This window comes from Actinoallomurus acanthiterrae (assembly GCF_054775715.1).
Map to the genome: position 1 here is coordinate 1,402,017 of NZ_BAAHCO010000001.1, position 907,208 is coordinate 2,309,224.

The 907,208-nt window shown below is 70.8% G+C and carries 863 protein-coding genes, 3 tRNA genes, 1 other RNA gene, 18 pseudogenes and 2 riboswitches (1 of these 887 only partly in view); of the genes and pseudogenes, 509 read left to right on the plus strand and 376 right to left on the minus strand.

Annotated elements, in window-relative coordinates; all coding sequences use genetic code 11:
• On the plus strand, positions 1-88 hold the 3' portion of the coding sequence (locus tag ACYVF7_RS06990; protein WP_460336599.1) for an ABC transporter ATP-binding protein. Its footprint begins 848 nt before the window's first position; 88 of the gene's 936 nt are visible here — the last part of the coding sequence; the start codon falls outside the window, past its left edge; it ends in the stop codon at positions 86-88.
• Positions 85-651, plus strand: coding sequence for a hypothetical protein (locus ACYVF7_RS06995; protein WP_460336602.1), 567 nt, complete (start codon positions 85-87; stop codon positions 649-651). The genes ACYVF7_RS06990 and ACYVF7_RS06995 overlap by 4 nt, the downstream gene beginning before the upstream one ends.
• A 25-nt stretch (positions 652-676) precedes the next feature.
• On the opposite strand, the gene ACYVF7_RS07000 is transcribed toward ACYVF7_RS06995, so the two are convergent.
• Positions 677-811 carry a hypothetical protein gene (locus ACYVF7_RS07000; RefSeq protein WP_460336605.1) on the minus strand — a complete coding sequence of 45 codons (135 nt, stop codon included), beginning with the start codon at positions 809-811 and terminating at the stop codon, positions 677-679.
• Between the two features lie 271 nt (positions 812-1,082).
• Here ACYVF7_RS07000 and ACYVF7_RS07005 point away from each other — a divergent pair.
• The 4 genes and pseudogenes from ACYVF7_RS07005 to nagA all read left to right on the plus strand — a co-directional run.
• Positions 1,083-1,397, plus strand: a pseudogene (locus ACYVF7_RS07005) (hypothetical protein); the annotation flags it as partial.
• Positions 1,398-1,459: 62 nt separating this feature from the next.
• On the plus strand, positions 1,460-1,657 hold the full coding sequence (locus tag ACYVF7_RS07010; RefSeq protein WP_460336608.1) for a hypothetical protein: 198 nt from the start codon (positions 1,460-1,462) through the stop codon (positions 1,655-1,657).
• A complete protein-coding gene (locus ACYVF7_RS07015; protein ID WP_460336611.1) occupies positions 1,654-2,427 on the plus strand; it encodes an ABC transporter permease in 774 nt (257 codons plus the stop codon). Before ACYVF7_RS07010 ends, ACYVF7_RS07015 begins: the two co-directional genes overlap by 4 nt.
• A 43-nt stretch (positions 2,428-2,470) precedes the next feature.
• Complete coding sequence (gene nagA, locus ACYVF7_RS07020) at positions 2,471-3,625, plus strand: N-acetylglucosamine-6-phosphate deacetylase (RefSeq protein ID WP_460336614.1); 1,155 nt, start codon at positions 2,471-2,473, stop codon at positions 3,623-3,625.
• A gap of 121 nt (positions 3,626-3,746) precedes the next feature.
• Here nagA and ACYVF7_RS07025 read toward each other — a convergent pair whose 3' ends face one another.
• Together ACYVF7_RS07025 and ACYVF7_RS07030 are read right to left on the minus strand one after the other, a co-directional pair.
• Entirely contained in the window at positions 3,747-4,172 is a 426-nt protein-coding gene (locus ACYVF7_RS07025) for a VOC family protein (RefSeq protein WP_460357811.1), read from the minus strand.
• A gap of 81 nt (positions 4,173-4,253) precedes the next feature.
• A complete protein-coding gene (locus ACYVF7_RS07030; protein ID WP_460336617.1) occupies positions 4,254-4,568 on the minus strand; it encodes an ArsR/SmtB family transcription factor in 315 nt (104 codons plus the stop codon).
• 74 nt (positions 4,569-4,642) lie between these two features.
• Here ACYVF7_RS07030 and ACYVF7_RS07035 point away from each other — a divergent pair, with 74 nt between their 5' ends.
• Positions 4,643-5,020 carry a VOC family protein gene (locus ACYVF7_RS07035; RefSeq protein ID WP_460336620.1) on the plus strand — a complete coding sequence of 126 codons (378 nt, stop codon included), beginning with the start codon at positions 4,643-4,645 and terminating at the stop codon, positions 5,018-5,020.
• Here the strand turns inward: ACYVF7_RS07035 and ACYVF7_RS07040 are convergent.
• On the minus strand, positions 4,965-5,888 hold the full coding sequence (locus tag ACYVF7_RS07040) for a helix-turn-helix transcriptional regulator (RefSeq protein WP_460336622.1): 924 nt from the start codon (positions 5,886-5,888) through the stop codon (positions 4,965-4,967). The two genes, ACYVF7_RS07035 and ACYVF7_RS07040, sit on opposite strands and share 56 nt — an antisense overlap.
• Before the next feature lie 148 nt (positions 5,889-6,036).
• Between ACYVF7_RS07040 and ACYVF7_RS07045 the strand changes: the two genes are divergently transcribed.
• Complete coding sequence (locus ACYVF7_RS07045; RefSeq protein WP_460336625.1) at positions 6,037-7,467, plus strand: MFS transporter; 1,431 nt, start codon at positions 6,037-6,039, stop codon at positions 7,465-7,467.
• 35 nt (positions 7,468-7,502) lie between these two features.
• Complete coding sequence (locus ACYVF7_RS07050; protein ID WP_460336628.1) at positions 7,503-8,750, plus strand: SGNH/GDSL hydrolase family protein; 1,248 nt, start codon at positions 7,503-7,505, stop codon at positions 8,748-8,750.
• A gap of 104 nt (positions 8,751-8,854) precedes the next feature.
• On the opposite strand, the gene ACYVF7_RS07055 is transcribed toward ACYVF7_RS07050, so the two are convergent.
• Positions 8,855-9,406 (minus strand): DUF1697 domain-containing protein, encoded by a 552-nt coding sequence (locus ACYVF7_RS07055; protein ID WP_460336631.1) that lies wholly within the window; start codon positions 9,404-9,406, stop codon positions 8,855-8,857.
• Between the two features lie 4 nt (positions 9,407-9,410).
• Positions 9,411-11,255, minus strand: coding sequence for a glutamine--fructose-6-phosphate transaminase (isomerizing) (gene glmS, locus ACYVF7_RS07060; protein ID WP_460336634.1), 1,845 nt, complete (start codon positions 11,253-11,255; stop codon positions 9,411-9,413).
• Positions 11,256-11,367: 112 nt separating this feature from the next.
• On the opposite strand from glmS, the gene coaA reads away from it, so the two are divergent.
• Positions 11,368-12,306: a type I pantothenate kinase gene (coaA, locus tag ACYVF7_RS07065; protein ID WP_460336637.1), complete on the plus strand. Its 939-nt coding sequence runs from the start codon at positions 11,368-11,370 to the stop codon at positions 12,304-12,306.
• A 2-nt stretch (positions 12,307-12,308) separates the two neighbouring features.
• Here the strand turns inward: coaA and ACYVF7_RS07070 are convergent, their stop codons facing one another.
• Positions 12,309-13,691 (minus strand): MFS transporter, encoded by a 1,383-nt coding sequence (locus ACYVF7_RS07070; protein ID WP_460336640.1) that lies wholly within the window; start codon positions 13,689-13,691, stop codon positions 12,309-12,311.
• A gap of 101 nt (positions 13,692-13,792) precedes the next feature.
• Here ACYVF7_RS07070 and ACYVF7_RS07075 point away from each other — a divergent pair, with 101 nt between their 5' ends.
• From ACYVF7_RS07075 to ACYVF7_RS07130, 12 genes are all read left to right on the plus strand, one after another.
• Positions 13,793-14,671: a helix-turn-helix transcriptional regulator gene (locus ACYVF7_RS07075; RefSeq protein ID WP_460336642.1), complete on the plus strand. Its 879-nt coding sequence runs from the start codon at positions 13,793-13,795 to the stop codon at positions 14,669-14,671.
• Between the two features lie 13 nt (positions 14,672-14,684).
• Positions 14,685-15,041 (plus strand): holo-ACP synthase, encoded by a 357-nt coding sequence (locus tag ACYVF7_RS07080; RefSeq protein WP_460336644.1) that lies wholly within the window; start codon positions 14,685-14,687, stop codon positions 15,039-15,041.
• A gap of 13 nt (positions 15,042-15,054) precedes the next feature.
• Positions 15,055-16,551, plus strand: coding sequence for an NAD(P)H-hydrate dehydratase (locus ACYVF7_RS07085; protein WP_460336647.1), 1,497 nt, complete (start codon positions 15,055-15,057; stop codon positions 16,549-16,551).
• 116 nt (positions 16,552-16,667) lie between these two features.
• Entirely contained in the window at positions 16,668-17,813 is a 1,146-nt protein-coding gene (gene alr, locus ACYVF7_RS07090; RefSeq protein ID WP_460336650.1) for an alanine racemase, read from the plus strand.
• Complete coding sequence (locus ACYVF7_RS07095; protein ID WP_460336653.1) at positions 17,810-18,892, plus strand: alpha/beta fold hydrolase; 1,083 nt, start codon at positions 17,810-17,812, stop codon at positions 18,890-18,892. Before alr ends, ACYVF7_RS07095 begins: the two co-directional genes overlap by 4 nt.
• A 29-nt stretch (positions 18,893-18,921) precedes the next feature.
• Positions 18,922-19,344, plus strand: coding sequence for a tRNA (adenosine(37)-N6)-threonylcarbamoyltransferase complex ATPase subunit type 1 TsaE (gene tsaE / locus ACYVF7_RS07100; RefSeq protein WP_460357813.1), 423 nt, complete (start codon positions 18,922-18,924; stop codon positions 19,342-19,344).
• A 139-nt stretch (positions 19,345-19,483) separates the two neighbouring features.
• Positions 19,484-20,212: a hypothetical protein gene (locus ACYVF7_RS07105; protein ID WP_460336656.1), complete on the plus strand. Its 729-nt coding sequence runs from the start codon at positions 19,484-19,486 to the stop codon at positions 20,210-20,212.
• A gap of 299 nt (positions 20,213-20,511) precedes the next feature.
• Complete coding sequence (gene tsaB, locus ACYVF7_RS07110) at positions 20,512-21,174, plus strand: tRNA (adenosine(37)-N6)-threonylcarbamoyltransferase complex dimerization subunit type 1 TsaB (protein WP_460336659.1); 663 nt, start codon at positions 20,512-20,514, stop codon at positions 21,172-21,174.
• A complete protein-coding gene (gene rimI / locus ACYVF7_RS07115; RefSeq protein WP_460336662.1) occupies positions 21,171-21,656 on the plus strand; it encodes a ribosomal protein S18-alanine N-acetyltransferase in 486 nt (161 codons plus the stop codon). Before tsaB ends, rimI begins: the two co-directional genes overlap by 4 nt.
• A complete protein-coding gene (tsaD, locus tag ACYVF7_RS07120; RefSeq protein WP_460336665.1) occupies positions 21,653-22,684 on the plus strand; it encodes a tRNA (adenosine(37)-N6)-threonylcarbamoyltransferase complex transferase subunit TsaD in 1,032 nt (343 codons plus the stop codon). Before rimI ends, tsaD begins: the two co-directional genes overlap by 4 nt.
• A 102-nt stretch (positions 22,685-22,786) precedes the next feature.
• Positions 22,787-23,914: a hypothetical protein gene (locus ACYVF7_RS07125; RefSeq protein WP_460336667.1), complete on the plus strand. Its 1,128-nt coding sequence runs from the start codon at positions 22,787-22,789 to the stop codon at positions 23,912-23,914.
• Positions 23,871-24,698, plus strand: coding sequence for a hypothetical protein (locus ACYVF7_RS07130; protein ID WP_460336671.1), 828 nt, complete (start codon positions 23,871-23,873; stop codon positions 24,696-24,698). Before ACYVF7_RS07125 ends, ACYVF7_RS07130 begins: the two co-directional genes overlap by 44 nt.
• Positions 24,699-24,800: 102 nt before the next feature.
• On the opposite strand, the gene ACYVF7_RS07135 is transcribed toward ACYVF7_RS07130, so the two are convergent.
• The 10 genes from ACYVF7_RS07135 to ACYVF7_RS07180 form a co-directional block, all read right to left on the minus strand.
• Positions 24,801-25,388: a DUF1707 SHOCT-like domain-containing protein gene (locus ACYVF7_RS07135; RefSeq protein WP_460336674.1), complete on the minus strand. Its 588-nt coding sequence runs from the start codon at positions 25,386-25,388 to the stop codon at positions 24,801-24,803.
• A 75-nt stretch (positions 25,389-25,463) separates the two neighbouring features.
• Positions 25,464-26,225 carry an ABC transporter permease gene (locus ACYVF7_RS07140; protein WP_460336676.1) on the minus strand — a complete coding sequence of 254 codons (762 nt, stop codon included), beginning with the start codon at positions 26,223-26,225 and terminating at the stop codon, positions 25,464-25,466.
• Positions 26,222-27,007 carry an ABC transporter ATP-binding protein gene (locus ACYVF7_RS07145; RefSeq protein WP_460336678.1) on the minus strand — a complete coding sequence of 262 codons (786 nt, stop codon included), beginning with the start codon at positions 27,005-27,007 and terminating at the stop codon, positions 26,222-26,224. Before ACYVF7_RS07145 ends, ACYVF7_RS07140 begins: the two co-directional genes overlap by 4 nt.
• A gap of 32 nt (positions 27,008-27,039) precedes the next feature.
• Entirely contained in the window at positions 27,040-27,471 is a 432-nt protein-coding gene (locus tag ACYVF7_RS07150) for an SHOCT-like domain-containing protein (protein ID WP_460336681.1), read from the minus strand.
• 19 nt (positions 27,472-27,490) lie between these two features.
• Positions 27,491-27,751, minus strand: coding sequence for a hypothetical protein (locus ACYVF7_RS07155; RefSeq protein WP_460336684.1), 261 nt, complete (start codon positions 27,749-27,751; stop codon positions 27,491-27,493).
• Positions 27,748-28,110, minus strand: coding sequence for a DUF2089 domain-containing protein (locus tag ACYVF7_RS07160; RefSeq protein WP_460336687.1), 363 nt, complete (start codon positions 28,108-28,110; stop codon positions 27,748-27,750). The genes ACYVF7_RS07155 and ACYVF7_RS07160 overlap by 4 nt, the downstream gene beginning before the upstream one ends.
• 229 nt (positions 28,111-28,339) lie before the next feature.
• Complete coding sequence (locus ACYVF7_RS07165; protein ID WP_460336690.1) at positions 28,340-29,143, minus strand: ABC transporter permease; 804 nt, start codon at positions 29,141-29,143, stop codon at positions 28,340-28,342.
• Entirely contained in the window at positions 29,140-30,114 is a 975-nt protein-coding gene (locus ACYVF7_RS07170; RefSeq protein WP_460336693.1) for an ATP-binding cassette domain-containing protein, read from the minus strand. Before ACYVF7_RS07170 ends, ACYVF7_RS07165 begins: the two co-directional genes overlap by 4 nt.
• A 288-nt stretch (positions 30,115-30,402) precedes the next feature.
• The gene (locus ACYVF7_RS07175) at positions 30,403-31,275 is read right to left on the minus strand and encodes a DUF4097 family beta strand repeat-containing protein (protein WP_460336696.1); all 873 of its coding nucleotides are present in this window, start codon (positions 31,273-31,275) and stop codon (positions 30,403-30,405) included.
• A 68-nt stretch (positions 31,276-31,343) separates the two neighbouring features.
• The gene (locus tag ACYVF7_RS07180; protein WP_460336699.1) at positions 31,344-31,871 is read right to left on the minus strand and encodes a hypothetical protein; all 528 of its coding nucleotides are present in this window, start codon (positions 31,869-31,871) and stop codon (positions 31,344-31,346) included.
• 488 nt (positions 31,872-32,359) lie between these two features.
• On the opposite strand from ACYVF7_RS07180, the gene ACYVF7_RS07185 reads away from it, so the two are divergent.
• Together ACYVF7_RS07185 and ACYVF7_RS07190 are read left to right on the plus strand one after the other, a co-directional pair.
• A complete protein-coding gene (locus tag ACYVF7_RS07185) occupies positions 32,360-32,791 on the plus strand; it encodes an SSI family serine proteinase inhibitor (RefSeq protein ID WP_460336702.1) in 432 nt (143 codons plus the stop codon).
• A 244-nt stretch (positions 32,792-33,035) separates the two neighbouring features.
• Positions 33,036-33,422 (plus strand): hypothetical protein, encoded by a 387-nt coding sequence (locus ACYVF7_RS07190; protein WP_460336704.1) that lies wholly within the window; start codon positions 33,036-33,038, stop codon positions 33,420-33,422.
• Positions 33,423-33,647: 225 nt separating this feature from the next.
• On the opposite strand, the gene ACYVF7_RS07195 is transcribed toward ACYVF7_RS07190, so the two are convergent.
• From ACYVF7_RS07195 to ACYVF7_RS07210, 4 genes are all read right to left on the minus strand, one after another.
• On the minus strand, positions 33,648-34,568 hold the full coding sequence (locus ACYVF7_RS07195; protein ID WP_460336707.1) for a phosphotransferase family protein: 921 nt from the start codon (positions 34,566-34,568) through the stop codon (positions 33,648-33,650).
• A gap of 160 nt (positions 34,569-34,728) precedes the next feature.
• On the minus strand, positions 34,729-35,973 hold the full coding sequence (locus ACYVF7_RS07200) for a hypothetical protein (protein WP_460336710.1): 1,245 nt from the start codon (positions 35,971-35,973) through the stop codon (positions 34,729-34,731).
• A 146-nt stretch (positions 35,974-36,119) separates the two neighbouring features.
• Positions 36,120-36,335, minus strand: a complete 216-nt coding sequence (locus ACYVF7_RS07205; RefSeq protein ID WP_460336712.1) for a TFIIB-type zinc ribbon-containing protein — start codon at positions 36,333-36,335, stop codon at positions 36,120-36,122.
• Positions 36,336-36,675: 340 nt separating this feature from the next.
• Positions 36,676-37,878: a class I SAM-dependent methyltransferase gene (locus ACYVF7_RS07210; protein ID WP_460336714.1), complete on the minus strand. Its 1,203-nt coding sequence runs from the start codon at positions 37,876-37,878 to the stop codon at positions 36,676-36,678.
• 495 nt (positions 37,879-38,373) lie between these two features.
• Between ACYVF7_RS07210 and groES the strand changes: the two genes are divergently transcribed.
• The 3 genes from groES (at position 38,374) to ACYVF7_RS07225 (ending at position 41,249) form a co-directional block, all read left to right on the plus strand.
• The gene (groES, locus tag ACYVF7_RS07215; protein WP_425542373.1) at positions 38,374-38,685 is read left to right on the plus strand and encodes a co-chaperone GroES; all 312 of its coding nucleotides are present in this window, start codon (positions 38,374-38,376) and stop codon (positions 38,683-38,685) included.
• Positions 38,686-38,773: 88 nt separating this feature from the next.
• Positions 38,774-40,396, plus strand: a complete 1,623-nt coding sequence (gene groL, locus ACYVF7_RS07220; protein WP_460336716.1) for a chaperonin GroEL — start codon at positions 38,774-38,776, stop codon at positions 40,394-40,396.
• Positions 40,397-40,661: 265 nt separating this feature from the next.
• Positions 40,662-41,249: a sigma-70 family RNA polymerase sigma factor gene (locus ACYVF7_RS07225; protein WP_252841151.1), complete on the plus strand. Its 588-nt coding sequence runs from the start codon at positions 40,662-40,664 to the stop codon at positions 41,247-41,249.
• Between the two features lie 230 nt (positions 41,250-41,479).
• Here the strand turns inward: ACYVF7_RS07225 and ACYVF7_RS07230 are convergent, their stop codons facing one another.
• Both ACYVF7_RS07230 and ACYVF7_RS07235 read right to left on the minus strand, forming a co-directional pair.
• Positions 41,480-41,941 (minus strand): hypothetical protein, encoded by a 462-nt coding sequence (locus tag ACYVF7_RS07230; protein ID WP_460336719.1) that lies wholly within the window; start codon positions 41,939-41,941, stop codon positions 41,480-41,482.
• 184 nt (positions 41,942-42,125) lie between these two features.
• Complete coding sequence (locus tag ACYVF7_RS07235; protein ID WP_360892247.1) at positions 42,126-42,512, minus strand: DUF5319 domain-containing protein; 387 nt, start codon at positions 42,510-42,512, stop codon at positions 42,126-42,128.
• Positions 42,513-42,643: 131 nt separating this feature from the next.
• Here ACYVF7_RS07235 and guaB point away from each other — a divergent pair.
• The 4 genes and pseudogenes from guaB to ACYVF7_RS07255 all read left to right on the plus strand — a co-directional run bounded on the left by guaB (position 42,644) and on the right by ACYVF7_RS07255 (position 48,624).
• A pseudogene (guaB, locus tag ACYVF7_RS07240) lies at positions 42,644-44,145 on the plus strand (IMP dehydrogenase).
• Positions 44,146-44,203: 58 nt separating this feature from the next.
• Positions 44,204-45,316, plus strand: coding sequence for a GuaB3 family IMP dehydrogenase-related protein (locus tag ACYVF7_RS07245; RefSeq protein ID WP_345429390.1), 1,113 nt, complete (start codon positions 44,204-44,206; stop codon positions 45,314-45,316).
• A gap of 96 nt (positions 45,317-45,412) precedes the next feature.
• Positions 45,413-47,167 (plus strand): glycerol-3-phosphate dehydrogenase, encoded by a 1,755-nt coding sequence (gene glpD / locus ACYVF7_RS07250; protein ID WP_460336723.1) that lies wholly within the window; start codon positions 45,413-45,415, stop codon positions 47,165-47,167.
• A 158-nt stretch (positions 47,168-47,325) separates the two neighbouring features.
• Entirely contained in the window at positions 47,326-48,624 is a 1,299-nt protein-coding gene (locus tag ACYVF7_RS07255) for a phospholipase D-like domain-containing protein (protein WP_460336726.1), read from the plus strand.
• A gap of 346 nt (positions 48,625-48,970) precedes the next feature.
• Here the strand turns inward: ACYVF7_RS07255 and ACYVF7_RS07260 are convergent, their stop codons facing one another.
• Positions 48,971-49,621 (minus strand): TetR family transcriptional regulator, encoded by a 651-nt coding sequence (locus ACYVF7_RS07260; protein ID WP_460336729.1) that lies wholly within the window; start codon positions 49,619-49,621, stop codon positions 48,971-48,973.
• Between the two features lie 201 nt (positions 49,622-49,822).
• On the opposite strand from ACYVF7_RS07260, the gene ACYVF7_RS07265 reads away from it, so the two are divergent.
• Positions 49,823-51,400, plus strand: coding sequence for a succinic semialdehyde dehydrogenase (locus ACYVF7_RS07265; RefSeq protein ID WP_460336732.1), 1,578 nt, complete (start codon positions 49,823-49,825; stop codon positions 51,398-51,400).
• An 8-nt stretch (positions 51,401-51,408) separates the two neighbouring features.
• Positions 51,409-53,130: a GMC oxidoreductase gene (locus tag ACYVF7_RS07270; RefSeq protein ID WP_460336735.1), complete on the plus strand. Its 1,722-nt coding sequence runs from the start codon at positions 51,409-51,411 to the stop codon at positions 53,128-53,130.
• A gap of 8 nt (positions 53,131-53,138) precedes the next feature.
• Here ACYVF7_RS07270 and ACYVF7_RS07275 read toward each other — a convergent pair whose 3' ends face one another.
• Positions 53,139-53,405 (minus strand): type II toxin-antitoxin system VapC family toxin, encoded by a 267-nt coding sequence (locus ACYVF7_RS07275; RefSeq protein ID WP_460357816.1) that lies wholly within the window; start codon positions 53,403-53,405, stop codon positions 53,139-53,141.
• A gap of 77 nt (positions 53,406-53,482) precedes the next feature.
• Between ACYVF7_RS07275 and ACYVF7_RS07280 the strand changes: the two genes are divergently transcribed.
• Both ACYVF7_RS07280 and ACYVF7_RS07285 read left to right on the plus strand, forming a co-directional pair.
• Entirely contained in the window at positions 53,483-53,707 is a 225-nt protein-coding gene (locus tag ACYVF7_RS07280; RefSeq protein ID WP_460336738.1) for a hypothetical protein, read from the plus strand.
• 255 nt (positions 53,708-53,962) lie between these two features.
• Positions 53,963-54,826 carry a hypothetical protein gene (locus ACYVF7_RS07285; RefSeq protein ID WP_460336741.1) on the plus strand — a complete coding sequence of 288 codons (864 nt, stop codon included), beginning with the start codon at positions 53,963-53,965 and terminating at the stop codon, positions 54,824-54,826.
• Here the strand turns inward: ACYVF7_RS07285 and ACYVF7_RS07290 are convergent.
• The 4 genes from ACYVF7_RS07290 to ACYVF7_RS07305 all read right to left on the minus strand — a co-directional run bounded on the left by ACYVF7_RS07290 (position 54,814) and on the right by ACYVF7_RS07305 (position 58,081).
• Positions 54,814-55,518 carry a DNA alkylation repair protein gene (locus tag ACYVF7_RS07290; RefSeq protein WP_460336744.1) on the minus strand — a complete coding sequence of 235 codons (705 nt, stop codon included), beginning with the start codon at positions 55,516-55,518 and terminating at the stop codon, positions 54,814-54,816. The two genes, ACYVF7_RS07285 and ACYVF7_RS07290, sit on opposite strands and share 13 nt — an antisense overlap.
• A gap of 167 nt (positions 55,519-55,685) precedes the next feature.
• Positions 55,686-56,348 carry a hypothetical protein gene (locus ACYVF7_RS07295; RefSeq protein WP_460336747.1) on the minus strand — a complete coding sequence of 221 codons (663 nt, stop codon included), beginning with the start codon at positions 56,346-56,348 and terminating at the stop codon, positions 55,686-55,688.
• Positions 56,345-56,956: a hypothetical protein gene (locus ACYVF7_RS07300; RefSeq protein WP_460336750.1), complete on the minus strand. Its 612-nt coding sequence runs from the start codon at positions 56,954-56,956 to the stop codon at positions 56,345-56,347. The genes ACYVF7_RS07295 and ACYVF7_RS07300 overlap by 4 nt, the downstream gene beginning before the upstream one ends.
• Positions 56,957-57,160: 204 nt before the next feature.
• Positions 57,161-58,081 (minus strand): zinc metalloprotease, encoded by a 921-nt coding sequence (locus ACYVF7_RS07305; RefSeq protein WP_460336753.1) that lies wholly within the window; start codon positions 58,079-58,081, stop codon positions 57,161-57,163.
• A gap of 214 nt (positions 58,082-58,295) precedes the next feature.
• Between ACYVF7_RS07305 and guaA the strand changes: the two genes are divergently transcribed.
• Together guaA and ACYVF7_RS07315 are read left to right on the plus strand one after the other, a co-directional pair.
• Entirely contained in the window at positions 58,296-59,867 is a 1,572-nt protein-coding gene (gene guaA / locus ACYVF7_RS07310; protein WP_460336756.1) for a glutamine-hydrolyzing GMP synthase, read from the plus strand.
• Positions 59,868-60,147: 280 nt separating this feature from the next.
• Positions 60,148-61,689 (plus strand): serine/threonine-protein kinase, encoded by a 1,542-nt coding sequence (locus ACYVF7_RS07315; RefSeq protein WP_460357818.1) that lies wholly within the window; start codon positions 60,148-60,150, stop codon positions 61,687-61,689.
• A gap of 34 nt (positions 61,690-61,723) precedes the next feature.
• Here the strand turns inward: ACYVF7_RS07315 and ACYVF7_RS07320 are convergent, their stop codons facing one another.
• From ACYVF7_RS07320 to ACYVF7_RS07350, 7 genes are all read right to left on the minus strand, one after another.
• A complete protein-coding gene (locus ACYVF7_RS07320; protein ID WP_460336759.1) occupies positions 61,724-62,509 on the minus strand; it encodes a carbon-nitrogen hydrolase family protein in 786 nt (261 codons plus the stop codon).
• Positions 62,510-62,544: 35 nt separating this feature from the next.
• Positions 62,545-63,603, minus strand: a complete 1,059-nt coding sequence (locus tag ACYVF7_RS07325) for an SRPBCC family protein (RefSeq protein WP_460336762.1) — start codon at positions 63,601-63,603, stop codon at positions 62,545-62,547.
• A 217-nt stretch (positions 63,604-63,820) separates the two neighbouring features.
• Positions 63,821-64,666 (minus strand): FAD binding domain-containing protein, encoded by an 846-nt coding sequence (locus tag ACYVF7_RS07330; protein WP_460336765.1) that lies wholly within the window; start codon positions 64,664-64,666, stop codon positions 63,821-63,823.
• 58 nt (positions 64,667-64,724) lie between these two features.
• Positions 64,725-67,190: a xanthine dehydrogenase family protein molybdopterin-binding subunit gene (locus tag ACYVF7_RS07335; protein WP_460336767.1), complete on the minus strand. Its 2,466-nt coding sequence runs from the start codon at positions 67,188-67,190 to the stop codon at positions 64,725-64,727.
• Complete coding sequence (locus tag ACYVF7_RS07340; protein WP_460336770.1) at positions 67,187-67,672, minus strand: (2Fe-2S)-binding protein; 486 nt, start codon at positions 67,670-67,672, stop codon at positions 67,187-67,189. Before ACYVF7_RS07340 ends, ACYVF7_RS07335 begins: the two co-directional genes overlap by 4 nt.
• A gap of 455 nt (positions 67,673-68,127) precedes the next feature.
• On the minus strand, positions 68,128-69,006 hold the full coding sequence (locus ACYVF7_RS07345; RefSeq protein WP_460336773.1) for a hypothetical protein: 879 nt from the start codon (positions 69,004-69,006) through the stop codon (positions 68,128-68,130).
• Positions 69,003-69,563: an RNA polymerase sigma factor gene (locus ACYVF7_RS07350; protein ID WP_460336776.1), complete on the minus strand. Its 561-nt coding sequence runs from the start codon at positions 69,561-69,563 to the stop codon at positions 69,003-69,005. The genes ACYVF7_RS07345 and ACYVF7_RS07350 overlap by 4 nt, the downstream gene beginning before the upstream one ends.
• Positions 69,564-69,939: 376 nt before the next feature.
• On the opposite strand from ACYVF7_RS07350, the gene ACYVF7_RS07355 reads away from it, so the two are divergent.
• Positions 69,940-71,421: a hypothetical protein gene (locus ACYVF7_RS07355; RefSeq protein WP_460336778.1), complete on the plus strand. Its 1,482-nt coding sequence runs from the start codon at positions 69,940-69,942 to the stop codon at positions 71,419-71,421.
• 9 nt (positions 71,422-71,430) lie between these two features.
• Here ACYVF7_RS07355 and ACYVF7_RS07360 read toward each other — a convergent pair whose 3' ends face one another.
• A complete protein-coding gene (locus tag ACYVF7_RS07360; protein ID WP_460336781.1) occupies positions 71,431-72,066 on the minus strand; it encodes a transcriptional regulator in 636 nt (211 codons plus the stop codon).
• Positions 72,063-72,458, minus strand: a complete 396-nt coding sequence (locus ACYVF7_RS07365; RefSeq protein ID WP_460336785.1) for a DNA-binding protein — start codon at positions 72,456-72,458, stop codon at positions 72,063-72,065. The genes ACYVF7_RS07360 and ACYVF7_RS07365 overlap by 4 nt, the downstream gene beginning before the upstream one ends.
• 59 nt (positions 72,459-72,517) lie before the next feature.
• Between ACYVF7_RS07365 and ACYVF7_RS07370 the strand changes: the two genes are divergently transcribed.
• Both ACYVF7_RS07370 and ACYVF7_RS07375 read left to right on the plus strand, forming a co-directional pair.
• Positions 72,518-73,852 carry a PEP/pyruvate-binding domain-containing protein gene (locus tag ACYVF7_RS07370; protein WP_460336788.1) on the plus strand — a complete coding sequence of 445 codons (1,335 nt, stop codon included), beginning with the start codon at positions 72,518-72,520 and terminating at the stop codon, positions 73,850-73,852.
• Positions 73,853-73,912: 60 nt separating this feature from the next.
• Positions 73,913-74,527: a histidine phosphatase family protein gene (locus ACYVF7_RS07375; RefSeq protein WP_460336791.1), complete on the plus strand. Its 615-nt coding sequence runs from the start codon at positions 73,913-73,915 to the stop codon at positions 74,525-74,527.
• 11 nt (positions 74,528-74,538) lie between these two features.
• Here ACYVF7_RS07375 and ACYVF7_RS07380 read toward each other — a convergent pair whose 3' ends face one another.
• Together ACYVF7_RS07380 and ACYVF7_RS07385 are read right to left on the minus strand one after the other, a co-directional pair.
• Complete coding sequence (locus ACYVF7_RS07380) at positions 74,539-75,093, minus strand: flavodoxin family protein (RefSeq protein WP_460336794.1); 555 nt, start codon at positions 75,091-75,093, stop codon at positions 74,539-74,541.
• Positions 75,094-75,177: 84 nt separating this feature from the next.
• Positions 75,178-76,047, minus strand: coding sequence for a LysR family transcriptional regulator (locus ACYVF7_RS07385; protein ID WP_460336797.1), 870 nt, complete (start codon positions 76,045-76,047; stop codon positions 75,178-75,180).
• A 70-nt stretch (positions 76,048-76,117) separates the two neighbouring features.
• Here ACYVF7_RS07385 and ACYVF7_RS07390 point away from each other — a divergent pair, with 70 nt between their 5' ends.
• Both ACYVF7_RS07390 and ACYVF7_RS07395 read left to right on the plus strand, forming a co-directional pair.
• A complete protein-coding gene (locus tag ACYVF7_RS07390) occupies positions 76,118-76,885 on the plus strand; it encodes an SDR family oxidoreductase (protein ID WP_460336800.1) in 768 nt (255 codons plus the stop codon).
• A 138-nt stretch (positions 76,886-77,023) separates the two neighbouring features.
• Positions 77,024-77,935, plus strand: a complete 912-nt coding sequence (locus tag ACYVF7_RS07395) for a GNAT family N-acetyltransferase (RefSeq protein WP_460357820.1) — start codon at positions 77,024-77,026, stop codon at positions 77,933-77,935.
• Positions 77,936-77,948: 13 nt separating this feature from the next.
• Here the strand turns inward: ACYVF7_RS07395 and ACYVF7_RS07400 are convergent, their stop codons facing one another.
• Both ACYVF7_RS07400 and ACYVF7_RS07405 read right to left on the minus strand, forming a co-directional pair.
• The gene (locus ACYVF7_RS07400) at positions 77,949-78,143 is read right to left on the minus strand and encodes a hypothetical protein (RefSeq protein ID WP_460336804.1); all 195 of its coding nucleotides are present in this window, start codon (positions 78,141-78,143) and stop codon (positions 77,949-77,951) included.
• Complete coding sequence (locus tag ACYVF7_RS07405) at positions 78,140-78,427, minus strand: hypothetical protein (protein ID WP_460336807.1); 288 nt, start codon at positions 78,425-78,427, stop codon at positions 78,140-78,142. The genes ACYVF7_RS07400 and ACYVF7_RS07405 overlap by 4 nt, the downstream gene beginning before the upstream one ends.
• Positions 78,428-78,566: 139 nt before the next feature.
• On the opposite strand from ACYVF7_RS07405, the gene ACYVF7_RS07410 reads away from it, so the two are divergent.
• Positions 78,567-79,361 (plus strand): helix-turn-helix domain-containing protein, encoded by a 795-nt coding sequence (locus ACYVF7_RS07410; protein WP_460336810.1) that lies wholly within the window; start codon positions 78,567-78,569, stop codon positions 79,359-79,361.
• Positions 79,349-79,441, plus strand: coding sequence for a DUF397 domain-containing protein (locus ACYVF7_RS07415; protein ID WP_460336813.1), 93 nt, complete (start codon positions 79,349-79,351; stop codon positions 79,439-79,441). The genes ACYVF7_RS07410 and ACYVF7_RS07415 overlap by 13 nt, the downstream gene beginning before the upstream one ends.
• Positions 79,442-79,496: 55 nt before the next feature.
• On the opposite strand, the gene ACYVF7_RS07420 is transcribed toward ACYVF7_RS07415, so the two are convergent.
• Both ACYVF7_RS07420 and ACYVF7_RS07425 read right to left on the minus strand, forming a co-directional pair.
• Positions 79,497-80,087 carry a short chain dehydrogenase gene (locus tag ACYVF7_RS07420; protein ID WP_460336815.1) on the minus strand — a complete coding sequence of 197 codons (591 nt, stop codon included), beginning with the start codon at positions 80,085-80,087 and terminating at the stop codon, positions 79,497-79,499.
• Positions 80,084-81,052 carry an NADP-dependent oxidoreductase gene (locus ACYVF7_RS07425; RefSeq protein ID WP_460336817.1) on the minus strand — a complete coding sequence of 323 codons (969 nt, stop codon included), beginning with the start codon at positions 81,050-81,052 and terminating at the stop codon, positions 80,084-80,086. The genes ACYVF7_RS07420 and ACYVF7_RS07425 overlap by 4 nt, the downstream gene beginning before the upstream one ends.
• Before the next feature lie 170 nt (positions 81,053-81,222).
• Between ACYVF7_RS07425 and ACYVF7_RS07430 the strand changes: the two genes are divergently transcribed.
• Complete coding sequence (locus ACYVF7_RS07430; protein ID WP_460336820.1) at positions 81,223-82,113, plus strand: helix-turn-helix transcriptional regulator; 891 nt, start codon at positions 81,223-81,225, stop codon at positions 82,111-82,113.
• 21 nt (positions 82,114-82,134) lie between these two features.
• Here the strand turns inward: ACYVF7_RS07430 and ACYVF7_RS07435 are convergent, their stop codons facing one another.
• From ACYVF7_RS07435 to ACYVF7_RS07455, 5 genes are all read right to left on the minus strand, one after another.
• Positions 82,135-83,181: a DUF2332 domain-containing protein gene (locus tag ACYVF7_RS07435; protein WP_460336822.1), complete on the minus strand. Its 1,047-nt coding sequence runs from the start codon at positions 83,179-83,181 to the stop codon at positions 82,135-82,137.
• A gap of 66 nt (positions 83,182-83,247) precedes the next feature.
• Positions 83,248-84,027, minus strand: coding sequence for a thioesterase family protein (locus tag ACYVF7_RS07440; protein ID WP_460336825.1), 780 nt, complete (start codon positions 84,025-84,027; stop codon positions 83,248-83,250).
• Between the two features lie 74 nt (positions 84,028-84,101).
• Positions 84,102-84,830, minus strand: a complete 729-nt coding sequence (locus ACYVF7_RS07445; protein ID WP_460336828.1) for a class I SAM-dependent methyltransferase — start codon at positions 84,828-84,830, stop codon at positions 84,102-84,104.
• Positions 84,827-86,047 carry a riboflavin synthase gene (locus tag ACYVF7_RS07450; protein ID WP_460336831.1) on the minus strand — a complete coding sequence of 407 codons (1,221 nt, stop codon included), beginning with the start codon at positions 86,045-86,047 and terminating at the stop codon, positions 84,827-84,829. The genes ACYVF7_RS07445 and ACYVF7_RS07450 overlap by 4 nt, the downstream gene beginning before the upstream one ends.
• 152 nt (positions 86,048-86,199) lie before the next feature.
• A complete protein-coding gene (locus tag ACYVF7_RS07455; RefSeq protein WP_460336834.1) occupies positions 86,200-86,877 on the minus strand; it encodes a TetR-like C-terminal domain-containing protein in 678 nt (225 codons plus the stop codon).
• Between the two features lie 71 nt (positions 86,878-86,948).
• On the opposite strand from ACYVF7_RS07455, the gene ACYVF7_RS07460 reads away from it, so the two are divergent.
• On the plus strand, positions 86,949-88,259 hold the full coding sequence (locus tag ACYVF7_RS07460) for an alpha/beta fold hydrolase (protein WP_460336837.1): 1,311 nt from the start codon (positions 86,949-86,951) through the stop codon (positions 88,257-88,259).
• Positions 88,260-88,266: 7 nt separating this feature from the next.
• Here ACYVF7_RS07460 and ACYVF7_RS07465 read toward each other — a convergent pair whose 3' ends face one another.
• Positions 88,267-89,634 (minus strand): serine hydrolase domain-containing protein, encoded by a 1,368-nt coding sequence (locus ACYVF7_RS07465; RefSeq protein ID WP_460336840.1) that lies wholly within the window; start codon positions 89,632-89,634, stop codon positions 88,267-88,269.
• Between the two features lie 105 nt (positions 89,635-89,739).
• On the opposite strand from ACYVF7_RS07465, the gene ACYVF7_RS07470 reads away from it, so the two are divergent.
• Both ACYVF7_RS07470 and ACYVF7_RS07475 read left to right on the plus strand, forming a co-directional pair.
• Entirely contained in the window at positions 89,740-90,435 is a 696-nt protein-coding gene (locus tag ACYVF7_RS07470; RefSeq protein ID WP_460336843.1) for a TetR/AcrR family transcriptional regulator, read from the plus strand.
• 106 nt (positions 90,436-90,541) lie between these two features.
• Positions 90,542-91,204, plus strand: a complete 663-nt coding sequence (locus ACYVF7_RS07475; protein WP_460336846.1) for a flavin reductase family protein — start codon at positions 90,542-90,544, stop codon at positions 91,202-91,204.
• Here ACYVF7_RS07475 and ACYVF7_RS07480 read toward each other — a convergent pair.
• Positions 91,174-92,061, minus strand: coding sequence for an SDR family oxidoreductase (locus ACYVF7_RS07480; protein ID WP_460336849.1), 888 nt, complete (start codon positions 92,059-92,061; stop codon positions 91,174-91,176). The genes ACYVF7_RS07475 and ACYVF7_RS07480 overlap by 31 nt on opposite strands.
• Before the next feature lie 86 nt (positions 92,062-92,147).
• On the opposite strand from ACYVF7_RS07480, the gene ACYVF7_RS07485 reads away from it, so the two are divergent.
• Positions 92,148-92,780, plus strand: coding sequence for a TetR/AcrR family transcriptional regulator (locus ACYVF7_RS07485; RefSeq protein WP_460336852.1), 633 nt, complete (start codon positions 92,148-92,150; stop codon positions 92,778-92,780).
• 19 nt (positions 92,781-92,799) lie between these two features.
• On the opposite strand, the gene ACYVF7_RS07490 is transcribed toward ACYVF7_RS07485, so the two are convergent.
• Positions 92,800-94,338 carry an alkaline phosphatase D family protein gene (locus tag ACYVF7_RS07490; RefSeq protein ID WP_460336855.1) on the minus strand — a complete coding sequence of 513 codons (1,539 nt, stop codon included), beginning with the start codon at positions 94,336-94,338 and terminating at the stop codon, positions 92,800-92,802.
• Positions 94,339-94,527: 189 nt separating this feature from the next.
• Between ACYVF7_RS07490 and ACYVF7_RS07495 the strand changes: the two genes are divergently transcribed.
• The 6 genes from ACYVF7_RS07495 to ACYVF7_RS07520 all read left to right on the plus strand — a co-directional run bounded on the left by ACYVF7_RS07495 (position 94,528) and on the right by ACYVF7_RS07520 (position 99,334).
• Positions 94,528-95,301 (plus strand): TetR/AcrR family transcriptional regulator, encoded by a 774-nt coding sequence (locus tag ACYVF7_RS07495; protein WP_460336858.1) that lies wholly within the window; start codon positions 94,528-94,530, stop codon positions 95,299-95,301.
• Positions 95,301-96,500, plus strand: a complete 1,200-nt coding sequence (locus ACYVF7_RS07500) for a cytochrome P450 (RefSeq protein WP_460336862.1) — start codon at positions 95,301-95,303, stop codon at positions 96,498-96,500. Before ACYVF7_RS07495 ends, ACYVF7_RS07500 begins: the two co-directional genes overlap by 1 nt.
• 28 nt (positions 96,501-96,528) lie before the next feature.
• Positions 96,529-96,750 carry a ferredoxin gene (locus ACYVF7_RS07505; RefSeq protein WP_460336865.1) on the plus strand — a complete coding sequence of 74 codons (222 nt, stop codon included), beginning with the start codon at positions 96,529-96,531 and terminating at the stop codon, positions 96,748-96,750.
• A 240-nt stretch (positions 96,751-96,990) separates the two neighbouring features.
• Positions 96,991-97,395 carry a cupin domain-containing protein gene (locus ACYVF7_RS07510; protein WP_460336868.1) on the plus strand — a complete coding sequence of 135 codons (405 nt, stop codon included), beginning with the start codon at positions 96,991-96,993 and terminating at the stop codon, positions 97,393-97,395.
• Between the two features lie 65 nt (positions 97,396-97,460).
• Entirely contained in the window at positions 97,461-98,936 is a 1,476-nt protein-coding gene (locus tag ACYVF7_RS07515; protein ID WP_460336871.1) for a hypothetical protein, read from the plus strand.
• A gap of 44 nt (positions 98,937-98,980) precedes the next feature.
• Positions 98,981-99,334 (plus strand): VOC family protein, encoded by a 354-nt coding sequence (locus ACYVF7_RS07520; protein WP_460336874.1) that lies wholly within the window; start codon positions 98,981-98,983, stop codon positions 99,332-99,334.
• Positions 99,335-99,378: 44 nt separating this feature from the next.
• On the opposite strand, the gene ACYVF7_RS07525 is transcribed toward ACYVF7_RS07520, so the two are convergent.
• Both ACYVF7_RS07525 and ACYVF7_RS07530 read right to left on the minus strand, forming a co-directional pair.
• Positions 99,379-99,612, minus strand: a complete 234-nt coding sequence (locus ACYVF7_RS07525) for a hypothetical protein (protein ID WP_460336877.1) — start codon at positions 99,610-99,612, stop codon at positions 99,379-99,381.
• Positions 99,599-100,819: a PspC domain-containing protein gene (locus ACYVF7_RS07530; RefSeq protein WP_460336880.1), complete on the minus strand. Its 1,221-nt coding sequence runs from the start codon at positions 100,817-100,819 to the stop codon at positions 99,599-99,601. The genes ACYVF7_RS07525 and ACYVF7_RS07530 overlap by 14 nt, the downstream gene beginning before the upstream one ends.
• A 120-nt stretch (positions 100,820-100,939) precedes the next feature.
• Here ACYVF7_RS07530 and ACYVF7_RS07535 point away from each other — a divergent pair, with 120 nt between their 5' ends.
• Both ACYVF7_RS07535 and ACYVF7_RS07540 read left to right on the plus strand, forming a co-directional pair.
• The gene (locus ACYVF7_RS07535; protein ID WP_460336883.1) at positions 100,940-102,103 is read left to right on the plus strand and encodes a PspC domain-containing protein; all 1,164 of its coding nucleotides are present in this window, start codon (positions 100,940-100,942) and stop codon (positions 102,101-102,103) included.
• Entirely contained in the window at positions 102,100-102,756 is a 657-nt protein-coding gene (locus ACYVF7_RS07540; protein ID WP_460336886.1) for a LuxR C-terminal-related transcriptional regulator, read from the plus strand. The genes ACYVF7_RS07535 and ACYVF7_RS07540 overlap by 4 nt, the downstream gene beginning before the upstream one ends.
• On the opposite strand, the gene ACYVF7_RS07545 is transcribed toward ACYVF7_RS07540, so the two are convergent.
• A complete protein-coding gene (locus ACYVF7_RS07545) occupies positions 102,753-103,247 on the minus strand; it encodes a beta-class carbonic anhydrase (RefSeq protein WP_460336889.1) in 495 nt (164 codons plus the stop codon). The two genes, ACYVF7_RS07540 and ACYVF7_RS07545, sit on opposite strands and share 4 nt — an antisense overlap.
• 197 nt (positions 103,248-103,444) lie before the next feature.
• On the opposite strand from ACYVF7_RS07545, the gene ACYVF7_RS07550 reads away from it, so the two are divergent.
• Both ACYVF7_RS07550 and ACYVF7_RS07555 read left to right on the plus strand, forming a co-directional pair.
• Positions 103,445-103,729, plus strand: a complete 285-nt coding sequence (locus ACYVF7_RS07550; RefSeq protein WP_460336891.1) for a type II toxin-antitoxin system Phd/YefM family antitoxin — start codon at positions 103,445-103,447, stop codon at positions 103,727-103,729.
• Complete coding sequence (locus tag ACYVF7_RS07555; RefSeq protein ID WP_460336894.1) at positions 103,726-104,118, plus strand: type II toxin-antitoxin system VapC family toxin; 393 nt, start codon at positions 103,726-103,728, stop codon at positions 104,116-104,118. The genes ACYVF7_RS07550 and ACYVF7_RS07555 overlap by 4 nt, the downstream gene beginning before the upstream one ends.
• A gap of 10 nt (positions 104,119-104,128) precedes the next feature.
• Here the strand turns inward: ACYVF7_RS07555 and ACYVF7_RS07560 are convergent, their stop codons facing one another.
• From ACYVF7_RS07560 to ACYVF7_RS07585, 6 genes are all read right to left on the minus strand, one after another.
• Complete coding sequence (locus ACYVF7_RS07560; RefSeq protein ID WP_460336897.1) at positions 104,129-104,566, minus strand: GNAT family N-acetyltransferase; 438 nt, start codon at positions 104,564-104,566, stop codon at positions 104,129-104,131.
• A 105-nt stretch (positions 104,567-104,671) separates the two neighbouring features.
• On the minus strand, positions 104,672-105,043 hold the full coding sequence (locus tag ACYVF7_RS07565; protein WP_460336900.1) for a hypothetical protein: 372 nt from the start codon (positions 105,041-105,043) through the stop codon (positions 104,672-104,674).
• Between the two features lie 113 nt (positions 105,044-105,156).
• On the minus strand, positions 105,157-105,981 hold the full coding sequence (locus ACYVF7_RS07570) for a hypothetical protein (protein ID WP_460336902.1): 825 nt from the start codon (positions 105,979-105,981) through the stop codon (positions 105,157-105,159).
• 85 nt (positions 105,982-106,066) lie between these two features.
• Positions 106,067-106,462, minus strand: a complete 396-nt coding sequence (locus ACYVF7_RS07575; protein WP_460336904.1) for a hypothetical protein — start codon at positions 106,460-106,462, stop codon at positions 106,067-106,069.
• 221 nt (positions 106,463-106,683) lie between these two features.
• Positions 106,684-107,625, minus strand: coding sequence for a nucleoside hydrolase (locus ACYVF7_RS07580; protein ID WP_460336906.1), 942 nt, complete (start codon positions 107,623-107,625; stop codon positions 106,684-106,686).
• A 106-nt stretch (positions 107,626-107,731) separates the two neighbouring features.
• Complete coding sequence (locus ACYVF7_RS07585) at positions 107,732-108,442, minus strand: PIG-L deacetylase family protein (protein ID WP_460336908.1); 711 nt, start codon at positions 108,440-108,442, stop codon at positions 107,732-107,734.
• A gap of 89 nt (positions 108,443-108,531) precedes the next feature.
• Here ACYVF7_RS07585 and dhaK point away from each other — a divergent pair, with 89 nt between their 5' ends.
• From dhaK to ACYVF7_RS07625, 8 genes and pseudogenes are all read left to right on the plus strand, one after another.
• Positions 108,532-109,527: a dihydroxyacetone kinase subunit DhaK gene (gene dhaK, locus ACYVF7_RS07590; protein ID WP_460336910.1), complete on the plus strand. Its 996-nt coding sequence runs from the start codon at positions 108,532-108,534 to the stop codon at positions 109,525-109,527.
• A complete protein-coding gene (dhaL, locus tag ACYVF7_RS07595) occupies positions 109,527-110,138 on the plus strand; it encodes a dihydroxyacetone kinase subunit DhaL (RefSeq protein WP_460336913.1) in 612 nt (203 codons plus the stop codon). Before dhaK ends, dhaL (ACYVF7_RS07595) begins: the two co-directional genes overlap by 1 nt.
• A gap of 210 nt (positions 110,139-110,348) precedes the next feature.
• Positions 110,349-111,518, plus strand: coding sequence for a monodechloroaminopyrrolnitrin synthase PrnB family protein (locus ACYVF7_RS07600; RefSeq protein WP_460336915.1), 1,170 nt, complete (start codon positions 110,349-110,351; stop codon positions 111,516-111,518).
• 79 nt (positions 111,519-111,597) lie between these two features.
• On the plus strand, positions 111,598-112,686 hold the full coding sequence (locus tag ACYVF7_RS07605) for an aminotransferase class V-fold PLP-dependent enzyme (RefSeq protein WP_460336918.1): 1,089 nt from the start codon (positions 111,598-111,600) through the stop codon (positions 112,684-112,686).
• A 79-nt stretch (positions 112,687-112,765) separates the two neighbouring features.
• Positions 112,766-113,185 (plus strand): dihydroxyacetone kinase phosphoryl donor subunit DhaM, encoded by a 420-nt coding sequence (gene dhaM, locus ACYVF7_RS07610; protein WP_460336920.1) that lies wholly within the window; start codon positions 112,766-112,768, stop codon positions 113,183-113,185.
• Positions 113,186-113,313: 128 nt separating this feature from the next.
• Positions 113,314-115,619, plus strand: a pseudogene (gene pcrA / locus ACYVF7_RS07615) (DNA helicase PcrA).
• Positions 115,620-115,717: 98 nt separating this feature from the next.
• The gene (locus ACYVF7_RS07620) at positions 115,718-117,208 is read left to right on the plus strand and encodes a right-handed parallel beta-helix repeat-containing protein (protein ID WP_460336922.1); all 1,491 of its coding nucleotides are present in this window, start codon (positions 115,718-115,720) and stop codon (positions 117,206-117,208) included.
• An 83-nt stretch (positions 117,209-117,291) separates the two neighbouring features.
• Positions 117,292-117,690, plus strand: a complete 399-nt coding sequence (locus tag ACYVF7_RS07625) for a cobalamin B12-binding domain-containing protein (protein ID WP_460336924.1) — start codon at positions 117,292-117,294, stop codon at positions 117,688-117,690.
• Positions 117,691-117,736: 46 nt separating this feature from the next.
• Here the strand turns inward: ACYVF7_RS07625 and ACYVF7_RS07630 are convergent, their stop codons facing one another.
• Entirely contained in the window at positions 117,737-119,125 is a 1,389-nt protein-coding gene (locus ACYVF7_RS07630; protein ID WP_460336927.1) for a glycoside hydrolase family 15 protein, read from the minus strand.
• A 240-nt stretch (positions 119,126-119,365) separates the two neighbouring features.
• Between ACYVF7_RS07630 and sucC the strand changes: the two genes are divergently transcribed.
• The 3 genes from sucC (at position 119,366) to ACYVF7_RS07645 (ending at position 123,215) form a co-directional block, all read left to right on the plus strand.
• Positions 119,366-120,556, plus strand: coding sequence for an ADP-forming succinate--CoA ligase subunit beta (gene sucC, locus ACYVF7_RS07635; RefSeq protein WP_460336929.1), 1,191 nt, complete (start codon positions 119,366-119,368; stop codon positions 120,554-120,556).
• Between the two features lies 1 nt (position 120,557).
• Positions 120,558-121,442: a succinate--CoA ligase subunit alpha gene (sucD, locus tag ACYVF7_RS07640; protein WP_460336932.1), complete on the plus strand. Its 885-nt coding sequence runs from the start codon at positions 120,558-120,560 to the stop codon at positions 121,440-121,442.
• Positions 121,443-121,739: 297 nt separating this feature from the next.
• A complete protein-coding gene (locus ACYVF7_RS07645) occupies positions 121,740-123,215 on the plus strand; it encodes a cell division protein PerM (RefSeq protein ID WP_460336934.1) in 1,476 nt (491 codons plus the stop codon).
• Between the two features lie 196 nt (positions 123,216-123,411).
• Here the strand turns inward: ACYVF7_RS07645 and ACYVF7_RS07650 are convergent, their stop codons facing one another.
• A complete protein-coding gene (locus ACYVF7_RS07650) occupies positions 123,412-123,882 on the minus strand; it encodes a DUF4190 domain-containing protein (RefSeq protein WP_460336937.1) in 471 nt (156 codons plus the stop codon).
• Between the two features lie 100 nt (positions 123,883-123,982).
• Here ACYVF7_RS07650 and purN point away from each other — a divergent pair, with 100 nt between their 5' ends.
• From purN to ACYVF7_RS07670, 4 genes are read left to right on the plus strand one after another with little or no spacing between them, the layout of a single operon-like run.
• Positions 123,983-124,588, plus strand: coding sequence for a phosphoribosylglycinamide formyltransferase (gene purN, locus ACYVF7_RS07655; protein WP_460336940.1), 606 nt, complete (start codon positions 123,983-123,985; stop codon positions 124,586-124,588).
• A complete protein-coding gene (gene purH, locus ACYVF7_RS07660) occupies positions 124,585-126,135 on the plus strand; it encodes a bifunctional phosphoribosylaminoimidazolecarboxamide formyltransferase/IMP cyclohydrolase (RefSeq protein ID WP_460336943.1) in 1,551 nt (516 codons plus the stop codon). The genes purN and purH overlap by 4 nt, the downstream gene beginning before the upstream one ends.
• Before the next feature lie 54 nt (positions 126,136-126,189).
• Positions 126,190-126,378 carry a hypothetical protein gene (locus ACYVF7_RS07665; protein ID WP_460336945.1) on the plus strand — a complete coding sequence of 63 codons (189 nt, stop codon included), beginning with the start codon at positions 126,190-126,192 and terminating at the stop codon, positions 126,376-126,378.
• A gap of 25 nt (positions 126,379-126,403) precedes the next feature.
• On the plus strand, positions 126,404-127,255 hold the full coding sequence (locus ACYVF7_RS07670; RefSeq protein WP_460336948.1) for a bifunctional methylenetetrahydrofolate dehydrogenase/methenyltetrahydrofolate cyclohydrolase: 852 nt from the start codon (positions 126,404-126,406) through the stop codon (positions 127,253-127,255).
• 582 nt (positions 127,256-127,837) lie between these two features.
• Here ACYVF7_RS07670 and ACYVF7_RS07675 read toward each other — a convergent pair.
• A complete protein-coding gene (locus ACYVF7_RS07675; protein WP_460336950.1) occupies positions 127,838-128,554 on the minus strand; it encodes an FHA domain-containing protein in 717 nt (238 codons plus the stop codon).
• 169 nt (positions 128,555-128,723) lie between these two features.
• Between ACYVF7_RS07675 and ACYVF7_RS07680 the strand changes: the two genes are divergently transcribed.
• The 5 genes from ACYVF7_RS07680 (at position 128,724) to ACYVF7_RS07700 (ending at position 134,709) form a co-directional block, all read left to right on the plus strand.
• Positions 128,724-129,845: a citrate/2-methylcitrate synthase gene (locus tag ACYVF7_RS07680; RefSeq protein ID WP_460336953.1), complete on the plus strand. Its 1,122-nt coding sequence runs from the start codon at positions 128,724-128,726 to the stop codon at positions 129,843-129,845.
• 34 nt (positions 129,846-129,879) lie between these two features.
• The gene (locus ACYVF7_RS07685; RefSeq protein ID WP_460336956.1) at positions 129,880-130,284 is read left to right on the plus strand and encodes a DUF3017 domain-containing protein; all 405 of its coding nucleotides are present in this window, start codon (positions 129,880-129,882) and stop codon (positions 130,282-130,284) included.
• Positions 130,285-130,601: 317 nt separating this feature from the next.
• Entirely contained in the window at positions 130,602-132,821 is a 2,220-nt protein-coding gene (locus ACYVF7_RS07690) for an NADP-dependent isocitrate dehydrogenase (RefSeq protein ID WP_460336959.1), read from the plus strand.
• A 348-nt stretch (positions 132,822-133,169) separates the two neighbouring features.
• Positions 133,170-134,159 carry a malate dehydrogenase gene (locus tag ACYVF7_RS07695; RefSeq protein ID WP_460336962.1) on the plus strand — a complete coding sequence of 330 codons (990 nt, stop codon included), beginning with the start codon at positions 133,170-133,172 and terminating at the stop codon, positions 134,157-134,159.
• Positions 134,160-134,406: 247 nt separating this feature from the next.
• Positions 134,407-134,709 carry a hypothetical protein gene (locus ACYVF7_RS07700; protein WP_460336965.1) on the plus strand — a complete coding sequence of 101 codons (303 nt, stop codon included), beginning with the start codon at positions 134,407-134,409 and terminating at the stop codon, positions 134,707-134,709.
• A 369-nt stretch (positions 134,710-135,078) separates the two neighbouring features.
• On the opposite strand, the gene ACYVF7_RS07705 is transcribed toward ACYVF7_RS07700, so the two are convergent.
• Entirely contained in the window at positions 135,079-135,747 is a 669-nt protein-coding gene (locus ACYVF7_RS07705) for a type 1 glutamine amidotransferase domain-containing protein (protein WP_460336968.1), read from the minus strand.
• Positions 135,748-135,854: 107 nt separating this feature from the next.
• Here ACYVF7_RS07705 and ACYVF7_RS07710 point away from each other — a divergent pair, with 107 nt between their 5' ends.
• Positions 135,855-136,715 (plus strand): LysR family transcriptional regulator, encoded by an 861-nt coding sequence (locus tag ACYVF7_RS07710; RefSeq protein ID WP_460336971.1) that lies wholly within the window; start codon positions 135,855-135,857, stop codon positions 136,713-136,715.
• A gap of 190 nt (positions 136,716-136,905) precedes the next feature.
• On the opposite strand, the gene galK is transcribed toward ACYVF7_RS07710, so the two are convergent.
• Positions 136,906-138,015: a galactokinase gene (galK, locus tag ACYVF7_RS07715; RefSeq protein ID WP_460357822.1), complete on the minus strand. Its 1,110-nt coding sequence runs from the start codon at positions 138,013-138,015 to the stop codon at positions 136,906-136,908.
• Positions 138,016-138,026: 11 nt separating this feature from the next.
• On the minus strand, positions 138,027-139,379 hold the full coding sequence (locus ACYVF7_RS07720; RefSeq protein ID WP_460336973.1) for an ROK family protein: 1,353 nt from the start codon (positions 139,377-139,379) through the stop codon (positions 138,027-138,029).
• A 105-nt stretch (positions 139,380-139,484) separates the two neighbouring features.
• Here ACYVF7_RS07720 and ACYVF7_RS07725 point away from each other — a divergent pair, with 105 nt between their 5' ends.
• The 3 genes from ACYVF7_RS07725 to ACYVF7_RS07735 all read left to right on the plus strand — a co-directional run bounded on the left by ACYVF7_RS07725 (position 139,485) and on the right by ACYVF7_RS07735 (position 142,044).
• Complete coding sequence (locus ACYVF7_RS07725; protein WP_460336976.1) at positions 139,485-140,258, plus strand: Gfo/Idh/MocA family protein; 774 nt, start codon at positions 139,485-139,487, stop codon at positions 140,256-140,258.
• Between the two features lie 125 nt (positions 140,259-140,383).
• Complete coding sequence (locus tag ACYVF7_RS07730; RefSeq protein ID WP_460336979.1) at positions 140,384-140,785, plus strand: hypothetical protein; 402 nt, start codon at positions 140,384-140,386, stop codon at positions 140,783-140,785.
• The gene (locus ACYVF7_RS07735; protein WP_460336981.1) at positions 140,782-142,044 is read left to right on the plus strand and encodes an ABC transporter substrate-binding protein; all 1,263 of its coding nucleotides are present in this window, start codon (positions 140,782-140,784) and stop codon (positions 142,042-142,044) included. Before ACYVF7_RS07730 ends, ACYVF7_RS07735 begins: the two co-directional genes overlap by 4 nt.
• A 52-nt stretch (positions 142,045-142,096) precedes the next feature.
• On the opposite strand, the gene galE is transcribed toward ACYVF7_RS07735, so the two are convergent.
• The gene (gene galE, locus ACYVF7_RS07740; protein WP_460336984.1) at positions 142,097-143,044 is read right to left on the minus strand and encodes a UDP-glucose 4-epimerase GalE; all 948 of its coding nucleotides are present in this window, start codon (positions 143,042-143,044) and stop codon (positions 142,097-142,099) included.
• Between the two features lie 98 nt (positions 143,045-143,142).
• On the opposite strand from galE, the gene ACYVF7_RS07745 reads away from it, so the two are divergent.
• Genes ACYVF7_RS07745 through ACYVF7_RS07760 form a run of 4 tightly spaced genes read left to right on the plus strand, consistent with a single transcriptional unit; the run spans position 143,143 to position 147,008 of the window.
• Complete coding sequence (locus tag ACYVF7_RS07745; protein WP_460336987.1) at positions 143,143-144,447, plus strand: hemolysin family protein; 1,305 nt, start codon at positions 143,143-143,145, stop codon at positions 144,445-144,447.
• A 12-nt stretch (positions 144,448-144,459) separates the two neighbouring features.
• Positions 144,460-145,488 (plus strand): tryptophan--tRNA ligase, encoded by a 1,029-nt coding sequence (gene trpS, locus ACYVF7_RS07750; protein WP_460336990.1) that lies wholly within the window; start codon positions 144,460-144,462, stop codon positions 145,486-145,488.
• The gene (locus tag ACYVF7_RS07755) at positions 145,481-146,023 is read left to right on the plus strand and encodes a 2'-5' RNA ligase family protein (RefSeq protein ID WP_460336993.1); all 543 of its coding nucleotides are present in this window, start codon (positions 145,481-145,483) and stop codon (positions 146,021-146,023) included. The genes trpS and ACYVF7_RS07755 overlap by 8 nt, the downstream gene beginning before the upstream one ends.
• A gap of 49 nt (positions 146,024-146,072) precedes the next feature.
• On the plus strand, positions 146,073-147,008 hold the full coding sequence (locus ACYVF7_RS07760) for a YihY/virulence factor BrkB family protein (RefSeq protein ID WP_460336996.1): 936 nt from the start codon (positions 146,073-146,075) through the stop codon (positions 147,006-147,008).
• A gap of 36 nt (positions 147,009-147,044) precedes the next feature.
• Here the strand turns inward: ACYVF7_RS07760 and ACYVF7_RS07765 are convergent, their stop codons facing one another.
• Positions 147,045-148,925, minus strand: coding sequence for a D-alanyl-D-alanine carboxypeptidase family protein (locus ACYVF7_RS07765; protein ID WP_460336999.1), 1,881 nt, complete (start codon positions 148,923-148,925; stop codon positions 147,045-147,047).
• A gap of 373 nt (positions 148,926-149,298) precedes the next feature.
• Between ACYVF7_RS07765 and ACYVF7_RS07770 the strand changes: the two genes are divergently transcribed.
• The 10 genes from ACYVF7_RS07770 to ACYVF7_RS07815 all read left to right on the plus strand — a co-directional run bounded on the left by ACYVF7_RS07770 (position 149,299) and on the right by ACYVF7_RS07815 (position 161,412).
• Entirely contained in the window at positions 149,299-150,912 is a 1,614-nt protein-coding gene (locus ACYVF7_RS07770) for an acyl-CoA mutase large subunit family protein (protein WP_460337002.1), read from the plus strand.
• 78 nt (positions 150,913-150,990) lie between these two features.
• Positions 150,991-151,770 carry a maleylpyruvate isomerase family mycothiol-dependent enzyme gene (locus ACYVF7_RS07775; RefSeq protein ID WP_460337005.1) on the plus strand — a complete coding sequence of 260 codons (780 nt, stop codon included), beginning with the start codon at positions 150,991-150,993 and terminating at the stop codon, positions 151,768-151,770.
• A 268-nt stretch (positions 151,771-152,038) separates the two neighbouring features.
• The gene (locus tag ACYVF7_RS07780; protein ID WP_460337008.1) at positions 152,039-153,205 is read left to right on the plus strand and encodes a glutamate--cysteine ligase; all 1,167 of its coding nucleotides are present in this window, start codon (positions 152,039-152,041) and stop codon (positions 153,203-153,205) included.
• Positions 153,192-154,454: an amidohydrolase gene (locus ACYVF7_RS07785; RefSeq protein ID WP_460337011.1), complete on the plus strand. Its 1,263-nt coding sequence runs from the start codon at positions 153,192-153,194 to the stop codon at positions 154,452-154,454. The genes ACYVF7_RS07780 and ACYVF7_RS07785 overlap by 14 nt, the downstream gene beginning before the upstream one ends.
• Positions 154,455-154,667: 213 nt before the next feature.
• Positions 154,668-155,717 (plus strand): BMP family lipoprotein, encoded by a 1,050-nt coding sequence (locus ACYVF7_RS07790; RefSeq protein ID WP_460337013.1) that lies wholly within the window; start codon positions 154,668-154,670, stop codon positions 155,715-155,717.
• 75 nt (positions 155,718-155,792) lie between these two features.
• On the plus strand, positions 155,793-157,313 hold the full coding sequence (locus ACYVF7_RS07795; RefSeq protein ID WP_460337016.1) for an ABC transporter ATP-binding protein: 1,521 nt from the start codon (positions 155,793-155,795) through the stop codon (positions 157,311-157,313).
• Entirely contained in the window at positions 157,310-158,404 is a 1,095-nt protein-coding gene (locus tag ACYVF7_RS07800; RefSeq protein WP_460337019.1) for an ABC transporter permease, read from the plus strand. Before ACYVF7_RS07795 ends, ACYVF7_RS07800 begins: the two co-directional genes overlap by 4 nt.
• Before the next feature lie 73 nt (positions 158,405-158,477).
• A complete protein-coding gene (locus ACYVF7_RS07805) occupies positions 158,478-159,737 on the plus strand; it encodes an ABC transporter permease (protein WP_460337022.1) in 1,260 nt (419 codons plus the stop codon).
• Positions 159,737-160,135 carry a cytidine deaminase gene (locus tag ACYVF7_RS07810; RefSeq protein ID WP_460337025.1) on the plus strand — a complete coding sequence of 133 codons (399 nt, stop codon included), beginning with the start codon at positions 159,737-159,739 and terminating at the stop codon, positions 160,133-160,135. The genes ACYVF7_RS07805 and ACYVF7_RS07810 overlap by 1 nt, the downstream gene beginning before the upstream one ends.
• Positions 160,132-161,412: a thymidine phosphorylase gene (locus ACYVF7_RS07815; protein ID WP_460337028.1), complete on the plus strand. Its 1,281-nt coding sequence runs from the start codon at positions 160,132-160,134 to the stop codon at positions 161,410-161,412. The genes ACYVF7_RS07810 and ACYVF7_RS07815 overlap by 4 nt, the downstream gene beginning before the upstream one ends.
• A gap of 10 nt (positions 161,413-161,422) precedes the next feature.
• On the opposite strand, the gene ACYVF7_RS07820 is transcribed toward ACYVF7_RS07815, so the two are convergent.
• Positions 161,423-161,713: a DUF4190 domain-containing protein gene (locus ACYVF7_RS07820; RefSeq protein WP_460337030.1), complete on the minus strand. Its 291-nt coding sequence runs from the start codon at positions 161,711-161,713 to the stop codon at positions 161,423-161,425.
• 133 nt (positions 161,714-161,846) lie between these two features.
• Here ACYVF7_RS07820 and ACYVF7_RS07825 point away from each other — a divergent pair, with 133 nt between their 5' ends.
• From ACYVF7_RS07825 to ACYVF7_RS07835, 3 genes are all read left to right on the plus strand, one after another.
• Positions 161,847-163,712, plus strand: coding sequence for a Xaa-Pro dipeptidyl-peptidase (locus ACYVF7_RS07825; protein WP_460337033.1), 1,866 nt, complete (start codon positions 161,847-161,849; stop codon positions 163,710-163,712).
• A gap of 83 nt (positions 163,713-163,795) precedes the next feature.
• A complete protein-coding gene (locus ACYVF7_RS07830) occupies positions 163,796-164,881 on the plus strand; it encodes an adenosine deaminase (protein ID WP_460337036.1) in 1,086 nt (361 codons plus the stop codon).
• Positions 164,863-165,495 (plus strand): hypothetical protein, encoded by a 633-nt coding sequence (locus ACYVF7_RS07835; RefSeq protein ID WP_460337039.1) that lies wholly within the window; start codon positions 164,863-164,865, stop codon positions 165,493-165,495. Before ACYVF7_RS07830 ends, ACYVF7_RS07835 begins: the two co-directional genes overlap by 19 nt.
• A gap of 536 nt (positions 165,496-166,031) precedes the next feature.
• Here the strand turns inward: ACYVF7_RS07835 and ACYVF7_RS07840 are convergent.
• From ACYVF7_RS07840 to ACYVF7_RS07865, 6 genes are all read right to left on the minus strand, one after another.
• Positions 166,032-166,104: transfer RNA gene (locus tag ACYVF7_RS07840), tRNA-Gly, on the minus strand.
• Positions 166,105-166,134: 30 nt separating this feature from the next.
• Positions 166,135-166,776: a response regulator gene (locus ACYVF7_RS07845; RefSeq protein ID WP_460337042.1), complete on the minus strand. Its 642-nt coding sequence runs from the start codon at positions 166,774-166,776 to the stop codon at positions 166,135-166,137.
• A 220-nt stretch (positions 166,777-166,996) separates the two neighbouring features.
• Positions 166,997-168,259 carry a sensor histidine kinase gene (locus ACYVF7_RS07850; RefSeq protein ID WP_460337045.1) on the minus strand — a complete coding sequence of 421 codons (1,263 nt, stop codon included), beginning with the start codon at positions 168,257-168,259 and terminating at the stop codon, positions 166,997-166,999.
• A gap of 266 nt (positions 168,260-168,525) precedes the next feature.
• Positions 168,526-170,175: a phospho-sugar mutase gene (locus ACYVF7_RS07855; RefSeq protein WP_460337048.1), complete on the minus strand. Its 1,650-nt coding sequence runs from the start codon at positions 170,173-170,175 to the stop codon at positions 168,526-168,528.
• A 20-nt stretch (positions 170,176-170,195) separates the two neighbouring features.
• The gene (locus ACYVF7_RS07860; RefSeq protein ID WP_460337050.1) at positions 170,196-170,996 is read right to left on the minus strand and encodes a purine-nucleoside phosphorylase; all 801 of its coding nucleotides are present in this window, start codon (positions 170,994-170,996) and stop codon (positions 170,196-170,198) included.
• A 104-nt stretch (positions 170,997-171,100) separates the two neighbouring features.
• The gene (locus tag ACYVF7_RS07865) at positions 171,101-171,553 is read right to left on the minus strand and encodes a gamma-glutamylcyclotransferase (RefSeq protein WP_460337053.1); all 453 of its coding nucleotides are present in this window, start codon (positions 171,551-171,553) and stop codon (positions 171,101-171,103) included.
• A 70-nt stretch (positions 171,554-171,623) separates the two neighbouring features.
• Between ACYVF7_RS07865 and ACYVF7_RS07870 the strand changes: the two genes are divergently transcribed.
• The 9 genes from ACYVF7_RS07870 (at position 171,624) to ACYVF7_RS07910 (ending at position 183,080) form a co-directional block, all read left to right on the plus strand.
• The gene (locus tag ACYVF7_RS07870; protein ID WP_460337056.1) at positions 171,624-173,009 is read left to right on the plus strand and encodes an NAD(P)H-quinone dehydrogenase; all 1,386 of its coding nucleotides are present in this window, start codon (positions 171,624-171,626) and stop codon (positions 173,007-173,009) included.
• A 309-nt stretch (positions 173,010-173,318) separates the two neighbouring features.
• Complete coding sequence (locus ACYVF7_RS07875; RefSeq protein WP_460337059.1) at positions 173,319-175,190, plus strand: glycoside hydrolase family 127 protein; 1,872 nt, start codon at positions 173,319-173,321, stop codon at positions 175,188-175,190.
• Positions 175,191-175,222: 32 nt separating this feature from the next.
• On the plus strand, positions 175,223-176,902 hold the full coding sequence (locus tag ACYVF7_RS07880) for an ABC transporter substrate-binding protein (protein ID WP_460337062.1): 1,680 nt from the start codon (positions 175,223-175,225) through the stop codon (positions 176,900-176,902).
• Between the two features lie 7 nt (positions 176,903-176,909).
• On the plus strand, positions 176,910-177,866 hold the full coding sequence (locus tag ACYVF7_RS07885) for an ABC transporter permease (RefSeq protein WP_460337065.1): 957 nt from the start codon (positions 176,910-176,912) through the stop codon (positions 177,864-177,866).
• Entirely contained in the window at positions 177,866-178,855 is a 990-nt protein-coding gene (locus ACYVF7_RS07890; protein ID WP_460337068.1) for an ABC transporter permease, read from the plus strand. The genes ACYVF7_RS07885 and ACYVF7_RS07890 overlap by 1 nt, the downstream gene beginning before the upstream one ends.
• Complete coding sequence (locus ACYVF7_RS07895; protein ID WP_460337071.1) at positions 178,852-179,667, plus strand: ABC transporter ATP-binding protein; 816 nt, start codon at positions 178,852-178,854, stop codon at positions 179,665-179,667. Before ACYVF7_RS07890 ends, ACYVF7_RS07895 begins: the two co-directional genes overlap by 4 nt.
• Entirely contained in the window at positions 179,664-180,485 is an 822-nt protein-coding gene (locus ACYVF7_RS07900; RefSeq protein ID WP_460337074.1) for an ATP-binding cassette domain-containing protein, read from the plus strand. The genes ACYVF7_RS07895 and ACYVF7_RS07900 overlap by 4 nt, the downstream gene beginning before the upstream one ends.
• Positions 180,482-181,768: an alpha/beta fold hydrolase gene (locus tag ACYVF7_RS07905; RefSeq protein WP_460337077.1), complete on the plus strand. Its 1,287-nt coding sequence runs from the start codon at positions 180,482-180,484 to the stop codon at positions 181,766-181,768. Before ACYVF7_RS07900 ends, ACYVF7_RS07905 begins: the two co-directional genes overlap by 4 nt.
• Entirely contained in the window at positions 181,761-183,080 is a 1,320-nt protein-coding gene (locus ACYVF7_RS07910; RefSeq protein WP_460337080.1) for an aminopeptidase P family protein, read from the plus strand. Before ACYVF7_RS07905 ends, ACYVF7_RS07910 begins: the two co-directional genes overlap by 8 nt.
• Position 183,081: 1 nt before the next feature.
• On the opposite strand, the gene ACYVF7_RS07915 is transcribed toward ACYVF7_RS07910, so the two are convergent.
• The 10 genes from ACYVF7_RS07915 to ACYVF7_RS07960 all read right to left on the minus strand — a co-directional run bounded on the left by ACYVF7_RS07915 (position 183,082) and on the right by ACYVF7_RS07960 (position 195,033).
• Positions 183,082-183,834 carry a GntR family transcriptional regulator gene (locus ACYVF7_RS07915; protein WP_460337083.1) on the minus strand — a complete coding sequence of 251 codons (753 nt, stop codon included), beginning with the start codon at positions 183,832-183,834 and terminating at the stop codon, positions 183,082-183,084.
• A 20-nt stretch (positions 183,835-183,854) separates the two neighbouring features.
• Entirely contained in the window at positions 183,855-184,655 is an 801-nt protein-coding gene (gene trpA, locus ACYVF7_RS07920) for a tryptophan synthase subunit alpha (RefSeq protein ID WP_460337086.1), read from the minus strand.
• A complete protein-coding gene (trpB, locus tag ACYVF7_RS07925; protein ID WP_460337089.1) occupies positions 184,652-185,869 on the minus strand; it encodes a tryptophan synthase subunit beta in 1,218 nt (405 codons plus the stop codon). The genes trpA and trpB overlap by 4 nt, the downstream gene beginning before the upstream one ends.
• Before the next feature lie 236 nt (positions 185,870-186,105).
• The gene (locus ACYVF7_RS07930) at positions 186,106-186,447 is read right to left on the minus strand and encodes a DUF5313 family protein (RefSeq protein ID WP_460357824.1); all 342 of its coding nucleotides are present in this window, start codon (positions 186,445-186,447) and stop codon (positions 186,106-186,108) included.
• A gap of 12 nt (positions 186,448-186,459) precedes the next feature.
• Positions 186,460-187,806, minus strand: coding sequence for a hypothetical protein (locus ACYVF7_RS07935; RefSeq protein ID WP_460337092.1), 1,347 nt, complete (start codon positions 187,804-187,806; stop codon positions 186,460-186,462).
• Positions 187,807-187,849: 43 nt separating this feature from the next.
• The gene (locus ACYVF7_RS07940; RefSeq protein WP_460337094.1) at positions 187,850-188,980 is read right to left on the minus strand and encodes a hypothetical protein; all 1,131 of its coding nucleotides are present in this window, start codon (positions 188,978-188,980) and stop codon (positions 187,850-187,852) included.
• A complete protein-coding gene (locus ACYVF7_RS07945; RefSeq protein ID WP_460337097.1) occupies positions 188,973-190,097 on the minus strand; it encodes a hypothetical protein in 1,125 nt (374 codons plus the stop codon). The genes ACYVF7_RS07940 and ACYVF7_RS07945 overlap by 8 nt, the downstream gene beginning before the upstream one ends.
• Positions 190,087-191,274 (minus strand): hypothetical protein, encoded by a 1,188-nt coding sequence (locus ACYVF7_RS07950; protein WP_460337098.1) that lies wholly within the window; start codon positions 191,272-191,274, stop codon positions 190,087-190,089. Before ACYVF7_RS07950 ends, ACYVF7_RS07945 begins: the two co-directional genes overlap by 11 nt.
• Positions 191,275-191,351: 77 nt before the next feature.
• Positions 191,352-192,206, minus strand: a complete 855-nt coding sequence (locus tag ACYVF7_RS07955) for a hypothetical protein (RefSeq protein WP_460337101.1) — start codon at positions 192,204-192,206, stop codon at positions 191,352-191,354.
• A gap of 169 nt (positions 192,207-192,375) precedes the next feature.
• Positions 192,376-195,033: an ATP-binding protein gene (locus ACYVF7_RS07960; protein WP_460337104.1), complete on the minus strand. Its 2,658-nt coding sequence runs from the start codon at positions 195,031-195,033 to the stop codon at positions 192,376-192,378.
• Positions 195,034-195,139: 106 nt separating this feature from the next.
• On the opposite strand from ACYVF7_RS07960, the gene ACYVF7_RS07965 reads away from it, so the two are divergent.
• Genes ACYVF7_RS07965 through ACYVF7_RS07975 form a run of 3 tightly spaced genes read left to right on the plus strand, consistent with a single transcriptional unit; the run spans position 195,140 to position 196,657 of the window.
• The gene (locus tag ACYVF7_RS07965) at positions 195,140-195,682 is read left to right on the plus strand and encodes a cysteine dioxygenase family protein (protein ID WP_460337107.1); all 543 of its coding nucleotides are present in this window, start codon (positions 195,140-195,142) and stop codon (positions 195,680-195,682) included.
• A gap of 13 nt (positions 195,683-195,695) precedes the next feature.
• On the plus strand, positions 195,696-196,205 hold the full coding sequence (locus ACYVF7_RS07970) for a pyridoxamine 5'-phosphate oxidase family protein (RefSeq protein ID WP_460337110.1): 510 nt from the start codon (positions 195,696-195,698) through the stop codon (positions 196,203-196,205).
• Between the two features lie 26 nt (positions 196,206-196,231).
• Positions 196,232-196,657: a VOC family protein gene (locus tag ACYVF7_RS07975; RefSeq protein ID WP_460357826.1), complete on the plus strand. Its 426-nt coding sequence runs from the start codon at positions 196,232-196,234 to the stop codon at positions 196,655-196,657.
• 24 nt (positions 196,658-196,681) lie between these two features.
• Here the strand turns inward: ACYVF7_RS07975 and ACYVF7_RS07980 are convergent, their stop codons facing one another.
• Both ACYVF7_RS07980 and ACYVF7_RS07985 read right to left on the minus strand, forming a co-directional pair.
• Positions 196,682-198,442, minus strand: a complete 1,761-nt coding sequence (locus tag ACYVF7_RS07980; protein ID WP_460337113.1) for an acetyl/propionyl/methylcrotonyl-CoA carboxylase subunit alpha — start codon at positions 198,440-198,442, stop codon at positions 196,682-196,684.
• A gap of 131 nt (positions 198,443-198,573) precedes the next feature.
• Complete coding sequence (locus ACYVF7_RS07985) at positions 198,574-199,311, minus strand: class I SAM-dependent methyltransferase (RefSeq protein ID WP_460337116.1); 738 nt, start codon at positions 199,309-199,311, stop codon at positions 198,574-198,576.
• A 127-nt stretch (positions 199,312-199,438) separates the two neighbouring features.
• On the opposite strand from ACYVF7_RS07985, the gene ACYVF7_RS07990 reads away from it, so the two are divergent.
• From ACYVF7_RS07990 to ACYVF7_RS08000, 3 genes are all read left to right on the plus strand, one after another.
• Entirely contained in the window at positions 199,439-200,047 is a 609-nt protein-coding gene (locus tag ACYVF7_RS07990) for a hypothetical protein (RefSeq protein WP_460337119.1), read from the plus strand.
• Between the two features lie 173 nt (positions 200,048-200,220).
• Positions 200,221-201,471, plus strand: coding sequence for an MFS transporter (locus ACYVF7_RS07995; protein WP_460337121.1), 1,251 nt, complete (start codon positions 200,221-200,223; stop codon positions 201,469-201,471).
• A gap of 431 nt (positions 201,472-201,902) precedes the next feature.
• Complete coding sequence (locus tag ACYVF7_RS08000; protein ID WP_460337124.1) at positions 201,903-202,172, plus strand: WXG100 family type VII secretion target; 270 nt, start codon at positions 201,903-201,905, stop codon at positions 202,170-202,172.
• Between the two features lie 133 nt (positions 202,173-202,305).
• On the opposite strand, the gene ACYVF7_RS08005 is transcribed toward ACYVF7_RS08000, so the two are convergent.
• The gene (locus tag ACYVF7_RS08005) at positions 202,306-206,538 is read right to left on the minus strand and encodes an FtsK/SpoIIIE domain-containing protein (RefSeq protein WP_460337127.1); all 4,233 of its coding nucleotides are present in this window, start codon (positions 206,536-206,538) and stop codon (positions 202,306-202,308) included.
• Positions 206,539-206,975: 437 nt separating this feature from the next.
• Between ACYVF7_RS08005 and ACYVF7_RS08010 the strand changes: the two genes are divergently transcribed.
• The 10 genes from ACYVF7_RS08010 to ACYVF7_RS08055 all read left to right on the plus strand — a co-directional run bounded on the left by ACYVF7_RS08010 (position 206,976) and on the right by ACYVF7_RS08055 (position 216,927).
• Positions 206,976-207,839 carry a CpaB family protein gene (locus ACYVF7_RS08010; RefSeq protein ID WP_460337130.1) on the plus strand — a complete coding sequence of 288 codons (864 nt, stop codon included), beginning with the start codon at positions 206,976-206,978 and terminating at the stop codon, positions 207,837-207,839.
• Positions 207,839-208,726 carry a hypothetical protein gene (locus tag ACYVF7_RS08015; RefSeq protein WP_460337133.1) on the plus strand — a complete coding sequence of 296 codons (888 nt, stop codon included), beginning with the start codon at positions 207,839-207,841 and terminating at the stop codon, positions 208,724-208,726. Before ACYVF7_RS08010 ends, ACYVF7_RS08015 begins: the two co-directional genes overlap by 1 nt.
• Positions 208,707-210,008 (plus strand): CpaF family protein, encoded by a 1,302-nt coding sequence (locus ACYVF7_RS08020; RefSeq protein ID WP_460337136.1) that lies wholly within the window; start codon positions 208,707-208,709, stop codon positions 210,006-210,008. The genes ACYVF7_RS08015 and ACYVF7_RS08020 overlap by 20 nt, the downstream gene beginning before the upstream one ends.
• A complete protein-coding gene (locus tag ACYVF7_RS08025) occupies positions 210,005-210,970 on the plus strand; it encodes a type II secretion system F family protein (protein ID WP_460337139.1) in 966 nt (321 codons plus the stop codon). The genes ACYVF7_RS08020 and ACYVF7_RS08025 overlap by 4 nt, the downstream gene beginning before the upstream one ends.
• Positions 210,967-211,881: a type II secretion system F family protein gene (locus ACYVF7_RS08030; RefSeq protein ID WP_460337143.1), complete on the plus strand. Its 915-nt coding sequence runs from the start codon at positions 210,967-210,969 to the stop codon at positions 211,879-211,881. Before ACYVF7_RS08025 ends, ACYVF7_RS08030 begins: the two co-directional genes overlap by 4 nt.
• A 47-nt stretch (positions 211,882-211,928) precedes the next feature.
• On the plus strand, positions 211,929-212,168 hold the full coding sequence (locus ACYVF7_RS08035) for a hypothetical protein (RefSeq protein ID WP_460337146.1): 240 nt from the start codon (positions 211,929-211,931) through the stop codon (positions 212,166-212,168).
• A gap of 78 nt (positions 212,169-212,246) precedes the next feature.
• Entirely contained in the window at positions 212,247-212,705 is a 459-nt protein-coding gene (locus ACYVF7_RS08040; RefSeq protein ID WP_460337149.1) for a TadE/TadG family type IV pilus assembly protein, read from the plus strand.
• Between the two features lie 89 nt (positions 212,706-212,794).
• A complete protein-coding gene (locus ACYVF7_RS08045; protein WP_460337152.1) occupies positions 212,795-213,223 on the plus strand; it encodes a TadE family protein in 429 nt (142 codons plus the stop codon).
• Between the two features lie 17 nt (positions 213,224-213,240).
• On the plus strand, positions 213,241-213,660 hold the full coding sequence (locus ACYVF7_RS08050) for a TadE/TadG family type IV pilus assembly protein (RefSeq protein ID WP_460337155.1): 420 nt from the start codon (positions 213,241-213,243) through the stop codon (positions 213,658-213,660).
• 204 nt (positions 213,661-213,864) lie between these two features.
• The gene (locus ACYVF7_RS08055; protein WP_460337158.1) at positions 213,865-216,927 is read left to right on the plus strand and encodes a hypothetical protein; all 3,063 of its coding nucleotides are present in this window, start codon (positions 213,865-213,867) and stop codon (positions 216,925-216,927) included.
• 124 nt (positions 216,928-217,051) lie between these two features.
• On the opposite strand, the gene ACYVF7_RS08060 is transcribed toward ACYVF7_RS08055, so the two are convergent.
• From ACYVF7_RS08060 to ACYVF7_RS08080, 5 genes are all read right to left on the minus strand, one after another.
• The gene (locus ACYVF7_RS08060) at positions 217,052-218,245 is read right to left on the minus strand and encodes a YncE family protein (protein ID WP_460337160.1); all 1,194 of its coding nucleotides are present in this window, start codon (positions 218,243-218,245) and stop codon (positions 217,052-217,054) included.
• Between the two features lie 45 nt (positions 218,246-218,290).
• Positions 218,291-218,716: a PIN domain-containing protein gene (locus tag ACYVF7_RS08065; RefSeq protein WP_460337163.1), complete on the minus strand. Its 426-nt coding sequence runs from the start codon at positions 218,714-218,716 to the stop codon at positions 218,291-218,293.
• Positions 218,717-218,721: 5 nt separating this feature from the next.
• A complete protein-coding gene (locus ACYVF7_RS08070; protein WP_460337166.1) occupies positions 218,722-219,015 on the minus strand; it encodes a type II toxin-antitoxin system prevent-host-death family antitoxin in 294 nt (97 codons plus the stop codon).
• A gap of 77 nt (positions 219,016-219,092) precedes the next feature.
• Positions 219,093-219,308, minus strand: coding sequence for an acyl-CoA carboxylase subunit epsilon (locus ACYVF7_RS08075; RefSeq protein ID WP_460337169.1), 216 nt, complete (start codon positions 219,306-219,308; stop codon positions 219,093-219,095).
• A 10-nt stretch (positions 219,309-219,318) separates the two neighbouring features.
• Positions 219,319-220,923, minus strand: a complete 1,605-nt coding sequence (locus tag ACYVF7_RS08080) for an acyl-CoA carboxylase subunit beta (protein ID WP_460337172.1) — start codon at positions 220,921-220,923, stop codon at positions 219,319-219,321.
• A 136-nt stretch (positions 220,924-221,059) separates the two neighbouring features.
• On the opposite strand from ACYVF7_RS08080, the gene ACYVF7_RS08085 reads away from it, so the two are divergent.
• The 3 genes from ACYVF7_RS08085 to ACYVF7_RS08095 all read left to right on the plus strand — a co-directional run bounded on the left by ACYVF7_RS08085 (position 221,060) and on the right by ACYVF7_RS08095 (position 225,165).
• Complete coding sequence (locus ACYVF7_RS08085; RefSeq protein ID WP_460357829.1) at positions 221,060-223,636, plus strand: phosphoenolpyruvate carboxylase; 2,577 nt, start codon at positions 221,060-221,062, stop codon at positions 223,634-223,636.
• A 47-nt stretch (positions 223,637-223,683) separates the two neighbouring features.
• Positions 223,684-224,127 (plus strand): GNAT family N-acetyltransferase, encoded by a 444-nt coding sequence (locus ACYVF7_RS08090; RefSeq protein ID WP_460337175.1) that lies wholly within the window; start codon positions 223,684-223,686, stop codon positions 224,125-224,127.
• 72 nt (positions 224,128-224,199) lie between these two features.
• On the plus strand, positions 224,200-225,165 hold the full coding sequence (locus ACYVF7_RS08095) for an NYN domain-containing protein (RefSeq protein WP_460337178.1): 966 nt from the start codon (positions 224,200-224,202) through the stop codon (positions 225,163-225,165).
• A gap of 27 nt (positions 225,166-225,192) precedes the next feature.
• On the opposite strand, the gene ACYVF7_RS08100 is transcribed toward ACYVF7_RS08095, so the two are convergent.
• Positions 225,193-225,660, minus strand: a complete 468-nt coding sequence (locus ACYVF7_RS08100) for a PIN domain-containing protein (RefSeq protein ID WP_460337181.1) — start codon at positions 225,658-225,660, stop codon at positions 225,193-225,195.
• A complete protein-coding gene (locus ACYVF7_RS08105; protein ID WP_460337184.1) occupies positions 225,650-225,919 on the minus strand; it encodes a type II toxin-antitoxin system Phd/YefM family antitoxin in 270 nt (89 codons plus the stop codon). The genes ACYVF7_RS08100 and ACYVF7_RS08105 overlap by 11 nt, the downstream gene beginning before the upstream one ends.
• Before the next feature lie 175 nt (positions 225,920-226,094).
• Between ACYVF7_RS08105 and ACYVF7_RS08110 the strand changes: the two genes are divergently transcribed.
• The 10 genes from ACYVF7_RS08110 to ACYVF7_RS08155 all read left to right on the plus strand — a co-directional run bounded on the left by ACYVF7_RS08110 (position 226,095) and on the right by ACYVF7_RS08155 (position 235,310).
• A complete protein-coding gene (locus ACYVF7_RS08110; protein WP_460337187.1) occupies positions 226,095-226,940 on the plus strand; it encodes a biotin--[acetyl-CoA-carboxylase] ligase in 846 nt (281 codons plus the stop codon).
• Positions 226,941-227,069: 129 nt separating this feature from the next.
• Positions 227,070-227,330 carry a hypothetical protein gene (locus tag ACYVF7_RS08115; RefSeq protein WP_360893109.1) on the plus strand — a complete coding sequence of 87 codons (261 nt, stop codon included), beginning with the start codon at positions 227,070-227,072 and terminating at the stop codon, positions 227,328-227,330.
• 66 nt (positions 227,331-227,396) lie between these two features.
• Positions 227,397-229,943: an FtsK/SpoIIIE domain-containing protein gene (locus ACYVF7_RS08120; protein WP_460337190.1), complete on the plus strand. Its 2,547-nt coding sequence runs from the start codon at positions 227,397-227,399 to the stop codon at positions 229,941-229,943.
• On the plus strand, positions 229,940-230,572 hold the full coding sequence (locus ACYVF7_RS08125; RefSeq protein WP_460337193.1) for a hypothetical protein: 633 nt from the start codon (positions 229,940-229,942) through the stop codon (positions 230,570-230,572). The genes ACYVF7_RS08120 and ACYVF7_RS08125 overlap by 4 nt, the downstream gene beginning before the upstream one ends.
• Positions 230,573-230,621: 49 nt before the next feature.
• Positions 230,622-231,131 carry a PH domain-containing protein gene (locus ACYVF7_RS08130; RefSeq protein ID WP_460337196.1) on the plus strand — a complete coding sequence of 170 codons (510 nt, stop codon included), beginning with the start codon at positions 230,622-230,624 and terminating at the stop codon, positions 231,129-231,131.
• The gene (locus ACYVF7_RS08135; RefSeq protein ID WP_460337199.1) at positions 231,132-231,914 is read left to right on the plus strand and encodes a hypothetical protein; all 783 of its coding nucleotides are present in this window, start codon (positions 231,132-231,134) and stop codon (positions 231,912-231,914) included.
• On the plus strand, positions 231,875-232,111 hold the full coding sequence (locus ACYVF7_RS08140) for an adenylate/guanylate cyclase domain-containing protein (protein WP_460337202.1): 237 nt from the start codon (positions 231,875-231,877) through the stop codon (positions 232,109-232,111). The genes ACYVF7_RS08135 and ACYVF7_RS08140 overlap by 40 nt, the downstream gene beginning before the upstream one ends.
• A gap of 260 nt (positions 232,112-232,371) precedes the next feature.
• Positions 232,372-234,441, plus strand: a complete 2,070-nt coding sequence (locus tag ACYVF7_RS08145) for an RNA degradosome polyphosphate kinase (protein ID WP_460337205.1) — start codon at positions 232,372-232,374, stop codon at positions 234,439-234,441.
• Positions 234,431-234,895, plus strand: a complete 465-nt coding sequence (locus ACYVF7_RS08150) for an NUDIX hydrolase (protein WP_460337208.1) — start codon at positions 234,431-234,433, stop codon at positions 234,893-234,895. Before ACYVF7_RS08145 ends, ACYVF7_RS08150 begins: the two co-directional genes overlap by 11 nt.
• 19 nt (positions 234,896-234,914) lie before the next feature.
• Positions 234,915-235,310, plus strand: coding sequence for a SixA phosphatase family protein (locus ACYVF7_RS08155; protein WP_460357830.1), 396 nt, complete (start codon positions 234,915-234,917; stop codon positions 235,308-235,310).
• Positions 235,311-235,322: 12 nt separating this feature from the next.
• Here the strand turns inward: ACYVF7_RS08155 and ACYVF7_RS08160 are convergent, their stop codons facing one another.
• A complete protein-coding gene (locus tag ACYVF7_RS08160; RefSeq protein WP_460337211.1) occupies positions 235,323-236,456 on the minus strand; it encodes an epoxide hydrolase family protein in 1,134 nt (377 codons plus the stop codon).
• 240 nt (positions 236,457-236,696) lie between these two features.
• Here ACYVF7_RS08160 and ACYVF7_RS08165 point away from each other — a divergent pair, with 240 nt between their 5' ends.
• From ACYVF7_RS08165 to ACYVF7_RS08210, 10 genes are all read left to right on the plus strand, one after another.
• Positions 236,697-237,704 (plus strand): DUF4331 family protein, encoded by a 1,008-nt coding sequence (locus tag ACYVF7_RS08165; protein ID WP_460337214.1) that lies wholly within the window; start codon positions 236,697-236,699, stop codon positions 237,702-237,704.
• 179 nt (positions 237,705-237,883) lie between these two features.
• Complete coding sequence (locus tag ACYVF7_RS08170) at positions 237,884-239,701, plus strand: helix-turn-helix domain-containing protein (protein WP_460337215.1); 1,818 nt, start codon at positions 237,884-237,886, stop codon at positions 239,699-239,701.
• A gap of 455 nt (positions 239,702-240,156) precedes the next feature.
• Positions 240,157-241,491 carry a sensor histidine kinase gene (locus ACYVF7_RS08175; protein ID WP_460337216.1) on the plus strand — a complete coding sequence of 445 codons (1,335 nt, stop codon included), beginning with the start codon at positions 240,157-240,159 and terminating at the stop codon, positions 241,489-241,491.
• A 31-nt stretch (positions 241,492-241,522) separates the two neighbouring features.
• A complete protein-coding gene (locus ACYVF7_RS08180) occupies positions 241,523-241,954 on the plus strand; it encodes a roadblock/LC7 domain-containing protein (RefSeq protein WP_460337219.1) in 432 nt (143 codons plus the stop codon).
• Entirely contained in the window at positions 241,951-242,322 is a 372-nt protein-coding gene (locus ACYVF7_RS08185; RefSeq protein ID WP_460337222.1) for a DUF742 domain-containing protein, read from the plus strand. The genes ACYVF7_RS08180 and ACYVF7_RS08185 overlap by 4 nt, the downstream gene beginning before the upstream one ends.
• The gene (locus tag ACYVF7_RS08190) at positions 242,303-242,884 is read left to right on the plus strand and encodes a GTP-binding protein (protein WP_460337225.1); all 582 of its coding nucleotides are present in this window, start codon (positions 242,303-242,305) and stop codon (positions 242,882-242,884) included. The genes ACYVF7_RS08185 and ACYVF7_RS08190 overlap by 20 nt, the downstream gene beginning before the upstream one ends.
• A gap of 57 nt (positions 242,885-242,941) precedes the next feature.
• A complete protein-coding gene (locus ACYVF7_RS08195; RefSeq protein WP_460337228.1) occupies positions 242,942-243,529 on the plus strand; it encodes a GAF domain-containing protein in 588 nt (195 codons plus the stop codon).
• 305 nt (positions 243,530-243,834) lie between these two features.
• Positions 243,835-245,250: an arabinofuranosidase catalytic domain-containing protein gene (locus tag ACYVF7_RS08200; RefSeq protein WP_460337231.1), complete on the plus strand. Its 1,416-nt coding sequence runs from the start codon at positions 243,835-243,837 to the stop codon at positions 245,248-245,250.
• A 95-nt stretch (positions 245,251-245,345) separates the two neighbouring features.
• Positions 245,346-245,891: an SDR family NAD(P)-dependent oxidoreductase gene (locus tag ACYVF7_RS08205; RefSeq protein WP_460337234.1), complete on the plus strand. Its 546-nt coding sequence runs from the start codon at positions 245,346-245,348 to the stop codon at positions 245,889-245,891.
• Between the two features lie 94 nt (positions 245,892-245,985).
• Positions 245,986-246,135, plus strand: coding sequence for an SDR family oxidoreductase (locus ACYVF7_RS08210; protein WP_460337237.1), 150 nt, complete (start codon positions 245,986-245,988; stop codon positions 246,133-246,135).
• 109 nt (positions 246,136-246,244) lie between these two features.
• On the opposite strand, the gene ACYVF7_RS08215 is transcribed toward ACYVF7_RS08210, so the two are convergent.
• Positions 246,245-247,015 (minus strand): helix-turn-helix domain-containing protein, encoded by a 771-nt coding sequence (locus tag ACYVF7_RS08215; RefSeq protein ID WP_460337240.1) that lies wholly within the window; start codon positions 247,013-247,015, stop codon positions 246,245-246,247.
• A 118-nt stretch (positions 247,016-247,133) separates the two neighbouring features.
• Here ACYVF7_RS08215 and ACYVF7_RS08220 point away from each other — a divergent pair, with 118 nt between their 5' ends.
• Complete coding sequence (locus tag ACYVF7_RS08220) at positions 247,134-247,490, plus strand: VOC family protein (RefSeq protein ID WP_460337243.1); 357 nt, start codon at positions 247,134-247,136, stop codon at positions 247,488-247,490.
• Between the two features lie 70 nt (positions 247,491-247,560).
• On the opposite strand, the gene ACYVF7_RS08225 is transcribed toward ACYVF7_RS08220, so the two are convergent.
• The gene (locus tag ACYVF7_RS08225) at positions 247,561-247,989 is read right to left on the minus strand and encodes a hypothetical protein (RefSeq protein ID WP_460337246.1); all 429 of its coding nucleotides are present in this window, start codon (positions 247,987-247,989) and stop codon (positions 247,561-247,563) included.
• An 80-nt stretch (positions 247,990-248,069) separates the two neighbouring features.
• Positions 248,070-248,777 carry an SDR family NAD(P)-dependent oxidoreductase gene (locus ACYVF7_RS08230; RefSeq protein WP_460337249.1) on the minus strand — a complete coding sequence of 236 codons (708 nt, stop codon included), beginning with the start codon at positions 248,775-248,777 and terminating at the stop codon, positions 248,070-248,072.
• Between the two features lie 102 nt (positions 248,778-248,879).
• On the opposite strand from ACYVF7_RS08230, the gene ACYVF7_RS08235 reads away from it, so the two are divergent.
• The gene (locus ACYVF7_RS08235; RefSeq protein WP_460337253.1) at positions 248,880-249,719 is read left to right on the plus strand and encodes a helix-turn-helix transcriptional regulator; all 840 of its coding nucleotides are present in this window, start codon (positions 248,880-248,882) and stop codon (positions 249,717-249,719) included.
• Positions 249,720-249,915: 196 nt separating this feature from the next.
• On the opposite strand, the gene ACYVF7_RS08240 is transcribed toward ACYVF7_RS08235, so the two are convergent.
• From ACYVF7_RS08240 to ACYVF7_RS08250, 3 genes are all read right to left on the minus strand, one after another.
• Positions 249,916-251,109 (minus strand): DUF2786 domain-containing protein, encoded by a 1,194-nt coding sequence (locus ACYVF7_RS08240; RefSeq protein WP_460337256.1) that lies wholly within the window; start codon positions 251,107-251,109, stop codon positions 249,916-249,918.
• Between the two features lie 93 nt (positions 251,110-251,202).
• Positions 251,203-251,682 carry a bacterioferritin gene (gene bfr, locus ACYVF7_RS08245; protein WP_360893166.1) on the minus strand — a complete coding sequence of 160 codons (480 nt, stop codon included), beginning with the start codon at positions 251,680-251,682 and terminating at the stop codon, positions 251,203-251,205.
• Positions 251,683-251,849: 167 nt separating this feature from the next.
• On the minus strand, positions 251,850-252,047 hold the full coding sequence (locus tag ACYVF7_RS08250; RefSeq protein WP_460337259.1) for a (2Fe-2S)-binding protein: 198 nt from the start codon (positions 252,045-252,047) through the stop codon (positions 251,850-251,852).
• A 161-nt stretch (positions 252,048-252,208) separates the two neighbouring features.
• Here ACYVF7_RS08250 and glgX point away from each other — a divergent pair, with 161 nt between their 5' ends.
• Genes glgX through treZ form a run of 3 tightly spaced genes read left to right on the plus strand, consistent with a single transcriptional unit; the run spans position 252,209 to position 258,289 of the window.
• Entirely contained in the window at positions 252,209-254,302 is a 2,094-nt protein-coding gene (gene glgX, locus ACYVF7_RS08255) for a glycogen debranching protein GlgX (protein WP_460337262.1), read from the plus strand.
• Positions 254,295-256,568 (plus strand): malto-oligosyltrehalose synthase, encoded by a 2,274-nt coding sequence (treY, locus tag ACYVF7_RS08260; protein WP_460337265.1) that lies wholly within the window; start codon positions 254,295-254,297, stop codon positions 256,566-256,568. Before glgX ends, treY begins: the two co-directional genes overlap by 8 nt.
• On the plus strand, positions 256,565-258,289 hold the full coding sequence (treZ, locus tag ACYVF7_RS08265; RefSeq protein WP_460337268.1) for a malto-oligosyltrehalose trehalohydrolase: 1,725 nt from the start codon (positions 256,565-256,567) through the stop codon (positions 258,287-258,289). The genes treY and treZ overlap by 4 nt, the downstream gene beginning before the upstream one ends.
• A gap of 5 nt (positions 258,290-258,294) precedes the next feature.
• Here treZ and ACYVF7_RS08270 read toward each other — a convergent pair whose 3' ends face one another.
• From ACYVF7_RS08270 to ACYVF7_RS08280, 3 genes are all read right to left on the minus strand, one after another.
• A complete protein-coding gene (locus tag ACYVF7_RS08270; RefSeq protein ID WP_460337271.1) occupies positions 258,295-258,774 on the minus strand; it encodes a hypothetical protein in 480 nt (159 codons plus the stop codon).
• 143 nt (positions 258,775-258,917) lie between these two features.
• Positions 258,918-259,577, minus strand: a complete 660-nt coding sequence (locus ACYVF7_RS08275) for a hypothetical protein (RefSeq protein WP_460337273.1) — start codon at positions 259,575-259,577, stop codon at positions 258,918-258,920.
• A 47-nt stretch (positions 259,578-259,624) separates the two neighbouring features.
• Positions 259,625-260,623 carry a GlxA family transcriptional regulator gene (locus tag ACYVF7_RS08280; RefSeq protein ID WP_460337276.1) on the minus strand — a complete coding sequence of 333 codons (999 nt, stop codon included), beginning with the start codon at positions 260,621-260,623 and terminating at the stop codon, positions 259,625-259,627.
• A 100-nt stretch (positions 260,624-260,723) separates the two neighbouring features.
• Between ACYVF7_RS08280 and ACYVF7_RS08285 the strand changes: the two are divergent.
• Positions 260,724-261,652, plus strand: a pseudogene (locus tag ACYVF7_RS08285) (NADP-dependent oxidoreductase).
• A 41-nt stretch (positions 261,653-261,693) separates the two neighbouring features.
• Here ACYVF7_RS08285 and ACYVF7_RS08290 read toward each other — a convergent pair.
• A complete protein-coding gene (locus ACYVF7_RS08290; RefSeq protein ID WP_460337279.1) occupies positions 261,694-262,293 on the minus strand; it encodes a TetR/AcrR family transcriptional regulator in 600 nt (199 codons plus the stop codon).
• Between the two features lie 66 nt (positions 262,294-262,359).
• Here ACYVF7_RS08290 and ACYVF7_RS08295 point away from each other — a divergent pair, with 66 nt between their 5' ends.
• Entirely contained in the window at positions 262,360-263,193 is an 834-nt protein-coding gene (locus ACYVF7_RS08295) for an MBL fold metallo-hydrolase (protein ID WP_460337281.1), read from the plus strand.
• Positions 263,194-263,197: 4 nt separating this feature from the next.
• Here the strand turns inward: ACYVF7_RS08295 and ACYVF7_RS08300 are convergent, their stop codons facing one another.
• Positions 263,198-263,380, minus strand: coding sequence for a nuclear transport factor 2-like protein (locus ACYVF7_RS08300; protein WP_460337284.1), 183 nt, complete (start codon positions 263,378-263,380; stop codon positions 263,198-263,200).
• A 108-nt stretch (positions 263,381-263,488) separates the two neighbouring features.
• Complete coding sequence (locus ACYVF7_RS08305) at positions 263,489-264,745, minus strand: MFS transporter (protein ID WP_460337287.1); 1,257 nt, start codon at positions 264,743-264,745, stop codon at positions 263,489-263,491.
• Between the two features lie 68 nt (positions 264,746-264,813).
• Here ACYVF7_RS08305 and ACYVF7_RS08310 point away from each other — a divergent pair, with 68 nt between their 5' ends.
• The 3 genes from ACYVF7_RS08310 (at position 264,814) to ACYVF7_RS08320 (ending at position 267,497) form a co-directional block, all read left to right on the plus strand.
• Positions 264,814-265,311, plus strand: a complete 498-nt coding sequence (locus ACYVF7_RS08310) for a MarR family winged helix-turn-helix transcriptional regulator (RefSeq protein WP_460337290.1) — start codon at positions 264,814-264,816, stop codon at positions 265,309-265,311.
• 173 nt (positions 265,312-265,484) lie between these two features.
• Entirely contained in the window at positions 265,485-266,156 is a 672-nt protein-coding gene (locus tag ACYVF7_RS08315) for a response regulator transcription factor (RefSeq protein ID WP_141956913.1), read from the plus strand.
• Between the two features lie 60 nt (positions 266,157-266,216).
• Positions 266,217-267,497 (plus strand): sensor histidine kinase, encoded by a 1,281-nt coding sequence (locus ACYVF7_RS08320; protein ID WP_460337293.1) that lies wholly within the window; start codon positions 266,217-266,219, stop codon positions 267,495-267,497.
• Between the two features lie 15 nt (positions 267,498-267,512).
• Here ACYVF7_RS08320 and ACYVF7_RS08325 read toward each other — a convergent pair whose 3' ends face one another.
• Positions 267,513-268,043, minus strand: a complete 531-nt coding sequence (locus tag ACYVF7_RS08325) for a GtrA family protein (protein ID WP_460337296.1) — start codon at positions 268,041-268,043, stop codon at positions 267,513-267,515.
• A 161-nt stretch (positions 268,044-268,204) separates the two neighbouring features.
• Here ACYVF7_RS08325 and ACYVF7_RS08330 point away from each other — a divergent pair, with 161 nt between their 5' ends.
• The 3 genes from ACYVF7_RS08330 to ACYVF7_RS08340 are packed head-to-tail and all read left to right on the plus strand — an operon-like array spanning position 268,205 to position 270,316.
• On the plus strand, positions 268,205-269,356 hold the full coding sequence (locus tag ACYVF7_RS08330; protein WP_460337299.1) for a 5-(carboxyamino)imidazole ribonucleotide synthase: 1,152 nt from the start codon (positions 268,205-268,207) through the stop codon (positions 269,354-269,356).
• Entirely contained in the window at positions 269,353-269,835 is a 483-nt protein-coding gene (purE, locus tag ACYVF7_RS08335) for a 5-(carboxyamino)imidazole ribonucleotide mutase (RefSeq protein ID WP_460337302.1), read from the plus strand. The genes ACYVF7_RS08330 and purE overlap by 4 nt, the downstream gene beginning before the upstream one ends.
• A gap of 46 nt (positions 269,836-269,881) precedes the next feature.
• A complete protein-coding gene (locus tag ACYVF7_RS08340) occupies positions 269,882-270,316 on the plus strand; it encodes a VOC family protein (protein WP_460337305.1) in 435 nt (144 codons plus the stop codon).
• 66 nt (positions 270,317-270,382) lie between these two features.
• On the opposite strand, the gene ACYVF7_RS08345 is transcribed toward ACYVF7_RS08340, so the two are convergent.
• The gene (locus ACYVF7_RS08345) at positions 270,383-271,552 is read right to left on the minus strand and encodes an acyl-CoA dehydrogenase (RefSeq protein WP_460337308.1); all 1,170 of its coding nucleotides are present in this window, start codon (positions 271,550-271,552) and stop codon (positions 270,383-270,385) included.
• Positions 271,553-271,726: 174 nt separating this feature from the next.
• On the opposite strand from ACYVF7_RS08345, the gene ACYVF7_RS08350 reads away from it, so the two are divergent.
• Both ACYVF7_RS08350 and ACYVF7_RS08355 read left to right on the plus strand, forming a co-directional pair.
• Complete coding sequence (locus tag ACYVF7_RS08350) at positions 271,727-272,986, plus strand: UDP-glucose dehydrogenase family protein (RefSeq protein ID WP_460357833.1); 1,260 nt, start codon at positions 271,727-271,729, stop codon at positions 272,984-272,986.
• A 90-nt stretch (positions 272,987-273,076) separates the two neighbouring features.
• Positions 273,077-273,529, plus strand: a complete 453-nt coding sequence (locus tag ACYVF7_RS08355) for a CoA-binding protein (protein ID WP_460337311.1) — start codon at positions 273,077-273,079, stop codon at positions 273,527-273,529.
• On the opposite strand, the gene ACYVF7_RS08360 is transcribed toward ACYVF7_RS08355, so the two are convergent.
• Positions 273,530-273,955, minus strand: a complete 426-nt coding sequence (locus ACYVF7_RS08360) for a nuclear transport factor 2 family protein (protein ID WP_460337314.1) — start codon at positions 273,953-273,955, stop codon at positions 273,530-273,532.
• Positions 273,956-274,083: 128 nt separating this feature from the next.
• Here ACYVF7_RS08360 and ACYVF7_RS08365 point away from each other — a divergent pair, with 128 nt between their 5' ends.
• On the plus strand, positions 274,084-274,884 hold the full coding sequence (locus ACYVF7_RS08365; protein WP_460337317.1) for a TetR/AcrR family transcriptional regulator: 801 nt from the start codon (positions 274,084-274,086) through the stop codon (positions 274,882-274,884).
• Between the two features lie 17 nt (positions 274,885-274,901).
• Here ACYVF7_RS08365 and ACYVF7_RS08370 read toward each other — a convergent pair whose 3' ends face one another.
• The 4 genes from ACYVF7_RS08370 to ACYVF7_RS08385 form a co-directional block, all read right to left on the minus strand.
• Positions 274,902-275,258 carry an STAS domain-containing protein gene (locus tag ACYVF7_RS08370; RefSeq protein WP_460337319.1) on the minus strand — a complete coding sequence of 119 codons (357 nt, stop codon included), beginning with the start codon at positions 275,256-275,258 and terminating at the stop codon, positions 274,902-274,904.
• 34 nt (positions 275,259-275,292) lie between these two features.
• The gene (locus tag ACYVF7_RS08375; protein WP_460337322.1) at positions 275,293-275,496 is read right to left on the minus strand and encodes a hypothetical protein; all 204 of its coding nucleotides are present in this window, start codon (positions 275,494-275,496) and stop codon (positions 275,293-275,295) included.
• Between the two features lie 103 nt (positions 275,497-275,599).
• On the minus strand, positions 275,600-276,337 hold the full coding sequence (locus tag ACYVF7_RS08380; protein ID WP_460337325.1) for a hypothetical protein: 738 nt from the start codon (positions 276,335-276,337) through the stop codon (positions 275,600-275,602).
• A 141-nt stretch (positions 276,338-276,478) separates the two neighbouring features.
• Positions 276,479-278,101, minus strand: a complete 1,623-nt coding sequence (locus tag ACYVF7_RS08385) for an LCP family protein (RefSeq protein ID WP_460337328.1) — start codon at positions 278,099-278,101, stop codon at positions 276,479-276,481.
• 81 nt (positions 278,102-278,182) lie between these two features.
• Between ACYVF7_RS08385 and ACYVF7_RS08390 the strand changes: the two genes are divergently transcribed.
• A complete protein-coding gene (locus ACYVF7_RS08390; RefSeq protein ID WP_460337330.1) occupies positions 278,183-279,199 on the plus strand; it encodes a glycosyltransferase family 2 protein in 1,017 nt (338 codons plus the stop codon).
• On the opposite strand, the gene ispD is transcribed toward ACYVF7_RS08390, so the two are convergent.
• A complete protein-coding gene (gene ispD, locus ACYVF7_RS08395) occupies positions 279,162-279,881 on the minus strand; it encodes a 2-C-methyl-D-erythritol 4-phosphate cytidylyltransferase (RefSeq protein WP_460337333.1) in 720 nt (239 codons plus the stop codon). The two genes, ACYVF7_RS08390 and ispD, sit on opposite strands and share 38 nt — an antisense overlap.
• Before the next feature lie 228 nt (positions 279,882-280,109).
• On the opposite strand from ispD, the gene ACYVF7_RS08400 reads away from it, so the two are divergent.
• From ACYVF7_RS08400 to ACYVF7_RS08425, 6 genes are read left to right on the plus strand one after another with little or no spacing between them, the layout of a single operon-like run.
• Positions 280,110-281,765 (plus strand): CDP-alcohol phosphatidyltransferase family protein, encoded by a 1,656-nt coding sequence (locus ACYVF7_RS08400; protein WP_460337336.1) that lies wholly within the window; start codon positions 280,110-280,112, stop codon positions 281,763-281,765.
• A complete protein-coding gene (locus ACYVF7_RS08405; protein ID WP_460337338.1) occupies positions 281,762-282,457 on the plus strand; it encodes a DUF5941 domain-containing protein in 696 nt (231 codons plus the stop codon). The genes ACYVF7_RS08400 and ACYVF7_RS08405 overlap by 4 nt, the downstream gene beginning before the upstream one ends.
• Positions 282,454-283,185, plus strand: coding sequence for a phosphocholine cytidylyltransferase family protein (locus ACYVF7_RS08410; protein WP_460337341.1), 732 nt, complete (start codon positions 282,454-282,456; stop codon positions 283,183-283,185). The genes ACYVF7_RS08405 and ACYVF7_RS08410 overlap by 4 nt, the downstream gene beginning before the upstream one ends.
• 17 nt (positions 283,186-283,202) lie before the next feature.
• Positions 283,203-284,258 carry an iron-containing alcohol dehydrogenase family protein gene (locus ACYVF7_RS08415; RefSeq protein WP_360897346.1) on the plus strand — a complete coding sequence of 352 codons (1,056 nt, stop codon included), beginning with the start codon at positions 283,203-283,205 and terminating at the stop codon, positions 284,256-284,258.
• On the plus strand, positions 284,236-285,027 hold the full coding sequence (locus tag ACYVF7_RS08420; RefSeq protein ID WP_460337344.1) for a CDP-alcohol phosphatidyltransferase family protein: 792 nt from the start codon (positions 284,236-284,238) through the stop codon (positions 285,025-285,027). The genes ACYVF7_RS08415 and ACYVF7_RS08420 overlap by 23 nt, the downstream gene beginning before the upstream one ends.
• Positions 285,028-285,085: 58 nt before the next feature.
• Entirely contained in the window at positions 285,086-285,919 is an 834-nt protein-coding gene (locus tag ACYVF7_RS08425; RefSeq protein WP_460357836.1) for a glycosyltransferase family 2 protein, read from the plus strand.
• 167 nt (positions 285,920-286,086) lie between these two features.
• Here the strand turns inward: ACYVF7_RS08425 and ACYVF7_RS08430 are convergent, their stop codons facing one another.
• Positions 286,087-288,288: a HelD family protein gene (locus ACYVF7_RS08430; RefSeq protein ID WP_460337346.1), complete on the minus strand. Its 2,202-nt coding sequence runs from the start codon at positions 288,286-288,288 to the stop codon at positions 286,087-286,089.
• 46 nt (positions 288,289-288,334) lie between these two features.
• Here ACYVF7_RS08430 and ACYVF7_RS08435 point away from each other — a divergent pair, with 46 nt between their 5' ends.
• Positions 288,335-290,137: an outer membrane protein assembly factor BamB family protein gene (locus tag ACYVF7_RS08435; protein ID WP_460337349.1), complete on the plus strand. Its 1,803-nt coding sequence runs from the start codon at positions 288,335-288,337 to the stop codon at positions 290,135-290,137.
• Between the two features lie 25 nt (positions 290,138-290,162).
• Here the strand turns inward: ACYVF7_RS08435 and ACYVF7_RS08440 are convergent, their stop codons facing one another.
• From ACYVF7_RS08440 to ACYVF7_RS08450, 3 genes are all read right to left on the minus strand, one after another.
• Positions 290,163-291,284: a glycosyltransferase gene (locus tag ACYVF7_RS08440; protein ID WP_460337352.1), complete on the minus strand. Its 1,122-nt coding sequence runs from the start codon at positions 291,282-291,284 to the stop codon at positions 290,163-290,165.
• A 68-nt stretch (positions 291,285-291,352) separates the two neighbouring features.
• Positions 291,353-292,621: a nucleotide sugar dehydrogenase gene (locus ACYVF7_RS08445; protein WP_460337355.1), complete on the minus strand. Its 1,269-nt coding sequence runs from the start codon at positions 292,619-292,621 to the stop codon at positions 291,353-291,355.
• 13 nt (positions 292,622-292,634) lie between these two features.
• Entirely contained in the window at positions 292,635-294,080 is a 1,446-nt protein-coding gene (locus tag ACYVF7_RS08450) for a glycosyltransferase family 4 protein (RefSeq protein ID WP_460337358.1), read from the minus strand.
• A 50-nt stretch (positions 294,081-294,130) separates the two neighbouring features.
• Here ACYVF7_RS08450 and wecB point away from each other — a divergent pair, with 50 nt between their 5' ends.
• The 3 genes and pseudogenes from wecB (at position 294,131) to ACYVF7_RS08465 (ending at position 298,091) form a co-directional block, all read left to right on the plus strand.
• Positions 294,131-295,198 (plus strand): non-hydrolyzing UDP-N-acetylglucosamine 2-epimerase, encoded by a 1,068-nt coding sequence (wecB, locus tag ACYVF7_RS08455; RefSeq protein WP_460357839.1) that lies wholly within the window; start codon positions 294,131-294,133, stop codon positions 295,196-295,198.
• Complete coding sequence (locus tag ACYVF7_RS08460) at positions 295,191-295,865, plus strand: hypothetical protein (protein ID WP_460337361.1); 675 nt, start codon at positions 295,191-295,193, stop codon at positions 295,863-295,865. The genes wecB and ACYVF7_RS08460 overlap by 8 nt, the downstream gene beginning before the upstream one ends.
• Positions 295,862-298,091, plus strand: a pseudogene (locus ACYVF7_RS08465) (glycosyltransferase). Before ACYVF7_RS08460 ends, ACYVF7_RS08465 begins: the two are co-directional and overlap by 4 nt.
• On the opposite strand, the gene ACYVF7_RS08470 reads toward ACYVF7_RS08465, so the two are convergent.
• From ACYVF7_RS08470 to ACYVF7_RS08480, 3 genes are all read right to left on the minus strand, one after another.
• Positions 298,021-299,127, minus strand: coding sequence for an acyltransferase family protein (locus tag ACYVF7_RS08470; RefSeq protein ID WP_460337363.1), 1,107 nt, complete (start codon positions 299,125-299,127; stop codon positions 298,021-298,023). The pseudogene ACYVF7_RS08465 and the gene ACYVF7_RS08470 sit on opposite strands and share 71 nt — an antisense overlap.
• A 112-nt stretch (positions 299,128-299,239) precedes the next feature.
• A complete protein-coding gene (locus ACYVF7_RS08475; RefSeq protein ID WP_460337366.1) occupies positions 299,240-300,658 on the minus strand; it encodes an LCP family protein in 1,419 nt (472 codons plus the stop codon).
• 43 nt (positions 300,659-300,701) lie between these two features.
• Positions 300,702-301,424, minus strand: a complete 723-nt coding sequence (locus ACYVF7_RS08480; protein ID WP_460337369.1) for a TIGR03089 family protein — start codon at positions 301,422-301,424, stop codon at positions 300,702-300,704.
• 61 nt (positions 301,425-301,485) lie between these two features.
• Between ACYVF7_RS08480 and ACYVF7_RS08485 the strand changes: the two genes are divergently transcribed.
• The 4 genes from ACYVF7_RS08485 to ACYVF7_RS08500 are packed head-to-tail and all read left to right on the plus strand — an operon-like array spanning position 301,486 to position 305,655.
• On the plus strand, positions 301,486-301,779 hold the full coding sequence (locus ACYVF7_RS08485; protein WP_460337372.1) for a hypothetical protein: 294 nt from the start codon (positions 301,486-301,488) through the stop codon (positions 301,777-301,779).
• Entirely contained in the window at positions 301,728-303,524 is a 1,797-nt protein-coding gene (locus ACYVF7_RS08490) for a hypothetical protein (RefSeq protein WP_460337374.1), read from the plus strand. Before ACYVF7_RS08485 ends, ACYVF7_RS08490 begins: the two co-directional genes overlap by 52 nt.
• Before the next feature lie 54 nt (positions 303,525-303,578).
• Entirely contained in the window at positions 303,579-304,475 is an 897-nt protein-coding gene (locus ACYVF7_RS08495) for a glycosyltransferase family 2 protein (RefSeq protein ID WP_460337376.1), read from the plus strand.
• 34 nt (positions 304,476-304,509) lie between these two features.
• Complete coding sequence (locus tag ACYVF7_RS08500; protein WP_460337379.1) at positions 304,510-305,655, plus strand: glycosyltransferase family 4 protein; 1,146 nt, start codon at positions 304,510-304,512, stop codon at positions 305,653-305,655.
• A 1-nt stretch (position 305,656) separates the two neighbouring features.
• Here ACYVF7_RS08500 and trxA read toward each other — a convergent pair.
• A pseudogene (gene trxA / locus ACYVF7_RS08505) lies at positions 305,657-305,996 on the minus strand (thioredoxin).
• Positions 305,997-306,136: 140 nt separating this feature from the next.
• Entirely contained in the window at positions 306,137-307,084 is a 948-nt protein-coding gene (locus ACYVF7_RS08510; RefSeq protein WP_460337382.1) for a lysylphosphatidylglycerol synthase transmembrane domain-containing protein, read from the minus strand.
• An 82-nt stretch (positions 307,085-307,166) separates the two neighbouring features.
• Here ACYVF7_RS08510 and ACYVF7_RS08515 point away from each other — a divergent pair, with 82 nt between their 5' ends.
• The 5 genes from ACYVF7_RS08515 to ACYVF7_RS08535 all read left to right on the plus strand — a co-directional run bounded on the left by ACYVF7_RS08515 (position 307,167) and on the right by ACYVF7_RS08535 (position 313,709).
• On the plus strand, positions 307,167-307,874 hold the full coding sequence (locus tag ACYVF7_RS08515; protein WP_460337385.1) for a class I SAM-dependent methyltransferase: 708 nt from the start codon (positions 307,167-307,169) through the stop codon (positions 307,872-307,874).
• Between the two features lie 99 nt (positions 307,875-307,973).
• On the plus strand, positions 307,974-309,089 hold the full coding sequence (locus tag ACYVF7_RS08520) for a glycosyltransferase family 4 protein (protein WP_460337388.1): 1,116 nt from the start codon (positions 307,974-307,976) through the stop codon (positions 309,087-309,089).
• An 18-nt stretch (positions 309,090-309,107) separates the two neighbouring features.
• Complete coding sequence (gene manB / locus ACYVF7_RS08525) at positions 309,108-310,190, plus strand: mannose-1-phosphate guanylyltransferase (protein ID WP_460337391.1); 1,083 nt, start codon at positions 309,108-309,110, stop codon at positions 310,188-310,190.
• Between the two features lie 11 nt (positions 310,191-310,201).
• Positions 310,202-311,104 carry a DNA-3-methyladenine glycosylase family protein gene (locus tag ACYVF7_RS08530; RefSeq protein ID WP_460337394.1) on the plus strand — a complete coding sequence of 301 codons (903 nt, stop codon included), beginning with the start codon at positions 310,202-310,204 and terminating at the stop codon, positions 311,102-311,104.
• 52 nt (positions 311,105-311,156) lie between these two features.
• Positions 311,157-313,709 (plus strand): bifunctional FO biosynthesis protein CofGH, encoded by a 2,553-nt coding sequence (locus ACYVF7_RS08535; RefSeq protein ID WP_460337396.1) that lies wholly within the window; start codon positions 311,157-311,159, stop codon positions 313,707-313,709.
• Between the two features lie 136 nt (positions 313,710-313,845).
• Here ACYVF7_RS08535 and ACYVF7_RS08540 read toward each other — a convergent pair whose 3' ends face one another.
• Positions 313,846-314,790, minus strand: coding sequence for a C40 family peptidase (locus ACYVF7_RS08540; protein ID WP_460337399.1), 945 nt, complete (start codon positions 314,788-314,790; stop codon positions 313,846-313,848).
• A 256-nt stretch (positions 314,791-315,046) separates the two neighbouring features.
• Between ACYVF7_RS08540 and ACYVF7_RS08545 the strand changes: the two genes are divergently transcribed.
• The 3 genes from ACYVF7_RS08545 (at position 315,047) to ACYVF7_RS08555 (ending at position 317,857) form a co-directional block, all read left to right on the plus strand.
• On the plus strand, positions 315,047-316,024 hold the full coding sequence (locus ACYVF7_RS08545; protein ID WP_460337402.1) for a substrate-binding domain-containing protein: 978 nt from the start codon (positions 315,047-315,049) through the stop codon (positions 316,022-316,024).
• A gap of 154 nt (positions 316,025-316,178) precedes the next feature.
• Positions 316,179-316,616, plus strand: coding sequence for a hypothetical protein (locus ACYVF7_RS08550; RefSeq protein ID WP_460337404.1), 438 nt, complete (start codon positions 316,179-316,181; stop codon positions 316,614-316,616).
• Between the two features lie 200 nt (positions 316,617-316,816).
• Positions 316,817-317,857: a chitinase gene (locus tag ACYVF7_RS08555; protein WP_460337407.1), complete on the plus strand. Its 1,041-nt coding sequence runs from the start codon at positions 316,817-316,819 to the stop codon at positions 317,855-317,857.
• Here the strand turns inward: ACYVF7_RS08555 and ACYVF7_RS08560 are convergent.
• From ACYVF7_RS08560 to cofD, 5 genes are all read right to left on the minus strand, one after another.
• Complete coding sequence (locus tag ACYVF7_RS08560) at positions 317,854-318,615, minus strand: zinc ribbon domain-containing protein (protein WP_460337410.1); 762 nt, start codon at positions 318,613-318,615, stop codon at positions 317,854-317,856. The two genes, ACYVF7_RS08555 and ACYVF7_RS08560, sit on opposite strands and share 4 nt — an antisense overlap.
• Before the next feature lie 177 nt (positions 318,616-318,792).
• Positions 318,793-319,635, minus strand: a complete 843-nt coding sequence (locus ACYVF7_RS08565) for a GntR family transcriptional regulator (protein WP_460337413.1) — start codon at positions 319,633-319,635, stop codon at positions 318,793-318,795.
• Positions 319,636-319,946: 311 nt separating this feature from the next.
• Positions 319,947-320,909, minus strand: coding sequence for a hypothetical protein (locus ACYVF7_RS08570; protein WP_460337416.1), 963 nt, complete (start codon positions 320,907-320,909; stop codon positions 319,947-319,949).
• 225 nt (positions 320,910-321,134) lie between these two features.
• Positions 321,135-322,409 carry a coenzyme F420-0:L-glutamate ligase gene (locus ACYVF7_RS08575; protein WP_460357841.1) on the minus strand — a complete coding sequence of 425 codons (1,275 nt, stop codon included), beginning with the start codon at positions 322,407-322,409 and terminating at the stop codon, positions 321,135-321,137.
• 56 nt (positions 322,410-322,465) lie between these two features.
• On the minus strand, positions 322,466-323,410 hold the full coding sequence (cofD, locus tag ACYVF7_RS08580; RefSeq protein WP_460337419.1) for a 2-phospho-L-lactate transferase: 945 nt from the start codon (positions 323,408-323,410) through the stop codon (positions 322,466-322,468).
• 98 nt (positions 323,411-323,508) lie between these two features.
• On the opposite strand from cofD, the gene ACYVF7_RS08585 reads away from it, so the two are divergent.
• Together ACYVF7_RS08585 and ACYVF7_RS08590 are read left to right on the plus strand one after the other, a co-directional pair.
• Positions 323,509-324,540 (plus strand): hypothetical protein, encoded by a 1,032-nt coding sequence (locus ACYVF7_RS08585; protein ID WP_460337422.1) that lies wholly within the window; start codon positions 323,509-323,511, stop codon positions 324,538-324,540.
• Positions 324,541-324,762: 222 nt separating this feature from the next.
• Positions 324,763-325,029 (plus strand): WhiB family transcriptional regulator, encoded by a 267-nt coding sequence (locus tag ACYVF7_RS08590; RefSeq protein ID WP_360897269.1) that lies wholly within the window; start codon positions 324,763-324,765, stop codon positions 325,027-325,029.
• 205 nt (positions 325,030-325,234) lie between these two features.
• Here the strand turns inward: ACYVF7_RS08590 and ACYVF7_RS08595 are convergent, their stop codons facing one another.
• Positions 325,235-325,621: a metallopeptidase family protein gene (locus ACYVF7_RS08595; protein WP_460357843.1), complete on the minus strand. Its 387-nt coding sequence runs from the start codon at positions 325,619-325,621 to the stop codon at positions 325,235-325,237.
• Between the two features lie 190 nt (positions 325,622-325,811).
• On the opposite strand from ACYVF7_RS08595, the gene ACYVF7_RS08600 reads away from it, so the two are divergent.
• The 5 genes from ACYVF7_RS08600 to ACYVF7_RS08620 all read left to right on the plus strand — a co-directional run bounded on the left by ACYVF7_RS08600 (position 325,812) and on the right by ACYVF7_RS08620 (position 329,880).
• Complete coding sequence (locus ACYVF7_RS08600; protein WP_252841103.1) at positions 325,812-326,174, plus strand: DUF3499 domain-containing protein; 363 nt, start codon at positions 325,812-325,814, stop codon at positions 326,172-326,174.
• Between the two features lie 61 nt (positions 326,175-326,235).
• Positions 326,236-327,591 carry a phosphomannomutase/phosphoglucomutase gene (locus ACYVF7_RS08605; protein ID WP_460337426.1) on the plus strand — a complete coding sequence of 452 codons (1,356 nt, stop codon included), beginning with the start codon at positions 326,236-326,238 and terminating at the stop codon, positions 327,589-327,591.
• Positions 327,588-327,761 (plus strand): Trm112 family protein, encoded by a 174-nt coding sequence (locus tag ACYVF7_RS08610; protein WP_460337428.1) that lies wholly within the window; start codon positions 327,588-327,590, stop codon positions 327,759-327,761. The genes ACYVF7_RS08605 and ACYVF7_RS08610 overlap by 4 nt, the downstream gene beginning before the upstream one ends.
• A 1-nt stretch (position 327,762) precedes the next feature.
• Positions 327,763-328,905 carry an SIS domain-containing protein gene (locus ACYVF7_RS08615; RefSeq protein WP_460337431.1) on the plus strand — a complete coding sequence of 381 codons (1,143 nt, stop codon included), beginning with the start codon at positions 327,763-327,765 and terminating at the stop codon, positions 328,903-328,905.
• 33 nt (positions 328,906-328,938) lie between these two features.
• Positions 328,939-329,880: a cation diffusion facilitator family transporter gene (locus tag ACYVF7_RS08620; protein ID WP_460337434.1), complete on the plus strand. Its 942-nt coding sequence runs from the start codon at positions 328,939-328,941 to the stop codon at positions 329,878-329,880.
• A gap of 37 nt (positions 329,881-329,917) precedes the next feature.
• Here the strand turns inward: ACYVF7_RS08620 and ACYVF7_RS08625 are convergent.
• Together ACYVF7_RS08625 and ACYVF7_RS08630 are read right to left on the minus strand one after the other, a co-directional pair.
• A pseudogene (locus tag ACYVF7_RS08625) lies at positions 329,918-330,570 on the minus strand (response regulator).
• Positions 330,567-331,778, minus strand: coding sequence for a sensor histidine kinase (locus ACYVF7_RS08630; RefSeq protein WP_460337437.1), 1,212 nt, complete (start codon positions 331,776-331,778; stop codon positions 330,567-330,569). Before ACYVF7_RS08630 ends, ACYVF7_RS08625 begins: the two are co-directional and overlap by 4 nt.
• Before the next feature lie 148 nt (positions 331,779-331,926).
• On the opposite strand from ACYVF7_RS08630, the gene ACYVF7_RS08635 reads away from it, so the two are divergent.
• The 5 genes from ACYVF7_RS08635 (at position 331,927) to ACYVF7_RS08655 (ending at position 339,853) form a co-directional block, all read left to right on the plus strand.
• Positions 331,927-332,838, plus strand: coding sequence for an ATP-binding cassette domain-containing protein (locus ACYVF7_RS08635; protein WP_460337439.1), 912 nt, complete (start codon positions 331,927-331,929; stop codon positions 332,836-332,838).
• Entirely contained in the window at positions 332,835-333,698 is an 864-nt protein-coding gene (locus ACYVF7_RS08640) for a hypothetical protein (RefSeq protein WP_460337442.1), read from the plus strand. Before ACYVF7_RS08635 ends, ACYVF7_RS08640 begins: the two co-directional genes overlap by 4 nt.
• Positions 333,699-333,796: 98 nt before the next feature.
• Positions 333,797-334,987 (plus strand): alpha/beta hydrolase family protein, encoded by a 1,191-nt coding sequence (locus tag ACYVF7_RS08645; RefSeq protein WP_460337445.1) that lies wholly within the window; start codon positions 333,797-333,799, stop codon positions 334,985-334,987.
• A gap of 262 nt (positions 334,988-335,249) precedes the next feature.
• Entirely contained in the window at positions 335,250-335,567 is a 318-nt protein-coding gene (locus ACYVF7_RS08650) for a CU044_2847 family protein (RefSeq protein WP_460337448.1), read from the plus strand.
• Positions 335,567-339,853 (plus strand): nSTAND1 domain-containing NTPase, encoded by a 4,287-nt coding sequence (locus ACYVF7_RS08655; RefSeq protein ID WP_460337451.1) that lies wholly within the window; start codon positions 335,567-335,569, stop codon positions 339,851-339,853. Before ACYVF7_RS08650 ends, ACYVF7_RS08655 begins: the two co-directional genes overlap by 1 nt.
• A 22-nt stretch (positions 339,854-339,875) precedes the next feature.
• On the opposite strand, the gene ACYVF7_RS08660 is transcribed toward ACYVF7_RS08655, so the two are convergent.
• The 3 genes from ACYVF7_RS08660 to ACYVF7_RS08670 all read right to left on the minus strand — a co-directional run bounded on the left by ACYVF7_RS08660 (position 339,876) and on the right by ACYVF7_RS08670 (position 343,193).
• Positions 339,876-340,547 carry a response regulator gene (locus ACYVF7_RS08660; protein ID WP_460337454.1) on the minus strand — a complete coding sequence of 224 codons (672 nt, stop codon included), beginning with the start codon at positions 340,545-340,547 and terminating at the stop codon, positions 339,876-339,878.
• Positions 340,544-342,076 (minus strand): sensor histidine kinase, encoded by a 1,533-nt coding sequence (locus tag ACYVF7_RS08665; RefSeq protein WP_460337456.1) that lies wholly within the window; start codon positions 342,074-342,076, stop codon positions 340,544-340,546. The genes ACYVF7_RS08660 and ACYVF7_RS08665 overlap by 4 nt, the downstream gene beginning before the upstream one ends.
• Positions 342,077-342,854: 778 nt before the next feature.
• The gene (locus tag ACYVF7_RS08670; protein ID WP_460337459.1) at positions 342,855-343,193 is read right to left on the minus strand and encodes a MerR family DNA-binding transcriptional regulator; all 339 of its coding nucleotides are present in this window, start codon (positions 343,191-343,193) and stop codon (positions 342,855-342,857) included.
• A gap of 108 nt (positions 343,194-343,301) precedes the next feature.
• Between ACYVF7_RS08670 and ahcY (ACYVF7_RS08675) the strand changes: the two genes are divergently transcribed.
• From ahcY (ACYVF7_RS08675) to ACYVF7_RS08685, 3 genes are read left to right on the plus strand one after another with little or no spacing between them, the layout of a single operon-like run.
• On the plus strand, positions 343,302-344,729 hold the full coding sequence (gene ahcY, locus ACYVF7_RS08675) for an adenosylhomocysteinase (RefSeq protein ID WP_460337461.1): 1,428 nt from the start codon (positions 343,302-343,304) through the stop codon (positions 344,727-344,729).
• 14 nt (positions 344,730-344,743) lie between these two features.
• Positions 344,744-345,997, plus strand: a complete 1,254-nt coding sequence (gene ahcY / locus ACYVF7_RS08680) for an adenosylhomocysteinase (RefSeq protein WP_460337464.1) — start codon at positions 344,744-344,746, stop codon at positions 345,995-345,997.
• A gap of 31 nt (positions 345,998-346,028) precedes the next feature.
• Positions 346,029-346,772: an SDR family NAD(P)-dependent oxidoreductase gene (locus ACYVF7_RS08685; protein WP_460337466.1), complete on the plus strand. Its 744-nt coding sequence runs from the start codon at positions 346,029-346,031 to the stop codon at positions 346,770-346,772.
• 15 nt (positions 346,773-346,787) lie between these two features.
• Here ACYVF7_RS08685 and ACYVF7_RS08690 read toward each other — a convergent pair whose 3' ends face one another.
• Entirely contained in the window at positions 346,788-347,276 is a 489-nt protein-coding gene (locus tag ACYVF7_RS08690) for a hypothetical protein (RefSeq protein WP_460337469.1), read from the minus strand.
• A gap of 271 nt (positions 347,277-347,547) precedes the next feature.
• On the opposite strand from ACYVF7_RS08690, the gene ACYVF7_RS08695 reads away from it, so the two are divergent.
• The 3 genes from ACYVF7_RS08695 to ACYVF7_RS08705 all read left to right on the plus strand — a co-directional run bounded on the left by ACYVF7_RS08695 (position 347,548) and on the right by ACYVF7_RS08705 (position 349,862).
• Positions 347,548-348,108 (plus strand): hypothetical protein, encoded by a 561-nt coding sequence (locus tag ACYVF7_RS08695; RefSeq protein ID WP_460337472.1) that lies wholly within the window; start codon positions 347,548-347,550, stop codon positions 348,106-348,108.
• 44 nt (positions 348,109-348,152) lie between these two features.
• Positions 348,153-348,557 (plus strand): hypothetical protein, encoded by a 405-nt coding sequence (locus ACYVF7_RS08700; RefSeq protein ID WP_460337475.1) that lies wholly within the window; start codon positions 348,153-348,155, stop codon positions 348,555-348,557.
• Between the two features lie 102 nt (positions 348,558-348,659).
• On the plus strand, positions 348,660-349,862 hold the full coding sequence (locus tag ACYVF7_RS08705; RefSeq protein WP_460337478.1) for an acyltransferase family protein: 1,203 nt from the start codon (positions 348,660-348,662) through the stop codon (positions 349,860-349,862).
• Here the strand turns inward: ACYVF7_RS08705 and ACYVF7_RS08710 are convergent, their stop codons facing one another.
• The 3 genes from ACYVF7_RS08710 to ACYVF7_RS08720 are packed head-to-tail and all read right to left on the minus strand — an operon-like array spanning position 349,863 to position 352,416.
• Positions 349,863-350,336 (minus strand): hypothetical protein, encoded by a 474-nt coding sequence (locus ACYVF7_RS08710; protein WP_460337481.1) that lies wholly within the window; start codon positions 350,334-350,336, stop codon positions 349,863-349,865.
• On the minus strand, positions 350,333-351,745 hold the full coding sequence (locus ACYVF7_RS08715) for an ATP-binding protein (RefSeq protein ID WP_460337484.1): 1,413 nt from the start codon (positions 351,743-351,745) through the stop codon (positions 350,333-350,335). Before ACYVF7_RS08715 ends, ACYVF7_RS08710 begins: the two co-directional genes overlap by 4 nt.
• Positions 351,742-352,416: a response regulator gene (locus ACYVF7_RS08720; protein WP_460337488.1), complete on the minus strand. Its 675-nt coding sequence runs from the start codon at positions 352,414-352,416 to the stop codon at positions 351,742-351,744. Before ACYVF7_RS08720 ends, ACYVF7_RS08715 begins: the two co-directional genes overlap by 4 nt.
• On the opposite strand from ACYVF7_RS08720, the gene ACYVF7_RS08725 reads away from it, so the two are divergent.
• Positions 352,397-353,368 (plus strand): SGNH/GDSL hydrolase family protein, encoded by a 972-nt coding sequence (locus tag ACYVF7_RS08725; protein ID WP_460337490.1) that lies wholly within the window; start codon positions 352,397-352,399, stop codon positions 353,366-353,368. The two genes, ACYVF7_RS08720 and ACYVF7_RS08725, sit on opposite strands and share 20 nt — an antisense overlap.
• 16 nt (positions 353,369-353,384) lie before the next feature.
• Here ACYVF7_RS08725 and ACYVF7_RS08730 read toward each other — a convergent pair whose 3' ends face one another.
• Entirely contained in the window at positions 353,385-354,341 is a 957-nt protein-coding gene (locus ACYVF7_RS08730) for an RDD family protein (protein ID WP_460337492.1), read from the minus strand.
• Between the two features lie 68 nt (positions 354,342-354,409).
• On the opposite strand from ACYVF7_RS08730, the gene ACYVF7_RS08735 reads away from it, so the two are divergent.
• Positions 354,410-355,408 carry a stage II sporulation protein M gene (locus tag ACYVF7_RS08735; protein ID WP_460337494.1) on the plus strand — a complete coding sequence of 333 codons (999 nt, stop codon included), beginning with the start codon at positions 354,410-354,412 and terminating at the stop codon, positions 355,406-355,408.
• A gap of 10 nt (positions 355,409-355,418) precedes the next feature.
• Here the strand turns inward: ACYVF7_RS08735 and ACYVF7_RS08740 are convergent, their stop codons facing one another.
• The 6 genes from ACYVF7_RS08740 to ACYVF7_RS08765 all read right to left on the minus strand — a co-directional run bounded on the left by ACYVF7_RS08740 (position 355,419) and on the right by ACYVF7_RS08765 (position 362,061).
• On the minus strand, positions 355,419-355,985 hold the full coding sequence (locus ACYVF7_RS08740) for a Uma2 family endonuclease (protein WP_460337497.1): 567 nt from the start codon (positions 355,983-355,985) through the stop codon (positions 355,419-355,421).
• A gap of 579 nt (positions 355,986-356,564) precedes the next feature.
• Positions 356,565-357,857 carry a DUF58 domain-containing protein gene (locus ACYVF7_RS08745; RefSeq protein WP_460337500.1) on the minus strand — a complete coding sequence of 431 codons (1,293 nt, stop codon included), beginning with the start codon at positions 357,855-357,857 and terminating at the stop codon, positions 356,565-356,567.
• 13 nt (positions 357,858-357,870) lie between these two features.
• Positions 357,871-358,848 (minus strand): AAA family ATPase, encoded by a 978-nt coding sequence (locus ACYVF7_RS08750; RefSeq protein ID WP_460337502.1) that lies wholly within the window; start codon positions 358,846-358,848, stop codon positions 357,871-357,873.
• A complete protein-coding gene (locus tag ACYVF7_RS08755) occupies positions 358,845-360,032 on the minus strand; it encodes a DUF4350 domain-containing protein (protein ID WP_460337504.1) in 1,188 nt (395 codons plus the stop codon). Before ACYVF7_RS08755 ends, ACYVF7_RS08750 begins: the two co-directional genes overlap by 4 nt.
• Positions 360,029-360,682 carry a DUF4129 domain-containing protein gene (locus ACYVF7_RS08760; RefSeq protein ID WP_460337507.1) on the minus strand — a complete coding sequence of 218 codons (654 nt, stop codon included), beginning with the start codon at positions 360,680-360,682 and terminating at the stop codon, positions 360,029-360,031. The genes ACYVF7_RS08755 and ACYVF7_RS08760 overlap by 4 nt, the downstream gene beginning before the upstream one ends.
• The gene (locus ACYVF7_RS08765) at positions 360,679-362,061 is read right to left on the minus strand and encodes a hypothetical protein (protein ID WP_460337510.1); all 1,383 of its coding nucleotides are present in this window, start codon (positions 362,059-362,061) and stop codon (positions 360,679-360,681) included. The genes ACYVF7_RS08760 and ACYVF7_RS08765 overlap by 4 nt, the downstream gene beginning before the upstream one ends.
• Positions 362,062-362,401: 340 nt before the next feature.
• Here ACYVF7_RS08765 and ACYVF7_RS08770 point away from each other — a divergent pair, with 340 nt between their 5' ends.
• From ACYVF7_RS08770 to ACYVF7_RS08805, 8 genes and pseudogenes are all read left to right on the plus strand, one after another.
• Entirely contained in the window at positions 362,402-362,833 is a 432-nt protein-coding gene (locus tag ACYVF7_RS08770) for a hypothetical protein (RefSeq protein WP_460337513.1), read from the plus strand.
• Positions 362,834-363,022: 189 nt separating this feature from the next.
• A pseudogene (mtnA, locus tag ACYVF7_RS08775) lies at positions 363,023-364,035 on the plus strand (S-methyl-5-thioribose-1-phosphate isomerase).
• On the plus strand, positions 364,032-364,709 hold the full coding sequence (mtrA, locus tag ACYVF7_RS08780) for an MtrAB system response regulator MtrA (protein WP_345440511.1): 678 nt from the start codon (positions 364,032-364,034) through the stop codon (positions 364,707-364,709). The pseudogene mtnA and the gene mtrA overlap by 4 nt, the downstream one beginning before the upstream one ends.
• A 28-nt stretch (positions 364,710-364,737) precedes the next feature.
• Positions 364,738-366,387: an MtrAB system histidine kinase MtrB gene (gene mtrB, locus ACYVF7_RS08785; RefSeq protein ID WP_460337518.1), complete on the plus strand. Its 1,650-nt coding sequence runs from the start codon at positions 364,738-364,740 to the stop codon at positions 366,385-366,387.
• Positions 366,384-368,138, plus strand: coding sequence for an LpqB family beta-propeller domain-containing protein (locus tag ACYVF7_RS08790; protein ID WP_460337521.1), 1,755 nt, complete (start codon positions 366,384-366,386; stop codon positions 368,136-368,138). Before mtrB ends, ACYVF7_RS08790 begins: the two co-directional genes overlap by 4 nt.
• A 255-nt stretch (positions 368,139-368,393) precedes the next feature.
• Positions 368,394-369,089, plus strand: coding sequence for a ComF family protein (locus ACYVF7_RS08795; RefSeq protein WP_460337524.1), 696 nt, complete (start codon positions 368,394-368,396; stop codon positions 369,087-369,089).
• A gap of 704 nt (positions 369,090-369,793) precedes the next feature.
• Positions 369,794-370,489: a ribosome hibernation-promoting factor, HPF/YfiA family gene (gene hpf, locus ACYVF7_RS08800; protein ID WP_460337527.1), complete on the plus strand. Its 696-nt coding sequence runs from the start codon at positions 369,794-369,796 to the stop codon at positions 370,487-370,489.
• A gap of 179 nt (positions 370,490-370,668) precedes the next feature.
• Complete coding sequence (locus ACYVF7_RS08805) at positions 370,669-371,370, plus strand: response regulator (protein ID WP_425551308.1); 702 nt, start codon at positions 370,669-370,671, stop codon at positions 371,368-371,370.
• A gap of 235 nt (positions 371,371-371,605) precedes the next feature.
• Here ACYVF7_RS08805 and ACYVF7_RS08810 read toward each other — a convergent pair whose 3' ends face one another.
• Together ACYVF7_RS08810 and ACYVF7_RS08815 are read right to left on the minus strand one after the other, a co-directional pair.
• Positions 371,606-372,850 carry a winged helix-turn-helix domain-containing protein gene (locus ACYVF7_RS08810; protein ID WP_460337532.1) on the minus strand — a complete coding sequence of 415 codons (1,245 nt, stop codon included), beginning with the start codon at positions 372,848-372,850 and terminating at the stop codon, positions 371,606-371,608.
• A gap of 97 nt (positions 372,851-372,947) precedes the next feature.
• The gene (locus tag ACYVF7_RS08815; RefSeq protein ID WP_460337535.1) at positions 372,948-373,259 is read right to left on the minus strand and encodes an HGxxPAAW family protein; all 312 of its coding nucleotides are present in this window, start codon (positions 373,257-373,259) and stop codon (positions 372,948-372,950) included.
• Positions 373,260-373,503: 244 nt separating this feature from the next.
• Between ACYVF7_RS08815 and secA the strand changes: the two genes are divergently transcribed.
• A complete protein-coding gene (gene secA, locus ACYVF7_RS08820) occupies positions 373,504-376,305 on the plus strand; it encodes a preprotein translocase subunit SecA (protein ID WP_460337537.1) in 2,802 nt (933 codons plus the stop codon).
• 68 nt (positions 376,306-376,373) lie between these two features.
• Here the strand turns inward: secA and ACYVF7_RS08825 are convergent, their stop codons facing one another.
• Together ACYVF7_RS08825 and ACYVF7_RS08830 are read right to left on the minus strand one after the other, a co-directional pair.
• Entirely contained in the window at positions 376,374-377,024 is a 651-nt protein-coding gene (locus tag ACYVF7_RS08825; RefSeq protein ID WP_460337540.1) for an Rv3235 family protein, read from the minus strand.
• 223 nt (positions 377,025-377,247) lie between these two features.
• Positions 377,248-378,003 carry a GntR family transcriptional regulator gene (locus ACYVF7_RS08830; protein ID WP_460337543.1) on the minus strand — a complete coding sequence of 252 codons (756 nt, stop codon included), beginning with the start codon at positions 378,001-378,003 and terminating at the stop codon, positions 377,248-377,250.
• Positions 378,004-378,168: 165 nt separating this feature from the next.
• On the opposite strand from ACYVF7_RS08830, the gene ACYVF7_RS08835 reads away from it, so the two are divergent.
• The 3 genes and pseudogenes from ACYVF7_RS08835 (at position 378,169) to ptsP (ending at position 381,147) form a co-directional block, all read left to right on the plus strand.
• On the plus strand, positions 378,169-379,200 hold the full coding sequence (locus ACYVF7_RS08835; RefSeq protein ID WP_460357845.1) for an SIS domain-containing protein: 1,032 nt from the start codon (positions 378,169-378,171) through the stop codon (positions 379,198-379,200).
• 13 nt (positions 379,201-379,213) lie between these two features.
• Complete coding sequence (locus ACYVF7_RS08840) at positions 379,214-379,477, plus strand: HPr family phosphocarrier protein (RefSeq protein WP_460337546.1); 264 nt, start codon at positions 379,214-379,216, stop codon at positions 379,475-379,477.
• Positions 379,470-381,147, plus strand: a pseudogene (gene ptsP, locus ACYVF7_RS08845) (phosphoenolpyruvate--protein phosphotransferase). The gene ACYVF7_RS08840 and the pseudogene ptsP overlap by 8 nt, the downstream one beginning before the upstream one ends.
• 149 nt (positions 381,148-381,296) lie before the next feature.
• Here ptsP and ACYVF7_RS08850 read toward each other — a convergent pair.
• On the minus strand, positions 381,297-382,277 hold the full coding sequence (locus tag ACYVF7_RS08850) for an NADP-dependent oxidoreductase (RefSeq protein ID WP_460337549.1): 981 nt from the start codon (positions 382,275-382,277) through the stop codon (positions 381,297-381,299).
• 113 nt (positions 382,278-382,390) lie between these two features.
• Between ACYVF7_RS08850 and ACYVF7_RS08855 the strand changes: the two genes are divergently transcribed.
• Positions 382,391-382,981: a TetR/AcrR family transcriptional regulator gene (locus tag ACYVF7_RS08855; protein ID WP_460337551.1), complete on the plus strand. Its 591-nt coding sequence runs from the start codon at positions 382,391-382,393 to the stop codon at positions 382,979-382,981.
• Positions 382,982-383,023: 42 nt separating this feature from the next.
• On the opposite strand, the gene ACYVF7_RS08860 is transcribed toward ACYVF7_RS08855, so the two are convergent.
• Both ACYVF7_RS08860 and ACYVF7_RS08865 read right to left on the minus strand, forming a co-directional pair.
• Positions 383,024-383,788 (minus strand): SDR family NAD(P)-dependent oxidoreductase, encoded by a 765-nt coding sequence (locus ACYVF7_RS08860; protein WP_460337554.1) that lies wholly within the window; start codon positions 383,786-383,788, stop codon positions 383,024-383,026.
• A 16-nt stretch (positions 383,789-383,804) separates the two neighbouring features.
• Complete coding sequence (locus tag ACYVF7_RS08865) at positions 383,805-384,479, minus strand: hypothetical protein (RefSeq protein WP_460337556.1); 675 nt, start codon at positions 384,477-384,479, stop codon at positions 383,805-383,807.
• A gap of 86 nt (positions 384,480-384,565) precedes the next feature.
• Here ACYVF7_RS08865 and ACYVF7_RS08870 point away from each other — a divergent pair, with 86 nt between their 5' ends.
• The 4 genes from ACYVF7_RS08870 to ACYVF7_RS08885 all read left to right on the plus strand — a co-directional run bounded on the left by ACYVF7_RS08870 (position 384,566) and on the right by ACYVF7_RS08885 (position 390,284).
• The gene (locus tag ACYVF7_RS08870; protein ID WP_460337559.1) at positions 384,566-385,042 is read left to right on the plus strand and encodes a MarR family winged helix-turn-helix transcriptional regulator; all 477 of its coding nucleotides are present in this window, start codon (positions 384,566-384,568) and stop codon (positions 385,040-385,042) included.
• 171 nt (positions 385,043-385,213) lie between these two features.
• Positions 385,214-386,488, plus strand: a complete 1,275-nt coding sequence (locus ACYVF7_RS08875) for a glycoside hydrolase family 3 protein (RefSeq protein ID WP_460337562.1) — start codon at positions 385,214-385,216, stop codon at positions 386,486-386,488.
• Positions 386,489-386,607: 119 nt separating this feature from the next.
• A complete protein-coding gene (locus ACYVF7_RS08880) occupies positions 386,608-388,437 on the plus strand; it encodes a glycoside hydrolase family 3 protein (protein WP_460337565.1) in 1,830 nt (609 codons plus the stop codon).
• 197 nt (positions 388,438-388,634) lie between these two features.
• Positions 388,635-390,284 carry a hypothetical protein gene (locus ACYVF7_RS08885; RefSeq protein WP_460337568.1) on the plus strand — a complete coding sequence of 550 codons (1,650 nt, stop codon included), beginning with the start codon at positions 388,635-388,637 and terminating at the stop codon, positions 390,282-390,284.
• A 62-nt stretch (positions 390,285-390,346) separates the two neighbouring features.
• On the opposite strand, the gene ACYVF7_RS08890 is transcribed toward ACYVF7_RS08885, so the two are convergent.
• Entirely contained in the window at positions 390,347-391,354 is a 1,008-nt protein-coding gene (locus ACYVF7_RS08890; RefSeq protein WP_460337571.1) for an N-acetylglucosamine kinase, read from the minus strand.
• A gap of 90 nt (positions 391,355-391,444) precedes the next feature.
• On the opposite strand from ACYVF7_RS08890, the gene ACYVF7_RS08895 reads away from it, so the two are divergent.
• The 6 genes from ACYVF7_RS08895 (at position 391,445) to ACYVF7_RS08920 (ending at position 397,936) form a co-directional block, all read left to right on the plus strand.
• Positions 391,445-392,374, plus strand: coding sequence for a MurR/RpiR family transcriptional regulator (locus ACYVF7_RS08895; RefSeq protein ID WP_460337574.1), 930 nt, complete (start codon positions 391,445-391,447; stop codon positions 392,372-392,374).
• Complete coding sequence (gene murQ / locus ACYVF7_RS08900) at positions 392,371-393,294, plus strand: N-acetylmuramic acid 6-phosphate etherase (RefSeq protein WP_460337577.1); 924 nt, start codon at positions 392,371-392,373, stop codon at positions 393,292-393,294. The genes ACYVF7_RS08895 and murQ overlap by 4 nt, the downstream gene beginning before the upstream one ends.
• Before the next feature lie 40 nt (positions 393,295-393,334).
• Entirely contained in the window at positions 393,335-394,600 is a 1,266-nt protein-coding gene (locus ACYVF7_RS08905; protein WP_460337579.1) for an ABC transporter substrate-binding protein, read from the plus strand.
• The gene (locus tag ACYVF7_RS08910; protein ID WP_460337582.1) at positions 394,576-395,529 is read left to right on the plus strand and encodes a carbohydrate ABC transporter permease; all 954 of its coding nucleotides are present in this window, start codon (positions 394,576-394,578) and stop codon (positions 395,527-395,529) included. Before ACYVF7_RS08905 ends, ACYVF7_RS08910 begins: the two co-directional genes overlap by 25 nt.
• Complete coding sequence (locus ACYVF7_RS08915) at positions 395,526-396,419, plus strand: carbohydrate ABC transporter permease (protein WP_460337585.1); 894 nt, start codon at positions 395,526-395,528, stop codon at positions 396,417-396,419. Before ACYVF7_RS08910 ends, ACYVF7_RS08915 begins: the two co-directional genes overlap by 4 nt.
• Positions 396,420-396,547: 128 nt before the next feature.
• Positions 396,548-397,936 (plus strand): serine/threonine-protein kinase, encoded by a 1,389-nt coding sequence (locus ACYVF7_RS08920; protein ID WP_460337588.1) that lies wholly within the window; start codon positions 396,548-396,550, stop codon positions 397,934-397,936.
• 44 nt (positions 397,937-397,980) lie between these two features.
• Here the strand turns inward: ACYVF7_RS08920 and ACYVF7_RS08925 are convergent, their stop codons facing one another.
• The 6 genes from ACYVF7_RS08925 to ACYVF7_RS08950 all read right to left on the minus strand — a co-directional run bounded on the left by ACYVF7_RS08925 (position 397,981) and on the right by ACYVF7_RS08950 (position 402,034).
• The gene (locus ACYVF7_RS08925) at positions 397,981-398,544 is read right to left on the minus strand and encodes a hypothetical protein (protein ID WP_460337591.1); all 564 of its coding nucleotides are present in this window, start codon (positions 398,542-398,544) and stop codon (positions 397,981-397,983) included.
• A 73-nt stretch (positions 398,545-398,617) separates the two neighbouring features.
• Complete coding sequence (locus ACYVF7_RS08930; protein WP_460337594.1) at positions 398,618-399,190, minus strand: copper homeostasis protein CutC; 573 nt, start codon at positions 399,188-399,190, stop codon at positions 398,618-398,620.
• The gene (locus ACYVF7_RS08935; protein ID WP_460337597.1) at positions 399,187-399,354 is read right to left on the minus strand and encodes a copper homeostasis protein CutC; all 168 of its coding nucleotides are present in this window, start codon (positions 399,352-399,354) and stop codon (positions 399,187-399,189) included. The genes ACYVF7_RS08930 and ACYVF7_RS08935 overlap by 4 nt, the downstream gene beginning before the upstream one ends.
• A 33-nt stretch (positions 399,355-399,387) precedes the next feature.
• Positions 399,388-400,848, minus strand: coding sequence for a M81 family metallopeptidase (locus ACYVF7_RS08940; protein ID WP_460337600.1), 1,461 nt, complete (start codon positions 400,846-400,848; stop codon positions 399,388-399,390).
• Between the two features lie 77 nt (positions 400,849-400,925).
• Positions 400,926-401,138 carry a hypothetical protein gene (locus ACYVF7_RS08945; protein ID WP_460337604.1) on the minus strand — a complete coding sequence of 71 codons (213 nt, stop codon included), beginning with the start codon at positions 401,136-401,138 and terminating at the stop codon, positions 400,926-400,928.
• A complete protein-coding gene (locus ACYVF7_RS08950) occupies positions 401,135-402,034 on the minus strand; it encodes an ROK family protein (protein WP_460337607.1) in 900 nt (299 codons plus the stop codon). The genes ACYVF7_RS08945 and ACYVF7_RS08950 overlap by 4 nt, the downstream gene beginning before the upstream one ends.
• A 254-nt stretch (positions 402,035-402,288) precedes the next feature.
• Here ACYVF7_RS08950 and ACYVF7_RS08955 point away from each other — a divergent pair, with 254 nt between their 5' ends.
• The 4 genes from ACYVF7_RS08955 (at position 402,289) to ACYVF7_RS08970 (ending at position 407,899) form a co-directional block, all read left to right on the plus strand.
• A complete protein-coding gene (locus ACYVF7_RS08955) occupies positions 402,289-404,118 on the plus strand; it encodes a peptide ABC transporter substrate-binding protein (protein WP_460337610.1) in 1,830 nt (609 codons plus the stop codon).
• Positions 404,119-404,179: 61 nt separating this feature from the next.
• Positions 404,180-405,133, plus strand: coding sequence for an ABC transporter permease (locus tag ACYVF7_RS08960; RefSeq protein ID WP_460337613.1), 954 nt, complete (start codon positions 404,180-404,182; stop codon positions 405,131-405,133).
• Positions 405,134-405,161: 28 nt separating this feature from the next.
• Positions 405,162-406,061: an ABC transporter permease gene (locus ACYVF7_RS08965; protein WP_460337616.1), complete on the plus strand. Its 900-nt coding sequence runs from the start codon at positions 405,162-405,164 to the stop codon at positions 406,059-406,061.
• A gap of 26 nt (positions 406,062-406,087) precedes the next feature.
• Positions 406,088-407,899, plus strand: coding sequence for an ABC transporter ATP-binding protein (locus ACYVF7_RS08970; RefSeq protein ID WP_460337619.1), 1,812 nt, complete (start codon positions 406,088-406,090; stop codon positions 407,897-407,899).
• 394 nt (positions 407,900-408,293) lie between these two features.
• Here ACYVF7_RS08970 and ACYVF7_RS08975 read toward each other — a convergent pair whose 3' ends face one another.
• Both ACYVF7_RS08975 and ACYVF7_RS08980 read right to left on the minus strand, forming a co-directional pair.
• Entirely contained in the window at positions 408,294-408,656 is a 363-nt protein-coding gene (locus tag ACYVF7_RS08975; RefSeq protein ID WP_460337622.1) for a hypothetical protein, read from the minus strand.
• A gap of 2 nt (positions 408,657-408,658) precedes the next feature.
• Positions 408,659-408,964, minus strand: a complete 306-nt coding sequence (locus tag ACYVF7_RS08980; protein ID WP_460337626.1) for a hypothetical protein — start codon at positions 408,962-408,964, stop codon at positions 408,659-408,661.
• A 118-nt stretch (positions 408,965-409,082) separates the two neighbouring features.
• Here ACYVF7_RS08980 and ACYVF7_RS08985 point away from each other — a divergent pair, with 118 nt between their 5' ends.
• The 5 genes from ACYVF7_RS08985 (at position 409,083) to ACYVF7_RS09005 (ending at position 411,723) form a co-directional block, all read left to right on the plus strand.
• On the plus strand, positions 409,083-409,901 hold the full coding sequence (locus ACYVF7_RS08985) for a helix-turn-helix domain-containing protein (RefSeq protein WP_460337629.1): 819 nt from the start codon (positions 409,083-409,085) through the stop codon (positions 409,899-409,901).
• Positions 409,898-410,053 (plus strand): DUF397 domain-containing protein, encoded by a 156-nt coding sequence (locus tag ACYVF7_RS08990; protein ID WP_460337632.1) that lies wholly within the window; start codon positions 409,898-409,900, stop codon positions 410,051-410,053. The genes ACYVF7_RS08985 and ACYVF7_RS08990 overlap by 4 nt, the downstream gene beginning before the upstream one ends.
• 62 nt (positions 410,054-410,115) lie before the next feature.
• On the plus strand, positions 410,116-410,757 hold the full coding sequence (locus ACYVF7_RS08995; RefSeq protein ID WP_460337635.1) for an HAD family hydrolase: 642 nt from the start codon (positions 410,116-410,118) through the stop codon (positions 410,755-410,757).
• 74 nt (positions 410,758-410,831) lie between these two features.
• A complete protein-coding gene (locus tag ACYVF7_RS09000; RefSeq protein WP_460337638.1) occupies positions 410,832-411,116 on the plus strand; it encodes a hypothetical protein in 285 nt (94 codons plus the stop codon).
• A 100-nt stretch (positions 411,117-411,216) separates the two neighbouring features.
• Positions 411,217-411,723 (plus strand): DUF6912 family protein, encoded by a 507-nt coding sequence (locus tag ACYVF7_RS09005; protein ID WP_460337641.1) that lies wholly within the window; start codon positions 411,217-411,219, stop codon positions 411,721-411,723.
• 60 nt (positions 411,724-411,783) lie between these two features.
• Here the strand turns inward: ACYVF7_RS09005 and ACYVF7_RS09010 are convergent, their stop codons facing one another.
• From ACYVF7_RS09010 to ACYVF7_RS09020, 3 genes are all read right to left on the minus strand, one after another.
• Entirely contained in the window at positions 411,784-412,848 is a 1,065-nt protein-coding gene (locus ACYVF7_RS09010) for an ABC transporter substrate-binding protein (RefSeq protein ID WP_460337644.1), read from the minus strand.
• Between the two features lie 70 nt (positions 412,849-412,918).
• Positions 412,919-413,800, minus strand: a complete 882-nt coding sequence (locus ACYVF7_RS09015; protein ID WP_460337647.1) for an ABC transporter permease — start codon at positions 413,798-413,800, stop codon at positions 412,919-412,921.
• Complete coding sequence (locus ACYVF7_RS09020; protein WP_460337650.1) at positions 413,797-414,618, minus strand: ABC transporter ATP-binding protein; 822 nt, start codon at positions 414,616-414,618, stop codon at positions 413,797-413,799. The genes ACYVF7_RS09015 and ACYVF7_RS09020 overlap by 4 nt, the downstream gene beginning before the upstream one ends.
• A gap of 174 nt (positions 414,619-414,792) precedes the next feature.
• On the opposite strand from ACYVF7_RS09020, the gene ACYVF7_RS09025 reads away from it, so the two are divergent.
• From ACYVF7_RS09025 to ACYVF7_RS09050, 6 genes are all read left to right on the plus strand, one after another.
• A complete protein-coding gene (locus tag ACYVF7_RS09025) occupies positions 414,793-416,466 on the plus strand; it encodes an ATP-binding protein (protein ID WP_460337653.1) in 1,674 nt (557 codons plus the stop codon).
• A complete protein-coding gene (locus tag ACYVF7_RS09030) occupies positions 416,463-417,164 on the plus strand; it encodes a response regulator (RefSeq protein ID WP_460337656.1) in 702 nt (233 codons plus the stop codon). The genes ACYVF7_RS09025 and ACYVF7_RS09030 overlap by 4 nt, the downstream gene beginning before the upstream one ends.
• A 60-nt stretch (positions 417,165-417,224) precedes the next feature.
• Entirely contained in the window at positions 417,225-417,860 is a 636-nt protein-coding gene (locus tag ACYVF7_RS09035; protein ID WP_460337659.1) for an HAD family hydrolase, read from the plus strand.
• A gap of 137 nt (positions 417,861-417,997) precedes the next feature.
• The gene (gene pruA, locus ACYVF7_RS09040) at positions 417,998-419,626 is read left to right on the plus strand and encodes an L-glutamate gamma-semialdehyde dehydrogenase (RefSeq protein ID WP_460337662.1); all 1,629 of its coding nucleotides are present in this window, start codon (positions 417,998-418,000) and stop codon (positions 419,624-419,626) included.
• 123 nt (positions 419,627-419,749) lie between these two features.
• Positions 419,750-420,277, plus strand: a complete 528-nt coding sequence (locus ACYVF7_RS09045) for a hypothetical protein (RefSeq protein ID WP_460337665.1) — start codon at positions 419,750-419,752, stop codon at positions 420,275-420,277.
• An 82-nt stretch (positions 420,278-420,359) separates the two neighbouring features.
• Positions 420,360-421,064: an HAD family hydrolase gene (locus tag ACYVF7_RS09050; RefSeq protein ID WP_460337667.1), complete on the plus strand. Its 705-nt coding sequence runs from the start codon at positions 420,360-420,362 to the stop codon at positions 421,062-421,064.
• A gap of 7 nt (positions 421,065-421,071) precedes the next feature.
• Here ACYVF7_RS09050 and ACYVF7_RS09055 read toward each other — a convergent pair whose 3' ends face one another.
• Complete coding sequence (locus tag ACYVF7_RS09055; protein WP_460337670.1) at positions 421,072-421,629, minus strand: class I SAM-dependent methyltransferase; 558 nt, start codon at positions 421,627-421,629, stop codon at positions 421,072-421,074.
• A 54-nt stretch (positions 421,630-421,683) separates the two neighbouring features.
• Between ACYVF7_RS09055 and ACYVF7_RS09060 the strand changes: the two genes are divergently transcribed.
• The 5 genes from ACYVF7_RS09060 (at position 421,684) to ACYVF7_RS09080 (ending at position 432,853) form a co-directional block, all read left to right on the plus strand.
• A complete protein-coding gene (locus ACYVF7_RS09060; RefSeq protein ID WP_460337674.1) occupies positions 421,684-422,427 on the plus strand; it encodes an AraC family transcriptional regulator in 744 nt (247 codons plus the stop codon).
• 77 nt (positions 422,428-422,504) lie between these two features.
• The gene (locus ACYVF7_RS09065; RefSeq protein ID WP_460337677.1) at positions 422,505-424,460 is read left to right on the plus strand and encodes an acetoacetate--CoA ligase; all 1,956 of its coding nucleotides are present in this window, start codon (positions 422,505-422,507) and stop codon (positions 424,458-424,460) included.
• Between the two features lie 250 nt (positions 424,461-424,710).
• Complete coding sequence (locus tag ACYVF7_RS09070) at positions 424,711-426,564, plus strand: serine/threonine-protein kinase (RefSeq protein WP_460337680.1); 1,854 nt, start codon at positions 424,711-424,713, stop codon at positions 426,562-426,564.
• A 388-nt stretch (positions 426,565-426,952) separates the two neighbouring features.
• Positions 426,953-431,845, plus strand: a complete 4,893-nt coding sequence (locus tag ACYVF7_RS09075; protein WP_460337683.1) for an NAD-glutamate dehydrogenase — start codon at positions 426,953-426,955, stop codon at positions 431,843-431,845.
• A 102-nt stretch (positions 431,846-431,947) separates the two neighbouring features.
• Positions 431,948-432,853, plus strand: a complete 906-nt coding sequence (locus ACYVF7_RS09080; RefSeq protein WP_460337686.1) for a hypothetical protein — start codon at positions 431,948-431,950, stop codon at positions 432,851-432,853.
• Between the two features lie 250 nt (positions 432,854-433,103).
• Here the strand turns inward: ACYVF7_RS09080 and ACYVF7_RS09085 are convergent, their stop codons facing one another.
• Entirely contained in the window at positions 433,104-434,150 is a 1,047-nt protein-coding gene (locus ACYVF7_RS09085; protein ID WP_460337688.1) for a hypothetical protein, read from the minus strand.
• Positions 434,151-434,326: 176 nt separating this feature from the next.
• Between ACYVF7_RS09085 and prfB the strand changes: the two genes are divergently transcribed.
• The gene (gene prfB, locus ACYVF7_RS09090) at positions 434,327-435,448 is read left to right on the plus strand and encodes a peptide chain release factor 2 (protein ID WP_460337691.1); all 1,122 of its coding nucleotides are present in this window, start codon (positions 434,327-434,329) and stop codon (positions 435,446-435,448) included.
• A 92-nt stretch (positions 435,449-435,540) separates the two neighbouring features.
• Here the strand turns inward: prfB and ACYVF7_RS09095 are convergent, their stop codons facing one another.
• On the minus strand, positions 435,541-435,726 hold the full coding sequence (locus ACYVF7_RS09095) for a hypothetical protein (RefSeq protein ID WP_460337694.1): 186 nt from the start codon (positions 435,724-435,726) through the stop codon (positions 435,541-435,543).
• A 269-nt stretch (positions 435,727-435,995) separates the two neighbouring features.
• On the opposite strand from ACYVF7_RS09095, the gene ftsE reads away from it, so the two are divergent.
• The 7 genes from ftsE to ACYVF7_RS09130 all read left to right on the plus strand — a co-directional run bounded on the left by ftsE (position 435,996) and on the right by ACYVF7_RS09130 (position 444,393).
• Positions 435,996-436,694 carry a cell division ATP-binding protein FtsE gene (gene ftsE / locus ACYVF7_RS09100; protein WP_360895488.1) on the plus strand — a complete coding sequence of 233 codons (699 nt, stop codon included), beginning with the start codon at positions 435,996-435,998 and terminating at the stop codon, positions 436,692-436,694.
• A 61-nt stretch (positions 436,695-436,755) separates the two neighbouring features.
• On the plus strand, positions 436,756-437,661 hold the full coding sequence (gene ftsX / locus ACYVF7_RS09105; RefSeq protein WP_460337697.1) for a permease-like cell division protein FtsX: 906 nt from the start codon (positions 436,756-436,758) through the stop codon (positions 437,659-437,661).
• Positions 437,662-437,716: 55 nt separating this feature from the next.
• The gene (locus ACYVF7_RS09110) at positions 437,717-438,877 is read left to right on the plus strand and encodes a S41 family peptidase (protein ID WP_460337700.1); all 1,161 of its coding nucleotides are present in this window, start codon (positions 437,717-437,719) and stop codon (positions 438,875-438,877) included.
• 4 nt (positions 438,878-438,881) lie between these two features.
• A complete protein-coding gene (smpB, locus tag ACYVF7_RS09115) occupies positions 438,882-439,355 on the plus strand; it encodes an SsrA-binding protein SmpB (RefSeq protein WP_460337703.1) in 474 nt (157 codons plus the stop codon).
• Between the two features lie 2 nt (positions 439,356-439,357).
• Entirely contained in the window at positions 439,358-441,226 is a 1,869-nt protein-coding gene (locus tag ACYVF7_RS09120) for a penicillin-binding transpeptidase domain-containing protein (protein ID WP_460337706.1), read from the plus strand.
• Positions 441,227-441,590: 364 nt separating this feature from the next.
• Positions 441,591-441,965: a transfer-messenger RNA gene (gene ssrA, locus ACYVF7_RS09125) on the plus strand.
• Positions 441,966-442,434: 469 nt separating this feature from the next.
• A complete protein-coding gene (locus tag ACYVF7_RS09130; RefSeq protein WP_460337709.1) occupies positions 442,435-444,393 on the plus strand; it encodes a right-handed parallel beta-helix repeat-containing protein in 1,959 nt (652 codons plus the stop codon).
• A 136-nt stretch (positions 444,394-444,529) separates the two neighbouring features.
• Here the strand turns inward: ACYVF7_RS09130 and ACYVF7_RS09135 are convergent, their stop codons facing one another.
• A complete protein-coding gene (locus ACYVF7_RS09135) occupies positions 444,530-444,886 on the minus strand; it encodes a tetratricopeptide repeat protein (protein WP_460337712.1) in 357 nt (118 codons plus the stop codon).
• 211 nt (positions 444,887-445,097) lie between these two features.
• Between ACYVF7_RS09135 and ACYVF7_RS09140 the strand changes: the two genes are divergently transcribed.
• Positions 445,098-445,484 (plus strand): helix-turn-helix domain-containing protein, encoded by a 387-nt coding sequence (locus ACYVF7_RS09140; protein ID WP_460337714.1) that lies wholly within the window; start codon positions 445,098-445,100, stop codon positions 445,482-445,484.
• Positions 445,485-445,529: 45 nt separating this feature from the next.
• Here ACYVF7_RS09140 and ACYVF7_RS09145 read toward each other — a convergent pair whose 3' ends face one another.
• Positions 445,530-446,021: a hypothetical protein gene (locus ACYVF7_RS09145; protein WP_460337718.1), complete on the minus strand. Its 492-nt coding sequence runs from the start codon at positions 446,019-446,021 to the stop codon at positions 445,530-445,532.
• A 121-nt stretch (positions 446,022-446,142) separates the two neighbouring features.
• Between ACYVF7_RS09145 and ACYVF7_RS09150 the strand changes: the two genes are divergently transcribed.
• From ACYVF7_RS09150 to ACYVF7_RS09210, 13 genes are all read left to right on the plus strand, one after another.
• The gene (locus ACYVF7_RS09150; RefSeq protein ID WP_460337721.1) at positions 446,143-447,522 is read left to right on the plus strand and encodes a cryptochrome/photolyase family protein; all 1,380 of its coding nucleotides are present in this window, start codon (positions 446,143-446,145) and stop codon (positions 447,520-447,522) included.
• A 2-nt stretch (positions 447,523-447,524) separates the two neighbouring features.
• Complete coding sequence (locus tag ACYVF7_RS09155; RefSeq protein ID WP_460337724.1) at positions 447,525-449,039, plus strand: SDR family oxidoreductase; 1,515 nt, start codon at positions 447,525-447,527, stop codon at positions 449,037-449,039.
• 52 nt (positions 449,040-449,091) lie between these two features.
• Positions 449,092-449,874, plus strand: coding sequence for an EI24 domain-containing protein (locus ACYVF7_RS09160; protein ID WP_460337727.1), 783 nt, complete (start codon positions 449,092-449,094; stop codon positions 449,872-449,874).
• A gap of 102 nt (positions 449,875-449,976) precedes the next feature.
• On the plus strand, positions 449,977-451,911 hold the full coding sequence (locus ACYVF7_RS09165) for a hypothetical protein (protein WP_460337729.1): 1,935 nt from the start codon (positions 449,977-449,979) through the stop codon (positions 451,909-451,911).
• Positions 451,912-452,055: 144 nt separating this feature from the next.
• The gene (locus tag ACYVF7_RS09170; protein ID WP_460337732.1) at positions 452,056-454,254 is read left to right on the plus strand and encodes an acyl-CoA dehydrogenase; all 2,199 of its coding nucleotides are present in this window, start codon (positions 452,056-452,058) and stop codon (positions 454,252-454,254) included.
• 25 nt (positions 454,255-454,279) lie between these two features.
• Positions 454,280-456,841, plus strand: a complete 2,562-nt coding sequence (locus ACYVF7_RS09175) for an acyl-CoA dehydrogenase (protein WP_460337735.1) — start codon at positions 454,280-454,282, stop codon at positions 456,839-456,841.
• Positions 456,842-457,316: 475 nt separating this feature from the next.
• Positions 457,317-459,320 carry a hypothetical protein gene (locus ACYVF7_RS09180; RefSeq protein ID WP_460337738.1) on the plus strand — a complete coding sequence of 668 codons (2,004 nt, stop codon included), beginning with the start codon at positions 457,317-457,319 and terminating at the stop codon, positions 459,318-459,320.
• Positions 459,320-459,451 (plus strand): hypothetical protein, encoded by a 132-nt coding sequence (locus ACYVF7_RS09185; RefSeq protein ID WP_360895546.1) that lies wholly within the window; start codon positions 459,320-459,322, stop codon positions 459,449-459,451. The genes ACYVF7_RS09180 and ACYVF7_RS09185 overlap by 1 nt, the downstream gene beginning before the upstream one ends.
• Positions 459,452-459,463: 12 nt before the next feature.
• Positions 459,464-460,228 carry a glycosyltransferase gene (locus ACYVF7_RS09190; protein WP_460337741.1) on the plus strand — a complete coding sequence of 255 codons (765 nt, stop codon included), beginning with the start codon at positions 459,464-459,466 and terminating at the stop codon, positions 460,226-460,228.
• Positions 460,225-461,904 (plus strand): glycosyltransferase, encoded by a 1,680-nt coding sequence (locus ACYVF7_RS09195; RefSeq protein ID WP_460337744.1) that lies wholly within the window; start codon positions 460,225-460,227, stop codon positions 461,902-461,904. The genes ACYVF7_RS09190 and ACYVF7_RS09195 overlap by 4 nt, the downstream gene beginning before the upstream one ends.
• A gap of 115 nt (positions 461,905-462,019) precedes the next feature.
• Complete coding sequence (locus ACYVF7_RS09200) at positions 462,020-463,744, plus strand: alpha-(1->3)-arabinofuranosyltransferase domain-containing protein (protein ID WP_460337747.1); 1,725 nt, start codon at positions 462,020-462,022, stop codon at positions 463,742-463,744.
• On the plus strand, positions 463,741-466,251 hold the full coding sequence (locus ACYVF7_RS09205; protein ID WP_460337750.1) for a discoidin domain-containing protein: 2,511 nt from the start codon (positions 463,741-463,743) through the stop codon (positions 466,249-466,251). Before ACYVF7_RS09200 ends, ACYVF7_RS09205 begins: the two co-directional genes overlap by 4 nt.
• Positions 466,252-466,309: 58 nt before the next feature.
• Complete coding sequence (locus tag ACYVF7_RS09210) at positions 466,310-466,471, plus strand: hypothetical protein (RefSeq protein WP_460337753.1); 162 nt, start codon at positions 466,310-466,312, stop codon at positions 466,469-466,471.
• Between the two features lie 9 nt (positions 466,472-466,480).
• On the opposite strand, the gene ACYVF7_RS09215 is transcribed toward ACYVF7_RS09210, so the two are convergent.
• On the minus strand, positions 466,481-467,398 hold the full coding sequence (locus ACYVF7_RS09215) for an MBL fold metallo-hydrolase (RefSeq protein WP_460337756.1): 918 nt from the start codon (positions 467,396-467,398) through the stop codon (positions 466,481-466,483).
• Positions 467,399-467,476: 78 nt separating this feature from the next.
• On the opposite strand from ACYVF7_RS09215, the gene ACYVF7_RS09220 reads away from it, so the two are divergent.
• The gene (locus ACYVF7_RS09220; protein ID WP_460337759.1) at positions 467,477-468,169 is read left to right on the plus strand and encodes a TetR/AcrR family transcriptional regulator; all 693 of its coding nucleotides are present in this window, start codon (positions 467,477-467,479) and stop codon (positions 468,167-468,169) included.
• Here ACYVF7_RS09220 and ACYVF7_RS09225 read toward each other — a convergent pair.
• Positions 468,130-469,191 carry an oxidoreductase gene (locus ACYVF7_RS09225; RefSeq protein WP_460337762.1) on the minus strand — a complete coding sequence of 354 codons (1,062 nt, stop codon included), beginning with the start codon at positions 469,189-469,191 and terminating at the stop codon, positions 468,130-468,132. The genes ACYVF7_RS09220 and ACYVF7_RS09225 overlap by 40 nt on opposite strands.
• A gap of 71 nt (positions 469,192-469,262) precedes the next feature.
• Here ACYVF7_RS09225 and ACYVF7_RS09230 point away from each other — a divergent pair, with 71 nt between their 5' ends.
• Both ACYVF7_RS09230 and ACYVF7_RS09235 read left to right on the plus strand, forming a co-directional pair.
• On the plus strand, positions 469,263-470,156 hold the full coding sequence (locus tag ACYVF7_RS09230) for a sigma-70 family RNA polymerase sigma factor (protein ID WP_460337765.1): 894 nt from the start codon (positions 469,263-469,265) through the stop codon (positions 470,154-470,156).
• An 89-nt stretch (positions 470,157-470,245) separates the two neighbouring features.
• A complete protein-coding gene (locus ACYVF7_RS09235; RefSeq protein ID WP_460337768.1) occupies positions 470,246-470,779 on the plus strand; it encodes a hypothetical protein in 534 nt (177 codons plus the stop codon).
• Positions 470,780-470,967: 188 nt separating this feature from the next.
• Here the strand turns inward: ACYVF7_RS09235 and ACYVF7_RS09240 are convergent, their stop codons facing one another.
• The gene (locus ACYVF7_RS09240; protein ID WP_460337771.1) at positions 470,968-471,954 is read right to left on the minus strand and encodes an alpha/beta fold hydrolase; all 987 of its coding nucleotides are present in this window, start codon (positions 471,952-471,954) and stop codon (positions 470,968-470,970) included.
• 268 nt (positions 471,955-472,222) lie between these two features.
• Between ACYVF7_RS09240 and ACYVF7_RS09245 the strand changes: the two genes are divergently transcribed.
• The 5 genes from ACYVF7_RS09245 to ACYVF7_RS09265 all read left to right on the plus strand — a co-directional run bounded on the left by ACYVF7_RS09245 (position 472,223) and on the right by ACYVF7_RS09265 (position 476,854).
• Positions 472,223-472,807, plus strand: coding sequence for a TetR/AcrR family transcriptional regulator (locus ACYVF7_RS09245; protein ID WP_460337773.1), 585 nt, complete (start codon positions 472,223-472,225; stop codon positions 472,805-472,807).
• Positions 472,808-472,907: 100 nt separating this feature from the next.
• Positions 472,908-474,785, plus strand: coding sequence for a serine/threonine-protein kinase (locus ACYVF7_RS09250; RefSeq protein WP_460337776.1), 1,878 nt, complete (start codon positions 472,908-472,910; stop codon positions 474,783-474,785).
• Between the two features lie 34 nt (positions 474,786-474,819).
• The gene (locus tag ACYVF7_RS09255) at positions 474,820-475,110 is read left to right on the plus strand and encodes an NUDIX hydrolase (protein WP_460337779.1); all 291 of its coding nucleotides are present in this window, start codon (positions 474,820-474,822) and stop codon (positions 475,108-475,110) included.
• A 144-nt stretch (positions 475,111-475,254) separates the two neighbouring features.
• Positions 475,255-475,887 (plus strand): LysE family transporter, encoded by a 633-nt coding sequence (locus ACYVF7_RS09260; RefSeq protein ID WP_460337781.1) that lies wholly within the window; start codon positions 475,255-475,257, stop codon positions 475,885-475,887.
• A gap of 109 nt (positions 475,888-475,996) precedes the next feature.
• Entirely contained in the window at positions 475,997-476,854 is an 858-nt protein-coding gene (locus ACYVF7_RS09265) for a hypothetical protein (protein ID WP_460337784.1), read from the plus strand.
• 200 nt (positions 476,855-477,054) lie between these two features.
• On the opposite strand, the gene ACYVF7_RS09270 is transcribed toward ACYVF7_RS09265, so the two are convergent.
• Entirely contained in the window at positions 477,055-477,438 is a 384-nt protein-coding gene (locus tag ACYVF7_RS09270) for an ATP-binding protein (RefSeq protein WP_460337787.1), read from the minus strand.
• Between the two features lie 126 nt (positions 477,439-477,564).
• Between ACYVF7_RS09270 and ACYVF7_RS09275 the strand changes: the two genes are divergently transcribed.
• From ACYVF7_RS09275 to ACYVF7_RS09285, 3 genes are read left to right on the plus strand one after another with little or no spacing between them, the layout of a single operon-like run.
• The gene (locus tag ACYVF7_RS09275) at positions 477,565-478,389 is read left to right on the plus strand and encodes a helix-turn-helix domain-containing protein (RefSeq protein WP_460337790.1); all 825 of its coding nucleotides are present in this window, start codon (positions 477,565-477,567) and stop codon (positions 478,387-478,389) included.
• A gap of 6 nt (positions 478,390-478,395) precedes the next feature.
• On the plus strand, positions 478,396-478,503 hold the full coding sequence (locus tag ACYVF7_RS09280; RefSeq protein ID WP_460357848.1) for a DUF397 domain-containing protein: 108 nt from the start codon (positions 478,396-478,398) through the stop codon (positions 478,501-478,503).
• Positions 478,504-478,516: 13 nt separating this feature from the next.
• Entirely contained in the window at positions 478,517-478,666 is a 150-nt protein-coding gene (locus tag ACYVF7_RS09285; protein WP_460337793.1) for a DUF397 domain-containing protein, read from the plus strand.
• Positions 478,667-478,669: 3 nt separating this feature from the next.
• Here the strand turns inward: ACYVF7_RS09285 and ACYVF7_RS09290 are convergent, their stop codons facing one another.
• The 8 genes and pseudogenes from ACYVF7_RS09290 to ACYVF7_RS09325 form a co-directional block, all read right to left on the minus strand.
• The gene (locus ACYVF7_RS09290) at positions 478,670-479,863 is read right to left on the minus strand and encodes an ABC transporter permease (protein ID WP_460337796.1); all 1,194 of its coding nucleotides are present in this window, start codon (positions 479,861-479,863) and stop codon (positions 478,670-478,672) included.
• Positions 479,860-480,594, minus strand: coding sequence for an ABC transporter ATP-binding protein (locus tag ACYVF7_RS09295; protein WP_460337799.1), 735 nt, complete (start codon positions 480,592-480,594; stop codon positions 479,860-479,862). Before ACYVF7_RS09295 ends, ACYVF7_RS09290 begins: the two co-directional genes overlap by 4 nt.
• A gap of 204 nt (positions 480,595-480,798) precedes the next feature.
• The gene (locus ACYVF7_RS09300) at positions 480,799-481,881 is read right to left on the minus strand and encodes an efflux RND transporter periplasmic adaptor subunit (protein WP_460337803.1); all 1,083 of its coding nucleotides are present in this window, start codon (positions 481,879-481,881) and stop codon (positions 480,799-480,801) included.
• Positions 481,878-482,372 (minus strand): hypothetical protein, encoded by a 495-nt coding sequence (locus ACYVF7_RS09305; protein ID WP_460337806.1) that lies wholly within the window; start codon positions 482,370-482,372, stop codon positions 481,878-481,880. Before ACYVF7_RS09305 ends, ACYVF7_RS09300 begins: the two co-directional genes overlap by 4 nt.
• Positions 482,373-482,514: 142 nt before the next feature.
• Positions 482,515-483,384, minus strand: a complete 870-nt coding sequence (locus ACYVF7_RS09310; RefSeq protein ID WP_460337808.1) for a hypothetical protein — start codon at positions 483,382-483,384, stop codon at positions 482,515-482,517.
• The gene (locus tag ACYVF7_RS09315; RefSeq protein ID WP_460337811.1) at positions 483,381-483,656 is read right to left on the minus strand and encodes an RNA polymerase sigma factor; all 276 of its coding nucleotides are present in this window, start codon (positions 483,654-483,656) and stop codon (positions 483,381-483,383) included. Before ACYVF7_RS09315 ends, ACYVF7_RS09310 begins: the two co-directional genes overlap by 4 nt.
• 98 nt (positions 483,657-483,754) lie before the next feature.
• A pseudogene (locus ACYVF7_RS09320) lies at positions 483,755-483,937 on the minus strand (RNA polymerase sigma factor); the annotation flags it as partial.
• A gap of 81 nt (positions 483,938-484,018) precedes the next feature.
• Complete coding sequence (locus tag ACYVF7_RS09325) at positions 484,019-484,966, minus strand: NAD-dependent epimerase/dehydratase family protein (protein ID WP_460337814.1); 948 nt, start codon at positions 484,964-484,966, stop codon at positions 484,019-484,021.
• Between the two features lie 87 nt (positions 484,967-485,053).
• On the opposite strand from ACYVF7_RS09325, the gene ACYVF7_RS09330 reads away from it, so the two are divergent.
• Entirely contained in the window at positions 485,054-485,494 is a 441-nt protein-coding gene (locus tag ACYVF7_RS09330) for a MarR family winged helix-turn-helix transcriptional regulator (RefSeq protein ID WP_460337817.1), read from the plus strand.
• Positions 485,495-485,524: 30 nt separating this feature from the next.
• On the opposite strand, the gene ACYVF7_RS09335 is transcribed toward ACYVF7_RS09330, so the two are convergent.
• Together ACYVF7_RS09335 and ACYVF7_RS09340 are read right to left on the minus strand one after the other, a co-directional pair.
• Positions 485,525-486,178, minus strand: a complete 654-nt coding sequence (locus tag ACYVF7_RS09335; protein WP_460337820.1) for a DUF3592 domain-containing protein — start codon at positions 486,176-486,178, stop codon at positions 485,525-485,527.
• A gap of 174 nt (positions 486,179-486,352) precedes the next feature.
• Entirely contained in the window at positions 486,353-486,850 is a 498-nt protein-coding gene (locus tag ACYVF7_RS09340) for a hypothetical protein (RefSeq protein ID WP_460337823.1), read from the minus strand.
• Between the two features lie 160 nt (positions 486,851-487,010).
• Between ACYVF7_RS09340 and ACYVF7_RS09345 the strand changes: the two genes are divergently transcribed.
• Positions 487,011-487,934 carry a LysR family transcriptional regulator gene (locus tag ACYVF7_RS09345; RefSeq protein WP_460337826.1) on the plus strand — a complete coding sequence of 308 codons (924 nt, stop codon included), beginning with the start codon at positions 487,011-487,013 and terminating at the stop codon, positions 487,932-487,934.
• Here the strand turns inward: ACYVF7_RS09345 and ACYVF7_RS09350 are convergent.
• On the minus strand, positions 487,912-489,111 hold the full coding sequence (locus ACYVF7_RS09350; protein WP_460337829.1) for an acyltransferase family protein: 1,200 nt from the start codon (positions 489,109-489,111) through the stop codon (positions 487,912-487,914). The genes ACYVF7_RS09345 and ACYVF7_RS09350 overlap by 23 nt on opposite strands.
• Positions 489,108-489,899: a class I SAM-dependent methyltransferase gene (locus tag ACYVF7_RS09355; RefSeq protein WP_460337832.1), complete on the minus strand. Its 792-nt coding sequence runs from the start codon at positions 489,897-489,899 to the stop codon at positions 489,108-489,110. Before ACYVF7_RS09355 ends, ACYVF7_RS09350 begins: the two co-directional genes overlap by 4 nt.
• A 76-nt stretch (positions 489,900-489,975) precedes the next feature.
• Here ACYVF7_RS09355 and ACYVF7_RS09360 point away from each other — a divergent pair, with 76 nt between their 5' ends.
• Positions 489,976-491,001 carry a PorA family protein gene (locus ACYVF7_RS09360; protein WP_460337835.1) on the plus strand — a complete coding sequence of 342 codons (1,026 nt, stop codon included), beginning with the start codon at positions 489,976-489,978 and terminating at the stop codon, positions 490,999-491,001.
• 20 nt (positions 491,002-491,021) lie between these two features.
• On the opposite strand, the gene ACYVF7_RS09365 is transcribed toward ACYVF7_RS09360, so the two are convergent.
• The 3 genes from ACYVF7_RS09365 to ACYVF7_RS09375 all read right to left on the minus strand — a co-directional run bounded on the left by ACYVF7_RS09365 (position 491,022) and on the right by ACYVF7_RS09375 (position 497,894).
• The gene (locus ACYVF7_RS09365) at positions 491,022-492,386 is read right to left on the minus strand and encodes a M1 family metallopeptidase (protein WP_460337838.1); all 1,365 of its coding nucleotides are present in this window, start codon (positions 492,384-492,386) and stop codon (positions 491,022-491,024) included.
• Positions 492,387-492,450: 64 nt separating this feature from the next.
• Complete coding sequence (locus ACYVF7_RS09370) at positions 492,451-494,925, minus strand: M4 family metallopeptidase (protein ID WP_460337841.1); 2,475 nt, start codon at positions 494,923-494,925, stop codon at positions 492,451-492,453.
• A 221-nt stretch (positions 494,926-495,146) separates the two neighbouring features.
• A complete protein-coding gene (locus ACYVF7_RS09375; protein ID WP_460337844.1) occupies positions 495,147-497,894 on the minus strand; it encodes a helix-turn-helix transcriptional regulator in 2,748 nt (915 codons plus the stop codon).
• A 316-nt stretch (positions 497,895-498,210) separates the two neighbouring features.
• On the opposite strand from ACYVF7_RS09375, the gene ACYVF7_RS09380 reads away from it, so the two are divergent.
• Entirely contained in the window at positions 498,211-499,323 is a 1,113-nt protein-coding gene (locus ACYVF7_RS09380; RefSeq protein ID WP_460337847.1) for an NAD(P)H-dependent flavin oxidoreductase, read from the plus strand.
• Positions 499,324-499,547: 224 nt separating this feature from the next.
• Here the strand turns inward: ACYVF7_RS09380 and add are convergent, their stop codons facing one another.
• Positions 499,548-500,561: an adenosine deaminase gene (gene add / locus ACYVF7_RS09385; RefSeq protein WP_460337850.1), complete on the minus strand. Its 1,014-nt coding sequence runs from the start codon at positions 500,559-500,561 to the stop codon at positions 499,548-499,550.
• A gap of 87 nt (positions 500,562-500,648) precedes the next feature.
• Positions 500,649-501,032 carry a hypothetical protein gene (locus ACYVF7_RS09390; RefSeq protein ID WP_460337853.1) on the minus strand — a complete coding sequence of 128 codons (384 nt, stop codon included), beginning with the start codon at positions 501,030-501,032 and terminating at the stop codon, positions 500,649-500,651.
• Positions 501,033-501,219: 187 nt separating this feature from the next.
• Between ACYVF7_RS09390 and ACYVF7_RS09395 the strand changes: the two genes are divergently transcribed.
• On the plus strand, positions 501,220-501,732 hold the full coding sequence (locus ACYVF7_RS09395) for a GNAT family N-acetyltransferase (RefSeq protein ID WP_460337856.1): 513 nt from the start codon (positions 501,220-501,222) through the stop codon (positions 501,730-501,732).
• Positions 501,733-502,026: 294 nt separating this feature from the next.
• Positions 502,027-502,656, plus strand: a complete 630-nt coding sequence (locus ACYVF7_RS09400; protein WP_460337859.1) for a hypothetical protein — start codon at positions 502,027-502,029, stop codon at positions 502,654-502,656.
• A 325-nt stretch (positions 502,657-502,981) separates the two neighbouring features.
• Here the strand turns inward: ACYVF7_RS09400 and ACYVF7_RS09405 are convergent, their stop codons facing one another.
• From ACYVF7_RS09405 to ACYVF7_RS09430, 6 genes are all read right to left on the minus strand, one after another.
• A complete protein-coding gene (locus ACYVF7_RS09405; RefSeq protein WP_460337861.1) occupies positions 502,982-503,305 on the minus strand; it encodes a cyclic-phosphate processing receiver domain-containing protein in 324 nt (107 codons plus the stop codon).
• Positions 503,306-503,398: 93 nt separating this feature from the next.
• Positions 503,399-503,896 (minus strand): DUF6368 family protein, encoded by a 498-nt coding sequence (locus tag ACYVF7_RS09410; RefSeq protein ID WP_460337864.1) that lies wholly within the window; start codon positions 503,894-503,896, stop codon positions 503,399-503,401.
• The gene (locus ACYVF7_RS09415; protein WP_460337867.1) at positions 503,844-504,314 is read right to left on the minus strand and encodes a DUF5360 family protein; all 471 of its coding nucleotides are present in this window, start codon (positions 504,312-504,314) and stop codon (positions 503,844-503,846) included. Before ACYVF7_RS09415 ends, ACYVF7_RS09410 begins: the two co-directional genes overlap by 53 nt.
• On the minus strand, positions 504,311-504,640 hold the full coding sequence (locus ACYVF7_RS09420; RefSeq protein WP_460337869.1) for a DMT family transporter: 330 nt from the start codon (positions 504,638-504,640) through the stop codon (positions 504,311-504,313). Before ACYVF7_RS09420 ends, ACYVF7_RS09415 begins: the two co-directional genes overlap by 4 nt.
• The gene (locus ACYVF7_RS09425; RefSeq protein WP_460337872.1) at positions 504,640-505,170 is read right to left on the minus strand and encodes a TetR/AcrR family transcriptional regulator; all 531 of its coding nucleotides are present in this window, start codon (positions 505,168-505,170) and stop codon (positions 504,640-504,642) included. Before ACYVF7_RS09425 ends, ACYVF7_RS09420 begins: the two co-directional genes overlap by 1 nt.
• 248 nt (positions 505,171-505,418) lie before the next feature.
• Entirely contained in the window at positions 505,419-505,799 is a 381-nt protein-coding gene (locus tag ACYVF7_RS09430) for an STAS domain-containing protein (protein ID WP_460337875.1), read from the minus strand.
• An 891-nt stretch (positions 505,800-506,690) separates the two neighbouring features.
• Here ACYVF7_RS09430 and ACYVF7_RS09435 point away from each other — a divergent pair.
• On the plus strand, positions 506,691-506,894 hold the full coding sequence (locus ACYVF7_RS09435) for a cold-shock protein (protein ID WP_460337878.1): 204 nt from the start codon (positions 506,691-506,693) through the stop codon (positions 506,892-506,894).
• A 98-nt stretch (positions 506,895-506,992) separates the two neighbouring features.
• Here the strand turns inward: ACYVF7_RS09435 and ACYVF7_RS09440 are convergent, their stop codons facing one another.
• Both ACYVF7_RS09440 and ACYVF7_RS09445 read right to left on the minus strand, forming a co-directional pair.
• Positions 506,993-508,525 carry an OmpA family protein gene (locus ACYVF7_RS09440; protein ID WP_460337881.1) on the minus strand — a complete coding sequence of 511 codons (1,533 nt, stop codon included), beginning with the start codon at positions 508,523-508,525 and terminating at the stop codon, positions 506,993-506,995.
• A 126-nt stretch (positions 508,526-508,651) separates the two neighbouring features.
• The gene (locus ACYVF7_RS09445) at positions 508,652-509,464 is read right to left on the minus strand and encodes a crotonase/enoyl-CoA hydratase family protein (protein ID WP_460337884.1); all 813 of its coding nucleotides are present in this window, start codon (positions 509,462-509,464) and stop codon (positions 508,652-508,654) included.
• 172 nt (positions 509,465-509,636) lie between these two features.
• Here ACYVF7_RS09445 and ACYVF7_RS09450 point away from each other — a divergent pair, with 172 nt between their 5' ends.
• The 7 genes from ACYVF7_RS09450 to ACYVF7_RS09480 all read left to right on the plus strand — a co-directional run bounded on the left by ACYVF7_RS09450 (position 509,637) and on the right by ACYVF7_RS09480 (position 516,858).
• Complete coding sequence (locus ACYVF7_RS09450; RefSeq protein WP_460337887.1) at positions 509,637-511,187, plus strand: acyl-CoA synthetase; 1,551 nt, start codon at positions 509,637-509,639, stop codon at positions 511,185-511,187.
• Between the two features lie 118 nt (positions 511,188-511,305).
• Positions 511,306-512,250, plus strand: coding sequence for a Zn-ribbon domain-containing OB-fold protein (locus ACYVF7_RS09455; RefSeq protein ID WP_460337890.1), 945 nt, complete (start codon positions 511,306-511,308; stop codon positions 512,248-512,250).
• Complete coding sequence (locus ACYVF7_RS09460) at positions 512,247-513,272, plus strand: thiolase domain-containing protein (RefSeq protein WP_460337893.1); 1,026 nt, start codon at positions 512,247-512,249, stop codon at positions 513,270-513,272. The genes ACYVF7_RS09455 and ACYVF7_RS09460 overlap by 4 nt, the downstream gene beginning before the upstream one ends.
• 3 nt (positions 513,273-513,275) lie before the next feature.
• Positions 513,276-514,433 (plus strand): thiolase domain-containing protein, encoded by a 1,158-nt coding sequence (locus ACYVF7_RS09465; RefSeq protein WP_460337896.1) that lies wholly within the window; start codon positions 513,276-513,278, stop codon positions 514,431-514,433.
• Between the two features lie 35 nt (positions 514,434-514,468).
• On the plus strand, positions 514,469-516,061 hold the full coding sequence (locus ACYVF7_RS09470) for an acyl-CoA synthetase (protein ID WP_460337899.1): 1,593 nt from the start codon (positions 514,469-514,471) through the stop codon (positions 516,059-516,061).
• 135 nt (positions 516,062-516,196) lie between these two features.
• Entirely contained in the window at positions 516,197-516,670 is a 474-nt protein-coding gene (locus ACYVF7_RS09475) for a MarR family winged helix-turn-helix transcriptional regulator (RefSeq protein ID WP_460337901.1), read from the plus strand.
• Between the two features lie 53 nt (positions 516,671-516,723).
• A complete protein-coding gene (locus ACYVF7_RS09480; RefSeq protein WP_460337904.1) occupies positions 516,724-516,858 on the plus strand; it encodes a hypothetical protein in 135 nt (44 codons plus the stop codon).
• 27 nt (positions 516,859-516,885) lie between these two features.
• On the opposite strand, the gene ACYVF7_RS09485 is transcribed toward ACYVF7_RS09480, so the two are convergent.
• From ACYVF7_RS09485 to ACYVF7_RS09505, 5 genes are all read right to left on the minus strand, one after another.
• Complete coding sequence (locus tag ACYVF7_RS09485) at positions 516,886-517,125, minus strand: hypothetical protein (RefSeq protein WP_460337907.1); 240 nt, start codon at positions 517,123-517,125, stop codon at positions 516,886-516,888.
• Between the two features lie 85 nt (positions 517,126-517,210).
• Positions 517,211-518,065: a hypothetical protein gene (locus tag ACYVF7_RS09490; protein WP_460337910.1), complete on the minus strand. Its 855-nt coding sequence runs from the start codon at positions 518,063-518,065 to the stop codon at positions 517,211-517,213.
• Between the two features lie 64 nt (positions 518,066-518,129).
• The gene (locus tag ACYVF7_RS09495) at positions 518,130-518,717 is read right to left on the minus strand and encodes a helix-turn-helix domain-containing protein (protein WP_460337913.1); all 588 of its coding nucleotides are present in this window, start codon (positions 518,715-518,717) and stop codon (positions 518,130-518,132) included.
• On the minus strand, positions 518,714-519,424 hold the full coding sequence (locus tag ACYVF7_RS09500) for an alanyl-tRNA editing protein (protein ID WP_460337916.1): 711 nt from the start codon (positions 519,422-519,424) through the stop codon (positions 518,714-518,716). The genes ACYVF7_RS09495 and ACYVF7_RS09500 overlap by 4 nt, the downstream gene beginning before the upstream one ends.
• A 61-nt stretch (positions 519,425-519,485) precedes the next feature.
• On the minus strand, positions 519,486-520,379 hold the full coding sequence (locus ACYVF7_RS09505; protein ID WP_460337919.1) for a LysR family transcriptional regulator: 894 nt from the start codon (positions 520,377-520,379) through the stop codon (positions 519,486-519,488).
• Positions 520,380-520,480: 101 nt separating this feature from the next.
• On the opposite strand from ACYVF7_RS09505, the gene ACYVF7_RS09510 reads away from it, so the two are divergent.
• A complete protein-coding gene (locus tag ACYVF7_RS09510) occupies positions 520,481-521,017 on the plus strand; it encodes a cysteine dioxygenase family protein (RefSeq protein ID WP_460337922.1) in 537 nt (178 codons plus the stop codon).
• Between the two features lie 100 nt (positions 521,018-521,117).
• Positions 521,118-522,239 carry a WD40 repeat domain-containing protein gene (locus ACYVF7_RS09515; protein ID WP_460337925.1) on the plus strand — a complete coding sequence of 374 codons (1,122 nt, stop codon included), beginning with the start codon at positions 521,118-521,120 and terminating at the stop codon, positions 522,237-522,239.
• Here ACYVF7_RS09515 and menC read toward each other — a convergent pair.
• The 5 genes from menC to ACYVF7_RS09540 all read right to left on the minus strand — a co-directional run bounded on the left by menC (position 522,199) and on the right by ACYVF7_RS09540 (position 527,155).
• Positions 522,199-523,305: an o-succinylbenzoate synthase gene (menC, locus tag ACYVF7_RS09520; RefSeq protein ID WP_460337928.1), complete on the minus strand. Its 1,107-nt coding sequence runs from the start codon at positions 523,303-523,305 to the stop codon at positions 522,199-522,201. The genes ACYVF7_RS09515 and menC overlap by 41 nt on opposite strands.
• The gene (locus tag ACYVF7_RS09525) at positions 523,302-524,069 is read right to left on the minus strand and encodes a GNAT family N-acetyltransferase (RefSeq protein ID WP_460337931.1); all 768 of its coding nucleotides are present in this window, start codon (positions 524,067-524,069) and stop codon (positions 523,302-523,304) included. The genes menC and ACYVF7_RS09525 overlap by 4 nt, the downstream gene beginning before the upstream one ends.
• A gap of 49 nt (positions 524,070-524,118) precedes the next feature.
• On the minus strand, positions 524,119-525,216 hold the full coding sequence (locus tag ACYVF7_RS09530; protein ID WP_460337934.1) for an MCE family protein: 1,098 nt from the start codon (positions 525,214-525,216) through the stop codon (positions 524,119-524,121).
• Between the two features lie 234 nt (positions 525,217-525,450).
• Positions 525,451-526,608: a lipid-transfer protein gene (locus ACYVF7_RS09535; RefSeq protein ID WP_460357851.1), complete on the minus strand. Its 1,158-nt coding sequence runs from the start codon at positions 526,606-526,608 to the stop codon at positions 525,451-525,453.
• A gap of 82 nt (positions 526,609-526,690) precedes the next feature.
• Positions 526,691-527,155, minus strand: coding sequence for a Zn-ribbon domain-containing OB-fold protein (locus ACYVF7_RS09540; protein ID WP_460337937.1), 465 nt, complete (start codon positions 527,153-527,155; stop codon positions 526,691-526,693).
• A 353-nt stretch (positions 527,156-527,508) separates the two neighbouring features.
• Between ACYVF7_RS09540 and ACYVF7_RS09545 the strand changes: the two genes are divergently transcribed.
• Entirely contained in the window at positions 527,509-529,497 is a 1,989-nt protein-coding gene (locus tag ACYVF7_RS09545; RefSeq protein WP_460337940.1) for a zinc ribbon domain-containing protein, read from the plus strand.
• Here the strand turns inward: ACYVF7_RS09545 and ACYVF7_RS09550 are convergent.
• Together ACYVF7_RS09550 and ACYVF7_RS09555 are read right to left on the minus strand one after the other, a co-directional pair.
• On the minus strand, positions 529,475-529,693 hold the full coding sequence (locus tag ACYVF7_RS09550) for a hypothetical protein (protein WP_460337943.1): 219 nt from the start codon (positions 529,691-529,693) through the stop codon (positions 529,475-529,477). The genes ACYVF7_RS09545 and ACYVF7_RS09550 overlap by 23 nt on opposite strands.
• Positions 529,694-529,767: 74 nt before the next feature.
• Entirely contained in the window at positions 529,768-530,550 is a 783-nt protein-coding gene (locus ACYVF7_RS09555) for an SDR family oxidoreductase (RefSeq protein WP_460337946.1), read from the minus strand.
• Between the two features lie 95 nt (positions 530,551-530,645).
• Between ACYVF7_RS09555 and ACYVF7_RS09560 the strand changes: the two genes are divergently transcribed.
• From ACYVF7_RS09560 to ACYVF7_RS09570, 3 genes are all read left to right on the plus strand, one after another.
• Complete coding sequence (locus ACYVF7_RS09560) at positions 530,646-531,419, plus strand: SDR family oxidoreductase (protein ID WP_460337949.1); 774 nt, start codon at positions 530,646-530,648, stop codon at positions 531,417-531,419.
• 11 nt (positions 531,420-531,430) lie between these two features.
• Complete coding sequence (locus ACYVF7_RS09565; protein ID WP_460337952.1) at positions 531,431-532,375, plus strand: LLM class F420-dependent oxidoreductase; 945 nt, start codon at positions 531,431-531,433, stop codon at positions 532,373-532,375.
• A gap of 127 nt (positions 532,376-532,502) precedes the next feature.
• Positions 532,503-532,793 (plus strand): iron-sulfur cluster biosynthesis family protein, encoded by a 291-nt coding sequence (locus ACYVF7_RS09570; protein ID WP_460337955.1) that lies wholly within the window; start codon positions 532,503-532,505, stop codon positions 532,791-532,793.
• 134 nt (positions 532,794-532,927) lie between these two features.
• Here the strand turns inward: ACYVF7_RS09570 and ACYVF7_RS09575 are convergent, their stop codons facing one another.
• Entirely contained in the window at positions 532,928-534,025 is a 1,098-nt protein-coding gene (locus ACYVF7_RS09575) for a hypothetical protein (RefSeq protein ID WP_460337958.1), read from the minus strand.
• A pseudogene (locus ACYVF7_RS09580) lies at positions 534,022-535,115 on the minus strand (phosphotransferase family protein). The gene ACYVF7_RS09575 and the pseudogene ACYVF7_RS09580 overlap by 4 nt, the downstream one beginning before the upstream one ends.
• Before the next feature lie 124 nt (positions 535,116-535,239).
• On the opposite strand from ACYVF7_RS09580, the gene ACYVF7_RS09585 reads away from it, so the two are divergent.
• Both ACYVF7_RS09585 and ACYVF7_RS09590 read left to right on the plus strand, forming a co-directional pair.
• A complete protein-coding gene (locus tag ACYVF7_RS09585) occupies positions 535,240-535,881 on the plus strand; it encodes an MBL fold metallo-hydrolase (protein WP_460337961.1) in 642 nt (213 codons plus the stop codon).
• A gap of 110 nt (positions 535,882-535,991) precedes the next feature.
• On the plus strand, positions 535,992-536,171 hold the full coding sequence (locus ACYVF7_RS09590) for a PspC domain-containing protein (protein ID WP_460337964.1): 180 nt from the start codon (positions 535,992-535,994) through the stop codon (positions 536,169-536,171).
• Between the two features lie 7 nt (positions 536,172-536,178).
• Here the strand turns inward: ACYVF7_RS09590 and ACYVF7_RS09595 are convergent, their stop codons facing one another.
• The 3 genes from ACYVF7_RS09595 to ACYVF7_RS09605 all read right to left on the minus strand — a co-directional run bounded on the left by ACYVF7_RS09595 (position 536,179) and on the right by ACYVF7_RS09605 (position 537,935).
• The gene (locus ACYVF7_RS09595) at positions 536,179-536,757 is read right to left on the minus strand and encodes a hypothetical protein (RefSeq protein ID WP_460337967.1); all 579 of its coding nucleotides are present in this window, start codon (positions 536,755-536,757) and stop codon (positions 536,179-536,181) included.
• A gap of 153 nt (positions 536,758-536,910) precedes the next feature.
• Positions 536,911-537,225 carry an L-rhamnose mutarotase gene (locus ACYVF7_RS09600; RefSeq protein WP_460337970.1) on the minus strand — a complete coding sequence of 105 codons (315 nt, stop codon included), beginning with the start codon at positions 537,223-537,225 and terminating at the stop codon, positions 536,911-536,913.
• A 2-nt stretch (positions 537,226-537,227) separates the two neighbouring features.
• Positions 537,228-537,935 (minus strand): FadR/GntR family transcriptional regulator, encoded by a 708-nt coding sequence (locus tag ACYVF7_RS09605; RefSeq protein WP_460337973.1) that lies wholly within the window; start codon positions 537,933-537,935, stop codon positions 537,228-537,230.
• A gap of 189 nt (positions 537,936-538,124) precedes the next feature.
• Here ACYVF7_RS09605 and ACYVF7_RS09610 point away from each other — a divergent pair, with 189 nt between their 5' ends.
• From ACYVF7_RS09610 to ACYVF7_RS09660, 11 genes are all read left to right on the plus strand, one after another.
• Positions 538,125-538,964 (plus strand): fumarylacetoacetate hydrolase family protein, encoded by an 840-nt coding sequence (locus ACYVF7_RS09610; RefSeq protein WP_460337976.1) that lies wholly within the window; start codon positions 538,125-538,127, stop codon positions 538,962-538,964.
• Positions 538,961-540,244, plus strand: coding sequence for an enolase C-terminal domain-like protein (locus ACYVF7_RS09615; protein WP_460337979.1), 1,284 nt, complete (start codon positions 538,961-538,963; stop codon positions 540,242-540,244). Before ACYVF7_RS09610 ends, ACYVF7_RS09615 begins: the two co-directional genes overlap by 4 nt.
• Positions 540,241-540,990, plus strand: coding sequence for an SDR family NAD(P)-dependent oxidoreductase (locus tag ACYVF7_RS09620; RefSeq protein WP_460337982.1), 750 nt, complete (start codon positions 540,241-540,243; stop codon positions 540,988-540,990). The genes ACYVF7_RS09615 and ACYVF7_RS09620 overlap by 4 nt, the downstream gene beginning before the upstream one ends.
• A 7-nt stretch (positions 540,991-540,997) precedes the next feature.
• Positions 540,998-542,050 (plus strand): sugar ABC transporter substrate-binding protein, encoded by a 1,053-nt coding sequence (locus tag ACYVF7_RS09625; RefSeq protein ID WP_460337985.1) that lies wholly within the window; start codon positions 540,998-541,000, stop codon positions 542,048-542,050.
• Positions 542,047-543,564, plus strand: coding sequence for a sugar ABC transporter ATP-binding protein (locus ACYVF7_RS09630; protein ID WP_460337988.1), 1,518 nt, complete (start codon positions 542,047-542,049; stop codon positions 543,562-543,564). The genes ACYVF7_RS09625 and ACYVF7_RS09630 overlap by 4 nt, the downstream gene beginning before the upstream one ends.
• The gene (locus tag ACYVF7_RS09635; protein ID WP_460337991.1) at positions 543,557-544,570 is read left to right on the plus strand and encodes an ABC transporter permease; all 1,014 of its coding nucleotides are present in this window, start codon (positions 543,557-543,559) and stop codon (positions 544,568-544,570) included. Before ACYVF7_RS09630 ends, ACYVF7_RS09635 begins: the two co-directional genes overlap by 8 nt.
• Positions 544,571-544,573: 3 nt before the next feature.
• Positions 544,574-545,491 (plus strand): aldo/keto reductase, encoded by a 918-nt coding sequence (locus ACYVF7_RS09640; protein ID WP_460337994.1) that lies wholly within the window; start codon positions 544,574-544,576, stop codon positions 545,489-545,491.
• Positions 545,492-545,496: 5 nt separating this feature from the next.
• Entirely contained in the window at positions 545,497-546,354 is an 858-nt protein-coding gene (locus ACYVF7_RS09645; RefSeq protein WP_460357853.1) for an amidohydrolase family protein, read from the plus strand.
• A gap of 4 nt (positions 546,355-546,358) precedes the next feature.
• Positions 546,359-547,060: a (Fe-S)-binding protein gene (locus tag ACYVF7_RS09650; RefSeq protein WP_460337997.1), complete on the plus strand. Its 702-nt coding sequence runs from the start codon at positions 546,359-546,361 to the stop codon at positions 547,058-547,060.
• A 115-nt stretch (positions 547,061-547,175) separates the two neighbouring features.
• Entirely contained in the window at positions 547,176-548,588 is a 1,413-nt protein-coding gene (locus tag ACYVF7_RS09655; RefSeq protein WP_460337999.1) for a lactate utilization protein B, read from the plus strand.
• Complete coding sequence (locus tag ACYVF7_RS09660) at positions 548,585-549,211, plus strand: LutC/YkgG family protein (protein WP_460338003.1); 627 nt, start codon at positions 548,585-548,587, stop codon at positions 549,209-549,211. Before ACYVF7_RS09655 ends, ACYVF7_RS09660 begins: the two co-directional genes overlap by 4 nt.
• Positions 549,212-549,347: 136 nt before the next feature.
• Here the strand turns inward: ACYVF7_RS09660 and ACYVF7_RS09665 are convergent, their stop codons facing one another.
• Both ACYVF7_RS09665 and ACYVF7_RS09670 read right to left on the minus strand, forming a co-directional pair.
• Positions 549,348-549,467, minus strand: a complete 120-nt coding sequence (locus ACYVF7_RS09665) for a DUF397 domain-containing protein (RefSeq protein WP_460338006.1) — start codon at positions 549,465-549,467, stop codon at positions 549,348-549,350.
• 3 nt (positions 549,468-549,470) lie between these two features.
• Positions 549,471-550,337, minus strand: a complete 867-nt coding sequence (locus ACYVF7_RS09670; protein ID WP_460338009.1) for a helix-turn-helix domain-containing protein — start codon at positions 550,335-550,337, stop codon at positions 549,471-549,473.
• Positions 550,338-550,452: 115 nt separating this feature from the next.
• Between ACYVF7_RS09670 and ACYVF7_RS09675 the strand changes: the two genes are divergently transcribed.
• The 3 genes from ACYVF7_RS09675 (at position 550,453) to ACYVF7_RS09685 (ending at position 551,531) form a co-directional block, all read left to right on the plus strand.
• Positions 550,453-550,674 carry a hypothetical protein gene (locus tag ACYVF7_RS09675; protein ID WP_460338012.1) on the plus strand — a complete coding sequence of 74 codons (222 nt, stop codon included), beginning with the start codon at positions 550,453-550,455 and terminating at the stop codon, positions 550,672-550,674.
• Complete coding sequence (locus ACYVF7_RS09680) at positions 550,659-551,087, plus strand: ATP-binding protein (RefSeq protein ID WP_460338015.1); 429 nt, start codon at positions 550,659-550,661, stop codon at positions 551,085-551,087. Before ACYVF7_RS09675 ends, ACYVF7_RS09680 begins: the two co-directional genes overlap by 16 nt.
• 270 nt (positions 551,088-551,357) lie before the next feature.
• Positions 551,358-551,531, plus strand: a complete 174-nt coding sequence (locus ACYVF7_RS09685) for a hypothetical protein (RefSeq protein WP_460338018.1) — start codon at positions 551,358-551,360, stop codon at positions 551,529-551,531.
• Positions 551,532-551,666: 135 nt separating this feature from the next.
• Here the strand turns inward: ACYVF7_RS09685 and ACYVF7_RS09690 are convergent, their stop codons facing one another.
• On the minus strand, positions 551,667-553,733 hold the full coding sequence (locus ACYVF7_RS09690; protein ID WP_460338021.1) for a cellulose binding domain-containing protein: 2,067 nt from the start codon (positions 553,731-553,733) through the stop codon (positions 551,667-551,669).
• A gap of 362 nt (positions 553,734-554,095) precedes the next feature.
• On the opposite strand from ACYVF7_RS09690, the gene ACYVF7_RS09695 reads away from it, so the two are divergent.
• A complete protein-coding gene (locus tag ACYVF7_RS09695; protein WP_460338024.1) occupies positions 554,096-555,373 on the plus strand; it encodes an extracellular catalytic domain type 1 short-chain-length polyhydroxyalkanoate depolymerase in 1,278 nt (425 codons plus the stop codon).
• A gap of 67 nt (positions 555,374-555,440) precedes the next feature.
• Here the strand turns inward: ACYVF7_RS09695 and ACYVF7_RS09700 are convergent, their stop codons facing one another.
• A complete protein-coding gene (locus tag ACYVF7_RS09700) occupies positions 555,441-556,223 on the minus strand; it encodes a DUF4253 domain-containing protein (RefSeq protein WP_460338027.1) in 783 nt (260 codons plus the stop codon).
• A 273-nt stretch (positions 556,224-556,496) separates the two neighbouring features.
• Here ACYVF7_RS09700 and ACYVF7_RS09705 point away from each other — a divergent pair, with 273 nt between their 5' ends.
• Complete coding sequence (locus tag ACYVF7_RS09705) at positions 556,497-557,195, plus strand: C39 family peptidase (RefSeq protein WP_460338030.1); 699 nt, start codon at positions 556,497-556,499, stop codon at positions 557,193-557,195.
• A gap of 200 nt (positions 557,196-557,395) precedes the next feature.
• The gene (locus ACYVF7_RS09710; RefSeq protein ID WP_460338033.1) at positions 557,396-558,118 is read left to right on the plus strand and encodes a C39 family peptidase; all 723 of its coding nucleotides are present in this window, start codon (positions 557,396-557,398) and stop codon (positions 558,116-558,118) included.
• Between the two features lie 109 nt (positions 558,119-558,227).
• Here ACYVF7_RS09710 and ACYVF7_RS09715 read toward each other — a convergent pair whose 3' ends face one another.
• A complete protein-coding gene (locus ACYVF7_RS09715; protein ID WP_460338036.1) occupies positions 558,228-558,587 on the minus strand; it encodes a nucleotide pyrophosphohydrolase in 360 nt (119 codons plus the stop codon).
• Positions 558,588-558,797: 210 nt separating this feature from the next.
• On the opposite strand from ACYVF7_RS09715, the gene ACYVF7_RS09720 reads away from it, so the two are divergent.
• Positions 558,798-559,469, plus strand: coding sequence for a GOLPH3/VPS74 family protein (locus ACYVF7_RS09720; RefSeq protein WP_460338038.1), 672 nt, complete (start codon positions 558,798-558,800; stop codon positions 559,467-559,469).
• Positions 559,470-559,755: 286 nt separating this feature from the next.
• Positions 559,756-560,949 (plus strand): TIGR02679 family protein, encoded by a 1,194-nt coding sequence (locus tag ACYVF7_RS09725; protein ID WP_460338040.1) that lies wholly within the window; start codon positions 559,756-559,758, stop codon positions 560,947-560,949.
• Between the two features lie 355 nt (positions 560,950-561,304).
• On the opposite strand, the gene ACYVF7_RS09730 is transcribed toward ACYVF7_RS09725, so the two are convergent.
• Both ACYVF7_RS09730 and lysX read right to left on the minus strand, forming a co-directional pair.
• Positions 561,305-561,973, minus strand: coding sequence for a hypothetical protein (locus ACYVF7_RS09730; RefSeq protein WP_460338042.1), 669 nt, complete (start codon positions 561,971-561,973; stop codon positions 561,305-561,307).
• Between the two features lie 72 nt (positions 561,974-562,045).
• A pseudogene (gene lysX / locus ACYVF7_RS09735) lies at positions 562,046-565,328 on the minus strand (bifunctional lysylphosphatidylglycerol synthetase/lysine--tRNA ligase LysX).
• Between the two features lie 112 nt (positions 565,329-565,440).
• Between lysX and ACYVF7_RS09740 the strand changes: the two are divergent.
• The 3 genes from ACYVF7_RS09740 (at position 565,441) to ACYVF7_RS09750 (ending at position 569,029) form a co-directional block, all read left to right on the plus strand.
• Positions 565,441-566,508 carry a serine/threonine-protein kinase gene (locus tag ACYVF7_RS09740; RefSeq protein WP_460338044.1) on the plus strand — a complete coding sequence of 356 codons (1,068 nt, stop codon included), beginning with the start codon at positions 565,441-565,443 and terminating at the stop codon, positions 566,506-566,508.
• Between the two features lie 52 nt (positions 566,509-566,560).
• Positions 566,561-568,486: a serine/threonine-protein kinase gene (locus ACYVF7_RS09745; RefSeq protein ID WP_460338046.1), complete on the plus strand. Its 1,926-nt coding sequence runs from the start codon at positions 566,561-566,563 to the stop codon at positions 568,484-568,486.
• Positions 568,487-568,597: 111 nt separating this feature from the next.
• A complete protein-coding gene (locus tag ACYVF7_RS09750) occupies positions 568,598-569,029 on the plus strand; it encodes an ATP-binding protein (RefSeq protein ID WP_460338048.1) in 432 nt (143 codons plus the stop codon).
• A 56-nt stretch (positions 569,030-569,085) separates the two neighbouring features.
• Here the strand turns inward: ACYVF7_RS09750 and ACYVF7_RS09755 are convergent, their stop codons facing one another.
• Together ACYVF7_RS09755 and ACYVF7_RS09760 are read right to left on the minus strand one after the other, a co-directional pair.
• Positions 569,086-569,751, minus strand: coding sequence for a response regulator transcription factor (locus tag ACYVF7_RS09755; RefSeq protein ID WP_460338050.1), 666 nt, complete (start codon positions 569,749-569,751; stop codon positions 569,086-569,088).
• Positions 569,748-571,097, minus strand: coding sequence for a sensor histidine kinase (locus ACYVF7_RS09760; RefSeq protein WP_460338052.1), 1,350 nt, complete (start codon positions 571,095-571,097; stop codon positions 569,748-569,750). Before ACYVF7_RS09760 ends, ACYVF7_RS09755 begins: the two co-directional genes overlap by 4 nt.
• Before the next feature lie 306 nt (positions 571,098-571,403).
• Here ACYVF7_RS09760 and ACYVF7_RS09765 point away from each other — a divergent pair, with 306 nt between their 5' ends.
• A complete protein-coding gene (locus ACYVF7_RS09765; protein ID WP_460338054.1) occupies positions 571,404-572,549 on the plus strand; it encodes an alpha/beta hydrolase in 1,146 nt (381 codons plus the stop codon).
• 70 nt (positions 572,550-572,619) lie between these two features.
• Here the strand turns inward: ACYVF7_RS09765 and ACYVF7_RS09770 are convergent, their stop codons facing one another.
• Complete coding sequence (locus ACYVF7_RS09770) at positions 572,620-573,966, minus strand: cytochrome P450 (RefSeq protein ID WP_460338056.1); 1,347 nt, start codon at positions 573,964-573,966, stop codon at positions 572,620-572,622.
• 237 nt (positions 573,967-574,203) lie between these two features.
• Here ACYVF7_RS09770 and ACYVF7_RS09775 point away from each other — a divergent pair, with 237 nt between their 5' ends.
• Both ACYVF7_RS09775 and ACYVF7_RS09780 read left to right on the plus strand, forming a co-directional pair.
• Positions 574,204-575,769, plus strand: a complete 1,566-nt coding sequence (locus tag ACYVF7_RS09775; RefSeq protein WP_460338058.1) for a cellulose binding domain-containing protein — start codon at positions 574,204-574,206, stop codon at positions 575,767-575,769.
• Between the two features lie 137 nt (positions 575,770-575,906).
• Positions 575,907-576,707 (plus strand): DUF427 domain-containing protein, encoded by an 801-nt coding sequence (locus tag ACYVF7_RS09780; protein WP_460338059.1) that lies wholly within the window; start codon positions 575,907-575,909, stop codon positions 576,705-576,707.
• A gap of 99 nt (positions 576,708-576,806) precedes the next feature.
• Here ACYVF7_RS09780 and ACYVF7_RS09785 read toward each other — a convergent pair whose 3' ends face one another.
• The 5 genes from ACYVF7_RS09785 to ACYVF7_RS09805 all read right to left on the minus strand — a co-directional run bounded on the left by ACYVF7_RS09785 (position 576,807) and on the right by ACYVF7_RS09805 (position 581,196).
• Positions 576,807-577,583 (minus strand): DeoR/GlpR family DNA-binding transcription regulator, encoded by a 777-nt coding sequence (locus tag ACYVF7_RS09785; protein WP_460338061.1) that lies wholly within the window; start codon positions 577,581-577,583, stop codon positions 576,807-576,809.
• 170 nt (positions 577,584-577,753) lie between these two features.
• Positions 577,754-578,401 carry a response regulator gene (locus ACYVF7_RS09790; protein WP_460338062.1) on the minus strand — a complete coding sequence of 216 codons (648 nt, stop codon included), beginning with the start codon at positions 578,399-578,401 and terminating at the stop codon, positions 577,754-577,756.
• Entirely contained in the window at positions 578,398-579,096 is a 699-nt protein-coding gene (locus ACYVF7_RS09795) for a sensor histidine kinase (protein WP_460338064.1), read from the minus strand. Before ACYVF7_RS09795 ends, ACYVF7_RS09790 begins: the two co-directional genes overlap by 4 nt.
• A gap of 168 nt (positions 579,097-579,264) precedes the next feature.
• Entirely contained in the window at positions 579,265-579,936 is a 672-nt protein-coding gene (locus tag ACYVF7_RS09800; protein WP_460338066.1) for a response regulator, read from the minus strand.
• Between the two features lie 108 nt (positions 579,937-580,044).
• Positions 580,045-581,196 carry a cytochrome P450 gene (locus ACYVF7_RS09805; RefSeq protein WP_460338068.1) on the minus strand — a complete coding sequence of 384 codons (1,152 nt, stop codon included), beginning with the start codon at positions 581,194-581,196 and terminating at the stop codon, positions 580,045-580,047.
• 170 nt (positions 581,197-581,366) lie between these two features.
• On the opposite strand from ACYVF7_RS09805, the gene ACYVF7_RS09810 reads away from it, so the two are divergent.
• Positions 581,367-581,954 (plus strand): hypothetical protein, encoded by a 588-nt coding sequence (locus ACYVF7_RS09810; RefSeq protein WP_460338070.1) that lies wholly within the window; start codon positions 581,367-581,369, stop codon positions 581,952-581,954.
• 23 nt (positions 581,955-581,977) lie between these two features.
• Complete coding sequence (locus ACYVF7_RS09815; protein ID WP_460338072.1) at positions 581,978-583,219, plus strand: serine hydrolase domain-containing protein; 1,242 nt, start codon at positions 581,978-581,980, stop codon at positions 583,217-583,219.
• 11 nt (positions 583,220-583,230) lie between these two features.
• Here the strand turns inward: ACYVF7_RS09815 and ACYVF7_RS09820 are convergent, their stop codons facing one another.
• Together ACYVF7_RS09820 and ACYVF7_RS09825 are read right to left on the minus strand one after the other, a co-directional pair.
• Positions 583,231-584,382, minus strand: coding sequence for a CaiB/BaiF CoA transferase family protein (locus tag ACYVF7_RS09820; RefSeq protein ID WP_460338074.1), 1,152 nt, complete (start codon positions 584,380-584,382; stop codon positions 583,231-583,233).
• Positions 584,383-584,539: 157 nt separating this feature from the next.
• On the minus strand, positions 584,540-584,689 hold the full coding sequence (locus ACYVF7_RS09825) for a hypothetical protein (RefSeq protein ID WP_345437644.1): 150 nt from the start codon (positions 584,687-584,689) through the stop codon (positions 584,540-584,542).
• A 613-nt stretch (positions 584,690-585,302) separates the two neighbouring features.
• On the opposite strand from ACYVF7_RS09825, the gene ACYVF7_RS09830 reads away from it, so the two are divergent.
• Together ACYVF7_RS09830 and ACYVF7_RS09835 are read left to right on the plus strand one after the other, a co-directional pair.
• Positions 585,303-586,595 carry a sensor histidine kinase gene (locus ACYVF7_RS09830; RefSeq protein ID WP_460338076.1) on the plus strand — a complete coding sequence of 431 codons (1,293 nt, stop codon included), beginning with the start codon at positions 585,303-585,305 and terminating at the stop codon, positions 586,593-586,595.
• Positions 586,592-587,257 carry an HAD family hydrolase gene (locus tag ACYVF7_RS09835; protein WP_460338078.1) on the plus strand — a complete coding sequence of 222 codons (666 nt, stop codon included), beginning with the start codon at positions 586,592-586,594 and terminating at the stop codon, positions 587,255-587,257. Before ACYVF7_RS09830 ends, ACYVF7_RS09835 begins: the two co-directional genes overlap by 4 nt.
• Positions 587,258-587,475: 218 nt before the next feature.
• Here ACYVF7_RS09835 and ACYVF7_RS09840 read toward each other — a convergent pair whose 3' ends face one another.
• Positions 587,476-588,669 (minus strand): ROK family protein, encoded by a 1,194-nt coding sequence (locus ACYVF7_RS09840; protein WP_460338080.1) that lies wholly within the window; start codon positions 588,667-588,669, stop codon positions 587,476-587,478.
• A 64-nt stretch (positions 588,670-588,733) separates the two neighbouring features.
• On the opposite strand from ACYVF7_RS09840, the gene ACYVF7_RS09845 reads away from it, so the two are divergent.
• Positions 588,734-589,948, plus strand: a complete 1,215-nt coding sequence (locus ACYVF7_RS09845) for an MFS transporter (protein ID WP_460338082.1) — start codon at positions 588,734-588,736, stop codon at positions 589,946-589,948.
• An 18-nt stretch (positions 589,949-589,966) separates the two neighbouring features.
• On the opposite strand, the gene ACYVF7_RS09850 is transcribed toward ACYVF7_RS09845, so the two are convergent.
• The 3 genes from ACYVF7_RS09850 to ACYVF7_RS09860 all read right to left on the minus strand — a co-directional run bounded on the left by ACYVF7_RS09850 (position 589,967) and on the right by ACYVF7_RS09860 (position 591,598).
• Entirely contained in the window at positions 589,967-590,131 is a 165-nt protein-coding gene (locus ACYVF7_RS09850; RefSeq protein WP_460338083.1) for a DUF397 domain-containing protein, read from the minus strand.
• Positions 590,110-590,946 carry a helix-turn-helix domain-containing protein gene (locus ACYVF7_RS09855; RefSeq protein WP_460338085.1) on the minus strand — a complete coding sequence of 279 codons (837 nt, stop codon included), beginning with the start codon at positions 590,944-590,946 and terminating at the stop codon, positions 590,110-590,112. Before ACYVF7_RS09855 ends, ACYVF7_RS09850 begins: the two co-directional genes overlap by 22 nt.
• Positions 590,947-591,022: 76 nt before the next feature.
• Positions 591,023-591,598 (minus strand): GNAT family N-acetyltransferase, encoded by a 576-nt coding sequence (locus tag ACYVF7_RS09860; protein WP_460338087.1) that lies wholly within the window; start codon positions 591,596-591,598, stop codon positions 591,023-591,025.
• Positions 591,599-591,646: 48 nt separating this feature from the next.
• Between ACYVF7_RS09860 and ACYVF7_RS09865 the strand changes: the two genes are divergently transcribed.
• Positions 591,647-592,024, plus strand: coding sequence for a phage holin family protein (locus ACYVF7_RS09865; protein WP_460338089.1), 378 nt, complete (start codon positions 591,647-591,649; stop codon positions 592,022-592,024).
• Between the two features lie 18 nt (positions 592,025-592,042).
• On the opposite strand, the gene ACYVF7_RS09870 is transcribed toward ACYVF7_RS09865, so the two are convergent.
• Entirely contained in the window at positions 592,043-592,741 is a 699-nt protein-coding gene (locus ACYVF7_RS09870; protein WP_460338090.1) for a histidine phosphatase family protein, read from the minus strand.
• 351 nt (positions 592,742-593,092) lie between these two features.
• Here ACYVF7_RS09870 and ACYVF7_RS09875 point away from each other — a divergent pair, with 351 nt between their 5' ends.
• Together ACYVF7_RS09875 and ACYVF7_RS09880 are read left to right on the plus strand one after the other, a co-directional pair.
• Positions 593,093-593,797: a pyridoxamine 5'-phosphate oxidase family protein gene (locus tag ACYVF7_RS09875; protein WP_460338092.1), complete on the plus strand. Its 705-nt coding sequence runs from the start codon at positions 593,093-593,095 to the stop codon at positions 593,795-593,797.
• The gene (locus ACYVF7_RS09880) at positions 593,794-594,888 is read left to right on the plus strand and encodes a globin domain-containing protein (RefSeq protein ID WP_460338094.1); all 1,095 of its coding nucleotides are present in this window, start codon (positions 593,794-593,796) and stop codon (positions 594,886-594,888) included. The genes ACYVF7_RS09875 and ACYVF7_RS09880 overlap by 4 nt, the downstream gene beginning before the upstream one ends.
• A gap of 103 nt (positions 594,889-594,991) precedes the next feature.
• Here the strand turns inward: ACYVF7_RS09880 and ACYVF7_RS09885 are convergent, their stop codons facing one another.
• The gene (locus tag ACYVF7_RS09885; protein ID WP_460338096.1) at positions 594,992-596,788 is read right to left on the minus strand and encodes a substrate-binding domain-containing protein; all 1,797 of its coding nucleotides are present in this window, start codon (positions 596,786-596,788) and stop codon (positions 594,992-594,994) included.
• A gap of 247 nt (positions 596,789-597,035) precedes the next feature.
• Here ACYVF7_RS09885 and ACYVF7_RS09890 point away from each other — a divergent pair, with 247 nt between their 5' ends.
• Complete coding sequence (locus tag ACYVF7_RS09890; RefSeq protein WP_460338098.1) at positions 597,036-597,440, plus strand: hypothetical protein; 405 nt, start codon at positions 597,036-597,038, stop codon at positions 597,438-597,440.
• 70 nt (positions 597,441-597,510) lie between these two features.
• On the opposite strand, the gene ACYVF7_RS09895 is transcribed toward ACYVF7_RS09890, so the two are convergent.
• Entirely contained in the window at positions 597,511-598,143 is a 633-nt protein-coding gene (locus tag ACYVF7_RS09895; RefSeq protein WP_460338100.1) for a copper resistance CopC family protein, read from the minus strand.
• Positions 598,144-598,216: 73 nt separating this feature from the next.
• Positions 598,217-598,768, minus strand: a complete 552-nt coding sequence (locus ACYVF7_RS09900) for an MFS transporter (RefSeq protein ID WP_460338101.1) — start codon at positions 598,766-598,768, stop codon at positions 598,217-598,219.
• Between the two features lie 135 nt (positions 598,769-598,903).
• On the opposite strand from ACYVF7_RS09900, the gene ACYVF7_RS09905 reads away from it, so the two are divergent.
• The 7 genes from ACYVF7_RS09905 to ACYVF7_RS09935 all read left to right on the plus strand — a co-directional run bounded on the left by ACYVF7_RS09905 (position 598,904) and on the right by ACYVF7_RS09935 (position 604,829).
• Positions 598,904-599,239 (plus strand): endonuclease/exonuclease/phosphatase family protein, encoded by a 336-nt coding sequence (locus ACYVF7_RS09905; RefSeq protein ID WP_460338103.1) that lies wholly within the window; start codon positions 598,904-598,906, stop codon positions 599,237-599,239.
• Entirely contained in the window at positions 599,236-599,418 is a 183-nt protein-coding gene (locus ACYVF7_RS09910; RefSeq protein WP_460338105.1) for a hypothetical protein, read from the plus strand. Before ACYVF7_RS09905 ends, ACYVF7_RS09910 begins: the two co-directional genes overlap by 4 nt.
• Positions 599,415-600,482 (plus strand): exo-beta-N-acetylmuramidase NamZ family protein, encoded by a 1,068-nt coding sequence (locus ACYVF7_RS09915; RefSeq protein ID WP_460338107.1) that lies wholly within the window; start codon positions 599,415-599,417, stop codon positions 600,480-600,482. The genes ACYVF7_RS09910 and ACYVF7_RS09915 overlap by 4 nt, the downstream gene beginning before the upstream one ends.
• 46 nt (positions 600,483-600,528) lie before the next feature.
• Complete coding sequence (locus ACYVF7_RS09920; protein ID WP_460338109.1) at positions 600,529-602,298, plus strand: serine hydrolase domain-containing protein; 1,770 nt, start codon at positions 600,529-600,531, stop codon at positions 602,296-602,298.
• Between the two features lie 196 nt (positions 602,299-602,494).
• Complete coding sequence (locus ACYVF7_RS09925) at positions 602,495-603,475, plus strand: TerC/Alx family metal homeostasis membrane protein (protein WP_460338111.1); 981 nt, start codon at positions 602,495-602,497, stop codon at positions 603,473-603,475.
• Between the two features lie 45 nt (positions 603,476-603,520).
• Positions 603,521-604,450, plus strand: coding sequence for a diacylglycerol/lipid kinase family protein (locus tag ACYVF7_RS09930; protein WP_460338113.1), 930 nt, complete (start codon positions 603,521-603,523; stop codon positions 604,448-604,450).
• A 94-nt stretch (positions 604,451-604,544) separates the two neighbouring features.
• The gene (locus ACYVF7_RS09935) at positions 604,545-604,829 is read left to right on the plus strand and encodes a hypothetical protein (RefSeq protein ID WP_460338115.1); all 285 of its coding nucleotides are present in this window, start codon (positions 604,545-604,547) and stop codon (positions 604,827-604,829) included.
• An 85-nt stretch (positions 604,830-604,914) separates the two neighbouring features.
• Here ACYVF7_RS09935 and ACYVF7_RS09940 read toward each other — a convergent pair whose 3' ends face one another.
• Positions 604,915-607,263, minus strand: a complete 2,349-nt coding sequence (locus ACYVF7_RS09940; RefSeq protein ID WP_460338117.1) for a Tex family protein — start codon at positions 607,261-607,263, stop codon at positions 604,915-604,917.
• Between the two features lie 176 nt (positions 607,264-607,439).
• On the opposite strand from ACYVF7_RS09940, the gene ACYVF7_RS09945 reads away from it, so the two are divergent.
• Positions 607,440-608,072: a pyridoxamine 5'-phosphate oxidase family protein gene (locus tag ACYVF7_RS09945; RefSeq protein WP_460338119.1), complete on the plus strand. Its 633-nt coding sequence runs from the start codon at positions 607,440-607,442 to the stop codon at positions 608,070-608,072.
• A 71-nt stretch (positions 608,073-608,143) separates the two neighbouring features.
• On the opposite strand, the gene ACYVF7_RS09950 is transcribed toward ACYVF7_RS09945, so the two are convergent.
• The gene (locus ACYVF7_RS09950) at positions 608,144-608,803 is read right to left on the minus strand and encodes an SDR family NAD(P)-dependent oxidoreductase (RefSeq protein WP_460338121.1); all 660 of its coding nucleotides are present in this window, start codon (positions 608,801-608,803) and stop codon (positions 608,144-608,146) included.
• A 168-nt stretch (positions 608,804-608,971) separates the two neighbouring features.
• Here ACYVF7_RS09950 and ACYVF7_RS09955 point away from each other — a divergent pair, with 168 nt between their 5' ends.
• Positions 608,972-609,868, plus strand: coding sequence for a LysR family transcriptional regulator (locus tag ACYVF7_RS09955; protein WP_460338123.1), 897 nt, complete (start codon positions 608,972-608,974; stop codon positions 609,866-609,868).
• 83 nt (positions 609,869-609,951) lie between these two features.
• Here the strand turns inward: ACYVF7_RS09955 and ACYVF7_RS09960 are convergent, their stop codons facing one another.
• On the minus strand, positions 609,952-610,173 hold the full coding sequence (locus ACYVF7_RS09960; RefSeq protein WP_460338125.1) for a DUF2277 domain-containing protein: 222 nt from the start codon (positions 610,171-610,173) through the stop codon (positions 609,952-609,954).
• Positions 610,174-610,269: 96 nt separating this feature from the next.
• On the opposite strand from ACYVF7_RS09960, the gene ACYVF7_RS09965 reads away from it, so the two are divergent.
• The 3 genes from ACYVF7_RS09965 to ACYVF7_RS09975 all read left to right on the plus strand — a co-directional run bounded on the left by ACYVF7_RS09965 (position 610,270) and on the right by ACYVF7_RS09975 (position 614,298).
• Positions 610,270-612,927: an AAA family ATPase gene (locus ACYVF7_RS09965; protein ID WP_460338127.1), complete on the plus strand. Its 2,658-nt coding sequence runs from the start codon at positions 610,270-610,272 to the stop codon at positions 612,925-612,927.
• Between the two features lie 283 nt (positions 612,928-613,210).
• Positions 613,211-613,879 carry a class I SAM-dependent methyltransferase gene (locus tag ACYVF7_RS09970; RefSeq protein WP_460357855.1) on the plus strand — a complete coding sequence of 223 codons (669 nt, stop codon included), beginning with the start codon at positions 613,211-613,213 and terminating at the stop codon, positions 613,877-613,879.
• On the plus strand, positions 613,876-614,298 hold the full coding sequence (locus ACYVF7_RS09975; RefSeq protein ID WP_460338129.1) for a spore germination protein GerW family protein: 423 nt from the start codon (positions 613,876-613,878) through the stop codon (positions 614,296-614,298). The genes ACYVF7_RS09970 and ACYVF7_RS09975 overlap by 4 nt, the downstream gene beginning before the upstream one ends.
• A 203-nt stretch (positions 614,299-614,501) precedes the next feature.
• Here ACYVF7_RS09975 and ACYVF7_RS09980 read toward each other — a convergent pair whose 3' ends face one another.
• Together ACYVF7_RS09980 and ACYVF7_RS09985 are read right to left on the minus strand one after the other, a co-directional pair.
• Positions 614,502-615,239 (minus strand): dienelactone hydrolase family protein, encoded by a 738-nt coding sequence (locus ACYVF7_RS09980; protein WP_460338131.1) that lies wholly within the window; start codon positions 615,237-615,239, stop codon positions 614,502-614,504.
• Positions 615,236-615,853: an ATP-dependent Clp protease proteolytic subunit gene (locus ACYVF7_RS09985; protein WP_460338133.1), complete on the minus strand. Its 618-nt coding sequence runs from the start codon at positions 615,851-615,853 to the stop codon at positions 615,236-615,238. The genes ACYVF7_RS09980 and ACYVF7_RS09985 overlap by 4 nt, the downstream gene beginning before the upstream one ends.
• 89 nt (positions 615,854-615,942) lie before the next feature.
• Here ACYVF7_RS09985 and ACYVF7_RS09990 point away from each other — a divergent pair, with 89 nt between their 5' ends.
• Both ACYVF7_RS09990 and ACYVF7_RS09995 read left to right on the plus strand, forming a co-directional pair.
• Positions 615,943-616,905, plus strand: coding sequence for a LysR family transcriptional regulator (locus ACYVF7_RS09990; RefSeq protein ID WP_460338135.1), 963 nt, complete (start codon positions 615,943-615,945; stop codon positions 616,903-616,905).
• A gap of 342 nt (positions 616,906-617,247) precedes the next feature.
• Positions 617,248-617,889 carry an NAD(P)-dependent oxidoreductase gene (locus ACYVF7_RS09995; protein WP_460338137.1) on the plus strand — a complete coding sequence of 214 codons (642 nt, stop codon included), beginning with the start codon at positions 617,248-617,250 and terminating at the stop codon, positions 617,887-617,889.
• 4 nt (positions 617,890-617,893) lie between these two features.
• On the opposite strand, the gene ACYVF7_RS10000 is transcribed toward ACYVF7_RS09995, so the two are convergent.
• From ACYVF7_RS10000 to ACYVF7_RS10020, 5 genes are all read right to left on the minus strand, one after another.
• Positions 617,894-620,068, minus strand: coding sequence for a xanthine dehydrogenase family protein molybdopterin-binding subunit (locus ACYVF7_RS10000; protein ID WP_460338138.1), 2,175 nt, complete (start codon positions 620,066-620,068; stop codon positions 617,894-617,896).
• Positions 620,065-621,027 carry an FAD binding domain-containing protein gene (locus tag ACYVF7_RS10005; protein WP_460338140.1) on the minus strand — a complete coding sequence of 321 codons (963 nt, stop codon included), beginning with the start codon at positions 621,025-621,027 and terminating at the stop codon, positions 620,065-620,067. Before ACYVF7_RS10005 ends, ACYVF7_RS10000 begins: the two co-directional genes overlap by 4 nt.
• The gene (locus tag ACYVF7_RS10010) at positions 621,027-621,704 is read right to left on the minus strand and encodes a (2Fe-2S)-binding protein (protein WP_460338142.1); all 678 of its coding nucleotides are present in this window, start codon (positions 621,702-621,704) and stop codon (positions 621,027-621,029) included. The genes ACYVF7_RS10005 and ACYVF7_RS10010 overlap by 1 nt, the downstream gene beginning before the upstream one ends.
• A 1-nt stretch (position 621,705) precedes the next feature.
• On the minus strand, positions 621,706-623,742 hold the full coding sequence (locus ACYVF7_RS10015) for an NPCBM/NEW2 domain-containing protein (protein ID WP_460338144.1): 2,037 nt from the start codon (positions 623,740-623,742) through the stop codon (positions 621,706-621,708).
• 172 nt (positions 623,743-623,914) lie between these two features.
• The gene (locus ACYVF7_RS10020; protein ID WP_460338146.1) at positions 623,915-624,550 is read right to left on the minus strand and encodes a TetR/AcrR family transcriptional regulator; all 636 of its coding nucleotides are present in this window, start codon (positions 624,548-624,550) and stop codon (positions 623,915-623,917) included.
• Positions 624,551-624,661: 111 nt separating this feature from the next.
• Between ACYVF7_RS10020 and ACYVF7_RS10025 the strand changes: the two genes are divergently transcribed.
• From ACYVF7_RS10025 to ACYVF7_RS10050, 6 genes are all read left to right on the plus strand, one after another.
• A complete protein-coding gene (locus ACYVF7_RS10025) occupies positions 624,662-626,134 on the plus strand; it encodes an MDR family MFS transporter (protein ID WP_460338147.1) in 1,473 nt (490 codons plus the stop codon).
• Between the two features lie 322 nt (positions 626,135-626,456).
• Positions 626,457-627,386 (plus strand): mycothiol conjugate amidase Mca, encoded by a 930-nt coding sequence (gene mca, locus ACYVF7_RS10030; protein WP_460338149.1) that lies wholly within the window; start codon positions 626,457-626,459, stop codon positions 627,384-627,386.
• Positions 627,387-627,544: 158 nt separating this feature from the next.
• Positions 627,545-629,002: an AlkA N-terminal domain-containing protein gene (locus tag ACYVF7_RS10035; protein WP_460338151.1), complete on the plus strand. Its 1,458-nt coding sequence runs from the start codon at positions 627,545-627,547 to the stop codon at positions 629,000-629,002.
• A gap of 137 nt (positions 629,003-629,139) precedes the next feature.
• Entirely contained in the window at positions 629,140-629,319 is a 180-nt protein-coding gene (locus tag ACYVF7_RS10040; protein WP_460338153.1) for an MGMT family protein, read from the plus strand.
• A 56-nt stretch (positions 629,320-629,375) separates the two neighbouring features.
• Complete coding sequence (locus ACYVF7_RS10045) at positions 629,376-630,617, plus strand: MFS transporter (RefSeq protein ID WP_460338155.1); 1,242 nt, start codon at positions 629,376-629,378, stop codon at positions 630,615-630,617.
• A gap of 74 nt (positions 630,618-630,691) precedes the next feature.
• On the plus strand, positions 630,692-632,086 hold the full coding sequence (locus ACYVF7_RS10050) for a hypothetical protein (RefSeq protein WP_460338158.1): 1,395 nt from the start codon (positions 630,692-630,694) through the stop codon (positions 632,084-632,086).
• 56 nt (positions 632,087-632,142) lie between these two features.
• On the opposite strand, the gene ACYVF7_RS10055 is transcribed toward ACYVF7_RS10050, so the two are convergent.
• Entirely contained in the window at positions 632,143-632,598 is a 456-nt protein-coding gene (locus tag ACYVF7_RS10055) for a hypothetical protein (RefSeq protein WP_460338160.1), read from the minus strand.
• A 113-nt stretch (positions 632,599-632,711) separates the two neighbouring features.
• Between ACYVF7_RS10055 and ACYVF7_RS10060 the strand changes: the two genes are divergently transcribed.
• Together ACYVF7_RS10060 and ACYVF7_RS10065 are read left to right on the plus strand one after the other, a co-directional pair.
• Positions 632,712-633,167 (plus strand): hypothetical protein, encoded by a 456-nt coding sequence (locus ACYVF7_RS10060; protein WP_460338162.1) that lies wholly within the window; start codon positions 632,712-632,714, stop codon positions 633,165-633,167.
• Positions 633,168-633,313: 146 nt separating this feature from the next.
• Complete coding sequence (locus tag ACYVF7_RS10065; protein WP_460338164.1) at positions 633,314-634,126, plus strand: MBL fold metallo-hydrolase; 813 nt, start codon at positions 633,314-633,316, stop codon at positions 634,124-634,126.
• A gap of 11 nt (positions 634,127-634,137) precedes the next feature.
• On the opposite strand, the gene ACYVF7_RS10070 is transcribed toward ACYVF7_RS10065, so the two are convergent.
• Together ACYVF7_RS10070 and ACYVF7_RS10075 are read right to left on the minus strand one after the other, a co-directional pair.
• Positions 634,138-634,827 carry a sodium:calcium antiporter gene (locus tag ACYVF7_RS10070; RefSeq protein ID WP_460338166.1) on the minus strand — a complete coding sequence of 230 codons (690 nt, stop codon included), beginning with the start codon at positions 634,825-634,827 and terminating at the stop codon, positions 634,138-634,140.
• 325 nt (positions 634,828-635,152) lie between these two features.
• Positions 635,153-636,171, minus strand: a pseudogene (locus tag ACYVF7_RS10075) (Ppx/GppA phosphatase family protein).
• Between the two features lie 110 nt (positions 636,172-636,281).
• Here ACYVF7_RS10075 and ACYVF7_RS10080 point away from each other — a divergent pair.
• Positions 636,282-636,665, plus strand: a complete 384-nt coding sequence (locus ACYVF7_RS10080; RefSeq protein WP_460338168.1) for an RNA-binding S4 domain-containing protein — start codon at positions 636,282-636,284, stop codon at positions 636,663-636,665.
• Between the two features lie 397 nt (positions 636,666-637,062).
• On the opposite strand, the gene ACYVF7_RS10085 is transcribed toward ACYVF7_RS10080, so the two are convergent.
• The 4 genes from ACYVF7_RS10085 to dhaL (ACYVF7_RS10100) all read right to left on the minus strand — a co-directional run bounded on the left by ACYVF7_RS10085 (position 637,063) and on the right by dhaL (ACYVF7_RS10100) (position 640,622).
• Positions 637,063-638,454 carry an outer membrane protein assembly factor BamB family protein gene (locus ACYVF7_RS10085; RefSeq protein WP_460338170.1) on the minus strand — a complete coding sequence of 464 codons (1,392 nt, stop codon included), beginning with the start codon at positions 638,452-638,454 and terminating at the stop codon, positions 637,063-637,065.
• Entirely contained in the window at positions 638,451-639,017 is a 567-nt protein-coding gene (locus tag ACYVF7_RS10090; protein ID WP_460338172.1) for a phosphatase PAP2 family protein, read from the minus strand. Before ACYVF7_RS10090 ends, ACYVF7_RS10085 begins: the two co-directional genes overlap by 4 nt.
• 80 nt (positions 639,018-639,097) lie before the next feature.
• The gene (locus ACYVF7_RS10095; RefSeq protein ID WP_460338174.1) at positions 639,098-639,802 is read right to left on the minus strand and encodes a CHAP domain-containing protein; all 705 of its coding nucleotides are present in this window, start codon (positions 639,800-639,802) and stop codon (positions 639,098-639,100) included.
• An 11-nt stretch (positions 639,803-639,813) separates the two neighbouring features.
• A riboswitch (cyclic di-AMP (ydaO/yuaA leader) is annotated at positions 639,814-639,950 on the minus strand.
• 36 nt (positions 639,951-639,986) lie between these two features.
• Entirely contained in the window at positions 639,987-640,622 is a 636-nt protein-coding gene (gene dhaL / locus ACYVF7_RS10100) for a dihydroxyacetone kinase subunit DhaL (protein WP_460338176.1), read from the minus strand.
• A gap of 566 nt (positions 640,623-641,188) precedes the next feature.
• Between dhaL (ACYVF7_RS10100) and ACYVF7_RS10105 the strand changes: the two genes are divergently transcribed.
• On the plus strand, positions 641,189-643,456 hold the full coding sequence (locus ACYVF7_RS10105; RefSeq protein WP_460338177.1) for an ATP-binding protein: 2,268 nt from the start codon (positions 641,189-641,191) through the stop codon (positions 643,454-643,456).
• Between the two features lie 90 nt (positions 643,457-643,546).
• Here the strand turns inward: ACYVF7_RS10105 and ACYVF7_RS10110 are convergent, their stop codons facing one another.
• Positions 643,547-644,308: an IclR family transcriptional regulator gene (locus tag ACYVF7_RS10110; RefSeq protein WP_460338178.1), complete on the minus strand. Its 762-nt coding sequence runs from the start codon at positions 644,306-644,308 to the stop codon at positions 643,547-643,549.
• Between the two features lie 183 nt (positions 644,309-644,491).
• On the opposite strand from ACYVF7_RS10110, the gene ACYVF7_RS10115 reads away from it, so the two are divergent.
• Both ACYVF7_RS10115 and ACYVF7_RS10120 read left to right on the plus strand, forming a co-directional pair.
• On the plus strand, positions 644,492-645,139 hold the full coding sequence (locus ACYVF7_RS10115; protein ID WP_460338180.1) for a hypothetical protein: 648 nt from the start codon (positions 644,492-644,494) through the stop codon (positions 645,137-645,139).
• Positions 645,140-645,299: 160 nt separating this feature from the next.
• Complete coding sequence (locus ACYVF7_RS10120; RefSeq protein WP_460338182.1) at positions 645,300-645,980, plus strand: YcnI family copper-binding membrane protein; 681 nt, start codon at positions 645,300-645,302, stop codon at positions 645,978-645,980.
• Between the two features lie 36 nt (positions 645,981-646,016).
• Here the strand turns inward: ACYVF7_RS10120 and ACYVF7_RS10125 are convergent, their stop codons facing one another.
• A complete protein-coding gene (locus ACYVF7_RS10125) occupies positions 646,017-646,931 on the minus strand; it encodes an aldo/keto reductase (RefSeq protein WP_460338184.1) in 915 nt (304 codons plus the stop codon).
• Positions 646,932-647,059: 128 nt separating this feature from the next.
• Positions 647,060-647,665 (minus strand): TetR/AcrR family transcriptional regulator, encoded by a 606-nt coding sequence (locus ACYVF7_RS10130; protein WP_460338186.1) that lies wholly within the window; start codon positions 647,663-647,665, stop codon positions 647,060-647,062.
• A 112-nt stretch (positions 647,666-647,777) separates the two neighbouring features.
• On the opposite strand from ACYVF7_RS10130, the gene ACYVF7_RS10135 reads away from it, so the two are divergent.
• Positions 647,778-648,239: a cupin domain-containing protein gene (locus ACYVF7_RS10135; RefSeq protein WP_460338188.1), complete on the plus strand. Its 462-nt coding sequence runs from the start codon at positions 647,778-647,780 to the stop codon at positions 648,237-648,239.
• Positions 648,240-648,306: 67 nt separating this feature from the next.
• Positions 648,307-649,089: an alpha/beta fold hydrolase gene (locus ACYVF7_RS10140; RefSeq protein WP_460338190.1), complete on the plus strand. Its 783-nt coding sequence runs from the start codon at positions 648,307-648,309 to the stop codon at positions 649,087-649,089.
• Between the two features lie 45 nt (positions 649,090-649,134).
• Here ACYVF7_RS10140 and ACYVF7_RS10145 read toward each other — a convergent pair whose 3' ends face one another.
• Genes ACYVF7_RS10145 through ACYVF7_RS10165 form a run of 5 tightly spaced genes read right to left on the minus strand, consistent with a single transcriptional unit; the run spans position 649,135 to position 654,070 of the window.
• Positions 649,135-650,940 (minus strand): glycoside hydrolase family 35 protein, encoded by a 1,806-nt coding sequence (locus ACYVF7_RS10145; protein WP_460338192.1) that lies wholly within the window; start codon positions 650,938-650,940, stop codon positions 649,135-649,137.
• Positions 650,937-651,206 (minus strand): hypothetical protein, encoded by a 270-nt coding sequence (locus ACYVF7_RS10150; RefSeq protein WP_460338194.1) that lies wholly within the window; start codon positions 651,204-651,206, stop codon positions 650,937-650,939. The genes ACYVF7_RS10145 and ACYVF7_RS10150 overlap by 4 nt, the downstream gene beginning before the upstream one ends.
• Complete coding sequence (locus tag ACYVF7_RS10155; RefSeq protein ID WP_460338196.1) at positions 651,197-651,808, minus strand: carbohydrate ABC transporter permease; 612 nt, start codon at positions 651,806-651,808, stop codon at positions 651,197-651,199. The genes ACYVF7_RS10150 and ACYVF7_RS10155 overlap by 10 nt, the downstream gene beginning before the upstream one ends.
• Positions 651,805-652,752: a carbohydrate ABC transporter permease gene (locus tag ACYVF7_RS10160; protein WP_460338198.1), complete on the minus strand. Its 948-nt coding sequence runs from the start codon at positions 652,750-652,752 to the stop codon at positions 651,805-651,807. Before ACYVF7_RS10160 ends, ACYVF7_RS10155 begins: the two co-directional genes overlap by 4 nt.
• Positions 652,753-652,771: 19 nt before the next feature.
• Positions 652,772-654,070 carry an ABC transporter substrate-binding protein gene (locus ACYVF7_RS10165; RefSeq protein WP_460338200.1) on the minus strand — a complete coding sequence of 433 codons (1,299 nt, stop codon included), beginning with the start codon at positions 654,068-654,070 and terminating at the stop codon, positions 652,772-652,774.
• Between the two features lie 243 nt (positions 654,071-654,313).
• Between ACYVF7_RS10165 and ACYVF7_RS10170 the strand changes: the two genes are divergently transcribed.
• From ACYVF7_RS10170 to ACYVF7_RS10205, 8 genes are all read left to right on the plus strand, one after another.
• A complete protein-coding gene (locus ACYVF7_RS10170; RefSeq protein WP_460338202.1) occupies positions 654,314-655,351 on the plus strand; it encodes a LacI family DNA-binding transcriptional regulator in 1,038 nt (345 codons plus the stop codon).
• 111 nt (positions 655,352-655,462) lie between these two features.
• Positions 655,463-656,260 carry a CAP domain-containing protein gene (locus tag ACYVF7_RS10175; protein WP_460338204.1) on the plus strand — a complete coding sequence of 266 codons (798 nt, stop codon included), beginning with the start codon at positions 655,463-655,465 and terminating at the stop codon, positions 656,258-656,260.
• Positions 656,261-656,773: 513 nt separating this feature from the next.
• A complete protein-coding gene (locus tag ACYVF7_RS10180; protein WP_460338206.1) occupies positions 656,774-658,387 on the plus strand; it encodes a ricin-type beta-trefoil lectin domain protein in 1,614 nt (537 codons plus the stop codon).
• 106 nt (positions 658,388-658,493) lie between these two features.
• The gene (locus tag ACYVF7_RS10185) at positions 658,494-659,837 is read left to right on the plus strand and encodes a hypothetical protein (RefSeq protein WP_460338208.1); all 1,344 of its coding nucleotides are present in this window, start codon (positions 658,494-658,496) and stop codon (positions 659,835-659,837) included.
• A gap of 152 nt (positions 659,838-659,989) precedes the next feature.
• Positions 659,990-660,910 (plus strand): ricin-type beta-trefoil lectin domain protein, encoded by a 921-nt coding sequence (locus ACYVF7_RS10190; protein ID WP_460338210.1) that lies wholly within the window; start codon positions 659,990-659,992, stop codon positions 660,908-660,910.
• A gap of 110 nt (positions 660,911-661,020) precedes the next feature.
• Positions 661,021-662,727, plus strand: coding sequence for an RICIN domain-containing protein (locus tag ACYVF7_RS10195; RefSeq protein WP_460338212.1), 1,707 nt, complete (start codon positions 661,021-661,023; stop codon positions 662,725-662,727).
• A gap of 323 nt (positions 662,728-663,050) precedes the next feature.
• Complete coding sequence (locus ACYVF7_RS10200) at positions 663,051-664,943, plus strand: alpha-L-fucosidase (protein ID WP_460338214.1); 1,893 nt, start codon at positions 663,051-663,053, stop codon at positions 664,941-664,943.
• Positions 664,944-665,017: 74 nt separating this feature from the next.
• Positions 665,018-666,820 carry an alpha-L-fucosidase gene (locus ACYVF7_RS10205; RefSeq protein ID WP_460338216.1) on the plus strand — a complete coding sequence of 601 codons (1,803 nt, stop codon included), beginning with the start codon at positions 665,018-665,020 and terminating at the stop codon, positions 666,818-666,820.
• A gap of 119 nt (positions 666,821-666,939) precedes the next feature.
• Here ACYVF7_RS10205 and ACYVF7_RS10210 read toward each other — a convergent pair whose 3' ends face one another.
• The 3 genes from ACYVF7_RS10210 to ACYVF7_RS10220 all read right to left on the minus strand — a co-directional run bounded on the left by ACYVF7_RS10210 (position 666,940) and on the right by ACYVF7_RS10220 (position 672,119).
• On the minus strand, positions 666,940-668,412 hold the full coding sequence (locus ACYVF7_RS10210; RefSeq protein WP_460338218.1) for a sigma-70 family RNA polymerase sigma factor: 1,473 nt from the start codon (positions 668,410-668,412) through the stop codon (positions 666,940-666,942).
• A gap of 12 nt (positions 668,413-668,424) precedes the next feature.
• Positions 668,425-670,083 carry an RICIN domain-containing protein gene (locus ACYVF7_RS10215; RefSeq protein ID WP_460338220.1) on the minus strand — a complete coding sequence of 553 codons (1,659 nt, stop codon included), beginning with the start codon at positions 670,081-670,083 and terminating at the stop codon, positions 668,425-668,427.
• A 101-nt stretch (positions 670,084-670,184) separates the two neighbouring features.
• Positions 670,185-672,119, minus strand: a complete 1,935-nt coding sequence (locus ACYVF7_RS10220; RefSeq protein ID WP_460338222.1) for a family 20 glycosylhydrolase — start codon at positions 672,117-672,119, stop codon at positions 670,185-670,187.
• Between the two features lie 292 nt (positions 672,120-672,411).
• Here ACYVF7_RS10220 and ACYVF7_RS10225 point away from each other — a divergent pair, with 292 nt between their 5' ends.
• Entirely contained in the window at positions 672,412-676,368 is a 3,957-nt protein-coding gene (locus ACYVF7_RS10225) for an endo-alpha-N-acetylgalactosaminidase family protein (RefSeq protein WP_460338224.1), read from the plus strand.
• Between the two features lie 190 nt (positions 676,369-676,558).
• On the opposite strand, the gene ACYVF7_RS10230 is transcribed toward ACYVF7_RS10225, so the two are convergent.
• On the minus strand, positions 676,559-678,820 hold the full coding sequence (locus ACYVF7_RS10230) for a M9 family metallopeptidase (protein WP_460338226.1): 2,262 nt from the start codon (positions 678,818-678,820) through the stop codon (positions 676,559-676,561).
• Between the two features lie 194 nt (positions 678,821-679,014).
• The gene (locus ACYVF7_RS10235; RefSeq protein ID WP_460338228.1) at positions 679,015-679,977 is read right to left on the minus strand and encodes a LysR family transcriptional regulator; all 963 of its coding nucleotides are present in this window, start codon (positions 679,975-679,977) and stop codon (positions 679,015-679,017) included.
• A gap of 311 nt (positions 679,978-680,288) precedes the next feature.
• On the opposite strand from ACYVF7_RS10235, the gene ACYVF7_RS10240 reads away from it, so the two are divergent.
• The gene (locus ACYVF7_RS10240; RefSeq protein ID WP_460338230.1) at positions 680,289-681,245 is read left to right on the plus strand and encodes a LysR family transcriptional regulator; all 957 of its coding nucleotides are present in this window, start codon (positions 680,289-680,291) and stop codon (positions 681,243-681,245) included.
• Positions 681,246-681,341: 96 nt separating this feature from the next.
• On the opposite strand, the gene ACYVF7_RS10245 is transcribed toward ACYVF7_RS10240, so the two are convergent.
• Positions 681,342-681,695 carry a CAP domain-containing protein gene (locus tag ACYVF7_RS10245; protein ID WP_460338231.1) on the minus strand — a complete coding sequence of 118 codons (354 nt, stop codon included), beginning with the start codon at positions 681,693-681,695 and terminating at the stop codon, positions 681,342-681,344.
• Positions 681,692-682,930: an RNA polymerase sigma factor gene (locus tag ACYVF7_RS10250; protein WP_460338233.1), complete on the minus strand. Its 1,239-nt coding sequence runs from the start codon at positions 682,928-682,930 to the stop codon at positions 681,692-681,694. The genes ACYVF7_RS10245 and ACYVF7_RS10250 overlap by 4 nt, the downstream gene beginning before the upstream one ends.
• A 704-nt stretch (positions 682,931-683,634) precedes the next feature.
• Here ACYVF7_RS10250 and ACYVF7_RS10255 point away from each other — a divergent pair.
• The 18 genes from ACYVF7_RS10255 to ACYVF7_RS10340 all read left to right on the plus strand — a co-directional run bounded on the left by ACYVF7_RS10255 (position 683,635) and on the right by ACYVF7_RS10340 (position 704,985).
• Positions 683,635-684,495, plus strand: a complete 861-nt coding sequence (locus ACYVF7_RS10255) for an ROK family transcriptional regulator (protein ID WP_460338235.1) — start codon at positions 683,635-683,637, stop codon at positions 684,493-684,495.
• A 41-nt stretch (positions 684,496-684,536) separates the two neighbouring features.
• A complete protein-coding gene (locus ACYVF7_RS10260) occupies positions 684,537-684,806 on the plus strand; it encodes an ROK family protein (protein WP_460338237.1) in 270 nt (89 codons plus the stop codon).
• Positions 684,807-684,819: 13 nt separating this feature from the next.
• Positions 684,820-686,304, plus strand: a complete 1,485-nt coding sequence (locus ACYVF7_RS10265; protein WP_460338239.1) for a sugar ABC transporter ATP-binding protein — start codon at positions 684,820-684,822, stop codon at positions 686,302-686,304.
• Positions 686,301-687,272 (plus strand): ABC transporter permease, encoded by a 972-nt coding sequence (locus ACYVF7_RS10270; RefSeq protein WP_460338242.1) that lies wholly within the window; start codon positions 686,301-686,303, stop codon positions 687,270-687,272. The genes ACYVF7_RS10265 and ACYVF7_RS10270 overlap by 4 nt, the downstream gene beginning before the upstream one ends.
• A gap of 70 nt (positions 687,273-687,342) precedes the next feature.
• Positions 687,343-688,386, plus strand: a complete 1,044-nt coding sequence (locus ACYVF7_RS10275) for a substrate-binding domain-containing protein (protein WP_460338244.1) — start codon at positions 687,343-687,345, stop codon at positions 688,384-688,386.
• Positions 688,386-689,525 (plus strand): Gfo/Idh/MocA family protein, encoded by a 1,140-nt coding sequence (locus ACYVF7_RS10280; protein ID WP_460338246.1) that lies wholly within the window; start codon positions 688,386-688,388, stop codon positions 689,523-689,525. Before ACYVF7_RS10275 ends, ACYVF7_RS10280 begins: the two co-directional genes overlap by 1 nt.
• 44 nt (positions 689,526-689,569) lie before the next feature.
• Entirely contained in the window at positions 689,570-692,758 is a 3,189-nt protein-coding gene (locus ACYVF7_RS10285; RefSeq protein ID WP_460338248.1) for a carbohydrate-binding protein, read from the plus strand.
• Positions 692,755-694,467, plus strand: coding sequence for a ThuA domain-containing protein (locus tag ACYVF7_RS10290; protein WP_460338250.1), 1,713 nt, complete (start codon positions 692,755-692,757; stop codon positions 694,465-694,467). Before ACYVF7_RS10285 ends, ACYVF7_RS10290 begins: the two co-directional genes overlap by 4 nt.
• Before the next feature lie 222 nt (positions 694,468-694,689).
• Positions 694,690-695,700, plus strand: a complete 1,011-nt coding sequence (locus tag ACYVF7_RS10295) for a sugar phosphate isomerase/epimerase family protein (protein WP_460338252.1) — start codon at positions 694,690-694,692, stop codon at positions 695,698-695,700.
• Positions 695,701-695,726: 26 nt separating this feature from the next.
• Positions 695,727-696,881 carry an inositol-3-phosphate synthase gene (locus ACYVF7_RS10300; RefSeq protein WP_460338254.1) on the plus strand — a complete coding sequence of 385 codons (1,155 nt, stop codon included), beginning with the start codon at positions 695,727-695,729 and terminating at the stop codon, positions 696,879-696,881.
• Positions 696,878-697,777, plus strand: coding sequence for an SCO3242 family prenyltransferase (locus ACYVF7_RS10305; RefSeq protein WP_460338256.1), 900 nt, complete (start codon positions 696,878-696,880; stop codon positions 697,775-697,777). The genes ACYVF7_RS10300 and ACYVF7_RS10305 overlap by 4 nt, the downstream gene beginning before the upstream one ends.
• Positions 697,774-698,631, plus strand: a complete 858-nt coding sequence (locus tag ACYVF7_RS10310) for a sugar phosphate isomerase/epimerase family protein (protein ID WP_460338258.1) — start codon at positions 697,774-697,776, stop codon at positions 698,629-698,631. The genes ACYVF7_RS10305 and ACYVF7_RS10310 overlap by 4 nt, the downstream gene beginning before the upstream one ends.
• Entirely contained in the window at positions 698,628-699,242 is a 615-nt protein-coding gene (locus ACYVF7_RS10315) for an EboA domain-containing protein (RefSeq protein WP_460338260.1), read from the plus strand. The genes ACYVF7_RS10310 and ACYVF7_RS10315 overlap by 4 nt, the downstream gene beginning before the upstream one ends.
• Positions 699,243-700,094 carry a TatD family hydrolase gene (locus ACYVF7_RS10320; RefSeq protein ID WP_460338262.1) on the plus strand — a complete coding sequence of 284 codons (852 nt, stop codon included), beginning with the start codon at positions 699,243-699,245 and terminating at the stop codon, positions 700,092-700,094.
• A gap of 1 nt (position 700,095) precedes the next feature.
• Positions 700,096-701,247, plus strand: coding sequence for a metabolite traffic protein EboE (eboE, locus tag ACYVF7_RS10325; protein ID WP_460338264.1), 1,152 nt, complete (start codon positions 700,096-700,098; stop codon positions 701,245-701,247).
• A complete protein-coding gene (locus tag ACYVF7_RS10330; RefSeq protein WP_460338266.1) occupies positions 701,244-702,617 on the plus strand; it encodes an alkaline phosphatase family protein in 1,374 nt (457 codons plus the stop codon). Before eboE ends, ACYVF7_RS10330 begins: the two co-directional genes overlap by 4 nt.
• A 94-nt stretch (positions 702,618-702,711) precedes the next feature.
• The gene (locus ACYVF7_RS10335; RefSeq protein ID WP_460338268.1) at positions 702,712-703,692 is read left to right on the plus strand and encodes a LysR family transcriptional regulator; all 981 of its coding nucleotides are present in this window, start codon (positions 702,712-702,714) and stop codon (positions 703,690-703,692) included.
• Positions 703,693-703,746: 54 nt separating this feature from the next.
• Positions 703,747-704,985 (plus strand): M64 family metallopeptidase, encoded by a 1,239-nt coding sequence (locus ACYVF7_RS10340; protein WP_460338270.1) that lies wholly within the window; start codon positions 703,747-703,749, stop codon positions 704,983-704,985.
• A gap of 95 nt (positions 704,986-705,080) precedes the next feature.
• On the opposite strand, the gene kduD is transcribed toward ACYVF7_RS10340, so the two are convergent.
• The 9 genes from kduD to ACYVF7_RS10385 all read right to left on the minus strand — a co-directional run bounded on the left by kduD (position 705,081) and on the right by ACYVF7_RS10385 (position 715,311).
• Positions 705,081-705,839, minus strand: a complete 759-nt coding sequence (gene kduD, locus ACYVF7_RS10345) for a 2-dehydro-3-deoxy-D-gluconate 5-dehydrogenase KduD (RefSeq protein WP_460338272.1) — start codon at positions 705,837-705,839, stop codon at positions 705,081-705,083.
• The gene (gene kduI / locus ACYVF7_RS10350; RefSeq protein ID WP_460338274.1) at positions 705,836-706,669 is read right to left on the minus strand and encodes a 5-dehydro-4-deoxy-D-glucuronate isomerase; all 834 of its coding nucleotides are present in this window, start codon (positions 706,667-706,669) and stop codon (positions 705,836-705,838) included. Before kduI ends, kduD begins: the two co-directional genes overlap by 4 nt.
• 22 nt (positions 706,670-706,691) lie before the next feature.
• On the minus strand, positions 706,692-707,861 hold the full coding sequence (locus ACYVF7_RS10355; RefSeq protein WP_460338276.1) for a glycoside hydrolase family 88 protein: 1,170 nt from the start codon (positions 707,859-707,861) through the stop codon (positions 706,692-706,694).
• Complete coding sequence (locus tag ACYVF7_RS10360) at positions 707,858-709,330, minus strand: hypothetical protein (protein ID WP_460338278.1); 1,473 nt, start codon at positions 709,328-709,330, stop codon at positions 707,858-707,860. Before ACYVF7_RS10360 ends, ACYVF7_RS10355 begins: the two co-directional genes overlap by 4 nt.
• A gap of 1,189 nt (positions 709,331-710,519) precedes the next feature.
• A complete protein-coding gene (locus tag ACYVF7_RS10365; RefSeq protein ID WP_460338280.1) occupies positions 710,520-711,398 on the minus strand; it encodes a carbohydrate ABC transporter permease in 879 nt (292 codons plus the stop codon).
• Positions 711,395-712,321, minus strand: coding sequence for a carbohydrate ABC transporter permease (locus ACYVF7_RS10370; RefSeq protein ID WP_460338282.1), 927 nt, complete (start codon positions 712,319-712,321; stop codon positions 711,395-711,397). The genes ACYVF7_RS10365 and ACYVF7_RS10370 overlap by 4 nt, the downstream gene beginning before the upstream one ends.
• Positions 712,321-713,601: an ABC transporter substrate-binding protein gene (locus tag ACYVF7_RS10375; RefSeq protein ID WP_460338284.1), complete on the minus strand. Its 1,281-nt coding sequence runs from the start codon at positions 713,599-713,601 to the stop codon at positions 712,321-712,323. The genes ACYVF7_RS10370 and ACYVF7_RS10375 overlap by 1 nt, the downstream gene beginning before the upstream one ends.
• A gap of 2 nt (positions 713,602-713,603) precedes the next feature.
• Complete coding sequence (locus ACYVF7_RS10380; RefSeq protein ID WP_460338286.1) at positions 713,604-714,428, minus strand: IclR family transcriptional regulator; 825 nt, start codon at positions 714,426-714,428, stop codon at positions 713,604-713,606.
• 205 nt (positions 714,429-714,633) lie between these two features.
• Positions 714,634-715,311 (minus strand): TetR/AcrR family transcriptional regulator, encoded by a 678-nt coding sequence (locus ACYVF7_RS10385; protein WP_460338288.1) that lies wholly within the window; start codon positions 715,309-715,311, stop codon positions 714,634-714,636.
• A 93-nt stretch (positions 715,312-715,404) separates the two neighbouring features.
• Here ACYVF7_RS10385 and ACYVF7_RS10390 point away from each other — a divergent pair.
• The 3 genes and pseudogenes from ACYVF7_RS10390 to ACYVF7_RS10400 all read left to right on the plus strand — a co-directional run.
• A pseudogene (locus ACYVF7_RS10390) lies at positions 715,405-715,875 on the plus strand (FAD-dependent monooxygenase); the annotation flags it as partial.
• 130 nt (positions 715,876-716,005) lie between these two features.
• A complete protein-coding gene (locus tag ACYVF7_RS10395; RefSeq protein WP_460338290.1) occupies positions 716,006-716,587 on the plus strand; it encodes an FAD-dependent monooxygenase in 582 nt (193 codons plus the stop codon).
• Between the two features lie 181 nt (positions 716,588-716,768).
• Positions 716,769-717,935 carry a glycosyltransferase family 4 protein gene (locus tag ACYVF7_RS10400; RefSeq protein WP_460338292.1) on the plus strand — a complete coding sequence of 389 codons (1,167 nt, stop codon included), beginning with the start codon at positions 716,769-716,771 and terminating at the stop codon, positions 717,933-717,935.
• Here the strand turns inward: ACYVF7_RS10400 and ACYVF7_RS10405 are convergent.
• On the minus strand, positions 717,892-718,497 hold the full coding sequence (locus tag ACYVF7_RS10405; RefSeq protein WP_460338294.1) for a histidine phosphatase family protein: 606 nt from the start codon (positions 718,495-718,497) through the stop codon (positions 717,892-717,894). The genes ACYVF7_RS10400 and ACYVF7_RS10405 overlap by 44 nt on opposite strands.
• A gap of 201 nt (positions 718,498-718,698) precedes the next feature.
• Here ACYVF7_RS10405 and ACYVF7_RS10410 point away from each other — a divergent pair, with 201 nt between their 5' ends.
• The 4 genes from ACYVF7_RS10410 to ACYVF7_RS10425 all read left to right on the plus strand — a co-directional run bounded on the left by ACYVF7_RS10410 (position 718,699) and on the right by ACYVF7_RS10425 (position 723,552).
• Positions 718,699-718,914: a CbtB domain-containing protein gene (locus ACYVF7_RS10410; RefSeq protein WP_460338296.1), complete on the plus strand. Its 216-nt coding sequence runs from the start codon at positions 718,699-718,701 to the stop codon at positions 718,912-718,914.
• 35 nt (positions 718,915-718,949) lie between these two features.
• On the plus strand, positions 718,950-719,807 hold the full coding sequence (locus ACYVF7_RS10415; protein WP_460338298.1) for a CbtA family protein: 858 nt from the start codon (positions 718,950-718,952) through the stop codon (positions 719,805-719,807).
• 126 nt (positions 719,808-719,933) lie between these two features.
• A riboswitch (cobalamin riboswitch) is annotated at positions 719,934-720,149 on the plus strand.
• 96 nt (positions 720,150-720,245) lie between these two features.
• Positions 720,246-722,489, plus strand: coding sequence for a ribonucleoside-diphosphate reductase subunit alpha (locus ACYVF7_RS10420; protein WP_460338300.1), 2,244 nt, complete (start codon positions 720,246-720,248; stop codon positions 722,487-722,489).
• 64 nt (positions 722,490-722,553) lie between these two features.
• The gene (locus ACYVF7_RS10425) at positions 722,554-723,552 is read left to right on the plus strand and encodes a ribonucleotide-diphosphate reductase subunit beta (protein WP_460338302.1); all 999 of its coding nucleotides are present in this window, start codon (positions 722,554-722,556) and stop codon (positions 723,550-723,552) included.
• Here the strand turns inward: ACYVF7_RS10425 and ACYVF7_RS10430 are convergent.
• From ACYVF7_RS10430 to folE, 6 genes are all read right to left on the minus strand, one after another.
• Positions 723,530-724,360, minus strand: coding sequence for an ABC transporter ATP-binding protein (locus ACYVF7_RS10430; protein ID WP_460338303.1), 831 nt, complete (start codon positions 724,358-724,360; stop codon positions 723,530-723,532). The genes ACYVF7_RS10425 and ACYVF7_RS10430 overlap by 23 nt on opposite strands.
• Before the next feature lie 64 nt (positions 724,361-724,424).
• Positions 724,425-725,510 carry a FecCD family ABC transporter permease gene (locus ACYVF7_RS10435; protein ID WP_460338305.1) on the minus strand — a complete coding sequence of 362 codons (1,086 nt, stop codon included), beginning with the start codon at positions 725,508-725,510 and terminating at the stop codon, positions 724,425-724,427.
• The gene (locus tag ACYVF7_RS10440; protein ID WP_460338307.1) at positions 725,507-726,511 is read right to left on the minus strand and encodes a FecCD family ABC transporter permease; all 1,005 of its coding nucleotides are present in this window, start codon (positions 726,509-726,511) and stop codon (positions 725,507-725,509) included. The genes ACYVF7_RS10435 and ACYVF7_RS10440 overlap by 4 nt, the downstream gene beginning before the upstream one ends.
• Before the next feature lie 35 nt (positions 726,512-726,546).
• Positions 726,547-727,587 carry an ABC transporter substrate-binding protein gene (locus ACYVF7_RS10445; protein WP_460338309.1) on the minus strand — a complete coding sequence of 347 codons (1,041 nt, stop codon included), beginning with the start codon at positions 727,585-727,587 and terminating at the stop codon, positions 726,547-726,549.
• A gap of 179 nt (positions 727,588-727,766) precedes the next feature.
• Positions 727,767-727,997 carry a hypothetical protein gene (locus ACYVF7_RS10450; protein ID WP_460338311.1) on the minus strand — a complete coding sequence of 77 codons (231 nt, stop codon included), beginning with the start codon at positions 727,995-727,997 and terminating at the stop codon, positions 727,767-727,769.
• 250 nt (positions 727,998-728,247) lie between these two features.
• On the minus strand, positions 728,248-728,895 hold the full coding sequence (folE, locus tag ACYVF7_RS10455; RefSeq protein WP_460338313.1) for a GTP cyclohydrolase I FolE: 648 nt from the start codon (positions 728,893-728,895) through the stop codon (positions 728,248-728,250).
• A 116-nt stretch (positions 728,896-729,011) separates the two neighbouring features.
• On the opposite strand from folE, the gene ACYVF7_RS10460 reads away from it, so the two are divergent.
• Positions 729,012-729,758 carry a helix-turn-helix transcriptional regulator gene (locus ACYVF7_RS10460; RefSeq protein WP_460338315.1) on the plus strand — a complete coding sequence of 249 codons (747 nt, stop codon included), beginning with the start codon at positions 729,012-729,014 and terminating at the stop codon, positions 729,756-729,758.
• 1 nt (position 729,759) lies between these two features.
• Here ACYVF7_RS10460 and ACYVF7_RS10465 read toward each other — a convergent pair whose 3' ends face one another.
• Positions 729,760-730,632, minus strand: a complete 873-nt coding sequence (locus tag ACYVF7_RS10465; protein WP_460338317.1) for a sigma-70 family RNA polymerase sigma factor — start codon at positions 730,630-730,632, stop codon at positions 729,760-729,762.
• 73 nt (positions 730,633-730,705) lie between these two features.
• On the opposite strand from ACYVF7_RS10465, the gene ACYVF7_RS10470 reads away from it, so the two are divergent.
• Together ACYVF7_RS10470 and ACYVF7_RS10475 are read left to right on the plus strand one after the other, a co-directional pair.
• Positions 730,706-731,473, plus strand: a complete 768-nt coding sequence (locus ACYVF7_RS10470) for an SDR family oxidoreductase (protein WP_460338319.1) — start codon at positions 730,706-730,708, stop codon at positions 731,471-731,473.
• A gap of 70 nt (positions 731,474-731,543) precedes the next feature.
• Entirely contained in the window at positions 731,544-732,623 is a 1,080-nt protein-coding gene (locus tag ACYVF7_RS10475; RefSeq protein ID WP_460338321.1) for a hypothetical protein, read from the plus strand.
• Here ACYVF7_RS10475 and ACYVF7_RS10480 read toward each other — a convergent pair.
• From ACYVF7_RS10480 to ACYVF7_RS10545, 14 genes are all read right to left on the minus strand, one after another.
• Positions 732,603-735,515, minus strand: a complete 2,913-nt coding sequence (locus tag ACYVF7_RS10480; protein ID WP_460338323.1) for a helix-turn-helix transcriptional regulator — start codon at positions 735,513-735,515, stop codon at positions 732,603-732,605. The two genes, ACYVF7_RS10475 and ACYVF7_RS10480, sit on opposite strands and share 21 nt — an antisense overlap.
• A 183-nt stretch (positions 735,516-735,698) precedes the next feature.
• On the minus strand, positions 735,699-738,608 hold the full coding sequence (locus tag ACYVF7_RS10485; protein WP_460338325.1) for a helix-turn-helix transcriptional regulator: 2,910 nt from the start codon (positions 738,606-738,608) through the stop codon (positions 735,699-735,701).
• Positions 738,609-739,032: 424 nt separating this feature from the next.
• Entirely contained in the window at positions 739,033-740,250 is a 1,218-nt protein-coding gene (locus ACYVF7_RS10490; RefSeq protein WP_460338327.1) for a cytochrome P450, read from the minus strand.
• A 3-nt stretch (positions 740,251-740,253) separates the two neighbouring features.
• A complete protein-coding gene (locus ACYVF7_RS10495) occupies positions 740,254-740,859 on the minus strand; it encodes a flavoprotein (RefSeq protein ID WP_460338329.1) in 606 nt (201 codons plus the stop codon).
• A gap of 81 nt (positions 740,860-740,940) precedes the next feature.
• Complete coding sequence (locus ACYVF7_RS10500; protein WP_460338331.1) at positions 740,941-742,338, minus strand: lanthionine synthetase C family protein; 1,398 nt, start codon at positions 742,336-742,338, stop codon at positions 740,941-740,943.
• Complete coding sequence (locus ACYVF7_RS10505; protein WP_460338333.1) at positions 742,335-744,923, minus strand: M16 family metallopeptidase; 2,589 nt, start codon at positions 744,921-744,923, stop codon at positions 742,335-742,337. The genes ACYVF7_RS10500 and ACYVF7_RS10505 overlap by 4 nt, the downstream gene beginning before the upstream one ends.
• A 5-nt stretch (positions 744,924-744,928) precedes the next feature.
• Complete coding sequence (locus ACYVF7_RS10510) at positions 744,929-745,855, minus strand: phosphotransferase (RefSeq protein ID WP_460338335.1); 927 nt, start codon at positions 745,853-745,855, stop codon at positions 744,929-744,931.
• On the minus strand, positions 745,852-746,811 hold the full coding sequence (locus ACYVF7_RS10515; protein ID WP_460338337.1) for an LLM class flavin-dependent oxidoreductase: 960 nt from the start codon (positions 746,809-746,811) through the stop codon (positions 745,852-745,854). The genes ACYVF7_RS10510 and ACYVF7_RS10515 overlap by 4 nt, the downstream gene beginning before the upstream one ends.
• 90 nt (positions 746,812-746,901) lie before the next feature.
• On the minus strand, positions 746,902-747,048 hold the full coding sequence (locus ACYVF7_RS10520) for an LxmA leader domain family RiPP (RefSeq protein ID WP_460338339.1): 147 nt from the start codon (positions 747,046-747,048) through the stop codon (positions 746,902-746,904).
• Positions 747,049-747,157: 109 nt separating this feature from the next.
• Positions 747,158-747,319 carry an LxmA leader domain family RiPP gene (locus tag ACYVF7_RS10525; RefSeq protein WP_460338341.1) on the minus strand — a complete coding sequence of 54 codons (162 nt, stop codon included), beginning with the start codon at positions 747,317-747,319 and terminating at the stop codon, positions 747,158-747,160.
• Positions 747,320-747,368: 49 nt separating this feature from the next.
• Entirely contained in the window at positions 747,369-747,524 is a 156-nt protein-coding gene (locus tag ACYVF7_RS10530) for an LxmA leader domain family RiPP (RefSeq protein WP_460338343.1), read from the minus strand.
• Positions 747,525-747,685: 161 nt separating this feature from the next.
• The gene (locus ACYVF7_RS10535) at positions 747,686-747,835 is read right to left on the minus strand and encodes an LxmA leader domain family RiPP (RefSeq protein ID WP_460338345.1); all 150 of its coding nucleotides are present in this window, start codon (positions 747,833-747,835) and stop codon (positions 747,686-747,688) included.
• Between the two features lie 84 nt (positions 747,836-747,919).
• The gene (locus ACYVF7_RS10540; RefSeq protein WP_460338347.1) at positions 747,920-748,912 is read right to left on the minus strand and encodes a T3SS effector HopA1 family protein; all 993 of its coding nucleotides are present in this window, start codon (positions 748,910-748,912) and stop codon (positions 747,920-747,922) included.
• Positions 748,909-749,586, minus strand: a complete 678-nt coding sequence (locus ACYVF7_RS10545; RefSeq protein WP_460338348.1) for a hypothetical protein — start codon at positions 749,584-749,586, stop codon at positions 748,909-748,911. The genes ACYVF7_RS10540 and ACYVF7_RS10545 overlap by 4 nt, the downstream gene beginning before the upstream one ends.
• Before the next feature lie 91 nt (positions 749,587-749,677).
• On the opposite strand from ACYVF7_RS10545, the gene ACYVF7_RS10550 reads away from it, so the two are divergent.
• The 9 genes from ACYVF7_RS10550 (at position 749,678) to ACYVF7_RS10590 (ending at position 761,962) form a co-directional block, all read left to right on the plus strand.
• Entirely contained in the window at positions 749,678-750,232 is a 555-nt protein-coding gene (locus ACYVF7_RS10550) for a hypothetical protein (protein ID WP_460338350.1), read from the plus strand.
• A 293-nt stretch (positions 750,233-750,525) separates the two neighbouring features.
• A complete protein-coding gene (locus ACYVF7_RS10555) occupies positions 750,526-752,391 on the plus strand; it encodes an AfsR/SARP family transcriptional regulator (protein WP_460338352.1) in 1,866 nt (621 codons plus the stop codon).
• A gap of 165 nt (positions 752,392-752,556) precedes the next feature.
• Entirely contained in the window at positions 752,557-753,318 is a 762-nt protein-coding gene (locus ACYVF7_RS10560) for a helix-turn-helix transcriptional regulator (RefSeq protein ID WP_460338354.1), read from the plus strand.
• Positions 753,319-753,433: 115 nt separating this feature from the next.
• Positions 753,434-754,204, plus strand: a complete 771-nt coding sequence (locus tag ACYVF7_RS10565; protein ID WP_460338356.1) for a helix-turn-helix transcriptional regulator — start codon at positions 753,434-753,436, stop codon at positions 754,202-754,204.
• A gap of 143 nt (positions 754,205-754,347) precedes the next feature.
• Positions 754,348-755,610: a Vgb family protein gene (locus ACYVF7_RS10570; protein ID WP_460338358.1), complete on the plus strand. Its 1,263-nt coding sequence runs from the start codon at positions 754,348-754,350 to the stop codon at positions 755,608-755,610.
• Between the two features lie 154 nt (positions 755,611-755,764).
• On the plus strand, positions 755,765-755,947 hold the full coding sequence (locus ACYVF7_RS10575) for a hypothetical protein (protein ID WP_460338360.1): 183 nt from the start codon (positions 755,765-755,767) through the stop codon (positions 755,945-755,947).
• A complete protein-coding gene (locus ACYVF7_RS10580) occupies positions 755,941-759,216 on the plus strand; it encodes an AAA family ATPase (protein ID WP_460338362.1) in 3,276 nt (1,091 codons plus the stop codon). Before ACYVF7_RS10575 ends, ACYVF7_RS10580 begins: the two co-directional genes overlap by 7 nt.
• 127 nt (positions 759,217-759,343) lie before the next feature.
• On the plus strand, positions 759,344-760,336 hold the full coding sequence (locus ACYVF7_RS10585) for an aldo/keto reductase (protein WP_460338364.1): 993 nt from the start codon (positions 759,344-759,346) through the stop codon (positions 760,334-760,336).
• Between the two features lie 408 nt (positions 760,337-760,744).
• The gene (locus ACYVF7_RS10590) at positions 760,745-761,962 is read left to right on the plus strand and encodes a branched-chain amino acid ABC transporter substrate-binding protein (RefSeq protein ID WP_460338366.1); all 1,218 of its coding nucleotides are present in this window, start codon (positions 760,745-760,747) and stop codon (positions 761,960-761,962) included.
• 31 nt (positions 761,963-761,993) lie between these two features.
• Here the strand turns inward: ACYVF7_RS10590 and ACYVF7_RS10595 are convergent, their stop codons facing one another.
• Both ACYVF7_RS10595 and ACYVF7_RS10600 read right to left on the minus strand, forming a co-directional pair.
• Positions 761,994-764,324 (minus strand): helix-turn-helix transcriptional regulator, encoded by a 2,331-nt coding sequence (locus tag ACYVF7_RS10595; protein ID WP_460338368.1) that lies wholly within the window; start codon positions 764,322-764,324, stop codon positions 761,994-761,996.
• Positions 764,321-764,728, minus strand: a complete 408-nt coding sequence (locus ACYVF7_RS10600; protein WP_460338370.1) for a nickel-binding protein — start codon at positions 764,726-764,728, stop codon at positions 764,321-764,323. Before ACYVF7_RS10600 ends, ACYVF7_RS10595 begins: the two co-directional genes overlap by 4 nt.
• Before the next feature lie 310 nt (positions 764,729-765,038).
• Between ACYVF7_RS10600 and ACYVF7_RS10605 the strand changes: the two genes are divergently transcribed.
• A complete protein-coding gene (locus tag ACYVF7_RS10605) occupies positions 765,039-765,461 on the plus strand; it encodes a response regulator (RefSeq protein WP_460338372.1) in 423 nt (140 codons plus the stop codon).
• A gap of 141 nt (positions 765,462-765,602) precedes the next feature.
• Here the strand turns inward: ACYVF7_RS10605 and ACYVF7_RS10610 are convergent, their stop codons facing one another.
• Positions 765,603-766,235: a response regulator gene (locus tag ACYVF7_RS10610; RefSeq protein WP_460338374.1), complete on the minus strand. Its 633-nt coding sequence runs from the start codon at positions 766,233-766,235 to the stop codon at positions 765,603-765,605.
• 162 nt (positions 766,236-766,397) lie between these two features.
• On the opposite strand from ACYVF7_RS10610, the gene ACYVF7_RS10615 reads away from it, so the two are divergent.
• A complete protein-coding gene (locus tag ACYVF7_RS10615; RefSeq protein WP_460338376.1) occupies positions 766,398-768,299 on the plus strand; it encodes a CHASE3 domain-containing protein in 1,902 nt (633 codons plus the stop codon).
• Between the two features lie 43 nt (positions 768,300-768,342).
• Here the strand turns inward: ACYVF7_RS10615 and ACYVF7_RS10620 are convergent.
• Positions 768,343-768,414 (minus strand) — tRNA-Arg (locus ACYVF7_RS10620).
• A 211-nt stretch (positions 768,415-768,625) separates the two neighbouring features.
• Between ACYVF7_RS10620 and ACYVF7_RS10625 the strand changes: the two genes are divergently transcribed.
• From ACYVF7_RS10625 to ACYVF7_RS10645, 5 genes are all read left to right on the plus strand, one after another.
• The gene (locus ACYVF7_RS10625; RefSeq protein ID WP_460357857.1) at positions 768,626-769,003 is read left to right on the plus strand and encodes a response regulator transcription factor; all 378 of its coding nucleotides are present in this window, start codon (positions 768,626-768,628) and stop codon (positions 769,001-769,003) included.
• Positions 769,004-769,058: 55 nt separating this feature from the next.
• Positions 769,059-769,790 (plus strand): DALR anticodon-binding domain-containing protein, encoded by a 732-nt coding sequence (locus ACYVF7_RS10630; RefSeq protein WP_460338378.1) that lies wholly within the window; start codon positions 769,059-769,061, stop codon positions 769,788-769,790.
• 21 nt (positions 769,791-769,811) lie between these two features.
• Positions 769,812-771,191, plus strand: a complete 1,380-nt coding sequence (lysA, locus tag ACYVF7_RS10635) for a diaminopimelate decarboxylase (RefSeq protein ID WP_460338380.1) — start codon at positions 769,812-769,814, stop codon at positions 771,189-771,191.
• Positions 771,188-772,498 carry a homoserine dehydrogenase gene (locus ACYVF7_RS10640; protein WP_460338382.1) on the plus strand — a complete coding sequence of 437 codons (1,311 nt, stop codon included), beginning with the start codon at positions 771,188-771,190 and terminating at the stop codon, positions 772,496-772,498. The genes lysA and ACYVF7_RS10640 overlap by 4 nt, the downstream gene beginning before the upstream one ends.
• 170 nt (positions 772,499-772,668) lie before the next feature.
• The gene (locus tag ACYVF7_RS10645; protein ID WP_460338383.1) at positions 772,669-773,994 is read left to right on the plus strand and encodes a hypothetical protein; all 1,326 of its coding nucleotides are present in this window, start codon (positions 772,669-772,671) and stop codon (positions 773,992-773,994) included.
• Here the strand turns inward: ACYVF7_RS10645 and ACYVF7_RS10650 are convergent.
• The 3 genes from ACYVF7_RS10650 to ACYVF7_RS10660 are packed head-to-tail and all read right to left on the minus strand — an operon-like array spanning position 773,927 to position 775,715.
• The gene (locus tag ACYVF7_RS10650; RefSeq protein ID WP_460338385.1) at positions 773,927-774,439 is read right to left on the minus strand and encodes a hypothetical protein; all 513 of its coding nucleotides are present in this window, start codon (positions 774,437-774,439) and stop codon (positions 773,927-773,929) included. The genes ACYVF7_RS10645 and ACYVF7_RS10650 overlap by 68 nt on opposite strands.
• Positions 774,436-775,074 carry a hypothetical protein gene (locus ACYVF7_RS10655; RefSeq protein ID WP_460338387.1) on the minus strand — a complete coding sequence of 213 codons (639 nt, stop codon included), beginning with the start codon at positions 775,072-775,074 and terminating at the stop codon, positions 774,436-774,438. Before ACYVF7_RS10655 ends, ACYVF7_RS10650 begins: the two co-directional genes overlap by 4 nt.
• A complete protein-coding gene (locus ACYVF7_RS10660) occupies positions 775,071-775,715 on the minus strand; it encodes a hypothetical protein (protein WP_460338389.1) in 645 nt (214 codons plus the stop codon). Before ACYVF7_RS10660 ends, ACYVF7_RS10655 begins: the two co-directional genes overlap by 4 nt.
• Positions 775,716-775,824: 109 nt before the next feature.
• Between ACYVF7_RS10660 and thrC the strand changes: the two genes are divergently transcribed.
• From thrC to ACYVF7_RS10690, 6 genes are all read left to right on the plus strand, one after another.
• Positions 775,825-776,865, plus strand: a complete 1,041-nt coding sequence (gene thrC / locus ACYVF7_RS10665; protein WP_460338391.1) for a threonine synthase — start codon at positions 775,825-775,827, stop codon at positions 776,863-776,865.
• Positions 776,862-777,800, plus strand: coding sequence for a homoserine kinase (gene thrB / locus ACYVF7_RS10670; protein ID WP_460338393.1), 939 nt, complete (start codon positions 776,862-776,864; stop codon positions 777,798-777,800). Before thrC ends, thrB begins: the two co-directional genes overlap by 4 nt.
• 336 nt (positions 777,801-778,136) lie before the next feature.
• A complete protein-coding gene (gene rho / locus ACYVF7_RS10675; RefSeq protein ID WP_460338395.1) occupies positions 778,137-780,143 on the plus strand; it encodes a transcription termination factor Rho in 2,007 nt (668 codons plus the stop codon).
• A gap of 162 nt (positions 780,144-780,305) precedes the next feature.
• Positions 780,306-781,601, plus strand: a complete 1,296-nt coding sequence (locus ACYVF7_RS10680) for a sensor histidine kinase (protein WP_460338397.1) — start codon at positions 780,306-780,308, stop codon at positions 781,599-781,601.
• 77 nt (positions 781,602-781,678) lie between these two features.
• A complete protein-coding gene (locus tag ACYVF7_RS10685) occupies positions 781,679-782,326 on the plus strand; it encodes a response regulator transcription factor (protein ID WP_460338399.1) in 648 nt (215 codons plus the stop codon).
• Between the two features lie 80 nt (positions 782,327-782,406).
• Complete coding sequence (locus ACYVF7_RS10690) at positions 782,407-785,277, plus strand: DUF4429 domain-containing protein (RefSeq protein ID WP_460338401.1); 2,871 nt, start codon at positions 782,407-782,409, stop codon at positions 785,275-785,277.
• Between the two features lie 191 nt (positions 785,278-785,468).
• Here ACYVF7_RS10690 and ACYVF7_RS10695 read toward each other — a convergent pair whose 3' ends face one another.
• Positions 785,469-786,116, minus strand: a complete 648-nt coding sequence (locus ACYVF7_RS10695) for a LuxR C-terminal-related transcriptional regulator (RefSeq protein WP_460338403.1) — start codon at positions 786,114-786,116, stop codon at positions 785,469-785,471.
• Between the two features lie 25 nt (positions 786,117-786,141).
• Complete coding sequence (locus tag ACYVF7_RS10700) at positions 786,142-787,404, minus strand: sensor histidine kinase (RefSeq protein WP_460338405.1); 1,263 nt, start codon at positions 787,402-787,404, stop codon at positions 786,142-786,144.
• A 226-nt stretch (positions 787,405-787,630) separates the two neighbouring features.
• Here ACYVF7_RS10700 and ACYVF7_RS10705 point away from each other — a divergent pair, with 226 nt between their 5' ends.
• The 7 genes from ACYVF7_RS10705 (at position 787,631) to ACYVF7_RS10735 (ending at position 792,569) form a co-directional block, all read left to right on the plus strand.
• Positions 787,631-788,665 (plus strand): fatty acid desaturase family protein, encoded by a 1,035-nt coding sequence (locus ACYVF7_RS10705; RefSeq protein WP_460338407.1) that lies wholly within the window; start codon positions 787,631-787,633, stop codon positions 788,663-788,665.
• 130 nt (positions 788,666-788,795) lie between these two features.
• The gene (gene rpmE / locus ACYVF7_RS10710) at positions 788,796-789,023 is read left to right on the plus strand and encodes a 50S ribosomal protein L31 (RefSeq protein WP_345360043.1); all 228 of its coding nucleotides are present in this window, start codon (positions 788,796-788,798) and stop codon (positions 789,021-789,023) included.
• Positions 789,024-789,110: 87 nt separating this feature from the next.
• Positions 789,111-790,166, plus strand: a complete 1,056-nt coding sequence (gene prfA / locus ACYVF7_RS10715; RefSeq protein WP_460338410.1) for a peptide chain release factor 1 — start codon at positions 789,111-789,113, stop codon at positions 790,164-790,166.
• Entirely contained in the window at positions 790,163-791,026 is an 864-nt protein-coding gene (gene prmC, locus ACYVF7_RS10720) for a peptide chain release factor N(5)-glutamine methyltransferase (RefSeq protein ID WP_460338412.1), read from the plus strand. Before prfA ends, prmC begins: the two co-directional genes overlap by 4 nt.
• A gap of 121 nt (positions 791,027-791,147) precedes the next feature.
• On the plus strand, positions 791,148-791,339 hold the full coding sequence (locus ACYVF7_RS10725; protein WP_460338414.1) for a type II toxin-antitoxin system HicA family toxin: 192 nt from the start codon (positions 791,148-791,150) through the stop codon (positions 791,337-791,339).
• Entirely contained in the window at positions 791,339-791,557 is a 219-nt protein-coding gene (locus ACYVF7_RS10730) for a type II toxin-antitoxin system HicB family antitoxin (protein WP_460338416.1), read from the plus strand. The genes ACYVF7_RS10725 and ACYVF7_RS10730 overlap by 1 nt, the downstream gene beginning before the upstream one ends.
• A 67-nt stretch (positions 791,558-791,624) precedes the next feature.
• Positions 791,625-792,569 carry an L-threonylcarbamoyladenylate synthase gene (locus ACYVF7_RS10735; RefSeq protein WP_460338418.1) on the plus strand — a complete coding sequence of 315 codons (945 nt, stop codon included), beginning with the start codon at positions 791,625-791,627 and terminating at the stop codon, positions 792,567-792,569.
• 496 nt (positions 792,570-793,065) lie between these two features.
• On the opposite strand, the gene ACYVF7_RS10740 is transcribed toward ACYVF7_RS10735, so the two are convergent.
• The 5 genes from ACYVF7_RS10740 to ACYVF7_RS10760 form a co-directional block, all read right to left on the minus strand.
• Complete coding sequence (locus ACYVF7_RS10740; RefSeq protein ID WP_460338420.1) at positions 793,066-793,479, minus strand: hypothetical protein; 414 nt, start codon at positions 793,477-793,479, stop codon at positions 793,066-793,068.
• Between the two features lie 16 nt (positions 793,480-793,495).
• On the minus strand, positions 793,496-794,140 hold the full coding sequence (locus tag ACYVF7_RS10745; protein ID WP_460338422.1) for a hypothetical protein: 645 nt from the start codon (positions 794,138-794,140) through the stop codon (positions 793,496-793,498).
• 23 nt (positions 794,141-794,163) lie between these two features.
• Positions 794,164-794,574 carry a hypothetical protein gene (locus tag ACYVF7_RS10750; protein ID WP_460338423.1) on the minus strand — a complete coding sequence of 137 codons (411 nt, stop codon included), beginning with the start codon at positions 794,572-794,574 and terminating at the stop codon, positions 794,164-794,166.
• A 126-nt stretch (positions 794,575-794,700) separates the two neighbouring features.
• Positions 794,701-795,177 carry a hypothetical protein gene (locus tag ACYVF7_RS10755; protein ID WP_460338425.1) on the minus strand — a complete coding sequence of 159 codons (477 nt, stop codon included), beginning with the start codon at positions 795,175-795,177 and terminating at the stop codon, positions 794,701-794,703.
• 242 nt (positions 795,178-795,419) lie between these two features.
• Positions 795,420-795,908, minus strand: coding sequence for a hypothetical protein (locus tag ACYVF7_RS10760; RefSeq protein ID WP_460338427.1), 489 nt, complete (start codon positions 795,906-795,908; stop codon positions 795,420-795,422).
• Positions 795,909-796,116: 208 nt separating this feature from the next.
• Here ACYVF7_RS10760 and ACYVF7_RS10765 point away from each other — a divergent pair, with 208 nt between their 5' ends.
• The 12 genes from ACYVF7_RS10765 to ACYVF7_RS10820 all read left to right on the plus strand — a co-directional run bounded on the left by ACYVF7_RS10765 (position 796,117) and on the right by ACYVF7_RS10820 (position 805,610).
• A complete protein-coding gene (locus ACYVF7_RS10765; protein WP_460338429.1) occupies positions 796,117-797,262 on the plus strand; it encodes a glycosyltransferase family 4 protein in 1,146 nt (381 codons plus the stop codon).
• Between the two features lie 171 nt (positions 797,263-797,433).
• Complete coding sequence (locus ACYVF7_RS10770) at positions 797,434-797,799, plus strand: hypothetical protein (RefSeq protein WP_460338431.1); 366 nt, start codon at positions 797,434-797,436, stop codon at positions 797,797-797,799.
• 60 nt (positions 797,800-797,859) lie between these two features.
• Positions 797,860-798,078, plus strand: a complete 219-nt coding sequence (locus ACYVF7_RS10775; RefSeq protein WP_252778877.1) for a hypothetical protein — start codon at positions 797,860-797,862, stop codon at positions 798,076-798,078.
• Between the two features lie 82 nt (positions 798,079-798,160).
• On the plus strand, positions 798,161-798,949 hold the full coding sequence (atpB, locus tag ACYVF7_RS10780; RefSeq protein WP_460338433.1) for a F0F1 ATP synthase subunit A: 789 nt from the start codon (positions 798,161-798,163) through the stop codon (positions 798,947-798,949).
• 68 nt (positions 798,950-799,017) lie between these two features.
• Positions 799,018-799,266: an ATP synthase F0 subunit C gene (gene atpE / locus ACYVF7_RS10785; RefSeq protein WP_460338436.1), complete on the plus strand. Its 249-nt coding sequence runs from the start codon at positions 799,018-799,020 to the stop codon at positions 799,264-799,266.
• A 35-nt stretch (positions 799,267-799,301) separates the two neighbouring features.
• On the plus strand, positions 799,302-799,862 hold the full coding sequence (locus tag ACYVF7_RS10790; protein ID WP_460357859.1) for a F0F1 ATP synthase subunit B: 561 nt from the start codon (positions 799,302-799,304) through the stop codon (positions 799,860-799,862).
• Positions 799,863-799,865: 3 nt separating this feature from the next.
• Positions 799,866-800,681, plus strand: coding sequence for a F0F1 ATP synthase subunit delta (locus ACYVF7_RS10795; protein WP_460338438.1), 816 nt, complete (start codon positions 799,866-799,868; stop codon positions 800,679-800,681).
• Between the two features lie 37 nt (positions 800,682-800,718).
• Positions 800,719-802,356, plus strand: a complete 1,638-nt coding sequence (atpA, locus tag ACYVF7_RS10800; RefSeq protein ID WP_460338440.1) for a F0F1 ATP synthase subunit alpha — start codon at positions 800,719-800,721, stop codon at positions 802,354-802,356.
• Between the two features lie 3 nt (positions 802,357-802,359).
• A complete protein-coding gene (locus ACYVF7_RS10805; RefSeq protein WP_460338442.1) occupies positions 802,360-803,280 on the plus strand; it encodes a F0F1 ATP synthase subunit gamma in 921 nt (306 codons plus the stop codon).
• Between the two features lie 8 nt (positions 803,281-803,288).
• A complete protein-coding gene (gene atpD / locus ACYVF7_RS10810; protein ID WP_460338443.1) occupies positions 803,289-804,719 on the plus strand; it encodes a F0F1 ATP synthase subunit beta in 1,431 nt (476 codons plus the stop codon).
• Between the two features lie 27 nt (positions 804,720-804,746).
• The gene (locus tag ACYVF7_RS10815) at positions 804,747-805,136 is read left to right on the plus strand and encodes a F0F1 ATP synthase subunit epsilon (protein WP_460338445.1); all 390 of its coding nucleotides are present in this window, start codon (positions 804,747-804,749) and stop codon (positions 805,134-805,136) included.
• 33 nt (positions 805,137-805,169) lie between these two features.
• Entirely contained in the window at positions 805,170-805,610 is a 441-nt protein-coding gene (locus ACYVF7_RS10820; protein WP_460338447.1) for a DUF2550 domain-containing protein, read from the plus strand.
• Positions 805,611-805,708: 98 nt separating this feature from the next.
• Here the strand turns inward: ACYVF7_RS10820 and ACYVF7_RS10825 are convergent, their stop codons facing one another.
• On the minus strand, positions 805,709-806,302 hold the full coding sequence (locus tag ACYVF7_RS10825; protein ID WP_460338449.1) for a cob(I)yrinic acid a,c-diamide adenosyltransferase: 594 nt from the start codon (positions 806,300-806,302) through the stop codon (positions 805,709-805,711).
• Positions 806,303-806,425: 123 nt separating this feature from the next.
• Here ACYVF7_RS10825 and ACYVF7_RS10830 point away from each other — a divergent pair, with 123 nt between their 5' ends.
• Entirely contained in the window at positions 806,426-807,301 is an 876-nt protein-coding gene (locus tag ACYVF7_RS10830) for a phage baseplate protein (protein WP_460338450.1), read from the plus strand.
• A gap of 155 nt (positions 807,302-807,456) precedes the next feature.
• Here the strand turns inward: ACYVF7_RS10830 and ACYVF7_RS10835 are convergent, their stop codons facing one another.
• Entirely contained in the window at positions 807,457-808,956 is a 1,500-nt protein-coding gene (locus ACYVF7_RS10835; RefSeq protein ID WP_460338452.1) for a M20/M25/M40 family metallo-hydrolase, read from the minus strand.
• A gap of 180 nt (positions 808,957-809,136) precedes the next feature.
• Complete coding sequence (locus ACYVF7_RS10840) at positions 809,137-810,612, minus strand: M20/M25/M40 family metallo-hydrolase (RefSeq protein WP_460338454.1); 1,476 nt, start codon at positions 810,610-810,612, stop codon at positions 809,137-809,139.
• A 234-nt stretch (positions 810,613-810,846) separates the two neighbouring features.
• Between ACYVF7_RS10840 and ACYVF7_RS10845 the strand changes: the two genes are divergently transcribed.
• The 5 genes from ACYVF7_RS10845 to manD all read left to right on the plus strand — a co-directional run bounded on the left by ACYVF7_RS10845 (position 810,847) and on the right by manD (position 818,204).
• The gene (locus tag ACYVF7_RS10845) at positions 810,847-812,433 is read left to right on the plus strand and encodes a GMC family oxidoreductase (protein WP_460338455.1); all 1,587 of its coding nucleotides are present in this window, start codon (positions 810,847-810,849) and stop codon (positions 812,431-812,433) included.
• Positions 812,434-813,146: 713 nt separating this feature from the next.
• Entirely contained in the window at positions 813,147-814,574 is a 1,428-nt protein-coding gene (locus tag ACYVF7_RS10850) for an MFS transporter (protein WP_460338457.1), read from the plus strand.
• 47 nt (positions 814,575-814,621) lie between these two features.
• On the plus strand, positions 814,622-816,016 hold the full coding sequence (locus ACYVF7_RS10855) for a mannitol dehydrogenase family protein (protein ID WP_460357861.1): 1,395 nt from the start codon (positions 814,622-814,624) through the stop codon (positions 816,014-816,016).
• The gene (locus ACYVF7_RS10860) at positions 816,013-816,999 is read left to right on the plus strand and encodes a zinc-dependent alcohol dehydrogenase (protein WP_460338459.1); all 987 of its coding nucleotides are present in this window, start codon (positions 816,013-816,015) and stop codon (positions 816,997-816,999) included. Before ACYVF7_RS10855 ends, ACYVF7_RS10860 begins: the two co-directional genes overlap by 4 nt.
• Positions 816,996-818,204, plus strand: a complete 1,209-nt coding sequence (manD, locus tag ACYVF7_RS10865) for a D-mannonate dehydratase ManD (protein ID WP_460338461.1) — start codon at positions 816,996-816,998, stop codon at positions 818,202-818,204. Before ACYVF7_RS10860 ends, manD begins: the two co-directional genes overlap by 4 nt.
• A gap of 97 nt (positions 818,205-818,301) precedes the next feature.
• On the opposite strand, the gene ACYVF7_RS10870 is transcribed toward manD, so the two are convergent.
• The 7 genes from ACYVF7_RS10870 to ACYVF7_RS10900 all read right to left on the minus strand — a co-directional run bounded on the left by ACYVF7_RS10870 (position 818,302) and on the right by ACYVF7_RS10900 (position 824,867).
• On the minus strand, positions 818,302-819,804 hold the full coding sequence (locus tag ACYVF7_RS10870) for an aldehyde dehydrogenase family protein (protein WP_460338463.1): 1,503 nt from the start codon (positions 819,802-819,804) through the stop codon (positions 818,302-818,304).
• Positions 819,805-819,971: 167 nt separating this feature from the next.
• On the minus strand, positions 819,972-820,601 hold the full coding sequence (locus ACYVF7_RS10875; RefSeq protein ID WP_460338465.1) for a response regulator: 630 nt from the start codon (positions 820,599-820,601) through the stop codon (positions 819,972-819,974).
• Positions 820,598-821,758, minus strand: a complete 1,161-nt coding sequence (locus ACYVF7_RS10880) for a sensor histidine kinase (protein ID WP_460338467.1) — start codon at positions 821,756-821,758, stop codon at positions 820,598-820,600. Before ACYVF7_RS10880 ends, ACYVF7_RS10875 begins: the two co-directional genes overlap by 4 nt.
• Positions 821,755-822,567: an ABC transporter permease gene (locus ACYVF7_RS10885; protein WP_460338469.1), complete on the minus strand. Its 813-nt coding sequence runs from the start codon at positions 822,565-822,567 to the stop codon at positions 821,755-821,757. The genes ACYVF7_RS10880 and ACYVF7_RS10885 overlap by 4 nt, the downstream gene beginning before the upstream one ends.
• Positions 822,564-823,409: an ABC transporter ATP-binding protein gene (locus ACYVF7_RS10890; protein ID WP_460338471.1), complete on the minus strand. Its 846-nt coding sequence runs from the start codon at positions 823,407-823,409 to the stop codon at positions 822,564-822,566. Before ACYVF7_RS10890 ends, ACYVF7_RS10885 begins: the two co-directional genes overlap by 4 nt.
• 84 nt (positions 823,410-823,493) lie before the next feature.
• Positions 823,494-824,291 (minus strand): site-2 protease family protein, encoded by a 798-nt coding sequence (locus ACYVF7_RS10895; RefSeq protein ID WP_460338473.1) that lies wholly within the window; start codon positions 824,289-824,291, stop codon positions 823,494-823,496.
• Positions 824,292-824,867 carry a TetR/AcrR family transcriptional regulator gene (locus tag ACYVF7_RS10900; RefSeq protein WP_460338475.1) on the minus strand — a complete coding sequence of 192 codons (576 nt, stop codon included), beginning with the start codon at positions 824,865-824,867 and terminating at the stop codon, positions 824,292-824,294.
• 100 nt (positions 824,868-824,967) lie between these two features.
• Here ACYVF7_RS10900 and ACYVF7_RS10905 point away from each other — a divergent pair, with 100 nt between their 5' ends.
• Positions 824,968-825,846 carry an oxygenase MpaB family protein gene (locus tag ACYVF7_RS10905; protein WP_460338477.1) on the plus strand — a complete coding sequence of 293 codons (879 nt, stop codon included), beginning with the start codon at positions 824,968-824,970 and terminating at the stop codon, positions 825,844-825,846.
• Positions 825,847-825,863: 17 nt separating this feature from the next.
• Entirely contained in the window at positions 825,864-826,655 is a 792-nt protein-coding gene (locus tag ACYVF7_RS10910; RefSeq protein ID WP_460338479.1) for an SDR family NAD(P)-dependent oxidoreductase, read from the plus strand.
• Between the two features lie 8 nt (positions 826,656-826,663).
• On the opposite strand, the gene ACYVF7_RS10915 is transcribed toward ACYVF7_RS10910, so the two are convergent.
• The 3 genes from ACYVF7_RS10915 to ACYVF7_RS10925 are packed head-to-tail and all read right to left on the minus strand — an operon-like array spanning position 826,664 to position 828,742.
• Positions 826,664-827,059: a DUF3224 domain-containing protein gene (locus ACYVF7_RS10915; RefSeq protein ID WP_460338481.1), complete on the minus strand. Its 396-nt coding sequence runs from the start codon at positions 827,057-827,059 to the stop codon at positions 826,664-826,666.
• Positions 827,060-827,106: 47 nt separating this feature from the next.
• Positions 827,107-827,766, minus strand: a complete 660-nt coding sequence (nucS, locus tag ACYVF7_RS10920) for an endonuclease NucS (protein ID WP_360894985.1) — start codon at positions 827,764-827,766, stop codon at positions 827,107-827,109.
• Between the two features lie 52 nt (positions 827,767-827,818).
• Positions 827,819-828,742, minus strand: coding sequence for a DMT family transporter (locus ACYVF7_RS10925; protein ID WP_460338483.1), 924 nt, complete (start codon positions 828,740-828,742; stop codon positions 827,819-827,821).
• An 80-nt stretch (positions 828,743-828,822) separates the two neighbouring features.
• Here ACYVF7_RS10925 and ACYVF7_RS10930 point away from each other — a divergent pair, with 80 nt between their 5' ends.
• Positions 828,823-829,767, plus strand: coding sequence for a LysR family transcriptional regulator (locus ACYVF7_RS10930; protein WP_460338485.1), 945 nt, complete (start codon positions 828,823-828,825; stop codon positions 829,765-829,767).
• 23 nt (positions 829,768-829,790) lie between these two features.
• Here ACYVF7_RS10930 and ACYVF7_RS10935 read toward each other — a convergent pair whose 3' ends face one another.
• Together ACYVF7_RS10935 and ACYVF7_RS10940 are read right to left on the minus strand one after the other, a co-directional pair.
• Entirely contained in the window at positions 829,791-831,005 is a 1,215-nt protein-coding gene (locus tag ACYVF7_RS10935) for an RNA polymerase sigma factor (RefSeq protein ID WP_460338487.1), read from the minus strand.
• Position 831,006: 1 nt separating this feature from the next.
• A complete protein-coding gene (locus ACYVF7_RS10940) occupies positions 831,007-831,351 on the minus strand; it encodes a YciI family protein (protein ID WP_460338489.1) in 345 nt (114 codons plus the stop codon).
• A gap of 193 nt (positions 831,352-831,544) precedes the next feature.
• On the opposite strand from ACYVF7_RS10940, the gene ACYVF7_RS10945 reads away from it, so the two are divergent.
• The gene (locus ACYVF7_RS10945) at positions 831,545-832,435 is read left to right on the plus strand and encodes an intradiol ring-cleavage dioxygenase (protein ID WP_460338491.1); all 891 of its coding nucleotides are present in this window, start codon (positions 831,545-831,547) and stop codon (positions 832,433-832,435) included.
• Positions 832,436-832,516: 81 nt separating this feature from the next.
• Here ACYVF7_RS10945 and ACYVF7_RS10950 read toward each other — a convergent pair whose 3' ends face one another.
• Entirely contained in the window at positions 832,517-833,419 is a 903-nt protein-coding gene (locus ACYVF7_RS10950) for an ArsR/SmtB family transcription factor (RefSeq protein ID WP_460338493.1), read from the minus strand.
• A 284-nt stretch (positions 833,420-833,703) separates the two neighbouring features.
• Positions 833,704-834,336: a hypothetical protein gene (locus tag ACYVF7_RS10955; protein ID WP_460338495.1), complete on the minus strand. Its 633-nt coding sequence runs from the start codon at positions 834,334-834,336 to the stop codon at positions 833,704-833,706.
• A gap of 186 nt (positions 834,337-834,522) precedes the next feature.
• Between ACYVF7_RS10955 and ACYVF7_RS10960 the strand changes: the two genes are divergently transcribed.
• On the plus strand, positions 834,523-835,107 hold the full coding sequence (locus ACYVF7_RS10960; RefSeq protein WP_460338497.1) for a dihydrofolate reductase family protein: 585 nt from the start codon (positions 834,523-834,525) through the stop codon (positions 835,105-835,107).
• 57 nt (positions 835,108-835,164) lie between these two features.
• Here the strand turns inward: ACYVF7_RS10960 and ACYVF7_RS10965 are convergent, their stop codons facing one another.
• On the minus strand, positions 835,165-835,791 hold the full coding sequence (locus tag ACYVF7_RS10965; protein WP_460338499.1) for a LysR substrate-binding domain-containing protein: 627 nt from the start codon (positions 835,789-835,791) through the stop codon (positions 835,165-835,167).
• A 106-nt stretch (positions 835,792-835,897) separates the two neighbouring features.
• Between ACYVF7_RS10965 and ACYVF7_RS10970 the strand changes: the two genes are divergently transcribed.
• Positions 835,898-836,392 carry a pyridoxamine 5'-phosphate oxidase family protein gene (locus tag ACYVF7_RS10970; protein ID WP_460338501.1) on the plus strand — a complete coding sequence of 165 codons (495 nt, stop codon included), beginning with the start codon at positions 835,898-835,900 and terminating at the stop codon, positions 836,390-836,392.
• Positions 836,393-836,419: 27 nt separating this feature from the next.
• Here the strand turns inward: ACYVF7_RS10970 and ACYVF7_RS10975 are convergent, their stop codons facing one another.
• Positions 836,420-837,169 carry an SAM-dependent methyltransferase gene (locus tag ACYVF7_RS10975; RefSeq protein ID WP_460338503.1) on the minus strand — a complete coding sequence of 250 codons (750 nt, stop codon included), beginning with the start codon at positions 837,167-837,169 and terminating at the stop codon, positions 836,420-836,422.
• A 124-nt stretch (positions 837,170-837,293) separates the two neighbouring features.
• Between ACYVF7_RS10975 and ACYVF7_RS10980 the strand changes: the two genes are divergently transcribed.
• Complete coding sequence (locus tag ACYVF7_RS10980; RefSeq protein ID WP_460338505.1) at positions 837,294-837,935, plus strand: hypothetical protein; 642 nt, start codon at positions 837,294-837,296, stop codon at positions 837,933-837,935.
• Complete coding sequence (locus ACYVF7_RS10985; protein WP_460338507.1) at positions 837,928-838,440, plus strand: hypothetical protein; 513 nt, start codon at positions 837,928-837,930, stop codon at positions 838,438-838,440. The genes ACYVF7_RS10980 and ACYVF7_RS10985 overlap by 8 nt, the downstream gene beginning before the upstream one ends.
• 12 nt (positions 838,441-838,452) lie before the next feature.
• On the opposite strand, the gene ACYVF7_RS10990 is transcribed toward ACYVF7_RS10985, so the two are convergent.
• Positions 838,453-838,611 (minus strand): DUF397 domain-containing protein, encoded by a 159-nt coding sequence (locus tag ACYVF7_RS10990; RefSeq protein ID WP_460338509.1) that lies wholly within the window; start codon positions 838,609-838,611, stop codon positions 838,453-838,455.
• Complete coding sequence (locus ACYVF7_RS10995) at positions 838,608-839,462, minus strand: helix-turn-helix domain-containing protein (protein WP_460338511.1); 855 nt, start codon at positions 839,460-839,462, stop codon at positions 838,608-838,610. Before ACYVF7_RS10995 ends, ACYVF7_RS10990 begins: the two co-directional genes overlap by 4 nt.
• Positions 839,463-839,612: 150 nt before the next feature.
• Here ACYVF7_RS10995 and ACYVF7_RS11000 point away from each other — a divergent pair, with 150 nt between their 5' ends.
• Together ACYVF7_RS11000 and ACYVF7_RS11005 are read left to right on the plus strand one after the other, a co-directional pair.
• Positions 839,613-840,002 carry an ATP-binding protein gene (locus tag ACYVF7_RS11000; protein ID WP_460338513.1) on the plus strand — a complete coding sequence of 130 codons (390 nt, stop codon included), beginning with the start codon at positions 839,613-839,615 and terminating at the stop codon, positions 840,000-840,002.
• A gap of 115 nt (positions 840,003-840,117) precedes the next feature.
• Positions 840,118-840,483: a hypothetical protein gene (locus ACYVF7_RS11005; RefSeq protein WP_460338515.1), complete on the plus strand. Its 366-nt coding sequence runs from the start codon at positions 840,118-840,120 to the stop codon at positions 840,481-840,483.
• Positions 840,484-840,549: 66 nt separating this feature from the next.
• Here ACYVF7_RS11005 and ACYVF7_RS11010 read toward each other — a convergent pair whose 3' ends face one another.
• Positions 840,550-841,014 (minus strand): MarR family winged helix-turn-helix transcriptional regulator, encoded by a 465-nt coding sequence (locus ACYVF7_RS11010; RefSeq protein WP_460338517.1) that lies wholly within the window; start codon positions 841,012-841,014, stop codon positions 840,550-840,552.
• Positions 841,011-842,528, minus strand: a complete 1,518-nt coding sequence (locus ACYVF7_RS11015) for an MFS transporter (RefSeq protein ID WP_460338519.1) — start codon at positions 842,526-842,528, stop codon at positions 841,011-841,013. Before ACYVF7_RS11015 ends, ACYVF7_RS11010 begins: the two co-directional genes overlap by 4 nt.
• 77 nt (positions 842,529-842,605) lie before the next feature.
• Here ACYVF7_RS11015 and ACYVF7_RS11020 point away from each other — a divergent pair, with 77 nt between their 5' ends.
• The 4 genes from ACYVF7_RS11020 (at position 842,606) to ACYVF7_RS11035 (ending at position 846,334) form a co-directional block, all read left to right on the plus strand.
• Positions 842,606-844,252: a 3-hydroxybutyryl-CoA dehydrogenase gene (locus ACYVF7_RS11020; RefSeq protein WP_460338521.1), complete on the plus strand. Its 1,647-nt coding sequence runs from the start codon at positions 842,606-842,608 to the stop codon at positions 844,250-844,252.
• Between the two features lie 94 nt (positions 844,253-844,346).
• A complete protein-coding gene (locus ACYVF7_RS11025; RefSeq protein WP_460338523.1) occupies positions 844,347-844,658 on the plus strand; it encodes an ATP/GTP-binding protein in 312 nt (103 codons plus the stop codon).
• Positions 844,659-844,668: 10 nt separating this feature from the next.
• Complete coding sequence (locus ACYVF7_RS11030) at positions 844,669-845,379, plus strand: alpha/beta hydrolase (protein WP_460338525.1); 711 nt, start codon at positions 844,669-844,671, stop codon at positions 845,377-845,379.
• 169 nt (positions 845,380-845,548) lie between these two features.
• A complete protein-coding gene (locus ACYVF7_RS11035; RefSeq protein WP_460338527.1) occupies positions 845,549-846,334 on the plus strand; it encodes an alpha/beta fold hydrolase in 786 nt (261 codons plus the stop codon).
• Between the two features lie 7 nt (positions 846,335-846,341).
• On the opposite strand, the gene ACYVF7_RS11040 is transcribed toward ACYVF7_RS11035, so the two are convergent.
• From ACYVF7_RS11040 to mce, 3 genes are all read right to left on the minus strand, one after another.
• On the minus strand, positions 846,342-847,550 hold the full coding sequence (locus ACYVF7_RS11040; protein ID WP_460338529.1) for an AI-2E family transporter: 1,209 nt from the start codon (positions 847,548-847,550) through the stop codon (positions 846,342-846,344).
• Between the two features lie 181 nt (positions 847,551-847,731).
• Positions 847,732-849,039, minus strand: a complete 1,308-nt coding sequence (locus ACYVF7_RS11045; RefSeq protein ID WP_460338531.1) for a DivIVA domain-containing protein — start codon at positions 849,037-849,039, stop codon at positions 847,732-847,734.
• A 238-nt stretch (positions 849,040-849,277) separates the two neighbouring features.
• Positions 849,278-849,706 carry a methylmalonyl-CoA epimerase gene (gene mce, locus ACYVF7_RS11050; RefSeq protein ID WP_460338533.1) on the minus strand — a complete coding sequence of 143 codons (429 nt, stop codon included), beginning with the start codon at positions 849,704-849,706 and terminating at the stop codon, positions 849,278-849,280.
• Between the two features lie 84 nt (positions 849,707-849,790).
• On the opposite strand from mce, the gene ACYVF7_RS11055 reads away from it, so the two are divergent.
• From ACYVF7_RS11055 to ACYVF7_RS11070, 4 genes are read left to right on the plus strand one after another with little or no spacing between them, the layout of a single operon-like run.
• On the plus strand, positions 849,791-850,969 hold the full coding sequence (locus ACYVF7_RS11055) for an acetyl-CoA C-acetyltransferase (RefSeq protein ID WP_460338535.1): 1,179 nt from the start codon (positions 849,791-849,793) through the stop codon (positions 850,967-850,969).
• 9 nt (positions 850,970-850,978) lie between these two features.
• Positions 850,979-851,935 (plus strand): methylmalonyl Co-A mutase-associated GTPase MeaB, encoded by a 957-nt coding sequence (gene meaB / locus ACYVF7_RS11060; RefSeq protein WP_460338537.1) that lies wholly within the window; start codon positions 850,979-850,981, stop codon positions 851,933-851,935.
• 45 nt (positions 851,936-851,980) lie between these two features.
• The gene (locus tag ACYVF7_RS11065) at positions 851,981-852,247 is read left to right on the plus strand and encodes a type II toxin-antitoxin system VapB family antitoxin (RefSeq protein WP_460338538.1); all 267 of its coding nucleotides are present in this window, start codon (positions 851,981-851,983) and stop codon (positions 852,245-852,247) included.
• A complete protein-coding gene (locus ACYVF7_RS11070) occupies positions 852,231-852,602 on the plus strand; it encodes a PIN domain-containing protein (RefSeq protein WP_460338540.1) in 372 nt (123 codons plus the stop codon). Before ACYVF7_RS11065 ends, ACYVF7_RS11070 begins: the two co-directional genes overlap by 17 nt.
• A 4-nt stretch (positions 852,603-852,606) precedes the next feature.
• Here the strand turns inward: ACYVF7_RS11070 and ACYVF7_RS11075 are convergent, their stop codons facing one another.
• From ACYVF7_RS11075 to ACYVF7_RS11100, 6 genes and pseudogenes are all read right to left on the minus strand, one after another.
• Entirely contained in the window at positions 852,607-854,241 is a 1,635-nt protein-coding gene (locus tag ACYVF7_RS11075; protein ID WP_460338542.1) for a bifunctional lysylphosphatidylglycerol flippase/synthetase MprF, read from the minus strand.
• 145 nt (positions 854,242-854,386) lie between these two features.
• Positions 854,387-855,073 carry a DUF4230 domain-containing protein gene (locus ACYVF7_RS11080; RefSeq protein ID WP_460338543.1) on the minus strand — a complete coding sequence of 229 codons (687 nt, stop codon included), beginning with the start codon at positions 855,071-855,073 and terminating at the stop codon, positions 854,387-854,389.
• 212 nt (positions 855,074-855,285) lie between these two features.
• A complete protein-coding gene (locus ACYVF7_RS11085; RefSeq protein ID WP_460338545.1) occupies positions 855,286-856,059 on the minus strand; it encodes a DUF2127 domain-containing protein in 774 nt (257 codons plus the stop codon).
• An 80-nt stretch (positions 856,060-856,139) separates the two neighbouring features.
• The gene (locus ACYVF7_RS11090; RefSeq protein ID WP_460338547.1) at positions 856,140-857,390 is read right to left on the minus strand and encodes a hypothetical protein; all 1,251 of its coding nucleotides are present in this window, start codon (positions 857,388-857,390) and stop codon (positions 856,140-856,142) included.
• A complete protein-coding gene (locus tag ACYVF7_RS11095) occupies positions 857,383-857,643 on the minus strand; it encodes a hypothetical protein (protein ID WP_460358621.1) in 261 nt (86 codons plus the stop codon). Before ACYVF7_RS11095 ends, ACYVF7_RS11090 begins: the two co-directional genes overlap by 8 nt.
• Before the next feature lie 37 nt (positions 857,644-857,680).
• Positions 857,681-858,067, minus strand: a pseudogene (locus ACYVF7_RS11100) (ATP-binding cassette domain-containing protein); the annotation flags it as partial.
• Positions 858,068-858,322: 255 nt separating this feature from the next.
• On the opposite strand from ACYVF7_RS11100, the gene ACYVF7_RS11105 reads away from it, so the two are divergent.
• From ACYVF7_RS11105 to ACYVF7_RS11125, 5 genes are all read left to right on the plus strand, one after another.
• Positions 858,323-858,829: a MarR family transcriptional regulator gene (locus tag ACYVF7_RS11105; protein ID WP_460338549.1), complete on the plus strand. Its 507-nt coding sequence runs from the start codon at positions 858,323-858,325 to the stop codon at positions 858,827-858,829.
• Positions 858,830-859,024: 195 nt separating this feature from the next.
• Positions 859,025-860,692: an acyl-CoA mutase large subunit family protein gene (locus ACYVF7_RS11110; protein ID WP_460338551.1), complete on the plus strand. Its 1,668-nt coding sequence runs from the start codon at positions 859,025-859,027 to the stop codon at positions 860,690-860,692.
• Positions 860,693-860,951: 259 nt separating this feature from the next.
• On the plus strand, positions 860,952-861,890 hold the full coding sequence (locus tag ACYVF7_RS11115; protein ID WP_460338553.1) for a tetratricopeptide repeat protein: 939 nt from the start codon (positions 860,952-860,954) through the stop codon (positions 861,888-861,890).
• A 20-nt stretch (positions 861,891-861,910) separates the two neighbouring features.
• Complete coding sequence (locus ACYVF7_RS11120; protein WP_460338555.1) at positions 861,911-862,546, plus strand: cytidylate kinase-like family protein; 636 nt, start codon at positions 861,911-861,913, stop codon at positions 862,544-862,546.
• A gap of 74 nt (positions 862,547-862,620) precedes the next feature.
• Complete coding sequence (locus ACYVF7_RS11125; protein ID WP_460338557.1) at positions 862,621-864,012, plus strand: malic enzyme-like NAD(P)-binding protein; 1,392 nt, start codon at positions 862,621-862,623, stop codon at positions 864,010-864,012.
• A gap of 104 nt (positions 864,013-864,116) precedes the next feature.
• Here ACYVF7_RS11125 and ACYVF7_RS11130 read toward each other — a convergent pair whose 3' ends face one another.
• Positions 864,117-864,776, minus strand: a complete 660-nt coding sequence (locus ACYVF7_RS11130) for a hypothetical protein (protein ID WP_460338559.1) — start codon at positions 864,774-864,776, stop codon at positions 864,117-864,119.
• A gap of 126 nt (positions 864,777-864,902) precedes the next feature.
• Here ACYVF7_RS11130 and ACYVF7_RS11135 point away from each other — a divergent pair, with 126 nt between their 5' ends.
• The 6 genes from ACYVF7_RS11135 (at position 864,903) to ACYVF7_RS11160 (ending at position 869,456) form a co-directional block, all read left to right on the plus strand.
• Positions 864,903-865,478, plus strand: a complete 576-nt coding sequence (locus ACYVF7_RS11135; protein WP_460338561.1) for a YqgE/AlgH family protein — start codon at positions 864,903-864,905, stop codon at positions 865,476-865,478.
• A 4-nt stretch (positions 865,479-865,482) separates the two neighbouring features.
• Positions 865,483-865,728 (plus strand): DUF3039 domain-containing protein, encoded by a 246-nt coding sequence (locus tag ACYVF7_RS11140; RefSeq protein WP_460338563.1) that lies wholly within the window; start codon positions 865,483-865,485, stop codon positions 865,726-865,728.
• 130 nt (positions 865,729-865,858) lie between these two features.
• Positions 865,859-866,812 (plus strand): zinc metalloprotease, encoded by a 954-nt coding sequence (locus ACYVF7_RS11145; protein ID WP_460338565.1) that lies wholly within the window; start codon positions 865,859-865,861, stop codon positions 866,810-866,812.
• A 99-nt stretch (positions 866,813-866,911) separates the two neighbouring features.
• Positions 866,912-868,684: a DEAD/DEAH box helicase gene (locus ACYVF7_RS11150; RefSeq protein WP_460338567.1), complete on the plus strand. Its 1,773-nt coding sequence runs from the start codon at positions 866,912-866,914 to the stop codon at positions 868,682-868,684.
• 96 nt (positions 868,685-868,780) lie between these two features.
• Complete coding sequence (locus tag ACYVF7_RS11155; RefSeq protein ID WP_460338569.1) at positions 868,781-869,020, plus strand: AbrB/MazE/SpoVT family DNA-binding domain-containing protein; 240 nt, start codon at positions 868,781-868,783, stop codon at positions 869,018-869,020.
• On the plus strand, positions 869,010-869,456 hold the full coding sequence (locus ACYVF7_RS11160; RefSeq protein WP_460338571.1) for a type II toxin-antitoxin system VapC family toxin: 447 nt from the start codon (positions 869,010-869,012) through the stop codon (positions 869,454-869,456). Before ACYVF7_RS11155 ends, ACYVF7_RS11160 begins: the two co-directional genes overlap by 11 nt.
• A 7-nt stretch (positions 869,457-869,463) precedes the next feature.
• Here the strand turns inward: ACYVF7_RS11160 and ACYVF7_RS11165 are convergent, their stop codons facing one another.
• A complete protein-coding gene (locus tag ACYVF7_RS11165; RefSeq protein WP_460338573.1) occupies positions 869,464-869,985 on the minus strand; it encodes a gluconokinase in 522 nt (173 codons plus the stop codon).
• Between the two features lie 164 nt (positions 869,986-870,149).
• Entirely contained in the window at positions 870,150-870,725 is a 576-nt protein-coding gene (locus ACYVF7_RS11170; RefSeq protein ID WP_460338574.1) for a nicotinamidase, read from the minus strand.
• 191 nt (positions 870,726-870,916) lie between these two features.
• Between ACYVF7_RS11170 and ACYVF7_RS11175 the strand changes: the two genes are divergently transcribed.
• The 4 genes from ACYVF7_RS11175 to ACYVF7_RS11190 all read left to right on the plus strand — a co-directional run bounded on the left by ACYVF7_RS11175 (position 870,917) and on the right by ACYVF7_RS11190 (position 873,839).
• The gene (locus ACYVF7_RS11175) at positions 870,917-871,474 is read left to right on the plus strand and encodes an RNA polymerase sigma factor (RefSeq protein WP_460338576.1); all 558 of its coding nucleotides are present in this window, start codon (positions 870,917-870,919) and stop codon (positions 871,472-871,474) included.
• Complete coding sequence (locus ACYVF7_RS11180; RefSeq protein WP_460338578.1) at positions 871,467-872,399, plus strand: CU044_5270 family protein; 933 nt, start codon at positions 871,467-871,469, stop codon at positions 872,397-872,399. Before ACYVF7_RS11175 ends, ACYVF7_RS11180 begins: the two co-directional genes overlap by 8 nt.
• Before the next feature lie 290 nt (positions 872,400-872,689).
• On the plus strand, positions 872,690-873,148 hold the full coding sequence (locus ACYVF7_RS11185) for a hypothetical protein (protein WP_460338580.1): 459 nt from the start codon (positions 872,690-872,692) through the stop codon (positions 873,146-873,148).
• Between the two features lie 40 nt (positions 873,149-873,188).
• Complete coding sequence (locus ACYVF7_RS11190) at positions 873,189-873,839, plus strand: class I SAM-dependent methyltransferase (RefSeq protein WP_460338582.1); 651 nt, start codon at positions 873,189-873,191, stop codon at positions 873,837-873,839.
• Positions 873,840-873,924: 85 nt separating this feature from the next.
• Here ACYVF7_RS11190 and ACYVF7_RS11195 read toward each other — a convergent pair whose 3' ends face one another.
• Positions 873,925-875,256 (minus strand): nicotinate phosphoribosyltransferase, encoded by a 1,332-nt coding sequence (locus ACYVF7_RS11195; protein ID WP_460338584.1) that lies wholly within the window; start codon positions 875,254-875,256, stop codon positions 873,925-873,927.
• 32 nt (positions 875,257-875,288) lie between these two features.
• On the opposite strand from ACYVF7_RS11195, the gene clpS reads away from it, so the two are divergent.
• The 14 genes and pseudogenes from clpS (at position 875,289) to ACYVF7_RS11265 (ending at position 884,667) form a co-directional block, all read left to right on the plus strand.
• Positions 875,289-875,579 carry an ATP-dependent Clp protease adapter ClpS gene (gene clpS, locus ACYVF7_RS11200; protein WP_252845094.1) on the plus strand — a complete coding sequence of 97 codons (291 nt, stop codon included), beginning with the start codon at positions 875,289-875,291 and terminating at the stop codon, positions 875,577-875,579.
• A gap of 1 nt (position 875,580) precedes the next feature.
• Complete coding sequence (locus ACYVF7_RS11205) at positions 875,581-876,117, plus strand: DUF2017 domain-containing protein (RefSeq protein ID WP_460338586.1); 537 nt, start codon at positions 875,581-875,583, stop codon at positions 876,115-876,117.
• Between the two features lie 325 nt (positions 876,118-876,442).
• Positions 876,443-877,171, plus strand: a pseudogene (locus ACYVF7_RS11210) (anti-sigma factor RsbA family regulatory protein); the annotation flags it as partial.
• Positions 877,172-877,412: 241 nt separating this feature from the next.
• Positions 877,413-877,844, plus strand: a complete 432-nt coding sequence (locus ACYVF7_RS11215) for a M67 family metallopeptidase (RefSeq protein WP_360894822.1) — start codon at positions 877,413-877,415, stop codon at positions 877,842-877,844.
• A gap of 194 nt (positions 877,845-878,038) precedes the next feature.
• Complete coding sequence (locus ACYVF7_RS11220) at positions 878,039-878,311, plus strand: MoaD/ThiS family protein (RefSeq protein ID WP_460338589.1); 273 nt, start codon at positions 878,039-878,041, stop codon at positions 878,309-878,311.
• Between the two features lies 1 nt (position 878,312).
• Complete coding sequence (locus tag ACYVF7_RS11225; protein ID WP_460338591.1) at positions 878,313-879,260, plus strand: PLP-dependent cysteine synthase family protein; 948 nt, start codon at positions 878,313-878,315, stop codon at positions 879,258-879,260.
• Positions 879,261-879,346: 86 nt separating this feature from the next.
• Positions 879,347-879,730 (plus strand): hypothetical protein, encoded by a 384-nt coding sequence (locus tag ACYVF7_RS11230; protein ID WP_460338593.1) that lies wholly within the window; start codon positions 879,347-879,349, stop codon positions 879,728-879,730.
• Positions 879,727-879,918: pseudogene (locus ACYVF7_RS11235) on the plus strand (nucleotidyl transferase AbiEii/AbiGii toxin family protein); the annotation flags it as partial. The gene ACYVF7_RS11230 and the pseudogene ACYVF7_RS11235, both read left to right, overlap by 4 nt.
• A gap of 244 nt (positions 879,919-880,162) precedes the next feature.
• On the plus strand, positions 880,163-880,945 hold the full coding sequence (locus tag ACYVF7_RS11240; RefSeq protein ID WP_460338595.1) for a thioesterase family protein: 783 nt from the start codon (positions 880,163-880,165) through the stop codon (positions 880,943-880,945).
• A gap of 96 nt (positions 880,946-881,041) precedes the next feature.
• Entirely contained in the window at positions 881,042-881,860 is an 819-nt protein-coding gene (murI, locus tag ACYVF7_RS11245) for a glutamate racemase (protein WP_460338597.1), read from the plus strand.
• 11 nt (positions 881,861-881,871) lie between these two features.
• Entirely contained in the window at positions 881,872-882,621 is a 750-nt protein-coding gene (locus tag ACYVF7_RS11250; protein ID WP_460338599.1) for an MBL fold metallo-hydrolase, read from the plus strand.
• A gap of 139 nt (positions 882,622-882,760) precedes the next feature.
• On the plus strand, positions 882,761-883,477 hold the full coding sequence (gene rph, locus ACYVF7_RS11255) for a ribonuclease PH (RefSeq protein ID WP_460338601.1): 717 nt from the start codon (positions 882,761-882,763) through the stop codon (positions 883,475-883,477).
• Positions 883,477-884,061 (plus strand): RdgB/HAM1 family non-canonical purine NTP pyrophosphatase, encoded by a 585-nt coding sequence (gene rdgB, locus ACYVF7_RS11260; protein ID WP_460338603.1) that lies wholly within the window; start codon positions 883,477-883,479, stop codon positions 884,059-884,061. Before rph ends, rdgB begins: the two co-directional genes overlap by 1 nt.
• 165 nt (positions 884,062-884,226) lie before the next feature.
• On the plus strand, positions 884,227-884,667 hold the full coding sequence (locus ACYVF7_RS11265; protein ID WP_460338605.1) for a hypothetical protein: 441 nt from the start codon (positions 884,227-884,229) through the stop codon (positions 884,665-884,667).
• Positions 884,668-884,777: 110 nt separating this feature from the next.
• On the opposite strand, the gene ACYVF7_RS11270 is transcribed toward ACYVF7_RS11265, so the two are convergent.
• From ACYVF7_RS11270 to ACYVF7_RS11280, 3 genes are all read right to left on the minus strand, one after another.
• Positions 884,778-885,098 carry a hypothetical protein gene (locus ACYVF7_RS11270; protein ID WP_460338607.1) on the minus strand — a complete coding sequence of 107 codons (321 nt, stop codon included), beginning with the start codon at positions 885,096-885,098 and terminating at the stop codon, positions 884,778-884,780.
• A 118-nt stretch (positions 885,099-885,216) separates the two neighbouring features.
• Entirely contained in the window at positions 885,217-885,945 is a 729-nt protein-coding gene (locus ACYVF7_RS11275; protein WP_460338609.1) for a maleylpyruvate isomerase family mycothiol-dependent enzyme, read from the minus strand.
• A 23-nt stretch (positions 885,946-885,968) separates the two neighbouring features.
• A complete protein-coding gene (locus tag ACYVF7_RS11280) occupies positions 885,969-887,945 on the minus strand; it encodes a zinc ribbon domain-containing protein (RefSeq protein ID WP_460338611.1) in 1,977 nt (658 codons plus the stop codon).
• 370 nt (positions 887,946-888,315) lie between these two features.
• Between ACYVF7_RS11280 and ACYVF7_RS11285 the strand changes: the two genes are divergently transcribed.
• The 4 genes from ACYVF7_RS11285 to ACYVF7_RS11300 are packed head-to-tail and all read left to right on the plus strand — an operon-like array spanning position 888,316 to position 890,324.
• Positions 888,316-888,786 carry a hypothetical protein gene (locus ACYVF7_RS11285; RefSeq protein WP_460338613.1) on the plus strand — a complete coding sequence of 157 codons (471 nt, stop codon included), beginning with the start codon at positions 888,316-888,318 and terminating at the stop codon, positions 888,784-888,786.
• A gap of 41 nt (positions 888,787-888,827) precedes the next feature.
• A complete protein-coding gene (locus ACYVF7_RS11290) occupies positions 888,828-889,343 on the plus strand; it encodes a SigE family RNA polymerase sigma factor (RefSeq protein ID WP_460338615.1) in 516 nt (171 codons plus the stop codon).
• Positions 889,336-889,794: a hypothetical protein gene (locus ACYVF7_RS11295; protein ID WP_460338617.1), complete on the plus strand. Its 459-nt coding sequence runs from the start codon at positions 889,336-889,338 to the stop codon at positions 889,792-889,794. The genes ACYVF7_RS11290 and ACYVF7_RS11295 overlap by 8 nt, the downstream gene beginning before the upstream one ends.
• Before the next feature lie 17 nt (positions 889,795-889,811).
• Positions 889,812-890,324: a ribosomal protein L7/L12 gene (locus tag ACYVF7_RS11300; RefSeq protein ID WP_460338619.1), complete on the plus strand. Its 513-nt coding sequence runs from the start codon at positions 889,812-889,814 to the stop codon at positions 890,322-890,324.
• A 159-nt stretch (positions 890,325-890,483) separates the two neighbouring features.
• On the opposite strand, the gene ACYVF7_RS11305 is transcribed toward ACYVF7_RS11300, so the two are convergent.
• The 10 genes and pseudogenes from ACYVF7_RS11305 to ACYVF7_RS11350 all read right to left on the minus strand — a co-directional run bounded on the left by ACYVF7_RS11305 (position 890,484) and on the right by ACYVF7_RS11350 (position 898,254).
• Complete coding sequence (locus tag ACYVF7_RS11305) at positions 890,484-891,407, minus strand: anti-sigma factor RsbA family regulatory protein (RefSeq protein ID WP_460338621.1); 924 nt, start codon at positions 891,405-891,407, stop codon at positions 890,484-890,486.
• Complete coding sequence (locus ACYVF7_RS11310) at positions 891,404-892,279, minus strand: MEDS domain-containing protein (RefSeq protein ID WP_460338623.1); 876 nt, start codon at positions 892,277-892,279, stop codon at positions 891,404-891,406. The genes ACYVF7_RS11305 and ACYVF7_RS11310 overlap by 4 nt, the downstream gene beginning before the upstream one ends.
• A gap of 114 nt (positions 892,280-892,393) precedes the next feature.
• The gene (locus tag ACYVF7_RS11315; RefSeq protein WP_460338625.1) at positions 892,394-892,897 is read right to left on the minus strand and encodes a flavin reductase family protein; all 504 of its coding nucleotides are present in this window, start codon (positions 892,895-892,897) and stop codon (positions 892,394-892,396) included.
• Between the two features lie 28 nt (positions 892,898-892,925).
• A complete protein-coding gene (locus ACYVF7_RS11320) occupies positions 892,926-893,396 on the minus strand; it encodes an NADPH-dependent FMN reductase (protein ID WP_460357863.1) in 471 nt (156 codons plus the stop codon).
• Between the two features lie 134 nt (positions 893,397-893,530).
• On the minus strand, positions 893,531-894,637 hold the full coding sequence (locus tag ACYVF7_RS11325; RefSeq protein ID WP_460357866.1) for an LLM class flavin-dependent oxidoreductase: 1,107 nt from the start codon (positions 894,635-894,637) through the stop codon (positions 893,531-893,533).
• Positions 894,631-895,629 carry an ABC transporter substrate-binding protein gene (locus ACYVF7_RS11330; RefSeq protein WP_460338627.1) on the minus strand — a complete coding sequence of 333 codons (999 nt, stop codon included), beginning with the start codon at positions 895,627-895,629 and terminating at the stop codon, positions 894,631-894,633. Before ACYVF7_RS11330 ends, ACYVF7_RS11325 begins: the two co-directional genes overlap by 7 nt.
• Positions 895,626-896,350 (minus strand): annotated as a pseudogene (locus ACYVF7_RS11335) (ABC transporter ATP-binding protein). Before ACYVF7_RS11335 ends, ACYVF7_RS11330 begins: the two are co-directional and overlap by 4 nt.
• Positions 896,323-897,147 (minus strand): ABC transporter permease, encoded by an 825-nt coding sequence (locus ACYVF7_RS11340; RefSeq protein ID WP_460338629.1) that lies wholly within the window; start codon positions 897,145-897,147, stop codon positions 896,323-896,325. The pseudogene ACYVF7_RS11335 and the gene ACYVF7_RS11340 overlap by 28 nt, the downstream one beginning before the upstream one ends.
• Positions 897,148-897,227: 80 nt before the next feature.
• The gene (locus ACYVF7_RS11345; protein WP_433191353.1) at positions 897,228-897,311 is read right to left on the minus strand and encodes a putative leader peptide; all 84 of its coding nucleotides are present in this window, start codon (positions 897,309-897,311) and stop codon (positions 897,228-897,230) included.
• A 31-nt stretch (positions 897,312-897,342) separates the two neighbouring features.
• Entirely contained in the window at positions 897,343-898,254 is a 912-nt protein-coding gene (locus ACYVF7_RS11350) for a LysR family transcriptional regulator (protein ID WP_460338631.1), read from the minus strand.
• Between the two features lie 80 nt (positions 898,255-898,334).
• Here ACYVF7_RS11350 and ACYVF7_RS11355 point away from each other — a divergent pair, with 80 nt between their 5' ends.
• From ACYVF7_RS11355 to ACYVF7_RS11370, 4 genes are all read left to right on the plus strand, one after another.
• The gene (locus ACYVF7_RS11355) at positions 898,335-899,096 is read left to right on the plus strand and encodes an NAD(P)-dependent oxidoreductase (RefSeq protein ID WP_460338633.1); all 762 of its coding nucleotides are present in this window, start codon (positions 898,335-898,337) and stop codon (positions 899,094-899,096) included.
• Positions 899,093-899,488, plus strand: coding sequence for a RidA family protein (locus ACYVF7_RS11360; protein ID WP_460338635.1), 396 nt, complete (start codon positions 899,093-899,095; stop codon positions 899,486-899,488). Before ACYVF7_RS11355 ends, ACYVF7_RS11360 begins: the two co-directional genes overlap by 4 nt.
• A gap of 259 nt (positions 899,489-899,747) precedes the next feature.
• Positions 899,748-900,965, plus strand: a complete 1,218-nt coding sequence (locus ACYVF7_RS11365; protein ID WP_460338637.1) for a S53 family peptidase — start codon at positions 899,748-899,750, stop codon at positions 900,963-900,965.
• A 147-nt stretch (positions 900,966-901,112) separates the two neighbouring features.
• Positions 901,113-901,940, plus strand: coding sequence for an SAM-dependent methyltransferase (locus ACYVF7_RS11370; RefSeq protein ID WP_460338639.1), 828 nt, complete (start codon positions 901,113-901,115; stop codon positions 901,938-901,940).
• Between the two features lie 9 nt (positions 901,941-901,949).
• Here the strand turns inward: ACYVF7_RS11370 and ACYVF7_RS11375 are convergent, their stop codons facing one another.
• The 3 genes from ACYVF7_RS11375 to ACYVF7_RS11385 all read right to left on the minus strand — a co-directional run bounded on the left by ACYVF7_RS11375 (position 901,950) and on the right by ACYVF7_RS11385 (position 905,009).
• Complete coding sequence (locus ACYVF7_RS11375) at positions 901,950-902,726, minus strand: Fpg/Nei family DNA glycosylase (RefSeq protein ID WP_460338641.1); 777 nt, start codon at positions 902,724-902,726, stop codon at positions 901,950-901,952.
• Between the two features lie 322 nt (positions 902,727-903,048).
• Complete coding sequence (locus ACYVF7_RS11380) at positions 903,049-904,326, minus strand: HAMP domain-containing sensor histidine kinase (protein ID WP_460338643.1); 1,278 nt, start codon at positions 904,324-904,326, stop codon at positions 903,049-903,051.
• On the minus strand, positions 904,323-905,009 hold the full coding sequence (locus ACYVF7_RS11385; RefSeq protein WP_460338645.1) for a response regulator transcription factor: 687 nt from the start codon (positions 905,007-905,009) through the stop codon (positions 904,323-904,325). Before ACYVF7_RS11385 ends, ACYVF7_RS11380 begins: the two co-directional genes overlap by 4 nt.
• A 124-nt stretch (positions 905,010-905,133) precedes the next feature.
• On the opposite strand from ACYVF7_RS11385, the gene ACYVF7_RS11390 reads away from it, so the two are divergent.
• Both ACYVF7_RS11390 and ACYVF7_RS11395 read left to right on the plus strand, forming a co-directional pair.
• Complete coding sequence (locus ACYVF7_RS11390; protein ID WP_460338647.1) at positions 905,134-905,655, plus strand: hypothetical protein; 522 nt, start codon at positions 905,134-905,136, stop codon at positions 905,653-905,655.
• A 117-nt stretch (positions 905,656-905,772) separates the two neighbouring features.
• Positions 905,773-906,006 (plus strand): hypothetical protein, encoded by a 234-nt coding sequence (locus ACYVF7_RS11395; RefSeq protein ID WP_460338649.1) that lies wholly within the window; start codon positions 905,773-905,775, stop codon positions 906,004-906,006.
• A 73-nt stretch (positions 906,007-906,079) separates the two neighbouring features.
• Here the strand turns inward: ACYVF7_RS11395 and ACYVF7_RS11400 are convergent.
• From ACYVF7_RS11400 to bcp, 3 genes are all read right to left on the minus strand, one after another.
• Positions 906,080-906,153, minus strand: a tRNA-Leu gene (locus tag ACYVF7_RS11400).
• A complete protein-coding gene (locus tag ACYVF7_RS11405; RefSeq protein WP_460338651.1) occupies positions 906,144-906,644 on the minus strand; it encodes an HNH endonuclease signature motif containing protein in 501 nt (166 codons plus the stop codon). The genes ACYVF7_RS11400 and ACYVF7_RS11405 overlap by 10 nt, the downstream gene beginning before the upstream one ends.
• A 45-nt stretch (positions 906,645-906,689) precedes the next feature.
• Positions 906,690-907,160 (minus strand): thioredoxin-dependent thiol peroxidase, encoded by a 471-nt coding sequence (gene bcp / locus ACYVF7_RS11410; RefSeq protein ID WP_460338653.1) that lies wholly within the window; start codon positions 907,158-907,160, stop codon positions 906,690-906,692.
• Positions 907,161-907,208 lie beyond the last annotated feature (48 nt).

A 907,208-nucleotide genomic window follows, 5' to 3' on the forward strand; every position in this document is an offset into this window, starting at 1 on the left:
GCGGGCGACGCTGGAAGACGTCTACTTCCAACTCACCAGTGGCAAGGCGGAGTTCCGGACCGACGCGGGCCAGGGGGCACAGCGATGACCACGACCAGTGCGCCACCGCTCCCGGCCAGCACGCCCGAGTGGGCACGCTTCACGGCCGTGCTGCGGGCCGAGTGGACCAAGTTTCGCACGATCCGCGGCTGGGTGATCGCCCCGATCATGGCCGCCGTGCTGTGCATCGTGTTCACCTTCTTGGTCGCCAACGGCACCCACACCGACTTCTGCACCGGCGCCGACAACTGCAAGGCCGGCCATGCCTTCGTGCCGACCGGACCGAACGGCCAAGCGGTCGCCGACAGCTACTACACCCTTGGCCAGCGGCTGACCGGCGACGGGACCATCACCACCCAGGTCAGCTCGCTGACCGGCGTCACCTCGACCGCCCCGACCAACGTCGCCCCCTCCCAGGCGCAGCAAACCCGCCCCGGCCTGGCGGCCTGGGCCAAGGCCGGGATCATCCTGCGGCCGAGCACCCGGCAAGGATCCGCCTACGCTGCGGTGATGGCCACCGGCCGCCACGGCGACCGCTTCCAGTACAACTACAGCCACGACAACGCCGGCCCGGATCGGTCTCCACCGACTCGCCGCGCTGGCTGCGCCTGACCCGTACCGGCAACACCCTCACCGGCTACGACTCGACCAACGGCACGACGTGGACCCGGATCGGCACCGCGCATCTGACCGGGCTACCGGTCACCGTCCACGTCGGGCTGTTCGTCACCTCGCCGGTCTCCTTCCAGACATCGGCCAGCGGCTCACGCACCCTTGCCACCGCCACCTTCGACCACACCATCATCGACGGCCACGCCACGCCCGGCGCCTGGCACGGTCAGAGCATCGGAGCCGGCCAGCAGGACTTCTACCCCACGCTGCGAGCCGGCAGCCACCACCGCGCCGGCAGTTCCCTCGTGGTCAGTGGCTCCGGAGACATCGCCCCCGCCGTCGTCCAAGGGCTCCTCGGCGCAGACACGGCTTCCAGCAGCCAGCCCTTCGGGCTCACCGTCGCGCTGATCGTGCTCATCGTGGTGGCGACCATGTTCATCACCGCCGAATACCGCCGCGGCTTGATCCGCATCACCTTTGCGGCCATCCCCAGTCGGCGCCGCGTGCTCGCGGCCAAGGCCGTCGTCATCGCCGCAGTCGCCTTCGTGACCACGGCCGCGGCCGCGGCGGCCGCCGTCCCCCTCGGCGAGCACATCCTGCACGCGAACGGTGCCTACGTCTTCCCGGCCAGCACCCTCACCGTACTGCGCATCATCGCCGGCACCGCAGCCCTCGCCGCCGTCACCGCTGTCGCCGTGCTCGCCATCGGCACCATCACACGCAAGAGCGCCGCCGCGGTCGCCGGGGGCATCGTGGTGTTCGTCCTGCCCTCGATCATTGGCTCGATCAGCTCAGGTGGCGCCGTGCAGTGGCTGTATCGCCTCACCCCGGCCGCCGGCTGTCGGTGCTGCAAGCCCTGCCCCGATCGGCGCAGGTCGACTACCCCTACACCTTCACCAACGGCTACTACCCGCTCGCCCCCTGGGCCGGTCTCGGCGTCCTCACCGCATGGGCAGCGCTCGCCCTCGGCATCGCCGCCGTTCTGCTGCGCCGGAGAGACACATGATCGAAGCGCTACGAGCGGAATGGACCAAGACGCGCACCACAGGCGGCACCGCCTTGCGCCTCACCGGTGCCGTCGCCGTGACCATCGCGGTCAGCGCCGGCATCGCCGCCGCCACCCACGTGTCCGCACAAAGCGGCCAGGAGGATCCCACCAAGCTCGCCCTGGCCGGCATCTACCTTGGCCAAGCAGTCGTCGCCGTATTCGCTGTCCTGACCATCTCCGAGGAATACGACACCGGCATGATCTGCGTCAGCCTCGCCGCCGTGCCGCGCCGCCTCACCCTCTTCGCTGCCAAAGCCGCCACCACGACAGCACTCGCCCTCGCCGCCGGCATCCTCGCCGTCACCGGCTGCATGCTCGTCGGTCGCCTCATGCTGCCAGCCGCCGGCCTCGACCCGGCCCACGGCTACCCCCTCATCTCGATCAGCCACAGCCCGACCCTGCGTGCCGCCTCCGGCAGCGTCTGCTACCTCGCTCTGATCGCCCTGCTTGCCCTCGGCGTCGCCACCGCCATCCGCGACACCGCCCCATCGATCGCCGTCGTGCTCGGCCTGCTCTACCTGCCTCCACTCCTCGCCCAAGCCTTCACCGACCCACTGCGGCGGCACATTGAGCAGATCGCCCCCACGACCGCCGGACTTGCCATCCAAACCACCACCAATCCCCACTCCCAACCCATCGCCCCCTGGGCCGGACTCGGCGTCCTCACCGCATGGGCAACCGCATCGCTTCTGATCGCCGCGCTCCTGCTGCGACGGCGCGACGCATGACCACCGTCAGCGCCCCCACCCCCCGGCGGAATAATGTGCACTTGTGATCACATTTGCGAACGCCCGGGTCGTGACCGTCCGACGTGTTCTGGATCCCGGCTGGCTGACGGTCCAGGACGGGCGGATCCGGGGTGTCGGTGCGGGTGATCCGCCGCCCGGGGACGGGCCGGTGCACGACCTCGGTGGCCGGTACGTCCTGCCCGGGTTCGTCGACCTGCACATGCACGGGGGAGGCGGCGCGCAGATCACCACCGACGACCCGGAGGAGATCCTCGCGGCGGTGGCGTTCCACCGCGCGCACGGGACGACGCGTACGCTGGCCAGCCTGGTCACCGACGAACTCGACCGGATGGCCGCGTCGGTCCGTACGATCGCGGAGATCATCCGGGGCTCCGCCGACCCGTCGATCGTCGGCGTGCACCTGGAAGGGCCGTTCCTCAACCCGGCCAAGCGAGGGTCGCACCATGCGGAGTTCCTGCTGCCTCCGGACGTCACGGCTCTGCGGCACCTGCTGTCCGCCGGCGACGGCACCGTCCGGGTGGTGACGCTCGCGCCGGAACTGCCCGGCGGCATGGACCTGCTGCGCGAGGTCGTCTCGGCGGATGTGATCGCCGCCGTCGGGCACACCACGGCCGACTTCGACCAGGCCCGGCAGGCGTTCGCCTCCGGGGCGCGCATCGCGACGCACCTGTTCAACGCGATGCGCGACTTCCACCACCGCGACCCGGGCCCGGCCGGCGCCGCGCTCGCCGACGACGCCGTCACCTGCGAGCTGATCAATGACGGTTTCCATGTCCACGAGGAGGCGGTCCGCATCGCGGTGGGCGCCGCCGGGCCGGAGCGGATCGCTCTCATCACCGATGCCACTCCCGCCGCCGGGATGACCGATGGCAGTTTCCACCTCGGGCCGGTGCCGGTGTTCGCCCGGGACGGCAAGGTGACGTTGTCCGATGGCACCATCGCGGGCAGCACCCTGACCATGGACGCTGCCGTACGGCATGCGGTGCACTGCGTCGGACTCCCGATCACGACGGCGGCGATCGCCGCGGCGACCACCCCCGCCACCGTGCTCGGCATCGCCGACCGTACGGGCAGCATCCCCCCGGGCAAGGACGCCGACCTCGTGGTCCTCTCGGACCGGCTGCAGGTCGAGACGGTGCTCAAGCGGGGGACGGTCGTCCACGGGGAACTGCGCTGACGCGTCACCTGCGCCATCGGCGAGCGATCGGCGCGCACCGTGGCCACCGGATACGACATACTCGCCGTCCGCTACGAGGCCACCGTCCACCGACCGCGCCGCTTCTTCCCGCAGGCTCGCGTCAGCCGATCTGTTCGGCGAGGGCGACGATGATGCCGGAGGGGCCGCGGAGGTAGCAGAGCCGGAAGATGCTCTCGTACTGCGCCACCTCGCCGAGGAGTTCGGCGCCGTGGGTGCGCAGGCGGGCGATGGTGTCGTCGATGTCGTCGACGGCGAACATGACGCGATGCAGGCCCAGCGTGTTGGGCGGCGGGTTCTCCGGCTCGGCGGCGACCGCCGTAGGAGCGTGGTACTTCGTCAGCTCCAGCTTGCTGTGGCCGTCCGGGGTCCGCATCATCGCGATTTCGCTCCGGAGGCCGTCGAGCCCGACGGTGCGGTCCGCCCAACGGCCTTCGATCTCCGCCTTGCCTTCCAGCTCCATGCCGAGCTCGGTGAAGAACGCCACGGCGGCGTCCAGGTCCTCGACGACGATCGCGACGTTGTCCATCCGCTGAATGGTCATGTCGCCGAGCATAAACAGCGGCGCCGTCGGTCCCGCTGAAGATGGACCACCCCGCCGGGGCGGCGGTCACGGGAATGCTGCGGGCAGGTGGTCGAGGACGGCCTCGAGGAGGCCGGGGAAGCGGGTGTCGAGGTCGTCGCGGCGGAGGGTGACCCAGCGCGTCCTGCCGTCGGCGTGGACGGAGACGACGCCGGCCTCGCGCAGGATCCGCCAGTGGTTGGAGAGTGTCGAGCGGGGGACGTCGAGGCCCTCCGGCCCGCAGGTGATCCGGCCGGCGGCGACGATGCGGCGCACGAGTTCGAGGCGTACCGGGTCGCCCAGCGCGTGCAGCACGGCGGCGAGATCGAGGTCCGCCGGTTTCGGCTGTGGCAGTGCTCGCATCGTGTTCCCCTCCCTGTGTCTATTATGGCGATCGGTTCGATATTTCGGGAAAGTCGAAATGAGGAGGAGACGTCATGCGCGTGCTCGCGACCCTGGCCCGGTTGTACGTCGACGATCTGGACACCGCGCTGCCCGCGCTGACGGAACTGACCGGGCAACGGCCGGGGCTGCGGTTCGCCTACGGGGAACTGGAACTCGCGACCGTCGGGGGCTTCCTGCTCATCGCCGGGACGCCGGAGGCGCTGGCGCCGTACCGGGCCACGCAGAGCACCGTGCTCGTCGACGATCTGGACGCGGCTCGGGAGCTCGCCGGGCGGCACGGCGCGGAGGTGCTCTCCGGGCCGCAACAGGTGCCAACCGGCCGCAACATGACCGTACGCCACAAGGGTGGCGCGATCATCGAGTACGTGGAGCACTCTCCGGAGGCCGCCGAAGCCCGCTCCCGCGGCTGAGCTCGGACCCGCCGGCGGCGGACTCCGCGGTCAGGTCCGCGAGGAGGCGCAGGGCCGCCGCGGATGGGGAGTCCGGTTCGGCGTTCCAGATCATGACGCGCTGGCCCTGGTCGTCCGGGAGCGGCAGGACCTCCTCGGACAGGGTGAGCGTGCCGACCAGCGGGTGGTGGTACTCGCGGATGTTGTGCATGCAGTCGCCGACCGGGTGCGCGGACCACAGCGCGGCGAACTCCGGGCTCTTCATCGCCAGCTCGCCGACCAGCGCGGTCAGCGCCGGGTCGTCCGGGTAACGGCCGGCGGCCAGGCGCAGGTAGGCGGCGGCGTCGCGCGCCTTCTTCCGCCAGTCCGCGTACAGCTCGCGGGTGTGCGGGTCGAGGAACAGCAGCCGCGCCATGTTCGGCCGGTCCGCCGGGCGCTCGGGGGCCTCGACGTCCAGATGCCCGGCGAGCAGCGCGTGGGCCATCCGGTTCCACGCGAGGGCGTCGCCGCAGCGCCCGATGACCATGGCGGGGACGTTCCCGAAGGACTCGATCATCAGCCGTACGCCGGGGCGGACCCGCTCCGGGCGGGGGCGTCGGCGTGCGGCCGGGGTGGGGCGGGCGAGGCCGTGCAGGTACGCGCGTTCGCCCTCGTCGAGGTTCAGCGCCCGGGCGATCGCGTCGAGGACGGCGTCGGAGGCGTTCTGGCTCTGCCCCTGCTCCAGGCGCGTGTAGTAGGCGACGCTGACGCCGGCCAGCTGCGCGAGCTCCTCACGCCGCAGCCCGGGGACGCGGCGCCGGCCGCCGTAGTGGGTGAGCCCGACGTCCTCGGGGCGCAGCCGCGCACGGCGTGACCGCAGGAATTCTCCCAGCTCCGCCCGCTTGTCCATGTCATCCAGTATGTCGCCGCGACCGGCGCGGAGCCTGACCCTGCCAGTGGTACGAACCCGGGGCGTACGCGAGACAGGGGGCTGGGTACGGCTCGCCGCGCGCCGGAGTCTCTTCCCGTACGAAATCCCACTACGGAAAGGGACGGTCATGGCCGTTCTGGAAGAGGTCACCGGGCGGGCCGGAGACCGGACGCGGATGACGGCGCGGCAGCGCGTGGTCCTGGGGCTGCTGCTGGGCGCGCAGTTCATGCTCGCCGTCGACTTCTCGATCCTCAACGTCGCACTGCCGGCCGTCGGCGAGGGCCTGGGGTTCGGGCTGCACGCCCTGCAGTGGGTGGCGAGCGGGTTCGCGCTGCCCGCGGCGGGTCTCACGCTGCTGTCCGGGCGGGTCGCGGACCTGTTCGGACGGCGGCGGATGTTCCTCATCGGGATGGCGCTGCTGGCGGCCGGGTCGCTGGTCGGCGGCCTCGCCGTCTCCCCGGCGATGCTGCTCACCGGCCGGGTGCTGCAGGGCATCGCGACCGCGATCGGTACTCCGGCGGCGCTGTCGCTGCTCACCACGTCCTTCCCGGAGGGGCCGCTGCGCTCCCGGGCGCTCGGCCTGAACGGCGCGCTGATGTCCGCCGGGTTCACCGCCGGCGCGGTCCTGGGCGGCGTGCTCACCGACCTGCTGAGCTGGCGCTGGGCGTTCCTGGTCAACGTGCCGATCGCGGTGCTCATCCTCGCCGTCACGCCGAGACTCGTCGCCGGGGGCCGGGCCGCCGGGGGAACGCGGCTCGACGTCCCGGGCGCGGTCACGGTGACGGGAGGCCTCCTCGCCCTCGTCTACGGCGTCACCGCGGCGGGGGAGCGGGGCTGGACGGCTCCGGTCACACTCATCTCCCTGGCCGCCGCCGCAGCGCTGCTGGTGGCCTTCTGGTTCGCCGAGGCGCGGGCGGCGGCCCCGCTCGTACCGGTACGGATCCTGCGGCGGCGCACGGTGGTGTGGGGCAACGTCGCCGGCCTCATCGCCTTCCTCACCGAGACCTCGCTGGTCTTCCTGATGACGCTGTACCTGCAGGAGGTGCTCCGCTACTCGCCGCTGGTCACCGGGCTCGCGTTCGGCGTCCTCGGCGCGGGCACCGTCACCGGCGGCCTCCTCGGCGCCCGGGTGATCGCCCGGTTCGGGACGTACCGGGTGCTCGTCGGCGCGTTCGTCGTGCAGGCCGCCGCGACCGTGTCACTGGTCGCGCTCGGCGACGCCCACCGCTGGATCCTGCTGTTCCTGGCCGCGACATTCATCGGGGGCGTCGGCAACATGCTGGCGATCGTCGGCTTCATGGTGACCGCCACGTCCGGGCTGCCGGACGACGAGCAGGGGCTGGCCACCGGCCTGGCGACGATGACGCAGCAGATCGGCATCACCATCGGCATTCCGATCATGAGCGCGATCGCCACCGCCCGTACGAGCGTGCTCGGCGGCCCGCACGCTGCGGCGGTCCTCGGCGGAGTACGGCTCGCCGTGCTCGTCAACGCCGCCGTCGTCCTCGCGGGCGCCCTGCTCACGGGCCTGCTCCTGCGCCGCCGCACGGCCTCCTGACCTGCGCATCTCTGGAACGATGAAAGGAAACGACCATGCGATCGCTACGAACGACGCTGTCGGCGCTCGCCCTCGGGCTCCTCGCCCTCCAGCCTGCCGGACGCCCGGCCACCGCGGACGCTCGTGACCCGGGCTGGACGGGTGCCTGGTCGGCCGCACCGCAGCGACCGAGCACGGGGTTCGAACCGAACTGGTCGGAGGCCGGTTTCTCCCGCCAGAGCGTCCGTCAGACCGTGCGTGTCACCACCGGTGGCAAGGCCGTACGGATCCGGCTGTCCAACGCCTACGGCACCTCGCCGGTGACGGTGACGGCCGCGACGATCGCTCGGGCGCGGACCGGCGCGGAGTTGCGGGCCGACTCCGTACGGCGGCTGACGTTCGGCCGTTCGCGGTCGGTCTCGATTCCGGCCGGGCGCGAGGTGCGCAGCGACGCGGTCCCGCTCCGGGTGAGCCCCCTCGAATCGCTCACGATGACGCTGTACTTCGCGGGTACCACCGGTCCGGCGACCTTCCACTCCCAGGCCTATGCCACCACGTACCGGGCGACGGGGGATCACGCGGCCGACCCGACCGCGGCCGCTTTCACCGAGAAGACCCACTCCTGGTACTACCTGTCGGGGATCGAGACGGCCGGCGGACCGGCGCGGCGCGGGGCGATCGTCGCCCTCGGAGACTCGATCACCGACGGCTTCGGCTCCGGTACCGACGCGAACCATCGCTACCCCGACGAGCTCGCGGCCCGGCTCACCGCGCTGGGCCGGAATCAGGCCGTGTTGAACGCCGGGATCGGCGGCAACCTGCTCCTCAACGACTCCGCGTGGTACGGCGAGAGGTCGACGGCGCGCTTCCGCCGGGACGTCCTCGGTCAGCCGGGCGTCGGCACGGTGATCGTGCTGGAAGGCGTCAACGACATCGGTTTCAGCGAGGTCGACAAGCCGACCTACAAGCCGAACCCGCCGGTCTCGGCCGGCGAACTGATCGCGGGCTATCGCGCACTGATCCGGCAGGCGCACGCGCGGCACGTGCGGGTGATCGGGGCCACGCTGCCGCCGATGAAGGGGTCGGACCACTACAGCGCGCGGGCCGAGGACAAGCGGGAACGGGTGAACAGCTGGATCCGGGCATCAGGGGCCTTCGACGCGGTGGCCGACTTCGACCGCGCGCTGGCCGACCCGTCGGACACCCTCATCATCCGGAAGGCGTACGACAGCGGAGACCACCTGCACCCGAACGACGCGGGGTACCACGCGATGGCGCAGGCCATCGACCCGGATCGACTCTGAGCTCGCCCCGGGTACGCGTGGCAAGACCGTGCGGGCGAAGGTCTGCCTGGTGAACAGGATCGGGCAGACGAGCGGCGCCAAGTACTGCAGCCCGACCAAGCCGATCAGGGTGCCCTGACGCCGTCGATCCCGTCCGCCAGCTCCAAGAGCCGGGTGACGGTGTTCCAGTTGCGGACGGTCGCCCGGAGGCCGAGGCGTCTGGCCAGGATCGGCGGGAGCTTCGCCCGGCCGAGGCCGTTCGGGAAGTAAAAATAGAGGTCGTTTTCGCCCAAACCGAGCTCCTCGGGGGCGAACTCCGCCGGATCGAGGGCGCGTAGCCGCTCGTGGTCCGGGGGCCCGGCCAGGAACGCCACGGCGAACTTGGCCGGGTCCCGGACCTCGAGAGGGTTGTTCTCGACGATCGCGCGCAGCTCTCCGGCCGTACGCACCATCACCGGGACCGTACGGCCCACCACCGCGGCGAGCGCGTCCTCGATCGCGGCGGCGACCTCCTCCGCCGGCGCCTCCCGCGCGGTGAACACGGCGTTGCCGCTGTTCAGGTGGGTCTTGATGGAAGTGTGGCCGAGCCCGGCCAGCACGTCCTTGAAGTCGGCCATGGCGACCTTGGTGTCGCGGCCGACATTGACCCCGCGCAGGAGAGCGACGTAGCGCGTCATGGCCCTACTCGACGGTCACGGACTTGGCGAGGTTGCGGGGCTGGTCGACGTCGTGGCCCCGCGCCGTGGCCAGCTCGCAGGCGAACACCTGGAGCGGGATCGTCGCCACGAGCGGCTGCAGGAGCGTCGGGACGGCCGGCACCCGGATGAGCGTGTCGGCGTACGGGGCGACGGTCTCGTCGCCCTCCTCGGCGATGACGATCGTACGGGCCCCGCGGGCGCGGATCTCCTGGATGTTGGAGACGATCTTGTCGTGGAGGATCGGGCGGGCGCGCGGCGGCACGACCACCACCACCGGCAGGTCCTGCTCGATCAGCGCGATCGGGCCGTGCTTCAGCTCACCGGCGGCGAAGCCCTCCGCGTGCATGTACGCGAGCTCCTTGAGCTTCAGCGCGCCTTCCAGGGCCACCGGGAAGCCCACGTGGCGGCCGAGGAACAGCACGCACCGCTCGTTCGCCAGGGAACGGGCCAGCTCACGGACCGGCTCGACCGTGCCGAGGACGGCCTCGACCTTCTCCGGCATGGTGCCGAGCAGCTGGACCATGGCGAAGACCTCGTCGCCCCACTTGGTCCCCCGGACCTGCGCGAGGTACAGCGCGATCAGGTAGACGGCGACGAGCTGGGTGAGGAACGCCTTCGTCGAGGCGACGGCGATCTCCGGGCCGGCGTGGGTGTACAGCACGCCGTCGCACTCACGCGGGATCGTCGAACCGTTGACGTTGCAGATGCCGAGCACGTTGGCGCGCTGCTCGCGGGCGTGGCGCACGGCCATCAGGGTGTCCATCGTCTCGCCGGACTGCGAGATCGCGATCACCAGGGTCGTACGGCTCAGGATCGGGTCGCGGTAGCGGAACTCGCTGGCCAGCTCCACCTCGCACGGGATCTGCGCCCAGTGCTCGATGGCGTACTTGGCGATCATTCCCGCGTGGTACGCCGTGCCGCATGCCACGATGATGATCTTCTCGACGTCGCGCAGCTGCTGGTCGGACAGGCGCATCTCGTCGAGCGTCAGCCGCCCGTCCGCGCCGACGCGGCCCAGCAGGGTGTCGGCGACCGCGCGCGGCTGCTCGGCGATCTCCTTCAGCATGAAGTAGTCGTGGCCGCCCTTCTCGGCGGCGGAGACGTCCCAGTCGACGTGGTACTCCTTCACCTGCGCCGGCGTCCCGGCGAAGTCGGTGACGGTCACCCCGGACGGGCGCAGCTCGACGACCTGGTCCTGGCCGAGCTCGATCGCGTCGCGGGTGTGCGCGATGAAGGCGGCCACGTCGCTGGCGAGGAAGTTCTCCCCGTCGCCGACGCCGACGACCAGCGGGGAGTTGCGGCGCGCGCCCACGACGAGGTCCGGCTCGCCCGCGTGCACCGCGACCAGCGTGAACGCGCCCTCGAGGCGCCCGCAGACCCGCCGCATCGCCTCGGTCAGGCCCGCGCCCTTGGCGACCTCCTCCTCGAGGAGGTGCGCGACGGCCTCGGTGTCGGTGTCGGAGGACAGCTCGTGGCCGCGCTCCTCCAGCTCGATGCGCAGGGCCGCGAAGTTCTCGATGATGCCGTTGTGCACGACCGCGACCGCGCCGGTGCAGTCGATGTGCGGGTGGGCGTTGCGGTCGTTCGGCGGCCCGTGGGTGGCCCAGCGGGTGTGGCCGATGCCCGCGTGGCTCTGCGGTGGCGGGCTGTCGGCGAGCGCCTCGCGCAGGTTCACCAGCTTGCCGGCCCGCTTGGTGACCGTCAGCTTCCCGTCGGCCAGAACGGCCGCGCCGGCCGAGTCGTAGCCTCGGTATTCCAGTCGGGCGAGCCCGTCGACGACCACGTCGAGAGCGGACTGCGAGCCGACGTACCCTACGATTCCGCACATGGGACGCCAGCGTAATGGCTCCAGCTGAGCGACTAGACCAGTGCAGCCGCGAGCGTCCGCATCCGGCAAAGATCACCCGAAGTGCACTTCATGGAACGCTAAGGTTTCGGCCATGATCGCTGATGGGGGCGGCGTGCCCAGCCCCTATGTCGAGTTCGGCCGCGAAGAGTGGCGGGAGCTGCGCGCGGGAATGCCGCTGTCGCTCACACCGAGCGAGCTGGAGGCCATCCGCGGGCTGAGCGACCCCATCGACCTCGGAGAGGTCGAGCAGGTCTATCTGCCGGTGGCCCGGCTCATCGGCCTGTTCCGGGCCGCCGACGGACGCCTGCGGGACGCCGTGGGCGCCTTCCTCGGCGACCCGGTCGAGCCCACCCCGTTCGTCATCGGCATCGCCGGCAGCGTCGCCGTCGGCAAGTCGACCGTGGCGCGCCTGCTGCGGACGCTGCTCGCCCGGGGGCCCGGCGAGCCGGACGTCGAGCTCGTCACCACCGACGGCTTCCTGTACCCGAACGCGACGCTGGCCGAGCGCGGGCTCATGAGCCGCAAGGGCTTCCCGGAGTCGTACGACCGCCGGGCGCTGCTGCGGTTCGTCTCCGCCGTGAAGGCGGGCGCCGCCGAGCTGTCCGTGCCGGTGTACGACCCGCTGTCCTACGACATCGCGCCCGGTGCCCGGCAGGTCGTCCGGCGGCCCGACATCCTCATCGTGGAGGGCCTGAACGTGTTGCAGACCGCCCGGCCGGGCGGTCTCGCGGTGTCGGACCTGTTCGACTTCTCGCTCTACATCGACGCCCGGGTCGACGACATCCGCCGGTGGTACATCGACCGCTTCTTCGACCTGCGGCGCACGGTGTTCACCAACGAGCGGTCCTTCTTCCACCCGTACGCGCAGGTGGACGAGGACGAGGCGGCGGCGTACGCGGAGAAGCTCTGGCGGGACATCAACGAGGTCAACCTCGTGGCCAACATCCTGCCCACCCGCGACCGCGCCACCCTCGTCCTGCACAAGGACCGCGACCACCGGATCCACCGCGTACGCCTCCGCCGCATCTGATTTCAGCGTCGGGGCCGTACGACCAGCAGTGAGCAGCAGGCGCCGAAGATCGCGACCGCCGCCAGTGCGGCGCCCGTCACCGCCAGGGCGTGACCGGTCGGCGGCACCACGCTGAGGAACAGCGTGCCGAACGTCGCGACGCCCACCACCTGACCGAGCTGGCTCATCGTGACGAGCAGGCCGCTGGCGTCCGCCGCGTCCGTGACCGGGACGTCGGCGAGCGCCATCGTCAGCATCGGGCTGAACGCCCCGCCCAGGCCGAGACCGGTCAGGCCCATCGCCACCTCGAGTCCCACCCCGCCGGACTTGAAGGCTCCCAGCCCGACGTAACCGAGGGCCGCCACCAGGAAGGCCGCCGGGATCATCAGGCGGTGCCACCGGGCGGGCACGCGCCGCCAGTACAGGCTGGCCAGCGCGAAGCCTCCCGCGCCGGGGATGAAGGACAGGCCGGCCCGCAGCGGCGTCTCGCTCAGGCCGCCCTGCAGGTGCAGGGCCAGGCTGAACAGGAATCCGCCGAAGGTCGCCATGCACACGAAGATCGCGGCGGCGCCGGGGAGGACGCCGGGCGTGCGCAGCAGCCGGCCCGGGATCAGGGGTGCGGCCACCCGGCGCTGCAGGGCCACGAAGACGCCGAAGAGCACGACGCTGCCGGCCAGCATCAGCCAACCCCACCCGGGCCAGCCCTCCTCGTGCCCGAGAACGAGCGGCACGACAAAGCACACGACCGCCGCGGACAGGCCGATCACGCCGGGGAGGTCCAGGCGGCGTCCCGGCTCACCGGTGTCGCCCGGCAGGACGCGCGGTCCGGCGAGCAGCAGCACGATCCCGATTGGGACGTTGACGAGGAACACCGGGCGCCAGCCGGTGCCGAGGATGTCGGCGCTGACCAGGGCACCGCCGACGACCTGCCCGACGACGGCGCCGCCGGACAGCACCGCCGAGTAGACGCTCAGCGCCCGCGCCCGGGCGGTGCCGGTGAAGCTGCGCTGGATGAGGCTCATCACCTGGGGCACCATGAGCGCGGAGCCCGCGCCCTGGATGAGCCGGAACGCGATCAGCAGGCCGGACGTCCCGGCCAGCCCGCACGCCAGGGACGCGGCGGTGAACACCGCCAGCCCGCCGAGGAAGGCGCGCCGGTGCCCGAGGATGTCACCGAGCCGCGCACCGGTGATGAGCAGCATCGCGTACGCGATGGTGTACCCGGCGATGACGAGCTGCAGGCCCGCGCCGGAGGCGTGCAGGTCGGTACGGATGGTGGGAGCGGCCACGTTGACGACGGTCACGTCGAGGACCGCCATGAACTGGCCGAGCATGATGATCGTTAGTAGCCCGCCGCGGCGGACCGGTGTGGGCGCCGCCGGGGCGTCGAGGGTGATCTGGGCCATGCGTCGAGCCTGCGGGCGGCGCGATACGGGTGGTGAGAGCCCAGTGATACTGGTGGTGACAGCACCTGGCAAGGCCGCCCGGTTTGACCCACCATGGACGGGTGACCGTGACGACCACGCGACGGCGGACCGAGCTGGCAGCCTTCCTGCGCAGCCGCCGGGAGCGCATCACCCCCGCCGAGGTGGGTCTGCCACCCGGTCTGCGCCGCCGTACGCCGGGCCTGCGCCGTGAGGAGGTCGCCCAGCTCGCCGGAGTCGGGGTGACCTGGTACACCTGGCTCGAACAGGGCCGGCCGATCAACGTGAGCGTGCAGATCCTCGACGCGATCGCCCGCACGCTCCGCCTCGACCAGACCGAGCGCGAGCACCTCTACCGACTGGCGGACATCCCCTCGGTGCCCGGCCCGCCGCTCCACGACCGCCTCGAGCCCCAGGTACAGACGGTCCTCGACGGCCTGGTGCCCCTCCCCGCCACGGTGATGACCAGCCGCTACGACGTCCTCGCGTGGAACGCCGCCTACGCGGCGCTCTGGCCGCGGGTGCGGGAGAACGACGCGCCCCGGAACCTCCTGTGGCGGCTGTTCGTGACCCCGGAGTGCTGCAGTCCGATGGTGAACCGCGACGTCGAGTTGCCGCAGATGGTCGCGACGTTCCGAGGGGCGTTCGGCCGGCACCTCGGCGAGCCCTCCTGGACCGAGCTCGTCCAGCGCCTGTCGTCGGCCAGCCCGGAGTTCGCCGAGATGTGGGCCGCGCACGACGTCGCCGTCCCGTCGACGCGCGTGAAGGTCTTCCAGCACGCCTCCGCCGGCGTGATCCGGCTGTCGGTGGTCAACTTCGCCGTCACCGCCACCCCGGAGACGCGGATGGCGGTCTACACGCCGGCCGACGCCGAGAGCCGCGAAGGCATCCAGTGGCTGCTCGACCACCCCGAAGCCCCCGCCGTCGACCACGTCCACGAGCTGACGACCCGCGCGGAGTGATAAACCTGGTCGAGTGATCGTCGGAGTGGGAATCGACGTCGTGGACGTCGCCCGATTCGCCAGGTCGCTGGAGCGCACGCCGAACCTCGCCCTCCGGCTCTTCACCGACCACGAGCGCGAGCTGCCCGTACGGTCCCTGGCCGCGCGGTTCGCCGCCAAGGAGGCCCTGGCCAAGGCGCTCGGAGCGCCGGGCGGCCTCCTGTGGCACGACGCGGAGGTGCGCCGGGCCGAGAACGGCCGCCCCACCCTGCACGTCAAGGGCACCATCGCGGAGGCGGCCCGCCGGCTGGGCATCACCACATGGCATGTGTCGCTCAGCCACGACGGCGGCGTCGCCGTCGCGGTGGTCATGGCCGAGAACGTCCGATGAGGAGGCGAGCGTGATGCGGTACGCGCACGAGGTGGAGAAGGTACGGACCGCCGAGCGAGCGCTGATGGCCCGCCTGCCCGAAGGCACGCTCATGCGGCGCGCCGCGGCCGGCCTGGCCGCGGTCTGCGCCCGGCTCCTCAGCGGCGGGCGCGAGGTCGGGCTGGGGGTCTACGGCGCGCCGATCGTCCTCCTGGTCGGCAGCGGCGACAACGGCGGTGACGCCCTGTACGCGGGCGCGGGCCTGGCCCGGCGCGGCGCGCGGGTCACCGCGATCCTCGCCGGGACCAAGACCCACGAGGGCGGGCTCGCCGCGCTCCGCGCCGCCGGCGGCAGGGCGGTGCCCGCCACGGACGAGGCCGAGGCCGCGGCCGAGATCGACCGCGCCGACCTGATCGTCGACGGCATGCTCGGCATCGGCGGCCGGGGCGGCCTGCGTGAGCCGTACGCCTCCCTGGCCGGACGCGCGGCGGACAGCGGCGCGGTCGTCGTCGCCTGCGACCTGCCCAGCGGCATCGACGCGAGCACCGGCCAGGTCGACGGCGCGGCCGTCAAGGCCGACGTCACCGTGACCTTCGGCACCTACAAGCCAGGGCTGCTCGTCGACCCGGGCGCCCGGCACGCGGGCGTGGTCGAGCTCGTCGACATCGGGCTCGGCCCGTACCTTCCCGACCCGGACGTCTGCGCGCCGCGCGGCGACGACGTCGCGGCCTGGCTGCCCCGGCCGACCCACGAGTCGGACAAGTACCGGCGCGGCGTGGTCGGCGTGCTGGCGGGCGGAGAGGCCTTCACCGGAGCCGCCGTCCTCGCCGTCGGCGGGTCGGTGCACGGTGGCGCCGGCATGGTGCGGTTCGCGTCGTCCGAGCACCCGGTGGAACTCGTCCGGCACCGCTGGCCGGAGGCCGTCACCACCGTCATCGGCGACTCGCTGGACCGGGTCGGGCGCGTGCAGGCGTGGGTGGCCGGGCCCGGGCTCGGCACCGACGAGCGGGCCGAGGCGCTGCTCGCCCAGGTCCTCGCCACGGACCTGCCGGTTCTGGTGGACGCCGACGGGCTCACGATCCTGTCGCGCCGCCGGGACCTGCTGTGGCGGACCCCGCCGACGCTGCTCACCCCGCACGCCGGGGAGCTGGCCCGGCTGCTGGGCACGGACGCCGCCGAGGTCGAGGCGCGGCGGCTGGAGCACGTACGCCGCGCCGCCGAGGAGCTGAACGCCACCGTCCTGCTCAAGGGCTCCACCACGGTCATCGCCGAGGCCGAACGCCCGGTACGGGTGAACCCGACCGGCACGCCCTGGCTGGCCACGGCGGGCACCGGCGACGTCCTGTCCGGCCTCACCGGCGCGCTCCTGGCCGGCGGCCTGCCGGCGATCGACGCGGCGGCGGCCGGAGCGTACCTGCACGGCCTGGCCGCACGGCTGTCCGCCGACCCGAACGGCGACGGCGCCGCGCCGATCAGCGCGTACGACGTCGTCGACGCCCTCCCCGCCGCGTTCCGCACCCTGTCCGCCTGACGTCACCGCGGCCGCGAGAACGGCCGGAACATGCCAGGGCGCGGCCTCGTACGGGTGCCGCGCATCCGGTACGGTCCCGCACGACCGGGCCGCGAGGATGGCCGGAGCTCACGCCGATGGCTGCCACACTGGAACGCATGGTGAACGTCCCCGCGACAGCGTGTGTCGACCTGGCGGCGATCAGGCATAACGTCGGCGTCCTCCGCGAGAAGGCGGCGGGCGCCGAGGTCATGGTGTGCGTCAAGGCCGACGGGTACGGGCACGGCATCGTCCCGGTCACCCGCGCCGCGCTGGCGGGTGGCGCGACCTGGCTGGGCGTGGCCTCGCTGGCCGAGGCGATGACGCTGCGGCGGGCCGGTGTCGACGCGCCGCTGCTGTGCTGGCTGTACGGCCCGGGAGAGCCGTTCGAGGAGCCCATCGGCGCCGGCGTCGACCTGACCGCGAGTTCGGTGGCCCAGGTGGCGGAGATCGCGCAGGCCGCCGTGCGCGCCGGCCGTACGGCGCGGCTGCACCTCAAGGCCGACACCGGGCTGTCCCGCAACGGCGCGACCGCCGCCGAGTGGCCGTCGGTCGTCGACGCCGCGCTCCGCGCCCAGGCCGACGGGCAGGTGCGGGTGGTGGGGCTGTGGTCGCACATGGCGTGCGCGGACGAGCCGGGCCATCCGTCGATCGCCGCGCAACTGAAGATCTTCGCCGAGGCCGTCGAACTGGCCGAGAAGGCCGGCGTACGCCCGGAGCTCCGGCACCTGTCCAACTCCGCGGCGACGCTGACGATCCCGGAGGCGCGCTACGACCTCGTCCGGCCCGGCATCGCCGCGTACGGCCTGACCCCCATCCCGGGCCGTGACTTCGGCCTGCGGCCCGCGATGACCCTCACCGGGCGGCTGATCAACGTCAAACGGGTCCCGCCGGACACCGGCGTCTCGTACGGGCATCGCTACGTCACCGAGCGGGAGACGACGCTCGGGCTCGTCCCCCTGGGATACGCCGACGGGATCCCGCGCAGCGGGACCAACGTCCTGGAGGTCTGGGCGGCGGGACGCCGGCGGCGCATCGCCGGCACGGTCTGCATGGACCAGTTCGTCATCGATGTGGGCGACGACGCGATCGAGGCCGGGGACGAGGTGATCCTCTTCGGCCCGGGCGACCGGGGCGAGCCCACCGCCCAGGACTGGGCCGACCTTCTCGGCACCATCTCGTACGAGATCGTCACCCGCATCGGCGCCCGCATCCCCCGCGTGTACGAAGGATCCCCCGAGTGAACAAGAAGCGCATTGGTCTGATCGGTGCGGCGGTCGGCACGTCCGCCGCGATCGGCGTCGGCGCGGTCGTCGCCGCGCGCAGGTACGCCGTCGGGCGGGCCCGGCTGACCCCGGACCCCGACGCGGGCGAGCCGTTCGGCGAGCTGCGCGGCCGCCCGCTGACGGTCGAGGCGACCGACGGAGTGCCGCTCCACGTCGAGATCGACGGACCGGACGACGCCCCTTTCACGGTCGTCTTCTGCCACGGCTACGCCCTGAACCAGGACTGCTGGCACTACCAGCGCCGTGACCTCGGCCGGGACGGCGACCTGCGGATGGTCTTCTGGGACCAGCGCAGTCACGGCCTGTCCGGGCGCAGCGACCTGACCCACGCCACCGTCGACCAGTGCGGCGCCGACCTGTTCGCCGTGCTGGAGGCCACCGTCGAGCCGGACACGCCGGTGATCCTGGTCGGCCACTCGATGGGCGGCATGACGATCATGGCGCTGGCGGACGCCCACCCGGAGCTGTTCGAGAGCGGCCGGATCGCCGCCGTCGGCCTGATCAACACGTCCTCGGGCGAGCTGGCGGAGCTGACCCTGGGCCTGCCGATGGCGTTCGGGAAGGTGTTCAAGGCGACGCTGCCCCGGGTGACGCGTACCCTCGGCGGCAAGCCCGCCGAGCTCATCGACCGGGGGCGGAAGGTCGGCGCCGACGTGGCGTTCATGGTCACCCGCCGGATCGCCTTCGGCGACAAGAACGTGAGCCCGTCGGTCGTGGACTTCCTCGAGCAGATGATCCGGGCGACGCCGATCGACGTGATCGCGGCGTTCTATCCGACGCTCGCGGCGCACGACAAGCTCGCGGCACTGGAGGTGTTCGCGGACTTGCCCGCGCTGGTGGTCGTCGCCGACGAGGACCGCCTGACGCCCGCCGCGCACGGGAGGGCGATCGCGCAGGTGCTGCACGACGTCGAGCTCGTCGAGGTGGCCGAGGCCGGCCACGTCTCCATGATGGAGCATCCTGAGATCGTCACCCAGGCGCTCGTCCGGCTGATCGACCGTGTGCGCCGTGTCGAGGAAGAGGAGCGGTCGGCGTGAAACCCATCCCGGTTCCCACCGATGAGGCGATGCGCGAGCTGGGCCGCAGGCTGGCCGGCGCGCTGCGCGCCGGAGACCTGGTCGTGCTGTCCGGGCCGCTCGGCGCGGGCAAGACGACGCTGACCCAGGGGCTGGGCGAGGGCCTGAAGGTCCGGGGGCCGATCACCTCACCGACCTTCGTCATCGCCCGGGTGCACCCGTCGCTGGCCGGGGGACCGTCCCTGGTCCACGCCGACGCCTACCGTCTCGGTGGTCTCGACGAGGTCGACGATCTCGACCTCGACCTGCAGGACGCCGTGACCGTCGTCGAGTGGGGCGAGGGCCTGGTCGAGGAGCTGTCCGAGGACCGCCTTGAGGTCGCCATCGAGCGGGGCGACTCGGAGGAGCGCACCGTCCGGATCGTCGGGGTGGGAGCGCGCTGGGCGGACTCACCGATCGATCACGTACTGTGACCGACTCAGTCGATTAACAGAATCTGGCCAGGTTCCTTTCCCACTTGACGCAGACGTTTCAGGGATCTTGCAATACCCTCTCGGATAAATCTCACCTTCCTGGCAGATCAGGACATACAGGTCGAGGGGGAGAGATCCGGTGAGCGGTCATCGTCGTGCCCCCCGCCCGGCCGGACGCAGCAGACGCGTCTGGGCCGTCGCGGGCGCTCTCGCAGTGGTCGTCGCGGTCGGTGCCGTAGCGGCGTTCGCCTTCCTCCGTACGGGCGACAACGCCCGGCACGCGGCGTCGTCGAAGGAGGGAAGCGGGCCGCAGAACTCGCCCATGAGCGCCCCCGGAGGCAACGAACGCGACGTCGTCCCCGACGCCTGCACCGCGCTGAGCCAGAAGGTCGCCGACGACCTCGCCCCGAGCGCCGACCGTACCGAGATGGACCAGGCCAACCAGTCCGACCAGCACAGCGAGTGCGCGTGGAGCCTCTACGGCGACACGGGCCGGCAGTTGACCGTCGAACTGCGCGCCATGAGCGCCCAGGGCAAGAGCAACGCGACCGCCGTCGCGGCCCAGACGTTCGGCGCGGAGTGGGAGTCCGACCGCACGGGCAAGGACCTCGGCGACACCGTCGAGGTACGTGACAGCCGTGGCGTCAGCGGCGTCGGTGAACAGGCGTACGTGGTGTACACCGTGGACAAGGGCGAGGTCGGAGCGGCCGTCGCCAACGCCCGCCTCGCCAACGTCCTCGTCACCGTCCACTACTCCGGCAACGACGGCCAGAACGACGCCGCGAAGCCCCTCCCGTCCTCCGACGCCACGAACGGCGCCCTCTCCGCGGCCCGAGACGTCATCTCCAAGCTCCAGTCCCAGTCCTGACCCGGCCGCCCGGCGCCACTCGGCACGCGCGTCGAGGGCCGTGATCGGTCCTGGCTCGGTCGTACGGTGGCGGTCGGTACGCCCGCCGAACGCCTGACCTGGGCCGTACGGTGGCGGTCGGTGCGTGGGTCGAGGGTGCTGATCGGTCCTGACCTGGCCGTACGGCGGCTCGGTACGCCGGAGATGGCCGTGATCCGTCCTGGCCGGACCGTACAGCGGCCGTCGGTACGCCTGCCGAACGTCCTGACCGGGCCTGACCCGGCCGGACCGGTGCTGTGGGCGCGCTACGCTCATAGGTCGTGCTGGTCTTGGCTTTCGACACCGCTACCGCCGCGGTCACCGTCGCCCTGAGCGAGGGCACCTCCGGCGACGTTCGCCTGCGCGCCGAGTCGAACGCGGTCGACCGGCGGCGGCACGCAGAGGTGCTCGCCCCCGCGATCGCGACCGTGCTCGACGAGGCCGGGGTGACCCGGTCCGACCTGTCGGCCATCGCGGTCGGCGTCGGCCCCGGGCCGTACACCGGGCTCCGTGTCGGTCTGGTGACCGCCCGCGCGCTCGGCGCCGTCCTCGGCATCCCCGTGCACGGCGTCTGCACCCTCGACGTCCTCGCCTGGCAGTCCGGCCGTACGAGCCCCTTCGTCGTGGCCACCGACGCCCGGCGCAAGGAGGTCTACTGGGCGCGCTACGACACCGCCGGCGCCCGCGCCGCCGGGCCCGCCGTCGGCAAGCCCGCCGAGGCGGCCGAGCCGGGCCTGCCCGCGGTCGGGGAGGGCGCGCTGCTCTACGCCGACACGCTCGCCGGGCAGGAGCCCGCGCTGCCGTCCGCGGCCGCGCTCGCCGACCTGGTGATCACCCGGCTGAACGGCGGCGACGGCCCCGCGCTGGTGCCGCCCGTCCCGCTGTACCTCCGCAAGCCCGACGCCCGCGAGCCCGGCCCGCGCAAACGGGTGACGCCGGCATGACGCTGCGCCCGATGACCGCCGACGACCTGCCCGACGTCCTGGCGCTCGAACCCGTCCTGTTCCCCGAGGAGTCCTGGTCCGAGGACGCCTACCGTGAGGAGCTGGCCGACCTGAGCGGCACGCGGCACTACGTCGTGATCGAGGACGAGGACGGGTGCTTCGCCGGCTGGGCGGGCCTGGCCGCCGTCGGTGACCAGGCCGACGTGCTGACCATCGGCGTCCGGCCGGAGTCGCAGGGCCGGGGGTTCGGCACCCGGCTGCTGGCCGCGCTGCTGGGGGAGGCCGCCGCCCGCGGCTGCCCCGAGGTGTTCCTCGACGTGCGCGCCGACAACGACCGGGCGCGGCGGTTGTACGAGCGGTTCGGCTTCACCCAGGTCGGCATTCGCAAGCGCTACTACCAGCCGTCCGGGGTGGACGCGATCGTGATGGTCCGTGACGCGCGGCGGAGCGGAGTGCCCGCCGGACAGGAAGTGGGAAAATGAAGGACGAGCCCCTGGTCCTGGGGATCGAGACGTCCTGCGACGAGACGGGCGTCGGGATCGTACGCGGCCACACGCTGCTCGCCGACGCCATCGCCTCCAGCGTCGACGAGCACGCGAGGTTCGGCGGGGTGGTCCCCGAGGTGGCGTCGCGAGCCCACCTGGAGGCCATGACACCGACCGTCGACCGCGCCCTGGCCGACGCCGGCGTGACCCTGAACGACGTCGACGCGATCGCCGTCACCGCCGGTCCCGGGCTGGCCGGTGCCCTTCTCGTCGGCGTCGCCGCTGCCAAGGCGTACTCCCTCGGCCTCGGCAAGCCGCTGTACGGCGTGAACCACCTCGCCGCCCACGTCGCCGTCGACCAGCTCGAACACGGCGCCCTGCCGAAGCCGTGCGTGGCGCTGCTCGTCTCCGGCGGCCACTCGTCGCTGCTGCTCGTCCCCGACGTCGCCACCGACGTACGCCCGCTCGGCTCCACGGTCGACGACGCCGCCGGCGAGGCGTTCGACAAGGTCGCGCGGGTGCTCGACCTCGGCTTCCCTGGCGGCCCGTACATCGACCGCGCGGCCCGCGAGGGCGACCCCGGCTCGGTGTTCTTCCCGCGCGGCAAGTACGACGACGGCACCTACGACTTCTCCTTCTCCGGCCTCAAGACCGCCGTGGCCCGCTGGGTCGAGGCCCGTGAGCGCGCCGGCGAGCCGGTCCCGGTCGCCGACGTCGCCGCGGCCTTCCAGGAGGCGGTCGTCGACGTGCTGACCAAGAAGGCCATCGCCGCCTGCAAGGACAACGGGGTCTCCCACCTGCTCGTCGGCGGCGGCGTCGCGGCCAACTCCCGGCTCCGCGCGCTCGCCCAGGAGCGCTGCGACGCGGCGGGCATCCGGCTGCGGGTGCCCCGCCCGAAGCTGTGCACCGACAACGGAGCGATGGTCGCGGCACTCGGCTCCGAGCTCGTCGCCTCCGGCCTAACCCCCTCAGACCTCGACCTGCCGGCTGACTCCTCCCTCCCGATCACCCAGGTCATGGCGTAGAACGGGTCTTGCTCGTTCTCAGCAGTTTCGCGATATCCTCAAGTTCCGTTAGCAGCGGAACTGGCTAATTTCCCGAGTATCGACGCAGGGCCGGGGGTCGGCATGGCGTCCAAACAGGGTGCGATCGATCTTGATGATCCGCCGGAGCGCGAGGTCGATGTTCTTCGTCGAACTCTCGCCCTCCTACGTGACCATCTACCACCAGGTTGGTCGGTTAGGGTCAAGGAAGACGCGGTGATCGCTGATCGCCGGATCGATGCCTTCGTGGAGTTGACCGGGCCTGATCAGACGAGAGCCGTCCTCGTGGTCGAGGCGAAGCGGTCCGTCGTGACTCGTGATCTCTCGGGAGTGCTGGAGCAGGTCCAGTCGCACATCCATCACTACGCGGGGGCGGCTGCACCTTTGTTGGCCGCGCGCTACCTTCCGCCCTCGGCGCGGGCATGGCTGGAAGAGCGTGGAGTCTCCTACGTTGATGCGACCGGCAATCTGCGGGTGGTGCTTGAGCGGCCGGCGTTGTTCCTACGAGACGTCGGCGCCGATCGCGACCCCTGGCGAGGTCCGGGCCGCCCGCGGGGAACCTTGCAGGGTCCCCCGGCCGCACGGGTTGTCCGTGCGCTTGTGGACTTCGCCCCGCCGATCAGTGTGCCGGAGCTGGCTCGGCGCTCTGGGGCTTCAACGGGAGCAACTTACCGTGTGGTCGAATTCCTGGAGCGCGAGGCACTCATCGAGCGAACTCCGAGAGGGCCCATCAGCGCGGCACGGTGGCGGGGGCTCATCGAACGGTGGAGTGAAGACTACGGGTTCCAACGCAGCAATACAGTGAGCGCCTATCTCCAGCCGAGAGGCCTGTCTGCTGTTTTGGACAGCTTGACGGCCTCTCAGGAGCTACGATACGTGATCAGCGGATCACTCGCTGCCTATACTTATGCTCCTTATGCTCCTCCGCGCCTGGCCATGATCTATGTGGACGATCCGGACCGGGTCGCGGAGCGACTAGGACTGCGGTCGGTCGACTCCGGGGCCAACACTCTGCTCGCGACAGGTGATTACGGTGTCGTCTTCGACCGGCCTGTGGAAACCGGCGGCTTGAGATTCGTAGCCCCAAGCCAGGCCGCAGTCGATCTCCTCACCGGACCGGGGAGGAGCCCTGCCGAGGCGCATGCCCTCCTCGACTGGATGGAGAAACATGAAAGCGACTGGCGACGTCGACCTTCTGATCGCCGCACGTAGCGCGTTGCTGGACGCCCTTGAGGCACTCCACGACCACCTGTCTTCAGTCATCGTGATCGGTGCACAAGCGGTCTACATGCATACGGGCGCGGCACCGGTCGCGCTGGCAGAGGCGACGAAGGACAGTGACCTGGCTCTGGATGCTCGCGCCCTGATGGATCAGCCGTTGCTCGAAGAGACCATGCGGGCCGCCGGTTTCGAACTCGATCGGCAGCCCGGTACGTGGCTGAACGCGGACGGAGTACCAGTTGACTTAATGGTTCCTGATGCCCTCGCCGGCCAGACTGGTCGACGCGGAGCACGCATTCCACCTCACTCGAAGCACGCGGCTCGTCGGGCAGTCGGGCTGGAAGCAGCCGTCGTCGACTATGCGCCGATGGAAATACGCTCCCTATCATCGGATGATGATCGTGTCTTCGCTGCCAAAGTCGCAGGCCCCGCTGCGCTCCTGGTCGCAAAGCTGCACAAGCTGGGGGAGCGGCAGGGAACACCAGGGCGCTTGGTGGACAAAGACGCCCACGATGTGTATCGGCTCCTGGTCGCCGTACCGACTGCCGATCTCGCTTCAAGGATCGAATACCTGAAGTCGGATGAACTGGCGGGGCCTGTCACCGAGCAGGCCATGGCGTTCTTCGCGGAGCTCTTCGCCGCCGGTAATGACGCTCTGGGCTCGCTCATGGCCGGACGAGCAGAGGAAGGAGTCGGCGAGCCGCTGACCGTCTCGGCGTCTGTTGCGTTCCTCGCTCAAGATCTTCTGGCAGCGATCGGCTGGGCCGTGGGATGAGCGATTACGGATGCCGTCGTTCTGGCGAACGTACAGCACTCCCTCCCTCCCGATCACCCAGGTCATGGCGTAGCGCTGCGTCCGGCTCGTGGCCCTGCCGGGTCACGGGCGCGGTGCCTGCCACCGGGTGTCGATCCGGCCGTGTCGCATTCGGCCTGCCAGGCGGACGTGCAGCGTCTCGGGCGTGTCGTCACCCGAGTCCCTGCTGATCGCTAGCGCGCTGTGCCGTACCGACAGCTCGTTGGCGTCCACCACCATGCCCGGCGCGAGGACCAGCTCCACGTTGCCGCCGCGCACCTTCAGCTCGATGACCAGCTCGGGCCCGCTGCGCACCGCGCTGGTCAGGTCCAGCATCACGTCGCACCACGCGGTGCGCAGCGCCAGCCGGTGCGGCAGCGTCCACCGGCCGTCGCGGCGCACCGAGCCGTGCTTCTCCTTGATGGTGAGCAGCTCGGCGGCCGGCGCGGCCGGCGTGAGGGCGCCGTCGCCGCCCGGCGCCGCGATCAGATCGGCGGTGAGCGGGGTCAGCGCGTCGACGGTGCGGGCGGCCAGCGCCGCGTCCAGCCGCTCGTCGAACTCGGTAGGGTCGAGCCGGCCGTCGGCGACGGCGGCGTGCAGCAGTTCGATGACCCGGTCGCGGTCCGCGTCGGACGCGCGCAGCACGGGTGAGCTGGGCGGATCTTCCGGCATCCGGCCTCCTCGGCGGCGAAGTGGTGGCACCGCGCCACCGAAATTGCTGACTGGTCGGTCTGAGGAGACAGATTCTCAGGCGATTTTACGGCGGTAGGTGGTCATGGCGAGGGCGTACGCGACGATGAGGATGCCGAGGCACCAGGCGAGGGCGGTCCAGACGTCGGTGTGGACCGGCTGTTGCGCGAACAGGCGGCGGATCGTGTTGACGACGGATGTCACGGGTTGGTTGTCGGCGAAGGCGCGCACCGGGCCGGGCATGGTGTGAGTGGGCACGAACGCCGAGCTGATGAAAGGCAGGAAGGTGATCGGGTAGCCGAAGGCGCCCGCGCCGTCCGTGGTCTTGGCGGTCAGGCCGGCGATGACGGCGATCCAGGTCACCGCCAGGGTGTACAGGATGATGATTCCGGCCACCGCGAGCAGTGCCGGCACCCCCGCGCCTGAGCGGAATCCCATGATGAGGGCGACGAGCACGACGATCACGAGCGAGATCAGGCTGGAGACCACTGAGGTCAGCACGTGAGACCACAGCACGCTCGAGCGTGCGATCGGCATGGACTGGAATCGCTCGAAGATTCCGTTCTTCATATCGATGAAGAGCCGGAATGCGGTGTAGGAGGTGCCCATCGCGATCGTCATGAGCAGGATTCCGGGCAGCAGGTAGTTCACATAGTGCTGCGAGCCGGTGTGGATCGCGCCGCCGAACACGTACACGAACAGCAGCATGAGGGCGATCGGCATGATCGCGACGGTGATGATGGTGTCCAGGCTGCGCGTGATGTGGCGCATGGTCCGGCCCGTCAGCAGGGCGGTGTCGCCGAAGAAACGCGTGGTCATCTCTGTTCCTCGGTGGTCCGTGCCGACGTTGGGTCGTCGCCGATGATGGCGAGGAAGACGTCTTCGAGGGTCGGCTGTTTCTCGACGTACTCGACCTTGGCGGGCGGGAGGAGCCGTCTCAGTTCGTCGAGGGTGCCGTTCGCGATGATCCGCCCCTGGTGGAGGATCGCGATCCGGTCGGCGAGATATTCGGCCTCGTCCAGATACTGCGTGGTGAGCAGCACTGTCGTGCCCTGCCCGGCGAGCTCTTTGACGCTGTTCCACACTTCGACGCGAGATTGAGGGTCGAGCCCGGTGGTCGGTTCGTCCAGGAAGATCACCGGCGGACTCCCGACGAGGCTCATGGTGATGTCCAGGCGACGGCGCATGCCCCCGGAATACGTCGACACCCTTCGCCCGGCCGCGTCGGTGAGCTGGAAGCGGGCCAGCAGGTCATCCGCGACCCGGCCGGGGTCCGCCACCCGCCGCAACCGGGCCATCAGCACGAGGTTCTCTCGGCCGGTGAGGATCTCGTCCACGGCCGCGAACTGCCCGGTGAGGCTGATGGACTCCCGGACGTTCGCCGGTTGCGCGGCGACGTCGAAGCCGCCGACGGTGGCCGTCCCCGCGTCGGACCTGAGCAGGGTGGACAGGATTCTCACGACCGTGGTCTTGCCGGCGCCGTTGGAGCCGAGCAGGGCGAAGATGCTGCCCGGCGCCACGGCGAAGTCCACGCCGCGCAGCACGCGCAGTTCCTTGTAGGACTTCTCAAGACCCTGCACGCTGATCGCCTGTGTCGTCATCGGGGATCTCCCTTCGCCGGCCGGTGGCGGTGTCACTCGCAGAACACCTGGATCTTGCTGCCGGGGTCGTCGACGTCGACGATGACGTCGCCGAGGTGCTCGATGAGCTCCTCGATGTGCTGCGGCTTGAGCTCGGCGAGGTCGATCGGCACCCCCGCCTTGTCCAGCTCCGCGTTGGCCTTGGCGAGCGCCTGTGGAGGGATGAGGCTCGCGAGCCGGACCCCGGCGCGCAGCAGCTGTAGCGGGACCCGGACGTTGATCCGGCCCGCCCCGTCGCCGCCGGAGTCGTCCGCCCAGCTCATCACCACGCGCAGGTACTTGGGCCGGCGGTTCGGGCGGGACTCGCCCGCCGGCGGCGACTCGGGCTGTGCTCGTTCGAGGGCCTCGATCAGCCGCTCGGCCTCGTCTGCGGTGATCTTGCCTTCGGTCAACATCTGCAGGATCTGGCGACGCTGCTCGTTCATCGCTGCTCTTTTCTCTGACTCATCTGACGCTTACCAGCACGGCCGTCCGGCCCTGCTCGAACTCGAACCGGGTGCCGGGCAGCGCCCACAGCAGTCGCCCGATGCCGCGCAGCGCGCCCACCGGGCTCACCCGGAAGACGAGACATGCGACCAGCCCGCCCAGCACGGCGAGCAGCAGCAGCGGCGACAGCACCAGCACTACCGGAACGACGGGGACGTACAGCCGCAGCCAGCGGCCATTGCGACGGCGATGGCGTACCGTCACCAGCTGCGGGATCATCGGGACTTCTCCAGCTCGGCCAGGGCCTCCTGGACGCTGATCTCCCCCCGGCGCAGGCGGTCGACGACGTCGGCGCCGGTGGGCGCCGGGTCGATGTCGACGAAGTCGAGCTGCTCGGCGATCCGGTTCAGCCGGGACTTGACCGTCGGGTAGCTCACTCCAAAGACCCGCTCCATCTCCTTGATCGAGCCGTGCGACCGTACGAACGCGGCGACGAACACCTGGTCGTTGACGCTGAGCTGAGCCAGCTGCGGCGGCTCGAACTGCCCCTCGACCGCGACGCCGCTGCCGACCAGGCGGATCCGCTCGACCACGAACGGCCGTCCCTGCGTCAGGTCCGTCAGTTCCTGCCAGTCCACCCTCGGCCCCTCACTCTCGGCGGTATGCCCGTCGTTAAGTTGTATCTTGACTTTCTTAAGCCGTCAACGTGGATGACTTGATTATCTTAATTTGATCTTGAACGATCTGAATCATCTGCTTCGACGTCCGCCAACCGTGTCTCCGGTGTCACAAGCGCCCTCGCCAACACGTCGAAGGCGCCCCTCCGGTGTGGGTAGCCGGACGGGGCGCCTTCGCGTCGCGTGGTGGTCAGGCGCTGACAGCCTTCTTGTAGAGGCGGGTCGCCAGCGGGATGAACACGACCAACATGACGGCGATCCAGAGCAGCGAGACCGGAACGGCGTGCTGGAGGGGCCAGGCGTTCGAGGTCTTCAGCGCGGCGCTGGTGTTGCCGAAGAGTTGGCGTGCGGCCTTGGTAAAGGTGGAGACGGGGTTCCACTCGGCGACGACGCGCAGCACCGTGGGCAGCTTGGAGCTGTCGAGGTAGGCGTTGGAGATGAACATCAGCGGGAACGAGACCATGGTCGCGATGTTGTTGAAGCTCTCCGGCGTACGGAGGGCCAGCGCGACGGTCGCGGTGACCCAGGAGAACGCGTAGGCGAACAGCAGTAGCAGCCCGAACCCCAGAACGGCCTCGAACGGCGAGGTGTGCACCCGCCACCCGACGACCAGCCCCATCCCCGCCATGACGACCAGGCTGGCGACGTTCATCAGCAGGTCGCTGACGGTCTGGCCGATCAGCACCGCGGACGGGGCCATGGGCAGCGAGCGGAACCGGTCGAAGATGCCCTTCTGCAGGTCCAGGGTCAGCGTGTAGCCGGTGGTCTGCGCGCTGATGAGCACGGCTTGGACGAAGATGCCGGGGAGCAGGAACTCCCGGTACGACATCCCCGGGATGTTGATGACGCTGCCGAAGACGTAGGCGAACATCAGCACGAACACGATGGGGAACATGACCGCCGCGCCGAGCAGGTCCGGCGATCGCCGGATCTTCAGGGTGTTGCGCTTGGCGATGGTCCAGCCATCGACGATGGGCATGGTGAGCGCGTTCATCGGGTGGCCTCCTGGACCTGCTCTTCGGCGCCGGACGCGTGGCGCCCGGTCAGGGTGAGGTAGACGTCGTCGAGGGTCGGCCGCCGCAGCCCGGCGTCCCGGACCCGGACTCCCTCCTCGGCCAGCCGGCCGAGGACCTGGCGGAGCGCCTCGGGTCCGTCGGCGACCGGGGCGGTGATGTGCAGCGACTCCGGCACGCTCTGCATGGCGCCGGCGGCGACCCAGGCGAGTGCCTGCCGGGCGGTCTCCAGTTCGGCGGCGCTGGTCACGGTCAGCTCGACGCGGTTGCCGCCGACCTGGTCCTTGAGTTCGTCGGCGGTGCCGCGGGCGATGGCGCGTCCGTGGTCGACCACCATGATGTGGTCGGCGAGGTGGTCGGCCTCTTCCATGTACTGGGTGGTCAGCAGCAGCGTGCTGCCGCCCTTGACGACTTCGGAGATGGTGTCCCACAGCGCGGCGCGGGCGCGGGGGTCCAGGCCTGTGCTGGGTTCGTCCAGGAACAGCACCGGCGGCTCGGCGACCAGGGCGCCGGCGAGGTCGATGCGGCGGCGCATGCCGCCGGAGTAGCCCTTGACCGGGCGGTCGGCGGCGTCGGTGAGGTCGAAGCGTTCGAGCAGCTCGCGGGCGCGGGCCTTGCTGCGCTTGACGCCCAGGTGGTACAGCCGCCCGACCATCTCCAGGTTCTCGGCGCCCGTGAGGTGGTCGTCGACGGCGGCGTACTGGCCGGACAGCCCGATGCGGGAGCGCAGCCGCCGGGCGTCACCGACGACGTCGCATCCGGCGACGGTGGCGTGGCCGCCGTCCGGCGGAAGCAGCGTGGTCAGGACCCGTACCGTCGTGGTCTTGCCGGCGCCGTTCGGGCCGAGCAGGGCGAGCACCGTCCCTTGCGGGACGGAGAAGCTCAGCCCGTCCAGAGCGGTCACCTCGCCGTATCGCTTGACCAGTCCTTCGGCTGTGATCGCGTCGTTCATGAGGGATCTCCTTGCTGGGGTCAGGGGATGGTGCGTCAGGACGCGGTGTGCCGCGCCGATGGCGGCACACCGCCCTGGATGGGAGGGGATCAACGGGGATCGGGGTAACGCCCGGGCCTCTGCCAGGGGAGTACGGGGCGAGGCGAACGGGTGACCGGGCCTCGTGACGCTGCGGGGGTCACGGAATCGGGCGAAAGATCGCAGCCCGGTCAGAAGGTGTGGGGAAGTGGGGCGCGGGCCGGTGCCCGCCGGGGATCAGGTGTCAGATCGGCGTCCCTCTCGTACGGCTCAGTCCTGAAGGGTCGGGGTGGCGCGGCGGATCACGATGTCACCGAGTGAGGTGCGGGCGCGGACCTCCACGGTCCGGTCGGCCTCCCCGGGGCCGTCGGTCGTGTCCAGCATGTTGCGCACGCTTCCGGCGGTGGAGTGCACGTCGAGCCAGGCCGCGGTGCCCTCGCGGACACCGACCTCCAGTTGACCGGCGGAGGTCTGCATGACGACGGTGCCCTGAGAGACCTCACCGATGCGGATCTTGCCCGCTGAGGTCTTCGCCTCGATGTCGGCATGCGCCCGGTCGATCACGATGTCACCACTGGCGGAGCGGATCTGGATGTCACCGGCGGCCTCGCCGACCCAGGTGGCCCCGGAGGAGGTCTTGATCGTCACGGCGCCGTCGGCGTGGCGGAGGCGTACCTCGCCGACACCTGTAGTGATCTTCACGTCGCCCGCCACGCGTCCGGCCGTGACGTCCCCGCCGCCGGTCTTGGCCTGCAGCGTGCGGGCGTCCTCGATCCAGATGCCGCCGGCACCGCTGGAGAGCTCACAGTCGCCGAGCCGTCCTTCGCAGTGGATGCTGCCCAACCCGGATGAGGCGTGCAGGTCAGAGCCTGCGGGGAGCTCGACGTCGACCTGGACGGCGGCGTCCTTGCCGGGGCCAAGGATCATGCTGGCGCGCCTCCTCGGCCCTTTGACCAGCAGCCGTCCGTCGGTGTATTCGACCTTGGTCTCCTCCGCGGCTCGGACGTCGCTCGCCTTCGACGCGTCGGCGGGCCGAACCTCGACGACGGTGTCGGTGCGGTCGGACGCGGTGATGCGGAACTCACCGATGAGGAGAACGTCGACTGTTGCGGAGATCGGCTCCGGGCTGGCGAATGTGGGCATGATGCTGCCTTTCGGGTCGCAGGGTCGATGACCCCGCCGTTGATCGGTGGTGGTGAAGAGGGCCCAGGTCAGCGGGCCCAGCCGGTGTAGCGATTACCGCCGCGCGGAGACGAGCGCCTGCGGACGTCCTGCTCGCGGTCCGTTCGCTCCACGGCCTCGGCGATGGTGCGGACGAGCCAGGCGTTCACCGAGAGCCCTTCGCGGTCGGCGATCTGCTCGGCCCTGGTCTTCAGCTCTTCGGGGAGGCGGAGGCTGATCCGGGAGACGGCGCTGTCCTTGGTGCTGTACGACACCGGTGGAGCGGGCTCCATCTCCGGCGCCGCCGCGACGGCGGTGTCTCCCTCCGTGCCGCCGGGAGGCGGCTCCACGACGAACTCCGGCTCGCCCCTGCGGAGGCGCACGTCCACCGAGCCGGGCGCGAGCTCTCGCGTGATCTCCTCGGCGGCGGTCGACAGTGCCTCCAGCAGGACGAGCCGGACCGCCGACTGCAGGGGCGCGGTGAGGCGCTCGGCGAGCTCGCGGGCCTCATCGCCGCCGGTCTCGGCGGCGACCGCGAGCTCCTGGCGAAGCTGGGCGACGTACGACTCCAAGTGCATGACGTCAGCATGGCACACCATTTGGCGTCATGACAACACCGAAGTGACGTCATCTTGACGTCACGATGGCTCCCATGGTGGTCGCTTGGCGTCACCCGCCGGTCGGCGGCGGGCCGGCGAGGCGATGTGATGTGGCCCACTGATGCGGTTCAATTATTCGGAATATTCTGATTCGCCGCGCGACGAGGACACGTCCCGTTAACCGCAGAAGGGCTGATGGCGGCACAGATGTACGCGCAGGTCAGAACAAGTACATCTTTCAATTGTTCCCCTGTTAGATCGCTGGCCGGGTCCGGACAGGCGTGCGGGGGTTGAATCGCGGATTTCGCCGCCATAACATCCGTGACTGCAAGGACTTCACGACGAAACAAGCTGTCAGAGTCTTTGTGGAAAGGTCCCATCATTAAGGCGAGGGAACGCCCAAAAGGCCGACTCTCGTCACGCCGAAATGGCTGTCGAACACAGCCCGGCCTGGCAAGGAGGTAGGAATGCGCATGCCTGATTCGCTGTGTACCGGAGGACGGCGGTTCGCCGCGGTGACCGCCCTGGGGGCGGCCGCCATGGTCGCCGGCCCCGCCGCGATGGCGGCACCGACCGCGCCGTCGACCTGGCCGCAGGGCGTCTACACCCTGTCCGTCAGCCCGGTCGAGAGTGGAGAAACTGCTCGTACGGCCGTCCTGACCTGCGATCCAGACGGTGGCACCCACCTCGCCCCGTCGGCGGCCTGCGACCAGCTTCGCGGCGTCGAGGGGCGGATCGCCGACCTGCCCGAGGGGACCGGCGCGTGCACGCTGATCTACGCGCCCGTGCGGGTGACCGCGCAGGGCCGGTGGAACGGTAGTTCGCGTCGCTATGCGCGGACGTTCTTCAACCGCTGCGCGGCGATCCGCGCGACGGGAGGCGTCATCTTCGCCTTCTGACGGAGAAATTCCAGGTCGACCGGGATGTCATCCGGTCACTTCACGAGCGTTCCTGGACGTCGGCTCGGGACGGCGGGGTCCCGAGCCGACGGAGCTCCGCGCCAAGCGGTGATATCGCTGAATGGCGATTTCGCCGTACCTCCATCCTGTCTTGTTCTGCATCGCCGAATTCATCGGCGCACGCCACAAAGAGGTGGACATGCGACGCATTTTTCTTTCCATTTGCACGCTATTCGTAACGACGATGACCATGGCCGGTGGCGCGTACGCCGCCACGGAACCGGCCGGGGAGTCGACGCTCGTCACCTACACGCGGACCGGCGGGTTCGCCGGCTTCAGTGACACGGTGACCGTCGACACGGCGGGCGTGGCCCGCGCGTCGTCCAGACCGACGGAGATCACCCTCAGCGCCACCGAGCTCGACGGCCTTCGCGCGAACCTGGACCGGATCCGGACCTGGTGGTCCTCGCCGGCAGGCTGCGACATCGCCGACCACATCGCCTACTCGATCACGTACGGCGAGAATCGGGCGCGCAGGTGCCACGTCGTACCGCGAGACTGGCAGCCCGCCGTCTCCCAGCTCGACGACCTGCTGACGCGGGTCCGGGCGGGACGGTCCACCGGGGCCTGAGCCAGCCAACGGTCACCAGAACGTGGGCGGGTACGGCCGGAGGGGGACGTACTCGCCCATGACCGAGCCCCGCGCCATTCCGGCGCGGGGCTCGGCGCCTGAGAGGGACGCGACGCCGTCCGGACTGAGGACGAGGGAAGACGACGCCCGAGGGCGCCGTGACGTCATCATGACGTCACCTCGCCCCGCGCGAGTCGGTCCCGGTGTGAGACGGAAGCCGGTGGGTCAGAAGCGGGCCGGGGCGCCGAGGTCGGCGAGGGCGTGGTCGAGCAGGTCCTCCAGGGCCGGGATGTCGCGGGCGGCGATCGTCCGGTCGGGCTGCTCGGGGAGCAGGTCGAGGACCGTGCGCAGGTCCCAGTACGGGTCGTGGCGGTAGCCGCCGGACACCTGGTCGAAGCAGGCGGAGAACCGGTCGGCGACCGCGATGTCGTACCGGAGGGCCAGGGCGCGGCGCATGTGGGCGATGTCGATGGCGACCGGGCCGTACGTGGCGGTGGACCAGTCGACGATGCCGGTCAGCCGGCCGCCCGCCCACAGCGTGTTGTCGGGGTGGTAGTCGCGGTGGATGAAATGCGGCACGGCGCCGGGGGTGGGGCCGGCGGCGACGTCCAGCGCGTGTTCCCACAGTGCCGGCCGGCGGGCGTGCCGCGGGGCGAGCCTGATCTCGAGCCGGTTGTACGGGCGGTAGGGCGGCATCGTGGCCGCCCCCGCGACCGTGTGCACGGGGAGCAGCGCGGCCGCCAGCTGGATGAGGTATTCGGGCAGCTCGGTGGGGGAAGGCCGGGGCGGATGGCCGGGCAGCCGGGTGATCAGCAGCGCGGGGACGTCACAGTGGGCGCCGGAGGGGTCCGCGGCGACGAGCGTGGGCGTGGGGATCTCGCACGCGGTGAGCAGGGTCAGCGCCGCGATCTCGACCTCGGGGGAGAAGTCGATGTCGATGACGGGCCAGCCGGACGACGCCCAGCGCCGCAGCACCAGGCGGTGCACGGTGCCCGAGCGGCTCTCCGCCAGCACCGCGTGGTTGACATGGGCCAGGCCGCCGACGATCGGCCGGACCATTTTCACCTCACTGCCGGGCCCCAGGCATTTTTCGATCCAGCGCAGCGTGGCAGCGCTCGGCGGATCGGAGAGCGTGGGGAAGGTCACGGCCCCCATCAAAACGGATTCGGCCGAGGATCGGTAGTGATTTTATCGATGCGAGATAGTGCGAACGGCATGTCCTTGCGGGTCGGCCGTACAAATTGCGGTTAATGGGGGAATGTTGACGAAGTGGCCGCTCTAAGGTGATTTGCGAGCGGCCACCCCATCAGTCCTTGCCGTCGCGTCGCGGCCGGAGCAACGCCTCGGCCAGCGCCAGCATCGTCTCCTCCAGCGTGACGAGCCGCTTCATCAGATCCTCATGGACGGTCGTCACCTGCTTGGTCACGTCGTGCTGCACGCCGGTGACCCGCTGGGTGACGTCGTCGTGCACCCCCACGACCTGGCGCAGGAGATCCTCGCGCAGCATCTCCATGTGCTTGGTCAGGTCGACGCGGGAGGCGTCGATGACCTTCGTCAACGTCTCCTCGGTCTCGTCGCGGTCGGGCCGGGCGCGCAACTCGTCGATCAGCGGGTCGACCGCCTCGGACAGGCGCTTCTCCAACGCGTCGAACCGGTCGGTGGGGTCGATGAACGGGCGGTCGCCGATCGCGGCGATCTTGCGATGCAGCTCGGTGATCTCCAGCGTCACCGGCAGCCGGTCGATCTGCTGGTCGACGCCCTCGACACGGTCGCAGGCCCCGTCGACCTTGGCCTCCAGAGCCTGAAAATGCCCCTCGACCCCGCGCAGCTTGCCGGACAGGCCCTCCAGGCGGCCGTCGATGCCGTCGAGGCGCCCGCCGACGCCCTCGACCCGGCCGTTGACCGCCTCGAGGCCCTGCTCGACGCGCTCGGCCATGTCGCTCAGCGACTGGTCGACCTTGCCGGCCACGCCGTTGATCTCATGCTCGAGCTTCTCGGACCGGTGCCCGAGGTCCGCGAGGGTCTTGTCCAGCCGGTTGAACCGGACCGACGCGGCCTCCATCGTGCCCGCGAGCCGGTCGAGACGCTTGGTCAGGTCGTCCATCTGCTGGGCGGCCTGCAACGTCGCGTCGGTGATGCTCCGGCTGGAGTCGAGCACGGCCTGGATGCGGGCCAGGCCCTCGTCGACGTTCTCGGCGATGACGCCGACGTCGGCCCAGAGAGAGGGCAACTCGGCGACGGGCTTGACCCGCTCGCCCACCGACTCGATGTGCTCGGCCAGCCCCTCGGCCCACTCCGGAGGCTTGCCGAACAGCTCGTCGACCTGCCCGCGGACGGTGTCGAGCTGGGTCGTCAGCCCGGTGAGCTCACGCTCCCGGACCTCGCGGAGCAGCCACTCTATTCCCTCCAACCGCTGGTGGATCTCGTCCAGGAGCTGCCCCGTCGACCGCTGCTCATAGACGTGATCTTGCGCCGCGCGGGCTAGCAATTCTCGCATTCGGTCCGAGACCGGCTGACCCCCTGTCTGCAGGAAGTTGTGATTGGTGTCCACCCGGGTGCTCCTTCGTTTGCCCTGCCGGAAATGGCGGCGGCGTGGATCGCGAGGAGACACTCTATTGAGCGAACCAAGGTCATCGAGCCGAAGAAAAGAAATTCAGGGAAAAGAGATTCTTAGCCGCCTACGGCAAATTGCCCTTTTCAGGCGCGACGGTGCCGGCCCTCGTACGAGAGCCCCGCCGGAGGGCCGCAGACGGCGGCGACCTGCCCGGTGCCGCGCCAGATCAAGCGGTCGAGCTCCCCGCGCCCGAGGAACACCCCGCGACAGCGGGAGCACTCCTCGAACACGATGCCGCCTCGCTGGAAAGTCACCATTCCGGCACCGCACTTCGGACACCGCAGTACGGCGTCGGCCATCGTTCAACCCCCGTGTTCGCCCGCGCCCGCCCGGCGCGCCCCCGTCATCGCGCCCGCGGCGCGGCCTTCCGGTCGCCAAGAGTAGTCAGCCGGACACGGTCACGACCGTGGTCTTTGCCGGACTCTGGCGTGTCGCCCATCACGCGCGCCCCAGAGAGGCGGTCCGGCCGTGGCAACACCCGGTGGTCGCCCCACGAACGTGGGTCGCGCGGTACGCGACGCGGCGCGAGCGGTGCCGGGCCGCGACGGGCAGTGCCGCGCGGACGACGGGTGGGCGATGCGCGGTACGCCGCATGGGACTCGGGGGACCCGGCGCGAGCGGCGCCCGGTGTCGTCTTGCTCAGGCCTCGCGGCAGATCAGGGCGGTCGGGGCGTCGCCTACGCGGGTGAGCACGAGGACGCGTTCCTCGGGGCCGTCCGTGCGGAGGTCGCGGCGCAGTCGTTCGACGTCGCCCGCGAAGCCGCGCTTCTTGATCGTCAGGGTGCCCGTCCGGTGTTGGCGCAGCGCCGCCCGTACCCGCTTCACCGCGAACGGCAGGACGTCCAGGATCTCGTACGGCCGGGCGAACGGCGTCGTCAGCAGTGCGTCCGAGGTGATGTAGGCGATCCGCGGGTCGGCCAGTGCTCCGTCGAGCCGGGCCGCGACCTCGGCCACCAGGTGCGCCCGGACCACCGCGCCGTCCGGTTCGTACAGATAGCGGCGCCAGCCGGCGATGGAGGGCGGCCCGAGATCGGGCTCGGCCGTCAGAGTGGCGGGCTCGCGGCCCTGCCGCAGGACGGTCGCCCGGCGTCGTACGTCGCCGGCCAGGTCACCCAGCCACAGCGCCGCCTCTTTCACCTCGCCGCCGTCGGAGATCCATTCGGCCTCAGCGCCCGGGGGCACGGCCTCATGGGGAATGCCCGGCGCCACCTTGACGCAGGCGCCGGGCGCTCGTCCGGCGATGGCGAGCACCGTGCCCAGCGGCGGCAGGTACGCCTCCGGGTCGAAGACCCGCCCGCGGGAGGTCCGGCGGCCGGGGTCGGCGAAGACCGCGGCGTGCCCTTCCGGGTCCTGCGCGGTCGCGTCGCCCTGCCGTACGTCCGCCAGGTCCTCCAGGGCGAAGGCGCGGAGGTTCGCCCGGGCGACGGCGGCGGTGAGCGGGTCCAGCTCCACGCCGAGGCCGCCGACGCCCGCGCGGGCGCGCGCCAGCAGATCGCCGCCGATGCCGCAGCCCAGGTCGAGCACCGTGCCGCGTGGGGCGAGGCCGCCGAGCCGGTCGGCGAACCGCCGCGCCCGGTGCCGGGCTACGCCGGCCCGGGTCGCCTGCTCGAGCCCCTGCGGCGTGAAGTACATGCGGTCCGCGTCGGCCCCGAACTTGGCCCGCCCGCGCACGCGGAGCCGGGCCTGCGTGAGCGCGGCGCCGACCAGCTCCGCGGGGTGGCGGGCGCGCAGCCGGGAGGCGGTGGCGAGGAGTGTGCGCTCGTCGACGTCGGCGGCGCCGATCTCACCGAGGAGTTCCTGGCCTTCGGGGGTGAGCAGCCCCTGAAATGCGGCGATGTCCACCCGACGACCGTAGTGGCCGCGCGGCCGCGAACCGTACCCGGGCGGGCCGCGGCTGGACGGTCGCGGACCGTACCGAGCCACTGGCGGGCTGCCGGCCGGGCAGGGTGCCGACCGTACCGGGCGCCACCAGGTGGATCGCAGGCTGGGCGGGTGCGGGCCCATGCCGGGTCACCGCCGGTTGGTGGCCGGGCGGGGGCGGACCGTACGGGGCCGCCACGTGGGCCTTGGGGTGGGTGGCCGCGGGCCGTGTCGGGACGCCGGGCAAGCTTTGACCAATGCCGCATATAACGACAGGTCGGCGGCGCGCGGGGGTCCGTGTTGACGCGTTCCCGGCCACGGCATAATCTCCAACTTGGCACTCTCCCCATGAGAGTGCCGATCAAGCGACAGGCTGGTCTGGCACCCGCGACGGCAGGCCACCGTGGTCGCGTCTCCAACATGCGGCTGGCCGATCCGGTCGGCCGAGGATACGCAATCGAAGGGGAAGGTCAGATCGTGTCGACCGCCACCAAGGTTGTTCTCAAGCCGCTCGAGGACCGCATCGTCGTCCAGCCCCTCGAGGCCGAGCAGACCACCGCGTCGGGTCTGGTGATTCCCGACACGGCGAAGGAGAAGCCCCAGGAGGGCACTGTTCTCGCCGTCGGTCCGGGTCGCTTCGACGACAAGGGCGAGAAGCGCGTCCCGCTCGACGTCAAGGTCGGGGACGTCGTCCTCTACAGCAAGTACGGCGGCACCGAGGTCAAGTACAACAACGAGGAGTACCTCGTGCTGTCGGCCCGCGACGTGCTCGCCGTCGTCGAGAAGTAAGACCCACGAGATGCGCTGCCCCGGTCGTCCCCTGTGAGGGCGGCCGGGGCTGTGCACGTCCACGGACACCCATACTTGGAGCTTCCCAATGCCGAAGATCCTGGAGTTCGACGAGGACGCGCGCCGCGCCCTTGAGCGCGGCGTCAACGCCCTCGCGGACGCCGTCAAGGTGACGATCGGCCCGCGTGGCCGCAACGTCGTCATCGACAAGAAGTGGGGCGCCCCCACCATCACGAACGACGGTGTCACCATCGCTCGTGAGGTGGAGCTCGACGACCCGTACGAGAACCTTGGCGCGCAGCTCGCCAAGGAGGTCGCCACCAAGACCAACGACATCGCGGGTGACGGCACCACCACCGCGACGGTCCTGGCGCAGGCGCTCGTCCGCGAGGGGCTGCGCAACGTCGCCGCCGGCGCGTCGCCGATCAACCTCAAGCGCGGCATCGACGCCGCCGCCAACTACGTCGCCGAGCAGCTGCTCAAGTCGGCCCGCGAGGTCGACGACAAGGAGTCGATCGCGCACGTCGCGACCATCTCCGCCCAGGACGCCAAGATCGGTGAGCTCATCGCCGAGGCGTTCGACAAGGTGGGCAAGGACGGTGTGATCACCGTCGAGGAGGCCCACACGATGGGCCTGGAGCTGGAGTTCACCGAGGGTCTCCAGTTCGACAAGGGCTACCTGTCGCCGTACATGGTGACCGACCCGGAGCGGATGGAGGCGGTCCTCGAGGACGCCTACATCCTCATCCACGACGGCAAGATCTCCAACGTCACGGAGTTCCTGCCGCTGGCCGAGAAGGTCGCCCAGACCCGTAAGCCGCTGCTGATCGTCGCCGAGGACGTCGAGGGCGAGGCCCTCGCGCTCCTGGTGCAGAACAAGCTGCGCGGCACGTTCGTCAGCGTCGCGGTGAAGGCGCCGGGCTTCGGCGACCGCCGCAAGGCGATGCTGGAGGACATGGCCGTCCTCACCGGCGGCCAGGTCGTCACCGAGGCCGTCGGCCTCAAGCTCGACGGCGTCGACCTCGACGTGCTGGGCCGCGCCCGGCGGGTGACCGTCACCAAGGACGCCACCACCGTCGTCGACGGCGAGGGCGAGGCGGCCGCGATCGAGGACCGGATCCGTCAGATTCGCCGCGAGATCGAGGGCAGCGACTCCGACTGGGACCGCGAGAAGCTGCAGGAGCGCCTGGCGAAGCTGGCCGGGGGCGTCTGCGTGCTGCGCGTCGGCGCCGCCACCGAGGTGGAGCTGAAGGAGAAGAAGCACCGCCTCGAGGACGCCATCTCCGCCACCCGCGCGGCGATCGAGGAGGGCATCGTCTCCGGCGGCGGCAGCGCGCTCGTGCACGTCGCCAAGGAGGGCTTCGACGCGCTCGGGCTGTCCGGCGACGAGGCCACCGGCGCGGAGGCCGTCCGCCGCGCGCTGGTCGAGCCGCAGCGCTGGATCGCCGAGAACGGCGGCAACGAGGGCTACGTCGTGGTCTCCAAGGTCGAGGCGCTGCCGGTCGGCTCCGGCTTCAACGCCGCGACCGGGGAGTACGGCGACCTGATCGCCCAGGGCGTCATCGACCCGGTCAAGGTGACCCGCTCCGCGGTCAGCAACGCCGCGTCGATCGCCGGCATGCTGCTCACGACCGAGGCGCTCGTCGCGGACAAGCCGGAGGAAGAGCCGGACGCCGCCGCGGGCGGGCACGGCCACGGTCACGGCCACTGATCATCGGTACGGCCGTTACGACGGCCGGCGGATCGCGGATGCCCTCGCCACGGGACGTGGCGGGGGCATCTGTCGTTCCGGGAGGCCCGTTCTCTGACTGTCTGTAGTCGTACAGTCACGATGAGAGATAAATGCGGGTGGGGATCAGTACTGTGACCATTCCGTTGTCATCAACGATGGAGACAGGCGCGATCTCGGTGGGCATCATGCTTTCGTGACCGAGGGAGCGATCGCCGGGGCCGCGGTTCGGGGTGCTGCCGACGAAATACGGGGGAGACGTCCGGCGAAAGCCGACGACAACGAGCTCAGAGAACTCACGAGTCTTGCCGTCCAAGGCGACCCGGAGGCGGTCGAGTCGCTGATCGGACGGGTTCGCCCCATGGTCGTGCGCTACTGCAGGGCGCGGCTAGGACGGGTGTCGGGGCAGTACCACATCGCGGACGACGTGGCCCAAGAGGTGTGCATCGCCGTGCTCGGGGCGCTGCCGCGCTACCGCGACATGGGCCGGCCGTTCGCCTCGTTCGTCTTCGGCATCGCGTCGCACAAGATCGCGGATGCGCTGCGCAGCGCGATCCGTGCCGCCGTGCCGACCGAGGACCTGCCCGACGGCCCCGACGAGCGGCCGGGGCCCGAGGAGACGGTCGTCCGGTACATCGAGGCCGAGCGCGCGCGGGACCTTCTCGACCGGTTGCCGGATCATCAGAAGGAATTGGTGCTTCTGCGGGTGGTGGCGGGTCTGTCCGCCGAGGAGACCGGTAATGTACTCGGCATGTCAGCCGGGGCCGTCCGCGTCGCCCAGCACCGGGCTCTGGCCCGTCTTCGAGCGATGGCGAGTGAGGAGTCGATCGCTTGACCGGTGGGGGTACCGCCACTCCCGAGCCGCTCGACCTCAGTGAGATCAGCCGTAGCGGCGACCTGTTCGACGCCTTGGCCGGGCGCCGCGTCACCGATCCGGGTGCCGGATTCGAGCCGTCCGACGATCCGGCCGCGCGCCTGCTGGCCGCCCTGGCCGCAGACGTCGACGCGGGCGCGCCGCCGCTGCCGGCGCCTCCACCGCGCGTGTCGTGCGGGGGCTCGAAGGCGTCAGGCCGCCCGGTCGTCCGGGCGTTCGTCACGTTCGGCGCGGTCTCGGTCCTGTTGACGACGGCGGGCGCCGCCGTCGCGGGCGGCGGAGGCGATCACGGATCGAAGGCCCACCCGCCCTCGGCCCGCCACGAGATCTCGGAACGCTCCAGGGCTCGCCTCGAGTCGGTCGTCCGGGCCTTCCCCGGCGGCGTGCGTCCGCGCCGGCCGAACGCCCACCGCGTCACCCCACCCGTCCGGGACCAAGACGTCCGAAGCGCCGACGAAACCGCCTGCGGGAACCCCGGCGAAGGGACACACCCCCGGCAACTTCGGGCCGCCGTATTCCCGGCCGCACGCTCCGAAGCACGGACACTCGACCAGCTCGTCGCCGACGCCGTCCCCGAGCGCGCCGACCGGCTCCACCCCGAGCCCGTCCACGTCCCCCACCACGTCGAATCCGTCGGGCGAGACGTCCGCCACGGACCCCGGCGGGTCGCGGCGCCGCAGCGCCCTGACCGAGAAGCGCTCTTCGAAGACCGGCCGCGCGTCAGGGGATCGCGACCGCCGGTAGCCGGCGGGGGCCTTCAGCCCTTGGGGCCTGTCCAGAGGTCCCCGTCCGTAGCGAGCGCCGCGCAGTGGGGCAGCGGGACTTCGAGAGAGGTCCTCAGTTGGAGTGGCCTTCCTCACTGTCGATGACGCCGTCCACGTAGCCGCGGGCGTACTCCCAGCTGACGTAGTCCTCCGGGGCGGCGGCGATCGCGGGCTCGTGGACGCGCGGCAGCCCCTCGTCGAGCAGGTGACGCAGGTTGCCGTGCAGGAGATCCCAGTCGATGTGGTGGGCCCTGCCGCAGTCGCCGCAGTCGACCGTCAGCCCCTTGATGCCCAGTGGCTCGAGCAGGGCGCGAAAGACCTCCAGGTCGGCGAGGTCGGCCAGCACGTCCTCCCGCTCCGTCGTGCTCAGCGGAGCGGTCTCGTCGCTCGGATCGCCGAGCGCGGCGGCCGGGTCCTCGGGATCGTTCGCGAACGGGTCGAGCGGAGCGTCATCGTGCACAAACCCACGCTACCCGAGTAGTGGCCGCCGATTCGTTCCTTGTCACGACCCTTCGCGGGCGTTAGGAGGCCCCGACTAGGATGGGGTCAACGCTTCGCTGATCAGGCCCGACATCGCGACCCTTCCGGATGATGCCCATGACTTCCGCGCCCGAGTCCGCCAAGTTCGCCCCGCAGGGCCTCACGTACGACGACGTGCTGCTCGTGCCCGCGTACTCCGATCTCGCGCCGGGCGACGCCGACACGGCGACGCGCCTGTCGCGGTCGATCACGTTGCGCATCCCGCTGGTGTCCGCGGCGATGGACACCGTCACCGAGGCGCGGATGGCCGTCGCCATGGCGCGGCAGGGCGGCCTCGGCGTGCTCCACCGCAACCTGCCGATCGACGAGCAGGCCCAGCAGGTCGACCTGGTCAAGCGCTCCGAGGCGGGCATGGTCAACAACCCGGTGACCTGTTCGCCGGACGACACGCTCGCCGACGTCGAGGCGCTGTGCGCCCACTACCGGATCTCCGGTGTCCCGGTGACCGACGCCGACGGCGTCCTCGTCGGCATCGTCACGAACCGGGACATGCGGTTCGAGACGGACGCCGCGCGCCCGGTGCGCGAGGTGATGACCAAGATGCCGCTGGTCACCGCGCCGGTCGGGGTCTCCCGTGACGAGGCGTTCGGGCTGCTGCGCGCCAACAAGGTGGAGAAGCTCCCGCTCGTCGACGGCGCCGGCCGCTGCGCGGCCTGATCACGGTGAAGGACTTCACCAAGAGCGAGCAGTACCCCTTGGCGACGAAGGACGCGGCCGGGCGGCTCGTGGTCGGCGCGGGCGTCGGCGTGGGGCCGGAGGCCGAGCAGCGCGCCAAGGCGCTGATCGAGGCCGGCGTCGACGCGCTGGTGGTGGACACCGCGCACGGTCACTCGCGCGGCATGATCGAGATGGTCGCCAAGCTCAAGGCCAACAGTCACGTCGACGTCATCGCGGGCAACGTCGCGACCAGGGCCGGGGCGCAGGCCCTCGTCGACGCGGGCGCCGACGCGGTGAAGGTCGGCGTCGGCCCGGGCTCCATCTGTACGACGCGTGTGGTCGCCGGTGTGGGCGCGCCCCAGGTCACCGCGATCTACGAGGCCGCGCTGGCGTGCGCCCCCGCCGGGGTGCCGGTGATCGGCGACGGCGGCCTGCAGTACTCCGGCGACATCGCCAAGGCGATCGCCGCGGGCGCCGACACGGTGATGCTGGGATCGCTGCTCGCAGGCTGCGAGGAGAGCCCCGGCGAGCTGATCTTCATCAACGGCAAGCAGTACAAGACCTACCGGGGCATGGGCTCGCTCGGCGCGATGAAGAACCGCGAGCGCGGCGGATCGTTCAGCAAGGACCGCTACTCCCAGGACACGGTCGCGAGCGAGGACAAGCTGATCCCCGAGGGCATCGAGGGCCAGGTGCCCTACCGGGGTCCGGTCGCGGCCGTCGGTCACCAGCTCATCGGCGGCCTGCGCCAGGCGATGTGGTACACCGGCTCCCGCACGGTCGCCGACCTGAAGGCGAACGGCGTGCTGATGCCGATCACCGGGGCGGGCCTGCGGGAGAGCCACCCGCACGACATCCAGATGACCGTCGAGGCCCCCAACTACCAGGTCCGCTGAGAGTTTCACCGGCCGTGACCCGCCGTGGTCACGGCCGAAGCATGGAAAGAGGACGTACATGGCTGAGGTCGAGATCGGGCGGGGCAAGAGCGGTCGCCGGGCGTACGCGCTCGATGAGATCGGCATCGTCCCGTCGCGGCGTACCCGCGACCCGGAAGAGGTCAGCGTCGCGTGGCAGATCGACGCCTATCGCTTCGAGATGCCGCTGGTCGTCGCCCCGATGGACAGCGTGGTCAGCCCGGCGACGGCGATCGCCATCGGGCGGCTCGGCGGCCTGGCCGTGCTCGACCTCGAGGGCCTGTGGACCCGTTATGAGAACCCCGAGTCGCTGCTGGCCGAGATCGCCTCGCTGGACGACGCGACGGCGACGCGCCGTCTCCAGGAGCTGTACGCCGAGCCGATCAAGGAGGACCTGATCGGGCGGCGGATCGAGGAGATCCGGGACGCGGGCGTCACCGTGGCGGCCCGGCTGTCGCCGCAGCGCACCGCCCAGTACCACAAGGCCGTCATCGACGCGGGCGTCGACCTGTTCGTGATCCGCGGCACCACGGTCAGCGCCGAGCACGTCTCCGGGCGGGCCGAGCCGCTGAACCTCAAGCAGTTCATCTACGACCTCGACGTCCCGGTGATCGTCGGTGGCTGCGCGACCTACACCGCCGCGCTGCACCTGATGCGCACCGGCGCGGCCGGGGTGCTCGTCGGCTTCGGCGGCGGCTCCGGGCACACGACCCGTACGGTCCTCGGCGTCGCGGTGCCGATGGCGACGGCCATCTCGGACGTCGCGGCGGCTCGGCGCGACTACCTCGACGAGTCCGGCGGCCGGTACGTCCACGTGATCGCCGACGGCGGCATGCGGCAGTCCGGTGACATCGCCAAGGCCCTCGCGGTCGGCGCCGACGCGGTCCTGGTCGGGTCGCCGTTCGCGCGGTCGACGGAGTCGCCGGGCCGGGGCTACCACTGGGGCAGTGAGGCGCACCACGATGAGCTGCCGCGCGGCAAGCGGGTCGAGCTCGGCTCGATCGGCACGCTCGAGCAGATCCTGTACGGCCCGTCGAACGTCGCCGACGGTTCGATGAACCTCATCGGCGCGCTCCGGCGGGCCATGGCGACCGCCGGCTACTCCGACCTGAAGGAGTTCCAGCGCGTCCAGGTCGTCGTCGCGCCGCACTGACGCCATCTTTGGTGCACTCCACCGTTGGGTAAGCGTTTTGTGACGGATGAGGTAGCGACGTAGCGTGGTCACCGCAGACGTCCGAGGGAGTGCGCCATGGCGGTTGGGGAGCCCGAGAACGAGGTCAACAGGTCGCGTCTCGGTCCGGCGGAGCGTACGGCCGCGCTGGATCTGATCGGCAGCGGCGAGGAGTTCGACGTCGTCGTCGTGGGCGGCGGCATCGTGGGCGCCGGCGTGGCGCTGGACGCGGCGACGCGCGGCCTGAGCGTGGCTCTGGTGGAGGTCCGTGACTTCGCCTCCGGGACGTCCTCGCGGTCGTCGAAGCTGATCCACGGCGGGCTGCGCTACCTCGAACAGCGCGACTTCGAGCTGGTCCGCGAGGCGCTGACCGAGCGTGGGCTGCTGTTGGGCCGCATCGCGCCGCACCTCGTCAAGCCGGTGCCCTTCCTGTTCCCGATGACCCATCACGTGTGGGAGCGGGCCTACATCGGGGCCGGTGTGGCCCTGTACGACGGGATGTCCCTCTCGATGGGGCGGGACCGCGGGGTGCCGCATCACCGGCACCTCACGCGTACGCAGGCCCTGCGCGTCGCGCCGTCGCTGCGGCGTGACGCCTTCGTGGGCGCGATCCAGTACTGGGACGCCCAGGTCGACGACGCTCGCTACGTGATGATGGCGTTGCGCACGGCGGCGGCGTACGGCGCCCGGATCGTCTCCCGCGCCCAGGCCGTCGGGTTCCTGCGGGAGGGCGAGCGGGTGACCGGCGTACGGATCCGGGACCTGGAGGCGGACCGGGAGCTCGAGGTCCGCGCCAAGCAGGTGGTCAACGCGACCGGCGTGTGGACCGACGACATCCAGGAGCTCGTCGGCGGGCGTGGCCAGATCCACGTCCGCGCGTCCAAGGGCGTGCACCTGGTGGTGCCCCGGGACCGCATCCACTCCTCCAGCGGTGTGATCCTGCGCACGGAGAAGTCCGTGCTCTTCGTGATCCCGTGGGGCCGGCACTGGATCATCGGCACGACCGACACGGCCTGGGACCTCGACAAGGTCCATCCGGCCGCGTCCAAGGCCGACATCGACTACGTCCTCGAACACGTCAACGCCGTGCTCAACGTGCCCCTCACCCACGACGACGTCGAGGGCGTGTACGCCGGGCTGCGCCCGCTGCTTTCGGGAGAGTCGGAGGAGACCTCGAAGCTCTCCCGGGAGCACGTCGTCGCCCACCCGGTGCCGGGCCTGGTCGTCATCGCGGGCGGGAAGTACACCACCTACCGGGTGATGGCCAAGGACGCCGTCGACGCGGTTGCCCACGGACTGGACGGCAAGGTGCCGGGGTCCTGCACCGACCAGATCGCCCTGGTCGGCGGCAACGGCTTCCAGGCGCTCTGGAACGCCCGCCACCGCCTGGCGGAGAGTTCGGGGCTGCACGTCGCGCGCATCGAGCACCTGCTGCGGCGGTACGGCACGCTGATCGAGGACCTGCTCACCCTCATCGAGGAGCGGCCGGACCTCGGCAAGCCCCTCGAAGGCGCGGACGACTACCTGCGCGCCGAGGTCGTCTACGCCGCGAGCCACGAGGGCGCCCGGCACCTCAACGACGTGCTGACCCGGCGGACGCGCATCTCGATCGAGACGTGGGACCGTGGCGTCGGCGCGGCACGGGAGGCCGCCGAACTCGTCGCGCCCGAGCTCGGCTGGTCCCAGGAGCAGACCGAGCGGGAGATCGAGTACTACCACAAGCGCGTGGAGGCCGAGCGCGACTCTCAGGCGCAGGTCGACGACCAGGAGGCCGACGCGACCCGGCGTGGGGCCCCGGAGATCGTCCCGACCCCCTCTCCCGAGGTCTCCTGAAAGAGGTTTCCTGAAATGTGAGACACGGGCGGCCGGTTCCGGTCGTTCGGTTTCCGTCGAATGCCCACATTTGGGGATTTCTGTCCATAGGGACTCCTGTATGGTGTCCGGGCTAATGGTGCTATTGAGCCATAAACCCGGTTTGTACAGGAGTTGGTGTGGCGAAGTCGCTGACGCGCACGGTGGGAGTACTCGCGACCGGCCTGTTGGTCGCCGGAGTGGCGACGGAGGGCGACGCCGCCCCGATCAGACACGGACGGGCCGCGGCCGCCGTACGGGCAGCCGGGTCGGACATCGACGACCAGGCGCTCAGTGAGCGCGAACTGCTCGGTCCCGAGTCCGCCCGGAAGGCCGCCGTACGGACGGGGCCGGTCTTCAACTCACCCACCGGCGGCAAGGCCAAGCAACACGCGATCGCGACCCGGATCGCCCAGCTGATCTCCGGGGCCCCGAAGGGCGCGGTCATCTACGTGGCGATGTACCACTTCTCGACCAAGGACCTCGCCAAGCAACTCGTCAAGGCGAAGAAACGCAAGGTCAACGTCCGGGTCGTGCTGGACTACGAGTCGTCGCGCTACAAGGCGTACAAGACGTTGAAGAAGGCGCTCGGGTCGAACCGGAAGAAGTCCTCCTGGGTGACCCTCTGCGCCAAGGGACGCGGCTGCATCGGGCCCAAGTTCAACCACAACAAGTTCTTCCTGTTCTCCACCACGCGCGGGGCGAAGAACGTCGTGCTGCAGACCTCGGCCAACGCGACGTACAACTCCCGCGACCTGCAGTGGAATGACGCGCTCGTGCTGCGGAACGCGGGCGTGTACGCGGCGTACCGGCGTTACTTCTACGACCTCGCCAGGCAGCATCACACCGGCAACTACCACCGGATCGTGCACACCGGGAAGTACCGGCTGGACTTCTTCCCCTGGTCGTCGGGTGATCCGATCAGCCAGCACCTCGACAGGGTGTCGTGTGCCGGCGGCACCCGGATCCGCCTCGTCATGGGCCACTTCACCTGGCGGCCGATCGCGCAGCGGCTCTGGAGGCTGGACAACGCCGGATGCCGGGTGCAGGTGGTGTTCGGCCACATCGGCCAGTCGGCCCTGAAGGACCTGACCCGGCCCGGCGGCCGGCACGGCGGGCCTGAGCTTCGGTACCTGCCGGAGAACGGCGGCAAGGCGTACGAGCACTCCAAGTATCTGCTCATCGACGGCCGGTACATGGGCAAGAAGCAGAAGGCCATCTTCACCGGCAGCAGCAACTACACCGACCCCGGCTTCCACGGCCACGACGAGGCGATGATCAGCGCCGTCGACGCCACGCTGGAGAAGGAGTACGTCGCCAACTTCGGCACGGTGTTCGCGCACGGCAGGACGATCAAGTCCTCCGACGCCAGGTTCGACCCGCCGTCGGGCGTCATCGAGCCGGACAACGCCGACGACACCGGCGAGAACGACAACTAACGCACTGCCCGGGTAACGCCCCGGACGACGCGTCGTCCGGGGTCATGCCTCGGACGACGCGTCGGCCGGGTTACAGCCCAGACGGCGCACCGCCCAGGCGACGCGTCAGCCGGTCACGGCCCGGGCGTCGTCCCGGGCCACAGCCACGGCGGCGCGTCAGCCGGCCACGGCCTGGGCGTCGCCTCGGGTCACAGGCCGGGCGTCGCCCCGGGTCACAGCCAAGGCGGCGCGTTGGCCGGGTCACAGCGAAGGCGCGTCGTCCGGGTCACAGCCAAGGCGCGTCGTCCGGGTCACAGCCCGGGCAGCGCACCGCCCGGGTCACGGCCCAGGCGGTGCGTCGCCCGGGTCACGGTCCAGGCGTCGCGTCGTCCGCCGGCGGCCCCATCAGGAGGCCGACGCCGGAGCCGTACAGCTCGGCCGGGACCCGCTCCGGGTCGAGCAGGTGCTGTAGCGCCAGCCCGAACTCGATCGCCATCGCGAGGGACGCCCGGTCCTCGGGGGACATCTCCGAGGATCCGGCCGCCAGGTCGGCGGCCAGCTCCTCCCGGCGGGCGTGGTACCAGTCGGCGATCCGCCAGCCGGCCGAGAAGTCGCGCATCCCGAACAGCCAGAGCTCGACCAGCAGGAGCGCCCGCATGCGGGTCTCCTCGTCGGACAGCCGCTCGGCGTAGTGCCGGCCGGCGGCGGCGCGCCGCTCGTCCGGCGAGCGCTCGGAGCCGCGCAGGTCGGTGAGGGCGCCGAGGCCGGGATCGGCCTGGGTGTAGCGCTCGAGCAGGGCGAGGACCAGGTCGGACTTGCTGGCGAAATTGGAGTAGACGGCACCCTTCGTGAGCCCGGCACGGGCGGCGATCTCGTCGAGCGATGCTCCGCGGATTCCGCGCTCGGCCCACAGGCGCTCCGCGGCGTCGAGGAGAGCGGCCCGGGTCTGGGCACGCCGCTCCTGACGGGGTGTGCGGGCCTCGTCCGTGACAGCGGACTCCTCCGGGTCAGAGATCATTCTTCCCCCTCCTCGTCGTCCATCCTCGCCTCCTTCTCCGGAATACACCGTGGACCGCAATCCGAGCCAGCAAATGCAGAACAAGGTGACTCTGGAACGCACCGAAATGGCATTGAGGACAGGGCCTGACGCTCTGACCACGCAAGCAATTAATTACTGAGTGGTAGCCATGAAGACGGCTCACGTCTTAGAGTTCCCTCCATGAACGCACCCGCAGAGGCGTCCACCGGCGCCCGCGTCACCGTCCCGGACATCGCTCCCGAGATCGTCGAACGGCTGACCCGCCGTGTCGCGGCCGGCGACGCGACCGTACGGATCGCCGCGCCGTTCACCGGGGAGCCGTTCGCCACCATGCCCGTCTCGACCGCGGCCGACGTCGCCGCCGCGTACGAACGCGCCCGCGCCGCCCAGGAGTCGTGGGCGCGGCTGTCGCCGGCCCGGCGCGCCGAGCCGTTCCTGCGGTTCCACGACGCGATCCTCGACCGCCGTGCGGAGATCCTCGACCTCGTTCAGCTGGAGACCGGGAAGGCACGCCGCCACGCGTTCGAGGAGGTCCTCGACGCCGCGGCGTCCACGCTGTACCACGCGCGACACGCCCCCGGCCTGCTCCGGCCGCACCGCCGCCAGGGCATCATGCCCGCAGCCACCCGCGTCATCGAGCTCCGCCACCCCAAGGGCGTCGTCGGCGTCATCTCGCCGTGGAACTACCCGCTCGCGCTCGGCCTGACCGACGCGGTTCCCGCCCTCCTCGCCGGCAACACGGTCGTGCACAAGCCGGACACCCAGACCGCGCTGTCCACCCTGTGGGCGCTCGACCTGCTCGTCGAGTGCGGACTGCCCGAGGACCTGTGGCAGGTGGTGGTCGGCGAACCCGCGGAGATCGGCGACCCCCTCATCGAGGGCGCCGACTACGTCGCCTTCACGGGCTCCACCCGGGGCGGGCGGGCGATCGCGGACAAGGCCGCGCACCGGCTGATCGGCTACTCCCTCGAGCTCGGCGGCAAGAACCCCATGCTCGTCCTGGACGACGCCGACGTCGAGCAGGCCGCGCAGGGCGCCATCCGCGCCTGCTTCACCAACGCCGGCCAGCTCTGCATCTCGATCGAGCGGCTGTACGTCCACGAGAAGATCTACGACCGGTTCGCCGAGCGCTTCGTCCACCGCGTCAAGAACATGCGGCTCGGTGCCGGTTTCGACGCGGACATGGGCTCGCTCACCTCCCAGCGTCAGCTCGACACGGTCACCCGGCATGTGCAGGACGCCGTCGCCAAGGGCGCGAAGGTCCTCGCCGGCGGGCGGCCGCGCCCCGGCGTCGGGCCGTACTTCTTCGAACCCACCGTCCTCGAGGACGTCACCGACGCGATGGAGCTCTGCGGCGGCGAGACCTTCGGGCCGGTCGTCGCGCTCTACCCGTTCTCCTCCGACGACGAGGCCGTACGCCTGGCCAACGCCACGCCGTACGGGCTGAACGCCAGCGTCTGGACCCGCGACGTCGCCCGCGGCCGCCGGCTCGCGGCGCGGATCAAGGCGGGCACCGTCAACATCAACGAGGGGTACGCGTCCGCGTACGGCTCGTACGACGCGCCCATGGGCGGTATGAAGGAGTCCGGGGTGGGTCGGCGGCACGGCGCCGAGGGCCTGCTCCGCTACACCGAGGCCCAGACGATCGCCAGCCAGCACGGGCTCGGCTTCGAACCGGTCCTCGGCATGTCGTACGAGACCTACGCGGCAGTGATCGCGGGTGGCCAGAAGCTGCTGAAACGCCTTCGCCTCAGGTAGGAGCGCACATGGACTACGACGTCCTGGTCATCGGATCGGGGTTCGGCGGGAGCGTCACCGCGCTGCGCCTCACCGAGAAGGGGTACCGCGTCGCGGTGCTGGAGGCCGGCCGTCGCTTCGACGACCCCGACGGCGCGCCCGGCGAACGCCACCGCGACCTGCCCAAGACGTCGTGGCGCACGCCCCGGTACCTCTGGGCGCCCGCCCTCGGCATGACCGGGATTCAGCGCATCCACCTGCTGCGCGGGGAGAAGGGCTCACGGGTCCTCATCATGGCGGGCGCGGGCGTCGGCGGCGGGTCCCTCGTCTACGCCAACACGCTGTACGAGCCGCCGCAGCCGTTCTTCGACGACCCGCAGTGGCGGCACATCACCGACTGGAAGTCCGAGCTCTCGCCGTTCTACGCGCAGGCCAAGCGGATGCTCGGCGTCCGGCCCAACCCGACCATGACCCCCGCCGACCAGGCGATCAAACGGGTCGCCGACCGGATGGGCCGCGGCGACACCTTCCACCTGACCCCGGTCGGCGTCCTGTTCGGCGAGGAGGCGGGGAAGCCCGTCGACGACCCGTACTTCGGGGGCGCCGGACCGCGCCGCGCGACCTGCACCGAGTGCGGATCCTGCATGACCGGCTGCCGGGTCGGCGCCAAGAACATGCTCACCGAGAACTACCTCTACCTCGCCGAGCACGCCGGCGCGAAGATCATGCCGCTGGCGACCGTCACCGCCGTACGGTCGCGCCCCGGCGGCGGGTACGAGGTCGAGTTCACCCGTACCGGGCGGCGCGGGAAGCGCTGGCGGCGCACCGTCACCGCCGAGCACGTCGTGTTCGCCGCCGGAACGTACGGCACGCAGCGGCTGCTGCACCGGATGAAGACCAGCGGGACGCTGCCCGGCCTGTCCGATCGTCTCGGCGTGCGCACCCGCACCAACTCCGAGGCGATCCTCGGCGCCGAACGCTTCGGGAGCAAGGGAGACGACCACTCACGCGGACTGGCGATCACGTCGTCCTTCCACCCGGACGAGCGCACCCACGTCGAGCCCACCCGCTACGGCCCCGGCTCGAACGCCATGGGCGCCCTCCGCTCCCTGCTCATCGACGGCGGCGGACGCGCCCCCCGCTGGGCGAAGTTCCTCGGCCAGGTGGCCATGCGTCCGTGGGACCTCGTCCGCCTGCCGAACCTCCGCAACTGGTCCAGCCGGACGATCATCGCGCTGGTCATGCAGACGCGCGACAACTCGATCACCGTGGAGCCGTCACCGTCCGGACGCGGCCTGCGCGCCCGCCGCGGCCACGGCGAGCCCAACCCGACGTGGATCCCCGAGGCCCACCGCGCGGTCCGCATGCTCGCCGAGGAGGTGGGCGGCTTCCCGGGCGGCACCTGGCTGGACCTGTTCGACATTCCGACCACCGCGCACTTCATCGGCGGCTGCACGATCGGAGACTCGCCGGAGGAGGGCGTCATCGACCCCTACCACCGCGTGTACGGCCACCCGGGCCTGCACATCGTGGACGGCTCCACCGTCTCGGCCAATCTCGGCGTCAACCCCTCACTCACCATCACCGCCCAGGCCGAACGCGCCATGGCCTTCTGGCCCAACCGCGGCGAAGACGACCCCCGCCCCACACTCGGCGCACCGTACGCGCGCCTCACCCCGATCACTCCCAAGAACCCCGCCGTCCCCGCCGACGCCCCCGCCGCCCTCCGCCTCCCCATCACCCCGGCCTGACCCCGGCGTCAGTTCGGGTAATGATGGATCTCGGCGAGATGACCCGCTGCCGCCGCGAACTCGGCGTCGTCGGTGAGCAGCGGCAGGTTCAGCGCTTCGGCGAGCGCCACGTACATGGCGTCGTAGGCCGTGAGATCGTGCCGGAGTTCGAGAACACGTGGCTGAAGTAGCGTTTGTGCATGCAGTGAGCATGCACTGGTGGGGCTGGATACTTGTCCTGCCTCATCTGTCCCCGATGACCTAATAAGGATCTTCGCGGTGCGATGTGCCCGGATGGCACCTTCTGGGAATGCTGCTTAGCGTGAGGCGATCGCGACCTTGCGTAGTCGATGCAGATGGGGGTGCACGGACGATGCCAGTCTCGGCCGACCTGGACAAGCTCCTGGACAAGCAGTACGAGAACACGGACCTCAAAGGTCTGCTCAACGCCCCGGTGGAGGCCATCGCCGGGATCAGCGAAGGCGACGCTGAGGCCCTGAAGAAGGCGTTCAACATCAAGACGATCGGCGACCTGGGCCACAACAAGTACATCCAGGCGGCCGCGGCGATCGTCCGCCTCGCGGACGCCAGCAAGTAGCCGCGGGTCAGGCCGGCCGTCCACCTCCCCGGCCGTCGTCTCCAGGCCTCTCGGCCCTGGACCAGGGCGGGAGTACCCTCACGAAATTCCGGACCGGCGTCGCCGAACGCGCCGCCGGTCCGGCCGCGTTGCCCGTCGGCGGACAGCGGCGAATTGTGTCGTCTGCCGGATCTGTGACATCAACGGTGGCGGCGAACGTCGGGGATTCGAAAATTCGTACGTACTTAACGTGAGTATGCGATAACTTTACGTGTCATGCCGTCCCCCCGACATGACGCGATCAACGCGTTGTTCCGTGAGCGTCCGGAGTTCGCCGTCGAGGTGCTGCGAGACCTGATCGGTCTTGAAGTACCGGACGCCATACCCGTGCAAGTGGAGCGCAACGACTTCAACGACCGGCCGTCAAAGGACTTCCAGCCCGATGCGGTGATCACGCTCGGCCCCCGGCGGAAGCCGGTGCACGGCATCATCATGGAGGCCCAGCAGGAGAAGACAGAAAGCAAGCTTCGCCAACTGCCTCGCTATGCCGCGGCTCTGTGGCTGTCGCTGGAGTGTCCGGTGACGGTCCTGTGCGTCTGCCCTGATTCGGGCGTCGCGACCTATTATGCGGAGCCCGTCGCCACCACGCTGTCTGGTTATGTCTTTCAGGCCGTGGTTCTCGGACCGGATCGGGTTCCGGCCATCACGGACGCGAAGGAGGCTGCGACCCATCCCGAACTGGCCGCGATGGCCGTGATGATGCACGGGATGCAGAAGCCCGTCGTAAAGGCGTTCGTCGAGGCGCGAGGAGTTCCCGGAGCGCCTGGCTACGCTTCGCATTACTATGAACACGCATACAACATGGCCGCGCCGGCGGTCCGTCGGATCATGGAGGAAGTCGTGACCGAGACCTGGCCCGTCTACAGCCCCTTCGCCCGCGAACACTTCGGCCGAGGCAAAACAGAAGGCGAGGTGGACGCGCTCCTGACGGTGCTGGAGGGTCGGCACATCGAGTTGCCGGAGAGTGCCCGCGCCCGTATCTGTGCGTCTACGGATGTCGAGGAGATCAAGGCGTGGATCAAGCGTGCCTCGGTCGCGACCTCCATCGACGAGTTGTTCGCAGACGGTCAGGAGCGGTAGGCGGTTAGGAGGGCGTCGCGCTCCGCAGGTGGAAGGTGGCGGACGGCTTCGCGGATGGTGACGCCGGAGATGCGGTCGGTGCGGTCGCGGACCCAGGTGGTGACCCAGTCCGGGTCCTTCTTGGCGAGTTCGCGTAGCACCCAGCCCAGCGCCTTGCGGATGAAGAACTCCTTCTCCTCGATGAGCGTGTCCCCGTACTTCGCCAGACGGGTCAGGTCGCCGGTGCTGGCGCGGATGCCCGGGATCAGGGCCAGGAGGGCCGTGCGGCGGATCCAGAAGTTCGCGTCGGTCGACCAGAGGTCGAGGGTCGTGGCGAGTGGCGGGTGCCGTACGACCAGGTCGCCGACTACCTTGATGGCGAGGGCGTCGACGTACGCCCAGGTGTGGGACTCCCGGATCATGCGCTCGGCGACCGCCAGGTCGTCCGCTTCCAGTAGCGGCGCGTTGCGGATCAAGACCTCGATCGCGGCCATGCGGCACTCGTGGATCGGTCGGCACCAGAGCCGGTCGGTGGCGGCGAGGGTCTTCTCGCGGGTCAGTCCGGTGGCGGCACGGATGGCGACCTTGCGGATCGCCGGCACGGGCACGCCGACGTGCTCCAGGTCGCTCTTCAGGTAGCGCTTCTCCTGCTCGGCTCGTGCTGGATCGGAGAGCTTCCCCAATTCGGTGGTGATGGCATCCGCGACGTCCATCCGGTGAGTATGCCTTCCCGCGCCTGACGGTGGCCCGATCGAGTCGCGCCAAACGAAACGATGAGGCGGGCGGCCGTAGCCGCCTGCCTCATCGTCTCAGCCGTCAACTCCGAGTGGGTGGTTCACTCCTGGGCGTCCGATCGCCTGCCCACGGCGGCATGCGGCGGCTACGGTTTGGCCGCGTAGGAGGCGGTGACGCACACGCTGATCGGCTTGATGTCCGCGTCGGACGTGGTTCCTACGTAGGGGGTGACGGAGAGGTCGGCGTGCAGGCAGATCTTCCCGCCTCGGTGGATCGTCTTTCCGTCCCCCCAGTTCCACTTGACCGGAGCGCCGGTGTTGTTCTGGACGAAGTGCGAGCCCTTGCCATAGCCGGTCGATCGCCTGGCGGTCCTGGTCCACCCGCAGGATTGGGACGCGCCGAAGCCGATGGCCCAGTTGTTCAGGGTCTTACTGATCCCGGTGGACGATTTACAGCTCCAGTCGTACCAGATCTGGCTGACACTGACCTTGGAGAGCTTGGTTGTCTTGTGGCCTTTCTTGCAGCTTGTGAAGACCTGGATGTCGACCTTTGGGTTGATCAGTGTGGGGTCGTGAAATGATACGAACCTGTACTTGGGTGTGACGTTCCGCCAGTACCGGATGTGGCCGGTTATTTTTGCGACGACTGCTTTTTTCAATGGCTTTGAGTCGAAGCAGTGGCTCTTTGCGTAGGGGTAGCTCCACGTCGTTTTCCCGGCGGGCGGGGGACTTGTCGCCGCCAGCGCCGGCGCCGGCAATAGCGCGGCCAGGGTCAGGCCGCCGACGCCTACGAATGTGGCGCGGATCATGGCTTGGCCTTGTAGGAGGCGGTGACGCAGGGGGACAGTGCTCGGATGACCGCGTCGGACGTGGTTCCTACGTAGGGGGTGACGGCGAGGTCGGCGTGCAGGCAGATCTTCCCGCCTCGGTGGATCGTCTTTCCGTCCCCCCAGTTCCACTTGACCGGAGCGCCGGTGTTGTTCTGGACGAAGTGCGAGCCCTTGCCATACTCAGTCGTCCGTCTGGCGTTCTTGGTGGTTCCGCATGTGTTGGTGTGGCTGACGGACACGAACCAGGGAAGCCCCACGGAGATGCCAGTGCTTGATTTACAGCTCCAGTCGTACCAGATCTGGCTGACACTGACCTTGGAGAGCTTGGTTGTCTTGTGGCCTTTCTTGCAGCTCGTGAAGACCTGGACGTCGACCTTTGGGTTGATCAGTACGGGGTCGTGAAATGATACGAACCTGTACTTGGGTGTGACGTTCCGCCAGTACCGGATGTGGCCGGTTATTTTTGCGACGACTGCTTTTTTCAATGGCTTTGAGCTGAAGCAGTAACTCTTTGTGTAGGGGTAGCTCCACGTCGTTTTCCCGGCGGGCGGGGGACTTGTCGCCGCCAGCGCCTGCACCGGGGTCATCGCGATCAAAGTCAGTCCACCGAGTGCAGCAAATGCAGTACGGAGTTTTATCGACACGCTACGGCACTCCCGTTCTGTTGCCAATAAACTAGAATGGGAAGGTAACCGTTGGTGGCGTAGTCGACAATGGGGCTGTAGGTCCAATCGGGACTAGGCCCACAGCCCCAAAGTCGAGCGCGTGGTGATGAAGCTGAGGTCGTGCGCTCAGCCGCGGTAGGCGGCCCACTCCTTCTGCATGCGGGCGCCCTGACCTGCGGTGAACTGCGTCATGCAGCTGTCGTAGGAGTAGTCCATGAAGTTGTGGATCGGGTCCTTGCCCGCCGCCTTGCAGGAGTCCCGGCCGGTCGGGCACTTGAACGCCGGTGAGGACTCGGCCGGGGTGTCGCTCACGTAGTCGCCGGGCGCGTCGCAGCCGCCCTCGAACGTGTGGTAGAGCCCGAGCCAGTGCCCGGTCTCGTGCGTCGCGGACTGGCCGAGGTTGTAGTGCGTGAGGGATCCGCCGGGGATCGTGAGGTAGTGGATGACGACGCCGTCCATCGTCGGCTTGCTCTTGTAATCCCAGGGGAACGTCGACCAGCCGAGCAGACCGTCCGGCAGCGCGGCGCTGTAGAGGTTGAGCGTCCCGGCGCTGCCCTTGTGCAGCTTCGTCTTGAGCGCCTTCTCGTACGTGTCGGGCGCGTTGAACCACTTGCTGTTCGTGGTCCAGTCGCTTCCCTTGAGGACGAAGGAGAAGCCGGTCTTCGACGCGCCGTACGCCTTGTTCATGACGGCGATCTGCTGGGCGATGTGCTTGCGGCTGATGTCGCCCTTCTTGCCCTTCCCGGTGCGGATGACGTGGAAGTACACCGGGATCGTGCGGGTCGCCTGGATGGAGATGGGCGAGCGGTGGGCGAGCAGGGACTTGAGCTCGCGGTCCAGGGCGGCGGCCTGGGCGGGGGAGACGTCGTTCTGGTCGCGGCGGTGGACGCCCGCGGACATGGTGCGTGCGGAGGCGGATGGGGTGGTGCACGAGGACGCGGCCGTTCTGGCAGCGGCGGCCGTATCAGGAGCGGCGGTCGCGCCGCTGATCGGCAGCAGGGCGAGGGTGAGGGACGCGAATCCGGTCAGCGCGGCGGCTGAACGCATGTGGGGGGCCTCCTGGGGAGGGGTACGGAGGAAAAGCGACGAAGCCCGAAATATTGCCAAATGAAGATCTCGAAGCGGTTAAAGCGCGCCGGGGAAATCCGGATGTATCGCTGCCTATCCGGCGGCTGCGCGCGGCCGGTACCGACGGCCGCGGCGTTCGCGCAGGCAGGGGGCCTCTAGACTGGGAAGATCCGACTTCCGAAAGGCGTCCTCGGTGTCCGTCGAGTCAGTCGAGCAGTCCTTCGACACGGTCCTCGTTGTCGACTTCGGCGCGCAGTACGCGCAGCTCATCGCCCGTCGCGTGCGCGAGTGCCACGTGTTCAGCGAGATCGTGCCCTCGACCATGCCGGTCGAGGAGATGCTGGCCAAGCGGCCAAAGGCGATCATCCTGTCCGGTGGTCCCGCATCGGTGTACGAGCCCGGCGCGCCGGCCGTGCCCACCGGCCTGTTCGAGGCCGGGGTGCCCACGCTGGGCATCTGCTACGGCTTCCAGGCGATGGCCCAGGAGCTCGGCGGTACGGTCGCCAACTCCGACATCGCCGAGTACGGCGCCACCCCGCTCACGGTGATCGACCAGGGCACGCTGCTGGCGGGGCTGCCCACCGAGCAGTCGGTGTGGATGTCGCACCGCGTCACCTGCAGCGTGCCTCCCGCCGGCTTCGCGGTGACGGCCAGCACCGAGAGCGCCCCCGTCGCCGCCATGGAGGACCCCGCCCGGGGGCTCTACGGCGTGCAGTTCCACCCCGAGGTCATGCACACCGAGCACGGCCTGACGGTGCTGAAGCACTTCCTGACCGCCGCGGGCTGCCGGCCGTCCTGGACGATGGTCAACATCGTCGATGAGTCCATCGAGGCCGTACGCGCCCAGGTCGGCGACAAGCGGGCGATCTGCGGGCTGTCCGGCGGCGTCGACTCCGCCGTGGCCGCCGCGCTCGTGCAGCGCGCCATCGGGTCGCGGCTGACCTGCGTCTTCGTCGACCACGGGCTGCTGCGCAAGGGCGAGGCCGAGCAGGTCGAGAAGGACTTCGTGGCCGCCACCGGCGTGGACCTGAAGGTCGTCGACGCCGCCGACCGTTTCCTCGGCGCCCTCGACGGGGTGACCGACCCCGAGACCAAGCGGAAGATCATCGGCCGGGAGTTCATCCGGGTCTTCGAGGAGGCGGCCCGCGAGATCGTCGAGGAGCACGGCGAGGCCGTGGAGTTCCTCGTCCAGGGCACGCTCTACCCGGACGTCGTCGAGTCCGGCGGCGGCACCGGGGCGGCCAACATCAAGTCCCACCACAACGTCGGCGGGCTTCCCGAGGACCTGCAGTTCTCGCTGGTGGAGCCGCTGCGGACCCTGTTCAAGGACGAGGTACGGCGGCTCGGCGAGGAGCTGGGCCTGCCCTCGGAGATCGTCTGGCGCCAGCCGTTCCCCGGCCCGGGCCTCGGCATCCGGATCATCGGCTCGGTGACGCGGGAGCGCCTCGACGTGCTGCGCGAGGCCGACGCGATCGCCCGCGAAGAGCTCACCCGCGCCGGCCTCGACCGCGACATCTGGCAGTTCCCCGTCGTGCTGCTCGCCGACGTCCGCTCGGTCGGAGTGCAGGGCGACGGCCGCACGTACGGCCACCCCGTGGTCCTGCGCCCGGTGACCAGCGAGGACGCCATGACCGCCGACTGGGCGCGGCTGCCGTACGACGTGCTGCAGAGGATGTCCACGCGCATCACGAATGAGGTCGCCGAGATCAACCGCGTGGTCGTGGACATCACCAGCAAGCCGCCCGGCACCATCGAGTGGGAGTGACGGCCCGGCTCGTACCAGCCGTGTCCATCAGCGGGAGGTTCGTACGGGCCGCGCCCTTCGGCCGGTCCGTACGGCCGCGTCAGGCGGCGGGGTAAGGTCCGCGGTCGATATCACGCCTTGATCCTTCCGAAACACGTACGGCAACTGTTGATCACTGGTGGAATGTCGTGATCAAGGTCTTCGCCGGACGGGGGCGGTCATGCGCAGCAATCTGGAACTCCAGCCGGGAATGACGCTCGCCGGCCGGTACCAGTTGGAGGCACCACTCGGCCGGGGCGGCATGGGGGAGGTGTGGCGCGGCACCGACCACCGCTTGCGGCGAGCGGTCGCCGTCAAGATCCTCTCCTCCGATCTGGCCGTGGATCAGAACGCGGTGGCGAGGTTCCGGCGGGAGGCGGAGACGGCGGCGGCGTTGCAGCATCCCGGTATCACCGTCGTCTTCGACATCGATGACCACCAGGACGCGGCCGGCACGACGATGTTCCTGGTGATGGAGCTGCTCGAAGGAAGGGACCTGCGTTCCCTCATCGACGCGTCACCGGGTGGCCTTGCGATCCCACAGGTGCTGTCATTCGCAACCCAGATCGCCGATGCCCTGGCTGCGGCGCATGGGCGTGGAGTCGTACACCGGGACGTCAAGCCGCAGAACCTGCTCGTGTCACCGGACGGACGGCTCAAGATCTGCGATTTCGGCATCGCACATCTCGTCAACGCCACGACGCAGCTCACCGCGAACGGCGCTTTCCTGGGAACCCCCGGCTACATGGCGCCCGAACAGTTCCGTGCCGAGCCGACCGATCATCGAACCGACCTGTACGCCTTGGGCTGCGTCGTTTACGAGATGCTCACCGGATCGCTGCCGTTCAGCGAAGGTGAACTGCACGCTCTGATGTATCAGCATCTCAACCAGGCTCCGCCGGCGCCGAGTCTCAGGCGACCGGAGACGCCCTCGCATCTCGACCGTCTGGTCCTCGACCTGCTCGCCAAGAACCCGGCAGACCGGCCTGCGAGCGCGGAGGCCGTCGCGTCGTTCTTGCGCTCCACCACCGGCGCCCATGGCCCGGAGCAGGCGATCGCACCGCAGTTCGCATACACGTCTCCCGATACCGGGTTCGTCGGGGACGCGACCCGCCCCCACGGAGAGGTCGCCGGAGGTGGTCACCGTCGAGCCCTCATCGCGGGAGGCGCGAGCCTCGCCGCACTGGCGCTGGTCGGCGCCGGTGCCTTCGCGTTGTGGCCGGATTCCACGGGCAGGAAAGCGGCGGCGGGACCGCCCGCGTCACGGCCGTCAAGCCAGGGCAGCGGCTCGGCGAGTCCGCGACAGACGGCATCGTCCGGCGGAACGACCCCGACTGGAATGGCGAAGCCAGGCCAGAACTTCCGGATCGGCCAGACCGCCATGGTGCCGTTCCTCAACGGCAGCGCGGAAAAACTGGCCATCACCGTCACCTCGATCGAGAAAGGTACGGCCAGCGACCTCGCAGCCTTGAAATCCATCGGCCAGACCGACGGGATGACGCCCTTCTACGTCCGGTACACGGTCAAGAATCTCGGCGGTGGTGTCTCCAACCTCTCCGGCACCGGGACGAACATGGAAGCCGTGCTTCAGGACCGGAGGACCGCCATCTCCAGCCTGGCCCCAGACGGCTTCTCCAAATGCGCGGACCAGCCGCCCAACAATTACGAACTGCCCAAGGGATCCTCCTACCAGCCATGCGCGTTGTTCGTCATACCAACCGGTGACACGGTGACCGGCGTCGAATGGGTGCAAAGCCAGACTGAGACCTACGACGACCCCCATGGCGTCTACTGGAAGCAGTGAAGGGTCGCTCCAGCAGAACGGCGGTCGCGCGGAGTCAGACGGCCCCGCGCGGATATCCGGCGAGCGTGTCGTTGTCGCGTAGTCGCCGCAACTCGCTTCGGGCCAACGACGCGGTGACCAGTCCCGGGGATGCTCCGGCCTGAGTCAGGCGCGTGCCGTCCGGATGCCAGACGCCACTGCCGCCGCACGATTCCCAGCCCGGTCCGGTGCCCGCGAAGTTGGCGACGACGGCGAACATCCGGTTGTCCATGGCTCGCGCTGCGAAGTGGACGTCCAGGCGCCGTGCCTCCCGCAGGGTGTAGAGTGCCGACCCGGCGTAGATCTCGGCGCCCTGTCGGGCCGCCGCCTCGGCGTGGCCGGGCACCCCGGCGTCGTAGCAGATCGCGAGAGCGACGTACCAGCCGTCGACGTCGAGGACGCTGCTCGTCCGCCCGGGCTGGAACAGATCCCGTTCCCGGCCGTGCAGGTAGTGCTTTCGGTAAAGATGGACGTCTCCGTCGGGGCGCATGGCGAGCGAGGCGATCGAGCCCGTACCGTCCGCCTCGCGGTACGCGCCGCCTAGCACCGCGGTCACGCCTTTCTCCGCTGCCGCCTTACGGGCGACGTCGAGCCGGGGGTCATCCTCGACGATCCATGCCGACGGGTCGGCGAAAAGGTCCAGGTCATAGCCCACGAGGGAAAGCTCGGGAAACACGAGCAGCTTAGCCCCGGCGTCGGCGGCGGTGTCGATCAGAGCGGCCGCCGACATGGCATTCGCCCTCACATTCCCCGGCTCCGGCGAGATCTGAGCAAGGGCCACGGTGAACATCTCAGCGGACACCGCGGCATCGTACCGACCGGGCCTACTGCGGGCTTTCAGCGTCCGCCGCTCCGGCGGATCAGGCGCCAGAGGATGACCAACAGCGCCAGCCCGGCGACCAGCGGCACGACCCGCTTGGCGACCGAGGGCCCGGCGATCTCGAGCAGGTCGATCGGCTCCGCCTCGGGCCTGCCGACGGGTTCCCTCGCGGTGGCCTTTTCCGGAGCACGGGCGGCCTCTGCGGCCGACCCCGCCGGGGCACCGGACCCGTTGGCCACCGGGGTCCCGGTCGCTGCCTTCTCGGGGACACCGGTCGCCGCCTCGGCTGCGGCACCCTCCGGCGCACCGGTCGGAGCACCGTCCACGGCCTCTTCCGGCGCACTGGGCGCCTTCTCGACCGAGGCGTCGGCTGCGGTCTGTTCCGGCACGCTGGGTGCCACGGTCGGCGGCTCGGCGGGGGCGCTCGTCGCGGGCTGCGCGGGGACCGCCTCCTCGGTCGTGGCCGCGGTGGACGCGTCCGCCTCGACCCTGGCCTCGGCGGGAGCGGCGGTCCCGCTCGTGGTCGGCGTGCCGACGTCGGTTCCGCTCGTGGTCGGCGTGCCCGCGCCGGTCTCGCTCGTGGTCGGCGTGCCCGTCTCGGTCTCGCTCGCCGTCTCGTCGGCCGCCGGCTTCTCGCTCGCCAGCTCGGTGGCGAGGTTGTCGGCGAAGCGGCTGATCAGCTTGCCGCCGACCTCGGCGAGGATGCCCCGGCCGAACTGCGCGGGACGTCCGGTGACGTTCAGCTTGGTGTGGACGGAGACCCGGGTGTGTCCGTCCTCCTCGTGCAGCGTGGCCTGTACCGTCGCGGCGGCGGTGCCCGAACCTCGGGCCTCCTTGCCGGACGCCTCGATCGTGACCGTGTGGGCCCCGTCGTCACGGGACGCGATGCGGGCGGCGCCCCGATAGGTGATGGTCATCGCGCCGAGGCGCACCTTGAGGCGGCCGGTGAACTCGTCGGCCTCGGCCGCGTCGAGCGTCGCTCCGGGCATGCAGGGCGCGATGCGCTCCACATCGAGCAGCACCTGCCACGCCTGTTCCACCGGCACCGGAACGGTGAACTCGTGGTCGAGTTCCATGCCTTGCCTCCTCGTGATCGGTGGTCTGCGGGCGACATTACGGTGGTCTTCGCCGCATTCGCCACTGAATGTGGCGAACTGCGACCGCGCGCGGACGACACGCCCCGGGCCGACGGCGGGGCCGGCCCGGCGGATGTCGCCCGCGGCGTCCCACGCGGCACCGCGCTCCGCTCACACCGGGAGACCTTCCCGAGGCGAGCGAAGCGACACCGGCGGGTCAGAGGCCCGAGGCGGTCGCCAGGGCGCGGGCGGTCAGGACCTGGGCGAGGTGTCGTCGGTACTCCGCCGAACCGTGCAGGTCGCTGGGCGGGTTCGTGCCGTCGGGGGCGTCCTGGGCCGCCGCCTGGAACGCCTCCCGGGAAGCCGGGCCGTCGGCGACGGCCGTCTCCACGGCGTACGCCCGTACCGGCGTCGGCCCCATGTTCGTCAGGCCGATCCGCGCCTCGGAGACCTCGCCGTCCGTGCGCCGGACGAGGCACGCGACCCCGACGATCGCCCAGGCCTGCGCCGTACGGTGGAACTTCTCGTAGTGGAAGCCCCAGCCGGTGTAGGCCTTCGGCAGCCGGACGCCGAGGAGGATCTCGTCGGGTTCCAGGGCCGACGTCAGGTAGTCGGCGAAGAAGTCGCTCGCCGGGATCTCCCGTGCCGACGTGACGAAGACCCCGTCCATGGCGAGGATGACGCCCGGCAGGTCGCCCGCCGGGTCGGCGTGCGCGAGGGATCCGCCCAGGGTGCCCCGGTGGCGTACGGCGGGGTCGGCGACGGTGGAGGTCGCCGCGGCGAGCAGCGGGGCGTGCGCGCCGATCAGCGGGTCGCGGAGCACGTCGTAGTGCGTGGTCATGGCCCCGACGAAGACCGAGTCGCCGTCGTCGCGGACGCCCCGCAGCTCCGGGACGGCCGAGACGTCGATGAGGACCTCGGGGTAGGCGAGGCGCAGGCGCAGCAGCGGCATCAGGCTCTGCCCGCCGGCGAGCACCTTGCCCTCCTCGTCGGCCTCGCGTAGCGCGGCGACGGCGTCGCCGAGCGAGGACGGCCGGACGTACTCGAACGGTGCCGGGATCATGCCGCACCTCCTGCGGATCCGAGCGGGCGCTGCCGTTCCTGGATGTCGGTGTGGCGGATCATTCCGCACCTCCCGCGGATCCGAGACCGCCGCCGGCACCTGGTGAAGGCGCGCCTTCGGGTGGAGCCTGCCCGCGGGCGCCGCGCAGGGCGCGCCAGACGCGTTCGGGCGTGCAGGGCATCGGCACGTCGTCGACCCCGTACGGGCGGAGAGCGTCGACGATCGCGCCCACGACGGCCGGCGTCGAGGCGATCGTGCCGGCCTCGCCGACGCCCTTGACGCCGAGCGGGTTGGTGGTCGCCGGCGTCTCGGTGCGGTCGGTGGTGAAGGTCGGCAGGTCGGCCGCTGACGGCACGAGGTAGTCGGCCATCGTGGTCGTCGTCAGGTTGCCGTCGGCGTCGTACACGGCCTCCTCGTACAGCGCCTGCGCGATGCCCTGCGCGAGGCCGCCGTGCACCTGCCCCTCGACGATCAGCGGGTTGACGACCTTCCCCACGTCGTCGACGGCGACGTACGAGCGGATCTTCACGAACCCGGTCTCGGTGTCGACGTCGACGGCGCACAGGTGCGTGCCGTGCGGGAAGGAGAAGTTGTCCGGGTCGTGGGTGGCGTCGGAGTCCAGGGACGGCTCGAACCCCTCGGGCAGGTCATGCGCCGCGAACGCCGCCAGCGCGACCTCCTGCAGCGTACGGCCCTGGCCGGGGACGCCCTTGACCTTGAACGATCCGCCGGAGAACTCCAGGTCGCCCTCGGCGGCCTCCAGCAGGTGCGCGGCCATCCGGCGCGCCTTGTCGACCACCTTGTCGCAGGCGTTGTAGAGCGCGACCCCGCCGACGGCGAGGGACCGCGAGCCGTACGTGTCCATGCCCTTCGGCGAGATGCCCGTGTCCCCGTGCAGGACCCGGACGTCCTCGAACGGCACGCCGAGCCGGTCGGCGGCGATCTGCGCCCACGCGGTCTCGTGCCCCTGCCCGTGCGCGGAGGACCCGGTGACGACCTCGACCTTCCCGGACGGCAGGATCCGTACGGACGCGTGCTCCCAGCCGCCCGCGCCGTACGCCAGCGAGCCGAGGACCCGCGACGGAGCGAGCCCGCACATCTCGGTGAAGGTCGACACGCCGATGCCGAGCTGGACGGGGTCGCCGCGGTCGCGCCGGTCGGCCTGTTCGGCGCGCAGCTTGTCGTATTCGAACAGCCGCATCGCCTTCTCGGTGGCGGCCTCGTAGTTGCCGGAGTCGTACGTCAGCCCGGAGATCGTGTCGTACGGGAACTCCTCGTGCCGGATCCAGTTCCGCCGGCGTACCTCCAAGGGGTCCAGGTCGAGTTCGGCGGCGAGCTCGTCCATCATCCGCTCGATGCCGAACGTCGCCTCCGGCCGGCCCGCGCCCCGGTACGCGTCGGTCGGCGTCTTGTTCGTGAAGACCCCGGTGCACTGGAAGGAGTAGGCGTCCATCTTGTAGATGCCGTTGAACATGAACGCCCCGAGCAGCGGAACGCCGGGCGTGACCAGCATCAGGTACGCGCCCATGTCGGCGAGCAGGTCGACCTTCAGGCCGCGGATCCGGCCGTCGCGGTCGGCGGCCAGGGACAGCCGCTGGATCTGGTCGCGGCCGTGGTGGACGGCCATGTTGCCCTCGCTGCGCGACTCGGTCCACTTGACCGGGCGGCCGAGGCGCTTGGCCAGCAGCAGGCAGACGACCTCCTCGGCATACACCTGCAGCTTCGAGCCGAACCCGCCGCCGACGTCCGGCGCGATCACCCGCAGCCGGTGCTCGGGGATGCCGGTGACCGTGGCGAGCATCAGCCGCAGGATGTGCGGGATCTGCGTGGCCGACCAGAGCGTGTACTCGTCGCCGACGGCCGAGCAGACCACGGCGCGGGGCTCCATGGCCGTCGGGATCAGCCGCTGCTGGACGTAACGGCGCTCGACGACCACGGGCGCGTCCCGGAACGCCGCGCCCAGGTCACCGGCCTCGAAGACCCACGTGTAGCTCTTGTTCGTGCCCTTGTCGGCGTGGACGAGGTCGGCGCCCTCCGCGATCGCGCGTTCCATGTCGACGACGGCCGGCAGCGCCTCGTAGTCGACGTCGATGGCCTCCAGCGCGTCGGTGGCGGCGTACCGGTCCCGGGCCACGATGGCGGCCACCGGTTCGCCGACGTACCGCACCTCGTCGACCGCGATCGGCGGGTGGTCGGGCAGGACCATGTCCTCGGTGACCGGCCACGCGCACGGCAGGCTGCCCTGCTCGTCGGCCAGGTCCGCGCCGGTGACGACGGCGATCACCCCGGGCCGCGCGCGGGCGGCCTCGACGTCGATCCGGCTGATCCGGGCGTGGCTCATCGGGCTGCGCAGGAACGCCACGTGGAGCAGGCCGGGCAGCTGGATGTTGTCGGTCCAGTTGGTCTTCCCGGTGATCAGCCGGGCGTCCTCCGAACGCCTCCGGGCCCGCCCCACCTCGCCCGCCGCGTCCGGCGCGCTCGGCGTGACCTGCTCGGCGACGGCTTCTGGAGCGACTTCGCTCATGACCGCGCCTCCTCGGCCTGCCGCATGCCGTCGGCGGCCCGGCGGACCGCACGGACGATGTTCTGGTAGCCGGTGCAGCGGCACAGGTTGCCTTCGAGGCCGTCGCGGATCTCCTCGTCGGACGGGTCGGCGTTCTCCCGCAGCAGGTCCAGCGCGGCCATGATCATGCCCGGGGTGCAGTAGCCGCACTGCAGCGCGTGCTCCTCGTGGAACGCCTGCTGCATGGGGTGGAGGTTCTGCCCGTCGCCCAGGCCCTCGATGGTGGTGATCTCATGGCCGTCCGCCTGGACGGTGAGGACGGAGCAGCTCTTGACGCTGAGGCCGTCCATCAGGACGGTGCAGGCTCCGCAGTTGGACGTGTCGCAGCCGATGGGGGTGCCCACCTTGCCGAGCCGTTCGCGTAGGTAGTGCACGAGCAAGAGGCGTGGCTCGACCTCGTCTTCGTACTTGACACCGTCGACATCCACCGACACACGCGGCATTCGTCCTCCCAGGAAGTGCGTTTCGGACACGGATATGCGGATCCGGGGAGGCCGTTCGGGCGCGCCGAGCCCGTGCTCGACCGCCCCACGGGCGCCGGCGTCGTACGGGCGCAGACATCCAGACGGGGGCGGCGCACCGGTCCCCGGAGCACGGTTCGGGCGCGGGGCGTCAGCCGTGGTTGAACTGGTGGTGCGTGTTCACCTTGTGGCTGCGCCGGGCGCCTTCGCGGTGCTTGCGGCGGATCTTGGCGCTGGCTCGTCGGATGCGTTTCGCACGATTACGCGACATCGCTGGCTCCAGTGGCAGGAGGCGTGTGTTTCAACGTAAGCCGGGAATGCCGGATTAGGCCAGAGGGAAGACAAAAAGTGGACGCCGGTTGACCGTGCCTGGGCGCTGTCGCGAACGCGATCCCCGCGGCGGCCCTGGGACGCCGCCGCGAAGATCATCAATCTGGTCAGCCGGTCTCGTGGGGGACCTGCCCCACGATCACGATGACCGAGGTCGCGCTGTTCGCGAGGACCTGTCCGACCCGGTCGGTGGGCTTCACGCTGCGCGCCGGCACGATCTCCTCCGACGAGCCGGCCCCGCCGCTGTTCAGCGTGCTGCGGCGATAGCCGGCGACGGACAGGTTGTGGCTGCGCAGGATCGTCAGCACCTGGGCGAGCGTGCGTCCCTCGATCCGCGTGCCCTGGAGGATCTCGCCCTTGACCGTGACGTCGCCCTGCCCGCCGGTGTCGTTGTAGACCTCGCCGGGCCTGGCCTTGCGGCCGAGCAGCACCTCGATGGGGATCCGCGGATTGGTCGTGGAGATCCGCAGGCCGAGGGGGCATCCGTCCGAGCCGGCGGGGCACTTGGCCGGGTAGTCGTCGACGGTCGTGTCGCCGCCGTCCTTCGATCCTTTCGGGGGATCGCCCACCGAGACCCCGAGGAGTTTCCCCACCCGCGACGGGGACGCCGGCACGATCGACAGGTCGACGGTCAGCCCGGCCCTGCGGAACTCCTCGGCGTACTTCCGGCGATCGGCGAAGGCGTCCTTGACGTAGACGGCGTAGATCGTCCCGTGGTGCTGGATGTCCAGCACCGCGCTGACGTTCCGGACGGCCGGGGCCTGGCCCCGGGTGTTCAGTCCGACGCCCACGACGGCGCCGATCGCCAGGGCGGCCGCCGTCGCGCTCAGCAGCAGCCGCCGCTTTCGGCGGACGGGTGCCGGTCGGGTGGTGGCTGTCGTGACCTGATCGAGCAGCGCCCCGGCGGCCGGGCGGTGGCGTGCGCCCGTCAGGTCGCCGTCGCGTACCCGGGCGAGCCGGCCGACCAGTTCGTCGATGTCGTTCACAGCGACCTCCCCTCGGTCAGCGGAGCGGTCCTGCCGGACCGTCCCGTTTCCACGCCGGCGTCCGCCAGCGTGCGTGCCAGGCGCTTGCGCGCACGGTGCAGCCGGACGTGCACGGTGTTGCGTGAACAGCCGAGGACCTGTGCGATCTCGGCGGCGTCGAGGCCTTCCCACACCGTCAGCGACAGGAGTTCCCGATCCCGGTCCGGCAGTTTCCGGAAGGCCTGCCCGACGATCCGCAGGTCCGGCCGGTCCTCGGGGGACGGCACCGCGCCGTACAGCCCGCTCAGTTCCTCCTGGAGCGGGGCGCTCCGGGCCTGGCGGCGCCGCTCGCGACGCCGGTGGTTGGCCAGGACCTTGCGTGCCACGGCGTACAGCCACAGCCGCGCCTCGTCGCCGGCCGGCAATTTGTCGATCTTCCGCCACGCGATCGCGTACGTCTCGGACACCGCGTCGGCGGCGTCCTCGGGGGAGTCGCACCGGCGCGTGGCATAGCCCAGGATGCGTTCGTACGTGTCCAGGTAGACGGCCTCGAACCGGTCCCGTCGGTCATCTGCCACGGGGCACCCTCACGTCGGCCTCCTTCACTGGTCGGGATGCGATCACCCCTTTCATGTCGGGAGGGCCGTCCGCCTTACACCCGCGAGGTCCGCCGGAGAGAGCACCCGGTGCCGGATCGTACGGACACAGGCCCCACGCGGAGTTCTTGATGAATTAACCGGACCTTTCGGAAAACATCGCTACTGTCGAAGCCCCCGACCGCTGTGACGTCGCCCTCTTCGACCGGGTCGTCATCGACATCACGCGGATGGGCGGCGTCCCCGCGCCATCAGACCAGCAGGAGGCCGCCCTGAACGCGCTCTCGTCGTACGGGATCCGACGGATCGCCCAGAACGGTGGCATTGTGTTGTTCCGTCGCTTTTGAACGGAGGGGTCGTGACCAGTGTCGAGGAACGCGTCGCCGACGATCCGTCGGCGGCGGACGGGGCGGTGCGCGGCCGCGTGCGCCAGGCCCTGGCGGTCGCCGGTGCGCACCGTGTCTTCCTCGTCGTGCTGCTACCCGCCATCGGGCTGCGCCTGGTGGCGATGCTCGGATACCGCGGCGCGATGTGGTTCCCCGACTCGTACGACTACGTCAGCGGGGCGCTGACCCTCACGCCCAACCTGATCCGGCCCAGCGGCTACTCCCTGTTCCTGCGGCTGCTCTCGCCGTTCCACAATCTGACGCTCGTCGTGCTCGTCCAGCACACGATGGGCGTGGCCGTGGGCGTCATGGTCTACGCGTTGCTACGCCACCGCTTCGCGCTGCCCACCTGGCTCGCGTCCGCCGCGGCGATCCCCGCCCTGTATGACGCCTTCGGCATCCAGCTCGAACACCTCATCCTGTCCGACACGCTCTTCACCTTCCTGGTGACCCTCGCCGTCACCCTCGCCCTGTGGCGGAACACCCTCAGCCCCCGGCGGGTGGCCCTCGTCTGCCTCCTCGTCGGCCTCGCGGCCGTCACCCGCTCAGTGGGTCTCCCCGTCCTCGTCCTGCTGCTGGCCTGGCTGGCCGTACGGCGGGCGGGCTGGCGCGCTGTCGCCGCCGGGCTCGTCGCCGGGCTGCTGCCGATCGTCCTGTACGCCGGGTGGTTCTCCTCCCGTACGCACCGCTTCGCGCTCACGTACAGCACGGGGATCTTCCTCTACAGCAGGACGATGCCGTTCGCCGACTGCAAGAAGATGAAGCCCCCGGTCGACGAACTGCCGCTGTGCAGCGACACGCCCCCGGACAAGCGGGGGCGGTCGCAGTTCTACATCTGGGGCCGGATCTCGCCGTTCCACCGGCTCGGCAAGCACAAGTTCACGGCCGAGACCGAGGCCCGCGCGGGCGACTTCGCCCAGCGCGCGATCCTCGCCCAGCCCGGCGACTACGTCGGCACCGTGACCTCCGACCTGCTGCGGACGTTCCGGTGGAAGCACCCGCCGTTCCCGGAGAACACCACCTACAGCTACTACCTCTTCCAGCAGCATCCGCCGCAGCCGCCCCGTACCGCGGTCCGGCGGATGCGCCCGTACGACCCGGGTCACCTCAACACGCACGTCGTACGGCCGTACGCCCGGATCATGCAGGTGTACCAGCGCTATTTCTTCCTGCGCGGCACGATGTTCGGCCTGATCCTGTTCGTCGGGCTGGGGGCGCTGCTGCGCCGGCGGTGGGAGGCGCTGCTGCCCTGGACGGCGGCCGTCGTCGCGATCGTCATACCCCCGACCACCGCGGAGTTCGACTACCGCTACGTCATCCCGGCGGTCCCTGTCGCCTGCATCGCCGCCGCCCTCGTCTACACCCGCCGCGACGCCGCCGATCCCGAGACGGGAGGCGGCGTGGTCGCCTCGCTGCGCGGCTACGCGGGTCGGGTGGTGAGGAAGCGTCGGTAGGACGCAGGGTCAGGGCTGCGCGTGCCGGTCGAGGCCGAGCGTGGCGATGAGGTCTTCGTGGAGCTCGAACCAGACACGGTGGCAGGAGTCGACGCCGGTGCCGTCGACCCAGGCGCCCTCCCCGGCCCGGGCGCGCGCCAGGGCCGCGGTGAATCGTTCGTCGTATCCGCGGAACCGCGTGAGGACGCTCCCGAGCCGGTCGACGAGCGGCGTGAGCGCGCGGTCGACGCCGGCGAGCTCGTAGAGGACCCCGGCGTCCCAGGCGGGATCGGAGTGGTCGTTGACGGCGAGCCGATCGTCGGCTGCGGGCCGGAGCTGCCAGTCGGTGCAGGCCTGTAGCAGGAGGGCGTTCAGCGGGAGGAACCCCCGGTAGACGTCACGGACCTCGTCGGCGGCGCCGTCGCGCGAGAGCTCGGCCGCGAGCCGGCGCTCGTTCTCGGCTCGGCCCGCCTCGGTCAACGACCACCCTTCGGTGCCGGCGAAGGCGGTGTGCTCGACCCAGCCACGTGCCTGGGCGTCGCGCAGCACCTCTTTCGTCTCGGCCTCGTCGAGCCCGTACCGATGAGCGAGGACGGGAGTGTCCGCGAACCCGGTGATGCGCACGGCGTGCAGGACCAGGAGGCCGAGCGGAGAGTCCCGCGTCATGAGTCGGCGTCCTGTCGTGCCGTCAGGCGGGTGTACCGCTGCTGGCACGCCTGCGGCGAGTTGAACCCCATCGCGTCCGCCATCTGCGCCCAGGTCAGTCCCGCACTCCGCGCGATGAACAGCAGGGCGGACTCGAGCCCTTCGACCTCGGCGCGTGCGGCCTGCAGGAGGGTGAGGGCGCTCAGGACGTCCTCCGGGCCCAGGTCGGCGCAGCGCCAGACGGCGAACTGTACGAGGTCGACCGCCGACGGCGGGGCGGGCGAGGGCCGCCACGGACGGGCGTCGAGCGCGTCCGCGCCCAGGCCCAGCAGACGCGCAGACGCGTCGTGCTCACGCTGAGCCTGGACGTCGTCGGCGCGCGTGGTGTGAGTGAAGTCCTGCTTGCGCTGCATGCGACTCATGATGGAGACTCAACAAAACGTTGTCAACAATTCGTTGAAAGGCCGGGCTGGTGATCGTACCCCTGATGGAGGCTGCCGCCGATACCTGCGGGGGCAAGGCCGGCGCACTCGGCGCGCTGCTCCGCGCGGGCCTGCCGGTTCCGGACGGCTTCGTCGTCCCATTCACCGCGTACCTGGCCGCCGTCGGCGACCTGGGCGTCGGACGGTTGGCGGGCGACCTGGGCGTCGGGCGGTTGGCCGGCGAGCTGAGTCTTGGGCAGTCGGCCGGCGACCTGGGCGTCGGGCGGTTGGCCGGCGAGCCGGGCCTCGGACGGTCGGCCGGCGAGCGGGTCGACCTCGACGCGGTGCGGCAGGCGATCCAGGCCCGCCCGCTCCACGCCACCGTGATCGACGCGCTGGGGCGCGCACTCGACGAGCTCGGCGACCCGCCCGTGGCGGTGCGGTCATCGGCGGCGGACGAGGACACCGGTCAGGCGTCGGCGGCCGGTCAGTACGAGAGCTTTCTCGCGGTGCGCGGAGTCGGTGAGGTCGCCGACGCCGTACGTGCCTGCTGGGCCTCGCTGCTGTCTCCACGTGCCATCGGCTACCGGGATGCCTCCGGCCACGACGATCTCGCGATGGCCGTCATCGTCCAACGTCTCCTGGACGCCGAGGTGTCCGGGGTCATGTTCACGCCCGCAGGCCCGAGCGACGCGACCGGGATCGAGGCGTCCTGGGGCCTCGGCCCCAGCGTCGTCGGAGGCACGGTCACCCCCGACGCCTATCGCGTAGCCGACGACGGGTCGGTCACACGCACCCTCGCGGACAAGCGGACCCGCCTCGACCGGCACGGCACCCGGCTCGTCGTTCGCGACGTCCCCACCCGCGCCCGGCACCAGCCCGCGATCGACGACGCGACCGCCACGCACCTCGCCGAGCTGGGCAAGGAGATCGCCGCCGTGCTCGGCGGACCGCAGGACATCGAGTGGGCGATCGTCGATGGCCGCGTCTGGATTCTGCAAGCGCGGCTGGTCACCGCCGCACCCCCGCCGCCACCTTCCGGCGCCGTGGACACCCCACCCGCCGCACTCACCGGAACACCCGGCAGCCACGGGACCGTGACCGGCACCGCGCGGATCGTCCGTGGCCCCGGCGACTTCGCGCGCGTACACCCGGGCGACATTCTCGTCTGCCCCTTCACCGACCCCGCCTGGACACCGCTGCTGCGCATCGCCGCCGGCGTCGTCACCGAGACCGGAGGCGTGCTCTCCCACGCCGCGATCGTCGCTCGCGAGCGCGCCATCCCCGCCGTCCTCGGCATCCCGAACGCGACAAGCCGACTCCGCGACGACGCCGTCATCACCATCGACGGCACCGCCGGCACCGTCACGGCGACGAACGCCTGACCGATGGGCCGAAAGGAGACGGGAAACGGGCCCGCACGGACCCCGCGTTCCCGATCACCGATGACAACGCGAGTCCTCTACCTGGCGCGCCACGGCGCGGCCGACGCGTTCGGACAGCTCACGGACATCGGGCGCCGGCAGTCCGGCCTGCTGGGCGAACGGCTCGCCCGCGTACCGGTCGACGCCGTGTGGCACTCTCCGCTCCCACGCGCCGAAGCAAGCGCGCGCGAACTCGCCCGGCATCTACCAAACGTGCCCGTGACCGAGGCCCCCGAACTCGTCGACCACGTGCCCTACGTCCCTGATGCGGCCGAAACACCCGCGCCCTGGGCCGGCTTCTTCGACGGCTACGACGACACCGAGGCGGCCTCGGGCCGGAGGCTAGCCGAGGCCCTGGTCGCCCGATTCGCGAAGGTCCCCGACACGGCCGCGAAACGGACCCGGCCCGACATCCACGAGGTCCTGGTGACGCACGCCTACCCGATCGCGTGGCTGGTGCGGCACGCACTCGACGCGCCGCCATCCCGGTGGCTCGGGCTGAACAGCGCCAACACGGCACTGACGGTCATCGAGTACCGCAACGGCCTACCGCCCACGATCGTGATGTTCAACGACATGAGCCATCTCCCGGCCGACTTGCGCTGGACCGGGTTCCCCGAACGCATCAGGCCGTGAGGTGGCTCGTACTAGCCGCAGAGCGCGAAGAAGCGCTTGGCCTCTCCCAAGGCCTTCTCGTCGGCCAGGATGTCGCCTGGGCGATTCGCATAGCCCAGAAGCTCCCCGCCCCAGCGCATGCCCATGTAGTCGGCGGTGATCTTCAGGGTGCCCAGGAGAGGGTCGGCCATGGCCGGGTCCTCCTCGCTGATCGCACTGATCGCCCACATCGTCTTGCCGTGCATCCTGGCCTTGAAGTCGGCTTCGGGCACGCGGAGCCAGCCCGACCAGTAGTCGAGGTAGAGCTTCGTGGCGGCCGAGACGCTGTACCAGTAAAGGGGGGAGGCGATGACGAGATCGGTCGCCTCGAGCGTGGCGTCCAACAGGACCCGCTCGTTCCCGGTCGGCTCGGCGTAGACGGTGCCCGGGACGTGGCGGACATCCTGGAAGTCCGGCAATGGGAGCTCGCGAAGGCGCAGCCACTGCTGGGCGACGTCCGAGGGAAGGTGCGCGGCGGCCTGGCGCGCCAGCTCCTCAGTGTTACCTCCCGAACGCGCACTACCCAGCACGAACAAGAACTTTCGCATCGGATCATCTAAGCAGGCCCCATGTCATCCGAGCCGTCGCCGTCGCAGCCCTCGCCTTGACCAGAACCAGCGGGGCGCCGGGTGTCAGCGGGCGCTCTCCAGGGCCGTCTTGACGAACCAGGTGATCCAGGGCGATCGGCTGCCCGTCGGCCACAGGGCCAGGGTCTGGTACGGGGCCGCGTCGCGCACCGGACGGTACGTCACGTCGGGGCGGACGTTCCTGGCGGCCAGTGAGGCAGGCACCAGCGCGACGGCCTGGCCCAGGGCGACCACTTCCAGTAGCTGGGCGGTGTCCCGCACGACCGGGCCGTCGGCCGGCCGATCCGGGTTGCCCAGCCAGTAGCCGCGGTCGACGGCCGTCGAGTCACTCCATCGCGGTGCCGGCTCGGTGATCAGGTCGGCGGTGCTGAGGACATCGCGCACGGCCAGTTCGTGTCCGGAGGCGAGCGCCGCGACGCGTGGTTCGGTGCTCAGCAGCTCGGTGTCGAGGTCGTGGCCGTCGAAGCACCCGGCGATCGCCATGTCCGCGCGCCCGTCGCGGACCATGTCGGCCTGTTCCCCGAACCCGCTCACCACGACCTGGAGCTCCGGCGCGTCCGGCTCGGCGGAGGACCGTTCGCAGATCCGGTGCAGCAACTCCGTGGCCACCCCTGGTTTGGCGGTGACCACGAGGCTCCGGCCGGGAAGGCCCGCACGCCGCGTCCGGCGTACGGCGGAATCGAGGGCGCGGAGGACGACGGCCGCTTCCCTGACTAGCGTCGCGCCGGCCTGGGTCAACGTCAGCCGCTTCTCGGTGCGATCGAACAGGGCGACCCCGAGCCGGCGCTCCAGTTGCCGTATGGCCCGGGACAGAGGGGGCTGGGCGATGCCGAGCCGCTCGGCCGCGCGGGTGATGTTCAGGTCCTCGGCGACGGCGCAGAAGTAGCGCAGTTCGCGGATTTCCGGCTCCGGCATACCGGCAGGGTATGGCGGTGCACCCACTCGGTCTTTCTCTTTCGGAGCCCCGACGGCTGGAGTGGAAGGCATGAACGCGACTGAAGTAGCACTCGTCACCGGCGGAAACAAAGGCATCGGCCGACAGATCGTCCGCCGCCTCGCCGAGCAGGGCTGCACCGTATATCTCGGCGCCCGTAGTACGGAGCGCGGCCACTCTGCCGTCGAGGAACTGAAGAAGGAATCGGCCACCATCCGCGGCGGCCTGGATATCCGGTTCGTACAACTCGATGTGACCGATCCGGGAACCGTCGAGGCGGCCGTCAACAGGATCGGGACCGAGGCGGGACGGCTGGACGTGCTCGTCAACAACGCCGGGATCATGGTCGAGTGGGGTGTCCAGGCCGCCGACATCACGGCCGCGCAACTCCGCGAGGTGTACGAGGTCAACGTCTTCGGCGTCGTCACGGTGACCTCAGCCTGTGTGCCGCTGCTCCGCCGCTCCCACAATCCGCGGATCGTCAACATGTCCAGCGGGCTCGGCTCGCTCACCCTCCTGAGCGACCCGACAAGCCCTGTCTCGACTCGCGCGTCCCTCGCCTACGGCTCGTCCAAAGCCGCGCTCAACGCCCTGACGCTGATCTACGCCAACGCCCTTCGCGCCGACGGCATCAAGGTCAACGCCGTCAGCCCGGGGCTGGTGCCGACCGACCAGAACGCCGCCGCGACCTTCCCCCGCGGCGACCGCACCACGGCCGACGGCGCCGTCGTCCCGACCCTGCTCGCCACGATCCCCGCCGACGGCCCCACCGGCGTTTTCCGCGGACCGGATTCACCGGACGACGTCATCCCCTGGTGAGTCCACGCCGCGGCCGATGACCTTCCCGGCTGCCCCGATCGGCGGCCCGGGAAAACGGCTCGACGGCTTTGCGGAGTCCTGACACAGTGGCGCACTGTGCCGAACGCCGAGTTTGTGACAGCCGCGGACGTACAGCTCATGCAGGGTCTGGCGCAGCGTGTCACCGCCACGCGCCCGGAGCTGGTGAACAGCGACGCGTCTTTCGGCGAGCTGGCCTGGAACTGGGGCAAGGGGCACGCCGGCGACGGCGCGAGCTGGCGGCGTCGGCTGTGGTTCTCTGGCGAGGATCTGGTGGCGTGGGGCTGGACCCATCTTCCGCACCAGGTGAGGCGCAGCGACGGGTCGGTGAAGGACGTCACCGGCGCCTATCTGGCGTATCAGGTCCATCCCGATCACGCCGGGCTGGTCGACGAGGTGATCGACTGGTACGACGCTACGGCGGGAGACCTCGAGCGTACGGTGGTGCCCGGCGCCGCCGATGAGTTCGCCCTGGAGCGTTGGGCGGCGCACGGCTATGAGACCGACCCGGCCTCGCTCGGCGACTCCGGGTCCTGGACCCAGCTCAACGAGCGGGACCTCACCGACGTGGAACAGCCGGCACTGCCGGACGGGTTCCGGTTCCGCACCGCTGAGGAGGCCGGGCCGGAGGCCGCGGTCCAGGCCCATCTGGACGCCTGGTCTCCCTCGACGTACACGGCCGAGAGCTACCAGGGCGTCCGGCGGACGGCGGGGTACCGCGGCGACCTGCACATCCTGGTCGAGGCACCGGACGGAACGATGGCATCCTCGACGATCATGTGGCTCGATGCGGCGAACAAGACCGCTGAGTTCGAGCCGGTCGGGACGCATCCGGCCTACCGGCGGCGGGGGCTGGCGAGGGCGATGCTTCTGCACGGGATGCATCTGGCGCGGGCGGCCGGGGCCACCCATATGACGGTCGCCTGTCTGGGTGCGCCGGGGCATCCCCAGGCGCGCGGGCTGTACTACAGCGTCGGGTTCCAGGAGTTGTCGCGGGACGCGCCACTCATCAAGACCAAGGCCGCGCGCTGAGGACTGGCCACGTCTACGGATTCGCCCGGTCGGGGCGGAACTGCCGGTCGTAGAGTTCGAGGCTCTTTCGCGCCGCCTCCGGATACCGCCGTACGAGCCGGTCCAGCTGCGTCAGCTCGGCGGCCTGGGACACTCCCTGCGAGCCGATCGCGTTCAGGGTGTCGAGGAATTCGTTGACGGAGCGCATGAGCTCGTCGGGCGAGGTCATTTCCGGGGTGGGAGCGGAACGGAGACGACCTTTTTGATCATCTCGACGGCCTTCTCGATTTCGTCCGCGCCGCAGATCGGCTTGTCCCAGCTCCACCACCAGCAGAGGCGTTCGGTCTCATCCGGCTTCGCCGTGATGATCTCCGCGAGGTGATTGCTGGTCCCCGGCGCGTGAACATATACGCGCGTCGGCCCCTGCTGCTGGGCGTCCAGGCCGGCGGCCTGGCAGGCCGTCACGAGTTTTCCGGCGAGTTCGTGGACGTCTTCCAGTGAATTGATGGTCACGGTGACTCCTTGTTGTCGTTTGACTCCACAGAATGACTGAGGAGTCGTACGCTGGGAGCCCCCAATGAGTGGAGCGTGGGCACACAGGGCGCGCTCCGCGTTTGTGTGGAAGGTGTGCAGCGAGATGTCGGGAAACCACATGACGGCGCGGCAGTTCGTCGGCCGAGAGATCCGCCACGCCCGCGAATCGAAGCAGCTCACCCGCGCCGAACTGGCGAAGACCTTCCCGGTCTCCGAATCCCTCGTCGCATCGTGGGAAACCGGACGTCTCATCCCGAAAACGGAATACCTTCCTCACCTAACGAACATTCTGGGCCTTCCCGATGTAATACTGCGGATACTCGATGATCTGGTCAGTAGGGAGGTCGCACCGGAGTGGCTCGACAAGTGGACGAGAGCCGAGTCTGACTCGTCGGCGCTGCTGACCTTCGAGCCGCTGGTGGTTCCAGGCCTCTTGCAGACGGAGGAATACGCGCGAGCGGTCCTTCGGCTCGGGAAGCCGGCTCCCCTTGGTCTGGAGGGGCAGGTGAGCGCACGGCTGGCACGGCAGAAGATCCTGGCGCGTGAGGATCCCCCACTGTTCCACGCGGTGCTCGATGAGGCGGTGATCCGGCGACCGGTCGGCGGCCCGGAGGTCATGAGTGATCAATTAATGCGGCTGGTCGAGCTCTCGCAGCGAGACATGATCATCATTCAGGTGATCCCTTTCGCGGCGGGAGCGCACGCCGGGTTCGCTGGGGCTGCGATCGTGCTCGCGAGTATCGACGGTTCGGAGGTCGCGTACGTCGACAACGCGCTCCGCGGGGACGTGGTAGAAAAACCAGAAGATGTCGCCGCAATCCGGCGAGTCTGGCAGCTGTTGAGCGCGAAGGCGCTACCTGAGAACGCATCGACTGAGCTCATCACGAAGGCAGCAGAATCATGGGAAAGCTGAGCTGGCGTAAGTCGACCCGCAGCACCAACAACGGTGGCAACTGCGTCGAGGTCGCCATTGCTGAGAAGAGCGACAAGTAGCGAACCGCTGACGTCCCCCGCCCTTGCTAAACCGGAGCCAAGGGCGGGGGATTCTTCATCTCGGGAGAAGTATCTGACCCTGCGTCGTTCCTTCGACGGCTTCGAGGTAGGCGCGGGCCACTTCGTTCGCCGGAGTCCCTTGGGAGCCGTCTTCGCCCATCGCCTCGAGGGTTTCGCTGACCCAGCCTGGGCTCACGGCGTTCAGGCGCAGGCCGCGGGGCATCTCGATCGCGGCGGCCTCGACGAAGGCGTCGAGGCCGGCGTTGACGAGGGCCCCGAACGCGCCTCCCGGCGTCGGTTCGGCGAAGACGCCGCTGGTGAGGGTGATTGATCCGCCGTCACGTACGAGGTGCAGCGCCCGGCGTACGAGGGTGATTTGTCCGAGCAGCTTGCCGTGCAGGCCGGCCGTGAAGTCCTCGTCCGAGGCGGACGCGAGAGGCGTCAACCGGCCGCTCGCCGCGCAGCACACGACGGCGTCGAGGCCGGACACCGATGTGAGGGCCGCCTCGATCGAGGCCGGGTCGGTCATGTCCACCGCCACCGGTCCGTTCCGGGACGCCCGTACGACCTCGTGGCCTTTGTCCTCCAAGGCGGCGACGACCATGGATCCGATGGTGCCGCTCGCGCCGATCACGAGGATCTTCATGCTCGATCACCCGCCTCCTCGTCGCGGACGACCAAGACGATCTTTCCCCGGGTGTGACCCGTGTCGAGCAGTTCGTGCGCCACAGCGCCCTCCTCCAGCGGCAGCGTCCGGCTGACCGCGACCGACAGCGATCCGGACTCGACGAGCTGAGCCAGGCGGGCCAGCCCCGCCCCATCCGGGTGGACGACATGCCGTACGACGCGGACCCCGGACGCCTCGGCGGCCTCCTCCAACGGTCCGCGGCCTTGCGCCGCGCCGGGGACACACACGAACACCCCGCCGCGTCGAAGCGTGGCCACCAGGCCGTCGTCGCCGACGCAGTCGATCACCACGTCGAGGTCGTCGAACGCGTCGGCGACGCGCGTGGTCGTGTAGTCCACCGCGTCGTCCGCTCCGATCGACTTGAGGAAGGGGTGGTTGACCTCGCGGGCGACGCCGATGACCTGTGCCCCGTGCGTCTTCGCCAACTGCACGGCCAGGTGCCCCACCCCGCCGGCCGCGCCGTTGACCAGCACGCGCTGCCTCGGCGACACACCGGCCAGGTCGAGCGTCTGCAGGGCGGTGAGGCCGCACATCGGCAGCGCCGCCGCAGCCATGTGGTCCATGCCGTCCGGCTTGGCGGCGAGTTCATGAGCGGGTGCGCGAACGTACTCGGCGTAACCCCCGGCCGGCTGCGGGAAGCGCGGCATCCCGAAGACCTGGTCGCCGGGCGCGAACCGCACCACTCCCGGGCCGACGGCCGTGACGACGCCCGACACGTCCCAGCCCCACACGTACGGGCCCTCACCGAACCAGTCCCGGATCAGGCCCGCCCGGGCGACGGAGTCGGCCGGGTTCGTACCGGCAGCGGCCACCCGTACCAGGACCTCCCCGGCACCGGGCTCCGGCCGCGCCACCTCGGCGATCCGCAACACCTCCGGCCCGCCGTACGTCGTGGCGACGAGCGCGCGCATCGTTTCCCCCACAGTGACCTCCAGGTCTGGTCATCGACGAGTCCGCGTCCCGGCGATCGGGATTACGATCCGACTCTGGCGGCCCTCGCGGATCGTGCCGAGCCCTGTGCGGGAGGTAGGACCACGGTTCCTACCTCTGACAGGTGCAGGCTCAGCGGTCGGCGAACCGGCAGACTGTCCGTATGGAGCAGAGTCCGGAGTTGGGGGAGTTCCTGCGTTCACGGCGGGCGCGGCTCCGGCCCGAGGACGCGGGGCTGGTGGACTACGGCGGGCGACGCCGGGTGCCCGGCCTGCGCCGGGAGGAGCTCGCCCGGCTCGCGGGCGTGAGCGTCGGCTACTACACGCGGCTGGAGCAGGGGCAGAGCCCGGGCGCCTCCGACGCCGTTCTAGACGCGATCGCGCGGGTCCTGCGGCTGGACGACGACGAGCGGGCGCACCTGTACACCCTGGCCCGTCCGGCGTCCGGGTCGCGACGCCGCCCTGCTCCTGAGCGCCTGCGCCCCGCGATCCGTGTCATGGTCGAGTCCCTCGGGGACGTGCCCGCCGTCGTCTTCGGGCGGCGCGTCGACGTGCTCGCCTGGAACAGGATGGGGCACGCCCTGCTCGCCGGGCATCTGGACTTCCACGCACCCGAACGGCCGGCCGACCGGCCCAACTGGGCGCGGCTGTTCTTCCTCGACCCGCACATCCGCGAGCTGTTCACCGATTGGGACAAGAAGGCCCGCGACACGGTCGCCGACCTCCGCCTCATCGCGGGCCGGTATCCCGACGACCGTCTCCTCGCCGAGCTCATCGGCGAGTTGACGATGAAGAGCGCGGAGTTCTCCGCCCTGTGGTCGGCCCATTCCGTACGCCGCTGCGCCCATCACATCCGTGAGTTCCGGCACCCCGTCGTGGGCCCGCTGACCCTCACCGACGAACTGCTGCAGTTCCCGGACGACGAGGGCCAGCGACTGGTGATCTTCACCGCCGAGCCGGACTCCCCGTCCCGATCCGCCCTGCGCCTGCTCGCCGGCCTGACCGCCGAAAACACTGAACCGGCCCGGCGACCGGGATTCCTCCGCTTGCCATGAGCCGTGGCTTTCACCGAGTGATCAGATGGTGAGTGGCTCGATCCAGTCAAGGTGGCCGTCGACGACGGCGAGATCGGTGGCGGTGCCGTCCGGCCGGTGCAGAGTCAAGGCGATACCGGGGCGAGCCGGTGCGGGTCGTGGATCAGGATCCGGCGGATATTCGATCGACAGGCGGTAGAGCGGACCCCGGTCACCGAGAGTGGCGATGGCGCTGTCGAAGGCGCTCACGCGATGTGCCGGTACGTGTATACGGGCGGCGCTGTGGAACACCACGCGGGGTGCCACGGCCGGCAGCTCGTCGGCGAGGACGGGGCACACATCGATGGCGTCACCTGCGCGCATGGCGGGTGGGTCGTCGGCGACCAGCGCCAGCGCCGCGGCCAGGTTCTCGCGCTGATGATGGTTTTCCGGCCAGACCAGCGCCTCCAGCCACCGCCTGGCCTGAGGATCTTCGACGTCGATGGGGTGCAGGTCGATGCCGGTCACCGAGGCCAAGCCCGGCTGGACGTCGAGATCGGGTATCGGCATGGGGCCATGCCGGCGGGCGTGCAGTTGGACCGGCGAACGCTGGTCGCCGAATCGCCGTCCCCCGACCTGGTAGCCGTAGCGGTCGACTCGCAGGTTGAGCCCGGCGCTGGCGCCGACCTCGATCAGGTGTATCGGATCGTCCACCTCGCGGGCGATCACACTGAGCCCCAGGCGCAGGCCGAGCGCCCGGGAAACGTGGTTGGTCTGCACCAGCCTGGTGCTGATCAGCCGGGTCAGCTCGGCCTCGTAGGTCGCGCAGAACGATACGAGCGCCGGTCCTGCCTTGTCGGCCGGACGGGCCCGTTCACCGACGATCGAAGGATAGAACTCGGCGAGTTCGTGATCGGTTCCGGACAACAGCATGTGATGAACGGCGCCGAAGAACGCGAAGGTGGGGACTTGCCCCGTCCTGGCCTTGGCGGCCAGTCGCAGCAACGTGTCGTTCGAAGCCACCGTCTCGCCCAACGCGCGATACAGCGGTGAGCTCTCGAACACCCACGCCTCACCGAAGAGCCTCCGAACGCGATCAAGATCGGACATCCCGTCAGCCTAAGTCGATCAGTCCGCCGACGGCCTCTTGGTCGCCCAGCTTCAGGGCCGAGACGCTCACCGTTGGCGGATGAGGAGAGGCTGGGCGACGTCTCCGAGACGCCCGTCGGAATCGGAAAGAGTGGCGTTGGTCAGGCCAAGGCCGTCGTCGGCCAGGTGGGTGCGGCAGTCCATGTGGACCCATTCGCCGTCGGGGTGGCGCAGCAGCGTGGTGGTCATGGTGGGCGGGATGGACAGCCACTGGTCGAACGGGAGAGTCGCCGACAGGCCGTTGGCGGAGTCGGCGACGATCAGTGTGCGGGCCAGACCGGTGAGTTTCCGTCCCGCGATCAACGGGAGGCGGACGCGGGTCCACACCTGCGCGGAGCCGCGAGTGTCACGGTCGTCGCCGGTGAAGCGCCATTCGATGGCCCGGCCGTAGCCCCAGTCGGCCATGCCGTCGAAGGCGTACGGCCCGGCGGGCGGAAGCGGAGGCGGCGGGGCGCTCTCGGTTCGTACGGGAGGGGTCGGGCCGGTCGCGATGTGCCAGGCGCGGGCGGTCACCGCGACCTGCCCCTCGACGATCAGATGTGCTTCGGCGAGGCGGACCTGCCGGCCGGGACGCAGCGGGGTGACCTCGACACGAGCCGGGCGGCGGGGGATGGGGGCGAGGAAGTCCACCGAGATCCGGGCCATCCGCATGCCAGGCGCGATCGTGGCGTCGATGGCGTGGGCCAGCAGCGCGGTCGGGGGTCCGCCGTGCTGCGCGTCACGGTCCCAGGGGCTTTCCGTGGCGCTGGTCGGCTCGTAGACATCGTCGCCGGCAGGCAGGTAGAAGGCTTCGGGCTGATCGCTCATGGAACGATCCTCGGATATCGGCCGGCGAGACGACAGGGCGGGTCCACGACGCCGCCGCGAAGCCCGCCCAAGCCTCACGGGGGCCGGACGGCGGCGAGTAGCAGGATCGGGGGACGCCTCAGGTGTTCGGCCAGTTCGGGGCTGCCGTCTAGGGCGGGAACGGGTTCGTCGATCCCGGTCAGTTCCAGACCCGCCCCGAGCAGTGTGTTGATCAGGGTCGCCAGGCGTCGGTGGTGTTTGACGACTCCCTCGACGATCCAGTTCTGGGTCCGGGGTCCTTCGGCGGCGTAGTCGTCGACCGGCCAGACCATGCCGTCGCCGGTCTCCAGCCAGCCGGCCATCGGCCGGCGGGCGGTGCAGATCGGGTGTTCCTGCGAGAAGAGGAGTCCTCCGCCGGGACGCAGCCAGCCGGCGACGGACCGGATCAGGGCCGGGTAGTCGGCGACGTAGTGCAGGGCGAGGGCGCTGACGACCAGGTCGGCACAGCCGGGCGGGAGGGTCAGCGTCTCCAGGTCCGCGCGCAGGTACCGGACGCGGGGGTGCGGCTCGGCGGCCGCCAGCATCCGTTCCGAGGCGTCGACGGCCAGTACGTCTTCGGCTCCCTCGTCGGCCAGGCGACGCGCGAGCGCGCCCGTACCGCAGCCCAGGTCGATGACCGACAGGCCCGCCACCGGGGGCAGCAGCCGGGCCATGGCGGGGACCTCGACGGCGTCGTTGAGCGCGGCACCGGACGTCCTGAGCCGGCGGTAGCCCTCGAAGAAACGCGGGTCGTCGTAGAGCTCCCGGCCGGCGATCCCCGTCACAGGTACCTCACGAGGTCGGCGACGTCCAGCAGGGGGAGACCCCAGCGCAGCGCGGAGATCTCCAGGTCGGCGGCCTTGGCCATGGTGCCGTCGGGGTTCATGACCTCGCAGCACACGCCGACGGGCGGCAGCCCGGCCGCGACGCACAGGGCGACGGTGGCCTCGGTGTGGCCCGCGCGTTCGGCGAGGCCGCCGGGCCGGGCGGCGAGCGGGAAGACGTGCCCGGGCCGCAGGAAGTCCTCCGGGCGGGCGTCCGGGTGTGCCAGCCGGCGTACGGTCGCGGCGCGTTCGGCGGCCGATACCCCCGTGCCGGTTCCGGCCGCCAGGTCCACCGGGACGTGCGGGCGGGTGCCGTGCCGGTCGCCGGGACCGGGGATGGGATCGATCTCCAGCCGGTCGAGGGCCTCCGGCGCGCACGGCACGGTCGAATGCCCGCACACCTGGGTGAGCAGGAAGGTGAACGCCTCCGGGCGCAGCCGCGCCCCCGCGAACACCACGTCACCCTCGCCCTCGCGATCCGGGTCCCAGATGAGCACCGCTCCTCCGGACGCCAGCTGCGCGAGCGCCTTCTGAACGCCGCCCGCTCCGGTCAGGCGTCCCGCCCAGGGCAGCGCCGCGACCACCTGGCTCACCGCCCGTACCGGGTCGTACGGCCGGCACCGGGTCAGCCGGGTGACCAGGTCCGGTTCCAGGTTCACCCGGTCCCCGGCCGACAGGTCGGAGAGCGTGGTCGCCCGCAGGGTCAACGGGATCAGCACCACCGAGAACCGGTCGCGGGTCACCTCGGCGACGGTCAGGCTGACGCCGTCGACCGCGACCTGGCCCTTGGCGACGATCAGCGACAGGAAGCGCTCCGGCGGCTTGATCCACAACCGCCGCATGGGGCCCTCGTCGTCGACCCTGACGACCTTTCCCACGGCGTCCACGTCGCCCTGCACCAGATGGCCGCCGAGCGGATCGCCCAGCGAGAGCGGAGCCTCGACGTTGACCGGCGTGTCGGGCCGGACCTGATCGAGGGTCGACCGGCGCCGCGTCTCGGCCGAAAGGGCCGCTTCCAGCAGGTCCGTTCCGGGCCCGGTCGGCACGACGGTGAGACCCACACCGTTCACGCTGACCGAGCCGGGCGTGCCCGCGGCGACCTTCGGCGCCCTGACCACGATGCGAGCCTCGTCGACGGCCACGACCGTAGCGATCTCGTCGATGTGCCCAGTGAACATCCGACACCACCTCTCGACGGCGGGAGGACGATCCTCACCGCAGGGAGAACCAGGGACCCAGGAGAGCGGGTCCGAGAGGTGGCGGGGTGTCACCGCGTGGCCTCGGAATCACACCGAGTCGTCCCACCGCGAACAGTGGAACCGGCGGGCTGTCACCGCCGCACCTTGGAATCGCACCGATCCACGTATAACACGCGATGATCTTCGCGCTCAAGAGGTGGTGCGTCACCCCGCCGGAGGACGCCGAACACCGTCGGGGTGGTCCAGCCGCGCAGCGTGGCGAGGATCGTCGACCGGAAGGTGGCCTCGGCCGTGGCGGTGTCGAGGGCACCGGCCAGTTCGAGGGTCACGAGGCCGTGGAGGGTCACCCAGAGCGAGAGGGCGATGGAGGTCGCGTCGCCGGCGAGCACGGGGACCGACAAGGCGCGGTCGATCGCCTCGACGAGCGGCCGGACGGGGTCGCCGGCACCGACCGTGCCCGACGGGTCGAAGGACTGCACGCCACCGAACAACACCGTGTACAGGTGGCTGTGCTCGCGCCCCCATCGCCGGTACGCGACGGCGAGCTCGTAGAGGTCGGCGAGGGGGTCGTCGGAGGTCGGCACCGCCGACAGGTCCCGGAACAGCCCGGCGACCGCCCGGTTGCGCACCTCGCCGATCAGCCCGTCCTTGCCGCCGAACAGCGAGTACAGGGCCGCGGTCGAGGTCCCGGCGGCAGCGGCCAGGGCGCGGACGGTGATCGACTCCCGTGGCCGGGTGGCGAACATCTCGGTCGCGGCCTCGACGAGACGGTCCTTCACGGTGTCGTCGTTGGTTCTCGGCCTTCCCACGACGACAGCCTAGCCCGCGCTGATAACGTTGTTTTGAAACATCGTTTGGAAACTCCTCGCAAGGGATTGTGATGACGCACGCCTTCATCCGCTTCATTGGTCGTCTGAGCCTGGCCCTGGCCTCCGTCGTGGGGCTGCTCGGCCTGTTCCTCGCACTGATCGTCCTGACGGACGGAGCAGGTTCGGGGCTCGCCGCATGGCTGACCACTCTCGGCGTCGGGACCGTCGCCGCACTGTGGCGGGGCCGCCGCCGTACCCGCCTCAGGCCGTTCCTGCCGGTGGTCGTCGCAGCGGCGCTGACCGCGTCGGTGTGCGTCCCGACCGTGCCCACGCAGCGGCGATACCCGCCCGACCTGCCGTTCGTGGCGACGCAGCACTGGGACCTGGCCACCGGAAGCCGGGTCGCGGTGTACCACTACCCGCCCGCATCCGGCGGTGCCCCGAGGCCCTTGGTGTACATGAACGGCGGACCCGTCCGCAGCATCGCGGTGCGCGACCACCGGTTCCTGCAGCTCCTGGCACGGCAGGGCTACGACGTCTACGCGTACGAGCAGGCCGGCGGCGGACGCAGCGGCCTGCTCCCCATGGAGCAGTACACGATCTCCAGGTCGGTGCGCGACCTCGCCGCCGTCATCGACCACCTGGGCAAGGGCCGGGCCGACGTTCTCGGCTTCTCCTCAGGCGCGGTCGTGCTCACCCGGGCCCTGGCGGACCCGCACGTCGCCGCCCGCGTCCACCGGGCGATCATCGCGGAACCCGGCCCGATGGACGGCCCCACCACGCGGATCACCGGGCCGAAGGGACGGCCGTCCGCGCGCGGCCTCGCACCCGCCATGACCGGGCCACGGTCCACGCACGTCCCCCGGTACGCCGTCGCGTTCGGCCTCATGCGACTCGGGCTCCTCACCCCCGGCACCGGCCTGATCGGGCAGGCCGAAGGCGACAACGCCTTCACGGCCGCCGACCTCGGCAGCGACACCGCGTCCGCCTACTGTGCGCGGGACGCGCACCGCATCCCCACCGAGGACACGGCGCAGAACTTCTCCTTCAGCGCCGCCGCGAGCCTGCACGTCGACCAGACGATCAAGGACTCACCCTCCATCGCCCCGCAGCTGAGGCGCTCCCGTACTCCCGCGATGCTGATGATCGCCGAGTGCTCCGCTCAGGTCCGTCAGTGGGAGACGACCGTCCTCGCCAACGACCCCGCCATCGAGCGCACCCAGTACCTGCCGGGCGTCGGACACCACATGTGGAACGGCCTCGACGGCAACGACCAACGAGCCGCCGCCGTCATCAGCGCGTTCCTGCGGAACAGGCCGGCGCCCCTGCCGAACTACCCGACCCGCGCCGACATCCCGTCATTCCTGCGCGACCACAAGTGAACGATCCTCACGGGGCCCGGCTGAAGAGGCGCCCGGCGAGGTCGACGCCCACGATCGTGCCGCTGCCGTCGCGGGAGAAGAAGCCGCGCTGCCCCTTCAGACCGCCCTCGGTGACGATGTACTCGTCGCCGTCGCCGGGCAGGAAGCCGATGGCGGCGGCGGGGTAGTCCTCCGGCATGTCGACCTCGGAGGCGGCGCGGATCTCCGGTTTGATGCCGACCGCGAGGGTGAGCGCGATGCCGTCGGTGGCGATGTCGAGGTTCATGGCGTCGATCTCGTAGCGTCCGGCGACCTGCCGCGCCCGCGTCTCGTCGTACGGGACGGGTTCGGGGTCGCGCTCGACCGCGCCGAGGTAGTGCTCCAGCGCCCAGCGGAGGACGGCCTGGTTGAACCGGTAGCCGTCGGGGCTGAGGTTGGACAGCGAGACGACGGCGAAGTCGTGGTCGGGGGCGATGAGCAGCTCGGCGAACTGGGCGTTGCCCGACCCGCCGTGTCCGATCGTGGCGACGTCGCCCACCTGGCGCAGGAACCAGCAGATGCCGAAGCCGTCGCCGAGCGTGCTGGCCCGCAGTTCGACGGTCTGCTCCCGCATGGCGTGCAGTGCCTCGGCGGGCAGTACGCCGTCGCCGGTGCCGAGGTGGAAGCGGGCCCAGCGCAGCAGGTCGCTGACCGAGGACACCCCGCCCCCGCCGGGATTGTTGCCGTGCTGGCCTGCCGGGTCGGCCTTCCACGGACGCGCGGGATGCAGCGCGCCGTCCTCGCCGCGGTTGTATCCCACCGCGAACCGCCGGAGGACCACGTCGTCCAGGTCGAAGACGGTGTCGGTCAGGCCGACCGGCTCCAGGACCAGCGACGCCACGGCCTTCTCGTAGGGCAGACCGGTGACCTTCTCGATGACGTACCCGGCCAGGTTGTAGCCGGCCTGGCTGTAGGAGGCCCGCGCGCCGGGCGGCGCGATGATCGACAGTTCGGCCATCTTGGCCACGAAGGCGGCCAGGGAGCCGTCCCCGGTCTCGGGGTCGATGAGGTTCCAGTCCAGCCCCGCGGTGTGGTTGAGCAGGTTGGCCACGGTGATCTCGGCGGCGTTGCGCTCGTCGGCCAGCCGCAGTTCGGGCACGTACCGGCGCACCGGAGCGTTCAGGTCCACTTTGCCCTCGGCGGCCAGGCGCATCAGCGCGGTCGCGGTGAAGGTCTTGGTCACCGATGCGACGGGGAACAGCGTGTGCTCGTCGATCGGCAGCGGGTGGTCGACGTTCGTCACGCCGTGCGCGACGTGGATCTCCCGGCCGCCGACCAGCACGCCGACGGCGGCTCCCGGGACACCGAATTCCTCGGCGGTCGCCTTGACGAAATCGGCCAACTCTTGCGCCATCATGTCTACCCCTCGAATGACTTGAACTAAGTACGAGAAGGACTCTAGATCGGCAGTTGAACAAAGTGCAAGTGTTTGCCTGAACTTAGTACAAGTAGGCTGATCGCCATGCCGCGAGACACGTTGACCGCAGACCAGATCGTCCGGGCCGCCATCGAGTTGCTGGACGACGAGGGGCTGGACGGCCTCAACATGCGCAGCCTGGGCAAACGGCTCGGCTCGGCCCCCACCGCGATCTACTGGCACATCAAGACCAAGGACGAACTGGTCCGGCTCGCCGGTGACGCGATCTGGGACGAGGTCGAGCTGCCCGATCTCGACGGCACGGACTGGCGTACGGCCGCCACGGCCACGGCCACCGGCATGCACGCCATGCTCACCCGGCACCCCTGGCTGGGGCAGGCGTTCGGCAGCCACCTCCTCTACGGGCCCGCCAAGAGCCGCTACGACGACCACACCCTCGCCATCCACGAGAAGGCGGGATTCACCGGCGCGGACGCGGATCAGGCGGCCGCCTCGTTGTTCGTCTTCGTACTCGGCAGCGCCCTCGGGCCCGCCGCGCAGCTCTCGCTGACCCGGCGGCTGAGCAGGAACGGCGGAGACGTTGAGCGGCGGATGGCCGACACCATGGCGCAGGCCACCGAGATCGCCATGCGGTTCCCGCGGCTGCGCGAGCGCCTCGGCACCGCCGCCGCGGCCGACTACCTGGGGGCGCCGGACGACAGCTTCGCGTTCGGTCTCCAGGCCATCCTCGACGGTCTCGAAGCACGCCTCGCCGCCGGTGCGGACAACCGCCGCGAGTGATCCTCGCCCGGCCCGGTGGTCGCTAACCACACGTCGTATTCCGGCCAGCGTCCCCGGCGGACTACGGGCAGGGTCGTTCCGTACACCGCGAACGAGGACGGGGAAGATGCACAAGGTCGCCGCGTTGAAGGTGCTGTACTTCGGGACCCCGGTGGTCCTGATCGGCTCGCGTAACGAGGACGGGTCGCCGAATCTCGCGCCGATGTCGTCCGCGTGGTGGCTGGGGGACCGCTGCATGCTGGGCCTCGGCAACAGCGGCCAGACGACGGCGAACCTCAAGCGCGAACGCGAGTGCGTGCTCAACCTCGCGTCCTCGGCGATGGTCGACGCCGTCGACCGGCTCGCGCTGCTGACGGGGAAGCCCGAGGTCCCGGATTTCAAGCTGGAGCAGGGCTACCGGTCCGAGCGGGACAAGTTCGGGACGGCCGGGCTGACCGAGCAGCCCGCCGACCTGGTGGGAGCGCCGCGCGTCGCGGAGTGCCCGATCCAGCTGGAGTGCGTGGTCGAGGCGGCGCATCCGCTCGAAGGCCCGGATCTGCACGCGACCGCGTTCCACGTACGGGTCGTCCGCAGCCACGTCGAGGAAGAGCTGATCATCCCGGGGACGCACTACGTCGACCCGCTGCGGTGGGACCCGCTGATCATGAAGTTCTGTGACTTCTTCGGCGGCGGCGAGAACATCCACCCGTCGCGGCTCGCCGACGGCTGGAACATGCCGCACCGGATGAACGGCGCCGATCAGACCCCTTCCCTGACGCCCAGCCGGTAGGTCTCCAGCCACGCCGACAGCGACAGCGGCTCGCCGTACCGGCCCCAGACCTCGCTGGAGTCGACGACCTGCGGCTCGGTGTCGAGTACCGCGCCCATCAGCATCTGCCGGGCGAGGACCGGGTTGAACGGCCGGATCAGCGGGCTCACGGTGTTGAGCATCCTGACCGGCATCGTGTTCTCGCCCTTGATCTCCACCCCCAGCGCGGCGGCGATGCGCCGGTTGACCGTCCTCAGCGTCAGGTCCTCGGGGCCGCCGAGGTCGGCCGACCAGCCGCGGCCGGGCTGTACGGCGAGGTCCGCCGCGACCCGGGCGACGTCGACGCCGGCCACCCATGACACCGGGTTCTCTCCCGAGCCGAAGATCGTGGCCTTGCCCTTGCCGGTCAGCGACCCGGCGAGCATCTCCACCCAGGTGTCCATGAGGTGGGTCGGCCGCAGGATCGAGTACGGCAGCCCGCTGTCGCGCAGTGCCCGCTCCGCCGCGAACTTGAGCCGGAAGAACGCGACCGGGCTGTCAGGGCGCGCACTGGCGGTGGAGAAGTAGACGAAGTTCTCGAGCGCGGTGTCCTGCGCGACCTCGATGAGGCCGGGGATGCCTCTGCCCTCGATGCCCGTCGGGCCGTTCTTGCCCTTGCCTCCGCCGCCCTGGGCGGTGCAGACGATGGCCCTGGCGCCGGTGACGGCCCGTACCAGCGAGGGCCGGTCGAGCAGGTCACCCGCGACGACTTCGACGCCCCTGGGGGACTTGGCGGAGGACGGATCGCGAGTGACGACCCGCACCGCGTTCCCATCGCTGTGCAGCCGCTCCACGATCTGGCGGCCGAGCCTGCCGGTACCACCGAAAACGACGATCACGCGCCCGCTCCTAACATTGTTCAAAGATCTAACAATGTTAGATATTAGATCGACGATAGGATGCGGCTGTCAACGAGGGGGGCGACGTGACGACGAAGGCTCAGCCCGAGCCGAGCGCCAGCAGGAAGCGGCGGGAGCGGGAGCGTCAGGAGATGCGCGCGAGCCTCCTGGAGGCGGCCAGGGGCATCGCGGCCGAGGAGGGCTGGAATGCCGTCACGATCCGCCGCATCGCCGGCCGGCTCGAATACAGCGCGCCGATTCTCTACCAGCACTTCGCCGGCAAGGAGCAACTGCTCCTCGAGCTGATGACGGTCGGCTTCGCCGAGCTCACCGACCGGTTGAGCGAGGCGGCGAAGGCGTCCCCGGAGGACCGGCTGACCGCGATGGCCGAGACCTACTGGGCCTTCGCCTTCGCCGCGCCCGAGCTCTACCAGGCGATGAACGGCCTGGACGGCGTGCCCTTCGGCACGGCCGAGACGCCGGCCGAGGCCAAGGGTGCCTTCCGGACGCTCCGCATCGCCCTGCAGAGCATCGCGGAGGCCAGGGACGCCGAGCTGGCCGACCCTGCCGGGGCGACCGACACGCTCTGGGCGTTCCTGCACGGATGTGTGTCGCTGGCGATGGCCGGGAGGATCGCCGGCGGAACCGACCGCGCCCGGTCCCTCATGCTGAACGCCCTGGAGTCGCTGTTCGCCGCTCAGCTACGGCATCCAGCCTGAGGGATCCGCGACGGGGCCGTCAGCGCTTCGGGTCGAGGGTGACGGTGTAGAGGGCCTTGCCGTCCAGGTCGCGGAGCCGTACGGTCAGCGCCCCGGCGCCGCCGTCGATGGCGACCTCGCCGAAGAACTGGTAGCCCTCCAGCGGCGACGTGTTGGCGTGCGGCGGGACCTGCTGGAACTTCACCTGCGGCCCGAAGGTGCCGTCGAGGGCGTTGGGCCCGAACCCGCCGGCGTTCAGCGGGCCGGACACGAACTCCCAGAACGGGTCGAAGTCCTGGAACGCGGCCTTGGCCGGGTCGTAGTAGTGCGCGGCCGTGTAGTGCACGTCGGCGGTGAGCCACACGACGTTCCGTACGCGCCGCTTCTTGATGGTGGACAGCACGTCGGCGATCTGCAGCTCGCGGCCGAGCGGCTTGCCACTGTCGCCCTGGGAGACGGCCTCGATGCCGTGCGCGTCGGAGACGACGAGCGACAGCGGCATGTCCGCGGCGACGATCTTCCAGGTGGCCTTGGAGGCGGCCAGTTCGCGCTTGAGCCATTCCGCCTGCGCCGTGCCGAGGATGCCCTGGTCGTCGGCGGTGGCGTTGTCCGGTCCGTTCGCGTCGCGGTAGGTCCGCATGTCGAGGACGAACACGTCGAGCAGCGGCCCGTAGGAGATCTTGCGGTAGACGCGGCCGTGGGTGTTCGGCCGGTCGGTGATCGGCAGGTACTCGAACAGCGCCTGGTGGGCCCGTGCGGACAGCACGTCGACGCGCTTCTCGGTGTAGTTCGGGTCGTCGAGGATCTGCCCGGGCCACCAGTTGTTGTGCGTCTCGTGGTCGTCCCACTGGTTGATCTGCGGGACGACCGCGGCGAGAGCGCGCAGGTTGTCGTCCATGAGGTTGTACCGGTGCTGACCGCGGAACTCCGCGAGCGTCTCGGCGACCTTGGACTTCTCCGGGGTCGTGACGTTCCGGTAGATCCGCCCGTCGGCGAGCTTCACCGTCGCCGGGATGGGGTTGTCGGCGTACCAGTGGTCGCCGCTGCACAGGAAGAAGTCCGGGTCCAGGGCCTTCATCGCCTTGAAGATCCGGTAACCGCCCATGTCGGGGTTGATGCCGAAGCCCTGCCCGGCGAGGTCACCGGACCAGACGAACCGGATGTCGCGGCGCGTGCGGGGCGCCGTACGGAAGGCCCCCTCGGTGGGCGCGGACAGCAGCGACGTGTCGTGCGGGTCGGCGAGGCGCACCCGGTAGTGGATCTGCTGCCCGGCGGGCAGGTCCCGCAGCGGCACCTTCCCCGTCAGGTCGGTGTCCGGCGTCAGCAGCGGACCTCGGACGGTGGCGAACCGCCGGAAGTCGGGCCGGGTGCTCACGTCGACGAGCATCCGCGCGGGCCGGTCGGCGCGGGTCCACACGATCCCCCCGTGGGCGGAGACGTCCCCGCTCTGCACCCCGTGGGTGATCTGCGGGCGCCCGGCCCGTACAAGTGCCGCGGCCTGCGGGCCGGCGCCGAGCAGCGTCGCCCCGCCTCCAGCGATCAGACCGTTGCGGATGAAAGAACGGCGGTCGAGTCCCATCGTGCACTCCTGTCTCAGAAAAACCGGACCGATCGTGGCCGCTCCCGATGTCCGGTACGGGGCCCGGGTGCGGCGTCGAGGTAAACAGCCCCTGCTGACCTGGGACGTCCGGGCCGGTTCCCTCCGGACGATCTGCCTCAGTTCGCTTTACATCTTGTATGGCGAACAGTCACGACGTACGGTCATGGCGTGGATCATCATCCGGTGCTTCACGACGGCGCCCCGGCCGAATCCGGAGCGACGCCGTCGCCGATCGCCGATCCGGCGGTGCCTGAAGGCCGGCTGAGCCTGCGCGAGGAGCAGAAGAGGCTGACCCGCCGCCGGATCCTCGACGGTGCGGTGGCGGTGTTCGAGACCACGTCCTTCGCCGAGGCGACGATGGAGGACATCGCCCGGGCGGCGGGGGTCACCCGGGTGACCGTCTACGCGCACTTCGCCGGGAAGACCGAGATCGTGCGGGCGCTCGTGGCGCACATGTACAAGGTCGCCGACGAGGCCTACACCGACCTGGCCACCCAGCCGGTGTGGACCCGCCAGGCGATCCGCACATGGCTGGAGGGCGCCGCAGGACGCTGGCGCCGGATGGCCCCGGTGGTCCGGGCGCTCGTCGCCGCCGGGCCGACGGCGACCGGCGACGGCGCCCGCGACCGTTCCCGCGCCGCGCGCGAACGCCACGTCGCCCTGCTCACCGAGGACCTCCCACGCTGGCAGGGCACCTCTCCCGCAGAGGCCCGGCAGCGGGCCCTGATGGCCGTGCTGCAGACGGAGTCGTTTCTGGCGGTATGGCTCGCGGGTGAGTGGCCGGTGGCCACCGATGATCCGCTCGAGCTGCTCGTCGACGCCCTGTGCCATCTGCTCGCGCCCGCGCTGGGCGAGCGATCGGGCTGGCGTCTGCGTTCCGGCCTGATCGGCGTGGCCCCCCGTCCCGTGATGTACACCACGTTTCCCCAGAGGAGTCGGTGATGACAACGGTGAAACCCTGGTCCGATCTGCTCGGCGCGTCCGAACGACTGGACGTCGCTCCGGCGTTCGACGAGCTCCGCGAACAGCGCCTGTGCCGGGTCCAACTCCCGTACGGAGAGCCCGCCTGGCTCGTCACCCGCTACGAGGACGCCAAGGTCGTCCTCGGCGATCCGCGGTTCAGCCGGGCCGCCGGCGCCGGGCGCGACGAACCGCGGACACGGCTCCACGTGGGGTCGCCCGGCAACCTTCTGCGCCTGGACCCGCCCGAGCACAGCCGCCTGCGCAGACTCGTGGCCAAGGCGTTCACCGCCCGTCGCGTCGAACAGCTGCGGCCCCGCGCCCAGCAGGTCGCCGACCATCTGGTGGACCGGATGCTGGCCGCCGGACCGCCCTCCGACCTGGTCGAGGACTTCGCGCTGCCCCTGCCGATCACCGTGATCTGCGAACTGCTCGGGGTGCCCGTCGAAGACCGGCACGACTTCCGTCTGTGGTCCGACGCGTTCCTGTCCACCACCAGGTTCACCCCCGAAGAGGTCGCCGAGCACACCGGGAAAATGCGGGACTACATGGCGGGCCTGATCGCCGAACGCCGGAAGGCCCCTCAGGACGACCTGCTCAGCGCGCTCGTCGAGGCGCGCGACCAGCACGACCGGCTGTCAGAGGAGGAGCTCCTGACGATGGCCGAGGGGATCCTGGTCGCCGGTCACGAGACGACGGCCTCGCAGATCCCCAACTTCGTCTACGTGCTGCTGACCCACCCCGAGGCACTCGCGGCCCTACGCGCGGACCCGGACCTGATTCCGCAGGCGGTGGAGGAGCTCATGCGCTACGTCCCCCTCGGGAACGGCGCGGGCAGCGCGCGCTACGCGCTCGAAGACGTCGAACTGGGCGGGGTGACGGTGCGCGCCGGGGAACCCGTGGTGGTCGCCCTGCACTCGGCGAACCGGGACGGATCGGTATACACCGACCCCGCCACGCTCGATCTGGAACGCAAAGAGGCGTCCCACATCGGTTTCGGCCACGGCCCGCATCACTGCCTGGGCGCCCAACTGGCCCGGATGGAGCTCCAGGTCGCCCTGGGCACCCTGCTGCACCGCCTCCCGGACCTGCGGTTCGCCACCTCCGAAGAGGACACCGTCTGGAAGACCGGGGTGGCCACGCGGGCACCCGCGCGGATGCCGATCGCCTGGGACCAGTGAGAACCCGAGGAGACGGGAAGGACACGAAATGACCTGGCTGATCGAGGTGGACGGGCACACCTGCATCGGATCCGGCATCTGCGCGGGAGCCGCACCCGGCCACTTCACGCTCGTCGACGGCACATCCCGGCCCATACGTCGGGAGACCGACCCGGCCGAGCAGGCCGTCGACGCCGCCGAATCGTGCCCGGTCGAGGCGATCAGCATCCGCGACAAGGAGACCGGGGAGATAGTCGCCCCCGAGCAGTGACGGCGTCCAGCCGATCGAGCGGGTGGGCAGGGTCGCCCTGCCCACCCGCTCGGCGCGTGCGTTTGACGGCACCCCTCGGCCGCCTGCACACTTGACTCCATGCCAGCGCGCCAGATCCCGACCGCTCCCGTGGCCTCTCGCCACGCGGTCGCCGCGCTGTGTCCTTCGTGTTGTTGTCGCTGACCTCGTTCAGACCGACCACCAGGCCTGCGGCTCCGCCGCGCTACGAAGGACTTCCCGTTGAACCTGTCCGTCATCCCTGACTTGACCATGCAGGGCGAGGCCGGCCCGTACGCCGCCCGTCCCACCGTCACGATCGGCCGGCTGGCCGGGCTCGTCCGCGAGCTCGCCGCCCGCCCTGGCGACTGGTGGAACCTCGCCCGCTTCGACGGCGTGCCCGTGCGCCTCCCCGGGGAGCAGGAGATCTGGCTGTACGCCTGGGCGCCTGGGCATCGCGCCGCTCCCACCGCCGATGTGCTCGCCGTGCTCGCGGGAGAGCTGTCCGAACGCACGATCACGGACCAGGGGGTCGCCGAGCGCGCGCTGCGGGCCAACCGGGTCCGGGTGTACGGCGGCGGGCACCCGCGTGAGCTGGTGAATCCCGGTCCCGGATACGCGCTCAGCCTCCACGCGACCGTCAGATGAGCGTTCGGTGAACACCGCGCGGGGTCGGCTGCGACCCCGATATTCCGGCCTTAACGTCGTATTCCATGTCCCGCGTCTTTTCCTGGGTGATGCTGGGGGCGAGCATCGTCGCGATGGGCGCGGCAATGATGCTCGGCACCTCCGCTGCCGTGCCGTACTTCGGCCCGACCTGGCCGTTCCTGAGCTTCGGGGGTTCTCCGTCCTGGGCGACGGTCGCGACCCTGACGTGGATCGCGGCGGGGTGCGCGGGAGCCGGAGTGCTGTCCGGGCTGTACGCCCTGCGCCGGGGCCCGTGGGTGAGCCCACGCCGCCTGCTGCTAGCCGGGGTGGTCGTCGCCTGCGTGTACGCGCTGCTTCCGCCCACCGGCTCCGTCGACATGATGAACTACGCCATCTACGGGCGCATCGCCGACCTGGGCCGGAACCCGTACGTCACGACGCCGCTGCGCCTCTCCCACACGGGTGACCCGGTCGGCCTGCTGCTGCCCAGCGGCTGGCAGCGGGTCCCCACCGTGTACGGGCCGGTGATGACCGGAATCCAGTGGCTTGCCGCGCACTTCGGCGGCAACTCGATGGCGCGGATCATCTTCCTGCTCAAGTGGGCCAACGCGGCCGCGTTCATCGGCACCGGGCTGATCCTCGACCGGATGACCGGACCCGACCCGGTGCGCCGGCTCCGCGCCTGCCTGCTGTGGACGGCCAACCCACTGATCCTGTTCTGGATGGTGGGCAGCGGGCACGCGGACGTCTTCGCGGTGTTCTTCCTCGTGGCCGCGCTGTACGCGGCGCGGCGCTCGGCCTTCGCCGGCGGCCTGCTCGGCGGTGCCTCGGTCGCGGTCAAGGCGTCGTTCCTCTTCCCCGCGGCCGGGCTGGTGATCGCCGCCTGGCTGTCCCCGGCGCGGTACCGGCGCGCGGCGGCCACGGTGGTCGGCTTCCTCGTGGTCGGCGTCGGCGGCTACGTGCTGGCCGGGCCGGCGGCGATGCACTCGCTCAACGCCCGGCTCGGCCGCAAGAAGGACCGGTACCTGCCGGTGCCGGAGTTCATCCTGAACCACCACGGGCTCTACATGGTGTGGATGGGCGTGCTCGCGGTCGCGCTGACGGCCTTCCTGTGGTGGCGGGCCGGCCTGCCCTTCGCACTGTGGCGGCAGCCGTCCGCCGAGGCACGGCGGCTGCCGCTCGACGTGCTGCCCGTGGCCGTGCTGGCGTTCGGCACCACCCTCGTCTCGCCGCTGCAGTACCCCTGGTACGACGCCATGCTGCTGCCGATGCTGGCGCTGCTGCCGTACCGGCGGCTGGACTGGACCGTCATCGTCCGCGGCGTCCTGCTCGGGGTGTTCACCCTTCCTGGCGTCCGCGTGAACGGCTACCAGCACCTCGGCGTGCGCTGGGTCAACCTCGTCTGGCTGGCGGTGTTCGTCCTCGTCGTGTGGCGGACGAGCCGCCGCGCCCCCGCCGAGGAATCGCCCGTCGAGCCGTCGACATTCGTGCCTCCGGCACCTCCCCCGTCGGCGCCCTCCTCGACCGCCCCGGCGGCCTGACGCCGCACGGCCCGCCCGATCGCCGTCCTGGCAAGATACGCGGCATGGAACGTGTGCTTGGAATCGGTGGATACTTCATGCGGGCCGGCGACCCGGCGGCGCTGAGCGCGTGGTATCGCGATTGCCTGGGCCTGGATGCCGATGAGAACGGCCTGTGGCGTCAGGGAGCCGGACCGACGGTGTTCGCGACGTTCGAGTCCGAGACCGACTACTTCGGGTCCCGTGCCCAGCAGACCATGCTCAACTTCCGGGTCCGCGATTTGGACGCGATGCTCGCGCAACTGCGCGCCAAGGGAGCGGACGTGGCCGAAGAGACGCAGGACATGGAGGGTGTCGGTCGATTCGGCTGGGTCACCGATCCTGCGGGCAATCGGGTCGAGCTGTGGCAGCCCGCCTGACCGCGTCCGCACGCAGGCGGTGACATGCCGGCGGTCCAGGGTCGTTACCGCTCGGGGTCCTCGCCGTACGGGGCGTCGAGCCGCCAGGCGTACCGAGGGTCCGTGGGCTCGCGCCGGCGCGACCGGAACATGACGCGGAACAGGAAGAGCACGCCGAGGGCGCCGACGAGGCCGGGCGCGACCCAGACGGGGGCCTTCCCGGCGAGATAGGTCCACGCGACGGCGAGGAACAGGACCGCCGCCAGCAGCGACGACGGGTCGAACCTATGCCGGAACACGGGTGACCTCCATGTCCCCGACCGTGCTGCGCAGACGCAGCTCGATGATCGGCGCCGCGCCGTTCTGCGGCGCGTCCGGCTCGAGGACGCGGACGACCCGGGCGCGGGGGCCGCCGGTGATCTGGCGGTCCACGGTGATGTCGCCGAGGAACGCCTGGGCGTTCAGCTCGACGCGCGCCGTGGCGGGCAGTTTGACGTTGAGCACCCCGACCGTCACCGTGGCGGTGACGCGGATGCGCTGTCCGGGAGTGAGCGGCACCGAGGTCAGGTCGACGGCGCCCTCGCCGACGAGGACCTTGTGCGACCGCTCGGCCTGCGACACGTCGGCGGGCCGCCACGCGGAGGCGTGTGTCCTTCGCGCGACGGACGGATCGCCGGCGATCGAGGTCGATGCGAGGGCGAGAGACATGATCGCTCCAACGAAGATCAGCTTGCGGTCCCGGCCGAACCAGGAGCCGACGAAAAGACCGGCCGCGACCACGATGAGTGCGCCGGCGATGATGGTCTGGAGGCCGTCCAGGTCGGGCCGCCTATCGCCGACGGCGTAGAGCACGCCCGCCACCAGGACGGCGGTCACCAATGTGCACGCCGTCAGGTACGACCGGCGCCGGCGTGGAATGACCGGCGAAGGCGTCGGCGGCGAGGGGGGAGGCGGTGCCGTTTCTTGCGGCGCCGTGCCGGCCAGACGAGCAAGATCGATCATACCGTTGGGCATCCGGTAGGGCGGAGCGGCGGGTGCGGCCGGGGGAGTCCACGACGACAGGGGACGGCCCTTGACCCGGTCGGGGAGGCTGCGGGCGAGCGGGACGAGGTCGACGCCGCGGGAGCGCGCCGTGAACAGCGTGAGGGCGAACACCACGACCACCGCGAGCGCGTTGGGAGAGGTCCAGTCGCCCGCGATCCCGAGGACGGCGCCCGCGCCCAGGGCGGCGCCGAGCAGCGCGAGCGCGGTGTCGCCGTCGAACAGCCGGCGGCCGAACCGCTCGATCTTCGACGGGCCCCCGTCGGGCTGCCCCATGAGCAGGAACGCCCCGATGTACAGCACGACGCCGACCCCCGTGGCGAGGACGAGCAGCGCGAACCCGACGCGGAACACGAGCGGGTCGATGCCCGTGTAACGCGCCAGGCCGGCACACACCCCCGTGATGAGCCGGCCTTCCTGCGAGCGGGTGAGCCGCCGCGGCGGCGCGCCGCTGTCCTCGGTCATGAGGACATCGTCCCGAACGCCACCGTCGATCACCATCCGGGAGACCCCTGACACGTCCCTGAGGGACGTTCCGGGGAGAGCCCCGATGCGATCCGGCACGGAACGTGTGACGATCGACCTGTGCCCGAAAACCCTGGTGAGGCCGGCGACGGTCGCCCCCGTCTCGAACGACGCGCCGACGGCCGAGTCGTCGGCGGCGTCTGCCGTGGCCTGGCCGAACATCTGGGGCTCGACCTCGTCGTCGTGCGCGTGGCGTTCGCCGTGCTCATCGCGGCCGGGGTGGGCGTCATCGCGTACGTCGCGCTGTGGCTGCTCGTCCCTCCACGGGTCGAGTCCCGGCCGTCGCGCGACTGGGCGCAGCTGCTCGCGTACGGCGTGCTCGTCGGCGTGCTGTCGACGTTCACGATGACCTCGGCCACGGAGGCCTGGGCCCTGTGGCCGGTGGTGGCGGGCGGCATCGGCGTCGGCATCATCTGGCAGCAGGCCGACCCCGAACACCGGCGGCGCTGGGCCCGTAACACCCGCTCCCTGTGGATCCGCAGCGTCGTCGGCGCGGCCCTCGTGACCGCGGGGCTGGTGGCCTTCCTCGTCCAGAATCTCAAGCACGTCGGGCAGGTCCTGCTCGGCTCGGGCATCATCGTCGCCGGCGTCGCCGTCATCGTGACGCCCTGGCTGCTGCGCATGTGGCGCGACCTCGACGACGAGCGCCGGGAGCGGATCCGATCACAAGAGAGGGCCGAAGTGGCCGCGCACGTACATGACTCGGTGCTGCACACGCTCACGCTCATCCAGCGCAACGCGCACGACCCGAAAGAGGTCCAGCGGCTGGCGCGCGCACAGGAGCGCGACCTGCGCGCCTGGCTGTACCAGCCGAAGGCCGACGCCGAGCAGGTGCTCGCCGCCGCCGTACGGAAGATCTCCGCGGAGGTGGAGGACCACCACGGCGTGCCGATCGAGGTCGTCTGCGTCGGCGACTGCCCGCTCGACGACCGGCTCGGCGCGATGCTGCAGGCGGCCCGCGAGGCCATGGTCAACGCCGCCAAGTACGCGGGGAACGAGACCGCGCCGCCGTCCGTCTCGGTCTACGCGGAAGTGGACGGCGACGATGTGATGATCTTCGTACGGGACCGGGGACGGGGTTTCGACCTCGACGCCGTGCCGGCGGACCGCATGGGCGTCCGGGAGTCCATCATCGGAAGGATGGAGCGCAACGGCGGCAAGGCGGAGATCCGTACGGCTCCGGGCGAGGGCACCGAAGTGAGACTGGAGTTGAAACGGACATGACGCGTGTGGTGCTGGTCGACGACCACCAGATGTTCCGCAGCGGCGTGAAGGCGGAGCTGGGCGACTCGGTGGAGATCGTCGGTGAGGCGGGCGACGTCGACGAGGCCCTCGAGGTCATCGCGGCGACCCGGCCCGACGTCGTGCTGCTCGACGTCCACCTGCCCGGCGGCGGTGGTGTCGAGGTGCTGCGCCGGGTGCTCGGCGGGACGCGGGGCAGCGGTACGGCCGAGGCCGCGACGACGCGGTTCCTGGCGCTGTCGGTGTCGGACGCGGCCGAGGACGTCATCGGCGTGATCCGCGGCGGCGCCCGCGGCTACGTCACCAAGACGATCTCGGGGCCGGAGCTGACGAACGCGATCGGCCGGGTGGCCGAGGGCGACGCGGTCTTCTCGCCCCGGCTCGCCGGGTTCGTGCTGGACGCCTTCGCCGCGACCGACGCCCCGCCCATCGACCCCGAGCTGGACCAGCTCACCCAGCGCGAGCGCGAGGTGCTCCGGCTGATCGCCCGCGGCTACGCGTACAAGGAGATCGCCAAGGAGCTGTTCATCTCGGTCAAGACCGTCGAGACGCACGTGTCATCGGTCCTGCGCAAGCTCCAGCTGTCCAACCGCCACGAGCTGTCCCGCTGGGCCGCCGCCCGCCGTCTCGTTTAGGGGGTGACCTCGCGCAGCTCGCCGGACTTGACATCGAAGACGAAGCCGCGGACGGAGTCCTTGTGCGGGATGAACGGGTCGGCCGTGATCCGTCTGATCGACTCGCGCACGTCCTCGTCCAGGTCGGTGAACGCCTCGACCGCCCAGCCGGGCTCAAGGCCGGTGTCGGCCTTGAGCTGCGCGCGGAACCCCTCGTCGGTGACGCTGAGCAGGCCGCACCCGGTGTGGTGGATCAGGATGATCTCACGGGTCCCGAGAGAGCGCTGGCTGATCGCGACCGAACGGATCACGTCGGCGGTGACCACACCGCCGGCGTTGCGGACGATGTGCGCGTCACCGATCTCCAGGCCCAGCAGGGCGAACAGATCGAGCCGCGCGTCCATGCAGGCCACGACCGTCAGGTGCCGCTCTGGTGCCGCCGACAGACCGCCGGTGTCGAAGCCTTCGGCATAGCGCCGGGCGTTCGCCAAGAGTTCGTCGGTCACGGACATGCGATCACTCCTCCGCTCATCATCGCTCGCCCTATTTGACCACGAAGCAGATTTCGTGAATTCGCCGCCCACTGTCCAGACGTACCGCCGTGCCAGGCGGGCCTCCAGGGCGACACGGTGTGTGATTGCGCAACTACTGAATCGGAGGTACGGACGTAGGTACAATCGAGTTGATGTAGGTACATCAAGGGGGAGTGATGAGCACTGTTTCGGTCCGAGAGTTCTCTTACAACCCCAGCGCGATCTTCGCGCGTGTCGAGCAGGGTGAAACCATCCAGGTCACCCGGCATGGAAACGTGATCGCTCTCTTGCTCCCGGGCAGCGGCACTCTCGGGCGGTACTCCCCGCTTGTGGCCAAGGGCCTCCTGAGGCTGAAGTCGACGACGACCAGTGACCTCGACCGCCTTCCGCGGTACGCCGCACCGGCAGATGCCTCGCCACTGGACCTGCTCCTGGCCGAACGAGAGGAAGACGACCGGTGATCTATCTGGACGCCTCGGCGCTGATCACCCTCATCGCCGGTCGCTCGTACGTCCGCGAGCTACGGGACTTCCTGTCGACCCGGCCCGCGATGCCCATGGGAACGAGCACCATCGGATTCGTTGAGACGGTCCGTACCCTTGACCGTGTCGGTGACTTCCCGCATGTCATGCAGGAGCTGACCCGGGACTTCACCGAGATCCTGGTCACCGACGAGGTACGGGACGCCGCCGCGCTCCTCCCTCCGGGGATCAGGACGCTCGACGCAATCCATGTGGCCAGCGCACAGATCATCGGTGATGCGCTGGAGGCCTTGGTCACCTATGACAAGCGCATGCTGGAGATCGCCCGGTCTGTCGGACTGCCGGCCGAAGCGCCTGGCTTCGCGTAACGGCCGTCGTTCAGCGGCGGACCATGGGGACGTGGGGGATGCCGTCCTCGACGTACTCGGGGCCGTCGACGACGAAGCCGTATCGCGCGTAGAAGCCGTTCACCTGCGTCTGGGCGTCGAGCCGGGCCGTACGCTCGCCGATGACCTCCAGCGCGGCCTCCATCAGCCGTGCCCCCAGCCCGCGTCCGCGCGCGTGCGGCGCCGTCACGACCCGGCCGATCCGCGCGCCGTCCGGGTCGTCCAGGACGCGCAGGTACGCCTCCGGGGCATCCGAGTCGCCGGACAGCCAGACGTGCCGGGTGCCGGGCTCGGTGTCCCGCCCGTCTAGCTCCGGGTACGGGCACTCCTGCTCTACGACGAAGACGTCCACCCGGAGCTTCAGCAACGCGTAGAGGGTGCCGGAATCCAGCTCCGTGAATGCTGCCACCTGCGGTTTCGTGTCACCCATGACCCACGATCCTAAAGACCCCCGCCGTCATCCTCCTCACCGGAGGAGCACCTGTGCCCCCGGAGAGGTTCCGGGGGCCACAGGGCCGTACGTGCGACGTCGGCGTCACACCTCGATCTCCTCCTCGATGCCCTTGAGGTGGTGGCGGGCCAGTGCCAGATTCGCTCTGGCCCGGTCGAGCGCCAGGTAGAGGAACAGGCCCTTGCCCTTGCGCCCGGTGATGGGACGGATGATGTGGTACTGGGTGGAGAGGGTGATGAGGATGTCCTCGATCTCCTCCTTGATGCCGAGCTGTTCCATCGTGCGCAGCTTGGCGCGTACGACCTCGGTATTGCCCGCCGCGGCGATCTGGAGGTCGAGCGCCTTCGAGCCGCCCAGGATGCCGAGCGCCATGCCGCTGTTGTAGTCGACGACGGCGGCGCCGACCGCGCCATCGACGGCCATCATGCTCTTCAGTGCCAGATCCAGGTTGGACATGCGTGATCCTTTCGGGTTACGGGAGTGCGGGGCGCTGGGGGCCGGGCGCCGTGTCGACCAGGTGATCGGCACCTTTGTCAGCCTTTCTCGCAGACCGCCGAGCCGAGGCTTCGTCATGTCAGCTCCTCGAGCCCGGCCCGGAGTCGGAGGAGCACGTCCAGTTCGACCGGCGCCCACCGGCCGGGTGCCGGCGTGTCCGGCGTGCTCTCGCCGGCGCTCGGCGGCGGCCGGCGACGGCGCCTGACCGGAAGCGCGGGGGGTTCGCGCCGGGGTGGCCGGACCAGCTCGGCGGCGGTGAGGGCGCGGACCGCGGTGAGGCATCCGAACGTCGTACGCCCCAGGACGCGCGCCAGGTCGGCGGGCGTACGGCGGCCGTCCGCGTTGAGGAGGACCTCGATCTGCGGAGCGGTCAGGACGATCCGCCGGCGGCGCACCGTGCGGACCGGGACGACCGGAGCCCGGTCCACCAGCGTCGGCGGCCACCCGCCGTCGGGCGCCTCGCGCCGGCGCGCGCACTCGCGCAGCAGCGCCGCGGGAGAGATCCGGCATTCCGGGGCGGGCCGGCGCGGCGCGACTTCGGTGAAGGACGGGACCGCGGCCGAGTCGAGCAGGAAGTACACCGCGTCGAAGATCGCCAACAGCGCCCGCGCCTCCCGTTGCCACCCGACGGGATCGCCCGGGGCGGGCGGAGGTACGTCACGGGGCCGGTCGGGCGCGGGCGACCGCTCAACGGGAGCCGGCGGGGTCGCGCCGGGTGCGGGGCGGGTCCGGCCGGGCGATCGTTCCGCGGGAGCCGGTGAGCCCGCGCCGGGTACGGGCGTCCAGCGGCTCTCGGCGAACGTGACGAACCCGTCGGCGAGGTGGAGCGCGCCGTCGTCGCCGACCCGCAGCACGCCGGTTCGGCGGTCCTTTTCGGCCCGGCGTAATGCCGAGATCAATGTGGGCTCATCCGGTGCCTGAGGCGGAACGGCCGTTTCGGCCACGGCGTGCGGTGGTTCGTGAACTCGCCCCTGGCGTGCCGCCTCATCGCCGCGCACGTTCGGACCCCGCCATTTCCTTGACCATTCCCTGCAGGCGATGCCGGGCCAATGCCAGATTTCCCTGTGCGCGGTCGATCAGCAGGTGCAGGAAGAATAATGCGTCGACGTCCGTGTCCACGGCGGCGAGCAGGTGGTATCCGTTCGCACCGCAGACGATGACCTCCTGGATGTCATCGCCGGTGGCGGTGCTGCTCATCGCCGGGTCGGCCAGGATCGCGCGGACGACCTCGGTGGTGCCCGCGGCGTTCTCGTGCCGGTCGACCAGGTCCTCGCGGCCGGCCGCCGCGACGCAGAGGCCGGTGGCGCAGTCGACGAGCGTGACGCTCCGCGCGCCGGGAACGCCCATGAGCCGCGAAAGGCACCCGTCGATGCTCAGCACGCATTGCCCCCTGATCGGAATGAGGTTTCCAGGAGGCTGAGACGCTACATCGCCCAGGGCCCACGTAGAGCGTAATAGTGCAAATTTCGTCCGTTATCCAAGAAAAACTGATTCGCGGCGCTTTGGGGGAAGAATACTTTTCGGTATTTGAAATTCGGCCGTCTCGTGGTGGCGAGAGTCCGCAGTCGATGGCGGAGGCGCGCCCGTACGGGCCGCGACGGTCACAGCAGGGCGGCCAGCAGGCGTTCCTGGAAGGCCGTGGCGTCCACGCCGACCGCGACCTTGACGGCCGGGCGGTCGCCCTCGTCGGCGTACCGGCGGCGGTCCCACAGCGTCGTGCCCCGGGTGCGCTCGCCGCGCAGCTCGACCCGTACGGGCCGTTCGGCGTACTCCGCGAGGGACGGGTCGGCGATGAGCATCGCGGCCAGCGCGTCGTGGATCACCGCTCCCCGGGTGCCGAGCGAGCGGGTGTAGGCGACGGCGTAGAACTCCAGGATCCGGGCGGCGAAGCGCGCGGTCTCGGAGTCGGCCTCGGCGAGCCGGTCCAGCCACCTGCCGTCGACCGCCGTCGGGTGGGTCGCGTCGAGCGGCACCAGCGTGACCGGCCAGCCCGCGCCCAGGACCAGCTCGGCGGCCTCCGGGTCGTGCCACACGTTCGCCTCGGCGTGACTGGTGATGTTGCCCTGGTGGTCGAACGCGCCGCCCATCACCACCACCTCGCGGAACAGCGTCGGCAGCGACGGCTCCAGCAGCAGGGCGATGGCGAGGTTGGTGAGCGGGCCGACGGCGAGGAGCGTCAGCTCGCCGGGGTTCTCCCGGCCGAGCCGGATGATCTGCTCCGGTGCGGAGATCTCGACCGGGCGGCCCGTCGGCTCGGGCAGTCCGGTCTCGCCCAGGCCGTCGGCGCCGTGCCACTCGTGCGCGTACTCGGCCTCCTGGGCCATGGGGCGGATGGCGCCCACGGCGACCGGGACCCCGGCCAGGCCGGCGCGTTCGAGGACCCGGAGCGTGTTGAGCGCGCCGACGTCGGGGGCGACGTTGCCGTGCACGGTGCCGACGGCGACGAGCTCCGCCTCACCGGCCTTCACGAGCGTAGCCAGGTACAGCAGGGTGATCGCGTCGTCGATGCCGGTGTCGCAGTCCAGCAGGATCTTCGGTGCCACGTTGTGCGCTTCCTGAGGGGTGAAACGACCGGCTCCGGGGTCCGTCGCCGGTCATGAGGATCTTGTAGGGGTCCGGGTCCGAGTCCTGCCGGGCCGCTCTTGGGGGCTATGCGGCCGGAACGATCTGGAACGCCTCGGCCAGGCGGCCCTCGGGGAGCCCGCCGGCAGCGGCGTTCGCGCCCATCCAGGTGCGCAGCATCCCCTCCAGGTCGTCGTGGTGGGACACCTGGCTGACGTGGGAGCGCAGCGCCGCGAGCTTGCGGTCGAAGACGTCCGTGACGTCGACGTACTCGCCCAGGGACGGCCCGCCGGTCACCCAGATCTCCCGGGCGGTCCAGGCTTCCAGGCCCTCGGCGCGCAGTTCCGGGAAGGCGTACGGGTTCCGGGCGTCGGGGTAAACGGCGTCGAACGCGGCCGATCCCACGGCCCGGTGGTCCGGGTGGCCGGCGTAGATCCGTTCGTAGTTCCGCTCGGGGCTGGGGATGACCACCCGGTCGGGGCGGACCTGCCGGATGACGCGCGCGATGTCGCGGCGCAGGTCGAGCGTCGCCTCCACGCGCCCGTCGGGGTACCCGAGGAAGCGCACGTCGGTGACGCCGACGCACTTGGCCGCCGCGGTCTGCTCGGCCCGGCGCAGCGGGCCCATCTCCTCGCGCGGCACGTCGTCGTCGAAGCCACCCGCGTCACCGTCGGTGACCAGGAGGTACGCGACCTCGATGCCCGCGTCGGTCCACGTCGCGACCGTGCCGGCACAGGAGAAGTCGATGTCGTCGGGGTGGGCCATCACCACGAGCGCGCGCTCAACGTCGTCGATCACGTTTCGACATCTTACGGAGATTCAGCCTTTAACCCATCAATCAGCCACAACTCTGGCGTCATGGGGTCGGACGCGGTATTCCGGGAACCATGAAGAAATTGATCGGTGACGTCGACGACGTCGTCCTCGACGCCCTGCGCGGCGTGGCGGCCGCACATCCGTCCCTGCGGGTCGACCTGGACCAGCGGATCATCGTCCGGGCCGACGCTCCGCGTACCGGCAAGGTCGGGTTGGTCTCCGGAGGGGGCTCCGGCCATGAGCCGCTGCACGGGGGTTTCGTCGGGTACGGCATGCTCGACGCCGCCTGTCCCGGCGAGGTCTTCACCTCACCGGTGCCGGACCAGATCCTCGCCGCGACCACCGCGGCGTCCGGCGGCGCCGGGGTCGTGCACCTCGTGAAGAACTACACCGGTGACGTCCTGAACTTCCAGATGGCCGCCGAACTTGCCGAAGACGAGGACGTCGAGGTCGTGCCCGTCGTGATCGACGACGACGTGGCGGTGCAGGACAGCACGTTCACCGCCGGACGGCGGGGCACCGGGGCGACCCTCTTCGCGGAGAAGACCGCCGGGGCGCTGGCCGAGGCCGGCGGCTCGCTGCAGGACGTCGCCGCCGTCGCCCGCGAGGTCAACGAGCGGACCCGTTCCTTCGGGGTAGCGCTGACCGCCTGCACTGTGCCCGCCGCCGGGCGCCCTACGTTCGAACTCGGCGACGACGAGATGGAGCTGGGCATCGGCATCCACGGCGAGCCCGGCCGGGAGCGTACGAAACTCCGCCCCGCCCCGGAGATCGTCGACGTGGCGCTGTCCGCGATCAACGACGACATGCCGCTGTCCGGATCCGAGGTCCTGGTGATGGTCAACGGCATGGGCGGCACGCCGCTCATGGAGCTGTACATCGCCTACGCGGCCGCAGCCGAATGGCTGGGCGGACACGGCGTCACGGTGGCGCGCTCCCTCGTCGGCAACTATGTGACCAGCCTGGAGATGGCCGGCGTCATGATCTCGGTCCTGCGCCTCACGCCCCAGCTCACCGAGCTGTGGGACGCGCCGGTCGAGACGCCCGGCCTGCGGTGGGGACGTTGATGGACGCGCGCCGCTGGATCGAACGCTTCGCCGAACTGGTCGCGGCCGACGCCGACCGCCTCACGAGGCTCGACGCCGCGATCGGCGACGGAGACCACGGCGCGAACCTCAACCGCGGTCTGCGGGCGGCCGTCGAGGCCCTCGGCCCCGACCTGCCGCCCGGCAAGGTGCTGATGACCGCCGGCCGAACACTCATATCCAAGACCGGCGGGGCGTCCGGACCGTTGTACGGCGGCGCGCTACGCCGCGCGGGCAAGGCCCTCGGCGACACCGACGACGTGGACGCCGCCGCTCTCGGCACGGCCCTGCAGGCCGCCCTGGACGCCGTACAGGACCTGGGCAAGGCCGTCGAAGGGGACAAGACAATGGTCGACGCCCTCGCCCCCGCGGTGCAGGCGTACGGGGCCGCCGCCGGGGACGGGGTGGCGACCGCCGCGCAGGCGGCCCTGGAAGCCGCGGAGAAGGGCGCTGAGGCCACGGTTCCGATGCAGGCGCGCAAGGGGCGGGCCAGCTACCTCGGACCCCGCAGCGTCGGCCACCTGGACCCCGGAGCCGCCTCCACCGTGCTGCTGTTCCGCGCCCTCGCCGACGTGGCCGACGACACGGCCTGAGTGCGACCGGCCGGGCCCGGGCGATGGCGTCGCTCGGGTTATGGACCGGTCGAGTGGGCCTCTTTTGGATCTGTTCACCGGGCCGTAGCGGGCACCAGGGTGGAGCGTGCGCCGCGAGGCCCGGTGAGGCGCCGGCGGCGCGGTGACCGTGCGGGCGCGGCGTAGGGATCCGCCGCGACCTGCCCCTTTTCCGAACCGCGGAGGCCGGGTGTGGAAGCAGCGATCAACGAGTTGGACCGATGGCTCAGGCATGAGTTCGTCGACCTGAACACCGAGCTGGAAGAGGCGTACTTCTCGGCGCGCGCCGAGATCCTCGACGGCCCGGACCTCGGGAAGACCAAACAAGCGATCGCCGTGGACGGCGCGAGGCTGATCGCCCGGATCGCCGAGGCTGGCCGGATCCCGGCGGACGCCCAGAAGAGATACCGGCTCCTCGGCGCCGTCGGCTTCTACCTGGCGGCCTGCCGCAGGCACGAGGTGGAGCCCGCCGGCGAATCGCTCGTCCCCGCGTGGTCGCTGGCGAACCGGCTCGGCTCATCGCTCGGCGTGGCCCCAAGATTCGTATTCGCGCACCAGTCGATCTACAACCCGGCGGTACGCGGCGTGTTCCTGACCTTCACCTCGCTCCCCGACGAGCAGGTGTGGATCCGGGGCAACGCGCTGGGGGTCCTGGCCTACCAGCGAGCGGCCGACGCGCTGCGCCGGATCCCGCCGATGGGGGTCTCGAACCCGATGGCGACGTACCTGTTCGAACAGGCGCGGGCGGCGCTCGACGACGTGCTGCGCTCCAACCGGATGCTCGGCGACGAACTCGACCCCGACCGGTTCTTCTTCAACATCCGCCCGTACTTCAAGCCCTATCGCGTCGGCGCGGCCGAATGCCGAGGCGTCAACGCCGGCGACTTCGCCGCGATCAACGAGATCGATCTTCTGCTCGGACTGTGCGACGCCGGGGACCCCTTCTACCAGCACGTCGTCACGGAGAAGTACCCGTACGTCCCGCCCGAGGATCAGGCGCCCCTGCGGGCGGCGGCCCTCGCCGAACCCCTGCTCGACATGATCCTGCACGAGGCCGCGAGTGGGTCCATCGGTGAACGGCTCCGGCTGAACGGGGAGCTGTTCCTCGCGGTGTGCCGATCGCACGCCGCCGCCTACACCTTTCATCACCACAGGCTGGTCAAGCCGTTCCTCGAACGGCCGGCCGAGGACGCGCCGCCGGAGCGCCGGGAGGATCTGACAGCCAGCGGACCGCCCCTCGAAGTCGTGATCAGCGGTCTTGCGCGGCTGAGTGACCTCCGTGCGGGACGTGACCGGCCGGGCCTAAGGACCGCGGGAGCCTCCCTGAACAGGCTCCGGGCGCTCCTGGCGACCGATGCCTGAGGCGACGAGTGCCGCCGCGCCGGTGGGCGCCGTGACGCCCGCTCGGTTCAGGCGGCACTTCCCGACCTTGCGGAGTCGCGTGCACCTGGCCTCCTGCAGCCAGGGTGCCGTCTCCGACGCCCTGGCCGACGCGATGAAGGAGTTTCAAGCCGTGATGTACGGACCCGGCGACCCATGGGAACCGTGGATCCGGTGCGTGGACGACGCGAGGCGACGCTTCGCCGAATTCATCGGTGCCCACCCCGACGAGGTGGCGATCCTGTCCTGCGCGTCCGAAGCGGCCTACCAGGTCGCTTCGGGGTTCACCTGGTCGCCGGGAGACGCGATCGTCACCACCGACCTGGAATTCCCTTCGGTCGCCCATGTCTGGCTCGCTCAGCGGACGCGTGGCGCCGCAGTGCGTTTCGCGCCGTCCACCGAGGGATTCGCCACGGTCGAAGGCTACGACCGGATGATCGGCGCGGGTGTGCGACTGGTGTCGGTTCCGCTGATCAGCTATCGGCATGGCCAGCGCCTTCCGGTGGCGGAGATCATTTCACTCGCACACCACCGGGGTGCCCAGGTGATCGTCGACGCCTACCAGGGGCTCGGCGTCGAACGGGTGGACGTCACCGAGATCGGCTGCGACTACCTGATCGGAGGGGCGTTGAAATACCTGCTCGGGATCGCCGGGATCGCGTTCCTCTACGTCCGGGGCGGACTCGCCCGAGACCGGGACCCGGAGCTGACCGGATGGTTCGGACGGGCCGATCCCTTCTCCTTCGATCCGCACGGGCTCGACTACGCCGCGACGGCCCGCCGCTTCGAGGTCGGCACCCCATCGGTGGCGGCGGCCTATGCCACGGTCGCCGGCCTGCGGCTGTTGTCGGCGGTGGACGCGGCGGCGATCACGGCGCACGTCTCCGGCCTCACCGGTCACCTGCACGCGGAACTGACCCGGCTCGGCGTACGAGTGGCCTCTCCGGCCTCGGCCGAGTCACGGGGGCCCCAGGTCGCCTTCCACGACCCGGATCCCGGGCGCCTGGCGGCCCTCCTCGCCGCACGCGGCATCCTCACCAGCCCGCGAGGTGGTCTCCTGCGCCTCGCCGTCCATTACTACAACGACGAATCCGACGTGGAGGCCGTCGTCCGGGCCCTCGCCGAGCACCTTCCGGACGGAATCGGCTGACCTGGCCGGTTCCCGGCACGCCGGCTGGCGCGATTAGGGCGTTGTGCGGCTCATGTCCGGAATGCGAGAACATCGGGACATGAGCACCGTGGGAATCGTGCTGATCTCGCACAGCCGGGCGCTGGCTGAGGGGGCCGCCGAACTCGCCGCCCAGATGGGCGTGGGAGAGGTCACCGTACGGCCCGCCGGAGGCGACGGCGAGGGCGGACTGGGCACCAGCATCGACCTGGTCGAGCGGGCCGTACGGGAGGCCGACGGCGGCGCCGGGGTCGTGCTGATCGCCGACCTCGGCTCCTCGGTGCTGACCGCCCGGACGTACCTGGAGGATCTCGAAGACAGCCGGGCCGGCCGCCCCGGCGAGCCCGAGACGAAGATCGTGCTGGCCGACGCGCCGTTCGTCGAGGGCTCCGTCGCGGCGGCCTCGGCCTCGGCGGGGGGCGCCGACGTCGCCGCCGTCGCCCGCGCCGCCCACGAGGCGTACGCCTTCCGCAAGACGTGACCCCAACGCGCCGCGGCTGACAATCCGCGGCCCGTGGCAGCGCGCGACCTCGCGAAACGCGGTGTCCTGTGGGGCCGGATGGGCGCATCGGACTCGGAGTGTCCGCGTCAGGGAATAACCTCTATTGAGTGTCGACGCTCGTAAGCCACCCTCTTCTCGACGGACTCAACGACGCCCAGCGCGCGGCGGTCGCTCATCATGGCGGTCCGCTGCTGATCGTCGCGGGTGCGGGGTCGGGCAAGACCCGGGTCCTCACCCACCGCATCGCCTACCTGCTCGGGGAGCGGGGCGCGCAGCCCGGTGAGATTCTCGCGATCACCTTCACCAACAAGGCCGCCGGGGAGATGAAGGAGCGCGTCGACGCGCTCGTCGGGCCGCGGTCGCGGGCGATGTGGGTGATGACGTTCCACTCCGCCTGCGTGCGCATCCTGCGCCGGGAGGCGAAGCGGCTCGGCTTCCCGTCCGGATTCTCGATCTACGACCAGGCCGACTCGCAGCGGCTGATGGCGCTGGTCTGCCGCGAGCTGGACCTGGATCCGAAGCGCTATCCGCCGCGGAGCTTCTCCGCGCAGGTCTCCAACCTGAAGAACGAGCTGATCGACTACGAGACCTTCCGCGGGCAGGCCTCGACGCACATGGAGAAGACCCTCGCCGAGGCGTACGAGACCTATCAGACCCGGCTGCGGCAGGCCGGGGCGATGGACTTCGACGACCTGATCATGACGACGGTCAACCTGCTGCAGGCCTTCCCCGACGTCGCCGAGCACTACCGGCGGCGGTTCCGGCACGTCCTCGTCGACGAGTACCAGGACACCAACCACGCGCAGTACATCCTGGTCCGCGAGCTGGTCGGGCAGCCGGGCGACGAGGACGACCTGCCGCCCGCCGAGCTGTGCGTGGTCGGCGACGCCGACCAGTCGATCTACGCCTTCCGGGGCGCGACGATCCGCAACATCCTGGAGTTCGAGCGCGACTACCCCGACGCGGCCGTCATCCTGCTCGAGCAGAACTACCGCTCGACCCAGACGATCCTGTCGGCGGCCAATGCGGTGATCGAGCGCAACGCCGACCGCAAGCCCAAGCGCCTGTGGTCCGACCAGGGCGAGGGCCCGAAGGTCACCGGGTACGTCGCCGACAACGAGCACGACGAGGCGGCGTTCGTCGCCCAGGAGATCGACCGGCTCAGCGACGAGGAGGAGGTCGCGGCCGGGGACGTCGCGGTGTTCTACCGCACCAACGCCCAGTCGCGTGTCTTCGAAGAGGTCTTCATCCGGGTCGGCCTGCCGTACAAGGTCGTCGGGGGTGTCCGGTTCTACGAGCGCAAGGAGATCCGCGACCTGCTGGCCTACCTCCGGGTGCTCGCCAACCCCGAGGACACCGTCAGTCTCCGCCGGGTCCTCAACGTTCCCAAACGGGGCATCGGCGACCGCGCCGAGGCGTGTGTGGAGGTCCTCGCCGGCCGTGAGCGCATCTCGTTCTGGCAGGCGCTGCGCCGCGCCGAGGAGGCCCCGGGCATCGCCACCCGCTCGCTGAAGCAGATCAAGGACTTCGTCGCGCTCCTGGACGAGCTGGGCGAGATGGTCGACACTGCGACGCCGACTGAGCTGATCGAGGCGATCCTGACCAAGAGCGGCTACCTCGCGGAGCTGGAGGCCTCCCGCGACCCGCAGGACGAGACCCGCGTCGAGAACCTCCGCGAGCTGGAGTCGGTGGCGGCCGAGTTCGAGGAGCGCTTCACCGCCGGAGTGGCCGCTCCGGCCGGTGACGAAGGTGACGAGGAGGGGGCCGTGGCGCCCGCCGGTGCGGAGGGACGCCTCGTCGAGTTCCTCGAGCAGGTGGCACTGGTCGCGGACGCCGACCAGATTCCGGGCGGAGAGGCGGGCGTCGTCCCGCCGAGCGACCGCGGGCCGGAGGGCGTCGTCACACTGATGACCCTGCACACCGCCAAGGGCCTGGAGTTCCCCATCGTGTTCCTCACCGGGATGGAGGACGGCGTCTTCCCCCACCTGCGCTCGCTCGGCGACGCCAAGCAGCTGGAGGAGGAGCGGCGGCTCGCGTACGTCGGCATCACCCGCGCGCGGCAGCGGCTCTACGTCTCCCGCGCGACGATGCGCAGCTCGTGGGGCGCCCCTTCGTACAACCCGCCGTCGCGGTTCCTCTCCGAGATCCCCGACAAACTCGTCGAGTGGAAGGGCGGCGGCCAGGGCGCCCCCGCCATGGCGTCGCTCTCCCAGCGGCCGGGGGTGCGCTCACCGGGCAACCGCGCGGTGCCCGCCCTGTCCGCCGGCGACCGGGTGTCCCATGACTCGTTCGGTCTCGGTACGGTCGTGGCGGTCGACGAGCCGGCGAGAAGGCGGCCGCCACCGTCGACTTCGGCGGCGAGTACGGAATGAAGCGCTTCGTCCTCCGGTACGCGCCGATCGAGAAATTGTAAAAAGTTCACGGCCGGCGTGGCCGGATGCGGGCGTCGACATGAGACGCGTGGACCTGCATGATGCACGTGGGGAGCACCTGCGGCCCGTTGGGAGGAAAATGGGGCGGTTCGCGCGGCGTCTCCTTGTCGCGGTCGTGTCCGCGGTGAGCACGGCCGTTCTCACGTCATCGTTCGTCGCGTCGCCCGCCGCGGCCGCCGACCGTCCGGGCACGCCTCCGGTCGTCGCCGACCGGCCGGTCACGTTTCCGGCCGGCACCTACCACGTTCCCGCCTATCGGCCGGCTCCGGCCACGTCACGGCTGGTCGTCTGCAAACCGGGCGGAAACCTCACGGGCCTGGCGCAGCAGCTGGCCAAGGAGTGCGCCTACCACGACATCCAGGCGGCCGTCGACGCGGTCCGGCAGCGCGGTACGACGATCTACGTCCTGCCGGGCACCTATCAGGAGCGGCCGAGCCTGGCCGCCCCGTCCGGGCCGTGCCGCGCGCTCGCCGACCGCACCACCCTGTCGTACGAGCAGCAGCACGCCTGCCCGCACCTGCGGAACCTGATCAGCGTCTCCGGCCTGGACGACCTGCAGATCGAGGGCGTCGGCGCCGGGGTCGTCGTCCAGGGCGACAAGCCGATCGGCATCCGCGCCGACCGCGCCGACGGCTTCTACCTGCGTAACGTCACGGTCAAGGGCTTCGCCGAGGACGGAGTCGCGGTCGTCGAGACCGACGGATACGTCCTCGAGCAGGTCGCCGCGCTGAACGACCGCGAGCACGGACTCGCGGCGTACGGCACCGACCACGGGGTGATCGCCGACTGCGAGGCGTCCGGCAACGGCGACGCGGGCATCGCCACGGCGTCAGCCTCCGACCAGCGCGGCAACCGGCTGTCCGTGGAGATCCGCGGCTGCCGCTCCCACGGCAACCTCATCGGCTACTCCGCGACGGCCGGCGACTCGGTGTACGTCCACGACAACGAGTTCTCCGGCAACGCCACCGGCGCGGTGCTCGACAGCAGCGTGCAGGCGGTGGGCATGCCGCAGAACCACGCGATGTTCGTCGCCAACCGGGTGTTCTCCAACAACGCCGACCCCTACCGCGACTGCGACACGAAGTGCCCGGCGCGGGCGGTCCCGGTCGGCACCGGCATGCTGCTGGCCGGCGGCGACGAGAACACCTACGCGAGCAACTTCGTCTACGACAACTGGCGCTACGGCATCGCCCAGCACTGGATCCCGGCGAGCCGCCGCGGCGAGACCGACCCCGCCAAGCAGCGGGACACCTCGCACGGCAACCGGTACGTCGGCAACCTCATGGGCGTGACGCCCTCCGGCGGGCGCGCGCCGAACGGCGTCGACTTCTGGTGGGACGAACAGGGCGACGGCAACTGCTGGCAGAACAACGCCTCGTCGTGGGGACGGCCGCGCAGCGACCCGGCGGCACTGCCGGACTGCGACCACCCCTCCGCCGGCGGCCCGTACGCCCAGCTGGGCAACCCCGCCAAGACCTCCGTCGTGACGGCCTGTGCCGCCTACACGCCCGGCCGCCGAGACCCGGAGGGCTGCACCTGGCTCAGCACGCCGCCGCGTCCCGCCGCGTGACCCGTACACCAGGGCGGTCGATCGAGTCTTCGCGTGTTACGACTATCGTGCGGGGCATCCACGCACCCCGGTAGGAGGCAGTAATGGCGGGTCCGATCCGCGTCGTCATCGCCAAGCCCGGTCTCGACGGTCATGATCGCGGCGCGAAGGTCGTCGCCCGCGCGCTGCGCGACGCCGGTATGGAGGTCATCTACACCGGGCTGCACCAGACCCCCGAGCAGATCGTCGAGGCGGCGCTGCAGGAGGACGCCGACGGCATCGGACTGTCCATCCTGTCCGGCGCGCACATGACGTTGTGCGCCAAGGTCCTCGAGCTGCTCAAGGACCGCGACGCCCTCGACATCACGGTGTTCGTCGGCGGCATCATCCCCGACGCCGACATCCCCGAGCTGGAGAAGCTCGGCATCGCGAAGGTCTTCACCCCCGGCGCGACCACCCAGGAGATCGCCGAGTGGGTCCGCGCCAACGTCGGCGAGGACTGACCGCGCGCATCCGGGCGACCGGCTGCGGCTGCCGTACGGCAGCCGCTCAGCTCGGCGGGATCGGCAGGGGAGAGCGCTCGGCCGAGAGCGCCAGGACGACCAGCGCCGAGGTCCAGCCGAGCGGGGCGACCCCGGCCTGCTGGCCGTTGTCGTCGACCTTCTCCGGGAAGGACCCCAGCGAGGTCCGGTGCGTGATCAGCCAGCCGAGCCAGTCGCGCACTCCGAACCGGTCGCCGATCGCGGCGGCCTCGAGCGCGAACAGCCCGGTCTCCGGGGTCCACGCGGCGCTGGCGCCGAACACCTCGCCGGGCACCGCACCGCCGTACGGCAGCCGCAGCCGGTCGCGGATCCGGGCCACCGCGGCCAGTACGCCGGGCTCGGGGGTCGCGAACGGCGGGGCCAGGAAGGCGATGGAGGCGTCCACCGCGCCGCCGCGGATCGGTGACCGCGGATAGCCGTACGGCGCGAACCGCCGGTCGATGCCGGCGGCCAGCCGATCGGCGGCGCGGTCCCAGCGCCGCGCCGCGTCGGCGTCGGAACGGGCGGTGGCCAGTGCGGCGGCGGCCCGCAGTCCGGCCAGCATGGGCCCGCAGACGCCGAGCGTCGCCGCGTGCGGCGTCTGCTCCCGCGACGGGCTGCGCTCCCAGTAGTCCGGTGACGGCGGCGGCAGGCCGTCGGCGCGCAGGGCGGACGCCGCCCGGTCGGCCGCGCGGCGGACCATCGGCCACAGCGTGTCCAGGTTGGCCGCCGCTGGGTCCTTCTCGTACAGGAACCAGGTCGCCCACAGCACCCAGCCGAGGCTGTCGAGCTGGACCTCCCGGCCGTCCGCGACGGCCGTGCCGTCGGGCAGGTACCGCGCGGCCCACAGCCCCGTGGGGGCCTGGGCACGGGCGAGGAAGTACAGCACCCGCTGGGCGTCGCTGTCGCGACCCGTGGCAGCGAACGCCGCGGCGGTGAACGCGCCGTCGCGCGGCCACACGTAGTTCCACGCGCCGTACCAGGACGCGGTGGAGGCGCCGTTCGGCAGCGTCAGCATGCGCAGGTCGAGCAGGGCCCGGCCGGCCGCCTCGCGCTCCTCGGCCGTGCGGCCGGGCACCGTGCCCGAGGCCAGCCAGGCCTGGTCGGAGCGCACCGCGAAGGCCACCCGGGGATCGTCGCGGCGCAGCGTCTCCGGCGCGCTGCCGCCGAACGGGATCAGCCGCGCCCGGCCGTCCGGGAGCTGCAGGACGGTGCTGTTCGGGATGTACGAGGCGCCCGCCGCCTCCTCCGGGGTGACCGCGACGCGGGCGAACGGCCAGCCCGTGCCGATCAGACCGGGGCTGCGCCACGGGGCGGCGCCGGGCCGCGGCAGGCTCGCGGCGCAGGTCGCGCTGAGCGCGGCCACGAGGAGGAGAAGGGCGACGCGGCGCACTCTCCGTGCCGTCGTCCGCGTCACCAGCCCACCCCTCGTACCCTGTCGAGTCTCATCGACGGCTCCTGCCATCCATGGCGTTCCAGTACACCAAAGCTTCGCGGCCACTTTGACGACATCCGTTCCTTACCCGGTCGTCATCTACGCAACGGGCTCCGCCGGACCCACCGGCCCGGCGTGTATACCGGAAGGACTAGGCTGCCTGGTCGGAGCGGACCGCTGGACGCGGTCGTTATCTGTCGATCCCGTTAAGGACGGACCCCCGTGGACCTGTTCGAACATCAGGCGAAGGAGCTCTTCGCGGAGTACGGCGTCCCGGTCCCCACCGGCAAGATCGCCACGACGCCGGAGGAGGCCCGCGCGATCGCCGACGAGTTCGCCGCGGCCGGCACCTCGCGCGTCGTCGTCAAGGCGCAGGTGAAGACCGGCGGCCGTGGCAAGGCCGGTGGCGTGAAGGTGGCCGACTCGCCCGCCGACGCCGAGGAGAAGGCACGGCAGATCCTCGGCATGGACATCAAGGGCCACACGGTCCACAAGGTCCTCGTCGAAGAGGCCAGTGCCATCGCCCAGGAGTACTACTTCTCGTTCCTGCTCGACCGCGCGAACCGGACGTTCCTGTCCATCTGCTCGGTCGAGGGCGGCATGGAGATCGAGGAGGTCGCCGAGACCAACCCGGACGCGGTGGCCAAGGTGGCGATCTCGGCCCTGGCCGGCGTCGACCGGGCCAAGGCCCGTGACATCGCGAGCGCCGGGCGGCTGCCGGCCGAGGCCCTGGACGGCGCGGCTGAGCTCATCGAGCGGCTGTGGGCCGTCTTCGTCGACGAGGACGCCACCCTGGTCGAGGTGAACCCGCTGATCCTCACCGCCGACGGCCGGGTCATGGCCCTCGACGGCAAGGTCACCCTCGACGAGAACGCGACCTTCCGTCAGCAGGAGCACGTCGCGCTGGAGGACAAGGCCGCGACCGACCCGCTCGAGGCGAAGGCCAAGGAGAAGGACCTCAACTACGTCAAGCTCGACGGCAGCGTCGGCATCATCGGCAACGGCGCGGGCCTGGTCATGTCCACGCTCGACGTCGTCGCCTACGCGGGCGAGCAGTACGGCGGCCAGAAGCCGGCCAACTTCCTCGACATCGGCGGCGGCGCCTCGGCCGAGGTCATGGCCAACGGTATGGAGATCGTGCTCGGCGACCCGAGCGTCAAGAGCGTCTTCATCAACGTGTTCGGCGGCATCACCTCCGGTGACGCCGTCGCCAACGGCATCGTCCAGGCCGTCAAGCTGCTGGGCGACCGCGGTGAGACCGTCGACCGGCCGATCGTCGTCCGGCTCGACGGCAACAACGCCGAAGAGGGCCGGCGCATCCTCAACGAGGCCGCGATCCCGGTGATCGAGCAGGTAGAGACGATGGACGAAGCGGCGCGCCGCGCCGCCGAGCTGGCCGCGCAGGGGGCATGAGATGGCGATCTGGCTGACCGAGAACAGCAAGGTCATCGTCCAGGGGATGACCGGCGGTGAGGGTTCCAAGCACACCGCCCGCATGCTGCGCGCCGGCACGAACGTCGTCGGCGGCGTCAACGCCCGCAAGGCCGGGCAGACAGTCACGCACGAGGGCCGGGACCTGCCGGTGTTCGGCACCGTCGCCGAGGCGATGGAGCGGACCGGCGCGGACGTGTCCGTGGTCTTCGTGCCGCCGAAGTTCACCAAGGACGCCGTCGTCGAGGCCATCGACGCGGAGATCCCGCTGTGCATCGTGATCACCGAGGGCATCCCGGTGCACGACAGCACCTGGTTCTGGGCGCACGCGGTCGAGAAGGGCGGCAAGACCCGCATCATCGGCCCCAACTGCCCCGGCATCGCCTCGCCGGGCAAGTCGAACGCCGGCATCATCCCGGCCGACATCACCACGCCCGGACGCATCGGCCTGGTCAGCAAGTCGGGCACGCTGACCTACCAGATGATGTACGAGCTGCGGGACATCGGCTTCTCGACGTGCGTCGGCATCGGCGGTGACCCGGTCATCGGCACCACGCACATCGACGCCCTCGAGGCGTTCCAGGCCGACCCCGAGACCGACGCCATCGTGATGATCGGTGAGATCGGTGGTGACGCCGAGGAGCGCGCCGCCGCCTACATCGAGCAGCACGTCACCAAGCCGGTCGTCGGCTACGTCGCGGGCTTCACCGCGCCCGAGGGCAAGACGATGGGCCACGCCGGCGCGATCGTCTCCGGCTCGTCCGGCACCGCCCAGGCGAAGAAGGAGGCTCTGGAGAAGGTCGGCGTCCGCGTCGGCAAGACCCCGAGCGAGACCGCCCGTCTCATGCGCGAGATCATGTCCGCCTGATCCAAGGCACTCACCGAAGACGCCCGGCCGGGGCCTCCCCGGCACGGGCGTCTTCGCGCGTGCGCCGCCTACGTCGCGTGCGCCGCCTACGTCGCGTGCGCCGTACCGTCTCCGGCTTCGCGTGGGTTCATTCCTCGGCCGCGTGGGCGTGCAGCCCCCGGCTCGGCGGGTGACCCAGGACATTTCGGACGGCGGGGAAGGGCGACACGCCGGGCGGGTGCACGAGATCGCCGGTGCCGCGCTGCCAGCATGGTGAGGCCGTGGACCCGCGAGCAACTGAGGAGCGGTGAGCGCCCCATGTCCACCACCGAGCACGGCGAGCCGGATCTGGACGACGAGGACTTCGACGACCTGAACGAGGTCGAACCGTCCCCGGTGTCCGAGCCCGTCACCCGGCCGCTCGCCGTCACCGGCATCGTCGCCGCGGTGTGGTCGGCGGGCATCGGCCTGACCGTGCTCACCACGATCACGCTGATCGGCTGGATCGCCGCGCCGCGCAGCGCGCTCGGCACCGGCCTGCCGGGCGTCTTCCGCACGGCGGTCGGATTCTGGCTCGTGTCCCACCACGCGGGATTCACGGCGCCGCACGGCCGGGTGGGACTGCTGCCGCTCGGGCTGATGGTGCTGCCGGGCGCGCTGCTGTTCCGCGGCGGCGGATGGATCGCGCGGACCGGGCGGGTCCGGGGCCGTTACCGGATCGGCGTCGTGCACGCCGCGCTGGCACTGGCCGTCCCGTACGCGGTGCTGGCGGGCCTGCTCGCGCTCGTGGCCCGCTCGTCGGTCGTACGTCCGTCGGCGTGGCAGGCGCTGCTGCTGTGCTTCCTGCTGGCGCTGTGCGCCGGAGGCCTCGGGGCGGCGCGCGCCCTCGTCTCGACGACCAACCGCGCCCCCTGGGTGGCGATGCTCGGGCTGCTGCCCCGGCGCGCCCGTTCGGTGGCCGCCGGAGCCACCGGCGCGACCGCCGTGCTGCTCGGCTCCGGGATCGTGATCTTCCTGGCCTCCCTGCTGTACCACCTGCCGCAGGCCAAGAACCTCTACGACGTCCTCAAGCCGGGTGTGGTCGGGGGGATCCTGGTGTTCCTCATCGCACTCGTCTACCTGCCCAACGCGGCGCTGTGGGCGGTGGCGTACGCCGTGGGCCCGGGCTTCTCGGTGGGGGCGGGTACGAGCGTGTCGCCGTCTGGGGTGTTCCTCGGCATGATCCCGGCGTTCCCGTCGCTCGCCGCGCTGCCGGAGCCGGGGCCGGCGCCGGTCGTCTCGTTGCTCGCGCTGGCCGTGCCGTTCATCGCCGGCGCCGTCGGCGGCGTCCTCACGATCCGGTACCTGCCCACGGCGACGACCGAGGCGGCGCCGCTGTGGGGGTTCGTGTCGGGAGTGCTGACCGGCGCCGTGATCGCCTTCCTGGCAGCGCTGTCCGGCGGGCCGCTCGGCGGCGGGCGGATGGCCGTCATGGGGCCCTCCGCGTGGCAGACGGGGCTCCTGGCCGCGCTGGAGGTGGGCGTCTCGGCCGCGATCGCCGCCTGGGTGACCAACTGGCGGCTGGCGCGCCGCGTTCCGCCCGCCCCGGCCTCCGCCCCGGCCGAGGAGTACGAGGAGCCGGAGACCGAGGAGGTCGAGTTCGAGGACCCGGAGCCGGTGCTGGCGTCGATCGACGAGCCGTCGCTTCCGGAGGGGGTCATCCCGATCTCGCGGGCCGCCGAGACGGGCCGGCTCCGCGACGAACCCGGACTGGGGACGCCGTCCCGGCGCCGGAGACCCCCGCGCGACCGCTGAACCCCGGCCCTGGAGGCACCTTCGGGCATGCCCACGGGCGTGCGGCGTGGGCGCCGATCCCTCCGGCCGCGCCGATCGGGCGCCCTGCGCACGGGAACGCGGAATGCCCGGCTCAGACTCCGAACGCCCGACTCAGACGCCGAATGCCCGGCTCGGGCGCCGAGCGCCGAACCGGGCCGAAAGCCGAACGGTCGGCTCAGAACCAAGAGTCGTACCGGTGCAGCGAGTCCTTCGGCATGTGCAGTCGGCGCTCGATCTTCGGGAAGTACTTGTTCTGGCAGGTCTGCTTGTCGTCGACGGTGAGGGCGGATTCGCGGCACTTCGTGTAGCCGCTGAGCTCGTTCCACATTACGGCGGTCAGCGCGATCGAGAAGGCGCAGAAGACCAGCCCGATCGAACCGAGGACCACACCGGCGACCGCGCCCGGCGCAGGGGCCAGCACCCGCCGGGCCCGCTTGCGGGACCGCAGACCCGTGACCACCGCCGCGACGGACAGCAGCAGTCCGGCGGGGAGGAACAGGAACGTCAGCACGAGCCCGGTGACGCCCAGGATCAGCGCACGTGGGCCGCCGCGCTCGGGCGCGGTCGGCGGCAGCGGCGGCCGGGGCGGCGGCTCGGGAAGCTGCGTCTGTGGCCCGGCCTGGTCGGGGCCTGGCGCGTCACTCACTGGTCCTCCTGGTGTCGGCTGACTGGTGTCGGCTGAGCCGAGCCGTGCGGCGGCCGATAGGCTGGTACGGCCCGCCCACCAGTCGTTCCTGGGAGTTACGGTGTCCGCCCGGCTCGTCGTCCTCGTCTCCGGTGCGGGGACCAACCTACAAGCGCTGCTCGACGCGTGTGTCGATCCAGCTTATGGCGCTCGGATCACTGCCGTGGGCGCTGATCGCGACGATATCGAAGGACTGCGCCGCGCCGAGCGCGCCGGTGTGCCCACGTTCGTCGTCCGCGTCAAAGATCATCCGACGCGGGACGCCTGGGACGCCGCGCTGACCGACGCGGTCGGCGCGTACGCCCCTGACCTGGTCGTCTCCGCCGGCTTCATGAAGATCCTCGGCAAGCGGTTCCTCGACCGCTTCGCCGGCCGGGTCATCAACACGCACCCCGCGCTGCTGCCGTCCTTCCCGGGCACGCACGGCGCGCGCGAGGCGCTGGAGTACGGCGTGAAGGTGGCCGGCTGCACCGCGCACTTCGTGGACGCCGGGGTCGACACCGGCCCCATCGTCGCCCAGGAGGCCGTGCCCGTCCTGGACGACGACGATGAAGAGTCACTGCACGAGCGGATCAAGGCGGTCGAACGCCCGCTGCTCGTGCGGACCGTGGGCCGACTGGCCCGCGAAGGATGGACCATCGAGAACAGGAAAGTGAGGATCGGGTGACCCGCATCGCGATCAAGCGGGCGCTGATCAGCGTCTACGACAAGACCGGTCTCGAGGGGCTCGCCAAGGGCCTCCACCAGGCCGGCGTGGAGATCGTCTCGACGGGCTCGACCGCCGCCCGCATCGCCGACGCGGGCGTCCCGGTCATGAAGGTCGAGAAGCTCACCGGCTTTCCCGAGTGCCTCGACGGCCGCGTCAAGACCCTGCACCCGAAGGTGCACGCCGGGCTCCTCGCCGACCGTCGCAACCCGGACCACGTCCAGCAGCTCGAGGACCTGCACGTCGAGCCGTTCGACCTGCTGATCTCCAACCTCTACCCGTTCCGGGAGACGGTCGCCTCCGGCGCCACCCCGGACGAGATCGTCGAGCAGATCGACATCGGCGGCCCGGCCATGGTCCGCGCCGCCGCCAAGAACCACCAGAGCGTCGCCGTGGTCGTCGACCCGGCCGCGTACGACCAGGTCCTGGAGGCCGTTCGCCGCGGCGGGTTCGAACTGACGGAGCGCAAGCGTCTCGCGGCGGCGGCCTACGCGCACACCGCGGCGTACGACGTGGCCGTGGCGTCGTGGTTCGCGAGCGCGTACGCGCCGGACGGCGACACCCGCTGGCCGGACGTCATCGGCGCGGTCCGCACCCGCAAGGCCGTCCTGCGCTACGGCGAGAACCCGCACCAGGAGGCGGCGCTCTACACCGACGCCGACGGCGGCCTCGCCGGCGCCGAGCAGCTGCACGGCAAGGAGATGTCCTACAACAACTACGTCGACGCCGACGCGGCCCGCCGCGCCGCGTACGACTTCGCCGAGCCGTGCGTCGCGATCATCAAGCACGCCAACCCGTGCGGCATCGCGGTCGGCGCCGACATCGCCGAGGCGCACCGCAAGGCGCACGCCTGCGACCCGGTCTCGGCGTACGGCGGCGTGATCGCCACCAACCGGCCGGTGTCGGCCGAGATGGCCCGCCAGCTCGCCGACATCTTCACCGAGGTGATCGTCGCCCCCGGGTTCGACGAGGAGGCCCTGGCGCTGCTCACGGCCAAGAAGAAGAACCTCCGGCTGCTGGTCTGCCCGGAGGGTCCCGCCGCCCAGGTCGACACCCGGCAGATCGACGGTGGTCTGCTCGCCCAGACGCGGGACCGGATCGACGCCCCTGGCGACGACCCGGCGACGTGGGAGCTCAGGACGGGTGCGGCCGCCGACGAGGCGACCCTCCGCGACCTGGCGTTCGCCTGGCGGGCCTGCCGGTCGGTGAAGTCCAACGCCATCCTGCTCGCCGCCGACGGCGCGACCGTCGGGGTCGGGATGGGGCAGGTCAACCGGGTCGACTCCGCGCGTCTCGCGGTCTCGCGGGCCGGCGACCGTACCACCGGGGCGGTGGGTGCCTCCGACGCCTTCTTCCCCTTCGCGGACGGTCTTCAGGTGCTCGTGGACGCCGGAGTCACGGCTATTGTCGAACCCGGCGGGTCGATCCATGACGAAGAGGTGATCGAGGCGGCCGCCAAGGCCGGCATCACCCTCTACTTCACCGGGGTCCGCCACTTCTTCCACTGACCCCATCCGGTCGCCGGGGCACGCCCCGGCGACCGCAGCCCCCAGGGAGACATCGTGCCCAACGGGTTCCTCGAGTTCAGCGTGGCCGTCATCGCCCGGAGCGCGGCGTTCACCGACGAGATCCGTCCGCTGATCGGTCTCGTCGCCGCCGTGCTGGCCGCCGTTCTCGCGGGGTCCGCGAGCTGGCACCTCACGGACCGCGTCGTCGCCTGGCGGCAGCGGGCCGACCAGGACGAGCTGTAGGTTCTCAGGCTGAGAGGATTGACCCGTGAGCGCACGAATTCTCGACGGCAAGGCGACCGCCGCGGCGATCCGCGCGGAGCTGAAGGTACGCATCGACGCGTTGCGCGAACGGGGGATCGTCCCCGGTCTGGGCACCGTGCTCGTCGGCGAGGACCCGGGGAGCATGGCGTACGTCGCGGGCAAGCACCGCGACTGCGCCGAGGTGGGGATCGCCAGCATCCGGCGTGACCTCCCGGCGACCGCCACCCAGGCCGAGGTCGAGGCGGCCGTCGACGAGCTCAACGCCGACCCGGCGTGCACCGGCTACATCGTCCAGCTGCCGCTCCCGAAGGGCCTGGACGAGCAGCGGGTCCTCGAGCGCATCGACCCGGTCAAGGACGCCGACGGCCTGCACCCGGTCAACCTCGGGCGGCTCGTCCTGATGCAGCCCGGCGCGCTGCCGTGCACCCCGCGCGGCATCGTCGAGCTGCTGGGCCGCCACGACGTGCCGCTGCGGGGCGCCGACGTGACCGTCATCGGCCGGGGCATCACGGTGGGCCGGGCGCTGGGCCTGCTGCTCACGCGCCGGTCGGAGAACGCCACCGTCACCACCTGCCACACCGGGACGAAGGACCTCGCGGCGCACACCCGCGAGGCCGACATCGTCGTCGTGGCCGCCGGCGTTCCGGGCCTGCTCACCGCGGACATGGTCAAGCCCGGCGCGGCCGTGCTCGACGTCGGCATCACGCGCACCGACGAGGGCCTCGTCGGCGACGTCCACCCCGGCGTCCGCGAGGTCGCCGCCTGGGTCGCGCCGATGCCCGGGGGAGTGGGCCCCATGACCCGGGCGATGCTGCTGGCCAACGTCGTCGAGGCCGCGGAGAAGTCCGCGACCTGAGGGCTCCCGCCGAGCGGGACCCGGGGCGGCGACGCGTTGAGCGCACCCCGGGGCGTACGAGGGCACGCTCATCTGGCTCCGGAACCGTAGCGGCGGCACCGAGGCCCCACACGTACGGCGTGCCGGCGCGCTGGCCCGGCGTAGTCGCCTGCCCGAGAGCCGGCGCGGCTGCGGCGACGCGTTGGGCGCACCATCCGGGGCCCGGCGGTCGCCGTCAGCCGGCGCGGCGGCCTGGCGTGGTCGGCTGCCCGAGAGCCGGCGCGGCTGTGGCGACGCGACGGGCGTATACCCCGGGCCCGGCGGTCAGCCGGCGCGGCGGCCCGGTGTGGTCGGCTGCCCGAGAGCCGGCGCGGCTGTGGCGACGCGACGGGCGTATACCCCGGGCCCGGCGGTCAGCCGGCGCGGCGGCCCGGTGTGGTCGGCTGCCCGAGAGCCGACGCGGCTATGGCGACGCGACGGGCGTATACCCCGGGCCCGGCGGTCAGCCGGCGCGGCGGCCCGGTGTGGTCGGCTGCCCGAGAGCCGACGCGGCTATGGCGATGCGACGGGCGTACCACCTCGGGCCCGGCGGTCGCCGTGAGCTCAGCTGGCGCGGCGGCCCGGTGTGGTCGGCTGGCCGGGAGCGGTCGGCTGACGCGGCTGCGGTGGCGTGCCCGGCCGGGACGCCTCCGGGCGACGGGTCGGCTCCGGTGGACGGCCGCCCTGGGGCGGCACCTGGACCGGTGGCAGCGGGCGGACCAGCCCGAGCGCGATGACCTCGTTCGCCAGCCGGGTGCGGCGGTTGGCGCCCTCCGGGATGCGGAACTTCTGGTACAGCCGCAACAGGTGCTGCTTGACCGCCGCCTCCGTCACCACCAGGTCGGTGGCGATCTCACGGGCCGTGGCGGGCGCGACGAACGCCTCGTCGGACAGGGCGGGGCGGCACAGCGCCGTCAGCACGTCGATCTCGCGACGCGTCAGCTCCGGGGCGACGGCACGGCGCAACTCGACGTCCGGGTCGACGTCCTCGCGCGGTATGCCGCCCATCCGGCAGCGTGCGGCGCCGAAGCTCACCACGTCACCGTCCTCGAGCACACGGCGCGCGATCGGCCGCCCGTTCACCCGCGTACCGTTGCGCGACAGGCCGAGGTCCACGACGTAGACGTACGGACCACGGCGGACCAGTTCGGCGTGCAACCGCGAGACGCTCGGTTCGTCGAGGCGAATGTCCACGCCACGACCTCGCCCGATCGTCGTGACCTCGGAGCGCAGTGGCAGTACCGTGCCGGTTTCTTCGATCCGTATGTACGGGCCCTCCACAGCGGTCCCTCCAGTAGTTAGCGACCCCTGTCTGCCTGGTTACCCGGACCGGCCATGGTCACACCCGCCTACCGGTGGGTAGGACCGAGTACATCGGAGATTACGGGACATCCGACCTGTCCGAAAGAGGCCACGAAGACGTCTGCGCGGCGGAGGGAGTGTGGCGCCCATGAGCACGCCGTCGAAGGGACTCGCCGATGTCGTCGCCGCCTCCACCGCGCTCAGCGACATCGACGGCGCACGCGGCCTGCTGTCCTATCGGGGATACGACATCCACGAACTGGCCGGGAGGATCTCCTTCGAGGAGTGTGTGCACCTGCTCCACCACGGGTCGCTGCCCGACCGCGCCGCGCTTTCGGCCATGCGGGACCGCCTGGCCGAGGGCAGGACGCTCGGCGGCCTCGTCACCGGCGCGCTCGACGACGTCGCGCGGACCCAGACGCCGATGGAGGCACTGCGGACGCTCGTCTCCCTGTCCAGCGCGGACGACCCCGACGCCGGCAGCAACGAGCCCGCTGCCGACCTGCGCAAGGCGGCCCGGCTGACGGGCCGGCAGCCCGTCCTCGTGGCGTCCTACCACGCCGCCCGCCGCGGAGCGACCGTCCCGGACGCCGACCCCGCGCTCGGCGTCGCCGGTGCCTTCCTGCTCCAGCTCACCGGACGGCATCCGTCCCGCCGCGACGTCGAGATCTTCGACGAGTGCCTGGTCCTGCACGCCGACCACACGATGAACGCCTCCACCTTCGCCGCCCGCGTCTGCGCGGCGACCCTGTCGGACATGCACTCGGCGATCGTCGCCGCGATCGGCACGCTGAAGGGCCCTCTGCACGGCGGCGCCAACGAACAGGTCATGCGCATGCTGGAGACCATCGGCGGCGTCGACGAGGCGCCGTCGGCCGTACGGTCCCGGCTCGACGCCGGGCAGAAGATCCCCGGATTCGGGCACCGCGTCTACAAGACCGAGGATCCCCGCGCCACCCACCTGCGCGAGCGGGCGCGCGAACTCGCGGACCGTACGGGCGAGGACCGCTGGTGGACCGTGTCCCGCCGGGTCGAGCAGACCGTCTTCGCGGAGAAGGGACTGTTCCCCAACGTCGACTTCTACGCCGCGTCCGTCTACCGCTGCCTGGGGATCCCGACCGACCTGTTCACGGCGGTGTTCTCCATGAGCCGGATGGCCGGCTGGACCGCCCACGTCATCGAGCAGCACGCCGACAATCGGCTGATCCGGCCCGACAGCGAGTACGTCGGCGAACACGACCGTACGTGGGTCCCTGTCGAGGAGCGGTGAGCGGGCACGCGCGGGCGCTGCCAAGATAGAGGACATGTCGGAGCAGTACGGGCCACCGGAGCCGCACGAAACGCCCTCGGCGGGCGTTCCCTCAGCGGGCCAGCCCGCGCCCGGGCCGCGGACGCCGCCTTCCCCTCGCCGGTCACAGCGCGCGCAGGCCCGCCCGGCCGTGCCGCGATGGCTCGGCCAGTTGCCGTACGTCTTCGTGCTCTGCGGGGTCGCGGCCGGCCTGGCCGTCGTCGCGACCAACCACTTCCGGCGCGGCAGCATGCTGATCGCCGCCGCGGTGTTCATCGGCGCGCTCGCCCGGCTGGTGCTCCCGGAGAGCCAGGCCGGCATGCTCGCCGTACGCCCCCGGTGGGTGGACGTCCTGCTCATGACGGCCGCCGCGGTCGGTGTCACGCTTGTCGCGTTCGTCGCGAAAGGGACTCCGGGCTGACCGGCTCCCCCTCTCTGCTCGACCGCGGATGAGCAGTGGGATGATGCAGGCTGCAGGTAAGGAGCCCGTCGCGATACTGGAAAATGTGCCCCACGTCACTCATGCTGATCGGAATGTCCACCCCATCGCCGTCGCTGAAAACCACGACGTGTCTCCTTGGGGCGGACAGGGTCGCATTCCCGCCGGGCTCCGCGAAACCGTCTGTCGATAGGAAACGCGAGGGATCGACTGAGACCTGCTGAGGGCGGCGACCCCGCCCGTCTGTCTCGATATGAGAGTTGCTGACGAATGTTGTTGAGCGTGAAGCGGAGCACCCGGTGACTGATTCGACCATCATCTACACGCACACGGACGAGGCACCCGCCCTGGCGACGTATTCGTTCCTGCCTGTGATCCAGGCATACGCCTCGACCGCCGGCGTCACCGTGGATACCCGGGACATCTCCCTGGCCGGGCGCATCATCGCCGCCTTCCCGGAGTACCTCACGGAGGACCAGCGCATTCCGGACGCGCTCGCCGAGCTCGGCGAGCTGGTCGACACCCCCGGTGCGAACGTCATCAAGCTGCCGAACATCTCGGCCTCGATCCCGCAGCTCAAGGCCGCGATCGCCGAGCTGCGGGAGCAGGGCTACGCGCTGCCGGACTACCCGGACGATCCGAAGACCGATGAGCAGCGCGAGATCCGAGCTCGGTACGACCGGATCAAGGGCAGCGCGGTGAACCCGGTGCTGCGCCAGGGCAACTCCGACCGCCGGGCCCCCGCGTCGGTCAAGAACTACGCCAAGACCCACCCGCATCGCATGGGCGCCTGGACGGCGGCGTCGAAGACGAACGTCGCGCACATGACGGCCGACGACTTCCGCTCCACCGAGAAGTCCGCGGTGATCGCCGAGGCGGGCTCGCTGCGGATCGAGCTCGTGGGCGACGACGGCTCCACCACCGTCCTGCGCGAATCGGTACCCGTCGTGGCGGCCGAGGTCGTCGACGCGTCCGTCATGCGGGTCGCGGCGCTGCGCGAGTTCCTCACCGCGCAGGTCGCGCGCGCCAAGGCCGAGGGCGTGCTGTTCTCGGTGCACCTGAAGGCCACGATGATGAAGGTCTCCGACCCGATCATCTTCGGCCACGTGGTGCGCGCCTTCTTCCCGAACACGTTCGCCAAGTACGCCGACACGTTCGCCGGGGCCGGCCTGACGCCGAACGACGGCCTCGGCGGGATCTTCCGGGGCCTCGAGTCGCTGCCGGGCGGCGAAGAGATCAAGGCGTCCTTCGATGCCGAGCTCGCCGCGGGCCCCGAGCTCGCGATGGTCGACTCCGACCGCGGCATCACCAACCTGCACGTCCCCAGCGACGTCATCGTCGACGCCTCGATGCCGGCGATGATCCGCACCTCCGGCCACATGTGGGGCCCGGACGGCCAGGAGCACGACGCGCTCGCCGTCATCCCGGACAGCAGCTACGCGGGCGTCTACCAGGTCGTCATCGACGACTGCCGGGCGAACGGAGCCTTCGACCCGTCGACGATGGGCTCGGTCCCGAACGTCGGCCTGATGGCACAGCAGGCCGAGGAGTACGGCAGCCACGACAAGACCTTCGAGATCCCGACCACCGGCACGGTGCGGGTCCTCGACGAGGCCGGCAACGCCGTCCTCGAGCAGACGGTGGGCGCAGGCGACATCTTCCGCATGTGCCAGACCAAGGACGCCGCGATCAAGGACTGGGTGAAGCTCGCCGTCACCCGCGCCCGCGCGACCGGCGACCCGGCCGTGTTCTGGCTCGACCGGGACCGCGCGCACGACGCCTCCCTGATCGCCAAGGTCGAGCAGTACCTGCCCGAGCACGACACCGCGGGCCTGCGGATCGAGATCAAGTCCCCGGTCGAGGCGACCGCCTTCTCCCTGGAGCGGATCCGCCGCGGCGAGAACACCATCTCCGTCACCGGCAACGTGCTGCGCGACTACCTGACCGACCTGTTCCCGATCCTGGAGCTGGGCACCAGCGCCAAGATGCTGTCGGTCGTACCGCTCATCAACGGCGGCGGCCTGTTCGAGACCGGCGCCGGCGGCTCGGCGCCCAAGCACGTCCAGCAGCTCGTCAAGGAGAACTACCTGCGCTGGGACAGCCTCGGTGAGTTCCTCGCGCTCGCGGTCAGCTTCGAGCAGCTCGCCCAGACGACGGGCAACGCGCGCGCCCAGGTCCTCGCCGACACCCTCGACCGGGCCACGGAGACCTTCCTCAACGAGGACAAGTCCCCGACCCGCCGCCTGGGCGGCATCGACAACCGCGGCAGCCACTTCTACCTGGCCATGTACTGGGCGCAGGAGCTGGCCAAGCAGTCCGACGACGCCGACCTGGCCAAGGCCTTCGTCCCGCTCGCCGAGACGCTGACCTCGCAGGAGCAGACGATCGTCGACGAACTGCTCGCGGTCCAGGGCTCCCCGGCCGACATCGGCGGCTACTACAACCCCGACCCGGCCAAGGCCGCCACCGTCATGCGCCCGTCGCCGACCTTCAACCAGGCTCTCGCGACACTCGCCTGACGCCCGCAGCGGCGCCGCACGACATAGCCGAGCCGACCGGGCCCCGACGAATCCTCAGGATCGTCGGGGCCCGGTCGGCTCGTCCGCTTCCCGGCCCTGGGCGCCCACTCCGCGGACGGTCAGAAGAGCGCCGGTGGCTCGGCGGGCACCAATTCGGGCAGCGCCTCCACATCGGGCACGCGGGTCCGTACGCCCTCGTCGGTATGCACGCCTGAGGACCGCGCCAGGCGGTGCGGCGGGGCGATGGGGCGCGCGGTAGCCTGACGGCTGGAATATCTCGACGACGAGAGACCCGATCGAAGCTCCGCTCGGCGCTCGGCACGGGCCTCGTACCAGCTGGAGACTACGATGACTCGCACTCCCGTCAATGTCACCGTCACCGGGGCGGCCGGCCAGATCGGCTACGCCCTGCTCTTCCGCGCCGCCTCGGGGCAGCTGCTCGGCCCCGACGTACCCGTGCACCTGCGCCTGCTGGAGATCCCGCAGGCCGTCAAGGCCGCCGAGGGTACCGCGATGGAGCTCGACGACGCCGCCTTCCCGCTGCTCGCGGGCATCGACGTCACCGACGACGCGAAGAGGGCGTTCGACGGGACCAACGTCGCCCTGCTGGTCGGCGCGCGTCCGCGTACGAAGGGCATGGAGCGCGGTGACCTGCTCGAGGCCAACGGCGGCATCTTCAAGCCGCAGGGTGAGGCCATCAACGCCGGCGCCGCCGACGACGTGCGGGTTCTCGTGGTCGGCAACCCGGCCAACACCAACGCGCTGATCGCCAAGGCGCACGCGCCGGACGTCCCGGCCGACCGCTTCACCGCGATGACCCGCCTGGACCACAACCGCGCGATCGCGCAGCTCGCCAAGAAGCTGCAGGCGCCGGTGGCGGACATCAAGAAGATCGCCATCTGGGGCAACCACTCCGCGACGCAGTACCCCGACATCTTCCACGCCGAGGTCGGCGGCCGGAACGCCGCCGAGGCCGTGAACGACCAGGCCTGGCTGCGCGACATCTTCATCCCGACCGTCGCCAAGCGCGGTGCGGCCATCATCGAGGCCCGCGGCGCGTCGTCCGCGGCGTCGGCGGCCAGCGCGGCCATCGACCACATCCACGACTGGGTGAACGGCACCCCCGAGGGCGACTGGACCTCCATGGCCGTGGTCTCCGACGGCTCGTACGGCGTGCCGGAGGGCCTGGTCTCGTCCTTCCCGGTGGTGTGCAAGGACGGCAAGTGGGAGATCGTCCAGGGCCTCGACATCGACGACTTCTCCCGGGAGCGCATCGACGCGTCAGTGCGCGAGCTGGGAGAGGAGCGCGACGCGGTCCGCAACCTCGGACTGATCTGACCGCTCCCGCCGACCCTCGATGGGTCTCTGTGTAATCGAGTTGACACGAAGAGTCACTTCTGTGACCCTTGCCGCCAGGAGGAACCTCATCAGGCCAAAGGACCGGCCCAAAAGCTGGTCGGTTCCGCGCAGGCCGTCTGTTCAGGGCTGACGGGCGGAGACAGGGGCTTGGAGGGAAGAACTCACCGCAGCCAGCGGTCGCCCTTTCGGTACGTGTCAACCCCCAGCCGAGGAGGCGGTAAGCCCTATGGGCGTCATCGAGGACATCCAGACCCGGGTCGCGACCCTGGAGCGGCGCATGGACGACCATGACACCACGCACATCCGGATCGAGCGGCGACTCGATCAGGTCGCGGGCGACGTGGACCAGCTCAAGAGCGACATGGCGCAGGTCAAGAGCGACCTGGCGCAGGTCAAGGCCAACACGGCCGACCTGGGCGAGATCCGGGCGCGGGTCGCGGCCATCCCGGAGCTGATGGCCGGACAGGTCGAGGTCCGCGAGATGGTCGCGAAGCTGCTGGCCCGGTCCGAGGCGGACGGCCGCTCCTGACGCGGTCTCACGCGAAGCGGTGAAAGGCCGCCGGGTCCCTGTCACGGGACCCGGCGGCCTTCACGCGTCGCATCGCGCGATCCGCCCGTCGAAAGCGACGCTCGCGCAGTCGATGCCCGGCCCGCGCACCGGGACGGCAGACGCTTCAGGGGTTACGGCAGGCCGTCCGCCCGGCAGGCCGTCCGCCTGGCAGGCCGTCCGCCTGGCAGGCCGTCCGCCTGGCAGGCCGTCCGCCTGGCAGGCCGTCCGCCTGGCAGGTCGACCGCTCGGCAGGCCGTCCGTACGCCCGGTAGGCCGTCCGTTCGGTTGGCCGCCCGCCCGTCCCGCGTCATCGTCGCCGGCGTGGCGTCGTCGGCGACGCCGCCTGGGTCACTTGTTCGACAGGGCGGCCACGACCTGTTCCGCGACGCCATGGGCCGAGGCCGGGTTCTGGCCGGTGACCAGGCGGCCGTCGCGTACGACGTTGGCCTGGAAGTCGTCCGCCGCTACGTGGATCGCGCCGAGCTCCTCCAGCCGCGACTGCAGGAGGAACGGTACGACGTCGGTCAGGCCGACCGCCTTCTCCTCGGAGTCCGTGAACACGGCGACGCGCTTGCCGGCGACGAGGGGCGAGCCGTCGGCGAGCGTGAGGCCGACCAGCGCCGCGGGGCCGTGGCAGACGGCCGCGACGACTCCCTCGCCGTCCTCGTAGATCGTCCGGGCGAGATTGGCCAGGGCGGAGTTGTCGGGGAAGTCCCACATCGTGCCGTGGCCGCCGGCGAACAGGATGGCGTCGTAGCGCGCGGCGTCGACCTCCTCCGGGCGCGGTGTGGTCGACACCGGCGCCTCCGCCAGGAACGCCTCCTGCGCAGGGTCGGACGGGTCGAGGCCGTCCTTCGGCGGCTCGCCACCGGCCACGCTGACGAGGTCGACCTCGTACCCGGCCGCACGGAAGACCTCCCAGGGGTGGGCGGCCTCGGAGACGTAGAACCCGGTGGTCCGGCCGGTCGCGCCGAGCTCGCCGTGGCTGGTCAGGGCGATGAGCACTCGCTTCGACATGTGTCCTCCTTCATCGGTACCCCTCGATCATCGGGGCCGAGTCCCATCACTGACCAATGGTCCTCATTAGGGGCGGGTATCGGATTTCCGATGGCACGATGGGGTGCATGGCCGTCTCCCTCGACCTGCTCCGTACCTTCCTCGCCGTCTATCGCGCGGGGTCGGTGACTCAGGGGGCGGCGCTGTTGCGGCTCTCGCAGCCCACGGTGACGGCGCAGGTCAAGACGCTCGAGGAGGCGCTGGGGCGTCCGCTGTTCGAGCGACTGCCTCGGGGAATGGCGCCGACGCCGGCCGCCGACCAGCTCGCGCGGCGGATCGCCGACCCACTGGACACGCTGGCGGAGCGGCTGGACGGCGAGCTGGAGGAGCCGGTGTTCGGCCGCACGGTGCACCTGGGCGGCCCCGCCGAGCTGGTCTGCGTCCGCGTGCTGCCCGCGCTCGCCGACCTGGTCGCCGGCGGGCTGCAGCTCCGGGTCACGCTCGGCCTCACCGACGACCTCCTCGCGGGTCTGGCCGCCGGAGCCCTGGACCTGGTGATCTCGACCGCACGGCCCCGGCGGCGGGGACTGCGGTCCGATCCGCTGTGCGACGAGGAGTTCGTTCTGGTCGCGGCCGAGCGCTGGGCGGACGCCGATCCGGCGCGCGCGCCGCTCGTCGCGTACGCGGAGAATCTGCCGATCATCCGCCGCTACTGGCGGACGGTGTTCGAGACCCGCCTGACCCGGTCGCCCGCGCTGGTCGTGCCGGATCTACGGGGAGTGCTGGCAGCGGTGGCGGCGGGCGCCGGGGTCACCGTCCTGCCGCGCTACCTGTGCGCGACGGAGCTGGCCGCCGGCGTCCTGCGGCCGCTGCTGGAGCCGGAACTGCCCCCGATCAACACACTGTTCCTCGCCACCCGTGACGGGCCCGTGCACCAGGCGGTGAGCGCCGTACGATCCCGGCTGCTGCTCCAAGGACGCATGTGGTGATCCCCGAGCGGGGTCTCAGGGCGCGCGGCTGCGCTGAGCCCCCGGGAAGGGCTTCACGCGGTGAGCCCCCCGAGCTGGGTCTCAGGGGCGCGTGGCCGTGGTGATCCCCCGCGAAGGGGGCCAGGCCACGCGGTGATCCCCCGAGCCGGGTCTCAGGGCGGACGGCTGTGGTGACCCGCCGCGAAGAGTCTCAGGACACGCGGTGGGCGCCGGGGGAGGGAACGGCATCGAGGAAGCGCGGCGCCTCCCAGGAACGGGCGGCGTAGGCCGTGGTCACGGCCTCGCGGACCTGCTCGTCGCGGTCCGTGGGCACCAGGGCGATCACCGAGCCGCCGAAGCCGCCGCCGACCATCCGGGCGCCTCGCGCGCCGGCGCGTACGGCCTCCTCGACCGCCACGTCGGCCTCCGGCCAGGAGATCTCGAACTGGTCGCGCAGCGACAGGTGCGAGGCGGTCAGCAGCGCGCCGACCTCCGCGACGGCACCGGCCCGCAGCAGGCCGACCACGGCCTGGACGCGGTGGTTGTCGGTCACGACGTGCTGGGTGCGGCGGCGCAGGACCGGGTCGTCGAGCACCTTGAGCGCGGCGGCGAGGTCCTCGACGTCGCGCAGCGCCGGGACGCCGATCAGCTCCGCGGCCTTCTCACAGGCGGCGCGGCGGCTGGCGTACCCGCCGTCGACCAGCTCGTGCTCGGCGCGGGTGTCGATGACCAGGAGCGAGAGGCCGGTCAGGTCGAGCGGCACCTGCGAGGACAGGCCGCTGCGGCAGTCGAGCAGCAGAGCGTGCCCCTCGGTGCACAGCAGGGAGGCCGACTGGTCCATGATCCCGCACGGCATCCCGACGAAGTCGTTCTCGGCGTGCTGGGCGATGCGGGCCAGCTCCGGCCGGGGCACCTCGATCCCGTACAGGTCGCACAGGGCGAGCCCGACCGCGCACTCGAGCGCGGCGGACGAGGACAGGCCGGCCCCCTGCGGCAGGTCCGAGTCGATCAGCACGGACGCGCCGCCCACCTCGTGTCCGGCCTCGCGCAGCGCCCAGGCCACCCCGGCGGCGTACGCGGCCCAGCCGGTCACCTCACCGGGGCGCGGGTCTGAGACGCGCACGGCGTCCGGTGACTGCACGGAACGGAGTTCGAGGACGCCGTCGTCGCGGCGGGCCGCCGTTGCCGTGACGCCCTGGGCTAGGGCGAAGGGCAGGACGAAGCCGTCGTTGTAGTCGGTGTGTTCACCGATGAGGTTGACGCGGCCCGGAGCGCGCCAGACCCCTTCCGGGTCGCGCCCGTAGAACTCGCGGAAGTCCATGTTCACCGTGCCTATCGTGGGGGCAGCGATCCTACCGGCAGCCCGTCGGGAAACAGGTCCGCGGTCGCTCGTTCGAGAGCGATGCGGATGGCACCGGTCGCGACCGCCTCGTCGCCCAGCGCGGACACCCTGACCTCGGGCGGAGGCGGGCACAGCGCGGCCAGTCGGTCGCGCAACCCTCCGGCGATCAGGTCGCCGGCCCGCGACAGGCCGCCGCCCACGACGACGACGGCGGGATCGACGGCGAGGAGCAGTGCCGCCGTGCCGGTCGCCAGGTCGTCGGTGAACCCGTCGACGGCGGCCGTGGCGTGCGCGTCGCCGGACCGGGCGGCGGCGAAGACGGCGGCCAGATCGCCGTTGCCGGGACAGGCGGCCAGCAGGCGGTCGGGGGCCTCCTCCCAGCGGAGTGCCGGCAGCAGGCCGAGCTCCCCGGCGCCGCCCCGGTGCCCGCGGTGGAGCCGCCCGCCGATGAGGACGCCGGCGGCGACCCGGTTGCCCGCGAGGACGCAGACGGCGTCCTGGACGTCCTTGGCCGCCCCACGCCAGTGCTCGGCGATGGTGGCGAGGTTCGCGTCGTTCTCGACGATCACCGGCACGGCCTCGACGGCCACCGGCAAGGCGCTGCCATCGGCGATCGAGGCGTTGGCCACCGCGCGGCCACCGGCGATCAAGGCATCCGTCACCGCATCCCCGTCGGGGGTCGGGGCGTCGGTCGCCGTGTCCCCGTCGGCGATCAACGCATCGGTCACCGCGTCCGCGTCGGCGATCGAGGTTTCGGTCACCGCGTCCGCGCCGGCGATCGGCGCTTCGGCCACCGTGTCCCCGTCGGTCACCAGCGCGCGCCCGAGGTCGAAGCCGGTCCAGTCGGGCAGCACGGTGCAGAGGGTGACCGCGCCGTCGTGGACGACGCCGGGCGTCCCGACGCCGATCGCGCGCAGGCGGCTCGGTGCCACCCCGCTGTCGTCGAGGCAGCGGGTGAGGGTGGTCCGGGCCACCGCGAGGCGCTCGGCGCGGCCGAGGTCCGGATCGACCGTGGCGCGGCGGACCTCGTGGACCTCGCCCTCCAGGTTCGCGAGGATCACCAGGATCTTGTGGACGCCGATGTCGATGCCGGCGACGAACCCCTCGTCGGCGCCGAAGCGGAAGCGCCGCGCGGGCCGTCCGGTGCCGCCGGGCTCAGGCGGCAGCTCGCGGACGATCCGGTCGCGGACGAAGTCCTCGACGACGTCCTCGACCGTCGGGCGTGACAGCCCGGTGACCGCGCTGACCTCGGTGAGCGTGCGCGGGCCCTGGGCGTAGAGGGCCGCGAGCACGTCCGTGGAGTTCAGCCGGCGCAGCCGGGACGGATCGCCGCCTCGTCTCACCTGGACCTGCCTTGTCTCACCTGGACCCCCTTGACATTCGCGCTCCGCAGCATAGATCCTCGCACTTACTAAAGAAAGTTCCTTTAATAAGTCGGAAGGAGACGCATGCCGGTCACCCTGGCCCTCGTCGGAGCGGGCATGCGCGGGTCGGACTACGGTCGCCGCGCGGTCCGTGACGGCCACGCGCGCGTCGTGGCCGTGGCCGAGCCCGTCGCCGAGCGCCGGGAGCGAGCCGCCGCCGAGCACGGGCTCGGTCCGGACCAGGTCTTCACCGACTGGCGGGAGCTGGCGGCGCTGCCGCGCCAGGCCGACGGGGTCATCGTCGCCACCCGGGACGTCGAGCACGTCGAGCCCGCCGTCGCCTTCGCCGAGCGCGGCTACCACCTGCTGCTCGAGAAGCCGATGGCGCCCACCGAGGCCGGATCGGAGGCGATCGCGGAGGCCGCCGAGCGCGCCGGGGTCATGCTGGCCGTCTGCCACGTCATGCGCTACTCCGCCTACACCCGTGCGCTGAAGGGGCTGATCGACGCGGGCCGGATCGGCGCCGTCGTCAGCGTGCAGCACCTCGAGCCGATCGGCTGGTGGCACTTCGCCCACTCGTACGTGCGCGGCAACTGGCGGCGGGAGGACGAGTCCTCTCCGATGCTGCTGGCCAAGTGCTGCCACGACATCGACTGGCTGGCCCACATCATCGGCCGGCCCTGCGCGTGTCCTCCTTCGGCGGGCTCCTCCACTTCCGCCCGGAGAACCGCCCCGAGGGCGCGGCGGACCGGTGCCTCGACTGCGCGGTCGAGGCCTCCTGCCCGTACTCCGCGTCTCGCACCTACCTCGGCTTCGTCGGCGACCCCGACCGCACGCACTGGCCGCTCAGCGCGCTGACCTTCGACACGTCGCCCGAGGGGGTCCGCGAGGCCCTGCGGCACGGGCCGTACGGCAGGTGCGTCTACTCCTGCGACAACGACGTCGCCGACCAGCAGGTCGTCACGATCGAGTACGACGGTGGGGTGACCGCGTCGTTCACCGCGACCGCCTTCACGCCCATGGGATTCCGCAAGACCCGGATCTTCGGCTCCCACGGCTCCATCGAGGGCGACGGCGTCCGGCTTACCGTCGAGGACTTCGTCTCCGGCACCCGCGAGGTCATCGAGACCGACGAGGGGGAGGAGGTCTCACTCGCCGGGGACCACGGCGGGGCGGACCAGGCCCTCACCGACGCGTTCGTCGCCGCGCTGGCCGCCGATGACCCGTCACCGCTGCTCTCCGACGCCCGTACGTCCCTCGCGAGCCACCGGCTGGTGTGGGCCGCCGAGCGGGCCCGGCGCACGGGCACCGTCGTCTCCCTCGCCGATGACGAGAGCCCCGTCAGCCTCCGTTCCACCCCCATCGCACCAGCGGAGTCACCATGAAGCACCGTTTCCCGCGTCGCGGTCTCATCGGGGCCGTCCTGGCCCTCGGGCTGTGCGCCTGCGGATCCTCCGGCACCTCCCACGACTCGGCCGGCAGCGGGCCGATCACCTGGGCCAGCTTCAAGGATCCGACCGGCACCCTCCGGAAGATCGTCGACAGCTGGAACTCCTCACACCCCGACACCAAGGTGACCCTGGTCGACCTGCCCGAAGCGGCCGACGCCCAGCGCCAGCAACTCGTCCAGAACGCCCAGATCAAGTCCACCGCGTACGACGTCGTCACGCTCGACGCCGTCTGGACCGCCGAGTTCGCCGCGAACCGGTGGGTCGACCCGATCACCGGGCTGGACACCGGCGGCTTCCTCGGCCCGTCGCTGCGCACCGGCCAGTACCACGGGAGGCTGTACGCCGCGCCGTGGCTCACCGGCGCCGGACTGCTCTACTACCGGACGGACCTGCTGAAGAAGGCCGGGATCGCCAAGCCGCCGACGACCTGGCAGGAGCTCACCGACGACTGCGCCAAGGTCCGCAAGACCGCCGACGTCGGCTGCTACGCCGGCCAGTACGACAAGTACGAGGGCCTGACCGTCAACGTCACCGAGGCGATCGGCAGCGCGGGCGGCCACGTCCTGGACGCCTCCGGGAAGCCGGCCCTGAACACCCCCGAGGCCATCGCCGGGCTGCGGTTCCTCACCGACGGGTTCAAGAACGGTCTGATCCCCAAGGCCGCCCTCACCTACCAGGAGGAGAACGGCCGGCGCGCCTTCGAAGCCGGCGAGCTGCTGTTCCACCGCAACTGGGCGTACGTTCACTCCCTCGCGAGCAAGACCGACGGCTCCAGCAAGGTCGCGGGGAAGTTCGACGTCGCGCCGCTGCCCGGGCGCACCGGCCCGGGCGTCTCCACCCTCGGCGGGAACAACGTGGCGATCTCCGCCTTCTCCAAGCACAAGCAGACGGCGCTCGACTTCATCCGGTACGTCACGGGCCCGGAGGTCGAGAAGACCTTCGGACTCGGCAGCGCGTACCCGATGTCCCGCGCCGCGCTGTACTCCGACCCGGCCATGGTCAAGGCGCAGCCGTACCTGCCCACGCTGGCCACGTCGATCCAGAACGCCCAGCCCCGGCCCGAGGCCGTCCGCTACGGCGACGTCACCGCGGCCATCCAGGAGGCGGCCTACGCGGCCCTGCGAGGACAGCAGAGCCCCGAACAGGCCCTCACCGGTCTACAGACCAAACTCGGGCCCCTCACCGCGAACTGAGGCCGCTCAGAGACGGACCGGGCGGCGGTCGACGCCCCGCCGCCCGCCGCTGTCACCGCTGCGCGAAGGCCCAGGCGTCCGTGACCATCGATCGCAGGTCGCGCTCGGGCTTCCAGCCGAGCCGGTCGGAGATCCTGGTGGAGGAGGCGATCAGCACGGCCGGGTCGCCGGCTCGCCGGGGGCTCTCCACCGCCGGGATCTCGTGCCCGGTCACCTCGCGGCACACGTCGATGACCTCGCGGACCGAGTAACCCGAGCCGCTGCCCAGGTTGAAGATCTCGTGCGTGCCCGGCGCGCAGGCGTCGAGGGCCAGCAGGTGGGCCTCGGCGAGGTCGACGACGTGGATGTAGTCGCGGACGCAGGTGCCGTCCGGCGTGGCGTAGTCGGTGCCGAAGACCGAGACCGACTCACGCTCGCCGAGCGGCACCTTCAGCACGTTGGGGATGATGTGGGTCTCGACGGTGTGCCGCTCGCCGTAGCGGCCGTAGGCGCCCGCGACGTTGAAGTAGCGCAGGCTCACCCCGCCGAGGCCGTACATCCGGGCGTACTCCGCGAGCGTCGTGTCGATGGCGAGCTTCGAGGCGCCGTACGGATTGGTCGGTCGGGTCGGGTCGGTCTCCAGGATCGGCGTGCGCTCGGGCTCGCCGTAGGTCGCGGCGGTCGAAGAGAACACGATGCGCGGCGTCCCGTGCGTCCGCATCGCGTCCAGCAGGGCCAGCGACTCGCCGAGGTTCTTGTCCCAGTACAGACCGGGCTTCTCCACGGACTCGCCGACCAGGGACTTGGCCGCGAAGTGCAGCACGCCGTCGAATCCCTCGGAGAGGGTGTCGTGGGCCGCCTCCCGCAGCGTGCCCCGGACCAGCCGCGCGCCGTCCGCGACGGCGTCGGCGTGCCCGGTCGAGAGGTCGTCCAGGACGACCACCTCGTGCCCGGCCTCCAGCAGCCTGGCCGAGACCACGCTGCCGATATAGCCGGCGCCCCCCGTGACGAGAAGTTTCATCGGACCTCCAGCGAGAATGAACCTGTACGCTTTCAGCTCTAATCTTTCCGAACAACCCGACTGGACATGGACGACCCACATAGTCTTAGGCGTTTCTCATGAGGGAAACGCTGGTGAGCGCCGCGATCGTCCTCGCGCTCATTCTCGTCGAGGCCCTTTTCGTAGCCTCCGAGATCGCCCTCGTCTCGCTGCGCGACAGCCAGGTCCGCCGAATCGCCGACCAAGGCCGGCGCGGCCAGGCGGTGGCGAGGCTCGTCGGCGATCCGAACCGCTTCCTCGCCGTGGTGCAGATCGGCGTCACGCTCACGGCCCTGCTGTCGTCCGCGTACGGCGCGATCACACTCTCCGAGACCGCCAAGAAGGCCCTGATCCGGCAGGGGATGTCCGACGGGATCGCCGGGTTCATCGGCGTCGTCGGCGTCACCCTGATCATCTCCTACGTCACGCTGGTCATCGGGGAGCTGGCGCCCAAGCGGCTCGGCCTGCAGCGGGCCGAGGGCACCGCGCAGATGGTGGCGCCGTTCCTCGACCGGATGGCGAAGGGGGCGCGGCCGGTGATCTGGCTGCTGTCGAAGTCGACCAACGTCATCGTCCGCGTACTCGGCGGCGACCCGGACACCTCCCGCGAGGCGATCACCGCCGAGGAGATCCGCGCGCTCGTGGCCGGCACCACCGAGATCGCCCCGGACGAGCGGAACCTCATCGAGGAAGTGTTCGCCGCCGGGGAGCGCCAGCTGCGCGAGGTGCTGGTGCCGCGCACCGAGGTGGAGTTCCTCGACGCGGCGACGCCGCTGGCCAAGGCCGCGCGCACGACCACGGGCAGCCCGCACTCCCGGTACCCCGTCTACCGCGACTCCCACGACGACGTGATCGGGTTCGTGCACGTCCGGGACCTGCTCGATCCGCAGCTCTCCGGGCGCTCCACGCCGGTCGGCGAGCTGGTCCGGCCGGTCCTGTACCTGCCGGCGAGCAAGCGGGTGCTGGCCGCGCTGTCGGAGATGCGGCGCGAGGGCCACCATCTGGCGATCGTCGTCGACGAGTACGGTGGGACGGCGGGGATCGTCACCCTCGAAGACCTCGTCGAGGAGCTCATCGGCGATATTCGCGACGAGTACGACGTGGAGGACGACCACGCCCGCCGGCTGCACGGCGGAGCGCTCGAGATCGACGGCCTGCTCAACCTCGACGCGTTCGCCGACGAGACCGGCCTGGAGCTGCCCGAGGGACCGTACGAGACGGTCGCGGGCTATCTCATGGCCGTGCTCGGGCACCTGCCGCAGGTCGGTGAGAACGTCGAGGTGGACGGGCATCGCCTCACCGTCACGGAGGTGGACGGCCGGCGCGTGTCGCGCGTCCGCCTCACCCCGCCGCCCGCCGCCCCGGCGGACGCCGACGAATCCTGAGAGAATCCACCTATGCCCATCGAGCCCAGCACGTCCCCGGCGCGCCCGCGGGTCCTGTCCGGCATCCAGCCGACGGCCGATTCCTTCCACCTCGGCAACTATCTCGGCGCGCTCCGTCAGTGGGTCGCCCTGCAGGACACCCACGACGCGTTCTACTGCATCGTCGACCTGCACGCCATCACGGTGGAGCACGACCCGGAGGCGCTGCGGCGGCGCACCCGGGTGGCCGCGGCGCAGCTGTTCGCGATCGGGCTGGACCCCGAGCGCAGCACGATCTTCGTGCAGAGCCAGGTGCCCGAGCACGCGGAGCTGCAGTGGGTGCTGGCCTGCCTCACCGGGTTCGGCGAGGCGAGCCGGATGACGCAGTTCAAGGACAAGTCGGCCAAGCAGGGCGCCGCTGCGGCGTCCGTCGGGCTGTTCACGTACCCGATCCTGCAGGCCGCCGACATCCTGCTCTACCAGGCCGACCAGGTGCCGGTGGGGGAGGACCAGCGGCAGCACCTCGAGCTGACCCGGACCCTCGCGCAGCGGTTCAACCACCGTTTCGGCGAGACCTTCGTCGCCCCCGAGGCGTACATCCCGAAGGCCACCGCGAAGATCACCGACCTGCAGGAGCCGACGGCGAAGATGAGCAAGTCCTCGTCCTCGCCGCAGGGCATCGTCGACCTGCTGGACGAGCCGGGCCCGCTGCGCAAGAAGATCATGCGGGCGGTCACCGACACCGGCACGGAGATCAAGGCCGACGAGGTGAACAAGCCCGGCGTCACCAACCTCCTGCGGATCCACTCCGCGCTGTCCGGCACCTCCATCGAGGACCTCGAGCGCCACTTCGAGGGCCAGGGGTACGGCGCGCTGAAGAAGGAGCTCGCCCAGATCGTCCTCGACACGTTCGAGCCGATCCGGGAGCGCACCGGCAAGCTGCTGGCCGACGAGGCGCAACTCGACCGGATGCTGGCCATCGGCGCCGACCGCGCCCGCGAGGTCGCCCGGGCGACCATGGCGACCGTTCGCGACCGGGTGGGGTTCCTGGGCCGTGCCTGACGCCGAGGAGCGCACGATCGGAGTGGCCGTCGCCATCCCCGAGCCGTACGGTCCGGAGCTGCAGCGCCGCCGCGCGTCGTTCGGCGACCCGCTGGCCGCGTCCATCCCCACCCACATCACGCTGGTGCCGCCGACGCGGGTGCCGGTCGCGGAGCTCGATGACATCGAGCGGCACCTGCGCGCGGCGGCCGAGGGTGAACACCTCTTCGACATTCACCTGCGCGGCACCGGCACCTTCCGGCCGGTGTCCCCGGTGGTGTTCGTGGCGCTCGCGGAGGGCATCGCCGACTGCGAGCGCCTCGAGCGCAAGGTCCGCCGGGGCCCGCTGGCCGTCGAGCGCGCCTTCCCGTACCACCCGCACGTGACCGTCGCCCACCATCTCGCGGACGACGTGCTGGACCGGGCGTTCAAGGAGCTGGCCTACTACGAGGCCACGTTCCCGGTGCGCGCCTTCTCGCTGTACGAGCACGGGGCGGACGGCGTCTGGCGGCCCCGGCTGCAGTTCCCGTTCGGCGGCCGTACGAACGGCTCATGAACGTTCACCCTGGGTGAATCTTCTCCCGTTACGCGGGTACTGCCCCACCATGGCGCCGCTGATCGGTGGGATGCAGCGAGGGGTCACTTCGATACAGGAGCGAGGCAAGGCGTTTCTGCGCGGGTTGCGGGCCCGCTGGCCGTGGTTCGACCACCTGGGCCGTGCGTACGAGCGGTATCAGGGCTGCCGTGGCAACCGGCTGGCCGCCGCCCTCACCTTTTACGGGTTCCTGTCGTTCTTCCCGCTGGTCGCGCTGGCCTTCGCCGTCATGGGGTACGTCGTCGCGGTCAGCCCCGGAGCGCGCGAGTACGTCACCAAGGCGATCTACGAGCTCCTGCCCGGCCTCGCCGACCGGCTGCCCGTGCAGCAGATCGCCGACGCCAAGGCGGGCGCGAGCGTGCTCGCGCTGCTCGGCCTGTCCTGGAGCGGTCTGGGCTGGATCGGCGTCTGGCGGGAGTTCCTGCGCACGATGTGGACGGGCAACCCGGAGGACGACATCAACCCCATCCTCAAGAAGCTCGCGGACCTGGGCGTCCTGCTCGTCCTCGGCCTGACCCTGCTCGCCTCCGTCGCGCTCTCGGGGCTGGCGACCTCGGCGACCCACGCCGTCCTCCACTGGGCGGGGCTGAGCCAGGTGACCGGTGCGGGCACGTTCCTCCGGCTGGTCGCGATCGGCGTCGCCATCGCGGCGAACACCTTCCTCTTCCTCGTCCTGTTCGAACGCCTGTCGGGCACCCGAGCACCCTGGCGGCAGCTCCTGCGCGGCTGTCTCTTCGGCGCCGTGGGCTTCGAGGCGCTGAAGCTGATCGGCACCTACCTCGTCGGGCACGTCATGCGGAACCCGCTGTACGCGTCGTTCGCCGTGATCGTCGGCCTGCTGATCTGGATCAACGTCGTGTCGCGGTTCATCCTGTTCACCGCGGCGTGGACGGCGACGCGCCGGGTGGTGATGAAGGCGGACGAGCCAGAGAGCGCCGAGGTCTGACGGCGCGTCGACCGCGGGGCCGCACGGCCCCGCCGGTCAACGCGCCGTCTCGTCGTCCCGGCTTCCGGCGTCGGGCGAGTCGTCGTCCACCGCCCGCGACGGCGCGGTGTCCGGCCCGTCCATCGGCTCGAACGGTCCCCGCGGCCGCACGCCCGCCTCCGCGCCGTCGCCTGCCACGGCCCGTACCGCCGACGTGCCGTCCTGAACGGACCGCTCGGCGTCCCCGGCTCCAAGGTCCGCGTCGAGCACCGTCCGCTCGGCCTCGCCGGCGGCCGGGTCCTCCTCGCGTACGGTCCGCTCGGCGTCCCCCGGGTCTCCGTCCTCGTCACGTACGGCGCGCCCGCCGTCCACGGCCGTCCGCTCGGCGTCGAGGACCGTCCGCTCGGCGTCGTCCACGGCCGTCCGCTCCGCGTCCCCGGCGGTCGTCCGGTCCTCGTCGAGCACGGTGCGCTCGGCGTCGTCCCATCCGGCCGGGTCCTCGCCGTCCCGGACCTCGTCGTCGTCCCGGGCCTCGTCGTCCCGCCGGTCGGAGGCCCGTCCGCCGTCCACGGGCTGCACCGGATTCGGTGCCGTCTGCCGGGCGGCCGGGCTCTCTCCGCCGAAGGACGGCGGGGCGCCCGCCACCTTGATGTCGCCCGGATGCGGAACCCCAGGGTCGGTATCGGCACCCCCGTCGGTGTCCGGTGGGTCCGAGCCGGGCGGCGCGGCCGTCTCCGGTGTGAAGGTGCGGACGTGGCCGCCGGAGGGCGGCGGCGGTGCCCCGGCACCGGCGGGTGCCGCGCGCCGGCGACGGCGCACGACGATCGTCAGGCCGATGACGATCGCCAGGAGGGCGGCGCCTCCGCCCCCGGCGAGGCCGAGCTTCCGCCAGTCGGGGCCGTCGACGGGGGAGACGTGGACGATCTGCGGTCTCTTCGCCGCGGCCGGGACGGTCTTCTTCGGCTGCGGCGGCGGGATCGGATCCACGAGCGTCCCGACGGAGCCGGTCTTCGCCCGCTCGTCGAAGCCCCAGTCCAGCAGGGACCGCGCGTCACCCCAGAAGTCGGACTGGGCGTGCATCAGCGCGATGATGATCGTGTGTCCGTTGCGGGTGGCCGCGCCGACGAAGCTGCCCAGCGCGTGGCTGGTCCAGCCGTTCTTGCCGCCGATCATGCCCTTGTATCGGTTGCCGACGAGCAGGTGGTCGTGCGTGCCGATCTGGTAGCCGCCGGTCTTCTTGCCCTTCGCCCGCTCCTTCTTGTCGGGGGGAGCCGGCCAGTCGTAGAGCGTCGCGCCGACGTACTTGCGGAAGTCGGGCAGGGTCAGGCCCTGCTTCATGATCAATGCGAGGTCGTACGCCGAGCTGTGCTGCTGCGCGAGCGTGAGCGGCGGGTCGTCGTCGAGGCCGTTGGGCGTCTGGGCGACGGTGTCCAGGGCCTGGATCCGGTGGGCCTCGGCGTTCATCTGGTCGATGGACGGCTTGAAGCCGCCGTTCGCCTCGGTCAGCGCGATGGCCGCGTCGTTCCCGGACTGCATGAGCAGCCCGTGGAACAGGTCGCTGACGGTGTAGGTCCACTTGGTGTCCATGCCGACCGCCGACCCGGACGCGTTCACCGCGTTCTGCGACGGCTTCATCTTCTTCGCCGGGTCCAGGCGCGGGATGAGCGTGATCGCGGTCAGCGTCTTCAGCGTGCTGGCGGGCTTGTAGTGGCCGTGCGGGTCCTTCGCCGCGAGGATCCGTCCCGTCTCCAGGTCCGCGATGACGTACGACGAGGCCTGGATGTGCGGCGGGGCGGACATTCCGGAGGACCGGTCCCACAGGTAGCCGTGACCGCTCAACCCGGGGCCGCCGACGACCGTGTCGGCCTGGGCCGGCGTGGCGTAAAGCGGCGCGACACCCACAAAAAGGGTCAGGATGGCGATTAACGTTCTTCGCATGGCGGCCCAACGGTAGACGACGGGTACGTGCACCGACACAGGGGGTGTACCCCCAATAATGACGGCTGATGATCCCCTCTAGGTTCGCCGCCATTTCTTGATCGGCCTTGCCGCATTGATGATCGTCGGGTGGTCGGCGCTTGCCGAGAACTTGGGCGGAGGACTGGCCCGGACCACCGCGTTCCACGTCGTCCATACCTTCCGGCCTGCGTGAACACCGGCGTGGCCGGCCGGTCGCGGTGTGAAGTAGGCCACCATGTAACCGAACGGCGATCGGTCGTACGATCGCACAAGGGTGAGGCGGAGCCGCGCAGCCTGCCCCGTTGAGAGCGTTCCAGCAGGTCAGCGGCCTGAATGGGAAGGTGATTACGGCATGCGTTCCGAGTCGGGGCTGCCGATCGAACCCGTCTACGAACCCGAGGCGCTGGAGGGATTCGACCCTGCGGCGCAGCTGGGCGAGCCGGGCGCGTTCCCCTTCACGCGCGGGGTGTACCCGACGATGTACACCCAGCGGCCGTGGACGATGCGGCAGTACGCCGGGTTCGGCACCGCCGCGGAGTCGAACCGGCGCTACCACCAGCTGATCGAGGCGGGCACCGCGGGCCTGTCGGTGGCCTTCGACCTGCCCACGCAGATGGGCTACGACTCCGACGCGGAGATCGCCCGCAGCGAGGTCGGCAAGGTCGGCGTCGCGATCGACTCGATCGAGGACATGCGCGTGCTGTTCGACGGCATCCCGCTCGGCGAGGTGTCGACGTCCATGACGATCAACGCGCCCGCGGCCGTGCTCCTGCTGCTCTACCAGCTCGTGGCCGAGGAGCAAGGGGTCCCCGCCGACCGGCTCACCGGCACGGTCCAGAACGACATCCTCAAGGAGTACATCGCGCGGGGCACCTACATCTTCCCGCCGAAGCCGAGCCTGCGCCTGGTCGCCGACACGTTCCGGTACTGCAAGGACGAGATCCCCAAGTGGAACACGATCTCGATCTCCGGCTACCACATGGCCGAGGCCGGGGCGACGCCCGTACAGGAGATCGCGTTCACGCTCGCCAACGCCAAGGAGTACGTCCGGGCCGCCGTCGAGTCGGGGCTGGACGTCGACGCGTTCGCGCCGCGGCTGTCGTTCTTCTTCGTGGCCCGCACCACGCTGCTGGAGGAGGTCGCGAAGTTCCGCGCGGCCCGCCGGATCTGGGCGCACATCATGCGGGAGGAGTTCGGGGCGAAGAACCCCAAGTCCCAGATGCTGCGGTTCCACACCCAGACCGCGGGCGTCCAGCTCACCGCCCAGCAGCCGGAGGTCAACCTCGTCCGCGTCGCGATCCAGGCGCTCGGCGCGGTCCTGGGCGGCACGCAGTCGCTGCACACCAACTCCTACGACGAGGCGATCGCGCTTCCCACGGAGAAGGCCGCCCGCCTCGCCCTGCGCACCCAGCAGGTGATCGCGCACGAGTCCGACCTGACGCGGACCGTCGACCCGTTCGCCGGGTCGTACGCCGTCGAGTCGATGACCGACGAGATCGAGGAGGCCGCCCGCGCGCTCATCGACCAGGTCGAGGAGATGGGCGGGGCGGTGAACGCCATCGAGAAGAGTTTCCAGAAGGCCGAGATCGAGCGGTCGGCGTACCGCACGGCGCTGGAGATCGACGGTGGCGAGCGCGTCGTGGTCGGCGTGAACCGCTACCGGACCGACGGCGAGGAGCCGTACGAGCCGCTGCGCGTGGACCCGGCCATCGGGGAGGCCCAGGCCGAGCGGCTGGCCCGGCTGCGCGCCGAACGCGACAACGACGAGGTCCGCCGGCGCCTCGACGACCTGCGCCACCTCGCGGAGAAGGAGGGCGCGCAAGCCGAGTCCGGCGACGTCTCCGCAGGTGACGGCAACCTGCTGTACCCGCTGAAGGAGGCGCTGCGGGCCCGCGCCACCGTCGGCGAGGTCTGCGACGCGCTGCGCGACGTGTGGGGCACGTACGTCCCCGCCGACGCGTACTGAGTTTTACGCCTACGAACGTCCCCATCGGCGCCCGCCGCGAGCCCCGCTGACGGGCGATGATCCCCCCGGGAGCGACGAATGCCTGAGATGAGCGACGAGTGGCGGGCGAACATCGACGCCCACGAGCAGACGGCCCGTTCGATGATCGCCTTGGGGGATGAGCTCGGCGCCGCGGACTGGGAACGCGCGACCGAGTGCCCCGGCTGGTCGGTCAAGGACCAGTACTCCCATGTCCTGGGGGTGGAGCGCTGGCTGCTCGGGGAGGCTCCGGACGACGAGCCGCGGACGGTGGCCAACACCGCCCTCGACGTGGAGCTCTGCCGCTCCTGGCCGCCGGAGAAGATCCTCGGCGAGCTGCGCGGGGTGATCGACCGGCGGGTCGCGGCGCTGCGCTCCGCCGCCGTCGACCTGACGCGGATGGTGACCACGCCGTTCGGCGTGACGATGGCGTACGGCGACTTCATGCGGTTCCGGGCGCTCGACGTGTGGATGCACGAGCAGGACGTCCGCCGCGCGACGGGGCGGCGTGGCAACCTCGACGGTCCCGCCGCCGAGGCGGTCGCCCGGATCCTCGGCGGTTCCCTGCCGGCCACCGTGGCCAAGCGGGCGGGGGCCGCGCCGGGCCAGATCGTGGTGTTCGAGATGTCGACGCGTCGCTGGTGCGTCGAGGTCGGCGCGGACGGCCGGGCCCGCTTCGCAGAGGAGCCACCCGAGCCGACCGTGCGGCTCCGCATGGAGTGGGAGACGTTCGTGCGGCTCGGCGGCGGCCGGGTGGACCCGTCCGAGGCCGACGTACGGGTCTTCGGGGACCAAGATCTCGCCGGCCGGGTGCTCGCCGGAATGTCCGTGATGCCGTAGGGGCGGATGAGGCTGATGATCAAGATGGTCATTAGTGAGGATTGCTCGTAGCCGGAACGGATGGCGGTGGCCGCTCGGTGGGTGCCCCAGAAGAGTCAACCGCGCATCGCGGGGCAAAGACGTCCCGAGACGGCATCCCGTCGGCGGGCATGATGGTCACCGGATCGAGGCGATTTCGGTGGTCACTCGAGGCAGCCGACGTGCTGGCCGAATTACGCCACACGAGCGGCATTAACCTGCAAGGATTGAGGGACGACGGAGGTTGGCCGTGGCCATCGAGTTCAACGCCTCGCGAGGCGCGACTCTGGGCGTCGAGTGGGAGCTTCAGCTCATCGACGACCAGACCCGGTTCCTTCGTCAGGATGCCGGACAGGTGCTGGGGGCGCTGCCCGGGCTCAGTGAGGCCGAGCGCAATCCCAAGATCCGCCATGAGCTCATGGAGTCGACCGTGGAGATCGTCACCGACGTGTGCCACACGGTCTCCGAGGCGCGCGCCGACCTCGCCGCCACCATCGCCGAGCTGCGCTCCGTCGCCGAGCCGCGCGGCATCGCGCTGGCCTGCACCGGAACGCATCCGATCAGCGACTGGCGCGACGCGCAGATGGCGCCGATCCAGCGCTACGCCGAGCTCGTCGAGCAGTACCAGTGGCTGGCCCGGCGCATCCAGACGTTCGGCGTGCACGTCCACGTCGGGATCCGCTCCGTCGACAAGGCCATCCCGATCGTGAACGCCCTGGCCGCCTATCTCCCGCACTTCCTCGCGCTCACCGCGTCGAGCCCGTTCTGGTGCGGCGACGACACGGGCCTGGCCTCGAGCCGGGCCATCGTCTTCGGGGCGCTGCCCACCGCCGGCCCGCCGCACCTGCTGGCGGACTGGGCGGAGTTCGAGGCGTACATGGACACGCTGCTGCGCGCCAAGGCGATCAGGAGCATCAAAGAGGTCTGGTGGGACATCCGGCCGCACCCGGATTTCGGCACGATCGAGATCCGGATGTTCGACGGCATCCCGACGCTCCGCGAGGTCGGAATGGCCACGGCGCTGTGCCAGTGCCTCGTCGAACTCTTCGATCACCAGCTCGATCGCGGATACACTTTGCCCAGCCCAGCCGCCTGGGTCGTACGCGACAACAAATGGCGAGCGACCCGGTACGGCTTGGACGCCATCGTGATCACCGACGATCACGGAACGACCGCTCCGCTCCGCGACGAGCTCTATGAGCTGGTCCGGGAGCTGGAGCCGATAGCGGACCGGCTCGGCTGCGCCGAAGATCTGAAGGTGCTCTCCGACGTCCTCGACAATGGCGCCTCCTATGAGCGGCAGCGCGCCATCGTCGCCGACGGCGGCGGCCTGGAGGACGTCGTTACCGCGGCTCTCACGGAGTTCCGGGAGGACCGGTTCGTCAATCCACGGGAGGTGACACATGCGGGGGCCTGAACTCCCCGGTAATGAGCCATCGGGAGGAGGGCTGAGACCGCAACTCGACTCCTTTCTGGCCGAGCACGAGAGTGATCTCATTGCCTTCCGCCGGGACTTGCACATGCACCCGGAGCTCGGTTTCGCCGAGCACCGAACGACGGCGCGCCTCGTCGAGGCGCTGACCGCGGCTGGGCTGCGGCCCAAGCGGCTCCCCAAGGGCACCGGACTGATCTGCGACGTCGGCAACGGCGACGGGCCGGTCGTCGGCCTGCGCGCCGACATCGACGCGCTTCCCCTGGCCGACGAGAAGGACGTCCCCTACCGCTCGACGGTGCCCGGCGTCTGCCACGCCTGCGGCCACGACGTGCACACCTCGATCCTGCTCGGGGTGGGGCAGTTCTTCGCCCGGCAGGCCGCGGCCGGTCTCGTGCCCGGACGGGTCCGGCTGATCTTCCAGCCGGCCGAGGAGACGCCGGGCGGCGCCTTGGACGTCCTGGCCGCCGGAGGCATCGCCGGAGTCGACCGCATCTTCGCGCTCCACTGCGACCCCCGGCTGGAGGTCGGCCGCCTGGGACTGCGGGTCGGCCCCATCACCGCGGCCTGCGACAAGGTGAACGTCCGGGTCGCCGGGCCGGGCGGCCACACGGCGCGCCCCCACCTCACCGCCGACCTGGTGTACGCCCTGGCCAAGATCGTCACCGAGCTGCCGGCGGCCCTGTCGCGGCGCGTCGACCCGCGTTCCAGCCTCAGCCTCGTGTGGGGCCGGGTGTCGGCCGGGTCGGTGGCCAACGCCATCCCCGACGACGGCATCGCCCAGGGCACCGTGCGCTGCCTCGACGAGGAGGCGTGGCACTCCGCGCCCGAGCTGATGAAGACCCTGCTCGACTCGGTGGCCAGCGCGTACGACGTGAAGGCCGAGCTGGACTACGTCCGCGGCGTTCCCCCGACGGTCAACGAGAAGACGAGCGTCGACATGTTCCGCACCGCCGTCGGCAGCGTCCTCGGTGAGGACGGCGCCACGGGCACCCCGCAAAGTCTCGGCGGTGAGGACTTCGGCTGGTTCCTCGAGTCGATCCCCGGCGCGCTCGCCCGCCTCGGTGTCGCGGCGCCCGGCATGGCCGGGGCGTACGACCTGCATCGCGGCACCTTCGACGTGGACGAGCGGAGCATCGGCATCGGCGTACGGATCATGGTCGCCACGGCGCTGACCGCGCTGTGGGAGAGCCGCGCCGACGCCACCGAACCGATCGGTGAACCCGCCGCATAACGATCACTTCACCCCGACGCGGGCGGCCCCGACCCCCGGCCGCCCCCGTACGTCCCCTCTGACGGCCTGACCAGTGACGATGCGCTCTCGCCTTGATAACGGACGCGTTGCGACACGGTTGCTTTGGTTCGTTCCGCCCCTGGCTCCGACTATGGTCCGAGAGATTCGTGCCAAGAAGCACATTTCGGTCGGGGTCAAATTGGAGGAACCACCTTGCGCCGTGCAGTGAAGATGACCGCCGTGGTCGCGAGCGCGGTGCTTGCACTGAGCGCCGCCGGCTGCGGTGGCAAGAAGGCCAGCACCGGGGGTGGCGGCGGTGGCGGCGACGGCAAGAAGTCCCTCAAGGTCGGTCTCGCGTACGACGTGGGCGGCCGGGGTGACAAGTCGTTCAACGACGCCGCGTACGCCGGCCTGCAGAAGGTCCAGAGCGACCTGAAGCTCGACGTCAAGGACATCGAGGCCAAAGAGGGCGAGAGCGACAACGACAAGATCCAGCGCCTGCAGCTGCTGGCTCAGTCGGGCTACAACCCGGTGATCGCGGTCGGCTTCGTGTACGCGACGGCGCTCGGCAAGGTCGCGCCGAAGTTCCCGAACACCAAGTTCGCCATCATCGACGACGACTCGGTCCAGCAGGCGAACGTCGCCGACCTGCTGTTCGCCGAGCAGGAGGGCTCCTACCTCGTCGGTGCCGCGGCGGCCAAGAAGTCCAAGACCGGCAACATCGGCTTCGTCGGCGGCGTCGCGACCCCGCTGATCAAGAAGTTCGAGGCCGGGTACGTCGCGGGGGCCAAGAAGGTCAACCCGAACGTCAAGATCCAGATCAAGTACATCTCCCAGCCGCCGGACTTCGGTGGCTTCAAGGACCCGGCCAAGGGCAAGACGATCGCCCAGGGCATGTACGACCAGGGCGCGGACGTGGTCTACGCGGCGGCGGGCCTGTCCGGCACCGGTTCGCTGCAGGCGGCCACCTCCACCAAGAAGTGGTTCATCGGCGTCGACTCCGACCAGTACCAGACGGCGTCCGCCGACGAGAAGCCGTACGTGCTGACCTCGATGCTCAAGCGCGTCGACACCGCGGTGTTCAACTTCGTCAAGGACGTCGGCGACAACAAGTTCGCCAAGGGCGACCAGCGGTTCAGCCTCAAGAACGACGGCATCGACTACTCCAAGTCGAACCCGACGGCGCTGGGTGACCTGCCGGCGACCCTCGACGACCTGAAGCAGCAGATCGTCTCCGGAAAGATCACACCGCCCGAGAAGTGACGGCGGTAAGGGCTCGGGCCCGGGTGGACGGCCGCTTCGGTCTCCCTCCCGGGCCCACTGGTGCGGGAGCAGGGCATGTCCACGACTGAGCCGGCGGTCGAGCTGCACGGCATCACGAAGCGCTTCCCCGGCGTCGTGGCGAACCACGACATCGACATCACGGTCGCGGCGGGTACCGTCCACGCGATCGTCGGGGAGAACGGCGCGGGCAAGTCGACCCTGATGAAGATCCTCTACGGCATGCAGCGGCCGGACGAGGGGACGATCAAGGTCAACGGCGCGGTGGCGGATCTCCATTCGCCCGCCGACGCCATCGCGCGCGGCATCGGCATGGTGCACCAGCACTTCATGCTCGCCGACAATCTCACCGTCCTGGAGAACGTCGTCCTCGGCGCGGAGAAGCTCCACGGCATCGGCGGCGGCGCGCGCAGGCGGATCAAGGAGATCTCCGACCAGTACGGCCTCGGCGTCGAGCCGGACCGCCTGGTCGAGGACCTCGGCGTCGGCGCCCGCCAGCGCGTCGAGATCCTCAAGGTCCTCTACCGCGGGGCGAAGATCCTCATCCTCGATGAGCCGACCGCGGTCCTCGTGCCGCAGGAGGTCGACGAGCTCTTCGCCAACCTCGAGGAGCTCAAACGCGAGGGCCTGACCGTCATCTTCATCTCGCACAAGCTCGACGAGGTCCTCAAGGTCGCCGACGCGATCACGGTGATCCGCCGGGGCACGACCGTGGCCTCCGCCGATCCCCGGGAGGTCTCCGCCCGGCAGCTGGCCGAGCTCATGGTCGGCAGCGAGCTGCCGGTCCCCGAGCTGCGGGAGTCCACGGTGACCGACGTCCCGGTGTTGACCCTCGAGGGGGTCACGGTCCGCAACGCGAGCGGCCGCGCCGTCGTCGACGACGTCTCCCTGACCATCCACGAGGGCGAGATCCTCGGCATCGCCGGCGTCGAGGGCAACGGCCAGGCCGAGCTCGTCGAGGCGATCATGGGCATGCTGCCGGTCGAGTCCGGCGTGATCCGGCTCGGCGGGGAGGACCTGGTCGGCCGATCGACCCGGCACCGCCGGGAGCTGGGCATCGGGTTCATCCCCGAGGACCGGCACCGGCACGGCCTGCTGCTGGAGTCCCCGCTGTGGGAGAACCGCATCCTCGGCCACCAGACCCGGTCGCCCAACGTGAAGGGCCTCCTGATCGACCGCGCCGGCGCCCGCCGGGACACCGAGCGGATCGTCGAGGACTACGACGTGCGGACCCCCGGCATCGACGTCACCGCGGCTTCCCTGTCCGGCGGCAACCAGCAGAAGCTCATCGTCGGCCGGGAGATGTCCGGCGAGCCGAAGCTGCTGATCGCCGCCCACCCGACCCGCGGCGTCGACGTCGGCGCGCAGTCCGCGATCTGGGACCACCTGCGGCACGCCCGGGCCGAGGGCCTGGCGGTGCTGCTCATCTCCGCCGATCTCGACGAGCTGATCGGCATGTCGGACACCCTGCGGGTGATCCTGCGCGGCCGGCTCGTCGGGGACGCCGACCCGGCCACCATCACCCCGGACGCACTCGGCTCCCTCATGACCGGCGCCGGAGAGGGGAGCGCGGCATGATCTCCAACCTGCTCGCGAAGTCGTACGCGCGGACGGCGGTCGCGGCGCTCATCGCGCTCGTCTTCGCGGTCGTCGTGACCTCGATCGTGCTGTCGGTGAGCGGGTTCAACCCGCCGTCGACGTTCCAGGCGATGTTCTCGTTCGGCAAGCAGCCCGACAGCGTCGTCAACACCGTGAACCGCGCGGCGACGTACTACCTGTCGGCGCTCGCGGTGGCGATCGGGTTCCGGATGAACCTCTTCAACATCGGCGTCGACGGCCAGTACCGGCTCGCGGCGATGCTCGCCGCCGCGGCGGGCGGCGCGTGGGCGCTGCCGGCCGGTCTCCACCAGCTCGTGATCATCGTCGTCGCGGCCGTCGTCGGCGGCGCGTGGGCGGGCATCGCCGCGATCCTCAAGGTGACGCGCGGCGTCAGCGAGGTCATCTCGACCATCATGCTGAACTTCATCGGCACCGGGGTGATCGCCTTCCTGCTCAGCCCCGACCGCCTCGCGGTGAAGGTCGCCGGCAGCAACAACATCGGCACCAAGCCCATCGCGTCGTCCGGGCGGGTGCCGGGGATCTCCTACCCGGGCAGCGACCTGAAGATCTACGGCCTGGTCTTCCTGGCGGTGCTGGCCGGCCTCGCCTTCTGGTACATGATCAACAGGACGCGTTTCGGCTTCGACCTGCGGGCCACCGGCCTGTCCCAGAGCGCCGCGGTCGCCAGCGGCGTCGACGCCAAGCGCATGGTGATCTACGCGATGGTCCTGTCCGGCGCGGTGGCCGGCCTGGTCGGCATGCCGCAGCTGCTCGGCGGGTCGTACTCCTACTCGCTGGACTTCCCGACCGGGATCGGCTTCACCGGCATCGGCATCGCCCTGCTCGGCCGGAACAACCCGGTCGGCATCGCGTTCGCGTCGCTGCTGTGGGCTTTCCTCGACCAGTCGTCGCAGATCCTCGAGTTCAACGACATCCCGAAGGAGATCGTCGCCATCACCCAGGCGGCCGTGCTGCTGTCGGTGGTCGTGGTGTACGAAATCGTCAACCGGGTGGGCCGGCGGATGGACCAGCGGCGCGTGGCCGCGGAGCTCGGCGAGGTGGCAGCGTGAACACGGCGTACGGCTCTGAGCAGGCAGACGAGGTGGCACCGTCTTTGGTCACCCTTCCGACGAAGGAGGGCGCATGATCGAGCAGGAGGTCCGTACGCCGACCCCGCGGACCGGCGGGGTGCGCGCGGTGCGCGGCCGGCGGGCGCTGGCCATCGGCCTCGGCGTCTTCGCCGCCCTCATCGCGCTGCGGCTGATCACCGGCGAGACCGACATCACCTCCAGCGGCACCATGAGCGCGACGCTCGCCCTCGCCGTGCCGATCGGGATGGCCGCGATGGGCGGCCTGTGGTCCGAACGTTCCGGCGTGGTCAACATCGGCCTCGAGGGCATGATGGTCTTCGGCACCTGGGGTGCGGCCTTCGCGTCGTACTTCAGCGGCAGTCCCTGGCTGGGCCTGCTCGGCGGGATCATCGCCGGAGCGGTGGGCGGCCTGCTGCACGCGGTGGCGACCGTGACGTTCGGCGTCGACCACATCGTCTCCGGCGTCGCGATCAACATTCTGGCGCCGGGCGTCACGCGTTACCTGTCGGACCTGCTCTTCACGCATGAGACCGGCGGCGGGGCCACCCAGTCGCCGCCGCTGCCGGACTTCCCCACGTGGAGCGTGCCCGGCGTCGGCGGCCCGCTGGGCGACCTCGAGAAGCACCACTGGTTCCTGATCTCCGACCTCGCCGGTCTCGTCCGCGGGCTCCTGACGAACCTGTCCCCGGTCACGCTCGTCGCGGCCGCGCTCATTCCCATCTCGTTCTTCCTGCTGTGGCGTACGGCGTTCGGCCTGCGGCTGCGGTCCTGCGGGGAGAACCCGCTCGCCGCCGAGTCGCTGGGCGTGAAGGTCTACACGATGAAGTACGCGGCGGTCGTGATCTCCGGGGCGTTCGCCGGAATCGGCGGGACGTTCCTGGCCATGGTGGCGTCCTCCAACTACCAGGAGGGCCAGGTCAACGGGCGAGGCTTCATCGGCCTCGCCGCCATGATCTTCGGCAACTGGCGTCCGGGCGGCGTCGCGGCGGGCGCGGGCCTGTTCGGGTACACCGACGCGCTGCAACTGCGCGGCGGCGCCGGGGCGGTGCACGCCATGCTCCTCCTGCTCGGCGTCGGCCTCCTGGTCCTGGCCGGCTGGCACGCCTACGGGCGCCGGATGGTCACGGCGGTCGTCTCGGTGGTCGTGGCGGTCGGCCTGCTCGCGTGGTTCTTCCTGACCAAGGAGCTGCCGCGGGAGATCGTCACCTACAGCCCGCACATCACGACGCTGCTGGTGCTGGCCTTCGCGGCGCAGCGGCTGCGCATGCCGGCCGCCGACGGGCTGCGCTACCGTCGCGGAGGGGGACACTGATGGCCGACATCGACTGGGAGGCCCTGCGGGAGGCGGCCCGTGCGGCGATGGCGAAGGCCTACGCGCCGTACTCCGACTTCCCCGTGGGCGCCGCCGGGCTGACCGACGACGGCCGCATCGTCTCCGGCTGCAACGTGGAGAACGCCTCGTACGGCGTCGGCCTCTGCGCGGAGTGCGGCCTCGTCTCGGACCTGTACGGCAGCGGCGGCGGCCGGCTGGTCGCCGTCGCCGTCGTGGGCCGCGACGGCGCGCCGCTCATGCCGTGCGGGCGCTGCCGCCAACTGCTGTGGGAGCACGGCGGTCCCGGCATGCTGCTGGAGACCGTCCGTGGCATCCGGCCGATGCGCGAGGTGCTGCCCGACGCCTTCGGCCCCGACGATCTGGAGAACCGAGCGTGACCTTCGACGCCGTCGACGTCATCCGTACGAAGCGGAACCGCGGGGAGCTGTCCGACGCGCAGATCGACTGGACGATCGACGCGTACACCAGGGGCGTCATCGCCGACGAGCAGATGTCCGCCCTCGCGATGGCGATCCTGCTCAACGGCATGACCCGGCGGGAGGTCGCCCGCTGGACCGACGCGATGCTCCGCTCCGGCGAGCGGATGGACTGGTCCGGGCTGAGCCGCCCCACGACGGACAAGCACTCCACCGGCGGCGTCGGCGACAAGATCACGCTGCCGCTGGCGCCGACGGTGGCCGCCTGCGGCGCGGCCGTCCCGCAGCTGTCCGGGCGCGGCCTCGGCCACACCGGCGGCACCCTCGACAAGCTCGAGTCGATCCCGGGCTGGCGGGCGTCGCTGTCCAACGAGGAGATGCTGTCGGTCCTCGACCAGGCGGGCGCGGTGGTGTGCGCGGCCGGGTCGGGCCTGGCCCCCGCCGACCGCAAGCTGTACGCCCTGCGCGACGTCACCGGCACGGTCGAGTCGATCCCGCTGATCGCCAGCTCGATCATGTCCAAGAAGATCGCGGAGGGCACGGGCGCGCTCGTCCTGGACGTCAAGGCCGGCTCCGGGGCGTTCATGAAGAGTGTCGAGGACGCCCGCGAGCTGGCCCGGACGATGGTCGACATCGGCACCGACCACGGCGTGAAGACGGTCGCGCTGCTGACCGCGATGGACACCCCGCTCGGCCGTATGGTCGGCAACGCCCTCGAGGTCGACGAGTCCGTCGAGGTCCTGGCGGGCGGCGGACCGGACGACGTCGTCGAGCTGACCGTCGCCCTGGCCCGCGAGATGCTGGCCGCGGCGGGCCTGACGGACGCCAAGGACCCGGCCGACGCACTTCGCGACGGCTCGGCGATGGACGCCTGGCGGCGCATGATCAGCGCCCAGGGCGGCGACCCGGACGCCCCGCTCCCGGTCGCGAAGGAGACCCACGAGGTCCTGGCGACGGAGTCCGGCGTGCTGGCCCGGCTCGACGCCTACGGCGTCGGCGTCGCGGCCTGGCGCCTCGGCGCCGGACGGGCCCGCAAGGAGGACCCGGTGGCCCACGCGGCGGGCATCGTCCTGCACGCCAAACCCGGCGACACCGTACGGGCGGGGCAGCCGCTGATGACCCTCCACGCGGACGACCCGGGCCGCTTCGAGCGCGCGCTGACCGCCCTCGAGGGGACGTTCGAGGTGTCCTCCGCAGCGGTCACCCGCGGGCCGCTGCTGATCGACCGGATCGCCTGATCGGCCCTGGTCAGCGGTTGCCGGTGGAAGCGGCGGCGGCGATGAGGATGATGACGAGGGCCACGAGCGCCAGGACGATGAACGCCGTGCCGATCGCGCCCATCACGACGCCCGCCGTCGCCTGACCGTCGCCGCCGAGGTACCCGCCGCTCTCGCGGATCCGCCGCTTGGCCGAAATGCCCATGAACAGCGCGATGGGGGCCAGCAGGCCGCACAGCACGAGCCCGAGGATGCCGAGGACCATCGAGGTCGTCGCTCCACTGTCATCCTGTGGGGGCGGCGGAGCCGGATACTGGTACATGACGGCACCATAGAGGAACGCCGCCGTCGACCGCCTGTCCGGCATCGGCCGAGTCAGGTGCGGCCGGTTGACCCGCGCCTTACTCCTCGGGACGCTGAACGATGATCTTTCGTCGGCGTCCGGGGAGCGGCTGATGCGGCACAAGTTGATGATCGTCCTTGCCGGTGCGACCGGCCTGCTGGCCGGGGCGCTGCCGGCCGCGGCGGCCGAGCGCGCCGCTCCGCCCCACGTGGTGATCCGGGACGGCGTGACCCAGCCGGCCTTCTCCTTCCAGGACGCCATCCGCCAGACCGTCTACGTCGAGACGCCGGTCGACAGCGACCACGACGGCAAGAAGGACCGGGTCGCGGTGTTCGTGACCCGCCCCAAGGAGACCGACGCCGGCCTGAAGGTCGCCTCGATCCTCGAGGGCAGCCCGTACTTCAGCGGCACCATCGACGACCCGTACCACCCGGCCGACGTCACCGACTACCCGCGGCTCGCGCCCTGGTCGCCGTCGACCGCGCCCTGGACGCCGCCGAACTACAACAGGGTCTACTACGACAACTACTTCGTCTCGCGCGGTTACGCCGTCCTGGCCGCCAGCACGCTGGGCACCGGCGAGTCCGACGGCTGCCCCGGAGCGGTCAGCCCCGCCGAGACCACGGCCATGAAGACGGTCGTCGAGTGGCTGACCGGCAAGGCCAGGGCGTACGCCGCCGACGGCAGCCCCGTCACGGCCGGTTGGTCGACGCACAACGTCGCGATGGCCGGCAAGTCCTACGACGGCACCCTCCCGCTCGCCACCGCGTCCACCGGCGTCGCGGGCCTGAAGACCGTCGTGTCGATCTCCGGCGTCGCGAGCTGGTACGACTACTACCGGGGCAACGGCGAGGTGATCGCCCCCGGCGGATACGAGGGTGAGGACGCCGACCTGCACGCCAAGGTCGTGCTGACCCGCAAGAACCCGGCCGCCTGCACCGCCGCCATGCACGAGATCGAGAAGCGCATGGACCGCGTCAGCGGCGACTACAACGCCTTCTGGGACGAGCGGAACTTCGCCGAGAAGGCGGGCCGGTTCAAGGCGAGCGTCCTCGTCACCGGCGGCCTGAACGACTGGAACGTCAAGCCGAACCAGTTCCTCAACCTCTGGCAGGCCCTCGGCCGCGCCGGAGTCGCGCGCAAGCTGTGGATCCACCAGGCCGAGCACGACGACCCGATCGACGTGCGCGGGCAGGCCTGGCTCGACACGGCGAACCGGTGGTTCGCGCACTGGCTGTACGGCGTTCCCAACGGGGTCATGTCCGAGCCGAAGGTCGACCTCGAGCGCTCGCCGGGCCAGTGGACGACCGCCGCGGACTGGCCGGCGCCCGGCGCCCGCCCGGTCACCCTGAGCCTGGGCGGCGGCCAGCCCGGCACGCTCGGCGCGGCGGCGACCAGCGGACGCCAGGGCTTCGTCGACGCGCCCGCCCGCACGGCCGAGCAGCTCACCGCCGAGCCCGGCAAGGCGGACCCGAACCGCCTGATCTACCTCACCCCGAAGCTGTCCAAGGGCCTGCGGCTCAGCGGCACTCCCGAGATCCGGGTGAACGCCTCGGTGGACGGCCGGTCGCCGTACCTGTCGGCGCTGCTCGTCGACTACGGGACGGACACCCGCTTCGCCGACTTCGCCGCCACCGACCAGAAGTGGTGCTTCGGCGACAGCATTCCGACCGACCCGGGCTGCCGGACCGTGAAGAAGTACGTCACCAAGGAGACGCCGTACCAGATCGTCACGCGCGGCTGGCTGGACGTGCGCAACCGCCACTCCGCGTCCCGGACGGAGCCGATCACGCCCGGCCGGACGTACGCCTTCGACTGGAAGCTGGTGCCGTACGACTACGTCTTCAAGCCCGGACACCGGATCGGCCTCGTGATCATGGCCACCGACCACGACTACACGTTGCGGTACCCGGCGGGCACGAAGGTCTCCGTCCGCCTCGGCGGCTCGACCCTGCGACTGCCCCTCACGACCGGCTGAACGCCGCCGTACGGGCCCCTCAGCGCCGCGCCGAGGGGCCCGTACGGCGATGGGAGGGGCGTACGGCGGGTAATGTGCGAGGCGTGACGAACCGCCCTGTGCTCGACGACATCCGGCGGGCCCCCAAGGTGCTCCTCCACGATCACCTCGACGGTGGCCTGCGGCCGGAGACCATCGTGGACCTCGCCCGCGAGACGGGCTACGACGCGCTTCCCACGACCGACCCCGGCGCGCTGCGCACGTGGTTCGCCGAGGCGTCCGACTCCGGCTCGCTGGAGCGCTACCTGGAGACGTTCGACCACACCGTCGGCGTCATGCAGACCGCCGAGGCCCTCACCCGCGTCGCGTACGAGTGCGCCGAGGACCTGGCCAAGGACGGCATCGTCTACGCCGAGGTCCGCTACGCGCCCGAGCAGCACACGCGCAACGGCCTGACGCTGAACCAGGTCGTCGAGGCGGTGCTGAAGGGGTTCGCCGACGGCGGCCGGGACCACGGCATCCGGGTCGGCACGCTGCTCACCGCGATGCGGCACCAGGCCCGCAGCATGGAGATCGCCGAGCTGGCCGTCCGCTACCGCGACGAGGGCGTGGTCGGCTTCGACATCGCCGGCGCGGAGGCGGGATACCCGCCCACCCGGCACCTCGACGCGTTCGAGTACCTCCAGCGCGAGAACGCGCACTTCACCATCCACGCGGGCGAGGCGTTCGGCCTGCCGTCCATCTGGCAGGCCATCCAGTGGTGCGGCGCCGACCGGCTCGGCCACGGTGTGCGCATCATCGACGACATCGCCGAGCGCGACGCGGAGAGCCCCCGGCTCGGCCGGCTCGCGGCCTACGTCCGGGACAAGCGCATCCCGCTGGAGATGTGCCCCAGCTCCAACGTCCAGACCGGCGCGGCCAAGTCCATCGCCGAGCACCCCATCGGGCTGCTCCGCCGTCTCTACTTCCGGGTGACCGTCAACACCGACAACCGGCTGATGAGCGGCACCACGCTGTCGGAGGAGTTCGCCAAGCTCGTCGAGGCGTTCGACTACGGCTGGGACGACCTGCAGTGGTTCACGGTCAACGCCATGAAGTCCGCCTTCATCGGTTTCGACGAGCGCCTCGAGCTGATCAACGGCGTCATCAAGCCGGGGTTCGCGCAGCTGAAGTGGCGATCGCACTCGTGACCGCCGCCGTGTTCCCGAAGACGCCGGCGGGCGCGAAGATGTTCCGGCCGCCGGCCGCGCGTTTCTTCGGCTGGGCCTGGATGGTCTTCGCCGCCGCGAACCTCGTCGACATCATCTGGCGAGGTGACGACGCCGCCTCGCTGGTCGCCGCGACCATCATGATCCTCGGCTGCGGCATCGCGTACGTCGTCGGGCTCCGGCCCCGCATCGTCGCCGACGACGAGGCCGTCCGCTTCCACAACCTGGTCCGCGACGTGCGGGTGCCGTGGGGCGCGGTCGAGCGGATCGAGGGCGGCGACGCCGTGTACGTCCACGCCGGCGGGCGCCGGTTCCGGGCGTTCGTCCTGCAGATCTCCCCGCGCAACCGCGCGCGCATGGAGGCCAAGGCCCGCCGCGAGGAGCGGAAACTGCCCGACAGCGTCGCCGAGTACGTCCGGGGACGCACGCAGACCGACTACGCGGTCGAGCAGTTGCGGGAGATGTCCGAGGAGCAGTCCCGCCGTCCGCCGACGGGAGCGACCGAACCGGCAGTGACCTGGGCGTGGCCCGCCATCGTCGCGGTGACCGTGCCGGCCGCGGCCTTCCTCGCGGCCGTCGTCATCGCCCTGGCCTGACACCGGCGACGAGAGCGGGGCGCCCGCTCAGGCGGGTCATCGCCTCCACCGCTGGGCCCGGATCGCCCGCTGTTACCCGTCTCCTGGCGGGCTGTTCCAGTTCGCCGCAATGCGAGCTATTTCGGCCTCAAGGAGGGGCCGGACGACGTCCTCGACGGTGCGGTGGGAGATCTCGGCATACGCCCAGACCCACTCGACGAGTTCGGCAGGCAACTCGAGAGTCAACCGGCGTGTGCCGGAGCCGGAACGAGACGTGGGCATGAGAGTCCCCTTCCACTCCCAGCCATGATCGCATCCGGTTACGGAGAATGCCGAAGCCGCTTCGGGCGGGGTGCGTGGAGGGCCGGGCGAAGCCCGGCACCGGGGCTTCCAGGGAGTCGCCCCCTGGACAGACACCAGAAAACGGCGAAGCCGCTTCGGACGGGCGCGGAGGGCCGGGCGAAGCCCGGCACCGGGGGTTCCAGGGGGTCGTCCCCCTGGGCTAGCAGCAGAAATGGCGAAGCCGCCCCGAAGGGCGGCGAGCACAACAATCCGAGAGCGGACGACGGGATTCGAACCCGCGACCCTCACCTTGGCAAGGTGATGCTCTACCAACTGAGCCACGTCCGCGTGACCCCCTAAGAATACCGGATCCGGGGACTAGACGAGTCCAGCGTCGTGGGCGAGGAGGGCGACCTGGACGCGGTTGTTGAGTTCGAGCTTGGCCAGGAGGCGGGAGACGTGGGCCTTGACGGTGGCGACGCTCATGTAGAGGTCGGAGCTGATCTCGGCGTTCGACTTGCCCTGGCCGATGGCGACGACGACCTCGCGCTCGCGGTCGCTGAGGCGGGCGAGGCGTTCCTCGGCGGGGTTGTGGCGGGTGTGGGCGACGTGGGCGATCAGGCGGCGGGTGACGCTGGGGGAGAGGATCGGTTCGCCGGCGGTGACGCGCCGGATGGCGTTGATGATCTCGCCCGGCGGGGTGTCCTTGAGCAGGAAGCCTGCCGCGCCCGCCCGCAGCGCGCGCAGGACGTGCTCGTCGGCGTCGAACGTGGTCAGGATGACGATCTCGGGGGCGCCGTCGCGGGCGCGGAGGGCCTCGGTCGCGGCGAGACCGTCCATGCGCGGCATCCGGATGTCCATGAGGACGACGTCCGGTGCGTGTTCGGCGACGAGCGCGGCGACCTCGGAGCCGTCGCCGGCCTCCGCGACGATCCGCAGATCGTCGGCTCCGGCGAGCATCATCGACAGGCCCGCACGGACCAATGCGTCATCGTCGACGATCAGCACGCGAATGGTCACGGGCACACAGTAACGGGGCTCGGTGCGTGGCGGTGTGACGGATGGGTGAGGTGCCGGGCGGACCGCTGGATGTCAGTGGGCCCGACCCGGACTCCGCCGCGCCGGCTCCGCTCCGAGTGTTACGGATTCTCACCGATCTGGGCTCACTGTCACCGTCGTCTGCCACAGTGTGCCGCTAAACGATCATGTACGCGGAAAGCATCCCCCCGAGGTTAGGCGTTCACGCCGGACGCGCCGGCTCGGGTCGGTCCTCGCGCCAGGGCAGCCATGCCCGGACGAGGAACTCCCCGTCCGGCGTCGGCCCGTGTTCGAGGCGTCCTCCGGACAGCGTGGCGCGTTCGGCCAGGCCGATCAGTCCCGTACCCGAGCCCGGGATCCCCGACGCGGCGTTGACCAGCGGGTTGCGCACGTCGATCGTGAGGTCGGCGCCCGCGGACCCGTCGACGACCACGCTCACCGTGGCGTCCGGGGCGTGCTTGCGGGCGTTCGTGAGCGCCTCCTGGACGGTGCGGTAGGCACTGCGTCCGATGCCGGTGGGCACGGCGCCCAGGTCGGGCAGCCGGTTCTCGTACCGCACCGCCATGCCGGCGCGCCGCGACTCGTCGATGAGCGTGGGCAGGTCGGCGATGTTCGGCTGGGGGCGCTCCGGGGTGTCCTCCGTCCCGTCCTCACGGAGCACGCCGATCACCTCGCGCAGGTCCTGCAGCGCCTGGTGGGCGCTGGCCCGGATCACGCCCGCCGCCTTCGCGATCTCCTCCGAAGGCGCGCCGGGACGGAACTCCAGAGCACCGGCGTGCACGCTCAGCAGGGAGATGCGGTGGGCGAGCACGTCGTGCATCTCCCGGGCGATCCGCGCGCGCTCCTGGTGCCGGGCCTGCTTCACGCGGAGCTGTTGCTCGGACTCGGCCCGCAGGGCGCGCTCGTGTAGGGACAGGATGAGCTGCCGCCGCGCCCGGACGAACATCCCCCAGGCGACGACCCCCGCGACGATGATGACGGTGAATACGGCCCCGCTCCCGACCTCGGACCAGTAGGACTTCTTCGGGTCGGGGAACGTGGCCCCGTAAACCACGCCGACGGCCAGATGCACCAGCGCGACAAATGCCACCGTGCGGAAACGCCGGTGCACGGCGACCGTGAACAGGGCGATGCATGCCGCGCCGGTGACCATCGCGGAGACCAGGCCCAGCAGGCCCAGGACGACCCCGAGTTCGACCGGGCGGCGCCGGCGCATCCACAGTGCCAGGCAGCCCAGCGCGCCGACGATCACGTCGGGGAGCCGAGGCGGGTGACCGGGCGGGGGAGATCCCTGGGTGGTGAGGAACAACACGAGTGTCCCGAACAGCACCGCCAGGACGAAGCAGGCGATGTCCACCGCCCAGTCGCGGGCGGACCGCCGGACTCGCCGCGTCGGTTCAGGCGCGACGAGGAGGGCGGGCAGGAGGGACGGGTGGTCAGGGCGGGACACCGCCATACCGCTCATGGGAGTCAACCGTAGATTCTCGCGGGGCGGAGCGGCATCGGCCGAAAGTCGACGCCGGTACGACCTCGGTCGGAAGCGACCGGGACCGGGCGTCGACGTCCCGGGACCATCACCGGCATGGCAGGGCGTCGACGGGCCGGGATCATCACCGTCATGCCGGGATGTCCGTCCTGGCATGACGACGGCCTTGTCCGGCGCGGCGATGGCCGTGTTCGGCGTGGCGACGGTCTCGTCCGGCGACGGGGGCGGCTCACCGGGCCGGCGGGTCACAGCCCGAGGACGCCCGCCAGGTCGGCGCGGAGCGCTGCCAGCGCGGTGTCGGCCCTCGCACGGGCGCCGGCGACCGAGGCGGTCACCGGCTCGACGACCTCGAGGTAGCACTTGAGCTTCGGCTCGGTGCCGGACGGGCGGACGACGACGCGGCCCCCCTCGGACAGGCGGAAGCGCAGACCGTCCGTCGGCGGCAGGCCGCCCAGCCCGGCGGACAGGTCGTCCACCGCCGTGACCGTACGGCCGCCGAGGCGGTCGGGCGGCGTCGCGCGCAGCCGGGCCATGGCGTCCGCGATGAGAGACAGGTCCGCGACGCGTACCGACAGCTGGGAGGTCGCGTGCAGGCCGTACCGGCGCGCCTGGTCGTCGAGGAGGTCGATGAGCGTACGGCCCTCGGCCTTCGCCTCGGCGGCCAGCGCGGCGACGGCGAGCGCAGCGCCGATGCCGTCCTTGTCGCGTACGGGCACACCGTCGTCGCCGCCGACGCAGTAGCCCAGGGCCTCCTCGTAGCCGTACACGAGGCGGTCGCGGGCGGTGCCCGCCTTCATGATCCACTTGAACCCGGTCAGCGACTCGGCGTAGCGGACGCCGTGCGCCGCCGCGATCTTGCCGAGCAGTGACGAGGACACGATCGTCGTGACGACGAGCCGGTCGGCGCCGTCCGTGTGCCGCAGCACGTGCTCGGCCAGCAGCCCGCCGACCTCGTCCCCGGTCAGCAGCCGCCCGCCGACGGCCACGGCGCAGCGGTCGGCGTCCGGGTCGTTCGCGATCACCAGGTCGTGGCCCTTGCCCAGTTCGAGGGCCAGGTCCATCGCGCCGGGCTCTTCCGGGTTGGGGAAGGCCACGGTCGGGAAGTCCGGGTCGGGTCGTTCCTGTTCGGCGACGACGTCCGGGATCGGGAAGCCGCTCCACTCGAACGCGCGGCGCAGCACCTCCCCGCCCACCCCGTGCAGCGGCGTGTACGCGATGGACACGTCCCGCGCGGAGCCCAGCGGCAGCCGTGCCAGCGACCGGAAGTAGGCGTCGACGATGCCGTCGTCGAGGACCTTCCAGTCGGCGCCGCGCGGCAGCTCGTCGACCCGTCCGACGGCGTCGATGGCGCGGGAGATCTCCGTGTCGAGCGGCGGGATGATCTGCGCGCCGTCGCCCCAGTAGACCTTGTAGCCGTTGTCGCGCGGCGGGTTGTGGCTGGCGGTCACCATGACGCCGGCGTCGGCGCCCAGGTGGCGGACGGCGTATGCGAGGACGGGCGTCGGCAGCGGCCGCGGCATCAGGTGGACCGTGAGACCGGCCCCGGCGAGCACGGCCGCGGAGTCCTCGGCGAACGCGTCGGACTTGTGCCGCGCGTCGAACCCGATCACGACGGTGCCGCCGTTGCCGGCCCGCTCGAAGCGCTCCGCCGCGTCATCGGAGGTCAGGACGGCGGCGAGACCGGCGGCGGCTCGCATCACCGTCACCCGGTTCATCCGGTTGGGGCCGGCGCCGAGCTCCCCGCGCAGACCCGCCGTGCCGAACTCCAGCTTGGCCCCGAACCGCTCGGCCAGCGCCGCCTCGTCGTCCAGCAGCGCCCGCAGCTCCTCCCGGGTCTCCGGGTCGGGGTCCTGGGCCAGCCATTCCGCGGCCTGACGCCGGTAACCGTCGCTCACCTGGTCCTCCGATCCGTCGCCTACAGGGCCCGGAGGGCCTTGCCCAGGAGCGCGCCCATCCGCTCGGCGGCGGCCCGCCCGGCGGCCAGCACCTCAAGGTGGTCCAGCGGCTCTCCGGTCAGCCCGGCGGCGATGTTCGTCACCAGGGAGATGCCCAGCACGTCGGCGCCGCCCTCCCGGGCCGCGATCGTCTCCAGGACCGTGGACATGCCGACCAGGTCCGCGCCGAGCGTGCGCAGCATGCGGATCTCGGCCGGCGTCTCGTACGACGGGCCGGGCAGCGCGGCGTAGACGCCCTCGGCCAGCGACGGGTCGATCTCCTTGACGAGGGACCGCAGGGCCGGGGAGTACGCCTCGGTCAGATCGACGAAGGTCGGCCCGGTGATCGGGTTGTGGCCGGTGAGGTTCAGGTGGTCGGAGATCAGCACCGGGTCGCCGACCTTCTGCCACTCCGGGCGGGTGCCGCCCGCGGCGTTCGTGAGCACGACCGTCTTGACCCCGGCGGCCAGCGCGGTGCGGACGCCGTGCACGACCGGCTGCACGCCCCGGCCCTCGTACAGGTGGGTGCGGCCGAGGAAGATCAGCGCGCGTTTGGTCCCCACCTCGACGACGCGGACCGCGCCCGCGTGGCCGGGCACGCCGGGCTCGGCGAAGCCGGGAAGCTCGGTCACGGGGATCTCGTCGGCGGGCGCGCCGAGGGCGTCGGCGGCCGGAACCCAGCCGGACCCCATGACGAGGGCGACGTCGAAGGAGTCGGCGGCGAGGCGTCGCTTCAGGACGTCGGCCGCTGATCGGGCCAGCTCGTAGGCGTCATTGCTCACAAGCGCACAGATTACCCACGCCGCGTACTAGTCAGTCGCCACGGACAGGTGCACAGGTCCTTTCGGCCGTCGAGCGATGTGCCGGGACGGCTGTACGGGTCCGTTCAGTCGCCGAGCGACTTGCACGGACGGGTGCGCAGGTCCTTGACGTAGTCGTCGGGCGCCCCGGCCTTCTCCGCGGAGTCCGCGAGGATGCCGAGATACCGGGCCGACGGGAGGCCGCCCTCGTAGGCGTCGAGGACGTAGAGCCAGGCGAGGACGTCGCCGTCGAGGGTGGCGATCCGCACGCGGATCTTGCGGTAGACGCCGAGGGCCGCCCCCTCCCACTCGTCGAGCGCCTGCTCGTCGGCGTCCGGAACGTCGTACAGCACGACGAAGACGTGCTCGTCCGCGTCCTCGGCCACTGTCGCGAGGGCGCCTTCGAAGCCGACGTTCTCTCCGCCGAAGGTCAACCGCCAGCCCTTGAGCCAGCCGGTGGTGCGCAGGGGCGAGTGCGGTGCCCGCTGCGCCATCTGTGCGGGATCCATGTTGGAGGCGTACGCCGCGTACAAGGCCACGGTCGCCCAGCGTACGGGCTGCGGGGACGCGACGGCGCGTCAACCCCGGGAGTGCGGAAGAATGACCGATATGACAAGCGTAGCCATCATCGGAGGCGGCCCCGGCGGCTACGAATCCGCCCTGGTCGCGGCACAACTCGGCGCCGACGTCACGCTGATCGAGCGGGACGGGTCCGGCGGGGCCTGCGTCCTGACGGACTGCGTGCCGTCCAAAACCCTCATCGCGACCTCGACCCGGATGGCGGTCCTGTCGGAGTCGGCGTCCCTCGGCGTGCGGTTCTCCGGTGGCGGCGACGGCGAGGTCGGCGGGCCGGAGGTCGACCTCCCGCTCGTGAACAAGCGGGTCAAGGAGCTGGCCTGGGCCCAGTCCGCCGACATCGAGAAGCGGGTCGCGGACGAGGGCGTGCGGATCATCCGCGGCGAGGCCCGCCTCGTCGACCCGCAGATCGTGGCGGTCGGCGACGAGCGGGTCCACGCCGACGTCGTGCTCATCGCCACCGGCGCGACGCCGCGCGTGCTGCCCGGCGCGGAGCCCGACGGCGAGCGCATCCTCAACTGGCGTCAGCTGTACGACCTGCCGGAGCTGCCGGAGGACCTGATCGTGGTCGGCTCCGGCGTCACCGGCGCGGAGTTCGCCAACGCGTACCTCGCACTCGGTTCGCGTGTCACGCTCGTGTCGTCCCGCGACCACGTCCTGCCCAACGAGGACGAGGACGCCGCGCGGGTCCTGGAGGAGGTCTTCCAGCGGCGCGGCATGAACCTCCTGGCCCGTTCCCGGGCGGCGGGGGTGAAGCGCGTCGGCGACAGCGTCGAGGTGACGCTCACCGACGGCCGTACGGTCAGCGGCTCCCACTGCCTCATGACGGTCGGCATGGAGCCGAACACGCGGGGGCTCGGGCTGGAAGAGGCCGGCGTACGGCTGGACGACTGCGGGTTCATCCAGGTCGACAAGGTCTCCCGCACCTCCGCGCCGCACGTGTACGCCGCGGGGGACTGCACCGGCGTGCTGATGCTCGCCTCGGTCGCCGCCATGCAGGGCCGCATCGCGATGTGGCACGCCCTCGGCGAGGCCGTCCAGCCGCTCAAGCTCGGCTGGGTGGCGGCCAACATCTTCACCGACCCGGAGGTCGCCACGGTCGGCGTCTCCCAGGCGCAGATCGACTCCGGCGAGGTCCCGGCCCGCATCGTGAAGCTGCCGCTCGCCACCAACCCGCGCGCGAAGATGCAGGGCTTCCTTGATGGTTTCGTGAAGCTGTTCTGCCGGCCGGCGACCGGCATCGTGCTCGGCGGCGTGATCGTCGCGCCCCGGGCCAGCGAGCTGATCCTCGGCCTGTCGATGGCCGTGCAGCAGCACCTGACCGTCGACCAGGTCGCGCACACGTTCGCCGTCTACCCGTCGGTGTCCGGCAGCATCACCGAGGCCGCCCGCCGCCTCATGCAGGAGTCGGCCTACTAGCGCCTGTCCCGAAGTCCCGCTGTCCTACTGCGCGGACGGGACTTCGCGACAGGCCCTGAGAGGTTCGGCCAGGGACGGTCCCCGTCGTCGGCGGGGCCGTGGCCTGATCGTGCCCTCCGGGTGGACGTGAAGACGGCGGGTCCGGGCAAAGGTTTCGGAACCTGTCGAGTTACCCGCATATTAATTCCTTTGTCCTCCCTTGGCAGTTGCCTTCCAGCGCCTTATGGTTCAGTGCAATGCCACATCGTACTGGAGGGCTCGATGTCATTTGGGCAGCTCAGGACGCATGCGCGCGATCGAGCGGGAGTGGTGCGAACCACTACGGGGGCTGTCCGGCCGGTCTCCGGGGTGCGCATCACCGGCGGTCTACTGCGGCAGTGGCAGGACCGGAATCGGCACGCGACGATCCCTCACGTCATCGAGCAGCTGCGCGCCGCCGGCAACGTCGACAACCTGAGGCGCCTGCTCGTCGCCGACCCGCCGGTCTATCGCGGGCGCTACCCCTTTCTCGACACCGACCTGTACAAGACGCTCGAGGGCCTGGCGTACGAGATCGGAGCGGGCCACGCGGATGAGGGTGCGCGCGCGTTCTTCGACGAGATCGTCGGGTTGCTGCGGCGGGTCCAGGCGGAGGACGGCTATCTGAACTCGTTCTTCCAGGACCCGGCGGCGGCCAAGAAGCCCTGGGAGGACCTGACCTGGGGGCATGAGCTCTACAACCTCGGCCACCTGATCCAGGCGGCCGTCGCCGCGAACCGGCGGATGGGCGACGACCGGCTGCTCGCGGTGGCGATCAGGTTCGCCGATCTGGTCGTGCGCCGGTTCGGCGAGGGTGCGGAGGAGGCCGTCTGCGGCCACCCCGAGGTCGAGATGGCTCTCGTCGAGCTCTACCGGGAGACCGGCGATCGTGACTACCTGACGCAGGCCGGCCTGTTCGTGGACCGGCGCGGGCGCGGGTACCTCGAACACGGCATCATGCCGCCCGAGTACTTCCAGGACCACCTGCCCTTCCGCGACCTGCCGTCGGTCACGGGGCACGCGGTCCGCATGGCCTATCTGGCCGCCGGGGCGACCGACGTCCACCTGGAGACGGGCGACCGGCCCCTCCTCGAGGCGCTCGTCAGGCTCTGGGACGACATGGTCGCCACCAAGCTCTACCTGACCGGCGGGCTCGGCAGCCGGCACTCCGACGAGGCCGTCGGCGACCGGTACGAACTGCCCTCCGAACGCGCGTACAGCGAGACGTGCGCCGCCATCGCCACGATGCAGTGGGCCTGGCGCATGTTCCTGGCCACCGGCGGGGCGAAGTACCTCGACGTCTTCGAGCGCGTGCTCTTCAACGCGTACGCGGTGGGGCTGTCCGCCGACGGCAGGGCGTTCTTCTACGACAACCCGCTCCAGCGTCGCCCCGACCACGAGCAGCGGAGCGGCGCCGAGGCCGGCGGGGAGCCGCTACGGCGGTCGTGGTTCGGCTGCCCGTGCTGCCCGCCGAACGTGGTCCGGGTGATGGCGCAGCTGGGCGACCATGTGGCCGCCGAGCGCGACGACGCCCTCTTCCTCGCCCTTTACGCCGAGGGGCGGGTCGAGACGGCGGACCTCGCGCTGACCGTCGAGACGGCCTACCCCTGGAACGGCGACGTGAGGGTGACGATCGATCGTGCTCCCGGCCGTCCGTACGCGCTCAAGCTACGCATCCCGGCCTGGGCGCGCGACGCCACGCTGGACGGCGAGGCGGCCGCGGCCGAGGACGGCTGGCTGACCGTCGAGCGGGAGTGGGCCGAGGGCGACGAGTTCCGCCTCGGCCTGCCGATGCCGGTGCGCGGTCACGTCTCGCACCCGTACCTGGACGCGACGCGCGGCGCGATCGGCGTCGCCCGCGGCCCACTGGTCTACTGCGTCGAGCAGCAGGACTCGCCGGCCTCAGTGGACGACCTGGTCCTCTCGGCCGCCGAGGTGCTCGACGCGAAGATCGCGGAGCCGGAGGGTGAACTGCGCGGCGCGGTCGCCCTCCGCATGACGGCAGGTGTCGCGCCCCCGCCGTCACCGGAGCTGTATCCGGAGCTCACCGCCGAGCCTTCAGCCGGCGCGGAGGCCGAGAAGGTCCCCGTCACCTTCGTTCCGTACTTCCTGTGGGGCAATCGCGGGCCTGAGGCCATGCGCGTCTGGCTCCGGGCCAAGTGATCTGGTGAGTCCGTTCTTCGAAAGAAGGCCAAATGAGGAAACCTACGACTATCGCGGGTGTCGCGGCGTTCAGCCTGCTGGCGGCGCTCACGGCGTGCCGAGGCGGCGGGGCCACGGCCGGTGGTGCGTCCGGTGTATCGGGCACTCCCGCCACCGGCGGCACCGTCCACTTCCTGACCAAGACGGACTTCTCTCACCTGGATCCGGGGCTGGGCTTCGACGGCGGGGTCAACAACTTCTACCGGCTCATCTACCGCGGCCTGACCACCTTCGCTTCGGGCCCGGAAGCCGCGGGCGGGAAGGTCGTCCCCGACCTGGCGACCGACCTGGGAGCGTCGTCGGATAACGCCAAGACCTGGACGTTCCACCTCAAGGACGGCCTGACCTTCGAGAACGGGAGCCCGATCGACAGCTCGGCCGTGAAGTTCGGCGTCGAGCGTGCGTGGGACCCCGAGATGGGCGGCTCGCCGTATCCCCGGCTGCTGGTCGACGCGCCCAAGGACTACAAGGGCCCGTACCAGTCCGGCGACCTGAACACGATCGAGACGCCGGACGCGAAGACGGTCGTCTTCCACCTGAAAAAGCCGTTCGCGGACTTCCCGAGCGCGCTGGCGATGCCCAACTTCTTCCCGGTCCCCAAGGGAACCGGCGCCGCGCACGCCTTCGACACCAAGCCGATCGCCTCCGGTCCGTACAAGGTGGCGAGCTACGTCCACGGAACCTCGCTCAAGCTGGTCCGCAACCCGCAGTGGAAGGCGTCGACGGACAGCGTCCGCACGGCCAAACCGGACGCGTGGGAATGGACCTTCGGCCTCGACGGCGCCACGATCGACGAACGCATGCTCGCCGGGCAGGGCGCCGACGCCGACGCCATCGCCGACAAGATCCAGACGGCGACCCTGTCGCGGATCCAGACGCCGCAGCTGAAGGCGCGCACGCTGAGCGGGTTCATGGGCTGCACCACCTACCTGGCGATGAACACCACCCGCAAGCCCCTGAACGACCTTCGGGTGCGGCAGGCCATCGAGTACGCGATCAACAAGGACACGATCGTCGCCGCGTTCGGCGGCTCGCAGCTCGCTGCCAAGGGGACCGCGATCCAGCCGCCGATCATGAAGGGTCGCTCCGAGTACGACCCCTATCCGTACAACCCGGAGAAGGCCAAACAACTGCTCGCGGAGGCGGGCCTGTCCGGGGGGTTCTCCCTCACCTTGGACACCCGCCCGGTGGCCGTGCAGACGGCGCTGGCGGTCGCGATCCAGGAGGCGCTGAAGCCGCTGAAGATCAATGTCAAGATCAACAACATCGACGCGTCGACGTTCTACGAGGTGATCGCCACCAAGTCCAAGGAGCACGACCTGCCGCTCACCGGCTGGTGCCCCGACTGGTCGTCGGGTCTGACCTTCCTGCCCCCGCTGTTCGACGGGCGCGGCATCACCCCGACCGCCAACAGCAACCTGGCGCAGATCAATGACGACGCGATCAACAAGCGGATCGACCAGATCGCGGCCATGACGAACGCGGACGCCGCCGACGCGGCGTACGGCGACCTGGACAAGCAGATCATGGCGCAGGCCCCGATCGTGCCGCTGGCCTACGAGAAGACCGCCCTCATCGCCGGCGCCAACATCGCCGGAGCGCGCCTGTCCAGCGCGACGTTCTCCGGTGGCATCGACCTGGTCACGGTCGGCCTCAAGGACGCGGGCAAGTAGGCCGGTCATGACGACCGCCGCGCAATCGCTCGACGCGCAGGCCGGCCCGGGGGCGGGCGCACTCGGTGCGCCCGCCACGCCGGGGCGGCGCGTCGTGAACGCTCTCCTCCACGACTGGGCCGCCCTCCTCAGCGCCGGGTTCCTCGCACTCGTGATCCTGATGGCGATCTGCGCTCCCCTGATCGCCATGCTCACCGGCCACGGGCCGACCGGGTTCGACACGTCCGCGATCAACGTCGACTCCGGCGGGCTGCCCAAGGACTCGTTCGGCGGGATCAGCGCCGGCCACCCGTTCGGGGTCGAGCCGCTGAACGGCCGCGACGTCCTGGCCCGCATCGCCTACGGCGCCCGCGTGTCGTTCCTCATCGCCGCGTCGGCGACCGTGCTCACCACGCTGCTCGGGGTGGTCTTCGGGATGCTCGCCGGCTACTGCGGCGGCTGGGTCGACCAGGCCGTCTCCCGGCTCATGGACTTCCTGATGGCCTTCCCGGCGCTGATCTTCATGATCGCGATCCTGTCGTCGCTGCCGGCGGGGAACCGGTCGTACCTGCTGATCGCGGTGATCAGCGGGTTCGGCTGGCCGTACCTCGCGCGGGTGGTGCGCGGGCAGACGCTGACGCTGGTCAACCGGGAGTTCGTCGAGGCGGCCCGCGCGTCGGGAGCGTCCACGAGCGCCCTGGTGTTCAAGGAGATCCTGCCGAATCTGCGCAACTCGCTCATCGTGATCACGACCCTCGCGGTGCCCGGCTACATCGGGACGGAGGCCGGGCTGTCCTTCCTCGGCGTGGGCGTCAGCCCGCCGACCCCCTCGTGGGGTCAGATGATCGCGGACTCGGTGAGCTGGTACGCCGTGGACCCGATGTACTTCGTGGTCCCGGGGCTCTTCCTGTTCCTCACGGTCCTGTCCCTGACCGTGCTCGGAGACCGGATCCGCGCCGCCACGGACGCGGGGGAGGCATCCTGATGGCCCGTTACCTCGCCGGCCGGATCGCCGGGCTCGTACTGATCCTCTTCCTGATCTGTCTCTTCACGTTCCTGATCTTCTTCAAGCTGTCGCCGGACCCGGCGCTGATGATCTGCGGCAAGACCTGCACGCCGGACCGGGTCCTGCAGATCCGTACGTCCCTCGGGCTGGACAAGCCGTTCCTCACGCAGTTCTCGGACTTCCTGAGCGGGCTGTTCACCGGGCGGGACTACGGGTCGGGCGCGAATCTGGTCCACTGTCCGGCACCGTGCCTCGGCTACTCGTTCCAGACGAACCAGTCGGTGTGGCAGATGGTCCTGGACCGCCTCCCGGTCAGCGCCACCGTCGCGGTCGGCGCGGCGGTGCTCTGGCTGGTCATCGGCGTCTCCGCCGGCCTGCTCAGCGCGGTCAAGGAGGGCACCTGGTGGGACCGGGCCGCGATGGGCCTGGCCCTGGGCGGCGCCAGCATCCCCAACTACGTCCTGGCGCTGGCCCTCCAGTACGTCCTCGTGGTCAAGCTGCAGATCCTGCCGTTCCCCTCGGCCGTGGGGTTCTCCGACGACCCGGTCGGGTGGTTCGAGTCGTACCTGATGCCGTGGGTCGTCCTGGCGACCGTGTACTCCTGCCTCTACGCCCGGTTGACGAGGACGAACGTCATCGAGACGCTGGCCGAGAACTTCATGCGGACGGCCCGGGCCAAGGGGCTTCCTCCCGGGCTCGTGCTGCGACGGCACGCGCTGCGGCCGGCCCTCACGCCGATCACCACGATCTTCGGGATGGACTTCGCCGCACTGCTGGGCGGCGCGCTCATCACCGAGAAGGTCTTCGGCCTCAACGGCGTCGGCAAGATGGCCGCCGACTCGATCGCCAAGAACGACCAGCCGGTGATCATGGCGGTCACCCTCCTCGCGGCGTTCTTCGTGGTGGTGGGCAACGTCGTGGTCGACCTCGTCTACACCGGACTCGACCCGAGAGTGAGGATCCGATGAGTGATCTGCTCGTCGTGGAGGACCTCACCGTGACGTTCCCGACCACGCGCGGGCCCGTGGACGTCGTCAAGGACGTGTCGTTCACCGTCGACAGGGAGGAGACGGTCGGCATCGTCGGCGAGTCCGGCTCCGGCAAGTCGATGACCAGCCTGGCCATCATGGGTCTGCTGCCGCGCGGGGCCCGGACGAAGGGCAGCATCCGGCTCGACGGCGTCGAACTGCTCGGCCGCACGGACCGGGAGATGCGCCGGATCCGGGGCGAGCAGGCTTCGATGATCTTCCAGGACCCGCTGTCGGCGCTGAACCCGTACTACACGGTCGGCCTGCAGATCGAAGAGATGTACCGGGCGCACCGGGGCGGCTCGCGGCGGGCGGCCGGGAAGGTCGTCGTCGAGGCGCTGGCGCAGGTCGGCATCCCCGAGCCGGACCGGCGGACGGGCCACTACCCCCACCAGTTCTCCGGCGGGCAGCGGCAGCGCATCATGATCGCGATGGCGCTCGTCTGCGCGCCCGCGCTGCTCATCGCCGACGAGCCGACCACCGCCCTGGACGTGACGGTGCAGGCCCAGATCCTGCGGCTGCTCGCCGACCTGCAGCGGCGGACGGGGACGGGGATGGTCTTCGTCACCCACGACCTCGCCGTGATCAGTTCGCTGGCGACGCGGGTGCTGGTGATGTGCCAGGGCGAGCAGGTGGAGTACGGAACCGCCGAGCAGATCTTCGCCGCGCCCGGGCACGACTACACGAGGATGCTGCTGGACAGCATCCCGCAGATCGACGACGACCTTCCGGCCGATGAGGTGAGTATGTGAGTGGGGACGTGCTGCTCAGCGCCCGCGACCTGACCAAACGGTTCACCACGCGCGGCCCGTACGGGCGCAGGAGCGAGTTCACCGCCGTGGACGGCATCGGCTTCGACGTGCGGCTGGGCGAGACCCTGGCCGTGGTCGGCGAGTCCGGCAGCGGCAAGTCCACCACCGCGCGGCTCGTCGCGAAGCTGATGGAGCCGAGCGCGGGCACGCTGCGGTTCGAGGGCGAGGACATCACCCGCGCCACGGGCGCGCGGCTCGCCCACTACCGCGCCAACGTGCAGGTCGTCTTCCAGGACCCGTTCTCCTCGCTCAACCCCCGGCACACCGTCGAGCGCATCCTGCTGGCGCCGCTGGACTATCAGGGGATCGCGCCGCCGGGCGGCCGCCGCGCGTTCGCGAGGGAGCTGATGGAGCGCGTCGGCCTCGACCCCGACCACGCGCAGCGGTATCCCGCGCAGTTCTCCGGAGGCCAGGCCCAGCGGATCGGCATCGCCCGCGCGCTCGCCGTCGGCCCGAAGCTGGTGATCTGCGACGAGGCGGTCTCCGCGCTGGACGTGTCCGTCCAGGCACAGGTCATCGAGTTGCTGATGGGCCTGCAGCGGGAGAGCGGCTTCAGCTACATCTTCATCGCGCACGACCTGGCCGTCGTCCGGCGAATCGCGCAACAGGTGGCGGTCATGAACAAGGGGAAGATCGTCGAGAAGGGGCCGTGCCACCAGGTCTTCGATCATCCCCAGGACGCCTACACCCAGGCCCTGCTGGCCGCGATCCCACGGATCAACCCGGACTGGAACCGCAGGCGGAAGGGCGTTCAATGAGCGTGACGTACACGATCCCGGGCCTTCACGTGCGCGAGCACGTCGCCGACGTCCCACTCGACTGGTCCGACCCCGGGCGCGGCACGATCGAGATCTTCTGCCGCGAGCTCGCCGACCCGGTACGCGCGGGCGAGGATCTGCCCTGCCTGGTCTACCTCCAGGGCGGACCCGGGGGAAAGGGCCCGCGCCCGCTCGCCGCGGACGGGTGGCTCGGCCAGGCGTTGAAGACCCATCGGGTGATCCTGGTGGACCAGCGCGGCACCGGCCGCAGCACCAGGATCGACGGCCGGCGGATGAGCGCGTTCGCGACCGCCGAGGAGGGCGCGGACTTCCTCGCGTGCTTCCGGGCCGACTCGATCGTGGCCGACCACGAACACCTGCGCAAGACCGTCTTCGGCGGCAGGCGCTGGTCCACGCTCGGGCAGTCGTACGGCGGCTTCCTCACGATGACGTACCTGTCCACGGCGCCCGAGGGCCTGAGCGCGTGCCACGTCACCGGCGGCCTGCCCGGCCTCGACCCGTCGGCCGCCGAGGTGTACCGGCGCACATACCCGCGGGTCGAGGCGAAGAACCGGGAGTTCTACCGGCGCTATCCACAGCAGGTCGAGCACGTCGGCCGCATCGCCGACCGCCTGTCCGAGGGCGACGTGCTGCTGCCCGACGGCGACGTGCTGACGGTCCGGCGGTTGCAGTCGCTCGGCATCGACTTCGGCATGAAGCCCGGCTACGAGCGGATGCACTGGCTGCTCGACGAGGCGTTCAACGGGGACGAGCTGTCGGCGGTGTTCCTGCACGGCGTGCTGGCCCGGTCGTCCTACAGCGACGGCCCGCTGTTCGCCGCCTTGCAGGAGAGCATCTACGGGCACGGCGCGGGCGCGACCGGGTGGGCGGCGCAGGCCGAGCGGGCCGGGCACCCGCGGTTCGCGGAGGACGCCAGGCCGCTGCTGTTCACCGGGGAGATGATCTACCCCTGGATGTTCCAGGAGATCTCCGAGCTGCGCCCGTTCCGCGGGGCGGTCGAACTGCTGGCCGCCCGCGCGGAATGGCCGGAGCTCTACGACCTCGACCGGCTGGCGGCCAACGAGATCCCGGTCGTCGCCGCCGTCTACCACGACGACATGTACGTGGACGCTGGCCTGCAACTGGACACCGCCGCCCGCGTCGGCAACACCCGGGTCTGGGTCACGAACGAGTACGAACACGACGGCATCGGCGACGACCGGGTCTTCGCGCGCTTGACCGAGATGATCCGCGAGACAGGAGGAGGAATCACCAATGAGTGAGGGCAGGCCCCCGAAGCTGAAAGAGATCCCCGCGTTCGTCGAGTACATGGGCACGGGCTGGGACACTCCCGACCGCACCCCGCAGGTCGTCCCCGGCGCCGCCGAGGCCGCGGCCGCCCACCGGGACCGCCTCGCCGCCGCCCTCCCCGGCCGGACCATCGTGCTGGCCGCCGGCGAGGCCCCCGTCCGCAGCAACGACACGACGTACGACTTCCGCCCGGACAGCGACTTCTACTGGGTGACGGGCTGCTCGATCGAGAACGCCGTCGTCGTGCTCCACGGCGCCGACGCCACCCTCTACGTACCGCCGCCCGCCTATCCCGGCGAGCCGGATTTCTTCTCCGACGCCCGGTACGGCGAACTGTGGGTCGGATCCGCGCCGGGGCCGGCGGACTGGGCGCGGGTCCTGGGCATCGACGTCCTGCCCCTCTCGGAGCTCTCCGAGGACGTGACCGTCGACGAGGAGGCCGGCCGGACGCTGGCCGAGCTGCGCATGTTCAAGGACCCCTGGGAGGTCGGGCAACTGCGCGAGGCGGTGGACCGCACCGTCGAGGGCTTCGCCGCGGTCGTCCGGGAGATCCCGGCCGCGGTCGCCGGGCCGGGAGAACGGTGGCTGCAGGGCACCTTCGACCGGTACGCCCGCGCGTACGGAAACGGCCCCGGCTATGCCACGATCGTCGGCAGCGGCCCGCACGCGCCCACCCTGCACTGGGTGCGCTGCGACGGCCCGGTGCTCCCGGACGCGCTGGTCCTGCTCGACATGGGCGTCGAGGTCCGCAGCCACTACACCGCCGACGTCACCCGGACGTTCCCCGCCTCCGGCCGGTTCTCCGCCGCCCAGCGGCAGGTGCACGACCTGGTCGAGAAGGCCCACCGGGCGGGGATGGCGGCGGTGGCCCCGGGCCGCCGGTTCTCCGACTTCCACCACGCGGCCATGGAAGTGATCGCGCACGGCCTGGCCGACTGGGGACTGCTGCCGGTCTCCGTGGACGAGGCGCTGTCCGACACGGGCCAGCACCACCGCCGCTACCTGGTGTGCGGCGTCGGCCACCACCTGGGCCTGGACGTGCACGACTGCGCTCAGATCAGTAGGGACGCCCACCAGGACGCCGTCATCGCACCCGATATGGTGCTCACCGTCGAACCCGGCCTGTACTTCCACGCCCACGACCGGACCGTGCCGCCGGAGCTGCGGGGGATCGGTGCGCGGATCGAGGACGACCTGCTGGTCGTGTCCGACGGCGCGGAGGTCCTGTCCGGTGCTCTTCCCCTGGACGCCGACGGCCTGGAGAAGTGGATGGCGGGTCAATGAGCTATCGGCCTGTCGCTCCCCACGTGAGCGACAGGCCGGTCGCGGCCCGCTCGGTGCCGATCTCCATCATGCTGCCGAGGATGGTGGCGTGGTCGTCGACGATGGCGGTGCCGTCGATCAGGTAGGTGATCCGGTCGCTGGTGAAGACCGGGCTGCCCGCCGGCTCCTTCAGGTGCTCCGCGAGAGCGGGCTCCAGCAGTCCGGGGCGGATCGCCTCCGAGGCGCGCGCCACGGCGACACCGGCGTCGGCGAGGGCGCCGTACAGGGAGACGCCGGTGAAGTCCCGGTCGCGGACCTGCTCGGCGTACGGCTGCCGGATCCAGGAGACCTGGTGGATCGCCGGACGCCCGGCGAACTCCCGGAGCCGCTCCAGCCGGAGCGCGGTCTCGCCGGGACGGCTGCGCAGCCGCGCGGCGACCCGGGCCGGCGCCCGGCGCACGGACCGGCCGAGCACGACGGTGCGCACCTCGTGCCCCTGCTCCCGCAGATCGTCGGCGAAGCTCCGGAGCGAGCCGAGCGCCAGGTGTGGCGGCGCGACGAACGTGCCCCGGCCCGGCCGCTGCACGATCAGCCCCTCGTCGCTGAGCCGGCGCAGCGCCTGGCGGAGGGTCATGAGGGTGACCCCGTATGAGGCGCTCAGCTCGCGCTGCGGCGGGAGCGCCTCGCCGGGGGCGTAGTGGCCCGCCTTGATCTTCGCGGCGAGGTCGGCGGCGATGGTGCGGTACCTCGCCTCCTGGCCGGTGTCGCGGGCCATCGCCCTCCCTTGTGAACGGGTCAGGTCTCCTGGTCGAGTGCTCGGCGAATCTTAGCCAGGAAGGCGCCGACGGGGCGCGGGCCGGACCCGTCGAGCACCTGCCGCATCAGCGCCGCGCCGATGACGACGCCGTCGGCGCCACGGCCGGCCGCCACCGCCTGCTCCGGAGTCGAGATGCCGAACCCGAGGAGCACCGGCCGGTCCGTGTTCTCCTTGATCCGCCCGGCCAGGGCCGTCGCCGACTCGGCGAGCGCGGCCCGCTCGCCGGTCGTGCCCATCAGCGACACGGCGTAGACGAAGCCGCGGCTGCGGCGGCCGATCCGCGCCAACCGGGGTTCCGGGGTCGCCGGGGAGGCGAGCAGGGCCAGGTCGACGCCTGCGGCGGCCGCCACGTCGGTCAGCTCGTCGGCCTCGTCGAGTGGCAGGTCCGGCACGATCAGCCCGGTGATCCCGGCCTCCCGCAGCGCCGCGCAGAACGCCTCCGGCCCGTCCCGCAGGACCAGGTTGTAGTACGTGCTGGCGACCAGAGGCACGGCCGGTTCGCCCAGGCGGGCGACGTCGGCGAGGATCCCGCGCACCGTGGCCCCGCGCGCCAGCGCCGCGTGCGAAGCCTCCTGGATGGTGACGCCGTCGAGGGTGGGGTCGGAGAACGGCAGCCCGACCTCGATCGCGTCGGCGCCGGCCTCGGCGAACGCCCGCAGGTGGTCCGTCCAGCCCGGCGTGATCCCCCCGGTCAGAAAGGGCATGAGCAGCGTACGGCCGCCGTCCCGGCGGTCCCGCAGGTGCCTCTCGAGTGAGCCGAGGGCCATCGTCCGGTTCACTTCATCACCTCCATGAGGGTCGAGATGTCCTTGTCGCCGCGGCCGGACAGCGTGAGGAGGACCGTCGCACCGGAGGGCAGCTCGCCCTCGCCTGCGGCGCGGATCACCCAGGCGACGGCGTGCGCGGACTCGAGCGCGGGGACGATCCCCTCCGTACGGGCGAGGCGCACCGCCGCGTCGACCACCTCCTCGTCGGTGACCGTGACGTACCGGGCCCGGCCGAGGTCGCGCAGGTGGGCGTGCTCCGGCCCGACCCCCGGGTAGTCCAGCCCGGCGGCGATGGAGTGCGCCTCGGTGATCTGGCCGTCGTCATCCTGCAGGAACAGCGAGCGGAAGCCGTGCAGCACGCCGGTCCGGCCGTTGGTCGCGCCGGAGCCGCCTTCGGCCTCGACGCCGACGAGCCGGGCCGGGCCGTCGGCGAAACCGGCGAACGTGCCCGCGGCGTTGGACCCTCCACCGACACAGGCCACGACGTAGTCGGGCGCGCCGGCGGCGAGCTCGGCGGCGCACTGCCCACGCGCCTCGTCGCCGATGACCCGCTGGAACTCTCGGACCATCCACGGGTACGGGTGGGGCCCGACGACGGACCCCATGCAGTAGTGAGAGTCCTCGAGCGCCCCGACCCAGTGGCGCATCGCCTCACTCGTGGCGTCCTTGAGCGTCCGGCTGCCGGTCGTCACCGGGATCACTTCGGCGCCGAGCAGGCGCATCCGGAAGACGTTCAGCGCCTGCCGTTCGATGTCGCGTTCGCCCATGAAGACGGTGGCCCGCAGGCCGAGCAGGGCGGCGGCGGTCGCGGTGGCCACCCCGTGCTGCCCGGCGCCCGTCTCCGCGATCAATCGGGTCCGGCCCATCCGGACGGCCAGCAGCGCCTGCCCCATGACATTGTTGATCTTGTGTGAGCCGGTGTGGGCCAGGTCCTCGCGTTTGAGCAGGAGGTCGATGCCCAGCTCGGCGGACAGCCGCCGGGCCCGGGTCAGCGGCGTCGGGCGGCCGACGTGCTCGGCCAGCAGCGCCGCGAGGGCCGCGCGGAACGCCGGATCGGCCCACGCGGCGCGGAAGGCCTCCTCGACCTGCCCGCACGCCGCCACCAGCGACTCCGGCACGTACCGTCCGCCGTGGTCGCCGAACCTGCCACGCGGCCCCGGATCGCTCATCGTCGTGGGCCGCGCCACCGCCTCCCGCGGCGCTCGCACCCGTACGTCCGTCACCATGCCCGCCTCCTCATGAGTTATATATCTCTGCGCGAGAGTTCTATAACTGTGACACAGGGTGCGGCGGACGCGCCAGCCCGTTTCGGGCAGCGCGGAGTTCGGGAAAGGGTGCCGTGGCGCGAGAGAAGTTGTCCACGGGCTGTGGATAACTTCTGTGGACGACCCCTGTGGATGACGCGAAATCCCAGGTCAAAGGCCGTAAAAGGCGACGTGAGCCCGCCCGGTGCCGGGGTTCGTCAGTGCGGTGGGTGGCCGCGTTCCGGGTCGTCGGGGACGGGCAGGCCGTGCTGGCGCAGCCGCGCCTGCCGGATGTCGGTCGCGTTGATGGCGACGACGAAGGTGCTGCTCAGCAGTGCGAGGGCGGCGACGGCCAGCCGGATGCCCCATTCGGCGGGGAGCAGTGCGAGCAGCACGCAGATCGGGAACATGAGAACGAGGTGGCGGGCCATCATGCGGCCACGCCACCCCGCGTCGGTCAGGTCGTGCCGGACCCAGCTCCGGTTCTCCGGAGGGAGCCGGAATCCGACGGTGTACAGGGCCCTCCGGAGGAGCGTCGGGTCACCCGGCAGCCGGGTCAGTGGGGGCCTCCATCACCAGTCGCCCCCGCCGCCGAAGTCACCGCCCCCATCGAAGCCGCCGAAGTCGCCGCCGCCGATGTCGAAGCCACCGTCACCGCCGTCTCCACCGCCGCCGAAGCCCCAGCCGCCGTCGTCGTTGCCGGCGTCGTAGCCGGCCGCGTAACCCGCGTCGTACCCACCGTGCCCGCCGAAGCCACCGCTGAACATCGAACCCAGGGCCGTGCCGATGAGCAGGCCACCGAGCATGTCTCCGCCGCCGAAGCCGGAGTAGTAGCCACCGGCGTACGGCGCGTACGCCGGTCCGGCGTCCCAGTACGGGCGCTGGTAACCGCCGACCGTGACCATGCGGGCGTCCGGGTTCTGGCCGGACAGCACCGCCTGCGCGTCGGCGGCGCAGGCCGGGACCTCCCGGGGCGCGCCGCCCGGGGGCGCCCACATGACGTCCTGCACCGACGGGCCGTGCTGCGGGTTGAAGAAGCAGGGCGCGCGCCGCTCGGGCACCGGCCGGCCGTCGAGGCGGGCCCGTACCGCGGTCATGTAGAAGCGGCCGTCCTCGAGAGCCTTGGTGACGTTGCGCATGTCCTCCGGCCGGCGCGCCGAGTCGGCGGCCGCCTTGGCCTGGTCGTAGGAGTCCATGGCCCGCTGGTAGTCGTCCCGGGCGGCCGAGTCGAGGCTCGGGTCCATGACGTTGAGGTTGAGCGCGGTGATGTCCTCGCCGAGCCGGGTGACGTCCTCGTAGACGCTGTCCTTGAGCTCGGCCAGCTGCCTGGCCTCCCGCTCCCGGCGCCGCTTGCGGGCGACGAAGATCAGGCCCACGATGCCCGCGACGATGAGCACCAGGACGCCGAGCACGACGAACCCGGCCGTCGCCGAGCCGGACTTCTTGTCCGCGACCGCCTTGTCGAACTGCTTGTTCAGGTTGAGCAGCAGGTCCTTGAGGTTGGAGGAGTCACCCCGTGCCTGGGACACCAACGTCTTGATCTTGTCGCTGCCCAGGCCCTCGTGGGACCCCGCGAGGACCCGCGTTCCGGTGCCGTCGAGCAGGATCAGGGTGCCCTTCTTGCCCAGGGCGGTATCGAGTTGGCGCAGGCCGGCGGTGGTGACCCGATTCTGCTTCACGACAGCCATCCGGACCGTCGACTTGTCGTCCTTGAGCGCGCTGACCACGCTCTGCTGGTCCGAGCTCGACATCGTCGCACCGGCGTCCTTGGACAGGTAGAACCCCTGGCTCTTCAAGCCATGGACCACGTCCTGGAAACCATCGGCGCTCGCCGGCGCGGCGAACGCGAACAACAACGCGACGACGGCAGCCACCGCGGCGGGAATCGTCGAACGGCGAAGCTTCATGGCGGCCTTCATGTGATCAGTGTGAATGCTACGAATAGCTTGGACGAACCAGCGGTCAGGATGGTTCCTTGCGCGCCGAGAGATCACCGCGTAGCACCCGGTGCACCAGGCCGTCCCTGAGCTGACCGTAACCGGTCGCTGACCACACGCTACCCTCCGGATCCACTTCGTAGTAGGGGACTTCGCCGTCGAAGAGCACGTCGGGGGCGTCGTGGTCCCGCACCGCCTTCGCGCAGGCCGCGCAGGCCCGTACGTCGATCCGGTCGCGGCCGCCGACGGCCCGCCACCTCACGGGCACGCGGCCGTCGCCGTGCAGGGGGTTGAAGAAGCACAGCGGGCTGGGCCGCAGGGCCTTCCCCCGCCGGGCGGCCTCGTACGCGTCGCGTCCCATGTCGATGAGCACCAGAGCCCCGGCCAGCCCCGGCACGGTCCGGTCCGTGTCGAGGACCTTCCCGGCCGCCGCGTACGCGTCGAGGGCGCGCTGGAGAAGGTCCGCGTCGCCTCGCGCGTCCTCCAGGGACTCGCCGAGCCGGATCAGCTCGGCGGTGGCGTGCTCGCGCAGCTCGGCGGCCGACCGCGCGGTGGTCGCCGCGGGCCGCCGGACCGCCGCGGTGTCGATCTCCGCCATCCGACGGCGCCGCCACAGGAGTAGAGCGGCGACGCCGGACAGCGCGACCGCCCCGCCGCCCACGACGTACGGGAGGGCTCCGCCGTTCCCGCTCCGCCGGGGCGGCTTCGGCTCTCCGCCGTCGTGGTCCAGAGCGTCGGCCTGCTTCCGGTACGCGGCATGCGCCTGACCACTGGCCATGAGCTGGACACAGCGGATCAGCCGGTCCGTCAGCGACGCGCTGTCCATGGTGCGATCGAGGGAGACGGCGCCGGCCGCCTCGATGGCGTCGCGGTCGACGCCGTACTCGTACGCGCGGATCCGGCCCGGCGACTCCGCGTCCAGGGTGAGGTAGACGCCGTCCCGGCCGAGCCGGCGGTGCACGTCGTCGGCGAGATGATCGGAGTCCGGCCACGTGCCGCCCGGCACCAGCGGGACGATCACCGCGAACACCGGCATCGGCGCCCGCTTGATCACGTCGAGGAGCCGTTCGGGTCGCGGGACCGCCGAGGCCAGCGACGGGTCGACGTAGACCGGCGACCGCCGTAGCGCCGCCGCGATCCGGCCCGCCTCACTCATCGAGGATCCTTCCCACCAGGTCGCCGAACTGGCCGTACCCGGTCTCCGCCCAGACCGTCGCACGCTCGTAGTAGGGCCGCCCGTCGTCGAGCAGTACGTCCGGAACCTCCCGGTCGCGTACGGCCCGGGCGCATCGCGGGCAGACCCGCACGTCACGCCTCGTACGCGTGCCGGGGGAACGCCACGTGACCGCGATCGCGCCCTCACCGTGCCGCGGATCGAAATAGCACAGCGGTGAAGCGTCCCGCTGCGTCCGGCCGAGGTGAACGAGTACGAGCACGCCCGCCAGGTCGGCGAGCGATTCGGCCCGGTCGAGCGCCTTACCCGCCGCGGTGTAGGCGTCCAGAGCACGGCCGAGCTCGGACGGATCGCCCTCGGCGTCGTCGAGCAGCTCGCCCAGCGCGATCACGTCCTGCTCGGCGCGGGCCCGCAGCTCGTCCTCGTCCGCGCGCCGCGCCGTACCGAACACCCGGTGCGGCAGGGCGAGCCGGTCGTGCGCGGCGCGCGCCCGCCGACGGCGCAGCAGCCACACCAGCGCCCCGCCGCCCGCCAGCACCGCCGCCGCGACCGCGACGGGTATGCCGACGGGCGTGCCGTCGTCGTGACGGACGCCCCGCGGAGCGGGCGACCTCGTTCGCGTCGGAGCGCCGGGCGGGCCCGGCGGGAACGCCTCGTCGTGAGCCTTGTCGTACGCCTCGGTGCCCTTGCCCGTCGCGATCAGCTCGACGCAGCGATCGAGCCGGTCGGCGAGAGAGGACTTGTCGTACCGCCGATCGAGGGACATCGCCCACCCGGCGTCATGGGCCGACCGCCGCTGCTCATCGGTCCCGCCCCACATCACGACGTCGAACACGTCGCCGAAGTCGGTGTCGAGCGTGACGTACGCGCCGTCCCGGCCCAGGTGCGACCGGACGACGGTGGTGACCTGCTCCGAGCTCTGCCAGGTCCCACCGGCGACGAGCGGCACCAGGACCACGTAGATCGGGATCGGGGATCGCCGGATCCGCTTCGCCAGCCACTCCTGGCGCGCCGCCGGCAGCGCCCCCTCGTACGCCGGATCGACGTACACGGGGGAGCGCCGGAGCGCTGCGGCGATCGCGACTCCGTCACTCGACACCGAGGTACTCCAGAACGTCTTCGGGAAGGTTCGCGTGCCGGCCCCGGATCCTCTCCCACAGACCGGGTGCCTGGTAGTAAGGGCGTTTCTCGCCGTCGATGATCAGCATGAGGGGCCGGCGTTCCTCCTTCGCGGCCTGCTGGCAGGCCGCGCACAGCGGCCGCCTGCGCTCCGGCAGCCCGGGCAGCCGGACCCGGACAGTCTCGGGCGCCGGGCCGTGCAGCGGGTCGACCATGCACCGCGGGTCCGGCGTCGCCGTGTCCGCCCGCAGCGCGTCCTGCCCGTCGAGCGCCAGCACGACCACCCCGAACAGGCTGCCCGGGTCGCTCCGCTCGTCGTACAGCAGCCGGGCCGCGTCGTAGTCGGCGGTCGCCCGGCCGCGGCCACGGTTGCCGCTCGCGTGACCGAGGGCCTCGGCCAGCCGGGTGAGCTCCGCGGCGGCCCTCCTCCGCAGCCTCCGCTGTGTGAAAGCGCGGGAGTCGCCGCGAACCGCCCGGCGCACCCCGACAAAGACCAGCCGCAAGATCAGCCACAGCGGCCACAGCACGATGACCGAAAAGATCAGTACCGGGAAGAAGACCTTCGCGAACTCGCCGGCCAACTTCGCGGTCGACGGCGTCTGGTGCCGTTCGTTCGGCTCCGGCGTACGGGGTGTCGGCGGCGTGGACGGCGCGGCCGACGGCGCGCGGGCGAACGCGTCGATGACCTCGCGCAGGCGCCCGGGCAGCGACGTGTCGCCGCTCGCGGCGCCGAGGTCGAGCGACGCCTTCCGCGGGACCTGGTAGGACGTCCAGTCCAGCTCGCCGTTCTGGTCGGCGACCAGGTAGACGCCGGGCCGGCCGAGGCGCCGGTGCAGCAGGTAGGTGAAGTAGTCGGCCTCACCGCCGGACTCGTCCTCGCGCAGCAGCGGCACGCCGACCAGGTAGATCGGGACGCCGGCCGCGCCGATCTGCTTCCCGAGGGCCGCCCGGTCGCGGGCGTCCAGCAGATACGAGACGTCCGGGTCGACGAAGACGGGCGACCGGCGCAACGCGGCGGCGATCCGGTCCAGGCGGTCGGTGCCCGCCGCCGACGCCGTCCCGGCTGCCGCCAGGAACGACAGGGCGAGCAGCCCCGCGGCGAGCGACCGGCTCATGGGCACGTGCGTCCACCGGCGCAGCAGGCGAGCGGCGGTCACCCGGCGCGCCGACGGGCGTGCGCGCGATGGCCCGCGCGTCGGCGAGGGTGGGCGTGTGAGCGGAGGGAGGCGGCGCATCAGCGGGCTCTCCTTCCGCGGGCGCGCCGGCTCCGGGGTCGCCTGCCGCCGACCTGTTCGGCGCGGGGCCGCCTTCTCCCGGACCGCCACGCGATCCAGGCCACGGCGAGGGCCGCCACACCCAGTCCCGAGAACGCTCCGGCCTGCTGGGCGTCGTCGATCGTGTCGGACGCCTCCCGGTACGCCTTCGGCTCCCAGCCGGACTTGCTCCTGGCGTGCGCCTCGTCGTAACGCTGCTGGGCCCGCCCGGACCGGATGTCGTCCACGAAACGCCGGATGGCGCGCACGGGACCGGCGTTGTACGGCTCGGAGTAGATGATCTCGTTGGCCGCCGGTTCGATGGGCAGGTTGGTACCGAATTGTTCGACGTCCACGCCGATACCGTTCGACGGCATGACGACGTACACGCCGGGCCGCTGCAGCTTGTCGTGGAGCAGGGCGATCAGGGCCGTGGGGCTCTTGAAGGGATCGTTCTCCGCCTGGGTCTCGGCGACCACGGCGAGGTAGGTCGGCACCGGCATCATGCGCACCGCCGCCCGGATCTTCCCGGCGTCTTCCGGGGACACGTCGCGCGGCACGTGGTCGCTGATGAAGACGGGATCGTGAGCGAGTCGCGCGGCGATGTAGTCGGCCTTGGTGACCACGGCCGGAGCCGGCGTCGTTCCGTCCGGCGACGGTCGCGCACCTGGGCCCCGCGTCCGTACCGGAGACGCGAGCGCCGTGGGAGCCCGCACGGCACCCCGATCGACCTCGGCGGCCCGTACGGTCGCGGCCGCGTGGGGCTCGGGCGTAGCTTGCACCGGGACGGTCGGCGCGAAGGGCCCCAACCCGGCACCGAGCGCCACAGCGGTCACGGCTGGGACAAAACGCACTGGCCACACGGCCTGGAGCCTACCGGCGAGCGTTCGCGAGGATCATTCGCCCCGTCAGTGACCGCGTACGCTCCGTCATACCGACCCGGCGACTACAGGCCATCGGAGGCCGAGATCAACTCTCCGAAATCACGATTGGCCGTTTGCGGTACTAGAGCCGCGCCAGCAAGGCTTGGGTGTGGTCGCGTTCGGCCTGTGCGTCCAGGCGTTCGAACGCTGTGAGGGCGCGGGCGAGTTCGGCGTGGTCGTCGTGGAGGCGCCCGCGGGCACGGGCGAGGCAGGCCGCCGCCCAGGTGTTCTCTTCGGCGAGCGGGGTGGCCGCCGCCAGCAGGTCCGCCGCGTCGGGCAGGCGTGCGGCCACGGCCAGTTCCGCGCCCGCCGCCCGCGCGTACGCGAGGTATTTGTCCAATGGGGCGTCGACGGTGAAGGCCGTGCGTACGAGGGGTTCGGCGGTGTCGTACCGCTCGTCGTGGAGGGCGAGGCGGGCGTCGACGAACGCCGCGACCGGTGCCGTGCCGAGCGTGCCGCCGGCCATTTCCGCGGCATGCGCCCGCCACAGCGCCACCGGCCCCGGCTCATCGAGCATCGCGCTGGCCAGCACCGTCATGCTCACGGCCGGCAGCATCCAGAGCGGGGCGGGGCGTCCGGCGCGTTCCCATTGGTCCAGCATTCGTTCGGCGTGGCCGATCGCGTCGTGGAAGCGGCCGGTCAGCGCGAGGGGCTGGACGAGGCGGCTGGCCGTGATGTGGGTATCGCGCAGCAGGTCGTCGTCGATGCCGGCGCGGGCGGCGGCCATCGCGCCGGGCAGGTCGCCGGTCATGATCGCGTAGACGCAGGCGCGGCCGTAGGTGTTGCAGATCTCCGGTGCGCAGTACGGGTCGTCGCGGTCCATGGACGGCAGCAGCGCCAGGCGTTCGCGGGTGATGCGGTTGGCCTCGCGTAGTCGTCCGGCGTGCAGGGCCGCGGTCCCGGCGGCGCACAGGCCGGAGCTGACCAGGACCGGGTCCGCGGTCGCCCGGGTGGCGGCGAGGGCGGCGGCGGTGAGGGCGGGGTCGGGTGCGCCCTTGTCCGGGCCGGCCAGCCACGCGTGGGCCAGCGCCAGGTGCGCCGTGACCTCCGGGTCGTCGCCGGGTCCGGCCGCGGCCGCTTCGTCGAGGAGGCCGCGCAGGCGCTCGTACGGGACGCTGGTCTCGAACGCCTCGGGGAACCGGCAGGCCGTCTCGACCGCACGGGCCAGGTCGATCGCCCGGCCGCGGTCGTCGCGGGCCCGTGCCGCCTGTTCGGCGGCCTCCAGGAGCAGCTCGAACACGTGCTGGTTGGAGGTGGTGCTCACGTGCGCGCACCCGGCTCCCGCGCGCAGGTCGCGCGCGGCCGACGCGGCGCTCGTCGCTAGCGCGGCGGCGGTCCGGTGGTGGGCGAAGGACTCCAGCAGGTGGCGGCGGGCGAAGGTCAGGTGTGCCAGCGCGCTCGCCAGCCGGTGCGTCACCTCGCCCGGGCCGCCGGCCGCGGCCAGCGCGGCGCGCAGGTCCGCGGCCATGGCGTCGAAGTCCTCGCGCCATGTGGGATCACCGATCCTGCCCTCGGCGGCGGACGCCGCGCCGGCGGCCCAGCGGAGGTGCCGCGTCCTCGTCTTGTCCTCCTCGCCCGCGGCCGTCATCTGCGCCAGCGCGAACGCGCGTACGGTCTCCAGCAGGCGCCAGCGGCTGACCCGCCCGCGTACGTGCACCACGAGGCTCTTGTCGACCAGCCGGCCGAGCAGGTCCGCGACGCCCGCGCGCTCTCCGCCGACGGCGGCCGCGGCGTCCATGTCGAAGGCCCCGACGAACACCCCGAGCCGCCGGAACAGCGTCTGCTCCTCCTCATCGAGCAGGTCGTAGCTCCACGACAGGACCGCGCGCAGCGATCGGTGCCGCTCGTCGCCGCCGCGTACGCCGGACAGCAGCCGCAGCGCGTCGTCGAGCGCCGCGAGCAGTCCCGTGGGGCCCAGCGACGCACCCCGGGCCGCGGCCAGCTCGATCGCCAGCGGCATGCCGTCCAGCCGCGCGCACAGCTCCGCGACCACCGCGGGCTCGGCCACGAACTGGGGGTCCGCGGCCAGCGCCCGGTCGTGGAACAGCCGCTCGGCGTCCGAGCCCAGCGGCAGCGGGGCGATCGGCACGCTGCGCTCGTTCGGTACGCCGAGGCGTTCCCGGCTGGTCACGAGCACGCGAGTGCCTGGGCAGGCGGCCAGGATCCGCTCGGCGAACTCGGCGGCCTCGTCGATCACGTGCTCGCAGTTGTCCAGCACGAGCAGCGACCGCCCGGTGCCCAGCCGCGCCGCGACCGCCTCCTCCAGTGGCTGGTGCGAGCCCTCGGTCACCCCGAGCGTGGTCGCGACCGCGCGGGCCACGAACCCGTCGCGTACCGGCACCAGGTCCACGAAAGCCCCGCCGGACGGGAACAGCGCCACGGCCTCCTCGGCCGCCACCGCGGCCAGCCGGGTCTTGCCCACCCCGCCCGGGCCCAGCAGCGTCACCAGCCGGGCCTGCTCGACCGCGGCCAGTACGGTGGCGCGCTCGGCCGCACGGCCCACGAACGTCGTCCCGGACACCGGCAACCCGGCCACCCGGCCCGGCTCCCGCTCCCCGGAGCGGGCCAGCTCGGCCAGCGCCCACCGGTCGGCCATGCCGTACTTGCGCAGCAGCGACGACACGTGACTCTCCACCGTGCGCACGGAGATGTGCAGCCGATTCGCGATCTGCGCGTTGGACAGCCGCGCGCCCAGCGCGGCCAGCACCTCGGCCTCCCGCTCAGAGATCCGCTCCGCCACCCCTGGGCCCCTTTCCGTGGCAGCATCCGTGGTGTTCCGCGGTCAGCACGGATGACCGCACCTCCCCGTCGGGGCGACGCTGGAGGCACCTGACAGGGGAGGAACCATGAACACCCTAACCGTGCGCCCCGCCGCAGAGCTGGACGAACTCCTCACCGCCGTACGCGGCGCGATCGCCCGCAACGCCGGCTGGCGCGAGACCGCGTCGTACGTGGGGGACGCACTCCGCGAGCACCTGCCCTCGCCCGGCCTGCTTCCCGCGGACCTGCTCAGCGGCGAGCGCGGCACGTACCGCAGCCACCGCCTGCACGTGGAGCCGGACGGCTCGTTCTCGATGGTGGCCATCGCCTGGCAGCCCGGCGCGCTGACCCGCATCCACGACCACGTGACCTGGTGCGTGTTCGGCGTCCTGACCGGTGTGGAGCACGAGGACCTGTTCACCCTCTCCGAAGACGGCACGACCCTGATCGAGGCCGGCCACAACCCGAACACGACCGGCGAGGTCAGCGCCTTCGCCCCGCCCGGCGACATCCACCGCGTCCGTAACATCGGCGACGAGACCGCCGTCTCCCTGCACATCTACGGCACCGACCTGAACCGCATGGGCTCCAGCGCCCGCCGCTTCTACGACCTCCCGGTCCAGAGCTGACAGGAGACACGACGTGACCACGCCGAACGAGACCACCGAGATCCTGAACCGCCCGCTGAGCCAGGAGCTGCTGGCCCGCGACCTCACCCGCCTGGCGTACGTCGCCAAGGACGGCACGCCCCGGAACGTTCCCATCGGGTTCAGCTGGAACGGCACCGAGATCGTCATGTGCACCGCGAAGAACGCCCCGAAGCTCGCCCACCTCCGCCAGAACCCGGCGGTCGCCCTGACGATCGACACCGAGGTACACCCGCCCAAGATCCTGCTCATCCGCGGCCAGGCCGAGCTCGACGTCACCGACGGCATCCCGGACGAGTACCTCGAGATGAACGGCACCTACCAGATGACGCCCGAGCAACGGGTCGAGTGGGAGGCCGGGGTGCGTTCGCTCTACCACGAGGGCATGGTCCGCATCGTCGTCACCCCGACCTGGGCGAAACTGATCGACTTCGAGACGACCCTCCCGAGCGCCGTCGCCGAACTGATCCAGCAGCAGGCCGAACGCCAGGCGACCGACTCCTAAGGCCAGGGGACATGACACTCAAGCGAATGGACCACGTCAGCATCGTCGTCGCCGACCTTGAGGCCGCCATCGCCTTCTTCACCGAACTCGGCATGGAGCTGGAGGGCAGGGCCCCGGTCGAGGGACGCTGGGCGGAGCGGGTCAACGGGTTCGACGACCTCCGCGTCGACATCGCGATGATGCGGACCCAGGACGACCACGGCAAGCTCGAGCTGACGAAGTTCCACTCGCCGGCGGCGATCAGCGCCGAACCGGACCCCGCACCGTCGAACACACTGGGCATCCGCAGCATCATGTTCGAGGTCGACGACATCGAGGACACCGTCGCCCGCCTGCGCCCCCACGGCGCCGAACTCATCGGCGAGATCGCGCGGTACGAGGACATCTGCCTGCTCTGCTACGTCCGCGGCCCCCAGGGCGTCATCGTCGCGCTGGCCGAGCAGCTTCGGTGAGGAGCGCGACCGGCCGTCGCCGTACTAGGAGTCCTTGATCTCGCAGATGACGGCGCCGTTGGAGACCGTCTGGCCGACCGCCGCGGACAGCCCGGTGACGGTGCCCGCCTTGTGCGCCGTGAGCGGCTGCTCCATCTTCATGGCCTCGAGGACCACGATGGTGGCTCCCGCCTCGACCGTGGCGCCGTCCTCGACGAGAATCTTGACGATCGTGCCCTGCATCGGACTGACCAGGGCGTCTCCACCGGCCGCCGCCGCGCCGCCCTTCTTGCCGCCACGTCGCCGGGACGGGGTCGCGCGGCCGGATCCGGAGGCGCCGGTGGAGGCGGTGGCGCCCAGCCCGGCGGGGAGCACCACCTCGATGCGCTTGCCGCCGACCTCGACGGTGACCCTCTCCCGCTCGGCCGCCTCTTCGGTCTCCACGGCCCCGTCGTACGGCGGGATCGTGTTGTCGAACTCGGTCTCGATCCAGCGCGTGTGCACCCGGAACGGCGCGTCGACGAACGCCGGGTCCTCGATGACCGTGCGGTGGAACGGGATGACCGTGGGCATTCCGCCGACCTCGAACTCCGCGAGTGCCCGCCGGGCCCGCTGGAGCGCCTCCGTCCGGTTCGCGCCCGTGACGACGAGCTTCGCGATCATCGAGTCGTACATCTGCGGGACCGTCATGCCCTGCTCGAAGCCCGAGTCGAGGCGCACGCCCGGCCCGCTCGGGGGGCTCCACCGGGTGATCGTTCCCGCCGCGGGAAGGAAGTTGCGGCCGGCGTCCTCCGCGTTGATGCGGAACTCGATCGAGTGCCCGCGCAACTCCGGGTCGTCGTAGCCCAGCTCCTCGCCCTCCGCGACGCGGAACTGCTCGCGGACCAGGTCCACGCCGGCGACCTCCTCGGTCACCGGGTGCTCGACCTGGAGACGGGTGTTCACCTCGAGGAACGAGATCGTGCCGTCCTGGCCGACGAGGAACTCGCAGGTCCCCGCGCCGACGTACCCGGCCTCCCGCAGGATCGCCTTCGAGCTGGAGTACAGGGTCGCCAGCTGCTCCTCCGACAGGAACGGGGCCGGGGCCTCCTCCACCAGCTTCTGGTGCCGGCGCTGCAGCGAGCAGTCACGCGTCGAGACCACGACGACGTTGCCGTGCTGGTCGGCGACGCACTGGGTCTCGACGTGACGCGGCTTGTCGAGGTAACGCTCGACGAAGCACTCCCCGCGCCCGAACGCCGAGACCGCCTCGCGGACGGCCGACTCGTACAGCTCGGGGACCTCCTCGAGCGTACGGGCCACCTTCAACCCGCGGCCTCCGCCGCCGAACGCCGCCTTGATGGCGATCGGCAGGCCGTGCTCGCGAGCGAACTCCACGACCTCGTCGGCGTCCCGGACCGGGTCCTTGGTGCCCGAGACCAGCGGAGCGCCGACCTTCTGCGCGATGTGCCGCGCCTGTACCTTGTCGCCCAGCGCCATGATCGCGCTCGGCGGCGGGCCGATCCAGGTCAGCCCGGCGTCGATCACCGCCTCGGCGAACCCGGCGTTCTCGGCGAGGAACCCGTACCCGGGATGCACGGCGTCGGCGCCGCTCTCCTTGGCGATCCGGAGCAGCTTGTCGATGTCGAGGTAGCTCTCGGCGGCCGTCTGCCCGCCCAGCGCGTACGCCTCGTCGGCGACCCGCGTGTGGAGCCCGTCCAGGTCCGGCTCGGAGTAGACGGCGACACTGCCGATTCCGGCGTCCCTGCACGCCCGTGCGATACGGACGGCGATCTCACCCCGGTTGGCGATCAGGACCTTACGCACGTGCGACTCCTCGCTCTTGCCGACCGACCAGAGTTTAGGCAACCCGGCTTCTCTCATTCTCCAGGGCCGTCGGGTTGTGGCGATCTCCAATGTAACCAACCACTTGCTCGGGCGTCCCCGGCGGTCACCCTTCACACGGGCCGTCGGCCCAGGGCGACGAGCCGGTAGACGGGGTCGGGACGGGCTACCTCCTGGTCCGGCAGCGAGGTCAGGTCTTCGGCGATCCGCGCCGGATCGGCCGCGCGGGCCCAGGGGATCCGGCCTTCCAGGATCCGCTCGCGCCACTGCCGCGGACTCCGGCCCTGCCCGATCCCGGCGAAGGTCGTCTCTCCGACGATTTGAAGAGCGTGCCCGGCCGCCGACGCGACCACGCGGTCCACGTGGTCGGGCCCCTTCGGGACGTACGCACGCCGTGCGGCGGCCGTCACCGCGGCGACATCGCTGTCGACGGCGAAGGCGGCCTGGTTCTTGTCCACCGTGGTGATCAGGACGCCTCCGGCCCGGAGCACGCGCGCGGCCTCGGCGAGCACCGGCGCCGCGTCGTCGAGCAGGTGAAGCAGCCAGATGAGCACGACGGCATCCGCATGGGCGGATTTCATCGGAAGGCTTGCCCCGTCGCCCAGGGCCACGGCACCGGGAAGCCGAGTCGAGGCGACCGCGGCCATGCCCGGGGAGCGATCGACGCCGGCCACCAGGCGCCCAGGACGGGTCAGCCGCCTGGTCACGATCCCCGTACCGCACGCGACGTCCAGCAGGACGCGCGTGTCCTCCGGCAGCAGCCGCTCGACCGCTGCGGCGGCGGCCTCGGCCCGCGCCTCTCCACCTCGCGACGCGTCGTACCCCGCAGCCTCGCGGTCATAGTCCAGCACGACGACAACGTACCGAAATAAGCTACGAAACGGCTCATCGTGTGTTGCGCGGGTACGGATTCGCCTTTTTCGGGTGTTCGGCGGGATACGGTACGGACGAGTGAAGCGCTTCGGCAGGAGACACCTCATGCTTCGGACGTTCGCTGCCGAGCGCGGCTGGACTTGCGGCATCTCGCGCAAGGAAGAAAGCGCGCTCCTCGAGCAACTTCGTGGGGAGCCGTTCCACCCGCCTGAGCGGGCCCCGGACGCGTTTCCGTACCCGGTATTCGGTCGCCACCGGCACCGGTTGTGGAATGTGATGCGCGGTGCGTATCGCGACCGGTCTGCGGTCGTCTTCGGATACAGGCGTGAACAGGAGATCCTCGATGACAGTTTCGGCCGCCGAGGCTGGGAGAACTCGTCCTACTGGATCGCCGCCCTGCTCGACCTGCCCGCTCCGGTGCCGCGCCTGCAGCTGACGCCGCGCACGTCGGTGCCGCCCGAGCGACCGGGTGTCGAGACCGGCGATCCGCGCGTGGACGGGCGGTTCCACGTCCACACCGACGACCCCACCTGGGCGGGCGGGGCGCTGCGCGAGCTCGCCCCCGTTCTGCTCGACGGGCCTGCTCAGGCATGGCGCATCTCGGGCACGTCAATCCTGACGTGGAATAGGGCCGACGGCATTCCACTCGGCCACGTCGATGCCACGCTGGACCGACTGTCCACGATCGCCGGCCGCCTCGCGCCACCAGCCTGAATCGCGGTTCACGCTGCAAAAGCAGCGCGGGAATCCAAACATGCGATCATGGTGATTTCCGATGCCATTCCGCTATTGCGCGACGCCGACCGTACTCGATGACCGAACTTCTCATCCGCCCATGACGAGCCCGCAGGTGCCGTCGTCGGGGCGGGACGCCGGAGGGAGAAGTGATGCGCCCGAGTGCCGCCGGAGCGCTCGCCGTCCTGCGAGAACCCGATTTCCGGCGGTTCTTCATCGGCCAGTCGGCGTCGCTGCTCGGCGACGGCATGGTCGGCGTCGCACTGGCGTTCGCGGTCCTCGGCCTCACCGGGTCGCCCGCGGATCTCGGGTACGTTCTGGCGGCCAAGTCGATCACTCTCATCGCGGGCCTGCTGGTCGGCGGGGTCATCGCCGACCGGCTGCCCCGCCGCCGGATCATGGTGGTCGCCGACCTGGCCCGCTTCCTCGGCCAGGGAACGATGGCCGCGCTGCTGATCGCCGGTCACGCGACGATCTGGGAACTCGCGGCCCTCCAGGCCGTGCACGGCGCGGCGAGCGCCGTGTTCAACCCCGCGTCCACCGGCCTCGTCCCCGCCATCGTCACCAGCGGACGCCTCCAGCAGGCCAACGCGCTGCGCGGCCTGGCGATCTCGATCGGAAAGATCGCCGGCCCCGTCGTGGCCGGCCTCCTGCTCACGCTGGCCGGCCCCGGATGGGCGATCGCCGCCGACGCGGCCACCTTCGGTCTCAGCGCGATGATGCTCACCCGGCTACGACCGCCCGCGCACCGGCCGCCCCCGGCTCAGTCCGTCGTACGAGACCTGCGGGAGGGCTGGACGGAGTTCAGCTCCAGAACCTGGCTGCTGACCCTTGTCACCACGGCGTCGCTCACCAACCTGCTGTTCGCGGCGTTCTACGTCCTCGGCCCGGCGATCACCGCCCGATCGTCCGGTGGACCGGCGGAATGGGCCACCATCCAGGCCGTCATCGGCGCCGGGTCCCTCATCGGCGGCATCGCCGTCCTCCACATCCACCCAAGACGCCCACTGCGGACCGGCGTACTCGCCCTCGCCCTCTGTGCCCTGCCCACCGTCGGCCTCGCGGCCCACCTCCCCGTCATCGCCGTGGCCGGCCTCGCTCTCCTCTGCGGCCTCGGGATGACGGTCTTCAACACCTTCATGGAGACGGCCCTCCAACACCACGTCCCCGCGGGTGCCCTGTCCCGGGTCAGCGCCTACGACTGGTTCGGCTCCTTCGCCTGCCAGCCCATCGGCCAGGCCACGGCCGGTCCGCTCGCGGCGGGACTCGGCACCTACCCGGCCCTCTGGCTGACGGGCGTCCTGCAGTTCGCCGCCGCCCTGGGCGCCCTCACGATCCCCGCCATCCGCCGCCTACCGGCCGGAACCCCTGACGCGCCGACTCCCGTCCACCAAGAGACGTGAGCACGGCTTTCGGGAACGAATGGGTATAGGCCAGCCGAAGTGGGCCGAGTATCGGTGATATCAACCTCGGTCATCAGGCTGTGGAGTTATATGCTTCATGGCCGTTGTTGTTCGATCTTGTCGCAGGTCGGTGGCCGGAAGCGGACAGGAGGAAGGGTTCCGTGGGCGCCGCTGTCAATGCTTAATTGGCACGGCAATCTGAAAAGGGACCACTAGTGAGGTCAGGTTCCAGATTCGGGACGTCCCTCACTGCGCCGGCTCGGGCCGCCCCTGGGGTCGGCGGGGAAGCGCCGCGCCCAGCGTGGCCTGTTGCAACCTGCTCATCCGCGGTGTCGCCCGGCATGCTCGCCGCATGGCCCGCAACGGCGCGACGGGGCATCGGAATCGACCGAGCGACGCGGAAGCGACGGCGAACGGAAAGGAGACGGCTGATGGGTGGCATCTACGGCGGCGATCCCGAGGCCATGAAGAGGCTTGCCAGTCTCTTCCAGAAGCACGGCCACGAGCTCGACCAGATCATCAGAGACCTCAACTCGAACACGCAGAGCAGCCAGAGCATCTGGCAGGGGCCGGGCGCGAACCGGTTCCGCGAGGCGTGGGCGCAGGCGAAGCCGTCGTTCGACAAGATGGTCGCCGCCTTCCAAGAGGCGCACAAGGACATCAACAGCCGGGCCGAGGGCTTCCGAAACGTCGGCAAGTAGTCGCTTCCCGAGACGGGGTGCCGCGGGCTGCGGCACCCCGATGCGTGCGTGCTGAACTGCGAAACCATGTCATGAGGATCCGCACGAAAGTCCTTGTTCAAGCCTCATCGCGTCGGTCTTTCGCCTCGGCGACTCAACGGTGTCCCTGCACGGCGGCTACGACGGCTTGGACGGGATTGGGCTGGCCCAGGCGGACGAAGAGGCCGCGGCCCGTCGGGCCGTCGACGGAGATCTGGCGGGGGAGGCGGAGGTTGAAGACGTCGCCGTCGTCGGGGGAGTTGACGGCGAGGAGGACGCCCGTGCGGGAGCGTCTCGTGTCGGCGATGAAACCGCTGTAGCCGCGGGCCAGGTCCTGGGTCGTGCCGCCGATGATGACCGCCTGTTCGGCGTCCCTGGCCTCCCGGAGCGTCCGGACGAGGACGTCGTCGAACGGGGTCGAATCCAGGAGCTCCGCGTCGTCGACCACCACCACGTACCGGCTGATCCCGTCGACGACCTCCTCGAACCGGTAGGCGTCGTCCGGAGTCTCCAGCACCGCCGGCACGCCGGGCTCGCCGCGCAGCTCCCGCAGCGGCGACCGGCGCGGGCACACGAGGACCACCGGCACGGTGCCCTCACCGATCTTCGGGTCGAGCAACGACGTCACCATGGTCATGAGGACGGTGGAACGGCCGGACCGCGGCGGGCCGGCGACGGTGAAGCCGGGGCCTTCGGCCAGGAGGTCGACTCCCACCGGGCCGAGTTCGTCGCCGCCCGCGCCCACCAACCCCCACAGCGGGGACGGCGCGACGAAGTCGGGGTCCAAGGACAGCGCCTCGGCATACGTGATGCGGACCGGAAGCTCGTCGACGTGCAGCGGCCGCTGGTCGCGGAACGGGCGACCGTACGCGCGCTCCGCCTCGCGGGCGAGTCGCTGCAAAGCGGCGACCTGGGCGGTGCCCGACGCGACCTCGGTCAGCAACGCTATCTGGGACTCCCGCAGCGCGGTGCCACCCGGCCCGACCGGCTCGAGCGCGCGGCCGGGCGGCATGTCGCCCGGCACCTGGCGTTCGTTGACGCCCGCGTACGTGTAGTCGTTCGGGTCGGCCATGCGCAGGATGAGGCGGTCGTCGAAGACCGTGGAGACCTGACCGGTGAGGCCGGTGCGGTCGCCGGTGAAGACGGCGCGCAGGCCCACGGCGGCGCCTTCGCGGAGGAGGCGCAGGACGGAGTCGAGGAGGCGGCCGTAGTCGTAGTTCTCGAAGGCGGCGACGAAGCCCTCCCAGCGATCCAGCATGAGGAGCATCCAGGGCAGGCGTTCGGACGGGGCCACCGCTGCGCGTTGTTCGGCTAGAGAGGAGAAGCCGGTCGCGGCGAGGATCTGCTGGCGGCGGCCGACCTCGGCGTGGAGGCGCGCCAGGAGGCGTTCGACGCGTTCCGGTTGGTCGCGGGCCACGACGGCGCCGCAGTGGGGGAGGGCGACCAGGGGGAGGAGGGCGTTCGCGCCGCAGTCGATGGCGTACAGGTGGGCGTCGGCCGGTGCGCAGGTCGCGGCAAGGGAGCCGGCCAGGGTGCGCAACACGGTCGACCGGCCGGAGCGGGCCGCGCCGGCGACGTACAGGTGGCCGCCGTGCACGAGGTCGAGGGCGAGGACGGAGCGGGACTGGGCGGACGGCAGGTCGGTCAGGCCGTACGCGAGTGGCGGCACGTCGTCGTGGTCGGTGAAGACCGCGGGCAGGTCCTCGAGCGTGACGCGGGACGGCAGTGGCTCCAGCCAGGGCGGCGGCTGGTCGTCGAGGCCGGCGCGGTCGGCGGCCTCGCGGATCGCGGCGACGAGTGCCTTGAGGTCGGTGACGGTCGTGGCCTCGTCCTCGGCGGCCTCACTCAACGAAAGCGGTCGGCCGAGGCTGGGCCAAGGAAGGGGGACGACCTCGGCGGGAACGGCCGTGTGGGCGCCGGGGCGGCGGCCGCCGATCCGGGCCGACTGGACGGCCTGCGGGGCGGCGGCGCCGGAGCGTACGTAGCACCGGCCGGGGGTGGACTTGGAGATCCGGGCGGCGGACGGGTCGTCGATGACGTCGGCGGAGTGTTCGGCGTTGGTGACGCGCAGGGCGATCCGCAGGTTGGTGTTGGCGCGGATGTCGGCGGTGACGACCCCGGCGGGACGCTGGGTGGCGAGCAGCAGGTGGATGCCGAGGGAACGGCCGCGGCGGCCGATGTCGACGAGGCCGTCGACGAAGTCGGGCAGCTCCTCGGCCATCGTGGCGAACTCGTCGATGACCAGGACGAGGCGCGGCATCCGGGACGACGCCCGGGGGTCGCCGTCGTCGTACAGCTCGTAGTAGTCCTCGATGTCCTTGGCCCCGGCGTGCAGCAGGATCTCCTCGCGCCGCCGCAGCTCGGCGCCGAGGGACTCGAGGGCGCGTTCGGTGAGGTGGCCGTCGAGGTCGGTGACCATGCCGGCGACGTGCGGCAGCGACACGCAGTCCTTGAACGCCGCGCCGCCCTTGTAGTCGATCAGTACGAACGTCATCTCGTCGGGGCGGTTGGCGACCGCGAGCGACGCGATGACGGTCTGCAGCAGCTCGGACTTGCCCGCGCCGGTCGTGCCGGCGATGAGGCCGTGCGGCCCGTCGACGCGCAGGTCGACGGTGAACACCCCGTCGGCGGACAGCCCGATCGGCGCCGTGGTCGTACGGCCGCCGGCCGCCCAGATCGCCTGGACGTGGGCGGCGGTGGGCGTCGGCATGCCGAGGATCTCGAGCAGCCGGGCCTCGCGCGGGACCATCGACTCGGCGTCGTCGCGGGACACGTCGCGTACGGGGGCGAGGGCGCGGGCCATGCGGTCGCACCAGCCGGTGGACACCTGGTCGGCCAGGATCGGGCCGATGGAGTCGAGCCCGTGGCCGCGCAGCCGTACATGCTCGGGCCGGTCCCAGTCCCAGACGGCGACGGCGGTGCACTCCTCGGGCAGGAGGCGCTCGTCGTCGTCGACGCAGATGGCGTGCAGCCCGACCATGGGTCCACCGGACAGCACCTGGGGCATGCCGGGCACCCGGCGCAGCTGCCGCGCGCCGTCCATGACCAGGAGGATGTCGTACGGGCCGGAGCCGCCGAGCGGCTCGCTCGGGGAACGGTCGGCGGCGCGGCGCCGTTCGGTGATGCGGATCGCGAGCTCGGTGATGCGCCGGGCGACCGACTCGGGGTCGGCGCCGATGAGGGCGACGCACTCCTCACCTTCGCGGGGGGTGGAGTGGGGCAGCCAGCGCACCCAGTTCCAGTGCTCGGCGCCGTCGGGGTCCGACGAGAGTACGACGATGGCCAGGTCGCGGGGGCTGTGCAGGGCGGCCGCCTGGGCGACCAGCCAGCGGGCGAGGGCGCGGGAGCGGTCGCGCGGCCCGGCCAGCCCGATCACGCCGAGGTCGGCGAGCGGCAGCGTGACCGGGACGGTGCGCGCGACGGGCGGCTCGGGCATGACGGGCTCGGTGTCGCCGCCGCGGCCCGGGGTGAGCTCGATGCGGGCGGGCCGGTCGGCCACGCCGACGCGCAGGTGCAGCGCGTCGGCGTCGGTGCGGCGGCGCTCCCAGAGCCGCCGCCGGGGGCCGGTGGCGGTCAGCAGCACCTCGGCCGGGTCGGGCGCGAGGGCGCGGCGGTCGTCCTCGTCGGCGCGCCGCAGGGCCTCCAGGGTCTCGTCGAACTCGGCCTTGGCGTGCCGGTAGTCCCTCATCGCCTTCTTGTTGGACCTGCGGCCGTACAGCCGGTCGCTGATCCACTCGCCGACCTGGATGACGGGGTACGCCAGGGCCATCAGCACCCAGTACCACTGACCGGTGACCAGGGCCATGACGACGCCGGTCGCGGCGAACAGCAGGGACCCGAGCAGGCGGAGCCGTTCCCGCCGGCTCGGCGGGGGCTGCTGCGGGACTTCGAGGGCGGAGCGCCGCTCGGGCGGCAGCAGGCGCGGTGGCCGGTTGTAGGCGAGCCCGCCGTCCTCGAGGGGCGACAGGTGCGCGTCCGGGGTGGTGGACGGGACGTACGTCAGTACGGACGACCCGACCATGAGGACTCCGCCGGGCGGCCACTCGACAGTGCCGTCGAGGTCGGGGTGGCCGCTCACGGTGACGCGGTGCGACTCGACCGTGATCAGCAGGGCGTGCGGGGGCACGGACGGGTCGCCGAGGCGTACGTCCACGTCGGGGCCGCTGCCGACGGTGGTCTCGCCGATGCCGATGCGGTGCACCGCGCCGGAGGCGGGGCCGCCGGTCACGCGGATCTCGGCGCTCCCGGAGGGCTCGGTCAGGACGGTCGCGACGGCGTCGGCCGGGTCGAGGGCCACGAGCGCGCCGTCGCGCAGCACCCGCGCGGCGGGCGTGGCCGGGTCGAGCATGCGTCCGCCCGCCCAGAGAGGCGGCGCGGATTCCGTTACCCAGCGTGCGCTTGGTAGGTGAACGACTTCCGCGAGGGCCTCTTTGACCGGCTCGGTGTTCAGCGCCGTAATAAGTGATCTCGCAACGGTTTCTACCGTCATATCGGAATCACCGTTGACCACGACGTCACGGGGACCGTGATCGGTCATCACCGTGAGCGAGATTCGCATTACCCCTCCGGATTCGCCGTCTGCCGGACCAGGATAGAGAGGGTGCCGGGGTCTCTCCAGCGGGTCAGGCCGAGTACTCGCTTGATCGCCTTACTAGTTGGTGACATCAGTGGCCGAAACAATCTGTCGTTGCCGCATTGACGCCGGGCGGTAAGGGCGGAACGATGGTTCGCCGCGTACCCGTCAACGCCGACAGTCCGCAATCCCCCGAATTGGCGGAGCAGCCAGTGACGACGAGCAGTGATCGCAAGAGCGTCGCCGACACCTCCGGGCGGCCCTCGCTCGCGGTGGCGGCCGGCCACCGGATTCCCGTGCCGCCCCGGGAGCGCAAGCCGGCGATGGCGGCGTTGGCCGTCCTGCTCATCGTCGGAGGTGCGCTGGTCAGCGCCTATCTGGTGATGGCCAGCGGGCAGCGGGTCCCGGTCATCCGGGTCGCCCAGCCGGTGGCGGCGGGGCAGCGGATTCCGGCGTCCGCGCTGGAGGAGGTTCAGGTCTCGTCGGCCGGCGGCCTCGACTACATCCCGTGGCGGGACCGCGCGAAGGTCACCGAGACGTACGCGACCGTCACCCTCGTCAAGGGCTCGCTGCTGACCAACGGGATGATCAGCACGGCCGCCTCGGCGGCCAAGGGCACCGTCGTCGTCGGGCTGGCCCTCAAGCCCGGGCAGCTTCCGGCGGGCGGCCTGCACCCCGGCGACCGCGTGGCGGTGTACGCCGTGGCGGTGCAGGGACAGACCGGCATCCAGGGCGGCGCCGTCCTCGCCCCGGTGGCGATGGTGTACGACGTCGCCGAGCCTGGCCAGAACGACGTCCAGAGCGACCAGGTCCAGGTGTCGGTGACCGTGCCCACCGACGAGGCGCCGCTCGTGACCCAGGCCGCGTCGGCGGGCGCGGTGGCGGTCGCCGTCCTCGCGCCCGGCGAGCAGGCGTCGGGAAAGCGGGCGCGGGCCTCCTCCCCGCAGCCGGCCGTCCCCCCGACACCGCAGCAGTCGACGACGGAGCAGCAGCCGAGCGAGCACCCCACCCCTGAGCGCACCACGCGCCGACCCACGGCGGGCACCACGCGCGGTGGCTCGACGGGCAGGCCCTGATGGCCCTCATCGTCCTGGCGGCCGACAAGGGCGCGCCGGGCGTCACGACCGCCGCGGTCGCGATCGCGGCGGTCTGGCCGCGTCCGGTGATGCTGGCCGAGTGCGACCAGGCGGGCGGCGACCTGGTCTACCGGCTGCCCGGCGAGGACGGAGGGATGCTCAACCCCGCGCGCGGCATGCTGAGCCTGGCCGCCACCGCGCGGCGCGGGCTGCGCGCCGAGCAGATCTGGGAGCACACGCAGCGGCTCGTCGGCGGCCTGGACGTGCTCGTCGGCCTCACCAACGCCGAGCAGGCGCAGGGGCTCACGTGGCTGTGGGGGCCCCTCGGCCGAGCGTTCGCGGACCTCACCGTCCCCGGGCCTCCGAGGGAGGGTGCCGCACCACCGGTCAACGGCGGTCCGCCCGGGCCCGTCTCGTCCGGCGGGGTTTCGGTCGACGTGATCGCCGACTGCGGGCGGCTGGGCGCCGGATCCGTGGCGACCGATCTGCTCCGCGAGGCGTCCACCATCGTCCTGTTCACCCGCGCCACCCTTGAACACGTCGCTCACCTGCGTGAACGCATTAATTCCCTCGCATCGGAACTCGGTGGCCATGCCGCGCCGCCGATCGGTGTGGTCGTCGTGGCCGATCCCCGCGAATACCGCACCTCACTCACCGAGGTCGGCCGGATCATTTCCAATGCCAAATTGCCCGCGAGCGTTCTGGGGGGTTTCGCGCTGGATCCGAAGGGTGCTGAAATGCTGAGGGGGCGATGGGGCGGAAGGCTTGACAGGTCACTGTTGATTCGTTCGGCCCGGCAGATCGCGGGCGGGCTCGCGCGGGCCGCGGGCGGCCCGGAGACGGGCCGCGAGGGGCAGGGAGCGGCTAGTGGATCACAGTCTCGTTAAGCGACTGCGGCAGGAGGTGGGCGGGCGGCTCGCCGACCAGCGCCGCCTCGACGCCGCCAACGGCATCGCCCCGATGAGCTCGGAGGACGAGCGGCAGTTCGCCCGCGCCCTGATCGGGCAGGTCCTCGAGGAGTACGCCCGGTCGGAGATCGGCGCCGGTCGCCGGCCGCCGAACGCCGAAGAGGAAGAACAGCTCGCGGCCGGCGTGCACGCCGCGCTGTTCGGGGTCGGCCGGCTCCAGCCGCTGCTCGAGGACTCCGAGATCGAGAACATCGACGTCAACGGCTGCGACCGGGTGTTCATCGGGTACGCCGACGGCCGGGAGGTCATGGGCGAGCCGGTCGCCGAGTCCGACGAGGAGCTCGTCGAGCTGATCCAGATCCTCGCGGCCTACAGCGGGCTGTCCAGCCGGCCGTTCGACTCCGCCAATCCGCAGCTGGACCTGCGGCTGCCCGACGGGTCCCGGTTGTCCGCCGTCATGGACGTCACCGTACGGCCCGCGCTGTCGATCCGCCGGGCCCGGCTGGGCAAAGTGTTCCTGTCCGACCTGGTGGGCAACGGCACGCTCAGCACCGAGATCGGCCTGTTCCTGCGCGCGGCGGTCGCGGCCCGGAAGAACATCATGATCGCCGGGGCCACCAACGCCGGGAAGACGACGCTGCTGCGGGCCATCGCCAATGAGATCCCGGCGAACGAACGCCTCATCACCGTCGAACGCGCGCTGGAGCTCGGGCTCGACCACTTCCCCGAGCTGCACCCCAACGCCGTCGCGCTCGAGGAGCGGCTGCCGAACTCCGAGGGCCAGGGCACGATCACCATGGCCGAGCTCGTCCGCCGGTCGCTGCGCATGAACCCCTCCCGCGTGATCGTCGGCGAAGTGCTCGGCGACGAGATCGTCACGATGCTCAACGCGATGACGCAGGGCAACGACGGCTCGCTGTCCACGATCCACGCCAACTCCTCGTGGGAGGTGTTCAACCGGATCGCGACGTACGCCCTGCAGTCCGACGAGCGGCTGCCGATCGAGGCCACGCACATGCTGATCGCAGGTGCCATCGACTTCGTCATCTTCATCGAGAAGCGCAACGACTACGTCCACGGCGGGCGGCTGCGCCGCTTCGTCTCCAGCATCCGCGAGGTGACCGGCTGCGACGGCCGGGTCCTGTCCAGCGAGATCTTCGAACCGGGCCCGGACGGCACCGCCGTGACCGCCGCGCCCATCGCCTGCGCCCAGGAGCTCGTACCCTTCGGCTACGACCCGTCCCTCGGGGTCTCCTGGTGACGCCCGCCCTCTCCGACCTCGCCACGCTCCCGGCCATCCTCGCGGGCGCGATGATCGGCGGCGGCCTGTTCCTGCTCATCATCGCGATCCGCGGCGTACGGCCCCACCCGGGCCGGCCGTCCGGGCGCAGCCGCGAGGAGCTGATCCGTACGCTCACCACGCGTACGGCGCTGGCGGTCATCGCCGGCGTCGCCGCGTTGATCGTCACCCGCTGGCCCGTCGCGGCGGTCGGCACCGGCCTGCTCGTCCTCGGCTGGAACACCTTCGGCGGCGGCGCCGCCGAGGAGCGCCGTGCGATGGCCCGGCTCGAGGCGCTCGCCGCCTGGACCGAGTCACTGCGCGACACCATCGCCGGCGCCGTCGGCCTCGAGCAGGCCATCCCGTCGTCCCTGCGGGCGGTGGCGCCCGTGCTGGAGCCGCACGTACGGACCCTCGTCGACCGTCTCCACACCCGCGTGCCGCTCGCGGACGCGCTCCGCAGGTTCGGCGACGAGCTGAACGACCCGTCCGCCGACCTCGTGGTCGCCGCGCTCATCCTCAACGCGCGGCTGCGCGGCCCCGGCCTGCGCGACATGCTCGGGGCGCTCTCGACGTCCGCCCGCGCCGAGCTCGACATGCGGCGCCGCGTCGAGGCGAACCGCCGCACCACGCGCCGCAGCGTCCAGATCGTCGTCGGCGTCTCGGTCGGCACGGCGCTGCTGCTGGCCGTCTTCAACCGGTCGTACGTGAAGATGTACGACTCGTTCGTCGGCCAGCTCGTCCTCGCCGTGGTCGTCGGCCTGTTCGCCGCCGGATTCCTCTGGCTGCGCAGGCTCGCCAGGTACGAGATGCCGCAGCGCTTCCTCGGCGGGTCCGACACCGACCGGCCCGGCGTGCCCGGCGAGGTGCCCGAGACGGTCGCGCGCTGGCAGGGCCGTACCGGGACCGGCCCCAACCCCACGGTCAAGGGAGGCACCCGATGACCACCGCGCTGCTGGCCGGAGCGTTCTTCGGGCTGGGCGGATACCTCCTGTTCCGCGCCCTGTTCCCGCCACGGCCGGGCCTGGCCGCACGCCTCGCGGCCTTCGACGCCGCCCGCCGTCGCGACGAGAAGAAGCCCGAGCGCAGCGCGTCCGGCGACTCGCGCCGGTTCGCCGGGCCGCGCGCCCAGGTCGGCCGCTCCCTGGCGGCCTTCTACGAGGCCCGGGGATGGCAGCAGCGCTCGGCCCGCGCGGACCTCGCCCTGCTGGACCGGTCGTTCGAGGCGTTCCTGGCCACGAAGTTCCTGCTGTCGGCGGCGGCGATCGTGTTCATCCCGATCCTCGTCGGCTACTTCGCCCTCCTGGGCATGCAGGTCGCCGTGGCCGTGCCGGTGTGGGTCGGCCTCCTCTTCGCTCTCGTCTTCTTCCTGCTGCCGGACCTGAAGCTGCGCCAGGAGGCGGCGGCGCGGCGCCGTGACTTCCGGCACGCCGTGAGCGCCTTCCTCGACCTGGTCGCGATGAACCTCGCGGGCGGGCGCGGCGTCCCCGAGGCCCTCATGACCGCGGCGAACGTCGGCGACGGCTGGGCCATGCGCCGCATCCGCGACGCCCTGTCCAACGCCCGCATCACCGGCATCACGCCCTGGCAGGCACTCGGCCGGCTGGGCGAGGAGGTCAGCGTCGACGAGCTCCGCGACCTGTCCGCCGCGCTGGCCCTGGTCGCCGACGACGGAGCGAAGGTGCGCCAGTCGCTCGCCGCACGCGCGGCGAGCATGCGCAGCCGCGAGCTGTCGGACATCGAAGGAAAGGCAGGTGAGCAGTCCCAGTCGATGCTCGTCGCCCAGCTACTGCTGTGCGCCGGTTTTCTGATCTTCCTTGCCTATCCGGCGGTGATGCGGGTCATCGCCACATGACCGTACGACGGCACGGGAACTGTCTCCGACCCACCCCGAGGTGCTTCATGCAGTGGTTGAATCCGATGAACGACCCCCTCATCGTCTATGCGCGGACCTACGTCGAGGCGCGCGTCGAACGGCTCCGCCAGGACCCCGACAAATCCCGCGGGGCGTCCGCCATCGAATGGGCGATCATCACCGGGATCCTCGCCCTTATCGCGATCAGCGTCGGCTGGATCATCTTCCGGCGGGTCAAGTCCGCCGCCAACAAGATCAACGTGGATAACGGCCCCGGCGGCGGATGAGGTGTGCGCACCGAACAACGTGGGACGCGGCCTCGTCGCTCGTCACCCGTCGCCAGACCCGCACTGTAGGGAACGGGCATGACGAAGATGACGGCGTGGGGAGCGTCGCGCCGCACGCAGATGCGCGGCAGGGCGGACCGGGGCGCGAGCACCTTGGAACTCGCGTTGCTGACGCCGATCCTCCTGCTCGTCATCCTGCTGGTCGTCCAATTCGCGATGGTGTACCACGCCCGGCATGTCGCCCTCGCCGCGGCGCAGTCCGGTGCCCGGGTGGCCCGTGAACAGGGCGGCGGTGACTGGAAGGGGCAGGCTGAGGCGAAGGCGCGGGAGTACATCCAGCAGATCGGTCCCGAGCTGCTGACCGGGGTGACGCCGCAGGCCGGCGGTGACCAGAACCAACGGTGGGTCACCGTCACCGGCACCGCGGTGCGGGTCGTCCCCTTTCTGACCCTTCACGTCACCCAGCGATCCGGTGGGCCGATCGAGTGCTACCGGCCTGACGTCGGCGCCGGTACGGCATGCGGGAATGCGCCGTGATGACGGGCCCGGCGACGGAGAGCACGTCGGCGGCGAGTCCGAGGCCCACGGTGAGCGCCTCGGCGGCGAGGCCGTCGATCGCAGCGCGCGTGACCGTCCTGAGGCGGTCGACGCCCCCGGACGCGGGCACGATGGCCCTGGAGCTGGCCATCCTGACTCCGGTCCTCGTGGCGTTCATGATGCTGATGGTCGGGCTGGGCCGGATCGTGGAGGCGCAGAGCCAGGTCGACGGCGCCGCCCGTGACGCGGCGCGGGCCGCGTCGGTCGCCCGCGACCGCGGGAGCGCGCGGGTCGACGCGGACAACGCGGCGAAGGCGACCATGAGTGACGACAAGCGGTGCCGGGGCGGGCCGAAGACCGACACGGACTTCCGCGACTGGCGCCCTGGCGGCCAGGTCTCCGTCGCGGTGCGGTGCGACATCGACCTGGGCGGCCTGTCGCTGATCGGTCTGTCGGCGTCCAGGACGATGGTCGGCAAGGCGACCGCTCCCCTCGACACACTGCGGAGGATCGATTGACCCGGTGGCGTAGGGCGGTGGACGAGGGCCGCGACCGGGGGACGGTCGCGATGTTCACCACGATCTTCGCCCTCTTCGTCATCGTGCTGGCCGGCCTGGTCGTCGACGGTGGCCTGGCGATCCACGCCCGCCAGCGCGCCGCGGACATCGCCGAGCAAGGTGCCCGCGCCGCCGCCGACGAGGTGGACCAGGGCGTCCTGCGGCAGACCGGCGAGGCGCGGATCACCGACCCGCGCGCGGCCTGCGCCCGCGCCGAACGCCTCGTGGCCACCTACCCCGAGGTGACGGGGCGGGCCAGGTGCCAGATCGAGGGCGCCCGGACCGCCCGGGTCGTCGTACAGATCAAGGTCCGGCTGCAACTGCTCGCGATCGTCCCCGGCTTCAGTGACTTCACGATGACGTCCGCGGCGACCGCTCACCCTCAGGAGGGGATCTGATGAGAAGGGTGCGCGACCGATGAGCGAGCGAATCATCAGCACAGCGCCGCTGGTCACTCCTCCGACGCCGGGAGATCGGTCGACGCCGGGAGGTCGGTCGACACCGGGAGATCGGTCGGGGCCGGGAGGTCGGTCGGGGCTGGTTGGTCGGGAAGAACAGCTTGGTCGGGAAGAACAGCTTGGTCGGGAGAGAAGGGAGGGCGTATGAGCGCCATACGACGGCAGCCCGCGCGGATCGACCGCGGACGAGGGCCCGGTGACGTGCTCATCGGCGTGCTCGCGCTCGCCGCCATCGCCGCGCTTCTCGCCGGCGTCCCGTTCGCGTTGCTCACGTTCTTCGGCTCGCCGATCCCGAGCCGGATGCCGTCGATGGAGACGTTCACGCAGCGCCTGGACACCACCGCGCTGATGCGCATCCTCGTCCTCGTCGTGTGGCTGGCGTGGGTGCAGTTGGCCGCCTGCGTGATCGTGGAGGTGTACGCCGGGATCCGCGGGGTGGGCGTGCCGGCCCGGGTGCCGTTCGCCGGCGGCCCGCAGGCGGTCGCGCATCGGCTCGTCGTCGCCGCGCTGCTGCTGTTCACCGCGACGACCGTCGTCGTACCGGCGTTGACCGCGCCTCGCGCGACGCACGTCCAGGTCAAGGACCCGCCGCCGCGCCAGCAGCCGCGGCCGGCCGAACGCCCCGAAGCCGTCACCCGGCAGGCACCGGAGGCGGACTCCGACGCGCCGGTCCCCATGGAGCACAACGCCGTCCGCAAGATCTACCGGGTCCGTCCTCCGGAGGGGCGGCATCACGAGAGCCTCTGGGAGATCGCCGAGAAGTGCCTCGGCGACGGCCGCCGTTACCGCGAGATCTACACGCTGAACAAGGGCAAGCTGCAGCCGGACGGCACCCGGCTGACCATGGCGAGCCTGATCCGCCCGGGCTGGGTGCTCGACATGCCGGCCGACGCCACGCACGTGGAGGTCGTCCACCGGGGCCCGCACGACGGGCAGCACGAGCACGGGGTGCCGCACTCCGACGTCCCCGGCGGCGTCCACCACCACGGCTTCGTCAACACCGAGAAGCAGGCGGTCGAGGCGGCCCGGCGGGCGGCGCGCGAGGAGGCGCGGGAGGAGCACGCGAAGCAGGAGGGCCGTCAGGGCACCGGCTCACAGGGCGGTCAGGGCACCGGCTCGCAGAACGGACACGGCACCGGCTCCCAGGACGGCCATAAGCAACAGGGCGGTCAGGCCCCCGGCCAGGAGACCGCTCGTCCACCGGCCGCGCCGGCGCCGCACCCGACGGGCACGGCGCCGCCCGTACGGCCGCCGGCCCACGCGTCGCCGCGCGCCGAGCGGACGGTACCCGCCCACCCGGAGTCGCCGCAGTCCCCCGCCGAGCGGCCCTCGCACCTGCCGGCCTTCGGGTGGCCCGAGGAACTGGCCGTGGCGTCGCTGCTCGCCGCCGGGCTGCTCGCCGTGCTCGGCCGGCGGCGGCGCGAGCAGCTGTGGCGCCGGGCGTTCGGCACCAGGATCGCCCGGCCGGACGGGGAGGCCGCGCTCGCCGAGCAGGCGCTGCGCATCGGCGCGGACACCGACGCCACGCGCCTCCTCGACCTCGGCCTGCGGCAGATGTCGAAGGCCCTCGCCGCCGAAGGGCGCACGCTGCCCACCGTGTACGGGGTGCACCTCGGCACCGACAGCCTCGACCTGTGGATCGCCCCCGCCGACCGCAACCCGCCCGCGCCGTGGGAGGAGTACGACAACGGGCAGGTCTGGCGGCTGAACGCCGGCGCCCTCGACGGAGTGGCCACCGCGGACCTCGCGGACGTCCTCGCGCCGTACCCGGGACTGGTCTCGATCGGCACGAACGACACCGGCCGGATCCTCGTCGACCTGGAGACCGCGCACGGCCTGATCTCCCTGCAGGGCCCGGACGAGATCCGCCGCGCCGCGCTCGCCGCCGTGGCGGTCGAGCTCGCCACGAACCGCTGGTCCGACCACATGCGGATCACGCTGGTCGGCTTCGGTGAGGAGCTGTCGCTGATCGCCCCGGACCGCATCCGCGCCGTCGCCACGCTCGCCGAGGCGCTGCCGGAGCTCGAGAGCCGCACCGAGGAGGTGCGGCAGGCCCTGGCGGCCTCGGGCGCGGACTCCGTTCTCACCGGCCGCTGCCGCGGCGTGTTCGGCGAGGCGTGGATGCCGCACTACCTGATCATGGCCGACCCGCCGACGCCCGAGGAGGCCGAGCGCCTGGTCGCCCTCGCCCGTACCGGCCAGCGGATGGCGGCCGGGTACCTCGTCGCGGGCGAGACGCCGGGTGCGACATGGACCTGGGACGTCACACCCGACGGGCGGCTCCGCGCCGGAGTCCTCGGGTTCGACGTCGAGGCGCAACTCGTCCCCGAGCGGCACTACCGGGCGGTCGTCGAGCTGTTCCGTACCGCCGGGCGGGCGGAAGGCGTCCCGTACGGCGGCATCGACGCGGAGCCGGCCGTGCCGCCCGCGATGGGGGAGACCCGGCCGGCGGTCGACATCCGGCTCCTGGGCCCCGTCGAGGTGGACGCGCCGGGCGTCGTGGAGGAGAGCCGCCGGGCGCTGTGCACCGAGGCCCTGGTCTACCTGGCGACGCATCCCGAAGGCGTGCACCCGACCGTGCTGGGCGGCGCGGTGTGGCCGCGCGGTGTGGCCGCGCCGGTGCGCGACGCGACGGTCGCCCGCGTCGCCGACTGGCTCGGACTCGACTCACGCGGCCGCCCCAACCTGTACCACGACGAGCGCGGCCGGATCCGGCTCGGATCGGAGGTCCGGGTCGACTGGGAGATGTTCCGCTGGCTCGTCTGGCGGTCGGCCGCCGAACCCGCCTCCGAGACGGCCTACCTGACCTACGCCCTCGACCTCGTACGCGGCCCGCTCATGGACGGCCGCCCGCGCGGCCGGTACGGCTGGCTGGCGGCCGAGGACCTGGAGTACGACGCGACCGCGCGCATCGCGGACGTCGCGCACCGGCTCGTCCTCATGCGACTCGACGACGGCGACGCCCGGGGCGCGATCTCCGCGGCCCGCGCCGGGCTGCGGCTCGCGGTGGACGACGAGGGCCTGTGGCGGGATCTCCTGCGCGCCACCCACGCGACCGGCGACCACGCCGCGGTCCGCGGCGTCGTGGAAGAGCTGAGCGACCGCGTCAGCGCCGACCCGTTCGCCGCCCAGATGCAGCCTGAGACCGAGGCCCTGGTCGAGGAACTGGTCCCCCAGTGGCGCGGAGTCGCCGAAGGAGCGGGCTGATCGCCGAGCAGCGGACACGACCGTACGGGCCGTAAGCGACAGCCGGTTCCTACGCGACAGCCGGTCCGTACGCGACAAGCCGGTTCCTACGTGACCCGCGGTTCCTGCGCGACGGGCCCGATGACTAGCGGTAGATGCCGGTGTGTCCGAGGGAGAACCGGCCGGGTTGCGGGAAGACGCACAGCCCGCTCGGGGACGGGCCGACCGGGAGGCGCCGGAGGATCCGCCCGGTCCGCGTGGAGACGGCGAAGATCATGTCGGCCGCCCGGGCGGACAGCCACAGCACCCGGCCGTCCGCCGACACTCCGCCCATGCCGGGCGCTGCCGGAACGCGCCAGCGGCCCACCACGCGGCGCTCGCCGAACGAGATCAGGGAGATGGCCTGCGCTCCGGTGACATAGAGCGTTCTGGCGTCCCGGCTGGGGGAGAGCCCGTGCGCGCCGCGTCCGGTGGCGACGAAGCCGTCCGCGCGCCAGCGCTCGGCGTCGACCAGCCACACACCGCCGCGACCGGCGTCGGCGACATAGAACGTCCCGCCGTCCGGGGACAGCCGGACGTCCCGTGGCCGCGATCCGGCCGCGAGCCGGAGCGTCCCCGCGATCCGGTGCCGGACCAGGTCGACGCGGACGAGCCGCCCCGATCCGGAACATCCCACGAGCAGGGTGGTCCCGTCGGCGGACAGGTCGGCGCCCGCCGGGTCGGGGCAGGGCAGGCGGACGGCCGACCGGAGCCGCATGGTCCGCGGGTCGCGGAGTTGGAGGCGTCCCGGCCGGGTGCCCAGCACGATGGCGTCCCGGCCGTCGAGGGTGAAGTAGAGGTCCACGGGGTCCGCGACGGGCACGGTACGGCCGAGAGCGCCGGTTCGCGGGTCGATCGGCACGAGCCCTGCCGCCTCGGTGACCCACAGCGTCCGCAGATCCCAGGACGGGACGACCTGCCGTGGCGCGCGGCCGACCGGGACGCGGCGGAGCAGGCGGTACGTGCGGGCGTCGATGACGTCGATCACCGCGCCGCCGGTGACCGGGACGTACAGCCGAGGCGGCAGGCGCCGGGCCACGGAACCGAGCATGCCCGCCTGGGTCGCGGCGTAGACGCTGGTACTCCGGTCGGACGCGCCACGCCGGTCCAGCGAAGGCGAGGGCGTGACACGAGGCCGGACGTACGGCGCCGGCCCGCCGAGCGCCAGCACGGGGGAGTCGGGCCCCGGCCGGCCGCGGAAGGGCACCGGCGACCGGCACCCGCCGAGGATCGCGCATCCGACGGCCAGCGCCACGGCGATCGCGATCCGGCCGCGTGCCGCCGGTCTGCACCCCTCCATAGCTGCCCGACTGTAACCGGTTGAGGGCGGATCGTGAGCGAGTAATCACGAAGAGGTTGGCATCGGTTCGAACGGATTGAGCGTCCGCACGCCCGTCTGTGCGACGTCCTTGGTGTTGCGCGTGACGAACGTCCAGTCGTTGAGGTAGGCAGTCGCCGCCATCAGACCGTCGATGGCCGGCAGCCGACTCCAGGCACCACTCCAGCGCCCCCAGATCAGCGCAGCTGCTCCGCCTACTGGGACGATCCGGTCGGCACATTCCTCCATGAGTTCGTTCAGCCAGTCGCTCAGGAGCGTGGCCTGCGGTACGTCCCGCCGACTGAGCCGCTCGATGCGCTGCGTAATCTCCCCGATGACCAGTGAACTGAGGTACGTCTCAGCCCCCTCAACCGAGGAGTGCCATGCACGTAGGGCCGGGTTACATGCGCGTTTGCGTAGCTCGATGACAACGCTGGTATGGAGGAGGTACACCGCCGTTACTCCTCGAGCCAGGAGCAGACGTCGCGCCCCGGATCGTCGTCGCGCTCGATCAGCCGGTCGAAGTCGTCCGGGAAAGGAGGGCCGGCGAGTAGGAATTCGTGGAACGTCATCTTGCGTCGCTGCATTCGCCGGTATGCCGCTATGTCTACGACGACCACCGCTTCTGTCTCGCCATGGGCGATGATCTGCGGCCCCTTACCTTGGGCGCGGCGGACTACCTCATCGAACCGCTGCTCAGCGTCCTGGAGATGCCAGTACTGCTCTGGCTCGTGTCCTTGAGCGACGGTCATCGCGATCACCTTCCCATCTGCTGTCACAGCATGGATGATGATCGCACTATGTGTCTATCGAATTACTATTCGTGACATCAGGGAAGGGCGCTGGTGCGCCAGGCGCCGGGGCCGTGGGGGAGGGGACGGCGGAGCTGCCGGGAGCGGTCCGCCCACGCGGACCGGCGGGGCGGGGGCGTCGAACCGTCGGCCTCGGCCGCCCGGGCGCGGGCGGTCAGCACCGCGACCAGCGCGGCGATCTCCTCCGGTGACGCGTCGCCGCGCACCACCTGCAGGAAGGGGCGCTCGCTCATCGATCGTCTCCTACAGCGGGATGTTGCCGTGCTTCTTGGGCGGAAGGGTCTTGCGCTTGTCGCGCAGCGCGCGGAGCGCCTTGACGACCTGGCTCCGCGTCTCGGACGGCTTGATCACGGCGTCGACGTAGCCACGGGACGCGGCGATGTAGGGGTTGGCGAGGGTGTCCTCGTACTCGGTGACGAGCTCGGCCCGCCGGGTGTCCGGGTCCTCGGCGGCGGCCAGCTCGCGGCGGTAGAGGATGTTGACCGCGCCCTGCGCGCCCATGACGGCGATCTGCGCCGTCGGCCAGGCCAGGTTGATGTCCGCGCCGAGGTGCTTGGACCCCATGACGTCGTACGCGCCGCCGTACGCCTTGCGGGTGATCACCGTGACGAGCGGCACGGTGGCCTCGGCGTAGGCGTACAGGAGTTTGGCGCCGCGCCGGATGATGCCGTTCCACTCCTGGTCGGTGCCGGGCAGGAAGCCGGGCACGTCGACGAAGGTCAGCACCGGGACGTTGAACGCGTCGCAGGTGCGGACGAACCGCGCGGCCTTCTCGGACGCCTCGATGTCGAGCGTGCCGGCGAAGTGCATCGGCTGGTTGGCCACGATCCCGACCGGCCGGCCCTCGACGCGGCCGAACCCGCAGACGATGTTCGGCGCGAACAGCGCGTGGACCTCGAGGAACTCCCCGTCGTCGAGGACGTGCTCGATGACGGTGTGCATGTCGTACGGCTGGTTCGGCGAGTCGGGGATCAGCGTGTCGAGTTCGAGGTCCTCGTCGGTGATCTCCGGCGGCGCCGGGGTGTCGTACGCCGGCGCGTCGGACAGGTTGTTCGACGGCAGGTAGGACAGCAGCGCCTTGACGTACTCGATGGCGTCCTGCTCGTCTGCGGCCTGGTAGTGCGCGACACCGGACTTGGTGTTGTGGGTGTGCGCGCCGCCGAGGTCCTCGAAGGTCACCTCCTCGCCGGTGACCGTCTTGATGACGTCCGGCCCGGTGATGAACATGTGCGAGGTCTGGTCGACCATGACGATGAAGTCGGTCAGGGCGGGGGAGTAGACCGCGCCGCCCGCGCAGGGGCCCATGACGAGGGAGATCTGCGGGATCACGCCGGAGGCGTGGGTGTTGCGCTTGAAGATCTCGGCGTACAGGCCGAGGGCGACCACGCCCTCCTGGATGCGCGCGCCGCCGGAGTCGTTGATGCCGACGACCGGGCAGCCGGTCTTCAGCGCGTGGTCCATGACCTTGACGATCTTCTCGCCGAACACCTCGCCGAGCGAGCCGCCCGCGACCGTGAAGTCCTGCGAGAAGATCGCGACCGGGCGGCCGTCGACCGTGCCGTGGCCGGTGACGACGCCGTCGCCGTACGGGCGGTTCTTCTCGACGCCGAAGCCGTGCGCGCGGTGCTGCGCCAGCTCGTCGAACTCGACGAACGACCCCTCGTCGAGGAACGCGTCGACCCGCTCGCGGGCGGTCATCTTGCCCTTGGCGTGCTGCTTCTCGACCGCGCGCGCGGAGCCGGCGTGGACGGCCTCGTAGCGGCGGCGCTCCAGGTCGGCGATCTTGCCCGCCGTGGTGTGGATGTCGATCTCGTCCGCGGGCAGGGGCTCGGGCGCTTGCGTGGCCATGAACGCCAGGGTAGCCAGCCCGCCGATCAGGCTGCCAGGAGGGGCGGGATCTCAGGGAGCGAGACGGGACTCTGACCCCTCATGGGGACGAACTACCCTGAGCTGCGTGTCGACTCGAAACTCCGCTCGGCAGGAGATGCCCGAGCCACTGCGCCGTGACGTCCGGTTGCTCGGTTCCCTCCTGGGCAACGTCCTCGTCGAGTACGGCGGGCAGAGCCTGCTCGACGACGTGGAGGCCCTGCGGCATGCGGTGATCGCCGCCCGCCGCGGTGAGACGTCGGTGGACGACGTCGCCGCGATCGTCGGCGGCTGGCCGCTCGACCGCGCGGAGCTCGTCGCCCGGGCGTTCACCGTCTACTTCCACCTGACGAACCTCGCCGAGGAGCACCAGCGGATCCGCACGCTCCGGGAGCGGGACACCGGCGAGACGCCGCAGCGCGAGTCCGTCGCCTCCGCCGTGGCCGAGATCGGCCAGGACCGCGTCCGCGAGCTGCTGGACGACCTGGAGCTGCGCCCGGTCCTGACGGCGCACCCGACGGAGGCGCGCCGCCGTGCGGTGGTCACCGCGATCCTGCGGATCAGCGCCCTCCTGACGGACCTGCACGACCCGCGCGCGGGCAGCGGGGAGCGCGACGAGATCACCCGCCGGCTCGTCGAGGAGATCGACCTGCTGTGGCGCACGTCGCAGCTGCGCCGGACGAAGCCGGACCCGCTCGACGAGGTCCGCACCGCCATGGCCATGTTCGACGAGACGATCTTCCGCGTGGTCCCGGCGATCTACCGTTCGCTCGACGCCGCGCTGGCGCCCGGCACCGGCGAGCGCCCGCCGCTGGCCCGGCCGTTCCTGCACTACGGCAGCTGGATCGGCGGCGACCGCGACGGCAACCCGAACGTCACCGCCCAGATCACCCGCGAGGTGATCGGCATCCAGGCCGACCACATCCTGCGCGCGCTGGACAACGCCTGCACCCGGATCGGCCGGACGCTGACCGTGCACGAGACGACCACCCCGCCGTCGCAGGCGCTCACGGGCGCGCTCGCCGCCGCCCGCGCCGCCCAGCCGGACCTCGTCGCCGAGATCGGCAAGCGGTCGCCGGGCGAGCCGCACCGGCAGTTCCTGCTGTACGCCGCCGAGCGGATCCAGGCCACGCGGCTGCGCGACGCCGACCTGGCGTACGACGGCCCGGCCGACCTGCTCGCCGACCTGCGCGTCGTCCAGGACTCCCTCGTGGAGGCGGGCGCGCCGCGCCAGGCGTACGGCGATCTGCAGCATCTGATCTGGCAGGTGGAGACGTTCGGGTTCCACCTGGCGGAGTTGGAGATCCGCCAGCACTCCCAGGTGCACGAGAAGGCCCTCGCCGAGGTGCGGGCCGGCGGCGCGCTGAGCGAGCAGACCGAGGAGGTCCTCGACACCCTGCGGGTGATCGCGTGGGTGCAGGAGCGGTTCGGCGTCGACGCGTGCCGCCGCTACGTCATCTCCTTCACCCGCACCGCCGACGACGTCGCCGCCGTGTACGAGCTGGCCGAGGCCGCCGCGATCGGCGGCAACGCGCCGGTCCTCGACGTCGTGCCGCTCTTCGAGACCGGCGAGGACCTCGACCGGTCCCCGGCCGTGCTGGACGGCATGCTCCACCTGGCGCCGGTGCGCCGCCGCCTCCTGGAGACCGGCCGCCGCATGGAGATCATGCTCGGCTACTCCGACTCGGCCAAGCAGCTCGGCCCGACGACGGCGACCCTCAAGCTGTACGACGTGCAGGGCGCGCTCACGGCCTGGGCGGCCCGGCACGACGTCAAGCTGACGATGTTCCACGGCCGCGGCGGCGCGCTCGGGCGCGGCGGCGGCCCGGCCCACCGGGCCGTCCTGGCGCAGGCGCCCGGCTCGGTCGCGGGCCGGTTCAAGGTGACCGAGCAGGGCGAGGTGATCTTCGCCCGGTACGGCCACGCGGAGATCGCCCAGCGCCACGTCGAGCAGGTCGCCAACGCCGTTCTGCTCGCCTCCACCTCCGCGGTGCAGGAGCACGCCCTGGCGGCCGCCGAGCGGTTCCGGCCGCTGGCCGACCGGATCAGCGAGGCCGCAGAGCGGACGTTCCGGTCCCTGGTCGAGTCGCCGGGCTTCCCGGAGTGGTTCGCCTGCGTGAGCCCGCTGAACGAGCTGTCCAACCTCCGGCTCGGCTCCCGGCCGTCCCGGCGCAAGGCCACCACCTCACTGGACGACCTGCGGGCGATCCCCTGGGTGTTCTCCTGGACGCAGACGCGGGTCAACCTGCCCGGCTGGTACGGCCTCGGCAGCGGCCTGGCCGCCGTGGACGACCTCGACGCGCTGCGTGAGGCGTACGGTTCGTGGCCGCTCTTCGCCGCGCTGCTGGACAACGCGGAGATGAGCCTGGCCAAGACGGACCGCGCGATCGCCGAGCGTTACCTCGCCCTCGGCGACCGGCCGGAGCTGGCCGAGACGGTGCTCGCCGAGTACGACCGCACGAGCTCCCTGGTCCTGCAGGTCACCGAGCACTCCCGCCTGCTCGAGAACCGCCGGGTGCTGTCCCGCGCGGTCGAGCTGCGCAACCCGTACGTCGACGCGCTGTCGCACCTGCAGCTGCGCGCGCTGCAGGAGCTGCGGGCCGGGATCGAGGACGACGCCGAGCGCGAGCGGATCGAGGACCTGCTGCTCCTGGCCGCCGCCGGGGTCGCGGCCGGCCTGCAGAACACCGGCTGATCGCCGAGAATGGATGATTCTCGTCGATCTGACGGTTAGAGGGGTGCATGGGTATAAGGCTGGCCGAAGCCGTCGATCGTGAGTCGGTGGAGGCGATCGTCAAGGCGGCGTACGACCCGTGGACTCCGGTGATCGGCATGGAGCCCGTCCCGCTCACCGCCGACTACGGAGAGTTGATCGAGGCGGGGCTGGTCCACGTCCTGGAGATCGACGGGATGATCGACGCGCTGATCGTCCTGCGTCCCGAGGATGACGTGCTCCTTGTGGAGAATGTCGCGGTCAGCCCGGATCGTCAGGGGCGCGGACTCGGGCGGCGGCTGCTGGCCTTCGCCGAGTTCCGCGCCCGGTCGCTCGGGCTGCCGGCGGTGCGGCTCTACACGAACGAGAAGATGATCTCTAATATCGGCCTGTATGAATCCCTGGGTTATCGCGAGTCCGACCGGGCGGGAATCGACGGCCGCCGCGTCGTTCACATGCGAAAGCGGCTCTGAGCGGCGAGAAAGGCCGCACATCCGCCCCACATCCGAGGACGGGGGGCTGATCTTCACCTAAAGTCATAGGTGATGACTGTTCGCGAGCCTGTGTCTCACCTATCGCCGCTGCCGCGCTACGCGATCCTCGTAGACGTGGGGTATCTCTACGCCGCAGCGGGTGACCTCCTGTTCGGCGTCTCCTCCCGTCGCTCGTACCGGGTCGACGCCGAGGGGCTCATCAAGGCCCTGGAGGATCGCGCGTCCGCGTGCATGCGCGGAGAGTTGCTGCGCATCTACTGGTTCGACGCCGCGCGCGACCGCGTGCCGACGATCGACCAGCGGGTCGTCGCGCCGCTGCCCCGGGTGAAGCTCCGGCTCGGCAACCTCAACAAGCACAACCAGCAGAAGGGCGTCGACGCCCAGATCCGCGAGGACCTGGAGACGCTCGCCCGGCACGGCGCCGTCACCGACGCCATCCTGCTGGCCGGAGACGAGGACATGGTCCCGGCCGTCGAGGCCGCCCAGACCTACGGGGTCCGCATCAACCTGTGGGGCGTGGAGCCGCCGTACGGCACCAACCAGGCCGAGCGGCTGATCTGGGAGGCCGACACCGTCGACGTCGTCAACGCCGACTTCGTCAAGCCGTACTTCATGCTCGACACCTCACGCGAGGCCCCGCCGGAGACGCCGGTCACCCAGCCGATCCCGTCGCCCACGGCGGTCTTCGGCGCCCGGCCCAAGCCGGCGCCGCCGCCCGTCCGCCCCCAGCCCAGCGTCGCCAAGCTCGGCCCGAGCCGCGACCGCGTGGAGGAGATCGGCGAGCACATCGCGCACAAGTGGATCCTCACCCGCGGCCGCGACAACATCCGCGACCTGCTGCCCGGCCCGATCCTGCCCACGGTCATCGACAAGGAGCTGCTGATCGAGGGCGAGAAGGAGCTCGGCCACTCGCTGCGCCCCTACAAGGAGGCCCGCGACTGGCTGCGCGAGGGCTTCTGGGCGCGCGTCTACCGGGAGTTCGACTTCAACGTGGGCGTCTCCGGCAAGAGCCGCTGACCGCAGTCCCGCACTCCGGTCTGCCCCTCAGCCCTCGTGGGGCACTCTCGGGCGGGTGACCGGTACGACGGCGAGAAGACTTTCCAAGCCTTTGAAGTCGTCGGGGTTGGTGGTGAAAAGCGGGAGGTTCTCGGCGACGGCGATGGCGGCGATCATCAGGTCGGCAACGCGGCGGCGTGGCTTGCGCCCGGTGCTGATCACAGCGGCACAGACACGGCCGTAGATGCGGGCGGCTTCCGCGCTGAACGGAATGGGGTCGAATTCGTGCTCGGCGCGTTGCAGCACATCGAGGCGCCGGGCGCGTTCGGTGTGCTCGTCGTAGTCGTTCTGTTCGTCGTTGCGGCGTACTTCGTGGGGGCCGGCGGACAGCTCGGCCAGGGTGATGGCGGTGATCGCCATCTCGTCCGGCAGCTCCTCCGGATCCACCCACCGGCGCAGAATCATGATGTTGGTGTCCAGGAGCCCTTGGGCGTGGGTGGGCCGCTCAGCGCGCATAGGGATCGTCCGTGTAGAGGTCGGCAGTGACGTCCTGGTCGGCGCGGAAGGCCTCGAGGTCGATGTCGGGGGCAGACCTGGACATCGCGGCGAACTCCTGGCGGGAGACGAACCGGCGGCGCCGCCGCAGCGGAACGAGTTCACCGATCTGGTGTCCGTCGCGCGTGACGGTGAACGACTGGCCGCTTTGGACGGCGTCCATGATCTCCCTGGACCGGTTACGCAGGTCCCGCTGTGTGATCTCGGGCTGAGTATCCATAGGACCAGGTTAGAGCCTCGTGCTGCAGTGTGCTACCGGGTAGCACACGTGGATCCCTGGTGCAGCACAAGCGGCGCCGCGGCCCCGTGCTGGGAGACGCAGAGAGGCGTGATGGCCGACCAAGTATGGGCGCGGGGCCGACTTCGTGCGGGTCGGGCACCCCTACGCTGGTGTGGTGAGCCACTCGCCGTACACCGACCTCGACCGGCCGCCGCTGAACGAGCGGGCGCTGAACCGCGCCCTCGTCAGCCCGAACGGGCTGTGGCGCGAGATCCGGGTGGTGGCCGAGACCGGTTCGACCAACGCCGACCTGGCGGCGGCCGCCGGCGACGGCGCCGATGAGGGCCTGGTGCTCGTCGCCGAGGAGCAGACGGCGGGGCGCGGCCGCCTCGACCGGGCCTGGACCGCCCCGCCGCGTTCGGGGCTGGCCTTCTCGGTGCTCCTGCGCCCGCAGGTCCCGCTCGCCCGGCTCGGCTGGCTGCCGCTGATGGCCGGGGTGGCGGTGGTGACCGCGCTGCGCGGGTTCGCCGAGGTCGAGGGGGTCGAGCGGGGCGGGATGGCCGACGCCGCGCTGAAGTGGCCGAACGACGTGCTCATCCACGGCCGGAAGCTGGCCGGGATCCTCGCCGAGCGCGCGGGGGACGCCGTCGTGCTCGGCATCGGGCTCAACGTCAGCCTGCGCGCCGACGAGCTGCCCGTGCCGACCGCGACCTCCCTGGCGCTGGAGGGCGCTCCGACCGACCGCGACCCGGTGCTCCGCGCGATCCTGCGCGAGCTGGCGGCCCGCTACGTCGACTTCTGCGGGGAGTGGTTCGAGGGGTCCCTGCGGGACGAGTACCGCGAGGTGTGCGCGACGCTCGGCCGGCAGGTGCGCGTCGAGCTGCCCGGCGGCGCCCCGGGCGCGCCCGGCGGCGTCCTCACGGGCGAGGCCGTGGACGTCGACGAGAACGGGCGGCTGGTCGTCCGCGCGGCCGACGGCGACCACGCGCTCAGCGCCGGCGACGTCGTCCATGTCCGATAAGCCGGAATCGCCGTCGGGTACGGGGATCTCGCCGACGCGCAGGCACGATGCTCGGTACGCGGACCCAACTGGACCGGTCCGCGACACGCCGGTTTAATTGGGCTATCCCCATCCTCCGGAGGTCGTTGCATGGCCAGTGTGGCTGAGCTCAAGGGCGCCATCGCCCAGGCCGGCGAAGAGGCCGAACAGGCCGTGCAGCTGCTCGTCCAGGCCGGCGGCCGAGCCGAGTCGGCGCTGCAGTACCTGATCGCGGTGGCCCAGGGGAGCGAGCACGACGCGCTCAGCGGCGCGCTGGGCGCGATGGGGCAGGCGGTCGAGAGCATCGAGGAGACCCAGAGCCAGATCGGCGCCGCGATCGAAGAGGCGAACGCCTACGCCGAGGGGCTTTAACGCCGTCACATCCCAGACCGAGGTACCCGCCCACCGCCGTCTGCGTGAAAGCCGCAGGATCCCCACATGACGCTCAAGCCCGGCGATCTCGTTGCCGCCGTGCGCAAGGACATCCGGCAGGCACGCGGGGCGATCCGCGCCCGCCGGAGCGAGCTCGACGAGATGATCGCCCGCGCCGAGGCCGCGGTCGAGCAGGGCCGCCACGACGTCGCGGCGACGAGCGGGCCGGAGACGGCCGCGGCGGTCGACGGCTGGCGGGAGCTGGCCGGCGAGGCCGCCCCCGGCGCGGCGTCCGCCGCCTGGTCCGACTGGCCGGCCGAGCCGGAGCCCGCCGACGCCGGCCCGTGCCTGTACCGCGCCGGGACGGTCGCGGGGGACGTCCCCGCACTGATGCCGCTGCTGGACACCGGCCACCTGAAGATCACCGGCGGCCAGACGCCGCTGGCCGACGCGATCGTCGACTCGCTGCTCGTCCGGATCGTGGCGACGACGCGGCCCGGCTCCGTACGGGTCAGCCTGTACGACCCGCGGCGGCTCGGAGCGGGGCTGGGCGGCTTCCACGCCCTGTCCCGGCCGGGGCTGCTCACGGTCTACGGTGTGGAGGAGTTCAAGGACCTGCTCGGCTCGCTGGATCGTGACATCCGGCGGATCCAGCGCGACGTACTCGGCGGCGGGCACTCCTCGCTCGCGGCGCTCGCCGCGGCCACGGGCCGGCGGCCCGAGCCGTGGCAGGTCGTGATCGTGCAGAGCCCGGTGCGCGGGTTCCGGGACGACGAGATCGCCCACCTCAACAGCGTGCTGCACGCCGGGGCGGCCTGCGGCATCCACGTGGTGTGCCGCGACGTCCCCGTGGACGACGCGCCGGGCATCGAGACGGTCGACATCGCGGCGGACCGGCGCGTCACGACCTCGATGACGGGTGGGCTGGAGGTGACGGTCGAGCCGCCGCCTGCCGAGCTGGTCCGCGCGGTCTGCGAGCGGGCCGCCCGCTGGGCGGGCATCGAGCGCGACCCGCCGCGGTTCGCCGAGCTCGTCCCGCACCGGATGTGGAGCGAGTCGTCGGCGGCCGGGGTCCGGGCGCCCATCGGCGAGGACGTCGACCGGTACGAACCGGTCGAGGTCTTCCTCGGCGACGACCCGGTGCACGCGCTCGTCGGCGGACCGCCCGGCTCCGGCAAGACCAACTTCCTCTACGCGATGATCGGGTCGATGGCCGCCCGCTACTCGCCGGACGAGCTGGAGTTCTACCTCCTCGATTTCAAGGAGGGCGTGTCGTTCGCCCGCCTGGCCAGCGGCCGTACGGACAAGACGTGGCTGCCGCACGCCCGGCTCATCGGCGTGAACATCAACAACGACCGGGAGTTCGGCCTGGCGCTGCTGCGCTTCCTCTCCCGCGAGCTCGAACGCCGGGGCGCCGCCGCCCGCGAGCACGAGGTCACCAAGATCGAGGAGCTGCGGGCCGTCGACCCGGACGGGCACTGGCCGCGCATCGTCGCGGTGATCGACGAGTTCCAGGTGCTCATCCAGCAGCAGGGCAAGATCACCGACGAGTCGCTGTACCTCCTCAACGACCTGGCCCGCCGTGGCCGCTCGCAGGGCATCCATCTCGTCCTGGCCAGCCAGAACATCGGCGGTGTCCAGTCGCTGTGGGGGCGCGGGGCCATCCTCGACCAGTTCACGCTGCGGATCGCGCTGCCGAAGGCGCGCCGCATCCTCGCCGACGACAACCTCGCCGCGCTCCAGGTCGCGCGCTTCTGCGCGGTGGTCAACGCCGAGTCCGGGGCACGGCAGGCCAACCGCATCGCCCGGCTGCCGGACGCGGGGACGGCCGGGACGTTCGACGCGCTGCAGCGGGAGCTGTGGCAGCGCCGTCCCGAGCACCTCGAACCCCCGCGGATCTTCGACGGCGCGCACGTCCCGGAGCTGATGACCGCCCCGACCCTGCCGCCGGGGGAGAGCGCGGTCGGGCAGCGGATCGACCTGGCCGGCAGCGCCGCGACCGTGCGCTTCGACCGCGCGCCGGGCCGCAACCTCGCGGTCGTCGGCACCCGCGCCGACGAGGCGTACGACGTGCTGGCCTCGGCGGTGCTGTCGCTGGCCCGCGGGCACGCGCCCGGGTCGGCGGTCTTCCGGCTGTACGCGCTGGACGAGCAGCTGGAGCCCCGGGTCGGCCTGCTGCTGCGGCGCCTGGTCGACAACGGCCACGAGGCCGTCCTCGGCGGCGAGCTGCCCGAGGTCGCCGACCGGGCCGTGCCCGAGTACCTCGCGCTGTTCGCGGTGGACGCCGTGACCGCCCGCTCCGACGAGCAGCGCCGGTCGGTGCGCCGCCTGGTCGAGTACGGCCCGGAGCACCGTATGCACGTGCTCGGCTGGTGGCGTACGACCGACCGGCTCAAGGCCGACGTCGTCGAGCGCGTCGGGTCGGTGCGCAACATCGACGCGTGGGTCGCCCTGGACGTACGGGACAGCGAGCTGTCGCCGCTGCCGGGCGGCCAGATGCTGAGCTGGACCCCGCGCCGCCGCCGCGCCCTGTTCCACGATCAGCGCACCGGCGAGCCGCCCCAGCCGATCATCCCCTTTGAGGTCATGAGCGAGGCGGCGGAGGGCCGATGACGGATCCGCAGGCGGCACGGCGGGCGTACAAGGAGTACGCCGCGGAGGCCGGCCGGAGGCTGCTGGCGGCGGAGGAGGCCCGGCGCCGGCTCGACGAGGCCGAGGAGCGGCGGACCGAGGCGTACGCCTCGGTCGAGCAGGAGTGGGCGCGTCTCGACGGGCTGGAGGAACGGGCCGCCGGCGTCTGGCGGGAGCTGACGACGCGGTTCGGCCCCCACGCGGTGGGCGAGCTTCCCGATCCCGGCGACGACGTGCGACGGGACCAGGAGGCCGCGGAGCTGCTGGGCGACGCGCACCGGCGGGTGCGCGAACCCGTGCACTACCCCCTCACCGGCCGGTACATCCAGACGGCGGTGCTCGGGTTCGTCGCGGCCGTGCTGGTCACCGTGGTCGGCTTCGAGCTCGCGAAGGGCCTGCGCGACCTGGGCCAGGTGCGGCTCGTCCTGGCGTACGGGCCGGTGCTGGCGGCGCCGTTGATCGGTCAGCAGGCGGCCAAGGGCTGGATCCGGCTGCGCACGTCGCACGAGGAGCGGGAGTACGCCGTGGACACCGCGACCGGCGGGCTGGCCGGCGGCGGCGGCGTGTGGCTCATCGCGCTCATCTTCATCGTTGTCCACTTTGTGACGTGATCGACGCACTGCGCATCCATAGAGCGATGGTTTCTGCCAGGATTGCGCCATGGGTCTTGCGAAGAGCGCGTTGGGCGACGACGAAGAGATCGTCCTTGAATTCCACCCCCACTGGACGACGCTGGTCGGCACGATCTTCTGGGGGGTCGTCGCGATCGCCATCGCCGCCGTCGCGATCTTCTTCATCCCGGGCGGCAGCGCGCAGACGCTGATCCGCCTCATCATCGCGGCCGTGGGCCTCGTCGCGGTCCTCGTGGTCGGGCTGCTCCCGTTCCTGCGGTGGGTCACGACGTCGTACACGCTGACCAACCGGCGGTTCGCCATGCGTGACGGCATCCTGTCCCGCTCGCACCGCGACATCCCCCTCACGCGGGTCAACGACGTGTCGTTCCGGCAGAGCCTGATCCAGCGGATCCTGGGCAGCGGCACGCTCACCGTCGAGTCGGGCGGCGAGCACGGCCAGCTCGTGCTGAAGAACATCCCCCGCGTCGAGCACACCCAGAACCAGCTCTACCGCATCGTCGAGGAGCTGACCGACGGCGACGGCGTACGCCCGTAGATGAACGACGCGCCGGACCCGCGGGAGATCGAGGAGCTGCTCCTCGGCGGCGAGCTTCGCTACACCCGGATCGACGCGATCAAGCGGTCGAGGGTGTCGGAGGAGTTCACCCAGCGGCTCTGGCGCGCCTTCGGGTTCCCGCATCTCGCCGACGAGACGGTCGCCTTCACCGAAGGCGACCTCGACGCCCTCGTCCGGATCCGGGACCTCCTCCACGCGGGTCTGCTGGACGAGGACATGGTCCTTCGCATGGTCCGCGCGGTCGGCCAGACGATGGCGCGGCTCGCCGAATGGCAGATCGACATCATCGTCGGCGCGCTCACCGACCCCCTCGAGCCGCCGTCGCCCGAGGTCGTCCGCCTCATCATGGGTCACGCCCAGAACCACATCGCGGCGCTGGAGCCTCTCCTCGTCCACGCGTGGCGCCGGCAGCTCGCCGCCGCCGGCACCCGCGCGCTGACCGCCTCGACGGCGGAGGACGCCTTGCCGGGACGGCCACGGCGGGCCGTGGGCTTCGCCGACATCGTGGAGTTCACCGAGACCAGCCGGCACCTCGACGAGCGCGAGCTGGCCCGGCTGGTCGAACGCTTCGAGGAGACCGCCTCCGACATCGTCGCCGAGCACGGTGGCCGCTCGTCAAGACCCTGGGCGACGAGGTCCTCTACACCGCCGACACGCCCGCGCTGGGCGCGGAGATCGGGCTGCGCATCGCCGAGGCGATCCGCGCGGGCGGGGACACGGACGTGCGCGTCGGCATGGCGTACGGCCTGGTGCTCACGCTGATGGGCGACGTCTTCGGCACGACCGTGAACCTCGCGAGCCGGCTCACCTCGATCGCCCGGCCCCGCACCGTCCTCGCCGACGCCGGTCTGGCCGAGGCACTGCGCGGCGATGACGCGTACCAGCTCGTCCGCATCGGCCGCCGCCCGGCCCGTGGCCTCGGCATCGTCCAGCCGTACGTCGTCCGCCGAGCGCGTTAGCGGCCAGGTCCCCGCGGCATCGCCCCGGTAGGAGGCGACCACGCCCCCCAGGTACGGGTGCCATCCGTGCTCTCGGGGGTACGGCGCCGATCTCGAAGGCGTCGCGCCGGACCGAGTACGGACGTTCGGCGCACCCCTGGGCGCGGACCTGCGGCTAAAGCGCCGTAAGCTGGGGTTTTAGCCCGGTTGGCGGCGTCAAGTAACAGCTGGGCAACACTTTATTGGCTTTCCGTTCACGGAAAATGGGGATCATATACCTCATGAGTGTTGAACCAGAGCATTTCGCCCGATCTGCGGACGGACTCCCTGAAGATCGTTTCCTCGACCGGGAGGAGAGCTGGCTCCGGTTCAACCAGCGCGTTCTGGATCTGGCGGCCGACCCCTCCCTGCCGCTGCTCGAGCGGGTGAAGTTCCTCGCGATCTTCGCGACCAACCTCGACGAGTTCTTCATGGTCCGGGTCGCCGGGCTGGCCCGGCGCATGGCCACCGGCATCGCGGTCCAGTCCGCCAGCGGGCGGCAGCCCCGCGAGGTCCTCGCGCACACGTCCGAGGTGGCGCACGAGCTGATGCTCAAGCACGCGGCGCTGTTCCAGCAGGAGCTCCTCCCCGCCCTCGCCAAAGAGGGGATCGAGCTGCTGCGCTGGGACGAACTGGCCGACACCGAGAAGGAGAGCCTCAACCGCCTGTTCCGGCGGCGGATCTACCCGGTGCTCACCCCGTTGGTCGTCGACCCGGCGCACCCCTTCCCGTACATCTCCGGGCAGTCCCTGAACCTGGCCGTGCTGGTCCGCGACCCGCAGATCGGCGCGACGATGTTCGCGCGGGTCAAGGTGCCGGCGCTGCTGCCGAGGTTCCTGGAGGCGTCGCCGTCGCGGTTCGTCCCGCTGGAGGACGTGATCGCGGAGAACCTGCCCGAGCTGTTCACCGGCACCGAGATCATCGAGCACCACGCCTTCCGGGTCACCCGGAACCAGGACCTGGAGGTCGACGAGGACATCGCCGAGAACCTCCTCCAGGCCCTCGAACGCGAGCTGCTGCGCCGTCGCTTCGGCCCGGTCGTCCGCCTGGAGGTCGAAGAGTCGATCACCTCGGAGGTGCTCGACCTGCTGATGACCGAGCTGGAGGTCGACGAGCGTGCCGTCTACCGCGTGCCCGGCCCGCTCGACCTCGGCGGCCTGTTCGCCATCGCGGGACTGGACCGCGGCGAGCTGAAGTACACGCCGTTCGTGCCGTCGGAGGCCGCCCTGCCGCACGACGCGGACATCTTCGCCACCCTGCGCGACCACGACGTCCTCGTCCAGCACCCGTACGACTCGTTCACCACGAGCGTCGAGCGCCTGATCGAGGAGGCCGCCGCCGACCCGCAGGTCCTGGCGATCAAGCAGACGCTGTACCGCACCAGCGGCGACTCGCCGATCATCGACGCCCTCATCGACGCCGCCGAGGCGGGCAAGCAGGTCGTCGTGGTCGTCGAGATCAAGGCGCGGTTCGACGAGGAGGCCAACATCAGCTGGGCGCGCAAGCTGGAGCGCTCCGGCTGCCACGTCGTGTACGGCTTCGTCGGCCTCAAGACCCACTGCAAGGTCGCGCTGGTCGTCCGCGAGGAGTCCGACGGGACCCTCCGCCGCTACTGCCACATCGGCACCGGCAACTACAACCCCAAGACCGCCCGGATCTACGAGGACTACGGCCTGCTCACCGCCGACCCGGACGTCGGCCAGGATGCCAGCGCCCTGTTCAACCACCTCACCGGCTACTCGCGCGACATCGAGTACAAGCGGCTCCTCGTGGCCCCCGACTTCGTGCGCAGCGGCCTCGTCCGGCGCATCGAGCGGGAGGTGGAGCACCACCAGGCCGGCCGCCCGGCGCGCATCCGGATCAAGTCCAACGCGCTGGTCGACGAGGTGAGCATCGACGCGCTCTACCGGGCGTCGCAGGAGGGCGTGCCGATCGACATCTGGGTCCGCGGCATCTGCGCGCTCCGCCCCGGCGTGCCCGGCATGTCGGAGACGATCCATGTCCGCAGCACCCTCGGCCGGTTCCTCGAGCACTCCCGCGTGTACGCCTTCGAGAACGGTGGGGAGCACGAGGTGTGGATCGGCAGCGCCGACCTCATGCACCGCAACCTCGACCGCCGGGTCGAGACCCTCGTCCGAGTCACCGACCCGGCCCACTGCGCCGACCTCGTCGGCCGCTTCGAGCTCGCGATGGGCGTCGACACCAAGTGCTGGATCCTCGATGAGAACGGCGTTTGGACCCGGCATGAGGGGGACATCGACGTGCAGACTCAACTGATGCGCGCACGTCGCTGGAGGACTGTTGACGCCTGACCTGCCGGGGACCATCCGTGCCGCCGGTGCCGTGCTGTGGCACCCTGGCCCCGACGGGCGCCCGCTCGTCGCCCTCGTCCACCGCCCGCGGTACGACGACTGGTCGTTCCCCAAGGGCAAGGTCGACCGCGACGAGCACCTCGTACGCGCCGCCGCGCGCGAGGTCTGGGAGGAGACCGGGGTCTGGCCGGTGCTCGGCCGCCGGCTGCCCACGGTCCGCTATCCCCGGGGCGATCGGCCCAAACGGGTCGACTACTGGGCGGCCACCGGCGACGAGAGCCGGTTCGTGCCCAGCGACGAGGTCGACCGGGTCGACTGGCTGCCGCTCGACCAGGCGATGAAACGCCTCACGTACGAGCACGACCTCTGGGTCCTGCAGGCGTTCGCCGCCGGCCCTCTCCCGCACGACGCCGTACATCATCCTGCGGCACGCCGACGCGCTGGAGAAGCGTGACTGGCAGGACGACGACCTGCTGCGCCCCCTCGACGAGGAGGGCCGCGCCCAGGCGCAGCGGCTCGACGACGTCCTCACCTGCTACGGCCCCACCCGCGTGATCAGCTCGGCGACGGCGCGCTGCCTGGAGACGGTGCTGCCCTACGCTTCCAAGACCGGCTCCGAGGTCCGCACCGACTGGGCCGTCACCGTCGGCACCTCGAAGGCCCCGGGCGACCGCGTCGCCGAGTTCCTCGCCGACGGCGTCCCCGTCCTGATCTGCACCCACGGCGAGCTCGTCCCCGAGCTCGTCTCCCGCGTCTGCGAGGAGCTCGGCGCGATGCCTCCGGAGGAGCCCAGGCTCCCGAAGGGCGGCTTCTGGGTCTTCCAGGTCGCCGACGGCGCCCTCGCCTCCACCGAACACCACGCCTGCTGATTTGCCGGACCGTCAGCGCACGGTACGGAAGAAGGCGCGGATGTCGGCGACGAGCGGTTCGGGGGCCTGGAGAGAGGCGAAGTGGCCGCCGGTGTCGAACTCCGACCAGTGGGTGACGTTGTTCGACAGGGCCGCCAGCGCCCGGATCGCGCGGTCGCCGAGGAACTTGGCGACGCCGGTCGGCACTCCGGAGGAGGCCGGCCGCCAGCCGTCGGCGGCGATCTCGCGGTAGAGGCGTGCGGCGGAGCCGGCGGTGGAGGTCAGCCAGAAGGCGCTGACGTTCGTCAGCACGGCGTCCCGGCCGGCGAGCGGCTGCCGGGTCCGCGTTGGGTCGTGGTCGACGAACCACTCCAGGTTCCAGGCCAACTGCCCCGCCGGCGAGTCGTTCAGGGCGTACGCCACCGTCTGCGGGCGGGTGGACATCTGGGTGGCGTACCCCGAGTGGGCCTGCCACCAGGCCTGGTTCGCCTGGGCCTGCTCGCGTTCGGCGTCGGAGAGCAGGTCGAGTTCGTGCGGGCCCGCCGGGGCCGAGGCACCCACGAAGGCGTTGAGGTGGACGCCGATGACGTTCGCGGGAGCGACGCGGCCGAGCTCCGCGGAGACGAGGGAGCCGAAGTCGCCGCCCTGGGCGCCGTAGCGGTCATAGCCGAGGCGGCGCATGAGCTCGGCCCAGGCGCGTGCGACGCGGTTGCTCCCCCAGCCCTTCTCCCGGGTGGGGCCGGAGAAGGGGAATCCGGGTACGGAGGGGGCCACGACGTGGAACGCGTCGGCGGGGTCCGCGCCATGGGCGCGGGGGTCGGTGAGCGGGCCGATGATGTCCAGGAAGTCGGTCACCGTGCTCGGCCAGCCGTGCGTGACGATGAGCGGGACGGCGTCGGGCTCCGGAGAGCGTGCGTGCAGGAAGTGCACGTTCTGCCCGTCGATCGCCGTGGTGAACTGCGGCACCTCGTTCAGCCGCGTCTCGTGGGCCCGCCAGTCGTATCCGTCGAGCCAGTACTCGACCGTCTCCCGGAGGTAGGAGCGGGCGACGCCGTAGTCCCAGCCCACGCCGGGAAGTTCGTCGGGCCAGCGGGTCCGGGCGAGCCGGTCTCGCAGATCGTCGAGATCCGCCTGCGGGATGTCGATCTTGAATGGGTTGATCTCCATGGGTTTCCTCAGCCGTCGATCGCATCGTCCGAACGGGGACACGGTAGGGACCACTCAGGTCAGATACCGACCGCATTACGAGCCTGGGCTCCGTGCGGCGGCCGGTGACCAAGCGTTTCGAAACCGGGTTTCGGGCTCGCTGTGCAAGGTGATTCTGGTCGTCGCTCCCACGTACGACCTATCGTCGAGCGGCCGGTTCCCGGCGGAAAAGCCCCTCGTACCTCCAGTGACGGAGCAGTGATGTCCCACCATCTCGATTCGCCACTCGCCCGCCAGGATCCCCGCCTCGACATCAGCGATGTGTACGTCTTCCGCGGCGGGAGCGGGACCGTCTTCATCATGAACGTGAACCCGCTTTCCGGATCTGGCGGCTTCCACCCGGAGGGCCGGTACGAGTTCAGGATCGACACGGACGGTGACGCGATCGAGAATCGCACGTACGTCGTGACCTTCCGGGACCCGGAACCCGATGGTGATCAGGCATTCGAGGTACGACGGCTGGACGGCGCCGACGCGCGCGATCGGACCGCCCCCGGAGTCGTCGTGGGCCAAGGACGCACCGGCCGGGAGATCCGCGGGGCGGACGGCATGCGGATCTGGGCGGGCCCGGCGGCGGACCCGTTCTACATCAACGGGACCGTCGTCGGCGCGGTCAAACACGCGGTCGCGAACGGAACGCCGTTCGAGCCGTCCGCCGTGGACCACAGCGCGTCGGCGAACCTTTTCGCGGGCACCAATGTGTGCGCGATCGTCATGGAGGTTCCGGATCAGGCGTTCGACACGCCCGAGATCGGGTTCTGGGGGACGACGGCGCTGGCGACCGACGCGGGCGGCTGGGGCCAGGTGAATCGCTGCGCCACTCCACTGGTGAACACGATCTTCAATCCGGACGACTCTCAGCGTGCCGACGACTACAACACCACCCATCCCAGCCACGACAGGATGGTGCACGGCCCGCTCGTCGCCCATCTGGTCGCCAAGGTCGTCACGGCCATGGGAACCAGCGACGACCCGGCGGCGCACGCGCAGCGGGTGGCCGACACCCTCTTTCCGGACATCCTCCGGTACAGGCTCGGCACCACGGCCGACTTCGGGTTCGCCGGCCGTAACGGGCGGGGCCTCACCGAATGCGTACCGGAGGTGATGTTCTCCCTGGTACTGAACAGGGCCGTCCCACTGGGCATCGACGCCCGGTCCGCGGCGGGCGTCCCCGGCGCGGACTTCCCCTACCTGGCTCCGGCGGTGTAACGCCGGCCGTTCGGGCGGGGATTACCGTTGTCCGCGCGGACGCCGAACCGAAAGAGTGAACGGTTGCTCCTGGTGTTCGCGCCATTGTGAGGCTGGCCTGTGGTGCCCGGCCGTTCGAACGGCGGTCGCGCGGCGGACTGCACGTCGGATGCGGTGGGCCGTGGAAGAAGAGGATTCGCGTGCCGACGCTCAGCGCCCTCGTGCACCAGCTCGAGCCCAGGTTGCGGCTCCTTGTGGAGCCTGTCGACGAGACCGCGGAGGTGGAGTCCGCGGTCGTGCTCTCCGACGGGGATCCGCTGGGATGGCCGGACGCGGACCTGGTCGCGTTCTCGGGTGTCCTGGCGATCCTTTCGGTTCGTGCTGAACGCGGTGACGTGGCCGCGACCGTGCGGCGGCTCGGCGAGATCGGCGCCGCCGGTGTGGTCCTGGCCCGCGGCGTGACGGACTCGGCCGACATCGCCGAGTCCGCGCGTCACCATCACATCCCGTTGCTGGCCGCATCCGAGGACCCGCCCCACGTGTGGGCGGCGATCATGGCGGTGCTCCGGGAGGAGCGGAAGAACGACCACCGTCATGCGACGAACCTGCGGGAGCTGCACCGGGACGCGACGCTGCCGGGTGGCCTGGAGCGCCTCGTACGCCGGCTCGCGCAGCAGGTCGGGGGAAGCGTCGTGCTGCTCGACCAGACCGGCGAACCGCTGCACGCCTTTCCCCACCCTCCCGGCGACGTCCTCGACCAGGTCGCCCAGGACCTCGAGCGGGTGCGGAAGGGCGTGGTCCGAGCCGCCGCCGCCGATCTGGGCACCGGCGTCGTTCACATTCAGTCGATCGGCGAAGGAGAAGCGGGCACGATACTCGTCGTCGCGAAGGAGCAGCGGTTCTCTCCGGCTGTACGCAGCCTGATCATGGACGCGTCACGCCTCGTGGAGCTGCGGCGGCGGGTGGATTACACCGATCTTCAGGGACGCCGCCTGAATCAGGCGGAGGCGCATACCCGCGAGGCGGTGCTCCATCTGCTCATGGTCGGTCAGGTCGATGCCGCCCGCCGGATCTCCGGGGCGCTCGGGCCCCCGCTCGCCGACAGCGTGCGCGTCTATGTCGCGGAATGTCCGCCCGGCTTCCAGGGCCGCGCCGGCGCGTACTTCAACCAGGTGTCGGGCGGTCGGGCGTGGATCGTTCGGTGTCCGGTCTACACCGGGCACGTCATCGTCATCGGTCCGGCCGCCGACGAGGCGACCGAGACAGAGGAGGAGGCGCTGCGGACCTTTGCCGCCTTCTCCGGCAGCATCCACGTCGGTTGCAGCGGCATCGTCACGCTTCGGGAGATCGCTTCTGGATATTCGCAGGCGTTCCACGCACTCGCCGTGGCGCGTGGCAGTGCCGGGCGCTACAGCCGGTTCAGTCCGCGTGGTGATCTGGCCGGACTCCTGCGTCCTCGCGCGCAGGCGTGGGCGCGGGAGACGCTCGAGCCCCTGTCTCAGTACCGCCCCGACCGCGCTCAGGATCCCAACGGACCCGAGTTGATCGCCACGCTCCGCTCGTGGCTGGACTTCTACGGCGGTGCCGCACGTCAGCTGAAGATCCACCGCAACACGCTGGCCGCGCGGCTGCGTCACATCGAACGACTCCTCGGCAGTCCGCTGCATGACCTCCCGACCCAGGCGAGACTGCACCTGGCGCTACGCGTTCTCGACGGCGCGGGTGGCGGCGATCCCGTACCCGTCGACGTGCTCCTTGATGATCCCCACGTACGTCACTGGAGCCGGCTGCAGGTCTCGCCTCTGCTGGAAGGCGGCCGAGGGCTCCTGCTGCAGACGCTGCGCGTGTGGTTGGACCACGACGCCCGCCTCGAGTCGACGGCGTCGGCGCTCGGTATCTCGGTGCCCGGGACGCGGAAGCGACTCGGCCGGATCGAGGAGGTCCTCGAGCGCTCGCTGCTGCGCGGCCCCTCGGCACGTTATGACATGTGGTTCGCCCTCAGGGCGTACGACGGCTGACCGGGCCCCTGCCTGACGCAGCATTTCGTCACCAGGCCGGAGGCTCACCGTGCGAAGTGACCCTGGCCGGAATGCCGACCCTCTCCTATACATGGCTCTCTAAGGCGGCCCATGCCGACCGGCCCCCGCACCAAGGATGACGATTGTCTGAGCTTCAGCTGCCTCCTGCCGCCCCTGAACGCCGGGACCCCCGGCGCCACGCCAGGTCGCGTGGTCGCCGTGTACATCGACCGACCGACACTCGCACCTTCCAGCTGGGTGTTTCCGTCGTTCCCGCGATTCTCATGGTGTTCGTGGGGCTGGCCGCGGTGGCGGGACTTATCGGGATGGGAGCCTCGCCGTCGAAGGAGCGGCCGACTCTCATCATCGCCGCCGTGGGGGCGGTGGTCGTCATCTCTGGCGCAATTTTCGCGGCGGGTATGGCGACCCGGCGAGAACGGCGGATAATTGCCAATTTGTCGATTGGGTCTGCGGACCTGCAGCGGCGACTCGGCGAACTCGCGCCTTTGGTCTCTCGCGGCCGGGAGGACCTGCGGGTCCTGACAGAGCGCATCGCGGCCGGCGAGGTTCCCGCCCCCCGCGGCGTCGGCTCGCGAGCCGCCACGACCGCCGACCCGGTGACGTACCTCGCGCATGAGGCGCAGAGAGCGCATGAGGAGGCGTGGAATGCTCTCGTCAGTGCGGCGAGCGCGAAACCGGACGGCGGTCCCGCGCAGCGAGTCGAGGTCTTCGTCAACCTCTCGCGGCGGATGCAGACGCTCTCCCACCGGGCGATCCAGGGACTCGACGAGTTGGAGAACCAGGTGGAGGATCCGGATCTCCTCAAGGGCCTGTTCAGGGTCGATCACCTCGCCACGCGCCTGCGCCGGCAGGCCGAAAGCCTCGCCGTGATCGGCGGGGCTGCCCCGCGGCGTCAGTGGAGCAGGCCGGTCACCGTGTACGAGGTACTGCGCTCGGCCATCGCCGAGGTCGAGCACTACAGCCGGGTCAAAGTGGTGCCGCCGGTCGAGGGCGCACTGGACGGCGGCGCGGTCGCGGACGTCATCCATCTGCTCGCCGAGCTCGTCGAGAACGCCACCAGGTTCTCGCCTCCGGAAACGCAGGTCTACCTCCGCACCGGAGCCGTGACCGCAGGCCTGGTCGTCGAGATCGAGGACCGCGGCCTCGGCATACCGCGGGAGACCCAGCGCCGGCTGAACGACCTCCTCACCGGCGCGGAGCACATCGACACCGACGCGTTGGTGGAGGAGGGACGTATCGGCCTGCTCGTCGTGGCCGCTCTCTCGCAACGCCATGACGTCGCCGTCAGGTTGCAGACGAACATCTACGGCGGCACGCAGGCCGTCGTCGTGATCCCGAACGAGTTGATCGGTTCGGAACCGCCGAAGACCAGCGGTCAACCGGCGACGCCGCCCGCACCCGCGCCGGTCCCGTCAACCGCGGCATCAGGCGCATTCACCTCGTCACAGCCTCTCTCCGCAACGGGACCGGCCGCCGGGGTCCGACCCGGCGGCCGGTCCGACGCGTGGCAGGACGGCAGTGCCGACGCGTCCGTCCGGCACACGGATCGACAGCCCGCCCCCGCATCTCCGGCGAACGGTGATCGGCGCCCGGAACTACCGAGACGTCGCGCCCAGACCAACCTGGTCCCCGAACTGCGGAGCGCTCCCGCGCCGCGGGACGACGACGCGGATATCAGCCACAACCACGGGCTGATGGCGGCATTCCGCAAAGGGGTTCGCAGCGGCCGGGACGAGGACCTGACGGGCGAGCCCGGTGGAACGGCTTAAAAGAACATCAGCGAATCTGGAGGAACCCGCATTGAGCGCCGTCTCGCCGAACCAGTCGACGGATCTCGCCTGGCTGCTGAAGAACCTGGCCCAGGAAGTCCCGGACATTCGGGGCAGCGTGCTGCTGTCCTCGGACGGAATGGTGAAAGCCGCGCACGGCTTGGACCGGTCCGGCTCGGAGTATCTCGCGGCACTCGCCTCCGGGCTCTTCTCCATGGCACGGAGTGCCGGTACCAAATTCGATGGCCGGGGCGAAGTCCGCCAGGTCGTAGCCGAACTCCACCCCAGCCAGCTGTTCATCTCGTGGGCCGGTTTCAACTCGGTCCTCGCGGTGCTGGCGAAGGGGGAGGCCGACCCGGCCGTCGTCGGCTACGAGATGGCGCGCTTGATCAAAGCCGTCCGGCCGTTCCTGGACACGGCGGCCCGCACACCGTCCGCCACCCCTGCTGATCGAAGTCGATGAACGTGGCAGCCAGTGACGATGAGGTCTGGATCGACCACGCGGCCGGCCCACTGATCCGCCCGTACACGGTGAACGAGGGCCGCACCCGCCCCACCGTGGACCTGGACCTGCTCTCCTTGGTGGCCGGCACCGGCCGGGCCAGCCCGGACCTCGATCCAGAACACGTCAGGGTGCTCGAACTGTGCCATACGCCGCTCTCGGTCGCCGAGGTCGCGGCACGCATACGCCTTCCGGTAGTCGTCACAAAAGTTCTACTCGCTGATCTGGTGGACTGCGGAGCCATCGCCACCCAAGCCCCACCCAGCCTGGCCGGCGCCGTCGACCGGGCCCTACTGGAGAAGCTGCTCGATGGCCTACAACGAATCTGATGCCTTCCCCACCCAGGTCAAAATCCTGATAGCGGGTGGCTTCGGCGTCGGAAAGACGACCTTCGTCGGCGCGACGAGCGAGATCGAGCCGCTGAACACGGAAGAGCTCATCACCACGGCCAGCGCGGGCGTCGACGACCTCAGCGGGACAGAGGGCAAGTCGACGACGACCGTGGCCATGGACTTCGGCCGCATCACCATCGACCAGCACCGCATCGTGCTCTACCTGTTCGGAACCCCTGGACAGGAGCGATTCTGGTTCATGTGGGACGAGCTTTCCGCCGGGGCGCTGGGCGCCGTCGTCCTGGCCGATACCCGTCGTCTGGACGAATCCTTCGCCGCCGTCGACTTCTTCGAGAGCCGCGGCATCCCGTTCCTCGTCGCGGTCAACGAATTCGACGACGCGTTCCACTACGTCCCTGAAGAAGTGCGAGCAGCGCTCGAACTCGGCCCGAGCGTGCCGATCGTGTTGTGCGACGCGAGGGACCCCCGTTCCGCGACATCGGTCCTCCGGTCCCTGATCCAGCACCTCCTCACCACCGTGTACGTCGCGTCCGCCTGACGTGAGCTTCCGCAACCGACAGTCTGCGCTATTGGATGATTTCTTGAGGAGTTCGTGATGAGTCTTCCCCCCATCCGCCGTCTCGTGTCTCCCGTAGACACGGACGCGCATCGCCGTGCCGCCCGGCTACAGGAACTGGGTATCCGGGAAGAGCCCGACCCAGAATTCGATGAATTCGCCCGCGTCCTGGCCCAAGATCTGGATGCGCCCTTCGCGATGGTGAACATCATCGGCCCAGAACGACAGTACTTCGCCGGGCTGTACCCTTCCTCGCTCGACCGGGGCGTCGACCCGAGGACGGATCCATTCCGGACAATGGCGTGTGACGAGGGATACTGCATGTACGTGGTGACGCGGAAGCATGCCATGGCGCTGAACGAAGTAATGGACTACCACCTCTTCGCCGGCAATCCGGTGGTGGACCAAATCGGGGTACGCGCCTACCTGGGCGCGCCGCTGATGGACCAGGATGAAACCCTGGGCACCATCTGCGTCGTGGACACCAAGCCCCACGATTGGGGTTCGCAGGGAGTCGCGTTCATCAAGGCGCGGGCCGCCGCACTCGTGAAAAGGATCGAGCAGCGCGCCGGTCTACGGAACGGTCCCGGCACCTGGGCGACGAATTCTTTTAGAGAACATGGATGACCTGGTCCGACTGGGCCGTCACCGTCGGCGCCTCGAAGGCCCCGGGCGGTGCGGCCGGGCGGACCATTGAAAGAAATGAAATCCGCACGCCTGCGTCCGCAGCATCCACCCCGCCCTGACCAGCGACGTCATGAAGCTCCGGCCGGGATGTGTCAGACGCATTGACACGACGGGCTCGGTGCTCATACTCCCGCTAAGAATTCAGTATCTCGAGCTGTGTTCGGGATGCCGAATCCGCCGGGAGTGAGGCGGAAGCCGAATCTCGCTTCCGGGAAACCTCACGCGCAGAGAATGGGAGTTCACGCGTGCGACAGGGCAACTCTCCACTTCGTCGGTGGTGGTGGCTGATGGTCACGGCCGCCGGCGTCATCGCGCTCACACTCACCGGCACCGTCGCGGTCGGGGCGCGGATGGCATCGTCGGCCGCAGCGGGCTGCCGGGTCGACTACTCGGTCAGCTCGCAGTGGTCCGGGGGCTTCGGCGCCAGCGTGACGGTCACCAATCTCGGTGATGCGGTCAACGGCTGGCAGCTGACCTGGAGCTTCCCGGCCGGGCAGACCATCACCCAGCTGTGGAACGGGTCGTACAGCCAGTCGGGTGCGCAGGTGACCGTCACCAACGCCTCGTACAACGGCAGCATCGCCAGCGGGGGCAGCGCCGCCTTCGGGTTCAACGGCACGTGGAACGGCAGCAACCCGGTCCCCGCCGACTTCGCGCTGAACGGCACGACCTGCACCGGCGGCGTCTCCGGGACGCCGACCCCGCCACCCTCGTCGTCGAACCTGCCGTGTGACGTCTATGCCACCGGCGGCACCCCGTGTGTGGCGGCGCACAGCACGACCCGCGCGCTGTACGCCTCCTACAACGGTTCGCTGTACCAGGTGCGCCGTTCCTCGGACAACACCACCCGCGACATCGGGGTACTGTCCGCGGGCGGGGTCGCCGACGCCGCCGCGCAGGACTCGTTCTGTTCCGGTACGAGCTGCGTCATCACGATCATCTACGACCAGTCCGGCCGGGGGAACAACCTGACCCAGGCGCCCGGGGGCGGGGCGGCCGGCGGCCCGGACAACCTCGCCAACGCGACCGCGGCACCCACCACTCTGAACGGCCACAAGGCCTACGGCGTGTACGTCGCCGCGGGCACCGGCTACCGCAACAACCGCACCAACGGCATCGCGACCGGAGACCAGGCCGAAGGCGAGTACGCGATCTTCGACGGCACGCACTACAACGGCGGGTGCTGCTTCGACTACGGCAACGCCGAGACCAGCAGCAACGACACCGGCAACGGCCACATGGAGGCCATCTACTTCGGCAACATCAAGGTCTGGGGCTACGGCGCGGGCAACGGTCCGTGGATCATGGCCGACCTGGAGAACGGCCTGTTCTCCGGCGTGAACCAGCATTACAACGCCAATGACCCCACGATCAACTACCGGTACACCACCGCCATCGTCAAGGGCGAGCCGAACCACTGGTCCATCCGAGGTGGCAACGCTCAGTCGGGCGGTCTGTCCACGTTCTACAACGGCGTGCGCCCCAACGTCTCGGGCTACAACCCGATGCACAAGGAGGGCGCCATCATCCTGGGCATCGGCGGCGACAACAGCAAGGGCTCGGCCGGCACCTTTTATGAAGGCGTCATGACCTCCGGCTACCCGACCGACGCCACCGAGAACGCGGTACAGGCGAACATCGTCGCCGCCGGCTACCGCTGACCCCACGGCGGCCGTCACCCGGACGCCGTTCACGTCCGGCTGGCGGCCGCTTTCGCGGTGACCGGTGTCGGAGGTCCTGCCTAGGCTTGGCCGCCATGGATCTGGAACTTTCGGGGCGGCGAGCGCTGGTGACGGCGAGCAGCGGCGGCATCGGGGCGGTGGTGGCTCGGCGTTTGGCCTCTGAGGGATGTGCGGTGCTGGTGCACGGCCGTGACGGCGCGCGCGCCATGGAGGTCGCCGACGGCGTGCGCGCCGGCGGTGGGGAAGCCGAGATGGTGCTGGGCGATCTCACCGACGAGGAGGCCGCCGCGGAGGTGGCCGCGCGGGCCCGTTCCTGGGGAGCGGACATCCTGGTCAACAACGCCGGGCCGTTCGCCGAGCACGACTGGGAGACCGCCGAGCCGTCGGCGTGGCTGGAGGCGATGAACGGCAACGTCGTCTCGGCGGTACGGCTGATCCGCGTGCTCGCGCCGCCGATGCGTGAGCGCGGCTGGGGGCGGATCATCAATCTGGGGAGTCGTGCGGCGACGACGCCGCTGCCGAACATGGTCGAGTACTCCGCCGCGAAGGCCGCCGTGGTCAACATGAGTACCGGGCTGGCCCGTCATCTCGCCGGCTGGGGATCACGGCGAACACCGTGAGCCCTGGTGTGATCGTCACCGACGGCATGCGGCGCATGTTCGAGAACCGCGCCGCGGCGCAGGGCCGGCACCTTGGGCCGAGTTGGAGCCGCAGGTGCTGGCCGAGTACGCGCCGAACCCCAGCGGACGGCTTGGTACCGCCGATGACGTCGCAGCCGCGGTGGCCTTTTTGGCCAGTCCGCTGGCCGGTTACATCAACGGCATCGATCTGCGCGTCGACGGCGGCATCACTCCGGTGCCGTAAGGCATGACCGCCAACTGTCAATGAGGCTTTCAAGGTCTCTCATGGCGGCGACATCGCCGTGCCGGCCGGAAACGCACGGCGCGGCGATGCCCTGTGCCCAAGACCGCGGTCATCTCGCCCCGAGAAGCCGGCGCAGCGCGGTCGGTGTGCGTCCCAGGTGTTCGCGGACGGTGCGGGTCAGGTGCGCCTGGTCGGCGAAACCGAGCTCGGCGGCCAGCTCGGCGAGGCCGGTCTCGTCCTGCGCGAGGCGGTCCATGGCCCGGCCGACGCGGACCCGGTTGCGGTAGCGGGTCAGCGACACGCCCATCTGCTGGGAGAACACCCGGCTCAGCCGGTACGGCGAGACCTTCAGAAGGTCGGCCAGCGGGAATAGCCCCGCCGCCTCCGGTGCTCCCTCGATGATCGCCTCCCGGGCAGCCGCGGCGAGTGCGCGGTCGGCGGGTCGCGGCCGCTCGGCCGGCCGCCGGACGGCGGCCGCGACGAGACGCAGCAGCCCCTCCGCCAGCGCATAGTCGATGTCGCCGCCTCCCGCGGCGGCGAGGAGCCGGCGGTGAGCCAGATCGACGCGGGCGTCGACGTACACCGTCCCGTTCGTCCGGCCTTCCCACAGCGCCGGCGTGAAGCTCACCGAGGTACAGACATCGCCGCCGGCGGGGTGGGCGAAGCGTTCCTCCTCACCCGGCGTTCCCAGGTAGCCGACGGTCGGGTCCAGGTCGGCCTCGGCGCCGTCGGCCCACCGCCGGAACCGTCCCCGGCGGACGAGCACCATGCGGTGGTCGCCGCGTGCCTCCGGCTCCGACCATCGCGTGTGATCGGCCCGGCAGCCCACCGCGCTCACGGTGAAGTCGGGCCGGGCGGCGAGGGTCACGGGCGACAACACGCCGTCGACCGTACGCGGCGGGTGTGACGGAAACGCCCCGCAAGGATCTTCAAGACCCCGCGGTGCTCCGGAGCGGATGCTGGGCGGGCAAGCCGACGACATCGAAGGAGTCATCGATATGGCCGTCAACGCGACGCTCACCGCGATCATCATCGACTGCGCCGCCCCCAAGGCGCTCGCCGAGTTCTACCGGCACCTCACCGGCTGGCCGATCACGCATAGCGACGACGACACCGCCTACCTGGGCGAGGGACCCGTGCAGCTCGCCTTCCAGCGGGTCGACGGCTACCAGGGGCCGGGATGGCCGGACGCCGCCAAGCACGCCCACCTCGACTTCGCGGTCGCCGACGTGGACGTCGCGACCAAGGAACTGCTGGCATCGGGCGCGACCAAGCCCGACTTCCAGCCCGGCGAGGACCAGTGGACGGTCCTCGCCGACCCCGAAGGCCACCTGTTCTGCATCGCGGCGGCCTGAACGGAACACCGACGGCGCACCCCGCGTGAGTCGCGACCTTCGCGAGGCGTGCGCCGTGCGGTGACGATCGTCAGGAGTCGGGGAAGAGCCAGAGGCCCTGGTCGGCGGCGGCGCGTACGAACGCGGCGAGGGCCTCGATGCCGCTCAGGGGGACGACCGTGGTGCCGTCGAGCTGGACCTTGTCCGTGCCGGCGGCGAGGGCGTCGGTCAGCCACCGGGCCAGGCGCCCGTCGAGGTCGCGGACCTGCGCGGGGTCGTGCAGCTCGTACAGGTTCATGCCGAGGGTGCCGCTGACCCACTCCCGGTACACCTGGCCGCGGAATCCGGTGAAGTCGCCGTCGGAGGGCCAGAACAGGCCCTCGGGGTAGTCGCGGGGGATGTCCTCGAACGGGTCGAGGTCGGTAGGGCCATCCCACTCCCACGTGACGGGCGTCTCCAGCGTGTCGTGCCCCGTCACCGCCGGGTCTCCCGGGCGGACGGCGTAAACATCGAGTCCCATGGTTCCCGATCGTTGCACATTGTGATCACTTGTGCGGGAAAACGCCGCGCCGTCCTGAGGCGTACGGCCGAATCCCGGTCCTACCAGGGGAGGGGGCCGTCGGCGGCGAAGTAGCCTCCGGTCGGGCCGTCGGGGCCCACCTGCGCCATCCGGACGATGATCTCGGCGCCCTCCTCGACGGTCTGCGTGCCCGTGTTCCCATTCAGGTCCGTCTTGGTGTAGCCGGGCTCCACCGCGTTGATCCGCAGGTTCGGGAACGCCTTGGCGTACTGCACGGTGATCATGTTGACCGCGGCCTTCGACGCGGGGTAGGCGACCCCCGGGTAGGCGTACGCGGGTGTGTCCGGATCGGTGACCAGGGCCAGCGAGGCCAGGCCGCTGCTGACGTTGACCACCACCGGTGAGGCGGACCGCCGCAGCAGCGGCAGGAACGCGTGGGTGACGCGGACCACCCCGAAGACGTTGGTCTCGAACACCTGCCGCGTGGCGTCGGCGGTCACGTCCGCCGCGCCGGCCACCGTGTTCCCTTCGCCGCGCGCTTCGATGCCGGCGTTGTTGACCAGTACGTCCAGCCCGCCGTCGGCCTCGATGGCCTTCGCAGCGGCGGCGACGGACGCGTCGTCGGTGACGTCCAGCTGGACCAGCCGCGCGCCCAGCCGCTCGGCGGCCCGGCGTCCGCGTTCGGCGTCCCGGCTGCCGATGTAGACGGTGTGGCCCGCCGCGATGAGCCGGCGGGCGGTCTCGTAGCCGAGGCCCTTGTTCGCTCCTGTGATGAGTGTCGTCGTCATGACTCCAGACTGCGGCCTGGCGATGCGGTCAGCCAGCGCCCCTGCCTTCCTGGGACCATCGGTACCAGGAAGGTTCGTCGGCGGCGGTGCAGACTGGTGGCCATGACGGCGACGGAGTTCGGGCAGGCGGTGCGCCGCTGGCGCGACCGTGTCCCGCCCGAGGCCGCCGGGATGCCGGCGGGCGGGCACCGGCGTGCGCCCGGGCTGCGCCGTGAGGAGCTGGCCCTGCTGGCGGGGATCTCCGTCGACTACGTCACACGTCTCGAACAGGGCCGCGCCGCCAACCCGTCGGGGCAGGTGGTCGAGGCCCTGGCCAGGGCACTCCGGCTGTCGGGGACCGAACGCGCACACCTGTTCCGGCTCGCCGGGCTGGCCCCGCCGGGCCCCGAAGCGGTGCCCGCGTACATCCCGCCGAGCGTCCAGCGGATGCTGGACCGGCTGGCCGGGACGCCCGTCGCGGTGTACGACGCGTCCTGGACGCTGCTCCTGGCCAACCCGCCGTACGCGGCGCTGATGGGCGATCCGTCCGGCTGGCGGGGCCACCAGCGCAACGGCGTGTGGCGGAACTTCCTCGGCCCAGCCGGCCGGGTCCAGCACACGCCGGAGGGCCGCCGTGAGTTCGAGGCCGCGCTGGCCGCCGACCTGCGCGCGGCCGCCGGCCGCTACCCGGCCGACCAGCGCCTACGGCGGCTCGTCGCCGACCTGCGCGCGAACAGCGACCGGTTCGCCGAGCTCTGGGAGTCCGGCGCCGTCGGCCACCACGAGTCCGCGCGCAAGACCGTCGATCACCCGCGGGTGGGCCCCCTGACGCTGGACTGCGACGTGCTCACCGTGGCGGGCAGCGACCTGCGCATCATGATCTACACGGCCGAGCCCGGCACCGAAGACGCCGAACGCCTCGCCCTGCTCACCGTCCTCGGCACCCAGGCACTCGTCGAGTAGCCGCCCACCCGGCGGCGCGCCATCGGACCGGTCTCCGGGGCCGGGGTCGGCAGGTCCCCGGCCGGTCGTACGAGGGCCAGAGTCGGCAGCTCGTCGCGGTCGGCAGGGTCTTCGCCGGTGGCCGATGCCGGGTCGGCAGATCTCTTCGCCGGTGGCCGGGGCGGCGGCTCTCCGGAATGGGGGCCGGGGCGGCGGGTCAGCGGATCAGTCGGCGGGTGCCGAGGTCGGCGCGGTCGGCGGCGGCCTGGCCGGACAGCCAGCCCTCCCGGTCGGTTCCGGCGGTGATCCGGCGGCCGGTGAGCTTGGGGAACATCGCGTGCATCGCCTCGTCGACGGCCTGGTCCCGGGCCGCGAGGACCGGCAGCAGGTCGGTGCCGGGCATCTCGGCCGCGGCCCGGCGCTCGGCCGCGCCGGTGGCCTCGGCGAGGCGTTCGCCGATACGGGCGGCGTAGGAGGCCAGGAAGGACCGGCGGAAGGCGCGGGTACGGGAGCGCCCGCCGGAGCGCCCCTCGTGCACGAGCGCGGAGTCCGCCTGCACGAGGAGTGAGGTGAACAGCAGCTCGACGGCGTCCAGGTCGGCGGGGAACCCGAGCACGGTCGAGAAGCCGAGGGCCCGGGTCCAGACGGCACGGCACCGGTTGGCCTCGGCGACGGTGCCCAAGAGGGCCGCTTTGGGGGATTCGTACGGCGCGTCGATCGGCAGGCGGCGGCCGACGGGCCCGGCCGCCTGGCCGTCCGCGCGGAACTCACTGGCCTTCGTGGCCAGGAGCGCCTGGTCGATGCGGTGCCGGGCCATCAGCTGCTGGGCCCGCGCCGTCAGCGCCTCCGCCTCCTCGGGGAACTCCGTCGACTCCGCCTTGGCGAGGAGGGCGCGGATCCGGTCCAGCATTCGTCGGTCGGCCCGGTCGGTCGCCGGGTCTCCTGCCCGGCTGGTGGCCCGGTCTCCTGCGCGGCTGGTCGTCTGGTCCTCGGCCCGGCCGGTGGCCCGGTCTCCGGCCTGGTCGCCGCCCGTGGAATGCCGGGCCTCGCCCGGCAGCGGGCCGAGGAACTCCAGGCGGGGGAGGCCGCGCAGCAATGTGATCAGCTGGAGGGCGCAGCGGGTCGCCGTGGCCTCGTCGGCACCGTGGCGGCCCGCCCACGCGGCCAGGTACGCCTCGTCCCGCGCCCACCACACCTCGGCGCCGAGCGCGGCCAGCTGGCCGCGCCACCGGTCGTCGACGGTCGCCGCCGGGTAGGCGCGCATGGCGGCGGCGATCGCGTCGGTCATCATCCGGCCGGCCCGTTTGCCGTGCGTACGGACCGCGTGGCGCACCAGGTCGGCCGGCTGCCAGCCGAGCCGCCAGCCGGCCGTGACGCCGCTGGTCAGCGCGTCGGTCACCAGACGGCTCATCCCCGACTCGCCGGGCCTGGGCCGGTCGGTGTGTCGGTCACCGGGCGGCTCATCCTCGGTTCGCTCGCGCCCGGGCCGGTCGGCGGGATCGGCTCAATCTTCCGGGGGCTCGGCGTAGCGTTGCAGGTAGAGGGGCTCGCCGAGCTTCTCGAGGAGTTCGAGCTCCGTCTCGAGGTAGTCGATGTGCTCCTCTTCGTCCGCCAGGATGTCCTCGAAGATCCGGGCGGAGGTGACGTCGCCGCGCGAGCGCATCAGCTCGATGCCGGGGCGTAGGCGTTCGACGGCCTCCATCTCGATGGCGAGGTCGGACCGGAGCTGTTCCGGCACGGATTGGCCGATGCGCAGCGATCCCAGGCGCTGGTAGTTCGGCAGGCCTTCGAGGAAGAGGATGCGGTCGGTCAGGCGTTCGGCGTGCCGCATCTCGTCGAACGACTCGGCACGGGTGTGGCGGGCGAGCCGCGTGAATCCCCAGTTGTCCTGCATCTTGGCGTGCAGGAAGTACTGGTTGATCGCCGTGAGCTCGGCCGTGAGCTGCTCGTTGAGCAGACCGATGATGTCCCTGTCACCGTCCATGCCAACCCATCGTGGCACGGCGATGGGCTCGAGGAGCCGACCGACCCGCGGTCGAGGCACCATGGATGCGGCACGGGAGCCGGCCGGTTCGCCGTCGAGCCGCCGCGCGACAGCCCGCGACTAGCCTGACGGTCAACCACCAAGCCGTCGCGAATTGCGGTGCGTGATCAGGCGGCTGCGGCGGTGACCGCGTCGACGCGTTCGGCGAAGTGCTCTTCGATCAGGTCGCGGATGCGGCCCACACAGGATCCGCAGCCGGGGCGCATGTCGCAGGCGGTGCGGACCTCCTTGGCCGAGCAGGCTCCGGCCCTCACATGGCCGCGCACGTCATCGTCCGTGACGGCGTGGCAGACACATGCGTACATGCAGGGAGAGCCTCTCGCTTGATCCATTAGGTAAGGCTCTCCTAAGTTAACGCAGTGTGCGCGGAGCTGGCAATGTGGGCGGCGACACACCGTCGGTTTCCAGTGCAAACCGGTATGTAATTCCGCGTGTGAGACGATCACGGCAGGGAAGCTCAACCCATGTGATACGCGTATGGCCGGGTGATCCCTACCCGCTTGGGGCTCACTACGACGGCGCAGGCACGAACTTCGCACTGTTCTCCGAAACGGCCACACGAGTCGAGCTCTGTCTGTTCGACGACGAAGGGCGTGAGACCCGCCTCGACCTCCCTGAGACGTCCGCCTTCGTCTGGCACGGCTACCTCCCCTCCGTCGTCCCCGGGCAGCGGTACGGCTACCGGGTGCACGGCCCGTACGACCCCCGCCAGGGACTGCGCTGCAACCCCGCCAAGCTGCTCCTCGACCCGTACGCCAAGGCGATCGAGGGCGAGGTCGGCTGGGACGAGTCGGTCTTCTCCTACCGGTTCGGCGACCCGTTCTCCAGCAACGACGACGACAGCGCCCCGCACATGCCGAAGTCCGTGGTGATCAATCCGTACTTCGACTGGATGACCGACCGGCACCCCCGCACGCCGTACCACGAGACGATCATCTACGAGGCGCACGTCAAAGGCCTGACGAAGCTGCATCCGGAGATCCCCGAGGCACAGCGCGGCACGTACCTGGGCCTGGCCCACCCGGCGGTGATCGACTACCTCCGGGAGCTGGGCGTCACGGCGGTCGAGCTGATGCCGGTGCACCAGTTCGTCCACGACGAGGTCCTGCTGAAGCGAGGCCTGCGGAACTACTGGGGTTACAACACGATCGGCTTCTTCGCCCCGCACAACGGGTATTCCTCCACAGGGCAGCTCGGCGAACAGGTGCAGGAGTTCAAGCTGATGGTGCGGACCCTGCACGAGGCGGGGATCGAGGTGATCCTCGACGTGGTCTACAACCACACCGCCGAGGGCAACCACCTGGGCCCCACCCTCGGCTTCCGGGGCATCGACAACGCCCACTACTACCGGCTCGTCGACGGCGCGCCGGAGTACTACATGGACACGACCGGCACGGGCAACAGCGTCAACGTCCATCAGCCGCACGCCCTGCAGCTGATCATGGATTCGCTGCGGTACTGGGTGACCGAGATGCACGTGGACGGGTTCCGGTTCGACCTGGCGTCGGCGCTGGCGCGGGAGTTCCACGACGTGGACCGGCTGTCGGCGTTCTTCGACCTGGTCCAGCAGGATCCGATCGTGTCGCAGACGAAGCTGATCGCCGAGCCGTGGGACGTCGGCCAGGGCGGCTACCAGGTCGGCAACTTCCCGGCCCTCTGGACCGAGTGGAACGGGAAGTACCGCGACACCATGCGCGACTACTGGCGCGGGGCGGACGGCCGGCTCCCGGAGTTCGGCGGCCGGTTCACCGGCTCCAGCGACCTGTACGCGGACGACGGGCGGCATCCGATCGCCTCGGTCAACTTCGTGACCTGCCACGACGGGTTCACGCTGCACGATCTCGTCTCGTACGACGGCAAGCACAACGAGGCGAACGGCGAGAACAACCGCGACGGCGCCGACGACAACCGCTCGTGGAACCACGGCGTCGAGGGCGAGACCGACGACCCGGACATCATCGGCCTGCGCGAGCGCCAGAAGCGGAACATGCTGACCGCCCTGCTGCTGTCCCAGGGCGTGCCGATGCTCTCCCACGGCGACGAGGCCTGCCGCACCCAGCGCGGCAACAACAACGCCTACTGCCAGGACAACGAGATCTCCTGGATGACCTGGTCCGACTCGCCGGAACAGGACATCCTGCGGGCGTTCGTACGGCGGGTGACCGAGCTCCGCCGCGAGCACGCGGTGTTCCGGCGCCGCCGCTTCCCGACCGGCGACGGCGACATCCTCTGGTACACCACCAACGGCAGGCCGATGACCGACGCCGACTGGCAGACCCCGTACGCCAAGGCGATCACGGTCTTCCTCGACGGCGACCGCATCGCCGAGCCGGACCGGCGTGGCGAGCCGATCCGCGACGACTCATTCCTGCTGCTGTTCAACGCCGCCGACCTCGACCTGAACTTCGTGCTCCCCGACACCGGCGGGGGGATGTGGACCGGCGTGCTGGACACGGCGGCCCCGATCGAGGTGTGGGACGACCATGACCGGCCGGTGGTCAGCACGGGCGAGAAGGTGCTGGTCGAGGGCCGTTCGATCCAGGTGCTGCGTCGTGTCTAGGCGCCCGACCGCGACGTACCGGCTGCAGCTGCGCCGCGAGTTCGGCTTCGCCGAGGCCGGGGAGCTCGCCGGCTACCTGGCGGCGCTCGGCGTCTCGCACGTGTACCTGTCGCCGATCCTGCAGGCCGTCCCCGGCTCCGCCCACGGCTACGACGTCATCGACCACGCGCGGATCTCCGACGACCTCGGCGGTGAGGAGGGCTTCCGGGCGATGGCGGCCCGGATGCGCGCGCACGGCCTGTCGATCATCGTGGACATCGTGCCGAATCACATGGCGATCCCCGCGCCGGAGAGCCTCAACCGGGCGTTCTTCGACGTCCTGCGGCAGGGGCCGGACTCCCCGTACGCCCGGTGGTTCGACGTCGACTGGTCCGAGGGTGTCATCGTGGTGCCGGTGCTCGGCTCGCCGGACGACGAGCCCCGGCCGGACGGCGACGTGCTGCGCTATCACGACCACGTTTTCCCGCGCGAGGGCCGCTACCGCGCGACCCACTGGCGCGAGCCGGACCTGAACTACCGCCGCTTCTTCGACATCTCCACCCTGATCGGGCTGCGGGTGGAGGACCCGGAGGTCTTCGACGCGACCCACGCCGTGATCCTGCGGCTGGTCGACGAGGGACTGATCGACGGCCTGCGGATCGACCACCCCGACGGGCTCGCGGACCCGCGCGGCTACCTGCGGCGGCTCGACCGGCCCCGCGGCTGGGTGGTCGCCGAGAAGATCCTCGTCGGCGAGGAGACGCTTCCCGCCGACTGGCCGTGCGCGGGCACCACCGGGTACGACGCGCTCGGCATGGTCGGCGGGCTGTTCGTCGACCCGGCCGGGGAGAAACCGCTCACCGAGGCGTACACCGCGCTGACCGGCGGCCCCGCCGACTTCACGGAGGTCGAGCGCACGGCCCGGCGGTTCGCCGCCGACCGGATCCTGGTGCCGGAGGTGCGCCGCCTGACCGCGCTGCTGACCCGGATCCTGCCGGACGAGGACCCCGGCGCGCTGCGGGAGGTCCTGGTCGAGCTGCTCGTCGCGATGCCGGTGTACCGCGCGTACATCGTGCCCGGCCAGGAGCCCCCGGCGCAGGCCCTGGAGATCGTCGCCCAGGCCGCGGCCGAGGCCCGCGCCGTGCTCCCGGACGGTGACCTCCTCGACAAGGTCATCCCCCTCGTCCTGGGGCTCGGCGGCCGTGACGCGGTCCGGGACGAGTTCGTCGTACGGTTCCAGCAGACGTCCGCGCCGATGACCGCCAAGGGCGTCGAGGACACCGCCTTCTACCGCTGGTCCCGGCTGGCCGCGCTGAACGAGGTGGGCGGCGACCCGACGCGGTTCGCCGTCTCGCCGGAGGAGTTCCACGCCTACTGCGCGCGGATCGCCGCCGACCGGCCCCGCACGCTCACGACGCTGTCGACGCACGACACCAAGCGGCAGGAGGACGTACGGGCGCGGCTGGCCGTCCTGTCGGAGCTGCCGGACGAGTGGGTCGCCGCCGTGGGCCGCTGGTGGTCACGGGCGCCGGAGAGCCCCCTGGAGCCCGACCTGGACTACCTGATGTGGCAGACGATCGTCGGGGCCTGGCCGCTGCCCGCCGACCGGCTCCGGGAGTACCTCACGAAGGCGATGCGCGAGGCCCGGACCCGTACGTCGTGGACGGACCCCGATCCGGCGTACGAGGAGGCGGTCCTGGCCCACGCGGACGCGGTCCTGGCCGACCCGGTGCTCGCCGCGGACGTCACCCGGTTCGCCGACCGGATCGCGCCGTACGCGCGGGTGGGCTCGCTCGGCCAGAAGCTCGTGCAGCTCGCCATGCCGGGTGTGCCCGACGTGTACCAGGGGTGCGAGCTCACCGGCCTGTCCCTCGTCGACCCCGACAACCGGCGGCCGGTCGACTACGCCCGCCGCCGCGAACTACTCGCCGACCTGGACGCCGGCACCACCCCCGCCGACCTGGACGGCGAGAAGCTCCTCATCACCACGCGGATGCTGCGGCTGCGCGAGAGGCACCCGGACTGGTTCGACGGCGGCCACGAGCCGGTGGCGGTGACCGGCCCCGCGGCCGCCCACGCCGTGGCGTTCCGGCGCGGCGGCGCCGTCATGGTCGCGACACGCCTCCCCGCGGCCCTCGAACGGCGCGGGGGCTGGGGCGGAACCCACCTCGACCTGCCCGGAGGCCCCTGGCACGACGTCCTCACCGACCAGTCGTACCCCTCCGGCCTGGAGCTGAGCGGGCTGCTCCTCCTGCTTCCGGTCGCCGTGCTCATCGAGGCTCCGTGACGTACGAGGTGTGGGCCCCGGCCGCCGAGAACGTCGAGGTGGAGACCGGCGGGACCCGGCACGCCATGACGCCCGCCGGGCGGCCCGGCTGGTGGACGGCACGCATCGACGCGGGCCCCGAGGGACAGGACTACGGCTTCGTGCTGGACGGCGATGGACCGTTCCCGGACCCGCGCTCGCCCTGGCAGCCGAACGGCGTGCTCGGACTCAGCCGCACGTACGACCACGAGCGCTTCACCTGGTCCGACGAGGGATGGCGAGGGCGACCGCTGCCGGGCAGCGTGCTGTACGAACTGCACGTCGGCACCTTCACCCCCGAGGGCACGTTCGACGCGGCCATCGAGCGTCTCGACCACCTCGTCGACCTCGGCGTCGACGCCGTCGAGCTGCTGCCCGTGGCCGCCTTCCCCGGACGGCACGGCTGGGGCTACGACGGCGTCCACCTGTGGGCGGTGCACGACCCGTACGGCGGCCCGGACGGGCTGAAACGCCTCGTGGACGCCTGCCACCGCCGTGGCCTGGCCGTCGTCCTCGACGTCGTCTACAACCACCTCGGCCCGAGCGGGAACCATCTCGGGAGGTTCGGCCCGTACTTCACCGACGCCTACGCGACGCCCTGGGGCCCGGCCGTCAACGTCGACCAGGCCGGCTCGGACGAGGTCCGCGCGTTCATCGTCGGCAACGCGCTGATGTGGCTGCGCGACTTCCACGTCGACGGGCTGCGGCTCGACGCCGTGCACGCCATCCGGGACCAGCGCGCCGTCCACATCCTGGAGGAACTGGCCGGGGCGGTGTCCCGGCTCGCCGCCGAGACGGGCCGGGAGATGTTCCTCGTCGCCGAGTCCGACCTGAACGACCCGCGCCTGGTCACCTCGCGCGAGGCGGGCGGGTACGGCCTCGACGCGCAGTGGAGCGACGACTTCCACCACGCCCTGCACACGCTGCTCACCGGCGAGCGGCAGGGCTACTACGCCGACTTCGGCACCCCGAAGGCGCTGCCCAAGACGCTGACCAAGGTCTTCTTCCACGACGGGACGTGGTCGTCGTTCCGGGGCCGCACGCACGGGCGGCCCGTCGACACGCTCCGCGTGCCCGGCCACCGCTTCCTCGGCTTCCTGCAGAACCACGACCAGATCGGCAACCGCGCCACCGGCGACCGGATCTCGGCGAGCCTGTCCCCGGGCCTGCTCAAGGTCGGGGCGGGCCTGCTGCTCACCGCGCCGTTCACGCCGATGCTGTTCATGGGCGAGGAGTGGGGCGCCCGCACCCCGTGGCGGTTCTTCAGCGACCATCAGGAGCCCGAGCTCGCGCGGGCCGTCAGCGAGGGGCGGCGGCGGGAGTTCGCCGACCACGGCTGGGCGGCGGGCGACGTCCCCGACCCCCAGGACCCGGAGACCTACCGCGGCTCCGTCCTCGACTGGTCCGAGCCGGACGAGCCACGCCACCGGGAACTGCTCGACTGGTACCGCGCGCTGATCGCGCTGCGCCGCGCCCGGCCGGAGCTCACCGATCCCCGCCTGACCGAGGTCGCGGTGGAGTACGGTGCGTCGTGGCTCATCGTCCACCGTGGTTCGCTCCGGATCGCGGCCAATCTGGGCGCGGACCCGCTGCCGTTGCCGGACGGCGACGTGCTCCTCGCCTCCTTCACCGAGGCGGGCGAGGGCCGCCTCCCGGGCGAGTCCATCGCCGTCCTGCGAACGCCCGGTCGGGGCCTGCTGTGATCTCCTTACCGATTGCTCTTGGCGAGCAGGACCAAGCCGATGATCACCCGGATGCCCCCGAAGAGCATCGGTCCCCAGGCGACGATATAGACCCCGCCGCTCCCAGAGGCGTTCGAGTACGTGAGCACGGTGATGAGCAACCCGATCACGAAGAACACCGCGCCGATGCCGATGGTCCGGGTGGCCCTGCGGCGCTCCCGGTCATCGACCCCCTGATAAGGCGCGCCTTGGAAAGGCGGGTTCTGCTGGTACGGCCCGTTCTGGGGCGGAGCCTGGTACGGCTGCGGCGCGCTCGGATAGGACGCGTTCGGGTACTGCGGGTTCGGGTACTGGGGGTTCTGCTGGTAGGGACCCTGATCGGGCGCATTCGGATACGGCGGCTGGAAGCCGCCACCGTGCTGTGGAGCGCCCTGGTATGGGGCGGCGGGCGGAGTCTGAGGGTGATTCGGCGAGGGCGGCACGGCGCCTGGATATTGCTCTGTCATCTTTTCCGCTCACTGGATGCGGCAGGGCTGATCCTGATCAGGACGCCCGCCACCGTAGTCGAGCGACCGTCGCCGCTACGTGCTGTTTGACCGAGAAGACCGGATGTAGACGTGCTGTTCGCCTAGAACGGCCCGGACGAGGGTCAATGTCCCGTGCGCAGGAGCCGACGGGCGGTGTCCTCCGCCAGGCCCCGTACGAGGGCGGTGGCGCGGTCGTCCGGGCGGGTGTGGGTGCGCGCCGACACGTCGACCAGGGCGTTGGAGATCCGGAACTTCACGTGCACGTCGTACACGACGATGCGGGAGAACAGGACCTGGAACGTCATCGTGTCGACGCGGGCGTACCCGCCGTCGCCCACGTGGACCGGCGTGGCCGGTCTCCCGCCGTTCCGGGCGGCGTCGGCCCACACGGCCAGGGCCCGTTCGGCCCGCGTACCGCCCGACGTATGGCGCTCGGCGACCTTGGTCTCGGCGCCGATCCGCACCGTGCGGAAGGGGTTGTCGCGGCCGGCCGGCACGCTGCTCCACTTGCACTCCGAGGAGACGTCGCCGCTGCCGAACCCCAGGAGCGTTCTCGGACGTGAGTCCCCCGGCTCCCGGGCGCCGTTCCGCACCAGCGCCGCCAGCGAGGCCTCCGGCGGCAGGAGGCGGCACGCGTCGACCCGGGAGAACCGGCCGTCGGGCGTGAACAGCCCGAGATACCAGGCGGCGGCGATGCCGCACGCCGCTGCGGTCGCCACGGATACCAGGACGATGGCCGGTCCGCGCCCGTGACGGCGGGGAAGCGGAGGGTGAGGGGACATGACCGGAAGAATGGCACGCCTGGGGGGATTTCGCCGGGAAAGGCGTCCTAGGAGGCTCTACTGTGCGCCGGGACGGGTGTGCCCTCGTCCTGCGGGTGGAAGGTGCGGCGGTAGGCCATCGGTGACACGCCGATCGCCGCGTGCAGGTGCTGGCGCAGCGAGACGGCGGTGCCGAAGCCGGCCCGGTGGGCGACCTGGTCGACCGGCAGGTCGGTGGCCTCCAGCAGGTGCCGCGCCAGCTCGACGCGCTGGCGGGCGATCCAGCGGCCGGGGCTCATGCCGACCTCCTCGTGGAACCGGCGGGTCAGCGTGCGCACGCTCATCCCGGCTTGCGCGGCCAGCTCGTGCAGCGCGATCGGCCGGTCGAGGTGCTCCAGCGCCCACGCGCGGGCCGGGGCGGTGCCCTCGTCGTGCGGCTCGGGGACCGGGCGCTCGATGTACTGCGCCTGGCCTCCGTCCCGCCACGGCGGGACGATTACGAGGCGGGCCACCTGGTTGGCGACCTCACTGCCATGGTCGCGGCGCACGACGTGCAGGCACAGGTCGATCCCCGCGGCCGCCCCCGCGGAGGTCAGCACGTCGCCGTCGTCCACGAACAGCACCTCCGGGTCGACCCGCACGCCGGGGAAGAGCCGCTGGAGCCGGCTCGCCTCGTTCCAGTGGGTGGTCGCGGGCCGGTCGTCGAGGAGACCGGCCGCCGCGAGCACGAACGAGCCCGTGCAGATCGACATCAGGCGGGTGCCCGGCCGGATCAGCGCCAGCGCCGACGCCAGGTCCTCGGAGAGCCGCTCGGTCGGCTGACACGAGCCGAACGGCGGGAAGACCACCGTGTCCGCCATGGCCAGGGCGGTCGCGTCGTGCTCGACGGCGATCGAGAAGTCGGCGGCCGTGCGCACGGGCCGGCCGTCCACCGTGGCCGTGACCACCTCGTACAGCGGCTCGTCGGCCGGCCCGACGGCGGCCCCGAAGATGCGCCCGGGGATGCCCAGCTCGAACGGGACGACGCCGTCGAGGGCCAGGACGACGACGCGGTGCGGAGACGTCATGGCCAGATCCTTTCACAGGATGACCATCCTGCCACTCCCCGGCGGGGACGCGCTGCCGCAGTCTTGGGCCGAACGGAATCGAGGAGGAACCATGACAACGATGCGCGCGATCGTCCAGGACGAGGCCGGCGGCCCGGAGGTGCTGCGGCTCGCCGAGATCGAACGGCCTGAACCCGGACCGGTCGAGATCCTCGTGCGAGTGCACGCCGCCGGGGTCAACCCGACCGACTGGAAGACCCGGCAGCGGGGCCACTCGTGGTACGGGCCGGCGCTGTCCAGGCTCGGCTTCGACGTGTCCGGCGTGGTCGAGGCGGTCGGCCCCGGCGTGACGCTGTACCAGCCGGGCGACGAGGTGTTCGGCATGCCGCGCTTCCCGCACCCCGCGGGCGCGTACGCCGAGTACGTCACGGCGCCGCCACGGCACTTCGCCCGCAAGCCGGCGTCGACCACCTCCAGGCCGCGGCGCTGCCGCTGGCCGCGCTGACCGCCTGGCAGGGCCTCCTCGACACCGCGGAGCTGCGTTCCGGGCAGCGGGTGCTGGTGCACGCCGCCGCAGGCGGAGTCGGGCACCTCGCGGTGCAGATCGCCAAGCTCAGAGGCGCGTACGTGATCGGCACCGCCAGAAAGGCCAAGCACGACTTCGTGCGCGGTCTGGGCGCCGACGAGGTCATCGACTACACCGAGGTCGACTTCGCCGAGGTGGTCCGCGACGCCGACGTCGTCCTCGACGCCATCGGCGGCGACTACGGCCCCCGCTCCCTGCGCACCCTCCGCGACGGCGGCGCCCTCGTCTCGCTGCTCTCGCCCGTCGGCGACGACGTCCTGTCCGCGGCGGCGAAACGCGACATCAAGGCGGGCTGGACGCTCGTCGAGCCCGACTACGCCGCGATGAAGGAGATCGCCGCCCTCGCCGAGGCGGGCCGGCTGCGCGCGGAGATCGACTCGGTGTTCGCGCTGGAGGAGGTCGCCAAGGCGCACGAGCGCGGCGAGACCGGCCGCACCACCGGCAAGATCGTCCTGACGGTCTGAGCCCGGCTCATCGGACTGGGGCGTGTCTGACAGCGGATCTGTCAGACACGCCCTAGCAGGCGGGCGACGGCGTGGCGGGCGCGTGCGGGGGCCGCCGGGTCGCGGTGCAGCTGGACGGCCTGGCCCGCGGCGAGCGCGATGCCGCCCAGCTCGAAGACCAGCTGATCGACGTCGGTGTCCGCGGGCAGGTCACCGGCGTCGACCGCCGTCCGCAGCTCGGCGGCCACGTAGTCGGACCAGAGGGACAGGGCGGCGAGCACGGCGTCCCGTACGGGGCCGGGACGCCCGTCGAACTCGGTGGCGACCGACGTGATGAAACAGCCGCCGTGCCCGTCGTCCGCCATGTAGGCGATCCACTCCCCGAAGGCGCGGGCCAGCCGGTCGATCCCGGGATCGGCCCCCGCCACGCGCGTCGGGACCCGGTCGCGGAACTTCTCGATCGCGGCGTCGAGCGTCGCGAGCTGGAGCGCCTCCTTGGTGCCGAAATGGCCGATCACTCCGGCCTTGCTCATTCCGAGTTCGGTGGCGAGCCGGCCGATGGTGACGCCTTCCAGCCCCTCGGCGGAGGCCAGCGTCAGGGCGCTCTCGATGATCCGGGTCCGGGTGGCGGCCGTCTCGACGGCGGACTTGCGCGGGCTCACGACCTCAGCTTAACCTACCGATCGTTCGCTAAAAACATACGATCGTTCGGTAGCTAAAGGGGCGTCATGAAGATCCATCACCTCAACTGCGGATCGATGCGCGAGATCGACCCCGCCGACGCGGCGGACCACCGCCTGGAACCCGCGCGGGCCCTGAACCACTGCCTGCTCGTCGAGACCGACGCCGCGGGACTCGTCCTGGTCGAGACCGGATTCGGCACGCCCGACGTCGACCGCCCGGAGGAGACCCTCGGCCGGACCTTCCTGGACCGGACCCAGGCGCTGCTCGACCCGGAGGAGACCGCCGTACGGCGGATCCGGCGGCTCGGCCACTCGCCAGACGACGTGCGCCACATCGTGCTGACCCACCTCGACCTCGACCACACCGGCGGGCTGCCGGACTTCCCACAGGCCACCGTCCACGTGCACGACGCGGAGTACCGGGCCGCCATGGCCGCGACCAGCGCGCACCCCGAGCACACCCTGCGCTACCGGCCCGCGCACTGGGCGCACCGCCCGCACTGGAGGACCTACGAGTCGCGGAAGGGAGAGTCATGGTTCGGGTTCGACGCCGTCGAACTCGACGGCCTGCCCCCGGAGATCCTGCTGATCCCGCTCGCTGGCCACACCGAGGGACACTGCGCCGTGGCCGTACGGGACGGCGACCGATGGCTCCTGCACGCCGGCGACGCCTTCTACCACCACGGCCAGATCGAGCCGGACGACCGCTGGTCCATGCCCCTGTGGGAGGCGCTGGAGGAGATCACGGAGGTCGAGCGGCCGCTCCGCGTCGCCAACCAGGCCCGGCTCCGCGAGCTCCTGCGCGACCACGGCGACGAGGTCGACGTCTTCTCGGCCCACGACCCCTGGGCGTTCGCGCGTCTCGCCCCGGCGGGCTGATCGTTCAGCGCAGTACGGCCACCAGGGCGTCGATGTCGTCGCGTGCCTGGTGGGCGCGGATCGGATCGATGTAGTCGCGTGATTCGACGATCTCGCCGTTCCGGACGCGCATGACGAAGACGCAGGGCACCTTGGTCGCCGAACCGTCCGGCATCGGGAACTCGTAGGCGAACTCGGCGACGATCACCTCGGGATCCGCGGTCTCGTGGACGACGACGTCGACGACCCGCCGCTCGGGAACCGACCACGGCTGGTTCCGACGTTTGAAGTTACTACGATCTCGTACTATCCGAAATCATAGTACCGGTTGTTCGGCCGCCGAGGCGGCCGGCGACGGCTCCTCGACGACCGGCGCGGGTAGCCCGAGCGTGAGGCGGCGCACGTCGGGGACGGCGAGCACGAGCACGCACGCGGTCACGACCAGCGCGGCCGTTCCGGCCAGGGCGGCCGACGTGCCGACCGCGGCGCCGAGCGGTCCGGCCACGGCCAGGCCGACCGGGGTCAGGCCGAGCGAGGTGAGCCAGTCGTAGGCCATCACCCGCGACAGGGCGCGCGCCGGGATGTACTGCTGAACGGCGGTCAGCCAGAGGGAGTTCATGAACGTCAGGCCGCCGAACGCCAGTCCGGCGGCCACGGCGACGAGCGGTGCGGGCGCGCGGGCGGCGAGGAGAGCCAGCGGAAGGCCGAAGACGGCGAGCAGCAGGTTGCACGCGGTGAGCGGGCGGCGCGGCCGTACCCGGAGCGCGATCACGGCTCCGATCACGGCGCCGAGCGCACCACCCTGGGTGATGACGCCCCAGGCGACCTGGCCGCCGAGCCACCGTACGGCGACGAGCGGCCCGAGCGTCAGGTAGCAGGAGCTCGCGAGGTTCCAGACGGCGTGAACGATGAGGTTGGTCCAGTACCAGCGGTGGCGTCGCATCTCGGTCCAGCCGCCGGCCAGTTCCGTCCAGAAGCCCTCCCGGGGCGTGCCCTCATGGCGACGCACGCGGAGCAGCGCGAGCGTTCCGACGCTGACCGCGAACGTCGCCGCGTCGAGCAGGAAGGCCCAGCCCGCACCGGCCGTGATCACCATGGTGGTGGCGATCGTCGGCCCGAGCACCCGGCCCGCCTGCCGGGAGAGCTGGGTGAGCGCGTTCGCCTGCTGCAGGTGGTCCTCCTCGACGGTGGCGGGGATCAGCCCGTCGGCGGCGGGCATGAAGAACGCCGACGCCGCACCGGACAGCGCCGAGAGCGCGATCAGGTGGCCGAGGTGGACGACGCCGGCCAGCAGCTCGAGCCCGATCGTGAGCTGGACGAACAGGTTGACGACGTCCGCGGTGAGCATCACGAGGTGCCGTGGCAGGCGGTCGGCCCAGACCCCGCCGGCCAGCATGAGGAGTAGCCGGGGGACGGCGGCCGCCGCGAGCACCGCCCCGAGGTCGGTGGCCGATCCGGTGGCCTGGATGACGGCGAGGGCGAGCGCCACCGGAGTGATGGCGTCGCCGAGACCGGACAGGGTCTGCCCGGTCCACAGCAGCCGGAACCGGCGGTCCGCGAGAGGGGTGAACATGCCGGGAAGATTACTGCGAGATCGTACTATCCGAAAACAAATAATCCGACTGGCGGGATACTGGGGGCATGGAGAGGGACTCGGTCGACCGGCACGTCGAGCAGTGGCTTCCCGAACTGCCCGACCTGGATCCCCGCCTCGAGGGGATCGTGACCCGGATGCAGTTCATCGTCCGCTACCTGCGCCGGAACAAGGAGCGGGTGCTCAGGGAACGCGGTCTGCAGATGGGGGAGTGGGAGATCCTGCACACTCTCCGCCGCGGCGGCGCGCCGTACCGGGCGGCTCCGACCGCGCTGGCCGACGCCTCCGGCGTGCCGCCCACCACCATGACGAGCCGGCTGGACCGCCTCGAGGGACGCGGCTTCGTCGTCCGCGTCCACGACCCGGCCGACCGGCGGCGCCTCCTCGTCGAACTGACAGAACAGGGCCACGAGGCGTGGCGGAGCGCGATGGCCGGCCTGGACCGTGACGAGAAGGAACTGCTCGCCACTCTCGGCGCCGACGAACAGGACCGGCTGGCCGACCTGCTCCGTCCCCTCATGCGCCACGTCGACGCCCGGACGTGACCCGGCGGACCGGAACCGAGGGCGCGTGCGGACGGCGCGGAGCGAGGCGAGGGTATTTACTTTGCATTAGCGCGGTTATCGGTATGTCTGAGCCAGGCCTACGACTGGAAGATCGCAGGTCAAGGCCCCGCTACTACCGAGGAAACGTTCTTGAATAGCTCTACGATCGGTTCATGACCTCAGTTCTGCTCGCCGAGGACGACACGTCCATATCCGAGCCTCTCGCCAGAGCGCTGCGGCGGGAGGGATACAACGTCGAAGTCAGTCCCGACGGTCCGCAGGCTCTCGAGCGGGCGCTCGGGGGCGGGGTGGACCTCATCGTCCTGGACCTCGGGCTGCCCGAGCTCGACGGGCTCGAAGTGGCCCGGCGCGTTCGCGCCGAGGGCCACGGCGTGCCGATCCTCATCCTCACCGCCCGCGCCGACGAAGTGGACACGGTCGTGGGCCTCGACGCCGGCGCCGACGACTACGTCACCAAGCCCTTCCGACTCGCCGAGTTGCTGGCACGCGTCCGCGCGCTGCTGCGCCGCGGCAGCACCGAGACACCGATCGTGCAGGGTGTCCGGATCGACGCCGAATCCCGGCGCGCCTGGATGGGCGACCAGGAGCTGCAACTCACCACCAAGGAGTTCGACCTGCTCCGCGTGCTGGTACGCGACGCGGGCAAGGTCGTGACCCGAGAGCAGATCATGCGGGAGGTGTGGGACACCAACTGGTGGGGCTCGACCAAGACCCTCGACATGCACATCTCCTGGCTTCGTCGCAAGCTGGGAGACGACGCGGGCAGTCCGCGTTACATCACGACCGTGCGGGGAGTGGGATTCCGCTTCGAGCGCGGTGACTGATCGTGTGAACCCGGCGTGACCACCCCCTGGTCACGTCTCGGGCGAAAGAGAGGCACCCCCATGAGGCGACGGCTCCTGCTGTCCACGCTGGCCGTCGCGGTCGTCGCCGTGCTCCTGCTCGGCATCCCACTGGGCTATGCGACCCATCGGCTCCTCTACGACGAGGCCGAACAACAGGTCGAGCGGGAGGCGGCGACCGTGGTGGCCGGCGTGAACCTCAAACAGGAAGGCAAGCAGTCCATCGTCGGCGATCAGATCGCCAGAGAGTTCCCCAGCCGGTACATCGTCGTCACACTGTCCAACGATCAAGTGATCACGGCCGGCGTCGCGCCGCCCAAGGGCGCGCACGTCATCCGGAAGACCGCCAACGACCGCGGCGTACGGGTCCAGGTCTCCCGGGACGCCGCCGACATCGAGGCCGAGGCCCTGCGCACGTTCCTGCTGATCGGCAGTCTCGTCGTGCTCGGCGTGGGCGTGGCGGTCGGCCTGGCGATGGTCCAGGCGCGGAAGCTCACCCTGCCGCTGATCGACCTGGCCGAGACCGCCGAACGCCTCGGTTCCGGCAACGCGCGGCCACGCCGCCGCCGGTACGGCGTGCCCGAGGTCGACCGGGTCGCGGAGGTCCTGGACCGTAGCGCCGTACGGATCGCCGACCTGCTGGCCGCGAGCCGTGAGTTCGCCTCCGACGCCAGCCACCAGCTGCGTACGCCGCTGACGGCGCTGTCCATGCGACTGGAGGAGATGGTCGAGGCGGCGGAGTACCCGGACATCGTCCGGGAGGAGGGCGCGGCCGCCGCCGCGCAGGTCGAGCGCCTCGCCGCGGTGGTCGAGCAGCTTCTCGCCCGGGCGAAGCACGATCCCACCGGTGACGCGGTCCCGGTCGCCGTCGACGAGATCCTCGACCAGCAGGTGGAGGAGTGGGAGCCGGTCTTCCGGCGGGAGGGACGCCGGCTGACGGTGTCCGGCGTCCGGGGTCTCACCGCCGTGGCGAGTCCCGGCGGTCTCGCGCAGATCGTCGCGACGCTGCTGGACAACTCGCTCATGCACGGCGGCGGGACGGTCACGATCCACACCAAGGAGACCGTCTCGTCGATCGTCGTGGAGGTCGGGGACGAGGGCAAGGGGGTTCCGCCGGAGCTGGAGCGCCGGGTGTTCGACCGCAACGTCAGCGGCCGGTGGCAGGGCACCGGGCTCGGGCTCTACCTCGCGCGTTCGCTGGCCACGGCGGACGGCGGACGGCTCGAGCTCGTACGCGCGCGCCCGGCGACGTTCGCGGTCTTCTTGCGGAAGGCCGACGAGGTCCTGAAGGCGCGGGAGCGCGTCGTCAGCGGACCGGCTTAGAGATCTTGGGCCGGGTCAGTGGACCGGTTTGGGGATCGCCGGCTCTTCGTGCCGGTCGGCCGGCGCGGGCACCTGGGCCTCGGGCAGGCCGGTGTGCGGGTCGACCGGCGGCGCCGTCGGCGGCAGGAAGACCCACTTCTTGTACGCCCAGTAGCGGAACAGGGTCGCCACGCCGGTGCCGATGATCTGCGAAACGTTGAACGCCACGCCGTTACGAATATCGAGAACGTAGTAGGTGAAGCCGATGAACACCCAGGTGATCACCAGGCCGACGCCGTTGAAGACGAAGAACAGAACGTACTCGCGGCCCAGGCCGGTCCTATCGCGGTGGCGGAAGGTCCAGAACCGGTTGGCGAAGTAGGAGAAGGTGGTCGCCACGATGGTGCCGACGCCGAACGACGTCAGCGGGCCGACGCCCAGGCCCAGATGCAGCGTGTTCGAGATGCCGATGGTGATGATGAAATTCAGCACGCCGATCATCCCGAACGCCGCGAGTTCGTGGATCAGATGGGCGAATCTTTGGTAGAGGCCAATGGCGAAACGCACGAACGTCTGACCTTTCGTTCGGGCTCGGCGGCTGATCGCGCACCCTGGCACACCCGGATCTTGATACCCCTCGCTTACCAGGTTAGACGCCCTATCCGGGCGTATGGTTCCGACGGCTGCCGGCGAGTACCGCGACACGCCACGGCGGATAGGCTTCGGGCGTGACGGACAGGCAAGACATCCCGGTCGTCGGCATGGTCGGCGGCGGGCAGCTCGCACGGATGACACAGCAGGCGGCGATCGCGCTCGGCACGCCGCTTCGCGTGCTCAGCGACAGCGCCCACGCCTCCGCGGCCAAGGTCATCGCCGACGTGCGCATCGGCGACCACAGCTCCCTCGACGACCTGCGCGCCTTCGCCAAGGGCGCCGACGTCGTCACGTGGGACCACGAACACGTGCCCGGCGAGCACATCCGAGCCCTGGAAGAGGCCGGCGTCGCCTGCCGCCCCGGGTCCGCGGCGCTGCTGCACGCCCAGGACAAACGCGTGATGCGTGAGAGGCTCATCGAGCTCGGTGTGCCGTGCCCGGAGTTCGTCGTGCTCGACGACGACGCGTCCCTGGAGGCGTTCGGGCGGGACACCGGCTGGCCGGTCGTGCTCAAGGCGACCCGCGGCGGCTACGACGGCAAGGGCGTGTGGGTCTGCGCGTCCCTCGACGAGGCCCGTACCGTCGTCGAGCGCGCAGCCGCCGAGGGCATCGACCTGCTGGCCGAGCGGCACGTGCCGTTCCGCCGGGAGCTGGCCGCCCTCGTCGCCCGCTCCCCGTACGGGCAGGGCGCGGCGTACCCGGTGGTGGAGACGGTGCAGCGTGACGGCATCTGCCACGAGGTGATCGCCCCCGCCCCCGGCCTGGACCCCGAGCTGGCCGAGGAGGCCCAGCGGCTCGCGCTCGGCATCGCCGACGCCCTCGGCGTGACCGGCCTCCTGGCCGTCGAGCTGTTCGAGACCGAGCGTGGCGTCCTGGTCAACGAGCTCGCCATGCGCCCGCACAACTCCGGCCACTGGACGATCGAGGGTTCGCGCACGTCCCAGTTCGAGCAGCACATGCGCGCCGTGCTCGACCTGCCGCTCGGCGACACGACGCCGACCGCGCCGTACACCGTCATGGCCAACGTCCTGGGCGGCGAGGACCCGGACGTGTACAAGCGTTACATCCACGTCATGGCCCACGACCCCGCCGTGAAGGTGCACTTCTACGGCAAGGAGGTCCGGCCCGGCCGCAAGATCGGCCACGTCACCGCACTCGGCGACGACCTGGAGGAGACCCGCGAACGGGCCCGCCACGCCGCCGACTACCTGAGAGGGACCATATGACCGTCGGCGTCGTCATGGGCAGCGACTCGGACTGGCCGGTGATGAAGGCCGCCGCCGAGGCCCTGGAGGAGTTCGACGTCGCGTACGAGGCGGACGTGGTCTCCGCCCACCGCATGCCGAACGACATGATCGCTTACGGCTCGGAGGCCGCCTCGCGGGGCCTGCGTGTGATCATCGCAGGTGCGGGCGGCGCCGCCCACCTGCCGGGCATGCTCGCCGCCGTCACCCCTCTGCCGGTGATCGGCGTGCCGGTCCCGCTGAAGTACCTCGACGGCATGGACTCCCTGCTCTCGATCGCCCAGATGCCCGCCGGAGTCCCCGTCGCGACCGTCGCGATCGGGAACGCCCGCAACGCCGGCCTGCTGGCCGTCCGCATCCTCGCGGCGAGCGACCCGGAGCTGCGCGAGCGCATGGAAGAGTTCCAGCGCGACCTGTACGCCCAGGCCAAGAAGAAGGGCGAGCGCCTGCGCCGCGGCTGACCGGCCGTGCCGGGCATCCCTTCGGCCTGCCGTCTATGGTGGGCCGATGGCATCGGTCAAGCAGGTCCAGATCACCTTCGACTGCGCAGACCCTGAGCGCGTCGCTCGTTTCTGGTGCGAGGTGTTGGGATACGTCGTACCGCCTCCACCGGAGGGGTTTGCCACGTGGGACGATTTCGATCGCTCGCTGCCGCCTGAGCGTCAGGGGTCGGCGTTCGCATGCATGGATCCCTCAGGCGTGGGCCCGCGACTGTTCTTCCAGCGCGTTCCCGAAGGCAAGGTCGTCAAGAACCGGGTGCATCTCGACGTGCGGGTCGGCACCGGGCTCGTGGGCGAAGAGCGCGTGGCCGCACTCGAGGCCGAATGCGCACGACTGGTCGCGCTCGGCGCGGTACGCGTGCGACTACTGCGTGCCGATGGCTTCAACGAGTCGTGTCTCGTGATGCAGGACATCGAGGGCAACGAGTTCGATCTCGACTGAGTGGCCGCGAACGTACGACTCCCCCTGCGTGGTCACCGGCGGGGGGAGTCTTCGCAGTTCATGGGCCTATTTGAGGAGCTGGCGGGCCATCACCACGCGCTGGATCTGGTTGGTGCCCTCGTAGATCTGGGTGATCTTGGCGTCGCGCATCATGCGCTCGACCGGGTAGTCCTTGACGTAGCCGTAGCCGCCGAGCAGTTGCACCGCGTCGGTGGTGATCTCCATCGCGGCGTCGGAGGCGTAGCACTTGGCCGCGGAGGAGATGAAGGTCAGGTCGGCGACCTTCGCGCCCTCCATCGCCCGCTCGGACTTGGCGGCGGCGGCGTAGGTGAGCTGGCGGGCCGCCTCCAGCTTCATAGCCATGTCCGCGAGCATGAACTGCACACCCTGGAAGTCGCCGATGGGCTTGCCGAACTGCTTGCGCTCCTTGACGTAGCCGATCGCGTAGTCCAGCGCGCCCTGGGCGATGCCGAGGGCCTGGGCCGCGATGGTGACGCGGGTGTGGTCGAGGGTGGCGAGGGCGGTCTTGAAACCCGTGCCCTCCTCGCCGATGATCCGGTCCGCCGGGATCCGTACGTCCTCGAGGATGACCTCGCGCGTGGGGGAGCCCTTGATGCCGAGCTTCTTCTCGGGCGCGCCGAAGCTCACACCCGGGTCGCTCTTGTCGACCACGAACGCCGAGATGCCGCGGGCGCCCTGGGTGGCGTCGGTGACGGCCATCACGGTGTAGTAGTCCGAGACGCCCGCGTTGGTGATCCACCGTTTGGTGCCGTTCAGCACCCAGTGATCGCCGTCACGTACGGCCTTGGTCTTCATCGCCGCCGCGTCGCTGCCCGCCTCCGGCTCCGACAGGGCGTACGAGAACATGGCCTCGCCGCGGGCGACAGGGCTCAGGTACCGTTTTTTCAAGTCCTCGGAACCCGAGAGGAGGATCGGAACGGTGCCGAGCTTGTTGACGGCCGGGATCAACGAGGAAGCGGCGCAGGCTCGGGCGACCTCTTCGATGACGATCACGGTGGCGAGCGCGTCGGCGCCGACTCCTTCGTACGCCTCGGGGACGTGCACGGCGTGCAGGTCGGCCTGTACGAGCGCGTCGTAGACGGCCTGGGGGAACTCCCCGGTCTCGTCGGTCTCCGCGGCCCGTGGGGCGATCTTGTCATCGGCCAGCGAGCGCACCGTCTCCCGCAGCATCTGATGCTCTTCAGAGAGTTCGTACAGAGGAAAGTCTCCGGTCATACGCCGATCGTACGCGGTAAACCTACTCGCCAGTAGGGCCGGTAGCATGCCGAGCGGCCCGTGGGGAGGAAGACGGGGTTCGGGCACAACAACCTTTGGAAAGGAGGCGGGACCTTGGCACAGCGCTTGACCGTGATCGGTACCGGTTACCTGGGCGCCACCCACGCGGCTTGCATGGCCGACCTGGGCTTCGAGGTGCTGGGCGTGGACGTGGACGCCGAGAAGATCGCCCGGCTGACACGCGGCGACCTCCCGGTCTTCGAGCCGGAACTCGAGCCGATCCTGCGCCGCAACCTGGAGAACGGGCGGCTGCGGTTCACCACGTCCTATGAAGAGGCCGCCGCGTTCGGCGACGTGCACTTCATCTGCGTGGGAACCCCGCAGAAGCCCGGCGAGTACGCCGCCGACATGAGCTACGTCGACGACGCGGTGAACTCCCTGGCGCCGCTGCTCACCCGGGCCTGCGTCGTGGTCGGCAAGTCGACCGTCCCGGTGGGCACCGCCGAGCGGCTGAGCAGGCGGATCTCGGAGCTGAGCCCCGCCGGAGACGTCGTCGAGCTCGCCTGGAACCCGGAGTTCCTCCGTGAGGGCTACGCCGTCCAGGACACGCTGCACCCGGACCGCATCGTCGTCGGCGTCGGCTCGGACCGCGCCGAGAAGATCCTGCGCGAGGTCTACGCCTCGATGATCGCTGACGACGTCCCCTTCATCGTCGCCGACTTCCCCACCTCCGAGCTCGTCAAGGTGTCCGCCAACGCCTTCCTCGCGACGAAGATCTCGTTCATCAACGCGATGGCCGAGGTCTGCGAGGCGGCGCACGCCGATGTGACCAAGCTCTCCGAGGCCCTGTCCCACGACGACCGGATCGGCGGCAAGTTCCTCGGGCCGGGCCTGGGGTTCGGCGGAGGCTGCCTGCCCAAGGACATCCGGGCGTTCATGGCCCGCGCCGGCGAGCTCGGCGTCGACCAGGCGCTGTCGTTCCTGCGCGAGGTGGACGCCATCAACATCCGGCGCCGCATCCGCATGGTCGACCTGGCCCGTGAGCTGCTGGGCGGCTCGTTCATCGGCCGTACGGTCGGCGTGCTCGGCGCGGCGTTCAAGCCGAACTCCGACGACATCCGCGACTCGCCCGCCCTCGACGTCGCGACCTCCATCCGCGCCCAGGGCGGCCAGGTCACGGTGTACGACCCGCAGGCGCTCGACAACGCCCGCCGGGCCCACCCGGACCTGCACTACGGCGAGTCGGCGATGGACGCCGTCGCCGGCGCGCACGTCGTGCTGCTGCTCACGGAGTGGAAGGAGTTCCGGGAGATCGACCCGGAGGTCCTCGGCTCAGCGGTGGCCGAGCGCAACATCGTCGACGGCCGCAACGCGCTCGACCCCGAGAGCTGGCGCGCGGCCGGCTGGCAGTACAGGGCGCTGGGGCGCCCCTAGCCCGTTGCCGGCCGCGCTGGAATCGCCCAGTTCGCGGCCGGACGGCCCGTCGCCGGGAAGGCGACGGGCCGCCCGGTGGTTGGCACGGTCATGAGCGACTCTTACGCCGATGAGGCCGTGATCCGCCGGGTCCTTCTCGACTCGCGTACGTGGGCGTTCGTCGGGCTGCGCGACAACCCGGGCCGGACCGCGTATGACATGGCCCAGCTCCTTCAGTCCCGGGGCAAGGCGATCGTCCCGGTCCATCCCGCGACCGAGGCCGTCCTCGGCGAGGCGGGCGTCTCCTCGCTGGCCGACGTGACACAGCGGGTGGACGTGGTCGGGGTCTACCGACGGGCCGCCCACGCGGGCGAGGCCGCCGACGAGGCGATCAAGCTGTTCGCCTCGTACGGCCCGCGGCAGGACGGCGAGGTGCGGGCGGTGTGGTTCCCGCTGGACGTGGTCGACGAGGCCGCCGCGCGGCGCGTACGCGAGGCGGGCATCGACGTCGTCATGGACCGCTGCCCGGCCATCGAGTGGGCCCGCCTCCGGCTGCCCCGCTGATCACCTTCCGAGAGCCTCGGCGATCTCCTCGCGGAACTCCGCGCCGGCGAGGTTGTCGCCGTAGTCGCGCGAGTGGACGATCAGGCCGTCCCTGACCCGGATCACCATGACGTACGAGAAGACGAACGGCCGGCCGGAGCGGTTCATGGCGCCGTGCAGGCTGTACTCGGCGATGACCACCTCGGGGTCCGAGGTCTCCCAGAGGACCAGCGGATCGACCTTGGTGAAGCGGCGTGCCGGGGCGACGGCCTTGAACCGGGCGCGGTGACCCTCGCGCCCTTCGAAGCGCTCGGGGATTCCCGGCGGAGCGAACGGCAGCTCGATGACGGCGTCCGGCGCGTACAGGTCGGCGACATCGTCCCAGGCGTTGTCGGCGGAGGCGCGCAGGAAACGCTCGACGACCTGACGGGGTGTGGCAACGGACACGGAAGACTCCAAAGGAGAAGGCCACTAGGGCTCACGGATATAGAATCGGAGCGAACGCTCCGGTTGAGACGTTACGGAACATGCGCTCCGGTTGTCAATCGGCCCGATCGCGAGGGAAGAGAGGTGGCATGTCCGGATCCGTCGACTCCGGGACGGGAGAGCGGCGAGCGGACGCCCGGCGCAACCGTGCTCGTGTGCTCGAGGCCGCTCAGGAGGTGTTCGCCGCCGATGGGCTCGCGGTGCCCCTGAGCGAGATAGCCCGGCGAGCCGGCGTCGGACCGGGAACGGTGTACCGCCATTTCGCGAGCAAGGAGGCGCTGTTCGAGGCGGTGGTGGCCGACCGGCTCGCCCGCCTCGTCGACGACACGGCCGCCCTGGCCGCCGGCGACGATCCGGAGGCGGCGTTCTTCGCCGCCTTCTCCCTGGTCGTCGAGCGGGCCTCGCTTAACAGGGCGTTGTGCGAGGCGCTCATGGTCCGTACGGGGCGGAGTGTGGAGGTCGCGGCCGAGGTCAGGGAGCGCTACCGCGCCGCGCTCGCCGCGCTGCTCGAACGGGCTCAGCGGGCCGGAGCCGTACGCGCCGACGTGACCGTCGACGACGTCCAGCGTCTCGCGCGCGGTTGCATGAGCATGGAGCAGGAAGGCTCATCCGGGCGGGCCACCGCGATCGTCTGCGACGGACTCCGGGCCGCCCGTCCGGAACGCCCGGCCGACCTGCCGCCCGTAACGAAACGGGCGCCCGAGGTGCGTAACGAAAGTCGCCCGGAGGCGACGCGTGCGCGGCCCGTCGCGAAGACGGCGCGCTGTGCGGAGTGCGGGGCGCCCATCGAGGCGGCGCACACCGGAAGGCCGGCCCGGTTCTGCGGGGCGGCCTGCCGGCAGAAGGCGCACCGCCGGCGTGCGGTCGGCCGGTCGCCGCACCCCGATTGAGACGTTCAGAAGGACGTTCAGAAGGCCGTTGCGCCGGCGCGGGCTCCGAGGGCGTCCTCGACGGTCGCGTGGACGGGGACCGCGGCGGCGATCCCGGTGATGTCGACGACGCGGGCGGGGCTGCGCTGCAGCGCAGCCAGGCTGGGCATGCCGCCGAGCCGGCGCGTCCTCTCGCAGGCCATGAGCAGGACTCGCAGGCCGCTCGTGTCGAGGAACGCCAGCCCGGCGAGGTCGAAGACCAGGTCGTCGCCCTCATGCAGGATCTCCGGGAGCCATGCCTCCAGTTCGCGCGCGGTGAGGGCGTCGAGCTCCCCGCCGGCCGAGACGACGGTGGTTCCGGGCAGGCGCCGGTGCGTGAGCGTCAGCAGTTCCATGGGTGGGCTTCTCCGCTTCTTTCCGCGTAAGGGCCTAGGCCCGCGGGGCGGTGGGTTCGACGTGGGCGAGCGTCTCCAGCAGATGGTCGTCGACTCGCGCGCCGTTGTACAGCGCGCAGACCCAGATACTGCGGACACATCGCTCGATGGTCTCGGTGGGGATCAGATCGAACCGGCCGATCAGCCGCTCGGCGGCGATGTCGCAGGCCGCGGAGGGCTCCCAGGCGGAAGTGGCCATGACGAACGTCCTTCTCGTGGGAAAAGACTGTCCCGAGCCACTTCTTGACCGGTATGTCGGATCTTACGGTTTTTGTCCATGGGGCGCCAGTGCCGTATCCACGTCAGTGGGGGCGGCGCATCTCGCGGGTGCCGCCGTCGTCCTCGTCCGGCGGGGTGAAGAACGACCGCTCGCGCTGCGACCGATCCGGCTCGTACAACGGCACGTCGAACTCCGTCTGCCCGTAGGCGGTGGCGGACGCGTCGGAGGACCCGTAGACGGAGACGTCCCCCGGCTCCGGCGGCACGTTGCGCGGCGTCCCGTACGCCGGGGTGCTGCCGTCGTCCCGTGCGGCGTGGCGGTGCCGGCCGGTGGAGGTGGGACGTCGCGGCGACTCCTCGGACTCGGGCAGGCCGTACTCGTACGCCGGTTCGACGTCATCACCGGACCGGGCCCGCCACCGCGAGGGGAAGAACGACCCGAACAGCAGGCCGACGCCGACGAACAGCATGAATCCCTCCTCCTCCAGGCCGGCGAGCGTGACGCGCTGGCCCTTGAGGGGGAAGCGGTTGATGAGATCGGCGGTCGTCTTCTGGGAGATGAAGAACAGCACTCCGGCCGCGGTGAGGATCAGGCCGCCGAGCAGCGAGCCGAGCGGCGACAGCCGTGAGGACGTGAGCAGGGCGAAGACGATGGCGGCACCGGCCAGCAGGCCTCCGCCGAGCCACTTGTCGGTCGTGTGGCCCTGCATCACGAAGCCGTGCTGCAGGCGGTACGTGCCGAAGATCAGAAGCCCGGCGAGAGCGGCTGTGAGGATCAACCCCAGGAGGAGTCCCCAGGCGTGGCGGGCGCCGTTCGACATGGATGTTCCTCCCAGTGGGCGGCGACACCGGCGGGGTCACCGGTTCACCAGCAGGCTAGTGGCCCGGCGAGTTGGGAAAAAGAAGCATCTTCCGGACAGGGCCTTCTGACCCCGCCGGTCAGGCGCACCTCACGGCCAAGGTCACTTGCAGAGGTTCTGCGTGGCCGTCTTCGCGTTCACCTGCTGCTGGGAGTCGCCGGCGGGCGCCTTGGCGGGTGCGTCGACCGTGACCTTCTTCGCCCCGGACCAGGACGACCCGACCACCACCTGCAGCCGGGACCCGAGCCCGGCCACCTCCTTCAGCCGCGCCCCCGGGATCGCCGCCTTGAGCGTCTTCGCCGAGTCCTCCCGACCCGGCGCGTACTGGATGACGGTCGTCTCGACCCCGTGCCGCGTGCCCGGCACCACGCTCGCCCCGAACCCCGCGTCGCGCAGGTCGCCGGCGGCCTTGGCGGCCAGCCCGACGGTGCCGACGCCGTTGACGACCCGGACGTCGATGTCGCGCGGCGCCACGGTCAGGCCATTCGACTTCGCCGACGCGGTCGGCGAGGCGCCGGCCGGCGAACTCGGGGAGGACTTCGGCTGCTCGACGATCGGCTTGTCCCGCTGGATCTGGTCGAACAGATTCCCGGCGGCCCGGTCGTCCCACAGCACGGTGGACTGGCGCACCCCGCCGATCGGCGTCAGGTAGTTGCTGTTCGCCAACGGCACCGTCGTGAAGGCGATACTGTCCGTGCTCATCCCCTTCATCTGCGTGGCCAGCGACGTCAGCGTCCCCTTCGACAGCTCCTTGTCCGCCCGGATCGTGCTCAGCGCCGCGCTCAGCACGGCGGGGTACTTCGTCGGGTCGGTCAGCGCCTTGTGCGCCACGGCGGACATGAACTGCTGCTGCCGGTTGATCCGGCCCAGGTCGCTGCCGCCGGTCAGGGTGTAGCGGGCGCGCGAGTAGGCGAGCGCGGTCTTGCCGTCCACGGTGGTCTTGCCCGCGGGCAGCTGCAGGCCGCTCTTGGGGTCGTTGATCGGCTGGTTCGTGCAGACGGTGACGCCGTCGAGCGCGTCCACGACCTTGATGAAGCCCAGGAAGTTGAGCTCGACGTAGTGGTCGACGTGCACGCCGGTGGCCCGCTCGACCGTCTGCACGGCGAGCGTCGGCCCGCCGTACATGTAGGCCCAGTTGAGCTTGCCCTGGCGCTCGCCGACCTCGGTGCCGCGGGCCCCGTCGCTGCCGTTGGATTTGTGCGACGGAATGGTGACGAGAGAGTCACGCGGCAGGCTGACCACGGTGATCTTGTCGTGCTTCGACGAGATGTGCACCAGCATCATCGTGTCGGAGCGTTCGCCGTCGGCCCGGCCCAGATGCAGGTCGCTGATCTGCTGGGGAGTGAGCCCCTCACGGCGGTCGACGCCGGCCAGCAGGATGTTCATAGAGCCCTCGGGCCCGGAGTCGGGGCGGTTCTTCAGCCCCTCGAAGGCGTTGACGCGCCGCACGCTGCCGAGGACGTAGTCCTGGAACGCCCAGCCGCCGCCGGAGAAGAGCAGCACCGCCGTCGACAGCACGCCGGTCGTCACCAGGTAGCGGCGCTGCCGCCGCGCGCCGTCCGGCGCCACGGCGGTCCTGCGGGCGGGGCGGTCGACGCGCACGTGGGAGGACTCGGCGTCGCCGAACGCGACGCCTTCGACCTCCGCGGCGTCTTCGTCACCCGGAGCACCCGGGCGGGGGCGGAAGTAACGCTCCTGCGGGTCGGACTCCTCGTCGTGTGCCATGACGGCTCGCCTCTCCGGGGGGTGCGAAGTCTTGCCTTCATTGCGGCGTTCCTCGCGTTCGTACAGTACCGTGGCGCCGTCATGAATCCCTCGCCCAACACACAGGTCGCCCGAAACCGCGTTTGGCCGGCCGTGTCAGTGATCATGCCCGTGCTCAATGAGGAGCGGCATCTCGCGGAGGCGGTCAGGTCCATCCTCACCCAGGACTACCCGGGTGAGCTGGAGCTCGTGATCGCTGTCGGGCCCTCCCGCGACCGTACGCAGGAGATCGCCGAGAAGCTCGCGGCCGACGATCCGCGCATCGTCGTCGTCGCCAACCCGACGGGCCGTACCCCCAACGGCCTGAACGCCTGCATCCAGGCGTCGCGGCACGAGATCGTCGTCCGGGTGGACGGCCACTCGCTGCTGCCGTCCGACTATGTGCTCGCGGCCGTCGAGACGCTCGAGGAGACCGGCGCGGACAACGTCGGCGGCATCATGGCCGCCGAGGGCGTCACGCCGTTCGAGAAGGCCGTCGCCCGCGCGATGACCACCAAGATCGGCATCGGCAACGCGACGTTCCACATCGGCGGCGGGTCGGGCGAGGCGGAGACCGTCTACCTCGGCAGCTTCCGGCGCAGCGCCCTCGACCGGGTCGGCGGGTACGACGAGACGTTCGTCCGCGCGCAGGACTGGGAGATGAACCACCGCATCCGCCAGACCGGCGGCAAGGTCTGGTTCACGCCCCGCATGCGCGTGACGTACCGGCCCCGGCCGAACCTGGGGGCGCTGGCCAGGCAGTTCTTCCACACGGGCAAGTGGCGGCGTGTCGTCGGCCGCGAGCACCAGGGCACTCTCAACCTGCGCTACCTCGCGCCGCCGCTGGCCGTCGTCGCGATGGCCGCCGGCGTGGTCGCGGGCGCCTTCGGCTTCTGGCCCGGCTGGATCATCCCCGGCGGGTACGCCGCCGCGATCCTCGCGGGCTCGGTCGCCACCGGGCGGGGCCTGCCGTTCTCGGCGTGGGTGCGGCTGCCGCTGGTGTACGCGACGATGCACGTCGCGTGGGGCCTCGGGTTCCTGCTCAGCCCGCCGAGCCTGGGGCGCTCTCCCGGGCGGTGATCTGTTCGGCGATCAGCAGATCGACCGGATGCGTGATCTTGATGTTCTGCTCGCTGCCCGGGACGACCTGGACGGGGATCTCGGGCAGGTAGCGGTGCACCACGCCGCAGTCGTCCGTCGGCGGGCGCTCGGTGAACCCCGGGTCGGCCAGCGCCCGCTCGTACGCCGCGCGGATCGTCGCGAGCCGGAACCCCTGCGGCGTCTGGAAACGGCGCAGCCGGTCCCGCGGCGGCATCTCCACGACCCGGTCGCCCTCGACCACGACGACCGTGTCGGACGAGGGCACCGCCACCGCGACGACCTCCTCGCGCTCCAGCGCGGTGACGCAGTCGGCGATGATCCGGGCGTCGACGAAGGGGCGGGCCGCGTCGTGGAACAGCACGCGAGCGTCGCCCGGCCGGTCCTCCAGCGCGGCCAGGGCCCGCAGCGTCGACTCGGTACGGGTGGCGCCGCCCTCGACGACACCGGCGACCTTGGTGTACGGCTTGGCGATCACCTCCGCCTCGGCCACGTGCCCGGCGGCCATCACCACCAGGACCTCGTCGATGTCCGGCGCCGAGTCGAACGCCTCGATCGCACGGGCGAGAATCGGGCGGCCGCCCACCGTCGCCAACTGCTTCGGCGCGCCCAGCCCCAGGCGCAGGCCCGTTCCACCGGCGAGGACGACCGCAATGGTGCTCATGTGCCCGCACTTTACTGTTCGCCACGTGCACCGTGAGGGCCCACCGCGCGTCGACAGCGGTAACCTATGGGGACCTTTGCCGCGTCACCCGGCTGAACGGATGTTTACGGCGAGGAGGCGGCGCCGTGACGGTCGCGGTATGGTCGGCGCTCGCATCTCACGGCTCTGCCGGAGAAAGACCCCCACCCCAGACCTGAGGACTACAGACATGATCTTCGGAGGGTGCCGATGACGTTGGCAGTGGTTCTCGCGACCGAGGCGGTCGCGTCCGGGTCCACGCCGACGGCCGGCCTCACGCTCCCGGGCGGCGGCCCCGTAGTCGCCCGTGTGCTCGCCCAGCTCCAGTCCCTCGATGTCGCCGACCGCCGCGTGATCGCCCGCCCCGAGTTCGCCGAAACGCTCCGGGAGCAAGGCTGCGAGGTCGTCGAGTCCAAGGGACTCGGTGACGACCTGCGCGAGATCGCGCGCGTGGCCCGTGCGGCGAAGGAGCCGATGCTCCTCGTGCACGGCGACGTCGTCGCCCACCGCGAGGTGTTCGCCCGGCTCGTCTACAACTCCAAGGCTCCGGCCTCCGCCGCCGTCGCCCGTGTCCCCGTGGACGACGACGACCTCAACCGCCCGCTCCTCCGGATCGGCAAGGGCCGCATCAGGTCCGCGGGCTCCCCGTACCACCAGGTGACCGACCCGAACGCCGTCTTCCGCGGCGTCGTGCGCGTGTCCGAGGAGGAGACCGCCACCCTCGCGCAGGTGGCCGAGAAACTGGCCGAACTGGCCGACAAGCCGGACGGCTTCACGGAGATCAGCCCGATCCGCCACCTGTGGCAGGACCCGGCGGACACCGGGGACGCCGAGATCGAGCAGGCCGACGGCGACTACCAGAGCGCCCTGGCCACCACCCCGATCACCGGAGACGACGCGCCGGCACTGCTCGTCGTCGGACTGGTGCGCTCGGGTGTGAAGGTGACCGGCCGCGGCAACAGCGTCCTGCTGTGCGAGCGGGTCCTCGACCAGACACAGGCCGACGCGGCCCAGCGCGCCATCGACGCCGTCGACGAGGACAAGGTCCGGCTCAGCGCCGCGGTCAAGAACAACGACGGCTTCTTCACCACGTACGCGGTCAGCACCTACTCCCGCTACATCGCCCGCTGGTGCGGCAAGCGCGGCTGGACGCCGAACTTCGTCACCGCGATCTCGATGGCGATCTCGGTGGTGGCCGCCTACTTCTTCTCCACCGGCCAGCGGTGGGGGATGGTCCTCGGCGGCGTGTCGCTGTACTTCGCGTTCGTCTTCGACTGCGTGGACGGGCAGCTGGCCCGCTACACCCGCCAGTTCAGCACGCTGGGCGCCTGGCTCGACGCGACGTTCGACCGTGCCAAGGAGTACACCGTGTTCGGCGGCCTGGCCGCGGGCTCGACCGCGGCGGCGATCGGCAGCTCGGTGCACGGCGGCGACGTGTGGTTCCTCGCCGTGACCGCCATCACCGCGCAGACCTGCCGTCACATGGTCGACTTCGCCTTCGGCGCGTCGAAGCGGCGGATGCCTCCCGAGCCGATCCCGATCGTCCCGCTCGGCATGCCGGAAGACAGCGTGCTGGACGAGCCGGAGCCGACGAAGAGCCGGCCGAAGGGCAGCGGGCTGAGCCACCTCGCGGTGTGGCTGTCCGCGCGCTCGGAGAAGGTCCGCGTCTTCCACTGGTTCAAGAAGATGATCGTGCTGCCGATCGGCGAGCGGTTCGCGCTGATCGCGCTGACCGCCATGTTCTTCAACGCCCGTGTGACGTTCTTCGCGCTGCTCACGTGGGGCACGGTCGCCGCCTTCTACACGATCGCCGGCCGTATCCTCCGTTCCCTCACCCAGCCCCGGTCTGTGGCGGTCCAGAAATGAGCACAGTGGTTCCCGGCATGTCGCCGGCGGGCGACCAGCCCGCCACCGCCCACGCCCCGGTCCCGGACGCCGAGCTCGCCTACCACGGCAGCCGGCTGGTCGCCTACCGCGACGACGGCCCGATCGCCCACGCGCTCGGGCGGCTCACCAAGGGACAGCTTCCGCCGTTGCTCCCGCTGCTCGTCGCGGGTATCGTCACCGCGATCCTGCTGGTGGCCGGGGTCAACGGGCAGACCAGCCCGGCGGTCTTCGCCCCGGTGCTGGTGCTGCTGCTGGCGGGCCCGGGCTCCACGCATCCGCACAGCGGACGGCTGGACTGGCTCGTGCCGCCGCTGATGCGGGCGATCGAATACGGATACCTGGCGACGCTGGGCTTCGCCCACGGCGTTTCCAAGCCGCTGGTGTACGCCTTCCTGTTCGTGCTGGCCTACCACCACTACGACACCGTCTACCGCACGCGGCAGCGGCTGTGGCCGGCCAAGTGGGTGTTCGTCGCCGGCCTGGGCTGGGAGGGCCGCATGCTCATCGCCGCGGTCGCCACGCTCGTGGGGAAGCTGCCCATCGTCCTGGCCGTCCTCGGCGTCTACTTCCTGCTCCTGTTCGGCATCGAGAGCGTCTACACCTGGGTGCGGACCGGTACGGGCAAGGGCGTCATGGTCAATCTCGAGGAAGAGGAGGAAGCCGGCTCATGATCGGCATGGTTCTGGCCGCGGGAGCGGGGCGTCGGCTCCGCCCGTACACGGACACACTCCCCAAGGCACTGGTGCCGGTCGACGGTGACACGACGATCCTCGACATCGCGCTCGGCAACCTCGCCGAGGTCGAGCTGACCGACGTCGTCATCGTCGTCGGGTACCGCGCGGAGGCGGTCGAGCAGCGCAAGGCCGCGCTGGAGAGCCGGTACGGCGTCTCGATCACGCTGGTGCACAACGACAAGGCCGAGGAGTGGAACAACGCCTACTCCATGTGGCTGGCCCGCGACCACTTCGCCGACGGCGTCCTGATGGTCAACGGCGACACGGTGCACCCGGTGAGCGTCGAGAAGACCCTCCTGTCGAACCGCGGCCCGGACATCCTCCTCGCCGTCGACGACGTCAAGAAGCTCGCCGACGAGGAGATGAAGGTCATCCTCGACGGCGACGGTCACCTGCAGCGCATCACCAAGCTGATGGACCCGTCCGAGGCGAACGGCGAGTACATCGGCGCCACGCTGCTGGAGCCGGCCGCGGCGCAGCCGCTCGCCGACGCGCTGAAGGCCACCTGGGAGCGCGACCCCGACCTGTACTACGAGGACGGCTACCAGGAGCTGGTGAACCGCGGCGGCAAGATCTCGGTGGCCCCGATCGGCGCGGTCGACTGGGTCGAGGTCGACAACCACGACGACCTGGAGAAGGCCCGCCGGATCGCCAAGGGTTACTGATGCCGCTGCTCACGCGGATGCTCCCCGCGCCGCTGTCGATCGACGTGCGGCGCGGGGCCATCGCCCATCTCGGTGAGCTCCTCGCCGACCGGCGAATCGCCACCGAGGGCCGCGTCGCCATCGCGGTGGGCCCGGGGCAGGGCGACCAGATCGCCGAGCACGTACGGCCGAGCCTGCAGGCGTGCGAGGTCTTCCACGTCGACGGCGGCACGGTGGACGCCGCCATGTCGCTCGGCTCGCGCCTGCGCAGCGGCTCGTACGAGGCGGTCGTCGGCATCGGCGGCGGCAGGACCATCGACGCGACCAAGTACGCCGCGACGCTCGCCGGCATGCCCATGGTCTCCGTCGCCACGAACCTCTCCCACGACGGCATCTGCTCGCCGACGGCCTCCCTCGAGCACGAGAAGGGCAAGAACTCCTTCGGCGTCGCGATGCCGCTGGCCATGGTCGTCGACCTGGACTACGTCCGCGCCGCGCCGGACCGTCTCGTACGGGCCGGGATCGGCGACGTGCTGAGCAACTTCTCCGCGGTCGACGACTGGCTGCTGTCCAACCGGGAGCAGGGCGACCCGATCGACCGGCTCGCGCTGACCCTCGCCCGTACGGCCGGCGAGGCGCTCATCTACCAGCCGAAGTCGATCGAGTCGGACGAGTTCCTCACCGTCCTGGCGGAGGGCCTGGTGCTGTCCGGCATGGCGATGTCGTTCGCCGGGTCCTCACGCCCGGCCAGCGGCGGCGACCACGAGATCCTGCACGCCATCGACCACCTCTTCCCCGGCACCGCCAACCACGGCGAGCTGGCCGGGATCGGCGCGGCCTTCTGTTATCACCTCCGCGCGACGCATCTCGGTGAGGGCTCCGAACGCCTCACCGAGATCGTGGCGAGCCTGGACCGTCACGGGCTCCCCAAGACTCCGCATGACATCGGTCTGACCGAGGAGCAGTTCGCCGAGGCGGTGGCGTACGCTCCCCAGACCCGGCCAGGCCGGTACACCATTCTCGAGCACCTCGGACTCGACGAGGGCGCTGTGCTGAAAGCGGTACGCGAATATGTCGGCACCTTCGCTGGCTGAAGTCCGGGCGGGCGGTCAGCCACCCGGCCTCAAGGAACGCCGGAATGAAGAGCACTGGGCGGGGCGGCTGTACATGCGCAGCATCTCGCCCCTCTTCACCTGGCTCTTCATCCGGATCGGGTTCAGCCCGAACCAGCTCACCTACATGATGATCGCCTGCGGCATGCTCGGCGGTGTGGCCGTCGCGGTCGACGGCCGCGGCACGGCGGGCCTGGTGTGGGCGATCGTCGGCGCCGTGCTGATCCAGGCCTACCTGCTGCTGGACTGCTCCGACGGCGAGGTCGCGCGGTTCCGCAACCGCACGTCCATCACCGGGGTCTACCTCGACCGGATCGGGCACTACATGTCGGAGGTCGCGCTGCTGATCGGCCTCGGCGTCCGCGCCCAGGGCGCGTGGCAGAACGGCGGCTACATCGAGCTGGGCCTGCTCGCCGCGCTCGGCGCCGCCCTGATCAAGGCCGAGACCGACAACGTCGTCGTCGCCCGGGCGAAGTCGGGCCTGCCCGCCGATCCGCCGACCGGCGACCGCGCGTTGCGCCCGGAGTCGACCGGCCTGGCGCTGGCGCGCGAGGCCGCCTCGCTGCTGAAGCTGCACCGCATCATCGGCGCGGTCGAGCTGTCCCTGCTGATCGTGGTGGCCGCGGTCGTCGACCACTTCACGCACGACCTGACCGCGACGAGGGTCCTCGCCGTCGCCGTGGCGGTCGTGGCCGTCCTGCAGACGGGGCTGCACTTCGTCAGCATCGTCGCCTCCCGGAGGCTCAAGTGAACGAGACGCGAGTCGAGTCGGGGAGGCGCGCGTGAGGCTGTCCGTCGTCGTACTGACCATGGGCAACCGCCCGGCCGAGCTCGAACGCGCCGTCAAGAGCGCCCTGAACCAGAAGTACGTCGACGTGGAGGTCGTCCTCGTCGGCAACGGCGCGGACGTCCCCGGCTCCTGGCCGGAGAACGTCAAGGTGCTCCGGCTGCCGGAGAACGTCGGCATCCCGGCCGGCCGCAACCGCGGCGTCGAGGCGTCGACGGGAGAGCTGATCCTCTTCCTCGACGACGACGGCTGGTACGAGTCGCCGGAGCTGGGCGCGCGCCTGCGGGACATGTTCGACGCCGACCCGAAGCTCGGCATCGTCTCCTTCCGGGTGCGCGACCCCGAGGGCGGGCCGGGGGAACGGCGTCACGTCCCCCGGCTGCGCGCCGGTGACCCGCTCCGGTCGTCGGACGTCACGACGTTCCTGGGCGGCGCCTGCGCCATGCGCCGCGCCGTGTTCGACATCGCCGGCGGGCTGCCCGAGGACTTCTTCTACGCCCACGAGGAGACCGACCTCGCCTGGCAGGCCCTGGGCGCCGGATACCGCATCGTGTACGACGCCGAGTCGGTGATGTTCCACCCGGCCGTCGCGCCCACCCGGCACGAGATGTTCTACCGGCTCAACGCCCGCAACCGGGTCTGGCTGGCGCGCCGCAACCTGCCCTGGCCGCTCGTGTTCGTCTACCTGGGCGTCTGGGTGGCGATGACGCTCGTCCGCGAGCGCAAGTGGGCCGCGCTCCGCCCCTGGCTCAGCGGCTTCCGCGAGGGCTGGCGCAAACCGGCGGGCCGCCGCCGCCCGATCTCCTGGGGCACCGTCTGGCGCATGACCCGCCTCGGCCGCCCCCCGGTCATCTAGCCGGGCTCCGGCGCTCTGATGGCCGCCGGGCCGATGCCCCAAAGCCTCAGAGCCGGACGAACGTAACTCCGGGGTGTGGTGTCTCATCCCGCGCCGTCTACTGAGGCGAGAAATTTCTTGCCTCAGTAGACGGCGCAGAACACGACGGCCTCCCGCCGGGCTTCACCTCATTCCGCGCCGGCGTCGCCCCGCCCGGCGAGGACGGCCTGCCAGTCGGGGGCGGTGGTGAGGACGGTGAGGCGCTGGGTGGCGCGGGAGACGGCGACGTAGAGCGTGCGCAGGCCCATCCGCGAGTAGTCCGCGATCTCGCCCGGCTCGACGATCAGGGCCGCGTCGAACTCCAGGCCCTTCGCCTCGAGCGCGTCGAGGACCTGCACGCGCTCCGGGAGGCCGGGCAGCGGCGGGACCGCGTGGCCGACCGGCAGGATGACGCCGACGGTGCCCTCGACCGCGTCGGCGAGGGCGGCCGCCTCGGCGCGGACGTTCCCGTCGAGAGCCCGGACATGGCGGATCAGCGGGAGGTGGCCCGAGGCGCGCACCGCGCGGGCGGGCCGGGCCTCCGGCACCGCGCGGGCCAGCACCCGCGCGGCCACCTCCGCGATCTCGGTCGAGTTGCGGTAGTTGGTGGTCAGCTCGAAGGTGTGGCGGGGGCGGCGGCCGAGAGCGGCGTCCATCGCCTTGCCCGCGGCGGCGGAGTCCTCCCAGGCGCTCTGCGCCGGGTCCGCGACGATCGTCCAGGTCGCGTGCCGGCCACGCCTGCCGAGCATGCGCCACTGCATCGGTGACAGGTCCTGCGCCTCGTCCACGACGATGTGGGCGTACTCCACCGGGAGGTCCTCATCGTCCTCGTCGTCGCGGCGCAGGGCCTGCTCGCGGCGCTCGACGTAGGTCGTGAGCTCCCGCAGCGTCGGCTCGTCGTCGTCATCGCTCTCGACCCGCTCGCCCGTGAAGACGTTCACGCCGTCGATCACGAACGGATCCTCCGCCTTGCGCTTCCTCGAGCTCCGGGCCGGCCGCGGCCGGGGCCCGAGGATGACGCCGGCCTCGTCGAGCAGCGCGATGTCGAGGTACGACCACGGGCCCTGCCAGGACTCCGCGAGCGACTTGACCTGCCGGTCGGTGAGGGAACGGCCGGCGGCGCGGCGCAGCCGGTCCGCGTCGGCCAGCGAGCGCAGCACGTCGGCCGGGCGGCGGACCGGCCACCAGGCGCGCAGGAACTCCACGAAGCGCCGCTCGTCGCGGACGTGCTCGGTGAAGGCCCTGCGGGTCGTGGGGGCGTCGTCGAGGCCGCCGACCTCCTGGAAACGCTCCCAGAGGGCGGTGAGGAGGAGCTCGGCCGCGCGGGGATAAGCGGTGTTCACCGCGCCGTGCGCGCTGCGGTGGACCTCCCGGCGGACGCGGTCCAGCGCGTCCCGGCCCAGCGCGACGACGACGCCGCGGTAGACCGTGCGGAGCTCGTCCGGGCTGCCCGGCGGGGTGTCCTGGACGGCGCGGCGGAGCAGGCGCGTCATCGTGGGGGCGCCCTTGAGCCGGGCCAGGTCCGGCGCGTCGTGGCCGGCCGCCTCCGAGCCCGGGACGAGGTCGCCGAGCGAGCGCAGGGTGGCGCCGCCCTCACCGAGGGACGGCAGGACGCGTTCGATGTAGGCGGTGAACCGAGGGTTCGGGCCGACGATCAGCACGCCGCGCGAGCCGAACCGGCGCCGGTGCCGGAACAGCAGGTACGCGACGCGGTGCAGGGCGACCGCGGTCTTGCCGGTGCCGGGACCGCCCTGGACGATCACGGTGCCGTCGGCGGCGGCGCGGATCACCTCGTCCTGCTCCCGCTGGATCGTGGCGACGATGTCCCGCATCACGCCCTCCCGGCTGCGGGCCAGGGAGGCCAGGAAGGCGCCGTCGCCGACGATCGTGAGGTCGGGGCGGGCGTCCGGGATGAGCAGGTCGTCCTCCAGGTCGACGACCTTGCGGCCCCGGCAGTGCAGCACGCGGCGGCGTACGACGCCCCGAGGGTCCTCCGGGGTCGCGCGATAGAACGCCTCGGCCGCGGGAGCGCGCCAGTCGATCACGAGCGAGTCGTGCTCGCTGGTGCGGACGCCGATCCGCCCGACGTACAGCGTCTCGCCGCCGACCAGGTCGAGACGCCCGAAGACGAGACCCTCCTCGGCGACGTCGAGCGCACGGCTCCGTACGGCGGCCTGGTGGACCATCGCGTCGCGGTCGACCAGCGAGCCCTTCGTACCGGCCTGCGCCTGGCGGTACCCCTCCTCGAGCATCCGGCGGGCGGCCGCGCGCATCTCCTCGAGGCGTGCGTACGCCTCGTCGACGCGGGCCTGCTCCGCGGCGATCTGCTCGTCCTTGACGGTGGGCACCATGGAGCAATTATCGGTGTGACGCGTCCGAACCCCGTACCCTCGGCAGTTGGTCGAGGAGGAACACCAATGGGAGGTGATCACGGTCGAGTCCACGCGGAGCCGTAGGCAGGTCATCACGAGCGCCCTGACGGCCCTGCTGGCCGTGATCGTCGGCGGGGTGCTGGCCGACCATTTCGTCCTCCAGGCGGAGTGGTGGCAGGTGAACCGCACCGTGACGCAGGCGCCGGAGCCGCCACTGCGCGACCTGGGGCCGCCGGCGACGCCGGTGACCACGAGCTGGCAGCTGAGCACGCCCGTCGGCGACAGTGACCTGCCCGCCTACGACCGGGTGGCGTACTCCATCGTCCAGGGCCAGCTCGTCATCGTGTCCGGACACGGCCTCGACGTACGGGACGCCCGTACCGGCGAGGAGCGGTGGCACTACTACCGCGCCGAGTGGTCCATGCTCGGCTGGGCGCGCACCGGGCAGGTGCTCGTCGCGTACCTCGAACGGACCGGGCACCGCGGCAACCGCCTCATGGTGGGCCTGGACGCGGTGCACGGCACGCTGCTGTGGCGGCAGCGCGGCGACGTGCCCTCCGTGATCGACCGGACCACGCTGCGCTGGCCGGCCGCCGGCGGTGTGGTGTTCGTCACGGAGGACGGGCGGCACACGCTGTACGGGCGTTCGGCCACGACGGGGCGGCGGCTGTGGACCAAGCGGCTCCCGCACGGCTGCCTGCTGCCCGAGGCGGTGCCGTACGCCTCGGACAGCAGTGAGAGCATCGCCGCGTTCAGCATCGACTGCGGCGCGCGCGACCGGGTCCTGGTCGTCGATCCGCAGAAGGGCCGGACGAGGTTCACCGTCCTCACCCGGAACACCGCGCGCTCGGCGATCGCGGTCGGCGGCGACGTCACGGTCGTCTTCGACGGATCGTCGCTGCAGGCGTTCGACGGGAAGGGGCACGCCTTCCTGCGCCGCGCCGGTCAGGACGTGTGCCACAACATGTGCCCGATCGCGGTGACCGCCGGCCATCTGCTCGTCGCCTACGAGACCGGGCAGCGGTCCGAGGACGCGACGCCGACCCGCCGCCTGGAGTCGGTGGACATCGCGACGGGCGCGTCGTCCTGGTATCGGGACATGCCCGGGTACACCGCCCTGTCGGTCGCCGGCGGCCTGGTGTACGGGCTGCGGTCGCGGCTCGCCGATCCGCTGCTGCCCGCCGGGGTGGACGTCATCGATCCGGTCAGCGGGAGCGGCACCACCGTGCCGATCCCGGTGGTCCTGCGGGCCGGCCTGGACGGCGTCCGGCCCTGGCTCGCCGCGGGCGGAGGGCTGCTGTACGTCGCCGCGCCGGCCGCGCGCCCGCGCCCGTTCGGCGCGGCCCGGCTGGTGGCGCTGCGCGGCGGGATGCGCGGCGAGGGACCGCCGGAGCTCGCGGGCGTGCCGCCCCACCGGTGGCCGGACGCCTGCTCCCTGCTGCCCAAGCGCGACCTGCCGCGCGGCTACGCCGGCGAGCCGACGCCGACGACCGTCGACGGCCTGCGGCTCCCCGCGGGCTGCACGTTCCGGCCGCGCCACGGCCACGGGCGGGACAACGGGCCGGAGCGGGAGGCAGGCGTCCTGTCGGTCACGGTTCAGTGGGTCGCCGCCGATACCCGCACCGCCGAGGCGCTGTTCGGGGCGGCCCGTGACACCCAGAACGGCACGCAGGTACGAGCCGGGGACCAGGCGTACGCGACCGGAACGTCATCCGGAACGGTCGTGATGCGGGTCGGCAGCACGGTCGTGACCGTCAGCTCCGGGCTGCCCGACACGGCGACGCGGCTGGCGACGGTGGTCGCCGCCCGGCTGCGCAGCGCCGCCTGACCCGCGGCAGGACAGCTCGGCGGCCTCAGACCACCCGGGGGGACAGCTCGGTCGCCGTGTCGGCGGCGGAGTGGGCCCAGTCCTCGAGCTGGGCGACGAACAGCCGCGCCTGCTCGGGCCAGTGGAAGCGCGCGCGGGCGGCCTCGTGCCCGCGCTTGCCCATCTCCAGCCGCATCGCCGGGTCGTCGCGCAGCCGCCGGACCGCCGCGGCCGTCGCCTCGGGATCCTCGAACGGCACGACGAGACCGCAGTTCGCCTCGCCGACGATGCGGGCGGCGATCGGGTTGGGCGTGCTGATGACGGGGATGCCGCGGGCCATGTACTCGACGACCTTCGTGGGCATCGAGTGCCGGTAGTTGGGCGTGTCGTGCAGCAGGGACAGCCCCGCGAGGGCGCCCTCCGCCATGCGCAGCGCCCGGTCGTTCGGCACGAACCCGTACCAGCGCAGGATGCCTTCGCGCTGGGCGTCGCGCAGCAGCGGCCGTACGTCGGCGTCCGCGCCGCCGATCAGGTCGAGCATGATGCCGTCGGCGTGCACCAGGCGGGCCAGCGTGATCAGCTCGCGCACGCCCCGGGCGAACGACAGCTGCCCGACGTAGATGATCCGGTCGTCGCCGGGCGGGGCGGGCGGCGCGTCCGGCACGTGGGTGGTGTTGGGCACCACCGGGTGCGGCCGGCGGAACCGGTCCTGGTACCCGTCCTCGGCCAGCAGCAGCTTCAGCCGCCGTTCGGCGCGGAGCTCCATCCGGCGTACGGCGAACCGCAGCGGGATCCGGAGGGGAGCGGGCAGCCAGCCCTTCGCGCCGAGCGCGGCCGCGGTGTCCTCGTGCACGTCCCAGACGGTGCGTGAGCGCAGCCGGTGCGGCACCGCGAGCAGCAGCTCCGGGTCGTGCAGCAGGAGGATGTCGGCCTCCTCCGCGTGCGCTGCGAGGGTGCGGCGGGCCTGCCGGAGGGCGCGCAGCCGGTTCCGGCCGGTCGCCCTGGGCACATCGAGCGGATCGATCTCCGGCCAAGGCGCCACATTGCACGCCCGAAAGGGCGCCACATAAGTCACGTCGTGGCCCGCGTCCAAAAGCGCGCGGATCTGCCGGTGCAGAATTCGCGCGTCCTCCGGATGGTGCACGACGGTGCACACGAAAATCCGCATCGCTCTCACTTCACCGGGAGTCTCGCGGCCATGGGCGAACATTCGGTGAATTCCATGAGGCCATGAGGTCACAGAAGTTCGACGCGTTCGGCGGCCATTTCCTCGACGCGGCGCGTGCTGCCCCGGGTGTCGAACAGCAGCCGCGCGTGCCGGGTCAGGCTCTCGGCGTCGTACTCCCGGTGGTCGGTGAGAACGATCACGAGGTCGGCCTCGGCGAGCGCCGTGTACAGCACGCGGGCGCGCGGGATGTCCTCGCCGTCGACCTCCCAGGACTCGACGTGCGGGTCGTGGAAGCTCAGGTCGGCGCCCATCTTCCGCAGCCGCCGGGCGACCGGGCGGGCGGGCGACTCGCGCTGGTCGGCGATGTCGGGCTTGTACGTCACGCCGAGCAGGAGCACCTTGGCGCTCTTCATCGCCAGGCCCTCGCGGTTGAGCAGGGCCTGCGCGCGCTCGACGACGTAGCGCGGCATCCGGTCGTTGATCTCCTGGGCGAGCTCGACGAACCGGAACGGGTACCCGAGGGATCGGACCTTGTAGGACAGGTAGTTCGGGTCGATCGGGATGCAGTGCCCGCCGACGCCGGGGCCCGGGTAGAACGCCTGGAACCCGAACGGCTTGGTCGAGGCGCAGCCGATCGCGTCCCACAGGTCGATGCCGAGCTCGTGGCAGAACACCGCCATCTCGTTGACCAGCGCGATGTTGACGTGTCGGTAGGTGTTCTCCAGCAGCTTGGCCATCTCGGCCTCGCGCGTGCCCTTGGCCTGCACGACCTGGTCGACGAACTTGCCGTAGAACGCGGCGGCGGAGTGGGCGCAGGCCGGCGTCAGGCCACCGACGATCTTCGGGGTGTTCCGGACGCCGTAGACCGGGTTGCCCGGGTCGATCCGCTCCGGGGAGAAGGCCAGGTGGAAGTCCTCGCCCGCGACCAGGCCAGACTCCTCCAGGATCGGCCGGACGACCTCCTCGGTGGTGCCCGGGTAGGTCGTCGACTCCAGCACGACGAGCGTGCCCGGGTCCAGGTGCCGGGCGACCGTCTGCGACGCCGACCGGACGGCCGTCAGGTCGGGGCCGCCGTCGTTCGACAGCGGCGTGGGCACGCAGATCACGATGGTGCGCGCACCGTCGAGGATGTCCTCGTCCCGCGTCGGCGTGAAGCCGGCGGCGAGCATCTGCTCGACCTCCTCGGCGCTCACGTCGTCGACGTGCGAAAGGCCGGCCTTGAGCCCGGCGACGACACGCGCGTCGCGATCCAGCCCGCCGACCCGGAGGCCGGAGCGGGCGGCCTCCCGCACGAGCGGGAGGCCGACGTAGCCAAGTCCGATGACCACCAGATCCACCAGGTGGCTCCCTTCACGATGCTGCGGAGGCGATGTCCCGGTAGGCGCCGAGACAGCGGGCGGTGACGGCCCGCCAGGTGCGGTTCGCCGCGACCCACTCTCGGGCCGCGTGTCCGATTTCGCCGCGTAGCTTTGGACTGTAAATCAGCTGGTCGAGGCAATTCGCCCAGGCTTCCGCGTCTTCCGGAAGAGTTAACGTCCCCGTCACGCCCGGTTCGATGATTTCGCGAATCGCCTTGACATCACTTGCTATTACTGGGAGTCCCCCTGCCATCGCCTCGAGCGGTTTCAGCGGAGTCACCAACTGGCACACCCGGTCCGCCCTTCGCGGGACCGCGAAAACATCGAGGACTGCGTGATACCGACGTACCTGATCGACCGGCACCCGGCCGGTGAAGATCGCCGGGACCTTGAGCTCGGCGGCGCGGCGCTCGAGCGCCGGTCGCTCGGGGCCGTCGCCGACGAGCAGGAGCGTGAAGTCGCGCCGCAGCGCCGCCGCCTCGATGAGCGTGTCGATGCCCTCGAAGCCGTAGAACGTCGACGTCAGGCCCACGACGACGTCGTCCTCGGCGATGCCGAGGTCGGCGCGCAGCTTCCCGCCGTCCGGCAGGGGCTCCAGGAACTTGTCGTCGACGGCGTTGGGCACGACGAGCACGTCACCGACGCCGCCGCGTCCCTGGATCTCGGCGCGCATCGCCTCGCCGAGCGTCACGACCAGGTCGGCGTCGCGCATCCGGGCGGTCTCCAGTTCCCGGGTGAGCCGGTAGAACTCATCCTCCGTCGACCGCGCCGGGTCCCGCGACAGCCAGGAATCCTCCAGGAAGCCGCGGACCTCGTAGACCACGGGCAGGCCGTACCGGCGCCGCAGTTCCAGCGCGACGGCCGCGTTGAGGTGGTTGCTGGCCGCGTGCAGCACGGTCGGCCGCAGCTCCTCGACGAGGCGTCCGGCCAGGTCGGCGGCCTTGCGCACCTCCTGTACGGGTCCCTTCGGCGGCAGCCAGGGGAGCAGCCGGTGGTAGGGGATCCCGTCGACCTCGCACGTCGCCCGCGCGTCCCGGACGCCCTGCGTCAGGGGGTACCCCAGCCGGGTCACGACGTGCGGGTCCAGGCCCAGCTCGCGCTGGGCGGACACGATCCGGTGCGTCCGCACCGTGTACCCGGCCTGCGTGCGCGGCAGCGCATTCGTGACCAGGTGCAACACCGTGTTTCCGTTGACCGCGGAGCGTGGGGCCGGGGGGCGCGGCGCGGCGGCGTCGGCCAGCAGCGCGCGCAGATCCTCGGTCTCGCGGTCCTGGCGCTGCGGGGCCGGCGCGGCGAGCGCGCGGTACCGCGCGCGGATTCCGGCGGGGGCCACACGAAGGGCCAGCCGTACGGCCAGCCGGACCGCCCGTCGTGGATCGGCACGGGCGTGCCGCCACGCCAGCACCGTCCAGAAATAGATCATCTTGGCCACCTGCATGGCGGGCGAGGTTAGGGATCGTCCGTGAACGAAAGGGAAACGCAACAGTGATCGCGCATGTCCTCGGCGCCCGGCCGAACTTCGTCAAGGCGGCCCCGGTGATCGCCGCGCTGTCCGAGACGGGCCGCGAGCAGCGAGTGATCCACACGGGGCAGCACTACGACGAGCGCATGTCGGAGGTGTTCTTCCGCGACCTGGGGCTTCCCGAGCCCGACGTGAACCTGGAGGTCGGCTCCGGAAGCCACGCCGGACAGACAGCGGCGATCATGGTGGCGCTGGAGAAGGAGTTCATCGAGCGTTCACCCGAGCTCATCATGGTGTACGGCGACGTGAACTCCACCATCGCCGCCGCCCTCGTCGCGGCCAAGCTCCACATCCCGGTCGCCCACGTGGAGGCGGGCCTGCGCAGCTTCGACATGACCATGCCGGAGGAGGTCAACCGCCGGCTCGTCGACCAGCTGTCGAACCTGTGCTTCGTCACGAGCCCGGAGGCCGTCGGCCACCTCGCGGCCGAGGGCGTGAATGTGGACCGGGTCCACTTCGTCGGCAACCCGATGATCGACACGCTGCTCGCGCACCTGGACAAGTTCGACACCGAGGCCGTACGGCGGTCGTACGACCTGCCCAAGCGGTACGCCGTCGCGACCCTGCACCGGCCCGCGAACGTCGACGACCCGGAGGTCGCGGCCGGCCTGGTCAAGCGGCTGCACGAGATCGCCGAGCTGGTGGACGTCGTCATGCCGGTGCACCCGCGCGGCCGGAAGGTGCTCACCGAGGCCGGGCTGGACGCCCACCCGCGCGTGCGCCTGCTCGAGCCGCTCGGCTACGTGGAGTTCGTCGCGGCCGTACGCGGCGCGGCGGCCGTCGTCACCGACTCCGGCGGCGTGCAGGAGGAGACGACGATCCTCGGCGTGCCGTGCCTCACCCTCCGGCCCAACACCGAGCGGCCGATCACGATCACGCACGGCACGAACCGGCTCGTCACCGCCGACGACGTGGTGCCGGCGGTCGCCGAGGCCCTGGCAGCGGGGCGCGGCGAGCGGGAGCACCCGCCGCTGTGGGACGGCCACGCCGGACCGCGCATCGCCCGCGTCGTGGAGGGATGGCTCGGTGGCTGACCGGCAGGTTGCCCGGCTGAAGGCGGCTCTGGCCGACCGGGAGGCCCGGGTCCAGATCCTCGAGGCGCGGGTCGCCGCCCTGGAGGGCTCGACCTCCCTCAAGGTGGGCCGGGCCGTCACCGACGCCGCTCGCAGGCCCGGCAAGGGCGTCGTCCAGCTGCCGCGCGAGCTGTACCGCATGTGGCGGCACCGGGGCGCGCCGAACGTCGTCACGTCCGTCGACGCGCGCGAACGGCCGATGTTCACCGCGCGCGACGAGGACCGGCTGATCGCGGCGGCGCCCGCGACGGGTCTCGTGGTCGCCGGCGTGCTGGGCCCGGCCGCGACCGAGTCCCTGGAGGGCGTCGCGCACGTCGTGCCGCTGATGCCGCACGACGCCGCCCTGGTCCTCGACACGACCGACGTCGACCTGGTGATCGTGGACGCGGCCGCCGGGGAGCCCGGCGGGCCGTGGGCGTACCTGGGCGTCCCGGGCGTGCCCGACCGGGACCGGGCGCTCCTCGCGCTGCTGGGCGTGGCCCGTGACCGGGGCCGTCCCGTCGTGCTGGCCGGCACCGCCCCGGCGATCGCCGGATTCGGCTGGGACGCCACCGTGCCGCCCGGCACGCCGATCGCCGAGGCGCTGCCCGGCCTGTGCGCCCGGTTCGGCATCGAAGAACTCACATGACCCTGCGAGAAGGAGAACGCGTGCGCGCTCTCGTGTACGGCGACGTCGACCTGAACATCATCGACGGGTCGGCGATCTGGGCCCAGGGCATGGTGCAGGCGCTGCGGGTCGCCGGCGTCGAGGTGACGCTGGTCCTCAAGGCCCCGGTGAAGACCGGACGCCTCGTCGACCCGCTGGAGCGGCTGTCCGGCGTGACCGTGCGGCGCCGGCCCGAGGACGCGACCACCTCGCTGACCGTCGAGGAGGCCGCGGGCCTGCTCACCGAGCTCGACGCCGAGGAGCCGTACGACCTGGTGGTGGTGCGCGGCAAGCGGCTCGCCGTACGCCTCACCGCGACACCCCTGGCCGGGCGGCTGTGGACGTACCTCACCGACGTGCCGCAGACCGTCGCCGAGCTGGACGGGAAGACGCGCGGCGAGCTGGCGGCGGTCGCCAAGGCCTCGCGGTTCCTGCTCTGCCAGACCGAGGAGCTCCGCTGCCACCTGGAGGGCGTGCTGCACAAGGCGGCGGGCAAGTGCGTGCTGTTCCCGCCCGTCGTCGCGCTGCCCGAGGGCCTCGAGGCGGCCGAGGAGAAGACGCCCCACCGGCCGCTGAAGCTCGTCTACACGGGCAAGTTCGCGCCGCGCTGGAACACCTATGAGATGACCGCGCTGCCGCGCCGCCTGGCCTCCCGCCGGATCGACGCCGAACTCCACATGGTCGGCGACAAGATCCACCATGACCGGAAGGACCCCGGCTTCTCCCGCCGGATGCGCGTGGCCCTGGAGTCGACGCCCGGCCTGACGTGGCACGGCGGCCACCCGCGCGCCGAGGCGATGCGCGTGTCGTCCGGATGCGACGTCGGGCTGTCCTGGCGCCACCCGGAGCTCGACGCGAGCCTGGAGCTGTCCACCAAGGTCCTGGAGATGGGCGCGCTCGGCCTGCCGGTGGTCCTCAACCGCACCCCGATGCACGAGAACCTCCTCGGCGCCGATTACCCGCTGTTCGCCGCGACCGAGGACGACGTCGTCGACGTGCTGGCCGAGGTGACCGACCCGGAGGTCTACGCGCTGGCCCGCCGCCGGTGCCTGGACGCCGCGAAGGCGTTCACGCTCGACGCGGCGGCCGGCGCTCCGGACGTACCTGGGGCAGGCGTTCCCGCCGCCGCTGCGCGAGGGGTCCGAGCGTACGACGCGCGTCGTCGTCGCGGGACACGACCTGAAGTTCTTCACGCGGCTGCTCGACCACTTCGGCTCGATCCCGGACGTCGAGGTGCGCGTCGACCGCTGGCCCGCCCTCGGCACCCACGACCCGAAGGTCAGCGCCGAGCTGGCCGAGTGGGCCGACGTCATCATCTGTGAGTGGTGCGGGCCGAACGCCGTCTGGTACACCGAGTGGCGCAAGAAGCACGGCCGCCCGGACCAGCGGCTCATCGTGCGGCTGCACCGCTTCGAGCTGTACGGCGCGTGGCCGGGACGGCTGGACATCGACCTGATCGACCAGGTCGTCTGCGTGAGCCCGTCGTACGCGGAGCTGACCCGCAAGATGACCGGCTGGCCGGCCGAGAAGATCACCGTGATCCCCAACTGGGTGGACGTGGCGCAGTTCGACCGGGCCAAGCTCCCGGGCGCGCGGTACCACCTCGGGATGATCGGCGTCGCGCCGTGGCGCAAGCGCCTCGACCTGGCCGTGGACGCCCTGGAGGAGCTGCGGCGGGAGGACCCGCGGTTCACGCTGTTCGTGAAGTCGAAGCTGCCGTGGGACCTGCCCTGGATCTGGAACCGCAGCGAGGAGCGCGAGGCGTACGAGGCGCTGTTCCGGCGGATCCGGCGCTCGCCGCTGCTGGCGCGCTCGGTCGTCTTCGACCCGGCCGGTCCGGATGTCGCCGCGTGGCTGCGCCGCATCGGCTTCGTGCTGTCCACGAGCGACGACGAGAGCTTCCACCTGGCGCCCGCCGAAGGCATGGCGTCCGGGGCCGTTCCCGCGCTGCTCGGCTGGCCGGGCGCGGACACGATCTACGATCGGCGCTGGATCCACGAGTCGCCGTCCGCGATGGCCCGGGGCATCGCCGCGATCGTCGCGGACGGGCGCTGGGACGACGAGAGGGCGCGGGGCCACGCGGAGCTCGCGCGGTCCTACGCCCTCGATCTCGTCGCCGAGCGGTGGGTGGAGCTGCTCAGGCCTTCTGCGGACGCCGTAGCGGCACGAACGCCCACGACATATCCGGCTCAAGCGCCCAGTGCATGACCTTGCGGACCGGCGGGGTGCAGAGCAGTGTCGCGAGCACCGCGCCGGTCGCCGCAGTCCCCAGCACGCCCGGGATGGTGTGCAGGAACGCCGGGTCGTACCAGCCCATGTACTCCATCCCCTTCGTGAAGAAGCCGTGGAGCAGGTAGGCGTACAGCGTCGCGCCGCCCAGGCCGGTGAACCACGTCTCACGGGTCGGCACGAGTGACAGGAACGCCGCCACCAGGATGGTCGCCGCGGTCATGAGCCCGAGCCGCATGGCCGAGCCGGTGAGGTTGTCGACGTGCATCGCGGCGTTGCCGCTGCGCCAGTACACCCACTCGGTGGTCATGTGCCGGTCCGCGACGAAGAGGACGAACGCGAACCCGGCGACGAGGGTCAGCGCGCCGAGCACCCGAGCCTTCCGCTGCTTCAGCAGCTCGAAGTGCTTCGGCTTGAGCATCAGGCCCAGGACGTAGAAGGGCACCAGGCCGAACACGCGGTTCATCTCCAGGTCGTCCGGCAGGTCGCTCATGCCCGCGAGCAGGGAGACGCCCACGGCGGCCGCGACCGGCCACCGGATCTGCTGCCAGACCGGCGTGGACAGGCGCCACAGGAAGAGCGCCATCAGGAACCAGGTCAGGTAGTACGGGTCGAGCAGGCTGATCTCGAAGCTCGCGTTGCCGACCGCCCAGTGGTACGTGGAGTACGCCGTCTCGAAGACGACGTACGGCACGCCCAGGTTGGTGATCAGCTTGCGCGCCTTGCCCCCAGAAAACGTGAAGTTCCGGGAGAAGTAGCCGGTGATCACGATGAACACCGGCATGTGGAACGTGTAGACGAACAGGTAGAGCGCGTGCGCGACGCGGACGTCGCGCAGGTCCACGATCGAGTGGCCGGCGACGACCAGCACGATCGCGAGGAACTTCGCGTTGTCGAAGAACGGATCCCGCCGGCGGCGCGGCGGAGGCGGGGCCTCGTCGCGTATGACCGGTAGATCAGGGGTCGTGACGGGGGCCTGCGGGCCTTCGGCGGAGTGTGTGATCGGTGTGGTCATCGATTCCAGAGATGTGGGCTGGCCGTCCGGGTCGAGAATCGACCATACAGACAGTCAGCGGCACATGCAGGGCGACCCCCGAACTCTCAGCGGGCTTTCAGCTACACAGGGTCTACGACTTGTCCGAGCACGGGTCCTCGGCGGCGTTCACCGCGCCCGCCGAACTCGAGGCCGGGATGTTCGTCGACTGCCCGCTCTTCAGGCCCTGCCAGTCCGGTCCCAGGACGAGGTCCACGGTCCCGGCCGGGGTGGTCTGCCCGGCGACGGGCTTGGCATCTGGGACCACCTGGGCGAGCGCGGCGGCCTGCTGGTCGGCGCCGGCGCCGTAGAGCACCTCGGTCTTGTCGGGCTTCGTGCCGGCGAAAGTGCCGACCTTCCCGACCTGGTACCCCCGCTGGGTGAGCTGGTCGCCGGCCCGAGCGGCCAGGCCGGGCGTCGTCGTGCCGTTGAGCACCCGGACCTTCACCTGCGACGGCTGAAGGTTCACCTTCTTGGCCGGCGTCGTGGACTCCACCTTGTTGTCGTTGCGGATCGCGGAGAACAGGTTGTTCGCGTCCGGCTGCTTCCAGGCGATGCGGTTCGGGTCGGTGGGGTAGGGACCCCACGGCACGGTGATGAACTGCACCTTGCCGGCCGACATGCCCTGCACGCTGCCGGCGACCTTCTTCATCTCGTCGACCGTGAAGTCCTTGTCGGTCGTGACGGACTTCGTCATGGCGTCGAGGAAGCTCAGCAGCTTCGACGGGTTGGTCAGCGTGCCGTTGCTCGTCGCCGCCTTCACGACGGCGCCCAGGAACTTCTGCTGGCGCTTGATGCGGCCCAGGTCGGAACCGTCACCGAGGCCGTGCCGCATGCGGACGTAGGCCAGCGCCTGCTCGCCCTTGACGGTGTGCCGTCCAGCGCTCAGATACAGCTTGCTCGACTTGTCGGCGACGCGCTTGGGCAGGCAGATCTTCACGCCGCCCAGCGCGTCCACGACCCGCTTGAACCCCGAGAAGTCGACCTTGGCGAAGTGGTCGATCCGGATGCCGGTCAGCGTCTCGATCGTGTGCCACGTGCAGCCGGCGCCGCCGTTGTTGAACGACTCGTTGATCATTCCCAGGTGCGCCGGGATCGTGTGACCGGTGGTCGACTTGCACTGCGGCAGCTGCACCATCGAGTCGCGCGGGAAGCTGATGCCGACGGCCTTTGACCCGCCCGGCGACAGGTGCAGCAAGATCATCGTGTCGGAGCGTTCGCCGACGTCCCGCCCGTACTTGGCGTTCGCGCCGTTCCGCTGGTCCGAGCCGATGAGCAGCACGTTGAGCGACTTGTTCAGCTTCGGGGGCCGCTTGCCGCCCAGCTGGTTGGCGACGTCCTCGTGATGGATGTTGCCCTCGAGCTTCCGGTACGCCGCGTAGGCCGCGAGGCTCGTGCCGACCAGAATGACCGCCATCGCGATGGACGCCCAGCCGATGACGCGCCACCACATCCCCCGCTTCGGCGGGGGACCGGACGGGTAATCCTGGTCGAGGTACTCGTAGTCGATCATCGGCCTCATAGGCTAGGGGTAGGGCGCGGAACGGTCGATCCGGTCAGATCACGGAAGTCACATGTTCTACGGCGATTCGGCGTTCCAACCTTGATTCGTCGAGGTTTTGGCAGATTATTACTGATCCGTCGGAGGTCAAGGGGCCCAGCAAACCTCTGAGGATTCCTTCAGGTGTGTCGAAGCCCACAGTAGTGAGCACCCGGGCACCCTCCGGCGTGCCCAACGCCCGGGCCTCGGCCACGAGTTCCGCCCCGGTCAGGGCCCGGTCGGCGAACTCCACCGCGGGCGCGTCGGGGTCGAGGACGGCCCCCGAGAAGCGGTCGCCGTACGCGCGGACCTCCACGGCGTAGTCGGTGACGCCCGGCGGGCAGTCCGCCAGTGGCGCGCCGAGGGCATGGAGCGACAAACCGACCACGTCAGCACTCGTGCCGGCCGCTTCGGCCAGCCGAGAGGGCCCCGCCGCTACGATGTCGGCGTCGCCCGGGATGGCTCCGTCGCCGACCGGCACCGCCGTCAGCCCGGCCGACCAGCACGCGAACAGCCAGACGGCGGTCTGCCAATGCCCCGGAAGGGCGAGGACCACCCGTCCGGACGGTACCGCACCGAGCCCGTCGACCAGCAGGTTCGCGGTCTTGGCCACCCAGTTGTCGAACGTCTTGACCGACAGCTCGACACGTTCACCGGTGGCGTCGTCGTAGAAGGTGACGAGCGGACGGGACGGGTCGGCGGCCAGCGCCCCGCGCAGGAGCTCAACGGGATGTGACATGAAAGTGAAGATTACGGCCACCCGGGCTCTCGGCTCACGTGACCGTTACTCTCCGGACTCGATGGACGACATCGACGGAGGGCCCGGGGCGTCTCGGGCAGGCCTCCTTCTCGCGCGCCTCACCGTCGCCCCGGTCCTCCTCCTGGTCTCCTGGCTGGTGGTCGGTCTGCCGCTGCTGATGGCGGGGGTGTTCCGGCCGTGGGCCGCGATCCCGCTGTTCGTCGTGGTCGCGGGGCCCGTGCTGACCTTCGGCCTGCGGGCGGTCCGGCCGGCCGGATCCCGGGCCGGTTCCCCTGGTGGCCGGTGGCGGGCGTGCTCGCGGTCGCGGTGGCGTTCGGCGCGCTGCAGCTGGTGATGTGCTCCCAGCAGATCGTCGTGCGCCGGGACCCGGCGTCGTACTTCAACTTCGCGACCTGGCTGGAGGGCCACGGATCCCTGCCGATCCCGCAGATGCGCTGGGCGTTCGGCGGCGGAGACGGCGCGCTGACGTACGGCAGCCCGGCGTTCTACCAGCGCGGCGGCGTCCTCGTGCCGCAGTTCATGGCCGGGATGCCGCTGACCGTCACGCCGGGCGGCTGGCTCGGCGGCCCGTACGCGACGCTGGCGATGATGCCCCTGATCGGCGCGCTGGCCCTCATCTCGTTCGCGGGCGTCGCGGCCCGCCTCATCGGCCCCCGGTGGGCGCCCGTCGCCGCGCTGGCGCTCGGGCTCACCTGGCCGATGATGATGGTCTCCCGGTCGATCTACAGCGAGACCGGCGCCCTCATCCTGATGCTCGGCGGCCTGGCCCTCACGCTCGACGCCCTCCGGTCGGGCCGCCGCTTCCCGGCGCTGCTGGGCGGGCTGGCGCTCGGCCTGGTGATCCTCGTGCGCATCGACGGCATCCGCGACGTGCTGCCGGTGCTCGCCTTCGCGGGGCTGCTGCTGGCGCTGCGGCGGCGCGCCGGCCTGCCGCTGCTGGCCGGCCTGACGGTCGGCGTCGGCGCGGGCCTCCTCGAAGCCGTCGTGATGTCCCGGCCGTACCTGCACTACCTCGGCGCGTCGCTGCGCCCGCTCCTGTACATCGCGGCGGCGGTGGTCGTCGCCACCGCCCTCGCCAGCCTCGCGATCCGCCGCTGGGGGCTGCCGGACCTCACCCGCTTCCGGCTGCCCGACCTGGCCGTCCCCGCGACCTTCGCGGCGCTGGCCTTCTTCGCCGCCCGCCCGATGTTCCAGATCGTCCGGCGGGTGCCGAACAACAACGACGACCGGGTCAACGCCTCCTTCATCGCCGCGCTGCAGCGGACCGAGCACCTGCAGCTCGACCCGAACCGGCAGTACAACGAGCTGAGCCTGCACTGGGTGGCGTGGTACATCGGCGTTCCCGCCGTCCTGCTGGCCGCCGTGGGCGCCGCCCTGGTCGTGCGCAACCTCCTGCGCCGCCGCCGCACCGACTGGCTCCTGCCGTACGCCCTCATCGTCTGGACCACCCTGGCGACCCTCTGGCGGCCGGGCATCACCCCCGACCACCCGTGGGCGAGCCGCCGCCTGATCGGGATGGTCATCCCGGGCCTGCTGCTGTTCGCGCTGTGGGCCGTCGCCTGGGCGGCGCGCCGCGTGCGGAGGCTCCGCCCCGGGCGTCCGTTCTGGATCGCCCTCGCTGGCGTGGGCGCGCTCCTCATTCTTGTGCCGACCGCGGTCGCCTCGGCGCCGATGGCGTTCGCGCGGACCGAGGAGCGCGAGGTCTCCCAGGCGCAGAAGATGTGCCGCGCCATCGGCCCGAACGCCTCCGTCCTCATCATCGAACGCGTCACCGCCGACCGGTTCACCCAGCTGATCCGTGGCATGTGTCACACGCCCACGGCGCGCGTGCAGATCCACCCCGGCTTCAAGACCGCTCCGAACGAGGACGTGATGAGGATCGTCCGGAAGGTCGCCGCGGCGGGCCGCCGACCGGTCCTGCTCGGCGCCGACGGGTCCGACGTGTCGCCGTACGGGCCGGTCCGCCAGGTCTTCCACATCCACACCCGCCGCGACTCGAGCACGCTGGTTACGGCTCCGCAGGGTACGTGGTCGCTCACGATCAACGTCTGGATGAGCGATCCCATGTACAGAGGGTGAACAGTGCGTACGCTAAGAACCGTGGATCGGACTGGGCGACTATCCTCGCCGGGCGTGACTAACACGCCCCATGTGACGATCGTCCTGCCGTGCTACAACGAGCAGGACCACGTCATCGACGAGGTCGAGCGCATCTGCAAGGCGATGGACGCCAGCGGACACACGTACGAGCTGCTGGCCGTCGACGACTGCTCGACCGACCAGACACTGGCCCGCCTCGAGGAGGCCGCGCCGCACTATCCCAACATGCAGGTGGTTCCGTTCCACCGCAATGGAGGGTCGGGCACCGTCCGGCGGATCGGCTCCCAGCAGGCCCGGGGCGACATCGTCGTCTGGACCGACGCCGACATGACCTACCCGAACGATCGCATCCCGGAGCTGGTCGACGTCCTCGACCAGGACCCGACGGTGGATCAGGTCGTGGGCGCGCGCACCACCGAGGAGGGCACCCACAAGTTCCTGCGGGTGCCGGCCAAGTGGTTCATCCGCAAGACGGCCGAGGTGCTCGCCGGGCAGAAGATCCCCGACTTGAACTCCGGCTTGCGGGCGTTCCGTAAGGACGTCGCCGAGCCGTACCTCAAGCTGCTGCCGCCCGGGTTCTCCTGCGTCACGACGATCACGCTGGCGTTCCTGTCGAACCAGCACGACGTCCGCTACGTGCCGATCGACTATTCCAAGCGGGCCGGCAGCTCGAAGTTCCACTTCGTGCACGACGCCTACCGCTACATCCTGCAGGTGCTGCGGATGGTGATGTACTTCAACCCGCTGAAGGTCCTGATGCCGCTCGCGCTGTGGCTGCTGGGGCTGGGCGTGGCCAAGGGCATCCTCGACATGGTCCTGCACCCGCTGCGGTTCGCGATCAACACTGTGCTGATCTTCGTGACCGGGTTGATCATCGCGTCGATGGCGTTGCTGGCGGACCTGATCGTGCGATCGCGGGGAGACACGTGAGCCGGAGCGACGTGACGGGGAGGCGGGGCCGACCGTGAAGATCGCGATCATCGGCCCCGCGTTCCCGTACAAGGGCGGCGGCGCGCACCACACCACCGAGCTGGCGCACCGGCTGGCCGCCGCCGGGCACGACGTCACGCTGGAGTCGTGGAAGGCGCAGTACCCCTCCTTCCTCTACCCCGGCGAGCAGACGATCGCGACGCCCGAGGGCGAGCCGTTCCCGGGCACCCGGCACGCGCTGGCCTGGTACCGCCCGGACGGCTGGCTGCGCACCGGCCGCCGGCTGCGTTCCCAGGACCTCGTGATCCTCGTCGTGCTCTCGCCCGTGCAGGTCCCGGCCTATCTCGGCATGCTGATGGGCCTCGGCTCCCGCGACGGCACGGGCCCGCAGGTGATCGCGCTGTGCCACAACGTCCTGCCGCACGAGCGCAAGCCGTACGACGTGCCGCTCATGCGGCGGCTGCTGACGCGCGCCGACGGCGCGCTGGTGCACTCGGCACAGCAGGCCCAGCTCGCCCGTGACCTGGCGCCCGGCACTCCGGTGCGCACGGCGGTGCTGCCCGCGCACCTGCCGACGCCCCCCCATGGGACGCCCATCGTCACGGGCGCGCCGGAGGGCCCGTGGAACCGCCTGCTGTTCTTCGGAATGGTCCGGCCGTACAAGGGCCTGGACGTGCTGCTGCGCGCGCTCGCGCGGGTGGACGACGTCGCGCTGACCGTCGCCGGGGAGTTCTGGGGCGGTGCCGAGGAGACCCGCGCGCTGATCTCCTCGCTCGGCCTGGAGGATCGGGTGGAGCTGAGACCCGGGTACGTCCCGGCCGCGGAGGTGCCGGAGCTGTTCGCCCGGGCGGACGCCCTGGTCCTGCCCTACCGCACCGCGACGGCCTCCCAGAACGTCTTCATGGCCTACGAGCACGGCGTCCCGGTCATCGCGACGCGCGCCGGCACCCTCGCCGATCATGTTCGCGAGGGCGTCGACGGCGTGCTGTGCGAGCCCGACGACGTCGACTCGCTCACCGACGCGCTGCGCCGGTTCTACGCACCGGGCGAGCCGGCGCGGCTGCGGACGGGCGTGCGGCCCGTCGACTCCGAGCCGCACTGGGCCGCCTATCTGGAGCAGCTCCTCACGGCCGGACCACTCGTCGGGAGCGGCGCCGGCGGTGAGGAGCGGTCAGCGTAGTTCAGCCCCCGATGTGCGGGGTGATCGCCTTGAGGAGGGCGCGCTTCGGCTTGGCACCGGTGATCTGCTCGACGACCTCGCCGTCCTTGAACAGCAGGAGGGTCGGCAGCCCCATGACGTTGTACTTGCCCGGGGTCGCCTGGTTGTTGTCGTAATCGAGCTTGGCGATCTTCAGCTTGCCCGGCGTACTCGGAGGCGATCTCGTCGAGGACCGGTGCGATCATGCGGCACGGGCCGCACCACGTCGCCCAGAAGTCGACCAGGACGGGCGTGTCGCTCTTCAGGACATCCTGGTCGAACGTCGCGTCCGTCACGGTGATGGGCTCGGCCACGGGAGCCATTGTGTCTCCTTCCGGTACGCCGCACGTGCGGCGTGGGTCAACACCGAACACAAGGCCGGTGGACCTGGCGATATTCCAGCGGGGAGAGGCTATTCGACTGAGCCCGCCCAGGCGGTGATCCGGCCGGGCGCGTCCGGGTGTCAGTCCGCTGGATGCCCGACCGGCTCGGCGTCGTCCTCGATGAGGACGGGGTGGCGGGTGCCGAGGAGTACGGCGGCGCCCGCCCACGCCAGGTCGGCGACCGTGAGGACGACCCGGGAGGCGAGCGCGACGACCAGCGGCGCGCCTGCCGCTGGCAGCACGGGCCCGAGCGTCACGGTCAGCGCGGCCTCCCGCACGCCCACGCCGCCGGGCGCGATGACGATGATGAACCCGGCGGTGAACGCCAGGGCGTACGCCCCCGTGGCGAGGAAGAGGCCGTGCCCGCCGGCCGCCCGCACCAGCAGCCAGGTGTGCGCGCCGAACAGCAGCCAGCCCACCGCCGTCCACGCGACCGAGACGGCCATCGTGCCGAGCCCGGCGGTGCGGGCCAGGGGCTGCCGGCGTGCCAGCCGGAGGGCGCGGTTCAGCGCGAAGGCCAGGACCCGCGGATGCAGCATGGCCAGGAAGATCGGCGCGAGGACGAGCAGCCACCAGTAGCGGCGCGTCGCGTCCGGCGAGGTGAACGGCAGCGTCACGGTGGCGACCGCGCAGCCGGTGGCGATCGTCGTGGCCATGGACAGCACGCCGGCGCTCGCGCCGCGCTCGCGCGGCACGTGGTGCTCCTTGGCCAGCTCCATCTGGGCGACCAGCGCCCACACCGACCCGGGGATGTACTTGCCGAGCTGGGACACGAAGTAGACGCGGACCGCCGCCCGCAGCGGCAGCGGCGAGCCCAGACCGCTCAGCAGGCGGCGCCAGGCCAGCATCCACGCGCCGAGCCCGAGCACCCCCGCCAGCAGCGCGGCGCCGACGTACGGCCAGGACAGCTGGGTCACCGCGCGGCGGGTGTCGTCCCAGCGGGAGAACAGCCCGTAACCGCAGAAACCGAGCGCGACGACGACCAGGGCGACGCGCGCGAGGCGGCTCGCTCGCAGGCGGGAGATCACCTGGCCAGACTAGTCGGTACGTCCCGGTGAACACTCGGTGATCAGCGGGTACGCGCTCCGGAGGGGTCGTAGAGTGTGGCCGATGAAACTCAATGACGCGAAGGCCTTCGTCGGCCATCAGGTGCACGTGTGCCGTTTCCGCGAGGCCGGGACCCTCCTGCGGTGGATGGGCGACGACCTGCGCGGCAAGCGGGTGCTCGACGTGGCCGGCGGTGACGGCTACTGGGCCGGGCAGGCCCGCAAGCGCGGCGCGCACGCGGTCTCGATCGACCTGGCGCGCGGCAAGATGCTCTACGGGCAGACCCTGAAGCACCCGCCGGCGCTGATCGAGTGTGACGCGCTGCGGCTGCCGTTCGTCGACGGCAGCTTCGACGCCCTGCTGTCGGTGTGCGCGATCGAGCACTTCGACGACGGCGGCAAGTCGCTGGACGAGATGTCGCGCATCCTCAAGCCGGGCGGCGAGCTGTTCATGTCCGCCGACGTGCTGAGCCGCTCGCGCGAGTGGCCGAAGCTCCGCGAGGCGCACTGCGCGAAGTACCACGTCCAGCACACCTACACGCATGAGAGCCTCGGACAGCTGCTGGGCGACCGCGGCATGGAGCTCGTCGAGTACTCCTACCAGTTCCGCAGCCGCGCGACCGAGCGTCTTTACCTGTCCCTGTCGGCGTATGGCGGCCGGATGGGATTCAACGCCGCCGCTCCGCTCACGCCGCTGGTCGCGCTCGCCGACAAGCGGAGTCCCAACGACCGTGGCAGCATCGTTTTGATCAAGGCGCGCAAGAAGGGTTGAGATCCCCCTGTCGACGATCGATCGGCGTAGGCTTCCGATCGGGGAGTGATCCCGACCGCATCGGCACCTAACGGAGGGGGCGACACCGTGGTGCCTCGTGTGCTTGTCGACGCGACCGCCGTGCCGGCCGACCGTGGCGCGCTCGGACGCTACGTCGACGGGCTGATCGGCGCGCTGCATCGCGCTGACGCCGATCTGGCCGTCGTCTGCCAGCGGGCGGATGAAGAACGATACGGAAAGCTGGCACCGAAGGCGCGGGTCGTCGCGGGCCCGACGGCCATCACGCACCGCCAGGCGCGTCTGACCTGGGAGCAGACGGGCCTGCCGCTCATCGCGCAGCAGGTCGACGCGCAGGTCGTGCACGAGCCCTACTACTCGATCCCGCTACGGCCGGGCGTGCCGATCGTCGTGACGATCCACGACATGGCCTACTTCACCGATCCCGAGGCGCACAACCCGGTCAGGACGACCTTCTTCAAGTCGGCGACGCGCACCGCGGTGCGGCGCGCGACCCGGGTGATCGTCCCGTCGAAGGCGACCCGTGACGAGATCGTCCGGCTGCTGGCGGCCGACCCGACCCGCATCGACGTCGCCTACCACGGCGTCGATCACACGATCTTTCATCCGCCCGGCGAGGAGGAGCGGCGGCGCCTGTCCGACCGGCTCGGCCTGCACGGATACCCCTACATCGCGTTCCTCGGCGCGCTCGAGCCGCGCAAGAACGTCCCCAACCTCATCCGCGGCTGGGTGGAGGCCGTGGCGGACCTGGAGCGTCCACCCGCGCTGGTCCTGGCGGGCAGCGGGGGATGGGACGACGAGCTGGACGCCGCCCTCGCCGACGTGCCGTCCCGCCTGCGGCTGATCCGGCCGGGCTACCTGCCGTGGCCGTCGCTGCCGGGGTTCTTCGGCGGGGCGCTGACGGTCGCCCTGCCGAGCCGGGGCGAGGGGTTCGGCCTGCCGGTCCTGGAGGCGATGGCCTGCGGCGCGACCGTGCTGACGACCCCCCGCGCGTCGCTGCCGGAGGTGGGCGGCGACGCGGTCGCCTACACCGAGCCCGATGTCGAGGGCATCGCGGCGACGCTGCGCGGGCTGATCGACGACCCGGAGCGGCGCGAGCGGCTCGCCGACGCGGCACACGCCCGTTCCCGGGAATTCACCTGGGCGGCGTCCGCGGAGGCCCACATGGCGGCCTACCAGCGCGCCGTCGAACAGTAAGGTGACTGATCGGTACCGATGAGGAGGGGCACCCTGGAAGCGATTCTGCTGGTCGGAGGTAAGGGCACGCGGCTGCGGCCGCTCACGATCTCGACGCCGAAGCCGCTGCTGCCGACGGCAGGGGTGCCGCTCCTGGAGCATCAGCTGCGCAAGGCGAGCGCCGCGGGCATCCGCCGGATCGTGTTCGCCACGTCGTACCGCGCCGCGATGTTCACCGAGGCGTTCGGCGACGGGTCGCGGTTCGGCCTGGAGCTGGTCTACGTGACCGAGGACGAGCCGCTGGGCACGGCTGGCGCGATCCGCAACGCCGCCTCGGAGCTGACCTGCGACGCCGGCAGCCCGGTCGTCGTGCTCAACGGCGACATCCTGTCCGGCCACGACCTGGTGTCCCAGGTGGCGATGCACGAGAAGTCCGACGCCGCCGTCACGATGCACCTCACCCTGGTCGACGACGCGCGGCGGTACGGCGCGGTGCCGACGACCTCCGAGGGCAAGGTCATCGCGTTCGTGGAGAAGTCCCCGAAGCCGCCGACCAACCAGGTGAACGCCGGCTGCTACGTCTTCCGCCGCTCGGCGATCGACGCGATCCCCACTGGCCGCGTGGTGTCGGTGGAGTACGAGACGTTCCCCCAGCTGCTCGCCTCCGGCGAGACGATCATGGGGTACGTCGAGGGCGCGTACTGGCTCGACGTCGGTACGCCGGCGACCTTCGTGCAGGGCTCGTGCGACCTGGTGCTCGGCCGGATGGAGTCGCCGGCGGTGCACTCGGGCGGGGGAGTGCTGTTCCTCAACGGCTCCTCGGTCGCCCCGGAGGCGGCCGTCTCCGGCGGCACGACCGTCGGCGCCGGATCCGTGGTCGAGTCGGGCGCGACGGTGGAGTCGAGCGTGCTGTTCGACGGGGCCGTCGTGGAGCGCGGGGCGCGGGTGTCGCGCTCGGTGCTGGGCCGGGGCGCGCGGATCTGCGCGGACGCGGTCGTGGAGGACGCCGTGATCGGCGACGGCGCGATGGTCGGCTCGGGCAACGAGCTGCGCGACGGGCTGCGCCTGTGGCCGGGCGTGCAGCTCCCGGAGACGGCCGTGCGGTTCTCCGCCGACGGCTGAGCGGACCCGGTTTGCTCGCTCAGGAGGCCCGTACCCGGACGTGGCGGCCGCCGTGGCCGGTCGACGTCGGGCTGACGCTGGCGCCGCACCGCCGGGGCTCCGGCGACCCCGCGTTCGCGATCGCCCCTGACGGGGCGGTGTGGCGGGCGTCGACGACCCCGGACGGCCCGGGCACGCTGCGGCTGCTGGCGCGCGGTGGCGAGATCGAGGCCGAGGCGTGGGGGCCGGGGGCGTCCTGGCTGCTGGACGGCGTGCCGGAGTTGCTCGGCGCGGCCGACGACCCGTCGTCGTTCCGCCCGGAGCACGAGGTCCTGCGCCAGGCGGCCGTACGGCTGCGCCACTTTCGCATCGGCCGGACCCGCAACGTCTTCGAGGCCCTGGTCCCGGCGGTCCTGGAGCAGAAGGTCGTGGGCAAGGAGGCCTGGCGGGCCTGGCGCTACCTCGTGCGTGGGTTCGGTGAGCCCGCGCCCGGCCCGCTGGACCTGCGGGTGCCGCCGCCGCCCCGGACCTGGGTGACGATCCCGTCCTGGGAGTGGCACAAGTCGGGCATCGAGGCGGTCCGGGCCCGTACGATCATCGGCGCCGCGCGGGTGGCGAGCCGGCTGGAGGTCGACGACACCGCCGAGGCGGACCGGCGGCTCCGCTCGCTGCGCGGCATCGGGGTGTGGACGTCGGCGGAGGTACGGCAGCGGGCCCTCGGCGACGCGGACGCGGTCTCGGTCGGCGACTACCACATCCCCGGCATCGTGGGCTGGGCCCTGACCGGCCGGAAGGTCGACGACGCGGGCATGCTCGAGCTCCTCGCCCCGTACGCCGGGCACCGGTACCGCGTGACCCGCATGCTGGAACTGTCCGGGTCCACCCCGCCACGGCGGGGCCCGCGGATGCCGGTCCGCGACTACCGCCGTTTCTGACGTCCGGGGGGTGATGGGAATAACGGGGAGGAACCGGGCGTATGTTGCCAACATGAGTGATCCCGCCGCTCCGGCGCCGTCGCCCACCGCCCTCCGTCGTGCGCTCGCCCGGGCGCGCGATGGCAAATCGCTCGACGCCTCCGAGGCCGAAGTGCTGCTGCACGCGCGCGGCGAGGACCTGGAGACGCTCCTGTCGTACGCCGCGCGGATCCGCGACGCGGGGCTGGAGGCCGCCGGCCGGCCCGGTGTGATCACCTACAGCCGCAAGGTGTTCATTCCGCTGACCCGCCTGTGCCGAGACCGGTGCGGCTACTGCACGTTCGCGACCGTGCCCGGCCGCCTCGACGCGCCGTACCTCAGCCCCGACCAGGTCCTGGAGATCGCCCGCCAGGGCGCCGAGCTGGGTTGCAAGGAGGCGCTGTTCACCCTCGGCGACCGGCCGGAGGACCGCTGGAAGCAGGCGGGCGAGTGGCTGCACGCGCACGGCTACGACGACACGCTCTCGTACGTGCGCGCCATGGCGATCCGCGTGCTGGAGGAGACCGGGCTGCTGCCCCACCTCAACCCGGGCGTCATGAGCTGGCGGGACCTGCAGCGGCTGCGGCCGGTCGCGCCCTCGATGGGCATGATGCTGGAGACGACGTCCCGGCGGATCTTCGAGGAGAAGGGCGGCGCGCACTTCGGCTCGCCCGACAAGGACCCGGCCGTACGGCTCCGGGTGCTGGAGGACGCCGGGCGGTCGAACGTGCCGTTCACGACGGGCGTCCTGATCGGCATCGGCGAGACCGTACGGGACCGGGCCGAGTCGATCTTCGCGATCCGCAAGGTCGCGCGGGAGTACGGCGGGATCCAGGAGGTCATCGTCCAGAACTTCCGCGCCAAGCCGGACACCAAGATGCGCTCGATGCCTGACGCCGAGCTGGAGGAGCTCGCCGCGACGATCGCCGTCACGCGCATCGTCCTGGGGCCGAAGGCGCGGGTGCAGGCCCCGCCGAATCTCGTCGACTCCGAGTACGCCCTGATGCTGCGGGCGGGCATCGACGACTGGGGCGGCGTCTCCCCGCTGACGCCCGACCACGTCAACCCCGAGCGCCCGTGGCCGCAGATCGACGAGCTGGCCGCCCGCACCGCTGACAGCGGGTTCGCGCTGCGGGAGCGCCTGACGATCTACCCGGAGTACGTCCGGCGCGGCGAGTCCTGGCTCGACCCCCGCCTCACCGCCCACGTGGCCGCGCTCGCCGGCCCCGACGGGCTGGCCCGCGAGGACGCCACGCCGGTCGGCCGGCCCTGGCAGGAGCCGGACGGCAGCTGGGGTGAGGCCGGACGGACCGACCTCCACGTGGCGATCGACTCCGAGGGCCGGACGAACGACCGCCGGGACGACTTCGACGAGGTGTACGGCGACTGGTCCGAGGTCGGCACGCGGATCCGGCCCGCGGAACGGTTCGACGCCGACGTCACGGCGGCCCTGCGGAGCGCCGAGCGCGACCCGGCCGGGCTGTCCGACCAGGAAGCCCTCGCGCTGCTGCACGCCGACGGCCCCGAGCTGGACGCCCTGGCCCGCCTCGCCGACGACCTGCGGCGCGACGCCGTCGGCGACGACGTCACCTACGTCGTCACGCGCAACATCAACTTCACCAACGTCTGCTACACCGGCTGCCGCTTCTGCGCGTTCGCCCAGCGCCGTACGGACGCCGACGCGTACACGCTGTCCATCGAGCAGGTCGGGCAGCGGGTCGACGAGGCCTGGGCGGCCGGGGCGACCGAGGTGTGCATGCAGGGCGGCATCCACCCGGACCTGCCGGGCACCGCGTACTTCGACCTCGCGCGCGAGGTGAAGAAGCGGGCGCCGGAGATCCACATGCACGCCTTCAGCCCGATGGAGGTCGTCAACGGCGCCGCCCGTACGGACCTGTCCATCCGGGACTTCCTGCTCGAGGCCAAGGAAGCGGGCGTCGACTCTCTGCCCGGCACGGCCGCCGAGATCCTCGACGACGACGTGCGCTGGGTGCTCACCAAGGGCAAGCTGCCGACGTCGGCGTGGACCGAGGTGGTCACGACCGCCCACGAGATCGGCCTGCCGACCACCTCGACGATGATGTACGGCCACGTCGACACGCCCGCGCACTGGGTCGCGCACCTGAAGCTGATCCGCTCGATCCAGGAACGCACCGGCGGCTTCACCGAGTTCGTTCTGCTGCCGTTCGTGCACCAGAACGCTCCGATCTACCTCGCCGGCCTGGCGCGGACCGGGCCGACGGCGCGGGAGAACCGCGCCGTGCACGCCCTCGCCCGCGTCCTCCTGCACGGGGCGATCTCCAACATCCAGTGCTCGTGGGTGAAACTCGAGGACGAGCTGTGCGCCCAGGTCCTCCAGGGCGGAGTCAACGACCTCGGCGGCACGCTCATGGAGGAGACCATCAGCCGGATGGCCGGGTCGGAGAACGGCTCGTTCAAGACGATGTCGTCGCTGGAGGAGCTGGCCACGCGGGCCGGGCGGCCGGCGCGGCAGCGGACCACGCTGTACGGCGCGGTGCCGGAGGAGCGTCGTGCGGCGGCTCTGGCGACGGACGGCGTCGGGCGCTTCCTGCCGCTGGCTCACTGAGGGTTTCGGGAGCGGACGGGCTGGTCCGCTGGGGGCTTCGGGAGCGGACGGGCTGGTCCGCTGGGGGTTTCGGGGGTCTGCTGAGGATTTCGGAGGCGGACAGGGTGGTCCGGCACCCTGTCCGCCGCGTCGTCACTTAGCCGATGAAGCGGACGACGTGGGCGGTGTGCCGTCCCGACCCGTACAGGGTCGTGATGTGCACGCTGTGCGAGGCGCGTGGCGGCGCGGCCTCGATGATCTTGTTGTTGCCGATGTAGAGCGCCACGTGGGTCGTGGAGTAGATGTTGTCTCCGCTACCCCAGAAGATCAGGTCGCCCTTGCGGAGCGACGACCAGCTCTTCTTCGGGCCCCGGCTGTACTGCTGGCTGGTGTCGGCGCCGATGTCGATGCCCGCGCCCTTGTAGAAGGCGTACAGCGTCAGGCCGGAGCAGTCGAAGCCGTAGCGCCGGTAGTCGTTGTAGCCGCCGGGGCTCGGCGTGGAGATGCCGCAGGAGGCGCCACCCTTGCCGCCGGCGCCCCACGAGTAGCTGCGGACCTTCTTGGTCTCTGCCGTGGCGAGCGCGATCACCCGGTTGATGCGGGCGCTCGTCGAGCCGACGCGGGAGCCGGCGGAACCGCTGTTCCGGCCGTGCACGGCCGCGCCGCTGTAGCAGTTGCTCGAGCCGGCACCGCTGCCGCTGCCGCTCGTGCTCCCGCCGCCGGTGCTCGTCGAGCCGGTGCTGCACCGCGGCACGCCCGGGACGAACCCGGTGTGGCCGGTCTTGACGTACACGTCGGTCACCCAGGTGCCGGCGGAGGTCTTGTCCCAGATGTTGGAACCGTAGGCGTACTCGCCCGGGTCCTGGCAGACGACGGGGACCTTCTGCCCCTTCTTGTACTGGTCGACCTTGACGGTCTTCGCGTTGAGCGACTTGCCCGCGCGTCCGTTGAGATTGTCGCCCGCCACGAAGTTGTGGACGGTGACCTTCTTGCTGGACGACGTGGACTGCACGTGCGACGACGAGCAACCGCTGGCCGCCGCGATGCCGAGGGATACGGCCGCGACGCTCAGCCCGTTGACGAGTAGTCGTCTGGTTGTCATGAGCGGGTCCTCTCCTGGCGCGGCTCGGGGCCGCGCTGGTCGGGGGCTTGCGGTCGGTGATCATGGCACACATTGCGGGGAGTAACGCATCTATTTCACAAACCCGACATAAACGGACACGCATCGTCACTCAAAGTAAGTGGGTACTGGCCAACGCGAAAATCGCTCGTAAATTCACACCGATGGTTAAAGGAAGGTAAACGCCCCAAACGGGCATTTAGCGGCACTTTTCGCCGGGCGTACTATCCTCCGGATCATGGCCGTGACCAGGAGGGATCCCCGGGTCCGTCTGCTGATCGCCGGCGCGGTGCTCCTCGTCGTCGGTCTGTCCGCCGGGGCCTACCTCCTGCGCGACCGGCCGCAGACGTGTCAGGGAAAGACCTTGCAGATCAGCATGGTCGCGGCGCCGGATATCACCCCCGCGCTCGGCGACATCGCCGCCCGATTCAACGTGCAATCCCACGAGATCGGCGGAAGGTGCGCGCGGATCACGATCGACATGCGCGACCCGGCGGCGGTCGTACGGTCCCTGAAGAACGGTGAGTCGCTCGACGCGGACGCCTGGGTGCCCGATTCGTCGATGTGGCTGAAGCCCGCCGAGACCGCTAGCGCGCGGACGCTCGCGGCCGGCACGCCCGTCGCCGCGACACCCGTGGTGATCGCCGTGCCACGCGCCGTCGCCGGCGAACTGCGCGACGAGAAGACCGTCGGAAGCTGGCGCCTCCTGAAGAAGGCTCCCCTGCACGCGTCGGTCCGCACCCTCGACCCGGCCCGCAACGCCGCCGGCGCCGCCGTCGCGCTCGCCACCCGCGCCACGATCGGCCCCGTCGCCGTCCATCGGGACCCCGACCCCGACCGGCTCTACGCCGCCTTCGCCGGGCTGCCCGACCTCCGACGCCCCCTCGTGGCCGTGACGGAACAGTCGGTCGTCGCCTACAACGACACCCACCGGCCCAACCCGGCCACCGTCCTTGTCCCCGAGGAGGGCACCCTCCTCCTCGACCACCCGCTCGTCGCGGTGACCACCGACCCGCTGCGCGCCCAGGCCGTCGACGCGTTCCGCTGGGCGCTCCAGGCGCGGCCGGCCATCGACACCCTGCAGAGGTACGGCTTCCGCACAGTGGACGGCCGCCTCGACGCCCGCGACGCCACCCGCCTCGGCCTCCGCGAGACCCTCCCCAAGATCCTCCCGAGCCCCACCCAGGCCCAGATCACCGCCGCGATGCGCGCCTGAACGAGCGGCATGGCCGAGGATTCATCGGCTCTTCACCGCGGCGCCGACCGGCGGCCTCCACTCGGTCGGCCGCGGTTCCGGCGTCATCAAGATCGTTTTCCCGGCCGGGGTGCTCCTTCACCGGCCGTGCCTCTATGGAAAGCGAGAACGAACCATGCGCAGATTCGTCGTCGCCGGGACGCTCGGCGTCGCCGGCGTGCTGGCGTCCGGAGTCCCCGCTCACGCGGCGTCCGCTGACCACGCTTCCCTCCGTGTCCAGCGTGCGGCGTGCTGGCAGAAGGTCAGCACGCGGATCTCCATCAAGAAGGCCGGCAAGAAGTGGCGTGACGTCAAGGCGCAGGTGTGGGTCTCCGACCCGAAACTGTGCAAGGGCAAGACCATCACCATCTGGCTCGAGTACAGGCGCACCGCGAGTGGCACGTGGTACAAGGCGCAGAAGCCCATCAAGGTCAAGGTCGCCGGGTCGCGCAAGCTGTACGAGGCGGGAGCCTCCGCCTACGCCTTCCCCTGCGGGCAGTACGTGCACACCGCGTACAAGCTCGACGGGACGACCTGGGTCGGCAAGGACTACAAGATCTGCAAGGGCAACTGAGCGATCCAGGATCGCCGAGGGTCGTCGGGCCACGACAGCCCTCGGCGGGTCCTCGCGAGCCGGCGCAGGTCCGTTCGCCCGGCGGGGCTGCTAGATGATCTTGTACCTGGTCAGCGGGGGTCTTGACAGTCGCGAAGACGCCATTCTAGGTTCCCAGAACGATTAGGAAACCTTCCTATTCGTTTCTGAGGAGAACGCCTATGTCCTGGGCACGTAGGGTCGCGGCCGTCACCACTGCCGCCTGTGTGGCTGGTCTCGGTCTGACGGGTACCGCTTCGGCGCGCGAGCGCGCCATACCGCCCCACGTCTTCGCTCCGTACGTCGAGACCTATCTACCCGACAGCCCCGCCACGCTGGCCCGGCAGTCCGGCGCCAAGTACCTCACGCTGGCCTTCCTGCAGACCGCCGCCGCAGGTTCCTGCACGCTCACCTGGAACGGTGACGCCAATGCCCCGGTGTCCTGGTCGGTATACGGCGATGACGTCACCGCGATCCGCCGCGCGGGCGGCGACGTGATCCCCTCCTTCGGCGGCTACGGCGCCGACACCACCAACACCGAGATCGCCGACAGCTGCACCGACGTCACGGCGATCGCCGCCGCCTACGAGAAGGTCATCACGACCTACGGCGTGACCCGTCTCGACTTCGACGTCGAGGCCGATTCCCTCAACAACACCGCCGCGATCGACCGCCGCAACAAGGCGATCACCCTGGTCCAGGACTGGGCGCGCCGGCACGGCCGGACCGTGCAGTTCGTCTACACCCTGCCGACTTTCACGACGGGCCTCAGCGCCCCCGGCGTCGCGCTGCTGCAGAACGCCGAGCAGAACCACGCCCAGATCTCCGTGGTCAACATCATGACCTTCGACTACTACGACAACCAGCCGCACGAGATGGCGAAGGACACCGTCAAGGCCGCCACCGGCCTCGTCGGCCAGCTGAAGGCCATCCACCCGAACGCGAGTCTCCGGCGGCTCTGGTCGCAGGTCGGGATCACCGAGATGGTCGGCATCGACGACTTCGGCCCGGCGGAGACCTTCACCACCGACGACGCCGTCCAGGTCGAGCACTGGGCCGCCAAGCGGGGCATCGCCGAGCTGTCCTTCTGGGCCATGCAGCGCGACAACGGCGGATGCGTGGGCACCGGCGGCAGCAACACGTGCTCGGGTGTCGCCCAGCAGCCCTGGCAGTTCAGCCACGCCTTCATCCCGTTCACCAGCCGAGCGTCTCTGATCAGCTAGGGATCCGTAGTCACATTAAGTGTTGTGACTGGGGGATCTGCCCATCGTGGTGGGGTGGCGTGGGCGTGCAGGTGGAAGCCCGCGCCCAGCGCCGCCCCCCGCGGCCGGTGCCGTGGCCGGTCTCGGCGGCTGGTGGGCGTGGTTGAGCTGATCGTATGCACAGGTGTGCGCACGCCCTGGTACCGGCAGGCCGCCCGAGGCAGCCTGTGGTCCGTGTGAACGTGTCCCTCCGGACGCTGACCCATCGGCCTTTGGGGGCCGGGGGTGGAGGGTGCCCCGCGTCGCCTGGGCACGGGGCGTGGAAATCGGCGCGGGGTGGGACCGGTCTTGGACCGATCACCCCGGCTGGCCGGGGAAGGCGCGGTCGCGGTCACGACCGCGCTTGCTTCAAGTTCGTCGATCACACCGGGGATGGTCATCTGGCCGGTGGTGTGGTCGACGAGGGCTTTGGCCTGATGGGTCAGCCCACGGGCGGCAGTGCGCTGCCACGCGCCGTGGTCGCGGTCGCCCTGCCAGCCACACTGCGAGTCGGGGCAGATCGCCCATTTCCACCCGGGTGTGGTGGGCTGGTCGGGGGCCTTGCAGTGCCGTAGTGGCAGCAGGCACTGCGGGCAGTGTTTGGAGGTGTTCTTCGGTGGGACGATGACCACGGCGATGCCGACCTCGGCGGCCAGGTGCCGCATGTTGGCGACGATCTGCCCGCGCACCGCTTGGGAGAGGCGGGTGTTGAGGGTGCGGCCCATGCCCTTGGCCTCCATCGACCGCAGATCCTCTCCAAAATCCGAGCGAGGCCAGCTCGCCGGGACGTCGACCACCTACCGGCGAGTGGAACTGGGCCGTGCCCCGCTGTGCAGAACAGCTCATGTGAATCCGCCCCGCCGATCGCCGAGGATTCCGAGCAGAAGTCCCGGAACCCTCGGCGATCATGGGGTCGCTCACCGTGCCAGTGGCGGGCCGTCGGGCCCGGCCTCGCGGTGCGGCCAGGCCGCCGACTCGTCTCTCTTGAGGTGGACGACCTCCTCGACGCGATCGGAGGGGATCACCACCTGGGTGACCTCGATCGCCTTCTCGTCCTTCGCGCTGTAACCGACACGGACGATCTCCTGCACGGGAAGACCCTTCGGGATCTCCAACTGCGTGGCCTCTTCCGCGTCCGGGAGCCGGGCCCGGTGGAATTCCATCCATTCGATCGGTCCGTGGCCCGTCTTCTCGAGCCGGTCGATCCACGCACCCGGGCCGGAGCCGAGCGGTTCCGCGACATCCGGGGCGTCGACCACCCCACGTGGATGGATCCACGTGTCCGAGCGTTGGAACGGCGGTTCCCCGGGCGGCCCGGTCACCCGGCGCCGTCGCAGGATCAGTGAGCCGACGGGGACCTTCAGGAAGTCGGCGAGCCGCGGGTCGGTGATCGGCTCCTCGGTCACGGTCGGCGTCATGTGGTGAATCCACAACTCACCGCCGCCGGCAGCGGGGAAGCTGTAGCCGCCGACCGTGGGTTCGCCGTCCGCCGTGACATGCCCGGTGTTCCGTTTGACGAGGTTGCCGCGAAGGACGCGGCGGCGCATGGCGGGACGGACGATCGTGCCGCGCCGGGGGACCGACCACACCTTGCCCTTGTCGGCGAGGCTCTTGATGGCCCGTGCGATGGAGTTCCGGGACACGCCGTACTCCCGGGCGAGGTCCTCCATGCGTGGGAGCGCCTCGTCGGCGGCCCATTCGCCCGCGTCGATGCGTCTCTCCAGATCCCGCTCGATGTCCCGGTACGGGGCTGGCGCCACGTCGACGTCCTTCCTCGGATTTGTTGAAGCATATTGACATAGAGTCATCGCTTCGGCACTCTAAGTGTTCAGTGATTTGTTGAAGCAAATAGGGCTGCGTCACACGTCTACCTCCGACGGGGAGTGATTCCCTGTGCCCCTGAGCCCCCGGTCCCTGCCACTCGGCATCGTCGACGCCCTCGCCGGCCGACGCTGGACCACCTACGACGACGACGGCAAGACGATCCACGTCCTCATCCCGCATCCGGCGTGACCCGACAGTCGTTGTCGCCGCGAGTCGCCGGGACTCCTCCAACGGAAACCGGCGGCGATCAGGGCTGGCGGGTCGGGCGGGTGCGGAGCCAGTAGGAGCGGGCGGCGACGGTCAGGGCGATGCCGTAGACGCCGAAGGCGCTCAGGCCTATCCAGCTCACGAGCAGGGCGTCCGCCGAGGTGTGGAAGTCGCCACGGGGAATGGTCACCGTGCCCGCCGTGGCGAGGGCGACGTAACCGATTCCGGCCGCCCCGTACGGCGCGAGTGTGGCGGCGCCGAGGAGGGCCGGTGTGAGCGGTAGCCAGCGCGGGACCCGCCTGCCGCGTAGGGCGAGGGTCCAGCGGGGGAACACCTGGCCCCATGGGCGCACCAGCCCGAAGATCAGGAAGATGCCGAGCGCGGCGAGCAGTGCCGTGGCGTCGATGCCCCACGACTCCAGCGTGAGCCATAGCCCGGAGGCGCCGTTGCGCTCGGCGATCGCGCGCATCTCCGTGCCGCTCGTCCCCGCGAAGGTGCCGCCCACCGCCCACGTCGTCTTCATCGCCGCGTACGGGACGAACGCCAGGGCTCCCGCGTAGGCCGCCCACCGCGCGGACCGGGGAGCCGGGGACGGCTCCGACGCAGAGACCGCGCGTCCGGACGGGCGGCCGGAGCGGGCCGTGGCGGCGAGGAGGACGACGCCGAGCGCCGCGAGCGCCTCGTTCGTGGCGGCCACCGGGTCGTCGACCTTCTGCTCGAACACCAGCGTGATCACGTTCATCAGCAGGCCGAACGCGGAGATCGCCGACAGGGCGCACGCCGTCCAGAGCAGCGCGCGCCGCCTCGACCACAGCGCCGTCGCCGCCAGTGCGGCGATCGCCACGACAGGCCAGTCGAGTGCCGCTGGAGCCCGATGGTCGCCGCCGGCGAAGACCGGCGTATCGGTCACCGCGCACACCAGGCCGAACCCGCCGTAGGCCACGGCCCAGCCCAATGCCGCGCGGCGCGGCCACGACGACGTCATCTCCGGATCATCGATCACGCCCTCACGGTGGCATCGGCCTTCCCGCGGCGGCCTCCCCCGGCCGAGTGATCACCATCGCTCTCATGGGCGAGTGGTTCGCGCGCAGGGCGGCGTTTTCGCCGCTTTGCCCGAATGCGGCAACAAAAACCGGAGGCGTATATGGCGCCGGCTCCTCGCCCTGCGGGACATGACAGAGCGAGGAGCGTCCTATTTCGGGCGACCCATATCGGCCCTATCGGCGGCTCAGCGGCGCAGGATGAAGGTCTCCGGGTCGCGGGGCGGGCGGTCGCGCGGGGGAGCGGCCGCGTGGCCGACGCCGACCGCGCCCATCGGGTCCCAGTTCGGCGGGAGGTCGAGCGTCTCGCGCACCACGTCGGCGCAGAACAGCGTGCTCGACACCCAGCAGGAGCCCAGGCCCTCGACGGCCAGCGCGACGAGGAGGTTCTCCACGCCCGCGCCCATGGCGACGAGGAACATCTCGCGTTCGGCGCGGGAGCGGCGCGCGTCCGGGTAGTCGTGCGCGCCGTCCGTCACGAGGCAGGGCACGACGAGGTACGGGGCGCGGCGCAGCACGTCGCCGCGTTTCAGCCGCCGGCCGATCGACTCCTCGCTGAACCCGTCGCCGCGCAGGTCGGCCTCCCAGGCGTCCCGCATGGCGTCGAGCAGCCGGTCCTTGCCCTCCTCGACGAGCACGAACCGCCAAGGGGTCGTGTGGTGCGGGGCGGGGGCGGTGATCGCGGCGGCCACGGCGCGCTGGACCGCGGCCGGGTCGACCGGCTCCGGCCCGAACTCCCGTACGGTGCGGCGGGCCGCCAGGACGTCGGCGGAGCCGTACCGGAACATGTCCTCGTCGGGGGAGCGGACGAGCGCCCGCGCGCCCGGTCCCTCCTCCTCGGTCACCAGGTCGCCCAGGCCGCGGACGACCGCGACCGGGACGCCGGCCAGCTTGCCCTTCACCAGTTCGGCGGCCGAGGCGATCTCGTCGGCGATCGAGGTGACCGTGGCGTCGAGGCGGTTGCCGTACGTGTCGACGCGGCCCCGCAGGTCGTCCAGGGGCGGGAGGCCGGCCACGCCGATCGCGGCGTCGGTGAGGCCGAGCCGCCACGGCCGGCCGAGCGTGTCGGAGACGATCACGCCGACGCGGACGCCGGTCAGCTCGTGGAGGCGCGCGCGGATCCGGCGCGCGGAGGCGTCAGGGTCCTCGGGCAGGAGGAGGACCGTGCCCGGTTCGGTGTTGGAGGCGTCCACGCCGGCCGCGGCCAGCACCAGGCCCTGCCGCGTCTGCACGATCCGGGTGGGGCCCCGGCGGGCGACCACGCGTACGGTCTCCTCGTCGATCGCCTTCTCCCGGTCGTCGGCGACCAGGAGGCGTCCCTCCGCCTTGCTGACGATCTTCGAGGTGACGACGACCACGTCGCCGTCTCGCAGCTCGGCTCTGGCGATCAGTTCGGCGACGTCGTCGCCCTCCCGCACTTCGGGCAGGCCGTCGACGCCGAACACCTCGTACCGCGCGCTCATCGCTCGCTCGCCCTTCTCGTTCGCCGTGGGAGCGCCCTCTTCCGTCGACTCACCGCTCACGAGCCCAGCTCCGCGGCGAGGTCGAGGGCGGCGCGGGCGATGGCGGCGGACGCGTCGACGTCCGTCATCAGCAGCGGGCGGGAGCGGACGGCGATGCCGTCGAGGTCGCCCTCGATGGCGTCGTCGGCCGTGTCGACCAGCCAGCCGTCCAGTAGGTCCGGCCCGTAGTGCGCCGCCACCGCGCCGGCCGAGGTCTCCACGCCGATCGCGGTCAGGCACGCGTCGGCCATGCCGCGGACGGGCGCGCCGCCGATGATCGGGGAGACGCCCACGACGGTCTTGGCCGCGACCGCCGGGCGGATGCCCGGCACGGCCAGGATCGTGCCGACGCTCACCACCGGGTTGGACGGCGGCAGGATCACGACGTCGGCGGCGTCCAGCGCCTCGAGCACGCCGGGCGCGGGTTTGGCGTCCTCCGCGCCGACCGCCGCGATGGACAGGGCGGGGACCTCCGCGTGCAGCCGCACCCACCACTCCTGGAAGTGGACGGCGCGCCGGCCCTGGGCGTCCTCGATGACGACGTGCGTCTCCACGCGGTCGTCGCTCATGGGCAGCAGGCGTACGCCCGGCTTCCAGCGGGCGCAGAGCGCCTCGGTCACCGCGGACAGCGGGTATCCGGCGTCGAGCATCTGCGTGCGCACGATGTGCGTCGCGAAGTCACGGTCGCCGAGGGTGAACCAGGACGGGCCGACCTCGTACGCGGCCAGTTCCTCGCGGATCGTGAAACGCTCGTCCGCGCGACCCCATCCCTGTTCTTCGTTGATGCCGCCGCCCAGGGTGTACATCACGGTGTCCAGGTCGGGACACACTCGTAGCCCGAACAGTGAAATGTCGTCGCCGGTATTGCCGATTACGGTGATATCCGCCTCTGGGGCGGCCTGCCGCAGTCCGCGCAGGAACCGGGCTCCCCCGATCCCGCCCGCGAGTGCCACGATGCGCATGCGGACAAGTCTGGCACCCCGGGGTCCCGGTGGACGCCACGGGCCGTGGGGCAATGTGCGAAGCTTGCGTGGAACGGATCACTCACAGGGAGTAACGCGTGAACAACGACGCCGCCCAGCGGCTACGAGAGCCCGGCGCCTGGGTCCTCCTCGGCTCGGTGTTCCTGCAGGTCGTCAGCGGACTGATCAGCCTCTTCACGGGCGGTAGGGGCACGACGTTCGCCTACCGCGCCTTCGTCTTCACCAATAGCGACAGCTTCTTCTCGGGCGTGGCCGTCATCGCGCTCGTCGTCGTCGCCGTGCTGCTGGTGACCCGGGTCGGCGGCGCTCCGACCGCACAGGCGCGCAATGTCGCCCTGGGCGGGGTGATCCTGCTCGGCGTGATCGCGTTGCTCGATGTGATCGCCCTTCTCGCGGGCCTCGCGGCGGGCAGCAGCGCCGGGGGCATCGTGTTCGACGTCCCGGCGGGCGAGAAGTTCTCGATGTTCCTGTACGGGATCGCGAAGCTCGCCGTGCTCGCGGTCGGGGCCTTCTACGCCTTCTCGGTCTTCCAGTCGCTCGGCCCGGTCCGTCCGGCCGCGCCGCAGTATCCGCAGCAGGGCTACGGCCAGCCCGCGCCGCCGTACGGGCCCGGCTACGGCCAGGTCCAGCAGCCGTACGGGCAGCCGCAGCAGCCCTACGGGCAGCCGCAGCCCCAGCAGCAGCCGTACGGTCAGCAGACGCCGTATCCGCAGCAGGCGTACGGCCAGCCGGCCTACTACCAGCAGCCGACGGCCCAGCCCGCTCAGCCGGCTCAGCCCGCCCAGCCGGGACAGCAGCCTTCACAGCCCGCTCAGCCGAGCCCGCCCGCCCAGCAGCCTGCCCTGCCCGCCCCCCAATCGGGACAGCAGGGACAGGAGGGGCAGCAGGGACCCGCGGGACAATCGGGGCAGTCGTCGACCGATGAGGGTGAGGGGGAATGGACTCGCGCCTTCGGGGGTACGGATCAGCCGCCGACCGGGCAGGGCGAGGGGGAGTGGACCCGCGCCTACGGCGGTGGCACGGACCAGTCGGCGCCCAGCGAGTCCTCGTCGGGATCCGATGAGTCGGATCGGTCGCATCCGGCCGACCCGTACCGGCCGCCGGAGTAGGCTGCGGCGGCAGAAACGCATAACTGCGTGAATCTGCGCAGTGACTGCTGTCTCTGCAGGTCAGCGCGGCTTTTTTAGCCGCACCTCACCGTTCCCTGCCCATTCGGCTTGACGACGCTGGTCATACACGCGTGTAATTTCATGGGTGTAGTTCTGCCTTCCCGGGGGACTCAGTCGGGGAAGGTGACCAGGGGGGACTCCACGGGGCGAGGAGGTGCGTCTGTGAGCGAAGTGCTCATCCCGCTGACGCACGGCACAGATGACGGCGAAGAGTTGGGCTGGCAGGAGCGCGCACTGTGCGCGCAAACAGACCCGGAAGCTTTCTTTCCGGAAAAGGGCGGCTCGACCCGTGAAGCCAAGAAAGTGTGCCGTGCTTGCGAGGTGCGGGCGGAATGCTTGGAATACGCGCTGGGGCATGATGAGCGGTTCGGCATCTGGGGCGGTCTGTCCGAACGCGAACGCCGGAAGCTGAAGCGCGCGGCGGGCTGAGGCTCGCACCAGCGGCGCGGATGCCCGAGGTGATCGTTCACCCGGGGGCCGGCCGGACGGTTTGACACGGTCCGGTGGGCCCCCGGGGCGCCCCGGCCGGTCAGCGCGCCCCTAACGTCACGGGAGTCGCCCGGAGGCCCCCGGTCGGCAGCGCGTCTCTAACCGTCGCGGGAGTCGCCTGGGCACCCGGTCGGCAAGCGCGCCCTTAATCGTCGCGGGAGTCGTACGTCGGGTCGACCGACTCCGGGGCCAGCCCGAGCAGATCGGCGACCTCTTCCACGACCACGTCGCGGACCAGCCGGGCGCGGTCGCGCTCGTCGTCGCCGCCTCGCGCCTCCACCGGCCGCCGGTAGACCACGATCCGCGCCGGCCGTCCGTCCGCCGCGGGCAGCAGGCGCCCCAGCGGAACCGGCTCGGCGGGGTCCACCCACGACTCGACGGGCGGCACCTCCTCGACGGCGAACTCCACGCCGGTCAGCTCGCGGCTCCAGCGCTGCTCCAGACGGCGTGCCTCATCGCGGACGAGATCGTCGAAGCGTTCGGCCCGGGTCCGGGAGATCGGAGCGTCCGGCGGCGCGAGCGGCCCGCGCATTCCGCGGCCACGGCGGTCGCGGCGGCGTGTGCTGGAGCGTGTCACCCGGGATCGCACTCCTTGAGCATAGTCCCGACCTGGCTCGGCTGCCCCCCGCACAAAGATCCGTTATGCGGTCGCGCGTCGGAAATACGGCGACACGAAGTGAGGATAGTGGCGCGGGTACGGCAGGAGGAGATACGTTCCCGTCGTGAGCCCCGTCCGGATCTGCTCCCGCACCGCGTGCAAGCAGTCTGCTGTCTACACGCTCACGTACGTCTACGCCGACTCGACCGCTGTTCTGGGCCCGCTGGCAGCGTACGTCGAGCCCCATTGCTACGACCTTTGCGCCGAGCATGCCGAGCGCCTGACCGCCCCCGTCGGCTGGGAGCTCGTCCGGCTGCCCGCCGAAGAGTCCGAGCCGACGAGTGACGACCTCGAGGCACTGGCCAACGCCGTCCGCGAGGCCGCCAAGCCCGCCACACCGAGGCAGGAGCCGGTGGGACAGGGCGTCGAGGTCGGCCGCCGCGGCCATCTGCGAGTCCTCCGCTCGGACACGCCCCGCAAGCCCTGATCCGCTGCCGGTAGGCTCAGGACCGCAATGCGACGACCGGGCCGTGAGCAGGGGAGCGTCAGTGGGCGACCTGGCCAAGATCTTCAAGGCGTACGACGTCCGGGGTGTCGTGCCCGATGAGTTCGACGAGGCGATAGCCGAGGCGGCGGGAGCCGCCTTCGTGCGCGTCACCGGCGCCACGGCGATCGTGACCGCCCACGACATGCGGACCTCTTCGGGTCCGCTGTCCGCGGCGTTCGCCCGGGGCGCCACCGCCCAGGGCGCCGACGTGACCGAGGCGGGTCTCGGCTCGACCGACCTGCTCTACTACGCGAGCGGCAGCCTCGATCTGCCCGGCGCGATGTTCACGGCCAGCCACAACCCCGCCAAGTACAACGGGATCAAGCTGTGCCGGGCGGGCGCCCGGCCGATCAGCGGCGACACCGGGCTCGGCGAGATCCGCCGGCTGGTGGCGGAGGGCGTCCCGGCCCACACGGGGCGCACCGGCACGGTCCGCCGCCTCGACCTGCTTTCGGGCTACGCAGCCCACCTGCGCTCCCTCGTCGACCTGTCGGGCATCCGCCCGCTCAAGATCGTTGTGGACGCCGGCAACGGCATGGGCGGCCACACGGTGCCAAGCGTGTTCGAGGGCCTGCCGATCGAGCTGGTCCCGCTCTACTTCGAGCTCGACGGCACGTTCCCCAACCACGAGGCCAACCCGATCGAGCCGGAGAACCTCCTGGACCTCCAGGCGGCCGTACGCGAGCACGGCGCCGACATCGGGCTGGCCTTCGACGGCGACGCTGACCGCTGCTTCGTCGTCGACGAGCGCGGCGAGCCGGTCACCCCCTCGGCGATCACCGCCCTGGTGGCCGTACGGGAGCTGGCCAAGCATCCCGGCGCGCGGATCGTGCACAACCTGATCACCTCGCGGGCCGTTCCCGAGATCATCCGTGAGCACGGCGGCGAGCCCGTCCGTACGCGGGTCGGGCACTCGTTCATCAAGCAGACGATGGCCGACACCGGCGCCGTCTTCGGCGGCGAGCACTCCGCCCACTACTACTTCCGCGACTTCTGGTACGCCGACTCCGGCATGCTCGCGGCCCTGCACGTCCTCGCCGCGCTCGGCGAGCAGGACGGGCCGCTGTCCGCGCTGCTCGCCACCTACAGCCCGTACACCGCCTCGGGTGAGATCAACTCCGAGGTGGCCGACCAAGAGGCCGCCACCGCGCGGGTCCGCGCGGAGTTCGCCGGTCGCCCCGGCGTGACCGTGGACGAGCTCGACGGCCTCACGGTCAGCCGCGCCGACTGGTGGTTCAACCTCCGCCCGTCCAACACCGAACCTCTGCTCCGCCTCAACGCCGAGGCGGCCGACCCCGAGACCATGCCCGCGGTGCGCGACGAAGTGCTCGCCATCGTCCGAAAGGAAAACAGTTGAAGATCGACGACTGGCTGCTGGAGATCCTCGCCTGCCCCAACTGCCGGGGCGAGCTGAAGGCCGACGAGACCGCCGACGAGCTCGTCTGCACCGGAACGTGCAAGTACGCCTACCCGGTGCGCGACGACATCCCGGTCCTCCTCGTCGACGAGGCACGGACCCCGGCCTGACATGAGCCCTGTCGAGGTCGACCCCGGCCGCCTCGACGATCCCGAGGCGCTGGCGTCCGCCGACCGAGGCGACATGCTGCGGAGCGCCGCGTCCGCCGCCGCGCAGGTGCGTGAGTCCCGGCTGCACACCGCCGAGGCGGGCGTCGAACGGATCGCGCAGGGCGGCCGCCCGCGTGCCCTCGTCGTCGTCGGCACCAGCGGCTCCGGCCTCGCCGGAGAGGTGCTGGCGGCGGTCGCCGGTCAGGGCTGCCCCGTGCCCATCACGACCGTACGCGGCCACCGGCTGCCCGGCTGGGTCGGCGCGCCCGACGTCGTCATCGCCGTGTCCGGCTCCGGGGACACCGAGGAGACCCTGACGGCGGCGGTCGAGGCCGTACGCCGCGGCTGCCGCCTGCTGTGCGTCGGCCCGGGCGGATCGGCGCTGGCCGACATCGCCGTGCAGGCCGGCGTGCCGTTCGTGCCGGTGCGCCCGGTCGGCCCGGAGCGGACGATGCTGTGGGGGCTGACCGTCCCTCTGCTCCTGGCCGCGCGGGAGCTGGGGCTGGCCGACGTCACGCCCGAGGCGCTGGAACGGGCCGCCGTCGTACTGGAGGACATGAGCCACCAGTGCCGCCCGAGCAGTGAGGCGTTCGTCAATCCCGGCAAGCAGGTCGCCCTGGAGATCGCCGGATCCATCCCGGTCATCTGGGGCACGTCGCCGCTGACCGGGACGGCGGCCCGCCGGTTCGCGAGCCGGCTCGCCGCCGACGCCGGCTACCCCGCCGTCCACGGCGAGCTGCCGGCGGCGTGGCACGACCAGGCCGCGATGTTCGACGGACCGTTCGCCGCCGGGTCCGGCGCCGGTTCCGGTGCCGAGGAGGACTTCTTCCGCGACCGGGTCGAGGACCCGGAGCCCACGCGGCTGTCCCTAGTGCTCGTCCACGACGTGGAGGAGCACCCGCAGGTGACCAGGCGGCGGGAGATCGCCGCCGAGTTCGCCCGCGACCGCGCCGTGCCCGTCATCGAGCTCACCGCCCCGGGCACCCATCCGCTGGAGCGGCTCGCCGGGCTCATCGCGCACATCGACTACGTCAGCGTCTACCTGGCCCTGGCCCTCGGGATCGACCCGTCGGCCGACCAGGCACTCGAAGAGAGGATCACGTGAGTAACACCGGCCGCGCGACGGGCAGGAGCGACCGTGAGTGCTGAAGGCGGTACCAAGGCGATCATTGCGGCACTCGGGGCGAACCTCGGTATCGCGGCTGCGAAGTTCGTGGCGTTCGCGTTCACCGGATCGGCGTCGATGATGGCCGAAGGGGTGCACTCGGTCGCCGACTCGGGCAACCAGGCCCTGCTGCTGCTCGGCAGCAAGCGGGCCAAGCGGGCGAGGGACCGTGAGCACCCGTTCGGCTACGGCGCCGAGCGCTACTTCTACGCGTTCATCGTCGCCGTCGTGCTGTTCACCGTCGGCTCCCTGTTCTCGCTGTACGAGGGCTGGCACAAGGTCACCGACCCGCACGATGTCGAGGACCCGGCCTGGGCGTTCGGCGTGCTGATCCTCGGGATCCTCCTCGAGGGCTTCTCGTTCCGTACCGCGCTCAAGGAGGCCAACACCACCCGCGGCCGGCAAAGCTGGGTGTCCTACATCCGCCGGGCAAAGGCACCGGAGCTGCCGGTGGTCATCCTGGAGGACTTCGCGGCCCTGCTCGGCCTGGTCGTCGCCCTGATCTGCGTGGCGCTCGCGGTCGTCACCGGCAACGGCGTCTGGGACGGCGTCGGCTCGATGGCCATCGGCGTGCTGCTGGCATTCGTGGCGATCGTGCTGGCCGTGGAGACCAAGAGCATGCTCATCGGCGAGGCGGCCGCCGTCGACGTCGAGAAGCAGATCACGGCGGAGCTGGAGTCGGTCGAGGAGGTCGACCGCGTCATCCACCTGCGCACCCTGCACGTCGGCCCGGAGGAGCTGCTCGTCGCCGCGAAGATCGCGGTCACCCATGACGACACGGCCGGGGAGGTGGCCAAGGCCATCGACGCGGCCGAGAAGCGCATCCGCGCCGCCGTCCCCATGGCCCACCACATCTACCTCGAACCCGACCTGGACCGCTCCGGAGTGGCATCGGAGCCCGGCCCGAAGGCCTGACGCCCGGAGCCGGACCGGCGGGCCTGACTCGCGTCGGTCATCGGGCCGGTGAGATCACGCCCGCTTCGTAGGCGAGGATGACGAGCTGGACGCGGTCACGGGCGTCCAGCTTGGCCAGCAGGCTGGCGACGTGGGCCTTGGCGGTTCCCGGGCTGATGTGGAGATGGGCGGCCAGCTCGGCGTTGGACAGGCCACGGCCGACCAGGGTGAGGACCTCGCGTTCGCGTGGGGTGATGCGGCCGAGCTCCGGCGGCGGGGTGGGTTCGGGGCGGCCGGCGAACTCGGCGATGAGGCGGCGGGTGACGCCCGGGGCGATCAGGGCGTCACCGGCGGCGACCACGTGGATGGCGGTGAGGATGTCGTCGAGGGCCATGTCCTTGACGAGGAAGCCGCCGCGCCGGCGCGGAGCGAGGCGTAGACGTTGGCGTCGGTGTCGTACGTGGTAAGGATGATGACGCGGGCGGCCACGGAGCCGGTGGTGATCATCTCGGTGGCCTCGATGCCGTCCATGCCGGGCATGCGGATGTCCATGACGACCACCTCGGGGCGCAGTTCCCGGACGAGCCGGACGGCCTCGGCTCCGGTCGCCGCTTCGCCGACGACCTCGATGTCCGGGGTGGCGTCGATGACCATGCGCAGTCCGGCGCGGACCAGTTCCTGGTCGTCGGCGAGGAGAACGCGGATCGTCATTGCGGCTGCCCGCTGGTCGCGGGGAGGGGCAGCCGTGCGCTGATGCGGAAGCCGCCTTCGGGGCGCGGGCCGGCGCTGAACCGACCGCCCAGGAGGGCGGCCCGTTCGCGCATCCCGGAGATGCCGTGCCCGGATCCGGCATCGGCCGTGCCGCCCTGTCCCGCATCGACGATCTCGACGTGCAGTTCGTCCGGCCGCTGATCGATCGACACCCGGCAGTGGCGGGTGCCCGCGTGGCGGATCACGTTGGTCACCGACTCCTGGACGATGCGAAAGGCCGCGTGGTCGACGATGGGCGGCAGCGGGCGTGGTCGCCCCCGCAGGCGGACGTCCACCGTCACTCCGGCCGCCGCCGTGGTCACGGTGAGCTGGTCCAGGTCGGCGAGTCCCGCGAGCGGGGCGGCCTCCTCGAGCGTCGTGCCGGGGTCGGTCTGGCGGAGGACGTCGAGCATGCGCCGCAGCCCCTGCAGGGTCTGCCGGCTGGTGGCCTCGACCGCCCGCAGCGCGTCCCGGGCCTGCTGCGGCGAAGTGTCGATGACCCGGCTGCCCGCGCCGGCCTGAATGGCGATCACGCCGATGCCGTGGGCGACCATGTCATGGAGTTCCCGGGCGATGCGCAAACGCTCGGCGGTGACCGCCTGCACCTCCACCTGCGCGCGGAGCCTCTCGCCGTACTCGCGCCGCTGGCGGAGCAGCGTCCCGGCCAGCCAGGCCGTCAGCACGCTCAGGGCGAGGAGCACGGCCAGGACCAGGAAGCCCGGCACCAGCAGCCGATGCCGGCCCCCGTCCGCGTACAGGCCCGCCTGATAGGCCGACTCCTGCACCGTGAGCGTGGCGACGGCCGAGGCCAGGCCCTCGCGGCGCACGCGCGTGGCGGCGACGAACGCGACCAGCAGGTCCGCCGCCATGAACAGCGGCCAGATCTGCTCGCCGCGCAGTCCCAGCGGCACCGCCGCGGCGACTTCGGCCAGAACCGCCGCCAGCACCGGCCATGGGCGGTGCTTCGCCCACCCGAGCGGCAAGGCCATGACCACGGTCGCGGCGACCAGGGCGGCGTCCGGTTCGTTCCAACGACTCCTAGGCTCGGCACCGCCCGTGATCGTGGCGAACAGCACCAGGGCGACCCCGGCCACCCCGCACCCGATGAGCGCGATCCGCGCGATGGGAGACAGGCGGCGCGGCGGCGAGGGCGCATGAGGGGACTCCACGGCCGGATCGTACGGGTCCGAATACCGCGTCGGCGTCGGCCTTGAGGCCTATGCCCGCAGGCGTATGCCCGCGGGCCGACCGCGTGCGGCCGGATTCCCGTCGCCGGGCCGATGCCACGCCGCCACCGGCTCCGGCAGCGTGGATCGGGTGATCGAAGTCAACGGATTGACCAAGCGCTACGGGGACGTCCTGGCGGTCGACGACCTGAGCTTCACGGTGCCGCCCGGCCAGGTCACCGGGTTCCTCGGCCCGAACGGCGCCGGTAAGAGCACGACGCTGCGGATGATCCTCGGATTGAACCGGCCCACCGCCGGCACCGCCACGATCGACGGACGGCCGTTCACCGAGCGGAGCGCCGGACTGCACCACGCCGGCGCGCTCCTGGACGCCGGCGACGTCCATCCGGGACGCAGCGCCGCCGCGCACCTGTCCGCGCTGGCCCGCGGCAACGGCCTGCCCCGCCGCCGGGTGCACCAGGTCCTGGAGGAGGTGGGGCTGGCCGGTGCGGCGCGCCGCCGTGTCGGTGGGTTCTCCCTGGGCATGCGGCAGCGACTGGGCATCGCGTCGGCGCTGCTGGGGGATCCGCCCGTGCTGCTGTTCGACGAGCCGGTCAACGGCCTGGACCCCGAGGGTGTGCGTTGGGTGCGGGGCCTGTTCCGGCGACTGGCCGCCGAGGGCCGTACCGTGCTGGTCTCCAGCCACCTGATGAGCGAGATGCAGAGCACCGCCGACCGGCTGGTGGTCGTCGGCCGCGGGCAGCTGATCGCCGAGGAGACCGTCGCCGAGTTCGCGGCGCGCGGCACGCGCGCCCGTGTCACGGTGCGCACTCCCGAGTCCGCTCGCCTGGCCGCCGCGCTCACCGCCGCCGGTGCCGTCGCGGCCGCGGACGGTCTCGACGCGCTGACGGTGACCGGACTGTCCGCCGCCCGCGTCGGTGAGCTGGCGTTCCAGAACCGGATCCTGCTGCACGAGCTCGCGGCGCGCACCGCGTCGCTGGAAGAGGCGTTCATGGAACTCACCGCCGACCGCGTCGAGTACCGCGCGGGAGACCGCCGATGACCGCCCCGGCCTCGCCCCGGGCGGCCGTACCGAGTCCGGCCGCCGGGCGTCGTCCGGCTGCCGACCCCGGCGTCCGCTTCCGCGACCTGCTGGCCGCCGAGTGGATCAAATTCTGGTCGCTGCGTTCGACCCGCTGGGTGCTGGGGCTCGGCGTGCTGCTCGTCCTCGGAGGCGCCCTGCAGAAGAGCCTGGACGCCTATAACTCCTGGCCGAGCTTCCGCCCCATGGAGAAAGCGCGCTTCGACCCGATGACCGCGGCGTTCAGCGGCGTGATCGCGACCCTCGTCATGGCCGGTGGGGGCGTGGTGGGCGCGCTGGCGATCGCCGGCGAGCATTCCACCGGACTGATCCGTACGACCTTGACCGCCGTCCCGGCCCGCGGACGCGTCGTGGCGGCCAAGGCGACGGTCATGGCGGGTGTCATGCTCGTGCTCGGCGCCGCCCTGTCGCTGGGCACGTTCGCGGTGAGCCAGTCCATCCTGTCCGGGCGCGGTGTCGCCCTGTCGCCCGGCGACTCCGGCGTCGCGCACGTGCTGATCGCCAACGGGCTGCTCGCACCCCTGTCCGCGCTGGTCGGCATGGGCATCGGGGCGTTGCTCCGGCACACCGCCGGCACCGTCGCCGCCTGCTGCGCCGTCCTGGTGATCCTGCCCGGTTTCTTCGAACCTGGCGTCCACCAGTGGGCCAACGATCTCTACGCCTGGTTCCCCTTCTACGACTGGGTCCACTGCCTGTCGCTGCGGCATCCCCGGTCGGCTCCCGCGCTGCCGACGATGAGCGGCTCGTGGATCGTCTTCGCCCTGTGGCCCCTGGTCGCCGCCGTCCTCGCCGTGATCGTTGTACGGCGGCGTGACGTATGACCACCCGGCCTTCCACCCTGAGGAACCCGATGACAACACATGCGTCACAGCCATACCGCCGCACCCCGACGGGTCGGCACGGCCGGAAGCCTCGGTTGATGACCGCGCTGCCCGCCGCCTGCCTCAGCCTGGTGATCGCAGCGTGCGCGCCCGCGTCGCCGGCCCGGCAGACGGCGTCCGGTGCCTCCGCGCCTTCAGCGGGCACGTCCATGCCCCTGGCCGGCGCGTCCTCGCACGCGAACAGCGCCCAGGCGGAGCTGCCCCGCCCGACGGGCCGGCACGCGGTCGGCCGCGCAACGCTGCACCTGGTCGACAAGAGCCGCCTCGATCCCTGGGTGCCGACGGCCGGCCCGCGGCAGCTGATGGTGTCGATGTACTACCCCGCCCGGCCCAAGACCGGCGGCCCCGCCCCGTACATGACAACCGAGGAAGCCCGCCTCCTGCTGCAGAGGAAGGCCGCGAACTCCACCGTCCCACCCGAGGCGATCAGCCGCATCCGCACCTACGCGCACACGGACGCGCGCCCGGCGAACGGCCGCTTCCCGCTGGTGGTGCTGTCGCCCGGCCTCACGCTGCCGCGCGCCACCCTGTCCGGGCTCGCCGAGGACCTGGCCAGCCGCGGCTACGTGGTCGCACTGGTGGATCACACATACGAGGCTGCCGGCATCACCTTCCCCGACGGACGGACCCTCGCCTGTGTCATCTGCGACCAGCCTCCCGCGGGCGGCCAGCCTGCCATCGCTCAGAGCCGGGCCAAGGACATCACCTTCGTGATCGATCAACTGACCGGCCCGCGTCCGGCATGGTCTCCCGCCCGCATGATCGACGCTAAGCACATCGGCCTGGCCGGACACTCCATCAGCGGCGACGCCACACCGTTGGCCATGGCCGCCGACGACCGGGTAAGGGCCGGGGTGAACCTGGACGGCACCCTCTACGCGCCGGTCCCCGCCACCGGCCTGCACGGCCGTCCCTTCCTGCTCCTCGGCACCCGGTCCATCCACAGCTCGGGCAGTGACAAGGACAAGACCTGGGACCGCGACTGGCCGAAACTCGACGGCTGGAAGCGCTGGCTGGCCGTCACGGGCGCCGACCACTCCAGCTTCACCGACGGTCCGGTCCTGGAGGAGATGCTGGGCATGCCGATCGAGCTGTCCGCACAGCGCTCACTGGCGATCACCCGCGCCTACGTCGGCGCCTTCTTCGACCAGCACCTCAAAGGCCGGCACCGGGCCCTGCTCGACGGGCCGACGGCGGCCAATCCCGAGGTGACCTTCCAGCACCCGTAACCCACATCCGCGTTGCCGACGCCACCCCGGTCGGCTCCGCGCCGGCCGAATCGTCGCCGTCCGACCTGGACCGCTCAGGCCTCCCCTCGGAGGCGGCCGGCAGGCCTCAGGAGCGCGGCGGGCCCGCCGGGCTCGCCGCACGGGCGTGACAGGACTGTTCTCCGGGACGGGTGGCGCGCTCCTCCGCGGTGGCGGACAATTCGAGTGGGCCGGCGGGGGCGGTCTACCTCGATGAGGAGCTGCTGACCCATAGGGGGCCTGGGTGGCGTACCTGTTCGAAGTTCCGGTCGAAGGCGCGGACCCGGTGACCGTCGAGGTCGCCGAGGACGAGGACGGCATCGTCCGGGCGGCCCGCCCGGGGGAGATCGCCGGCCGGGCCGCGGAGAGCCTTCAGGCCGCGCTTGACCGGATCCGGCCGATGGCGAAGGCGTTCGCCGAGCGGGTGGAGAAGCCGCCGGAGGGCCCGGACGAGGTCTGCGTGCAGTTCGGTTTCAAGCTGACCGCCGAGGCCGGCTTCGTGGTGGCGAAGGCGACCGGTGAGGCGAACTTCCAGGTGACCTTCACCTGGAAGCATTCCTGATGCCGGCCGGGACCGCGCTCGGCGCGTCGATCGTGCGCGTCCACGACGAGGGCGGACGGCCCGTCGGAGCCGGTGTTCTCGCGGGCCCGGATCTGGTCGTCACGTGCGCCCACGTCGTCGCCCAGGCCTTGGGCGCCGGCGCGGAGCTCCCGTCGGCGCGCACCGTACGCGTGGACTTCCCGCTGCTGGCCGGTGCCGCACCGGTGGACGCCGAGGTCGTGGTGTGGCGACCGCCGCTCCTGGACGGCAGTGGCGACATCGCCGGGCTGCGGCTGTCGGCCCCGCCGCCGCCCGGCGTTCGCATGGCCCGGCTCGTGCTGGGCCGTGAGCTGTGGAACCACCCGTTCCGCGCGTTCGGCTTCCCCTCGCGCCGTGACCACGGCGTCTGGGCCGCGGGCGTCTTACGCGAGCGGACCGCCGCCGGCTGGCTGCAGGTGGAGCACGCGGCGACCACCGGCTTCGTCATCCAGCCAGGGTTCAGCGGCACGCCCGTCTGGGACGACGAGCTCCAGGGCGTCGTCGGCATCGTCGTGGCCGCGGAGAAACGCCTCACGCTCGGCACCGGCTACGTCATCCCGAGCACGGCGTTGCTGGAGTCCTGGCCGGAGCTGAAGCCGTACACGCTGGCCCCGTGTCCGTACCGTGGTCTGGCGGCCTTCCGCGAGGAGGACGCGCCACTGTTCTTCGGGCGGAACGGCGCGATCGACCTGCTCGCCGCGACCGTCGCCAGGTGCCGGGTCACCACCGTGCTGGGGCCCTCCGGCAGTGGGAAGTCCTCGCTCGTGGCCGCCGGGCTGCTGCCCCGCCTCAGGCCGGAGGGCATGACGGTCGCCTGGATGCGGCCGATGGGCGGCGCCACGCCGGCCGCCGCCTGCGCCGCCGCGTTCCTGCCGCTGCTGGAGCCGGACCTGACCGAGGCCGAACGCCTGGCCGAGGTCCCCAAGCTGGCCGCGGTTCTGGCGGGCGAAGGACTCGTCGACGTCGCCGACCGCGCTCTGGCCCGTACGGGAGCCCGGCGGCTGGTGCTGGTGGTCGACCAGATGGAGGAGCTCCTCGCCGCCGAGCCGGACGGCGCCGCGAACCTCGTCTCCGGCCTGCGGGCGCTCGCGTCGTCGGCGCGGCTGCCGCGGTCGCGGGTGCGGATCGTGTGCGCGCTCCGGTCCGACTTCCTGGACCAGGCGCTCGGCCGCCTGGGCGTCGCCGAGCTCCTGCGGGACGGTCTCGTCACGGTGCCCCCGATGCACGCCGGGGACCTGCGCGGCGTCGTCGAGGGCCCGATGCCGAACATCTCGAGCGTCGCGTACGAGGCCGGGCTGGTCGACCGGATCCTGGACGACGTCGGCTCCGAGCCCGGTGCGCTGCCGCTGCTGGAGTTCGCGCTGACGCTGCTGTGGGAGACGCAGTCGGAGGGGTTGCTGTCGCACCGGGCCTACGACGGGCTCGGCGGCGTCACCGGCGCGCTGGCCCGCTACGCCGAACGCGTGTGGACCGAGGACGTCGACCCCGGCGCGCATGGGGCGGCCCGGAGCCTCCTGGTCCGCCTCGTGCGTCCGGGCGCCGACGGCCGCCACACCCGGCAGGTCGTCCGCCGCTCCGAGCTGCCGGCCGAGCAGTGGGAGGTCGCCCGGCAGTTGGCGATGACGCGCCTCGTCGTCTCCGGGCGTACGGCGGAAGGGGAGGAGACGGCCGAGCTCACCCACGAGGCTCTGATCACGCAGTGGGAGCGGTTGCGCGGCTGGATCACCACCGACCTCGACTTCCTGCTGTGGCGGCAGGGCCTGCGCGAGGCCGTCGGCCGCTGGCTGCGGGCCGGGCGTGACCACGGTGCACTGCTGCGGAGCGTGCAGCTCGAGGAGGCGCGGCGGTGGCTGACCGTACGCCCCGGCGACCTCACCGACGGTGAGCGGGAGTTCATCCGGGCCGGCGTCGACCGGCACCGCCGGACGCGGCGCCTGCGTCGCGTCGCGGGCACCTCCCTGTCCGTCCTGCTCGCCGCCGCGCTCGTCTTAGGCCTGCTGTTCGTCCTCCAGCGCGGCGACACGGCCCACCAGCGGACCACGGCCAACGCCGAGGCCCTCGCCACCGAGTCCCGGCGTCTGGGCTGGACCCATCCGACCGCCGCAGCACTGCTCGCCATCGCGGCCTACCGGGCCCGGCCCACGGCCCGCACGTACGCGAACCTCGCCGACCGCTACCTGCAGACCAGGGACCTCGACCTGGTCTTCGAGCCCGACCTCGCGGACGTCGGCGACCCGATCGTGCTCGGCGACGACGCCCGGCACGCGGTGACGCTCGGCACTCGGGGAATCGACTTCTGGGACCTCGACGTACGGCCCATCCGGCGGCACCCGCTGGCATTGGGATACCAGCCGCTCTCCGCGGCGTGGAGCCTCTCCGGCGACCGGCTCGCAACCGCGGGCCCCCAGGGACAGATCACGCTGTGGGACCCGGTGAGAAACGCGCGGACCGGCGCCTTCACGGTCCCGCTCGGCTCGCGGTCGCCGCGGATCATCGGGCTCCAGTTCACCGGGAACGGCGGGCTGCTGATCCGCCTCGGCGGGCAGCAACTCGACGACCGGCAGGTGCTCGTGTCCCCGGACGCGCTCGCCCACCTCCCGTCCCCACCGGCGCTCACCGACACCGACCCGGCGGTGATGGGCGTCACGGCGCGGGGAGCCCTCCTGCGGGCGCCGGTGGCGAAGACGCCGGACTGGCAGACGGGCATCCGCGCCGGCACGTCCGCCCGCCTCGCCTTCGGACCGCTGCGCGGCGACCCGGCCTTCACCGTCCAGGACGTCTCGACCGGCCGGGACACCGCGCGAATGCCCCGCACCGGGGAAGAGGAGCTGATCAGCCGTGACGGCCGTGTGCTGGTGGACATGGCCTGCCGGGACGGCTCACGCCTCGACGCCACCGTGTGGGACCTGACCGGCGAGAGCCCCTCACGGACCATCGCGAGTACGTTCGACTGCCAGGAGAGGCATTCCGCGCAGCTCGACCCCCATGGCCGGTACCTGGTGATCTCCACTCCCACCATCGGCAGGGTCGCCAGCGGAACGGGCACCAACATCACCGTCTGGGACCTGATGAACGGCCGGATCGCCGCCGTCCACATCCTGCCGGCGAGCGGCTACGTTCCCGTGGAATCGGTCGTCGCCCATGACGGGTCGATCCTCGCGTCCGCGGAGATCGGAGGGTCCGTCGCGCTCATCCGTGTCGGGCTCGGCGCGATGGAGACCCTCCCCGAGCGGCTCACCCAGGGCGTCGCGGCACCCGGCGGGACGTATCTGGCGACCTCGTCCGCGTCGCTGGAAGACGAGCAGGCCGCCTTCCTCCGTCTGTGGAGCGCCGACGGCCGGCGCCTTCTCGCGGAGCGGCGCTTGCCGCCCGTGCGAGGCGAATTCTCGCCGCCCGAGGTGATGCTCTTCACACCGGACGATCGCACGCTCATCACGACCGACGACGATCGCGTCACCGTCTGGAACGCAGCCGACCTGGCTCCCCGGCGTACGATGACCATCCCCGGCCTGGGCCAGGCCGTCCTCCGTGCCGTCGACCACCCGGGGCTGGCCGCCGACGACCACGGGAATCTCATCGTGGCGCTCGGCGGAACCCTCAGCCGGTGGAACCTGGACACCGGCGCGCGGTCGGCCCCCGACGTGCTGTTGCCACGGGTTCAGGGCCGGCCGCAGGCGAATGTGCGGGTCGCCGTGCGGCCGCACACGGTCCAGTTCGCCGTCTCGGGCGGGACGGGCGGAAGGACGGATCTCCGCTCCGGGAATGACGGGCACGTCGAACGGACGCTCGCGCCTCCCGCGGGCCTCGGCACGATCTCCTCCCTGGCCTTCGACCACACCGGCCGCTACCTCATCGGCACCACGAATACCGGTCAGGTGGCGTACTGGGACCTGGACAAGGGCACCGGCACCCTGACCCACCTGCGGACGGCCGGGGAGGACAGGATCACCGACCGGTACGTGGTCGACGACACCGGCTCCCAGATCGACGTCTGGGACGTCGTCCGGCAGACGCGCGTCCGGGGCATCCCCGCCGAGGTGTCCGTGACCGCGCTTCTCCCGGGGCTCCGAGGGCTGCTCGTCGGCACGCAGCTCGGCGAGAGCCGCTTCTATGCGGAAGGCCGCTACGCGGGACTCGCCGTCATGTCCCTGGGGCCCGAGGCCATGCGCGACCATCTGTGCCGAATCTCCGCGCACCCCGCCCTGACACCGGACGATCGCGCGGCCCTCGCCCGTGGCGTCGACCCGCCCGGGAGGGCATGCCAGTGATCGGCCGTCGGCCGCGTACGGGTCATTCCGCCGCGCCGCCGGGCGTGACCAGGCCGGACTCGTAGGCGAGGACGACGGCCTGTGCCCGGTCGCGCAGGCCGAGTTTGGTGAAGACCCGGGCGACGTGCGTCTTGACCGTGTGCTCGCTCACCACGAGCCGGGCGGCGATCTCGGCGTTGGACAGGCCGGCGGCGATCAGTTGGAGGACCTCGGTCTCGCGGGCGGTCAGCGTGGCCAGCGCGGGCTCCGGCTTCGGCCGGTCCCGCCGCTGGCGCGCGAACTCCCGGATCAGCCGGCCCGTGACCTGCGGGGCCAGGAGCGCGTCGCCGCGGGCCACCACCCGTACCGCGGCGACCAGGTCGTCGGCGGTCGAGTCCTTCAGCAGGAAGCCGCTCGCCCCGGCGGACAGCGCCTCGTAGACGTATTCGTCGACGTCGAAGGTGGTCAGCATCAGCACACGCGTCGATCCGTTGGCGGGGTCGGCGAGGATGCGTTTCGTGGCGTCGATGCCGTCCATCTTCGGCATCCGGATGTCCATCAGCACGACGTCGGGCCGGTGTGCCTCGGCGAGGCGCACGGCCTCCCGGCCGTCCCCGCACTGCCCGACGACGTCGATGTCCGGCTGGGCGGCCAGGAGGGCGGCGAAGCCGGCCCGTACGATCGTCTGGTCGTCGACGATCACTACTCGGATCATGAACTCCGATTCTTGCCTACCGGAAGGTCCGCCTGCACGGCGAATCCCCCTTCCGGGCGCGGGCCCGCGGCGAACCGGCCACCGAGCATCGTCGCCCGCTCCCGCATCCCCACGAGACCGTGGCCCATGACCCTGGTCCGGCCGTCGGGGTTCACCGTCGTCGTGGGCGGGGCCGTCGCGCCGCTGTCGCTCACCCGGACGGCCAGCCGGTCGCCCTGGTACTCGAGCTCGACGTCGACCCGCGACCCCGGCGCGTGCCGGCGTGCGTTCGTCAGGGCCTCCTGCACGATCCGGTACGCCGACAGCTCCACCGTCGTGGACAACGGGCGGGCGCTGCCGCGCACCGTCAGCCGGGCCTCGCCGCCCGCGCCGCGGTGCGAGTCGATCAGCTCGCCGAGCCGATCGAGCTTCGGCTGTGGGGTCACCTCCGGTTCGGCGCCGGGCTCGGCGCGCAGCACGGTGAGCAGCCGGCGCATCTCCTCCAGGGCCTCCCGGGCCGTCCCGGAGATCTCCCCGAAGCCCTTCTTCGCCTCGGGGGACAGGTCGCGCATGGTGTACGGCGCGGTCTCCGCCTGTACGGCGATCATCGAGACCGAGTGCGCGACGACGTCGTGCAGCTCACGAGCGATCCGGGCGCGCTCGCGCAGGATCGCCTGCTCGCGCTCGGCGACGTTGAGCCGGGTCAGGGTCTCGCTGCTGCGCTCCCGCTCCTCGTCCACGCTGGCCTCGGCGGTCTCCACCGTACGGCGGGCGTCGCCCAGCCCGATCGCGGCGATGACCGCCGTGAACCCGGCGAGCCAGGGGATCTCGTCGAGACTGCTGGAGGCGAGGTACACCACGCCCACGCCGACGACGCTGCACACGCCGAGCACGCCCGTCGACGGACGGGGCAACTGCTGCGCGAGCAGGTACAGCGCGTACAGCCCGGCGAACGCCGTGGTCAGCAGAACCTGCTGCCCGGACAGCAGACTCGCCGCGAGCGCGCTGAGCACGATCGCCGACGCCGGGCGCAGCGACTCCCGACGGAACATCAGCGGCAGCGTGGCCGCCAGCGCGAACGCCCCCGGCAGGCTCACCACCTGGAGGTGGTGCAAGGGGAGCTCGATCAGGGCCGCCACGGCGAGGATCGCGCCGGTCACCGGCCCGTACGCCCACGACTCCGAGAAGCGGCGCCAGGCGTGCACCCAGCGCAGCAGCGGCGGCGTCCGAGGCTGCCGGGCCGCCGGTGGGGGCGGGCCGGCCGGGTTCGGCGGCGGCTGCCGCTGCAGGAGCGTGCCGTCCGGCGTGGCGTACGGCTGCGGTCCGCCGTACGGCTGCGGTCCACCGTAAGGCGGAGGAGCCGCGGGAGGCGTGCTCTTGCCGTACAGGGCGGCGACGAGGCGGCTCGTGATCGGGCGGAGCAGACGGCCGATCCCGGTGAGGATCCACAGAAGGACCTGACCCACCGCGGTCACGACCTGCGCGGCCATGCGCCACGCCGCCGGTACGGCCTCGTGGAGAAGGTCAGGCTCAGTTCTTTTCTTAGTCACTTTTAGCGACCTCGCGGTATCGTTCTGTTATAAGCACGCCCCGTGCCCAAGCGACGCGGGGCACCCTCCTCGGTCCGATAGCCGTGCAAGCCGGGCCGATCAGCGTCCGGAGGGACGTGCCACGCAGGTCGGCGGCTCTGCCTGCCGACACCAGGACACGAAGGCGTTCGGCACATGCCCGGCATCCGGTCGGGACGATTCCCGAGGATCGCTTGGCCGAACAGGGACGCTTGTCGCTGGTCACTCTTTATCATCACCTCTTCCCGGGCGGTTTCGCCTCACCGTGTGGAGCGATTCCATCTGGGCCTCGAGGACCCCGATGTCCACCTCTGGGACGATTCCGAGCCCATCCTTGCGGGGGACGACCGGGCGTGATCCGCGGCGTACCTTTGCAGTGTGACGAGGCGCCGGTGCTCTCGTACTAGGGGGTCCGAGGTCGCCGGCGTCCGGGTCGGGCCATCCGGATCTCGGGGGTTCGGGTGGCGCGACCGATCGTCCCTCGCCGAGGTGGCCGTGGCGCCGTCCGGGTCTCCCGCGGGTATGTCCCGTGGACGGCCGGATCGGGGTGACCATGGGCTGGGGAAGACCCCGATGCGGCCTCCTCGGCGAGGGCCACACCTCATTGGCCGTGCCGCTGTCGATCTCCCGGTCGCACCGCGGCGTCGCCCGTCGCTCTGACGGTCGGCCGTCGCGCCGCCTGCCGTGTCTCCCCGACCAACCGGCCCCGACCGACCTGCCGTGTCTTCCCGACCAACCGGCCCCGACCGACCTCCCGGGCTCATGGCCGGCCGCGCAGGAGTCGCAGGGCCTTCTCCTTCTCGAAGTCCAGTGCCCGCGCCGGAGGCGCCGACAGCCGTCCCACGCGTTCGCCGAGCTCCCGGACGTCCGTCCGTACCTCCGGATCGGCCAGCACGCGCAACCCGAACGCCAGCTCCGCCGGGCTGATGTCGTACCTCTTCTCCAACGCCAGGGCAAGTGCGACGGCCCGCAGTTCGGCCTCGCCGAACCGGCGATGGCCCTGGCGTTCCCGGGTCGGCGGGAGGAGGCCGAGGGTCTCGCGGTAGCGGAGCATGCGGGGGGACGTGCCGAGCCGCTGGGCGGCCTCCGTGATACGCATGGGCCTATTCTGACAAATCAGTGTCAGATACCGCGCCTCGCCCGTGCGTTCCTTGAGCGGGCCCGCCTAGACTCGCGGTGACACCGAATCCCAGGGAGCGCATCAACCATGGACTACAAGGTCGCCGACCTTTCGCTGGCGGCGTTCGGCCGCAAGGAGATCCAGCTGGCCGAGCATGAGATGCCGGGTCTCATGGCGGTCCGTAAGGAGTACGCCGAGGCTCAGCCGCTGCGCGGCGCGAAGATCATGGGCTCGCTGCACATGACGATCCAGACGGCCGTGCTGATCGAGACGCTGGTCGCGCTCGGCGCCGAGGTCCGCTGGGTGAGCTGCAACATCTTCTCCACCCAGGACCACGCGGCCGCCGCGGTCGTGGTCGGCCCGAACGGCACCCTGGACGACCCGCAGGGCGTTCCGGTGTTCGCCTGGAAGGGCGAGACGCTGGAGGAGTACTGGTGGTGCACCGAGCAGGCGCTCACCTGGCCCGGCGGTGACGGCCCGAACATGATCCTCGACGACGGTGGCGACGCGACGCTGCTCGTCCACAAGGGCGCCGAGTACGAGAAGGCCGGCGCCGTGCCCTCCGCGGCCGAGGAGGACCCGGAGGAGTGGAAGGTCATCCTCGACCTGCTCCACCGTACGGTCGACGGCTCCGGCCGGTGGACCGCGATCGCCGAGCGCATCAAGGGTGTCACCGAGGAGACCACCACCGGCGTGCACCGTCTCTACGAGATGCACAAGAACGGCGGACTGCTGTTCCCGGCGATCAACGTCAACGACTCCGTCACCAAGTCGAAGTTCGACAACAAGTACGGCTGCCGCCACAGCGTCATCGACGGCCTCAACCGCGCCACCGACGTGCTGATCGGCGGCAAGGTCGCCGTCGTCTGCGGTTACGGCGACGTCGGCAAGGGCTGCGCCGACGCGCTGCGCGGCCAGGGCGCCCGCGTCATCGTCACCGAGATCGACCCGATCTGCGCGCTGCAGGCCGCGATGGACGGCTTCCAGGTCGCCACGCTCGAGGACGTCGTCGACATCGCCGACATCTTCGTGACGACGACCGGCAACTTCAACATCATCCGCGCCGACCACATGGAGCGGATGAAGCACCAGGCGATCGTCTCCAACATCGGCCACTTCGACAACGAGATCGACATGGCCGGCCTGGCGAAGATCCCCGGCATCAAGAAGGAAGAGGTCAAGCCGCAGGTCCACACCTGGACCTTCGCTGACGGCAAGACCATCATCGTGCTCGCCGAGGGCCGGCTGATGAACCTCGGCTGCGCCACCGGCCACCCGAGCTTCGTGATGTCGAACTCCTTCACCAACCAGGTGATCGCGCAGATCGAGCTGTTCACCCGCACCGAGAACTACCCGATCGGCGTGTACACCCTGCCCAAGCACCTCGACGAGAAGGTCGCCCGCCTGCACCTCGACGCGCTCGGCGTCAAGCTGACCCAGCTCACCAAGGAGCAGGCCGCCTACATCGGCGTCGACATCGAGGGCCCGTACAAGCCGGACCACTACCGCTACTAAGGCAGAACCTCGTAGTGACGTACGACATCGCGGACCCCGGGCTCGCCGAGTCCGGGGTCCGGCGCATCGAGTGGGCCGACCGGTCCATGCCCGTGCTGCGGCGCATCCGGGAGCGGTTCGCCGCCGAGCGCCCCCTGGACGGATTGCGGATCGCGGCGTGCATGCACGTCACCACCGAGACCGCGAACCTCATCCGCGCGCTCCAGACCGGGGGCGCCCAGGTGGCCCTCGCCGCCTCGAACCCCCTGTCCACCCAGGACGACACCGCCGCCGCGCTCGTGGAGGAGTACGGCGCCGCCGTCTTCGCCCGGCAGGGCGTCGACCGCGAGGGCTACTACCGGCATATCCACCAGGCCCTCGAGATCGGCCCCGAACTCGTCCTGGACGACGGCTGCGACCTGGTCAACATCCTGCACACCGAGCGCCTCGACCTGATCGACGGCATACGCGGCGGCTGCGAGGAGACCACGACCGGCGTCATCCGGCTGCACCAGATGGCCCGCGAGGACGCCCTGCGCTTCCCCATGGTCGCGGTCAACGACACCGACACCAAGCACATGTTCGACAACCGGTACGGCACCGGCCAGTCGACGCTCGACGGGATCGTACGGGCCACCAACACGCTGCTGGCCGGCAAGACGATCGTCATCGCCGGGTTCGGGTACTGCGGCCGGGGCCTGTCCGAACGCGCCCGCGGGATGGGCGGACGGGTCGTCGTCACCGAGATCGACCCGGTCAAGGCGCTGGACGCCGCCCTGCAGGGTTACCGCGTCCAGACGATGGAACAGGCCGCCGAGCACGGCGATGTCTTCATCACCGTCACCGGCAACCGGGACGTCATCCGCGCCGAGCACCTCGCCCAGATGAAGGACGGCGCGATCCTCGCCAACTCCGGCCACTTCGACGTCGAGATCGACGTACGGGCGTTGGCCGACCTCGCCGTGGACATCAAGCGCGGCGTACGCCCCCAGGCCGACGAGTACGTCCTCGCCGACGGCCGCAGGCTCGTCCTGCTCGCCGAGGGACGCCTCGTCAACCTCGCTGCGGCCGAGGGACACCCGGCGGCCGTCATGGACATGTCCTTCGCCGACCAGGCCCTCACCTGCGAGTGGATCGCCGGCCAGGACCTCACCCCCGGCGTGTACGACGTGCCCAAGGCGATCGACACCGAGGTCGCCCGCCTGAAGCTCGCCTCCATGGACGTCGAGATCGACGCGCTCACGCCCACGCAGGAGGAGTACCTGTCCTCCTGGCGCCAGGGCTCCTGAACGGACCGTGACGGAAGGGAACCCTATGGCCGTGGAAGAGAGCGTCGCGCTCGTCACCGGAGCGTCCCGCGGACTGGGCGCGGTCATCGCGCGGCGCCTGGCCGCCGACGGCCGGGCCGTGGCCGTCGGATTCCGCTCCGGGGCCGACCAGGCCCGCCTGGTGGTCGAGGACATTCGCGCCGCGGGCGGCCGCGCGGAGGCGTTCGCCGCCGACGTCACCGACGAGGCCGCGGTGGCCGATCTGGTCGCGAAGGTGACCGACCGGCTCGGCACGATCACCGTCCTGGTGGTCAACGCCACGGGCCCGCAGCCGGCGGTCCCAGTGGAGGATCTGACCTGGGAGGCGCATCTCGACCAGCTGCGATTCTTCGTCAAGAGCCCCACGTTGCTGCTGCGGGCCGTCCTCCCCGGGATGAAGGCCGGGGGAGGCGGTCGGGTCATCCAGATCGGCTCCGACATCTTCGAACGCGCGCTGCCCGGCATGTCCGCCTACGTCGCGGCCAAGGGCGCCCAGATCGGACTCACCCGCTCCTGGGCGCGGGAGCTGGGCCCGTCCGGCATCACGGTGAACCTCGTGGCACCCGGCTGGATCCCGGTCGAGCGGCACGCCAACGCCTCCGCCGACGACCTGAGTGCCTACCGGGCCGACGTCCCCCTCGGCCGCATGGGCACGGCCGATGACGTCGCCGCCACGGTCTCCTTCCTCGCCTCCGACGCGGCCGCCTTCATCACCGGAGAACGCATCACCGTCAACGGCGGCCACACCATCGACTAGGCCGTGCTTCTTCGATCATGGAACGTAGGACGCAGGCACACCGACCGGTTCCTGGGCGCCGATGACCGTATCATCGGCTTTTTTGGTGAAGCGGACGACCAGAAAATGCTTGTGATCGGCCAGCGCGGTCACCGAGAACGGCTGCCCGTCGTTCAGACCCGGCGCTTTGAAGTCCACCCGGGACCCGAAAGCCGACCCGAGCTCCACGCAGCGCCGGCGCCCGTCCTTGTCGAACGGGTCAAGGCCGTGACCGGTGGCCTCCAGCCCGCCGTCGACCTTCCTGTTGTCAGGTCGGGTCTCGGTCCCGATGTTCACGGTGTACCACGCGTGGATCGGCACGTCCGAGCAGACTGCGATCTCACTGTTCGCCTGAGGATCCGGATCCCCGTTGTCGCCGTTGCCGAAGACGTGCGCGGCCAGCAGGGCAATGCTCCCGAACGCGCCGACCCCGACGACGGCGACGGCGGCGAAGGCAAGCCGGCGCGTGCGAACAAGCGGGAACATGAACCCTCCAGGTGCGTAGCTGCTCCTGACCCGCTTTGACGGACGTCCATGATCAGAGGTTCGCGCTTCGGAAGGACGTCCGGCCATGCAGGTGGGCATGGGGAAGGGCCCCGACGCCGGGGCGGTTCACCCCGCTTTCTCAGCCGATTCGCAGACCTCATCCGCGAATGCTGCGGTCTGCAGGAACCGGCAGGCCCTCAGAAGGGCCGTGAGCACCCGGAACGGGTCTCCCGGTCCGGTAGCTGCCGGCCGGTGACACTAGATTCGGATCATGCCCCGCGGAACGTACCTGCATGAGCCCGGCGTCGAGGAGCGGTTCTCCTGCGCTCCGGACGGCGGCGGCTGGCGCTACACCGCCGAGCGGTCCGACGGCGGCACGATCGAGCTGGTCGCCGACAGCCTCTGGCGGCCCGCCAGACTCGAGGTGACCGCCGGTGAGCATGTCCTGCGGGGCGGTGCCGTCGGCGCGGAGCTGCTGTGGGTGACCGCCGGACGGGAGCACGCCGCGCGCGCCACCGGTTTCCTCGGCGAGTCGCCGGGTCTGCTCGTCGCGGTCGCCCGGTCGCTGCGCCTGGCCGAGGGTGAGCGCGTCGACGTGCGGATCCTGCTCGTCACCGCCCCGGCCCTCGCGGTCCGTACGGTGCCGCAGCGCTGGTCCCTCGCCGAGACCGCCTGGCACGACGCCGACGGCGAACGCGTCCCGGTCGACCGTTACGAGATCACCGACCTGGAGACCGGCGAGGTATCAGAGATCCACCTGGCCGGGGACGTCGTCGTCGCGGCTCCGGGTATCGAACTCGTCAATCTTGAGGATCCGCCGAATTTTTTCTAAGAAACTCTGACAACCTTCGGGGCATGTCCGATGTCATATGGATCATGAAGCATGCGGTTGTCGGCGCCGGGGTTGTGGGTCTCCTGAGCGGCGGGCTGGTCGTGGCGTCGGGGGGCTCCGCCATGGCGAAGTCCAATGTGACCCTCAACGCGGCGCACAAAGTGATCCACTCAGGTCAGATCCTGCACTTCGCGGGGGTGGCCGGTGATGACTCCGGGTTGCGGAAGGCGCGGTTCTGCCTGGAGGTCCGGGAGCCCCAGCAGCACTGGCGGCGGATGGGCAAGTGTGTCATGCCGTACCACGCCGACGGCTGGACCGCCGCCTTCCGGCTCGACACCCGCCCGCTCGATCGCGGCCGGTACGCCTTCCGCGCCGTGGGCGTCGGCCTGAGCCATCGGCACCCCGAGATCTACGGGCCGTCTCCGGTGGTCCGCGTCACCGTGCGCTGAACCTCGACCCGAGGGCACCAGCGGTCGTGAGCCCGCCGGCTGCGACAAGACTGCGACGTGGCGCGGACGGTACCCCGACACGGGTTCGGCACAGTCGGCGCCATGACACAAGTTCAGCCGGCCAGGGCCGCTCGGTCGACCAGCGGGCGCGAGCCGCGCGTCCCCCCGTTGGACGGGTTGCGCGGTGTCGCGATCCTCGGGGTGCTGCTGTTCCACACCGGTCACCTGTCCGGCGGGTTCCTGGGCGTGGACCTGTTCTTCGCCCTTTCCGGTTACCTCATCACCGATCTGCTGCTGCGGGAGATCGAGGCGACCGGTGGCGTGGCGCTGGTCGCCTTCTGGGGTAGGCGGATCCGTCGGCTGCTGCCCGCGCTGGCGACCATGCTCGCCACCGTCACCGTGCTGGTCTGGGCGGTGGGGCCGCCGGAGTTGGTGCGGACGACGCTCGCGGACGGCCCGTGGGTCCAGCTGAATCTGGTCAACTGGCGTCTGCTCGCCGAGTCGGTCGGCTACTGGGACCGGTTCGGGTCGGCGCGGGTGTTCGAGCACCTGTGGAGCATCGCGGTCGAGGAGCAGTTCTACCTGGTGTGGCCGGCGTTCCTGCTGATCATCGCTCGGAGCGGGCGGCGGGTGGACCGCCGGGTCGCGGTGACCGCGGGCCTGGCATCGGCCGTCTCACTGGTCTTGATGATCATGTTCGTCGACCCGGCGGACCCCAGCCGGGTCTACACCGGCACCGACACCCGGGCGTTCTCGCTGTTGCTGGGCGCGCTGGTCGCCACTCGCCCGGTGCGTGCCGTGCCGGCCCGTACGGCCGGCCGATGGGCCGGTGCCGTATCGGCGTTCCTGGCGATCGGGATGGGCACGGCGTGGTCGCTGGTCGACGGGGTGAACTCGCCCTGGCTGTACACCGGAGGGCTGTTCGCGCACTCGCTGGCCGCCGCGGTGCTGGTCGGGCTGTGTGCGCAGGCGCCGCGAACGTTGGTCGCCAGGTTCCTTGCCTGGCGGCCACTGCGGTGGCTGGGGCTGATCTCCTACCCCCTGTACCTGTGGCACTGGCCCGTCTTCGTGCTGCTGTCCGCACAACGCGGCTGGACCCGGGCAGTCGCGGCGTGCGCCGTGTCGATCGGCCTGGCCGCTCTGTCGAAATACCTGGTCGAGGACCCGATTCGATTCCGTGCCAGGTGGGCCAGGGGGCGGAGCGGGGCGCTCGCGTTCGCGGCGGTCATGGTCGGACTGGCCGTGTTGTGGCTCGCGCTGCCCGCCCCGACTCCGACCACCATCGACATCACGAAGCTGGGCTGATCACTTGATCAGCGGGCAGGTCCGCTGCTTGTCCGACTCCGAGGTGGCCGTCGTGAAGATGACCTGCACCTTCATGGTCCTGGATCCGCCGCTCTGCACGTTGACGCCCAGTGCGGTGCAGACGATCTGGTCGATGCCCAGCGGCGTCACCTCGTAGATGGCCAGCGGCACCCTCAGCCGGATCACGCCGGGCGTGGTGGTCACCACGACCTGTGTCGTCGAGATCGATGCGATGTCCGTGTGCAGGTTCGAGCCGCCGGGCCCGGCCAGCAGCCACGACATCGCCTCGGAGATCGTGCCGAGGTGACCGCTCGGGCGTTGCTGGGGCCGGAGTCGCTTGTGCGCGTCGACGAAGTACAGCGTCATCCCGGGGGCCACGCCCGTCGGTGCCTGACCCGCGTCGGTCACCCCGGATGGCCGGACGCCGCAGCCCGCGAGCAGCAGGACCACCGCCGCCCACCAGATCCGCTTCACCGGTCCTCCAGATCTCGCGGCAGGCGCAGCACGAACCGCGCACCGCCACCGCCGGCGTTGCCCGCGGTGAGATCGCCGCCGTGCAGGCGGGCGTTCTCCAGCGCGATCGCCAGCCCGAGCCCACTGCCCGGGGTGCGGGTACGAGCCGCGTCGGCCTTGTAGAAGCGGTCGAACACGTGCGGCAACACGTGCTCGGACAGGCCCGGTCCGCGGTCGGTGACCTCGATCCGCACCTGCTCGCGGGCCGCCGATACGTGGACGCGCACCGGCGGTTCGCCGTGCCGCAGCGCGTTGCCGACCAGGTTGGCCACGATGACGTCCAACCGGCGCCGGTCCAGCCGCATGAGGATCTCCTCCGGTGCCACCAGTTCGGCCCGGTCCAGCCAGCCCCGGGCACGAAGGCAGTCCCGTACGGCTCCGGCCACGTCGACCTCTTCCACCCGCAGTCGGGCGGTGCCGGCGTCGAAACGGGACACCTCCATGAGGTCCTCCACCAGCCGGACCAGCCGGTGGGTCTCGGTGATCGCCAACTGCGCGGACTCGCGGGCGTCCGCCGCCATCCCGTCGGCCGCGGTGGCCAGGACCTCCACCACGGCCGTCAGCGTGCTCAGCGGGGTGCGCAGCTCGTGGGAGACGTCGGCGGCGAACCTCCTGGCGTCGGCCTGCATCCGCCGCATGGCCGCCATCGAGGTCTGCAGCGACTCGGCCATCTCGTTGATGGTGACGGTCAGTTCGGCCAGCTCGTCGGCGCCCTGGGGTGGCGACCGGGCGTCGAGGTCGCCGGCGGCCAACCGGCGCGCGGTGTCACGGAGCTCGCGTACCGGCCGCAGCACGCTGCCCGCGGCCAGCAGGGCCAGCAGTATCGCCAGCGGCAGCGCGAGCGCGGCGGTGCCGGCTGCGGACCTGGCCAGGCCGTCGATCTGCCGCTCGACACCGGTGAGGTCGCGCACGGAGTACACCTCGATGCCGGACGGGACGCGTCCACCGTCCGGCGCGGTGATCGTGATGGGGGTTCCGACCAGCAGCCAAGGCCTGCCGTCGGCGGTGATCCGCTGCGTGACGAGCCGGTTCTGGGTGCGCACGGCGGTGCGCAGCGCGTCGGTGACCAGATCGGTGCGGGCGCCGTCCACGGACCGCAGGTTCTGGTAGGTCACCAGCGTGTTCGCGCCGACGGCCGCACGCAACCGGTCGAGCGCGCCCTGGTCCGGCGGATAGGTCAGCTGGGGGGTGATCGCGCCGATCTGGTCGACGATGGTCTCGGTGAGCCGCTGCTGCGTCGAGGTGACCAGCGCGGTGCTCGCCGATCCGGCGCTCGACCAGGCCGCCGCGGCGGCACCGAGCACGGTCACCAGCACGAAGGCGACCAGCAACCGGGCGCGCAGCCCACGCGGCCACAGCCGCCTGGTCATACCGGGCCGAACCGGTAGCCGAACCCGCGTACGGTCTGCACGTACACCGGAGTCGCCGGATCGGCCTCGATCTTCGCCCGCAGCCGCTGCACGCAGTTGTCGACCAGCCGGGAGTCACCGAGGTAGTCGTGCTCCCACACCTCCTCCAGCAGCTGCTGCCGGCCGAACACCCGGCCGGGAGCCCGGGACAGGGTGAGTAGCAGCCGCAGCTCGGTCGGCGTCAGCATCACCGGTTCGCCGTGCAACGACACTGTCAGCGCCGTGGTGTCGATGCGCATGTCACGGTGCACTCGTACGCCGTCGGGGGCGCCCGTGCTGCGGCGCAGCACCGCGCGGATCCGCGCGTCGAGCACGGTGGGCTGTGCCGGCTTGACGACGTAGTCGTCGGCGCCCGCCTCCAGGCCGCCGACGACATCGAAGTCCTCGCCACGCGCGGTGAGGATGATCACGGGCACCTCACTGGCCGCCCGGATGCGGCGGCACACCTCGAATCCGTCGATGCCCGGCAGCATCAGGTCCAGCACCACCAGGTCCGGCGCGGACGAGCGGAACTCACGCAGCCCGTCCTCACCGGTGTCCGCCGTGTGGACGTCGTGGCCGTGTCTGCGAAGCGCGAGCTGGAGCCCGCGTCGGACCAGGGGATCGTCCTCGATGAACAGAATCGCCGCCACCCGTCGAGTATGGACAACGCCGGGCCGGCTGGACGGTGGCGGTGGGCTCCTGCGACAGAACCGCGACATGGCGGCGGGCTCCGTGCGACCTGGCGGCGGTGGGCTCCTGCGACGTGGCGGCAGCGGGCTCCTGCGACACGACCGCGACATGGCGGTGGAGGCACTGGGACATGGCGACGGCACGGTCGAGGCCATGACCAAGACACGAAGTCTCGTTCTCGGCCTGACCGGGCTGCTCCTGCTGACCGCCGCCTGTTCCGGCGGGTCCACCGTGACCGACGCGTCCCCGGCTCGGAGCTCCTCCGGAACGGGGCCGTCCAAGGTGCTCTTCCTCGGCGACTCCATCGCGGCGGGCGAGGCGCTGCCCCTGGCCGCCGCGTTCAAGGCGAGCCATGTCGGGTTCCAGTCGATCGCCGCCGACGGCGGCGGGAACGTCGTCGGGCCGTTCTCCGACAAGAACTGGACGAAGCTGCCCGAGCAGATCACCTCCGCCCATCCCACCATGGTCGTCTACCAGCTCACGACCTACGACTGGGGCAGTCCGCAGGCGCAGCAGGCCGCCTACGACAAGCTGCTGACCACGGTGACCGGCGCCGGCGCGAAACTGATCTTCGTCACCGCGCCACCGATCAAGCCCGACGACTTCTACAAACCACACATGGCCGACCTGCGCCGCGCCCCTCGCACCGCCCGAACGGTCGCGGCGGGTTCCTCGGGCCGGGCCGAGGTGCTCGACGCCGGCGCGGTCTGGGGCAGCACCTACCAGCGGGTCAAGAACGGCAAGGCCGACCGCAGCACCGACGGCATCCACACCTGCCCGCAGGGCGCCGCTCGCTTCACCAACTGGCTGCTCACCGAGCTGGCGAAGCGGTTCCCCGGCTTCACCCCCGCGTCGCCGCGGGACTGGGCCAACACCGGCTGGTCGGCGAACGACCATTTCAAGGGTTGCTGACCAGCCGATCCGAACGTCAGCGCGTGGGCGGGAGGAACGTCGGCGGGTTCATGGTGTTCGGCGCCCCGCCGAGCCACTCGGGCACCGGCATGGGACCGCCGCCGTACGACGGTGGCGGTGGCGGTGGGCCGCCCACCGGGATCACCGCCGGCTGCGTGGGGCCGGGCGGGACGCTGACCGCGAGCGGCAGGCCGCGCCGGGCGATCGCGGCCCGCCGGGCGGCGCGCTCGGCGAGCCGGCGTTCCTCGCGGTGGCGGCGTTCGGCGAGCACGGCCGACAGGACGATCTCCGGCCGGTATCCCGACGGCGGTGGCGGGCTGATGTAGGTGAGGACCTCGTCGGTGAGCCGCCGGCCCATCTCGTCGCGGACGCGCGGGGCGAGCTCCCAGAACCGCGTGAGGTACTGCCGTGCCGCCATGGCGATGCCGTCCGGCAGCCGGGACAGCTCCAGGGAGTTCGCCCAGGGGGCGAGCTGCGGCGGCATGATCGCGACCGGGCCCAGCATGACGTTCACCGGCACCCGGTCCTGGATGACGATCGTGCCCGCGAAGATGTCGCCGAGCCGTTTCCCGCGCGGGCTCACGAGAGACGCGATGAGCGCCGGAGAGCCGAACAGCGTCCAGAACTCCAGGAACCCGGCCAGCGCCCGTACGAGGGCCTGACGGAAGCGTTCCGGGCCGCCGTCGTCGGCGACGACCCGCAGCCCGAGGGCGAGCTTGCCGAGCGTACGGCCGCGGGTGAGCGTCTCCGTGATCGTCGGATAGCCGACCAGCACGCCGACGAGCATCAGGAGCGCCAGGCCGATCGTCACCGCCGAGTCCGACACGCGTGCCGACAGCCCAACGAAGATCATGCAGAAGTAGAGCACCATGAGCTGCAGCAGCACGTCGATGAACAGGGCGAGCGCGCGGCTGGCCAGCCGCGCGACCCGGATGTCGAGCGCGACGGCCTCACCGGTGACGAGTTCGGGCACGCTGCCCCTTCCAGCCGGGCTGTTCGGTCAAGCCGGGAGAAGTCCCGTGAACGGTAGTCTGCCGGGTTGTGGACGTCGACGCCTTCGTAGCCGCGCACAACGCCGAATGGCGGCGCCTCGAGCAGCTCGTCAACCGTGGCACGCGCAAGCTGAGCGGCGCGGAGATCGACGAGCTGGTCGAGCTCTATCAACGGGCGGCCACCCACCTGTCGGTGGTGCGCTCCAGTTCGCCGGAGCCCGCGCTGGTCGGCCGGCTGTCGAGTCTGGTGGCGCGCGGCCGGGCGGCGGTGACGGGCGCGCAGGCGCCGATGTGGCGGGACGCCGCCCGCTTCCTCACCGTGTCGTTCCCGGTGACGGCCTACCGGATGCGCTGGTGGTGGCTGGGATCGGCGGTGCTGTCCAACATCGTGTCGCTGGTGCTCGCCATCTGGGTCGCCCGTAACCCGCAGGTGCAGACGTCGCTGCTGTCCCCGGAACAGATCAAGCAGCTGGTCGACCACGACTTCGCCAACTACTACACCGACCACGCCGCCGGGGCGTTCGCGTTCCAGGTGTGGGTCAACAACGCGTGGGTCTCCGCGCAGGCACTGATCTTCGGGATCCTTCTCGGCATCCCGACCGTCCTCGTACTGTGGGGCAACCAGCTCAACCTCGGCGTCTCCGCGGGGCTGATGTTCGCCCACGGCAAGGGGGCGATCTTCTTCGGCCTGATCCTGCCGCACGGGCTGCTGGAGCTGACGGCGGTGTATCTCGCGTCGGCCGCGGGCCTGCGGCTCGGTTGGACGATCATCGACCCGGGTCCCCGCCGGAGAGGACAGGCCCTCGCCGAGGAGGGCCGGGCGGCGATGAGCATCGCGATCGGCCTGATCGGCGTGCTCGCCGTCTCCGGCGCGATCGAGGGCTTCGTCACCGGCCACGTGCACGTCACCTGGCTGCGCATCGCCATCGGCGTCGTCGCCGAGACGGCCTTCCTGGCGTACGTCATCGTCTTCGGCCGCCGCGCCGCCAAGGAGGGCGAGATCGGCGACGCGGAACTCGTCCCCGACGTCGCCCCGATCGCCGCCTGACCCGAGCGGTTCAGCTCAGCGCGTCCAGATCGATGGCGACGGAGAACGGCTGATCCGTCTTGAGGACGCCGGTGTGGGCGCCGGACGAGGCATAGCTTCTCGTCGTCGCGTTCAGAATGTGGGTGTAAGTGATCAGTCCAGAATTCTGCTGCTCGATGCGCCAATAATGCGGAATTCCGGCTGTAGCATATTCGACCGGTTTGTCCAATCGATCGGTACTGACGCTCCCCTTGCTCATGATTTCGACGGCGAGGAGCACCTGCTGAGGCCGGACCGGGAGCACGTCCGGATCGCCTTCGAAGACCAGGACATCGGGGCGTCGGTTGTGGAGCGGCGCGTCGGCGAGCCGGAGATCGACGTCCGTGGTCACCTGCCAGGAAGCCGGAGCGGCGGCCTCGAGTGCATTGGCGAGCAAACGCGCGATTCGATTATGCCGTGGGGTCGCGGAGGGCGACACGATGATGCTCCCGTCAACGATCTCGATGCGCCGGCAGATTTCTTCCGGCATTCGATCGTATTCCTCCGCAGTGACACCTTCCTCAGGAAGGCGCAACATCCATTCCGGCAAAGCAGCCATAATGGCCCTCCTCTTTAACAGGTGCCGCTCGCCCTGCTTCACATAGCATCTTATGAGCACGACCCACGTCAGGACGATGCTTCATGGACGCGGCGGCACCAGGCCGTGGCGTGACCGATCGGGGGTCGCTGGGATGCCGCCTGGTGGACCGCGTCAGATGACCGGCCTATCGTCGTGGCGAAGCCGAAGCTCACGCCGAGTCGCAGATGTCACTTTCGGAATCTGAGGTCCGCTCGTACACCGGTGGGTTCTCCATGCCCATGAGGGGTGGGACCGGGCGCATCACTCTGGATCGGCCCTTCGCCCGCCTCGAGTTGCGTCCTCGCCGGGCGAGCCTGCACCCGCGAGGTCCGTTCAGGCTGGTGCTCGAGTCACGGTCGTTACCGTTCACAACGGTCCAGGAGGCCTTCCCGACCGCCCCGGTCATCCTCAGCGGACCTGGTGTCGGTCTGCGCTGCGTCGACGGCGACTACTACTTCTGGACGCGGCACGCGCGGGAGGTCCTGGACGTTCTGGAGTCGGCCGGGATCCCCGTCGACCCGAGCCCCCGCCGCCTACGGCCGGGCTCATTGACCGGTGTCAGAGGCGGCCGGCGGCCTTGAGGGAGAGGTAGGCGTCGGCGAGGGCCGGAGCGATCTCGTCCGGGGGAGCGTCGACGACCTCGACGCCGTACTTGCGGAGTTCGGTGGTGACGCGGCGGCGTTCGGCGCGGGCGCGTTCGGCCGCGGCGGCGTCGTAGACGGCCGCCGCGTCGCCCCGGGCCGTCGCCATCTCGGTCACGCGCGGATCGCTGACCGCCGCGACGAGGACGAGGTGCTTGGCGGTCAGCTGGGGCAGCAGCGGCAGCAGGCCCTCCTCGATCGCGGTGGCGTTGAGGTCGGTCAGCAGCACCACGAGGCACCGCTGCCGGACGCGGGAGAGCAGCGCCGAGACCATGCCCGCCGCGTCGGCCTCGATCAGCTCCGGCTCCAGCGGCGCCATGGCGCGCACCATCGCGGTCAGCACCTCGGTGCGGGCGGCGCCCTCGACCCGTGCGCGGACCCTCCGGTCGTACGCGAGCAGGTCGACGCGGTCCCCGGCCCGGGAGGCCAGCGCGCCGAGCAGCAGCGCGGCGTCCATGGAGCAGTCGAGGCGGGGGATGTCGCCCACGCGCCCGGCGGCGGTACGGCCGGTGTCGAGCACGAGGTAGATCCGCCGGTCCCGTTCGGGCCGCCAGGTCCGGACGACGACGTCGCTGCGGCGCGCGGTCGCCCGCCAGTCGATCGAGCGGACGTCGTCGCCGTCGACGTACTCCCGCAGGGAGTCGAACTCGGTGCCCTGGCCGCGGATCAGCGCGACGTGCTGGCCGGTGAGCTCCCGCAGCCGCGCCAGTTTGGCGGGCAGGTGGCGGCGGGAGGGGAACGCGGGCAGGACCCGGACCGTCCACGGCGCACGCCGGTTCAGCTGGCGGGCGGCCAGCCCCAGAGGGCCGTACGACCGGACCGTGACGGCGACGGCCGAGCGGTCGCCCCGGCGCGTGGGGACGAGGCGGGTCTCGACGCGGCGGCGCTCGCCCGCGGGGATCGTCACGTTGACCGTACGGGGCGACGCGCCGGCGCTGGGCGGCCAGGCGTCGCGCAGCCGGCCCCGGAGCCGCCGGGGGCCGGGGTTCTCGACGATCAGGGCGACGGTGGTCTCCTCGCCGAGGCGTACGTTGGTGGCGCCTGCGCGGTGCAGGCGCAGGCGTCGTACGTTGCCCGCCAGCACCAGATCGCCGACGACGAGCGCGACCAGCGCGCCGTCGACGGCGAGCAGCGTCCACCAGCTCGGAACGAGCACGAGGACGACCGCGCCGAGGACGGCCAGCAGCCCCGTGCGCCCGGTCAGCGCCATGCCCGGCTCCTGCTCATCGAGGGGCGGGGACGGTGGTGAGGATGCCCTCGAGCACGCCGTCCGTCGTCGCGCCCTCCAGCTCCGCCTCGGGCCGCAACTGCACGCGGTGCCGGAGGGTGGACCGGGCGAGGGCCTTCACGTCGTCGGGCCGTACGTAGTCGCGGCCGGACAGCCACGCCCACGCACGGGACGTCGCCAGCAGCGCCGTGGCGCCACGCGGCGACACGCCCAGCTGCAGGGACGGCGACTGCCGGGTGGCCCGGCACAGGTCGACGATGTACCCGCTGACCTTTGGGTCGACGTGGACCCGGCGCACGGCGTCGCGTCCGGCGGCCAGGTCGGCCGGGCCGGCGACCGGGGTGACGCCGGCGGCGCCGAGGTCGCGCGGGTCGAAGCCGGAGGCGTGGCGCTGCAGCACCGCGATCTCGTCGTCGCGGGAGGGCACCGGGACGTTGAGCTTCACCAGGAACCGGTCGAGCTGGGCTTCCGGCAGCGGGTACGTGCCTTCGTACTCGACGGGGTTCTGCGTGGCGCAGACGACGAAGGGGTCGGGCAGCGGGCGGGCCTGGCCCTCGACCGACACCTGCCGCTCCTCCATCGACTCGAGCAGGGACGCCTGGGTCTTGGGCGGCGTCCGGTTGATCTCGTCGGCGAGCAGGAGGTTCGTGAAGACCGGGCCCTCCCGGAACTCGAACTCCGACGTGCGGTTGTCGTAGACCAGCGAACCCGTGACGTCACCCGGCATCAGGTCGGGGGTGAACTGCACGCGCTTGAAATCCAGCTTCAGCGCCTGGGCGAGGGTCCGGATCAGCAGGGTCTTGGCGACGCCCGGGACGCCCTCGAGCAGGACGTGGCCCCGGCACAGCAGGGCGATGACCAGGCCGGTCACGACGGAGTCCTGGCCGACGACCGCCTTGGCGACCTCTCCGCGCAGGGCGGTCAGCGCCTCACGGGCGTCCTCGCCCCCGATGTCGTGTGGAGTTTCCGTCAAGAGTTGCGAACCAGCCTTTCCAGGTCGTCGAGGACGCCGGCGAGCCATACGAGCCCGGCGTCGTCCACTGGGGGAGGACCGTACAGGGCGGCGCCGACCTCCGCCTGCTCTCGCCCGGTGTGCGCCGCGACCGACGCGACGATCTCGGCGGCCATGGCGGGGTCGGACGCCGCGCTGCGCGGCATGCCGAGCAGACCCGTGAGGCGTTCGAGGGCACCGGTGCGCAGCGCCTCCGCGGCCCGGTCGGCGGCCCGTCGCGAGCGGTACAGCCGGGCGCGGCCCTCGACGGCCTCGGCGGAGCGCACGACGACCGGGAGCGGCTCGACCACGATCGGGCCGAGGCGCCGGGCGCGCCACAGCGCCACGAGGACGACGGCGATGACGATCTGCAGCACGGCCAGCTTGACCCCGAAGGGGACCAGCTCAGTGAACGACTTCTGCCCGCCGCTGCCCGGCGCGGGCAGGTCCGGGATCAGCCAGACGGCGTTCGACCGGGACTCGATCAGGTTCATGGCGAGCGCGGCGTTGCCGTTCTCGGCCAGGTGCTCGTTCGTGAGCGGACGGGCCGCGCCGAGCACGGTGACCGTCGCGCCGTTCACGGGCAGCTGCACGAGGCCCGCCCCCTGGTCGCTGGGGTAGCACTTCGTGGCCTGATCGGGCGCGGTGTACGTCGTCGCCCCGAGGAAGTCGGCGCTGCCCGCGTAGGCCGCGGCCGGCAGGGTGCAGCCGGGCTCCGGCGTGCCCCAGGCCGTGCTCTTCGCCTCGACGCCCGGGGCCAGGGCCTTGAGCGTGTCGCTGGTGGGGGTGACGAGGAGCCGGTCGCCGGGCGCGTCGCGCAGGGTGGTGAGGTCGGCGGCCACCAGGCGGTCGGAGCGGACCACGACGAGGACGGCGTCCGGCTGGGCCTTCAGACGCTCGGCGGCGGCGGACGCGCTGCGGACGACCGTGACGGGCGTGCCGTGGCGCCTGGTGATCTCCGCGAGGGCCTGGGAACCCTGCTGCCCGGGCGACTCCGGGTCGAGGAGCTCCGAGCCGGTGCGCGGGCGCATGAGGGCGATGAGCACGCCCAGGAGGACCAAGGCGAGCACCGCGACGAGGAGGCCCCGGGACCGCCGCCAGCGGTGCCGGGCCACCTGCCCGGCGCTCGTCGGCTCGGCGGCCGGTGGAGCCTGCAGCGCCGTCATGAGACGCCTCCGAGCGGAACCGGCCGCGCGCCGCGCAGCCGGGCGTCGAGCTCGACGAGCCGCCCGTAGCCGTCCGCGTCGCCCTGCCGCCCGCCGTACCAGACGTCGTCGAACAGCCGTACGCCCGCGGCGAGGGCGTCGGCGTGATCGGGCAGCGCCTCGCCGGCCTCGGCCGCCAGCTCGTCGGCGGTACGGCCGGGCCGGGGCGGGACGATCGCGCGTTCTTCGAGGTCGCGGGCGATCGCGCGGAGACGCTCGCGGATCGCCTCCGGCCACTCGCCGGCGGCGGCGTGGCGCTCGGCGGTGGCCCGATGGTCCTCGGCTGTGGCGGCGCCGGGACCGAGCAGGGGCTTCGGCCCGGCGGCGTTGCGGCGCACGCTGCCGATCCGCCACCAGACGGCGGCGACCACCACGACGAGCAGGCCGATCAGGACGACGAAGCCGAGCCAGCCGCCGCCTCCGCCGCCCCCGACGCCGGTCAGGCTGTGGTAGAGCTCGTTGAGCCAGTCGCTGATCTTGTTGAAGATGCGCTCGACGAACGAGGGATCGTCCTGGTGGTAGGCCGGCTTCTGGAGCTCGCGGCGGGCCAGCTCGCGCGCCGGGTCACGGGCGATCGGCGGACCGCCCCCGTACGAGAGCAGCGGGGTCATCGGCGCCATCCCGGAGGAGGCGGCGACACCGGCGGCCGGGGCGGCGCGGGCGGCTCGGAGGGGCCGGGCGGAATCTGATGTCCTGACGGCATGGCCGGTCCGGGCGGCACCTGCGGTCCGGGCGGCATGTGCGGCGCGGACGGCGGCTGCGGCGTCCCGTAGGCCTGGCCGGTCGGCGGCGCCCCGTGATGCGGGCCGGGCGGAGGCGGCGGCGTCCCGAAGCCGTGGCCGGTCGGAGGCGCGCCGAAGGGCGGGCCCGGCGGGCGCGGGGGCGCAACGAGGACCTGGCGCGGCATCTTCGGCTGGGGACCCGACCCGGCCGCGGTGAGCGGGCCGGGCAGCCAGGCGGCGAGCGGGTCGGCCGGCGGCTCCATCTGCAGTTCCAGGTCGAAGGCCTCCCGCCGCATGCGCCGGTCGGCGTACATGAGTGCGATCACTCCCGCGTTGAACGGGTTGACGAGCGTGCCGGCGATGACGCGGCCCACCGCGCCGACGGCGATGACGGCCACGAGCATCCAGCCGTGCGGCTCCTTGTCGAAGGCCAGCATGATCTCCTGGGCGACCGCGAACGGCACCGGGAGCACGAGGAACTCGACGAACAGCGTGATGACCAGCGCCAGGGTGAGCGAGCCCATCATCCGCCACCAGCGGCCGCGTACGAGCTCGGTCGACCGGCGGAGGGCGGCGCGGACGCCCCGGCGCTCGAGGACGGCGGCGGGGGTGGCCAGGGCGAACCAAACGTAGCCGGTCACCATCAGCACCAGTGCCAGCGGAACGCCGAAGATCGCCGTGAGGGCCTGGACGGCGTCGGGGGCGTGGGCGGCGATCGCCGCGACGAGCGGGGCGAGGGGCAGCGCCACGGCGAGCAGCACGATCGCCAGGACGGCCACCGCGGTGCCGGTGAGGCGGGCCCGGCTCGACCGCGTGGCCTGCCAGGCCTGGCCGAACGAGGTGGCGCGGCCCAGCAGCGTGCGCCCCATGACCGGCGCGAGGAGCCCGCTGAGCAGGAGCACGACGTACGCGGTGAGGAACAGCGAGACGAGGGAGGTGACCGACGCGAGGCCGAGGGTGCGGGTGACCTCCACAGGAGTCCGGACGTCGGCCTGGATCCGCCCGCCGAGCACGATGTACTGCACGGCCGTGACGATCACCTGGACGACCGCCGTGAGGATCGCCGACAGGCCGAGCGTGGCCCGTGGGTTGCGGCGGACGTAGGTGATCGCGCCGTCGAGGAGCTCCGAGACGCCGAGCGGGCGCAGCGGGATCTCCGTCTCGAGCGTGTCATCGGGGGCGACGGCGGGCTCCGGCGGCGCGGCCTCGGACCGGGTGCCTTCGGGCAGAGCGGAGCCGGGTGTCGCCCAGGCCCCTGAATCCGCCATGCCAGCTCCCCACCCGCCGATTACCCGGTCAATCCTGCCATGTGACGAGAGCCCGGGTGATCGATGGCCGACAGGACCACGGTTTTCGGCGCCTGCGAAGTGTTCGGCTCGAGGTCTTCGGATGGAGTGCCAGGACCTCCGATTAGGTCCCCAGTCCTATTTCGGTCGGCTGACCTTGGTTTCACGGATGTCCTGAGATAGAAAACATACGCAACCGTATGGTGATGCCCGCCCTGCGTCTCCGCATATTCGGCGAGTCCACCGGGGTGCGGCGTCGCCGTCGCGTCCGCCACGTGGGCCGCAGGCACCCCGTGGCACGGATCTGATCGGAGGAATCGGAATGCGGAAGACCGTCGTCACGATGGCGGTGGCCTCGGCGGCGCTCCTGCTCGGGGCGCCGGCGGCGTCGGCGAAGACCACGGGGAGCTGGGACCTGAGAGCCGCGAAGCACGTGCCTCCGGGAGTGCTCGCCAAGGGCACATTCAAGGTGGTCAACGGCAGTGTCGTGATCAAGGGCACGGTGCAGGACAACGACCGCGGCGACCATCGCTTCGCAATGGTCGTCATCAGGTACTACCGCAGTAAGACGAGCAAGAAGTTCACCTGGATTCATGTCGAGGACCGCAAGGCCGGCGACAACAAGGCGAAGAGTTTCAGCGCGCTCCCCGTGAAGGCCGCCATGGTGAAGGGGCAGGCATGCGTCGGACACATGGTCGGCTCCCATCCCGCGCCGGATAGGTGCAGCGACTACAAGGTGCTTTACAAGAAGTAGGCGCCGAGTCCGCGAAGCACGTGACGGGCCACGAGCGGCGTCGGCCACGTGACGTGCCGCCCGTCGGCCCGAACCGGCACCCGTCGGCAGGCGACCTTCGTGGCCGCGAGTGGTCACGGCGACCTGCCGGCGGGAGTCCGCGATTCGTCGACCGTACGCGTTCAATGGGGGCAAACTGGGGGCGTGGACGTGCTGCGGTGGTGCGAGCCGCCCGAGGGGCCGGCGATCGCTTTACTCGACCAGACGAGGCTGCCGCGTGAGGAGGTCGTCCTGGTTTGCCGGGATGTTCCCGCCGTCGTCGCGGCCATCAAGAGTCTCGCCGTCCGCGGCGCTCCGCTGCTCGGCATCGCCGGGGGGTACGGCGTCGCGCTGGCCGCCGCGCTCGGCCAGGACGTCGCGGAGGCCGCGGAGGTTCTCGCCGGCGCCCGGCCCACCGCGGTGAACCTCGCCCGGGGCGCCGAGCGGGTGCTCCAGGCGTACGCGGAGGGGCGTTCGGCGCTGTCGGAGGCGCACGACATCGCGGCCGAGGAGGCGGCGGCCTCCGCCCGGATGGCCGAATATGGCCTTCCGCTCGTGCCGGAGGGCGGCCGGATCCTGACGCACTGCAACACCGGGGCCCTCGCCGCGGGCGGCGACGGCACCGCCCTGGCGGTGGTGGTCGCGGCGCACCGCGCGGGCCGGCGAAGATGCTGTGGGTCGACGAGACCCGGCCCCTGCTGCAAGGGGCACGGCTCACGGCCTACGAGGCCCGACGCCACGGCCTGCCGTACACCGTGCTGCCGGACGGCGCGGCGGCCTCGCTCTTCGCCGCCGGCGAGGTCGACCTGGTCGTGGTGGGGGCCGACCGCATCGCGCGGGACGGGAGCGTGGCCAACAAGGTCGGGACGTACTCCCTCGCGGTGCTCGCGCACCACCACGGCGTGCCGTTCGTGGTCGTCGCGCCGACGAGTACCGTTGATCTTGAGGCACGGTCCGGTAGCGATATTCCGATCGAACAGCGCGATCCGGTAGAAGTCACTACGATCGCCGGTCAACCCGCAGCGCCGCTCGGGAGTCCTGTCTACAATCCGGCGTTCGATGTGACTCCGGGCGAGCTGGTGAATGCCATCGTCACCGAGCGTGGGGTCATCGCGCAGGTAAACGAAGGTAGCCTGGCAGCCTTGGGCGACCGCCTCCCCAAACGCGACGATGAGGGGTCATGAAGGGACGCGTGCTGGTCGTCGATGACGACCTGGCTCTGGCCGAGATGCTCGGCATCGTGCTCCGCGGCGAAGGCTTCGAGCCATCGTTCGTGCACGACGGTGACAAGGCGCTCGAGGCATTCCGGGAGACCCGGCCCGACCTCGTGCTGCTGGACCTGATGCTCCCCGGCATCGACGGGATCGACGTGTGCCGTCAGATCCGCGCCGAGTCCGGTGTGCCGATCGTGATGCTGACCGCCAAGAGCGACACGGTCGACGTCGTCCTCGGCCTCGAATCCGGCGCCGACGACTACATCGTCAAGCCGTTCAAGCCGAAGGAACTGGTGGCGCGGGTGCGTGCGCGGCTGCGCCGCACCGACGACCCGACGCCGGAGCTGCTCCAGATCGGTGACATCTCGATCGACGTGGCGGGCCACTCGGTGAAGCGGGGCGACCGGCACATCCCGCTGACGCCGCTGGAGTTCGACCTGCTGGTCGCGCTGGCCCGCAAGCCGCGCCAGGTGTTCACCCGCGAGGTGCTGCTCGAACAGGTGTGGGGCTACCGCCACGCCGCCGACACGCGGCTGGTCAACGTCCACGTCCAGCGGCTCCGCGCGAAGATCGAGAAGGACCCCGAGCATCCGGAGATCGTCGTGACCGTTCGCGGCGTCGGATACAAGGCGGGCCCGGCATAACCGCTCTTCGATCCCCCACGAGCAGTCCATGAAAGCGTGGATCACGCTGACGTCGGCGGCCCGCCGCGGCCTTGGAGTGGTCCGCCGGTCCGTCCGTGCGGCGCTGCGCACGGCGTACGTCAGGTGGCGCCGGTCGCTGCAGGCCCGGGTCGTGACGACGACGCTCGTCGTCTCCGCCCTGGTCGTGGCGGTGCTCGGCGTCTTCCTCATGCAGCAGATCACCACCGCGCTGCTGGAGGCCAAGGAGCGCGCGGCGCTGCTCCAGCTCGACGAGGGCGTCGGTGTCGCGCAGCGGCAGCTGGCCGGCGGCGGCTCGGACAACTCCGAGACCACCAAGAGCAGGCTCAACGCGATCGTCACCACGCTCGCCCACCGGAGCGGCCCGTCCGGCCTCTACGAGGTGATCATCCTCGACCGCGACGAGCCCGGCAGCGTCGGCTTCAGCTCCAACTGGATCCGGCTGAAGAGCATCCCGGCGGTGCTGATGCACCAGGTCGAGCAGTCGGACGCGAGCAAGCCCTACCGGACGTACGGCACGCTCACCTATGACGACGGGTCCTCGAAGCCCGGCCTGATCGTCGGCACCAAGCTGAGCCGCTACCAGCTGTACTACCTGTTCCCGCTGACGCAGGAGCGGCAGAGCCTGGAGGTCGTCCAGCAGACCATCCTCGGCGTGGGCGCGGCGCTCGTGCTGCTGCTCGCGGCGATCGCCTCGATCGTCACGCGCCAGGTGGTCGTCCCGGTGCGCATGGCGGCCCAGGCGGCCGAGCGCCTGGCCGCGGGGCGGCTCGAGGAGCGGATGAAGGTCCGCGGCGAGGACGACCTGGCCCGGCTCGCCACCTCCTTCAACGACATGGCGGCCAACCTCCAGGAGAAGATCGTCCAGCTGCAGGAGCTGTCGCAGGTCCAGCGCCAGTTCGTCTCCGACGTCTCCCACGAGCTGCGCACGCCGCTGACGACGGTCCGGATGGCCTCCGAGGTGCTGTACGAGGCGCGCGAGGACTTCGACCCGATGGCGGCCCGCTCCGCCGAGCTGCTGCACAGCCAGCTGGAACGCTTCGAAGGGCTGCTGGCCGACCTGCTGGAGATCAGCCGGTACGACGCCGGGGCCGCCACGCTCGACATCGAGCCGATGGACGTCCGCGACCTCGTGCTCCGGGCCGTCGGCTACACCGAGGATCTGGCCGAGCGCAAGGGCAGCAAGATCATTCAGCAGTTGCCGGGGGAGGCGACCATGGCCGAGGTCGACCGCCGACGCGTCGAACGCATCCTGCGCAACCTCCTCGTCAACGCGATCGAGCACGGCGAGGGCAAGGACATCGTGCTCACCGTCGCCGCGGACCGCGACGCCGTGGCCATCGCCGTCCGCGACCACGGCTGCGGCCTGCGGCCCGGCGAGGCGAACATGGTCTTCGATCGCTTCTGGCGCGCCGACCCGGCGCGCGCCCGTACGACGGGCGGCACCGGCCTCGGGCTGTCGATCTCGATGGAGGACGCCCAGCTGCACGGCGGCTGGCTGCAGGCGTGGGGCGAGCCGGGCCAGGGGTCGCTGTTCCGGCTGTCGCTGCCCCGGGTGGCCGGGGCCGAGCTGCGCGGGTCGCCGCTCCCGCTCGTCCCGCCGGAGATCGAGCTGCAGCGTGCGCCGTACGCCGAGCTGGAACTGGAGGCGGACGCGTGAGGTTCCGGATCTTCGCGGTCGTTGTGGTGACGCTCCTGGCGGGCGGCTGTGTCGGCGTCCCGCAGGGCGGCCGGGTGCTGAGCGGCAACGCCGGCGGCGTGGAACAGCCGATCGACGACCCGTACGTTCGGATCATCCCGGTCGGCCCCGAACACGACTGGCCGCCCAGCATGATCGTCCAGGGCTTCCGTACGGCCTCGTCAAGCTTCGACGGGCCGAACGGCGAGCACCAGGTCGCCCGCTCGTACCTCGCCTGCGCGTCCTGCTGGAAGCCGGGGGCCGCGTCGATCGTGTACGACCAGCTCGACCCGCCGACCTCCGAGGACAACGGTCCGGGGCAGGCGACGGTCACGCTCGAGGGCACGCAGCTCGGCAAGATCGGCGCCGACGGGCAGTACATCGCGGACCGGCGGGCGTTTAAGCAGGTCTTCCACCTGCGCCAGGACGCCCAGCGGCAGTGGCGCATCACCGAGCCGTTCCCGCCGGAGCTGCTGCTCAGCCGCGACGACGTCACGCGCGCCTTCCGCACCCTCGACCTGTACTTCTTCGCGCCCGACGCGCAGGTGCTCGTGCCCAACCCGGTGTTCATCCCGCTCGTCAGCCGGTCGTGGCTGGCGACCCAGCTCGTGAAGCAGCTGATCGCCGGTCCGACGACGTGGCTCAAGAACGCCTCCGTACGCTGGGCGTTCCCGGCCGGCACCAAGCTGCGCAGCCTGGACGTGAGCGGCGGTGTGGCCACCGTCGACCTGAGCCGCCAGGCCCGCGCCGGCGACCTGCGGAACATGTCGATCCAGCTGATGTGGACGCTGCGGCAGCTCCGCGAGGTCCAGCAGATGCAGCTGAAGATCGACGGCAAGGCGATCGACGTCCCCGGCGTGAGCGGGACGCTGCAGTCGACGCGGGACTGGGACGCCTTCGACCCGGACGGCAGCGGCGAGGAGCAGCCGGCCTACGTCCGCCGCGCCGACGGGCGGCTCGGCCACCTGGACGGCGGCGGCGCGCAGGTCGTCCTGTCCAAGCTCCAGGTCGCCCACCCTGCGATCTCCTACGACCACCGGCAGGTCGCCGCCCTGAACGCCGCGGCGGACACGGTCACCGTCACCGACCTGCTCGGCGGAGCCACCCGGACGACGCTGCACGCCACCGCCAAGGACGGCACCTTCACCACCCCGTCCTGGGACTCCCGGGGCAACGTCTGGGTCGCCGAGTCCACCGCCACCGGTTCCCGTCTCTGGGTGATCGAGGGAGGCACCCGGCCGGCCCCGGTGGACGGCTGGGCGCTCACGCCGTACCCGGTGAAGGCCCTGCGCATCTCCCGCGACGGCACCCGCGCCGCCGTGATCGTGAAGGTCGACGGCCGCTGGCAGGTCCAGCTCGGCCGGGTCGACCGGGCCCCGTCCGGTGGCCTGCAGGCGGAGGGGTTCATCGCGATCAGCTCGGAACTGCAGAGCGCCATCGACCTCGCCTGGAGCGCCACCGACCATCTCGCCGTCGTCGGCATGACGAACGCGAACCCGTCCCCCTCCCTGTTCGACGTGCCGGTGAGCGGCGCCCCCATCTCGCCGATGATCGGCCCCGGCGGGGAGATGACCACGGTCGCCGCCTCTCCAGGCTCCCCGTTGCTGGTCACCCAGCGCGTCACGGGCTCGGCGTCGCCTAACGCCAAGACCCTCAACGTCTGCCGGCTCAGCGACCGGTTCGACGAGTGGAAGTGCTACAACGGCACCTCCGACCCCGCCTACGCCGGCTGAGACCGCTCTGAGCCTCTCTCGTACGCGTGTGCGACTCGCGGGGTCTCCCGTCGGCTTCCGCCCGATCATGGGGCCCTGCTCGCTGTTCATGCGGGTCTGATCGGTCACGCCGGGCCGCCCACGCCACGCTCTGGCCGCCTACGCCGCCGTACGGCGCCCATTTGTCGCTTACGTCCGGCGGCGGCCGTCAGCGTCGTCCACAGGCCCGCTGAGAGGGCTGGTGGTCGCCGGGGGCGCACCGGCAGGCTTCGGTCTGTGGGACTCCTCGGCGCCGCCCTCGATCTCGTGCTGCCCCAGCGGTGCGCCGGCTGTGACGACGCCGGCGGGTTGCTGTGCGTCGCCTGCGCCGCTCTGCTCCGCGGCCCCGCCCGGGTGTGCCCGCCCCGGCCCGTACCGCCTGGCTTGCCACGGCCCTGGGCCGTCGCGGCGTACACCGGGGCGGTAAGGCAGATGATCGTGGCGCACAAGGAGCGTGGGCGCACCGGACTGGCCCGGTCACTCGGGGCCGGTCTCGCGGCGGCGGTCCGGGCGGCCGCCGGCGACACCGAGGGGCCCGTCCTGCTGGTGCCGGTGCCGTCCTCCCGCGCCTCCGTACGCCGCCGGGGGCACGATCCGACCCTCCGTCTCGCGCGGACGGCCGCCGGCGAGTTGGCCCGGGCGGGCACGGCTGTGTCCGTCGCCCGGGTGCTGGCGCACCGGCGCCGGGTCGCCGACCAGTCCGGGCTGACGGCGACGGAGCGGGCGGCCAACCTCGCGGGCGCTCTCACGGCATGGCGCGACCTGCGCGGCGCCACGGTGATCGTGGTGGACGACGTGATCACCACCGGGGTGACGCTCGCGGAGGCGGCCCGCGCCCTGCGGGCGGCCGGCGCGCGGGTGTGCGCGGCGGCGGTCGTGGCCGCGACGCGTCGGTACGGCGAGGGGCCGAGTGATCCCGGTCACGTTGGGTAACGGATTTCCGGTCGACCTTCTTGAGTGGCCGCTCAGGCCGGCAGAGCCGCTCGCCGTGCGCGCCGCCCGTCCGGACCGGTCCGGACGATCACACTCGGTGGCAGGTCCGACGCGAGCGGTGGCACGCGCTGGCGTACCGTGGCCCGCCTTACGCGAACCGCGAAATCCGCCCGTCCGGAGCCGTCCCCGGGTCGGCTGAACACCGTGTCTCGCCTAGTGGGCGGCCGGTCCGGACGAGGTTCCCGAATGCCGCGTCAGGGGACCGAAACGGCGCCCGGCCATGACTATCCGTGGTTTTCTCGGCCCCACCCCCCTGACATTCGCCCGGAGAGGGGTTAGCGTTCCTCACATGACACCCGCCCGGGTCCGTGGTTGCGCCGAGCCTCTACCGGCCCGGCAAGCCGATGCCAGCCGCAGGCTAAACGGCCCACGTAAGGCGACTTTTTGTCGACCGATCACGGTGCGGCTTAGAGGTAAGTCCTGCCTCGCCGGGGGATCAGATGTCCCCCGGACCGGGAGAAGGGCAGTAGTGGCGAGAGCGCCGCGAGACCCTCAGCAGGCGGATGTGGGGACGAAGACCAGGTCGGCCGGGCGGGTGTTGTCCCCTAGGGGTCCGGCGACCGATGACCGGATCCGAAGCACCTACCGAGCCCGGCGTTCCCGTCGCTGACAGGTCAGCGACCGGGGAGGAGGGGGGTCCCCCAGTGGAAATCATCGTCAAGGGTCGTCACACGGACGTGAACGACCGTTTCCGCCGACACGTGGACACCAAGATCTCCAAAGTCGAGAAGCTGGACCCGAAGGTCATGCGCATCGACGTCGAGGTCTCTGAGGAGCACAATCCCCGGCAGTCGGACCGCCGTGAGCGCGTCGAGCTCACCATCCACTCGCGCGGTCCCGTGATCCGGGCGGAGGCCGCCGCGGACGACCGTTTCGCGGCGCTCGACATGGCCATCGGCAAGCTCGAGGCGCGGCTGCGCCGCCTGAGCGACCGGCGCAAGCCGCACGGCGGTCATGGCGGCCACGGCGGCCATGGGCGCGCCCGCCTCGCCATGGCGCTGGCGCCGGAGACCGTCGACACGGCCGTCGCCACGGCTGCGGCCGAGGCTCCGGCGACGGAGACCGCCACCGACATCGCGGACTCCTGGCGGGAGGAGGTCGCCGAGCGGCCGCAGGCCGAAGAGGGCATCGTGCCCATCTCGATGGAGGGCGACTGCCCCCTGGTGGTGCGCGAGAAGTCCCACAAGGCGGCGCCCATGACGATCGACCAGGCTCTGTTCGAGATGGAGCTGGTCGGCCACGACTTCTTCCTCTTCCGCGACAAGGACTCCGGCGACGCCAGCGTGGTCTACCGTCGGCGCGGCTGGGACTACGGCGTCATTCGGCTCGTCGAAGAGTGACCTGTCGAGGAGAGTGACCTGTCGAAGAGTGACCTCGCGCTTGCGCCGCGCCATTGCCTCGACCACTCTGGTCTCGGATGCGCCCCGCGGTGGGGCGCCCAGGACTCCCCGAGCTTGATCTCAGCCCCGCGACATGCCCAGGATTTGATCATGGGCAGGCGCACCGTTTGGAGGATGAGTTGAGCGAGACCCCCGAGACTCGCGGCACGGTCGCCGGTGATCCGATCCGCGTGATGATCGTCGACGACCACGCCCTGTTCCGCCGTGGTCTGGAGATGGTGCTCGAGGATGAGGACGGCGTCGAGGTCGTCGGGCAGTGCGGTGACGGCCAGGAGGCGATCGAGCAGGTCGGCGATCTGCTGCCGGACATCGTGCTCATGGACATCCGCATGCCGCGTCGCGGTGGCATCGAGGCGTGTACCGCCATCAAGGACCAGGTGCCGAGCGCGAAGATCGTCATGCTGACGATCAGCGACGAGGAGGAGGACCTCTTCGAGGCGATCAAGGCGGGAGCCACCGGTTACCTGCTGAAGGACGTCTCGATCGACGAGGTCGCCGACGTGGTGCGGGCCGTGCACGACGGCCAGTCGTTCATCAGCCCGTCGATGGCGTCCAAGCTCATCACCGAGTTCGCGGCGTTGGCCAAGCGCGGCGAGGAGCGGCAGCAGCAGGTCCCGGCGCCCAAGCTCACCGAGCGCGAGATGGAAGTGCTCCGTCTCGTCGCTCGGGGCCTGGGCAACCGGGAGATCGCCAAGGAGCTGTTCATCTCCGAGAACACCGTGAAGAACCACATCCGCAACATCCTCGAGAAGCTCCAGCTGCACTCGCGGATGGAGGCGGTGGTCTACGCGGTACGGGAGAAGCTCCTCGAGATCAGCTGATGTCGGTCGGCTTCATGGGATCGCCTGCGCGATGCGTGAAAAGCTTTTCGCGATTCAGCCGAGGCCGGTGTCATGACGACGGCTTGGGTCATGCGCCAGGAGCTTTTCGGTTCAGCTGAGGCGGGTCGTCTTCATGGCGGTGGTCTGGGTGATTCGCGAGGAGCTTTTCGGGATCAGCTGAGGCCGGTCCTCGTCATGGCGATGGCCTGCGCCATGCGCCAGAGGCTCTTCGACATCAGCCGAGGCCGATCTCCTTCAAGGCGGTGCTCAGCAGCGCGGCGAACTCAGGCGGATCGAGGCGCTCCACGCGTACGGCGTCGCAGCCGACCCAGGAGGCCGCCTCCCGCAGCGCGTCGGCCAGGTGCGCGGCGGCGCGCTCGGCGCGGGCGGGGGTGCTCACCGCCCCCGGCTCCAGGGACGCCTTGCGGACCACCAGCGTGGTGCCCTCGCGCGCCGGGTCGATGCGGCCGATGAGCCGCCCGCCGGCGAGGAGCGGCATGGTGAAGTAACCGTGCACGCGCTTGTCACGCGGCACGTAGGCCTCGAGCCGATGGTCGAAGCCGAACACCCGCTGGGTGCGCTTGCGGTCCCAGACGAGCGAGTCGAACGGCGACAGCAGCGTCGTACGGTGCCGCCCGCGCGGCGGCGGGGCGGCCAGTGTCTCCGGATGCGCCCAGGCGGCGCCCTTCGCGCCGTTGCCGCCCTCCCAGCCGGCGACCGTCACCGGGATCAGCCCGGCAGCCTCGACCACCGTGTCGACGTCCTCACCGCGGACGCGGACGTAGTCGGCCAGATCGGCCCGGGTCGCGACGCCCAGCGCCCGCGCGGCACGGCGGACGAGCGTCGTCACGCATTCGGTGTCGTCCGGATCCGACTGCCGCAGCTCGGCCGGGATGGCCCGCTCCGGCAGGTCGTACACGCGCCGCCAGCCCTCCCGCCGAGTGCACACCACCTCACCGGTGGCCAGCAGGAACTCCGCGGCGATCTTCTGGTCCGTACGGTCGAACCACTCGCCGCCCTTCTTGGCGCCGCCCAGGCCCGTGACGGTGAGCGGCCCTTCGGCGCGTAGCCGGGCGAGGACGCCGGCGACGGCCTCCTCAGGCGTGCGATGCCAGTGCCGGCCGCGGCGGCGGTAGTCACGCCGGCGGAAGGCGTACAACGGCCAGTCCTCGATCGGCAGGATGCAGGCGGCGTGCGACCAGTACTCGAACGCGGCGGATCCGCCCCAATAGGCCCGCTCGACGCTCGTACGCCCGACCGGGCCGAGCCGGGCGTAGGCGACGAGCTCGTGGGATCTGGCGAGCACGGAGATCGTGTCGAGCTGCACCGCGCCGAGGTGCCGGAGCGCACCGATCGCGCGGCGGGCGTCCGGATCGCCGCGCAGCCCGGAGACCGATGCGGGCGCGACACGCCCGAGGAGGCCCTGTGCGTGCAGCTGGATCCGGCGCGCCTCATCGGCGGTCAGCTCGTGGGTCGGCATGGCCCGAATCGTAGGGTCCGACACCGACAAAACGCTTATGCGGGTTGACGCCTCAAGGGGAGCCGGCCGGGCAGGAGCCCGGCCTCCAGTGATGGGATCAGCCGTGCGGGTGCGTGGCGGCCGGGTCCGTGGCGGTCGCGGGGCCCTTGGCGCTCTCGACGGCCCGCGCGTGCAGCACGGCCGGGTGGGCCTCCTCGGGGATGACGCGCGGGGCGTCGATGATCACGTCGTCGAAGATGCGCACGATCATGCCGATCACACCGCCGACCGCGACGATGCCGACTCCGGTCCAGAACAGCCACCACGACGGCCCGGAGACCATCGCGACGCCGCCGACGCCGAACCCGATCCACATCACGATGACCGCCACCCACGAACTAGGGCGGCCTCCGTGAGAACTGCCGGCCATGTGTTTTCCTCCCCGGGGATACGCGTTCGTCGATGAACGCGGTTCTACGTTGTGCTTTGTCGTGCGGTTCCTCGCGCAGCCAACGATAAACCCGGGGCGCGCGGCCGCTGTGGCCGAGTCCCGTGATATCGACGTCGTCCCGCTGTACGGTTGGACTCGCCTACGATGACACCGTACGGGTCGTGTATGCACCGTCGGACATGACCCCCGGCGATTCCACGAATGGTTCGAGGAGCTTCCGAGAGTGCCAGTAGTCATCGACAAGATCCTTCGCGCGGGCGAAGGCAAAGTTCTGCGCAAGCTCAAGCGGATCGCCGACCAGGTCAACTCCATCGAGGAAGACTTCGTCGACATGAGCGACGCTGAGCTGCGCGCGCTCACCGAGACGTACAAGGAGCGCCTGGCCGATGGCGAGACGCTCGACGATCTGCTTCCCGAGGCGTTCGCGACGGCCCGTGAGGCTGCCAAGCGCACGCTTGGCCAGCGCCACTTCGACGTGCAGATCATGGGCGGCGCTTCGCTGCACATGGGCAACATCTCCGAGATGCGTACCGGTGAGGGCAAGACCCTGACCTGTGTGCTGCCCGCGTACCTCAACGCGCTGTCCGGCAAGGGCGTCCACGTCGTCACCGTCAACGACTACCTGGCCAAGCGCGACGCCGAGTGGATGGGCCGCGTGCACCAGTTCCTCGGCCTCGAGGTCGGAGTGATCCTGGCCGACATGACGCCGGAGGAGCGCCGCAAGGCGTACGAGGCCGACATCACGTACGGCACGAACAACGAGTTCGGCTTCGACTACCTGCGCGACAACATGGCGTGGAGCCTGGACGAGTGCGTCCAGCGCGGCCACCACTTCGCGATCGTGGACGAGGTCGACTCGATCCTCATCGACGAGGCGCGGACCCCGCTGATCATTTCCGGCCCGGCCGAGCAGAACTCCAAGTGGTACGTCGAGTTCGCCAAGATCGTGCCGCGGCTGAAGCGCGCCACCGACGGCCCCGAGGGCGAGGACGGCGACTACCAGGTCGACGAGAAGAAGCGCACGGTCGGCATCCTGGAGACCGGCGTCGAAAAGGTCGAGGACTGGCTCGGCATCGACAACCTGTACGACTCGGTCAACACGCCGCTGGTCAGCTTCCTGAACAACGCCCTCAAGGCCAAGGAGCTGTACCGGAAGGACAAGGACTACATCGTCAACGCGGGCGAGGTCCTGATCGTCGACGAGTTCACCGGGCGCGTCCTGCACGGCCGTCGCTACAACGAGGGCATGCACCAGGCCATCGAGGCCAAAGAAGGCGTCACGATCAAGGACGAGAACCAGACGCTCGCCACGATCACCCTGCAGAACTTCTTCCGGCTGTACGACAAGCTCGGCGGCATGACCGGCACCGCGCAGACCGAGGCGGCCGAGTTCAACAAGATCTACAAGCTGGGCGTCATCCCGATCCCGACGAACAAGCCGATGATCCGCCAGGACGTCTCCGATGTCGTCTACAAGACGGAGCAGGCCAAGTTCGAGGCCGTGGTCGAGGACATCAAGGAGCGGCACGAGAACGGCCAGCCGGTCCTGGTCGGCACCACCTCGGTCGAGAAGTCCGAGAAGCTCTCGCGGATGCTCAAGCGGCGCGGCGTCCCGCACGAGGTGCTGAACGCCAAGCACCACGAGAGGGAGGCGATGATCGTCGCCGAGGCGGGCCGCAAGGGCGCCGTCACGGTCGCGACGAACATGGCCGGTCGAGGCACCGACATCATGCTCGGCGGCAACCCCGACCACATCGCCGACAAGGAGCTGCACGCCCGCGGCCTGTCCCCGCTCGAGACTCCGGAGGAGTACGAGAAGGCCTGGCCGGATGCGATCGACAAGGCCAAGAAGGCGGTCAAGGAGGAGCACGACGAGGTCAAGGAGGCCGGCGGCCTCTACGTCCTGGCCACCGAACGCCACGAGTCGCGCCGCATCGACAACCAGCTGCGCGGCCGGTCCGGCCGACAGGGCGACCCGGGCGAGTCCCGCTTCTACCTGTCGCTCGAGGACGACCTGATGCGGCTGTTCAACTCCGCCCGGGTCGAGGCGATCATGACCCGGCTGAACATCCCGGACGACGTCCCGATCGAGTCCAAGATCGTCTCGAACGCCATCCGGTCGGCGCAGCACCAGGTGGAGCAGCAGAACTTCGAGATCCGCAAGAACGTCCTCAAGTACGACGAGGTCCTCAACCGCCAGCGCCAGGTGATCTACGCCGAGCGCCGCCGGGTCCTTGAGGGCGCCGACCTGCACGAGCAGATCACGCGCATGGTCGACGAGGTCGTGGCCGGATACGTCACCGCCGCCACCGCCGAGGGCTTCCCGGAGGAGTGGGACCTCGACAAGCTGTGGAAGGCGTTCAAGCAGCTCTACCCGATCTCGATCGCCGCCGACGACCTGGTCGAGGAGGCCGGCGGGCAGGCCGGGCTCACCGCCGAGCTGCTCACCGAGAAGATCGGCGAGGACGCCCAGGAGGCGTACGTCAAGCGCGAGGAGGAGCTCGGCAGCGAGGTGCTCCGCGAGCTGGAGCGTCGCGTCATCCTGTCCGTCCTCGACCGCAAGTGGCGCGAGCACCTCTACGAGATGGACTACCTCCAGGAGGGCATCGGCCTGCGGGCGATGGCGCAGCGCGACCCGCTGGTCGAGTACCAGCGCGAGGGCTACGACATGTTCACCGCGATGCTCGAGGGCATCAAGGAGGAGTCGGTCGGCTACCTCTTCAACCTCGAGGTCGAGGTCGCCGAGGAGGACCGCGCTCCGGCGGTGGCCGGGGTCGGCGAGGCGCCGGTCGAGCTGGCCGCGTCCGGCGACGAGGCACCGGAGATCGTCGCCAAGGGCCTGGCGGAGTCCGCCCGCCCGCAGACGCTCAGCTACTCGGCGCCGACCGTCGACGGTGAGGGCGGTGTGGAGACCCACACCGAGGACACCGAGGACGCGTTCGCCGACGTGTCGCGCAACGACCCGTGCCCCTGCGGCTCGGGCAAGAAGTACAAGCGCTGCCACGGCGACCCGAAGAACAACTAGCGAACGACGACCGAACGGCCCCGGGCGATCTCGCCCGGGGCCGTTCGTCTTCTCCGCACCCATGCCTCTCAGGATGGCGGGAGCGCCGTTTCGATGGCGGCGCAGCGCCACCGGCCGCGGCCGTGCTCCAGGCGTAGCGCGAGGGCGTGGACCCGCGGTCCGAAGGTCGCGATCGCGGTGACCTCCGCGACGCCGGGCGCGGGCGCGCAGACCCGCACCGTGCCGAGCCGCGGAACCGTACGCGTCGGCATCCGGGCGGCGAATCCGTCCAGGTGCTCGAACAGCTCCGGCGTCGTACGACCGGCCAGGTGGTGGTACGGGCGCAGGCCGGCCAGCACCTCCAGGACGAGCCGGGCGATGAGCCGCGCGTCGCTCCGTACGTCGGGCCGACCATCGCGAACGACGCCGAGCGGCGGCCGAGCCACACCGGTCCGCCGGGCTTGGCCGAGTGGCCGAGCCGCGCCAGGCGGCCGGGCCTCAGTACGCGGCTGGGCCACACCGCGAGGCTGGGCCTTGTCGTGCGGCTGAGCCGTGCCGGGCGGTCGGGTCTCGCCGGGTGGCCGGGCTACACCGAGTGGCGGCCGGGTCCGGCCGGGTGGTGGGCTGGAGTCCAGGGCGACGGCGAGTGAGCCGTACACGGCGATCTCGGGGGACGGGCCGGAGCCGTACGGGATCAGCCGGATCGGGGTGGAGCGGCGTGCGGGTGGGGTTCTGCGCATGACGGGCCTCCCTTGGTGACTGCCGCGCGGGGAGGGCGGCAGCCACAAAGAGGCCCGAGAAGGCCCGTTGATACGTTCTGGCCGGATCCGGCCAGCTGTGTGCTCTTAAGGGGGCCGGCCCGAGTAAGCACAAAACGGATGGATCGTATTGCGCGCCCAGCCCATGACCGGCGAGGAAAAGAGCGCGGTGGCCGTGACGATCCAACCGGCCGCCGGCACCGACTTATCGGCGCGAGGCCGGGCGGTTGCGCCGGGGGATCTCCAGCGCGCCGCGCAGCTGGTAGCGGTCGGCGCGGTAGGTCGACACGGCGAGTTCGACGCACGTGCCGTTCATGAACGACCGGCGCTGGAGCAGGAGGACCGCGCTGCCGCGGGGCAGGTCGAGCAGCCGGGCGTCGGCGGCGTCCGCCAGGCCCGCCTCGATGGTCTGCTCACCCGCGTCGAAGACCACGCCGAAGCGCTTCTCCAGCACGTCGTACAGCGAGGCGTCGCCCAGGGGAGTGTCGAGCAGGCCCGGCGCCACGGTGGCCGGGATCTGGGAGCGCTCCACCGCCATCGGCTCCCCGTCGGCGGTGCGCAGGCGCTCGATGACGTGGACGCCGGTGCCCACCGGGACGCCGAAGACCCGGGCGAGGTTGGCGTTGGCCTGCACGGTGCGGTGGTCGAGGTCGCGGGCGCCGGGTTCGAGGCCGCGGGCGCGCATGTCCTCGGTGAAGGAGACGAGCCGCAGCGGCATCTCGATCTTCGGTCGCGCCACGAACGTGCCCTTGCCGGGGACCCGGTACAGCCGGCCCTCGGTGACCAGGTGGTCGACCGCCTGGCGGACCGTCATCCGCGACAGCCCGAACCGCTGGCAGAGCTCGCGCTCCGACGGGATCGGAGCGTCGACGGGCAACTCCGCGTCGTCGATCAGTTCGAGGAGGATGCCGCGAAGCTGGAAGTACTTCGGAACGGGGCTGGTGGGGTCGATCTTCCCCATTGGGTACCTCTGGCAGGGATGTCGGGGTTGAAGTATGGTTCAGACTGGTCTAGTCCGGACTAGACCACATGTCAGATCCCACTGTCAATGCAGGTCAGGGCTACGAAGCCGTAACGACAAGATCACAGGCGGAAAGATGGGAAAGTTCTGGTGAGCACCTCACGCATGCGTTCGGAGATCGGCGAGCAGCCCGCCGCCCTCCGCGCCACCCTCGACGCACTGCTTCCCCGGATGCCCGAGATCGGCCTGTTGGCGCAGGACACCCGCCAGGTGCTGTTCATCGCGCGCGGCTCCTCGGACAACGCCGCCGTCTACGGCAGCTACCTGATCCAGACGCACGCCGGGCGACTGGCGACCCTCGCCTCGCCGTCGGTGGCCACGACCTACAAGAAGCGGATCGACCTGTCCGGCGTCCTCGCGGTCGCGATCAGCCAGTCGGGCAAGACTGAGGAGATCGTCGAGTCTCTCGACTGGGCCGCCGACTGCGGCGCCCGTACGATCGCCGTCACCAACGGCGAGGGGTCGCCGCTGGCGGAGACCGCGCAGGTCGCGCTGGTCACGAAGGCCGGTGACGAGCTCGCGGTGCCCGCGACCAAGACCTACACCACCCAGCTGGCGGCGCTGGCCGTGCTCGGCATCGCGCTCGGGGCGGACGTGGACGTCGCGGACCTGCGCCGCGCGCCCGACGAGGTCGAGCGGCTCATCGCGGCCACCGAGGACTCCGGCAACCTGGCCCCGATCGTCGACGGGCTCTCGGGCGTCCCGGGAGTGGTGGTCTCCGGGCGCGGCATCGCGTACGGCACCGCCCTGGAGCTGGCCCTCAAGCTGAAGGAGGCGTGCTACCTGCACGCGATGGGCCTGTCCTACGCCGACCTGCTGCACGGCCCGATCGCCGTGGTCGACGACGAGACGCCCGCGATCCTGGTCGCCGCCGACTCCGGCCCCACGCTGGCCGGCACGGTCGCGCTGGCCGAGCGGGTCGTCGCGGCCGGCGCCCGGGCGTACGGCGTCGGAGGTGGCAGTGCCCTGTCCGGAGCGACCTCATGTGCACTACCTGGTCCGGATCTGCCAGAGTGGGTATCGCCCCTTGCCTTGATCGTGCCCGGCCAGCTGCTGACGGAGGCGCTGGCTCGCGGGCTCGGCATCGACCCCGATGTCCCGCGCGGTCTCGACAAGGTCACTCAAACGGATCAATGATCAGGAGGACCACATGGCCGAGCGCCGTGTCCGGGTCGAGACGAAGGTAGGGCTGCACGCCCGACCGGCCGCGCTGTTCGTCCAGGCGGCGACGAGGACGCCCCTGGACGTCACCGTCGCCAAGCCGGGTAAGGACCCGGTCAACGCCAAGAGCATCCTGTCCGTTCTCGCCCTCGACGCCCAGCATGGCGAGGAGATCGTGATCAAGGCGGACGGCGACGGCGCCGACGCCGTGCTCGAGGAGCTGGCGGGATTGGTGACCGAGCCGAGTGCCTGACGCCCTGCGCGGCACCGGGGTCAGCCCCGGCGTCGCGGCCGGGCCGGTGCGGTCGATCTCCGGGGCCGTGCCCGAACCGCCCGCCGGCGAACGTCACACGGGTGACGCCGCCGGCGAACGCACGCGTGCGCTCGCGGCGCTGGACGCCGTCGGCGCCGACCTCGAGGAGCGCGGCGCGCGTGCGGGCGGCGAGGCGCAGGAGGTCCTGGACGCCCAGGCCATGATGGCCCGTGACCCGGGGCTCGCGGACCTGGTCACCGGGAAGATCGACGATGGCACGTCGGCGCCGCGCGCGGTGTACGAGGCGTTCGGCGTCTTCCGCGCGACGCTGGCCGGCGCGGGAGAGTACATGGCGGCCCGGGTCGCCGACCTCGACGACATCCGCGACCGGGCCATCGCGGCCCTCATGGGTGTGCCCGGCCCCGGGCGTGCCGGAGTCCGAGGAGCCGTTCGTCCTGATCGCCCGGGATCTCGCCCCGGCCGACACCGCCCTGCTCGACCCGGCCAAGGTCCTGGGGTTCGTCACCCGGGACGGCGGGCCGACCAGCCACACCGCGATCCTCGCCCGCGCGATGGGCGTGCCGGCGGTGGTCGCCTGCTCCGGCTGTATGGATCTGCCCGACGGCACGGTCGTGCTCGTCGACGGGGCCTCCGGAGAGGTGCACCCGCACCCCGCCGACGAGGAGATCGCGGCCGCCCGGGCGGCGGCCGAGGCGCGGACGGCCGTGCTCGACGCGGCGACCGGGCCCGGTACCACCGCCGATGGATACCGGATCCCGCTTCTCGCCAACGTCGGCGGGCCGAAGGACATCGAGGCCGCGCTGACGCGAGGCGCGGAGGGCGTCGGACTGTTCCGCACCGAGTTCCTCTTCCTGGGCCGTACGACGGCGCCCTCAGAAGAGGAGCAGGAGGCGGCCTACCGAGCCGTGCTGGAGGCGTTCCCGAGCGTCGTGGTCCGGACGCTCGACGCCGGGGCCGACAAGCCCCTCGCCTTCCTGCCGCCGCCGGGCGACGAACCCAACCCGGCGCTCGGCGAACGCGGCCTGCGGCTCTTCCAGAACCACCCCGGCGTGCTGGAGGGCCAGTTGCGCGCCCTCGCCCGCGCCGCCGAGGGACTGGACGTCGAGCTCAGCGTGATGGCCCCGATGGTGGCCGACGCCGCGGAGACCCGCGCCTTCGCCGCGGCCTGCCGCGCGGCCGGGCTGCCCCGCGCCGGCATCATGATCGAGGTTCCGGCCGCGGCGTTGCGGGCCGCCGACCTCGCGGCCGAGGCCGACTTCTTCAGCCTCGGCACCAACGACCTCGCCCAGTACACCTTCGCCGCGGACCGTCAGATCGGCGCGCTGGCCCGGTTCCAGGACCCCTGGCAGCCCGCGCTGCTCGACCTCGTGGCCATGGCCGCCGAAGCGGCGGCGGACGCGGGCAGGAGCTGCGGCGTCTGCGGCGAGGCCGCCGGCGACCCGGCGCTGGCCTGCGTGCTGACCGGCCTCGGCGTCACGTCGCTGTCGATGAGCGCCCCATCGCTGCCCCACGTACGCGCCGCACTGTCCGCCCACACCCTGGACCAGTGCCGCCGCGCCGCCGAGGCCGCCCGCCGCGCTACCGACGCCGACGGCGCCCGTACGGCGGCCCGGACGGAACTCCCCGAGCTGGAAGCCCTCGGCCTGTAGCGGCCAGCCGTTAGGCCTGGTCGGCCCCGCAGACGACCGTTCCAGCCGGGCTCACGGTCAAGGGCCGGTCGGTACCCGGATCACTCGTTTGCCGCGCGCGTGGCCGGGGCGCCTGGTCGATCTCCTCCTGTCGTATTCGACCGCGCGCGTCATCGGTCCGCCTCCGCGTCCACGATGACGACCAGCTTGCCGCGGGTGTGGGAGCCCTCCAGGTCTCGGTAGGCCCGCGCCGCGTCGCTCAGCGGGTATGTCCGGGTCACCGGGTCGGGCAGGGTGCCGTCGAGGGCGTGGGCGGCGATCGTGGCCATCGTGTCGGGCTTGAGGTTCGTGGTGCCCATCACCGTGGTCACCGCCGGATGGCTCGGCGTGCCCGGCGTGGTGCTGAGCAGGCGGCCGCCGGGGCGCAGTGCCCCGGTCGCCGTGATCACCTCCTCGCCCGTCAACGCCAGGTTCACCACCGCGTCGACGCCCCCGGGGTGACGGCTCAGGACCTCCTTGACCAGGTCCGTCTCCAGGTAGTCGATCATCTCGGCGGCTCCCATGCCGCGCAGGTACTCCCGGTCGTTCGTGGTTCCCGTGGCGATGACGTCGGCCTGCCCGGCCAAAAGCGGCACGACGACGCTGCCGATGCCGCCCGGAGCGCCGATCACCAGGACCGTCTCGCCCGGCTGGAAGCGTCCGAGCTCGATCAGCGCGAGCCCGGTCATGCCGGTGCTCGGCAGGGCGGCCGCCGTGGCGGCGTTCAGCTTCGGCGGCCTTTTCGCCAGGTACGGGCCGGCCTCGATGACCGCGTATTCGGCCATTGCTCCGGAGGTGACGGCAGGAATCCCCACTCCGGAGGCGAACGACGGGGGCGCTCCGAACCCGAACACCTCGTCGCCCTCCTCGAACCCCTCCGTCCCGGGGCCGAGCCCGGTCACCGTGCCGGCGACGTCGAAGCCCGGGACGAACGGGAAGTCCAGCGGGACCATCTCCCGGATCGTGCCGGCGGTCAGCAGCAGGTCGGCCGGATTGAGCGAGGCGGCCGCCACCCGGACCTGGAGCTGTCCGGGACCGGGCTCGGGAATCGGCAGGTCTTCGATGGCGAACGAATCGGGCGCACCGTACGCCCGGACGACCAGAGCTTTCATGATCACCCTTTCAGCGAGACACTTTGTCGCGCAAGATGCATGCTGTCCGGGACCGCGCAGGGTGACCAGTCTCAGCCTGGCTGTTCTGTCTCAAGCTGGACAAGGAGCCGAAAGTGTCTCAGGAGAACGTCCGGGTCCGGCGCACGCGCACACTGCTCAGGCAGGCGTTGATCGAGCTCATCGAGGAGCGCGGGTTCGAGCGGGTCACGGTCGGACAGATCACCGAGCGGGCGATGGTGAGCAGGGCCGCCTTCTATCGCAACTACCGCGACAAGTACCAGCTGGTGGAGCAGATCTTCGAGGAGGCCATGGCCGAGGTGCGCGGCGCCATGGCGGACGGCCCGGACACTCCCGCGCTCGAGCGGTGGACCGGATTCTTCGAACACGTCGCCCGGTACCACCGCCTCTACGGCGCGCTGCTGGGCAGGAACGGCAGCAGTTGGTTCGCCGACCGGATGCGGGCGACCCTCGCCGGCATGGCCGCAGACCACCTGCCCCAATCCGCGGACGACCTGGTCCCGACCCTCTTGGCGGGGATGCATCTCCAGGCCATCACGTGGTGGCTGGGCACCGGCAGATCCCTGCCGCCGGAGGAGATCGCCGTACGGACGGCCAGGCTCGCCGCCGCCCTCATCGTCGAGGCCAACGCCGACGATGAGGCGACGGCACTGAACGCCGACATCCCGACGAAGGAGTCGCCATGACCGTCCGGGCCGTTACTCCCAGGTCAGGCGCCTTCCACGTCTTCAGCCGGTGATCCGGCCGCCGGAGACGTCGATGGTGAGCCCGGTCAGCCAGGAGGCGGCGTCGGAGGCGAGGAACAGGGCGGTCTGGGCGACGTCGTCGGTGGTGCCGATGCGGCGGAGCGGGTGCAGCGCGGCGACCTTTTCGCGTACCTCGGCGGGCATGTGGGCGTCGACCTTTTCGGTGGCGATGGTCGACGGCGCGACGCAGTTGACGCGGATTCCGCGCGGCCCGACCTCGGCGGCCAGGTGGCGGGTGAGCATGACCAGCCCGGCGTTGGCGACGCCGTAGGCGAGGTTGGCCTGGCTCGGTTGACGTCCCGCGGCCGAGGACATCGTCAGGATCGTGCCGTGGCCGCGTTCGAGCATGCCCGGCAGGAACGCCTTGACGGTCAGGAACGCCGAGGTGAGGTCGGAGTCGAGGACCTCCCGCCAGCGCTCTTCGGTGAGGTCCTGGGAGGCGACGGGCATGCCCTGACCGCCGGCGAAGGCGGCCAGCACGTCCACCGGGCCGAGCCGTGACTCGACCCGGTCGCGTACGGCCTCCAGGGCCCTGGCGTCCGTGACGTCGGCCACCGCGTCGATCGCGGTGCCGCCGTCCTCGGTGATGCCGGCGACGACCGAGGCGAGGGCGTCCTCGTCGCGTCCGACGACGCAGACCTTGGCGTCCTGGGCGGCGAAGGCCCGGGCGGTCCGCGCGCCGATGCCGCGCGATCCGCCGGTGATGACGACGGCCTTGCCGGCGAGGTCCGGATAGGTGGCGGTCATGGGACGAGTCTCCTTGTCACTGGTGGCGGGAGGGACGGGTGCGCGGGAGCAGGGCGGCGACGGCCACCAGCCAGAGCAGGCCGCCGAAGCGGACGATCGGCAGGAGGAAGCCGAGGGAGAGGGTCGCCAGGGTGAGTGTGGACAGCATCCCGGCGGCGGCCAGGACGAGGCCCGTCCAGGTCACGGCGCGCGGCAGCAGCCGGGTGAGCAGGCCCGTCACCGAGATCCCCGCGATGAGCATGGCGAACGTCACCACGTAGGCCGGGCCGCCGGCCAGGAAGGACAGGTCGGCGAGGGCGCGGGCCAGCGCGGGGTCGGCCTTGTCCGGGAGGCGGCCGCCGCTCCAGGCGGACATCGCGCTCAGCGTCAGCGCGCCGGAGGCCAGGACGCCGCCGACGAGGGTGATGGCCGACCCGGGCGCGGTGACGCCGAGGGCCCGGAGCCGCCGGTAGAGCACTGCCGCCGTGAGGGCGAGGGGTACCGCGGAGGCGAACAGCAGGAGGGCGCCCACCTTGATCGCGGTGCCGTGGGCGCGTGTGTAGTCGAGGACCGCGAGTCCGGAGGCGTCCGGATGCGGCGTGGCCCGGTTGGCGACGACGTAGCCGACGGTCAGCGCGGTGAAGGCGAGGACGGGCGCGAGCAGCGGGGGACCGGCCTGCGGTCGGCGACCGGTCACGGGGGCGGTGGTCATGGTGTCTCCTCGATGCGAAACCGTGTACACAAGATAATCATTACATATCGGAACGATTGTCAAGCGTATACAGTGTCCGGGTGAGCATGGATCGCAGACCTGACGGACCCCCGGCCCAGGGCGGGGCGGCGTTCCTGCTGGCCCAGCTGGGGTCCCACGCGGCCCGGCTGTTCGCCGACCGGGTCGCCGCGCTGGACCTCACGCCCCCGCAGGCCGGCCTGCTGCGGATGCTGGCCGCGAGCCCCGGCCGCAGCCAGCGCGAACTCGCCGGCGACCTCGGCATGCCGCCGAGCCGCTTCGTTCCGTTCGCGGACGAGCTCGAGGGGCGCGGCCTGATCGAGCGCCGGAAGAACCCGAACGACCGGCGTTCGCACGCGCTGTACCTGACCGAGAAGGGCGGCGGGCTGCTGGCCGAGCTCCGGGAGGTGGGCATGGCGCACGAGCGGGACATCTGCGCGGCGCTGTCCGCCGACGAACACCGGGAGCTGGTCGCGATGCTCCGGCGCGTCGCCGAGCAGCAGGGCCTCACCCTGGGCGTGCACCCCGGCTACCGCTCTGCGTAGCGGCCCGCAGGCGCGCCGGATGGCCCTGGCCCGCGCCTGCGTGACCGTCCGTACGGTGCCGCTCACCCTCCGGGCCGGATCGGTGGGCCGCCCACCGGCGCGGTTGCCGGACGCCGATCCCATGGTTAGCGTCGGGCGGGACGTGAAGCGGCTTCCGGGGAGGGCGGGACAGTGAGACGGACCGGCGGTCTGCGGCTCCTGGCCGCCGTCGCCGCGGTCACCACGACCGCGGCGGTGTCCGCGTGCGGGGCCAGCGCGCGCTCCGACGACGGGCCCGCACGGCGCACGGCGGCGGGAAAGCGGACCGCGCCGAGCGCCCGTCCCAGCCCGGACCCGGTCGTCGCGCTCGTCCGGCGGATGAGCACGGCGGACAAGGTCGGCCAGCTGTTCATCCCGACCGTCCAGGGCACCACCGCGTCCGCCGCCGCCGCGATGATCGGGCAGTACCACCCGGGCGGCGTCATCTACTTCCCGGAGAACCTGCGCACCGCGCGGCAGACCGCGACGCTGTCCAACGGCCTGCAGCGCGCCGCGATGAAGGCCGGGGTTCCCCTGCTCGTCGGCACCGACGAGGAGCAGGGCATCGTCTCCCGCGTGCCGTACATCACCCGGTTCCCGACGAACAAGGCGCTGGCCTCCACGAAGAACCCCGACGACGACGTACGCACGGCGGCTCGCGTCACCGGCGAGGAGCTCCGCGCGATCGGCATCAACCAGGACTTCGCGCCGGTCGCCGACGTCAACGTCAACCCGCGCAACCCGGTGATCGGCGTCCGGTCGTTCGGCCCCGACCCGCAGAAGGTCTCCCACCTCGTCGGCGTCGCGGTCGACGCCTACCGGGCGACCGGGCTCATCGCGACCGCCAAGCACTTCCCCGGGCACGGCGACACCGCGACCGACAGCCACACCGGGCTGCCGGTGATCAAGCATTCGATGGCGACCTGGCAACGCCTGGACGCGCCGCCGTTCAAGACCGCCATCGCCCACCACATCGACATGATCATGACGGCGCACATCGTCGTCCCCGGTCTGGATCACTCGGGTGATCCGGCCACCATGTCCAAGACGGTCCTGACGGGCCTGCTCCGCGAGAAGCTCGGCTACGACGGGGTCGTGGTGACCGACTCGCTCAGCATGGCCGGGGCGACGATGAAGTACGGCGCGCCGCAGGCGGCGGTCCGCGCCGTGCGGGCCGGCGCGGACATGCTCCTCATGCCGCCCTCCCTGAGCAGTGCCTACCGCGCCGTGCTGGCCGCGGTGCGGTCGGGGCAGATCCCGCAGAGCCGGCTCGACCAGGCGGTGACCCGCATCCTGCGGATGAAACAGGAGCGGGGGCTGTTCCGCTCGCCGTACGTCGACGCCTCCCAGGCCTCCCGGATCGTGGGTTCGGCGGAGCACCGTACGGCCGCGCGCGGGGTCGCGGCGCACGTTCGATCAGGTCGTTGACGATCATGTGACATCCGAACCGTTGACGCGCGTCCATGTGCGGAACTAAGTTCCAGAGGCTGGTCTCATCCAGTCATTTTCTTTCTATTCGTCTTCGGGGGCGGACGGAAGGAGTCTCGATGTCCCGTCGCCGACGGCTCGCCGCGATCAGCACGGCGTCGCTCGTGGCCATCGCCGGACTGGGTGCGGGGAGCGCCCAGGCGGCACCCGCGTCCGGGAAGGACCAGAGCGTTCTGCGGGTCCTCCGCAAGATGACCCTTGAGGAGAAGGTCGCTCAGCTGTTCGTCCTGCAGGTGTACGGCACGAGCGCCGACACCAAGGACCCGGCCGCCGTCGCGGCCAACCAGAAGCTGTACGGGGTGGACAACGCCCAGCAGCTGATCGACAAGTACCACCCCGGCGGGATCATCTACTACTCCGTCGACCCGCCCAACCTCGCGAGCCCGCAGCAGGTCGCGCACCTGTCCAACGGGATCCAGCACGCGGCCATGCGGCAGCGGGTGCCGATCCCGATGACCATCGTCACGGACCAGGAGCAGGGCAGCGTGGTGACCCGCGTGCCGGCTCCGTTCACGCAGTTCCCCGGCAGCCAGGCCCTCGGGGCCGGGCGCAAGCCGCGCGACGCGTACACCACCTCCAAGATCACCGGGCAGGAGCTGCGGGCGATCGGCATCAACACCGACTACGCCCCGGACTCCGACGTCAACGTCAATCCGGCGAACCCGGTGATCGGGGTCCGGTCGGTCGGCTCCGACCCGACGCTGGTCTCGAAGTTCGTGGCGGCCGAGGTCGACGGCTACCGGGCCTCGGGTGTCATCCCGACGGCCAAGCACTTCCCGGGCCACGGCGACACCGACACCGACAGCCACACCGGCGTGCCGGTCATCCACCACACCAAGGAGCAGTGGGAGAAGCTCGACCTGCCGCCCTTCAAGGCCGCCATCGCGCACGGCGTCGACTCGATCATGACGGCGCACATCATCGTCCCGGCGCTGGACCCGTCCGGTGACCCGGCGACGCTGTCCAAGCCGATCCTCACCGGCATCCTCCGCGACAAGCTGCACTTCAAGGGCGTCATCGCCACCGACGCCCTCGCCATGCAGGGCGTCCGCGACAAGTACGGCGACGACCGCGTCCCGGTGCTGGCCATCAAGGCGGGCGCGGACGAGCTGGAGAAGCCGCCGGTGGACGCCAAGGGCAACGGCCTGTACGACCTGCAGTTCCACGCGGTGGTCAACGCCGTGAAGAACGGGGAGCTCACCGAGTCCCGGATCGACCAGTCGGTCTACCGGCTCCTGGAGCTGAAGAAGACGCACGGCCTGTTCGCGAACCCGTACGTCGACGAGAGCAAGGTCGCCTCGCGGGTCGGCACGGCCGCGCACCTCGCCGCCGAGCAGCGCGTCACCGACCGCACGACCACTCTGGTCAAGAACGGCGACCTCCCGCTGAAGAAGGACGGCCGCAAGGTCCTCGTGACCGGCTGGGGCGTCTCGACCACCCAGACGCTCGCCGACGACATCCACAAGCGGGGCCCGGCCACGACGGTGTACCAGACCGGCGCGAGCCCCTCGCAGGCGGCGATCGACCAGGCCGTGGCCAAGGCCAAGGACAACGACGCCGTCGTCGTGACCACCAACCGCGCCTGGGACGTCTCCACCGAGTCCGGCCACAACGGACCGGGCCAGGCGAACCTCGTCAAGGCGCTGGTCGCCACCGGCAAGCCGGTCATCGTGGCGGCCGTACGCGACGCGTACGACATCGCCTACTTCACCGAGGCCAAGACCTACCTCGCCACCTACGGCTACACGCCGGCGTCGCTGGAGTCGCTGACCAAGGTGCTGTTCGGCGAGATCAGCCCCCAGGGCAAGCTGCCCGTCACGATCCCCGCCGCCGGCGACCCGAAATCGACCCTCTACCCCTTCGGCACGGGCCTGACCTTCCGCAAGTAGTCCGCCCGGCCTCCCGCCCCATCGATGTCCGGATCGATGGGGCGGGGTGGGCGTCGACGCCCCTGGACCGGGCGTGGGACGGCGGGACCCCGCCGGCCGCCGTCCCACGCCCCATGGTCGATGAACACGATTCCCGGCTTCGACGAAGCATGGGGGGACGTTGATCAACAACGTCCTTTCCATGACGAGGAGCGGGAATGGTCAAGAGAACACTGGTCGGGCTGGGAACCCTGGCCCTGGTCGCGGCGGGACCCGTGCCGCACGCGGGTGCGACGGCACCCGCCTCGCCGGTCAAGGTCGAACCGGCGCAACGCGGGCACGGCGCCTTCCACCGCGGAACGGTGATCGAACGTACGAAGAAGGCGCCGTCGTTCCGGCGGCTGTCGCGGGCCAAGGCGGCGGACGAGCACAAGCTGCAGGTCACCGTGCTCGACCGCAAGGGCGCGGTCGCCACGTCGGAGGAGGCGAGCCGGCTCTACATCTGGCCGCTCGACGGCAGCGACCCGTCCGGCGCCGACGTGGAGAACGGGCACGCCGAGGGCTCGCTGCCCCCGGGCGACTACGTGATGTACTCGAAGGTGGCGACCCCGGAGGCGGACGGAACGACGTCGACCACACTGATCTACCTGCCGAAGGTGACGGTGACCGGCGACCTGTCGCTCACACTCGACGCCCGGAAGGCCAACCCCGTCCAGGTCGAGGTGGACCGGGCGGGGGCCAAGCCGGCGGCCGGAGCCGTCGTGATGATCGCCCAGCGGCTCGGTGGCGTGTTCCGGGACGTCACCGAGGTCGACGGAGACCACCTCTACGTCACGCCCGCCGCCGCGGAGAGCGGTCTCGAATACGAGGTGCAGTCACTGCTGACCCAGGACGGGAAGCAGGAGGGCAGTCCCTACACGTACAACGTCGCGAGCAAGGCGGCGGGCATCCCGGCGGACCTGAAGCTCAGCGTGCACACCAAGGACCTGGCGGCCGTCAAGGTCGGGTACGCGAGCGAAGCCCGACCTGCCTGCGCCGGCACGCACGCGGGGGTCGACTGGAACAGCGGCCTCATCGTGTCGTCCTACTCGCAACCGGGCGTCGTGCCGACGACGCGGACCGAGTACTACACCCCGGGGCTCGACTGGCAGGTCGATCAGGGCGTCACCACCCCGGACTGCGCCTTCGACGAGTACGACGTCCGGTTCCGTACCGACCGGTTCCCGAAGGCGGGGACGTACACGCGGAGCTGGAACAAGAGCCCGCTCGGCCCGGCGGATGGGGAACTCGTCCTCGACACGGGCGACGGGACGGGATACGACGTGGCGATGCTGTCCGAGACCGGCGGGGTGAGCAACATCGGGGGCTACTCCTTCATGAAGGGCGACTCGGCGCTCGTGAGTTCGACCGGCGAGTCGATCGGCCAGAGCATCGTCCCGGGCTTCGGCCGGATCTGGGCGCGCCCGGAGCCGGGCCGCTACACGCTCACCACGAACGCCACCCGGTCGGCGCCGTGGTCGGATCTGGCGACGAGTCAGCACGTCGTCTGGGACGTCACCGTGGGCACGGACAACGTCATCAAGCTGCCGACCGTGCGGTACGAGACGCCGCTCGACGACACGAACCAGGCCCACGCGAACACCACGCAGACCCTGAACGTGGTCCCGCAGCAGGCGAAGGCGGGCGCGAAGGTGTCGCTGTGGACATCCTTCGACGACGGTAAGTCCTGGACTCCGGTGCCCCTCCGCGCCGACGGCGACCGGTGGGTGGCGTCCTTCCGCAACCCGGCCAAAGGGTTCGTCTCCCTGCGGACGAAGATCGACGGCGCGGTCGACCAGACCGTGATCCGCGCCTACGGCATCCGCTGACGCCGAACCGAAGACGTGACGGCCCTCCGCTCTCGGGCGCGAGGGCCGTCACCGCGTTCAGGTCACTCGCGGGCGGTCACGCCCGCGCGGCGGAGGGCCAGGCGGGTGGCGCCCAGCGTGCCGTCGTGGGCCACGGACGCCTCGACGCCGAACCGCTTGTGCAGCCCGGCGCGTACGGCGTCGGCGACCGGGCCGCTCTCCAGCAGGGAACCGGCCACCACGACGCCGGGACGGCCCCGTGACCGCGTGATCTCCTCCAGCGCGGGACGGATGGCGTCGACGTCGGCGAGGAGCCAGTCCGCGGCCTCGGCGACGATCCGCCGGGCCACGTCGTCGCCCGCGGATGCGGCGGCGGTGACCAGTGGGGCGAGTCTGCCGAGCCCGGCGGGCGGCCCGCCGTACACCTCCTTGAGGATCGCCTGCGGGAGCGCGGCTCCCGAGGACATCGACGCTCCGGTCGTGTCGCCGGTGCCGACGGTCAGCGTCTTGAGGTCGAGCTCCGCGAGGAGCGGCGCGGCTGCCTCCCCGAGGAGCAGCCTCGGCACGCTCTCGGCCAGGGTGGTGGGGGCGCCGCGCCCGTCGTACGCGCGCAGCGCCGCGCGAACCGCCTCGGTGCCGATCCACACCCCGGAGCCCTCGTCCCCGACCAGCCATCCGTAGCCGTCGGCGCGGCGGACGAGCGCACCGTCGTCGACCACGGCGGCGCCCGCCCCGGTGCCCGCGAAGATCACCAGCCCGGCCGGCTCGGGGCTCGCCGCGGCGAACGCGATCGCGATGTCGGTGACCACTTCCGGCTGTCCCGGGATGCCCAGCGCCTGCCACGCGGTGTTCGCGGCGGCGACCGCCTTCGGCCGCCCCGCCGACCCGGCGCCCGCGATGCCGAAAACACCGCCTACTATCTGTAGCGGGTCCAGGTCGCCCAGGGCGGCCTGCACCGCTGTGGTCAGCGCGCCGGCCGGGTCGGCACTGGAGTTAGGATTGGCGCCAGGGCCACGGCCACGACCAGCGACAATGCCGTCGACAGTGACGATCGTGGCACGAGTGTTGGTGCCGCCCGCGTCTACGCCCATGACGTACGGACCCCTCACGTTAGAGCACACACTGTGACCGTAGAACATGGCATATTGACAGTGAATCATTTTCGTAAGAAAATTTCCTCCATGAGCAAGGTCGGGCCCGACCCCGGGCCGGCGGCCGACGGTGCGAGCGCCTCGCTCAGCACGGTCGTTCGCGTTCGTTCCCTGTTGCCCTCTCTGCCCCCCGCTGAAGCGCGTGTAGCCCAGCGCGTCATCGACGATCCGGAGGCGGTGGCCAACTCCACCATCACCGAGCTCGCGCAGGCGTGCGGGACCTCGGAGACGACGGTCATCCGGTTCTGCCGCGCGATCGGCTTCGCCGGCTACCCGGAGCTGCGGCTGACCCTGGCCACCGAGGCCGGGCGCGCCCAAGGGGTCACCGGCGGGCGCGTCGTCGGCAGCGACATCAGCACCGACGACACGCTCCAGCAGGTCGTGGAGAAGATCTCCTTCGCTGACGCGCGAGCCGTCGAGGAGACCGCCAACCAGCTCGACATCGAGGCGCTCGAGCGGGTCGTCGCGGCGATCGTCGACGCGCGCCGGGTCGACATCTACGGCGTGGGCGCCAGCGCGTTCGTCGCCCTGGACTTCCAGCAGAAGCTGCACCGCATCGGGCGCACCTCCTACGGCTGGTCGGACGCGCACATCATGCTCACGAGCGCGGCCGTCCTGGAGCCCGGTGACGTCGCGGTCGGCATCTCGCACACCGGCACCACGGTGGACACGATCGACGCGCTCAACGTCGCGAAGCGGCGCGGCGCGACCACGGTCGCGCTGACCAACTTCCCGCGTTCGCCGATCGCCGAGGTCGCCGACTACGTCCTGACGACGGCGGCCCGGGAGACCACCTTCCGGTCGGGCGCGACGGCGAGCCGGCTCGCCCAGCTGACCGTCGTGGACTGCGTCTTCGTCGGCGTCGCGCAGCGCACGTACGAGCCGACCCGGGAGCACCTGGAGGCGACCCGTGAAGCGGTCCGGGTCCGCCGTGTGGGATCGGATCGGAGGCGCCGGTGACCGATCGCCTCTCCGTAGGGGTATTGCAGGGGGTCCCCACCGAGGGTCGCAATCCGCGCACCGTCGACCTCGATCTGCTGCCCACCCTGGACGTGCTCCGTCTCATCAACTCCGAGGACGAGCAGGTGCCCGGTGCGGTGGCGAAGGTGCTGCCGCAGGTCGCCAAGGCCGTCGACCTCGCCGTCGACGCGCTGCGCGGCGGCGGGCGTGTGCACTACTTCGGCGCCGGCACCTCCGGGCGGCTGGCGGTGCTGGACTCCGCCGAGCTCCCGCCGACGTTCGGCATCGAGCCGGGCCTCGTCGTCGCCCACCACGCGGGCGGGCTCGGCGCGCTCTCCCAGGCGATCGAGGACGTCGAGGACGACGAGGACCTCGGAGCCCGTGACGCCGAGGACGTGCGCCTCGGCGAGTTCGCCGTGGGGATCACCGCGAGCGGCCGCACGCCGTACGTCGTGGGCGCGCTGCGCGCCGCGGCGGAGCAGGGCGCGCACACCGCGTTGATCAGTTCCAATCCGGCCGCGGCCTTCGGTGCCGAGGTCGACGTCAACATCGCCGTGGACACCGGGCCCGAAGCCGTGACCGGCTCGACCCGGATGAAGGCGGGCACCGCCACGAAGCTGGTGCTCAACGCCATGTCCACGGCCGCGATGGTGCGGCTCGGCCGCACCTACTCCAACCTCATGGTCAGCGTGAACGCGCTCAACTCCAAGCTGCGCGGCCGCGTGATCAAGATCCTGGTCGAGGCGACCGGTCTGGACGCCGAGACGTGCGCGGCGGCGCTGGCGGCAGCCGGCGGCGACACGCGCACCGCGTTGCTGTCCCTCTTGTGCGACGTCCCCCCCGACCACGCGGCCGAGGCGCTGGCGGCGGCGGGGGGCTCCGTACGGGACGCCATGCGCGGGATCCGGCCTGAGGTCTAGTCAGACGTCGGGGGCAGCTGAGAAAGGGGCCATCCTCCTGATGCGGAAGTTCTGCACGCTTGTCGCGGCGCTCGGCGTCGCCTTCGCCCTCCCGGCGTGTGCACCGAGTACGAGCAGTGGCGGTGGCAAGGTCCACCTCACGGTTCTGTCGTGGCGTCCCGAGGACACCGCGGGATACAAGAAGATCTTCGCCGCCTACGAGAAGAAGCACTCGAAGGTGACGATCGACTTCAAGCCGATCAAGTCCACCGACTACCTGACGGTGCTGCCGAACGAGCTGAAGAAGTCGATGGGCGGGCCCGACGTCGTCCAGCTGAAGCCGTACGGGCCGCTGCAGTCCTACATCAAGGCGGGCAACCTCGTGCCGCTCGACGGCCAGGTGAGCACCAGCGGCTGGCCGGACAAGGTCCTGCAGGCCGCCAAGGGCAAGGACGACGGCAAGCTGTACGGCGTCCCGTACGCCCTGCAGACCCTGCAGGTCATCTACAACAAGAAGATCTTCGCGGACCAGAAGATCGACCCGCCGAAGACGTGGGCCGACTTCACCGCCGCCTGCGACAAGCTCAAGAAGGCCGGCATCACCCCGCTGGCCACGAGCGGTCTGCAGCCGTGGGTCCTCGCCATCGACCACCAGATCTTCGGCGCGACCCGCTACGGCGGCAACGACTTCGAGCAGGCCGTCCTCGCCGGGAAGAAGAACTTCACCGACCCGGACTACACGGCCTCGCTGTCGACCGTCACGAGCCTGAAGTCCTACTTCCCGGACAAGGTCGCCGCCGTCGACTACCCGGACGCGCAGACGCTGTTCACCAGCGGCAAGGCCGCGATGTACCCGGGCGGGTCGTACGAGGTCGGGCCGTTCACCAAGACGTCGCCGGACCTGCAGCTCGGGTTCTTCGACGCCCCGCCCGCGCCCGGCGCCAAGGTGAACCAGCCGCTCACCTCCGGCTACGTCGACGGGTCGTACGGCGTCAACGCCCACTCCGAGCACAAGGCCGAAGCCACCGAGCTGGTGAAATGGATGGCGACGCCGGAGTTCGGGCAGCTGTACGCCGGCACGCTCAAGCAGATCTCGACCGTGCCCGGCACGACGCCCGGCGACCCGCTGCTCGCTCAGGCGTACCAGAACTACCAGTCTCACGGAGCGACCTACATGATGGTCGTCGACTTCGGCTACGGGAACCCGCTCGGCCGTGACCAGGAGGGGTTGGCCCTGCAGAAGATGCTGGGCGGCGCCTCGGCCGCGGACGCGGGCAAACTCGTCCAGAAGGGCATTTCAGCGTGGTTCAAGCCCAGCGGAGGCTGAGGCGTCCGGTCGGCACCGGCGGCGGCGGGCGACCCCGCCGCCGGGTCCTGCTGGCCTTCCTGCTGCCCGCTCTGGCGCTGTACACGGTGTTCATCGTCTATCCGCTGATCTCCGCCGCGCAGTACAGCGTGTACTCGTGGTCGGGGAACAAGCAGAACGGCTTCGCCGGCCTGGCGAACTTCCGTGACCTGTTCACCAAGTACCCGCTGAGCGAGCAGGTGTGGCGCGCACTCGGCCACAACGCCCTGTTCTTCATCGGCACGATGCTGATCCAGACCACCCTCGGACTGGCGTTCGCGGTGCTGCTGCACAAGTCGCGGCGGGGCAAGCGGTTCCTGCAGACCGCCTACACGCTGCCGCACCTGGTCAGCCCGATCGTCGTCGGCTACCTGTGGTCGATCATGCTCAACCCGCAGTTCGGCGCGGTCAACGCCGCGCTGCGCGGCGTCGGCCTCGGCTCGCTCGCCCAGCCGTGGCGCGGCGACCCGCATCTGGCGCTGCCCGTGGCGATCGTCGTGAACGCCTGGCAGTGGGTCGGCTTCCCGATGCTGCTGTTCGGCGCCGCCCTCGCCGGGATTCCCGACGAGTACGAGCAGGCCGCCCGCGTCGACGGCGCGTCGTCGTGGAAGGTGTTCCGGCGGATCACGCTGCCGCTCCTCACACCCGTGCTGGGCATCGTGACCGTGCTGACCTTCATCGGCACCTTCAACGTGCTCGACCTGATCTACGCGTTGCAGGGATCCCAGGGCAACCCGCAGTACGCCACCGACGTCCTCGGCCTGGTGTTCTACCGCACGGCGTTCGAGAACCCCGACCCGAACGCCATCGGCCAGTCCTGCGCGCTCGCCGTCTGCATGTTCGTACTGATCTTCGGGGTCTCGCTGGCGGCCAACCACGTCTTCCGCCGGATGGAGGAACGCGTGCGATGAGCAGCACACTCACGGTCCGTAAACCGACCGCCGTGGCCGCGGCCACGCGGACCTTCCGTAAACGCCCGCGGGTCGGCGGGGTGGCCTCGGTCCTCCTGCTGTGGACGTACGCCCTGGCGGCCCTCGCGCCGCTGATCATCATGGCGTTCAACTCGCTGCGCACCGAGAAGGACCTGGCGAACCAGCCACTCGGGCTGCCCCTCCACCCGGCGTTCGAGAACTACGCTCACGCCTGGTCGGAAGGCAACTTCAGCACCTACTTCGTGAACTCCGTGGTGATCACGGTGAGCTCCGTGGTCCTCGGCACCGGAGTCTCCGTGCTCGCGGCGTACCCGCTGGGGCGCTACCGCTTCCGCGGCCGCGGGGCGCTGTCGTCGTACTTCCTCGCCGGCCTCATGCTGCCGATCCGGCTCGGCGCCGTTCCGGTGTTCTACCTGGTCAACTCGCTCACGACGGCGCTGCCGGGGGTCGACTCCCGGTTCTGGCTGATCTGCGTGTACGCGGGGAGCGGTGTGCCGTTCTCGGTGTTCGTGCTGACGGCGTTCTTCCGGCAGCTGCCGATGGAGCTGGAAGAGGCGGCCCGCATCGACGGCGCGGGCGAGCTGCGGCTCTTCGCGCGGATCATGGTGCCGATGGTGCGGCCCGCGCTCACGACCGTGGCGTTGTTCCAGTTCATTCCGCTCTGGAATGACTTCTTCTTCCCGCTGGTGCTGCTGAAGGACGATCAGTACACGCTGCCGACCGGCCTGACCCGCTTCTTCGCCGAGTTCGAGGCCGCGCACGCGCAACTGTCCGCCGGCCTGGTGATCACGACGATCCCACTCGTCCTGCTCTTCCTGGTGGCCACCAAACAGATCGTCGCCGGCCTCACCGCCGGAATGTCCAAGTAATCGCCGTGAATCAGATCCGTTCAGGTCGGCGGTAGCATGCCATCGTTAAACAGACGATAGCGTTTGCTTGGTGAGGAGTGCGATGGACGAGAGCCCACCGCAACCGCCGTCCTCCAGGGATCTGTGCCGTGGCTGAGGATCTTGGGCGTGTGCTGCTGGGAAGGTACCGGCTGATCGAGCCGCTGGGGCGGGGCGGCATGGGCACGGTCTGGCGTGCGCACGATGAGCGGCTCGGCCGACAGGTGGCCATCAAGGAACTGCGGTTGCCCGACGACCTGGACAGCGAGCAGCGGGCCACGTGGACGGCGCGCCTGGACCGGGAGGCACGTGCGGCCGCCCGGCTGCGCCACCCCGGCATCGTCGGCGTCCACGACCTGGTCCTCGGCGACGATGGGCAGCCGTGGATCGTCATGGAGCTGGTACCCGGACGCTCCCTGGCCACGTTGCTCGCCGAGCATGGGCCGATCTCACCGGCCCGCGCCGCCGCCCTCGGCCTGCAGATCCTGGAGGCGCTGGGTGCCGCGCATCAGGCAGGAATCATTCATCGCGACCTCAAACCGGCCAACGTGCTCCTGGAAGGCGACCGGGTCCTGCTGACAGACTTCGGCATCGCCGTGGTCGATGGCGATGCCACCCTCACCCGGTCGGGCGCGCTTCTGGGCACGCCCGCGTTCATGGCCCCCGAACAGATCCGCGGCCAGACCGTCACCGCCGCCTGTGACCTGTGGGCGCTGGGGGCGACTTTGTACACGGTTGTCGAGGGGCATCCTCCGTTCGAGGGCGCGACCACCGGGGCCGTCTTGGTCGCCGTCGCCACCGACGATCCGGTCCCGATGACCGCCGCGGGCCCGCTCGCTCCCGTCATCGGCGCCCTCCTCCACAAAGACCCGACGCAGCGTCCGGCCGCCGACGGCCTTCGGGCGATGCTGACCCACGTCACCTCCGCCTCACCGAACCCCGTCCCGCCCACACCCGCCGGGGTGACGGCAACCGAGCCGCCGCCACCGCACGCTTACGCACCACCGGTCCCCGGCCCGATCCCTCCGCATCCGCGTCCCGTACCGCTCCCGCCAGGGCGCAGGTCGGCTGTTTTGATCGGGGCGGTCGCCGCGGCCGTACTCATTCTCATAGGGGCCGGTGCGACGCTCGTCTACGCCCTCAAGAACCCCGCCTACGATGCCAACAAGCGCGCCGCCGCGGCCCTGGGAGCGCCCTCCGGATTCACCCTGAAAGACGAGCACAAGATCGAGGGCGACCGGGTGCGCCGGACGTTCTCGGGGTGCCGGATGTTCTGCGGCCAGGGCGAGAGATTGCAGGCCACACAGATCAACTACGTCCGCAACTGGCTACGGACGCTCCATTCGGTGGCCGCAGTGTCCCCGCCTGAGATCATGCCGGACGGCGCGAGCTGTGTTGTCGCTGTCCGGACCGCCACCGGACCCGAGATCTCCAACGTGCGGATCACTATTTCGCAGAAGCCGAAGGAGGACTTCCTCCTCCAACTGGACGTCGGCTGACACGCGGCGGCCACACAGGCCCGGGCCGGCGGTGGCGAGCGTGGTCAGTAGCCGGGGTCCGTGCCACCGCTCGCCTCGATCAGCCAGTACAGCGTTCCGGTGCCGAAAGGCAGCCCGGTCGTGGCGACGTCGATCCAGCCTGTGCCCGGTGCGTCGGTTCCGGCATGCCACCACCACCAGCTCCGGTCCCCTCCGCCGTCTTCTTCGTTCGGATCGAAATAGAAGAGCCAGGTCGAAAGGCTCCACGGCGCCTTGTCGGCGGTGGTCTCCTCCGCAGCGGTGGCCTCCTCTGTCGGAGTCGTGGCCTGCCAGCGCTCCAGCCAGGCGGCGGCCCTGTCGGCAGGATCGAAGACCAATGCCGGTGCGGACGGCCTGCTCTCCGGCGCGGACCGTTGCACGAACCAGGAGGGGAGGATCTCCGGCCACTCTTCCTCCGCCGGCCATGAGCCCACCCGCTCGACGACGCGTCCGAGCACCTCACGCGCGCGGGTGATCACGGCCGCCGCGTCGGCCGCCGTGAAGAACACCCGTACGAGCATCAGGCCTTCGTCGTCATCGTCGGCGGGGCCGGACCGGATGCGTCGCAGCTCGTTATCGGAGATCCTCATATCCCGAATTTTGCAGGATCTTGGTGAGTGCGGGGGCTTCGGGAGGCATCCTCCGTCTTCGCTCGAGGAGAAATCACCCGGCGGAGGCGATGATGCTCTGGACCCGGGCCGTGGTCGTGACCGCGCGGACGGTCTCCGGCGGGTACAGCGCGCCGCCCATGAAGATGTCCGGCCGGGTGTGGCGGGACGGTGACGGCAGCGACTCCGAGGCGGTGAAGTGCATCTCCTCGGCGCCGGTCTGCTCGGCGACGCGGGCGGCGGTGCGTTCGTTGATCCCGCCGGCCGCCAGGATGACGATCCGCCCGGCGGCCTTCTCGACGAGGCGCGCGAGCAGGTCCGTGCCCTCCAGGGCGCTGGGTGCCCCGCCGGAGGTGAGCAGCCGGTCCACACCCAGGGCGACGACGTCCTCGAACGCCGCCTCGGGGTCGCGGGTGACGTCGTACGCCCGGTGGAAGGTGACGCTGAGCGGGCGGGCGGCCTCGACGAGCCGTGCGCACAGCTCGGTGTCGATGTCCGCGTCGGGGGTCAGGGCGCCGATGACGACGCCGTCCGCGCCGGCGGCCTTGACCGCCGCGATGTCACGCAGCATGACCTCGGCCTCGGCGGGGCCGTACACGAAGTCTCCGCCACGCGGGCGGATGATCACGTGGACCTTGAGCCGGCCGCGGTGGCGACCGCCTGCTCGATCATCCCGATGCTCGGCGTGATCCCGCCCTCGAACAGGGCGGCGCAGAGCTCCACCCGGTCGGCACCGGCCTCCGCCGCGGCCGCGACGCCGTCGGCCGAATCCAGGCAGATCTCGTAGCGCACGTTTCGGTTCCTTTCGCAGAGTGGTCAGAAGGGTCAGAGCAGTTCCGGGGTCAGGTCCGGGTCGGGCATGTCGGGGTCGAATGGGAACAGCGGCCGCCGTACGCGGTGGTGGCCGAGCCGGAGCAGGTCCTGGTCGACGCCGCCCGGCGTGAGGGCGAGCAGCCAGTCGGCCGCGAGGTCGTACAGCTCCGGCTCCAGATAACCGATCTTGACGATGACCAGGTCGGTCGCGGCGGGGTCCAGGCCGAGGAAGGTGAAGTCGCGGATCTCGTGGTACGGCTTGCGGCGGGCCGTCACGATCACCTGCAGTCCGCCGGTCCTGAGCACCGCGATGTCGCCGCCGACCGGGTCGTCGCGGCGGAGCGCCTGCACCGTGCCCGCGAGGGCGACCGGGCCGGCCGGGCCCGAATCGATCTTGCCGCCGACCCGCAGCGTCACCTCGGCGCCCTCGCCGGCGGCGAACGCGGCGTCCACCGCCTCGGGGTCCACGATGCTCGCGTAGATCGCGCCGACCTTGCCGAGACGCAGCTCCTCGACGCCGAGCAGGTACTCCAGCGTGGCGGAGACGTCGCCGGCGCCGCCGGCGGTGGGGTTGTCCCCGGAGTCGCTGATCAGGAACGGCCTGGCGTCGCTGTCGATCGCCGACCGGACACAGTCCGCCAAACCTCCGGTGGGGGCGACGAAGGCGAAGTCCGCGCGGGCGGTCCAGTACGCCTCGGCCAGGCCGCGCGCCTGCTCGGTGACGGTCGCCTCGTCGTCGCCGGTGACGACCACGGCGGCGCGGCAGCGGGGCTCATCGGCCCAGGCGTACCCGACCCAGATCGCGGCGTCGAGCACGCCGGGCATGGCCTCGACCTCGGGCACGCGGGCGTACAGGCTCTTGGCGGGCTCGATGCGGGTGCTGGTCTTCTCGCCGGGCAGCAGCACCGGCACCTGCACCCAGGCCTTGAGTGGGCGTCCGCCCTCGCGCAGGCGGGTCACGAGGTTGCGCGCCGCGCGCTCCCGGGACTCCCAGGCGTCCTCGTGCGGCGCCATCCGGTAACAGGTGATCAGGTCGACCGTGGCGGCCAGTTCGCGGGAGACGTTCCCGTGGAGGTCCATGGACGCGGAGATCAGCGTCTCCGGGCCGACGGCCGCCCGTACGGCCGCGGCCAGGCCGGCCTCCGCGTCGGTGCGCCCGGTGACGCTCATGGCCCCGTGGATGTCGAAGAACAGGCCGTCCAGCGGCCCGGCGGCTTTGGCGCGTTCCACGATCTCGGCTTCGAGGGCGTCGTACACGTCCGGGTCGACGGCGCCACCGGGCAGGGAGACCGCGTGCAGCAGCGGCACCCACTCGACCGCCTCGCACCACGGCCGCGTCTTCTGGATCCACGGGTACCGGGCCAGGAGGGCGTCGTCCCGGGTGACCGTGAAGTCGGCCAGGCGGGTCAGGTGCGGGGAGAACGTGCTCGACTCGATCGCGATGCCGGCGATGCCGATGCGCAGTGCCGTCACGGGGGACTCCTTCTAGGCGGGGAGGGCCATGCCTTGGTCGAGGATGAGGCGGCGGATTCTCACGGGGGGCTCCTCGGCTAAGACGGCAGGGCCACGCCCTGGTCGAGGATGAGGCGGCCGATGCCGAGCAGGCCGGCGTCGGGCCCGGCGACGCTCTCGCCGATCTCCAGGTCCTGGGTGGTGGGCGGCAGGCATCGCTCGTACAGGACGCCGCGCGCCGCCGCGACGAACAGGTCGCAGGCGGCCAGCGCGCCGCTGAGGATGACCGCCTGGGGGTTGAGGAAGTTCACGATCGTGGTGAGGACCTCGCCGAGCTGCCGCCGGCGAACCGGACGTTCGTCGTGACGGTCGGGTGCCCGTCACCGGCCAGGCGCACGAGGTCGGCGGTGTTCTTGACGTCGACGCCGTCGGCGTTCACGGCGGTGATCAGCGCCGCGCCGCTGGCGATGGTCTCCAGGCAGCCGAAGTTTCCGCAGCTGCACGGCCGCTCGCCGCCCGCCGGAACGCGGTTGTGGGTGATGTCGCCGGCGAAGCCGCGGGCGCCCCGGTGCAGCCGTCCGTCGCTCACGACCGCCGCGCCGACGCCGGTGCCGGCCTTGACGAAGACGAAGTCGCGCAGCCCCGGGCCGCGCGCGACGGTCTCGCCCATCGCCATGAGGTTCGCGTCGTTCTCGACCACGAGTGGTGCCGTGAACCGCCTGCCGAGGCGCTCGCGTACGGAGTAGCCGTTCCACCCGGGCATGCGGGACGGCCCGACCATGACGCCGTCGAGGTCGACCGGACCGGGCAGGCCGATCCCGACGCCGAGCACCGGGCGTCCCGCGCCGAGGTCATCGAGGGCGTCCATGACCTGGTCGAGGATGGGCTCCGGCCCGGACGTGACGTCGATCGCCAGATCGTGGACCGTCTCGGGCCGCCCCGTCCCGTCCAGCGCCGCCAGGCGTGCGTGGTGGCCGCCCAGGTCGGCGGCCAGCATCACGCCCTCACCGGCGGGCACGCTGAGCAGCCGGGGCCGCCGGCCGCCACGTGAGCGGCCTTCACCGGACTCCAGGAGCAGACCGGAGTCGAGCAGCTCCTGCACGTGGGCGGAGACGGTCGACGGAGCCCAGCCGAGCAACCGGGCCAGCTCGGCCCGCGACGTTGCCTGGCCCGACGCGACGAGCCCGAGAATCTGCGCGGCCGACACGGCGGCTCCTTCGTCGAAAGACTGAGAAACTTAATTCGATTCCGAACATTAAAGCATCGGATCGACCGGAACAATAGCAAGCCGGGACCTGTGAGTCCATCAAAGATGCGCGTAACACCACGGTAACCGGAGGATCTGTGGGAGTCGATGGCGTTACTTGATTCGAATCACTCTTGTCTTGATTCGATGGGTCGATGTATCGTCACCGCCACATCGCCACTGATCCCCACTGGAACCTCCCGTCAGGAGCACCGATGAAGAGACCATCGCCTTCGTTCCCGGCGGCCGCGCGCACCCCGCTGGCGGTGCTCGGCGTGGCCACCGCACTGCTGGCGGCCGGATGTTCCTCCGGCAGTGGGCAGGGGTCGTCGGCGACCGGCGGCACGCCGCAGAAGGGCGGGGCGGTGACGTTCGCGCTGCCGCCCAACGCCACGCCGAACTGGATCTTCCCGCTGGGCACCCCCGGCCACCTCGCCGGGTACAACAGCGCGATCCGGCAGAACGTCTTCCTGCCGCTGTACGCCTACAACGGGTCGAGCGGCACCGTGGCCCTGGACGAGAAGGCCGGTGCGGCGAAACCGCCGGTCTACTCCAACGGCGGAAAGACCGTCACCATCACGCTGAAGGACCTGACCTGGGCGGACGGTCAGAAGATGACCAGCCGCGACGTGGAGTTCTGGTTCAACCTGGCCAAGGCCAACAAGGACCAGTGGGGCAACTACGCCAAGGGCGACCTGCCGGACAACGTCGCGAAGTTCACGACCGTCAACGACACGACGTTCAAGCTCGACCTGACCCGGGCGTACAACCCGGACTGGTTCACCGCCAACCAGCTCACCTACGTCACGCCGCTGCCGCACGCCTGGGACGTCGAGAGCGCCGGCGGCAAGGCCGGCGACTTCGACCGTACGGCGGACGGCGCCAAGAAGGTCTTCAAGTACCTGATCGGCGAGGCCGGCAAGCTGTCGGAGTACGCCACCAACCCGCTGTGGAAGGTCGCCAACGGGCCGTTCACGGTGAAGGAGTTCACCACCACCGGCCAGGTGACGCTCGCCAAGAACCCGAAGTACACCGGCGACGACGCAGCCCACCTGGACACCGTCACGTTCAAGCCGTTCACCTCCGCCCAGGCGGAGCTCAACGTGCTGCGCTCCGGCGGCGTCGACTACGGCTACCTGCCGGCGCTCGCGGTCTCGCAGCAGAAGACCATTGAGAACAGCGGGTACCAGGTGAAGCCCTGGAACGGCTGGGCGATCACCTACATCCCGTACAACTTCAACAACCCGGACATGGGCGCGGTGTTCAAGCAGCTCTACATCCGGCAGGCCGTGCAGATGTCGATCGACCAGGCGACCATCTCGCGCGTCATCTGGCACGACCAGGCCGCCCCCGGGTACGGGCCGGTGCCCCAGCAGCCCGTGTCGAAGTACCTGTCGGCCGACCAGAAGAACAACCCGTACCCGTACGACGTGAACAAGGCCAAGGCGCTGATCGCGTCGCACGGCTGGACGGTCGCGAACAACGTGGCCTCCTGCACGAAGCCGGGCACCGGGGCCGACCAGTGCGGGGCCGGGATCAAGGCGGGCACGCAGCTGAAGTTCTCGCTGCTGACCGAGAGCGGCAGCACCGAGACCGACAACACGATGCAGGAGCTGCAGTCCGCCCTGTCGAAGATCGGCGTCGCGCTGTCGATCAAGTCGGAGCCGCTCAACTCCGTCCTCGACCACACCCCGGAGTGCAAGGCGAGCCAGTCGACGTGCTCCTGGCAGCTGTCCTTCTTCGGCACGCAGGGCAGCTGGTACTTCCCGGCGTATCCGAGCGGTGAGCAGATCTTCTCGACCGACGGCAGCACCAACCTCGGCAGCTACAGCGACCCGACGGCCGACAAGCTGGTCACGGAGTCGACGAGCTCGTCGTCGCCCGCGGCGATGCAGGAGTACAGCTCCTACCTCGCCAAGAACCTGCCGGTGATCTGGATGCCGAACCCCGCCTACCAGGTGTCGGCGATCCGCAACAACCTGCGCGGCGTCGTCCAGGACCCTCTGGCGACCATGCAGCCGCAGCGCTGGTACCTCGCGAAGTGACCGACGTGCCCGGGACGGCCGACCGCCGTCCCGGGCCCCACCCTGGCCGGAGGAACCCCCGTTGACCCGCTTCCTGGCAAAGCGCCTCGGGCAGTCGATCGTCGTCATCCTGCTGGTGACCGTGATCGTCTTCCTGCTGCTGCACTCGGTCCCCGGCGGACCCGCCCGGGGCATTCTCGGTCCACAGGCCAGCCCGCAGGCGATCGCCGCGTTCAACCACGAGCACGGCTTCGACAAGTCGCTCGTCCAGCAGTACTGGGCGTTCCTCAGCCGACTGCTGCACGGCGACCTCGGCGACTCGTACACGCTGAACCAGTCGGTGGGCTCCCTCATCGCCCAGCGGCTGCCCAAGACCCTCGTCCTGACCGGGATGTCGACGCTGCTGGCGCTGCTCATCGCCGTGCCGCTGGGCGTCTGGCAGGGCCGGCGGCGCCGGGGCCTGACCGACTACGCGGTCACGACCGTGGTGTTCGTCGGGTACGCGACCCCGGTCTTCTTCCTCGCGCTCATCCTCGTGATCGTCTTCACCGAGAAGATCCCGATCCTGCCCCCACAGGCGCCGCAGACCCAGTCGCTGGCAGGGCTGTTCGCCGACTCGCGCGGGCTGATCCTGCCCGTCCTCGCCGGGGCGATCGCCACGGTCGCGGCGTTCAGCCGGTACATGCGGTCGGCCGTGCTCGACAACCTCGCCGAGGACTACGTACGGACCGCCCGAGCCAAGGGCGCCTCGGAGCGGCGGGTGGTGTGGCTGCACATCATGCGCAACTCGCTGACCCCGATCATCGCGATGCTCGGCTACTACCTGCCGGTGCTGTTCTCCGGCGCGCTCGTCATCGAGTCGGTGTTCAACTACCCGGGGATGGGGCTGCTGTTCTGGAACGCCGCGCAGACCTCCGACTACCCGATCCTGCTCGGCACGGTCCTGGTGATCGCGCTGGCCACCGTCATCGGCTCGCTACTCGCCGACATCGTCCAGGCGCTCGTCGACCCCCGCGTCCGGGGAGCGATCCGTTGACGCGCACGTCCGACACCGAGGAGTTGCAGTGACGGTCTCCGCTCCGCTCATCACCGAGCAGGCGCCCGCGACCACGGCGGCCGGGCCGTACCGCCGGATGGTGAAGCTGTTCTTCGCCAACCGGCTGGCCGTCACCGGCCTGGTCATCCTCGGCGCGCTGCTGGTCTTCTGCTTCCTCGGCCCGCTGATCCACCACACCGACCAGACGCACACGCAGTTGTCCGACGCCAACCTCTCGCCGGGCACGCGCGGGCACCTCCTCGGCACCGACGACGTCGGCCGGGACGTGCTGGGCCGCCTGATGGTCGGCGGCCAGACCTCCCTGGAGATCGGCATCGCCGCCGGCCTGCTCGCGACGCTGATCGGGACGGTCTGGGGCGCGATCTCCGGGTACGCCGGAGGCTGGGTCGACGCGATCATGATGCGGGTCGTCGACGCGGGCATCGCGATCCCCGCCCTGTTCCTGCTCCTCGTGACCGCGACGATCCTCCGCCCCACGGTGCCGGTGCAGATCCTGATCATCGGCTGCGTGTCGTGGCTCGTTCCGGCCCGGCTCGTACGCGCGGAGGCCCTGTCGCTGCGCAGCCGCGACTACGTGCAGGCCATGAAGGCGATGGGCGGCGGCCACGGCCGGGCGGTCTTCCGGCACGTCATCCCCAACGCCATCGGCACGGTCGTGGTCAACGCCACCTTCCAGGTGGCCGACGCGATCCTGCTGATCGCCTACGTCAGCTTCCTCGGTCTCGGCGTGGCCCCGCCGAAGACCGACTGGGGCGGCATGCTCAGCAAGGGCATCTCCTATACCTCAGAGGGCTACTGGTGGCTGATCTTCCCGGCGGGCCTGGCGATCGTGCTGGTCGTGTGCGCGTTCAACTGCATCGGCGACGGCCTGCGCGACGCCTTCGAGGTACGGCTGCAGGGGCGCTGATGCGGAACCAAACGAAAGGCGAGACGGTGAGCGACTCCCCGGCCCTGGCCATCGAGGACCTGAACGTCTCCTTCACCGGCGGCCCCGAGACGGTACGCGCGGTCGACGGCGTCAGCATCCGCGTCCGGCCGGGTGAGATCGTCGCGGTCGTCGGCGAGTCCGGGTCGGGCAAGAGCGTCACGTCCATGTCGACCCTGGGCCTGCTGCCGCCCACCGCCACCGTGAGCGGCACGATCCGGGTCGGCGACGTCGACGTCACGACACTGGACGGCGCGGCGCTGCGGGCCGTACGCGGGTCCGAGATCGCCATGGTGTTCCAGGAGCCGATGACCGCGCTGAACCCCGCGTTCACCGTCGGCTGGCAGGTGGCCGAGGCGCTGCGGCTGCACATCGACGGCCTGTCCCGGAAGCAGGCCCTCGACCGCGCCGCCGAGCTCCTGGAGACGGTCGGCATCCGGGACGCGCGGCGCAGGCTCGGGCAGTACCCGCACGAGCTGTCCGGTGGCCTCCGCCAGCGCGTAATGATCGCCATGGCGATCGCCTGCGAGCCGAAGGTACTCATCGCCGACGAGGCCACCACCGCCCTGGACGTCACCGTGCAGGCGGAGATCCTCGACCTGCTGCGCGGCCTGCGGGACCGGTTCGGCACGGCGATGCTCGTCATCACCCACAACATGGGCGTCGTCGCCGACATCGCCGACCGGGTCGTCGTCATGTACCAGGGAAAGGTCGTCGAGGAGGCGCCGGTCGAGGAGCTGTTCGCCCGGCCCCGCGCCGACTACACCAAGCGGCTGCTGAGCGCGGTCCCGCGCCTGGCCCCCCGAGACGACGCACCGCGGACCGCGCCCGGCACTGAGGCGGGCGTCCCCGGGGACGGCGCACCGCGGACCGCGCCCGGCACCGAGACGGACGCCTCCGAGGACGGTGCGGGCGTGCCGCAGGCGGTACGGGACGACGAGGCCGCGCCGGCGGACCTCCCCAGGGACGGCGCGAACGCGCCACAGGCGATACGGGACGACGGCGGGCCGGCGCTGGCCATCGAGAACCTCGTCGTGCAGTTCCGCGGCAAGGGCGGCACCAAGGTCCGCGCGGTCGACGACGTCTCACTCACCATCGCCCGCGGCGAGGTCCTCGGGCTGGTCGGCGAGTCGGGATCCGGCAAGTCGACCGTGGGCCGCGCGGCGATCGGGCTCATCAGCCCGGACACGGGCACCGTACGGCTGCTCGGCGACTCGCTGACCGGCGCGCGGGGGCGGGCGCTGCGGAGGCTCCGGCGTCGGTGCGGCATCGTCTTCCAGGACCCGGCGTCCTCCCTGGACCCCCGGATGACCGTCGGCGACTGCGTCGCCGAACCGCTGCTGATCAACAAGGTCGGCGACCGGGACGAGCGGGTCGTCGCCCTGCTGGAGAGCGTCCGGCTCGACCCTGCCGTACGGCTCCGCTACCCGCACGAGCTGTCCGGCGGGCAGCGGCAGCGGGTCGGCATCGCGCGGGCGCTCGCCCTCGACCCGGACCTCGTGATCGCCGACGAGCCGACCAGCGCGCTGGACGTCTCGGTCCAGGCGGCCGTGCTCGAGGTGTTCCTGGAGCTGCAGGCCCGCCTCGGCTTCGCCTGCCTGTTCATCACGCACGACCTCGCCGTCGTCGGGCTGGTCTCCGACCGGGTCGCGGTGCTGAACCAGGGCCGGCTGGTCGAGGAGGGCCCACGCGACCAGGTGCTGTTCGACCCACGCGAGGACTACACGCGCCGCCTGGTCACCTCCGCACCCGTACCCGACCCCGTGGAGCAGCGAGAACGCCGGGTCCGCGCGGCAGAGCTGAGGGCGGCCCGCGACTGACCGAGGCCGCTCGGGCGGCCCGATCACTCCGGGCTCGCTCGTCACCCGGTTGCCGAGCATTCCGTACACCGCAGTCGCTGCCGGACCTGATGCCGGGTAGGGCGCGACGGCGGCCCGCACGAAGCAGCCACCGCGGTGGCTCCCCAGTGGGCACAATCGGCGTAAACAGCCGCGTTACCGGCAATCCCTCCCGCCGGGTGGACCCATGGCGTTCTGTGCCTTCTACTCAGGCGACGCGAATTCTCGTCTGGGTAGAAGGCTCTGAAAGCAAGGTGCCTGCGGGGGTGTCCGACGTGCGCAGATCCTGCGTTCTGTCCCTACGGTGCGGCGGCCGAGTTGTGCTGATCGCCGGAAACGACCCGGTTGCCGTACGGCCTCCCTGGGCCTGTTCCGGTCAGCCGCGCAGGTAGGCGTCGAGTTCCTCGGCGGTCATCTCGTCGAACCGTCTCAGGGCCACGGCGAGGAATCGGAGCTGGTCGGTGTCGGCGGTCGCCACGCGGACCCGGCCGCCGGCCCACCGCCACAGCGGCAGCCCACCGGCGTCCAGCACCGCTGACCATTCCTGCGGCGGCACCGACAGGTCGGCGTCGGCCCGCTGCCGCCGTTGCAGGCTCATCCGCGCGGCGGCCGGGTATTTGCGGACGAGGAAGTCCAGACGCAGCAACTCCCGCGCCTCGGACGGCGGGTGGGCCGCCAGTAAGTCGACGAGCGCGCGGAGCGCCGGAAGCGACCGCATGAGCCGTTCTTCGGGCGTCATCGTCACATTCCCCGCCGCAGCGGCACGCAGACGACCTTGCTGATCGAGCGGATCAGCTCCTCGATGTCGTCGACGGCGAGAAGCCGGGAGGAGTCGCCCCGCCGCCCGATCGGGACGCCCCAGGACCAGTGCCAGCGGGGATGATTCTGCTCATCGGGTTTACAGATGATCCTCTCGCTGAGGTGATTGCTCGCCCCGTGGATGAAGATCTCCGCCCCGTACTGCTCGGCGCGTAGCCCCGCCGCCTGGCATTCCTGGGTCAGCCACTTCGCGTACGCGTAAATGTCTTCCGTTGTGTACGGTTCCACGACTTATTCCCTTTTAATCGCCCGCCGATTTCCAATGACCAAGCTGACACGCTGAGTTACTTTGAGCTACAGACAGGCATCACCCGATGTCACACGTGGCCCCCCGGAAGGACTCACCATGGCGAACGGCGCGCTGACCCGAGACCCCCTCATCCGAGCGTTCGGCGCGGTGCTGCGGGGCCACCGCGAAGCGGCGAAGCTGTCACGTTCGGCGCTGGCCCAGGCGCTGGGTTGCACACCCCAGTGGATCGAAAAGCTCGAGACCGGCCTCCGCGCACCGTCGGAGGCGACCTCCGAGGACCTCGACACCTACTTCAAGACCCCAGAGACCTTCCACCGCATGTGGCTCGAGGTCCGCCGCGCCGGCAAACACGCCGAACTGCCGCCCGGCTTCTCCGGCTTCGTCGAACTGGAGGCCAAGGCGACCATGATGTGCATCTTCGAGAACATGGTCGTCACGGGCCTCTTCCAGACCCCGCAGTACGCCCATGAGGTGCTGAAGGTCGGCCGGAAATCCGAGGCGGTCGAGCGGCTGGTCGCCACACGAATCGAACGCCAGGCGATCCTCACTCGAGATGACCCACCCGAAATCGTCCTCGTCCTCGACGAAGGCGTCCTCCACCGCCCGATCGGTGACAAGGAGACCCGTAAAGAGCAGATCAACCACTTGATCAAGCTCGCCGAGGAGCCCAACATCACCGTACAAATCGTTTCGAGCCTAACTGGCAGCTATGCGGGTCTACCAGGAGCGTTCACTCTGTTGAGTTTCGACGATGGTCCAGATCTCGTGTATGTCGAAGGTCACGCGGAAGGCCAGGTGAACGACCAGCCCGAAAAAATTCACGTTCATGTATTAAGCTTCAGTTTGATCAGGGGTGCGGCTATGTCCGCAGATGACTCCCTGAAGTTGCTTCGTACGGTTTGGGAGGACCTATGAAGACTCTCGACGCGTCGGCCATCTTTTGGCGTAAGAGCAGCTTCAGTACGAACACAGGTGGCCAGTGTGTCGAAATTGCTGCGCTGTGGCGCAAGAGCAGCCACAGTGGCACTACAGGCGGCCAGTGTGTTGAGGTCGCGGCCGTCGTGTAGCCGACCCTGTTTCGTAGAACCGCGTTCGGTCGTCGGGGGTGCGGTGGCTTACGATCGGCTCCGTGACGGTTCGCGGGCTCATCACCGACTGGGGCGGCGTGCTCACCACGCCGCTGAAGGAAACGATCACGGCGTGGATCGAGGCGGACGACATCGATCCCGAGGCATACAAGCTGGTGATGCGGGAGTGGGTGAGCCAGGCGTACGCCGGCGACGTCGTCAACCCGATCCACGGGCTCGAGGATGGATCACTCAGCCCGGCGGAGTTCGAACGGCGGCTGGCCGAGCGGCTGCGGACCCGGACCGGCACGACGGTGCCCGCCGACGGGCTGCTGACCAGGATGTTCCTCGCGTTCGAACCCGTCGAGCCGATGTACGACGCGCTGCGGCGTGCCAAGGCCGCCGGCGTCCGTACGTGTCTGCTGTCGAACTCCTGGGGTAACACCTACCCGCGGGAGCTGTTCGCCGAGCTGTTCGACGCGGTCGTGATCTCTTCGGAGGTCAGGCTGCGCAAGCCCGACCCGGCGATCTTCCAGCACGCGCTGGAGCTGATCGGGCTGCCGGCCGAAGAGTGCGCGTTCGTCGACGACATCGAGCACAACGTGCGTGCCGCAGAGGAGCTCGGCATCACCGGCGTGCACTACATGGACACCGTGAGCACGGTCGCCCGGCTGGAGCGCCTGCTCGGCATCTCCTTGAGCTGATGCCGCATGCCGACTTGGGAGGGTTCCATGGCCCGCAGCGGGAAAGTCCTGCCCTTCACCTTCGGTTCCGCACGGTGAGCAAGGACAAGGGACGACACGGCGACTCCGATGACTTCGCGGGGATCAGCCGCACGGGCGCGGCCTTCCTCGTGACCGTCGTGGCCGTGGCACACCCCTGGCAGACGCTCAAGGAACTGCTCCCGGTGGTCCGTCGGCTGGGCCTCCGGGCGCTCAAACTCCCCCTGGTCCCCTTCGCGCTGGTGGCCGCAGTGCTGTGGTCGCGCCGAAAGAACCGAGGCCCCACCTTCGAGGACTACCTGCATGGCTTCGGCGAGGAAGAGGAAAGAGACCACCCGTGACCGAGGTCGACGAGTGACGGCGCCGTTCAACGTCGAGTGAGGCACTAGTCGGCGACGGAGCGCACATTCGCGGTCCCGTACTGGCACACTCTGAACGGTCATGCGCGTCTATCTACCGTCCACACTCAACGGCCTGGCCCGGATCCTCCGTGATCGCGAGCTCGGGCCGGTGCCGCTGACCGCCTATGCCGTGACTCCGGCGTTGCGGGAGTGGTATGCCTCCGCGGACCTCGAGGAGCTCGAGTACGCCGCGATGTCCGACGCCGCCAAGGCGTCCCTCCGGCTGCTGGCCGACGACCCGGAGGCGCCGTCCCGTCGCGTCGTCATCGTCGCCGAGGTGCCCGACCAGGCCGTCACCAACACCGTCGGCGACCTGGTCCACGCCGAGGACCGCGCGGTCGTACGGGTGTCGGAGCCGATCCCGTTCAACAAGGTCGTCTCCGGGCACATCGACGACGCGGAGGCCGAGCCGGACGTTCGCGCCGCGCGAGCCGCCATCGAGGCCGCCGACGCGGGCGACGAGGACGCCCGGTTCACCGTCGACGGTGCCGCCGGGCACGACCTCATGTGGTACGCCACCCAGGAACTGCGGCACCTCTTCCCCTGACACGCGGATCGGCCGTGGCTCCGGGAGTTCCCGGGGCCACGGCCGGCGGCGCTCACCGTCCTACTGGGTGGCCTGCTGGACGAAGGTGTTGGTGTAGGTCTTGCTCAGGTCGATCTGGTGGCCCTTGACGTCGGGGGAGAAGCTGCTCATGACGTTCAGGACCGTCTTGGGGCCGTCGGCCGGCATGAGCCCGTCCGGGCTGTACATGCCCTTCTCGTTCTGCAGCGCGGTGGTGTAGGCGGCCTTGCCGACTCCCGTGTAGTAGTTCGGCGGCATCTGCGCGGTGATGTCGGCCGCGCTGTGCGTGTTGATCCACTTCATCGTCTTGACGAACGCGTTCACCAGCTTCTGCACGGTCGCCTTGTGGGCCTCGACCCAGTCGGCGCGCATGTACAGGCAGGAGGAGGGGTACGTGCCGCCCAGCGCCTGGCGGGCCCCCTGCGCCGTGCGCATGTCGATGAGCGGCTGGGCGAGGTGCTTCTGCATCAGCGCGGTGATCGTCGGCTCGGTGGTCATGCCCGCGTCGATCTGGTGGTGCTGCATCGCCGCGATGAACGTCGGACCCGCCTCGACCGCGACCGAGGTGACCTGGTTCACCGGGACCCCGGCGTGCACGGCCAGCGCCTTGGTGAGGAAGTTCGTCGACGATCCGAGGCCGGTGACCCCGAGCTTCTTGCCCTTGAAGCCGGCTGCGGACTTGATCTGGCCGGCCTCGTCGGTGCGCACCATCTCGACCTCGCCGGGCGCCTGCAGCAGCTGGACGACCGACTCGGTCTGTTTGCCCTTGGCCTGGAGGTCGATGTTGTGGTCGTAGAAGCCGACGACCCCGTTGATGTTCCCGGCGAGCATCTGGCTCTCGGCCTCGACCCCGGCCGGCTCGTCGGACAGCTGGACGTTCAGGCCCTGGGCTTTGAAGTAGCCGAGCTGCTGGGTGAGCATGACGGGCAGATAGATCTGCTTGTCGAGCCCGCCGACCATGATCTTCACGGTGGAGGAGTCGCCGCCTCCGCCGCCGGAGCCTCCGCTGCCGGCGGAGGTCTTCGAGGCGCTGGAACCGCACGCGGCCGCGGACACGGCGAGCACGGCGGCGGCCATACTGATCATGACGTTACGTGGCAGGGACATTCGAGGATCTCCTTCACGGGTGATGCGACCGGGCGCGCCAGCAGGGGCCGCCGTGCCGCCGGGGGTTTCTCTACAGACCGGCTTCGGGGTCCCGGTCATTGGAAGGTCGCCAGGCCAGGAGACGGCGTTCGACCAGGTTGAGCAGGAACTCTGCGGCCAGGGCCATCACGGCGACGAGCAGGGTGCCGGCGTAGACGCCGTTCGGGTTGAAGTTGCCCTTCGCCTGGTTGATGAGCAGCCCCAGGCCGTGCTGGGCGCCGATGATCTCGCCGACGACCGCGCCGATCAGGGCGAAACCGAACGCGACGTGCAGGCTGGCGATGATCCACGTGAACGCGGACGGGAGGACCACCTGGGTCGTGACCTTCCACGGCGAGGCCCCGAGGATGCGGGCGTTGGCGATCAGGTTCCGGTCGACCTCGCGGGTGCCCTGGAAGGCGTTGAAGAACACCACGAAGAAGACCAGGACGACCGCGGTCGCCACCTTGCCGGGGATCGCGAGGCCGAACCACAGCGCGAAGATCGCCGCGAGCACGATCCGCGGGATGGAGTTGAAGAGCTTGATGAAGGGTCCGAAGACCGCGGCGAGGAAGCGCACGCGGCCGAGCGCGACGCCCAGCACGATTCCGGCCACCGAGCCGATCAGGAAGCCGAGGAGGGCCTCTTCCAGCGTCACCTCGAACTGCTGCCAGATGGAGCCGACGTCCGTACCGTGTTCGAACCAGTCGACGAGCTGTTTCCACACGCCGGACGGCTGGCCGTACAGGAAGGTGTCGATCCACTTCTTGCGGGCCGCCAGCTCCCAGGTGCCGAGCACGACGACGACCAGGGCCAGCTGAATGGACAGGATCGTCGCCCGGCTGTGCAGCCGGCTCCTCTTCGCCGCCCCTCCGGGGCGCGGGTCGCCGGTCGCCGCGTCTTTCGTGCCGGGTGCCGTCTCCAACTCGCTCATGCCGCCGCCTCGCCTGCGGTGCGGGCGTACGCGGCCTGGACCTCGTCGCGCAGCGATTCCCAGATCCGCTCGTAGATCTGGATGAACTGCGGCTCGAACTTGATCTCCTGGACGCGCCGCGGCCGGGGCAGATCGATGTGAAAGACGTCCTTGACGTTGCCGGGGCCGACCGTGAGGACGACGACCTTGTCGGCCAGGGCGATGGCCTCTTCCAGGTCGTGCGTGACGAACACGACCGAGGGCCGGGTCAGCTCCCACAGATCGAGCAGTTCGTCCGACATGATCTGCCGGGTCTGGACGTCGAGCGCGGAGAACGGCTCGTCCATCAGCAGGATCCGTGGTTCGTTGATCAGGGTCTGGGCGAGCGCCACGCGCTTGCGCATGCCGCCGGACAGTTGGTGTGGATAGTGGCCCTCGAAACCGGAGAGGCCGACGCGCCGCAGCCAGTCCCGCGCCCGATCGATGGCCTCCCGCTTGGTCACGCCCCGGAAGAGCGGCCCGGCGGCGACGTTGGCCAGCACCGACTTCCAGGGGAAGACGGCGTCCTGCTGGAACATGAAGCCCACCCGCGGGTCGATCCGGGTGACCGGCCTGCCGTCGATGGTGACCGTCCCGTCGCTCGCCTCCTCCAGGCCGGAGATGAGCGAGAGGGTGGTCGACTTGCCGCAGCCGGTGGGGCCGACCACGGCGCAGAACTCGCCGGGCGCCACCGTAAGATCGATGTCGCGCAGTGCGGTGTAGGTCGAACCGTCCGGCGTCCGGAATCGCTTGGTGACGTCGCGGAGTTCGATGGGCGGTGTCGCCTCGGGCTGGCTCATGGGTCCTCTCCCCGGTTCGTGTTGCGGAGACGTTAAGGAGCCCTCACGCCGGGTGGCGATCCTTGTGTTCGTTGTGGCGGATCTTCGGCTTTCTGATGGTTTTGAGCGTTTTGTTTATGGCCACGATTCGGACAAAACGGTCTTTTTGCTTACGTCCCTTGGCATACTCATGCCATGTGGTCCGCGGGCGGCCGGAAGCTGTCCACCCGTATCCTGACCAGCCAGCTCAGCATTCTTGCGGCGAGCATGCTGGTCGGGTTCGGGCTGTTCGCCCACGAAGAGCGGGCGAAACTGGACGATCAGTACCGCCAGCGCGCTCTCGCCATCGCCGAGACGGCGGCGGGCACGCCGGAGATCAGGGCGGCGATGGAGTACGGCGACGCCGGCGACGTGGTGCAGAGCACCGCAGAGCGGATGCGGAAGGCCGCCGGCGCGCGTTACATCGTCGTGCTGGATCTCCACGGGGTCCGCCACTCCCATCCCAACGCCGCGCTGATCGGGAAGCCGATCACCGAAACGCTCATCGCCGTCGACGGAAACGGCCACACCGGAATCGACGACGGCAGCCTCTGCCGGTCCGCCAACGGCAAGGCCCCGCTGTACGGGCCGTCCGGCGCGCTGGTCGGCGAGGTCTCCGCCGGCATCTGCGAGCGCGCCGTCTCCAGCGCGCTGTGGAGCGAACTGCCCGCCTTCGGCCTGTGGATGAGCATCGCGCTGGCCCTCGGCGCGGCCGTCTCGTACGGGCTCGCGTGGCAGCTCAAGCGGCGTACGTTCGGCCTCGAACTGGACGAGATCGCGGGGCTCCTGCAGGAACGCGAGGCGATGCTGCACGGGATCAAGGAAGGCGTGATCGGATTCGACCGTACGGGCCGGATCAGGATCGTGAACGACGAGGCCCGGCGCCTGCTCCAGCTCGGTACCGCGGTGCTCGGCAGGCCGCTGGACGAGGTCGTGCCGGCCGGGCGGCTGCGCGACGTCCTGGCCGGCGCCGACGGGGGCGTCGACGCCTCCGTGCTCACCGAAGAGCACTACCTGACGATCAACCGCCGGCCGGTGTGCCTGCGCGGCCAGGAACTCGGCGCTGTGGTGACGCTCCGGGACCGCACCGAGATGTCCGGGCTGTTGCGTGAGCTGGACGGCGTACGGGCGCTGACCGACGCCCTCCGCGCCCAGCAGCACGAGTTCTCCAACCGCATGCACACCGTCGCGGGGCTGCTGGAACTCGGCGACCATGACGAGGCGATCGCCTACCTCACCACCGCGCAGGGCGCGGAGGCGGCGCTGTCGGAGTCGCTGCGCGAACGCGTCGCGAACCCCCTGGTCGTCGGCCTGATCCTGGCGAAGTCCGTGGTCGCCGCCGAGCGCGGCGTCACCCTCACGCTCACCGAGGACTCCTGGCTGGGAGAGTCCCCCTCGCACATCCAGGCGGTACTCACGATCCTCGGCAACCTCGTGGACAACGCCATCGACGCCGTCGGGAGGCCGCGGCCGGGAGCACCGGCGGGGAGGCCCCCCGAGGTGACCGTTCGGCTCACCGACGGTGACGGGATCACGATGGTCGTCTCCGACACCGGGCCCGGCATCCCGCCCGGCCGCGCCGATCTGATCTTCACGGACGGGTACAGCACCAAGCACCCCGATCGCGGTGGCACGGACGACGCGAGGCGAGCGTTCGAGGTGCGCCGTCGTGGGCTCGGCCTGGCCATCGTCCGCCGGCTCGTCCGCCGGATCGGCGGCAGCATCCACGTCGGCGAGGGTCCCGGGGCCACCTTCACGGTGCGGCTGCCCGACTCCGCGCGACCCAACGAGCCCGGTCCGCCGCCACACGCGAAGGAGACGATCGGATGATCGGTGTGCTGGTCGCCGACGACGACTTCCACGTCGCCAAGATCCATGCGAAGTACGTCGAGCGCGTCCCGGGGTTCTCGGTCCTCGGGCAGGCGCACAGCGCCGCCGACGCGCTCACCGCCGTCGCCGAACTGCGTCCCGACCTGGTGCTGCTCGACATCTACCTGCCCGACGACAACGGCCTGAACGTCATCCGGCGGGTCCTCGACCAGGCGGCCCGTGACGACGGTTCCGCGCCTCCGGACTTCATCGTGATCAGCTCGGCCCGCGATGTGGCGAGCGTGCGACGGGCCATGCAACTCGGAACCGTGCACTATCTGGTCAAGCCCTTCGGCTTCGCGGCCCTGCGGGAGCGGCTGACCGCGTACGAGGAGCTCCACGCCCGGCTCACCACGCTGGACGACCAGACCGCCGATCAGGCCGACGTCGACGCGCTGTACGGCCTGCTCCGTGGGCCCGCGGCCCTGCCGTCGAGCCTGCCGAAGGGGCACTCGGCACCGACGCTGCAACGCGTCCGGGACGCCGTACGGTCGACGCCCGGTGACATGTCGGCCGCCGAGGTCGCCGCACTCGTGGGCATCAGCCGCCCGACCGCCCAGCGGTACCTCGCCTACCTGGCCCGGCACGGCGTCGTCGAGCTTCAGCTCCGCTACGGGGTGACCGGCCGTCCGGAGCATCGCTACAGCACGGCCCACTGACCCGCACCATGATCACGACGCGGCCCGGATCCGAGCCGGCTGCCTTATGCTCGGAACGCTATGACGCACATCGTGTGGGACTGGAACGGCACGCTTTTCAACGACCTCGATGCCACCGTGGATGCCACCAACGAGATCTTCAACTCGTACGGCCTGGCGCCGGTGGACCTGGATTCGTTCCGGGCGATCTACACCCGTCCGATCTGGGCCTGCTACGAGCGCATGCTCGGCCGCCCGCTGGAGGACGGGGAGTGGGAACGGCTCGATGCGGCGTACCACGACTCCTACCACCGGCTGATGGAGCGCTGCCGGCTCGCGGCGGACGCCCGGCACGCGATCGACGCCCTCGCCGACGCCGGGCACAGCCAGTCCCTGCTGTCGATGTGGCACCACGACCGGCTGACCGTCGCGGTCCGCGCGCACGGAATAGGGGAGGTCTTCCGCAGGGTGGACGGCCTGCGGCCGGGGGAGGCCGGTGGGTCGAAGGCGGAGTCCATGGTCCGGCACCTGTCCGCGTTGGGGGTCGACCCGGCCGAGGTGGTGGCGATCGGGGACAGCGTCGACGACGCGGTGGCCGCCCGGCACGCGGGGGCGCGCGCGGTCCTGTACACGGGAGGCATGCAGGGGAGGGCCGAGCTGGATCGGTTCGGGGTCCCCGTCGTGGACCGGCTCACCGAAATCTCTGCGTACATTTGACCTGCGTGAAGCGTTCTTTGTCCGCTTGAGGGCAGCATGCGAGGATGCACAGAGCGGTCCTCACAAGGGATCGTGCCCATGATCCCGACCCTGGGATCGACCTGACGACGCTGTCAGAAACCGCGCGGAGCTTTCTCATGGACGCTGTGACGAACGTACCGGTCCCCGTGAACGAGCCGGTGAGGGCGTACGCCCCCGGCAGCCAGGACCGGACCGCTCTCGAGGCGAAGATCAAGGAGCTCGCCGGCGAGCAGATCGACCTGACGATGACGATCGGCGGCGAGCAGCGGCTGGGCGGTGGACGGCCCATCGACACGGTGCAGCCGCACAAGCGCCATCACGTCCTCGGCCGGGCCCGGGAGGCCACCGACGACGACGTGCGCGCGGCCGTCGACGCCGCCAGGGAGGCCGCGCCGGCGTGGCGGGCCCTGTCGTTCGACGACCGGGCCGCGATCTTCCTCAGGGCGGCCGAGCTGCTGTCCGGCCCGTGGCGGTCCACGCTGAACGCCGCGACCATCCTCGGCCAGTCCAAGTCGGTGCAGCAGGCCGAGATCGACGCGGCGTGCGAGCTGATCGACTTCCTGCGCTTCAACGTCTCCTTCGCCCGCGAGCTGTACACCCAGCAGCCCATCAGCTCGCCCGGCGTGTGGAACCGCCTGGAGTACCGGCCGCTGGAGGGCTTCGTCACCGCGATCACGCCGTTCAACTTCACGGCGATCGCCGGCAACCTGCCGACCTCGCCCGCGCTGATGGGCAACGTCGTCGTGTGGAAGCCCTCGCCGACCCAGCAGTTCGCCGCGCACTTCACGATGCGCCTGCTGGAGGCGGCCGGCCTGCCGCCCGGCGTGATCAACCTGGTGACCGGGAACGGCGAGGCCGTCTCCAACGTCGCGCTGCGCCATCCGGACCTGGCGGGCATCCACTTCACCGGGTCCACCGCGACCTTCCAGCACCTGTGGCGCACCGTCGGGGAGAACATCTCCGGCTATCGCGCCTACCCCCGGCTGGTCGGCGAGACCGGCGGCAAGGACTTCGTCGTCGCCCACCCGTCGGCCGACCCGCGGGTGCTCGCCACCGCGCTGATCCGCGGCGCGTTCGAGTACCAGGGCCAGAAGTGCTCGGCCGCCTCGCGCGCGTACGTCCCGCGCTCGGTGTGGAACACCATGCGCGACGACTTCCTCGGCACCGTCGAGTCCCTGACCGTCGGGAACGTCGCCGAGGACCTGTCGGCCTTCATGGGCGCGGTGATCGACGACCGGGCGTTCGCCAAGCACCGGGCGGCCCTCGAGCGCGCCCGCTCCCACGACGGCGTCGACATCCTCGTCGGCGGCGGCCTCGACGACTCCGAGGGCTACTTCGTCCAGCCCACGGTCCTGCTCAGCGGCGACCCGGAGGACGAGATCTTCACCAAGGAGTACTTCGGCCCGATCCTCGGCGTCCACGTCTACGACGACGCCGACTACGACGCCGTGCTCACCCAGATGGAGAGCGCCGCGCCGTACGGGCTGACCGGCGCGGTCGTCGCCCAGGACCGCCAGGCCATCGCCGAGGCGTCGGAGAAGCTGCGGTTCGCCGCCGGCAACTTCTACGTCAACGACAAGCCGACCGGCGCGGTCGTCGGCCAGCAGCCGTTCGGCGGCGCGCGGGCGAGCGGCACCAACGACAAGGCCGGCTCGATCTTCAATCTGATCCGGTGGGTGAACACCCGCTCGATCAAGGAGACGTTCGTGCCGCCGACCGATCATCGGTATCCCCACATGGGGTGATCGCCTCGGCTCCCCCCGGCCGGTAACGTTCGTCTCGGACGGGCCATGGCATAGCCTGTGACCAGGCAGGATGCGTGGCACGCCTACGGCAGACCGGGGGGCTGTGTGGGGCGTCTGATGTCAGTGGCCGCCGTTGTCGCTTGTGCGGCGGCGGCGGGATTCGCGGTCAAGGCCCTGACCGTGCCCGAGTCGCATTCCGCACGCGTGGTCGACGTGGAGGGCGACGCCGACCTGGGCCGGCTCACGCTGCGCGCCGATCCCCGGCTGACCCCTGTGACGGGGGACCGGCTGGTGCCCGGAGAGCGGGCCGGCTACGACTTCAGCGTCACGAACGCCGGCCCGGACACCATCCGGCACGTCGTGGTCCGCAGCGTCAAGGTCGCCGCACCGGGGACCGACGACCGGCTGGCCGTCGTGTCCGTGAGCGACCCGTCATGCTGGGGGATCGGCCGGGTCGAGTGCATCTTCCAGGAGCTCGTCCCGGGACGGACCAGGACCGTCCACGTGGTCGTGAACACCCCGGCGGACCGGCCGCCGCGCGGCCGGATGACGATCCACACGTTCATGGGCCGCTTCACCGAGCCCGTCGGCGGGGCGATCCCGCTCGAGGTGATCGGCGACATCAAGGTGACGACGGGCCGCTTCCCCTGACGGTTTGCGTCGACGGGCCGTAGCCTCCACGATTGACCGGCGAGCCGACCGGTACTCGCAGGAGTACGTGCAGGAGACCGTCATGCCTCGTCTGGTGCTGTGGAACGTCGATCACACCCTGGTCGACGTCGGCAAGGTGACCCGGGAGGCGTACGCCGAGGCCTTCGAACGCGTCACCGGACGGCCGCTCGTCCGTCTCGCCCCGACCCACGGGCGCACCGAGTCGGAGATCATCTTCGAGACCCTGGCGTTCAACGACGTCGAGACCACCGAGGAGCACCTGCCGGCGTTCATGACCGCGCTGGCCGACGCGTTCTCGGCGCGCAAGGGGGCCGTCCGCAAGGAGGGCCGGGTGCTGCCCGGCGCCCGCGAGGCCCTCGCGGCGGTGGGCCGGCGGCGTGACGTGGTGCAGTCGGTCCTCACGGGCTCCATACAGCCGAACGCGATCACCAAGCTCAAGGCGCTCGGCCTCGACAAGTACCTCGACTTCAAGGTCGGCGGGTACGGCTCGGAGACCTACCCCAAGGCCGCCCTGGTCGAGCTGGCCCGCAGCCGGACGGGGGAGAAGTACGGCGCGGTGATCGCGGAGTCCGCGACCGTGCTCGTGGCCGACTCGCCGCGCGACGTGCAGGCGGCCCGGATCGCCCAGGCGAAGATGATCGCGGTGGCGACCGGCACGGCCACCCAGGCGGAGCTGCGTTCCGCGGGCGCGGACGTCGTGCTGCCGAGCCTCGCCGAGACCGATCAGGTCGTCGCCGCGATCGAGGACCTCACCTCCGGCGCCTGACGAGCGATCAGGCCGGCCTGCGGGCCGTGAAGTTCACCCGGCCGGGCACCGTCCACACGCGGACGTCCTCGAAGCCCGCCGCCGTGAGCCGCTCCGGAAGCGTACGCGGGTCGACCGGCACCATCGTGTCCCGTAGATGGATCAGCCGGAACCGCAGGCTCGGCTGCCCGTCACTGCCCGCGAAGACGCCGCCGGGGCGCAGGACCCGGCAGGCCTCGGCGAAGATCCTGTCCTGCAGGGCGGGCGTCGGGACGTGGTGCAGCATCGTGAAGCAGACGACGCCCGTGAACGACGCGTCGGGGAACGGCATGTCCGCGGCGTCGCCGTGGACGATCTCGGTGTCGAGTTTCCGCCGCAGGAGGGCGACGTAGCGCTCGTCGACCTCGAGGGCGGTCAGCCGGGGCACCCGCTCGGCGAGCAGGCGGGTGGTGACGCCGAGTCCGGGCCCGATCTCCAGCACCTCCCCGCCCAGGTCGAGGCCGTCGAGCACGGCCGGGAACAGCCCCGTCCGCACCTTCTCGGCCCACTTGTCCGAGGCGCAGATCCGATCATGCAGCAGGTTCATGCCCCGGAAGCTACGTCGCAGGGCCGTGGCCGGATCGTTCTATCCTGCCGGGTGATGTCGCGAAACAGTCAGCAGGGCGACGGCACGATCCTCGTCGCCGCCTTCGACACGGCCGGTTGGCAGTTCGACCGGCATCACCACGGGGAGAACCAGCTCGCCTGGGCCGCCACCGGAGTCCTCACGGTGTCCACCGAGGAGACCGCGTGGGTGCTCCCGCCGACCCGCGCGCTGTGGATCCCCGCCGGGGTCGAGCACGTGACGGACGCCGACCGCCGTACGACCTTCCACAGCGTCTACCTCGCCGCCGAACGCGGGCCTCGCTGGACGGTGCCGACGCCCGTCACGATCACCCCGCTCGCGCGGGAACTGATGCTGCACCTCGCCCGGCCCGGGATCGACCACGCCACCCGCCGCCGCGCGGAGGACGTCCTGCTCGACCAGTTCGCCGCCGTGCCCGCGATGACGATCACGGTGCCGATGCCCACGGACCCGCGGGCCCTGGACGTGGCCCGCGCGCTGATCGCCGACCCCGGCGACCCGATGACGCTGGGGGAGTGGGGACGGCGGGTCGGCGCGGGGGAGCGGACCCTCGCCCGGATCTTCGTCGCGGAGACGGGGATGACGTTCGGCCGCTGGCGTACGCAGGCCCGGCTGCGTGCGGCGCTGGTCCTCCTCGCGCGGGGAACGCCCGTCGCGACCGTCGCCCGGCGCGTCGGGTACGCGACGCCCAGCGCGTTCGTAGCGGTTTTCCACAGGGCACTCGGAGTCCCTCCGGGCGCGTACTTCGGCACGCGATAACGTCCGAACAACGGCCGTTTGCGGCCCGGTGGCCGTCGGCTCGATGCTGGAGCCACGAGACTGCGAGGAGGCGTGCCGTGTCCGTTGCCGAGGGTGACCTGCTGTGGGAACCGTCCGAGGAGGTCCGCCGGACCGCCCGTGTCGCCCGTTTCATGCGTGAGCGCGGGTTCGGTTCGTATGACGAGCTGTGGCGGTGGTCCGTCACCGACCTGGACGGCTTCTGGCACGCGATCTGGGCGTACTTCGGCGTGCTGGGCGAGCGCGGCGATGGGCCGGTGCTCGAGCGGGCGGAGATGCCGGACGCCCGCTGGTTCCCCGGCGCGACGCTCAACCACGCGCGGAACATGCTGCGCCGGGCCGAGGAGGACCCGGACGCGACGGCGGTGGTGTTCCGTACGGAGGCCGACGACGACGGCGGGCCGCCCCGATCGAGGACGCTGACCTATCGGGAGCTCGGCGCCGAGGTCGCCGAGGTGCGCGCGGGGCTGCGCGCGCTCGGCGTCGGCCGGGGCGACCGCGTGGCGGCGTACGTGCCGAACATCCCCGAGGCGCTGGTCGCCTTCCTCGCGACCGCGTCCCTCGGCGCGATCTGGTCGTCGTGCTCGCCGGACTTCGGCGCGCCGAGCGTGATCGACCGGTTCACCCAGATCGAGCCGAAGGTGCTGATCGCGGTGGACGGATACGCCTACAACGGCAGGCGCTTCGACCGGTCCGCGGTGGTCCGCGACATCCAGGCGTCGCTGCCCACGCTGGAGGCCACGGTCACGATCCCGTACCTCGAGCCGGAGGCCGACGCGATCGGCGCGGACCGCGCGCTCCGGTACGCCGACCTGCGGCGCTCCGGAGAGCCGCTCGCCTTCGAGGAGGTGCCGTTCGACCATCCGCTGTGGATCCTGTACTCCTCGGGCACCACCGGGCTGCCCAAGCCCATCGTGCACGGTCACGGCGGCGTCGTCCTGGAGCACCTGAAGTCCCTCAGCTTCCAGCAGGACCTCGGCCCCGGCGACGTGTTCTTCTGGTACACCACGACCGGCTGGATGATGTGGAACTACCTCATCGGCGGCCTGCTCGTCGGCGCCACGGTCGTGCTGTACGACGGCGCGCCCGGCGGTGACACGCTGTGGCGGCTGGCCGCCGACACCGGGGTCACCTATTTCGGGGTCGGCGCGCCGTACGTCCTGGCGTCGATGAAGGCGGGCTCCGACCCCGCCCGGGAGTACGACCTGTCCCGGATCAGGGGGATCGGCTCGACCGGCTCGCCGCTGCCTCCGGAGGGCTTCCGCTGGCTGTACGACCACGTCGGACGCGACCTGCTCGTCGGCTCCTTCTCCGGTGGCACGGACGTGGCGACCGGCTTCGTCGGGCCGTGCCCGCTGCTGCCGCTGCGCGCCGGCGTGATCCAGTGCCGGGGGCTCGGCGCGAAGGTCGAGGCGTACGACGAGAAGGGCGATCCGGTCATCGGCGAGGTCGGCGAGCTGGTGCTCACCGAGCCGATGCCGTCCATGCCGATCTACTTCTGGAACGACGAGAACGGCGACCGCTACCGCGACTCGTACTTCGGGGTGTATCCCGGCGTCTGGCGCCACGGCGACTGGATCAAGATCCTGCCCGACGGCGGCTGCGTGATCTACGGGCGGTCCGACTCCACCCTCAACCGCGGCGGCGTCCGCATGGGCACCGCCGACTTCTACCGCGTCGTCGAGGGGTTCGAGGAGATCGCCGACTCGCTGGTCGTCGACACCGGCCGGCTGGGCCAGGAGGGCCGGCTGCTGCTGTACGTCCAGCTCGCCGAGGGTGTCGCCCTGTCCGACGACCTGGTCGGCCGGCTCCGCACCGCGCTGCGGTCGACGCTGTCGCCCCGGCACGTCCCCGACGAGATCCGGGTGGTGCCCGGAGTCCCGCGGACGCTGTCCGGTAAGAAGCTCGAGGTTCCAGTCCGTAAGATCTTGCTCGGCACGCCCATCGACAAGGCTGCGAATCCGGACGCGATGGCCAATCCCGAGGTGCTGCGGCATTTCACGCCGGATTCGTAACCCGCCGCCGAGCCGGGCGCGTCTCTTGTATGGGACATGTCCGTCACCTGGTACGGCCCGCTCTGGGCCTGCGGAGTCGGTGAGGGATATGTTCTGCAGATGCGGTTCGTCGTCTACGGCCGGATCGGCGGGTTGACCTGGGCTGACAACCCCGGTCGATTGAACCGGCCGGACGCCGACCGCGTCTCAACCGGTATGCCCGACCGTGGGGACGGTCGGCGGGGAGCTTACGGAAGGGATGCGGACGGCCATGGACCGGACTGCGGCGGACCACAACGCGATCCCCCTGCAGCCAAGGGATCCTCGGCGGCTGGGGGCGTACGACGTCATCGGCCGGTTGGGGAGGGGCGGCCAGGGCGCCGTCTTCCTGGGCACGTCCCCGGAGGGCACCCAGGTCGCGATCAAACTCCTCCACCCCGAACTGGCCCAGGACGCCAACGCGCGAGCCCGCTTCGTCCGTGAGGTGACCGCCGCCAAGCGGGTCGCGCGGTTCTGCACGGCGCAGGTGCTCGACGCCGACGTCGAGGGCGACCGGCCCTACATCGTCAGCGAATACGTCCCGGGACGGTCGCTGTACGACCTGATCAAGGAGAGCGGGCCGCTCAGCGGCGCGCCCCTCGAACGCCTGGCGATCGGCACGGCCACCGCGCTCGTCGCCATCCACCAGGCGGGCGTCGTGCACCGCGATCTCAAACCGCACAACGTCCTGATCGGGCCCGACGGCCCGCGGGTCATCGACTTCGGCATCGCGAAGGCGCTGGACACCACCGCGACGGTGTCGAGCCGGATCGTGGGCACACCCGCCTACATGGCCCCCGAGCAGATCCGCGGCGAGACGGTCGGCCCGGCCACCGACGTCTTCGCGTGGGCCGCCACGATCGTCTTCGCGGCCACGGGCGCCCCGCCGTTCGGCAGCGACGCGATCTCCGTGGTGGTCAGCCGCATCCTGCTCGAGGAGCCCGCGCTCGGCGACCTGCCCGCCTCGCTCCGCGCGCTCGTCGCCGGATGCCTGCAGAAGGACCCCGCGGACCGGCTCACCGCCAGCGCCCTCCTGCTGTACCTGCTCGGCGGCGGTCAGGAGGCTCGTCCCCAGGAGCCGCACACCGAGGTGCTGCCGGCGGTCGATGAGACCATGGCCGACGCGGGCCCCGCGACGGTCCCCGCCGACCTGCTCGAACACGCCGCCACGGTCGCGGCCTACCGGACGCCCCCCATGGGCACGACCATGCCCGGCGCCGCGGCGGCGACCCACAAGACGCCCGTCGGGGCTCCGAAGACCCCCGCCGGCACCCACAAGCCCCCCGTCGGGGCTCCGAAGCCCCCTGTGGGGGCTCCCGTGCCGCCCGCCGGGATCCGCACGGGGGCCGCCGACGCGCCCACGGCGCCCGTCACGGCACAGGGAATGCCCGACCCGGGCCGCTGGACCGCCCATCTCGGCGCGGCCGGGGAGACGCCGGGCGCACGGACTCCGTATGCCGGCGCGGGCGAGCCGACGTCGCTGTCCGGCACGGCGGCGCGTGGCCGCTGGTCCGGGCTGTCGCGCGGTCGCCGGGCGCTCGCCGCAGCCGGTGCGGCGGTCGTCGCGGCCGCGGCGATCGTCAGCGCGATCGCGCTGACCTCCAACGCGGACGACCACTCCGGGCAGCGGACCGGCTACCAGCCGCAGGGCACCCAGAGCCACTCCTCCCCGTCGCAGACCCGGCGGACCTACGGAGGCGTGCCGGTGCACCCGGAGCCCAGCCACACGTCGTCCTGGACCCCCACGCCGACGGACTCCGAGCCCTCGACCTCCCCGGATCCGTCCACCTCGCCGACTCCGAGCACGGGTTCGAGCGGCAGCACGACGCCCACACCGGGCGGCGGCACCCACACTCCCGGTGGCGGCACCCACACGCCGGGTGGCGGCACCCACACTCCCGGCGGTGGCGCGACTCACACTCCGGGCGGCGGCACGACTCCCGGCAGCGGGGGCGGCGCCACGCACGGATCCGGGAGCGGTGTCGGCACGGGGACCGGCGGCTCCGGCTCAACCGGCGGCGGCAAGGCGTCCCACGCCGCCCCTGATGCCCATTCCGGGGCCACTACCAGCGCCGGGGGCCAGTGAATCCGCCTCACCGAGTCGGCTGATTTCGGTTTTCGCGTTAACCTGACCGCCGTGAGCACAACACCACAACGGCGTGGTGCGGCCGCGTCCGATTCCGGCGTGTCCGGATTCGGGTCCGGCATGCCCGGGCGTAGCTTCGTAATCCTTCCGCGAAAACACGGTCCCTCCGCCGGGAACGCCGACAGCCCGCGTTCCCCGAAGCCGGTGCCCGACCGTGACCGTCATGACGACCTCAGGCGTCTCGCCGAAGATCTTCTCGAATCCGACGTCCGCGACCGTGTGAAGCACTGCGAAGGTACTGAGGGAGACTTGAGATGAGGGGCGAACCGACGACGGGTCGGAGCCGACGAGCCTGCGATGGACCGGTCCGACCGTCCGGGGGGCACGCATGAACACGAGTGCCATGGCGAACGGCACGGGTGGTCTCGACGAGGCGAAGGACGAGCTGCTGGCACGCGCCGCACAGGCGTGCAGCCATACGCCCGGGGCGCGGCACGATCCGGAGGACGCCCTGGCCTACCTGCGGCTCTACTACCGCCACGTCGCGCCGGAGGATCTCCTCGACCGTGACCCGGTGGACGTCTGCGGTCCGGCGATGGTCCACCGGCACCTGGGCGAGGAGCGTCCGCAGGGACGGGCCAAGGTGCGGGCGTTCACGCCGACGCTGGAGGAGTACGGCTGGGACCCCGGGCACAGCGTCGTGCAGGTGGTCACCGACGACATGCCGTACCTCGTCGACTCGGTCGTAATGGAGCTCAACCGGCACCGCCTGGCGACGCACCTGATCGTCCACCCGCAGCTCAAGGTCGCCCGCGACGTCGCGGGGCAACTGCAGGGGATCGGCGGTGGGGACGGCCTCGTCCTGGAGGAGTCCTGGATCCACATCGAGATCGACCGGCAGAGCGACCGCGTGCTGCTGGACGAGCTCGAGGCCGACCTGCAGCGGGTGCTGGGCGACGTGCGCACCGCCGTCGAGGACGAGCAGAAGATGCGCGCGCTGGCGGGCGCCGTCGCGGTGGAGCTCGCCGAGAAGCGGCCGCCGCTGCCGGACCGGGAGATCACCGACGGCGTCGAGCTGCTGGACTGGCTGGCCGACGACCACTTCACCTTCCTGGGCTACCGGGAGTACAAGCTGGAGGACGGCCCGGACGGTGAGCAGCTGCGGGCGGTGCCGGGCACCGGCCTGGGCATCCTGCGGTCCGACCAGGCCAAGTCCACGAGCTTCGCGTCCCTGCCGCCGCAGGTGCGCGCCAAGGCCCGCGAGCCGCACCTTCTCGTGCTGACCAAGGCCAACTCCCGCGCGACCGTGCACCGGTCGGCCTACCTGGACTACGTCGGGGTCAAGAAGTTCGGCGACAGCGGGGAGGTCGTCGGCGAGCGCCGCTTCCTGGGGCTGTACACCCACACCGCCTACAGCGAGAGCATCGAGCACATCCCCGTGCTGCGGCACAAGGTGGAGGAGATCCTCGAACACGCCGGGCTGGCCGCCGACAGTTACGACGGCAAGGACCTCATCGAGATCCTCGAGACCTACCCGCGCGACGACCTGTTCCAGATCTCCGTCGACGAGCTGCTGCCGATCGCGCTGGGCGTGCTGAGGCTGCGCGAGCGCAAGCAGCTGAAGCTGTTCGTCCGCAAGGACGACTACGGCCGCTACATGTCGTGCCTGGTCTTCCTGCCGCGCGACCGGTACACCACGCAGATCCGGCTGCGGATCCAGGACATCCTGCTCAAGGCGTTCGACGGCCTCTCCGTCGACTACAGCGCGATGGTCGGCGACTCGATCTTCGCGCGCCTGCACGTCGTCGTCCGCGGCGAGCGGGGCCGCCCGCTGCCCGACGTCGACCCGGCCGACCTGGAGCGGCGCCTGATCGCCGCCACCCGGTCGTGGACCGACGACCTCGCCGAGGCGATCGTCCAGCAGTGCGGCGAGGAGCAGGCCAGCGCGCTCATCCGGCGCTACACCGACGCGTTCCCCGAGGGCTACAAGGCCGACTTCCCGGCCCGCACGGCGTGCGCCGACCTCAAGCGGCTCGAGGACCTGGCCGAGCCCGGCGAGATCTCGATCAACCTGTACGAGCCGTACGACGCGGGGCCCGGCGAGCGCCGGCTCAAGATCTACCGGCTCGGCTCGCCGATCTCGCTCTCGCACGTCCTGCCGCTGCTGCAGGAGATGGGCGTCGAGGTCGTCGACGAGCGGCCGTACGAGATCGCCCGGGGCGACGGGCGGCAGGCGTGGATCTACGATTTCGGCCTGCGGTACGAACCCTCGCCCGACGTGGACGACGACGACGTCAAGGGGCTCTTCCAGGAGGCCTTCGAGGCCCTGTGGCGCGGCGACGTGGAGAGCGACCGGTTCAACGCGCTGGTGCTGCGCGCGGGCCTGGACTGGCGGTCGACCATGGTGCTGCGCGCCTACGCCCGCTACCTGCGCCAGACCCAGAGCACCTTCGGCGAGCGGTACATCGAGCAGGTGCTCGTCGCCAACCCGCGGGTCGCGCGCCTCCTGGTCCGGCTGTTCGAGGCACGGCTCGACCCCCGTCTGAACCACGCCGACGACGACCGGTCGGCGGCCGCCCACGAGGAGCTCGAGGCGGCCATCACCGAGGAGATCGAGGGCGCGCTCGACGCGGTCAGCAGCCTGGACGAGGACCGCATCCTCCGCAGCTACCTGGCGATGATCCGCGCCACGCTGCGCACGAACCACTACCAGCGGGCCGCCGACGGCCGGCCGAAGCCGTACCTCTCGCTGAAGTTCGACCCGGAGGCGATCCCGGACCTGCCACAGCCGCGGCCGAAGTTCGAGATCTTCGTCTACTCGCCGCGCCTGGAGGGCGTGCACCTGCGGTTCGGGTCGGTGGCCCGCGGCGGCCTGCGGTGGTCCGACCGCAAGGAGGACTTCCGCACCGAGATCCTCGGCCTGGTCAAGGCCCAGGCGGTGAAGAACACCGTCATCGTGCCGGCCGGCGCGAAGGGCGGGTTCGTCTGCAAGAGGCTGCCCGACCCGAGCGACCGCGAGGCGTTCCTCGCCGAGGGCATCGCCTCGTACAAGCAGTTCATCAGCGGCCTGCTGGACATCACCGACAACCTCGTGGGCGGCGAGGTCGTGCCGGCGCCGGACGTGGTGCGGCACGACGGCGACGACACCTACCTGGTGGTGGCCGCCGACAAGGGCACCGCGACGTTCTCCGACATCGCCAACGAGGTCGCCACGTCGTACGGCTTCTGGCTGGGCGACGCGTTCGCCTCCGGCGGCTCGGTCGGCTACGACCACAAGGCGATGGGCATCACCGCGCGCGGCGCCTGGGAGTCGGTGAAGTACCTCTTCCGCTCGCTCGGCGTCGACGTGCAGAAGGAGGACTTCACCGTCGTCGGCGTCGGCGACATGTCCGGTGACGTCTTCGGCAACGGGATGCTGCTGTCCGAGCACATCAAGCTGGTCGCGGCGTTCGACCACCGGCACATCTTCCTCGACCCGAACCCCGATCCGGCGACGTCGTTCGAGGAGCGCAAGCGCATGTTCGCGCTGCCGCGCAGCTCCTGGGCCGACTACGACACCGCGCTGATCTCCAAGGGCGGCGGTGTGCACCCGCGCACCGCCAAGAAGATCCCGATCACCCCGCCGGTGCGCGAGGCGCTCGGCATCACCGACGGCATCACCGCGATGACCCCGCACCAGCTGATCCACGCGATCCTGTGCTCCCCGGTCGACCTGCTGTGGAACGGCGGGATCGGCACGTACGTCAAGGCCTCGGCGGAGAACAACGCCGACGTCGGCGACCGGGCCAACGACGGCCTGCGCGCCGACGCGACCGAGCTGCGCTGCAAGGTCATCGGCGAGGGCGGCAACCTCGGCCTCACCCAGCGCGGGCGCATCGAGTTCTCCCGCGGCGGGGGGCTGGTCAACACCGACTTCATCGACAACTCGGCCGGTGTGGACACCTCCGACCACGAGGTCAACATCAAGATCCTCCTCGACCAGGTCGTCCGGGACGGGGAGCTGACCGACAAACAGCGGGACACGCTGTTCCTCGAGATGACCGACGAGGTCGCCGACCTGGTGCTGCGCGACAACTACGCGCAGAACGTCGTGCTCGCCGCCTCGCGGACGCAGGCCCCGTCGATGCTGCACGTCCACGCGCGCTACCTGCGCAAGCTGGAGCGGGACGGCAAGCTGAAGCGGCGGCTGGAGGACCTGCCCGACGACAAGGCCCTGGCGGAGCGCCGGCAGGCGGGGCTCGGCCTGACCGGGCCGGAGTTCGCGACGCTGCTCGCGTACACCAAGCTGACGCTGGAGGAGGAGATCCGGGCGTCCGACCTGCCGGACGACCCCGACCTCGCCAGCCGGCTCGTGGAGTACTTCCCGACGCCGTTGCGGGAGCGTTTCCGGGACTACATGGACCGGCACCCGCTGCGCCGGGAGATCATCTCCACGTCCGTCGTGAACAGCATGGTCAACAACAGCGGCACGACCTTCGCGTTCCGGATGAACGAGGAGACCGGCGCCTCGGCCTCCGACATCGCCCGCGCCTACCTCGTGGCGCGCACGGTGTTCGACATGCCGAGGTTCTGGCGCTCGGTCGACGGCCTGGACTACCAGATCGACACCGCGACCCAGATCCGGATGCGGCTCGAGGCGCGGAAACTGACCGAGCGCGGGGCCCGCTGGCTGCTGCACAACCGGCGGACGCCGTTCGACCTGCGGGAGACGGTCGACTTCTTCGCCGAGGGCGCGGCCGCCCTCGCGCCGCAGCTGCCGAAGCTGCTGACCGGCAGTGACCTCCAGGGGTTCGACGAACGGCGGGACCGGTTCGCCCAGGCGGGCGTGCCGGACGAGCTGGCCGAGCACGTCGCGATCATGGTCCCCGCCTACTCCACGTTCGACCTCGTGGAGATCGCCCACAGCACGGGGCGGTCGGTGGGCGAGGTCGCCGAGGTGTACTTCGACCTCGCCGACCGGCTGCAGATCGCGCGGCTGCGCGAACGCGTCATCGCACTGCCCCGCGACGACCGCTGGCAGTCGATGGCCCGCTCCGCGCTGCGCGACGACCTGTACGCCGCGCACGCGGCGCTCGCCCGTGACGTGCTGGTGACCAGCGAGGCGGGGGCGACTCCGGAACAGCGCCTGGCCACCTGGGCGGAGAAGAACAGCGCCGCCGTGGGACGCGCCGGGCAGACCCTCGGCGAGATCTGGGAGAGCGACAGCTTCGGCATCGCGACCCTGTCGGTGGCGCTGCGTGCGATCCGCACGCTCGTCACCGCCAGCACGCTCCCCGGCTGACGCGTCGGGAGAAGCCCCGGCGGTCACCGGGGCTTCTCCCACCCGCGAGGTATTTTCGGATTCGCAGAGTAATCGAATGACCACTGTGCGAATCTGGTCCGCATGTTCCGACACCTCAGCGCCTTGACGGTCGTCCTGCTGCCGCTGGCCGCGTGCGGCGGATCTCCGGCGACGGCCGCGCCCGCCGTGACCAAGGACCGGGCCGCTCAGCTGCTCGCCCACTACCAGTCCGTCAACAACCGGGCCAACAGCACGTACGACGAGAAGCTGCTGGCCACCGTGGAGACCGGCGCCCAGCTCGACATGGACCGCGCCGAATACCGGCGGCGCGCGGCGGCGAAGGAGAAGTACACCCCCTTCGCCTACACCGCTCCGGCGTACTACATCCCCCGGCAGTCGGGGTTCCCCAAGTGGTTCGCGGTCACCGCGGCCACCGGCAAGACCCAGCACGCCCTGCTCTTCACCCAGGAGCGCCCCGGCGGCCCCTGGCTGCTCACCGCCGATCCGTTCCCCACCGCGACGATCACCGGGGTGGCCCTCGACAAGGACGGCTACGCCACCGCCGTCGGCCCGGACGACGCCAAGCAGGCGCCTGGGAAGATCGCCGCGATGCACGCCGCCAGCCTGTCGAACGGCACGTCCGGCATGGCGCCGGGGCCGTACACCACGCAGGCGCACGCCGCGCTGGTCAAGGCCGAGTCCGCGCTCAAGCACCGGGGGGTGACGCTCACCTCCGACTTCCGGCCCGACCCGCAGCGTGCGTTCGCGCTGCGCACCACGGACGGCGGCGCGCTCGTCTGGTACGTCGTGCGGCAGAGCGAGACCTACGACGTGACCAAACAGGGGGTCATCGGCAGCGGCGGCGACCTCACCGGCCTGATCAACGGCAAGGTCCGCCACCACCTGGCCACCACCGCGCTGACCCAGTACCTCGCCCTGGTGCCCGCGCAGGGGGGCGCCCGGGTCGTCGGAAGCTACCGCAAGGCGGTCCAGGCCACGGCGTCGTAACGCCGCCCGGAGCGGCCCGGGACGCCTGCGACCGCGATGCCCGTGGTGTCACAATGCGGCAATGCGCCCCCGCCGCGTCGTCCCGGCCGTGCCGGCGGTCCTGCTGGTCAGCGGTTGCCGGGGCGGCCACGGGGACGCTGTCCCGGCGGGAGGGGGCGCCGCCGTCCCGGCCGTCTCCCACACGGTGCCGGGAGCGTGCTCATCGAGGACTTCGACCTCGCCTCGGCCCGGCTCTCCTGACGGGCCGGGCTCACTTACTGGGGGCGTGCGCCTTGACGGTGCCGCCGTCGGCGCCGATGATCTCCGCCTTGACGCTGCCGTCGTCCTTCTTCGGCTTGGCCGGGACCACGGCGAGGTACTGCATGGTCTGGGTGATGTCGATCTCGTCGCGCACGAGCTTCGAGGAGACGAACGGCGCGACGTCATCGGGCACCGGCACTTGGCCGGGCTTCTTCCTGCTCTTGCTGATGATCGTGTCGCGGCTCAGCGCGTACAGCACCACACCGCCGCCGTCCTCGGTCGCCAGCGGGAAGATCGGGAAGGAGGTCGCGGCGTAGAGCGCGCTGGTGCGCAGGCCGATCTTCTTCTCCTTCTTGGTCTTCTTCATGGCCTTCTGATCCGCCGTGTAGTAGCCGGTGGTGTACTTCCCGGCGTCCATGACGTGCGCCGCGACGTTCCCCGGGCCTTCCTCCGCGAGCGTCGCCTGGATCGACGGGACCAGCCGGGGCGGGATCAGCAGGCGGCTGTCGAACGTCGGCAGGGCCTTGGCGTAGCCGTCGGCGCCCACCGCGATCTTCGGTGGCTTCTGCTTGTCGTCCAGCACGGCGGCCAGGCTCAGTCGCCAGCGCGTGACCGCCTTGGACTTGAGGAACCCCATGAACACGGTGCGGGGGTCTTTGCCGTCCGCGGTGGTCCGGCGCGCGCTGACCACGAACCACTGGGGGTCGTTCGCGAGCAGGTGCGGGACGTAGAAGACCGGTGACTCGTAGCGGTAGCGGGGGACCGGATCGCCGGCCGCGACCGCCCGGCGGAACGCCGCCGCCGTGAGCTGGGACTGCCCCTCGCTGGTCCACCACAGCGCGAGCCGCTCGTCTCCGCTGGCCCGCGCGACGTCGTCGTTGTTGACGAACGAGTGGAACGCCTTGGCCGCCGTCTCGGGGTTCACCGGCTCGGGAGGCGGGCTGCTCTCGTTGGCGACCGGGGTCGTGTGGACGGTGCGGTGAGGCTTGCTCGAGCAGCCTGCGGCGCCGGTGAGGGTGAGCACCGCCACCAGCGTGGACGCAACCGCCTTGTTCATGTTCCCCGGCCGATCATCGTTACTGCTGTCGGGCAGAGTATGCCAGGGATCGCCCAGTGCGCCGGTGTGAGGGCCGAAGGAGCGTGGTCGGCGAACGTGAGGGCACAGGGAGCCTGGTCGGCAAAGACACTCGGAGCGCGTACGCGGAGAGTACGGGCACGGGTAGGCTTTCGAACGTGGCAGCCATGGACCCCTCGGAAGAGATTAAGGAACTCGGCTCGATGCTGACGGGCATCGAGACCGTTCTCGACCTCGACGCGATGCGTCGTGACATCGGAGAGCTTCGCGAGCAGGCTGCCGATCCCGACCTGTGGAACGACCAGGACCGTGCCCAGCAGGTCACCAGGCGGCTGTCCTACCTCGAGGGCGAGCTGGGCAAGGTCGAGGGCCTGCGCAGCCGGCTCGACGACGCCGAGGTGCTGCTGGAGCTGGCCTCCGAGGAGGCCGACGACGACGCCCGCGGCGAGGCCGAGCGGGAGCTCGGCGCGCTTCGCAAGGACATCGAGCAGCTCGAGGTCCGCACCCTGATGTCGGGTGAGTACGACGCGCGTGAGGCGCTCATCACGATCAACGCGCAGGCGGGCGGCGTGGACGCGGCCGACTTCGCGCAGCAGGTGCAGCGGATGTACCTCCGCTGGGCCGAGCGGCACGGCTATCCGACCGAGGTGTACGAGACGTCGTACGCCGAAGAGGCCGGCCTCAAGTCGACGACCTTCACGGTCAAGGCGCCGTACGCCTACGGCACGCTCCGTGGCGAGCACGGCACCCACCGCATGGTCCGGATCTCCCCGTACGACAACCAGGGCCGCCGGCAGACCTCGTTCGCCGGCGTCGACATCGTGCCGGTCGTCGAGCAGACCGACCACGTCGAGATCCCCGAGGACGAGCTGCGCGTCGACGTCTACCGGTCCAGCGGTCCCGGTGGGCAGGGCGTCAACACCACCGACTCGGCGGTGCGGATCACGCACCTGCCGACCGGCATCGTCGTCTCCTGCCAGAACGAACGCAGCCAGCTGCAGAACCGCGCCACCGCGATGACGGTGCTGCAGGCCAAGCTCCTGGAGCGCAAGCGCCAGGAGGAGGCCGAGCGGATGAACGAGCTGCGCGGCGAGACGACGAGCTCCTGGGGCACCCAGATCCGCAACTACGTGATGCATCCGTACCAGATCGTCAAGGATCTGCGCACCGGCGTCGAGGCGGGTAACCCGACCGCCGTTCTCGACGGCGACATCGACGAGTTCATCGAGGCCGAGATCCGGTGGATGCGCCGCCGGGAGGCCGGCGAAGAGCAGGACTGACCGCCGCTCCGGTCAGGGTCGCGACGGTCGCGAGAGCAGGGCCGGTCACGACGGTCGAACGATCGAGTGCTGCCGGGCCCGGGCCTGACGGTCTAGTGCAGGCCCAGCTTCAGCGCGATCAGCAGCGTCAGCGCGAGGATCAGTGCGCCGAGCAGGATGGGGGAGATCCCGAACAGTCCGGGACGGTGCACCTCCGCCCGTGCCGCGCGGCACGCGGGGCAGCGCCCCTCGACGACCGGGCCCGAGCATCGTGCGCAGATCAGATGTTCGCAGCTCATCCGGCTCCTTTCCGAACGTTGGGCGACGAGTGCGCCCAGCCTATGCGTTCCTGGCCGGTGGCCCGCCGTCAAAGACTGACGGGTGTCCGTGATGCCCGGTTGCTTTTTCCTGGGTGTACCCAAGTTGGACGATCCATGCCAGTCTCCCCCCTAGACTGCTGCTTGGCCAATCGGCCCGCCAAGCCGGGAAGCCACGGCAGGGCGCCTGTCGACGAAAAGACAGTCGTCGCCGTCCCCAGCCCCCTAGACTGGCACGTCGTGATGCAGCCGTGATCCACTTTGATAATGTCACCAAGGTCTATTCGCACCAGAGTCGACCGGCCCTCCAGGGTGTCAACGTGGCCGTGGAGAAGGGCGAGTTCGTCTTTCTCGTCGGTCCTTCCGGGTCCGGCAAGTCGACCTTCCTGCGCCTGATCCTCAAGGAGGAGCGGCCGACGCAGGGGGGTATCCATGTCGCCGGCAAGGACCTGAGTCGACTGACCAACTGGAAGGTCCCGCACCTGCGCCGCCGCATCGGCTGCGTGTTCCAGGACTTCCGCCTGCTGCCCAACAAGAACGTCTACGAGAACGTCGCGTTCGCGCTCGAGGTCATCGGCAAGCCGCGGCGTTTCATCCGCAAGGTCGTCCCCGAGGTCATCGACCTGGTCGGCCTCGAGGGCAAGGCCCACCGGATGCCCGATGAGCTGTCCGGCGGCGAGCAGCAGCGCGTCGCGATCGCGCGGGCGTTCGTCAACCGGCCGATGATCTTGCTGGCCGACGAGCCGACGGGCAACATCGACCCGGCGACGAGCATCGGCATCATGAAGGTGCTGGACCGGATCAACCGGACCGGCACGACGGTCGTGATGGCGACGCACGACGCCGCCATCGTCGACGCCTTCCGCAAGCGAGTGGTCGAGCTGGAGGACGGTCGCGTCGTGCGCGACCAGTCGCGCGGCGTCTACGGCCAGGCATACGGCGGCGTCTGAGGACGCCCCGTCGCCGCCGCGACGACACGACCCCACACCGGACGACCAAGGACAGCGAGGCATGCGCGTACAGTTCGTTTTTCAGGAGATCTGGATCGGTCTCCGCAGGAACCTCACGATGACCATCGCTCTCGTCGTCACCGTCGCGATCGCGATGGCGCTGTTCGGCACCGGTGTGCTGCTGAAGATGCAGGTCGACAAGTCGAACAACTACTGGTCGAACAAGGTCGAGGTCTCGATCTACTTCTGCAACAAGCTGAGCGCCAACCCGGCCTGCAAGAAGACCGAGCCGGACCAGCAGAAGAAGGACGACATCCGCAAGCAGCTCGAGGGCATGTCGCAGGTGGCGAAGGTCACCCCTGAGACGGCCCAGCAGGCGTTCCAGCGGGCCCAGCAGCAGTTCAAGGACAGCCCGGGCATCGCCGGCTCGATCCAGCCCGGTGACATCCCCGACTCCCTGCGGGTGAAGCTCAAGGACCCGAAGGACTTCGCGGCGGTCGTCGCGCAGATGAACGGGCGGGATGGCGTCGACCAGGTCGTCAACGAGCGCGCCATCCTGGAGAAGTTCTTCAAGATCCTCGGTGGTCTGCAGTGGGCGGCGCTGACCATCGCGGCGATCCAGCTGGTCGCGGCCGTGCTGCTGGTGGCCAACACCATCCGACTATCGGCGTTCAACCGGAGACGGGAGACCGGCATCATGCGGCTGGTCGGCGCCTCGAACATCTACATCCAGTTGCCGTTCGTCCTGGAAGGCGCGATCGCCGGCCTCGTCGGCGGCATCTTCGCCGCGGTCCTGCTGAGCTTCTCTAAGATCTTCCTACTCGGCAGACTGCAGAAGAACCTGCAGTTCGCGACGCCACTGGGCTGGGTCGACGTGACGACGGTCATCGTGGCCTCGATGTGCTTCGGAGTCCTGCTCTGTGCCCTGGCGTCCTTCCTGACCCTCCGCCGCTACCTGAAGATCTGACGCAGCGGCCGGCGATGTGCCGGTCCCTCGATCAGGTCGCTCGTAGAATCCTGGCATGTCCCGGCTGACCGGTCGTGTGCTCCGCGGGGCGGCCGCCGTGGCCGCTCTCGCGTTGGCGTACGCCATGGGCGCCGGAGCGGGCGGGGCGGGCGCCCACGCGCCCGTACGCCCGCAGCCTCGCCCGTACCGCACGGTCGGGCAGGCGGCGGCCGAGGTGGCCCGCGCCGCGCCGGACCCCGAGCGCGAGCGCGTCGCGGTCGATAAGGCCCTGCGCCGCATGGGCGATCGCTGGGCGCGGTTCTACACCGCCGCGGAGTTCAGCGGCCTCGAGGACACGCTGAACGGCTGGTACAGCGGTGTCGGTCTGTGGCTGGAGAAGGCCGGTGAGGGCGTCGAGATCGTCGGCGTGCAGCCCGGGTCGCCCGCCGAGCGCGCGGGCGTGCGCCCGGGCGACCTGATCGCGACGGTCGACGGCATCTCGACCCGGGACCTGACGGTCGCCACGGTGGCCGCGGCCCTGCGCGGACAGCCCGCCACGAGCGTCGGCCTCGACGTGCGCCGTGACGGCGTCCCCCTGCGCTTCGCGCTGGTGCGCGCGGCGATGGCGTCGCACGACGTGAGCGCCTCCCTGACCCCCGACGGCGTGGTGGTCATCCGGATCGCGGCGTTCACGCGGGGAGTGGGCCAGGAGGTTCGCGCGGCGGTGGCGGGCCGCCCCGGGCACCGTGGCGGCGTCCTGCTGGACCTGCGGGCCAACCCCGGCGGCCTGCTGGACGAGGCGGTCGACACCGCGTCCGTCTTCCTCTCGGGCGGCCCGGTGGTCACCTTCGAACGCGCCGGGGCCCCGCCGGAGCGGCTCCTCGCCGGTACGGGCGGGGACACCAGGGTCCCGCTCGTCGTCCTCGTCGACGGGGGCACGGCCAGCGCCGCCGAGATCGTCGCGGGCTCATTGCGGGATCGAGATCGCGCAGTGATCGTCGGATCGCGTACCTTCGGAAAGGGGTCGGTGCAGGAGCCGTTGCGGCTGGCCGACGGATCCGCGATCGAGATGACGGTCGGTCGCTACCGGACTCCGAGTGGCCGTAATCTCGACGGGTCCGGGATCGACCCCGACGTCGCGGTCAACGCGAACCGCCCACCCCGGGAGGCCGAGCGGCGCGCGCTCACCGTCGTGCGCGGGCTGCTGGCCACCCTGCCGACGAAGGACCGAGGCTGAGTCATTGCCACGCGAAGAGGGACGCAAACTGATCGCGCAGAACAAGCGAGCGCGTCACGATTACCACATAGAGGACACCTACGAGGCGGGCCTCGTGCTCACCGGCACCGAGGTGAAGTCGCTGCGCGCCGGGCGGGCCAACCTCACGGACGGGTACGCTCTGATCCGCGACGGAGAGGCCTGGCTCGAGGGAGTGCACATTCCCGAATACGTGATGGGGACGTGGACCAACCACGCGGCGCGGCGTCCCCGAAAGCTGCTGCTGCACCGGCGAGAGATCGGCAAGCTGATCGCTAAGACGAACGAGCCCGGCCACACGCTGGTCCCACTGTCCCTGTACTTCAAGGACGGCAAGGCGAAGGTCGAGATCGCGGTCGCGCGCGGCAAACGCGAATACGACAAGCGACAGGCCATCGCCAAGCGGGACGCCGCCCGGGAGATGGAACGCGCCCGGGCCGCGCGGCTGCGGAGGCGCTGAGGGTGGGCATCCGACGGCTCCGGTCGACGGCCGCGCTGGCCGCGACCCTGCTGGTCACGACGACGAGCGCCGGCTGCTTCGCCGAGCCCTCACCCCTGCCGGCCATCCGGAACTTCCTCGTGGCGTGGCAGAGCGGCAACTATGGGAAAGCCGCGAAACAGACCACCGGGGACCGCGCCGCGGTCGCGGCAGCGCTCGGCGCGGTTCCGTCCCAGCTGGACCTCGCGTCGCTGCACCTGGCGCTCGGCCGCGTACAGCAGAGCGGCGAGGACGCGACGGCGCAGTTCTCGGTGAGCGTCGACCTGGGCGACGGCGGCCAGCCGTGGAGCTACGGCAGTTCGATGCGCCTGCACCGGACGAACGGCAAGTGGAAGGTCGCGTGGAGCCCGTCGATCATCCATCCCGCGCTCGGCCCGGGCCAGCGGCTGGCCATCGTCACGACCACGCCGAAGCGCCAGGGCGTTCTCGATGACCGCGGCAAGACGCTCCTCAAACAGGTGAACGTCGAGGTCTTCGGCGTGACACCCGGCAGGCTCGCCAACGCCGATCAGACTCTCGGCCGGCTCGCCAAGATCACCCACCTCGACAAGGACCGCGTGATCGCCCACGTACGGTCCGCGCCGCCCCAGGAGTTCCTGCCGCTGGTCACCCTCCAGCTCCCCGACCAGGCCACGGACGCCGTCCAGCTCCGGCAGGTCGCCGGCGTCGACCGGCACGCCTACAAGCAACTGGTCGCTCCGGCGGTCGCCGAAGAGATCGTGGGCAAGCTCGGCCCGGCCACCGCCGAACGCCTCCAGCAGGTCGGCGCCCCCTACCAGCCCGGTGACACGATCGGCATCTCCGGGCTACAGGTGCTGGAGCAACGCAAGCTGGCCGGCACCCCCGAGGTGGAGGTCGTCGCGCAGGACCCCTCCGGTACCAACCGGAAAAGCCTCTACGAGGTCCGGGGCACCGAGAGCCAGTCGGTGACCACCACGATCGACCGCAAGACGCAGAACGCCGCCGAGAACACCCTCAAGAACGTGCGCTCCCCGGCGTCGCTGGCCGCGATCGACCCCGCCACGGGCAACATCCTCGCCGCCGCGAACAACGCCGCCTCGCAGCGGAAGTACGGCGGGGCCCAGGGCGGCGACGCCCCGGAGGAGAACAGCGCGGCGCTGAACGGCCACTACCCGCCGGGGATGACCTTCAGCATCGTCACGTCCCGGGCGCTCCTGCAGTACCCCAACCAGACGACGACCTCGTCGCTGCGCTGCCTGAGGGGCCCGAACGTCGAAATCGGCGGGCAGAGCTTCGCCTACTCGGGTCGCGCGGAGAAGACGTTCCAGGCCAACTTCGCGGTGGGCTGCACGACCGCGTTCGCCTCGCAGTACCGCTCCATCGCACCCCAGGACCTGCCCGCGAGCGCGGCCCGCTTCGGGATCGGCGCCCCGTGGAGCCTGCCGCTGCCCTCGTTCTCCGGTTCGGTGCCGACCCCGGCCAACGAAGCCGAGCGTGCCGCCGAGATGGTCGGACAGGGCAAGATCGAGGTCAGCCCGCTGTCCATGGCGCTGGTCGCCGGCGCGGTCGGCTACGGCATCTGGCGGCCGCCGAGGCTGCTCAAAGACTCCTCGCCGTCGGTGCAGCCCCTGGCCCTGAACGAGTCCGACAAGGTCACCACCCTGCAGAGCCTCATGGCGCGCGCCGTGACGAGCGGCACGTCGAAGGGCGTCAAGGTCAACGGAGGCATCACCGCCACGGTGCCGTACGGCAACGGGCAGTACGTCTCCTGGTTCGTCGGCTACCGGCAGGGCATCGCCTTCGCGATCGCCGTGGAGGGCAAGGCCAAGGCGGGCGACCTGGCCGCGCGGTTCCTGAGGAGCGCGACCTGACCGGGGACTCTGGACGCCGCAGTGACCGGCGTGACGGCTTTGTCATTTCTTGACTAAAGGGCCGCAACCAACCAGGTACGACCGTGCGTCTTAACAAGTGACTGAGACACCGCTTGGGGGGTTGCGGACTCAGTCGCCGTGATGAGACCAGAGCCTCGTCTCGGGGGAGGCTCTGCCGTCCGGACCGGCCCGACCCTGCCGGTCACCCCCGTGGGTGTGCCTAGTTCACACCCACGGGGGTTCTCGTCTTCCACGGCCCTTTCGCCGCAGACGGCGTCCCGCCGGGAATCTCTTTGGCATCAGGAGCGTTGACCATGTACGGTCGACGCGACGGGTGCCTCGGTGCCCGGTTGACAACTCAAGAGGGGGTGACCGGTTTCGACTTCGGTATGTCGAGACATGGGGAAGCGGGCCGAGGGCTGCGGTTGTGACCTCGTAAATCCTGTGACCGCAAACGAACAAGTGCCAACTCTAAGCGCACTCAGTTCGCCCTTGCCGCCTGAGGTTAGGTAGCGAACTTGTCAGCCCGGGAGTGTCTCCGGCCCGGGACCTGGCATCGCTAGGAGACTCAACCTGCCACTCCGGCCACGGGAGTGACGGGGAAACCTAACAGTGGCTGAGCCTGTCGGCGACACGCCTGCGTGAGCGCCGGGGCTGAGAAAACGACTAGCAGGCTGCGCCCGGAGAAGCCCTGTCTTGGTACTGAAGGACGCGGGTTCGATTCCCGCCACCTCCACGAGCCGGCTGATTGTGCTCGGCGGCCCCCTTTGGGGGCCGCCTTCGCCGTTGGCCGCTATGTCTTTCGGGGGGACGACCCCCCGAGCCCCCCGGTGTGCGGCTTCGCCGCACGTCCGGGGGTTGCTGTTTTCTGCGGGTCTGTGGGCTCGATGGCCTTGCGGCCATCCTCGCCACACGGCCCGCTTTGTCTTTCGGAGGGACGACCCCCGAACCCCCCCGGGTGCGGCTTCGCCGCACCCGGGGGTTGCTGTTTCTTGCGGGCCTTTGCTCATCGACCCTTCGGGGCGATGTCGCTGGGCCCGTTTTGTTTCCGAGCCTCTGCCCCCGTGTCCCCGGGCTACGGTCCGACACCTTCAGTGCTATCGGGCGACCGGAACCGGCCAGGTTCTGGCAGCGCGCGGGGCGGGTTTTGTGATCTTCTGTCGGCGCGAGAGCAAGATCCACTTTGTGGGACCCAGAGGAACGGGCCGATGAAGAGAAACCGAATGGTGGCGTTGGTGGGCCTCGCCACGCTGGTCATGGCGAACGGCGCGACACCGGCGAACGGCGATACGGCTGCTCCGGCAACGCCACCGGCGGTGGTGTGCGGTAGTTCGTCGCTCGACGGTCCGGCCACGCCGCCGGCCTGCGCGGTCGTGGTCCCGGCGGGCGACAACAGCGGCGTGAACTTCCGTCAGGCGAACACCACGTATTACTTCCAGTCCGGCACGCACACGTTGGGCACCGACCCGTACTCCCAGATCATGCCCGGCGACGATGCGACCTTCATCGGCGCCCCCGGCGCGGTGCTGGACGGGCAGCGGCTGAACCGGTACGCGTTCACCCAGGAGGCGACCGGTGTCACCATCCGGTACCTGACGATCACCGGATTCGTCGCGCCGCGGGACGAGGGCGTGGTCAACCACAACTCCGGCGACAAATGGGTCGTAGAACACAACACGATCCGCGACAACTCCGGCGCGGCGCTCATGGCCGGCGCCGGAGACCAGATCCGCGGCAACTGCCTCAAGGACAACGGCCAGTACGGTCTGAACGCCTACAAGTCCGGTAACACCATCACCGGCCTGGTCGTGGCGGGCAACGAGTTCACCGGCAACAACACCGACGACTGGGAGCACCAGGTCCCCGGGTGCGGTTGTACCGGTGGAATGAAGTTCTGGGCGGTGAACGGCGCCGACGTGACCGGCAACTGGATCCACGGAAACCACGGGCCGGGTGTGTGGGCGGACACCAACAACAACGACTTCCTCATCGAGGGCAACCTCATCGAGGGCAACGACTCGCAAGCGATCTTCTACGAGATCAGCTACAACGTCGTGATCCGGAACAACACCATCCGCGACAACGCCTGGGTCTCCGGTGCCGCGCGGGCGGCGAAGGGCGACGCGTTCCCGGAGCCGGCGATCTACCTGTCCGAGGCCGATGGTGAGCCCCGCCTGCCGGCCCGGACCAGCAAGATCGAGGTTACCGGCAACCGGTTCGAGAACAACTGGGACGGGATCGCCGCGTGGGCGAACGCCGACCGGTTCTGCAACAGCCCGGCCTCGACGACCGGCGACTGCACGAAGATCGTCGGGCCGGCCAACACCTCGCAGTGCTCGGCTCCCGCCATCGCCGGCGAGCCGCTCTACACCGACTGCCGCTGGTGGACGAAGAACGTCGACGTCCACGACAACACGTTCGCCTTCGACCCCAACGCCGTCAACGGCGGTTGCCCGACGCGGTACTGCGGGCACATGGCCCTGCTGGCCAGCTGGGGCACCTACCCGTCATGGTCCCCGTACATGGGCAACGTGATCCAGAAGTCGGTCGTCCACGACTCGCACAACTCCTGGCACGACAACACCTACACCGGACCGTGGCAGTTCCAGGTCACCGACATGGGCACCCTCGTCTCGCCGGCGCAGTGGGTCGGCCCCCAGTACGGCCAGGATGCCGGCAGCACCTTCGACGGCGGTACGCCCATTCCGCCGGCCATCGCGGAGCAGGACTTCGAGTCCGGCTCCTCGATCTCTCCGTACGCCGCGTGGTACGGGGCCGACGTGGCCTACCGGACCGGCGACGCGCACGGCGGCACGGGCTCGCTGCAGATGACCACGACCGCCACGTCCGGCAGTGCGGTGCAGTTGGACAACTTCCCCGGGTACGCCGGCGTGATCGCCGGCAAGACGTACAAGGCGTCGCTTTGGTACCGAGAGGCCGTGGCGACGATGCCGGCCGTCACGTGGAACGTACGGTGGCGCGACGAGTCCGGCACAGTGCTACGCACTGACGCCATCTCCCTGGCACGGCAGACCGCATGGACCGAAGCAGGCGGCACATTCACCGCCCCCACGGGCGCCACTCGCGTCGACTGGACCCTCACCTGGAGCACGAGCGCCACCGGGCCCGCATTCCAGATCGATGATGTGGGACTGCGTGCCGCCTAGTAGGCGTCGCATCGATTTTCTCGTGGGCCCCGCGACATCGACTCTTCGGGTCGATGTCGCGGGGCCCGCTTGGTTCCTCTGGGCCTCTCGAAGGCCGGTGAGCCGCCCTCGGGGCAATGGGTCTTCGGGGGTCCGGTCAGTCGGCCAGGTTGGCGGCGGTCACGGAGAGGCCGGCCTTGTCGGCGGGCTCCATGCCCATGGCGACGGCCAACTTTCGGTAGCGTTCGGCCTCGTCGGGGCGGCTGCGGCGCTCCAGGGTGCGGGCCAGGGCCTCGTAGGCCCAGCCGTTCGTAGGGTCCAGGTCGATCAGCTGCCGGAAGGTCTCCTCGGCGCGGCCGAGTTGGGCGCTGTGGAAGTAGGCCCGGCCGAGCAACTCCACCGCCGCCCGGTTGGCCGGGTCGCGCTCGACGATCGGGGCGAGGATGCGGCCGGCTCCGGCGTAGTCCTTCGCGTCGAAGAACAGGCATCCGCGCTGGTAGTCCTCGTAGGTCATGGTTCCTCCGTCGACGGCACCCCCTTGACGGGGTGCCTGACGCCGCAACACCGGGACCGGTCGGTCTGTTCCCGGAGGGCCGTCGCCGGGACTTCCGGTTCATTGAAGTTCTCGGCGCGATCCGGAACACTCAAAGATCATTTTCGCCGGCTCGAAGTGAGGGCTTGTGTCGGGACTGACGTCTGAGCCACCACCCGATGTGGCGGGCACCGTGGCCGAGTTCGTCGCGGGGCTCCGGTGCCTGAAGGCGTGGGCCGGCCTCTCGTATCGAGAGCTCGAGAAGCGGGCGGCGCTCGCCGGAGACGCCCTGCCGCACAGCACCGTCGCGTCGTCGCTGAGCCGGGACCGGCTGCCGCGCGAAGAGGTGGTGGAGGCGTTCACCCGGGCGTGCGGCTGCTCGCCGCAGGCCGTTGACGCGTGGGTCGCCCGGCGCAGGCACCTTGTGCTGGTCGCCGAGTCGGGGACCGCCTCGCCCGAGGCGTCCGTACGGGGCTCGCGGGTTACCAGGCGGCACCTGGTCACGGCCGGGGGTGTCGTCGCCGCGGCCGCCGTCGGGGCGGCGCTCACGCTGACCGCGATGGGGCGGTGGCGTTCGTAGGCCGGTCCGGCCCGCGTCGCGCGGGCCGGACCGGCCGGGTCGTCGTCAGGGGCGGACGGCGACGTGCACGTGGTCCCGGTGGCACACGGTGACGCCGGAGCCCTTCTTGCAGTTCTTGTCCTTGTGGCCGCGCCAGTTGCCGTTGGGCGAGTAGATGATGCCCTGCCAGATGATGTGGTCGATGGAGTACGCGCCGTGGTGGCCCACCAGCCACTTGACCATCTTGTAGCCGTCGGCCCGGTTGTCGCCCGTGGCCGTACGGCCGATCTTTCCGTACACGAGGTCGCAGGCGCGTCCCTGCGGGTGGTACGGGAGCGGGTCCGGGTGCTTACAGCCCTGCGAGTCCCAGTGGTAGTGGCCCTTGCTGGAGGCGCTGCTCGCAGCCTTGTACAGCTTGCACATCTTCGCGGTGACCTTCCCCGCGGCGCCGCACCCGACCAGCTGTGCGCTCGCTGCCTGGGCCGTGCCGGCCGTCGCGGCGAAGAGGGTCACGGTGACGCCCGCGGAGGCGAGCAGAGCGGGGATTCTCGTTCTCATGGGTACCTTCCTGGGGTGTCTGCGTCGCCGCCAGAAGTTACGGATGTGGCCGCCGGGACGGAAGATCAATTACTGTCCCGGACAGTCCGGGATGCTCTGTCTCGGCGGGCTCGGAGCGGGCATGACGACATTGATGTCGGTCGCCATCTGCCTGTTCACCGCCGACCTGCGGGTTCATGACAACCCGGTGCTGCGTGCGGCGCTGGACGCCGCCGACCAGGTGGTTCCGCTGTTCGTCGTGGACGACGGCGTGCGGGCCGCCGGGTTCGTGACGCCGAACCGAGCGGCCTTCCTCGCCGACTGTCTCGGGGACCTCGACGATGCGCTTCGCGCGTGGGGCGGCCGTCTCGTGGTCCGGCGCGGCGACGTCGTTCGCGAGGTCGTCCGGGTCGCCGAGGAGACCGGCGCGGACGAGGTGCACCTGGCACGCGACGTCAGCGCGTTCGCGCAGGTACGCGAGGGCCGGCTGCGTGACGCGCTCGAATGTTCCGGCAGGCGGCTCCGGGTCCATGACCAGGTGGTCGGCGTCGTGTCGCCTGGCGCGATCGTCCCGGCCGACCGAGGCCACTATGCGGTGTTCACCCCTTATTTCCGGCGATGGAGTGACGTCCGGATCCGCGAGCCTGTCGCCGATCCGGACAAGGTCCCCGTTCCGCCCGTACGGTCGGAGTCTCTGCCGTCCCGGGGTGATCTTTCGGGCGGAACCCCGTCGCCCAGCCTGCCCCGGGGCGGGGAGGAGACGGCGCGGCGGCGCGCGGCAGCCTGGCTCGACGGACAGGTCGGGCGCTACGCCGACCTGCACGACGACCTCGCCGCGGACGGTACGTCCCGGCTGTCCCCGTACCTTCACTTCGGTTGCCTGTCCGCCGCCGAGCTGGTCCGCCGGGCCAGGGCGGTGGGCGGTCCGGGCGCCGAGGCGTTCGTCCGGCAGCTCGCCTGGCGGGACTTCCACCGGCAGCTCCTCGCGGACCGGCCGGCGGCGGCTCACGAGGACTACCGGTCCCGGGGCGACCGCTGGCGTCCCGACGACGCCCTCGTGGCGGCCTGGCGGGACGGACGTACCGGATATCCGCTGGTCGACGCGGCGATGCGGCAGTTGGCCGTGGAAGGCTGGATGCACAATCGCGGTCGGTTGATCGCCGCGAGCTTCCTCACCAAGACCCTGTACGTCGACTGGCGGGTCGGCGCACGGCACTTCCTCGACCTGCTGGTCGACGGGGACGTCGCGAACAACCAGCTCAACTGGCAGTGGGTCGCCGGGACCGGCGCCTCGACCCGGCCGAACCAGGTCCTCGACCCCCTGGTGCAGGCACGGCGGTTCGACCCGCACGGCGAGTATGTGCGCCGATGGGTGCCGGAGCTCGCCGAGATCGAGGGAGCCGCCGTGCACCGGCCCTGGCTCCTGCCGGAGACGGTCCGCGGGCGCCTGGAGTATCCGGACCCCATCGTGGATCTGACGGAGAGCGGGGTGCGCTTCCGCCGTGCCCGGTCGGGGAGCTGATCGTGGACGCGGAGGAGGGGCGGCTGTGCCTGGTGACCGGGGCGACGGGGTACGTCGGCGGGCGGCTGGTGCCGGAACTGCTCGACGCGGGATACCGCGTACGCTGCCTCGCCCGGTCCCCCGAACGGCTGCGTGACCATCCGTGGGCCGGACGGGTGGAGGCCGCCCGCGCCGACGTCGCCGATCCGGTGGCCGTCCGGCGCGCCCTCGACGGAGTGGACGTCGCCTACTACCTGGTGCACGGCCTCGGCGGCGGCCGGGACTTCGCCGAGCGGGATCGGCAGGCGGCGCGGACCTTCGCGGACGCGGCCCGCGACGCGGGGACCGGGCGGATCGTCTACCTCGGCGGGCCGAGGCCGCGCGCCGAGGCCGCCGGTGTGGCGGAGCACCTGCGCTCGCGAGCGGAGGTCGGATCCATCCTGCTGGCCTCGGGCGTGCCCACCGCGGTGCTTCGTGCCGCGGTGGTCCTGGGCTCCGGCTCGGCGTCCTTCGAGATGATGCGCTACCTCACCGAACGGCTGCCAGTGATGATCACGCCCCGGTGGGTGCGCACCCGCACGCAGCCGATCGCGGTGCGGGACGTGCTCCGGTACCTGGTCGGCTGCGCGGAGCTGCCGTCCTCGGTGAGCCGCGCGTTCGACATCGGCGGTCCCGACGTCCTGACCTATGAGGAGATGATGCGCCGGTACGCCGCGGTGGCGGAGCTGCCGCGCCGCGTCGTCCTGCCCGTTCCGGTGCTGTCGCCGCGCCTGTCGAGCCTGTGGGTCGGCCTGGTCACGCCGGTCCCGGGCGGGCTGGCACAGCCGCTGGTGGAGTCGCAGCGCCACGAGGCGGTGTGCCGGGAGCACGACATCGCCAGGTACGTGCCCGACCCGCCGGGCGGCCTGATCGGCTTCGACGAGGCGGTGCGCCTGGCTCTTCAGCGCGTCCGCGACGCCGACGTCAGCACCCGCTGGTCGTCCGCGTCGGTGCCGGGCGCGCCCAGCGACCCGCTGCCGACGGATCCGGACTGGGCGGGCGGAACGCTGTACTCCGACCTGCGGGAGTCGCCGGTCGACGCGTCGCGCGGGCGGCTGTGGCGCGTCATCGAGGGCGTGGGCGGGGTCAACGGCTGGTACTCCTGGCCCGCCGCCTGGGCGGTCAGGGGCGGGATCGACCGGCTGCTCGGCGGTGTCGGGCTGCGGCGGGGACGCCGCGACCCGTCCCGGCTTCGCGTCGGCGACGCCGTGGACTTCTGGCGCGTTGAGGAGGTGATCCCCGGCGCGTTGCTGCGCCTGCGCGCGGAGATGAGGCTGCCCGGACTCGCCTGGCTGGAACTCGCGGTCGAGGAGCGAGAAGGCCGGACGTGGTACCGCCAGCGCGCGCTGTTCCACCCCCACGGTCTGCTCGGCCATCTCTACTGGTGGGCGATCCGGCCGTTCCACGGCATCGTCTTCGGCGGGATGCGGCGGGGCGTGCGCCGCGCGGCCGAGCGGGAGGACGTACGGGCGGGCGGGCCGGCGGCGCCCGTACGGTGAGGGCGTGCCTGTTCCGCGACGTCACACCATGATCGGGCTCTAATGTGGGCGCGTGCGAGATTTGGTGGACGGAATCCGGTATTTCCTGCGGGGCATGGCGTGGGTCGCGCGGCGGCCCGGACAGTGGCTGTTCGGTCTGATCCCGGCCCTCATCGTCCTCGTCGCCTACGTCGTCGCCCTGGTCGTCCTGGCGCGCTACGACTGGGACCTGGCGAAGGCCATGAGCCCGTTCGCCGACCACTGGTCGAAGGACCTCCGCGACGTCACCCGCGGGCTGATCGCCGTTCTCGTCTTCGGGGCCGCGGTCATGATCGCGATCGTCACGTTCACGGCCGTCACCCTGATCGTCGGCGATCCCTTCTACGAGAGCCTCTCCGGGCGGGTGGAGGAGAGCGCGGGCGGTCTTCCCCCCGAGGCGCGGGTCTCGCTGTGGCGGCAACTCGCGCGCGCCATCGCCGACGCGATCGTCGTCGGGACGGTGACCGCGCTGTTCGCGGTGCTGTTCTTCGCTCTGGGCTTCATACCGGCGATCGGGCAGACCGTCGTCCCCGTCGTCGCGGCGTTCGTGTCGGGCTTTTTCCTCACGTTCGAGTTGACGTCGATCGCGCTGGAGCGGCGCGGCATACGACGGCGGGAGCGCTTCGCGCTCCTGCGCCGGGACAAGCGGCTGGTCCTGGGGTTCGGCGTCACGGTCTTTGTGGTGTTCCTCATCCCGCTCGGAGCCGTGCTGGCCATGCCGGGAGCGGTGGCGGGCGGCACTCTGCTCGCGCGCGAAAGACTTGCCCGACCGGCGATTCCGCCGGATCGAGGGGCTTTGATCGGGAACGCGGAGTGAGGGAGATGTCACGTTCTCGCCACGCCGTGGCTAACAAGCTGTGGCCGTAGCGTAATTACCGGTCGAAGCGAGAATAGTTGATCTTCACGTAACCTGTGCGGCATGTCTGATCAGGGGAGCGCCGGGCAGTGGCGTCCGGCGAGCAGCCAAAGCGGCCCGTACTCCGAACCAGATGAGCCGACAGGCCCGCTTCCCGCGGTCAGCGGACAGGACGCCGCACCCTCGGGTTTCCCTCCCGCGAGCGGTCAGCCCGGTTCCTGGTCTGCGGATGACGACGCGCCGACCGGCGGGTTCCCCAGTGTCTCGACGCCGCCGGACCCCGAGGAGACGGGGCGCCGCGAGCGTGCGCCGTTCGAGCCCGCCGACACGTCACGGGAGTCGGCCGCCGGTTCGCCGCCGGCCGCCGAGCCGGGTGAGCCGAACGGGTTCGGTCCGTATACGGAGTCCGGCGGGTTCGAACCGTCACCTGAGCCGGGTGGGTCCGGCGGGTTCGGCTCGTTCACCGAGCCGGGCGGGTTCGGCCCGGCCGGAGAGTTCGCCGCGGGCGCGTCCGAGCAGGGTCCGTCGTTCCCCGCCGCGAGTTCGTTCGGGGCCGACGCGCAGCCCGAGCCCTACGCGGAGCCGACCACGGCGTTCGAGTCGGTGACACCGCCGCCGGAGACGCCGTCGAGTCCGTTCGGCCCCGCCTCGACGGCGGAGTTCCCCTCCGACGCTGCGGGCTCCGCACCCTCCGGCTCGACGCCGCCGTTCGGTTCGGAGGCCCCGCACGTCGATCCGTACGACGCGCGCGACGCCACGTACGGGTACGAGGTGTCGGACCCGTCGTTCGGCTCGTCCCACCCGGGGCGGGACATGGTCGCCGGATTCCCCGAGACCGAGAGTCCCGGTATGGACTCCGGGCCTCAGCCGTTCTCGTTCGAGTCGCTGCTCGCCCCCGGCGAGGGCACCCCTGGCGCGGTCGCGCCGAACGGCCGGGAGGCGTACGACGACGCGCCCGCGCCGCAGTCGTTCCGCGCTCCGGGCGAGACGTTCGCCGGTGAGCCGATGGCCCCGCCGCCTCCGGCGGACCGTCGCGTGTCGGCCGAGGACCAGGACGCGGAGAACGACTTCTTCGCGCAGGACGGCCACCCGGGCATGTGGGACAAGGTGGTGGCGCCGGCCGCGCCGCCGCAGCCCGGCAAGCCGAGCAGCGGCAACCTGCGGCTGCCGGACTGGATGCGCGAGGAGGGGAGCTCCGGTGGTGGCGAGAATCTGACCGCTCCGCCGCCGGGCGACCACTTCGACGACGAGGAAGGCGGCACGAAGAAGAAGCTGTTCGCCGGCCTCGGCGTGCTCGTCGTCGGCGTGGTCGCGGCGACGGGCGCCTACCTCATCAAGGCGCACGGGGGTTCGGACTCCACCGCCCACTCCGCCGTCCCGAGCCGTCCTGTGAAGACGTCGCCGAAGAAGGGCGGGCAGGCGACGAACCCGGAGCCGGAGAAGGCCCTCACGCAGTTCAAGGGCGACCACACCAAGCCGGTGGGCCACATCACCGACCCGCGGGCCGGGCTCTCGTACCCGAAGCTCGGCAAGCCCTGGCAGATGCAGACGCAGAAGAGCGCCATGGCCGAGCTCGGGTTCAGCGCCGGCCAGTTCGCCATCACCGAGAAGGCCGGAAACCAGCCGAAGCGCTGGGGCCGGCTGCTGAGCGCCCAGCTGGGCGGCGCCGACAAGGACGCCTACAACGGGCCGGGGTCGGAGCGGACCGCCGCCACCCACGTGGCCGACACGTACGAGGCGCGGATGTACGGCTACAAGCACAAGAAGAAGGTGCTGGCCTCCCAATCGCTCGAGGTCGACGGGCACAAGGGATGGCTGGTCGGCTACTACCTGACGTTCCACCGGCCGGGCGTGAAGGCCACAGGTGAGATCTTCACGGTCGCCCTCGTGGACACGGGCAAGAAGGAGCCGGGGGTGGTGCTCATGACGGTGCCGAACACCCACAAGCAGCTGTGGCCGGACGTGAACTACGTGATGCACTCCATCAAGGTGTCCTGATCCGGGCCTCGGTCCCCGAAAGCCATGCCCAAGGTGCCTTGATCCGGACTCGGTCCCCGAAAGCCATACCGAATCCCATTCCACTCGGCGTCGGCTGCGATCTAAGGTAGGCCGCAACAGGACGCCAGCGAATGGGGTGGGGACATGGCCATCGGGCTGACCGAGGAGCACGAGGCGCTCGCCGACGCCGTGCGCGGGTGGGCGGAGCGCAACGCCCCCGTGGACGTCGTACGCGCGACGCTCGACGCTGAGCAGGAGGTCCGCCCCGCCTTCTGGCCCGGACTGGCCGAGCAGGGTCTCCTCGGGCTCCACGTGCCCGAGGAACACGGCGGACAGGGCGCGGGCCTGCTGGAGCTCGCGGTCGCGCTGGAGGAGCTCGGCAGGGCCGTCGTCCCCGGCCCCTTCCTGCCGACGGTGCTGGCCAGTGCCGCGCTGCTGCGCGCCGAGCAGGCGATCAAGTCCCACGCCGAGCTGCTCCCGGGCCTGGCCGACGGCTCTCTGATCGGCGCCCTGTCCCTGGCGGGCGGCCTCACCGGCCACCACGCGGACGGCGGCTTGACGATCAGCGGTACGGCCGAGCCGGTGCTGGGCGCCGGGCTCGCCGACGTCATCGTGCTCCCGGTGACCACGGACGACGGCGAGGAGTGGGTCGCCGTCGACGCCGCCCGGCTCACCGTCACACCGGTCAAGAGCCTGGACCGCACCCGCCGCGTCGCCCGCGTGTCCGCCGACGACGTCACCGTCCCGGCCGACCGCATCCTGACCGGCCTCACCGGCCCGGAGGTCCTCGACCTGGCCGCGCTGCTCCTCGGTGCCGAGGCCGCCGGCCTCGCCGACTGGTGCGTGACCACCGCCGCGGAGTACGCCAAGGTACGCGTGCAGTTCGGCCGGCCGATCGGGCAGTTCCAGGGCGTCAAGCACAAGTGCGCCCGGATGCTGATCGAGCTGGAGAAGGCCCGCGCCGCCGTATGGGACGCCGCCCGCGCCTCCGACGACGCCGCGGACGAGTCCGCCTTCGCGGCCGGGGTCGCCGCCGCCGTCGCGCCCGACGCCGCGCTGCGCTGCGCTCGCGACTGCATCCAGGTGCTCGGCGGCATCGGCTTCACGTGGGAGCACGAGGCCCACCTGTACCTGCGCCGCGCCTCGACGCTGCGCGCGCTGCTCGGCCCGGGCAAGGAGTGGGCCGGTTCGGTCGCGCGGCTGGCGCTCGACGGCGTGCGCCGCGCGGTCGAGGTCGAGCTGGACGAGGACACCGAGCCGCTGCGGAACCGGATCCGTACGGAGGTCGAGCAGCTCGCCGCGATCACCGACGACCGGGAGCGGCACGCGAAGATGGGCGACGAGGGCTGGGTGTTCCCGCACCTGCCCCGCCCGTGGGGCAAGGCCGCGTCCCCGATGGAGCAGGTGCTCATCCTGCAGGAGCTGCGTGCCGCGAAGGTGAAGGGCCCGCAGCTCGCCATCGGCGCGTGGGTGGTGCCGTCCCTGGTGACGTACGGCACGCCGGAGCAGCAGGAGCGCTGGCTCGCGCCGACGCTGCGCGGTGAACTGGTGTGGTGCCAGCTGTTCAGCGAGCCCGGCGCGGGCTCCGACCTCGCCTCGCTGCAGATGCGGGCCGAGCGCGTCGAGGGCGGCTGGCGGCTCACCGGCCAGAAGATCTGGACGTCCATCGCCCAGCGCGCCGAATGGGCGATCTGCGTCGCCCGTACCTCGGTCGAGCCGAAGAAGCACGACGGCATCACGTACTTCGTCGTCGACATGAAGGCCGAAGGCGTCGACGTACGGCCGCTGCGGGAGCTGACCGGCGACGCGATGTTCAACGAGGTGTTCCTCGACGGGGTGTTCGTGCCCGACGACCAGGTGGTCGGCGAGGTCGGCCAGGGCTGGAAGGTCGCCCGCAACACCCTCAGCAACGAGCGGGTCCAGCTCTCCAGCGGGCAGGGGCTCGGCGCGGGGACCAAGGAACTGCTGGGCGCCTTCCAGGGCAAGGACGTCGACCCGGTCACGCTCGCCGAGCTGGGCGGGCTGCTGTGCCAGGGCCAGGCCATCGACCTGCTCGGCCTGCGGCTCACGCTGAAGCAGATCTCCGGGGCGGAGCCGGGCGCCGAGGCGAGCGTCCGCAAGCTGCTCGGCGTTCAGTACAACCAGGAGGCCGCCGACTTCATCTGGGCGTCACAGGGCGCGGTCGCCGCCGAGGAGGAACCGGGCCAGGCCACCAACATCTGGGCCCGCTACATGCTGTTCAGCCGGTCGATGACCATCTACGGCGGCACCACCGAGGTCCAGCTGAACGTCATCGCCGAACGCCTGCTCGGCCTGCCCCGCGACCCGGAGCCCGGCAAGTAGGACAGGGACGACGGGGGAGCGGCGCATGGGGATCGGACTGACCGAGGAGCACGAAGAGCTGGCCGCGACCGTACGTCGCTTCACCGCGCGGCACGTGCCCCGCACGGTGGTGCGGGCGGCCGTGGCGGACGAGGGGGCGGCGGGGCGCAGTCACGGGGGTGGAGAACAGGCGGCGGGGCGCAGCGACGGGGGTGGAGAACAGGGTGCGGGGCGCAGCCCCGGGCGTGGAGAACAGGCGGCGGTGGGGCGAAGCCAGGAGGGTGGAGAGCAGGCGGCGGTGGGCCGAAGCCACGGGAGTGGAGAGCAGGCGGTATGCGCGTCGCGGCCCGGCTTCTGGCCGGAGCTGGCGGCGCAGGGGCTGCTCGCACTGCACCTGCCGGAGGAACATGGCGGGCAGGGCTTCTCGCTGCTGGAGCTCGCGGTGGCCGTCGAGGAGATGGGACGGGCGCTGGCACCTGGACCGTACGTTCCGACCGTACTGGCGAGCGCGGTCCTCGCCGCGGCCGACGCGCCCAGGGACTTGCTGCGCGGCCTTGCCGAGGGCACGGTGACCGGCGCAGTGTGCCTGGCAGCCGGGCTGACCGGCCGACGCGACGGCGAGGCCCTGGTGGTGGACGGCGCCGCCGGTCCGATCCCGGGCGGGCTCGCCGCGGATCTCATCGTCGCCCCGGTCGCCGTCGACGACGGGGCCGAGGAATGGGCGGTGCTGCACCGGCGGGAGCTGCGCGGCGGCATCGAGGCACTGAGCGGCGTCGACGTGGTCCGCGAGGTGGCGCGCGTCACGCCGGACGGCGTGACCGTGCCCCCGCACCGGCGGCTGACGAGCCTGACCCGGCCGGACGTCCTGGCCCTCGCCGCGGTGGTGTTCGGCGCCGAGGCGTGCGGGGTGGCAGGGTGGGCGGTCGATGCGGCGGCGTCGTACGCCCGGTCGCGCGAGCAGTTCGGCCGGCCGATCGGGCAGTTCCAGGGCGTCAAGCACAAGTGCGCCCGAATGCTGATCGAGCTGGAGAAGGCCCGCGCCGCCGTATGGGACGCCGCGCAGGCCATCACCGCCGGCGACCAGGTCCCGGACGCGACCGGGGTCGCCGCTGGAGAGCAGATCGCGTACGCGGGCGGGGTCGCCGCCCTCGTCGCGCCGGACGTGGCCGTCGCCTGCGCCGAGGACTGCATCCAGGTGCACGGCGGCATCGGATACACCTTCGAGCACGACGCCCACCTGTACTACCGGCGCGCGCTGGCGCTGCGGTCCGTCCTGGGCCGCACGGCGCGGTGGCGGGAATCGATCGCCGGGCTCGCCCTTGCGGGGACGACCCGGGAGCGCGAGATCGATCTGCCGCCCGAGGCCGAGCCGCTGCGGCGGGACATCCGCGCGCGCGTGGCCGAGCTGGCCGCCCTCGGCGAGCGGGAGCGCGTCGCGGAACTGGCCGCCGGCGGCTGGGTACAGCCGCACCTGCCGCGCCCCTGGGGCCGGGCCGCCTCCCCGCTCGAACAGGTCGTCATCCACCAGGAACTGCGGGCCGCCTCGATCCAGGGCCCGCAGTTGGGCATCGGCGCGTGGGTCGTGCCGTCGCTGGCCGCCTACGGCACGCCCGAACAGCAGGAACGCTTCCTGCCCGCGACACTGCGGGGCGAGATCGTGTGGTGCCAGCTGTTCAGCGAGCCGGGCGCGGGCTCGGACCTGGCCGGCCTGCGCACCCGCGCCGAACGGGCCGAGGGGGCGGCGGGGCGTAGCCACGAGGGTGGAGAGCAGGCGGTGGCGGGGCGCAGCCACGGAGGTGGAGAACAGGGGGTGGTGGGGCGCAGCCACGGGGGTGGAGAGCAGGGGGTGGTGGGGCGCCGTCACGAGGACGGAGGGCAGAGCGGCTGGCGGCTGTCGGGGCAGAAGATCTGGACCTCACTCGCTCAGTACGCCCAGTGGGGGATCTGCGTCGCCCGAACCGATCCGGGGGCGCCGAAACGGGAGGGCATCACCTACTTCCTGGTCGACATGACGTCTCCGGGCGTCCAGGTGCGGCCCCTGAAGGACCTGACCGGCGCGGAGCTCTTCAACGAGGTGTTCCTCGACGAGGTGTTCGTGCCCGACTCCCTCGTCGTCGGTCCGGTCAACGCCGGCTGGCAGGTCGCACGGGTGACGCTCACCGCCGAACGCGTCAACCTGTCGACCGGCTGGCAACTCGGCGGGGACCTGCCCCGGCTGCTGGACCTCGTTCGCGACCTCGGCCTCACCGACGATCCGGTCGTCCGCGACGGCCTCGGCGGGCTGGTCGCCGACGCGCACGTGTTCGCGCTGCTCGGCCTGCGCGCCACCCTCAAGCGGCTGTCGGGCGTGGACGCCGGCGCGACCGCGAACGTCAGCAAGCTCGTCGGCATGGAGCACGGCCAGCGGATCACCGAGTACGGCTTCGGACTGCTGGACGCCGAAGGCGCGCTGACCGGGCCGAGCGGCGCGGGCCCGCGCGGGGAGTGGACCAGGCTCCTGCTGGCCTCCCGGGCCATGACCATCGGCGGAGGCACCACCGAGGTCAACCTCAACGTCATCGCCGAACGCCTCCTCGGGCTGCCCCGGGACCCCGAACCGGGACACTAAGCCGGTGCCGAGCGCCCCCTCCGGCGACCCTGGGTCCCCCGACGGGGGCGCCGGGCCGGTGCCGGACGGCCTTGGGTCCGCTGATGGGGATGCTGGGGCGGTGCCGGGTGGCCTTGGGTCCGCTGATGGGGATGCTGGGGCGGTGCCGGACGGCCTTGGGCTTTCTGATCGGGGCGCTGGGGTGGTGCGGGGCGGGTCCTCGGGGCATCCGGGGCCTTCTGACGGAGGTGCCCGGGCGCTGCCGGGCCGGTCCTTGGATCGCTCTGGGCCTTCTGGCGTGGGTGCCGGAGCCGTGTCGAGTGGGTCTTCGGATCGCTTTGGGCCTTCTGACGGAAGCGCTGGGGCCGTGCGGGATGGGGCCTCGGGCCGCTTTGGGCCTCCTGACGGGGGCGCCGGGGCGGTGCCGGGTGACTCCTCGAGCCGCTCCGAGACGCCGAGCCGGGATGCCAGGGCGTCGTCCCGTCGTGGGACGGCCGTGGCCGCCGCGACCGGGCTCGTTCTGGGCCTGCTCGCGCTCGGTCCCGCGCTTGCGCCGGGGTTCGTTCTGGCGTACGACATGGTGTTCGTACCGCGTCCGGTGTTCGATCGGGAGACGTTCGGGCTGACCGGGATGCTGCCGCGGCACGTGCCCAGCGACGCCGTCGTGACGGCACTGGCCCATCTCGCGCCCGCCGACCTCGTCCAGAAGGGGATCCTGCTGGCGATCTTCGTGATCGCCTGCGTGTCCGCGGCGGCTCTGGTCCCGTCCGAGCGGCTTACGGCCCGGCTGGCCGGGGGCGTCGTCTACGCCTGGAACCCGTTCGTCGCCGAACGCCTGCTGCTCGGCCAGTGGGCGCTGCTCCTCGGGTACGCGGCGCTGCCCTGGGCCGTCCGGGCCGCCGCGCGCGGCGATTCACGGCGGCTGGTCCTGGCCCTGGTGCCGGCGGCGATCGGCGGCTTCGCCGCGATGGCCGTCTCCGGCCTGGTCGTGCTCGTGGTGTCGCTGCGCCGGCGATCGATCCGGCGGCCGCTCGCCGTACTGTTCGTGATGAGCCTGCCGTGGCTAGTGCCCTCCCTACTGCGGTTCTCTGGCGTCCCGGCGGATCCAGCCGGGGTGGCGGCGTTCGCGGCCCGCGCGGACACGCCGTTCGGCGCGCTCGGCAGCCTGCTCCTCCTCGGCGGCGCATGGAACGCCGAGACCGTGCCACCCGGATACGGCGCCGCCGTGACGGCTGTTCTCTGGCTGTGCGTCGTCCTGCTCGCCTTGGCCGTGTACACGCGCGGTGGTGCGGCGGGCCGGGTACGGAGGTTGGGCTCCGCCGTGCGTGAGGGTGCGGTGGTCTGGGTGCAGGGGCTGGGGGCTGCTGTACGCGGCGGTGCGGCGGGCCGGGCACGAGGGCTGGGGACTGCTGCGCTCGTCGACGAGGCGACCCCGGTGCGGGGATTGGGGACGGCCGCGCTCGTCGGCCTGGTCGTCGCCGCCCTCGGCGCGGTCGCGCCCGGCGTGCTGCGCGGGGCGATCGGTCTGTGGCCCGGGTTCGCGGTGCTGCGGGACGGCCAGCAGTACGTCGCGCCGCTGGCCCTCGTCGTTGCCGTCGGGATCGGGATGGCCGTCGACGCTCTCGGCCGTGGCCGCGGAACCGGCGCCACAGACGCGGATGACCGGCCGCAGATCGGCCGGGTTCGCACGCCGTCCAGGACGGGGTCCGAACCCGGCGGAAGTGTCAGCCGAACGGTAACTCGGCCGGGGGCTTCAGCTTGGTGGCGTTTCCTTCGGAGCGGCGATGCCGGTCGTCCGGAGCTCGCGATCCTGGGCCTGCTGGCACCCGTCGCGTTGCTGCCGGGACTCGCCTGGGGCGCGGGTGGGCGGCTGCACGCTGTGCGCTATCCCCCCGACTGGGCGCGGGCGCGGGCCGTCATACAAGCCGCCCCCGGGGACGTGCTCGTCCTGCCCTGGGAGGCGTACCGGAGCTACCCCTGGAACGGCGGGCGCCGGGTGCTCGACCCGCTGCCACGTTTCCTGCCCGGCCGGGTGATCGTGAACGACGCCGTGCAGGTGGGGACAGGCGGGCGCGACCTGCGTATGGCGGTCGAGGACCGACGCGCGCGGGCGCTGGACCGTCTCATCCGGTCGGGCGCACCGCTCACCGGCGAGCTGCGTTCCCGGGGCGTCCGGTACGTCGCCGTCGACGTGCCCGACGTGCCCAACCTGACCAAGGGGCCCGACCGGCCCGACGCGCCCAACGACCGGCCCAACGTGCCTGACCCGCCCAACCCGCCCGACCGCGTCCGGGCGGACCGTCTGCCCGGTGCCGAGCGTGTCGTCGCAGGGCCTGACCTGGTGCTCTACCGCATCCCGGGGGCTGCCCCGAGTCCGGATACGCGCGGGCCGCAGTGGCCTGTGGAAATTGCGTGGTTCATTACTTTTGCGGTTGTTCTCTGGTCAATGCGGCTACCGGTCGGTAGCCTCGTCGCACGATCATCGCCGAAGGAGCCGTGATGCGGATCGCCGTCGCCGCCCTGGCCGGAATCGTGCTGGCCCTGCTGACCTCGTTCGGCATCGTGCGCGTTGTCACGACCGCTCAGCAGGACCCGGTCGTCAAGCCGCTCTACAACTACGGCACCCGGTGACCGGTGCGCCCGGTGGGCTCGCGCGCTGAGGCGCTGGACGTCGTCATCCCCGCGCGCGACGAGGCCGGTCGGCTCCCGCACGGCCTCACGGTGCTGTCGGCAAAGCTCGCCGCACTGCCGCTGAGCGGCTCGATCATCGTCGTCGACAACGCCAGCACCGACGCCACCGCGGACATCGCCGAACGCTGGTCCGGGCCGGTGCCGGTACGCCTCGTGCGGTGCCCCACGCCCGGCAAGGGCGCGGCGGTCCGCGCCGGCCTCCTGTCCACCGCGGCCCCGTACGTCGGTTTCTGCGATGCCGACATGGCCACCGGCCTGGACGCCCTCGACGAGACCCTCGCCCTCCTCCGGGCCGGGCACCGGGTCGTCATCGGCTCGCGCCGCCACCCCGCCTCGGCCGTCGAGGCGTACGGGCGACCGCTCCGTCGCCTGGGCGCCCTCGCGTTCAACCGGCTCGTTCGCGACCTGACCGGAGGCGTGGCGGACACGCAGTGCGGGTTCAAGTTCTTCACCGGACCGCTGGCCCGGGCCGCCGCCGCCGACCTGCGTACGGCCGGATTCGCCTTCGACGCCGAACTGCTGCTGCACTGCCGCCGCCGGGGTGCCGAGGCCGTCGAGATTCCCGTCGTGTGGCGTGACGTGCCCGGCTCGACGTTCTCCGTAAGGCGGCACGCGGGTGCCTGCCTGCGTGACCTGCTTCGCATCCGCGCCGAGGCCGGACGTTCGGCGACGCCGCAGCGGGCCCGCGCCCTCGCCGACGAGCTGCGGGCCGGATGAGCGCGGAGAAGGAGCTGCGGACACTCGCGATCGTCAACTGGCGCGACCCCTGGCACCCGGAGGCCGGTGGTGCCGAACGGTACGCCTGGGAGATGGCCCGGTGGTTCGCCGCACGGGGGGCCCGGGTGCGGTTCGTCACCGGACGCGCGCCCGGGCAGGCCGGGCGGGAGCGAATCGAGGACGTCGAGATCGTACGCCGGGGCGGCCGGTTCACCGTCTATCCGCTGGTACTGGCCTGGATGCTGCTCCGCCGGCGGGCGTTCGACGCCGTGCTCGACTGCCAGAACGGCATCCCGTTCTTCACCCCCTGGGTGCTGCCGCGCCGCGTTCCAGTTCTGTGCGTCGTGCACCACGTCCACGACGGCCAGTTCCACCTCTACTTCCCGGGATGGCTGGCACGCCTCGGCCGGTTCCTCGAAGGCCCGGTGGCCCGGCGCGCATACCGGCGGCACGCCTGCGTCGCGGTGTCCCCCTCGACGCTGACCGCCATGCGGGAGCGTCTGGCCTGGACCGGACCGGTGTACCTCATCCCGAACGGCGTGACCCTCCCAGACGTCGCTCCCGTCCCGCACCCCGTCGCGGTTTCGGGGGCCGCGCCTGTCTCGGATGGCGTGACGCGCTCGGGTGCCGCTCCGGGTCCCGACTGCGTGACGCTTTCGGATGCCGTTCCCGGCCCGGATGCCGTTCCCGGCCCGGATGCCGTTCCCAGCCTGGACACCGTGACGCTCCGGGATGCCGCTTCCGAGCCGAACGGCGTGACCCGCCCGGGTAGCGCTCCGGACGCCGTCACCCTCCCGGACGCCGCTCCCGGCCCGGGCGCCGCTCCCGGTCCGAACGGCGTGACGCTTCCGGATGCCGCTTCCGGCCCGGGTGGCATGATGCACCCGGATGCCGCTCCTGTCTCGGATGGCATGACGCTCCGGGGCGCCGCTTCCGTCCCGGACGCCGTCACGCTTTCGGATGCCGGTTCCGTCCCGGACGGCGTGACGCTCTCGGGTGCCGCACCGGGTCCGGACGGCGTGACCCTTCCGGATGTCGCTCCCGGCCCGAAAGGCGTCACGCTCCTGGGCACCGCTTCCAGCCCGGTGGAGACGGGCGACGAGCCGGAGCTCGTGTGCGTGAGCAGGCTCGTCCCGCACAAACGCGTCGGCCGGCTGCTCGACGTCGCCGAACGGCTTCGCGTCCGGGTGCACGTCATCGGGCGAGGGCCGCAGGAGGCCGCGCTGCGGGCCGAGGTCGCGGCGCGCGGCCTGGAGGGCCTGGTCGTCTTGCACGGCTACCTGCCGGAGGTGGAGAAGGACGCGCTCGTCGCTCGCGCCCGGCTTCACCTCAGCGCCTCGCGCGGAGAGGGCTGGGGACTCAGCGTCGCCGAGGCGGCGGCGTTCGGCGTGCCGACCGTCGCGTACGACGTCGATGGGCTGCGCGACGCCGTCGTCGACGGTGTGACCGGCTGGCTCGTGCCCGAGGGCGAGGACCTCGCGGACGTCGTCGAGCGGGCGCTGAAGGAGCTGAGCGTTCCGGAGCGGCGCCGCGAGACGGCCGCCGCCTGCCGGGCCTGGGCCGCGGAGTTCACCTGGGCGCGCAGCGCCGAACGCATGGCGACGCTGCTCGACGCCGCCATCCGGAGCGGGACGGCGCAGGGCCTGGAGGACCGGTCGTTCCCATGGCCGCGTTGACCCGGGCCGGGGCGTTCTCGTGGGCCCGGGTTGAGGCGTGCCCGTGGACGCGGACGGACGCACTCTCCTGGACCCGGACCGAGGTGCTCCCATGGATTCGGACTGAGGTGCTCCGATGGCCACGGTGACGGGAGCCGAGACGGCCCCTGGCGCGGCCGACCAGCAGGAAGGCGTCGATGAGCGGCTCCGCGAGCGCCTGCGGACCTTTCTGTGCTGCGCGCTCCTGACGCTGCTCGCTACGGCGACGCGGCCGGGTCTGATCGTCCCCGACACCAAGATTGACATGGCGGTGAACCCGCTCGGCTTCCTCGGGCGGGCGCTGCATCTTTGGGACATCGAGCAGTTCGGGCAGTTGCAGAATCAGGTGTCGGGCTACCTGTTTCCGATGGGCCCGTTCTACGCGCTGGGCCATCTCGTCGGGATGCCGCCCTGGATCACCCAGCGCCTGTGGCTGGCGACGCTCCTGTGCATCGCGTTCCTCGGCGCCCGCCGCCTCGCCGAACGCCTGGGCATCGGCACGCCGGCGACCCGGCTGGTCGGTGCGCTCGCGTACGCGCTCGGCCCGCACGGGCTGGCGTCCCTCGGCATCAACTCCTCCGAGTATCTGCCTCTCGCCATGCTGCCGTGGATGGTGGTGCCCCTGGTCGGCGCGGCCCGCGGCGGGGGGCGGGTGCGCGCGGCGGCCCGGTCCGGTCTGGCCGTCGCCTGCTGCGGTGGCATCAACGGCACCGCCACGCTCGCGGTGCTCGTCGTCCCGATCCTCTACGTGCTCACCCGGACCGGCAAAGGCCCCCGGCTGCTCCGCGTGCGCGTCCTCGCCTGGTGGGCGGTCGCGGTCGGCTGCGCGACCGCCTGGTGGTCCGTGCCGCTGCTCCTTCTCGGCCGGTACGCCTACTCCTGGCTGCTGTACACGGAGAAGGCCACGACGACGACCGCGACGACCGGGCCGGCCGACGTCCTGCGCGGCGCGGAACGCTGGGTGAACTTCCTCGTGGTCGACGGACGAGCCTGGTGGCCGCTCGGCCACGCGTTCGCGACCCAGACGTTCCCCGTCCTGTGTACCGGCCTCATCGCCGCCCTCGGGCTCGCCGGGCTCGTCCGCGCCCGGCTCCCCGAGCGGACCTTCCTCGTCGTCACCCTGCTGACCGGCCTGACCGTCATGGTCGCCGGGCACGCGGGCCCGCTCGCCCCCGCCGTACGGGACCTGATCGACGGGCCGCTGGCCCCGTTCCGCAACCTCTACAAGTTCGACGGCCTGGTACGGCTCCCGCTCGCCCTGGGCATCGCACACCTGCTCGCGTACCCGTCCCGGCGACGGTGGGCGCCGATCGGAGCGGCGGTCGCCCTGGCCGGGGTGATGCTGACCGCGCTGAGCACCGGCCTGACCGCCGAGGGCGCCTTCCCGAAGGTCCCGCAGTACTGGCGCGACGCCGCCGACTGGCTGAACGGCCGCGCCGGCGACCAGGGCGTCCTGGCCGTCCCCGGCGCGCGCTTCGGCGAGTACCTCTGGGGACGTCCCATGGACGAGATCACCCAGCCGCTGCTGAACGTCCGCTGGGGGGAGCGGCAGCTCGTCCCCGCCGGATCCTCGGGCTTCACCCGGATAATGGACGCGATCGACCAGCGGATCACCAGTGGCCAGGGCTCGGCGGGCCTGACCGAGGTCCTGGCCCGGATGGGCGTACGGTACCTCCTCGTCCGGAACGACCTGCGCCGCGACGACCTGCGCGGCGCGTGGCCCGCCCGCGTCCACCAGGCGCTGGACGCCTCACCCGGCATCCGGCGCGTGGCCTGGTTCGGCGGTGTGCCGGCGGCTCCACCCTGCCCGACGACGCGGTGAGCTCCCCGGACCAGCCGTACGCGCCCGTCGAGATCTACGAGGTCCAGGGCGCTGACGACGCGGTCGGCCTGCTCGACGCCGACCGGGCGCTACGGCTGTACGGCTCGCCCGAGGCCCTGCTCACCATGGCCGACGACGGCGTGCTGGGCGACCGGCCCGTCCTGTACGGCGACGATGACCCCAAAGCCGTCGGCAGGCCCGTCGTCGCCGACTCCCTGCGCCGGGTCGAACGCGACTTCGGTGAGCTGCGCGGCCACACCTCGCCCACGCTGACCACCGCCGAGCGGGCGAACGTGCCCGCCACCCGCCGGGACATCCTCGAACCCGGCTGGGACCGCTACTCGACGGTCGCCGCCTACACGGGCATCAAGGACGTCACGGCCTCCGCCTCCGCGTCGGACGTCACCTCGCCGGCCGAACTCGACCAGCCCGGCGCCCTCCCGTACGCCGCCCTGGACGGCGACCCGCGGACGCGGTGGGAGAGCGGCGGCTGGACCGGCCCGGTCGGCCAGTGGCTCAGAGTCGACTTCGACCACCCGCTGACGCCCCGGAACGTCACGGCGGCGTTCGCCCAGGACGACCGCCTCGGCCCGCCGCCGGACGAGATCGCCGTGGAGACCGAGACCGGCCGGACCGTCCAGCACCTCGCCCGTACCTCCGCCGCCCAGCCCCTCGACGCGCCCGCCGGGACCACTCGATGGCTGCGGATCCGCGTCCTCTCACTCACCGCGCGGCCCGCCGTACCCGCCGCCGCCCGCGTCGCCATCTCCGAACTGCACGTCGACGGCGTCCACGCGACCCGGGAGTACCGCCTGCCCCCCGTCCCGGCGGGCGCCACCGTGGTCATGTCCCGGGCGCCGGGCGGGCTGCCCGCCTGCATGCGGGGCTCGATCCGCTGGGTCTGCTCCCCCTTCCTCGAACGCCGGGACGAGGAGCCGGGCTTCGACCGCGTCCTCACCGTCGCCGGTACGGGCACCGCCACTCGTACGGGCACCGCTGCTCGTACGGGCACCGCCGCTCGTACGGGCACCGCTGCTCGTACGGGCACCGCCGCTCGTACGGGCACCGCTGCTCGTACGGGCACCGCCGCCCGTACCGGCACCGCTGCTCGCACCGGCACCGCCGCCCGTACCGGCACGGCCGCTCGTACGGGCACCGCCGCCGGTACCGGCACCGCCGAGCTGACCGGAACCGCGGCGCTCACCGACCCGGGCCTGATCCAGCGGTACACCGCCACCGACCCCCGCCTGAAGGTCACGGCGAGCTCGACGCTGACCCAGGAGCCCGCGACGCTGCCGCGCTCCGCGTTCGACGCCGACCCGGCGACCACGTGGGTGCCCGCGACCGGGGACCGTGCCCCCTGGCTGTCGCTGTCGTGGGGCCGCGAACTCGAGGTCGGGCGGATCACCGTACGGCGTCCGGCGGGCGCGGCCTTCCTCACCCAGGTCCGCGTGGAAGGCGACGACGGCCAGTGGCGCGAGGTCCCGCTCGACGCGACCGGCCGCCTGGCGTTCAAGCCCATGCGCACGAGCCGCCTGACGCTGCGCTTCTCCGGACTGCCGCAGGTGACGGACGTGACCGTGCCCGGGGTGAAGCCGTACGCGACGCTCCCCGGCGCCCGCGTTCCCCTCCCGTGCGGCTTCGGCCCGAGGCTGCGGTTGAACGGCACGGACGTGCCGACCCGCGCGACGGCCACGTACGCGGACCTCCTCCAGGGCCGCTCCGTCCGCTTCCAGGCCTGCCGTTCGGTCACGCTCAAGGCCGGGGACGACCGGCTGGCCCAGGTTCCCTTCGACGCCTTCCGCGTCGACTCGGCCGTACTGACTCCGGCGGGAACCGCTCCCGCCCGCGAGTCCTCGCCGGTGACGGTGACGCGGTGGACGTCCGAGCACCGGCAGGTCGAGGTCTCGGCGCAGCGCGCGTCGTACCTCGTGGTCAACGAGAACTTCAACGCCGGGTGGCGTGCGACGATCGGCGGCCGGACGCTGCGGCCGGTGCGCATCGACGGCTGGCGGCAGGCGTGGGCGCTCCCGGCGGGCACGGTGGGCACCGTCCGCCTGTCGTACGCGCCCGACCGCCCCTACCAGGCCGCCGTCCTGCTCGGCCTGAACTTCCTGGTCGTCCTGCTGATCGCCGCGCTGTGGCCGTCCCGTTCCCGGCAGGAGGTGGAGCCGGTCGTGCGCGAGCGGGGGGCGTTCACCGTCGTCCTGACGATCGGAGCGGCCGCCGGCCTCGGATACTGGACCGGAGGCGTCACCGCACTGGCTGTGGCGGCGGCCGCCGCGGTGGTGTTCGCCATGGTCCCCGGCAGGTGGCGCGCACGCGCGGCCGTTCCATGGCTCCCGGCGGCGGCCATGCTCACCGCGACGGTGTCCCTGATCGTCGGTTTCCGGCTCCAGGCGGCGCAGCACACCGGGGCGCACTTCTTCGCCGAGACCCTGCCTCAGCTGCTCTGCCTGCTCATCGTCGCCCGCCTCCTCACGGCACTTGCCGGCCGCCCGGAATGATGCCGACGGTCGTCGGTCACCTCGAACCACCCGAGTCCACGCTGGATAGGCTCCTCGGGTGGAAGACGACACCGAGGCACCGTCGAGCGAACTCTGTGGCGCTCTGGCCCCCGACGACTGGATGGACGACTTCGGGTGGCCGCGATGCGACCTGCCCGCCGACCACGGCGGTTGGCATCAGGAGGTGTCGAGCGGCGCTCACTGGTACGGAGAGGACTAGGCGGCGTCGTCAGGCGGCGGCGAAGAACGCCCGGACGGTGAAGCCGATCCACTCGGGGTTGGCCCAGGAGCTCCAGCGGGCGCGGGCCTCCTGATCGAGCCGGTCCACGGCCTCCTCGACGGAGGTGCCCGCCGTCTTGAGGTCGGTGACGCGTTCGCGGACGTGGGCGAGGTAGTCGCGGACGTCGCGGATGAGTCCGATGTCGGTGACCTCACCGTGTCCGGGCACGACCGTCCGGGGACCGATCGCCAGCAGCTCGTCGAGGACCTCGATCCAGCGACCGCCGTCCACGTCGGTGTCGTACGGCGGCATGTAGGGCGCGATGGGGAACATCCGCGTCTCGATCAGGTCGCCGCCGAAGAGCACGTCGCCGTCGACGAGCACCGTCTGGTCGCCAACGGTGTGCGCCGGGCCCCACTCGCGCAGCACCGCGGTGCGCCCGCCGAGGTCGAGCCGCGCCTCGCCCGCATAGGTGACGTCGGGGTCGACGAACTCCACGTCCGCCAGTTCGGCGGCGATGTTCTCGCTCAGGCCCTTGAACATGTCCAGGTACGCGGCGCCCTTGCGCCGAAGCTCCTCGTGCTGTGCCCGGTTGTAGATGATCGTGGCCGAGCCGCGGAACGCCTGCGCGCCGAACCCGTGTTCGGGGTGGAAGTGCGTGAGCGTCAGGTACAGCCGCCGGCCGTCCGCCAGGCGCTCGGCCTGGTCGAGCACGTACGCGCCGTTGCGGGGGCCGACGCCGGTGTCGACGACGAGCACGGCGCGCTCGCCGACGACGATGCCCACGTTGGGGACGATCGGGACGCGCCGATCCGGGATCACGAACACGCCGTCGGCGACCTCGACGGGCTCGCCCCGCACGATCGGCGCGGGCGCGGAGCTGAGGTCGGGAGGCGTCTGGCCTGCGGCGGACTCGGGAACGCTCATCGGGAGACTCCAATCTGAGCAACGTTCAGTTCGTGCCCCGAACGTAACACACAATCTGAACGGTATTAAGATCGGGCCATGGCCGACCGCCCGTACCACCATGGCGACCTCCGTACCGCCCTCCTCGACACCGCCGAGGCCCTGATCCGGGAGCGAGGCGTCGACGGGTGGTCGCTGCGCGAGGTCAGCGTCCGCGTCGGCGTCAGCCCGAGCGCCGCCTACCACCACTTCGCCTCGCGTGACGCGCTCGTACGGGCCCTGGCACAGCGACTGCTCGCCCAGCTCGGCGAACGCCTGAGCGACGCGGTCGAACGCGCGCACGCGGTCGAACGCGCGCACGGGGACGAACGCGCGCACGGAGACGGCGCGGAAGCCCTGGTCGCCCTCGGGCGAGGCTACGTGCGCTGGGCCCTGGAGGATCCCGCCGTGCCCCGGTTGGTGTTCAGGGCGGGGGGCGGCGATCCGTCGGGTCCGCACCCGCACCACATCCTCGCCGCGGAGCTCGACCGCCTGGTCGAATCCGGCGACCTGCCCGCTGCGGCCAGGCCCGGAGCCGACTTCGTGGTCTGGGCGGCCGTGCACGGCCTCGCGGTCCTGCTCGTCGACGGCCTGATGCGCCTCGACACCCCCCAGGCCGTGGACGACCAGGCGGAGCGCGTCGTCCGCTCCACACTGATCGGCCTGGCCCGGCAGACACCCCCTCCGCAGGGCTGGCCCACCGCCCGCTCCGACTACACCGAACGCGCCGCTCCCGACGGCCAGGCCGGGTAGTCGACGTAGCCGCGCGCCCCGCCGGAGTAGTGGGTGTCCCGGTCGCTGCCGGCCGTCGCGTGCCCCAGGGCGAACCGGCCGACCAGGTCGGGGTTGGCGATGAAGAGCCGGGCGAAGGACACGGCGTCGGCGATCCCCGCCTCGACGATCGCGTCACCCGTCTCCCGGTCGAAGCCGTTATTGGCGATCAGCGGCCCGTCGAAGAGCTTGCGGTACCGGGCGAAGGCGTCGAAGCCGGGCTCGCCGCGCGCCGGGCCGCGGAGGTGCAGGTACGCGAGCGGGCGTCCGTTCAGCTCGGCCACGAGGGCGTCGTAGCCCGCAAGCGTCCGTTCGTCGGCGTTCCAGGGGTAGTCGCCGCCCTGTCGGCCGGCGGAGGGATCGTCGTCGATGGTCCAGTACGGCGACAGCCGTACGCCGACACGCCGCCCGTCCCACGCCGCCGTCACCGCGTCGACCACCTCGAAGAGCAGACGGTCCCGGCCGATGCCGTATCCGTCGGCCCGCCGGTTGAGCCGGGGATTGAGGAACTGCGCGATCAGGTGCGTTCCGTTGGCGGCGATCTCGACACCGTCGAACCCGGCCCGCCGCGCGTTCCCGGACGCGGCGCCGTAGTCCGCGATCGTGCGCTCGACGTCCGCGAGGGTCATCTCCCGCTCGCCGAGGGACTGGACCCCGGCGTGCCAGAGCTGCAGGACGATGCGACCGCCCAGGGCGTGCACGACCCGCGTGACCCGGCTCCAGGCGGCGACCTGCCGTTCGGTGTAGATGCCGGGAACGTTCGGATAGCAGCCGATGGCCCGCTCGCTCGTCCAGGTGCCCTCGGCGACGATCAGACCGGCGCCGGCCCGCTGCCCGTAGTAGGCGGCGTGCAGGTCGGTCGGCGCCAGGTCCTCGCCGGCCGCGCGGCACCGCGTCAACGGCGCCATGACGACCCGGTTCGGCAGCCGGAGGTCGCCGAGCGTCACCGGCTGCAGCAATGCCCGGTCCCCGCCCCACTCGTTAGTCTGCTCCTGTCGGCTCATTGACCTTTCTCCCTCGTCGCTCGCTGATCGGTGGCACGAGACAGACGGAGCGCGACGGTGAAAGGTGACCGATGGACGAGCACGATGGGCTGGCGGAGCGGTTCGAGGCGCATCGCGAGCAGTTGCGCGCGGTGGCCTACCGGATGCTGGGCTCCCTGAGCGAGGCGGACGACGCGGTCCAGGAGACCTGGCTCCGGCTCAGCCGCACCGACCTCAGCGGCATCGAGAGTCTGGAGGCCTGGCTCCGTACGGTGGTGTCCCGGCTCTGCCTCGACATGCTGCGCACGCGAACGTCCCGCCGGGAGGACCCGCTCGGATGGCACGTGCCCGCCCCGGCGGGGGACGACGATCCCGAGCGGGAGGCGGTCCTCGTCGAATCGGTCGGCCGCGCGATGCTCGTGGTGCTGGACCGGCTCCCGCCCGCCGAACGCGTCGCCTTCGTGCTCCACGACCTGTTCGCCGTACCGTTCGACCAGATCGCCCCCATCGTCGAGCGCACCCCGGTCGCGGCCAAGAAGCTCGCCAGCCGGGCACGGCACCGGGTGCGCGGCGCCGACACGGTGCCGGACGCGGAGCTCGGCCGGCAGCGGCACGTCGTCGAGGCCTTCCTCGCCGCCGCCCGCAGCGGCGACCTGCACGCCCTGCTCGCCGTCCTGGCCCCGGACGTCGTACGCCGCGCCGACCCCATGGTGCTGACACCGGGCCGCGACACGGTCGCCCGCGGCGCGGACACGGTGGCCCGCGAGACGCTGGTCTTCGGCCGCCGCGCGAGGTACGCGGAGCCGGCCCTGGTCGACGGCCGGGTCGGCGCCGTGATCGCCCCACACGGCCGCCTGCTCCTCGCCCTCACGATCAGGACGGAGGGGGACCGCGTCGCCGAGTACGACATCATCGCCGACCCGTCACGCCTGCAGAGACTCGACCTCGCGGTCCTGAGTCCCCCGGGCGGCGAGCGCACTGAGTAAGAACACACGAAGAGCGCTTTCACGGAAAGTGTGTACATCAATCCATAGAGTTACGCCACGATATCTTCGTGCAGATACCGCCGCCGTCTGTGACCGGATTCATCGACGAGTCGATCCATGTCAACGCCGACTTGTACGCGATAGGCGTTGTCCTCGCCGATCCGAGGCAATCCGAGGAGGTCCGCCGGCGCCTTACACGGCTCATCCCGGCCGCGCGACCACCGCACTGGTCCCAGGAGGATGCGACGACCAGGACCGCGCTGGTGAGCACGATCGCTGAGCTGCCGATGCAGGCACGGGTCTACGCTTGCCGCTTCGAATCGGCGCGCCGCCAGGAGGCCGCCCGTGCGAGGGCATTGACCTGGCTGGTGCAGGAACTGCCCGCCGAGGTGCGACACATGATCGTCGCCGCTCGCGAAGCAACACAGGATCGCCGCGACCGCAGGGTGCTCGGCGGCCTCGCGGGGCGTCCACCCAGGTTCAAGTACGAGCACGCGCCCTACTCGAAGGAACCGCTCCTCTGGGTGGCCGACACCGTGGTCAGCTGTACGGCAAAGCAGCTGGCGTGCGGCGATGACCCGTTGCGGCCCGCTCACGCCTTTGCTGGAGGCCACGGGCTGTGAAGCACAGTGTTGACCGTGAGAACCGCGAAGGCCGGGCCACCACCTGCGGAGGTTAACCCGGCCTCACTTCATGACCCCGAGTGGGTCATGCACCACTCATAGTAGTCAGGTCGTCTCGGATGTCAATGCATATCGGAGCGATCGTAGGGGCTGCGTTTGCGGTCCAAGCGATGAGCGCGACGAGTGAGTCAGGTGGGTAGGGAGGCGAGCCAACCGGTGAGGAGTTCGTTGACCTCCTTCTGGCGCTCCTGCTGGATCCAGTGGCCGGTGTCGTCGAGTAGGTGCGAGGAGATCAGGCCCGGCATGGTGGTGGGGTAGGCCTTGATGGCGTCGGCCATCCAGGTGGTGGAGGCGTCCAGCGCGCCGCCGACGAACAGGGACGGCTGGGTGATGGGGGCGCCGTCGAAGTCGGCGAGGTCCTCCCAGTCGCGGTCCATGTTCCGGTAGCGGCCGAGGGCCCCGCTCATGCCGGTCCGTTCGAATTCCCCTGCGTAGAGATCAAGGTCGTCCTCGCTGAGCCAGGCGGGCAGCCGGTCGGTGGGGAAGCGGTCGCGCAGCGTCCCGCCCTTGGAGACGAAGTGCGGGTCCGGGGCGTCGGCGGATGGCATGGTGTCGGCGGACAGGGCGGCGTAGATGCCGGCGAGCCAGCCGCGGACGTCCGGTTCGATCTCGGCCTCGGCCCGGCCGGGCGCCTGGAAGTAGCTGATGTAGAACTCATCGTCGCCGCCGACCTGCGCGAAGACCTCGGTGGGCCGTGGCCCGCCGCGCGGGGCGTACGGCACGCTCAGCAAGCCGACCGCCCGGAAGACGTCAGGCCGGATCAGGGCGGAGTTGGCGGCGATGGGCGAGCCCCAGTCGTGGCCCACGATCACCGCCGTCTGCTCGCCCAGCGCGTGGACCACGGCGACGTTGTCCTCGACCAGTTCCAGCATCCGGTACGCGGCCACGTCCTCCGGCTTGGAGGAGCGGCCATAGCCACGGACGTCGATGGCGACGGCCCGGTAACCGGCCGCGGCCAGGGCCGGCAACTGGTGGCGCCAGGAGTACCACGACTCGGGGAACCCGTGCACCAGCAGCACCAGCGGCCCGGAGCCCTGCTCCACCAGGTGGATGCGGCCGGCGGAAGACGAGACCAGGCGATGTGTGACCGCCGTGGCGGGAGCGGACTGCGGCATCGATCCTCCAAAGCCGTTGACGCTTCGAGTGTGAACCACGGCCGGCGCACCGGCCGATGGCTCTCACGTCGATCGTCCGCCGTACGGTATCGCCGCCGCGAATCCCGTTGCCACTTCGGCAAACCGCTGGTCCGTGAGCCGCAGCGGTCGCGAAGGGATCTATGGTGAACGCGTGTCTGAGTCATCACCGCGTCGGTTGCCCCGAGGGCGTTACGCGCTTTCGCGGGAGGAAGTAGAGCGCATACAGCGATCGCGGCTGTGTGCGGCGATGGCGGAGTCGATGGCCGAGAAGGGGTACGTGGCCACCTCCGTCGCCGACGTACTCCAGCGGTCCGGCGTGTCGCGGCAGAGCTTCTACCAGGTGTTCGATTCGAAGCTCGACTGTTTCATGGCAGCCTTCGACACGGCGGGTGACCTGCTGATACGGCACCTGCTGGAGATGGTGGGCGCCGAGGAGCACGGCGTGCCCGGTCCGGGGATGGCCGGTGATCCGCTGCAGAGGTTCGAGAAGGCGTTCACCGCCTACCTCGAAGCGCTCGCGATCGAGCCGGCCTACACGCGGTTGTTCCTGATCGAGGTGTACGCCGCCGGGCCCGAGGCCATGCGACGGCGGAGCGAGCTGCAGGCCGTCATCGTCGCCGCGTTCGCCGACCTGATGGGGGTCACCGACGAGGCGGGCCGGTTCACCTGCCAGCTGATCGTCGCGGCGACCAGCACCCTGGTGACCAAGGCGGTCGCCGACAACGACCTCGACGCGCTGCGGGCCATCGGACCGCCGATGATCGAGCACGTCCGTACCCTCTGGCAGGCCGGTGCCTTCGGACAATCGGCCGGTCGGCCCGAATCATCGTGATCCGGCGGGCGTGCCGCTGACATCGCTTCCCGCAATGGCCGTTTCCTGAGACGATCTACCTCAGACGTACGTGGATGTTCTTCTGAGGGGGCAATCTCGGATGGAGCCGCTGCGGGAGGACGATCCGCGTCACGTGGGGCCGTACCGCCTGGAAGGGCGGCTGGGCGGCGGTGGGATGGGGCAGGTGTACCTGGGCCGCTCCCGAGGCGGGCGTCCGGTCGCGGTCAAGGTGGTACGTCCCGAACTGGCCGACGACGCGGGATTCCGCCGCCGGTTCGCCAGTGAGTTCACCGCCGCGCGCAGGGTGGGCGGGTTCTACACCGCGCAGGTGATCCAGGCCGACACCGACGCCGATCCGCCGTGGATGGCCAGCGCCTACATCCCCGGCCCCTCCCTGCACCAGGCCGTGGAGACGTACGGACCGCTGCCGCCCGCGGCGATCGGTGTTCTGGGGGCGGGCCTGACCGAAGGGCTCGCCGCCATCCACGGCTGCGACCTGGTGCACCGCGACCTCAAGCCCTCCAACGTGATCCTGGCCGAGGACGGCCCCCGGGTCATCGACTTCGGCATCGCCCGCGCGCTGGACGCCACCTCGCACACCCTGTCCCGGGTCGTGGTCGGAACCCCGGCGTTCATGTCCCCCGAGCAGGCACGCGGTCGCCAGGTCGGCCCGGCCGGCGACGTGTTCTCCCTGGGGGCGGTGCTGGTGTTCGCCCTCACCGGCCGCAGCCCGTACGGCACCGGTGCGGCGGAGGCGGTCGTCTACCGCGTCGTTCACGATGAGCCCGACCTGACCGGCCTGCCCGCTCACCTCACCGACCTGGTCACCGCCTGCCTGGCCAAGAACCCCGCTGACCGGCCGAGCCTCGCCCAAGTCCTCGACCGGTTCACCGCGTCGACCGAGGCCACCAGCCACTGGCTCCCGTCGGACGTCACCGCGATGATCACCGAACGCCACACGGCCACTCGGGTGCTGACCACCGAACCGGAACCCGTCACCACCGACCCCCTGGGGCGGGCACCTCGGCGCGCGCCGTCGGTCGGCGACGTCAGGCGGGTCCCCGTGACAATGCCCGAGCTGGGAAAATCGGCCACCACGGGCGTCGTCACCCAGTGGCTCAAACAGGAAGGCGACCGGGTGACGGACGGCGAATCATTGTTCGAGTTCAGCGTCGACGGCCTCCTCGCCGAATCCCTCGCCCCCGATTCAGGAACGCTGCTGGAGATCACCGTGGCCACCGGGGAGAGCGCCGAGGTGGGGGCGACGGTCGCCGTCATCACCAGCGACTACCTGGCTCCTGTTAAGGCACGTGCGCTGAAGGCTGTCGAGGGGATGACGGAGGTGACCCTGCCGTGGCTGCCGGGTGAGACCGCCGGCGTGCGGAAGGCGACCGTCATCCACTGGCACAAGAAGGTGGGCGACAAGGTCGCCGCGGACGACCCACTGCTCGAGGTCCGGTCGGTCCGGGGCACCACCGTGATCACCGCACCCGGCAAGGGCGTCCTGTACGCGATCCGACGCCGCGTGGGCCGGTCCGCCCGCACCGGAACCGTGATCGCGGTGGTCGGCGCGCCCGGGGCGACTCCGCCGTCAGAGCCCCTTCCTCGTCCGGTACGGGTCGCCGTGCTGTCCCTCGTATCCCTCCTTCTGGTGTCCCTCGTCGTATGGCTCGTGTGCGTGGCGAGCCCCCTCTACCAGGAAGATGTGCACAAAGCCCAGGTCGGTGGCTGTGTCGAAAGATCGTTTCCGGTACGCGACAAGCAGATCGACATTCTGCACAGGAAATGGTTCACGATGCCGTGCTCCCTGATGAAGGTGCGTGCGTTCTTCGGCTCCGAGAAGGGCCGCAACGCTTACTTCACGGTGCTCTACCGCGACCCTCCCGGGGAGTGCTCCCGTTCCGTCGCAGACTGGTCCGACGGCAACGACCTCGAGGCGGGCTGGGGCGACATGACCCTGTGCCTGAGGAAGCTCTGAAGACAGGGAAGTCTTCCGGCATCATCCTGGACGCGTGGATCGAAGCTTGGTGGAGGACGCGGAGGGGAATGCCCTGACGGCGTTCCTGCCGGCCGCGTGCGTCGCGGACGTGCCGGACGACGCGCCGATGCCCGCGGCCCTGGTCGCGGTCTGGTGTGGCCGGCATCTGTTGCTGGTCTACGACCGCTTCCGTGGGCAATGGGAACTGCCCGGCGGCCGGATCGACCCGGGCGAGACGCCGCTCCACCGACGGCACCCGCCAGGCCGACTCGGCGCGGCTTCCCGTGTGAAGGGCAAGTGGCCTTGCCGAGACCATCGGCCCTGAAATCAAGTTGTGCGAGCGCGCCGGCCACCCCCAGGATCTGCCCATGACCAAGATGACTGTCTCTCTGCCGTTGTCCCACACCGTCCGATCGGTGCGGGGCCAGCAGCAGACCGGCCGACCGTGGAGGCCTACGCTCTCCCGAGCGTGATCGCCGCCCTGGTCGCGGGCCTGTTCGCCGGCGATGGCATCGCCATGCCGGTCGGAGCGGTCGCGACATACCTGGTGGCCCTCACCGCTCGCACCACCCTGCGGATCGGCACCTTCGCCGCACTCGGTGTCGCAACCGCGGACGGCCTGTATGCGCTGATCGCCGCGCTGGCGGGCTCAGCAGTCACCTCCGTGATCCAACCGATCATGACACCCCTGCGCTGGGTCTCGGCCCTGGTCCTGATCGCACTGGCAGTCCGGTCCGCCACCCGAGCGATCCGCCGGCACCGCAAGCCCCAGGCGGTAACCCAGGCCGGCGAGACACCGATCAGTCCCGGCCGGGCCTACCTGGCGCTCCTGGGACTGACCATGATGAATCCCATCACCGTCATCTACTTCGCCGCTCTCGTACTCGGCGACCAGAGCACGGCCGCACCAGATCACCTCCAACAAACGGTGTTCGTCCTCGCCGCGTTCGCCGCATCCGCCAGCTGGCAACTGCTCTTGGCCGGCGGCGGAGCACTGCTCGGCCGGGCATTGACCGGCAAACGAGGGCGGCTCATCACGACCGTGACCTCCAGCACCGTGATCTGCGCCCTCGCCCTGCACCTGCTCACCACCGCCCACTGAGCGTTCACCGAACACGCGACAAACGTTGTTGCTTCCGACTGACGTACGCATTCCACAGCGCCGGGCTCCACGTGGCCAGCGCGGTCCCAGTGTCGGAGAGGATCGGATCGTGTCGAACATCTTCACGGACTTCATCCGGGTCTACGCGCGGCCTGATAGCCACATCAACGAGGTCGAGGCGCAGTGGATCGCCTGGATGCTGCTCGGGCCCGGAGGCTCCTACTGGGTCCCCGTCGACATCCGATGCGGGCCGGAGGGACGCTACGCCGATATTCAGTACGGCTCCGGCAAGAGCCCCTCGATCGTGGATTTCTGTGATGACTACATCGGATACCGCTACAGCACGATCTGGGGGCGGCACTTCAACGAGGGCGGCACTCAGGATGTGATCTGGCAGGACGACGTCAACAACGGACCACGCCGGTTCTGCCGGTACGGCTTCGACGAAGTCCGCGTGACCACCGTGGACGGGCGACCACCCGCCGTGCCGGAGGCGTCGTGGCAGCGGCATCGCGAGGGCACCTGGCGGCTTCGGGTCGCCGGCAGCTACCGCACCGGCAACGAGCGTTCCGCTGACGTCGGGCCTTCCGCTACACCCACCGCGGATCTGCCGGATCCGGACCCAGAGCTCCTGCCACTACCGACACCGACCACTCCGACCACCGACGGCGAGGAATTGGTGGGCATCGACCCGCCCTGGCTCGCCCCTCTCGCCGACGGCCACCCGGCCGCCACGCTGATCGAGTTTCACTGGCGAGGCCGGCTCGTGCATCGGGCTTCGTTCCAGATGATCGAGCGTTACTTCGAAACAAGCCCTGAATGGCACCATCGAGGCGCCGACCACTGGGACAACTGCCTCGACCGTGAGTTCCTCCGATTCGCCGGCGCGACCGACCTTCTCCTCCCCGAGGAAATCTACGAACGCGACCAGAAGGACTGGGAATCAGATACCTGGTACCAGAAGTGATGATCGGCCCTGATAGGTGCTCTGCACGAGGCCTATTCTGCGGTGGAGCTCCGCAGGGGTCCCGGCGGTTACCCAGATTCCCGGCCTGTCGAGCATGTAACCGTGCGCGATATAGCGGTGAGTGTAGGCGCCGAAAAGGATCAGCCAGCCCGGATGCGCGCGCCGGAGGCCGTACAGTTCCGCCTCGATGTCCTCGGCTCTCATGAGGCGACCCGGGCCCAGACGACCTTCTGCGTGTTCTCGTGGCGGACGCCCCAGCCGGCCGCGAGCGCGTCGACGATCAGCAGGCCCCGCCCGCCTTCCGCGTCGGAGTCTCCGAACGCGTCCTTGATCTGGGGTTCGGCCGGTGATGAGTCCACCACTTCGATGAGCAGCGCGCCGGCTTCGGGGATCAGCCGGACGGTGAAGTCCTGACCGAGCCTGGCGGCGTTGGCCACCAGCTCACTCGTGACGGTGCTCGCGTCCTCCAGTAGCTCCGTCAGGCCCCATTCCTTTAGCCGGTCCTTGAGTACGAGGCGGGCGCAGGGGGCCGCTGCCGCATTCGGGCTGAGAGAGATTTCATACGGAAGACGCGATTCGATCACGAGACTTCCTCCGCGGTCGACGATTTCTCCTATCCCCCCAGGTCGCTGAGGGGATCGGTTTCTCAGCGTGTCTTGCCGCGGTTACCGTCGATACGGTTTCATCCCTACAGATCCCGACGGTCGAAAGTGGAGGTCAAACCGATGGGACGAGAACGAGAACTCGATCCGCGCGTCTCGGCGATCGCACAGTACGGCTATCGCCTCCGGTATTACCGGAAAAAGGCGAATCTGTCCCAAGATGCATTAGGAGCGCGATTCGGGGTGACCGGCCAGATGATCGGTCACATCGAGACCGCCAAGCGCCCGACCAGTCCGGAGATGTCCAAGGGCTTCGACGACCTCTTCGGCCTCGACGCCTACTTCGAGGAGCTCTGGTGGCACGTCCGCCGCGAACAGACCCCCAGCTGGTTCCGCGACTACGTCGCGGCTGAGGGCCGTGCCGCGTCCATCCGCCTCTTCGATCCGCTGCTGATCACAGGGCTGCTCCAGACCGAGGCGTACGCACGAGAGGTACTGCGCGCCGGACAGCCGGATGACAAGCTGGAGCAACTCGTGGCCGCTCGGCTGGCCCGCCAAGAGATCCTCGAACGAGAGGATCCGCCCTGGCTGGTCTTCGTCATCTCCGAGTCAGCGCTTCGGCGCGTCGTGGGTGGTCCCGACGTCATGCGCGAGCAGTACGCGCGGCTGCTTGAGCTGGCGGAGCGGCCGAACATCACGATCCATGTCCTGCCGGACGATGCACCCGTTTACCCGTCCGGGGGCTTCACCATCTTTAGCTTCGAGGAGGCACCCGACCTGGGGTATGCCGAGGCCGTTAATGGCCACGGCCCTCTGATCGAGCAGCGCAAGCCGATCGAGGGACTTAAAGTGATGTTCGACCTGATCAGATCTGCGGCTCTGCCGGCGGCGGCGTCGGCTGATCTGATCCGAGCCCTGATGGAAGGGACGTGAGCCGTGATGGATTTCCCCTCCCTCGACTGGCGAAAGAGCACCCGCAGCGGTCAGGAAGGCGGCACCTGTGTCGAGGTCGCAGTCCTCGGCCACGACAACCGGTCCGATGCATAACCAGGAGTCTCCGATGAGCTCAGTCCTGGTGGATTGGCGTCGAAGCAGCCACAGCGGTCAGGAAGGCGGAGAGTGTGTGGAGGCCGCCCTCCTCTGGCAGAAGAGCAGTCGCAGTGGTCATGACGGCGGAGAGTGCGTCGAGGTCGCTGTAGTCAGGGCCTGACGGTCATTCGGTCGTGAGGGCGACGGTCGGGGGGAGGCGGGCTGCTCGGACGGCGGGGTAGAGGCCTGCGAGCATGCCGACGATCAGGGTCGCCGCGAAGGCACCGCCTGGGGCCCAGGCCGGCACAGTCGGTGGCCAGCCTTGCCAGGTCGCGTAGCCGATCGTGACGGCTGTGCCGATGGCCAGGCCTGCCGTGCCGCCGAGGGCCGACAGGATGAGCGACTCCGCGAGGAACTGGGTGCGGATCTGGGCGCGGGTCGCGCCCAGGGAGCGCCGCAGGCCGATTTCGCCCCGGCGTTCCAGGACCGAGATGACCATTGTGTTGGCGACGCCCACGCCGCCGACCAGCAGCGCCACCGCGCCCAGGCCGAGCAGCAGCGTCGTGAACGTTCCGGCGGCGGCCGCGCGGGCGGCGAGTGCGTCCGAGGGGCGTGACACCGCGACCTGCTCCGGGTGCTCCGGGTTCACCGTGCGCGGGAGCACGTCCCGTACGGCGCCGACCGAACTGTCGGGGGAACGCTCGTAGAGCGTGGTCGGGTGGCCGTCGAAGCCCAGATGCGTACGAGCCGCCGCGAAGCCGACCAATGCGGCGCGGTCGATCTCGGGGGCGAGGGGGAGCGGATCGAGGATGCCGATGACGGTGAACCAGCGGTTCCCGACCCAGACGGGCATGCCGACGCGGTCGACGCCGAGTCGTTCCGCCGACACCGCGCCGAGGACGACAGCGGGGTAGCGGGCGGTCGCCTCGTTGAGCCACGTGCCGGTACGAACCCGCCCGCCGAGCGTGTGGAGCAGTTCCAAAGTGGTGGCCTCGACCGTGATGCCGCCGGTCTCCTCACGCGGGATGCGGTCGGTGCGGCGGACGGTGGCGGACAGGTCGCCGGTCGCGCTCACCGTCGTGACGGGGCCGATCCGGCCCACCACCGCGGCCGCGTCTACCGGGAGCGTCGTCGCGCCTCCGCTGATCGTCTCGGCCGCCTTGACGCGGAGCAGGTTGGTGCCGAGCCGGTCGAGTTGCCGCAGCAGACGTTCCTGACCCGACGCGGAGATGCCGATCACCGCGACCATGGTGGCGATGCCGATCGCGATTCCCAGGGCCGACAGGGCGACGCGGGCGGGCCGGGACCGCAGTCCTGACGCGCCGGTGCGCGCGACGTCGCGGGGGCGGAGCCGGGCAGGGGCGAGTGGTGCCGTCACCGTGGTTCGTCCTTCGTCAGCGCGGCGACGCGGCGATGCCCCGCGCCGGTTCCGTCGTCGGCGGTGACGCGGCCGTCGCGCATTCGTACGCGGCGCGGGCACCACTCGGCGATCTCGGGGTCGTGGGTGATGAGGACGACCGTCGTCCCCCGTACGTGCAGGTCGCGGAGTACGGCCAGAACCTCGGAGCCCGAGGCCGAGTCGAGGCTGCCGGTCGGCTCGTCGGCCAGGAGCAGCGGAGGGTCGCCGGCCACCGCACGGGCGATCGCGACCCGCTGCTGCTCGCCGCCGGACAACTGGTGCGGCCGGTGGTCGAGGCGGTGGCCGAGGCCGACGCGTTCCAGGGCGGCGCGGGCGCGTTCGCGGCGGAGGCGCGGGGCCATGCCGGTGTACAGCAGTCCGTCGGCGACGTTGTCGAGCGCGGACGTACCGGCGGCGAGGTGGAACCGCTGGAAGACGAAGCCGAGGTACGTGGCGCGCAGCGCCGACAGCCGCCGGTCGCCCCGGCGCCCGGAACCCGGTGCCGACACGTCGTGTCCGGCGATGCGCACGGTGCCCGACGACGGCCGGTCCAGCGTGCCGATCAGGTGGAGCAGCGTCGACTTGCCCGAGCCGGACGGGCCGACGATGGCGAGCAGTTCGCCGGGCTCGACGGCCAGGTCGACCCCGCGCAGGGCCTCCACTCGGCCGTGGCGTTTGGTCACGCCCTCGACTTCGATGATGGGGGTCATGGGGCGGGCACCTCGACGTTCATGCCGGGGGTCAGTCCTGTCCTGGAGATCTCCGCCCGGCCGTGGCGTTTGCTCACGCCCTCCGCTTCGACGATGAGCGTCATGGGGCGGGCTCCCCGACGTTCATGCCGGGGGTCAGTGCCGCCCGGGAGATCTCCACTCGGCCGTGGCGTTTGGTCACGCCCTCCGCTTCGACGATGAGCGTCACTGGGCCGGCACCCCGACCTTCATGCCGGGCGTCAGGCCCGCCCCGGAGATCTCCACCCGGCCGCCGCCGTACATGCCGGTCGTCACGGCGACGATCCGCCGCGTACCGCCCGGGTCGACGACCTCGACGCCGAACCCGCCTTCCCGCAGTGCCAGCAGGGCCTCGACCGGCACGCTCAGCACGTCACTGCGGCGGCGGCTCTCCATCGTCACCGTCACCGGTGCCTGGTCCAGCGTGCTCGACCGCTTCCCGCCGGTCAGTGTGATCTCGACGTCGATGGTCGCCGACGGGCTCTGGCCCGATGTGGGAGTGTCGCCCTGGGTGTTCTTCTTGTGGGCGACGGTTCCCACCGAGGTGATCCGTCCGGTCGCGGTCGCGCCGCCGGGGAGCTGCACGGAGACGGTACGGCCCTTCTGGGCCGTCTCCTGCTCGTCGGCGTCCAGGTCGACGTGGACGACGTGGTGGGTGCCGGTGACGGACAGGACCGGCCGCCCGGGGCCGATCCGGTCGCCGACCGCCGCCTTCGCCTCGACGACCCGGGCGTCGGACGGCAGGAACACGACCTGCGCGGCGTCGACCGACCCGGTCTGCTTCAGGCCCTTGTCCTTCTGCCAGCGGCGTACGGCCCGAGCGGTCGCGGCGGAGAACGTCCGGTCCACGGTCAGCCCGTCGCCGTACCCGAGGTCCTGGAGGGCGTTCTCCAACTGTCGTACGTCGGGGCCGGCCGTGACGCCCGGCCCGAGTGTCCGGTACAGGGGCACGGTGCCGTGCATCAGCACCACGGGCCGACGGTCGACCGCGTACAGAGTGCCGCCCTGCCTGACCACCCGGCCCTGGGAGGGGACCGACGTGACCGTACCGGCGGCCTGTGCGGTGATCCGGCGTTCGGCGGCATACGTCAGCGTGCCGTCCACCGTGATCGTGTCGATCAGGTCGCCGCGCCTGATGTCGGCGGCCGACAGCGCCGTCCGATCGGGGGACCGCGGGCCCTGCTCCCCGGAGTCGAAGAGGAGGGCGCCACCGGCCACCCCCGCCGCCACGAGCGCCACGGCGCCGATGACGAACGGGACGCGTCTCATCCGCCCGTGCCCATCGTCTTGCCGCATTCCTTCATCGCCGCCTCCATCCGGGCCTTGTTCTTCACGCCGCTCAGATCCGGCGGCGGTCCGCCGAGGGAGCCGGGCTTGGGATCGGGCCAGTCGAAGCCGCGTGCGCGCATGCACCGGGCGAGCTTCAGGAACCGGTCCCGGGTCTGCGGGTCGTTCGGGTCGACTACGTAGCCGCCCATCGCCTTGTGCCACTGGGCGCAGGCGTCCATCGCGTGCTGCGGGATCGCGATGCCGCCCGAGGGGATCTTCTTCGGGTCGTCGGGGTAGTTGGGCACGCCGTTCTGCCGCAGGCAGCGCGCGTACATCAGCCGGGCCTTCTCGGGCGAGAGGGACGCCGATGCCCGCGCACGGGCAGAGGCCTTCCCGCCTCCCGCGCTGGCGACGCCGTCGCCGGACCCGCCGCCGCCACACGCGGCGACCAGCAAGAACGGCAGGACGAGCAGGGACGATGTGCGTTTCATGGACAACTCCTCGGTGTCTCAGAGGCGGTTGAGGGCATGCGGAAGTACCCGCCGGTCATCGTCGGGACCGGCGAGAGGTCGAGCTCTCAGGAGCGCGCGATCGGACCCGGCGGAACGGGCGCGATCGACAGGTGTTCGCCGGTCAGGGCCGCGCCGGGCAGTCCTTGGAGCGCGGCCATGGGTGCGGGTCACGGCCGGGTGCGGCGACCAGGAGTGCCTTCCCTGGTTCGGTCAGCCATCCTTCGTGGACGTGCCAGGAGGCGGGTACGTCGGAGCGGGGTCCCTTCAGCGGCACCGCGAAGACGCCGATCACGACGCCGCGCCGGCTCAGCATCGACCGCACCTCGCCGACGGTCCGGTTGGCGAAGGACTCGCACTGCAGCGGCTCGCCGAGGTTGTTCAGCTGCCCGAACGCCACGAACCGCTCGCCGGGCCGCCCCTTCCGGCCGAGCATGACGCGCGCCTTGCCGCGATATCCCACCGGGATCTTCAACCCGATCGCGCAGCTCCAGGAGTCCTCACAACCTCCCGGGCGGGTGATGGGCGAGATCAGGTCCTTCCGGCGGGCGATCTCCTCATTGGTCAGGCCGTTGTATCTCTGGTCGAAGGGCGGCATGACGGATCCGACGAGACCCGGCGACACCGGTTTCACCGTGAGGGAGACGTTGATGCCGCGGTCGCGGAGCTCCTTGGCGTACCGGGCCGGATCGGCGAAGAGCTGTTTGACGGTGATGACGTAGTAGCCGCCCTCCTGCCGGATGTCGAGGGCGTTCGCCGCATGGGGACCGAGTACCCCGGGCAGCATCCAGCTGACCGCCACGGCACAGGCCGCGAACGCGGCGATGAGCGGCACGGCGAACCGGCGCCGCAACAGGCGAGAACGCGTACGAACGACGGAGCGGGCCGGGGCGTCGGTCGTGATCTCCCGCAGCAGTTCGCGCGCTCCCGTGGTCATTCCGGGGCCGGGGTCGGGGGCGATCCGGGCGACCAGGCGGTCGATATCCCGCTTCATCGGCGCTCCTCCACGAGTGCGGTGGCCCGCGAGCCGTACCGGGTGACGTCGAGCCCGGCCGAGTCGAGCTCCTTGGCGAGGCGCTTGCGGGCGCGGTGCAGCTGGACGCGTACGGCGCCGCGCGACCGGCCCAGGACCGTGGCGGCCTCGGATGGGGTGAGGCCTTCCCAGCCGACCAGCGAAAGCAACTCGCGGTCGTCGTCGCCGAGCCGCCGGAACGCCGTGCGGACCGCGTCGACGTCCTGGCCGCCGGCGGCGTTTCCTCGGCCCACGCGCTCAGCTCCGCCCGCAGCCTCGTGGCGAGGGCGGTACGCCGGGACTCCCCGCGCCGGTGGTTGGCGAGCACCCGCCGCGCCACGCCGTACAGCCACAGCCGGGCCTCGTCGCCGTCCGGGATGTCGGCCACCCGGCGCCAGGCGGTCGCGAACGTCTCGGCGATCGCGTCCGCCGCGTCGTCCGGAGAGTCGGTCCGCCGCCGGACGTAGCTGAGCACGGCCGCGTAGTGCGCCATGTACACCGCCTCGAAACGCTGCTCGGGGTCGGGTGGACCCATGCCACGGTCCTTCCGATGGGGGCTCGTCGACCAAGCAGATGTCCGGATATCGAGGACTGTTACATGGCTTTTAGCGATCTCCTACCGTTCGTGGCCCGAGGTCAGCCAGCCGGTGTAGTCGCGGACGGCCCGTTCGACGCTGTACGCGGGCTCGAAGCCGGTGTCCTCCCGCAGGCGGGTGATGTCGAGGTAGACGTCCTGTGCCGGAGCGCCCGGGCTGCGGCCGTCCGGCAGGTCGATCGCCGGGGCGTCCGGGAGGACGGTCCGGATGGCGGTGACGACCTCGGCATTGGTCGTCACCCGGCCGGAGCCCACGTTGTACGTGCGATGGTTCAGGTTCTCGGCCGTCTGGAGGAGGGCGATGGCCCGGCCGCAGTCCTTGACGTAGCAGTAGTCGCCCCCGTCGCCTGCGTACGCGGGGCGGCGCGGCGCCGAGAAGTCCGGCACCTCGCCCCGTACGGCGGCGTGGATGAGGCCGGGCACCGCGAAGAACACCGACTCCGGGCGGCCGAGCGGCCCCCAGATCCCCGCGATGCGGAGGTTGACCAGGTCCAGGTCGGACCGCTCGGCGGCCGAGGTCGCCAGGAGCTCGGCGCTCTTCTTGAACGCGGGGATCGGGTGGGGCGCCGTCATGGGCAGGGGCGCGTCCTCCTGGAACGGGACGTCGTCGACGCCGGCGTAGACGCCGATCGTGCTGGCGACGCAGACGCGCCGCACGCCCCACGCCGAGGCGGCCCGCAGCGCGTTGAGCAGGCCCCGCAGGTTGACCTCGAATTCGTCGACCGGGTCCAGGGCCCCGATGGACGCACTGGCGAGATGCACGATCCCGGTGATCTCGTGGCGCTCGCCGAGGCCAAGGAACGCCTCCCGGTCGGTGACGTCGAGGTCTTCCACGACGATCCGTTCGTCGAGGAAGGCGGGGATCCGGGCCGTACGGCGCCGGGTGAGCACACAGGACTCGCCGAGGTCGAGCAGTGCGCGGGCGGTGTGGGAGCCGATGAAGCCGAGCCCACCGGTGATGAGGATCATGGTCGTCCTTAAACCGAAGTCATTAGTGTGCTAATGAGACGGTAGCGGGAAGGTCATTAGCATGCAATCGACCTCTAGGATCGGTACGTGGAAGAGTTCCTGACCCTGCTCACCCAGGCGCACAAGCTGCTGGCCGCCGCCTCCGACGAGGCGATGAGCCGCCACGGCGTCCGGATCGGCCAGAACCTCATCCTCGAGGTGCTCTGGGACACCGACGGCCTGACGCCCGGCGAGATCGCCGCCCGCGCCCGCCTCCCGATCACCACTCCGACGATCGTGAACACCGCCACGCGCATGGAGGCCGCCGGCCTGCTCACCCGCCGCCGCGACCCGAACGACGGCCGCCTCGTCCGCCTCTACCTCACCGACCGCGCCCGCGCCGCCCAGCGCCCGATCCAGGAGGCGCGGGCGGGGCTGGAGGAGCACGCCACCGCCACCCTCACTGACGAAGAGCGCCGCCATCTCCGCAACGCTCTCACCAAGATCATCAGTCGACTCGCCGCAAATCCGGTCGATTCGGAAGGATGACCTTGTTCGTCGAGGAGTCGTCGCGAATATCTACATCCGCTGACGGCGTTCTAGCGCTCTGCGCCGAAGTGTTCCCTGACGAGCCCGTGCCTGACCGCGCGCGTCTCGTACTTGAGGACGTTTTCGCTGCGGGTGAGGAGTCTTCCTGGGGCTTTCTTTCGGATGCGTTAGGTTCGGCGGCGGGTCGTGAGCCGGCCGCTCAGCGCTGTTGTTCGCGCGCCTGGCCTGGAAGGACTCCAGGAACAGCTTGAGGATGAGGCCCGGCGGTCCCAGGATCAGCACGATACCGGCGAGGATCATGACGCCCGCGAAGAAACTGCGCAGGATGAGCGACTCGGAGACGGCCACCTCAGGATGGGCCGAGTCGTAGCGGATCCGCACCCGAGCACCCACGGGTTTATCGCCGTTGGCCCACATCTCGTGCTGGGTGCCGTCTGCGGCGGTGAACCTGACGGTCATCTTGGTCACGGTGCTGCCCGGAGCGGCGTGAAGCGTTTGCTTGGAGATCACCGTGCCGACGGCGGTCCGTCCGCGCGCGGACAGGGCCGAGTCGTCGCTGAGTTCCCGAACGCCGTCGCGTATGACGCCGCTGCCGATCGTGATGAAGAAGACCGCGACCGCGACTCCCAGCAGCTTCACGACGACCGACGCGAGGGGCAGCGACCACCTCGCCGACCGTCGCAATCCCGACCTCCTGCGCTTCGGGTGTGGTGTCCCACACCACCGCGCGGGATCAGGGTTCGCCATCGAGCGTAAACCGCGACCGGCAGGTACTCAATGGCTCGGCCGATCCTGACCACCTACGTGCGGGTGGCGAACACACCCGGCACGCGACCGCCACCGGCCGGCGCCCTTACCTCACGACGCCGGTGCGGTCCGTCGGCTCATCCGACGGTCGATGACATGCGCGACGGCACCCGCGACCATGAACAGCGGGCACAAGGCGAGAACTACGCCCCCCACCATCTTCCATACCGCCAAGAAGTGGCGCTTCGTCAGCGACTCCGTGACGGCCACGTCGGGATCGGCGGGGTCGTACAGGACGCGTATCTGGGCACCCACGTGGTGGTCGCCGCCGACGCCCACCACATGCACGGTGCCGTCGGCGGCGGTGAACCTGACCTTCATCGGCTTGGCGTCGGTGACGATCGGCATGTGCCCGCGTACCTGCTTGGCGACCACTGTGGCGACGGCGGTCCGCCCATGTCGGTTCAAGGCCGAGGCGTCGTCGTACGCCCGCGACCCACTGCGTACGATGCCGATGGCCCCCGTGATGACGAAGACGGCGGACGCCACAGCCAGCAGTCCCGCGGGGATCGCGGCCAGCCATAGCGCCCACTTCGTCGACCGTCGCATTCCGACTCCCTGCGTTGCGCACCATCGCTCAGGACGAGGGCCTGCCGTCGAGCCTAAACCGGGTCCGTCGGGTGCTCAATGGCGTCCGAAGGTGGCGCCCCCGCCGGTCGGGCATCGATGATGACCTCCACAAGGAACCGTGCACGCTCCGGGAGGGGTGTTGGAGCTTCGGGACATCGAGATCTTCCTGATGCTGGCGCAGGAACTGCATTTCGGCCGTACGGCCGAGCGGCTGTGCGTCACCCCGGCCCGGGTCAGCCAGTCGATCAAGAAGCAGGAGCGCCGGCTCGGCGCGCCGCTGTTCGATCGCACCTCGCGGGTGGTGCGGCTGACGTCGGCCGGGGAGCAGCTGTATCGCGACCTCAATGCCGGTTACCGGCAGATCATGGACGGGCTCGAAGCCGTGTCCGCCGCCACTCGCGGCACTTCCGGCACCCTGACGCTGGGCACCATGGGCCTGCAGGCCTGGATGATCAGGGGGATCGTCGACATGTTCCGGGAACGCTGTCCTGCGGTCCGGCTCGAACACCGCGACATCAACCCGGTCGACCCTCTCGCGTTGTTTCGCTCCGGCGAGATCGACATCGGTCATGTCTGGCTGCCGGTCCGCGAGCCCGACCTGACCATCGGCCCGGTCACCCACACGTCGGCGATCGTCCTCGTGCTCGCCACCACTCACCCTTACGCGTCCCGCGAGTCGGTCTGCCTGGAGGATTACGGCGACCTCACCTTCGTCGCGCACAGGTCCCCGATCCCCGCGTACATGGAGGAGGTGTTCCAGCCGTTCCACACGCCCGCGGGCCGCCCCATCGCCCGGGGCCCGGTCATCGGGAACTGGGACGAGCAGCTGAAAGTGGTGAGCGCCGGGCAGGCCGTCATCGCGTCCGCGGCGGAGGCGGCCCGCTTCTACTCCTGGCCCAACCTCGCCTTTCTCCCCGTCCGCGATGCCCCACCGTTCTCCTGGGCCCTGGTCTGGCGCACCGCCGCGGAGAACCCGCTCATCCAGGCCTTCGCCCAGGCCGCCGCCGACGCCGTACGCCTCACAGCGCAGGATGACTCGATCACCCTCGGCGACGACTCATGAGGCGGAGGGCGGGGCGTTCTACGGCGTAGAAGCCGAGTGTCGCGGCCGCGATGGTCAGGGCGGTGATGACGGGGAACTCGGTGAGGAAGTCGCCGGTGAAGGCGACGTGGCCGGTGGCCTTGTACCAGGTGACGGAGACCGCGACCTGCCAGAGGAAGACGCCGTAGGAGACGCGGCCCAGGAAGCGCATGACGCGGTTGCCGAGGATCCGGTCGATACCGGAAGGGGAGGACAGCGCCACGGGGGCGACGAAGAAGGCCGCGACCAGGCCGTACAGCAGGACGCGCAGTTCCGACGTCCAGGTCGTGTCGAGGGTGGCCAGGTCGGAGGGGCCGGTGAGCGGCGAGGCGGCGACGCAGTAGAGCACGCCGGCGACGGCCCAGCAGGTGCCCCAGGACCGCGCGACCGTACGGCAGAACCGGACCGGTGCCGCCGCGCCCGTACGGGCCCAGACGGTCACCACGGACAGCGCCATGCCGATCGCGAACCAGGCGAAGTAGCGCGGCACCAGCACGCCCAGCTGGATCGACAGGTGCGGCGTGAACATGAAGATCGTGAAGACGAACGACACCGCCGCGTACGCCGCGATGCCACGCAGCAGGCGGCGGGCCCGCCGGTCGGTCTCCGCCTCCCTGCGGGCGTAGCGTCCGAGAAGGGCGGCGGTGACGGGCAGCAACGCGTACCAGGCGGCCTCGACCGTGAGGCTCCACATCTGGCCGAGCCCCGACGGGCCGAGGTAGGTGCCCCACCACGGGTGCGGGTCGTAGGTGTACGTGAGGGTCAGCAGCTTCAGCCACGTCCACGGGTCGCGCGTGTGGTCCGTCAGGATCGTGGCCATGACGAAGCCGACGACGAGCCAGTACGCCGGCAGGATCCGCACGGCGCGCCGCCACAGGTAGCGGCCCGTACGCGGCCGGCGGTGCCCGTCGAGGAGCAGTTCCGCAGCCCACGGGCGGTACAGCAGCAGGCCGGACAGGGTGAAGAAGACCGGTACGCCGATCGCGCCGCCGGACAGCAGGTAGGCCGTCGCGTCGTGCTTGAACGTGTGGCCGGTGTCGGCGGCGACGTGGAAGACCAGCACCGCGAGCGCGGCGACGGCCCGGACGCCGTCCAGCGCGTTCTGGTGGCCGGAGATCGCCGGGAGGCCCGTGACCGGCGCGGATCGCGTCGTGGTCATGGCGCCTTGCGGAGTACGAGCAGCAGGTTCCAGGTGAGGACCTCGCGGACGCCGGGCACCCGCACGACCGGGGCGGCCCAGCCGGGGAGGTAGCGCGGCGTCGCCGCCTCGACGGTGACGCCGTCGCGGGCGTGCGCCCAGCGGAGGGCGGCGGCGACCGAGACGGGGTGGAGACTGTGGCCGTACCGGTTCTTGGGCGGCCGGCCGTGCCGCCGCTCGTACCGCCGGGCGGCCCGGTGCCCGCCGAGGTAGTGCCAGGGCGAGGTCTCGTGGCCGCCCCAGGGGGACAGCCAGTTGGTGAAGGCGAGGAAGACGACGCCGCCGGGGCGGACGACGCGGACCATCTCGTCGCCCATCCGCCACGGATCTGGAACGTGTTCCAGGACGTTCGAGGAGAAGCACACGTCGACGGAGCCGGAGGCGAGCGGCAGGCTCAGCGCGGTGCCGAAGACGGAGCCGGGCGGCGGCGGGCCGTGGCGGGTCAGCTCACCGGCGTCGCACTCGACGCCGACGCACCGGGCGCCCGCGTCGCGCAGCGCGGTGGTGAAGAAGCCGGGGCCGCTGCCGACGTCCGCGATGACCCTGCCGTCGAGGGGCGTGTACCGGCTGAGCTGGGCGATCGTGTCGGCGGCGAGCAGCCGGTAGAACCCCTCCGGGTCGGACTGCTCCTCGCGGAACGCGCGCAGCAGGCGTACCGAGCGGGCGAGCGTCGCCCGGTGAGGAGCGGTCGGCAAAGGGGACCTCCGGGAGCCTGAGGCCAAAATCCTACGCCCGGGTAACGTACTCATCACGACAAACCGGCATAACCACCCATCAATTGCGCGGTCTTCTAGAATCCGGTCTCATTCGTGGCGGGAGGTCAACGTGCGGCGCAACGTCGGAGTGGTCCTGACCGGTGCCGGGGCGTTCTTCCTCGCCTTCGCCGCACTCATGCGGTTCTACGTCGCGGGCCAGGTCATCGCCGCGCCGGCGAACTTCTTCCAGCAGTCCACGCTCGAGGCCTCCAACGCGTCGTACCTGGACACCGCCACGCTGAAGATCCGCAAGGGCGTGCACCTGACGGCGGTCAACACGGTCCGCGGTGACGTACGGGCGGCGAGCGGGAAGATCGCCGTCTGGGACTCCTTCACCTCGATCGAGGACCCGGCCACGAAGAAGAGCGTGGAGATCCAGCAGCAGCGCGCGGCGTTCGACCGCCGCACCGGCACGCTGTACAACGTCCGGGGCGCGTCGGTGGGCGGCGACACGACCGTCCGGCAGTCGGGGATCGGGCTGTTCTGGCCGATCGGCGTGAAGAAGCAGACGTACCAGTACTTCGACCTGTCGACGCAGCGCCCGTGGCCGGCGACGTACGCGGGGGAGGAGCGGATCCAGGGCCTCCGGGCCTACCGCTTCGTCCAGCGGATCCCCCCGACCGTGACCGAGTCCGTCAAGGGCGGGGTCCCCGCCGCCCTGCTCAAGGTGAAGAAGCCGAAGCGGCTCCCGGGCTATGACAAGAAGACCGGGAACGTCGCCGCGGACCGCGTCTACGACGCCACCGTGACGCTCTGGGTCGACCCGCGCACCGGCGGCCAGGTGAGCCAGGAGCAGCGGATCCGCACGGTGCTGCGCACCAGGGACGGGGTGGACCGGCTCGTCGCCGCCGACCTCGACCTGAAGATGACCGACGCGAGCCAGAAGTCCCTCGTGCACATCGTCAAGAGCCAGGCGTTGAAGATCACGCTGCTGCGGATGGTCCTGCCCCTCGGCGGCGCGGGCCTCGGCCTGGTCCTGCTCGTCGTCGGGCTGGTGCTGGCCGTCCCCGGCCGGCAGACCATCATCCCCCTGCCCGACGACACGACGAAGGCGGACGGCCTGAGCCCGGCCGCCCGCCCTCGTTCCGGCGGCTGAATTTGGCCGCCCGCGGCTGATCAGCCGTCGATGCGGTGCTGCGTCCAGAAGGACGTCAGGTCGGTCGAGGTCGCGGCCTGGGCCGCCGCCTTGAACTCGGCCGTCGTCGACACGCCGTACCAGTGCGACTGCGCGTACGAGCGCAGCAGGTTGGCCATCGCCGTCGTCCCGATCACTCGGCCGAGGTCGTGGAGCGCGCACTTGCCGTACGTGTACACGACCGTGCCGTAGCGGCTCGAGTGGGCGTCCCAGTACGCCATCGAGTTGCTGATCTTCTCGGCGGACGACGCCCAGGAGACGCTGTTCCAGCAGCCCGAGCCGCTGATGCCCTGGTACAGGTCGGTGGCGTAGTCGGCGAACGCCTCGTCCAGCCACGGGTCGTTGTACTCGTCGTCGCCGACGATGCCGTACCACCACTGGTGCGCCAGCTCGTGCGCGAGCGCGGTGGAGCTGACCAGGTCGAGGATGAAGCCCGGGTACTCCATGCCGCCGAACCAGAAGTTGTTGTCCAGGATGACGTCGACCTCACCGTACGGGTAGGCCCCGAACCGCCCGCTGTGCGCGTCGACCGCCGACTTCGCCGTGCTCAGCATCGACTGGGCGGAGCTCGAGCTGATCGAGCTCACCCGGTAGACGTTGATCTTCACGCCGTTCGGCGAGGTCCCGGAGACGACGCTGTACGGCCCGGCCCCCCACGCGAAGTCGCGGACCTTCGTCGCGGTCGCCGTCGTGATGGTGCGTCCGGACGACCCGGGCGTGTCCACCGACGTGCCGGTCGCCGGGACGCTGATGGAGGTCGGGTGGTCGAGCGTGACCTTGAAGTCGCTGGCGAGGCTGTAGAACGACTCGCCGTTGTTGGTGTACGGGTCGAGGTGCCAGCCCGCGCCGTCCCGGATCGCCAGCACCGGCAGGGCGTTGCCGATGAAGTTGTACGACCCGTCGCGCCCGAACCGGTCCGCGCCGCTCGGGACGGCGATGCTCAGGTCGAACCCGATCGACCCGCTCTGCCCCTGGCTCAGCGGGCTCGGCAGCGTGACCTTGAGGGCCGTGCAGCTCACCTCGAGCGAGCCGGCGGTGCCGCCGGTGACGTTCGACACCGTGATCGGCGTCGTCGGGCAGCTGCCGTGATAGTTGTCCCACAGCCGCAGGTAGACCTCGGTGAGCGGGGTGGCCGACGCGTTCGTGAAGCTCACGCTCTCGTGCCCGGTCCAGCTCGAACCACTGCTGTTGCTGGTCAGGTTGACCGTGTACGACGGCGTCGCCGGCGTCCGTACGGTGTCCGCGGCCGCCCGTGCCGTGACGTGCGGGGTGGAGGCGTGAGCCGCCACCGCCGGCGTCAGCGCGGTCGCCGCCGAGGCGAGCACCGCGATCAAAGTCTTCTTCACTTGTGACTCCTGGTGATGAGAGGGGCCCCGCGCGTTGGACGCGCGGGGCCCCGATGGATCACGGTCAGGATGCGTTGATGGCGACGTCGTCGAGTACGAAGCTCGTTTGCAGTGCCGAGTCCTCGGTGCCGCTGAACGATAGCGTCACGGTCTGGCCGGCGTAGGACGACACGTCGAAGGTCTTGTTCACGTATCCGCTGGCGGCGTTGGCGTTGCTGTACGTCGCGAGGGTGGTGCTGCCGATCTTGACGGTCAGTTTGTCGTAGACGGTGCTGCCGGATTCGGCGGTGTCGATGTGGAGCCAGAAGCTGAGCGAGGCCTTGCATCCGGAGGGGATGGTGACGGACTGGGTGGCGCTGTCGGTGTGGGTGGTGCCGTATCCGTCGAGCCAGGCGAAGTAGCTGCCGGAGTGGGCGGTCTCACCGCTGCCGGTGGAGGACACGACGCCGGAGGTCGTCGTCCAGGGCGTGGTGCCGGACTCGAAGCCACCGTTGGTGACCTTGTTGCCTGAGGAGGAGCAGCCGCCGCCGACCGGGTTCACCGTCCACGTGAACGACGTGGTGCCGGTCAGGTTGGAGGTGTTCTTCGCCGTCACGGTCACCGAGGAGGTCCCGGCGGTGGTGGGCGTGCCGGAGATCAGGCCGGTCGAGGAGCTGATCGACAGCCCGGCGGGCAGGCCCGTCGCGCTGTAGGTCAGCGTCTGACCGTTCGGGTCACTGGCCTGGATCTGCAGGCTCGCCGCCGTGCCGACCGTGCTGGTCTGGTTGCCGGGGTTGGTCACCGTCGGGGCGCCGGGCTGGCCGGGGCAGGTGCCGGGGACCGGGTCGCTGCCGGTGACGCTGACCGCCGCCCAGGCGGCGTTCACGGTGTTGTACTCGGTGCAGTGCGTGCCGTACAGGTCCGCCGCGGCCTTCAGCGAGTCGGTGCGGGCTTGAGCGTAGTTCTCGCTGCTGTTGGCGTACGACGCGAGCGCCTTGTACCAGATCTTGCCGGCCTTGTCGTTGCCGATGCCCGTGACGGTCGAGCTGTTGCACGTCGGGCTGTTGCCGTACCCGTGGTCGCCGCTGCCTACCGCCAGCAGGAAGAACCAGTGGGTCAGTGGGCCGAGCGAGTAGTGCGGGTCCAGCGAGCCGTTGCTGCTCGAGTAGCAGTTCGGCGAGTTGCCGTCGAGCGAGGGGTTGTACATGTAGCGCAGCGGCTTGTTGTCGCCGTTGATGTTGATCAGCTCGCCCATGGTGTAGTCGGGCGTGTCCTTGGCGTTGTTCGCGTAGAACTCCACCATGGTGCCGAAGATGTCGCTGGTGCCCTCGTTCATGCCACCGGTCTCGCCGCTCTCGTCCCAACCGGTGAGAGCGCCGCTGACGCCGTGGCTCATCTCGTGGCCGGCGACGTCGATCTCGACAAGCGGACGGTTGTTGCCGGAGCCGTCGCCGTACGTCATCTGGGAGCCGTCCCAGAAGGCGTTGACGTAGGCGTTCCCGTAGTGCGTACGGGACGGCACACCCGCGCCGTTGCCGAAGATGCCGTTACGGCCCTGGACGTTCTTGTAGTAGTCGAACGTCTCCGCCGCGCCGTAGTGCGCGTCGACGCCGGCCGAGGCCGCGTCGCTGTTCGTGCCGTTGCCGAACGTCCCGGTGGAGTTGCTGAAGGTCGTCCCGGTGCCGCTCGTCGCGTGGTTCAGGTTGGTGGTGTACCCGTTGCCGTGCGAGGGGTCCTTCATCGACCACGTGCTGCCGGACTGGGTGAGGTCGATCGACACGGTGCCGCTGTAGATCGAGTTCCCGGTGCCGGCGGTGAGGGCCGAGACTCCGCCGTTCGGCGCGGCCTTCGCGCGGGCTTCGGCGGCGCGCTGCTGGGCAGGCGACAGCAGGGTGTCGATCTCATCCCGCTTGGTGACGACCTTGCCCTTGACCGCGTCCACCAGCACGTGCAGCACGCTCGGCGTACGGTCGGCGCGCACGCCGCGTACGACGGTCTCCCAGACCAGCTGGGAAGACCGGCCGGTGGCCCACACGGCGAGGTGCGGCGTGCCGACCTTGGAGACCGTGCCCGCCAGCTGCCCGCGGGACGTACTCGCGGCGGTGGCGGCGGCGACGCGGGGCGTCGTCGACACGGCCGCGGCCGGGGTGGCGGTGTTCAGCCCGCGGTAGGCCCCGCCGGGTTTGAGGTGGACGATGAGGTCGCCGCCGTAGACCGGCAGGCCGTGGAACGTCCGGTCGAAGCGGACGTCGGCGGCGCCGTTCTTGGCGACCACGACCGTGCGCGGCGTGAAGGCGTCACCCGACTTCACGTGGGCGGTGCCCTTGTGCGCGGCGAGGGCCTGGCGGGCTTCGGCGACGACCTGCTTGCGGGTGGAGGGGGACGGGTTCACGGTGAAGTCGTTCTTCGTGAACGCCGAGTGCCCGGCAGGCTGCGGTTTGGCAGGGGACTTGGCGGGAACCTGGGACGGGGCGGCGCCGGCGACGGGCGCCGACAACAGTCCGCCCGCGACGGCGAGGACGGCCGTGGCCGACACCGTCGCGATGCGTCGTTTGGACATTGGCGGAGAATCCTTTCGCCAAAGGGGGTGGGCCCGCGCCATCGCGGGCAGGCGGAAGGGACAGGGGCTGGGTCTCCCGGGTCGGGAGACCGTGGACAGGGGCTGGGCCCTCCGGGGTCGGAGGACCGTGGATCGGCCTCCCGGGTCCGGGGGACCTTGGGCAGAGTGTCCGTATCCGAACGAACGCTGAAAAGCCCCTCAACGGAGGGATAGGGAAATCCCTACGCCGTCCGGTCCTCCGGACGCGGCACGGCGATGATTCGGGTCAGTCCGACTCGGGAGCGCACCCCCAACTTGCGGTACGACCTGGTCAGCGCGGCCTCGACCGTCTTGATGCTCACGAACAGCCGGGCCGCGATCTCCCGGTTCGTCGCACCCTCGGCGACCAGCGTCGCGACCCGGCGCTCCATGCCGGACAGCGCCCGCATCGGATCGCCGTCCCCGATCGCGGGCGGAGAGCCCAGGTCGAGCCGGTCCAGCTCCGAGGTGACCGCGGCGATCCACGGCGCGGCCTTGGCGCGCAGCAGCACCCGCCGTGCGCCGTGCAACGCCTCCCGCGCGGCGGCCGCGTTCCCGGCGCGCAGGTACAGGCGGCCGAGCTCCAGCCGGGCCCGGCCCTCCTCGATGGGATAGGGCAGCGCGGCGAGGGCGGTGACGGCCCGTTCCATGCAGTGGAGCGCCACCTCGACGTCACCCCGCGCCGCCGTGACGACGGCGGCGGCCCGGTCCAGGGTGGCCAGGACGCTCCGCCGGCCGAGCCGTACGGCGTCCCGCCTGGTCTCCTCGATCAGCTCCTCGGCCTCCGCGATCGCCCCGGTCGCGGTCAGGGCCTCGGCGAGGTCGGCGTGCCAGCGCCGCAGGGCGGGCTCGGCCAGGCCCTGCGCGGTCTCCAGCCTGCGCACCCGGCGGAGGGCGTCGACCGCTCCGGCCGCGTCGCCGCGTAGCAGCCGGATGTGCCCGAGTGCGTGCAGCGTCGTTGGTAGGAACAGCAGGTCGCCGTCGTCCTCGCTGTGCCCGACACCGCGTTCGGCGGCGGCCAGGCCGCGATCGAGCGAGCCGCCCGCCGCCTCCGCGAACGCCACCGCGCACCAGGCGGGTCCCTGGCTCAGCTCGCTGTCCTCGGCCAGCCGCAGGCATTGGTAGGCCAGGTCCAGGGCGCGGTCGCAGCGGCCACGCGCCATCTCGACCTGCGCCGACCCGTACAGGCACATGAACAGGCTCTCCACCGCGCCGCGCTGGCGCACCGCGTACGTCAGCGAGCGCAGTTCGCCGCGTGCCTCCTCCAGCCGGTCGTGCAGCAGATGATGCCGGTACCGCAGGTAGACGGGGCCGTTGTGGCCGAGCCTGATCGCCGGATCCTGGGGTCCGGCCAGCGCCCGCGCCATGGTCCGCTCCGCCTCCGGCGACCCGATGTGGAACTCCAAGAGGGCCTGGCTGGTCAGGGCCAGCAGCTCGGTGTTGCGGTCGCCGGCGTCCGCCGCCAGGCGCGCGGCCGTCGCCGCCTCCTGGCGGGCGCGCGGCGCCGAGCCCTTGACGAGCCAGGCCCGCCAGGCCAGGCGGTAGTGCAGCGGGGCGAGCAGCGCCGGGTCGTCGCGCGCGTCGGCGAGCGCGCGCGGGAACACGTCGTCGAGCTCGGCGAGGGCCTGCCCGCAGGAGTCCAGCAGCACGATCCACGCCCGCACCCGCTCGGCCGGCAGGGCCGCCTCCGCCAGGACGTCCTCCGCGATGCCCCGCGCCATCGCGAACTCCCCGGCGGCGAGGGCGTCCTCGGCGGCGGTGAGCCGCAGCTCCGGTTCGGCCTCCGGCTTGGTGGTGCGCTCGGCGGACAGCAGGCCGAGCTGCGCGGCGGCGGCGCGGGCCCCACGCCGGCGGGCGGCGGTGGCGGCCTCGCTCAGCGTCTCGGCGACCTGCGCGTCCCGTCCCGGGGCGACCGCCGCGAGATGACGGGCGCGCTCGACCGGATCGGTGACCGCGTCGGCGAGCGCGGCGTGGGCGGCGAGCCGGTCCCGCTCCGGTGACTCCGCGTACAGCACCGCCGACAGCAGCGGGTGCGTGAACCGGACCACCTCGCCGGGCGCGACGATGCCGGCGTGCCGCGCCTCGGCGACGTCCGCGGCGGCTTCGGGGCGGCCCGCGGCGCGCAGCAGGTCCAGTGTCGGCCGGGCCGCCGCGCAGGCGATGAGCAGCGTGTGCCGCGCGCCGGAGGACAGGGCGAACAGACGTCCCAGCATGAGCGTGCGCAGCCCGTCGGGCACCGGCAGCGGCGCCGCCGGGTCCAGCGGCTCGCCGTGGTCGGCCAGGGCGCGGCCCAGCTCAAGGGCGAAGAACGGGTTGCCGTCGCTGGCCCGGTGCACCTTTGCCAGAACGGCGCGCGGCAGCGCGAGGCCGCCGAGCAGCCCGCCGACCTCCGCGACGGTCATCGGGGGTACGGGCAGCGTCAGCGCGGGCGGCGGGCACAGCTCCAGCGGGTCCTGCGGGTCGCCGGGGCCCGTGCGCAGGCCCGCGAGCGCCCGCAGCGGGAGCCCGCCGGCCCGCCGGGCGATGAACGCCAGCAGCTCCGCGCTCGGCGCGTCCAGCCACTGCGCGTCGTCGACGACGAGGAGCACCGGCCCGGCGGAGCAGAGGTTACGGAAGGCCGCGAGCACGGCGACGCGCAGGCCGAGGACGTCGCGCTCGCCGACCGGGTCGTCGCCGCGGAGCAGGGCCGACTCCAGCACGGCGCGCTGGTGCTTCGGCAGCGACTCGAGGAGGTCGTCGCCGATCTCGGCCAGCAGGTCGATCAGGCCGAGGAACGGCAGGTGCCGTTCGGTCTCCGACAGCGAGCAGCGCAGCACCCGATGGTCGGTGAACTCGGCGGCGAGCGTGGTCAGCAGGGTCGACTTGCCGATCCCGGTCGGACCGGTCAGGACGAGGCTGCCCCCGGCGGTGAGGTGGTCGCGGGCGCGGGCGAGGAGGGGTTTCCGGTCCACGAGGGCAGGCGGCCACGGTCCCCTGACCGGCGGCCGTGCCGTCGCCGGCGGGGCGGCCGTTCCCTTGGCTGATCCGAACGGATCGGTCATCCGCTGGCCTCCGGGCGCCGCTCCCAGCGTGAGAGCCCCGAGCGGGCAAGCTAACAATCGGTCATACCGCCGTCAACACCCCCAGTTCGGTCTTTCGGGGATGGGGGGCTGCTACAGGTTTCAGGTTCGGGCGGGTGTGGGCCGGTGAGGCTGGCCGGTGGGGCGAGCGAAGAAAGTGAACTAGAACGTGTTGCAGTTTCGTGGATCGGCTCTTATGGTCGGGACTGTGCGGACACGGGTAACGGAACTCTTCGGCATCGAGTATCCGATCTTCGCTTTCAGCCACTGCCGCGACGTCGTCGCCGCGGTCAGTCGCGCCGGCGGCATGGGCGTCCTCGGCGCGCTCTACTTCACGCCCGAACAGCTGGAGACCGAGCTCAACTGGATCGACGACCACGTCGGCGGCAAGCCGTACGGAGTCGACGTCGTCATGCCCGCCAAGTACGAAGGCGCGGACCTCGGCGACGCCGGTGAGCTGCTCGGCAAGCTGCAGGCGATGATCCCCGAGGGTCATCGGAAGTTCGTCAACGACCTGCTGGAGCGGCACGGCGTCGACCCGCTCACCGAGGAGGGCGCCGGCCACTACCTCCTCGGCTGGACCGACGCCACCGCCCGTCCCCAGGTCGAGGTGGCGCTCAAGCACCCCATCGCCCTCCTGGCCAACGCGCTCGGCCCGCCCCCGGCGGACGTCGTCGAGCAGGCGCACCAGCACGGCGTGAAGGTCGCGGGCCTGGCCAGCAACGCCCGCCACGCCCGCAAGCAGGTCGAGGTCGGCGTCGACATCATCGTCGCCCAGGGCACCGAGGCCGGCGGCCACACCGGCGACGTCTCCACGATGGTCCTCATCCCCGAGGTCGTCGACGCGGTCGGCCCGGAGACCATCGTCCTCGCCGCGGGCGGCATCGGCCGCGGCCGTCAGCTCGCCGCCGGGCTCGCGCTCGGCGCCGAAGGCGCGTGGACCGGCTCGATCTGGCTCACCGTCGACGAGGCCGACACCCCCGAGGCCTCCCGCGACAGGCTCCTCGCCGCGACCTCCCGCGACACCGTGCGCTCCCGGTCCTGGACCGGCAAGCCCGCGCGGATGCTCAAGACCGCCTGGACCGACGCGTGGGAGTCCCCCGAGTCGCCCGGCACCCTGCCGATGCCCATGCAGTTCATGCTCATCTCCGACGCCCTCCGCCGGATCAACCGCTCCGGCGCGGGCGAGCTGACCACGTTCCCCGTCGGCCAGATCGTCGGCTCGATGAACCAGGTCAAGACCGCCTCCCAGGTCATCTACGACCTCATCGAGGAGTACGTCGAGACGATGGAACGCCTGAACACCCTCACCGAGTCCTGAGCGGAACCTCCGGCGCGCGAACGGGTCCGGCCGTCCGCGCGCCGGATCTCCGTGCGGCGCTGGGATTCTCGCGCGAGGCTCGGGCCGGCTCCTCGCGAGGGGCGGGATCCTCGTGCGGCGCTCAGGCCGGCTCGACGGCGTCGATCTCGGCGAGGGATCGGGATTGTTGTACGGGACTCAGGCCGGCTCGATCTCGGCGAGGGATCGGGATTGTCGTGCGGCGCTCAGGCCGGCTCGATCGCGTCGATCTCGGCGAGGATCGCCCGCTTGCGGTTCTCACCCAGGAAAGAGGCGCGGACGCCGTTGCGGGCCAGGCCGGCGAGCTCCTTGCGGCCGAGCCCCAGGTCCCGTGCCGCGACGCGGTACTCATCGGTCAGCGTCGTGCCGAACATCGGCGGGTCGTCGCTGTTCAGCGTCACGTACAGGCCCTCGGCGAGCATCCGGGGGAGCGGGTGGGCGGCGATGTCCGGCACCTGCTTGGTGCACACGTTCGAGGTCGGGCAGATCTCCAGCGGCAGTTGCGTCTCCCGCAGGTACGCGACGAGCTCCGGGTCGTTGAGACAGCTGATCCCGTGCCCGATCCGCTCCGCCTTCAGCTCCCGGATCGCCTCCCATATCGTCTCCGGCCCGGTCATCTCCCCGGCGTGCGGAACGCTGTGCAGCCCCGCCGCGACCGCGGCGCGGAACGCGTCGCGGATCGACTCCTCATGCGAGAGGCGGTCCTGCTCGATGCCTCCGATGCCGAAGCCGACCAGCTTCTCCGGCGGGTGGTTCAACGCGTGCTCGAGGGTGGCGCGGTCCGCGCCCTCCCCGAACTCACCGGGGATATCGAAGATGTATGCGACCTCGATCCGGTCCGCGACCTCCCGCGCCGCGATGTCCAAGGCCTCGGTCACCGCCGGCACCGGCATGCCGACCGATACGTGGGAGTACGGCGTGACGGTCAGCTCCACGTAGCGGACGTTCTGCGCCGCCAGGTCCCGGGCGACACCGGTGACCAGCGTCGCGACGTCCTCCGGTTCCCGTACGAGGCCGTTGACCGCGAAGTAGACCTCGGCGAAGTGCGGGAAGTCGCGGAACTCATAGAACTCCCGCAGGGCCGCCTCGTCGGTCGGCACCCGGTGCCCGGTGTGCCGCCGGGCCAGCTCGAGCACCGTGGGCACGGACGCGGAACCGACCAGATGAACGTGAAGTTCGACCTTGGGCAACGCGTTGATGAAGTCATCTGTGACGGTCATGGCCCGGAAGCTAACAGCGTCGGAACACCGCAAGCCAGAGATTTAGGTCGAAGCTGACACAGATCCGTCAGAATCCGCTGCCGAGGGTCACCAGCGGAGAAGCCAGGCGAGGACGCGGCCGACGACGACGTAGACACCGGCGGCGAACAACCAGTTCTCCGTCAGCTCCTTACGGGCGTCCGCGTTGCGGAACACGTCGTGGAACGGAGTCGCCAGCCAGGTGCCGACCCGCAGCACCACGTGGACGATGTTGTTGTGCGGGTTGGCCCCGCCCCACGTGAGCGCGATGCCGAAGAGCAGGACGAGCGTGATCGTCCACGCCACCAGCCACACGAACGCGCTGAGCCCGTCATGCCGCTGCAACCGCCGGACCCGCGTGGTGTTCCAGCGCCGGAGCCGGGTGTCGCTCACCGCCGGAGCGGTGGCCTCCGCCGCCTGCCGCCGCCGACGCCGCCATATCTGCGTGGCCATCTGTGATGCCTCCTCCAGAAGGCCCCCGAGAACCGTATTGACGAGGTTGTCCCTCGGAGAAAGGCCATTAAACGGTCACTTTATGTAATCGCCTGCGGTGGCCGATTTGACCTGCGGATGGATGCCGTCGTCGCCGTTTCAAAGTCGCGATGTCGGCCGCTTGCCATAGTGTCGGAGGATGTTGTTGATGCGTCCGGCGACCGATGGCGATGAGAAGCCGATTGTCGCGATGACGCAGGAGCGCGCGGACTGGTTGGAGACGCGCGGTCTGGACGGAGAGGGCTGGCGGAAGTTCGCGCCAGAGTACGGATGTCAGGCGGCCGATCCGAACTTCCCGATCTGGGTCCTGACTCGCGACGATCAGATCGTCGGCGCGACGTCTCTGTACGAGGAGTCCCCCTCATGGTTCTGGACGCCGGAGGAGTGCGCTGAACCGGCGTACTTCGTCGCCTCGACGGTCACTGACCCGGCATTCGCTGGCCAAGGCCTCGGTCACCTGATGCTCCGCTGGGCCTTGGACCACGCTGCCCGCACGGGCAAGCAGTGGGTACGGCGAGGGACATGGGAGCAGGGCTTGGTGCGCTACTACACCCAGGTTCAAGGCTGGCAGATCGTGCGTGAACGCGAACGAGGCGGTGTCACAGTGGTCGGGCTGACCCGGCACGCCGAACTGCAGCCCGACCACCGGATCGCTTGGTGATGTAGAGCGGCGCGACACCCCGCGCGCCTGCGGTGATCTCCACCTTGCCCGCACCGAGACAGACCTTGATGAAGTCGCCCGGCCAGTCCGTGAGTTCGGCTGGAACACCGCCCGGCACAGGTGTGCGGCGGTGAGCGGCACCGACTGCCCAAGCTGGCGGCAGCTCCGCCTAATGATCGGGGCCTTCCCAACGAAGGCAGGGAAGGCCCTGATCGTTTCTGGCGGCTGGGACGGTTCCCGATCCCTTGCTCTACGTCTGGAGACGGCGAGGCAGGGGACGCCATGATGGTGACCATGACAACCCCCGAGTCCAAAGACACCAGCGAGCGCGAGTCCGACAGCAAGAAGATCGACGACATAGCCGCGTACGTGCGCGACCAGCGCAAGGCGGACGAGTCCGCATGGAAATCTCTTGAAGGGTTGTCCGTCTACCTGGCGATCGCGGCTTTCTTCTTCGGAATCGGCACTTTCTCTGATTTGCGCAAACACCTTGTGAAGGATCCCGATCAGTTAGCTAAGGCCAACTACGTCAAGGAGATGGATCACTACTGCAAGGAGCACATCGATACGACATCGACTACACGCAAGGGCACCGTATATGCCACGATTGCCGCCGACGACCTGGACGTCCTGTCTGCGCGTGACCGGATGAGTCTGGCCTGGACCGCCGTCTGGGTACCAGGGGACATGACCCCTAAGGACATCGGTGCGGTCAGCTCGATCAGGTCCTACTACTTCGCCGCCAACAATCTCCTCCAAGCCGCAATTGGCCGGGCCAGAGCGCGCGATGGAGACGGCTACGCGCTCGATATCGGCCTGTACCGGCAGACCAACGCCGCATTTCTTAAGGAGGCCAGCGACTTCGGCTTTACTGTCTGCAATCACCTCTGGGGGGTCGACGACGTCCCGAAACTGAATCCATAGGGCGGCGATTCCACCGGCTCACGCGCGCGATGGGGTCTGTCACCACGTCTCGCCGTACGCGCGGACGAGTACTCCGGACCGGTGTGCGACGTGGCTCCCGGGGGCCACGGTGGGAGCCATCGGGGCGAACGATCTTGAAGCCGGTCGGACGAGTCCGGACGGCCGGAGCGATGTTCGCCCGACGTGCGGACTGATCCGAACAGCCTCGGAGATCGTTTGGGTACCGACGGATTAGAAGACCGCAGAGTGCGGTGGATGTTGCTGGGCTGATAGTCGCGAGCCTGGGACCCCACCGTCCAGCGGTTGCCTGATCGCCCGAAGGTGTTCATGGGCTCTGAGCGGTTGTCCGGCGGACTCGGTAGCCCCAACGCCTCAGCACGCGGACTACCGTCTCCGCGCCGCTTGGATTGGCGCTGTGGACGAAGATCATGCCGATGGTGAACGGATGGCCGCCGAAAGCTGCCTCTTCCAGTAGGGCCACGACCGGCATGATGCTGTCGTCGCCGCCCAAATCGTGGTCGAGCCAAAGTTCGTCGATCTCGTCGTCTCGATGCTCTTCAAGAAGCAGGATGCCCTCCTGACTGGTACGGGCTATCCGCGTGGCTCTCGGCAGTGCGCGCAGGTCGTCAATACCAAGGATGACCGGCATCCCTGCCCCTGAGCGCTCGTTCACACGGTCATCATCGCAGCCGCGAGCAAAGCCAGGTTCTGCCGACGACAACGAGCGGTCCGCGGCGCCGGATCAGGTGGCGATGAGGTGGAAGGCGGGGTCATCGATCCACGCTTGGAGGAAGTCGGCGTCAAAGACGCTGACGTATCTGAATTCGGTGCCGTCCATCATCTCGAAACGCAGTAGGCCCAGACGGCCTGGATGAGCTTTGGGTGAGACCTCAAGGACGCCGTCGGTGTCGATGACGGCTGCGTAGCGCCGAGCGAGTGCCAGCGCCAGGCGCGCAAGTGCACGTGCGGCGTCTGGGGTGGTGACCGCGGTAGAGACGTTGATCTCCATGCCGGGCGGAAAGCCAAGGGCGGTGTAATCATCGCCAGGCATGATGTCCGTCTCGCCGATCTCCGCAGTGACGGAGACCAGGGTGTCTCCCTCTTTGAGCTCGACGCGCAGCCTCTCGCCAACTGTGGACTCGTCCACTCGTCCCAGCGGGGTCATCGCCTCGACGAGTTCGTGCAGCCTACGCAGTGGCCTGGGGAGATAGAGGGTCAGCTCGAGGGTGCGGTCCGACATCGCCTTCCTTCTTCCAGCCGGCCGGTGCCGCGTCGGTGGTTCCGCAGATCAGCGAGACAAGGGCGGGCAGGGGAAAGAGTAGGAGGAACAGGTTAGGTAGCCACCAGGTGAGGGTGAAGTCGCCGCGCAAAGCCCAGAATGCGACCGCTTGGAGGCCGGCGGTGCTCGTCAGGGTGAGTGAGACGGTCATGAGGGACTGCCGGGCGCGGGTGCGGCACAGAGTCGCCAGGCCGGTGAGGCTCGCGGCCAGGTCGAGGAGTACGAACGAGGTGTTCCAGTCGCTCAGGATCGGGTTGGTGTAGTCCTTGTAGGCGAGTTCGACGGGGATCAGGCCCGCGAAGACGATCGCCCAGTACAGCAACAGGCCCACGTCGGTGAGCAGCATGGCGATCTTCGTGATGCCCAGGAGGCGGTTCATCCGTGGCTGGCTCCGCCGCCGAGGTTCATCACGATTACTCCCGCGACGACGATCGCCGCTCCGATGATGGTGACCGGACGGACCCGTTCGTCGAACAGCAGGACGCCGCCGACGAACGCGCCCACCGTGCCCAGCGCGGACCAGATCGCGTACACCGGGCCGACGTTCAGCCAGGTCAGCACCTTGGCCATGAGGACGAACGAGATGAGGTAGCCGACCACCACGATCACCGACGGCCCGAGGCGGGAGAATCCCTCGGAGGCGCGCAGCGACAGCGTCGCGGCGACCTCCGCGACGATCGCGATCCCAAGCAGCAGGAACGGCATCACGCGCCCTCCTCGATCATCGCCGTCAGCCGGGCCCGTACCTCTCGGTGGAGGTCGTCGGCGGGCGGTGCCAGGTTCAGCAGGCGCGCCATCCACCAGCCGTCGACGGCGAGGCGGACGAGGGTGGCCGTGGCCGGGTCGAGTCCGTCGTCGGCGATCCGGTGCTGCCAGGTCTCGTAGTACCGCCGCAGCGCGGCCAGCACCTCCGGTCCTCCGGACAGTCCGGCCAGCAGCGCCACCGACACCCGGTCGGCGTCGCTCTGTGCGGGGGCGTCGGTGTCGGGGATGCTGGCGTCCAGCCACGCACGGGTGAAGGCGCCGGGCGGCGACCCGGCCGGTGGCAGCTCGGCCTCGAACCGTTCCATCAGGCGTTCGAGCACCCCTTCGACCAACGCCTGCTTGGACCTGAAGTGATGCAGCAGGCCGCCCTTGCTCACTCCGGCCTCGGCCGCGACGGCGTCCAGCCGTACCGCATCCGTGCCGCCGGCTATGAGGATCCGCTCGACGGCGTCCAGAATCCGATCCCGCATCGTCCCTGCTCGCTCCCTGCCGACCGTCCAGACGGTCGGTAGCTTAGACGGGACGACCGGCCGCTGGCGAGCGGTACGACTATCTCCGTGATCGTTGGCCGCGGCCGCGCCCTGTCGTGCGGTGCCGGCTGGTGATCCCGCGGTCTACGGAGCCTGCTGGACGGGGACGTTCTTCAGCGTCGGGAAGACCGGGGACGTTCGCGGTCGCGGTGCGCCACCCGAGTGGGAGCTCCAGCCCGGTGCGCCGGTCATGCCGCGCCGATGTGATCGGGGTGTGCATGCCCCGCCTGCGCGGAGGCGAGAGTGGGATGGATGGCGAAGGCGCGGTCCAGGCCGGTGATGTGCAACAGCTTCCCCACGATGGGACAGGGCGCGACGAGGACGACGGTGACTCCCCGCGATTCCGCACGACGTTTCGTGCCGACGAGCATCGCCAGGCCGGAGGCATCGCAGAAGGACACCTCCGACAGGTCAATGATCAGTGGCGTCGTCGTGTCCTTTACGACGGCGAGAACCCGGTCGCGGACGGCCGCGGTGGTCGCGATGTCGAGGTCTCCGCGTATCGCGATGACGGTGTGGCCGGGCAACTGGCGGCTGACCAGCCTGACGCGTGCGGTGTTTTGATGCATCGGTGCATCTCCGATCTGACGTATGGCCGGATTCGACCGCGACGAGAGTGAATGACCAGACGGTATGGCTCCTGGTCGAGAGCGCGAGGTGCAGCGCTGATCGCGCCAAGGTCGGCGGGATGACGGCTAAAGGGCCGGATCGCGGGCGAGTCGATTCTCTTGACAGCGCGCGCCGCAGAACCGCTGAGGCCGCATCGCCGAGGCCGACCAGCCTGTGGTGATGTGAGGCGTCATGCGCGCCGACCTGTCTTGGCCCGTGCGAGGGGCCGAAGCTGTGAGGCACCGGGATGACGCCGACTCGACTGTCGACGTAGAACACTCCACGGCTACCACCGACCATACTCCACTGGCGCATGATCGGTGCGATCCCGCCGACCGACGTCCCATCGACTCGTTTCGGGGGACGCGGGCCAGGTCACAGCGTGGCCTTCGTGGGATATGGTCAGGGGGATCGAGGATTTTTCGCGTCAGTGGTCGAGCAAGCGAACCCCCGGTCGCTCACTACTTCGGCCGTCAGTCGTGGCCGGGACGGGGCGTGAAGTATGACGCCACAACGACCGGACAGCCACACGAGCCTGAGCGCGACGCCCGATCGGTACGGATCATGGTGCCATCCGGGCATTGCCCCGCAAGTGGCCGATCACACGCCGGACGGGTGGCCGAGGAATTCCTCGCGAATGATGAATTTTGTATTCGCCGTAAGCCATGGGAACGTCCATGTGGTAGCGTCGTGAATAGTTGCAGTTGTGGTTCCCATAGACTCTATGTGCGCCTGCCGGCTCTGACCTCAGGCGCATTTTTGTTTTACCGGACTCATCCGGTCGGGGGCGATTTCGGCGACGTGGAGTCCGCACGGTGCGGACTCTGACGGCACCGCAAAAGGACAAGGTAATGGCCAAAGGCACCGTTAAATGGTTCAACGCAGATAAGGGCTTCGGCTTCATCCAGCCGGACGACGGCGGCGCCGACGTGTTCGCCCACTACTCCAACATCGCCGCCCAGGGCTTCCGTGAGCTCAAGGAGGGCCAGAAGGTGGAGTTCGACGTCACACAGGGCCAGAGGGGTCCGCAGGCGGAGAACATCCTTCCTTCCTGAGTATCACCGCAGTCTGTCGCGGGGCTCGCGTCCGAGACGTGAGCCCCGCCGGCCACCGGATGGACGGCCGCGCATCCTGTACGCGTCGCGCCGCCTGGCTACGGAGCCTGTTGCACCGGGACGTTGTTCAGCGTCGGGAAGCCGGGGACGCTCACGGTCGCGGAGCGCCACCCCAGCGGGAGCCGGAAGAGGTTCCAGCCGATGAGGGTGCCCTGGCCGCGTACGGTGAAGCCGCCCTGGCGAATGGAGTAGCCGGGGAAGATCGCCTGTTGCCTGCTGTCCGTGACGTTCTTGTACTCGTACGGGCCGGCGTTCAGCGTGATCCGGCCCGGTCCGGGGTTGCGGAAGATGTCGGCCAGGTTCGTCGCGAAGGCGGTCGGGATCGGGTGCTTGTTGACGTTGTGGAGCGTCCAGGTGAGCACCGCGAAGCCGCTCGGGTCGCGGATGAGGCCGGTGGCGGCGAAGGTCATCGACTTCGGCCACGGCAGCAGCGGGATCGGTGACTTGGCCGCGTGCACCAGGACGGCCGGTCGCGGGTCGGGCTGCCCGGCCGGGTCGGCGCTCGCGGTGGGCACCGGGCGGTTGTCCTGTCGCGGCTCTGCCTGCGCGGCGAAGGTGACGCTCACTCGGCGGTTCAGGGCGCGGCCCTCGGCCTTGCCGTTGTCCGCGATCGGGTCGGCCGATCCGTGGCCGGTGGCCGAGTACTGGATGCCCTGGCGTTTCACGAGTTTGCGCAGCGCGGCCCGGACGTTCTCGGCGCGCTTCTGCGAGAGCGGGCGGTTGACCGCGTCGGTTCCGGTGTTGTCGGCGTAGCCGTCGACCGCGACGGTCTTGCCGGGCGACGTCTCGATCTTGGCGGCGACCCCCTTGAGCAGGGTCCGGGCCTTCGAGGTCAGCGCCGCCTTGTTCGTCGCGAACAGGACGTCGGCGGACAGGCGGACGGTCGTCTTGCCGCCGCCGGTCGCGTCGGTCTCGTCGCCGCGGCGGACCGTGTTGATGAGCGGGTAGGTCTCCGGGGCGGCGGTGGGCGTCGTCAGCGGGTTCAGGGCGGTGCCGCCCTGCCGCTGGTGGAGCAGGTACGGGGCGTGCGCGGTGACGGGGACGCGGAGGAAGGGCGGCGTGTTGGGGAACACCACCGTCAGCGACGTCCCGCTGCCCGGCGGGATGTCGAAGGCGGCGTCCACGTCGACGGGCCGTCCGGCCTGGACGTCGGTCAGTTCAGTGCACAGGCAGCCGCCGGCCTGCGTGCGCAGCACCGGATGCTCGGTCGCGTGATCCAGGTCGAGCAGGAGGGCTCCGCTCGGCGCGTGGTCCCCGGAATGCGTCGGCGCGGCCCACGCCGTCGGCCCGACTCCGGATCCCGGTCCCGCGGTCACGCGGAAGCGGGCGACCACGCGGGCCGGCGTGATGCGGTCGAGGGCCATGAGGTCGACCTTGAACGACTTGCCGGGCCACGACATGTAGTGGGTGCGGAGGGGCGAGCCGTCCGCCTGCGCCACGGCCAGGCCCGAGGCCCGAGTGGCCTTCGCCCCCGGCGGCCCGGTCTCGTCGTTGCAGCCGGCCGCCACGACGGCCACGGCCATCGCCGCGGCGACCGTCCCCACACTGCGGTTGAAGCCGCCCATCGCCATCCCATCTGTGGTGATACGTCGTATCGGTCGCAGAATGTGACGGGAGCGCACGTCGGACGGTTCCGTCTCGGTGGCGGGAGCGTCGGCCACGCGGCGCTCGGGACCACTGGCTCCGCTAGCTCACGATCACTCGCCTTTGAAAACGGCGGGACGCTTCTCCTTGAACGCTCGGGCGCCTTCCTTGGCGTCGTTCGAGCCGATCACCGGCCAGCCGAGCTCGTCGGAGACCTGCAGTGCCTCGTCCTCCGGCAGGGCCTGGGTCTTGCGGTAGGTCTCCAGGATGGCCTGGACGGCGAGCGGGCCGCAGGACGCGATCTCGTCGGCGATCTCGCGGGCGGTCTTCAACGCCTGGCCGTCCGGGACGATGCGGTTGATGAGGCCCATCCGCAGCGCCTCCTCCGGACTCACCGACCGGGCGGTGAGCAGGATGTCCATCGCGAAGGCGTACGGGATCTGGCGGGGGAGGCGGATGGCGCTGCCGCCCATCGGGAACAGGCCGCGCTTCGCCTCGTACAGCCCCAGCGTGGCGCCCTCGGCGACGACGCGGATGTCGGTGCCGACGAGCAGTTCGGTGCCGCCGGCCACGGCGTACCCCTCGATCGCGCTGATCAGCGGCTTCTTCGGCTGAGAGTCGCGCAGCAGGCCCTTCCAGTGGAAGTTCTCGATCTCGGTGGCGCGCTGTCGTACCCGCTCGTCCTCCGACGGCCTGCCCATGGCCTTCAGGTCCGCGCCGGCGCAGAACTGGCCCTCGGCGCCGGTGAGGATGGCGACCCGGACCTCCGGGGTATCGGAGACGTAGGCCCACGCGTCGGCCATGCCGACGAGCATGTCGGTGCTGAGGGCGTTGCGGGCCTCGGGCCGGTTCATGGTCACGGTCACGACGTGTCCGTCGCGCTCGACCGTGCAGTGCGGGGTGCTGATGGGCAGTCGTTCCGCCATTGCCGTCCTCCCTGCTCGCGGTCGCGTACGACGTCACGCGACACCAAAACAAGAACGGATTCTAGTAATACTCCTCGCATCTCAACAGGTCTTGCCGACCAAAACGAGAACGTGATCTACTGCGTGCGGGACACCTCCGTACGACCGGTGCCGAGACGTACAGGGAGAACCGATGGGCTCGTTGGGCTTTTGGCGGCTGGCGCGCAACGATCCGGACTGGATCGCGTGTGTGGACACGGACGGGACCGAGTACCGCGCCGGGGATCTGCTCGCCCGCTGCAACCGCGTCGTTCACGGCCTGCGCGCCCTCGGGCTGCAGCCGGGCGACGGCATCTGCGGCCTGGTCCCCAACGGCGTCGACGGCCTGATCCTCTACCTCGCCGCCCTGCAGGCGGGCTGGTACTACACGCCGGTCAACTGGCATCTGACCGGCCCGGAGATCGGCTACATCGTCGCCGACAGCGAGGCCAAGGCGTTCTTCGTGCACGAGCGGTACGCGGCCGAGGGCACACGGGGCGCGGACGAGGCGGGGCTCGACCCGCGGCGGCGGTTCGCGTTCGGGGAGGTGCCGGGCTTCCGGGACTTCGACGAGCTGGTCGCCGGGCAGCCGGACACGCTCCCGGAGGACCGCACCAACGGCGCGACCATGCACTACACGTCGGGGACCACGGGACGGCCGAAGGGCGTGCGCCGGAAGCTGGCCGGGATCGACGCGGACGACAGCGCCGAGCTGATGACGTTCCTGCTGACGTTCTTCGGCTTCACGCCCGGCCCGCCCAACGCCCACCTCGTCACCTCGCCGAACTACCATACGGCGGTCACCCAGTTCGGCGGGTCGGCGCTGCACATGGGCCACACGCTCGTCTACATGGACCGGTGGGACGCCGAGGAGGCGCTGCGCCTCATCGAGCGGTACCGCGTCACGAACACGCACATGGTGCCTACCCACTTCAAGCGCCTCGTCTCCCTGCCGGAGGACGTGCGCAAGCGCTACGACGTCTCGTCGATGAGGTGGGCGATCCACGCCGCCGCGCCCTGCCCGGTGCCGCTGAAGCAGGCGATGCTCGACTGGTGGGGCGACTGCATCTGGGAGTACTACGCGGCCACCGAGGGCGGCGGGACGATCGCGAGCCCCCAGGACTGGCGCGAGCATCCGGGAACGGTCGGCAAGGCCTGGCCGATCAGCGAGCTGCTGATCGTCGACGACGACGGCAACGCGGTGCCGCCCGGCACCCCCGGCACGATCTACATGAAGATGGCGGGCGTCTCCTTCGAGTACAAGGGCGACCCGGAGAAGACGAAGGCCAACCAGCTCAAGGACTACTTCACCGTCGGCGACATCGGCTACCTCACCGAGGACGGCTTCCTGTTCCTGTCCGACCGCAAGGCCGACATGATCATCTCGGGTGGCGCCAACATCTACCCGGCCGAGATCGAGAACGAGATCCTCATCCACCCCAAGGTCGCCGACGTCGCCGTGTTCGGCATCCCGGACGACGAGTGGGGCGAGCAGATCAAGGCCGTCGTCGAGCCCGCCGAGGGCGTGGCGCCCGGCCAGGAACTGGCCGACGAGATCCTCGCCTCCCTGGACGGCCGGCTGGCCCGGATGAAGTGGCCCAAGTCGTTCGACTTCATCGAGCAGATGCCCCGCGAGCCCAACGGCAAGCTCCTCAAACGCAAGCTGCGGGACCCGTACTGGAAGGACCGCGAGAGTGCCATCTGACCGGAGCGGCGAGTCGACGAGCGAGCGGAGTGGCCGGTGAGGGACGAGCCGGCCGCGGAGCGAGTGAGGAGGCGAGCGCGACCATGAACGCGGAGCGAGTGAGGAGAGGAGCGCGACCATGAGCGCGCAGGACCCGGAGCCGCTGGTCGCGGACCACGCCCTGGAGTTCCCCGGCGGCTACACCCGGTCGGTGGGCCCGGTGATCGGGCGCTTCCTCACCGAGCTGCGCGACGGCCGCCTCGTCGGGGTCCGTACGGCGTCGGGCGGCGTGCTGTTCCCGCCCGCCGAGTACGACGCGGACGGCGAGGCGGTCACCGACGAGTACGTCGAGGTCGGGCCGGGCGGCACGGTGACGTCCTGGTCGTGGGTGTCGCAGCCGCGCGCCGTCCATCCGCTGGACCGGCCGTTCGCCTGGGCGCTCGTCCGGCCCGACGGCGCCGACACCGCCGTTCTCCACGCGCTCGACGTGGGCGTGTTCGAACCGGGCGCCGACCCGCCGAAGTCCCTTCGTACGGGGATGCGCGTCCGGCCGAAGTGGCGGGCCGAGCGGACCGGCTCGATCAAGGACATCGAGTCCTTCCAGCCCGACGTCACGATGATCACGGCGCCGAGCCGCGCGGAGTACCGCCTGAACGCCGGCCGGGCGCTGACGAGGTTCCTCACCGGCATCTCCGAGGGCCGGTTCCTCGGCCACCGGTGCGACGTGTGCGGCAAGGTCTACGTGCCGATGAAAGGGCTGTGCCCGGTCGACGGCGTGCCCACCACCGAGGAGGTGGAGGTGCCCGGCACCGGAACGGTCACGACGTTCGCGGTGAACAACATCCCGGACCCGCGCGCCCCCGAGGTGCCGTTCGTGTCGGCGTACATCCTGCTGGACGGCGCCGACATCTCCCTCCTCGCGCTGGTGGCGGGCATTCCCGCCGACCAGGTGCGGATGGGCATGCGCGTGAAGGCCGCGTGGAAGCCGCGAGAGGAGTGGGGCCGGACCATGGAGAACATCAAGTGGTTCGAGCCGACCGGTGAGCCCGACGTCTCCTTCGACGCGATCAAGGACTACCTATGAGGACGGATGTCGCGGTCGTCGCGTTCGCGCAGACCGAGCACACGGGTGAGGACGCCGGGCTGACCGAGGTCGAACTGCTCGCCCCGGTCATCACCGAGGTCAAGCGGACCAGCGGGCTGAACCGCTTCGGGTTCACCTGCTCCGGATCGCTGGACTACCTCGCCGGGGCGCCGTTCTCCTTCGTGTCCGCGCTGGACACGGTCGGGGCCTGGCCGCCGATCTCGGAGAGCCACGTCGAGATGGACGGCGCGTGGGCGCTGTACGAGGCGTGGGTCCGCCTGCAGCACGGCGACGTCGACACCGCGCTGGTGTACGGGTTCGGCAAGTCCTCGCAGGGCTCGCTGCGCGAGATCATGACACTCCAGCTCGACCCGTACTACCTGGCGCCGCTCGGCCCCGATCAGGTGTCCCTCGCCGCGCTGCAGGCCCGTGCGTTCCTCGACGCGGGGCACAAGGAGGACGACCTGCGCGCCGTGGCCGCCCGGTCCCGGACCGACGGGCGCGCCAACCCGTACGCCCTGGACCTGCCCGACCCGGGCGACGAGGGTTACGAGGTCGCGCCGCTGCGCCCGTACGACTGCGCGCCGATCACCGACGGCGCCGCCGCGGTCGTGCTGGCGGCCGGGGACCGCGCCCGTGAGCTGTGCGAGAACCCGGCGTGGATCCGCGGCATCGACCACCGGATCGAGGCGCACTCTCTCGGCGCCCGCGACCTGAGCCGTTCGGAGTCGGCCGCGCTGGCGGCCGAGAAGGCGGGCGTACGGGACATCGAGGTGGCCGAGCTGCACGCGCAGTTCAGCCACGAGGAGCTGATCCTGCGCGAGGCGATCGGCCTGGCCGACGACGTCCGCGTCAACCCGTCCGGCGGGCCGCTCGCCGCGAACCCGGTGATGGCCACCGGTCTCATCCGCGTCGGCGAGGCGGCGTCGTGGATCCACCGCGGCGAGGCGCGCCGCACGCTCGGGCACGCGTCGTCCGGGCCGTGCCTGCAGCACAACCTCGTCTGCGTCCTGGAGGGCTGAACGATGGGCAACCCCTGCGCGGTCATCGGCGTCGGCCAGACCAAGTACCGCACCAAGCGCACCGACGTGTCCATCGCGGGCCTCGTACGCGAGGCGGCGCTGCGGGCCCTGGAGGACGCCGGGCTGACGTTCAAGGACATCGACGCGGTCGTCATCGGCAAGGCGCCCGACCTGTTCGAGGGCGTGATGATGCCGGAGGCGTACCTCGCGGACGCGCTCGGCGCGCGGGGCAAGCCGATGATGCGGGTGCACACGGCCGGGTCGGTCGGCGGGTCGACGGCGAACGTCGCGGCGAGCCTCGTCCAGGGCGGCGTGCACGACCGCGTGCTCGTCGTGGCGTGGGAGAAGCAGTCCGAGTCGAACGCGACCTGGGCGCTGTCCACGCATCCGCCGCTGTCCCCGACGATCGTCGTGGGTGCCGGCGGCTACTTCGCCCCGCACATCCGCGCGTACATGCGGCGCACCGGCGCGCCCGACCACATCGGCACGCTCGTCGCCGTCAAGGACCGGCAGAACGCGCTGAAGAACCCCGTCGCCCACCTGCGCATCCCCGGCATCTCCCGGGAGATGGTCGAGTCGACGCCGATGCTCTGGGAGCCGATCCGCTACCTGGAGACCTGCCCGTCCAGCGACGGCGCGGCGGCGATGGTGCTGGCCTCCGAGGACGCGGCCAAACGGGCCCCGAACCCGCCCGCCTGGGTGCACGGCACGGCCATGCGCTCCGAGCCGATCTTCTTCGCCGGCCGCGACACGGTGAGCCCGCAGGCGGGCAAGGACTGCGCCGCCGACGTGTACCGGCAGGCGGGCATCACCGACCCCCGCCGGGAGCTGGACTGCGCCGAGACGTACGTCCCGTTCTCCTGGTACGAGCCGATGTGGCTGGAGAACCTCGGCTTCTGCGGCGAGGGCGAGGGCTGGAAGCTCACCGAGAGCGGCGCGACCGCCCTCGACGGCGACATCCCCTGGAACGCCTCGGGCGGCGTGCTGTCGTCCAACCCGATCGGCGCGTCCGGGCTCATCCGCTTCGCCGAGGCGGCCCTGCAGGTACGCGGGCTGGCCGGCGAGCACCAGGTCGAGGGCGCGCGCAAGGCCCTCGGCCACGCGTACGGCGGCGGCGCGCAGTTCTACGCGATGTGGGTCGTCGGCTCCGACAAACCCTGAAGACCGCCTGCCCGGACCGGCCCCGGAGGCCCGTGATGGAGTTCAACCACGCCGACCTGTTCGAAGGACTCGCGGACGCGATCGGGGAGCGGACCGCCCTCGTCGTCTTCGACTCGGCAGGAGGTACGCGGCGCCGCACCTACGCCGAGCTGGACGCCGACGCGAACCGGCTGGCGCACCACCTGCGGGACGCGGGCGTCACCGCCGGCCTGCACGTCGGGATCCAGCTGTACAACGGCCTCGAGTACGTCACGGCCCTGCTGGCCACGCTGAAGATCCGCGCCGTGCCGGTCAACGTCAACTACCGGTACGTCGAGGCCGAGCTGGAGTACCTCTACGACGACGCCGACCTCGTGGCGCTGGTGTACGACGCGGAGTTCGAGGACCGCGTGACCACCGCCGCGGCCCGGGTGCCCGCGCTGACACACCGGATCGTCGCCGGCGGCACGTCCCCGCACGCGGTCGCCTACCCCGACGCCCTGGCGGGCAGCCCGGCGACGCGCGGGTTCGACAAGCGGTCCGGCGAGGACGTCTACATCATCTACACCGGCGGTACGACCGGCATGCCCAAGGGCGTCATGTGGCGGAGCACGGACCTGTTCATGGCGTTCGGCGGCGGCAACCCGTACGGCGACCCGCGCGAGACACCCGAGTCGGTGATCGAGGCCGCCCAGGCCTCCGGCCCGCTGGTGATGATGCCCGCCGCGCCGCTCATGCACGGCGCGGCGCAGATGGCCACCTTCATCGGCTGGTGGATGGGCGCGACGATCGTCTACACCCGGCGGTTCGACGCGGCCGAGGTGCTGCGGGCCATCGAGGCCGAGAAAGTCCTCACCATCAACATCACCGGCGACGCGATGGCCCGGCCGCTCGCCGAGGCTCTCGCCGCCAGATCGCACGACCTGAGCTCCCTCGCCGTGTTCAGCTCGACCGGCGCGATCCTGTCCGGCGCGGTCCGCGACCGCCTGCAGGAGCTCATGCCGAACGTCGCGATCCTCGACAACTTCGGCTCCTCGGAGTCGGGCTTCACCGCCTCGAGCGTGGACGGCTCCTCCCCGGAGTCGGGGATGCGCTACCGGCCGAACAACGCGCGGCTACGGGTCCTGGACGACGCGCTGAAGGAGGTCCAGCCCGGGTCAGGTGTGCTCGGACAGGTCGCCAAGAGCGGGCACATCGCGTTCGGCTACTACAACGACCCGGAGAAGACGGCGAAGACGTTCGTCGAGGTCGAGGGGGAACGCTGGCTGCTGACCGGCGACATCGCGACCGTCGAGGCCGACGGCACCATCGCGATCTACGGCCGGGGCTCGCAGTGCATCAACACCGGCGGCGAGAAGGTCTTCCCCGAGGAGATCGAGGCAGTGCTGAAACGCCACCCCGCCGTCTTCGACGTCCTGGTCACCGGCATCCCCGACGACCGGTTCGGCAGCCGCGTCGCCGCCGTCGTCCAGCCGTACGATCAGGCCCCGACCGTTGACGAACTCGACGCCCACTGCCGCGGCGTACTGTCCGGCTACAAGGTCCCGCGAACGTACGCCTTCGTCGAGGAGATGCGCCGCTCACCCGCCGGCAAGGCCGACTACCGCTGGGCCAAACAGATCGCCGAACAGGCCGCCGCCCACACGTGACACCCGTCGTGCTGGACACCGCGATCTTTCTGGACTGAAACCTGCGCCGCGAGGCTCTCCTGGCGGGCGCTGGATACGATGGTTGGAGAAGCTCGTCTTCAGAGCGTTTCCGGGATCGTCCGAAAGTGGGGGTCGATGGCGTCGTCCGAGCGTGCGAAGCTCATCGCGGAGCTGAGTCACCAGGCCCGGGTGAGCACCATGTGGACGGTGCTGCTGCACAACGCGATCGCCAGTAGATCGGGCATCAACGTCACCGACATGCAGTGCATCAACCTGCTGCAGCTGCGCGGTCCGATGACCCCAGGGCAGCTCGCCGACGCGATGTTCCTCACCACCGGCGGCGCGATCACCGCCGTGATCGACCGGCTGGAGAAGGCCGGGATGGTGCGGCGTCGCCGCGACGACAAGGACCGCCGCCGGGTCATCGTCGAGGCGCTGGAGGAAGGCCCCATCATGGAGCTCGGCCGCAGGTTCATGCCCGTGGCCGAGCTGTACGAGAAGGTCATGGCGGACTTCAGCGACGATGACCTGCAGACCATGATCACCTACGTCACCCGCAACAACGAGATCTCCCCTGAGGTCATCGAACGGGTGAAGCGACTCGGCTGACCGCTCGCAGCGGCGCGATCAGACGCCCTGTTGCGAGGCCGACAGCGGCGCTGGTGATCAGCGCGGCAGACAACCCGCGCCTCGTCACCGACCCACCGCCCTACCGGACCAGCCCCGAACTCCGCGGCCCCCGCCACCTCGTCATCGACATCGACGGCGTAAACCCGGCCTATGCGATGAACCACTGACCTCGATCGATGTCACCGACAAGCAACTCAGTCGAAGAGCTCCGCGGCGGTGGAGACGACGACCGCACGCTGCAGCCACGCTTCGAGCTGGGCGAGATCCGTGCATCCGGTTATGCGAGCACGGATGTCAGGTGAGACGCAGGCGCCACGGCCGGACAGCACCGTCAGGACGGCTTTGGCCGTCCCTTTGACCTCGCCCTCGGCCTTGCCGTCGCCGAAGTAGCGGCGGGCGAAGTCGCTCTGGTACTCGTAGTTCTTGAGCTTCATCAGCGTCTCCGAGTCTGACCCCGCGTCATGCGGCCGCCTGGCGAGGAACAATCCCTGCCAGCGGGACGGTGTGGAAGAGATGGGCTCAGTCGAAGAGCTCCGCGGCGCTGGAGACGACGACCGCACGCTGCAGCCACGCTTCGAGCTGGGCGAGATCCGTGCATCCGGTTATGCGAGCACGGATGTCAGGTGAGACGCAGACGCCACGGCCGGACAGCACCGTCAGGACGGCTTTGGCCGTCCCTTGGACCTCGCCGTCGCCGAAGTAGCGGCGGGCGAAGTCGCTCTGGTACTCGTAGTTCTTGAGCTTCATCAGCGTCTCCAGGTGGTGCCGGGCGGCCTGCGGAAGCATTGCGGATACGACATCATGATAGAGCGCCCGGTGATCGGGATCGAGCGCTCCGTAAGCGTCGACCAGCGACTCGAGGGTCTTCGCTCCGTCCGGTCGGCCGCCGTGCGCCATTGCCGAAAGCACGGCGAGTTCGGGTGTCCGGGCGGCCTCGTCAGGCTCGATCACCTGCGGGATCTGATCCGGGCCGAGAACGATCGGCGTCAGCATCATCCCCGGATGATCGAGATCGATCGGACGCGAGGCCCACCTGGCCACGGCGGGAACCGGGCAGACGACGAGCAGCTTGACCGGACACCTCAAGCGATAGCGCAGGCCCATCAGATAGAACGGCCAGCTATAGAGCTTGTCCTTGTCCTCATCGCCTTGGACCTCGACGATTAAGGCGAAGTTCCGCTTCTTCTCCCAGTACTCGATCACCGCGTCCGCACGCAGCTCGGCGAGCCGATCGTCCGTGACGTTCTCAGAACGGACCCGAGCCTCCCGGTATCGCGGAAGCGAAACACCGAGCGAGCGACCGACGATCTCCGCGGCCAGTGCCGGGCGACTGCGGAACATCTCACAGATCGCTTCATGCTTGCTTGAGGGCATGGCAGTGGATACTAACCGCAATCGAACAGTCACGCTCGGCAATCTCATTGGAACTCCCCATTGCTCAGCCGATTGCCGGTGAGGCGATGACGACGGTGACGTCCGCTGGTACGTCGCCGGTGCGGTAGGCGTGGGGGGCGTCCCCGGTGAAGGCCAGCAGGTCGCCGGTGCTGAGCGAGCGGAGGTCGTCGGCGGGGCCGGCGTCGAGCCGTCCGGACGCTACGAGCAGGTGCTCGACCGTGCCGGGCGCGTGGGGAACGCCGTCGACGGAGGTGTGCGCGGGGAGGCGGAGCCGCCACAGCTCGAGGCTGTGACCGCCGCTGATCCTGCGCAGCAGTTCGCGCGTGGGCCCCTCGTCGTTCGGGGTGGTCGCGGGAAGGTGCAGGGTCTCCGGAGCGAGATCGCGGGTCAGCAGGTCGGTGAGCGGGATGCTCAGGGCGACGGCGATCGCGTCGAGGGTGTCGATCGTTGGGTTGCCGACGCCGGCCTCCAGCTGCGACAGCGTGGCCTTGCTCAATCCTGTGCGGCGGGCCAGTTCGGCCTGGCTCATTCCGCGCTGTCGGCGGCGGCGCTGGATCTGGGCTCCGGCCGCGGCCGCCGCGCTGCTGGTGGCCCGGCGCTCGGGCCGGTGCGCAGGGCCGGAGCCGGTCACTTCAGTGGCCCGTGGGAGGCGGTGTAGGAGACTCGGACGCGGCCCTTCTTCATCTTCACGGCCGTGATCGTAACGTCCGCGAGGTCGGCGAGGCTCCGTACGTGCGTCCCGCCGCAGGGCGCGGCGTGCAGGTCTCCCAGATGGACGACGCGGCGTCCTTCGGCGTCGTGTTCGGCGGTGACGGGGAGATCTTCGGCGATCGCCGCCGCGACCCGTGCCCGCAGCCGGTCGGCGGCCTTCTCGCGATCCTCCGGATCGGCCAGGCTCGCGGCCGTCTCGGCCGGGGTGAACTCGATGCGCGCCTGGCCGGGGAAGTGGATATTGCCGGCGAGGACCCATCCCTCGGCCCGCCCGGCCGCCTCGATGAGGTGACCGGCCGTGTGCAGCGCCGCGTGCGTCAGCCGCAGGTCCGGGTCGACGCGAGCCTCCACGACGTCGCCTTCGCGGAGGGTGTCGAGGGTGCGGTCGTCGCGGGAGTGCAGCACGACGAGACCCGTCTCGGGGTCGCGCGCCGGGGCGACCTCACACTCGCCGAGCCGGCCACGGTCGGCGGGCTGCCCGCCTCCCTGCGGATGGAAGATGTTCTCCCGTACGGCGACCCATGTCTCACCGTCGGCGGTGCCTCCCGTCGCCACGACGTGGGCGGTGACCGCCGTGAGGTAGGTGTCCTCCAGGTAGACGGCCATCTGATCACTCAACTGAACCATACGTTTAATATAACGAACGAGCTGTCCTGCTCGACGGCGGATCGGTCACGGGGGCCAGTCGCTACGAGCTGCCGGTGCCTGCGAGGGAGTGAACGCCGGTGCTCTCGATCAGTGCGTCGAGGAGCGCGGCGGTGGCGGGAGGTGCGGGCGGCTCGCCGTACGTCGCGGCAAGGACGTATCGGGTCGAGTCGGGCAGTACGACCGTATGCACGGCCGGGTTGCGGGCGGCCTCCAAGGTGAGGGCGGGCAGCGTCGTCACGCCGAGACCGGCCGCGACGAGTGCCTGGACGGCGACGAAGTCGTCGGTGGTGAAGGAGATCCGCGGGCTGAACCCGGCGCGCTCGCACATCTCGAGGAGATGGCGGCGGCAGCGGTCGCAGCCGGCGATCCACTCCGCGTCCGTGTACGCCGCCAGGTCGGAGCCCGAGTCGTCCGCCGTGACCAGGTGGCTGGGCTCGTCCAGCAATCGCCGGATGTGGATGTCGCCCTCCTCGGTACCGGTGTCGTACCGGAAGATCACCGCGACGTCGACGTAGCCGGCGCGGAGCATGCGGACGGCCTCGGGTGGCTCGGCCTCGGTGAGGCTGACGCGCAGGCCGGGATGGCGCTCGGCCAGCAGTGACGCGGCCAGTGGCACGAAGGTGCCGAGCGCCGACGGGAAGGCGGCCAGCCGGACCCGGCCCTGGGTCAGCCCGACGTGGGCGGACAGTTCGGCCTCGGCCGCGTCGAGCCGGCCGAGGATCTCCGCGCCGCGCTCGGCGAGCGTGCGGCCCGCGTCGGTGAGGCGGATGCCGCGCCCGACCCGCTGGACGAGCTTGGCGCCGGTCTCGGCCTCCAGCCGCGCGAGGTGATGGCTGACCGACGGCTGGGAGTAGTGCAGTTCCTTCGCGGCGGCCGTCACCGAGCCCGTACGGGCCACCGCGACGAGCACGCGAAGCCGGGAAACGTCCAGCATGAGGCCAATATATCGACCGCTTCTATGGAACAGGCCGACGATTGGCATTGGACCGATGAGTGACCCGCCCGGCACCCTGGAGGGGACGAAGGAGGTTCGCTATGACACTCGTGCTCAGCACCGTACGGCCCGGTCTGGAGGATCTGGTCACGGGCGTGCGTTCCGTTGTGGACCTCCACGCGGACTGGCGGGAGACCGCGCGGCTCGTCGCCGCCGAGCTGCGGCGGCACATGCCCACCCCGGACGTGCTGACCGCCGAGGAGCGGATCGGCGACCCCGACCGGTACGTCAGCCACACGCTCTACGTCGAGCCCGGCGGCACGTTCTCCCTGGTGGGTCTCGTGTGGCGGCCCGGGCAGGTCACCCCGATCCACGACCACGTCACGTGGTGCGTCTTCGGCGTGCTGCAGGGCGTGGAGCACGAGGAGCTCTACGTTCAGCGGGACGACCACCTGGTCGGCGTCGGGGTCAACGACAACCACGTCGGCGAGGTCAGCGGCTTCGCGCCACCCGGCGACATCCACCGGGTCCGCAACTCCGGCGACGGCACCGCGATCTCCCTGCACATCTACGGCACGGACATCTCCCGCGTCGACTCCAGCGTGCGGCGCTGTTACGACCTGCCCGTACGGGACTGACCGACGCCGCGCGGGCGTGGCCGGGCCGATCGCAGGCCGCACACCGTCGACTCCCGGATTCCGCTGATCTTGTCCGGGACCGTGGCTAGCGTGCGGGCGCATGGATGATCTTCGAATGCTGCACTGCTTCTGGGGCCATACCGGCGTACCGATGACCGGTCTCGCGGCGGTCGGCCTCGACGACGGCCCTGGGGTGGTCGGAGCCGACCTCAACGGAGCGATCTGGACATGGAACCTGGTCACCGGCGATCAGAGGTTTCAATCGATCGATCTCGACGCCGCCGCTCCGGAGGATCCGGCCCCCGATAGTGAGATCTGGGAAGCGGACGAGGACGACGAGGAAGAGCCCGGCATGGCCGCGGATGTCGTCTCCTGCCTGACGGCGGCCCGCCTCGACGGCCGACCGGTGATCGTGACCGGCGGGGGGCACTTCGATCTCACGGCCTTTCTCGGCGAGGACTGTACGGGCGGGGCGGTCAGGGTCTGGGATCTGGAGAGCGGCCGCAAGATCGGAAAGACCCTGACCGGTAGCAGCCTCGGGGTCCACTCGCTCGCGACCGTTCCGTACGCGAACGGGCTCCTCGTCTTCAGCAGTGGTGAGGTCTTCAGTAGTGGTGAGGAGGGCAGGCTGCTGGTCTGGGACCTGCCTCGTGGCGAGCTCATCGCGGACCTCAAGGGCGCGTACGACGGAGCGATGACCGCCGCGATGGTCGACGGCCGGCCGATCGCGGTCACCGTGGGACAGGCCACCGGCCTCCAGGCATGGGACGTTCTCAGCGGCGAACCACTCGGGAATCCACTGAGCGGCATCAGCCCCACGATCAGAGCCATCGCGATCACCGAGCTGAACGACCGGGCGATGGTGGTGGCCGGCGGAAGCGACCAGACGGTCCGGGTCTGGGACCTCATGCGCGGCGAGCCGTTCGGGGCGCCGCTGTCCGGTCACGCCGACTCGATCGAGTCGATCGCCACCACACGGCTGGACGGAAACGTGCTGGCGGTGACCGGCAGCAGAGACGGTACGGCCCGGGTATGGGACCTGGCCCGTGGAGAGCAGGTGGGCGAAGCGCTCACGGGGCATGAGGAAGCGATCGAGGCGGTCGTGACGTCAGAGGTCGACGGCAGGCCGGTCGCCGTGACCGCGGGCGATGACGGCAGCGTCCGCGTGTGGGCCCTGACGCTCAGCCGGCCCGGAGGTCCACGGTGTCCGAGGACTCCGTGAGGTCGTCGAGGACGTCCGGGAGCGGTTCGACGCCGAGGCCCGGGCCGTCGGGGACCCGCATCATCCCGTCCTGGAGCACGAACGGCTCCGTGACGTCCTGCGTGTAGTACCGGTCCGACGCGGAGACGTCCCCGGGCAGCGTGCAGCCGGGCAGTGCCGCGAAGGCGAGGTTGGCGGCGCGGCCCAGGCCGGTCTCGAGCATTCCGCCGCACCACACCGGAAGGCCGTGCGCCACGCACACGTCGTGGATCCGCCGTGCCTCCAGGTAGCCGCCGACGCGGCCGGCCTTCACGTTGACGATCGAGCACGCGCCGAGCGTGATGGCGTCGGCGGCGGACCGGGCGGAGACGATCGACTCGTCGAGGCAGATCGGCGTCGTGAGGACCTCCGCGAGGCGCGCGTGCCCGAGCAGGTCCTCCTCCGGCAGCGGCTGCTCGATCAGCAGCAGGTCGAAGGGGTCCAGCGCGGCGAGGTGCCGCAGATCCGTGCGGGTGTACGCGGCGTTCGCGTCGACCTGGAGCAGGATGTCGCCGAACCGTTCCCGCACCACGCGCACCGGCTCGAGGTCCCACCCCGGCTCGATCTTCAGCTTGATCCGTACGTAGCCCTCCTGAAGATAGGCGTCGACCGCGTCGAGCAGCTCGGGGATCGAGTCCATGATCCCGACGGACACCCCGGCCGGCACCCGCGTCCGCGTCGCCCCCAGGTACGCCGCGTACGACAGGCCCGAGGCGCGCAGCTCGGCGTCGAGCACCGCCATCTCCACCGCGGCCTTCGCCATCGGATGACCCCGTACCGGCGCGAACGCCGCGCCGAGTCCGCGGGCCGTGACGTCGGCGGGCAGCCGCGGGAGCAGGTGGTCGCGGATGACCTGCTCGGCTCCGTCCACGTACTCGGCGGAGTACAGCGGCTCGGCGGAGGCGACGCACTCGCCCCACCCCTCCGCCTCGTCCCCGAACACGCGGACGAGCAGGACCTCCCGGTCGACGTCCGTACCGAACGACGTGCGGAACGGCGACACCAGGGGCATCCGGATCCGCCTGAGCTCGACCCCGGACAGCTTCATCGCGCGCACTCCAGCAGGTAGTAGCCGGCTCGCGTGAAGCCGGTGACGTGGAATCCCCCGGCCAGCGCGCCGCCGAGCGCGGCGCGCTGGGCCTGGCGCCACTCTCCGGCGGCGTTCTGGCAGCACGCTCGCACGGTCGTGATGTCGGCGGGCGTCCCGACCGCCACGCTGGTGGCGCCGGCCGGGTCGCGGCGCTCGGGGCGGCCCAGCGCGTCCTCGGCCAGCGTGATCACCGTGTCGTCCCCGGGCTCGGGCCGTGTCGCCGGTGTGCCGGCGAGCGCCGCCGCCACCTCCGGGCTGTCGAGCCGCCACTCGACGAGGAGGCGGTCGCTGGGGTCGCCCAGGTTCAGCTCGTCGGGCATGTCGCCGTAGAAGTTCTCGAGGTACGCCTCGACGCGGGCGGCCAGCTTGGCCAGGTTGAAGTGGGCGTTGCGCCGGGCGAGCGGGTCGAACGTCCAGCTGATCGTCATGATGCCCCGCTCGAGCGCCCACTCGCGCTGATGCGCCTTGATCGCGAAGCCGACGCCCCGCCCCTGGACGGCGACGCCGGTGATGTGGGAGTGCAGGCCGCCGTCCGCGGTCGGGAACGCCGCGCAGGCGCCGATCATCGTGCTGCCGTGGAACGCCCCGGCGACATAGCCGCCGATGTGGCGGGTCACCTGCAGCATCTCGTACGGCATCGGGTCGGTCGGCCGCCAGATCTCCGCGAGCAGCGCGGAGGCGGTGTAAAGATCCTTCCCGGCCGTCAGTTCGCGTACGTCCATGTACCGATCGTGACGTCTCGCCGCCCCGGTGGGAACACCGGGGGCCGGGTCAGGGGATGACGGGCAGCGGGTTGCCGCTCTTGGACGGAGACGGCTTCGCGGACTTGGTGTGCTTCGGTGTGCCCTTGGACGGGCGGGTGGCGCCGGACGACGGCTTCCCGGTCGGCTGCTGCGCGGCGTCGTTGCGCGTGCTCGGCGGCGCGATGGAGACGGGCAGCGGGATGAGGTTCTGGACGTAGACGTCGAACCACCGGCCGCTGCCGGTCAGGTCGGCCGTCTCGTTCCCGAACGGGCCCATCTCCTGCAGGGCCTTGTCCAGGTTTCCCTGGTTGCGCTGCAGGATCTGTACGACCTGGTGAAGGTTCCGGAGCGTGGGGCCGAGGGTGGCCTGGTTCTCCTGGATCGTCCCGGTGATCTGCTGGGACAGGGCGACGGTGCCGGTCAGCAGCTGGTTGATCACGACCCGGCGGTTGTTGATCTCCTGCAGCAGGAGGCCGCCGTTCTGCACGAGGACGGCGAGGTCACCGCTGCGGGAGGCCAGCAGCGAGGTCACGTTGCTGGAGTGCTTGAGCAGCTGGCTCAGCTCGTCGTCGCGGGAGGACACCGCTCGGGAGATCTTCTGCAGGCCCGCCAGGGTCCGCCGGAGGTTCTCCGGAGAGCCCTGCATCGTCTGGGTCAGCGTGTCCATGGCCTTGGCCAGCTGCTTGGTGTCGATCTGCCCGAGCTGCTTGCTGGCGTCCTGCAGGGCGGGCACCACCTCGTACGGGGCCGAGGTCCGCGAGAGCGGGATCTGCTTTCCCGTCGACTGCCGGCCGGGTCCCTTGGGGTCCAGGGCGAGGAAGTGCGAGCCGAGAATGGTCTTGATCTTGATCTGGGCCCGCGTCTGCGTGCCGAAGTGCGCGCTGCTGGTGAACTTCACCTTCACGTGGTCGCCGTCGAGGTCGACGCTGTCGACCTTGCCGACCTTCACGCCGGCGATCCGGACCTCTTCGCCGGGCTTGAGCCCGCCCGCCTCGGCGAACGCCGCGGAGTACGTCGTGCCGCCGGCGAGAGCCTGCAGGTTGAACGCGAGCAGGGTCGCCAGGCCGGCGGCGGCCAGGCCGGCGATGCCGATCGGCAGCGGATTGCGCTCCCGGAATGGACGCATCAGCGCGGCACCTCGCGTCGGGTTTCGGCGGACTGGGCGGCGCGGTCAGGGCCGCAACCCGGCGTCCACGCGGACACGCGACTGCGGAGATAAACCCTGGCGCGTCAGTGAAAGGTACTGACGCGTAGCGTGGCCGACAAGAACCCACCGTGCTCGATCCGGGGCGTGATCTGCGCACGATCACGCGTCCCCCCAGGTCAGCAATGCCTTACTGGCGGGATCGAGTGACGTAACTCACGTTCGCGCGATGATCGCCGATCCGTGCCCGAACAGTCCCTGGTTGACCGCGATGCCGGCCCGTGCCCCTTCCACCTGGCGTTTTCCCGCCTGTCCGCGCAGCTGCCAGGTGAGCTCGCAGACCTGGGCGATCGCCTGCGCGGGGATCGCCTCCCCGAAGGACGCCAGCCCGCCGCTCGGGTTGACCGGGATCCGGCCGCCGAGCGTCGTCGCGCCGTCGCGCAGCAACCCCTCCGCCTCACCCGGCTTGCACAGGCCGAGGTCCTCGTACCAGTCCAGCTCCAGCGCGGTGGACAGGTCGTAGACCTCGGCGAGCGACAGATCCTCCGGGCCCAGCCCGGCCTCCTCGTACGCCGCGGCGGCGTTCGCCGCCCGGAACGGCCGCTCCTGCGGGTCGACGGCGACGCTGGATTCGGTGGCGAAGCTCGCCAGCTCGAGCACGGTGTGCGGGAACGTCGGGGTCACCGTGGAGAGCGCCCCGATCCGCACGGGCGTGCCGTGGCCGTGCCGCCGCGCGTACTCGAGGCTGGACAGCACGACCGCCGCACCGCCGTCACTGGTCGCGCAGATGTCCAGCAGCCGCAGCGGGTCGGCGACCACGGGCGACGCCGCGACGTCGGCCGCGGTGACCTCCTTCCGGTACCGCGCGTACGGGTTGTGCAGCCCGTGCCGGGCGTTCTTGACCTTCACCGCGGCGAAGTCGTCCCGGCCGGCGCCGTACAGGGCCATCCGGCGGCGGGCGTACAGCGCGAAGTACACCGGGTTGGTCGCGCCCAGCAGGCGGAACCGCAGCCAGTCCGGGTCGTCGGGCCGGTCGCCGCCGACGGGCGCGAAGAACCCCTTCGGCGTGGTGTCGGCTCCCACCACCAGCGCGACGTCCACGAGACCGGCGAGGATCTGCGCCCGCGCCGTGCTCATCGCCTGCGCACCCGAGGCGCAGGCCGCGTAGCAGCTCGACACGCGCGCCCCCGACCAGCCCAGGGCCTGGGCGAACGTCGCGCCGGCGATGAACCCGGGGTAGCCGTTCCGGATCGTGTCGGCGCCCGCGATGTACTCGATGTCCGTCCACGCGAGGCCGGAGTCCGTCAACGCGTCCCGCGCCGCCGCGAGGCCGTACTCGACGAAGTCACGCCCCCACTTGCCCCAGGGATGCATGCCGACCCCGAGGACGGCGACGTCGTGTTGGCCGCTCACGCGCCCTCCTCGCTCGCTGCGCCGGGTTCGCTCGGGTTTTCGGTCACTCGTCCTCCTCGGGGATTGGGCGCCACTTCCAGACGAGGTGGCCGGGGTCGAGCTCCTCGACGACGAGCTCGACCTCCATCCCGACGGCCAGCTCGTCGACGCCGATCCCCTTCACGACCTGGCCGAGGACGACGATCCGCTCGGCCGCCAGCTCGACGGCGGCGATGGCGTACGGCTCGAAGTCCTCGTCTGAGACGTACGGCGGCGGGGGACGGTAGCGGGCGTCGGCGTACGACCAGATCCGCCCTCGATCCGAGAGCGGGGTCGTGACGAGCTCGTCGCCGTTGCAGACGGGATTGCGGCAGGCCAGGCTCTGTGGCGGGAAGTAAACGGTGCCGCAGACGGTGCAGCGGGTCCCGGTCAGGCGTGGCGGATCGACGGTGAACCAGCCGTCGACCACGCAGACCGGCCCGTCGGCGCGGTCCACGGCCGGATCGTTCCCGGATGGGTGTTGCGCCACCGGCGGCCTCCTAGTTGACCAAGCGACCGCTCAAATCTATAACGTGTTCTACTCGAGTGGAAGGGTCGGTGGACGCAGGCTCACGGGTCTCCTTAGGGATTCGTGATGTTTCGTAGCGATCGCTCGAGGGCGTCGAGTTGCTGTGGTTGCTCACGATGGCGAGGTGCACCCGATGACGCTTCGCCGGTAGGCGGTCGGCGCCCTGGCGGGCTGATCTCGCTCGGATTTTCGAATCATCGAGCGGATCGCGCATACGGGCCGCTACTGTGCGTACATGTTTGGTCGCGTGTCGTCCGGTCGTGTCGCATGAGCCGTAAGCTTGCGCTGGCCGCTGGCCGCTGGCCGCTGGTCAGGTGGCCCGGACCGCGACCGCCCGGGTGCTGCTGCGCGGTGGGGTGGATGAGGAGACCGGTGAGGCCCTGACGGCGCGGGCGGCGGCCGAGCGGGTGGGCTGGTGCGCGGACCTGGTCGCTGAGATGGTCACTGGTCTGCTGGCCGAGCGTTGGAATGCCGGTGATGTGGCCGTGCTGGCCGCCGGGGTCGATGCGGACGGCCGCGCCTTACCCTCGAACGCGTGGATGGCGCTGCGCCGCTTGGGCTGGGGTGTGAGGGTCCCCGAGGGGGTCAAGGTCAATGACCGGATCGTGCGGATGGCTCAAGAACAGGCCGGGCGGATCCTGCGCGGTACACAGCACCGCGCCGAGACGGTCGCCGGGGTCCTGGCGGCCTGGCCCGCCGATCCGGCCAAGCGCACGCCGGCCGAGTGGGACGCCGTCCGCGAGGCGATTCCCGACGGACGGTCCCTGACCAGCAGCGTGATCAAAGCACGCACACGGCAGGTCACCGCGTTCGTCACCAGGCATGGGCGGCTTCCGGTCGATGTGTTCGAACTGGAAGAGGCGCCGTACGCGGCGCGGATGCTGGTGCTGGCCGCCGTCGACCGGCAGCAGGCCACCCTAGAACGCGCCGAAGACGACCCAGCGCGGGCATTGCTGCGGCTGCAGTTGCCCACCCGCCCGGACCCGCGCTCATACGCCGACTGGACCTGGGTGGCCTGCCCACTCACTCTGCCGCCCACTGTCCCGCCAGGTGCGATGCTGCATCTGCCCACGTTGCGTCCGCAAGGCAGGAAAATGCACGCGGACCTGGCGTTCTCCCACCCCGTCCCCAAAACCGAATCGAAGCATCACACGAGGGCGCTGGGTGTGGACTGGGGTCTGAACACCCTGCTCAGTGCGGGGGCGTGTCGTTTGCGTCCCGACGGCACCATCACCGCACTGGGATCCGGGGGGATGTTCCGGGCCGCCGGGGTGATGGCCCGCCAGCACCGGCTGCGCCGCCACGGCGAACACCTACACGCAAAGACGGACAGCTATGCCTGCCTCATCGGCGGCGACGAGGATCACCACTTGGCCGCCAAGCACGCTGTGCTGACGGCCGAACACCGGTACGTGGCCGATCGCCGGTCGGGGCTGAACGAGGCGCTGGCCTGGTCGGCGGCGCGATGGGCGGTGGATCAGGCGGTCGCGGTGGGGGCGAGTGTGATCTATGTGGAGGATCTGCGGTCGATGGAGGCCAAGGGCATGGGCCGCACCCACAACACCCGCCTTTCCCAGGCCGTGCGGGGGCAGATCGTCGGCAACATGCGGCATTTGGCCGCCGAGACCGGCATCGCCGTCGTCACCGTCCCGGCCCGCAACACGTCCAAGCACTGCCCGCAGTGTCTGGTCCCGTTGCGGCACTGCAAGGCACCCGGCCGGCCTGGCACACCCGGGTGGAAGTGGGCGATCTGCCTCGACCCTGACTGTGGCTGGCAGGGCGACCGCGACCACGGCGCATGGCGGCGTATCGCCGCCCGCGGACTGACCCACCAGCACAACACCACCGTCGACCGCACAACCGGCCACATGGCCATCGGCCGCATCGTCGACAAGCTCGAAGCGGGCGCGGTCATCACCCCGACCGCCCCCGAGCAACACCAAGCCAGCGGGGGTGACCGGTCCAAGACCGGACCCACCCCCCGCCGAACCTCACGCCCCGTGCCCAGGCGACGCGGGGCACCCTCCACCCCCGGCCCTCGCGGGCCGGTGGGTCAGCGTCCGGAGGGACGCGCTCACACGGACCGAGGGCTGCCCCGCGCGGCCTGCCGGTACCAGGGCGCGCGCACACCCAACGTGCACACGATCAGCTCAACCACCCCCACCAGCCGGAACCGTCCACGGCACCGGCCCAAAGGGGCGGCACTGGGCGCGGGCTTCCACCTGCACGCCCACGCCACCCCACCCCGGTGGGCAGATCCCCCAGTCACAACACCCAGTTTCAGTATGACTGCGGATCCTTAGGCTGATCAGAGACGCTCGACGTCGTGGGGGAGACCCGCGACAACTCCGGCAGCAGCGCCTGCGTCGAGTACAGGGACATGAACGTGGTCAGCCCGGCCACGAACAGCGCGAGGTTTACCCGGCGCAGCCCGAGCGAGCCGCGGAACGCGAACTGGGCGTGCCGCCTGCGCCGGTGCCTGACAGGCGACGTCGTCATCACACCGGGGCGTGACACTTCGTCATCGCGCCGGGTGGCGGTCGTTCGGTTCCGGAAGGGCGCGGTCCGGACGCTCAGTTCTTCAGGGAGGCGACCATGCGGCGTAGTCCGGCGAGCCAGCGGTCGCGGTCGGCGGCCTTGCGGCGCTCGAACTCGGCCACCTCCGGATGGGGGAGGATCAGGAACGCCTCCGCCATGAGCCCCGCGACGACCGCCTCGGCGACGTCGTCGGGTTCGAGCACCGCGCCCGCCGCGGCCACGACCTGACCCGCCATGCCTTCGAGGGCCTCCGTGAGGAGCGGGGTGCGCACGCCCTGCGGGCACAGCGCGCTGACCTTGATGCCCTGGTCGCCGTAGGTCAGCGCCAGCCACTCGGCGAACGCCACCGCGGCGTGTTTCGTCACGGCGTACGGCGCGTCGCCGGGCTGGGTGAGCAGGCCGGCGGCCGAGCAGGTGTTGAGGAAGTAGCCCTTGCCGCGTTCGAGCATCCCGGGAAGCGCGGCCCGCGCGGCGTACACGTGCGCCTGGACGTTGACCGCCCAGGAGGCCGCCCACTGCTCCGGCGTCGCCTCCAGTCCGGCGCCCGTGCCGATGCCCGCGTTGGAGCAGACCAGGTCGATCGGGCCGAACTCACCGGCTTCGTCGATCATCGCCCGCACCTGCTCCTCGTCGCCCACGTCGGTGCGGACCGCGGCCGTACGGCAGTCCAGGCCCGCGGCGACCCGTTCCACGGCGTCCAGGTCGAGGTCGGAGAGGCAGAGCGCGGCCGCGCCCCCGGCGGCGAACCGGCGGGCCAGCGCCGCGCCGATCCCGCTGCCGGCGCCGGTGATCACGATGTTCTTCCCGGTGATCTGCATGGCAGGAACGTAACATCCGGGACTAGGCTGGTTGAACCCGATTCGGATGTCAGAAAGCTCAGAAAGCTCCAGGCGTGAGCGTGAAAGGCGGCAGCATGGCACTCGAGACCGGTCTGGCGGGCAGGACCGCCCTGATCACCGGCGCCTCCCGCGGTATCGGCAGAGCGACGGCGGAGGCCCTGGCCGCGGAGGGGTGCAACGTCGTGCTGTCCTCCCGGAAGCAGGACGCCCTGGACGAGGTCGCCAAGGAGATCCGCGCCGCCCACCCGGGCGTCGGCGTCCTCCCGAAGGCCGCGCACGTCGGTGACGAGGACGCCGCGCGGGCCTGCGTCGAGGCGGCCGTCGCCGAGTTCGGGAGCGTGGACGTCCTCGTCAACAACGCCGGCACCAGCCCGCACTTCGGCCCGATGGTCGACATCGACGTCGCCCGGGCCGACAAGACCGTCCAGGTCAACCAGTTCGCCGTGGTGCTGTGGACACAGCTCGTCTGGAAGCTGTCCATGGCGGCCCGCGGCGGGGCGATCGTCAACATCTCCTCGGTCGGCGGCATGGTGACCGAGCACGGCATCGGCTACTACAACGCCACCAAGGCCGCCGTCATCCACCTCACCCGGCAGTTCGCCGTCGAGCTCGCCCCCTCCGTGCGCGTCAACGCCGTCGCTCCGGGGCTGGTCAAGACCCAGCTCGCCCGGGCACTGTGGGAGGAGAACGAGGAGAAGATCGCCGGGTACCTGCCGCTCGGCCGCCTCGGCGAGCCCGAGGACATCGCTAAGGCGGTCGTCTTCCTCGCCGGGGACGCCGCGAGCTGGCTGACCGGACAGACCCTCGTCGTCGACGGCGGCTCGACCGTCCGTCCGACCATCGCCTGAGGAGGCCCCACATGTCTCGATGGGGACTGACGATTCCGCTCATCGGCGTGCCGCTGGCCGAGCACCGGAAGGTGGTCGAAGAGCTGGCGGACCTCGGATACACCGACGCGTGGTCGGCGGAGACCGCCGGGACCGACGCGTTCACGCCGCTCGCCCTCGCCTCCCAGTGGGGGCCGCAGCTGCGGCTCGGCCCGGCGATCGTGCCCGTCTACACGCGCGGTCCCGGCCTGCTCGCCCAGCAGGCCGCCACCCTCGCCGACCTCGCCCCCGGCCGGTTCGTCCTCGGCATCGGGACGTCCTCGCCGGTGATCGTGGAGCGCTGGAACGGCATCCCCTTCACCGAGCCGTACCAGCGGGTGCGGGACACGCTGCGGTTCCTCCGCCGGGCCCTGGCCGGCGAGAAGGTCGGCGACGAGGCGCTCGGCGTGACCGGTTTCAAGCTGGAGACCCCGCCGCGGACGCCGCCGCCGATCGCCCTCGCCGCGCTGCGCCCCGGCATGCTCCGGCTGGCCGCCCGGGAGGCCGACGGCGCGATCACCAACTGGCTGGCGCCGTCCGACGTCCCGAAGGTCCGGGCCGAGTTCGGCACGGAGAAGGAGCTGATCGCGCGGATCTTCGTCTGCCCGACGTCGAACGCCGATGAGGCGCGGGCGCTCGGCCGGCGGATGATCGCGGCGTACCTGACGGTCCCCGTCTACGCGGCCTTCCACGAGTGGCTCGGCCGCGGCGAGCGGCTCGCGGCGATGAACGAGGCGTGGGCCGCCGGCGACCGCAAGGCCGCCCTCGCCGCGATTCCGGACGACGTCGTCGACGACCTCCTCGTCCACGGCTCGCCGGACGAGTGCCGCGAACGCGTCCGCGCGTACGTCGACGCCGGTCTGGACACGCCCGTCCTCGCCGTGCTGCCGAACAGCGAGACGCAGGTCACAGACGCCGTACGTGCGCTCGCTCCCTAGGCCGGGATCCGGCAAATCGCAAGATCGTGGATGTTTGGCCCCTCAGGTGGTCGGGCATGGGAGGCCGCATGCGCGGGGCAGCCGTGCACCGTGCAGACTTGCAACCGACCATAAGGAGCTGTCGACCGTGCTGACGCTGACCGATTCGGCGGTCCAGGTGATCCGTACCGTCACCAGCCAGCCGGAGCTTTCGCCGCAGACCGGCCTGCGGATCGCCACGCAGAACCAGACCGACGAGGCGGGCACGCTCTCCCTCGCGGTGGCCGAAGGGCCGCAGGCCGGCGACGCGATCGTCGAGGAGCAGGGCGCGCGCGTCTACCTGGAGCCGGACGCCGCGACGATCCTCGACGAGATGACGCTCGACGCGAGCGTCGATGAGAACGGAGACGTGACCTTCCGCCTCGCGGAACAGGGATGACCGTGTTATCCCGGTCGGCCCCGGGCGATCACCGAGACGAATCGGATGACCGCCCGGGGCTTTCGCGGTAAAGCCGCCGGGCCGCCCGGGACGGCCCGGGCCGAGCCGCCAAGCGGTCCGCGGACGGCTCCGGGTCAGGAGCCGGCGACGTCGTCCGGGAGGCTGGGGTGCGGGCCGAGGGCCCAGTGCTCGAACAGTCCGTGGCCCGTACCGCCGTCGTACTCGAACCGCGCCACGGCGTCGACCATGCCCCACATGCGGGCGGCGTCCTCGGGGCGGCGCAGGTCGTACGTCACGCCCTGCACCTTCAGCTCCGGCCCCTGGTACATCCCGTGCCGCCAGTCGGGTTCCAGGCCGTAGCCGCTGCCGACCATCAGGTGGACCGGCAACAGCGGGGTGACGCGCACGTCGAACGGCTTGCCGCCCGGCGGGGCGAACGCGATCACCGCCTCGGTGACGTCCCGCGTCCCGGGAACGTAGGTCGGCCGGTACTCCGGGCGGCCGAGGTACTCCGGCTCACGCTCGTCCGGCCATACGCGTACGGCCTCCTCCAGCACCCGGCGGCCCTGCGCGTCCTCCTGCAGGATGCACAGGATCGCGTGGTCCTCGAACTGCATCGGCGCGTACAGCCAGTAGAAGCTCGCCGTTCCCGTCGCCTGGATGCCCGGCGGCTCCGCCTCACCGACCGGGCGGATGCCCCAGGACCGGTCGCGGCTGCCCCACCAGCGGTCCGGGGTCACCGGCACGGTCGTGTCGTCCACCGAGATGGAACCGGTCCACCGGCCGGTCTGCGCGAGCCGGCGGGAGTCGAACACCACCCGCTCGTGGGCGCGGATGAAGTGCGGGGGCTCCAGCTGCGCCGGGATCGTCCCCTCCCAGGTCAGGTCGAACGCCAGCCCGTGGTCGTTCGGCTCGAGGACGACGCGCAGGCGCTTGAGCCCTTCCAGCACCTCCACGCGGAACGGCCCGACCGAGGTGTCCATCCGGTCCGCGCCGAGTTCGCGCGAGGCCCGGACGACGCGGTGCAGCGGGCCGTGCCGGACCAGGGCGAAGGCGTCCGTGACGCCCAGGTTCGGATACTGCCCGAGCCCGACGATGAGCATGAGCTCGTCCGAGCGGGAGTGGCAGTTGAAGTAGTACCGGTCATAGAAGTTGCGGTCCGACGTCCCGACGTGCCGCATCACGTCGGGAACCTGGTGGACCGGGTAGTCGTCGAGCGGTGAGAGCGTCATCGGCGGCCTCCGGGCGGGCCGGTCGCAGGACCGGGGGCGGGCAGGTTCAGGAGCCCGGCGAGCAGCCGGGACGCGGTGTTGTCCACGGGGAAGTCGCTGTCGGGCGGCACCAGGTCCCAGTCGATGAACGCCTGCCCGATCCGCGCCATGATCACCGCGAACTTGAAGGCCGACAGGACCTCGTAGTACGCCATGTGCCGCATCCTCCGGCCGGCCAGCTCCTCGTAGTACGCGACGGTGTCGGCGTGGGACGGGAAGCCGGGAAGGCGCGGGACGTCGATGCCCTCCGAATGGTGCCGGTCGAGGTACATGTACCAGGCGAGATCCTCCTCGGGCGCGCCGAGCGTGGCGATCTCCCAGTCCAGCACCGCCCGCGGTTCGCCGTCGTCGCCGTAGAGGATGTTGCCGATGCGCCCGTCGCCCCACAGCAGCACGGGCGGGTCCGGCTCGTCCGGCCGGTGCTCGCGCAGCCACCGCAGCGCCTCGGCGCAGGTCGGCTGGGGTCCGTGGTACGCCCAGCTCATGTAGTGGGTGTAGTAGCCGAGCCGCTGTTCTAGCCGGCCGGTCCATACCTCGTCCGGTCGAGGAACGCGAAGGGCACCGGATCCAGCCGGTGTACGGCGGCCAGGACGTCCAGGCCGGACGTCCACATGCGCTCCCGGTGCCCGGGCGTCGCCTCGGTCACCCAGCCCGCCTGGTGGTAGGGCGGGTTGTCGTCCGGCGCGCGGCCGTCGACCCGGTCGATGACGAAGAAGGGCGCGCCCAGCAGGCCGGCGTCGGGCTCGTACCAGCGCATCGGGGGCACCGGGATGCCAGTCCGCTCGTCGAGGATCCGCAGCAGGCGGTACTGGTCGGCGTACGGCAGCGGATCGGGGAAGACCTGGTAGCGGCTCGGCGCCACCTTGGCGACGAGGTGCTCCACGCGACCGTCGCACTCGGCGTCGAACAGCAGCGTCTCGGCCGAGAATCCGGTCGTCTGGGGGATCTCCAACCTGGGGATCGCCACCCCGGTGCCCGGCAGGCGTTCCGACAGCCACCTGGTCAGGACCGCCCGTGTCACCTCGGGGTCTCGCTGGTCGGGAACCGCCATGGTCCGGGCCTCCTCGCCGAAACGTTTCCCCGACCTCACCTCGTATCTACCAAGCGCTCGATTGATCGTCAACCGGCCGGAGGGCCGCCCGAGGCGCCGAAGCGGCCCGTGTCAGGATCGAACCATGAGGCTGACGAAGCTCGGGCACTCCTGTGTCCGCCTGCAGAAGGACGACCGCACGCTCGTCATCGACCCGGGCGTTCTGACCCCGGAGGGCGACGCGTTCGCCGGCGCGGACGCCGTGCTCATCACCCATGAGCACTTCGACCACTACCAGGCCGACCGGCTGCGCCAGGCCCTCACGGACGACCCGCGGCTCACCGTCTACACCTGCCGGGCCGTCGCCGGCGACCTGGACGATCTGGGGGACCGCGTCCGTACGGTCGGCGACGGCGACTCGCTGACGATCGCGGGGTTCGACGTGGCGGTGGCCGGACAGAAGCACGAGGTCGTCCACCCGGACGTACCCGCGGTGGAGAACATCGGCTTCCTCATCGACGGGGAGGTCTTCCACCCCGGCGACGCCTTCACCGTGCTGGAGGCGCCCACGCTCCTCGTCCCCGGCCAGGCGCCCTGGATGAAGGCCCCGGAGATGATCGAGTACCTGCGGGCGGTCGCGCCTCAACGCGCGTACGCGGTCCACGACGGGCTGCTCAACGACTTCGGGCTCGGCCTGCTGGACAACCAGCTGGCGGGGGAGGGCAAGCGCCAGGACGCGGAGTTCCGCCGCCTCCAGCCGGGCGAGTCCGTCGAGCTCATCCCCTAGGGGAGGCCCCGTAGGCCCGCGGAGTGACCGGGGGATCGATCCCACGAGCGATGTGCGGGGCGGAGGCGCGGCCTAGCGTCGTTGGTATGGCGACGCAAAGGAGTGCTCTCGTGAACGGTCTCTACCGCCCGCGCCAGGGCCGTGTCATCGCCGGCGTCTGCGCCGGTCTCGGCCGCCGGTACGGGCTGGCGCCGTGGACGGTCCGGCTGCTGGCGATCCTCTCCTGCCTGCTGCCCGGCCCGCAGTTCGTGATCTACATCATCCTGTGGATCATGATGCCGGGCGAGTAGAACGCGCTCAGGCGGCCACGGTCCGCCCGTCCTCCCGGGCGGGCGCGACGTCGCGCCGGAGCGCGCCCGCCCGTATGCGTTCCAGCACGTCGCGACGGTGCCGTGCGTATCGGATCAGGCATCCGGCGGCCGCGCCGGTGAGCGCGTAGACGACGACCGTCGCGACCGGGCGGTCCGCCGACACCGCGAGCGCGGCCGGCGACCCGACCAGCGCGAGCTGGGCCGGGACGGCGAGCCGGGGATCGGCGGTACGGGTGCGGATCGGCGGGTCGCTGGGTCCCCAGGGATCGGCGCGCAGGACGTGGAGCAGCTCGCCCAGCGGACGCGGTGACCACCACAGCGTCAGCGCCGAGGGCAGCGCGAGGAGGGGTGCCGTGGTCAGGGCACGGGCCGGAGAGGCCACCGCGAACGCGGCGGTGAGCGCGGTCCCCGCCGACGCGCAGACGATCAGCGTTGCCCGCACCCGCCGCGCGGCTCGGAGAACGGCCATCCGGCCGCGCCGGAGGGCGAGCAGGTACATCTCGGCGGCGGCGTAGGCCCAGCCGGCGGTGAGCGCACAGGCGGCCGCGTCCAGCGGACTCATCATGATTCGAAGGTGAGCCGCGCGGGCGACGAGAAGAAGACGACTGCGTTCATATTCGGGGAAGCTACGGGTTCGACCCTGACAGATCGCTGAGGGCCGCCCCCGAACTCGTGGTGGAGCCATCCCCACCACAGGCATCTGATCCCCCTGAGGGTCCTACTCCAGGCGCCAGACGACGGGCAGGCCCTTGGCGGCGCCCTCGCCGGAGTAGTCGTGGACGACGTCGAGGTAGCCGGCCATGCGGGCCTGCCACGCGACGTTGACCGGCAGGTCCTCCAGGGCGGCGAGCAGCGCGGCGTAGTCGTCGCAGTCGATGACGTGGAACAGGTCGAGCCCGCTGCGCCAGATCGTCCACTCGTGCGCGCCGGCGTCCTTGATCGCCTGGACGAGGGCCGGGGGGACCTCCCGGTGGGCCTTCTCGTACTCCTCCTCGAGGCCGGGCCTGAGCCGGGTGTGCAGCGCGACGCGCATCCTCACTCCTCCTCGTCCGTCTGGCGGCGGGCCCACTCCTCGACCGCGCCGATGTGCACGGCGGCGGCGACGCGGGCGCCGTCGGGGTCGCGTTCGAGCAGGGCCCGGTAGATCGCGTCGTGCTCGCGGGCGGTGCGCGGGAAGACGCCCTCCTCCTGATAGCCGCGCCAGACGCGGGCCCGGAAGGTGCGGCTGTTCAGCCCGCCGAGGATCGCGCCGAGCACCGGGTTGGCGGCGGCCTCGGTGATGATCCGGTGGAACTCCATGTCGTGCCCGACGTTCTCCTCCGCGGTGGAGGCGCGCTCCATGGCCCTCATCTCGGCACGCAGGAGGGCGAGGCCTTCGTCGTCGATGCGCGCCGCGGCCGCGGCGGCGGCCGCGGGCTCGAGGATCTTGCGGACCTGGACGAGGTGCAGCAGGGTGTCGCCGCGCGAGATCTCCGCGACGACGCCGAACGTCTCCAGCAGGTCGCCCGGCTTCAGCTGCGTGACGTAGATGCCGGCCCCGTGCCGGGCTTCGAGGACGCCCATGACCGTCAGCGCGCGGATCGCCTCCCGCATCGAGCTGCGCGACAGGCCGAGGTCGGCGGCGAGGTCGCGTTCGGTCGGCAGGCGCTGCCCGGGCACGAATTCCCCCATGGCGATCCGGGTCTTGATCTCGTCGATCGCCCGCTGGGTGACGGTGGTCTTACCACCGGTTTCGTCCGGCACGCGAGCTCCCTCCTCCGGTTGCGGAACTCATCTTGCCGGACGTTAAGAGGTCTTACCAATTTCGCGAAAGTAACAAGTGTGTAACGAGGTATTGCCAGCACAGCGCCCTGTAGTGGTCTTATGTCCGGGTAAGAGGTCCGATGAATCGGTGAGAGGTCGGACCAACCGACGAGCAGGGGGTACGACTACGTGAAGCTGCTGCGTGTCGGACCGGTCGGCGCCGAACGGCCCGCGGTCCTGGCAGAGGACGGCTCGCTCCTCGACCTGTCCGGCGTGACCCGCGACATCGACGGAGACTTCCTCGCCACGGGCCTGGACCGCGCCAGGGCGGCGTACGCGGCAGGCGAGCTGCCGCCCATCCAGAACACCAAGCGGATCGGTTCCGCGGTGGCGCGGCCCGGCAAGGTGGTGTGCGTGGGCCTGAACTACCGGGACCACGCGGAGGAGACGGGCGCCGAGATCCCGGCCGAGCCGATCCTCTTCATGAAGGCGTCGAACACGGTCGTCGGCCCGGACGATGACGTGCTCATCCCCCCGGGCAGCGAGAAGACCGACTACGAGGTCGAGCTCGCCGTCGTCCTGGGTGGTCAGGCCCGTTACCTGGACTCGCCGGCCGAGGCCCGCGCGCTCATCGCCGGCTACGCGATCAGCAACGACGTCTCCGAGCGGGAGTACCAGCTCGAGCGCGGCGGCACGTGGGACAAGGGCAAGTCGTGTGAGACCTTCAACCCCCTCGGGCCGCACCTGGTGACCGCCGACGAGATCGCCGACCCGCAGGACCTCGGCCTGCGGCTGTGGGTGAACGGCGACCTCCGCCAGGACGGCAACACCAAGAACATGATCTTCACGGTGGACCACCTGATCTGGTACATCAGCCAGTTCATGGTCCTGGACCCCGGAGACGTCATCAATACGGGGACCCCGGCCGGGGTCGCGATGGGCAGCCCGGGTATCTCCTTCCTGCGTCAGGGTGACATCGTGGAACTCGAGATCGACGGACTCGGGCGGCAACGGCAGAGGCTCGCATGAAGGTCATCGCACTCGACGCCTACGACATCCGGTTCCCGACCTCGCGGCAGCTGGACGGTTCGGACGCCATGAACCCGGACCCGGACTACTCCGCCGCGTACGCCGTGCTCCGTACGGACGACGGCGCCGAGGGTCACGGGTTCACCTTCACGATCGGGCGCGGCACGGAGGTGTGCGTCGCGGCGATCGAGGCGTACGCGCCGCTCGTCGTCGGCCTCGACATCGACCTGTCCGACCTGGGCGGCTTCGCGCGGCGGCTGATCCACGACTCGCAGCTGCGCTGGCTCGGGCCGGAGAAGGGCGCGGTCCACATGGCCGCCGCCGCGATCATCAACGCGGCGTTCGACCTCGCCGGGCGCGTCGCGGGCAAGCCCGTCTGGCGGCTGCTGGCGGACATGACGCCCGAGCAGATCGTCGACCTGGCCGACTGGAGGTACCTCACCGACGCGCTCCGCCCGGAGGAGGCCGTCGACCTGCTGACGGCGGCCCGCCCGGGACGCGACGAACGGGAGGCCGCGCTGCTGGCCACCGGCTACCCGGCGTACACGACGACGCCCGGCTGGCTCGGGTACACCGACGACAAGCTCGTCACCCTGGCGCGCGAGGCCGTCGCGGAGGGCTTCACCCAGATCAAGCTCAAGGTCGGCGGCGACCTGACCGACGACGTCCGCCGCCTGGAGCTGGCCCGCCAGACCGTCGGACCCGACGTCCGCATCGCCATCGACGCGAACCAGCGGTGGGACGTCGGCCAGGCGATCGAGTGGGTCGAGGCCCTCAAGCCGTACGACCCGTGGTGGATCGAGGAGCCGACCAGTCCCGACGACATCCTCGGGCACGCCGCCGTGCGCCGGTCCGTCGCGCCCGTCCGGGTGGCGACCGGGGAGCACGTGGCCAACCGTGTGATCTTCAAGCAGATGCTGCAGGCCGAGGCCATCGACGTGCTGCAGATCGACGCCTGCCGCGTCGCGGGCGTGCCGGAGAACGTCGCGATCCTCCTGCTCGCCGCGAAGTACGGCGTCCCGGTCTGCCCGCACGCCGGCGGCGTCGGACTGTGCGAGGTCGTGCAGCACCTGTCGATGTTCGACTACCTCGCGGTCAGCGGGAGCACCAAGAACCGTGTGATCGAGTACGTCGATCACCTGCACGAGCACTTCACCGACCCGGTCCGCATCCGGGACGGCCACTACCTCGCGCCGACGGCCCCCGGCATGTCGGCGCAGATGAAACCCGAGAGTCTGCTCGAATACGCCTACCCCGACGGCGCCGCCTGGAGGTCGTGACTGTGGAGTTCAGCGGGATCAGGGCCATCGTCACGGGAGGCGCCTCCGGCATCGGGCTCGCGACGGCGCGCCTGTTGACCGAGCGCGGCGCCACCGTGAGCTGCCTCGACCTGTCCGCCCCACCGGAGCCGCTGCACGGCGTCCAGGTCGACGTACGGGACGACGCGTCGGTCCGGGCGGCGATCGCGGAGGCGGCGGAGCACCTCGGCGGCCTGGACGTGCTGGTCAACAACGCCGGGATCGGCGCGCAGGGCACGGTCGAGGACAACACCGACGACGAGTGGCGCAACGTCTTCGAGGTCAACGTGTTCGGCATGGTGCGGGTGAGCCGCGCGGCCCTTCCGCACCTGCGCCGATCCGAACATGCCGCGATCGTGAACACCTGCTCGATCGCGGCCACCGCCGGGCTGCCGCAGCGCGCGCTGTACTCGGCGACCAAAGGTGCCGTTCAGTCGCTCACCCTGGCGATGGCGGCGGATCACCTGCGCGACGGGATCCGGGTGACGTGCGTCAACCCGGGCACCGCCGACACGCCCTGGGTCTCTCGGCTGCTCGCCGCGACCGAGGATCCGGAGGCGGAACGGGCCGCGTTGGCGGCCCGTCAGCCGAGTGGGCGGCTGGTCAGCGCCGAGGAGGTCGCCACGGCGATCGCCTACCTGGCCAGTCCGCTCGCGTCGGCGACGACAGGAACGGCGCTGGCGGTCGACGGGGGCATGGCCGGCCTGCGACTTCGCCCAGAGAAATGAGGACGCGATGAAGCGATCGATGCTCGCGGCGGGTGCCGCGTTCGCGACGGCCGCAGTGGTGCTGACCGGCTGCAACAAGAGCAGCGGCAGCGGCTCCGGCGGCGGTAGCAGCGTCGTCGGTGTCGACTACCCCCGGTCCGACACCGACTTCTGGAACTCCTACATCAAGTACGTCCCGCAGTTCGGCAAGCAGGACGGCCTGGACCTCAAGACGACCAACTCCGAGAACGACATCGCCAAGCTGGCCGCCAACGTGCAGACGCTCATCGGCCAAGGTGTGAAGGGCATGGTGCTGGCCCCGCAGGACACCGCCGCGGTCGCGCCGACGCTGGACCAGCTCAAGGCGAAGAAGATCCCGGTCGTCACCGTCGACACCCGCCCCGACAAGGGCGACGTCTACATGGTGGTCCGCGCGGACAACCGCGCGTACGGCGAGAAGGCCTGCAAGTTCCTCGGCGACACGCTGAAGGGCAAGGGCAAGGTCGCGATGCTCGAAGGCGACCTGGCCTCCATCAACGGCCGGGACCGCACCGAGGCGTTCAACCAGTGCATGTCCCAGAACTACCCCGGCATCAAGGTCATCGGCCTGCCCACCGAGTGGAAGGGCGACGTCGGCGCGAACAAGCTGCAGACCACGCTCGCCGCCAACCCCGACCTGAACGGGATCTACATGCAGGCGGGCGGCGCGTTCCTCGCCCCGACGCTGAACGTCCTGAAGCAGAAGGGCCTGATCTTCCCGCCGGGCAACCCGAAGCACATCACGATCGTCTCCAACGACGGCATCCCGGAGGAGCTGAAGGCGATGGCGGCCGGGCAGATCGACGCGACCGTGTCGCAGCCCGCCGACCTGTACGCCAAGTACGCGCTCTTCTACGTCAAGGCGGCGATCGACGGCAAGAAGTTCGCCCCCGGCAAGACCGACCATGACTCGACGATCGTCGCGCCGCGGCCTGGCCTGCTGGAGGACCAGATCCCCGCGCCGCTCGTCACCAAGGACGGCACCTACCCGGGCTCGCTGAAGGCGTCGGACCCGCAGCTCTGGGGCAACCAGATCAAATGAGCGTTCCCGCCAGCGCCGCGACCGGCATCCCGCCGGTCGCGGCAGCCCACAGGATCACCAAGCGCTTCGGCGTGACCGTCGCGCTCGACGACGTGTCGCTGACCGTGAACGACGGCGACGTGCACGCCCTCGTCGGCCGCAACGGTGCCGGGAAGTCGACCCTGGTGTCGGTGCTCACCGGCCTGCTGGCCCCGGACTCGGGGACGGTGGAGTTCGGAGGTGAGCCGGCGCCGTCCCTCGCGGACCGGGAGGCGTGGCGGCAGCGCGTCGCCTGCGTCTACCAGAAGCTGACCGTCATCCCGTCGCTGTCGGTCGCCGAGAATCTCTTCTTGAACAGGCAGGGGCGCGGCCTGATCTCCTGGGGTGCGCTGCGCCGCCGCGCCCGGGAGCTGCTGGACACCTGGGAGGTCGACGTCGACGTCCAGGCGCCCGCCGAACGCCTCACCGTCGAGCAGCGGCAGCTCGTCGAGATCGCGCGGGCCCTGTCGCACGGCTCGCGGTTCATCATCCTCGACGAGCCGACCGCCCAGCTCGACGGCCAGGCGATCGAGCGGCTGTTCGCCCGGATGCGCTCGCTTCGCGAGTCCGGGGTGACGTTCCTGTTCATCAGCCACCATCTCGACGAGGTGTACGAGGTCTGCGACACCGTCACCGTGATGCGCGACGCCCGGCACATCGTGACCTCCCCGGTCGCGGAGCTGGACAAGCAGGCGCTCATCACCGCGATGACCGGTGAGGCCACCGGGCTGATCGACCTCGGCTCCGACCGGCCCGCGCCGGCCCGCGACGCCGAGCCCGCGCTCGGCGTGACCGGTCTCGGCGTCCCCGGCGTCTTCGAGGACGTGTCGCTGACCGTGGCCCCCGGCGAGATCGTCGGACTGGCCGGGGCCGGCGGCTCCGGGAAGATGACGGTCGGCGAGTCGATCGTCGGCCTGCGCCGCGCCGCCTCCGGCACGGTGAAGATCGGCGGCAGAACGCCCCGGTCGGGCAGCGTGCCGGCCGCGCTGCGCGCCGGCCTCGGCTTCGTCCCGCAGGACCGGCACAAGGAGGGCCTGGTCCCCGGCCTGTCCATCGCCGAGAACGCCACGCTCACCATCCCCGAGCGGCTGGGCCGCTTCGGGATCGTCGGGCCGCGCCGCCGTGACGAACTCGGCGTCAAGGCCATCGGCGACCTGGACATCAAGGCGGCCGGCCCCGAGCAGCCGGTGTCGGCGCTGTCCGGCGGCAACCAGCAGAAGGTCGTCATGGCCCGCGCGCTCGCCAACGATCCCAAGGTGCTCGTGCTGATGCAGCCCACCGCGGGAGTCGACGTCAGAGCGAAGGAGACGCTGCTGGGAACGGCCTCGACGGCGGCCGCCGGCGGCGCCGGCGTCCTGATCATCTCCGACGACCTGGACGACCTTCGCCCCTGCGACCGGGTGTTCGTCCTGTTCAAGGGCGCCGTCGTCGCCGAGATGCCGAAGGGATGGGACGACCACGAACTGATCGCCGCGATGGAGGGCATCCGTGACTGACACACAGACGGCCTTGGCCGCGCCGGCCCGGGGCCGGACCACCGCGCCACGGCTGGCACGCCTGCGCGACCTCGCGCTGGTACCGGCGATCATCGTGATCGGCATCGTCGGGTACTTCGTCAATCCGGTGTTCCTGCACTGGGACAACCTGGTCAACGTGCTGCAGCAGCAGTCGGAGATCTCGCTGCTCGTGCTGGCCGAGGCGCTGGTGCTGATCGCCGGCCGGATGGACCTGTCGCTGGAGTCGACGTTCGGGCTCGCGCCCGGGGTCGCCGCCTGGCTCGTGCTCGCCCCAGGGATCACGCACGGCCTCGGCTGGCTGTCCGGCGCGTGGTCGATCCCGCTCACTCTCGCCGTCGGTCTCGTCATCGGCTGGGTCAACGGCCTGCTGATCGTGCGGTTCCGCCTCAACGGCTTCATCGTCACGCTGGGCATGCTGATCGTGCTGCGCGGCCTGCTCACCGGGATCAGCGGCGGCAAGACCTTCTTCAACCTGCCGAACTCCATGATCTACCTGGGCAACGCCGTCTGGCTGGGCCTGCCCGCGTCGATCTGGATCTGCCTGGTGCTGTACGCCGTGGCCATCGCGGTGACCGGCTACACCCGGTTCGGGCGGGCGCTGTACGCCATCGGCGGCAACGCCGACGCCGCCCGCGCCGCCGGCATCCGCGTCGACCGGATGCTGTGGGGCACCCTCGTCGTGGCCAGCGCGCTGGCCGCGCTCGGCGGTCTGCTGCTCACCGGCCGGCTCGCCTCGGTGGCGGCCAGCCAGGGCAACGGCGCGATCTTCACGGTGTTCGCGGCGGCGGTCATCGGCGGCGTCTCGCTCAACGGCGGCAAGGGCACGATCTTCGGCGCCTTCACCGGCATCCTGCTGCTCTACATGATCCAGAACGTGCTCACGCTGGCCGGCGTCCCGGCGCAGTGGATCGGCGCGCTCAACGGTGCGATCATCCTCGTCGCCCTGATCATCAGCCGGATCACGTCAGGCCAGGCACAGGAGTAAGCGATGGAACGCCGCAGACTTGGAAACTCACCGGTCGAGGTGACGACGCTGGCGTTCGGTGGCGCCGCGATCGGCGGGCTGTACGCCCCCGTATCCGACGCCGACGCCACGACGACCGTGCGCCGCGCGCAGGAGCGGGGCATCGGCTACTTCGACACCGCGCCGCACTACGGCACCGGGCGGAGCGAAAGCCTCCTCGGCACCGCCCTCACCGGCGAGTACGTCCTGTCGACGAAGGTCGGACGGCTCCTCGTCCCGCTCGAGCCGGGGGAGCCGCCGGAGGACGTGGGGTTCGCCGACCCGCCGCCGTACAAGCGGGTCTGGGACTGGAGCGCCGACGGCATCCGCCGGTCCCTGGAGGAGTCGTTGAAGCGCTTGGGCGTCGACCACGTCGACATCCTCTACCTGCACGACCCCGACGACCACGAGGAAGAGGTCTACGCGACGGCGTACCCGGCGCTGGCCGCCCTCCGCGACGAGGGCGTCGTCGGCGCCATCGGCGCCGGGATGAACCAGACGGCGATGCTCACGCGGTTCGTCGAACGGCTCGACCTGGACGTCGTGCTGTGCGCCGGGCGGTACACCCTGCTCGACCGGTCGGCGGAGGAGGACCTGCTGCCCGCGTGCGTGCGACGCGGCACCTCCGTCGTCATCGGCGGCGCGTACAACTCCGGGCTGCTGGCCGGCGGCACGACGTACAACTACGCGCCCGCTCCGCAGGAGCTGCTCGACCGCGTCGCCGGCCTGGAGCGGGTGTGCGCCGAGCACGGGGTGCCGCTGCGGGCGGCGGCACTGCGCTTCGCGCTCCGGCATCCCGCCGTCGCGAGCGTCCTCGTCGGCTGTCGTAGCGCCGCCGAGGTCGACGACAATACGACTCTGTTCGAGACGGACATTCCCGAGGCGCTGTGGGAGGCCCTTTGAGCCCCGTGCTGCTGGACGCGCACCACCACCTGTGGGACACCGGACTGCGCGACTACCCCTGGATGGACGGCGCCTGGGCCGACCCCATCATGGGCCGGTTCGACGCGGCCCGCTACACCGGGCTGACCGCGCCGTACGGCGTGCGCGACTCGATCGTCGTCCAGGCGCTGCAGGACGTCGCCGAGACGTACGACCTGCTGTTCACCGCGGACAACCCGGTCGAGCTGGAACACGGCGACGAGCCCGGGCCGATCGCCGGCGTCGTCGGCTGGGTGGACCTCACCGCGCCCGACGTGGCCGACCGGCTCGCCGAGGTGCGGGAGAGCCCGTCCGGCCGGCTGCTCGTCGGCATCCGCCACGGGGCCCAGGACGAACCCGACCCGGAGTGGCTGCTGCGCCCGGACGTCCTGCGCGGCGTCCAGGCCGTCGCGGACGCGGGCCTGGTGTACGACCTGCTGGTCAAGCCACCGCAGGCCGACGCGGCGCTGGAGCTCGCCCGCCGCCTCCCCGAGGCCTCCTTCGTCCTCGACCACGCCGGCAAGCCCGACATCGCCGGCGGGGTGTGGGAGCCGTGGGCCCCCTGGATCACGTCGCTGGCCGCGCTGCCGAACGTCACGGTGAAGCTGTCGGGCCTGGTCACCGAGGCCGCCCCCGACTGGAAACCGGCCGACATCCTGCCGTACGCCCGGCACGTGCTGGACTCCTTCGGCGCCGACCGCGTGATGTACGGCTCCGACTGGCCGGTCTGCACACTCGCCGCGTCGTACGAACAGGTCCTCGACCTGGCCCGGGAGGCGGTGCCGGACGGCGACCGGGACGCCGTCTTCGGCGGGACCGCCCGCCGCGTGTACGGGATACGTTGAGATCATGCGGGTCGGGCTCTTCGTCACGTGCGTGAACGACACGCTCTTCCCCGGCACCGGGCAGGCGACCGTCCGGTTGCTGGAGCGTCTCGGCTGCACGGTGGAGTTTCCGCTGGAGCAGACGTGTTGCGGGCAGATGCACTTCAACACGGGGTATCGCGATGACGCCCGGCGGCTGGCCCGTCGCTTCACCGCGGTGTTCGAGGGCTATGACGCGGTCGTGGTTCCGTCGGGGTCGTGTGCGGCGATGGTCCGGGAGTGGTACCCCACGCTCGGGGTGGAACCGCGGGCCGCGGTGTATGAGTTGTCGGAGTTCCTGGTCGACGTCCTCGGGGTGACCGATGTGGGGGCGTACTTCCCGCACACGGTGACGTATCACCCGACCTGTCACTCGCTGCGGTCGCTGCGCGTCGGTTCCCGGCCTTTGGACCTGCTGTCGAAGGTGCGGGGGCTGACCCTGGTGCCCTTGGGCGGGGCGGATGAGTGCTGCGGTTTCGGCGGCACGTTCTCGCTCAAGAACTCGGCCGTGTCGGCCGCGATGTGCGCCGACAAGGTGCGGGGCGTCCTGGACACCGGCGCCGAGGTGCTGTGCGCCGCCGACAACTCCTGCCTGATGCACATCGGCGGCTCGCTGGCGCGCCAGCGCACCGGCGTCCGCGTCGTCCACCTCGCCGAGATCCTCGCCTCCACGGAGGACTCATCATGAGCGGGCGCGCGTCGTCTGGACTGAGGAGCGCAGGGAGCGAAGCGACTGGAGCGACGAGGGAAGACGGCGCGTGGGGCGACCGCTCACCGCGCTCCCGGAGGGAGCGCAATCGAGCATGAGCAGGACATTCGTCGGGATGCCGGCGTTCCCCGAGGCGGCGTCGCGGGCGGTCGGTGACGCGCAGTTGCGGCACAACCTGCGCAAGGCCACGCACACGATCCGGGCCAAACGCGCGGCCGTCGTCGGCGAGCAGCCCGACTGGGCGGAGCTGCGCGCGGCGGGTGCCGCGATCAAGGACCGTACGCTCCGGCACCTCGATGTTTACCTGGAGCGGCTGGAGTCCGCCGTCACGGCGGCCGGCGGGCACGTGCACTGGGCCGAGGACGCCGCCGAGGCGAACCGGATCGTCGTCGACCTGGTGAAGGCCACCGGTGAGACCGAGGTCGTCAAGGTCAAGTCGATGGCCACCCAGGAGATCGACCTGAACACCGCGCTGGACACCGCCGGCATCCGCGCGTACGAGACCGACCTGGCCGAGCTGATCGTCCAGCTCGGGGACGACCTGCCCTCGCACATCCTCGTCCCGGCGATCCACCGCAACCGCGCGGAGATCCGCGAGATCTTCACCGGCCGCATGGCCTCCTGGGGCCGTCCCGCGCCGGAACACCTCCAGGACGACCCGCGCGCCCTCGCCGAAGCCGCCCGCCTCCACCTGCGCGAACGCTTCCTGTCCGCCAAGGTCGGCATCTCCGGCGCCAACTTCGCCGTCGCCGAGACCGGCACCCTCGTCGTCCTGGAGTCCGAGGGCAACGGCCGGATGTGCCTGACCCTGCCCGAGACCCTGATCTCGGTGGTCGGCATCGAGAAGATCGTGCCGACCTGGCGGGATCTCGAGGTGTTCATGCAGCTGCTTCCGCGTTCCTCGACCGGGGAGCGGATGAATCCCTACACCTCGATGTGGACGGGTGCGACCGAGGGCCAGGAGTTCCACCTCGTCCTGCTCGACAACGGCCGCACGTCCGTGCTGGCCGATCAGGTCGGTCGTCAGGCGTTGCGCTGCATCCGCTGTTCGGCCTGCCTGAACGTCTGCCCCGTCTACGAGCGCGCGGGCGGCCACGCGTACGGCTCGGTGTACCCGGGGCCGATCGGCGCGATCCTCACCCCGCAGCTGCGTGGTCTGGCGGGCCCGCTGGAGGAGTCGCTGCCGTACGCCTCGACGCTGTGCGGCGCGTGCTACGAGGTCTGCCCGGTCGCGATCAACATCCCGGAGGTCCTGCTCGACCTGCGCGCCAAGGCCGTCACGAAGGGCCACCGCGCCGAGCGCCTGGCGATGGGCGCCGCCCGCCGCGTCCTGGACAACCCGAAGTGGCTCGCGGCGGCGCAGCGCTCCGCTGGCCGCCTGCGCCGCTGGACCCCGCGCCGCCTGCCGGGCCCGCTGTCGGCCTGGTCCGACACCCGCGAGGTCCCCGTACCGCCGCGCGAGTCCTTCCGCGACTGGTGGACCCGACGACCGAAGGCGGAGTCATGAGCTCACGGGACCGCATCCTGGCTCGTGTACGGTCGGCGCTCGCCGACGTGCCCCGTACGGAGGGGCCGGAGGACGTCGAGGTGCCGCGCGCGTACGACCGGAGCCGCTCCGGCTTGGACGTCGTCGAGCTCCTGGTCGACCGCCTCGTCGACTACAAGGCGATCGTCCACGAGGTCACCGACGTGGATTCGGCGGTCGCCGACGCCCTACGCCGACGCGAGGCCCGCCGGGTGGCCGCACCGCCGGGCGTCCCCGCCGCGTGGCTCGGCGACGCCGAGGCCGTCCGCGACGACCCCGCCCTGACCGCCGCGGAACTCGACGGCCTCGACGGCGTGGTGACCGGCTGCGCCATCGCCATCGCCGAGACCGGCACGATCATCCTCGACGCCGCCGCCGACCAGGGCCGCCGCGCACTCACCCTGATCCCCGACTACCACCTGTGCGTCGTACGCGAAGACCAGATCGTCCGCACGGTGCCGGAGGCCCTCGAACACCTCGACCCGACCCGCCCCCAGACCTGGATCAGCGGCCCCTCGGCCACCAGCGACATCGAGCTCAACCGCGTCGAAGGCGTCCACGGCCCCCGCACGTTGGAGGTCCTCCTCGTACGTGGCGTCGGTTGATCATTGGCGATCGCTGAGGTAAGAACCGCAGCGCTCACCGGGGATCAATGGTCATCGCTCAGTTGTGGGCGAGGCGAAACCGCTTAAGTCGTACTGAGTAGTGGCTCTTGACGATCGAGTGGCCGTGCTCTTCGCGTTAGCGGATCGTTGCGATCGTTACTTCAACACACTGATCGCTCTGGGTCTGGCTGCGGGTGGATTTGCGCCATGTGACGTCATAGAACTCGGGGGGCAGAATCGGCATGGCCGCTCTCATCGCTCACTGGGAGGACTCCGCGATGGTGACGATGAGGTCGGCCGAGTCGGCCGCGCCAAGCGCCGCCGCGCGGAGGTGATCGAAGCCAAGCGTAGCCGCACGAATGTCGGCTCCGCGTTCCAAGAAGAGATGGCCGCCAATCGTGTCGACGAAGACAACGTCGCGGTCTCCCTGCTCAGGGAACGAGTAGATTCCGAAGGACCCGGCGAGAGACGCATGCGGGCCAGTGCTATAGGGGACCACCTGGATGGTGACGTGGGGACGTCTGGCCTCTTGGGAAAGGCAAAGCAACTGCTCATGCATGATGTTCGGCCCACCGATCACCCGCCGTAGGGCGGCTTCGTCGAGTATGACCCAGAGAGCGAGGTCGCCAGCGGCGACAATGGCCTGGCGTTCCATGCGTAGCTGAATGCGGCGTTCCACCTCCTCCTTGTCGAGGTCGAGGGGGCCGCTGCGGGTGATGATGGCTCGGGCATAGTCGGGGGTCTGGAGCAGGCCAGGTATGGCCAAAGCCTGGAAGATGCGTAGCCCGGAGGCCGCTGTTTCGAGGTCGATGACGGTGGCGTACTCCTTGTCCAGGAGGTCGCTGAACGGTTGCCACCAACTCTTCTGCTTGGAGTCGCGAGCGAGTGCGATAAGGCGGTCGCGGGTCTCCCCAGGACCGACGCTGTACAGGTCGAGCATGTCGGAGACGTCCCCCCAGGCGACCGAGATGCGACCGTTCTCGATTCGGGAGATCTTGGAGTTCGAGGACCAGCCGAGGCGTTCGGAGGCCTCATAGCTCGTCAGGCCGACCGCCTCACGGAAGCGGCGTAGCTCCGCCCCGAGTCGACGACGGCGGGCGGTGGGGGAGGACTCTCGCGCGCTCATGACCCTTCCAAAGAATCTTGAAGCTTTCGACTGAAAGCAGTTGCACGAACACAGTTGGTTACCGCATGCTCAGCCTATGCAGGATAGCGCTCTATACCGCGTCATGCTGCGGTGTTTGGCGGACAAGCTGCTTGTCCGAAGTCTGGTGGTCGTGCCGATCACCTGCGACGGCGCGGAGTCGTTGCGAGTGTCACGCGGCCGACGGGTGCTCTTCATCGCCTGTGTGCTGACACCCGACGGCCGTTGGGCGTACGTGTGGTCGCGGGGCTGGGCTCTCACCGACGACCGGCATGCGCCGACAATGATCCAGAAGGAGCTGGCGTGGTTCAGACGCTGACAGAGACTCTGCCTGGCACGCCGGACCAGGTGCGCAGAGTGCGGCGCATCGTCGGCGTCGCGCTCGGCGACGCTCACCCATGCCTAGATGACGCCGTACTGCTCAGCAGCGAGACGGCCACGAACGCCATAACCCATTCCGACAGCGGGATGGAGGGCGGGAAACTCACCCTGCGCGTGGAGTGCACCGGCACTTGGGCGCGCGTCAGCGTCCGCGATGACGGTTCCTTCAGGCTTCCATGCTGGTGTCGAGCCGGTCGCACCGCCACCAACGGGCGGGGAACCGAGCTCCTGGACAACCTGGCCACCCGCTGGGGCGTCCTCCGCGAAGGCGTCGGTAGCACCGTGTGGTTCGAACTGGAGCACTGCGCGTCATCAAGTCAGACCCCCGAGTGGCCTGGGCAACCGACATGACGAGCGTTCTCAGAGGCGGCCGGCGCGGCGGGGATCGAGCCGGGACGGTGGCGTCGTTGCGATATCCGACTGCCATGCCCGACGGGACCGGCTCCGCCGACTCGGCCCTGTTCGTTGGCTTCCGGACGCATCGAGCGAAACCCGGTTGCATCCATAGCCGGGGTTCCCAATCATCACGATATGGGTGTCCAGCGATGCGAGATGCATGATCTGCCGATCGGCCAGTGCCCCTGTTCTCGGGCGAGCGCGGGGACTCCTCGGCAGGTATGGGTGACGGAGCGAGGAGCGGCCTATCACCGATCGGCGCACTGTGAGGGCCTGGCCGACGGCCATCGCTACGCCGCTCGTCTCGGGCTGGAGATCCACGACGCCGTTCCGATCCCCTACGACGACGCGCGTGCCCGAGGTCTGGGCGAATGCGCCGTCTGCTTTCCGAACGTGTGAACGGCTCCTCGCGTCGGCTGTTCGGCGTCGCGTGCGAAATGCTCGGCGAACGGTCCAGTAGCGGCGGACAGCCCCCACGAACCGCCCATCTCCACGGCGTTCGCCGAGTTTTCGGTACGACGGAGCGCTTGCGGTTCAGGCGGTGGTGCAGACGGTGCCGTTGAGGGTGAAGACCGACGGGAGGACGTTCGGGCCGCTGTAGGCGGCGACGAAGCCGATGCTCGTGCTCGCTCCGGCGGCGAGTTTTCCGCCCGTGTCGGGGCTGGTGGCCTTGACGTCCCGGCCGGTCTGGGTCCAGGTGGCGTTCCAGCCGCTGCTCATCTGCTGCCAGCCGGTCGGCCACGTGAAGGTGAGGGTCCAGCCGTCGATGGGATCGGGACCGTTGTTGGTGATGTCGATGTTGGCGACGTAGCCGTTGCCCCAGTCGCCGTTGTCGGCGAAGCGGACGGTGCAGGTGCTCGCGGCCGGGCTGCCGGTGGCGAAGGTGAGCGGCGGTGAGGCCGACGAGACATTGCCGGCGGTGTCGCGGGCCAGGACGTTCACCGTGTACCGGGTGCCGGGGGTGAGGTTGTGGACCGTGAGCGAGGTGTCCGTCGTCTCGCCGAGTTCCTCGCTGGCCGCGCCGGCCTGCCGGTACACCTCGTACTTGGCGATCGGGTGGCCGCCCGGCGCGGCGGCCGGCCAGGAGAGCGTGGCGGTCTGGTCGGTGACCGCCGAGGCGGTGGGCCGGCCGGGTGCCTTCGGCGCTCCGGTGGGTGTGTTCGCCGGGTGCATCACGATCGTGGTCAGCGAGTACGGAGGCAGCGTCCGGCCCGTCGCGTCACCGTCGTGGGTTGAGGTGACCGACGTACCGCCGTTGACGTACGAGTAGACGGTGGGCGCGCCGTCAGCCGGGGTGAAACCGGTGTAGTCGATGGTGACCGGGTGGGCGTTGTCCGGGTCCTTGTTCACCAGCAGCACCGCGAGGTCCCCGTCGGGGCGGCGTACGGCGTGCGCGGTGACCAGCGCCTGGTCCGTGCCCGCCCGGACGAACCGGTCGCCGGGGCGGGCGAAGGCGTTCATCATCGACAGGCCGTGGTACGGCGCGAACGGGGTGTTGAGCGGCGGCTCGCAGGTCTTGCCGTCGGACGTGCAGCCGGCGCTGGAGAGCATGCCCATGTCGCCGTAGTCGGTCTGGCCGGCCACCGTGGAGACCGTGCCGATGCCGTTGTGCACGTTCCACCAGTTCACCGTGAACACGCCGTTCTCCATTAGCCCGCTGTACGCGTCGGCGAGGAAGAGGGCGGCCGGCTGGGTGTCCTCGCCGACACCCACGTTGGTCTCGGTGAGGCTGATGCCGATCCGGTCGGCACCCGCGCCGGCGTACTGGGAGATCTGGCGGCGGGCCAGGTAGACGGCGTCCTCGATCTGTTCCGGCTTGGTCAGTGCCTCGGCGGCCGTGCCGCCGCCTGGGTACCAGTGCACGTCCACGAAATCGATCTTCGATCCGGCGATCGACAGCACGGTCTTGTTCCACGACGCGGAGTCGCCGGTGGCGGTGATCGCGTCGGGCCAGTTCCCGGGCATGGTGAGCACCGCGCCGACCTTGATCGTGGGGTCGACCGCCTTCATCGCGTCCGCGAACGCGACGACGCCGTTGGCGTACGCCGTCGGGCTCTTGTCGGCGTGGTCGTCGGCTTCCCAGTTCGACCCGTAGTGGCCGTTACCGTAGTTCTCGTTGCCGATCGTCCAGTACTTGGCGCCGTAGCCCTTCGTCACGTTCGCGTACCGCACCCAGTCCGCTGCCTCGTCGGGCGTTCCCGTGCCGTAGTTGGCAATGATCATCGGCTGCGCGCCGACCCGTCGTACGGAGCCCATGAAGGTGTCGAAGTCGGTGTTCGGCGCGACGTAGCCGCCCGGCGCGGTGTTGGTCTTCCAGTGGAAGATGTCACCGTACGAACCGCCCGGATACCGGATCATCCGCACTCCGGCCGACTTCAGCAGGTCGGACACCGCGGGGGTGCCGAGCTCGGCGTCCCAGACCGCGTCGTTGACGCCGAGAGCAGTGTCGGGCATCGTCGCCAGGCCGCCACGGGCGTTCACGGAGACCTTCACGGGCGTGGTGTCCGCGCCGGCGTGCGGCGAACCGGGCCCGGTAAGGGAGACGGCCGCGGCGAGCGCGGCCACGGTCGCGGACAGGACGGGACGCAGGCGAAGCCTCATCGGGGGTCCAATCACCGGTGATCAAAGTGGCCTCATGCTGAGATCCCGACTCGGGCCTGTCAACGGACCTCGGGCGGCGCGCGGAGCCGATCCGAACGGGCGTCTCGTGGCAGGGGGTCATCCGGCCTGGTCCGGGCTCGGCAGGCCCCGGCGAGTCCCGGCCAGGACCGGGCGATCCCTGAGCGCCGGGCGTGAAACTTTCGCGCAGGTCACCAGGTCTGAGCGGTCCGCCACGCGGAGCGTTGACCCTCCCGAAGAGCCCCTCTTAGCGTTCGGTTGTCCGGAAACCGGACGCATTCCGCCATGCCGTACGGGCCGTCTCCCACCCAGCCCGCCGCACCGTGAGGAGGACCTACGCGGTCATGAAGCTGAGGATGAGGATTCTGGCGACACTGCTCGCCATGGCGCTGGCCGCGGCCGGTGGGTTCGCGTCCATACGCAAGGCGTCGGCGGCGTCGCTGGTCGAGGTCACGAACTTCGGCAACAACCCGACGAACCTGCGAATGTACGAGTACGTGCCGAACTCGGTGGCGGCGCACCCGGCGATTCTCGTGGTCTCGCACTACTGCACCGGCTCGGGACCGGCGATGTACTCGGGCCGTCCGGAGTTCCCGCAGCTGGCGGACAGGTACGGCTTCATCATCGTCTACCCCTCGGCGACTCGCAGCGGCTCGTGCTTCGACGTGTCGACGGCCGGCGCGCTCAAGCACAACGGGACCAGCGACCCGGCGGGCATCATGTCGATGGTCCAGTGGGAGGAGCAGCACCGGAACGCCGACGCGGGCCGGGTGTACGCCACCGGCGAATCCTCCGGCGCGATGATGACCAACGTGCTGCTCGGCGACTACCCCGACGTGTTCAAGGCCGGCGCGGCGTTCGCCGGGGTGCCGTTCGCCTGCTTCGCCACCACGGACGGGTCGCTGTGGAACAGCGCCTGCGCGAACGGCCAGATCAGCAAGACGCCGCAGCAGTGGGGCGACCTCGTCCGCGCTGCCTATCCGGGTTACACGGGGGCACGCCCCCGCATGGAGGTCTGGCACGGCACGGCCGACGGCACGCTGAACTACAACAACTTCGGCGAAGAGATCAAGGAGTGGACCAACGTGCTCGGCGTGAGCCAGACGCCGAGTTACACCGACCACCCGCAGTCGTCGTGGACCCGCACCCGCTACGGAGGAACGGGCACCACCGCGCCGGTCGAGGGCATCAGCGTCCAGGGCGCCGGTCACGGCGTCTACACCTCGGGGATGGGTGAGCTCGCCCTGCGGTTCATGGGTCTGATCGGCGACACGTCGACCCCGCCTCCCGGGGGCGGCGGGACGGGCGCCTGCCGGGTCGGCGCCACGGTCAACGCCTGGAGCACCGGCCTGACCGAGAGCATCACCATCACCAACACCGGCACGTCCGCCATCAACGGCTGGTCCCTGGCCTTCGCTCTCCCGAGCGGCCAGACGTTCACGTCCGGCTGGAACGCGACCTTCACCTCCTCCGGAGGCCAGGTCACCGCCGCCAACACCTCCTACAACGGGTCCCTGGCCGCCGGCGCGTCGACGAGCATCGGCTTCCAGGCCTCCCACACGGGCAACACCGCGACGCCGTCGGCCTTCACCCTGAACGGAACCGCCTGCGCGGTCGCCTGACCGCGCCGCGACCGCCGATCCCTGGCGTTCGCCTGAGCGAAGAGACGCAGCGTGCGCCAGGGTCGGCTCAGTCCCACCAGAACGACCACGACTCCTCGTCGATGAGACCGTCGGCGTACGTCGCGAAGTCGCCGCAGCCCTGCCAGACGTTGTCGGGGCAGAAGGCGAGGTGCTCGGCCGCGACCTGGTGGGCGTGCTCCTCCGTCTCGGGCGGCGCGGCCACGGAGACCTGGAGCGTGGCGAAACCGACGGACACCACCCGGGCGCCGAACCGCTCCTCCCAGGAACGAAGGACCGCCGAGATCTCCTGTGTGTGGTTGGTGTGGTTCAGCGGCCCGGTCCAGCCGCACCGTGTCACCGTGTCCGCTCCGCGCGCGGCGGGCACCAGGCCGAGCAGCCAGGGGCGGGACGAGCCGAGGGACGCCGCGAACTCGGCCGCCGCCGTGTCCGCGTCCCGATCCGGCTCTCCCGGCGGTGCCAGTCCGGGCCAGGGGCCGGACGGCTCCGGGTCCTCATCGCCCTCCGCGGGCTCGGGGACCACCTGGTCCCAGAACCGGCGCAGGACGCCCTCGGCGGCCAGCATGTCGATGGCGCTGACCGGCAGCGGAGGGTCGAGCTCGCCGTCGTGCCACGGCCGGCCGGGCTCGCCCCGGAGCGTGTCGAGCAGCAGCGGGTAGAGACCGGTCCGCTCGTGGAGCGCGAACAGGCGGGCCCACTCCCGCCCGGCGTCGGGCAGCGGCTCATCGGAAACCCAGAGGACCGGGTCGGCCTTCCGGCTCTGCTCCGGCGTGATCAGGCGGCCGGGCGGCAGCCCATCGGGCAGGACGTCGAACGGTGATTCACGGCGCACGCCCCGGAAGCTAACGGTCGGGTCGGACATTCTTCAGGGCGGGAAGTGTCGCGGCCCTTGCGGAACTCTGCGTGGTCGTCATCACCGGTTTCCGTTACGGGCTCGGGCCTGGAATGGCGTGGGGATAGGGCCTGCGGTCATGGCCGGAATTGAGGTCCGGGTCCCTGTCGCACCGAATGCCCGAGTGAAACGATCCTCCCAGTTTCGCCCCTCCCCATCCCCCCCTTTCGAGGAGGAATCTTGGCGCGTACATCGACGCGTGTCGTTTCCGTAATGATTGCCACCGGTGTCGTGGCGGCCACCCCGTCGCTGGCTGTCGCCGCTCCGCAGGCTCCCGCGAAGGCGGCGCCGGCAGCGGCTCAGCAGGCCTCCACCGGCGGTCACCACTGGAAGCTTCTGGCGGAGCCTCCGTCGGACGTCAGTGCGGCGGCGCACTACTGGAAGTCCATGTCCATCAAGGGCCAGAAGCAGAAGAAGAGCAACTGGTGCGGCCCGGGCGCGGGCGCCTCGGCTCTGACGTACTTCACGGGTGTCAAGGTCACCTCGGGCACCCAGGCCTACCTCGCGAAGAAGATGGGCACCAACAAGATCGGTTTCACGTCGCCGATCGCGCTGGGCCGCGAGATGACCAACTTCATCAACAAGGCGTGGCACAAGAAGGGCACGAAGTACAAGGCGTACCGGAACATCAAGAACGCGAACCTCTGGAACGGGGTGCGCACCTCGTACTTCTACGGTAACGGGCCGCTCATCCTCACCGTCTACTCGAAGAAGAGCTGGTATCCCAAGGCGCCGAAGACCATGGCCCACTACGTGGTCATCTACGGCTTCGATGACACCACGGACTGGGACCAGTCGACCTACCTGATCTGGGACCCCGCGCACGGCAAGCGCCAGCTCAAGGCGACTCAGTGGCAGAAGATCGCCTACGCCGGTCAGTTCGTCGTCGCGTGGAATGGCACCCCGCTCTAACGTACGGCTGACCAGAGGGGAGGCGGACGCGGTCCGCCTCCCCTCTCCGGTTTCTGTGGGGCTCGGAGCCTGGAATGGCGCGGGGGATAGGGCCTGTGGTCATGGTCGGAATTGATCCCTGAGTCCCTGTCGCGCCGGATCGCAGAGTGAAACGCTCCCTCCGAGTTAGAACCTCCCACTCCCCTTTCCAAGGAGGAAACGTGGCGCGTGCTCCTCGTGTCGCTTCCGTCCTGATCGCCACCGGTGTCGCGGCGGCGGCCGCCCCGTCGGTGGCCGTCGCCGCTCCCCAGAAGGCGGCGCCGGCAACGGCTCAGCAGGCCTCCGCCACCAGCGGCCACCACTGGAAGCTGCTCGCGGAGCCTCCGTCGGACGTCTCGGCGGCGGCCCACTATTGGAAGACCATGTCCATCAAGGGTCAGAAGCAGAAGAAGGGCAACTGGTGCGGCCCGGCCGCGGCCGCCTCGGCCCTGACCTACCAAACGGACGTCAAGGTCACCTCGAGCACCCAGAGCTATCTCGCGAGCAAGATGGGCACCAACAAGATCGGCTTTACCTCGCCGATCGCGATGGGCCGCGAGATGACCAACTACATCAACAAGGCGTGGCACAAGAAGGGCACGAAGTACAAGGCGTACCGGAGCATCAAGAACGCGAACCTCTGGAGCGGGGTGCGCGGTGCCTACTTCTACGGCAACGGGCCGGTCGTCATCACCGTCTATTCCAAGAAGAGCTGGTATCCGAAGGCGCCGAAGCTCGAGGCCCACTACGTGGTGATCTACGGCTTCGACGACACCACACGCTGGGACCAGTCGACCTACCTGATCTGGGACCCCGCGCACGGCAAGCGCCAGCTCAAGGCGACTCAGTGGCAGAAGATCGCCTACGCCGGTCAGTTCGTCGTCGCGTGGGAGGGCGTCTTCTGACGCGCGGCTGATGACGGGGAGGCGGACCTGGGGCCGCCTCCCCGTCGGCGTCTCAGAACACCGCCCCGCTGCCGTGCCTAAACACCGGGCCGCGCCCCGGCTCGCCGTCTCAGGGCAGTGGGGGAGCCTTGCGGGCGGAGCCTCGATAGGTCTCGGCGTCGTAGCGCCGTTCGTTCTCGTCGAGCTTGGCGCGGGCGGCCTGGAGCAGGTCGACGCCCAGCACATCGGCCAGCCGGATCAGGTACAGCGCGACGTCGGCCAGTTCCGAACGGACCCGTCCGGCCGTCTTGGGGTCCCGCATCACCTGTGCCGACTCCTCCGCGGTCAGCCACTGCAGCTCGGCGAGCAGCTCGCCGGTCTCACCGGCGAGGGCCATCGCGAGGTTCTTCGGGGTGTGGAACTGCTCCCAGTCCCGGGCGGCGGCGAAATCCCGCAGCCGGACCGCCAGCTCTTCCAGTGCCGTCGTCACGAGCCCACCGTACGGGGCGGACGGCCGCCTCCCCACCGCAGCGGAACACCGCGCCGCCGACCCGTCGACGGCGGCGAGGTCGGCGTGCTCCAGGCCAGGGAACCTCAGGTCCGGCCGCTGACGTCCAACGAGTGTCCGGTGACGTTCCGGAGTCGTCGGTTGCCGCCGCGTGGGTAGGGAACCGGCGGGTCCCTGAACGGTGAGGTGAACATGCGACTGACGCTGGCCGATGAGCTGCTTCTGCTGACGCGCAGGGAGCAGGACGGCAGGTCCTTGATCGGGGGGACCGAACTGGACTGCGGTGTGGCCGGTGCGCTGCTGGCCGAGCTGGCGCTCGCGGAACGCGTGCAGTTGGTGGAAGGCCGCATCGCGGTCGTCGACCCGTCTCCCCTGGGCGATCCCGACCTCGACGCCCTCCTGGAACGCATCGCGGCCGACGGCAGGCCGCGCAAGGCCGACCGCTGGGTGAGCAAGATGCGCCGGGACTCCACCCGGAAGCGCCGCCTGGCCCGGCTCGCCGCGATGGGCGTCCTGGAGGCACGCGAGCACAAGGTGCTGGGCCTCTTCCCGTACACGGACTACACGGTGCGGGACCCGAGCCACCGGCAGGAGCTGCACGCCCGGCTCGAAGCCGTGCTGAACGGCGCCCCGTCCGACGACCGGTCGAGTGCCCTGCTCGCCATCGCCCACGCCTGTCGCCTCGACCGGAAGGCCTTCCCCGGCGTCGACGGCAAAGTCCGGCGCCGGCGCGTCAAGGAGATCACCGAGGACGAGTGGGCCGGTCGTGCCGTCGCCAAGGTCATCGCGTCGATCCAGGCGGGGGTCCAGGCCGCCGCGTCGGCCGCCGTGATCGGGGGCAGCGCGGGCTCCTCGGGCAGCTGAGTGTCCGCGGAAGGTCACGGCCGCCTGCCGGCGATACCGGAAGGTCACGGCCGCCTGCCCGCGATACCGGCAGACCACGACGACGGCCGTCGTGATCGGGGACAGCGCGCCTCCTCCGGTGACTGAGCGCCCGCAGAAGGCCGATGCGGTGGCGCCCGCCTGCCGGCGAGGCCGGCGGACGCATCCCCGCTGAAGCGCCCGGATCGGCGGCGCGCCGGCCTCGTGACCGTACGAGCGGGGTGGAAGGGCCGGTCCTGGGCCGGGCAGCCGGGGCAGACTGACTCTCATGGGAGAGCTCGCCGAACTGCGGGCCGCGGAATGGCGGCGGTTGCTGGCCGCGGCGCGCCGTCGGCTGGAGAAGACCGGCGGTGAGCCGGTCGGCTCGATCGGGCTCACCGACCCCTCTGAGGCCGAGTGCCGGATCGTCGACCGGATCACGGGGCGGCACCACGGCGGGCGACGGACCCGGCGCGTCACCGTCTCGCTGGGCGAGCTCGACCGTATGCTGCGCCGGACGTACGGCGTCGGGCTGCTCGCCGCGCTCGCGCGGATCGACGCGCCGGAACGCCCGGTAGGGCCGGCTGCGGCGCTGCAGGCCGCGTTGCGGGGCCGGCACGCGGACGAGGGGTGGTATTCGGCGTGGCTCGGCCAGATGGCGCGGGACGGCACTGTCGCCCGGCTCGTGAGCCAGGGGCGGGGCGATCTGCTCGCCCGGGCCGCGGCCGTCCTGGACCGGCTGCCGGCGAACGACGTGCCCCTGCCCGTGCTCGCGGAGTGGGCGACGGGGGACGTCGGGGCCCTGTACGCCACACCGCTGGCCGGCCTGGTGCTGCGGGCCCTCCGGCTGTGGCAGGGGGCGGCGCCGCCGTCCGATCGTGCGACCGAGCGGAGGATCTGGAATGACGCGGGTGTCGTCGTGGACGACCTGACGAGCCAAGTCCTGGTGCTGAATCTGCGGGTCGCCGAGGACCACCTGGTCGCCCGGTGGCTGGGGGACGCGGCGTCGGCCGGCCTTCCGGTCCGGGTCACGCTGCAGCAGCTGATGAGCGGTCCGCTGACGCCCGTGGGGCGTGAGGTGTTCGTCTGCCAGAGCACGGCGGTGGTCCGGGCGGCGGCCGCGCGGCTGGGGGCGGAGTGCGCCCCGCTCGTCTGTACGGAGGGCGGGGCGTCGGTCGCCTGCCGCCGCGTCCTGACCGCCGCGGCGGATGCGGGCGCCCGCATCCGGTGGCACGGCGACTTCGACTGGGCGGCCCTGCGCATGACGGCCGGGGCCGTTCACCGGTACGGCGCGGTGCCGTGGCGGATGGGCGCCGAGGACTATCTGGAGGCCGTGCGGGCGGGGAGTGACCCGTTGAGCGGCGTACGGGCGGACGCCCCGTGGGACGAGCGGCTCGCCCCGGAGATGGCCAGGGAAGGACGCGCGGTCCGCGAGGAGCGTCTCCTCCCGCTTCTCATCGAGGATCTGGCGACCGGCACGTGACCCACCGGCAGGCCGCAGCGGCCGGCATGTGACCCGTCGGGAGGCCGCAGCGGCCGGCACGTGACCCACCGGGAGGCCGCGGCGGCCGGCACGTGACCCACTGGCAGGCCGCAGCGACCGGCGCCGGCCGTCCGGATCCGGCCAGGTCGGCGGGTGACGGATCCGTCGCCGTGACACGCCGCCGCGAGAAAACGGCGGTGCGTCAGTGGGTCTGGAGTCCCGATTCAAATGAGGACCGCAGGATCTAGTGGGCCATGGCCGAAAAATCGGATCCTTAAGCAGGGTCTTCGGCCACGGCTGAAAGACAGGGGGCCGCGCCGGTCCGGCGGCGCGGCCTCCGCCTCCCCTTCCAGCCCTAGGACGCACCCTCGTCGATGGAGCCCTCCCAGGCCCATGCCAGGGCGCGAGGCAGACCCCAGTGCCCGAGCGGCGTGAGGCGCCGGTGCTCGTCGAGCGCCCCGACCGCCTCCCACACCGGAACGATCAGCTCGAACCCCTGCTCGACCGGTTCGCGGTCGTCCGGGTCGTAGGAGCCTTCGATCTCCGGGCAGGTGTCCGCGTAGTCGAACAGGTCCGCCGGCCAGGCACGGGCGCCGACACCGGCTCTGGCGAGGCCGATGACGGCGCCCGCCCAGTCGGCGTGCTGCAGGGTCATCAGCGCGCTCTCCTCGTGGGTGCCCAGCCCGGACTCGCCGTTCATGGCGATCAGCGCTCCGGTGGCCTGCAGCCACAGGGCCGCGTCGTCCTGGGGCGGGCCGCCGCGCCAGCCGGCGGCCGCCGCGAGGTGGCGGTAAGGCCAGTCGCGAAGCCGGCCGCGGATGCGCTCGGCGGCGGGGCCGAGCTCCTCGGCCGGAGCGGCGGTGCTCACCACCGCGGGCAGTGCCTCCCGCAGCAGCCCCACCGCCGCGCGGTCGGCCTCCTGCCACTCTTGCAGGAACTCATCCGCGTCGAACTCGAGGAGGTCGTCGTAACCCTCCACTTCGCTCGTCGGGAGCCGTGTGACGTTGTCGTCCTTGTCGCTCACGTCACGACTGTACTGGCGTTCGCGAGGGCTGATCGCAGGTTACGGGCGCAGGCGGGCGGTGGACGCCCCGGTTCACGAACCCGGTCGGAGAAGTGGGAAGGGGATCGTCTCGCGGATGTTTCGGCCGGTCAGCGTGATGAGCAGGCGGTCGACGCCCATGCCCATGCCTCCCGCCGGGGGCATGCCGTACTCGAGGGCGCGCAGGAAGTCCTCGTCGAGGTCCATCGCCTCCGGGTCGCCGCCGGCGGCCAGCAGCGACTGCTCGGTGAGGTTGCGGCGCTGGACGATCGGGTCGATGAGCTCGGAGTAGGCCGTCCCGAGCTCGAGGCCGAAGACGATCAGGTCCCACTTCTCGGCGAGCCGGGGATCGTTCCGGTGCGGGCGGGTGAGCGGGGAGGTGGCGGCCGGGTAGTCGCGGACGAAGGTCGGCGCCTGCAGGGTGTGCTCCACCAGCGCCTCGAAGAGCTCCTGGACGAGCTTGCCCTGCTCCCAGGACGGGTCGTACGCCAGGCCGACCCGGTCGGCGTGCTTCTGCACCGTGCGCAGCGACGTGCCCGCCGTCACCTGCTCACCGAGCGCCTCGGACACCGAGCCGTAGACGGTGACCTCGCGCCACGGCTCGGCGAAGTCGTACTCGACGCCGTCGCGGACGACGACGGTTGTGCCGAGAGAGGCGCGGGCCGCCTCGGTGACGAGGTCGCGGGTGAGCGCGGCCATGGTGTCGTAGTCGCCGTACGGCTCGTACGCCTCCAGCATCGTGAACTCGGGGTTGTGCCGGGGGGAGACGCCCTCGTTGCGGAAGTTGCGGTTGAGCTCGAACACCTTGCCGGCGCCGCCCACGAGCAGGCGCTTGAGGTAGAGCTCGGGCGCGATCCGCAGGTAGAGGTCCATGTTGTAGGCGTTCATCTTGGTGGTGAACGGCCGGGCCGCCGCGCCGCCGTGCACCGGCTGCAGCATCGGCGTCTCCACCTCGAGGAACCCGCGGTGGCGCAGGCGGTCGCGCAGGGTCGTGATGACCTCTCCGCGCATGCGCAGCATCCGCCGGCTCTCGCTGTTGACGATCAGGTCGACGTACCGCTGCCGGACCCGCGTCTCGTCGGACAGGGCCTTGCCGGGCGCGCTGTAGCTCGTCGGGAGGGGGCGCAGGCACTTGGCGGTGAGGCTCCAGGAGGAGGCCAGCACGGACAGCTCGCCGGTGCGGGAGGTGATGACCTCGCCGCGCACCCCGACCTGGTCGCCCAGGTCGATCAGCTGCTTCCAGTACCGCAGCGCCTCCGCGTCGACGGAGTCGGCGGAGAGCATCACCTGCAGGTCGCCGGTCTCGTCGCGCAGCTCGGCGAAGATCAGTTTCCCGTGTTCGCGGGCCAGCATGACCCGGCCGGCGATCGCCACCTCCTCGCCGGTGTGCGTGTCGGGGGCGAGGCCGTCGAAGCGCTCCCGGACCTCGGCGGCGGTCGCCGTACGCTCGAAGCCCAGCGGATAGGGGTCGATGCCGGCCTCGCGCAGGCGCTCGAGCTTGGCGTGGCGCACCCGCTCCTGCTCCGACAGGCGCCGGGTCGGCATCCGGGCGGCGTCGGCGGACTCCTCGATCGCCTTGATCCGGTCCACCAGCGCGGGGGACGGCATCGGCGTGTCGAGGTAGGAGCCGAACATCGTCGGCAGGAAGCCCTCCGCGCGGGCCATGGCCAGGCCGATCCGTACCAGCTCGCGGTTCTGCTCGAAGCACACGAAGCGCGGCGTCCACACCGGGTTGTACTTGGCGTTCGCCAGGAAGAGCGACTCCAGCTGCCAGAACTTCGAGGCGAACGAAAGGAGCCGGTAGGCGATCCGGGCCACGGGACCGGCGCCGATCGCCGAGCCGCGCTCGAACACCGACCGCAGCATGGCGAAGTTCAGGGAGACCCGGGTGACGCCGACGACGGCGGCGTTCTCGGCCAGCTTGGCGACCATGAACTCGTTCAGGCCGTTCTCGGCGTCGCGGTCGCGCCGCATGAGGTCCAGGGACAGGCCGGGACGTCCCCAGGGCACGAAGCTCAGCAGCCCGCGCCGGCGTCCCGCACCGTCGAACGCCTCGACCATCACGCAGCGCTGGTCGGTCGGGTCGCCCAGGCGGCCGAGCGCCATGGAGAAGCCCCGCTCGGTGTGCCCGTCGCGCCAGCGGTCGCCGTCGGCGATCAGCTCGGCCATCTCCTCGGGGCTGATCGCGCCGTGGCGGCGGATCCGGACGGTGTCAGCCGGCGCGCTCGACACGGCGGACGGCCTGCCGCACCTGCCGCATGTCGCGGCCCTCGAGGTTGAAATCCCGCAGGTCGAGGATCGCCTCGTCGCCGAGTTCGAGTGCGTCCAGGCCACAGCGGCCGTACGCGGCGGCGGCGCGTTCGCTGGCGCCGATCACGCCGGGGATCCAGGCGTGCGCCCGGCACTCGCGGAGCCATTCCTTGATGGCGACGTCCCACCCCTCGGGGTCGCCGAGCGGGTCGCCGCTGGCCAGGGACACCGAGCCTTCGACGCGGTAGGAGATGGCGGCCCGGCCGTTGGGGGAGAAGATGATGTCCTTGTCGCGGCGGAGCGCGAAGTAGCCCAGGGAGTCCTGCTCGCCCCACTCGGCCAGGAGGGCGCGCGCGGGCAGCTCCTCGTCGGGCGTGAGCACGGCGAGCCGCCGTCCCGGCCGGAACAGCGCCCACACGGTGATCACGAGCAGGCCGCTGCCGCCTACGCCGAGGATGCCGTCGACCCAGCCGGGCACGTCGACGTAGAGCTCCCGGCCGCTGACTCCCGCGCCGAGGAGCGTCTGCAGCCCGGTGTAGACCACGTGGGTCCATTCCGCGCCACGGGCGTCACGGTCGGTGAGGAAGACGAGGGTGGTGCCGATGATGCCGTCGACGATCAGCAGCCCGGTGAACACGAGGAGGGCGAGGCGGCGGTTGGCGCGGTCCGGCAGCGAGGAGAACTGTCCGCGCGCGGCGATCAGCAGCGCCACCACGCCGCCGAAGGCGACGGCCGTGGCGAGCTCGCCTCCGCCGCCGGCGATCCCGGCCAGTGCCCAGACCCCGAAGAACAGCAGGAAGAAGACGACGCTGATCCGCCAGGCCGCCTTCTTGCGCCGGCGCACGCCCACGGACAGCAGGATGAGCAGCAGCCCGTACGGGAGGCTGGAGTACCAGCCGAAGTAGTTGATGGAGCGCAGCACCCAGATGCCGGACATCCACTGGATCAGGCCGGAGGACAGCCACGCAAGAACGGACAAAACGCCCGAGACCCGGAGATACCAGAAGAGAGCGGTGGGTACGGCCTCGATGACCCGCTGCCGGGCGCTGGGCGCGGCCTCGCCGACCCGCTGCCACGCCTCGGTCACCTTCGTCATCATCTCGCCCCCGTCATCTTGCCGCACATTCTTTCTTTGTACCGGGGATTAGGTGAGCGTCACGCCAAATGAACGCTCCTCCTGTCGGTATCGTGCATGGACTATGCCGGAAAAACCCCTTCTTGCCCAGCGTTACCGCCTGCTCACCGAAGTGGGGCGCGGTGGCATGGGGACGGTCTGGCACGCCAGAGATGAAGCACTCGGCCGCGACGTCGCCGTCAAAGAAGTGATCCTCCCGCACGGATTCTCCGACGAGGAGCGGGAGATCCAGCACAAGCGGACCTTCCGCGAGGCGCGCACCGCCGCAAGGCTCAGCCATCCCGGCGTCGTGACCGTCTACGACGTCGTCGAAGAGGACGGGCGTCCCTGGATCGTGATGGAGCTGATCCGGGCCCGCTCGCTCGAGCAGATGATCAAGCAGGACGGCCCGCTCACGCCGCGTCGCGCCGCCGAGATCGGCCGGCAGATGCTGAGCGCGCTGATGACCGCCCACGAGGCGGGCATCCTGCACCGCGACGTCAAGCCCAGCAACGTGCTGGTGTCCGACGCGCGCTCGATCCGCGCCGTGCTCACCGACTTCGGCATCGCGCGGGCGCAGAGTGACGCGACCCTCACCCAGACCGGGATGCTGATCGGCTCGCCGGCCTACATCGCGCCCGAACGCGCCCGCGGCCGTGCGGCGGTGTCCGCCTCCGACCTGTGGTCGCTCGGCGCGACCCTGTACGCGGCCGTCGAGGGCAAGTCGCCGTTCGAACGGACGGAGGCGATGGCGAGCCTGGTGGCCGTGCTCACCGAGGAGCCCGCGCCGGCCCCGCACGCCGGGCCCCTGGCCCCCGTGATCGCGGGTCTGCTCCGCAAGGACCCCAACACACGGATGACCGCGACCGAGGTGGGGGCCATGCTCGACCGGGTCCTCATGCACGACGCGAAAGCGACGCAGGTGCTGGGAGCGGTCGACATCGACATCGAGCCCGAGGTGTCCCGGACGGAGCCGGACGAGCCGTCGGACATGCCGGTCACGGGTCAGGTCATGACGCCGGCGGAGCCCGAGGAGACCGCGACCGACGACGCGCGGCCGGTCTGGCTCTCGGGCCGGAACGGCAATCTGGCCATAGCCGTCGTCCTCGTGGTGATCGTGATAGGTCTCATCATCCTTACCCTTGTGCTCTGACACGCACCAATCGATTCCGATCCGTCATCAACGATCGGTATCGTCCTCTGCTATGCCACTGGGGGAGGGTTCCGTACTCAGCCGTCGCTACCGTCTGCTCTCGCAGATCGGGAGAGGCGGCATGGGCACGGTCTGGCGCGCTCACGACGATCTCCTTGACCGCGACGTCGCGGTCAAGGAGGTCCTGTTCCCGCCGGGGCTCAGCGACGACGAGAACAAGGTGATGTACGAGCGCACGCTCCGGGAGGCGCGGTCGGCCGCACGGCTCAACCATCCGGGCATCGTCACCGTGCACGACGTCGTCGAGGAGGAGGGCCGGCCGTGCATCGTCATGGAGTTCGTCCGGTCGCGCTCCCTGCAGGACCTCATCGACGAGGACGGCAGGCTCCCGGCGATCCAGGTGGCCGAGATCGGCGGCAAGGTGCTGGCGGCCCTGCGTACGGCGCACGCCGCGGGCATCACCCACCGCGACGTCAAGCCGGCCAACGTGCTGCTCGCCGGGGACCCGGGAGATCCGATCACCCGCGTGGTCATCACCGACTTCGGCATCGCCACCATGGAGGGCGACTCCACGCTCACCCAGACCGGCCTGATCATGGGGTCGCCGGCCTACATCGCGCCCGAGCGGGCCCGGGGCGAGCCGACCTCGCCGGCCTCGGACCTGTGGTCGCTCGGCGCGACGCTGTACGCCGCGGTCGAGGGCACTTCGCCGCACCACCGGCCCGAGGCGATGGCGGCACTGACCTCGATCATCTCCGAGGACGCACCGCCGCCGCGCTACGCCGGCCCGCTCGCGCCGGTGCTCATGGGCCTGCTCGTGAAGGACCCGGCGCAGCGCCTGACGGCCGAACAGGCCGCGGAGGGCCTGACCCAGGCCGCCCACAGCACCCGGCCGCTGCCCGCCCCGAGCACGACCGCCGGCGATGACGAGGGGCCGGACTCAGGACAGGACCGGGAGGGGGCGGGACCGTCCGCCGTCGGGCCCCGGCCACCGTATGAGCTGTCCGCCGCCGGGCCCCGGCCACCGTACGAGCCGTCGGTCGCCGGGCCCCGACCGCCGTACGAACCGTCGGCCGCGGAGCCCCGGTCACCGTACGAGCAGTCTGCGGCCGAGCGTCGGCCGTACGAGCAGTCGGCCGCCTTGGCGGAGCCCGGCTCGCGAGCGTACGGCCCGGCGACGCGGCACCTGGATACCTCCGGCGGCGGCCACGCGGACCCGACCGGACCGGTGCCGGCCCCGCGGGCCCCGGGCGGCGCCTCGAACGTCGCGGAGGCTTCGCCGAGCGAGTCATGGGTTCACGGCCACGATCACCCCACGGAGGGCGTCGCCCAGGGTGGGGCGAAGCGGTCGAACGCGCGGACAGTGGTGCTGGCCCTGGTGGCCGTGCTGGTCGTCGGGGGAGCCGTCGTCGCGTGGATGCTGCACGTCAAGTCCTCCGGCAGCCGGGGCTCATCCGGCGGCCCGATTTCGAGCCCGACCTCGCCGCAGGCGTCCTCACCGTCGACGACGCCCAGTCCCACCGTCCCCGCCGGCTTCAAGCCGGTCACCACCCAGGACGGGGCGAAGCTGGCGGTGCCCAAGGGGTTCCAGCACGAGAGGAACCGGGCCCAGTCCGAGCGCTGGATCGACCCCAAGACGGGGGACCTCGTGCAGGTGGACACCATCGCGTGGGGCACGCAGGACCCGGTGAAGCACTGGCAGATCTGGGACGGGCCGAATGTCCTCCCCGGGTACCAGTCGGTGAACCCGCCCCACGGGCTCACGGCCCGAGGCTGGAAGGCGGGAGACGTCGAGTACAGCTGGCTGTCCCCGTGGAAGGGTGGCCGTCAGCGGGTGTACGTCCTCGATCGGGGCTTCACCGCGAACGGCCGGCAGTACGCCATCATGGCCGCCGCCAGGGACCGCGCCACCGCTGCGGACGACTTCAAGAAGGCGTTCACCTCGTTCCAGCCGGGTCCACCCGGGTCGGGCAACTGACGGAGATCCCGGCGGCCGGGGCGCCATTTTCCTCACAATGAGTAATCGATCAACACTCTCTGTCACGATGTAAGGCGCAGGTGAGGCGACAGACTCGTGAAGGGAGCTCCCGTGCTATCGACTGTGCGGGCGGCCTATCCGGCGGACCGCACCGCCGTGGCGCAGGCGCGCCGGTTCGTCCGGGACACGCTTGTCGCGTGGGGGGCCGAGGACGCGATCGACGACGCGGTATTGCTGACGAGCGAGCTGGCGACCAACGCCGTCACGCACGCGGGCACTCCGTTCGAGGTGATCTGCCGGGTGAACGGCTCCTCGGTCCAGGTGGAGGTGATCGACCGGAACCCCGCCAGGGCGCTGCCCGCGCCACAGGAGAGCTGCGACCTCAGCGTCAGCGGCCGTGGGCTGCTGATGCCCGTTCTGCTGGCCGACGCCTGGGGGGTGTCGTACGCGGCGGAGTCCAAGACGGTCTGGTTCCGTCTCTCCACCCTGGCGGCGTCGAACTGGACGGCGGCGGCCTGCCGGTGCGCGTCGTCAGTGGAGTGACGAGACACCGGGTGCCAGGGTGCGCCCGGCCGCGAGCGGGATCCACCGAGCACCTTCTAGTCGAGCCACCCGGGCTTTACCAGGCCCGTCTCGTACGCCATCACGACGAGCTGCGCGCGGTCGCGCGCGTGCAGCTTGACCATGGTGCGGCTCACGTGCGTCTTGGCGGTGGCGGGGCTCACGACGAGACGCCCGGCGATCTCCTCGTTGGACAGGCCCTCGGCCACCAGCGCCATGACCTCGCGCTCCCGGTCGGTCAGCCCGCGCAGCTCCAGCGCGGACCGCGGCTTCTTCGCCTTGGCGGCGAACTCCGCGATGAGACGCCGGGTCACGCTCGGCGACAGCAGGGCGTCGCCGGAGGCCACCTCGCGTACGCCGCGGATGAGGTCGGTGGGCTCGGTGTCCTTGACGAGGAAGCCGCTGGCCCCGCCGCGCAGCGCCTCGAAGACGTACTCGTCGAGTTCGAACGTCGTGAGGATCACGACCCGGGTGCCGGCGAGCCGGTCGTCGCCGACGATCTCTCGCGTGGCGGCGAGACCGTCGAGCACCGGCATCCGGATGTCCATCAGCACGACGTCGGGCCGTTCCCGCCGGGTCAGGCGCACGGCCTCGGCGCCGTCGCCGGCCTCGGCGACGACCTCGACGTCCGGCTGGGCGTCGAGGAGGGCGCGGAATCCGGCCCGGACGAGGGCCTGGTCGTCGGCGAGGAGTACCCGGATCACTCGTGCTCCTTGTTCAGCGCGGGGATCCCCGCTGTCGTTCCGTCTTCAGGGGCCGAGGGCGTCCCGTCTCCAGATTCCGGGGGCGTCCCGTCTCCAGATTCCGGGGGCGTCCCGTCTCCAGATTCCGGGGGCGTCCGGTCTTCAGGTTCCGGGGGCGTCCCGTCCTCAGGTTCCGGGGGTGTTCCCTCTTCGGGCACCGGGAGTGTCGCGTGAACCCGGAATCCTCCGGTCCCCGGGCGCGGCCCCGCCACGATGTCCCCGCCGAGGGCGGCGACGCGTTCGCGCATGCCCGGAAGACCGTCGCCGCCGCCGGGCAGGTCGCCGGGGGCGCCCCGGCCGTCGTCCTCGATCTCCAGCCGGAGCTCCCCGTCACCGTACGTGACCCGCACGGTGGCGGTCACCCCCGGCCCGGCGTGCCGGGTGACGTTCGTCAGCGACTCCTGCACGATGCGGAACGCCGCCAGGTCGATCCCGGCGGGCAGCGGGTACGGCCGCCCGTCCGTCCTGGTGTGCACGGTGATTCCCGCGGCCCGCGCGCGGGAGACGAGGTCGTCCAGCCGGGCCAGGCCTGCGGCCGGCGCTCTCGGCGCGTCCTCGTCCACCTGCCGCAGGACCCCGAGCACGGATCGGACCTCGCTCAGCGCCTCCTTGCTGGCCTCCTTGATCGCGGCCAGGGCCGTGCGCGCCTGCTCGGGGCGTTCGTCGATGAGGTGCAGGGCGACTCCCGCCTGGACGTTGATCATCGAGATGTTGTGCGCGAGCACGTCGTGGAGTTCACGCGCGATGCGCAGGCGTTCCTCGCTGGCCCGCCGGCGTTCCTCTTCCGCCCGGGTGCGCCGGGCCTCGGCCGCCCGTTCGCTGCGGATGCGCACCAGCTCGGCCCCGGTCAGGACCAGCAGCAGCCAGGTCAGCATGACGAGGCTGTGCCCGGCGGTCCAGTCCTTGAGCCGGAACGGCCCGAACGGCACCAGAATGCCCAGGGCGTTGAGCAGCGCGAATCCGGCGCCCGTGACGATCCAGGCGCCGGTACGGCGCCCGGCACTCACCGCCGCGACGATGGCGACCACGAGGCCGAGGAACATCGGCCCGAGGACGTACCCGCGCAGGACATAACAGCCGGTGAGCGTCAGGACGACCGCGAGGGCGGTGACGGGCAGGCGCCGCCGCGCGAGCAGGGCGGCCGGCCCGGCGACGAGCAGGGCGTACCCCGGAGCGTCCAGGTGCACGGCCGGGTAGTTCATGTGCCGGTCGGCGCCTGTGGAGCCCATCACCTGGATGAGGCCCACGAGCAGGGGGATCACGAACACCGGCAGTGCGCCGGGCCGCCATCGGGTCGTCGTACTCACACTCGGAGCGTAAGATGCGGGCGCCCGTCGGGACATCGGGTCATGGTCGGCATCGCGTGTACGCCGAGAGGAGTACGCGTGCCGCCTATGATTTACCGGCCGATAGCCCTCCAGAGTCAACACTGGGCGGATCGCGGCCGATTTAGCGTGCCGAGGCAACTTTTCCGGCACTCTAGGCATCTTGAGAAGGGAAGGCGCTGGCTCGCGTTACCGTGTTCGGCTGAGTACGGCATCGAGCCATGCTGAGAACTTCCTTAACTTCGGGCCCGTACGGTCGGTGGGCGCGTCGGATCTGAGAGGACACCAGTGGGACTGACGAGCGGGGGCTTCTTCGGTTTGCTGATCGTGGTGGCCGTGATCGTGACGGCCGCGACCATCTGGTGGTGGCCGAAGTTCGCGGGATCCGGCATCGGTGCGTTCCTGGCCCGGATCGGGCTGTTCCTGACCGCCCAGGTCACGCTGATCATGGTGCTGCTCGCCGGCGTGAACAACTACTTCCTGTTCTACGCCTCGTGGTCCGACCTGATGGGCACGAACAACCAGGGCGTCAGCGTGCGGCCGAACAACGGCGGCACGGAGAGCAAGCCGCAGGGGACCGGACGGCCGCTGGCCCGCCAGGCGACGACGATCGGCCAGAAGAAGAAGGCGGATCCCGCCAAGGACGGCCAGATCGAGCAGGTTCAGATCAGGGGCGACCGCACCGGCCTGACCACCCAGGCGTACGTCTACCTGCCGCCGCAGTACTTCCAGAAGAAGTATGACAAGCGCCACTTCCCGGTGCTGTACGACTTCACGGGCTTCCCGGGTGTTCCGGAGCAGCTCATCACCCGGCTGGGCGTCCCGACGATCGCCACCAAGGAGATGAACTCGGGCAAGGTGCAGCCGATGGTGATCGTGATGATGCGCCCGTCGCCGACCTCGGTGATGCCGAGGGACACCGAGTGCACCGACGTTCCCGGCGGACCGCAGGTGCTGACGTTCTACTCCCAGGACGTGCCCGAGAGCATCATGTCGACGTACCGGGTCGCGGCCGGCTACCGCGGCTGGGGCGTGATGGGCGACTCGACCGGCGGCTACTGCGCGGTCAAGCTGGCCATGGTGCGGTCCGACCGGTTCACCGCGGCGGTCTCGATGGCCGGCTACTTCTACCCGCGGCAGGACTGGCAGACCGGCGACCTGTACGGCGGCAGCAAGCAGGTGAAGTCCGACAACAGCCTGATCTGGCGGCTGCAGCACCTCCCGCCGCCGCCGATCTCCGTGCTCGTGACCACCAGCCAGGATGGTGAGCGCGACTTCGGAGAGGCGCGGAAGTTCCTTCAGGTGGCGGCCGCGCCCATGACCACAGACAAGATCATGGTCCCGGGCGGCGGGCACAACCCGCACACCTGGAAGCGGGTCACGCCGAGCGCCCTGGAGTGGCTGAGCACCCACCTGGCCCACGAGGGCTCCTGACGGCCCTACGGCAGAGGCGCTCGCCGACCCGCCGACGCGGGACGGGACACGCCCGGGACGGCGTGGCGGCTCAGCGGCGGGGCTTCGGCCGCCAGCGGATCGGCAGGTGCTTGATGCCGTTGTGGACGTTCGAGCGCAGCCGCCTGGGCTCACCCGCCGGCTCGATGTCGTCGAAGCGGTCGAGAACGGCCGTGAACATCGCGCGCATCTGCATCCGGACCAGGTGCGCGCCGAGGCAGGCGCGCGGGCCGTGGCCGAGCGCGAGGTGGTCGTTCGGGGCGCGTGCCACGTCGAACCGGGTGGGCTCGTCGAACACCAGCTCGTCGCGGTTGGCCGACGAGAGCCACACCACAAGCCGCTCGCCCTTGCGGACCGGGACGTTGCCGACGACGGTGTCGGCCGTGGCCGTACGCCCGACGCACATGACGGGGGCCCACCACCGCAGCATCTCCTCGACCGCGGACTCGACGAGGCTCGGATCGGCGTGCAGCCGCGCCGTCTCGGCCGGATTCTTCAGCAGGGCGACCATCCCGCCGGGCAGCCCGCCCTGCACGGCGTCGTCCCCGGCCGCGGCGAACAGCCGGAAGAGGCTCTCGAACTCCTCCACCGGGTCCGGGCCGGCCTTGCCGCCGGCCTGGTCGGCGAGGGCGGTCATGAGGTCGTCGCCGGGATGCCGCCGCTTGTACTCGGCGAGCTCACCGGCGTAGAGGCGCAGGTCGGGCAGTGCGGTCTCCGCCTCCGGGTCGGCCGGGCCGTGCGGCGCGGTCTTCACCTCGGGGCCGTGCGGCCGCGCGGCGACCGCGCGGCGGGCCATGCCGGTGGACCCCGCCGGATCGAAGGGCGTCGCGGCGTGGCCGGCCGGGTATCCGGAGGCCGGACGACGGGAGGCGCGGGCGGACCAGTCGGCGAGCAGCCATCGGTCCGACTCGGGGATCCCGACGAGATCGGCGAAGGCCAGCAGGGGCAGGTCCGCCGCGATCTCCGCGGCGAAGTCCGCCTCGCCCTTCTCGGCCACCGCGTCCACGAGGGCGTACGCCCGGGAGTCGATGCGCTCGGGCAGGCAGGCGATGGTGCGCGCGCCGAACGCCTTCGGGAGCCGTCTGCGGAGCCGTGAGCGCGCGGGAGGATTCTCGGCGGGGGGCCGGCCGCGCCCGTGACCGAGATCCTTGTCCGCCGCGCCGCGTACGGAGAAGAGCTTGGGGTTGCGAAGGACCTGGCACGCGTCGGCGTGCCGGAGCACCGCCCAGTAGCCGGGCCCGGCGGGCCTGCCGTCGGCCGGTCTCTCCTCGATCCACGCGACCGGCGTCGAGCCCCGGAGCCGGGCCAGCGCGTCGTACGGCACGCCCCGCACGTAGGTGTCGGGGCTGGCGATGGTGTCGGTGTCGGAGACCGGCGTGGCGACTCGTCGTTGAGTCATGAGTTCCCCTCCCGCGTCTAAGGACCGTATCCCGCGCGCGTCCTCCACACCAAGGTCCGGTTCCGGCCGTCGGCCGGGTGACGGGAGCACGAAGGTCCGTTGACGGGTGAGGGCGAGAGGGTTAACCTCACCTCACTACTTATAGGAAACTTTCCTGTAAGTGCTCGGGGTCCCCCGCGGTCCGAACCGGTCGGCTCGGCCCGCCCTCCAGGTTTTCCCGCCACACCAGGAGCGACCGTGAGACGTACCATCCTGACCCTCCTCTGTCTCCTGGCGGCCCTGTTGGTCCCGGCCGCCGCGCACGCAGCAGCCGCACCGACCGCCGCCTTCGCCAAGTCGTCCGACTGGGGCACCGGCTACGAGGCCAAGTACACGATCACCGCCGGCGATTCGGCGCTGAACGGCTGGAAGGTGGAGTTCGACCTGCCTTCCGGTGGCTCGGTCGGCTCGTACTGGGACGCGCTCATGACCCAGAGCGGTTCCCACTACACGTTCACCAACCGCGACTACAACGCCCAGGTCCCCACGGGCGGCTCGGTGAGCTTCGGCTTCATCGGCTCGCCGTCGTCCGCCGTGCCCGCCAACTGCAAACTGAACGGCCAACCCTGTACGGGCGGCGGCGGATCGGGTGACACCACCGCCCCGTCGACGCCGACCGGCCTGCAGGCGACCGGCACGACGTCCAGTTCGATCTCCCTGTCGTGGACCGCCTCGACCGACAACGTCGGCGTCGCCGGCTACAAGGTCTACGAGGGCTCGTCGGTCGTCGCGAACGTCTCCTCGACCAGCGCCACCGTCGGCGGGCTCGCCGCGAACAGCACGCACACCTACCAGGTCAGCGCGTACGACGCCGCGGGCAACGAGTCCGGCAAGAGCGGCTCGGTGACCGCGACCACCCAGCAGGGCGGCGGCGGTGGCACGCCGGGGGCGATGGCGGCGGCGCCGTACCTCTACTTCGGCTGGGGCAGCCCGCCCGACCCGACGACGGTCATGTCCGCGACCGGCGTCAAGTGGTTCACCCTCGCGTTCGTCCTGTCCGACGGCGGCTGCAACCCCGCCTGGGACGGCACCCGGTCACTGACGGGCGACGACGCCACGAAGATCCAGCAGATCCGCGCCGCCGGCGGTGACGTCATCCCCTCCTTCGGCGGCTGGAGCGGCAACAAGCTGGGCGAGCACTGCTCGACCGCGCAGGACCTGGCCGGCGCCTACCAGAAGGTCATCAACGCCTATTCGCTCAAGGCGATCGACATCGACATCGAGAGCACCGAGTTCGAGAGCGAGGCCAACCAGGACCGCGTCCTGCAGGCCCTGAAGATCATCAAGCAGAACAACTCCGGCGTGAAGGTCATCCTCACCTTCGGCACGACGACGAGCGGCCCGAACTGGTGGGGCACGCGCCTCGTGCAGCAGGCGGCAGCGCTCGGCGTCCCCGTCGACACCTTCACGATCATGCCGTTCGACTTCGGCGGCGGCTCGGGGAACATGGGGCAGCTGTCGATCCAGGCGTCCGAGGGCCTGCACAGCGTCCTGAAGCAGAACTACCCCGGCAAGACGGACGCCCAGCTGTACGCCATGCAGGGCATCTCGTCGATGAACGGCAACACCGACCAGAGTGAGACGGTGACGACCGCGGACTTCCAGACGATGCGGTCGTACGCCCAGCAGCACGGCCTGAGCCGGTTCACCTTCTGGTCCGTCAACCGCGACCGCCCCTGCGGCAGCGGCACCGGCTCCGACGCCTGCAGCGGCGTCTCACAGCAGCCGTGGGACTACACGAAGATCGTGGCGCAGTACTCCTGACCCGGTCACCCGCGCGGGCGGGAGCGGTCCTCTGCGACCGCCCCGCCCGCGCGGCGGCATCCCGGCAGCCCCCGTACGATCCTCTCCGGCTCTCCCGCACCCGGAATTCCTCGCCCGGAGCAGAGGTTCTCGTGGTTATGAGCCTCACGTTGCCTGGAGCCCCGCTGTCCGGAAGGCCCGCCGGAGTGTTCAACGGGGACGTCGCCGCCCCGCGTCACCTGCTCTACTTCGAACCGACGCCGAAGCGCGTCCGCGTGGAGTTCGGCGGTGAGACGATCGCCGACAGCACCGGCGTCCACCTGCTCTTCGAGACCGGGCTCCTGCCCGTCTACTACTTCCCGGTCGCCGACGTGCGGATGGACCTGCTGAAACCGACCGACCACACGACCCACTGCCCGGTGAAGGGCCAGGCCTCGTACTGGACGCTCTCCGCCGGCGGCCGTACGGCCGAGAACGCCGTATGGGGCTACCCGGATCCGATCGCGCCCTGGCTGGAGGGCTTCGTCGCGTTCTACTGGGACGCCATGGACGCCTGGTACGAAGAGGACGAGCAGGTCTTCGCCCATCCGCACGACCCGTACAGCCGCATCGACGTGCTCCGGAGCACCCGGCGCGTCCGGGTGAGCGTGGACGGCACCGTGCTCGCCGAGTCCGACCGGCCGACGGTGCTGTTCGAGACCGGCCTGCCGGTCCGCTACTACCTGCCCCGCGAGGACGTACGCCTCGACCTGCTCGAGCCGTCCGGTACCGAGACCTGGTGCGCCTACAAGGGACGGGCGGGCTACCGGTCGTACGGCGGCGAGGACGTCGCCTGGACGTACGAGGAGCCGCTGCACGAGGCCGAGCGCGTCCGGGACCTGGTGTGCTTCTTCAACGAGAAGGTCGACCTGGAGATCGACGGCGAGCCCCAGGAACGCCCACGATCCCGCTGGTCCTGACCCTCCGGGCGTTCCCGGCCGCCGATCGCGCTGGGTTCTGACCGCCGCCTAGCCGTTCCCGGCGGACGCTCCGTGATGGGGCAGGTCCGTACGGGCCGGTCAGGCGTGGACGACCTTGACGCCGGCCTCTTCGAAGGAATGGGTGTCGGCGCTCGCGTCCGTGACGAGGATGTCGATCTCGCCGACGCCGCAGATCTTGGCGAAGGCGCGCTCGCCGAGTTTGGAGCTGTCCGCCGCGACGACGACCCGCTCCGCGCGTATCGCCATCTGCCGGTTGATGCTCGCCTCGTCCTCGTTGTGGCAGGTGGCGCCGCGTTCGACGTCGAGGCCGCTCACGCCCAGGAAAGCGATGTCCAGCGTGACCTGGTCGAACACGCCGTTGGCGAGCGGGCCGACCAGCTCGTACGACTGCGGCAGCGCGACCCCGCCGGTCAGGACGATCTTCACGTGCGGGCGTACGACGAGCTCGTTGGCGATGTTGAGCGCGTTGGTCACGATCGTGATGGCGGGTGAGCCGTTCTCGGCGTGCAGGTCGGCTCGTGTGGCGAGGGCGCGCGCCAGCTCGGTCGTGGTCGTGCCGCCGTTGACGCCGATGACCGCGCCGGGCTGTACGAGCTCGGCGGCGGCCGCCGCGATGCGCTGTTTCTCCGAGGCGCGGCGTGCGCTCTTGTAGCGCAGCGGCAGGTCGTAGGTGACCGTGTGCGCGACCGCGCCGCCTCGGGTGCGGGTCAGCATCTGCTGCTGCGCGAGCTGGTCGAAGTCGCGGCGGATGGTCGCGGTCGAGACGGTCAGCTCGGCGGCCGCCTCCTCGACGCTGAGACGCCCCCGGCTCGCCAGGAGCGACAGCAGGTCGTTCCAGCGCTCGTATCTGCTCACCCGCGCCTCCCTCCGCAAGTTGCTCAGTGCGGTAGGCAGGGTGCAGGTCAACGATTAGACCACTTGCCGTGCCTGAGCTTTAATGATCGTACATCGCCCCGACCGCGCACGAATGAACATGTTGCGGGAGTGAAGGGAGTGTTCCCCCGAAGTGCGGGCGTACGGCGGGGTCAGGGCAGGAGCCACTCGCCGGTGCTGACGCTGACCAGGCCGTTCCGCGCGGCGACGATGACGGCCTCTCGCTGGGAGTGGACCCCGAGCTTGGTCAGGACGCTCTGCACGTGGCTGCGGGCGGTACTGCGGGTGATCTTCATGCTGCGGGCGAGGCCGGCGGTGTTCTCGCCGCGGACGAGGCGGGTCAGCACCTCGCGTTCGCGGGGCGTGAGGTAGTCGGCGAGCCGCTGCGCCTCGGTGCGGGCGCGGGACGGGAGCCCGGCCGTCTCCGGGTCGACGACCACCTCGCCGGCGTGCACCCGGGTCAGCAGGTCGGCGATCTCGCCGGCCTGCTGCCCCTTGTGGGCGACGCCGCGTACCCCGGCGGCCAGGGCCGCCTCGACCGTCCCGGGGTCCGCCGAACCGGTCAGCACCACGAACCGGGTCTGCGGCGCGGCCGCGACCAGCGTCGGCAGGGTGCTCAGCACCGAGCCGGTGGGGAACTGCAGGTCGATCAGGCACACGTCGGCGCGTACCTCCGGCAGCAGCCGCAGGACGGCGTCGGGGGAGTAGACCACGCCGACCACGGCGTGCCCCTTCTCGCGCAGCACGACGGCGAGCGAGTCGGCGAACACGGCGTGGTCGTCGCAGATGAGAACCCTCATGGACGGTCCGCAGCGGGCAGCAGGATCCGCACTCGCGCCCCGCCGAGCTCGCAGCCCCGCATCTCGATCATGCCTCCGTACTCGGAGATCAGGTCGTTCACGATGCCCAACCCGAGCGAGGCCAGGCCGCTCGTCCCGGCACCGAATCCCGGGCCGTCGTCGTCGACCTGGACGAATGCCCAGCCCGACTCGACGCCCACGAGGACCTCGACGCGTTCCCGGGCGATCCGGTGGGCGTTGTCCAGGACGTTGCGTACGGCGCGCCACAGCGCGAGCGGATCGATGTGCGCCCAGGCCGGGCCGCCGGCGAACCCGACGCGGCGCGGCGAGGACAGCCGCAGGCCGGCGGCGATCTCGCCGACGAGCCGGTCCACCCGGACCCGCTCCGGGCCGACCGGCACCTGCCCCTCCTCTTCGGCGTCGAGCTGCCGTAGCAGGTGGTCGAGCCAGCGCGTCTCACCGAGCAGCGCCTCGACGCGTTCCCGGCTGGCGGGGCCGATGTCGTCGGAGACCGCGACGGCGGACGCGAGCATGATGATCGTGCCGAGTTCGTGGCGGATGTCGTGGCGGATCCGGCGGCGCCAGAGCGTCGGGTCGCCGGTCTCGGGGTCGCGGGCCGGCGATTCGGGGTTCGTGACGCAGCCGACGAGCGCGGATGGGTTCGGCGGCGACGATCGAGCCTGCGCACTGATCATTTAAGACCCCCGTCTCAAAGTATGTGGACGACCGTATCGACGGTCACCCTGTAAGACGCGGGTGTCCAGGTGAGTGGCCGCAACCAGACCGGACCTGGCCACAGGTGGTCATGGCGTCACTGTGCGTGAACCGTGCTTGTAATCCGGGCGTCTCAGCGCATACGTGCGTCAGGGCGGCGACCCGTCGTGCGGATCGGCGGGGGTGACCCCGGCGCGCATGGCGATCGTGATGGCCTCCACCGTCGAATGCGCACCGAGCTTGGCCAGCAGATTCTGCGTGTGGGTGCGCACCGTGTTGGCCGACAGGCCGAGCCGGTCCGCGATCCACGTCCGGTTCAGCCCGTCCACCATGCCCTGTAAAACGTCGCGTTCGCGGGGCGTGAGCCGGGCCAGGACGCCTTCGGTCGCCTCGTTCGTGGTGAGTAACCGGCGGAGCACGTCGCCGAGGACGTCCGGCGGGATCCAGCCGCCCCGACCCGCCGCACCGCGCACCACCCGCGCGACGAGGTCGGCGCTCTCCGTCTTCGGCACCCAGGCGACCGCGCCGTGCCGCAGCGCGGTCACCATGGGGGCCAGGTCGGTGATCGCGCTGAGGATCACGACGCGTACGGGCGGGTGGCGGCGGCGCAGGAGGTCGAGCATGTCGAGCCCGCTCTCCTCGCCGAGAACGAAGTCGAGCACGACGACGTCGGGAGCCTCGGTGGCGACCAGCGCGGAGGCACGCCGGACGTCGCCCGCGACGGGCAGCACCTCAAGGTCGGGTTCCGCGGCCAGCCGGGCCGCGAGCGCCTCGGCGAACAGCGCGTGATCATCGACGATGAGGACACGGATGGACCTCATGGCTCGAGGATGGCCGAACCAGAGCCGTCACAGATCCCGCATTTGACGGAGACGGCCCGATGTAATCGGACTAGGAACGCAGCCGGACGGAGATCCACCGGCCACGCCCTAGAAGCCCTTCAGGGTGACCGGGAACTCCATCACGCCGCGGACGAAGGCGTTGGGGAGGATGCGCGGCCCCTCGGCGTCGGCCCAGGCGGCGGAGGCGACCCGCGCCAGGAACTCCTCGAAGAAGATCCGCAGCTCGAGCCGGGCGAGGGCCGCGCCGAGGCAGAAGTGGGAGCCCAGCCCGAAGGCGATGTGGCCGCCGGGCTCGCGGGTCACGTCGAACACCTCGGGCCGGGTGAAGACCGCCTCGTCCCGGTTCGCGGACCCGTACATGAGGAGCACCTGGGAACCCGCCGGCACGGTGACGCCCGCGACCGTCGCCTCCCGGGAGGAGACGCGGCACATGTTGAGCACCGGAGTCGTCCAGCGGACGAACTCCTCGATCGCGTCGGACAGCAGGACGGGGTGCCGGCGCAACAGCTGCCACTGGTCCGGGTGGCGGATCAGCGCGTCGATCGCCGTGGCGATCACGGTCCGGGTCGTCTCGGCTCCACCGATGAGCAGGAGCAGGGCCTCGTGCGCCAGGCGGTCGTCGTCGTACTCCTCCGAGGCGCACCACACCGACAGCAGGTCGTCGGCCGGGCACGAACGCCGGTCCTGCGCCATGCCGACCACGACCTCGCCGTACTCGCCGGCCGCGATCGCGGCCTCCTCCGTGACGTATCGTCGCCCGCCGCCGGCGACCACCGCGGTCGCCGACCAGTGCACGAGCTTCGGCCACGCGTCCTCGGGGAAGCCCAGCAGCCAGCCGATCATCCGGGCCGGCAGCGGCGCGGCCAGGGCCGGCACCGCGTCGACCGTTCCGGCGGCGAGCGCGGTATCGATCAGCTCGACCGCCGTCGCCCGGATCCGGTCCGCGTAGTGGGCGACGCCGCGCGGGGTGAACCGCCGGTACACCACGCGACGCCGCCGGGCGTGCTCGGGATCGTCGGTGCCGATCATGGAGGGGTCGGCGGCGATCTGCGGGCGGTAGCCGCCGGAGCTGGTCCACAGGCGCGGGTCGCGTTCGATGTCGCGGATGTCGGCGTGCCGGGAGACGCCCCAGAGGCCGTTGGCCGCGTCGTGGTAGACGGGTGCCTCCCGCCGCAGCCACGCGTAGACCCCCGAAGGGTCGCCGGCGTACATCTCCCCGTCGAGTAGATCGATCTCCACGCCGCTTCTCCTCCGCGAGAGGGGACACCGCTCTCGCCAGAGTAGCGAGCGAACCAAGCAAGCGATAGGCCGATTTTCGTGAGAGTTGAAACGTCAAGCGATACGGAACGACTTGTGTGACCCTTTCGTCGAATGTTCCGTTCGTTACTCCCGATTCCTTTGAGGTGACAATGTTCGCTCGCGCAGTCGGCGCGTCCATCGCTCTCGCGGCGGCCGGAATGACGCTCGCGGCCTGCGGGTCCTCGCAGCCTTCCTCCACGGCCCGCGCCGCGGGGAACCACCAGCCCGTCCAGGCCGCCGCCCCGGCGGCCGGGCTGGACGCCGCCGCCCACGGGCGGCTCAAGCTCTACGAGTTCCGCACGACGGGCGGGAAGGGCTACTTCTACACGGCCAACCCGACAGAAGCGGTCAACGCCGTAAAGAAGTACAAGTTCACGCAGATCAAGCACAATTTGGGCTACGTGTACCGCAAGCCGTTCAAGGGCTCGGTCACGCTGTACCGGCTGCGGTTCACGCCGTTCTCCTCCTACATCGTCACCATCTCCACCAAGGAGCGCGACAAGCTGGTGCGCTCCGGCAGGTTCGTGTACGAGGGCGTCCTGGGCTACGCCTCCAAGAGCCCGGCCAAGAAGGTGCTGCTCTGGCGCGTCGCCAGGAACAACCAGTGGCGCGTCGTCACCAAGGCCGAGTCCAAGGCGCTCGTCAGGAAGGGCTGGCACTCGGACGGCCCGGTCGGCTATGTGTGGAAGTCCGCCTGACGAGTGCCCCCGATGGAGGCGACATGGACTTCGCTGAGACGCTCCCGCTGCCGGACGGGTCGGCCTCGCCGACCGGAGTCCCGGCCGCACCCGGCGTCTGCGTCGGTTCCCTCGACGACGGCGAGGAGAGCTACGGCACGTACGGCGTCCGCAGCGTCGAGGACCCGGTCCCGGTCACCGCGGACACGCTCTTCCGTGTCGCCTCCATCAGCAAACTGATCACCGCCACCGCGCTCACTCGTCTCGGCGTCGGCCCGGACACCCTCGTGCGCGACCACCTCCCGGACTTCCGGGTCGCCGATCCGGCGGCCGGCGAGCAGGTCACCGTACGGGACCTGCTGACCCACCGGTCGGGCTGGGCGCCGGACGGGGCCGCGCACCGTCCCGCCGACGAACTCGACGCCGGCGCGCTGGCCCGCGCGGTCGCCGACCTGGCGACCGCGCCCCAGATCTTCCCCCTGCGCGGCTTCCACGGGTACAGCAACTCTGGCTTCATCGTCCTCGCGCGGATCGTCGAGGTCGTGGCCGGGGAGCCGTACGAGTACGCCGCGCGCCGGCTGGTGTTCGACCCGGCGGGGATGGAGCGTTCCACCTTCTTCACCGACGAGGCGGTCACGTACCCGATCGCGCTCGGCCACCGGGGCGATCCGCCTCGGGTCGTACGGCCGTGGGGCCGGTCGCGGGCCCGCAACGGCGCCGGGGGTCTCCTCACCAGCGCCCGCGACCTCATCGCGTTCTGCCGCCACATGCTGGCCGAGCCGCACGGCATGTGGGAGCCCCTCGCCGGCGCCTCCCGGCCGGGCGAGCACGTCGGCACCGGCTGGTGGATCCGCGACCTGCCCGGAGGGAGACGGACGGTCGGGCACCCCGGCCAGACCGTGGGCTACACGGCGCGCCTGACGATCCTCCCCGACAGCGGGCGCGCGCTCGTGATCCTCGCCAACTCCGAGGCCGCCGGGGCCGCCCTCGCGAAGATCACCGAGGAAACGCTCGGGCTCCCGGCCCGGGACGAACCGGCGGAATACGTCCAGGCGCCCGACGTCCGTGACCATCTCGGCGTCTACACCGACGGCACGGAGGACGTTCGGGTCGACGGGATCGGCGACGGCGTCGTCCTGTCCGGCGACGAGACGGGCCGGATCCGCTTCACCGGCCCCGACGAGGGCCGCGACGAGGGCGGCATGCCCGTCCGCTTCGTCCGCGCCGACGGCGAGGTCACCTGGCTCCGCCTCGGCGACCGCGTCCTCCGCCGCCACCCCCTCTGAGGAGAGGGCGGTCAGGCGACGGTGCCGGTGGCGCGGAGGGCGGCGATCTCCTCGGCGGTGAGGCCGAGATCGGCCAGGGCGGCGTCGGTGTGCTCGCCGGGCCGTACGGGCGGGCGCGGCGTCTCCGCCTCGGTGCGGCTGAAGCGCGGTGCCGGGGCCGGCTGGGGCAGCCCGCCGAGCTCCACGAAGCCGGCGCGGGCCTGGTTGTGCGGGTGGGCGGGCGCCTCGCCGAGGCCGAGGACCGGCGCGACGCAGGCGTCGGTGCCGTCGAAGATCGCGGTCCACTCGTCACGGGTGCGCTGCTTGAAGATCTCCGTGAAGCGGGCGCGCAGCTCGGGCCAGCGCTCCTGGTCGAGCTGGGCGGGCAGGTCCTCGCCCTCCAGGCCGAGCCCGCGCAGCAGGGCGGCGTAGAACTGGGGCTCGAGGGCGCCGACGCTCACGTACCGGCCGTCGGCCGTCTCGTACGTGTCGTAGAACGGCGCGCCGCCGTCGAGGAGGTTCGCGCCGCGTTCGTCGCGCCAGAGTCCCTGGCCGCGCATGCCGTGGATGAACGAGGTCAGCAGGGAGGCGCCGTCGACCATGGCGGCGTCGACGACCTGTCCCCGGCCGGACCGCGACCGCTCGTACAGTGCGGCGAGGACACCGAGCGCGAGGAGCATCCCGCCCCCGCCGAAGTCGCCGATGAGGTTGAGCGGTGGGACGGGCCGCTCGCCGGCGTGGCCGATCGGGTCGAGCGCGCCCGCGATGGCGATGTAGTTGATGTCATGCCCGGCCATCATGGCCATGGGGCCCTCCTGGCCCCAGCCGGTCATCCGGCCGTACACCAGGCGAGGGTTGCGTTCGAGGCAGGTGTCGGGGCCGAAGCCGAGGCGTTCGGTGACGCCGGGGCGGAAGCCCTCGACGAGGACGTCGGCCGACTCGAGGAGACGCAGGAGCACGTCGACGCCGGCCGGGTCCTTGAGGTTCAGGCCGATGGAACGGCGGCCACGGCTCAGCGGATCCGCGGTCGCCTCACCGCCGACGAGCGTCGCCGCGCCGGCAACACTGGACGGACGGTCGACGCGGAGCACGTCGGCACCCAGATCGGACAGCACCATGCAGGCGAACGGCGCAGGTGCCAGGCTCGCGATCTCGATGACGCGAACTCCGTGCAGTGGTCCCATGATCACCTCTCAGGTCGACGCTGCGGCTCACTCTAGAACCTGGTTCTAGAGCGCCGCGCGGCGACCTCCGGGTCCGGGCGTGGAACGAAGCCCGGACCGCGACGACGATGGGGGACCAAAGGGGACGTGGCGCGAGAGGGCCTCGCGCCGGCAGAGATCACAGTGCGTTGACGAACCTCGACAAGGAGTTGCCCGCCGACATCAGCCCGCCGAGTGCGTTGTGCACCACGTGGGCTGCGCCATTGGGGGAATTCAGCAGGTAGAAGATGACAAAGGCTATAAGTGCCCAGGTCAGGTACTTCTTCATTGGCGCTCCCGCCTCCCATCGAACGCCGCTATTGTCGCCCATCTGTGGCGCGGACGGCAGTCATTCGTGTCCAGTCGTTCCACCGGCCGGGCCGCCCCGGTGGGCGACCGCCCTCGCGGCCGTACGTCTCCTCCAGTTGAGTATCACCGCTTCCCTGTGTTCTGTCGCGTGTCAACTCTGACACACATACGTACGTCAGGACGACGGGAAGCCCGGACCTTTTGCCGCGTTCCATTCAACGAATCGGACGTACCGGGCATGCCTCCGCGGGGCCTCTCCCATCGGCCGGGTCGTCCTCGCGGCGACCAGGGAGGAAGCCGTACGGCCAGGTGACCACGCGCCGACGATTCTCTCGTCGCGCCGGTCCTCCCGTGGAAGACATGAGGTGTTCACCCGGGGGAGAGCGCACGCCCCGGAGCGCCGCTTCTCCGGCGTGACGCTCGCCACACGCATACCCCGCCGACGTACACCCGGAGGTGACGGAATGCATAGGGAGCCCCCCGTTGGGTAGTTGATCGGGTGCTGTGGCATGGCTCAGGGGGTGCCGTGTCCGGGGGAACAGCCAGTGCGACACAGAGACCAGACGATTCGGCAGCGCGCCACCGTCATCGCGATGACGGTGACGGGGGTCGTCGCCGTGCTGGTCTACATCGGGCTGCTGGCTCTCATCCAGTACCGGGTGGTGAGCGGTCTCACGACCGACCTGACGTTCACCAGCCGGCAGATCGCGGCGCTCGCCCGCGCCGGGCAGCTCACGAACCCGGTCATCACCGGTGGCCATCAGCTGGTCCAGGTCCAGAACGACCAAGGTCAGGTCGTCGCCGCCACGAGGAGTGTCTCCGGGCTGCCCGCGCTGCACGCCCGGCGGCCCGCCGACGGGGGGCGCATCGAGCAGCGCGTGTGCGTCGACCCGCGGCACTGCCTCATGGTCGTCTCCCAGCGGGTGCCCGGCCCCGGGCAGGCGCTCACGATCCACGCGATCGCTCCGGAGCCGGGACTCTTCCCGCGCCCCGGCCTGGCCGTCCTGCTGGCGCTCGGCATCCCGGTCAGCATCGGAGCGGGAGGCGTCTGGCGGTGGTGGGCCGCCGGACGGCGGTTGCGGCCGGTCGAGGCGCTGCGCGACGAACTCGACGCGATCAACGTGGCCGATCTGAGACGCCGGGTGTCGCTGCCGCCCCGCCGGGACGAGTTCTACTGGCTGGCGATGGCCGTCAACGCGACCCTCGACCGGCTGGAGGCGGCCGTGGAACAGCAGCGTCGCCTGGTCTCCGACGTCTCCCACGACCTGCGCAGCCCGATCGCCGGCCTGCGCGCCGAACTGGAGATCGCGCTGCTCGACCCGGAGGGCACCGACCTGCGGGAGGCGCTCGCCAGAACGCTGCAGAACACCGAACGCCTGCAGAACATCGTCACCGAACTGCTCGCGCTGGCCCGCCGCGACGCGGGCCTGCCGAGCCGCAACGGCCCCGTCGACCTCGGCGACCTGGCCGAGCGCGAAGTGCGTCGCGTTCCCCGGCGGATCACCGCGAAGGTGATCGCCGAGCCCGGAGTGGTGGCCCGAGCGAACCGGCTGGACGTCAGCCGCGTGCTCACCAACCTGCTGGACAACGCCGCCCGGCACGCCGAGTCGGAGGTCACCGTCACCGTACGGCGGGGGAACGGCGAGGCCGTCCTCGAGGTCTGCAACGACGGCAAGCAGATCGCCCCGGCCGACCGGGAACGGATCTTTGATCGGTTCACCCGGCTGCCCGAGGCCCGGGAGCGCGATCCGGCCGGCAGCGGGCTCGGGCTGGCGATCTCCCGGGAGATCGCCAGCGCGCACGGCGGCACCCTCATCCTCGGCGACTGCGACAAAGGTGCCTGCTTCGTGCTCACCCTTCCGCTGCTGACAGAGTTATCCCCATGAGTGCTGTGGTCTTCGATCTCGATGGGGTGCTCGTCGACTCCGAGCCGGTGTGGGAAGAGGTACGGCGGGCGTTCGTCGCCGACAACGGCGGGCAGTGGCAGCCCGACACCCAGCAGCGGCTGATGGGCATGAGCACGTCCGAGTGGGCCGCGTACCTGAGCGGCGAACTCGGCGTCCGGCTCCCAGCCGACGAGGTCGCCCGGGGCGTCGTGGCGCACATGGCCCGCCGGTACGAGGACGGCGGCGTCCCGCTGATGCCCGGGGCGGTCGACGCGGTACGCCGGCTCGCGGCCCGCTGGCCCCTCGGACTGGCCAGTTCCTCGCCGCGGGTGCTGATCGACGTCGTCCTCGACCGTACGGGGCTGACGGCGTCGTTCACGGCGACCGTGTCGACGGAGGAGGTGGCCCGCGGCAAGCCGGAGCCCGACGGCTATCTCCTGGCCGCGGAGCGGCTCGGCGTGGACCCGGCCGGTTGCGCCGCCGTGGAGGACTCCAGCAACGGCCTGCGGTCCGCGTACGCCGCCGGGATGCGCGTGATCGCCGTGCCCCATCCCCGTTACCCGCCCGCCCCGGACGCCCTCGCCCTCGCCACGTACGTCGCCGGGGACCTGGAGGATCTCACCGCCGAACGCCTCGCGGCCACGCTGAACGCCCGCTCCTGACCCACCCGGTCGCGTCGGTCGGGTCGGCGGATCGGATCGCGTCGGCCGGATCGCGTCGGTCGGGTCGGGTCGGGTCAGGTCGGCCGGATCGGGTCGGGTCGGCCGGGTCGGATCGGGTCGGGTCGGCCGGGTCGCGTCGGTCGGGTCGGCCGAATCGCAACGGCCGGGTCGCGTCGGCCGGGTCAGGCGGGTCGGCTCAGCTGGTCAGGCGGGCCCGGTCAGGTCGGCACGGCGGTCCAGGCGGTGAGGCCCTCCGGGGTGAGGAAGGCGTCGAAGGCCAGTTCCGAGGCGCCGATGAGGATCGCGTCCGTGCCGAGCGTGGTGGGCAGGACCGGTGGTGGCTGGTCGCGGCGGAAGGCCATCAGGCCGTCGCGGTAGGCGTCCGCGAACGTCTCCGCCCCCTGTGCGTGGAGCCGCGTCCCCAGGCCCGACACTGTCACCCGCTGCGGGTCGAGCGCGTTGACGAGCGCGGCCGTCCCCGTTCCGAAGGCACGGGCGACCTCCTCGAGCGCGGCGGCGCAGCCGGGATCGCCGTCGGCGGCCCCGGTCAGGACCCGTGCGGCGTCGGCCCGGCCCCGTCCCGGCTCCACGCTGGTGCCCGTCGCCCGTAGCAGGGCGGTCGCGCCGACCTGGAGCGCCCAGCAGCCGGTGGTGCCGCAGTCGCAGCGCAGGTCGGATCCGAGCAGTGGCATGTGGCCGAACTCCCCGGCGGTGCCCCGCGCGCCGTGCAGGGGGTCTCCGTCGACGAGCAGCGCGCCGCCGAGGTCGAAGTCCACGTGCAGGTGCAGGCCGATGGCGGTGCCGTGCAGCGCGCCGCGCCGGGCCTCGGCCAGACCGGCGAGGGTGGCGTCGTTGCCGATCAGGACCGGCAGCGCGCCGGCGCGCAGGATGTCGGTCGCCGGGACGTCGCGCCAGGACAGGTGCGGGATGTCGACGACTCTGCCGTCGCGGATGGGGCCGGGTATCGCGACGCCGACACCCACGACCCGCCGCCCGAGCTCGGCCAGATGCCGGTCGATCGCCGCGGCCAGCCCGCCCAGTACGGCCTCCGGCGGATAGACGGGATGCGGTTGTTCCTCTCGTACGGCGAGGGCGCCGCCGAGCTCGGCGGTGGCGATCGTCCAGCCGTCCTCGCGCAGGTCGACGGCGAGGGCCAGCGGTCCTTCGGGATGGGGGCCGAGGATGGCGGTCGGGCGGCCCCGGGTCCGCTGCGGCGCCGGCCGCTCCAGTGCCAGTCGTGCGTCGGTGAGGTCGGCCACCAGGACGGCGGCCGTCCCGCGAGCGAGTGCGAGGTCGCGGGTCAGCTCCGAGCGCGTGGCCTCGCCGCCTCGATCGTGTGCGGCCCGGAGGAGGCGCAGCAGGTTGTGGAGGCGGAGTTCGCCGCTGGTCGTCGCTCCGGTCACCGCACGCACCCATCGATTGTGGCAGGCCGCTCTCCTCCATTATGTTCTAGCCAAGAGCAAATTAGGAGGATCCGTGATCGATCCCGTGGCCAGGCGCGCCCGCGTCGGCGTCTTCTCCTACTTCGGCCTGTGCGGCACGACCGTGGGCATCTGGGCCGCGAGCCTGCCCGCCCTCGCCGACCGGCTGGACCTGAGCTCCGGACGGACCGGCACCGCGCTCCTCGTGGTCTCCCTCACGGCACTCGTGTCGATGCAGTTCGCGGGCCGGATGTCCGACCGCTGGTCGAGCCGCTGGCTCACCTGGGCGGCCGGCCCCCTCCACGCGTTCCTCCTGCTCGGACCGGCGCTCGCGGGTTCCTTTCCGGCGCTCCTCGTCGGCGCCGTCATCTTCGGCGTCGGCTTCGGACTGCTCGAAGTCGGCATGAACGCGCACGCCGTCGAGGTCGAGGTCCGCTACGACCGGCCGATCATGTCGGCGTTCCACGGCATGTGGAGTCTCGGCGGTGCCGCCGGCGGCCTCGTCACGGCGGCCGCGCTGCGCGCCGGCCTCGGTGTCGAGACGCTCCTGGTCGGGACGGCGCTCACCATGACGGTGTTGTTCCTGCTCCCCGCCCGCCTGCTCCTGCCCGGGGGCGGCGCCGCGCCGTCTCCCGAGCCGGCCGCCGCTCCGAGGCGCGGCCGTATCTCGGGGGCGATCGTGCTGCTGGGCGCGGTGATGCTCGCGGGCGCGATCTGCGAGGGCGGCGCGATGGACTGGGCGGCGATGCACGCCCGCCGGGTGCTCGGCGCGACGGCCGACCTCGCACCCCTGTCGTTCACGGTCTTCTCGGTGGCCATGACCACCGTACGGCTCCTCGGAGACCGGCTGCGGGGCCGGCTCGGGGCGGGCCGTACGCTCCGCCTGGCGGGCGCCCTGGCCGCCGTCGGCTACACGTTCGTGTTCGTGGCCCCGTCGGCCGGTTCCGCCGCGATGGGGTGCGCGTGGACGGGGTGGGTCCTCGTCGGCGTCGGCCTGGCGACGATCGTGCCGGTGGTGTTCAGCACGGCCGGGTCGGACCCGGACACGGCGGGCCGGACGATCGCGCTGCTGACCAGCTTCGGCTACGGCGGACTGCTGGCCGGGCCGGCGATCATCGGCCACCTGGCCGAGGCGACCTCCCTGCGGACGGCCCTGGCCCTCCCCGGCGTGCTCGCCGTCTTCGTCGCCCTGGCAGGCCCTCCGGCCATCACGGCCCTCACCGCCCGCCGTACGTCCACGCCCGAGCCCGCGGCCCTCGAGAGCGCCTAATGAGGCTCGTCACGGGAGTCAGGCCGACGCGCTCCACTCGGCGACCTCGACGCACGCTGTTCCTTGCTCCGTGCTCCGCGCGGACTTGCGCCATTCGGCGACCTCCACGCACGTTGTCCCTTGCTCCGTGCTTCGGCTGGACTTCCGCCATGCGATGCCGGTCAGGGTGTCCGGTCGATCCATGTCGCTCCCATCGCTCCGACGATCATGCCGATCGAGGCCTCGGCCGACAGGGCCGCGGCTCTCAGTTGATCGTAAGCCTCAACCGTGGCGGTGAGTTCTTCTCTTTCGTCGATTATTCGGGCCGTGCGTCCTCCACCTTCGACGAATGCCACGGGCGGTTGATCGACGAACTCCAGGATCGTGAACGGGCCGCTGGATGCCGGATAGGCGCCTGCGGTGAACGGGAGTATCTGCACGGTGATGTTCGGGCGTTTGGCGAGCTCCAGAAGCCGTGACAGCTGTACTTGCATGATCTCCACGCCGCCGATCGGCTGCTTGACGGCGCACTCATGCAGTACGGCCCAGATGTGGGGTGGGTCTGGTCGGTCGAGGATCGACTGGCGCTGGAGGCGTTCGGTGACGTCGGCCTCGATCCTCTCGGGGTGTTCGTTCGGGCGGGCGGCTCGCAGGAGTGCTCGCGCGTAGGCGTCGGTCTGGAACAGGCCCGGGATCACGTTCATGATCCAAAGGCTGATCTTGCCCGCCTGCTTCTCGAACTCGACGTAGTGGTCGAGCCAGTGAGGGGCCATTCTGGCGAGTTCGGCCAGGTGGGTGAGCATGGCGGGGAGGCCGAAGAGGGCGTCGGCGCGTTCGGGGAAGCCGTGCGGCGGGCTGCGGCGGGCGGTCTCGACGCTGGCGACGGTGGACAGGCCCCAGCCGAGCATGTCGGCCATCTGGTCCAGCGTCCAGCCGTTCGCCGTGCGGAGGCGGCGCACCTCCGCGCCGAAGAAGGCCGCCAGGGAGGCGGTGGGGTCGAGCTCGCGTGGGGGTGGCACTGAGCCCTCCTCGGTCGTACGACTCGGATGACCTCAGACTGTAACCAATCCACAGCGCTCCGTACTGAAGAACGGGTCAGGACGGGTCGCGCCACATGGGCCAGACGGGCGGGCCGCCGCCGGGCATGCGGATCTCCCCGGTGACCCGGAAGCCGAAGCGTTCGTAATAGGGGACGTTGCTGTCCTTGGACGACTCGAGGTAGGCGGGCAGCCGCTCGGCGTCGCAACGCGACAGACGAGACCTCAGCAGGGCGGAGCCGAGGCCGCGCCCCTGCGCCGACGGGTCGGTGCCGAGAACGGCGAGGTACCAGTGCGGCTCCGTCGGATGAACTCTCTCTATCTCGCCGAGGCCGCGCAGCACGGGCAGGGTCCGGGTGCCGAGGATGCGGATCAGGGTGGGCGCGCGGCGCAGCTGGACGGACAGCGGGATCTGCCATCGGCCCGGCGGATCCCACAGCGCGCCGGCCTGGATCGCGTCACCGTCCCCGGCGAGCTCGCTCGCACCCTTCGGCAGGTGCGCGTTGCGGAGGAGTACGGCGAAGAGCCGCGCCATGCGTTCCGGGTGGCGCGGGAACATCCACTGCCACACCGGGTCGTCGGCGAACGCACGGCCCAGCGCCGCGGACAGATCGTCGACGTCGTCTGAGGTCACGCTCCGGAGGGTGGCCATGGACACAGTGTTTCGTGCGACCATCGAGTCGTGAAGATCCTGATTCGGGTGGTAATCACCGCAGTCGCGCTGTGGGTGGCCACCTTGGTGGTCCATGGCATCGACGTGACGGCCGCGACGACTCCGCGCAAGGTGGGCACGCTGGTCGCCGTGGCCGTCGTCTTCGGCCTGATCAACGGCTTCCTCAAGCCGATCGTCAAAACCCTCGGGTGCCTGTTCTACGTGCTCACACTCGGGTTGTTCGCGCTGGTCGTGAACGGCCTGCTGCTGTGGCTGGCGAGCTGGGGCGCCGGGAAGCTGCACCTGCCGTTCCACGTGTCCGGCTTCTGGGCGGCGTTCTGGGGAGCGATCGTCGTCGGCCTGGTGAGCTGGCTGCTCAACCTCTTCGTCCACGACGACGAGGACTGACCGCTTCCTTTTTCAGCCTCACGGTGCCAGGCCGGCGTCCTTGAGGTGCTCGGTGTCGTTGAACGTGACGAGGCGGAGCTCCCCCTCCTCGCGGGCCCAGATGGTGAGCGAGCAGTTGGCCACCAGGGTGCGTTCCACATCGAGGAGCCGTTCTTCGGACAGGCGCTCGACGATGTAGCGCGTCAGGACGACGATCGCGTCGTGCGCGACGACGAGGACGCGGGCACCGGGGTGTTCGCGTTCGATGTCGGCGAGGACGCTGCGCAGCCGCAGCGCCACGTCGGCCCAGGACTCACCGGCGGGGGGCCGGTAGTAGAACTTCCCGAGCCGGCGCTTCTGTTCGACCTCCTCCGGATAGCGGGCCTGGATGCCGCGCTGCGTGAGGAGGTAGAGGACGCCGACCTCGCGGTCGCGCAGGCGCTCGTCCAGGATGATCGGCGGGGGATCGGGGAGCTGCTCGAGGGCGAGGCGCGCGGTGTCCCGCGCCCGGAGGTACGGCGAGGACAGGACGACCGTGGGCCGCTCGTCGGGGGGCAGTGCGGCCAGCCGGCGGCCGAGCGCCGTCGCCTGCTCCCGGCCGAGGCGGGACAGGGGGACGTCGGCGTCGCGCAGCGCGAGGTCGACCGCATGGAGCCCGTTGGCCTCGGCCTCCTGCCCGGCGACGTTGGCCGTGCTCTCGCCATGCCGGGCCATCGCCAGCCACTCGATTGATCTCACAGCATTGTGACCTTACCCGTACACCTCACGGCACGGGATGGGCCTGCCCGGGCTGCGTCGGCGAACCGGCCACGCGCGGCCGATCACGACGCATGCGGGCGCCACACTCCACACATCGAAGTCACTCTCTGTCGCTATCGCCGTTCAAAAAGTGATGCGACGACTAAATCGGGACTTTCTGTGGCAAAAGATGACCAAAGTGATTCAGTGGGGTAGGCTCGCCGCTGTTTCGGTCGTCTCGGGAGGACTATCAGTCGTATCAGTTGCCCATCGGGTGTGCAGGTTCACCTTTGGTTCGCGCAGAGAGCGTGCGCGGCTCAGGGGAGCCGATGACAGGGAGTGAGGTACGGCTTGGCGGCGAACGCATCCGGCTCGGATCGGCCCGGGTCGGACGGAGAGCACCTGCTTCAGCGGCTCTTCGGCACCGATCAGCGAGCCACCGGCTTCTACGACAGGCAGGTACGCGACCGCCTGAACCCGCGCATGCGGGAGTTCATCGGCAGCCAGGAAATGGCGTTCGTCGCGACCGCCGACGCCCAGGGCGAGTGTGACTGCACGTTCCGCGCCGGACCGCCCGGCTTCATCAAGGTCATCGACGAAGGAACCATCGCCTACCCGGAGTTCCATGGCAACGGTGTCATGGCCAGCCTCGGCAACATCGTCGAGAACGGGCACATCGGCGTCCTGATGATCGATTTCTTCAACGACCTCGTCGGGCTGCACGTCAACGGGCGGGCTCGCATCATCACCGCGGAGGCGGCGACGGCCTACGGGCTGTCCGACGACGAATCCGCATCGGGCCGTCGCGCTGAGCGGTGGGTCGTCGTCAGCGTCGAGGAGGCCTACATCCATTGCTCGAAGAACATTCCGCTCCTCAGGAAAGAAGACCGCAGGGCGCGGACGGCCGACAGGTCGGTACGTCCCGCTGGGGCCGGCTACTTCACCGGCGAGGCGTGGAAAGAGGCGGGGAAGAGCGAACCCCTGAGGACGCCACCGCCGGCGAGCCCGTCGCCGCTGACGCGAACGCCGGCGACCCCCCGGGACTCGCGCCCGTGAGCGTGGACACCGCCCTCCTGCGTGAGAGCTGGGGACTCGTCTCCGAGAGTCAGGAGAAGGTGGCCTCGCAGTTCTACGGCCTGCTCTTCTCGCGATATCCGCAGATACGCGCGTTGTTCCCGGCGGGGATGGACTCGCAGCGAGACCGGCTGGTCCAGGCCCTCACCTATGTGGTCCTCAACCTCGAGGACTCCGCGAGCGTGACCGCCTATCTCGGCGAACTCGCGAGGGACCATCGCAAGTTCGACGTGCGGCCGGAGCACTATCCCGCCGTCGGGCGGTGCCTGATCACCTCGATGCGGGCCGTCGCCGGTGAAGCGTGGAGGCAGGAGTTCAGCGACGCGTGGCTGGCGGCCTACGAACTGATCGCCACGGTCATGATCCAGGCCGCGGCGCAGGACGAGGCCTCCGCCCCTCCCTACTGGAACGCCCGGGTCATCGCCCACGAGCAGAGATCACCCGAGACCGCCGTCATCACGGTGGAGCCGGAGCAGCCCTACCCGTTCCTCGCCGGTCAGTACGCCACGATCCAGACCGCTCGCTGGCCGCGGATCTGGCGGGCGTACTCGATCGCGAACGCCCCGAACCCGGACAACCAGCTCACCTTTCACGTACGGCTGATTCCGGCCGGCTGGGTCAGCACCACCCTCGTCCGCCAGACGTCCGTCGGGGATCGGCTGATGCTCGGACCACCGCGGGGCATGATGACACTGCCCTCGCCGGTGCCGGAGAGGCTGCTGTGCCTCGCCGGGGGGACCGGGCTCGCCCCGCTCAAGGCGATCACCGAGGAGACGCTGCGGACGAGCAGCGCGGCCGACGTCACCTTGATCCACGGCGTGCGACGGCAGGCGGACTTCTACGACGTGGAGGACATGACGCGCCTGGCCACGGCGCACGGCCGGCTTCGCCTGATCGCGGCGATGTCGGACGACCCAGACCACCCGCCGAGCCGGACGGTCGCCGACGTCGTCGGGCGAGACCACGTCGAGGCGTGGCCCATGACATTCGTCTGCGGGCCCCCCGAGATGGTCCTGAGCACGCTCGACCTGCTCGCCCGCCTGGGCCTGCCCGGCGCACCGTATCCGGAGTGAACCGGACGCCGGCCAGATCATGCACCGGCTTCGCGCGCACGCCCCCATCTGACGGACGATCGGCCCGCCCGGTCTCGGCAGGCGGCCGCGTTTCCCGTACGCCTCACGACATCGGACAGGTCTGCCCGCACGTGAGGCGGATGAGCATCTGCAGGAAGACCTGTTGGACCTGCCGCGGGTCGAGGGTGACGAACGCCTCTCCGCCGGACGCCGCGGCGATCCGCTGGAGCGATCCCGGGTCGATGTCGGGGCCGAAGGCGATGGGGACGATCGTGACCGGCCGCATCGGGTCGGCGGACCGCTTCAGCTCCGTCAGGAGGGTCTGCAGGGAGATGGTGCGGCCCGGGTCGTAGTTCATTCCGTCGGTCAGCAGCACCACGACGTTGTTGTGGTCGGGCTGGTACGTCCGCACGGCCTCCCGGTAGGCGGCGAGGACGGAGTCGTACAGGCCGGTGCGTGTGTGCGGCACCGGCGCGGCGGCGGCGAACGACCGTTCGAGCAGGTTCCGCTGCGATCCCGCGCCGACCCTGTCGCTGAGGGTCCGGAAGGGCACGATCTGGTGATAGTCGCGGTCGCCGTCCAGTTGGGTGGCGAACTCCCACAGCGCCACCTGGGAGTTGTCACTGAGGATGTGGATCCCGCCGACGGCGACCTTGGCGGTGGCCTGCATCCGGGTGTCCCGCGTCTGCGGGACCGGGTCGGCCATGGACGGGGAGACGTCGAGGAGGATCAGCATGCGCGCGCCGAGCACGGTGCGCTGCCACATCTGCAGGACGCGGCCGACGTTCGTCGGGTCGGGGGACGGGAGCCGGTCCGGGACGCGAGCGACGACGCCGTACCGCTCGTCGAAGTCCGCCCCGGCGACGCCGTCGGGGGTGCGCAGTCCGAGCCCCTGCAGCGCCACGTGGGTCTGGGACTGGGCGAGCGTGGCCTGGAAGTCCTCGACGGTTCTCGACCGCTTGCGGTCGGTGGTCGTGGAGACGTACGGGAAGTCGAGGGCGAGTGTGCGGCCGTCGGGGTAGAGCGCGGTGACGGATGGGGTGGCGTTGGTGTGTCCGTGCTGCCAGACCGACTGCTCGGACAGCACGACGGCGGTCGGCGTCCGGGAGGTCGGTCGCGAGGTCGGCCGGGAGGTCGGCCGGGAGGTCGGTCGGGGTGGGTTGGTCGGGGAAGACGGGGGTGGGTTGGTCGGGGAAGACGCGGGTGGGTTGGTAGGGGATGACGCAGCGGCTGCCCCCTTGGCGATCTCCGTGTAGGCGGCTCGCTCATCGGGGAGGGCGGCGCCGAGGTCGGAGTAGAGCGTGACGGCGAAGGCCGCGAGCCCGGTCCTGCCGGGGCCGGCGGCGTTCTGGGCGAGGAGCAGCGCGCCGAGACCGGTGGCCTCGGCGGCCGGGTCGAGGAACCGTACGCGCAGGGGAGGCTGTGCGCCCCCGGTGCCCGGCAGCTGGCGGGACAGCAGGAGCCGCCAGCCGGCGGTACCCGGCGCGTGCCCACGTGGGACGGCGAGGACCAGCGGCGACATCGCGACCGAAGCGCCGGACGGCCGTACGACGGCGGCGCCCGCGCCGGTGCGGCGGGCGATCGGCAGCCAGAGCGACGAGTCGGGGACCCACGCGTCGGGGCGTTCCGCTCCCGGGTTGGAGCCCTGCCCCGACAGGTCGGCGGCGACCTCGGCGGGCCGCTGGCGGCGTACGGTGACGCGGGCGCAGGAGGCGCCGGCGTTGTAGCGGCGCGCGGCCTGCTCGATCGCCGGGCCGATCGACGGAGCGACGGCGACGGTGATCGACTGGTCGGCGCACCCGCTCGGGCCGGAGCCGAGCGCGCAGGCGGCGAGCGTCGGCACGACGACCGACAGCATGCCCAGTGCCTTGGCCGAAAGAGCGCGGCGAGAGTAAGGCATCGCAGGCGTCCGTCCCGTTCATTGACGGCTTCCGCCGTCACTTCTCCGGAGATTATCCAGTTAAAGCCCCCTAATAACGCCTGCTTCCGGACAATTCGGTGAGGGGTGCCGGGCGGTCGATACCCCCTACACCACAGGGGCCCCGGACGTCGCATGATGATCGGTTAAACGCGTCCGCGCGACCGTTTCCGGACATTGACAAATGGGACGACTGACGAGGGAAGAAAGGCTGACTAGACTCGCTGCCGTGGGACGTCATGTCTCGCCTGAGCGCAGGCGGTCGCTCCGCGCCGCGACGGCGCTCGCCGTCGCGGGGATCCTCCTGCTGACCGGCGTGGTGGGCTTCGCCGGCTACTCGATCTGGGCACAGGTCCGCGCCCCCACCCGGGCCCGGCCCACGACCGCCACCGCCCCGGCCGCGACGCTGACCCTGATGGTCACCGGTCCGCGCTGCCAGGTGTTCGTCGGCGTCCCGGGCGGCGACATCCTGGTCAACCGCACTCTCGTGCACGGCCAGTCCGTACGCTTCGACGACCCGCGCCTCAACGTCGTCCTCGACGACGCCGGAGCCGTCCAGGTGTACGTCAACGGCGCCCGGCGGCCACCGGGCGAGCCCGGCCGCCGCGTCGAGTTCACCGCCGTACGCTCCTGAGGCGCCGGCCAATCCGGGAGCGCCGCGCGCCGTACGGAGCGGCGGCGGTCCCGGATGGCGGCGCCTTGGGTCAGGTCCGTGCCGTGCGGCGCCTGCGCAGCAGTGCCACTCCGCCGATCAGCACGGCGACGACGGCGGCGCCCAGGCCGACCCATCCCCAGCCTCCGCCGGACGAGGACGAGGTCTGCCCGGAGGCCGGTGCGCCCGCCGCCGGGGCGGCGGAGCCGGACGTGGGGGAGGTCGCGGCCGGAGACGTGGCGGCCGGTGACGGGGACGTCCCGCCCACGACCGTGAAGGTGTAGTCGCCGGTCACCGGGTGCCCGTCGTCCGCGACCACTCGCCAGCCGACCTTGTAGACCCCCGGCGGGAGGACGCCGCCGACCTGCTCGGTCACCGTGGCGTCCGTAGCCTGCGCCTTCCCGGACTCGTGGTGGCCGCCCTTGGCGTCGAGCACGACGATGCCCGGGAAGCGCACCGCTTCGGCGAAGGTCAGCTTGATGCGGGCCGGTGACGGCACCTTGGAACCCTTGGCGGGCACGGCTGCGGTGAGCGTGGTGTGGGCCTCGGCGGGTGCGGCGCCGAGGACGCCGGTGAGGAGGCCTGCGAGGGCCGTCGCGGTGACCGCGGCCGTGAACCGGGCGGCCGGTCCTCGGCGGGTCCCCCGGGCGGGTCGGTCGAGGCCGGGTGGATGCGCCATGCGCATGGAAGTTCTCCGTTCGTGATGTTCGGGGAGCGTGCTGGGGGACCGGATTCGCCGATCCGGTCCCGTCGGGCGTTCAGCCGAACGGAGAGGGCGGCCCGCGCCGGGTGAGGACGTGGCGGAGGAGGTGTTCCGGCGGTCCGGTCACCGTGTCGGCGACGGGGTGCCGGTACGGCGCGGGCAGGGGAGCGGGCGAGGTCAGGAGCGCCCGCCACGGGCGTACGGCGGCGGCGACCTTGCGGGCCAGCCGCCACACCGCGCGCTCGCCGCGCCGCAGCCACCAGGCCGAGACGGCGGCCGCCGTCACGTGCGCGAGCGTCATCGCCCAGGTGCCGTGGGAGGCTAGGAGCGCGGGGTGGTGGGCCAGGTGCTGGCCGTGCTGCGCCGCCGTGAACAGGACGTGCAGCATGAACTGCCCGCCGAGCAGCCCGGCGAGGATGGTGCCCAGGGACCGCTCGGTCCCCGCCAGCACGGCCCCGACGACGGTCAGCCCGGCCAGCCCCGCCGCCACCGCCGCCGCGGGGACGGGTCCGTGGGACGCCGTCGTATGCCCGACGACGGCAAGGGCCGTGCACACGGCGGCGAACACCACCGCGCGTGGCAGACGGAAGACCGGCTCGCTGGGCATGACCCTTCCATCTTCCCATCGCCGGTACGGGGGCGTTTTGAGGGCGGACTATTGACGCCCGCGCTCCCTGTATCTAATTTTCATACGTCCGCATGATCCTGTTGATTCTTTTCAGTCGACGCGGCAGGAGAGTCCATGGTCCCGCTCGTCTCCGACCCCGCCGTGCGACGGGCGCAGGTCGCCGACCTGGCGGCCGTCATGGCCCGGCGGCGTGGTCCTAAGCTGCTGCTAGGCGACATCAGCGCCGAGCCGGGCGCGTCCGAGCCCGCGCCGCCGCGGACGCGACTGAGCGACGTGCTGACGGTCGCCGGCAAGCGTACGACGCCCACGTGGCCCGCCGGCGCGCCGGTCGAGCGCATCGACCACATCACGTTCACCCCGGGCCCGCGGATCACCGGCGCGTTCGTGCCGGACACGCTCGCCTCTGACCACCGGCCCGTCGTGGCCGACCTGAGAGGGACCCGATCATGACGACACGGCGCGGAATGCTTCGCGGAATCGCGGTCGCCGGCGCGGCCGTACCATTCGCCTCCCTCGATCTCCCGGCGTCCGAGGCCGCGACCGGCCGAGGGGTGTCGACGGGCTTCGAGGTGCTGCGCGCCGGGGGCTACCGGGAACTGCGCGGCCAGTCGCCAACCCGACGGCGGTGATCCGCGACCTGAGCCACGAGGTCGACATCATGCACAGCGGGTCCGGCGTGGATCTGGTCGCGGTCTTCGGCCCCGAGCACGGCTTCCGCGGCTCGGCGCAGGCCGGCGGCTCGGAGGGCTCCTACAAGGACCCGCGCACCGGGATCGCGGTCTACGACGCCTACGCCAAGACCCCTGACCAGATCGCGGCCGACTTCACCAAGGCCGGTATCGACACGGTCGTCTTCGACATCCAGGACGTCGGCGCGCGCTTCTACACCTACATCTGGACGATGTACGACTGCATGCGCGCGGCGATCCAGGCGGGCAAGCGCTTCGTCGTGCTCGACCGGCCCAACCCCCTCGGCGGCCTCGAGGCGACCGGGCCCGTCCTCCACCCGGAGTACGCCTCCGGCGTGGGCCGCGCGGCGATCGCCCAGCAGCACGCCATGACCGTCGGCGAGCTCGCCCGGTTCTTCGACGGGGAGTTCCTGGGCGGGAAGGCGAAGCCGCAGGTCGTGCGGATGCGCGGGTGGCGACGCGGCATGACGTACGAGGAGACGGGCCTGCCGTGGGTGCCGCCCTCCCCGAACATGCCGACGGTCGACACGGCGTTCGCCTATCCGGGCATGGGCCTGTTCGAGGCCGTGAACCTCTCGGAGGGGCGCGGCACGACCCTGCCGTTCCAGCTGGTCGGCGCGCCGTACGTCGACTGGCACTGGGTCGACGACCTGAACGGCCTGAACCTGCCGGGCGTGCGGTTCCGCGAGGCGTACTTCGTGCCGACGTTCTCCAAGTGGGTGAACCAGAACTGCGGGGGCGTGCAACTGGTCGTCACCGACCGGCGGCGTTACGACTCGATCCGCACTGCCCTCGCCATGATCATCAGTGCCCGGCGGCTCTACTCGAAGAACTTCGCCTGGCGGGAGAGCAAGCCCCCGTACGACATCGACACGCTCACCGGCTCGGACCAGGTCCGTACCGCCATCGACGGCGGCGCGAACGTCGACCAGGTCGTCGCCGGCTGGCAGGGCGAGCTGGCGCGGTTCCGCGCCCGGCGGGCCCGCTACCTGCTGTATCGCTGAGCCCGCTGTACCGCTGAGCCGCCCCCTCCGACCCCCGGGAGAGACGATGCGCCGTGCCCTGCCGATCTTCCTTGCCCTCGCGGGCCTGTGCGCACCGGTCGCGGCGGCGCACGCCGACCCGGTGAGGAAGGGGGCGTCCGCTCCCGCGCGGACGAGCGCCGCCGGGCCGCCGACCGTCACCCCTGCGGACCTGCGGTTCACCCCCGGCCGCGAGATCCGGTACGGCTCCCCGCAGCGGGCCGGGCTGGTGCCCGACGCGGTCGCGGCGATCGCCAAGGACGCCGCCGGCTTCATGAACCCCTCGCCGACCAACCCGCTCTACCCGGGCGCTGTCGTGCTGGCCGCCCGGAACGGCGTCGTCGCCGAGCACGAGGCGATGGGGTACGCGCTGCGGTACTCCGACGACAAGCCGACGGAGCTGCCGCGCGACCAGTGGATCCCGATGCGCAAGGACACGATCTTCGACCTGGCGTCCATGTCGAAGCTGTTCACCACCGTCGCGGCGATCCAGCAGATCGAGCGGGGCCGCATCGACCTGAACGCCACCGTCGCGACCTACCTGCCGGGCTTCGCCCAGAACGGCAAGGGCGCGATCACCATCCGCGAGCTGCTCACCCACACCAGCGGCCTGCGGCCCGACCTGCCGTTCTACAACTACAGCGGCCGCGCGGCGCAGGAGGCGGCGCTGTTCGCGGACACGCCGCAGGCCACGCCCGGCACCGCCTACATCTACTCCGACCTCAACATGATCACGATGCAGTTCGTGCTGGAGAAGGTGACCGGCACGACCCTGGACGCCCTCGTCCGGGACGGCATCACCGGGCCGCTCGGCATGCGCGACACCGGCTACAACCCGCCCGCGTCGGAGAAGCCGCGGATCGCCGCCACGGAGTACGAGCACAAGCCGTACGCCGCCCTGGACCGGGGCCTCGTCTGGGGTCAGGTGCACGACGAGAACTCCTACGCCCTCGGCGGCGTCGCCGGGCACGCCGGGGTGTTCTCCACCGCCCACGACATCGCGATCTTCGCCCAGATGATCCTGGACGGCGGGCGGTACGGCCACGCCCGTGTCCTGTCCGAGGACGCCGTACGGCTGCTGTTCACCGACTTCAACACGGCGTTCCCCGGCAACGCCCACGGGCTCGGCTTCGAGATCGGCCTGCGCTGGTACGAGGACGCCATGGCCTCTCCGGTCACGATCGGGCACACCGGCTACACGGGCACCAGCATCGTGATCGACCCGATCTCCCGGTCGTTCGTGATCCTGCTCACCAACCGCGTGCACCCCAGCCGCAACTGGGGCAGCATCAACCCCGCCCGGCGCGCCGTCGCCCACGACCTCGCCCGCGCCGTCCCCGTACGGCCCGCCGACGGGCGCGACGCGTGGTTCTCCCAGATGGCCGACGGCACGACCGCGACCCTGACCGCGCCGATGCCCGCCGGCGCCTCCCGGCTGTCCTTCCACCTCTGGTACGACACCGAGGAGACCGACACCGGCGTGCTCGAGACCTCCCCGGACGGGAAGACCTGGACGCCCGCGCCGCTGTCCCTGCGCGCCGGACGCACCGCCTGGACGGTCAACGGGGCGTTCTCCGGTTTCGCCGGGCGGCGCTGGGCGACCGCGACCGCGACGCTCCCGGCGGGCACGACCGCGGTCCGCTGGCGCTACACGACCGACCCGGCGTACGAGGGACGCGGCGTGTACGTCGACGGCGTACGGGCCCGGGACGCCGCCGGGCGCCTGGTCTTCGACGGCGAACGCCCCGCCGACGCCGCCCGTTTCCAGCCCGTCGGCTGGGTCCGCAGCACGAACTGACCCATGTGACCAACCTGACCACCCGGAACCTTGGTTTTGAACGGCCTTATCCGGCTATGGTGGGTGGGCGAGGGGAGTACTTCCCAGCGCCCACCCGGTCAGTACGGGCCTCCCATGAGGTCCCCGGGCGGCGGCCCGCACCACGACGGCGGGTGAAGGAGACCTCGGACGCTTTTGACGCTCCGGGAGTTCTCGCATGTCCGAGTCGATCGCCTCGCCGCTGCTGTGGACGATCACCATCGCCGGTGTCCTCGCCTTGTTCGCGATCGATCTGATCCTCACGCGCCGTCCGCACACGCCCTCGCTGCGCGAGTCGCTGGCGTGGTCGGGCTTCTACGTGGCACTGCCGATCCTGTTCGGCGTCTTCGCCTGGAAGTGGTTCGGGGCGGCGATCGGGACGGAGTACTTCACCGGCTACCTGGTCGAGAAGTCGCTGTCCGTCGACAACCTCTTCGTGTTCATGCTGCTGCTCGCCGCCTTCGCCGTTCCCTCGGTCCTCACCCAGCGCGTCCTGCTCTACGGCATCGCGGGGGCGCTCGTGCTGCGTGCGATCTTCATCGTGATCGGCGCGGCGGCGCTGCAGGCGATCGACTGGGCGTTCCTGCTGTTCGGCGCGATCCTGCTCGCGACCGCCGTGAAGATCATCAAGGACACGGTCAAGGGCTCGGACCACGACGTCGACGTCTCATCGCTGCGCTCCGTACGCCTGCTGCGCCGCTTCATGCCGGTGACCGACGACTACCAGGGCCCGCGGATGTTCGCGAGGAAGGGCGGCCGCCGGGCGCTGACGCCGTTCGCGCTCGTCGTCGTCGCGGTGTTCGGCGCCGACGTGGTGTTCGCCGTCGACTCCATCCCCGCCGTCTACGGCATCACCCAGGACCCGTACCTCGTCTTCACCGCGAACGCCTTCTCCCTGTTCGGCCTGCGCGCGCTGTACTTCGTGCTGCAGAACACGCTGAGCAAGCTCGTCCACCTCGGCTACGGGCTCGCCGTCATCCTCGCCTTCATCGGGGCCAAGCTGGTGCTGCACTGGGCGCACGACTCCTGGTCGTGGGTGCCCGAGGTCCCGACGCCGCTGTCCCTCGCCGTCATCGTCGTGACGCTTCTCACCGTCACCGCGACCAGCCTGTACGCCCGGCGCCGCGCTCCCTCCCGGCTCCGCGCCGCCGAGGACTGACCGTAAAGAATCATTAAAGACGTCAAAACTGGTATCACGAGTGACATGCGGAGCAAAGACGAGCTGACGGACGCCATCAGGAACGGCGGACCCGCCGTACTCGTGATCAATGCCCGGGCCCGTATGGGGGCGGCGCTCCTCCACCGCGCCCCCCGGCTCCTCGCCGAGCAGGGCGTCACAGTGGCCCGGGTGATCAACGTACGGCGGCCGGAGCGCCTGGCGCGGGCTCTCGACGAGGCCATCGCCGACGCACCGGACCTGCTCGTCGCGGCGGGCGGCGACGGCACGCTGAGCACGGCGGGCAAGCGCCTGGCCGGCCTGGACATGGCGCTCGGCGTGCTGCCCGTCGGCACCACCAACAACTTCGCCCGCAGCCTCGGCTGGCCGGGAAGCCTCGACGCCGCGATGGCGACCCTCGGGTCGGGCAAGGTCGCCGACGTCGACCTCGGCCAGGCCGGCCCCGACGCCTTCACCAACATGGTCAGCCTGGGCGTCTCCGTCCAGGTCGCCGGCCGGGTGCCGCACCGCCTCAAGCGGCATCTCGGCCGGTCCGCGTACCCGCTGACCGCCCTGTCCGCGCTCCCCGGCCACCGGCCCTTTCGGGCGCGCATCACCGCCGGCGACACCACGCTGGAGTTCGAGACCCACCAGCTCAACATCGCCAACGGCGCGTTCCACGGCGGCCGCCGCATCGCGCGCGACGCCGACATCGACGACCGGCTGCTGCTCGCCTACCGCTTCGGCGCGGGCAGCCGCTTCCACCTGGTCGGCTCGGCGATCCGGCACGCGCTCACCGGGTCGTACCTCACCATGGACGACGAGCCGTTCCTGACCACCGGCGACCTACGCCTGGAGACCGACCCCGCCCTGCCGCTGGACATCGACGGCGAGATCCGCGGCCGCACCCCGGTCCGCATCCACATCCGCCCCAACGCCCTCCGCGTCATGGTCCCCCAGGACTTCATCGACCGCTGACCGGCACCCTTTGCGTGGACGAATTCGTAGGGATCGCGCGCTCGGGTACGGGGCTCGGTAGAGGACGAAATCGGAACTCGGGGGGAGACCAGACATGTACGCAGCAGTCCGGCGGTATGAAGGGGTGACCGATTCGGCGGAGGCGGGACGACTGGTGAACGAGGGGTTCGTGCCGCTCATGCGGCAGATCCCGGGCTTCGTGGCCTACTACTGGGTCGATGCCGGGAACGGGGTCATGATCTCGACCAGCGTCTTCGAGGACGAGACCGGCGCCAAGGAGTCGGTCTTGACGGCGGAGGAGTTCGTGCAGGACAAGCTCGCGGCCCTGATGCCCAACCCTCCCCAGGTCATGGCCGGGGACGTCGTGGCCTTCGCATGACGGCGGTCGAGCTCGCACCTGGCCGGTGCCCGGCCGACGAAAAGAGGTGATCCCTGGCGTTCCGTGAACGCCAGGGATCTCTTGGTCAGCGACCGCCGAGGCCCTTGTCGAGGCCGGCGCGGCGCAGGGCGTCGGCCATCGCGCCGCCGCCACCTCCGCCTCCGCCGCCGGAGCCGCCGCGGTCGCGGCGCTGCCGGCCCGAGCGGTCGTCACGCCGGCCGCCGCCGCCCTGCCGGTTTCCGCCGCCCTCGCGGCGTCCACCGCCGTCCTGCGGGCGGCGTTCGACGTCGTCGTCGAGGCGCAGGGTCAGCGAGATGCGGTTGCGCGGGATGTCGACGCTGAGGACCTTCACGCGGACCACGTCGCCGGACTTGACGACGTCGCGCGGGTCCTTGACGAACGTCCGGGACATCGCGGAGACGTGGACGAGGCCGTCCTGGTGGACGCCGATGTCGACGAACGCGCCGAAGGCGGCGACGTTGGTGACGACGCCCTCGAGGATCATGCCGGGCTCGAGGTCCTTGACCTTGTCGACGCCCTCCTTGAACGTCGCGGTCTTGAACGCCGGACGCGGGTCGCGGCCCGGCTTGTCGAGCTCCTTGAGGATGTCGGTGACCGTCGGCAGGCCGAACGTGTCGTCGACGAAGTCCTGCGGCTTCAGGGAGCGCAGGGCGGTGCTGTTGCCGATCAGGGCCTTCAGGTCGCCGCCGGTGGCGCCCAGGATGCGGCGTACGACCGGATAGGCCTCCGGGTGCACGGCGGAGCTGTCCAGCGGGTCGTCGCCGTCCTGGATGCGCAGGAAGCCCGCGCACTGCTCGAACGCCTTCGGACCGAGCCGGGGGACGGTCTTGAGGGCGTCGCGGGCGCTGAACGGGCCGTTGGCGTCGCGGTGCGCGACGATGTTCTCGGCCAGCCCGGAGCCGATGCCGGACACGCGGGTGAGCAGCGGCACCGAGGCGGTGTTGACGTCGACGCCGACGGCGTTGACGCAGTCCTCGACGACCGCGTCGAGGGAGCGCGACAGCTTCACCTCGGAGACGTCGTGCTGGTACTGGCCCACGCCGATCGACTTGGGGTCGATCTTGACGAGCTCGGCGAGCGGGTCCTGCAGGCGGCGGGCGATCGAGACCGCGCCGCGCAGCGACACGTCCATCTCGGGCAGCTCCCGCGAGGCGTACGGGGAGGCGGAGTAGACCGAGGCACCCGCCTCGGACACCACGATCTTGGTGACCTTCGGGTGCTTCTTGATCAGGTCCGCCGCGAGCTGGTCGGTCTCCCGCGAGGCGGTGCCGTTGCCGATCGCGACCAGGTCGACGGCGTGCTTCTCGACGAGCCGCCCCAGGGACTCCAGGGCGTCGTTCCAGCGGGCGTGCGGCTTGTGCGGGTAGATCGTGTCGGTCGCCACGACCTTGCCGGTGCGGTCGACGACCGCGACCTTCACACCGGTGCGGAAGCCGGGGTCGAGGCCCATCGTCGTACGGCTGCCCGCCGGGGCGGCCAGCAGCAGGTCGCGCAGGTTGGTGGCGAACACGCGTACGGCCTCGTCCTCGGCCTCCTGGCGCAGCCGCAGCCGCAGGTCCAGGTCGAGGTGGACGAGGATGCGGGTGCGCCAGGCCCAGCGCACGGTGTCCGTCAGCCACCGGGAGCCGGAGGGGACGCCGAAGCGGTGCGCGATGGCCAGCTCGTAGGTGTTCGGCTGCGCGGGGTCGGGCTCCTCGGCGTCGGGCTCCAGGGTGAGGTCGAGGACGTCCTCCTTCTCCCCGCGGAACAGCGCGAGCACCCGGTGCGAAGGCAGCTCCGACAGCGGCTCGGCGAAGTCGAAGTAGTCGGAGAACTTCGCGCCGGCCTCCTCCTTGCCCTCCCGGACCTTGGCGACCATGCGGCCCCGCGACCAGACGCGCTCGCGCAGGTCGCCGATGAGGTCGGCGTCCTCGCCGAATCGCTCGACGAGGATCGCGCGGGCGCCGTCCAGCGCGGCCGCGACGTCGAGGTCCTCGTTGGTGTACGCCGCCGCCTCGGCCTGCGGGTCGAGGCCCGGGTCGGCGAGGAGCGCGTCGGCGAGCGGCTCCAGACCCGCCTCGCGGGCGATCTGGGCCTTCGTACGGCGCTTCGGCTTGTACGGCAGGTAGATGTCCTCGAGCCGGGCCTTGGTCTCGGCGGCCATGATCTGCGCCCGGAGCGCGTCGTCGAGCTTGCCCTGGCCCTCGATCGACTCCAGGATCGCCGCGCGCCGCTCATCGAGTTCCCGCAGGTAGCGCAGCCGCTCTTCGAGCGTGCGCAGCTGCGCGTCGTCGAGCGCGCCCGTCGCCTCCTTCCGGTACCGAGCGATGAACGGCACGGTGGAACCGCCGTCGAGCAAGTCGACGGCGACCTGGACCTGCCGCTCGCGCACGCCGAGTTCTTCGGCGATCTTCTGGTGAATCGACGTGGACACGATCTATGACCCGACCTCTCACTGAGCTTCGGGAAGCATTGTGCAACCATCAGCCCGCGTTGTCGCGTCGTCCGGGTGACGTGGCGTCGGCTTCCGGTCGCCCGGAATCCCCGTGGATGACCGCGAGGGCCCCGGCTACGCTGAGATTCGCTTGTGATCACGAAGGGGGCGGCGGGATGACGGATGTCACGGCGATTACGGAGATCACTTCGGAGCAGGAGCTGCGGGAACTGCTCGGCGAGCCGATGCCGCGCGCCATCGCCAAAGAGCGCGTCCGGCTGCACGAAGTGGACCGGAAGTGGCTGGCGGCCTCGCCGTTCTGCCTGGTGGCGACCGCCGACGCCACCGGCGCCTGCGACGTCTCCCCCAAGGGGGACCCGCCCGGCTTCACCCACGTCATCGACGACGTCACCATCGCCATCCCGGACCGCCCCGGCAACCGGCGGGTCGACGGGTTCCGCAACATCCTGGCCAACCCGCACGTCGGCCTGATCTACGTCGTGCCCGGCCGCAGCGAGACGCTTCGCATCAACGGCCGGGCCCGGCTGCTGCGCGACGCCCCCTTCTTCGACGAGATGGTCGTCAAGAACCACCGGCCGCGCCTGGCGCTCGTCGTGGAGATCGAGCAGATCTTCTTCCACTGTGCCAAGGCGTTCCTCCGCTCGGCGCTGTGGAAGCCCGAGACCTGGGACCCGGACGCCCTCCCGCCGCACGCCCACATCGTCAAGAGCGTTCAGCACACCGAGGAGAGCCTCGAGGAGCTCGAGCGCTATTACGGCCCCGCCTACGCCAAGCGCCTGTACGGCTGAGCCCGCGCCGTCGCGGAGACCCGTACAGGCTGAGCGCGGGCTGCGGGAGCCGGGAGGGCCGCGGGTCCGCCTCACCAGGGGAGGGGGCCGTCCTCGTTGAAGTAGCCGCCGGTGGGTCCGTCCGTGTCCAGGGTGGCGAGCCGTACGACGACGGTCGCGCCGTCGGTGGCGGTGCGGGGGACGTCGTACCCGAGCGGCGCGGTGAAGTCGGTCGCGCAGGGACCCGGGTCGGCGGCGTTGACGAGGATCGCGGTGTCGCGCAGCTCCTTGGCGTACTGGACGGTCAGCGCGTTCAGCGCGGACTTCGACGGCACGTACGCGGCGGAGGGCGGCAACCCCGCCTGGTGGGTGCCGGGCGTGCTCATCAGACCGCACGACCCGAGGCTGCTGCTGACGTTCACGATGCGCCCGGCGGCCGAGCGCCGGAGCAGGGGGAGCAGCGCGGCCGTCACCGTGATCACGCCGAAGACGTTGGTCTCGAACACCTCCCTGACGACGGCCAGGTCGGCGCGGCCCGGCGCCTGGGCGGAGAGCGCGCCGGGGATCCCGGCGTTGTTGATCAGCACGTCGAGGCGCCCGAAGGACTCGGTGACGTGCTCGGCCACCGCCCGGACCGTGTCCGGATCCGTGACGTCGAGGCGGACGGCGTGGGCATCGCCGCCGGCGGCGCGCAGGGCCGCGACCGCCTCCGCGCCGCGGCCGGGGTCGCGCGCCCCGACCAGCACCGTCATGCCGAGCGCGGCGAGCCGCCGGCGACCTCGCGCCCGATCCCCTTGTTCGCCCCGGTGACCAGCGCGAGCCGGCCGTCATGGGATTGCTCGTTCGTCATGTGACCAGCCCACCACCGGCGTGGTGCCGGGGACCAAGACCGGCCGGGTCGCGGTCAATACCCTGCAGGTATGGATCCGGTCGAGACGCGAGAATTCGCCTACTTCGTGGCGGTGGCCGAGGAGCTCAACTTCACGCGCGCCGCCGAGCGCCTGGGCATCGCGCAGCCGCCGCTGTCCCGGGCGATCCGGCAGCTCGAACGCCGCCTCGGCGTGACGCTGGTGGAGCGCACGAGCCGGCACGTGGCGCTGACGCCGGCGGGCGAGGTCCTGCTGCGCGAGGCCGGGAAGGTCCTCGAGGCCGTCTCGGCGGCGACCACCCGGACCAGGCGCGCGGGCGGTCCCGGCCGGCGGCTGGTGCTCGCGATGAAGCCGGGAGGGGACGGTGGCCTCCTGCCTGCCATCCTGAGGGAGTACGAGACCGATCCGGACGCGCTCCCCGCCGAGATCGTCTCCGGGGTGGGCGAGCGTGCGACTCTCCTGCGCGAGGGCCGCGCCGACGTCGCCTTCCTGCACACCGTTCACGACCTCAGCGGGTTCGACACCGAGGAACTGCTGGTCGAAGGCCAGGTGGCGGTGCTGCCGGCCGATCACCCACTGGCCGGCCGGGCGAGCCTGCACAGGGTGGACCTGGAGGGCGAGACGCTGCCTCGCTGGCCGGGCAAGGTCCGCGACGACGCCTCGGGCCCGGAGGTGCGCGACGTCGCCGAGCTGATGCAGCTCATCGCCCTCGGCCGCGTCGTCGCCGTGGTCCCGGAGTCCGCTCGCCGCCTCATGCGCCGCGACGTCGTCTGCGTCCCCGTGGTCGACGCGCCGCCGACGACCCTCGTGCTCGCCTGGCCTGAGCGCAGCACGTCACGCGCGCTCGCGGCCTTCGTCCGCGCGGCCGCCGACGTAGCCGCCCGCGTCCGCGGCGATCTCGGCCCGCCGATCTTCCGTCCGACATCCTCGGCATCGCGGGCCGACTGATCCTCGAGTGGGCTGGAAAGAGCCACTCGCTCGGCGAGTAACCGATCCGGTCCCCTAGAGAGGGACCGAACGACCGGCGGGGGTCAGGAGCGGGTCCGCGCGCCCCTGACCTCCAAGGTGGCGAGCAGCGCGGCGGTCGCCCGGGTCACCTCTTCGACGGCCTGGTCGAAGACGGCCTGATTGTGCGCCGCCGGACGCCGGAACCCGGACACCTTCCGGACGTACTGCAGCGCGGCCGCGCGGATGTCCTCTTCGGTGACCTCGTCGGTGGCGGGCGGCCGAAGCGTCTTGATGCTTCTACACATGGCACCATCCTGCACCCAAGGTCGGACACCGGCCCCATTCATGATCGACCCACCGTAGGCTGCTGTCCGGTTTCTATGGGTCAATGGGGGATTGCGGTGCGGCTGCCGGAGCATCTGGAACTACTGCTCACCGACGAGCCGGTCCTCGACGTCTACTCGTACGGCCCGTGGCGCGTGCCCGACGGGCTCTTCGAGGAGATCGCCGATCGGATCGACGGGCTGCTCGCCGACCCGCGCTGCGCGGACCTGACCACCGACGCCCACAAGTTGCTGACGCTGCCCGCCTCGCTGGTCGCCGCGGACCTGTACCAGGTCATCGGCTTCCTGCCCGGCGTGAGCGCGATCCGGGCGGGTAACCGCTGCCAACTGCACGAACACCTGCTCGGCCGGCACCTCAGCAACCCGGCGCCGCTGACCGAGCTGAACACCAAGTGGCACACCTCGACCAACTTCTGGCGGCCACCGGTCGACTGGCTGATCGAGGTACCGGACCGCGAACTCGCGATCGAACTCGCCCGTGACAGCCTCGCCGTGCTCGAGGGGATCGAGCCGTTGGAAGGCAGGCGCCGCGCGCTGCTCCGGCTGTACGACGACCCGCCGGACTGCGACGTGAACCTGTCCAAGAGCGAACTGCGCGCGCACTGGGCCGCGCACGCCGACGACGAGATCTTCGCGGAGGTGCCCGAGCTGGCCGGGTCGGTCGGCTACCTGGAATGGGTGTGGTCCGGACTCCAGGCGGCGCACGGCCACCTGTCCGGTGTGGTGCGGCGCTCCCGGTCGGTGGGAACGCACCTGAGCCGCCTGCTGATGCAGTGCGGCCTGGACCACGTGCCCGTGGAGCTGTCCGTCGTGCTCGGCGACGACCTCTATAAGGAGGTGCGGGCGCGCTTCCACCGGCATCGCGACGGTTTCCGGGCCGGTGTGTGGCAGGAGGAGATCCGGCTCTGGCTCGACGAGGCGCTGGTCGAGGGCGCGGCCGACGCCTGCCGCGCCTGGCTGGACATGGCGACCCGGTTCGTGGCCTGCGTGCAGGGCCTGCCCGGTGAGGCGCAGCGCAGCGGCGCGGACTACACGCCGATCGACCAGTTCCAGCGCGACCTGCGGCGTCTGTACGCTCCCCGCCGCCGCGTCGTCAACCCGCTCGCCGCGAAGCTCGCGACCGCCCGGAAGGACGAGCCCGTACGCGACGAGGCCGCCGCGCCTCCCGACCTGGCCACCGGCCTCGTCGGCCAGCCCGAGCTGACCGCGCTGCTTCAGGAGGCCACCGGCGGGAGGTCGACCGTACGCCTGCTCGTGGCCGGGCCGGAGGGCACCGGCCGGCGTCTCGCCGTGCAGGAGCTGGCGAAGGCGCTGGAGCTTTCCCGGGATCCGCTCTGGCTCACGCACAACCTGTTCGCGGGCAAGCCCCTCTTCGAGGCCGCCGCCAAGCTGCACGCCGACGTCCGCGACTGCGCCGGGGAGCGGCTGCTGGTCATCGACGGCCTGGACGAGTTCGCCACCGAGGCCGGTAATGGCCAGGCGCTGATCAGCGAGCTGCACCGGCTGCTGGCGGTGCATGAGGACCTCCACCTGGTCGCGCTCTGCGGCGAGGCGGGGGTGGAGCGGATCCGCGACGCCGACCCGGCCCTGCTGAACCGGTTCCGCGTCGCCCGGACCCGGCCGTTCACGGCCGACGGGTACGCCGAGCTGTTCGACCGGGAGATGCGCCGGCGCGGCGCGCGGACGTACAAACGCGCCCGCCACGCCGCCGGGGAACTGCTCTCCGCTACGCCGCCGACGCAGACGCTCCGCAACGCCCGCCTCGTGGCGCACCTGGCGGACCTCGCGGCCGCGTCCGTACGAGATCGTACGGAGCCGGATGCCGAGCTGATCGTCAAGCGAGCCGACGTCCCCCGCTCGTTCGACGCCTCGGGCGCCGGCGACGACCCGCTCGCCGAACTGCAGGCCCTCACCGGCCTGGAGACGATCAAACGGGAGATCGGGCTCCTCATCGCGATGACGCGCGCCGAGAAACTGCGCGCGGAGCAGGGGCTGGCCGGTACCGCTCCGACACGGCACATGGTGTTCACCGGCGATCCCGGCACGGGCAAGACCATGGTGGCCCGGCTGCTGGCTCGGATCTACAAGAAGCTCGGCGTGCTGTCCTCCGGCCACCTGGTCGAGGCGTCCCGTGCGCACCTCGTCGGCGAGTACATCGGCCAGACGGCGCCGCGGACCCGCCGGCTGGTCGAGCGGGCCATGGGCGGCGTGCTCTTCATCGACGAGGCCTACACGCTCACCCAGCCGTCGTTCAAGAGCGACTTCGGCCTCGAGGCCGTCGCCGAGCTGGTCAAGCTCATGGAGGACGACCGGGACGACCTCGTCGTCATCGTCGCCGGCTACGAACAGGAGATGGCGGACTTCCTGACCGCCAACCCCGGACTGGACTCCCGGTTCCCCAAGCAGCTGCACTTCGCCGACTACACCGACGGCGAGCTGTGCTCCGTGTTCGAACGGCTCGCCGCCGACGACGGCTTCGTCCTCGCGCCGGAGGTCGGCGACGCGCTGCGGGCCCTGCTCCGCCGTACGGCGCGCGGCCCGTCGTTCGGCAACGGACGGTTCATGCGCAACCTGCTCGACGCCGCCGTCGCCCGCCAGGCGCAGCGCGTCACCGGCCTCGACCGGCCCTCGCGGACGGACCTCGTCACCCTGTGCGCCGAGGACCTGCCGTCCCGCCCCGCGCCTACGGATGAGAGGTTCGGCCTCTACCTGTGACGGGCGGCCGCCTGCGGGGCCGGTTACCTGTGGGGCCGGTTACCTGTGGGGCCGGTTACCTGTGGGGCCGGCTACCTGCGGGGTCGGCTACCTGTGACGGGCGGCGGCCGGCTGCGGGGCCGGTCATCTGCGGAGCCGTTCACTTGTGGAGCCGTTCACCTGCGGGGTCGGTCGCCGGTGAGGGGTCCCGCAAGGTCACCCACGCGGCGGGGCTGTGCGGCCGGCGCTCGCTGGGTCACCATGGGTAGGCCGGGACTCTGGGCAGAGGAGGAAGGTGAGCACCATGGCATCGGGCAGTACACGGCACCCGGTCTTCGCCTGGTTCTACGCGAAGGTCGCCGGACCCGCGCTGGACAAGGCGGGCGTCGCCGAACACCGCGAGCGCCTCCTGGCCGGGCTGTCCGGGGAGGTGGTCGAGATCGGCGCGGGCAACGGCCTGAACTTCCCGCACTACCCGGCCGAGGTGAGGCGGGTGGTCGCCATCGAGCCCGAGCCGCAGTTGCGCGCCCTCGCCCGGGAGGCCGCGCTCGCCGCGCCGGTACAGGTCGAGGTCGTCGACGGCCGCGCCGAGCAGCTCCCGGCTGTCGACGGCTCTTTCGACGCGGCCGTGGTCTGCCTGACCCTGTGCTCGATCGCCGACCCGGGAGCCGCTCTCACCGAGCTCCACCGCGTGCTGCGGCCCGGCGGACAACTGCGCTTCTTCGAGCACGTACAGGCCGACTCGCCCGCCATGCGCCGCGTCCAGCGCCTTGTGGACGCGACCATCTGGCCCCGGCTGTGCGGAGGCTGCCACACCGGCCGCGACACCCAGTCGGCCATCACGGCCGCCGGCTTCACCCTCTCCGAAGTGGACCGTTTCCCCTTTCCCGCCACCAAGATCCCGTCCCCTGCGGCGACCCACATCCTCGGCACCGCCGTACGAGAGCCCTCCGACCAGGCAGGACCACGATGACCGATATCGAAAGCGCCCCTGAAGCCGCCGTCGAGGCGGCGGGCGAGACCGCTGAGGCGGCCAGGACCCTGCTGGCGAGACTGGCCGACCGGCTCGGCGGCAAGGCGTCGGTGACCGCCGTCTTCGGCGAACCCGTCGTCAGCGACGGCGTGACCGTGATCCCGGTGGCACAGGCCGTCTACGGCTTCGGTGCCGGTGCGGGGCGCGAGACCGGACCCGCCAAGACCGGCGACGGCGGCGGCGGGGGAGGCGGTGCCTACACCCGACCCCTCGGCTTCATCGAGATCAAGGACGGCACGGCCACCTACAAGCCGATTCGCGACCCCTGGACGGACATCGTCGTTCCGGTGACGCTCGTCCTCGCCGGCACCCTCGCGCCGAGGCTCGCCCGCGCCATCCGCCGACGCCGCCGCCGCTGACACGCGAGAGCCGGACCCTGCGCCGAGGACCCGCCCCGCGCCCGCGGATGCCGACCTCAACGTGCGGACAGCAGGCGTCACCTGCCCGCGCCCGCGGATGCCGGCCTCAACGTGCGGACAGCAGGCGTCGCCTGCCCGCGCCTGCGGATGTCGGCCTCAGCTTGCGGACTTGTGCGGACAGCCCGCGGCGCGGGTGCCGGCCTCTACCTGTGACCGGGCGGGGCTGCCAGGCACTCGGCGAGGAAGCCCTCCAGCGCCGACCAGGCGCGCCCGGCGGTCCGGGCGTCGTACTGGATCCCGCGCTCGGGGCTGTTCGCGTTCGGCGCCATGAACGCGTGCTTCGCGTGCCCGAACGCCTCGATCCGCCAGTCGGCGCTGGCCTCGGTGAGTTCGGCCGCGAGCGCGACGACGTCGTCCGGCTTCGCGAACGGGTCCTCCCAGCCGTGGTACACGGCGACCTTGCAGCCAATCGGCCGTACGGCCCGGTTCGGCGGAGGCGTGAGGACGCCGTGGAAGGCCGCGACGCCCGTGACGGCCGCGCCGGTCCGGGCCATGTCGAGCACGCACAGCGCGCCGAAGCAGAACCCGACCGCCGCGAGCCGGGCGGGATCCACCTCGGGCAGCCCGGCGGCGACGGAGACGACGGTGGCCAGCCGGTCCGCGAGCATCGCGCGGTCCTCCAGGAACGGCCGCATGCGCGCGTCGAACTCCTCCGGCGTCGACGCGCTCACGCCTTTGCCGAATACGTCCATGGCGAACGCCTGATATCCCCAGGGCACGATGCGCTTGCCGACCTCGATCAGCGCGTCGCTCATGCCTTCCGCCCCGTGACAGAGGAGCACCGTGGGTGCCGGGGCCGGGATCGCGTCGTCGGCGATGAGGACGCCTTCGAGCGCGGCGGCGTCGTGCCGGTACCCGATCGGCCTGGTGATCACGGTCATCGGGGGAGCACTTGGTCGGCGGCGTGCACGACGTGGTCGACGAAGCCGTACCCGCGGGCCTCCTCGGCGGTGAAGTAGCGGTCGCGGTCGGAGTCGGCCTCGATCCGCTCGACCGGCTGCCCGGTGTGGTGGGCGATGCGTTCGATCATGAGGTGCTTGATGGCGCGCATGTGCTCGGCCTGGATCCGGATGTCGGCGGCGACGCCCCGGATTCCGCCGGACGGCTGGTGCATGAGGATGCTGGTGTGGGGGAGGGCGTAGCGCTTGCCGGGCGTGCCCGCGCACAGCAGGAACTGCCCCATCGACGCGGTGAAGCCCATCGACAGCGTCGCCACGTCGTTCGGGATGAACTGCATGATGTCGTAGATCGCCAGGCCGGCCGTCACCGAGCCGCCGGGCGAGTTGATGTAGAGGTGGATGTCGCGGTTCCGGTCCTCGGCCGACAGGAGCAGCATCTCGGCGCAGATCCGGTTGGCGATCTCGTCGTCGACCTCCTGGCCGAGGACGATGATGCGCTCGCGCAGCAGCCGCTGGAAGACCTGCTCGCCCATCGGCGGCGCGGGGGGCGCCTCGGCGGTGCGCGAGGCGGGTTCGAAGAGCATCTGGAGAGTCATGCCGCCAGGAAAGCGGCGGCTCGGACGTGACGTCCAACAACTTCTCGCGCGGCTTTGACAGCCGACGGTTGTTGATTAAGCCTTTTCGGGTGGAACCCGATCTCCAGGGGATGCGGGCGTTCGTCGTCACGGCGGAGGAGCTGCACTTCGGCCGGGCCGCGGCGCGGCTCTTCCTGACCCAGCAGGCGCTGTCCAAGCGCATTCGCCGGCTGGAGAACGCCCTGGCAGTGCCGCTGTTCGAGCGCACCACGCGCCGGGTCGCGCTGACGCCGGCCTGGCGGTTCCTGCCGCTCGCCCGGGACGCCGTCGCCGCGTACGACACCGCCGTCGCCGCCGTCCGCGACACGTCCGCGCCGCTGCGGGTCGAGGTGTTCGCTGAGCGCTTCACGCCGCTGCGGATCCTGCGGGAGGCCGTCGAGCGGACTCCGGGCCTGCGGGTGGAGCCCACGATGCGGCAGGGACTGGCGACCGCGCTGCCGGCCCTGCTGGGCGGCGAACTGGACGCGGCGTTCGGCCGGGTGCACGATCTCGGCCGGCCCTGGCCCGCCGAGCTCGACCACCGTCCCGTGCACATCGAGCCCCTGCACGCCTTCGTCGACGAGGCGCATCCGCTCGCCGGCCGATCCGTCCTGCGGCTGACCGACCTCCGGGAGGCGGGCATCGCGATGCCCGACCCTGGCGGCTCCGAGGAGTCGCGCGGCTATCTCCTCCGGCTCCGCGACGAGCTCGGCGTCCCCGTCCGGTTCACCGAACTCGCGATCGGGGTCCGTGACTACGGGGAGCAGATGCGGCGTGAGAGGCGTGCCGTGGTGCTCGGCGAGGCGGGCATGGACCTGCACGACCCGCGCATGCGGCAGATCCCGATCGCGGGACCGGTGCCGATGCACGTGTGGTCCATCACCTGGCAGCGCCGCAACCGCGACCCACGGTTGGCCAGGTTGCTGGCGGCGCTGCCGGTACCGTCCGTTCCCGACCCCGGTGACGACCGCCTCTGGATCCCCGACGTCGACCGCGCGGCGCTCACCGGAGGCGATCCCGCCCCGGCGCCCTGACGCGTTCGCGGGGCGCCTTGGCCCGCGCAACGCCGGGCCAGAGGAGCTTGGAGACGCTCCCGGCGCGCCGCGCCGCGCCGTGCGCCGCCCGCCGCCCGCCGTGCGCCGCCCGCCGCCCGCCGTGCGTCGTCCGCCGTGCGCTGTGCGCCGTGCGCTGTGCGCCGTGCGCTGGCCGCCGTCCGCCGTGCGCCGTGCGCCCGCCTCTGTGAACGCCGCTGGCAGCTGCGGTCGGGGAGCACCCGACGCAGGACCCGCCGCCGTACGTCCGTGATCCGGCTTGACAGGTTAGTGAGTGCTCACCCACCATGGTTAGTGAACGCTTACTAACCGCAGAGGGGCATCATGAGGCTCACAGTCTTCGGAGCGACCGGCAGGACCGGCGTGCAGATCGTCCGGCAGGCCGCCGACGCCGGCCACGAGGTGACCGCGGTCGTCCGCGACCGCTCGCGCCTGCCGCTGGACCAGGGAACCCGTGTCGAGGTCGTCGAGGCCGACGTGATGGACCCCGTCGCCATCGAGGAGGCCGTCAAGGGCCGCGACGCCGTCATCAACGCGATCGGCAGCCACGACCTGCGGCAGCCGACCAGCGTGTGCGCCGACAGCGCGCGGAGCGCCATCGCCGCCATCCAGGCCACGGGAGAGGACCTCCGGCTGGTCACGGCGAGCAACAGCGCGATGGCCCCCGGCGAGGGCGACGACCCGTTCACCCGCTATCTGGTCAAGCCGGTCGTCCTGTCGCGGCTCCTCCAGCACATGATCGACGACATGCGCCGGGCCGAAGGACTCGTGCGCGCCTCCGGCCTGCCCTGGACGATCGTCCGTGCCTGGCCGACCGACCGGCCGGGCAAGGGCGCCTATCGCAAGGCCGTCGACCGCAACGTTCTCGGCGGCTTCCAGATCACCAGGGCCGACTTCGCGACCGCGATGCTGGACGCGGCCACCGACCGCGCCGCCGACGGGCACGTCATCTCGGTCGGCAACTGACCGGTCACGCGAGAAGTTTCTCCAGGGTGATCGGCAGGTCGCGGATCCGTTTGCCGGTGGCGTTGTAGATCGCGTTGGCGACGGCGCCGGCGGCCCCGACGATGCCGAACTCCCCGATGCCGCGGGCGCCGAGCGGGCTGAGCAGCGTGTCGGGGTAGTCGAGGAAGTGCACGTCGATCGGCGGGATGTCGGCGTTGACCGGGACGAGGTACGACGCGAGGTCGCCGTTGGAGATCCGGCCGGTGGCCGGCTCCAGGCGGGTCTCCTCGAGGAGGGCGTGCCCGATGCCCATGACGACGCCGCCGACGATCTGGTTGTGCGCGGTCTTCTCGTTGACGATCCGGCCGGCGTCGAGGACGGTCAGCCAGCGGGAGACCCGCGGCTCGCCGGTCCAGGCGTTCACGCGCACCTCGCAGAAGTGCGCGCCGAACGACCGGAAGCCGTGGGCCTTGTCCCCGTTCTTCGGCGACGTCGCGGTCGCCTCGACGCCGGGGACGTCCAGTGAGGTCAGCAGCGAGCCGAACGGCACGGACAGGTCGCCCGCCTTCAGCCGGCCGTCCTCGAACCGGACGTCGCCGGCGGCCATCCCGTGGAACGGCGACCGCTCGTCCTGGACGGCCAGGCCGATCATGGCGGTCTTGGCGGCGTCGGTCGCGAGCTGGACGGCCGGGCCGTTGGTCGAGGTGGATCCGGAACCGCCGGCGTTCGCGGCGACGGGGGAGGCGGAGTCGCCGAGGTCGGGCCGGATCCGCGCGACCGGGATGCCGAGGGACTCGGCGGCGAGGATCGCCCACACGGTGGACTGCCCGGTGCCGAGGTCGGCCCCGGTGCCGGACACCACGGCGGTGCCGTCCGCCAGCAGCCGTACCTTGACCGAGGCCTGCGCGCGCGACGCGCCGTACGTGGCCGTCGCCATGCCCAGGCCGACGAGTTGGTCGCCGTCGGTGACCGCGCCCGGTGTCGGGTTCCGCCGCGACCAGCCGAACCGCTCGGCGCCGATCCGGTAGCACTCGTCGAGGTGCTTGCTGGACCACGGCACGCCGCTGCTCGGCACGACGGGGGAGTCGTTCTTGCGGCGCAGTTCCAGGGGGTCCATGCCGAGCTTGACCGCGAGCTCGTCCATCGCGCTCTCCAGCGCGAACGAGCCGTTCGCCTCCTGCGGCGCCCGCATGATCGTCGTGACCGGCACGTCCAGCGTGACGACCTTCCGGCTCACGTGGATGTTGGGCGAGGCGTACATCGACAGGCACAGGTTGGCGACGGGCTCGTAGAAACCGTTCGACGCCGACTTGCTGGAGACGCCGTCGTTCTTGATCGCGGTGAGCGCGCCGTCCGTCCGCGCGCCGAGCGACACGGTCTGCTGCGAGGCGGGCCGGTGCCCGACGACGGTGAACGTCTGCTCGCGGGTGAGGACGGTCTTGACCGGGCGGCCCAGCGCTCTGGACGCGGCGGCGGTCAGCGGTGTGTGCGCCCAGATGCCCCACTTGTTGCCGAAGCCGCCGCCGACGTACGGGTTGCGGACGTGGATCTTGGCCTTGTCGATGCCGAGCGCCTCCGCGATCCGGTCGACGACGAGTATGACGCCCTGGGTCGCCGTGTAGAGCGTCACGTGGTCGCTGTCCCAGGCCGCGACGGTCGGGTGCGGCTCCATCGCGTTGTGGTTCTGCATCGACGCGGTGTACGTCGCGGAGATCGCGACCTCGCTCGCGCGCAGGGCGTCGTCGATGGACCCGACACCCGGCGCGAGCACCTCGGAGACCGGGGACCCGCTCGGCGGGTCGCTCGCGGAGGCGAGGCCGTCGTGGAAGGAGGCGGCGGGCGTCCGCGCGTCGTACCGGACCTGGATCAGCCCCGCAGCGTCCCGGGCCTGCTCGAACGTCTCGGCCACGACGAGGCCGATCGCCTGGCCGAAGTAGCGGACGTTCGGGTCCTGCAACGGCGGGGTGAGCTCGTCGTTCTGCTCCTTGGTGTAGCGGTACAGCTTCAGCGGCTCGAACGGCGTGTACACCGCGAGGACGCCGGGTGCCTTCGATGCGGCGGCCGTGTCCATGCTGACGATCGTGCCGCGCGCGACCGTGCTGGTGACGAGGTAGCCGTGCGTGAGGCGGTCGAGACGGTTGTCGGCCGCGTACGTCGCGCCGCCGGTGACCTTGAGCCGCCCGTCGACCCGGTCCGTCATGACCGTCCCTCCAGCTTCATGAGGGCGCGGACGATCGTGCGCTTCAGCAGCGTCACCTTGAACCCGTTGTCGGGAAGCGGCCGCGCGCCGTCGGCGGCCGGAGCGGCGGCCGCCTCGAAGGTGGCCTGCGTCGGCGGCTTGCCGCGCAGCGCGGCCTCGACGGCGGGCAGCCGCCACGGCACGCTGCCGACGCCGCCCGCCGCGACCCGCGCCTCGCGGATCACGCCGCCGCGCACGTCGAGGGCAACGGCGGCCGAGGCGAGCGCGAACTCGTACGAGCTCCGGTCCCGTACCTTGACGTAGGTCGAGTGGCGGGCCCACGGGAGACGGGGCACGACCACCTCGGTGATCAGCTCGCCGGGCCGCAGGTCGTTCTCGACCTGAGGAGTGTCGCCCGGCGGCCGGTAGAAGGCGGCGAGCCGGACCAGGCGCTCGCCGGCGCGGCTCACCAGGCGCACCGAGGCGTCCAGCGCGACGAGCGCCACGGCCAGGTCGCTCGGGTGCGTGGCGACGCATGCGTCACTGGTGCCCAGGATGGCGTGCGTGCGGTTGTCCCCGGTCAGCGCCGCGCAGCCGCTGCCTGGCTGCCGCCGGTTGCAGGCCGTGTGGACGTCGCGGAAGTAGCCGCAGCGGGTGCGCTGCAGCAGGTTGCCGCCGATGCTCGCCATGTTGCGCAGCTGCGGGGACGCGCTGAGCGCGAGCGCCTCGGCGATCACCGGGTACACCCTGGGATGCCGGGCGACGTCGCTCATCCGCTCGAGCGCGCCGATGCGCGACGCGTCCCGGCTGATGCCGTGCAGCGGCAGGCGGTTGATGTCGATGACCTGTCCCGGCGCCAGCACGTCGAGTTTCATCAGGTCGACCAGTGTCGTGCCGCCCGCGAGGAACGCCGAGCCGGGCCCCGCGAGCCGCAGCGCCTCCGGCAGCGTACGGGCGGTGGTGAAGCCGAACGCGCGCATCAGTCCGCCTCCCGCGCCTTCTTGATCGCCTCGACGATGCCGGGGTAGGCGCCGCAGCGGCAGATGTTCCCGGACATCGCCTCGCGGATCTCCTCGTCGGTCCGGGCGTGGCCCTCCTTCAGGAGGGCGACCGCCGACATGATCTGCCCGGACGTGCAGAACCCGCACTGGAACCCGTCGCACTCGACGAACGCCTCCTGCACCGGGTGCAGGTCGTCGCCGTGCGCCAGGCCCTCGACCGTGGTGACCTTCCGGCCGTCGGCCGTCGCTGCGAGGGTGAGGCAGGACAGGACGCGGCGGCCGTCGACGTGCACCGTGCACGCCCCGCACTGCCCCCGGTCGCAGCCCTTCTTCGTGCCGGTCAGGCCGAGCCGCTCGCGCAGCGCGTCCAGGAGCGTCACGCGGGGGTCGACGTGGAGCTTCTCGGCCTTGCCGTTCACCGTGACCGCGATGTCGACGGCGCCGTCCTCGGCGGCCGGAGCGGCCGGGCCGGGGATCGGGGCCGAGGTCAGCATCACCCCGGCCGACGCCGCGGCCGTCGTCCCGAAGAAGCCGCGCCGCGACAGCGCGCCGTCGTCGCGTGTCGTCTCGCCGGGGAGCCGCCGCGGCAGGCCGCGGGTCTTCTCGCCGGAGCGTCGCGACCGCCCGCCGTTCCCCTGGCTCGTCTCGCCACCCATGTCAGCTCCCGCAGGTGAGCACGGGGATCGCCCAGTCACCGCGGTCGTAGCTGTTGGTGTCGCCGCCGATGGTCGTGACGATCCGCAGGTACGACGCGCCGGTCAGCCCGCCGGACAGGTGGACGGCGCCGTCCTGCCAGGTCCGCAGCCCACTGTCGGCGACCTTCGTGCCGTCGGCCCAGACCTCGAACGTCACGGTGCTCTGGCCTGCCACCGTCCGGGGGTCGCGCTCGTCGTCCACGCCCACGTCGGCGGTGAGGGAGGCGCACCGGCCGTTCAGGTAGTACACGATCTCGGCCGGCGCGTGGGTGCCCAGGCCCTTGGCGTACACCGTGCCGTTGATCGTGAGCGGCTTGCCGTCGCCGGGCTTGGCGCCTCCGTTGGACATGTTGTGCTCGACCGGCCCGTACCCGTTGTGGGCCGTGGCCCAGTCGTCCGCGCCCAGGTCGGTCGTCCCGCCGGGCACAGGCTTGGGCACGACCAGGTCCTCGGCCAGTGACAGGCGCGTCCCCGGCAGGCCGTACGACAGGCGCGCGGTGAGCGACCGGGTGCCCGGCGGCTCGGACGCCGGTGGGGTCACGCGCCAGCGGCTCTTCAGCGTCGCGCCGGTGCGCAGGATCGTGGCGCCGGTACGGCCGACCGGCTCGGCCTTCCAGCCGGCGGGCAGGCCGAGGGAGGGCCGGGCGTTCAGCATCGGCGCGCGGCCGAGGTTGGTCGTCGTGACGTCCGCGGTGAAGGCGCGCCCGGCCGGGGTGATGGTGCCGGGGATGCCGGAGACCGCGGCGGGCAGGTCGAGCCCGAAGGCGGCGGCGGGCGGCTGGAACGCCCAGGCCCGGGAGTCCCGCCGGACGCGGTACATCACGGTGCCGTGCGCCGGCACGACGCCGGAGACGGCGCCGGCGGTCTCGGCGTCCTTGTGGGTCCACAGGTCGCGCAGGACGTACGCGGGCCGGTTCGGCAGGCCGAGGGCGCTCGCCGTCGTGCCGAAGGTCGCCGTCGTGTCGGTCTCGTTGAACAGCGTGACGGCCACGTCGCCGTTCTTCAGCGGCTTGACGAGCACCCAGTGCCCGTCGTCGCTCGACAGGACCGTGCCCTGTGTCCCGAGCGGGTCCTGGTCGACGGCGATGACGTCCTTGTTGGTCAGGATGCTCAGCGTCTCCGGCGTGGCCTTGCGCAGGTCGGTGCCGATGAGGAGCGGCGCCGCCATGATCGACCAGAGGCTGAAGTGCGAGCGGTACTCCCGGGCGGTCATCCCGCCGTTGCCCACCTCCAGCATGTCCGGGTCGTTCCAGTGCCCCGGGCCGGCGTACGGCGCGAGCGGCACGTTCTGCTTGAAGATGCTCAGCAGGGAGGGCCAGCTGTCGCTGATGTCGCCGGTCGTGCGCCACAGGTGGCCGACGTCCTTGCCCCACTCCCAGGGCTTGTTCTGGCCCCACTCGCAGAGGCTGAACACGATCGGCCGGCCGGTCTTCTTCAGCGCGTCGCGCATCTTCGTGTACCGCTCGAGCGCCGGCCGGTCCTGGTTGTTGCAGTTGTCGTACTTGAGGTAGTCCACGCCCCAGTCGGCGAACGTCTGCGCGTCCACGTCTTCGTGGTCCAGGGCGCCCGGCATGGTCTTGGCGCAGGTCTGCGTGCCGGCGCTGGTGTAGATGCCGAGCTTCAGGCCCTTGGCGTGGACGTAGTCGGCGACCCACTTGATGCCGTGGGGGAAGGTCTGCGGGTTCGGCACGAGACGCCCGGTCTGCGGGTCGCGGTCGTGGGCGGCCCAGCAGTCGTCGATGTTGACGTACGTGTAGCCGGCGTCCTTGAGGCCTGAGCTGACGAAGTAGTCGGCGGTGTCCGTGATGAGCTTCTCGTCGACGTTACAGCCGAAGGAGTTCCAGTCGTTGAAGCCCATCGGTGGGGTCCGGGCGAGCCCGTCGTCCAGCGCGTGGGCGGGGGTGGCCACGGATTCGGTGATCGCCAGGGCGGTGGATCCGGTCAGGAGGGCCAGCCCGAGGAGGGCGGCCGACAGGCGGCCATGGGTACGGCGGGGCATGCGGGAGACTCCTTCGCCGTCGGCGGAAGGTCCGGAGGCTGGCCAAAACATAGGATCTCTTGCCCGATTGGTCAAGGATCCTTACTGGCCGCCATCGGCCCGAACTTGGGAGTTTCCCGCCTTGGCGGCGTGAAGTCGCCGCCTTTGTGGGCGCGAGAGATCCGATCTGTCGTCAGCGCACGGCGTAGCCGCCCAGTGCCGGTTCGAGGAGGTCGAACGCCCGCCGGGCGGCGTCGCCCAGCGCGGCGGCGATCGTCTCGTCGTCCTCGCCCGCCAGCGTGCGGCGGAGCACGTCCTGGAACAGCACCCGGTGGACGGCGGTCAGCTGCGCGGCCGCCGCCCGGGGCATGATGTCGTCCGGCGCGGCGCCGGTCTCGGCGGCGAGTGTCTCGGCGAGGGTGTCCTCGCGCTGCTCCTGGAGCTCGCGCAGCCGGGCGCGCAGCGCGGGGCTTCCCGTGATCATGCGGGCGAACTCCACGCCGGAGAAGCCGATCATCGCGTCGTGCCGGGCCAGGCCCGCGAAGTAGTCCTGGCGCAGTGCGGCGAGGGCGGACCGGCCGGCGGTCCGTTCGGCGACCGTGCGGGCCGGGGCGGCGACGATCTCCTCGTGCAGGTCGAGGACGAGGTCCTCCTTGCGCGGGAAGTGGTTCGTCACGGTCATCTTGGCCACGCCGGCGGCCGCCGCCACCTCCGCGATCGTCACCTCGTCGAAGCCTCGCTCGATGAACATCCGCGTCGCGACGTTCGAGATCTCCTGGCGGGTCCGCATCTTCTTCAGCTCCCGCAGACCCAGCGTGTCAGTGCCCATGAGCCCATCCTAAGCGCTTGAGTGTGCTCGACCTAATTTTAGGCTTGACCTATTGATCGGTCGTGCCTAACGTTAGGTCCGACATAGTGAATCGCCCTTTGGAGGGGATGCATGCTGATCCAGCGCGCGCCGGTGACCGGCACGAAGACAACGGCGGCGGAGACGCGGGCCGCCCGCCCGGAGCCGCTCGACCCGGCGTTGCTGCGCATGGGCGCCGTCCTGACCCTCGGGGCGATCCTCGCCGGGCTCGACGCGACGATCGTGAACGTCGGCATCGACGCGATCGCCCGTGACCTGCACGGCGGGCTCTCGACCGTCCAGTGGGTGTCCACGGGATACCTGCTGGCCATCTCGATGGTGATGCCGCTCTCGGGCTGGATGACCGACCGTTTCGGCGGCACGAGGATGTGGATGATCTCCGTGGGGCTCTTCGTCGCCGGCTCGGCGCTGTGCGGCCTCGCCTGGTCGACGTCCGCGCTGATCGCCTTCCGGATCCTCCAGGGCATCGGCGGAGGCATGATGCAGCCGATCGGACAGTCGATCATGGCCCAGGCGGCCGGTCCGTCCCGGATCGGCCGGGTGATGAGCATCCTGATCATCCCGGTGTCCTTCGCGCCGGTCATCGGGCCCGTGCTCGGCGGCCTCATCGTCGCCGACCTCGACTGGCGCTGGATGTTCTACGTCAACCTGCCGGTCGGCGCGATCGCGCTGCTGCTGGCGGCGCGCGTCCTGCCGAAGGGCGCTTCGCACGCCGCCACCCGCGCCCCGCTGGACGTGCTGGGCCTGGCCCTGCTCTCACCAGGACTGGCCGCCCTCGTCTACGGGTTCGCGGCGGCCGGCGGCGCCGGCGGCTTCGGCGCCGGCCGCGTCGCCGCCGCCCTCACCGGCGGAGCGGCGCTGCTGACGGCGTACGGGGCACACGCCCTGCGCCGCCGGGTCACCCCGCTCATCGACCTGCGGCTGTTCGCGCGGCGCGGCTTCGCCGCCGCCACGTCGAACTCCTTCCTGCTCGGCGCGTCCCTGTACAGCTCAATGCTCCTCCTACCGCTCTACGACCAGCAGGTCCGGCACGCGAGCGCGATCGAGGCCGGGTTCTTCCTGGCCCCGCAGGCCTTCGGCACCGCTCTGGCGTCGTTCTTCGCCGGGCGGCTGTCCGACCGGCTCGGCCCGCGCGGCGTCGTCCTCGCCGGGATCGGCCTCGCCCTCAGCGGCACCGTGATGTTCACCCGGCTCGGGAGCGACCCCGCCGGCCCGCTGCTCATCCTGTCGCTGCTCGTCCGCGGCGTCGGGATCGGAACGATCATGGCGCCGGGGATGGCGGCGGTGTACGGCAGCGTCGAACGGCACGAAGCGCCCCGCGCGGCCGGCGCCCTCAACGTCGTCAACCGCGTCGGCGGCTCGATCGGCACGGCCGTCTTCGCCCTCATCCTGCAGAGCCGGCTCACCCATCACCCGGCGAACCCCGCCGCGGCGTACGGCGACACCTTCGCCTGGGCCCTCGGCCTGACGGCGCTGTCGATCATCCCCGCCCTGTTCTTCTCCGCCAAGCCCCGTACCCCTGCCGACAGAGAGGAACGCACGTGAACATGCGCGTCACCCGATGAGCGCCTCACGCCATCACCCGACGCAAAGAAAGGAGCGCACGTGAACATGCGCGTCACCCGATGAGCGCCTCACGCCATCACCCGACGCAAAGAAAGGAGCGCACGTGAACATGCGCGTCACCCGATGAGCGCCTCACGCCATCACCCGACGCAAAGAAAGGAGCGCACGTGAACATGCGCGTCACCCGATGAGCGCCTCACGCCATCACCCGACGCAAAGAAAGGAGCGCACATGAACATGCGCGTCACTCGGTGAACCCGGCGGCCACCGGCCGCGCCCCCTGACCGCGGGCCCGCACCAGATGCGGGCCCGCCGACCTTCGAGGAGACAGGTGAACCTGCGCATCACCCCGGACGAGACGCCCCGACTGCTGACCGTGCACGCCCATCCCGACGACGAGTCCAGCAAGGGCGCCGCGACGCTCGCGCGCTACGCCGCCGAAGGCGTCGACGTCCTCGTCGCCACCTGCACCGGCGGGGAGCGTGGCGACGTGCTCAACCCGCGACTGGACCGGCCCGAGGTACGGCGGAACCTCGCCGAGCTGCGGCGCGCCGAGATGGCCGCCGCCCGGAAGGTGCTGGGCGTACGGCAGCGGTTCCTCGGCTTCGTCGACTCCGGCCTGCCGGCGGACGGCGAGCCCCTGCCCGACGGCTGCTTCGCCCGGCAGGCGATCGAGGACGCCGCACGCCCGCTCGTCCGCCTCATCCGGGAGTTCCGGCCGCACCTGGTCATCACTTATGACGAGACCGGCGGCTACCCGCACCCCGACCACATCAAGACGCACGAGGTGACCGTGGCGGCGTTCGACGCGGCCGGCGACCCGGGCCGGTACCCCGAGGAGGGCCCGCCCTGGCAGGCGCGCAAGCTGTACTACCAGGCGGCGTTCTCCCACGGGTGGTTCCAGACGCTGCACGACGCGATGACCGCACGGGGGATCGCCTCAGAAATGGGGGTGGTCCTGGACGAGTGGCCGGACACCGCGCCGAAACTGGAGATCACCACTCGTGTGACCTGCGACGAATACTTCGCCGTACGGGACCGGGCGCTGCTCGCGCACGCCACGCAGAGCGACCCGGACGGCCCGTTCTTCGCCCATCCCCGCGATCTCGAACGCGAGATCTGGCCGACCGAGGACTACCACCTCGCCCGCTCCCTGGTCGAGGTCCGGCTCCCGGAAGACGACCTGTTCGCCGACCTCCGCCCGGCCGCGCCCGCCGTCACGACGATGTGACCCGCGGGCGGTGTGGGCCTGATCAGAACGGCGATGAGCGTCTGACGTACCCCCTGACGAGTCACCGGCCACGGATCGCCCGTGGCCGACGTCGGGCCGGGACGTCGACGTCCGATCGTCGCTGGCGGGCCGGTCCGGAGACCGCCAGAGTTGACGGCGTGATCGATGAGGAGGAGGCGTACGCGCTGCTCCACAGCCGGGACCGCCGGTTCGACGGCCGGATCTTCGTGGCCGTGGTGACGACCGGGGTCTACTGCCGGCCGAGCTGCCCCGCGGTGATGCCGAAGCGGGAGAACGTCCGGTTCTATCCCTCGGCGGTCGCCGCGCAGCAGGCGGGCTTCCGGGCGTGCAGGCGCTGCCGACCGGACGCCGCCCCCGGATCCCCGGAGTGGAACGTCCGCGCCGACCTGGCCGGCCGGGCCATGCGGCTGATCGCCGACGGCCTGGTCGACCGGGAGGGGGTCTCGGGGCTCGCCGCCCGGCTCGGCTACAGCGAACGCCAACTGCATCGCCTGCTCGTCGCCGAGGTCGGCGCCGGGCCGCAGGCGCTCGCCCGGGCGCAGCGGGCGCAGACGGCGCGGATCCTTCTCGAACGCACGGACCTGCCGGTCAGCGACGTGGCGTTCGCCGCCGGGTTCGGCGGGATCCGGCAGTTCAACCACGTGGTGCGGCAGGCGTACGGGACGACCCCGACGGGTCTGCGGACGGCGCGGGCCGCCGGAGGAGGGACGGGCGCGATCGACCTCCGCCTGGCCTACCGTCCGCCCCTGGACCTCGCCGAGGTGTTCGGCCTGCTGGCCGAGCGGGCCGTACCCGGAGTGGAGGAGGCCGGTGACGGCTTCTTCCGTAGGTCGCTCGACCTTCCCCGGGGCACCGGCGTCGTCACCGTGCGCGACGGCGGCGACGGGCTCCACGTACGCTGCGAGCTGCGCCTGGAGGACCTGCGGGACCTGTCCGCCGCGGTCACGCGCTGCCGCCGGCTCCTGGACCTGGACACCGACCCGTGGGAGGTGGCGGACGTCCTCGGCGCCGATCCGCTGCTGGCCCCGCTGGTCGCCGCCGCACCCGGCCGGCGCGTGCCGGGCCACACCGGCGCCGCCGAACTCGCCGTCCGCACCGTCCTCGAACGGCACGCCGGAGTGCCGGCGGCCCGGGATCTCGCCGCCCGCCTGGTCCGGCGGGTCGGGCGTCCCCTGCCCACGCCGGTGGGTGCCGTGACCCATGTCTTCCCCGGCCCCGACGCGCTCGCCGAGGCGGACCCGGTCCTGCCGGACCGTCTCGGCGGCGTCGTGGCGCGGCTGGCGGAGCGGCTGGCCACCGGCGCGATCGTCCTCGACCCGGGCGCGGACCGGGCAGAGACCGAACGCCTGCTCCGGGAGGTTCCGGGCATCGATCCGTGGACGGCCGCCCACATCCGGGCGCGCGGCCTCGGCGACCCCGACGTTCTGCCTCCCGCCGATCCGGACGTCCGCCGGGCCCTCGACCTGCTCGGCGCGCCGGAGACCGGAGCGGACGAGGCCGCGAGGCGCTGGCGACCGTGGCGTTCCTACGCCGCCCGGCACCTGTGGTCGGCGGCCTCGGCGGCGCAGAAGCCCGTCGGAGGCCGGCGGCGATGAGCCGGGGGAAGCCTTCGGTGGGAGGAAGCCGTGGGCGGCCACGAGCTGGGCGAGCCTCTGCAGGGTGGGAGCCCGGAGGCGGCCGCGATGAGCCGGGTGCGCTTCAACGGGGCGAGGGCCGTGGGATGCCGGCACCCATGAGCCGAGAAAGCCGTCGTCGGCGAGCTCACCGCGTTCGACTGCCCATCGCCCTCACAGGGACCGGGGTCTGGCGGCGGCCGGCCGCGACCCCGTACGGCCGGACTGTCACGTACGGCGCGATCGCCGTCGACGTCGGGCGTGCCCGCGCGGCCCGGGCGGTCGGCACCGGACCGTAGGGAAGCCGGGAGTCTCCGGCACAGGTGATTTCGGACGCGCGATCGGGAGGATGTACGTGCGCGACTACGCGGCCGTTCTGGCCGGGCGGGACTTCCGCAGGCTCTGGCTCGGGGCGTCCCTGTCGACCGTCGGCGACGGGATGACCCTGGTCGCCCTGTCCTGGCTGGTGCTCGACCGGTACGGCACCGGGCTGCTCGGGCTGCTCGCGGTGTGCGCCACGGCCCCGGTCTTCGTGGGCGGCTTGGTGGCGGGCCCGTTGCTCGACCGCTTCGACAAGCGCATGGTGCTGGCCGCCGACAGCGTCATCCGGGGCGTCGTCGTGGCGTCGGTGCCGATCACGGCCGCTGCCGGGCGGATGCCTTCCTGGCTGCCGTTCGCCGTGGCCGCCGTGTACGGCCTGCTGAAGATGGTGCCCTTGGCCGGCGTGCCCGCCGCCATCCCCGACCTGGTGGACCCGGCCGGGCTCGACGCCGCGAACGCGCTCGAGTCGGTCGGCTACGCCGTCTCCGGCATCGTCGGATACGCACTCGCCGGAACCCTGGTCGCGACGATGGGCGCCCCGAACGTCCTGGCCCTGGACGCGGCGTCGTACCTGCTGTTCGCGGTCGCGGCCCGCGCGGTCCGGCGTCCGCTGCGGCCGCACCGGGACCCCGTCGACGCCGAGGCGGCGATCGGGAGATCGCGCATGACCTGGGTGGTACGGGACCGGGTGCTGGTGGCCACCACGCTCGCCTTCATGGCGTTCAACGTGGCCGAAGGCGCCCTGGTCCTGGTGACCGGGCCGTGGCTGGCCAAGGACCGGCTGCCGGGCGGGGCGGGAATGCTGGCGCTCCTGCTGGCGGCGCTGTCGGCCGGCGAACTCCTCGGCGGCGTCCTCGCCGGGGCCTGGCGGCCGGGGCGTGACCGGGTGAAGGCCATCGCGGTGGCCCAGATCGCCGCGGCCACCGGGTTCCTCGCCGTGCTCGCCGTACCCGACCGGGTCACGGTGGCGGCCGGCTTCCTGCTGGTCGGGCTGTGCGGCGTGCCGATGACCGTGTGGGCGCAGTCGCTGCGGATGGAGCGCGTGCCCGCGCGGCTGCGCGGCCGGGTGTTCGGCACGCTCCGGACGCTGATGCAGGCCACGCCGCCGCTCGGCGCGGCGCTGGTGACGCCGCTGCTGGGGCGGGGGGACATCACCGCGGCGGCGGTCGGGATGGCCCTCGTCGCCGGCCTGCCCGCGGCGGTGCTCCTGCTGCTGCCCGAGGAGGCCTGCGGCGACGGATCGCAGAGCCTTAATCTAACGCTCGCTGATGATTAGTTAACAAACACACGAGCAATGCATTGCATAAAATCACTAATGATAGCTAGAAGATCGCATGATTCGATGAGGATGTGATCGCTCGCATCCTGACCGTCCTGCTCGTCGCACTGACCGGACTCCTTCCGATGAGATCGGCCGTGGCCTCGCCCGACGACGGCGCGACCGACGGCACCTCCTACGCCAGTCCGCTCACCGCGCTGAGCGGCCAACACCAGTCGCTCGTCTGGCACGACACCTCGAGCGCCGCCGACGCCCTGCAGACCACCATGGGGACCCAGACGACGTTCGCCACGGTGATGGCGAGCGTCAACCATCCGCTCACCTCCGCGAACTGCTCCGCCGCCGAGTCGGCCGCTCGCCCGGTCGCCCCGGCGGCGACCACCGCCCTGTGCTGGGACACCGGCGACGACACCACCGACGGCTGGCACCCCCAGGGCATCACCACCTCGGGCGACGCCGACGACGATGGCGCCTGGGGCGCGTACAAGGTGATCCTCTCGGGCTGGCAGAGCCTGATCTCCGGCCGCTACAACGACGCCCGCATCGCGTTCGTCGACTACACGAACGCGGCCGCGCCCGCCTATCGATGGGTCTACCTCGTGGTGCCGAACGCGGCGGGCACCGACTTCACGGCCGCCAAGGCGCACGTCGGCGGTATGGTCTGGTACGGCGACAAGCTGTTCGTGACCGGGGTCGGCAACACCTCGACCGCCATCCGCGTCTTCAGCATGGCGAACATCCTGCGGGCCACCGACTCATCGTCCGCGATCGGCAAGACCAGCAGCGGCTACGCCGCCTACGGCTACCAGTACGTGATGCCGCAGATCGGCTACTACACCTACTCCGGCGGCACCTGCACGATGTTCGCCGACGGCACCTACCCGTCGTACACCGTCGCCGACAACGACGGCGACGGCACGGCCGGGAACAGCGCGGCCGACTGGGTCGGCAACGGCACCCGTGCCTTCACGAACGACACGACCACGGCCTGCCTCTCCTCGATCTCCCTCGACCGCAGCACGAGCCCCGACACGCTGGTCGCCGGGGAGTACTTCGGCCACGACACCCCGAACCTGCACGGACGCCTGCTGCGATACCCCCTCGGCAGCGGCTACCTGCTCAGCGCCACATCGGGGACCGTCCCGGTCACCGATTCCTACCGGAGCTACGTCGGCGACGTCCAGGGAGTCCTGTCCTACGGCGGGGTCTGGTACGTCTCGCACAGCTGGCTGGATGCCCGCGGCGGGATCTGGCGGCAGACGACGTCGGGCGGCGGCGCGGCCTCGTGCAGTCTGTCCGGCAGCACGGCCCACCAGTGCTGGGCCTGGCATCCCGAGGGACTGACGTACAACTACGCGACCGGCCTGGTCTGGGGACAGACCGAATGGTCCAGCACCGAGTGCGCCGCGCAGTCCCAGACCTGCGGCCGGATGGTGTTCGCCACTCCGCGTACCGACCTGCCCTGACGTGCGGGACCCGCCCGTGCTCCCAGGGCGCGGGCGGGGCCATGACCCTGCGAGGGTCAGCCGTGCTCGGTCAGCAGCTCCAGCACCGCCCGCTCGGCGGGGCCGCGGGTGGCGAGGTCGCCGAAGGCACGGTTCTCGCCCAGCCGGCCGAGCGCGGGCGCGATCGTGATGCCGCGCTCGTACAGTTCGATCACCCGCGGGTCGATGTAGGACGCGCGGGCGACGGCGGGCGTGTTGCCGAGATAGTCGGCGACCTCGCGCACCACACGGGCGACGGCCCGCTTGCGGGTTCCGTCGGCGGCCGCGGCCGGTTCCGAGACCGCCAGGCCGACCGCGGCCAGTACGGTGGTGTCCCAGGCCGGCGGGATGACGAGGGCCCTGAGGCGCGTGAGGGTCTCGGCGCCGCGGATCGGCTTCCCATCTGGATCGACGTACCGGAACCCTCGCCCGCAGCGGATTCGCCGGATGCCCGGGCACCCCAAGTCGCTGCGCGAGAGCTGCACGTCGGTCATCGTCACGGTCCCGCCCTACCCCCGGCTGGGTAAGGCATTCGGGTAGACCGGCATATCTCGCCTTTCCCGGGAAAGGGGCATTCGCACAACACCGACCGGGGGAGGCGAGCGACATGCAGAACGGTCTGCTCTCCGGGGCATTGGCGGGCGCGGCGGGGACCACCGCGCTCAACGCGGTGACGTACGCCGACATGGCCCTGCGGGGCAGGTCCGGCAGCCAGGTCCCGGAACAGCTGGTCGATACGGTCACCGGCCGGGCGGGAGTGCCGCTGGGGGAGGACGAGAAGGCCGACAACCGCCGCCAGGCCCTGGGCGCCCTCCTGGGGTTCGGCGTGGGCATCGGGGTCGGCGCGGCGTACGGCCTGCTCCGCTCTCGGGTCCGGGTGCCGGAACCGCCCGCCGTCCTCGGGCTCGGCGTCGCTGCGGCCATGGCGAGCGACGCCCCGGCCACCGTCCTGGGGATCACCGACCCGCGTACGTGGGGCACCGCCGGGTGGATCTCGGGCGCGGTGCCGCACCTGGCGTACGGGGTCGTCACGGCGGTCGCCTACGAACGGCTCCGCGGTTGATCGACGCGGTGCGTGAGAAGAAACCCGGGTGTCCGAGGGGTACGACCTGGTCAGGAGCAAGAAGCACGGCTGCGTACGGTCGGTGCTCGGCCGGGCGGGGCGACCGACCCGGGCCTGGGCGTACGTCCTGCCTCGGGGGAGCCGCGATGACCGAAGAGGACCTGATTCCGAAGTCCGGCGGACTGTTCTTCGTCGGGAACGCCACCACCGTGATCCGGTACGGCGGGTTCACCCTGCTGACCGACCCGAACTTCGTGCGCCGCGGGCAGCGGGTCCATCTGGGCTACGGCCTCACGACGCGGCGGTTGCTGGATCCGGCGATCTCGATCGACCGGCTGCCGTCGCTGGACGCCGTCGTCCTGTCCCACCTGCACGGCGATCACTGGGACCGGGTGGCGCGACGGAACCTCGACAAGGACCTGCCGGTCGTCACCACCCGCCATGCCGCTCGGTGGCTGAGACCACAGGGCTTCGGCGAGGCCCGTGGGCTGCGCACCTGGGAACAGCACGAGCTCGTCAAGGGCGACCGGGTCGTACGGATCACCGCGGCCCCCGGACGGCACGCGCCGGGGATCCTCCGGCGGCTGCTGCCCCCGGTGATGGGCAGCGTCGTGGAGTTCGGCTCCCGTGGCGGTCAGGTCGACCTTCGCGTGTACATCAGCGGCGACACCCTCATGTACGACGAACTGGCCGAGATCCCGCGCCGGTACCCGGACATCGACCTCGGGATCGTCCACCTCGGTGGCACCAAGGTGCTCGGCGCCCTCCTGGTCACCATGGACGGCCGACAGGGTGCCGACTGGGTCGAGCTGGTGGGCTGCCGCCGGGTGGTCCCGATCCACCACAACGACTACACGGCGTTCACGTCGCCGCTGGCGGAGTTCGACGCCGAGGCGCGCCGGCGCGGCCTGGACGACAAGGTGCGGGTCGTACAGCGCGGAACGGTCATCGCCCTGTGAGGCCCTTGGGATCAGCCGCTGCCGATCGCGATCAGGCCCACGACGCCCAGGGCGTACAGGGCCAGGACCGTACGGCTGTCCACGCCCATTCCCAGCCGTTGCCGCCGGGGCCGGAAGATGAGCCCCGCCATGTAGACGAGGGTGAGCAGGGCGCCGAGCGCGGTGAGGTAGATGTCGGACCGGTGCGCGGCGGGCAGCACCGGCCGGCCGGAGATCAGCGACGCGGCCAGGAACAGCACGGGCAGGAACGCGTTGCCGCCGAAGATGTCGCTGATCGCCAGCTGGTAGTCGCCCATCCGGGTGGAGGTCAGGCCGGTGCTGAGCTCCGGGAGCGAGGTGGCCGCCGCCAGGACGGTGGCGCCGAACACCACCCCGCTCATACCGAGCCGGCCGAAGAACTCGTCGCCACTGCGCTCGATGACGACGCCGGCGACCAACGTGGCGAGCGCGGCGACGCCGAACACCAGCGCCGCGCGCCCCGTACTGATCCCCGACGACGTCGCCTGCGCCTCCTTCTTGGTCTTGGAATGCCCTTTGGGGTCGGGCTGGGTGTCGGGGGCGTCACCGTCCTCATTCCAGGGCAGTCCCTCGCCCGCCCGCTTGAGCAGCAGGAGCCCGGCCAGCCAGACGACGGTGATCAGGACGGACGCGGGCGCGAACCGGGCGAGGTCCAGGTCGCCGGGGAGCGGCGGCCTCCGCACCGCCGGGCGAAATTCGTGGGGGCCGACGGGAACAAACGGGACCGAGGGAGCGGTTACACCTCTCGTGGCCGGTGTGCCTGGTGTCCCCGGGCCTCATCTATCGCCTTCGCGGAATACCGTTCGGCTGGAGCCGCGTTGTGCCTTCGCCGCGAGGCGACCCGCACACCGGTACACACATCGAGGGCCCTGCCGGGCGACGCCCCGGCAGGGCCCTCGTCCTGTCACCGCCCGCGCCGACGGCCTCACGGCCGAGGTTGACGGATCGGCCCGTCCGGATCGGCCCGTCCGGGTCGGTCACGCTGCGGGCCGTACCGGCCGTGGCCGGTCAGATCGCCTGGCAGGCGCCGGTGTCCTCGACAAAGCGCAGGCGCGGCCTGTCGGCGCAGAGCGGCCGTACGAGATGCGCGATGTCGTCCGGCCGATCGAGCCCGCCCTCGAGCCGGCGCAGCCTCCGCAGCGCGATGCCCTCGCGCAACGCCCAGGGACAGACGTCCAGACGGCTCAGGCCGAGCGCGCTCATGATCTCGTCGGCGACGATGGCGCCGGCGAGGATGTGGCGGGCGCGGGACCGCGAGACGCCCCGGAGCCGCGCGCATTCTTCGCTCGTCAGACCGGCCAGGCGGGGGATCCGGCGGCGAAGCGCCGTCCGCTCCAGCACCTGGCGGCCGTCCGCCTTCGCCCCGCCGGAGAGCCTGGCGAGTTGAGTGAAGATCTTCGAGGTGGCGACCGCGTGATGGCCGGACGACCCGTCGGTCAGCCGGTCGACGCCGTAGGCGGCCAGCCGGTCCGCGACGTGCGCGCGGAGCCGCTCGACGTGCTTGCCGCGCGGAGGATCGCAGGGCAGGTGGTCCCGCGTGAGCCGGCGCCCAGCGGCATCGACAGCGCGGCGTCTGCCTCGGCGCCGTCCCCGGTGGCGATCTCCATGGAGCCGCCGCCGATGTCCGCCAGCACGATCGGCCCGACCGACCAGCCGTACCACGCGCGCACGCCCACGAACGTCAGCCGCGCCTCGTCCTCACCGGACAGGAACCCCAGCTCGACGCCGGTCTCGGCGGCGACGCGCCCGAGGATCTCCTCCCGGTTGGCGGCGTCGCGGATCGCGGACGTCACGAAAGGGATCAACTCGACGGCGCCGATGCGCGCGGCCTCGTGTGCCGTCGCGGCCACCGATGCCACCACCCGGTCGACCGCCGCGTGGCCGATCCGGCCACCGGCCGTGGTCGCCCCGGCCAGGCGGGTCGGCTCCTTGGCGGACACCACCGTCCGGATCGGACCGCCCGCGACCAGATCCACGACCTTCAGATGGGCGGCATTGGACCCGACGTCCAAGATGGCGGTGCGCATGTCCGCCTGACTACCCGGGTCAACGGCAAGTAATGCATGATGCCCGGTTAGCGCGGTGCCGAAACGACGCTTTCGGCAGCGCTCCCGCCGGTCCGGGTAGGGTCTGTCCCATGGCGGCGGATCAGGAGACCGTACGGGTCGATGTGTGGATCTGGTCGGTACGGCTGGTGAAGACCCGCTCGCTGGCCACGGCCGCCTGCCGGGCCGGTCACGTCCGGGTCAACGACGAGCGCGTCAAGCCGGCCGCCGCCGTACGGCCCGGTGACCGCGTGCGGGTTCGCCTCGCCGGACGGGAGCGGATCGTCGAGGTGCGGCGCGTCGTACGCAAGCGGGTCGGCGCGCCCGTCGCCGTCGAGTGCTACACCGACCACAGCCCGCCGCCGCCCCCGCGCGCGGCCCTGGTCCCGATCGCCCGGCGCGAGCGCGGCGCCGGGCGGCCCACCAAGCGCGACCGCCGAGAGATCGAGCGACTCCTCGGCCGCCGCCAGGGCTGACCACGCCCGCCGACCGGCGCCGTCGCCCGCGTGAGTGCCCGCGGTCGGCCCGTCGGACCCGCGTCAGCGGACCTTGAGGGCGAGTCGACCCGCGTTGGTGCACGTCTCGGCCGGTGCCGGCGCACCCCGTCGGGCCCGCGTCAGCGGACCTTGGGGGCGATCGACCCGCGTTGGTGCACGTCTCGGCCGGTGCCGGCGCACCCCGTCGGGCCCGCGTCAGCGGACCTTGGGGGCGATCGACCCGCGTTGGTGGACGCCGTCGGCCGGTGCCGGCGCACTTCGTCGGCCCGTCGGCCCGTCGGCTTGCGTGAGTGGGCGGGGTCGGTCCGTCGGGCCTGGGCCAGCGGACCCCGGAGTCGCCCTGCACCAGAGCACGCCGTTTGGCCGTCGGCCCGTGTCAGCGGACGCCGATGGCGGTGACCCCCTGCGTCGTGGGGACGAGGACGAGCGACCCGGCGAGGGTCGGGGAGGCGAAGCGGGTCACCGTGCCGACGCGCCGGGAGGCGATGGAGCTCCCGTCGGACTGGGACAGGGCGTGCAGCACGCCCGCTTCGGTGTCGAGGGTCCACACCGCGCCGCCGCCGACGACCGGCGATCCCTTGATGGCGGCTCGCGCGGTCCAGACCCGGCGCAGGTCGCCACCGGAGGAGACATCGACGCGCTGCAGGCCGTTCTCACAGGGCAGGAACGCGGAGAAGCCGGACCGGGCCATCCCGCCGAAGGCGACGCAGCCGGGCAGGGAGGCGCGCTGGCCGCCGATCCCCCCGAGGTCGCGCGCGTCGAGCAGGTAGATGTCGCCCGTCTTGCCGGCGATGAGCACCCGCCCGCCCGGGAGCAGAAGGGGGCCCGTCGAGCCGAGATCCTGGTCCTCGCTGTTCTCCGAGCCCCAGTTCTTCGGCGCGAAGTACGACAGGCGGCGGGACAGGTCGGGGGACAGCCGCAGCACCGAGTCGCTGCCGTCGTAGGCCCCGCCGACGCTCGCGCCGTTCCCCACGGCGACATAGACGTCGCCGGACGCGCCGATGGCCGGGCCGGACGGCGCCCAGATGCCGCCCATCCGGCTGGTCGGAACGGCGTACGAGGCGACCGGGCCGTGGCCGTCGGTCCGGGACGCGGCGACGTAGCCGAGGTAGTTCCCGCAGTCGCCGGCGAGGCCGCCGAACGGCACGTACACCCGGCCGCCGGCGACCGCGAGGGCGCCGCGCTGCTGTTCCGCCGTACGGTCGCGGCCGGCCGCGACGTCGAGGCCGCGCGTGAACCGCACGCCGCCGTCGGCGGCGTTCAGCGCCACCAGGGTGTGCTGCGCGCCGGTGGTCTCGGTCGCGACGAACACGGTGCGCGTCGTGGCGTCGTACGCCGGCGTCCCCGTGATCCCGAGCGGGTCGATGTTCCCGCAGGGCAGCGTCGACTGCCGCACGGGCGTGCCCAGGTGCCGCTTCCAGACCTGCCGCCCCGTCGCCAGGTCGAGCGCGTAGACGGTGTCGTTCTCCGTGCCGACGTACGCGGTGCCGCCGACGACGACCGGCTGCCCGTACACCGCGCCGTCGAGCCGCGCGGTCCAGGCGTCCGCGAGCGTACGTGGTGCGGGGAAGCCGGCGGCGTACCCGGAGCGGTCGTTCGACCCGTGGTACGTCGGCCAGGACACGGCCGTACGCGCCGGCGCCGAGGCGCTCCCGGCGATGCGGCTCGGCGACGGTGAACGGGCGTCCGCTCTCGACTCGTCGCCGGAGCCGCATGCCGCGGCGGCGGTGAGGACGATGAGCGCTACACCGTACGCGATCCTGCTCATGGCCCATTCTCACCACAGCCGGTCGTCCGCAGAGGGCGTTCGGCCATCGTGTCGCGGATAACGCGCATCCCGAGCGCGATCGCGGCGCCCGCCGCGGCGCCGGCGGCCACGTCGCCGGGATAGTGCGCGCCGGTGTAGAGCCGCGAGTACGCGACCACCGCCGCCAGGCACGCGACCGGAACACCCACGCGCCATGGCGCCTCGCACATCAGCGTGGTGCCGAACGCCGCCGCGGCCGCGCTGTGCCCCGAAGGGAAACCGGGACTGTCGGGAACCCGCCCCGGCCGCCGGTGCGACGAGGCCGGCGGGCGGCGCCGGTCGAAGACCCACATGCGCGCCACGTTGGCGGCCACTCCGGCCACCGTCATCGCCGCGACCGCCCGTCCCGCGGCCCGCCGCGACCGCCGGTCGCCACCGGCCGCCAGCAGCGCCGCGATCAGCCACCAGATCAGCAGTTGATCCGCGGCCCGCGAGGCCCGCGGCATGACCTCGTCCAGGACTCCGCCGCCGGCGGATGTCACCATCCGCAGCAGGCGCTCGTCGGCCCGGCGCCACCACCGCACTCCGGTCCTCCCATCGCTCGGCCTCCACCAGGTAATGAGGTGGGGCTTACCCGGAGTACGCGCCGACTACCGGGACGGGGTCACCGGAGGTAGTCCGGGTAGCCGTACCCGACGACCTCGGAGACGGGGCGGACGCGAATCTTGACGGCCTCGTCGGTGTTGCCCTCGACGGTCTCGATCGTCCCGTCGTGATCGTCCTTGACCACGAGACCGACGTGTTCGATGCCGTCGACGGTCTTGTCGCCCGAGAAGGAGAAGAAGACGACGGCGCCGGGTCTCGGGGCGGCGCCCCACCGGCCCCGTTGCTGGAACCACTGGGCGTGGGTGTGCGTGAACGCGTCGACTCCGATGCCCGGCGCGCCGGCCCGCGCGCCGACCCAGGAGACGAACATGTCGCACCAACTGGCGTCGGCGTAGTCGCTGATCTTCCCGCCGTACCGCTGGGCGCCCGTCTGGGCGGCCGGGGTGGACATGAACCACTGGTTGAACTTCGTGCCCCCGGCGGCGTCCGCCGTCGTGCCGACCTGCGAGAGCGCGACCTTCAGCACGTCGGTGGCGGACGCCGTCTGGAGGTGACCCTTCAGCACGATCATGTGCCTGAGCACGGTGTCCAGGTCCGGGACCGGGTTGTGGTCGGCCGCCGCGGAGGCGGGGATACGGGAGTACGGGGCCGCACTCACGGACAGCTCGGTGGCCACGGCGGCGCCGACGATGGTGATACCGGCGATCGCGGCCTTGAGCGCCGCGCGCTTCAGCCCGGACGGAGGGGGATGTCGAGCGGACACAGGGGTGCTCCTTCGGCTTCCATGCCGCTTACCGGGTTAGCTGACGGGTTCGGGCGTGGAAGCTGCCCTACGGCACGATGTGCCGATTCACCCCGATGACTTGGTGGGTCCCCGGCTCCGCGAGGTGCGGACTCAGCGGGCGCTCGCTCGTGCGAGCGGCTCGTACAACAGCGTAAGTCACGCGTCAGGGCGCCACCGCTTCGGCGAGCGCGCGGAAGATGAGTGCGGTCGAGGTGGCGCCGGGGTCCTGGTGGCCTTGGCTGCGGGGCCCGAGGTAGGAGGCGCGGCCCTTGCGGGCGATCATGGGGATGGTGGCGCGCATGCCCGCTTCCGCGGCGTCCGCGGCGGCGGAGGCGGACGCGCCGAGGGCGGCTCCGCCGCGCACGGCCTTCTCGAACGCTTCCACCGCCGGACCGAAGGCATCGATCATGGTCTTGTCCCCGGGGCGGGCGGCACCCAGTTTCTGCACCGCTTCCAGGCCCGCCCGCAGCGCTTCGAGCAATTGTTCGGCGGTCACGCTCGGTTCGGTGAGTTGCCTGCCGATGGCGCGGAACGCCATCCCGTACAGGGGGCCCGCCGCACCGCCGACGCTCGACGCCAACGCGGTACCGGTTTTAGTGAGAATTTCCCCTATCGTGCCGAATTCTTTGCCATTGAGCGTGCTTTGCACGACGGAGAAGCCGCGCTGCATGTTGACGCCATGATCGGCGTCGCCGATGGCCGCGTCCAGCCGGGTGAGATAGTCGGCATCGCGGTATATCGCCGCGGTGATCCCCTGCACCCACGCCAAGGTCGTCTCGATGTCCATTTCGCTGTCCAAGGCGGTGAGTCTGGTGACATCGTTACCGACCAGGCTAAGGGTCACGGCAACCGGATGGCCGGGCGGCACCGAAGAAGGTGACCGCGGAAGCGGCAGCCCAGGGACGCTCGTCGACCCTGTGATCAGAAGCCGGTTCATGGATGCTGAACCGAGTTCGCAGACCCCGAAGTCCGACCGCCGTCCCGACATCTCGGCCGACGACGGTCCCGTAAGAGCGCAGGGGAGTTGCGGCCCGGCGTCTGTCTCGCATGCTGAGCGCGGATGGAATCCGCGGGCCGTTCGCTATTGCTGAACCGAATTCAGAGTTCTAGATTGATGTTCATAACAACTTGCCGATCGTCCCTCACCCCCGATGTCCGGTGGGGCGGTCGAGCCGCTGCGGAAGATCGGCAGCGGATGATCTCCTGCTCCCGGCAACGACGACAGGCGGCAGGCCGGCGGCCATTTCATCGATGGCGATCAGGGATATGCCCTTTCCGGCCAGAGGAGATCGGGTGATCTGCTGACGTGGAGAGGAAATGGGAACAGCCGCAACGTGCCGGCCGGTGGGGAACCTGCCGACGGAGATGACGAGTTTCATCGGCCGCGAGCGCGAACTCGCGGAGGTGAAGCGGCTCCTGGGCGCCGGCCGTCTGGTGACGCTGACCGGCGTCGGCGGCGTGGGCAAGACCCGCTTGGCGTTGAGCGCCGCGACCGACGCCCGGCGGGCGTTCCCCGACGGGGTGTGGCTGGTCGACCTGGTCGCGTCGGAGACGCCGAAGTCACCCGTACGGATGGTCGCGGAGACACTCGGCCTCCGGAACGTCGAGGACCCGGCCGGGTTGGCGCGGCGTCTCGCCGGAAAACGGATGCTGCTCGTGCTGGACAACTGCGAGCACCTGATCGACGAGTGTGCGGTCCTGGTGGGGGACCTCCTGTGCCAGACGACCGACGTGCGGATCCTGGCGACCAGCCGGCAACTTCTCCGCGCCAACGGGGAGCACGTCCTGGAAGTGCCGTCGCTTCCCGTGCCGGAGAGCGATGCGGCGTCGGCGGACACGGTGCTGCGGTACGCGGCGGTGCGCCTGTTCGGTGAGCGGGCGTCGGCCGTCGTGCCGGAGTTCGCCGTCTGCGACGAGAATGCCGCGGCGGTGACGAGGCTTTGTCATCGGCTGGACGGCCTCCCGCTCGCGATCGAGTTCGCGGCGCTGCGGCTGCGGATCCTGTCGGTGGAGCAGATCGTCGATCGGCTGGACCAGTTCTTCCGGCTCCTCCGCTGCGACTCTCCGGTCGTGAGTCCGCGCCAGAAGTCGTTGCGCGGGCTGATCGACTGGAGCTACGACCTGTGCTCGGCCGAGGAACGGACGCTGTGGGCCCGGCTATCGGTCTTCTCCGGCGCGTGCGATCTGGAGACGGCGGAACAGGTATGTGACGACGGCATCCTCGCCGACGCCGTCCTGGAGGCGGCGGCCGGCCTGGTGGAGAAGTCGATCCTCGGCAGGGAGCCCGACGGCTCCCGGACGCGGTACCGGCTGCTGACGGCACTGCGCCGGTACGGGCAGGACCGGCTGGTCGAGTCGGGTGAGGAGCAGGCCGTACGGCGGCGGCACCGCGAGTGGTACCGGGACCTCGCCGAGCAGGCCGGAGCCGAGTGGTTCGGCCCTCATCAGGTCGAATGGCTCGATCGGATGGCCGGCGAAGAGGCCGAGTGGGTCGCCGCGCTGGAGTCCTGTCTGGACGAGCCGGGCGAGGAGCGGACCGCCCTGGAGATGGCCGCCGCGTTGGGGAGCCATCCGCTGTCGTTCTCCTCGCTGGGCGACGGCCACCGCCTGCTGCAGCGGGCCCTCGCCGCAGACCCTTCTCCCAGTACCGCACGGGCCAGGACGTTGTGGGCCGACGCCTGGCTGTGCCTGCGGCGCGGCGACCTCCCGGCGGCGGCGCCGCTGCTGGAAGAGTGCCGCGACCTCGCCGAGCGGCTCGACGACCAGGCGCAGCTGGCCGGGGTGGTCCACCTGACCGGTCTGGCGGCGGTGCTGAAGGAGGACTTCCCACGCGCCTGCGCGCTCCTGCGCCGGGCGCTGGCCTACTATCGCGCCGCGGGAGACCACGGGCGGGCGTGGACCGCGCTGCTGCACCTGGCCACGGCCGCCGTCTTCATGGGCGACGCCCGAGCCACCGACCTGTGCCGGGAATCCGAGGAGATGTGCGAGTCGGCCGGTGCCCGATGGTCCCGCCGGGAAGCACAGTGGATCACCGGTGTGGACCTGTGGCGACGCGGTGACGCCCGGGCCGCGACCGGCGTGATCCGCCAGGCCCTGCGTCCGCCGCGTGTCCCCTCGGAGAGCCTGGGCCTCGCGTACTGCGTCGAAGCGCTGAGCTGGATCGCTGCCGATCAGGATCAGCACGAATACGCGGCCGAACTGCTGGGCGCCGCAGACTCCCTCTGGCGGTCGGCCGGGGCGTGGCTGCCCGCACTCGGACCGGTGGCGCGTGCGCACACCGACTGCGAGACCGGCCTCAAGCGAACACTCGGCCAGGACGCCTTCGCCGTGGCCCACGCGCGCGGCGCACGGCTCACGCTCGAGCAGGCGATCGCCCGAGCCCGGGACGAAGAGCCCACCGCGTCCAAAACGGCGGGCCGGGCTGAAACGGGCGTCGCCGCCGCCCTCACCCGCCGGGAACGCGAGATCGCGGAGCTCGTCGCGCGGGGCTTCAGCAACAAGGACATCGCCAGCGCCCTCGTCATCGCCCCGCGCACCGCCGAAGGCCATGTCGGGCGCATCATGAACAAGATGGGTTTCACCTCCCGAACCCAGGTCGCCGCCGTGTGGGCCGCGCAATACGGCATCGGCTGACCGCACCGGCCGTCCACCGGAAAGCCGGAAGGCGATTCATCATTGACGAACGCCGTTCAGGCAGGCCCGTACGGCAAAGGCGTTCTCCGGTCAGCCGGCACGCCGGGTACGGCCGCGGGTGGCTCCGAGCTCCCGCGAGAGATTGCGCCCGGTCTCCCGCACCGCCACCGCGATCTCCTCCTGCCGGGACTCGGACAACAGCCGCTCGACCGGACCCACCACGCCGATGGCGCCCGCGACATCGCCGGAGCGGGCGAACACCGGTGCCGCGACGCCGGCGTCGCCCAGGGCGGACTCCTGATCCTCGATCGTGTACCCGACGCTCCGCGCGCCCGCCAACTGCTCCGCGAGCACCTCGGGGTCGCTCACACTCGCGCCGGTCAGCACGCCCAGCTCACCGCCGAGCAGCTCCGTCTCCGTGGCCTCGGGCCCGAACGCCACGATCGCCTTGCCCAGCGCGCAGGTGTTCCAGGGGATCGTGGCGCCGACCTCCAGGATCTGGACCGCTCCCTCGGGCCGGAAGACGTGATGGACCACCAGCACATGATCGCCGGTCAGCACCCCGACCCAGATCGCCTCGTTCACCCGCGTCGCCAGCGCGTCGGCCCAGACCATGGACCGGGTGCGCAGCTCGTGACCGTCGAGATAGGCGTTGCCCAGCCGCACCAGCCCGGGACCCAGGGCGTACTTGCTGGACTCGGGGTCCTGCACGACCAGCCCTTCGGTCTCCAGCGTGCGGAGCAGCGCATGGGCGGTCGGCTTGGCGACCCCGATCCGCTCCGCGAGCTCCGTCACGCCCAGCCTGGGGCCGGTGGCCGCGAGCTCGCGCAGGATCTGAGCGGCGCGTTGCACTGACTGGATCATTGCCCGTCCGTGCTTTCGTCATCGGCGAACCAGGTTCCGCGAACCAGATTATCGTTCCGCCGCCCGCGATGGCGGGCTCTCCTCGCGTCGCATGCGGAAAAGCAGGTCGGCGGGTTGATCGGCGCGGGGTGTAGGGTCCGTGTACTACGCGTTGTAGTTGTTGGTGAGGTCATGCGTCCGCCTGGGTGGTTCCGCCTGCTGCGCGCCGGGGTTTTCGCCGCGGTGTGCGTCGTGCTGTCCCTGGCCGGGCACGACCTGATGGCCTCGCGTCCGGCACCGGCCTGGGCTGGCTGGGCGGCACTGGCGGGACTGACCGCGGTCGGTTACTGCCTGGCCGACCGGCGGCGGCCGGCCTGGTGGATCCTGCTCGCGGTCGAGGTCGCGCAGGCCTGCCTGCACCTGTGGTTCACCTGGTGCACCTCACCGGATCCCGGTACGGCTCCGGGAAGACCGGCCATGACGATGCACGGCGGCGTTCATCACGTGGTGAATACCGGGACGGCGAGCCAGGGCGGCGGCGCGTACGGCCTGGGCATGACGGGCGCGCACGCGCTCGCCGGAGTGCTGGTGGCGCTCTGGCTGTACGCCGGCGAACGAGCGCTGTGGCGCGCACTGGGCGTGGCCGCGGAGGCGTTGCTCGATCCCGCGCTGCGGGTGTTCGCCCTGCTGGTGCTCGCCGACGCCGTGGTGGACCGGCGTCCGCGCGGTACGGCGGACCGGCGGGGTGCGGACGAGGCGCGGCCGATCGTGGCCGCCCTGCGCCACGTCCTCGTACGGCGTGGCCCTCCTCGGGACAGCGGTCTTCTCACCTTTATGTGATCACGGTCCTCAACGGTGCCCGCGACGCTCGTACGCGTCGTGGCGCCGTCTTCACCCGGTCTCGCCCGTACGAGGTGACCGGGATGTTCGCGATGTCCGCGGGATGAGGGAACAGGCCGTGGTCGCGTTCCCCTGTTCGCATGTCCTCCCGAGGAGCATCATGTCCTTCCCGCACGCCACCGGACGCCTGCTGACCGGCGCCGGCATCGTCACGGCCACCGTCGTCGCGCTCGCCCTGCCCGCCGCCGCGCACGTCACCGTCAACCCGAAGATCGCCGAGCCGGGCGGCTACGCCACCTTCGGCGTCAAGGTCCCCAACGAGGAGGCCGACGCCGACACGACCAAGGTGCAGTTGTTCCTGCCCACCGACCACCCGATCGCCTCGGTGTCGGTCCAGCCGGTGCCCGGCTGGACGGTCGAGTCGGTCAAGGGCCGCCTGCCCAAACCGATCAAGGTCGAAGGCGGTGAGCTGACCGAGGCCGTCACCCAGATCACCTGGTCCGGTGGGAGGATCGAGCCGGGGCAGTTCCAGCAGTTCGGCATCTCCCTGGGCCCGCTGCCCACCGACACCGCGAAGCTGTATTTCAAGGCGCTGCAGACGTACACGGACCACAGCGGCAAGACCCACGTGGTGCGCTGGATCGAAATGCCGAGCGGGAACACCGAACCGGAACACCCGGCCCCGTCGATCACGCTGGCCAAGACCACCGCGCCGCAGCCGACGAAGATCGTGAAGAACGGCGGTGACGGCACGGGTACCGCGCTCGGGGCCGCCGGTCTGGTGGCCGGGTTGCTCGCCTTGGGCACCGCCGTCTTCGCGCTGCGCCGGTCCCGCGCGTAAGGCGGGTTCGCGTTTCCGCGTCCGCCGGGTAGGTCCTTACCCGGCGGACAAGGCGATGCCGTCGAGGGTGTCGATGGTCTCCCGGTCGAGGTGGACGTCGCCCGCCGCGATGTTCTCCTTCATGTGGGCAGGGTCGACGGTGCCCGGGATGAGCAGCGTGTGTGCGTAGGTCGCGAGCAGCCACGCCAGGCCGATCTGGGCGGGCGTCACCCCGAGGGACGCGGCGGTCGCGATCACCACCGGATGCTCGGTGACCTTGGGAATGCTGGGAAACGCCGAGCCGAGCGGGAAGAACGGCACCCACGCGATGTCGTGCTCACGGCACACGTCCAGCACCGGCCCGCTCACACGGTCGAGGAGGCTGTAGGCGTTCTGCACGCAGGCGATCCCGGCGGGCAAGGCGTGGCGCAGCTGCTCGGCGCTGACGTTGCTCAGTCCGATGCTGCCGATCTTGCCCTCGTCCCGCAGGGCGATGAGCTCGGCGAGCTGGCTGTCGAGGTCGACGACCTGGTCGCCTTCGGCCAGAATGCCGGGCGGAGCGTCGGCGCGGCGCAGGTTGACCACGTCCAGCCGCTCGACGCCCAGCGTGGCGAGGTTCGCCTCCACGCCCGCGCGCAGCTGCTCGGGCCGCTGGGCCAGGACGAGGCCGGCCTGATCGTCGTGTTCCGCGCCGACCTTGCTCACCAGCACCAGGTCCTCGGGGTACGGCGCCAGGGCGTCGCGGATCAGCTCGTTGCAGCGGCCGGCGGCGTAGAACTGCGCGGTGTCGATGTGGTTGACGCCCTCATCGACGGCGTAGCGCACCATCGCGATGGCCGACTCGGGATCGGGGGCCGGGCGGCCGTGTCCGCCCGCCACATGCATCGCCCCGAAACCGATCCGGGCGACCCGGCGGCCCGCGAGCGTGGCGTTGCCTCCCGGGGCCTTCGGCGTGCTTCCGGCTGTGCTCATGAGAACGCTCCCGTCCGTCGATGGCGTAGTCTCACTGATTCGGAGGAGCCTCCGATACGCCGAGGCTAGCACAACCGGAGGACCCTCCGATTGGCCGGGAAGCCGCCGGACCGACCCGCCTGGGCGGCTCAGTGGACGGATGCCTCGGTGAACGCCGCGGTCGTGAGGGCGGTCGCCGTCCGTACCGCGCTCGCGATCGCGTCGTCGACCGAAAGGCCGCACAGGTCGGTCAGCGTGAACAGCGCCTCGGCGCTGACGACGATCGCGAGGCCTCGTTTGAGGTCGGTCATCGCCGCAGGGGTGAGACCGGCGTCCTCGAAGGGCGCCAGCGCGTAGTCGATCAGGCCGAAGCGGACGCCGGGGCGGGCCGTCGGGTGCGCGGGTGCCGTGATCGTCTGGGAGATCATCGCGCGTACTGCACCCTGATACGCGTGGACCCCGCGCAGCAGGTACTCACAGGCGAAGGCGACGCGCTCCGCAGGGTCGGCCGAGTCGGCGACCGGCGCGAGGGCCTCCGCCGGTTCTGGCCACGCTCCCGCCAGGGACTCCCGCAGAAGCGAGACCAGGTCGGGGAAGTAGCGGTAGGCGGTGGCCTCGGAGACCAGGGCGGTCCGCGCGACCTGCGGCATCGTGACCTCGGCGCCGGAGCGGGTGAGTTCGCGGCAGGCGTCGACGATGGCCTTGCGCGTGCGGGCCTTCTGGTTCGCGCGCCCCGTGGTGCTGCTGTCGACCATCGGCAGGTGACCTCTCTCGTCGTGGCGGGTATGCCTCCTTATGAGAGTGTACTTGCATGAAGGATGAGTGGCTTGTACCGTAACGAGAGTTAACTCTCATGAAGGAGGCGTCATGGCCAAGGTTTCGATCGTCGGTCGCGATGGCGGCGAAGTCGTGCGGCTGGGACCCACCACCATGCGGATCCTGGAGGACGGCAGCACCACCGGGCACCGCCTCGGAATCGGCGAGATCACCGTCGCTCCGCACACCGACGGCCCGCCCCAGCATCGGCACGGCCGGCACGACGAGGGCTTCTACGTCGTCTCGGGTACCGCCCGGTTCACGGTCGGCACCACGACGTACGACGCACCGGCCGGCACCCTCGCGATGATCCCGCCGGGTGCTCCGCACACCTTCGCCAACCCCACCGACGAGCCACTGGTGCTGCTGAACACCTTCACTCCCGACCTGTACGTGCAGTACTTCCGCGACCTTCGAGAAATGATCGAGCAGGGCGGGACGCTGACCCCGGAGGCGACCGTGAAGGTCATGAGCCGGTACGACACCGAGCCGGCCACCGACTACGCCGACTGACGAGCACACCGCGACGCCGACCGCGCCGCCGCCCTCATCCCACTCTCTTCAGGAGACTCACCTGCCCATGGCCACATACACGCTGTCCACCTCCTTCGGCGACATCCCCCTCACCGTTCCCGAACGCGGGCAGGGCCGCCCCGTCCTGCTGCTGCACGGCGGTGCGGGCCCGAGCTCGGTCGCCGGGTTCGCCGACCTCATGGCCGAGCGCTCCCCGCTACGGGTGCTGACCCCCGTCAATCCCGGCTTCGGCGGAACCCCGCGCCCTGACGGGCTCGACTCGATCCGGCGACTCGGCGAGCTCTACGGCCACCTGCTCGACCATCTCGACCTGCGAGGCGTGACCGTCATCGGCAGCTCGATCGGTGGCTGGGCCGCAGCGGAGCTCGCACTGTGCGCGAGCGAGCGCGTCGAACGGCTCATCCTGGTCGACGCCGTCGGTCTGGAAAGCGCCGAACACCCCGTCGCCGACTTCTTCTCCCTCACGTTCGACCAGATCGCCGACTTCAGCTACGCGAACCCGGACGCCTACCGGATCGACCTCGACGCGCTGACCGACGCGCAGAAGGCCGTCACCGCGGGCAACCGGGCGGCCCTGCAGGCCTACGGCGGCCGGTCGATGTCCGACCCGAGCCTGGCAGAACGCCTGGCCGGCACCACCGTCCCCACTCTCGTCGTCTGGGGCGAGGCGGACCGGATCGCGACACCGGCCTACGGCAAGGAGTACGCCGCCGCCATCCCCGGCGCCGCCTTCCACCTCATGCCGGACGCCGGGCACCTCCCGCAGATCGAGACCCCGGAGGCATTGCTGGCCATCGTCGACCGATTCATCGGCGACCGGTCGGCCTGACCGGCCGGTCGAAGCACGGAAGCGCCGGCCGTACGTGAGCAGGCATCACGAGAAGCTCTCCACGTACTCCTCGGCCGGTCCGAGTTCGGGCTTGTCTCGTAGCTCGATTCGGTCGCCGAAGCGTTCGAGTTCGAGCACGGTGATGGTGTTGGTGCCCGGCCACAGGACCGGCGCGGGGAGGTACAGCGTCACCTGGGGGCCGATCTCCCAGTAGCGGCCGAGCAGGAAGCCGTTGATCCAGACGAAGCCCTTGCCGAAGCCCGGCAGCGCGAGGAACGTGTCGGCGACCTCGTCCACGGTGAAGCGCGCGGTCGCGAAGCCGGGCGCTCCGGCCGGGGCGGCGGCGGACGCGGCGCGGCGCACGTCGTCCCGCGACCACTCGTCGAGCGGCAGCCCGTACATGGCCCAGCCGTGGACCAGGCGGCGTCCGACCTGCACCCCGCCGAGGACGCCCTTCCCCTGGCCGAGCAGTGGACCGTAGTTGATGCGTCCCTGATTCTCGACCAGCAGCTCAAGTCGTACGTGTCCGCCTGTGCCGTCGACGTGGAGCGAGCCGACCTCCTGGTCGAGTACTCCGGCCGGTGCGCCGTCCACGAAGACCTGCGCCCGATCGTGGAGTCCGCGGACCGTCAACTCCTGCGTGCCGCGCGGCAGCCGTGGGCGTGCCTGGTAGAGCACCAGGCCGGAGGCCTGCCCCAGTTCTTCGAAGCTGAGCGGGTGCGGCGATTCGGTGGTTTCGGAGATCTCGGTGAGCGAGCCCAGCAGGCCGGCGCCGCGGGTGACGGGGATGGAGCGGGGGGCCAGGAGCGACGGTTCGGCGGGCAGCGGCCGGTACGGCGAACTCGTGACCGCGTCCAACCGGTCGCGGAGCGCGAAGAACTTCGGGGTGAGCGCACCGTGTTCGGAAATGGGGGCGTCGGAGTCGTAGCTGGTCACGGTGGGCTGGATGGCGTGGCCGTCGTGGTTGGCGCCGGCCCACAGGCCGAAGTTGGTGCCGCCGTGTGCCATGTACACGCTGACCGAGCCGTCGGCGTCGAGAATCTCGGTGAGCGACGTGGCGGCGCTGCGCGGCGAGCGCACGTGGTGCTTCTCGCCCCAGTGATCGAACCAGCCGTTCCAGAACTCCGCGCAGATGAAGGGTTCTCCCTCGCGGCGTGAGCGCAGCAGGCGGGCCGCCTCGGCCGCGTGGGAGCCGAACGTCACCGTCGCGAGCTCACCGGTCACGGTCCCGGCATCCAGCATCAGGTCGGTCGGCCCGTCCGCGGTGTACAGCAACTCGGTGATTCCGCGTTCGACGAGGGCGTCGCGCACCCATCGCGGGTAGGCGGAGTCGTCGCCGTAGCTGCCGTACTCGTTCTCGATCTGCACCGAGACGATCGGGCCGCCGCGGCTCGCCTGCATCCCGGCGAGCCGGGGGATCAGGGCGTCGAACCAGCGGGCGACCTCATCGAGAAAGGGCTGGTGGGCCGAGCGGAGTCGCATGCCCGGTGTGCCGGTCAGCCAGGCGGGCAGGCCGCCGTTGTCCCACTCGGCGCAGATGTACGGTCCGGGGCGGACGATCGCGTCCAGTCCGGCCGCGGCGGCGAGTTCCAGGAACCGTTCGACATCGCGCCAGGCGTCGAAGCGGATCCGTCCGCGGTGGCGCTCGTGGAAGTTCCACGGGACGTAGGTGTCGACCGCGTTGAGTCCCATGGCCGCGATGCGGTCCAGCCGGTCCGCCCACTGCGCCGGATGGACCCGGAAGTAGTGGAGCGATCCGGCCAGCACGCGGTGCGGATGTCCGTCGCGTCGGAGCCGGCCGTCGGGATAGGACAGGATCGCGCCCGGCCGAGTCGTGGGGATAAGGGTCACTTGACGGCTCCGGCGGTCAGGCCGGCACGCCAGAACCGCTGCAGCGCGAGGAAGGCGACGAGCAGCGGGATGACCGAGACGAACGATCCGATGACGACCAGCGGCGGCGGCACCGCCACATGACTGGCGTTCCAGCCGACCAGCCCGACCGTGACCGGCTGGAGGTGCTCGTCGCTGAGCACCATGGCGGGCAGCAGATAGTTGTTCCAGATCTCCACGAACTGGAAGAGAAGGATCGTCACCAGGGTGGGGAGCATCATGCGCATGCCGAGACTCCGGAAGATGCGGAACTCACCCGCTCCGTCGAGCCGGCCTCGAGCACTTCGTCCGGAACGGCCTGCGTCGCGAAGATCCGGGAGAGGTAGACGCCGAAGGGGCTGACGACGCTGGGCAGCAGCACGGCGAGCGGATTGTCGATCAGGTGGATGCCGGAGAACATCAGGTAGAGCGGCAGGGTGAAGAGGATCTTTGGCACCAGCACGGCGGCGAGTACGAGCCCGAAGAGGTGACCGCGCCCCTTGAACTCATACTTGGCCAGCGCGTATCCGGCCATGGCGGACAGCAGCGTGCCCACCAGGGCGCCGATGCCGCAGTACAGGACGCTGTTGAGCGTCCACCGCCAGAAGATGCCGCCCTCCTGGGCGGTGAGTTTGCCGAGGTTGCCGAAGAGCCCGAAGCCGCCGAACCAGAGCCCGTCGCCGCTGAACTGCCGTCCGAACGGCTTGGTGGCGGCGACCAGCAGCCACCACAGGGGGAAGAGGAAGTAGACGGCGGAGACGGCCAGCGGCACCGACACGAGCATGCGGCTCAGGGGCGTGGTGTCGCGCCGCGGCCGCATCGGGAACGGCCTGCCGGTGACCGCGCTCATGCCCGCTCACCCCGGCCGGTCAGCTTGAAGAACACGAACGACACCACGCCGACGAGCACCGCGAGGATGACCGACTGCGCGGCCGCGTACGGGTAGTTGCCGGCGTTGACGGCCGACTGCGCGGACATGATCGGGGTGAACGTCGACGAGACGGAGCCGCCGGAGATGGGTTGCAGCACGGTCGGCTCGTTGAACAGCTGCGCCGATCCGATGATGGAGAAGACCGCGGTCAAGATGAGGGCGCCGCGTACGGCTGGAATCTTGATGTGCCAGGCGGTCCGGAACGCCGAGGCGCCGTCGATCCTGGCCGCCTCCAGCGTCTCGGCCGGGATCGCCTGCAGGGCGGTGTAGATGATGATCATGTTGTAGCCGGTCCAGCTCCAGGTGACGATGTTGGCGACCGACCACAGGACGGTGCCGTCATGGAAGAACGGGATCTGGGCGCCCAGTAGGTGGTCGATCGGGCTGGACTGGGGCGAGTACATGAACGACCAGACCAGCGCGGCGCTCACGCCCGGGATCGCGTACGGCAGGAAGCTCGAGAGCCGGAAGAGCGCCTTGCCGCGGGCGGACCTGGAATCGATCAGCAGCGCGAGCCCGAGCGCGAACAGGAGCATCACCGGCACCTGAACGACGCCGAACAGTGCCACCCGCCCCAGTGACGCGGTGAAGTCCTTGTCGCCGAACGCCCGCGTGTAGTTGCCGATCGGATCGAAGACCTTCGTCGGTGCCGTCAGTCCCAGGGCGGACCGGTGGACGACGGACAGGCTGCTGACGGCCGCGTAGCCGATCGGCGCCAGGTACATCGCCGCGAAGAGCACCACGAACGGGCCGAGGAACAGCAGCAGCGTGCGCCGGCTCACGCCGGCGCCGCGAACGCCGGCGGACGAACGCTCGGTCGCGGTGGCGACGTTCACGAGGGTCGCGTCGGATGATCGCGGCACGTCGTACACCGCTCCGTGCTCACTGGGCGACACTCAGACCCTGCTTCTTCAGCTCGGCGACCGTCTTGTCCTGGGTGGTCTGAAGGGCGCCCCCGATGGTGCCCTTCCCCGCCCAGGCCTGACCGAGTCCGTCGTCGAGATCGGCGGCGGTCTTCGTCATGATCGGACCCCAGGTCCAGTCCGTGCTGACCTTCGGCGCCGCCTTGGCGAAGACGTCGTAGATCTTCTGTCCGCCGAAGTACGGGTCACCCGCGGTGAGCTGTGGAAGGTCGAGCAGCGACCTCGCCGCCGGGAAGAGGCCGGCCTTGTCGGCCAGCCCGCCGAACGCCTTGCGGTCCGTGCTCATCCAGTGCGCGAACTCCCACGCCGCCTTCGGCGACTTACAGCCCTTGAGCACCGCGGTCGCCGAGCCGCCCGCGTTGCCCACCTGGTCGCCGCCCGCGCTCCACTGCGGCATCGGAGCGACGGCCCACTGACCGGAGCCGTTCTTCGCCCCGCCCTTGATGACGCCGGCCTGCCAGACGGCGCCGACGACCGTGACGATGTCGCCGTTGCCGAGCCCGGTGAACCACGACTGGTCGTACATCGGAGCACCGCTGATCAGACCGCCGCGCACCAGACCCTGCCAGTAGTCCGCGACCTTCCGGTTGGCGTCGGAGGCCAGAGTGACCTTCCAGGAGTCGCCGTCGACACCGAACCAGCCCGCGCCGGCCTGCCAGGCCAGGCCCGCGTAGTCGTAGTCCAGGAAGGGCGAGGAGATGAACCGGTGCGGATCGGAAGCATGGACCTTCTCGGCGTCGGCCTTGTACTCGTCCCAGGTGGCCGGTGGCTTGAGGCTCAGCTTGTCGAACACCTTCTTGTTGTAGAAGAGGGCCATCGGACCCGTGTCGACGGGAGCGCCGTAGACCTTGTCCTCGAGGGAGACCGACTTCCAGGTCGCCGGCTGGAACTCGGCCTTGCTCGGGTTCGCGTACCGTGCGACGTCCTGCAGGGCGCCCTGGGCCGCGAAGCTCGGCAGCGTCTCGTACCCGACCTGGGCGAGGCAGGGCGCGTTGCCGGCCTGCACGGCGCTGAGGATCTTCTGGTAGCCGCCCTTCGCCCCGGGCTGCACCGCCTGGTACTGCACCTGGACGTCGGTGTGGCCGCCGTTGAACGCCTTGACCGCCTCCGCGTATCCCGGGGCCCACCCCCAGAATGTTATCGATGCCATCTTGTGTTCGCGGCTGGCGTCCGACCCGCCTCCGGAACACCCGGCGAGCGTGAGCCCGAACGCGAGGGCGCATAGGGCTCCTGCGGCGCGGACGATCGGCTTTCTCATCAGCCCTCCTCTGGACGGTAGTCGGGTCGAGATCCGGCTCTCCCGGTGGTTCGCCGCGAGCCGGCACGCGCTCGGCGGGCCGATCGGTGTGTGGCTCACGTTGCCGGGTGTCCGAACTATGGCACATGGTGTTATCGATGCCAATACCCGGTTAACGTGACCCGTCCATGCCCATGCGAACGCGGAGATCGTGGGGATGTGAGCGGTATCATCCGAAGCACGCAGGTAGGGGAAGGGGCCCGAATGAAGGAACCGGCGCGCGACGCCACCGGACGGCCACCGGCGATGGCCGACGTGGCTCGGGTCGCGGGGACGTCCATCCAGACCGTGTCGCGAGCCCTCTCCGGCCACCCGAGTGTGCGGGAGAAGACGCGCGCGAAGGTCCTGGCCGCCGTCGACCAGCTGGGCTACCGCAAGAACAACGCCGCGCGGATGCTCCGGTCGGGCCGCAGCCGCACGATCGGCCTCGTCACGTTGCAGACCGGCTTCTACTCGCGGATCGCCGTGACGTCCGGCATCGAGGATGCGGCGCACGAGGCCGGGTACTCGGTGACCGCCGCCACGACCAAGTCTCTCGACACCTCCGCCATCGAGGGCGCCCTGGCGCGGCTCGCCGATCACGGTGTCGAGGGCGTCATCCTCGCCGTCCCCCTCATCCACGTGAGCGAGCGGATCGAGGAGCTCACCCGCTCGATCCCCACCATCACGATCGACGGATCCCGCACAGACGCGACCGAGGTCGTGGCCGTCGACCAGACCATGGCGGCACGCCTGGCGACCCGGCACCTGCTCGAGCTCGGGCACGAAACGGTCTGGCACATCGCGGGCCCCAGCGAGTGGCTGGACGCCTCCAGCCGGTCCACGGGCTGGCGCCTCACCCTCGAAGAGGAGGGCAGGACGCCGCCGCCGGAGTTGAAGGGCGACTGGTCGCCGGCGTCCGGCTACGCGAACGGCCTCGTCCTGGGCCGCATTCCGGACGTCACGGCGGTCTTTGTCGCCAGCGACGAGATGGCCTTCGGCCTGATCCGGGCCCTGCACGAGCTCGGCAAGCGGGTGCCCGAGGACATCTCCGTCGTCGGCGTCGACGACATCGCGCTGGCTGAGTACTGCTCGCCGTCGCTGACCACCGTCGCCCAGCCGTTCGCCGAGACGGGAGCACTCGCCGTCGCGCATCTGCTGCGCCAGATCGAGGACGCCGACGCCGCGCCCGAACCCGCCTCCGTCGAACCGCGACTGATCGTGCGCGCCAGCACCGCACCCGCCAGGGCGAGCGGCAGCTGACCAGACGGGCTTCTTCAGCAGCGCATTGGGATTTTTCGTAATTCATAGGTGATCGCCGGGTCTCCCATGTGTCGGACCAGACACAGCAGACCCATGAAGGGCGACCCCTAGGTGAACGACAATTCCGAGACGCAGGCTTTCTGGGATAAGCCGGACCCGGCGCGTTCGACGACCGTGCGTCGTCGGCGCCGCTCGCCCATGCACCGATGGGCGACCATCGGTGTCGCGGGTACGGTCGGGCTCGGCGCCGTCGTCGGTGTCGCGTACGCGGCGACCGGTGGCTCGGGGGATTCCGGCAAGCCGGCCGCTCCCCGGTCGGCAGCCGCGGGCGCGACGACCTCGCCGGAGTCCGTGCCCGTCCTCGACAACCCGAAGCCGGCGAAGCGCAAGCCTAGCCAAAAGACCCACAAGCCGACTCCGCGCCCGTCGCACAAGAACACCCACAAGCCCACTCCGGCCAAGACCCGGCACGCGCCCGCGCCTCCACCGGTGGCCGGCGGGCCGACCGGCAAGGCGGCCCAGTACGCCTCCCAGGTCCTCAGCATCACCAACTCCGAGCGCGCCAAGCACGGGTGCGGCGCGTTGACGATCAACGCGAAGCTGGCGCGAGCTGCGCAGGGACATTCCGCCGACATGGTCGCCCGTCACTTCTTCGACCACACCAACCCGGACGGCAAGGGCCCAGGTGAGCGGCTCGCCGCCGTCGGATACGCATCGGGGGCCTGGGGCGAGAACATCGCGGCCGGTCAGCAGACTCCGGCGGCGGTGATGAACTCCTGGATGAACAGCCCGGGACACCGGGCCAACATCCTCAACTGCGGCTTCCACGCGATCGGCATCGGCGTCGCGTTCGGCTCGGGCACGCCGTACGGGACGTACTGGACACAGGACTTCGGCTCGGAGCGCTAGGGGGCGGGCCCGTTCCGTCCGGATGCGGCGGGGGTGCCTGCGTTCGGCCGCAGGTCCCCTCCGCGTCGCAGGTCCCCTCCGCGTCGCAGGTCCCCTCCGCGTCGCGGGACCTCGCCGGTCGACGGCCGTCTTGTTATCGATAACTAGCTGAACATTCGGCGAAAGTTTGGGTCTAGTGTTATCGATGCCATTTAGTTACAGTCGCTCTCACATCACCAGAAGAAGCTGCCAGGCGCCGGCAGCCGACACCTGACCGTCCTCGATCCCCCGCCCCCGCCCCGCTTCCCGCCAAAGGGCCACCTTTGCGTGGCTGCCACACCCTCACGCCGCATCCCGTACGTGCCAACGGGCCGTTGCCCCATGGGCGATCACACCCGCCTTCGCGCGCCATTCCGAGGCCAACGGCGGCCTCGTCGATGTCGGCGTCGTGATCGCTGCCGACCTGAGAAACGTCGGCCATCGCACCGCGTCCCGTCCCCCTCCACCCCCTCGCCGAGACGCAAGGAGTCTTCGATGCGGAGATCTCTCGCTATGGCGGTCGCGGTCGTCACCGCTGCCGCAGGAGCAGTCATCGGGATCGGCCGACCGGCCGGTGCCGGCATTCCCGACGACCCACTGACCAGCGTGTTGCCCACCCCACCGCTGACGATCGGATACCTCGACTTCTGCCATCAGACGCAGGCCGACACGGTGAGCCAGGTCGACCAGGCCGTCGCGCTCGGGCTCAAGGACGCCGGCTGGAAGTACATCGGCATCGACGACTGCTGGACCACCAAGACACGCGACGCAAGCGGCAACCTCGTCACCGACCCCGTCAAATACCCGCGCGGCATGAAGTGGCTCGCCGACTACGTGCACGGCAAGGGGATGAAGCTGGCGTCCTACCTCGACGGCGGCACGTCCACCTGCCAGGGCTATCCCGGCAGCCGCGGGCACTGGCAGCAGGACATGAAGCTGCTCGCCTCGTACGGCATCGACTACGTCAAGATCGACTACTGCGCCGGCTACTCCGATCCCGCCCAGGTGCGCGGCGACTACCAGGGCGCCTACACCGCGATGCTGAACTCCGGGCGGAGGATGGCGATCAGCATCTCCGCCCCGGCGTACGCCGGGGCCGGTGGCTCCGCCTTCAACGCCGAGATGGGCTGGGTCGGCGACCTGGGCAACACCTGGCGGGTCGGCGGGGACGTCGCCGCCGACTTCCCCTCCTGGCTGTCCGAATACAACATCACCCGTAACCTCGCCGGCTACGCCGGACCAGGCCGGTTCAACGACCCCGACCGGCTCATCATCACCGAAGGCAAGAGCGCCAAGACCACCCTGACCGAGTGGCGCTCGCAGCTGAGCGTCTGGGCGGCCACCGCCGCACCCATGTACGTCGGCGGCGACCTGCGCGACAGCCTCCCGCAGACCGACGGCGAGATCACCACGCTGAAGAACACCGACGTCCTCGCGGTGGACCAGGACCCGCTGGCCGGCCAAGGCCGGGTCGTCTCCACCCAGGGCGACGTCGACGTGATCAGCAAACCGTTGGCGAACGGCGACCGGGCGCTCGTCTTCTTCAACAAGGGAACCGCGCCGGCCTCGGCGAGCGTCTCCTCGACCACCGCGGGCTTCCCCGCGGGAGGCACCTACACGGTGAAGGACCTGTGGTCGAAGAACACCTCCACCAGCGGCGGCACCTTCTCCTCCGGCGCGATACCGGGACATGGCGCGGTGATGTGGCGCGTCACGCCGCGGCAGAACATCCGGGCCGGAGGCACCGAACTCGCCGGGGCCGAGAGCGGGCGATGCCTCGACGACCCCGGCTCCGCCACCGCCAACGGCACCCGGCTCGGCATCTACGACTGCGACGGCGGACTGAACCAGACCTGGACCATCACGCCCGCCGGTCCGGTCACGCTACGACTGGCCGACGTGACCAAGTGCCTCGACAGCGCCAACGGTCATGCCGTCATCAACGACTGCGACGGCTCCTCCGGCCAGAACTGGACCTGGAACCGCAACGGCACGCTCGTCGCGAACGGCAACTGCCTCGACGTCGGTGACCACAAGACCACGAACCTGTCCCCGGTGCTGGTCTGGCCCTGCAACGCCGGGCTGAACCAGCGCTGGTCCCGCGAATAACCCGCTGAACGCCGGCCGTCAGCGGGAGCATCACGGGGCCCGCTGACGGCCGGACCAGAACGCTCGGATGAGCGATGCGAGATCCCGAGAGCCCCCTGGAGACGACATGACCTGGGCATCACGGTGGAGAACCCCCCTCCTGACAGTTCTGACCCTGCTAGCGGGCGTATTGGTCGGTGTGGCCGCGCCCTCTCCCGCGCACGCGGCGGCGTCGACGTCGATCACCGTTGACGGCACCAAGTCGGGCCTGGTGTTCGACGGCGTCGGCGCGATCAGCGGCGGCGGCGGGAACTCCCGCCTGTTGGCCGACTATCCCGAGCCGCAGCGCAGTCGGCTGCTGGACTACCTGTTCAAACCCGGGTACGGCGCCGCACTGCAGTCCCTGAAGATCGAGATCGGCGGCGACACCAACTCGACCGACGGCGCCGAGGCCAGCCACGAGCACACCCGGGGCGCCGTCGACTGCGACCAGGGCTATGAGTGGTGGCTGGCCGAGCAGGCCAAGGCCCGCGACCCGAACATCAAGCTCTACGGCCTCGCCTGGGGCGCGCCCGGGTGGATCGGCGGCGGCGACTTCTGGTCCCAGGACATGATCGACTACCTGATGGACTGGCTCGGCTGCGCCAAGAAGCACAACCTGGGCATCGACTACCTCGGCGGCTGGAACGAACGGGACTGGAACGTCGGCTGGTACGAGAACCTCAAGTCCACGCTGGTCGCCAAGGGATACGGGTCGATCAAGGTCGTCGCCGCCGACAGCGGCTGGAACGTCGCCGACGCGATGGCGAGCGACCCGGCGTTCAAGAACGCCGTCGACGTCGTCGGCGTCCACTACCCGTGCGGCTATGCCTCGGATTTCAAGACCTGTAACAGCACGTCGACCGCGCAGGGTCTGAAGAAGCCGCTGTGGGCCAGTGAGAACGGCTCTGAGGATCTCGACGGCTCCCCGGGGGTCGCGGGCGGGACCGGTGCGCCGGCGGTCGCGCGCGCGATCAACCGCGACTACATCGATGGACAGATGACCTCGTACATCAACTGGCCCGTCGTCGCGGCGCTGTATCCGAACCTGTACTTCCAGACCGACGGGATGGCGCTGGCGAACCAGCCGTGGTCCGGTAACTACCGCATCGGCAAGACGACCTGGGTCACCGCGCACACCACCCAGTTCACCCAGCCGGGCTGGCACTACGTCGATTCCGCGAGCGGTTTCCTCGGCGGGGACCGCGCCAACGGCAGCTACGTGACCTTGAAGCCGGCCAACAACTCCGACTACACCACCGTCATCGAGACGATGGACGCCACCGCCGACCAGACCGCCACGTTCACGGTCACCGGCGGCCTGCCCACCGGCCAGGTCCACGTCTGGGCGACGAACCTGACGTCGGACAACTCCGCCGACTGGTTCGTCCACACCCAGGACGTGACGCCGCCGGCGGCAAGTACACCCTGACGCTCCACCCGGGCTACGTCTACACCGTCACGACCACCACCGGAGGCGGCAAGGGGGCCGCGACATCTCCGCCGTCGAAGTCCCTCGCCCTGCCCTATTCGGACAACTTCGACACCCCGGCCACGACCACGTCGCCGAAGTACTTCGCCGACATGAACGGCGCCTTCCAAACCGTGCCGTGTGGCGGCGGCCGTACCGGAAAGTGCCTACGCCAGATGGCACCCACCCGGCCGATCCACTGGACCGATGAGAAGTCACCCAACCCGTACACCATCATGGGCGACCAGACGTGGAGCAACTACACGGTCAGCGTCGACGCGCTGCTGCAGCCCTCCAGCACTGTCGACGTCCTCGGCCGGGTCGGTCAGCAGGGCAGGAACAACAACGGCCTGAACGCCTATCACCTGATCGTCGGCGACACCGGTGCGTGGGCCATCCAGAAGACCGACACCAGCTGGAACTGGACGACGCTGAAGAGCGGGACGGCGAAGGCCTTGGGCACGAGCTCCTGGCACCGGGTCTCCCTGACGATGCAGGGCTCGACTCTCTCGGCGAGTATCGACGGCACGAAGGTGGGCGAGACGACCGACTCCTCCCTCACCAACGGCCAGGCGGGCCTGGGCGTGACCGACTACAAGACCCCCCAGTTCGACAACTTCAGGGTCGACCCGGGCACGGCCCCGCAACCGGCCTCCGGCCCCATCACCTCGGGAATCGCCGGCAAATGCCTCGACGACGACCGGAACTCCAGCGGTAACGGCACCCACGCGCAGCTATGGGACTGCAACCGCACCGACGCCCAGGTCTGGACGTGGGCGGGCGGCACGCTCACCCACAACGGCAAGTGTCTGGACGTCTCGGGTGAAGGGGTGGCCAACGGGATCCTGGTCCAGCTGTGGACCTGCAACGGCGGAGCCCACCAGCAGTGGTCACCGCAGCCGGACGGGACCTTGAAGAACGTTCTGTCCGGACGCTGCCTGGACGACCCGGAGTGGAAGACCGCCAACGGCACACAGCTCGACATCTGGGACTGCAACGGCGGAAACAACCAGCGATGGAAGCTGCCTAGCTGAGGCCGGGGCGCATCGGCCACTGGTGGGCGAGCACTTCCATCGGTGGCCGGTGCTCCAATGCCCCCACGCCGGACCCCCTCGCCACGCAAAACCTCAAAGAAGTGATTGGTATGCGCAGTTCCAGACGTCTCGCGGCCCTGGTCGGCCTGGGCCTTGCGGCCTGCGGCCTGACCGGGACCGTTGCCGCTACGGCAAACGCGGCACAGGCAGCCGTTGCGCACCAGGCGACCTCGGCAGCCCCCACCTCCGGCACCGTCTACACCCTGACGAACGCCAAGAGCGGCATGCTGATGGACGTCAAATACGGTACGACCAACCCTGGCCAGCCGATCGTCCAGTGGCCGTCGCGCAACACCGCCAACCAGGAATGGGCCCTGACCCAGACCAGTACCGGCGCCTACACCGTCAAGAGCGCCAACAGCGGCCTGTGCCTGGACACCCCCGACCGCCAGAACTCCACCCCGCCTGTCCAACTCGTGCAGAACGCCTGCAACGGCGCCGCCGGCCAGCAGTGGAACATTCGACCCGTCGGTGATGGCACCTACACCCTGGCCAACGCCGCCAACGGCCTGCTCGCCGACGACGCCCTGTCGTCCACCACCCAAGGCACCCCGATCGTCCAGTGGAAGTCCAACGGCGGCGCCAACCAGCACTGGACCCTCACCCCGCTTCAAAGGGTCGGCACCTACACCGCCGGCCTGATGTCCCACGGAGACTCCTTCACCAACCAGAGCATCCGCATGGTCGCACACGCCAGCGTCGCAGGGTCCATGCTCCGCGTCCGGCTGAGCAACCTCTACGGCACCGCACCGCTGAGCATCGGCGCCGTCGACCTCGCCCACGAAAGCGGCACCCCCGGTACTGTCGTCACCAACAGCCACCACGCCGTCACCTTCAACCGCAACGCCTCCGTCACCATCCCCATCGGGAAGGACGTCGCAAGCGACCCGATCCCGATGGCCGTGGCTGCGAGCGACAAGCTGCTCGTGAGCGTCTACCTGCCGGACACACCCGCCGGCACCACCTGGCACGCAGAGGCACACGAGACCGCCTACATCTCCACCGCCGGCAACCACGTCACCGACGACGGCACCGGCAACTACCCGAGCACGAAGACTTCCTGGTACTTCCTCGACGGCCTGGATGTCATCTCCCCGACCGCCACCGGAACCCTGGTGTGCGTCGGGGACTCCATCACCGACGGCGCGGGGTCCACTCTGAGTGCCGACCGCCGCTACCCCGACTACCTCGCCGCGCGCATGAACTCCGCCCCCGATGGCCCCACCCGCGGCGTCGTGAACGCAGGCATCGGCAGCAACCGCGTGCTCACAATCGCGAACAACAACAACCCCAGCCTCCTGAACCGATTCCAGCACGACGTGCTCGACCAGCCCAACGTCAAAGACGTGATCCTGCTGGAGGGCATCAACGACATCGGCATCTTCGACGGTCCGGGCAGCTCCAACTCCTTGTCCGCCACGCAACTCGAGAACGGCCTGCAGACCGTCATCAAACAGGCCCACGCCGTCGGCGTGAAGATCTTCGGCGGTACGATCACGCCCTATCAGGGCGCCAACTACTACTCGGACTACGGCGAGCAGGTCCGCGAAACAGTCAACGACTGGACCCGCAATAACACCGGCGGTTATGACGGCGTCATCGACTTCGACAAGGCACTGCGGGACCCCAACGACCCCAAGGCCCTCCGCTCCGCCTATGCCAACGGCGACCACCTGCACCCCAACGACGCCGGCTATCAGGCGATGGCCATTGCCGTGAACCTCGCCCTGTTCACGTCGAACCACCGTACGAGCTGACGTCCGTCCCCGGCCGCGGGTAGGCGAGCGACCCGCGGCCGGGACGTGAAACCCGCCTAGAGATCGGATCTCTTGTCTGAGGACTAATTGAAGATCGAGTCGTTTCGATGCCGCCTAGAATCTGTCTCTCCTGGTTAATTCGCAGATCGAGACGGCGAAATTAAGCATGCTCAAATTTCGTGGCAACTACGTGATGCTGCTCGCTCGATAAATACATCGGATGAATGTATTGACGGTCCCGGTAAAGCGGACGTAACGTGCTCGCAACCGACCGGGAGTCGACAATGCACGAATCCATCAACCGTCGCAGTGTGCTGACTGGCATGGCGGCCATCACGGCCGCCGCAGTCGTCAGGCCGGCCGCGGCGGTCGCGGCCAAGGCCGCCCCCGCCGCACCACTGCCCATCCTTCCGCTGCGCATTCCCCAGGCCGATCAAGGTCTGGAGCAGCAGCCGGATGACAAGATCGCCTGGCTGCAGGACGCGAAGCTCGGGATGTTCATCCACTGGGGCGTCTACTCCGGGCCCGCCAAGGGCGAGTGGTACATGCACAACGCGGCCGTCACGCCGGCGAATTACAGCAAGTTCGTCACCGACGCCACGAGCGAACAGTTCACCGCCGATCAGTACGACCCGGCCGCCTGGGCGCGGCTCGCCAAGGACTTCGGTGCCCGGTACACCGTTCTGACCACCCGGCACCACGACGGTTTCGCGCTGTGGCTCGCCGGCGCTCCCAACGCCTTCAACGCGGGCCAGGCGCCCCTGAAGCGTGACTTCGTCAAGGACTACGTGACAGCGGTACGGGCCGCGGGCCTGCGGGTCGGCCTGTACTACTCGCCGATCAACTGGCGCTATCCCGGCTACTACGACGTCTACGGCACGAACTGTGCGAAGAACCCGTGGGGTTACACCACCGATCCCGCGCACAAGGAGAACGCGCGGGTCATGAAGAACGAGGTGTACGAGTCGGTCAAGGAGCTCGTCTCCCAGTACGGGAAGATCGACGACCTGTGGTGGGACGGCGGCTGGCTGGCCGAGCAGGGCAGCGACGCCGACGCCGAGTTCTTCTGGGAGCCCGGACAGCTCCGGGACACGAGCAACCAGTGGCCGGTGGACACCGGCCACGGCGAGACCGACGCCGCTGGCCGCCCGCTCGGCCTGATGGGCCTGGTCCGCAAGCACCAGCCCGACATCGTGGCCACTCCACGTTCGGGCTGGGTGGGCGACTACGCCGTCGAAGAAGGCGGGTCCGTCCCCACCGGCGCCATCCGCACCGGCCGATTGGCGGAGAAGGCATTCACCGTCGGCAGCACCTGGGGCTACAACGCCGACGGCCACGTGATGAGCTACGGCGACGCCATGAACATCCTGGTCAACTCCTGGGTGCGGGACATGACGTGCCTGGTGAACGTCGGGCCGGACCGGCGCGGAACCGTGGTCGCCGGACAGGCCGACCTGCTGCGCAAGATCGGCGCCTTCATGACGGCCTGCGGCTCGTCCGTCTACTCCACGAGCGGCGGCCCATGGAACCCCGTCGACGGCCAGTACGGGTTCACCTGCAAGGACGACACCTTCTACATCCACCTGCTGCCCGGCTACAGCGGCACGAGCTTCACCACTCCGCCCGTCGGCGACGCTCGCGTGACCCGCGTCCACGACGTCGTCGCGGGCACCGCTCTGCCGTACCAGGTCGGCTCCGACGGCAGGGTGACGATCAGCGGCATCGACCGCACCCGCCATCCTGAGGACAGCGTTGTCGCGGTGACCCTCGACCGCAGCGTGCGGCCCACCGACATCGCGGTGGGGAAGACGGCCACCGCCGACAGCGAGGAGACCTCGCACGGCAACCTGGCCGCCAAGGCCGTCGACGGGTCGACCGCCACCCGCTGGTGCGCGGCCGACGGCAACACCGGGCACTGGCTCAAGGTCGACCTGGGCTCGACCAGGGCACTGACCGGCACCCGGATCGCCTGGGAGTTCGACAACACCCGGTACCGCTACCGCATCGAAGGCTCCACGAACGGCACCACCTGGACGACGCTCGCCGACCTGACCGGCACGACCGACACCGGCCAGGTGCAGACCGCCACCTTCACCGCCCAGGCCCGGTACGTCCGTGTCACCGTCACCGGCCTCCCGTCCGGCGCCTGGGCCTCCATCCGCAGCCTCGAGATCTACGACCGGCCCTTCACCACCGGCCTGGCCATCCCCGCCTGACCGTCGTCCGGAGCCACCGCGCCCACACGACCGGCTTCCCTCCTGCCCACTCCCTCACAGAACAGGAGCGGTTCATGTCCATGACGCACCTCAGGGGCCTCGCCCTGTCCGGTGTCCTGCTGGCCGCCACATGCCTGGCCGCCACACCGGGGACGGCGTCCGCCGCCGCCGGCCCTGGCACGAACTACGCGTTCGACGATCCGTTCACCTCCGCTCGTACGGCGTGGTGGCGGGACGCCAGGTTCGGGATGTTCATCCACTTCGGCGACTACTCCAATTGGGAGGGCGAGTACACCAAGCCCGACGGCACCGTCTGCCGGGACGCCGAGTGGATCAAGCGCAACTGCAACATCCCGATGGCCGAGTACGAGCAGAAGGCCGCGACGTTCAACCCGAAGGACTTCGACGCCAAGGCCGTCGTCGCGGCAGCCAAGAGCGCCGGGATGCGCTACATCGTGATCACGTCCAAGCACCACGACGGGTACGCGATGTGGCCGACCAAGCAGAACACCTGGAACCTGCGCGACCACTCTTCCTTCGACAAGAATCGGGACATCCTCGCCGAACTGAAGAAGGCCGCCGACGCGGCGGGGATCAAGCTGGGCCTGTACTACTCCATCTGGGACTGGCACGACCCGGACTTCGCCAGTGACTTCCCCAAATACAAGCAGCGGATGTACGCCCAGCTCAAGGAGCTGGTCGACAACTACCATCCGGCGCTGCTGTGGTTCGACGGCGACTGGAACACCGACAACCCGACCAACAACTGGAGCTCGCGGGACGGGGAGGACCTGGAGTCGTACCTGCGGGGCCTGGACCGCGATCTGGTCATCAACAACCGGGTCGGCAAGCGGCGGGTCACCGACGGCGACTACGGCACGCCCGAGCAGGAGATCCCCGCGGCACCCGTCGACGGGCAGCTCTGGGAGAGCTGCATGACCATCAACGACCACTGGGGTTACGCGCGCTACGACACCAACTGGAAGTCCGGGCCGACGCTCATCCACAACCTGCTCACGACCTCCAGCCGAAGTGGCAACTACCTGCTCAACATCGGTCCGGACAGCCTCGGCCGGGTGCCCGCCGACGCCGCCCAGCGGCTCAAGGCGGTCGGGGACTGGTCCGGAACGGCCGGCCAGGGCGCCGCCGTCTACCGGGCGGGCTACCCCGGCGTGGTCGCCGAGCCGAGCTGGGGGACGGTCAGCCGGTCCGGCAACGACCTGTACGCCTCGGTCTCCCAGTGGCCCGGCGCCGGCAAACCGCTGCATCTGACCGCCACCACTCCGTTCACCGTCACCGGCGCGGCGGTACTCGGCAGCGGCCAGCAGGTCACCGTGACCAAGGCCGGTGACGGATACGACATCACCCCGTCCGGGAACGCCACCAACCCGTCGGCGACCGTGATCAAACTGTCGATCGCACCCCAGACTCCGGCGGCGCCAGGCAGCGGGACCGGGCTGAAGGCCGAGATCTTCGACAACGACCAGCTGTCCGGCACCCCCAAGATCACCCGCACCGATCCGTCGATCAACTACACCTGGCGGTTCCTCGGCTCCCCGGCCCCGAGCATCCCCAGCGACCACTTCGGCACCCGGTGGACCGGCTGGATCCAGCCGCGATACAGCGAGAACTACCAGTTCACCACCGTCTCCGACGACACCGCACGGGTCTGGATCGACGGCAAACTCATCATCGACAACACCACCCCGCACGAGCCCGAAGTCGACAAGGCCGGCGTCGCCCTGCAGGCCGGCCGGAAGTACTCCATCAAGGTCGAGCACACCGAGCAGACCGGCGAGGCCTACATGAAGCTGCTGTGGTCGAGCCCGAACACCCCACAGCAGATCGTCCCGACGCGGCAGCTCTACACCCCATGAGCGCAGGCCACCGGAATTAGAGCGTGCCCGTGCCGCGATCGCGGCACGGGCACACGGCCGTCCCGGAACGGCAACGGGCCGCGACGACCGCCGTCAACGGTCGGGCGAGCGGGCGCTGCTCAGCTGAGCGTGAAGCGCTGGTCGGACGAGCCCGTATAGGCGCCGTAGAGGATGAACGCGGTCGGCGGGGGACTGCTGAAGGTCTTCCCGATCGACAGCGATCCACCGGTCGCGTCGTTGACCAGGCGCGTCACCTGGTCGGAGAAGACCGGGGCCGACCAGGTTCCGGCTGTCGCGCACGGGGCGACGCGCACCGCCCAGATGCCCCCGCCGTTGAATGACGCGCGGTCGTAGTGTTCTCCGGCGGTCAGGCATCGGCCGCTCGCCTTGTTGACCAGCCGGAAGTTGCCGTCGCCGTCCCGCCGCCAGGCCGTCCTGCGGTCGCCGCACGGCAGTGCCACCGCCAGATCGCCCTTGGCACCGACGCAGGTTCCGAGCGTCGCCGCCCTGACCCGGGTGCCCGCGATCGGCCGTGGTGTCGGTGTCTTCCGCGGCGTCGAGCGCGTCGGAGTGGGCCGCGCCGTCGCAGGGGGCGGCGTGGCCGAGGAAGACACGGCCGGGGGAGACGCGGCCGAGGGAGACGCGGCCGGGGGAGGCACCGCCACCTTCGGCCCGGAGCCGTGCCATACCGCGAGGCCCACGGCCACCGCTACGGCGAGGCTGCCGGCCGCGACTCCACCGATGCCTTTGGCTCCGATGCCTTTCACGCCCAGTCCCTTGGCGGTGGCGCCCGCGGTCTTCGCGCTCGCGGCCGTGACGGTGGCCCCCGTTGCGCTGTGGACGCCGAGTGCGGCGCCCTGCTTGGCGAGGGGCACCAGGAGGGCGAACGGGATGGCTGCGCGGAGGGTCGTGTTGAGGTCGAGGAGATCGGTGTGGGCGCGGGAGCAGCGCGGGCAGGAGTCGAGGTGCTGCCGGAGGGCGTGCGGGAGGCGGTTGCCGGGTTTACGGACGGCGACGGCGATGCGGTCGGCGTAGGCGTGGCACTCGGGCGAGGTGACGGTGGTCAGGTGCGCCTTCAGGTAGGCGCGACGGAGTCCCTCGCGGGCGCGGAAGGCCAGGACGTTGACGTTGTTGCGGGTGGTGCCGAGGACGCCGGCCACCTGGTCGGGAGACTCCTCCTCGATGACGGTGTGCCACAGGACGGTCTTCCAGCGTTCGGGCAGCGACTCGTACGCCCGGGCGGCCAGCTCCCTGGTGCCGTCCTCCGGATCGGCCTCAGACTCGGCGGGCACGTCGGCGAACTCCGAGGTGAGGACCTGCCGTCGCGCACTGCGCGCCCAGGCCGAGGCCGTGTTCCGGACGACGGCATAGAGGTATGGACGCCACGTACCGGACGGCCCGCCGCTGCCGGAGCGGACCGTCCGCAGGGTGCGGGCGAACGCCTCACTTGCCAGGTCCTCGGCCGTCTGCGGATCGTGCGACAACCGCGCGGCGTAGGAGAGCACGGCGCGGTGGTGGCGCCGGTACAGTTCCTCGGCCGCGCGGTCGTCGCCGTCCCGGACGCGCCGGGTCAGCTCCGCGTCCTCGATCATTCGGTCATTCTGCTAGTAAATGTTGAAAAACCGGTGGTTGTCGGGATAGTCGCCGGCACCGTAGACGGTGGTCATGTCCGCCCAGAGAATGAACTGCGTCCTCGGGTTCATCACCCGGGTCGTCCCGTCGGTGCGGATCCCGAAGACCCACAACTGGTCGCGGTTGCCGGCGTTGCAGGGTGCCAGAGCGACCGCGCGCCTGTCGCGGTCTCCGATGGCCCCCAGAGTCAGGCACCGGCCGTTGATTCGCAGCCCGTAGCCGCCCAGCCGGGCGTCCGGCAGGATTTGCCAGCGAGCACTGCACGAGCCGAGCTTGACGGCCGTCCCCTTCGGTCCCAGGCACGCCCGCTCGGCGGCGCTGTGAATCGCGACCTTGCCCGGCACAGGTTTGGCGTGCGACCCCTTGGCGACGGCGGTGTCAAGCACGAACGGAGCGCCACCGCCCCGAACGATGAGGGTCCCGTCGCCCTTCCCGCCGGCCAGCGTGTCGAGCTTCGCGTAGCCGAGACCGCCGGTGCGGTTGACGAAGCCGACCCCGTTATCGGGCAGCCACTGCTGTGAGCGCTTGCCCGCCGCGCACCGCGCCGTGACGACCGGAGCGGTCTGCGCCTTCGGCGTGGTGGTCATCTGCAGGCAACGACCGGACCCCAGGTCCCGAAGCGTTGTGTACCCCTCCCGGTCGATCCGCCGCTGCCAGGTCTGCTGCGGCACCGCCCGGCAGGACCGCAGGACCACCGCGGCCTGCTCGCCGTCCACGCATTCGGCGGTCTTGTCGACCCGCATTCGGAAGTTCACCGGCTTGCTCGGCTGATTGGTGATCAGGTAAGGGCTGAACGCGACGTTGTTGTTCCTGGGCAGCGCCGGTTTTCCCGTCAGCGGCTTGGGCTCGAAGTAGCGGAAAGCGTCGGTGCGGCAGGAGTCGAGGAAGTAGTTGGAGCCGACGTCGGAGGTGCACTCGGGCAGGGTGCCCCAGTTCCGGCACATCGGATCGTTGCCGATCGGCTTCAGGGTGCCGTTGCCACAGTGCGACAGCCCGAAGGTGTGCCCGAATTCATGGGTCAGTCCCGCCTCGCCCCAGCACCACAGCGGCAGGATCACTCCACCGTTGCTGATCCCGGCGTCCGCACCGCCGCCGGTGCAGGAGCCGGTGATCTCGTTGTCGCCGACGAAGAAGAGCGGCTTCACCCGGTTCGCCTTCCACAGCTTCTGCACGAGGGCGGGCTGCCCGACGATCTGCTTGCCGAACTCCGCGCCCATCTCCGCACGGTTCCGGCCCTTGACGAACGCGAGGTCCGCGACGAGCGGCCGGCAGGCAGCGTCCTGCACGAATCGGATTCGCCTCGACACCCCGAACCGCCGTGCGCTGGCGTCGTAGGTCTGGTCGGTCTCCCACATCGCCTGCCGGATCATCCCAGCGGACGTGCGGTAGGTGTCCTTGCCGGGCTGGTGCACGTAGATCGCGAGCACCCAGCCCTTGCCCGGCGTGTCCTTATGGTCGCAGGCGAACTTCCCCGTGCTCACCGGCGCGCTCGGCGGACTACCGGCATCCTTTCCGCGGGCCACGGCCGCGGTCGGTTGCGCGCTTCCGTCCTCGTTCACGGCCACGGTCACGCCCGCGGCGAGCGCCAGGACCGCCGCAACCCCCAGCAGGATCGTATGAATCGGTCTCATCGTTCTCCTCTCTAGTCAGAGAGGAGCGGCCGGGCACCTGGCGCTTACGCGCTTTCGCGAGATTCCTTGTGTTCGGCTACGCCCCGCTCGACAAGGCCCCGTCAGGGGCGGCGAGACGTGGTGTCGTGGAAGGCTTCGAGTTCCCAGAGCGAGTAGCCCCAGCCGGTGCCGCGCTGTGTGCCGTACACACGGAGGTAGCGGCCGGTTCCGGTGAACCCGGTGAGTGTCTGGGTGCCTCCGGTGCCTGTCGTGGTGGAGTAGATCGTGGTCCAGGTCTTCGCGTCCGGTGACATCTGAATCTGGTAGGCCTTGCCGTAGGCGGTCTCCCAGGCCAGGACGACGCGATCGACGGTCTGGGTCGAGCCCAGGTCCACCTGGATCCACGTGGGGTCCGCGTACTTGCTGGACCACCGCGTGCCCAGGTCGCCGTCACTGGCGTAGGCCGCCGGGAAGTCGGGTGTCTCGGTGCTGGAGGCGGTGGTGGGCCTGCCCTGGGCCAGGTCGCCGGGGATGCGCGTGCCAGGCCACTGCGGGTTGCGGCCGATCGCGTCCATGATCGGTATGAACGCGGCGTAGGTGGCGACCGGCTTGGGGGAGCCCCATGTCATCTGCGCCAGGTCACGCAACGGGTACTTGATGCCGGCGGCGGTTTGGTCCAGCGTCTCGGCGGCGGGGTTGTCGCACCAGACGTGGATCAGGGAGCCGAGGTTCTTTGACGGGTCGTTGATGGTGTTGCTGCGTTCGAACAGGTCGGGATTCCAGGATTCGTACATCCACCTGGTGTCGGGCTTGGCGCCGCCGTAGACGTAGTAGGTCGGTGTCCAGGACTCGTTGGCGACCGTGTGCCCGGCGTCGATGAGCTGCTGCGGCGTTAGGCCGCTGTTGGTCCAGTATTCGACGATGATGTTGGAGGCCGGCTTGATGGTGCCATCGCCGGACTTGATGCCGTCGTTCCACATCCGCATGGTCTTGCCGCCGGCGCGGACGATGTCGTCGGCCCAGTTGATGAAGCCGTAGTAGGTGTCCTTGGCCGTGGCGTTCGGTCCGTAGTTGTCGCGGGCGTACTTGAGCAGCTGCGGGTAGGCGTTGTAGTCGGTGACGTACTCGTCGGCGCCCAGGTGCCAGTACCTGCTCGAGGTGAACAGCGGCAGGTACTCCTTGATCAGGTCGCTGATCAAGGAGCGGGCGGCCGGGATGGACAGGTCGATGAAGGAGCCGCTGGCGTTGCCGGAGCTGTCCTTGAGCCGGTAGTCCTTGCCGATGGACAGCTCACCCTTGAGGATCGCGTCCATGTGCCCGGGCATGTCGATCTCCGGGACGACCGTGACGTGGTAGGCGTTCCCGAGCGCGATGAGGTTCGCGATGTCCTGCTTGGAATAGTGGTCCGGCGAGGTGATCTCGGGGTGCGTACTGCTTTCCAGCCGGAAGCCGAAGGTGTCGGACAGGTGCAGGTGGAGGTAGTTCATCTTCAGGTAGGACATGTCGCGGATCTGGTTCTCGACCCAGTCGAGGGGGAAGAACCTGCGTCCGGTGTCGATCATCAGCCCGCGTTCGGCCTTGGCCGGCCAGTCCCTTGCTGTTCCGGCCGGGACCGTCGGGCTTTGACGCAGGAGCTGTAGGACGGTGCGTGTGCCCCAGAACTCGCCGGTCAGGGTGCCGCTCTGGATCGTGATGCTCGAGGCGACGGTCATGGTGTAGCCCTCGGCCGGCAGCCCGCTCCCGCCCAGGGTCAGGCCGATGTCCCCGGCGGCGGGGCTGCCTTGAACGACGCGGACTGTGCGGCCTTCCAGCGCTGACAGGTCGGTGGCGAAGGTCTTGGCGTCGCCGGTGAGCTGCGCGGCGTACGCCGGGTCGACGACGACGCGGCTTTGCGCGCTGAAGCTGAAGCCACCGCTGCCGGCCGTCCATTTCTGCAGCGCGGGAACGGTTTGCGGGGTGGTCGGGGCGGACGCTGCGTGAGCTGCGGATGTGAGAACAGCGGTCGGGGGAAGGGCGGCGAGCAGGACAGCGACGATGCGGAGTCTGATAGATCGCATGGGCCCTCTCTGGTTTCGGGAGAGATGACACCGGCTCGATGTATGGAAGACCTCGCCGGCGGCCGGGGATTACGAAAATCGCCGCATGCACATCGATAACATAACTTCTGCCAGTTCAAACTTCTATCTGGTGTTATCGATGCCATTGCTCTACTGTCTGGTGCACTCTCTCGATCAGAGTCACGAGGAAGCGCCAGGTGAAGCGATGGCTCTGTACCCCGCCCGACCAGTGCGGCGCGTGATCCCTTCCAGATTCTCTGCAGCGTCGGTTGCCGTCCTTCTCGCGTCCGGCGTGCTCTCGGTGCTTGCCGCTCCGGCGTACGCCGCGTCGGCCGACGCCTTGGGCTCGGTCATCACTTCCTCCTCGGTTCCGGCGGCCCCCAAGAACCCGGCGAGGCCGCTGGAACTGACCCGTCCGGGCCTGATGGTTCGGGTGGCCCGGGCCTTCCCTCAGGTGATCTCGTACACGATGGACGGCCGGGAACTCGATGGGCAGGCGCGGGCCCTGGACACCTTCACCGTCAACGGCAAGCCGCACACCGCCACCACGACCGTGAAGGCGAACCGGAACCAAGCCATCTACACCTCGACCTTCGCCGACCTGCCGGGCCTCACCATCACCTCGGCGATCACGGTGACCGGCCAGAGGACGGTCGTCTTCGCGGTGAAGAAGATCGAGGGCAGCGCCGCGTCCACCGTCGACCGGCTGGCGATCCCCGACCAGTCGCTCGTCTCGGCCGACTCCTCCGCCGCGCACGCGACCCTGGCCCGTACGAAGATCTCGACGGACTCGACGACCACGGCGGACCAGTTCATCCCGATCACCGGGGCGACGGCCCCGGACGCGAGCTATGTGGGCACGCCGTACGGCTTCGTGAGCAACGGCGGGCTGGCCGCCGGCATCATCACCAATGCGACCGACGACTCCGCGCAGGACAACAACGACAACTGGAACACCCGCCTGCAGTCGCGGATCGTGGACGCCGGGAACGGGGCCCGGCGCGCTGAGTTGTCCGTCGGCGACTACACCTACGCGCCCAGGGGTGCCACCGATGCGCGGGTGAGGACCTACGCGCTGCCGCAGGCGACCGTGGTGCTCGCCGCGGACGCCAACGGCGACGGCCGGGTGGACTGGCAGGACGGCGCGATCGCCTACCGCGACCACATGACCCATCCGCTCGGCGCGGACCGCGTGCCCGAGCGCGTCGTGCAGCACATTCCGTTCGACTTCGCCAGCCAGGCGACCAACCCGTTCCTCAAGACACTCGACAACGCCAAACGGATCTCGATGGCCACCGACGATCTCGGCCAGTGGGTCCTGGAGAAGGGCTACGCCAACGAAGGGCACGACTCGGCACACCCGGACTACGGAGGCGATTACAACACCCGGGCGGGCGGCCTCGCCGATCTGAACACACTCACCAGGATCGGCGCCGCCTACAACTCCGACGTCGCGGTGCACGTGAACGCCACCGAGGCCTACCCGCAGGCCAAGAGCTTCAAGTACGTCATGGTCAAGGGCCAGGTCAACGGCTGGGATTGGCTCAACCAGTCCTACCACATCGACCAGCGCACCGACCTGGGCACCGGCGCCATCCTCGACCGGTTCAAGGCGCTGCGCCGGGAGGCCCCGGGCATCAAGACCGTCTACATCGACGCCTACTACTCCAGCGGCTGGCTGGCCGACGGCCTGGCCGCGCGGTTGCGGAAGATGGGTTTCGAGGTGGCGACCGAGTGGGCGTACAAGTTCGAGGGCACCTCGATCTGGTCGCACTGGGCGAACGACAAGGGCTATGGCGGGCCCACCAACAAGGGCATCAACTCAGGCATTGTGCGGTTCATCGCCAACTCCGACCGCGACGTGTGGAACGTCGACCCGCTGCTCGGCGGCTCCAGCGTCAAGGAGTTCGAGGGCTGGACCGGCCATGACGACTGGAACGCCTTCTACCAGAACATCTGGACCGGCAACCTGCCGACCAAGTTCCTCCAGCACTACCAGGTCATGAGGTGGGATCTTGGCAGGTCCGCCACCCTCACCGGCGGCGTAAGCGTCTCGATGGCGGACGGCAGGCGCCGGATCTCGATGGGCGACGCGGTCGTGCTCGACGGCGACGCCTACCTGCTGCCCTGGGGCGAGACCAAGGACGGCACGTCCTCGCCCAGCAGAGCCGACAAGATGTACTACTACAGCGCCTCCGGCGGCACGCACACGTTCGACCTGACGAAGCAGTTCGCCTCGACCCCGGTCTTCACCCTCTACAAGCTCACCGACCAGGGCCGCGTGAAAGTCGCCCAGGTACAACCGCACGACGGGCAGGTGACGCTGAGCGGTGACAAGGGGCAGCCCTACGTCCTCGTCCCGAACGGCGGCCGGGAACCGCATCGGGATCCGCACTACGGCCAGGGCACCGGTCTGGTGGACCCCGGCTTCAACGCCGGCGACCTGCACGCCTGGCACCCGAAGGGCGGGGTGACGATCACGCGCACTCCCACCGGCGACAACGTCGTACGACTCGGAACCGGCGACTCCGGCATCTCCCAGAAGGTCACCGGGCTCATGGCGGGCAAGCGGTACGCGCTGAGCGCCAACGTGGAGATCGCGGCCGGCCTGCGCCGCGTCACCACGTTGAGCGTGACCGGTAGGGGAGTGAAGGCCGAGAACGGCTTCGACATCACCCCCGCCCCGAACGAGATGGCGGCCGACGCGAAGCAGGGCACCAATTCGCAGCGCGCATCCGTCGCGTTCACCGCGCCGCCGGGGGGCAAGGTCACCGTGGCGATCGGCGCGGCAGCCGGGAACGCGGCCGTCACCCTCGACGACGTACGGGTCATGGCCGACACCTCCACACCGCGGGCGCCCGGCGGCACGGTCATCGCCCAGAACGACTTCGAGGACAACCAGCCGGGCTGGGGGCCGTTCGTGAAGGGCGACGCGGGCGACGTCACCGACCCGCGTACAAGCATCAGCCACCTGCACGCGCCGTACACCCAGAAGACATGGAAGAACACCTACTCGCCGTACGACTCCGGCACCCTCAAGGGCCAAGCCGTGGATGACGTCATCGACGGAGACCACTCACTCAAGGCTCATGAGGAGAACACCGGGCTGGTGTACCGCACGGTCCCGGCCACGGTGCCGTTCGTCGCCGGCCACAGGTACGCGGTCTCGTTCAAATACCAGACCAACCTCGACGGCCAGTGGGCCTGGGTGACCGGGGCGGACCGGGTCGCGGACGGCAAGGTCGCCTCGAAGGAGATCACGCGTGAGACGTTCGCGCCCGCGCTGGACACCGCGACCTACTCCAGGGAGATCGTGGCCGGCTGCGGCGACACCTGGGTCGGCCTGCGCAGGCTCGGTGGCGCGGCGGGCACGGACTTCGTGCTCGACGACTTCAAGGTGACCGACCTTGGCCCGGCGAGCGGCGGCGCGACCTGCGCGAGCGTGACGACCCCGTCGAACGCCGACCTGAGCCCGGGCGTGCCGAGCGAGTACGTCACGACGTTCACCAACAACGAGGAGACCGACGCCGTCAACGTCGGCATGAAGCTCACCGGACTGCCGGCCGGCTGGACCGTGATGGTCAAGGAACGGAACGGCAACCTGTTCGGCACCGTGAAGCCGGGCGCGACCGTGCGCACCACCTGGCTCCTGACCCCGCCCAAGAGCGCAGCGGGGACGCCCGTAACCTTCAAGGCCACGGCCTCCTACGACAACGCCGGCGTCACCAAGACGGTGTCGGCGGACGCCAAGGCCACGGTCGCGACCGTGCCGGTGCTCTCGCCGAGTTCGATGACCGCGACCGCCGACTCAGAAAACCTCTCCTCCGGTCCGGGGGAGGGCCCGGTGTCCAACGTGCTGGACGGTGACCCGAGCACCATCTGGCACACCGACTACACGAACGCGATCGCGCCCTACCCGCACTGGGTGACGCTGAAGCTGGGCGGCGCGGCCGACGTGAACGGGTTCGGCTACCTCGACCGGCAGAGCGGAGGAGGCAACGGAAAGGTGGCGGGCTACGAGATCGCCATATCCGACGACGGCACGAACTGGACGACCGTCGCGAAGGGCACGCTCGTCGACTCACCACAGATCCAGCGGATCTCCTTCGACACGCGACGCGCCTCGTACGTGAAGTTCACCGGACTCAGCGCGCTGAACGGACAGCCGTTCGCAGCCGCCGCCGAGATGCGGGTCTACGGGACCCCCGTCGACCCGTCGACCGGCTACCCACCGGCCGAGCGGCCGTAGAGAGCCTGGCGCCCCGTTCCCGCCGCAGCACGAACACGGCCGACCGCGCCCAAGGCGCGGCCGGCGCCGGCCGGACGGCGCCGTCGGAGTACGGCGCCGTCCGGCCGTCGTGTGCACGGCCTCCCCTCATCGTCCTTGCGGGACCCGGTGGCCCTGCTCGGGCATCAGGCGCCGCTGGTGGTGGCCGGGGTCAGTAGGTCGTGGTGACGGAGACGCCGCTGTACGCGGTGGCCGCGTAGAGGCTGATGTAGCGGTATCCGGCGGCGGTGTTGGTGACGGTGATGCTTTCGGTGTTGTCCGGGTTGGTCGACTTGGCGGTGTAGGCGGTGGGGGTCGCCCAGCCGGCGGCGTTGTAGTAGAGGTCGGCGTTGCCGGTGCCGCCGGTGGCGGTGATGTGCAGGGTCACGGTTCCGGCCGGTAGGTAGATGTAGAAGTAGTTCAGTTGGCCGGTGGCCGCCGACTGGTTCGATCGGGTGCAGTTCTGGCCCAGCGCACGGGTGTCGGTGGAGGGGCAGCCGCCCGGCGGGTTGGTGCCGCCGGCGATCGTGTTGAGCCAGCTGTCGAAGTCGGCGTCGTAGCGGGTGCCGATGCCGGTGTTGTAGACGGCGTAGCCGCCGTCGTAGTCGCCGGTCCTGAAGTGGGCCAGCATGGCGTAGATGTCGGCGGGGTGCTTCTCGAACATGTAGCGGGCGGCGAGGTAACCCCAGGGGTAGGTGCGGGTGATGTCACCGTACGTGGTCTGCCACAGGGTGCTCAGTTTGTAGGTGTGCTTGGCCGCCTCGGTGACCGCCTCGGTGTCGGTGATGCCGCGGTAGCTGTACGAGACGTACTCGGCCTGGCCCTCGACCCACCAGATGTCGGGATGCACGGTCTGCTGCTCGAAGGTGCCCTTCATGTCGTAGATGGACTGGAGCAGGTGCGTGTATTCGTGGTTGAGGTTCCAGACCCGGGCCACGAAGCCGTCGTCGCCGGGCTTCTGGTACATGACGGAAACCGGCTTGTTGTTGGGGTCGGTGATGTTCCCGGTCAGCGTTTCGCCGCCGTTGTCGGTGCTGTTGCCGAAGATCGCCCAAGAGTAGGTCGCATAGTCGGCCTTGGTAGCGAACACCGCGAGCCGGACATTGGTCTCATACTGGCCGGGGATCGGGCCGTTGTCCCTGACCAGGCCGTGGTAGTAGGGGTCCTGGCCGCGCAGGCTCGTGCAGACGGCGGCCATGTCGGCGGCCGACAGCGCCTGCGCCAGGATGGTGCGCGAGATGCCCTGCGAATCGCAGGTGGAGGTGTGCGGAAGCGACGCGGCGGTGAGTTCGGCGGTCAGGTCGCAGACGCCGTAGTAGGAGCACTGCCCCTGGTCGAAGGAGTTGGCCTGGTAGGCGACGTGGACCCACAGCGAGGCGGTCGGGCCGGTGATCGCGGCGAGGCCGAGCAGGCTCTTGGCCAGCGGTCGTACCTTGGCATGGAGAGCGGTGTGCTCGACGAGACGGGCCAGGTCGTTGCCGGCGTTGGAGTCCAGGACGTCGTTGGGCCCGCCCAGCAGGCTCAGGTGATAGCGGGCGAAGGCGTACAGGGTGTCGATGACGCTGGGGTCGGCCGTGACCGCGGCGACGAAGTCCGGGTTCCAGTTTCCGCGCCACAGCGGGGTGTAGACGCTGTTGAGAGCGTTGTCCATGTTCCCCACGGCGTCCCAGGAACTGTTGTAGGCGTTCAGGATCCGCTTGTAGACACCGAGGTAGCGGCCCTGCAGGTTGGCGCTGTCGGTGAGGATGACGGCATCACCCAGGACGGCGCCGTTGCCGGAGCTTACGTCCATGGAGTGCGAGCCGGCGAAGAAGGCGTCCAGACCGGTCTGCACCGCTGCCGTCAAGGTCGAGTCGTAGGGGCCGACCGCGGAGGCGTTGTTCTCCTGGACGTAGTAGCCGGCCCACATGAAATAGATGAGCTCGTCCACGCCAGTGGAGTCGTCGCCGGGATAGGTCCTCGAGTAGGCCTGGAAGGCGTTGGCGACGGCGACCATCTGGGCCTGACGGAACACGTCGTGGGCGTCGGTGCCGGTGATGCCGAACAGGGTGTTGATGCAGTCGTGGGTCGAGGCTCGGACGTAGTCGGCCAGCGCGGATCCGCTCCGGCGACCGAAGTCGGCCGGGGTGCACGACTGCGCGGCGGTCTTCGGCCTCGCCGACGGCGGGCGCTTCTTCGACGGCTGGAGCCTGGCCGGAGGCTGCTGGGCGGCGGTCAGCGGCTTGGCTCGTACGGCGTCGCGCTCTGAGGCGGTGCCGAGCAGGTCGGCCGGCCTCGACACCGGTGGCGCCGACGACGCATGAGGCGTCTCGGCGGCGGTCACGGCGGACGCCATCCCATGGCCGGTCAGAGCGGCCAGAAGACCGGCGATCAGGGTGACGGCCAGGAATCTGACGACGGAGGTTCGGGAAGGCCGGGGGGTTCGGTGGCGCATTGTTGCTGCTCCCTCGGGGTGTCTGCGCCTCAGGCGGGGGTGACGAGGCGTTCCACCGAACTTCCCAAGCCACATCGCTATGTGCAATATCACATGTCATAAGACATTTTGCGGCAGGTCATAACATGTCGCAGCCCGCCGAACCGGCGATGGCGGCTTGAATCGGGCCAGGGTAGGGGCGGCCTGCGCCGGCCCTAACTCGCACATAGGCGGCTGGTCTGTGTCGCCCACGCCCGGAAGTGCGGCGAGTCGGTGATGAGGTCGCGATAGGCGGCGGTCGCGGCCTGGTGGACCGTCTCGACCACTTTGTCGCGGACGCCCTTCGCCCGCCAGGCCAGCAGGTACCGGTGCCACACCGGCGTTCCGGTCAGGGGTTTGATGAGTACGCCGTCGGCGGGCGGGAACGTCGCCTGCACGATCGACACGCCTTCGCCGCCCGCGATCATGCTCTGTAGCTGGAGCCTGTCGCCGAGGAACTCGTGCACGGTGACCGGGCTGAACCCGGCGGCCTGGCAGGCGGTGTAGAACACCCCGGGCCACCCGGCGCCGTCGTCGGGAGTCAGGAACCAGGCGTCATCGGCCAACTCCGTGAGCGATACCTCCGGCCGATCGGCCAGCCGGTGGCCGGCGGGCAACGCCACGAATGCGGGCTCGGTGGTGATCGCGCGCTGCGCGACGGCATCGGAGTGCCGCAACCCAAGCCCTGGATAGTCCACCCCGATGGCGGCATCCAGCTTGTCGTCCTCCAGGAGCTCGACGATCTGCGAAGACGCATAGACGCTCGAGATGGTCAGTGTCAGATCCGGCAGCGCGGTACGGATCCGGGCGACCGTTCCGGGCAGGATCGGGGTGTTGGTCGCCGCGAGTCTCAGGACCTGACCGGCGGCGAAGACCGTGCCGGCTGAGCGGCGTTCGATGGCCTTCGCGCGCGCGAGCACGTCGCGAGCCCGTGCTACGACCTCCATGCCGAAGGCCGTCGGCGCCATCCCTGTCTTGCTGCGGGTGAACAGCGGCTCACCGAGGAAACCCTCGATCCGCCCCAGCTGGGCGCTGACCGCTGGCTGAGAGTAGCCCAGCAGCGTCGCCGCCCTGCCCAGGCCGCCGGTGTCGGCGATCGCACACAGCATCCGCAGATGACGAAGTTCCAGATGTTCCATCGATACTCCTGGTCGTGTATCAGCCGATGCGGGTCCGAGGGCCGAAGCGACGGGATGATCGGCCGGAGGCCGGACGGTCGGGTCGCCGATGAACCCCCTGCGGACCGCCCACCTCAGAAAGACCGGAGGCTTCGCCTGTCGCGTGTCCGAAGTGTGAACGCGAGGGAAAGTCGCCGGTCATAAGCCCGTACATAAATCTGGGTTATGTGTGTGCCGGACTTTTGGCGCGTATAGCGACCGCGCAATCACTGAAAGGCCATGTCGACGCGGAGATCGGCGGTCGGCCATAACCTGTCGGATAATCCTCAGTCATGGAACTTGATATCCGGCATCTGCGCATCATCTGTGCGATCGCGGAGACAGGTAGCCTCACACGGGCCGCCGCCCGGATGGGACTGTCGCAGCCCGCCATGACGAACCAGCTCCAGCGGATCGAAGAGCTCCTCGGCGGTGCGCTCTTCGTGCGGACGCGCAGCGGGACGGAGCCGACCCCGCTGGGACGTCAGGTCATCTCCCGCGCCCGGATCGTCCTGTCGGAGATGAGCGCCCTGTTCGGCGATCTGTCCGGCCTCGCCGGGCAGTCGCGGAGCATCCGGCTCGGCTCCATCCACGTGGCCTGCGTCGCCAGCCTCATCCCCCGGGTCGCGGAGGAACTGCCGGAGGTAGAGATGTCCCTGCGCATTGAGCCGTCGGCCGCGCTGCTGACCGACGGGCTCACCCACGGCGATCTGGACGCGGCGCTCATCGGCGTTATCGAGGGCTATGGCATTCCGATGGCGCCGCCGATCGCGAACCGCACGCTCGTGCCCAGATACCCGATCTTCGTCGCGCTCTCGGCCGCCCACCCGCTCGCCGAGCGCGCGGAGATCGAGCTGGCCGACCTGGAGGGCGAGTACTGGATCAGCCCCCCGGGCGCCGACGACGGCTCGCTCGCGGCGCTGCGCTCGACCTGCCGAACGGCCGGCTTCGAGCCCAAGGTGCGGTATGACGCGCCGAGCGGCGGGGCGCAGCCACTGGTCGCGCCGGGGTACGGAGTGCGACTGGTCGACCCGACCTGGCCCGCCCAGCCCGGCACCGTCGTCCGCCCGCTGGCCGGCGATCCGCAGGTCGGACGGCTGATCGTCGCCTGGCGCCGCGACCGGCTGAGTGACGGCACGGCCGCCGCGCTCTATCGGAGCCTGGCCCGGGCCTACACGGACCACGTGACCGACAATCCGATCTTCCAGCGCTGGTGGGAGGCCCACCCGGAGATCCATCCGCTGGTCTGACCCGAGTCGGCGGACGCCGGCCCGAGCGCCGGCACCCGTCCCGACGACTCGTCGGCCAGGGGCGCCCGCCCGCGCGACAGGACGGCAACCGTCGGGTCACTGCGGTGTGGCGAAGTCCTGCGTCCACCAGGGTCCGCCGCTGCCGTACGCGACGCCGACGCCGATGTCCTTGTATCCGCAGTTGAGGATGTTGGCCCGGTGGCCGGGACTGTTCATCCAGCTGTTCATCACGTCCGCCGGGTTCTGCTGGCCGGCGGCGATGTTCTCCGCCCACCCGCTCCATTGGTAGCCCGCCGCCGTGATGCGGTCGCCGGGGCCCTTGCCGTCGGGGTTGGTGTGGTCGAAGAAGTGGCGGGCGGCCATGTCGTCGGAGTGCTTCTGCGCCGCGGTGTGGAGTCTGCCGTCGACGTGCAGCGGACCGCAGCCGTTCTTGGCCCGCTGCGCGTTCACGAGGCCGACGACCTGCTGCTCGATGCCGCCCGGTGCGGCACTGGCGGGAGGCGTGGTCGGGTGGCGGGTACGGCCGGCCGGTGGGTGCGCGTGACCGAGCCTTGGACCGTCGACGGCGCGCGATGTGGGCGTGCCGGAGCGGATGTCCTGGTCATGGCGGTCGGGCCCGCGGTGACGGTCGGCCTGCTCCGGGCGGTCGGCCTGGCCGCGTCCGGCTTCGCCGCCGTTTCGAAATCCAGTGAGTGAGGGATCGACCAGATGAGGAACGCGGCGATCGCCGCCGCGGCCGCTCCGACGATCGCGGTCGGTGCCCGGCCGGGCCCGAGGCGCCGCATCCGGCGATGTCTCCCGGCGGCGGCGTGCGCGCCGGTGTGGCGGGACCCGGAGCCTGCCCGGAGTGACGCCGAGCCGGTGTGAGCCGACGCGGAGCCGGCGTGGAGTGACGTGGACCCGAGATGGAGAAGCGCGGAGCCGATGTGCGGAGGTGGCGGCACCAGGGCCAGGCCCGCGAGCAGCGCTTCGGCGGGTACGAGACCCTTCCGGTGTTCTGAACAGGTCCGGCAGTCTCTGACGTGCCGCGCGATCCGTTTGCGCCAGACGGACGTGGGGCGGCCGTCCCATCCGGCGATCAGCTCGGACAGTTCCGCACACCGTGGCTCCGCGCCCAGCGCCCGGACGATGGTGCGCCCGGAGTCCAGTCGTTCCTTCATCCGCTGGACCCGTACGGCGACGTGCCCGGCCGGGGATCCCAGCGCCGCGGCCAACTCCGGTCGGGTGAGTTGTCCCGCCGCCTCCAGCCACCACAGCGCGAGCAGTTCGCGGTCTTCCGAGTCCAGCCATCGCGTCGCCTCCGCGATCTCCCGGCGCTGCCCGGACAGGCCCAGCCGCAGGATGGTCAGCTCGACGAAGTCGGCGGCGGGGTCGGGTACGTCGTATACGGCCTCGAGGTCGACGACGGGTCGTTTCTGGTTCGCCGACCAGCGCCGCCGTACCTCGTTCATGGCGACGGTCACCAGCCAGGACCGGAAACGTGACGGATCCCGAAGGCCCCCGAGGCCGTTCATGACCCGCAGCAGCGTCTCCTGCACCAGGTCATCGACGTCGGCGTGGCCACCGAGGGCCCGGCCGATGATGTTGTAGACGAGCGGCAGGCAAGCGGAGGCCAGCCGTTCCCGGGCCTCCCGGTCGCCGGCCTGCGCCGCCGCGACCAGATCATCGCTGACGTCCGCGGGCATCCGTCCTCCTCACGGGCCGATCCGTTCGACCTCTTCTGGAAGACCCTGCGGCGTGCCGCTGATTACACGAAATTCAGAACTTTTTGCGGCCATCTGTGGGCGCGCGGGCGGGAGTGATCGTGCTCCGGAGGTCGGCCGCCCGCCTCTACCTGTCGTCCGCGTTGCGATACCGCAGGTCGTCGACGGTCCTGGACCGTGTCGCCCAGTTCCTGTTATCCGCCGCCGCGAGCGGGGTCTTCACAGTGTCGGAGATTTCCCGAGAGGCGGGCAGCGGTGAGGCCGAGACAAGTGGCCATTGCGGTTACGGCCGTCGGCCGGGCCGCGCACGTCCATCACGACGCGGTAGTCGGCCAGGCCGCCCTGCGGCGCGGCCGTCCAGTTCTGGTGGAGGAGGCGGGTCGGCCTACCGCAGGAAAGGCGGGCCATCGAATACGCCGCTGAAGATCTTTACTCGTTTGGGCTGGTCGGATAGCTGATCAGCTTTAGTGCACCGTCATTGTTCTAGATGTTCTTGAACGCAATGCGGTGGTGGATTTAACGGCGCCTGGCCGATTATCAGAGTTCGCTTTCGCGTGCCCGAAAACAGTTTGTCCTCTCCGTGGAAAAAGATTAGAGAATTCGCAGCAGAAGTCTTCCGCTCGGACGGAGAAGTATGTAATTTCCGGGCAGAAGTCGGTTTCCTCAGGGAGGGCGGAGTGAAGCGCGTGGCGCTGAGACCGGAGAACGCTCATCAGGCGCGTCTCCTGCATCTGCTACAGGACGGTCCGCGGAGCCGGGCCGAGCTGGGTGACGTCGTGGAGCTGTCGCGATCCAAGCTCGCGGTGGAGGTAGGGCGGCTCACCGAGCTCGGGCTGATCGAGGAAGCGGGTCTGGCGGCCTCGCGCGGGGGGCGCCGGGCCGGGGTGGTGCGCCTGTCGCAGCGTCTGCGGTTCGCGGCCATCGACATCGGCGCCACGTCCGTGGACGTCGCCGTCACCGGGGGCGATCTGGAGATCCTGGCGCACGCGGCGGAGCCGTGCGACGTGCGGGACGGGCCCGACGCGGTGCTGTCGGTGGCGCTGGAAGCGCTGGGCAAGCTGCGCTCGCGGGGGATCGCGACCGAACTGCACGGGGTCGGGGTGGGAGTGCCGGGCCCGGTGAGCTTCCGCGACGGTTTCCCGGTCGCCCCACCGATAATGCCGGGCTGGGACCGGTATCCGGTCCGGGACGTGCTCGCCCAGCAACTCGGCTGCCCGGCGCTCATCGACAACGACGTCAACATCATGGCGCTCGGAGAGATGCACGCCGGGGTGGCCAAGACGGTCGACGACTTCCTGCTCGTCAAGATCGGAACGGGCATCGGGTGCGGCATCGTCGTCGACGGTGAGATCTACCGCGGAGTCTCCGGCTGCGCGGGCGACATCGGCCACATCCGGGTGAACGACGACGGCCCGACCTGCTCGTGCGGCAACACCGGCTGCCTCGAGGCCTACTTCGGCGGCGCGGCGCTCGCCCGCCAGGCCGAGGAGGCGGCCCGCTCGGGAGCGTCCGGCCATCTCGCCGAGCGCTTGGCCCAGGCCGGCTGACCGCCGAGGACGTCGGCGCGGCCGCCGCGGCGGGTGACGCCGTGGCGATCGCGATCATCCGCGACGGCGGGCGACGGGTCGGTCAGGTCCTCGCGGGCCTGGTCAGCTTCTTCAACCCCGGCCTGGTGGTGATCGCGGGTGGTCTGGCCGGCCTGGGCCACGTGCTGCTCGCCGAGATCCGCAGCGTGATCTATCGCCGGTCGCTGCCGCTGGCCACCGGGAATCTGCCGATCACGCTCGCCGAGCTCGGGGACACCTGCGGGGTCGTGGGGGCGGCCAAGTTGATCAGCTCACATGTCTTCTCCCACTGACCCGGAGGTTCCGTTGCGGACACCGTCCCCGCTGCTCGCCGTGCGCGGCATCGTGAAGACGTTCCCGGGGGTCCGGGCGCTCGACGGCGTCGACCTCGAGGTGCTCTCCGGCGAGGTGCACTGCCTGCTCGGCCAGAACGGCGCCGGCAAGTCCACTCTCATCAAGGTGCTGTCGGGTGCGCACCGGCCCGACGAGGGAGAGATCGTCCTTGCCGGGGAGCCGGTGCGGTTCCCCAACCCGACCGCGGCCACGCGCCATGGGATCGCCACCATCTATCAGGAGCTCGACCTGGTGGACGGGCTGAGCGTCGCCGAGAACGTCTTCCTCGGCCACGAGCCCGGACGGCGGGAGGCGAGGCGCCTTACGGAGCAGCTGCTGGCCAGGCTGGGCCACGCCGAGATCTCGCCGGCGACGCTGGTGGGGCGCCTGTCCCCGGCGGCCAAGCAGGTCGTGAGCATCGCGCGGGCGCTGTCGTACGACGCGCGGCTGATCGTCATGGACGAGCCGTCGGCCGCCTTGGCGCACGACGAGGTGGCGAACCTGTTCCGGATCATCGGTGAGCTCACGGCGTCGGGGGTGAGCGTGGTCTTCATTACCCATCGTCTCGACGAGATCCGGCAGATCGGCGACCGCATCACCGTGCTCAAGGACGGCCGTACCGTGGCCAGGGGACTGCCCGCCGACACCGCCACCGCGACGATCGTCCCGCTGATGACCGGCCGTTCGGTCGACCAGGTCTTCCCGCCGCGGCGAGGCACGCCGGGGAAGGCCGTCCTGCGGGTGGACGGCCTCGCCCTGGCCGGGCACTTCGAGCCGCTCTCGTTCGAGGTGCGGGCGGGGGAGATCGTCGGACTTGCCGGGCTGGTCGGCTCCGGCCGCTCGGAGATCCTCGAGACGATCTACGGCGCCCGTCGGCGTACGGCCGGCCGGGTCCTGGTCGACGACGTCCGGCCTGCCCGGGGCGGGACGCGTGCGGCGGTCGCCGCCGGGATGGGCCTGGCGCCCGAGGAGCGCAAGAGCCAGGGCCTGCTGATGCTGGAGAGCGTCGCCCGCAACATCTCACTCGCCTCCCTGGGGCGCTATTCGCGGTACGGCTGGCACGACCGCCGCCGCGAGCACGCCGAGGCTGCCGAGCAGATCCGCGCCCTGGACCTACGGCCGCCCGATCCGCACCGCCCCATCCGGACCCTGTCGGGCGGAAACCAGCAGAAGGCCATCCTCGGCCGCTGGCTGCTGCGCGGATGCCGGGTGCTGCTGCTGGACGAACCGACCCGCGGAGTGGACGTCGGGGCACGGAGCGAGATCTACGGCCAGATCAGGGGCTTGGCCGAAGAGGGTCTTGCCGTGCTGCTGGTGTCCAGCGAGATCCCCGAGGTGCTCGGCCTGGCGGATCGGGTGCTCGTCGTCCGCGACGGCCGTGTCATCGCCGAACACGGCGCGGCCGAGCTGGAAGAACACCGCGTCCTCGACATGATCATGGAAGGGAGCGTCCTGTGAGAACGATCGTCAAGGCCCCGGCGGCCCCGGTGAGTCTTCGGTCGCGGGACCTGCGGCACGTCCCGCTGGTCGGTGCGCTGGCGGTGCTGTTCGTGCTCGGCACCGTGTTGAAACCGGACACCTTTCCGACCACGAGCAATATGGTCACGATCCTGACGCTCGCCTCGGAGATCGGCGTGGTGACGGTCGGCATGACCTTCGTGATCATCGGGGGCGGCATCGATCTGTCGGTCGGCGCGATCATGGCGCTGTCGTCGATCTGGGCGACCACGGTCGCCACGCAGTCGTACGGCTGGGCCGGGATGGCGTTCGCCGCGATCGTGGTCGGCGTCGCCTGCGGCCTGGTCAACGGACTGCTCATCGCCTACGGCGGGCTGGTGCCGTTCATCGTGACGCTGGCGGCGATGGTCGCCGCGCGGGGTCTCGCGGAGCAGATCTCCGATCGGCACTCGCAGATCGTCACGGACGCCACGTTCCTGAAGCTCGCCTACGACCGCGTTCTCGGCGTACCGCTGCTGGTCTACCTGTTCTTGGCCGTGGTCGTCGCGGGCTGGCTCGTGCTCAACCGGACGACCTTCGGACGCCGTACCTTCGCCGTCGGCGGCAACCGTGAGGCGGCCCGCCTCGCCGGCATCGACGTGCGGCGGCACACGCTGCTGCTGTACGTCATCTCCGGCCTGTGCTGCGGTATCGCGGCCATCATGCTGACGTCCCAGGCGAACACCGGGTCCAGCACCCACGGCACGCTGTACGAGCTGGACGCGATCGCCGCGGTCGTCATCGGGGGCACCCTGCTCACCGGCGGATCTGGCTCGATCGCCGGGTCGATCCTCGGGGTCCTGGTCTTCACCACGATCCAGGATCTGTTCATCCTCGCCGACCTCCAGCAGCCCATCCAGGAGATCGCCAAGGGCGCGATCATCGCTGTCGTCCTGCTCATCCAGCGCTGGAACCGCCGGACCACCTGACCCCTATCACCCCTGGTGGCGCCGCCACCTGTGTTCAGCACGCCCGAAATCACCCTAGAAGGGCCCAATCATGTCCGTACTCGACCGCCGCCGGCTCCTGATCGGCGGAGCCGTGGCCGGAGCCGGCGCGCTCGCGGCAGCCTGCACCAGCAACAGCCCCGCCGAGTCGAAGAACACGGCCGATCAGCAGACGCAGAATCCGGCCTCCCCCGGCAAGCACGTGACGATCGGCTTCACCGCGCCCGCCGCCAACCACGGCTGGGTCGCGGCCATCACCCAGAACGCCAAGACGCAGGCCGGCCGCTACTCCGACGTCACGCTCAAGGCCACGGAGGGCACCAACGACGTCAACCAGCAGATCCAGCAGGTCCAAACGATGATCGACGCCAAGGTCGGCGTTCTGGTCATCCTGCCGTTCGACGGCAAGGCGCTCACCGAGATCGCCAAGAAGGCCATGGCGGCCGGTATCCCGGTGGTGAACCTCGACCGCGAGTTCGCCGATCCGCTGGCCTACCGGACTCTGATCAAGGGCGACAACCACGGCATGGGCGTCAGCGCCGGCAACTTCATCGCCAAGCAGATGGTGGCCAAGGGCGTGTCCAAACCGGTGATCGTCGAGGTGGCCGGGCTGGACAACCTCCAGCTCACCCAGGACCGCAGCGCCGGTTTCAAGGCGGCACTGGCCGCCCACGGCCTGTCCGTCACCGCCCGGCAGGCCGCCGACTTCACCGCCGAGACCGGCCAGAAGGTCACCTCGGCGCTGCTGCAGGCCAACAAGAAGATCGACGCGCTCTGGAATCACGACGACGACCAGGGCATCGGGGTCCTGGCCGCGATCCGGCAGGCCGGACGGGACAAGGAGTTCCTCATGGTCGGGGGAGCGGGATCGCGCAACGCGATGACGGCGATCAAGACCGACAACACGCCGCTGAAGGCCACCGTCCTGTACAGCCCGAGCATGGCGGCGTCGGCGATATCGCTCGCCCGGCTGCTCGGGCAGGGACGAGGCCTGGCCGACATGGTCGAGCACGAGATCCCGGCGCAGGTGACGACCTACTCGGCGGTCGTCACCAAGGACAACGTGGACGACTACATGGTCGTGGGGTTCGCCTGATGACGACACTCGGGGTCGGCCTGGTCGGCTACGCCTTCATGGGCCGCGTCCATTCCCACGCCTGGCGCAACGTCGCGGCCTTCTTCGACCTGCCGGTGACACCCACGCCGGCGGTGTTGTGCGGGCGGGACGCCGAGCAGGCCGCGGCCGCTGCGGCGCGACTCGGCTTCGGCTCGGTCGAGACGGACTGGCGACGGCTGATCGAGCGTGACGACGTCCAGATCGTCGATATCTGCACCCCGGGAGACACCCACGCGGAGATCGCGATCGCGGCGCTGGACGCCGGCAAGCACGTGCTGTGCGAGAAGCCGCTGGCCAACTCGGTGGCGGAGGCGACCGAGATGGCCGATGCCGCCGAGCGGGCCCGCGCCCGCGGCGTCCGCTCGATGGTCGGCTTCAACTACCGGCGCGTCCCGGCCGTCAGCCTCGCGCAGCAGATGATCGCCGACGGTCGGCTCGGCCGGCTGCGTCACGTACGGGCGCAGTACCTGCAGGACTGGCTGGTCGACCCGCGGCACCCGCTGGTGTGGCGCCTGCGCAAGGACCGGGCCGGCTCCGGCGCCCTCGGTGACATCGCCGCGCACATCATCGACACCGTCCAGTACGTCACGGGGGAGCGGCTGACCGAGGTCTCGGCGCTGCTGGAGACCTTCGTCCGCGAACGTCCGCTCGCCGACGGCGCCGGCTTCGGCGAGGTCACCGTGGACGACGCGGCGCTGTTCCTCGGCCGGCTCACCGGCGGTTGCGTGGCGTCCTTCGAGGCCACGCGGTTCGCCACGGGCCGCAAGAACGGCCTGCGCTTCGAGATCAACGGCACGCTCGGCAGCCTGTCCTTCGACCTGGAATCGCTGAACGAGCTCCACTTCTACGACAACACCGAGGACCCGGCCGAAGCCGGATTCCGCCGGATCCTCGTCACCGAACCCGGACACCCGTACTCCGGTGCCTGGTGGCCGCCCGGACACCTCCTGGGCTACGACCACACCTTCACTCACGAGGTGAAGGACTTCCTTGAAGCGATCGGCAAGGGAGCCGATCCGCAGCCGTCGTTCGCCGACGGTCTGCACATCCAGCGAGTTCTCGCGGCGGTCGAGGCCAGCGCCAAGGCCGGCTGCTGGGAGTCCGTCGCAACCTCCTGACACACCCCCTACTCACCAATCCCCTGACACCCGCTAGGAGTGTCATGCGTCATCCCCTACTCGCGATCAGCGTGATCGCCGCGCTGATCGCCACCATGTTCGCCCTGCCCTCGTCCGTCCATGTCGCCGCCGCCGCACCCGCCTCGGAGTTCCAGCAGGTCACCCTGGCCAAGGGCGTGGACCAGGCCGGGGAGCCGATGTCCCTGGCCGTCCTGCCGGACCGCTCGGTGGTCCACTCCTCGCGCGACGGCAGGTTGTTCTACACCGACGCGAGCGGCACCACCAAGGTCGCCGCGAAGATCCCGGTCTACTCCCACGACGAGGAGGGACTGCAGGGCATCGCGGCCGACCCCGCCTTCGCCACCAACCGGTGGATCTACGCCTACTACGCCCCGCCGCTGGACACGCCGTCCGGCGACGCGCCGAACGACGGCACCGCAGCGGACTTCGCACCGTACAAGGGCTACAACCAGCTCTCGCGGTTCAAACTGGGCACCGACGGGACGCTCGACCTGTCCAGCGAGCAGAAGATCCTTCAAGTGCCCACCACCCGAGGCATCTGCTGCCACGTCGGCGGCGACATCGACTTCGACGCCGCCGGCAACCTGCTGATGACCACCGGCGACGACAGCAACCCGTTCGCCTCCGACGGCTATTCGCCGCTGGACACCCGATCGAGCCGCAACCCGGCCTTCGACGCCCAGCGGACCGCCGCCAACAGCGACGACCTGCGCGGCAAGCTGCTGCGCATCAAGGTCAACGCCGACGGGAGCTACAGCAGCCCGTCCGGCAACATGTTCGCGCCCGGGACCGCGAAGACGCGGCCGGAGATCTACGCCATGGGCTTCCGCAACCCCTTCCGCATGTCGGTGGACCGCAAGACCGGCGCGGTCTACATCGGCGACTACGGACCGGACGCCGGCTCGACCAACCCCACGCGCGGCCCCGGCGGCCAAGTGGAGTTCGACCGGGTCACCGGGCCGGGCTTCTACGGGTGGCCGTACTGCACCGGCACCAACACCACCGACGAGACCTACAACCACTACGACTTCGCCACCGGCAAGTCCGGTGACAAGTACGACTGCAAGAACGGGCCGGTCAACGACTCGCCGAACAACACCGGAATCAGCAACCTCCCGGCGCCGAAACCGGCCTGGATCAAGTACGACAACTGCTCGGTCCCCGAGTTCGGGTGTGGCTCGGAGTCGCCCATGGGCGGCCCGGTCTACCACTACGACGCCGCCTCGACCTCGCCGACGAAGTTCCCCGCGGACTACGACGGGAAGGTCTTCCTCGGCGAGTACGGCCGCAGGTGGATCCGCCCCGTCGAGGTCAAGCCCGACGGCTCGCCCGGTGCCATCGACACCACCTTCCCCTGGAAGGGCACCCAGGTGATGGACATGGCCTTCGGCCCGGACGGCAGCCTGTACGTGCTGGACTACGGCACCGGCAGCTTCGGCGGTGACGCCAACTCCGCGCTCTACCGGATCGACCACATCGGGGCCAACGGGCGTGCGCCCGTCGCCGCCGCCTCGGCCGACAAGACCTCCGGCAAGGCGCCGCTGTCGGTGACCTTCTCCTCGGCGGGCAGCTCCGACCCGGACGGCGACCCGATCAAGTACGTGTGGAACTTCGGCGACGGCGGCACCTCCACGGCCACCAACCCGTCGCACACCTACACCGCGAACGGCCAGTACACCGCCAAACTCACCGTCACCGACAGCCACGGCAACACCGGCACCGCGAGCGTGCTCATCACCGTGGGCAACACCGCGCCGACGGTCACGCTCAACACTCCGCCGGACGGCCGGCTGTTCTCCTTCGGCGACGCGGTCCCCTGGCACGTCACCGTCACCGACCCCGAGGACGGCACGGTCGACTGCTCCAAGGTGACGATGCACTACATCCTCGGCCACGACACGCACGGGCATCCGATGACCGACCAGCACGGCTGCTCGGGCGTCATCCAGACCGAGGTCGACGGCGAGCACGCCTCCGACGCCAACACCTACGGCGTCTTCGACGTCGAGTACACCGACAAGGGCGCCAACGGCCAGCCCGCCCTGACGACCCATGCCAAGCGCATCCTGGAGCCGCGCACCAGGCAGGCTGAGTTCTACAAGGACTCCAGCGGCGTCAACCAGATCAACCACAACGGCGCCGAGGGCGGCCGGACCGTAGGCGACATCGACAACGGCGACTGGATCGAGTTCGACCCCTACACCGTGGACTCGTCGGTGTTCAGCGCCCGTGTCTCTTCGGCCAGCGCCGGCGGGACCATCGAGGTCCGCGCCGGATCACCGACCGGCACGCTCATGGGTTCGGTGAAGGTGCCGGTGACCGGAGGCTGGGAGAACTTCACGACCGTCTCGACGGCACTGTCCAACCAGCCGCTCGGTCCGACCAAGCTGTACCTGGTCTTCAAGGGCGGCAGCGGGGCGCTGTTCGACGTGGACGAGTTCGGCTTCACCCCGCTCGTCCAGGCCGAGACCTTCACCTCCCAGTCGGGTGTCCAACTCGCCGACCACGCTCCCGCGGACGGCGGCAAGACGGTGGGCTTCATCGACAACGGTGACTGGATCTCCTTCTCCGGGACGCAGCTCGGCAACGTCACCGCCTTCAGCGCTCGGGTCTCCTCCGCGGGAGCAGGCGGGACGATCGAGGTCCACGCCGGATCGGCCACCGGGCCGGTCCTCGGCTCCGTCGCCGTCCCGGTTACCGGGAGCTGGGAGAAGTTCCAGGAGGTGACGACGCGGCTGTCGGCCGGTCAGGCCTCGGGCCTGACGCTGGTGTTCAAGGGCGGCAGCGGCGCTCTGTTCGACGTGGACGAGTTCACCCTCGACCGGTCGACCGGCCCCGGCCAGATCGTCGGAGCCGACGCCAAGTGCGCCGACGTGGCCGGCGCCAACGGCAATGACCACACCGCCATCCAGCTCTTCACCTGCAACGGGACGGTCGCCCAGCACATGGCGCCGTACGGTGACGGCCACATCCACGTCCTCGACAAGTGTGTCGATGTCGCCGGTGGCGGCACCGGCAACGGCACCAAGGTCCAGCTGTTCGGCTGCAACCCCAGCGGGGCTCAGGTGTGGCTCCCGCAGACGAACGGCACGCTCAAGAACCCGCAGTCCGGACGCTGCCTCGCCCCCACCGGCGACAGCACCAAGGACGGCACCCCGCTGGTCATCAGCGACTGCACCACCGGCTCTACCCAGAAGTGGTTCCTGCCATGAGACGAATCCTTCTCGCCCTGACTCTGGGCATCTCCACCGTCATGACGCTCCCGGCCTCGACTCCCGCCCACGCGGCCGGCCCGGCCTACAAGGTCCTGGTGTTCAGCAAGACCGCCGGCTTCCGCCACGACTCGATCCCCGCCGCCGTCCAGGCGATCCGGGACCTGGGCGCGGCGAACGACTTCACGGTCGACGCCACCGAGGACGACACCAAGTTCACCGCGGCCAACCTCGCCGGGTACAAGGCCGTCGTCTTCGCCCTCACGACCGGCGACGTCCTCAACGACACCGAGCAGGCCGCCTTCGAGGGCTACATCCGCCACGGCGGAGGCTTCGTGGGCATCCACGCGGCCGCCGACACCGAATACGACTGGCCCTTCTACGGCGGGCTCGTCGGCGCCTGGTTCAAGAGCCATCCCGCGATCCAGCAGGCCAAGGTCGTCGCCGAAGACCGTGCCCACCCCAGCACCGCGCACCTGGCGTCCACCCCGTGGACCAGGACGGACGAGTGGTACAACTACCGGTCCAATCCGAGGAACGTCGCCCACGTCCTCGCCTCCCTGGATGAGTCGAGCTACGACCCTGGTGCCGACCGGATGGGAGACCACCCGATCACCTGGTGCCAGGGCTTCCAGGGCGGCCGGTCCTGGTACACCGGCATGGGCCACACCAAGGAGTCCTACGCCGACCCGGCCTTCCGCACCATGATCCTCGGCGGCATCCGCTACGCCGCCGGGGCGGCCAAGGCCGACTGCCGCCCCGAGACGGGATACACCCCGCTCTACAACGGTGCGCTCACCGGCTGGACCCAGGCCGGCCCCGGCGGCTTCACCAACACCGACGCCACCCTCGGCACGCAGGGCGGCATGGGGCTGCTGTGGCACTCCGCCAAGCAGTTCACCAACCACTACTCACTCAAGGTCGACTGGAAGATGCAGGGCGACGACAACTCCGGGGTGTTCGTCGGCTTCCCCGATCCGGGCGGCGACCCGTGGACGGCGGTGAACAAGGGATACGAGATCCAGATCGACGCCACGGACAGCCCCGACCACACCACCGGCTCCATCTACGGATTCCAGGCGCCCGACACGAAGGCCCGCGACGCCGCGCTCAACCCGCCGGGCTCCTGGAACACCTACGAGATCGTCGTCGACGCGCCGCGCATCCAGGTCTACCTCAACGGCGTGAAGATCAACGACTTCGTCAGCAAGGACCCGAACCGGCTGGCAGGCGGGTACGTCGGGCTGCAGAACCACTCTGACGCCGACCACGTGTCGTTCCGCAACGTACGGATCAAGCAGCTCACCGCGGACACCACGATCCAGGCCGAGAACTGGTCGAGCCAGAGCGGGGTCGCGGCCTACCACCACGACGAAGCGCACGGCGGCACGGTCCTCGGCTTCGTGGATCCCGGAGACTGGGCCGCCTACGACAACGTCAAGCTGGACGGCGTCGGCCGCTTCTCCGCCCGCGTCGCCTCCGGCGGGCCGGGCGGCGGTATCCAGGTGCGCGCCGACTCGCCCACCGGCCCGCTGCTGGGCAGTGTCGCCGTGCCGAACACCGGCGGCTGGGTGAACTACACCGACGTCTCCACCACCCTGAAGCCGATCTCCGGTACCCACCGGCTCTACCTGGTGTTCACCGGATCCGGGGGCGGACTGCTCGACGTCGACGACTTCACACTCGCCCACACCACCACCACCGGGTGACGCTCCGCACCGTGCAGGCCATCGACGAGCGGTTGGCCTTCGGCTGATCCAGGGTCTGGTGGGGTGCGATTTCCGGGCCGGCCCGGTCACCGGGCCGGCCCGGTCACCCATCTGGATCACCTGTTCGGCGGTCCCGGCCGCCGCCGAAGAACCACGGTGAATGCGCGTAATCGTGAAGCTGCCGGGTGCTCTCTCAATGTGCGGAGGAGAGGAGTGGCGAGAATGACACGACCGATCACCCTGTTCACCGGCCAGTGGGCGGATCTGCCGTTCGAGGAGGTGTGCCGGCTGGCGGCCGACTGGGGATACGACGGGCTGGAGATCGCCTGCTCGGGCGACCACTTCGAGGTCCCCCGAGCCCTCGGCGAGTCCGGTTACGTGGCCGATCGCCGCCGGATCCTCGACAAGTACGGGCTGAAGGTGTGGGCGATCTCCAACCACCTCGTCGGCCAGGCGGTCTGCGATCGTCCGATCGACGAGCGGCACCGGGCGATCCTGCCCGCACACGTCTGGGGGACGGGGGAGCCTGAGGAGGTCCGGCAGCGGGCGGCCCAGGAGATGGCGGACACCGCGCGGGCCGCGGCGGCGCTGGGAGTGCGGACGGTCGTCGGATTCACCGGCTCGCCGATCTGGCACACCGTGGCGCTGTTCCCGCCGATGCCCGCCGCCGCCATCGACCGCGGCTACGCCGAGTTCGCCGAGCGCTGGCACCCGATCCTCGACGTGTTCGAGGCCGAAGGCGTCCGGTTCGCTCTCGAGGTGCACCCCAGCGAGATCGCCTATGACTTCTGGACGACGGAGCGGGCCCTGGAGGCCGTCGGACGGCGGTCCGCCTTCGGCCTGAACTGGGATCCGTCCCACATGGTCTGGCAGGACGTCGACCCGGCGAACTTCATCCTCGAGTTCGCCGACCGGATCTACCACGTCGACTGCAAGGACACCAGGATCAGGGCGCGCGACGGGCGCCGCGGCCGGCTCTCGTCCCACCTGCCCTGGGGCGACCCGCGCCGGGCTTGGGATTTCGTGTCCACCGGGCGGGGTGACGTGCCCTGGGAGGACTGTTTCCGCGCGCTCAACTCCATCGGCTACGACGGCCCCATCTCGATCGAGTGGGAGGACGCGGGCATGGACCGCCTGCTCGGGGCACCTGAGGCGCTGCGGTTCGTGCAGGCGCTGAACCGCATCGAGCCGCCCGCCGCGTCCTTCGACTCCGCGTTCACCCGCGAGCCATGACCCCGTACGACAGAGGAGGTCCGAAAATGAACCGTGACGAGCGTCGCACCGGCGTGTGGCTCATCGGCGCGCGCGGGTCCGTCGCCACGACCGCGATATCCGGGGCCCTGGCGATCAGGGCGGGGATGGTCGCTCCCGTCGGGATGGTGACCGAGAGCCCCGACTTCGCCGGGACGGCGCTGCCGCCCCTTGACTCGCTGGTGTTCGGCGGCCACGACATCACGCAGACGCCGCTGCCGAAGCGGGCGGAGCAACTGGCGGCCGCGGGCGTGATACCCGCCGATCTCATCACGGCGGTGCGCCGCGACCTGGCCGGCATCGACTCCGAGCTGCGCGGCGGCATCGGCGGAGACGACCGGCGCTGCCAGGCAGAGGTGTCCGCCGCGCTGGCCGCGGACCTCACCGGCTTCCGGGAGCGACACGGCCTCGCCCGGGTCGTCGTCGTGAACGTCTCCTCGACCGAACGGCCCGCCGCCCACCGTCCGGAGTACGACAGCCTGCCCGAGCTGGAGCACGCCATGGCGACACGGCCCGGTGTGTTGCCGCCGAGTTCGCTTTACGCGCACGCGGCATTCCAGGCCGGTTGCCCGTTCGTGGACTTCACACCGTCGACCGGAGCCCGGTTGCCGGCGCTGGCCGCCCTGGCCCGGCAGAAGGCGGTCCCGTTCGCGGGCCGTGACGCCAAGACCGGCCAGACCCTCGTACGCGCGGCGCTCGCGCCGATGTTCACCGCTCGGGCGCTGCGCGTCCTGTCCTGGTCGGGCACCAACCTGCTCGGCGGCGGGGACGGAGCCACGCTGGCCGACCCCGCGGCCGCCGCGAGCAAGACCGTCTCCAAACAGCGCGGGCTGACCGCGATACTCGGCGATGACGTGGAGGGCGACACCCACATCGACTACGTGCCCGATCTCGGCGAGTGGAAGACCGCCTGGGATCACGTCGGATTCGAGGGCTTCCTCGGCACCCGGATGACCATGCAGGTCACCTGGCAGGGCTGCGACTCGGCGCTGGCGGCGCCGCTCGTCCTCGACCTGGCGCGGCTGACCGCGTGGGCCCATGAGGCGGGCGAACCGGGTGTCCTGGCCGCTCTGGGGTTCTTCTTCAAGGACCCTCTCGGCACCACGGAGCATCGGCTGGCCGAGCAGTACACGATCCTTCGCGACTGGGCGAGGCGGCTGTGACGGGCCTGCGCGACCTCGCCGAACTGGTGCGCGCCCCGGCCGCGCTGACCGTTCCCGGTGACGTTCTGGCCGGAGCGGCCGCGGCCGGATTCCCGATCGGCCGCCGGTGGCTGGGATGCGCGGCCGGTTCGGTGTGCCTGTACTGGGCGGGGATGGCGCTCAACGACTACGCCGACCGCGAGCTGGACCGGCGTGAACGGCCGGAGCGGCCGATCCCGTCGGGCCGTGTCACCCCGCGGCTGGCGCTGACACTGGCGTCGGGCCTGACCGTCGCGGGGGTCGCCGTGGCCGGGCTGGCGGGTGGCCGCCCGGCGTTGCGGGTCGCGGTGCCACTGGCGGCGACGGTCTGGCTGTACGACCTGGCGTTGAAGAACACGGCGGCGGGACCGGCCGGCATGGCCGCCGCGCGTACGCTGAACGTCCTCATGGGGTCCGGCCCGCGGCCTGAGGCGGTCGCCCCGGCTCTGACCGTGGGCGGCCACGTGCTCGTCGTGACCACCCTGTCGCTCGGCGAGGTACGCGGGACGCGCCGCGAGGTGCCGTTGGGCGCACTCGCCGGCACGGCGGTGGTCGCCTCGGCCACGCTGGCCGGGGCCCGTCCGCGGCGCTCGGCCTCATGGCCGGCGACGTGCGGGCACTCGCGCTCCCGGCGATGCGGGGTGGTGACGGCCGGGCTCGCCGCGGTCTACGCGGCGACGACCGGGGGAGCGCAGTCGGCAGCGGTTCAGCAGCCCACGGCCGGGCGGATCCGGGCTGCGGTCGGCGCGGGAATCGTCGGCCTCCTCCCCCTCCAGGCCGCACTCACGGCACGTACGGGCGCGGTCCGCGCAGGGCTCCTGCTCGCCACGGCCTTTCCGGTCACGCGATGGCTGGCCCGGAAGGTGGCGACGACATGACACTCGGCCGCCTGAGATTCGGATACGGCACCAACGGATTCGACAACCACAGGCTCGACGACGCTCTCGCCGTCATCGCGGACCTCGGCTATGACGGGGTGGCGCTCACGCTCGACCACGCCCACCTCGACCCGTTCGCTCCGGACCTGGGCCGCCGGGTGGCGGCCCTCGCCGCCCGGCTCGCCGAGCTGGAGCTGGCCGTCGTGGTCGAGACCGGCGCGCGCTACCTCCTCGACCCGCGGCGCAAGCACGAACCCACCCTCCTGTCCGCCGACGGCGCCGACCGGCGGGTGGAGTATCTCCGAACCGCCATCGACGTCGGCGCCGACCTCGGCGCCGAAGCGGTCTCCTTCTGGAGCGGCGTACGGCCGAGCGGTCTTCCGGTACCGGTCGCGTGGGAGCGGCTGACCGAGCACTGCGCCGCCGTCCTCGCCCACGCCGACCGGCGCGGCGTGACCCTCGGGTTCGAACCCGAGCCCGGCATGTTCGTCGACGACCTGACCGGATACGAACTGCTGCGCGCGCGGCTGGGCGGCCCGCCCAGGCTCGGCCTGACCCTCGACATCGGGCACTGCCGGTGCAACGAGCCGCTTCCGGTGCCCGACTGCGTGCGACGCGCCGGAGCCGGGCTGGTCAACGTGCAGATCGACGACATGCGGCGCGGTGAGCACCTCCATCTCGAGTTCGGCGACGGGGAGATCGACTTCCCGCCCGTGCTGGCGGCGCTCGAGGAGATCTCCTACCGCGGGCTGGTCTCGGTCGAGTTGCCCCGCCACAGCCATGACGCCCCAGGCGTCGCCGAACGGGCCCTGGCGTTCCTGACCGCCGCGGGCACGGAGGGACCTCCCCGATGAAGACGGAACAGATCCGCGACAGGCTGGCGGACCTCCTCTCGCCCGCGGCGATGCGCTGGGCGGAGGAGTCCTGCGCCACGGTGGCCGCCCACCCGCCCGCTCTCTTCGAGCTGTCGGCCGCCGCGGGGCTGCGCTGCGGCAGGGCTCCGCTGGGGTGTGACCTACCGGACTGGACGGCCGATGACGCGGTCCGGGCGCTCATGCTGTGCTCCCTGCCCCTCGACGGCCTGGAACTGGTCGAGACGGTCGCGACGGTCTACCGCCACGGCGACACCCTCGAACGGCGCGCGGTCCTGCGGGCGCTGCCGTTGCTGGCCGTCGGCGACCAGGCGGTCCCGCTCGTCCGGGACGCCCTCCGCACCAACGATCCGCGGCTGGTCGCCGTGGCTCTCGGCCCGTACGCCGCCGAGCACCTCGATCAGCGCTCCTGGCGGGACGGCGTCCTCAAATGCCTGTTCATGGGCGTACCGCTCGCCGTGGTGGCCGGACTCGACCGGCGCGGCGACCCCGAACTGATCCGCATGTTCCGCGACCACGCGTCCGAGCGCACCGCCGCAGGACGTTCCGTACCCACCGACCTTCGTCTCTTCCTCGACTCCCGGGAGACCTGAATGCGGATCTTCGACCCCCACATCCACATGACGTCCCGTACCACCGGCGACTACGAGGAGATGAACACCGCCGGGGTCCGTGCGGTCGTCGAGCCGGCCTTCTGGCTCGGCCAGCCGCGCACCAGCGTCGGCTCCTTCGTCGACTACTTCGACTCGCTCATCGGCTGGGAGCCGTTCCGGGCCGCGCAGTTCGGCGTCACCCACCACTGCGCGCTCGCCCTCAACCCGAAGGAGGCCAACGATCCGCGCTGCGTCGGGATCCTCGACCTCCTGCCCCGGTATCTGGTCAAGGAGCGGGTGGTGGCCGTTGGGGAGATCGGTTACGACGCCATCACCGCGGATGAGGACATCGCCTTCGCCCACCAGCTGGAGATGGCCGTCGAGCACGAGCTGCCGGCGCTCGTGCACACGCCGCACCGCGACAAGGCGACCGGCACCCACCGTTCCCTGGACGTCGTCCGTGAGTCCGGAATCCCACCGGAGCGGGTCGTCGTCGACCACCTCAATGAGATGACCGTGCGGATGGTCGTCGACTCCGGCTGCTGGGCGGGGTTCTCGATCTATCCCGAGACCAAGATGGACGAGGACCGCATGGTCGCCATCCTGAAGGAGTACGGCACCGACCGCGTGCTGGTGAACTCCGCCGCCGACTGGGGACGCAGCGACCCGCTGAAGACCCGCCGCGTGGCGGAGGCGATGCTGACGGCCGGGTTCATCTTCGACGACGTCGACAAGGTGCTCTGGCGCAACCCTCGTGCCTTCTACGGGCAGAGCGGCCGGCTCGATCCGCTCGGCTTCACGGCCGACACCTTCGCCGGCAACTCGGTGCACCGCGGCACCCCTCGGTCCTGACATGCGTCTGCGTCACCCCGACGGTGCGACGATCCACCTCTCGTACTGCACCAACGTCCACCAGGCCGAAGACCTCGACGGCATCCTCGCCCAGCTGGACCGGTTCGCCGGGCCGGTCAGGGAGCGCCTCGACGTGCCCGTGCTCGGGCTCGGGCTGTGGCTGGCCGCCGACGTCGCGCGTGCCCTGGCCGCCGACCTCGGCGCCACGCGGCGACTCGGTACGGAACTGCGCGTCCGAGGCCTGGAGGTCGTCACCCTCAACGCGTTTCCCTACCGGGGTTTCCAGGATCCCGTGGTCAAGGAACGGGTCTACCATCCCGACTGGACCACACCCGAGCGGCTGCGTTACACGCTCGACGCCGCGACCGTGCTGGCCCATCTGCTGCCCGCGGACGTCACCGAGGGCAGTGTGTCGACGCTCCCGCTCGCGTGGCACGATCCCTGGGACCCTGGACGGGCCGCACGCGCACGCGGGCACCTGACCGACCTGGCCACGGGCCTGGCCGCGCTGTCGGCGGCGACGGGCCGCGTCGTTCGCGTCGGCCTGGAGCCGGAGCCCGGCTGCGTCCTTACGACCGTCCAGGACGCGGCGACGGGCCTCGGCTTCCTGGACACCGAACGGGTGGGCGTCTGCGTCGACGTCTGTCACCTCGCCGTCGGGTTCGAAGACCCGCGGGCCGCGCTGGCCGGGCTCGAGGCAGCCGGCCTGCCGATCGTGAAGGTGCAGGCATCCTGCGCGATGCAGGCCCGCGATCCGGCCGACCCGGCCACGCTGCGGGCGCTCGCCGACCATCAGGAGCCGCGCTTCCTGCACCAGACGGGCGAACGCGGCGGCGGCTCCACCGACGATCTCGACCAGGCGCTCGGCGGTCTGCTGCCCGGCCGTGCGCCGTGGCGGGTCCACTACCACCTGCCCCTGCACACGCGGCCGCGGCCACCGCTGGAGAGCACCTCAGACGTGCTCGACTCGGCGCTGGACGCGCTGTTCGGCGGTCCGGCCGCCCGCACCCGCCACCTCGAGGTGGAGACCTACACCTGGCATGTCCTGCCCGACCCGCCCAGTAGTGACGCCGAGCTGGTGACCGGGCTGGCCGCCGAACTCGCCTGGACGCGTGATCGCCTGTTCGCACTCGGCCTGAAGGAGATCCCGTGAAACCTCTGGTCGTGGTGAACGTGGTCGGCGTCACCCCGAAGCTCATGGCCCACATGCCGAACCTGCGCCGCCTCGCCGCAGCGGGGTTCCAGGCCGACTTGCGGCCGGTGCTGCCGGCCGTCACCTGCTCGGTCCAGGCCACCTTCCTGACCGGACGGCCGCCCCGCGACCACGGCGTCGTCGGCAACGGCTGGTACTTCCGCGACCTCGGTGAGATCCACCTCTGGCGCCAGCACAACGCGCTCGTCCACGGCGAGAAGCTCTGGGATCTCGCGCGCCGGGACCGGCCTGACTGGACGGTCGCCAACGTCTGCTGGTGGTACGCGATGGGCGCGGCCACGGACCTGCTCGTCACACCCCGGCCGATCTACCACGCGGACGGCCGCAAGTCGCCGGACTGCTACACCCGGCCCCCCGACCTGCACGAGGAGCTGACGAGCGAACTCGGGCCGTTCCCGCTGTTCACCTACTGGGGGCCGACCGCCGGCCTGACCTCCTCGAAATGGATCGTCGCGGCGGCGCGACGTGTCCTCTCCCGGCACCGCCCGGACTGCCTCCTCGTCTACGTGCCGCATCTCGACTACGACCTGCAACGGCACGGGCCCGACTCGCCCCAGGCGATCCGGGCCGCGGCCGAGGTCGACACCGTGCTGGGGCCGCTGCTGGACGACGCCCTCGCCCAGGACGCAGCGGTCATCGCGCTGTCCGAGTACGGCATCACCGAGGCCCGCAGACCCGTCGACATCAACCGGGCCCTCCGTCGCGCCGGGCTGCTGGAGGTGCACCGACAGGCAGGGAGGGAGCTCCTCGACCCCTGGACGTCCCGCGCGTTCGCCGTCGCCGACCACCAGATCGCACACGTCTACGTACGCGACGGCGTCGATCTGAAACGCGTCCGCGACGTGTGCGCCGAACTGCCCGGCGTCGCCGAGGTCCTGGACGCGACCGGCAAGGCCCGTTACGGCCTGGACCACGAGCGGGCGGGCGAACTCGTCCTGATCGCCGAGCCGGACGCCTGGTTCACCTACTACTACTGGCTGGACGACGACCGGGCTCCCGACTTCGCCCGGACCGTCGACATCCATCGCAAGCCCGGCTACGACCCGGCCGAGCTCTTCTTCGATCCGTACGACCCGCTCGTCAAGGCTCGCGTGGCCACCGCCCTGGCCCGGAAGTCCCTGGGCCTGCGCTACAGCATGCAGGTCGTGCCGATCGACCCGTCGTGCGTCAGAGGCACTCACGGACGGCTGCCGGACGACCCCGCGGACGGGCCGCTCCTCGTGTGCTCGGACGCTTCGTACGGCGTCGACTCGATCGAGGCCACCGAGGTGATGGACCTCATGCTCGAGCTCGCGTGTGTAGCACGGTAACAGCGGCGAGATTCGGGCTTGAGACAGGTCTGGTGTTATCGATGCCACCGCCCTATCGTCTGGGTGCACTTCAGTCCTCCTGAAGGCAGGTGACGTGAAGCTCGAACTACGCCATCTGCGCATCCTGTGCGCGATCGCGGAGGAAGGCAGCCTGCGCCGGGCCGCCGCCACGATCGGCGTGTCCCAGCCCGCGCTCACCGCGCAGCTCCATCGGATCGAGGAGGCCCTCGGCGGGCAGCTCTTCCGACGCGGGCGGCTCGGCATGATCCCCACCCCGTTCGGGCTGTTCGTGCTGAGCCGTGCCCGGTCCGCGCTGGTCACCGTCGACGAGCTGAGCGCCGGGACACCTGTGGGCGGCAACGCACAGGTGCGTGTCGGAGGGTACGTGTCGCCGGTCTTCGCAGGCCTGCTGAACAGGTTGTTCGAGATGCTCGGCCCCCGGCTCAGCGTGCACACCGAGTACTCGCCGCGTCTCCTGCTCGATCTGCTGGTGTCCACGCGGCTGGACGCGGCGGCCCTGGTCGACTACCCGGGACGCGAGCTACCCGCCCGGCCCCAGGTCGTCACGCGCCTCGTCGCCGTCGAGCCCGTCTTCGTCGCCCTGCCCGCCGCCCACCCGCTGGCCTCCCGGAACGAGGTGTCCCTGGCGGAGCTCGCGGACGAGGACTGGCTGGTCACCCCACCGGACGGGACCGGGTGGCCCGAGTACTTCTACTCCGCCTGCCAGGAAGCGGGGTTCGCCCCGCGCGTGCGGCACATGATCGTCGAGCGCGACATGATCCGTGCCCTGGTCGGCGAGGGGCGTGCGATCGCGCCGTGTCAGGCCACCTACCGCGGCGGGCCCGGCGCAGTCGTGCTACCGCTGGCGGGGACCCCGATGCGGTTGCGCCATGTGCTGGCCTGGCGGCTCGGCGGCCCGCTCGCCGATCACGCCGCCGAACTCGCCGAACTCGCGGCCGACGCCCACCTTGAAGCGGTCGCCGGGTCCCCGCCGTACACCGCCTGGCTGAGCCGGGAAGATCAATCTCTGTTCCCGCACGGGACATCACACGAGGGTTATCGGTACTTGGGATAAGGCGCAGAGCCTCCCGCCGACGACACTTCGGGGCATCCCCGTCAAGGAGGCCCCGTGCCCGCAAAGGCGATCCTCTCCGCCATGACGGCCGTCGCCGTCATCATTCCCGCCCCCGCCCTCGCCGACAGCGCATCGACTTCCCGGCCCACCCGCACCGAACGGCAGGAGGTGTTCTCGCCCGACGGCACCATCAAGCGGATCCAGGTCACCCGGCACGTCGACGAGTCACCCGCATCCCCCGCGGCGCTCAGCGCGGTCCAGGTGATCCCCGTCGAGGTCAACGGCCCCAGCGACAGCCGCTTCGACCTGGTGTTCGTCGGCGACGGTTACACCAGCGCGCAGTTCGGCACCTTCAGCCAGCACGTCCGGAGCAAGCTCGACGAGCTCATGTCCATCGAGCCTTTCAAGTCGTACCGCACGCTGTTCAACGTGTGGCAGGTCAACGTGCCGTCACCCCAGTCCGGCGTCGACAACGACCCCAGCCTCGGGATCGACCGCGACACGGCCCTCGACATGGGCTTCTGGTGCGGGAACATCGAGCGGCTGCTGTGTGTGAACGAGACCAAGGCACAGCAGTACGCGGCGCAGGCACCCGCCGCCGACCAGGTGCTGGCACTGGCCAACAGCACCAAGTACGGCGGCGCCGGCGGAGGCGTCGCCACCGCCTCCGGCGGCAACGTCAAGTCCGGGCAGATCGCCATCCACGAACTGGGCCACTCGATCGGAGGACTCGCCGACGAGTACGACTACGGCGACGGCGCCCAGTACCGCGGCCCCGAGCCCGGTCAGATCAACGTCTCGACCTACCAACGCGCGACCATGGCCCAGAGACAGGCCAAGTGGTACCGCTGGCTGGGGCAGCCCACCCCGGACGGCGGTGTGATCGACACCTACGAAGGCGCCTCCTACTACCAGCGCGGAATCTACCGGCCGAGCAGCAACTCGATCATGCGTACGCTCGGCAGCCAGTTCAACCTCCCCAGCCGCGAGGCGATGATCGCGGCGTTCTACCGGAAGATCGGCCTCATCGACGCGAGCGCCTCGCTCACGAACTCGACCGCGCCCGCACGTCTGTGGGTACGCCCACTTCCGTCCCCCACCATCTCGACCACCTGGTACGTGGACGGGCGCCGTGTCGGCAAGGGGGACGACCTCGACCTGACCGGACTGCGTCTGGCCAGAGGCGCACACAAGGTGACCGCGACGGTGACCGACCAGACGCCGTGGGTCCGTGATCCGGAGCTCCGGCGCACCGCACTGACCGGCACACGGACCTGGACCATCACTTCCTGAAACCCGGACCTTCGGCCCTCGCCCGGCCGCGGACCGTCTACGTTCTCCGCGGCCGGGCGCAGCACCGATTCCCTCCTCGCGTGGTTCCGCCTCGGTCAGCGGGCGAGCCAGCCGCCGTCCACGGCCAGGACGTGTCCGGTGACGTAGTCCGCGGCCGGGGACGACAGGAACACGGCGGCGCCCGCGATGTCCTCGGGCGTCCCCCAGCGGCCGGCCGGGATGCGGGCGCGGATGGCCGGTTCGCGCTCCGGGTCCTGGCGGAGCGCGGTGGTGTTGTCGGTGGCGATGTAGCCGGGGGCGATCGCGTTGACCTGCACACCCGAGGGCGCCCACTCGTTGGCGAGGGTCTTGGTGATCCCGGCCACGGCGTGCTTGCTCGCGGTGTAGGCGGCGACGTTGATGCCGCCCTGGAAGGACAGCAGTGACGCGATCGTCACGACCTTCCCGGACCCGCGCTCGGTCATGGCGGTGCCGAACGCCTGCGTGAGCAGGAACACCGAGTCCAGGTTGGTGGCCAGCACGGTGCGCCAGTCGGCATAGGCCATGTCCACGGCCGGGGCGCGCCGGATGATGCCGGCGTTATTGACGAGGATGTCGACCCGGCGGCGGGCGAGGAGGAGGGCGCACGCCGCCGGGACGTCTTCGGGGGTGGACAGGTCGAGGATCCAGCGTTCCGCGTGCCGGCCGGTCGCACGTACCGCCGCTTCGGTCTCGTCGAGGTCGTCGTGGTGGCCGTGCAGGATGACGTCGGCTCCGGCCCGGGCGAGGCCGACCGCGACCGCCCGTCCGATGCCGGCGCGCGACCCGGTGACGAGGGCGGTCCGGCCGGCCAGGGAGAACGGGTCGTCGGTCACCGCATGTCCTCGATCGCGACCGGGTCCATGTCGCCGTACGCCTGGTTCTCCCCGCCCATCGCCCACACGAAGGAGTAGTTTTGCGTGCCGAACCCGCAGTGCACCGACCAGGGCGGGGAGATGACGGCCTGCTCGTTCGCCATGACGATGTGGCGGGTCTCGTCCGGGCGGCCCAGCACGTGGAAGATCCGCTGGCCCTCTTCGAGGCCGAAGTAGAGGTACACCTCGGTACGGCGGTCGTGGACGTGGCAGGGCATGGTGTTCCACATGCTGCCCGGCTCCAGGACGGTGATGCCGAGGACGAGCTGGCAGCTCTTGACGCCGTCGGCGTGGATGTAGCGGTAGATGGTGCGGTGGTTCGACCCCTCGATGCCGCCGAGGGTGTTCGGCGCGGCGTCGGCCACGGTGGCCTTGGCCGTCGGATGCGTCGCGTGCGCGGGCGTGGACACGAGGTAGAACGCCGCTCCGGGGTCGTCGCCGGCCGAGAAGACGACGTCACGGGAGCCGCGGCCGACGTACAGGACCTCCCTGGGGTTCAGCGGGTGCGCGGTGCCGTCGACCTCGACGGTGCCGGCGGCGGCGCCGACGTTGACGACGCCGATCTCACGGCGTTCGCAGAAGTACTCCGCGCGCAGCGGCGGTTCGGCCTCCAGCCGTACGGGGGCGTCGGGGGCGGGCCGGACGCCGCCGACGACGATGCGGTCGGAGTGGCTGTAGACGGTGCGGACCGCGTCGGACGGGAACAGGTCCTCGACGAGGTAGTGCCGCCGCAGGTCCTCGGTGCCGAAGCCGGCCACCTGGTCGGGGTGGGTGCCGTGCCTGATCTCCATCGGTGCCGTCGTCTCCTCGGTCTCAGTCGTTCGTGCCGTCGTGGTCGTCGGTCGTGTCGTTCCCGAGGGCGCGCGGCGGGCCCGCGCCCTCGGGCTCTCGTCGGTCGTGCAGGGCGGCCGCGTAGGCGTGCAGGGCGAGGCCCTGGCCCCACGGCTGGATGAGGTCGTCGCGGATCACCGAGTAGCCGAACGGGACGAGCTGCAGGACCGTCCCGGCGCTGGTGCGGGTCAGGGTGCCGTTGTCGGCCACGTACGGGTGCACGCCGGCGAGGGCGCGCCAGGCGGACGCGCGCAGGCGTTCGGGCGAAAGGCCGAGGCGCGCGGCGCGGAACATCGCCGCGGCGATGCCAGCGGCGGCGGAGGTCTCGAGGATTCCGCGGTTCTCCTCCTGGCCGTCGACGAGGACGTCCCAGACGCCGTGGCCGGGCTGCAGGTCGGCGAGGGTGAGCAGCTGCCGTTCCAGGAGGGGGCGTACGGCGGTGGCGAGGTCGGCGATCTCGGTGTCGCCGGGGACGGCGGCGGCGGTCTCGAGGAACTCGACGCCGGCGAGGGCGATCCAGGCGTTCGCGCGGCCCCAGAAGCACCAGATGGTCTCGCCGCGGTGGGAGCCGTGCGCGTACAGTCCGCTGCCCCGGTCGCGGAGGACGTCCGCGTGGGCCAGGAGCTGTCGGCCGGCCTCGGCGATGAGGTCGGGACGCCCGGCGTGCCGTCCATGGTGGAGCAGGAAGACGCCGGCCATGAAGACGGTGTCGGCCCAGACGCCGCCGGGCCAGTGCTCGATCGCGCCGTTCGGCGCCCGGGTGGCGTGCGCGCCGAGCCAGTCGAGCAGGTGCGCGCAGGCCCGCGCGTACCGCTCGTCGCCGGTCTCGGCCAGCAGGCGTACGCACGCGGCACCCGGGGCGAGGTTGTTGACGTGCCCGAGTTCGAGGCCGGGGCCGCCGACGTGCCGGTCGACGAACCCGGTGACGAACGGCGGCACGGGGTCGCCGAGGGCGTCGGCGAGGCGGAGCATGCCGAGCAGGACGACGCCCTCACCCCAGAACCACTGCGTGAGGCCCATGTCCTCGGCACGGCGGGCGACGCGGCGAGCGGTCCCGGCCAGCACGGCCGGAGTGAGGGCGGCGGGGTCGGCCGGCGGCTCAGGCGGGCGCGCGAGGCGGGCCTGACTGCGGTCGAGCCCGGCGGCGCTCATGCGGGCTCCACCTTCCGGCCGTGGCGCAGGTCGATGACGTGAGTGCGGCCGCCGGTCCTGATGGTCATCTCGGTGTCGCCCTCACGGACGCGGCAGAGCGGGTTGTCGAGGTGGTACGCGGGGGCGACGCGGCCGTCGGCGCCGAGGTCGGCGGCCCGGCCGTCGATGGTGAACGGGCCGGTCCAGTCGAGGGCGAGGATCCGGCCGTGCCGGGTCCGGTAGGTGACCGCGTCGTTCGCCCACTCGGGCGCGCCGAGGGCGGCGACGAAGTCGCCGAACGTCCCGTCGGCGGCGTGCCGGCCGACCGTGCAGATCCAGGCGCGGCCGGGGCCGATCGGGCGGAGTTCGGCGTTCGCGTCCGGGCCGGTCGCGGTGATCCGTACGCCGCCCTCGGTGGCGAGGGCGACGTAGCCGTCGCCGCGGCGGGCCACGATCCAGTCGCCGGTCTGCGCCCACTCGTCGACGTGCGACAGCGGGAACCACGCGTGGGTGAAGCCCATCGTGTCGCCCGCGGGGATGCGGTACAGCGCCAGCACGGTGTCGCGGTGCTGCCGCGCGCGGGGCAGGACGCGGTTGCCGGTCCAGGCGCCGGGCCGGGCCGAGGAGTGCACGGCGGCGTTGGCGGGGTGGGTGACGAAGACCTGCGTCTCCGGACCCAGCGTCGCGCCCCAGATGTGCTCCTGCAACCCGGGCAGGCCGGAGCGGTAGTCCTCGACGCACGACAGCATCGCGTCGGGCGTCTTGTAGATGACGCACGGCGACTCGTACGGGCGGGACAGCAGGTCGTGGTGGAGGCGGTAGCTTCCGGTGTTGCGCTGGCGGCCGAGCCATTCGTCCGGGAGGACGAGCCCGGCGGCGCGTACGGCGTCGGGGATCCGGTAGCGGCGGGCGGTGGCCAGCACGGTCGCGGGGAGCACGGCGTCGTTCAGCGCGCCGACGCCCCAGACGACCCACATGATGGGTGCGGTCTCCTCCAGGCGGGAGGAGCGGAGCGTCTGCACGTACGAGCGGCCGTGCGCGGAGCCGTGCACGCCGCGCCAGGAGTTGGCGGCGAGCGCGAACAGGAGTTTGTCGAGCAGTCCGGCGGCCATCTCCACGAGCGCGGTGTCGGCGCAGAACTCCACGAGGGAGGTCAGCGCGAGCGTGTCGATCGCCAGGTAGGCGTTGGAGTCGAACTCGCTGAACCCGCCGGCGAGCTTGCGGGCGATCCACTCGCGGGCGAGCTCCCGGCCGTGCTCCGCGTGCGCGGCACCGGTCCACCCGGTGTTCGGGAACGTCTCCTCGGCGAACGCCTCACCGGCGAGGGTCTCCGCGGTGTGCCAGACGAGCTGGTGGTTCTCGGTGAAGTAGCACATGGCGTCCAGGCCGGGCTGGTCGATCCAGTACTTGAAGCCGGTCAGCGCCGTACGGACGGTGTCGCGCAGGTCCGGAGGCCAGCGGTCGGCGGGCACGCGGTGCCAGAGGTTCATCAGCCCGACTGCCTCGAAGTCGGCGCAGTCGGCCCGGTTGTCGATCATCCAGAGGGCGCGGTCGAGGTTCGCGGCGTCGATGACGGCGGTGGGGTCGAGTTCGGCGCGGGCGAGTTCGGCGGCCGAGACGGGGACGCCTGCGGCGTGGGCGAGGAACTCGCCGCGCCGGCGGGCGGGTTCGCCCACCGGTTCGCCGCGGTACTCGCGCGGCAGTACGGCGACGGGCAGTTCGCGGAAGACGGGGGAGCGGTCGTCGTCGAGCGCGACGCGGAGGGTGACCTCGCCGGTCGACAGCATCGAGGCGTTGCCGGCGTCCTGCGCGGTGGTGTGCTCCTCGACGGGCGTGCCCGGCCGCGAGGGACAGCCGGGCGGCGCCGTGCTCGTCGAGTCGCAGCCGCGCGGTCCGGCCGTCCCAGGCGACCCGCAGGGCCGCGCCGGGCGGGCCGGTGAGGGCGACCTCGTCGGACGTGTCTCCCCAGGTCGGGGTGGCGATCGACTCGAGGACCTGCTCGGCGACGGCGGCGACCCGCTCGTCCGCGCCCGGACTCGGCACGACGACCCGTACGGGAAGGCCGTCGACGCGCAGCCGCAGCACCTGGCGGCATTCGCGGAAGGCGACCTGCCAGGACGCCACGACGATCGTGGTCGTGCCGGACGGGAGCCGGACCTCGATCTCGTGTTCGGCGGGTTCCATGTAGGTGACGGTGTCGTCGTCGAACACACAGTCGCCGTCGACGTACAGCAGGGACGGGCCGGTGCAGGCGAGCCGCAGGACACGGCGTTCGGCCTGGTCGACCTCCAGGACGCAGGCGGCGAGGGCGAGGCGGTACTCGGGGGTGAAGCAGAACCGGCTCCAGTCGACGAGGCCGTCGGCGCCGGTGTGGACGCGCCGCCAGCGGTCCTCGTGGATGACGCCGGTCGGCCCGGCGTACACGACGGGGCCGCCCTCGACGACCTCGGGCAGGTCCCGGTCGCGCCGCAGGGGCCGCCGCTCGTACAGGCGGCGTTTCAGCGGCGCGACGTCGGGTCCGTTGGTGAGCACCCACCGGCCGTCCGGCCCCCAGGGGGATCCGTCGGCGGCGAGCACCTCGTGCAGGTCGTCGGCGGGCTCGCTCCACGCGCCGGCGATGAGCCAGTCCCGGACGGTACCGCGGTCGTCAAGCGGGTGAACGGTGCGATCCATGGGTCCTCACTTGAGTCCGGTCGCGGCGATGCCCTGCATGATCCTCCGCTGCATGATCAGGAAGATGATGACCACAGGGAGCATGCTGACGACCGACATCGCCAGGATGTAGTTGAAGGGCACGACCTGTTCGTTCGCGAACTGGGCGAGTGCGACGGGCAGGGTGTAGTGGTCCTGCGACTGGCTGATGATGAGCGGCCAGAGGAAGTCGTTCCACCGCCACAGCACCGAGAAGATCGTGAGCACCGCGAGCGGCGCCTTGCACAGCGGCACGATGATGCGCAGGAAGATGCGGAACTCGCTCGCGCCGTCGATTCGCCCCTGTTCGATCAGCTCGTCCGGGATGGTCAGCATGTACTGCCGGAGCAGGAACACGCCGGTCGGCGTGGCCGCGGGCGGGATGATCAGGCCCCACAGCGAGTTGACCATGCCGAACTGCGAGACCACCTGGTACAGCGGGATGAAGATGATCTGCAGCGGGATCATGATCGTGCCGAGCGTGACCAGGAACAGCACGTTGCGCCCGCGGAAGTTGTACTTCGCCAGCGCGTACGCCGCCATGGAGTTGATCGCCAGGGTGAGCGCGGTCGCCGCGAACGTCACGATCACACTGTTGCGCAGGTAGACCGCGAAGTCGAAGGACGACAGCGCCTGCGTGTAGTTGTCCAGGCCGAACGAGTGCGGCAGCAGTGTTGGCGGCCGCCGGGCGAGTTCGGACTGGGTCTTGAACGACGAGAGCAGCATCCACGCGAGGGGGATGAGGATCACGAGGGACAGCGCCGTGAGGACGGCGTACGTCAGCACCCGGCCCGGCGTGGGCGCGCGGCGGCCGGAGGTGCCGGTCCACGTACGGGCGGGCCGCGCGGAGGCTTCGGCCGTGGTCATATCGTCTCCCTCCGCCGGCCGAACCAGAAGTTCAACAAGGTCACGGCGAAGATCGTGCAGAAGAGCGTGACCGAGCCGGCGGCGGCCAGCCCGTAGCGGATCGGCGAGCGGAAGGCGTGCTCGTAGATGTACTGGACGATCAGCGTGGTGGCGCCGACGGGCCCGCCGCCGGTGAGCGAATAGATGAAGTCGAACGCCTGGAATCCCTCGATCATCGACAGGATCACCACGACCATCGTGGTCGGGCCCAGGAGCGGCAGCGTGATGTGCCGCAGCCGCACCCACGCGTCGGCCCCGTCGATCTGGGCGGCCTCGTAGAAGGTGGGCTCGATGCCCTGCAGGCCGGACAGGATGATCAGGGTGTAGAAGCCGACGTGCAGCCAGATCGCCACGGCGATGACGCAGATCATCGACAGGGTGCCGTTCGTGAGCCAGCCCGGCTGCGGCAGGCCGACCGCGCCGAGCACGGTGTTGAGCAGGCCGACCCGCCGGTCGAGGATCCAGCCGAAGATCAGGCCGACCACGACGGGCGACAGCAGCTTCGGCAGGAACACCGTGGCGCGGAACACCCCGCGGAACCGGATCCGCTGGTTCAGCAGGAGCGCGATGCCGATCGCCAGCACCAGCGAGAGGACGACGTACGCGACGACGAACACCGCGGCGTGCCACGCCGCCGCCCAGAACTCCTGGTCGCCGTACAGCCGCTGGTAGTTGCGCGTGCCGACCGGCGTGAAGATCCGGCCGTTGCGGCTGTCGAACCGGCTGATGTTGAACGCGTTGATCGCCGGATAGATGATGAAGATCCCGAAGATCAGCATGTTCGGGAGCACGAACAGGTACGGCGCCAGGCGCGGGCCGTGCGCCCGGGACCGGCCGGCCCGGCCGCCACCCTTGGCGGGGCGGCGGCCGGCGACGATGCTCATCAGCCGGCGTCCTGCAGGCTCTGCTGGGCGGCCTTGCGGAGCGCGGTCACCGCGGCGTCCGCGGTCTCCTGACCGGCGATGACCTTGGACAGTTCCTTGACCGCGGCGTCCGCGGTCTCCTGGAACGCCGGGCTGTAGTTGTTCGCGAAGGCGGCCTGCGGTGTCTTCTTCAGATCGGCGAGGAAGACGTTCATGTCGTCCTGGCGCGACGGGTACTGCACGCCGCTCGCGATGAGGTCCTTGCGGGTGGGCAGGAACAGCGCCTTCTGGCACAGCTCGGTCTGCGACTCCTTGCTGTTCATGAACGCGATGAACTGCGCCGCGAGCTTCGGGTTCTTGCTCTCCTTGAACCCGACCATGAACTTGCCGCCGGGGAAGCCGCCGCACCGGGCCTGGCAGGGATTGGGGATCGTCGCCCAGGTGAACTTCGCGGCCGTCGCGAACTGGCTGACCTGCCAGTTCCCGCTGACGTACACCGGCGCGGACTGGGCGAGGAAGATGTCGTTGGCGCCCTTGTACTTCGAACCGGACCCCAGCCAGAAGTCCTTCGGCATGGCGTCCTGCTTGTTCAGGTCGGTGAACAGTTTGACGGCCGCGGTGGTCTTGGCCGGGTCCAGGTCCACCGACTTGCCGTCGGCCGTGTAGTAGCCGGTGCCGAACTGGCTCAGCATCGTCGCGAACCGGTGCCCGGACTTGTCGAACGCGATGGCGTACTCCGTCTTGTTCGCCTTCTGCACCTTCTCGGCGTTGGCCACGAGCTGGTTCCAGGTCCACGGCTTGTCGGCGGTGGGCGGCGCCACTCCGGCCTTGCGGAACTGGTCCACGTTGATGAACGGCCCGTTGACGGTCAGGTCGCTCGGCACGGCCTGCAGCTCGCCGTTCTTACCGCTGATGTAGGACTGGGCGGCGTCGAGGTACTGCCCGCCGATGTCCTGGCCCTCCTTCTTGAGGTTGAGCAGGTCGTCACGGTACGGGGTGAGGTTCTGCACGCGGGCGACGTCGGGCGGGTTGCTGCCGGACAGCCGCGCCTGCAGCTGCTGTTCCAGATCGGCGTAGGGGACGATCTGCAGGTCGACCTTTGCCCCGGTCTGCTTCTCGAACTTCGCGATCAGGTCGCGGGTCACCTGCTCGTCGGGTCCGTCGGTGAAGTAGACGTAGGTGAGCTTCTTCCCGCCGGACGACGACCCGCCGCCGCCCTGTCCGGTGCCCGGGGAGCACGCGGCCGTGCCGACCGCGAGTGCCAGGCCGATCGACGCGACCAGCGTGCGCTTCCATCGCATGGTTACCTCCTGGGGGAGCCGACGCCGGCCGCCGGGCCGGCGTATCCGAGCCGACGCGAGATCGCGAACGCGTGCTCGACGATCAGCGACACGGCGATGTCCTGCTTGGCGCGCATCCGTTCCTCCGGCCCGGCCACACTGATCGCGCAGATCGGCCGGCCGCGGTGGTCCCGCACCGCCGCGCCGAAACAGACCACGCCGGGTTCGTTCTCGACGTCGTCGATGGCGTAGCCGCGCACCCTGACCTCGTCGAGCTCACGGCGGAGCCGTGTCGGGTCGCTGATGGTGTTCGGCGTGATGGCGGGCAGTTCCATGCGGTCGACCAGGGCGTCCGCCTCGTCGATCGGCAGCGCGGCGAGGTACGCCTTGCCGAGCGACGTGCAGTGCAGCCGGCGACGGGAGCCGAGCAGGGGCCGCATGGTGATCGAATGCCCCCGGGCCTCCTCATGAGCGAGGTAGACCATCTCGTGGCCGTCGGGGATCGCGAGCAGCGCGGACTCCTCCACCGTGGCGGCGAGGTCGCGAAGATGCGCGTACGCGAGGGCGACCGGGTCCAGGGAGTTCAAGGCGGTGAACCCGAGCTGGATGGTGCGGAACCCGAGGGTGATGCGGTCGGACTCGTCCCACTCGACGTACCCGGACTCCCGCAGGGTGCCGAGGATCCGGTACGTCGCGCTGCGGGACAACCCGAGGGCCTCGGCGATATGGCCGGCCCCGATCGGACCCGTCGTGCCGAGCAGATCCAGGATCGCCAGACCCCGCTCGAGCGTGCCGGTGGGCTTTTCGGTGGGCGAGTGTTCCGCTGACTGGTCGTCTGGGACTGCCATGGCTTCCCCTTGTTCCACTGAATGGGACGCCTTCCTGCTCATCAGGACAGGTGGCCATGACGGTAAAGACGCCGTCGCGATGGGTCAATAGTTCGTCCCAAAATTCGGACACGCGTGGACACGGCGCAGGGAACCGGTCGATCACCCCGGGGAGGGCACGATCTCCCTAGTGATCAAGGTGGTGGAGCGACCGGCGAACGGTCCTTCAGGTGCTCGTAGCGGCCGCGGTGGCGAGGACTCCGCCGGTGATGAAGGCGACGAGGCGCTCGCGATCGGGGGAACCGTCTTCCTCGGGGCGGGAGGTCTGCCGCTGCGGCCATTCCACGATCGCGAACGCCCCGGACTGATGGAGACTGAGCAGCCCCAGCATGCTCGTGTAGGCGAATCGGACGCCTTCCTCATCCAGGCCGGGCAGGGCCCGGCCCAGCGCGGTGAGGTAACGGCCCTCCACGGCGTCGACCTGGTCGGCGAAGATCTGCCGGACCTTCGGATCGGGTTCGCCGATCATGCGGCCGATGAAGCGCGCGACGTCGGGCCCGCTCGGGCCGTGTTCCGCCACGAGGCCGGTGCCCGGTTCGACGAACGCGCGCACCAGTGCCGCCACGGAGGGGGGCTGGGCCTCGGACTCGAGCCCGTCCAGCCGGCGACGGCGTTCGTCGTTGACCGCCTGCATCGTCTGGTCGATGACGGCGCGCAGCAGGCCATCCTTGGACCCGAAGTGGTAGTTGACCGCGGCGATGTTGGTCCGGGCCGCTTCGGTCAGCGTCCGCAGCGACGTCGCCTCGATGCCCCGCTCGCCGAACAGCCGCACAGCCGAGTCGATCAACCGCTCCCGGGTGGTCCTCGTCTCTCGCGGAGCGGGCTGGTCGTCGTGCGCGGTCATCACATCCCCCGGGCGGGTCGCAGTGGCAGCGCCAGGGTATAGCATCCGTTTCAAATGATCGTTTGAAACGACTGTTTGAATCGGGAGTGACGGATGAGTGCGAACACGGCGATCATCATCGGCGCGGGGATCGGCGGCCTGACGGCCGCTCACGCCCTGCGTCGCATCGGCTGGCACGTGACGGTCCGCGAACAGGCTCCCGCCATCGCGGCGGTAGGAGCCGGCGTCGGCATCGCTCCCAACGCAGTCAAGGCTCTGGACCACCTCGGCCTCGGGCCGGCCCTGCGTGATCGCGGCCGGCGCCAGACCGGCCTGGAGATCCGGCTGCGCTCAGGGAGCCGCGTCGGGCACATCCCCGCCGAGGAGATCGAGCGCCGCTACGGCGCCCCGTTCTACGCCCTGCACCGGGCTGAGCTGCACCGACTCCTCATGGCGGGGCTGGACGCGGACGTGCTGCGAACGGACCACCGCGCCGAGAAGGTCGCCCCAGGGTCCGGCGCGGCCACGGTCACCCTGCGCACCGCGGACGGCACCGTGTCGGAGACGGCCGACCTGGTCGTGGTCGCCGACGGCGTCGGCAGCCGGATGCGCGCGGCACTGCTCCCCGACTATCCCGGCCCGACGTATGCCGGATACACCGTCTGGCGCGGCATCGTTCCCGCGGAGCGGGCCGAGCCCATGGGCGTGCCCGGCCGTGCTGTCCGAGACCTGGGGGCGTGGCGCACGCTTCGGCTCCGCGACGATCAACGACGGCCAGATCTACTGGTTCGCCTGCGAAAGCGTCCCGGAGCACGCCACTCCCGAGCACGACCTCGGCCTGCTGGCCGACCGGTTCCGGGGATGGCACGACCCCATTCCCGGGCTCTTCTCGGCGACCCCCGAGGACACCCTGCTGCGGCACGATGTGTACTACCTGCGGGCCAGGCTGCCCGGATTCGTCCACGGTCGAGTGGTATTGCTCGGCGACGCCGCCCACGCCGTGACTCCGGACATCGGCCAGGGCGCCTGCCTGGCCATCGAGGACGCCGTGACCCTCGCCGCCGCGATCGAGGAGCGTGGCGTCGACGCCGGGCTGCGCGCCTATGACGAACTCAGGCGCCCCCGCACCGAACGGATGGCGCGCACGTCCGGCAGGCTCGGCCGGATCATGCAGACGCGCAACCCGGCGGCGGCCCTGCTGCGCGACACCGTCGCCTCGGCGCTGCCCACGTCGCTGCTGGTGAGCTCGGCGGGAGCCGCCCTGTCCTGGACTCCACCCCTCGGCGTCGGCGCCTGAAGCGCGACGGCGGTGTCGGTCGGCAGGCTACGAACTCAGTAGTACTATCACGGTCATACTATCTCAATAGTAGCTGTTCCTGCTGTTCATAGCAGTCTGATACGCCGCATCGAAGTGATCGCCATTCTGTTGCACCGGCGAGGCGGTGGCCCGGCTCCGACACCCCCTGGAGATGCCGCGCATGAAGATCACGTTTCTGCTCGAGTCCGCCTACGGCATGGGCGGTACGATCCGCGCCACCCTCACCCTCGCCAACCACCTCGCGATGCGTCACGACGTCGAGATCATCACCTTGCATCGGCGGCGGGATGATCCGTTCTTTCCGATCGACGACCGCATCAGCGTCCGCACACTGATCGACCATCGCAAAGGAGCGCGTCCCGGCCGGTTCGCGGCGAGACTGAGCCGGCACAACAGCCGGCTGGTGCCCCACAGCGAGAGGATCTGGTCAGAGGTCACGTTGCGCGGCGACTACGAGATGTGGCGGGCGCTGCGCGGGCTGGACACCGATGTGCTGATCACCACTCGCCCGGCGTTCAACCTGCTGGCCGCCCGCTTCGCCCCGCGCGGCGTCGTCGTGGTCGGCCAGGAGCACCTTCATCTGGACGCGCACCGCCCGGGCCTGCGGGAGCGGATGAGCCGCTGGTACCCACGCCTGGACGCCCTGGTGACCCTCACCGAGGCCGACCGGAGCGCCTACGCCGGCTTCCTCGCCGACGCACCCACACGTCTGCAGGCCATCTCCAACGCGCTGCCCGCGGGCGCCAAACCGACCTCCGGCCTGAACGCCCCCGTGATCGCCGCGGCCGGCCGCATGGCCAAGGTCAAGCACTACGAACGGCTCATCACCGCCTTCGCCAAGGTCAGCACCACTCATCCCGACTGGACGCTGCGCCTGTACGGGAGCGGACCCGAGCAGGACAAGCTGCGCGCCGTCGCCGCACAGCACAACCTGGGCGACAACGTCGCGTTCATGGGCCGTACCAGCGACATCTACACCGCCTTCGCGGAGGCGTCCGTTCTCGCGCTGTCCTCATCCTTCGAAGGCTTCGGCATGACCATCATCGAGGCCTTCGCCTGCGGCGTCCCGGCCGTCAGCTTCGACTGCCCACACGGCCCCCGCGAGATCATCACCCACGGCCGCACCGGACTCCTCGTACCACCCGCCGACACCGACGCGCTGGCCGACGCCCTCGGCGAACTCATCGACGACCCCGCCAAACGCCGTGCCATGGGCGCGGCCGCCCACCAGGCCGCCGCCCGCTACGACGTCACCACCATCGCCTGGCAATGGGAGAACCTGCTCACCGAACTCCTCGCCAACCGCGGTCCGCGGACGGCGCGGTGAGTGCGTGACCGGTCTCGCGTAGCTGCCAGCGTCCGCCGTGGCGTGTCAGCCAGGTCTGCGACAGGGGGCTCACGTCGAGGCGCCAGAAGCATTCGGGCGGGGCGCCCAGCGTGTGGAGGACGGCGGCACGGATGATCGCGGGGTGGGTGACGGCCACGACCCTGGCGGCGTCGGTGGGGAGTTCGGTCAGCCACTGCGCGACGCGGGCGAGCAGTCCGGACAGCGACTCGCCGTCGTGCGGGGCCGCGTGGGGGTCGGTCAGCCATGCGTACAGGTCAGCGGGGTGGTCCGCCTCCACTTCGGTGAGGGTTCTGCCTCGCCAGGTGCCCGCGTCGAGGTCGGCCAGGGCGGGCGCGGTCGCCGCGTCGAGGCCGAGCGCGGCGGCGGTCTGACGGCAGCGTTCCTCGGGCCCGCGGTAGGCCGCCGTGACGCGGCGCAGCGCCCCCGCGGCGGCCGTGGCCGCTTCGGCGCCGTGCGTGTCGAGGGGTTCGTCATCGGGGAAGCGGGCCTCGCGGGTGGCGCGGGTGGCCGCGTGCGCGATGAGCGCGAGCCGTACGGTCATGGGGTAGGTGACCTCCTGCGACGTTGACGGTGCCGACTTTCGGTCGTACGATCCGGACGAACGTGATGGTAAGAGGAAGCCGGTGCAAATCCGGCACGGTCGCGCCACTGTGTTCCGGCCTCGAGCCGGGTAGTCAGACCCTCCGCCATCTAAGCGCTCCACCCGTGACAGGGACGCTGGATCCCTTGAGGAGGCTGTGACATGACGACCTCGACGCTGCCCACCCGCCGTACGACTCCCGTCGTGGTTACCCGTACCCGGGCCGCCCTGTGGCTGTTCGGCACCGTGCTGCTCGGCCTGGCCGTGTACTACTTCATCGGCGTCGACCAGGGCGCGACCTCGGTCTTCGGCAACAACATGGCCATCCACGAGTTCGTCCACGACGCCCGGCACCTCCTCGGGTTCCCCTGCCACTGATCCCGTCCGCGACGCCACACCTTTAGGAGTACGCCGTGGAACGGCGATTCATCCTGCGTGGGCTGCTCGTGGGCGCGATCGGTGGAATCCTGGCGTTCGTCTTCGCGCGGATCTTCGCCGAACCGCAGATCCAGGCCGCCGTCGACTATGAGAGCGGCCGGGACGCCGCGCAGGCGATGCTCGACAAGGCGGCGGGCATCACGCCCGAGGCCGCCCACCCGGACCTCTTCAGCCGCACCATCCAGGCGAACGTCGGCGCCGGCGTCGGCGTCATCCTGTTCGGCGCCGCGATGGGCGCCCTGTACGCGGTCGCCTACATCCTGGCCTGCGGCCGCACCGGGAACCTGCGGCCACGGACGCTGGCGCTGCTGGTCGCCCTCGGCGGGTTCCTGGGGTTCTACCTGATCCCCTTCGCCAAGTACCCGGCCGATCCGCCCGCGGTCGGCCACCACGAGACCATCCGCGACCGAGGTGGCCTGTACCTGCTGATGGTCGGGTTCTCCATCCTGTTCCTGATCCTGGCGGTCTGGCTCGGCCAGAAGCTCAAGCCCCGCTTCGGGAACTGGAACTCGACCCTGCTGGCCGGGCTGGCCTGCGTCGTGGCGCTCGGGGTCGTGATGGCCGTGCTTCCCTCGTTCGGGCACCTGTCGGCGAACGTCCACGAGTACGGCAGGCACGCGACGGAGACACCGCTCCCGCTGAAGAACCAGCAGGGGCAGATCGTCTATCCGGGTTTCCCGGCGGACGTGCTGTTCTCCTTCCGCCTGTACTCGGTGGCCGCGCAGGCGATCATGTGGGCCGCGATCGGCCTGTGCTTCGCGCCGATGGCCGAACGACTGCTCGCCCGTACGGCCGAAGGTCCCCGGACCGCGCAGGCACCGGTCACGGCGTAGGACGCACCTCCCGAAGGCCCTCGGCGGATCACCGCCGAGGGCCGTTTCGGCGCGCGCGGCTCGCAGGCTCCCTTCCGCAACACGCCCAATATCTAGTGGTGGTGCGCTCCTCTACCCCCTACATGTATGGTTCTCGTTGTTGCTGGTTCACCTGTTCCTTCTGGGACAGGTGTCGTAAGAGGGAACCCGGTGGAATTCCGGGACTGCCCCGCAGCGGTGAGCGGGAACGACCGCCGTCAATGGCACTGGGCTCGATCGGGCCTGGGAAGCGACGGCCACTAGGCGTCTGCCCTGGCAGGCGTGCCCGCGAGTCCGAAGACCTGCCAGCGACCCGTGCGCGAGAGCGCGCGGTCGTCCAGGCCTCGCGGGAGGGCCGGCGGCGGAGCCTGCCGTCCGTGCGCGTCCGTTCCGCGAGGGTGAAGCCCACGAGGAGAGCACGTGACACAACAGCTCATCGCGCCCAACCCGGCCACCGCCGCTTCCGAGGTCGAGCGTGTCTGCGCCAGACTGCCGGAGGCCGATCCGGCGCTCATCACCGGAGCCGGTGATCTGGCCGAGGCCGTACGGCGGGCCGCCGCGCTGGTCGTCACCGACCCGGTCTACTCGACGGTGGCGGCCCGGCTGCTCGCCCGGTCGATCGCGGCGGAGACCGGGCCGGTGACGTTCACCGAGTCCGTCGCGGTGGCCCATGGGCAGGGGCTGCTCAACGAGCAGACCGCGGGGTTCGTCGCCGGTAGCGCGGCGGCGCTGGACGCGCTGGTCGACCATGACGCCGACGACCGGTTCACCTACTTCGGGCTGCGCACCGTCTATGACCGGTACCTGCTGCGGCATCCGACGACGCGGCGGGTGCTGGAGCGCCCGCAGCACTTCTTCCTGCGGGTGGCCTGCGGGCTGGCCGAGAGCGTGGCCGAGGCGGCGGAGCTGTACGGCCTGATGTCGCGGCTGGCGTACCTGCCGAGTTCGCCGACGCTGTTCAACTCCGGGGCCGCCCGCCCGCAGCTGTCCTCCTGCTTCCTGCTGGACTCCCCGCGCGACGAGCTGGAGGCCATCTACGAGCGGTACGGCCAGGTGGCCCGGCTGAGCAAGTACGCCGGCGGCATCGGGATCTCCTGGAGCCGGGTGCGGAGCCGGGGCTCGCTGATCCGGGGCACGAACGGGCACTCCAACGGGATCGTGCCGTGGCTGCGGACGCTGGACGCGAGCGTCGCGGCGGTCAACCAGGGCGGCCGGCGCAAGGGCGCCGCGTGCGTCTACCTCGAGCCCTGGCACGCCGACGTGGAGGAGTTCCTCGAGCTCCGGGACAACACCGGCGAGGACGCGCGGCGTACGCACAACCTCAACCTGGCCAACTGGGTGCCGGACGAGTTCATGCGCCGGGTCGAGGCGGACGCGACCTGGTCGCTGTTCGATCCCAAGCAGGTGCCGGAGCTGGTGGACCTGTGGGGCGAGGAGTTCGACCGCGCCTACCGGGCGGCCGAGGCCGAGGGCCGGTTCGTCCGGCAGGTCCCGGCGCGGCAGCTCTACGGGGCGATGATGCGCACCCTCGCCCAGACCGGCAACGGCTGGATGACGTTCAAGGACGCCGCCAACCGCGCCTGCAACCAGACCGCCGAGCCCGGCAACGTCGTGCACCTGTCCAACCTGTGCACCGAGATCCTCGAGGTCACCCACGACGCCGAGACCGCGGTGTGCAACCTCGGCTCGATCAACCTCGCCGCCCACGTGACCGACGACGACCTCGACTGGGCGCGGCTGCGGGCGACCGCGCGTACGGCGGTGCGGTTCCTGGACCGGACGATCGACCGCGGCTTCTACCCGACGCCGGAGGCGGCGACGGCGAACCGGCGGTGGCGGCCGATCGGGCTCGGCGTGATGGGCCTGGCGGACGTGTTCTTCCGGCTGCGGCTGCCCTTCGACTCACCCGAGGCGCTCGCGTTTTCCACGCGCATCGCCGAGGAGATCGCGCTCGCCGCCTACGGGGAGTCCGCGGCGCTGGCCGCGACCTACGGCCCGCACCCCTCCTACGACCGGACGCGCGCCGCCCGCGGCGTCCTGCACCCCGACCACTGGCCGGACGCCGTACCGGTCCACGCCGCCGAGTGGGAGACGCTGCGGGCCCGGATCGGCGAGGTCGGGCTGCGCAACTCGCTGCTGGTCGCGATCGCGCCGACCGCGACCATCGCCTCCATCGCCGGCTGCTACGAGTGCGTCGAGCCGCAGGTGTCCAACGTCTTCAAGCGCGAGACCCTGTCGGGGGAGTTCCTGCAGATCAACACCTACCTGGTGGCGGACCTGAAGGCGCGCGGGCGGTGGACGCCGCGGGTGCGCGACGCGATCAAGCGCGCCGACGGATCGGTGCAGGAGATCGCGGAGCTCCCGGAAGAGCTGCGGCGGCTGTACCGCACCGCGTGGGAACTCCCGCAGAAGGCGCTGATCGACCTGGCCGCGGCTCGTACGCCCTACATCGACCAGTCCCAGTCGCTGAACCTGTTCATGGCGAGCCCGACCATCGGGAAGCTGTCCTCGATGTACGCCTACGCCTGGAGGTCAGGTCTCAAGACCACGTACTACCTGCGGTCACGGCCGGCCACCCGGATCGCGCAGACGACCGTCGCCCCCGTCCAGGAGACGCTCATGTGCTCCCTGGAGAACCCCGAGACCTGCGAGGCGTGCCAATGAGCGAGCGCAGCGAGCGAATCATGAGCACAGTGCGCCTGGCCGCTCCCCCGACGAAGGAGGGCTCATGAGCCTGCTCGACCCCGGCATGGACCTGACCCTGCGGCCGATGCGCTACCCGGCCTTCTACGACCGGTTCCGCGCCGCGATCCGCAACACCTGGACCGTCGAAGAGGTCGACCTGCATTCCGACCTCGCCGATCTGGCCCGGCTCACACCCGAGGAACTGCACCTGGTCAACCGGCTGGTCGCTTTCTTCGCCACCGGTGACACGATCGTGGCCAACAACCTGGTGCTCAACCTCTACACGCACCTCAACGCGCCCGAGGCGCGTCTGTACCTGTCACGGCAGCTGTTCGAAGAGGCCGTGCACGTGCAGTTCTACCTGACCCTGCTCGACACCTACCTGCCCGACCACGACGAACGCGTCAAGGCGTTCGCCGCGGTGGAGAACATCCCCTCGATCCGCGACAAGGCGGAGTTCTGCTTCCGCTGGATCGACTCCCTCGGCGCGATGGACCGGCTGCGGACCCGGGAGGACCGGCGGGCGTTCCTGCTCAACCTGATCTGCTTCGCCGCCTGCATCGAGGGCCTGTTCTTCTACGGCGCCTTCGCCTACGTCTACTGGCTGCGCTCGCGGGGCCTGCTCAACGGCCTCGCCTCGGGCACGAACTGGGTCTTCCGCGACGAGTCGATGCACATGGAGTTCGCCTTCAGCGTCGTCGACACCGTACGCGCCGAAGAACCCGACCTGTTCGACGAGGAGCTGACCGGGCAGGTCTGGGCGATGCTGGAGGAGGCCGTCGCCGCCGAACTCGCCTTCGCCCACGACCTGTGCGGCGACGGCCTGCCCGGCATGACCGCCACCGACATGCGCGCCTACCTGGAGAACGTCGCCGACCAGCGCCTCGCCCGCCTCGGCCTGCCGGTCAGGTACGGCACCGCCAACCCGTTCCCGTTCATGGAGCTGCAGGACGTCCAGGAGCTGTCCAACTTCTTCGAACGCCGCGTGTCGGCCTACCAGGTCGCCGTCGAAGGGACGGTCAGCCTCGACGAGGTGTTCTGACCTCTTCGGGCTGCCACGCCATGCCGGGTACGACGAGCGGTCCGCCGGTGACCGGGTCCGGGACGACGACGGACGTCAGGCCGAAGACCTCCCGGACCAGGTCCGCGGTGACCACGTCACGCGGCGGGCCCTGGGCGACGATGCGGCCGGCCTTCATGGCGACGATGTGATCGGCGTAGCGGGCGGCCTGGTTGAGGTCGTGGAGGACGGCGACGACGGTGCGCCCGCGCTCATGGTTGAGCTGCCGGATCAGGTCCAGTACTTCCACCTGGTGAGCGATGTCCAGATACGTCGTGGGCTCGTCGAGGAGCAGCAGGTCGGTGTCCTGGGCCAGGGCCATCGCGATCCACGCCCGCTGGCGCTGACCGCCCGACAGCTCGTCCACCGGGCGTTCGGCGAGGTCCGCGGTCGCGGTGCGTTCCAGGGCCTCCGCAGTGGCCCGCTCGTCCTCTTCCGACCACTGCTGCCACCACTTCTGGTGCGGTTGACGGCCGCGTGCCACCAGGTCGGCGACGGTGATCCCGTCCGGGGGTGTGGGCGACTGGGGCAGGACGCCCACGGTCCGCGCGATCTGTTTGCGGGAGACGTGGGCGAGTTCGGCGCCGTCCAGCAGCACCACCCCGCGGCGTGGCTTGAGGAGCCGGCCGAGGGCCCGCAGCAGGGTGGACTTGCCGCATGCGTTGGGGCCGACGATGACGGTGACCCGCCCGTCGGGGATCTCCAGGTCCAGGCCGTCGACGACGATCCGGTCCTCGTACGCGAGGGTCAGGTCCTGCGCCGTGAGGCGGCTGGTACCGATACGGCTCATGCGCCCTCCTTCGTCGGAGGAGTGACCAGAGGCACTGCGCTTTCGATTCGCTCGCTTCGCTCACTCATGGGGTGGTGCCTCCGGAACGGCTGCGGGTGCGGACGATGAGCCACATCAGGTACGGGGCGCCCACCACGGCGGTGAGGACGCCGACCGGCAGCTCGATCGGGGCGAACAAACGGCGGGCCAGCAGGTCCGCCACGACGACGACCAGGGCGCCGGCCAGCGCGGAGGACAGCAGGGGGATCTGGACCGTACGGGTGAGGCGGCGGGCGATCTGCGGTGCCAGCAGGGCGACGAAGTCGATCGGCCCGGCCGCGCCGGTCGCCATCGACGCCAGGACGACCCCGAGCACGGCCAGGCCGAGCCGAATCCGGTCCAGCGGTACCCCCAGGGCCGTGGCCGTGTCGTCGTCGAAGAGCGCGCTGCGCTGGGCGCGGGCCGCCCACAGAGCCGCCGGGACCGCCGCCGGCAGGACGAGGGCGAGCGGCGCCGCGTGGTCGTACCCGCGCCCGTTGAGGGAGCCGGTCAGCCAGACCTTGGCCTGCTGCGCGACGAGGTAGTCGCCCTTGGTGAGGAACAACTGCGTGAGAGAGCCCAGGGCGACCGAGATGCCGATGCCGACCAGCACGAAGCGCGAGGCGTTCAGCCCGCGCCGCCACGCGAACACGTACACCAGCAGCGTCGCCGCGAGGCCACCGCCGACGGAGACGTACGGCAGGGCGTCGTACGAGGCGACGCCGAAGCTCATCGCGGCGACCGTCGCCGCGCCCGCGCCGTGCGTCACGCCGATGACGTCGGGGCTGGCCAGCGGATTGCGGGCGACGGTCTGGATCAGGGCGCCCGCCACGCCGAAGGCGGTCCCGGCGAGCAGGCCCACGACGAGGCGCGGCAGGCGCAGGGTGCCGACGACGAGTTCGTCGGGACTGGGCTGGCCGAGCAGGACCCGGCACACCTGCACCGGTGAGACGAAGGACTCGCCGGCGCACAGGGAGGCGACCACGACCGCGGCCAGCAGCACGGCGAGCGCCACCGCGACCACGAAGGCCCGGCGATGCACCAGGAGGCTGCCGCGTCCGAGCCGCAGCACGGCATGACCGGGCGGCCGTACGACCCTTGGGTGGCTTGAGGCAGGGCTGTGCACGCTCATGTGGCCACCACCGCCTTGCGGCGTACGAGCGCGATGAGGAACGGCACGCCGAGCAGCGCGGTCATGACGGCCACCGGCACCTCCGAGGGAGGGAAGATGATACGGCCGAGCACGTCGGAGACCAGGAGCATCACGGGTCCGAGCAGCGCGGCCAGCGGGAGCACCCAGCGGTGCGCGGTGCCCACGAGGGCCCGCGCGATGTGCGGCACGGCCAGGCCGGTGAAGGCGATGGGGCCGACGGCGGCCACCGCCGCCCCGGTGAGCACGGTCGCGCCGAGCGCGCCGAGCGCGCGCAGCAGGGCGACGTTGTGACCCAGGCCCGTGGCGGCCTCGTCGCCGAGGGCCAGGGCGTCCAGCCCGCGGGACATCGCCGCGACCAGCACCAGACCGGCCAGCAGGAACGGCCACACCTGACCGATGACCTCGCTGCCGCGTCCGCTGATCGAGCCGACCTGCCAGAAGCGGAACTCGTCCAGGGCCCGGGCGTTGGTGGTGACGATCCCGGAGACGACGGAGGCGAGGAAGGCGTTCATCGCGGCGCCGGCCAGGGCGAGCTTGACCGGCGAGGCGCCGCGGTACCCGCCGCTGGCGACGGCGTACACGCCGACCGCGGCCAGCGCGGCGCCGGCGAACGCGAACCAGACATAGCCCACCAGCGTGTGCACGCCGAAGAAGGCGATCGCGCACACCACGCCGACCGACGCGCCCTGGCTGACGCCGAGGACGCCCGGTTCGGCGATCGGGTTGCGGGTCACCCCCTGCATCACGGCGCCGGCCAGCGCGAGCGCGGCGCCGACCAGCATGCCGATGACGGTGCGGGGCACCCGCAGCGACCGCACCACCTGGGCGTTGTCACCGGTCCCGCCGTGCAGCAGGGCCTGGAACACCTCTCCGGGGCCGATCTGCCGGCTGCCCACCGCCAGGCTCAGCAGCACGGCGACGAGCAGCGCCAGCGTGGCCACCAGCAGCCAGGCGGCACGGCGACGGGTCGATGGCGACATGCGCCGCGCTCACCCTCTCTTCCGGGGTCGGGCGGTCACGCCGTCAGGTACTTCTGCAGGTCGGTCAGGACCGCGTCGGCCGCGGTGACGCCCAGCCCCAGGTACCAGGTCTCGTCCGGCACGTCGTAGGCGTGGCCGTCCTTGACCGCCTTCAGGTTCTTCCACAGCGGGTTGCCCTGGGCCTTGCTCTTGTCGGTGGCCTTCGGGTCGCCGTACACGCCGGTGAAGATGTAGTCGGCGTCGGCCTTGTCGATGTTCTCGGCGCTGACCTCGGCCGCCAGTTGGTCGACGTCCTGGTTCTTCGGGCGCGGGATGCCGACGTCCTTGAGGATCGTGCCGATAAAGGAGGCGTTCGCGTACAGCCGGACAACACCGTTCGGCATGAACCGCACCATCGACACGGTCGGCTTCTTCGCGCCCAGCTTCGCCCCGAGGGCCTTGGCCTTCGTGTCGTACTCGGCGAGCTTCGCCTTGGCCTGCGCGGTCCGGTCGAGCGCGGCGGCGTTGAGGAGGTAGTTCTGCTTCCACGTGAAGCCGGGGCGGATGGAGAAGACCGTGGGGGCGATCTTCGACAGCTCGTCGTAGGAGTCCGCGGCGCGGAGCCGGCTGCCCAGGATCAGGTCGGGCTTGAGCGCGGCGATCGCCTCGAGGTTGAGGCTGTTGATCGTTCCAACGTTCTTCGGCGCGCCCGCGTCGTTCTTCAGGTACGACGGCAGCTCCGGCGACCCCTCGGTGGGGGCCAGTCCGACCGGCTTGATCCCCAGCGAGACGACGTTGTCGAGCTCGCCGACGTCCAGCACGACCACCCGCTTGGGCTGCGCCTTGATGACCGTACGGCCCATCGCATGCGTGATCGTCCGCGGCCACTGGCCCGGCTTGGCGTCCGTCCCCATCGCCGCGGTCTTCTCCGCGGCGCTCGCGAAGTCCTTCCCGCCCTTCGCGACCGACTGCTTCTCCTGCTTCGCGGAGCCGCCTTCCTTTCCGTTCCCGGTGGATCCACCGCCGCACGCCCCGAGGGACAGGACGGCGGTGATGGCGAGAGCGACGGCGGCCGTGCCGCGACGCCGAAGAGACACCCGAGGCTCCTTTGGCAGTGGTTCAGCTTTGTGGTTAGGCGAGCCTAACCTTATGTTGAACCCTGTGTGCAGCCCGCAAGGAGGTCGGTCTCAGCGGCGAAAGGGCCCCGCACCTGCTGGTGCGGGACCCCTGGCTCAACTCGGCGGGTGCTGCCCTCGGCCGGCTGCCGGCCGGTGGATCAGCAGTCGCAATCGCAGTCGTCGAAGAAGAAGCTGCGATGGAAGCCGAAGAAGCCGCAATTGCTGAAGAATCCGCCGAAGCATCCGAAGGCCGGAGCGATGGCGGCCCGATGCGGCACGGCGGATACGGTTTGTGCGCTCGCCGGTAGGGCGGTTCCGGCGGTGAAGACGGCGGTCCCCGCGAATGCCAGGCTGGATATGGCGATCGACATCTTCTTGGAAAGCTTCATCAAACCTGCCTCTCCTGAGTCGTTCCCGGCGCGGAGTCGCGCCGATACGGCGGGCGATCGGCCCAGCTCACGAGCCTTTCGCTCGTACCATGTCACCTTGCTCGACTCGAGGAATCAATACCGACAAACAGGTATATAACAATGCTTGACCGTAATTCTGGCCTATTGCGTTATCTATTGGGATGTTCCTGGCATTGCAGGCCGCTCGCAATAGGACAATGGGGATTGGTTCGGCTGAAGTTAAAGCCCGTCAGCCGGACACTCCGGTGAGGGCGAGGAATTCGCTGCGGGAGCGGGCGTCGGTGCGGAGGGCGCCGAGCAGAGTGGAGGTCAGGGTGCGGGATCCGGTGGCCTGGACGCCGCGCAGCGTCATGCAGGTGTGCTCGGCTTCGATGACCACGCCGACGCCCTTGGGCTCCAACTGGTCGCTGAGCCAGTCGGCGACCTGCTTGGTGAGGCGTTCCTGCACCTGGGGGCGGCAGGCGAAGTGCTCGACGACGCGCGCGAGCTTCGACAGGCCGAGGATCCGCTGCCCCGGCAGGTATCCGACGTGCGCGGTGCCGACGAAGGGCAGCAGGTGGTGCTCGCAGACGGACCGCAACGGGATCGCCCGGGCGAGGACGAGTTCGTCGTAACCCTCGTCGTTGGGGAAGGTGGTCAGGTCGAACGGGCGTGGGCTGAACAACTCCGCGTACGCCCGGGCCATCCGGCCGGGAGTGCCGCGCAGGCTCTCGGAGTCGGTTCCGATGCCGAGCGCGTGCAGGAACTGGGCGGCGGCTCGCTCCGCCGCGACCAGGTCCACGCCATCGGTGTCGTGGACCACTCGCAGCGCGGACACGCCGCGTGCCGACGGCCCGTCGGCCGTGCGGCGAGGTGAAGGACGCGATCCGTGGCTCATCTCAGCTCCTTTTTACCAACAAGTATTGGTCTTATTGCGGTGCCGGGTCAAGAATCCGAGGCCGCACGGCAGGTCGTTTGTCTTTGACCAACGCCGGTAGGGGTTACCGTGGGAGCGTGGAATCAGCTTCAGACCAGCCCGTCTCGGCGGATGCCGCCCTGGAGTCCGTCAACCTGCTGGGCGAGGAGTCCCGGCGGCGCCTGTACACCTTCGTTCGCCGCGCGGGCCGGCCCGTGACCCGAGACGAGGCCGCCGCCGGCGTCGGGATCTCCCGGAAGCTGGCCGCGTTCCACCTCGACAAGCTCGTCAACGCCGGCCTACTGCGCGCGCACTACGAGCATCCGGGGGGCCTGCGCCGGGTCGGCCGCCAGCCCAAGCTCTATGAGCCGTCCGGCGTCACGGTCCAGGTCTCCATCCCCGACCGGCGCCACGAGCTCCTCGCCGACATGCTCATGCAGGCCGTCCTGACCGAGACTGCGGGCGAGGACGCCCGGCAGGCGGCCGTCCGCGTGGCCGGCGAACGCGGCCATGGCCTCGGCGCGGCCGAACGTCAGGCGACCCGCCTGGGACGCCTGGGCGCCGAGCGGGGCCTCACGATCTGCGAGCGGATGCTCGAGCGATACGGCTTCGAACCGGCCCGGGAGACGACCACGCGGCTTCGGCTGCGCAACTGCCCCTTCCATCCCCTCGCCGCCGAGGCCCCCGACCTGGTCTGCGCGATGAACCACGCCTTCCTCGCCGGCTACCTCGACGGCCTGGAGGCCACCGCGCTGCAGGCGGTCCTGGCCCCCCGGCCCGGTGAATGCTGCATCCAGGTCTCACCGGCGACTCCCGAGGCGAAGACCGCCGGCGAGTCCTCCTGACTCAGCCCAGGGTGACGTCGAAGGTCTGGAGGCGCTCCGGATCGGCGGTGATGTCGATGGCGCTGATCGCGGTTCCGGTGAAGGCGAACTGGATGACCAGCGAGAGCCGGCCGAGTGGGGCCATGACGAGCGCCGGGCCGCCGTCGACCAGGGCAAGGGCGGTGAAGCGGGCGCGGGGGACCGCCTCGATGGCACTTCTGGCCACGGCCAGGGCGCCCTGCAGGGTGAGGGGCCTGGCGCCGGTGACCGCCGCGTCGGCGCGGAGCTCGACCTCGGGGTCGAGCAGGGTCAGCAGCGCCTCGAAGTCCCCGGTCCGCGTCGCCGCCAGATACGCCTCGACCGCGTGACGCCGGCGGGCCGGATCCGCGGTCCGCGCCCCGGGGCCCCGGACCTTGGCGCGGGCCCGGCTGGCCAGCTGCCGGACGGCGGCGGGGCTGCGCTCCATCATGTGCGCGATGTCGTCGAAGGCCACGTCGAACATGTCGTGGAGGACGAACGCGATCCGCTCCGCCGGGCTCAGCCGGTCGAGCACGACCAGCAGCGCCAGCCCGACCGAGTCGGCCAGCTCGGCCTCCTCCTGCGGGATCCGGTCGTCGTCGGCCGCGCCGAGCCAGTCGGAGGTGAAGCTCTCCAGCGACTCCTCGCGCCGGGTCTGCCGCGTCCGGAGCAGGTTGAGACAGACGCGGCTGACCACGGTCGTCAGCCAGGCCGCCAGGTTCTCCACCTGCGACAGGTCGGTCCGGTCGAACCGTAGCCAGGCCTCCTGGACCGCGTCGTCCGCCTCGGCGCCGGAGCCGAGCATCCGGTAGGCGAGCGCCCGCAGCCGGGGCCGCTCGGCCTCGAATTCGTCGAGCGCCGAAAAATCTTGGATCACCGTGTCACATTCCTGAGCCCGGCCGGGTCGTAGCCGTGTCGCACCGCAGATCTACGAAGAGGGAGATTAGGAGATGTCCTCCACCACTTTGGTCACCGGCGGCACCGGGCTCCTCGGCTCGCAGGTGGTTCCGCTCCTTCGGCAGGCCGGGCACACGGTCCGGGTGCTGAGCCGGCACGACCGGGAGCCGGGCGACGGCGTGGAGTACGTGGCCGTCGACCTGATGACCGGGGACGGCCTCGACAAGGCGCTCGACGGGGTACGGACCGTCCTGCACCTGGCCGGCGGGCCCAAGGGCGATGACGTCGCCACCCGGAACCTCGTCCAGGCGGCCGAGCGGGCGGGCACCGTCGAACACCTGGTGCTCATCTCGGTCATCGGCGCGGACGCCGTGCCGGTCGGCTACTTCGCCCGCAAGGCGGAGGCGGAGCGCATCGTGGCCGCCTCCCGCATCCCGTACACGATCCTGCGCGCCGCGCAGTTCCACGAGCTGACGCTGAAGACCGTACGGGCGATGGCGAAGGCGCCGGTCCTGGTGGCACCGGGCGGGATCCGCTGGCAGCCCGTCGCCTCCCGCGAGGTGGCGGCCCGGCTGGCCGAGCTGGCCCTCGGCGAGCCTGCGGGCCGCGTCGCCGACCTGGCCGGACCGCGTGTCCACACCCTGGAGGAGCTCCAGCGGAGTTACCTGGCCGCCGTGGGCAAGCGCCGGATCCGGCTCCCGGTCCGCGTCCCGGGCAAGGTCGGCAAGGCCTACCGGTCGGGCGCCAACCTCACCCTGGGCGAGCCCACCGGCAGCGAGACCTGGGAGCGGTTCCTGACCGCCCAGACCACCGGCGCGTGAGGCCGTGTGATCACTGCTGGTTCCAAGGCCGTTAACCGTCTGGCCGGGCGGGACTCCTACGGTGTCGCGAATGGGTGACGAAAAAGGACCGTACGCCGCCGCGCTGTCGCGCCGGGCCGTGCTCGGGGGCGTTGTCGGTGCCGCGGGGATGGTCGGGCTGGGCGGATCGGCGTGGGCCTCGTCACGGCCACGCCCGCTCCGCGTACTGATCGCGACGAACGAACCGTGGGGGACCTATCACGTCAAGCCGCTGCTGGCCGAGGCCGCGCGGCGCGGCTCGCGGCTGACCCAACTGGTGCCGGACCTGTCGCAGATCGCGCCGGGCGACCCGGTGCCGGTCGCGACACCGGCCGACGCGCCGCCCGCCGACCTGCTCGTGGTGACCGGCGCGGGCGACTGGCCGCTGGAGTGCGCGGCGCGTTTCCGGAGGCTGCCGGCGGTCGCGAGTTCGCTGGCCTACCTCGGGCCCAAGGAGGCTGCCGGAGCCCGGCAGCTCCGCGGGCGCCTACGAGCCATCACCTCGTCGTCTCCGGCGGAAGGCCGCGCGTTCGCCGGCTACCTCGGAACCCGGCGTCGCGTGCACGTCGTCGGCTCGCCGCAGACCGACGTGCTGCCGGTGCGCAAGCCGGAGCCGGGACTGGTGCTGGTCGTCACCAGCGTGACCCACCCCGATGGGACCGGCGGCGCGGCGCCCGGCACCGAGTTGCTGCTGGCCTCCGCGGAGCGGCTGCGGGCCTCGGGGAGGTCGATCCTGGTCGGCCTGCACCCGCGAGAGGACCGCCGCCTCTGGGAGCAGTACGAGATCAGCACGGTGCCGACGCTGGAGGCCTCGGGACGCGCCGAGGCGGCCGTCGGGATCCCCGGGACGATCTTCCCGCTGATCACCGCGGTCGGCACTCCGGTGGTCGGGTGCGTCGATCCCGCCTTGACCGTGCCCGACTACCTGCTCTCGGTGTGCTCGTCCACGATCGACGACGCCGCGGGCGCGGTACCGGCGATCGCGGCGGCGCACCTTCCGGACGCGGCCACACTGGCCGACGCCGTCGGCCCGATCGGCGGCTCCGCGCGTCGGCTACTGGACGTCTGGGCGCACGCGGCGCACGGGCGGACACGCCCTAGAGGCCAGGTCTCAACCGTGGAAGAGCCGTAGGCGGTGCGCCATGGCCGCGGCCTCGCCGCGGTTGGTGACGCCGAGCTTGGCGAGGATTCGGGAGACGTGCACGCTGGCCGTCTTCTCGGTGATGAAGAGCCTCGTGCCGATGTCCCGGTTGGAGTGGCCGTCGGTCAGCAGCTTGAGCACTTCCACTTCGCGCGGTGTGAGGCCGAGCAGGTCGATCTTCCGGGTCTCCTCCGGTGCGGCGTCGGATGCCTCGGGGATCGGAAGGCGCACGCTGCGGGCCAGCGCGTCGATCTCCTCCGTGAGAAATCCGGCGCCGAGGTCGCGGGCCTCCTTCGCCGCGGACGTGAGCAGTTCTCGAGCGGTGCGGTTGTCGCGCACCGCGAGGGCCGCCTCTGCCGCGCGTACGCGCGCGTAACAGGCGAGGTAGGGGTTACCCGCCTTCTCCCACGCCGTGACGACACCGTGCCAGGCCGGACTGACCCGCTCGAGGGAATCCAACTCGGCGGCGAACTGCTCGGCGTAGGCATGCCATGGCGGCGTGTCGGTCGGAAGGCCGGCGGCCACCGAGGAGAGGACCTCGGTGAGGCTTTCGGCCTCGGGGGATTCCGGGAACGCGCCGAGGCGTACCCGCGCCCGCACCTCGATCATCGCGCCAGTGTTGATCAACGCCCAGGTGTGCACGACGAGTTGGCCGCGCACCGGCGCCGCGTCGAGGGCGCGCGCCAGCGTACGCCGGGCGTGATCGATCCGGTTCTCCCGGAGCGCGATCTCCGCGTCGAGGCGCGCCATCGGCAGGAGACCGTCGTCATGGCCGAAGTCCGGGCCGAATTCGCCGGCTGCCAGGGAGAGGTACCCCTTGGCCGCCTCCAGGTCGCCGCGTGCGAGCGCGAGGTCACCGCGCAACAGGTGCAGATAGGCCACGAAGACACCGCCGGCGCGCCATCTCGACGCTTCGATCGCCGCTGCGGCGTCCTCCCACCGGCCCATCGAGAAGAGGGCCATGCCGAGGTTCGCGGTCAGAAAGGCGCCGGAAGTGGCGGAAAGGCCGCTCTTGCGCGCCGCGTCCAGTCCGTCACGGGCGACGGCGACGGCCTCCGCGTACAGGCCGACGGCCCACAGCTGGACGGAGAGGTTGACGCACGCACGCGTCAACCCGGGCAGGTCGCCCCGGCTCTTGGCCAGCGCGCGCGCCGCCTCGAACGCGGCCACGGCGCGTTCGTGCCGGCCGTCGTAGGCGAGCGCGGTGCCATGGGTCGTCAGCGCGGCGACCTGGAGCTCGTAATCTCCCAGCGCACGAGCGATCCGTACGGCTTCCCCGCTCACCTCGCTCCCGCGGGCGGCGTCTCCCCGATCGGTCAGCGCGGAGCCCAGAATCTCCAGCACGGTGCCACGGGTGACGGACGTGCCGGTCGGCACCAGCCGCACGGCTTCCTCCAGGGCCGGCACGGCATCGGCATGGCCGAGGCGGAGCAGGAGCCTGCCACGGCGGGCGAGCAACAGCGCGGCTCTCTCCGGTTGCCGGGCGTGGTCGACGTTGGCCAGAGCCTGTTCCGTCAGGACGAGACCCTGCTCATGCTCGCCGGCGAGCCACGCCGCGTGCGACGCCTCGTACTCGAGTTCGTGCCGGTCCGCCCCTTCCGGGACGTGAGCCGACAGGTCCAGCGCGCGCCGAAGCAGCTGGTACTGCTCGACGTGCGCGCTCAGCGCCTTGGCGACGGCCGCGGCCCGCAACAGGGCGGGCAGCTCACGGGTCGGTTCGCCCACGCCCGCCCAGTGGTACGCGAGACTGCTCGGCAGGTGTTCCGGCGGGAGGAGCTCCGGACTGCCCTCGAGCGCGAGGGCGTACACGCGGTGGAGCTGGATGCGCTCGCCGGGGAGGAGCTCATCGACGACCGCCTCCCGTACGAGGGCGTGCCGGAAGTCGTACCCCTCGCCGTCCGCCGCGAGCACGTACGCGTCGATGGCCGAGCGCAGGGCGTCGAGCAGCGCTTCGTTCGGTATGTCGGCCACTGCGGCGACGACCTGGTGCGACACCCAGGATCGCTCGATCGCGACGAGCCGGATCACCCGTTGCGCGGGTTCGGGGAGGCGCTCGATCCGGCTCACCAGAAGGTCGCGCAGAGAGTCGTCCAGGCTGGCGGACATCCCGCTGCGCCACACCCGGACGAGCTCTTCGACGAAGAACGCGTTTCCGCCGGAGCGATCGAAGATCCGATCGACGAGCGCGGGCGGCGGCTCCGTGCCGAGCGCGCTCGCGATCAGCTCGGCGGTCTCCGTACGGCTGAACCGCCCGAGTTCGACGCGCTGGACGCCTTCCACGCGATTCAGCTCGGCCAGGTACGGTCGCAGCGGATGGCCCCGGTACAGGTCGTCGGTGCGATACGTCGCGACGATGAGCGCACGAGTGTCCCGCAGGTTGCGCGCGAGGACGTCGAGGAGCGCGCGCGTCGACCGGTCCGCCCAGTGCAGGTCCTCGACGAGGATCACCACGGGACGGTCGGCGCCGAGCCGCTCGACGAACACGGCGAACTGGTGGAAGAGCCTGGCCTGACCGGCGGGGGGCTCTGCGGCAGGGCCGAGTTCCAGCTCGGGGAACAGCTGCGCGAGTTCCGGCAGGCCGGGGAACAACGCGATCAGCCTGTCCACGTCGACCAGGTCGACGAGTCCGCGAAGCGCCATGATGATCGGTGCGAGCGGGAGGCCCTCCAACCCGGACTTCACACACGCACCGGACAGGACCAGCGCGCCGGAGTCCTCGGCGGCGTCGGTGAACCGCTCGACCAGCCGGGTCTTGCCGACGCCCGCCTCGCCACCGACCAGCACCACCTGTGGACTGCCTCCGGCGGCCTGGTCGAGCGCGGTGGTGAGCGTCTCGTACTCTCGCCGCCTGCCGATGAACGACCGGGCGGGCGTCTGCCCCATGCTTCCTCCCGATGTGGCGATGGCGCAGGACTTCACCCGAGTCTGCCCCGTGAACGGTGAGCGTCGGGACATCGGGTTCTTCGCTCGGTCACCGGCTCGACGAAGAGACCGACGCGCGGCGGCGGTCCGTGGTTCCCGGACGGCCGGCTCGCGGTGACCGATCGGGCGTCGCGTGGTGCCGCGTCAGTCCTGGTCGAAAAGGCGCAGGCGATGCGCCGTCGCCGCGGCCTCGCCTCGGCTGGTGACGCCCAGCTTGGCGAGGATCCGGGAGACGTGCACGCTGGCCGTCTTCTCGGAGATGAACAGCCGCACGCCGATGCCTCGATTGGACTCGCCGTCGGTCAGCAGTCTGAGGACCTGCGCCTCGCGCGACGTGAGACCGAGCCGGTCGACTTTCGGCGCCTTCGCCTCGGACCCGTCGAAGGGCGAAAGGCGAATGCCGCGGGCCAGCGCCTCGATCTCCGCTTGGAGGGGGCTCGCGCCGAGGTCACGGGCCTGGTTCGCGGCCGCCCCGAGCAGTTCCCGTGCACCGCGGTCGTCCCGCGCCGCGAGGGCCGCCTCCGTGGCGCGTAGCCGTGCGTAGCACGCGAGGTATGGATTGCCCGCCTTCTCCCACGCCGCCACGACGTCGTGCCAGAGCGGGCTCGGCGCATCGTGGGAGTCCATCTCGGCGGCGAACAGCTCGGCATGCGCCCGCCACGGCGGTGCGCCGGTCGCGAGCTCGGCCGCGACCGAACCGAGAAGCTCGATGAGGATCTCGGCCTCGGGAGGTTCTCCGAAGGCGCGCACACGCTGGCGCGACCGTGTCTCGATCGTCGCGCCGGTGGTCACCAGCGCCCACGCGTGCGCCGCGAGCTGGCCGCGTACCCGCGCCGCACCGAGTGCCCGGGCCACCGTACGGCGGGCGTGGCCGATCCGGTTCTCCCGAAGGGCGATCTCCGCGTCCAGCCGGGCCATCGGCAGGAGACCGTCGTCGAGACCGAAGTCCGGGCCGAAGTCCCTGGCGGCCGACGCCAGGGACCGCTTGGCCGCCGCCAGTTGCCCGCGCGCGAGCGCGAGGTCACCGCGCAGCAGGTGCAGATAACCGGCGAAGACCCCGCTCGGACCGGCCTCCAGCGCCTCCACCGTCGCGGCGTCGGCGTCATCCCAGCGGCCCATCGAGAAGAGGGCCATGCCGAGGTTCGCGGCCAGGAAGGCGCCGAGCGTCGCGGAGAGCCCGCTGCTGTGCGCGGCGGCCAGCCCTTCGCGTGCGACGGTGACCGCCTCCGCGTAGCGGCCGGCGGCCCACAACTCCATGGAGAGGTTGACGCATGCGCGGGTGAGTCCGGGCAGGTCGTCGCGGCCTTCGGCGAGCGTGCGCGCCGTGTCGAAGACGGCCACCGCGCGTTCGTGCCGGCCGTCGTGGGCCAGGGCGGTGCCCTGCGTCGTCAGCGCGGCGACCTCGAGCTCGTCGTCGCCCACCGTACGAGCGATCCGCGCGGCCTCCTCGCTGATCTCATATCCGCGGACGGCGTCGCCTCGACTGGTCAGCGCGGAGGCCAGGATCTCCAGCACGGTCGCGCGGGCGACGGAGGTGCCCTCGGGCACCAGCCGCTCGGCCTCCTCCAGCGCTGGTATGGCAGCGGCGTGACCGAGGCGGATCAGGAGCCTGCCTCGGCGGGCGAGCAACAAGGCGGCTCTTTCCGGCTGCCGAGCGCGATCGACGTTGGCCAGCGCCTGCTCGATGAGGACGAGACCCTGCTCGTGCTCTCCGGCGAGCCAGGCGGCGTCCGACGCCTCGTACTCGAGATCGCCCCGGTCCACCTCGTCCGGGACCTGAGCCGACAGGTCCAGGGCCCGCCGGAGCAGCTGATACCGCTCGGCGTGCGCGCTCAGCCTCTTGGCGACGGCCGCGGCCCGCAACAGGGCCGGCAGCTCACGCTCCGGGGCCCCGGCACCGGCCCAGTGGTACGCGAGGCTGCTCGGGAGCTGCTCAGGCGGCAGGAGGTCGGGGCGGTCGTCGAGCGCGACGGCGTACGCGCGATGCAGCCGGATGCGCTCACCCGGCAGGAGGCCGGTGACGAGGGCCTCGCGGACGAGCGCGTGCCGGAAGTCGTACCCGTCGCCGTCGGCGACGAGCACGTGCGCGTCGATCGCCGCGCGCAGCGCCTCGAGCAATCTCTCGTCGGACAGATCGGCCACCGCGGCGACGACCTGGTGCGACACCCGCGACCGTTCGATCGCGACGAGCCTGATCACCTGACGCGGGAGATCGGGAAGGCACTCGATCCGGCTGGTGAGGAGATCACGGAGAGGGTCGGCCAGGCTGAAGGTCATTCCGCTGCGCTCCGCCCGGACGAGTTCCTCGACGAGGAACGCGTTGCCGCCGGACCGATCGAAGACCCGGTCGACGAGCGCGGGCGACGGCCGCTCGCCCAGCGCGGCGGCGATCAGCTCGGCGGTCTCCGCGCGGCTGAAGCGTCCGAGGTCGATGTGCCGGACGTCTTCCACACGCTTCAACTCGGCCAGGAACGGCCGCAGCGGATGACCCCGGTACAGGTCGTCGGTGCGATACGTCGCGATGATGAGGACGCGGGCGTCGCGCAGGTTGCGGGCGAGGACGTCGAGCAGCAGGCGCGTCGACCGGTCGGCCCAGTGCAGATCCTCGACCAGGATCACGACGGGTTGATCGGCGCCGAGACGCTGGACGAAGACGGCGAGCTGGTGGAACAGCCTGGCCTGGCCGGCAGGTGCGCCTCCGGCCGAGGCGGGTCCCAGCTCGGGAAGCAGCCGGGCGAGCTCGGGCAGGCCAGAGCACAACGCGATCAACCGGTCCCGACCGATCCGGCCGACGAGTCTCCGGAGCGCCACGAGGACCGGGGCGAGGGGGAGGCCATCCTGCCCGGACGCCACGCACGCACCCGACAGGACCAGAACGCCCTGGTCCTGGGCCGCGTCGGCGAACCGCTCGACCAGCCGCGTCTTGCCGACGCCGGCCTCGCCACTGACCAGTACGACCCGCGAATCGCCCATGGCGGCGCCGTCGAGCGCGGTGGCGAGCACCTCGTTCTCCCGGTGTCTGCCGACGAACGATCGTGCGGGCGTTCGCCCCATGCTTCCTCCGGCTATGGCGATGTCCCGGCCACCGGCCTCAAGGGTAATCGGCCGACGGTACCGGGCCCATCGCCGAGCCCGTCGCCTTTCCGCGACGTGCCGCACCGGCCCAGGTCTGGTTCAGCCTCAGGTGTTGACGGGGGGCCACTCCGACGGGAGGGGCCGGTGCCCGTTCACCGGGGGTTGTGCGATGGCCACCGACCTCTGCGAGGCCGGACGGTCAAGAACGCCGTTCGTCGCAGCGGCCACGACCGGCGCGACGGCCAGCACGGTCATGGTCGCAGCCGCGGCGCTTGCCACCCACTTATCAACCACGTGCTCATTCCTTTCCGAATCGAAAAGTCCCAGCAAGTGACCCTAATCACTTGATAACGGCCTGTCCGTGGACTCCGATGCGACTGGACCTTTGGTGGTACGTCGCCGTTCAGCCGGATCGTCGGACCTCCACCGGAATCCGCTTGGCGCCGATCATCGTCCACTGGTCGTGGTGTTCGACTTCCGCAGGAGAGACGACGCTGAGATCCCGATAGCGGCTCAGCAGCATCTCGAGCGCGATTCTGGTCTCGAGGCGGGCCAGTGGCGCGCCCAGGCAGAAGTGGATTCCGTGCCCGAAGGCGAGATGTCTGTTCGCCGGCCGGTGAATGTCGAACCGATCAGGCGCGTCGAACACCTGCTCGTCGCGGTTGGCCGACGCCAGCCACACGTTGACGAACCGTCCGGCCGGTATTCGCTGCCCGGCGAGTTCGGTCTCTCGGGTCGTGAGACGGACCGTGCTGGTGAAGGGAGGACGGCACCTGAGTACCTCCTCCACCGCCGCGGCGATCAGCCCGGGGTCACGGCGCAGTTCGGCGGCGACGCCGGGATTCTCGTCGAGGCACAGGAGGGCGCTGCCGAGCGTCATCGTCGTGGTGATGTGACCGGCGATCAGAAGCGCGCCCGTGAACCCGACGATCTCGTCGTTCGAGAGCCGGCGCCCTTCGACCTCCGCTTGGACCAGGCCGCTGATCAGGTCCGGCCCGGGCGCAGCTCTCCGCTGTTCGATGTGCTCGAGCAGGTACGGCTCCATGTCCGCCAGTTGGAGGTCGTCCTTCTCGGTTCCGGTGTCGCCCCCTGCCAGCAGGATGTCCGCCCAGCGGCGGAAGAGCTCCCGGTCCTCGGCCGGGACACCGAGCATTTCGGCGATGACGATGACCGGCAGGGGATGGGCCAGGTCGTCGATGAACTCGAAGGTGCCCGCGCCGTCGGCCTTGTCGAGCAGTTCGCCGACGACGGCCGCGACTCGCGGCGTGAGTCCTTCGATCATGCGAGGCGTGAACGCACGCGTCACCAGACCGCGGAGCTGCCCATGTCGTGGCGGGTCCATCCAGGAGAAGTTGCCGCTGAAGAACAATTCGAGCCCGTCCGGGGTCCGGATGCGGTCCATCACCTCGACGGAGAACGTGGACCAGTCCGAGAGGACGGTGAGCGCCTCCGCATAGGGAAAGACGTGCCAGATGTCGCGTCGGCGTTCATGCCAGACGGGATTGGCGACGCGCATCCGGTCGAGCCAGTCGAACAGCCGAGACGGCCGGTAGCCGCCGCCGGAGTCGCCTCGTGAACGGTCCTCATCGGTCTGCTGGGACGCGGTGTCGGGTGCGTGCACGGCTCAGACCCTTCCGTCTTCCCCGATACGTGAACGGAGCTTCTCCAGCCGTTCCAGTACGGCGGGCAAGGGCGGTGCGGCGTTGCCTCCGCCGTTTCTCGACGACACGCTCCGTCCTGGTACGGGCGGGACGACCTCGATGTTCGGGCGCTCTCCGAGGTCCCTCAGATGCCGCCGCGTCACCGGGTTGCACTCGCCACCGGGCGGCAGGGTCGACGCGACCGCGATCGCCGCGGTCGTGCACTGCAGCGCGGCCAGCATGGGAGTGTCGGCGAATCCCACCGCGAATCGGGCGATGAAGTGCATGGTCGCCGGATAGACGGCGATCGTGTCCGGCCACTCGGCGTACTGGACGTGCGGAACCTCGGCGCCTAGATGCTCGGGCCAGATGTCCAGCGGAACATCCCGGCCGATGAGCGGCGCCAGCGCGCCTCGCGACACGAAGCGCTCGGCGCTGCGGGTGATGACGATCCGCAGCTCCGGCTCCGGATAGAAGTTCCGGAACCAGTTGATCCAGAACGGCAGCAGCGCCGCGGCGAGAGAGCCGGTGCCGAAGAGCAGCAGGCGGCGTCCGGTGAACGGCGGCGGTGGCCCTGGCCGGCAAGCCATCGGAGGTCTCGGCGTTGTCGTCCATGACGGTGTCCTTCGGGAGGTCGGCTGGTAGGAGTCGGGGTCTTGTCCGGGCCTCGGTCAGGCGAGCAGCAGGATCCGGTCCCACGACGCCGCGTCCCGGCCGGTGCCGCGCCGTTCGGATCCGAGCAGGTGGTCAGGGGTGACCGTCAGCAGCGCCGCGGCGCAGCCCGCCGCGCCCTCGAACATTCCGGCCGCGTCCACGCCGGTCCAGCGCGTGACCCTGCCGTCCTCGAGGTCCGGGACCAGGTGCCGGAAGACGAAGGGGGCGTCCTCGTCCGCCTCGTCCATCATGCGGCGGGCCATCCGCTGAGCCGCGGCCAGCAGGGCCGGGTCCTGGGCGGCCGTACCGACGCGGTGCAGCGCCTGGATCAGGCCCGCGTGGCCGTGGCACACGGTCGGGCCGACCAGTCGCCGCTCCTTCTCGTTCCGCCCCATGACGGCCCGCAGTGCGTCGACGGCGATGCTTCGCCAGCCGGCGTTGTCCAGGGCCACGCCCGCCAAGTGCAGGGCGGCGGCCACTCCGCCGGCACCGGTGCACCATGCGGCCGGGCACCGGGAGCCGTCCGGGCCCGGCTCCTGCTCGACGCCGGTTCGGGCGGGCCAGTAGGGGCCGTGCGCGTCACGGCGGGCCTGGGCGACCAGCCATCCGGCCACGGCTTCGATCGCGTCGGCCTGTCCGGGGACGACGTGGCCGCGAGACAGGCTGAGGGACAGCAAGGCCAGCGGTCCCGCGATGCCGTGTGCCACTCCGACCTCGAAGACGTCGTTCGAGGCCGGATCCGGGAGGGCCGCCCCCTTCGACGGCACCGTCCACCAGCCCGGTCGCGGCCGGCCGTTCACCTCGATCGGCTCGGTGAGCCGTACGAGACGCCGCAGCGTCGACCGGAACGCCTCGACCGTGTCGGGGTGGGCGCCGCCCTCGTCATCCATCGCGTCCAGCAGCAGCCTGCCGACTCCGGTGCAGCCGCTGATGAGGTCGTGTTCTCGCCCCGGCACACCGGCCGTGCCAGGGACGCCGGCCCGGGGGGCGGTCAGCCGTTCCCGCAGCCCGCCCGCGACCGCGCCGAGCAGGTTCCGGCGCAGCGCGGAGTAGTCGCCCTCTCGGGCACCGCAGGTCTGCACGGCCGACAGCACCGCGGCCGGTCCGAGAGCCAGCCCGGCGGAAGGCTCCGACGGGATCGCGTTCACCGCCGCCTGGAGGTGCGCGTGTGCCATGGCGGCCCACCGCGAGTCCCTCCAGGCGAGGGTTCCGTAGAACGACGCGACGCCGGGGTGCCCGCGGCCGAGCCCCGTCGCCGCCCAGCCGCCGTGTGCGGGCGTGCGGTCCGCGGTGGACACCGTGGCGACGGTGATCGGGTCGGCGAGGCGCTCCGCGATGAGCCGAATGAGCTCGGCCGCGCGCTCCGCGTGCGCGCCGCTCAGCAGTCCCGGATCCTGCGCGGGGGTGACGCTCACTCGTCGGCCCCCGCTTCCGGGCGCCAGGACGACCGGAGTTCGGCCGCTTGCCCGTCCAGCGCCTCGGCGTCGCACTCGACGACTCCGGTGAACCGCTCCGGTCGGAAGAGCTCACCGATCACGCGGATGACATCGTCGGCGGGCGTGTCCCGCAGTGCGGCCGGAAGACGTTCGAGGCGGGCGGTGTCGTGGCCGCACCGGAGCATGTGCGAGAGCCAGGTCGCGAGGGACGCCTGAGAGTCGCAGGCGCGGGTCAGCTCGCCGACCGCGTACCGGCGTGCCTCCGCGATCTCGTCCGCTGCCGGCGGTTCGGTGACGGCCCGCTCCAGGAGTTCCCGGATGGCGTGGAGCGTCTTGGCGGTCGTCGCGGTGGCGGTGGCGGCCTGGAGCTGAACGATGGGCCGTCCGAGGACCACGTCGACGACGGTCGACACGTGATAGGCGAGTCCCAGGCTCTCTCGGACGGCGGTGGCCAAGGGGGCCGAGGGACGGCCGCCGACCAGCAGGTTGGCGAGTTGACCGGCCGGCCCGTCGCGATGCGTGAGGCTGACGCCCGCGGCGAAGAGGGCGATGTGGCTCTGCTCCGCCCCCGCGCGCCCGGCGATCTCGATGCCGGGCTCCGCGGGGAGCGGGTCGTCCGAGGACGCCGTGGCCGGCCGGGGTGACGGCGCCCAGCCCGCGAAGGCGGCCTCGGCCGCGGCGAGCATGCGGTCGGGCGGAAGGTCACCGACCAGCACCAGGGTCGCCGACTCCGGCCGGATGACACCTCGGTGGTAGCGCAGCACGTCATCGGCCGTGACCGCGCGGAGGTCGGCGGGTCCGGGCGGTGCGAGCAGCAGCGCCTCCGGGCCGAAGAACCGCTCGTTGAGGAGAGCCTGGCCGACGCGTCCGGGCATGTTCTGTCCCGCTTCCGCCAGCGCGGCCACGCGGCCACGCACGGCGGCGACCTGCCCGTATCGATCGCCGGCAGGGTTCGCCACCGCCTCCGTCAGCACGCGGAGCAGCGTGGTGAGGCGGTCCGAGCGGGCATGGCCGGAGAAGACGATCCACTCCCGCTCCCGGTGGGCCCGCAGCGCACCTCCGCTGTCGCCGAGCGCCGTCTCCGCGGCGCCGGCGCCGCCGAGGACCGTACGGCAGAGGAGCTCGGCGCATGCCGCGTCGGCGGGGTCGGCGATGTGGTTCGGGAGATGAAGCCGGAGCTCGACGAGCGGGGCCGAGTGGTCCGGTACGGCTACGACGCGCAGGCCGCTGGACAGCCTGGTGTCGACCGGCCCGCGCCAGAGGGGAGCATCGTCCCGGTGGGACGGCGTTCCCTGACGCGTCCGCCCGTGCGTGAGCACCGCTCGTGGCTCGCGCCGTAGCGACTCGGCGGCGGCGGCGACCTGCTCGGCGCTCACCTCGCCGAACCCGCTCGGCAGCCGATCGAGCAGCGTTCCGTCGCCGAAGAGGATCTCCAGCCTGCCCACGGCCCGGGCCTGCGCCGATACGGGATTGTGGTCGCGATGAACGCCCGCCGCCCGTACGGCGATCGCGCGGGCGAGCTCCGCGTCCGTCGGTCCCCGGTCCGCGAGGTCGCGCAGCTCCGCGTCGAGCGCGTCGATGACGCGGTCCGCTTCGACGGCCGGCTCGTGGACGGCCGTGAGGAGGAGCGTGTCGGGGTGATGGGCGTCGAGTGGCCCGAAGAAGCCGCAGCCGGAATCGAGTGCGTGGACCTTCACACCGTGGTCGTCGAGTCGCCGCCGCAGCCGAGCGGCCGGGCCCCTGGTGAGCAGGTCCTGAAGGATGACGTGGGCGAGGTAGCGCTCGATGTGGCGGCCTGGATCCGGCGTGCGGTAGCCGATCGCGACGGCCGGCGCCGCCGGAGTCCGCGCCTCGTGGTGGGCCCGGATCGCGGCCTCCGGCGGCGGCTCGTCGAGCGGGCTCATCGGAGCCGCCGCGCGCGGCGGGAGATCCCCGAAGTGGCGGTGGACGAGATCGGCGGCCTGGCCGGGGTCGAATCGCCCCGCGAGGGTCAGCACCGCGTTACCGGGGGTGTAGTAGGCGTCGAAGAAGTCCGCGGCCTCCTGAGGCGTGACCTTCTCGAGGTCCTCGAAGCAGCCGTAGCCATCGTGGGCGTTCGGGTACGTCCGGTACAGAACGGCGGGAAGCAACGGCCAGGGGAATCCGCCGTAGGGCCGGTTGAGAACCTTGCCGCGAATCTCCTCTTTCACCACGTTCAGCTGACCGCGGAGGATGGTCTCGGTGATGCGCGGCCCGCGCATCCGGTCCGCCTCCAGCCGCAGGACGAGATCCAGGGCCTCGGGGGGCACGTGCTGGTGGTAGTCCGTGTAGTCCTGATGCGTCGAGCCGTCGGCCGTGCCCCCGGCCCGCTCGATCTCGCCGAAATGCGACGTGGCCCCAGGGTCCTCGCGCTGGAACATCAGGTGTTCGAAGAGATGCGCGAAGCCGGTTCGTCCCGGCGGCTCGGTCCGGAAGCCGACACCGTAGTGCACGCTGATTCCGAGCGTCGCGCGGCGGCGGTCGGGCCGCAGCAGCACACGCAGGCCGTTGGCCAGCGTGATCCGCGTGTTCGAGTCCGTTGTCATCGGCCTTACCAGTTGAGAGCGGCGGCACCGTCGGAGTCGGCGAGGTCCGCGACGAGCGTCAACGATCGGCGCAGGGACTCCTCGTGCCATCCCGCGAAGGCGGCGAAGTCGTACGCGTGCGTGAGGATCCGAACGGCGGCGGTTCGCCCGACGGGCGATACCGGCGACCGTCCGTAACCCTCGAAGAGCGCTCGGGCGAGGTCACCGGGGGGCGGAGTGCCGGGCCGGGCCGCGCTGAGCGCGACGCCCAACTCCAGGATCTCGCCGAGCAACCAGCCGAGGTCGAACGTCCATGGACCGGACGTCAGATCCTCGCCGATGAGAAGCGCCCCATGGCCCGGATCCGCGCAGTCGGGAACCAGGGTCCCGAGTCCCGGACCGCCGTGCAGCAGCACCTGTGCGTGCTCCGCCCGCATGAGTTCTTCGCACCACGTGGACACGCGGCGCAGGAGGTCCGCGCCGAGCACTTCGTCGACCAGCGCCCGCAGCCGCTCCGTACGGCCCACCTCGTTTCGCGCGGAGAGCCGCTCGCCGAGGCGGGCGACCCCTCGTGGCGGGCGCGCGGGGACGTCGGCCGGCACGGACAACTCGTGTACGCGCCGGAGCGTCCGCCCGACGTTCCCCAGCAGGAGCCCGGCCTCCGCGCGCGCCGGGTCGTCACCCCGGAGAAGGGCGCCGGCCAGCGAGACGGGACCCGGCACGTCGTACCGAACGCCATCGTGGACGCGCTCGGGCAGGGCGAGCCACACCGCGTCCCGAGGCAACCGCGAGATCGAGGCGCGGGCACTCGCCGGGGGCGTCGCGAGGGGCGTGGCCATGGCCGGTCCCGGGCTCCGAAGCCACGCGAACCCCGCGTTCCCCACGTCGAGTACGGACGTACGCATGAGGTCGGTTCCGTAGGTGGCGATCACCGGGTGGTCGTGCGTTCTCATGACCGCGCCGCCGTCAGGATCGCGGCGCACTCGTCCCAAGCCACCTGGAGTCCTTCGGCGAGCGCGACACCCGCGGTATTGAGGATGACCTCGTCGACGCCGAGGTCCGCATGGCGGTCGAGAGCACCGGCGATCGTCTCCGGTGAGCCGGTGATGAAGAGGTCGTGGTGGATGAGTGCGGCACCCACGTCGAGGGGGCTCTTACCGTCGAGGTCGACGCCGGCGCGGCGGAGCATGTCCACGTAGTGCGGCCCGGCGACATGCGCGCGAGTCGCGAGTTCGGCGAGGTGGCGTGGGTCGCGCGAGTCGGCGGCCGACGCCACCTGAATGACGGCGACGACTCGTGGTGCCGGCCGTCCCGCCTCCGCGGCGCCTTTCTGAAGGGCCGGGATGAGTTCCTTGCGCAGGTACTCCGGCGGCGTCAGCCAAGTGATCGCGACGTCGGCGACCTGGCCCGCCAGGTGCGCCATCGCCGGACGCAGGACGCCGAGACCGAGTTCGACCGGCGGATGCTCGAGGGGCGGCAGCCCGGAATGGAGCGGGAAGTACGTACCGGGCAGCCGGGGCGGCCGCCCATCGATCAGGGCGCGCAGCGCCGTCATGTACTCCCGCGTCGCGGTGAGCGGACTCTCGTACGGAGCGCCGCGCAGCGCTCCCACCAACCGGGCCGCTCCGGGCCCGAAGCCGGCGACCGCGGGTCGCCCGGTCAGAGCCGCGATCGAACGGGCCTCGATCGCCGCCTTGTACGGATGCCGCAGCGGCATCAGCGACACGCTCGTTCCGACCGGCGGACGCAGCCCCTGGCCCGCCAGATACGCGAAGGTCTGGTGGCTTTCGAGGAGCAGGGATTCCCCCATCCAGAGACGGTCGGCCCCGGCGTCCCGCGTCAGCCCGGCGAACGGCGCCACCTGCTCCGGATGGTGCGCCATGAATGGCAGGAGGATTCCGTATTTCACAGGAGACATCCCTTCGAGGCGGCCCGCCGGAGTTCCGATGGGCCGGGCCGCGTGACGGCACGCGGACCCGGCCGGGCGGGAACGAGATCACTAGGGGAGCACGCAGCAGTCGGTGCAGAAGACGTACCAGGTAGAGGGGGTGAACGAGTCGACGACGACCTCGGCGGCGGCCGCCGTTCCGAGCTCGCCGGCGTCGGTGTGCAGGTCGTAACCCGCGACCAGGTCTGTTGCGGTCATGAGATCCTCCGTGCGGGCGATGGCGGGCCGGTGCTCCGGCGGGCGCCGTGAGCGGTGCTCATGGATCCGGCGGCCGCGTCCCACGCGTTGGCCGGATCCACGGCTTGGATCAGTGACCGTCGAGGATCCCCGCGGCCGTGAAGGAGGGAAAGGGGCAGCAGGGGTAGGTGATGAGGGTGAATGTGTCGGCGGCGATTTCAGTGGTCGCCGCTCCGAGTTCGCCTGCGTCGGTGTGCAGGTCGTAACCCGCGACCAGGTCCGTTGCGGTCATGAGATCCTCCGTGCGGGCGATGGCCGGCTGGTGCTCCGATGGGCTGTTCCTATGCCTCGGAGGGCCACACGCAGCAGTCGGTGCAGAAGACGTACAAGGTGGACGGGGTGAACGAGTCGGGGGCGATCTCGGCGGCGGCCGCCGCTCCGAGTTCGCCTGCGTCGGTGTGCAGGTCGTAACCCGCGACCAGGTCCGTTGCGGTCATGAGATCCTCCATGCAGGCGATGGCCGGCAGGTGTCCGGCGGGCGGAGGGAGCAGCGCTTCGCCCGCCCGCCGGAGCGAGGGAGTGGGGCCGGGCCGATCGGGTGGGTCGCAGCCCATCTCCCGATGCCGTCCCGGCCCCCCACCTGGGACATCGTTCAGCGTCAGCAGCTGAGGCCGATCGTGTACGTGATCGAAATGCAGATGACGGTGATCGCGGTGAACGTGGCCGGAGCTTCGGTGGCGGCCGCCGTTCCGAGCTCGCTGGCGTCGGTGTGCAGGTCGTAGCCTGCAACCAGATCCGTCGGGTTCATGAGACACCTCCTTTCGCGGTGCTGGTTCCTTCATCCCGGCCGGTTCGGCCGGAAGCTCTTCGGGGCCTCGCGGTGTCGGCCGCCCTAGGAGGCGACCGGCGCGTCGGCGTGCGGGGTCACCTGCGGGAAGGGCGGCGAGTCGAGGTTGCGCGCGGGAGTGAGCGGGTCGATGTTCGCCTCACGCATGGCCGCCGCCACGGCGGTGGCCCGGTCGGCCGCATCGGGGGAGGCCGCGTGCGCGAGCAGGCCGGCGGCCACGACGCGGGCGCGATGCTCGCCGAGGCTCAGCGCCGCGAAACCCCGGCGTGCGTCCGATGGCTCCCAGGCCATGGCCACGCCGTCGCCGAGCGGTTCGGCGAAGATCGAGGTGGCCGTGCCGACCCCGGCCGTACGACTCGCCAGCCGGAGGAGATCCGCGACGACCGGTTGAGCCGCGCCCGCGCCGAGATAGACGACCAGGCCGTCGCTGCGGGCGAATATCGGAGAGGTCGAGACGATCTTCGCGCGATAGCGGATGCCCGCGTCTTCCAGCAGCTCCAGGGCTGACGCCCACAGCCCGGGAGCCATCGCAGGGTCGCCTACATGGACGTAGATCCGGAGGAGCGAAGCGCCGTGCGGGGGCCCGTTCGATCCGTCGGCGAGGAAGAACCCCGGTGACAGCGCGGGACGCGCGGCGGGCACCCGCAGCTCGACCGGCCGGCCGACCTCAAGAGGACGTCCTGGCCGTACGGCCTCGCGTTTGGTCAGGACCCGGACACCGTCCCGCTCGACGACGAGCGGATCGCCGTCGGCCGGCATCTCTCGCAGGATCACCGGGGCCCTGGTCGTCCGATGCGGCATCCCCGCGACCAGCCGCTCCTCCAGCCGGTGATCGCGGCGTGTCGTCGGGCGATCTTCGATCACCGCGGGGTTCCTGACGTGCCATGCGAGGTAGAGGGCCTGTCCCAGGACTTCCAGGAACTCGGCCGCGTCGGCGGCGTGGACCTCGTGGCCGCAGACGACGCCGCGGTGGCGGTCGGCATCGATCACGACCTCCCGCAGGACCTGCTCGACGCGGGGTGCCAGCAGCCCGGTCATCCCTGATCACCCAGCCCCAAGGTCGTCGCCGCGGCGGGGGCGTTGAGCAGCACCCGGCGGCCGATGCCGAAGGCGGCCCTGTCCACGGCCCGGATCCGGGGCGTGTGCTCGGCCAGGGAGAGGACCCGGTCCAGCAGGTGCCAGCCGGCGAACGCGGCCGCGCGTTCGGCCAGGTCGGCGTCGATGGCGCCGCGTTCGGCCAGGTTGGCGTCGACGGCGCCGTGTTCGGCCGGGTCGGCGCCGTCGGCGCCGCGTTCCGCCCGATAACCCGTCCAGAACGCGGCGACCAGCGGCCGCCGTCTCTCGATCTCCCGGGCACCCGCGCTGAGGATCTGCTGGTGAGTCAATGGCGAGTCCGACGCACCGTCCGAACGGGCGCTCTCCGGGATGGCGGTGATGGCGCGGTACAGCCACTCGCCGGCGAAGGCTCCGACGTCTCGCGCGGGATCGGCGAAGCGGAGCTCTTCCCAGTCCGTGAGGTACAGCTCCGAGCCGGCCAGCAGGAACTGGTCGAGCCGCAGATCGCAGTGGGCCGCGGTTCTCGGGGCGGCCGCCTCCCTCTCGCGCATCCGCGTGAGGGCCGCGACCAGTTCGGCGTCGCCTTGCAGGAGGCGCCACACCTCCAGGGCGGCGGCGCTGGACGCGGTGAAGACCGCACCCGGGAGGGCGTGCAACCACGGGATCGGCGGGAGGTCGGCCGGGGAGTCGTCGAGATCTTCCGCACCGGACCAGGCGCCGTGCAGCGCCGGCCATCCTCCCGGCGCGGTGCGCCAGCGCGTCGTCGAACGCCTCGTCGGCCGCCAGATCGCTGCCGGACTGGGCACCGGAGATGAACTCGAACACCACCAGACGCGCTGTTTCGTCCCAGCCGAGGCACCGCGGTGCCGCGAGTCCCGGATTCCCCCGCTCGAAGGCGATGACGCGGTGGAGCCGGCGCGCGGCGCTTTCGGCCTGTCCGTCGATCCGCTTGACGAAGACGTGGTCACCCGACGTGGTGCGCCCGCTCCAGTTGTCGTTCCGGCCCGGGAAGGCACGAGCGTTCTCGGGCGTCAACCGTCCGAGGCCGAGCCTGCCGAGCAACTCGTTCACCTCTGGCAGCCGGTCGGTGTCGGCGGGGCGATCCTGCCTCCGAGCCACGTCAGCGGTGTCCGGGGCCGCCGCCGTGGTGGCCCCGGACGGCTGAAGAGCAGACGGTGCTGGTGGCTCGACGGCCGTGTCACCACTTCGAATGGCGTTAGTAGTCAAAACCGGCTTCATGCGGGCATCGCTCCAGCGGTTGGTTACGAGGAGGAGCCTGACAAGCCGGCGTTGTGGCGGTGATGTGAAAACGTTGAATCGGCTGGTCGGTGCCTTTGTCGGCACCGATTGCCGCCGGGCGCTTCGCAAGAACGGCCATTCCGCTGGTCACCGAATGCTTCGCGGTCGACACAAAGCGTTCCCGGAAGTGGGAGTGGGTTCTACCTTCGTGGGATGGCGGCGATAGTGCGTAAATGGTTGCCTGTCAGTCGGTAACGCCATCGGGGGCGCTCTCAAAGTTTCAACCGACTGAATGGTTCCTCGTCGGCCGGCCTCCACAGCAGGTCACCGGCGAGACGTTGCCTACAGGGAGCGGAATGCCGATCGAACTCGGGGTTTTGGGGGAGACGTATGCCAGGGCTGATGCCCAACCGATTGACGTAGGTCATTCTCGGCAGCGAAGTGTGCTCGCCGCGCTACTGATCGACGTCAATCATCCCGTTTCACTCACTCGACTCGCCGAGCGTGTCTGGGGCGAGTACCCACCGGAGCGAGCCACGGGAACGTTGCGCAGCTACCTTTCTCGGCTGCGTATCGCCCTGTCGACCGTTGCTGGCTGCGATATCAAGCGAACTTCCGCCGGATATGTCCTTAAGGTCGATGAGGAAGCGGTCGACCTGCATCGATTCCGCGCCTTGGCGGCGCAGGCCCGGGCCAGCGACGACGTCGCCGAAGCGGGCCGGTTGCACGGTCTCGCCCTGGCACAGTGGCGGGGCGAACCCTTCGCCGACGTCGACTCCCCATGGCTGACCGAGATGCGGCATGCGCTCCAGGCCGAGCGTCTGGCGGCGCACCTGGACTACTGCGAAACCGGTCTACGGCTGGGACGGCACGCCGCGCTGGTTCCCGAACTGCTCACGCTGGCCGCCGGGCATCCACTGAATGAGCGCCTGGCCGGCCTGCTCCTCCTCGCTCTCTATCGCAGCGGGCGACAGGCCGAGGCCCTCGACCGGTACGAGCGGATCCGGCTTCGCCTCGCCGAAGAACTCGGCGTCGACCCCAGTGCCGCGCTCCAGCAGATGCATCAGCAGATTCTGATCACCGATCCCGCCCTCGCCCTCCCGTCATCTCCCGTACACGAGGTCGCGCGCATCCCGCGCCAGCTGCCCGCGCCGCCGCCCCAGTTCATCGGCCGAACCGGCGAACTCGCCGCGCTCGATCGCACCCTGGGCGGTCCGGGCGGACCGGACCAGACGGTCCTCGTCTCGGCGATCGGCGGCGGTGCGGGCGTCGGCAAGACCTGGCTGGCCCTGCACTGGGCGTACCAGAACACGAACCGCTTTCCCGACGGACAGCTGTACGTTGACCTGCGCGGGTTCGACCCGTCTGAGCCGCCGATGGCGCCGGAGGCGGCGGTGCGCACCTTCCTCGAGGCCCTCGGCGCGGACACCACGGCCATTCCGGCGAGCCTGGGCGCCCAGGCCGCGCTGTACCGCACGCTGATGGCGGACAAGCGCATGCTGATCATCTTGGACAACGCTCGTGACACCGCTCAGGTGACGCCGTTGCTGCCGGGCGGTCCTTCGTCCGTCGTACTCGTCACCAGCCGAAACCAGCTCACCGGACTGGTCACCGCACACGGCGCCCGGCCGATGACCGTGGACGTCCTCACGCCTGATGAGGCAGGCCGGTTGTTCGACGGCCGGCTGGGTCCGCACCGGACTCGGGCGGAACCGGGCGCGGTCGCCGACCTGCTCGCCTACTGCGGGGGACTGCCCCTGGCGCTGAGCATCGTCGCCGCCCATGCGAGCATGCGCCCCGACCTCCCCTTGGCACTGCTCGCCGAGAAGATCCGCACCGGTTCCGCGTGTCTGGACGCCTTCGAGGCCGGAGAGGTGGCCGCAGACCTCAGGGCCGTCTTCTCGGGGTCCTATCGCACACTCACCCCCGGAGCGGCCCGGTTGTTCCGCCTGCTGAGCGCCCATCCCGGCCGGGACATCGCCCACCCCGCGGCGGCCGTCCTGGTCGAGCTTCCGCTGGAACGGACCCGGCATCTGCTGGCCGAGCTCGCCCGTGCGCACTTGGTCACCGAGCACGTTCCCGGCCGATTCGCCATGCATGATCTGGTACGCGCCTATGCCGCGGAACAGGCTCGAGCGCTCGACACGGAGGACGAACGGTCCGCCGCCTGCCACCGGGTGCTGGACCATGACCTGCACACCGCGTGCACCCCCGCACTGTGATTCAGCGAACATTCCACCTTCGTGGAATGTTGGGCCCGCATCCCCGTCCAATAGGTTCGTCATCGCCATCGGAAGAGCTTGTGGCATGAGAGGCTTCGGTGCGGCCCTTTCATCACTATGGAAGCGAGGCTCGGGCTGATGCGTCACTCTGGAAGTGCGTCTCCATTGGAGCTGGCGGACTACCGTAATATGTTCGCCGTTCTCGAAGATCTAGCCGACCTGGCCGGGGAGGAACACTTCTTTGAGCAGTTCCGGGAGTCGCTGGCGTCACGTTTGCGTTGGACCGACTCTCTGATCGTCGATATACCCGCGGACCTGGGTGGCTTTCCCGATCGGGCCGTCGCCGTCAATCACTTCCATAGCGACCGCTCCTCGGCATTCCTGGACGAGTATCTCGATCGCTGGTATCTGCAGAACCCCTTCAAGACGCCCACGGCCGTCCGCTTGCTCGACCGGGAGGGGCAGATCTCCCTCCGGGACCTGCGGGCCGGCTCGACGGCCCGTGAATGGTCTTTCGTAGAAAAGTATCTACATCGCCACCGGATCGCGGACACCCTGAACGGCCGTATCGCCGGCAGGGCGGGCGGGGCGGCGCTCGTATGCGTCTACTTCGACGACGAGAGCGCGCTGCGCGAACGCGATCGGGCCTTGATGGGGCATCTGCACCGTTACCTCGGGCCTTGGCTCGACAGGCATTTCTCCCGACTGCGCGCCCCTTCCCAGGTGCCGGCGGGTCTTTCCAGCCGTGAAGAGCAGGTGGCGAGACTGGTGGCCGGCGGGCTGAGCAACGTGCAGATCGCCCGGCGACTGCACATCACCGTCGATACCGTGAAAAAACATCTGACTCGCGCGATGTCAAAGACCGGCTGCACGAACCGGACACAACTCGCCCTTATGCTGCTCGGCCGCACGAGCATGAGCGGTTAGCGTACCTGGATCCGCAGCCCGCGGGCTCGGCTAAGGGGGGTACGGCCCGGATCTAAGGTCCGGTGTAAGGCTTCCGCCGGATGTCGGGGGACATGCGGCATGTGATGCTCGAGGCATGTCCATGACGTCGGTGGCAGGCCCGGCCCGGGTATGCGATGTCGATCCGCTTCAGCCTGCCGATTACCGCCGCCTCTTTGCGGTATTGGATGACGTAATAGAGGCTGCAGACATTCACGTCCTTCGGAAAACGCTGCTTACCTCACTGGCGCGGCACTTCGCCTGGACGAAGGCGACGATTCGCCACGCGTCAATCGACAAACTCCCGTTGTCGCCGGACTCCGCTGATCGCGCTGCACCTGGTCAAGATCCACTAAGTCTCGCATGTGTGCAGTCTCGGCTCCGGGCGCATGGGGTCGTGGCGATGAGTGAACTGAAAGGCGCGAGCGAGCCGGAGCGCCTCGCCATCGAGCGCTTCTGCCGACGCCATGGCATCGTCGACGCGATCGCCGTCCGCATCGACGCGGGGGTCGTCGGCGCCGAGTATCTCGTGGTCGCCTTTGAAGAGAACGGCGCGCGAAGTTTGGAACGGGCCATCCTCGGCAAGCTGGGGCGTCAGCTCGCGCCGTTGCTGCAACAGCACCTCACCCGACACCAGCTCGCGGCGAACGGTCAACCACTCACCAAGCGAGAGTCGCAGATCGCCGATCTGATCGCCGAAGGACTCAGTAACGGCGAAATCGCCCGCACGCTCCATGTCACCGTCGATACGGTGAAGAAGCATTTGACGCACATTTTCGCCAAGACCGGGTGCGCCAGCCGCACCCAACTGGCCCTGTCCCGGAGCAACGGAATTCCCGTCGACCAGGTGCGTTGCCGGACCTCATGAGTAACCGGTACGACAGTCGGCGCTGCCGGAGGAAGAGGCACCGGATCTGACGGGCGACGCGACGGCCGTCGAGGCCCTTATGGGTGGGCTTCCGGATCTGGTGCTCGCGGTCGAGCCCGAAGATCTAGTCTGGCGGCCGTCCCATGCAGATGCGCGGCCTGGCCGCCCTGCCCGTCACGTTCACCCCCCGCCTACGCCGCCAGGCACTGGACCGGCGCTCGACCGACAGGAACGAAACAGGAATGCGACAACTCGCCACGCGTCCCCGTCCCTCCCTACGGAGGACCGCACGCCCGCTGCTGAGGGGGCTCGGCGTCGCCGTCCTCGCCGGTGCCACGGTGATCCCGCCCGCGGCCGGCGCACGGGCCGCCGCGCCGCGTGTGGTCGAGTACGGGCCGCTGCCGACAGGGCCGATCTCGGGCGCCTGTGAGGTGGAGTTCGACCGCCGGGGCCGGCTCTGGGTCGAGCAGTACCTCGCCGGGCAGTTCGCCCGGATGGACCCGAAGACCGGACGGTTCACCGAGTTCAACACGCCGATGCCGCTGTCGGTGCCCGGCGGTGAGGAGCTCGGCCAGGACGGGGCGATCTGGTCCACCGAGGTCACGGGCAACAGCCTGCTCCGCATCGACCCCGACTCCGGCAGTATGCGGGAACTGCCGCTGCCCTGGGCCGGCGCGTTCAGCACGACCGCGCTCGGGCTGCCCCTCCACACCGGGCTCGGCCTGGCGAACGACATCAGCAAAGGCGCCGATAACGCGATGTGGTTCACCCTCGGTGGGCTGAACGCCGTGGGACGCGTCGACATGGCGACTCACCGGATGACCAAGTACCGGCTGCCCACGGCGGTCGGGGCGGAACAGGCCCTGTTCGGGATCATCAAACCCGGCCCGCGGCGCACCATGGTCACCGACATGCCGCTGGAGAACAAGGTCTATTCGATCGACGTCGACACCAAGGCGGTCACCGCGTACACGATGCCGACGCCGGCGTCGTTCCCGCTCGGCGTGACGACCGGTCCCGACGGCGCGATCTGGGTCACTGAGGAACGGGCGATGAAACTGGCCCGTATCGATCCCGCCACCGGCAAGATCGCCGAGTATCCGCTCCTCGGAGCGCACGGTCTGCTCAGCGGGCTGCTGAACGGCATCAGCATCGGCAACCCGCTCCCGATTCCCGGCCCGATCGTCACCGGCAGCGACGGCAGGCTGTACTTCCCGCTGAACTTCGCCGGGAGCGTCGGGCTGGGCAACCGCATGGCGAGCTTCGACCCGGCGACGCACAAGGTCGCGACCTACGCGACCCCGTCGTCGCTGTCGAGCCCGTGTGACATCAACAACGAACAGGCGGGGTCGATCTGGTTCGCCGAGCTCACCGCCAACAAGGTCGGACGATTGATCATTTCTTAGCCGCCGCACGAGGGTGAGGGCGACGCCGCGCGACGATCCTCGAGCGGCGTGCGGCGCTCATCCAGGCGGAGAGCGTTTCGGCCCCGGCCGGCCCCGGTCCGCGGGTGGTGTAGAACAGCGGCGGCACATCGAATCACTGGGGAGACGGGCGTAATTGGGACTGCCAGAGCATCTGGAGATCCTGCTCGGCGATGAGCCGGTGCTCGACCTGTACGCGTACGGCCGGCCCTGGCGGGTGCCGGACGGCACGTTCGAGGAGATCGCGGCCAGGGCCGAGGCGCTGATGGGCGACGAGCGGGCCGGCGGCGGCCGGACCTGGTGCGCGAGGAGATGCTGAGCATCCTCCAGTACCTGCTCGGCGTCGGAGCCGTACGCGCCGGGAACCGGGCCGACGTGGAGGCCGAGATCTTCGGGCGGTGGCTGGATCGCGCGCCGGCGCGCAAGTCCGACATCTGGGGCGCGTCCGTCACGACGTGGCGTCCGCCGTACCAGTGGGATCTGCGCGACGGCGAGTGGTTCGTCCAGAACCACGCGACCGCCCGAGAGCTGGCCCGCGACTGCGTGGCCGCCTTCGCGGGCCTCGAGCCGGTCGAGTCGCGACGGCAGGCGCTGCTCCGCCTGTACGAGACGGCGCCGTACGATCCGGCCGTCCCGCCCGAGGACCGGCGTGAGCAGTGGGCGGCGGTCGCGGACGAGGAGATCCTCGGCGGGCTGCCGGAGCTGGCGGGCCCGATCGACCACCTCCGCTGGGTCTGTGAAGGGCTCCTGCCCACCCACGACCATCTCCGCGACGTCGTGCCACTGGCGGGACCGCCCGGATACGGCCTCGCCGGCCTGCTGCGGGCGATGGGCCAGGAGTCCGTGCCCGCCGAGGTGGCGGTCGCGCTCGGCGCCCGTACGGCGGAGGTGACCGAGGCGCTCGCGGAGGTCGACCCACAGGACTGGCCCGGCCGGATCCGCACCTGGCTGGCACAGGGGCTGGCCGCCAGGCAGGCCGACGCGTGCCGTGCCTGGCTGGACATGGCGATCCGGTTCGTGTGCGCGGTGCACGGCCTTCCCGACGAACCGGCCGACCCGGATGAGTACGGCGTTCCCGTCGGCGGCTTCACCTACGACCAGATCCGGCTGTTCCAGCCGCGGCGCGTCGTCTCCAACCCGCTCGCCGCCCGGTTCGGCGCCGGCGGCGCCGCCGCGCCCGCGAAGGCGGCCGCCGAGACCGCCGAGTACGGCTCCGCGCTGATCGGACAGCCGGACGTCGTCGCGATGCTGCGGACGATCGGCGAGGCGCGCTCCGGCCCGGTGCGGCTCCTCATCGCCGGCCCGGACGGCACCGGAAAACGCGACGCTGCCCAGGAAGTGGAGCGGATCATGCGCGGCCGCGGGCTGGCCGACGGCCCGCTCTGGATGTCGGACGCCATCTACTCCGGGCAGAGCGACGCGGTGGCCGCCTTTCACGTCGCCGTACGGGACTCGCACGGCCGGCGCCTCGTCATCATCGACAACCTCGACGCTCTAGGCGACGAGCCGCAGAACGGCAGCGCCGTGGTGGAGGAGCTGCACCGGCTCCTCGACGTGTACGACGACCTGCACGTCGTGGCGCTGACCGAGGCGCGCGGGGACGAGCGGCTGCGGGAGGTCAACCCGGGCCTGCTCCAGCGGTTCCAGGTCGTCCGCACCCGGCCGTTCACCGCCGAGGGGTACGCCGAGCTGTTCCGCCGGGCGGTGGAGCAGCGCGGCGGCACCACCGAGCCGGACGCCGCGACCGCCGCCGGCGCGCTCCTCGCCCGTACGGCGCCGGTCCGCAACCTGCGCAACGCCCGGCTGGCCCACAGCCTCGCGGAGAGACTGATCGAGGAGGTCCGGTCCCGTACGACGCCGGGAACCCGGCCGGCCGTGACCCTGGCGGACGTTCCCGCCACCTTCGTCGCCGACGGCGTCCACGCGGACCCGCTCGCCGAACTCCGCGCCCTCATCGGGCTCGGGGAGGTCAAGCAGGAGATCGAGCTGTGGCTGGACCAGGCAGAGGCGGCGCGCAAACGCCGTGAGGCGGGCCTGCGCGCCGTGGTCCCGGCCCGGCACATGGTGTTCACCGGCAACCCGGGAACCGGCAAGACCCACGTGGCACGACTGCTCGCGGGCATCTACAAGCGGTTCGGCCTGCTCACATCGGGTCACCTGGTGGAGGCGACCCGCTCGGACCTGGTCGGGCAGTACCTCGGCCAGACGGCGGTCAAGACCCGGCGCCTGGCGGAGCAGGCGCTCGGCGGAGTCCTGTTCATCGACGAGGCGTACTCCCTGGCCCGGTCGGACAGCCACGAGGACTACGGCCCCGAGGCGATCACCGAGCTGCTCAAGTTCATGGACGACCACCGCGACGACCTCGCCGTGGTCGTCGCCGGGTACGAGGCGGAGATGTTCGACTTCCTGTCCGCCAACCCCGGATTGGCCTCCCGCTTCCCCACGACGGTGCGTTTCCCGGACTACGGCGACGACGAGCTGATCGAGATACTGGAGTCGCAGGCGGACGAGGCGGGCCTACGGCTCGGCGAGGGCGTCGCGGACAAGGTCCGCGGGCTCATCCGCCGGCAGCCGCGGGGCCGCTCCTTCGGCAACGCCCGGCTCATGCGCAACCTTCTCGAACGCGCCTCCGCCCTGCAGTCCCGCCGCCTGGCCGACGCGCCGGACGCGGACCCCGCCGAACTCCGCGCCGAGGACATCCCCGGCACGCTGAGCGGCCGCATCCGCACCAAGCCGCCGGTCGACCCGATCGCCGGACTCGACGCGATGATCGGCCTGACGGACGTCAAGCGGGAGGTACGGCGGCTGGCGGCCGAGGTCCGGAGCGAGAGCCTGCGCCGCGACGCCGGCCTGCCGGTGAGCGCGCCCGCCCGGCACATGGTGTTCTCCGGCAGGCCCGGAACCGCCAAGACGTCGGTGGCCCGCGTGCTCGCCGGTGTCTACGCCGATCTCGGCCTGCTGTCGTCCGGCCATCTCGTCGAGGTCTCGCGCGCCGACCTCGTCGCCGGTTACATCGGCCAGACGGCGGCGAAGGTGACCGGCGTGGTCGAGCGCGCGCTCGGGGGAGTGCTGTTCATCGACGAGGCGTACACGCTCACCCCGCGTCAGTCGCCGTGGGACTTCGGCCACGAGGCGGTCGCCACGCTGGTGAAACTGATGGAGGACCACCGTGCCGACCTCGTAGTGATCGTCGCCGGCTACGGGAAAGAGATGGATCTGTTCCTGGAGGACAACCCGGGTCTCGCGTCGCGCTTCCCGAAACGACTGGAGTTCCCGGACTATTCGGACGAGGAGCTCGTGGCGATCTTCGCGTCCATGGCGGAGAGGGAGGGCTTCACCCTCGCACCGGACGTCCGCGACGCGATCGCCGACCGCCTCCGCAGCGTGGAACGCGGCCCGTCGTTCGGCAACGGCCGCCTGATCCGGAACCTGCTCGAAGCGACGATCAGCCGCCAGGCCGAGCGCATCACCACGGCCCCGGGCACCCCGGACCTGAGCCCCACCGACCTCGGCGTCCTCCGCGTCGAGGACCTGCCGGAAGCAGACACTCCCGAGACGACCGAGGGACGACCCGGCCTGTACCTGTAGCCGCACGCGACCGCGTCGCTCAGGCTCGGCCGGGTCTTTGGGGGAGGCGGTTGACCTAGAGGCGGCTCTAGGACGAATAATCCCGCTCGGCGCCCGACATGAATGGGCGGCTGGAGAGGGGTTTCGTATGAAGTACCGCACGATTGGCGGCGATCCGAAGACTCGCCGTGAAGTCAGTGTTCTGAGCCTTGGCGCGATGCTGTTCGGCACCGCCACGGACGAGGCGACGTCGTACGCCATCCTCGACCGCTTCGTCGAGGCCGGCGGCACCTTCATCGACACCGCCAATAACTACGCCTACTGGGTCGACGGCACTCAGGGAGGCGAAAGCGAAGCGCTGCTCGGCCGCTGGCGACGCAGCCGCAGCGTCACCGACGAGATCGTCATCGCCACCAAGCTCGGAGGGCGGCCCAACGCTCCGGCGACCGGCCTCACCCACGACCTTGAGGGCCTGTCCGCCTCGGTGATCCGGGAGTCATCGGAGCGGAGCAGGGAACGGCTCGGCGTGGACAAGCTGGACCTGCTGTACGCACACGCGTACCTCGAGGGTTCCAACGTCCCGTTGGAGGAGACCGTAGAGGCCTTCGCGGGCCTGGTCGAGGACGGCACCGTGGGTCTCCTCGGGGCGAGCAACCACTGGGCGTGGCGACTCGAGCGGGCCAGGACCCTCGCGACCGCGGCCGGGCTCCCCGGCTATGAGGTCCTGCAATATCACCACTCCTACCAGCGACCGCGCACCGATCTGCCGACCCTGCGGTCCAAGGACGGCAACCTCGGCGTGGTCGACGGAAACCTGCTCAGCTACCTGCGAGCCGAGCCCGAACTCACGCTGGTCGCCTACTCGCCCTTGCTGGGCGGCGGCTACGTACGTGACGACAAGCCGCTCGACGCCGCGTTCGACCACCCGGGCACGCCTCGGCGCCATGCGGCGCTGTCGGAAGTGGCGAAGGATACGGGAGCGACCGTCAACCAGGTGGTGCTCGCCTGGCTGATCGGGGGCGAGATCCCGATGATCCCGCTCGTCGGCGCTTCCTCCGTCGAGCAGCTGGAGGAGAGCCTGGCCGCGGTGGACCTGGAGCTGACGGCGGAACAGCGGACGAGACTCGACGCCGCGTACTGACATTCCTCCGGGTGGATGGCATGCGGCGAAGATGGCGTGGAGGCCGTTTCGCGATCAAGGACATGAGGCTGCGTCCGGTGGCGCCCGGCTGCACATGCGCGAGACCCCGGCTTCCAGCGTTCAGGCTGGTCGGCCGGGGTTTTACTTGATCAAGATGGGCGTCCCTCGCAGGGCACGCATGGGTTACGCTGCGTATGAGCCGTGACGCAATACGGCGCTTTATGGCACGGACCAGCAACGAAGGTGCGATGCGCCTTCGCGCCGGATCTACTGCTCGTGACCTGCGCATCGGTTTACTACAGCCTTAGCCCCAGGACGCGTGAAATTTCGCCCGCTAGCCGAGTCCCACGACCTGGGGTGCGGACACGTACCCAGAACCCGGCGGTCCGGACGGGAGAGCGAGCGGCCATGCCGAGCAGATTCATCAAGTTCGCCGGCGTGGTGGCGGTGGGCGCGACACTGGGGTTCGGCGCCTCCGCGTGCGGCAAGTCCGGCGACAACGCCCCGAACGGCGTCACGATCGCCTTCGTCGGTGCCCAGACGGGCGAAAACGCGCAGCTGGGCATGAACTTTTCGAACGGTGCGAAGCTGGCGATCGATCAGTACAACGCGACCAACCCGAAGGTGAAGGTCCACTTCAAGGCGTACGACACCAGGGGTGACCCGAGTGTCGCTCCCGGGGAGGCGCAGAAGGCCGTCCGGGACAAGGTGACGGCGATCATCGGTCCCGAGTTCTCGGGTGAGTCCAAGGCGGTCGATGCCGACTTCGAGAAGGCGAAGATCCCGAACGTCTCGGTGGCTACGGCGACGGCGCTGGGCAAGAACGGCTGGAAGTACTGGCACCGCATCCTGTCCAACGATGACGTCCAGGGCCGGGTCGACGGCGAGTTCATCGCCGGCACGCTCGGCGCCAAGAAGGCCTTCGTCATCGACGACGACCAGGAGTACAGCGTCGGCCTGGCGGACAAGGTCTTCGCCACGCTGCAGGGCGCGGGCGTCACGGTCACCCGCGACAAGATCGACCCGCAGTCGACGGACTACTCCTCGACCGTCAAGAAGGTCAAGAGCTCGGGGGCCACGGCGATCTTCTACGGCGGTTACTACGCCGAGGCCGGCAAGCTGCTCAAGCAACTGCGCGCGGGCGGTTTCACCGGCACGTTCGTCTCCGACGACGCCGCCAACGACCCGGAGCTGATCTCGACGGCCGGCGCAAAGCAGGCCGAGGGCGCGCTGGCTTCCTGCGCCTGCCAGTCGGTGAACTCGACCTCCGGCAACCCGGCGGTCAAGAAGTTCATCGACGACTACAAGGCGAAATACCACACCGAGCAGCGCACCTACTCCGCCGAGGGCTTCGACGCGGCGAACCTGTTCCTCAGCGCGATCAAGGCGGGTAAGACCACCGGCCCGGAGATCAACGACTTCCTGAAGACAGTCCGCGTCACGGGTGTGTCCAAGCCGATCAAGTTCGCCGCGACCGGCGAGATCGAGAACAATGCGATCTACATGTTCGGCGTGGAGAACGGCAAGCTGACCTTCCTCGGCGACGCCACGAAGGTCAAGCTGCTCCATCGCGCTCAGGGTCAGAGCCGACCGGTCGAAACGCCCATCAGGGAAGCAATCCCTTGATCGGCTCCGCGAGTACAACACCCAGATCGCGTTAGGTCTCGCGCCGGAGGGTACCGCCGGTGACCCAGATGGCGATCTGCGTACGCGAGGTGAAGCCGAGCTTGTCCAGGATGCGCTCGACATGGCCCTCGGCGGTGCGCTGGGCGATGACGAGCTTCGCGGCGATCTGCTTGTTGCTCATCCCCTCGGCGACCAACGCGGCGACCTCGGTCTCGCGGCGGGTCAGCGGCGAGGTACGGCAGGCGGCCGGGGCGGACTCCGGCTCGGCCGGCCTCTCGCCGAGGGACTCCTTGATCGCCTCGTCCACCGTGAGTCGGCTTCCGCGCTCGAAGACCTGCCCGAATCCGCACTCGCCGAGCTCACGTCGCAGCCGCTCCTCGCACCAGTCGTGGTAGCCGATGTAGCGGCCGACGCGTAGCACGCACATGCGCGCGTTGCGGGCGATCGCGTCGGAGGCACCGAGGAGGAGGGCGGCCCGCTGGGGATCGGCGCCGGTGGTGGCGATCCAGGCCAGGACCTCCATGCTGACGGCGATGCCGAGCCGGTCGCCGAAGGCCCGGCCGGCCAGCAGGCCCTCCCGTGCCAGGGACGCGGCGCGTATGGTGTCTCTCTGGTGCCACGCCTCGATGGCCAGGACCGTCAGCGCGTAGGCCCGGCACCAGTCCTCACCGTGGTCCTCCGTGAGCGCCAGGCACTTCTCGCACAGTTCCACCGCGCGGTCGCCCTCTCCGCGCTCGCCGAGGGCGACGGCCAGGGCCAGGTCGGACATGACGATGCCGAGCAGATCGCCGTTGGCCGCGAAGAGGTCCCTCCCCTCCTGGCACAGCCGCGTGCCTTCCTCGTTGTCCCCACGGTGCAGCGCGGCCAGGGCGGACAGGTGGGCGACGTAGGCGAGGCTCTCGCCGTCGTCGTACCACCGGGCCAGTTGCCCGCACTCTTCCAGCATGGCGTGGGCCGGCACTCCGTCGCCCTGCATGAGTGCGAGCCACGCGCCGACGTACAGGACCTTCGCGCGCGCGGGGCTGGGGTCGGGGGCGGTGCACAGGAGACGGTCGAGCCAGTTGCGTCCCTCACTGAACAGCGAGTTGGCGTGCCAGTGCGTGTGGTGCAGGGCTGCGGCGATCCGCAGTCCGGCTTCGGCCTCGCCGGGTTCGGTCAGGCAGAACTCCAGGGCGGCGCGCAGGTTGGGCTGTTCAAGCCGGAGACGGTCGCACCAGCGCAGTTGCTCCGGGCCGAACCACTCCGACGCGGCCTGCTCGGCCAGCCGCAGGTACCAGTCGCGATGCCGGCGTGCCACAGCGGCGCCGCTGTCGGCAAGCTCCGCCAGGCCGAACTGACGCAGGGTGTCCAGCATGCGGTAGTGGACCCGGTCGGCGGACTCCTCGCGCAGCAGCAGCGACTTGTTCACCATGCCGTCCAGGAGGTCCAGCACCTCCTCGTGGGGGATCTCCCCGTCGACGCAGACCGCTTCGGCGGCCCCCAGATCGAACCGCCCGCAGAACACCGACAGGCGCGCCCACAGCGTCTGCTCCGCGGGGGACAGCAGGCGGAAGCTCCAGTCCATGAGCGCGCGCAGCGTCTGCTGGCGGGGCTGGGACGCCCGGCTGCCGCCGGTCAGGCAGCGGTATCGGTCGGCCAGGCGCGCAGCGAGCCCGTCCACCGACAGCGCGCGCAGTCGTCCCGCGGCCAACTCGATCGCCAGGGGGATTCCCTCGAGCTGATGGCAGACCCGGGTGACCGCCAACAGGTTGTCGTCGTCGATGGCGAACTGGGGGACCACTGCGGCGGCCCGCTCGGCGAACAGGCTGGCCGAGCTGTACTCCTCGAGCGCCTGCACGGACGGAGGAGGCCGGTCCGGATCCGGTACGGCCAGGGGGAGCACGGTCATGGTGGACTCGCCGTGGATGCCCAGCGATTGCCGGCTGGTCGCCAGGACCCGCAGCCAGGGCGCGGCCCGCAGCAGCGCATCGGTGACGACCGCGCACGAGTCCAGGAGATGCTCGCAGTTGTCCAGCACCAGCAGAATCCGGCGCTCGGCCAGGAATCCGGCCAGCGCAGGGAGAGGCGGGCGCGCCGTCTGGTCACGGAACCCGACCGCGGCCGCCACCGTGTCGGTCACCAGCGAGGGGTCGGTCAGGGAGGCCAGCTCCGCGAGCCATACCTCGTCGAAGGCGCGGTGCAGCTCCCTGGCCGCCTGTAGTGCCAGCCGCGTCTTCCCGACGCCACCGACCCCGGTGAGCGTCACCAGACGCGAGGTGGACAGCAAGCGCTTGACCTCGGCTACCTCGTGCCGACGGTCGACAAGACTCGTCACATCGGCAGGCAGGTTGCCGACCTGTCCGATGCACGACACAACGTTCATGGCATTTCTCGACATCCGAAACGGTTGAGCCGATGGGACGGAGGCGATAAGCGGATCCTCAGGGCGCTGGGTCCACCCGCGCGCTCCGGGCCGGCACGGGTGTCGTCGATCCGGTCGTACGGCAGACGGGCGGATTCGGCAATCGCGTGCACGACCTCCGCACTCTCGGCCGCGAACGCACACAGCAGCCGCGCCTGCGAGGGCACGTACATGCCGTGGAGATACCGGACGGGCCGACCGGAGGCGGTGGCGTGACGGGCGGATGTCGCGAGGCAGCACTGGATCTCCGCGAGATCGCTTGGCACCACACCAGGCGGAAGACGGATGGCCAGGTAGACGGTCGAACCCGGCGTTCGGTCGGCCGTGCTGGTTCGGCCGTCGGTTCCTGCCGTCGGTTTCACCATGCCTCCTGTGTCCTGTGGGACCAGATCGGTCAGCGTGGCCCTCGCGGCTCAGTACCGCATCGGGCGGCCTGCGGGCGTGCGCAGATCCAGGTCCGGTTCTGTGGCCCTGCGCGGCCTCTTGGCCCTGATCTGGATACGGCGCATCGGCGATCGATCCTTCGGGTGCTTTTCACTCCACCAGCCAGAATCTCGCCTGGGGCCGTGCCGGTCTTCGATGGCAGCCCCCATCCTGATCCCCAAGCCAGCGTGCCTGCGGGCATTCCTGCTAGCTGCAATGCCAGGAGGGGGCCCTGGCTGCGATTCTGAACCTGTGGCAATTCGCTGCGTCATCGTCGATGACAACGACCGTTTCCTGCGAGTTGCTCGCGAGGTACTCGAGCGAGACGGGATCGCCGTCGTTGGTGTGGCGTCGACCTCAGCCGAAGCCCTTCGAGTAGTCGACGGGCTACGGCCGGACGTCACGCTCGTCGACGTGGATCTCGGTGAGGAGAGTGGTTTCGAGCTCGCGGAGCGGTTCCGAGGAACCCGGCCCGCTGCGCGGCCGAGCGTGATCCTCATCTCGGCGTACGAGGAGCGTGACTTCGCGGACCTGGTCGCCGCGAGCCCCGTCCTCGGCTACCTCTCCAAGGCGAACCTGTCCGGGACGGCGGTCCTGGAAATCCTCGGGACCGGCGACGACCAGGACTGGGCGCGGCCCGGCGACGACCAGGAGCACTGGGCGCGGCCCGGTTAGCGGCATGAAACTCACGTGGGCCACGGTGCTATCGGGCTCATGCGGGGGTGCCGGAATCGGTGTGGCCGAGGATGACGGCGAGGGAGACCTCGGCCGTGCCGGGCCCTGGGAACGACGATGCACACGATGACGACGCGGACGCTAGCGGGCCTCCAAGAACGCCACAACCGCGAGGACACGCCGGTGGTCGTCACCGGTCTCCGGGATCTGCATCCGGAACAGGATGCTCCGGACGTGCTTCTCGACGGTGCCCTCGGTGATCCAGAGCTGGTGGGCGATACCGGCGTTCGAGCGGCCCTCCGCCATGAGCGAGAGCACCTCGCGCTCACGCTGCGTCAAGAGTTTCAAGGGGTCGTTCTTATGCCGGGCCGCGACGAGTTCCTGGACGAGACCGGGGTCGACGACGGATCCCCCGTGCGCGACCCGCTCGATCGTCTCGACGAAGTCGGCGACGTCGGTCACCCGGCTCTTGAGCAGGTAGCCGACCCGGTGTCCGGCGGCGAGGAGCTCCATCGCCTGGTCGACCTCGACGTGCGCCGACAGGAGCAGGATCCCGATCTCGGGGAACTCCTCCCGGATCACGTGAGCGACGTCGAGTCCCTCGGTCGAATGGTCCGGGGGCATCCGTATATCGATGATGACGAGCTCTGGCTTGCGCGCACGGACGACCGTCAAGAGTTCCTCGGCGTCTCCCGCCTGCCCCACGACCTCGAATCCGGACTGTTCGAGCAGACTCGACAGCCCCTCCCGCAGCAGGACGTCATCGTCCGCCACGGCTATGCGGATACGCTTTGCCTCCACCGCTCTCCCACGACGTATGGTGAAGTATTCACTCCTCTCCATTATCTGCGAGTTTTCGCAGGTCCAGAGTGCTCGTCCAGAAGGTGAAGGGTGGGAGTCCGGGGGAGACGATCACCGACCGGCACGCGGAGAGGCTTGAGCCTCCGCGTGATCGTCGCCAGTGGGCTGCTCTCGCTCCTCATCGGCGGTGCGTTCGCGGTCCTGCTCCGGGCGATCACCGGCCTGAACAACGCGACGGCGCTCGCGCGCCACTCCGAAGAGGTGCTGCGGGCCGCGAACGACCTCGAAAGACTCGTCATCGACATCGAGTCCGGGCAGCGCGGCTTCGTGATCACCCGGGACGAGCGCTTCCTCCAGCCTTGGAACGACGCCCGCGCCAAGTTCGCCGGGCAGGCCGCACTCCTGCAGCGGCTCGCGGGGCCGGTCAACAGCGATCAGCGTAACTGGGTCGACGGGATCGTGCAGAACGGCACGGCGTATGTCGACCGCTACTCAGTCCGCGTCGTGAACGTTGCTCGCAAGGATCCGGCCGCCGCGCGGACCACCGCGGTGACCGAGGAGGGCAAGGAGCGCATCGAGGCGCTCCGGGCCGAGTTCGGCAGCTTCGCCGAGTACGAGCGCGATCTCGTCGTCGCGCGCAATGACAGCTCCATCGCCGCTGCCCGCATGGCCGTCGTCGTCGCGGTGGTCGGCATCTCCGGCTCGATCCTGCTGATCCTTCTCTTCGGCGGATATCTGACGCGTGCGGTCGTCCGGCCGGTACGGCGCGCCTCGATGATGGCCGGCGTCCTGGCCGGCGGCGACCTGTCCGTACGGATGCCCGAGACCGGCCCGGGCGAGATCGGCAAGCTCGAACACTCGTTCAACACGATGGCGGGCTCGCTGGAGACGAGCCGCGACGAGCTCCGCCGGATCGCGGAGGAACAGGCCGCTCTACGGCGCGTCGCGACGCTCGTCGCGCACGGGGTGCCGCCCGCGGAGGTCTTCATGGCGGTCACGAGCGAGATCGGCCGCATTCTGGAGGCCGAATACACCGTGCTCAGCCGCCTGGAACACGACCGTACGACGACCGTGGTCGGTCACTGGACCAGGCCGGGCGCCCCATCGATCATGCCGCCCCTGGATGGTCACTGGACCATCGAGGAGGGGAGCGTCGGGTGGCTGGTGTCGCAGACCGGGCGGGCGGCGCGGATGGCGAACTATGCCCACACCGCCAGCGAGATCGGCATCTGGTCCCGGTCGCACGGGATCGACTACGTGGTCGGCTGTCCCATCACGGTCGAGGGGCGCCTGTGGGGCATCATGTACGTCCTGTCGCCCTCGGGCGAGCCGCAGCCCGCGAACATCGAGAACCGCATGCTCGAGTTCATGGAGCTCGTGGCCACCGCGATCGCCAACACCGAGAGTCGCACGGAGCTCACCGCCTCCCGCGCCCGCATCGTCGAGGCCGCCGACGCCGCGCGCCGCCGCATCGAGCGCGACCTGCACGACGGTACGCAACAGCGCCTCATCTCGCTCGGCCTCGAGCTCCGGCTGGCGGAGGCGCGCATGGCGCCGGAGGACACAGAGCTCAAGGAACGCCTCTCCCACGCGGCGCAGGGACTCACGAGCGCCGTCTCGGAGCTACAGGAGATCTCGCGGGGACTGCATCCGGCGATCCTGTCGAAGGGGGGCATCGGGTCGGCCGTCAAGGCGCTCGCCCGTCGCTCGTCGGTCCCGGTCGAGCTCGACGTGACGGTCGACCGGCATCTCCCAGAGCGGATCGAGGTGGCGGTCTACTACGTCGTGTCCGAGGCGCTTACGAACGCGGCCAAGCACGCCCAGGCGTCCGCGGTGTGGATCGCGCTCGGAGTCGAGGACGGAGCCGTCCAGCTCTCGATCCGGGACGACGGGATCGGAGGCGCGGTTCCGGGCGGCGGGTCGGGGCTCATCGGCCTCAGCGACCGTGTCGAGACCCTCGGCGGCAGGCTCGAGGTCACGAGCACGGCTGGGCATGGCACGCTGCTGCTTGTGCGGATTCCCATCCAGAACGAATGATCGGCCCTGGGCGGGCGGCTTGATCGCGCTGGCCGATGAGGTGCGCCCCCTGCTGGATTCGAACCAGCGCACCCGGCTCCGGAGGCCGGTGCTCTATCCCCTGAGCTAAGGGGGCTCGGGACGGATAGAGACTACCAGCTCACCGTCCCCCCTCGGACACATTAACCGCCCCACGGGCCTGCCGTACGTGACTGAGCTGGGCGAACGTCGTACTCGGTGGCCCTGGAAAAGATCGTTGCGCTATCGAATCCACGGTCAAGTGGCATGCATGTGGCGGTTCTCCGCGTGTCCGGGCGGGTGGACGCGTTAGCTTGGCGGCCGTGACATTGGGACGTGTGCTGGTCGTCGATGACGACGAGGTGATCAGGCAGCTGATCGCAGTCAACCTCCAACTGGAGGGTTTCGAGGTCCTGACCGCCGTGGACGGGCAGGACTGCCTCGACCGGGTGCGGGACATCGCTCCGGACGTGATCACTCTCGACGTCATGATGCCCCGGCTCGACGGCTGGGTGACGGCCATCAAGCTGCGCGACGATCCGGTGACGAGCGGCATCAAGGTCGTCATGATCACTGCGCGGGCCCAGGAACACGACATCCGGCGTGGCCATGAGATCGGTGTCGACGCCTACGTGACCAAGCCGTTCGACCCGGCCGTGCTGATCCGTACGGTCCGGGAGCTGGCCGGCGCCGGGCCGGTGCCCTGATCCGGGAGGCCCGCGGCGGCCGGATGTCCAGATGTTGGTCGACTAGTCTCAGACCGTGACCCCGGCCGAGCTGAACGCCGCCGTCGTGGCCGCCGTTCGCGGGGCGGTCGACGACGGTGAGTTCGCCGTCCCCGTTCCCGAGCGCGTTCCCGTCACGGCCACCGCGTCCGGTGACTATGCCACCCCGCTTCCGCTGCGGCTGGCGGGTGCCGCCGGGCGGCCCGCCGTGGAGATCGCCGAGCTGTTGGCGACCCGGCTGGGACGGATGCCAGGGGTGGGCGACGTACGGGTCACGGGGCCAGGTTTCCTCTCGATCGCCGTCGGCGCCTCGCTGATCAGTCGCGTCGACGAGACGTACGGCGTGATCACCGTGCCGCGGGCGAGTTGGCCGGAGCGTCCGCTGACCTTCGACAATCCCGGGTTCGTCGTGCGGTTCGCGTACGCGCGGGCCGCGGCCGTACGGCGGCAGGCGGCCGAGCTGGGCATCCGGCCGGCCGAAGGGTCCCTGGAGGATCCGCGTGAGCGGCGGCTCGTGGGTCTGATCGCGGATTTTCCCGGGCGGGCCGAGCAGGCCGCCCGGACCGGCGACCCGCGGCCGTTCACGCGGCAGTTGGAACTGATCGCCGATGCGTACCACGATGTCCACGAGTGGTGTCCGGCGTTGCCGAAGGGCGACGAACCCATCACCGGCCACCACTCCGCACGCCTTAACCTGGCTGGGGCGGCGTACGTCGTCCTGGGCAATGGCCTGCGCATGCTCGGTGAGACCCCGAACGACCGTCTTTGAGCGCAACGGAGAGAGCAGTCGATGAGTCGAGTTCACCCGGCCGGCCCACGGCACGCGGACGTGCTGCCGGAGGACCACCCGTCGCCCCCGCCCAGCGACCTGAACGCGCTCACGCCGAGCGTGTGGCCGCGCGGTGCGCGCCGTGAGGACGGGGTGCTGACGGTCGGTGGTGTGGACGTCCGTGATCTGGCCGGAGAGTTCGGCACGCCGCTGTACGTCTACGACGAAGAGGACTTCCGCTCCCGCTGCCGGGAGTTCGCGGCCGCCTTCAGCGACGGCGATGTCTACTACGCCGGCAAGGCGTTCCTGTGCACGGAGATCGCCCGGTGGGTGAAGGACGAGGGGCTCGGGCTCGACGTCTGCAGCGGGGGAGAGCTGGCGGTCGCGCTGCGGGTGGAGTTCCCGCCGGAGCGGATCACCTTCCACGGCAACAACAAGTCGACGGCCGAGCTGGCGCGGGCGCTGGAGGTCGGCGTCGGCCACATTGTCGTCGACTCGTACGAGGAGATCGCCCGGCTCGGCTACCTCGCCCGGGAGCTGGGCGTCCGCCCCAAGGTGATGATCCGGGTCACGACGGGCGTCGAGGCGCACACGCACGAGTTCATCGCCACCGCCCACGACGACCAGAAGTTCGGGTTCGCCCGGGAGACGGCGCAGGAGGCCGCCCGGCGCGTCATCGGCATCAAGGAGCTCGAGCTCGTCGGCCTGCACTCGCACATCGGCTCGCAGATCTTCGACACCGACGGATTCGAGCTGGCCGCCCGGCGCGTCGTCGAGCTGATGGTCGCCATCCGTGACGAGCACGGCGTCGAGCTTCCCGAGCTGGACCTTGGCGGCGGGTACGGCATCGCCTACCTCGAGGGCGACGACCCCCTCGATCCGAAGCACATCGCCGACAACCTGCGCGGCATCATCACGCGCGTCTGCTCGGAGAAGGGTCTTCCCCTTCCGCGCCTGACCGTCGAGCCGGGCCGTACGATCGCCGGCCCAGGCGGCGTCACGCTGTACGAGGTGGGCACGATCAAGCCCCTGGAGGGGCTGCGCACCTATGTCTCCGTGGACGGCGGCATGAGCGACAACATCCGCACCGCCCTGTACGGCGCCGAGTACACCTCCGCGCTCGTCTCCCGCAGCTCGGACGCGGCCCCGATGCTCAGCCGTCTCGTCGGCAAGCACTGCGAGAGCGGCGACATGGTGGTCCGTGACCTGTGGCTCCCGGCGGACCTCGCCCCGGGCGACCTGGTCGCGGTGGCGGCGACCGGCGCGTACTGCCGCTCGCTCGCCAACAACTACAACCACGTGCCCAAGCCGGCGGTCGTCGCCGTACGCGACGGCAGGGCGCGGCTCATCCTCCGCCGGGAGACCGAGGACGATCTACTGCGCCTGGAGGTGTCTCCATGAGCTCGGCCGGGCCTCTGAAGATCGCGCTGCTGGGATGCGGCGTGGTCGGCACCGAGGTGGTCCGTCTCCTGCACGAGCAGGCGGCGGACCTCGCCGCGCGGGTCGGCGCGCCGCTGGAGCTGGCCGGCATCGCGGTACGGCGGAAGGACAAGCGGCGTGAGGGCGTCCCGGCGGAGCTGCTCACGACCGACGCGACCGGGCTGGTGACCCGCCCGGACGTCGACATCGTGGTCGAGGTGATCGGGGGCATCGAGCCGGCCCGCGGCCTCCTCATCGACGCGATGAAGTCCGGCAAGTCGGTCGTCACGGCCAACAAGGCGCTGCTCGCCGAGGACGGTGCCACGCTCTTCGGCGCGGCCCGGGAACACGGCGTCGACATCTACTACGAGGCGTCCGTGGCGGGCGCGATCCCGCTGCTGCGCCCGCTGCGCGAGTCGCTGGTCGGCGACCACGTGCACCGCGTCATGGGCATCGTCAACGGCACCACCAACTACATCCTCGACAAGATGGACTCCTCGGGCGCCGGTTTCTCCGACGCCCTGGACGAAGCGCAGGCCCTCGGGTACGCCGAGGCCGACCCGACGGCCGACATCGAGGGCTTCGACGCGGCGGCCAAGGCCGCGATCCTCGCCCAGCTCGCCTTCCACACCCGGGTCACCGCCGCCGACGTGCACCGCGAGGGCATCGCGGACGTCACCTCCGCCGACGTCGCCAGCGCCCAGGCGATGGGCTGCGTCGTCAAGCTCCTGGCGATCTGCGATCGGGTGCCGTCGGACGACGGCCGGAACGGCCGCGGCGTGTCCGTCCGCGTCCACCCGGTCATGATCCCGCGCACGCATCCGCTGGCGAGCGTCCGCGAGGCGTACAACGCCGTGTTCGTGGAGGCCCAGTCCGCCGGTTCGCTGATGTTCTACGGCGCGGGCGCGGGCGGCGCCCCGACCGCCAGCGCGGTGCTGGGCGACCTCGTCGCGGTCGCCCGCAACCGGGTGAACGGCACCCGCGGCCCCGCCGAGTCCACCTACGCGGACCTGCCCGTACTGCCCATGGCGGACACGATCACGCGCTACCACGTGTCCCTGGACGTCGCGGACCGCCCCGGCGTGCTCGCCCGGGTCGCCGACGCCTTCGCCGAGCACGACGTGTCCATCCAGGCCGTACGCCAGGAGGGCCACGGCCAGGAGGCGCAGCTCGTCATCGTCACCCACCGTGCCCCCGACGGCGCGCTGTCGTCCACCGTCGCGAACCTCCGCGACCAGGAGATCGTCCGCGAGGTCGCCAGCGTGATGCGCGTCGAAGGCGACGAGTGAGCCCGCCGCAGCGAGCGGAGTGGGCGGCTGACGGTGTCCTCCGGCGCGCCTCCGGCACGACGAAGGCCGCCCGCGTAGCGAGTGAGAAGGGCGAGTGCGTCAACAAGCGCGAATAGGAAGAAGTAGCAAGAAACCGGCTGGGCGGCCGGGCTCGCACTAGCATGCGGGCGATGGCCGCCTCCGCCGTACCCGCCGACGAAGCCGCCGAGCCGACCCCGCCCGCCCGCGGAGCGCTCGAGATCGCGCTGTTGCCGGTGTCGGCGTTCCGGCTCGCGGGGCGGTTCTTCGTACCGCTGGCCATCTGGTTCAGCGCCGGGGCGATCGTCCGTTACCTGCTGATCCAGGGCATCTCACACCTCGGCCGCGGCAGCCACGGTGGCCTGCGGCACGCGGTCGTGCTGCTGCCGCTCAGCGTGGCCGTGCTGGCCTCGCTCATGGTCGCGATCGGGATGCTGTTCACGCTCGGGCGCGGCCTGTCGGTGATCAAGGATCCGGACGAGCCGTACGTCGCCGCGATCGGCCGGACGCTGTTTCCCTTCGTACTCGTCTACCTCAGCTGGAACCTCTACACCACGGATCTTCGCGACGTGCTGCGGGCCGACGCCCAGCGCCTCGTGACCGCCGGCGATGAGATGAACGCCGGATACATCCTCGAGCTGCCGATCGCGGTCTGCCTCGCGGTCGCGGTGGTGGCGTGGGGGCTCCGGGTGCTGTGCGAACGCCGGTACGAGGCGCGGCACGGCCGCACCATGGGCGTCCTCACCGCCTTCTTCGAGGTGAACTTCAGCCTGTACGCCCTGTACTCGGTCATGCAGCTCGTGCTGAGGGCGAAGCGCTGGCTCACCGACCGGGTGTTCTGGCAGGCGATCGCCCATACCCTCCACGTGAAGGGGCCCGGACCGATCAAGGACGCTCTCGTCCTGCCGCTGGTGTGGCTCGCCATCGCGGCGATCGTGTACGGCCTGGAGATGGACGGCCGGGAGAGCATCCGGGGGACTCCGCTGGAACGGTTTCCCGATCGCTTCGAGGGCCGGCGCCTGCGGCTGGCGGAGGTGGCCAGCCGGAGCCTGCGGGAGAAGTACGTGCCGGTCGTGCACGCGGTGCGGCTGGCGCACCGGGCGGGGGCGCCGGTGTTCGCCTGGTTCTGCCTCTGTTACGTGGCGATCGGCGTGCTGCTGGACCCGCTGCAGCGGGGCGTGATCGCGCTCATCGGCACCGACCACACCGTACGGTTCTGGAACCTCACGCTCGTGCCGGTGGAGTTCGGGCACCGCATGGTCGCGGAGATCCTCCGGCTGGCCCTGCTGGCGGCGACGTTCGATCTCGTGATGCGCCGCGTCAACGGCGGAACACCGGCACCGGACCGCACGGAGCCGCCGAGTCTCAGCGACGGGACCCCGGCTTCGGACCGCCCGGAGCCGACGGGCGTCAGCGACGGAATACCAGCTCCGGACCGCCCAGCGCCGCCGACAGATCCTGATGCTGGTGACGCATGACCAGTTCGAACGTTCCGACCGCCCAGTCGGGCACCAGCCCCATCACGTAGGCGGGGTCCTTGCCGCCCGGGATGATCGTGGTGTGCCATTGGAAGGCGCTCCAACTATGGCCGGCGTGGTCGCGCAGCGAGTAGTCGATTTCGAAGTCGCGCGGGTTCTTGGTGAGCGGCTCGGCCCGCAGCGTGGCCAGCACGAGCGTCTCGCCGGGGCGGACCGGCCATCCGATGCCCTCGGCCGGCAGGTCGCCGGGCTTGAGCACGGCCCGGCCGTACCCGAGCAGGGTCCAGCGGATCTGCTGGAAGACCGCCGGCTTCCCGGGGCGCACCGTCCGGGTGTGGGTGGCGGGCACGTCCTTGCGGTAGTACGTCCACTCCTGGCGGAACGGCAGGTAGATCGCCGTGCCCATGAGCGCGAGCAGCGCGACGACCTGGATCGTGCGTCTCACGACGGCTCCGGGACCGAGTAGCCGGCGGCCGCCGTACGGGTGAGCCGGGCGGCCTCGTGGGCATCGAGTCCGAGGTCGACGTGCACCTCGTCGGCGAACCGCCGCGGGTCGTTGCGATAGAAGCCGAACTGCGCCTCTTCGGCGTCGTGGTCGCTGACGTAGAGTCGCGCGCCGGCCACCGCCTCGCGTGGCACGTCGAAGACGTAGGCGCCCCGGCGCGGCATCCCCGGCTGGAAACGCACGTAACTCAGCGGCGTGACGACCGGCTGGGACAGCCCGCCTCCGCCGCCGAACTTGTCGGTCGGGGAGTAGTCGCCGTACCGGGTGTGCAGCCGGGCCTGCCCCGCGTAGATCGGGGAGCGCCGGGCCTCGACGGTGGCGATCACGACGACGAACACGCCGTTCGCGGGGATCTCCTGGGCCTTCGAGTACGAGGTCCCCGGGACGTAGATCGTGCGGGCCGCCTCGACCGGCTCCACCCGGATCGTGAAGAGCGGCTCGGTGACGACCTGGTCGACCCGTCCGTTCTTCACGAACGGGCCGTACGCCCGCGTGTAGCTCCAGTGCGTGCCCTGCAGCGCCACCGCCGCGCAGGCGAGCCCCACGGCGAGGAGCACGGACAGGGCCTTCCTCACTGCTTCACCTTCACCGGCAGGGTCACGTTGGCGACCAGTACGGGGATGATGTGGGTGACCCGCCCGGACTTGTGCGTCAGCGGGTCCGTCTCGTACCTCGTCTCATATCCGCGGGACTTCCACACCCAGTAGCCGCGCGGGTCGAGGAGGCCGGACTCGGTGTACTGGTAGTCGGCCAGAGCCACCGTCACATGATCCGGTACTCGGGTGCCGGACGCCAGTTGGTACTGCACGGCGACGTACGTGGGCAGCCGCGGCTGCAGGGCCCGGAAGAGCGTGTCCCCGGCGATTCCCTGGGCGTCCACCTGCTTCGGCCGGGGACCGTTCTGGGCCCGCCAGTGCAGGAACATCCCGTGCGCGAACACGTTGTCGTCCAGGCCGTACGTCCCCTGTGTCTCGGGGGTCGGGTTGGTCACCCAGGCGTTGATCACCAGCATCCGCGTGGTCTCGCCGAACTTCTTGATCGTGGCGACGTGGGCGCCGACGAGCTTCGTCCGGAACAGGTGCTGGTCGACCTCTTCGCCCGGCGCGACACGCGCGGGGGCGTCGGCCGGGTCGAGGCCGCCGGTGGCCCACAGGGCGCCGACGGCGATCAGGACGGCGGCCACGGCATAGCCGGCGACGCGTGCTCGGGGGTGCACGGGCCATGATGGTAATCGCAGGAACGCGTCCAGGATGTGGAACGGCGTCGAGACGTACGGTCGTCGGCCCGTAGACTCGCTGGACGACAGCGCAGGTCAGGAGGAACTCGTGAGCAGGGCATGGCGTGGCGTCATAGAGGAGTATCGCGATCGGCTCCCCGTGACGGCCGGGACGCCGGTCGTCACCCTTCTGGAGGGTGGCACGCCCCTGCTCCCCGCGACGCGGGTATCGCAGCTCACCGGCTGCGACGTGTATCTCAAGGTCGAGGGCGCCAACCCGACCGGTTCGTTCAAGGACCGGGGCATGACGATGGCGATCAGCAAGGCCGCCGAGGAGGGGGCCAAGGCGGTCATCTGCGCCTCGACCGGTAACACCTCGGCGTCGGCCGCCGCGTACGCCGTGCGCGCCGGGATGGTCTGCGCGGTGCTCGTGCCCCGCGGCAAGATCGCGATGGGCAAGCTCGCGCAGGCGCTGGTGCACGGCGCCAAGCTGCTGCAGATCGACGGCAACTTCGACGACTGCCTCGAGCTCGCCCGCAAGCTCGCCGTCGACTATCCGGTGGCGCTGGTCAACTCGGTGAACAAGTTCCGGCTGCACGGCCAGAAGACCGCCGCCTTCGAGATCATCGACGCGTTCGGCGAGGCCCCGGACGTGCACTGCCTCCCCGTCGGCAACGCCGGGAACATCACGGCGTACTGGATGGGCTACCGCGAGTCGGACGCGCGCCCGCGCATGCTGGGCTTCCAGGCGGCCGGCGCCGCGCCGATCGTCCGCGGGGAGCCGGTCGCGTCGCCGCAGACGATCGCGACGGCGATCCGCATCGGCAACCCAGCCTCCTGGGACCTCGCGCTCAAGGCGCGGGACGAGTCCGGGGGAGCGATCGAGGCCGTCACCGACCGGCAGATCCTGGCCGCCTACCGCCTGCTCGCCCGCGAGGAGGGCGTGTTCGTGGAGCCGGCGTCGGCGGCGAGCGTCGCTGGGCTGCTGCAGGCCCGCGACGAGGGTCTCGTACGGCCGGGGGAGTGCGTCGTCTGCACGGTGACCGGAAATGGCCTTAAGGACCCTGACTGGGCCATCTCGGGCGCACCCGCCCCGATCACGGTGCCCGTCGACGCGCACGCGGCCGCGTCCGCGCTGGAACTCGCTTGACGGCGGGGCACGTCCCGCCCGTGGCCGTGCACGTGCGGGCGCCCGCGACCAGCGCGAACCTCGGTCCCGGCTTCGACTCCCTGGGCCTGGCGCTCACCCTGTACGACGACGTCGAGGTCGAACCGACCGATAGCGGCCTCTGGATCGACGTCACGGGCGAGGGCGAGGAGACCGCCAAGCGCGGCGAACAGCACCTCATCGTCCGGACGTTCCGGGAGGCGTACGCCCTCATCGGCGGCTCGCCGCCGCCCGGGCTGCGGATCCGCTGCGTCAACCGCATCCCGCACGCGCGCGGCCTCGGATCCTCCTCGGCCGCGACGGTCGTCGGCATCCTCGCCGCCCGCGCTCTGCACCCGGAGGGCGCGCGGTTCACCGACGCCGACGTCCTGGCCCTGGCCACGCGGATCGAAGGTCACCCGGACAACGTCGCGCCGTGTCTCATGGGCGGGCTGACCATCGCGTGGGACGCCGGCGCCGGGCCCCGTACGGCGAGGCTGGACGTCGCGGCGGGCGTACGGCCGGTGGCGTTCGTGCCGGAGCACCGGCTCGCCACCGAGCGCGCCCGCGGCCTGCTCCCGGAGAGCGTGCCGCACGCGGACGCCGCCGCCAACTCCGGTCGTGCCGCACTTCTCATCGCCGCGCTCACCGGCCGTCCGGAACTGCTGCTGGACGCCACCGAGGACCGGCTGCACCAGGCGTACCGCGCCCCGGCCATGCCGGAGTCGGCCGCGCTGGTGGAGCGGCTGCGAGCACGGGGCGTGCCTGCGGTGATCTCAGGGGCCGGGCCGACGGTTCTCGCGTTCGTCTCCGACGGCGAGGGAGATTCGATCGGCTTGGAAGTGGGTACTTCGTGGCACATACACCCGCTGAACGTTGACCCCCACGGCGCATGCGTTCAGCCGATCGATCAGGAAACGCGAGTCTCCGGGGAATAGCAGTGTGCCCAGGTGATGTTAGGCTAAGTGCCGCACCAGATGCCCCGCTCGGGGGCGTGGGCTCGTCAGCCACTCCGGCTTACGTCGGCCGTGTGACGCGGATGTGGTTCCCCGGCAACGAAACCGCTCGTTGTTCAGCGTTCAATCAAAACTTCGGACGTATCGGGATCGGGGATCTCTCGCGAGAACCTGCCTCCATCATCTGGATGTGGCCGAAACTCTGCGGCGATCACATGGAGATCTGCAGAGCTCGACTGATCCGGCGCCCCCGCCGGTTCGCACGACCGGGTTGCCTGGCCGACGGCGGCCACACCCGCTCCCTGGGAAGGACCCTTAGTGAGCGAATCCACCGAACTCCTCTCGGACGCAGCAGCGACGGCGAATGAAGCCGCTCCTGCCGAGAAGGCGGCTGCTGCTCCGCGGCGCCGCCGCTCGGGCACGGGCCTGTCGGCTATGGTGCTGCCCGAGCTGAAGGCACTCGCCTCGAGCCTCGGGATCAGCGGTACGGGCGGAATGCGGAAGAGCCAGCTCATCGCCGCGATCCAAGAGCGGCAGGCGCAGAACGCCGGAGGCGGTGGCTCGGCGCCCGCCGCCAAGAACGATGGCGAGACCTCCGTCGCGCAGGACACCGCCGCGGCCCCCACCGCACCGGTTGCCGCGGAGCGGAAGCCGCAGCGCGAGCGCTCCGCTCGGCGCGAAGAGGCGCCCGCGGCCGCGGCCGCGCAGCAGGAACAGCAGGAGATCAAGGTCGAGGGCGACCCGGTCGGCGACGCCGCCGCGCGGGACAACGCCGGCCGCGAGGGCGGCGGCCAGCAGCGTCAGCGCCAGCGCGGCAACCGCAACCGCGACGGCCAGGGCCAGCGCGACGAGGGCCGTGGCCAGCGGGACGACAACCGCGGGCAGCGGGATGACAACCGTGGCCAGCGGGATGACAATCGTGGCCAGCGCGACGAAAACCGCGCGGCGCGGGACGACAACCGCGGCCAGCGCGGCGACGACCGCGGCCAGCGCGGCGACGACCGCGGCCAGCGCGGCGACGACCGCGGCCAGCGCGGCGACGACCGCGGCCAGCGCGGTCCGAACCAGCGCCAGCAGAACGACTCCGACGACGAGGACGGCGGCGGCCGGCGCCGGCGCGGCCGGTTCCGCGAGCGCAACCGTGGCCGTGGCGGCCGTGAGCGCTTCGGCGACTCCGAGCCCACGATCAGTGAGGACGACGTCCTCATCCCGGTCTCCGGCATCCTCGACATCCGGGACAACTACGCGTTCGTGCGGACCACCGGCTACCTGCCCGGCCCGCAGGACGTCTACGTCTCCCTCGCCCAGGTCCGCAAGAACGGCCTGCGCAAGGGCGACGTGATCACCGGTGCCGTGCGCCAGCCCCGCGAGGGCGAGCGCCGGGAGAAGTTCAACGCGCTCGTCCGCCTCGACACCGTCAACGGCATGGAGCCGGAGCAGGCCAAGGGCCGCGTCGACTTCTCCAAGCTGACCCCGCTGTACCCGCAGGAGCGGCTGCGCCTCGAGTCCGAGCCGGGCCAGCTCACCACGCGGATCATCGACCTGGTCAGCCCCATCGGCAAGGGCCAGCGCGGTCTGATCGTCTCGCCGCCGAAGGCCGGTAAGACGATGGTGCTGCAGGCGATCGCCAACGCGATCACCAAGAACAACCCCGAGTGCCACCTCATGGTCGTCCTCGTCGACGAGCGGCCCGAAGAGGTCACCGACATGCAGCGGTCGGTGAAGGGCGAGGTCATCCACTCGACCTTCGACCGTCCCGCCGACGACCACACGATGGTCGCCGAGCTGGCGATCGAGCGGGCCAAGCGGCTCGTCGAGCTGGGCCACGACGTCGTCGTGCTGCTCGACTCGATCACCCGCCTCGGCCGCGCCTACAACCTCGCGGCCCCGGCCAGCGGCCGGATCCTGTCCGGTGGTGTGGACTCCACGGCGCTGTACCCGCCGAAGCGGTTCTTCGGCGCCGCCCGCAACATCGAGAACGGCGGCTCGCTCACGATCCTGGCCACCGCGCTGATCGAGACCGGCTCGCGGATGGACGAGGTCATCTTCGAGGAGTTCAAGGGCACCGGCAACATGGAGGTCCGCCTCCGCCGCGAGCTCGCCGACAAGCGCGTGTTCCCGGCGATCGACGTCGACGCCTCCAGCACGCGTAAGGAAGAGATCCTGCTCGCTCCGGAGGAGCTGCGGATCGTCTGGCAGCTCCGCAGGGTGCTGCACGCCCTCGACACCCAGCAGGCGCTGGAGCTCCTCATCGAGAAGATGAAGGAGACCAAGTCGAACGCCGAGTTCCTGCTGCAGGTGCAGAAGACGACGCTGAACGACTGACGCACGGCAGATCGACGCCCCGGAGGCCCGGCCTCCGGGGCGTCGTCATGTCCGCCGGGGGTGGGGATAGCCCTACCTGCCGAAGACTGGGATGCTCCATGGCGGGACGCCCCGCCGTTCGGGAGGCTTGACCCGTACGTGAATTCGGCAGGAGGGACCCCGGTGAACGGCACCGTCGACATGTCGTCGTCGCGGCGATTCGGGCCAGTGCGGGTCGTGACGGACTCGCTGACCTGGCGGTCGGCCGCCTACCTGCTCTTCCACTTCCCCCTGGGACTGGCCTACTTCGTGGGCCTCACCGCGCTCCTGTCGGTCTCGATCGGGACCGTCGTGATCTGGGTGGGCTTCGTCGGCCTCGCCCTGACCATGATCCTCTGGCGGTTCGCGGCCGTGCTGGAGCGGCGGCTCGCGTACCTCGCCTTCGGGGTGAGGATCCCGAGCCCGTACCGTGCGCTGCCGGAGGGCGGTCTGCTGCGCAAGTGGAAGGCGATGGCCGCCGACCCGGCGACCTGGAAGGACCTGGTCTACCTGTTCCTGGCCTTCCCTGTCGGCCTGGCCGAGTTCGTCATGTCCGTGGTCCTGTGGACGATGGCGCTGTCGCTGATCACGATGCCCGCCTGGATCCTGGCGGACCACGGCGGGTACCCGTACATCACGGTCGGATCCCACGAGATCTGGCTGGACAACCCGATCACGACCCTGCCTGCCGTGCCGGTAGGGCTGGCGGTCGCCCTCGTCGCGATGTACGCCGTCCGGATCGTCGGCGCGGCGCACGGGGCCGTCGCCCGGTACCTCCTCGGACCGAACGAGACCCAGGCGCTGCGGGCCCGTACGGCGCAGTTGCAGGCCAGCCGGGCGCGCGGGGTGGACGCCGCCGAGGCCGAGCGCCGGCGGATCGAGCGGGACCTGCACGACGGCGCTCAGCAGCAGCTGCTCGCCGTCGCCATGGATCTCGGCCGCGCCCGCGCCAAGCTGGAGACCGACCCGGTGGCCGCCCAGGAACTGATCCAGCAGGCGCATGCGGGCGCGAAGGAGGCCATCGCCGAGCTGCGCAACCTCGCGCGGGGCATCTATCCGGCGATTCTCACCGACCGTGGGCTGGACGCGGCGATCTCCGCGGTCGCGGCCCGCGCCCAGATGCCCGTCGAGGTGGAGATCGACCTGCCGACCAGGCCGCCCGCGGCCGTGGAGAGCATCGCGTACTTCATCGTCTCCGAGGCGCTCACCAACACGGCGAAGTACGCCCGCGCGACGCAGGCGTACGTGAAGATCACCCGCGACCAGAGCTGGGTCGTCGTCGAGGTCTCCGACAACGGCGTCGGCGGGGCGACGGCCGCGCCCGGCGGTGGGCTGGCCGGCCTGGCGGACCGCGCCGCCGGCATCGACGGCATCCTGACGGTGAACAGCCCCGCTGGGGGACCGACCGTGATCCGCGCGGACCTGCCCTGCGTCTGGTGACCGGGTGAGGCCGAGCCTCGTACCCGGCGGCCGAGCGGCCGGATCGGCCCCGCTCGTTTTCCCGTACGCTGAACCCCGTGCGGGTGGTGATCGCGGAAGACGCGGTGATGCTGCGCGAGGGGCTGATCCGCCTGCTCGCCGATGAGGACATCGAGACGGTCGCGACGGCCGGCGACGGCCCGGGGCTGGTCGAGATCGTCGAGGAGCACCGTCCCGACCTGGCCATCGTCGACGTCCGGATGCCGCCGTCGTTCACCGACGAGGGCCTGCGGGCCGCGCTCGAGGCCCGGAAGCGGGTGCCGCGCACGCCGATCCTGGTCTTCTCGCAGTATGTCGAGGAGCGCTACGCGACGGATCTCATCGGCGACGGCGCGGAGGGCGTCGGCTATCTCCTGAAGGAGCGGGTCGCCGACCTGGCGGAGTTCATCGACGCCGTACGCCGGGTGGCGGACGGCGGCACGGTGATCGATTCCGAGGTGATCGCGCAATTGCTGGGGCGGCGGCGCAGGGGCGACCGTCTGGAGTCGCTGACGCCGCGCGAGCGGGAGGTGCTCGGCCTGATGGCCGAGGGCCTGTCGAACGCAGCGGTGGCCCGGCGGCTCTACGTCACCGACGGCGCGGTCGAGAAGCACATCTCCAACATCTTCCTCAAGCTCGATCTGCAGCACACCGACAGCACCCACCGCAGGGTGAAGGCCGTGCTCGCCTACCTCGGAGAGAGCTGATCCGGACGGTCGGTGCGATTGCACACCGATCTTGCAGGCGGCTGCGGTGAAATGTCGCTGATGTTGCTAATGTCCGCTATGTGACTACGGGGTTGCGGGGGATCGACGCCGAGTTGGCGTTCGATGGGCGGCAGTGCCGCATGAACTATTCGCCCACCTCTGGCGGCTGGCTGCGCCGGAGGCTGGGCGGGATCGCGTTTCCGGTGACCGCGCTGGCCGGCGTCCAGCTGATGCCTCCGGGCCGGCGGCGGGAGGGACGGCTGACGCTCCTGTTGCGTCAGGGCGCGGACCCGTTCTACGCGGTGGCCGGAGCGATGATCTCGGCCGACGACCATCCCTTTTTCGTCGACTTCCCGCCGGACCAGGAAGCGGATGCGCGACGGCTCGCGGAGGCGTTGCACGCGGCCGTCCTGTCCACCGGCGTGGCCCAGGCCGCCACGAACGAGTTCATGGTCGAGGCGCGCTGGCCGACGGCGGTCGAGACTTACGACGGCAGCGGTCACTTCGACGGCCAGAACGTCCGTCTGACGTGGAGGGCGGGCGGCGAGGCCCGGACCATCCCGCTGGCCGCCCTCGACGCGGTCACCCTGGTGCCAGGCCGAAGCAGGGGAGGCGACCTCCTCTGGTTCCGCGCCGTCGGCGAGCAGCACGACGTCGTTCCCGACCGCGAGCGCTGCCTGTCCGTCGCGTCCGAGCGCGCCGACGCACTCCTGTTCGCCGCGGGCGTCGCGACCGCGCTGCGCAGCCGGCGCCTGGAGATGACCGCCCCGCCGGTCGAGGGCGGCCTCCCGCACGGGCTGTCCGGCTCAGGTCGGCCCGGTGACGCCGGCGTCGTCCTGCACGGGCTGCACGGACGGGCCGAGTTTGACGGCGCCGGCGTGGTCGTGACCAGCCAGGGCATGAGCCGCAAGATCCCGCTGCCCGCCATCGACCAGGTCGAGCTCGTCGAGGCGAACGGCGGCGTCGGCTACGTACGCGTCCGGCTCGCCGGCGCGGCCGGCCCGTCCGCCCCCGACCCCGCCCTGGACGTCGACGCGGTGCTGCACAACAACGACCCGGCGGCGCTGGAGTTCACGCTGCAGGTGACCCGGGCGCTGCAGGGCGTGACCCGCGTCCCCGACCCCGAACTGCTGCACACCGCCGGCCTGCGCCCGGACGTCGGCGAGGCGCTGGCCCGGGCCGGCGCGCGCGTCCGCGCCATGGTGCGCGAGCTGGCGGCGCTGTCGGCCGCGCTGGAACCCGGTGAGACGGTGCGCGAGATCGAACTGGCCGTGGGCCGGCGCGTCCTGGTCTTCTTCCTCACCGACCGGCACCTGCTCAGCTTCGGCCCCGACGACGATCTCGGCGGCCACACGGCGGTGCCGCTGCACGAGTTCGCCGACGTCCGCGCGACCTGGAACGAGACGCACGAGGGGAACCTGGTGTGGATCGCCGCCGAGGACGGCGACGAGCTGCCCTTCCACGGCATCTACAACCCGGTCCGCTTCCAGCAGACCTTCCGTGCCCTCCGGTTCGGCGCGTACGGACCACAGGAACCGGCCGCGCCGGCGCCTGCCCACACCGCGGCACCGATGCCTGGACCCCAGCCGTCACCGGCCAACGAGCCGGTGGCGGGACTCCAGCCGTCACCGGCCAACGCACCGGTGCCTGGACCCCACCCGTCACCGGCCAACGCACCGGTGGCGGGACTCCGGCCGGCGCCCCCCGTGGCGCACGGGGTGCCCCCGCAGGGACCGGCTCATCGGCCCGACGTCGCGGCCGCCCTGAGCCGGGCGAGGAGCGACGTCGGCCCGTTCCAGCGCGAGCTGGCCGCGCTGCTCGGTGTTCTCGAGGCGGGCGAGCCCGTGAAAGAGGTGGAACCCGGGCGGTGGGGCGGCAAGCAGGGGCTGCTGACGCTCACGGACCGGCGCGTCGTCTTCGCCGACCAGGAAGGCGGCCTGAACGCGCTCGCCTTCACCGACATCGACTACGTCAGCTGCGACACCGAGTACGACGGCGGGCCGGGCAAGCTGATCGTCGAGGACAACGACTACGACACCATCGAGTTCACCTGGCTGCGCGAGCCCGAACGGTTCAGGTACGCCATCGACGCGATGCGGGAGTGCCCGCCGGAGGGGACACCGACCGCCGTCGGCGTCTCACCGGACGACGTCCTGCGGAGGCCGGACGTGGCCGCGGCGCTGTCCCGTTCGTGGGAGCGCGGCCGGCCCGACGCGCACCAGCTCCGCCTGCTCGGCGCCGCGCTCGGGCACGGTGACCAGGTGCACGAGCTGGAGCCGGCGATGTTCGCCGGGGAGAGCGGCCTGCTCGCGCTGACCGGACGTGCGGCGGTGTTCGCCGGTCCCGGTGGGCTGCGGCGTGTTCCGCTCACCGAGATCGCGGGTGTGGACCACTTCGAGTGGGACCGCCGGGGCGGCGACGACCTGTCTCTGGAACTCGGGCGCGGCCGGGCGGACCTGGTCTTCCGACTGAAAGGCGGTAGGCGGTTCGAGAAGGCGATCAGCGCCATCCTCTCCGGCTCGCCCGTACGGCCGGCGCCCGCCGCTCCGGTGGACCCGCACGGGTCCGGCGCGCTTTCCGACGTGACCGACCGGCTCCACCGGCTCGTCGACGTCGCCGGCCGGATCACCCAGCTCATCAACGCCCACAAGAACGGGCTGCTGACCGAGGCGGAGCTGAACGCCAAGTGCGCGGGGCTGCTGGATGAGGGCGAGCGGCTCGAGTCGGAGATCGACGCGTTCCTCGCCGGAGCGCCGATGCCGTCGGCCGCGTCCGGCCCGGCACGCCACTCCGGGCCGCGGACGGCGCCCAGCGCCGCCGAGGTGAAGGCATGGGTGCACCGCATCGGCGACCTGGCCGGGAGGCTGGGCGAGCTCGTCGGGCTCCGCGCGGAGGGGCTGCTCACCGCCGAGGAGTTCACGGCCAAGTGCGCGGAGCTGCGACGTCACTGAGCGGGCCCGGTCCGGGTCGCGGTCGAGTCCGGCGGCCACCCACGCCAGCCCGGAGCTGCGGCGTCGCTGAGCCGCGCCGGCCCGGGGCGCGGCCGAACTCGGCCGCCACGCCGGCCCGGAGCCGAGCCGAGGCCGTGGCGGACGCCGGAGACACCCGGCGTGCGCCTCGGGCGTCGCTGAGCCGGGCTCGCTCAGGAGTCGTTGAGGAAGGCCAGTACGGCGAGGACGCGCCGGTTGTCGTCGTCGGAGGGCGGCAGGTCCAGCTTGGCGAAGATGTTCGACGTGTGCTTGGCGACGGCCCGCTCGGTGACGACGAGGCGCTGGGCGATCGCCGCGTTGGACCGGCCCTCGGCCATCAGCTCGAGAACCTCGCGCTCGCGGGGCGTCAGCCCGCCGAGCGGCTGGTTCCGCGAGTTGCGGGCCAGCAGCTGGGAGATCACCTGCGGGTCCATCGCGGTGCCGCCCGCCGCCACCCGCCGTACGGCGTCGACGAACTGGTCGGCGTCGAACACCCGGTCCTTGAGCAGGTAGCCGACGCCGCCGCTGCCGTCCGCGAGGAGCTCCCGCGCGTACAGCTGCTCGACGTGCTGGGACAGGACGAGCACGGGCAGGCCCGGGACCTTCTGCCGGGCGTACAGCGCCGCCTGCAGCCCCTCGTCGGTGAAGGACGGCGGCAGGCGCACGTCGACCACGGCCACGTCGGGCTTGACCGACACCAGCGCCCGGGTCAGCTCCGGACCGTTGTCGACGGCCGCGGCGATCTCGCAGCCGTACGCCTCGAGCAACCGGATCAGGCCATCGCGCAGGAGGAACAGATCCTCCGCGATGACGACCCGCATCACATTCCCTCTCGGCGGGTCGACGTCAGGGGGAGGACAGGACGCACGGCAACTCCATCGTGACCATCGTCGGGCCGCCCACAGGACTGCTCAGGGCGAGGACACCGTCGAATGTACCGAGCCGCCGCTCGATTCCGCGCAGTCCCGTACCGCCGGACAGGTCCGCGCCGCCCTGGCCGTCATCGGTGATCACTATCCGCAGCCGGTCGTTCTCGTGCCGCAGGTCGATCCAGACGCGCTGGGCGCCGGAGTGCTTGGCCGCGTTGGTGAGCACCTCGGAGACCGCGAAGTACGCGGCGGACTCCACCGGCGCCTCGAACCGGCCCGGAAGCTCCACCGTGACCTCGGTATGCAGCGGGCTCGCCATGGCCAGCGCGCGCACCGCGTCGCCGAGACCGCGCTCGGCCAGCACCGGGGGATGGATGCCGCGCACCAGGTCCCGCAGCTCGGTGAGGGCCTTGGAGGACGACTCGCGCGCCTCCGCCAGCAGCCTGCGGGCCTTCTCCGGGTCGCGCTCCATCAGGTGCTCGATGGCGCCCAGGCTCATGCCCATGGCGACCAGCCGCGCCTGCGCGCCGTCGTGCAGATCGCGCTCGATCCGCCGTAGCTCGGCGGCCTGCGTGTCGAGGGCGTCGGAGCGGGACTCGGTCAGGTGCGCGACCCGCAGCAGCAGCTCCCGCTCCCGCGTCGGCGCGAGCAGGCTGCGCGCCACCACGGCATGCGCCTTCATGATCTGGTGGGAGAGCAGGAGCCCGATCGCGGCGAACACGACGCCGAGCAGGGCCGCCTCGTTCGCCGTGTCCTGGCTCACGACGTGGATGAAGGCGTACCAGTCGCCGCCGGCGTGTTCGTAGATCGGCTTCCAGACGCCGGCCGCGAGCACCCAGCCGTACGGGCCGTACCACGGAAGGGCGAAGGCCAAGATCCCCAGCGTGAAGCCCGCCGTCGCGTCCACGATCAGCCACAGCACGTCCCGCCAGGTCGCCGGGTCGGACACGATCCAGCGGTACCGCTGCACGACGCCGACCGGCCCGCGGCGGAAGCGCGGTCGGGGCTTGTACGGCGTCTTGATCTCCACGCCGAACCACTCGTACGCCAGCCGGCGCCGCAGGTTCGCGTAACTCCGTACGGCGGCGGTCACCACCGGAACCAGGAAGATCCCGATGCCGGGGATCGACAGCGCGAACGATACGACGAAAAACACGAACAACACCAGCGAGCCGAGCATCGCCAGCAGTGCCAGCCCGAACCCCCGGATAGCCGCGAGCATGGCGGCACCGATCTTCATGTTCCCTCCAGACAAGCTTCATCATTCACCGTCGAGCATGCCGGAGCGAGACGTTCCGGGCACTGGGGCTGCGGACCCGGCTATGGTGGTGCCAGCACCACTCTTTACCGGGGGCATACCTCCGGTCTCATAGGGTGCTCAACCGGCTGGGAGCGGCGTTTGCGAATCCATAGCGTCTCGTGACAGGCCGTCCAAGATCCCCTCACGAGCGCTAGGAGATTGCCGCATGCCCGAGACCGCCACCGTGCCCAAGAGCGACTTCGCGCCGCTGATCCAGGAGGTGCGCGCTGCCGGTCTGCTGGACCGGCGCATTCTGCGCTACACCGTCACCGTGGGACTCGACCTGCTGCTGTACGGCGCGGCGTTCGCCTTGATCGTTCTTGTCGGCGACTCCTGGTGGCAGCTCGCGCTGGCCGTGCCCGCCGCCATCCTCACCACCCGCCTGTACTTCGTCGGGCACGACGCCGGTCACGGGCAGATCGCCAAAACCCGCCGTGTGAACAAGCTCATGGGTCTGCTGATCGGCAACCTCGGCCTCGGCCTCGGCTACGGCTGGTGGACCGACAAGCACAACCGGCACCACGCCAACCCCAACCACGTCGACAAGGACCCCGACGTCGGCGTCGGCGTGCTGGTCTGGACGGCCGAGCAGGCCGCGGACCGCCAGGGCGCCCTCATCCGATGGCTCACCCGCAACCAGGGACGGATGTTCTTCCCCCTGCTGCTCCTCGAAGGGTTCAACCTCAAGGTCTCCAGCGTCCAGTCCGTCATCGCGGCGGCGCGCGGCCGGTGCGGGGCCCGGCAGCGGCGGATGGCGCTCCTCGAGATGGTGCTGCTGGCCCTGCACTTCGCCGGCTACCTCGGCCTCGTGTTCAGCGTGATGTCGCCGGGCAAGGCGGTCGCGTTCATCTTCGTCCACCAGGCGGTGCTCGGCGTCCACCTCGGCTGCTCGTTCGCCCCGAACCACAAGGGAATGCCGATGCCGGGCCCGGGCGAGTGCTGGGACCACCTCCGCAAGCAGGTCCTCACCTCCCGGAACGTCCGCGGCGGCCTCCTCACCGACTGGTTCCTGGGCGGGCTGAACTACCAGATCGAGCACCACCTGTTCCCCAGCATGCCGCGCCCGAACCTGCGCCGCGCGCAGCCCGTCGTACGGGAGCACTGCGTGCGCCTCGGCCTCCCGTACACCGAAGAGGGCCTGATCGAGTCGTACGCCCACGCGCTCGGCCACCTGCAGGACGTCGGCGCGCCGCTGCGCTGATCGCCCAGGGAATGCCCGGTGGCCTCGGCATGTTGTCATCTCTGGCACACTGGAACGCGCTGTGGTACCGGTTCACATCCCCGAATTCCCTCTGGGATGACCCGGCGACCGCCTGAAGCGAGGAGAAGTAGTGAAGCCTGAGATCCACCCCGACTACGTCGTCACGACCGTGACGTGCACGTGCGGGAACACCTTCCAGACCCGTAGCACCGCGCAGAACGGCGTGATCCACGCCGACGTGTGCTCGAGCTGCCACCCGTTCTACACGGGCAAGCAGAAGATCCTCGACACCGGTGGCCGCGTGGCGCGCTTCGAGAAGCGCTTCGGCAAGAAGGCCGCGGGCGGCAACAAGAAGTAGGCCAGACCGCCGCGCCGGCCGGAGACGCATACTTCCGGCCGGCGTTACGGCTGTCTGCGACCGACTACGCCAACCCGAGGACCTGACGTGAATCTCGACGATCTGATCGGCGAATACGCCGACATCGAAAAGCGCCTCGCCGACCCGTCGGTGCACGCCGACCAGGCCGTGGCCCGCCGTCTGGGCAAGCGGTACGCCGAGCTGCGCCCGATCGTCGAGACCGGCCGCGACCTGCGGGCCGCCGAGGACGACGCCGCCGCCGCCCGCGAACTGGCCGCCGAGGACCCCGTCTTCGAGCAGGAGGCGGCCGACCTGGACAAGCGCATCGCCGAGCTCGAGGAGACGCTGCGGCGGCTGCTCGTGCCGCGGGACCCCAACGACGACAAGGACGTCATCCTCGAGATCAAGGCCGGCGAGGGCGGCGAGGAGTCCGCGCTGTTCGCCGGCGATCTGCTGCGGATGTACCTCCGCTACGCCGAGCGCGCCGGCTGGAAGACCGAGATCATCGACGCCCAGCACTCCGACCTCGGCGGTTACAAGGACGTCACCGTGGCGGTGAAGTCCCGCGGGTCCGAGGAGGGCGTCTGGGCGCGCCTGAAGTACGAGGGCGGCGTGCACCGCGTCCAGCGCGTCCCCGCCACCGAGTCCCAGGGCCGCATCCACACCAGCGCCGCGGGCGTGTTCGTCGTGCCCGAGGCCGAGGAAATCGACGTCCAGATCGACCCGAACGACCTGCGCATCGACGTCTTCCGCTCCAGCGGCCCCGGCGGCCAGAGTGTGAACACCACCGACTCGGCCGTCCGGATCACCCACCTGCCCACCGGCATCGTCGTCTCCTGCCAGAACGAGAAGAGCCAGCTCCAGAACAAGGAGCAGGCGATGCGCATCCTGCGCGCCCGGATGCTGGCCGCCGCCCAGGAGGAGGCCGAGGCGGCCGCGTCCGCCGAGCGCAAGAGCCAGGTGCGCACTGTCGACCGTTCCGAGCGGGTTCGCACCTACAACTTTCCGGAGAATCGCATCTCCGACCACCGCGTGGGCTACAAGGCATATAACCTCGACCAGGTACTCGACGGGGACCTGCACAACGTCACCCAGGCCCTCGTCGACGCCGACATGGAGCAAAGACTCGCCGAAGCCACATGACCCACCTGCTGTCCGACGAGATCGCCCGCGCGACGGCACGCCTGGCCGCCGCCGGAGTTCCGTCTCCGCGCGCCGACGCCGAGGAGCTGGCGGCCTTCGTGCACGGCGTCAAGCGCGCCGAGCTGCACACCGTGCCGGACTCCGCCTTCGACGCGCGGTTCTGGGAGGGCATCGCGCGGCGTGAGGCGGGCGAGCCCCTCCAGCACATCACCGGCCGGGCGTTCTTCCGCTACCTCGAGCTGAAGGTCGGACCGGGCGTGTTCGTGCCCCGCCCGGAGACCGAGGTCATGGCAGGCTGGGCCATCGACACGCTCCACAAGATGGACGTCGGTGACCCCCTCGTCGTCGACCTCGGCACCGGCTCGGCGGCGATCGCCCTGTCCATCGCCCAGGAGGTCCCCCGCGCCCGCGTCCACGCGGTCGAGAAGGACCCCAAGGCCTACGTCCACGCGGCCCGCAACGTCGAGGACCTCGACGAACGCGGCCGCGTCCAGCTCCACCTGGGCGACTTCGGCGACGCGCTGCACGACCTCGACGGCAAGGTCGACCTGGTCGTCAGCAACCCGCCGTACATCCCCATGTCAGAGTGGGAGTACGTCCCCGAGGACGTCCGCGACTTCGACCCGGCCGCGGCCCTGTGGGGCGGGGGAGACGACGGCCTCGACGCCATGCGCGTCGTCGAACGCACCGCCCGCCGGCTGCTGCGCGCGGGCGGCTGGAGCGCGGTCGAGCACAGCGACCTCCAGGGCCACCCGGTCTACTGGATCTTCGCCGAGGAGCTCGGCTGGCGCGACGTCCGCAACCACAAGGACCTCACCGGCCGCGACCGCTTCGTCACCGCCCGCCTCGGCACGGACTGAGCCATCTGGCACTGCGGATTCTGGGAACAACCGGTAACTGTCAGCTCTCCGTGCCACGATGGTCGCACTAAGTAAATAGTTAGATACTTGGTGTGATCATTGAGGTGGTTATCGCATGCCGATGAAGGTCATCGAGATCATCAAGCTCATAGAGGCGGACGGTTGGGTAATGGTGCGGATGTCGGGTAGCCATCGGCAGTTCAAGCATCAGTCGAAACCTGGATTGGTGACCATTGCGGGCAAACCGAGTGCCACCTTGCCACCGGGGACGGAGCAGAGCATCCTGAAGCAGGCTGGAGTGAGGAGGCCATGATGAGCAGGTATGCAGTGGTCGTCGAACAGGCCGACGACGGCGGCTACGGCGCCTACGCTCCGGACCTGCCGGGATGCGTTGCCGCCGGAGAGAGTGAGGAGGAGACTCTCACTCTCATGCGGGAGGCCATCGAGTTCCATCTCGCTGGTCTTCGCGAAGCGGGAGAGGCGGTCCCGGACCCCTCGACCGTCAGGGTCGCGTTGATCGAGGCGGCCTGACCCCGGCCGATCGGCTAAGGGGTGATCCCTGTCCGTGCGGGGGCGGGACGGTGGAAGAATGGCGGGCGTGAGCCGACGATACGACTGCTCGGACCCGCTGGAGCGGACGAAGGGGATCGCGGACGCCGTCTCGGTGGTCCGCCGAGGTGAGCTGGTGGTGCTGCCCACCGACACGGTGTACGGCATCGGCGCCGACGCGTTCACGCCGAGCGCGGTGACCGGCCTGCTCGACGCAAAGGGCCGCGGCCGTGACATGCCCGCCCCCGTCCTGGTCGGATCGGTGCGCGCCGCGCAGGCGCTGGTCGACGACCTCGGCACGTACGGCCAGGACCTCATCGACGAGTTCTGGCCCGGCGCCCTGACGATCGTGTGCCGCGCCAACACCACCCTCGCGTGGGACCTCGGCGAGACCAAGGGCACCGTCGCGATCCGGATGCCGCTGCACCAACTCGCCTTGGAGCTGCTGAAGGAGACCGGCCCGATGGCCGTCAGCAGCGCCAACCGGTCCGGCGCCGCCCCGTCGCGCACGGCCGAGGAGGCGGAGACCCAGCTGGGAGACTCGGTAGCGGTCTACCTGGACGACGGCCCGAGCGGCGACGACATGCCCTCGTCGATCGTCGACCTGACGGGCGCCGTCCCACGCCTGCTGCGCGCGGGCGCCATCTCCGAGGAGCGCCTCCGCGAGGTCTGCGGCGTCCTGCTCAGCGACGAGGACGAACCGGCCCCGGAGCCGGCAGACGACGCGGCCCCTGCGACCGCCGAGAAGAACGCTGAGGACGCGCAGGAGGCGCGTTCCGCCAGCACCGAGGCCGAACCGCAGGCGGCTGACTCACCGGGTCGTACGGCCGCCGAGAAGGACGCGCCGCCGACCGGTGACGACTCCACGGACGCCGCGAAGGCCGCTGAGGGCCCACAGAACGGGCATTCGTCGGCGGCTGAGGCGGATGTGAAGACCTCCGGCTCACCAGAGCGTACGACCGCCGACAAAGACGCACCGCCGACCGACCGCTGACCCTTCCTGGTCCTCCTGGAATCCGGAAGGGCGGCCGGTAGTGCCGCAGGGGTGTCCTGCTTCATCTGATCCAGAGCGTCGCTTCTGCCCCAAAGTCAGCTATGCGCGGGGGAGACCTATTCTCCATCACTCGAGTGAATAGATGTCTCCACAGGTGGCGGTTGTGATCATGTCGCGAACAAGCGAGCGAGCACCAGACCGATCACGAAGACCATGTCTACGGCAAGTAGCCCGCCGAGCCTGACTCGTGTAGACCGCCGTCCTCTGCCGAATGCACATATCAGACCGGCTACCGCCAAGAGTGCGATCAGGGCGCCGAGGCCGACGACGAGAGGCTTTTCGATGAGTGGTGATCCCGGTTGCCTCGGCTCGGCTCCAACACTGATCATGATCATGCACAGACCGGATATGCCACCGAGCACCGCAACGCAGATTCCGACACCCTTTGCTATGGACACCAGCCAGCTCTCCTGTTGGTGCCGTGTATTGCCCTTGATCATCGCGGCCCTAGGCTTCGAACTTCCATCGCGATCGGGGTCAGTTCGGGGCGGTCGAGGACTTCGAGCAGTCCCTGCCACAGCGAGGCCCTGTCTTCGTCGCTGAGGTTAAGCTCTATGCGCTGACGTGGGGTGAATCCGAACTCCTCGCCAACGCCGGGCTCCCACTCGAAGATCAGCTCAGGCCCAATGAGTCCGCAGTACTTGAGACCTTCGCTGACCCAATGGCCGTCTTCGCTCACGAAGCAATAGTCGCTCGACGGACTTGCCGACGGCTCCGCGTACTCATCTATCCAGTTCGACCATGCGTCGATCGTGAAGCTGACCACTCTTGCGTCGGGGAACCTCAGACCGAGATGGACGCATGCGCCTTCCTCATATCTCTCGCGCTGGAACCACTGCAGGACCACCACTGGGTCGCTCTCCTCCCTAGGTCTCTTCGAGTAGGCGCGGGGAGAGACGGTCGAGGGCTTTCGGGTCGTTCGCTGACACCATGATCCAATAGCGTTCAGGTTCGTCGAAGACCGGCGAATCACTTCCACCTTCGGCCACTAGGTTCTCGGCGGCCATGTAACGCCAGTTGGGGTATGGATAGCTCCATACAGGATCATCCAGCGACCAGAAGTGGGACTCCAGGTCCTCGTACTCCTGCTTGCTCAGATCGAAGTTCACGGCGACCTGCGGATTGCCGTGGACTGCTTCCGACACGGCGACGTAGAGCAGGAACTTGGTCAACGTGAAGCCGGTCGACTCCCAGTCGCCGTCTTCGTCGACCTCACTCTCGTACACGAGTGGGTCGCTCCCCGTGATCTCCGTGGCCCAGGACGCCGCTCCCTGGTTCTCGTGCCAGAAGATCAACATTTCACCGTCACGGCTAAGACCGTCCTGCGACGAGAAATGGTTGTACCTGCTCATCGGGGTGGACCACTGACTCGTCAGGCGATACCAGGCCCTCAACGGATCGGGCATCGGGATCTCCTCATCGACCTCGATGGCGTTCCGATCAGGAGGTCCGTACCAGCGCCGTAGGAAGGCCGGCAGGCTGGTCGATCTGATGAACTTCAGCTCGTCCACGGAGTCATCGAGGTGAGGGGGGATCAGTAGTGCTGGTGCCAGCCGGCGCACTTCTTGATGGTGAACTTGCCCTTTTTCCAGGTGCCTCGGCACTCCTGGACGTACATGTGCTTGAGCCGGGTTGACGTCACCGTCTGCCACTTGTCCTGGAGACCGTCGCCCTGGAGCGCGACGACGCGTACGTCGTCCTTCTGCTTCTTGGTGCCGGTGAAGGTGAAGCGGAGGGCGGCGCTGTAGCCGTCCTTCTTCGTGTCCTTGAGGTCGAAGTTCAGCGTGACCTTCGTCGCCTCAGTGTTGTAGAAGCCGAAGGCGTCGACGCCGGACAGTCCCACCGTGCGCCAGAAGCCGACCGCCGCATCCGCGGGTTTCACGGTCAGGGAGAACGCCGTGATGGCGATGCCGGCTGCCAGGGTTGCCGTCGCGATTCGCCGCATTGATCCCTCCAGGACCGTTTTCGCGGGAGAGGCTGACGATCTTACCATCCTGACTGCTCTGTCCACGTCTGGAAAAGGGGAAAGGCCCCGCCGCGCCGCGGGGCCTTTCCGTCGTGCGGAGTGCGATCAGCCGAGCCTCTTGTAGGCCTTGCCGTGCTTCGTGACCCTGAACTTGGTGCTGGAGACCGGGTAGCCCAGCACCTCGCGGACATATGCGTACTTGACGGCGAAGTACACCTTGCCCGAGGCCTTGAAGACGCCCGGGGGCAGAGGGAGGACGACCGTCTTTCCGCCGTGAATGACCTCGAGGCCGGCGGTCAGGCCGTCCTTGGGGTTGGTGTCCTGCAGCGTCAGATTGATCTTGATCCTCGTCGTGCCCTTCTTGGTGTAGTGGGACCAAGAGCCGGAAGCCTTGGCACCCGCGACACCGTACTTGCCGCTGGTCGACCAGCTGTGGCTGGCGGCTTCGGCCGAGACCTGCGGGCTGCTCTGAAGAGTTTCGGCGTTGACCACCGTGTCGGCGCTGGCCGGCACCGCCGTGAGGGCGATGGCCGTGGTTGCTGCGACGGCCCCCGTTGCGACAAGAGTCGCGATACGACGCATTGATCCTCCGTGATCGATACGGGATGAACGATCAAGGACCGTAGCACTTTCCGACAGATCAACCTCGCGATTTTATGGCACGATTTATGGCCATAAATGGACGGAACCGTGGCGAGCCCGGGAGGCTCTAAAAGCGGAGCGCAGGGGTCCACCGATCCGGGTGGGGTGGCCGGTCGGCGCACACCTGAAAGCGGAAGGGCCCCGCCGCGCCGCGAGGCCCTTCCGCTAAGACAGGTTCTGGGTCAGAAGAGCGTCTTGAACTTCTTGCCGAGCCTGGCCGGCTTGAAGTAGGTGGACGACATCGGTGTCCCGACCGCCTCGCGCACCTTCACGCTGGTGGCGGTGAAGGTAATCGTGTCCGCGCCGACGTTGTCGCCCGGGTCGAGGAACAGGAAGTACTCCCGCTGACCCGGAATCTTGATCCCGAGCGCGGGCTTCAGCTTGTCCTTCGGCGTGGTGTCCCTGAGCTTGAGGTAGAAGGTGACCTTCGTCTTGCCCTTCGACGTGGAGCGTGCCCAGGTGCCCTGGGCGGCCGCGCCCGCGACGCCGGACGAACCGCTGGTCTTCCACTTGTGGTGCTTCAGGGCCTCGATCGTGACGAGCGGCCGAGCGCCCCTAAGGGGGTGGTCACCGCTCGCCGGTGTCGCGGCGGTGGCCGGTGCCGCCAGGAGGGCGACGGCCGCGGTGGCCGCGATGGCCCCTGCGGCGAGATGAGTCGCAATGCGACGCACTGATCCTCCGTGTTGAGGACGGGGGTTGACGATCATGGACCGTAGCAGTCCGGAAGGTCGGCCTTGTCCCTTTCGGGCATAGGTGAACACTGGGCGACGCGGGGGTTCCGTTGGCGCCGCGAGGGGCGAGTGACTCTCGTCGCTCCCTGATCCGCAATAGAGTTGTGTCCCGCACGGCAGGCTCGGCGACGGTGAAGGGAGGTGGGCGGTGCGGGAGTACATCCTCACGTTCTTGACGGCGTCGATCGTCACCTACCTTCTCGTCCCCCTGGTGCGGAAGTTCGCGATCGCCTTCAAGGCGATGACGCCGGTGCGGGACCGGGACGTGCACGCCATCCCCACGCCGCGGATGGGTGGCCTCTCGATGTTCTTCGGGCTGTGCGCGGCCATGTTGATGGCCTCCCGCCTGCCCCATCTCCACAAGGTCTTCACCGAGAACTCCACGTGGATCGGCCTGTTGTCGGCCGGTGGACTGCTGGTCGTCGTGGGGATGGCCGACGACCGGTGGGAGATCGACGCGCTGACCAAGATGGCCGGTCAGGTCGCGGCGGCCGGGCTGCTCATCATGAACGGCGTGCAGCTGCTGTGGATCCCGCTGCCCGGCAAGACGCTCGCGCTGCCGCCGTCGTACGGCGTGCCGCTGACGATCCTCATCGTGGTCGCGACCATCAACGCGGTGAACTTCATCGACGGGCTCGACGGCCTGGCCGCCGGCATCGTGGGCGTCTCGGCGATGGCCTTCTTCGTGTACGCCTACCTGGTTACGGTCGTGGCGCACCTGGACCACCAGAGCGCGCCGGCGCTGATCGCGGCGATCCTCACCGGGATGTGCGTCGGGTTCCTTCCGCACAACTTCAGCCCGGCACGGATCTTCATGGGCGACACCGGGTCCATGCTGATCGGGCTGCTGCTCGCCACGTCGATGATCACCGTGTCCGGGTTCGACCCGGCGGCGTTGAAGGGGTCGATCAACCGGTTCCCGACGATCCTGCCGTTGCTGCCGGTCGCGATCCTGGTGGTGCCGTACGCCGACATGCTCATGGCGGTGGTCCGCCGGACGTACGGCGGGCGGTCGCCGTTCGCGCCGGACAAGAAGCACATGCACCACCGGCTGCTCAACCTCGGTCACTCGCACCGGGGCGCCGCGCTGGTGATGTACCTCTGGACGGCGCTGTTCTCCTTCGGGGTGGTCGCGCTGTCCGCGGCCAAGTCACCGCTGGTGGTGCTGGCCGCCGCGAGCGTCGTGGCGATCGCGGCGCTCGTGGTGATGGCGTTCCCACAGCTGCGGCCGCACGGGAGGCGGCATCGTACGACGCAGACCCCCTCGGACAAGCGTCCTCGGCAGGCCGCCTGACCAGCGGACTTTACCGTTACTTGGCGGGTAATTCCAACCTGTGAGAAGCTTGTGATAGCTTTCACGAACGGGCAACCGAACACCCACCGTGAACACCTTGGAGCACCTATGCACTCCAACGACGCCCGGATCCTCCGTGGCGCTGTGATCCCGACGGGCATCGTCGGGCTGGTGGCCATCCTCGCCGGCCTGGCACTCGCCGGGGAGAAGGGAGCCCTCGGCTCCGCGATCGGTGTCGCGGTTGTTCTCGTATTCTTCACCCTCGGGGTGCTTGTCGTCAGCTATGTCACGAAAATTTCCCAGCAGCTGATGATGATGGCGGGCCTGATCAGCTTCCTGATCAAGTTCATCGCCGTGTTCGCCCTGATCGCGGCGTTCAAGGGCGTGACCGCCTGGAACGCGCACGCGTTCGGCTGGACCGTCCTCGCCCTCACGCTCGTCTGGCTCGCCGCCGAGACGAACGCCACGATCAACGCGAAGACGCCCTATACGGAAACCGCCCCCCGGTCGCGCGACCAGGAGAAGTCGGGCGGATGATGACAATGGACTACTCCAATATGACTATGCGGGAGGTGGCCTGCTATCGTCCGAGACGCGATGACCGGGAATGGGCGTCAGCCCAGCGAAGCGGAGAACCGCAAGTTCGCCAACGACGTGTCGGCCGCACCTGCCACCATCGTGGCTGGGATGCTGGTCTATGGCGGAGCGGGCTGGTTGCTCGCTCGCTGGCTGCACCTGTCAGCGTTGTTCCCCATCGGGCTGGTGTTCGGTCTGGTCTTCGCTGGCTACCTGGTCTACGCCCGCTACGGACGCTGAGTGCGTCCGGCGGAGCCGTAGCCCACCGAGACGACAGCAAGGTTGCCGCCTTGATGAGCTACGACTGCGAAAGGAACACCGGGTGAGTGCGCCGCACGTCCTCGCCAAGGACTTCGAAGCCCCTGGGCTCTGGCTCTTCCAGTGGAAGCCCCTCTTCCACATCGGCTCGGTCGCCGTCGCGAAGCCGATGGTGCTCAGCCTCCTCGTGATGGTGGTCGTCGTCGCCTTCTTCTGGGCGGCGTTCGCTAAGCCGAAGATCGTCCCCCGCGGTGTGCAGAACCTCGGCGAGGTGGCGTACATCTTCGTCCGCGACGAGATGGGCCGGCCGTTCCTCGGTAAGGACGCCGAGAAGTGGATGCGCCTGCTGGTGCCCCTTTTCTTCTTCGTCTGGATCGGCAACCTGATGTCGGTCATCCCGTTCGCCCAGTTCCCGGTGAACTCTCGGATCGCGTTTCCGATGGTCCTCGCCGTGCTGATCTACCTGACCTTCTGGGTCGTCGGCGTCAAGAACCAGGGCTTCTTCGGCCTGCTGAAGAACTCCACGATGCCGCCGGATCTGCCCGCGGCGCTGTACCTCATCGTCGTCCCGATCGAGTTCGTGTCGGTCTTCTTCATCCGGCCCTTCACCCACGCGGTCCGGCTCTTCGCGAACATGTTCGCCGGTCACATCCTGATCGCGCTGTTCGCGACCGTCGGCTTCCACTTCCTGTGGGAGAAGGTCACCCCCGCCGGCTTCGGGGTCGGCATCCTCGGCGTGGTCCTCACGATCGCCATGACCGCCTTCGAGCTGTTCATCCAGGCGGTGCAGGCCTATGTCTTCACGCTGCTGGCCGCGTTCTACATCAGCGCCGGCCTGCACGCCGACCACTGATACCGAACCTCCATTACCCCAGGACATGACCGGCGGGCGTACCGCCGGCCGAGTGAAAAGGAAAAGGAATGTCGCAGATCCTCGCCGCCGCCGCTGACCAGGTCAACATCAACCCGGGCCTCAAGAGCATCGGGTACGGCCTGTCGGCCATCGGCCCGGGCATCGGCGTCGGCATCGTCTTCGGTCAGGGCGTCAACGCGATCGCCCGCCAGCCGGAGCTGACCGGCGTGATCCGGACCAACATGCTGCTGGGCTTCGCGTTCTCCGAGGCGCTCGCCCTCATCGGTCTGGTCGCGCCCTTCATTTACGGTAAGTGACGAAAGCTCACTTCTGACGGAAGGCTGTGCACGCCATGTTTTTGGCCGAACGCGCCGCCGGGCTACTCGCCGAGAACACGGAGAACCCGAACCCTCTGCTGCCCGACGCGGCAGAGATGATCGTCGGTATCTTCGCGTTCCTCGTCGTGCTGTTCTTCCTCGGCAAGGTCCTCGTGCCCCGCATCCAGAAGACGCTCGAAGAGCGTACTGACGCGATCGAGGGCGGGATCAAGCGGGCCGAGGAGGCACAGGCCGAGGCCCAGCAGACACTCGAGCAGTACCAGACGCAGCTGGCCGAGGCCCGGCAGGAGGCCGCACGGATCCGCGAGGAGGCGCGCGAGCAGGGCGCGCAGATCATCGCGGAGCTGCGCGACCAGGCTCAGGCCGAGGCGCAGCGGCTCGTCGATCAGGCGCACGCCCAGATCGACGCCGACCGGCAGCTGGCGTTCACCCAGCTCCGCGCGGAGATCGGGCAGCTCTCGGTCGAGCTGGCCGGCCGTATCGTCGGCGAGTCCCTGGAGGACGAGACCCGGCGCCGCGGCACCGTCGACCGGTTCCTCGACGAGCTCGAGGACCGCGCTCGGGCGGGGGCGTAACCGATGATCGGCGCGAGCAGGGCCTCGTTCGTCGAGGCCAGGGAGCGGCTCGAAGCCGCCCTGTCCGCCGGTGACCCGGCGGCGTTCGGCGACGAGCTGTTCGCCGTGCTGCACCTGCTCGACCGCGAGCACGTGCTGCGCCGGGCCCTGTCGGACCCGGCGCAGCCGGCCGATCGGCGGGCCGCGCTGGCCGCGGGCGTGCTCGACGGCCGGGTCGCCACGGCGGTCCGCGACTTCGTCGCCGAGGTCGTACGGCTGCGGTGGGCTCGGTCCACCGCGCTGGCCGACGCGGTCGAGGAGCTCGCCGTGACCGCGGTCGCGGCGGGTGCCGAGGCGCGGGGGCGGATCGACGACCTGGAAGACGAGCTCTTCCGGTTCGGGCGGATCGTCGAGGCGCAGCCGGAGCTGCGCGGCGTGCTCGTCGACCGGCGGGTGCCGGGCGAGCGCAAGGGCGAGCTGGTGACCACGCTGCTGGAGGGCAAGACCACCGCGGCGACGGTGCGCCTGGTCTCCGAGGCGGTGACGCAGCCCCGAGGACGTAGTCTGGAGCGAGCGCTCGAGTCCTACGGCCGGATCGCGGCCGAGCGCCGGGACAGGCTGGTCGCGCTCGTCCGCACGGCGGTCGAGCTCGACGATCGGCAGCGGACCCGGCTCACGACCGCGCTTTCGGCGCAGTACGGGCGCGACGTTCACTTGAACATCGAGGTAGATCCCGCGGTTGTGGGCGGTATTTCCGTTCAGATCGGGGACGAGGAAATCGACGGCACCGTGGCTCGCCGGCTGGAAGACGTCCGCCGGCGAATCGAGCGGGCGAGCTGAAACCAGCATCGGACTCACGGAGAGAGACGAAGAAGACATGGCGGAGCTGACGATCCGGCCGGAGGAGATCCGGGGCGCGCTCGAGCGCTTCGTCCAGGCCTATGAGCCGGAGACCGCCGCGCGCGAGGAGATCGGGACCGTCGTCGAGTGCTTCGACGGCATCGCCTTCGTCGAGGGCCTGCCCTCGGCGATGGCGAACGAGCTCCTTGAGTTCGAGGACGGCACGCGCGGCATCGCGCTGAACCTTGACGTTCGGCAGATCGGTGTCGTCATCCTGGGCGACTTCTCGAAGATCGAAGAGGGCCAGCAGGTCCGCCGGACCGGCGAGGTCCTGTCGGTCCCCATCGGCGACGGCTACCTCGGCCGCGTCGTGGACTCGCTGGGCAACCCGATCGACGGCAAGGGCACCATCGAGACGAGCGGCCGCCGCGAGCTGGAGCTGCAGGCGCCGGGCGTCATGCAGCGCCAGCCGGTGGGCGAGCCGCTGCAGACCGGCATCAAGGCGATCGACGCCCTGACGCCGATCGGCCGTGGTCAGCGGCAGCTGATCATCGGTGACCGGCAGACCGGCAAGACGACGGTCGCGATCGACACGATCCTGAACCAGAAGCAGGCGTGGGAGACCGGCGACCCGACCAAGCAGGTCCGCTGCATCTACGTCGCGGTCGGTCAGAAGGGCTCGACGATCGCGCAGGTGCGGGCCACGCTCGAGGCGGCCGGCGCGCTGGAGTACACCACGATCGTGGCGGCTCCCGCGTCCGAGCCCGCAGGCTACAAGTACATCGCCCCTTACACCGGTTCGGCCATCGGCCAGCACTGGATGTACGAGGGCAAGCATGTCCTGATCGTGTTCGACGACCTGTCGAAGCAGGCGGAGTCCTACCGCGCGATCTCGCTGCTGCTGCGCCGCCCGCCGGGCCGTGAGGCCTACCCCGGCGACGTGTTCTACCTGCACTCGCGGCTGCTCGAGCGGTGCGCGAAGCTGTCGGACGACATGGGCGCCGGCTCGATGACGGGTCTGCCGATCATCGAGACCAAGGGCAACGACGTCTCGGCGTACATCCCGACCAACGTCATCTCGATCACCGACGGCCAGGTCTTCCTGGAGACCGACCTGTTCAACCAGGGCGTCCGCCCGGCGATCAACGTCGGTATCTCGGTGTCCCGCGTCGGCGGCGCGGCGATGACCAAGGCGATGCGCGGGGCCACGAAGAACCTCAAGCTGTTCCTGTCGCAGTTCCGTGACCTGGAGGCGTTCGCCGCCTTCGCCTCGGACCTCGACGCCGCGTCGCGCGCCCAGCTGGACCGCGGCGCCCGGCTGGTCGAGCTGCTCAAGCAGCCGCAGAACAGCCCGTACCCGATGGAGCAGCAGGTCGTCTCCATCTGGGCGGGCACCACCGGTGAGCTGGACGAGGTGCCGGTCGAGGACATCCGCCGGTTCGAGGACGAGTTCCTCGACTCCGTCAGGCGCAACAACGCGGGCCTGCTGGAGAGCATCCGGGAGACCGGCAAGTTCGACGACGACGCCATCGCGACCCTGAAGGACTCCATCACGGAGTTCAAGAAGGGCTTCGAGACGACCCACCACGGCCTGCTGCTCCAGGAGCAGCCGGTCGAGGCGATCGAGGAGGGTGACGTCGAGCAGGAGAAGATCACCCGCGTGAGGAAGAAGTAAGGCATGGGTGCCCAGCTTCGGACGATCCGGCGCCGGATCGCCACGACCAAGTCGATGGCGAAGATCACGCGCGCCCAGGAGCTCATCGCCTCCTCCCGGATCGTCAAGGCGCAGCAGCGGGTTCGGGAGTCGGGGCCGTACGCCCGGCAGATCACGCGTGCCATCTCGGCGCTGGTCAGCCACAACGTCGGTGTCGGCCACCCGCTGCTGACGGAGCGGACCGACAGCAACCGTGTCGCCGTGCTGCTCATCACGAGCGACCGCGGGTTCGCCGGCGGCTACAACGCCAACGTCATCCGTGAGGCCGAGGGTCTGATGACGCTGCTGCGGGAGCAGGGCAAGGAGCCCGTCCCGTACATCGTCGGGCGTAAGGGCGTGGGCTGGTACCGCTTCCGCGAGCGCGAGTTCGCGGGCGAGTGGACCGGCTTCAGCGACAACCCGCGGTTCACGAACGCCGAGACCATCGGCCGTACGCTCGTCGCGGAGTTCGAGAAGCCCGCCGAGGAGGGCGGGGTCGCCGAGATCCACGTCGTCTACACCGAGTTCGTGTCGATGCTGACGCAGACGGCGCAGGTCCGCCGCCTGCTGCCGCTGGAGATCGAAGAGGCCGAGGAGGCGCCGTCGGAGCAGTCCGACGGGGTGCTGCCCGCCTACGAGTTCGAGCCGTCGGCCGACACCGTGCTCGACGCCCTCCTGCCGAACTACATCGAGAGCCGGATCTGGCACATGCTGCTCCAGGCGGCAGCCTCCGAGCACGCGCAGCGACGGCGGGCGATGAAGTCGGCGACCGACAACGCCAACGATGTGATCGAGAACCTGACGCGAGTGGCGAACCAGGCCCGTCAGGCCGAGATCACGCAGGAAATCAGCGAGATCGTCGGTGGCGCGAACGCGCTCGCCGAGAGCTCCGCGGGGAGTGAGTGAGAGTCACCATGACTGCTTCGGTAGAAACAGCCACGGCGACGGGCCGTGTCGCCCGCGTCACCGGCGCCGTCATCGACGTGGAGTTCTCCGTCGAGACGATGCCGGAGATCTACAACGCGCTGCAGATCGAGGTCACGATCGGCGGCCAGACCCGGACGCTGACCCTTGAGGTCGCCCAGCACATCGGCGACAACATGGTCCGCGCCATCTCGCTGCAGCCCACCGACGGCGTCGTCCGCGGCGCCCCGGTGGTCGACACCGGTGCCGCGATCTCGGTGCCGGTCGGCGACGGCGTCAAGGGCCACGTGTTCAACACGATCGGCGAGTCCCTCGACGTGCCCACCGCGTCGCTGGAGGTCACCGAGCGCTGGCCGATCCACCGGCACGCGCCGGCGTTCGACCAGCTCGAGAGCAAGACCGAGATCCTCGAGACCGGTATCAAGGTCATCGACCTGCTCACCCCGTACGTTCGGGGTGGCAAGATCGGTCTGTTCGGCGGCGCCGGTGTGGGCAAGACGGTGCTCATCCAGGAGATGATCACCCGTGTCGCCCGTAACCACCGCGGTACGTCGGTGTTCGCGGGCGTCGGTGAGCGCACCCGTGAGGGCACCGACCTCCTCCTGGAGATGAAGGAGGCCGACGTCCTCAAGGACACGGCCCTCGTCTTCGGCCAGATGGACGAGCCGCCGGGCACCCGTCTGCGGGTCGCCCTGTCCGCGCTGACCATGGCGGAGTACTTCCGCGATGTGCAGAACCAGGACGTGCTGCTGTTCATCGACAACATCTTCCGGTTCACCCAGGCGGGTTCGGAGGTGTCCACGCTGCTCGGCCGTATGCCGTCCGCCGTGGGTTACCAGCCGACCCTCGCCGACGAGATGGGCGAGCTGCAGGAGCGGATCACCTCGACCCGCGGTCACTCGATCACCTCGATGCAGGCGATCTACGTGCCCGCGGACGACATCACCGACCCGGCGCCGCACACCACGTTCGCGCACCTCGACGCCACCACGGTGCTCTCGCGTGCGATCACGGAGAAGGGCATCTACCCGGCGGTGGACCCGCTCGACTCCACCTCGCGGATCATGGACCCGGTGATCCTCGGCCGGGAGCACTACGACGTCGCCCAGTCGGTGAAGCGGATCCTGCAGCGTTACAAGGAGCTGCAGGACATCATCTCCCTTCTCGGCATCGACGAGCTCGCGGAAGAGGACAAGGTCACGGTCGAGCGCGCCCGGCGCATCGAGCGGTTCCTGTCGCACCCGATGTACATGGCCGAGGCGTTCACCGGCCAGGTGGGTGAGAACGTGCCGCTGAGCGACACGATCGCGTCCTTCAAGGCGATCACCGAGGGCAAGTACGACCACCTCCCGGAGCAGGCGTTCTTCATGGTCGGCGACATCGAGCAGGCCGAGAAGAAGGCCCAGGAGCTGCAGAAGTAACGCCGCGGGGCGTTCGGAGGAGAACAAGTGGCAAAGCTGCACGTCGAGCTCGTCTCACCGGAGCGTGAGATCTGGGCCGGCGAAGCCGATATGGTCGTCGCCAAGACCATCGAGGGTGAGATGGGCATCCTGCCCGGTCACGCGCCGGTCCTCGGCCTGCTGGTGGACGGCAGCGTCGTGCGGATCAAGCCCGCCGACGACGAGGCGGTCATCTCCGCGATGGTCTCCGGCGGTTTCTTCTCGGTCGCCTCCGACGAGGTCTCGGTACTCGCCGAGTACGCCGAGCTGGGAGGCGAGATCGATCTCGCCGCCGCTCGGGCGGAGTACGAGGCGGTCTCCGGGCTGGAGGGGGAGGAGGCCGCGGTCGCGCAGCGTCGTGCGCGGGCGCGGCTGCGGGCCGCCGGCGAAGAGGTCTGACCATCACGGAGCGTTTGGGGGAAGCAGGGGGGAGTGAGCGAGCACCTGGCTTGGGACATCGGCGGGTTGGTCGTTGTCGTCCTGGTGGCGGTGCTCGCCGCGTTCGCCCTGCTGTCGGTGCGGCGTTGGCTGCTCGAACGCCGCGGCGGCACGGTCGAGTGCAGCCTGCGTGACCCCCACGGCCGTGGCGTATGGCGGCTCGGCATCGGCCGGTACAACGGTGACGAGTTGCTCTGGTTCGCGATTTTCGGCATTCGGCTGAGACCCCGGCGGGTCGTACACCGCCGGGGTCTCGTCGTTTCCGGCCGCCGTAAACCGGAGGCCGAGGAGGAGGCCGCCCTCCAGCCGGACGCCGGGATCGTCGAGCTCCAGGACGGCAACGGCACCGTCGTCGAGCTGGCGATGAGCGGGGCGGCCCTGACCGGCTTCCTCGCCTGGCTCGAGGCCGCTCCGCCGGGCTCACCCATCGCCTGAGGCGCTCACCGCCTGACCGGCTTCCTCGCCTGGCTCGAAGCCGCCCCACCGGGCTCACCCATCGCCTGATCACTTAGAGCCCGCGCGGGCTCTTAAGATCAGCGCTCGCCGCCCGGCTTCCACAGCACGTCGCCACGCTCGGCGTTGGCCTTACGGGCGAGGATGAAGAGCAGGTCGGACAGCCGGTTGAGGTATTTCGCGGTCAGCGGGTTCATGTCCTCGTGCGCCGAGAGCGCCGCCCACGCCGAGCGTTCGGCGCGCCGGGCGACCGTACGGGCGAGGTGGAGGAGGGCGGCGCCGGGGGTGCCGCCCGGCAGGATGAAGCTGCGGAGCTTGGACAGACCGGCGTTGTGCTCGTCGCAGGCCTGCTCCAGCAGAGTGACGTAGTCGTCGGTGACCCGCAACGGCGGGAACTCCGGCTCGGCGACGACCGGCACGCACAGGTCCGCGCCGACGTCGAACAGGTCGTTCTGTACCCGGGTGAGCAGGGTGGCGATGTCCTCGGGCAGCCCGCCCATCGCGAGGGCGACGCCGATGGCGCTGTTCGCCTCGTCGACGTCGGCGTACGCCACGAGCCGTGGGTCGGTCTTGGCCGTACGGCTCATGTCACCGAGGTTGGTCGTACCGTCGTCGCCGGTCCGCGTGTAGATCTTCGACAGGACGACGGGCTGGTCATCGCGCTCTTTCGCCATGCCGTAACCCTAACGAGGGGCGATCGCGGTACCTGCGGCGGCTGAGGTCGCGTACTGATGATCATGGATGCCCTACGGCGATAAGGTCCATTTCGCATCCAGTGCGGCGAACAGGGGGATCGAGTGAATCGCGGGGTAGTCCTCGCCGGATGTGGCGTGCTCCTCGCCGCGACGGCGATCGTCGCGGCCGGCGGGCCGAGTACGGCCGCGGCGGAGCCATCGGCGGTGTTCAGGTCCGAGCCGGCGGCGTCGCCGACGCTGCTGTTCCGGAACAAGCCGCTGGCCGGTTCGCGCGCGGCGCAGTCCTTCGCGTTCGACAACGCTCATCGGCGTATCTACGTCGCCCAGCGCGGGTCCGGCGCCACATCCGGCGGCAACCTCTATCTCAACCAGCTGGACTGGTCCGGCAAGCGGCTCGGGTACATGACGCTCAAGGGATTCGGCCACGGCGTGTCGATCGGCCTGGAGGTGAACGGCTCCACGCCGTACCTGTGGACCGAGGTGGACGTCGATCCGAAGACCGGGCGCGGTCGCCACATCGCGCGCTTCAAGTACGTCGCCGGGCGGACGCTGACCAGCACATCGTCCGCGCTGCGGAGGTTCGCCCCGGTTCCGGGGGCGAAGGCCGAGACGGTGTCGATCGACCAGACCTACAAGCGGATCATCCTGCGGTACTTCAACGCGACGGGCACGCACTACGCGACGTACGACCTGACCGCCTTCCAGAAGAAGCACGTCTTCACGAAGGTCTACGCGGACGTCAAGGAGCCCTCCTGGATGAAGACCCCGGACTTCCAGGGCTACACGACCTACGGCCGTCGTCTCTACATGGTCCAGGGCACGGCGTACGGGACCGGAAACCCGCGCTCGGGAAAGGGAACACCGTGCTCACCTCGGTGGATCTCGCCACCGGCAAGGTCGAACAGCGGCAGGTGCGGACGACGGTGGGTTACGCGCTGTATGTACGGGAGCCGGAGGGACTGGCGATCCAGGTGGTGAAGGGTGTCCCGCGCGTGTGCATCGGCTTCTCCTCAACGGCGACGGCGAGCGGTACGACCCGGCTCTTCACCGTCTACGCCAACGTCAGGAAGGTGTGAACGCGTCCCGCCGGGCCGGGCGATCGACCACCTGCCCGGCCCGGCGGGACCCCGCGGTCAGCTCAGCGCGCGGCCGGCGGGCGCGTGCTTCATGTGGGCGCGTGCGGCCTTCGGGGCGGCGACGCGGCCGCCGTTGACCGGCAGGGTGCTGCCCGCGAACACCTGGGCGGCGTACGCGGCGCCGTCCGCCAGCTGGTCGAGGATGGTGGTGTTGACGTTGGCGTACGTGTCACATGATTGGTGGTAGCAGGGGTCGTACGCCTTGCCCGCCTCACCGCCGTAGATCTTCGCCTCGTCGGCGGTCTTCAGCTTCTCCGCGCCGGAGTCGAGGCCGCCGGCCGGGATGCCGTTCTCGATGAACGGCCCGTAGTCGGAGCGGCCGTCGAACTCGCTCGGCGAGGTCGCCAGCTTCCGCTTGCCGTAGTAGTCGAGGAAGACCTTCTCGATCGCGCCGGACCCGGCGGGCGGGTTGGTGCCGGCGCCCGAGGAGTCGTCGCCGTCGTACACGCCGCGCCGGCCGTTGGGCGAGCCGAGCATGTCGAAGTTGAGGTTGAGGGCGATCTTGGCCTTCTGGTCGGCGGTCAGGTGCGCGACGTAGTACTCCGAGCCGAGCAGGCCCTCTTCTTCGGCGCCCCAGAAGGCGAACCGCACCTTGTTCTTGATGCCCTTGCCGAGCTTGTCGATCTGCTCGGCGATGGTGAGGATCGTGGCGGTGCCGCTGCCGTTGTCGTTGATGCCGGGACCGGCCGTGACGCTGTCGAGGTGCGCGCCCATGACGACGACGTTGTCGGCGCGACCGCGCTTGGTCTCGGCGATGACGTTGTGCGCGGTGCGCTGCTCGCTGAACGTGTCGGTCTTGATGTGCAGCTTCAGCGTGCCGGACGCCGACGCCTTCACCAGGTCGGTGCCGAGCTGGTAGGTCGGGCCGATCACCGGGATCTTCCACGGCGTGCTGGCGGTGCCCTGCACCGGGCCCATGCGCTCGGGCGACGCGCCGTCGTTGTAGATCGCGATGGCGGCGGCGCCGGCGTTCTGGGCGTTGCCGGCCTTCACCGAGAAGTTGCAGCCGCCGCGCTTGACGAGGGCGATGTTCCCCTTCGGGAAGCCGGCGAAGTCGTCGGCCTCGCAGCCGCTGCCGACGCCGGCGCCCGCCGCGTCGACCGCCGTGGCGACGGCGGTGACGTCACCGGACCCGGAGAAGTCCAGGGTCGCGTAGTCGGTGCCGTAGACGTACGAGGGGCCGCCGGGGCGGTCGAAGACGGCGGGGGACTTCTCCTTGTAGTAGTCGAACGGGAAGTCCTGCACCGTCGGGTGGTACCCGGCCTTCTTCAGCTGCTTCACGACGTACTTCGTGGAGATCTCGAAGCCCGGTTCGCCTGCCGCGCGGGTGCCGCCGTTGTAGGTGGCGATCGTCTGCAGGTCCTGCTGGTGCTGGCGGATGTCCTTGAGCTTGACCAGCTTGTCGAGGCGCGGCTGTGCGGCCGCGTCCGCCGGAGCCGCCGCCCCGATCGAGGCGGCGGCCAAGCCGATGAGGGTACCGATGGCGAATCTGCGCAACGAATTGCCCTTCTTACGGTAAAGCGGAGGTAATGGGACGAATCGTGGCATCGACCGGCGCCCCGCCGCCAGAGATGAGATCGACTCGTTGCGGAAGATCGGCGCCTTCGCCAGAGCGTGATCAGACCGACGCGAGGCGCGCCCCCGGCAGGGACGCGCCTCGCGCTCTCGGTGACCGCGTCAGCCGAGCGGGTAGCGCACGCCGCCGCTCCTGGCCGTACGGCCGCGGGAACGGTCCGCCTTGACCGGCGTCGTGCCGGTGGCGAACGTCTCGACCGCATGGGCCGCGCCGTCCGCGAGCTGGTCGAGGAGGGTCGTGTTCACGTTGCCGTACGTGTCGCAGCTCTGGTGGTAGCAGGGGTCGTACGCCTTGCCGGCCTCACCGCCGTAGACCGAGGCCTCCTCGGGGGTCTTGACGCCGTCGGTGCCGGAGCGGACGCCGCCCGCCGGGATGCCCGCGTCGAGGAACGGCTGGTAGTCGGAGCTGGCCGTGAACGGGTCCTGCTTGAGGGCGAGGCCGCGCCCGCCGTAGTAGTCGGCGAACACCTTCTCGATGTCACCCGAGCCCGCCGGGGGCTTGGTGCCGGTGCCGAGGGAGTCGTCGCCGTCGTATACGGCGCGCACGCCGTTCGGCGAGCCCACCATGTCGAAGTTGAGGTTAAGGGCGATCTTCGACTTCTCGGTGTCGCTGAGGCTGGTCACGTAGTACTTGGACCCCAGGTCGCCGCCCTCTTCGGCGCCCCAGAAGGCGAACCGCACCTTGTTCTTGACGCCCTTGCCGAGCTTGTTGATCTGCTCGGCGATGGTGAGGATCGTGGCGGTGCCGCTGCCGTTGTCGTTGATGCCCGGCCCGGCGATCACGCTGTCCAGGTGCGCTCCGGCGACGATCACGTTGTCCGCGCTGCCGCCCGGGGTCTCGGCCAGGACGTTGTGGGCGGTGCGCTGCTCACTGGTGGTGTCGGTCTTGACGTGCAGCTTCAGACCGCCCGCCTGCGCGGCCTGGACCAGCTGGACCCCGATCTTGTTCGTGGTGCCGATCAAGGGGAACGAGACCGCGTGTCCCGCCTGGCCCTCGACCGGTGCGTCGGGAACGTCGGGGCGCTGGTAGACCACGGCCGCGCCCACGCCCGCCTGCTGAGCGTTCTCCGCCTTGACCTGGAAGGTGCAGCCGCCACGCTGGATCAGGGCGATGTTCCCCTTCGGGAAGTTCGCGAAGTCGTCGGCCTCGCAACCGCTGCCCGTTCCCGTGGAGCCGGGGTCGACCGCCGTGGCAGTGGCCGTCACGTCACCGGCGCCCGAGTAGTCGAGCGTGCGGTAGTCGGTCTTGTAGGCGTAGTCGACCGTGCCGGGGGCGGTCTGCCCGAAGACCGACGGTGAGTTCTCCTTGTAGAACGGGAAGGTGAAGTCCTGGATCGTGGGGTGGTAGCCGGCGCGCTTGAGGCGGCCGACGACATAGCTCACCGACTTCTCGAAGCCGGGTTCGCCGGCGGCACGGTTGCCGCCGTTCTGGTCGGCGATCGTCTGCAGCGCCTTCTGATGCGCCCGGATGTCGCCGAGTTTGACCAGGTCCGGTAGGTGAGGGGTGGTGGCGCCCGCGGAAGGCGCCAGGAACGTGGCCGTTAGGCAGACCAGGCCGCCGATGGCGAGATTACGCACGGAAGATGTCCTCCGGGGGATGGGTGCACGGCCCGCGTCCGGTACGGGCACACACCGCCTTCATGATCATCAGAAGACTATACGGTGGCGTATGGAACTGCTCGCCCCGGCCGTCGAAGGATCTCCGTCCGGGCCCGTACGCGCAGAACATCGAGACCGTCACCGTGCGCACTGTCCGGGATCGTCCGTGATCGATAGTGTTTCGCGCAGAGCTCTCAAGGCGTGGAGGCGGCCGTGTACGACTACGTCATCGTCGGTGCCGGCAGCGCGGGCTGTGTGCTCGCCGAGCGGCTCAGTGCGGACCCCGGGACGAAGGTCCTGCTACTGGAGGCCGGGCCGCCCGACGACGCCCCGGAGATCCATGTTCCGGCGGGGATCTCGGCGCTGTTCAAGAGCCAGTACGACTGGGACTACACGACCACGCCGCAGCCGCACGCGGCCGACCGCAGCGTCTACTGGCCGCGCGGCCGGACCCTCGGCGGCAGCTCGTCGACCAACGCCATGATCTATATCCGGGGGCACCGGTACGACTTCGACACCTGGCGCGACGAGTACGGCTGCAAGGGCTGGGGATACGCCGACCTGCTCCCGTACTTCCTGCGCGCGGAGGACCAGCAGCGCGGGGCATCGGACTACCACGGCGTCGGCGGCCCGCTCCGCGTCGAGGACCTGCGCTACAAGCATCCGCTCACCCGCGCCTGGGTCGAGTCGGCGAAGGCCTTCGGCCTGCCCGCCAGCGCCGACTTCAACGGGGCCGAGCAGGACGGAGTGGGCTTCTACCAGGTGACGCAGCGGCGCGGTCGCCGCTGGTCGACGGCCGACGCGTACCTCGGCCGGGCCAAGGAGCGTCCCAACCTCACCGTGCTGACCGACGCGCTCGTCACCCGGGTGGTCATCGAGGACGGCCGGGCGACGGGCGTCGTCTACCTGCGCGGCGGAGCGGAGCAGCACGCCGCCGCCGGGCGCGAGGTCATCCTGTCCGGCGGAGCGGTGAACTCCCCGAAGGTCCTCATGCTGTCGGGGGTGGGGCCGGCCGACCATCTGCGCTCGCTCGGCATCGACGTCGTCGTGGACCTGCCCGCGGTGGGCACCGGGCTCCAGGACCACCCGATGGTTCCCGTCATGTGGCACACCCCCAGGAAGAAAGCGATCTGGGAGAGCGTCAACATGCGCAACCTCCTGGTGTGGCAGATGCTGGGCCGCGGCCCGTACGCCTCCAATGTCGCTGAGGCGGGTGGTTTCGTGCGGACCCGGGCCGATCTGCCCGCTCCGGACCTGCAGTACCACGTGCTGCCGACGCCGTACCTCGACCAGGGTCTGACCGAGCCGAACAAGCGGATCATCTCGGTGTTCGCCACCGCCGTCGCCGTCGCGAGTCGTGGCAGTGTGACCTTGCAGTCCACCGACCCGCGATGGAAACCGCTGATCGACCCGAACTACCTGGGTGAGGCCGCCGATCTGGACGTTCTCCGCGAGGGAGTCTGGCAGGCAAGGGAGATCGCGGCGAGTGGCCCGTTGGCCCGCATGACCGGTGGCGAGTACGCCCCCGTGGAGGAGGCCGAAGACCTGGCCGACTGGATCCGCGGCCAGGTCGTGACGCTGTACCACCCCACCAGCACGTGCGCGATGGGCGGGGCCGAGGACTCGGTGTGCGATCCCGAACTCCGGGTGCGCGGCGTGGACGGGCTACGCGTCGTCGACGCGTCGGTCATGCCCGCGGTGCCCCGGGGCAACACCAACGCCCCGACGATCGCGATAGCCGAACGGGCCGCCGACCTCATCGCCGGCGGCCCGCTGCTGCCCCAGGTCGAGTTCGCCTGACCGGAGCCTGGTCGTTCGCGCCGCAGGGTGAGCCGAGGGCGCACTGAGGAGGATTTCGCGCCGCCGGGTGAGCCGGTGGCGTACTGAGGAGTGTTCCGCGCCGCCGGATCGACCGGCGGCGCGTCTCCGCGTTCGGTGAGCTGTGCGTCCACGTTGAGCCCCGCCCGGATGGAGGGCGCCTGTACGGGCGGGACTCAGCGTGGGCGCACAGATCCCTGCGGAGATCCGTGCGGTCACCACGTACGCCGCGCGGTCACCGCGTACGGCCGCGCAGGAGGCGGCGGACCCGGTTCTCCCGCCGCGCCACGACGCGCAGCTCGCGTCCGCGCTCGTCCATGAGGGCCCTGATGATGTCGGGGTGCATCGTTCGTGCTCCTTGCCATGCGAGCCGGCCGATCCGGCCTCGCATTGACAAGATTCGTCCTAAGGCGGTGGGTGGGGCATCGGAACAATGCCTCATCCTCACGGCCGGTTCGTGGTCAGCGCCGACTAAGTCCCACCATCGGGTGATGGTGAGCCGGCTGAAGCCATGCCGCGCGCGACGGTGAGGCGTCTAAGCCACCCTCAGGCTCACGGTGCCGTTCCGGTTACAGGTGACCCTTATCCAGAGTTTCGGTCCATTGACGGGGCGTGACAACAGAGGCTACCGTCCCCGTAATCCGAAAGCTGAATGGCGTTCCACTTAGTGGAACGATCGAGCCTCGGGAGGTAGCGTGGCGATCACCCAAGCGGAGCTACGAAGGCTGTCCGGACGCGCCGTCGACCACGTGATGAGCAGTCACGGCACCGACAGCGGCCGCCGTACGGGCTGGTTGATGATCTCGACGATCCTCATCGAGGCCTGGGACCTCTACTCGATCTCCTTCCTGCTGATCTTCATCAAGAAGGACTTCCACCCCAGCACCGACATGCTGTCGCTGGCCGCGGCCGCGGTTCAGGCCGGCGCGCTGCTGGGTGCCTTTCTCGGCGGGTGGATCGCCGACCGGATCGGCCGCCGCAAGGTCTTCATCGGCACGATGGTGCTGTTCATCATCCTGGCCGTCGCACAGGGGTTCGCGACGAACATCTGGCAGCTGGTCATCATCCGCTTCCTGCTCGGGTTCCCCCTCGGCAGCGACATCTCCTCCGGCTACGCCTACATCATGGAGGCGATGCCCAAGGGCAAGCGTGAGGTGATGGGCAACCGCTGGCAGGGGATGTTCGGCATCGGCGAGGTCGTCGCCATCGCGGTCATCACCGTTATGTACCTGGCGGGCATGGACCACAGCCTCCTGTGGCGCGTCGGCCTCGCCCTGGGCGCGCTGCCCGCCCTGGTGCTGCTGCTCGGCCGGCTCCACGTGCCGGACACGGCCCTCTGGCTCATCCAGCGGGGTAGGTTCCGGCAGGCCAAGAAGGTCTCGATGGAGATGTTCGGCGACCCGCTGGAGATGCTCCCGGACGAGGACCACGAGATCGACCGGCCCCGTACGAGCGACTTCCTCAAGAGCATCTGGAACGACCGCACGCGCCGCCGGGCCAGCATCTTCGCCTGGATCTCCAACGCCATGCAGGGCGCGGAGTTCGCCGCGTTCGCGTTCTACCTGCCGACCATCCTCGTGCTCACCGGAGTCTCCGGAGTCGGCGCGACCAACTTCGTCACCGGCGCGATCTACGTCGTCGCCACCATCAGCGGCTTCGTCGCACCGATCGTGACGCCCAAGCTGGGACACCGGGGCGTGGCCCGCTGGGGCTTCGGGATGGCCTTCGTCTCGCTGCTGCTCGCGGCGCTGTTCCTCCACCTCGAGTGGAAGTGGCTCGTCCCGATCGCCGCGGCCGGCCTCATGTGGGGCCACTACTGGGACGCCTCGAACGGCATGACGATCGCGTCGATGGTGGCGCCCACCCGCTACAAGGCGACGGCGTCCGGGTTCGGCTACATCTTCGTCAAGCTCGCGGCGTTCCTCACGATCTACGGATTCCCCGTGCTGTTCGACCACCTGGGCGTGCCGCTCGCCACGGTCGTCGTCTCGCTGATCTCTCTGACCGGTTACCTCGCCGCGACCTACATCCTCCCCGAGGTGTACGGCTACGTTGAGCAGGAGAACGGCAGCGAGGAATCCGCGACGACGGTCCGCGAGGCGGGCCCGGAGGTGGCGACCTGACTTCCGACGCGGTACGGCACGGTGCGGCGGCCCGTACGGGCCGCCGGATCGTCCACCTCGGCCTGGGCAACTTCCACCGCGCCCACCAGGCGGTCTACACGGCGGACGCCCAGGACCCGGCGGAGTCGTGGGCGATCACCGGTGTGGCCACCGCGAGCCGGGACGTCGTGGCCGCCCTCCGGGCACAGGACATGCGGTACACCGTGCTCTCGATCGCCCCCGACCGGGTCCTGATCGACCCGATCGACGTCATCACGGACGCGTTCACGGCCGCCGACGAACCGGCCCGCGTCGTCGACCTGCTCGCCGACCCGGGCACCGCGCTCGTCACCCTCACCGTCACCGAGAAGGGCTACACCTTCCTGCCGGGCAGCCGGCGGCTCGACCTGGACGACCCCGGCGTCGCCCACGACCTGCGGGACCCGGAGCCGCGGACGACCGTCGGCCGGCTCGCCCGCGGCCTCCTGCGCCGCGCCCAGGGGGACGGCGCACCGCTCACCGTGCTCAGCTGCGACAACCTCGCCGCGAACGGCGCCTTCCTGCGGGGCCTGCTGACCGAGTTCGCCGGTGCCCTGCCCGGGCCGGACGGCGAGACGCTGGCGCGCTACCTCGACGCGGTGACGTTCCCGAACACGATGGTGGACCGCATCGTCCCGGCGACGACGGACGAGCACCGGGCGCAGGCGGCAGCGGCGGGGTTCGACGACCGTGTCCCGGTCCCGGCGGAACCCTTCCGGATGTGGGTGATGGAGGACCGCTTCGCCGCCGGGCGTCCCGCCTGGGAACGGGCCGGGGCCATCTTCACCGACGAGGTCGCCGCCTACGAGGCCATCAAGGTGCGGTTCCTCAACGGCACCCACTCGCTGCTGGCCTACCTCGGCATGCTCGCCGGCCACCCGCTCATCGCCGACGCGGTCGCCGACGAGCCGATCGCGACGGCCGCGTGGCGGCTCGGCGACGAGTACCGGCCCACGGTCACGGTCCCCGCCGGATTCGACCTCGACCACTACCGCGACGACCTGTTCGAGCGCTTCGCCAACCGCCCGCTGGGCCATCTGACGCGGCAGGTCGGCTCGGACGGCTCGCTGAAGCTCGCCCAGCGCGTGCCCGCGGCCGTCTCCTGGCACCTGGAGCACGGGCGAGCGCCCCGGGCGCTCGCCCTCCTCGTCGCCGCCTGGATCCGCGCCGTCGGCGAGCCCGGCAGCGTCACCGCCCCGGCCGTCGGCCGGGCGACCGACCCGGCGGCGGACCGGCTGACAGCCCTGACGGAGCGCACGTCCGGGCCGGAGCACCTGGCCCGCGCGGCCCTCGCCGACGAACGCCTGCTCGGCGGCGGCAGCACGGCGGACCCCCGTTTCGTCACCGCCGTCGGAGACCTCCTCGGCGTCCTGCGCAAGGGCGGCGTACGCGCGGCGACATCGGATATTGGGAGCGAATCATGACGACACTTCCGGCGTTGATCTGGGAGGGCGGCACCGACGCGGCCGTCGTCGAGGTGCCACGGCCGGAGACGCGTGAGGGCTGGTCCCGTGTACGCGTCGGGTACACCGGGCTGTGCGGCAGTGACCTGCACATCCTGGCCGGGGAGCACATTCGGGCCCGGCCGGGCACCGTCATCGGCCACGAGTTCGTCGGCACGCTCGACGAACCGGCCGCGGGACTGCCGGCGGGCACGCCGGTGTTCGTCAACCCGATGGTGCACTGCGGCGTCTGCGACGCCTGCGCGCGCGGCCTGGTGCACATCTGCCGGTCCCTGACGTCGGTCGGCATCGACTACCCCGGGGGCGCCTGCCCGGAGGTGGTCGTGCCGGACTACGGGCTGTACCCGCTGCCACCCGGGATGCGGCTGGTCGACGCCGCCCTGGTGGAGCCCCTCTCCGTCGGCGTCCGGGCCGTCCGGCGGGGCGAGGTGCGTCTCGGCGACCGCGTGCACGTCATCGGCGCGGGCCCGATCGGCTGCATCGTGGGCCTGCTCGCGGGCATGGCCGGGGCGGTCGAGGTGACCGTGTCCGAGCCGTCGGCGTTCCGCCGGGAGCAGGCGGCGGCGCTCGGCCTGACCGTCGTCGAGGGCGGTGCCGCACCAACGGCCGACGTGGTCTTCGACGCCACCGGGCACCCGGCGGCGGCTCCCGAGATCACCTCCTGGTCGCGGCCGAGCGGGCGGATCGTCCTCGTCGGGGCGTACCCTCCGGCGCCGCAGCCGACCGCCCTGCTATCGATCATGTTCGCCGAGCTGACGCTCGTCGGGACGCGGATCTACACCCGCCAGGACATCCTCGCCGCGATCGAGCTGATCGCGTCCGGCCGCGTCGACGTGTCCCGCTTCGTCACCGAGGTCGTGCCGCTGCGCGACGCCGCCAAGGCCGTCGAACGGCTGCGGGCGGGGACCGCGATGAAACTGCTGCTCGACCCGGAGAGTGCATGAAGATCACCGACGCCCGGGTCATCGTCACCGCCCCGGGCCGCAACTACGTCACCCTCAAGCTGGTGACCGACGACGGCCTCGTCGGCTACGGCGACGCCACCCTGAACGGCCGCGAGTTGGCCGTCGCCGCCTACCTGAGCGAGCACGTGCTGCCGCTGCTGGCCGGCCGGGACGCCTCCCGGATCGGCGACACCTGGCAGTACCTCTACAAGGGCGCGTACTGGCGGCGGGGCCCGGTCACGATGACCGCGATCTCCGCGGTCGACCAGGCGCTGTGGGACATCAAGGGAAAGGTCGCGGGCCTGCCGGTGTACGAGCTGCTCGGCGGCAGGGCCCGGGAGGCGCTCACCGTCTACGGGCACGCCAGCGGCGCGGACGTCGACGGCCTCCTCGCCGACGTCGCACGACACCTTGAGCTCGGGTACACCGCCGTGCGCGTACAGGCGAAGATCCCCGGGACGGACTCCACGTACGGCATGAATACGGGCCCGCAGATCTACGAGCCCGCCTCCGGCGCGCTGCCGACGGAGGAGATCTGGAACACCGCCGCGTACCTCGACTTCGTCCCGACCATGATGAAGCGGGTCCGGGAGGAGTTCGGATACGGCTTTCACCTGCTGCACGACGTCCACCACCGGCTCACCCCGATCGAGGCGGCCCGGCTCGGCGGCGCGCTGGAGCCGTACCGTCTGTTCTGGCTGGAGGACGCGACCCCGGCCGAAGACCAGGAGGCGTTCCGTCTCATCCGCTCGCATACGGTGACGCCGCTGGCGGTCGGCGAGGTGTTCAACACGATCTGGGACTGCCGGCAGCTGATCACCGAGCGGCTCATCGACTACATCCGGACCTCCGTCACGCACGCGGGCGGGATCTCCCACGTGCGCCGGATCATGGACCTGGCCGACCTGTACGGCGTCCGGTCCGGCTCGCACGGCCCGGGTGACGTCTCACCGGTCGGCCTGGCCGCCAACCTGCACCTCGACCTGGCGATCCCGAACTTCGGGATCCAGGAGTACATGGGCCACCGCGACCCGGCCGGTGAGGTCTTCGACTGGGGATACCGGTACGAGAGCGGCATGCTGCGGCTGTCGGACCGGCCGGGTCTCGGCGTCGAGGTCGACGAGGAGGCCGCGCGGCGCTACCCATACGACCCGAAGTACCTGCCGGTTGCGCGGCTGACCGACGGCGGCATGCACGACTGGTGAGCACCCGGCGCCGCCCGGCGAACCTGCCCGCACGGCGCGGGTACGCCTTGCGAGGCGACACCGCGCGGCGGCATGCACGATCGGTGGGCGAGCGCTCTCAGCGGTAGCGGCGGCCGTGCAGCAGGCCGACGAGCCGCAGCAGCTTGGCCATGTCCTTGTCGGTGCGCTGGAACGACGTAAGGTTCATCGGCGGGGCGAACCGCTGCCGGGTGATGGCCTTGGAGCGGGCGAACTCCCGCAGGCCGTCGGCGCCGTGGATGCGCCCGAAGCCGGAGTCGCCCACCCCGCCGAACGGCAGGGCCGGGACGGCCGCGAAGGCGATCACCGCGTTGATCGAGGTCATGCCGCCGCGCAGCCGGCGCGCCGCGTCCATGGCCGTCGAGCGGCTCCTGGAGTAGACCGCGCCCGCGAGGGCGTACGGCGTGGCGTTCGCGCGGGTGATGGCCTCGTCCACGGATTTGACCCGGTGCACGGTGATGGTCGGGCCGAACGTCTCCTCGCAGACCGCCGCCGAGTCGTCCGGGACGTCGACGAGGATGACCGGCTCGACGTAGGGCTCCTTCACCGCGTCGGCACCTCCGACGACGGCCCGGCCGCCCCGCGCGAGCGCGTCGTCGACGTGCCGCTGGATGACGTTCAGCTGGCCCGGCATGGTGATCGGGCCGTACGCGGCGGTGCGGTCCTCGCCGGGCCGCAGGGTCCGGGCCCGCGCGGTGAGCCGGGCGACGAAGGCGTCGTAGACGCCGTCGACGGCGTACACCCGCTCGACGCCGGCGCAGGTCTGGCCCGCGTTGGACATCGCGCCCCACAGCGCCGCGTCGGCGGCGTCGTCGAGGTCGGCGTCGGTGTCGACGATGAACGCGTCCTTGCCGCCGCACTCGGCGACGATGGGGGTGAGGCGCTCGGCGCAGACCGCCATGACCTTGCGGGCCGTCGGCGACGACCCGGTGAAGGCGATCTTGTCGACCGCGCCGCGGGCGAGCGCCGCGCCGGTGTCGCCGAAACCGGTCACGACCTGGAAGACCGGCTCCTCCGGGATGACCTCGGAGATGATCTCGGCGAGCAGCAGGCCGACGCCCGGGGTGTACTCCGAGGGCTTGAAGACCACCGCGTTGCCCGCCGCCAGGGCGTACACGATGGAGCCGACGGGCGTGAAGAGCGGGTAGTTCCACGGGCCGATCACGCCGACGACGCCGAGCGGCTGGTACTCCAGGACGCACTTCTGGTTGATGGCGACGATGCCCGGGAAGACGCCGCGCGGGCCGAGGACCTTCTGGGCGTTACGCGCGGCCCAGTCCAGGTGCGTGATCGCCAGGACCGTCTCGAGCTGGGCGTCCGCCACCGGCTTGCCGGTCTCTCGGTGGATCGCGGTCGCCACACGGTTGAGGGCGCGGGTCAGGGCGCCCTTGACGTTCAGGAGCCGGACCCTGCGCTCCTTCCAGCCGAGGCCCGCCCACCAGATCTGCGCCGAGCGGGCGCGCTCGATGGCCGCGTTGACCGCGACCTCGTCGTGGACCGGGTGCTCGCCGACGAGTTCGCCGGTCGCGGGGTTGAGGGAACGGAACGTCTCGGCGGTCTTCTCGTTCGCAGTCGCGGTCATCGGCGTCACCCGGTCCATAACGAGGTTCGGTTTCTCCGTAATCTATCGCTCACGCGCCGAGTGGGACCGGTACGGAACGTTGCCGGCGCGCGCCCGCCGTCCACCCGGGAGAGCGTACGGCGGGCCGAGCGTGGCAGGTGGACGCCGGACTACCAGAAGACCTGGTCCTAATCGCGCCCTGGGGAGGGGAGGATGCCGCGTTCGATGGCCGCGGTCACCGCGGCGGTCCGGTCGGAGACCCCGAGTTTGCCGAACGCCCGCAGCAGGTGCGTCTTCACGGTCGCCTCGCTGATCAGCAGTTCCCTGCCGATCTCGGCGTTCGTACGGCCGCGGGCGACGAGTCGCAGCACGTCGATCTCCCGGCGCGACAGCTCCACCGGCGAGCGCATCCGGGACACGAGCTTGGCCGCCACCGACGGGGCCAGGACCGTCTCGCCGCGCGCCGCCGCGCGTACGGCCTGCGCGAGGTCGTGCCGCGAGGCGTCCTTGAGCAGGTAGCCGGCGGCGCCCGCCTCGACGGCGCGCAGGATGTCGGCGTCCGTGTCGTACGTCGTCAGCACGACGACGCGGGTCTGCGGGCGCTGGACCAGCACCCGCGCGGTCGCCTCCACGCCGTCCCCGCCCGGCATGCGCAGGTCCATCAGCACGACGTCCGGCTCGTGCGCCCGTACCGCCGCGACCGCCTCGCCGGCGCCCCCGGCCTCGGCCACGACCGTCAGGTCGTCCTCGGCCGACAGCATGCCGCGCAGTCCCTCACGGACGACCGGGTGGTCGTCGACCAGCAACACCTTGATCATGCCGGCACCTCCACCACGACCGCGGTCCCCGCTCCGGGCTCGCTCCGTACGTCGAGGGTGCCGCCGACCTGGCCGACGCGTTCGCGCATGCCGTGCAGCCCGAACCCGCTCGACGCGCCCGGCGTGAAACCGACGCCGTCATCGCGTACCTCCAGGCGCACCGACTCCGCCGCGTACGCCAGGCCGACCTCGACCCGGTCGGCCTTCGCGTGCTTGCGGACGTTGGCCAGGCTCTCCTGGGCGACGCGCAGCAGCACGACCTCGGCGCCGGCCGTCAGCCGTCGCGGCTCGCCGGCCAGCGTGTAGTCGGCCGTCACCCCCACCTCCTCGCGGAGCCGCTCCGCCAGGCGTCCGACGGCCTCGTCCAGCGACGACTCGCCGAGCGGCGCGGGCGGCAGGGCGGCCACCAGCGCGCGGGCCTCGGCGAGGTTCTCCCGCGCGGTGCGCGCCGCCAGGCCGACCTGCCGCCGCGCCGCCTCCGGGTCGCGCAGGACGTACGCGTCGGCCGCCTGCAGCAGCATCAGGATGCTCGTGAAGCCCTGCGCGAGCGTGTCGTGGATCTCCGCGGCCATCCGCTCGCGCTCGGCCATCACGCCGGCCTCCCGGCTGACCTCGGCCAGCTCCGCCCGCGTCGTCTCCAGTTGCGCGATCAACTCCCGGCGCTCCGTGCTCTGCTCGATGATCCGCTCGATCCAGAGCCCGAAGAACCCCGAGAAGCCGATGACCACCACCGTCCAGACCAGGAACACCGCGATCGAACCGGCGTCCGGGTCGCCGCGGAGGAACCGCAGCGCGGGGACGGCGTTGAGGAGCACCAGCGCGGCGACGCTGTGCTGCCAGCGCATCAGCATGAAGCACTGCGGGGACGCGGCGAACAGCACGAGCGAGCTCTCCGGTGCGACGAGCGCCGCCGCGGAGCACAGCGCGATCATCCCGGCCACATAGACGTACAGCATCGGGCCGGGGCGGTCCCGCCCGAGGAACCGGCGGCCGAGGAGGAGATACCACGGCACCAGGGCGAGCAGGAGCGCGATGGTCGGTGCGCTCCTGCTCGCCGGCTCGACCGCCAGCACGTACATGAGCGTGGAGACGAGGACCAGGCCGAAGTACGCCTCCCAGCGGCCCAGTCCCCAGTCCCACGCGTCCTTGGTCGTCATCCGTCGCGGCGCCGTTTCCAGCGGAATGTCGTCAGGCACAGGGTCAAGCCTGCGACACCCCAGGCCGCCAGCACCAGTCCGGTGCGCCCGTGCTCCCAGGCGTGCACGGGCTCGGCGGGCAACAGCGTGTCCGGGAGCAGCGCCGACCGCAGGCCCTGGCTCATCCACTTGAGCGGGAAGAGCGCGCCTGCCTGTTGCACACCCGACGGCAGTTCGTTGTAGGGGAAGTACACGCCGGAGATGAACTGCAGGACGAGGTAGGGCATGTTGAGCACGGCCGCGGCGGCGCGGCCCGAGCGCGGGACGCTGCTGACGGCGATGCCGAGCAGGGTGCAGACGATGACCCCGGCCACGAAGACCCAGGCGAAGGTGATCCAGCGCTCCGGCGTGCTCGGAGGCTTCAGGCCGAACAGGACGTTCCCGAGAACGAACAGGACCGCGGTCTCCAGCACCGACAGTGCCAGCGCCAGAACGGCCTTGCCGATGAAGTACGCCGCCTTGGGCATCGGCGTGCCGTACAGCCGCTTGAGGGTTCCGTCGTCGCGCTCCTGGGCGATGGCGACGCCCAGGCTCACGAACGTCGTCGACATGATGCCGCTCGCGATGATCCCGGCCGCGAAGTACTGCCGGAAGTCCACGTCCGTGCCGCGGACCTTGCCCTTGAAGATGGTGCCGAAGATCAGCATGAGAATCATCGGCATCGCGACCGTGAAGACCACGGCCGATCTCTCCCGGAAGAACGCCTTCAGCTCGAGCGCGCCCCGGGACAGCCCGATCCGTACGGGGGACGGCATGGTCTGCGCGGTCAACGGTCTTCTCCGATCATCGTGAGGTAGACGTCCTCGAGGGTGGGACGGGCGACGGTCAGCTCCGGCACCTCGCCGCCGAACTTCTGGCTCAGCTCGGCCACCACCTGCGTGGGGGAGTCGGTCCGGATGGACTGCCGCCCCTCCGGACCGAGCCAGCCGACCCGCGCGGTCGCGGTGGCCCGGCCGCCCAGCTCCATTGGTGTACCGACCTCGAGGACCCGGCCGTCCGCGATGACGCCGACGCGGTCCGCGAGCGCCTCCGCCTCGTCCAGGTAGTGGGTGGTCAGCAGGATGGTCGTGCCGCCGCCCGCGAGCCCTTCGATGAGCTTCCAGAACTGCCGGCGCGCGTCCGGGTCGAACCCGGTCGTCGGCTCGTCGAGGAACAGCAGCTCCGGTGCGCCGACGATGCCGAGCGCCACGTCGACCCGCCGGCGCTGGCCGCCGGACAGGTGCGCCAGCCGCGCCCCGGCCTTCTCGGTGAGGCCGACCGCCTCGATCACCTCGTCGACGTCCCGGGGACGGGGGTAGTAGCCCGCGAAGTGCCGGACGATCTCCCGGACGCTCAGCTCCGGCTGCTCGTTCGAGGTCTGCAGCACGACGCCCAGCCGGGAGCGCCACTCCCGCGTCGGCCTCCCGGGGTCGGTCCCTAGGACGGAGACGTCTCCGCCGGTCCGCCGCCGGTGTCCCTCGAGGATCTCGACCGTGGTGCTCTTGCCCGCGCCGTTGGGGCCGAGCAGGGCGAACACCTCGCCGCGGAAGATGTCCAGGTCGACGCCGTTCACCGCGTCGACGTCGCCGTATCGCTTGCGCAGGCCGCGGACCCGCACCGCCGTTTCGTTCATGCCTCCAGCGTCGTGGCGGCGGGGCCTGTCCGGGATCGGCGGTCCGGTGATTCCCGTGTCCACCGAACGGTGGACACGGGACCGTCAGCCCCCGAAGCTGACGTTCTCCCAGAACCGGAACAGCCCGTGCCCGACCGAGACGAGGTCCTGGTCGATGCCGAACAGGTCGGTGAGGTGGTAGACGAGCGAGAAGAACTGCTCGTTGACCGCGGGGATCCACAGCAGGGCGAGCAGCGCCATGAAGGCGTAGCCGCCGATCCGGTCCGCCTGCGCGACCCAGCTGCGGGGGAGGTACGGCTCGACGATCCCGAAGCCGTCCAGGCCGGGCACCGGCAGCAGGTTCAGCACGGCCGCGGTGACCTGCAGGAACGCCAGGAACGCCGCGCCGGTCCAGAACAGCAGGTGCGCCGGGTCCTTGGCCAGGTTAGTGATGACGACGCCGAGGATGATCGCGAAGAGGAGGTTGGCGATCGGCCCGGCCGCCGAGATGAGGCTGTGCCGGATCTTCCCGGGGATCGCCCCGCGGTCGATGTAGACGGCGCCGCCCGGCAGACCGATCCCGCCGAGCAGCACGAACAGCACGGGCAGCAGGAAGCTCAGCGTGATGTCGCCGTACTTCAGCGGGTTGAGCGTCAGGTAGCCCTTGGTCGCGACGCTCCGGTCACCCGACCTGTAGGCGAAGAACGCGTGCCCGAACTCGTGCAGGCAGAGCGACACGATCCAGCCGCTGACGACGAACAGGAACAGGAACACCCGGGCGGTCCGATCCGGGCTGATGCCGTACCGCCAGACCGCGAGGCCGGACAGCGCGAACAGGCCGAGGACGAAGAGGAACGCCGGGCTGGGCCGTACGGCGGACCGCACCGCGCTTACATCGGACATCTATCTGCTCTCTACGAGGGCGGGGACGACATAGGTGCGCAGGAACTCCCGGGGGTCCCCGTCGCGGGGGAGGGCGATCATCGAGGAGATGATCCGGAAGAGGAACTCCACCGCGCCGTCCACGGTAATGTCCGCGCGGAGCAGACCTTCACGCTGGGCCATCGTGAAGTACGGCCGCACGCGGTCGGCGCACAGGCGCAGGACGTGCTCGGCGGCCCCGGCGATGGCGGTCTGGGTGTGCCCGGCGGCCTCCGGGGTGAGCAGGGCCGCCACCCGCGGCTCGCCGCGCACGAAGGCGACCGCGTCGACGACCCCTTCGACGATGCCGTCGGAGACCGAGGTCTGCGTGCCGAGCCGGGCGGCGAGCCGGTCGAGGAAGCGGCGCATGTCGCGGAGGAGGACGGCGAGGATCACCTCGTCGCGCCCGCCGGCGAAGCTGCGGTAGACGGTCGCCCGGGACAGTCCCGCCGCGGCCGCGATGTCCTCGACGGTCGTCTTGCCGACGCCGTAGCGCGCGAAGCAGTGCTCGGCGGCGTTGACGACCCGTTCCCGGACGTCGGTGGTGGCCTGCGGCATGCCTCGCAGGGTACCGGTCCCGTGAGACGCGACACATGATACGAATATTGCTTCTTGTCGCAAACAGCGTAACGTGGTCGTCACGTCCCGAGGAGGCCGGATGAATCCGCGTACGTCAATCGACGAGGCTTACTGGGCGATGTTGGCCGCCGCGCACCTGCCGGGTGAGCAGTACACCGACCCGCCCGGCGACCCGGGGCTATTCGGCCCGGACTCGGCGATCTGGCACGTCCACGGCGACGTCTCCGCCGTCCTCGGCGGCGTCTCCGGACTCATCCTCGGCACGCTGAACGAGCCCGTCACCCACGGCACGAACCGCTTCTCCGACTATCTTCAGGACCCGATCAAACGGCTCGGCTTCACCGCGTCGTTCGTGCTCGGCATGACGTACGGCTCGACGCCCGTCGCGGAGCGGCTCTCCGGCACGGTCCGGGCGATGCACCAGCGGGTCCAGGGCGCGATGCCCGACGGCCGCACCTTCTCCGCGACCGACCCGGACGACATCGTCTGGGTCGGGATCACCCAGGCGTACTCCGTCGCCCGCGCCCACGTCGCGTACCATCCGCACCCGCTGCGGGGCCGCGACCTCGACCGGTACTTCGCCGAGTACGCCGTGATCAACGAGATGCTCGGCGCGCCCGATTCGCCCCGGACGCTCGCCGAGGCGGAGGACTACTTCACGGCCGTGCGACCCCGCCTGACCGTCAGCGAGGAGGTGCTCCAGGCCGTCGAGTTCCTGCGCCGGCCGAAGGGCGGCAGCCCCGCGACGCGGATGTCCAGCGCGCTCCTCGCCCGCGTCGCGACCGGCCTGCTCCCGGACTGGGCGCTCACCCTCCTCGACGCGCGCCCGCCCTTGCCGCACGCGACCCGGATCGCCGGCCACGCCCTCATCCGCACGCTCCGGTACGGCGTGCGGTACCGGATGATCGACGAGGCACGGGCCCGCTGCGCCGCGACATCCGTGGAGACAACGGCCTGACGTGGCACGATGCCCGCATGAAGATCGATAAGGCGACCGCCCTCATCACCGGGGCGACCGGGGGCATCGGCCAGGCCATCGCACGCGAACTCGCCGGCCGCGGCGCGTCGGTGGTCCTCACCGGCCGCCGCGCCGACGTGCTCGAATCTCTGGCCGGGGAGCTCGGCGGCCGGGCGATCGTCGCCGACCTCACCGACCGGGACGGAGCCGTCCGCGTGCTGGAGGAGGCCGGGCCGGTCGACATCCTTGTCGCCAACGCCGGGTTGCCCGCCAGTGGGCCCCTCACCGACTTCTCCGTCGAGGACATCGACCGTGTGCTGGACGTCAACCTGCGCGTGCCGATGGTCATGGCCCGCCTGGCGGCCGAGCAGATGACCTCGCGCGGGCATGGGCAGCTGGTCTTCGTCTCGTCGATCGCGGGCAAGGTCGCGTCGGGAGGCACGGCGCTGTACAACGCGACCAAGTTCGGGCTGCGCGGTCTCGCCCTCGGCCTGCGCGAGGACCTGCACCCGCACGGCGTCGGCGTCTCGGCGATCTACCCGGGATTCATCCGGGACGCCGGGATGTTCGCCGACGCCGGGGTGGACCTGCCGCCGGGCGTGGGCACCAGCTCGCCCGAGGACGTCGCCCGCGCCGTGACCCGTGCCATCGAGCGCGACCGCGCCGAGCTCGACGTGGCCCCGCTGCCCGTCCGTGTCGGGGTGACGCTCGGCGCTTTGGCTCCGGGACTGTTCGCCAGGATTCAGCGGCGGGGCGGCGCGGACAAACTCACCCGCGCGCTCGCCGAAGGACAGCGCGACAAGCGCTGACAGCGTCCTCAGTCCAGCTCGTAGTCGAGCGTGTAGGAGTGGCCGCCGTCCTCTTCGATGATGATCTGCCCCTCGCCCTTGATCCCCTTGAGGTCGCCGGTGCCGCTCGTCTCCACGATCTTCCAGGTCAGCCACGGCTTGCCGTCCTCGCCGCCCGCGTTGTGCTGGAGCACGAACCCGCCCGTACGACCGTCCAGCGTGCCCTGGAACCGCTCGACACCGACGTACGCGGCAGGGTTCTCGGTGACGACAGTGATCAACTCGGTCGTGCTGGTGCCGGTGAGGCCGCCGCTGAACGTCTTCTCCACGTGGACGCGGGTCAGCTGCGTCCCCTCGTACTCGTCGTACGGCTTCTCGGCATCCCAGACGTCGAGAGTGAAGGTGCCTTCTGCTCGCTTGCTCATATGCCCAGCATGGCGGCGAAGACTGCCACCTTCTGTCAGGTATCTCGCTAGAAGAGCGTGCCGTCCCGCTCGATGCCGCGCAGCGCGTCGTAGTCCAAGGTGACGCAGCCGATGCCGCGGTCCTCGGCGAGCACCCGCGCCTGCGGCTTGATCTCCTGCGCGGCGAAGATCCCGCGGACGGGTGCCAGGAGCGGGTCGCGGTTCAGCAGGTCGAGGTAGCGGGTGAGCTGCTCGACACCGTCGATCTCGCCGCGCCGTTTGATCTCGATGGCCACCGTCCCGTTCGCGTCGTCGCGGCACAGGATGTCGACCGGGCCGATCGCGGTGGGGTACTCCCGGCGGATGAGCTTCCAGCCCTCGCCCAGCGTCGTGATGTGCTCGGCCAGCAGCTCCTGCAGGTGGGCCTCGACGCCGTCCTTCTGCAGGCCCGGGTCGACGCCCAGCTCGTGGCTGGAGTCGTGCAGGATCTCCTCGATCGTGAGGATCAGCTGCTCGCCCGACTTGCCGTGCGTGACCGTCCAGCGGCCCTCGTCCTCTTTGACGGAGCACGGCGGGTTCATCCAGTTGAGCGGCTTGAACGCGCGGTCGTCGGCATGGATCGAGACACTGCCGTCGGCCTTCATCAGGACCAGCCGGGTGGCCAGGGGCAGGTGAGCGGTGAGCTTGCCGACGTAGTCGACGCTGCAACGGGCGATGACGAGGCGCACGGTCGCCCACCTTAGCCGCCGCGCGCGCCGCCCGCGCACGTTCCGGAGGGCGTCAACCGGTAAGTGCCGGTGCCGGGCACGGGGTGTCATCTTTCACGGTCGTGCGGTGGGCACGTTCGATGGCCTGGCCCCAGTAGGTTCCGGCGACCATGAGCGCGGCGCCGAGGGCGGCCACGAGCGTGAACCGTTCGCCGCCGAGACCGATCCCGGCGGCCACGGCCCAGATCGGTTCGGTGCCCAGGAGAAGGCTCGCCCGGCTGGCGGAGGTGCGCTGCACCGCCCAGGTCTGCGCCAGGAAGGCGAACACGCTGCAGAACAGGGCGAGATAGATCAGCTGGATCCAGGTGGTGGCACTGCTGCGGGCCAACTCGGGCACGTCGGCGAGGGCGGGCACCAAGAACAGCGCCGAGCCGACGAGGGTTTGGACGGTCGTCAGGTGCAGCGGATCCATGGCGCGACCTGTGGTGAGCCGCCCGACGAGCGCGACGTGGCCCGCCCGCACGACCGCGGCGGCGAGGATCAGCACATCGCCGACCTGTGGGGTGTGCAGTCCGCGGCCGGACACGAGGAGTCCGATGGCCAGGGCACAGACGCCCGCGGCGAGAAAGAACCGCAGCGGCGGCCTGCCGCGACCGCCGGCCCGGTCCAGCAGCGGCGTCAGCACGATGGTCAGGCTGATGATCAGTCCGGCGTTGGCGGCGCTGGTATGCGCCACCCCGTAGGTCTCCAGCACCAGAACGGCAGCCTGGGTGATTCCCAGCAGCGCCCCGGCTCGGATCTCCTCGCGCGTCCAGCGGCGGAATCCGCGACGAGCGGCGACGAGGGCGACACAGGCGAGCGCGGAAATCGCATACCGAGCGAACAGCAGCGCCAGGACGGGGATGGCAGCGGCGGCCGTCTTCGCTGCCAGGTAGCTGGAACCCCAGACGAGCGCGACGAGCAGGAGGACGGCATCGGTACGGCGAGCATCAGGCACGTCCTCACGGTGCACCACCAGGACAATGAAGCCAACCACCAACTTCTGAAACGAACCTTTAGTTCGCCTACACTGTTCGAGTGGACGAACGGCAGTTGCGGATCCTCCGCGAACTGGGAGAGCTCGGCAGCGTCAGCGCGGTCGCCGAGGCCATGCACGTGACGCCCTCGGCGATTTCACAGCAGCTGCGACTACTGCAACGTTCGAGTCCCGTCCCGCTCACCGAACGCGCCGGACGGCGGATCGTGCTCACCGACGCCGGGCAGGCCTTGGCAGGTGCGGCGATCGAGGTGGAGACCGCCCTTGCCCGGGCGCGGCGCACCATCGCCGACTTCGCCGAGCAACCGGACGGCGACGTGTCGGTGGCGGCCTTCCACAGCGCGGCCACGGTGTTCTTCCCGCTCCTGCTGCGCGGTCTGGCCGGGCCGGGCCGTCCCTGCTTGACTCTCGCCGACGAGGACGTGGCGCAGGACCGCTTCCCCCGTCTCACGCGGGACTACGATCTCGTGCTCGCTCACCGGCTCGACCATGCTCCGGCGTGGCCGCGCACCGTGACCGCTGCCACACTGCTGCGCGAGCCGCTCGACGTCGCTCTGCCGAGGGACCACCCCCTGGCTTCCAAGCGGCAGCTCCTCCCGCGCGACGTGGCCGATCAGCCCTGGATCACCGTTCACGACGGCTTCCCGCTGATGGCCACCATCGAGGCCATCGCCACCGTCGCGGGCCGCCAGCTCGACATCGTCCACCGCATCAACGAATTCTCCGTGGTCGCCGAGGCCGTGGCCGCCGGCGGCGGCCTGGCACTGATGCCCCGCTGGACCTCACGTCCGCACCCCGCGGTGGTCCTCAAGCCGCTGAGCGGTGTGAACGCCAAGCGCCATATCGATGTACTCCACCGCCCTGAGCGCACCGCACGAAAGGCCGTCCGAACCGTCCTCGACGAGTTGCGTCGCGCCGCCGCCGCCATTCAGAGCCGAGACACCAGCGCGCCTCAGCCGGGTGTTGACACCCGCAATACGTCCTGATCGGGCGACCAGGAGCACCGGCGTCACCCGTCGAGCACCGCACGGCGGCGCCGCAGGAAGTCGCGTTCGGCGGTGTTCTCGGTGCGGGCGATCGCCGCCTCGTACGCCAGGGCCGCCTCGCCGGTACGGCCGAGACGCCGCAGCAGGTCGGCCCGGATGGCGTGGTACAGGTGGTGCCGGTCGAGGTCCAGGCCGTCGACGAGCGCGAGCGCCGGACCGGGACCCTCCACCTCGGCCACGGCCACGGCGCGGTTCAGGGCCACGACCGGGCTCGGGGCGAGCGCGAGGTGCAGGTCGTACAGCTCCAGGATCTGCCGCCAGTCCGTGGCGGCCGCGTCCGGCGCGTCGCTGTGCACCGCGTTGATCGCCGCCTGGACCTGGTACGGCCCCGGCCGGTCGCGCCGTAGACATCGCCGGACGAGGGCCTGCCCTTCGTCGATCAGCTCGCGGTCCCACCGGTTCCGGTCCTGCTCGGCCAGCGGGACCAGGGATCCGTCCGGGCCGGTCCGCGCCGCCCGGCGCGACTCGACCAGCAGCATCAGCGCGAGCAGGCCCGTCACCTCCGGCTCGTCGGGCATCAACTCGGCCAGCAGCCGCCCGAGGCGGATCGCCTCCGCGCACAGCTCCGCGCGGATCAGCCGGTCGCCCGAGCCGGCCACGTACCCCTCGTTGAAGATCAGGTAGATGACGGCCAGCACGGCCCGCAGGCGATCCGGCAGGTCCGCCTCCTTCGGGACCCGGTACGGGATGCGCGCGTCGCGGATCTTGCCCTTGGCCCGGACCAGGCGCTGGGCCATCGTCGGCTCGGGCACGAGGAACGCCCGGGCGATCTCCGCGGTGGTCAGCCCGCCCAGCAGCCGGAGCGTCAGCGCCACCCGCGCGGCGGGCGCCAGCGCGGGGTGACAGCAGGTGAAGATCAGGCGTAGCCGGTCGTCGCGCACCGGGCCCTCCTCGGCCGGTTCGTCGGGGGTCCGCAGCCAGACGGCCTGCGCGTGCCGGTCCGTACGGGACGCCTCACGGCGCAGCCGGTCGATCGCGCGGTTGCGGGCGGTGGTGATGATCCACCCCGCCGGGCGCGGGGGCGCTCCCGCAGACGGCCAGCGCCGCAGCGCCTCGGCGAAGGCGTCCTGGACCGCCTCCTCGGCGAGTTCGATGTCGCCGAAGACACGGACCAGGACGGCCACCGCGCGGCCGTACTCCTCGCGGAAGACCTCCTCGACCTGCGCGGTGGCGGACATGTCAGTCCTCGCCCAGCATCGGCCGTACCTCCACCGGAAGACGGGTGATGCGGGTGAAGGCCCCCGCCCATTCGAGCGCGGCGTCGAGGTCGGCCGCCCGGACGATCGTGAAGCCGCCGACGTACTCCTTGCCCTCGGCGAACGGGCCGTCGGTCGTGAGCACCTCGTCGTCGCGGAGCCGTACGACCGTGGCCGTGCTCGGAGCGTGCAGGCGCCCGGTGAACACCCAGGCGCCGGCGGCCTTCAGCTCCTGCTGCCAGGCCTCGACCTCACGCATGATCCGATCCAGATCGGCCGGGGGCTCTGCTCCGGCGGGCTGGTAGATGCTGAACATGTACTGCTTCATCGCGTGCTCCCTCTTCCGGACCGGCTCTCACCCTCTACACGAACGGGCCCCGGCCGGATCGACAGACGGCGGCGCCGAACATCTCACGGTTCTCAGATCGCTCTCATCCAATCTTCATGGGACACGGATAGCGTCGCTCGACGCGGGGGCCGACTGATCGTCATAGCCGTTGTCAACCCAAGGTGGCGAACGCATGACCGACCATGAAGACCACACCCGGTTGCCGGAATCCAGCGCGGTGAACCGCCGCGCCGCGCTGACCGCCCTCGGCGGCGCGGGCCTCGGCGCGGCCGGAATCGTCGCGCTGGGCCGCGCGGCGGCCGGCGCCTCCACCACCCACGGTCCCACCGGCCCGAAGCCGGCGTGCGTGCTGGTGCCGGAGCTGACCGAGGGCCCCTACTACCTCGACTACGAACTCTTCCGCCGCGACATCACCGAGCACAAGGAGGGCGTGCCCCTCATCCTGCGCGCCACCGTCGTCGACGCGACCACCTGCGCGCCCATCCCGAGGGCCGCGCTGGACATCTGGCACTGCGACGCCCTCGGCGAGTACTCCGGCTACACGGCCATGGGAGTCGGCGGCGCGAACGGCGGCGGACCGGGCGGCGGCCCCCCGCCCACCGGCACGCCGACGGCACCTCCGCCCGGCTCCCCGCCGCCGGGCGGCGGTGGCGGCCACGCCGAGCCGACCGACAAGCTCACCTTCCTCCGGGGCGTCCAGCTCACCGACCGGCGCGGCGTCGTGGAGTTCCGGACGCTGTATCCCGGCTGGTACATGGGCCGGGCCATCCACATCCACGCCAAGGTCCACATCGGCGGCAAGGTCGTCGGCAAGAAGTACACCGGCGGCCACGTGGCCCACACCGGCCAGTTCTTCTTCGACGAGAAGGTCACCGAGCGGATCGCCAAGCTCCAGCCGTACGCGATCAACACCACGCACCGCACGACGCTGGACGAGGACGGCATCTACCGCGACGGCGGCTCGGCCGGCCTGGTCACGCTGCGCCCGCTCCACAAGGGACCGATCACCCACGGCCTGCTCGCCACCATCGTCGTCGGCGTGAACCCCGACGCCACTCACTGACCCTCCCGGACGCCCGCCCCGTCCCGCCACGGGGCGGGCCTTGGGCAGCCGATGAGTTCGCGTCGTCTGGGACGACGGTGGTCAGGTCGCGGACTCCAGGAGAGTGTCCGCGGCGGCGGTCGAGCTGTGCATCACCTGCCGGCCGATCCGGTGCGTCGTGATCAGCCCGGCGTCGCGCAGGACGGTGGCGTGCTGGCTGGCCATGGACTTGGACACGCCGACCCTTGCGGCCAGTTCACTCGTGCTGCACGCGCGCGCCGCGACCGTGGACAGGATGGTCGCCCGAGTCCGGCCCAACAGGGCCTCCAGGGAACGGGGCGATGCCGGCCGCCGGGTCAGAACGGCCCAGGCGAAGTCGCGTTCGATCGGGAACACGAGTGTCGGTGGCAGCTCCGGATCCCGGAACGCGATCGGATACTTCCAGCAGAAGAACGACGGCACCAGGCGCAGCCCGCGCCCCTCGAGCCGCAGGTCCCGGTCGACCGGATAGGGCAGTTCCAGTACGGGTGGCCGCCACCGGGCCTGATCGTGCAGCCCGACGAACAGCGCCTCGATTCCGGAGTCCTGTAAGGCTCGGCCCCGCGCGGCGACGTCGGCGCGCACGCTCCGCTCGATCCGGCGTGTGAAGGGCGCGAGGGCCACCTGGTGATGGCGGCGAAGGGCGCCCACCAGGCCGCGCATCGCCGCGGCGGATCCGTCGGCGAGGGCGTCGGCCGGAGCGGGCAACCGCTGCCGGGCCGCCAGGATGCGAAGCTCCTTGCGGATCACCGTGAGCGGCGTCGAGGCGATCAGGTCGAGCCCGTGCTCGAGGCTGTCGGCGCCCGGGGTGAGGAAGTCCGGAGAGTATCCGCGCGGAGGCGCGATGCCCCCGAGCCACCGGAGCGACGGCGGAAGCTCCGCGCGTACCTGGCGCCGCCAGGGGTCGTATGTCAGTGCGCCGTCGTGGCCGGGCAGCTGGTGCAGGCTGAGCAGGACGTCCCACATCGGATCCGGTCCTGTGGCGAGCCGGGTCCGGGAAAGGTCTTTCCCCGTGAAGTGGATTCGTAGCATGAGATTCCCCCGAATGACTCATGTATCGACTTAACAGTTTCGTCGCTGTCAGTGCGATTTTGGGGGAATGTCCTTATCCGGCCATGGTGTCAACTGTGCCTGGTGTGTGAGAGTCGCTCGCGGTCCGGCCTGACGTATGGCGACCGTCCCGAAAACCGGCGCCGGGCCGGGTACGGCTCTTCAGCCGCCCCCGGCCCGGCCGCAGCGAGGTGGCTCGATCAGCAGGGGTGGACGACATCCACCGGCGTCCAGTTGAAACTCTGCGAGGAGTCGTACGCGCCCCCGGTGTAGAACTTGTAGCCGCCGCTGGCGCTCCGGAGCAGCGCGACGGTTCCCTTGGTCTGGTTGTTGACCCACGAGCCGTTGTTGTACCAGCCGTAGATGTTGTGGTCGCCGCACGTGTACATCGACAGCACGTCGCCCTGGAAGACCTCGCCCTTGTACAGGCAGAACCATCCGCTGTAGATCGGGTTGTCGGCGAGGCACTTGTCCTGCCACACGTCGTTCGCGTGCACTCCCGGGGCGGCCGGCAGCGTACGGGCGTACTTCTCACCGGGCAGAGCGACGGTGATGTACATGCCCTTCGCGGAGACCTTGTTGGCGGCGATCTGTGTCCCGTGGTAGTCGGCGACGTAGCGGTCGACCCGCGTCTGCAACGTCTTGGCCTGGGCGTTGGAGAGTCCCGCGCTCTTCGCCTGGGCCGCGAAGTCGGCGGACGCGGGGGTGGTGGGCGCGGGGGTGGTGGCGCTCGCCACGCCGACGCTGACCGCACCTGCCGCGGTGAAGACACCGACGGCGAATGCGAGAGCCGTGGCCTTGCCGACCATTCGCCTGGTGGATGAGTGGTCCATGGTTGCCCTCCCTGGGCTTCCTTGGGTGAAGAACCGCTGTTGCGGCAATCACGGTCGCTCGACTGGAGGGGGAGCGGGGCGGCCTTTCAGCCAGGACTGAACGGCGGCTGAAGTAGGTCGGGACAGCCGATGAGTTCTGGCATTCACCGACGTTCTATTCGGTGGAGAAACCCACGGGAGGTCCACATGGCGAAGGTCCACACGCACATGACAATGTCCCTGGACGGCTACATCGCCGACCCGAAGGACGGGACCGGTGAGCTGTTCGGCTGGTACGGCGCCGGCGACGTCACCGTGCCGAGCGCCGACGAGCGCTGGTCGTTCCAGGTCGACGCGAACAGCGCGGAGATGCTGCGCGAGATCCTCTCCGGCGTCGGCGCGCTCGTCTGCGGCCGCCGGCTCTTCGACCTGACCAGCGGCTGGGGCGACAGCCATCCGATCGGGGCCCCGGTCGTCGTCGTGACCCACAACCCGCCGTCGGACGCGGCGAAGTGGCCGCGAACCACCTTCGTCGACAGCGTCGCGGAAGGCGTCGCGCGCGCCAAGGAGATCGCCAGCGACAAGGACGTCAGTATCGCGAGCGCCGACATCGCACGGCAGGCCCTCGACCTGGGACTGGTGGACGAGGTCTGCATCAGCCTCGTACCGGTGCTGCTCGGCGAGGGCATCCCGTACTTCACCGACCTGGCCGGCGCGCCGCACCGCTTCGACGACCCGGTCGTGATCCAGGGCAATCGCGCCACTCACCTTCGCTACCGCGTGCGACGCTGAGGCCCGATGAGGGCGAGCAACTGCCCGCAGCCGCCCGCCAGGCGTGGGCCGGTGGCGTCAGCGGTTGGCCGGGCGGCGAGTGACCTGGTCGGAGTCGCAGGCGTCCTGAGCCGCCTGGACGAATTCGCGGACCCGGTTGGTGGCGTTGGTCTTCAGCCACATCGGCCCCCATCGGAGCGGTGGCGCGTCGGTGAACGGGAGGTAGGCGATGTCGGGCCGGGGGTAGAGCCGGGCGACGTTGTCGCCGACGGGGAAGACGCCGCGGTCGGCCGCGACGAGGGTGAGGGTCTCGGTGAAGCTGGCGGCTCGGGGACCGCGGGGGACCGGTGCGCCCGACGGCGTGTGCGCCGGGTTGCGGTCGAGCTGGAAGGCGTCGGGCATGTCTGCGGGCACCAGGATCACCGGGTACTCGGCCATTTCCTCCACCGACACCGCCTGGCGATCGGCCAGCGGGTGCCCGGCCGCCACCGCCAGCATCCGCGCCTCGGACAGCAGGACCGGTCCGGCCACCACGTCGGGCTGGGAGGCGATGAGGAGGTCGGTGATCAGGACGTCGATGTCGCCGCCGCGTAGCCGGGCGACGGCGTCGTGGCCCTGGGTCTCGTGGATGTGCACTTCGCAGTCGGGGTGCCGCTTGCCGAACAGCGCGACCGCTTTCAGGTCGAAAGCAGGCAGGAGGCGCAAAGGCGAGCGCGTCCTGTGGCCGCGGGCCCGGGGCGCGTCGGCATCGGCGATGAGTTCACGTCGGCTCTCCGGTCAGTACGGGCGAACCGACCTAAGGAGACGACTCATGGATCTCGCACAGGGTGACCTGCGGCTGCTGGAGACGGACGTCGCCCAGCGCCTTCTGCACTCGAAGATTCCGGCGCGGCTCGCCTACGTGGCGACCGACGGGACGCCTCGGGTGATGTCGACCTGGTTCGTCTGGACCGGCGGCGAACTCGTGATGGCGACGTACGTCCACTGCCCGCCGATGGGGATCACGCGCCCGGCCGCGCGGCTGCGCGCCCTGCGCGCGAACCCCGCCGTGGCCGTCACGATCGACACGGAGCCCCAGCCGCCGGAGGTGCTCCTCCTGCGCGGCCGGGTGTCGATCACCGAGGTCGACGGCATGGTGCCCGAGCAGGCGCAGGCGGCACGCCGTTTCCTCGGCGAGGAGGGCGGCGCCGGGTACGTCGCTCAGGCCTCGCACCCGGACACGAGGATGGCACGCATCGCGCTGCGCCCTACCTGGGTCGGCCTGCTGGACTTCCAGAACCGGCTCCCCGGCATCATCGGCGCCTGAACGACGGCCGGTGGCCCCAGGACCGTCTCAGCGGTCATCGGCCTGCCGGAGGTACAAGGTGACGAAGCCGAGAGTGCCGCGATAGCCGTGGAGCCAGGCGGAGCGGTGCTCATCGGCGACCTTGAGCGCCTGATCGCCGTCCGGATGTTCCGGGTGGTCGAGGGCCCACCGTGACAGGGTGCCGGTCCAGGACCACTCGTAGTCGTCCCACTCCTGCCGCGTGCTGACGTGCCCGTACACGGGAACCCATCCGCGCGACCGGATGCGATCGACGGTCGCGGCGAGGTCGTCGTACTCGTCGGCGGCGAAGCCGCAGTCGAGAGTCTCCTGGCCGGGCGGGCGCTCCCAGAATCCGTCGCCGACGAGGACACCGCCCCCGGCGGCGAGATGGCCGGCGGCCGCGTCGAGCGTCGACACCAGGCCCCCGAAGGCATGTACGGCGCCGACGCTGATCACCAGGTCGAATCGGTGCGGAGACGTGAACTCGCCGGCATCCACCTCATGGAAGACGACCCGATCGGCCACTCCGGCGGCATTCGCGGCCTCGCGAGCCCGAGCAATCGCCGAGGCGTCCACGTCGACACCTTCGGCCCGAAGCCCGGGACGGTCGGCCAGCGCGCGTACCAGCCAGGTTCCCTGCCCGCATCCGAGATCGAGGATCCGCTCGTCCCCACGGCGCAGGGCCCGATCGAGCAGCGTACGCACCGAGTCATCGGCGAGAGGAGCCATGATCGGATGGTCACCGTGGGCGATCCCGCTGATTTCCTGACGATTCATAGGCCGCATCCTGCCCGCGACCTCTCGGAGAGTCTTCCGAATATCCGCAACCACGGCCCGTACGAGCACTCCCGTCGGCGGCGATATCCGTCGATCGTCGCACCCATGCTCGATAATCCCGGCCATGGGATTCTGGGGAACCTTCCTGGTGGCGCGCGCTGATCGGCCTCTCCCGGACCTCGACGGCGTCCGAGATCTGGCCGACCACATCGTCTGGCACGGTGAGGGCCAGGACGGCTGGCAGGCGGTTCAACTGCACCGAGCGCCGGAGGACTGGCACCCGCCGATGACCGGTACGGACGACAGGGAACACCTGCTGAAGTCGGTGCTGGCGCAGACCGGCCGGCCGGTGCTGGCGGCCATCGTGCTGGCCAGCGACGGCGCCCAGCTGATCGGTTACAGCCCACGGGCCGGCCGGTGGAGCGGCTGGCTGACGCTGGAGGTGCTCATCGACTACCTCGACTCGCAGTACACCGAGTGCCTCGAAGTGGATGACGATGAAGAACTCCCGGCCGATCTCGACCAGTTCTGGCAGAGCCGTTATCGCGAAGCCTGCCGCCCGCTGTACGAGCTGGTGCCGCCCGCGGACATCGCCGCGCCGCAGGCCGTGGCATGGGCGGTCGAGGCAGGTTACGCGCCGAGTGTGGCGGCGGTGGAGGCGGTCCTCGACGGCGGCGATGTCTTTGTTGAAGACCAGTTCTTCAAGCTCCTGGCGGCGCTGGGGCTACCCGCGCTGACGGAGCCCGCCGTGGTGTCCGATGACTGAACAGACGTACCGGTACGTGGGCCCCGCCGATCTCCTCGCCACGGTGCGACCGGGGGGTGAGGGCCGTGCGATCCGTTCCCTGGACGACCTCGCCGCCTGGTCGTCGAATCGTGGTGACGCCGAACTCGACGAGCCCTTCACCTACGTGGTGGATCTGAGCGGAACGTTGCGGCTGGCACCGCGGCGAAGTGAACACGTCGCATGCGCCGGCGGAGTCCCGGTTCTGGGCGCCGGAGAGGTGATGTTCCGCCGCGAGCGGGGCCGCTGGGTCGTCGATGAGATCAGCAACCAGTCGACCGGCTACTGCCCGGACGTCACGAGCTGGCCCGCGGTCCGCGACGCCCTCGACCAGGCGGGACTCGCTCACCCCGGCAGCTTCACCCATCCGGTCATCTTCCGCCGCTGCCCGGCCTGCCACGAGCGGAACATCGTCCGCGACGACGACTTCCACTGCGCTTTCTGCGACACGGAACTCCCCGCCACGTGGAACATCACGGGAAGCTAGCGGCTGCCGCGCCTACGACCTCACGACGGCCACCTGCACGCATGTGCCGCCCTGGTTGCCACTACGGCTGCTGGTCCGCCACACGGCGGCCACCTGCACGCACTCGCCGCCCTGGTTCCCGCTGTAACTACTCGTCCGCCACGAGGGCCGAGGCGAATGGAGAGTCGTCATAGCTCTGACAATAGCCCGGCGATCAGCTTTTGGGACTCTTGCGCGGAGAGAGCAGTGGTGCGGAGATGATCGAAGGCCATGCTGTAGGTGCGGACATCGGATTCGTCTTCCCGGTACGACATTGCGGTCAAGGAATCGACGGTCACTATCCGCAGGTCACCGCAATCTCCAACATCTAGGATCTTGAAAGCTCCGGTCACTCCCCAGTGCGCCCCTTCGCCGAGGGGAATCACCTGAAGGGCGACATGCGGGAGGGCAGAGACCTCGATCAGCTGTGTCAGCTGGGAACGCATTACCTCGGATCCGCCGACCTGCCGCCGCAATGCGGCTTCGTCCAGGATCGTCAGCAACTTGGGTGGATCTGGTCTGTGGAGCAGCTCCTGACGGCGCATGCGCACGTCAATGAGTCTGTCGACACGCTCGGGGTCGTCCGCGAAAGGGCCTGTTTCCATGAGCGCGCGGACGTACGCCTCGGTCTGTAGCAGTCCCGGAATCAGGATGAGTTCGAAGAGCGCGATGAAGATGGCGTCGGCTTCGAGGCCGATGAAGTCCATCATCTCGGGGGAGAGGTCGGTGGCGTAGCGCTGCCACCAGCCCTTCTTGCGGCCATTGCGGCACCAGTCGAACAGGCGGCCGGTCACGGCGGGGTCGGTGACGCCGTACTTGCCGAGGATGTACTCCAGGTCGCGGACCGGGAGGTGGTGCAGGCCCTTCTCGATGCGGCTCAGCGACGAGGGCGAGCGCATCAGGACGTGGGCGGCGTCGTCTAACGTGAGGCCGGCCGCTTCGCGGTGGTCGCGAAGCGCCATGCCCAGCCTGCGCAGCCGGATCGTCGGCGTGATGGTGGCCATGGCGGCATTGTGACCAGGCACGAGTCGCGTCGCCACGCGAATCGGCGATGTGCAAATCGGCTCCTCGCCGTCACCCTCCTTTGACGAAGCGTGTTGAACGCGTTACCCGACGCGACGATGCTTGCGGCGACATCGGCGAGAGGAGTCGTCATGGGGGCGATGATCGTGCTGGGAACTCTGACGCTTCCGGGCAGCGAGCGGTGCGTCGTCCACGCTCGGCGCTTCGTCCGCGACCTGATGGGCGAGGACCATCCGGCCGTCGACGACGCCGAGCTGTGCACCAGTGAGCTGGTCACCAACGCCGTCGTGCATACGAAGTCGGGCCGAGGCGGCCATGTGACCATCACCGTCGCGCGGGACGGCGACTTGGTCGAGATCTGCGTGGGGGACGACGGCGCGGGCGGCGAGGTGCCGCACGTACGTGACGATCTGTTCGCGGAGGACGGCCGGGGCATGGTCATCGTGACGGCGCTCGCCGCCGAATGGGGCGTGGAGGCCGAGCGCGGCGGCATCACGACCTGGTTCCGCCTCCGCGGCTGAGAACAGGCTCGGTAAGCCGGACGGGCAGCCTGCCGGTCTCAGGCTTGTCATGAACGCGAGGGAACCGGTTGACGGAGTACGGGTAGTGATCGGCCGCTCCGCCGAAAGGTGCCGTATGACAGAGAAGGTCACGACGTGCACCCCGAAGGTGCGCGCGGCGACGTACCGGATGCTCGCGGGACTTCCGGCTGTGCGATCACTCGGCCACCTGACGGATCCACTCGGCCGTCCGGGCGTCGGCGTCGCCATGACCGAAGTGCGATCGAACGGCTACACCCTGGAACGCCAGCTCATCATCGATCCCCGCACGGGCCTGCTACTCGCGGACCAACAGATCGTCATCAGACCGGGCGAGCGCTGGCTGAAGCCGGGATGGCGCGTGACCTACTCCGCCCGGCAGGACGCCGGCTGGACGAACACCGAGCCCGTACTGCCGAAGACCGACTGCACGGCTCCCTCGGCCCCGCCCGAATGCCGATGAGATGACTCATCGTCGAGGGCGCTGGGATCGCGTCGCCTGCGGGGTCATCGGCCGAGGCGAGGAGGCCTACGCGTCCGAGGCGCGGAGCTTGGCCATGATCCGGTCGAGGGCGGCGAGCTCTTCGGGCTCCAGGGCGAGCAGGGAGCGGGGCAGCCGGGACAGGATGCCGTTCGCCTGGCGGGCGACCTCCGCCCCGGCCGGTGTGAGGGAGACGATTTTGGAGCGGCGGTCCTCGGGATGGACGGTGCGCTCTACGTAGCCGCGTTCTTCGAGGTCGTCGACGACCAGGGTGGTGTACGGCTTCTCGGTCTGGAGGCGGGCGGTCAGCTCGCGCATGGTGAGCGGGCCGGGCAGCAGGCGGCGCAGCGCCTTGACGCGGAAGAAGCTCATGCCGAGCGTGTCGGTGATCTCCTTGCGGCGATCCTCCTGGTTCAGGACGAGGTCGCGCATGACCGCCCAGACGCGGACGGCCGCCTCCGGCTCCGGCTGGAGTGCGGCCGAGCCGTTCACGTCCTTCGTCGCGTCGCTCATGAGGTGTCCGCCGTCCTGATCGAACCGTGGTCGAGCCGCTCCGCGGTGCGCGTGGCGGTCTGCCTGGCCCAGCGGCCGGTCGTGAGGATACCGAGGACCAGGATTACGCTGCCACAACCCGCGCCGACCCACCAACCGAGGTGGCTGGCCTGCGGGAATCCGGTGCGCAGCGGACCGCGTACGGCCGAGGTGACCAGGGATCCGATGACGGCCACGCCTATGGACTGGCCGACCTGGCGGCTCGTGGAGGCGACGGCGGCGGCGACTCCGGCCTGGGCGCGCGGCATGCCGGAGACGGCGGTGTTGGTGATCGGCGCGTTGATCATGCCGAACCCGAGCCCGAACAGCACGTACGCGGCCATGAGCCGCCACGTCGGGGTGTGGGCGGTGAGGCCCGTGAGTATCAGTGCGCTTGCGGTCATCGTCGCGCCCGCGACGACCAAGGGCACGCGCGGCCCGGCCCTGCCGACGATGCGGCCGGACAGCGGCGCGAAGAGCAGGGTCATCCCGGCCATCGGCAGGGTGAGCAGACCGGCGTGGAACGCGGAGTGGCCGAGGACGTCCTGCAGGTAGAGGGTGTTGACGAAGAGGAACCCGCCGAGCGAGGCGAACCCGCAGACGGCGATGACCGTCGCTCCCGCGAACGGGACGCTGCGGAAGAACCGCGGGTTGATCAGCGGCTCGGCGCGGCGCAGTTCGTACGGGATGAGAAGGGCGAGCGCGAGGACGGCCGCCGCGACGCAGCCCACCGTCTGCGCGGATCCCCATCCGGCGCTCGGTGCCTCGATGATCCCGTACGTGAGGCCGGCGAGCAGCACGACGATCAGGACCTGGCCGACCGGGTCGGCTTGCTTTCCACCCCCTTGGCTACGCCCCGCCGCCCCCGGACGCGGGCGCGGGGCCCGCGATTCAGGCACGAACCGCGCGCACAGGGCGAACGCGAGCAGGCCCACCGGAATGTTGATCCAGAAGATCGCCTGCCAGCCGGCGGAGGCGGCGAGCGTGCCGCCGAGCAGCGGGCCCAGCGCCATGCTGATGCCCACCACGCCACCCCACACGCCGATGGCGCGGGCCCGTTCCCGGGGGTCGGTGAAGGTGTTCGTGATGATCGACATGGCGACCGGGTTGAGCATGGAGCCGCCGACCGCCTGCACCGTGCGCGCGGCGACCAGCCAGCCCAGGCTCGGTGACAGGGAGCACAGCAGGGAGCCCAGGGTGAACAGGAGCAGGCCGGTCTGGAACGTCCGCCGCCGCCCGATCCGGTCCGCCGTCGAGCCCGACAGCATCAGCAGGGCGGCGAGCACGACCGTGTAGGCGACGATGATCCACTGCAGGCCGGAGACGGACGCGTGGATATCGCGCTGGATGGAGGGCAGGGCGACGTTCACGATCGTGTTGTCCAGGCCGACGATGAACAGGCTCATGCAGCAGATCGCGAGGATCAGCAGGCGTCGCCGCCGGTTCGGCGGGGCGGTGTCGCCTGCAACGGGGGAGCGCCGTCTAGTTATGTACATATAACTATTATACGCATATAACCAACCTGCGCGGGTCGGCCTTACAGCTGGACCATGAGCTCTGGGAGACTGCGGGCATGGGTGCTTCGCTGAACAAGGTCGGGGTCGTAGGGCTCGGCACGATGGGCGCCGGGATCGCCGAGGTGATCGCGCGGAGCGGGCTGGACGTCGTCGGGGTCGAGGTGGGCGAAGAGGCGCTGCAGCGCGGCCGCGGGCACCTGGAGAGCTCCACCGGCCGGGCCGTGAAGCGCGGCAAGCTCGCGGCCGAGGAACAGCAGGCGATCCTTGACCGGATCGAGCTGTCCACCTCGTTCGGCGCCCTGAGCGACTGCGACCTGATCGTCGAGGCCGTGCCGGAGCAGCTGGCGCTCAAGCGTCGGGTCTTCGAGCAGCTCGACGGGGTCTGCCGGGCCGATGCCGTCCTCGCCACCAACACGTCGTCGCTGTCGGTCACCGAGATCGCCGTCAGCACGAACCGCCCCGAGCAGGTCGTCGGCGTGCACTTCTTCAACCCCGCGCCGGTGATGAAGCTCGTGGAGATCATCCACACCGTGCTGACCCGGCCGGAGGCCCTGGCCGTCGTCCAGGACCTGGTCGAGCGGCTGGGCAAGGTCGGAGTCACCATCGGCGACCGCGCCGGGTTCATCGCGAACCGGCTGCTGTTCGGCTACCTGAACCAGGCGGCGGCGATGTACGACTCCGGGCACGCGACCCGCGAGGACATCGACGCCGCGATGAAGGCGACCGGCCTGCCGATGGGGCCGCTGACGCTGATGGACCTCATCGGCCTCGACGTCTCCCTGGAGGTCTGCGAGGCCATCTACCGGGAGACACGGGACCGGCGGCACGCGCCCGCGCCGATCCTGCGGCAGTTCGTCACCGCCGGGCTGCTGGGCCGCAAGACCGGCCGCGGCTTCTACTCCTATGACAAGCCGGCCGTGCCGACCATGCCCGCCGAGGCCGGGACCGTCGAGCCGCCGCCCCGGGTCGGGGTCGTCGGGTCGGGCCCGCTGGCCGTCGCCCTCATCCGGGGGTGCCTGCGCGCCGGCGCTGACGTCCGGTTCGTCGCCGGGGACAAGGAGAAGGCGCAGGCCGTCGGCACGGCGCTGGAGCAGCCCGTCGAGGGCGGCACCGAGCTGGCGCTGCTCGCCGAGTGCGACCTGATTATCGAGGCGGTGGCCGAGGACACGTCGGTGAAGCGGTCGCTGTTCGCCGCCGTCGACGACGTGGCCAAGCCGGGTGCCATCCTCGCCACGACGGCCACCACCGTGCCGGTGATCGAGCTGGCAGCGGCCACGGACCGGCCGCAGGACGTCGTCGGGCTGCACCTGCCCGACCCGGAGGGCGAGTTCGCCGAGATCGCCACGACCGTGGTGACGGCGACGGAGGTCGCGCGACGGGCCACCGAGTACGTCACCGCGCTCGGCAAGCACCCGGTGCGCTGCCGGGACCGCGCCGGCTTCATCGTCGACGCGCTGCGCGTCCCGTACCTCAATGACGCCGTACGGATGCTCGAGTCCGGGTACGCCGACGCCGACGCGATCGACGCCGCGATGCGCTACGGCTGCGGGTACCCGATCGGTCCGGTCGCCGACCTGGACCGGATCGGCCTGGGCCACGCGGTGGAGGTGCTGCGCGCCCTCTACACCGAGCACCGCGAGCCCGCGTACGCGCCCTCCGCACTGCTGGAGGAACTGTTCACCGCAGGCCGTACCTTCCGCTGAGCGCCGGCCCGTCCCGTACGACCCTGCCCGCTCGGCGCGACCCGGTGCGCACCGGTTCGTCCCGTACGGTCCCGGTCCCCGTACCCTGAACGGCATGAGTCCGCGCAAGAACCGCCGTGACCGCGACGCCGTCCGGGAGACCGGGCCCGGCGCGTACGGCGGTCCGCAGCGGACCGAAGAGGGGCCCGACGGCGACTGGATCGTACGGCCGATCGCGGGCGGGGCGAAGGCGTACCGCTGCCCGGGGTGCGACCAGGAGATCGCGCCGGGCGTCGGGCACATCGTGGCCTGGCCCGCCGACGGCGGTGGGCTCGACGACCGGCGGCACTGGCACCGGCCGTGCTGGAACCATCGTCTCAACCGGCTGCCGAACATCCAGCGGTCCCGTCGAGGCCCGCGCTACTGAAGGGACGCAGATGGGGGAGATCCGGGCGAGCACGGTGCTGCCCGCGCGCCGCACCGACATCGAGCTGCGGACCGCCGACGGCCTCACCCTCGTCGGCGAGCTTGCCCTGCCGGAGGACCGGCCGCCGGTCGCCACCCTCATCTGCCTGCACCCGCTGCCGACGCACGGCGGGATGATGGACAGCCACGTCCTGCGTAAAGCGTCGTACCGGCTGCCGGCGCTCGCCGGGCTCGCCGTGCTGCGGTTCAACACGCGCGGCACGAGCAGCGACCGTGGGACGAGCGAGGGGGAGTTCGGCGGGGGCGACTCGGAGCGGTACGACGTCGCGGCGGCGATCGAGTACGCCGAGTACCACGACCTGCCGCGTGCGTGGCTGCTCGGCTGGTCGTTCGGCACCGAGCTCGCGCTGAAGTGGGGCCGCGACCCGCTCGTGGAGGGCGCGATCCTGCTGTCCCCGCCGCTGCACCGGGCGACCGACGCCGACCTCGACGCCTGGGCGGAGTTCGGCCGGCCGCTGGTCGCGGTCGTCCCGGAGCACGACGACTACCTGAAGCCGGCGGAGGCGCGCGAGCGGTTCAAACGCGTGCCGCAGGCGGACGTCGTCGCCGTCGACGACGCCAAGCACCTGTGGGTCGGCGAGCCGTACGTGCGGATCGTGTTGAACGAGATCGTGCGCCGGGTCGCGCCGGAGACGTACCCATTGCCCACCAACGTGGAGTAGAACTTTCGCCGCATCGGGATAAGAGGTTTGCCACCACCGTGGACGGTTTCTAAACCTCTGCGGCCGAACTCGGCCACGCTCTCGGCGGATCGAATCGCAGCGGTGAGGATGAGCTGTGCTCGTGCGTTCGCCGGGCTGGGCCGCATTCGTACCTGATGAGGTGATAGTCGTGCCGCTGTACAGCCGCGACGTCGGGGACGGGACACCGCTGGTACTTCTGCACGCGTTCCCGCTGTCGTCGGCCATGTGGCTGGCCCAGCGCGAGGCCCTGGCCGATCGGTTCCGGGTGGTGACGCCGGACCTGCGCGGCTTCGGAGGCTCGCCTCTCGGCACCCCCGAACCCTCGGTCGACGTCATGGCGGACGACGTCGCGTCGCTGTTGGACGCCAAGGGCATCGACCGCGCCGTCGTCGGCGGCCTGTCGATGGGCGGCTACGTCACGCTGGCGTTCTGCCGGCGGCATCCCGACCGGGTCCTCGGCGTCGTACTCGCCGACACGAAGGCCACGCCGGACAGCGAGACGGCCCGGGCCGACCGGCTGCGCATCGCCGAGCGGCTGGAGGCGGACAAGACCGTCGACGTCCTCCTCGAGGAATTATTGCCGCGGCTGGTCGGGCCGACGACCATGCGGCAGCGGGCCCTGATCTACGGACGCGTGCGCGGCCTGGTGCAGTCGGCGCCCCCGTCCGCCGCGGCGTGGGCGCAACGCGCCATGGCGGCCCGCCCGGACGCCTTGGAATCGCTCGCCGGGCTGCAGGCCCCCGCCCTCGTCGTCCACGGCGCGGAGGACGAGATCATGTCGGAGGACGACGCCCGGGCGATGGTCGAGGCGCTCCCGAACGCCGAGCTCACGCTCGTACCCCGCTCCGGTCACCTGCCCCCCGTCGAGCAGCCGCAGCTGTTCAACGAGGCGGTCGGGGAGTTCGTCGCCGCGCTGGGCCGTACGATCCGCTGACACCGGATCACTGCTGCTCCTGGCGGGGCATGACGACCTCGCGAATGATCAGCGCGACCGCGGCCGCCGCGGGGATGGCGAGCAGCGCGCCGATCATGCCGAGCAGTGCGCCGCCGATCAGCGCCGCGATGACGGTGACGGCCGGCTGGACGTCGACGGACTTCTTCATCACGCGCGGCTGGACCACGTAGTTCTCGACCTGCTGGTAGATCAGGAAGAAGATCGCCGACGCGATGCCGATCCAGAAGCCGGAGAAGAACGCGATGGCGGTGACGAGGACCGCCCCGATCGTCGCGCCGATGAGCGGGATCAGGTCGGTGATGGCCACGAGCAACGCCAGCGCGATGGCGTACGGCACGTCCACGATCAGCAGGAAGATGTACGACGTGACGCCCGCGATGATCGAGATGAGGACGTTGCCGGCGACGTACCCGCCGATGCGGGAGAGGATTTCGTCGCCCAGCAGCGCGACGCGGGCCCGCCGGGTGCGGGGCGCGAGGCGGTACATGAAGCCCGTGATGCTCGGCAGCGACCCCAGGAAGTAGAGCGTGAGGATCAGCACCGTGAACGTGCTGAACACTCCGCTGAGCACCACCTGGCCCACGCCGAGGATGCCGTTGGCGGCCTGCTTGCCGAGATCCTTGTCCTGCAGCGCGTCCTTGGCGCGCTGGAGCAGGTGGTAGCGGTGGTCCCAGTCCTGCAGCTTCGGGTTGTTCTGCAGCTGCTCGAGGTAGCCGTTGCCGCTGGTGAGGTTGTTGACGAACGCGGTGATCTGCTCGGTCAGCGGCGGCACGATCGCGAAACCGAAGCCCACGAAGAACCCGACCAGGCACAGGAACACGATGAGCACGCCCCACCGGCGGGACAGCCCGACCCGCGTGAGCGCCTCCACCGCCGGGTTGAGACCGACCGCGAGGAACAGCGCCACGACGATCAGGATGATCACATCGCGGGCGTCGCCGACCGCCTTGACGAGCATGTACGCGGCCAGCACGCCGAGCGCGCCCCAGAAGCCGAAGATGAACGGGTGACCGCGGGTGAGCGGCCGGCCTGGACGGCCGAAGGGGAAGAGCGCGTCGACGCCCGCCTCACGCTGCCGGGCCTCCATGTCGGTGACCGGGTCGACGGCGGCCACCTCGCCCGCGGACCCGGGACTCTCCGCGAGGGTTCCGATCTCCTCGCGCTGCTCGCCGTCGATGGGGGGTTCGGCAGGCACGCAGGTCTCCTTGGTCATCCGGTGGTTAAGGAGAGCCTAGTGCCCTTTGCCGGACAATCTCCGTGAAGCGCCTCTTAGACGGCGTGGTCGAGTGCCTAACGCGCTCGGTCCGCGGTGACCGGGAAAGTCACCGCGGACCGAGACATCGTCTGCCGCCTCTCAGGCCCTCAGGCCGGTGAGGTCACTCCTGCCACCAGTCGTCGTCATCGTCCTTCTTCTTGGCCTGCGCCGGCGGCGGGGTGGCCGCGGCGGGTGCCGGCTTGGGCGCGGGCTTCGGCTCGGCCGGAGCGATCGCGGGCTTCTCCGGCGGCGCGGAGATGGCCTCGTCGGCGCCGCCGCCCATCGGCGCGGAGACACCGCCGATGAGCTGACGCAGCTGGTTGAGGTGGCTGGTGATGCTGTCGCGCTGACGCGTGAGCTCGTCCACCTGGCGCTGCGCGGTGGTGCGCATCTTCTCGGCTTCGTTCTTCGTCTCGGTGAGCAGCTGCTCGGCCTGGGACTTCGCCTCGGCGATTATCTGCTCGGAGCTCTTGCGGGCGTTCGCGACGAGCTGCTTGGCGTGGCTGTCGGCCTCGCGGCGCGTCTGGTCGGCCTGCTGGGTCGCCTTGGTGGCCCGCTGCTCGGCGGACGCGGCGCGCTGCTCGGCCTCGGCCACCAGCTTCTGGGTGGCGCTCTGCGCCGCCGCGTGCCGCTCGGCGTCCTGCCGCTCGGCCTCTTCGCGCCGGGCGGCCAACTGGATCTCGAACTCCGCCTCGGCCTGGGCCCGCTGCGCTTCGCTCTCCTCGAGGATGCGCTGGGCCTGGGCCCGCATCTCGTCGGCCTGGCGCTTGGCCGTGGTGAGGATCTCGTCGCGCTCCCGCTTGGTGGACGCCCGCAGCTGGGCGACCTCCCGCTCGGTGGTGGTGCGCAGCTTGGCGATCTCCCGCTCGGCGGCGGCGCGCTTTTCGGCGACCTCGTGGTCGGCGGTGGCGCGCAGCTTCGCGACCTCGCGCTCGGTCGTGGAGGTCAGCTCGTCGGCCTGCCGGCGTGCCGTCGTGCGCACCTCCTCGGCCTCGCGCTCGGCGGTCTGGCGCATGTCGTCGCCCTCGCGCTTGGCCGTGGCGCGGACGTCGGATGCTTCGCTCTCCGCGGCGGCGCGCAGCTCCGCCGCGTCGACCTTGGCGGCGGCCTTGATCTCGTTGGCCTCCGTGCGGGCGGCCTGGACGAGCTCGGTCGCCTGCTCCTCGGCGAGGCGCAGCAACTGCTCGATGCGCGCGCCGAGACCGGAATAGGTGGGTCGCTCCTGCTCCTGGAGCTGGCGATGCGCGTCGGAAAGCTCGCGCTGCAGCGCCTGGGTCTGCTCGCGACTCTGCCGGACCTCGCCGTCGAGCTGCTTGATGTGCTCTTCGACCTGGTGCCGGTCGTAGCCGCGCAGCACCACGTCGAACTCGCGTGGGGGCGTGCTGTCTTCGAAGAAGTTGCTGAGCTGGGCGTCGATGTCGGACTGCATGAGGCTCAATCCTGCTGTGACGAGACGGCTACAAGTGGTGGAGGTACCAGACGATGGCCGCACGAGTACTGCGTGTTACGGGGTAAGGCACGGGCGGGACCACTTTCCGGCGACAGCAGAGTACTCCGGACACTGCCGTGTTGGGGGCTCAACTTTACGTCCTGGGCAGTTTGTCGTGATTGTCAGAGCCCATGTAGCGCCCGGGTAAGGCAACCGTCCGTGGTGTCGAGCCTTGAGGTCAGTGCTCGCGCGGTCGCGCCTGGACGAGTTCGGTCAGCACGCCGCCGACGTCCTTGGGGTGCAGGAACGCGATCGAGGCTCCCATGGAGCCGTGCCGGGGACGCTCGTCCAGCAGCCTGACGCCCTTCGCCCCGACGGCCTCCAGCGCCGCCGTCACGTCGTCCACGCCGTATCCGACGTGGTGCACGCCTTCTCCCCGTTTCGCCAGGAACTTCCCGACCGGCGTATCGGGGTGCAGCGGCTCCAGCAGCTGGACGTACGACGAGCCCGCGGGCCCGTCGGCGACGTGGAGCATCGCCTCCTTGACCCCCTGCTGCTCATTGACCTCCCGGGACGCCACGATCAGTCCGAACGTGCTCTCGTAGAAAGCGATCCGCTCCTCCAGATCATGGCATGCGATCCCGACATGATCGATCCGCGTGAGCATGGCGCCGCCTCCCTGGCAGATCCTGGATTCCTTATGGGTATGTTGGCAAACGTCGCCCCCATCTTTCGCGGAGGTCTCGTTTCCATGGCCGGATCCGTCATCGTCGCCGGAGCGCGGACGCCCATCGGGCGCCTGCTCGGCTCCCTCAAGGACTTCGCAGCGGTGGACCTCGGCGCGGTCGCCATCCGCGCCGCCCTCGAGCGCGCCGGCCTTACCGGCGACCAGGTCGACTACGTCATCATGGGCCACGTGCTGCAGGCGGGCGCCGGGCAGATCCCGTCCCGCCAGGCCGCCGTCAAGGCCGGCGTCCCCATGAACGTCCCCTCGCTGACGATCAACAAGGTCTGCCTGTCCGGCCTGGACGCCATCGCCCTCGCCGACCAGCTCATCCGGGCCGGTGAGTTCGACGTCGTGGTCGCGGGCGGCATGGAGTCGATGACCAACGCCCCGCACCTGCTGCCGAAGTCGCGCCAGGGCTACAAGTACGGCTCGATCGAGGTGCTCGACGCCACGGCCCACGACGGCCTCACCGACGCCTTCGACGGCGTGTCGATGGGCGAGTCGACCGAGCGGTACAACGCGAAGCTGGGCATCTCCCGCGAGGAGCAGGACGAGTTCGCCGCCCGCTCGCACCAGCGGGCCGCCGACGCGATCAAGAACCAGCTGTTCGACGACGAGATCGTCCCGGTCGAGATCCCGCAGCGCAAGGGCGACCCCGTCGTGTTCTCCGCCGACGAGGGTGTCCGCCCCGACACGACGGCCGAGTCCCTCGCCCGCCTGCGGCCGGCCTTCAGCAAGGACGGCACGATCACCGCCGGTACGTCCTCGCAGATCTCCGACGGCGCGTGCGCGGTCGTCGTCATGTCCAAGGCGAGGGCCGAGGAGCTCGGGCTGACCTGGCTGGCCGAGATCGGCGCGCACGGCAACGTCGCCGGTCCGGACAACTCCCTGCAGTCCCAGCCGTCCAACGCCATCAAGCACGCGCTCGGCAAGCAGGGGCTGACCGTCGGCGACCTGGACCTCATCGAGATCAACGAGGCGTTCGCGTCGGTGGGCATCCAGTCGATGCGCGACCTCGGCGTCGACGCGGGCAAGGTCAACGTCAACGGCGGGGCCATCGCGCTGGGGCACCCGATCGGCATGTCGGGCGCCCGGATCGTCCTGCACCTGGCGTACGAGCTGCGCCGGCGGGGCGGCGGGATCGGCGCGGCCGGGCTGTGCGGGGGCGGCGGTCAGGGCGACGCCCTCATCCTGAAGGTCTGAGGGCACGGGGTGGCGCGCAACGTCGACGTCGAGGATCTGGTCGAGCGGGCGAGGAAGGGACAGCCGCGCGCGCTGGCGCGGCTGATCTCCCTGGTGGAGAACGCCTCGCCGCAGCTGCGGCCCATCATGGCCGCGCTGAACCCGCTCGCCGGCCGGGCCCGGGTCGTCGGCCTGACCGGCGCCCCGGGCGTCGGGAAGTCCACGTCGACCGGCGCGCTGGTCACGGCGTTCCGGAAGCGCGGGCTGCGCGTCGGCGTGCTGGCGGTCGACCCGTCGTCCCCGTTCACCGGGGGCGCGCTGCTCGGCGACCGGGTCCGGATGCAGGACCACGCCGCCGACTCCGGCGTGTTCATCCGCTCGATGGCCAGCCGCGGCCACCTCGGCGGACTGTCCTGGGCGGCCCCGCAGGCCATCCGCGTCCTCGACGCGGCGGGCTGCGACGTCGTGCTCGTGGAGACCGTCGGGGTCGGCCAGGCGGAGGTGGAGATCGCCTCCCTCGCGGACTCGACGATCGTGCTGGTCTCGCCGGGCATGGGCGACTCCATCCAGGCCGCCAAGGCGGGGATCCTGGAGATCGCCGACATCTTCGTGGTCAACAAGGCCGACCGGGACGGCGCCCAGCAGACCGTACGCGACCTGCGCAACATGATCGCGCTGGCCGGTGACGTGGGGTGGAAGCCGCCGATCGTGCCGACCGTCGCGGTCAAGGGTGAGGGCGTGGACGACGTCGTACGGAAGCTGGACGAGCACTACGCGTGGATGGAGGAGTCTGGCGAGCTCCAGCGGCGGCGGCTGGCCCGGGTCCGCGACGAGATCGAGGCCATCGCCGTCACCGCGCTCCGCGAGCGCATGGGCGACCTGCACGGCCACCAGCGCCTCGACGTCCTCGCCGGAAAGGTCCTGTCCGGCGACTGCGACCCCTACTCCGCCGCCGACGAGCTCATCGCCGGCGTCACGAACGACTGAAACGCAGATATACTCAGGGCGTCTTGATATATATGGAGGTGCGTCATGACGAAGATCCTCGTAGACGTGGACGATGACGCCCTCAGTGAGGCGGCCGAGTTGCTGGGCACCACGACGAAGAAAGACACCGTGAACACCGCGTTGCGGGAGACCGTCGAGCGGTTGCGGCGCGCTCGTGCCTACGCAGAGTTCGTTGAACTCGGCAAGTCCGGCATGTTCGATGTCTTGCACGATAAAAGGAATTACCGCGGTGTCCCCGGCGACCTATCTGATCGACACGAGCGCTCTGGCGAGGATGGCCCAGACTCCTGAACGATGGGAGGAGCAGGTCAGCGCGGGTCTGATCGCGGTCTGCCCCATCATCGAGCTTGAGGTGCTGTTCAGCGCCCGGTCGATGGACGAGCGACAGCGATTGCGAGAACTTCTTCGCGCCATGTACGGCTGGGTGCCGATGCCCGACGGGGCCTATCAGCGCGCCGCTGAGGTCCAGGAAGCGCTCACCAAGCGCGCGCAGCATCGGTGCGCCGGACCGGTGGATCTTCTGGTGGCGGCTACGGCGGAGCTGGAGAACCTCACCGTGCTTCATTACGACCGCGACTACGAGACGATCGCACGGGTGACCGGCCAGCCGACGCGGTGGCTGGCCCGGCCGGGGACGCTCAGCTGACCGGCTACGTGGGGCGCGACGCCGTGGCGTAGCCGTCCTCGGGAACCTGGTTGGGAGCAGGAGCGGGCGCGGTGCGGGGCGGGTGGCGGTGGCCGAACTCCAAGGTGAGCAGCGCCGCCGCGACGGGCAGGAGGCTCGCCCACGACGGGAAGGCCACCGCGCGCGGCACGTACCGCGGCCGGAACTTCCGGTTGAACAGGTACAGCGACTCCACCTTGATGAACGGGTCGAGCAGGTGGATCAGGCGGTAGCCGCTCTGTTCGAGGAGCCCGCGCTCGGCGGTGTCGAACAGCTCGCGGAACGCCGCGAAGTTGAGGGACACCTCGTCGATGCCGCGTTCGCGCGCGTACGCCATGACGTCGGCGATCATGCGCTCGTTCAGCCCGTTCGGGCCGTCGGGTGTGCGGCGCATCGCGTCGAGGGACAGCCGGCGTCCGCAGGCGCTCGGCAGGTACCGCTGGAAGCCGAGGGACGCGCCCTCGGCGTCGCGGGCGACCACGATGACGGAGGAGGCGTGCCGGCCCGTCAGCAGGTCGTCGAGGTTCATCGAGAAGCCGCGTTCGTCCGCGCCGCCCATGGCCTCGGTGGCCACCGACTGGAGCTGAGCGCGCTCGTCGGCGCTCAGGTCGCCTTCGCGCGCGACCTCGGTGGTCACGCCCGCGTTGCGGGTGCGCTGCACCGCCTGCCGGACGTTGCGCATGCTCCGGCCGCTCAGGCCGAACTCGGTCGGGGTCAGGACGACCTCGTCGCCGATGCCGATCGAGCGCAGGCCGTACGGGCGCCACAGGTCGAGCAGGTCGCCGCGGGCGGCGAGCACGGCCATCCGCCACCCGGAGCGCTCGGCCATCGCGGCGAACTCGGCGACGGCGGCCGGGTAGGAGCGCGGGTCGCCGGCCGGGTCGCCGCCCGCGACGGCGACGCCGTACAGCACGCGGTACCCGATGACGGCGCGCCGGTCAGGGCTGAAGACGTACGACTTGTCGCTGCGCAGCACGAAGGGGGCCAGCGTGTCGGAGCCCTCGTCGTCGACCAGGCGTGCCGCCTCGGCGCGTTCGCGTTCGGAGCCCGCCGGCGGCGGTGGCGCGGGCGTGAGCATGGTGACCAGCATGGCGAGCAGCCCGCCGCCGCCGATCAGGCCCAGGCTGGCCTCGAACCAGTGGTCGGCCGAGCCGGAGAAGTGGACCGGGCCGGGGCCCGAGGCGGTCAGGCCCGCGAGGAGCTCACGGCCCGCGTCGCCGGGCGTGGGCCCGGGACTCATCTGGTGCCACTGGAGGATCATGACCGCGAGGCCGTACGCGATCGCGAGGCCGTACGTGATGGCGCCGGCGCGGACGGCGGTGCGCACCCGGCTGGGCGAGGCCGTGAACTCCCCACGGAACCGGATGAAGGCGGTGAACGCCGCGACCAGGATCATGAGGCGGCCGAGCTGCCAGGTGTTGAGCGCGTCCAGGGCCGACAACCCGGTGAGCATGAGGACGACGTAGAGGGCGACCCGGCGGCGCAGGAGCACTCCGCGCGCGGTCGCGATGAGGATCAGCGCCAGGAGGAACTCCTGGCCGTTCGGGAAGAGTTCGCCGATGACGAGATGGGCCGGGCGTTCGGGCGTGGAGCCGCCCATCGCCGGGAGTGCGACGGCCACCGCGGCCGCCGCGGTCGAGAGCGCGAGCGGCCAGGTGGGTCTGCGACGAAGTGTTGACGTGCCTGCCACGGACACAGCGATCACCCCGGTTTATCCGTAACCGGCCCTTATTTAGTGCTATTCCCCGTGGGCCGTCTCGATAAGATCACGGCGATGTGGCGTAAGTCACCGTAACGTTTTTGAAGCCCAGAGCCCGCAACAAGTTCGTGATCATTTGCTTGGTGTTCTCGTCGGCCCGCGCCGCCAGGCCACTGGCCCCGGCCGCGTCCTGGATCTTCTGCGCGGCCAGCTGGTAAAGCTGCTGCTGCTGATTCGGGTTCGAGCTGAAGAAATCGCCGATTCGGTCGAACAGCCCGCGCTCCTGAGCGAAGACATAACTGTGTTTCGGATCCAGATTGGTCTTCTCGAGCTGAGCGTGCGGCAGCCGGATCGTCACGGACGTGCGGTCCTTGTCCGTGGTCACCGCCCCGTTGCCCAGGTGTGAGAAGTCGACGTAGGAGTCGACGCTCCCCGTCCCGACGAACAGCGTCCGCCGGCCCCGGACCTGGCTGGGCAGGAAACGCGCGTCCTTCTCCAGGTCCACGACGACCTGGAACTGGCCCGTCGCGGCCTCGTACCGGGAGATGTTCTGGATCGACTGCAGGACGGCGGGCCCGCTGCGGTCCTTCGTCTGTTCGCTGAACGGGTTGATCCAGTGCGGGAGGGCGTGCACGCCCGCCAGCACGGCGTACGCCAGCGCGACGAGCACGACGACAAACGCGATCAAGCGAAGGCCCGGCCGCCTCGGCGGCCGAGAGGACGGCTCGTCCTCGGGGGCTTCCGGTCGCACCATTCGTCTCACCTCTGGGGGGTTCGGCTAAGACCGGGATTACCCAGAAGCGCCCCGCTCATCCCACGGCGAGACAGTGATCAATAGCGCAGCCCGTACCCGTTTGGACAGAGACCGGCGACGATCACCGGACACCTGCCGTCAGGCCGACGGCCGAAGGCCAGGTCGGCGGTCGCGCGGGCGCGGCGGCGCCCGCGCGACCTCGGCGGGTGCGGCTATCCGGCGGTCTCGGCGTGCGGGGAGACGGCCGCCTGCTCGACCTCGATCACCGACTCGCCGCGCCGCTTCGCCTCGTAGGCCTCCTTGCCCCCACGGATGCCGAAGAGCCGCTTGGAGATCAGGAGGTACAGGACCAGCCCGACGTTGATCACCAGCGCGCCGACGCGGACGCCGGTGATGCGCTCGGTGAGCTCGTAGATCTCCAGCGGCAGGCCGAACGACGTGGCGACCACCGCGAAGTACTCGCCCCACCGCTTGCCCAGCCACAGGCCGACCGCCTCGATCAGCTCGATCACGGCGTACGCCAGCAGCCCGACCGCGAACCACGTCAGCGTGGCCGCCTTCAGCGTGAAGACGTGGTGGATGCTCTCGACGATGCGGGAGTGGTCGAGGTCCCAGCCGACCTGGTTGGCGAGCGGTTTCAGCAGCGGGACGTCCTTCTCGAAGGCCCGCTGGATCGAGCCGCGATTGGCCGAGAAGCGCCACACGCCGTACGCCGCCGCGATGATCAACAGACCACGGATCACCCGCTCGATGGCGAAGAAGCGCATCAGCAACTGGTCGCGCAGCTCCCGGCCGCGCATGACGAGGGGTGCGTGGTCGGCGGGCCCCCGCCCGTGCGGCTCGCCGTGGACGTAGGTGCCGCAGCGCAGGCAGCGCCACGCCTCCCCGGCGGGCGTCGCGACGTGCAGCCGGTCGCGCAGCACCGGCTCGTCGGGGGCATAGGTGACGTGCCCTGCTCGGGCACACTTCCGCAGGCTCCAGTCCACGGATCGACGATAGTGAATACCGGGGGAAAGAGCACGTTAGTCGCAGTGTGTGTGACTCATCGTGACGCCTCTCGCTCACGTCACCGCTCGTGGAAGTCCCTGCCGCGCAGGGTGCAGGAGTGGTAGCGGGCGTAGTGGGTGCGCAGCCATCGGCGCCGGCGCTGTTCGTCCCAGCGGGCGAAGGTGCGGGCGGCCACGGCGTCGTCGAGCCGCGGCGGGCCCTCGTCGAGCAGCCATGCCGAGACGAGCGCGCTGTAGCGCGCGCCGAGGGCGTGCCGGGGGTCGCCGCAGGTCCGCGCGTCGAGGAGGCTGATCTCGATCTCCTGCGCCGCGCGGTGCGCGTACCCGGGGGACAGGTCGCTGAGGTGGATGTAGACGACGCCGTGGCCGGGGCGGGGGAAGTCGTCGTCGGGCCGGTGCTCGATGCGGACGAAGCGGCCCGGCGTGCCGCTGAGCCGCGCGGCGAGGGGGGTCAGCGCCGCCTCCAGCGACGGCAGGGCCGTGTGCAGGGCGGGGTGCACGCAGACCGTGAGGGGCCACTGGCGGCAGGAGTACGCGAAGGCGCGCGGCACGACGGCCGGGGTGCGCTGCTGCCCGTGCAGCCACACAGTGGTGCCCGTGACGACGCCCGCCGCCGCGATCGTCGGCAGCGCCAGCCAGGCGTGCCGGGTCAGCGCCCACAGGTAGCCGGCGACCAGGACGGTCCCCAGCCCGAGCGACCACAGCGCCTGGGCCGCGAGCAGTTCGGTGCGCAGCGCGGCGAACAGCCCCACGTGCCCCACGCCCGGGGGCGGCAGCAGGTCCGCCCAGGGCTCGGGGCGGGCGGCCGCCCACAGGTAGGTGACCACCGCGACGACCGGAACCGTCGGCAGACGCGGGACCAGGCGGCCCGTGAGATAGCCGACGACGGTGTACACCAGCAGCGTGAGCGCGCCGGCGAGCGGCCCGATCGGCCTCGGATGGCCGCCCTCCACGTGGATCATCGTCTTGGCGACCACGACCGCGGCCACGACGGTGTAGGCGCAGAGCGTGACGATCCCGAGCAGGAGAAGGTCGAGCAGGGGACCCAGGGCGGGTGAGCGGGCGGTCAGCCCTCGCAGGTAGTCCAGGCGGTGCTCGCGCAGGGCCACCCACGCGGCGAACCCGGCCGACGCCGGACCCAGCAGGCACACCGACGAAAACAGCGCCGCGACGGCGTCGTCCCAGTAGGCGACGCCGGGCAGCATCGCCCGCCAGGCCGCCACGGCGCCGAGGAACGCCAGCGCCGGCACGGCCAGGAACAAGGCCGTACGACGCGCGTCGATCCGCAGCACCCGCGCAAGGTCAGACACCGGCCGGCACCCGCGCGCCGGGGAGGGGGACGCACGGCGACTCGACGAGGCGCCCCCGGACCATGCCGAAACCCTGATCGCACCACCCCGTCAGCTCCGCGGGATCGGCGGCCGTGACCACCACCGCCGGGGCCAGGCCCCGCAGCAACGGGATCAGCTCTTCGCGCTCGGAATCGCCGATGCCGGTGAGCGGCTCGTCGAGAATGACGAGCTCCGGCTCGTGCACGCACGTGGCCGCCAGGCCGGCGCGCAACCCGCATATCTTGCGGGAGCATGTCCATTTCGAGCGACGCCGCATCGCTGAGTCCGAATCGCTCCAGAATCGCGTCGACCGCCCGGCGCGGTGTGCATTTGTAGTAGGACGCGTAGGCGACGAAGTCGTGGGTCGACAGCCCCGACGCCCACGCGAATCGCGCGGGCAGCAGCCCGATCCGGGCGCGCACCACGCGCCGCCCGGCCCGCCGGGTCACGTCGTGGCCCAGCACCTCCAGGTCGCCCCTCGACGGCCTTCGCAGGGTCGCCAGCGTCTCCAGCAGCGCCGACCTGGCAGGCCCGGCCGGGCCTGCCAGGCCCACGACCCCATGTGTCACCTCGAACGTGGTGGGACGCAGCAACCACCGCCTGCCGCGGCGGATCCCCAGGCCCCGTGCCACGATCGCGGAAAAATCCCCGATCATAATTACCCCCCGAATTGGCGACGCGTGCGCGAGGGCCGGGGGCGATCACCGCGCTGAACGGTTGCGTGGACGCCCCTCTTTGCCGTCGTCCGCACGCGTCGACAATGGAACTATAACTTGCCTTGATGATGAGTGTCAGCGTTCCTTTGTCGGCCGCCGGGATTGCGGCTGATTCGCGGTGATTAGCAGGGCGGACGCGGCGATATCAAGCGTGATTCGGCGGATCCGGGGCCGGTGGGGCGATAGCGTATGTGAGTGGCCAAGCCGCTCAACCTGCCTTTCGATCCGATCGCCCGTGCCGGAGATCTCTGGGAGCGTCGCTGGGGGCGGTCGCCCGCCATGCTCGCGGTGACCTCCATCATGCGGGCGCAGGCCATCCTCATCGCCGAGCTCGACGCCCTGCTGAAGCCGTACGGCCTCACCTTCGCCCGGTACGAGGCCCTGGTGCTGCTGACGTTCAGCCGCAAGGGCGCGCTGCCCCTGTCGAAGATGGGCGAGCGGCTGATGGTGCACCCGACGAGCGTCACCAACACGATCGACCGGCTCGAGCGCCAGGGGTACGTCCGGCGCCGCCCCAACCCCCGCGACGGCCGCGGCGTGCTCGCGGAGATCACCGACAGCGGCCGGGAGACGGTCGAGCGCGCCACGGCGGACCTGCTGGCCGCGGACTTCGGCATGGGTGCGTACGGCGACGGCGAACTGGACCAGATCGTCGACGTGCTACGCGGCCTCCGCATCGCCGTAGGCGACTTCCAGGACTGAGAAGGGCACCCTGCTCGATTGCGCTCGCTCCGCGAGCGCGGTTCGCGGCGCCCCACACGCCGTCCTCCCTCGTCTGGTCGCTGCGCTCCCGGCGCTCCTCGGTCCAGATGACGCGCGCCGCTCACGGGAGTGGTTGGCGGCCAGATACTAGGACATCCTAGTATCTAGGAAGTCAGGTCGGCCTGAGGAGCGCTCATGGACATCCGGGACATCGAAGAGGGCCGCCGTCGTTGGCAGGCCCGGTACGACGCCTCCCGCCGCCGCGACGCGGACTTCACGACGCTTTCCGGCGTCGAGGTCGAGCCGGTGTACGGGCCGCCCGCCGCCGACCCGCGGTTCGAGCGCATCGGCTGGCCGGGGGAGTTCCCCTACACGCGCGGCCTGTACGCGACGGGCTATCGCGGGCGCACCTGGACGATCCGGCAGTTCGCGGGGTTCGGCAACGCCCGGCAGACCAACGAGCGGTACAAGATGATCCTCGGCGCGGGCGGCGGCGGCCTGTCGGTCGCGTTCGACATGCCGACGCTCATGGGCCGTGACTCCGACGAGCCGAAGTCGCTCGGCGAAGTCGGCCACTGCGGCGTCGCCATCGACTCCGCCGCCGACATGGACGTCCTGTTCGACGGCATCCCGCTGGGCGACATCACGACGTCGATGACGATCTCCGGGCCCGCGGTGCCGATCTTCTGCATGTACCTCGTGGCAGCGGAACGCCAGGGCGCCGATGTCCACGGTCTCGACGGCACGCTGCAGACCGACATCTTCAAGGAGTACATCGCGCAGAAGGAGTGGCTGTTCGCGCCGGAGCCGCACCTGCGCCTCATCGGCGACCTGATGGAGTTCTGCGCCGCCGAGATCCCCGCGTACAAGCCGCTCAGCGTCTCCGGCTACCACATCCGGGAGGCCGGCTCCACGGCCGCCCAGGAGCTGGCGTTCACGCTCGCCGACGGCTTCGGGTACGTGGAGCTGGGCCTGTCGCGCGGGCTCGACGTCAACGCCTTCGCGCCCGGCCTGTCGTTCTTCTTCGACTCCCACGTCGACTTCTTCGAGGAGATCGCGAAGTTCCGTGCCGCGCGGCGGATCTGGGCGCGCTGGCTGCGCGACGTGTACGGCGCGACGTCGGAGAAGGCTCAGTGGCTGCGGTTCCACACCCAGACCGCCGGGGTGTCACTGACCGCCCAGCAGCCCGACAACAACGTCGTGCGCACCGCCATCGAGGCCCTCGCCGCCGTGCTCGGTGGCACGAACTCCCTGCACACCAACGCCCTCGACGAGGTCCTCGCCCTGCCGAGCGAGAAGGCCGCCGAGATCGCCCTGCGCACCCAGCAGGTGATCATGGAGGAGACCGGCGTGGTCAACGTCGTCGACCCGCTCGGCGGCTCCTGGTACGTCGAGGCGCTCACCGACCGCCTCGAGGAGGAGGCCGAGCGCATCTTCGCGCGGATCAAGGACATGAGCCCGGACGGCTCCATGACCGGCGGCATCCTGCGCGGCATCGAGGACGGCTGGTTCATGGCCGAGATCGCCGACGCCGCGTTCACGTACCAGCAGCAGCTGGAGAAGGGCGAGAAGAAGATCGTCGGCGTGAACTGCCACACCCAGAGCATCGAGGAGCCGCTGGAGATCCTGCGGGTCGGCCACGAGGTCGAGCGGGAGCAGAACCGCCTCCTCGCGGAGCGGCGCGCGGCCCGGGACCGTACGGCCGTCGAGGCGGCGCTGCGGCGGATGACCGAGGTGGCCCGGACCGACGACAACCTGATCCCCGCCATGCTGGACGCCGTACGGGCCGAGGCGACCCTCGGCGAGATCTGCGGCGCGCTGCGGGAGGAGTGGGGCGACTACTCCGAGCCCGCCCGCTTCTGACGGTCGGCTACTCCGAGCCCGCCTGCTTCTGACGGTCGGCTACTCCGAGCCCGCCCGCTTCTGACGGCTCCGAGCCCGCTTCCTTCTCTCGACCGGTTGCTCCGAGCCCACCCGTTTCCGGCGGCCGGTCGGGCTCATCCCCGGTGACGTGGGAGATTCTCCGCGGTCGCGCCTCATTCGCGCGCCCGTGGAGCGGGCTGGATCGATCACCTGGCGGGCGCGCGTATTCGTTCGGCGGCGCATGCGGCAGGATGGACTCATGACGTCATCGGACTTCTCGTTGCACGGTGCGATCGACCTCGGTGCGCGACGTGCCGCGGCGCAGAAACAGCAGCAGCGCGCCGCCTCGGGTGACTCGGGTCCCTCGGGGGACTCGGGAGGCTCTCCTCACGTCATCGACGTGACCGACGCGACGTTCAACACCGAGGTCGTCGAGCGGTCCCGCAGCGTGCCGGTGCTCATCGACTTCTGGGCCGACTGGTGCCAGCCGTGCAAGCAGCTCGGCCCGATCCTGGAGAAGCTCGCGGCCGAGGCGGCCGGCAGCTGGGTGCTCGCCAAGGTCGACATCGATGCGAACCCCGCCCTGGCCCAGCAGCTCTCCCGGATGGGCGTCCAGGGCATCCCGTTCGTGGCCGCCGTGGTCGCGGGCCAGATGCTCCCCGTCCTCAACGGCGCCGCGCCCGAGTCGCAGGTGCGCCAGGTGCTGGACCAGCTCTTCGACGCGCTCCGCCAGCAGGGCCTGCTGCCCGAGGGCGCCGGGCCCGAGGTCGCCGAGCAGCCGGCTGCCGATCCGCTGGAGATCGAGGCGGAGGCCGCGCTCCAGCGGGGCGACCTCGACGCGGCCGGCGCGGCCTTCGGCCGGATCCTGGAGACCAGCCCGAACGACCCGTTCGCCAAGAGCGGCCTGGCCCTCGTCGAGCTCCAGCGCCGTGCGCAGTCCTACGACCCGGCCGCCGTGCGCAGGGACGCCGCCGAGCGCCCCGGGGACGCGGCCGTCCAGGTCAAGGCCGCGGACCTGGAGCTGGTCGAAGGACGGGTCGAGGAGGCCTTCGACCGGCTCATCGGCACCGTGCGCCGCACCTCCGGGGACGAGCGGGACACCGCCCGCAAGCACCTGGTCGCGCTGTTCGAGGTGCTTCCGCCAGACGACCCGCGCGTGGGCCACGCCCGGCGAAAGCTCGCCTCGGCGCTGTTCTAGTGTCATGAGATGAGCGTGTGATGGCCGTAGTCGTCACGATCTCCGCGGCGTTCGGGGCCGGTGGCAGCGTCATCGGTCCCGCCGTCGCCGAGCGCCTCGGCGTGCCGTTCGTCGACCGGGCCATCCCCTACACCGTGGCCGCCGACATCGGCTGCTCACTGGAAGAGGCGCTCGTCCACGACGACCGCGCCGAGCACGGCCTCGGCCGCATCCTGGCCAACGCCGCTCGCCTGCCGAACGTCACGCTCGGCGGCATGGACGTCTACCTGCCGCAGCGCGGCGTGGTCCCCGAAGAGGAGTTCGTCACACGCACCGAGCAGGTGATCAAGGAGATCGCCGACCGGGGTGAGGGAGCGGTGATCCTCGGACGCGCCGCGCAGAAGGTGCTCGCCGGGCGGCCCGCGACGCTGCACGTCCGGCTCGACGGCCCCCGCGAGCGGCGGATCGCCCGCATCGAGGAGTCGATGGAGGTCTCCGCCGAGGAGGCCGAGCGCCTCCTGGACGACAACGACCGGGCGCGCACCGCGTACGTCAAACACTTCTACCGGGCAGACCCGGCGGATCCCGGCCTTTATCATCTGGTCATCGACAGTACGCGGCTGGCCGCGGGGGCCTGCGCCGACATCGTGGTGACGGCGGCGCACGCGATCAGCTGACCTCACCATCACCTCCGCACGCAGGGATGACACCATTGGCGTGCGGAGTCTCGCCTCACGAAGGAGCAGTTGACGTGGCCACCGTGCCGAGCGTGTCATATTCGATCACCGTCCGACTCGAGGTCCCCGCGGGGGGCAAGGCCGTGAGCCAGCTCACCGGAGCGGTGGAGGGCGCCGGCGGCATCGTCACGGCGCTCGACCTGACCCCGGCCGGTCACGACCGGCTCCGCATCGACGTCACCTGCGCCACCCGCGACACCGAGCACGCCCAGGAGATCGTCGACGCCCTCGAGCAGCTCGACGGAGTCACGATCCACAAGGTGAGCGACCGCACCTTCCTGATGCACCTCGGCGGGAAGATCGAGATGCAGTCGAAGGTGCCGCTGCGCAACCGTGACGAGCTGTCGATGGCCTACACCCCCGGCGTCGCGCGGGTGTCGCTGGCCATCGCCCGCAACCCGGAGGACGTCCGGCGGCTGACCGTCAAGCGCAACAGCGTCGCGGTGATCACCGACGGGTCCGCGGTGCTCGGCCTCGGCAACATCGGGCCGGAGGCGGCACTGCCGGTCATGGAGGGCAAGGCGGCGCTGTTCAAGCGGTTCGCCGGCATCGACGCGTGGCCGATCTGCCTCGACACGCAGGACACGGACGAGATCGTCCGTACAGTCCAGATCCTCGCGCCGGCGTTCGGCGGCATCAACCTCGAGGACATCTCCGCGCCCCGCTGCTTCGAGGTCGAGCGCCGGCTCCGCGACCTGCTGGACATCCCCGTCTTCCACGACGACCAGCACGGCACCGCGATCGTCGTGCTGTCCGCGCTGACCAACGCCCTGCGCGTCGTCGGCAAGGACCTCGCCGACGTGCGCATCGCCATGGCCGGGGCCGGCGCCGCCGGCACCGCCGTCCTCAAGCTGCTCCTGCACGCCGGCGCCAAGCACGTCGTCGTCTGCGACATGCACGGCGCGGTGCACTCCGGCCGCGACGACCTCGACGACTCCCTGCGCTGGATCGCCGAGAACACCAACCCCGAGGGCTACGACGGTGACCTGCGCGGAGCGGTCCGCGGCGCCGACGTCTTCGTCGGCGTGTCCGCCCCCGGCATCCTCACCGGCGACGACATCGCCACGATGAACGACGGCGCCGTGGTCTTCGCGCTGGCCAACCCCGACCCGGAGGTCGACCCGGCCGCGGCCCGCGAGCACGCCGCCGTGGTCGCCACCGGCCGCAGCGACTACCCCAACCAGATCAACAACGTGCTCGCCTTCCCCGGCGTCTTCCGCGGGCTGCTGGACGCCCAGAGCCGTACGGTCACGCTGGAGATGCTGCACGCGGCCGCGCAGGCGCTCGCCGACGTGGTCACCGACGGGGAGCTCGGCCCGAACTACATCGTGCCGAGCGTCTTCCACCCGGACGTCGCCCACGCCGTCGCCGCCGCCGTCCAGAAGGCCGCCACCGCGACCAAGTGAGGCATCCCCCGCCGCCGAGCAGGTGTCGGCGGCGGGGCGACGCGTTGAACGGCGCTCGTTCCGTGAGCGCCGTACGCAGGCGCCGATGCGCCCGCGTACGGGGGTCAGTGGGTGTCGTCGAACATCTTGTCGCGGCGGCGCGGCCACTGGCGGCCGTACCAGAAGATGATGATGCCGGTGAGCATGGCGGCGATGCCGGTCGCGACCCGGGCGACGATCATCCCGCTGTCGGCGCCGGTGTGGGGCAGAGTCTGGTCCGAGGTCTTGTGGACGCAGTTCGCGTGCCGGTCGACACTGTCGACCGGCAGGTTGCGCCAGGTCACGGCGACGGTCGTCGTGTGGTCCTCTTTGACGTTGACGCTCGACCTGCGGGTCGCCCCCGCCGGGATGCGATCCGCCACCGAGATCGATCCGTCGGTCAGGATGGCGTAGTCCTGGGCCTGCGCGCTGCCGTTGACGACCGACACCAGGACCGTACGGCCGGGGCACCGGACCTTGCTGATCTGCACCTTGAGCGGCGCCGACGCGCTGACGGTCGGCATCGGCTCGGTGGTCGAGTGCCGGGTGGAGGTGTGCGAGGGGGAGGCCTTGTGCGTCGGCCGGGAGCTCTTGGTCGGACGCGGCGTCGTGCTGGCGGAGACGCTGGGCGAGGGGGTGCCACCGGCGAGCGTTCGCGATGACGACGAGTTCGCGACCATCGGGAAGACGATCAGCGCCCCGACGATGAAGAACGCGGCCGCTATCGCGACCCTGGACCACGGCATCGCATCCTCCGGGGGGGTGATGATCTACGCCGGTATTCTGCCGATTACCCACGCTCCTCGCGCGCGTAACCGACCGACCCGACCGTCCTGTGTTCCCTCCGCCCTCGAGCAAAGCATGATGAAGACATGGACGACGGCATTTCCACCGGCAGGCTGCTCGTAGCGACGCCGCAGTTGGTCGACCCGAACTTCCGGCGCAGCGTGGTGCTGATCGTGGAGCACGAGGAGGAGGGCGGCACGCTCGGTGTCGTGCTCAACCGGCCGACCGAGGTGCCGGTCGATCAGATACTGCCGCCCTGGTCGGAGCTGGTCACCGGGCCTTCGGTGGTGTTCCAGGGCGGGCCGGTGGCGCTCGACAGCGCGCTCGCCCTGGCGCATGTTCCGGGCACCGACGAGCCGCTCGGCTGGCGGGCGCTGAACGGCAGCCCGGCGGTGGCCAGAGTCGGCCTCGTCGACCTGGACATCCCGCCGGAGATCCTCGCGCCGGAGGTCATCCGGTTCCGGGTCTTCGCCGGATACGCCGGCTGGGGGACCGGCCAGCTTCGGTCAGAGATCGAGGAGGGCGCCTGGTACGTCCTTCCGGCGGAGTCCGGAGACGTCTTCGCCGAGGACCCGGACGGGCTGTGGCCCGCCGTTCTGCGCCGTCAAGGCGGCGAACTCGCCTTCGTGGCGACGTTTCCCGAGGATCCGTCACTAAACTGAGCACGTGAGTACGAAGATCCTTCCTGAGAGCGACACCAGGCCTGATCTCTCCCACGGCGATGGTGATCACGAGCGGTTCGCGCACTACGTGCAGAAGGAGAAGATCATGGAGAGTGCCGTCAGCGGCACTCCCGTGATCGCGCTCTGCGGCAAGGTCTGGGTGCCCAACCGCGATCCGAAGAAATATCCGGTGTGTCCGGAGTGCAAGGAGATCTACGAGTCGATGGCCGCCGGCGACGGCGAAGAGTGATCGTCAAATCGGCGTGAAGGACCCGCGCGTCGGGCGTCGCCTGACGGCCTGAAGGCTAGCCTCTCCGTCTCGGGGGGATCATGATGAGACGGAGAGGTCTGAGCGGGCTCTTCGGCGTCGTCCTGGCGTCGTGCGCCGCCATACCCGGGAGCCCCGGCGGCCGGCGTACGGGACGGCGTCCTCGTGCGCCCGCCGTACGACGACGGCCCGGCCGGAGCGGCCCACGGACGGCGACACGCTGACCCCGGACCAGATCGGGGCGATGCTGCACGACTTCGCCGCCCGGCTCCACGCGCGGTACGGCACCACCGACGAGCGCGCGCTGGCGGCCGCTCACCGGATTCCGCCGCGGATCGTGGTCCCACTGTGGTTTCACGTGCTCACCGACGGCCAGAACGGCCGGCTGTCACGCGCCGCCGTGGAGCAGCAGGTGGCCGTCCTCAACGCGGCCTACGGCGGTCGGCCGGCGGGTGCGGCGCGGTCCACCGCCAGGAGGGTTCAGGCCGCCGACACGGGGGTGTCCTTCCGGCTCGACGGAGCGGACGAGACGACCAACGTCCAGTGGTTCCAGCGGCCGCACGACTACCGGATACCGATCGAGGCGGCGCTCGCGCGGGGCGGGCCCGGCACGCTGAACCTCTACACCGCCGCGGTCGGCTTCGACATGCTCGGGTTCTCGACGTTCCCGCAGTGGGCTCGGGGCCGCCCGGGCCTCGGCGGCGTCGTGGTCGACTACCGGAGCCTGCCCGGCGGGTCGTTCCCGCACTTCAACCGCGGGCTCACCGCGGTACATGAGATCGGTCACTGGCTCGGGCTGTTCCACACGTTCGAGAACGGCTGCCAGCCGCCGGGCGACGGCGTCGACGACACGCCGTACGAGGCGCTGCCCACCATCGGCTGCCCGGCGTCCAAGGACACCTGCCCGGCCCCCGGCGCCGACCCGATCCACAACATCATGGACTACGGCTTCGACAGCTGTATGTGGGAGTTCACACCCGGCCAGGGCCGGCGGATCCGCGCGATGCTGGCCGTGTACCGGATCGGCGTCCCCGCCTCGGCGGCCCGCCAGGCGACATACCGGTGACAGCGCGGTGCGACAGGGGTAACGAGGGTTCCAAGGGTCTCGGACATCACTCGACGCGGGGCCCGTCCTGTCAGTCGGGCGCGGTAGCCTCTTTTCACCGTGAGCACGTTCGCCGCATCAGACACCCCACCCGCGCTGCCCGACCGGGCACCGTGGGGCACCGCGACAGCGCTGCGTGCCTGGCAACAGGGGGCCCTGGAGGAATACTTCCGCACCGGACCGCGCGACTTTCTGGCGGTCGCGACGCCCGGAGCCGGTAAGACGACGTTCGCCCTGCGCCTCGCCGTCGAGCTTCTGCACCGCAAGGCCATCGCCCGCATCACCGTCGTCTGCCCGACCGAGCACCTGAAACGGCAGTGGGCCGACTCGGCCGCCCGCGTCGGCATCAAGATCGACCCGGAGTTCAAGAACTCCCAGGGCCGTACGGCCAAGGACTTCCAGGGCGTCGCCGTGACGTACGCCCAGGTCGCCGCGCACCCCGCGCTGCACCGCAACCGCACCGAGACGCAGAAGACCCTCGTCATCCTCGACGAGGTCCACCACGCGGGCGACGGCCGCTCCTGGGGCGACGCCATCCGCGAGGCGTTCGAGCCGGCCGCCCGGCGGCTGTCGCTCAGCGGCACGCCGTTCCGCACCGACATCAACCCGATCCCCTTCGTGCTGTACGAGGAGGGCCCGGACGGCGTCCGCCGCAGCCGCGCCGACTACACCTACGGATACGGCCCCGCGCTCGCCGACGGGGTCGTCCGCCCGGTGATCTTCCTGGCGTACGCCGGCGACATGCGCTGGCGCACGCGCGCCGGGGACGAGATCACCGCCAGCCTGAGCGACCCGCTCACCCAGGACCAGACCGCCCAGGCGTGGCGCGCCGCGCTCGACCCGAAGGGCGACTGGATCAAACAGGTGATCGCCGCCGCCGACCGGCGGCTCACCGAGGTGCGCCGGGGGGTCCCCGACGCCGGCGGCCTGATCATCGCGTCGGACCACGAGGCCGCGCGGGCGTACGCCAAGATGATCCGCGAGATCACCAACACCAAGGCGACCGTCGTCCTGTCCGACGACCCGACGGCGAGCAAGAAGATCAAGCAGTTCGCCGGCTCGGAGGACCGCTGGATGGTCGCGGTGCGGATGGTGTCCGAGGGCGTCGACATCCCGCGCCTCTGCGTCGGCGTCTACGCCACCTCGACCTCGACACCACTGTTCTTCGCGCAGGCGATCGGCCGTTTCGTCCGAAACCGTAAGCGCGGCGAGACGGCGTCGGTGTTCCTGCCGTCCGTGCCCACGCTGATGGGGCACGCGGCCGAGATGGAGACCGAGCGCGACCACGTCCTCGACCGGCCGGTCCGCGAGGACGGCCTCGACGACGACCTGATCGCCGAGGCCAACCGGCAGCGCGACAACCCCGACGTCGGCGAGGAGCTGCCGTTCGAGACGGTCGAGGCGTCGGCGACGTTCGACCGGGTGGTGTTCGACGGCGGCGAGTTCGGCATGACCGCCGCACCCGGATCGCCCGAGGAGGAGGACTTCCTCGGCATCCCCGGCCTGCTGGACCCGGACCAGGTCGCCAAGCTGCTGAAGCAGCGGCAGGCCGAGCAGCTCGCCGCCCAGCGGAAGACCAAGGGCACGGGCGAGGGCGTGACGCCCGAGGATCACACCGCCGCCGAGGACCTCCACGCGCTCCGCAAGGAGCTCAACAACCTCGTCGGCGCCTGGCACCACCGCACCGGCCAGCCGCACGGAGTGATCCACGCTGAGCTCCGCAAGGTCTGCGGCGGCCCGCCCAGCGCACAGGCCAGCAGCGAGGACGTCCGCAACCGCATCGCCAAGATCCGGGAGTGGGCCGCCCGCCCAACGCCCCGCGTCCGCGACTGACCTGCCCGGCCGATTCCCTCAGCGCCTTCCGCTGGACGGACGGTGGGCACGTGCTGCAGTATTACGTAGTAGTTGTAATACGTAGTAGGGGGAGCTGTGAAGCTGAACAGCAAGGGGCAGGTCACCATCCCCGCGCCGCTGCGGGAGAAGTACGACCTCCATGAGGGCGACGAGGTCGCGGTGATCGAGGACCACGGAAGCCTGCGGATCGTCCGCGCAGAAGGGGCTGAGACGCGAGCACAGCGGATGGTCCGCCGGTTGCGCGGTAGCGCCACTGCCCGGGAGGTCGACGGTATGACGACCGATCAGCTGATGGAGCTGCTGCGTGGAGAGTGAGCGCGGCGGGCTGGTCGGCTGGTCGCGGCCACGTCCGGTCACCCTCGTCGACTCCTGCGTCCTTCTCGATTTGGCGCTGGAGGATCCGACATGGTCCGAATGGTCGGCGCATGCGCTCGTCGCGGCGGCCGACGAAGGACCGTTGGCGATCAACCCGATCATCTACGCCGAGGTGTCGCTCGGATATTCCGCCGTCGAGGACGTCGACACGTTCCTTCCCGCGGAGGACTACTTCCGAGAGCCCCTTCCGTATCAGGCGGGCTTCCTTGCCGGGAAGGCCTTTGTGAGGTACCGCCGGGCCGGTGGTGCGAAGCAGTCGCCGTTGCCGGACTTCTACATCGGTGCCCATGCCGCGGTTGCCGGCTACCGACTGCTCACTCGGGACAAAGCACGCTACGCCACCCACTTTCCGAAGGTTCCGCTCATCACTCCATGACGCGGTTTCACCTTTCTCCCGAACCGGCGCCCGCCGTGAGGTCGAGCCGTTCGTGGATCTCTTCGACGATCTTCTCGATCGGCTGGTCGATCGAGACGGTCAGCGAGTCCTCGTCCGCCTGGGGTGGTTCGAGGTCGGCGAACTGGCTGTCCAGCAGCTGCTTGGGGAAGAAGTGCCCGTGCCGCGCGGCGAGGCGCGCGGAGATCAGCTCCTTGCTGCCGTCCAGGTAGACGAGGTGGAGGTCCGGGCGGCCCTCACGCAGCAGTTCGCGATACCTGCGCTTCAGCGCCGAGCAGGTCACCACGGCGGGGTCCGTCTGCTCCTGCATCCACGCGGCGATGGCCCGCAGCCACGGCCAGCGGTCCTCGTCCGTCAAGGGGATGCCGTTGTGCATCTTCTCGACGTTCGCGGGCGGGTGGAAGTCGTCGGCCTCGGCGTACTTCCAGCCGAGCCGGCCGGCCAGCATGGCGCCGATCGTCGTCTTCCCGCTGCCGGAGACGCCCATGACGAGGACTATCGGGTTCTGCATACCCCGCAACGTACCGACAGATCAGGAAACGTGCGCGTACGGGCCCCGAGGAGCGGCCACCGGACGATCACCCTGAGAAGCGGTCACGGGACGATCGCCCTGGGGAGCGGCCTCGGGGCGATCGCTCTGGGGAGCGGCCTCGGGGCGATCGCTCTGGGGAGCGGTCACCGGACGATCGGCTGTCCGGACAGCTGGACGCCCGCGGCGCTCATCTCCTCCAGCGCCCGCTCCGTGGTCTGCTCCGCCACCCCGGCCGTCATGCCGAGCAGCACCCGGGTGGTGAACCCGGACCGTACGGCGTCGACGGCGGTGGCGCGCACACAGTGGTCGGTGGCGATGCCGACGATGTCCACCGTGTCGACCTCGTGCTTGCGCAGCCACTCGGCCAGCGGTGTGCCGTCGTCGGAGGCGCCCTCGAACCCGCTGTAGGCGGCCTCGCGTTCGCCCTTGCTGAACACCGTCTCGATCGGCGCCAGTTCGAGGTTCGGGTGGAAGTCGGCCCCCGGAGTCCCGATCACGCAGTGCGCCGGCCAGGTGCTCACGAAATCCGGCTCGTCGGAGAAGTGGTCACCCGGCTCGAGATGGAAGTCCCGGGTCGCCACGACATGGTCGTACGCCCGGCGGTTGTCCTGTATGTACGTGGAGATCGCCGTGGCCACGGCCGCCCCACCGTTCACGGGCAGTGACCCGCCCTCGCAGAAGTCGTTCTGCACATCAATGATGATCAACGCCGTGCTCACGACAGCCTCCCCGCCAGATCTCCAACGACAGGAAGTTACCCCGCCAGGGCCGGAAACATCAGCGGGCGACCTTCGAGATTTCGAACAGGACTCGTGTGCGAAAGGCGTGGAAGACGATCTCGGCGTCCGGCGAAGCATGGGTGACAGTCGATCCCCCCACCCGGGAGGCACCGTATGACGGAGGCAGGGACATGACCGCCGACGTGGGCGAGCAAGAGACCGACGCCGAACTCGCCGACGGGTTCCGCCGAGATCCGGACGTGTTCACCGCCGTCCACGACCGGTTCTTCCGCGACATCTACCGGTACGCGGCCGGGCGGCTGGACGCGCAGACGGCGGAGGACATCGCCGCGGAGACGTTCTGCGTGGCATTCCGTGATCGTCATCGGTTCGACCCGCGGCGCGGCGCGCTGCGGCCCTGGCTGTTCGGCATCGCCACCAACCTCGTGGCCCGGCACCGGCGTAAGGAGGCCCGGCACTTCAAGGCCCTCTCCCGTACGGGGGCCGAGCCGGCCGCCGACAGCCACGAGAACCGCGTCGTCGCGTCGGTGACCGCCGCCCGCATGCAGCCGCAACTGGTCAGGGCACTGACCCGGCTGTCGCCGGGCGAGCGCGACGTCGTCCTGCTCGTCGCCCTGAGCCAGCTCAGCTACGACGAGGTCGCGCAGGCGCTCGGGATCTCCAGCGGCACGGTCGGCTCCCGGCTGAACCGCGCCCGCAAGAAGCTCAAGGAGGCAATCAATGGATGAACTGACGATGCTCGCGACGGCGCTCGGCAGCCCGGAGCCGTCCCAGGAGGCCGCAGACCGCAGCCGGCACCGGCTGCAGAACACGATGCGCGGCGGCCCGGTCCGCAAGCGCAGGATCGGCTGGCTGGCCGGCGGCCTCGGCCTGACCGCGGCCACGGCGGCGACCGCGATCCTCGTGAGTACGACCGGAACGACGCACACCGCGCACCCGAACAGCCCGCCGTCGACGGCCGCGCAGTCCACGCTGTCCGCCCGGCAGATCCTCCTCGCCGCCGCCACCACCGCGGAGAAGGCGCCGGCGACCTCCGGCACGTACTGGTACACCAAGATGGAGGAGAGGGACAGCGCGAACGCCGAGCCGAGGATCGCGGAGCGGTGGACCCGCCGCGACGGCCAGGTGTGGCGCCGGGACGGCAAGACCGAGGGCGAAGTCTTTCATCAGGGCGTCCTGCCGGGATGGCCGAAGGATCGGCCGTTCGAACTGGGCACCGACTTCGTGAGCTTCCAGCAGATCCAGAAGCTGCCGACCGAAGCGGATCGACTGAAGGCGTGGCTGGCCGACTCGGCCGCGCACAGCAGCATCAGGACCAGCAGGGGCCGCCTCACCGCGGACGATCAGCGGCAAGCCGTCTTCGAGTCGCTGTTCACGCTGATCAGCACGCTGCCGACCCCGCCCAAGGTCCGTGCCGCAGCCTTCCGAGCGTTCGCCGGGTACCCGAACGTGAAGGTCGTCGGCAAGGTCGCCGACGGCGAGGCCTTGCAGTTCTCCGTATTGCCCGGAGACCGGCTCCGGATGGTCGTCGACACGAAGACCTCCCAGGTGCGCGAGACGAACTTCCTCGCCGAAGGCCTGGGAGGGCAGTTCTACACCGACGGCGGCGGAGTGAAGATCGCCACCACCTGGACCAACGACCTGCCCAAGTAACGCAACCATGTAACCGGCCCTCTCGTTGAGCGTGGGAAGTCCACCGGGGTCGCCCGCGGCGAGCTGGACTCCCGCGCTCGACGGGACGGGGCACCGAACACTTTTCCGGCGTGCGGCGAAGTGCGGGTGACAGTCGACCGTCACCGCTTCGACCCCGCAGCGCATGCCGATCCCCCAGCGCGACCGGCGCCGCGCTTTCCGCCGTCGGATCCCCCTCTTCGCCGTCGCGGGTTCCGCCCTGCCCTGAACAGGCGTGCCGGCCCCATCCGGCCGAAAGGAGACCGCCCTCCATGACGCTCCCATCCCTTTTTCCGCCCCGGGCATCGGCCCCCCAGGGTCTGCAGCGGCGGGAGAAGCGCTGGCCGGCGCTCGTACTGATCGGGGCCGGACTGGCACTGCTCCCGTGGCTGTTCGTGCTCGCGTTCGGGCTCCCGGCAACCACGGTCGCCACGCACTGGTCGACGGCCTGGGCGGGGTTCGACGGCCTGGAGGCGCTCGGCCTGATCGCCACAGGCGTGCTTCTCAGACGACGTGACCCTCGCGGCTGCCTGGCGGCGGCCGCGACCGCGCCGCTGCCGGTCGTGGACGCCTGGTTCGACGTGGTCACGGCCACACCGGGCGGCGACCGAGCCACGTCCGTGGCGATGGCGGTGTTCCCTGAGCTGCCCCTGGCGATCACCTGCACCGTCCTGGCCATCAGGACGTTCCCGCGCCGGGATCGCGCGCCGATCCTTCCCCGGAGCATCTGACGCTCCGGCTTCCCCTCACCCACGACTCATCGGAGGAGACATGACCGTACTGACCGCTCGCCGTACCCGCTGGGGACTGGCCGCCGCCGGCGGCGCCGCGGCGGCAGCGTGGTGGTTCGGCGACCGGGCGCCCTATCCGTACGCGCAGCGGGGCCTGCTCGACATTCCGCTGCCGTACCTGACCTGCGCCGGTCTCGATGAGGTGCTCCGCCCCCGCCCCGGCGAACGGATCCTCGAGATCGGTCCCGGCACCGGGCTGCAGTCGCTGCACGTGGCACCGCAGCTCGGCCCGGCGGGCCGGCTCGACGTCGTCGACATCCAGCCGGAGATGCTCGACCACGTGACCCGCCGCGCCGAGGAGCGCGGCATCACGAACATCACCGCGACGGAGTCCGACGCCCGGACCCTGCCGTTCGCCGAGGAGACCTTCGACGGCGTCTACCTCGTCACCGCGCTGGGCGAGATCCCCGAGCCGGAGCGGGTCCTTCAGGAGGCCGCGCGAGTGCTGGCACCGACGGGACGGCTGGTGGTGGGGGAGTTCTTCGACCGCCACTGGATTTCGTTCGGCCGACTCCACCGCCTCGCCGACGCGTCAGGCCTCCACCTGGAGAAACGGCGCGGCCCGACCATGGCGTACCTGGCCCGCTTCCAGCCCTGCCGCCGGCCGCACCCGGTCCCCGTCCCGGCCTGACGCGAGGGCCGCGTCCTGATGGGCCGGGCCTCCTGCGGTGTGCCGCCGGCAGGATCTCGTTCCTCCTGGCGGCACGGCGTGAACGTCAGGAGCCGTTGACGAAAGTCGTCGGGATGGCGACCTCGCCGCGGGAGAGCTGGAACGCGGACGGCGGGAGCTCCGCCAGCGCGCGTTCGTGATGGTCCCGGGCCTCACTCAGGGGCTCGCGGGCGACGATCTCGCCGTCGACGACGAGGGGCGTCAGCAGCGGCCGGTCGTACGGGCCGGGGGTCGGCTCGCTCGTCGAGACGACCTCGGCGATGGCTCTGCCGTTCTCGTCGCGGTGGCGGACGGCCCACTTGCGCCCGCCCTTGCTGGGCTTGCCGACCGAGGACTTGGCGACCGGGCGCAGCGGCCCGTCGTCCGTCTGGGCGCGGGCCACCAGCTTGTAGACGAGCGACGCGGTCGGCGCGCCGGAGCCGGTGACCAGCGAGGTGCCGACGCCGTACCCGTTGACAGGGGAGGCGGCGAGGGCGGCGATCGAGTACTCGTCGAGGTCGCCCGTGACGATGATCCGGGTCTTGGGCGCGCCGAGGTCGTCGAGCTGCTCGCGGACCTCGCGGGCCATCTCCTTCAGGTCGCCGCTGTCGATGCGGACGGCCCCGAGCTCCGGCCCGGCGAGCTCGACGGCGACCGCGACCGCTCGTGGCACGTCGTAGGTGTCGACGAGCAGGGTCGTTCCGGAGCCGAGCGCGTCGAGTTGCGCCTGGAAGGCGTGGCGTTCGCTGTCGTGCAGCAGAGTGAAGGCGTGCGCGCTCGTGCCCGCGGTGGGTACGCCGTAGGTGCGCCCTGCTTCGAGATTCGATGTGGATCGAAAGCCGGCGAGGTAGGCTGCGCGAGCGGCGGCCACGCCGGCCATCTCGTGCGTGCGCCGGGATCCCATTTCGATGATCGGGCGGTCGGCGGCGGCGCGTACCATTCGGGAGGCAGCGGAGGCGATCGCACAGTCATGGTTGAGGATCGACAGCGAGAGCGTCTCGAGGATCACCGCTTCGGCGAAGCTGCCCTCGACGACGAGGATCGGCGAGCCGGGGAAGTAGCAGTCGCCCTCCGCGTAACCCCAGATGTTCCCGGAGAACCGGTACGACTCCAGCCACGCGGCGGTCGGCTCGTCGACGATGTTCTGGGAGGTGAGGTACTCCAGCTCGGGTCCGCCGAACCGGTACGACTCCAGTGCCTCGAGCAGCCGTCCCGTGCCGGCGACGACGCCGTAGCGGCGGCCGGGCGGCAACTGCCGGGCGAAGACCTCGAAGATCGCTCGGCGGTCCGCGGTGCCGGCGGTCAGGGCACCCTGGAGCATGGTGAGTTCGTAGCGATCGGTCAACAGCGCCGTCGAATGATCCACGAGGGGCAGATTACGGTGTGGTGTGTAGACCATGTGCGGGCAGCACCCCGGAAGGAGGCATTGAAGTGACAACGGCTCCCGTCGAGCTCGATCGGCCGGACGCCGCCGAAGATGTACGTCCGGACCGTCCGTGGGTGTCGATCGTCTGGAACGACCCCATCAACCTCATGTCGTACGTGACGTACGTGTTCCAGGCTGTCTTCGGCTATTCGAAGAAGAAGGCCGAGAAGTTGATGCTCGATGTGCATCACAAGGGCCGTGCCGTCGTCTCGAGCGGTACGCGGGAAGAGATGGAGCGGGACTGCGAGATCCTGCACTCTTACGGCTTGTGGGCCACGGTCCGGCAGGATGTCTGAGATGAACACCTGGTTCACCGGAGTCCACGGCGGTGGCGTGCGGCTGAGGATGACGCGGGAGGAGGCCTCCGTCGTCCACGCGCTGGTCGCCCAGCTGCTCGATCTGCTCGGCGGGCCCTCACCCGGTATGCGGGACGACGGCCTGCCCAACCTCAGCTTCTCGGAGAACACCACCGTCTCCGACGATCCGGTGCTTGCCCGGCTGTTCCCCGACGCCTATCAGGATGATCAGGCGGCGTCGGCGGAGTTCCGGCGCTACACCGAGGGGACCCTGCGCGACGACAAGCGGGCGGCCGCCGAGCTGGTGCTCAAGACCCTCGGCGAGGGCGGGGACATCCTCCTGGAGGCCGAACAGGCCCAGGTGTGGCTGCGGTCGCTCAACGATCTGCGCCTCGCCCTGGGCACCCGCCTGGAGATCACCGAAGAGTCGCTCGAGCGGAACCGCTCGCTGGACTGGAACGATCCGCGCTCCGCGCCCTTCGCCGCCTACGACTGGCTCACCTATCTCCAAGAGGACCTTGTACGAGCCCTTTGGTAACCATCGTCCGTGGATGATGGTTAATTGGCCGGTTATCGCTCTTTCGTCGCCGAGTGCCTTGGTATTTTGGCGTCGCCGCCGGACACCGCGCTGGGAGGAACAGGTGTGACCGCCACCGACTCCGTCGATGTGCTCGTCCACCGAGCCCTGCTCTACGGCCATGAGGACGAGTTCCTCGCCGTGACGATCCCCTTCCTGCGTGAGAGCCTGTCCCAGGGCGGCCGCCCGGTCGTGATCAGCGAGCGCGCCCGGCTCTTACGCCGCAGGCTCGGCCGCCAGGCCGCCCGGATGGAGTTCATCGACGCGTCCTGCTGGTTCGGCGTGCCCAGCCCGTACCTTGACGGCCTACCTCGCGCACGCGCGCGAGCACTGGTGGCCGCGCGGCACCCTGTACCTCGTCGCGGAGCCCGTCTGGCGGGCCCGCACCCGGCCGGAGATCCGGGAGTGGGGCCGGCTGGAGTCGCTGCTCAACGTCGCGTTCGCCGACACCCCGACCCGTCTCCTGTGCGCGTACGACGTGCGCTCGCTGCCGCCCGAGGCCGCCGAGGACGTGAGCCGGACCCACCCCGAGCTCGTCGGCGCCACCGGGAGCCGGCACAGCACGTCATTCACCGACCCGGCGGTCTTCTACGCCGAACGCAACCGGACCCCGCTCTCCCCGCCCGCCGAGCCGGTGATGAGCCGGGGGTTCTCGGGGGAGGACCTGACCGGGCTGCGGGCCTTCGTCGCGGCGGCGGCCGACCGCCACCGGCTGCCCCGCGAGCGTTCCCTCGCCCTGGTGCAGTCGGTCAACGAGATCGCCGCCTACGTCGTGCGCAACGGCGGAGGATCCGGGTCGGTGTGGATCTGGTTCGCGGACGGCACGCTGATCTGCGATGTCGTGGGCGCCGGCGCGCCCCTCGACGACCGGTTCCTCGGCTACTTCCCGCCCACGCCGTACCGGCCCGCGGGCGCCGGCATGTGGGCGGTCCGGCAACTGTGCGACCTGGTCGAGATCCGGTCCGGAGCCGACGGCTCGGTCGTCCGACTGCACATGGGCCGCGATCCCCGCTGACCGGCTGCACATGGGCCGCGATCCCCGCTGACCGGCTGCACATGGGCCGCGATCCCCGCTGACCCGTTCGCGCGTGGGACGTGATCCCCGCTGACCCGTTCGCGCGTGGGACGTGATCCCCGCTGACCCGTTCGCGCGTGGGACGTGATCCCCGCTGACCCGTTCGCGCGTGGAACACGATCCCCGCTGACCCGTTCGCCCGCCCGCTTGGGGCGACGGCGGCCGTCGATACGCTGTGCGCATGCTCACCATCGAACGGGCCATCGTCGACCAGATCGTCGCCCACGCGCGCGCCGACCACCCCGACGAGGCGTGCGGCGTCGTCGCCGGAGCCGTCGGCTCCGATCGGCCGTCCCGGTTCATTCCGATGGCGAACGCCGAGCGTTCCCCGACCTTCTACCGATTCGACTCGATGGAGCAGTTCAAGGTGTGGCGGGAAATGGACGACCGCGACGAGGAGCCGGTCGTGATCTACCACTCCCACACCGCCACGGAGGCCTACCCCTCCCGTACGGACCTCTCCTACGCCTCGGAGCCGAACGCGCACTACGTGCTGGTGTCCACCCGCCACGACGACGAGACGGAGTTCCGCTCCTACCGGATCGTCGACGGCAAGGTGGACGAGGAGGAGGTCCGCGTCGTCGAGTCGTACGAAACGGACTCGGTAGACTGAGCCCCGTGACGACGATGACGGAGCGCCCGAACTCGGCCCGCCTCGTCACGCCCGTGCAGAACTTCCTCTTCGGCCACTCCCGCGCCGAAGTCGTCTACGACTGTCGCCAGGGCTGACTCCCCCAGCCCGGAATCCCCGCGCATCCGGCCGCGTTGAGCCATGCCGGGACCGTACGACGAAGGAGCACACTCGCGATGGCGATCGAAGTTCGTATTCCGACGATCCTGCGTAACTTCACCGATGGGGCGAAGGCGGTCGAAGGTGGCGGTGCCACCCTCGACGAGCTGTTCGCCGACCTGGAGTCCCGGCACCCCGGCCTGCGCGGCCGGCTGGTCGACGAGAAGGGCCTGCGGCGCTTCGTCAACGTCTACCTGAACGACGAGGACGTCCGCTTCCTGGGCGGCCTGGAGACCAAGGTCTCCGATGGCGACACCGTGACGGTGCTGCCCGCCGTCGCCGGCGGCTGACGTGCGCTTCGACTCTCTGCTCGACTCCCTCGGCCGTACGCCGCTGGTCGGGTTGCCCCGGCTGTCACCCTCGCCCGAGGTGCGGCTGTGGGCCAAGCTCGAGGACCGCAACCCGACCGGCTCGGTCAAGGACCGCCCCGCCTTCTGGATGATCGCCAAGGCGGAGAAGGAGGGGCTGCTCGCCCCGGGCCGGACCATCCTGGAGCCCACCTCCGGGAACACCGGCATCTCCCTGGCGATGGTGGCCAAGCTGCGCGGCTACGACATCGTCTGCGTGATGCCGGAGAACACCTCCGCCGAGCGACGGCAGCTGCTGGAGATGTGGGGCGCGCGCATCATCTTCTCCCCGGCGGCCGGCGGCTCCAACGAGGCCGTTCGCGTCGCCAAGGGGCTGGCGGAGGAGCATCCCGACTGGGTGATGCTCTACCAGTACGGCAACGAGGCCAACGCCCGCGCCCACTACGAGACGACCGGGCCGGAGCTGCTGGACGACCTGCCGTCGATCACCCACTTCGTCGCCGGGCTGGGCACCACCGGCACGCTGATGGGCGTGGGCCGCTACCTGCGGGAGCAGGTCCCCGGCGTGGCGATCGTGGCCGCCGAGCCCCGGTACGGCGAGCTGGTGTACGGCCTGCGCAACATCGACGAGGGCTTCGTGCCCGAGCTGTACGACGAGTCGGTGCTGACGACGCGCTACTCCGTGACGTCGGCGGACGCCCTTCGGCGCACGCGTGAGCTGCTCGCGCAGGAGGGCATCTTCGCCGGCATCTCCACCGGTTGCGCACTGCACGCCGCGCTCGGCATGGCGAACAAGGCCGTCAAGGCGGGCGAACGCGCCGACATCGCGTTCATCGTCGCCGACGGCGGCTGGAAGTACCTCTCGACCGGCGCGTACGGCGGCACCCTCGAGGAGGCCGAGGAGCGCCTCGAAGGCCAGCTCTGGGCCTGACCGCACGAATCACGGGCGCTTACCGAACTCGAAAGCACTTTCGGTAAGCGCCTGTGTGCGTTCCGTGTCCTTGACATACTGGGCCTATGCCCGAGGCATTGCCGAGCTGGACGGCGCACCTGCCGCGCTCGATCCCCCAGTCCCTGTCCGACCTGCACGGGCCACGCGAGGGCGTCGTCGACCTCCCCCTGGACCTGTGCTGGTCGGGACGCACGCGGTACGACGTGGGACGGTTCCCTCTGCGGGTCGCCCTCTACGAGCTGGTGATCGTCCAGGGCCTTCAAAAGCACTATCCGGAGTTCCTGAACGGCGACTACCTGATCGAGGCGTGGCCGCTCCTGCATCGGAGACTGGGCGACGGCTACGTCGAGGCGTGGGAAGGCCGTTTCCCCGAGCTAGCCAGGGCGGGCGCGTCCCCTGAGGCGTTCGAGGACGCCTTCGAGCTGTGGAAGCGGTCGCCGTGGGGATGAACCTGCCGCCTTTCCACCGGCGGCTCATCGAGGCCGGGCTTGACCTCTGTGAGGAATACGGCTTATTCCTCGCCGGGGGCTATGCGATGAAGGCCCACGGTCTGGTGGACCGGCCGAGTAAGGACATCGACTTCGCAACAGCGAACCCTCTTCCGGTCGAGGAGTTGACGGAGCGGGTTGTCGCCGGCTACCGCGCGAAGGGATTCGATGTCGTCGCCACGCCGGGCAACTATCGATTCGCCCGGGGTGAAGCGGTTCGCGGCGGAGTGGGCGCAGGACATCAACCTGCGGCTGCTGGAGGAGGAAGAGGTCGACCTCAACCTCTGACGCCGTGTGGCGCTCGTCCCATACGGGCTTATTGTCGCGGTTGTTGGCCACCGGGCCGGTAGGGTATTGAACCGAACGCGATTCTACTCGGCGATGAGGTGGGGAATGGGCGGCTTCGCTGCGGCCACGGCCGTGCGGAAGGTGGCGGACGGGCGCTACGCGGTCGACCTCGACGGGGACTACGGCTTCGAGCACGCGCTCAACGGCGGCTATCTCATGGCGGTGCTGGCCCGCGCGGCGATCGGCGAGTCCGCGCACCCGCACCCCGTCGCCACCAGCGCGAGCTTCCTTCGCACCGTGGCGGCCGGGCCCGCCGAGGTCCGGGTCGAGCCTCGCAAGACCGGGCGCACGGCCACCGTGGCCCGCGTCATCCTCGCCCAGGAGGGCCAGGACCGGGTCGAGGCGCTCATCACCACCGGCACCCTCGACGGCGACGCGGAGCCCGACTACTCGGTCGGCCAGGAGAAGATCCCCCCGGTCGAGGAGTGCCTGGCGCCCGAGGCCGACAACCCCTTCACCCGGCGGATCGACCTGCGCTACGACCCCGCCACCATGGGCTGGCTCGACGGGCGGCCCAGCGGTGTGCCCGAGATGCGCGCCCACTTGCGGCTGCGCGAGCCGTACGACCCCGACGGCGTCCTCCTCGCGCTCGCCGTCGACGCGCTGCCGCCCGTGGTGCTCAACACCAGCGCGTCCGGCTGGGCGCCGACCGTCGAGCTGACCTGGCACATGCGCGCCGTTCCCGCGCCGGGCTGGCTGGCCGTCCACGGCCGGGGCCGTCTCGTCAGCGACGGATGGTTCGACGAAGAGGTCGAGGTCTGGGACTCCACCGGACGACTCGTCGCGCAGAGCCGCCAGATCGCCCGCGTGGGCCGCGGCCGCTCTTAAAGGGGCGGGGTCGCTCTTAAAGCACTGGAAATCACAGTGTGATGTGCGGCGCATCGGGCTGCCGACGGTTCGGAGGTCTCTTAGCCTGTTGGGATCATGTCTGACGCGCCAATCGGGATCTTCGACAGCGGAGTCGGCGGCCTGACCGTCGCCCGCGCCATCCTCGACCAGTTGCCGAACGAATCGCTGATCTACGTCGCCGACACCGCGCGGTTCCCGTACGGGCCGAAGTCGATCGCCGAGCTCCGCGCCTACGCCCTCGAGGTGCTCGACCACCTCGTGGCCGAGGGCGTGAAGATGCTCGTGATCGCCTGCAACAGCGCCAGCTCCGCCGTCCTGCGCGACGCGCGGGAACGCTACGACGTCCCGGTCGTCGAGGTGATCCTGCCGGCCGTGCGCGCCGCGGTGAGCGCCAGCCGTACGGGCCACGTGGGGCTGGTGGCGACTCCTGCGACCGTGACCAGCAGATCGTACGATGACGCGTTCGCCGCTGCGCCTCATGTGACACTGACAAGTGTCGCGTGCCCGCGTTTTGTAGAGTTTGTGGAGCGGGGCATCACCATGAGCGACGAACTCCTCGACGTCGCGCGCGGCTATCTTCAGCCGGTCCTCGACGCGGGGTGCGACACCCTCATCCTCGGCTGCACGCATTACCCGTTGCTGACCGGCGTCATCTCATACGTCGCCGGTGACGGGGTAACCCTCGTATCAAGCGCCGACGAGACCGCCAAGGACGTCTACCGCGTGTTGCACGACCGTCGCCTGGCCCGTGCGGAGGGCTCTCCGGAGCCTCGCCACCGGTTCCTCGCGACCGGAGATCCCACGCCGTTCGGCGTCCTCGGCCGCCGTTTCCTCGGCCCGGAGATCGGGCTCGTCGAATCCGCGATCGTCGGCATTCCGTCCACCGCTCGTTAGGAGGTCGGCCCGTGCGGCTCACGGTGATCGGCTGTTCGGGGAGCTTCCCCGGTCCGGACAGTCCGGCGTCCTGCTATCTCGTCGAAGCCGACGGCTTCGCGATCCTGCTCGACCTCGGCAGCGGAGCACTCGGTCCGCTGCAGCGCCACATCGGGCTGTACGAGATCGAGGCCGTCCTCCTGTCCCACCTGCACGCCGACCACTGCATGGACCTGTGCGGATACTGGGTCGCCCGCACGTACGCGCCGGAAGGCCCCAAGCCGCGGATCCCGGTGTACGGGCCGCAGGGCGTGGCCGACCGGATGGCGCGGGCGTACGACCTCGAACTGGACCCGGGGATGCGCCAGGCGTTCGACTTCCACACGCTGCGGCCCGGCGCGTTCCGGCTCGGGCCGTTCACCATCACGACGGCGCCGATGAGCCACCCCGTCGAGGCGTACGGCTTCCGCGTCGAGCACGGCGGCGCGGCGATCGCCTACTCCGGCGATACCGGCGAGTGCGACGAGCTCGTCGAGCTGGCTCGCGGGGTCGACCTGCTGCTGGCGGAGGCGTCGTTCCTCGATCGGCCCGATCTCCCCCCGGACCTGCACCTCAGCGCCCGTCAGGCGGGGGAGCACGCCGCCCGGGCGGGCGCGGGGAGGCTCGTCCTCACCCACCTTGTCCCTTGGAACGATTCGGCGAGCATCCTCGCCGAGGCCAAGTCCAGCGGTTACGGCGGCCCGATCGAGCTGGCCGCCCAGGGCGCCGTGTACGAGCTCTAGACCCGGGGCCGTGTACGAGCTCTGGACCGGAGCGCTGTGTACGGGCTCTGGACCGGGGTGCCGTGTGCGGGCTCTGGACCGGGGTGCCGTGTACGAGCCCTGGGCCTGCCGGGCCCGGCGGCTGGATAGGGTGACGTTCATGGCTCGCCCCGACGGTCGGTCCGCCGACCAGCTTCGTCCCGTCCGTATCCACCGCGGCTGGCTCAGCCACGCCGAGGGTTCCGTGCTGGTGGAGTTCGGTCGCACGCGTGTGCTGTGCGCCGCGTCCGTCCAGACCAGCGTTCCGCGCTGGCGGCGCGATTCGGGGCTCGGCTGGGTGACGGCGGAGTACGCGATGCTGCCGCGCGCCACCAACACCCGCAACGACCGCGAGTCGGTCAAGGGCAAGATCGGCGGTCGCACGCACGAGATCTCGCGTCTCGTCGGCCGGTCGCTGCGGGCCTGCGTCGACTACAAGGCGCTGGGGGAGAACACCATCATCCTCGACTGCGACGTGCTGGAGGCCGACGGCGGCACCCGCACCGCCGCGATCACCGGCGCGTACGTCGCCCTCGCCGACGCCGTCGCCTGGATGCGCGAGCGCAGGCTGGTGAAGACCAGCCCCCTCGTCGGTTCGGTCGCGGCGGTCAGCGTGGGCGTCATCGACGGCGAGCCGCGGCTCGACCTCTGCTACGAGGAGGACGTCGCCGCCGAGACCGACATGAACGTCGTGTGCACGGGCGACGGCCGGTTCGTCGAGGTGCAGGGCACCGCCGAGGGCCAGCCGTTCGACCGCGCCGAGCTCGACGCGCTCGTCGACCTGGCGGCGGGCGGGTGCGCCGAGCTCACCCGAATCCAGCAGGAGGCCCTCGCCTAATGAAGATCGTCCTCGCCACGCGCAACGAGGGGAAGCTCGTCGAGCTGCGCCGGATCCTGGCCGACATCGACGTGGTCGGGCTCGAGGAGTTCCCGGACGCGCCGGATGTCCCCGAGACCGAGCTGACGTTCGCGGGCAACGCGCTGTTGAAGGCGCGCGCGATCGCCGCGCACACCGGGCTGCCCGCCGTCGCCGACGACTCCGGCCTGTGCGTCGACGCCATGAACGGCATGCCGGGCGTGCTCTCCGCGCGCTGGTCCGGCCGGCACGGCGACGACCAGGCCAACCTCGACCTGCTCCTCCGGCAGCTGTCCGACGTGGCGCCCGCGTACCGCGGCGCCCGGTTCGTCTGCGTGGCCGCCATCGCGTGGCCCTCCGGCGAGGAGGAGACCGTCGAGGGCCAGCTGGACGGTGTCGTCATCGACGCGCCGCGCGGCACGGGCGGTTTCGGCTACGACCCGATCTTCGTGCCCGAGGGCGACCGCCGTACGACCGCCGAGATGGCGCCGGAGGAGAAGGACGCCATCAGCCACCGTGGCAAAGCGTTCACGGCCCTCGCGGAGCGTATCCGTACGCGACCGTAGGGTCTGGGGGCCCAATCGGTCCGCCGGAAGTTGAGCCCTGGGCCTCTACCTTCGGCCGGCCGACGCGGCGATAGTCGATGGGTATCCAACCCATCACTCACGGCTGAACCATGCCTGCCGACCTGCGGGCGTTCGGGCCGTGATCTTCGACGAAGGAATCGCCAAATGCGGAAACCGGCTGTGATCGTCGCCGCTGCCATCGCCGTCATCGGGGCGGGAGCGTCGACGGCGTCCGCCGCCACCATTGCCGCCAAGCCGAAGCTGCCGCACTCGTGGGACCTGGGGAAGAAGGTCAAGCCCGCGGACGCCCGGACCAAGGGTCACTGGACCCGCAAGGGCAGGACCTTCACGATCACCGGGAACATCCAGGACTACAGCCCCGGTGACATCGCGACGGCGAGCGTGATCGTGCGCGTCAAGCTCGCCGGCAAGGTGGTGTCGAAGCCGAAGATCAAGCCTGTCGACGACAGCGGAGACCACCGCTTCACGGTCAAGTACACCGTGACGAAGGCCTCCCAGGTGGGCAAGGTGACGATCTCCGTCCAGAAGTGCCTGAACCTGTCGGACGGCAAGTCGAAGTGCAGCAAGGAGACGCCGGTCAAGTGACCGGCCGTCCGCCGGCGCGCCACCGAGGCGGCCGGTGACCGTCGCCGACAGAGCCCGGATGACCGCCCCGAGGGGCCGGTCATCCGGGCTCTTCGCATGTCCGGCCCCGGTCAGCCGGTGCCCCCGTCCGGCCCATCCGGCCCGTCCGCAGGGAGCACGCGGTCCACCACCGCGGTGACCAGGTCGTGGAGCTCCGCTTCGGGGAACACCTCCGGCAGCGTGAGCCGCTCCACGATCAGCCAGTTCATGGCCAGGTAGAGCGCCACCACCGTGGTGGCGTCGGGCTGCAGCCGTTCGTGGATCCGGCCGCCGATCTGCGTCATCAGGTCGTCCCGGTTGGCGAAGTAGTTCGACGCCGTGCCGGTCGGCACCGCCGCCTGTGCGTCGACGGCCCGGAACGTCAGCCCGCGTGCCCCCTCACGTGCCAGCACCGCCGCGTCGACCGGGCGGATCAGAGGCGTGGGGTGAGGGGGCGGCCGGCGATGACGCGTTCGCGGACGGCGGCTCCGTCGTCGATGTCGACGATATTGCCAGGCCGGGTTCCGTGGCTCAGCGGGTGGCGGTGGCGAGGGCGGCGCGCAGTGCGGCAGCCGCCTGGCGGTCGCCGCACACGCGTACGGCGTCGTCACCGCGACGTCCCCACAGCCACAGGTAGACGGCGACCGGGTCGCCGATCACGACCGCGTCGGCGTCGTCGGGGAGCTCCCGGGTGACTTCGGCCGACGTGGGCTGGAGCGTGACCCGCCACACGTGCGATCCGGCCGCGACGCCGACGGTACGGACCGGGCCGTGCGTCTCGGCGTCGTCCCGGCGGTGGACGAGGAACAGCGACAGGACCTCGTCGGCGCCGTCGGCGGCGAACCGCGCGTCGATCGGGCCGACCGGGCCGTACGCCGTCTCGACGTCGACGCGGTGCACGGTGATCTCGTGCGCCATGCGCCGCCACCAGAACCCGACCGTGCGGTCGTCGGGCGACCAGGTGTCGCAGGGCTCGTCGGGGCGGCGCCCGCTCAGCTCGTCGTGCAACTCGGCGGCTCCGGCGCGGAACCAGCCCACGACGTCCCCGTCCGGCGGCGCGCTCTCCCAGACCTCCGGCCGGTGCTGTGCCCGGACCCAGCCGAGGACCAGGCGGTGCACGCCGCCCAGATGCCGGAGGATCTCGCCGGCGTTCATGCCGGGGCAGGTCGGGACCGGCGCGCCAAGGTCGCGGTGGGCGGCGAACGCGGCGATGTGCGCGCTCTCGGCCCGCAGCCGGGTGAGGAAGTCGGAAGGCTCCATCAGGACAAGCGTCTCTAATCAGCTTAAGGATCGGTAGTCACATTAAGTGTTGTGACTGGGGGATCTGTCCACCGGGGTGGGGTGGCGTGGGCGTGCAGGTGGAAGCCTGCGCCCAGTGCCGCTCCTTTTGGCCGGTGCCGTGGACGGCCGCGGCGGGTGGTGGGGGTGTTTGGGCTGATCGTGTGCACGGTGGTTGTGCGCACGCCCTGGTACCGGCAGGCCGCGCGGGGCAGCGTGTGGTCCGTGTGAGCGTGTCCCTCCGGACGCTGACCCGCCGACCCTTGGGGGCCGCGGGTGGAGGGTGCCCCGCGTCGCCTGGGCACGGGGCGTGGAGTTCGGCGCGGGGTGGGACCGGTCTTGGACCGGTCGCCCCCGCTGGCTTGGTGTTGCTCGGGGGCGGTCGGGGTGATGACCGCGCCCGCTTCGAGGGTGTCGATGACGCGGCCGATGGTCATTTGGCCGGTGGCGCGGTCGACGGTGGTGTTGGCTTGGTGGGTCAGGCCGCGGGCGGCGATGCGCCGGCATGCGCCGTGGTCGCGGTCGCCTTGCCAGCCACAGTCAGGGTCGGGGCAGATCGCCCATTTCCATCCGGGTGTGATGGGCCGGTCGGGGGCTTTGCAGTGCCGTAGCGGCAGCAGACACTGCGGGCAGTGCTTGGAAGTGTCGCGGGCGGGGACGGTGACGACGGCGATGCCGGTCTCGGCGGCCAAGTGCCGCATGTTGCCGACGATCTGCCCGCGCACCGCTTGGGAGAGGCGGGTGTTGAGGGTGCGGCCCATGCCCTTGGCCTCCATCGACCGCAGATCCTCCACATAGATCACACTCGCGCCCGCCGCGATCCCCTGATCCACGACCCAGCGCGCGGCCGACCAGGCCAGCGCGTCGTTGAGGCCCGATCGGCGGTCGGCCACGTGCCGACTTTCGGCTTTCAGTACGGCGTGCTTGGCGGCCAGGCGGTGGCCCTCCCGGTCGCCGATGAGGCGGGCATAGGTGTCGGTCTTGGCGTGCAGGTGTTCGCCGTGTCGGCGGAGCCGGTGCTGGCGAGCCATCACACCGGAGGCCCGAAACATCGCCCCAGCCCCGAGTGCGGTGATACGGCCGTCCGACTGCAACCGGCAGGCCCCGGCACTAAGCAGGGTGTTCAGGCCCCAGTCCACCCCGAGCGCCGTCGTGTGACCCTTTGATGCGGTCTTGGGGACGGGATGAGAGAACGCCAGATCCGCGTGCACTTTCTGGCCCTGCGGGCGCAGCGTGGGTAGGTGCAGTACCGCGTCCGGCGGGACGGTGGGCGGCAGCGTGAGTGGACAGGCCACCCAGGACCAGTCGGCGTAAGAGCGCGGATCCGGGCGGGTGGGCAACTGCAACCGCAGCAACACCCTGGCCGGGTCATCGTCGGCGCGTTCCAGAGTGGCCTGCTGGCGGTCCACCGCGGCCAGCACCAGCATCCGCGCCGCGCGCGGTGCGTCTTCCAACTCGAACACATCGACCGGAAGCCGCCCATGAGCGTTATAGAAGACGGTGATCTGCCGTGTACGTGCCTTGATCACACTGGCAGGCAGGGCCCGGCCGTCCGGGATCGCCTCGCGGACAACATCCCACTCTGCCGGCGTGCGCTTGCCCGGGTCGGCGGGCCAGGCCGCCAGAACGCCGCCTGTCAGTTCCGCCCGGTGCTGCACGCCGCGCAGGATCCGTCCGGCTTGTTCTTGGGCCATCCGCACGATCCGGTCATTGACCCGCACCCCCTCAGGCACGGTCACGGCCCAGCCCAAGCGGCGCAACGCCATCCACGCATTCGACGGCAAGACGCGGCCGGCGCCATCCACCCCACCGGCCAGCCCCGCCACATCACCGGCATTCCAACGCTCGGTCAGCAGGTCGGCAGCCATTCCCGTGACCAGGTCCGCGGCCCAGCCCACCCGCTCGGCCACCACCCGCGCCGACAACACCTCACCGGTCCGCTCATCCACCCCACCACGCAGCAGTACCCGGGCGGTCGCCATCCGGGCCACCTGGCCGGCGGCCAACGGAAGTTTCCGGCTCATGCGACACGACCGGATGGCTTGTGATCAAACATGTACGCACAGTAGCGATCGGTATCCGCATTCCGCTCGGTGATTCGAAAATCCGAACGAGGTCAGCCTCTCAGGGCGTCGACCGTCCACCGGCGAAGCACCATCGAGCACACCCCGTTTCCGCCATCGTGAGCAACCACAACAACTCGACATCCTCCAGCGACCGCTACGCAACATCACGGATCCCTAAGGAAACCGGTGAGCCTGGCCGGTCGCGCCGACTCCGTCAAAGACCATGACAACCGATCGGCCCGGAGGAGGGGTTGAGGGGGTGTACGGAAAACGAAGGGATCTCTCAATGACCGATCGCAGACGTCGCCGGACGACCTTCACTCTCGCCGGGGCCGGCGCGGCCGTCGCCGTGCTCGCGGGCGTATGGGCGGGCGGCGCCGCCATCGCCGGGGGTTCTGACCACGGGGTGAAGAACGTCGCCGACTCCTCCAGGGTCCCGTCCGCCAAGCCGACGAAGCCGGTTCCCAAGCCGACCCGTCCGGGCGGGCCCGTGACCGCTCCTCCCGGCAGGCCCGTGACCGCGCGGCCCAGCCCGACCAAGGTGCCGCACCCCCGGCCGACCTGCGTGGCCACCGTGACGCCGTCACCGAGGCCTCCGGGTAAGCCGCGGCCCACGACGCCTCCGGGCAAGCTGCGGCCGACGCCGCGGCCGACGTCTCCGGCGACGAAACGGCCCGTGCCCCGGCCGGTGCCCTCGGTCCCCCCGGGGTGCGGGAAGTCGCCGATCCCCGTTCCGACCGTGCCGGGCCGGGGATAGGTGGGAAGCTGTCAACCCTGAGTCGTGAGGAGGCCTGCGGAGTGAGTGGTGACGAGCTCACGTTCGACGAGTTCGTCACCGGCTCCGCGGGCCGCCTACTGCGCACCGCGGTGTTCCTCGTCTACGACCGGCACCTCGCCGAGGATCTGCTGCAGACCACGTACGAGCGGGTCGCGCGGCGCTGGGCGCGGATCCTGCGCGGCGGGCACCAGCCGGAGGCGTACGCGCGCAAGGTGCTCGTCAACCTCGCCATCGACCACCACAAGCGCCGCAAGAGGCGGTTCGACCTGCCCGTCGGCGGTACGGGCGATGTCGAGCGGATCATCGGATCGCGTCCGATGTACCACGACGCGCGCGGAGCGCCGCTCGACGACGTCCTCGCGACGCTGCCCGTCAAACAGCGGGCCGTGGTGGTGCTGCGCTACTGGTGCGACCTGAGCGAACACGAGATCGCGGAGGCGCTCGGCATCTCCCGTGGCACGGTGAAGAGTCACACGTCGCGGGCGATGGCGGCCCTACGGCGGCAACTGGCGGAGGAAGGAGCGGCTCATGAGTGACGACCTCGACGCCCTGCTCCGCGAGCATTACCGGCGCGCGGCCGAGGGCATCCAGCCGGACGCCGAGCTGATCGACCGGTTCCGGGGCTCGGCGCGGCCGACGAGGACCGTCCCCGCGTGGCCGCGGATGCTCCTCGCGGCGGCGACGGTCGCCGGCATCGCCTTGCTGGCCTGGGGACTCCTCAAGCCTGACCATCCCGGTCGGCGCAGCGTGCCGCTGGCCCCTCCTCCCACGACGGCCGTGCCCTCGCCGTCGCCGACGCACCCGTCGGCGCCGACGATCACTCCGTCGCGACCCGGGGTGCCTCCCCATCCGCGGGTGACGAAGCCACCGGGGGCCCGTCGTACGGCCACGGTCCAGCCGACCCCCCGCCCCACGCGCCCGGGCACTCCGACGCCGTACTCGTCACCGACGATGCGCACGAACGCACCGCGACCGACACATCACTGATCTGCCACAATCCAGGCATGGGTGCCATGGTGGTGTTGATCGGTCTGGCCGGTGTCTTCTTCGTTGTCGTGCTCGTCGTCGTAGTCGTAGCCGTCGCCAGGAACTCGAGCTCGTCCCGGCCGCCGACCGGACCCGTCCCGCCGATGGGCGAACCCATGCCGCCAATCGGGGCGCCCCTGCCGCCGATGAGCGCGCCGATGACGCCGATGGGCGTGCCGATGGCGGTGCCGGCCGCCCTGCAGACCCGGGTGCGCGTCCTGCTGGGGGAGAACAAGCCGATTCTGGCGGTCAAGGAGGTCCGGCAGGCGACCGGGCTCGGGCTCAAGGAGGCCAAGCAGATCGTCGACGCCCTGCGCAGCGGTCCTCTGCCCGAACCGGTCCCGTACCCGCCCGGCGGGCCGGGCAGCGTCGCCGAGCGGGCCCGGCAGGTCCGCGACACCGGTGACTTCGCGGGCGCCGTCGCGCTCGTCCAGGCGGAGACGGGCATGGGGGCCGAGGACGCGGAACGCTTCGTCACGGCGCTCGGCTGACGAGGAGCCGCACGGCAAGGACGGCTGCCTACGACCAGGGGTCGGCGCCAGGGGACGGCCGGCTGACGAGGGGCCGTACGGCAGGGGCGGCCGACCAGGCGTCGGCGTCAGGGTGGCCGGCGACCAAGCGCCAGGGGACGGTCGGCCGGCGACCAGGGGTCAGCGGCAGGGGACGTGCAGGCGGACCGTCGTCCCGTCTGGACCCGTGCGCAGCTGGACCAGCGCGCACAGCATGCGGACCCCCCACAGCCCGAAGCCCGACAGGGACGCGGGGTCGGGCGGGACGAAACCGGGGACCGGGTCCGGCCGCCAGTGACCGGCGTCGGTCACCTCGACGATCAGGTCGTCGTCGTCCCGCCACATCTGGCAGCTGATCGGGGGCCCGCCGTGCCGGATGGCGTTGGTCGCGACCTCCGTCGCGGCGACCAGCAGGTCGTTGATCCGGGGGCGGGACATGCCGTGGTGGCGGGCGTGGCCGCCGATGAAGGAGCGCAGTGGGCTCAGGTCGGCATCGTCGATCGGGAGCCGGACCGCGCCGGGTGGCGGGGAGGGCAGCGGATCGCGGTCCACCGTCGCCTGGACGACCGCCGGGTCGAGGTAGGCGTCGTTACAGCGCGAGCAGGCGCCCTCCATGCGCCGCGGGTGGGTGCGCAGCGCGCCGTCGAGGAGGCCGGGGTCGGTGGTGCGCCGATCGTAGAGGCACAGCACCGAGGCGCTGATGTCGGCGAACGCCTGGTTGATGATTGACTCGTATCTCGTCCACTCGGATATCTCGGCCGCGGTCCCGGTCTCCCAGCCGGGCTCGGCGACGACCCTGATCCGGGCGGTGGCGTTCTCCGCGATGAACGAGCTGTAGTTGGCGATGGTGCGCGTCGGCTGGATGTACCAGGAGGCGGAGTCGGCGAACTCGACGGCGTCGGAGTCGGTACCCAGGGCCTGACGCAGGCAGGAGAGGTTGGGCGCCGTCCCGACCGTGAGCACCGCCTCACCCGCGTGGAGGCCCTCCTGGACGAACGGCACGACCGTGTCCAGGATGTCCTTCTCGTTGTCGTACATCAGGACCTGGTGGATCAGTCGCGTCATCGGGCCTCACCATCGCCGATCTCCAGCCACGGCAGCAGCCGGCTGCTCACGAGCTCGACGATGTCCGTCAGGTGCGCGGACGGATTGTCGAGGACGACCCGGGCGCCGACGTGCATCGCGGCACCCGCCATCATGCTGAGCGCACCCAGGTCGACGAACCGCAGGTCGGCGAGGTCGAGGTGCACGTCGCCACCATGATCGATGACCTTGCGCAGCGACTCGGCGAACACCGCGTGCCGCGCGCCGTCCAGCTCGCCGCTGAGGCGCAGGCCGCGCGGCTGGAACGTCGGGGTGATGCTCAGGATTCCGTCGTCGAAGTAGGGATCGGCGCCCACGAGCACCTCGTGCCTCTCCTTCAGCGCGGTGAGTTCCTCCGGTGTACAGGAACGCGCGTCCACCTGGCAGATCGCCATCGCCATCGTACTCGGGGAGATCGCGGCGTCCACCCGGGCCTCGCACTCGAGAACGCCGTCGCGGCCCCGCTCCTGCTGGAACGCCCAGGTCATGTCGACCGTGAAGCGAACGCCGCGGAAGCGCTCCGTCTCCGCCCGCTCGAGGACCTTCTGCAGGGTCGTGCTCATCCGCGCGGGGTCGAACACGCCACGGGTCAGGCAGGTATCCGCCTGCGGCAGGATCGCCAGCTGCCCGCTGCGGAGGTAGGACTCCGGGTCGAGCCGGTAGCGCGACCGCAGGTCGGGCAGGTCGCCGGGCCCGGCGTCGGTGATGTAGATGACCTTGTCGGATCCGGCGAGCCCATCGTGGAGGAAGGCACCCACCACATGTTCCTGCTCCTCCCGGTCGGCGTAGGAGAACCACGCGTGGTCTCCGGGCAGCAGCTCTCCGACGGATCTTTGGGCGAACCAGCGCTCCATTGGCCTCCTCCCGCGCGATGTCGGCAGGTGGCCTCTACCTTACGGCGAACGACGCAGGGTGACGACGTTTTCACAGGAACCACTGGCGTCGAAACTTTCAGTGAAACTGGCCGGTCAACCTGGGTGCGGGCTGAACCGGCCGTACCGGCCGCGGTGGTAGAGCAGGGGCACGCCCGGCGCGCCGAGACCCGTGTCGACGACCAGCCCCACGACGAGCCAGTGGTCCCCCATCGCGACCGTGTCGTACGGCTCGCAGAGCAGGTGCGCGGCGGTCCCGTCGAGGATCGGCACGTCACCCGGCCCAAGGTGCCACGACGTCGGCGGCGCGAACCGGTCGAGCCCGCGCCCGGCGAACCGGGCCGCGATCTCCGCCTGGTCGGTCGCCAGCACGTTGACCGCGAAGGTCGGCGCCTCCCGCAGGTCCGGCCAGGTCGCCGACGCGCGCCCGACGCAGAACGACACCAGCGGCGGATCGAGGCTGACGGAGGTGAACGAGGTGGCCGTCAGCCCGACGGGCCCCGGGCCGGTCACCACGACCACTCCGGCGGCGTGCCGGCCCAGCGCCCGCCGGAAGCTGTCCCCGTCCACCACCGGGGTCTGTCCCACGCGTGTGCCCATCACCGTTCGCCTCCTCACTGAGGGACGGTCACCAGACGGCCCCGGGGAGTCGTACGGTCGCCGCCCATTCGGCCAGGACCTCGTCGAGGCGGCCGAGGTCGGCCTCGACCACGGCCAGTCCCGGCGTGGGGACGCTCGCGCCGAGCTCGACGAGCAGCGGCCTCAGGTGGACCTCGACCGCGAGCGCGTGCCGGGGCGACCCCATCACCAGCAGCGGCACCGCGGTCACGCCGGACAGGGACGGCACCCGGTCGAGGAACGCCTTGAGCAGGCCGGTGTAGGTGCCCTTGTAGGTCGGGCTGGCCACGATGAGGAGGTCGGCCGAGGCGACCTTCGCCACCGCGTCGTCCAGCCGCGGGGACGGAGCCCGGCCGAACAGCCGGTCGGCGAGCTCCGTCAGGTCCACCGTCTCGGGCGTGGTCCCCGGGGCGATCGCCCGGGCCGTACGGGCGGCGACGGCGTGCGTCCGCGATTCCGGGCGCGGGTTGCCGACCAGCACGACGACCCGTGTCCCGAGGCGCGGGGGGACGCCGGAGCCGCCGGCGAGCCCGCTCGTCGACGGGCCGTCCGCGACCGTCGTGTCATCGGAGCCGTCGGCGGGCCCGCTCCTCGACGGACCCCGGCCGGCCGGGCTCACGCCGCCTCCAGGAGGCCGCGGCGGGCCAGTTCGGGCAGGACGCCTTCGCCGAACCAGTACGCCTCCTCCAGGTGCGGGTAGCCGGAGAGGACGAACTCGTCGATGCCGAGCGCGGCGTACTCCTCGATCCGCTCGGCGACCTGGGCGTGGCTGCCGACCAGCGCGGTGCCGGCGCCGCCCCGTACGAGGCCGACGCCCGCCCACAGGTTCGGGTGGATCTCCAGGTCGTGGCTCGACCCGCCGTTCCGGAAGTTCGCGTGCAGGGCGCGCATCCGCTGCTGGCCGACCGACTCGCTGCGCGCGAGCCCCTGCTGCGCCGCCGCGATCTCGGCCGGGTCGAGGTCGTCGAGCAGCCGGTTCGCGGCCGCCCAGGCCTCTTTCGCCGAGTCGCGGGTCACGACGTGCAGCCGGATGCCGAACCGCGGCGTACGGTCCTCCTTCGCGGCCAGCTCCCGGATCCACTCGATCTTGTCCCGTACCTGCTCAGGGGGTTCTCCCCAGGTCAGGTAGACGTCCGCGTGCCGCGCCGCCACGGGGCCCGCCGCGCCGGACGACCCGCCGAAGTACAGCCGGGGCGCGGGGTCGGGCGCCTCCCGTACGGTGGCGCCCTCGACGTCGTAGTAGGTGCCGGAGAAGTCGAACGGCGTGCCGCTCCACGCGCCGCGCAGGATCGACAGGAACTCGTCGGTGCGCGCGTACCGCTCGTTGTGCCCGAGGTGGTCCCCGAACCGCGCCTGCTCGGCGGTCTCCCCGCCGGTGACGATGTTGAGCAGCAGCCGCCCGCGCGACAGCCGCTGGTACGTCGCGGCCATCTGCGCGGCGAGCGTCGGCGACAGCACGCCGGGACGGAACGCCACGAGGAACTTCAGCCGCGTCGTCTCGCGGGTCAGCGCGGCCGTGGTCAGCCACGCGTCCTCGCAGAAGGTGCCGGTCGGGGTCAGCACGCCCTCGAAGCCGAGCTGCTCGGCGGTACGGGCGATCTGCGCGAGGTACTCGATGTCCGGCGCGCGCTGCACCCCGCGTACGTCGGCGCCGTGGCCGCCGCCGACGAGAGTGCGGCCGTCGCCGCTCGTGGGCAGGAACCAGTGGAACGCGGTCACGATGATCCTCCAGGGACGACGTCGTTGAAGCGGGGGTCGACGAAGTCGGCGAACCTCACCCGGCCGGGCAGCAGCTTCGCGTCGGTGAACGCGTCCGCGAGGGACTGCTCCGCGCCGGTCACGGTCGCGTCGAGCCGTACGGGCCGGGTGACCCGCCGGCCGACGGCGACCTGCGCCACCGGCAGGGGCAGGCCGATCTCCCGTGCCCAGGTCCGCGCCCACTCGTCCCGGTGGGTCGCGGTCCAGACGTACGCGCGGTCGACGCGGGCGAGATAGTCGCGCAGGGCCGCGACCTTGGCCTTGTCCTTCAGCGCGCCGGCCGAGGCGACGGTGAAGTTGTAGTTGCTGGTGAACCCGGTGCCGCTGACGAGCGTGCGGGCGCCGGTCTGGGCCTGCGCCTGGGCCTGGTACGGGTCCCAGATCGACCAGGCGTCGACCTTGCCCCCGCTGAACGCCGAGAGGGCGTCGGCGGGCTGGAGGTACTGCGGCTTGATGTCGGTGAAGCCCAGCCCCGCCCTCTTCAGCACGTTGAGCAGCAGCGCGTGCGCCGAGCTGCCCTTGGCCAGCGCGATCCGCTTGCCCTTCAGGTCCTGGATCGTACGGATCGGGGAGTTCTTCGGCACGAGGATCGCCTGGGCCCGCAGGTCCTGGGCGCCCGCGCCGATCGCGGTGATCTTCGAGCCGGCCGCGGCGGCGAAGATCGGCGGCGTGTTGCCCACACCGCCGACGTCGATCGCGCCCGCGCTCGCGGCCTCGAGCAGCGGGGGACCGGAGGTGAACTGCGACCAGGCGATCTTGTATTTGACGCCGGACAGCTCGTGCGCGGCCTCCAGCATGGTCTGCACGCCGGCCTTCTGGTCACCCACGTGGAGGGTGACCTTGCCCAGGTCGACCGAGCCGTCCTTGCGGATCGCGGCGTCCGTGCCGTTCCCCGAACCGCCGCAGCCGGCCACCGCCACGACGGCGACGCTCAGCACGGCGAGAAGCCTCTTCATGGGTTGTCCTCTTTCACTCCGAGCCGGCCGAGGAGTTCGGCACGCAGCTCGATCAGGTCCCCGGCGGACCGCGGGCGGGTGACATCGACGCGCGTCTCGTGCGCGATCCGGCCCTCGCCGAGGACGAGCACGCGGTCGGCGAGCCTGAGCGCCTCGTCCACGTCGTGGGTGACGAGGAGCACGCTCAGGCGGCCCTCGTCCTTCCCGGTCCACAGGTCGAGCACGAGCCGGTGCATGGTGATCCGCGTCAGTGCGTCGAGCGCGCTGAACGGCTCGTCGAGCAGCAGCAGGTCGGGTTCGCGGACGAGGGCCCGCGCCAGCGAGGCGCGCTGCGCCTCCCCGCCGGACAGCGTGAGCGGCCACGCCGTCGCCAGGCCGGCAGCCCGACCTCCTCCAGGGCGGCGTACGCCGCCTCCTTCGGCCGGTTCAGGCCCAGCGCCACATTGTCGATGACACGTTTCCACGGCAGCAGCCGCGGCTCCTGGAAGGCGACCGCGACGGTCCCGTCGACGGTCAGCGCGCCGGTCGCCTCGGGGTCCAGACCGGCCAGCGCCCGCAGGAGCGTCGACTTGCCCGAACCGCTGCGCCCCAGCAGCGCCACGAACTCGCCCCGCTCGAGGTCGATGTCGAGGCCGTCGATGACGGTCCGCTCGCCGAAGACACGGGTCAGGCCGCGGACGCTCGCGACATGGTTCAGGCGGGTTGGAAGGCTCGTCGCCATGCGAGGGCCCTCCTCTCGATGAGCCGTACGAGGGCGTCGGTGAGCAGGCCGAGCACGCTGTAGACCACGAGCCCGACGACGATCACGTCGGTGCGCATGAACTCCCGGGCGTCGTTGATCATCCAGCCGAGGCCGGCGTCGGCGTTGACCTGCTCGGCGACGATGAGGGCCAGCCAGGCGACGCCGAGGCTCTGCCGGAGCCCGACCAGCGCCTGGGGGAGCGCCCCGGGCAGGATGACGTGCCGGATCAGCGCGGTCCGGCCGAGCCGCAGCGTCCGGGCGGCCTCGGCGAGCCTGCCGTCGACGCCGCGGATCCCGGCGTAGGTGTTGAGGTAGAGCGGGAAGGCGACCCCGAGGGCGACCAGTGCGATCTTGGGCGTCTCGCCGATGCCGAACCACAGGATGAACAGCGGGATCAGGCCGTAGAACGGCAGGGTCCGCAGCATCTGCATCGGCGGGTCGACGGCGTTCTCGCCGAGGCGGCTGAGCCCGGCGACGAGCGCGAGCGCGACCCCGGCGGCCGCCCCGATGAGGAAGCCGACGGCGACGCGCTGGAGGGAGACGGCGATCGCGTCCGGGAGGGTTCCGGCCTCGGTGAGGTCGATCGCCGTACGGGCGATCTTCACCGGCGCGGCGATGAGGCGTTCCGGCAGCAGGCCGGACGAGCCGGCCGCCTGCCAGAGCAGGATGAGGACGAGCGGGCTGATGAGACGCGGGAGTCCGGGGAGCCGCGGGACGCGTGCCCGCGGCCGGGCAGCCCGGCGCGCCTGCCCCAGATCCAGGGCGGGTGAGGACATGTGTGACCTTCGTCGGTGAGCTGTCGATTCGGAGCGCGTGGGCGCTCAGGGCAGGCCGGCGCGGTCGCCGGCGCGAGGGCTCAGTGCGTCGGCGCACACAGGGCGCTGGCCTGCCGCCGGAGGTCGACGTGCAGGCGCACCACGAGAAGCTGACCAGGACTCACGCTGTCATGGTCGGCGACAATACGGACAAAGTCAACCGGTTATGTAGGAAATATCGCGGAGCTGCGCGACCGCGTCGTCGAGGAAGCCCAGGAACGCGGTCAGCGCGGGAGGCGCCGTCACACCGGCGGCCGTCGCCGCGTACACCGAGCGCACCGGCGAGTCGTCGGGATGCAGCGGCACCAGCACGATGTCCGGGCGCGCCGCCCCGGCCGCCAGCGACGGGATGAGCGTGACGCCCAGGCCCGCCGCGACGAGGCCCTGCTTGGCGATCCACTCGCCGACGACGTAGGTGATCCGGGGCCGGAATCCGGAGAGCGTCGCGGCGCTGATCAGGGTGTTCTCGGGGCGGGAGCTGCCGGCGATCCAGTCCTCGTCGGCCAGCTCGACGAGCCGCACCTCCTCCCGCCTCGCCAGGCGGTGGTCCGGGTGCAGGGCGACGAACATCGAATCGTCGAGCAGATGGCGCAGCCGCAGGCCCTCGAACTCCTCGCCCCCGCTCGCCGCGACGATGGCCAGGTCGAGCTCGCCGGTCTCCAGGCGCGCGACGTGGTCCCGGACGAACCCCTCGGCCAGCGACACCGAGACCCGGGGATGCGCCGCGCGGAACGCCGCCATCGCCCGCGGCACCAGCGCGGCGTCCGCGGTCGCGAACGCCCCCACCCGGAGCCGCCCGGAGGCCAGATCTCGCAGGGCCCGCAGATCGCCCCGTGCCGTCCCGAGACGATCGGTGATGGCCGACGCGTGCGGCAGCAGGCACCGGCCCTCCTCGGTGAGGCGGACCCCGCGGGGCAGACGGTCGAACAGGGCCGCGCCGACCTCGCCCTCCAGCGTGGAGATCTGCCGCGAGACCGCCGACTGGGTGTACCCCAGAGCCTCCGCTGCGCCCGTGAACGAGCCCCGGCGGGCGACCTCCTGGAAGACGACGAGCAGGGCGGTGTCCATATCGGCATGCTAGTCGCGCATGGATGCCATGAGGAACATTCGCTGGTGGAATGGCATGGCTTCTCCCTAGCCTCTTCTCCGTGATCGCCTTTCTCGGACTGGGGCGCATGGGAGCGCCCCTCGCCCGGCGACTGCTGTCCGCCGGGCACGACCTGACCGTCTGGAACCGCACGGCGGAGCGCGCCGCGCCCCTCGGCGTGGCCGGCGCCACGATCGCGGCCACGCCCGAAGAGGCCGTCGGCGTCGCCGACGTCGTCATCACGATGCTGGCGGACGGCCCCGCGCTCGAGGCGGTGGCCGGGCGGATCGCCCCGGTGATGCGCCCCGACGCCTGTCTCATCGAGATGTCCACCGTCGGGCCCGCGGCCGTCCGCGGCCTCGCCGCGCGGATGCCCGCGGTCGTCGACGCGCCGGTGATGGGCAGCGTCGACCGCGCCGCCACCGGCGCCCTCACCGTGCTGGCCGGCGGGGACGTCGACCGCGTCACCGGCATCCTCGCGACCTTCGGCACCGTCGTGCGCTGCGGTGCACTCGGGGCGGGAGCGGCCCGCAAGATCCTCCTGATCAACGCCGTCATCGGCGCCGTGGCACTGACCGCCGACCTGGCCGAGCTCGGTGCCGCGCTCGGTGTCCCCGACCCCCTCGACCTGCTCGCCGAGGGACCCCTGGCTGGAGCCGTCGCCCGCATCCGCGCGGACGGCGCCGACTTCCCCCTCGGGCTGGCCGCCAAGGACGTCGGGCTCGCACTGGACGTCGCGGCGCTCCCCGTGTTCGACGCCGTACGGCGACGACTGCTCAGCGCCTCCGACCAGGAGGCCGACCTCGGAAAGGTGGTCACGTGACCGTCTTTGACAATCCCGCCGCCGTCCCCGCCCCGCCTGCCGGGCGGTACTCCCACGTGGCGCGGATCGAACTCGGCGACAAGACGATGCTCGTCCTGTCCGGCCAGGTCGCGGTCGACGCCGAGGGGAGGCTCGTCGGCCAGAACGACATGCGCGCCCAGGCGGAGTTCGTGATGGACGCCATCGAGAAGATCCTCGCGGCGCACGGCGCGACGCTCGCGCACGTCGTCCACATCCGGACGTTCCTCACCGACATGGACCGGATCGGCGAGTACGGCGAGGCACGGCTGCCGCGCTTCACCGGCCCGCCCCCGACCAGCACGACCGTGGAGGTCTCCCGGCTGTTCGTGCCCGGCGCGCTCCTCGAGGTCGAGGTGACCGCGATCGTCTGATCCCCGTCGAACGTCGAGGTGCGGCGGGCCCTGCCGACGGCCGCGCCTCGGCAGGGCCTGCCGAGACGTCTTTACTATCGATTTACTGTCTTGACCTTGACGGAAGGGTTGACAGGGCCTGGCCAGGCATGGCTGCTGTCAGTGGTCTTTACAGATTTGGCAGGTATTGCTGAAAATATCCCAAAATTAGGGTCTTTTGGTGTTGCTGCTCCTCATGTGAGGATCTGGACGTCGTTCCCCCGCCGCTCGAGGAGAGCACATGCGACGACGCACCGCCGGGACCCTGGTGGGCGGGTTGATCCTCGCCCTGGTTCCCTTCCTGTCCACCCCCGCCTCTGCCGCACCGGCCGCCGCCACGAGCGCGTCCGCCCCGACGGCAGCCGCGGCGCAGCACCCGTTCCACCACGCCTGCTCAACCCCGCGCGCCGGCCGCGCGAGCTGCAACGCCCTCGTCCGCGGCGACGTCGCCACCAGCGCCACCGCCCTACGCCGCGCGGCCGCCGCCCCGTCCGGCCTCTCACCGGCGAACCTGAAGAGCGCCTACAAGCTGCCGTCCACCGGCGGCTCCGGCCAGACCGTCGCCATCGTCGACGCCTACAACGCGCCCACCGCAGAGGCCGACCTGGGCGTCTACCGCAGCCAGTACGGGCTTTCGGCGTGCACGACCGCCAACGGCTGCTTCAAGAAGGTCGACCAGAACGGCGGCACGTCCTACCCGTCCACGGACGGCGGCTGGGCGCAGGAGATCTCCCTCGACCTCGACATGGTCTCCGCGGTCTGCCCCAGCTGCAAGATCGTGCTCGTGGAGGCGAGCTCCGCGTCGTTCGCCAACCTCGGTGCCGCCGAGAACACCGCGGCGCGCCTGGCCAACGTCATCAGCAACAGCTACGGCGGCTCCGACGCCTCGGACTCGACGTACGGCGCGTACTACAACCACGCCGGCAAGGCGATCACCGTCAGCTCGGGTGACAGCGGCTACGGCGTCGAGTACCCGGCCTCCTCGCGCTACGTCACCGCCGTCGGCGGCACCTCGCTGAAGACCGCGAGCAACAGCCGCGGCTGGACCGAGACCGCCTGGAACGGCGCCGGCAGCGGCTGCTCGGCCTACAACACCGCCCTGACCGGCCAGTCCAGCGCGGGAACCGGCTGCTCCCGCCGCGCCGTCGCCGACGTCTCCGCCGTCGCCGACCCGAACACCGGCGTCGCCGTCTACGACAGCACCGCCTACCAGGGCCAGAGCGGCTGGATGGTCTTCGGCGGCACCAGCGTCGCCGCCCCGGTCATCGCCGGCGTGTACGGCCTGGCCGGCAACGCCGCGAGCATCAACAACAACTACCCCTACTCCCACACCGGGTCGCTGTTCGACGTGACCTCCGGCAGCAACGGCAGCTGCTCCCCCTCGCAGCTGTGCAAGGCCCGCACCGGCTGGGACGGCCCCACCGGCCTCGGCACCCCGAACGGAACCGGCGCCTTCTGACGACCGGCTGAACGGCGGGCCCGGCCGACGCGACCGGGCCCGCCGTTCGTTTGTGTCCGATAGCGGCACCTGTACCCCGTACCGGTCAGTACGATGATCTTCACGAGCCGACCAGAGCCGATCGGCGACCATGAGGGGGTGGCGGCCGTGACGAACGGAACAGACCCGGTGGCCGGCTGGGCCAAGCGGGAACAAGAGCAGGCCCCACCGGGCATCGACGTCAAGACGCCCAGCCCGGCCCGCATCTACGACGTCTTCCTCGGCGGCAAGGACAATTACGCCGCCGACCGGGCCGCGGCCCAGGTCGCCATCGACGCCGGGCCCGACATCCCCCGCGCCGCCCGGGACAACCGCGCCTTCCTCGGCAGAGCCGTCCGCTTCGCCATCGAGAGCGGCATCCGGCAGTTCGTCGACCTCGGCACCGGCCTGCCCACCCAGGGCAACGTCCACGAGGTCGCCCAGTCGCTCGCCCCGGACGCCCACGTCGTCTACGTCGACAACGACCCGATCGTCCTCGTCCACGCCCGCGCGCTGCTGCCGCCGTCCAACACCACCGCCGTCATCCAGGCCGACCTCCGCGAACCGGCCGCCGTCCTCGACCACCCCAAGACACGGTCGCTCATCGACTTCGACGAGCCGGTCGCCGTACTGATGCTGGCGGTCCTCCACTTCGCCACCGACGACGAGGCAGGCGTCACGATCAACGCCTTCCGGGAGGCGATGGCCCCCGGCAGCCTCCTGATCGTCTCCCACAGCACGAGCGAGGGGCACGGGGAGGCGGGCGCGAAGGCTGTAGCCGCCTGGAAGAACGCCACCGTCCCCCTCCACGACCGGAACCGCAAGCAGGTCGAGGCCCTGCTCGACGGCTTCGACCTCCTCGAACCCGGCGTCGTGTGGGTACCCGAGTGGCGACCCGACCCCGACGAGGCCAGCGACACCCGCTGGATGTACGCCGGCGTCGCCCGCAGACCCTGAGCCGCCCGGTCAGGCCGGCTGGCACTTACGGCACCAGACGGTCGTACGACCCGCGACGCGGCGCCGCGACAACGTGGTGCCGCAGCGCGGGCACGCGCCCTCCCTCTCATCGCGGGCCCCGGTCAACCAGGTGTCACGCGGCGGAACCCGCCCCACCTTGACCGACTCCCGCAACGTCCATCGCATCGCCTTGTGCAAAGCCGCCAGGTCCGCCTCGTCCAGATCCGTCACCGCCCGCAACGGGCTGATCCGGGCGCGCCAGCAGATCTCGTCGGCGAGCAGATTCCCGAGACCGGCGAGGAGGGACTGATCGGTCAGTGCCGACTTGAGCCGCCCCCGACGGCCGGCCAGCAGCCCGCTGAAGTCCTCCCGGGACACCTCGAGGGCGTCCGGGCCCAGATCGCCCAGCACCCGCGCGGCCTGCTCCTCATCCTCCGCGAGACGTACGCCCTGCAGCTTGCGCATGTCCCGGAAGCGCAGCTCACCGTCGGCGAGACCCCACACCACGCGGTCATACCGGTCCGGCGGCTCGTCCGGCGCATGCCACGACAACGACCCGGTCATGCCGAAGTGCAGGATCAGCACCGGACCGCCGACCGGGGCGACCAGCCACTTCCCCCGCCGCCACGGCTCCCCGAACCGGTGGCCGCGCAACGCGTCGTCCAGCGCCCGCGCGCTCGTCCCGCGGAGCACCCCCGCGTCCCGTACGCGCACGGCCGTGATCTTCTCACCGGTGTGCTCGGCCAGCACCCGGCGAAACCCCTCGACATCGGGAAGCTCCGGCACACGACGGTCCTACCCACTGCGCGAGGGTCTCCAGCGGCGGCGCGTCACGCACGAGCCGTTTCGGAGCGGCGGCGCCCGTGACCACGGGCCCTTCCGATCGCGCACGACGAGCGGCCCCGAGGAGGCGGATCACCGGGGGCAATGCTCCGCTTCCTCGGGGCCGTGGGGCCGTGCGGGGGAATCCCACCGCCTTCTGGGAGGAGGGCACCGGACAGGTCACCGCCGGTGGGGAACCCGACGGCGGTCGGCCGAGTGCCACCGGCCATGCGCCAGCCTGCCGACAAAGCCGATAAGGCGGCGCTGTGGCGACGCTAAGACGCGGCTAAGAACTCGCCGGCAGGACGCGAAAATCGACGATCACCTGCGCGCCGCCCGCCGGCGAGACACCGAGACGCAGGGACCCGCCCGCGGCTTCGGCGGTACGACGGGCGATGTCCAGACCGAGGCCGCTCGACGCCGCACTGCTCGCACCACGGCGCAGCAGATGCCGCCCGGGGAACCCAGGGCCGTCGTCGCCGACCATGAGGTACGCGACCGGACCACGATGATCGAGCACCACCCCGAAGGCGGTCCCGTCGGCCGTATGGGCGAAGACGTTCGTCAGCAGCGCGTCGAGACACGCGGAAAGCTCCGCGCCACCCACCGTCACGACGACCGGATGGTCGGGAACCCGCAGACTCACCGCACGATCCTGCTCATCGGCGAGCGCCGACCAGAACGCCACCCTCTCCGACACGACGGCCGTGGCGTCGCACAACGCCCGATCCTGCCGCGCCGGCCGCCGAGTGTCGTTGATGAGCCGCGTCACGGTGCGCTCCAGCACATCGACCTGCTTGCCTATCCGGTCGGCCTCCGCCGGATCCCGCAGCGACTCCGCCTCCAGCCGCAACACCGTCAGCGGCGTACGCAGCCGGTGGGACAGATCGGCCGCCGACTCCCGCTCACGGGCGAGCAGCTCCGCTATCCGCGTCGCCAGATGATTCAGGCCGACGCCGACATCGCGGATCTCCGGCGGACCACCGGGCTGCACCCGCGCCTCCAGATCTCCGCGCGACAGCCTCTGCGACAGCGCCGCGAGCGCCGCGATCCGCCGCACCAGGGAATGCGCGAGACGATCCGCCAGGAGCACGCTCACCGTCAGCAGCCCGGCGCCCAGCAACGCCAGGATCGTCCAGGCCCGCCCCACACCCGCCCGCAGCTGCGTGGCCGGCACGAACGTCCGGATCACGGCCGTTCCGCCCGGCCCGCCCAGCACGGCGACCAGGATCTCCCGCCCCCCTGCGGCTTCGACCGTCACGCTACGGCCGCGCGCCGCCAACCGGACCGCCGGATCCCGCGGAATGGACGGATCCGTGCCCGTGCCGTCCGGCCAGAAGACCGCCAGCGGATAGCCGCTGGACGCCGCCTGCTGAAGCGTGATCTCCACCGTCCTCCGATCGCCCGTCGCGACCATCGGAGCGAGGGACTGCGCGCGCACCGTGGCCGACCCCACGGCACGGGTCGCTGCCACGTCCCGGACCAGCAACGCCAACGGCGCCAGGAACGCCACCAGCACCAGGGACGTCGTGGCGGCGACCAGAAGGGTGATGTAGCGCCTCATCGCGACGGGTCAACGATCTTTATGCCCGAGCCGCGCACCGAGCGCAGGTAGCGAGGGTCCGTGGCGGTCTCGCCGAGCTTCCGGCGCAACCAGGCCACGTGAACGTCGATCGTCTTGTCCGCACCGCCGAACGGCACCTGCCACACCTCGGTCAGCAACTCCCGCTTCGACACCACCTGCCCGGCGCGAGCGGCCAGGTAGTGCAGCAGATCGAACTCCTTCGGCGACAGCTCCAGCACACGGCCGTCCAGCGTCGCCTCCCGAGCGCGCGGATTCATCCGCAGGCCCCCGACCCGCACGGACGCGTCCGCGGGCGCCCCTTCCTCCCCGCGCCGCAGCACCGCCCGGATCCGCGCGTCCAGCTGACCCGCGCCGAACGGCTTGACGACATAGTCGTCGGCGCCCGCGTCCAGGACGCGTACCATCTCCCGCTCGTCATCGCGGGCCGTCGCCACGATGACGGGAACGGAGCTGACCGCCCGGAGCATGCGCAGGACCTCGCAGCCGTCGAGATCGGGCAGCCCCAGGTCGAGCACCACCAGATCCGGCCGATCGCCGATCGCCTGCCGGAGTCCGTCGACGGCGTTCGGCGCCGAGGTCACGGCGTGACCGTGCTCCGACAGCGCCCGCACCAGCGCGCTGCGTACCGAGGCGTCGTCTTCGATGAGCAACAGTTGGGCCACGGCGCAACGCTAGACCGTTCACCTGCGAAAAGCCCAGTTCGTAGCTATTTGGAACGTTCGTCTTATATGCGGCTTAGTGCGGCCTTAGTCGCTCCTTAGCCGTCGGCGTGGCACCCTTGGTCCGGTGTTGTATCGCGCGGCGTTCGTGCTCGTGGCCTGGACGGCGACCGCGAGCGGGGCGGTCATCGCCGGACTCGGCGCCATCTCCGTAATCGGCGAGGGAATCACCGACCGGACCGTCGACCCGATGACCTCCGCGCAGGTACGGGAGGAACTCGCCCGGCCCGAGCCCACGACACCACCTCCCACCCCGAGCCCCGGCCGCACCACCCGCAGGCCGAAGAGCTCCCTGCGGACCACCGCCCCTCCTGCTGCGGGGATCGTCCGCAGCCTGAGCTCGAGCGGTGGCGACGTCCTCGTCCGGTGCGTGCGCGGCTCCGCCTACCTGCTGTCCTGGTCGCCCAGGCAGGGGTACGGCGCCGGTGAGGTCCGGCGTGGCCCGGCCGACTCGGTCTTCGTCAAGTTCGAGTCCGAGTCCGGCAAGCACGAGATGACCATGCTCGTCACCTGCCGCGACGGACGCCCGGTCGCCGCCGTCCATTCCGAACACCACCCGCACCACGACAACGGAAACCAGGACCACTGACGCGACCACCGGCCGCGGGAGGCGGTCCGGAGGACGCCGCCGCGTAGACCCTCAGACCCGTCGAGTAGACCATCGTCGCTACCTGACGCGATCGCCGGCGCGCCACGATGGACGACCATGAAGGATCCGAAAACCTACGACCTGCTGTCGTTCGTGGTGCTTTGGCTCGGCATCCATCAGGGCGTCTATCCGTTCGGCGCCCGGATCTTCGACTGGAAGCCGAGACTCTCCCTGCCGCTGCGGCTGCCGAGTCCGTACTGGTGGATCGTCTCCACGCTCGTCATCATCGCCGCGATCGTCCTGCTCGACCAGATCGACAAGGCAAAGAAGCGCCGCCATCCGGCCTCATAACGATGGCCAAGAATACGAAAACCCTCCGAACCGGTGGGGTCGGAGGGTTTCCGATGTCGTGAGACGTCCAATGTGGGGCCGGTGGGACTCGAACCCACACTGTCACGGACCTAAACCGTGTGCCTCGGCCGGTTGGGCTACGGCCCCTCGCCGTTCTTGCCGTTCATTCTACCGGCATACGTCGGTGTCTGTGAGTGGCAGTTCGGACAGAGGAAGCGGAGATTCTCTCGGCGATTGTCGAAGTGGTCCCCGTTGATGTGGTCGACGTGCAGGATCAGCGGCTTGCCGTTCCACAGCGCCTCCTGGCCGCACCCGCCGCAGCGGTAAGCCAAACCACTCTCGATTAATGCGCGCCTGAGGATTTCTCCTCGCTGTCGTCCGGCGTCACCCGGGCGGATGACGAAGACCTGATCAGGTGTCAGGCGCTTCGGTGACGGTTTCCCTTTGTTCGGCGAGGGACGACAGAAATGAGAAGTGTCGATGTTGAGCTGTTTGAGTCTGCGGCTGATGTGTGCGTGGGTTCCTCCCGACCATGGGATTTGGAGATAGCGAAGGACGCCGACGATACTCGTCGAGGCGGCGGCGGCCTCGGCCAGCAACTCCGGAGTGTACTTCTGGCTGTACTTTCTGTTGACCATGGCGTGAAGGTAGCGCCAGGGTCGGACAGTCCCGGGGCGGTCGGGTCAGACGCCGAGCTCCTTGAGGATTCGCTCGACGTGGCCGGTGGCCTTCACGTTGTAGAAGGCCTTCTCGATCTTGCCGTCGGCGTCGACGATGAAGGTCGAGCGGATGACGCCGACCATGATCTTGCCGTACAGCTTCTTCTCGCCGTACGCGCCGTACGCCTGGAGGACCTTGGTCTCCGGGTCGGCGAGCAGCGGGAAGGTCAGCTCGTCGCGGTCGCGGAACTTCGCGAGCTTGGCCGGCTCGTCGGGGGAGATGCCGAGCACGGTGACGCTGGCCTCGTCCAGGGTGGGCAGGGCGTCGCGGAAGCCGACGGCCTCCTTGGTGCAGCCGGGCGTCATGGCCGCCGGGTAGAAGTAGACGATCACGCGCCGTCCACGGTAGGAGGACAGCGAGACGGGGTTGCCGTCGGCGTCGGGAAGCGTGAACTCGGGGGCGACGTCCCCAGGCCCCAGTCGCTGCTCCGTCACAAGATCATCCTTCCGGTCGAGCTGAGTCCAACCGTACCCGTGTCGCAG

Excerpts from the sequence above, each read along its gene's own strand:
- ACYVF7_RS10860 (WP_460338459.1), top strand. The coding sequence starts at position 816,013 with ATGACGACACTTCCGGCGTTGATCTGGGAGGGCGGCACCGACGCGGCC.
- ACYVF7_RS07170 (WP_460336693.1), bottom strand. The coding sequence starts at position 30,114 with ATGAACGACGCGATCACAGCCGAAGGACTGGTCAAGCGATACGGCGAG.
- ACYVF7_RS09130 (WP_460337709.1), top strand. The coding sequence starts at position 442,435 with ATGAAGAGAAACCGAATGGTGGCGTTGGTGGGCCTCGCCACGCTGGTC.
- ACYVF7_RS08375 (WP_460337322.1), bottom strand. The coding sequence starts at position 275,496 with ATGGCCACTTCCGCCTGGGAGCCCTCCGCGGCCTGCGACATCGCCGCC.
- ACYVF7_RS07990 (WP_460337119.1), top strand. The coding sequence starts at position 199,439 with ATGCTTCGGACGTTCGCTGCCGAGCGCGGCTGGACTTGCGGCATCTCG.
- ACYVF7_RS09595 (WP_460337967.1), bottom strand. The coding sequence starts at position 536,757 with ATGATGAGTCCGCTGGACGCGGCCGCCTGTGCGCTCACCGCCGGCTGG.
- ACYVF7_RS10180 (WP_460338206.1), top strand. The coding sequence starts at position 656,774 with ATGCGGAGATCTCTCGCTATGGCGGTCGCGGTCGTCACCGCTGCCGCA.
- ACYVF7_RS09410 (WP_460337864.1), bottom strand. The coding sequence starts at position 503,896 with ATGTCGGACCGCACCCTCGAGCTGACCCTCTATCTCCCCAGGCCACTG.
- ACYVF7_RS08280 (WP_460337276.1), bottom strand. The coding sequence starts at position 260,623 with ATGACGTCTCCGCACCGCGTCGTCGTCCTGGCCCTCGACGGCGTCGTC.
- ACYVF7_RS10085 (WP_460338170.1), bottom strand. The coding sequence starts at position 638,454 with ATGAGCAGGATCGCGTACGGTGTAGCGCTCATCGTCCTCACCGCCGCC.
- ACYVF7_RS10995 (WP_460338511.1), bottom strand. The coding sequence starts at position 839,462 with ATGGCCACCATCACGCCGACGATCCGGCTGCGCAGGCTGGGCATGGCG.
- galE (WP_460336984.1), bottom strand. The coding sequence starts at position 143,044 with ATGAAACTTCTCGTCACGGGGGGCGCCGGCTATATCGGCAGCGTGGTC.
- ACYVF7_RS09025 (WP_460337653.1), top strand. The coding sequence starts at position 414,793 with ATGTGGTCCGCGGGCGGCCGGAAGCTGTCCACCCGTATCCTGACCAGC.
- ACYVF7_RS08760 (WP_460337507.1), bottom strand. The coding sequence starts at position 360,682 with ATGACCCCGCTGCTCTCGTACGGGGGCGGTCCGCCGATCGCCCGTGAC.
- ACYVF7_RS10805 (WP_460338442.1), top strand. The coding sequence starts at position 802,360 with ATGGGTGCCCAGCTTCGGACGATCCGGCGCCGGATCGCCACGACCAAG.
- ACYVF7_RS08185 (WP_460337222.1), top strand. The coding sequence starts at position 241,951 with ATGAACGTGGCAGCCAGTGACGATGAGGTCTGGATCGACCACGCGGCC.
- ACYVF7_RS07695 (WP_460336962.1), top strand. The coding sequence starts at position 133,170 with ATGACTCGCACTCCCGTCAATGTCACCGTCACCGGGGCGGCCGGCCAG.
- ACYVF7_RS10240 (WP_460338230.1), top strand. The coding sequence starts at position 680,289 with ATGGAACTTGATATCCGGCATCTGCGCATCATCTGTGCGATCGCGGAG.
- ftsX (WP_460337697.1), top strand. The coding sequence starts at position 436,756 with ATGCGCGTACAGTTCGTTTTTCAGGAGATCTGGATCGGTCTCCGCAGG.
- ACYVF7_RS07435 (WP_460336822.1), bottom strand. The coding sequence starts at position 83,181 with ATGTCCGATCTTGATCGCGTTCGGAGGCTCTTCGGTGAGGCGTGGGTG.
- ACYVF7_RS11055 (WP_460338535.1), top strand. The coding sequence starts at position 849,791 with ATGGCCGGATCCGTCATCGTCGCCGGAGCGCGGACGCCCATCGGGCGC.
- ACYVF7_RS09150 (WP_460337721.1), top strand. The coding sequence starts at position 446,143 with ATGACGACATTGATGTCGGTCGCCATCTGCCTGTTCACCGCCGACCTG.
- ACYVF7_RS08120 (WP_460337190.1), top strand. The coding sequence starts at position 227,397 with ATGACGCTCAAGCCCGGCGATCTCGTTGCCGCCGTGCGCAAGGACATC.
- ACYVF7_RS11195 (WP_460338584.1), bottom strand. The coding sequence starts at position 875,256 with ATGGTCTACACACCACACCGTAATCTGCCCCTCGTGGATCATTCGACG.
- ACYVF7_RS07180 (WP_460336699.1), bottom strand. The coding sequence starts at position 31,871 with ATGCACTTGGAGTCGTACGTCGCCCAGCTTCGCCAGGAGCTCGCGGTC.
- ACYVF7_RS09020 (WP_460337650.1), bottom strand. The coding sequence starts at position 414,618 with ATGAGCCAGCCCGAGGCGACACCGCCCATCGAACTCCGCGACGTCACC.
- ACYVF7_RS09920 (WP_460338109.1), top strand. The coding sequence starts at position 600,529 with ATGCGCCGTGCCCTGCCGATCTTCCTTGCCCTCGCGGGCCTGTGCGCA.
- ACYVF7_RS10910 (WP_460338479.1), top strand. The coding sequence starts at position 825,864 with ATGAAGATCGATAAGGCGACCGCCCTCATCACCGGGGCGACCGGGGGC.
- ACYVF7_RS10020 (WP_460338146.1), bottom strand. The coding sequence starts at position 624,550 with ATGGGCACTGACACGCTGGGTCTGCGGGAGCTGAAGAAGATGCGGACC.
- ACYVF7_RS10355 (WP_460338276.1), bottom strand. The coding sequence starts at position 707,861 with ATGAGCGCCGCCGGGCTCGACCGCAGTCAGGCCCGCCTCGCGCGCCCG.
- mtrA (WP_345440511.1), top strand. The coding sequence starts at position 364,032 with ATGAAGGGACGCGTGCTGGTCGTCGATGACGACCTGGCTCTGGCCGAG.
- ACYVF7_RS08345 (WP_460337308.1), bottom strand. The coding sequence starts at position 271,552 with ATGACCGGAGACTTTCCTCTGTACGAACTCTCTGAAGAGCATCAGATG.
- ACYVF7_RS09175 (WP_460337735.1), top strand. The coding sequence starts at position 454,280 with ATGGGGATCGGACTGACCGAGGAGCACGAAGAGCTGGCCGCGACCGTA.
- ACYVF7_RS07260 (WP_460336729.1), bottom strand. The coding sequence starts at position 49,621 with ATGATCTCTGACCCGGAGGAGTCCGCTGTCACGGACGAGGCCCGCACA.
- ACYVF7_RS10125 (WP_460338184.1), bottom strand. The coding sequence starts at position 646,931 with ATGAGCACAGCCGGAAGCACGCCGAAGGCCCCGGGAGGCAACGCCACG.
- ACYVF7_RS10890 (WP_460338471.1), bottom strand. The coding sequence starts at position 823,409 with ATGAACGAAACGGCGGTGCGGGTCCGCGGCCTGCGCAAGCGATACGGC.
- menC (WP_460337928.1), bottom strand. The coding sequence starts at position 523,305 with ATGAAGCTGTCCGGGGTCGAGCTCAGGCGGATCCGGATGCCCCTGGTG.
- ACYVF7_RS08145 (WP_460337205.1), top strand. The coding sequence starts at position 232,372 with ATGAGTGTTGAACCAGAGCATTTCGCCCGATCTGCGGACGGACTCCCT.
- ACYVF7_RS11135 (WP_460338561.1), top strand. The coding sequence starts at position 864,903 with ATGGACGACGGCATTTCCACCGGCAGGCTGCTCGTAGCGACGCCGCAG.
- ACYVF7_RS09420 (WP_460337869.1), bottom strand. The coding sequence starts at position 504,640 with ATGCCGTTCCTGCTGCTTGGGATCGCGATCGTCGCGGAGGTCGCCGCG.
- ACYVF7_RS09460 (WP_460337893.1), top strand. The coding sequence starts at position 512,247 with ATGAGGACGGATGTCGCGGTCGTCGCGTTCGCGCAGACCGAGCACACG.
- bfr (WP_360893166.1), bottom strand. The coding sequence starts at position 251,682 with ATGGACGGTGACAGGGACATCATCGGTCTGCTCAACGAGCAGCTCACG.
- ACYVF7_RS07035 (WP_460336620.1), top strand. The coding sequence starts at position 4,643 with ATGCGCGTGCTCGCGACCCTGGCCCGGTTGTACGTCGACGATCTGGAC.
- ACYVF7_RS10400 (WP_460338292.1), top strand. The coding sequence starts at position 716,769 with ATGAAGATCACGTTTCTGCTCGAGTCCGCCTACGGCATGGGCGGTACG.
- ACYVF7_RS09790 (WP_460338062.1), bottom strand. The coding sequence starts at position 578,401 with ATGAGGGTTCTCATCTGCGACGACCACGCCGTGTTCGCCGACTCGCTC.
- ACYVF7_RS10115 (WP_460338180.1), top strand. The coding sequence starts at position 644,492 with ATGCGTCCGCCTGGGTGGTTCCGCCTGCTGCGCGCCGGGGTTTTCGCC.
- ACYVF7_RS09295 (WP_460337799.1), bottom strand. The coding sequence starts at position 480,594 with ATGACCCCCATCATCGAAGTCGAGGGCGTGACCAAACGCCACGGCCGA.
- ACYVF7_RS11220 (WP_460338589.1), top strand. The coding sequence starts at position 878,039 with ATGGCGATCGAAGTTCGTATTCCGACGATCCTGCGTAACTTCACCGAT.
- ACYVF7_RS10170 (WP_460338202.1), top strand. The coding sequence starts at position 654,314 with ATGAAGGAACCGGCGCGCGACGCCACCGGACGGCCACCGGCGATGGCC.
- ACYVF7_RS09280 (WP_460357848.1), top strand. The coding sequence starts at position 478,396 with ATGGATTTCCCCTCCCTCGACTGGCGAAAGAGCACCCGCAGCGGTCAG.
- ACYVF7_RS10970 (WP_460338501.1), top strand. The coding sequence starts at position 835,898 with ATGGATCTCGCACAGGGTGACCTGCGGCTGCTGGAGACGGACGTCGCC.
- ACYVF7_RS08080 (WP_460337172.1), bottom strand. The coding sequence starts at position 220,923 with ATGGCCACGCAAGCGCCCGAGCCCCTGCCCGCGGACGAGATCGACATC.
- ACYVF7_RS09325 (WP_460337814.1), bottom strand. The coding sequence starts at position 484,966 with ATGATCCTCATCACCGGTGGGCTCGGCTTCATCGGCTCCCACACCGCC.
- ACYVF7_RS11070 (WP_460338540.1), top strand. The coding sequence starts at position 852,231 with ATGGCCCAGACTCCTGAACGATGGGAGGAGCAGGTCAGCGCGGGTCTG.
- ACYVF7_RS10310 (WP_460338258.1), top strand. The coding sequence starts at position 697,774 with ATGACACTCGGCCGCCTGAGATTCGGATACGGCACCAACGGATTCGAC.
- ACYVF7_RS09955 (WP_460338123.1), top strand. The coding sequence starts at position 608,972 with ATGGATCCGGTCGAGACGCGAGAATTCGCCTACTTCGTGGCGGTGGCC.
- ACYVF7_RS09080 (WP_460337686.1), top strand. The coding sequence starts at position 431,948 with ATGTTCCGACACCTCAGCGCCTTGACGGTCGTCCTGCTGCCGCTGGCC.
- ACYVF7_RS08425 (WP_460357836.1), top strand. The coding sequence starts at position 285,086 with ATGGGCAACCGCCCGGCCGAGCTCGAACGCGCCGTCAAGAGCGCCCTG.
- ACYVF7_RS07870 (WP_460337056.1), top strand. The coding sequence starts at position 171,624 with ATGACAAGCGTAGCCATCATCGGAGGCGGCCCCGGCGGCTACGAATCC.
- ACYVF7_RS07560 (WP_460336897.1), bottom strand. The coding sequence starts at position 104,566 with ATGGGTGACACGAAACCGCAGGTGGCAGCATTCACGGAGCTGGATTCC.
- ACYVF7_RS10295 (WP_460338252.1), top strand. The coding sequence starts at position 694,690 with ATGACACGACCGATCACCCTGTTCACCGGCCAGTGGGCGGATCTGCCG.
- ACYVF7_RS09220 (WP_460337759.1), top strand. The coding sequence starts at position 467,477 with ATGGCCGACCGCCCGTACCACCATGGCGACCTCCGTACCGCCCTCCTC.
- ACYVF7_RS08205 (WP_460337234.1), top strand. The coding sequence starts at position 245,346 with ATGGATCTGGAACTTTCGGGGCGGCGAGCGCTGGTGACGGCGAGCAGC.
- ACYVF7_RS09650 (WP_460337997.1), top strand. The coding sequence starts at position 546,359 with ATGCGGGTCGGGCTCTTCGTCACGTGCGTGAACGACACGCTCTTCCCC.
- ACYVF7_RS10565 (WP_460338356.1), top strand. The coding sequence starts at position 753,434 with ATGTCCATGACGTCGGTGGCAGGCCCGGCCCGGGTATGCGATGTCGAT.
- ACYVF7_RS11315 (WP_460338625.1), bottom strand. The coding sequence starts at position 892,897 with ATGGGCACACGCGTGGGACAGACCCCGGTGGTGGACGGGGACAGCTTC.
- ACYVF7_RS08165 (WP_460337214.1), top strand. The coding sequence starts at position 236,697 with ATGTCCCACCATCTCGATTCGCCACTCGCCCGCCAGGATCCCCGCCTC.
- ACYVF7_RS09200 (WP_460337747.1), top strand. The coding sequence starts at position 462,020 with ATGGCCACGGTGACGGGAGCCGAGACGGCCCCTGGCGCGGCCGACCAG.
- ACYVF7_RS07285 (WP_460336741.1), top strand. The coding sequence starts at position 53,963 with ATGCCGTCCCCCCGACATGACGCGATCAACGCGTTGTTCCGTGAGCGT.
- ACYVF7_RS09720 (WP_460338038.1), top strand. The coding sequence starts at position 558,798 with ATGCGACTGACGCTGGCCGATGAGCTGCTTCTGCTGACGCGCAGGGAG.
- alr (WP_460336650.1), top strand. The coding sequence starts at position 16,668 with ATGGCTGCCACACTGGAACGCATGGTGAACGTCCCCGCGACAGCGTGT.
- ACYVF7_RS08475 (WP_460337366.1), bottom strand. The coding sequence starts at position 300,658 with ATGATCGACTACGAGTACCTCGACCAGGATTACCCGTCCGGTCCCCCG.
- ACYVF7_RS10750 (WP_460338423.1), bottom strand. The coding sequence starts at position 794,574 with ATGCGGCGAATCGCGACGGCAACCCTGGCAGCCGGCATCGCCATCACG.
- ACYVF7_RS07850 (WP_460337045.1), bottom strand. The coding sequence starts at position 168,259 with ATGAGCGGTATGGCGGTGTCCCGCCCTGACCACCCGTCCCTCCTGCCC.
- mce (WP_460338533.1), bottom strand. The coding sequence starts at position 849,706 with ATGCTCACGCGGATCGATCATGTCGGGATCGCATGCCATGATCTGGAG.
- ACYVF7_RS10475 (WP_460338321.1), top strand. The coding sequence starts at position 731,544 with ATGGGTGACGAAAAAGGACCGTACGCCGCCGCGCTGTCGCGCCGGGCC.
- ACYVF7_RS09740 (WP_460338044.1), top strand. The coding sequence starts at position 565,441 with ATGCCGGAAAAACCCCTTCTTGCCCAGCGTTACCGCCTGCTCACCGAA.
- ACYVF7_RS08755 (WP_460337504.1), bottom strand. The coding sequence starts at position 360,032 with ATGACGGCGCTGCAGGCTCCACCGGCCGCCGAGCCGACGAGCGCCGGG.
- ACYVF7_RS10915 (WP_460338481.1), bottom strand. The coding sequence starts at position 827,059 with ATGAGCAAGCGAGCAGAAGGCACCTTCACTCTCGACGTCTGGGATGCC.
- ACYVF7_RS08030 (WP_460337143.1), top strand. The coding sequence starts at position 210,967 with ATGACCACCGCGCTGCTGGCCGGAGCGTTCTTCGGGCTGGGCGGATAC.
- ACYVF7_RS07805 (WP_460337022.1), top strand. The coding sequence starts at position 158,478 with ATGATCGAGCAGGAGGTCCGTACGCCGACCCCGCGGACCGGCGGGGTG.
- ACYVF7_RS08275 (WP_460337273.1), bottom strand. The coding sequence starts at position 259,577 with ATGTCCCCTCACCCTCCGCTTCCCCGCCGTCACGGGCGCGGACCGGCC.
- ACYVF7_RS07785 (WP_460337011.1), top strand. The coding sequence starts at position 153,192 with ATGCGGGGGCCTGAACTCCCCGGTAATGAGCCATCGGGAGGAGGGCTG.
- ACYVF7_RS09995 (WP_460338137.1), top strand. The coding sequence starts at position 617,248 with ATGAGGCTCACAGTCTTCGGAGCGACCGGCAGGACCGGCGTGCAGATC.
- ACYVF7_RS07280 (WP_460336738.1), top strand. The coding sequence starts at position 53,483 with ATGCCAGTCTCGGCCGACCTGGACAAGCTCCTGGACAAGCAGTACGAG.
- ACYVF7_RS10695 (WP_460338403.1), bottom strand. The coding sequence starts at position 786,116 with ATGCGGGTCGTCATCGCGGAGGATCTGTTCCTCCTGCGCGATGGCCTG.
- ACYVF7_RS09985 (WP_460338133.1), bottom strand. The coding sequence starts at position 615,853 with ATGACTCTCCAGATGCTCTTCGAACCCGCCTCGCGCACCGCCGAGGCG.
- ACYVF7_RS10120 (WP_460338182.1), top strand. The coding sequence starts at position 645,300 with ATGTCCTTCCCGCACGCCACCGGACGCCTGCTGACCGGCGCCGGCATC.
- ACYVF7_RS10570 (WP_460338358.1), top strand. The coding sequence starts at position 754,348 with ATGCAGATGCGCGGCCTGGCCGCCCTGCCCGTCACGTTCACCCCCCGC.
- ACYVF7_RS07085 (WP_460336647.1), top strand. The coding sequence starts at position 15,055 with ATGCGGTACGCGCACGAGGTGGAGAAGGTACGGACCGCCGAGCGAGCG.
- ACYVF7_RS07150 (WP_460336681.1), bottom strand. The coding sequence starts at position 27,471 with ATGAACGAGCAGCGTCGCCAGATCCTGCAGATGTTGACCGAAGGCAAG.
- eboE (WP_460338264.1), top strand. The coding sequence starts at position 700,096 with ATGCGTCTGCGTCACCCCGACGGTGCGACGATCCACCTCTCGTACTGC.
- ACYVF7_RS08905 (WP_460337579.1), top strand. The coding sequence starts at position 393,335 with ATGCGGAAGTTCTGCACGCTTGTCGCGGCGCTCGGCGTCGCCTTCGCC.
- sucD (WP_460336932.1), top strand. The coding sequence starts at position 120,558 with ATGGCGATCTGGCTGACCGAGAACAGCAAGGTCATCGTCCAGGGGATG.
- atpA (WP_460338440.1), top strand. The coding sequence starts at position 800,719 with ATGGCGGAGCTGACGATCCGGCCGGAGGAGATCCGGGGCGCGCTCGAG.
- ACYVF7_RS08655 (WP_460337451.1), top strand. The coding sequence starts at position 335,567 with ATGCCGGCCGGGACCGCGCTCGGCGCGTCGATCGTGCGCGTCCACGAC.
- ACYVF7_RS10010 (WP_460338142.1), bottom strand. The coding sequence starts at position 621,704 with ATGGGTGGCGAGACGAGCCAGGGGAACGGCGGGCGGTCGCGACGCTCC.
- ACYVF7_RS09135 (WP_460337712.1), bottom strand. The coding sequence starts at position 444,886 with ATGACCTACGAGGACTACCAGCGCGGATGCCTGTTCTTCGACGCGAAG.
- ACYVF7_RS10520 (WP_460338339.1), bottom strand. The coding sequence starts at position 747,048 with ATGACCGCAACAGACCTGGTCGCGGGTTACGACCTGCACACCGACGCC.
- ACYVF7_RS08380 (WP_460337325.1), bottom strand. The coding sequence starts at position 276,337 with ATGTCGAACGGCGCCCGCCACGCCTGGGGACTCCTCCTGGGGTTGATC.
- ACYVF7_RS09445 (WP_460337884.1), bottom strand. The coding sequence starts at position 509,464 with ATGGCGGAACGACTGCCCATCAGCACCCCGCACTGCACGGTCGAGCGC.
- ACYVF7_RS10220 (WP_460338222.1), bottom strand. The coding sequence starts at position 672,119 with ATGCGATCTATCAGACTCCGCATCGTCGCTGTCCTGCTCGCCGCCCTT.
- ACYVF7_RS09035 (WP_460337659.1), top strand. The coding sequence starts at position 417,225 with ATGACGCACATCGTGTGGGACTGGAACGGCACGCTTTTCAACGACCTC.
- ACYVF7_RS09810 (WP_460338070.1), top strand. The coding sequence starts at position 581,367 with ATGTTCGCTCGCGCAGTCGGCGCGTCCATCGCTCTCGCGGCGGCCGGA.
- murI (WP_460338597.1), top strand. The coding sequence starts at position 881,042 with ATGTCTGACGCGCCAATCGGGATCTTCGACAGCGGAGTCGGCGGCCTG.
- ACYVF7_RS08545 (WP_460337402.1), top strand. The coding sequence starts at position 315,047 with ATGGCCGTGACCAGGAGGGATCCCCGGGTCCGTCTGCTGATCGCCGGC.
- ACYVF7_RS11000 (WP_460338513.1), top strand. The coding sequence starts at position 839,613 with ATGGGGGCGATGATCGTGCTGGGAACTCTGACGCTTCCGGGCAGCGAG.
- ACYVF7_RS09395 (WP_460337856.1), top strand. The coding sequence starts at position 501,220 with ATGCGTCCGGCGACCGATGGCGATGAGAAGCCGATTGTCGCGATGACG.
- ACYVF7_RS11010 (WP_460338517.1), bottom strand. The coding sequence starts at position 841,014 with ATGAGCGACGCGACGAAGGACGTGAACGGCTCGGCCGCACTCCAGCCG.
- ACYVF7_RS09085 (WP_460337688.1), bottom strand. The coding sequence starts at position 434,150 with ATGAACAAGGCGGTTGCGTCCACGCTGGTGGCGGTGCTCACCCTCACC.
- ACYVF7_RS08385 (WP_460337328.1), bottom strand. The coding sequence starts at position 278,101 with ATGGCACACGACGAGGAGTCCGACCCGCAGGAGCGTTACTTCCGCCCC.
- ACYVF7_RS07545 (WP_460336889.1), bottom strand. The coding sequence starts at position 103,247 with ATGTCCGTGACCGACGAACTCTTGGCGAACGCCCGGCGCTATGCCGAA.
- ACYVF7_RS07420 (WP_460336815.1), bottom strand. The coding sequence starts at position 80,087 with ATGAAGATCCTCGTGATCGGCGCGAGCGGCACCATCGGATCCATGGTC.
- ACYVF7_RS11380 (WP_460338643.1), bottom strand. The coding sequence starts at position 904,326 with ATGAGGCGCTACATCACCCTTCTGGTCGCCGCCACGACGTCCCTGGTG.
- ACYVF7_RS08890 (WP_460337571.1), bottom strand. The coding sequence starts at position 391,354 with ATGGGCGTAGACGCGGGCGGCACCAACACTCGTGCCACGATCGTCACT.
- ACYVF7_RS09490 (WP_460337910.1), bottom strand. The coding sequence starts at position 518,065 with ATGCCCTCAAGCAAGCATGAAGCGATCTGTGAGATGTTCCGCAGTCGC.
- ACYVF7_RS08880 (WP_460337565.1), top strand. The coding sequence starts at position 386,608 with ATGTCCCGTCGCCGACGGCTCGCCGCGATCAGCACGGCGTCGCTCGTG.
- ACYVF7_RS09670 (WP_460338009.1), bottom strand. The coding sequence starts at position 550,337 with ATGAGCGCGCGAGAGTCCTCCCCCACCGCCCGCCGTCGTCGACTCGGG.
- ACYVF7_RS10985 (WP_460338507.1), top strand. The coding sequence starts at position 837,928 with ATGACTGAACAGACGTACCGGTACGTGGGCCCCGCCGATCTCCTCGCC.
- ACYVF7_RS08115 (WP_360893109.1), top strand. The coding sequence starts at position 227,070 with ATGGCCAGTGTGGCTGAGCTCAAGGGCGCCATCGCCCAGGCCGGCGAA.
- ACYVF7_RS10385 (WP_460338288.1), bottom strand. The coding sequence starts at position 715,311 with ATGACCGCGCACGACGACCAGCCCGCTCCGCGAGAGACGAGGACCACC.
- atpD (WP_460338443.1), top strand. The coding sequence starts at position 803,289 with ATGACTGCTTCGGTAGAAACAGCCACGGCGACGGGCCGTGTCGCCCGC.
- ACYVF7_RS10195 (WP_460338212.1), top strand. The coding sequence starts at position 661,021 with ATGCGCAGTTCCAGACGTCTCGCGGCCCTGGTCGGCCTGGGCCTTGCG.
- ACYVF7_RS07620 (WP_460336922.1), top strand. The coding sequence starts at position 115,718 with ATGGGGCGGTTCGCGCGGCGTCTCCTTGTCGCGGTCGTGTCCGCGGTG.
- ACYVF7_RS08070 (WP_460337166.1), bottom strand. The coding sequence starts at position 219,015 with ATGACCGTCGCTCAAGGACACGAGCCAGAGCAGTACTGGCATCTCCAG.
- ACYVF7_RS08480 (WP_460337369.1), bottom strand. The coding sequence starts at position 301,424 with ATGTCACATCCCGTTGAGCTCCTGCGCGGGGCGCTGGCCGCCGACCCG.
- ACYVF7_RS08885 (WP_460337568.1), top strand. The coding sequence starts at position 388,635 with ATGGTCAAGAGAACACTGGTCGGGCTGGGAACCCTGGCCCTGGTCGCG.
- ACYVF7_RS08250 (WP_460337259.1), bottom strand. The coding sequence starts at position 252,047 with ATGTACGCATGTGTCTGCCACGCCGTCACGGACGATGACGTGCGCGGC.
- ACYVF7_RS10205 (WP_460338216.1), top strand. The coding sequence starts at position 665,018 with ATGTCCATGACGCACCTCAGGGGCCTCGCCCTGTCCGGTGTCCTGCTG.
- ACYVF7_RS07530 (WP_460336880.1), bottom strand. The coding sequence starts at position 100,819 with ATGACCGAGGACAGCGGCGCGCCGCCGCGGCGGCTCACCCGCTCGCAG.
- ACYVF7_RS10580 (WP_460338362.1), top strand. The coding sequence starts at position 755,941 with ATGCTGAGCATCCTCCAGTACCTGCTCGGCGTCGGAGCCGTACGCGCC.
- ACYVF7_RS11185 (WP_460338580.1), top strand. The coding sequence starts at position 872,690 with ATGACGCTCCCATCCCTTTTTCCGCCCCGGGCATCGGCCCCCCAGGGT.
- ACYVF7_RS08230 (WP_460337249.1), bottom strand. The coding sequence starts at position 248,777 with ATGACGACGACACTCATCACAGGAGCGAACAAGGGCCTCGGCTACGAG.
- ACYVF7_RS08660 (WP_460337454.1), bottom strand. The coding sequence starts at position 340,547 with ATGATCCGAGTAGTGATCGTCGACGACCAGACGATCGTACGGGCCGGC.
- ACYVF7_RS09535 (WP_460357851.1), bottom strand. The coding sequence starts at position 526,608 with ATGCATCCCTGGGGCAAGTGGGGGCGTGACTTCGTCGAGTACGGCCTC.
- ACYVF7_RS11395 (WP_460338649.1), top strand. The coding sequence starts at position 905,773 with ATGAAGGATCCGAAAACCTACGACCTGCTGTCGTTCGTGGTGCTTTGG.
- ACYVF7_RS07205 (WP_460336712.1), bottom strand. The coding sequence starts at position 36,335 with ATGGCCGACGCCGTACTGCGGTGTCCGAAGTGCGGTGCCGGAATGGTG.
- ACYVF7_RS09055 (WP_460337670.1), bottom strand. The coding sequence starts at position 421,629 with ATGAACCTGCTGCATGATCGGATCTGCGCCTCGGACAAGTGGGCCGAG.
- ACYVF7_RS09600 (WP_460337970.1), bottom strand. The coding sequence starts at position 537,225 with ATGCGCGTCGCGCTGCACACCCGGCTCAGGCCCGGCCTCGAGGAGGAG.
- ACYVF7_RS11275 (WP_460338609.1), bottom strand. The coding sequence starts at position 885,945 with ATGGAGCCTTCCGACTTCCTCACCCGGCTGCGGGCCGAGAGCGCGCAC.
- ACYVF7_RS11005 (WP_460338515.1), top strand. The coding sequence starts at position 840,118 with ATGACAGAGAAGGTCACGACGTGCACCCCGAAGGTGCGCGCGGCGACG.
- ACYVF7_RS07140 (WP_460336676.1), bottom strand. The coding sequence starts at position 26,225 with ATGACCACGCGTTTCTTCGGCGACACCGCCCTGCTGACGGGCCGGACC.
- ACYVF7_RS07045 (WP_460336625.1), top strand. The coding sequence starts at position 6,037 with ATGGCCGTTCTGGAAGAGGTCACCGGGCGGGCCGGAGACCGGACGCGG.
- ACYVF7_RS10535 (WP_460338345.1), bottom strand. The coding sequence starts at position 747,835 with ATGAACCCGACGGATCTGGTTGCAGGCTACGACCTGCACACCGACGCC.
- ACYVF7_RS09455 (WP_460337890.1), top strand. The coding sequence starts at position 511,306 with ATGAGCGCGCAGGACCCGGAGCCGCTGGTCGCGGACCACGCCCTGGAG.
- ACYVF7_RS10960 (WP_460338497.1), top strand. The coding sequence starts at position 834,523 with ATGGCGAAGGTCCACACGCACATGACAATGTCCCTGGACGGCTACATC.
- ACYVF7_RS09185 (WP_360895546.1), top strand. The coding sequence starts at position 459,320 with ATGCGGATCGCCGTCGCCGCCCTGGCCGGAATCGTGCTGGCCCTGCTG.
- ACYVF7_RS07300 (WP_460336750.1), bottom strand. The coding sequence starts at position 56,956 with ATGACCCCGGTGCAGGCGCTGGCGGCGACAAGTCCCCCGCCCGCCGGG.
- ACYVF7_RS10140 (WP_460338190.1), top strand. The coding sequence starts at position 648,307 with ATGGCCACATACACGCTGTCCACCTCCTTCGGCGACATCCCCCTCACC.
- ACYVF7_RS11045 (WP_460338531.1), bottom strand. The coding sequence starts at position 849,039 with ATGCAGTCCGACATCGACGCCCAGCTCAGCAACTTCTTCGAAGACAGC.
- ACYVF7_RS08825 (WP_460337540.1), bottom strand. The coding sequence starts at position 377,024 with ATGCGCAGAACCCCACCCGCACGCCGCTCCACCCCGATCCGGCTGATC.
- ACYVF7_RS09475 (WP_460337901.1), top strand. The coding sequence starts at position 516,197 with ATGGCGTCGTCCGAGCGTGCGAAGCTCATCGCGGAGCTGAGTCACCAG.
- ACYVF7_RS08765 (WP_460337510.1), bottom strand. The coding sequence starts at position 362,061 with ATGGCGGATTCAGGGGCCTGGGCGACACCCGGCTCCGCTCTGCCCGAA.
- ACYVF7_RS10065 (WP_460338164.1), top strand. The coding sequence starts at position 633,314 with ATGACCGAAGAGGACCTGATTCCGAAGTCCGGCGGACTGTTCTTCGTC.
- ACYVF7_RS09240 (WP_460337771.1), bottom strand. The coding sequence starts at position 471,954 with ATGCCGCAGTCCGCTCCCGCCACGGCGGTCACACATCGCCTGGTCTCG.
- ACYVF7_RS11280 (WP_460338611.1), bottom strand. The coding sequence starts at position 887,945 with ATGGCGACCGCCCGGGTACTGCTGCGTGGTGGGGTGGATGAGCGGACC.
- ACYVF7_RS09655 (WP_460337999.1), top strand. The coding sequence starts at position 547,176 with ATGAGCAGGACATTCGTCGGGATGCCGGCGTTCCCCGAGGCGGCGTCG.
- ACYVF7_RS09555 (WP_460337946.1), bottom strand. The coding sequence starts at position 530,550 with ATGCAGATCACCGGGAAGAACATCGTGATCACCGGCGCCGGCAGCGGG.
- ACYVF7_RS08695 (WP_460337472.1), top strand. The coding sequence starts at position 347,548 with ATGCCCCGCGGAACGTACCTGCATGAGCCCGGCGTCGAGGAGCGGTTC.
- ACYVF7_RS09665 (WP_460338006.1), bottom strand. The coding sequence starts at position 549,467 with ATGAGAGCGGCCATGCCGATTCTGCCCCCCGAGTTCTATGACGTCACA.
- ACYVF7_RS07680 (WP_460336953.1), top strand. The coding sequence starts at position 128,724 with ATGAGCACGCCGTCGAAGGGACTCGCCGATGTCGTCGCCGCCTCCACC.
- ACYVF7_RS08725 (WP_460337490.1), top strand. The coding sequence starts at position 352,397 with ATGAACAGAATCGCCGCCACCCGTCGAGTATGGACAACGCCGGGCCGG.
- ACYVF7_RS10430 (WP_460338303.1), bottom strand. The coding sequence starts at position 724,360 with ATGAGCCGTATCGGTACCAGCCGCCTCACGGCGCAGGACCTGACCCTC.
- ACYVF7_RS07625 (WP_460336924.1), top strand. The coding sequence starts at position 117,292 with ATGGCGGGTCCGATCCGCGTCGTCATCGCCAAGCCCGGTCTCGACGGT.
- ACYVF7_RS08540 (WP_460337399.1), bottom strand. The coding sequence starts at position 314,790 with ATGACAACCAGACGACTACTCGTCAACGGGCTGAGCGTCGCGGCCGTA.
- ACYVF7_RS08075 (WP_460337169.1), bottom strand. The coding sequence starts at position 219,308 with ATGAGCGAGCGCCCCTTCCTGCAGGTGGTGCGCGGCGACGCGTCACCG.
- ACYVF7_RS09795 (WP_460338064.1), bottom strand. The coding sequence starts at position 579,096 with ATGATCAGTGCGCAGGCTCGATCGTCGCCGCCGAACCCATCCGCGCTC.
- ACYVF7_RS10875 (WP_460338465.1), bottom strand. The coding sequence starts at position 820,601 with ATGATCAAGGTGTTGCTGGTCGACGACCACCCGGTCGTCCGTGAGGGA.
- ahcY (WP_460337461.1), top strand. The coding sequence starts at position 343,302 with ATGGACTACAAGGTCGCCGACCTTTCGCTGGCGGCGTTCGGCCGCAAG.
- ACYVF7_RS09930 (WP_460338113.1), top strand. The coding sequence starts at position 603,521 with ATGCGGAGCAAAGACGAGCTGACGGACGCCATCAGGAACGGCGGACCC.
- ACYVF7_RS07460 (WP_460336837.1), top strand. The coding sequence starts at position 86,949 with ATGACGCACGCCTTCATCCGCTTCATTGGTCGTCTGAGCCTGGCCCTG.
- ACYVF7_RS07995 (WP_460337121.1), top strand. The coding sequence starts at position 200,221 with ATGCGCCCGAGTGCCGCCGGAGCGCTCGCCGTCCTGCGAGAACCCGAT.
- prmC (WP_460338412.1), top strand. The coding sequence starts at position 790,163 with ATGACCCACCTGCTGTCCGACGAGATCGCCCGCGCGACGGCACGCCTG.
- ACYVF7_RS11295 (WP_460338617.1), top strand. The coding sequence starts at position 889,336 with ATGAGTGACGACCTCGACGCCCTGCTCCGCGAGCATTACCGGCGCGCG.
- ACYVF7_RS07295 (WP_460336747.1), bottom strand. The coding sequence starts at position 56,348 with ATGATCCGCGCCACATTCGTAGGCGTCGGCGGCCTGACCCTGGCCGCG.
- ACYVF7_RS08105 (WP_460337184.1), bottom strand. The coding sequence starts at position 225,919 with ATGGATACTCAGCCCGAGATCACACAGCGGGACCTGCGTAACCGGTCC.
- ACYVF7_RS07770 (WP_460337002.1), top strand. The coding sequence starts at position 149,299 with ATGCGTTCCGAGTCGGGGCTGCCGATCGAACCCGTCTACGAACCCGAG.
- ACYVF7_RS07515 (WP_460336871.1), top strand. The coding sequence starts at position 97,461 with ATGTCCCGCGTCTTTTCCTGGGTGATGCTGGGGGCGAGCATCGTCGCG.
- ACYVF7_RS08340 (WP_460337305.1), top strand. The coding sequence starts at position 269,882 with ATGGCATCGGTCAAGCAGGTCCAGATCACCTTCGACTGCGCAGACCCT.
- ACYVF7_RS09075 (WP_460337683.1), top strand. The coding sequence starts at position 426,953 with ATGAACACGAGTGCCATGGCGAACGGCACGGGTGGTCTCGACGAGGCG.
- ACYVF7_RS07430 (WP_460336820.1), top strand. The coding sequence starts at position 81,223 with ATGGAGCAGAGTCCGGAGTTGGGGGAGTTCCTGCGTTCACGGCGGGCG.
- ACYVF7_RS07490 (WP_460336855.1), bottom strand. The coding sequence starts at position 94,338 with ATGGGACTCGACCGCCGTTCTTTCATCCGCAACGGTCTGATCGCTGGA.
- ACYVF7_RS10105 (WP_460338177.1), top strand. The coding sequence starts at position 641,189 with ATGACGAGTTTCATCGGCCGCGAGCGCGAACTCGCGGAGGTGAAGCGG.
- ACYVF7_RS10540 (WP_460338347.1), bottom strand. The coding sequence starts at position 748,912 with ATGACCGGGCTGCTGGCACCCCGCGTCGAGCAGGTCCTGCGGGAGGTC.
- ACYVF7_RS11080 (WP_460338543.1), bottom strand. The coding sequence starts at position 855,073 with ATGGTGCGACCGGAAGCCCCCGAGGACGAGCCGTCCTCTCGGCCGCCG.
- ACYVF7_RS09625 (WP_460337985.1), top strand. The coding sequence starts at position 540,998 with ATGAAGCGATCGATGCTCGCGGCGGGTGCCGCGTTCGCGACGGCCGCA.
- ACYVF7_RS09895 (WP_460338100.1), bottom strand. The coding sequence starts at position 598,143 with ATGCGCATGGCGCATCCACCCGGCCTCGACCGACCCGCCCGGGGGACC.
- ACYVF7_RS09215 (WP_460337756.1), bottom strand. The coding sequence starts at position 467,398 with ATGAGCGTTCCCGAGTCCGCCGCAGGCCAGACGCCTCCCGACCTCAGC.
- ACYVF7_RS08100 (WP_460337181.1), bottom strand. The coding sequence starts at position 225,660 with ATGCGCGCTGAGCGGCCCACCCACGCCCAAGGGCTCCTGGACACCAAC.
- dhaK (WP_460336910.1), top strand. The coding sequence starts at position 108,532 with ATGAAGAAATTGATCGGTGACGTCGACGACGTCGTCCTCGACGCCCTG.
- ACYVF7_RS08195 (WP_460337228.1), top strand. The coding sequence starts at position 242,942 with ATGAGTCTTCCCCCCATCCGCCGTCTCGTGTCTCCCGTAGACACGGAC.
- ACYVF7_RS08040 (WP_460337149.1), top strand. The coding sequence starts at position 212,247 with ATGACGAAGATGACGGCGTGGGGAGCGTCGCGCCGCACGCAGATGCGC.
- ACYVF7_RS08595 (WP_460357843.1), bottom strand. The coding sequence starts at position 325,621 with ATGCGCGGGCCGCTCGCGCCGCCGGACGCTCCGATCTCCCGGACCCGG.
- ACYVF7_RS07315 (WP_460357818.1), top strand. The coding sequence starts at position 60,148 with ATGGGGGAGGTGTGGCGCGGCACCGACCACCGCTTGCGGCGAGCGGTC.
- ACYVF7_RS10315 (WP_460338260.1), top strand. The coding sequence starts at position 698,628 with ATGAAGACGGAACAGATCCGCGACAGGCTGGCGGACCTCCTCTCGCCC.
- ACYVF7_RS07520 (WP_460336874.1), top strand. The coding sequence starts at position 98,981 with ATGGAACGTGTGCTTGGAATCGGTGGATACTTCATGCGGGCCGGCGAC.
- ACYVF7_RS07335 (WP_460336767.1), bottom strand. The coding sequence starts at position 67,190 with ATGAGCGAAGTCGCTCCAGAAGCCGTCGCCGAGCAGGTCACGCCGAGC.
- ACYVF7_RS08925 (WP_460337591.1), bottom strand. The coding sequence starts at position 398,544 with ATGAGGATCTCCGATAACGAGCTGCGACGCATCCGGTCCGGCCCCGCC.
- ACYVF7_RS09070 (WP_460337680.1), top strand. The coding sequence starts at position 424,711 with ATGGACCGGACTGCGGCGGACCACAACGCGATCCCCCTGCAGCCAAGG.
- ACYVF7_RS08700 (WP_460337475.1), top strand. The coding sequence starts at position 348,153 with ATGAAGCATGCGGTTGTCGGCGCCGGGGTTGTGGGTCTCCTGAGCGGC.
- ACYVF7_RS10005 (WP_460338140.1), bottom strand. The coding sequence starts at position 621,027 with ATGCGCGCGTTCGGCTTCACCACCGCCCGTACGCTGCCGGAGGCGCTG.
- ACYVF7_RS07185 (WP_460336702.1), top strand. The coding sequence starts at position 32,360 with ATGCGCATGCCTGATTCGCTGTGTACCGGAGGACGGCGGTTCGCCGCG.
- ACYVF7_RS07465 (WP_460336840.1), bottom strand. The coding sequence starts at position 89,634 with ATGATGGCGCAAGAGTTGGCCGATTTCGTCAAGGCGACCGCCGAGGAA.
- glpD (WP_460336723.1), top strand. The coding sequence starts at position 45,413 with ATGGCGGTTGGGGAGCCCGAGAACGAGGTCAACAGGTCGCGTCTCGGT.
- ACYVF7_RS07540 (WP_460336886.1), top strand. The coding sequence starts at position 102,100 with ATGACGCGTGTGGTGCTGGTCGACGACCACCAGATGTTCCGCAGCGGC.
- ACYVF7_RS09640 (WP_460337994.1), top strand. The coding sequence starts at position 544,574 with ATGGAACGCCGCAGACTTGGAAACTCACCGGTCGAGGTGACGACGCTG.
- ACYVF7_RS11015 (WP_460338519.1), bottom strand. The coding sequence starts at position 842,528 with ATGTACATAACTAGACGGCGCTCCCCCGTTGCAGGCGACACCGCCCCG.
- ACYVF7_RS08400 (WP_460337336.1), top strand. The coding sequence starts at position 280,110 with ATGACGTTGGCAGTGGTTCTCGCGACCGAGGCGGTCGCGTCCGGGTCC.
- ACYVF7_RS07800 (WP_460337019.1), top strand. The coding sequence starts at position 157,310 with ATGATCTCCAACCTGCTCGCGAAGTCGTACGCGCGGACGGCGGTCGCG.
- ACYVF7_RS11285 (WP_460338613.1), top strand. The coding sequence starts at position 888,316 with ATGACCGATCGCAGACGTCGCCGGACGACCTTCACTCTCGCCGGGGCC.
- ACYVF7_RS09830 (WP_460338076.1), top strand. The coding sequence starts at position 585,303 with ATGACGGTGACGGGGGTCGTCGCCGTGCTGGTCTACATCGGGCTGCTG.
- ACYVF7_RS09770 (WP_460338056.1), bottom strand. The coding sequence starts at position 573,966 with ATGACTCAACGACGAGTCGCCACGCCGGTCTCCGACACCGACACCATC.
- ACYVF7_RS09530 (WP_460337934.1), bottom strand. The coding sequence starts at position 525,216 with ATGCGTCCATTCCGGGAGCGCAATCCGCTGCCGATCGGCATCGCCGGC.
- manD (WP_460338461.1), top strand. The coding sequence starts at position 816,996 with ATGAAGATCACCGACGCCCGGGTCATCGTCACCGCCCCGGGCCGCAAC.
- ACYVF7_RS07390 (WP_460336800.1), top strand. The coding sequence starts at position 76,118 with ATGAACGCGACTGAAGTAGCACTCGTCACCGGCGGAAACAAAGGCATC.
- ACYVF7_RS09500 (WP_460337916.1), bottom strand. The coding sequence starts at position 519,424 with ATGGTTCAGTTGAGTGATCAGATGGCCGTCTACCTGGAGGACACCTAC.
- ACYVF7_RS07415 (WP_460336813.1), top strand. The coding sequence starts at position 79,349 with ATGGGAAAGCTGAGCTGGCGTAAGTCGACCCGCAGCACCAACAACGGT.
- ACYVF7_RS07700 (WP_460336965.1), top strand. The coding sequence starts at position 134,407 with ATGGGCGTCATCGAGGACATCCAGACCCGGGTCGCGACCCTGGAGCGG.
- ACYVF7_RS09690 (WP_460338021.1), bottom strand. The coding sequence starts at position 553,733 with ATGAGGCTTCGCCTGCGTCCCGTCCTGTCCGCGACCGTGGCCGCGCTC.
- ACYVF7_RS07550 (WP_460336891.1), top strand. The coding sequence starts at position 103,445 with ATGAGCACTGTTTCGGTCCGAGAGTTCTCTTACAACCCCAGCGCGATC.
- ACYVF7_RS10595 (WP_460338368.1), bottom strand. The coding sequence starts at position 764,324 with ATGAACGTTGTGTCGTGCATCGGACAGGTCGGCAACCTGCCTGCCGAT.
- ACYVF7_RS11110 (WP_460338551.1), top strand. The coding sequence starts at position 859,025 with ATGGACATCCGGGACATCGAAGAGGGCCGCCGTCGTTGGCAGGCCCGG.
- ACYVF7_RS07050 (WP_460336628.1), top strand. The coding sequence starts at position 7,503 with ATGCGATCGCTACGAACGACGCTGTCGGCGCTCGCCCTCGGGCTCCTC.
- ACYVF7_RS11350 (WP_460338631.1), bottom strand. The coding sequence starts at position 898,254 with ATGGACACCGCCCTGCTCGTCGTCTTCCAGGAGGTCGCCCGCCGGGGC.
- ACYVF7_RS10590 (WP_460338366.1), top strand. The coding sequence starts at position 760,745 with ATGCCGAGCAGATTCATCAAGTTCGCCGGCGTGGTGGCGGTGGGCGCG.
- ACYVF7_RS09450 (WP_460337887.1), top strand. The coding sequence starts at position 509,637 with ATGGGCTCGTTGGGCTTTTGGCGGCTGGCGCGCAACGATCCGGACTGG.
- ACYVF7_RS09485 (WP_460337907.1), bottom strand. The coding sequence starts at position 517,125 with ATGAAGCTCAAGAACTACGAGTACCAGAGCGACTTCGCCCGCCGCTAC.
- ACYVF7_RS08485 (WP_460337372.1), top strand. The coding sequence starts at position 301,486 with ATGGACGACATCGACGGAGGGCCCGGGGCGTCTCGGGCAGGCCTCCTT.
- ACYVF7_RS07175 (WP_460336696.1), bottom strand. The coding sequence starts at position 31,275 with ATGCCCACATTCGCCAGCCCGGAGCCGATCTCCGCAACAGTCGACGTT.
- ACYVF7_RS08035 (WP_460337146.1), top strand. The coding sequence starts at position 211,929 with ATGCAGTGGTTGAATCCGATGAACGACCCCCTCATCGTCTATGCGCGG.
- ACYVF7_RS07965 (WP_460337107.1), top strand. The coding sequence starts at position 195,140 with ATGAACACCCTAACCGTGCGCCCCGCCGCAGAGCTGGACGAACTCCTC.
- ACYVF7_RS09815 (WP_460338072.1), top strand. The coding sequence starts at position 581,978 with ATGGACTTCGCTGAGACGCTCCCGCTGCCGGACGGGTCGGCCTCGCCG.
- ACYVF7_RS07915 (WP_460337083.1), bottom strand. The coding sequence starts at position 183,834 with ATGGCCCGCGACACCGGCCAGGAGGCGAGGTACCGCACCATCGCCGCC.
- ACYVF7_RS09970 (WP_460357855.1), top strand. The coding sequence starts at position 613,211 with ATGGCATCGGGCAGTACACGGCACCCGGTCTTCGCCTGGTTCTACGCG.
- ACYVF7_RS07810 (WP_460337025.1), top strand. The coding sequence starts at position 159,737 with ATGGCCGACATCGACTGGGAGGCCCTGCGGGAGGCGGCCCGTGCGGCG.
- ACYVF7_RS10870 (WP_460338463.1), bottom strand. The coding sequence starts at position 819,804 with ATGACCGCGACTGCGAACGAGAAGACCGCCGAGACGTTCCGTTCCCTC.
- rph (WP_460338601.1), top strand. The coding sequence starts at position 882,761 with ATGGCTCGCCCCGACGGTCGGTCCGCCGACCAGCTTCGTCCCGTCCGT.
- ACYVF7_RS07395 (WP_460357820.1), top strand. The coding sequence starts at position 77,024 with ATGCAGGGTCTGGCGCAGCGTGTCACCGCCACGCGCCCGGAGCTGGTG.
- ACYVF7_RS10440 (WP_460338307.1), bottom strand. The coding sequence starts at position 726,511 with ATGTCGCCATCGACCCGTCGCCGTGCCGCCTGGCTGCTGGTGGCCACG.
- ACYVF7_RS09885 (WP_460338096.1), bottom strand. The coding sequence starts at position 596,788 with ATGCCTTACTCTCGCCGCGCTCTTTCGGCCAAGGCACTGGGCATGCTG.
- ACYVF7_RS09225 (WP_460337762.1), bottom strand. The coding sequence starts at position 469,191 with ATGAGCCGACAGGAGCAGACTAACGAGTGGGGCGGGGACCGGGCATTG.
- ACYVF7_RS09800 (WP_460338066.1), bottom strand. The coding sequence starts at position 579,936 with ATGAGGTCCATCCGTGTCCTCATCGTCGATGATCACGCGCTGTTCGCC.
- ACYVF7_RS08450 (WP_460337358.1), bottom strand. The coding sequence starts at position 294,080 with ATGCAGGTGGCCAAGATGATCTATTTCTGGACGGTGCTGGCGTGGCGG.
- ACYVF7_RS10080 (WP_460338168.1), top strand. The coding sequence starts at position 636,282 with ATGGCGGCGGATCAGGAGACCGTACGGGTCGATGTGTGGATCTGGTCG.
- ACYVF7_RS07910 (WP_460337080.1), top strand. The coding sequence starts at position 181,761 with ATGAGTGAGGGCAGGCCCCCGAAGCTGAAAGAGATCCCCGCGTTCGTC.
- ACYVF7_RS08405 (WP_460337338.1), top strand. The coding sequence starts at position 281,762 with ATGAGCACAGTGGTTCCCGGCATGTCGCCGGCGGGCGACCAGCCCGCC.
- ACYVF7_RS08085 (WP_460357829.1), top strand. The coding sequence starts at position 221,060 with ATGCCCGAGCCACTGCGCCGTGACGTCCGGTTGCTCGGTTCCCTCCTG.
- ACYVF7_RS07055 (WP_460336631.1), bottom strand. The coding sequence starts at position 9,406 with ATGACGCGCTACGTCGCTCTCCTGCGCGGGGTCAATGTCGGCCGCGAC.
- ACYVF7_RS09165 (WP_460337729.1), top strand. The coding sequence starts at position 449,977 with ATGTCTGATCAGGGGAGCGCCGGGCAGTGGCGTCCGGCGAGCAGCCAA.
- ACYVF7_RS07825 (WP_460337033.1), top strand. The coding sequence starts at position 161,847 with ATGCGGCACAAGTTGATGATCGTCCTTGCCGGTGCGACCGGCCTGCTG.
- ACYVF7_RS09050 (WP_460337667.1), top strand. The coding sequence starts at position 420,360 with ATGCCTCGTCTGGTGCTGTGGAACGTCGATCACACCCTGGTCGACGTC.
- ACYVF7_RS10645 (WP_460338383.1), top strand. The coding sequence starts at position 772,669 with ATGGCCGCCTCCGCCGTACCCGCCGACGAAGCCGCCGAGCCGACCCCG.
- ACYVF7_RS09060 (WP_460337674.1), top strand. The coding sequence starts at position 421,684 with ATGTCGCGAAACAGTCAGCAGGGCGACGGCACGATCCTCGTCGCCGCC.
- ACYVF7_RS10215 (WP_460338220.1), bottom strand. The coding sequence starts at position 670,083 with ATGAGACCGATTCATACGATCCTGCTGGGGGTTGCGGCGGTCCTGGCG.
- ACYVF7_RS09370 (WP_460337841.1), bottom strand. The coding sequence starts at position 494,925 with ATGTCCAAACGACGCATCGCGACGGTGTCGGCCACGGCCGTCCTCGCC.
- ACYVF7_RS10470 (WP_460338319.1), top strand. The coding sequence starts at position 730,706 with ATGTCCTCCACCACTTTGGTCACCGGCGGCACCGGGCTCCTCGGCTCG.
- ACYVF7_RS08220 (WP_460337243.1), top strand. The coding sequence starts at position 247,134 with ATGGCCGTCAACGCGACGCTCACCGCGATCATCATCGACTGCGCCGCC.
- ACYVF7_RS10530 (WP_460338343.1), bottom strand. The coding sequence starts at position 747,524 with ATGACCGCAACGGACCTGGTCGCGGGTTACGACCTGCACACCGACGCA.
- ACYVF7_RS07820 (WP_460337030.1), bottom strand. The coding sequence starts at position 161,713 with ATGTACCAGTATCCGGCTCCGCCGCCCCCACAGGATGACAGTGGAGCG.
- ACYVF7_RS10755 (WP_460338425.1), bottom strand. The coding sequence starts at position 795,177 with ATGCGTCGTATCGCGACTCTTGTCGCAACGGGGGCCGTCGCAGCAACC.
- ACYVF7_RS10775 (WP_252778877.1), top strand. The coding sequence starts at position 797,860 with ATGACCGGGAATGGGCGTCAGCCCAGCGAAGCGGAGAACCGCAAGTTC.
- ACYVF7_RS07385 (WP_460336797.1), bottom strand. The coding sequence starts at position 76,047 with ATGCCGGAGCCGGAAATCCGCGAACTGCGCTACTTCTGCGCCGTCGCC.
- ACYVF7_RS07710 (WP_460336971.1), top strand. The coding sequence starts at position 135,855 with ATGGCCGTCTCCCTCGACCTGCTCCGTACCTTCCTCGCCGTCTATCGC.
- ACYVF7_RS11305 (WP_460338621.1), bottom strand. The coding sequence starts at position 891,407 with ATGACGCGACTGATCCACCAGGTCCTGATGTACGACAACGAGAAGGAC.
- ACYVF7_RS07245 (WP_345429390.1), top strand. The coding sequence starts at position 44,204 with ATGGCTGAGGTCGAGATCGGGCGGGGCAAGAGCGGTCGCCGGGCGTAC.
- ACYVF7_RS11310 (WP_460338623.1), bottom strand. The coding sequence starts at position 892,279 with ATGGAGCGCTGGTTCGCCCAAAGATCCGTCGGAGAGCTGCTGCCCGGA.
- ACYVF7_RS08895 (WP_460337574.1), top strand. The coding sequence starts at position 391,445 with ATGAGCAAGGTCGGGCCCGACCCCGGGCCGGCGGCCGACGGTGCGAGC.
- ACYVF7_RS07360 (WP_460336781.1), bottom strand. The coding sequence starts at position 72,066 with ATGACGCGGGACTCTCCGCTCGGCCTCCTGGTCCTGCACGCCGTGCGC.
- ACYVF7_RS08840 (WP_460337546.1), top strand. The coding sequence starts at position 379,214 with ATGGCCGAGCGCCGTGTCCGGGTCGAGACGAAGGTAGGGCTGCACGCC.
- ACYVF7_RS11240 (WP_460338595.1), top strand. The coding sequence starts at position 880,163 with ATGGGCGGCTTCGCTGCGGCCACGGCCGTGCGGAAGGTGGCGGACGGG.
- ACYVF7_RS08690 (WP_460337469.1), bottom strand. The coding sequence starts at position 347,276 with ATGTTCCCGCTTGTTCGCACGCGCCGGCTTGCCTTCGCCGCCGTCGCC.
- ACYVF7_RS09935 (WP_460338115.1), top strand. The coding sequence starts at position 604,545 with ATGTACGCAGCAGTCCGGCGGTATGAAGGGGTGACCGATTCGGCGGAG.
- ACYVF7_RS10790 (WP_460357859.1), top strand. The coding sequence starts at position 799,302 with ATGTTTTTGGCCGAACGCGCCGCCGGGCTACTCGCCGAGAACACGGAG.
- ACYVF7_RS08430 (WP_460337346.1), bottom strand. The coding sequence starts at position 288,288 with ATGGTGCCCACCGTCAAGGACGAGCAGATCGCCGCGGAGCAGGCCCGC.
- atpE (WP_460338436.1), top strand. The coding sequence starts at position 799,018 with ATGTCGCAGATCCTCGCCGCCGCCGCTGACCAGGTCAACATCAACCCG.
- ACYVF7_RS11205 (WP_460338586.1), top strand. The coding sequence starts at position 875,581 with ATGAACACCTGGTTCACCGGAGTCCACGGCGGTGGCGTGCGGCTGAGG.
- ispD (WP_460337333.1), bottom strand. The coding sequence starts at position 279,881 with ATGAGCACCATTGCGGTCGTCCTCGCCGGTGGAACGGGCCTGCGCCTG.
- ACYVF7_RS10025 (WP_460338147.1), top strand. The coding sequence starts at position 624,662 with ATGCTGATCCAGCGCGCGCCGGTGACCGGCACGAAGACAACGGCGGCG.
- ACYVF7_RS10795 (WP_460338438.1), top strand. The coding sequence starts at position 799,866 with ATGATCGGCGCGAGCAGGGCCTCGTTCGTCGAGGCCAGGGAGCGGCTC.
- ACYVF7_RS07890 (WP_460337068.1), top strand. The coding sequence starts at position 177,866 with ATGGCCCGTTACCTCGCCGGCCGGATCGCCGGGCTCGTACTGATCCTC.
- ACYVF7_RS08440 (WP_460337352.1), bottom strand. The coding sequence starts at position 291,284 with ATGCGGATTTTCGTGTGCACCGTCGTGCACCATCCGGAGGACGCGCGA.
- ACYVF7_RS09015 (WP_460337647.1), bottom strand. The coding sequence starts at position 413,800 with ATGAGCGAGTTGGAGACGGCACCCGGCACGAAAGACGCGGCGACCGGC.
- ACYVF7_RS11330 (WP_460338627.1), bottom strand. The coding sequence starts at position 895,629 with ATGAAGAGGCTTCTCGCCGTGCTGAGCGTCGCCGTCGTGGCGGTGGCC.
- ACYVF7_RS08830 (WP_460337543.1), bottom strand. The coding sequence starts at position 378,003 with ATGGGGAAGATCGACCCCACCAGCCCCGTTCCGAAGTACTTCCAGCTT.
- ACYVF7_RS07270 (WP_460336735.1), top strand. The coding sequence starts at position 51,409 with ATGGACTACGACGTCCTGGTCATCGGATCGGGGTTCGGCGGGAGCGTC.
- ACYVF7_RS07380 (WP_460336794.1), bottom strand. The coding sequence starts at position 75,093 with ATGCGAAAGTTCTTGTTCGTGCTGGGTAGTGCGCGTTCGGGAGGTAAC.
- ACYVF7_RS10380 (WP_460338286.1), bottom strand. The coding sequence starts at position 714,428 with ATGGCAGTCCCAGACGACCAGTCAGCGGAACACTCGCCCACCGAAAAG.
- ACYVF7_RS10950 (WP_460338493.1), bottom strand. The coding sequence starts at position 833,419 with ATGTGGGACGTCCTGCTCAGCCTGCACCAGCTGCCCGGCCACGACGGC.
- ACYVF7_RS10555 (WP_460338352.1), top strand. The coding sequence starts at position 750,526 with ATGCCGATCGAACTCGGGGTTTTGGGGGAGACGTATGCCAGGGCTGAT.
- ACYVF7_RS08865 (WP_460337556.1), bottom strand. The coding sequence starts at position 384,479 with ATGACCACCGCCCCCGTGACCGGTCGCCGACCGCAGGCCGGTCCCCCG.
- ACYVF7_RS08705 (WP_460337478.1), top strand. The coding sequence starts at position 348,660 with ATGACACAAGTTCAGCCGGCCAGGGCCGCTCGGTCGACCAGCGGGCGC.
- dhaM (WP_460336920.1), top strand. The coding sequence starts at position 112,766 with ATGAGCACCGTGGGAATCGTGCTGATCTCGCACAGCCGGGCGCTGGCT.
- ACYVF7_RS11020 (WP_460338521.1), top strand. The coding sequence starts at position 842,606 with ATGGGTGCTTCGCTGAACAAGGTCGGGGTCGTAGGGCTCGGCACGATG.
- ACYVF7_RS07305 (WP_460336753.1), bottom strand. The coding sequence starts at position 58,081 with ATGCGTTCAGCCGCCGCGCTGACCGGATTCGCGTCCCTCACCCTCGCC.
- ACYVF7_RS08350 (WP_460357833.1), top strand. The coding sequence starts at position 271,727 with ATGGCCGACCTGGGCTTCGAGGTGCTGGGCGTGGACGTGGACGCCGAG.
- ACYVF7_RS08715 (WP_460337484.1), bottom strand. The coding sequence starts at position 351,745 with ATGACCAGGCGGCTGTGGCCGCGTGGGCTGCGCGCCCGGTTGCTGGTC.
- ACYVF7_RS07975 (WP_460357826.1), top strand. The coding sequence starts at position 196,232 with ATGGACCACGTCAGCATCGTCGTCGCCGACCTTGAGGCCGCCATCGCC.
- ACYVF7_RS10505 (WP_460338333.1), bottom strand. The coding sequence starts at position 744,923 with ATGACAACGGACTCGAACACGCGGATCACGCTGGCCAACGGCCTGCGT.
- ACYVF7_RS09900 (WP_460338101.1), bottom strand. The coding sequence starts at position 598,768 with ATGCCCAGCGAGCCGGTCTTCCGTCTGCCACGCGCGGTGGTGTTCGCC.
- ACYVF7_RS09435 (WP_460337878.1), top strand. The coding sequence starts at position 506,691 with ATGGCCAAAGGCACCGTTAAATGGTTCAACGCAGATAAGGGCTTCGGC.
- ACYVF7_RS08410 (WP_460337341.1), top strand. The coding sequence starts at position 282,454 with ATGATCGGCATGGTTCTGGCCGCGGGAGCGGGGCGTCGGCTCCGCCCG.
- ACYVF7_RS07440 (WP_460336825.1), bottom strand. The coding sequence starts at position 84,027 with ATGAGCGATCAGCCCGAAGCCTTCTACCTGCCTGCCGGCGACGATGTC.
- ACYVF7_RS08990 (WP_460337632.1), top strand. The coding sequence starts at position 409,898 with ATGAAGACTCTCGACGCGTCGGCCATCTTTTGGCGTAAGAGCAGCTTC.
- ACYVF7_RS08240 (WP_460337256.1), bottom strand. The coding sequence starts at position 251,109 with ATGAGCCGTCTGGTGACCGACGCGCTGACCAGCGGCGTCACGGCCGGC.
- ACYVF7_RS09415 (WP_460337867.1), bottom strand. The coding sequence starts at position 504,314 with ATGAACCGCCTCCTGGGCATCACGAAGATCGCCATGCTGCTCACCGAC.
- ACYVF7_RS08575 (WP_460357841.1), bottom strand. The coding sequence starts at position 322,409 with ATGAGCGCGCGGTACGAGGTGTTCGGCGTCGACGGCCTGCCCGAAGTG.
- ACYVF7_RS10705 (WP_460338407.1), top strand. The coding sequence starts at position 787,631 with ATGCCCGAGACCGCCACCGTGCCCAAGAGCGACTTCGCGCCGCTGATC.
- ACYVF7_RS09945 (WP_460338119.1), top strand. The coding sequence starts at position 607,440 with ATGACGGATGTCACGGCGATTACGGAGATCACTTCGGAGCAGGAGCTG.
- ACYVF7_RS10150 (WP_460338194.1), bottom strand. The coding sequence starts at position 651,206 with ATGCGCATGATGCTCCCCACCCTGGTGACGATCCTTCTCTTCCAGTTC.
- ACYVF7_RS07365 (WP_460336785.1), bottom strand. The coding sequence starts at position 72,458 with ATGCAGCGCAAGCAGGACTTCACTCACACCACGCGCGCCGACGACGTC.
- ACYVF7_RS09820 (WP_460338074.1), bottom strand. The coding sequence starts at position 584,382 with ATGGGACCACTGCACGGAGTTCGCGTCATCGAGATCGCGAGCCTGGCA.
- ACYVF7_RS08770 (WP_460337513.1), top strand. The coding sequence starts at position 362,402 with ATGCGGAAGACCGTCGTCACGATGGCGGTGGCCTCGGCGGCGCTCCTG.
- ACYVF7_RS10285 (WP_460338248.1), top strand. The coding sequence starts at position 689,570 with ATGCGTCATCCCCTACTCGCGATCAGCGTGATCGCCGCGCTGATCGCC.
- ACYVF7_RS11405 (WP_460338651.1), bottom strand. The coding sequence starts at position 906,644 with ATGGTCAACAGAAAGTACAGCCAGAAGTACACTCCGGAGTTGCTGGCC.
- ACYVF7_RS09550 (WP_460337943.1), bottom strand. The coding sequence starts at position 529,693 with ATGACGACGTCGCCTGTCAGGCACCGGCGCAGGCGGCACGCCCAGTTC.
- ACYVF7_RS09250 (WP_460337776.1), top strand. The coding sequence starts at position 472,908 with ATGGAGCCGCTGCGGGAGGACGATCCGCGTCACGTGGGGCCGTACCGC.
- ACYVF7_RS08135 (WP_460337199.1), top strand. The coding sequence starts at position 231,132 with ATGAACGACGCGCCGGACCCGCGGGAGATCGAGGAGCTGCTCCTCGGC.
- mtrB (WP_460337518.1), top strand. The coding sequence starts at position 364,738 with ATGAAAGCGTGGATCACGCTGACGTCGGCGGCCCGCCGCGGCCTTGGA.
- ACYVF7_RS10640 (WP_460338382.1), top strand. The coding sequence starts at position 771,188 with ATGAGCTCGGCCGGGCCTCTGAAGATCGCGCTGCTGGGATGCGGCGTG.
- ACYVF7_RS09230 (WP_460337765.1), top strand. The coding sequence starts at position 469,263 with ATGGACGAGCACGATGGGCTGGCGGAGCGGTTCGAGGCGCATCGCGAG.
- ACYVF7_RS11180 (WP_460338578.1), top strand. The coding sequence starts at position 871,467 with ATGGATGAACTGACGATGCTCGCGACGGCGCTCGGCAGCCCGGAGCCG.
- ACYVF7_RS07765 (WP_460336999.1), bottom strand. The coding sequence starts at position 148,925 with ATGCGAAGAACGTTAATCGCCATCCTGACCCTTTTTGTGGGTGTCGCG.
- ACYVF7_RS11215 (WP_360894822.1), top strand. The coding sequence starts at position 877,413 with ATGCTCACCATCGAACGGGCCATCGTCGACCAGATCGTCGCCCACGCG.
- ACYVF7_RS11115 (WP_460338553.1), top strand. The coding sequence starts at position 860,952 with ATGACGTCATCGGACTTCTCGTTGCACGGTGCGATCGACCTCGGTGCG.
- ACYVF7_RS09110 (WP_460337700.1), top strand. The coding sequence starts at position 437,717 with ATGTCCCGGCTGACCGGTCGTGTGCTCCGCGGGGCGGCCGCCGTGGCC.
- ACYVF7_RS10900 (WP_460338475.1), bottom strand. The coding sequence starts at position 824,867 with ATGCCGCAGGCCACCACCGACGTCCGGGAACGGGTCGTCAACGCCGCC.
- ACYVF7_RS09560 (WP_460337949.1), top strand. The coding sequence starts at position 530,646 with ATGGCACTCGAGACCGGTCTGGCGGGCAGGACCGCCCTGATCACCGGC.
- ACYVF7_RS10825 (WP_460338449.1), bottom strand. The coding sequence starts at position 806,302 with ATGGCGAAAGAGCGCGATGACCAGCCCGTCGTCCTGTCGAAGATCTAC.
- ACYVF7_RS10320 (WP_460338262.1), top strand. The coding sequence starts at position 699,243 with ATGCGGATCTTCGACCCCCACATCCACATGACGTCCCGTACCACCGGC.
- ACYVF7_RS09565 (WP_460337952.1), top strand. The coding sequence starts at position 531,431 with ATGTCTCGATGGGGACTGACGATTCCGCTCATCGGCGTGCCGCTGGCC.
- ACYVF7_RS09925 (WP_460338111.1), top strand. The coding sequence starts at position 602,495 with ATGTCCGAGTCGATCGCCTCGCCGCTGCTGTGGACGATCACCATCGCC.
- ACYVF7_RS10280 (WP_460338246.1), top strand. The coding sequence starts at position 688,386 with ATGACGACACTCGGGGTCGGCCTGGTCGGCTACGCCTTCATGGGCCGC.
- ACYVF7_RS07155 (WP_460336684.1), bottom strand. The coding sequence starts at position 27,751 with ATGATCCCGCAGCTGGTGACGGTACGCCATCGCCGTCGCAATGGCCGC.
- ACYVF7_RS08000 (WP_460337124.1), top strand. The coding sequence starts at position 201,903 with ATGGGTGGCATCTACGGCGGCGATCCCGAGGCCATGAAGAGGCTTGCC.
- rdgB (WP_460338603.1), top strand. The coding sequence starts at position 883,477 with ATGAAGATCGTCCTCGCCACGCGCAACGAGGGGAAGCTCGTCGAGCTG.
- ACYVF7_RS07135 (WP_460336674.1), bottom strand. The coding sequence starts at position 25,388 with ATGCCGGAAGATCCGCCCAGCTCACCCGTGCTGCGCGCGTCCGACGCG.
- ACYVF7_RS09350 (WP_460337829.1), bottom strand. The coding sequence starts at position 489,111 with ATGACCACGACGCGATCCGCGCCGGTCACGGGCCTCCCGGCGATCTCC.
- ACYVF7_RS08745 (WP_460337500.1), bottom strand. The coding sequence starts at position 357,857 with ATGGCGCTGACCGGGCGCACGGGGCTGCTGGCCGTCCTCGGCGCGGTC.
- ACYVF7_RS08670 (WP_460337459.1), bottom strand. The coding sequence starts at position 343,193 with ATGCGTATCACGGAGGCCGCCCAGCGGCTCGGCACGTCCCCCCGCATG.
- manB (WP_460337391.1), top strand. The coding sequence starts at position 309,108 with ATGAGGAGGGGCACCCTGGAAGCGATTCTGCTGGTCGGAGGTAAGGGC.
- ACYVF7_RS07885 (WP_460337065.1), top strand. The coding sequence starts at position 176,910 with ATGACGACCGCCGCGCAATCGCTCGACGCGCAGGCCGGCCCGGGGGCG.
- ACYVF7_RS10600 (WP_460338370.1), bottom strand. The coding sequence starts at position 764,728 with ATGGTGAAACCGACGGCAGGAACCGACGGCCGAACCAGCACGGCCGAC.
- ACYVF7_RS09285 (WP_460337793.1), top strand. The coding sequence starts at position 478,517 with ATGAGCTCAGTCCTGGTGGATTGGCGTCGAAGCAGCCACAGCGGTCAG.
- ACYVF7_RS10250 (WP_460338233.1), bottom strand. The coding sequence starts at position 682,930 with ATGCCCGCGGACGTCAGCGATGATCTGGTCGCGGCGGCGCAGGCCGGC.
- ACYVF7_RS07795 (WP_460337016.1), top strand. The coding sequence starts at position 155,793 with ATGTCCACGACTGAGCCGGCGGTCGAGCTGCACGGCATCACGAAGCGC.
- ACYVF7_RS10480 (WP_460338323.1), bottom strand. The coding sequence starts at position 735,515 with ATGGGGCAGACGCCCGCCCGGTCGTTCATCGGCAGGCGGCGAGAGTAC.
- ACYVF7_RS10235 (WP_460338228.1), bottom strand. The coding sequence starts at position 679,977 with ATGGAACATCTGGAACTTCGTCATCTGCGGATGCTGTGTGCGATCGCC.
- ACYVF7_RS08130 (WP_460337196.1), top strand. The coding sequence starts at position 230,622 with ATGGGTCTTGCGAAGAGCGCGTTGGGCGACGACGAAGAGATCGTCCTT.
- groL (WP_460336716.1), top strand. The coding sequence starts at position 38,774 with ATGCCGAAGATCCTGGAGTTCGACGAGGACGCGCGCCGCGCCCTTGAG.
- ACYVF7_RS11265 (WP_460338605.1), top strand. The coding sequence starts at position 884,227 with ATGCGGAAACCGGCTGTGATCGTCGCCGCTGCCATCGCCGTCATCGGG.
- ACYVF7_RS07325 (WP_460336762.1), bottom strand. The coding sequence starts at position 63,603 with ATGGAACTCGACCACGAGTTCACCGTTCCGGTGCCGGTGGAACAGGCG.
- ACYVF7_RS06995 (WP_460336602.1), top strand. The coding sequence starts at position 85 with ATGACCACGACCAGTGCGCCACCGCTCCCGGCCAGCACGCCCGAGTGG.
- ACYVF7_RS10200 (WP_460338214.1), top strand. The coding sequence starts at position 663,051 with ATGGCGGCCATCACGGCCGCCGCAGTCGTCAGGCCGGCCGCGGCGGTC.
- add (WP_460337850.1), bottom strand. The coding sequence starts at position 500,561 with ATGACCGTCACAGATGACTTCATCAACGCGTTGCCCAAGGTCGAACTT.
- ACYVF7_RS07070 (WP_460336640.1), bottom strand. The coding sequence starts at position 13,691 with ATGGCCCAGATCACCCTCGACGCCCCGGCGGCGCCCACACCGGTCCGC.
- ACYVF7_RS09300 (WP_460337803.1), bottom strand. The coding sequence starts at position 481,881 with ATGAGACGCGTCCCGTTCGTCATCGGCGCCGTGGCGCTCGTGGCGGCG.
- ACYVF7_RS10290 (WP_460338250.1), top strand. The coding sequence starts at position 692,755 with ATGAGACGAATCCTTCTCGCCCTGACTCTGGGCATCTCCACCGTCATG.
- ACYVF7_RS07760 (WP_460336996.1), top strand. The coding sequence starts at position 146,073 with ATGGCGCCGCTGATCGGTGGGATGCAGCGAGGGGTCACTTCGATACAG.
- tsaE (WP_460357813.1), top strand. The coding sequence starts at position 18,922 with ATGCGCGAGCTGGGCCGCAGGCTGGCCGGCGCGCTGCGCGCCGGAGAC.
- ACYVF7_RS08310 (WP_460337290.1), top strand. The coding sequence starts at position 264,814 with ATGGAGAGGGACTCGGTCGACCGGCACGTCGAGCAGTGGCTTCCCGAA.
- ACYVF7_RS07470 (WP_460336843.1), top strand. The coding sequence starts at position 89,740 with ATGCCGCGAGACACGTTGACCGCAGACCAGATCGTCCGGGCCGCCATC.
- ACYVF7_RS07565 (WP_460336900.1), bottom strand. The coding sequence starts at position 105,043 with ATGTCCAACCTGGATCTGGCACTGAAGAGCATGATGGCCGTCGATGGC.
- ACYVF7_RS09425 (WP_460337872.1), bottom strand. The coding sequence starts at position 505,170 with ATGCGGGATCGGATTCTGGACGCCGTCGAGCGGATCCTCATAGCCGGC.
- ACYVF7_RS07450 (WP_460336831.1), bottom strand. The coding sequence starts at position 86,047 with ATGTTCACTGGGCACATCGACGAGATCGCTACGGTCGTGGCCGTCGAC.
- ACYVF7_RS09310 (WP_460337808.1), bottom strand. The coding sequence starts at position 483,384 with ATGAAGCGGGATATCGACCGCCTGGTCGCCCGGATCGCCCCCGACCCC.
- ACYVF7_RS11025 (WP_460338523.1), top strand. The coding sequence starts at position 844,347 with ATGAGTCCGCGCAAGAACCGCCGTGACCGCGACGCCGTCCGGGAGACC.
- rimI (WP_460336662.1), top strand. The coding sequence starts at position 21,171 with ATGACGCTGCGCCCGATGACCGCCGACGACCTGCCCGACGTCCTGGCG.
- ACYVF7_RS10485 (WP_460338325.1), bottom strand. The coding sequence starts at position 738,608 with ATGGGGCGAACGCCCGCACGATCGTTCGTCGGCAGACACCGGGAGAAC.
- ACYVF7_RS09705 (WP_460338030.1), top strand. The coding sequence starts at position 556,497 with ATGATTGCCACCGGTGTCGTGGCGGCCACCCCGTCGCTGGCTGTCGCC.
- ACYVF7_RS07475 (WP_460336846.1), top strand. The coding sequence starts at position 90,542 with ATGCACAAGGTCGCCGCGTTGAAGGTGCTGTACTTCGGGACCCCGGTG.
- ACYVF7_RS08870 (WP_460337559.1), top strand. The coding sequence starts at position 384,566 with ATGGATCGCAGACCTGACGGACCCCCGGCCCAGGGCGGGGCGGCGTTC.
- ACYVF7_RS10510 (WP_460338335.1), bottom strand. The coding sequence starts at position 745,855 with ATGAGAACGCACGACCACCCGGTGATCGCCACCTACGGAACCGACCTC.
- ACYVF7_RS07165 (WP_460336690.1), bottom strand. The coding sequence starts at position 29,143 with ATGAACGCGCTCACCATGCCCATCGTCGATGGCTGGACCATCGCCAAG.
- ACYVF7_RS08850 (WP_460337549.1), bottom strand. The coding sequence starts at position 382,277 with ATGAAAGCTCTGGTCGTCCGGGCGTACGGTGCGCCCGATTCGTTCGCC.
- ACYVF7_RS08365 (WP_460337317.1), top strand. The coding sequence starts at position 274,084 with ATGTCCGGATCCGTCGACTCCGGGACGGGAGAGCGGCGAGCGGACGCC.
- ACYVF7_RS07130 (WP_460336671.1), top strand. The coding sequence starts at position 23,871 with ATGAAAGCGACTGGCGACGTCGACCTTCTGATCGCCGCACGTAGCGCG.
- ACYVF7_RS10425 (WP_460338302.1), top strand. The coding sequence starts at position 722,554 with ATGAGCCTGCTCGACCCCGGCATGGACCTGACCCTGCGGCCGATGCGC.
- ACYVF7_RS08160 (WP_460337211.1), bottom strand. The coding sequence starts at position 236,456 with ATGGAGATCAACCCATTCAAGATCGACATCCCGCAGGCGGATCTCGAC.
- ACYVF7_RS10040 (WP_460338153.1), top strand. The coding sequence starts at position 629,140 with ATGAGCCGAGAAAGCCGTCGTCGGCGAGCTCACCGCGTTCGACTGCCC.
- ACYVF7_RS09010 (WP_460337644.1), bottom strand. The coding sequence starts at position 412,848 with ATGTCCCTGCCACGTAACGTCATGATCAGTATGGCCGCCGCCGTGCTC.
- ACYVF7_RS07330 (WP_460336765.1), bottom strand. The coding sequence starts at position 64,666 with ATGATCCCGGCACCGTTCGAGTACGTCCGGCCGTCCTCGCTCGGCGAC.
- ACYVF7_RS10435 (WP_460338305.1), bottom strand. The coding sequence starts at position 725,510 with ATGAGCGTGCACAGCCCTGCCTCAAGCCACCCAAGGGTCGTACGGCCG.
- ACYVF7_RS10000 (WP_460338138.1), bottom strand. The coding sequence starts at position 620,068 with ATGACGGACCGGGTCGACGGGCGGCTCAAGGTCACCGGCGGCGCGACG.
- ACYVF7_RS09615 (WP_460337979.1), top strand. The coding sequence starts at position 538,961 with ATGAAGGTCATCGCACTCGACGCCTACGACATCCGGTTCCCGACCTCG.
- ACYVF7_RS07030 (WP_460336617.1), bottom strand. The coding sequence starts at position 4,568 with ATGCGAGCACTGCCACAGCCGAAACCGGCGGACCTCGATCTCGCCGCC.
- ACYVF7_RS10375 (WP_460338284.1), bottom strand. The coding sequence starts at position 713,601 with ATGCGATGGAAGCGCACGCTGGTCGCGTCGATCGGCCTGGCACTCGCG.
- ACYVF7_RS08295 (WP_460337281.1), top strand. The coding sequence starts at position 262,360 with ATGAAGATCCATCACCTCAACTGCGGATCGATGCGCGAGATCGACCCC.
- ACYVF7_RS08615 (WP_460337431.1), top strand. The coding sequence starts at position 327,763 with ATGAGCCCTGTCGAGGTCGACCCCGGCCGCCTCGACGATCCCGAGGCG.
- ACYVF7_RS09245 (WP_460337773.1), top strand. The coding sequence starts at position 472,223 with ATGGCGGAGTCGATGGCCGAGAAGGGGTACGTGGCCACCTCCGTCGCC.
- ACYVF7_RS09170 (WP_460337732.1), top strand. The coding sequence starts at position 452,056 with ATGGCCATCGGGCTGACCGAGGAGCACGAGGCGCTCGCCGACGCCGTG.
- ACYVF7_RS07290 (WP_460336744.1), bottom strand. The coding sequence starts at position 55,518 with ATGGACGTCGCGGATGCCATCACCACCGAATTGGGGAAGCTCTCCGAT.
- ACYVF7_RS07340 (WP_460336770.1), bottom strand. The coding sequence starts at position 67,672 with ATGCCGCGTGTGTCGGTGGATGTCGACGGTGTCAAGTACGAAGACGAG.
- ACYVF7_RS08190 (WP_460337225.1), top strand. The coding sequence starts at position 242,303 with ATGGCCTACAACGAATCTGATGCCTTCCCCACCCAGGTCAAAATCCTG.
- ACYVF7_RS08560 (WP_460337410.1), bottom strand. The coding sequence starts at position 318,615 with ATGGAGGCCAAGGGCATGGGCCGCACCCTCAACACCCGCCTCTCCCAA.
- ACYVF7_RS11230 (WP_460338593.1), top strand. The coding sequence starts at position 879,347 with ATGCCCGAGGCATTGCCGAGCTGGACGGCGCACCTGCCGCGCTCGATC.
- ACYVF7_RS08470 (WP_460337363.1), bottom strand. The coding sequence starts at position 299,127 with ATGACCACACCGATCACACACTCCGCCGAAGGCCCGCAGGCCCCCGTC.
- ACYVF7_RS11130 (WP_460338559.1), bottom strand. The coding sequence starts at position 864,776 with ATGCCGTGGTCCAGGGTCGCGATAGCGGCCGCGTTCTTCATCGTCGGG.
- ACYVF7_RS09630 (WP_460337988.1), top strand. The coding sequence starts at position 542,047 with ATGAGCGTTCCCGCCAGCGCCGCGACCGGCATCCCGCCGGTCGCGGCA.
- ACYVF7_RS10495 (WP_460338329.1), bottom strand. The coding sequence starts at position 740,859 with ATGGCTTGCCGGCCAGGGCCACCGCCGCCGTTCACCGGACGCCGCCTG.
- ACYVF7_RS09910 (WP_460338105.1), top strand. The coding sequence starts at position 599,236 with ATGACGACACGGCGCGGAATGCTTCGCGGAATCGCGGTCGCCGGCGCG.
- ACYVF7_RS09400 (WP_460337859.1), top strand. The coding sequence starts at position 502,027 with ATGACAACCCCCGAGTCCAAAGACACCAGCGAGCGCGAGTCCGACAGC.
- ACYVF7_RS09905 (WP_460338103.1), top strand. The coding sequence starts at position 598,904 with ATGGTCCCGCTCGTCTCCGACCCCGCCGTGCGACGGGCGCAGGTCGCC.
- ACYVF7_RS08810 (WP_460337532.1), bottom strand. The coding sequence starts at position 372,850 with ATGCCGACCCACGAGCTGACCGCCGATGAGGCGCGCCGGATCCAGCTG.
- tsaD (WP_460336665.1), top strand. The coding sequence starts at position 21,653 with ATGAAGGACGAGCCCCTGGTCCTGGGGATCGAGACGTCCTGCGACGAG.
- ACYVF7_RS07895 (WP_460337071.1), top strand. The coding sequence starts at position 178,852 with ATGAGTGATCTGCTCGTCGTGGAGGACCTCACCGTGACGTTCCCGACC.
- ACYVF7_RS07400 (WP_460336804.1), bottom strand. The coding sequence starts at position 78,143 with ATGACCTCGCCCGACGAGCTCATGCGCTCCGTCAACGAATTCCTCGAC.
- ACYVF7_RS10955 (WP_460338495.1), bottom strand. The coding sequence starts at position 834,336 with ATGGACCACTCATCCACCAGGCGAATGGTCGGCAAGGCCACGGCTCTC.
- ACYVF7_RS10880 (WP_460338467.1), bottom strand. The coding sequence starts at position 821,758 with ATGACGACCAAGGACGCGTGGGACTGGGGACTGGGCCGCTGGGAGGCG.
- purE (WP_460337302.1), top strand. The coding sequence starts at position 269,353 with ATGACCGTCGGCGTCGTCATGGGCAGCGACTCGGACTGGCCGGTGATG.
- trpB (WP_460337089.1), bottom strand. The coding sequence starts at position 185,869 with ATGGTGACGGACGTACGGGTGCGAGCGCCGCGGGAGGCGGTGGCGCGG.
- ACYVF7_RS10895 (WP_460338473.1), bottom strand. The coding sequence starts at position 824,291 with ATGTCCGATGTAAGCGCGGTGCGGTCCGCCGTACGGCCCAGCCCGGCG.
- ACYVF7_RS10940 (WP_460338489.1), bottom strand. The coding sequence starts at position 831,351 with ATGAAGCAGTACATGTTCAGCATCTACCAGCCCGCCGGAGCAGAGCCC.
- ACYVF7_RS08320 (WP_460337293.1), top strand. The coding sequence starts at position 266,217 with ATGAGGCGACGGCTCCTGCTGTCCACGCTGGCCGTCGCGGTCGTCGCC.
- ACYVF7_RS10370 (WP_460338282.1), bottom strand. The coding sequence starts at position 712,321 with ATGAGCATCGTCGCCGGCCGCCGCCCCGCCAAGGGTGGCGGCCGGGCC.
- ACYVF7_RS10410 (WP_460338296.1), top strand. The coding sequence starts at position 718,699 with ATGACGACCTCGACGCTGCCCACCCGCCGTACGACTCCCGTCGTGGTT.
- ACYVF7_RS07705 (WP_460336968.1), bottom strand. The coding sequence starts at position 135,747 with ATGTCGAAGCGAGTGCTCATCGCCCTGACCAGCCACGGCGAGCTCGGC.
- ACYVF7_RS10945 (WP_460338491.1), top strand. The coding sequence starts at position 831,545 with ATGACCGACCATGAAGACCACACCCGGTTGCCGGAATCCAGCGCGGTG.
- ACYVF7_RS09980 (WP_460338131.1), bottom strand. The coding sequence starts at position 615,239 with ATGACCGTGATCACCAGGCCGATCGGGTACCGGCACGACGCCGCCGCG.
- ACYVF7_RS09305 (WP_460337806.1), bottom strand. The coding sequence starts at position 482,372 with ATGAAACGCACATCGTCCCTGCTCGTCCTGCCGTTCTTGCTGGTCGCC.
- ACYVF7_RS08370 (WP_460337319.1), bottom strand. The coding sequence starts at position 275,258 with ATGGAACTGCTGACGCTCACGCACCGGCGCCTGCCCGGAACCACCGTC.
- ACYVF7_RS11300 (WP_460338619.1), top strand. The coding sequence starts at position 889,812 with ATGGGTGCCATGGTGGTGTTGATCGGTCTGGCCGGTGTCTTCTTCGTT.
- ACYVF7_RS10935 (WP_460338487.1), bottom strand. The coding sequence starts at position 831,005 with ATGTCCGCCACCGCGCAGGTCGAGGAGGTCTTCCGCGAGGAGTACGGC.
- ACYVF7_RS10725 (WP_460338414.1), top strand. The coding sequence starts at position 791,148 with ATGAAGGTCATCGAGATCATCAAGCTCATAGAGGCGGACGGTTGGGTA.
- ACYVF7_RS11190 (WP_460338582.1), top strand. The coding sequence starts at position 873,189 with ATGACCGTACTGACCGCTCGCCGTACCCGCTGGGGACTGGCCGCCGCC.
- ACYVF7_RS10015 (WP_460338144.1), bottom strand. The coding sequence starts at position 623,742 with ATGCCCCGCCGTACCCATGGCCGCCTGTCGGCCGCCCTCCTCGGGCTG.
- cofD (WP_460337419.1), bottom strand. The coding sequence starts at position 323,410 with ATGCGCATCGTGGCACTCGCGGGCGGGATCGGGGGAGCCCGGTTCCTG.
- ACYVF7_RS08235 (WP_460337253.1), top strand. The coding sequence starts at position 248,880 with ATGACGGCGACGGAGTTCGGGCAGGCGGTGCGCCGCTGGCGCGACCGT.
- ACYVF7_RS07505 (WP_460336865.1), top strand. The coding sequence starts at position 96,529 with ATGACCTGGCTGATCGAGGTGGACGGGCACACCTGCATCGGATCCGGC.
- ACYVF7_RS07025 (WP_460357811.1), bottom strand. The coding sequence starts at position 4,172 with ATGGACAACGTCGCGATCGTCGTCGAGGACCTGGACGCCGCCGTGGCG.
- ACYVF7_RS10055 (WP_460338160.1), bottom strand. The coding sequence starts at position 632,598 with ATGACCGACGTGCAGCTCTCGCGCAGCGACTTGGGGTGCCCGGGCATC.
- coaA (WP_460336637.1), top strand. The coding sequence starts at position 11,368 with ATGATCGCTGATGGGGGCGGCGTGCCCAGCCCCTATGTCGAGTTCGGC.
- ACYVF7_RS09780 (WP_460338059.1), top strand. The coding sequence starts at position 575,907 with ATGAGCCTCACGTTGCCTGGAGCCCCGCTGTCCGGAAGGCCCGCCGGA.
- ACYVF7_RS11165 (WP_460338573.1), bottom strand. The coding sequence starts at position 869,985 with ATGCAGAACCCGATAGTCCTCGTCATGGGCGTCTCCGGCAGCGGGAAG.
- ACYVF7_RS08060 (WP_460337160.1), bottom strand. The coding sequence starts at position 218,245 with ATGGAGGGGTGCAGACCGGCGGCACGCGGCCGGATCGCGATCGCCGTG.
- ACYVF7_RS09525 (WP_460337931.1), bottom strand. The coding sequence starts at position 524,069 with ATGGACGTACGCGAACTGACGGCCGGGAAGGATCTTTACACCGCCTCC.
- ACYVF7_RS08420 (WP_460337344.1), top strand. The coding sequence starts at position 284,236 with ATGTCGGCACCTTCGCTGGCTGAAGTCCGGGCGGGCGGTCAGCCACCC.
- ACYVF7_RS10450 (WP_460338311.1), bottom strand. The coding sequence starts at position 727,997 with ATGAAGCTTTCCAAGAAGATGTCGATCGCCATATCCAGCCTGGCATTC.
- ACYVF7_RS08055 (WP_460337158.1), top strand. The coding sequence starts at position 213,865 with ATGAGCGCCATACGACGGCAGCCCGCGCGGATCGACCGCGGACGAGGG.
- ACYVF7_RS10190 (WP_460338210.1), top strand. The coding sequence starts at position 659,990 with ATGAACGGCGCCTTCCAAACCGTGCCGTGTGGCGGCGGCCGTACCGGA.
- ACYVF7_RS07145 (WP_460336678.1), bottom strand. The coding sequence starts at position 27,007 with ATGACGACACAGGCGATCAGCGTGCAGGGTCTTGAGAAGTCCTACAAG.
- ACYVF7_RS08975 (WP_460337622.1), bottom strand. The coding sequence starts at position 408,656 with ATGACGCCCGAAGAACGGCTCATGCGGTCGCTTCCGGCGCTCCGCGCG.
- trpS (WP_460336990.1), top strand. The coding sequence starts at position 144,460 with ATGCCCATCGAGCCCAGCACGTCCCCGGCGCGCCCGCGGGTCCTGTCC.
- ACYVF7_RS10585 (WP_460338364.1), top strand. The coding sequence starts at position 759,344 with ATGAAGTACCGCACGATTGGCGGCGATCCGAAGACTCGCCGTGAAGTC.
- galK (WP_460357822.1), bottom strand. The coding sequence starts at position 138,015 with ATGGACTTCCGCGAGTTCTACGGGCGCGACCCGGAAGGGGTCTGGCGC.
- ACYVF7_RS10300 (WP_460338254.1), top strand. The coding sequence starts at position 695,727 with ATGAACCGTGACGAGCGTCGCACCGGCGTGTGGCTCATCGGCGCGCGC.
- ACYVF7_RS07685 (WP_460336956.1), top strand. The coding sequence starts at position 129,880 with ATGTCGGAGCAGTACGGGCCACCGGAGCCGCACGAAACGCCCTCGGCG.
- ACYVF7_RS11120 (WP_460338555.1), top strand. The coding sequence starts at position 861,911 with ATGGCCGTAGTCGTCACGATCTCCGCGGCGTTCGGGGCCGGTGGCAGC.
- ACYVF7_RS09660 (WP_460338003.1), top strand. The coding sequence starts at position 548,585 with ATGAGCTCACGGGACCGCATCCTGGCTCGTGTACGGTCGGCGCTCGCC.
- ACYVF7_RS08740 (WP_460337497.1), bottom strand. The coding sequence starts at position 355,985 with ATGGCTGCTTTGCCGGAATGGATGTTGCGCCTTCCTGAGGAAGGTGTC.
- ACYVF7_RS10525 (WP_460338341.1), bottom strand. The coding sequence starts at position 747,319 with ATGACCGCAACGGACCTGGTCGCGGGTTACGACCTGCACACCGACGCA.
- ACYVF7_RS09835 (WP_460338078.1), top strand. The coding sequence starts at position 586,592 with ATGAGTGCTGTGGTCTTCGATCTCGATGGGGTGCTCGTCGACTCCGAG.
- ACYVF7_RS09145 (WP_460337718.1), bottom strand. The coding sequence starts at position 446,021 with ATGAGAACGAGAATCCCCGCTCTGCTCGCCTCCGCGGGCGTCACCGTG.
- ACYVF7_RS10230 (WP_460338226.1), bottom strand. The coding sequence starts at position 678,820 with ATGCGCCACCGAACCCCCCGGCCTTCCCGAACCTCCGTCGTCAGATTC.
- ACYVF7_RS09355 (WP_460337832.1), bottom strand. The coding sequence starts at position 489,899 with ATGAGTACGTTACCCGGGCGTAGGATTTTGGCCTCAGGCTCCCGGAGG.
- ACYVF7_RS07880 (WP_460337062.1), top strand. The coding sequence starts at position 175,223 with ATGAGGAAACCTACGACTATCGCGGGTGTCGCGGCGTTCAGCCTGCTG.
- ACYVF7_RS09030 (WP_460337656.1), top strand. The coding sequence starts at position 416,463 with ATGATCGGTGTGCTGGTCGCCGACGACGACTTCCACGTCGCCAAGATC.
- ACYVF7_RS09440 (WP_460337881.1), bottom strand. The coding sequence starts at position 508,525 with ATGGCGATGGGCGGCTTCAACCGCAGTGTGGGGACGGTCGCCGCGGCG.
- ACYVF7_RS10730 (WP_460338416.1), top strand. The coding sequence starts at position 791,339 with ATGAGCAGGTATGCAGTGGTCGTCGAACAGGCCGACGACGGCGGCTAC.
- mca (WP_460338149.1), top strand. The coding sequence starts at position 626,457 with ATGCGGGCCCGCCGACCTTCGAGGAGACAGGTGAACCTGCGCATCACC.
- ACYVF7_RS08915 (WP_460337585.1), top strand. The coding sequence starts at position 395,526 with ATGAGCAGCACACTCACGGTCCGTAAACCGACCGCCGTGGCCGCGGCC.
- ACYVF7_RS09390 (WP_460337853.1), bottom strand. The coding sequence starts at position 501,032 with ATGGCCACGCAGATATGGCGGCGTCGGCGGCGGCAGGCGGCGGAGGCC.
- ACYVF7_RS11030 (WP_460338525.1), top strand. The coding sequence starts at position 844,669 with ATGGGGGAGATCCGGGCGAGCACGGTGCTGCCCGCGCGCCGCACCGAC.
- ACYVF7_RS07015 (WP_460336611.1), top strand. The coding sequence starts at position 1,654 with ATGATCGAAGCGCTACGAGCGGAATGGACCAAGACGCGCACCACAGGC.
- ACYVF7_RS07905 (WP_460337077.1), top strand. The coding sequence starts at position 180,482 with ATGAGCGTGACGTACACGATCCCGGGCCTTCACGTGCGCGAGCACGTC.
- ACYVF7_RS09975 (WP_460338129.1), top strand. The coding sequence starts at position 613,876 with ATGACCGATATCGAAAGCGCCCCTGAAGCCGCCGTCGAGGCGGCGGGC.
- ACYVF7_RS08090 (WP_460337175.1), top strand. The coding sequence starts at position 223,684 with ATGGGTATAAGGCTGGCCGAAGCCGTCGATCGTGAGTCGGTGGAGGCG.
- ACYVF7_RS10980 (WP_460338505.1), top strand. The coding sequence starts at position 837,294 with ATGGGATTCTGGGGAACCTTCCTGGTGGCGCGCGCTGATCGGCCTCTC.
- ACYVF7_RS08640 (WP_460337442.1), top strand. The coding sequence starts at position 332,835 with ATGACCGCCCCGGCCTCGCCCCGGGCGGCCGTACCGAGTCCGGCCGCC.
- ACYVF7_RS07265 (WP_460336732.1), top strand. The coding sequence starts at position 49,823 with ATGAACGCACCCGCAGAGGCGTCCACCGGCGCCCGCGTCACCGTCCCG.
- kduI (WP_460338274.1), bottom strand. The coding sequence starts at position 706,669 with ATGGAGATCAGGCACGGCACCCACCCCGACCAGGTGGCCGGCTTCGGC.
- ACYVF7_RS07500 (WP_460336862.1), top strand. The coding sequence starts at position 95,301 with ATGACAACGGTGAAACCCTGGTCCGATCTGCTCGGCGCGTCCGAACGA.
- ACYVF7_RS10360 (WP_460338278.1), bottom strand. The coding sequence starts at position 709,330 with ATGAACCTCTGGCACCGCGTGCCCGCCGACCGCTGGCCTCCGGACCTG.
- ACYVF7_RS09510 (WP_460337922.1), top strand. The coding sequence starts at position 520,481 with ATGACACTCGTGCTCAGCACCGTACGGCCCGGTCTGGAGGATCTGGTC.
- ACYVF7_RS09095 (WP_460337694.1), bottom strand. The coding sequence starts at position 435,726 with ATGAGCTGCGAACATCTGATCTGCGCACGATGCTCGGGCCCGGTCGTC.
- ACYVF7_RS09505 (WP_460337919.1), bottom strand. The coding sequence starts at position 520,379 with ATGCTGGACGTTTCCCGGCTTCGCGTGCTCGTCGCGGTGGCCCGTACG.
- ACYVF7_RS09515 (WP_460337925.1), top strand. The coding sequence starts at position 521,118 with ATGGATGATCTTCGAATGCTGCACTGCTTCTGGGGCCATACCGGCGTA.
- ACYVF7_RS09950 (WP_460338121.1), bottom strand. The coding sequence starts at position 608,803 with ATGACGGTGCTGGTCGGGGCGCGCGACCCCGGCCGCGGCGCGGAGGCG.
- ACYVF7_RS09825 (WP_345437644.1), bottom strand. The coding sequence starts at position 584,689 with ATGAAGAAGTACCTGACCTGGGCACTTATAGCCTTTGTCATCTTCTAC.
- folE (WP_460338313.1), bottom strand. The coding sequence starts at position 728,895 with ATGAGCCACGGATCGCGTCCTTCACCTCGCCGCACGGCCGACGGGCCG.
- ACYVF7_RS07410 (WP_460336810.1), top strand. The coding sequence starts at position 78,567 with ATGACGGCGCGGCAGTTCGTCGGCCGAGAGATCCGCCACGCCCGCGAA.
- ACYVF7_RS07645 (WP_460336934.1), top strand. The coding sequence starts at position 121,740 with ATGTCCACCACCGAGCACGGCGAGCCGGATCTGGACGACGAGGACTTC.
- ACYVF7_RS07745 (WP_460336987.1), top strand. The coding sequence starts at position 143,143 with ATGAGGGAAACGCTGGTGAGCGCCGCGATCGTCCTCGCGCTCATTCTC.
- ACYVF7_RS07375 (WP_460336791.1), top strand. The coding sequence starts at position 73,913 with ATGACAACGCGAGTCCTCTACCTGGCGCGCCACGGCGCGGCCGACGCG.
- ACYVF7_RS07940 (WP_460337094.1), bottom strand. The coding sequence starts at position 188,980 with ATGAGTGAGGCGGGCCGGATCGCGGCGGCGCTACGGCGGTCGCCGGTC.
- ACYVF7_RS08955 (WP_460337610.1), top strand. The coding sequence starts at position 402,289 with ATGAAGAGACCATCGCCTTCGTTCCCGGCGGCCGCGCGCACCCCGCTG.
- ACYVF7_RS07935 (WP_460337092.1), bottom strand. The coding sequence starts at position 187,806 with ATGAAGGCCGCCATGAAGCTTCGCCGTTCGACGATTCCCGCCGCGGTG.
- ACYVF7_RS08815 (WP_460337535.1), bottom strand. The coding sequence starts at position 373,259 with ATGGCCGGCAGTTCTCACGGAGGCCGCCCTAGTTCGTGGGTGGCGGTC.
- ACYVF7_RS10275 (WP_460338244.1), top strand. The coding sequence starts at position 687,343 with ATGTCCGTACTCGACCGCCGCCGGCTCCTGATCGGCGGAGCCGTGGCC.
- ACYVF7_RS08550 (WP_460337404.1), top strand. The coding sequence starts at position 316,179 with ATGCGCAGATTCGTCGTCGCCGGGACGCTCGGCGTCGCCGGCGTGCTG.
- ACYVF7_RS08390 (WP_460337330.1), top strand. The coding sequence starts at position 278,183 with ATGAATCCCTCGCCCAACACACAGGTCGCCCGAAACCGCGTTTGGCCG.
- ACYVF7_RS10210 (WP_460338218.1), bottom strand. The coding sequence starts at position 668,412 with ATGATCGAGGACGCGGAGCTGACCCGGCGCGTCCGGGACGGCGACGAC.
- glmS (WP_460336634.1), bottom strand. The coding sequence starts at position 11,255 with ATGTGCGGAATCGTAGGGTACGTCGGCTCGCAGTCCGCTCTCGACGTG.
- ACYVF7_RS10405 (WP_460338294.1), bottom strand. The coding sequence starts at position 718,497 with ATGACCGTACGGCTCGCGCTCATCGCGCACGCGGCCACCCGCGCCACC.
- ACYVF7_RS08125 (WP_460337193.1), top strand. The coding sequence starts at position 229,940 with ATGACGGATCCGCAGGCGGCACGGCGGGCGTACAAGGAGTACGCCGCG.
- ACYVF7_RS07735 (WP_460336981.1), top strand. The coding sequence starts at position 140,782 with ATGAAGCACCGTTTCCCGCGTCGCGGTCTCATCGGGGCCGTCCTGGCC.
- ACYVF7_RS08315 (WP_141956913.1), top strand. The coding sequence starts at position 265,485 with ATGACCTCAGTTCTGCTCGCCGAGGACGACACGTCCATATCCGAGCCT.
- ACYVF7_RS10700 (WP_460338405.1), bottom strand. The coding sequence starts at position 787,404 with ATGAAGATCGGTGCCGCCATGCTCGCGGCTATCCGGGGGTTCGGGCTG.
- ACYVF7_RS10135 (WP_460338188.1), top strand. The coding sequence starts at position 647,778 with ATGGCCAAGGTTTCGATCGTCGGTCGCGATGGCGGCGAAGTCGTGCGG.
- ACYVF7_RS09005 (WP_460337641.1), top strand. The coding sequence starts at position 411,217 with ATGCGCGTCTATCTACCGTCCACACTCAACGGCCTGGCCCGGATCCTC.
- ACYVF7_RS10990 (WP_460338509.1), bottom strand. The coding sequence starts at position 838,611 with ATGACGACTCTCCATTCGCCTCGGCCCTCGTGGCGGACGAGTAGTTAC.
- ACYVF7_RS09585 (WP_460337961.1), top strand. The coding sequence starts at position 535,240 with ATGAGGCTGACGAAGCTCGGGCACTCCTGTGTCCGCCTGCAGAAGGAC.
- ACYVF7_RS08225 (WP_460337246.1), bottom strand. The coding sequence starts at position 247,989 with ATGGGACTCGATGTTTACGCCGTCCGCCCGGGAGACCCGGCGGTGACG.
- lysA (WP_460338380.1), top strand. The coding sequence starts at position 769,812 with ATGAGTCGAGTTCACCCGGCCGGCCCACGGCACGCGGACGTGCTGCCG.
- ACYVF7_RS09340 (WP_460337823.1), bottom strand. The coding sequence starts at position 486,850 with ATGCGACGGTCGACGAAGTGGGCGCTATGGCTGGCCGCGATCCCCGCG.
- ACYVF7_RS10130 (WP_460338186.1), bottom strand. The coding sequence starts at position 647,665 with ATGGTCGACAGCAGCACCACGGGGCGCGCGAACCAGAAGGCCCGCACG.
- ACYVF7_RS07040 (WP_460336622.1), bottom strand. The coding sequence starts at position 5,888 with ATGGACAAGCGGGCGGAGCTGGGAGAATTCCTGCGGTCACGCCGTGCG.
- ACYVF7_RS08415 (WP_360897346.1), top strand. The coding sequence starts at position 283,203 with ATGCTCCCCGCGCCGCTGTCGATCGACGTGCGGCGCGGGGCCATCGCC.
- ACYVF7_RS10365 (WP_460338280.1), bottom strand. The coding sequence starts at position 711,398 with ATGACCACGGCCGAAGCCTCCGCGCGGCCCGCCCGTACGTGGACCGGC.
- ACYVF7_RS08860 (WP_460337554.1), bottom strand. The coding sequence starts at position 383,788 with ATGACCGCCACCTATCCGGACCTCGCCGGCAAGGCCGTCGTCATCACC.
- ACYVF7_RS09725 (WP_460338040.1), top strand. The coding sequence starts at position 559,756 with ATGGGAGAGCTCGCCGAACTGCGGGCCGCGGAATGGCGGCGGTTGCTG.
- ACYVF7_RS09465 (WP_460337896.1), top strand. The coding sequence starts at position 513,276 with ATGGGCAACCCCTGCGCGGTCATCGGCGTCGGCCAGACCAAGTACCGC.
- ACYVF7_RS08015 (WP_460337133.1), top strand. The coding sequence starts at position 207,839 with ATGGCCCTCATCGTCCTGGCGGCCGACAAGGGCGCGCCGGGCGTCACG.
- ACYVF7_RS08835 (WP_460357845.1), top strand. The coding sequence starts at position 378,169 with ATGCGTTCGGAGATCGGCGAGCAGCCCGCCGCCCTCCGCGCCACCCTC.
- ACYVF7_RS08005 (WP_460337127.1), bottom strand. The coding sequence starts at position 206,538 with ATGCTCGACCCGGCCACGCCCGCCGCGCGGGTGCTGCGCGACGGCGCG.
- ACYVF7_RS08645 (WP_460337445.1), top strand. The coding sequence starts at position 333,797 with ATGACCGCGCTGCCCGCCGCCTGCCTCAGCCTGGTGATCGCAGCGTGC.
- ACYVF7_RS08095 (WP_460337178.1), top strand. The coding sequence starts at position 224,200 with ATGACTGTTCGCGAGCCTGTGTCTCACCTATCGCCGCTGCCGCGCTAC.
- ACYVF7_RS08985 (WP_460337629.1), top strand. The coding sequence starts at position 409,083 with ATGGCGAACGGCGCGCTGACCCGAGACCCCCTCATCCGAGCGTTCGGC.
- ACYVF7_RS09430 (WP_460337875.1), bottom strand. The coding sequence starts at position 505,799 with ATGCATCAAAACACCGCACGCGTCAGGCTGGTCAGCCGCCAGTTGCCC.
- ACYVF7_RS09745 (WP_460338046.1), top strand. The coding sequence starts at position 566,561 with ATGCCACTGGGGGAGGGTTCCGTACTCAGCCGTCGCTACCGTCTGCTC.
- pruA (WP_460337662.1), top strand. The coding sequence starts at position 417,998 with ATGGACGCTGTGACGAACGTACCGGTCCCCGTGAACGAGCCGGTGAGG.
- ACYVF7_RS10165 (WP_460338200.1), bottom strand. The coding sequence starts at position 654,070 with ATGAGAAAGCCGATCGTCCGCGCCGCAGGAGCCCTATGCGCCCTCGCG.
- ACYVF7_RS09575 (WP_460337958.1), bottom strand. The coding sequence starts at position 534,025 with ATGACGCTCTCACCGCTCGACGACTACCCGGTCCACCAGGTTCCCGAC.
- ACYVF7_RS08305 (WP_460337287.1), bottom strand. The coding sequence starts at position 264,745 with ATGTTCACCCCTCTCGCGGACCGCCGGTTCCGGCTGCTGTGGACCGGG.
- ACYVF7_RS11340 (WP_460338629.1), bottom strand. The coding sequence starts at position 897,147 with ATGTCCTCACCCGCCCTGGATCTGGGGCAGGCGCGCCGGGCTGCCCGG.
- ACYVF7_RS08515 (WP_460337385.1), top strand. The coding sequence starts at position 307,167 with ATGAAACTCAATGACGCGAAGGCCTTCGTCGGCCATCAGGTGCACGTG.
- ACYVF7_RS07775 (WP_460337005.1), top strand. The coding sequence starts at position 150,991 with ATGCCTGAGATGAGCGACGAGTGGCGGGCGAACATCGACGCCCACGAG.
- ACYVF7_RS10060 (WP_460338162.1), top strand. The coding sequence starts at position 632,712 with ATGCAGAACGGTCTGCTCTCCGGGGCATTGGCGGGCGCGGCGGGGACC.
- ACYVF7_RS11175 (WP_460338576.1), top strand. The coding sequence starts at position 870,917 with ATGACCGCCGACGTGGGCGAGCAAGAGACCGACGCCGAACTCGCCGAC.
- ACYVF7_RS09960 (WP_460338125.1), bottom strand. The coding sequence starts at position 610,173 with ATGTGTAGAAGCATCAAGACGCTTCGGCCGCCCGCCACCGACGAGGTC.
- ACYVF7_RS08270 (WP_460337271.1), bottom strand. The coding sequence starts at position 258,774 with ATGACAGAGCAATATCCAGGCGCCGTGCCGCCCTCGCCGAATCACCCT.
- ACYVF7_RS07125 (WP_460336667.1), top strand. The coding sequence starts at position 22,787 with ATGGCGTCCAAACAGGGTGCGATCGATCTTGATGATCCGCCGGAGCGC.
- ACYVF7_RS09195 (WP_460337744.1), top strand. The coding sequence starts at position 460,225 with ATGAGCGCGGAGAAGGAGCTGCGGACACTCGCGATCGTCAACTGGCGC.
- ACYVF7_RS10155 (WP_460338196.1), bottom strand. The coding sequence starts at position 651,808 with ATGAGCGCGGTCACCGGCAGGCCGTTCCCGATGCGGCCGCGGCGCGAC.
- ACYVF7_RS07190 (WP_460336704.1), top strand. The coding sequence starts at position 33,036 with ATGACCATGGCCGGTGGCGCGTACGCCGCCACGGAACCGGCCGGGGAG.
- ACYVF7_RS08355 (WP_460337311.1), top strand. The coding sequence starts at position 273,077 with ATGAGCGACTCTTACGCCGATGAGGCCGTGATCCGCCGGGTCCTTCTC.
- dhaL (WP_460336913.1), top strand. The coding sequence starts at position 109,527 with ATGGACGCGCGCCGCTGGATCGAACGCTTCGCCGAACTGGTCGCGGCC.
- ACYVF7_RS08535 (WP_460337396.1), top strand. The coding sequence starts at position 311,157 with ATGAGTGATCCCGCCGCTCCGGCGCCGTCGCCCACCGCCCTCCGTCGT.
- ACYVF7_RS09850 (WP_460338083.1), bottom strand. The coding sequence starts at position 590,131 with ATGGATCGACCGGACACCCTGACCGGCATCGCATGGCGGAAGTCCAGC.
- ACYVF7_RS08555 (WP_460337407.1), top strand. The coding sequence starts at position 316,817 with ATGTCCTGGGCACGTAGGGTCGCGGCCGTCACCACTGCCGCCTGTGTG.
- ACYVF7_RS09695 (WP_460338024.1), top strand. The coding sequence starts at position 554,096 with ATGAAGCTGAGGATGAGGATTCTGGCGACACTGCTCGCCATGGCGCTG.
- ACYVF7_RS09470 (WP_460337899.1), top strand. The coding sequence starts at position 514,469 with ATGGAGTTCAACCACGCCGACCTGTTCGAAGGACTCGCGGACGCGATC.
- ACYVF7_RS09405 (WP_460337861.1), bottom strand. The coding sequence starts at position 503,305 with ATGCCGGTCATCCTTGGTATTGACGACCTGCGCGCACTGCCGAGAGCC.
- ACYVF7_RS07725 (WP_460336976.1), top strand. The coding sequence starts at position 139,485 with ATGCCGGTCACCCTGGCCCTCGTCGGAGCGGGCATGCGCGGGTCGGAC.
- ACYVF7_RS10185 (WP_460338208.1), top strand. The coding sequence starts at position 658,494 with ATGACCTGGGCATCACGGTGGAGAACCCCCCTCCTGACAGTTCTGACC.
- ACYVF7_RS10905 (WP_460338477.1), top strand. The coding sequence starts at position 824,968 with ATGAATCCGCGTACGTCAATCGACGAGGCTTACTGGGCGATGTTGGCC.
- ACYVF7_RS11365 (WP_460338637.1), top strand. The coding sequence starts at position 899,748 with ATGCGACGACGCACCGCCGGGACCCTGGTGGGCGGGTTGATCCTCGCC.
- ACYVF7_RS10975 (WP_460338503.1), bottom strand. The coding sequence starts at position 837,169 with ATGAATCGTCAGGAAATCAGCGGGATCGCCCACGGTGACCATCCGATC.
- ACYVF7_RS11065 (WP_460338538.1), top strand. The coding sequence starts at position 851,981 with ATGACGAAGATCCTCGTAGACGTGGACGATGACGCCCTCAGTGAGGCG.